This is a genomic window from Moritella yayanosii (assembly GCF_900465055.1).
Lineage (GTDB): Bacteria > Pseudomonadota > Gammaproteobacteria > Enterobacterales > Moritellaceae > Moritella > Moritella yayanosii.
The window spans coordinates 749,726-1,672,471 of sequence record NZ_LS483250.1 but is presented as its reverse complement, the minus strand read 5'-3'; the positions used below and the strand labels follow the sequence as shown (position 1 = coordinate 1,672,471).

837 protein-coding genes, 8 tRNA genes, 1 other RNA gene, 30 pseudogenes, 3 riboswitches and 1 other annotated feature (2 of these 880 only partly in view) are annotated in these 922,746 nt (G+C 40.5%); of the genes and pseudogenes, 474 read left to right on the top strand and 402 right to left on the bottom strand.

All coding sequences use genetic code 11. The features are described 5' to 3' along the window. Positions 1-481, bottom strand: the 5' portion of a protein-coding gene (locus MORIYA_RS07650; RefSeq protein ID WP_112714079.1) for a D-2-hydroxyacid dehydrogenase. 473 nt of this gene lie to the left of the window's left edge; only the first 481 of its 954 coding nucleotides appear in the window; it begins with the start codon at positions 479-481; its stop codon lies beyond the left edge, outside the window. Between the two features lie 251 nt (positions 482-732). On the opposite strand from MORIYA_RS07650, the gene trpS reads away from it, so the two are divergent. From trpS to MORIYA_RS07625, 5 genes are read left to right on the top strand one after another with little or no spacing between them, the layout of a single operon-like run. Continuing rightward, positions 733-1,791, top strand: a complete 1,059-nt coding sequence (gene trpS, locus MORIYA_RS07645) for a tryptophan--tRNA ligase (RefSeq protein ID WP_112714077.1) — start codon at positions 733-735, stop codon at positions 1,789-1,791. Between the two features lie 14 nt (positions 1,792-1,805). Beyond that, positions 1,806-2,117, top strand: coding sequence for a cupin domain-containing protein (locus tag MORIYA_RS07640; protein ID WP_112714075.1), 312 nt, complete (start codon positions 1,806-1,808; stop codon positions 2,115-2,117). A 56-nt stretch (positions 2,118-2,173) separates the two neighbouring features. Further along, entirely contained in the window at positions 2,174-2,758 is a 585-nt protein-coding gene (locus MORIYA_RS07635; RefSeq protein ID WP_112714073.1) for a dienelactone hydrolase family protein, read from the top strand. A gap of 59 nt (positions 2,759-2,817) precedes the next feature. After that, positions 2,818-3,282 (top strand): GNAT family N-acetyltransferase, encoded by a 465-nt coding sequence (locus MORIYA_RS07630; RefSeq protein WP_112714071.1) that lies wholly within the window; start codon positions 2,818-2,820, stop codon positions 3,280-3,282. Between the two features lie 55 nt (positions 3,283-3,337). Then, the gene (locus MORIYA_RS07625; protein WP_112714069.1) at positions 3,338-3,631 is read left to right on the top strand and encodes a hypothetical protein; all 294 of its coding nucleotides are present in this window, start codon (positions 3,338-3,340) and stop codon (positions 3,629-3,631) included. A gap of 28 nt (positions 3,632-3,659) precedes the next feature. Here MORIYA_RS07625 and MORIYA_RS07620 read toward each other — a convergent pair whose 3' ends face one another. Together MORIYA_RS07620 and MORIYA_RS07615 are read right to left on the bottom strand one after the other, a co-directional pair. After that, on the bottom strand, positions 3,660-4,331 hold the full coding sequence (locus tag MORIYA_RS07620) for a LysE family translocator (protein WP_112714067.1): 672 nt from the start codon (positions 4,329-4,331) through the stop codon (positions 3,660-3,662). A 129-nt stretch (positions 4,332-4,460) separates the two neighbouring features. Then, a complete protein-coding gene (locus MORIYA_RS07615) occupies positions 4,461-5,288 on the bottom strand; it encodes an AraC family transcriptional regulator (protein ID WP_112714065.1) in 828 nt (275 codons plus the stop codon). A gap of 515 nt (positions 5,289-5,803) precedes the next feature. Between MORIYA_RS07615 and MORIYA_RS07605 the strand changes: the two genes are divergently transcribed. Next, positions 5,804-7,078, top strand: coding sequence for an SLC5/6 family protein (locus MORIYA_RS07605; RefSeq protein ID WP_112714063.1), 1,275 nt, complete (start codon positions 5,804-5,806; stop codon positions 7,076-7,078). Between the two features lie 98 nt (positions 7,079-7,176). Here MORIYA_RS07605 and queC read toward each other — a convergent pair whose 3' ends face one another. Further along, on the bottom strand, positions 7,177-7,905 hold the full coding sequence (gene queC / locus MORIYA_RS07600) for a 7-cyano-7-deazaguanine synthase QueC (RefSeq protein WP_112714061.1): 729 nt from the start codon (positions 7,903-7,905) through the stop codon (positions 7,177-7,179). A 245-nt stretch (positions 7,906-8,150) separates the two neighbouring features. On the opposite strand from queC, the gene MORIYA_RS07595 reads away from it, so the two are divergent. Then, positions 8,151-8,768, top strand: coding sequence for a tetratricopeptide repeat protein (locus tag MORIYA_RS07595; protein ID WP_112714059.1), 618 nt, complete (start codon positions 8,151-8,153; stop codon positions 8,766-8,768). Between the two features lie 108 nt (positions 8,769-8,876). On the opposite strand, the gene MORIYA_RS07590 is transcribed toward MORIYA_RS07595, so the two are convergent. Then, on the bottom strand, positions 8,877-9,758 hold the full coding sequence (locus tag MORIYA_RS07590; RefSeq protein ID WP_112714057.1) for a LysR family transcriptional regulator: 882 nt from the start codon (positions 9,756-9,758) through the stop codon (positions 8,877-8,879). Between the two features lie 111 nt (positions 9,759-9,869). On the opposite strand from MORIYA_RS07590, the gene MORIYA_RS07585 reads away from it, so the two are divergent. From MORIYA_RS07585 to MORIYA_RS07570, 4 genes are all read left to right on the top strand, one after another. Beyond that, positions 9,870-11,243, top strand: coding sequence for an MFS transporter (locus tag MORIYA_RS07585; RefSeq protein WP_112714055.1), 1,374 nt, complete (start codon positions 9,870-9,872; stop codon positions 11,241-11,243). A gap of 11 nt (positions 11,244-11,254) precedes the next feature. After that, a complete protein-coding gene (locus MORIYA_RS07580) occupies positions 11,255-11,635 on the top strand; it encodes a DUF4440 domain-containing protein (RefSeq protein WP_112714053.1) in 381 nt (126 codons plus the stop codon). 206 nt (positions 11,636-11,841) lie between these two features. Then, positions 11,842-12,036: a DUF4250 domain-containing protein gene (locus MORIYA_RS07575; RefSeq protein ID WP_006031507.1), complete on the top strand. Its 195-nt coding sequence runs from the start codon at positions 11,842-11,844 to the stop codon at positions 12,034-12,036. Positions 12,037-12,140: 104 nt separating this feature from the next. Beyond that, entirely contained in the window at positions 12,141-12,917 is a 777-nt protein-coding gene (locus tag MORIYA_RS07570; RefSeq protein WP_112714051.1) for a M48 family metallopeptidase, read from the top strand. A gap of 34 nt (positions 12,918-12,951) precedes the next feature. Here the strand turns inward: MORIYA_RS07570 and MORIYA_RS07565 are convergent, their stop codons facing one another. Continuing rightward, complete coding sequence (locus MORIYA_RS07565) at positions 12,952-13,707, bottom strand: MBL fold metallo-hydrolase (RefSeq protein ID WP_112714049.1); 756 nt, start codon at positions 13,705-13,707, stop codon at positions 12,952-12,954. A 169-nt stretch (positions 13,708-13,876) separates the two neighbouring features. Here MORIYA_RS07565 and sbcD point away from each other — a divergent pair, with 169 nt between their 5' ends. The 5 genes from sbcD (at position 13,877) to MORIYA_RS07540 (ending at position 21,046) form a co-directional block, all read left to right on the top strand. After that, positions 13,877-15,115 carry an exonuclease subunit SbcD gene (gene sbcD / locus MORIYA_RS07560; RefSeq protein ID WP_112714047.1) on the top strand — a complete coding sequence of 413 codons (1,239 nt, stop codon included), beginning with the start codon at positions 13,877-13,879 and terminating at the stop codon, positions 15,113-15,115. Beyond that, positions 15,115-18,786 carry an AAA family ATPase gene (locus MORIYA_RS07555; protein WP_112714045.1) on the top strand — a complete coding sequence of 1,224 codons (3,672 nt, stop codon included), beginning with the start codon at positions 15,115-15,117 and terminating at the stop codon, positions 18,784-18,786. The genes sbcD and MORIYA_RS07555 overlap by 1 nt, the downstream gene beginning before the upstream one ends. A gap of 195 nt (positions 18,787-18,981) precedes the next feature. Then, positions 18,982-19,467, top strand: coding sequence for a hypothetical protein (locus MORIYA_RS07550; protein ID WP_162629249.1), 486 nt, complete (start codon positions 18,982-18,984; stop codon positions 19,465-19,467). A 183-nt stretch (positions 19,468-19,650) separates the two neighbouring features. Beyond that, positions 19,651-20,673, top strand: coding sequence for a hypothetical protein (locus MORIYA_RS07545; protein WP_112714041.1), 1,023 nt, complete (start codon positions 19,651-19,653; stop codon positions 20,671-20,673). Between the two features lie 7 nt (positions 20,674-20,680). Further along, positions 20,681-21,046 carry a hypothetical protein gene (locus tag MORIYA_RS07540; RefSeq protein ID WP_112714039.1) on the top strand — a complete coding sequence of 122 codons (366 nt, stop codon included), beginning with the start codon at positions 20,681-20,683 and terminating at the stop codon, positions 21,044-21,046. A gap of 46 nt (positions 21,047-21,092) precedes the next feature. On the opposite strand, the gene MORIYA_RS07535 is transcribed toward MORIYA_RS07540, so the two are convergent. Continuing rightward, positions 21,093-21,245, bottom strand: coding sequence for a type II toxin-antitoxin system YafQ family toxin (locus MORIYA_RS07535; protein ID WP_232011554.1), 153 nt, complete (start codon positions 21,243-21,245; stop codon positions 21,093-21,095). A 387-nt stretch (positions 21,246-21,632) separates the two neighbouring features. Between MORIYA_RS07535 and MORIYA_RS07525 the strand changes: the two genes are divergently transcribed. The 3 genes from MORIYA_RS07525 (at position 21,633) to MORIYA_RS07515 (ending at position 22,744) form a co-directional block, all read left to right on the top strand. Continuing rightward, the gene (locus MORIYA_RS07525) at positions 21,633-21,941 is read left to right on the top strand and encodes an antibiotic biosynthesis monooxygenase family protein (RefSeq protein WP_112718502.1); all 309 of its coding nucleotides are present in this window, start codon (positions 21,633-21,635) and stop codon (positions 21,939-21,941) included. Positions 21,942-22,012: 71 nt separating this feature from the next. Then, entirely contained in the window at positions 22,013-22,231 is a 219-nt protein-coding gene (locus tag MORIYA_RS07520; RefSeq protein ID WP_112714035.1) for a DUF6500 family protein, read from the top strand. 36 nt (positions 22,232-22,267) lie between these two features. Continuing rightward, positions 22,268-22,744 carry a methyltransferase family protein gene (locus MORIYA_RS07515; protein WP_112714033.1) on the top strand — a complete coding sequence of 159 codons (477 nt, stop codon included), beginning with the start codon at positions 22,268-22,270 and terminating at the stop codon, positions 22,742-22,744. 51 nt (positions 22,745-22,795) lie between these two features. On the opposite strand, the gene MORIYA_RS07510 is transcribed toward MORIYA_RS07515, so the two are convergent. Continuing rightward, complete coding sequence (locus tag MORIYA_RS07510; protein WP_162629248.1) at positions 22,796-23,725, bottom strand: AraC family transcriptional regulator; 930 nt, start codon at positions 23,723-23,725, stop codon at positions 22,796-22,798. A gap of 364 nt (positions 23,726-24,089) precedes the next feature. Between MORIYA_RS07510 and MORIYA_RS07505 the strand changes: the two genes are divergently transcribed. From MORIYA_RS07505 to MORIYA_RS07460, 10 genes are all read left to right on the top strand, one after another. Next, positions 24,090-25,412 (top strand): IS4 family transposase, encoded by a 1,323-nt coding sequence (locus MORIYA_RS07505; protein WP_112714029.1) that lies wholly within the window; start codon positions 24,090-24,092, stop codon positions 25,410-25,412. Positions 25,413-25,753: 341 nt separating this feature from the next. Next, positions 25,754-26,584 carry a formate/nitrite transporter family protein gene (locus MORIYA_RS07495; protein WP_112714026.1) on the top strand — a complete coding sequence of 277 codons (831 nt, stop codon included), beginning with the start codon at positions 25,754-25,756 and terminating at the stop codon, positions 26,582-26,584. Between the two features lie 169 nt (positions 26,585-26,753). Then, complete coding sequence (locus MORIYA_RS07490) at positions 26,754-27,059, top strand: NIPSNAP family protein (protein ID WP_112714024.1); 306 nt, start codon at positions 26,754-26,756, stop codon at positions 27,057-27,059. 69 nt (positions 27,060-27,128) lie between these two features. Beyond that, positions 27,129-27,299, top strand: a complete 171-nt coding sequence (locus MORIYA_RS20900) for a hypothetical protein (RefSeq protein ID WP_174216905.1) — start codon at positions 27,129-27,131, stop codon at positions 27,297-27,299. Positions 27,300-27,857: 558 nt separating this feature from the next. Continuing rightward, on the top strand, positions 27,858-29,405 hold the full coding sequence (istA, locus tag MORIYA_RS07485) for an IS21 family transposase (protein ID WP_112712098.1): 1,548 nt from the start codon (positions 27,858-27,860) through the stop codon (positions 29,403-29,405). Between the two features lie 10 nt (positions 29,406-29,415). Next, positions 29,416-30,168, top strand: coding sequence for an IS21-like element helper ATPase IstB (istB, locus tag MORIYA_RS07480; protein WP_112712100.1), 753 nt, complete (start codon positions 29,416-29,418; stop codon positions 30,166-30,168). Positions 30,169-30,449: 281 nt separating this feature from the next. After that, on the top strand, positions 30,450-30,728 hold the full coding sequence (locus MORIYA_RS07475; protein WP_112714022.1) for a peptidylprolyl isomerase: 279 nt from the start codon (positions 30,450-30,452) through the stop codon (positions 30,726-30,728). Positions 30,729-30,919: 191 nt separating this feature from the next. After that, positions 30,920-31,834: an aromatic amino acid DMT transporter YddG gene (gene yddG / locus MORIYA_RS07470; RefSeq protein WP_112714020.1), complete on the top strand. Its 915-nt coding sequence runs from the start codon at positions 30,920-30,922 to the stop codon at positions 31,832-31,834. A 93-nt stretch (positions 31,835-31,927) separates the two neighbouring features. Further along, positions 31,928-32,398, top strand: coding sequence for a GNAT family N-acetyltransferase (locus MORIYA_RS07465; protein ID WP_112714018.1), 471 nt, complete (start codon positions 31,928-31,930; stop codon positions 32,396-32,398). 106 nt (positions 32,399-32,504) lie between these two features. Next, the gene (locus tag MORIYA_RS07460; RefSeq protein WP_112714016.1) at positions 32,505-32,945 is read left to right on the top strand and encodes a YccF domain-containing protein; all 441 of its coding nucleotides are present in this window, start codon (positions 32,505-32,507) and stop codon (positions 32,943-32,945) included. Here MORIYA_RS07460 and MORIYA_RS07455 read toward each other — a convergent pair. Then, a pseudogene (locus MORIYA_RS07455) lies at positions 32,935-34,070 on the bottom strand (leucine-rich repeat-containing protein kinase family protein). The gene MORIYA_RS07460 and the pseudogene MORIYA_RS07455 sit on opposite strands and share 11 nt — an antisense overlap. Before the next feature lie 128 nt (positions 34,071-34,198). On the opposite strand from MORIYA_RS07455, the gene MORIYA_RS07450 reads away from it, so the two are divergent. The 3 genes from MORIYA_RS07450 to MORIYA_RS07440 all read left to right on the top strand — a co-directional run bounded on the left by MORIYA_RS07450 (position 34,199) and on the right by MORIYA_RS07440 (position 35,803). Next, complete coding sequence (locus tag MORIYA_RS07450; protein WP_112714014.1) at positions 34,199-34,474, top strand: DOPA 4,5-dioxygenase family protein; 276 nt, start codon at positions 34,199-34,201, stop codon at positions 34,472-34,474. Between the two features lie 165 nt (positions 34,475-34,639). After that, on the top strand, positions 34,640-34,855 hold the full coding sequence (locus tag MORIYA_RS07445) for a hypothetical protein (protein WP_112714012.1): 216 nt from the start codon (positions 34,640-34,642) through the stop codon (positions 34,853-34,855). Between the two features lie 288 nt (positions 34,856-35,143). Next, the gene (locus MORIYA_RS07440; protein WP_112714010.1) at positions 35,144-35,803 is read left to right on the top strand and encodes a glutaredoxin domain-containing protein; all 660 of its coding nucleotides are present in this window, start codon (positions 35,144-35,146) and stop codon (positions 35,801-35,803) included. Between the two features lie 64 nt (positions 35,804-35,867). Here the strand turns inward: MORIYA_RS07440 and MORIYA_RS07435 are convergent, their stop codons facing one another. Further along, the gene (locus tag MORIYA_RS07435; protein WP_112714008.1) at positions 35,868-36,182 is read right to left on the bottom strand and encodes a DUF3622 domain-containing protein; all 315 of its coding nucleotides are present in this window, start codon (positions 36,180-36,182) and stop codon (positions 35,868-35,870) included. A 309-nt stretch (positions 36,183-36,491) separates the two neighbouring features. Between MORIYA_RS07435 and MORIYA_RS07430 the strand changes: the two genes are divergently transcribed. The 4 genes from MORIYA_RS07430 to MORIYA_RS07415 all read left to right on the top strand — a co-directional run bounded on the left by MORIYA_RS07430 (position 36,492) and on the right by MORIYA_RS07415 (position 40,683). Then, entirely contained in the window at positions 36,492-36,899 is a 408-nt protein-coding gene (locus MORIYA_RS07430) for a hypothetical protein (protein ID WP_232011553.1), read from the top strand. Positions 36,900-37,179: 280 nt separating this feature from the next. After that, the gene (locus tag MORIYA_RS07425) at positions 37,180-39,234 is read left to right on the top strand and encodes a protein-disulfide reductase DsbD family protein (RefSeq protein ID WP_112714006.1); all 2,055 of its coding nucleotides are present in this window, start codon (positions 37,180-37,182) and stop codon (positions 39,232-39,234) included. A gap of 74 nt (positions 39,235-39,308) precedes the next feature. Continuing rightward, entirely contained in the window at positions 39,309-40,070 is a 762-nt protein-coding gene (locus MORIYA_RS07420; RefSeq protein WP_112714004.1) for a DsbA family protein, read from the top strand. Positions 40,071-40,164: 94 nt separating this feature from the next. Then, entirely contained in the window at positions 40,165-40,683 is a 519-nt protein-coding gene (locus tag MORIYA_RS07415) for a protein disulfide oxidoreductase (RefSeq protein ID WP_112714002.1), read from the top strand. A gap of 271 nt (positions 40,684-40,954) precedes the next feature. Here MORIYA_RS07415 and MORIYA_RS07410 read toward each other — a convergent pair whose 3' ends face one another. Further along, complete coding sequence (locus MORIYA_RS07410) at positions 40,955-42,130, bottom strand: hypothetical protein (protein ID WP_112714000.1); 1,176 nt, start codon at positions 42,128-42,130, stop codon at positions 40,955-40,957. A 17-nt stretch (positions 42,131-42,147) separates the two neighbouring features. On the opposite strand from MORIYA_RS07410, the gene MORIYA_RS07405 reads away from it, so the two are divergent. The 4 genes from MORIYA_RS07405 to MORIYA_RS07390 all read left to right on the top strand — a co-directional run bounded on the left by MORIYA_RS07405 (position 42,148) and on the right by MORIYA_RS07390 (position 47,838). After that, positions 42,148-43,569 carry a hypothetical protein gene (locus MORIYA_RS07405; protein WP_232011552.1) on the top strand — a complete coding sequence of 474 codons (1,422 nt, stop codon included), beginning with the start codon at positions 42,148-42,150 and terminating at the stop codon, positions 43,567-43,569. 34 nt (positions 43,570-43,603) lie between these two features. Next, entirely contained in the window at positions 43,604-44,125 is a 522-nt protein-coding gene (locus tag MORIYA_RS07400) for a hypothetical protein (protein ID WP_112713996.1), read from the top strand. A 79-nt stretch (positions 44,126-44,204) separates the two neighbouring features. Further along, the gene (locus MORIYA_RS07395) at positions 44,205-45,611 is read left to right on the top strand and encodes an O-antigen ligase family protein (protein ID WP_112713994.1); all 1,407 of its coding nucleotides are present in this window, start codon (positions 44,205-44,207) and stop codon (positions 45,609-45,611) included. Between the two features lie 67 nt (positions 45,612-45,678). Continuing rightward, positions 45,679-47,838, top strand: coding sequence for a UvrD-helicase domain-containing protein (locus MORIYA_RS07390; protein ID WP_174216904.1), 2,160 nt, complete (start codon positions 45,679-45,681; stop codon positions 47,836-47,838). Positions 47,839-47,877: 39 nt separating this feature from the next. Here the strand turns inward: MORIYA_RS07390 and rsmS are convergent, their stop codons facing one another. The 4 genes from rsmS to dinG all read right to left on the bottom strand — a co-directional run bounded on the left by rsmS (position 47,878) and on the right by dinG (position 51,522). Beyond that, the gene (gene rsmS / locus MORIYA_RS07385) at positions 47,878-48,030 is read right to left on the bottom strand and encodes a pleiotropic regulatory protein RsmS (protein ID WP_112713990.1); all 153 of its coding nucleotides are present in this window, start codon (positions 48,028-48,030) and stop codon (positions 47,878-47,880) included. A gap of 65 nt (positions 48,031-48,095) precedes the next feature. Beyond that, positions 48,096-48,692: a primosomal replication protein PriC gene (priC, locus tag MORIYA_RS07380; RefSeq protein WP_112713988.1), complete on the bottom strand. Its 597-nt coding sequence runs from the start codon at positions 48,690-48,692 to the stop codon at positions 48,096-48,098. Further along, positions 48,680-49,459, bottom strand: a complete 780-nt coding sequence (locus tag MORIYA_RS07375) for a sulfite exporter TauE/SafE family protein (RefSeq protein WP_112713986.1) — start codon at positions 49,457-49,459, stop codon at positions 48,680-48,682. Before MORIYA_RS07375 ends, priC begins: the two co-directional genes overlap by 13 nt. Beyond that, on the bottom strand, positions 49,459-51,522 hold the full coding sequence (dinG, locus tag MORIYA_RS07370; RefSeq protein WP_112713984.1) for an ATP-dependent DNA helicase DinG: 2,064 nt from the start codon (positions 51,520-51,522) through the stop codon (positions 49,459-49,461). The genes MORIYA_RS07375 and dinG overlap by 1 nt, the downstream gene beginning before the upstream one ends. Before the next feature lie 269 nt (positions 51,523-51,791). Here dinG and MORIYA_RS07365 point away from each other — a divergent pair, with 269 nt between their 5' ends. The 3 genes from MORIYA_RS07365 to MORIYA_RS07355 are packed head-to-tail and all read left to right on the top strand — an operon-like array spanning position 51,792 to position 55,660. After that, positions 51,792-53,507 (top strand): COG3904 family protein, encoded by a 1,716-nt coding sequence (locus MORIYA_RS07365; protein WP_112713982.1) that lies wholly within the window; start codon positions 51,792-51,794, stop codon positions 53,505-53,507. A gap of 55 nt (positions 53,508-53,562) precedes the next feature. Further along, complete coding sequence (locus MORIYA_RS07360) at positions 53,563-54,261, top strand: response regulator transcription factor (protein ID WP_112713980.1); 699 nt, start codon at positions 53,563-53,565, stop codon at positions 54,259-54,261. Continuing rightward, on the top strand, positions 54,248-55,660 hold the full coding sequence (locus MORIYA_RS07355; protein WP_232011551.1) for an ATP-binding protein: 1,413 nt from the start codon (positions 54,248-54,250) through the stop codon (positions 55,658-55,660). The genes MORIYA_RS07360 and MORIYA_RS07355 overlap by 14 nt, the downstream gene beginning before the upstream one ends. 30 nt (positions 55,661-55,690) lie before the next feature. On the opposite strand, the gene MORIYA_RS07350 is transcribed toward MORIYA_RS07355, so the two are convergent. Next, the gene (locus MORIYA_RS07350; protein WP_112713978.1) at positions 55,691-57,307 is read right to left on the bottom strand and encodes an AMP-binding protein; all 1,617 of its coding nucleotides are present in this window, start codon (positions 57,305-57,307) and stop codon (positions 55,691-55,693) included. Positions 57,308-57,582: 275 nt separating this feature from the next. Here MORIYA_RS07350 and MORIYA_RS07345 point away from each other — a divergent pair, with 275 nt between their 5' ends. Further along, a complete protein-coding gene (locus MORIYA_RS07345; protein ID WP_112713976.1) occupies positions 57,583-57,993 on the top strand; it encodes a hypothetical protein in 411 nt (136 codons plus the stop codon). A gap of 50 nt (positions 57,994-58,043) precedes the next feature. On the opposite strand, the gene MORIYA_RS07340 is transcribed toward MORIYA_RS07345, so the two are convergent. Next, positions 58,044-58,382 carry a universal stress protein UspB gene (locus MORIYA_RS07340; protein WP_043994254.1) on the bottom strand — a complete coding sequence of 113 codons (339 nt, stop codon included), beginning with the start codon at positions 58,380-58,382 and terminating at the stop codon, positions 58,044-58,046. 602 nt (positions 58,383-58,984) lie between these two features. On the opposite strand from MORIYA_RS07340, the gene emrD reads away from it, so the two are divergent. Continuing rightward, positions 58,985-60,205: a multidrug efflux MFS transporter EmrD gene (emrD, locus tag MORIYA_RS07335; RefSeq protein ID WP_112713974.1), complete on the top strand. Its 1,221-nt coding sequence runs from the start codon at positions 58,985-58,987 to the stop codon at positions 60,203-60,205. 35 nt (positions 60,206-60,240) lie between these two features. On the opposite strand, the gene MORIYA_RS07330 is transcribed toward emrD, so the two are convergent. After that, positions 60,241-60,456 carry a hypothetical protein gene (locus MORIYA_RS07330; protein ID WP_006031421.1) on the bottom strand — a complete coding sequence of 72 codons (216 nt, stop codon included), beginning with the start codon at positions 60,454-60,456 and terminating at the stop codon, positions 60,241-60,243. 129 nt (positions 60,457-60,585) lie between these two features. On the opposite strand from MORIYA_RS07330, the gene MORIYA_RS07325 reads away from it, so the two are divergent. The 8 genes from MORIYA_RS07325 to MORIYA_RS07290 all read left to right on the top strand — a co-directional run bounded on the left by MORIYA_RS07325 (position 60,586) and on the right by MORIYA_RS07290 (position 66,025). Beyond that, positions 60,586-61,176, top strand: a complete 591-nt coding sequence (locus MORIYA_RS07325) for a DUF938 domain-containing protein (RefSeq protein ID WP_112713972.1) — start codon at positions 60,586-60,588, stop codon at positions 61,174-61,176. Positions 61,177-61,333: 157 nt separating this feature from the next. Continuing rightward, positions 61,334-61,543, top strand: a complete 210-nt coding sequence (locus tag MORIYA_RS07320) for a hypothetical protein (RefSeq protein WP_112713970.1) — start codon at positions 61,334-61,336, stop codon at positions 61,541-61,543. A 9-nt stretch (positions 61,544-61,552) separates the two neighbouring features. Beyond that, positions 61,553-62,056: a superoxide dismutase, Ni gene (gene sodN, locus MORIYA_RS07315; RefSeq protein WP_112713968.1), complete on the top strand. Its 504-nt coding sequence runs from the start codon at positions 61,553-61,555 to the stop codon at positions 62,054-62,056. A gap of 17 nt (positions 62,057-62,073) precedes the next feature. After that, positions 62,074-62,349 carry a nickel-type superoxide dismutase maturation protease gene (sodX, locus tag MORIYA_RS07310; RefSeq protein WP_269461238.1) on the top strand — a complete coding sequence of 92 codons (276 nt, stop codon included), beginning with the start codon at positions 62,074-62,076 and terminating at the stop codon, positions 62,347-62,349. A gap of 106 nt (positions 62,350-62,455) precedes the next feature. Beyond that, the gene (locus MORIYA_RS07305; protein WP_112713964.1) at positions 62,456-63,367 is read left to right on the top strand and encodes a metal ABC transporter substrate-binding protein; all 912 of its coding nucleotides are present in this window, start codon (positions 62,456-62,458) and stop codon (positions 63,365-63,367) included. Then, positions 63,367-64,221 carry a manganese/iron ABC transporter ATP-binding protein gene (locus MORIYA_RS07300; RefSeq protein WP_112713962.1) on the top strand — a complete coding sequence of 285 codons (855 nt, stop codon included), beginning with the start codon at positions 63,367-63,369 and terminating at the stop codon, positions 64,219-64,221. The genes MORIYA_RS07305 and MORIYA_RS07300 overlap by 1 nt, the downstream gene beginning before the upstream one ends. Then, positions 64,215-65,108: a metal ABC transporter permease gene (locus tag MORIYA_RS07295; RefSeq protein WP_112713960.1), complete on the top strand. Its 894-nt coding sequence runs from the start codon at positions 64,215-64,217 to the stop codon at positions 65,106-65,108. The genes MORIYA_RS07300 and MORIYA_RS07295 overlap by 7 nt, the downstream gene beginning before the upstream one ends. Before the next feature lie 11 nt (positions 65,109-65,119). Beyond that, complete coding sequence (locus MORIYA_RS07290) at positions 65,120-66,025, top strand: metal ABC transporter permease (RefSeq protein WP_112713958.1); 906 nt, start codon at positions 65,120-65,122, stop codon at positions 66,023-66,025. On the opposite strand, the gene MORIYA_RS07285 is transcribed toward MORIYA_RS07290, so the two are convergent. After that, positions 66,011-66,814, bottom strand: a complete 804-nt coding sequence (locus MORIYA_RS07285; protein WP_112713956.1) for a class I SAM-dependent methyltransferase — start codon at positions 66,812-66,814, stop codon at positions 66,011-66,013. The two genes, MORIYA_RS07290 and MORIYA_RS07285, sit on opposite strands and share 15 nt — an antisense overlap. A 129-nt stretch (positions 66,815-66,943) precedes the next feature. Here MORIYA_RS07285 and MORIYA_RS07280 point away from each other — a divergent pair, with 129 nt between their 5' ends. The 6 genes from MORIYA_RS07280 (at position 66,944) to MORIYA_RS07255 (ending at position 73,153) form a co-directional block, all read left to right on the top strand. After that, positions 66,944-67,363, top strand: coding sequence for a hypothetical protein (locus MORIYA_RS07280; protein WP_174216882.1), 420 nt, complete (start codon positions 66,944-66,946; stop codon positions 67,361-67,363). 203 nt (positions 67,364-67,566) lie between these two features. Next, complete coding sequence (locus tag MORIYA_RS07275; RefSeq protein WP_112713954.1) at positions 67,567-68,745, top strand: polysaccharide pyruvyl transferase family protein; 1,179 nt, start codon at positions 67,567-67,569, stop codon at positions 68,743-68,745. 129 nt (positions 68,746-68,874) lie between these two features. Beyond that, complete coding sequence (locus MORIYA_RS07270) at positions 68,875-69,666, top strand: glycosyltransferase (protein ID WP_112713952.1); 792 nt, start codon at positions 68,875-68,877, stop codon at positions 69,664-69,666. Then, entirely contained in the window at positions 69,663-71,066 is a 1,404-nt protein-coding gene (locus MORIYA_RS07265; RefSeq protein WP_112713950.1) for a lipopolysaccharide biosynthesis protein, read from the top strand. Before MORIYA_RS07270 ends, MORIYA_RS07265 begins: the two co-directional genes overlap by 4 nt. A 72-nt stretch (positions 71,067-71,138) precedes the next feature. After that, positions 71,139-72,626 (top strand): sigma-54-dependent transcriptional regulator, encoded by a 1,488-nt coding sequence (locus tag MORIYA_RS07260; RefSeq protein WP_112713948.1) that lies wholly within the window; start codon positions 71,139-71,141, stop codon positions 72,624-72,626. A gap of 98 nt (positions 72,627-72,724) precedes the next feature. After that, positions 72,725-73,153, top strand: coding sequence for a tetratricopeptide repeat protein (locus MORIYA_RS07255; protein ID WP_112718496.1), 429 nt, complete (start codon positions 72,725-72,727; stop codon positions 73,151-73,153). Between the two features lie 127 nt (positions 73,154-73,280). Here the strand turns inward: MORIYA_RS07255 and gltS are convergent, their stop codons facing one another. Then, positions 73,281-74,504 carry a sodium/glutamate symporter gene (gene gltS / locus MORIYA_RS07250; RefSeq protein WP_112713946.1) on the bottom strand — a complete coding sequence of 408 codons (1,224 nt, stop codon included), beginning with the start codon at positions 74,502-74,504 and terminating at the stop codon, positions 73,281-73,283. Positions 74,505-75,077: 573 nt separating this feature from the next. Here gltS and MORIYA_RS07245 point away from each other — a divergent pair. Further along, positions 75,078-77,252 (top strand): TonB-dependent hemoglobin/transferrin/lactoferrin family receptor, encoded by a 2,175-nt coding sequence (locus MORIYA_RS07245; RefSeq protein WP_112713944.1) that lies wholly within the window; start codon positions 75,078-75,080, stop codon positions 77,250-77,252. 190 nt (positions 77,253-77,442) lie between these two features. Further along, positions 77,443-78,480 carry a phospholipase A gene (locus MORIYA_RS07240; RefSeq protein ID WP_112713942.1) on the top strand — a complete coding sequence of 346 codons (1,038 nt, stop codon included), beginning with the start codon at positions 77,443-77,445 and terminating at the stop codon, positions 78,478-78,480. A gap of 232 nt (positions 78,481-78,712) precedes the next feature. Here the strand turns inward: MORIYA_RS07240 and MORIYA_RS21585 are convergent, their stop codons facing one another. Then, on the bottom strand, positions 78,713-78,931 hold the full coding sequence (locus MORIYA_RS21585) for a type IV pilin protein (protein ID WP_269461237.1): 219 nt from the start codon (positions 78,929-78,931) through the stop codon (positions 78,713-78,715). Between the two features lie 337 nt (positions 78,932-79,268). On the opposite strand from MORIYA_RS21585, the gene MORIYA_RS07230 reads away from it, so the two are divergent. Then, on the top strand, positions 79,269-80,738 hold the full coding sequence (locus MORIYA_RS07230; RefSeq protein ID WP_112713940.1) for a peptide MFS transporter: 1,470 nt from the start codon (positions 79,269-79,271) through the stop codon (positions 80,736-80,738). Between the two features lie 129 nt (positions 80,739-80,867). Here MORIYA_RS07230 and MORIYA_RS07225 read toward each other — a convergent pair whose 3' ends face one another. The 7 genes from MORIYA_RS07225 to MORIYA_RS07195 all read right to left on the bottom strand — a co-directional run bounded on the left by MORIYA_RS07225 (position 80,868) and on the right by MORIYA_RS07195 (position 88,674). Further along, a complete protein-coding gene (locus MORIYA_RS07225; RefSeq protein ID WP_112713938.1) occupies positions 80,868-81,812 on the bottom strand; it encodes an ABC transporter permease in 945 nt (314 codons plus the stop codon). A gap of 5 nt (positions 81,813-81,817) precedes the next feature. Beyond that, positions 81,818-82,792, bottom strand: coding sequence for an ABC transporter permease (locus MORIYA_RS07220; RefSeq protein WP_112713936.1), 975 nt, complete (start codon positions 82,790-82,792; stop codon positions 81,818-81,820). 155 nt (positions 82,793-82,947) lie between these two features. Then, positions 82,948-84,498, bottom strand: coding sequence for an ABC transporter substrate-binding protein (locus tag MORIYA_RS07215; protein WP_112713934.1), 1,551 nt, complete (start codon positions 84,496-84,498; stop codon positions 82,948-82,950). 100 nt (positions 84,499-84,598) lie between these two features. Then, positions 84,599-86,302: an ABC transporter ATP-binding protein gene (locus MORIYA_RS07210; RefSeq protein WP_112713932.1), complete on the bottom strand. Its 1,704-nt coding sequence runs from the start codon at positions 86,300-86,302 to the stop codon at positions 84,599-84,601. A gap of 270 nt (positions 86,303-86,572) precedes the next feature. After that, entirely contained in the window at positions 86,573-86,749 is a 177-nt protein-coding gene (locus MORIYA_RS21300; protein WP_232011550.1) for a hypothetical protein, read from the bottom strand. Positions 86,750-86,916: 167 nt separating this feature from the next. Next, a complete protein-coding gene (locus MORIYA_RS07200) occupies positions 86,917-87,906 on the bottom strand; it encodes a ribonuclease Z (RefSeq protein WP_112713930.1) in 990 nt (329 codons plus the stop codon). 39 nt (positions 87,907-87,945) lie between these two features. Further along, positions 87,946-88,674 carry a LysR substrate-binding domain-containing protein gene (locus MORIYA_RS07195; protein ID WP_232011549.1) on the bottom strand — a complete coding sequence of 243 codons (729 nt, stop codon included), beginning with the start codon at positions 88,672-88,674 and terminating at the stop codon, positions 87,946-87,948. A gap of 281 nt (positions 88,675-88,955) precedes the next feature. Here MORIYA_RS07195 and MORIYA_RS21760 point away from each other — a divergent pair, with 281 nt between their 5' ends. Genes MORIYA_RS21760 through MORIYA_RS21295 form a run of 3 tightly spaced genes read left to right on the top strand, consistent with a single transcriptional unit; the run spans position 88,956 to position 89,610 of the window. Continuing rightward, positions 88,956-89,093, top strand: coding sequence for a hypothetical protein (locus MORIYA_RS21760; protein WP_408632080.1), 138 nt, complete (start codon positions 88,956-88,958; stop codon positions 89,091-89,093). Positions 89,094-89,134: 41 nt separating this feature from the next. Continuing rightward, positions 89,135-89,470 carry a hypothetical protein gene (locus tag MORIYA_RS07185; protein ID WP_232011752.1) on the top strand — a complete coding sequence of 112 codons (336 nt, stop codon included), beginning with the start codon at positions 89,135-89,137 and terminating at the stop codon, positions 89,468-89,470. Continuing rightward, a complete protein-coding gene (locus tag MORIYA_RS21295; RefSeq protein ID WP_232011725.1) occupies positions 89,380-89,610 on the top strand; it encodes a hypothetical protein in 231 nt (76 codons plus the stop codon). Before MORIYA_RS07185 ends, MORIYA_RS21295 begins: the two co-directional genes overlap by 91 nt. A gap of 143 nt (positions 89,611-89,753) precedes the next feature. Here the strand turns inward: MORIYA_RS21295 and MORIYA_RS07180 are convergent, their stop codons facing one another. The 6 genes from MORIYA_RS07180 to MORIYA_RS07155 all read right to left on the bottom strand — a co-directional run bounded on the left by MORIYA_RS07180 (position 89,754) and on the right by MORIYA_RS07155 (position 99,003). Then, a complete protein-coding gene (locus MORIYA_RS07180; RefSeq protein ID WP_112713928.1) occupies positions 89,754-90,713 on the bottom strand; it encodes a sulfite exporter TauE/SafE family protein in 960 nt (319 codons plus the stop codon). Between the two features lie 85 nt (positions 90,714-90,798). Next, positions 90,799-93,492 (bottom strand): non-ribosomal peptide synthetase, encoded by a 2,694-nt coding sequence (locus MORIYA_RS07175; protein WP_112713926.1) that lies wholly within the window; start codon positions 93,490-93,492, stop codon positions 90,799-90,801. A 69-nt stretch (positions 93,493-93,561) separates the two neighbouring features. Next, a complete protein-coding gene (locus tag MORIYA_RS07170) occupies positions 93,562-94,821 on the bottom strand; it encodes a flavin-containing monooxygenase (protein WP_112713924.1) in 1,260 nt (419 codons plus the stop codon). Between the two features lie 58 nt (positions 94,822-94,879). Continuing rightward, positions 94,880-96,250 (bottom strand): tryptophanase, encoded by a 1,371-nt coding sequence (locus MORIYA_RS07165; RefSeq protein WP_112713922.1) that lies wholly within the window; start codon positions 96,248-96,250, stop codon positions 94,880-94,882. 113 nt (positions 96,251-96,363) lie between these two features. After that, positions 96,364-97,386 carry a 2OG-Fe(II) oxygenase family protein gene (locus tag MORIYA_RS07160; RefSeq protein WP_112713920.1) on the bottom strand — a complete coding sequence of 341 codons (1,023 nt, stop codon included), beginning with the start codon at positions 97,384-97,386 and terminating at the stop codon, positions 96,364-96,366. A 39-nt stretch (positions 97,387-97,425) separates the two neighbouring features. Next, complete coding sequence (locus MORIYA_RS07155) at positions 97,426-99,003, bottom strand: flavin-containing monooxygenase (protein ID WP_112713918.1); 1,578 nt, start codon at positions 99,001-99,003, stop codon at positions 97,426-97,428. Positions 99,004-99,457: 454 nt separating this feature from the next. Here MORIYA_RS07155 and MORIYA_RS07150 point away from each other — a divergent pair, with 454 nt between their 5' ends. From MORIYA_RS07150 to MORIYA_RS07135, 4 genes are all read left to right on the top strand, one after another. Next, the gene (locus MORIYA_RS07150) at positions 99,458-100,210 is read left to right on the top strand and encodes a TetR/AcrR family transcriptional regulator (RefSeq protein ID WP_112713916.1); all 753 of its coding nucleotides are present in this window, start codon (positions 99,458-99,460) and stop codon (positions 100,208-100,210) included. A gap of 78 nt (positions 100,211-100,288) precedes the next feature. Then, positions 100,289-102,649 (top strand): efflux RND transporter permease subunit, encoded by a 2,361-nt coding sequence (locus MORIYA_RS07145; RefSeq protein ID WP_112713914.1) that lies wholly within the window; start codon positions 100,289-100,291, stop codon positions 102,647-102,649. Between the two features lie 27 nt (positions 102,650-102,676). Further along, the gene (locus MORIYA_RS07140) at positions 102,677-103,471 is read left to right on the top strand and encodes an outer membrane lipoprotein-sorting protein (RefSeq protein WP_112713912.1); all 795 of its coding nucleotides are present in this window, start codon (positions 102,677-102,679) and stop codon (positions 103,469-103,471) included. 24 nt (positions 103,472-103,495) lie between these two features. After that, on the top strand, positions 103,496-104,692 hold the full coding sequence (locus MORIYA_RS07135) for a hypothetical protein (protein ID WP_112718494.1): 1,197 nt from the start codon (positions 103,496-103,498) through the stop codon (positions 104,690-104,692). Positions 104,693-104,788: 96 nt separating this feature from the next. Here the strand turns inward: MORIYA_RS07135 and add are convergent, their stop codons facing one another. Beyond that, a complete protein-coding gene (gene add, locus MORIYA_RS07130) occupies positions 104,789-105,784 on the bottom strand; it encodes an adenosine deaminase (RefSeq protein WP_112713910.1) in 996 nt (331 codons plus the stop codon). 27 nt (positions 105,785-105,811) lie between these two features. Next, a riboswitch (purine riboswitch) is annotated at positions 105,812-105,911 on the bottom strand. 121 nt (positions 105,912-106,032) lie between these two features. Between add and MORIYA_RS07125 the strand changes: the two genes are divergently transcribed. Beyond that, positions 106,033-106,788: a DUF6933 domain-containing protein gene (locus tag MORIYA_RS07125; RefSeq protein WP_112713908.1), complete on the top strand. Its 756-nt coding sequence runs from the start codon at positions 106,033-106,035 to the stop codon at positions 106,786-106,788. Between the two features lie 15 nt (positions 106,789-106,803). Here the strand turns inward: MORIYA_RS07125 and MORIYA_RS07120 are convergent, their stop codons facing one another. The 8 genes from MORIYA_RS07120 to MORIYA_RS07080 all read right to left on the bottom strand — a co-directional run bounded on the left by MORIYA_RS07120 (position 106,804) and on the right by MORIYA_RS07080 (position 114,756). After that, complete coding sequence (locus MORIYA_RS07120) at positions 106,804-107,667, bottom strand: DMT family transporter (RefSeq protein WP_112713906.1); 864 nt, start codon at positions 107,665-107,667, stop codon at positions 106,804-106,806. A gap of 115 nt (positions 107,668-107,782) precedes the next feature. Then, positions 107,783-108,490: a helix-turn-helix transcriptional regulator gene (locus tag MORIYA_RS07115; RefSeq protein WP_112713904.1), complete on the bottom strand. Its 708-nt coding sequence runs from the start codon at positions 108,488-108,490 to the stop codon at positions 107,783-107,785. Positions 108,491-109,092: 602 nt separating this feature from the next. Continuing rightward, the gene (modC, locus tag MORIYA_RS07105) at positions 109,093-110,181 is read right to left on the bottom strand and encodes a molybdenum ABC transporter ATP-binding protein ModC (RefSeq protein WP_112713902.1); all 1,089 of its coding nucleotides are present in this window, start codon (positions 110,179-110,181) and stop codon (positions 109,093-109,095) included. After that, the gene (gene modB / locus MORIYA_RS07100) at positions 110,181-110,867 is read right to left on the bottom strand and encodes a molybdate ABC transporter permease subunit (RefSeq protein ID WP_006031903.1); all 687 of its coding nucleotides are present in this window, start codon (positions 110,865-110,867) and stop codon (positions 110,181-110,183) included. The genes modC and modB overlap by 1 nt, the downstream gene beginning before the upstream one ends. Before the next feature lie 28 nt (positions 110,868-110,895). After that, the gene (gene modA, locus MORIYA_RS07095; RefSeq protein ID WP_112713900.1) at positions 110,896-111,693 is read right to left on the bottom strand and encodes a molybdate ABC transporter substrate-binding protein; all 798 of its coding nucleotides are present in this window, start codon (positions 111,691-111,693) and stop codon (positions 110,896-110,898) included. Positions 111,694-111,845: 152 nt separating this feature from the next. Beyond that, positions 111,846-113,006 carry a diguanylate cyclase gene (locus MORIYA_RS07090; RefSeq protein WP_112713898.1) on the bottom strand — a complete coding sequence of 387 codons (1,161 nt, stop codon included), beginning with the start codon at positions 113,004-113,006 and terminating at the stop codon, positions 111,846-111,848. Between the two features lie 122 nt (positions 113,007-113,128). After that, on the bottom strand, positions 113,129-113,392 hold the full coding sequence (locus MORIYA_RS07085) for a GGDEF domain-containing protein (protein ID WP_232011548.1): 264 nt from the start codon (positions 113,390-113,392) through the stop codon (positions 113,129-113,131). Positions 113,393-113,481: 89 nt separating this feature from the next. Further along, positions 113,482-114,756 carry an L-cysteine desulfidase family protein gene (locus tag MORIYA_RS07080; protein WP_112713896.1) on the bottom strand — a complete coding sequence of 425 codons (1,275 nt, stop codon included), beginning with the start codon at positions 114,754-114,756 and terminating at the stop codon, positions 113,482-113,484. Positions 114,757-115,066: 310 nt separating this feature from the next. Between MORIYA_RS07080 and MORIYA_RS07075 the strand changes: the two genes are divergently transcribed. Continuing rightward, positions 115,067-115,906, top strand: coding sequence for a TOBE domain-containing protein (locus tag MORIYA_RS07075; RefSeq protein ID WP_112713895.1), 840 nt, complete (start codon positions 115,067-115,069; stop codon positions 115,904-115,906). A gap of 77 nt (positions 115,907-115,983) precedes the next feature. Here the strand turns inward: MORIYA_RS07075 and MORIYA_RS07070 are convergent, their stop codons facing one another. Continuing rightward, entirely contained in the window at positions 115,984-116,169 is a 186-nt protein-coding gene (locus MORIYA_RS07070; protein ID WP_112713893.1) for a hypothetical protein, read from the bottom strand. A gap of 103 nt (positions 116,170-116,272) precedes the next feature. Continuing rightward, on the bottom strand, positions 116,273-118,012 hold the full coding sequence (locus MORIYA_RS07065) for a hypothetical protein (RefSeq protein WP_112713891.1): 1,740 nt from the start codon (positions 118,010-118,012) through the stop codon (positions 116,273-116,275). Between the two features lie 586 nt (positions 118,013-118,598). Between MORIYA_RS07065 and MORIYA_RS07060 the strand changes: the two genes are divergently transcribed. From MORIYA_RS07060 to MORIYA_RS07040, 5 genes are all read left to right on the top strand, one after another. Continuing rightward, positions 118,599-119,801: an acetate/propionate family kinase gene (locus tag MORIYA_RS07060; protein ID WP_112713890.1), complete on the top strand. Its 1,203-nt coding sequence runs from the start codon at positions 118,599-118,601 to the stop codon at positions 119,799-119,801. A 272-nt stretch (positions 119,802-120,073) separates the two neighbouring features. Beyond that, positions 120,074-121,261 (top strand): acetate/propionate family kinase, encoded by a 1,188-nt coding sequence (locus MORIYA_RS07055; RefSeq protein WP_112713888.1) that lies wholly within the window; start codon positions 120,074-120,076, stop codon positions 121,259-121,261. Between the two features lie 354 nt (positions 121,262-121,615). Further along, positions 121,616-123,424, top strand: coding sequence for a hypothetical protein (locus tag MORIYA_RS07050; protein ID WP_112713887.1), 1,809 nt, complete (start codon positions 121,616-121,618; stop codon positions 123,422-123,424). Between the two features lie 155 nt (positions 123,425-123,579). Further along, on the top strand, positions 123,580-125,445 hold the full coding sequence (locus MORIYA_RS07045) for a M4 family metallopeptidase (protein WP_408632079.1): 1,866 nt from the start codon (positions 123,580-123,582) through the stop codon (positions 125,443-125,445). Positions 125,446-125,621: 176 nt separating this feature from the next. Next, positions 125,622-126,560 (top strand): M14 family metallopeptidase, encoded by a 939-nt coding sequence (locus MORIYA_RS07040; RefSeq protein ID WP_112713885.1) that lies wholly within the window; start codon positions 125,622-125,624, stop codon positions 126,558-126,560. Positions 126,561-126,723: 163 nt separating this feature from the next. Here the strand turns inward: MORIYA_RS07040 and MORIYA_RS07035 are convergent, their stop codons facing one another. The 5 genes from MORIYA_RS07035 to MORIYA_RS07015 all read right to left on the bottom strand — a co-directional run bounded on the left by MORIYA_RS07035 (position 126,724) and on the right by MORIYA_RS07015 (position 131,140). Then, a complete protein-coding gene (locus MORIYA_RS07035; protein ID WP_197713361.1) occupies positions 126,724-126,873 on the bottom strand; it encodes a c-type cytochrome in 150 nt (49 codons plus the stop codon). A gap of 152 nt (positions 126,874-127,025) precedes the next feature. Then, the gene (locus MORIYA_RS07030; protein WP_112713883.1) at positions 127,026-127,631 is read right to left on the bottom strand and encodes a CDP-alcohol phosphatidyltransferase family protein; all 606 of its coding nucleotides are present in this window, start codon (positions 127,629-127,631) and stop codon (positions 127,026-127,028) included. After that, the gene (locus MORIYA_RS07025; RefSeq protein ID WP_112713882.1) at positions 127,624-128,277 is read right to left on the bottom strand and encodes an ATP-binding cassette domain-containing protein; all 654 of its coding nucleotides are present in this window, start codon (positions 128,275-128,277) and stop codon (positions 127,624-127,626) included. Before MORIYA_RS07025 ends, MORIYA_RS07030 begins: the two co-directional genes overlap by 8 nt. Continuing rightward, positions 128,243-129,994, bottom strand: coding sequence for an ABC transporter permease (locus tag MORIYA_RS07020; protein ID WP_112713880.1), 1,752 nt, complete (start codon positions 129,992-129,994; stop codon positions 128,243-128,245). Before MORIYA_RS07020 ends, MORIYA_RS07025 begins: the two co-directional genes overlap by 35 nt. Continuing rightward, a complete protein-coding gene (locus MORIYA_RS07015; RefSeq protein ID WP_112713879.1) occupies positions 129,995-131,140 on the bottom strand; it encodes an ABC transporter substrate-binding protein in 1,146 nt (381 codons plus the stop codon). A gap of 173 nt (positions 131,141-131,313) precedes the next feature. Between MORIYA_RS07015 and MORIYA_RS07010 the strand changes: the two genes are divergently transcribed. Continuing rightward, positions 131,314-132,288 (top strand): YheT family hydrolase, encoded by a 975-nt coding sequence (locus MORIYA_RS07010; protein ID WP_112713877.1) that lies wholly within the window; start codon positions 131,314-131,316, stop codon positions 132,286-132,288. A gap of 57 nt (positions 132,289-132,345) precedes the next feature. Here MORIYA_RS07010 and MORIYA_RS07005 read toward each other — a convergent pair whose 3' ends face one another. Continuing rightward, on the bottom strand, positions 132,346-133,635 hold the full coding sequence (locus MORIYA_RS07005) for a serine hydrolase domain-containing protein (RefSeq protein WP_112713875.1): 1,290 nt from the start codon (positions 133,633-133,635) through the stop codon (positions 132,346-132,348). Between the two features lie 96 nt (positions 133,636-133,731). Then, positions 133,732-134,160: a cupin domain-containing protein gene (locus tag MORIYA_RS07000; RefSeq protein ID WP_112713873.1), complete on the bottom strand. Its 429-nt coding sequence runs from the start codon at positions 134,158-134,160 to the stop codon at positions 133,732-133,734. Positions 134,161-134,494: 334 nt separating this feature from the next. Between MORIYA_RS07000 and MORIYA_RS06995 the strand changes: the two genes are divergently transcribed. Both MORIYA_RS06995 and MORIYA_RS06990 read left to right on the top strand, forming a co-directional pair. Further along, on the top strand, positions 134,495-134,971 hold the full coding sequence (locus MORIYA_RS06995) for an ASCH domain-containing protein (protein ID WP_112713871.1): 477 nt from the start codon (positions 134,495-134,497) through the stop codon (positions 134,969-134,971). A 177-nt stretch (positions 134,972-135,148) separates the two neighbouring features. Further along, positions 135,149-135,724, top strand: coding sequence for an NnrU family protein (locus MORIYA_RS06990; protein ID WP_112713869.1), 576 nt, complete (start codon positions 135,149-135,151; stop codon positions 135,722-135,724). Between the two features lie 61 nt (positions 135,725-135,785). Here MORIYA_RS06990 and arsJ read toward each other — a convergent pair whose 3' ends face one another. The 4 genes from arsJ to MORIYA_RS06970 all read right to left on the bottom strand — a co-directional run bounded on the left by arsJ (position 135,786) and on the right by MORIYA_RS06970 (position 139,479). Continuing rightward, a complete protein-coding gene (gene arsJ / locus MORIYA_RS06985; protein ID WP_112713867.1) occupies positions 135,786-137,006 on the bottom strand; it encodes an organoarsenical effux MFS transporter ArsJ in 1,221 nt (406 codons plus the stop codon). Further along, positions 137,003-138,010: an ArsJ-associated glyceraldehyde-3-phosphate dehydrogenase gene (locus MORIYA_RS06980; protein ID WP_112713865.1), complete on the bottom strand. Its 1,008-nt coding sequence runs from the start codon at positions 138,008-138,010 to the stop codon at positions 137,003-137,005. Before MORIYA_RS06980 ends, arsJ begins: the two co-directional genes overlap by 4 nt. A gap of 84 nt (positions 138,011-138,094) precedes the next feature. Further along, a complete protein-coding gene (gene arsB, locus MORIYA_RS06975) occupies positions 138,095-139,123 on the bottom strand; it encodes an ACR3 family arsenite efflux transporter (protein ID WP_112713863.1) in 1,029 nt (342 codons plus the stop codon). An 8-nt stretch (positions 139,124-139,131) separates the two neighbouring features. Then, positions 139,132-139,479 (bottom strand): metalloregulator ArsR/SmtB family transcription factor, encoded by a 348-nt coding sequence (locus MORIYA_RS06970; RefSeq protein WP_112713861.1) that lies wholly within the window; start codon positions 139,477-139,479, stop codon positions 139,132-139,134. Between the two features lie 331 nt (positions 139,480-139,810). Between MORIYA_RS06970 and MORIYA_RS06965 the strand changes: the two genes are divergently transcribed. After that, positions 139,811-141,418, top strand: a complete 1,608-nt coding sequence (locus MORIYA_RS06965) for a cation:proton antiporter domain-containing protein (RefSeq protein ID WP_112713859.1) — start codon at positions 139,811-139,813, stop codon at positions 141,416-141,418. A gap of 65 nt (positions 141,419-141,483) precedes the next feature. Beyond that, positions 141,484-141,861, top strand: coding sequence for a thiol-disulfide oxidoreductase DCC family protein (locus tag MORIYA_RS06960; protein ID WP_232011547.1), 378 nt, complete (start codon positions 141,484-141,486; stop codon positions 141,859-141,861). 96 nt (positions 141,862-141,957) lie between these two features. Here MORIYA_RS06960 and MORIYA_RS06955 read toward each other — a convergent pair whose 3' ends face one another. The 7 genes from MORIYA_RS06955 to parM all read right to left on the bottom strand — a co-directional run bounded on the left by MORIYA_RS06955 (position 141,958) and on the right by parM (position 149,615). Further along, positions 141,958-142,806, bottom strand: coding sequence for a metallophosphoesterase family protein (locus tag MORIYA_RS06955; RefSeq protein ID WP_112713857.1), 849 nt, complete (start codon positions 142,804-142,806; stop codon positions 141,958-141,960). A 119-nt stretch (positions 142,807-142,925) separates the two neighbouring features. After that, a complete protein-coding gene (locus MORIYA_RS06950) occupies positions 142,926-143,648 on the bottom strand; it encodes an amino acid ABC transporter ATP-binding protein (protein WP_232011724.1) in 723 nt (240 codons plus the stop codon). Between the two features lie 62 nt (positions 143,649-143,710). Then, complete coding sequence (locus tag MORIYA_RS06945) at positions 143,711-145,063, bottom strand: amino acid ABC transporter permease (protein WP_112713853.1); 1,353 nt, start codon at positions 145,061-145,063, stop codon at positions 143,711-143,713. A gap of 2 nt (positions 145,064-145,065) precedes the next feature. Further along, positions 145,066-146,283: an amino acid ABC transporter permease gene (locus tag MORIYA_RS06940; protein ID WP_232011546.1), complete on the bottom strand. Its 1,218-nt coding sequence runs from the start codon at positions 146,281-146,283 to the stop codon at positions 145,066-145,068. A gap of 110 nt (positions 146,284-146,393) precedes the next feature. Continuing rightward, positions 146,394-147,434: an amino acid ABC transporter substrate-binding protein gene (locus tag MORIYA_RS06935; protein ID WP_112713851.1), complete on the bottom strand. Its 1,041-nt coding sequence runs from the start codon at positions 147,432-147,434 to the stop codon at positions 146,394-146,396. A 535-nt stretch (positions 147,435-147,969) separates the two neighbouring features. Continuing rightward, positions 147,970-148,575, bottom strand: coding sequence for a hypothetical protein (locus tag MORIYA_RS06930; RefSeq protein ID WP_112713849.1), 606 nt, complete (start codon positions 148,573-148,575; stop codon positions 147,970-147,972). An 11-nt stretch (positions 148,576-148,586) separates the two neighbouring features. After that, entirely contained in the window at positions 148,587-149,615 is a 1,029-nt protein-coding gene (parM, locus tag MORIYA_RS06925; protein WP_112713847.1) for a plasmid segregation protein ParM domain-containing protein, read from the bottom strand. Between the two features lie 365 nt (positions 149,616-149,980). Between parM and MORIYA_RS06920 the strand changes: the two genes are divergently transcribed. The 9 genes from MORIYA_RS06920 (at position 149,981) to MORIYA_RS06880 (ending at position 158,876) form a co-directional block, all read left to right on the top strand. Then, positions 149,981-150,877, top strand: a complete 897-nt coding sequence (locus MORIYA_RS06920; RefSeq protein ID WP_112713845.1) for an alkaline phosphatase family protein — start codon at positions 149,981-149,983, stop codon at positions 150,875-150,877. A 3-nt stretch (positions 150,878-150,880) separates the two neighbouring features. Next, a complete protein-coding gene (locus tag MORIYA_RS06915; protein WP_112713843.1) occupies positions 150,881-152,920 on the top strand; it encodes an ABC transporter substrate-binding protein in 2,040 nt (679 codons plus the stop codon). A gap of 131 nt (positions 152,921-153,051) precedes the next feature. Then, positions 153,052-154,236, top strand: coding sequence for an ABC transporter permease (locus tag MORIYA_RS06910; RefSeq protein WP_112713841.1), 1,185 nt, complete (start codon positions 153,052-153,054; stop codon positions 154,234-154,236). Next, a complete protein-coding gene (locus MORIYA_RS06905) occupies positions 154,236-155,483 on the top strand; it encodes an ABC transporter permease (RefSeq protein WP_112713839.1) in 1,248 nt (415 codons plus the stop codon). Before MORIYA_RS06910 ends, MORIYA_RS06905 begins: the two co-directional genes overlap by 1 nt. Beyond that, positions 155,440-157,179, top strand: coding sequence for a dipeptide ABC transporter ATP-binding protein (locus MORIYA_RS06900; protein WP_232011723.1), 1,740 nt, complete (start codon positions 155,440-155,442; stop codon positions 157,177-157,179). Before MORIYA_RS06905 ends, MORIYA_RS06900 begins: the two co-directional genes overlap by 44 nt. A 56-nt stretch (positions 157,180-157,235) precedes the next feature. Beyond that, positions 157,236-157,541 (top strand): LysR family transcriptional regulator, encoded by a 306-nt coding sequence (locus MORIYA_RS21755; RefSeq protein WP_112713835.1) that lies wholly within the window; start codon positions 157,236-157,238, stop codon positions 157,539-157,541. Between the two features lie 56 nt (positions 157,542-157,597). Further along, positions 157,598-157,918: a LysR substrate-binding domain-containing protein gene (locus MORIYA_RS06890; RefSeq protein ID WP_112713833.1), complete on the top strand. Its 321-nt coding sequence runs from the start codon at positions 157,598-157,600 to the stop codon at positions 157,916-157,918. 186 nt (positions 157,919-158,104) lie between these two features. Next, positions 158,105-158,437, top strand: coding sequence for a hypothetical protein (locus tag MORIYA_RS06885; RefSeq protein WP_112713831.1), 333 nt, complete (start codon positions 158,105-158,107; stop codon positions 158,435-158,437). Further along, positions 158,424-158,876, top strand: coding sequence for a hypothetical protein (locus MORIYA_RS06880; protein ID WP_112713829.1), 453 nt, complete (start codon positions 158,424-158,426; stop codon positions 158,874-158,876). The genes MORIYA_RS06885 and MORIYA_RS06880 overlap by 14 nt, the downstream gene beginning before the upstream one ends. Before the next feature lie 238 nt (positions 158,877-159,114). Here the strand turns inward: MORIYA_RS06880 and MORIYA_RS06875 are convergent, their stop codons facing one another. From MORIYA_RS06875 to MORIYA_RS06860, 4 genes are all read right to left on the bottom strand, one after another. Continuing rightward, entirely contained in the window at positions 159,115-159,675 is a 561-nt protein-coding gene (locus tag MORIYA_RS06875; RefSeq protein WP_112713827.1) for a hypothetical protein, read from the bottom strand. A 96-nt stretch (positions 159,676-159,771) separates the two neighbouring features. Continuing rightward, entirely contained in the window at positions 159,772-160,248 is a 477-nt protein-coding gene (locus MORIYA_RS06870) for an HNH endonuclease (RefSeq protein ID WP_112713825.1), read from the bottom strand. 21 nt (positions 160,249-160,269) lie between these two features. Beyond that, positions 160,270-161,034, bottom strand: coding sequence for a hypothetical protein (locus MORIYA_RS06865; RefSeq protein WP_112713823.1), 765 nt, complete (start codon positions 161,032-161,034; stop codon positions 160,270-160,272). A 103-nt stretch (positions 161,035-161,137) separates the two neighbouring features. Further along, positions 161,138-161,578, bottom strand: a complete 441-nt coding sequence (locus tag MORIYA_RS06860) for a hypothetical protein (protein ID WP_197713360.1) — start codon at positions 161,576-161,578, stop codon at positions 161,138-161,140. 793 nt (positions 161,579-162,371) lie between these two features. Between MORIYA_RS06860 and MORIYA_RS21580 the strand changes: the two genes are divergently transcribed. Continuing rightward, on the top strand, positions 162,372-162,497 hold the full coding sequence (locus MORIYA_RS21580; RefSeq protein ID WP_269461236.1) for an isochorismatase family protein: 126 nt from the start codon (positions 162,372-162,374) through the stop codon (positions 162,495-162,497). Positions 162,498-162,505: 8 nt separating this feature from the next. Here the strand turns inward: MORIYA_RS21580 and MORIYA_RS06850 are convergent, their stop codons facing one another. Continuing rightward, on the bottom strand, positions 162,506-163,108 hold the full coding sequence (locus MORIYA_RS06850) for a 2OG-Fe(II) oxygenase (RefSeq protein ID WP_174216903.1): 603 nt from the start codon (positions 163,106-163,108) through the stop codon (positions 162,506-162,508). A 245-nt stretch (positions 163,109-163,353) separates the two neighbouring features. On the opposite strand from MORIYA_RS06850, the gene MORIYA_RS06845 reads away from it, so the two are divergent. Together MORIYA_RS06845 and MORIYA_RS06840 are read left to right on the top strand one after the other, a co-directional pair. Next, positions 163,354-163,731 (top strand): DUF4144 domain-containing protein, encoded by a 378-nt coding sequence (locus MORIYA_RS06845; RefSeq protein ID WP_232011545.1) that lies wholly within the window; start codon positions 163,354-163,356, stop codon positions 163,729-163,731. A 15-nt stretch (positions 163,732-163,746) separates the two neighbouring features. Next, on the top strand, positions 163,747-164,958 hold the full coding sequence (locus tag MORIYA_RS06840) for a cation:proton antiporter (RefSeq protein ID WP_112713819.1): 1,212 nt from the start codon (positions 163,747-163,749) through the stop codon (positions 164,956-164,958). Between the two features lie 5 nt (positions 164,959-164,963). On the opposite strand, the gene MORIYA_RS06835 is transcribed toward MORIYA_RS06840, so the two are convergent. Together MORIYA_RS06835 and MORIYA_RS06830 are read right to left on the bottom strand one after the other, a co-directional pair. Next, entirely contained in the window at positions 164,964-166,493 is a 1,530-nt protein-coding gene (locus MORIYA_RS06835; protein ID WP_112713817.1) for a methyl-accepting chemotaxis protein, read from the bottom strand. Between the two features lie 173 nt (positions 166,494-166,666). Further along, the gene (locus MORIYA_RS06830) at positions 166,667-167,599 is read right to left on the bottom strand and encodes an acyltransferase (protein ID WP_112713815.1); all 933 of its coding nucleotides are present in this window, start codon (positions 167,597-167,599) and stop codon (positions 166,667-166,669) included. A gap of 384 nt (positions 167,600-167,983) precedes the next feature. Here MORIYA_RS06830 and MORIYA_RS06825 point away from each other — a divergent pair, with 384 nt between their 5' ends. Together MORIYA_RS06825 and MORIYA_RS06820 are read left to right on the top strand one after the other, a co-directional pair. Further along, positions 167,984-168,958 carry an SPFH domain-containing protein gene (locus MORIYA_RS06825; RefSeq protein ID WP_112713813.1) on the top strand — a complete coding sequence of 325 codons (975 nt, stop codon included), beginning with the start codon at positions 167,984-167,986 and terminating at the stop codon, positions 168,956-168,958. Between the two features lie 34 nt (positions 168,959-168,992). Further along, positions 168,993-169,457, top strand: a complete 465-nt coding sequence (locus MORIYA_RS06820; protein WP_112713811.1) for an NfeD family protein — start codon at positions 168,993-168,995, stop codon at positions 169,455-169,457. 28 nt (positions 169,458-169,485) lie between these two features. On the opposite strand, the gene MORIYA_RS06815 is transcribed toward MORIYA_RS06820, so the two are convergent. Then, complete coding sequence (locus tag MORIYA_RS06815) at positions 169,486-171,396, bottom strand: HD domain-containing phosphohydrolase (RefSeq protein ID WP_112713809.1); 1,911 nt, start codon at positions 171,394-171,396, stop codon at positions 169,486-169,488. An 89-nt stretch (positions 171,397-171,485) separates the two neighbouring features. Further along, positions 171,486-172,424, bottom strand: coding sequence for a tRNA dihydrouridine(16) synthase DusC (gene dusC / locus MORIYA_RS06810; protein ID WP_112713807.1), 939 nt, complete (start codon positions 172,422-172,424; stop codon positions 171,486-171,488). Between the two features lie 233 nt (positions 172,425-172,657). On the opposite strand from dusC, the gene apt reads away from it, so the two are divergent. The 9 genes from apt to MORIYA_RS21000 all read left to right on the top strand — a co-directional run bounded on the left by apt (position 172,658) and on the right by MORIYA_RS21000 (position 185,566). After that, complete coding sequence (gene apt / locus MORIYA_RS06805; RefSeq protein WP_112713805.1) at positions 172,658-173,203, top strand: adenine phosphoribosyltransferase; 546 nt, start codon at positions 172,658-172,660, stop codon at positions 173,201-173,203. A gap of 114 nt (positions 173,204-173,317) precedes the next feature. After that, positions 173,318-175,777: a DNA polymerase III subunit gamma/tau gene (dnaX, locus tag MORIYA_RS06800; RefSeq protein WP_112713803.1), complete on the top strand. Its 2,460-nt coding sequence runs from the start codon at positions 173,318-173,320 to the stop codon at positions 175,775-175,777. A 117-nt stretch (positions 175,778-175,894) separates the two neighbouring features. After that, positions 175,895-176,224, top strand: a complete 330-nt coding sequence (locus MORIYA_RS06795) for a YbaB/EbfC family nucleoid-associated protein (RefSeq protein WP_006031819.1) — start codon at positions 175,895-175,897, stop codon at positions 176,222-176,224. A 313-nt stretch (positions 176,225-176,537) separates the two neighbouring features. Further along, positions 176,538-178,163: a type I restriction-modification system subunit M gene (locus tag MORIYA_RS06790; protein WP_112713801.1), complete on the top strand. Its 1,626-nt coding sequence runs from the start codon at positions 176,538-176,540 to the stop codon at positions 178,161-178,163. After that, positions 178,153-179,487, top strand: a complete 1,335-nt coding sequence (locus MORIYA_RS06785) for a restriction endonuclease subunit S (RefSeq protein ID WP_112713799.1) — start codon at positions 178,153-178,155, stop codon at positions 179,485-179,487. The genes MORIYA_RS06790 and MORIYA_RS06785 overlap by 11 nt, the downstream gene beginning before the upstream one ends. Before the next feature lie 31 nt (positions 179,488-179,518). Continuing rightward, complete coding sequence (locus MORIYA_RS06780; RefSeq protein WP_162629247.1) at positions 179,519-181,246, top strand: SWIM zinc finger family protein; 1,728 nt, start codon at positions 179,519-179,521, stop codon at positions 181,244-181,246. Between the two features lie 20 nt (positions 181,247-181,266). Beyond that, positions 181,267-184,665, top strand: a complete 3,399-nt coding sequence (locus MORIYA_RS06775) for a type I restriction endonuclease subunit R (protein WP_112713795.1) — start codon at positions 181,267-181,269, stop codon at positions 184,663-184,665. Between the two features lie 222 nt (positions 184,666-184,887). Then, positions 184,888-185,079 (top strand): helix-turn-helix domain-containing protein, encoded by a 192-nt coding sequence (locus tag MORIYA_RS21005; RefSeq protein ID WP_197713359.1) that lies wholly within the window; start codon positions 184,888-184,890, stop codon positions 185,077-185,079. A 79-nt stretch (positions 185,080-185,158) separates the two neighbouring features. Then, positions 185,159-185,566, top strand: coding sequence for an RNA-guided endonuclease TnpB family protein (locus MORIYA_RS21000; RefSeq protein WP_331838540.1), 408 nt, complete (start codon positions 185,159-185,161; stop codon positions 185,564-185,566). Positions 185,567-185,866: 300 nt separating this feature from the next. Here the strand turns inward: MORIYA_RS21000 and atcC are convergent, their stop codons facing one another. The 5 genes from atcC to MORIYA_RS06745 all read right to left on the bottom strand — a co-directional run bounded on the left by atcC (position 185,867) and on the right by MORIYA_RS06745 (position 189,685). After that, positions 185,867-186,760 carry a cold adaptation protein AtcC gene (atcC, locus tag MORIYA_RS06765; RefSeq protein ID WP_112713794.1) on the bottom strand — a complete coding sequence of 298 codons (894 nt, stop codon included), beginning with the start codon at positions 186,758-186,760 and terminating at the stop codon, positions 185,867-185,869. Positions 186,761-186,771: 11 nt separating this feature from the next. Further along, positions 186,772-187,533: a cold adaptation protein AtcB gene (gene atcB, locus MORIYA_RS06760; RefSeq protein ID WP_112713792.1), complete on the bottom strand. Its 762-nt coding sequence runs from the start codon at positions 187,531-187,533 to the stop codon at positions 186,772-186,774. Further along, complete coding sequence (gene atcA, locus MORIYA_RS06755) at positions 187,533-188,048, bottom strand: cold adaptation protein AtcA (RefSeq protein WP_112713790.1); 516 nt, start codon at positions 188,046-188,048, stop codon at positions 187,533-187,535. The genes atcB and atcA overlap by 1 nt, the downstream gene beginning before the upstream one ends. A 13-nt stretch (positions 188,049-188,061) precedes the next feature. Further along, complete coding sequence (gene atcJ, locus MORIYA_RS06750) at positions 188,062-188,352, bottom strand: cold adaptation protein ActJcold adaptation protein ActJ (RefSeq protein WP_112713788.1); 291 nt, start codon at positions 188,350-188,352, stop codon at positions 188,062-188,064. A 244-nt stretch (positions 188,353-188,596) separates the two neighbouring features. Then, positions 188,597-189,685, bottom strand: coding sequence for a glycerol dehydrogenase (locus tag MORIYA_RS06745; RefSeq protein WP_112713786.1), 1,089 nt, complete (start codon positions 189,683-189,685; stop codon positions 188,597-188,599). A 367-nt stretch (positions 189,686-190,052) separates the two neighbouring features. On the opposite strand from MORIYA_RS06745, the gene dhaK reads away from it, so the two are divergent. From dhaK to ptsP, 3 genes are read left to right on the top strand one after another with little or no spacing between them, the layout of a single operon-like run. Beyond that, on the top strand, positions 190,053-191,117 hold the full coding sequence (dhaK, locus tag MORIYA_RS06740; protein WP_112713784.1) for a dihydroxyacetone kinase subunit DhaK: 1,065 nt from the start codon (positions 190,053-190,055) through the stop codon (positions 191,115-191,117). 11 nt (positions 191,118-191,128) lie between these two features. Then, complete coding sequence (dhaL, locus tag MORIYA_RS06735) at positions 191,129-191,764, top strand: dihydroxyacetone kinase subunit DhaL (RefSeq protein ID WP_112713782.1); 636 nt, start codon at positions 191,129-191,131, stop codon at positions 191,762-191,764. A gap of 5 nt (positions 191,765-191,769) precedes the next feature. Beyond that, a complete protein-coding gene (gene ptsP, locus MORIYA_RS06730; RefSeq protein WP_112713780.1) occupies positions 191,770-194,223 on the top strand; it encodes a phosphoenolpyruvate--protein phosphotransferase in 2,454 nt (817 codons plus the stop codon). 74 nt (positions 194,224-194,297) lie between these two features. Here the strand turns inward: ptsP and dhaR are convergent, their stop codons facing one another. Further along, positions 194,298-196,223, bottom strand: coding sequence for a dihydroxyacetone kinase operon transcriptional regulator DhaR (gene dhaR / locus MORIYA_RS06725; RefSeq protein WP_232011544.1), 1,926 nt, complete (start codon positions 196,221-196,223; stop codon positions 194,298-194,300). A gap of 378 nt (positions 196,224-196,601) precedes the next feature. Here dhaR and recR point away from each other — a divergent pair, with 378 nt between their 5' ends. Beyond that, positions 196,602-197,204 (top strand): recombination mediator RecR, encoded by a 603-nt coding sequence (gene recR, locus MORIYA_RS06720; RefSeq protein ID WP_112713776.1) that lies wholly within the window; start codon positions 196,602-196,604, stop codon positions 197,202-197,204. Between the two features lie 318 nt (positions 197,205-197,522). Here recR and MORIYA_RS06715 read toward each other — a convergent pair whose 3' ends face one another. After that, positions 197,523-198,107: a superoxide dismutase gene (locus tag MORIYA_RS06715; RefSeq protein WP_112713774.1), complete on the bottom strand. Its 585-nt coding sequence runs from the start codon at positions 198,105-198,107 to the stop codon at positions 197,523-197,525. 328 nt (positions 198,108-198,435) lie between these two features. On the opposite strand from MORIYA_RS06715, the gene grxD reads away from it, so the two are divergent. Continuing rightward, on the top strand, positions 198,436-198,762 hold the full coding sequence (grxD, locus tag MORIYA_RS06710) for a Grx4 family monothiol glutaredoxin (protein ID WP_112713772.1): 327 nt from the start codon (positions 198,436-198,438) through the stop codon (positions 198,760-198,762). Positions 198,763-198,904: 142 nt separating this feature from the next. Here grxD and MORIYA_RS06705 read toward each other — a convergent pair whose 3' ends face one another. Continuing rightward, complete coding sequence (locus tag MORIYA_RS06705; protein ID WP_112713770.1) at positions 198,905-200,230, bottom strand: Na+/H+ antiporter family protein; 1,326 nt, start codon at positions 200,228-200,230, stop codon at positions 198,905-198,907. Between the two features lie 433 nt (positions 200,231-200,663). Here MORIYA_RS06705 and MORIYA_RS06700 point away from each other — a divergent pair, with 433 nt between their 5' ends. Continuing rightward, entirely contained in the window at positions 200,664-201,122 is a 459-nt protein-coding gene (locus tag MORIYA_RS06700; protein WP_112713768.1) for a hypothetical protein, read from the top strand. Between the two features lie 103 nt (positions 201,123-201,225). Here the strand turns inward: MORIYA_RS06700 and rnt are convergent, their stop codons facing one another. After that, entirely contained in the window at positions 201,226-201,927 is a 702-nt protein-coding gene (rnt, locus tag MORIYA_RS06695; RefSeq protein WP_112713766.1) for a ribonuclease T, read from the bottom strand. 239 nt (positions 201,928-202,166) lie between these two features. Here rnt and MORIYA_RS06690 point away from each other — a divergent pair, with 239 nt between their 5' ends. From MORIYA_RS06690 to MORIYA_RS06680, 3 genes are all read left to right on the top strand, one after another. Then, a complete protein-coding gene (locus MORIYA_RS06690; protein WP_112713764.1) occupies positions 202,167-203,048 on the top strand; it encodes a flagellar protein MotY in 882 nt (293 codons plus the stop codon). A 27-nt stretch (positions 203,049-203,075) separates the two neighbouring features. Continuing rightward, entirely contained in the window at positions 203,076-203,516 is a 441-nt protein-coding gene (gene gloA, locus MORIYA_RS06685; protein ID WP_112713762.1) for a lactoylglutathione lyase, read from the top strand. A gap of 466 nt (positions 203,517-203,982) precedes the next feature. Further along, complete coding sequence (locus MORIYA_RS06680) at positions 203,983-204,549, top strand: acetate uptake transporter (protein ID WP_112713760.1); 567 nt, start codon at positions 203,983-203,985, stop codon at positions 204,547-204,549. A gap of 141 nt (positions 204,550-204,690) precedes the next feature. On the opposite strand, the gene nth is transcribed toward MORIYA_RS06680, so the two are convergent. The 13 genes from nth to MORIYA_RS06615 all read right to left on the bottom strand — a co-directional run bounded on the left by nth (position 204,691) and on the right by MORIYA_RS06615 (position 214,272). Next, positions 204,691-205,332 (bottom strand): endonuclease III, encoded by a 642-nt coding sequence (gene nth / locus MORIYA_RS06675; protein WP_112713758.1) that lies wholly within the window; start codon positions 205,330-205,332, stop codon positions 204,691-204,693. A 145-nt stretch (positions 205,333-205,477) separates the two neighbouring features. Further along, a complete protein-coding gene (locus tag MORIYA_RS06670; RefSeq protein ID WP_112713756.1) occupies positions 205,478-206,164 on the bottom strand; it encodes an electron transport complex subunit E in 687 nt (228 codons plus the stop codon). Further along, positions 206,161-206,796: an electron transport complex subunit RsxG gene (gene rsxG, locus MORIYA_RS06665; RefSeq protein ID WP_112713754.1), complete on the bottom strand. Its 636-nt coding sequence runs from the start codon at positions 206,794-206,796 to the stop codon at positions 206,161-206,163. The genes MORIYA_RS06670 and rsxG overlap by 4 nt, the downstream gene beginning before the upstream one ends. Positions 206,797-206,805: 9 nt before the next feature. Next, entirely contained in the window at positions 206,806-207,855 is a 1,050-nt protein-coding gene (gene rsxD, locus MORIYA_RS06660; protein ID WP_112713752.1) for an electron transport complex subunit RsxD, read from the bottom strand. A 1-nt stretch (position 207,856) separates the two neighbouring features. Then, on the bottom strand, positions 207,857-210,076 hold the full coding sequence (gene rsxC, locus MORIYA_RS06655; protein WP_112713750.1) for an electron transport complex subunit RsxC: 2,220 nt from the start codon (positions 210,074-210,076) through the stop codon (positions 207,857-207,859). Positions 210,077-210,081: 5 nt separating this feature from the next. Beyond that, positions 210,082-210,630, bottom strand: a complete 549-nt coding sequence (gene rsxB / locus MORIYA_RS06650) for an electron transport complex subunit RsxB (protein ID WP_112713748.1) — start codon at positions 210,628-210,630, stop codon at positions 210,082-210,084. A 12-nt stretch (positions 210,631-210,642) separates the two neighbouring features. After that, complete coding sequence (gene rsxA / locus MORIYA_RS06645; RefSeq protein ID WP_112713746.1) at positions 210,643-211,224, bottom strand: electron transport complex subunit RsxA; 582 nt, start codon at positions 211,222-211,224, stop codon at positions 210,643-210,645. Positions 211,225-211,362: 138 nt separating this feature from the next. Then, positions 211,363-213,222, bottom strand: a complete 1,860-nt coding sequence (locus MORIYA_RS06640) for an EAL domain-containing protein (RefSeq protein WP_112713744.1) — start codon at positions 213,220-213,222, stop codon at positions 211,363-211,365. Between the two features lie 238 nt (positions 213,223-213,460). After that, positions 213,461-213,536: transfer RNA gene (locus MORIYA_RS06635), tRNA-Asn, on the bottom strand. 105 nt (positions 213,537-213,641) lie between these two features. Next, a tRNA-Asn gene (locus MORIYA_RS06630) sits at positions 213,642-213,717 on the bottom strand. A 105-nt stretch (positions 213,718-213,822) separates the two neighbouring features. Continuing rightward, positions 213,823-213,898 (bottom strand) — tRNA-Asn (locus MORIYA_RS06625). A gap of 90 nt (positions 213,899-213,988) precedes the next feature. Further along, positions 213,989-214,064: transfer RNA gene (locus MORIYA_RS06620), tRNA-Asn, on the bottom strand. Positions 214,065-214,196: 132 nt separating this feature from the next. Beyond that, positions 214,197-214,272, bottom strand: a tRNA-Asn gene (locus tag MORIYA_RS06615). A gap of 697 nt (positions 214,273-214,969) precedes the next feature. Between MORIYA_RS06615 and uvrB the strand changes: the two genes are divergently transcribed. Next, positions 214,970-216,964, top strand: coding sequence for an excinuclease ABC subunit UvrB (uvrB, locus tag MORIYA_RS06610; RefSeq protein ID WP_112713742.1), 1,995 nt, complete (start codon positions 214,970-214,972; stop codon positions 216,962-216,964). A gap of 129 nt (positions 216,965-217,093) precedes the next feature. Here the strand turns inward: uvrB and pfkA are convergent, their stop codons facing one another. The 7 genes from pfkA to MORIYA_RS06575 all read right to left on the bottom strand — a co-directional run bounded on the left by pfkA (position 217,094) and on the right by MORIYA_RS06575 (position 226,882). Continuing rightward, positions 217,094-218,056, bottom strand: a complete 963-nt coding sequence (pfkA, locus tag MORIYA_RS06605) for a 6-phosphofructokinase (RefSeq protein ID WP_112713740.1) — start codon at positions 218,054-218,056, stop codon at positions 217,094-217,096. Between the two features lie 401 nt (positions 218,057-218,457). After that, positions 218,458-219,213 (bottom strand): triose-phosphate isomerase, encoded by a 756-nt coding sequence (gene tpiA, locus MORIYA_RS06600; protein ID WP_112713738.1) that lies wholly within the window; start codon positions 219,211-219,213, stop codon positions 218,458-218,460. A gap of 238 nt (positions 219,214-219,451) precedes the next feature. Beyond that, positions 219,452-220,207, bottom strand: a complete 756-nt coding sequence (gene elyC, locus MORIYA_RS06595) for an envelope biogenesis factor ElyC (RefSeq protein WP_112713736.1) — start codon at positions 220,205-220,207, stop codon at positions 219,452-219,454. Positions 220,208-220,221: 14 nt separating this feature from the next. Next, positions 220,222-221,133 (bottom strand): DUF7281 domain-containing protein, encoded by a 912-nt coding sequence (locus MORIYA_RS06590; protein WP_232011543.1) that lies wholly within the window; start codon positions 221,131-221,133, stop codon positions 220,222-220,224. Then, positions 221,133-222,407 carry a hypothetical protein gene (locus MORIYA_RS06585; RefSeq protein WP_112713732.1) on the bottom strand — a complete coding sequence of 425 codons (1,275 nt, stop codon included), beginning with the start codon at positions 222,405-222,407 and terminating at the stop codon, positions 221,133-221,135. The genes MORIYA_RS06590 and MORIYA_RS06585 overlap by 1 nt, the downstream gene beginning before the upstream one ends. Continuing rightward, positions 222,407-223,039, bottom strand: a complete 633-nt coding sequence (locus MORIYA_RS06580) for a condensin complex protein MksE (protein WP_112713730.1) — start codon at positions 223,037-223,039, stop codon at positions 222,407-222,409. The genes MORIYA_RS06585 and MORIYA_RS06580 overlap by 1 nt, the downstream gene beginning before the upstream one ends. A 3-nt stretch (positions 223,040-223,042) precedes the next feature. Next, a complete protein-coding gene (locus MORIYA_RS06575; protein WP_232011542.1) occupies positions 223,043-226,882 on the bottom strand; it encodes an ATP-binding protein in 3,840 nt (1,279 codons plus the stop codon). A 270-nt stretch (positions 226,883-227,152) separates the two neighbouring features. On the opposite strand from MORIYA_RS06575, the gene MORIYA_RS06570 reads away from it, so the two are divergent. The 14 genes from MORIYA_RS06570 to MORIYA_RS06510 all read left to right on the top strand — a co-directional run bounded on the left by MORIYA_RS06570 (position 227,153) and on the right by MORIYA_RS06510 (position 242,040). Then, on the top strand, positions 227,153-228,583 hold the full coding sequence (locus tag MORIYA_RS06570; RefSeq protein ID WP_112713728.1) for a basic amino acid/polyamine antiporter: 1,431 nt from the start codon (positions 227,153-227,155) through the stop codon (positions 228,581-228,583). Between the two features lie 135 nt (positions 228,584-228,718). After that, a complete protein-coding gene (locus MORIYA_RS06565; RefSeq protein ID WP_112713726.1) occupies positions 228,719-229,504 on the top strand; it encodes a sulfite exporter TauE/SafE family protein in 786 nt (261 codons plus the stop codon). Positions 229,505-229,633: 129 nt separating this feature from the next. Further along, the gene (locus MORIYA_RS06560; protein ID WP_112713724.1) at positions 229,634-231,037 is read left to right on the top strand and encodes an isochorismate synthase; all 1,404 of its coding nucleotides are present in this window, start codon (positions 229,634-229,636) and stop codon (positions 231,035-231,037) included. Next, positions 231,034-232,875, top strand: a complete 1,842-nt coding sequence (gene menD / locus MORIYA_RS06555) for a 2-succinyl-5-enolpyruvyl-6-hydroxy-3-cyclohexene-1-carboxylic-acid synthase (protein ID WP_112713722.1) — start codon at positions 231,034-231,036, stop codon at positions 232,873-232,875. Before MORIYA_RS06560 ends, menD begins: the two co-directional genes overlap by 4 nt. Next, positions 232,859-233,755: a 2-succinyl-6-hydroxy-2,4-cyclohexadiene-1-carboxylate synthase gene (gene menH, locus MORIYA_RS06550; RefSeq protein ID WP_112713720.1), complete on the top strand. Its 897-nt coding sequence runs from the start codon at positions 232,859-232,861 to the stop codon at positions 233,753-233,755. The genes menD and menH overlap by 17 nt, the downstream gene beginning before the upstream one ends. Before the next feature lie 75 nt (positions 233,756-233,830). Next, complete coding sequence (gene menB / locus MORIYA_RS06545) at positions 233,831-234,697, top strand: 1,4-dihydroxy-2-naphthoyl-CoA synthase (protein WP_112713718.1); 867 nt, start codon at positions 233,831-233,833, stop codon at positions 234,695-234,697. A 4-nt stretch (positions 234,698-234,701) separates the two neighbouring features. Next, on the top strand, positions 234,702-235,802 hold the full coding sequence (gene menC / locus MORIYA_RS06540; RefSeq protein WP_112713716.1) for an o-succinylbenzoate synthase: 1,101 nt from the start codon (positions 234,702-234,704) through the stop codon (positions 235,800-235,802). A 35-nt stretch (positions 235,803-235,837) separates the two neighbouring features. After that, the gene (gene menE / locus MORIYA_RS06535) at positions 235,838-237,295 is read left to right on the top strand and encodes an o-succinylbenzoate--CoA ligase (RefSeq protein ID WP_112713714.1); all 1,458 of its coding nucleotides are present in this window, start codon (positions 235,838-235,840) and stop codon (positions 237,293-237,295) included. Positions 237,296-237,457: 162 nt separating this feature from the next. Further along, positions 237,458-239,344 carry a sensor domain-containing phosphodiesterase gene (locus MORIYA_RS06530; protein ID WP_112713712.1) on the top strand — a complete coding sequence of 629 codons (1,887 nt, stop codon included), beginning with the start codon at positions 237,458-237,460 and terminating at the stop codon, positions 239,342-239,344. Positions 239,345-239,485: 141 nt separating this feature from the next. Further along, positions 239,486-239,582: signal recognition particle sRNA small type (gene ffs, locus MORIYA_RS06525), an RNA gene on the top strand. Positions 239,583-240,076: 494 nt separating this feature from the next. After that, entirely contained in the window at positions 240,077-240,310 is a 234-nt protein-coding gene (locus MORIYA_RS20785) for a hypothetical protein (RefSeq protein ID WP_162629229.1), read from the top strand. Continuing rightward, positions 240,288-240,545, top strand: coding sequence for a zinc ribbon domain-containing protein (locus MORIYA_RS20780; RefSeq protein WP_162629246.1), 258 nt, complete (start codon positions 240,288-240,290; stop codon positions 240,543-240,545). Before MORIYA_RS20785 ends, MORIYA_RS20780 begins: the two co-directional genes overlap by 23 nt. 162 nt (positions 240,546-240,707) lie before the next feature. Continuing rightward, the gene (locus MORIYA_RS06515; RefSeq protein WP_112713710.1) at positions 240,708-241,637 is read left to right on the top strand and encodes a cation diffusion facilitator family transporter; all 930 of its coding nucleotides are present in this window, start codon (positions 240,708-240,710) and stop codon (positions 241,635-241,637) included. Continuing rightward, complete coding sequence (locus MORIYA_RS06510; protein WP_112713708.1) at positions 241,624-242,040, top strand: MarR family winged helix-turn-helix transcriptional regulator; 417 nt, start codon at positions 241,624-241,626, stop codon at positions 242,038-242,040. Before MORIYA_RS06515 ends, MORIYA_RS06510 begins: the two co-directional genes overlap by 14 nt. Positions 242,041-242,120: 80 nt before the next feature. Here MORIYA_RS06510 and MORIYA_RS06505 read toward each other — a convergent pair whose 3' ends face one another. The 3 genes from MORIYA_RS06505 to MORIYA_RS06495 form a co-directional block, all read right to left on the bottom strand. Further along, the gene (locus MORIYA_RS06505; RefSeq protein WP_112713706.1) at positions 242,121-242,309 is read right to left on the bottom strand and encodes a FeoB-associated Cys-rich membrane protein; all 189 of its coding nucleotides are present in this window, start codon (positions 242,307-242,309) and stop codon (positions 242,121-242,123) included. 10 nt (positions 242,310-242,319) lie between these two features. Then, a complete protein-coding gene (gene feoB, locus MORIYA_RS06500; RefSeq protein ID WP_112713704.1) occupies positions 242,320-244,323 on the bottom strand; it encodes a ferrous iron transport protein B in 2,004 nt (667 codons plus the stop codon). Between the two features lie 140 nt (positions 244,324-244,463). Then, on the bottom strand, positions 244,464-244,748 hold the full coding sequence (locus MORIYA_RS06495; RefSeq protein ID WP_112713702.1) for a FeoA family protein: 285 nt from the start codon (positions 244,746-244,748) through the stop codon (positions 244,464-244,466). Positions 244,749-245,217: 469 nt separating this feature from the next. On the opposite strand from MORIYA_RS06495, the gene MORIYA_RS06490 reads away from it, so the two are divergent. Continuing rightward, complete coding sequence (locus tag MORIYA_RS06490; protein ID WP_112713700.1) at positions 245,218-245,574, top strand: Imm51 family immunity protein; 357 nt, start codon at positions 245,218-245,220, stop codon at positions 245,572-245,574. Positions 245,575-246,091: 517 nt separating this feature from the next. Here MORIYA_RS06490 and MORIYA_RS06480 read toward each other — a convergent pair. Continuing rightward, positions 246,092-246,997 carry a LysR family transcriptional regulator gene (locus MORIYA_RS06480; protein ID WP_112713696.1) on the bottom strand — a complete coding sequence of 302 codons (906 nt, stop codon included), beginning with the start codon at positions 246,995-246,997 and terminating at the stop codon, positions 246,092-246,094. 138 nt (positions 246,998-247,135) lie between these two features. Here MORIYA_RS06480 and MORIYA_RS06475 point away from each other — a divergent pair, with 138 nt between their 5' ends. The 8 genes from MORIYA_RS06475 (at position 247,136) to MORIYA_RS06435 (ending at position 255,168) form a co-directional block, all read left to right on the top strand. Beyond that, positions 247,136-248,134: an NADP-dependent oxidoreductase gene (locus MORIYA_RS06475; RefSeq protein WP_112713694.1), complete on the top strand. Its 999-nt coding sequence runs from the start codon at positions 247,136-247,138 to the stop codon at positions 248,132-248,134. A 271-nt stretch (positions 248,135-248,405) separates the two neighbouring features. Beyond that, complete coding sequence (locus MORIYA_RS06465; RefSeq protein WP_112713692.1) at positions 248,406-249,044, top strand: LysE family translocator; 639 nt, start codon at positions 248,406-248,408, stop codon at positions 249,042-249,044. 185 nt (positions 249,045-249,229) lie between these two features. Continuing rightward, positions 249,230-250,783 carry a methyl-accepting chemotaxis protein gene (locus MORIYA_RS06460; protein ID WP_112713690.1) on the top strand — a complete coding sequence of 518 codons (1,554 nt, stop codon included), beginning with the start codon at positions 249,230-249,232 and terminating at the stop codon, positions 250,781-250,783. Positions 250,784-251,104: 321 nt separating this feature from the next. Then, the gene (locus MORIYA_RS06455) at positions 251,105-251,479 is read left to right on the top strand and encodes a hypothetical protein (protein ID WP_112713688.1); all 375 of its coding nucleotides are present in this window, start codon (positions 251,105-251,107) and stop codon (positions 251,477-251,479) included. A gap of 142 nt (positions 251,480-251,621) precedes the next feature. Further along, on the top strand, positions 251,622-252,170 hold the full coding sequence (locus MORIYA_RS06450) for a hypothetical protein (RefSeq protein WP_112713686.1): 549 nt from the start codon (positions 251,622-251,624) through the stop codon (positions 252,168-252,170). Between the two features lie 25 nt (positions 252,171-252,195). Continuing rightward, positions 252,196-252,636, top strand: a complete 441-nt coding sequence (locus tag MORIYA_RS06445; protein WP_112713684.1) for a DUF411 domain-containing protein — start codon at positions 252,196-252,198, stop codon at positions 252,634-252,636. 162 nt (positions 252,637-252,798) lie between these two features. Beyond that, a complete protein-coding gene (locus MORIYA_RS06440) occupies positions 252,799-253,668 on the top strand; it encodes an MYG1 family protein (protein WP_112713682.1) in 870 nt (289 codons plus the stop codon). Positions 253,669-253,926: 258 nt separating this feature from the next. Then, positions 253,927-255,168, top strand: a complete 1,242-nt coding sequence (locus MORIYA_RS06435; RefSeq protein WP_112713680.1) for a methyl-accepting chemotaxis protein — start codon at positions 253,927-253,929, stop codon at positions 255,166-255,168. 411 nt (positions 255,169-255,579) lie between these two features. Here MORIYA_RS06435 and MORIYA_RS06430 read toward each other — a convergent pair whose 3' ends face one another. Next, positions 255,580-256,116 (bottom strand): tyrosine-type recombinase/integrase, encoded by a 537-nt coding sequence (locus MORIYA_RS06430; RefSeq protein ID WP_456299076.1) that lies wholly within the window; start codon positions 256,114-256,116, stop codon positions 255,580-255,582. A 45-nt stretch (positions 256,117-256,161) separates the two neighbouring features. Further along, positions 256,162-256,459 (bottom strand): annotated as a pseudogene (locus MORIYA_RS21895) (phage integrase); the annotation flags it as partial. 560 nt (positions 256,460-257,019) lie between these two features. Between MORIYA_RS21895 and MORIYA_RS06425 the strand changes: the two are divergent. The 4 genes from MORIYA_RS06425 (at position 257,020) to MORIYA_RS06410 (ending at position 260,269) form a co-directional block, all read left to right on the top strand. Next, positions 257,020-257,928 carry a hypothetical protein gene (locus MORIYA_RS06425; RefSeq protein ID WP_112713678.1) on the top strand — a complete coding sequence of 303 codons (909 nt, stop codon included), beginning with the start codon at positions 257,020-257,022 and terminating at the stop codon, positions 257,926-257,928. 99 nt (positions 257,929-258,027) lie between these two features. Then, complete coding sequence (locus MORIYA_RS06420; RefSeq protein WP_112713676.1) at positions 258,028-258,621, top strand: hypothetical protein; 594 nt, start codon at positions 258,028-258,030, stop codon at positions 258,619-258,621. 471 nt (positions 258,622-259,092) lie between these two features. Continuing rightward, positions 259,093-259,911: a DUF7946 domain-containing protein gene (locus MORIYA_RS06415; RefSeq protein ID WP_112713674.1), complete on the top strand. Its 819-nt coding sequence runs from the start codon at positions 259,093-259,095 to the stop codon at positions 259,909-259,911. Positions 259,912-259,999: 88 nt separating this feature from the next. Then, complete coding sequence (locus MORIYA_RS06410; RefSeq protein ID WP_112713672.1) at positions 260,000-260,269, top strand: hypothetical protein; 270 nt, start codon at positions 260,000-260,002, stop codon at positions 260,267-260,269. Here the strand turns inward: MORIYA_RS06410 and MORIYA_RS06405 are convergent. Then, positions 260,266-260,997, bottom strand: a complete 732-nt coding sequence (locus MORIYA_RS06405) for an ISAs1 family transposase (RefSeq protein WP_162629245.1) — start codon at positions 260,995-260,997, stop codon at positions 260,266-260,268. The two genes, MORIYA_RS06410 and MORIYA_RS06405, sit on opposite strands and share 4 nt — an antisense overlap. A 216-nt stretch (positions 260,998-261,213) precedes the next feature. On the opposite strand from MORIYA_RS06405, the gene istA (MORIYA_RS06400) reads away from it, so the two are divergent. Together istA (MORIYA_RS06400) and istB (MORIYA_RS06395) are read left to right on the top strand one after the other, a co-directional pair. After that, positions 261,214-262,761, top strand: a complete 1,548-nt coding sequence (istA, locus tag MORIYA_RS06400; protein WP_112712098.1) for an IS21 family transposase — start codon at positions 261,214-261,216, stop codon at positions 262,759-262,761. Positions 262,762-262,771: 10 nt separating this feature from the next. Then, entirely contained in the window at positions 262,772-263,524 is a 753-nt protein-coding gene (gene istB / locus MORIYA_RS06395) for an IS21-like element helper ATPase IstB (protein ID WP_112712100.1), read from the top strand. Between the two features lie 70 nt (positions 263,525-263,594). Here the strand turns inward: istB (MORIYA_RS06395) and MORIYA_RS06390 are convergent. Continuing rightward, positions 263,595-264,077: pseudogene (locus tag MORIYA_RS06390) on the bottom strand (ISAs1 family transposase); the annotation flags it as partial. A 70-nt stretch (positions 264,078-264,147) separates the two neighbouring features. Between MORIYA_RS06390 and MORIYA_RS06385 the strand changes: the two are divergent. Beyond that, positions 264,148-264,879 (top strand): hypothetical protein, encoded by a 732-nt coding sequence (locus MORIYA_RS06385; protein ID WP_232011538.1) that lies wholly within the window; start codon positions 264,148-264,150, stop codon positions 264,877-264,879. A gap of 328 nt (positions 264,880-265,207) precedes the next feature. On the opposite strand, the gene MORIYA_RS06380 is transcribed toward MORIYA_RS06385, so the two are convergent. Together MORIYA_RS06380 and MORIYA_RS06375 are read right to left on the bottom strand one after the other, a co-directional pair. Next, positions 265,208-266,104, bottom strand: a complete 897-nt coding sequence (locus MORIYA_RS06380; RefSeq protein WP_112713664.1) for a DnaB-like helicase C-terminal domain-containing protein — start codon at positions 266,102-266,104, stop codon at positions 265,208-265,210. A 69-nt stretch (positions 266,105-266,173) separates the two neighbouring features. Beyond that, complete coding sequence (locus MORIYA_RS06375) at positions 266,174-266,776, bottom strand: phage repressor protein CI (protein WP_112713662.1); 603 nt, start codon at positions 266,774-266,776, stop codon at positions 266,174-266,176. An 86-nt stretch (positions 266,777-266,862) separates the two neighbouring features. Here MORIYA_RS06375 and MORIYA_RS06370 point away from each other — a divergent pair, with 86 nt between their 5' ends. From MORIYA_RS06370 to MORIYA_RS06330, 9 genes are all read left to right on the top strand, one after another. Beyond that, positions 266,863-267,066 (top strand): Rha family transcriptional regulator, encoded by a 204-nt coding sequence (locus MORIYA_RS06370; RefSeq protein ID WP_112713660.1) that lies wholly within the window; start codon positions 266,863-266,865, stop codon positions 267,064-267,066. Between the two features lie 197 nt (positions 267,067-267,263). Next, positions 267,264-267,782 (top strand): phage regulatory CII family protein, encoded by a 519-nt coding sequence (locus MORIYA_RS06365; RefSeq protein ID WP_112713658.1) that lies wholly within the window; start codon positions 267,264-267,266, stop codon positions 267,780-267,782. Positions 267,783-267,793: 11 nt separating this feature from the next. Then, positions 267,794-268,057 (top strand): hypothetical protein, encoded by a 264-nt coding sequence (locus tag MORIYA_RS06360; RefSeq protein WP_112713656.1) that lies wholly within the window; start codon positions 267,794-267,796, stop codon positions 268,055-268,057. 9 nt (positions 268,058-268,066) lie between these two features. Next, entirely contained in the window at positions 268,067-268,357 is a 291-nt protein-coding gene (locus tag MORIYA_RS06355; RefSeq protein WP_112713654.1) for a hypothetical protein, read from the top strand. Further along, positions 268,354-268,740 (top strand): hypothetical protein, encoded by a 387-nt coding sequence (locus MORIYA_RS06350; RefSeq protein WP_112713652.1) that lies wholly within the window; start codon positions 268,354-268,356, stop codon positions 268,738-268,740. Before MORIYA_RS06355 ends, MORIYA_RS06350 begins: the two co-directional genes overlap by 4 nt. Then, the gene (locus MORIYA_RS06345; RefSeq protein ID WP_112713650.1) at positions 268,737-268,964 is read left to right on the top strand and encodes a hypothetical protein; all 228 of its coding nucleotides are present in this window, start codon (positions 268,737-268,739) and stop codon (positions 268,962-268,964) included. The genes MORIYA_RS06350 and MORIYA_RS06345 overlap by 4 nt, the downstream gene beginning before the upstream one ends. After that, positions 268,961-271,378 (top strand): replication endonuclease, encoded by a 2,418-nt coding sequence (locus MORIYA_RS06340; protein WP_112713648.1) that lies wholly within the window; start codon positions 268,961-268,963, stop codon positions 271,376-271,378. The genes MORIYA_RS06345 and MORIYA_RS06340 overlap by 4 nt, the downstream gene beginning before the upstream one ends. Before the next feature lie 257 nt (positions 271,379-271,635). Further along, positions 271,636-271,866 (top strand): TA system antitoxin ParD family protein, encoded by a 231-nt coding sequence (locus MORIYA_RS06335; protein WP_112713646.1) that lies wholly within the window; start codon positions 271,636-271,638, stop codon positions 271,864-271,866. Further along, a complete protein-coding gene (locus MORIYA_RS06330; protein ID WP_112713644.1) occupies positions 271,841-272,167 on the top strand; it encodes a type II toxin-antitoxin system RelE/ParE family toxin in 327 nt (108 codons plus the stop codon). The genes MORIYA_RS06335 and MORIYA_RS06330 overlap by 26 nt, the downstream gene beginning before the upstream one ends. A gap of 40 nt (positions 272,168-272,207) precedes the next feature. On the opposite strand, the gene MORIYA_RS06325 is transcribed toward MORIYA_RS06330, so the two are convergent. Next, a complete protein-coding gene (locus MORIYA_RS06325; RefSeq protein ID WP_112713642.1) occupies positions 272,208-272,459 on the bottom strand; it encodes an ogr/Delta-like zinc finger family protein in 252 nt (83 codons plus the stop codon). A 375-nt stretch (positions 272,460-272,834) separates the two neighbouring features. Between MORIYA_RS06325 and MORIYA_RS06320 the strand changes: the two genes are divergently transcribed. Then, a complete protein-coding gene (locus tag MORIYA_RS06320; protein WP_112713640.1) occupies positions 272,835-273,074 on the top strand; it encodes a PapB/FocB family fimbrial expression transcriptional regulator in 240 nt (79 codons plus the stop codon). A 147-nt stretch (positions 273,075-273,221) separates the two neighbouring features. Further along, positions 273,222-273,881: a hypothetical protein gene (locus tag MORIYA_RS06315; RefSeq protein ID WP_232011537.1), complete on the top strand. Its 660-nt coding sequence runs from the start codon at positions 273,222-273,224 to the stop codon at positions 273,879-273,881. A gap of 113 nt (positions 273,882-273,994) precedes the next feature. Here the strand turns inward: MORIYA_RS06315 and MORIYA_RS06310 are convergent. The 4 genes and pseudogenes from MORIYA_RS06310 to MORIYA_RS06295 all read right to left on the bottom strand — a co-directional run bounded on the left by MORIYA_RS06310 (position 273,995) and on the right by MORIYA_RS06295 (position 277,609). Continuing rightward, positions 273,995-274,444: pseudogene (locus MORIYA_RS06310) on the bottom strand (hypothetical protein). Beyond that, on the bottom strand, positions 274,441-274,764 hold the full coding sequence (locus tag MORIYA_RS06305; RefSeq protein ID WP_112713638.1) for a hypothetical protein: 324 nt from the start codon (positions 274,762-274,764) through the stop codon (positions 274,441-274,443). The pseudogene MORIYA_RS06310 and the gene MORIYA_RS06305 overlap by 4 nt, the downstream one beginning before the upstream one ends. Continuing rightward, entirely contained in the window at positions 274,764-275,804 is a 1,041-nt protein-coding gene (locus MORIYA_RS06300; protein ID WP_112713636.1) for a phage portal protein, read from the bottom strand. The genes MORIYA_RS06305 and MORIYA_RS06300 overlap by 1 nt, the downstream gene beginning before the upstream one ends. Further along, the gene (locus MORIYA_RS06295; protein ID WP_112713634.1) at positions 275,804-277,609 is read right to left on the bottom strand and encodes a terminase large subunit domain-containing protein; all 1,806 of its coding nucleotides are present in this window, start codon (positions 277,607-277,609) and stop codon (positions 275,804-275,806) included. Before MORIYA_RS06295 ends, MORIYA_RS06300 begins: the two co-directional genes overlap by 1 nt. 190 nt (positions 277,610-277,799) lie before the next feature. Between MORIYA_RS06295 and MORIYA_RS06290 the strand changes: the two genes are divergently transcribed. Together MORIYA_RS06290 and MORIYA_RS06285 are read left to right on the top strand one after the other, a co-directional pair. Continuing rightward, positions 277,800-278,726, top strand: a complete 927-nt coding sequence (locus tag MORIYA_RS06290) for a GPO family capsid scaffolding protein (protein ID WP_112713632.1) — start codon at positions 277,800-277,802, stop codon at positions 278,724-278,726. Positions 278,727-278,743: 17 nt separating this feature from the next. Continuing rightward, complete coding sequence (locus MORIYA_RS06285; protein ID WP_232011536.1) at positions 278,744-278,938, top strand: P2 family phage major capsid protein; 195 nt, start codon at positions 278,744-278,746, stop codon at positions 278,936-278,938. A 74-nt stretch (positions 278,939-279,012) separates the two neighbouring features. Here the strand turns inward: MORIYA_RS06285 and MORIYA_RS21750 are convergent, their stop codons facing one another. Continuing rightward, positions 279,013-279,282: an IS3 family transposase gene (locus MORIYA_RS21750; RefSeq protein ID WP_112713630.1), complete on the bottom strand. Its 270-nt coding sequence runs from the start codon at positions 279,280-279,282 to the stop codon at positions 279,013-279,015. Between the two features lie 59 nt (positions 279,283-279,341). Then, positions 279,342-279,647: a transposase gene (locus tag MORIYA_RS06275; protein WP_162629243.1), complete on the bottom strand. Its 306-nt coding sequence runs from the start codon at positions 279,645-279,647 to the stop codon at positions 279,342-279,344. Between the two features lie 284 nt (positions 279,648-279,931). Here MORIYA_RS06275 and torR point away from each other — a divergent pair, with 284 nt between their 5' ends. Beyond that, positions 279,932-280,687 (top strand): two-component system response regulator TorR, encoded by a 756-nt coding sequence (gene torR / locus MORIYA_RS06270; protein ID WP_162629242.1) that lies wholly within the window; start codon positions 279,932-279,934, stop codon positions 280,685-280,687. Positions 280,688-280,763: 76 nt separating this feature from the next. On the opposite strand, the gene torT is transcribed toward torR, so the two are convergent. Next, positions 280,764-281,777 carry a TMAO reductase system periplasmic protein TorT gene (torT, locus tag MORIYA_RS06265; RefSeq protein ID WP_232011535.1) on the bottom strand — a complete coding sequence of 338 codons (1,014 nt, stop codon included), beginning with the start codon at positions 281,775-281,777 and terminating at the stop codon, positions 280,764-280,766. A 125-nt stretch (positions 281,778-281,902) separates the two neighbouring features. Here torT and torS point away from each other — a divergent pair, with 125 nt between their 5' ends. Then, the gene (gene torS / locus MORIYA_RS06260) at positions 281,903-284,851 is read left to right on the top strand and encodes a TMAO reductase system sensor histidine kinase/response regulator TorS (RefSeq protein ID WP_112713624.1); all 2,949 of its coding nucleotides are present in this window, start codon (positions 281,903-281,905) and stop codon (positions 284,849-284,851) included. Between the two features lie 32 nt (positions 284,852-284,883). Next, the gene (locus MORIYA_RS06255; RefSeq protein WP_162629241.1) at positions 284,884-285,534 is read left to right on the top strand and encodes an HAD family hydrolase; all 651 of its coding nucleotides are present in this window, start codon (positions 284,884-284,886) and stop codon (positions 285,532-285,534) included. 33 nt (positions 285,535-285,567) lie between these two features. On the opposite strand, the gene MORIYA_RS06250 is transcribed toward MORIYA_RS06255, so the two are convergent. Continuing rightward, the gene (locus MORIYA_RS06250) at positions 285,568-285,984 is read right to left on the bottom strand and encodes a hypothetical protein (RefSeq protein WP_112713620.1); all 417 of its coding nucleotides are present in this window, start codon (positions 285,982-285,984) and stop codon (positions 285,568-285,570) included. 414 nt (positions 285,985-286,398) lie between these two features. Here MORIYA_RS06250 and MORIYA_RS06245 point away from each other — a divergent pair, with 414 nt between their 5' ends. Then, positions 286,399-286,857, top strand: a complete 459-nt coding sequence (locus MORIYA_RS06245) for a DUF3592 domain-containing protein (RefSeq protein WP_162629240.1) — start codon at positions 286,399-286,401, stop codon at positions 286,855-286,857. 766 nt (positions 286,858-287,623) lie between these two features. On the opposite strand, the gene MORIYA_RS06230 is transcribed toward MORIYA_RS06245, so the two are convergent. From MORIYA_RS06230 to MORIYA_RS06135, 20 genes are all read right to left on the bottom strand, one after another. Beyond that, positions 287,624-288,397, bottom strand: coding sequence for a phosphocholine cytidylyltransferase family protein (locus tag MORIYA_RS06230; protein ID WP_112713614.1), 774 nt, complete (start codon positions 288,395-288,397; stop codon positions 287,624-287,626). A gap of 52 nt (positions 288,398-288,449) precedes the next feature. Further along, positions 288,450-289,220, bottom strand: coding sequence for a CDP-alcohol phosphatidyltransferase family protein (locus MORIYA_RS06225; RefSeq protein WP_112713612.1), 771 nt, complete (start codon positions 289,218-289,220; stop codon positions 288,450-288,452). After that, positions 289,217-290,395 (bottom strand): pyridoxal-phosphate-dependent aminotransferase family protein, encoded by a 1,179-nt coding sequence (locus MORIYA_RS06220; RefSeq protein ID WP_112713610.1) that lies wholly within the window; start codon positions 290,393-290,395, stop codon positions 289,217-289,219. Before MORIYA_RS06220 ends, MORIYA_RS06225 begins: the two co-directional genes overlap by 4 nt. Before the next feature lie 821 nt (positions 290,396-291,216). Beyond that, positions 291,217-293,700, bottom strand: coding sequence for an NADH-quinone oxidoreductase subunit NuoG (nuoG, locus tag MORIYA_RS06215; RefSeq protein WP_112713608.1), 2,484 nt, complete (start codon positions 293,698-293,700; stop codon positions 291,217-291,219). After that, positions 293,697-294,974 carry an NADH-quinone oxidoreductase subunit NuoF gene (gene nuoF, locus MORIYA_RS06210; protein WP_112713606.1) on the bottom strand — a complete coding sequence of 426 codons (1,278 nt, stop codon included), beginning with the start codon at positions 294,972-294,974 and terminating at the stop codon, positions 293,697-293,699. Before nuoF ends, nuoG begins: the two co-directional genes overlap by 4 nt. After that, complete coding sequence (locus MORIYA_RS06205; protein WP_112713604.1) at positions 294,971-295,552, bottom strand: NADH-quinone oxidoreductase subunit NuoE family protein; 582 nt, start codon at positions 295,550-295,552, stop codon at positions 294,971-294,973. The genes nuoF and MORIYA_RS06205 overlap by 4 nt, the downstream gene beginning before the upstream one ends. Further along, positions 295,549-296,766 carry an NADH dehydrogenase (quinone) subunit D gene (gene nuoD / locus MORIYA_RS06200; protein WP_112713602.1) on the bottom strand — a complete coding sequence of 406 codons (1,218 nt, stop codon included), beginning with the start codon at positions 296,764-296,766 and terminating at the stop codon, positions 295,549-295,551. Before nuoD ends, MORIYA_RS06205 begins: the two co-directional genes overlap by 4 nt. After that, the gene (locus MORIYA_RS06195; protein WP_112713600.1) at positions 296,763-297,317 is read right to left on the bottom strand and encodes an NADH-quinone oxidoreductase subunit C; all 555 of its coding nucleotides are present in this window, start codon (positions 297,315-297,317) and stop codon (positions 296,763-296,765) included. The genes nuoD and MORIYA_RS06195 overlap by 4 nt, the downstream gene beginning before the upstream one ends. After that, positions 297,314-297,862 carry a NuoB/complex I 20 kDa subunit family protein gene (locus tag MORIYA_RS06190; protein WP_112713598.1) on the bottom strand — a complete coding sequence of 183 codons (549 nt, stop codon included), beginning with the start codon at positions 297,860-297,862 and terminating at the stop codon, positions 297,314-297,316. Before MORIYA_RS06190 ends, MORIYA_RS06195 begins: the two co-directional genes overlap by 4 nt. Continuing rightward, positions 297,850-298,212 (bottom strand): NADH-quinone oxidoreductase subunit A, encoded by a 363-nt coding sequence (locus tag MORIYA_RS06185; protein WP_112713596.1) that lies wholly within the window; start codon positions 298,210-298,212, stop codon positions 297,850-297,852. The genes MORIYA_RS06190 and MORIYA_RS06185 overlap by 13 nt, the downstream gene beginning before the upstream one ends. Positions 298,213-298,267: 55 nt before the next feature. After that, positions 298,268-299,770 carry an NADH-quinone oxidoreductase subunit N gene (locus MORIYA_RS06180; RefSeq protein ID WP_112713594.1) on the bottom strand — a complete coding sequence of 501 codons (1,503 nt, stop codon included), beginning with the start codon at positions 299,768-299,770 and terminating at the stop codon, positions 298,268-298,270. Continuing rightward, the gene (locus MORIYA_RS06175; RefSeq protein ID WP_112713592.1) at positions 299,767-301,284 is read right to left on the bottom strand and encodes an NADH-quinone oxidoreductase subunit M; all 1,518 of its coding nucleotides are present in this window, start codon (positions 301,282-301,284) and stop codon (positions 299,767-299,769) included. Before MORIYA_RS06175 ends, MORIYA_RS06180 begins: the two co-directional genes overlap by 4 nt. Continuing rightward, positions 301,281-303,068: a Na(+)/H(+) antiporter subunit D gene (locus MORIYA_RS06170; protein ID WP_112713590.1), complete on the bottom strand. Its 1,788-nt coding sequence runs from the start codon at positions 303,066-303,068 to the stop codon at positions 301,281-301,283. The genes MORIYA_RS06175 and MORIYA_RS06170 overlap by 4 nt, the downstream gene beginning before the upstream one ends. Further along, the gene (locus tag MORIYA_RS06165; RefSeq protein WP_112713588.1) at positions 303,061-303,315 is read right to left on the bottom strand and encodes a hypothetical protein; all 255 of its coding nucleotides are present in this window, start codon (positions 303,313-303,315) and stop codon (positions 303,061-303,063) included. Before MORIYA_RS06165 ends, MORIYA_RS06170 begins: the two co-directional genes overlap by 8 nt. Then, entirely contained in the window at positions 303,312-304,868 is a 1,557-nt protein-coding gene (locus tag MORIYA_RS06160; protein WP_232011721.1) for a monovalent cation/H+ antiporter subunit D family protein, read from the bottom strand. Before MORIYA_RS06160 ends, MORIYA_RS06165 begins: the two co-directional genes overlap by 4 nt. Before the next feature lie 10 nt (positions 304,869-304,878). Beyond that, positions 304,879-305,181, bottom strand: coding sequence for an NADH-quinone oxidoreductase subunit NuoK (nuoK, locus tag MORIYA_RS06155; protein WP_112713584.1), 303 nt, complete (start codon positions 305,179-305,181; stop codon positions 304,879-304,881). Further along, positions 305,178-305,750, bottom strand: coding sequence for an NADH-quinone oxidoreductase subunit J family protein (locus MORIYA_RS06150; protein WP_112713582.1), 573 nt, complete (start codon positions 305,748-305,750; stop codon positions 305,178-305,180). Before MORIYA_RS06150 ends, nuoK begins: the two co-directional genes overlap by 4 nt. An 18-nt stretch (positions 305,751-305,768) precedes the next feature. After that, positions 305,769-306,344, bottom strand: a complete 576-nt coding sequence (locus MORIYA_RS06145; protein WP_112713580.1) for a 4Fe-4S dicluster domain-containing protein — start codon at positions 306,342-306,344, stop codon at positions 305,769-305,771. Between the two features lie 72 nt (positions 306,345-306,416). Beyond that, positions 306,417-307,403 (bottom strand): NADH-quinone oxidoreductase subunit NuoH, encoded by a 987-nt coding sequence (gene nuoH / locus MORIYA_RS06140; RefSeq protein WP_112713578.1) that lies wholly within the window; start codon positions 307,401-307,403, stop codon positions 306,417-306,419. Positions 307,404-307,542: 139 nt separating this feature from the next. Next, on the bottom strand, positions 307,543-307,953 hold the full coding sequence (locus tag MORIYA_RS06135; protein ID WP_112713576.1) for a MerR family transcriptional regulator: 411 nt from the start codon (positions 307,951-307,953) through the stop codon (positions 307,543-307,545). 80 nt (positions 307,954-308,033) lie between these two features. Between MORIYA_RS06135 and MORIYA_RS21285 the strand changes: the two genes are divergently transcribed. From MORIYA_RS21285 to MORIYA_RS06115, 4 genes are read left to right on the top strand one after another with little or no spacing between them, the layout of a single operon-like run. Further along, entirely contained in the window at positions 308,034-308,273 is a 240-nt protein-coding gene (locus MORIYA_RS21285) for a GDCCVxC domain-containing (seleno)protein (protein WP_112713574.1), read from the top strand. Then, entirely contained in the window at positions 308,260-308,655 is a 396-nt protein-coding gene (locus tag MORIYA_RS06125) for a hypothetical protein (RefSeq protein WP_112713572.1), read from the top strand. The genes MORIYA_RS21285 and MORIYA_RS06125 overlap by 14 nt, the downstream gene beginning before the upstream one ends. 12 nt (positions 308,656-308,667) lie before the next feature. Then, positions 308,668-308,985 (top strand): heavy-metal-associated domain-containing protein, encoded by a 318-nt coding sequence (locus MORIYA_RS06120; protein WP_112713570.1) that lies wholly within the window; start codon positions 308,668-308,670, stop codon positions 308,983-308,985. Continuing rightward, complete coding sequence (locus MORIYA_RS06115; RefSeq protein ID WP_232011534.1) at positions 308,985-309,755, top strand: hypothetical protein; 771 nt, start codon at positions 308,985-308,987, stop codon at positions 309,753-309,755. The genes MORIYA_RS06120 and MORIYA_RS06115 overlap by 1 nt, the downstream gene beginning before the upstream one ends. A 113-nt stretch (positions 309,756-309,868) precedes the next feature. On the opposite strand, the gene MORIYA_RS06110 is transcribed toward MORIYA_RS06115, so the two are convergent. From MORIYA_RS06110 to MORIYA_RS06100, 3 genes are all read right to left on the bottom strand, one after another. Beyond that, on the bottom strand, positions 309,869-310,600 hold the full coding sequence (locus MORIYA_RS06110) for a pirin family protein (protein ID WP_112713568.1): 732 nt from the start codon (positions 310,598-310,600) through the stop codon (positions 309,869-309,871). 15 nt (positions 310,601-310,615) lie between these two features. After that, positions 310,616-311,605 (bottom strand): glutathione S-transferase family protein, encoded by a 990-nt coding sequence (locus MORIYA_RS06105; protein ID WP_112713566.1) that lies wholly within the window; start codon positions 311,603-311,605, stop codon positions 310,616-310,618. A 109-nt stretch (positions 311,606-311,714) separates the two neighbouring features. Further along, positions 311,715-312,161, bottom strand: coding sequence for a DoxX family protein (locus MORIYA_RS06100; protein WP_112713564.1), 447 nt, complete (start codon positions 312,159-312,161; stop codon positions 311,715-311,717). Between the two features lie 167 nt (positions 312,162-312,328). On the opposite strand from MORIYA_RS06100, the gene MORIYA_RS06095 reads away from it, so the two are divergent. The 4 genes from MORIYA_RS06095 to MORIYA_RS06080 all read left to right on the top strand — a co-directional run bounded on the left by MORIYA_RS06095 (position 312,329) and on the right by MORIYA_RS06080 (position 314,719). Beyond that, positions 312,329-313,225, top strand: a complete 897-nt coding sequence (locus MORIYA_RS06095) for a LysR substrate-binding domain-containing protein (RefSeq protein ID WP_112713562.1) — start codon at positions 312,329-312,331, stop codon at positions 313,223-313,225. Positions 313,226-313,274: 49 nt separating this feature from the next. Next, positions 313,275-313,643, top strand: a complete 369-nt coding sequence (locus MORIYA_RS06090; RefSeq protein WP_197713357.1) for a GNAT family N-acetyltransferase — start codon at positions 313,275-313,277, stop codon at positions 313,641-313,643. 570 nt (positions 313,644-314,213) lie between these two features. Then, entirely contained in the window at positions 314,214-314,498 is a 285-nt protein-coding gene (locus MORIYA_RS06085) for a BrnT family toxin (RefSeq protein WP_112713560.1), read from the top strand. Between the two features lie 2 nt (positions 314,499-314,500). Further along, positions 314,501-314,719, top strand: coding sequence for a CopG family antitoxin (locus MORIYA_RS06080; protein ID WP_075478564.1), 219 nt, complete (start codon positions 314,501-314,503; stop codon positions 314,717-314,719). A gap of 388 nt (positions 314,720-315,107) precedes the next feature. Here the strand turns inward: MORIYA_RS06080 and MORIYA_RS06075 are convergent, their stop codons facing one another. Next, positions 315,108-316,457, bottom strand: coding sequence for an ISNCY family transposase (locus tag MORIYA_RS06075; protein WP_112718476.1), 1,350 nt, complete (start codon positions 316,455-316,457; stop codon positions 315,108-315,110). A 415-nt stretch (positions 316,458-316,872) separates the two neighbouring features. Between MORIYA_RS06075 and MORIYA_RS06070 the strand changes: the two genes are divergently transcribed. The 5 genes from MORIYA_RS06070 to MORIYA_RS06050 all read left to right on the top strand — a co-directional run bounded on the left by MORIYA_RS06070 (position 316,873) and on the right by MORIYA_RS06050 (position 324,600). After that, positions 316,873-317,295 (top strand): universal stress protein, encoded by a 423-nt coding sequence (locus MORIYA_RS06070; protein ID WP_112713558.1) that lies wholly within the window; start codon positions 316,873-316,875, stop codon positions 317,293-317,295. 241 nt (positions 317,296-317,536) lie between these two features. After that, positions 317,537-319,489, top strand: a complete 1,953-nt coding sequence (locus tag MORIYA_RS06065) for a transglycosylase SLT domain-containing protein (RefSeq protein ID WP_112713557.1) — start codon at positions 317,537-317,539, stop codon at positions 319,487-319,489. Positions 319,490-319,635: 146 nt separating this feature from the next. Beyond that, entirely contained in the window at positions 319,636-320,361 is a 726-nt protein-coding gene (locus MORIYA_RS06060; RefSeq protein ID WP_112713555.1) for a TetR/AcrR family transcriptional regulator, read from the top strand. Between the two features lie 28 nt (positions 320,362-320,389). Beyond that, positions 320,390-321,511 (top strand): efflux RND transporter periplasmic adaptor subunit, encoded by a 1,122-nt coding sequence (locus MORIYA_RS06055; RefSeq protein WP_112713553.1) that lies wholly within the window; start codon positions 320,390-320,392, stop codon positions 321,509-321,511. Further along, positions 321,511-324,600, top strand: a complete 3,090-nt coding sequence (locus MORIYA_RS06050; RefSeq protein ID WP_112713551.1) for an efflux RND transporter permease subunit — start codon at positions 321,511-321,513, stop codon at positions 324,598-324,600. The genes MORIYA_RS06055 and MORIYA_RS06050 overlap by 1 nt, the downstream gene beginning before the upstream one ends. 35 nt (positions 324,601-324,635) lie before the next feature. Here MORIYA_RS06050 and MORIYA_RS06045 read toward each other — a convergent pair whose 3' ends face one another. Next, a complete protein-coding gene (locus MORIYA_RS06045; RefSeq protein WP_112713549.1) occupies positions 324,636-325,247 on the bottom strand; it encodes a TetR/AcrR family transcriptional regulator in 612 nt (203 codons plus the stop codon). 582 nt (positions 325,248-325,829) lie between these two features. On the opposite strand from MORIYA_RS06045, the gene MORIYA_RS21700 reads away from it, so the two are divergent. Then, the gene (locus MORIYA_RS21700) at positions 325,830-326,021 is read left to right on the top strand and encodes a DODA-type extradiol aromatic ring-opening family dioxygenase (RefSeq protein ID WP_112713547.1); all 192 of its coding nucleotides are present in this window, start codon (positions 325,830-325,832) and stop codon (positions 326,019-326,021) included. A 326-nt stretch (positions 326,022-326,347) separates the two neighbouring features. Here the strand turns inward: MORIYA_RS21700 and yidZ are convergent, their stop codons facing one another. Beyond that, entirely contained in the window at positions 326,348-327,307 is a 960-nt protein-coding gene (yidZ, locus tag MORIYA_RS06030) for an HTH-type transcriptional regulator YidZ (protein ID WP_112713545.1), read from the bottom strand. Next, positions 327,282-328,385, bottom strand: coding sequence for an MFS transporter (locus tag MORIYA_RS06025; protein ID WP_112713543.1), 1,104 nt, complete (start codon positions 328,383-328,385; stop codon positions 327,282-327,284). Before MORIYA_RS06025 ends, yidZ begins: the two co-directional genes overlap by 26 nt. A 687-nt stretch (positions 328,386-329,072) precedes the next feature. Between MORIYA_RS06025 and MORIYA_RS06020 the strand changes: the two genes are divergently transcribed. From MORIYA_RS06020 to yghU, 6 genes are all read left to right on the top strand, one after another. Then, entirely contained in the window at positions 329,073-329,873 is an 801-nt protein-coding gene (locus tag MORIYA_RS06020) for a transporter substrate-binding domain-containing protein (RefSeq protein ID WP_112713541.1), read from the top strand. A gap of 59 nt (positions 329,874-329,932) precedes the next feature. Then, complete coding sequence (locus MORIYA_RS06015; protein WP_112713539.1) at positions 329,933-330,880, top strand: amino acid ABC transporter permease; 948 nt, start codon at positions 329,933-329,935, stop codon at positions 330,878-330,880. Positions 330,881-330,902: 22 nt separating this feature from the next. Beyond that, positions 330,903-331,628: an amino acid ABC transporter ATP-binding protein gene (locus tag MORIYA_RS06010; protein WP_174216968.1), complete on the top strand. Its 726-nt coding sequence runs from the start codon at positions 330,903-330,905 to the stop codon at positions 331,626-331,628. 310 nt (positions 331,629-331,938) lie between these two features. Then, the gene (locus MORIYA_RS06005) at positions 331,939-333,318 is read left to right on the top strand and encodes a class II fumarate hydratase (protein ID WP_112713535.1); all 1,380 of its coding nucleotides are present in this window, start codon (positions 331,939-331,941) and stop codon (positions 333,316-333,318) included. Between the two features lie 234 nt (positions 333,319-333,552). Next, entirely contained in the window at positions 333,553-333,942 is a 390-nt protein-coding gene (locus MORIYA_RS06000; RefSeq protein WP_232011533.1) for a GNAT family N-acetyltransferase, read from the top strand. Positions 333,943-334,052: 110 nt separating this feature from the next. Then, the gene (gene yghU, locus MORIYA_RS05995; protein WP_112713533.1) at positions 334,053-334,910 is read left to right on the top strand and encodes a glutathione-dependent disulfide-bond oxidoreductase; all 858 of its coding nucleotides are present in this window, start codon (positions 334,053-334,055) and stop codon (positions 334,908-334,910) included. Between the two features lie 82 nt (positions 334,911-334,992). On the opposite strand, the gene MORIYA_RS05990 is transcribed toward yghU, so the two are convergent. Together MORIYA_RS05990 and MORIYA_RS05985 are read right to left on the bottom strand one after the other, a co-directional pair. Then, a complete protein-coding gene (locus MORIYA_RS05990; protein WP_162629239.1) occupies positions 334,993-335,397 on the bottom strand; it encodes a hypothetical protein in 405 nt (134 codons plus the stop codon). A gap of 298 nt (positions 335,398-335,695) precedes the next feature. Next, the gene (locus MORIYA_RS05985) at positions 335,696-337,651 is read right to left on the bottom strand and encodes a methyl-accepting chemotaxis protein (RefSeq protein ID WP_232011532.1); all 1,956 of its coding nucleotides are present in this window, start codon (positions 337,649-337,651) and stop codon (positions 335,696-335,698) included. Positions 337,652-338,259: 608 nt separating this feature from the next. On the opposite strand from MORIYA_RS05985, the gene MORIYA_RS20775 reads away from it, so the two are divergent. Next, a complete protein-coding gene (locus tag MORIYA_RS20775) occupies positions 338,260-338,409 on the top strand; it encodes a hypothetical protein (RefSeq protein WP_174216881.1) in 150 nt (49 codons plus the stop codon). Positions 338,410-338,576: 167 nt separating this feature from the next. On the opposite strand, the gene MORIYA_RS05980 is transcribed toward MORIYA_RS20775, so the two are convergent. Both MORIYA_RS05980 and MORIYA_RS05975 read right to left on the bottom strand, forming a co-directional pair. Further along, positions 338,577-338,741 carry an SEC-C metal-binding domain-containing protein gene (locus tag MORIYA_RS05980; protein ID WP_112713527.1) on the bottom strand — a complete coding sequence of 55 codons (165 nt, stop codon included), beginning with the start codon at positions 338,739-338,741 and terminating at the stop codon, positions 338,577-338,579. Between the two features lie 98 nt (positions 338,742-338,839). Further along, on the bottom strand, positions 338,840-339,646 hold the full coding sequence (locus MORIYA_RS05975) for a RecX family transcriptional regulator (RefSeq protein WP_112713525.1): 807 nt from the start codon (positions 339,644-339,646) through the stop codon (positions 338,840-338,842). A 475-nt stretch (positions 339,647-340,121) separates the two neighbouring features. Here MORIYA_RS05975 and MORIYA_RS05970 point away from each other — a divergent pair, with 475 nt between their 5' ends. From MORIYA_RS05970 to MORIYA_RS05960, 3 genes are all read left to right on the top strand, one after another. Beyond that, a complete protein-coding gene (locus tag MORIYA_RS05970; RefSeq protein ID WP_112713523.1) occupies positions 340,122-341,513 on the top strand; it encodes a glycoside hydrolase family 1 protein in 1,392 nt (463 codons plus the stop codon). A 126-nt stretch (positions 341,514-341,639) separates the two neighbouring features. Beyond that, on the top strand, positions 341,640-341,978 hold the full coding sequence (locus tag MORIYA_RS05965; RefSeq protein ID WP_112713521.1) for a DUF1971 domain-containing protein: 339 nt from the start codon (positions 341,640-341,642) through the stop codon (positions 341,976-341,978). 12 nt (positions 341,979-341,990) lie between these two features. After that, entirely contained in the window at positions 341,991-342,626 is a 636-nt protein-coding gene (locus MORIYA_RS05960) for a DsbA family protein (protein WP_112713519.1), read from the top strand. A gap of 166 nt (positions 342,627-342,792) precedes the next feature. On the opposite strand, the gene hutH is transcribed toward MORIYA_RS05960, so the two are convergent. From hutH to MORIYA_RS05920, 9 genes and pseudogenes are all read right to left on the bottom strand, one after another. After that, the gene (hutH, locus tag MORIYA_RS05955) at positions 342,793-344,325 is read right to left on the bottom strand and encodes a histidine ammonia-lyase (protein ID WP_112713517.1); all 1,533 of its coding nucleotides are present in this window, start codon (positions 344,323-344,325) and stop codon (positions 342,793-342,795) included. A gap of 18 nt (positions 344,326-344,343) precedes the next feature. After that, positions 344,344-346,029: a urocanate hydratase gene (gene hutU, locus MORIYA_RS05950; RefSeq protein ID WP_112713515.1), complete on the bottom strand. Its 1,686-nt coding sequence runs from the start codon at positions 346,027-346,029 to the stop codon at positions 344,344-344,346. Between the two features lie 13 nt (positions 346,030-346,042). Further along, positions 346,043-347,089: a formimidoylglutamase gene (gene hutG / locus MORIYA_RS05945; protein WP_112713513.1), complete on the bottom strand. Its 1,047-nt coding sequence runs from the start codon at positions 347,087-347,089 to the stop codon at positions 346,043-346,045. Next, positions 347,082-348,293 (bottom strand): imidazolonepropionase, encoded by a 1,212-nt coding sequence (gene hutI, locus MORIYA_RS05940; RefSeq protein ID WP_112713511.1) that lies wholly within the window; start codon positions 348,291-348,293, stop codon positions 347,082-347,084. The genes hutG and hutI overlap by 8 nt, the downstream gene beginning before the upstream one ends. Positions 348,294-348,497: 204 nt before the next feature. Then, complete coding sequence (gene hutC, locus MORIYA_RS05935; protein WP_112713509.1) at positions 348,498-349,202, bottom strand: histidine utilization repressor; 705 nt, start codon at positions 349,200-349,202, stop codon at positions 348,498-348,500. Between the two features lie 248 nt (positions 349,203-349,450). Then, a complete protein-coding gene (locus MORIYA_RS05930; RefSeq protein ID WP_112713507.1) occupies positions 349,451-350,098 on the bottom strand; it encodes a hypothetical protein in 648 nt (215 codons plus the stop codon). Next, complete coding sequence (locus MORIYA_RS20770; protein ID WP_162629238.1) at positions 350,099-350,275, bottom strand: hypothetical protein; 177 nt, start codon at positions 350,273-350,275, stop codon at positions 350,099-350,101. It abuts the gene before it with no gap. A 178-nt stretch (positions 350,276-350,453) separates the two neighbouring features. Further along, positions 350,454-350,960 (bottom strand): annotated as a pseudogene (locus MORIYA_RS05925) (aldehyde dehydrogenase family protein); the annotation flags it as partial. Between the two features lie 66 nt (positions 350,961-351,026). Continuing rightward, entirely contained in the window at positions 351,027-351,461 is a 435-nt protein-coding gene (locus tag MORIYA_RS05920) for a rhodanese-like domain-containing protein (RefSeq protein WP_112713505.1), read from the bottom strand. Between the two features lie 256 nt (positions 351,462-351,717). Here MORIYA_RS05920 and MORIYA_RS21575 point away from each other — a divergent pair. Both MORIYA_RS21575 and MORIYA_RS05915 read left to right on the top strand, forming a co-directional pair. Next, positions 351,718-351,867, top strand: a pseudogene (locus MORIYA_RS21575) (LysR family transcriptional regulator); the annotation flags it as partial. Next, positions 351,856-352,563, top strand: a complete 708-nt coding sequence (locus MORIYA_RS05915; protein ID WP_232011531.1) for a substrate-binding domain-containing protein — start codon at positions 351,856-351,858, stop codon at positions 352,561-352,563. The pseudogene MORIYA_RS21575 and the gene MORIYA_RS05915, both read left to right, overlap by 12 nt. A gap of 4 nt (positions 352,564-352,567) precedes the next feature. On the opposite strand, the gene MORIYA_RS05910 is transcribed toward MORIYA_RS05915, so the two are convergent. From MORIYA_RS05910 to norR (MORIYA_RS05885), 6 genes are all read right to left on the bottom strand, one after another. Continuing rightward, complete coding sequence (locus tag MORIYA_RS05910; RefSeq protein WP_232011530.1) at positions 352,568-352,921, bottom strand: hypothetical protein; 354 nt, start codon at positions 352,919-352,921, stop codon at positions 352,568-352,570. A 53-nt stretch (positions 352,922-352,974) separates the two neighbouring features. Then, positions 352,975-353,505 carry a hypothetical protein gene (locus MORIYA_RS05905; protein ID WP_112713503.1) on the bottom strand — a complete coding sequence of 177 codons (531 nt, stop codon included), beginning with the start codon at positions 353,503-353,505 and terminating at the stop codon, positions 352,975-352,977. After that, entirely contained in the window at positions 353,502-353,993 is a 492-nt protein-coding gene (locus tag MORIYA_RS05900) for a hypothetical protein (protein ID WP_112713501.1), read from the bottom strand. The genes MORIYA_RS05905 and MORIYA_RS05900 overlap by 4 nt, the downstream gene beginning before the upstream one ends. Before the next feature lie 347 nt (positions 353,994-354,340). After that, positions 354,341-355,684, bottom strand: a complete 1,344-nt coding sequence (locus tag MORIYA_RS05895; protein ID WP_112713499.1) for a hybrid-cluster NAD(P)-dependent oxidoreductase — start codon at positions 355,682-355,684, stop codon at positions 354,341-354,343. 116 nt (positions 355,685-355,800) lie between these two features. After that, positions 355,801-357,465 carry a hydroxylamine reductase gene (hcp, locus tag MORIYA_RS05890; protein ID WP_112713497.1) on the bottom strand — a complete coding sequence of 555 codons (1,665 nt, stop codon included), beginning with the start codon at positions 357,463-357,465 and terminating at the stop codon, positions 355,801-355,803. A gap of 236 nt (positions 357,466-357,701) precedes the next feature. Further along, a complete protein-coding gene (gene norR, locus MORIYA_RS05885) occupies positions 357,702-359,267 on the bottom strand; it encodes a nitric oxide reductase transcriptional regulator NorR (RefSeq protein ID WP_112713495.1) in 1,566 nt (521 codons plus the stop codon). 322 nt (positions 359,268-359,589) lie between these two features. Here norR (MORIYA_RS05885) and MORIYA_RS05880 point away from each other — a divergent pair, with 322 nt between their 5' ends. Beyond that, a complete protein-coding gene (locus MORIYA_RS05880; protein WP_112713493.1) occupies positions 359,590-359,958 on the top strand; it encodes an NADPH-dependent FMN reductase in 369 nt (122 codons plus the stop codon). A gap of 130 nt (positions 359,959-360,088) precedes the next feature. Continuing rightward, positions 360,089-361,343 (top strand): annotated as a pseudogene (locus tag MORIYA_RS05875) (IS66 family transposase). A 7-nt stretch (positions 361,344-361,350) separates the two neighbouring features. Here MORIYA_RS05875 and MORIYA_RS05870 read toward each other — a convergent pair. Further along, the gene (locus MORIYA_RS05870) at positions 361,351-362,292 is read right to left on the bottom strand and encodes an IS630 family transposase (protein WP_112713491.1); all 942 of its coding nucleotides are present in this window, start codon (positions 362,290-362,292) and stop codon (positions 361,351-361,353) included. Positions 362,293-362,361: 69 nt separating this feature from the next. On the opposite strand from MORIYA_RS05870, the gene MORIYA_RS05865 reads away from it, so the two are divergent. Together MORIYA_RS05865 and MORIYA_RS05860 are read left to right on the top strand one after the other, a co-directional pair. Beyond that, entirely contained in the window at positions 362,362-362,724 is a 363-nt protein-coding gene (locus tag MORIYA_RS05865) for a hypothetical protein (protein WP_112713489.1), read from the top strand. Positions 362,725-362,825: 101 nt separating this feature from the next. Further along, the gene (locus MORIYA_RS05860) at positions 362,826-363,365 is read left to right on the top strand and encodes a DUF6942 family protein (protein WP_112713487.1); all 540 of its coding nucleotides are present in this window, start codon (positions 362,826-362,828) and stop codon (positions 363,363-363,365) included. 280 nt (positions 363,366-363,645) lie between these two features. Here the strand turns inward: MORIYA_RS05860 and MORIYA_RS21270 are convergent, their stop codons facing one another. From MORIYA_RS21270 to MORIYA_RS05850, 4 genes are all read right to left on the bottom strand, one after another. After that, entirely contained in the window at positions 363,646-363,816 is a 171-nt protein-coding gene (locus MORIYA_RS21270) for a hypothetical protein (RefSeq protein ID WP_232011719.1), read from the bottom strand. Positions 363,817-364,128: 312 nt separating this feature from the next. Next, complete coding sequence (locus tag MORIYA_RS21265; RefSeq protein ID WP_232011529.1) at positions 364,129-364,299, bottom strand: hypothetical protein; 171 nt, start codon at positions 364,297-364,299, stop codon at positions 364,129-364,131. After that, entirely contained in the window at positions 364,286-364,447 is a 162-nt protein-coding gene (locus MORIYA_RS21260; protein ID WP_232011528.1) for a hypothetical protein, read from the bottom strand. The genes MORIYA_RS21265 and MORIYA_RS21260 overlap by 14 nt, the downstream gene beginning before the upstream one ends. Then, positions 364,434-365,084, bottom strand: coding sequence for a YcjF family protein (locus tag MORIYA_RS05850; protein WP_232011527.1), 651 nt, complete (start codon positions 365,082-365,084; stop codon positions 364,434-364,436). Before MORIYA_RS05850 ends, MORIYA_RS21260 begins: the two co-directional genes overlap by 14 nt. Before the next feature lie 206 nt (positions 365,085-365,290). On the opposite strand from MORIYA_RS05850, the gene MORIYA_RS05845 reads away from it, so the two are divergent. Both MORIYA_RS05845 and MORIYA_RS05840 read left to right on the top strand, forming a co-directional pair. Next, positions 365,291-366,505, top strand: a complete 1,215-nt coding sequence (locus tag MORIYA_RS05845) for a DEAD/DEAH box helicase (RefSeq protein ID WP_112718474.1) — start codon at positions 365,291-365,293, stop codon at positions 366,503-366,505. 173 nt (positions 366,506-366,678) lie between these two features. Continuing rightward, entirely contained in the window at positions 366,679-367,122 is a 444-nt protein-coding gene (locus tag MORIYA_RS05840; RefSeq protein ID WP_112713485.1) for a CopD family protein, read from the top strand. An 89-nt stretch (positions 367,123-367,211) separates the two neighbouring features. Here the strand turns inward: MORIYA_RS05840 and MORIYA_RS05835 are convergent, their stop codons facing one another. After that, positions 367,212-368,342, bottom strand: coding sequence for a GGDEF domain-containing protein (locus MORIYA_RS05835; protein WP_112713483.1), 1,131 nt, complete (start codon positions 368,340-368,342; stop codon positions 367,212-367,214). A 119-nt stretch (positions 368,343-368,461) separates the two neighbouring features. On the opposite strand from MORIYA_RS05835, the gene MORIYA_RS05830 reads away from it, so the two are divergent. The 3 genes from MORIYA_RS05830 (at position 368,462) to MORIYA_RS05820 (ending at position 372,741) form a co-directional block, all read left to right on the top strand. Continuing rightward, entirely contained in the window at positions 368,462-369,130 is a 669-nt protein-coding gene (locus MORIYA_RS05830) for an ABC transporter ATP-binding protein (protein ID WP_112713481.1), read from the top strand. 72 nt (positions 369,131-369,202) lie between these two features. Next, entirely contained in the window at positions 369,203-371,656 is a 2,454-nt protein-coding gene (locus MORIYA_RS05825; RefSeq protein WP_112713479.1) for an ABC transporter permease, read from the top strand. Beyond that, positions 371,653-372,741: a lipocalin-like domain-containing protein gene (locus MORIYA_RS05820; protein WP_112713477.1), complete on the top strand. Its 1,089-nt coding sequence runs from the start codon at positions 371,653-371,655 to the stop codon at positions 372,739-372,741. The genes MORIYA_RS05825 and MORIYA_RS05820 overlap by 4 nt, the downstream gene beginning before the upstream one ends. 12 nt (positions 372,742-372,753) lie before the next feature. On the opposite strand, the pseudogene MORIYA_RS20765 reads toward MORIYA_RS05820, so the two are convergent. Further along, positions 372,754-373,053, bottom strand: a pseudogene (locus MORIYA_RS20765) (response regulator); the annotation flags it as partial. Between the two features lie 932 nt (positions 373,054-373,985). Between MORIYA_RS20765 and MORIYA_RS05810 the strand changes: the two are divergent. Both MORIYA_RS05810 and MORIYA_RS05805 read left to right on the top strand, forming a co-directional pair. Further along, on the top strand, positions 373,986-381,464 hold the full coding sequence (locus tag MORIYA_RS05810) for an RHS repeat domain-containing protein (RefSeq protein WP_112713475.1): 7,479 nt from the start codon (positions 373,986-373,988) through the stop codon (positions 381,462-381,464). 74 nt (positions 381,465-381,538) lie between these two features. Then, positions 381,539-383,950 (top strand): Hint domain-containing protein, encoded by a 2,412-nt coding sequence (locus tag MORIYA_RS05805; protein WP_162629237.1) that lies wholly within the window; start codon positions 381,539-381,541, stop codon positions 383,948-383,950. Between the two features lie 172 nt (positions 383,951-384,122). On the opposite strand, the gene MORIYA_RS05800 is transcribed toward MORIYA_RS05805, so the two are convergent. Continuing rightward, positions 384,123-385,742: an IS1634 family transposase gene (locus MORIYA_RS05800; protein ID WP_112713471.1), complete on the bottom strand. Its 1,620-nt coding sequence runs from the start codon at positions 385,740-385,742 to the stop codon at positions 384,123-384,125. Positions 385,743-386,214: 472 nt separating this feature from the next. After that, on the bottom strand, positions 386,215-387,324 hold the full coding sequence (locus MORIYA_RS05795) for a site-2 protease family protein (protein ID WP_112713469.1): 1,110 nt from the start codon (positions 387,322-387,324) through the stop codon (positions 386,215-386,217). A 251-nt stretch (positions 387,325-387,575) separates the two neighbouring features. Here MORIYA_RS05795 and MORIYA_RS05790 point away from each other — a divergent pair, with 251 nt between their 5' ends. After that, positions 387,576-388,172, top strand: a complete 597-nt coding sequence (locus MORIYA_RS05790) for a type VI secretion system-associated protein TagO (protein WP_232011526.1) — start codon at positions 387,576-387,578, stop codon at positions 388,170-388,172. A 586-nt stretch (positions 388,173-388,758) separates the two neighbouring features. After that, on the top strand, positions 388,759-389,175 hold the full coding sequence (locus MORIYA_RS05780; RefSeq protein WP_112713465.1) for a hypothetical protein: 417 nt from the start codon (positions 388,759-388,761) through the stop codon (positions 389,173-389,175). Between the two features lie 226 nt (positions 389,176-389,401). Here the strand turns inward: MORIYA_RS05780 and oleD are convergent, their stop codons facing one another. From oleD to MORIYA_RS05750, 6 genes are all read right to left on the bottom strand, one after another. Continuing rightward, entirely contained in the window at positions 389,402-390,469 is a 1,068-nt protein-coding gene (gene oleD / locus MORIYA_RS05775; RefSeq protein ID WP_112713463.1) for a 2-alkyl-3-oxoalkanoate reductase, read from the bottom strand. Positions 390,470-390,494: 25 nt separating this feature from the next. Then, a complete protein-coding gene (oleC, locus tag MORIYA_RS05770; protein WP_112713461.1) occupies positions 390,495-392,231 on the bottom strand; it encodes an olefin beta-lactone synthetase in 1,737 nt (578 codons plus the stop codon). 5 nt (positions 392,232-392,236) lie between these two features. Further along, positions 392,237-393,115, bottom strand: a complete 879-nt coding sequence (locus MORIYA_RS05765) for an alpha/beta fold hydrolase (protein ID WP_112713459.1) — start codon at positions 393,113-393,115, stop codon at positions 392,237-392,239. Between the two features lie 4 nt (positions 393,116-393,119). Beyond that, a complete protein-coding gene (locus MORIYA_RS05760; RefSeq protein ID WP_112713457.1) occupies positions 393,120-394,169 on the bottom strand; it encodes a 3-oxoacyl-ACP synthase III in 1,050 nt (349 codons plus the stop codon). A 325-nt stretch (positions 394,170-394,494) separates the two neighbouring features. Next, complete coding sequence (locus MORIYA_RS05755) at positions 394,495-395,733, bottom strand: DUF5692 family protein (RefSeq protein ID WP_112713455.1); 1,239 nt, start codon at positions 395,731-395,733, stop codon at positions 394,495-394,497. Positions 395,734-396,480: 747 nt separating this feature from the next. Next, the gene (locus tag MORIYA_RS05750; protein WP_112718472.1) at positions 396,481-397,704 is read right to left on the bottom strand and encodes a multidrug effflux MFS transporter; all 1,224 of its coding nucleotides are present in this window, start codon (positions 397,702-397,704) and stop codon (positions 396,481-396,483) included. A gap of 643 nt (positions 397,705-398,347) precedes the next feature. Here MORIYA_RS05750 and MORIYA_RS05745 point away from each other — a divergent pair. The 4 genes from MORIYA_RS05745 (at position 398,348) to MORIYA_RS05730 (ending at position 403,160) form a co-directional block, all read left to right on the top strand. Beyond that, positions 398,348-399,910 (top strand): methyl-accepting chemotaxis protein, encoded by a 1,563-nt coding sequence (locus MORIYA_RS05745; RefSeq protein WP_112713453.1) that lies wholly within the window; start codon positions 398,348-398,350, stop codon positions 399,908-399,910. A gap of 153 nt (positions 399,911-400,063) precedes the next feature. After that, the gene (locus MORIYA_RS05740) at positions 400,064-400,525 is read left to right on the top strand and encodes a diguanylate cyclase domain-containing protein (protein WP_112713451.1); all 462 of its coding nucleotides are present in this window, start codon (positions 400,064-400,066) and stop codon (positions 400,523-400,525) included. Positions 400,526-400,729: 204 nt separating this feature from the next. After that, positions 400,730-401,617 carry a LysR family transcriptional regulator gene (locus tag MORIYA_RS05735; RefSeq protein ID WP_162629236.1) on the top strand — a complete coding sequence of 296 codons (888 nt, stop codon included), beginning with the start codon at positions 400,730-400,732 and terminating at the stop codon, positions 401,615-401,617. A gap of 133 nt (positions 401,618-401,750) precedes the next feature. Further along, a complete protein-coding gene (locus tag MORIYA_RS05730) occupies positions 401,751-403,160 on the top strand; it encodes an alanine dehydrogenase (protein ID WP_112713449.1) in 1,410 nt (469 codons plus the stop codon). 103 nt (positions 403,161-403,263) lie between these two features. On the opposite strand, the gene MORIYA_RS05725 is transcribed toward MORIYA_RS05730, so the two are convergent. Continuing rightward, the gene (locus MORIYA_RS05725) at positions 403,264-405,111 is read right to left on the bottom strand and encodes a M3 family metallopeptidase (RefSeq protein WP_112713447.1); all 1,848 of its coding nucleotides are present in this window, start codon (positions 405,109-405,111) and stop codon (positions 403,264-403,266) included. 205 nt (positions 405,112-405,316) lie between these two features. On the opposite strand from MORIYA_RS05725, the gene MORIYA_RS05720 reads away from it, so the two are divergent. Further along, entirely contained in the window at positions 405,317-406,330 is a 1,014-nt protein-coding gene (locus MORIYA_RS05720; RefSeq protein ID WP_112713445.1) for a hypothetical protein, read from the top strand. 36 nt (positions 406,331-406,366) lie between these two features. Here MORIYA_RS05720 and MORIYA_RS05715 read toward each other — a convergent pair whose 3' ends face one another. After that, complete coding sequence (locus MORIYA_RS05715; RefSeq protein ID WP_112713443.1) at positions 406,367-406,978, bottom strand: protein-L-isoaspartate O-methyltransferase family protein; 612 nt, start codon at positions 406,976-406,978, stop codon at positions 406,367-406,369. A gap of 300 nt (positions 406,979-407,278) precedes the next feature. Here MORIYA_RS05715 and MORIYA_RS05710 point away from each other — a divergent pair, with 300 nt between their 5' ends. The 9 genes from MORIYA_RS05710 (at position 407,279) to MORIYA_RS05670 (ending at position 417,552) form a co-directional block, all read left to right on the top strand. Then, the gene (locus MORIYA_RS05710; RefSeq protein WP_112713441.1) at positions 407,279-409,522 is read left to right on the top strand and encodes a peptidase U32 family protein; all 2,244 of its coding nucleotides are present in this window, start codon (positions 407,279-407,281) and stop codon (positions 409,520-409,522) included. Between the two features lie 232 nt (positions 409,523-409,754). Continuing rightward, a complete protein-coding gene (locus tag MORIYA_RS05705; RefSeq protein WP_112713439.1) occupies positions 409,755-410,924 on the top strand; it encodes a glycosyltransferase in 1,170 nt (389 codons plus the stop codon). After that, the gene (locus tag MORIYA_RS05700) at positions 410,914-411,927 is read left to right on the top strand and encodes a glycosyltransferase (protein WP_112713437.1); all 1,014 of its coding nucleotides are present in this window, start codon (positions 410,914-410,916) and stop codon (positions 411,925-411,927) included. Before MORIYA_RS05705 ends, MORIYA_RS05700 begins: the two co-directional genes overlap by 11 nt. Beyond that, positions 411,920-412,789 (top strand): glycosyltransferase, encoded by an 870-nt coding sequence (locus MORIYA_RS05695; RefSeq protein WP_112713435.1) that lies wholly within the window; start codon positions 411,920-411,922, stop codon positions 412,787-412,789. The genes MORIYA_RS05700 and MORIYA_RS05695 overlap by 8 nt, the downstream gene beginning before the upstream one ends. Positions 412,790-412,857: 68 nt before the next feature. After that, positions 412,858-413,949 (top strand): dTDP-glucose 4,6-dehydratase, encoded by a 1,092-nt coding sequence (gene rfbB / locus MORIYA_RS05690; protein ID WP_112718468.1) that lies wholly within the window; start codon positions 412,858-412,860, stop codon positions 413,947-413,949. After that, positions 413,939-414,826 carry a glucose-1-phosphate thymidylyltransferase RfbA gene (gene rfbA, locus MORIYA_RS05685; RefSeq protein ID WP_112713433.1) on the top strand — a complete coding sequence of 296 codons (888 nt, stop codon included), beginning with the start codon at positions 413,939-413,941 and terminating at the stop codon, positions 414,824-414,826. Before rfbB ends, rfbA begins: the two co-directional genes overlap by 11 nt. After that, complete coding sequence (rfbC, locus tag MORIYA_RS05680) at positions 414,827-415,360, top strand: dTDP-4-dehydrorhamnose 3,5-epimerase (protein WP_112713431.1); 534 nt, start codon at positions 414,827-414,829, stop codon at positions 415,358-415,360. A gap of 15 nt (positions 415,361-415,375) precedes the next feature. After that, the gene (gene rfbD, locus MORIYA_RS05675; RefSeq protein WP_112713429.1) at positions 415,376-416,257 is read left to right on the top strand and encodes a dTDP-4-dehydrorhamnose reductase; all 882 of its coding nucleotides are present in this window, start codon (positions 415,376-415,378) and stop codon (positions 416,255-416,257) included. A gap of 23 nt (positions 416,258-416,280) precedes the next feature. Next, positions 416,281-417,552, top strand: a complete 1,272-nt coding sequence (locus tag MORIYA_RS05670; RefSeq protein WP_112713427.1) for an NAD(P)H-dependent oxidoreductase — start codon at positions 416,281-416,283, stop codon at positions 417,550-417,552. 144 nt (positions 417,553-417,696) lie between these two features. Here the strand turns inward: MORIYA_RS05670 and MORIYA_RS05665 are convergent, their stop codons facing one another. Beyond that, the gene (locus MORIYA_RS05665) at positions 417,697-418,593 is read right to left on the bottom strand and encodes a glycosyltransferase family 2 protein (RefSeq protein WP_232011525.1); all 897 of its coding nucleotides are present in this window, start codon (positions 418,591-418,593) and stop codon (positions 417,697-417,699) included. Positions 418,594-418,694: 101 nt separating this feature from the next. Between MORIYA_RS05665 and MORIYA_RS21745 the strand changes: the two genes are divergently transcribed. After that, complete coding sequence (locus MORIYA_RS21745) at positions 418,695-418,826, top strand: helix-turn-helix domain-containing protein (RefSeq protein ID WP_408632089.1); 132 nt, start codon at positions 418,695-418,697, stop codon at positions 418,824-418,826. 46 nt (positions 418,827-418,872) lie between these two features. Then, complete coding sequence (locus MORIYA_RS21250) at positions 418,873-419,091, top strand: hypothetical protein (protein WP_232011524.1); 219 nt, start codon at positions 418,873-418,875, stop codon at positions 419,089-419,091. A gap of 98 nt (positions 419,092-419,189) precedes the next feature. Here the strand turns inward: MORIYA_RS21250 and MORIYA_RS05655 are convergent, their stop codons facing one another. Together MORIYA_RS05655 and MORIYA_RS05650 are read right to left on the bottom strand one after the other, a co-directional pair. Further along, positions 419,190-419,495, bottom strand: coding sequence for a helix-turn-helix domain-containing protein (locus MORIYA_RS05655; protein WP_408632078.1), 306 nt, complete (start codon positions 419,493-419,495; stop codon positions 419,190-419,192). Next, a complete protein-coding gene (locus MORIYA_RS05650; RefSeq protein ID WP_112713423.1) occupies positions 419,488-419,862 on the bottom strand; it encodes a type II toxin-antitoxin system RelE/ParE family toxin in 375 nt (124 codons plus the stop codon). Before MORIYA_RS05650 ends, MORIYA_RS05655 begins: the two co-directional genes overlap by 8 nt. A gap of 236 nt (positions 419,863-420,098) precedes the next feature. Here MORIYA_RS05650 and MORIYA_RS05645 point away from each other — a divergent pair, with 236 nt between their 5' ends. Both MORIYA_RS05645 and MORIYA_RS05640 read left to right on the top strand, forming a co-directional pair. Further along, complete coding sequence (locus MORIYA_RS05645; RefSeq protein ID WP_232011523.1) at positions 420,099-420,374, top strand: GNAT family N-acetyltransferase; 276 nt, start codon at positions 420,099-420,101, stop codon at positions 420,372-420,374. A 48-nt stretch (positions 420,375-420,422) separates the two neighbouring features. Continuing rightward, the gene (locus MORIYA_RS05640) at positions 420,423-421,457 is read left to right on the top strand and encodes a serine hydrolase domain-containing protein (RefSeq protein ID WP_112713421.1); all 1,035 of its coding nucleotides are present in this window, start codon (positions 420,423-420,425) and stop codon (positions 421,455-421,457) included. A 102-nt stretch (positions 421,458-421,559) separates the two neighbouring features. Here MORIYA_RS05640 and MORIYA_RS05635 read toward each other — a convergent pair whose 3' ends face one another. Both MORIYA_RS05635 and MORIYA_RS05630 read right to left on the bottom strand, forming a co-directional pair. Beyond that, positions 421,560-422,645, bottom strand: a complete 1,086-nt coding sequence (locus MORIYA_RS05635) for a flavin monoamine oxidase family protein (protein WP_112713419.1) — start codon at positions 422,643-422,645, stop codon at positions 421,560-421,562. A gap of 36 nt (positions 422,646-422,681) precedes the next feature. Further along, the gene (locus MORIYA_RS05630) at positions 422,682-423,152 is read right to left on the bottom strand and encodes a cupin domain-containing protein (RefSeq protein WP_232011522.1); all 471 of its coding nucleotides are present in this window, start codon (positions 423,150-423,152) and stop codon (positions 422,682-422,684) included. Positions 423,153-423,207: 55 nt separating this feature from the next. Here MORIYA_RS05630 and MORIYA_RS05625 point away from each other — a divergent pair, with 55 nt between their 5' ends. Then, positions 423,208-423,450: a LysR substrate-binding domain-containing protein gene (locus MORIYA_RS05625; protein ID WP_232011521.1), complete on the top strand. Its 243-nt coding sequence runs from the start codon at positions 423,208-423,210 to the stop codon at positions 423,448-423,450. Positions 423,451-423,456: 6 nt separating this feature from the next. Here the strand turns inward: MORIYA_RS05625 and MORIYA_RS05620 are convergent, their stop codons facing one another. Next, on the bottom strand, positions 423,457-424,218 hold the full coding sequence (locus tag MORIYA_RS05620; protein WP_112713417.1) for an enoyl-CoA hydratase/isomerase family protein: 762 nt from the start codon (positions 424,216-424,218) through the stop codon (positions 423,457-423,459). A 413-nt stretch (positions 424,219-424,631) separates the two neighbouring features. On the opposite strand from MORIYA_RS05620, the gene MORIYA_RS05615 reads away from it, so the two are divergent. From MORIYA_RS05615 to grcA, 8 genes are all read left to right on the top strand, one after another. Next, positions 424,632-425,189 (top strand): NAD/FAD-utilizing enzyme, encoded by a 558-nt coding sequence (locus MORIYA_RS05615; RefSeq protein WP_112713415.1) that lies wholly within the window; start codon positions 424,632-424,634, stop codon positions 425,187-425,189. A 137-nt stretch (positions 425,190-425,326) separates the two neighbouring features. Then, complete coding sequence (locus tag MORIYA_RS05610; protein WP_112713413.1) at positions 425,327-426,697, top strand: c-type cytochrome; 1,371 nt, start codon at positions 425,327-425,329, stop codon at positions 426,695-426,697. Between the two features lie 48 nt (positions 426,698-426,745). Further along, positions 426,746-428,488, top strand: a complete 1,743-nt coding sequence (locus MORIYA_RS05605) for a cytochrome c oxidase subunit I (RefSeq protein ID WP_112713411.1) — start codon at positions 426,746-426,748, stop codon at positions 428,486-428,488. A gap of 2 nt (positions 428,489-428,490) precedes the next feature. After that, positions 428,491-429,192, top strand: coding sequence for a cytochrome c oxidase subunit 3 (locus MORIYA_RS05600; RefSeq protein ID WP_112713409.1), 702 nt, complete (start codon positions 428,491-428,493; stop codon positions 429,190-429,192). A gap of 9 nt (positions 429,193-429,201) precedes the next feature. Further along, a complete protein-coding gene (locus MORIYA_RS05595) occupies positions 429,202-429,879 on the top strand; it encodes a heme-copper oxidase subunit III family protein (protein WP_112713407.1) in 678 nt (225 codons plus the stop codon). Between the two features lie 9 nt (positions 429,880-429,888). Beyond that, complete coding sequence (locus MORIYA_RS05590; protein WP_112713405.1) at positions 429,889-430,206, top strand: cytochrome C oxidase subunit IV family protein; 318 nt, start codon at positions 429,889-429,891, stop codon at positions 430,204-430,206. A 70-nt stretch (positions 430,207-430,276) separates the two neighbouring features. Continuing rightward, complete coding sequence (locus tag MORIYA_RS05585) at positions 430,277-430,963, top strand: SCO family protein (protein WP_112713403.1); 687 nt, start codon at positions 430,277-430,279, stop codon at positions 430,961-430,963. A gap of 156 nt (positions 430,964-431,119) precedes the next feature. Then, positions 431,120-431,542: an autonomous glycyl radical cofactor GrcA gene (gene grcA / locus MORIYA_RS05580; RefSeq protein ID WP_112713401.1), complete on the top strand. Its 423-nt coding sequence runs from the start codon at positions 431,120-431,122 to the stop codon at positions 431,540-431,542. Positions 431,543-431,669: 127 nt separating this feature from the next. Here the strand turns inward: grcA and MORIYA_RS05575 are convergent, their stop codons facing one another. Beyond that, positions 431,670-432,416: a glycerophosphoryl diester phosphodiesterase gene (locus MORIYA_RS05575; RefSeq protein ID WP_112713399.1), complete on the bottom strand. Its 747-nt coding sequence runs from the start codon at positions 432,414-432,416 to the stop codon at positions 431,670-431,672. 292 nt (positions 432,417-432,708) lie between these two features. On the opposite strand from MORIYA_RS05575, the gene MORIYA_RS05570 reads away from it, so the two are divergent. Next, positions 432,709-433,629: a hypothetical protein gene (locus MORIYA_RS05570; RefSeq protein WP_112713397.1), complete on the top strand. Its 921-nt coding sequence runs from the start codon at positions 432,709-432,711 to the stop codon at positions 433,627-433,629. Between the two features lie 12 nt (positions 433,630-433,641). Here MORIYA_RS05570 and MORIYA_RS05565 read toward each other — a convergent pair whose 3' ends face one another. After that, positions 433,642-433,989 (bottom strand): DUF4156 domain-containing protein, encoded by a 348-nt coding sequence (locus MORIYA_RS05565; RefSeq protein WP_112713395.1) that lies wholly within the window; start codon positions 433,987-433,989, stop codon positions 433,642-433,644. 111 nt (positions 433,990-434,100) lie between these two features. Continuing rightward, positions 434,101-434,640 (bottom strand): hypothetical protein, encoded by a 540-nt coding sequence (locus tag MORIYA_RS05560; RefSeq protein ID WP_112713393.1) that lies wholly within the window; start codon positions 434,638-434,640, stop codon positions 434,101-434,103. A gap of 303 nt (positions 434,641-434,943) precedes the next feature. On the opposite strand from MORIYA_RS05560, the gene trhO reads away from it, so the two are divergent. Together trhO and MORIYA_RS05550 are read left to right on the top strand one after the other, a co-directional pair. Further along, positions 434,944-435,948 (top strand): oxygen-dependent tRNA uridine(34) hydroxylase TrhO, encoded by a 1,005-nt coding sequence (gene trhO, locus MORIYA_RS05555; protein WP_112713391.1) that lies wholly within the window; start codon positions 434,944-434,946, stop codon positions 435,946-435,948. 172 nt (positions 435,949-436,120) lie between these two features. After that, entirely contained in the window at positions 436,121-436,549 is a 429-nt protein-coding gene (locus tag MORIYA_RS05550) for a DUF4399 domain-containing protein (RefSeq protein WP_112718464.1), read from the top strand. Positions 436,550-436,706: 157 nt separating this feature from the next. Here the strand turns inward: MORIYA_RS05550 and MORIYA_RS05545 are convergent, their stop codons facing one another. Next, positions 436,707-437,459, bottom strand: coding sequence for a sulfite exporter TauE/SafE family protein (locus tag MORIYA_RS05545; RefSeq protein ID WP_112713389.1), 753 nt, complete (start codon positions 437,457-437,459; stop codon positions 436,707-436,709). A 203-nt stretch (positions 437,460-437,662) separates the two neighbouring features. Here MORIYA_RS05545 and MORIYA_RS05540 point away from each other — a divergent pair, with 203 nt between their 5' ends. Continuing rightward, the gene (locus MORIYA_RS05540) at positions 437,663-437,869 is read left to right on the top strand and encodes a DUF3565 domain-containing protein (RefSeq protein ID WP_112713387.1); all 207 of its coding nucleotides are present in this window, start codon (positions 437,663-437,665) and stop codon (positions 437,867-437,869) included. Positions 437,870-438,009: 140 nt separating this feature from the next. Here MORIYA_RS05540 and MORIYA_RS05535 read toward each other — a convergent pair whose 3' ends face one another. The 5 genes from MORIYA_RS05535 to ubiG all read right to left on the bottom strand — a co-directional run bounded on the left by MORIYA_RS05535 (position 438,010) and on the right by ubiG (position 443,998). Further along, positions 438,010-438,852 carry a DUF692 domain-containing protein gene (locus tag MORIYA_RS05535; protein ID WP_112713385.1) on the bottom strand — a complete coding sequence of 281 codons (843 nt, stop codon included), beginning with the start codon at positions 438,850-438,852 and terminating at the stop codon, positions 438,010-438,012. Positions 438,853-439,008: 156 nt separating this feature from the next. Beyond that, positions 439,009-439,272 carry a class I ribonucleotide reductase maintenance protein YfaE gene (yfaE, locus tag MORIYA_RS05530; protein ID WP_112713383.1) on the bottom strand — a complete coding sequence of 88 codons (264 nt, stop codon included), beginning with the start codon at positions 439,270-439,272 and terminating at the stop codon, positions 439,009-439,011. Beyond that, the gene (gene nrdB / locus MORIYA_RS05525) at positions 439,272-440,402 is read right to left on the bottom strand and encodes a class Ia ribonucleoside-diphosphate reductase subunit beta (protein ID WP_112713381.1); all 1,131 of its coding nucleotides are present in this window, start codon (positions 440,400-440,402) and stop codon (positions 439,272-439,274) included. The genes yfaE and nrdB overlap by 1 nt, the downstream gene beginning before the upstream one ends. A gap of 80 nt (positions 440,403-440,482) precedes the next feature. Further along, on the bottom strand, positions 440,483-442,756 hold the full coding sequence (gene nrdA / locus MORIYA_RS05520) for a class 1a ribonucleoside-diphosphate reductase subunit alpha (protein WP_112713379.1): 2,274 nt from the start codon (positions 442,754-442,756) through the stop codon (positions 440,483-440,485). A gap of 543 nt (positions 442,757-443,299) precedes the next feature. Continuing rightward, on the bottom strand, positions 443,300-443,998 hold the full coding sequence (gene ubiG, locus MORIYA_RS05515) for a bifunctional 2-polyprenyl-6-hydroxyphenol methylase/3-demethylubiquinol 3-O-methyltransferase UbiG (RefSeq protein ID WP_112713377.1): 699 nt from the start codon (positions 443,996-443,998) through the stop codon (positions 443,300-443,302). A gap of 240 nt (positions 443,999-444,238) precedes the next feature. Between ubiG and gyrA the strand changes: the two genes are divergently transcribed. Both gyrA and MORIYA_RS20760 read left to right on the top strand, forming a co-directional pair. After that, the gene (gene gyrA / locus MORIYA_RS05510) at positions 444,239-447,109 is read left to right on the top strand and encodes a DNA topoisomerase (ATP-hydrolyzing) subunit A (protein ID WP_112713375.1); all 2,871 of its coding nucleotides are present in this window, start codon (positions 444,239-444,241) and stop codon (positions 447,107-447,109) included. Between the two features lie 494 nt (positions 447,110-447,603). Beyond that, positions 447,604-447,747: a hypothetical protein gene (locus tag MORIYA_RS20760; protein ID WP_162629235.1), complete on the top strand. Its 144-nt coding sequence runs from the start codon at positions 447,604-447,606 to the stop codon at positions 447,745-447,747. 2 nt (positions 447,748-447,749) lie between these two features. On the opposite strand, the gene MORIYA_RS05500 is transcribed toward MORIYA_RS20760, so the two are convergent. Then, positions 447,750-448,028, bottom strand: coding sequence for a hypothetical protein (locus MORIYA_RS05500; RefSeq protein WP_112713373.1), 279 nt, complete (start codon positions 448,026-448,028; stop codon positions 447,750-447,752). Between the two features lie 233 nt (positions 448,029-448,261). Here MORIYA_RS05500 and MORIYA_RS05495 point away from each other — a divergent pair, with 233 nt between their 5' ends. After that, positions 448,262-448,465 (top strand): cold-shock protein, encoded by a 204-nt coding sequence (locus MORIYA_RS05495; RefSeq protein WP_006033612.1) that lies wholly within the window; start codon positions 448,262-448,264, stop codon positions 448,463-448,465. 81 nt (positions 448,466-448,546) lie between these two features. Here the strand turns inward: MORIYA_RS05495 and MORIYA_RS05490 are convergent, their stop codons facing one another. The 3 genes from MORIYA_RS05490 to MORIYA_RS05480 form a co-directional block, all read right to left on the bottom strand. After that, complete coding sequence (locus tag MORIYA_RS05490) at positions 448,547-449,905, bottom strand: sigma-54-dependent transcriptional regulator (protein WP_112713371.1); 1,359 nt, start codon at positions 449,903-449,905, stop codon at positions 448,547-448,549. Position 449,906: 1 nt separating this feature from the next. Further along, positions 449,907-452,471: a PAS domain S-box protein gene (locus MORIYA_RS05485; RefSeq protein WP_112713369.1), complete on the bottom strand. Its 2,565-nt coding sequence runs from the start codon at positions 452,469-452,471 to the stop codon at positions 449,907-449,909. A 127-nt stretch (positions 452,472-452,598) separates the two neighbouring features. Beyond that, positions 452,599-454,929, bottom strand: a complete 2,331-nt coding sequence (locus MORIYA_RS05480) for a HEAT repeat domain-containing protein (protein WP_112713367.1) — start codon at positions 454,927-454,929, stop codon at positions 452,599-452,601. A 348-nt stretch (positions 454,930-455,277) separates the two neighbouring features. Here MORIYA_RS05480 and MORIYA_RS05475 point away from each other — a divergent pair, with 348 nt between their 5' ends. From MORIYA_RS05475 to MORIYA_RS05455, 5 genes are read left to right on the top strand one after another with little or no spacing between them, the layout of a single operon-like run. Continuing rightward, complete coding sequence (locus tag MORIYA_RS05475) at positions 455,278-456,369, top strand: cytochrome-c peroxidase (protein WP_112713365.1); 1,092 nt, start codon at positions 455,278-455,280, stop codon at positions 456,367-456,369. 10 nt (positions 456,370-456,379) lie between these two features. Further along, complete coding sequence (locus tag MORIYA_RS05470) at positions 456,380-457,630, top strand: cytochrome-c peroxidase (RefSeq protein ID WP_112713363.1); 1,251 nt, start codon at positions 456,380-456,382, stop codon at positions 457,628-457,630. After that, entirely contained in the window at positions 457,627-458,247 is a 621-nt protein-coding gene (locus tag MORIYA_RS05465) for an arsenate reductase (azurin) small subunit (protein ID WP_112713361.1), read from the top strand. Before MORIYA_RS05470 ends, MORIYA_RS05465 begins: the two co-directional genes overlap by 4 nt. 2 nt (positions 458,248-458,249) lie before the next feature. Further along, entirely contained in the window at positions 458,250-460,946 is a 2,697-nt protein-coding gene (locus MORIYA_RS05460; RefSeq protein WP_112713359.1) for a molybdopterin-dependent oxidoreductase, read from the top strand. Positions 460,947-461,000: 54 nt separating this feature from the next. After that, positions 461,001-461,297 carry a c-type cytochrome gene (locus tag MORIYA_RS05455; RefSeq protein ID WP_112713357.1) on the top strand — a complete coding sequence of 99 codons (297 nt, stop codon included), beginning with the start codon at positions 461,001-461,003 and terminating at the stop codon, positions 461,295-461,297. 21 nt (positions 461,298-461,318) lie between these two features. On the opposite strand, the gene MORIYA_RS05450 is transcribed toward MORIYA_RS05455, so the two are convergent. The 4 genes from MORIYA_RS05450 to MORIYA_RS05435 form a co-directional block, all read right to left on the bottom strand. Continuing rightward, on the bottom strand, positions 461,319-461,798 hold the full coding sequence (locus tag MORIYA_RS05450) for an outer membrane lipoprotein (RefSeq protein WP_112713355.1): 480 nt from the start codon (positions 461,796-461,798) through the stop codon (positions 461,319-461,321). Between the two features lie 50 nt (positions 461,799-461,848). After that, entirely contained in the window at positions 461,849-464,782 is a 2,934-nt protein-coding gene (locus MORIYA_RS05445; protein ID WP_112713353.1) for a M16 family metallopeptidase, read from the bottom strand. A gap of 46 nt (positions 464,783-464,828) precedes the next feature. Further along, entirely contained in the window at positions 464,829-466,553 is a 1,725-nt protein-coding gene (locus MORIYA_RS05440; protein ID WP_112713351.1) for an ABC transporter ATP-binding protein/permease, read from the bottom strand. 86 nt (positions 466,554-466,639) lie between these two features. Beyond that, positions 466,640-469,144: a TonB-dependent receptor plug domain-containing protein gene (locus MORIYA_RS05435; protein ID WP_232011520.1), complete on the bottom strand. Its 2,505-nt coding sequence runs from the start codon at positions 469,142-469,144 to the stop codon at positions 466,640-466,642. Positions 469,145-469,312: 168 nt separating this feature from the next. Here MORIYA_RS05435 and MORIYA_RS05430 point away from each other — a divergent pair, with 168 nt between their 5' ends. The 10 genes from MORIYA_RS05430 (at position 469,313) to MORIYA_RS05385 (ending at position 477,469) form a co-directional block, all read left to right on the top strand. Continuing rightward, entirely contained in the window at positions 469,313-470,149 is an 837-nt protein-coding gene (locus MORIYA_RS05430; RefSeq protein ID WP_112713349.1) for a DUF3450 domain-containing protein, read from the top strand. Between the two features lie 68 nt (positions 470,150-470,217). Next, positions 470,218-471,465: a MotA/TolQ/ExbB proton channel family protein gene (locus tag MORIYA_RS05425; protein WP_162629234.1), complete on the top strand. Its 1,248-nt coding sequence runs from the start codon at positions 470,218-470,220 to the stop codon at positions 471,463-471,465. Beyond that, a complete protein-coding gene (locus tag MORIYA_RS05420; protein WP_112713345.1) occupies positions 471,465-471,962 on the top strand; it encodes a MotA/TolQ/ExbB proton channel family protein in 498 nt (165 codons plus the stop codon). Before MORIYA_RS05425 ends, MORIYA_RS05420 begins: the two co-directional genes overlap by 1 nt. 3 nt (positions 471,963-471,965) lie before the next feature. Beyond that, a complete protein-coding gene (locus MORIYA_RS05415) occupies positions 471,966-472,370 on the top strand; it encodes an ExbD/TolR family protein (RefSeq protein WP_112713343.1) in 405 nt (134 codons plus the stop codon). Positions 472,371-472,428: 58 nt separating this feature from the next. Beyond that, complete coding sequence (locus MORIYA_RS05410) at positions 472,429-472,998, top strand: energy transducer TonB (RefSeq protein WP_162629233.1); 570 nt, start codon at positions 472,429-472,431, stop codon at positions 472,996-472,998. A gap of 7 nt (positions 472,999-473,005) precedes the next feature. Beyond that, the gene (locus MORIYA_RS05405) at positions 473,006-474,211 is read left to right on the top strand and encodes a tetratricopeptide repeat protein (protein ID WP_162629232.1); all 1,206 of its coding nucleotides are present in this window, start codon (positions 473,006-473,008) and stop codon (positions 474,209-474,211) included. A 223-nt stretch (positions 474,212-474,434) separates the two neighbouring features. After that, positions 474,435-474,941 carry a peptide deformylase gene (def, locus tag MORIYA_RS05400; RefSeq protein WP_112713337.1) on the top strand — a complete coding sequence of 169 codons (507 nt, stop codon included), beginning with the start codon at positions 474,435-474,437 and terminating at the stop codon, positions 474,939-474,941. Between the two features lie 31 nt (positions 474,942-474,972). Further along, the gene (locus MORIYA_RS05395; protein WP_112713335.1) at positions 474,973-475,656 is read left to right on the top strand and encodes a cold-shock protein; all 684 of its coding nucleotides are present in this window, start codon (positions 474,973-474,975) and stop codon (positions 475,654-475,656) included. Positions 475,657-475,870: 214 nt separating this feature from the next. Then, positions 475,871-476,680 carry a Cof-type HAD-IIB family hydrolase gene (locus tag MORIYA_RS05390; RefSeq protein ID WP_112713333.1) on the top strand — a complete coding sequence of 270 codons (810 nt, stop codon included), beginning with the start codon at positions 475,871-475,873 and terminating at the stop codon, positions 476,678-476,680. Between the two features lie 90 nt (positions 476,681-476,770). Beyond that, the gene (locus MORIYA_RS05385; protein ID WP_112713331.1) at positions 476,771-477,469 is read left to right on the top strand and encodes a metal-dependent hydrolase; all 699 of its coding nucleotides are present in this window, start codon (positions 476,771-476,773) and stop codon (positions 477,467-477,469) included. Positions 477,470-477,693: 224 nt separating this feature from the next. Here the strand turns inward: MORIYA_RS05385 and MORIYA_RS05380 are convergent, their stop codons facing one another. Continuing rightward, the gene (locus MORIYA_RS05380) at positions 477,694-478,053 is read right to left on the bottom strand and encodes a DUF2750 domain-containing protein (protein ID WP_112713329.1); all 360 of its coding nucleotides are present in this window, start codon (positions 478,051-478,053) and stop codon (positions 477,694-477,696) included. A gap of 297 nt (positions 478,054-478,350) precedes the next feature. Between MORIYA_RS05380 and MORIYA_RS05375 the strand changes: the two genes are divergently transcribed. Next, positions 478,351-478,441 (top strand) — tRNA-Ser (locus tag MORIYA_RS05375). A 61-nt stretch (positions 478,442-478,502) separates the two neighbouring features. On the opposite strand, the gene MORIYA_RS05370 is transcribed toward MORIYA_RS05375, so the two are convergent. Both MORIYA_RS05370 and MORIYA_RS05365 read right to left on the bottom strand, forming a co-directional pair. Then, positions 478,503-480,872 (bottom strand): hypothetical protein, encoded by a 2,370-nt coding sequence (locus tag MORIYA_RS05370; protein ID WP_112713327.1) that lies wholly within the window; start codon positions 480,870-480,872, stop codon positions 478,503-478,505. Between the two features lie 134 nt (positions 480,873-481,006). Then, positions 481,007-482,224: an alpha-xenorhabdolysin family binary toxin subunit A gene (locus MORIYA_RS05365; protein WP_112713325.1), complete on the bottom strand. Its 1,218-nt coding sequence runs from the start codon at positions 482,222-482,224 to the stop codon at positions 481,007-481,009. Between the two features lie 508 nt (positions 482,225-482,732). Here MORIYA_RS05365 and MORIYA_RS05360 point away from each other — a divergent pair. The 3 genes from MORIYA_RS05360 (at position 482,733) to MORIYA_RS05350 (ending at position 486,968) form a co-directional block, all read left to right on the top strand. Next, positions 482,733-483,956, top strand: coding sequence for a winged helix-turn-helix domain-containing protein (locus MORIYA_RS05360; RefSeq protein ID WP_112713323.1), 1,224 nt, complete (start codon positions 482,733-482,735; stop codon positions 483,954-483,956). A 138-nt stretch (positions 483,957-484,094) separates the two neighbouring features. Continuing rightward, complete coding sequence (locus tag MORIYA_RS05355; protein ID WP_112713321.1) at positions 484,095-485,630, top strand: MATE family efflux transporter; 1,536 nt, start codon at positions 484,095-484,097, stop codon at positions 485,628-485,630. A gap of 147 nt (positions 485,631-485,777) precedes the next feature. Continuing rightward, on the top strand, positions 485,778-486,968 hold the full coding sequence (locus tag MORIYA_RS05350; RefSeq protein WP_112713319.1) for an iron-containing alcohol dehydrogenase: 1,191 nt from the start codon (positions 485,778-485,780) through the stop codon (positions 486,966-486,968). Between the two features lie 128 nt (positions 486,969-487,096). On the opposite strand, the gene MORIYA_RS05345 is transcribed toward MORIYA_RS05350, so the two are convergent. Continuing rightward, positions 487,097-487,435, bottom strand: coding sequence for an FKBP-type peptidyl-prolyl cis-trans isomerase (locus MORIYA_RS05345; RefSeq protein ID WP_112718460.1), 339 nt, complete (start codon positions 487,433-487,435; stop codon positions 487,097-487,099). Between the two features lie 240 nt (positions 487,436-487,675). Between MORIYA_RS05345 and thpR the strand changes: the two genes are divergently transcribed. From thpR to hspQ, 3 genes are all read left to right on the top strand, one after another. Beyond that, positions 487,676-488,212, top strand: coding sequence for an RNA 2',3'-cyclic phosphodiesterase (gene thpR / locus MORIYA_RS05340; RefSeq protein ID WP_112713317.1), 537 nt, complete (start codon positions 487,676-487,678; stop codon positions 488,210-488,212). A 24-nt stretch (positions 488,213-488,236) separates the two neighbouring features. Beyond that, positions 488,237-489,394, top strand: a complete 1,158-nt coding sequence (locus MORIYA_RS05335) for a PQQ-dependent sugar dehydrogenase (protein ID WP_112713315.1) — start codon at positions 488,237-488,239, stop codon at positions 489,392-489,394. Between the two features lie 81 nt (positions 489,395-489,475). After that, a complete protein-coding gene (hspQ, locus tag MORIYA_RS05330) occupies positions 489,476-489,808 on the top strand; it encodes a heat shock protein HspQ (RefSeq protein WP_112713313.1) in 333 nt (110 codons plus the stop codon). Between the two features lie 46 nt (positions 489,809-489,854). Here hspQ and murQ read toward each other — a convergent pair whose 3' ends face one another. Further along, positions 489,855-490,754 (bottom strand): N-acetylmuramic acid 6-phosphate etherase, encoded by a 900-nt coding sequence (gene murQ, locus MORIYA_RS05325; RefSeq protein ID WP_112713311.1) that lies wholly within the window; start codon positions 490,752-490,754, stop codon positions 489,855-489,857. 81 nt (positions 490,755-490,835) lie between these two features. On the opposite strand from murQ, the gene MORIYA_RS05320 reads away from it, so the two are divergent. Both MORIYA_RS05320 and MORIYA_RS05315 read left to right on the top strand, forming a co-directional pair. Next, a complete protein-coding gene (locus MORIYA_RS05320) occupies positions 490,836-492,926 on the top strand; it encodes an ExeM/NucH family extracellular endonuclease (RefSeq protein ID WP_112713309.1) in 2,091 nt (696 codons plus the stop codon). A gap of 161 nt (positions 492,927-493,087) precedes the next feature. Then, the gene (locus MORIYA_RS05315) at positions 493,088-494,125 is read left to right on the top strand and encodes a sensor domain-containing diguanylate cyclase (RefSeq protein WP_112713307.1); all 1,038 of its coding nucleotides are present in this window, start codon (positions 493,088-493,090) and stop codon (positions 494,123-494,125) included. A 57-nt stretch (positions 494,126-494,182) separates the two neighbouring features. Here the strand turns inward: MORIYA_RS05315 and MORIYA_RS05310 are convergent, their stop codons facing one another. The 4 genes from MORIYA_RS05310 to MORIYA_RS05295 form a co-directional block, all read right to left on the bottom strand. Then, positions 494,183-495,817, bottom strand: coding sequence for an alkaline phosphatase (locus MORIYA_RS05310; RefSeq protein WP_174216900.1), 1,635 nt, complete (start codon positions 495,815-495,817; stop codon positions 494,183-494,185). Positions 495,818-495,929: 112 nt separating this feature from the next. Continuing rightward, positions 495,930-496,553, bottom strand: a complete 624-nt coding sequence (locus MORIYA_RS05305) for a TetR family transcriptional regulator (protein WP_112713305.1) — start codon at positions 496,551-496,553, stop codon at positions 495,930-495,932. Beyond that, positions 496,553-497,314 carry an SDR family NAD(P)-dependent oxidoreductase gene (locus tag MORIYA_RS05300; RefSeq protein ID WP_112713303.1) on the bottom strand — a complete coding sequence of 254 codons (762 nt, stop codon included), beginning with the start codon at positions 497,312-497,314 and terminating at the stop codon, positions 496,553-496,555. The genes MORIYA_RS05305 and MORIYA_RS05300 overlap by 1 nt, the downstream gene beginning before the upstream one ends. A gap of 222 nt (positions 497,315-497,536) precedes the next feature. Further along, complete coding sequence (locus tag MORIYA_RS05295) at positions 497,537-498,505, bottom strand: integron integrase (RefSeq protein WP_112718456.1); 969 nt, start codon at positions 498,503-498,505, stop codon at positions 497,537-497,539. 354 nt (positions 498,506-498,859) lie between these two features. On the opposite strand from MORIYA_RS05295, the gene MORIYA_RS05290 reads away from it, so the two are divergent. The 6 genes from MORIYA_RS05290 to MORIYA_RS05265 all read left to right on the top strand — a co-directional run bounded on the left by MORIYA_RS05290 (position 498,860) and on the right by MORIYA_RS05265 (position 502,425). After that, positions 498,860-499,447, top strand: a complete 588-nt coding sequence (locus tag MORIYA_RS05290; RefSeq protein WP_112713301.1) for a hypothetical protein — start codon at positions 498,860-498,862, stop codon at positions 499,445-499,447. Between the two features lie 109 nt (positions 499,448-499,556). Further along, the gene (locus MORIYA_RS05285) at positions 499,557-500,156 is read left to right on the top strand and encodes a hypothetical protein (RefSeq protein WP_112713299.1); all 600 of its coding nucleotides are present in this window, start codon (positions 499,557-499,559) and stop codon (positions 500,154-500,156) included. A 78-nt stretch (positions 500,157-500,234) separates the two neighbouring features. After that, positions 500,235-500,834, top strand: coding sequence for a hypothetical protein (locus tag MORIYA_RS05280; RefSeq protein WP_112713299.1), 600 nt, complete (start codon positions 500,235-500,237; stop codon positions 500,832-500,834). Between the two features lie 78 nt (positions 500,835-500,912). Continuing rightward, positions 500,913-501,503, top strand: coding sequence for a hypothetical protein (locus tag MORIYA_RS05275; protein ID WP_232011519.1), 591 nt, complete (start codon positions 500,913-500,915; stop codon positions 501,501-501,503). 2 nt (positions 501,504-501,505) lie between these two features. Then, positions 501,506-501,847 carry a hypothetical protein gene (locus MORIYA_RS05270; RefSeq protein WP_112713297.1) on the top strand — a complete coding sequence of 114 codons (342 nt, stop codon included), beginning with the start codon at positions 501,506-501,508 and terminating at the stop codon, positions 501,845-501,847. A 128-nt stretch (positions 501,848-501,975) separates the two neighbouring features. Next, positions 501,976-502,425, top strand: coding sequence for a hypothetical protein (locus MORIYA_RS05265; RefSeq protein WP_197713356.1), 450 nt, complete (start codon positions 501,976-501,978; stop codon positions 502,423-502,425). Between the two features lie 258 nt (positions 502,426-502,683). Here MORIYA_RS05265 and MORIYA_RS05260 read toward each other — a convergent pair whose 3' ends face one another. The 3 genes and pseudogenes from MORIYA_RS05260 to MORIYA_RS05250 form a co-directional block, all read right to left on the bottom strand. After that, complete coding sequence (locus MORIYA_RS05260; RefSeq protein WP_112711680.1) at positions 502,684-503,745, bottom strand: IS91 family transposase; 1,062 nt, start codon at positions 503,743-503,745, stop codon at positions 502,684-502,686. Beyond that, positions 503,742-504,629: a site-specific integrase gene (locus MORIYA_RS05255; protein WP_112711678.1), complete on the bottom strand. Its 888-nt coding sequence runs from the start codon at positions 504,627-504,629 to the stop codon at positions 503,742-503,744. Before MORIYA_RS05255 ends, MORIYA_RS05260 begins: the two co-directional genes overlap by 4 nt. 488 nt (positions 504,630-505,117) lie before the next feature. Next, a pseudogene (locus MORIYA_RS05250) lies at positions 505,118-506,285 on the bottom strand (IS110 family RNA-guided transposase). 695 nt (positions 506,286-506,980) lie between these two features. Here MORIYA_RS05250 and ltrA point away from each other — a divergent pair. The 3 genes from ltrA (at position 506,981) to MORIYA_RS05240 (ending at position 509,220) form a co-directional block, all read left to right on the top strand. Beyond that, complete coding sequence (gene ltrA, locus MORIYA_RS05245) at positions 506,981-508,270, top strand: group II intron reverse transcriptase/maturase (RefSeq protein ID WP_112713295.1); 1,290 nt, start codon at positions 506,981-506,983, stop codon at positions 508,268-508,270. Positions 508,271-508,460: 190 nt separating this feature from the next. Then, positions 508,461-508,619: a hypothetical protein gene (locus MORIYA_RS20755; RefSeq protein WP_162629231.1), complete on the top strand. Its 159-nt coding sequence runs from the start codon at positions 508,461-508,463 to the stop codon at positions 508,617-508,619. Next, positions 508,609-509,220 (top strand): Fic/DOC family protein, encoded by a 612-nt coding sequence (locus tag MORIYA_RS05240; RefSeq protein ID WP_112713293.1) that lies wholly within the window; start codon positions 508,609-508,611, stop codon positions 509,218-509,220. Before MORIYA_RS20755 ends, MORIYA_RS05240 begins: the two co-directional genes overlap by 11 nt. Before the next feature lie 250 nt (positions 509,221-509,470). Here MORIYA_RS05240 and MORIYA_RS05235 read toward each other — a convergent pair. Continuing rightward, positions 509,471-510,204, bottom strand: a pseudogene (locus MORIYA_RS05235) (IS91 family transposase); the annotation flags it as partial. 235 nt (positions 510,205-510,439) lie between these two features. Between MORIYA_RS05235 and MORIYA_RS05230 the strand changes: the two are divergent. The 11 genes and pseudogenes from MORIYA_RS05230 (at position 510,440) to MORIYA_RS05180 (ending at position 516,385) form a co-directional block, all read left to right on the top strand. Then, positions 510,440-511,008, top strand: a pseudogene (locus MORIYA_RS05230) (YdeI/OmpD-associated family protein). 52 nt (positions 511,009-511,060) lie between these two features. Then, positions 511,061-511,447 carry a hypothetical protein gene (locus tag MORIYA_RS05225; RefSeq protein ID WP_112713291.1) on the top strand — a complete coding sequence of 129 codons (387 nt, stop codon included), beginning with the start codon at positions 511,061-511,063 and terminating at the stop codon, positions 511,445-511,447. 274 nt (positions 511,448-511,721) lie between these two features. Further along, positions 511,722-511,976, top strand: coding sequence for a type II toxin-antitoxin system RelE/ParE family toxin (locus MORIYA_RS05220; protein WP_112713289.1), 255 nt, complete (start codon positions 511,722-511,724; stop codon positions 511,974-511,976). 74 nt (positions 511,977-512,050) lie between these two features. Further along, on the top strand, positions 512,051-512,416 hold the full coding sequence (locus MORIYA_RS05215; RefSeq protein WP_112713287.1) for a hypothetical protein: 366 nt from the start codon (positions 512,051-512,053) through the stop codon (positions 512,414-512,416). Then, a complete protein-coding gene (tnpB, locus tag MORIYA_RS05210) occupies positions 512,413-512,736 on the top strand; it encodes an IS66 family insertion sequence element accessory protein TnpB (protein ID WP_112713285.1) in 324 nt (107 codons plus the stop codon). The genes MORIYA_RS05215 and tnpB overlap by 4 nt, the downstream gene beginning before the upstream one ends. Positions 512,737-512,857: 121 nt before the next feature. Next, positions 512,858-514,450 carry an IS66 family transposase gene (locus MORIYA_RS05205; protein WP_112713283.1) on the top strand — a complete coding sequence of 531 codons (1,593 nt, stop codon included), beginning with the start codon at positions 512,858-512,860 and terminating at the stop codon, positions 514,448-514,450. 111 nt (positions 514,451-514,561) lie between these two features. Continuing rightward, positions 514,562-514,855, top strand: a complete 294-nt coding sequence (locus tag MORIYA_RS05200) for a HigA family addiction module antitoxin (protein WP_112713281.1) — start codon at positions 514,562-514,564, stop codon at positions 514,853-514,855. Positions 514,856-515,013: 158 nt separating this feature from the next. Next, positions 515,014-515,292: a type II toxin-antitoxin system RelE/ParE family toxin gene (locus tag MORIYA_RS05195; protein ID WP_112713279.1), complete on the top strand. Its 279-nt coding sequence runs from the start codon at positions 515,014-515,016 to the stop codon at positions 515,290-515,292. Continuing rightward, complete coding sequence (locus MORIYA_RS05190; protein ID WP_112713277.1) at positions 515,292-515,588, top strand: HigA family addiction module antitoxin; 297 nt, start codon at positions 515,292-515,294, stop codon at positions 515,586-515,588. Before MORIYA_RS05195 ends, MORIYA_RS05190 begins: the two co-directional genes overlap by 1 nt. Before the next feature lie 55 nt (positions 515,589-515,643). Further along, entirely contained in the window at positions 515,644-516,084 is a 441-nt protein-coding gene (locus MORIYA_RS05185) for a type II toxin-antitoxin system RelE/ParE family toxin (protein ID WP_232011517.1), read from the top strand. Beyond that, positions 516,071-516,385: a helix-turn-helix domain-containing protein gene (locus MORIYA_RS05180; RefSeq protein ID WP_112713273.1), complete on the top strand. Its 315-nt coding sequence runs from the start codon at positions 516,071-516,073 to the stop codon at positions 516,383-516,385. The genes MORIYA_RS05185 and MORIYA_RS05180 overlap by 14 nt, the downstream gene beginning before the upstream one ends. Before the next feature lie 5 nt (positions 516,386-516,390). Here the strand turns inward: MORIYA_RS05180 and MORIYA_RS05175 are convergent. After that, positions 516,391-516,784, bottom strand: a pseudogene (locus MORIYA_RS05175) (IS91 family transposase); the annotation flags it as partial. Positions 516,785-517,208: 424 nt separating this feature from the next. On the opposite strand from MORIYA_RS05175, the gene MORIYA_RS20750 reads away from it, so the two are divergent. From MORIYA_RS20750 to MORIYA_RS05160, 5 genes are all read left to right on the top strand, one after another. Continuing rightward, a complete protein-coding gene (locus MORIYA_RS20750) occupies positions 517,209-517,370 on the top strand; it encodes a hypothetical protein (RefSeq protein ID WP_162629230.1) in 162 nt (53 codons plus the stop codon). A 210-nt stretch (positions 517,371-517,580) separates the two neighbouring features. Then, a complete protein-coding gene (locus tag MORIYA_RS20995) occupies positions 517,581-517,814 on the top strand; it encodes a hypothetical protein (RefSeq protein WP_162629229.1) in 234 nt (77 codons plus the stop codon). After that, entirely contained in the window at positions 517,792-518,055 is a 264-nt protein-coding gene (locus tag MORIYA_RS20990) for a zinc ribbon domain-containing protein (protein ID WP_162629228.1), read from the top strand. The genes MORIYA_RS20995 and MORIYA_RS20990 overlap by 23 nt, the downstream gene beginning before the upstream one ends. Positions 518,056-518,375: 320 nt before the next feature. Next, on the top strand, positions 518,376-518,759 hold the full coding sequence (locus MORIYA_RS05165; RefSeq protein WP_197713355.1) for a hypothetical protein: 384 nt from the start codon (positions 518,376-518,378) through the stop codon (positions 518,757-518,759). 140 nt (positions 518,760-518,899) lie between these two features. Further along, a complete protein-coding gene (locus MORIYA_RS05160) occupies positions 518,900-519,181 on the top strand; it encodes a hypothetical protein (protein ID WP_112713271.1) in 282 nt (93 codons plus the stop codon). Positions 519,182-519,443: 262 nt separating this feature from the next. Here the strand turns inward: MORIYA_RS05160 and MORIYA_RS05155 are convergent, their stop codons facing one another. After that, positions 519,444-520,391, bottom strand: a complete 948-nt coding sequence (locus MORIYA_RS05155; protein WP_112713269.1) for an IS91 family transposase — start codon at positions 520,389-520,391, stop codon at positions 519,444-519,446. Next, on the bottom strand, positions 520,388-520,564 hold the full coding sequence (locus MORIYA_RS20735; protein WP_162629203.1) for a hypothetical protein: 177 nt from the start codon (positions 520,562-520,564) through the stop codon (positions 520,388-520,390). The genes MORIYA_RS05155 and MORIYA_RS20735 overlap by 4 nt, the downstream gene beginning before the upstream one ends. Before the next feature lie 141 nt (positions 520,565-520,705). Here MORIYA_RS20735 and MORIYA_RS05150 point away from each other — a divergent pair, with 141 nt between their 5' ends. After that, positions 520,706-521,362 carry a LysE family translocator gene (locus MORIYA_RS05150; protein ID WP_112713267.1) on the top strand — a complete coding sequence of 219 codons (657 nt, stop codon included), beginning with the start codon at positions 520,706-520,708 and terminating at the stop codon, positions 521,360-521,362. A gap of 745 nt (positions 521,363-522,107) precedes the next feature. Here the strand turns inward: MORIYA_RS05150 and MORIYA_RS05145 are convergent. The 5 genes and pseudogenes from MORIYA_RS05145 to MORIYA_RS05125 form a co-directional block, all read right to left on the bottom strand. Then, the gene (locus MORIYA_RS05145; RefSeq protein WP_112713265.1) at positions 522,108-522,377 is read right to left on the bottom strand and encodes a Txe/YoeB family addiction module toxin; all 270 of its coding nucleotides are present in this window, start codon (positions 522,375-522,377) and stop codon (positions 522,108-522,110) included. After that, the gene (locus tag MORIYA_RS05140) at positions 522,358-522,630 is read right to left on the bottom strand and encodes a type II toxin-antitoxin system Phd/YefM family antitoxin (RefSeq protein WP_112713263.1); all 273 of its coding nucleotides are present in this window, start codon (positions 522,628-522,630) and stop codon (positions 522,358-522,360) included. The genes MORIYA_RS05145 and MORIYA_RS05140 overlap by 20 nt, the downstream gene beginning before the upstream one ends. 177 nt (positions 522,631-522,807) lie before the next feature. Continuing rightward, a pseudogene (locus MORIYA_RS05135) lies at positions 522,808-523,335 on the bottom strand (IS110 family transposase); the annotation flags it as partial. A gap of 100 nt (positions 523,336-523,435) precedes the next feature. Continuing rightward, complete coding sequence (locus tag MORIYA_RS05130) at positions 523,436-523,696, bottom strand: Txe/YoeB family addiction module toxin (RefSeq protein WP_005503217.1); 261 nt, start codon at positions 523,694-523,696, stop codon at positions 523,436-523,438. Then, on the bottom strand, positions 523,693-523,965 hold the full coding sequence (locus tag MORIYA_RS05125) for a type II toxin-antitoxin system Phd/YefM family antitoxin (protein ID WP_232011516.1): 273 nt from the start codon (positions 523,963-523,965) through the stop codon (positions 523,693-523,695). The genes MORIYA_RS05130 and MORIYA_RS05125 overlap by 4 nt, the downstream gene beginning before the upstream one ends. Positions 523,966-524,914: 949 nt before the next feature. Between MORIYA_RS05125 and MORIYA_RS05120 the strand changes: the two genes are divergently transcribed. From MORIYA_RS05120 to MORIYA_RS05110, 3 genes and pseudogenes are all read left to right on the top strand, one after another. After that, positions 524,915-526,141 carry a M23 family metallopeptidase gene (locus tag MORIYA_RS05120; RefSeq protein WP_112713261.1) on the top strand — a complete coding sequence of 409 codons (1,227 nt, stop codon included), beginning with the start codon at positions 524,915-524,917 and terminating at the stop codon, positions 526,139-526,141. Beyond that, on the top strand, positions 526,104-526,550 hold the full coding sequence (locus tag MORIYA_RS05115; RefSeq protein ID WP_162629227.1) for a bactofilin family protein: 447 nt from the start codon (positions 526,104-526,106) through the stop codon (positions 526,548-526,550). Before MORIYA_RS05120 ends, MORIYA_RS05115 begins: the two co-directional genes overlap by 38 nt. Before the next feature lie 177 nt (positions 526,551-526,727). Continuing rightward, a pseudogene (locus tag MORIYA_RS05110) lies at positions 526,728-526,904 on the top strand (transposase domain-containing protein); the annotation flags it as partial. Here MORIYA_RS05110 and MORIYA_RS05105 read toward each other — a convergent pair. Together MORIYA_RS05105 and MORIYA_RS21240 are read right to left on the bottom strand one after the other, a co-directional pair. After that, positions 526,897-527,019 (bottom strand): annotated as a pseudogene (locus tag MORIYA_RS05105) (IS1595 family transposase); the annotation flags it as partial. The pseudogenes MORIYA_RS05110 and MORIYA_RS05105 sit on opposite strands and share 8 nt — an antisense overlap. A 102-nt stretch (positions 527,020-527,121) precedes the next feature. Further along, positions 527,122-527,460 (bottom strand): hypothetical protein, encoded by a 339-nt coding sequence (locus MORIYA_RS21240; protein WP_232011751.1) that lies wholly within the window; start codon positions 527,458-527,460, stop codon positions 527,122-527,124. On the opposite strand from MORIYA_RS21240, the gene MORIYA_RS05100 reads away from it, so the two are divergent. Then, on the top strand, positions 527,434-528,627 hold the full coding sequence (locus tag MORIYA_RS05100; protein ID WP_331838550.1) for an FAD-dependent oxidoreductase: 1,194 nt from the start codon (positions 527,434-527,436) through the stop codon (positions 528,625-528,627). The genes MORIYA_RS21240 and MORIYA_RS05100 overlap by 27 nt on opposite strands. A 30-nt stretch (positions 528,628-528,657) precedes the next feature. Here MORIYA_RS05100 and MORIYA_RS05095 read toward each other — a convergent pair whose 3' ends face one another. Then, positions 528,658-529,089 carry a septal ring lytic transglycosylase RlpA family protein gene (locus MORIYA_RS05095; protein WP_112713255.1) on the bottom strand — a complete coding sequence of 144 codons (432 nt, stop codon included), beginning with the start codon at positions 529,087-529,089 and terminating at the stop codon, positions 528,658-528,660. A 373-nt stretch (positions 529,090-529,462) separates the two neighbouring features. Here MORIYA_RS05095 and MORIYA_RS05090 point away from each other — a divergent pair, with 373 nt between their 5' ends. The 5 genes from MORIYA_RS05090 to MORIYA_RS05070 all read left to right on the top strand — a co-directional run bounded on the left by MORIYA_RS05090 (position 529,463) and on the right by MORIYA_RS05070 (position 534,835). Beyond that, positions 529,463-530,488 carry a DUF2157 domain-containing protein gene (locus tag MORIYA_RS05090; RefSeq protein ID WP_112713253.1) on the top strand — a complete coding sequence of 342 codons (1,026 nt, stop codon included), beginning with the start codon at positions 529,463-529,465 and terminating at the stop codon, positions 530,486-530,488. Positions 530,489-530,594: 106 nt separating this feature from the next. Next, on the top strand, positions 530,595-530,999 hold the full coding sequence (locus MORIYA_RS05085; protein ID WP_112713251.1) for a YkgJ family cysteine cluster protein: 405 nt from the start codon (positions 530,595-530,597) through the stop codon (positions 530,997-530,999). Between the two features lie 161 nt (positions 531,000-531,160). After that, the gene (locus tag MORIYA_RS05080; RefSeq protein ID WP_112713249.1) at positions 531,161-531,964 is read left to right on the top strand and encodes a phytanoyl-CoA dioxygenase family protein; all 804 of its coding nucleotides are present in this window, start codon (positions 531,161-531,163) and stop codon (positions 531,962-531,964) included. Between the two features lie 230 nt (positions 531,965-532,194). After that, complete coding sequence (locus MORIYA_RS05075; RefSeq protein WP_112713247.1) at positions 532,195-533,388, top strand: GGDEF domain-containing protein; 1,194 nt, start codon at positions 532,195-532,197, stop codon at positions 533,386-533,388. A gap of 73 nt (positions 533,389-533,461) precedes the next feature. Next, entirely contained in the window at positions 533,462-534,835 is a 1,374-nt protein-coding gene (locus tag MORIYA_RS05070; RefSeq protein ID WP_112713245.1) for a hypothetical protein, read from the top strand. A gap of 90 nt (positions 534,836-534,925) precedes the next feature. Here MORIYA_RS05070 and MORIYA_RS05065 read toward each other — a convergent pair whose 3' ends face one another. Continuing rightward, a complete protein-coding gene (locus MORIYA_RS05065; protein ID WP_112713243.1) occupies positions 534,926-536,605 on the bottom strand; it encodes an AMP-binding protein in 1,680 nt (559 codons plus the stop codon). 192 nt (positions 536,606-536,797) lie between these two features. On the opposite strand from MORIYA_RS05065, the gene MORIYA_RS05060 reads away from it, so the two are divergent. Beyond that, entirely contained in the window at positions 536,798-537,736 is a 939-nt protein-coding gene (locus tag MORIYA_RS05060) for a LysR family transcriptional regulator (protein WP_112713241.1), read from the top strand. Between the two features lie 216 nt (positions 537,737-537,952). Continuing rightward, positions 537,953-539,152, top strand: a complete 1,200-nt coding sequence (locus tag MORIYA_RS05050) for a NupC/NupG family nucleoside CNT transporter (RefSeq protein WP_112713239.1) — start codon at positions 537,953-537,955, stop codon at positions 539,150-539,152. 136 nt (positions 539,153-539,288) lie between these two features. Here the strand turns inward: MORIYA_RS05050 and MORIYA_RS05045 are convergent, their stop codons facing one another. Beyond that, the gene (locus tag MORIYA_RS05045; RefSeq protein ID WP_112713237.1) at positions 539,289-539,708 is read right to left on the bottom strand and encodes a 5'-phosphoribosylglycinamide transformylase; all 420 of its coding nucleotides are present in this window, start codon (positions 539,706-539,708) and stop codon (positions 539,289-539,291) included. Between the two features lie 192 nt (positions 539,709-539,900). On the opposite strand from MORIYA_RS05045, the gene pepT reads away from it, so the two are divergent. Next, positions 539,901-541,127: a peptidase T gene (gene pepT / locus MORIYA_RS05040; RefSeq protein ID WP_112713235.1), complete on the top strand. Its 1,227-nt coding sequence runs from the start codon at positions 539,901-539,903 to the stop codon at positions 541,125-541,127. A gap of 5 nt (positions 541,128-541,132) precedes the next feature. Here the strand turns inward: pepT and MORIYA_RS05035 are convergent, their stop codons facing one another. Next, on the bottom strand, positions 541,133-541,459 hold the full coding sequence (locus MORIYA_RS05035) for a hypothetical protein (RefSeq protein WP_112713233.1): 327 nt from the start codon (positions 541,457-541,459) through the stop codon (positions 541,133-541,135). Between the two features lie 587 nt (positions 541,460-542,046). After that, entirely contained in the window at positions 542,047-542,964 is a 918-nt protein-coding gene (locus MORIYA_RS05025) for a DUF5692 family protein (protein ID WP_112713231.1), read from the bottom strand. A 333-nt stretch (positions 542,965-543,297) separates the two neighbouring features. Here MORIYA_RS05025 and MORIYA_RS05020 point away from each other — a divergent pair, with 333 nt between their 5' ends. Further along, a complete protein-coding gene (locus MORIYA_RS05020) occupies positions 543,298-543,921 on the top strand; it encodes a TetR/AcrR family transcriptional regulator (RefSeq protein WP_112713229.1) in 624 nt (207 codons plus the stop codon). 119 nt (positions 543,922-544,040) lie between these two features. Here the strand turns inward: MORIYA_RS05020 and MORIYA_RS05015 are convergent, their stop codons facing one another. Both MORIYA_RS05015 and punR read right to left on the bottom strand, forming a co-directional pair. Then, the gene (locus MORIYA_RS05015; RefSeq protein ID WP_112713227.1) at positions 544,041-547,097 is read right to left on the bottom strand and encodes a DUF748 domain-containing protein; all 3,057 of its coding nucleotides are present in this window, start codon (positions 547,095-547,097) and stop codon (positions 544,041-544,043) included. Positions 547,098-547,169: 72 nt separating this feature from the next. Further along, positions 547,170-548,072 carry a DNA-binding transcriptional activator PunR gene (gene punR / locus MORIYA_RS05010; protein ID WP_112713225.1) on the bottom strand — a complete coding sequence of 301 codons (903 nt, stop codon included), beginning with the start codon at positions 548,070-548,072 and terminating at the stop codon, positions 547,170-547,172. A 108-nt stretch (positions 548,073-548,180) separates the two neighbouring features. Between punR and punC the strand changes: the two genes are divergently transcribed. Then, positions 548,181-549,419: a purine nucleoside transporter PunC gene (gene punC, locus MORIYA_RS05005; RefSeq protein ID WP_112713223.1), complete on the top strand. Its 1,239-nt coding sequence runs from the start codon at positions 548,181-548,183 to the stop codon at positions 549,417-549,419. 113 nt (positions 549,420-549,532) lie between these two features. Here punC and ansA read toward each other — a convergent pair whose 3' ends face one another. Beyond that, positions 549,533-550,543, bottom strand: coding sequence for an asparaginase (gene ansA / locus MORIYA_RS05000; RefSeq protein ID WP_112713221.1), 1,011 nt, complete (start codon positions 550,541-550,543; stop codon positions 549,533-549,535). Between the two features lie 185 nt (positions 550,544-550,728). Then, the gene (gene sppA, locus MORIYA_RS04995; protein ID WP_112713219.1) at positions 550,729-552,591 is read right to left on the bottom strand and encodes a signal peptide peptidase SppA; all 1,863 of its coding nucleotides are present in this window, start codon (positions 552,589-552,591) and stop codon (positions 550,729-550,731) included. Between the two features lie 415 nt (positions 552,592-553,006). Here sppA and MORIYA_RS04990 point away from each other — a divergent pair, with 415 nt between their 5' ends. From MORIYA_RS04990 to MORIYA_RS04965, 6 genes are all read left to right on the top strand, one after another. Then, entirely contained in the window at positions 553,007-555,037 is a 2,031-nt protein-coding gene (locus MORIYA_RS04990) for an NADPH-dependent 2,4-dienoyl-CoA reductase (RefSeq protein ID WP_112713217.1), read from the top strand. Positions 555,038-555,221: 184 nt separating this feature from the next. Continuing rightward, positions 555,222-555,776: an NAD(P)H nitroreductase gene (locus tag MORIYA_RS04985; RefSeq protein WP_112713215.1), complete on the top strand. Its 555-nt coding sequence runs from the start codon at positions 555,222-555,224 to the stop codon at positions 555,774-555,776. Positions 555,777-555,823: 47 nt separating this feature from the next. Next, on the top strand, positions 555,824-556,357 hold the full coding sequence (locus MORIYA_RS04980) for a lecithin retinol acyltransferase family protein (RefSeq protein ID WP_112713213.1): 534 nt from the start codon (positions 555,824-555,826) through the stop codon (positions 556,355-556,357). A gap of 136 nt (positions 556,358-556,493) precedes the next feature. After that, positions 556,494-556,790 (top strand): polyhydroxyalkanoic acid system family protein, encoded by a 297-nt coding sequence (locus tag MORIYA_RS04975; protein ID WP_112713211.1) that lies wholly within the window; start codon positions 556,494-556,496, stop codon positions 556,788-556,790. A 22-nt stretch (positions 556,791-556,812) separates the two neighbouring features. Beyond that, the gene (locus tag MORIYA_RS04970) at positions 556,813-558,207 is read left to right on the top strand and encodes a wax ester/triacylglycerol synthase family O-acyltransferase (RefSeq protein WP_112713209.1); all 1,395 of its coding nucleotides are present in this window, start codon (positions 556,813-556,815) and stop codon (positions 558,205-558,207) included. A gap of 103 nt (positions 558,208-558,310) precedes the next feature. Then, positions 558,311-559,216 carry an alpha/beta hydrolase gene (locus MORIYA_RS04965; RefSeq protein WP_112713207.1) on the top strand — a complete coding sequence of 302 codons (906 nt, stop codon included), beginning with the start codon at positions 558,311-558,313 and terminating at the stop codon, positions 559,214-559,216. A 187-nt stretch (positions 559,217-559,403) separates the two neighbouring features. Here MORIYA_RS04965 and asnS read toward each other — a convergent pair whose 3' ends face one another. Together asnS and bioA are read right to left on the bottom strand one after the other, a co-directional pair. Continuing rightward, entirely contained in the window at positions 559,404-560,804 is a 1,401-nt protein-coding gene (gene asnS, locus MORIYA_RS04960) for an asparagine--tRNA ligase (protein WP_112718450.1), read from the bottom strand. A gap of 412 nt (positions 560,805-561,216) precedes the next feature. Then, positions 561,217-562,515 carry an adenosylmethionine--8-amino-7-oxononanoate transaminase gene (gene bioA / locus MORIYA_RS04955; RefSeq protein WP_112713205.1) on the bottom strand — a complete coding sequence of 433 codons (1,299 nt, stop codon included), beginning with the start codon at positions 562,513-562,515 and terminating at the stop codon, positions 561,217-561,219. 91 nt (positions 562,516-562,606) lie between these two features. On the opposite strand from bioA, the gene bioB reads away from it, so the two are divergent. The 12 genes from bioB to kdsB all read left to right on the top strand — a co-directional run bounded on the left by bioB (position 562,607) and on the right by kdsB (position 576,584). Next, positions 562,607-563,689 (top strand): biotin synthase BioB, encoded by a 1,083-nt coding sequence (gene bioB / locus MORIYA_RS04950; RefSeq protein WP_112713203.1) that lies wholly within the window; start codon positions 562,607-562,609, stop codon positions 563,687-563,689. Beyond that, positions 563,689-564,834, top strand: coding sequence for an aminotransferase class I/II-fold pyridoxal phosphate-dependent enzyme (locus tag MORIYA_RS04945; RefSeq protein ID WP_112713201.1), 1,146 nt, complete (start codon positions 563,689-563,691; stop codon positions 564,832-564,834). Before bioB ends, MORIYA_RS04945 begins: the two co-directional genes overlap by 1 nt. Next, the gene (bioC, locus tag MORIYA_RS04940; RefSeq protein ID WP_112713199.1) at positions 564,831-565,616 is read left to right on the top strand and encodes a malonyl-ACP O-methyltransferase BioC; all 786 of its coding nucleotides are present in this window, start codon (positions 564,831-564,833) and stop codon (positions 565,614-565,616) included. Before MORIYA_RS04945 ends, bioC begins: the two co-directional genes overlap by 4 nt. 37 nt (positions 565,617-565,653) lie before the next feature. Further along, entirely contained in the window at positions 565,654-566,352 is a 699-nt protein-coding gene (bioD, locus tag MORIYA_RS04935; RefSeq protein WP_112713197.1) for a dethiobiotin synthase, read from the top strand. A gap of 119 nt (positions 566,353-566,471) precedes the next feature. Continuing rightward, the gene (locus tag MORIYA_RS04930) at positions 566,472-567,848 is read left to right on the top strand and encodes a hypothetical protein (protein WP_112713195.1); all 1,377 of its coding nucleotides are present in this window, start codon (positions 566,472-566,474) and stop codon (positions 567,846-567,848) included. Positions 567,849-568,048: 200 nt separating this feature from the next. After that, entirely contained in the window at positions 568,049-569,068 is a 1,020-nt protein-coding gene (locus MORIYA_RS04925; protein WP_112713193.1) for an AraC family transcriptional regulator, read from the top strand. Positions 569,069-569,181: 113 nt separating this feature from the next. Beyond that, positions 569,182-570,366 (top strand): WD40/YVTN/BNR-like repeat-containing protein, encoded by a 1,185-nt coding sequence (locus tag MORIYA_RS04920; protein WP_232011515.1) that lies wholly within the window; start codon positions 569,182-569,184, stop codon positions 570,364-570,366. Between the two features lies 1 nt (position 570,367). Further along, the gene (locus MORIYA_RS04915; RefSeq protein ID WP_112713191.1) at positions 570,368-572,734 is read left to right on the top strand and encodes an efflux RND transporter permease subunit; all 2,367 of its coding nucleotides are present in this window, start codon (positions 570,368-570,370) and stop codon (positions 572,732-572,734) included. 143 nt (positions 572,735-572,877) lie between these two features. Then, positions 572,878-574,656: a lipid A export permease/ATP-binding protein MsbA gene (gene msbA / locus MORIYA_RS04910; RefSeq protein ID WP_112713189.1), complete on the top strand. Its 1,779-nt coding sequence runs from the start codon at positions 572,878-572,880 to the stop codon at positions 574,654-574,656. A gap of 8 nt (positions 574,657-574,664) precedes the next feature. Beyond that, positions 574,665-575,657 (top strand): tetraacyldisaccharide 4'-kinase, encoded by a 993-nt coding sequence (lpxK, locus tag MORIYA_RS04905; RefSeq protein WP_112713187.1) that lies wholly within the window; start codon positions 574,665-574,667, stop codon positions 575,655-575,657. After that, positions 575,641-575,829 carry a Trm112 family protein gene (locus MORIYA_RS04900; RefSeq protein ID WP_112713185.1) on the top strand — a complete coding sequence of 63 codons (189 nt, stop codon included), beginning with the start codon at positions 575,641-575,643 and terminating at the stop codon, positions 575,827-575,829. The genes lpxK and MORIYA_RS04900 overlap by 17 nt, the downstream gene beginning before the upstream one ends. Then, complete coding sequence (gene kdsB, locus MORIYA_RS04895; RefSeq protein ID WP_112713183.1) at positions 575,826-576,584, top strand: 3-deoxy-manno-octulosonate cytidylyltransferase; 759 nt, start codon at positions 575,826-575,828, stop codon at positions 576,582-576,584. The genes MORIYA_RS04900 and kdsB overlap by 4 nt, the downstream gene beginning before the upstream one ends. A gap of 193 nt (positions 576,585-576,777) precedes the next feature. Here kdsB and MORIYA_RS04890 read toward each other — a convergent pair. After that, positions 576,778-576,975, bottom strand: a pseudogene (locus MORIYA_RS04890) (hypothetical protein); the annotation flags it as partial. 439 nt (positions 576,976-577,414) lie between these two features. On the opposite strand from MORIYA_RS04890, the gene MORIYA_RS21235 reads away from it, so the two are divergent. Continuing rightward, on the top strand, positions 577,415-577,618 hold the full coding sequence (locus tag MORIYA_RS21235) for a hypothetical protein (RefSeq protein WP_232011514.1): 204 nt from the start codon (positions 577,415-577,417) through the stop codon (positions 577,616-577,618). Positions 577,619-577,985: 367 nt separating this feature from the next. Here the strand turns inward: MORIYA_RS21235 and MORIYA_RS04880 are convergent, their stop codons facing one another. Then, entirely contained in the window at positions 577,986-579,275 is a 1,290-nt protein-coding gene (locus tag MORIYA_RS04880) for a citrate synthase (protein ID WP_112713179.1), read from the bottom strand. Between the two features lie 407 nt (positions 579,276-579,682). Here MORIYA_RS04880 and sdhC point away from each other — a divergent pair, with 407 nt between their 5' ends. The 14 genes from sdhC (at position 579,683) to MORIYA_RS04810 (ending at position 595,495) form a co-directional block, all read left to right on the top strand. Beyond that, positions 579,683-580,069: a succinate dehydrogenase cytochrome b556 subunit gene (gene sdhC, locus MORIYA_RS04875; protein WP_112713177.1), complete on the top strand. Its 387-nt coding sequence runs from the start codon at positions 579,683-579,685 to the stop codon at positions 580,067-580,069. Next, the gene (sdhD, locus tag MORIYA_RS04870) at positions 580,063-580,407 is read left to right on the top strand and encodes a succinate dehydrogenase, hydrophobic membrane anchor protein (RefSeq protein WP_112713175.1); all 345 of its coding nucleotides are present in this window, start codon (positions 580,063-580,065) and stop codon (positions 580,405-580,407) included. Before sdhC ends, sdhD begins: the two co-directional genes overlap by 7 nt. Next, the gene (gene sdhA, locus MORIYA_RS04865; protein ID WP_112713173.1) at positions 580,408-582,189 is read left to right on the top strand and encodes a succinate dehydrogenase flavoprotein subunit; all 1,782 of its coding nucleotides are present in this window, start codon (positions 580,408-580,410) and stop codon (positions 582,187-582,189) included. Positions 582,190-582,204: 15 nt separating this feature from the next. After that, positions 582,205-582,921 (top strand): succinate dehydrogenase iron-sulfur subunit, encoded by a 717-nt coding sequence (locus tag MORIYA_RS04860; protein ID WP_112713171.1) that lies wholly within the window; start codon positions 582,205-582,207, stop codon positions 582,919-582,921. 117 nt (positions 582,922-583,038) lie between these two features. Continuing rightward, on the top strand, positions 583,039-585,852 hold the full coding sequence (sucA, locus tag MORIYA_RS04855; RefSeq protein ID WP_112713169.1) for a 2-oxoglutarate dehydrogenase E1 component: 2,814 nt from the start codon (positions 583,039-583,041) through the stop codon (positions 585,850-585,852). A 21-nt stretch (positions 585,853-585,873) separates the two neighbouring features. Continuing rightward, positions 585,874-587,034 carry a 2-oxoglutarate dehydrogenase complex dihydrolipoyllysine-residue succinyltransferase gene (gene odhB, locus MORIYA_RS04850; protein ID WP_112713167.1) on the top strand — a complete coding sequence of 387 codons (1,161 nt, stop codon included), beginning with the start codon at positions 585,874-585,876 and terminating at the stop codon, positions 587,032-587,034. Positions 587,035-587,122: 88 nt separating this feature from the next. Further along, positions 587,123-588,289, top strand: a complete 1,167-nt coding sequence (sucC, locus tag MORIYA_RS04845) for an ADP-forming succinate--CoA ligase subunit beta (RefSeq protein WP_112713165.1) — start codon at positions 587,123-587,125, stop codon at positions 588,287-588,289. Next, entirely contained in the window at positions 588,290-589,159 is an 870-nt protein-coding gene (sucD, locus tag MORIYA_RS04840) for a succinate--CoA ligase subunit alpha (protein WP_112713163.1), read from the top strand. A 165-nt stretch (positions 589,160-589,324) separates the two neighbouring features. Continuing rightward, a complete protein-coding gene (locus tag MORIYA_RS04835) occupies positions 589,325-589,660 on the top strand; it encodes an STAS domain-containing protein (protein WP_112713161.1) in 336 nt (111 codons plus the stop codon). A gap of 21 nt (positions 589,661-589,681) precedes the next feature. Then, entirely contained in the window at positions 589,682-590,806 is a 1,125-nt protein-coding gene (locus MORIYA_RS04830; RefSeq protein WP_232011512.1) for a hypothetical protein, read from the top strand. After that, positions 590,803-592,908 (top strand): SLBB domain-containing protein, encoded by a 2,106-nt coding sequence (locus tag MORIYA_RS04825; RefSeq protein ID WP_112713159.1) that lies wholly within the window; start codon positions 590,803-590,805, stop codon positions 592,906-592,908. Before MORIYA_RS04830 ends, MORIYA_RS04825 begins: the two co-directional genes overlap by 4 nt. Continuing rightward, positions 592,905-593,624, top strand: a complete 720-nt coding sequence (locus MORIYA_RS04820) for a cellulose synthase operon protein YhjQ/BcsQ (RefSeq protein WP_112713157.1) — start codon at positions 592,905-592,907, stop codon at positions 593,622-593,624. Before MORIYA_RS04825 ends, MORIYA_RS04820 begins: the two co-directional genes overlap by 4 nt. After that, on the top strand, positions 593,624-595,114 hold the full coding sequence (locus MORIYA_RS04815) for a SpoIIE family protein phosphatase (RefSeq protein WP_112713155.1): 1,491 nt from the start codon (positions 593,624-593,626) through the stop codon (positions 595,112-595,114). Before MORIYA_RS04820 ends, MORIYA_RS04815 begins: the two co-directional genes overlap by 1 nt. 36 nt (positions 595,115-595,150) lie before the next feature. After that, positions 595,151-595,495, top strand: coding sequence for an Hpt domain-containing protein (locus tag MORIYA_RS04810; protein ID WP_112713153.1), 345 nt, complete (start codon positions 595,151-595,153; stop codon positions 595,493-595,495). Here MORIYA_RS04810 and MORIYA_RS04805 read toward each other — a convergent pair. The 3 genes from MORIYA_RS04805 to MORIYA_RS04795 form a co-directional block, all read right to left on the bottom strand. After that, positions 595,467-596,378 (bottom strand): gluconeogenesis factor YvcK family protein, encoded by a 912-nt coding sequence (locus MORIYA_RS04805; protein WP_112713151.1) that lies wholly within the window; start codon positions 596,376-596,378, stop codon positions 595,467-595,469. The genes MORIYA_RS04810 and MORIYA_RS04805 overlap by 29 nt on opposite strands. Before the next feature lie 296 nt (positions 596,379-596,674). Continuing rightward, entirely contained in the window at positions 596,675-597,322 is a 648-nt protein-coding gene (gene narL / locus MORIYA_RS04800; protein ID WP_112713149.1) for a two-component system response regulator NarL, read from the bottom strand. Further along, positions 597,315-599,033 (bottom strand): histidine kinase, encoded by a 1,719-nt coding sequence (locus tag MORIYA_RS04795; protein WP_112713147.1) that lies wholly within the window; start codon positions 599,031-599,033, stop codon positions 597,315-597,317. The genes narL and MORIYA_RS04795 overlap by 8 nt, the downstream gene beginning before the upstream one ends. 159 nt (positions 599,034-599,192) lie before the next feature. Next, a riboswitch (molybdenum cofactor riboswitch) is annotated at positions 599,193-599,339 on the top strand. On the opposite strand from MORIYA_RS04795, the gene moaA reads away from it, so the two are divergent. From moaA to moaE, 12 genes are all read left to right on the top strand, one after another. Then, entirely contained in the window at positions 599,327-600,304 is a 978-nt protein-coding gene (moaA, locus tag MORIYA_RS04790; protein ID WP_112713145.1) for a GTP 3',8-cyclase MoaA, read from the top strand. (Overlaps the previous riboswitch by 13 nt.) A 333-nt stretch (positions 600,305-600,637) precedes the next feature. Further along, positions 600,638-601,120 (top strand): ferredoxin-type protein NapF, encoded by a 483-nt coding sequence (napF, locus tag MORIYA_RS04785; protein WP_112713143.1) that lies wholly within the window; start codon positions 600,638-600,640, stop codon positions 601,118-601,120. Between the two features lie 45 nt (positions 601,121-601,165). Then, positions 601,166-601,438 (top strand): chaperone NapD, encoded by a 273-nt coding sequence (locus MORIYA_RS04780; RefSeq protein WP_112713141.1) that lies wholly within the window; start codon positions 601,166-601,168, stop codon positions 601,436-601,438. Beyond that, positions 601,435-603,921 carry a periplasmic nitrate reductase subunit alpha gene (gene napA, locus MORIYA_RS04775; protein ID WP_112713139.1) on the top strand — a complete coding sequence of 829 codons (2,487 nt, stop codon included), beginning with the start codon at positions 601,435-601,437 and terminating at the stop codon, positions 603,919-603,921. Before MORIYA_RS04780 ends, napA begins: the two co-directional genes overlap by 4 nt. Before the next feature lie 89 nt (positions 603,922-604,010). Next, a complete protein-coding gene (locus MORIYA_RS04770; protein WP_112713137.1) occupies positions 604,011-604,478 on the top strand; it encodes a nitrate reductase cytochrome c-type subunit in 468 nt (155 codons plus the stop codon). Between the two features lie 44 nt (positions 604,479-604,522). Then, positions 604,523-605,095 carry a NapC/NirT family cytochrome c gene (locus MORIYA_RS04765; protein WP_112713135.1) on the top strand — a complete coding sequence of 191 codons (573 nt, stop codon included), beginning with the start codon at positions 604,523-604,525 and terminating at the stop codon, positions 605,093-605,095. 22 nt (positions 605,096-605,117) lie between these two features. Further along, the gene (locus MORIYA_RS04760) at positions 605,118-605,252 is read left to right on the top strand and encodes a TIGR02808 family protein (protein WP_112713133.1); all 135 of its coding nucleotides are present in this window, start codon (positions 605,118-605,120) and stop codon (positions 605,250-605,252) included. Between the two features lie 149 nt (positions 605,253-605,401). Further along, a complete protein-coding gene (locus MORIYA_RS04755; protein ID WP_112713131.1) occupies positions 605,402-605,920 on the top strand; it encodes an RNA methyltransferase in 519 nt (172 codons plus the stop codon). Between the two features lie 92 nt (positions 605,921-606,012). After that, positions 606,013-606,519 carry a molybdenum cofactor biosynthesis protein B gene (gene moaB, locus MORIYA_RS04750; RefSeq protein ID WP_112713129.1) on the top strand — a complete coding sequence of 169 codons (507 nt, stop codon included), beginning with the start codon at positions 606,013-606,015 and terminating at the stop codon, positions 606,517-606,519. A gap of 15 nt (positions 606,520-606,534) precedes the next feature. Next, positions 606,535-607,011 (top strand): cyclic pyranopterin monophosphate synthase MoaC, encoded by a 477-nt coding sequence (moaC, locus tag MORIYA_RS04745; protein ID WP_112713127.1) that lies wholly within the window; start codon positions 606,535-606,537, stop codon positions 607,009-607,011. A gap of 18 nt (positions 607,012-607,029) precedes the next feature. Next, positions 607,030-607,275 carry a molybdopterin synthase sulfur carrier subunit gene (gene moaD / locus MORIYA_RS04740; RefSeq protein ID WP_043994418.1) on the top strand — a complete coding sequence of 82 codons (246 nt, stop codon included), beginning with the start codon at positions 607,030-607,032 and terminating at the stop codon, positions 607,273-607,275. Beyond that, positions 607,276-607,731 carry a molybdopterin synthase catalytic subunit MoaE gene (moaE, locus tag MORIYA_RS04735; protein WP_112713125.1) on the top strand — a complete coding sequence of 152 codons (456 nt, stop codon included), beginning with the start codon at positions 607,276-607,278 and terminating at the stop codon, positions 607,729-607,731. Positions 607,732-607,888: 157 nt separating this feature from the next. Here moaE and MORIYA_RS04730 read toward each other — a convergent pair whose 3' ends face one another. Then, a complete protein-coding gene (locus MORIYA_RS04730) occupies positions 607,889-609,229 on the bottom strand; it encodes a DEAD/DEAH box helicase (protein WP_112713123.1) in 1,341 nt (446 codons plus the stop codon). Positions 609,230-609,437: 208 nt separating this feature from the next. Between MORIYA_RS04730 and MORIYA_RS04725 the strand changes: the two genes are divergently transcribed. The 3 genes from MORIYA_RS04725 to tamB all read left to right on the top strand — a co-directional run bounded on the left by MORIYA_RS04725 (position 609,438) and on the right by tamB (position 615,793). After that, a complete protein-coding gene (locus tag MORIYA_RS04725) occupies positions 609,438-610,076 on the top strand; it encodes a deoxynucleoside kinase (RefSeq protein WP_112713121.1) in 639 nt (212 codons plus the stop codon). Between the two features lie 204 nt (positions 610,077-610,280). Further along, positions 610,281-612,014: an autotransporter assembly complex protein TamA gene (locus tag MORIYA_RS04720; RefSeq protein WP_112713119.1), complete on the top strand. Its 1,734-nt coding sequence runs from the start codon at positions 610,281-610,283 to the stop codon at positions 612,012-612,014. Beyond that, positions 612,014-615,793, top strand: a complete 3,780-nt coding sequence (tamB, locus tag MORIYA_RS04715; protein WP_112713117.1) for an autotransporter assembly complex protein TamB — start codon at positions 612,014-612,016, stop codon at positions 615,791-615,793. The genes MORIYA_RS04720 and tamB overlap by 1 nt, the downstream gene beginning before the upstream one ends. A 121-nt stretch (positions 615,794-615,914) precedes the next feature. On the opposite strand, the gene cspD is transcribed toward tamB, so the two are convergent. Then, complete coding sequence (gene cspD, locus MORIYA_RS04710; protein ID WP_112713115.1) at positions 615,915-616,136, bottom strand: cold shock domain-containing protein CspD; 222 nt, start codon at positions 616,134-616,136, stop codon at positions 615,915-615,917. A 264-nt stretch (positions 616,137-616,400) separates the two neighbouring features. Between cspD and clpS the strand changes: the two genes are divergently transcribed. The 3 genes from clpS to MORIYA_RS04695 all read left to right on the top strand — a co-directional run bounded on the left by clpS (position 616,401) and on the right by MORIYA_RS04695 (position 619,479). After that, the gene (clpS, locus tag MORIYA_RS04705; protein WP_112713113.1) at positions 616,401-616,715 is read left to right on the top strand and encodes an ATP-dependent Clp protease adapter ClpS; all 315 of its coding nucleotides are present in this window, start codon (positions 616,401-616,403) and stop codon (positions 616,713-616,715) included. 42 nt (positions 616,716-616,757) lie between these two features. Beyond that, the gene (gene clpA / locus MORIYA_RS04700; protein WP_112713111.1) at positions 616,758-619,031 is read left to right on the top strand and encodes an ATP-dependent Clp protease ATP-binding subunit ClpA; all 2,274 of its coding nucleotides are present in this window, start codon (positions 616,758-616,760) and stop codon (positions 619,029-619,031) included. A gap of 82 nt (positions 619,032-619,113) precedes the next feature. Next, the gene (locus MORIYA_RS04695) at positions 619,114-619,479 is read left to right on the top strand and encodes a hypothetical protein (RefSeq protein WP_112713109.1); all 366 of its coding nucleotides are present in this window, start codon (positions 619,114-619,116) and stop codon (positions 619,477-619,479) included. A 131-nt stretch (positions 619,480-619,610) separates the two neighbouring features. Here MORIYA_RS04695 and MORIYA_RS04690 read toward each other — a convergent pair whose 3' ends face one another. Beyond that, positions 619,611-620,459 carry a CvfB family protein gene (locus MORIYA_RS04690; protein WP_112713107.1) on the bottom strand — a complete coding sequence of 283 codons (849 nt, stop codon included), beginning with the start codon at positions 620,457-620,459 and terminating at the stop codon, positions 619,611-619,613. A 261-nt stretch (positions 620,460-620,720) separates the two neighbouring features. Between MORIYA_RS04690 and rluF the strand changes: the two genes are divergently transcribed. Both rluF and MORIYA_RS04680 read left to right on the top strand, forming a co-directional pair. Continuing rightward, positions 620,721-621,932, top strand: coding sequence for a 23S rRNA pseudouridine(2604) synthase RluF (gene rluF, locus MORIYA_RS04685; protein WP_112713105.1), 1,212 nt, complete (start codon positions 620,721-620,723; stop codon positions 621,930-621,932). 9 nt (positions 621,933-621,941) lie between these two features. After that, positions 621,942-622,604, top strand: a complete 663-nt coding sequence (locus tag MORIYA_RS04680; protein ID WP_112713103.1) for a hypothetical protein — start codon at positions 621,942-621,944, stop codon at positions 622,602-622,604. A gap of 65 nt (positions 622,605-622,669) precedes the next feature. Here the strand turns inward: MORIYA_RS04680 and MORIYA_RS04675 are convergent, their stop codons facing one another. Then, positions 622,670-623,722, bottom strand: coding sequence for a hypothetical protein (locus MORIYA_RS04675; RefSeq protein ID WP_112713101.1), 1,053 nt, complete (start codon positions 623,720-623,722; stop codon positions 622,670-622,672). A 3-nt stretch (positions 623,723-623,725) separates the two neighbouring features. After that, the gene (locus tag MORIYA_RS04670; protein ID WP_112713099.1) at positions 623,726-624,205 is read right to left on the bottom strand and encodes a hypothetical protein; all 480 of its coding nucleotides are present in this window, start codon (positions 624,203-624,205) and stop codon (positions 623,726-623,728) included. Positions 624,206-624,336: 131 nt separating this feature from the next. Between MORIYA_RS04670 and MORIYA_RS04665 the strand changes: the two genes are divergently transcribed. After that, on the top strand, positions 624,337-627,012 hold the full coding sequence (locus tag MORIYA_RS04665; RefSeq protein WP_232011510.1) for an ATP-binding protein: 2,676 nt from the start codon (positions 624,337-624,339) through the stop codon (positions 627,010-627,012). A 15-nt stretch (positions 627,013-627,027) separates the two neighbouring features. Here the strand turns inward: MORIYA_RS04665 and MORIYA_RS04660 are convergent, their stop codons facing one another. Continuing rightward, the gene (locus MORIYA_RS04660; protein WP_112713095.1) at positions 627,028-627,819 is read right to left on the bottom strand and encodes an ion transporter; all 792 of its coding nucleotides are present in this window, start codon (positions 627,817-627,819) and stop codon (positions 627,028-627,030) included. A 112-nt stretch (positions 627,820-627,931) separates the two neighbouring features. Here MORIYA_RS04660 and MORIYA_RS04655 point away from each other — a divergent pair, with 112 nt between their 5' ends. Further along, a complete protein-coding gene (locus MORIYA_RS04655) occupies positions 627,932-628,255 on the top strand; it encodes an NGG1p interacting factor NIF3 (RefSeq protein WP_112713093.1) in 324 nt (107 codons plus the stop codon). A gap of 52 nt (positions 628,256-628,307) precedes the next feature. Here MORIYA_RS04655 and MORIYA_RS04650 read toward each other — a convergent pair whose 3' ends face one another. Both MORIYA_RS04650 and MORIYA_RS04645 read right to left on the bottom strand, forming a co-directional pair. Then, complete coding sequence (locus tag MORIYA_RS04650; protein ID WP_112713091.1) at positions 628,308-629,045, bottom strand: copper homeostasis protein CutC; 738 nt, start codon at positions 629,043-629,045, stop codon at positions 628,308-628,310. Between the two features lie 109 nt (positions 629,046-629,154). Then, on the bottom strand, positions 629,155-629,571 hold the full coding sequence (locus MORIYA_RS04645; protein WP_197713354.1) for a hypothetical protein: 417 nt from the start codon (positions 629,569-629,571) through the stop codon (positions 629,155-629,157). Between the two features lie 301 nt (positions 629,572-629,872). Between MORIYA_RS04645 and MORIYA_RS04640 the strand changes: the two genes are divergently transcribed. Further along, entirely contained in the window at positions 629,873-630,877 is a 1,005-nt protein-coding gene (locus MORIYA_RS04640; RefSeq protein WP_112713089.1) for an AraC family transcriptional regulator, read from the top strand. Positions 630,878-630,969: 92 nt separating this feature from the next. Here the strand turns inward: MORIYA_RS04640 and MORIYA_RS04635 are convergent, their stop codons facing one another. Then, positions 630,970-632,385, bottom strand: coding sequence for a 3-oxoacyl-ACP reductase (locus MORIYA_RS04635; protein ID WP_112713087.1), 1,416 nt, complete (start codon positions 632,383-632,385; stop codon positions 630,970-630,972). Between the two features lie 437 nt (positions 632,386-632,822). Here MORIYA_RS04635 and MORIYA_RS20730 point away from each other — a divergent pair, with 437 nt between their 5' ends. The 3 genes and pseudogenes from MORIYA_RS20730 to MORIYA_RS04625 all read left to right on the top strand — a co-directional run bounded on the left by MORIYA_RS20730 (position 632,823) and on the right by MORIYA_RS04625 (position 636,202). After that, positions 632,823-632,981 (top strand): hypothetical protein, encoded by a 159-nt coding sequence (locus MORIYA_RS20730; protein ID WP_162629226.1) that lies wholly within the window; start codon positions 632,823-632,825, stop codon positions 632,979-632,981. Positions 632,982-633,111: 130 nt separating this feature from the next. Beyond that, positions 633,112-633,246, top strand: a pseudogene (locus MORIYA_RS21695) (type VI secretion system tube protein Hcp); the annotation flags it as partial. A gap of 376 nt (positions 633,247-633,622) precedes the next feature. Next, positions 633,623-636,202 carry an ExeM/NucH family extracellular endonuclease gene (locus MORIYA_RS04625; protein ID WP_112713085.1) on the top strand — a complete coding sequence of 860 codons (2,580 nt, stop codon included), beginning with the start codon at positions 633,623-633,625 and terminating at the stop codon, positions 636,200-636,202. A 107-nt stretch (positions 636,203-636,309) separates the two neighbouring features. Here the strand turns inward: MORIYA_RS04625 and MORIYA_RS04620 are convergent, their stop codons facing one another. Together MORIYA_RS04620 and MORIYA_RS04615 are read right to left on the bottom strand one after the other, a co-directional pair. Then, positions 636,310-636,765 (bottom strand): L-alanine exporter AlaE, encoded by a 456-nt coding sequence (locus tag MORIYA_RS04620; RefSeq protein WP_112713083.1) that lies wholly within the window; start codon positions 636,763-636,765, stop codon positions 636,310-636,312. Between the two features lie 300 nt (positions 636,766-637,065). Further along, on the bottom strand, positions 637,066-637,890 hold the full coding sequence (locus tag MORIYA_RS04615; protein ID WP_112713082.1) for a DUF2797 domain-containing protein: 825 nt from the start codon (positions 637,888-637,890) through the stop codon (positions 637,066-637,068). 339 nt (positions 637,891-638,229) lie between these two features. Here MORIYA_RS04615 and thrS point away from each other — a divergent pair, with 339 nt between their 5' ends. The 8 genes from thrS to ihfA all read left to right on the top strand — a co-directional run bounded on the left by thrS (position 638,230) and on the right by ihfA (position 648,232). Continuing rightward, on the top strand, positions 638,230-640,164 hold the full coding sequence (gene thrS, locus MORIYA_RS04610; protein WP_112713081.1) for a threonine--tRNA ligase: 1,935 nt from the start codon (positions 638,230-638,232) through the stop codon (positions 640,162-640,164). After that, entirely contained in the window at positions 640,161-640,703 is a 543-nt protein-coding gene (gene infC / locus MORIYA_RS04605) for a translation initiation factor IF-3 (RefSeq protein WP_112713080.1), read from the top strand. The genes thrS and infC overlap by 4 nt, the downstream gene beginning before the upstream one ends. Before the next feature lie 84 nt (positions 640,704-640,787). Further along, positions 640,788-640,982: a 50S ribosomal protein L35 gene (gene rpmI, locus MORIYA_RS04600; RefSeq protein WP_112713078.1), complete on the top strand. Its 195-nt coding sequence runs from the start codon at positions 640,788-640,790 to the stop codon at positions 640,980-640,982. 27 nt (positions 640,983-641,009) lie between these two features. Further along, positions 641,010-641,366, top strand: coding sequence for a 50S ribosomal protein L20 (rplT, locus tag MORIYA_RS04595; protein WP_019439702.1), 357 nt, complete (start codon positions 641,010-641,012; stop codon positions 641,364-641,366). 205 nt (positions 641,367-641,571) lie between these two features. Further along, entirely contained in the window at positions 641,572-644,460 is a 2,889-nt protein-coding gene (locus MORIYA_RS04590) for an EAL domain-containing protein (protein WP_112713076.1), read from the top strand. A gap of 89 nt (positions 644,461-644,549) precedes the next feature. Next, positions 644,550-645,533: a phenylalanine--tRNA ligase subunit alpha gene (pheS, locus tag MORIYA_RS04585; protein ID WP_112713074.1), complete on the top strand. Its 984-nt coding sequence runs from the start codon at positions 644,550-644,552 to the stop codon at positions 645,531-645,533. Positions 645,534-645,547: 14 nt separating this feature from the next. Continuing rightward, positions 645,548-647,935, top strand: a complete 2,388-nt coding sequence (gene pheT / locus MORIYA_RS04580; RefSeq protein ID WP_112713072.1) for a phenylalanine--tRNA ligase subunit beta — start codon at positions 645,548-645,550, stop codon at positions 647,933-647,935. A 3-nt stretch (positions 647,936-647,938) separates the two neighbouring features. Then, positions 647,939-648,232, top strand: coding sequence for an integration host factor subunit alpha (gene ihfA / locus MORIYA_RS04575; protein WP_006033911.1), 294 nt, complete (start codon positions 647,939-647,941; stop codon positions 648,230-648,232). A gap of 129 nt (positions 648,233-648,361) precedes the next feature. On the opposite strand, the gene MORIYA_RS04570 is transcribed toward ihfA, so the two are convergent. After that, positions 648,362-649,921 (bottom strand): SulP family inorganic anion transporter, encoded by a 1,560-nt coding sequence (locus MORIYA_RS04570; RefSeq protein ID WP_112713070.1) that lies wholly within the window; start codon positions 649,919-649,921, stop codon positions 648,362-648,364. A gap of 183 nt (positions 649,922-650,104) precedes the next feature. Next, positions 650,105-653,281, bottom strand: coding sequence for a ribonuclease E (rne, locus tag MORIYA_RS04565; RefSeq protein ID WP_112713068.1), 3,177 nt, complete (start codon positions 653,279-653,281; stop codon positions 650,105-650,107). A gap of 543 nt (positions 653,282-653,824) precedes the next feature. Here rne and rluC point away from each other — a divergent pair. Further along, positions 653,825-654,778: a 23S rRNA pseudouridine(955/2504/2580) synthase RluC gene (gene rluC, locus MORIYA_RS04560; RefSeq protein WP_112718444.1), complete on the top strand. Its 954-nt coding sequence runs from the start codon at positions 653,825-653,827 to the stop codon at positions 654,776-654,778. A gap of 69 nt (positions 654,779-654,847) precedes the next feature. Here the strand turns inward: rluC and MORIYA_RS04555 are convergent, their stop codons facing one another. Next, positions 654,848-655,435, bottom strand: coding sequence for a Maf family protein (locus tag MORIYA_RS04555; protein WP_112713066.1), 588 nt, complete (start codon positions 655,433-655,435; stop codon positions 654,848-654,850). A gap of 131 nt (positions 655,436-655,566) precedes the next feature. On the opposite strand from MORIYA_RS04555, the gene yceD reads away from it, so the two are divergent. The 12 genes from yceD to MORIYA_RS04495 all read left to right on the top strand — a co-directional run bounded on the left by yceD (position 655,567) and on the right by MORIYA_RS04495 (position 664,801). Continuing rightward, on the top strand, positions 655,567-656,088 hold the full coding sequence (yceD, locus tag MORIYA_RS04550; protein WP_174216963.1) for a 23S rRNA accumulation protein YceD: 522 nt from the start codon (positions 655,567-655,569) through the stop codon (positions 656,086-656,088). Positions 656,089-656,104: 16 nt separating this feature from the next. Continuing rightward, entirely contained in the window at positions 656,105-656,275 is a 171-nt protein-coding gene (rpmF, locus tag MORIYA_RS04545) for a 50S ribosomal protein L32 (RefSeq protein WP_006033904.1), read from the top strand. Positions 656,276-656,286: 11 nt separating this feature from the next. After that, positions 656,287-657,300, top strand: a complete 1,014-nt coding sequence (gene plsX / locus MORIYA_RS04540; RefSeq protein ID WP_112713062.1) for a phosphate acyltransferase PlsX — start codon at positions 656,287-656,289, stop codon at positions 657,298-657,300. Positions 657,301-657,432: 132 nt separating this feature from the next. Then, positions 657,433-658,377 carry an ACP S-malonyltransferase gene (gene fabD / locus MORIYA_RS04535; protein ID WP_112713060.1) on the top strand — a complete coding sequence of 315 codons (945 nt, stop codon included), beginning with the start codon at positions 657,433-657,435 and terminating at the stop codon, positions 658,375-658,377. Further along, the gene (gene fabG, locus MORIYA_RS04530) at positions 658,374-659,108 is read left to right on the top strand and encodes a 3-oxoacyl-ACP reductase FabG (RefSeq protein WP_112713058.1); all 735 of its coding nucleotides are present in this window, start codon (positions 658,374-658,376) and stop codon (positions 659,106-659,108) included. The genes fabD and fabG overlap by 4 nt, the downstream gene beginning before the upstream one ends. A 141-nt stretch (positions 659,109-659,249) precedes the next feature. Then, entirely contained in the window at positions 659,250-659,486 is a 237-nt protein-coding gene (gene acpP, locus MORIYA_RS04525) for an acyl carrier protein (protein ID WP_006033900.1), read from the top strand. 130 nt (positions 659,487-659,616) lie between these two features. Next, positions 659,617-660,861, top strand: coding sequence for a beta-ketoacyl-ACP synthase II (fabF, locus tag MORIYA_RS04520; protein WP_112713056.1), 1,245 nt, complete (start codon positions 659,617-659,619; stop codon positions 660,859-660,861). A gap of 176 nt (positions 660,862-661,037) precedes the next feature. Beyond that, entirely contained in the window at positions 661,038-662,036 is a 999-nt protein-coding gene (gene mltG, locus MORIYA_RS04515; protein WP_112713054.1) for an endolytic transglycosylase MltG, read from the top strand. A 16-nt stretch (positions 662,037-662,052) separates the two neighbouring features. Next, positions 662,053-662,697: a dTMP kinase gene (gene tmk, locus MORIYA_RS04510; protein ID WP_112713052.1), complete on the top strand. Its 645-nt coding sequence runs from the start codon at positions 662,053-662,055 to the stop codon at positions 662,695-662,697. A gap of 4 nt (positions 662,698-662,701) precedes the next feature. Further along, positions 662,702-663,673, top strand: coding sequence for a DNA polymerase III subunit delta' (holB, locus tag MORIYA_RS04505; protein WP_112713050.1), 972 nt, complete (start codon positions 662,702-662,704; stop codon positions 663,671-663,673). 1 nt (position 663,674) lies between these two features. Next, positions 663,675-664,448, top strand: a complete 774-nt coding sequence (locus tag MORIYA_RS04500; protein ID WP_112713048.1) for a TatD family hydrolase — start codon at positions 663,675-663,677, stop codon at positions 664,446-664,448. A 101-nt stretch (positions 664,449-664,549) separates the two neighbouring features. Next, positions 664,550-664,801 carry a DUF2960 domain-containing protein gene (locus tag MORIYA_RS04495; protein WP_043994895.1) on the top strand — a complete coding sequence of 84 codons (252 nt, stop codon included), beginning with the start codon at positions 664,550-664,552 and terminating at the stop codon, positions 664,799-664,801. Between the two features lie 110 nt (positions 664,802-664,911). On the opposite strand, the gene MORIYA_RS04490 is transcribed toward MORIYA_RS04495, so the two are convergent. The 8 genes from MORIYA_RS04490 to MORIYA_RS04455 form a co-directional block, all read right to left on the bottom strand. After that, positions 664,912-667,710, bottom strand: a complete 2,799-nt coding sequence (locus tag MORIYA_RS04490) for an Hsp70 family protein (protein ID WP_112713046.1) — start codon at positions 667,708-667,710, stop codon at positions 664,912-664,914. Positions 667,711-667,805: 95 nt separating this feature from the next. Beyond that, positions 667,806-669,635, bottom strand: a complete 1,830-nt coding sequence (locus MORIYA_RS04485; RefSeq protein WP_174216899.1) for an Hsp70 family protein — start codon at positions 669,633-669,635, stop codon at positions 667,806-667,808. Further along, entirely contained in the window at positions 669,632-670,270 is a 639-nt protein-coding gene (locus MORIYA_RS04480) for a DUF2760 domain-containing protein (RefSeq protein WP_112713044.1), read from the bottom strand. Before MORIYA_RS04480 ends, MORIYA_RS04485 begins: the two co-directional genes overlap by 4 nt. Before the next feature lie 330 nt (positions 670,271-670,600). Then, positions 670,601-672,061 carry a 16S rRNA (cytosine(1407)-C(5))-methyltransferase RsmF gene (gene rsmF, locus MORIYA_RS04475; protein ID WP_112713042.1) on the bottom strand — a complete coding sequence of 487 codons (1,461 nt, stop codon included), beginning with the start codon at positions 672,059-672,061 and terminating at the stop codon, positions 670,601-670,603. A gap of 93 nt (positions 672,062-672,154) precedes the next feature. Then, the gene (locus MORIYA_RS04470) at positions 672,155-674,869 is read right to left on the bottom strand and encodes an MlaD family protein (RefSeq protein WP_112713040.1); all 2,715 of its coding nucleotides are present in this window, start codon (positions 674,867-674,869) and stop codon (positions 672,155-672,157) included. After that, on the bottom strand, positions 674,856-675,479 hold the full coding sequence (locus tag MORIYA_RS04465) for a paraquat-inducible protein A (protein ID WP_112713038.1): 624 nt from the start codon (positions 675,477-675,479) through the stop codon (positions 674,856-674,858). The genes MORIYA_RS04470 and MORIYA_RS04465 overlap by 14 nt, the downstream gene beginning before the upstream one ends. Further along, positions 675,466-676,074 (bottom strand): paraquat-inducible protein A, encoded by a 609-nt coding sequence (locus MORIYA_RS04460; RefSeq protein ID WP_112713036.1) that lies wholly within the window; start codon positions 676,072-676,074, stop codon positions 675,466-675,468. The genes MORIYA_RS04465 and MORIYA_RS04460 overlap by 14 nt, the downstream gene beginning before the upstream one ends. A gap of 269 nt (positions 676,075-676,343) precedes the next feature. Further along, positions 676,344-678,080 (bottom strand): bifunctional metallophosphatase/5'-nucleotidase, encoded by a 1,737-nt coding sequence (locus MORIYA_RS04455; RefSeq protein WP_174216898.1) that lies wholly within the window; start codon positions 678,078-678,080, stop codon positions 676,344-676,346. A 169-nt stretch (positions 678,081-678,249) separates the two neighbouring features. Between MORIYA_RS04455 and MORIYA_RS04450 the strand changes: the two genes are divergently transcribed. Together MORIYA_RS04450 and MORIYA_RS04445 are read left to right on the top strand one after the other, a co-directional pair. Beyond that, entirely contained in the window at positions 678,250-680,055 is a 1,806-nt protein-coding gene (locus MORIYA_RS04450; protein ID WP_112713032.1) for a protein adenylyltransferase SelO, read from the top strand. Between the two features lie 275 nt (positions 680,056-680,330). Beyond that, positions 680,331-680,825, top strand: a complete 495-nt coding sequence (locus MORIYA_RS04445) for a helix-turn-helix domain-containing protein (RefSeq protein WP_197713353.1) — start codon at positions 680,331-680,333, stop codon at positions 680,823-680,825. A gap of 40 nt (positions 680,826-680,865) precedes the next feature. Here the strand turns inward: MORIYA_RS04445 and MORIYA_RS04440 are convergent. Beyond that, positions 680,866-681,276 (bottom strand): annotated as a pseudogene (locus MORIYA_RS04440) (transposase); the annotation flags it as partial. Positions 681,277-681,485: 209 nt separating this feature from the next. Between MORIYA_RS04440 and MORIYA_RS04435 the strand changes: the two are divergent. Both MORIYA_RS04435 and brnA read left to right on the top strand, forming a co-directional pair. Continuing rightward, entirely contained in the window at positions 681,486-681,812 is a 327-nt protein-coding gene (locus tag MORIYA_RS04435) for a BrnT family toxin (RefSeq protein ID WP_232011507.1), read from the top strand. Further along, the gene (gene brnA / locus MORIYA_RS04430; protein WP_112713030.1) at positions 681,799-682,044 is read left to right on the top strand and encodes a type II toxin-antitoxin system BrnA family antitoxin; all 246 of its coding nucleotides are present in this window, start codon (positions 681,799-681,801) and stop codon (positions 682,042-682,044) included. Before MORIYA_RS04435 ends, brnA begins: the two co-directional genes overlap by 14 nt. A gap of 209 nt (positions 682,045-682,253) precedes the next feature. On the opposite strand, the pseudogene MORIYA_RS04425 reads toward brnA, so the two are convergent. Next, a pseudogene (locus MORIYA_RS04425) lies at positions 682,254-682,864 on the bottom strand (transposase). A 991-nt stretch (positions 682,865-683,855) separates the two neighbouring features. Between MORIYA_RS04425 and MORIYA_RS04420 the strand changes: the two are divergent. Beyond that, on the top strand, positions 683,856-684,203 hold the full coding sequence (locus tag MORIYA_RS04420; RefSeq protein WP_112713028.1) for a DUF2956 domain-containing protein: 348 nt from the start codon (positions 683,856-683,858) through the stop codon (positions 684,201-684,203). A gap of 145 nt (positions 684,204-684,348) precedes the next feature. Here the strand turns inward: MORIYA_RS04420 and MORIYA_RS04415 are convergent, their stop codons facing one another. Beyond that, a complete protein-coding gene (locus MORIYA_RS04415) occupies positions 684,349-685,116 on the bottom strand; it encodes a spermidine synthase (protein ID WP_112718438.1) in 768 nt (255 codons plus the stop codon). A 239-nt stretch (positions 685,117-685,355) separates the two neighbouring features. Here MORIYA_RS04415 and htpX point away from each other — a divergent pair, with 239 nt between their 5' ends. Both htpX and MORIYA_RS04405 read left to right on the top strand, forming a co-directional pair. Beyond that, a complete protein-coding gene (gene htpX, locus MORIYA_RS04410; RefSeq protein ID WP_112713026.1) occupies positions 685,356-686,234 on the top strand; it encodes a protease HtpX in 879 nt (292 codons plus the stop codon). Positions 686,235-686,497: 263 nt separating this feature from the next. After that, complete coding sequence (locus MORIYA_RS04405; RefSeq protein WP_408632076.1) at positions 686,498-687,958, top strand: SLC13 family permease; 1,461 nt, start codon at positions 686,498-686,500, stop codon at positions 687,956-687,958. A gap of 5 nt (positions 687,959-687,963) precedes the next feature. On the opposite strand, the gene MORIYA_RS04400 is transcribed toward MORIYA_RS04405, so the two are convergent. Beyond that, the gene (locus MORIYA_RS04400; RefSeq protein ID WP_112713024.1) at positions 687,964-688,899 is read right to left on the bottom strand and encodes a hypothetical protein; all 936 of its coding nucleotides are present in this window, start codon (positions 688,897-688,899) and stop codon (positions 687,964-687,966) included. A 394-nt stretch (positions 688,900-689,293) separates the two neighbouring features. Here MORIYA_RS04400 and MORIYA_RS04395 point away from each other — a divergent pair, with 394 nt between their 5' ends. Then, the gene (locus tag MORIYA_RS04395) at positions 689,294-690,322 is read left to right on the top strand and encodes a hypothetical protein (protein ID WP_112713022.1); all 1,029 of its coding nucleotides are present in this window, start codon (positions 689,294-689,296) and stop codon (positions 690,320-690,322) included. Between the two features lie 164 nt (positions 690,323-690,486). Here MORIYA_RS04395 and MORIYA_RS04390 read toward each other — a convergent pair. From MORIYA_RS04390 to hmpA, 3 genes are all read right to left on the bottom strand, one after another. After that, positions 690,487-690,562 (bottom strand) — tRNA-Val (locus tag MORIYA_RS04390). A gap of 6 nt (positions 690,563-690,568) precedes the next feature. Then, positions 690,569-690,644: transfer RNA gene (locus tag MORIYA_RS04385), tRNA-Val, on the bottom strand. A gap of 95 nt (positions 690,645-690,739) precedes the next feature. Continuing rightward, on the bottom strand, positions 690,740-691,930 hold the full coding sequence (gene hmpA, locus MORIYA_RS04380; protein ID WP_112713020.1) for an NO-inducible flavohemoprotein: 1,191 nt from the start codon (positions 691,928-691,930) through the stop codon (positions 690,740-690,742). Positions 691,931-692,254: 324 nt separating this feature from the next. Here hmpA and MORIYA_RS04375 point away from each other — a divergent pair, with 324 nt between their 5' ends. Both MORIYA_RS04375 and MORIYA_RS04370 read left to right on the top strand, forming a co-directional pair. Next, positions 692,255-692,578 carry a GNAT family N-acetyltransferase gene (locus MORIYA_RS04375; protein WP_112713018.1) on the top strand — a complete coding sequence of 108 codons (324 nt, stop codon included), beginning with the start codon at positions 692,255-692,257 and terminating at the stop codon, positions 692,576-692,578. Positions 692,579-692,839: 261 nt separating this feature from the next. After that, positions 692,840-692,968, top strand: a pseudogene (locus tag MORIYA_RS04370) (IS1595 family transposase); the annotation flags it as partial. 99 nt (positions 692,969-693,067) lie between these two features. Here MORIYA_RS04370 and MORIYA_RS04365 read toward each other — a convergent pair. Beyond that, a complete protein-coding gene (locus tag MORIYA_RS04365; protein ID WP_112713016.1) occupies positions 693,068-694,300 on the bottom strand; it encodes an NAD(P)/FAD-dependent oxidoreductase in 1,233 nt (410 codons plus the stop codon). 245 nt (positions 694,301-694,545) lie between these two features. Between MORIYA_RS04365 and norR (MORIYA_RS04360) the strand changes: the two genes are divergently transcribed. Next, a complete protein-coding gene (gene norR, locus MORIYA_RS04360) occupies positions 694,546-696,183 on the top strand; it encodes a nitric oxide reductase transcriptional regulator NorR (RefSeq protein ID WP_112713014.1) in 1,638 nt (545 codons plus the stop codon). A 127-nt stretch (positions 696,184-696,310) separates the two neighbouring features. On the opposite strand, the gene MORIYA_RS04355 is transcribed toward norR (MORIYA_RS04360), so the two are convergent. Then, positions 696,311-697,684: an MATE family efflux transporter gene (locus tag MORIYA_RS04355; RefSeq protein WP_112713012.1), complete on the bottom strand. Its 1,374-nt coding sequence runs from the start codon at positions 697,682-697,684 to the stop codon at positions 696,311-696,313. A 267-nt stretch (positions 697,685-697,951) separates the two neighbouring features. Between MORIYA_RS04355 and MORIYA_RS04350 the strand changes: the two genes are divergently transcribed. Further along, a complete protein-coding gene (locus MORIYA_RS04350) occupies positions 697,952-698,557 on the top strand; it encodes a riboflavin synthase subunit alpha (protein WP_112713010.1) in 606 nt (201 codons plus the stop codon). Positions 698,558-698,672: 115 nt separating this feature from the next. Here the strand turns inward: MORIYA_RS04350 and MORIYA_RS04345 are convergent, their stop codons facing one another. The 3 genes from MORIYA_RS04345 to MORIYA_RS04335 form a co-directional block, all read right to left on the bottom strand. Further along, positions 698,673-698,876, bottom strand: a complete 204-nt coding sequence (locus MORIYA_RS04345; RefSeq protein WP_043994648.1) for a CPXCG motif-containing cysteine-rich protein — start codon at positions 698,874-698,876, stop codon at positions 698,673-698,675. Positions 698,877-698,994: 118 nt separating this feature from the next. Next, entirely contained in the window at positions 698,995-699,684 is a 690-nt protein-coding gene (locus tag MORIYA_RS04340) for an LrgB family protein (protein ID WP_112713008.1), read from the bottom strand. Next, complete coding sequence (locus MORIYA_RS04335; RefSeq protein WP_112713006.1) at positions 699,681-700,076, bottom strand: CidA/LrgA family protein; 396 nt, start codon at positions 700,074-700,076, stop codon at positions 699,681-699,683. The genes MORIYA_RS04340 and MORIYA_RS04335 overlap by 4 nt, the downstream gene beginning before the upstream one ends. A 133-nt stretch (positions 700,077-700,209) precedes the next feature. Here MORIYA_RS04335 and queE point away from each other — a divergent pair, with 133 nt between their 5' ends. The 4 genes from queE (at position 700,210) to MORIYA_RS04315 (ending at position 704,991) form a co-directional block, all read left to right on the top strand. After that, a complete protein-coding gene (queE, locus tag MORIYA_RS04330) occupies positions 700,210-700,878 on the top strand; it encodes a 7-carboxy-7-deazaguanine synthase QueE (RefSeq protein WP_112713004.1) in 669 nt (222 codons plus the stop codon). Positions 700,879-701,031: 153 nt separating this feature from the next. Further along, positions 701,032-701,415 carry a nuclear transport factor 2 family protein gene (locus MORIYA_RS04325; RefSeq protein ID WP_112713002.1) on the top strand — a complete coding sequence of 128 codons (384 nt, stop codon included), beginning with the start codon at positions 701,032-701,034 and terminating at the stop codon, positions 701,413-701,415. A gap of 284 nt (positions 701,416-701,699) precedes the next feature. Next, a complete protein-coding gene (locus tag MORIYA_RS04320; protein ID WP_112718434.1) occupies positions 701,700-703,535 on the top strand; it encodes a DUF1302 domain-containing protein in 1,836 nt (611 codons plus the stop codon). A gap of 79 nt (positions 703,536-703,614) precedes the next feature. Then, positions 703,615-704,991 carry a DUF1329 domain-containing protein gene (locus MORIYA_RS04315; protein WP_112713000.1) on the top strand — a complete coding sequence of 459 codons (1,377 nt, stop codon included), beginning with the start codon at positions 703,615-703,617 and terminating at the stop codon, positions 704,989-704,991. A 122-nt stretch (positions 704,992-705,113) separates the two neighbouring features. Here MORIYA_RS04315 and MORIYA_RS04310 read toward each other — a convergent pair whose 3' ends face one another. After that, positions 705,114-705,641 (bottom strand): carboxymuconolactone decarboxylase family protein, encoded by a 528-nt coding sequence (locus MORIYA_RS04310; RefSeq protein WP_112712998.1) that lies wholly within the window; start codon positions 705,639-705,641, stop codon positions 705,114-705,116. Between the two features lie 166 nt (positions 705,642-705,807). On the opposite strand from MORIYA_RS04310, the gene MORIYA_RS04305 reads away from it, so the two are divergent. Next, a complete protein-coding gene (locus MORIYA_RS04305; RefSeq protein ID WP_112712996.1) occupies positions 705,808-706,233 on the top strand; it encodes a MerR family transcriptional regulator in 426 nt (141 codons plus the stop codon). 71 nt (positions 706,234-706,304) lie between these two features. Here the strand turns inward: MORIYA_RS04305 and mobB are convergent, their stop codons facing one another. The 4 genes from mobB to MORIYA_RS04285 all read right to left on the bottom strand — a co-directional run bounded on the left by mobB (position 706,305) and on the right by MORIYA_RS04285 (position 713,290). Next, complete coding sequence (mobB, locus tag MORIYA_RS04300) at positions 706,305-706,844, bottom strand: molybdopterin-guanine dinucleotide biosynthesis protein B (protein WP_112712994.1); 540 nt, start codon at positions 706,842-706,844, stop codon at positions 706,305-706,307. A gap of 181 nt (positions 706,845-707,025) precedes the next feature. After that, positions 707,026-710,154, bottom strand: a complete 3,129-nt coding sequence (locus MORIYA_RS04295) for a multidrug efflux RND transporter permease subunit (RefSeq protein ID WP_112712992.1) — start codon at positions 710,152-710,154, stop codon at positions 707,026-707,028. Between the two features lie 11 nt (positions 710,155-710,165). Then, complete coding sequence (locus tag MORIYA_RS04290) at positions 710,166-711,275, bottom strand: efflux RND transporter periplasmic adaptor subunit (RefSeq protein ID WP_112712990.1); 1,110 nt, start codon at positions 711,273-711,275, stop codon at positions 710,166-710,168. A 299-nt stretch (positions 711,276-711,574) separates the two neighbouring features. Continuing rightward, on the bottom strand, positions 711,575-713,290 hold the full coding sequence (locus MORIYA_RS04285; RefSeq protein WP_112712988.1) for a DEAD/DEAH box helicase: 1,716 nt from the start codon (positions 713,288-713,290) through the stop codon (positions 711,575-711,577). Between the two features lie 191 nt (positions 713,291-713,481). Here MORIYA_RS04285 and MORIYA_RS04280 point away from each other — a divergent pair, with 191 nt between their 5' ends. The 3 genes from MORIYA_RS04280 (at position 713,482) to MORIYA_RS04270 (ending at position 717,778) form a co-directional block, all read left to right on the top strand. After that, positions 713,482-714,696, top strand: a complete 1,215-nt coding sequence (locus tag MORIYA_RS04280) for an acetyl-CoA C-acetyltransferase (protein WP_112712986.1) — start codon at positions 713,482-713,484, stop codon at positions 714,694-714,696. A gap of 3 nt (positions 714,697-714,699) precedes the next feature. Continuing rightward, a complete protein-coding gene (locus MORIYA_RS04275) occupies positions 714,700-716,796 on the top strand; it encodes a 3-hydroxyacyl-CoA dehydrogenase NAD-binding domain-containing protein (protein ID WP_112712984.1) in 2,097 nt (698 codons plus the stop codon). A 124-nt stretch (positions 716,797-716,920) separates the two neighbouring features. Continuing rightward, the gene (locus MORIYA_RS04270; RefSeq protein WP_112712982.1) at positions 716,921-717,778 is read left to right on the top strand and encodes a PA4780 family RIO1-like protein kinase; all 858 of its coding nucleotides are present in this window, start codon (positions 716,921-716,923) and stop codon (positions 717,776-717,778) included. Between the two features lie 146 nt (positions 717,779-717,924). Here MORIYA_RS04270 and MORIYA_RS04265 read toward each other — a convergent pair whose 3' ends face one another. Both MORIYA_RS04265 and MORIYA_RS04260 read right to left on the bottom strand, forming a co-directional pair. Beyond that, a complete protein-coding gene (locus MORIYA_RS04265; protein WP_112712980.1) occupies positions 717,925-718,308 on the bottom strand; it encodes a hypothetical protein in 384 nt (127 codons plus the stop codon). A gap of 109 nt (positions 718,309-718,417) precedes the next feature. Beyond that, complete coding sequence (locus MORIYA_RS04260) at positions 718,418-719,323, bottom strand: LysR family transcriptional regulator (RefSeq protein ID WP_112712978.1); 906 nt, start codon at positions 719,321-719,323, stop codon at positions 718,418-718,420. Between the two features lie 214 nt (positions 719,324-719,537). On the opposite strand from MORIYA_RS04260, the gene MORIYA_RS04255 reads away from it, so the two are divergent. The 3 genes from MORIYA_RS04255 (at position 719,538) to MORIYA_RS04245 (ending at position 721,915) form a co-directional block, all read left to right on the top strand. Continuing rightward, the gene (locus tag MORIYA_RS04255) at positions 719,538-720,218 is read left to right on the top strand and encodes a type 1 glutamine amidotransferase domain-containing protein (RefSeq protein WP_112718432.1); all 681 of its coding nucleotides are present in this window, start codon (positions 719,538-719,540) and stop codon (positions 720,216-720,218) included. Between the two features lie 15 nt (positions 720,219-720,233). Beyond that, positions 720,234-721,391 carry an iron-containing alcohol dehydrogenase gene (locus MORIYA_RS04250; RefSeq protein ID WP_112712976.1) on the top strand — a complete coding sequence of 386 codons (1,158 nt, stop codon included), beginning with the start codon at positions 720,234-720,236 and terminating at the stop codon, positions 721,389-721,391. 230 nt (positions 721,392-721,621) lie between these two features. Continuing rightward, entirely contained in the window at positions 721,622-721,915 is a 294-nt protein-coding gene (locus tag MORIYA_RS04245) for a hypothetical protein (protein WP_112712974.1), read from the top strand. A 157-nt stretch (positions 721,916-722,072) separates the two neighbouring features. On the opposite strand, the gene MORIYA_RS04240 is transcribed toward MORIYA_RS04245, so the two are convergent. Both MORIYA_RS04240 and dcuC read right to left on the bottom strand, forming a co-directional pair. Further along, on the bottom strand, positions 722,073-722,738 hold the full coding sequence (locus tag MORIYA_RS04240; protein ID WP_112712972.1) for an HAD family hydrolase: 666 nt from the start codon (positions 722,736-722,738) through the stop codon (positions 722,073-722,075). A 150-nt stretch (positions 722,739-722,888) separates the two neighbouring features. Further along, a complete protein-coding gene (gene dcuC / locus MORIYA_RS04235) occupies positions 722,889-724,256 on the bottom strand; it encodes an anaerobic C4-dicarboxylate transporter DcuC (protein ID WP_112712970.1) in 1,368 nt (455 codons plus the stop codon). A 246-nt stretch (positions 724,257-724,502) separates the two neighbouring features. Here dcuC and mog point away from each other — a divergent pair, with 246 nt between their 5' ends. Beyond that, on the top strand, positions 724,503-725,036 hold the full coding sequence (gene mog / locus MORIYA_RS04230) for a molybdopterin adenylyltransferase (RefSeq protein ID WP_112712968.1): 534 nt from the start codon (positions 724,503-724,505) through the stop codon (positions 725,034-725,036). Between the two features lie 122 nt (positions 725,037-725,158). On the opposite strand, the gene MORIYA_RS04225 is transcribed toward mog, so the two are convergent. The 5 genes from MORIYA_RS04225 to MORIYA_RS04205 form a co-directional block, all read right to left on the bottom strand. After that, a complete protein-coding gene (locus MORIYA_RS04225) occupies positions 725,159-725,683 on the bottom strand; it encodes a YbaK/EbsC family protein (protein WP_112712966.1) in 525 nt (174 codons plus the stop codon). A 26-nt stretch (positions 725,684-725,709) separates the two neighbouring features. Next, positions 725,710-725,991 (bottom strand): hypothetical protein, encoded by a 282-nt coding sequence (locus MORIYA_RS04220; protein WP_112712964.1) that lies wholly within the window; start codon positions 725,989-725,991, stop codon positions 725,710-725,712. Between the two features lie 45 nt (positions 725,992-726,036). Continuing rightward, entirely contained in the window at positions 726,037-726,555 is a 519-nt protein-coding gene (locus MORIYA_RS04215; RefSeq protein WP_232011506.1) for an aminoacyl-tRNA deacylase, read from the bottom strand. Between the two features lie 234 nt (positions 726,556-726,789). After that, positions 726,790-729,228 (bottom strand): YgiQ family radical SAM protein, encoded by a 2,439-nt coding sequence (locus tag MORIYA_RS04210; protein WP_112712962.1) that lies wholly within the window; start codon positions 729,226-729,228, stop codon positions 726,790-726,792. A 154-nt stretch (positions 729,229-729,382) separates the two neighbouring features. Then, entirely contained in the window at positions 729,383-730,039 is a 657-nt protein-coding gene (locus MORIYA_RS04205) for a pyrimidine 5'-nucleotidase (protein ID WP_112712960.1), read from the bottom strand. A gap of 278 nt (positions 730,040-730,317) precedes the next feature. On the opposite strand from MORIYA_RS04205, the gene fabV reads away from it, so the two are divergent. From fabV to MORIYA_RS04165, 8 genes are all read left to right on the top strand, one after another. Further along, positions 730,318-731,523 (top strand): enoyl-ACP reductase FabV, encoded by a 1,206-nt coding sequence (gene fabV, locus MORIYA_RS04200; protein WP_112718428.1) that lies wholly within the window; start codon positions 730,318-730,320, stop codon positions 731,521-731,523. A 190-nt stretch (positions 731,524-731,713) separates the two neighbouring features. Continuing rightward, positions 731,714-732,475, top strand: a complete 762-nt coding sequence (locus tag MORIYA_RS04195) for a Nif3-like dinuclear metal center hexameric protein (protein ID WP_112712958.1) — start codon at positions 731,714-731,716, stop codon at positions 732,473-732,475. A gap of 406 nt (positions 732,476-732,881) precedes the next feature. Beyond that, a complete protein-coding gene (locus MORIYA_RS04190) occupies positions 732,882-733,580 on the top strand; it encodes an acyltransferase (RefSeq protein ID WP_197713413.1) in 699 nt (232 codons plus the stop codon). Beyond that, on the top strand, positions 733,577-734,761 hold the full coding sequence (locus tag MORIYA_RS04185) for a glycosyltransferase family protein (RefSeq protein WP_112712954.1): 1,185 nt from the start codon (positions 733,577-733,579) through the stop codon (positions 734,759-734,761). Before MORIYA_RS04190 ends, MORIYA_RS04185 begins: the two co-directional genes overlap by 4 nt. A 48-nt stretch (positions 734,762-734,809) precedes the next feature. After that, entirely contained in the window at positions 734,810-735,292 is a 483-nt protein-coding gene (locus tag MORIYA_RS04180; protein WP_112712952.1) for a hypothetical protein, read from the top strand. A 47-nt stretch (positions 735,293-735,339) separates the two neighbouring features. Then, positions 735,340-736,764, top strand: coding sequence for a capsule biosynthesis protein (locus MORIYA_RS04175; RefSeq protein WP_232011505.1), 1,425 nt, complete (start codon positions 735,340-735,342; stop codon positions 736,762-736,764). Beyond that, on the top strand, positions 736,748-737,809 hold the full coding sequence (locus MORIYA_RS04170) for a glycosyltransferase (protein ID WP_112712948.1): 1,062 nt from the start codon (positions 736,748-736,750) through the stop codon (positions 737,807-737,809). The genes MORIYA_RS04175 and MORIYA_RS04170 overlap by 17 nt, the downstream gene beginning before the upstream one ends. Positions 737,810-737,811: 2 nt before the next feature. Beyond that, positions 737,812-739,665, top strand: coding sequence for a sugar transferase (locus MORIYA_RS04165; protein WP_112712946.1), 1,854 nt, complete (start codon positions 737,812-737,814; stop codon positions 739,663-739,665). A gap of 10 nt (positions 739,666-739,675) precedes the next feature. On the opposite strand, the gene MORIYA_RS04160 is transcribed toward MORIYA_RS04165, so the two are convergent. From MORIYA_RS04160 to MORIYA_RS04150, 3 genes are read right to left on the bottom strand one after another with little or no spacing between them, the layout of a single operon-like run. Then, positions 739,676-740,890 carry a CsiV family protein gene (locus MORIYA_RS04160; protein WP_112712944.1) on the bottom strand — a complete coding sequence of 405 codons (1,215 nt, stop codon included), beginning with the start codon at positions 740,888-740,890 and terminating at the stop codon, positions 739,676-739,678. After that, a complete protein-coding gene (gene mfd, locus MORIYA_RS04155; protein ID WP_112712942.1) occupies positions 740,887-744,363 on the bottom strand; it encodes a transcription-repair coupling factor in 3,477 nt (1,158 codons plus the stop codon). Before mfd ends, MORIYA_RS04160 begins: the two co-directional genes overlap by 4 nt. A gap of 23 nt (positions 744,364-744,386) precedes the next feature. Beyond that, positions 744,387-744,995 carry a hypothetical protein gene (locus tag MORIYA_RS04150; protein WP_112712940.1) on the bottom strand — a complete coding sequence of 203 codons (609 nt, stop codon included), beginning with the start codon at positions 744,993-744,995 and terminating at the stop codon, positions 744,387-744,389. Between the two features lie 215 nt (positions 744,996-745,210). Between MORIYA_RS04150 and MORIYA_RS04145 the strand changes: the two genes are divergently transcribed. The 3 genes from MORIYA_RS04145 to lolE are packed head-to-tail and all read left to right on the top strand — an operon-like array spanning position 745,211 to position 748,396. Continuing rightward, a complete protein-coding gene (locus tag MORIYA_RS04145; RefSeq protein WP_112712938.1) occupies positions 745,211-746,437 on the top strand; it encodes a lipoprotein-releasing ABC transporter permease subunit in 1,227 nt (408 codons plus the stop codon). Further along, a complete protein-coding gene (gene lolD, locus MORIYA_RS04140) occupies positions 746,430-747,149 on the top strand; it encodes a lipoprotein-releasing ABC transporter ATP-binding protein LolD (protein ID WP_112712936.1) in 720 nt (239 codons plus the stop codon). The genes MORIYA_RS04145 and lolD overlap by 8 nt, the downstream gene beginning before the upstream one ends. Next, positions 747,149-748,396 carry a lipoprotein-releasing ABC transporter permease subunit LolE gene (gene lolE / locus MORIYA_RS04135; protein ID WP_112712934.1) on the top strand — a complete coding sequence of 416 codons (1,248 nt, stop codon included), beginning with the start codon at positions 747,149-747,151 and terminating at the stop codon, positions 748,394-748,396. Before lolD ends, lolE begins: the two co-directional genes overlap by 1 nt. Before the next feature lie 81 nt (positions 748,397-748,477). Here lolE and MORIYA_RS04130 read toward each other — a convergent pair whose 3' ends face one another. Continuing rightward, positions 748,478-748,996, bottom strand: a complete 519-nt coding sequence (locus tag MORIYA_RS04130; protein WP_112712932.1) for a DUF2062 domain-containing protein — start codon at positions 748,994-748,996, stop codon at positions 748,478-748,480. Between the two features lie 358 nt (positions 748,997-749,354). Here MORIYA_RS04130 and MORIYA_RS04125 point away from each other — a divergent pair, with 358 nt between their 5' ends. Further along, complete coding sequence (locus MORIYA_RS04125; RefSeq protein ID WP_232011504.1) at positions 749,355-750,596, top strand: ComEC/Rec2 family competence protein; 1,242 nt, start codon at positions 749,355-749,357, stop codon at positions 750,594-750,596. A 14-nt stretch (positions 750,597-750,610) separates the two neighbouring features. Continuing rightward, positions 750,611-750,955, top strand: a complete 345-nt coding sequence (locus MORIYA_RS04120; RefSeq protein ID WP_112712928.1) for a hypothetical protein — start codon at positions 750,611-750,613, stop codon at positions 750,953-750,955. Positions 750,956-750,976: 21 nt separating this feature from the next. On the opposite strand, the gene MORIYA_RS04115 is transcribed toward MORIYA_RS04120, so the two are convergent. Genes MORIYA_RS04115 through MORIYA_RS04105 form a run of 3 tightly spaced genes read right to left on the bottom strand, consistent with a single transcriptional unit; the run spans position 750,977 to position 754,512 of the window. Next, the gene (locus MORIYA_RS04115; protein WP_112712926.1) at positions 750,977-751,885 is read right to left on the bottom strand and encodes a TIGR01777 family oxidoreductase; all 909 of its coding nucleotides are present in this window, start codon (positions 751,883-751,885) and stop codon (positions 750,977-750,979) included. A 58-nt stretch (positions 751,886-751,943) separates the two neighbouring features. Further along, positions 751,944-753,434 carry an ArnT family glycosyltransferase gene (locus MORIYA_RS04110; RefSeq protein ID WP_112712924.1) on the bottom strand — a complete coding sequence of 497 codons (1,491 nt, stop codon included), beginning with the start codon at positions 753,432-753,434 and terminating at the stop codon, positions 751,944-751,946. A gap of 7 nt (positions 753,435-753,441) precedes the next feature. Then, entirely contained in the window at positions 753,442-754,512 is a 1,071-nt protein-coding gene (locus tag MORIYA_RS04105) for a glycosyltransferase family 2 protein (RefSeq protein WP_112712922.1), read from the bottom strand. 148 nt (positions 754,513-754,660) lie between these two features. On the opposite strand from MORIYA_RS04105, the gene MORIYA_RS04100 reads away from it, so the two are divergent. After that, positions 754,661-755,338: a response regulator transcription factor gene (locus MORIYA_RS04100; RefSeq protein WP_112712920.1), complete on the top strand. Its 678-nt coding sequence runs from the start codon at positions 754,661-754,663 to the stop codon at positions 755,336-755,338. Between the two features lie 15 nt (positions 755,339-755,353). Then, positions 755,354-756,607, top strand: a complete 1,254-nt coding sequence (locus MORIYA_RS04095; protein WP_112712918.1) for a sensor histidine kinase — start codon at positions 755,354-755,356, stop codon at positions 756,605-756,607. Between the two features lie 9 nt (positions 756,608-756,616). On the opposite strand, the gene MORIYA_RS04090 is transcribed toward MORIYA_RS04095, so the two are convergent. The 3 genes from MORIYA_RS04090 to MORIYA_RS04080 form a co-directional block, all read right to left on the bottom strand. Beyond that, a complete protein-coding gene (locus MORIYA_RS04090) occupies positions 756,617-757,006 on the bottom strand; it encodes a GtrA family protein (RefSeq protein ID WP_112712916.1) in 390 nt (129 codons plus the stop codon). Between the two features lie 171 nt (positions 757,007-757,177). Continuing rightward, on the bottom strand, positions 757,178-757,651 hold the full coding sequence (locus MORIYA_RS04085) for a LabA-like NYN domain-containing protein (RefSeq protein WP_112712914.1): 474 nt from the start codon (positions 757,649-757,651) through the stop codon (positions 757,178-757,180). 51 nt (positions 757,652-757,702) lie between these two features. After that, complete coding sequence (locus tag MORIYA_RS04080) at positions 757,703-758,158, bottom strand: YaiI/YqxD family protein (protein WP_174216961.1); 456 nt, start codon at positions 758,156-758,158, stop codon at positions 757,703-757,705. 185 nt (positions 758,159-758,343) lie between these two features. Here MORIYA_RS04080 and MORIYA_RS04075 point away from each other — a divergent pair, with 185 nt between their 5' ends. Continuing rightward, a complete protein-coding gene (locus MORIYA_RS04075; protein ID WP_232011503.1) occupies positions 758,344-759,594 on the top strand; it encodes a L,D-transpeptidase family protein in 1,251 nt (416 codons plus the stop codon). 69 nt (positions 759,595-759,663) lie between these two features. Next, positions 759,664-760,206 (top strand): DUF882 domain-containing protein, encoded by a 543-nt coding sequence (locus MORIYA_RS04070; RefSeq protein ID WP_174216897.1) that lies wholly within the window; start codon positions 759,664-759,666, stop codon positions 760,204-760,206. Positions 760,207-760,216: 10 nt separating this feature from the next. Here the strand turns inward: MORIYA_RS04070 and MORIYA_RS04065 are convergent, their stop codons facing one another. Continuing rightward, the gene (locus MORIYA_RS04065; protein WP_174216896.1) at positions 760,217-761,320 is read right to left on the bottom strand and encodes a right-handed parallel beta-helix repeat-containing protein; all 1,104 of its coding nucleotides are present in this window, start codon (positions 761,318-761,320) and stop codon (positions 760,217-760,219) included. A gap of 193 nt (positions 761,321-761,513) precedes the next feature. On the opposite strand from MORIYA_RS04065, the gene MORIYA_RS04060 reads away from it, so the two are divergent. The 7 genes from MORIYA_RS04060 to MORIYA_RS04030 all read left to right on the top strand — a co-directional run bounded on the left by MORIYA_RS04060 (position 761,514) and on the right by MORIYA_RS04030 (position 770,572). Next, on the top strand, positions 761,514-762,770 hold the full coding sequence (locus MORIYA_RS04060; RefSeq protein ID WP_112712908.1) for an O-antigen ligase family protein: 1,257 nt from the start codon (positions 761,514-761,516) through the stop codon (positions 762,768-762,770). A 37-nt stretch (positions 762,771-762,807) separates the two neighbouring features. Continuing rightward, a complete protein-coding gene (locus MORIYA_RS04055; RefSeq protein ID WP_112712907.1) occupies positions 762,808-764,247 on the top strand; it encodes a lipopolysaccharide biosynthesis protein in 1,440 nt (479 codons plus the stop codon). Positions 764,248-764,517: 270 nt separating this feature from the next. Then, positions 764,518-765,912 (top strand): undecaprenyl-phosphate glucose phosphotransferase, encoded by a 1,395-nt coding sequence (locus tag MORIYA_RS04050; RefSeq protein WP_112712906.1) that lies wholly within the window; start codon positions 764,518-764,520, stop codon positions 765,910-765,912. Positions 765,913-765,971: 59 nt separating this feature from the next. Then, on the top strand, positions 765,972-767,162 hold the full coding sequence (locus MORIYA_RS04045; protein WP_112712905.1) for an outer membrane beta-barrel protein: 1,191 nt from the start codon (positions 765,972-765,974) through the stop codon (positions 767,160-767,162). Between the two features lie 9 nt (positions 767,163-767,171). Further along, the gene (locus MORIYA_RS04040; protein WP_112712904.1) at positions 767,172-767,690 is read left to right on the top strand and encodes a polysaccharide biosynthesis/export family protein; all 519 of its coding nucleotides are present in this window, start codon (positions 767,172-767,174) and stop codon (positions 767,688-767,690) included. Next, positions 767,690-769,990: a GumC family protein gene (locus tag MORIYA_RS04035; RefSeq protein ID WP_112712903.1), complete on the top strand. Its 2,301-nt coding sequence runs from the start codon at positions 767,690-767,692 to the stop codon at positions 769,988-769,990. The genes MORIYA_RS04040 and MORIYA_RS04035 overlap by 1 nt, the downstream gene beginning before the upstream one ends. A 102-nt stretch (positions 769,991-770,092) precedes the next feature. After that, entirely contained in the window at positions 770,093-770,572 is a 480-nt protein-coding gene (locus MORIYA_RS04030; protein WP_112712902.1) for a DUF1499 domain-containing protein, read from the top strand. A 65-nt stretch (positions 770,573-770,637) separates the two neighbouring features. Here the strand turns inward: MORIYA_RS04030 and cydC are convergent, their stop codons facing one another. From cydC to fdxA, 29 genes are all read right to left on the bottom strand, one after another. Beyond that, complete coding sequence (cydC, locus tag MORIYA_RS04025) at positions 770,638-772,401, bottom strand: thiol reductant ABC exporter subunit CydC (RefSeq protein WP_112712901.1); 1,764 nt, start codon at positions 772,399-772,401, stop codon at positions 770,638-770,640. Next, positions 772,398-774,149 (bottom strand): thiol reductant ABC exporter subunit CydD, encoded by a 1,752-nt coding sequence (cydD, locus tag MORIYA_RS04020; RefSeq protein WP_112712900.1) that lies wholly within the window; start codon positions 774,147-774,149, stop codon positions 772,398-772,400. Before cydD ends, cydC begins: the two co-directional genes overlap by 4 nt. Positions 774,150-774,272: 123 nt before the next feature. Continuing rightward, entirely contained in the window at positions 774,273-774,416 is a 144-nt protein-coding gene (cydX, locus tag MORIYA_RS04015; protein WP_112712899.1) for a cytochrome bd-I oxidase subunit CydX, read from the bottom strand. A 10-nt stretch (positions 774,417-774,426) separates the two neighbouring features. Continuing rightward, the gene (gene cydB / locus MORIYA_RS04010; protein ID WP_112712898.1) at positions 774,427-775,569 is read right to left on the bottom strand and encodes a cytochrome d ubiquinol oxidase subunit II; all 1,143 of its coding nucleotides are present in this window, start codon (positions 775,567-775,569) and stop codon (positions 774,427-774,429) included. 11 nt (positions 775,570-775,580) lie between these two features. Further along, positions 775,581-777,170, bottom strand: coding sequence for a cytochrome ubiquinol oxidase subunit I (locus MORIYA_RS04005; RefSeq protein WP_112712897.1), 1,590 nt, complete (start codon positions 777,168-777,170; stop codon positions 775,581-775,583). A gap of 20 nt (positions 777,171-777,190) precedes the next feature. Continuing rightward, the gene (locus MORIYA_RS04000; protein WP_112712896.1) at positions 777,191-777,754 is read right to left on the bottom strand and encodes a GbsR/MarR family transcriptional regulator; all 564 of its coding nucleotides are present in this window, start codon (positions 777,752-777,754) and stop codon (positions 777,191-777,193) included. Positions 777,755-778,410: 656 nt separating this feature from the next. After that, complete coding sequence (gene hisIE, locus MORIYA_RS03990) at positions 778,411-779,025, bottom strand: bifunctional phosphoribosyl-AMP cyclohydrolase/phosphoribosyl-ATP diphosphatase HisIE (protein ID WP_112712895.1); 615 nt, start codon at positions 779,023-779,025, stop codon at positions 778,411-778,413. Beyond that, positions 779,022-779,795, bottom strand: coding sequence for an imidazole glycerol phosphate synthase subunit HisF (gene hisF / locus MORIYA_RS03985; RefSeq protein WP_112712894.1), 774 nt, complete (start codon positions 779,793-779,795; stop codon positions 779,022-779,024). Before hisF ends, hisIE begins: the two co-directional genes overlap by 4 nt. Position 779,796: 1 nt before the next feature. Then, a complete protein-coding gene (gene hisH, locus MORIYA_RS03980) occupies positions 779,797-780,417 on the bottom strand; it encodes an imidazole glycerol phosphate synthase subunit HisH (RefSeq protein WP_112712893.1) in 621 nt (206 codons plus the stop codon). Beyond that, positions 780,417-781,490 carry a bifunctional histidinol-phosphatase/imidazoleglycerol-phosphate dehydratase HisB gene (gene hisB / locus MORIYA_RS03975; protein WP_112712892.1) on the bottom strand — a complete coding sequence of 358 codons (1,074 nt, stop codon included), beginning with the start codon at positions 781,488-781,490 and terminating at the stop codon, positions 780,417-780,419. Before hisB ends, hisH begins: the two co-directional genes overlap by 1 nt. Positions 781,491-781,534: 44 nt before the next feature. Next, a complete protein-coding gene (gene hisC / locus MORIYA_RS03970; RefSeq protein ID WP_112712891.1) occupies positions 781,535-782,602 on the bottom strand; it encodes a histidinol-phosphate transaminase in 1,068 nt (355 codons plus the stop codon). Further along, on the bottom strand, positions 782,599-783,894 hold the full coding sequence (hisD, locus tag MORIYA_RS03965; protein ID WP_112712890.1) for a histidinol dehydrogenase: 1,296 nt from the start codon (positions 783,892-783,894) through the stop codon (positions 782,599-782,601). Before hisD ends, hisC begins: the two co-directional genes overlap by 4 nt. 39 nt (positions 783,895-783,933) lie before the next feature. After that, on the bottom strand, positions 783,934-784,845 hold the full coding sequence (gene hisG, locus MORIYA_RS03960) for an ATP phosphoribosyltransferase (protein ID WP_112712889.1): 912 nt from the start codon (positions 784,843-784,845) through the stop codon (positions 783,934-783,936). A gap of 37 nt (positions 784,846-784,882) precedes the next feature. Beyond that, positions 784,883-785,002, bottom strand: a sequence feature (His leader region). 181 nt (positions 785,003-785,183) lie between these two features. Then, on the bottom strand, positions 785,184-786,182 hold the full coding sequence (locus tag MORIYA_RS03955) for a tetratricopeptide repeat protein (protein WP_232011502.1): 999 nt from the start codon (positions 786,180-786,182) through the stop codon (positions 785,184-785,186). Beyond that, a complete protein-coding gene (locus MORIYA_RS03950) occupies positions 786,179-787,156 on the bottom strand; it encodes a type II secretion system F family protein (protein ID WP_112712888.1) in 978 nt (325 codons plus the stop codon). Before MORIYA_RS03950 ends, MORIYA_RS03955 begins: the two co-directional genes overlap by 4 nt. 2 nt (positions 787,157-787,158) lie before the next feature. Continuing rightward, positions 787,159-788,124, bottom strand: coding sequence for a type II secretion system F family protein (locus MORIYA_RS03945; RefSeq protein ID WP_112712887.1), 966 nt, complete (start codon positions 788,122-788,124; stop codon positions 787,159-787,161). An 11-nt stretch (positions 788,125-788,135) separates the two neighbouring features. Next, positions 788,136-789,461, bottom strand: a complete 1,326-nt coding sequence (locus MORIYA_RS03940) for a CpaF family protein (RefSeq protein WP_112712886.1) — start codon at positions 789,459-789,461, stop codon at positions 788,136-788,138. Continuing rightward, on the bottom strand, positions 789,461-790,687 hold the full coding sequence (locus MORIYA_RS03935; protein WP_112712885.1) for an AAA family ATPase: 1,227 nt from the start codon (positions 790,685-790,687) through the stop codon (positions 789,461-789,463). The genes MORIYA_RS03940 and MORIYA_RS03935 overlap by 1 nt, the downstream gene beginning before the upstream one ends. Before the next feature lie 44 nt (positions 790,688-790,731). Beyond that, the gene (locus MORIYA_RS03930) at positions 790,732-791,220 is read right to left on the bottom strand and encodes a TadE/TadG family type IV pilus assembly protein (RefSeq protein ID WP_112712884.1); all 489 of its coding nucleotides are present in this window, start codon (positions 791,218-791,220) and stop codon (positions 790,732-790,734) included. Beyond that, positions 791,220-791,690 (bottom strand): TadE/TadG family type IV pilus assembly protein, encoded by a 471-nt coding sequence (locus tag MORIYA_RS03925; protein WP_112712883.1) that lies wholly within the window; start codon positions 791,688-791,690, stop codon positions 791,220-791,222. Before MORIYA_RS03925 ends, MORIYA_RS03930 begins: the two co-directional genes overlap by 1 nt. A gap of 8 nt (positions 791,691-791,698) precedes the next feature. Next, on the bottom strand, positions 791,699-793,051 hold the full coding sequence (locus tag MORIYA_RS03920) for a pilus assembly protein TadG-related protein (protein WP_112712882.1): 1,353 nt from the start codon (positions 793,049-793,051) through the stop codon (positions 791,699-791,701). Positions 793,052-793,066: 15 nt separating this feature from the next. Beyond that, positions 793,067-793,309, bottom strand: coding sequence for a hypothetical protein (locus MORIYA_RS03915; protein WP_232011501.1), 243 nt, complete (start codon positions 793,307-793,309; stop codon positions 793,067-793,069). A gap of 50 nt (positions 793,310-793,359) precedes the next feature. Beyond that, on the bottom strand, positions 793,360-794,826 hold the full coding sequence (locus MORIYA_RS03910; protein ID WP_112712878.1) for a type II and III secretion system protein family protein: 1,467 nt from the start codon (positions 794,824-794,826) through the stop codon (positions 793,360-793,362). Between the two features lie 27 nt (positions 794,827-794,853). Next, positions 794,854-795,648: a Flp pilus assembly protein CpaB gene (gene cpaB / locus MORIYA_RS03905; RefSeq protein WP_112712876.1), complete on the bottom strand. Its 795-nt coding sequence runs from the start codon at positions 795,646-795,648 to the stop codon at positions 794,854-794,856. Between the two features lie 20 nt (positions 795,649-795,668). Next, complete coding sequence (locus MORIYA_RS03900) at positions 795,669-797,054, bottom strand: P-loop NTPase family protein (RefSeq protein ID WP_232011500.1); 1,386 nt, start codon at positions 797,052-797,054, stop codon at positions 795,669-795,671. Between the two features lie 40 nt (positions 797,055-797,094). Beyond that, positions 797,095-797,748, bottom strand: a complete 654-nt coding sequence (locus MORIYA_RS03895; protein ID WP_232011499.1) for an A24 family peptidase — start codon at positions 797,746-797,748, stop codon at positions 797,095-797,097. 77 nt (positions 797,749-797,825) lie between these two features. Then, positions 797,826-798,023, bottom strand: coding sequence for a Flp family type IVb pilin (locus MORIYA_RS03890; RefSeq protein ID WP_112712872.1), 198 nt, complete (start codon positions 798,021-798,023; stop codon positions 797,826-797,828). Positions 798,024-798,193: 170 nt separating this feature from the next. Next, positions 798,194-799,639, bottom strand: a complete 1,446-nt coding sequence (locus MORIYA_RS03885) for a L,D-transpeptidase family protein (protein ID WP_112712870.1) — start codon at positions 799,637-799,639, stop codon at positions 798,194-798,196. Positions 799,640-799,865: 226 nt separating this feature from the next. Then, entirely contained in the window at positions 799,866-800,189 is a 324-nt protein-coding gene (gene fdxA / locus MORIYA_RS03880) for a ferredoxin FdxA (protein WP_112712868.1), read from the bottom strand. Between the two features lie 223 nt (positions 800,190-800,412). On the opposite strand from fdxA, the gene MORIYA_RS03875 reads away from it, so the two are divergent. Beyond that, entirely contained in the window at positions 800,413-802,029 is a 1,617-nt protein-coding gene (locus tag MORIYA_RS03875; RefSeq protein WP_112712866.1) for an NAD(P)/FAD-dependent oxidoreductase, read from the top strand. Positions 802,030-802,173: 144 nt separating this feature from the next. Here MORIYA_RS03875 and MORIYA_RS03870 read toward each other — a convergent pair whose 3' ends face one another. The 5 genes from MORIYA_RS03870 to MORIYA_RS03850 all read right to left on the bottom strand — a co-directional run bounded on the left by MORIYA_RS03870 (position 802,174) and on the right by MORIYA_RS03850 (position 810,788). Then, entirely contained in the window at positions 802,174-804,861 is a 2,688-nt protein-coding gene (locus MORIYA_RS03870) for an FAD-dependent oxidoreductase (RefSeq protein ID WP_112712864.1), read from the bottom strand. Positions 804,862-805,515: 654 nt separating this feature from the next. Further along, a complete protein-coding gene (locus MORIYA_RS03865; RefSeq protein ID WP_112712862.1) occupies positions 805,516-805,857 on the bottom strand; it encodes a hydrogenase maturation nickel metallochaperone HypA/HybF in 342 nt (113 codons plus the stop codon). A gap of 78 nt (positions 805,858-805,935) precedes the next feature. Then, the gene (locus tag MORIYA_RS03860; protein ID WP_112712860.1) at positions 805,936-808,644 is read right to left on the bottom strand and encodes an FAD-dependent oxidoreductase; all 2,709 of its coding nucleotides are present in this window, start codon (positions 808,642-808,644) and stop codon (positions 805,936-805,938) included. Positions 808,645-808,692: 48 nt separating this feature from the next. Beyond that, positions 808,693-809,361, bottom strand: coding sequence for a hydrogenase nickel incorporation protein HypB (gene hypB, locus MORIYA_RS03855; RefSeq protein WP_112712858.1), 669 nt, complete (start codon positions 809,359-809,361; stop codon positions 808,693-808,695). Between the two features lie 323 nt (positions 809,362-809,684). Next, on the bottom strand, positions 809,685-810,788 hold the full coding sequence (locus tag MORIYA_RS03850) for a phosphoribosylaminoimidazolesuccinocarboxamide synthase (protein WP_112712856.1): 1,104 nt from the start codon (positions 810,786-810,788) through the stop codon (positions 809,685-809,687). 407 nt (positions 810,789-811,195) lie between these two features. Here MORIYA_RS03850 and MORIYA_RS03845 point away from each other — a divergent pair, with 407 nt between their 5' ends. The 5 genes from MORIYA_RS03845 (at position 811,196) to rnd (ending at position 817,829) form a co-directional block, all read left to right on the top strand. Next, the gene (locus MORIYA_RS03845; RefSeq protein WP_112718418.1) at positions 811,196-813,106 is read left to right on the top strand and encodes an ATP-dependent DNA helicase; all 1,911 of its coding nucleotides are present in this window, start codon (positions 811,196-811,198) and stop codon (positions 813,104-813,106) included. Positions 813,107-813,118: 12 nt separating this feature from the next. Next, positions 813,119-813,823, top strand: a complete 705-nt coding sequence (gene tsaB / locus MORIYA_RS03840; protein WP_112712854.1) for a tRNA (adenosine(37)-N6)-threonylcarbamoyltransferase complex dimerization subunit type 1 TsaB — start codon at positions 813,119-813,121, stop codon at positions 813,821-813,823. Between the two features lie 5 nt (positions 813,824-813,828). Beyond that, positions 813,829-814,704 carry an alpha/beta fold hydrolase gene (locus MORIYA_RS03835; RefSeq protein ID WP_112712852.1) on the top strand — a complete coding sequence of 292 codons (876 nt, stop codon included), beginning with the start codon at positions 813,829-813,831 and terminating at the stop codon, positions 814,702-814,704. A gap of 227 nt (positions 814,705-814,931) precedes the next feature. Then, positions 814,932-816,590, top strand: a complete 1,659-nt coding sequence (gene fadD, locus MORIYA_RS03830; RefSeq protein ID WP_112712850.1) for a long-chain-fatty-acid--CoA ligase FadD — start codon at positions 814,932-814,934, stop codon at positions 816,588-816,590. Positions 816,591-816,698: 108 nt separating this feature from the next. Continuing rightward, positions 816,699-817,829, top strand: a complete 1,131-nt coding sequence (rnd, locus tag MORIYA_RS03825) for a ribonuclease D (protein ID WP_112712848.1) — start codon at positions 816,699-816,701, stop codon at positions 817,827-817,829. A gap of 45 nt (positions 817,830-817,874) precedes the next feature. Here rnd and minE read toward each other — a convergent pair whose 3' ends face one another. From minE to minC, 3 genes are read right to left on the bottom strand one after another with little or no spacing between them, the layout of a single operon-like run. Then, entirely contained in the window at positions 817,875-818,135 is a 261-nt protein-coding gene (gene minE / locus MORIYA_RS03820; protein ID WP_112712846.1) for a cell division topological specificity factor MinE, read from the bottom strand. 1 nt (position 818,136) lies between these two features. Continuing rightward, entirely contained in the window at positions 818,137-818,946 is an 810-nt protein-coding gene (gene minD, locus MORIYA_RS03815) for a septum site-determining protein MinD (protein WP_112712844.1), read from the bottom strand. A 15-nt stretch (positions 818,947-818,961) separates the two neighbouring features. Then, a complete protein-coding gene (minC, locus tag MORIYA_RS03810; protein WP_232011498.1) occupies positions 818,962-819,681 on the bottom strand; it encodes a septum site-determining protein MinC in 720 nt (239 codons plus the stop codon). A gap of 125 nt (positions 819,682-819,806) precedes the next feature. Here minC and MORIYA_RS03805 point away from each other — a divergent pair, with 125 nt between their 5' ends. The 5 genes from MORIYA_RS03805 to MORIYA_RS03785 are packed head-to-tail and all read left to right on the top strand — an operon-like array spanning position 819,807 to position 822,460. Continuing rightward, complete coding sequence (locus MORIYA_RS03805; protein WP_112712840.1) at positions 819,807-820,085, top strand: YcgL domain-containing protein; 279 nt, start codon at positions 819,807-819,809, stop codon at positions 820,083-820,085. 37 nt (positions 820,086-820,122) lie between these two features. Next, positions 820,123-821,085 carry a lytic murein transglycosylase gene (locus MORIYA_RS03800; protein ID WP_112712838.1) on the top strand — a complete coding sequence of 321 codons (963 nt, stop codon included), beginning with the start codon at positions 820,123-820,125 and terminating at the stop codon, positions 821,083-821,085. Position 821,086: 1 nt separating this feature from the next. Further along, on the top strand, positions 821,087-821,758 hold the full coding sequence (locus MORIYA_RS03795; protein WP_174216895.1) for a fumarylacetoacetate hydrolase family protein: 672 nt from the start codon (positions 821,087-821,089) through the stop codon (positions 821,756-821,758). 11 nt (positions 821,759-821,769) lie between these two features. After that, the gene (locus MORIYA_RS03790; RefSeq protein ID WP_112712834.1) at positions 821,770-822,204 is read left to right on the top strand and encodes a YcgN family cysteine cluster protein; all 435 of its coding nucleotides are present in this window, start codon (positions 821,770-821,772) and stop codon (positions 822,202-822,204) included. A 13-nt stretch (positions 822,205-822,217) separates the two neighbouring features. Continuing rightward, complete coding sequence (locus MORIYA_RS03785; protein ID WP_112712832.1) at positions 822,218-822,460, top strand: DUF2492 family protein; 243 nt, start codon at positions 822,218-822,220, stop codon at positions 822,458-822,460. A gap of 182 nt (positions 822,461-822,642) precedes the next feature. Here MORIYA_RS03785 and radA read toward each other — a convergent pair whose 3' ends face one another. Together radA and MORIYA_RS03775 are read right to left on the bottom strand one after the other, a co-directional pair. Then, positions 822,643-824,037 carry a DNA repair protein RadA gene (radA, locus tag MORIYA_RS03780; RefSeq protein WP_112712830.1) on the bottom strand — a complete coding sequence of 465 codons (1,395 nt, stop codon included), beginning with the start codon at positions 824,035-824,037 and terminating at the stop codon, positions 822,643-822,645. A gap of 85 nt (positions 824,038-824,122) precedes the next feature. Next, a complete protein-coding gene (locus tag MORIYA_RS03775) occupies positions 824,123-825,349 on the bottom strand; it encodes a threonine/serine exporter family protein (protein WP_112712828.1) in 1,227 nt (408 codons plus the stop codon). Positions 825,350-825,591: 242 nt separating this feature from the next. On the opposite strand from MORIYA_RS03775, the gene MORIYA_RS03770 reads away from it, so the two are divergent. After that, positions 825,592-826,224 carry a phasin-related domain-containing protein gene (locus MORIYA_RS03770; RefSeq protein WP_112712826.1) on the top strand — a complete coding sequence of 211 codons (633 nt, stop codon included), beginning with the start codon at positions 825,592-825,594 and terminating at the stop codon, positions 826,222-826,224. A gap of 258 nt (positions 826,225-826,482) precedes the next feature. Next, on the top strand, positions 826,483-827,208 hold the full coding sequence (locus tag MORIYA_RS03765) for an NAD-dependent deacylase (protein ID WP_112712824.1): 726 nt from the start codon (positions 826,483-826,485) through the stop codon (positions 827,206-827,208). A gap of 95 nt (positions 827,209-827,303) precedes the next feature. Here MORIYA_RS03765 and MORIYA_RS21740 read toward each other — a convergent pair whose 3' ends face one another. Further along, positions 827,304-827,447: a hypothetical protein gene (locus tag MORIYA_RS21740; RefSeq protein ID WP_232011497.1), complete on the bottom strand. Its 144-nt coding sequence runs from the start codon at positions 827,445-827,447 to the stop codon at positions 827,304-827,306. Between the two features lie 451 nt (positions 827,448-827,898). Between MORIYA_RS21740 and MORIYA_RS03755 the strand changes: the two genes are divergently transcribed. Beyond that, on the top strand, positions 827,899-828,546 hold the full coding sequence (locus MORIYA_RS03755; RefSeq protein ID WP_112712822.1) for a DUF2987 domain-containing protein: 648 nt from the start codon (positions 827,899-827,901) through the stop codon (positions 828,544-828,546). A 67-nt stretch (positions 828,547-828,613) separates the two neighbouring features. Here the strand turns inward: MORIYA_RS03755 and ttcA are convergent, their stop codons facing one another. From ttcA to pgm, 12 genes are all read right to left on the bottom strand, one after another. Then, entirely contained in the window at positions 828,614-829,543 is a 930-nt protein-coding gene (gene ttcA / locus MORIYA_RS03750) for a tRNA 2-thiocytidine(32) synthetase TtcA (protein WP_112712820.1), read from the bottom strand. 118 nt (positions 829,544-829,661) lie between these two features. Further along, positions 829,662-830,573 carry a universal stress protein UspE gene (gene uspE / locus MORIYA_RS03745; RefSeq protein WP_112712818.1) on the bottom strand — a complete coding sequence of 304 codons (912 nt, stop codon included), beginning with the start codon at positions 830,571-830,573 and terminating at the stop codon, positions 829,662-829,664. Between the two features lie 171 nt (positions 830,574-830,744). Beyond that, on the bottom strand, positions 830,745-831,479 hold the full coding sequence (locus MORIYA_RS03740) for an FNR family transcription factor (protein WP_112712816.1): 735 nt from the start codon (positions 831,477-831,479) through the stop codon (positions 830,745-830,747). A gap of 44 nt (positions 831,480-831,523) precedes the next feature. Continuing rightward, positions 831,524-832,183 (bottom strand): sulfite exporter TauE/SafE family protein, encoded by a 660-nt coding sequence (locus MORIYA_RS03735; protein WP_232011496.1) that lies wholly within the window; start codon positions 832,181-832,183, stop codon positions 831,524-831,526. A 16-nt stretch (positions 832,184-832,199) separates the two neighbouring features. Continuing rightward, entirely contained in the window at positions 832,200-832,388 is a 189-nt protein-coding gene (ccoS, locus tag MORIYA_RS03730) for a cbb3-type cytochrome oxidase assembly protein CcoS (protein ID WP_112712812.1), read from the bottom strand. Next, a complete protein-coding gene (locus MORIYA_RS03725) occupies positions 832,388-834,781 on the bottom strand; it encodes a heavy metal translocating P-type ATPase (RefSeq protein ID WP_112712810.1) in 2,394 nt (797 codons plus the stop codon). The genes ccoS and MORIYA_RS03725 overlap by 1 nt, the downstream gene beginning before the upstream one ends. A gap of 5 nt (positions 834,782-834,786) precedes the next feature. After that, the gene (locus MORIYA_RS03720) at positions 834,787-835,272 is read right to left on the bottom strand and encodes a FixH family protein (RefSeq protein WP_112712808.1); all 486 of its coding nucleotides are present in this window, start codon (positions 835,270-835,272) and stop codon (positions 834,787-834,789) included. A gap of 86 nt (positions 835,273-835,358) precedes the next feature. After that, complete coding sequence (gene ccoP / locus MORIYA_RS03715; protein WP_174216894.1) at positions 835,359-836,270, bottom strand: cytochrome-c oxidase, cbb3-type subunit III; 912 nt, start codon at positions 836,268-836,270, stop codon at positions 835,359-835,361. A gap of 12 nt (positions 836,271-836,282) precedes the next feature. Continuing rightward, the gene (locus MORIYA_RS03710) at positions 836,283-836,474 is read right to left on the bottom strand and encodes a cbb3-type cytochrome oxidase subunit 3 (protein ID WP_112712804.1); all 192 of its coding nucleotides are present in this window, start codon (positions 836,472-836,474) and stop codon (positions 836,283-836,285) included. Positions 836,475-836,485: 11 nt separating this feature from the next. After that, positions 836,486-837,088, bottom strand: a complete 603-nt coding sequence (gene ccoO, locus MORIYA_RS03705) for a cytochrome-c oxidase, cbb3-type subunit II (protein WP_112712802.1) — start codon at positions 837,086-837,088, stop codon at positions 836,486-836,488. A 13-nt stretch (positions 837,089-837,101) separates the two neighbouring features. Further along, the gene (ccoN, locus tag MORIYA_RS03700) at positions 837,102-838,529 is read right to left on the bottom strand and encodes a cytochrome-c oxidase, cbb3-type subunit I (RefSeq protein WP_112712800.1); all 1,428 of its coding nucleotides are present in this window, start codon (positions 838,527-838,529) and stop codon (positions 837,102-837,104) included. 465 nt (positions 838,530-838,994) lie between these two features. Continuing rightward, positions 838,995-840,632 carry a phosphoglucomutase (alpha-D-glucose-1,6-bisphosphate-dependent) gene (gene pgm, locus MORIYA_RS03695; RefSeq protein ID WP_112712798.1) on the bottom strand — a complete coding sequence of 546 codons (1,638 nt, stop codon included), beginning with the start codon at positions 840,630-840,632 and terminating at the stop codon, positions 838,995-838,997. A gap of 256 nt (positions 840,633-840,888) precedes the next feature. Between pgm and MORIYA_RS03690 the strand changes: the two genes are divergently transcribed. Continuing rightward, on the top strand, positions 840,889-841,170 hold the full coding sequence (locus MORIYA_RS03690) for a peptidylprolyl isomerase (protein WP_006033961.1): 282 nt from the start codon (positions 840,889-840,891) through the stop codon (positions 841,168-841,170). Positions 841,171-841,190: 20 nt separating this feature from the next. On the opposite strand, the gene MORIYA_RS03685 is transcribed toward MORIYA_RS03690, so the two are convergent. Next, the gene (locus MORIYA_RS03685; RefSeq protein ID WP_112712796.1) at positions 841,191-842,975 is read right to left on the bottom strand and encodes an ABC transporter transmembrane domain-containing protein; all 1,785 of its coding nucleotides are present in this window, start codon (positions 842,973-842,975) and stop codon (positions 841,191-841,193) included. Between the two features lie 326 nt (positions 842,976-843,301). On the opposite strand from MORIYA_RS03685, the gene MORIYA_RS03680 reads away from it, so the two are divergent. Continuing rightward, complete coding sequence (locus MORIYA_RS03680; protein WP_112712794.1) at positions 843,302-843,751, top strand: tellurite resistance TerB family protein; 450 nt, start codon at positions 843,302-843,304, stop codon at positions 843,749-843,751. A gap of 314 nt (positions 843,752-844,065) precedes the next feature. Next, positions 844,066-844,581 (top strand): helix-turn-helix domain-containing protein, encoded by a 516-nt coding sequence (locus tag MORIYA_RS21220; protein WP_112712792.1) that lies wholly within the window; start codon positions 844,066-844,068, stop codon positions 844,579-844,581. Here the strand turns inward: MORIYA_RS21220 and MORIYA_RS21890 are convergent. Further along, positions 844,564-844,674: pseudogene (locus MORIYA_RS21890) on the bottom strand (helix-turn-helix domain-containing protein); the annotation flags it as partial. The gene MORIYA_RS21220 and the pseudogene MORIYA_RS21890 sit on opposite strands and share 18 nt — an antisense overlap. 115 nt (positions 844,675-844,789) lie before the next feature. Between MORIYA_RS21890 and MORIYA_RS03665 the strand changes: the two are divergent. The 4 genes from MORIYA_RS03665 (at position 844,790) to MORIYA_RS03650 (ending at position 848,383) form a co-directional block, all read left to right on the top strand. After that, positions 844,790-845,080, top strand: coding sequence for a 2OG-Fe(II) oxygenase family protein (locus MORIYA_RS03665; RefSeq protein WP_112712790.1), 291 nt, complete (start codon positions 844,790-844,792; stop codon positions 845,078-845,080). Then, positions 845,080-846,003 (top strand): DMT family transporter, encoded by a 924-nt coding sequence (locus MORIYA_RS03660; protein ID WP_112712788.1) that lies wholly within the window; start codon positions 845,080-845,082, stop codon positions 846,001-846,003. The genes MORIYA_RS03665 and MORIYA_RS03660 overlap by 1 nt, the downstream gene beginning before the upstream one ends. A gap of 719 nt (positions 846,004-846,722) precedes the next feature. Next, positions 846,723-847,064: a helix-turn-helix transcriptional regulator gene (locus tag MORIYA_RS03655; protein ID WP_112712786.1), complete on the top strand. Its 342-nt coding sequence runs from the start codon at positions 846,723-846,725 to the stop codon at positions 847,062-847,064. Beyond that, positions 847,058-848,383 carry a type II toxin-antitoxin system HipA family toxin gene (locus MORIYA_RS03650; protein WP_112712784.1) on the top strand — a complete coding sequence of 442 codons (1,326 nt, stop codon included), beginning with the start codon at positions 847,058-847,060 and terminating at the stop codon, positions 848,381-848,383. The genes MORIYA_RS03655 and MORIYA_RS03650 overlap by 7 nt, the downstream gene beginning before the upstream one ends. A gap of 106 nt (positions 848,384-848,489) precedes the next feature. Here the strand turns inward: MORIYA_RS03650 and MORIYA_RS03645 are convergent, their stop codons facing one another. The 3 genes from MORIYA_RS03645 to MORIYA_RS03635 form a co-directional block, all read right to left on the bottom strand. Further along, the gene (locus MORIYA_RS03645) at positions 848,490-849,647 is read right to left on the bottom strand and encodes an iron-containing alcohol dehydrogenase (protein ID WP_112712782.1); all 1,158 of its coding nucleotides are present in this window, start codon (positions 849,645-849,647) and stop codon (positions 848,490-848,492) included. Positions 849,648-849,695: 48 nt separating this feature from the next. Beyond that, entirely contained in the window at positions 849,696-850,628 is a 933-nt protein-coding gene (locus tag MORIYA_RS03640) for a glycyl-radical enzyme activating protein (protein ID WP_174216893.1), read from the bottom strand. Positions 850,629-850,799: 171 nt separating this feature from the next. Next, positions 850,800-853,211: a glycyl radical protein gene (locus tag MORIYA_RS03635; RefSeq protein ID WP_112712780.1), complete on the bottom strand. Its 2,412-nt coding sequence runs from the start codon at positions 853,209-853,211 to the stop codon at positions 850,800-850,802. Positions 853,212-854,005: 794 nt separating this feature from the next. On the opposite strand from MORIYA_RS03635, the gene MORIYA_RS03630 reads away from it, so the two are divergent. Then, positions 854,006-854,197 (top strand): hypothetical protein, encoded by a 192-nt coding sequence (locus MORIYA_RS03630; RefSeq protein ID WP_112712778.1) that lies wholly within the window; start codon positions 854,006-854,008, stop codon positions 854,195-854,197. A 250-nt stretch (positions 854,198-854,447) separates the two neighbouring features. Here the strand turns inward: MORIYA_RS03630 and MORIYA_RS03625 are convergent. Beyond that, a pseudogene (locus MORIYA_RS03625) lies at positions 854,448-855,009 on the bottom strand (LysR substrate-binding domain-containing protein); the annotation flags it as partial. Positions 855,010-855,026: 17 nt separating this feature from the next. On the opposite strand from MORIYA_RS03625, the pseudogene MORIYA_RS03620 reads away from it, so the two are divergent. Next, positions 855,027-855,353 (top strand): annotated as a pseudogene (locus MORIYA_RS03620) (MFS transporter); the annotation flags it as partial. A 33-nt stretch (positions 855,354-855,386) separates the two neighbouring features. Here the strand turns inward: MORIYA_RS03620 and MORIYA_RS03615 are convergent. Further along, positions 855,387-855,634: pseudogene (locus MORIYA_RS03615) on the bottom strand (transposase); the annotation flags it as partial. A gap of 379 nt (positions 855,635-856,013) precedes the next feature. Beyond that, on the bottom strand, positions 856,014-857,066 hold the full coding sequence (locus MORIYA_RS03605) for an alkene reductase (RefSeq protein WP_112712776.1): 1,053 nt from the start codon (positions 857,064-857,066) through the stop codon (positions 856,014-856,016). Between the two features lie 170 nt (positions 857,067-857,236). Between MORIYA_RS03605 and MORIYA_RS03600 the strand changes: the two genes are divergently transcribed. Further along, complete coding sequence (locus MORIYA_RS03600) at positions 857,237-857,818, top strand: TetR/AcrR family transcriptional regulator (protein ID WP_162629223.1); 582 nt, start codon at positions 857,237-857,239, stop codon at positions 857,816-857,818. Between the two features lie 43 nt (positions 857,819-857,861). Here the strand turns inward: MORIYA_RS03600 and MORIYA_RS03595 are convergent, their stop codons facing one another. From MORIYA_RS03595 to MORIYA_RS03585, 4 genes are all read right to left on the bottom strand, one after another. Then, the gene (locus MORIYA_RS03595) at positions 857,862-858,737 is read right to left on the bottom strand and encodes an alpha/beta hydrolase family protein (RefSeq protein WP_112712774.1); all 876 of its coding nucleotides are present in this window, start codon (positions 858,735-858,737) and stop codon (positions 857,862-857,864) included. Between the two features lie 146 nt (positions 858,738-858,883). Next, positions 858,884-858,997, bottom strand: a complete 114-nt coding sequence (locus tag MORIYA_RS21205; protein ID WP_232011495.1) for an ABC transporter ATP-binding protein — start codon at positions 858,995-858,997, stop codon at positions 858,884-858,886. A 20-nt stretch (positions 858,998-859,017) separates the two neighbouring features. Then, on the bottom strand, positions 859,018-860,379 hold the full coding sequence (locus MORIYA_RS03590) for an ABC transporter ATP-binding protein (RefSeq protein WP_232011494.1): 1,362 nt from the start codon (positions 860,377-860,379) through the stop codon (positions 859,018-859,020). A 17-nt stretch (positions 860,380-860,396) separates the two neighbouring features. After that, positions 860,397-860,891: a hypothetical protein gene (locus MORIYA_RS03585; protein ID WP_112712772.1), complete on the bottom strand. Its 495-nt coding sequence runs from the start codon at positions 860,889-860,891 to the stop codon at positions 860,397-860,399. 599 nt (positions 860,892-861,490) lie between these two features. Between MORIYA_RS03585 and MORIYA_RS03580 the strand changes: the two genes are divergently transcribed. Further along, the gene (locus tag MORIYA_RS03580) at positions 861,491-863,038 is read left to right on the top strand and encodes an alanine/glycine:cation symporter family protein (protein ID WP_112712770.1); all 1,548 of its coding nucleotides are present in this window, start codon (positions 861,491-861,493) and stop codon (positions 863,036-863,038) included. A gap of 169 nt (positions 863,039-863,207) precedes the next feature. Continuing rightward, complete coding sequence (locus tag MORIYA_RS03575) at positions 863,208-863,447, top strand: plasmid replication protein RepB (protein ID WP_112712768.1); 240 nt, start codon at positions 863,208-863,210, stop codon at positions 863,445-863,447. A 72-nt stretch (positions 863,448-863,519) separates the two neighbouring features. Here the strand turns inward: MORIYA_RS03575 and MORIYA_RS03570 are convergent, their stop codons facing one another. Beyond that, complete coding sequence (locus MORIYA_RS03570; RefSeq protein ID WP_112712766.1) at positions 863,520-864,527, bottom strand: adenosine deaminase; 1,008 nt, start codon at positions 864,525-864,527, stop codon at positions 863,520-863,522. A 67-nt stretch (positions 864,528-864,594) separates the two neighbouring features. Continuing rightward, a riboswitch (purine riboswitch) is annotated at positions 864,595-864,694 on the bottom strand. 52 nt (positions 864,695-864,746) lie between these two features. Continuing rightward, positions 864,747-865,202, bottom strand: coding sequence for an MEKHLA domain-containing protein (locus MORIYA_RS03565; protein ID WP_112712764.1), 456 nt, complete (start codon positions 865,200-865,202; stop codon positions 864,747-864,749). Between the two features lie 230 nt (positions 865,203-865,432). Here MORIYA_RS03565 and MORIYA_RS03560 point away from each other — a divergent pair, with 230 nt between their 5' ends. After that, positions 865,433-866,518 carry a tyrosine-type recombinase/integrase gene (locus tag MORIYA_RS03560; RefSeq protein ID WP_112712762.1) on the top strand — a complete coding sequence of 362 codons (1,086 nt, stop codon included), beginning with the start codon at positions 865,433-865,435 and terminating at the stop codon, positions 866,516-866,518. A gap of 48 nt (positions 866,519-866,566) precedes the next feature. Here the strand turns inward: MORIYA_RS03560 and MORIYA_RS03555 are convergent, their stop codons facing one another. After that, entirely contained in the window at positions 866,567-866,962 is a 396-nt protein-coding gene (locus MORIYA_RS03555; RefSeq protein WP_043994888.1) for a hypothetical protein, read from the bottom strand. A gap of 999 nt (positions 866,963-867,961) precedes the next feature. Here MORIYA_RS03555 and MORIYA_RS03550 point away from each other — a divergent pair. The 3 genes from MORIYA_RS03550 to MORIYA_RS03535 all read left to right on the top strand — a co-directional run bounded on the left by MORIYA_RS03550 (position 867,962) and on the right by MORIYA_RS03535 (position 871,439). Next, a complete protein-coding gene (locus MORIYA_RS03550) occupies positions 867,962-868,837 on the top strand; it encodes a DMT family transporter (RefSeq protein WP_112712760.1) in 876 nt (291 codons plus the stop codon). Between the two features lie 634 nt (positions 868,838-869,471). Next, positions 869,472-870,365 (top strand): polysaccharide lyase, encoded by an 894-nt coding sequence (locus tag MORIYA_RS03540; protein WP_112712758.1) that lies wholly within the window; start codon positions 869,472-869,474, stop codon positions 870,363-870,365. 132 nt (positions 870,366-870,497) lie between these two features. Then, on the top strand, positions 870,498-871,439 hold the full coding sequence (locus MORIYA_RS03535) for a polysaccharide lyase (protein ID WP_112712756.1): 942 nt from the start codon (positions 870,498-870,500) through the stop codon (positions 871,437-871,439). A 69-nt stretch (positions 871,440-871,508) separates the two neighbouring features. Here the strand turns inward: MORIYA_RS03535 and MORIYA_RS03530 are convergent, their stop codons facing one another. Together MORIYA_RS03530 and MORIYA_RS03525 are read right to left on the bottom strand one after the other, a co-directional pair. Continuing rightward, complete coding sequence (locus tag MORIYA_RS03530) at positions 871,509-872,207, bottom strand: oxidative stress defense protein (RefSeq protein WP_112712754.1); 699 nt, start codon at positions 872,205-872,207, stop codon at positions 871,509-871,511. Positions 872,208-872,335: 128 nt separating this feature from the next. Beyond that, positions 872,336-872,653, bottom strand: coding sequence for an EAL domain-containing protein (locus MORIYA_RS03525; protein WP_232011711.1), 318 nt, complete (start codon positions 872,651-872,653; stop codon positions 872,336-872,338). A gap of 466 nt (positions 872,654-873,119) precedes the next feature. On the opposite strand from MORIYA_RS03525, the gene MORIYA_RS03520 reads away from it, so the two are divergent. After that, complete coding sequence (locus MORIYA_RS03520) at positions 873,120-873,488, top strand: PilZ domain-containing protein (protein WP_112712752.1); 369 nt, start codon at positions 873,120-873,122, stop codon at positions 873,486-873,488. A gap of 318 nt (positions 873,489-873,806) precedes the next feature. Further along, a complete protein-coding gene (locus MORIYA_RS03515; RefSeq protein WP_112712750.1) occupies positions 873,807-874,076 on the top strand; it encodes an Lpp/OprI family alanine-zipper lipoprotein in 270 nt (89 codons plus the stop codon). Between the two features lie 134 nt (positions 874,077-874,210). Here the strand turns inward: MORIYA_RS03515 and MORIYA_RS03510 are convergent, their stop codons facing one another. Next, on the bottom strand, positions 874,211-875,131 hold the full coding sequence (locus MORIYA_RS03510) for a L,D-transpeptidase family protein (protein WP_232011493.1): 921 nt from the start codon (positions 875,129-875,131) through the stop codon (positions 874,211-874,213). Between the two features lie 67 nt (positions 875,132-875,198). Beyond that, on the bottom strand, positions 875,199-876,185 hold the full coding sequence (locus MORIYA_RS03505) for a S1 family peptidase (protein ID WP_232011492.1): 987 nt from the start codon (positions 876,183-876,185) through the stop codon (positions 875,199-875,201). A 317-nt stretch (positions 876,186-876,502) separates the two neighbouring features. On the opposite strand from MORIYA_RS03505, the gene MORIYA_RS03500 reads away from it, so the two are divergent. From MORIYA_RS03500 to fabA, 4 genes are all read left to right on the top strand, one after another. After that, complete coding sequence (locus tag MORIYA_RS03500; protein WP_112712748.1) at positions 876,503-877,336, top strand: Tim44 domain-containing protein; 834 nt, start codon at positions 876,503-876,505, stop codon at positions 877,334-877,336. A gap of 190 nt (positions 877,337-877,526) precedes the next feature. After that, on the top strand, positions 877,527-878,066 hold the full coding sequence (locus MORIYA_RS03495) for a DUF2058 domain-containing protein (RefSeq protein ID WP_112712746.1): 540 nt from the start codon (positions 877,527-877,529) through the stop codon (positions 878,064-878,066). A 231-nt stretch (positions 878,067-878,297) separates the two neighbouring features. Beyond that, on the top strand, positions 878,298-880,259 hold the full coding sequence (locus MORIYA_RS03490) for an AAA family ATPase (RefSeq protein ID WP_112712744.1): 1,962 nt from the start codon (positions 878,298-878,300) through the stop codon (positions 880,257-880,259). 94 nt (positions 880,260-880,353) lie between these two features. Beyond that, positions 880,354-880,872, top strand: coding sequence for a bifunctional 3-hydroxydecanoyl-ACP dehydratase/trans-2-decenoyl-ACP isomerase (fabA, locus tag MORIYA_RS03485; RefSeq protein ID WP_174216960.1), 519 nt, complete (start codon positions 880,354-880,356; stop codon positions 880,870-880,872). Between the two features lie 67 nt (positions 880,873-880,939). Here the strand turns inward: fabA and rmf are convergent, their stop codons facing one another. The 12 genes from rmf to MORIYA_RS03425 form a co-directional block, all read right to left on the bottom strand. Continuing rightward, positions 880,940-881,116, bottom strand: a complete 177-nt coding sequence (rmf, locus tag MORIYA_RS03480) for a ribosome modulation factor (protein ID WP_019440203.1) — start codon at positions 881,114-881,116, stop codon at positions 880,940-880,942. 150 nt (positions 881,117-881,266) lie between these two features. Beyond that, on the bottom strand, positions 881,267-883,036 hold the full coding sequence (locus MORIYA_RS03475; RefSeq protein WP_112712740.1) for a DUF3466 family protein: 1,770 nt from the start codon (positions 883,034-883,036) through the stop codon (positions 881,267-881,269). A 15-nt stretch (positions 883,037-883,051) separates the two neighbouring features. After that, on the bottom strand, positions 883,052-884,962 hold the full coding sequence (gene uup, locus MORIYA_RS03470) for an ATP-binding cassette ATPase Uup (protein ID WP_112712738.1): 1,911 nt from the start codon (positions 884,960-884,962) through the stop codon (positions 883,052-883,054). A gap of 165 nt (positions 884,963-885,127) precedes the next feature. Next, positions 885,128-885,364: a glutaredoxin family protein gene (locus MORIYA_RS03465; protein ID WP_112712736.1), complete on the bottom strand. Its 237-nt coding sequence runs from the start codon at positions 885,362-885,364 to the stop codon at positions 885,128-885,130. Next, positions 885,364-887,496, bottom strand: a complete 2,133-nt coding sequence (rlmKL, locus tag MORIYA_RS03460; RefSeq protein WP_112712734.1) for a bifunctional 23S rRNA (guanine(2069)-N(7))-methyltransferase RlmK/23S rRNA (guanine(2445)-N(2))-methyltransferase RlmL — start codon at positions 887,494-887,496, stop codon at positions 885,364-885,366. Before rlmKL ends, MORIYA_RS03465 begins: the two co-directional genes overlap by 1 nt. A 152-nt stretch (positions 887,497-887,648) precedes the next feature. Next, the gene (locus MORIYA_RS03455) at positions 887,649-888,209 is read right to left on the bottom strand and encodes a cell division protein ZapC domain-containing protein (RefSeq protein ID WP_112712732.1); all 561 of its coding nucleotides are present in this window, start codon (positions 888,207-888,209) and stop codon (positions 887,649-887,651) included. Positions 888,210-888,309: 100 nt separating this feature from the next. Further along, a complete protein-coding gene (gene pyrD / locus MORIYA_RS03450; RefSeq protein WP_112712730.1) occupies positions 888,310-889,320 on the bottom strand; it encodes a quinone-dependent dihydroorotate dehydrogenase in 1,011 nt (336 codons plus the stop codon). 90 nt (positions 889,321-889,410) lie between these two features. Beyond that, the gene (locus MORIYA_RS03445) at positions 889,411-894,261 is read right to left on the bottom strand and encodes an NAD-glutamate dehydrogenase (RefSeq protein ID WP_112712728.1); all 4,851 of its coding nucleotides are present in this window, start codon (positions 894,259-894,261) and stop codon (positions 889,411-889,413) included. Positions 894,262-894,524: 263 nt separating this feature from the next. Continuing rightward, the gene (gene pepN, locus MORIYA_RS03440) at positions 894,525-897,137 is read right to left on the bottom strand and encodes an aminopeptidase N (RefSeq protein ID WP_112712726.1); all 2,613 of its coding nucleotides are present in this window, start codon (positions 897,135-897,137) and stop codon (positions 894,525-894,527) included. A 91-nt stretch (positions 897,138-897,228) separates the two neighbouring features. Then, the gene (gene prc, locus MORIYA_RS03435; RefSeq protein ID WP_112712724.1) at positions 897,229-899,229 is read right to left on the bottom strand and encodes a carboxy terminal-processing peptidase; all 2,001 of its coding nucleotides are present in this window, start codon (positions 899,227-899,229) and stop codon (positions 897,229-897,231) included. Positions 899,230-899,341: 112 nt separating this feature from the next. Then, a complete protein-coding gene (proQ, locus tag MORIYA_RS03430) occupies positions 899,342-899,974 on the bottom strand; it encodes an RNA chaperone ProQ (protein ID WP_112712722.1) in 633 nt (210 codons plus the stop codon). Between the two features lie 205 nt (positions 899,975-900,179). Then, positions 900,180-900,491 carry a YebG family protein gene (locus MORIYA_RS03425; RefSeq protein ID WP_112712720.1) on the bottom strand — a complete coding sequence of 104 codons (312 nt, stop codon included), beginning with the start codon at positions 900,489-900,491 and terminating at the stop codon, positions 900,180-900,182. 348 nt (positions 900,492-900,839) lie between these two features. Here MORIYA_RS03425 and MORIYA_RS03420 point away from each other — a divergent pair, with 348 nt between their 5' ends. Beyond that, complete coding sequence (locus tag MORIYA_RS03420; protein ID WP_112712718.1) at positions 900,840-901,517, top strand: TIGR00153 family protein; 678 nt, start codon at positions 900,840-900,842, stop codon at positions 901,515-901,517. Positions 901,518-901,576: 59 nt separating this feature from the next. Here MORIYA_RS03420 and MORIYA_RS03415 read toward each other — a convergent pair whose 3' ends face one another. After that, positions 901,577-901,816: a DEAD/DEAH box helicase family protein gene (locus MORIYA_RS03415; RefSeq protein WP_112712716.1), complete on the bottom strand. Its 240-nt coding sequence runs from the start codon at positions 901,814-901,816 to the stop codon at positions 901,577-901,579. Positions 901,817-902,133: 317 nt separating this feature from the next. Between MORIYA_RS03415 and MORIYA_RS21570 the strand changes: the two genes are divergently transcribed. From MORIYA_RS21570 to prpD, 4 genes and pseudogenes are all read left to right on the top strand, one after another. After that, positions 902,134-903,486, top strand: coding sequence for a P-loop NTPase (locus MORIYA_RS21570; protein ID WP_269461235.1), 1,353 nt, complete (start codon positions 902,134-902,136; stop codon positions 903,484-903,486). Beyond that, positions 903,479-904,126, top strand: a complete 648-nt coding sequence (locus tag MORIYA_RS03400; protein WP_112712710.1) for a NifU family protein — start codon at positions 903,479-903,481, stop codon at positions 904,124-904,126. Before MORIYA_RS21570 ends, MORIYA_RS03400 begins: the two co-directional genes overlap by 8 nt. A gap of 48 nt (positions 904,127-904,174) precedes the next feature. Then, a pseudogene (locus MORIYA_RS03395) lies at positions 904,175-905,590 on the top strand (protein adenylyltransferase SelO family protein). Between the two features lie 145 nt (positions 905,591-905,735). Beyond that, positions 905,736-906,161: pseudogene (gene prpD / locus MORIYA_RS03390) on the top strand (2-methylcitrate dehydratase); the annotation flags it as partial. A gap of 263 nt (positions 906,162-906,424) precedes the next feature. Here the strand turns inward: prpD and MORIYA_RS21190 are convergent. Beyond that, positions 906,425-906,559 (bottom strand): annotated as a pseudogene (locus tag MORIYA_RS21190) (DUF6444 domain-containing protein); the annotation flags it as partial. Between the two features lie 850 nt (positions 906,560-907,409). Here MORIYA_RS21190 and MORIYA_RS21565 point away from each other — a divergent pair. The 3 genes and pseudogenes from MORIYA_RS21565 to MORIYA_RS03370 form a co-directional block, all read left to right on the top strand. Continuing rightward, positions 907,410-907,577: pseudogene (locus MORIYA_RS21565) on the top strand (transposase); the annotation flags it as partial. A gap of 539 nt (positions 907,578-908,116) precedes the next feature. Continuing rightward, the gene (locus MORIYA_RS03375) at positions 908,117-908,365 is read left to right on the top strand and encodes a type II toxin-antitoxin system Phd/YefM family antitoxin (protein ID WP_112712708.1); all 249 of its coding nucleotides are present in this window, start codon (positions 908,117-908,119) and stop codon (positions 908,363-908,365) included. Further along, on the top strand, positions 908,355-908,642 hold the full coding sequence (locus MORIYA_RS03370; protein ID WP_112712706.1) for a type II toxin-antitoxin system RelE family toxin: 288 nt from the start codon (positions 908,355-908,357) through the stop codon (positions 908,640-908,642). Before MORIYA_RS03375 ends, MORIYA_RS03370 begins: the two co-directional genes overlap by 11 nt. 79 nt (positions 908,643-908,721) lie before the next feature. On the opposite strand, the gene MORIYA_RS03365 is transcribed toward MORIYA_RS03370, so the two are convergent. From MORIYA_RS03365 to MORIYA_RS03350, 4 genes and pseudogenes are all read right to left on the bottom strand, one after another. Next, positions 908,722-909,588 (bottom strand): AraC family transcriptional regulator, encoded by an 867-nt coding sequence (locus tag MORIYA_RS03365; RefSeq protein ID WP_112712704.1) that lies wholly within the window; start codon positions 909,586-909,588, stop codon positions 908,722-908,724. Between the two features lie 727 nt (positions 909,589-910,315). After that, on the bottom strand, positions 910,316-910,675 hold the full coding sequence (locus tag MORIYA_RS03360; protein ID WP_112712702.1) for a T6SS amidase immunity protein Tai4 family protein: 360 nt from the start codon (positions 910,673-910,675) through the stop codon (positions 910,316-910,318). Further along, a complete protein-coding gene (locus MORIYA_RS03355; protein ID WP_112712700.1) occupies positions 910,672-911,163 on the bottom strand; it encodes a type VI secretion system amidase effector protein Tae4 in 492 nt (163 codons plus the stop codon). The genes MORIYA_RS03360 and MORIYA_RS03355 overlap by 4 nt, the downstream gene beginning before the upstream one ends. Before the next feature lie 353 nt (positions 911,164-911,516). Next, a pseudogene (locus MORIYA_RS03350) lies at positions 911,517-912,249 on the bottom strand (IS91 family transposase); the annotation flags it as partial. Positions 912,250-912,993: 744 nt separating this feature from the next. Here MORIYA_RS03350 and MORIYA_RS03340 point away from each other — a divergent pair. Further along, positions 912,994-913,383, top strand: coding sequence for a nuclear transport factor 2 family protein (locus MORIYA_RS03340; protein ID WP_112712698.1), 390 nt, complete (start codon positions 912,994-912,996; stop codon positions 913,381-913,383). Positions 913,384-913,388: 5 nt separating this feature from the next. Here the strand turns inward: MORIYA_RS03340 and MORIYA_RS20720 are convergent, their stop codons facing one another. Next, a complete protein-coding gene (locus MORIYA_RS20720) occupies positions 913,389-913,607 on the bottom strand; it encodes a YbaK/EbsC family protein (RefSeq protein WP_162629222.1) in 219 nt (72 codons plus the stop codon). 189 nt (positions 913,608-913,796) lie between these two features. Next, a complete protein-coding gene (locus tag MORIYA_RS03335; protein ID WP_269461234.1) occupies positions 913,797-914,015 on the bottom strand; it encodes a transposase in 219 nt (72 codons plus the stop codon). 36 nt (positions 914,016-914,051) lie between these two features. Here MORIYA_RS03335 and MORIYA_RS20980 point away from each other — a divergent pair, with 36 nt between their 5' ends. The 3 genes and pseudogenes from MORIYA_RS20980 to MORIYA_RS03325 all read left to right on the top strand — a co-directional run bounded on the left by MORIYA_RS20980 (position 914,052) and on the right by MORIYA_RS03325 (position 916,642). Beyond that, a complete protein-coding gene (locus MORIYA_RS20980; RefSeq protein WP_197713351.1) occupies positions 914,052-914,651 on the top strand; it encodes a helix-turn-helix domain-containing protein in 600 nt (199 codons plus the stop codon). Positions 914,652-914,666: 15 nt separating this feature from the next. After that, positions 914,667-915,365 (top strand): annotated as a pseudogene (locus MORIYA_RS20975) (RNA-guided endonuclease InsQ/TnpB family protein); the annotation flags it as partial. Between the two features lie 83 nt (positions 915,366-915,448). After that, positions 915,449-916,642 (top strand): DEAD/DEAH box helicase, encoded by a 1,194-nt coding sequence (locus MORIYA_RS03325; protein ID WP_112712696.1) that lies wholly within the window; start codon positions 915,449-915,451, stop codon positions 916,640-916,642. A 36-nt stretch (positions 916,643-916,678) separates the two neighbouring features. Here MORIYA_RS03325 and MORIYA_RS03320 read toward each other — a convergent pair whose 3' ends face one another. From MORIYA_RS03320 to MORIYA_RS03290, 7 genes are all read right to left on the bottom strand, one after another. Beyond that, complete coding sequence (locus MORIYA_RS03320) at positions 916,679-916,924, bottom strand: zinc ribbon domain-containing protein (RefSeq protein WP_112718408.1); 246 nt, start codon at positions 916,922-916,924, stop codon at positions 916,679-916,681. A gap of 152 nt (positions 916,925-917,076) precedes the next feature. Continuing rightward, positions 917,077-918,036 carry an HlyD family secretion protein gene (locus tag MORIYA_RS03315; protein WP_112712694.1) on the bottom strand — a complete coding sequence of 320 codons (960 nt, stop codon included), beginning with the start codon at positions 918,034-918,036 and terminating at the stop codon, positions 917,077-917,079. After that, positions 918,036-918,365, bottom strand: coding sequence for a DUF3302 domain-containing protein (locus tag MORIYA_RS03310; RefSeq protein ID WP_232011708.1), 330 nt, complete (start codon positions 918,363-918,365; stop codon positions 918,036-918,038). Before MORIYA_RS03310 ends, MORIYA_RS03315 begins: the two co-directional genes overlap by 1 nt. Before the next feature lie 177 nt (positions 918,366-918,542). Continuing rightward, the gene (locus MORIYA_RS03305) at positions 918,543-919,607 is read right to left on the bottom strand and encodes a TIGR01620 family protein (RefSeq protein WP_232011491.1); all 1,065 of its coding nucleotides are present in this window, start codon (positions 919,605-919,607) and stop codon (positions 918,543-918,545) included. Beyond that, positions 919,604-921,022, bottom strand: a complete 1,419-nt coding sequence (locus tag MORIYA_RS03300; protein WP_112712688.1) for a YcjX family GTP-binding protein — start codon at positions 921,020-921,022, stop codon at positions 919,604-919,606. The genes MORIYA_RS03305 and MORIYA_RS03300 overlap by 4 nt, the downstream gene beginning before the upstream one ends. 190 nt (positions 921,023-921,212) lie before the next feature. Next, positions 921,213-922,148, bottom strand: a complete 936-nt coding sequence (locus MORIYA_RS03295; protein WP_112712686.1) for a metal-dependent hydrolase — start codon at positions 922,146-922,148, stop codon at positions 921,213-921,215. Positions 922,149-922,306: 158 nt separating this feature from the next. Continuing rightward, positions 922,307-922,746, bottom strand: the end of a protein-coding gene (locus tag MORIYA_RS03290; RefSeq protein ID WP_112712685.1) for a DEAD/DEAH box helicase. It continues 871 nt past the right edge of the window; the window shows 440 of its 1,311 coding nt (coding positions 872-1,311); its start codon lies off the right edge, out of view — the gene reads right to left on this strand; its stop codon occupies positions 922,307-922,309.

Genomic DNA, 922,746 nt, shown 5'->3' with positions numbered 1-922,746 from the left:
CATTACCGAGGCTGCCTTTACCAATAATACCTAACGTAGAACCTGCAATATCAGAAATCGGGTGGCTAAAGAAACAGAACTGTTTTTGCTGCTGCCAAACACCTGCTTGAATATCTTGATGGTAACCGACTAGATTTCGTTTTAGCGCAAACATCATGGCCACTACATGCTCAGGTACCGAATTGGTGGCATAACCTTGAATATTACTCACGGTGATGTTGTGCTGACGACAATAATCTAAATCGATATTATTGGTACCTGTCGCCGCTACTGCAATCATTTTTAACTGTGGGCACTGACTTAATACCTGCGCATCTAAAATGACTTTATTGGTAATGACAATACTTGCATTTTGCAGGCGCTCAATCACTTGTTCTGGTGTAGTGGTTGCATATTCTTGCCACTGACACTCAACATTAGGTTGAGGGATAGTAATGTGTTCTGGGATCGTAGAGCGGTCGAGAAAGACGATAGTTACCATACAAGTAAATCCAATTTGAAAGTGAAGGTTAAAGTCGGTTAATCGTTAAGGTTGAAATATCGCTTGCGATAATTAATGCAGGCTGATACTTTGAATAGATGAAATTAAACCCTATTTTTGCACTTATCACAACATCTTGGTGGCACTCTCTTCTATAAGAGCGGTGTTGAATACTTTTGTTCACAGATCGCCGGATGGCAACTGATGAATAAAGTATCTATGTCTCCGGTAATCGATTTTGGAGATATACAATGAAAAATAACCTATCACTACGTTTAGACCAAACCGCTAACTCAACTCAAACGAATGACAGTAAAGAAAAGATCCTCACGGGTGATCGGGCAACTGGATCTTTACACCTTGGCCATTTTGTCGGTTCACTGCAACAGCGGGTTAAATTACAGCATCAATATGAACAAACAATTTTAGTTGCGGACATGCAAGGGCTTACCGATAACGGTCATAACCCGCAAAAAGTGTCCTCAAATATTCTAAATGTTGTTGCAGACTATCTGGCTGCTGGCATCGACCCATTAAAAACCACGATCTGCTTACAATCGGGCATTCCAGCATTGGCAGAGCTAACTATGTATTATTCAAACTTGGTGTCGATTGCCCGTTTAGAGCGTAACCCTACGGTTAAAACTGAGATCAACAGTAAATCATTTGGTCGTTCTATTCCTGCAGGGTTCTTAACATACCCGATTAGTCAGGCTGCAGATATCACCGCATTTAAAGCCACGTTAGTACCTGTGGGTGAAGATCAATTACCTATGTTGGAACAGACCAATGAGATCGTCAGAAAATTAAACCATATTGCCCAGCAAGACATTTTAGTTGAATGTAAGCCACTATTAAGTAAGGTTTCACGTTTACCGAGTGTCGATGGTAAAAGTAAAATGTCTAAATCTATGGGCAATACCATCATGCTAAGTTCAAGTGAAAAAGAGATCAGCAAAGCGGTTAAAGCCATGTATACAGATCCGAATCATTTGCGTGTATGCGATCCGGGGCAAGTTGACGGAAATGTGGTATTCACGTATTTAGATGCATTCCATCAAGATCAAGACTATGTAGCTAATTTAAAAGCGCAATATTCAGCTGGTGGTTTAGGGGATGGTACCGTTAAGAAGATCCTAGAAGAGTGTTTACAAGACCTATTAAAACCAATCCGACAGCGTAGAGAAGAATTTATCGCGGATCGATCGTTGTTAATTGCGATATTGAAAGCAGGAACAGAGCGCTCTCAAGATGAATCTAATGATGTATTACGTCAGGTGAAGTGTGCCTTTGGTCTAAATCTGTTTTAAAAGGATGATTAAACATGAATAATATCTTTGATTCGATACCTTCCGATCTCAGCAGTGAAATATTTGACGATTTAGTTAGCAGCGACACGGTCAAAATAGAACGTATTATTTCAAAAGGGCAAACATCGCCAGATTTTGGTTGGTATGATCAAGAGCAACATGAATGGGTGATCATTATCGCAGGCAGTGCCATTATCGGTTTTGATGATAAGCCCTCTGTTACCCTGAAAACGGGTGATTACCTAAATATCCCCGCGCACCAAAAACACAAAGTTGCGTGGACTGATCCTGATGTTGAAACCGTGTGGTTAGCAGTGCATTATTGATAGCTATTAAATAGATAGTCACCTAAATTGATCGATTCTGAATTAATGGACAGCATATGCACATTATTATAATCACTGATATTTTTGGCCTGACTAAGGATACCGACTTACTTGCTGCGTCATTATCAACTGAGCAGACTAGAGTGACGGTGATCGACCCTTACGAAGGAAATAAGCAGCAGTTTGTAAATGAGCATGCCGCTTACGACGCGTTTATCACACAATGTGGTCATGAACGCTATATTTCGGCGGTGGCATCAGCGATTGAATTATCAGAAAGTGAGGTAGTATTACTTGGTTTTAGTGCGGGTGCATCTGCTGCTTGGAAAGCCATCGACCGACACTCGAATCCATTAATCAAACATTACATTGGCTTCTATCCAAGTCAGATCCGCAACCATCTGGATGTAATCCCTTGTTGTCCTGTAACATTAGTCTTTCCTTGCCAGGAAAGGCACTTTGAGGTTGATGATGTTATTGAAGCACTGTCATCTGTAAAACAGGTTAACTGTATTAAAACCAGTTTTTATCATGGCTTTATGAATTCATTTTCAGAGAACTATTCATTAAGCGGTGCGAGGTTTTTTAATGAAAAAATGGGTGATGGAAATGAGTTGGACCGTGTGGATTTATTTAAGTAAGATGTAGATGTTAAATTATTTATTACATTGTTGTTAGTTAATGATAAAGGATGGTCGAAATGGAAATTCGTATAGACGATTTAAAAGGTAAAGAAGTTGCGCTGTTATTACAAGAACATCACCAAGACATGCTCGATCATACCCCAGTTGAAAGTGTCCACGCGTTAGATTTAACCGGATTACAAGCGCCTGACGTGACCTTTTGGAGTGCGTGGATAGAGGGTGATCTTGCGGGCTGTGGTGCGATTAAAATAATAACAACGGGGCATGCGGAGTTAAAATCAATGCGCACAGCGCGTACTCATCTTCGACAGGGTGTTGCTCGGAAATTATTAACCCATATTCTAGCTGAAGCTGAACAGCAAGGGATTACTAAAGTGAGCTTAGAAACGGGCACGCCAGATTCGTTTATACCCGCTCAAAAACTATATCGAGACTTTGGCTTTAATGAATGTGGCCCTTTTGCTGATTATCGCGAAGACCCGTACAGCCTATATATGACGAAAACTTTAATCACAGGATAAAAATTAGGTTGATGATTTTGGATGCTTGTTTAGTAATATTTGTTTAGGAATAGAAATGTCGATTAGAATGATTAAAGAGACGGATTGGGATGCGATTATGCAGATCCAGTCACATGCCTATGCAAGTCATTTTCATGAAGACTTAACCGTATTGCAAAGTAAGTGGATTGCCTCTCCCACGAGCTGTTTCGTGTTTACTCACGCAGATGATAGTGTACTCGGGTATTTGTTGGCGCATCCATGGTTGGGAAACCAAGCGCCAAAGCTAGGTAAGGCTGTTGTGGTTGATACAGGCTACTGCGAGGTATATTTACAGATTTGGCTATTTCAGGTGATGCTCGTGGCTTAGGTATTGCCAGTCCACCCTAGACCTCAATCTAAATAGTATTTTCACTGAGTACCATCGCGCCTGCAAGCAAGTTATACATGATGGCACTTGATACTGCGATAAATAGCAGCCCTGTAAACAAGTTGATTGCTGGCGCTGCTTTTTGTACGCGTTGTTGGATCACCGGTTTTGATAGAATCAATGCGATAAACACAAACCAAATCAAGGATAATCCAAACATGATAACGGTAGCTGATAGTTTAGTGAGAAGGCTAACATCAGGTGTGATCATGGCTGAGAATAAGATAATGAAGAACACCATGGCTTTCGGGTTAAGTAAATTAGTCCACAACCCCTGCATAAAGCCCTGTTTAGGTGTCAATTGGTTTAATTTAAGTTGATTATTGTCTACCGATATTTTCGCTTTCCAATGTTGCAGGGCACCTTTTACTGCACCAAATCCCATCCATGCGAGATAGCTAGCTCCAACCATCTGCACAATTATATACAAGGTTTGTGAGCTTTTAATTATTAGACTTACCCCGGTTAAACTTAAAATAGTATGAATTAAAATGGCAATTGAGATGCCAACTGCAGAGGCCATTGCGGTGCGTCTTGATTCTTGGCTAGCAAGTTTTACAACCAAAACAAAGTCTGGGCCTGGGCTAACTAGGGCAACAGCATGAATAATAGCGAGTGATAACAACAGTTCGATGTTCATTGATAAATCCTTAAACGTAAATGCTGTCGCTATTTTGCAGTGTATAAAAGGGGAACTATAGGAAAAAATTGCACGGAAAAATAATATCGATTAATACGCTTATTAAAGGTGACTATAGTTTAAGCGGAATCAGAGTACGCGGCGTTGAAAGTGCGAAGGGGTAATTAAAAATGCACATTTAAAGGCTTTATTGAAATGGCTTTGATCAAAAAATCCAACTTGGTAGGCCACATCAGATATGTTACCCCCCTTGATTAACGCTTTTTTCGCATACTCTAATCGTACTCTTTTTAAATATGCATGGGGTGTCATGCCCATCGACTGTTTAAATTGACGTAGAAATTGAAACTTACTTAAATCAAGCTGTTGTGCTAAATCATCTAATTGGAATGACTGACCCGGTTCATCGTGGAATAACGTTTTAATATAACTTAGCTGCTGTGTTGATAGTTGTTTGGTTGATATGTGTTGCTGTATCGGAATACCACTATGGTGCATAAACAATTCTGTGATGAACGCGATCATTGTTGTTTCGATGTGCAGTTGTGCAGAACCATCTTGCTCTGTGGTCAAGAGTGTATGTAAATGTAAGAAGGCACGCGATAGCGTCGGATTGTGAATAAGTGGGGCATTAAAAAATGTTTCTGCCTGATTCATTTCTCGACTAATATCGTTAACATAATCAACGGGTAATGCCATTACATGCGATTGATAACCACCAAGGGTAATGTTCTCGCCATTGTGTACTTCGTCTGGATTTAACGTAGACATAAAGCCCGGTGCAAGGTGGTATTGCTTCCCATTATGCAAATATTGCTGGCAACCACTGGTTACAATACCAATGTGATAATCAAGATGGATGTGGCGTTCGAAAGCAAATTTTTCAACATTCGCTGAGCTTAGTTCAATATTGGGTAATACAGGATTATGCCAGTATTCAATTTTTTCTTGTCGCATTATGTCTACCTATATCACTTACCTACATTACCTTAATCAGCATACTAACAGTGCGGTATTAACGGTGATAGTAAATAATTGCATAATATTATTTTTGTATAGCCCAAGATTAATCCATGCTTAAACGCGCGCCAAAGTGTTCGTTCACCTTTGCTTGTGATCGGTTCCATTCTGGTGATTTAGCGGTATGGCACGAAGGTAGTTATGTCGAGATTAAAGATCGATCCAAAGATGTAATTATTTCTGGCGGCGAAACGTTCTGTTCCTTTGTTTAGAGACAGAGCTGGTCATCGATCACTATTACGCTGTTATTTCATCGCCATATGTGTGTGTATACCCACAAATGTGTAAATTTGATGTGACCTATGTTGTATTATAGTTAGCAATACTTTACATCGATATTAAGCCTATGTATTGTCTATTCCACTGGATTTTAAAGTGTGGGTAGATAAGTTGTCTGCATTTTAGTTAAAGATCTATTTAATACTCTGCATTCGATATATCAAGGATAATACGTGTTAAATATTAAAAGTAGTCAATCTCATTCTCAACCACAATCTAAATATCATTCAACTACTGGCCGCTGGAACGCCCATGATACGAAGTGGACGCTTAGTTTATTTGGTACTGCCGTAGGGGCAGGCATATTGTTTTTACCGATCAATATAGGTGCTGGTGGATTCTGGCCACTTGTCATTATAGCTCTGCTTGCAGGGCCTATGACGTTCTTGGCGCATCGAGGCTTATCTCGATTTATACTGTCATCGAAGAACCCGGATGCTGATTTTACCGATGTTGTTGAAGAGCACTTCGGTCCTAATGCGGGTCGCATTATCTCTGTTCTTTATTTTTTATCGATTTATCCGATCTTACTTATTTATGGTGTCGGGTTAACCAATACAGTCGATAGCTTTATCGTTAATCAGCTTGGTTTAGCATCTCCTTCACGTGTGTTGTTATCCGGTATATTGGTTGCTGGCATGGTGGGTGTGATGATGGGTGGAGAGAAGTTAGTGCTGAAAGCGTTTGAGATCATCGTTTATCCATTGGTGCTTATTCTTGCTGGACTGTCAATTTATATGATCCAAGATTGGCAAGTGCCTGATATATCAATGGCGATGGATATGGGTGAATTCTCGCGTACATTATGGTTAGCTGTGCCAGTTACTGTATTTGCATTTAGTCATGCTGCAGCTATCTCTAGCTTTTCTACGGCACAAAAACGCCATTATGGTCAACAAGCTGGGGAGAAGTCAGAACAGATCCTGAAACGTACGTCGATCATGCTTATTTTGTTCGTTATTTTCTTTGTATTTTCTTGTGTATTTAGTTTAACACCTGAGCAGTTGTTAGAAGCTAAAGTACAAAATATATCTGTTTTATCGTATCTTGCAAATGTGAAAGATAATGCTTTAATTGCTTCTCTAGGTCCGTTAATTGCTTTCATTGCCATTACATCTTCATTTTTTGGCCACTTCTTAGGTGCACGTGAAGGCTTAAATGGTCTGATACGTAAACAAGTAAATATGACGCCTGCTGCGATTAACAAGCTGACTATTTTTCTACTGTTTACTAGTATCTGGGCTGTTTCGGTAATAAATCCAAGTATTTTAAATATGATGGAAATGTTTTCGGGACCAGTTATTGCGATGATCTTGTTTGTGATGCCAATGTACGCTGTATCTAAAGTTGAAGCATTAGCTCAATACCGTGGCGCGTTAAGTAATATCTTCGTTACCATCATGGGACTGATTGCAATATCAGCATTGATCTTTAACGTTTTTTTATAAAAATTGAAAATAAAGAAAGGGACTCAATTGCATATGTTTAAATGGCACATACAATTGAGTTCTGGCTTGCTTATTATAAGAGTTATTAATACGAGCTATTATAACGTAGCTTGAATGTTTGCTAAACGTGGTAGCTTGCCTTTTAGCGCCGAAATGTGTTGCGTTTTATTGGTGAGATAATCATTTAGACCGTTATTACGTAATAAACACGCAGGACAATCGCCACACCCTTTACCCACAATACCGTTATAACAAGTCAGTGATTGGTGAATAACGAAATCAAGTTCATCATGCAAGTCTGCAAGTGCCCATGTTTCTGCCTTGTTTAACCACATTAGCGGTGTTTCAAATTTAAAGTCTTTCGCCATGCCTAGGTTACAAGCTTGATTAATTGACTTGATAAACTCATCACGGCAATCAGGATAACCAGAGAAATCTGTTTCACATACCCCAGTAATAACCGTGTTTGCGCCAACTTGATAAGCATAAATACTCGCCAGCGTCATGAATAAGATATTACGACCCGGTACAAACGAATTTGGTAAACCGTTATCCATTAGTTCGTGAGAAACTGCGATGTCGTCACGTGTTAGCGAACTAATCGCTAATTCACTAAGCAGATCAACATTGATGATTTTATGATTTTTAATGCCGAAATAAGCCGCAGTTTTTTTCGCTACCTCGATCTCTTGGCTATGACGCTGGCCATAATCAAAGGTAATACAGTCTACACTGTCATAACGTTGTAGTGCATCCACTAAACAGGTAGTGCTATCCTGACCACCACTGAATACTAATACGGCTTTGTTTGCTGTCTGCTGTGACATTTTTTGTCCTTTATCTACTTTAATAAGGCGATAGTAGCATAAGAATATTCAAACAAGGTTAATCGGTTGTTAAAATCGCTTAAACAATTACCTGTCAGTGGTTAAAAAACAACGTGGTAATAGCATCTATGCAGGAGGATGTTGTTTCGGTAGAATGTAACAACTGCTGTATAAAAATATAGTAGTTAATTTTATCTATCAGTCGGCTATTGCTGGCTATTTGTTTTTTATTGGTAAGCACAAGCATGTCAAATAATAGTGAACACACGCAATCAAAGCCGAAAGATCCCAGTTTAAAAATTATCTCAGAAGCAGAGCAAGGTAGCCCTTTTTCTCAACTTGCAGCGGCAGATATGTGCTATGCACGAAGCAATTTTGATGACGCTTTTTATTGGTACAGCATCGCGGTGCGTTCATTTACCAGTAATCCTGATGCGTACTCAGCAGAAGTGATTAAATATGAAGTCTCTGCGGCAGAATGTAACCTTGCAAGCATGTTCTTTAATGGGCAAGGCACTGACACGGACAAGATCCAAGCGTTTAAATTGTATGCGGAAGCAGCGCGAAAGCGTTATGTTAAAGCACAAGTACAACTTGGTATGATGTATGTGTACGCCGAAGGTATTCAGCAACACTATGGTTTAGGTTATGCTTGGCTTAATGCGGCACAATTAAACGGCGACGATAATAAACAAATTAAAAAAGTATTGAAAATGATCGAAGGTAAAATGGATCGTAAAGCCCTCGATAATGCCCGTAAAATGTCAGAACAGTGGATTGATGAAGTCATTTTAGAAAAACTCGCGCAACGTAAGAAAACCCGTTTTTCTTTTATCAGTAATTGGTTTAAAAAATCAGTCTAGCCTTTGCTTACGTCGATTACAATGACTTGATATTTTCTAAATATCCCTTCGCAGGCCTTACCTGTTATCTAGATATCCAGCCCCATGGTCGATAGCATACTTTGGTACCTACCACTCTCGTAAAAAATCAATAAAAGCTCTCACTTTTTCAGGAACGTAACGAGTATTAGGATAGATTGCATAAATATTCTGTAATGGAAAAATATACTCAGGGAGTAAGTGAATGAGTTGGCCTTGCTCTAATGCTGGATGTACAAGCCATTCGGGTATTAGTGCGATGCCCGTCCCATTTAATGTAAAGGCTAATAGTGCGCTAGCGCTATCAGCCTTTATGGTTGAAGGACTTTCGACATTGAGTAATACAGTTTCTTTTTGTGGTGTTATTACTTGCCAACGCAATGGCGATTTTAAGCGACTGTTAGTGATCCAATTAGCTTGCGCTAAGTCAGATAACGTATTTATGTTATTCGTTGCTAGATAATTTGGAGAGCTGACAGGGAAAATAGAAAAATTATCAATATATGCTGCGTGATAATTTGAATCGGCCACTTCACCCAAGCGAATAGCGATGTCAAAATATTCGGCAATTAAATCGGCATGCCTGGGCGATGAAATGTAATTAATATGTAATTGAGGGTGTTTTTTTGCGAATGCTGCCAGCGCTGGTACAACTTTGTGTGCACCATATTCAGGAGTACTTGTGACACGTAGCACACCACTTAAACTATGATGTTCGTGACGCACATCGTTCAAAATGTGCTCTGCATCCGCTAATAAGCGTAGGCTATTTTGGTAGAAATGTTTACCGGGTTCTGTGAGTGAAATTTTTCGCGTACTGCGCCTCAATAAAGAAACACCCAGTTCAGCTTCCAGTTGTTTGACGTTGAAGCTAACGACAGCCTTGCTCTGATCCAACACCTCTGCCGCGGCAGTAAAACTTCCTGCTTCGACCACTGCAGTGAAGATTTTCATCCTTTGTAAATTAAGCATGTTCCTCTACTTACACTGTCAAATAATTTTTGACAGTGTAAGTGACTATACCCTATTTATCCACTGTGATTTCAGATTTAGACTACATATCTTTCGTTTGTAGGAGGTTTTATGCAATATCGTACTAAAGTTGCCATTGTTTATTTACTGGGATTTTTTATCGATCTCATTAATATGTTTATTACTAATGTAGCTTATCCTGCGATAGGCCAGGCACTTAATGCTAGCGTTGATCAACTGACTTGGGTAAGTACGAGTTATATTTTGGGATTGATATTAGTGACACCAATTAGTGCTTGGTTAGCACTGCATATTGGTGGGCGTCGAGTATTTTTGTTATCGCTCACTTTATTTTTTGTGACTACAACACTGGCTGGTTTTGCTAACTCTATCGAACTTCTGATTGGATTACGTTTACTTCAAGGTTTAAGTGGAGGGTTGTTAATTCCGATAGGGCAGACTCTCACCTACCAGCTCTATGCGAGTCATGAACGCGCACGTCTTTCTTCTATCATTATGTTAGTCGGTTTATTAGCGCCGGCACTTTCTCCAGCTCTCGGCGGCCTTATTGTTGATCAGTTAAATTGGCGATGGGTATTTTTTGTTAACTTACCGCTGACATTGATTGCTTTAGTGCTTGTTTTTGTATGGCTGCGTAGGGATAAAGTGTCATTTTCTAAAAAAAACCACTTTTTTGATGCATGGGGGCTCGTTATTGCAAGTGTGGGATTAACGTTGTTACTACTCGGTTTAGACTGGTTAGCAGTCCCCAATAACCGACTTGGCGCACTTATATTGTTAGCTGCAGCTGTTGCGGTATTGGTTTATTACGTGCGTCATAGTTTCCGTCATCCTAAGCCATTACTTGATTTAGGATTAATTCGTAATCCATTACTTCGAATTTCGATGATGATTTATTTGTTTATTCCTGGTGTATTTATGGGCGTTAATTTAATCGCAATGATGTACCTTCAAACGCAGTTGGGTATGTCAGCATCATCGGTTGGTGTACTGATGGTACCGTGGTCACTGTCAGCATTTTTAGCCATTATGTTTGTAGGGAAATTATTTAATTATTGTGGTCCTAAGCCTTTATTCATTTTGGGGTGTTTGGTTCAAGGTATTGGTATTTTATGTTTATCTCAAATAACCACAGTGGATCAACCGCTGCTATTGTTGGTTTCTTTTTCATTAATGGGTTTTGGTGGTGCTTTATGTAGTAGCACAGCCCAGAGTTCAGCTTTTTTAACTATTGATGGTGAATCGTTGGCTGATGCTAGTGCAATTTGGAATATCAATCGCCAGTTTAGTTTTTGTTTTGGGGTAGCAATGATGAGTTTGATGCTGCAGCTACTACAAATGACAGTTGATAGCTTAAGTGCTTATCAAATCAGTTTTTATCTCGCGGCAGGTGTTACTGCTGTGCCACTTTTGCTTTGTTTATATATTGATAACAGAGCTGTCTTGAAAAAAATAAACGCTTAAAAGGAAATAGTATGAACCGTTTTTTTAATGAACTTATCGATACACATGTAAAAATAGAGGATTGGATTGGACAAGGAAAAGGTGATCTTGAAGCGTTACTTTCGCGTTTTGATAGGAACTTTACGATGATCAGTATCAATGGCCATAAGTTAGATTATCTTACTTTGGAAGCATTTTTTCAGAATAATTGCGGTACAAAGGATGGGATCAAAATTGTTATGGATAAAATGGAGATATTAGCAGAGTGGTCACAAGGGGCTTTGGTGAGTTATGTTGAACGTCAAATTTTACCTCACAACATCGAGACATTGAGACATTCAACTGTTTTATTGACGCTCGAAGGAGATGAAGTTTTATGGCGTCACCTTCATGAGACTCCTGCGTCCGAATAATAGTTACAGCGATTGAGGCGAATGAATGAGTATAACTTGAATACAATACTCATTCATTTTAATTAAGCCGAATAAAACTCGTTTTGCTTTTATTAGTAATTGGTTTAAAAAATCATCATACATAAATTAAATGTTAACACTACCTGTGGAATCTTCTTCACTCTTCTAAACTTAACTTATCAGCATATTATTGATGGGTGATGAAGATGGACTTAAGTAATTTTGAACAAATGGATACCGCTATCCTACTCGGTATTGTTAATGAAAAACTGCGACTTGAATGTCCCGATCTACATGATCTCTCAGCATGTTATGAAATGCCTACCGAAGCGCTAGCGAATAAATTATATACACTTGGCTATCATTACGATACAAAAACCAATCAGTTTAAAAATTTTTAATACTGAGTCTGTTGTTAATATTTTACTATTCGTAGTGTCCTCCTTATACTGGTTTGATAGAAAGTTATCTATTTACACAATAAAGAAGCCAATATGGAGGGCGCATGTTTAAACAAATATTACCTTTAGTCGTATTATCATCTTTGGTTGTCGGGTGTACTGCATCGCCAACAGGCCGTAATCAAGTCTTGTTGTATTCAAGCAGTGACATGACACAGCTTGGCGCACAGTCATTTGAGCAAATCAAACAGCAAGAAAAAATAAATACCGATCCTAAACTGAACAATTACGTACAATGCATTGCTGATACCTTGACGCATTATGTCGCTCAGCCGACCAATTGGGATGTGGTTATTTTTGATAGTCCACAAGTGAATGCCTTTGCCCTGCCGGGTGGTCATATTGGTGTGTATACCGGGTTATTAAAAGTAGCGAAAACACCGTCACAATTAGCGGCGGTTATGGGGCATGAAATTGCTCACGTCACTGCAAATCACAGTAACGAACGTTTATCACAATCAAAGATCACCAATTTTGGCTTACAGATGACGGATTACGCATTACAAAATCAAGAGTACAGAGAGACGGCAATGCAAGCGCTAGGTTTAGGACTGCAATATGGCGTGGTGTTACCGTATGGACGCACCCAAGAATCTGAAGCGGACGTTGTCGGTTTAGAATTGATGGCGAAAGCGGGTTTTGATCCAGAAGAAAGTGTGACGTTATGGCGTAATATGGCTGCCGCATCAGATGGTAACCAACCCCCTGAGTTCTTATCAACGCATCCATCACACGATACTCGAATTAAAGCTTTGCGTAAGGCAATTACGAAACTACCGGCAGAATATCGTCGACCGAAAGAACTGAGCTGTAAATATTGATAGAAAATGAGTCATGCTTTTAACACAATCATATTTACGCTTTGTTATTGAAAATGAAGCTTTTAAATTTGTGCTTAATTACTTTTTCGACAGTTAACGGTCGATTGGGACTCTTGGTGATTAAGCGCTGGATATCTTCACGGCTAATTTCGGTATAACCATCATGCGCCATTAATATTTTAGTGATGTTAAGTTGCAATAGTTTGTTCAATGATTGCTTGTAGGCCTTAGGCTGGTATATCGGAAAGGGTGAGGTGAATCTATTTTTTAGTTTTAAGATCATGTCACCCACATACATCTGTTGTGTGGGTTGATGTAAAAACGACAGATCACGATCGGTATGTCCTGGGGTAAAATGCACCATCCACTCGCTAAAGTCAGGCACACAAGTTTCGTCGTGTAAAATAATATCGGGGTGCAGATGTGGATGATAATAAATATTTTTGAATTTCTTACCTTTGCGGCGGGCCACATATAACGCCAACATCAGATCAATAGCATGGCCAATACGTCCTTTGAAACCTTGATACCACTGCTGTTCAAAACCAACCGAGGCAATTTTACAGCTAAATTTTTTACGCAATAAGTGTGCACCGCCAGCATGATCTGGGTGCATATGCGATACCAATATCAGTTTTAAATCACTCATCTCGCGCTGTAGCGTTTCAGTAATGAAAGCTGTTATCACCGGTACGTCACATCGACAGCCACCATCAAGTAACAATAACTTGTCTGGATATTCGACTAACAGAATAGTTTGAATATAACCTTCAATGTGGTGTATTTGCATGGACAATACTTCTTTTAAAATGTGTAGTAGTTTGGTTATTCTCGCACAGAATGACAGTGATGTTAATTTTTTGTAACTTAAGCGAATATGCTTAAAACAACTGGAAGTAAAACCTGTATTTATTTACACTAGCGATAGCTTACCTTTACCACAAGGAAACTAACGTTTCATGAAAATACTGCACACTTCAGATTGGCATCTTGGCCAGCATTTCATTACTAAAAGTCGCGCTAATGAACACAGCCTGTTTATGGCTTGGTTACTCAAGCAGATAGAACAGCATCAAGTGGATGCGGTTATTGTCGCGGGTGACATTTTTGATACTGGCACACCGCCAAGTTATGCGCGCGAGATTTACAATAGTTTTGTTGTTGCCATGAGTAAAATCCAGTGTCAGTTAATTATTCTAGCGGGTAATCATGATTCTGTGGCAACATTAAATGAATCAAAGCAATTATTGTCCCAGCTTAATACCCGCGTTATCTCGAGCGTGTCGCTTGATTTAGAACAGCAGGTGCTAGAGTTAAAGGATCGTCAAGGTAAGGTTGGTGCATTGCTTTGCGCGGTACCGTTTATTCGCCCCCGTGATGTGATGCAAAGTGAAGCATGGCAATCAGGTACAGAGAAACAGCAACGTTTAGGGGCGGCAATTACTGAGCATTACGCTAACTTGTATCAATTGGCTAAGCAAAAGCGTGAACAACTTGGGTTCGCAGTGCCGATTATTGCCACGGGTCATTTAACTGCGCTGGGTGTATCGGTCACCGAGTCGGTGCGCGATATCTATATTGGTACGCTAGAAGCATTCCCTGCTAATCAGTTTCCGGCTGCCGATTACATTGCCCTTGGTCATATTCATCGCGCGCAGAAGGTCGCAAAATCAGAGCATATCCGTTATTGCGGATCACCAATTCCACTCAGTTTTGATGAAGTGAAACAGCCAAAGAGCGTTAACCTGGTGAATTTTTCCGAGGGTAAGTTAGAGGGGGTAACGGAATTAACTATTCCCCAGTTTCAGCCTATGCAGGTACTTAAAGGCAACCTTGAAAGTATTGAAACACAATTAGCCGAGTTTAAAAGCCACGAGGGTGAGCTACCGGTTTGGTTAAGCATCGAAGTGCAAGAACAAGATTATTTAACCGATTTACAAACCCGCATTGAAATGATGACCACAGACCTGCCTGTTGAAGTATTACAAGTACGTCGCGCCCGTAAAGACAGAGAGCAGCATTTGCATAGCCAAGTAAAAGAAACACTATCAGAATTGTCGGTGAATGATGTTTTCCAGCGTTGTTTAGCAGGCGTTGAGTTTACCACTGATGCGGAAATTGCCCGTAGATCTCGTATCGAATTAGCCTTTAAACAGATTGTAGAGCAAGTCGAGCATGCAACGCAGGAGGAAAAATAATGAAGATCAAACGTCTTTCCTTTAAAAATATTAACTCGTTAAAAGGCGAATGGCAGCTTAACTTCGATCAAGAACCGTTTTTAAGTAATGGTCTATTTGCGATCACCGGACCAACGGGTGCGGGTAAAACCACGATTTTAGATGCGATCTGTCTGGCCTTGTATCACGAGACGCCACGCCTAGTGATATCGAAATCGCAAAACGAGGTGATGACGCGTAATACCGCAGAATGTGCAGCTGAAGTTGAATTTGAAGTACAGGGTAAATGTTATCGCGCCAGTTGGAGTCAGCGCCGGGCTAAAAACAGTCCGCAGGGCAATTTACAAGAGATGAAGGTAGAACTGGCAGAAGTTGTATCGGGTAATATTCTGGCCAGCCAAGTGAAATTGAAAAAGCAGCTGGTGGCTGAGATCACCGGATTAGACTTCTCTCGTTTCCGTAAATCTATGCTGTTATCGCAAGGTGAGTTTGCCGCGTTTTTGAATGCGCCAGCGAATGATCGCGCCGAATTACTTGAAGAACTAACTGGTACCGAAATTTATGGCCAGATCTCCCAAGCGGTATTTGAAAGCCATAACCTAGCCAAAGCAGAATTAGATAAACTCCGTGCGAAAGCGGATGGGGTTAACTTACTCAGTGACGAACAACGTGCTGAGATCGTCGGTGAGCAAACAGGGGTAGAAACCTTAGTTACCGACCTTACTCAGCAGCAAACTAGTTTACAACAGCAAAAGCAATGGCGTGAACAGCTTGAAAAGGCACAAGTCGGCGTGACCGAAGCGCAAACGCGTTTAGTTAATGCAGAGCAAGAAACCGCAACTCAACAGTCCGAATTAAATAGATTAGAACAGGCTGAACCTGCAGAAGCATTACGTTTACCTTTTACCCACTTAAGCCAAGCGAATACCAAGTTGGCTGAATTAGAACAAAAGCAACAGGCATTGCAAGCGTCAGTGACATCTGCGCAAACTGCGGTTGCTGATAACCAGCTTAAACTGCAATCTAGCCAAGCACAACTTGATGCCAGTAAACAACAAAGCCAAGCACAAGAAATATTAATCAATGAGCAGATCATGCCATTGGATAATGAGTGTGCGCAGCTAAGTAAAGAGCAGTTGCAATGTCAGTCACAGCAGCAACAGCAAAATAGCGAACTGCAAACCACGGAGCAGAGCTTAGCCGCATTAACGCAAACAGCCGAAACAGCCAAGACGACGGTTAACGCATGCCAAACCTATCAACAGCAACATGCACAAGATGCGCAGTTAAGTATGCGATTACCGTTATGGCAAAGCCAGATACAGCAATGCAATCAACAGCAAGCTAATGTGGCGACACTGCAGCTGCAAGAGGTCGCCAATCAGCAGTCATTACAGCAGAGTTTAGCTGCGCAACAGCGGTTAACGAATAACGTTGCGGCTAATATTGAACGCGAGCAGTCGATGAAAGACGCGGTTAATCAAGCGCAGCAGCAAGTCTCTGATTTACTTGTAGGTGATGATTTACCAGATCTGGAACAGGCATTTAACCAGCAGTCACGCTTACAGGGTATTGTTGAACAGCTTTCTGGTTTACAACAGCGTTACCTGACAGAGTCGCAAGAGTTTGAGGCTAATCAAGCAAGCATGGTTGCATTAGAGCAACAACGCGGCGGTATTAATGTTGAGATCACCGCCAAGCGCGAGCTGTTTAAAACCAAAAAGAACGAGTTAAACGATGTTCAGCGTTTATTAGAACAAGAACAAAAAATTGCCAGTCTAGAACAATTACGTAGTCAGTTAGAGCCAGGGCAAGCCTGCCAGTTATGTGGTTCTTCCGAGCATCCACTGGTGGAAGAATACCAACATATTGCCGATTCACAGACTGTGCAGCGTAAAGCCCAATTAGAGCTGAACCTCAAGCAGATTGAAACCGATGGCGGTGAGCTTAAAAACCGCTTAGTAGAAGCGAATACCAAGCTCGAACACTTTAATCATCGTAATGCCACATTGCAGCAGCAGTTAGCGTCTTTGATTGCGCAATGGCAGGATCATAATCAGCAACTCAATGCCAACCTTGTGATCACTGATAGTGCCAATACCCAGGTATTTGTCCAACAGCAAGGTGTGCAATTAGCGCAGTTATCACAACGTATTCAAGCGTTGAAAACAGCGAACATGCAATTACAAAGTGCGCAGCAGGCATTGACTGAATTTGATAAGAACAGTGCACAGCTGCAACATCAAATTGAATTGGTAAATCGCGATGTCAAAGCAACACAAGACGCCGATCAGAAACTAGCGCAAGAAGCGCAGCAACAAGGGCAAGTATTAACCGAGTTACAACAAGCGTTGACTAATAGCGTGACAGAGCTAGGACTTGCGTTACCGGAATGGAATCAACTGGATCACTGGTTAGTTCAGTGTCAGCAAGCACTACAAACTTGGGAACAGCAAGCGCAGTTGTTACAGGCAGCGAATGAGCAGTATGTCGCGGCTGAAATTCAGCTTACGCCATTACGTGAACAGCTGACGAAACTGGAATTGGCGATAGCACAAACCCTAGAAACCTTGTCTAGTTTGTCTGAGGACCTCACTGCTAAACAGCAACAACGTCAGCAGTTATTTGGTCAGCGTAGTGTGGCAGAAGCGCGACAAGCTATGCAACTGCAATTAACGACAGCAGAACAAGCGCATCAAGCATGTTCAACACAAGATCATGCATTATCGAATCAATTGCATGCACAGCAAGGTGAGTTAACGACATTACTACAAGGTTTGACGCAGCAACAGCAAGAATCAAGTGATTGTTTAGCGACATGGCAACACGCATTAGCGGCAAGTCCTTTTGCCTCTGACGCTGAGTTTAATCAGGCGTTACTGCCTACAGAAGAAAAACAGCGTTTATTGGCGCTTAAATCACAATTGACCGCGAACTTAACACGTTGCCAGGCGTTGTTTGAACAAGCCAATGAGCGTTTGCTAACGCTGGAACAAGCTAAAGTAACTGCATTGGATATTGCCACTCTGGTTGCTCAATTAGACGAGATAACGACACAGTTAAATCAAGGTTTACAACGTCAAGGTGAGTTGAAACAGCGCCTTGCTGATGATGCAGTTCGTAACGCCGACTTAGCCGATTTTTATCAACAGATTAAAACCTGTGAAGCAGACTACGATGACAAAGCTTACCTGCACAGCTTGATTGGTTCTAAAGATGGCAGTAAGTTCCGCCGCTTTGCGCAAGGGTTAACACTGGATCATTTGGTGACTTTAGCCAACCAACAATTAAACCGTTTACACAGCCGCTACCAGTTACAGCGTAAGCTAGCATCTGGCAGTGAAGCCTTGGCCTTACAAGTGGTTGATACTTGGTTAGCCGATGCAGTGCGTGATACCAAAACCTTATCCGGCGGCGAAAGCTTCTTAGTGAGTTTAGCGCTGGCGCTGGGCTTGTCAGATTTGGTTAGCCATAAGACCAGCATTGATTCATTATTCCTTGATGAAGGCTTTGGTACGCTCGATGCCGAGACATTAGATATCGCTTTGGATGCACTCGATAACTTGAATGCGTCAGGCAAGATGATTGGTGTAATTAGTCACGTAGAAGCCTTAAAAGAACGTATTCCTGTGCAGGTTAGAGTGAACAAGGGCAGTGGTTTAGGGCTGAGTTCGTTTGAAGTGGTGGGTTAGTTTAAGGTTTATCGATAGGCTATGAATTGAAAGGCGATAGGATTTTTGCTATCGCTTTTTTATATACTATGTGGATTTATACTTTTGATTGTAAAATATATTTAATGTTTTGTTTAAACAATGAGGTTATATGACATTAATATCGAGTTTAATTGTGGCATCTTTAAGTGCATTTATCGGTATTTTAATTACGATATGGGCTACGGGCATTATAGAAAGAAAAAACAAAAAATTAAAACAGAGGAATCATTGAAAGCGTTATTCGTTGAAATAGGTGACTTAGTTGTCGATGCAGAGGGTATGGTGAGAAATTTTCATTTTATTTTTTGTAAACTATGGCTTGTTGATCACACTAAGATTACTTTTGTGGATATTTCACCACTTGTCTTCCCAAAGCAAATAAATTATGAATTCTTAAAAGAACATTCGATGAAAGCAATGCATGAGTTACCTGTGGATGTTAGAAAATCATTAAAGGCATTACTATATCTATGTGCTGAATTTCAATCTGAGAGCAAGCACATAATAGAATTAGGTAAAACCCGGCAGTTAGATAAAATTCAATTGTCGGATGTTAAATTAGCTATTTCGACAAAATTAAAACGATGGTATACAGGTAATAGCAGGACTTGTAATAATTCGTATAATGGAATTATCGAAAATTTTGGTTGTGATAATTAATCACACTTGCTGTAACACTGTTTTTCTAGCTCAATAAAGTCACTGAAACGAGTAGTGGTAGTTAGTACTTTTCTCATCTTCCGCACAAGCTATATGCGTGATAACTTATCGATGATGGCTTGAACTAGTTAATAAGACAGTTGACAAAGTAAAATGTAATTAATGTAATTAGAGGAATAAAGCATGGATGCTCTACCTAATGCACGAAATAAAGCGGTACATATTGTTGAAAAGCAGATGCCTGTCGATCAGCTGATTATGATTATGTATAACTCTCCTTCAGAAGATACCTATAAGCACTTTAAAATGGTTAATGCCCATATTAAAAATGGCATGGTTCAAGTTGGGCAAGTGGTATTACTGTCACCTGAGGGTTCCGAAGAATGTACAATTGAAGAATCAGAGTTCTTAAATATAGCTAAAGCAGTCGACTTGACCTTATTGAAATTGAGCAATTCTGAAAAGCAATTACTCGTAAACAGATATGAATTTTTATCTAATGTTGCTAGCTATAATGGTTTACTTTTAGGCGTAAGCAATACTGCTTGGAATGCTCATACCAACCAAGTTAAATCTATTCTAAAAGACTTAGAGCGTGCTTATGTCACTAGTTATCAATCAAGTGGCAATTTACATAATAAAAACTTCTTTGCTCAACGAAAAATACAATTTGCGAGATTAGATGCTGCACTTAGTCGTTTTACACAACCTGCTTTTGGTGGGAAACTTGTTTCTGGTGATATTAGAGGTAACTTAGGTCTAAGTAGTAAGAGCATGATTCATCAATGGAGCAAACAAGCAGCTAACGCCACCACAATCCCTACCTTTCATAAAAATTATGCCGTTGTAGCAGAAATGTCACGTAATTTAAAACGCGTCGGTTATGTAGGGATAGCACTTACTGGCTTTGATGCTGTCATGAATATTCAAAAAGCTTGTACGGTTAATGATACAGCCGTGTGTAGTAAAGCTAAGTATGCTCAAACAGGGAAAGCTGTAGTAAGTATTGCGGGAGGAACTGTTGGTGGGGCTATTGCAGCTTGGGCTACGTGCTCTTTAATTTTTGGATTGCCATCTGGAGGGTCTAGCTTTTTTTGGTGTTCCGTTGTTGCTGGAGGTGCTGGAGGATATGCCGGAGGGTCGTATGGTGGAGAATATGGTAAATCGAAAGGTGAAGAATTGTATAAATTAACTGGTGTTAGGTAATTAATTTATGACTGAGATTACTTTAGCTTCAAAAATATCAATGTTTTTAATATTTACTGGTTGTTTTGGTATTTTTATTTGGATAGGTTTAGTGGTTTATTTGAAATCTAAATGGTTAGCGTATTTAGAGGATGTTCTTGATGATGGTGTTAGATTCTATTCATTGAATATATTTTTTGCTGGGCAAGGGGTCTTACAGTATGCAACCGTTTTCCTTTGGTCTTTTCATGCTAAACGTTATGGCATGTTTGAAAAACGGACTCATGTACCTCAGCATATTCAAACGTTGCTTATTTTTTCTTTTTGTTGGTTTATGTCGAGTATAGCCTTGATGGTAGCAAGTGTAATTATGAGCAAAATATATAACTTGTAAAGTAAACAGCAAACTTTTCTAAGTAGGACAAGGACATCTTATTTAGTTAAAAAACGTCGTTGTGAGATCCGATACGAGCCAATTGTAGGGCGTTTTCATGCTGGCGATATATCAAGACTAAGTCTGGCTTAACATGGCAATCTCTGAAACCATTCCAGTTACCAGATAAAGGGTGATCAACATACTTTGCTTCTAGCACTAGCTCTTTTTGAAGTGTAGAAATTACATTTCCTACATTCAATAATGTCAGGGATAGACATTTTAGTTACTTTCTTGAAGTCTTTTTTAAATTGATTTGAGTATTCAAGAAGTAACATCGTTAACTTTGCCTTCAGTTAATTCTGAAATGAGGCTTGTGACGCTCTCTGCTTTATTGATATATCTCATCCAATTATCCCTCAATTAGCAATATTGTGTTTAATCACTATTTTTATCGATCTTTTTTGTTATTCGCTATACGGGTATTTGGGGTTAAAATCAATTAGTGTTGGGATAAAACCCATAGCAATCAGCAGTGAAACTCTGCACTTCAGTGCCATGATTTGTGGCCTCTGTTGTTTGCAGAATTAGATACTTTGGAGTAAAAATGTCAGTTATCGCCAACACCCCCTATTTTTCTGTTATTTTCACTTCGACACGTACAGACGGTGATCATGGTTATGATGAAATGGCTAAGCGGATGGTTGAATTAGCAGAACAGCAATCTGTATTTTTGGGCGTTGAATCAGCAAGAGAAAATGTTGGGATCACCGTTTCTTATTGGGCAGATCTCGAGTCAATTAAAAATTGGAAAGCGAACACTGAGCACTTAACAGCTCAAAAAATTGGTCGTAAGTTTTGGTATGATTCTTTTAAGGTGCGTATTTTAAAAGTAGAACGAGATTATGGCATATAATAAATATACATAGGTGCTGCGTAGTTGACATCGACCACAAATGGAAGAACACTTTTTAATATGAGTACATAATGAGACAAGAATTAAGAAATAAAATAATCGATGTTTGTAATAAGAAAATAGTCAGCAAAGGCGATAATGTTGGTCTTTCATTTTATGCCTTTTTCGCCAACAAAAATGATAACTCTGAGTTGTTGATGGAAGCCGCGACTTGGTGGATCCAAATACATAAATTGGATCACTTCGTTAAAGCTGTTGTCATTAAGAAGATGATTCAGGCAGGACTATAGTGATATATCACAACGTGGATAACCTCGGAGACTAGGATGCAAGCTCTTAAAAATACGGTACTTAAACATAGAGTGCCACCACCACTTGTAGCGGGGCTTTTTGCGTTTGCTATGTGGGCTATTTCATTTGTTGTACCTATGGTTGAGATGAATACCGTGGCGCGTTTGATATTATCAGCTGCGACTGTCGCTCTAGGTATTTTTTTTTGTATTGCGGGTGTGGTTTCTTTTAGAAGTGCTAAAACAACGGTTAACCCTTTAGAACCTGAAGCAGCGACTGCGCTAGTAAGTTCGGGTATTTATGCCATATCACGTAACCCTATGTATGTTGGCTTAGCCTTATTTTTACTCGCTTGGGTTATGTATTTATCATCACCTTGGGTCAGTATCGGTGTGGTCGGTTTCGTGCTTTATATGAACCAATTTCAGATTAAACCTGAGGAGCGAGCGCTTAAAGACATCTTCGGATCTGAATTCATCAGTTATCAAGCAAAAGTTCGTCGCTGGTTGTGAGTTCATCTAGGCTGGCATTTACCTTGCAGACTTAAGTTGTTGAGCTATTGATTATTCTTTTAGCATTCGTTTTCTAGCTTCATTAGGGTAAATACTACTCCAGCGATGATAACTGCGGCTGAATGCGCTTAAACTATTATAACCAAGTAGCACTGCGATATCCGTTTGGCGGTAGTAAGAGTTTTTCAAATATTGATTCGCCATATTGAATCTGACTGAATCAAGCAGCGCACTGAATGAGGTGTTTTGTTCACCTAATTTACGCTGGAGAGTGCGCTGACTATAATGCATCGATGATGCAATATCTTCTAACCTATATACGCTGTTGGTGAGTGAAAAACTAATCGCATTTGAAACCCGTTTCACGATGCATTCGTTGTGTACTGGCTTGGTATTATTGATTCTGGTATTAAGCTGTTTAACAAGGTTTCCGATGTCGAGCTGTAGAACCGAATTGTCACAGGTAAGTGAAAGGGTGCGATTATTAAAAGCGACCGGACAGCCAAAGTATTGGGCATATTCAGAAATGCGTTGTTGATCTTGTTCACTGCGAAGAAAATAACAGGCTCTAATTGGAAAAGATCTACCGAGTAACCCATAGAGAATATTTACCGCACTCGCCATCGCATAATCTTGATATTGCACTAACTCCTGAATATGCGACTGTTCAAGATAAAAGCTGACCGTGAAGTGGTCTTGTTGTACCTGAATATCCACTTGATAACCAGATACTAAGATCTTTAGGTATTTAACGATCACCTCTAATGCTTCCGAGACATTATTACAATCGCTGAGCATCGAACCTAATGGTGCCAAGATCATCATATCTTGCTGTCGAGCTAATTGCATCGCGATGTCGGGGAAGTCTAACTGCGCAGCTGCGGCCTCCAAAAGATAGACAAACTTGTCATAAGGAATAAGCAAACTATCTTCTGAAAATATAGCTTTATCTAAACCAACTGATTCGTAAAGAGCAGACACATTTCCACCTTTAGAAAGTACGAGAGAGCTAAATCCGTTTAAGAAACAAGTATTGATATAAGGTGAGTGCATCTTTGCTCCATATGAAGGGTTGGAGCACACTTTAGAGCTGCTGACATTAGCTGTCAAACAGATGGCGTGAAATGGTAAGTCTCTGCTTTGTTAATCGCTCAAATTAACAATACATACGGGCATTAAATCGTAGAGAAAAACCATATTTAAGGATTAAAATGATTCAAGATGTAGTCCACATTATTTTCATCAAAGGCTCCCAAGTGCTTAATGCCGATCAGTTAAGCTTAAATATCTTGCTTTTTTAGTAAATGAGATCAAAATCCGGTGATCAGAACTCACCGGATTTTTTATGCAACTTTCCACAGCTCTTTCTTTAGTTAACTCAAATAATGTCACTGAGTTTCAGAATTTAACCGACATTCTCTCTCCCGAAATAATTGATGCTGGACTAAAAGAAAACGGTGTTGCTACTATTCGAAAGCGTAAACTACCAATGGAAAATATGGTATGGGCAGTTATTGGCATGGCGCTATTTCGAAAATTCCCTATGCGCCAGCTACTTAACCAATTAGATATTATTTTACCTAGTGGTATGCCGTATGTAGCTTCTAGTGCCGTCACGCAAGCACGAAAAAAACTAGGAAGTAAAGTCATTGAATCTGTCTTTCAGCAAACCCAAAAACAATGGAATCAATCTGCTAACCACGGAAACTGGTGTGGATTAAATTTATTAGGTGTCGACGGTGTTGTATGGCGAACGCCAGATACTGATGAAAACAGTAAAGGGTTCGCTAGAACGGGCTCTCAACATGGTAAAGCAAGTTACCCTCAAGTTCGCATGGTATGTCAGATGGAACTAACGAGCCATTTATTAACAAACAGTGTTTTTGATAGCGTTGAAGTTAACGAGATGAATCTTGCCTTAGGATTAATTGATAATACCCCTGATCACAGCCTGACATTATTCGACAGAGGCTTTTATTCATTAGGTTTGTTGCATCGTTGGCAAACAACGGGTGAGATGCGTCACTGGTTAATTCCGCTTAAAAAGAACACTCAATATGAAGTGATTAGAAGTTTTGGACGACAAGATAAACTCATCAAACTAACAACTACACCTCAATCACGCAAAAAGTTCCCTGAACTACCAAAGACAATGGAAGCTCGTCTATTAACAAGAAAAATCAAAGGGAAAGATGTCCAGATCCTGACATCGATGACAGACCCAATGCGTTTTCCGCCAGCTGATATAATCGATTTATATGCACATCGTTGGGAAATTGAACTTGGATTCAGAGAAATGAAACAATCGTTATTAGACAACCGATTTACTTTACGAAGTAATCAGCCAGAACTCATTAGGCAAGAGTTATGGGGCATATTACTTGCGTATAATTTAATACGCTATCAGATGGTGCTAATGGCAACATCACTCGATGACATCCACCCAAATCAATTAAGTTTTCATGGTGCTTCGATGCACATCATTCATGAGCTAACTCAATTATCATTTTGTACTCCAGGGAATATACCTAAGTACACAATGAATATTACTCAGGCTGCCAAGCAATTTATTTTACCAAATCGGCGAGAGAGGAAATATCCAAGGTTGTTGAAATGCTCAAAGGATAGGTATCCCGTGAAAAAAAGAAATGCCGTTCACCTTAAGTGAACGGCATTACCCAAGTGCTACTGGTTTGATATTGAAGCTGTACCTAGCGTCTGTGCACCGACAATACCGCCGATCATAGCTCAATTAAAAGAATATCTAGGATGAATATAGCGGTAATATTTAATTCATCGAGTGTATAAGTATAGAGGCTGAAAAAGTTTGAGCTAACACACTAAATATACCTATTTGTGAGCAATTTATGGGCGTTGTTGCACTTGATTGGTGCTGTAACTCTATTAAAAGGGGTGGGGTTGATCGTATGTAGTTGAATAATAATATATTTTATAAGTTGGCATCAAAATAGCTACTTGTAGTGTAATTAACACTACAGGGAGTATGAAATGTCTTATATTGAACCAAAAGAATTTGTGACCAAGATGGTCGATGCCGGTGAACAAAAAATATTTATGTCTACTAGGGATACCTTAGTTCGGGCTTTTATGGCTGGTGCTATTTTAGCCTTAGCTGCTTTTTTTGCGATCACCGTGATTGTTAAAACTGGGCAGCCATTACTGGGGGCAATCTTATTCCCAGTCGGTTTTATTATGTTGTATTTAATGAAGTTTGACTTGTTGACCGGAGTGTTCACTCTTGTGCCTTTGGCAGTCATCGATAAACGTCCAGGTTGTACCAAAAATCTACTTTTACGTAATTGGGGATTGGTATTTTTAGGTAACCTTGGTGGTGCGTTGCTCGTGGCTTTTTTTGCTTCTTTCATTTTAACCTATGGTTACAATACCGACGGCGGTGCGTTGGCGGCAAAAGTGAGCGGTATCGGTGAAGCTCGGACTCTGGGTTATCAAGAGTATGGCATAGCGGGTTGGTTTACTATTTTCATTCGTGCCATGTTGTGTAACTGGATGGTATCAATGGGGGTTGTCGGTGCGATGATTTCGACCTCTGCGACGGGTAAAATGCTGGCGATGTGGATGCCTATTATGCTGTTCTTCTTTATGGGCTTTGAGCATTCGATTGTCAATATGTTTTTATTCCCATTTTCTATGATCATGGGTGGCAATTTCACGTTAATGGATTACCTTATTTGGAATGAACTTCCAACCGTATTGGGTAACTTAACAGGTGGCTTGTTATTAGTCGGTTTACCGCTGTATGTCACCCATGTTAAGACTTCTGCACAGCGTAAATTATCTGATCAGTCGACTCCAGCATGAATGCGTTGTCGTAACATCATTGATCGTAGAATAATGCAGCGCATCCAAAAGGTGACGCTCGCATTTTGGTTGTTGAACCGGAAGACAGTGTATAAGAATTATGTTTGAAACTTAAATGGTGTTAAGTACACTGGATAGCATAAACATGACTAAAAGGAGGTTGGTATATATGGTTACTTGTTATTTGAGATATGTGATTAACGCTTCAAAGGTTAAAGATTTTGAAGCGTACGCTAAAATGTGGATCCCACTGGTTGAGAAGTTTGGTGGTCAGCACAATGGTTACTTTTTACCATCGGAAGGTGCAAGCAATATTGCATTGGCGTTATTTACGTTTCCAAGTTTGGCCGCTTACGAGGTATATCGAATTAAATCACTTGATGATCAAGAGTGTATAAAAGCTTTTCAATTCGCAGAAGAGACAAATTGTATCGTAAGTTATGAGCGTAGCTTTTTTAGACCTGTGTTTGCTTAGTTAATTTTAGTGGCATCTTTCTACTAGTATTAGTAGTACATATAAAACGAAGTAAGATTAGGCTGGTTTATGAAAATTATGATCGTAATGGTATGTACTTGTTTGGTACTCAGTGGCTGTCAGCTCACTCGTGTTGAGGGGGAAGTTGATAACGTGAAAATTAAAGTGAGTACAAAGGACAGTCATGACTCAAAGGGGCGCTTTTGCCCACCAGGTCAGGCAAAAAAAGGTAACTGTTAATGAACCGTCAAACTCGGTTAATGTTGCTAGTATTTAACTGAACGTTATTGTGTCTAGATAGGGAAATTACTGATGAATTGAAGGTGTGTACCTGAGTTTCATTGTGCAAGACCCTAATGGATACCTATTTCGGTTTTGTGAAGACAGCTAATTTGCCGTCAAATACAGGGATGATATAGATGTTATTCACGGAGAGACTCATATTACGAAAGTTTGTAGAGAGTGACGAAGATGCTGTCATTCCCTCTGCTAAATTATGTCATTGTCATATGCTCCCTAGTAAGGCCTTTAATCAGCTCAGAAAGTATGTTTTTTCGCTATTCAATTGTGATTTATACGCTGTGTGCATATTAACCACCATGGAGATCACCTAATAACATCGATGGAGATCACCCAATAACCTCAATCAAGATCAGCTAATAACATTCATGAAGATCACTTTTACCCTGAAATGTTATTGAGTGATCTCCATGAATGTTATTGGACAAACTTGCTTTTTTCACTGCCCTGTAGGTGTATTTAACCGTTATTCTGTTCATTTTGATGAAGGGAATGACTATGCCAACGGCACCTATATCTATGCGTAAATTAAAAGAGATCCTTAGACTCAAATACGGTTGTTCACTGAGCCATCGTCAAGTCGCTAAAAGTTTATCTATCTCCCCCTCAGTGGTATCTCGTTATGCCAATCGAGCAGCCCAAATGGGGATCACCTCATGGCCGTTATCTGAGGAATGGGATGATGTGACTCTTCATCAAAAATTTCTGCACACTACCGTCAAAACCAATCCCCAAATCACCACCCCAGATTGGTCGGTGATCCATCAAGAACTCAAGCCAAAAACAATGACTCTGCAATTACTATGGGAAGAATACAGAGAACGAAATAACAATAAATTCTATAGTTACAATCACTTCTGCCGGCTATATAAGAAATGGCTTGGTTGTCAAAAACCATCGATGCGACAACAGCATAAGGCGGGTGAAAAACTATTTATTGATTACTGTGGGCCGACGATGAACATTATTGATCCTACAACCGGTGAAATTAAAACGGCACAAATTTTTGTTGCCGTGATGGGTGCCTCTAATTACACCTATGCAGAAGCCACGTGGACCCAAGGTCTAGAAAATTGGGTGATGAGCCACGCTCGCTGTTTCACCTTTTTAGGCGGTGTTCCTGAGCTCTTGATCCCAGACAACTTAAAAAGCGGTACAACCAGATCGTGTCGCTATGATCCCGATATTAACCCGACGTATTCACAGATGGCTGCGCATTATAATACGGTCATCGTGCCGGCTCGCCCTTATAAACCCAAGGATAAAGCCAAAGCTGAAGTGGCTGTACAGATCGTAGAGCGCTGGATCATGGCCGCATTGAGGCATGAAGACTTTTTTTCTTTGCGACAATTAAATATCCGGATCGAAGAATTGCTACTTGAACTCAATCAACGGGCCATGAAAGTGCATCCTGGTACGCGTCATTCACAATTTATTGCCATTGATAAGCCAGAATTGAAACCCTTACCCCTTGAACCGTATATCTATACCCAAGTGAAAATGGTGACTGTACATATCGACTATCACATTGATATAGAAAAGCATTATTACTCTGTACCGCATTCACTGATAAAGAAAAAACTCGAAGCGCATATTACCGGTGAACTCGTCACAGTATACCATCAGGGAGAGTGTGTAGCGGTGCATCCTCGTTCTCACAAGATTGGTGGACACAGCACGCTTGATGCTCATATGCCTGTTTCACATCGAAAACAAGGGGAATGGTCACCGCAACGATTTGAGAAATGGGCGCAAGATATTGGCCCAAAAACAGAAGAGCTCGTCACTCTGTTAATGCAAGAAAGGCCACATCCTGAGCAAGCTTACCGCGTTTGCTTAGGATTGCTTGCGCTAGGTAAACAATACACAACACCGCGCTTAGAGGCTGCATGTGGACGCGCTTTACATACAGGAATAAGAAGATTAGCGGGTATCAAATCTATTCTTAAAAAAGGCCTAGATAACCAACCACTACCTGAACAACAGTTAGATCTATTAGCAGAAATAGAGCACAACAATGTGCGTGGCAATACGTATTATCATTAAGGGAAATGGAATGAAAACAATTTATAATCAACTGACTACGCTTGGTTTGTCCGGCATCAAAGACGCCCTCACATTACAGACGGAACAGCCGACGCATTACCGAGAACTCGCGTTCGAAGAAAGGCTAAGCTTACTGCTTGATAATGAGCTTAACGCACGTTCACAACGTAAAATAGCGCGCTTAACACGGCAAGCTAAATTCAGAGTTCATGCTGGCATAGAGCAGTTAGATTATCGTGCCAAGCGCAACCTGAATAAGTCACAGATCCGAACCTTGGCGCAGGGCGAGTGGTTGCGATTACATCAAAATATATTGATCACCGGGGCAACAGGGTGTGGCAAAACATACCTTGCCTGTGCCTTCGGGCATCAGCATTGCCAACAAGGGCAAAGCGTATTTTATTTTAGGCTGAAAGAACTACTCGAAAAAATGTTTTTTGCACAGGCTGACGGAACCTATCGAAAACTGATAGGAAAGTTAACCAATGCAGATTTACTGATCTTGGATGATTGGGGACTGGAGCCATTAAATGCACAGCAACGAAGCGATTTACTTGAACTGATTGATGCCCGATATGACAGTAAATCGACTTTAATTGCCAGTCAATTACCGCAAGAACATTGGTACAAAATGATCGGAGAATCGACGCATGCTGATGCAATTCTGGACCGACTGGTACATGGCTCGATAAAGATAGAATTAGAGGGCGAATCAATGCGAAAAATGACCAATAACTTGACTGATGGAGATCACTCAGTATAAATTAAACCTAGCTCTACAGACGGAGAAAAAAGTGATCTCCATGAATGTTATTGAGCGATCTCCTTCATGTTAATACGCACTGTGTTGATAGTTTCGTTTATATTTTTTATTCTAATACACGGACCAAGGACACTACGCGATTGATGCAGCAAAAAGGTTAAGTTATGACCGTAATTTAGTTAAAGAGTAGGGGGGACGATATTAACCATTCCTCGCCTTTTTTATTTTTTTGTCTTACACTGATTTTAATTTATACCCCCCAGTAAAACAAAGGAAAAAACATGGCTCAAGCAACTGCACGACACATTTTAGTAGACGACGAAGCAAAGTGTAATGAATTAAAAGCACAAATCGAAGCCGGTGCTGATTTTGCTGACGTTGCGAAGCAAAATTCAAACTGTCCTTCAGCCGCTAAAGGCGGTGATTTAGGCAAGTTTGGCCCGGGTATGATGGTTCCTGAGTTCGATAAAGTGGTATTTTCTGCGCCTTTAAATACAGTTCAAGGCCCAGTGAAAACACAATTTGGCTATCATTTATTAGACGTGACTAGCCGTAGCTAATAATCATTTCATATTCCTCGCATCTTTCGTAATGCGAGGAATATTTCTGTAATTTAAACCAAGATTAAATTTACCCCGATATTTTATTACCCCCTATACCAAGAAAAGTAGCTTAGATTAAAATAATAAGTGCATGTTCGTCATTGTTTGACTTGACCTACTCATTACTGAATTATTTCAAAGGCATCCTATTGATTAATACACACAAATTTACCCTTGCAGGGTGCTTGGCAATTTTACTGTGGAGCACCATAGTCGGGCTTATCCGTAATGTCGCCGAGCAATTAGGGCCGATTGGCGGCGCTGCGATGATTTACACCGTCAGCTCGGTATTTTTGCTGATTGTGTTAGGCGCTCCTAAGCTTAAAAGCTTTCCACCCCGTTATTTACTCATTGGCGGTGGACTGTTTATCAGTTATGAAATTTGCCTATCCTTGGCATTAGGCATGGCAAACGACCGCACCCAAGCGGTAGAAATGGGCGTCATTAACTACTTGTGGCCTTCGTTAACGGTATTACTTGCGGTATTTATCAGTGACAAACCCGTTAACAAGTTACTTTACCCTGCAATTGCCCTGTCATTTTTCGGTGTTGCATGGACTGTGGGTGGTGATGACGGTATTTCGATTAGCCAATTAAGCAGCAATATAGCAACCAATCCTGCCTGTTATTCAATGGCGTTTGTTGGTGCCTTTATTTGGGCGCTATATTGTAACATAACGAAGAAGCTCGCCAATGGTATGAATGGTATTACTTGGTTCTTTATTGGTACTGCGATTGTGCTTTGGATTAAATACTTGATAAGCAATGAACCTACCATGGTATTTACCACAGAAGCGACGTTTGACTTGTTACTGGCGGGTATCGTGATGGGCAGTGGTTATGCGCTGTGGAATATCGGTATTATCGGTGGCAACATGGTGTTTTTGGCGACGTTATCGTATTTTACACCAATTTTATCGACCTTCTTTTCTGCAATGATATTAGATATCGAGTTGACGACTAAGTTCTGGGAGGGCGTGGTCATGGTGACTATCGCCTCGTTAATTTGCTGGTGGCTGACGCGCGAAAAACCGGTAGCTAAGACACTATCTGAATCTAACTAACGATATTTAATTAATATTTTTAATTAAATATCATTATGTTAAGCCGTATTACTTACTTTTTTACTTACTGTATTTAAGACCAGGTGACTGATTATGATTACCATTGAAAAATTAAATACGGCACATATTAGTGCGATTCATCATATTACGTTACCTAAAGAACAGCTTAAATTTGCGAGTTCTGCAGAAGCGTTTCTTGCCGATGGCAGTGCGACCACGCACCTTCATATTATTAAGTATCATGATGACGTGGTTGGATTTTTTAAAATTGATATCGCTTATTCGTCAACATTCGCGTTTTGTTCAGAACCGAGCGTTGGACTTAGAACATTTGTCATTGATGCGAAACTGCAAGGCAAAGGCATTGGTAGTAATGCGGTTAAGGCACTGCTTCCATACCTTAAAGAAAACTACCCTCACTATCAGTCACTATATTTGACGGTAAACTGTCAGAATCCAGGTGCGGTAAGTTGCTATCAAAAAGCAGGTCTGCAAGATACAGGCGAGTTATACCTTGGTGGCGCTGCCGGCCCTCAGCATATAATGAAAGCTAAAATTGTATAGACTAAATAATGGATAGGGTAGATAAATTTTGAATTTAATTGTGCTTTTGCAGTCGAAAAGCCAATGTACTGCATTAATTTATATTTAGTCGATATAGGGCGATAACATGAGAACACTTGGTAATATAATCTGGTTTCTGTTTGGAGGTGCCATTATGGGACTTGCATGGGTACTATTCGGTATATTAGCGTTTATTAGTATTGTAGGTATTCCTTGGGGGCGTTCTTGTTTTGTTATCGCTGGATTTTCATTCTTCCCGTTTGGTAAAGAAGCCATATTTCGTGATGAATTAACCCGTGCAGAAGACATCGGTACCGGCAGCTTTGGTTTTATCGGTAATGCATTATGGTTCGTCTTTGCGGGCGTTTGGTTAGCGATAGGCCATGTTGCGTCTGCGATAGCCTGTTTTGTGACTATTATTGGTATTCCATTTGCGTTGCAACACTTGAAGTTAGCTGTTATCTCGCTTGCCCCCGTTGGGCAAACTGTTGTTGATAAAAACGTTGCGGCAATGGCGCGTTATAAGAACGATAAATTTAAGCTGTAGCGACAAGCTGTGTAAGACGTTTAAACGCTTCACTGCCTTTATCTACTTCAACACAAACACTTAATAAATCATCAATAAAATGCAGTAGTGCACGGTGTTCAATTTGTTTCACTTGCGCTTGCTGTGTGTCAGTTAGCATGTGATACATAGTCGCCGCACCAAAGTCGCCAAAGATGATGTTAGCATCCACATCAAACAGGGTGTTGTGCGCGTACAGATCGCCGTGACAAACTTGGTTATCGTGTAAATGAACAAATACGTCTTCCATCTGTGTCACGATCTTGTCAATTTGTGAAATAGACAAGCTAAAGTCAGTTGGGAAGGTATCACGCGTACAGCTGTTAAAGCAGGGTGGTAGACCTAAGTTTGCGTAGTGTGCTGGGATCAAGTTCATGATCAGGGCTAAGTAACCGTCTTCTTTTACCTGCGCAAGCGATTGCACTAGGCTAGGGTGGTTACCGATTTTCAAGCAAGCTTGTAGTTCATCTTCTGGATAACCATCACTGGTCACTTTACCTTTAAATACTTTTACCGCAATCTCATCAGGGAATTGCGTTTGTTGCTCATTCCACACTGCTTTTGAGATCACGCCTGACGCGCCTTGGCCCAGCACGTTTTGCAATGTATAGCTTGATGATGCTAATTGCGGCACGCTATCAATTGATACGTTAGTTTGGCTGAATGGGTTGCCCGAGAATGCACACCAAGCCAGTTTAGGTAAGCCAAACAATTGCTCTGGGCATACTGTTAAACGGTTAGCGGAAATACGCACCAGTTCAAGGTTGTGACACTGAGACATAGTCTGAGGTAGCTCAGTCAAACAGTTGCCTGCGAGTGCTAATTTTTGTAAGCGCGGACGTTCGCCTAATGAATCCGGTAACACTTCAAGACGGTTATCCGTCAAGATCAACCAACGTAGTTTTACTGGTAGCGAATTTTCAGGTACTTGGTTAACTGGACAATCTCTGCTGGTAGCGTTGTTAACTGATTATTCGATAAGTCTAGGATCTCTAAACTGCTCGCCAGTGACAAGATCTCTAATGGAAAAGCGGTTAGATTGTCTGATAATGTTAAACGCTTAATACCTGTTAATTCACCAGATTTTAGCTGAGATAGAGTATGCAAAATAATTTAGCCCGTGTTAGAAAGATACAAAACCGGGCCAGTTTACTCGAAAATGACTGAAAAGGGGGATTAACAATGATATTAACGTCAGTGGTTACTGCTTTATCGTCCTATTTTATGAGATATTTATGGATATGCCAGTTAACAGTCATGCAAACTATCATGCGCATTTTTATCAAGCACACGTTGAAGCATTAAGAACAAGTATCAATGCAGAGCTGGGTTTGTATGTTGGTAACTTCAATACTAAACCAGTAGGGCCGCATCCACAGTGGAGTTTTCAGGCATCGTTCACTGCTGACGACTTTGATGTATTTGTGTCTTGGTGTATTGAACACAGGCAAGAGATTTCGGTATTACTCCATGCAGTAACAGGCGATGATTTACGCGATCACACTGAGTAAGTGCAATGGCTAGGCGCGCCCATCACACTCGATTTATCGCGTTTTTAGTATTTAAAGAGCAAGAACATTTATCTTTAAAACAATATATTGAATCGAAAGTCCAAAAAGCCTACCATGAAAATGTCAATAAAACTTAAACAATATACATTTATACGGAGTCTAAATATGAACAATGATGACCTTAAAAATTTATTAAACAGCATTCAATCTGAAGTAAATAATGATGCTACATCAGGTAAAAATACAACTACTTATCAATTATCAGATGAAGCTCTTACTGAAAAAGTGCTTGATGGACTTGCTGAAAAATTAACGGGTTACAAAGACGTCAGAATTGACGGTAGCAATTTAATTCTGACTCATGCTGACCAAGAAGCTTAACTGTACCACTATAAACTTAGCTTCTACCAAATATGAGGTCGTTTAACGACCTCATATTTCCTCCATTATTAGGACGACATTTCTAGTTATGCATTAGACATTGAAAGTTAATGCTCATCTCATACTATTCCCTGATTGCCTGCTTTACCCACAATTCGATACACTGCTGCCCATTAACAATTTGTAAGATATTGACCTGTATCATTAGTGTTATTTCACTGACTCCAATGGTTAAAGTCGCAAGTGTGGACCATGGATGTTAACGCAACATAGAAAGGATTAAGGGATATGAAAAAGTTGATGGTGCTTATAGCCGCGATTGCATTTGTGAATCATTATAATCCAAGCCTACTTAGTTTTATTTGGCAAAAGGACGGGGCGTTTAACGCCAGTGGCACTGCTAAAGCATTGTTGTTCGTGCATAGCGAATGTGGTGCGCCTTGTAACGCTGCGTTAGAGCACCTTAAAAGCAAATCGATAAAACATGATGTGATAGACCTAAAAGACAATGCCGACGGTAGAAAGCTATTACTGAGATATGTTGATAGTACAACGCTACCGGTATTGGTGGTGGGCAATAACATCTATAACGGGTTTAATGCACGTAGCTACAATGAGTTTCTGTACGAGATAAAAGGTGACAGCATTTTTTCTTGGCGAGATAAGCGTGTTTATAAGCAACATTTTAATGAGTTTAATCAACCTAAGGTGGTGATTTACAGTGCTCGAAGCTGTGCTCGCTGTAGCGATCTTCGCGATGATTTTGATTCATATGGTATTGAATATATTGAATGGGATATTAATAACAACAGTGAAGCGAAAATCCGTTATAACATTCTGGCGCGGGCATATGGTGGTTCAAGTGATGCGTTGTTGTATGTGGGCACAAGGCGGATAGAAGCGTTTGAGGTTGTTGGTGTATTACAAGCGATAGAAGATTTGATGTGAGAGTCCATCGCTAATTAAGCGTAATTAGCGATGGTAGTAAGACGTTGCTTATATCGGGGAGATATTAAGCGTCGTCTTTTTCTGATGCTTCTGATGCTTCTGATTCATCAGATTCGTCTGACTCTTCAGCACTCTCTTCAGCATTCTCTTCAACGCTTTCTGAAACGAGGCGAATGCGACGTGCGTTACGTTCGATTTGGTTTTGTAAGAAACCTTTTAATTCAGTTTCAGCCCAAATTTTTGCTTCTTCTTCTGAAGCAAAGCCCGCTTGGCTTTTTGATACAACTGTTTTTTTAGATGTGATTTTTCTCACGATTTCAGCAGTCCAAGAACCGTCTACTAATACCAAATTAAAATCGTACTTTTTACCTTTAGCCATGTGTCTATTTCCTAGCGATTATTCAGTGTTATATACCCAAGCTACTTTATCAGAGATTAGCTCAGGTAACTTTTTGTGCTTTTTCATTCTACTTAATCATCGCGATACGTTTTGTTATCAACACTGCATAAAGAGAAATGAACTAGAGGGCGGGATTCTAGGCTAAAATCACAAAAATACCAGCAGTTAATTAAATTCATCACTACATTTTAGTATAAAGCAGCGATTATTAGCCATTTTTGGTAAAGAAGGGTAATTTTAATAAGCCGGACTTGTGATATTTACTGATTATCGGTAAAAAGAGACTCTATGACGAATTCAACCATAAGCTTAATCATAAAAAATATGCGCATCACTAAACCAACAAACAATGCCAATATCAGCCTGCTATTAATAGTCGTGTTTTTGATTGCTTGTATGGTTAACAATGCTTACGCATTTAATCAGCCTATCTCTAGTGGTAAACCGTTGAGTGCGACAACGACTGTTGAACTTTATAATGCCAGTTATACTGATAACCGTGATGGTGTTTGTAAGTTGACTGAGCAGCTGTTGCAAAAAGCCAGTACCCACATGGATGAACTGGTCATGGTCATTTTGATGATCATGCTGTTTAGTCATTATTTCACGGGCCAGACGCTTAATATTACCTACCTCACCAATACATTTGTACCCTCGCAACGCCGTCATCTCATCTTGTGTAAGTTCGACGAGTAATATTCTGTATACCCAAGTTACTTCAAGATGCTATATCTTGGACATAAATAAAGACGCGATTAGTTAATAACTATTTGATATTACTATTTGAACTTAAAGTTAAGTCTTTTCTGTAACTCAGGTATATTAATGAATTATTATGATCATCTATAAATAAGATATGTGAGACTGCTTTTGACAAGATAAGCATTCGGCATAACCTGTTTATTGACAACCGACTAAATGCAATTGGTATTGAAGTATCGATAAGATGACTTTGAGTACTTTTTGGAGACATGATTTGAAGACAATAAAAACCTTATTTGTAACTTGTTTACTGTTTATTTCGGCGAGTATTTCGGCGCAAACAACAGGTTGGTTACAAGAACCATCACACCCACCAATTCAGTTACGCTTTATGCTGACAGGGCAAGTGGATACAACCACTAACACAGTATCCGCTGTACTTGAAGTCAAGCTTTCTGGCGACTGGAAAACCTATTGGCGCTCGCCGGGTGAAGGTGGTATCGCCCCAAGTATTGATTGGCAAGATTCGACAAACCTTGTGAACAGTGATTGGCAGTGGCCAGTACCCAAGCATTTCTCATTGCTTGGATTAGAGACTTATGGTTATACCGATGCGGTCAGTTTTCCCATGCAGTTACAGTTCGAAGACATTAATAAACCGTTAATATTAGCGGGTACATTAACCTTATCTTCGTGTACAACTATTTGTGTGTTAACGGACTATGATATCAACATGTCGGTTGATATTCAAAACTTGCAAGCGGATGCTGACGCGATGTTTTTATATAATAAAAGCATCACTCAAGTACCGAAAAAAGTGGATGATAATAACGCGATCCAATTAGTATGGGATCACGCTAACAGTCAATTACAAGCGACAATATCTGGTTATAACTGGGGCGAAACCCCGACATTATTGATCGATGGCGACTTAGACACGGCCTTTAAATTACAGACGGTAGAAGAGTCAGCTGATAGTTTGATTGCGGTATTTAACGCCAGTAGTTGGTTGGGTGAGATTGAATTAATCGATAAAACGTTAAACTTAACCGTCATCACGTCAGATCAAGCGTTAGAGTTCTCGACGCCTGTTATTGCAGGGCAAGTCGCTATTGCAGGCCCGTCTCTGATCGGGATCGTACTGTTCGCTTTATTAGGCGGTTTGATCCTCAATATAATGCCGTGTGTATTACCCGTTCTGGGCATGAAATTGAGCACGATTATCGATGCGCCAAGACTCGAGAAAGGTAAAATCAGACAACAATTTCTTGCTTCTGCAGCTGGTATCATCGTGTCGTTCTGGTTACTTGCCGTTTTCATCTTTGCATTAAAAGTATCAGGTCAAGCGATAGGTTGGGGTATCCAATTCCAAAGTCCTTGGTTTATTGCTGCCATGGTTGTGATAACCGCCGTGTTCTCATTAAACATGTTAGGCGCATTTGAATTTAGTTTATCGTCAAATGTACAAACGAAATTAGCCACCGCAGGTGATGACAGTAATCGTGGGCATTTCTTGCAAGGTATGTTCGCGACATTACTCGCCACGCCTTGTAGCGCACCATTTTTGGGTACGGCGGTTGCTTATGCATTGGGTGCTGATACGGTAACCTTATTTGTTATCTTTACTGCCTTAGCGATTGGTATGGCTCTGCCGTGGTTGTTAGTTGCCACGTTCCCAAGCCTTGTCAGTCTATTACCTAAACCTGGCCGTTGGATGGGCTCAGTAAAAACGGTGTTTGCTGGCTTATTAATGCTGACTTGTTTATGGCTAGTGACCTTGCTGTCTAGTTTCTTACCTACGCTGGTTATTTATGGTCTGTTTAGTGTTGTTAGCCTGATATTCATTGGTTTTATGATAAAACTTAAAGGTAAACGCGCAGTACTTATCAGCGTCAGTGTTGGTTTGTTGCTGGGTAGTGCTGTCGCGCTAGCGGCGTCGTTAACAACGAGTAAATGGTCAAATGGTTTACCTGAGGACTTAGCTTGGCAAGCACTGGATACCGTACGAATCGAACAGGAAGTTCAAGCCGGCAAGACGGTATTTGTGAATATCACCGCTGATTGGTGTATTACCTGTAAAGCCAATAAGATCGGCGTGATATTGCAAGACCCAGTATACAGTAAATTGCAAACAGAAAATGTGGTGCCGATGGAAGGTGATTGGACTGTTCGTTCTGAAAAAGTGACAAATTATTTACAAAACAATGGCCGTTTTGGCGTGCCATTCAATATTGTTTATGGGCCTAAGGCGCCAAACGGTATACCACTGCCGGTCATTTTAAGTGACGATGCTGTGATGAATGCAATTAAGCAAGCGAGCGGCGAATAATCATGAATTTCTGCCCTGCGTGTATACGTGGGGAATGACGATTCGGAAAACAAATTTAATAGATAGGAATAACAATGAAAACGAAATTATTAGCACTTTCCACCACTATCTCTGCCGCTATTTTAGCAACACAAATGGCGTGGGCAGCACCTGAACAAATGGATATGACGGCTGTACAACAAGACAAGTTTAACCAAATGGTGAAAGATACCTTGGTAAACAACCCTGAGATTTTAAAACAAGCGATTATTGCGCTACAGGCCCATGAACAGAACAAAGTGAAAGCCCTGCAAGAGCAAAGTTTAGGTGATAATCACGCAGCCTTGTTTAATAATAAAATGGATCCGTGGATGGGCGCTGAAAACCCAGAATTAACCATTGCTTATTTCACTGATTTCAATTGTCCTTACTGCAAGAAAATTGAGCCATTATTAGATCGTTTAGTTGAAGAGTACCCAGAAGTACGTGTGGTCTATAAATTGGTCCCTATCTTAGGTCCAAGTTCGAAAGAAGCAACTGATTTAGCCTTAACAGTGTGGGAAAATGAACCTGAAAAATTTGCTGATCTACATAAAATGTTAATGTCGCGTCCAAGTCGTTTAGACAGTGGTGCTATCGCCAAAGTGGGTAAGATAACCGGCACGGATGAATGGTTAGATAATACGGCCGCGAGTGCTGAAACGACAATTGAAAGTAGTATGACGTTGATGCGTGAGTTTGGACTAAGTGGCACGCCGGGTCTTATCTTTGGTGATCAAATTATCGGTGGTTTAGTGCCTTATAGCCAACTAGAGAAACAAGTTAAAGCGGCACTTGCGGCTAAACGTAAGCAATAACAACCGAGTCTACCAATGGCATTGGATCAATCACACATTATTGAATGCAGTTGGTATTAATATTGGTATGTGTATGACCAAAGGAAATGATTAGATGAAGCAACGACTACTTGGTTGGATAAAACAATTAGTAATATTTATGTTGTTAGCGCTGGTTATTACCACTGCTGTCGATGTATGGCGTGGCAAAGACTTTCCTAAAGATAATATTCCTGCGTTAGTTGGGACGACATTGTCGGGTGAAACGGTCGATATTGCTGAGCTAAGTAAAAATCAAGCAGTGGTTGTCTACTTTTGGGCAACCTGGTGCCCTGTGTGTAGCTTTGTTAGCCCTGCTGTTGATACCTTGTCGGAGTACTATCCGGTGGTTACTGTGGCATTAAGCTCTGGTGAAGATCTGCGGGTGAAAAAATACTTACAACATCATGAGTATGACTTTGATGTGATCAACGATAAAAACTATGAGCTGGGCAGCGACTGGCAAGTAAAAGTAATCCCAACCATCTTAATTATTAAAGATGGCGAGGTTAAGTGGTTTACCACCGGATTTACCAGTTTACCTGGGATCTGGTGGCGTTTAATGTTGAGTATGACATTGGCGACTACCCAGTAAAAAACCCCATTTTTCACTCTGTTCTTAATGATACCAGTCCAAGGATTACCTTGTTGTATTGTTTCCCAAAGGTCTTTAAAGGCCGCGGGTGGCATGTTGATTTTAATTGCCATCGCCTCCAGCTTGGGTATGAACAACCCTAGTTATAAATTGGTAATATGAGAGGCATTAGTAATAGAAACCCAATTGTTGCGATCTAGATCTTATAAAGTATATTATATTCATGGAATTATGCGGTGCTAGGCATCAGACAAAAAGCGCTTTAGTCATGCTATGAAGATAATAGTTTTACGCCTTTCAATACCGAGACCGTATAACCGTATTGATTTTGATAAAACTTAGAGATAAAACCACTGATGTAAATGTATGATTTCTCAGTAATCGATTGGCTATGATTAAATTGCACCACGCGACCGATATCATCTTTACCACGTACATCGTAGCGTTTAGTCACGATTTGGTACTTGCAGCTATTAACCGTGATACGACAACGTACATAATCCCCCAGTTTGCCTTTTAAGCGTAAAGTTTCGCTAATATTGCTGCCATCGTTATGTAGTGTTAGTTTTTTATTCGTGGCTAGTGGTGATTTATGACTTAACAACCCTTGGTTGTTAACAATGTAATTCGAGATGATTAATGCCGCTGTGGCGAGTTCATTTTCAGCCAATACACTTTGCCCACACAGTTGTTTTAACTTATCGTTTAAGCTGGTTGATTTCATTTGTTTGGTATACAAAATGGCTTTTTCAACAAACTCAAAACTCAGGTCTTTAGGGTATGATGATGTTTTATAGCGCTGAGCCGCTTTGTTGTAACTCGCATGCTTAAAGTCATGATGAAACTGGATCGCGTCTTGTTTACTGACAAAGCCATGTTGGCGAATTTCGTCTTCGACAATTGCTAGGTATAAACGTAGCGGGGCACCGGATGAATAAGCTTGACTAAATACACTGTTTTGCAGTTGTTCAAGATGCTTAACTAATGCCGGTAGTTTTTGTAAATAATGCACAAATGGCATTAACTCGGGTAAGCGTTTTTTTACACACGTTAGATGCGCGCAGAAGTCACCCTGTTGCGGATGGCTAAATATCAACCCCTGACTGCGATTCGTAGTGGTATTGCAAATGCTGCAAATGCGGGTGAAACCTGGGTTTTTTAATAAGTTGATTGGTTGCGCATATGCATTTATCGCATAGATATTTTTGTTATCAGTGATATCATAATAGGCTTCGATAATATAGCGCGCGTCACTTTGTTCTAATAGTTCTAATGTAATTTCATAACCTTGAGCCGTCACCAGTTGGTCGGCTTTTTTTACGGTCAGCGTCGAGACTGGATTAACAGTAACAAAGTCTGAAAAAGCAAAGGAATCAAAAGGTGCAAGTAAGTCTTCTATGGTAGACTTTAGGTTAGCGTATTGCTCAGTTGTAATTAAATATGGCATTGTGGTGTTAAACAGTTATGAATAGAAAAATGGAGAGCACATACTTTATCGTGCCCGATCATATCGCGCAATCATCATCACTTTCTGATGCTGGATTTCGCTTATTAGTATGGATGTTATGTAAAAAGAATAAAGATCGTATTGCGGATTTTTCGCGTTTTTCGCTGCAATCTGATAAGCAGCATAGCATTACTGAACTGATTAATAAAAACTATCTTCAGCAAGATGATACAGGCTTGTACATCAATAATGCCATTATGTATGAAGACTTTAAAGAACAGGCCGCAGCGCCAGTGTCAGCCGTGGATCCAAGTCTGCAATATTTCCAGCAGGTCTTTGACTTGGTAGCTGAGTATTCCCAGAAACGGCTGAATTTTAATAATGGTAAATTCCGGGTGCGCTGTGATGAATTTATGCGCGAAGGCTTTACTATCGAACATATTAAAGTGTTATGTATTCAGCTGAATAGTCGTAATCCAGTCTTTGATTGGTATGAACTTGATAGTACAGAATTACAGCATATTAAGGATGTATCAACGGTTAATCGAGTGAATGCGCCCGCTAGTATTAAGCCGACGAATAACCCCGCCTCTGAAGCGCGCCAGCCTTTTCAACCAACGCTTAGCCGCCAAGGCGTTAGGCATATCCAAAATCAAAGTGGCTTTATGCCAAGTTACCATCAAATTAGGCAAGATCCACAAAAAATGGCGGATATTAAACAGGTCTATGACTATTGGTTTCGCTCGAAACATTTACAGCAATCACAATATATTGTACCGAAACAAGCCCATTTCGAGAAGTTGTACAGCTTATTAATGTTGCATTCTATTGCAGAGCTCAAGCGTGCGGTAGATGGGGTTGACCATCGTCGTGACTTGGTGAATAAGGGTCGTAATTTTAATGATATTTTTACTAACTCGGGCAATATTGAGAGCCTGATTAGTTTAGCGGATAGTATGGAAGTCAGCCAAGCTGATTCTCCAGCGTTACGCATTTTTAATTATTGGCTTGAACATACCCAGACTGCGGTCGGCATTAATTTACGTATGACCGCAGAGCAACGTGATAAGTTATTACTGCGCTTGGAAGTATTCGCCGAAGCTGATCTTAAATTAGCGATTGATGGTGCCCAGGTTGACCCCTATTATCAATCGGTTAACTTTGCTTTTAGTCTATTATTTAAAGATGATACCAGTGTGCATAGCCTGATATCATTAGCATTGAATGGTAAGCAAAATGTGTCGAAAGCCAGTCGTAAAGATAGCAACTTAAATAAAGCCTTAGCTGATATGGGGATCAGTAAGTTAACCGTAGGCATGACCGCGCAGAACGGCGGACAATCACGACCTGTGATGAATGAGCGAACGGTAACACAAGCGCCATTAAAAACATTACCAGCACACTTTATTGATCCGGGTTTTACCGACGGTGATGATTAACGCATTTAAACACTAAATTTTAATAGTAGGGCGTATGGAACAAACAATTAGTTTAACTCAGCCACAAACAGAAGCGATTGCGACTATGTACACCATGCTTGCAAGTAGTTTTCCATCATTTAATTATGATTATGATTCGGCGCAATTCAATATCTGGAAGCTGACATTTACAAAGTATGCACCTGAGGCGGTCATCAAGGTTGCAGAGCAGATCCCAACGTTGCGTCGTAGCAATGGCTTACCTTATGAATTCCCGCCAAGCTTGCCGGTTGTCGCCGATATGATCATGCGCGAGTCTATCGTATTAATGGGCCATTCCGATCACGATAAAGCGTATGAGCGTTTGTTCAAATTTAAACGTAAGAGTCCGGCGGAACGTGCGGCTACTGGGGATGATTTTGTGTATACCCTATATCGCCAATTAAACAATTATATGGCGATGGACGTTGATAAATTCCGCCCTATTTTTACCCGTGAATATTTAAAACTGGCCGATGGCGTCACCAAAGGCACCACGGTGTTAGACCAAATACCACTGGCGATTGAGAGTAAATAAAAAATTTTAGTGGTGCTAACCTCATTTTTGTATATCCCTGCTTTACTTAGTTTATTAGGTCAATAAGCAGGGATGTTTAATGATAGATCTCAATACCGTTAACCGACGTATACAAATACTATTAAGTTTGATACTAACCCTTGTGGTTGGTCTATTGTGGTATAAGACCAAAATGTGGTTAGTGCCTGCGGTATTTGTGGTTACGCCGTTAGTGTTGATTGCGTTGTTAAGGTTCCCATTTTATATTGTCATTACCTTTATTATATTTTCCTATTTTCGTATTCATGAAGCCTTTCCGATACTGATCCCCCTACATATTCCTTTGGCATTTTCGTTAGCGTCATTTTTTGTATTGGGCTGGCATATATTCTTAAGCAATAATATTAAAATATACTGGTCGATAGAACTGACTTTAGTTTGCCTATTTTTAGGCTGGGCGACGTTTGGGATTATGTTTGCTTATAATCGAGGTGCCGCGTATAGCACTTTTAGTGGCGTATTAAGTAAAGTGTGGGTGATGACGATCGCGATCTGTTGGCTGATACGCAGTATCCATCACTTTCGTATTGCCACTTATTTATATGTTGTCGCTGGCGCGATGATTGGATTAAAAGCAATTAGCAATAAGCTCAACGGAATTGGGCTTGTTGAAGGGACGCGGGTCACTATTTCTCGAAATATAGGGTCGTTAATTGGTGATCCGAATGATTTGTCACTTGTGCTGATGTTCCCCATGTCGTTTACCTTATCTAATGTACTGCAACCGAGCATAGGTAAAATACACCGAGCATTATTAGCGGTCGTGTATGTTATTTTATTTTGGGCCATTATTGCCACGCAAAGTCGCGGTGGGTTAATGGGGATCATGGCGGTAACGGGCTATTTTGCGTTTAAGCGTATCAAAAACAAGGTATACGTATTAGCTGGTGGCGTGATGTTATTGCCTATTTTATTAGTGATGGCGGGGGTTGCTGATCGTGCGTCAGGTGGTGCTGCAGAGAGTGGCGTTGATGAATCCGCAATGGGTCGTATTTATGCGTGGATGGCCGCATGGGGAATGGCCGTACACAACCCCTTTACGGGCGTAGGCATAAATAATTTCTATCTTAATTATTATTTATTTAGTCCGCATTGGGATGGTAAAAACCATGCTGTCCATAGTACTTGGTTTCAAGTATTAGCTGAAACGGGCTTTGTCGGATTAGGACTGCTTATTACCCTTATTACGCTGCTGTTTAGACGGTTGTGGCGGACTGAAGTTGAGAGCCGGGTGTTACCTATGAATGAACGTAATACTATTGTGACCTGTAACGATGGTATTTTTGCTGGGTTGATAGCGTTTTGTGTGGCAGGGACATTTTTGACTCAGGGTTTTACTTGGCCCCTGTATATCTTATTATCGATGACTGTGGCTTTAGCTAAAATATTATCGGAAAGACTCGCCGATGAAGATCTAACTAAAGGAGTCAAAGAAACTGCAAATTAGTGATAAAATTAACCTCATGAGTTAAATAATACGGGGGTTTGTGCTATGTTTTCCCTACTGTTTTTTATTGAGTCTATCTGCATTGCCTGATTATTATTTTTCTACCTTCGCACAGCTATTAGGGGCAAATTGTCGCACCTTATCGTTTCGACCAGAAGGTGCTGTGTTTACCACGAAACAGCAACAAATTTACCACTATACTTGGGCAACATTTGAGCCACGGCTGAAACATTACCGAGGATCATTTTTTGATACCTTAGTGGTGTCTTGGGAAAATCAACGGGTGCGGTTAAATGGTATTGCCAAGACGGAGGTCGCTGGGCTTATTGATGATTTGTATTTCTATGCATTAACGGGGAAAGAAGCCGATATCCTCGAATTATATCAGCAGCTTACACAGGTGATCGAACAGGGATATATACCCTATTCAAAATGGATTTTTTTACAAACCCAGCTAGCACCTTGGGCTGATTGGTTGGAAATATTACCGACAATTAACAAAGTCCCTGCTGCACTTAAATTACCTTTAGCGCGTTTACGTTTTTGGCAGCAAAGTAAGGTCGAAAATTTAGATAAATATAACCAAGCAGTGATGAATAAGCACAAGCAACGTTATAAAAGCTTGTTTGATGGCCTTGAACGCCACCCACTGACTGATCAACAACGTGATGCCTGCATTGTCGCTAATGATGCAAACTTGGTATTAGCGGGCGCAGGGTGTGGGAAAACCAGTGTAATGTTAGGGCGCTGTGCTTATTTATTAGAGTCACAGCAAGCAACTGCCGATTCAATCCTGATTTTAGCGTTTGCCAAAGATGCTGTCCAAGAGATGAAGACAAGACTTGCCGAGCGCTTACCCAATGCCAAGATAACCGTGAAAACCTTCCATGCCTTAGCGTTAGATATTATTAAGCAGGTGGATAACGAAAGGCCGAAAGTCAGTAAGTTAGCCAGTAGTGATAGAGCCAAGCAGCAGTTTTTCAAACAAAGCATCACTACACTATTGCTTGATGAAGACTTTAATGCCTTGTTTAGCGAGTATTGTTACGCGTATGTCGCTTGGTTTGGCAAATTTCCTGAGGATAAATATGAGGCCGAAGTGAAGCGGTTATTAGCAGGTAAGGGCGGTTATAAAAAACTGTTAAGTCAGCTGGCCGAATTGACTATGCAGTATAAAAATACCTTAACGGTAACATCTGAGCAAAAATTAAAAGCGTTACCTGATACCGACTTCGCCGCATTAACACATGAGATTGTGGTGATTCTGCTTGCACATTACCAGCATGATTTAGACGACAACAATGAGATAGATTTTGATGGCATGCTCACTAAGGCAAGTGATTATGTGTGTGATGGTCAATTTAGCTCTCCTTGGTTACATATTCTTGTTGATGAGTTTCAGGATATTTCGCAGGCGCGCGCAACCTTAGTTAGACACTTACAAACCCAGCACGATGACAGTAAGCTATTCTGTGTTGGTGATGATTGGCAGGCTATTTATCAATTTGCAGGTAGTGATATTGCGGTAACAACGCGTTTCAGTGATTATTTTGGTATCACCAGTACATTACCACTTGATACCACGTTTCGCTTTAACGATCAGATCAGTGCGGTTGCCAGTAAGTTTGTGATGGCGAATCCAGAGCAAATGCATAAACAGATAACCACGCATATCCAAGCTAAGAAAGCCTGTATCCAGATCAACTATTATCAGCTTGGTAACGATCATAACAGTAACAACAAGCAAGATGATGCAGCGACATTATTGCTAGAAAAGAAATTAACCCAATTAGCGGCGGCTAATAAAGGTGTCAGTAAAGGTCAAAGTAAAGGCGCAGGCCAACAACAATCGGTGCTCTTACTGGCTCGTTTTAATTTTCAGTTACCGGATAGCAAGACGCTGACGGCATTATCCACACAATATCCGCAGTTAGATATAAAATCAATGACGGTGCACAGTGCGAAAGGGCAGGAAGCCGATAATGTCATCGTGTTAGCAATGGAAGCGGGAGAGCATGGTTTCCCTTGTCATAAACGTCGTCATCCATTTGCGCAAATACTACAACCGGAACCCTCAGGTTTCCCTGATGCTGAAGAACGCCGACTGTTTTATGTTGCGTTAACCCGCGCGCGTCAGCAAGTATATTTACTGTGTAATAAAGACAAGCCATCGGCGTTTATTGAAGAGCTGCTGGCTGGCGATTACGCCATCACCATCGCAAAGTAAAGTAGGACTGCGGTTGTTAATCGCGCTGATTAATAGCGGTTAGCTGGCTTCAGCTTCAAGTTTACGCTGGAAGTCTTGTTGTACGATAGCTAATGCTTTCACGACTGTTTCTGTCGGCATCTGGTTTTCTTCCAGTAATTGGATGAGATCGACTGCTAGTTTTATATGTTTTGGCGCGTTTTCTAGCGACATGATAAAGAATCCTTCATTATTGTAGTAACTTATTTAATAGGTTTACGTCTAACACTGAATTTAAATTAATTAAGATCTTTCTTTTGTTCATAGCGTTGTAATTGCTGGCGAACTTTTACTGTCGCGGTTTGACAACGCTGTAACCTTAGCTTCGTTTGCTGCAATTGAACTGAGTCGCTTTGCTGATCTATCATTGCTTGCAAACGGCGTTCATAGTCTATTTGTTGCGCTAGTTTTTGATATAAATAGTGTGATTTCTGCAATAATTTTTTCGCGATCACATCGTAATTCTTCGGTTCTTCTTTTACTTCACCGCGTCTAAAATTACACTGTTGTAATACGCCGTTAATCGCTCTAAATTGATGCGCTACCTTTTCTAATAATACTTGTTCTATTGATAACGTATCGTTTGACGATGATATTGATGGAGTATCAAAAGAGTGCTGCAAACGGGTCATACTTTTTTCTAATTCGGCCACGTATTGATGAATATCGTGATTTTTATTGATGAATAACCCTGGATAGAACAAGGCGCGATCACGTAATTTATAGTTGATCGTCGCGGTGTGATTCGAGTTGACTTGCTTACTCAACGCACTCAGCTGTTGAATACGCTGAGCGAGTTGGTTTAGCTGTTGCTGCTGACGGTTTATTGTAGCCATGCTTGATAAGCCAGTTTACAAGCGATAATGATCACCACAGTAATAAATAATGGGCGAATGAATTTAGCACCAAAATGAATAGCGGTATGCGCACCAGCAATAGCGCCTACCATAATACATAGCCCCATACTTAAACCCAGATACCAATTGATATGACCAAGATAAATAAAAGTCAGTAGTGAGGTAAAGTTACTGGTGAAATTCATTGCTTTAGCAACGCCCGAAGCAAATAAAATATTGAGTTTGTACAATGCCATTGTCGACACAGTCCAAAATGCACCGGTACCAGGCCCTGCTACACCGTCATAGAAACCAATAATACAACCCTGTAAGCCCTGTTTCTTGTGCAGCGCGGGATTATCATCGGGCAAGGTTTCACCAGTATGTTCTTGGGTTTTGCTAAAGATAGAGTAGATAGCCGTAAAGATAATAATCACCGGTAATAACTTGTCTAGCCAAGCCGTGCTGATGACGTTAACGACTAGGGTTCCGCATATTGCCCCGATGGCTGTGAATATAAATGATCGCCACCAAAATTTGGGATTGAACAAACGCTTCTTATAGAAGGTAATAGCTGCAGCGCATGAGCCAAAGCTTGCAGCCAGTTTATTGGTACCTAATGCCAAGTGTGGTGGTAGGCCGGCACTGAGTAATGCGGGCACTGTTAATAAACCACCGCCGCCAGCAATAGCGTCAATGAAACCAGCAACTAATGCAACACTGCATAAAATTATAAAAACCGAAGGTTCTAAACCAAACTCTAACATCAAAATTCTATATTTCTTTTATAAGGGGGAAGCGAATTAAGTAATGCTGGTCCATAGCGTTTACTAATAACTCGACGGTCAAGTAGCGTGATTCTACCAGAATCTTTCTCTTTTCTCAGCAATCGGCCACAAGATTGGATCAATTTTTTACTGGCTTCGGGTACCGACACTTGCATAAACGGATTACCGCCCGATTTGGTGATCCATTCTGACTGCGCTTCCTCTACTGGCGAGGTGGGTACTGAGAATGGGATCTTAGTGATAATTAAATTGGTGAGCAGGTCACCGGGTAAATCAAGCCCTTCAGATAAGCTGCTAGTACCAAATAAGATACTGGTTTTATTGGCTTTGACATTTTCGGCGTGTTTTTTTAATTGCTCGCTGCGGGAACTTTCTTTTTGTACCAATAGCTCGAGATTAGTGGTATTACGAATAATTTCTGCTACTTGGTTCATTTGACGATAGGAGCTAAACAACACCAATGAGGCTTTTTTGTCTGGTAAGAAGCTAGGGAGTTTTTCACCTAATAATTCAGTGAAGCCTGGTTCATTTGGTGTCAGTGCTAAGTTAGGGATATACAGCTCTGCTTGTTCAAAATCAAACGGAGAGTCGAGTTGCAGATGCTGGGTTGATTCATCATTCAATAGGCCAACTTGGCGGCGGAAATAATTAAAATTACCGAGTGAGGTTAATGTTGCTGATGTTAGGATCGCGGCACCGCAGCGTGACCACAGCATATTCTCTAGCTTATGGTCCACATCAATCAAGCTCGCAGCAAAGACATGATCATCTTGGCGGCTGTCGCTTTTCTCAACCCATTTTGCCAGTGGTGTCCCTTTGGTTTCTTTAATCAGCATGTTCCACACTTGATGGAGATTTTCGATACGCTGTAAGTAGATACCAACCTCGGCAATGAGTTTGTTAGCTTTGGCTTGCGGCAATTGATCTTGCTTTAATTGTTCAGCTAAAATATCAATGATTTTCGCGGTTTGGCTAACACCACGTTTGGTTTCATGGTTCATGTTTGCCGCTAATTCAGCCAATGCTTCAGGCAGTTCACCATCGGTAAATCGCCACGAATCATTGCTAAATCGATTGTCATTGGCCGCCATTAAACTGTGGATCTTGGTAAGCTCTTTATTGATGCTATTGATTGAGCTGAGCAGTTTGGTGACCGGATCAGATATCTCACTTGACGCAATGGCTTGGGTGAGTTGGCGCATTGCTATTGCCATGGTTTGTAACCAAGCTTTAGTACCTAACACTGACGCATGTGCTGACGAGAAGTCTCGCGTAATGCGCGGTAAGTGATGGGCTTCATCAAGTACGTAATAGCAGTCTTCAGGCTTGGGTAAAATAATCCCGCCTCCGAGCTCTAAATCGGCCAATAATAATGCGTGGTTAACAATGAGCACATCACATTGGTCTAAGGCTTCACGTGCTTTATGAAACGGACAGTTACGGTGTACACTAAATGATTTACTGCAACTATGACGATCTGAAACGACTAATTGCCAGATATCATCGGGGATCTGAGTTGGCCAGCTATCGATATCACCTTGCCATTTTCCTGCTGCGTAAGCGGTAAATAAGCGCTTGATAAGTTGTAAGTCACGTTTTTTTGGAATCGTCGCTAAGTCAGCAAGCAGTTCCATTTGATCGTCGGCTTGGGCAAGCATCGCCAGTTTTTGTTCACAGCAATAACGTTGGCGACCTTTTACCAAGGCAAATTCAAATTTCAGTCCAGATTGACGGCGAAAGAAAGGTAATTCTTTGTGCAATAATTGTTCTTGTAAGGCGATTGTGGCGGTCGATATGACTAAGGTCTGTTTCGCTTCGGTAGCGAGTGGCACTCCTGCAATCAAATAAGCCAATGATTTACCTGTGCCAGTTCCTGCTTCTGCAATAATCAAACGGCGGTTTTTATCATAATGACCAGCGAGGGTTTTTGCCATTTCAGCTACAAGGATATTTTGTGATCGTCGGACTACGAAGTCAGGTAGTGAATCACGGATGTTTTGATAAACATCACGAATCGCTTTTTTACTCTTATCTGAAAGCATGTTTACTCTTATCTGAAGCGTGCTTATTGTTTCTGCAAGCACGATTTAAAGCCAAGGTTATTAGCATGTATTTTAGCGCAATTATTAAATCTGTATAGATATTAAGTTGAGGAACACTGATAAAATTACAGTAGTTTGCAAAAATATCGACTTGCGGCTTGATTACCTCTTACAAAGCTTACAAAACTGACAAATTAGAGACGGAAAGCTTATGTTTCGTTTTATATGATGGCGTTGTTATTTATACGTCATAGAGCAAAGGAATTCATATGAATAAATTCGTCAGTATCACAGTATTGTTAGGGTTATTATTGACTGGCTGCAATAGTTCAGATGACAGTGGTTCATCAACAAGTTCGGGCGGTAAAACACCGTTATTCACCGTTTATGGTAATAAAGCCTATATGAATGGCGAGATTAATAGCGATATTGTTGCACAGTTAAATACGATGACCGCTGCAAACCCACAGGTCGATACTATTGTGATGGTGCAAGTGCCCGGTTCTAGAGATGATGAAGCGAACTTAAAAGCGTCATTGTTAGTACGCAGTAAAAATTTAAAAACCATGCTACCTGCCGATGCCATGATCGCTTCGGGTGGAACCGATTTTTTCCTTGCTGGTGTAGAGCGTATTGTTGATCCGAGTGCTCGAATCGGTGTACATTCTTGGGCGGACGGGAGTGGTACAGAAGGTAAAAACTTACCGACGAGTCATCCTGAGCATCAACGTTATTTAACGTATTATAATAAAATTGGCTTTGATCCAAGTTTTTACTGGTATACGCTAAATGCAGCGAGTGCTAATGATATTCACTGGATGAGTGCAGCAGACATTGCCAAGTACGACATTGCAACACGCGAGATGACAGCCAACGAACAGGCTAACGTGTTTGCTGTGCCAAGTCAGTTTGGCCAAGCGGCTACTGATTTATTTGATCGCTATACTTGGGTTACAGCACCCAATGGTAAAGCGATTCATATTTTCGCTCAATCAAAGGTATCTTTAGCACAATTACTTAAAGCTCGAAATACACTTGAGTTTTATTTAACCGATACCGCGACAGTAAAGAAAACACTGGTCGCAAACAGTATGGGTAATAGAGGGGCGTCATTATTTATTTTTAATGATGAACCAGCCTCAGAGCAAGCCATGGAAGGGGAGTTTGGTAATAGTAAAATAGCGAAGTTTGGTCAGGATTTATACGCGACCGAAATTTTTGTAGAAGGTGATAGCCGCTACTTGGCTGCGCCATCATCTGCGCGTGATGCAACCTTTGAAGAAGTATTACACTTGACTCAAGCGCAAGGTATAGCACCTGCGATGGCATCATTGCAAAAGAAAATCGCGGACCAAGCTGAGGTCGCGTTAACAAATAAAGTGTGGAACCCAGAAGTGGACCAACTAGCAGAGTGGCGTGCTGAAGGTGACTTGGAAACGGGCAATAGTATTTCTCATGAATATTTTGCCGCCATAGTTGAAGCATATTATGGTATGTGGGCACGATTACCCGTGGGTATGGATGGTTACACGGGCAATTCACGTGCATTACAAACGGCGCGTGACAGCAACGGACAGAAAATTATTGCTGAATTTTTACCTGAATATATTCCAACGACCATGGATATCGACCCTAGTTTTGCAGCGGGTAGTACTTTCTATCTGGATTATGACGCGGCATTAAGTTATACCGCCAAATCACAATATTTGCAGTCTGTACGTTTAACGGGTACCAATAACAGCCATATCTCAGGCAATAGCCAAAATAACTTCTTGATGGGTAATCAAGGGGATAACAAAATTGATGGTAAAGGCGGCGTAAACACGTATAAAGTTGATGGTTTACAATCTGAGTTTGACGTTAATCCTGATGGTATGGGGTTCTTGATACAAGATAAGGTCAATAACCGCAATGGTACGGATAAATTGATGAATATTCAGAAAATTGAATTTAATGACAGTGAGCTAAATTTACCGAGCGCTTAAACACTTGGTTGCCCTGTATTTTACTTATTTATAATGACATAAGGTTTCGTTGAACATGTTAGAAAATGACCAAAAACACATTTTAATTGTTGAAGATGATTTAGAGATTTGTCGCCTTCTCGACATGTTTTTACGCAGTAAAGGATACCAAGTATCGCTCAGTAATAATGGCATTGATGGACTCTCGGATATCGCCCGGTTGCAACCCGATCTCGTGGTATTGGATATTATGATGCCAGGTATGAATGGTATTGAAGTGTGTAGGCAAAGTCGTGAGCACTATAGCGGGCCTATTATTATGCTCACCGCTTGCAGTGAAGAAATATCCGAGGTTTCAGCCTTAGATACGGGCGCCGACGGTTATTTACACAAGCCGCTGCGACCACACATTTTGTTATCGCATATCGAAGCGTTTTTACGCCGTGAAAACAGAACTAAGAACAACAATAGTGCGCTGAATCATACCGGCAGTTTAACCATTGACACCTTGAAACGCTTGGTGAAGCGTGATGGTGAAGAGGTTATTTTAACGGGTGCAGAATATGAAATGTTAGCATATTTAGCCAAACAAGCTGGGACGATCGTCAGTCGTGATGAATGTTATCGCGCACTTAAAGGTGTTGAATTTGATGGTCTAGATAGAGCCTTGGATATGCGTTTATCAAGCTTACGGAAAAAGATAAAAGATGATGTGGCACCGTATCAAATTATCAAAACAATTCGTTGTAAGGGTTATCTGTTTGTTAAGCAATGATATGTTTCCCGAGCTGAAGAAATTCATCAGTGAAAACTCGCCGAATACACTTTTTTTCAAGCTGTATATAAGTGTGACCGCTGTCATTATTGGCAGTATTGTCCTTGTTAGTATATCGATGGATTATTACTACGAGAACCTTGATGATATTACCTTTGTCCATGATGCGAGTTTTGCGGCTAAGTTACTTGATGATTTTGTCGAAGATACCGAACGCTGGAATATGGAGGTTGATCTATTGAGCCGATTTACTGGCTTTACCATTGAAAATATCTCGATGAAACAAGCATTACTCTATCATCAACAACATGAGTTATTAGAGGTGGTTGATATAGAACCCAATAAAAAGTATCCCCCGTTACCTGCTGGAATAGGTAAGTGGGGGGTATTTGTATACAGACATGATGAGGGAAATGATCTTCTTGCCGTGATCCTTCCGCATAATGATGGACTATTACTCATCATTGATAGTTCTGAAGCTATGTACCCGATAGACGGGCCTGAAGATTGGGAAGATGATTATGCGGAGTTATTTCTATTAGGTTTTATCTTTTTAAGTATCGCTTTAGTACTGTATTTGACCGTTAGAAATATATCTAATCATGTCTATCGCTTAAGCGCTGCTAGTTTAGCGCTGGCAAAGGGGGATCTAGATACCCGAGTCAATGATAAAATTCCCGCACCTTTGGATCAAATGGCAGCAAGTTTTAATAAAATGGCTGAATCGTTGCAGCATTCGCAGCACCAACAACGTGTAATGGCGAATGCAATTGCGCATGAACTTCGCACCCCATTAACGCGAATTCAATTGGTGATGGGTTTATTAAGTGATGAAGAACATAGCGAGTATACGACGGAATTACATCGTGATTTAAGTCGTTATTCGGTCGAAATGGAAGCTTTGGCTAATGATATTTTAATGTTACAAACGATTGAACATAATCCATCGTCAATAAATAAGACCATTGATTTAAGCGGGTTGATGACGTCACGTGAAACTGAATTTAAGCGCCAATATCCACATTTATGCATTACATCTAGTGTTGATTTGGTGAGTGTTGATGGCAATCCGCGCTACCTTCAGCTTATTATTGATAATCTCGTCAAGAATGCCTGCTTATACGCAGACTCACGCGTGAAACTCACGCTTAAAAAGCATGCGGCTTATTGCTGTATTATTGTTGAAGATGATGGCGATGGGATTTGCCCACTGCAACGTGAGCAAGTATTAGATGCATTTACCCGTTTAGATAACAGTCGAAGTCGGCAAACGGGTGGTTTTGGTTTAGGTTTAGCGATTGTGAATACGGCGGTTAAAAGCATGAAAGGGGAAATCGAAATTAAAACCAGTGAATTGGGTGGGGCGTTGTTTGTGGTGACATTTAAGCACTCAAACTGACGTTGAGTGCTTACATTAAACGATACCTTGTTAATTGTTCACTGTTAACTCAACAGTACGCAGTTCGCGTCGTAGAATTTTGCCAACCGCTGTTTTTGGTAATTCACCTATAAACACAATTTGCTTCGGCACCTTGTATGCAGTTAAAAATTCTTTACAGTGAGCAATGACATCTTGTTCTTTAAGATCTTGGTTGTGTTGAGATTTGACAATAAAGGCTTTAATGGCTTCACCGGTTTTCTCTGATGGTACACCAATCACGGCGGCTTCTAAAATACCCGTGTGATTGGATAAGATCTCTTCAACTTCATTAGGATAAACATTAAAACCAGATACGATGATCATGTCTTTTTTACGATCAACAATTTTGTAATAACCATTGTCTAATTGTTCTGCAATATCACCCGTTTTGAAGAAACCATCATCAGTCATGACTTCGGCAGTTGCTGCTTCACTACGCCAGTAACCTTGCATCACTTGTGGACCGCGAACTGACAATTCACCTGCTTGACCCGCGGCGACTTCATTATTATTGTCATCAAGTAGCTTAATCTCAGTGCCAGGTAAGGCGGCACCAATAGAGCCTACTAAGGTTTCGCCTGGGCGATTGAAGGTAACAACTGGCGATGTTTCGGATAAGCCATAACCTTCACAAATGTCGCAGCCAGTCACTTCTTTCCATATCTTGGCCGTTGAGCTGGTGAGTGCGGTGCCCCCCGAGGTTGTGATTTTTAAATGGCTGAAATCTAATGCTTTAAATTCAGGCTGGGTACATAAACCAACAAATAAGGTATTTAGCCCTGAAATAGCGGTGAATTTTACGTTTTTTATGGCATTTACAAAGCCTGGCATATCACGCGGATTGGGAATTAATACGGTGTGAGCACCTGTACTGAAGTACAGTAATAAGGTGATGTTAAATGCATAAATATGGTACAGCGGTAATGGCGATATCAGTATTTCTTCGCCTTCTGCGATCTCGTTGGCCAAACGATGCTTGGTTTGAATGGTATTACTTAATACATTGCGATGGCTCAGCATTGCGCCTTTTGATAAACCTGTGGTACCGCCGGTGTATTGTAAAATGGCTAAATCATCAATGTGGTAAGCAACGGGTACGTAAGGGTTATTTTCACCGAGTGCAATAGCATCAAGTAATGAAATGGTGTCTAGTTGCGTAGAGCCTTGTTCTTGTGGCTCGAGTAAGTCTGCTGGGTGGGTAGTAATAATTGTCTTGATGTTGGTTTCCGGTAGTACTTTCTCTGCGGCGGGTAGTAGGTCAGATAAGATAACTAATGCAGTGGCTTCAGAGTTGTTAAATTGATGTAACATCTCTCTTGGGGTATATAGCGGGTTGGTATTGACTAATACTAATCCTGCGCGAGTTGCACCATAAGCAACAATCGGAAATTGGGTAATGCTTGGCAATTGGATCGCAATCTTATCACCGGGTTTTAGGTCAGTATGGTTTTGTAAATAAGATGCAAAGGCAGCAGAGAGTTGATCAATCTCTTTAAAGGTAAGGGTTTTACCTAAGCAGGTATAAGCAGGTTTATTCGCATATTCTTCACATGTGTCTTGTATCAAATCAGCAATACAATTGATTCCATTCAATTCGATTTTTTCTATAGCAGTATTCGATAACATATAATTCTTCCTATTCCATTAAGTTGGGTTGTGATCATTTAACTGCAATTTATTTGAATTATAAATTTAAACAGTCGTATGCTTTATTATATTACTGTTGAATTTTTGGATTGCCACGATCAATACGATATTTTTATAAATAGGTTAACTGGTAGGTTTAGTCGAGATGCATTTTAAACGTCAGCTAAATAGCAGGTTTAGCCGTTAGCAACTAGGCTCTTATATATCGTTTTAATTTAATGCACACAGCATATGCTAGACAATAGGTAATTTTTATGACTAAGGTTATGATAAACACTATGTTTATACTGTTTTTTATTTATCCATTGCAGAGTTTTTCTAAACAACAAGTGGGTATATTTTTGGGTAGTCCTATGTCAGGTTTTCAGTATCAGCAGGATAACTTACGATTCTCTTTAGGAATTAAAGACTTTGGCTTTGCGGTTGATCAGACTTTCAGTGTGGCAACATTATTGAATAAATCTAAATTGGCCCCTCTATATGTTTTCTTAGGGGGCCAAATTGTTGATCACCATAAGCATAAAATAGCAGTGCGCTCTGGTATTGGTTTTCAGCAGCCATTTGAGCAAGTGATATTTTATGGCGAACTTGGCCCGAGCTTGTATGTGCTGGAAGATGTGGATATTAAGTTAGAAGCGAGCTTAGGCATAAAAATAGACTTTTAAGCATACTCGCTGCAAAGGTTATTCAGCATTTTATAGTTAATGTATCGATATTATAAATCGAGGTACATTAATGCCGGAATGAGGAGAATATTGGCTGCAACGAGATAGCTGGCCAAGGTAAATATTTTTTTTACCTTGTTGCAACGATAAATAAAATATTCGTCAAAATGATGCAAATGTTCATTGCGGCGAATGTAATGGAATAGTTGCATTTGTTTGCTGTAATTGCCCTCAGTATTAAAAAAAACGCGTCCATTAACACGTTGGTAAAGTAGCGGATCAATATCTTTCATTCGATATAATAGGCAACGTAACGAGGACACCGCCCGTGCGACATTGATCAGGGTAATAATGGAAAATGCGATAAAGATGAGATCACTATTATTCATATAATACTCCTTAGTGAGTGCTTCCATCGTGTCCAACTGATAGCTCACCCTACTTTAATGAGTTTAATATAAATTCTAATTTTCGGTAGCCGTAAACCTGAAAAGGAGCGTTAATATTGTTTAATAGCACTATTTACGGTAAATAATGCTGAATGGAATTCTGGGTGTGATTGTCGTGCTGCAATCGTGAAACGATAATCTTGTCCTGCTATTGGGTTATACGAGCGAGCTTGGTATATGTCCATATTATGGTCGATATTAGCGAAGGGAAGGTGAAACGAAATGGCGCTGGTTAGCTGGGGCAAGAGTGCGATAACGAAGAAAAAGAATACTGTGCAATTCTACGTCGCTCATGACATTAAATAGCATTAGATAAACTAATGTATTCATAGGTAAAAAAGTACGGTATCAATACTGTGTTTTTGCTTGTGATCGTGTGTTTTCAAGATTATTATTCCGCCTGAAATGCAGAGTAAGATATTGCATATATGGATTTAGCCTGTCACCAATCTTTACATTATCAATCCAACTAGAGTTTATCTCTAATTATTGCGGTTTTTAGCCTTAATCACCGTTTTATATTCGTATATTATTATGAGGGTATGGTTGTGCGACAACAATCGTCTTCTGCCAATATGGCAAAGTTACTATTTCTAATTATTATTCTGACCGCTGTTGGGCAAATGACACAAACGATGTATGTGCCATCAATTGTTGCAATGGCCAGCGATTTTGCTGTTCAACCTACGTATCTACAGGCTGTTATGGCTGCTTACTTGATCCCTTATGGGTTATCACAGTTTATTTATGGACCATTATCAGATCGCATTGGCAGACGTCCTGTGATCATGGTGGGTATGCTGATATTTTTACTCGGTACGTTAGGGGCGCTGTTTGCATCGTCTTTTGAATTGTTTCTATTAGCCAGCTTTATCCAAGGTTCAGGAACGGGTTGTGCGGGCGCAATGTCGCGAACGGTCACACGTGACTGCTACGATGGCGCAGCGCTGCATAAAGCCAATAGCTTAGTGAGCATGGGGGTGATCTTTTCACCGTTATTGGCGCCAGTTGTTGGTGGGTACCTGTCAATGGCGTTTGATTGGCATGCAAGTTATGTATTTCTATTGGTTTTTGGCGCGATGGTCACATTAGCTATGTTTGTGATGTTTGATGAAACATTGCCGAAAGAAAACCGTCGTAATGAACGCGTTTGGACAAGTTATAGTTATGTACTGAGTAACCGTCAATTCCAAGGGTATGTATTTTGCCTGATTGCGACATTTGCGGGTATTGCCGTATTTGAAGCGGCGGCTGGGGTATTACTGGGTAGCGTGTTAAAACTCGATCCCACCACAGTAAGTTGGTTGTTTGTATTACCACTGCCGGGGTATTTATTGGGTGCATGGTTATCAGCCACGTTATCGGCGCGACTCGGTCAACGTCATCTATTTAATATTGGCATGGCGGCACTGATCATTGGTGCCTTGATTATTTTTATACCCGGTATTGCAGAACTTGTTACTGTGGTATCGCTGATCGGTGGTGGGTTTGTGTCGTTTATTGGTGCTGGCATTATATTCCCTGCAGCAACGACCGCGGCTATTCAGCCTTTCCCACATCATGCTGGCACAGCGGGCGCTATTTTAGGTGGTATGCAAAATTTAGGTGCGGGTCTTGCGACGCTAGCTGCATCTTTAATGGGCGCAAAGGATCAATTTAACCTTGGGTCTGTGATGCTGGTGGCTGCGGCCTTAGTGGTGATTAGCCTACTTTGGGTGCGTCGTCGCTTCGCTAATGATGCTGCAATGACACCAAGCTTATAAAAGAATACAGCGGGAACAGGAAGTTCCCGTTTAAATTAATGTTCATGTTCTCGGTAATGAGGATCGGTCCAGCAACGTGGCAGCTCTTCGCCTGATAGGAAAAGCAAATCTGATTTATTAAATGATTCAGGGTCTTGCTGTTCTTCACCAACCTGATAACGACCTAATACAGTATTATGGAATAGATTAGTAAGGTCATCTTGTCCTATCACCTCTATCATATCGTTATTGCCTCTATGTTTAAAAAACATGATTCGCTCCACTCATTAGTTGCTTGCTACTCGTAAAGTATAGCTTGAGATAACCTTTTATCACTCGCATTATCAGTTAAACTGTTAATGCGAGTAATCATGGTAACGGACAACGGATACAGGTGAAAAATGACAAAACCTTTCTCACAATCTTGTGAAAATAATAAACAAGCTATTTTAAGTGTACTCACTGGCGAGTTTCCTCAACCCCAGCGAATATTGGAAATTGGTACCGGAAGTGCGCAACATGCTGTGTATTTTGCGGCTAAATTACCACATATCACTTGGCAAACCAGCGATTTAGCCTGTAATCATGCTGGTATACACAGTTGGCTAGACAGTGTGTCCTTGGCTAATTTACAACGCCCTATATTATTAGATCTAAACCAACCTTGGCCGATTGACAAGGTGGATGGTATTTTTACTGCAAATACCTTACATATTGTTAGCTGGCCCTTAGTTAAAAATTTCTTTCAGGGTGTTGGTGAGCATTTGTCATCAGGTGGGAAACTGTGTATTTATGGCCCGTTTAATTATCAGGGGCAATTTACCAGCCAAAGCAATGCCGATTTTGACGTGTGGCTAAAGAATATCGATGTTGAGCGTGGTATCCGCGATATTGAAGCGATTAACCAACTTGCAAATCAACAGGGCCTGATATTAAGGGATGATCACGCTATGCCCGCTAATAATCGGTTATTAGTGTTTGTTAAGTCCTAGCGAACAAGTCAACGCCTTCTTAAGCCGCGGCGATAATCAAAATAAAAATATCAACAACGTAATATAACATTATCGAAAAACTTCTTTACTTAAGAATGATTATCAAATATAAATAAGAACCATTATCATTTGTAAATCATTATTAAACAGGATGTTTATGACTCAATCTCTCACCACCAAAAAAGCATTAACCGCTTTAACCCTTACTTTAGCGAGCCCGATAGTCTTGGCACATTCAGGACATGATCACAGTGATCCACTATCAGGCTTCATTCATTTATTTTGGATCGCACCCGTTTTATTAGCCGCAGGCTATGCTGCGATCTGTATTCGTCGTGCTAATCGCATCAAATCAACAAAAAAATAAGGGGGAAGTATGTTATTTAAATTAGTGTCAGCAATGGATAAGACATTGTCATTTAGTCCTGTATCTGCGCATTGTGATATTCCATGCAAGATCTATGATCCTATCTCGGCGCAGTTAGCTGTACTCACTATGATACGTATGGTTGATTTATTGGATGAATTTGGCTGTAAAGATTCGTTTAGTTTAAGTGATCAAGCGCAATTTTCTCGTTTGATCACCGAGAAAGAAGTGCATGGTTTAAAAGTGAAAGAAGAGATCCGGGTTATTTGGGGCGATTACATTAAACAACCGCAATTAGAACAGTTCCCAGAACTACACGAACTGACTCATAGCATTATGCTCGCAGCGTCTAAAGCTAAACAGAATATCGATAAAGCTGCGACATTGGATTTGTTAGTAAAAGTAAATCGATTTGCCGAGATATTTTGGGCAACCAAAGGTATCACCACATTTACCGCCACATCCCCGTACCCGCCAGCGCAACAACTTATTTATCCTAAACTCGATTGCTAGGTTTTCATATTAGCCGAGTGCGGGGGACGAGTATGTCACCTCGTATTCCCGAAGGCAGTTATGTCTTGGTTAACGGTTGGCGTTCTTCGTTATCGGTAAAACCAGGACAGATTATTAAGATTCGTCATAGCCGTTATGGCGATATTATAAAAACGCTTGTTCATATTGATGACCAAGGGTTTTTATGGTTACGTGGGGAGCATAAAAACAGTGTATCTATGCTTGATATGGGGCCGATTAATTCCAAGCAAGTGATAGGGATTGTTTGGTTTATTATTCGACCTACACCTTAAATAGCATCTAAGGCCGCATCTTGATGATAATAATTCTCATTTGTATTGAAAGGTTTTTTATTCCTTGTTAGTATTATCGGTATTGGATTAATAACAAGGAATAAACATGCTTCGTCAGTTTGGTGTTACTACCTCATTTCTCTTCTGCTCGCTTTTTTTATCCACATCAGTTTGGGCCAGTTCTGCTTTAAAGGCGGAACATAAATTTAAAGTGGTCACTACGTTTACTGTGATTGCGGATATGGTCAGAAATGTTGCAGGTGATGCTGCTATTGTCACATCGATAACCAAGCCGGATGCTGAAATCCATAATTATCAAACGACGCCGGGTGATATTCGTCGTGCGCAAGGTGCCGATTTGATTATTTATAACGGGCTTAATCTGGAGTTATGGTTTGATAAATTTTTTCATCATCTGCGCGACGTGCCTAGTGTTGTGGTCACAGAGGGCATCGTGCCGATGGGCATAGCGAAAGGCCCTTATTCTGGGAAACCCAATCCTCACGCTTGGATGTCAGCTGATAATGCTTTGGTTTATGTTGAAAATATTCGTCAAGCATTGGTGAAATATGACCGTGGTAATACCGCTATTTATAACCAAAATGCTAAGCGTTACGGTGCACAGATTCTCGCTGCGGTTAAGCCATTTAAGCAGCAACTTGCAGCCTTACCAAAAGACAAACGCTGGCTTGTCACTAGCGAGGGCGCGTTCAGTTACTTAGCGCGTGATTATGACTTGAAAGAACTCTATCTCTGGCCAATCAATGCCGATGCACAGGGCACTCCACAACAAGTGCGGAAAGTCATCGATGCGATCAGAGCCAATAATATTGTCGCAATTTTTAGTGAAAGTACGGTATCAGCTCGGCCCGCACAGCAAGTCGCGCGTGAAACCGGTAGTCGCTATGCGGGTGTATTGTATGTCGATTCTTTAAGTGCGATTAATGGACCCGTACCAACTTATATTGACTTGCTTAAAGTCACGCTAAGTACTATAGCCGAAGGACTAAATCAATAATGATGGGATTAGAAGTTAATGATATTAGTGTCACTTATCGAAACGGTCATACCGCATTATATAATGCCAGCTTTAGTTTACCTAAGGGCTCGATTACGGCGTTAGTGGGCATCAATGGCAGCGGTAAATCAACCTTATTCAAGGCGATAATGGGCTTTGTTACTTTGGCTAAGGGATCGGTAAACATTTTGGGCATGCCAGTAAAAAAGGCGTTAAAAAGCAATCTAGTTGCTTACGTGCCACAGAGTGAAGAAATTGACTGGAACTTTCCGATTCTAGTTGAAGACGTGGTCATGATGGGACGTTATGGGCATATGAATATGCTACGTATCGCCAAGCCTAATGATCACGATAAGGTCAATATGGCGCTTGATCGCGTCAGTATGGGCGAATTTAAACACCGTCAAATTGGTGAGTTATCTGGTGGTCAAAAAAAACGGGTGTTTTTAGCGCGTGCATTAGCCCAGGAAAGCCAAGTTATTTTACTTGATGAACCCTTTACTGGGGTCGATGTAAAAACCGAAGAGCAGATCATGGCGTTATTACGTGAATTACGCGGCGAAGGCAAAGTGATTTTAGTCTCAACGCATAACCTTGGTAGTGTGCCGGAATTTTGCGACAGAACCGTGTTGATTAATCGCACCATATTAGATGCTGGTTTAACCAAAGATGTGTTTACCCAAGATAATTTGCAAAAAACCTTTGGTGGGGTATTACGTCATTTCATTCTCGCGGGTGATGAGTTACATGAAGATGATGATAGAAGGCAAGTGACAGTACTCTCAGATCACGAACGTCCGGTGGTACTTTATGGAGAGAGCGAGCAAAAACCAGTAGTGAGGGAACGATGCTAGACACATTACTCATGCCATTTAGTTATGACTACATGGTCAATGCTATTTTTATTAGTGCGCTGGTGGGCGGTGTGTGTGCTTTTTTGTCGGTATACCTAATGTTGAAAGGTTGGTCATTAATTGGCGACGCCTTATCACACGCTATCGTGCCCGGCGTCGCCGCAGCCTATATGTTAGGTTTACCGTTTGCGTTAGGGGCTTTTTTCTCCGGGGGGTTAGCGGCAACCACTATGTTGTTTTTAAGCCAACGCACCAAGTTAAAAGAAGACGCAATCATCGGCTTAATCTTTACCTCATTTTTTGGCTTAGGTTTGTTCATGGTATCGCTTGCGCCGACATCGGTGAATATTCAAACCATCGTCTTAGGCAATATTTTAGCTATTACCCCTGCAGATACAATACAGTTGCTGTTAATCGCCGGTATTTCACTGTTTGTATTAATACTCAAATGGAAGGATTTAATGGTGGTATTTTTCGATGAAAATCATGCTCGCAGTATTGGTTTAAACCCGAATGCATTAAAGATCCTTTTCTTTACCTTACTCAGCGCATGTACTGTCGCGGCGTTGCAAACCGTGGGGGCATTTTTAGTGATTGCCATGGTGGTGACGCCTGGGGCAACAGCTTATTTATTAAGTGACCGGTTTTCTCGGGTGATCATGCTCAGTGTATTTATCGGTGCAACAAGCTCGTTTGTGGGTGCTTACCTTAGTTATTTCATTGACGGTGCGACAGGTGGGATCATTGTGATATTGCAGACCTTAGTCTTTGTGATGGCGTTTGTATTTGCACCCAAGCATGGTTATCTTGCCGCACGGTTTAAAGCGAGACGAACACTGTCTAGCAATGCGCGGTTAAATCCTATTTATGACAACAAATCTATTTAGACAAGGACGCTATGATGGTTACATTATTCGATACGTTATCTGAAACAATACTCAATGTGGTATTAGAACCTTTTTCATTTACTTTTATGCAGCAGGCGTTTGTCATTGTACTGCTGGTTGCGATTCCTACTGCACTGCTGTCGTGTTTTTTAGTATTAAAAGGCTGGTCATTAATGGGCGATGCTATTTCTCACTCTGTCTTGCCTGGTGTGATTATGGCTTATGTATTGGCCATTCCCTATGTGATTGGTGCGTTTGTCGCGGGAATGTTTTGCGCTCTCGCGACCGGTTTCATTAAAGACAACAGCCGATTGAAAGAAGATACTGTGATGGGTGTGGTGTTTTCTGGCATGTTTGGCCTGGGGCTGGTATTAATGACTAAAATAGAAACGGGTGTGCATTTAGATCATATTTTGTTTGGTGATGTACTCGGGGTTACTTGGCATGACGTTCTAGAGGTTGGTATTATTGCCTTTCTGGTTGTCGCGTTCATGTTGATTAAAGGGAAGGATCTACTGGTTTTTGTGTTTGATCATCAACATGCTAAAGCCATTGGCCTATCGACAACTGCATTACATTATGGTTTGTTATCGCTGTTATCATTAACCATAGTCTGTGCGCTAAAAGCGGTGGGCATGATCTTGGTGATCGCGATGTTGATTGCCCCGGGTGCGATTGCATTTTTATTGACCAGTAAATTTCAAAATATGTTGCTTGTAGCCTTGCTGATTTCGTTATTGACGTCATTTTTCGGCATTTATTTAAGCTTTTACCTCGACAGTGCACCTGCACCTACGATCATCATGCTGTTGAGTATTACCTTTATCTTGGTGTTTATTTACAGCAGTTACCAAGCGAAGATCACTGCATCAAAATATTTACACAGTGATGAGGTAGGGGAGTTAAGCTGTTTGTAAATCAGCAAGCCATTGCTGCTCAAAATCTTTCATTCGTAGGTGTTTACGAGAGGATTCGTGGGCTTGTTTATGCTGGGTAGAGGTAAATGGACCGGCTTGGCAAAAATGACAGCAAGGGTTACCTAATTCGGGTAGTTGTGTTAGTTGCGAGCTGAGCGCCTGTGTTAGCTGCTTTGTTGGACGTGGGCTCCAGACGTAGGTAATACCCTTGGTGTCTTTTACATGTTTATCGCGATCGACATTACGAATACGGTATCCCGGAAAGTTGGCAATGTCGAAAGCCATTTCACCCAGATAGTTGATATCGGTATTGAGTATTAACGAGTGTTCAATATTCCATTCTGAATAGGGCTTGACACCTTTACTGGTGATGTAGCAGAGCTGTGGACCGGTTGGGTCTAACAGTTGTTCAGTCGCATTAATTAAAAATTGGCGTAACAAGCGACGATTAAGCGTATTGATGCCCACATGCCCACATTTTTCATTAAACTCTGTTTTGGACGTGAATCCGGGTACTAATGGAAATTGAAAAATAACTAAATCAAAGCTGTGTTTACTGACATGAGACCAAGTCTCGGGTTTAGTAATATCGAATTCAGTTAACACTTGGCAATGACGATCTAGTAATTGTTGATGAAAGTCATCACCATACTTTGATTGTAAGGTTGTGAGTGAATCATAAATTGTCGCGGTTAAGTGCTGCGGAGCATGGTGTTGAAATAAAGCATTGGAAAAAGACAGATCACCATCGCCAACGGTTAGAATTCGCCACTGCGGATCAATATACATGGTCAGAAACACTCATTGAGATTATAAAACGAGATATTATACGGCAGAGTTTTAAAAAATTCACTTCCACAATGCCGATAACGTTATTATTTCTATACTTAGGTTAATTATCTTGCTTAAGGCATAACAATGAAACATATCGCGATTGTTGTTCCTGAATTCCCAATAGCCTCAGAAACATTTGTGGTAACAGAAATACGCGCATTAGCAAAGGCTGGGCATCAAGTCACCGTATTTTGTTTTATTAAACGTGAGTCACCGGTGACATTGCCAGTTAATGTGGATGTTATTGATGTCAACACGGCATCAAATAAGCAAGTATCGACATTTGTTGCAAAGCACCCATTAGCAAGGACAAAGGCGTTTACTTGTGCCAAACATCAACTCGATAACTTAATCAAAAAACTAAAATTAAAATCGTTGGTTCGCTTATTAGGTTACCGTTCTCCGCATGGGATTGCACAGAAAGGGGCTAATTATGACGGTTTTGTTGCCCCATTTTGCGTCTCTGAGGAGACGGGGTACGTGGCCTCTAAAGATGCAGTATGACTGTCATCTTTGTCACAATTGATTACAGGGGATGAAAGGTATATTCCTATGTTTGATGATTCGCGTGTTGTTTATCAAACGCTTACATGAAACTACTATAATAAAACAAAATTCACTTTTGACAGTCAGCAGAAAAATGTTAGTTGAAAGCAATAATATATGGCTATTGTCTTTAAATAAATACCGAACGTAAAGGAAGCATTATGAAAAAAATTGGCCTCTTGTCATTTCCAAGATATTATAATTACGGAACATTTCTACAATTATATGCGATGGAAACTACGATTGAAAAACTCGGATACGCTTGTGAAATAATTGATTACGACAGAGATAATAATAACGAATCTACAAAGAAACCTGTAGATTCATCTTATTTAGATTTGATCAAAAAAATGTTATCAATAAGACAGCTGTCAACGTTAAAAAGCAGGCTAGATAATCGTATTTTTGAAAGAAAAATGCGAAAGCTTAGCCAAGAGAGAACCTCACTATATGATCTGTTTTTATCCAATCATTTTAAACTTGGTAGTGTTCGTTATTCTCAGTACAAAGAACTAGAACAAACTCCTCCACAATGTGATGCCTTCGTAGTTGGCAGTGACCAAGTATGGCATCCGTTAGGTCATTTCAAAGATCCAAGTTATTTTTTAAAATTTGCTCCCAAAGACCAAAGAATAGCGTACGCACCTAGTTTAGGTGTATCTGAGATTCCTGAACAAGCAAGAGATTGGATGAAAGAGCAAATACTCGATATACCATTCCTTTCGGTGAGGGAAATGGAAGGAGCGACTGAAATCAAAGCACTAACTGGGCGAACAGCCAAAGTAGTACTTGATCCAACATTATTGCTAGACATTAAAGAATGGGATGGTATCAGTGTAGTTTCCGATGTTATTTCTAAGCCCTATTTACTCTGTTATATTTTAGAGTCTGACAGTTATATAAGAGAGTTAGCACAAGAAATAGCTAGTTCTCTTAATCTCACCATTGTCGTATTACCAGTTAATAAGCACGATGTTATGGACACCAATCCTGATGTTATTAAGGCATATAATACCGGTCCGGCTGAATTTGTAGGCTTATTTAAAAATGCTTCATTTGTTTGTACCGACTCATTTCATGGTACTGTATTTTCTATAATCTACAACTGCCCATTTTTTACATTCAAGCGTCACAATAACCCTACACAAGCGGCCCTCCATTCAAGAATGAATACCATTCTTAATATTACGGGTTTAACAGATAGAGTGCTATATAAGGGAAAAGATTTACCGGTAAATGCAACGACCGTGGATTTCTCTTACGCTAACAAACAAATAGCCATAGAAAAAGAAAAGTCATTATTATTTTTGTCAGAATCACTTAATTCTGCCTCAAGTTAATACTGTGACGTAATCTTTCGGTATTATATTTTTCTGGCTATAAAGTAAATTATCTATTACTCGGGGCTGCAAGCATTTGTCATTATTATTTCTATACTTATGGTTAACTCTCTTGCCTAAGGCATAACAATGAAACATATCGCGATTGTTGTTCCAGAATTTCCTATTGCTTCAGAAACCTTTATCGTCACTGAAATACAGGCATTAGCGAAGGCGGGGCACAAAGTAACGGTATTTTGCTTTATTAAACGAGAGTTGGACATAACATTACCTGCAATTACAACAAAGTCATTGCTGCTATATGGCGCAAAGCTGGCTTATCTGGCAAGTCAGCACCATTGTGCACATTTTCACTGTCATTTCATGCACCGTGGTGTTGATGTTTCTCGGTTTATTACCCATTCAGCACCGAAAAATAAACAACTTGAACTTCTCTTTGTCGGTCACGTAGTCGAAAAAAAAGGCATTGTATATGCCCTACAAGCACTTGCTTTAATTGCTGAAAATCAGCGTCCTCATTTGGATATTGTTGGTCAAGGGCTATCACAAAAACAGCTGTATAATTTGATCAAAAAATTGAAGTTGAAGGTCTCTGTACGCTTACTTGGCTACCGTTCACCTCATTGGATCGGACTGGAAGGTTCGAATCATGATTGTTTTGTTGCTCCGTTTTTCCCCGCGGAAGATGGCGATAGTGAAACTGAACCTATGGTATTAAATGAAGCGATGGCGATGGGACTGCCTGTGATCACGAGCCATGTTATGGCGCTAAAACTAGCGATTGAAAGCTTTATGCAATGCCAAAATAATGTCAGGGAACAAATGAGAGTGTTGGCTCGGCAGCGCGTTGAACAATACTTTAACGCTCAAATTCAAGCTCGTCGATTATCGCATTTAATTGAAGGAACCAGAATTAAATGAGTAGCATAAAAGAAATGCTTATTTATGGTTTGGGCATCTTTGTATTAAAGGGCTTAGGATTTGTGATGATGCCTATCGTGACTCGGATGTTAACGCAAGTTGATTATGGCGAGCTTAATTTCTTGGTTAGTATTGCCTCGATGATGAGCTTATTTCTGACGCTAGGACTCGGGGATATCTTATTTCGTTTTGCCAATGGTCAGGTTAAAGCAGATAACGATGCCGTTATGCGTCAATGCTTTCGACTATCGTTATTGTGCGCGATGACATTTATCTGTCTCGCGTTACCGCTAAGTGGCTTAATCATGAGTTGGTTACCAGTTAGTTTACGTTTATTTGACCTGCAACTATTATTGATTAGTCTTTCTTTATCTTCATTACTTACGGTGCCGTATTGCTATTTCAGAATGACTCATCGGGCACTGCCTTTTATGTTTTTTTCGGTGGTTCAAGGCTGCTTACAAACACTGCTTTCGATTGCTCTGCTTGTCTCGGGTTATGGGGTGACAGGGATGATGTTATCAAGTGCAATTAGTAGCTCGGCTATTGCAGTTGCAGTATTAGTTTATTTCCGTTCTCATTTACAAGGTGCGCGTGCTACTTTTTCGCTAGAGCATTACCGTTATATTGCCTTTATTGTTTGCTCGGGTATTTTTGTGTATTGCCTTAATGGGGCTGAAAACTGGCTGGTCGTGATCCACCTAGGCAAGCAGCAATTAGCTATATTTTTTGCTGCGGGACAATTTGGCTTGATGATCTCCGTAGCCTTTGAACCATTTCGCATGTGGTGGTACGCAAGGCGCTTTAAGGTGCATGAAACAGACCCTGAACAGGGTGCGAGATATGCCGTACTCGGTGTACAAATCGGTATGTTGTTGGCCGGTGGTATGTTGTTCATGGCGCCTCTTTTGATGGACATTATGCTGCCTGAAAGTTACCGCGAAAGTATCAGTTTGATTCCTTGGATGTGTTTGATTATGGCGTTACGCTTCCACTCAGAGTTATTGAATATTGGTTGTTTTTTGAAAAAAAATGCGCGGTGGGCATCAATTATTAATGGTGTCTGTGCCTTACATCTATTAATTATTGGTTATTGGGCCGTAGGGGCATTCGGGTTAACGGGTTTATTGAATACGATGGGGTTAACGGTATTAATTCGGGGAATTTTGTTTTATGTGATAAGTCAGCGACTGGTTTATTTACCTTATTGTAAATCACACCTAATCATATCGTGGCTAATTTTTATTGTGTTACTGATTGTGAACATTACTAAGGTGACTGGTTATCGATTTATTGAATTTACCATTCTCGCGGTGAACACATTATTATTATTATATTTGTATCGTGATTTGTGGCGCGATTTAAAATTTACGGCATGGCGAAGACATATCCCTAACTAATATAGTTATTGCTAAATAGGGTGAAAATATTCAGGTATTTGCCATAGAGTTGAGATGACAAGGAGTCATTATATGGAGTTTACTGCGTTATTAGTCGAAGACAGTGCTGCTGTCGGCGCCATTTACAGTGCTTATTTACGTAATGAAGGGGCAAATGTGACGTATGTGCAATCTGGGCGAGATGCATTAGTTGAGCTTACTCGTTGGCAACCTGACCTATTGATTCTAGATATTCAGTTACCGGATATGTCAGGTATGGATATTTTAGCGACAGTACAGCAACGCTACCCCGATATTAGTATCATTATGATCACCGCGCATGGTTCTATTGATCTTGCAGTCGATGCGATGAGAGCGGGAGCATTTGATTTTTTAGTTAAACCTTTTGATGCCAAACGCCTGTCAATTACCCTCCGTAACGCCCTTAAGCAGCGACAATTAATTAACTTAGTCGCGAACTATGAAAGTAGCTTACCGAAACCTAATTTCCACGGCTTTATTGGCGAGTCATTAGCGATGCAAGCTGTGTATAAAACCATTGATTGTGTAGCAAGCAGCAAAGCGTCTGTTTTTATTGTCGGTGAAAGTGGCACAGGTAAAGAGGTTTGTGCACAAGCGGTACATGATTGCGGGAACCGTAAAAATAAACCTTTTATTGCGCTTAATTGCGCCGCGATACCGAAAGAATTAATTGAAAGTGAAATATTTGGACACATAAAAGGCGCATTTACTGGCGCGATATCTAATCGAGATGGAGCCGCAACACGGGCGCATGGTGGTACCTTCTTTTTAGATGAAATATGCGAAATGGATCTTGATTTACAAAGTAAGTTATTACGATTCATTCAAACTGGCATATTTCAACGAGTAGGGGGATCACAAGAAGAACATGTTGATGTTCGATTTATTAGTGCGACAAATCGCAACCCTTGGAATGAGGTGACAGCGGGGCGATTCCGTGAGGATCTCTTTTATCGTTTACATGTAATACCAATTGAATTACCGCCATTACGTATGCGGAATAATGACGGTTTTTTGATTGCGCAACAGTTACTTGTCGATTATAGCAAGGAAGAGAAAAAAGCATTTAAAGGCTTTGATAATAACGCCAAAGAGTTAATTATCAATTACTCTTGGCCAGGTAATGTGCGTATGTTGCAAAATGTGATCCGTCAAATAGTGGTGTTAAACAATAGCGAACTTGTTACCAGTTCGATGCTACCGATTGAGATACAGCAAGCAAACAGGGTAGATGAAAAGCAAAAAAAACCGTCTCTATTCGCCAATGATCTAGAGCCCAATCAGCAGCCTTGTTATGACATTTTTCCAACCATACTGCCTAATGACCGTGTACTGAAATCGGAAAAATCGATAGTGATTAATCACATTGATAAAAACATCATGCCATTATGGCAAAGTGAAAAAAAACTTATTGAAAACGCGATAGCACATTGTAATGGCAATATCCCCAAAGCGGCTGCATTGCTGGATATAAGCGCGTCGACTATTTACCGAAAACGCCAGAATTGGTCAGAGATCTCATCAATTAATGTGAATTGATAAATATGAAATTATATTCTCTTTTTGCATAACTTTAGCTTTACATGATAATAGTTATCAAATATAAATAAGAATCATTATTATTTATGGGTGTTGTTATGCAAAAGTGGAAAGTGTTATTGGAAAATGGTCATAGTTGTTTTAGTTCAAAATTTTGGCAAGATGCGGAGGTTTGCTATCAACATGCAGTTGCACAGATAAAGCTAGAATGGGAAGATAAGCCCGAAAATGAGGAACTACTCATGGCTTGGATATCTGCTCAACATAACTTAGCCGCAGTGTATGAAGAACAAGGCCACCATTATACTGCACTACGATATTTAACCATGCCTCATCAGTGGATGATGTCATTATTGCGCGGTGAAAAGGCATCTTATGCCTTGAAGGCGTTAGCCACACAAGCAGTCAAAGTTACCTTAATGCCGTTATTGGATTTTAGCCATCGCCACCCTATATGTGACTCTTGCTTTGATGCTTTACAGGTATCACCTGAATGGCTTGAAGATCCTCATCCAACAATGCATTAATCTTAGGTTCATTAAGTCATCATCTTTAAGCCAAAGATGCGGTAATTGTAGGTTGTAAAGTTGAGTGGGAAAGTGAGCGGTTTAGTGATGATCAGGCCTGCGACTTACAGGCCTGATCGACCGAAATTTATCCAATAAAGCTGATATAGCCTTGTAGAATAATCAAGTTCACAATATCAATGAAGAATGCGCCAACAATCGGCACAATCATAAATGCTTGTGGTGAAGGTCCGTAGCGTGATACCAGCGAGCCCATGTTCATTACCGCGGTTGGTGTGGCACCCAGACCAAAGCCACAGTGACCACCGGCAATAATCGCGGCATCGTAGTTTGAACCCATTACTTTAAAGGTGACAAAATACGAGAATATGGCGAGTACCACTGCTTGCACCGCTAAGATAATAAGCAGTGGTAAGGCTAAATCAAAAATATTCCATAATTTAAGATTCATTAATGCCATTGCTAAGAACAGCGATAAAGCGACGGTACCAAGGATATCAATGGCTTCACTATTTACTTTATAACTTTTGGTTACTTCTGTGGTGTTGGTGAAGATCACGCCTAAAAATAGCGCATAGACAAAGTCTGGAATGCGTAACCAACTAATGTTGAGCAATGAAACTGCTTGTTCGACATACCCAGCACCGACAACACACGTTAATAGAATAAACAGTGTTTCGATGATACTTTTACCGGTAATGCGATCTTCTTCTAACTCATTATAAGTCACCAACTCTGGAAATTGTTCGTGGTGGTTGGTACCAATACCATAGTCGGATACTAAGTTATGCTTGGTGATGAGGCGTTGGGCAATTGGCCCACCGATAATACCACCAATCACTAGACCGAATGTCGCTGCCGCCATTGCCAGTTCCAGGGTGTTGATTCCGTAAATGTCGTAAAATGTTTGCGACCAAGCTGCACCTGTACCATGACCACCTGATAGGGTGATTGAGCCAGCAATTAAACCAAGGATCGGTTCAAGCCCAAGCATGGTGGCTAAGCTCACGCCAATACCATTTTGAATAATAATATAGAAAGATGCTACAGCTAAGAAAAGAAATACTTTCGAGCCACCTTTTAATAGCTGAGTATAACTCGCCGCTAAACCTACGGTACTAAAGAACATCAGCATTAGTGTGCTTTGTAAGGGCAGAGAGAATTCAAGCGTGATGTTTTGAAAGTGTAAAATGGTGATGGTAATTGCGACGATTAACCCACCGACTATCGGTTCTGGGAGATTAAAGCGCTGTAGTACGGGGACTTTTTTATTAACGATGTGTCCTAAGAACAGTACTAAAAATGCAATTAAAAAAGATTCGAGTTCACCAATTGAATAAATAGTATTCATATTACCTCTTGGTTATTTACCAGCCTGATAGGTATTACTTAATCTGAAATGAATGTGAATAAGCAGATCAAAATGCTGACGTTATGATTGAAGTTGATATTTAATACGGAGTAAAAAATGTGGATGAATGATTCCTGACCAATGATATGCACAGTCTCATGATTGATGACCGAAATGTTTACTCTGCGCGTTAAATACTTATTAAATACAGAGGTGCCATACCTAAGTACATAAACAAACGTTTACCCTGTGAACGGCAAAGTTTGCAGTTTAGCTATCTATTATGGATAGGTTAATTAAAAAATAGTGCCTGAATATAGCATGTTTTCATGTTTATTCATTATTTTTAGTTAAATGCCGATATTTGAACTAATTGAATTACTAATGATAACTAAAGAAATCGCTGATAAATAAATGCCTACCACTAATTAATATAAAGCACCTTATCCTTTGTCAAGTTTCAGCTCATTCAATATAAAATAAATTCAAATACGAATGAGAACGATAGCAATTCTCATTTGATATTGTTATATTGACGCCACTTAACATTAATGACGCTGTAGGGAACTCTCGATGTATTGGAACAAGAAGTATTTAACCACATCTATTTTATTCGCTTTATCAATGCCAGCAATGGCTGAATCAAATAACAACACGGCTGATGCGACTACCGTGGTATCTGCGACACGTTCAGAACAATTACTGACAGATGTTGCAGCGTCGGTAAGTGTTATTTCTGCGGATGATATTGAAGAAAATATAGTGAAAAATATAGGTGAAATTTTTGACTATACGCCGGGTGTAACAGTAGAAAGTGATCCTCGATATGGTATTCAAAGTATCAATATTCGCGGCATGGAAGGAAACCGCGTTAAGATTGTTATTGATGGTGTATCACAGGCAAATCGTTTTGATTCTGGTCAGTCTTTCATCCAAGCAGGCCGATTAGATATTGACCCTGATATGATCAAATCAGTTGAAGTGGTAAAAGGTGCCGCATCGAGCTTATATGGTAGTGATGCCATTGCTGGTATTGTTGCCTTTGAAACCAAAGATCCAAGTGATTTTCTGGACGCTGGTGATAATAGCGGTGGTCACCTAAAATTAGGTTATCACTCGGTTGATAGTAGTTTTTCTCAATCGGTGGCATTAGCGAACCGTACTGGTGATTTAGAGACGTTAGTGGCTTATACACACCGGGTTGGTGAAGAAGAGCAAAACTTTGGTGAGCCGGATCCGCAAGAAACTGAAAATAATAATGTGTTAGTGAAACTGCAATATCAGTTAAATGAAAATCACCGCATTGAATTTACAGGGGAGCAGGTGGTCTCCGATACGGATACTGACCTTCCACTTGATATTAGCCCTCCATATGCCAATTGGGATAAAAGTGTTGATGCAGCGGACCAAAGTAAACGTCAACGCTTCGGGGTGAAATATATTCTAACCACCAATAATGCAGCTTTTGACACTATGTCAGTGCAATTTGATTGGCAGAAAAGTAAGCAAGCATCGCAAACAACGCGCAGTAGTTCAACAACCAGTATGTTTACACCTAATACGGATGAAGTGAAAGAATATCTTTATGCCGAGCGAGGTTATCAAGTTAGTGCTCAGTTTGAGAAGTCTTTAATATTGGCGGGGATGGAGCATCACTTAATTTACGGTCTATCTTATGCGACTCGTGATATTGAAAATACCAATCTAACCCATTATGTAAAAGGAAATGGCGATACTGGAACTAAGCTTTATTACTATATGCCTGAAGCTGAAGATATTAAGTGGGGCGCTTATTTGCAGGATCAGATCTTATTGCTTGATGGCGCCCTCGTATTAACTCCAGGCCTCCGTTTTGATAGTTTCAGTACTAAGCCGGACAATACAGACCCACTGACATCATATAATGATGTCAGTGGTTATGAGCCGACAGATTATAAAGAATATTCAGATTCAGCGGTAACAGCTAAATTGGGCGCATTATATAACCTAACGGATGATACTAAGATATTCGCACAGGTGAGCCAAGGTTTTAGAGCCCCAGATTTTCAAGAACTGTATTATTCTTGGAGCAATACTGCCCATGGTTATAAAAGCCAGCCGAATCCAGATTTAGAAGCTGAAACAAGTATCTCATATGAAACGGGTCTACGCGGGAACTTCGCTGCGGGTAATTATGAGTTTTCCTTGTTCTACAGTGATTATGATGACTTTATTGATAAGATTAAATATCAAGAGAATGGTATTGATATTACGACCTATGATAATCTAGATAAAGCAACGATTAAAGGTGCAGAAATTGCAACTAACCTCTGGTTGGATAGTTTAATTGGTGTATTTGACGGTACTACGTTACGCTTAGCTGCTGCTTATACTGAGGGCGAAGATCAAGATGGTTTAGCACTTAATAGTGTCGCACCTTGGAACATGGTCGTTGGTCTTAACTATGATAGCCCAAGTGTGAATTGGGGTACGTCACTGAAAACGGTTTATACAGCGAAGAAAGGTTCAAGTGATATTAATGCAACCGCAACGGGTAGTGAAGACCAAATTGAGAACCCAAGTTCAACAGTTGTTGATTTAACAGCATACTACAAGCCGATGGAAGATTTAACATTACGTGCTGGTGTCTATAACCTAACCGATGAACAGTACTGGTCATGGAATGATGTGCGCGGCTTAACAACACAAGATAATGATTTATCGCAAGCGGAACGTAACTACGGTGTGACTGTTAAATATGATTTTTAATTAGTCTCAGTATTTAGTTTAAATTGATTTTTACGTTATAATCCGCTGGACTTTGTTCCGCGGATTTTTTCGTATTACTCCTGTCTTATCGAGAGGTCTAATCCTTGCTTGACCCATTACCATAAGGTCGATATCTTATTCGTATAATTAAGTAATTACATGCTCTAGATTGATATTAGAGCTCAGATGAATGGAATCTATTTTGCAACGATTGAACTATAAAAAACTTGGTTTAGTGTCTTTATTTTTGTCCTTGAGTTACCAGGCTCAAGCTGTGACACAAAGTGAGTGTATTGCAAAGCAAGTCGCAAACAGCGCATCAGAAGTGACGTTAGGAGAAATCAGAGCTATATGTAAAGCGCAGAGCACTATTGACGAAGATGGCTCAATTATTATCCGTGGTAAAAAAGTGAAAGCGGGTGTGCTGACTCGGCGGATAATTGCAGAACGGCAAAATGATACATCTGAGTTTGTACTTACTCCTCATCGAATGAATTATATTTTACCTATTTACAGTACCAATCAAATCAATCCTGACGCTTATAGTCAAGTTCAAGCCATAAATGATGGTTATAAAACTGTCGAGTCTAAATTTCAATTGAGTCTTAAATTACCGTTAAGTTACCATTCGTTATTCGTTGACGGTGACCGTATCTATGCTGGATTTACGATCGAAGCTTGGTGGCAAGTGTACGCCAGTGATATTTCGAGTCCCTTTAGAGAAACAAACTACAGGCCCGAAGTGTTCTATGTTGCGCCATTAGATTGGCATCCTAATGATGCAAATACAGGTGTTATGGTCGGCTTTGAACATCAATCTAATGGCCGCTCAGGTAGCCTTTCTCGATCATGGAATCGTATTTATGCCGAATTCATCTACGAGCAAGGCAATTTAGTTTGGCGTGTTAGACCTTGGTACCGTTTACCTGAAGATGCTAAAACAGATCCTACAAGCCCTAAAGGCGATGATAATCCTGATATAGATGACTATCTGGGGAATTTCGAATATGGTATTGGCTATGATTTTGGCAAGTATGAATTGAGTGCGTTGATGCGTCAAAATTTTGCGACCAGTAATGGTTCTGTGCAAATAAATCTGACCACACCTTTGTATGGTAAGTTGAAAGGCTATATCACAGTGTTTAATGGTTATGGTGATAGTTTGATTGATTATAATCACAGTCAAACCCGTTTTGGTGTGGGCATCGCGCTTAATAACATGTTTTAAATTACGCTCTTTTTAATGGCTTTATTTCTGTTGGTTTCTTTGTCACCTAAACTACGTAACACGTAAGTACATTGGTTACGGTAGTTATTACCAGGCTCTGTGCCTTTATGGCGGTAAGCTTCAAAATCACTGCCATCGTCATCAAGTGATACTGAAGGTGGATCAACTAATAACTCTTCCCATAATGAGACGCAACCTTGCTGGCCTTTATCTATATTGTGCGGGTTTTTTATTACTCCCTGGGCATTACCTTTGTCGATCCCGATAGGAAACCCGCTTGGATTGACGTCGAGTTCCCCGCTGCAATCGCTTTAACGCGGCTTATTTCCGCATCTTCACGGAAGTTTAAAAATTTAGGGATCGCGATAGCAGCCATCACAGCCAAAATTATAATAGTGATAGCTAATTCAATAAGGGTAAATCCATTTGCAGTTCTTGATTGAGATTTCATTCCGCGCCTATTTTATGCTTGTTCGTCTTAAGCGTAACTTATAGGTGTTTAATTGGTAAATGATTGGGGTATTTATTGTTAGCGTTTTTAGTCAATTATGCTTACTTAGTAATGAACTGTCATTATATAATATTAATGATTGTTTTGTTGCAATACAATCATCTATAACATGATATCTAAGTGTTGTGTATGTTTGGCTTATTCAGTGCCAAGTAGAAAAATATAGTAAATTTGTGTTTATTTATGCGATCTTAGCCTCTAATTGGTTACCCCTTAAGTGTTACTATCTCGGCGAATTTACCTTTCTTTACTTATCTATACTATAAGAGATTAAGTTATGTGGAATCGATTGAATAAATCTATGATGTGTTGCCAAATGCTATTTGGCTTATCTTTCTACGGTGTAATGGTTGTTTTAACCCGCTTCTTTTTAGAAGATTTAGGGTATAGCGAAGCTGACACCATGATGGTTGTTGGTGCTTTTTCTTCTATCGGCCCGTTGTTTGCGATTGCCGGTGGTTTCATTGCTGATAAGTTCTTAGGTGCTTATCGCTCTCTAACGATTGCTTATCTTGGCTTTGCTGTTGGTTATACCTTACTTGTCTTAGGTGCGTCAGCAGGCAATGTATCGTTGAGCCTTGTTGGTATTGCACTGGCAAGTTATGGTCGCGGTCTTATGTCGCCTTCATACCCTAGCTTGTACAAACGTACGTTCGCGAGTCAGGAAGACTTTGAAAATGGGTATCCAGTTAACTATTCAGTGAATAATATTGGTGCGTTTTTAGGACAATACCTATTCCCAATGTTAGTACTTGTGGTCGGTTTTAATGGCAGTTTCATGTTGTCAGCAGCGTTGGCTGCTATTGCTTTCATTATTCTAGTTGTTTCCCGCAAACAATTATTAACAGTGGGTGCTGAGATTGACCAAGCGCCGGTAAGCACAAAAAACTGGATTGCATTTACAGTACTGTCATTAGGTATGATTGGTTTAGTATTTTTCATGTTTTCTAACATGGATATTGGCCAAAACATCGTATATGCAATTGGTGTTGCTGCGATCCTTTATTTCATCTCATTGATGCTTAAAGCGGAACGTGCAGATGCATTAAAGATGGGTACCATTCTTATCATGACGTTATTAACAACCGCTTTCTTTGTGTATTATGGTCAAATGATGACATCAATGACGATGGTAACGATTAATACCATGCGTGGTGATCTGTTTGGTTTCATTCCAATTGCACCAGAAGCGGCAATGGCAATGAACCCACTCTGGTGTATTGTGGGTGGTCCAGTGATCTCATATGTATTTTCGTCACTTGAAAAACGTAATATTTACTTTACTACCGCGACGAAAGTCGGTTTCGCATTCATCCTAACGGCGATTGCGTTTGGTATTCTTACCATGGCAGTACTTAATGTGGGAGAAAATGTGATTATCCGCCCTGAAGTATTCTTGGCAATTCATTTCTTCCAGGCATTTGCTGAAGTCATTGTGGGCAGTATGGTTGTCGCGTTCATCCTGTCTGTTGCGCCAAAACATATTGAAAATTTCTCGGTAAGTCTATTCTCTGTGGCTATTGCTATGAGTGGTATCGTTGGTGCGGTATTCTCTACTTCAATTGCGATGGAGAAGGGCCAAGTGATCACCCAAGAGTTCGTCCAAACAGTTTACGGTGGCTACTTCAGCTTGTTGACTGGATTAGCGGTAGTGATGATAGTGGTCGCATTTATGGCTTCGTTTGTTATTCGCAAGATGCTTGAGAAGAGTAAAGAAGCGGAAACGATGACACCCGCAGAAACGTAATAACTCAGTATTGCAGGGTTGGTAAAAGCCTTGATTGAAGATATAAAAATGCCGTTCCTATAATAGGAGCGGCATTTTTATTGGTATTAATTGGAGATATTCATCTACCAAGGTTAATTGTTATGTCGTTTAACCTTTATAGATTTTAGGGTTAAACGCATCACGTAACCAGTCACCTAGTAGGTTAATTACCAGCACAAGTGTGACCAGTAATATACTCGGGAAGGCTGTGATCCACCAAGCACCAGAGAAGATATACTTAAAGCCAGTACTGATTAACGCCCCTAGCGAAGGTTGGTCAACCGGTAAACCTAAGCCTAAGAACGACAGTGCTGCTTCTGACATAATCGCATTGGCAATCTGCACTGTTGAAATCACTAGGATAGGCGATAAGCAGTTTGGCAAAATGTGTCTAAACATAATACGCATTGAGTTTAAGCCCATCACTTGCGCTGCTTCGACGTATTCTTTTTGTTTCTCGGCCAATACCGATGCACGAATAGTACGCGCATACTGCGGCCATTCGGCAATACCAATGATCACCACGAGCATGACCACCGCATATTGACTAAAGAACTCACTACCAAAGCTGGCTTTAAAGATCGCCGAGACAATGATGGCCACCATCATGGTTGAAAATGACAACTGTACGTCAGCAAAGCGCATCAGGAAACTATCAATACGGCCACCGAAGTAACCAGCAGACAGACCAATCACAATACCTAAGGTTAATTGCACCGCAACGGCTAAGAAACCGATTGTCAGTGATAAACGCGAACCATAAAGCATGGTTGATAAAATATCACGACCTTGATCATCTGTACCTAATAGGAAACGTTCGTCACCCTCTTCTAACCAAGACGGCGGTAACTCTGAATCCATGATATCAATACTGGTAATGTCATACGGGTCTGTTGGTGCGATTAACGGTGCCGCTAACGCTGCGATCACGAAAGTCATAAAGATCGCAAAACTGAACATAGCGACCTTATCTCTTAAGAAATAATAAATAAGATCTGAGTTTTTAAAGCGTTCCCAGCGAGTAGGAACATGAGAAGAAGTTATTGTGTTCATACCTATTATCCTTTACCTGTGATGTTTACGGTAGGGTTAATTACCCCATATAACAGGTCAACTATGGTATTTGTTACCACAAAAATTAAACCAACGAAGATGACATAAGCAGTAATTAAAGGTGTATCTACACGGTTAATCGCTTCTAAGAATAGGAAACCTGTTCCTGGCCACTGAAATACCGTTTCGGTCAAAATTGTGTAAGCAATCATAGTACCGATTTGTACACCACCAACCGTAATAACTGGCAGCATGGTATTTTTAAGCGCATGTATATAATAAATTTTGTTTAGTGATAAGCCTTTTGCTTTCGCAAACTTGATGTATTCCGAGCTCAATGCTTCTAGCATTTCAGAGCGAACCAAGCGGATGAAAAGTGGCAGCATGATAGACGCAAGTGAAACACTTGGTAAGATTAAATGCAATAAACCATCTTTAGTCAGGAAACCAGTTTCCCAGCCCATGATATTGACCGTTTCACCACGTCCATAAGACGGTAGCCAACCTAGTTCGATGGAGAAGATGTACATCAGTATGATAGCAGTAAGGAATACCGGTACAGAGATACCAATGCTACTGACAGCCATAATTATTTTAGTGAGTGTACTTTTGGGATGAATAGCGGAGTAAACTCCTAACGGAATTGACACAAAAACGATAATTAATGCTGCGCTAAACACCAATTCAAGTGTTGCTTGAAGTTTATCTAAGATAACTTCTGCTGCAGGTCTTTTAAAGAAATACGAAGTGCCGAGGTCACCTTGCACTGCATTAACAAGAAAACGACTATATTTAGTCATGTAAGGATCATTAAGACCTAGCTCATCACGAAGTGCTTGCCGTTCTGCTTGAGATACAGATTGACCAACTAATTCACGTAATGGATCGCCTAGATTATCTTGAATGGAAAATGCTACCAAACTGATCACGAGCATTACTATCAAGGCTTGAAACAGGCGTTTGATCAGAAATGTGAACATTCCTTGTCTCCCAAAGTATTATTAAATCTATAGCCTTTATAGCTATATTTTTTGTAAAAATAATCGGTGTTTTTATCAGCGTATCGTGATAAAAACACCGCATAGTCACGGTATGAAATACCGATAAGTTGTCGTAGTTTATTTAGCTGCAAAGCTTATTTAACTACTAGGTCACCGAAGTATGGGAAGTTTAGTGCGTTTACAATCGGATCAATTAGTAGATTCGATTTTGCGCCCCAAGCTAGATCTTGCCAATGTAGTGGCACGAAAGCTGCTTCGTCATATAAGATTTTTTCAACACGTTGCAGCATAACACCACGTTTTACTGAGTCTGTTTCTGCGTTTGCACTGTTTACTAATTTATCAACTTCAGCGTTTGAGTAATAACCGCAGTTGTAAGCACCTCGACCTGTTTCTTCGTCACGTGTCATGGTTAAGAATTCAGAGAAGTTCGCTGAATCTTCAGTATCGGCATGCCAACCAATCATCATCATGTCAGCTGAGCAAAGATCAAATTCAGGCCAGTATTGTGCTTTTGGCATCGTTTTTAGATCAACTTTAATGCCGATTTTAGATAGCATTGATGCGGTTGCTTGTGCGATTTTAGCATCGTTAACGTAACGGTTATTTGGTGCCATCATTGACAGTTTAAAACCATTTTCATAACCGGCATCTTTCATTAACTGTTTGGCTTTTTTCAAGTCATAACGTGGCACTAGGTCAGCGTCATAGCCAGCGTAACCTGCAGGACCTTGTTGGCCAGCAGTGGTGCCGAAGCCTTTCATGATCTTCATCACAATCGCGTCGTTATTGATGGCATGTACGATAGCTTGACGTACGCGCACATCTTTAAGCGCTGGGTTGCTGTTTTGGTTCATTTGGAACGTGATAATACGGGTACCAGATACGGTTACCAGATCGATATTTTTTGTTTTTGCAACACGTTTTTGATCGTTTGGTGCAACAGGGTAGATCATGTCAACGTCGCCAGAAAGGAGTGCAGCCACACGTGTCGCATCTTCTTTAATTGGCACAAGCGTTAACTTGTCTACGTTACCTGGTGATTTTTTATCCCAGTAATCGTCGAAACGTTCGAATACCACTTTTACGCCTTGCTCACGATAAGTAATAGTGAAAGGACCTGTACCTGATACGTGGGTTGATGCAAAAGAGCTACCGTGTTTAACGATGGCAGATTTGTCTTTACCGTTTACTTGACCAGAGTAGAACTTCTTATCCATTGGGAAGATATAAGTTGCTGTCTGTAGTACCAGAGGGTACGGTTTTGAAGATATGATTTCTACTGTGTAGTCATCAATCTTGGTCATTTTCTCGTATGGAGAGAAAACGTTTTTGAAATCAATTGATGATTTTAGACGGTCGAATGTCCATATAACATCATCCGCAGTTAGTGGGTTACCAGAGTGGAATTTTACGTCTTTACGTAGGTGAAAACGGAAAGTTGTGTCATTTACACGTTCCCACTTTTCTGCAATACGGCCTTCAAAATCGAAATCCTTGGTAAAACGAACCAGGGGATCAAACAACATGTGCGACATCTGTAGTGTACCGCCAGATAGTTGCTCATGCGGGTCAAGCGATACTGGATCTGCATCATAAGCAACCGTGATATCTGCTGCTGCCGCGCTAAAGCTTAGGCCTGCGGCCATTAGGGCAATGGCTAGTTTGGTCTTTAAGGTTTTCATTTGCATAACTCCTTCATGCTGGGACGTGACTCCCGAATGTGTTGTGTTTTTTTTGTTCTTATTAAACGGTTGTTTCTTCATTTTTCTAATAACTAGTTCGCTACTTCTCACGCAAGCCTTTAAATTCAGGCATTAACGAAATAAGATGCTGGCTGTATTCATGCTGTGGATTAGTAAATAAGTCTTCCGTTGCCGCCACTTCAAGCAGTTTACCTTTTTGCATTACACCGACGCGATCACTCACTTGACGAATAACCGGTAAATCATGACTAATAAACAGCATAGTTAGATTGAGTTCGTCTTGTAAATCTTTAAGTAGATTAAGAATTTGTGCTTGTACTGACACATCAAGTGCTGATGTTGGTTCATCACAAATTAATAAACGCGGACGAGTTGCCAGCGCGCGGGCAATCGAAATACGTTGGCGTTGGCCACCAGAGAATTCGTGTGGGTATTTTACCCCAGCCATTTTACCGAGTCCGACATGATCAAGTAGATCATGCACAATTTGACGAATTTCAGCTTCTGACGATGCCAGTTTGTGGAAACGAATGGGTTCTGAAATGATATCAAAAACCTTCATTCTCGGATTCATCGACGTATATGGATTTTGGAACACCATTTGCATTTGACGACGAATCGGGCGACGTTCTTTTTCAGATTTCAATGCAGTTAAATCAATGCCTTCAAACGTGATATTACCTTCATTCGGTTTATAAAGACCGGCAATAATACGTGCAATCGTTGATTTACCTGAACCAGACTCACCCACCAGACCAAAGGTTTCACCTTCGTTAATATGGAAGCTTACGTTGTCAGATGCTTGGACGTATTCACGTTTGCTTTCAAAGAATGAATCTTTAGTCACAAAGCGCAGACTTACATCATTTACTGTCAGTAGTGGACCCGTGTATTCACGTTGGTCCTGACTTTGACCTAACCAATGATTTTTAATATCGATTTGCTTCATTTCTTCGGCTTCTTCGATATAGTTGACCAGTGGAAAACGATCTAATTTGATATCAGAGCGCGGTACCGCAGAAATAAGGCTGCGGGTATATTCATGCGAAGGATCGCTCAGCACTTGCTTGGTTGGACCAAATTCAACAAGATCACCGCGGTACATCACGGCAATTTTATCTGTTACATTCGATACCACACCCATATCGTGGGTAATCAGCATACAACCCACGTTTTTCTTAATACATAATTCACGGATCAGTTTTAGAATTTGATCTTGAATTGAAACATCAAGTGCGGTTGTTGGTTCATCGGCAATGATTAAATCGGGTTCACAAGACAATGCGATAGCGATAACCACACGCTGTCTCATACCACCTGAGAATTGATGCGGGTATTGCTTAATACGTAATTCTGGCTCAGGAATACCGACTTGTTCCATTAAGGTAATTGCCCGAGAGAAGGCTTCTTTTTTACTTACATCAAGATTGGCTAAAATAGTTTCTGTAATTTGACGCTCGATGGTAAAAAGAGGATTTAGTGATGTCATTGGATCTTGGAAGATGAAGCCGATTTTTGAGCCACGTATTTTACGCATCTCTTTGGGTGTTAACCCTGATATTTTTTCACCGTCAAGATATACTTCGCCGCTAGCAATAACCCCTGGTGGGCTTAATAGATCAATAACAGCATTACCCACCGTTGATTTACCTGCTCCAGATTCGCCAACTATACCAACGATTTCACCGCGTTCGATAGAAAAAGACAATGATTTCACTGCTGCGTGAATCCCATGTCGAGATGGATATTCGATGCGAAGATTTTTAACTTCTAATAAAGACATTACCAGACCCTTATAACTCGATGATTCCCCATCCAGTCTGAAAAATTGATTCCATTCATTATCAGCAGTACATGTCACTGATATGTTACGTGAGTATTAATCTGACAAAGAAACTGCGATAAAGCAACATAAAAGGTATAAAAATCTAGATTCCGCAACTTTTCTGCACTAAAGCGCAGGTTATTCATAGTATTTTTAGATTTTTCAAAAATAGTTATGCGCAGGATTATAGACTTTTTACGTAAAATTAACTAAGAAGTAATATGGTTACTATTTTATAACACCCGGATTTAAGACTTGGTAGATCCAATTCATGACCGGGGCACTGGCTTGATCTCGATGTTTAACTATGCCCATTTCAATCAATAACGGGTCGGTAATATGAGCAGTGGATAATTCTAATAAAGCGCCTTTATACCAGTGTATATTAGCAACATGCTCTGGCACTAACGCCCAGCCAATATCCCTGATAACTAATTCGGTAATGTAATAAGCGGTGCGGCTTCATCCATGGCGATAGTTATCGATATTTCTTCACCACCAGAAACGGTTAGCGCACGTGATTGCAGGCGTTGGCATTGCTTCAATACGCTTCCGCTTCGGCGTACATATTTTCATTTGAAAACTGAATGGCTGTTAGCGTTAGTTAAAACGCCTTGTTTGTTTAATATAAAGCGGTCAAAGTCGTTGGCTAGAAACAGGTTGTTACTATAAACAGTACGCGCTTCGTTTTCGATATCGAAGATAGAAGGGCTGCTGTTTATCGCGTATTGATAACGTGGGCTAAAGTGGGTTAACACTAAGTTATCTAGTCCGATATCATTGGCAAACTGAGCAACCAGTTTAGCGTAACTGTGTTGTGGCCCCGAGCCGACTTTGATGGCGATATCTTGAGTATACGTTGCTTCATGCACTAATACGTTGGCGGTCTTGGCTATTTGAGTGAGCAGTGATGGATCATCGTTATCGCCTGAGATGATAATTTTCCGTGGGTCTTGAATGGGCAACAAGTAATCTTGTGCATAAATAATACGGCCGTCATCGAGTTGCACATCTAAGCCTTGTTGCAGCTCGCCCCAAAGCTTGCCGCGAGTGATCTTGTCTTGTGCTAACTTATCGACATCGAGTTTATTGCTTAATCTGTTTTCACTGAAACTGTAAGCAAAAGAAGGCACACGGTGAGAGAGTTCAGTCGTCTTAACATCAAACTCAATGGCTAAGTCATCCAGGGTATTATTTGGCTCATCAATACACTTGTACTTTAATTCATAGTTTAAATTGAGGTGCACAGCTGTTTGCATCAACTTGATGAAGGTTTGAATTTCTGATGGCCCAACAATCCAAAGCGGCTCAGTCCTGCCTTGCATTGCGGCACTGGCTAATAACCCAGGTAGACCATAACAATGATCGCCATGGATGTGGGTAATAAAGATCGCCTGTAATTGCGTTAAAGACAGCTTGGTATGCAACAGTTGATGTTGCGTACCTTCACCGCAGTCAACCAAACACCACTTTTTGGAATTAACCCGGTGTATAGCTAGGCCTGTTACATTACGAGTTTTGGTCGGTGTACCTGCCGATGTACCTAAAAATACGATTTCCATGGAGTGCTTCTTTGGTGTTGTTACTGTGGTCTTAAATGACTATTTATTTAGCCAAGGTGGTTGTGCAAAACGATCTTTGAGTAATTGTAAAAAATGCGATGTTCTGGCAGAACGAGCGCGTGTATCTGTTCCTAATAATGCCACAATATCGGCACTCGGTAAGCTGTAGTCTGGTAACAATTGCACTAATGCTCCACTATTTAATTCAGGTTGCACATCCCACTCGGAGCGCATGATGATGCCATGATCTGCGATTGCCCAATTTTTAACAACGCTACCTTCATTACTGGTAAAGGTGGGGGTAATACGAATCGATTCTTGTACTTCACTGGCACCATCACCAGCAGTATGGGTGAAACGCCATAATGTCACATCTTCACTGTTTTCCCGTAATGAAATACAAGTATGGTCGCGTAACGCTCGTGGTGAGCTCGGCGTGCCATGTTTTTTTAAATAATCAGGCGAGGCGCAGAGAAAACGCTGGTTAGGTGCCAGCATCGCCAGCTTCAATGTCGAATCCCGTAACTCACCAACCAAGGGGGCGATGTAGTCATTACCAAACCCCAAGGGTGCTAATACTTTGAGTGTGCCATTGATAAGGTTCTTTTTACTGGCCATTAATGTGTGTAGTTGATCCATTTCAGCAAGGATGGATCGGGCTTTATCTTGCAGTAAATAATCTTCTTCGGTCAGGCTTATGCCACGAGCTTGGCGTTGTACCAATTTAACGCTGACTTTGGCTTCAATTGCTTGCAGGCGTTGAGTCACTGTCGGCGGCGTAACATTAAGCTTACGCGCAGCCGCGGGTTACACCAATCTTATTTATGCCGTTGGCTCGACACCGACTGCACATTTTGCCGAGAACCTGGATGGGGTAACTGAAGTCAGAGCGGGGGTATATACCTTTTTTGATTTAGTGATGGCGGGTATTGGCGTGTGTAAACCGGATGATATTGCATTATCGCTTGTCACCAGTGTGATTGGTCATAACGAAGAGAAAGATTGGTATTATTGCTGTAATTAATGGCGCGATTGATGGTGGAAAGTTAATGGATATAGCGGTAGGCACGCAGTTACGCATTTTACCCAATCATGCTTGCGCTACTGCAGCCATGCACGCGGGTTATTACGTGGCAGATCCCGCGCAGATTGAACTTGATTATGGGGCTCGCATTCAGGGTTGGTAGTCATACTCATCACAGTAAATAGAGAGGACGATTTAACCAATATGAAATACATGAGCGAAGTATTATCGAGTCAATTAATCAGTCATGAACTGGCATTCAACGCGGTATCAGCTGCGTTTATTGCAGCGAGTGAGCAAGCGAAGTTATTCCCTGTTGTGATCGAAGGCAGTACTGTTAATGTCTACCGAGCGGCTGCTGCAGATGCGGTTGCAGTATCGGTATTAGCACGTGAAGACGCGCGTTGTTTTCAACTGAATGGGTGCAAGCGGGTACACATATCTCGGCAATGGGGGTCGATACCAAAGGTAAACAAGAATTACTTTTGGCCTTTGATCACGCTGATTTATACTGCGATTTTACGTCGCAGTCGGTTGTGATTGGCGAATTTCAACATAGTGAAAAATCCACGATTACCAATAAATTAACCATGATTGGTGAGGTATTATCAGGGCGCGCACAAGGGCGTATCAATAATAGCGATATTACTATTTTTGATAGTTCGGGTATTGCGGTGTAGGATCTATTTATAGGTCAGCATTTATTGCATGCAGTGCTAGATGCTGGGCACACTATTAAGTGCTGAGCGTTAATGTTGAACTTGAATGCTAGCGGATGAATATTCGAATTTCTTAAGGCGGGTTTAATACCCGCCTTAAGAAATTAACTCTTAACGTTTTTTTGCCAAACAGTATATATGAGCAAAGTCGTTATCGTGATTAAAATAGTCACTTTGTTCATTATTGAAAAAGGAGCAAATAACAAACTAGAGAGCACTTCAATACTGATAATGGAGATGATCATTATTACTGTTTGATTCGCTCTTAGTTTTGATAAAACATAAGCGCCCAAAGGCGCGCCTATTGATACAATCGGCGCAGACGCCCACCAACTACCGACTACAAATTCACTCGGTGTACTGGTGAATAGTAGCCAGACACTGGCATAAATTGAATTGATTGCCATAAAGCAGACCGTGGTTGGTATACTATCTTTCGCACAATACTGGCAAATGAAAACCAGATAAAAATATAATATAACATCACAACCAGATCCTATTTTCGCAGTGAGTAGTCCCCCAAAAAATCCAAATAATACAGCCCAGTACATCGACTTACTTTTTAGATGTTGATTTTGTTTTTTCCACAACATGATAAAAGCACAAAACACGATGAATTCAGAAAAAATAAAGCGTACGGTTATATTCTCTAACGAAATATAAATGAAACTGACTGGGTAGGCTAAAAAGCTTCCTATGCAAGCATATCTGATCACTTTCCAATTGATCATGGTATTGCGACTGATAAAGAAGAGTGTGGCAAAGGTCATTCCAACCGATTGAATGAGCAAACTAAAGAAACTGGCATCACTGCTGCTTACTTGCATTATTTTTGTAAATACCGGGAAGGCCACAGCACCACCTCCAAGTGGCGTGGCACCTGCCACAAACGATCCGGCAATCATGGTGATACTACTTTGCCAGTAATTTTCAAATACGATCAAAATATTTTGGCTACCGAGAGATACTGACCAAATTAGCCAAAACAAAAATAGCGGCACCCAATAAATCATTGAACGATTTATATTCACTGATTTTAGCTGGCCATCAGCAATAAATATCATCGTTAAACCTCATGAAAATCAATTATTTAAATAGAATTAAGGGGGGTGTTAGCGATATTGTGAACAGATCCCGCTTAACGTAGGGTTAAGACCAAAGGCTAAACATCTCAATGCTTTCTGGTAGATTAATTTCTTTTTGGATGATACTTGCCACTCTTGCTAGATGTTGGGGTTCTACAATCGTTTCGTGGTCAGCATCAATTTTATATTGATTAACTTCTCGCGCGAATTGGTCCCAGCCGCTATACGCTTTATCCACTTGAAAGAAATGGTTGGCAATGTGGTCTTTCTCTAAATTATCCAAGGGTGAAAATAGGTTTGTTGCTTTAATTAAGACTAACTTAACGGGTAGTTTGGAGGTTGGGTAATAGCTAAATAATAACTCCATTTCTATTTTGGCTAACTCTAACAAACGTTGATTTTCAGTATCCTTGAATTCAAAATACTCAAGGAAATTTTTCGCATCTTTATATGTGACACCGTCTTTTTTAGCGAAAGGTGCTGGTAATACAGAATCGACTAAATACACCCCTTCAACCGTTTCCCCAAGATTAATCAACTGATGAGCTATTTCATAAGAAATATTTCCGCCTAATGAATACCCTCCTAGATAATAGGGACCGTGGGGTTGCACCACTCGGATGTAATCGACATAACGTTTGGCTAAGGAGCGTAAATCAGTTTCTGGATCCTCTAAATGGTTAAAGTTGTATGACTCAACACCGTAAAAAGGCTGATCTTGGTCGAACACATTAACCATGCTTTTATACAACTCTGAGCCACTCATACTTGGATGAATGAAGAATAGTGGTGGTTTTAGACCATGAGATTGAAAAGTAGCGATTGGTTTAAATTCAAGGTTACTATTATTGGTTTCGAGTAAAAACGCGGCTTGATCTGAAATGGTTCTATATACAAGTAATAATGATACGTTTATTTTGAAATTAAACTCGGTATTGATTTTAACGGCGAGCGTGATAACCAATAATGAATTACCGCCTATCTTGAAAAAATCATCTTTAATACTGATCTGCTCAAACCCCAACACCGATTGCCAAATATCAAGTAGTGTTGACTCTAGTTTCGTATAAGGTGTTATGCGATCTTGTTTTTCTTGTATTGTTCTCGGTTCAGGCAATCGATTACGATCTACTTTACCGTTATTCGTCAGTGGAAAAGCGTCTTGCCAAATAAAGTGATTGGGAACCATGTATTCGGGCAAGCACTGTGATAGAAAGTTAATGCATTTATCAGTATCAATTTCTTGGTTTGCTACGTAGTAAACAACGAGATACTTTGATGCACTCGTATCAGTTGTCGATTCAGACGGCGTATTTATTCTGTTTTTAGCGAGGACGCAGACTTGCTTGATAGCAGGGTAGCTTAATAAGGTATTTTCAAGTTCACCGAGTTCGATTCGATGTCCCCGTATTTTAACTTGGAAATCATTACGACCAATGTATTCGATATTACCATTTTCTAAATGCCGAACCAGATCGCCAGTTTTATAGAGTCTACTGTGTGAATGCCCTGTTCCAGGTGCACTAAATGGATTTGAAATAAAACGCTCATCGGTTAATTTAACTTTATTGAAATAACCACGGGCAAGGCCAACACCCGAAATATACAATTCACCGGTAACCCCTTTTGGCGTCGGTGATAGGTTTTTATCGAGAATGTAAACTGCAGTATTTTGTATTGGGCCGCCTATTGTCGAAGGTAAATCTCCAGATTTAAAATGATGCAAGGTTGCACAAACCGTCGATTCACTTGGCCCATAGGCATTGATTAACTGACGGCCTTTACTCCACATCTGCATCACGTCTTTAGTGCAAGGCTCACCAGCGACAATCAGGGTTTTTAAATAAGGCAATTCAGGGCAATCTGCCAGTGATATTTGTGCCAGTAATGAAGGTAATATTGTGGCAACAGAGACCCTTTCTGTGTGTAAGCTATTTGTGAGTAGGGTTGGGTCACGCTTTACTTCATCGGTGACCATGACAAGCCGAGCGCCATGAAGTAATGCGCTGAAAATTTCACAGACCGAGGCATCAAATGTAATTGGAGAGAACTGTAAGACGACACTACTTTCATCAATACTAAAATCATTTTTTCTAGAACAGGCTAAATTAATCACACTGTGATGTTCAATCATTACCCCTTTAGGTTTGCCAGTCGTGCCTGATGTATAAATAATATATGCTAAGTCGGTGGGCTTATTGTGGCGTGGTAAATTTTGGATATTCTCATGTCGATAAGCGTTGGTATCGAGGGGGATAAGATGTGGTGAGCCTTCTTCGTGTACATCTAATTCGCTATGCACAGCCTTGATTAGCTTAGTTGTTAGTTTAGAATGCGTAATGACCAATTCGCATTGGGTATCATTTAATAAATAGCTGATACGCTTGTCGGGATCATTTATATTAATGGGGACATAAACAGCGCCGGCTTTCATTATTCCCAGCATCGTTATAAGCATATCGACACTTTTATCTAAGAATATAGCGATGAGGGTATCAGGTTCTAATTTACGACCTTGTGTTACCAGGTATTCTTTACGAATATAACGGGCTAACTGATTTGACCGTTCATTTAGTTCTAGATATGTAATCGCTCGCCCTTCAAATGTAATGGCCACATTGTAAGGCGTTTTTTCCACCTGATCTTGAAATATTTGATAAATGGTTTTGTCTTTTGGATAAGGGACTTCTGAATTATGTAAATAATAGAAACTCTCATCCTTGCTTTTACCTGCAATTGGGTATTCTTTAATAGACATAAATCGCTCCTGATTGACTCTTACTTATCACTGATGGTACGACGAGTGACAAGTAAGGGTTTTAATGGATTAGTTTAATTGTGCTGCTAATGATTGAGTTTCAAGCGCTGTGATTATGTGTTCTGCAATATATTTCGCATGCTCTCCTGTGCCATATAACAAGCCTGTTTTATTCAGATCTATATTATTTAGGCCAACAAAACAGAGACCATCACAAGTAGTAATGCCTCGGTTGGTGTCGGGATAACCATATTCATCAAAAACATTTTCATTGATCCAGCTATAATCAAATCGATAACCTGTGGCCCATATAATCGTGTTGATTTTGTCTTCTTGGATGTGGATAGATGTCGGGGCGTTGGAATAATCAGCGCTTGGTGGCTCAATATAGTCTGATTCGGAGGCGTCGATATTTGTGTCTAAAATATATTGATCAATCTTATCTTTCCAATCGACATAAGCTGCTTCGTTAAACTTCATGTTTTCAACGACATCATCAGAGAATATTAAACGTCCATTTGATACGTCGATTAATCGACCGAGTAGCACGAGGCCTTGATTCATTAGCACAGGCAAATGAATCGTACTCCCTCCATCTTTCCCGGTGATTTGTGGACTGGCTGGAAAACGGCCATTTAGATCTTTAAGTGAGGCACTTTTTTTATCAAGTAAGCCGATTAATCTAGCCCATAGAGAAATATCTTTTCCTCGATATCGGCGCTGAGACTTTGGTACTTTACTGGTGGTACAAAAAACTTTGTAGCCATATTCTACTAACTCTTGTGTTATCTGAGCACCTGATTGTGCGGTGCCAACGACAAGTACACTGCCTTGAGGTAACGATTCTGGGTTTTTGTAGCTACTTGAATGCAGCTGCAGAACTGAGTCTGGTATATCTAAGGCTACGCTTGGAATACTGGGTTGATTGAAGGTACTCGTTGCGACGACCACTTGTTTACATAATAACGTATCGTTACTTGTGATCACTTCAAATACACCGTCATCATTTTTGGATACGTTGGTGACTGTGATACCAAACTTAACTGGCGCATTAAATGACGCCGCGAAGTCTTCGATATATTGACAGACTTGTTCTTTATTTAAAAAAGCATCATCATTAAATTGAGAACAAGGAAAGTTGGGCAGTTGGTTCATACTGTTAGGGGTTACTAATGTAAAAGAATCCCACTTACGGTTTCGCCAAGAAGAAGCTAATACATTATCTTTTTCTATCACAAGGTGATTTATTTTCTGCTGAGTTAAATAATAACTAACAGAAAGTCCTGATTGTCCTGCGCCGATAATGACTACGTCATAGAGTGTGCTCATAATATTATCCTCATACGATTAAATTGGGTTCGGTGTCTTACAAATATTTAGGTGGTATTTATTGGGCGATTATGGGCTCAAATTGTGCTGCGTACTGACGTAACGGATGAGCATCAAGAGTCATGTTTAGCCCTTGAATTTGCTCTTTTCGTCGATTTATATTGTCAAAAGCTTCAACGATATAATCGAGGTGACTTTTCGTATAAACGCGTCTTGGAATTGCCAGCCTGACGATGATTTTTTCTGATGTATTTTGTTGTTTAGCGCTGTTATCTAGTTTGACTGAGCTGATTTCACAGGCTCGAATACCAGCTTCTTCATAAAGTGCCATGTTAAGGGCTTGGCCGGGATGAGCTGAAACCGGGATGTGAGAAAACATTGCTTCTACATCGATATATATCGCATGCCCCCCAAAAGGTTTGTGCACCGGAATACCGACTTTATCTAAGGCATTACCTAAATATTCGATACTGTTAATACGATATTTTAAATAATCCTCATCGATACCTTCTTCGATACCAAGTGCCATCGCATGAAGGTCTCGTCCCGCTAATCCACCATAGGTGATAAACCCTTCGGTCAATAATAATTGATCCATGGCTTTTTCAGCCCAGTGATCATCATTTAATGCGAGCCAGCCGCCAGTGTTGACGAGTGCATCCTTTTTTGCGCTCATTGTCATGCCATCCGCATAAGAAAACATTTCCTGAACAATACTTTTGATACTGACATCTTGGTATTCAGCTTCATTACGTTTAATTAAATAGGCATTTTCGGCAAATCGACAGGCATCAAAAAATAACGGAATATTAAATGATTTACACAATTCACTTGTTTGGCGAATATTGGCCATGGATACGGGCTGGCCACCGACGGAATTATTGGTAATGGTTAGCATAATTAAAGGAATATTTTGTTGCGATTTTTCTAACAGTAATGCTAATTTGGGGATATCCATGTTCCCTTTGAAAGGGTATAGACTCGTTGGATCTTTGGCTTCATCAATCACCAAATCAATGGGTGTTGCCTTTGCGTGTGAAAAATTTGCACGGGTTGTATCAAAATGTGAATTATTGGGAATAATACTGCCGTCTTGAGATACAACACTCGCTAAAATACGCTCCGCTGGCCGACCTTGATGTGTTGGTAATACATATTTAAATGGCATGTATTTTTGTACTGCGGCGACAAATTTATAATAAGATGGAGAGCGAACGTAACTTTCATCACCAAGGTGTAAGCTTGCCCATTGCTCTGAACTCATTGCTGTAGTGCCAGAGTCGGTTAATAAATCAATTAACACATCATCTGAATTTAATAGCACCACATTATAATGAGCGTTTTTTAGTAGGTGCTTGCGTTGTGCTTCTGTCGTCATTTTTAAACGTTCAACACTTTTAATGCGAAACGGTTCAATAATTGTTTTCATAGGTCGTAGCCTCCCTATATATAGGGTTGTTTTTATAAATAAAGAGACCTGAAGACCACAAATGCGAAACGCATACTTTCAGAATCTGATTAACTATTTAATTTGCTTAGGGTCTAACCCGCTTTTTCGGTTTTGACATACGCTGCGGCGATATTATCTGAATATTGCCTAAACGTTGTTTCATCGTCGGCATTGTAAAACTTACTATGCGTGGATTCTGGGGGGCGTTTCATCTTGAATGCATCGCGTGGATTCGCAAAAAATGGCATCGAACTACGCTCACTTGTTTCAATGTTTTCTGTAGGGCCCGTCACCGCATGCATAACCGGTTTAATATGACCATGACTAAGAGAATTCATTGTTTCACCAACCATAATGACGATCGTATCGCGAATGGCTGGAACTCCAATGTAACCATTTTCGGTCTCAACTTTTAAGCCAATATGACCGTTTTCAGAAGGAAGTTGCGTTAATAAAGTGACTGATGATGCATCTGCATGTGTCACCATTCTCGATTTTCCGAGTGGTTTTTCAGGGTAATAGCATTGGCAATGTAATACCGTATCTTCGCCCTTAAATAAGTTTTTCCATTGATCATGGGATTTCAAGTCAAGCGCTTCGCCAATGCAGTCAAGCACTTGGTCTGAAATCTGAGATAACTTGTGTTGCATGTTCTGATACGCATCAGAAAACTCGGCATTCGGTGCGACGTTTTTAACTGGACCCCAAGCATATTTGGTATATTGGTTAATGGCTTTACCGCCATTTAGAGAGTTTTCATATGCACCTGCGCCGTAAGCGGAGTAACCGCGTAAAATAAGTGGTAACTCAGGGTGAACCATTTTTGCCTTTTCTTTTTCTGGTTCATTAAAGAAATTGCGAGTGATATTAAATATCGACTCAACTTCACTTTCTGGAATGCCAAAATTTTTGATATAGAATGGGAAATTGTTTTCTAAAGCCGCTTTTAACGTATCTAAGTTTTTACCTGCGCGTAATTCTTGTAGATCAAAAATAGTGATCTCGACGGGGAGGTTTTCTTCTGAGCTCCACTTTAATTGATTAAAATCCAAGGTATCAAATTCAGGTACGTTGGCTGGCGATATTTGTTGCTTCTTATCTATTGCAATAGTCATAGTGCTACTTCTCCTGACGTTTATGAATAATAAAATTTACTAATATTTTGGATCTGATTTCATGATCCCTAATGTTGCTAACCCTCTTGTTAATAGGGTATATGTTGTTAGTATTGCGGCTTCGATGAAATTAAAAGCAATGGGGACATTAAAAATACTTTTCTTTGCTTCATCATAATTACTGTGGGGACCATACAATCGATAGAATGATGGCATTTGCGAACCTACCCATAATCGGTACGTTAAAACTGGATTCAAAAACGTGGATAAACGCCAAGGTGAACAACCAATGACTTTGGAAAAGTCATGCATGTAGCCTGTGTAGTGCACGAGTGAACGTACGTTGCGGTTTTTAAAATACACTTCGTCTTCATAAAATGCCTGTTGAGCTATAAGCTGTTTTAGTTTATGCATTTCTGGTAATTCTTTTTTGCCACTACAAAGTAAAGCAAAATAACGACTTTGCATTTCAGAGCAGGCAGGTACACCGCCGACTGCAGGCCTTGCCCAGCCAATAAAGACGATATCACGACCTAAATCAGGATGGATCATGTGCTTATAGAGCTGCCTCATGTCGGGTAATTCAATATTTTCGAGAAAATCGAATTTATCCATATAACCGGTATTTAGCATGATCATATCAATATCTTCTTTATGACCATCGTTGAAAACGACATGGTCTTCACCCAAATAGTCAATACCTGAGGTATTTACCGCCATTTTATTTTCGACGATTCGATCGATAAAAAGATCACTTTTTAGGTTGAAATAATTAAAATAGTTGCCTGCTTTTAAATTCCAATCTGCGAATGCTCTGGTCTTTTCTGCCTTACCAAATTTTTTCATTGCTTTGAACTGTAGTTTCATTCTTGCATTACCTGCGGAAACGGGCATAGCATACAAAAAATGCGAAGTGTAAGCATCACTCGGGTGTTTTCTTGCCAGAGGGAATCGTTCTACAGACGGTTGGCGTTGACGTAGAGAGAGCATGCACTTTCCTGCTACATCGGCAATTTCGCTTGCTACGTCGACGCCCGTTTCTCCCATGCCAATACATAAGGCAGAACGACCAGTATAGGGCTTAGCATTTTTATAAAATGCTGAATGGTAAACGTCGCCTTTGAAACCATCTAGTCCTTTTATGTCAATATATTTTGGTACTCGACTGCTACCGGTACACACCGCGATAGCATCAAAAATGAATGATAAAACTTGAGATTCATCATTTGTAGACCTGACATCAACATGATATGTGCCATCATCTAATTTTTTGACATTATTAACGGCGCGCTCATATTGTATGTGCTGGTCTAAGCCAAAGTGCTTAGTAAAATCTAATAAATATTCTTGATACTCCCGTGCAGACCAAAACTTTCTTTGTTCCGTTAACTTTGGAGGATAGCTAGAATAAGCCATCATATAATTTGAAATCGTCAACATGGTTGAGTCATATGAACCAGACTTTTCGATGTCGTCACAGCAATAAAAATTACCACCTGGTTTGTCTAATGTTTCAAAACAGGTTACTTGATGTCCTTCATCGATTAACTCTTTAATCGCCACCAATCCTGAGCTTCCTGCCCCGATAACGCATATTTTTTGTTGTTGTTTTTGCATAATAATCCTTTTTAGACACAACCCTAGAACATGGGGTTATAAATATAATTAATTAGCATATTTCGTTTCATTAAATTTAAAACATGTCCTGGGTGACAATTTGTTGCGTAATTAACTTTGCCATAAGAATGCTTCATAACTGTTACGCTTTTATTAATATGTTTATGGATTACTAAAGTCAAGTTTATTTTTTATTTAAATAAGTTGAACTAAAATATAATTTAATATGTCAGTGCTATTTTTTAAAATATTGAAATTTTAATTGTTAACTGTTTAATTACAAGGAGTTACGTTATTTGTAGGGATGGTTTAATTCGACATTTAATAATTGGGTATTTTAAATTCGTATAATAGTTTTTTTAAAAATAAATAATATTTCATATTGAAGATGTTGACAATGTGTTACTAGTCGGTAGTATTGACGAATCGTCACTGCTAGGTTTTTAGATATATTATGCTTTTAGAAAATGTAAATGAAGAAATCCGAGATGTCCGAGAACAAGACATCATGAATACTGCGGTAGCGTTGATAGGCGAACTTGGTATCGCCAATTTAACAATGGATAAAGTTGTGGCTAAAGTACCTTATTCTAAAGGTACCGTGTATAAATATTTCTCAGGGAAAGAAGATCTACTACTCGCTATTAGTAATGACTCAATTGTTATGCTTTCGGGGTTATTTTCTCGTGCGGCTAAGTTTGAAGGTGAAACTCGAGAGCGTATTTTATTATTAAATTTTGCTTATCTTATTTATGCAACTCTGTATCCCGTGTTATTCCAAACTGTGATTTGCTCTAAAAGTCCAAATGTATATGGCAAAGCCAGTACGAAAAGGTTACAGCAGCAAAAACACCTTGAATCTAATTTATTAAGTATTTCTAGAGGCGTTTTTCAGGAGGCGTTAGATAATAACTGTTTAATTCGACCTGAACATATGAGTATTGAACAATTGTGCTTTTCCAATTGGTCTACAGGGTATGGGATTGTTCTTTTACTGTCGGGCACGGTACATGAATGTAATAATCGCTCTGGCTTTGTGATTGAACAGGAATTATTCAATCAGAATAATCTTCTATTTGATGGTCTGGATTGGCGGCCTTTATCAGCTAATAAGGATTATCGTGCAGCGTTGAATAAAGCACTAGAGTATGTGTTTCCCAATGAACTGGTTCAGCTTAAGCAAAAGGGGCGTGAATTACATATTTAAACGACACCCCATAACACGGCTTGCTTGCCGTGTTTTTTTCAAGGATGAAATGACGATTCGTCATTATGGAAGGGAACGATGAACAATAAACTCTACGAATTTATTAATAAACACCCTGCGTGGGTCATTATTATATGCTTAGCATTAGTTGTTTTTGCTGCAGTAGGTGCACAAAATCTGGTTTTTAAAAATGATTATCGGGTTTATTTTGGCGAGGATAATCCCCAACGGATAGCTTTTGAATCGATGCAAAAAGTTTATAACAAAAGTGATAATGTATCTTTTGTTGTTGTGCCGAAAGGCAATGATGTATTTACCGTCGAACACCTAAAGGCACTAAAATCATTAACTAAACAGAGTTGGCAAATACCTTATTCAACGCGTGTTGATTCAATTACAAATTTTCAATATAGCTATGCTGAAGAAGATGACCTGATTGTTACCGATTTGGTTATTGATCCGGACAATCTGTCGCAACATGATTTGGACAAGATTAAACAAGTCGCTTTAAATGATCCTCTGCTTGTTAATAAAATAATTTCTAAAACGGGCCATGTATCCGTTATCAATGTAACCGTGCAGCTACCCGGTATCGATCCCATGGTTGAGGTGCCTGAAGTTGCGGCGAGTGTGAGAGCAATAAAAAAACGATTTATAACTGACAACCCTGATACTGAGGTGTATTTATCCGGAGTCGTTATGATGAATAACGCGTTTGGTGAAGCGGCTATGAATGATAGTGTGACCTTAACGCCGTTAATGTTCCTCGTGGTGATTTTAGCTATCGGATTTCTGCTTAAAACTATCTCTGGCGCGATAGCTACCGTGCTGGTTATTTTCATGAGTATTGTTACGACAATGGGTATCGCGGGCTGGACCGGTTTTTATTTAACTGGACCTTTATCATCAGCCCCGACGATGATTCTTACTTTGGCTGTTGCCGATTGCATTCATATCCTTGCATCGATGTTTTATGAAATGAGGCAGGGCGTGAGTAAACATTTAGCAATCAAGAAAAGCTTAGCGCTCAACCTGCAGCCTATTTTCTTAACCAGTATGACTACTGCGATTGGTTTTTTAAGCATGAACTTTTCTGATTCACCGCCATATCGAGATTTAGGTAATTTAGTTGCGATGGGGGTTATGTTTGCATTCCTATTCTCGATGACGGTCTTTCCTGCCTTACTCACTGTGATGCCAATTAGAGTGAAAATAAGTACTGCTGGTACAGAAAATAAAATGTCAGCGTTAGCAGATTTTGTTATTAATAAACGTAAAATTTTGTTACCAGTCATGAGTGTGCTCATCCTGACTTTTTCGGTGTTTATTCCCAAAAATGAATTAAATGATGATTTCGTTAAGTACTTTGATCAAAGCGTACCTTACCGAGCTGCTACCGATTTTATGCAAGAAAACTTGTCTGGTATGACGGTATTGGAAATATCGGTTAATACGGGCGTTGCGAGTGGTATTAATAATCCGGACTATCTAAATAAACTGTCTGACTTCACTGATTGGCTGCGAGAATTACCAGAAACAGATCACGTGAATACGATCACTGATACATTAAAGCGATTAAATAAAAATATGCATGCTGAAGATCCAGCATGGTATAAATTACCAACTAATCAGGCGTTATCGGCGCAGTATTTACTGTTATATGAGATGTCATTACCTTATGGTTTAGATTTAAACAATCAGCTTAATGTTGATAAATCATCGTCTAAAATGGTTGTTACCTTCAAAAACCTAACCAGCAATGAGTTAATCAAACTTGAACATAATATTAATACCTGGTTTCAGCAAAACGCATCGGAATATGATGTTGATATTGCGAGTCCAAGTTTAATGTTTGCACATATTGGTCAGCGTAGTATTACCGTTATGCTAACGGGCACTATTATGGCTTTGTTATTGATATCGCTATTACTTGGTGTCGTACTGAAAAGCTGGCGTTATGGTGTACTTAGTTTATTACCTAACCTTGTTCCTGCCGCCGTTGCTTTTGGTATTTGGGGTCTGTATGACGGTCAAATAGGGTTGGGCCTGTCAGTTGTGATGGGGATGACTCTTGGTATTGTTGTCGATGATACAGTTCATTTTTTAAGTAAATACTTACACGCTCGCCGTGAACTAAAAGTGGATTCAAGTGCTGCCGTTCATTATGCTTTTGATCATGTGGGTAGAGCATTACTGATCACCACATTTGTTTTAATCGCTGGTTTTCTCGTATTGGCACAATCGTCGTTTAAGCTGAATGCAGATATGGGGATGTTAACTGCTATCACAATATTCATCGCTTTAGTCATTGATTTTTTCTTTCTACCTCCGTTGTTGATGCTGCTTGATCGTTCTAGTTCGAAAACGATTCCAAGCGATACGGCTGTAAATATAAAACCAGTAAATAAAAATACATCGACGCTGGATTATCAGCCATAAACAGATAATTAGGATTGGAGAATTACTATGTTGAATAAGAAATTACTCACGGCTGGGATCACGGCGACTTTATTTTTCGTCAGTTATAGCGTATTGGCATTAACAGCAGAAGAACAAGGATTTGCTATCTCTAAAGAAGCGAAACAACGCGACATTGGCTGGGTTGATAGTAAGGCCGATATGCTTATGTTATTACGTAATAAACAGGGCCAAGAAAGTATACGTGAAATTAAGATGAAATTATTGGAGCAATTGAATGATGGTGATAAAAGTCTGACTATTTTTGATAAGCCAAGAGATATCAAAGGTACTGCGTTTTTAAGTTTTTCTCATCCTTTGGCTACTGATGAGCAATGGTTGTATTTACCGGCATTAAAACGTGTTAAACGTATTTCATCACGTAATAAGTCAGGTCCTTTTATGGGTTCTGAATTTGCTTTTGAAGATCTAAGTTCGTTTGAAATAGAAAAATACACTTATAAATACTTGGGTGAGGATAATAGTGTCGGTATCGACAGTTTTATGGTTGAGCAGTTTCCTGTCGGCGATAATTCAGGTTATACCCGACGAGTTGTGTGGATAGATAAGCAAGAATATCGCATGCAAAAAGTCGATTTTTATGACCGTAAAAATACATTATTAAAAACCTTATCGTATATCGATTATAAACAATATTTGAATCAGTTTTGGCGCCCTACAAGCACTTTAATGGTCAACCACCAAAATGGTAAAACGACGGAATTAAGGTGGAGTAACTATGTGTTTAAAACGGGTTTGAAAGACAGTGATTTTAATCGAAATGCATTAAAACGGGCGCGGTAACTCATTATGTTAGCTGCTAAGTTAATGAATAAGTTAGTATCAATGAGCCTGTTACTGACTTTCGCCGCCTCTGCTGCGGAGTTTGAAATATCAGGGATGCTTGGTATCGAAGAGCGCTATTTTTTTGAATCCAGTCAATACCCTCAACAGTTTGATCATTCTCAGGCATCAGTATACGTTGAGCCTGAATTTTATTGGGGGTGGAACAACGGCGGTGATAGTTTAACGTTTAAACCCTTTTACCGAATTGATTCGCAAGATGATGAAAGAACGCATGGTGATATTCGCGAACTTGCTTATATTCATGTCAGTGACAGTTGGGAATTTAGGGCGGGAATACGCAAAGAGTTTTGGGGCGTTGCTGAATTTCAACATTTGGTTGATGTGATCAACCAAACTGATGCCGTAGAAAATTTTGATGGTGAAGATAAACTTGGCCAACCTATGGTCAATGTATCACTCGTTCAAAATTGGGGCATCGTCGATTTATACGTATTATTGGGCTTTAGAGAGCGCATCTTTCCTGGCGAGGAAGGTCGCTTACGTGGGCCATTAGTCGTGGATAAAAACAATATCAGTTACGAATCATCAGCCGAAGAAAAACATGTCGACTTTGCTATTCGTTGGACACAAACGTTTGGTGATTTTGATGTAGGTAGTTATTGGTTCTGTGGTACCAATCGAGAACCAATACTTACGCCAACTAACATCGGTAACAACCTAGTTTTGAGGCAGTATTATGCTCAAATGGATCAGTTTGGCCTTGATGTTCAAGCAACGATAGGGGATTGGTTATGGAAGTTTGAATCAATACACCGAGATACAACTGAGGTGAGCTTTTGGGCCACGCAAGCAGGGTTTGAATATACTTATGTTGGTATCATGGACAGTATTATTGATTTAGGTTTATTAACTGAATATAGCTGGGATGAACGTGGCGAAGGGGATATTAATGCTCCTGGTGCAGCTTTTCAAAATGATTTATTTCTTGGAGGGCGCATCGCCTTTAATGACATGCAAAGTAGTGAGATATTGATGGGGGTTGGAACTGATTTAGATCACAGTGCCCTAACTTATCTTATCGAGGCTAATCGCCGTTTTGGTGACAGTTTTACTGCGAGCTTAGATTTAAAAATAATGCAGAGTTCAGATCCGGTAGAGCCATTGTTTGGCTTGAAAAATGATGATCATCTGCAACTGTCTGTTGAATGGTATTTTTAATTTCACATGAGCAGAATGATGCTGTGCTCGTCAATCGTAAGGCGGGTCGTTGTTATAACCCGCCTTGTTATCTACCTTTCGATTGATATATTTTCGTTATTCAGCAAACGTCGATAAATACTGTTTTACAGCGTCAGATGCGAACGCATGTTCAATGCTGATCTTGTAAATGTTGAAGTAGTCTTCACGGCTTAAGTTAAACTCTTCCATCACTTTACGTACTTCATCGGTCATGGTGGTATTTGACACCGTGCGGTTATCAGTATTGATGGTAATTTGAATGCCGTCTTGGTAGAACGCTTTAACAGGGTGGCTGGCTAAGTTTTCAACCGCTTTGGTTTGCACATTACTGCTTGGACAGGTTTCTAATGCAATGTTCTGGGTTTTAACAAGGTTGTACGCAGCTTCATGGCCGGTAATATGAATACCATGACCAATACGTTCTGCACCTAATAATGAAATGGCATCAAATACGTTTTGACCCACACCTTGTTCACCAGCATGAATGGTGACACGGTATCCTTTTTCAATAGCGTATTGTGCATAAGGCACAAATTCAGCGCAGAATCCGGGTGCTTCACCACCGGCTAGATCGAATGCAACAATACCATCGTTTAAGTATTTAGCTGCGGTATCCAGCACTTCTTTAATTCTATCTTTTGGCATGTGACGTAAGATCGATAAAATGTAGTTACCTTTGATGTCATACATGGCTTCGGCACGTTTCATCCCCGCAACCACACTGTCAAATACTTGCTCAAGGGTTAGACCTTGTTCAAGGTGTAGCATTGGGCCAAAACGCACTTCGAGGTATTTGACATTTTCTTTTGCTGCATCTTCAAATACTTCAAAAGAGATGCGCTCGATACCTGCTGCCGTTTGCATTACTGACAACGGTAAGTCAAAACGTTGTAGATATTCGCCAAGATCTGTACATGTTTCAGGTGCGATCATTAACGTTCTGATCGCTTCAATGTCGTTACTTGGTAGGGTAATGTTTTGTTCAGCTGCAAGCGCAATGATTGTTTCTGGGCGAACACTGCCGTCTAGGTGGCAATGTAAGTCAATCTTCGGTAAGTCAAAGTAATTCATGAGTCTCTACCTTTATATGTTTTTAGGTTTTAAAGTTACAGACTTCATAATCAAGAATTTAAGGGTCTTGGTAGAAACTCCCAAACCATATTATTGGGATTATACGAAGTGATTTAATGACGTAGTTTAGCAGTATGGTTGAAACACTGCAATTCGTGGGTGCTATCCTTTGGCGCTGTCAATCTAGGTGTTATTATATTGATTAACGATAGAATTATTTAGTATTGAATAAGGCATAGGATTTTATTATGAAGATTCAAATATCAGCAAGTAATGCGCTGTGTAAATGGATGAAGCTGGACTTAGCCAGAATAACCAGTGTCGATGGTAAACGTATTGGAACACAAACGATCACTACTGATGCCGAGACGCTTGCTTGGCAGTGTCATGTCATAAAAAATAATACTCAGTCTCACCACGGGACTGTGATAGCCGTTGAAGCCCGCAGCCGTTATGTGATGATCTGTCCCAATCTTGCACCACCCACTCAAGCTGAATTTGAAGAGATGTTTTTAGGGCGGTTATTTATTGAAATGGTTAATCTGATGCTGCACAGTGGTTCGATTGAAGAATCTGTTGCTGACATAGTTACCTCGCAATTTCTCAGCGAAACCGAGGGATTTGGTTGGTTTAAAAATACTGACTTAAGTGTCAACGGTCATGTCAGCGATACAGAGTCTTGGATCCGTCAAAGTGGTGAAAATAACGATGTAACGGCTTATAACGATGATGAAGCGTATGGTTTGTCTATGCACATAAATGAAATGCGGAAACGCATTGCCAGCGAAGGGCGTAACAAGCGTTTTATTCCGGTCGCACGACTGCTTGATGATACTTTATTTCGCTTTGCCAAAGGTTTAGCCCGTGATAGTTATCCTGACACACCCAACGGTCATTTCCCCAGCCCTTATCCAAAACTTACCGAAGAGAGTAAACCAGAGCCGAGAACGATACCTGATAATGTGGTTTGTTTAACAAGTTACCGTAAGTCGAAATCGCATTAATGTTTGTTCGAATAGCTAGTTACTGGCCTTTATAACCGCAGGTTTTATCTTCATATTAGCAATAATCGCACCGGATAAAATCAATGCCAGTGCAATAATGATGTTAGCAGACCAAGCATTAAAGCCTGCAATGGCGAGAATGACAGATGAAATGAGTGGTGTGCTAAAACTTAATGACGCTAACAATTGCTGGTTACCTTTCTTTAGGGCGATGTCCCATAAATAAAAAGCACCGCCGACAGGCCCTAACCCGAGTAATAATATTCCGCCCCATTCCGACAGGCTAAAACTCCAATAACTGGTTTCAAATAACCAATGCGCGATCAATGCCAATAATGCAACGGCTGCAGATAACCAGGCGATATCTTCCACATCATTGTTTGATGTGGACAAGAACCATGAATAGCTGCCCCAAATAACCGCGCAGATAACAGCAAGTAAATAACCAATACGGTATTCACTATTTAACGTTAGCTCGCCATTACCAACAATAATGAACGCGATACCGATAAAACCTAAGCCGCCGCCGATGAGTGCTCGGAATCGACTTTGTTTGTTGGCGACCAGTGTGGCTAACAATAATGGCCACAGATACACAATTAAACTGACCTCGATAACAGGCGCGAATTTAAGTGCCATGAAATAACAGAAGTGGAACCCAAATAATCCGGTTATGCCAAACAGCCACTGGGTTAGGGTTAATGTTGGTTTGGTGAAAACCGGTTTTTTAACGGCAATCCGTTTGATAACGATAATGATTGCGGAGAGAGTAAAACACAGTGAGAGCAATTGAAATGCAGGTATATTCGCAGTAACTGTGCCTAACAGCGCTAAAGTGCCCCATAACCCAATTGCCATCAAACCGTATAATGTAGCCATTATTTATTATCCTTAAGTAATATTAATGACTGAATAATAAACCTTAAATATATAGTAAAGTTTGCTGAAAGGACGACTTTATTGACTGAAACGCTGCTTGTTTATAGCGGGCAAACTAATGGCTGAATGCTTTGGGAGATTGGCCGAAATAGTTAGAAAAACGTCGACTAAAAGCGGATAGGTCTTGGTAGCCAACTTGCTCTGCGACAATACGAATAGGCAAGTCGGTATGAGCGAGCAGTGCAGAAGCCTTTTCCATACGCAGTTGGGTGATGTATTTATGCGTAGTCATATTGATATTCTGTTTGAATAGCTTCTTGTATTGGCTGGTGCTTAAACACGCAATTTTAGCTAACTGCTTGATGCTAAATAGCACACTGACATCTTGCTTGATGAAGTGGATAACCTCGGCAATTCGAGGGTCAATACGGTCATGACATGATTGCTGAGCAAGGAGTTGATAAAACAATGTAAAAGCCGTAGATTCAAGTTGCTTGTTTACTTGATGCGCTAGCTGTTTGTCGATGAACTGTATATAAGCAAGCAGGGGAGGGTTTATCGAGAATTTTTCAATATCTGATTCAGTAATATTCTCTGGAAAGCTGTCCATATCAACGACAATAAAACGGGCTGCATCATCTGCCCGAAAGTCATGTTGTTGCCCAGCTTTAATAATCACGCAATCACCAAAGCTGACTTTACCAGTATAATCGCCAACCTTAATATCAATTGCGCCATGTAACGGCAGCACCAGCTGGTGGAACTCATGATAATGACTGCGTATTTGGCTGGTATAAGCGCGAATAGAAAGGTTGTTGGGCATGTTATTCGCTTCTTCTTGGTGATGGAGAGTATTTAATATATTAAAGGGGAAGTGCTTATTTTAATAGGGTCAATTCGTGATGTTCCGCAGTAAGTACCTCATTGCATGTCACCTCACCGAGATTCGCGAACAACCTCGGATTGATACCGTATATACAGTCGATATTAACTGCAATGGAAAACAAAGTTCAGCAAAAATGATATATTTTTCTATTTCTGGATGAGGTTTAGTTATTGAAAATAAAGATATATATATATTTAAGGGCAATAAAATAAATATTAGTCTATCAATTTCTTCAGATAAACAAGCTGAACTTGAAGGGCAAGTTATTAGTGTTCAAGCTGGCGCTAATCAATGCAGAGTCGGGATCTAATTTAACCAGAGTCCGCAGCAAGTGCGACTGAGCATTTCACCTCACCCGGGTAATCGCGACAATCAATATAATACCTGGCCATAATTATGTACCTCTTAAATCTGCTAAATTGTCGAGTCGGCTTTCAAGTTATTGAATATATTTAGTCGACCAATGTTAAGAACAAATTATTCGTGTTCCAGAGCCTAATTATAGCAAAATATCACCATGTTCTAAGGTGACAGCACAATCAAAACGATTGCGCTAATTCACTCTCTGTCATGCTTACGCCTTTGATCTGAGCATAGACCGCTTGTCCGACCGTTAACGCTAAATCATCACTTGCCCAGCGGGTGATGTTTGCCCATATGTGGTCATCACCAAACGCTAATTTAACCTGCACATTATCACTTGATTCTGAATGTATAATCTCGGTAATTGTCGTCGGTAGAATATTACGAATACTACTGTCTTGTGGACGTGTTTTACACAGAGATACATGGTTAGCATGAATACGTACACGTAGTTTACTGCTCACAGGTAAAGGTAAACCATTGATCCACAGATAAGTACCATCAGCGAGTACTAACTTACTCATACGGTAGCCTTCATTCAGCGCTGTTACTGTCGCCATTAACAACGAGCTTTGCTCTTTGGCTGGTAACCACGGACGCATCTCAGCACTGTCCCAAACGTCTTGCAACGGACCATTCACCAACACTTTTCCTTTGTCTAATACCAGCATGGTATCGGCCAGTTGTAAGATCTCATCTAAGCTATGGCTTACATAAATAATCGGTAAATTAAGAGTCTTAGCAAGTTGTAACAAATAAGGAATAAGCTCACGCTTACGGGGTAAATCAAGGGCTGCTAATGGCTCATCCATTAATAACATTTGCGGGCGAGTTAACAAGGCGCGACCAATGGCAACGCGCTGTTTTTCACCCCCAGAAAGGGTTGATGGATAGCGGTTTAACAATTCATCTAAACCAAGTAACTTCACCACTGTATTAAAGTGCGCTTGGTCTTTATCCTTATTGCCGTAATTAAGGTTACCGCGCACGCTGTAGTGGGGGAATAAACGCGCGTCTTGAAATACATAACCGATACGGCGACGTTCTGGCGGTAAATTAATTCGCAGTTGCTGGTGGTAAAGGTGCGTATCGCCTAAGGTTAGCTGACCCTTGTCAGGTGTTGATAACCCGCCAAGAATATTCACCAACGAGGTTTTACCTGCACCAGAACGACCAAACACAGCACAAATACCTTGCATCGGAATTTGAGCATTCACTTGCAAATCCAAATCACCCAGTTGTTTCTTTATATCAATAGTTAACATTATGACGCGACTCGCTGTTGGGCTTTTTTGGCTAACCATTGTGATGCGGTTAATGATAATACGGCAATGATGATCGCAATCACACACAAGCGTGCGGCTTCATGCTCAGCACCTGGGGTTTGAATAAAAGAGTACATAGCTAACGGAATAGTACGCGTCTCGCCGGGAATATTAGACACAAAGGTAATGGTTGAACCAAACTCACCTAAACTGCGAGCAAAGGCCAGCACCATACCAGAAACAATACCGGGTAGGGTTAACGGCAGGGTAATGGTAAAAAATACCCGTAAGCGATTACTACCTAGGGTTCGTGCGGCTTGCTCTAAGCGTATATCGACACTTTCAAAGGACAAACGGATCGCACGTACCATTAACGGAAACGAGACGATTGCAGCTGCTAATGCTGCGCCACGCCAACTAAAGCTAAAGCTCCAACCAAACCAATCATAAAGCACCGCGCCAATGCTGCCTTGACGCCCCATTGAGATTAACAAAATATAGCCAATGACTACGGGGGGCAATACCAGAGGTAAATGTATTAGGCTATCGAATAACGATTTTCCTGGGAATTCGCAACGGGCTAGTATCCAAGCACAAGCGATGCCAAAAGGCAGGCTGAACAACACCGCCACACTCGATACTTTTAAACTCAGCAGCAAGGCTGCAATTTCATAATCACTTAACAAAGCTATTTACCTTAAAATAGAGTTGACCTTAAATAGAGAGTACCTTAAAACCGTATTTGACAAATATTGCTTGTGCAGCGTCTGATTGTAAATATTGATAGAAGCTTGTGGTTGCAGCGGTTGCTTTGCTATCGACCATGACTAACGGATATTCAATGGCCTTATGGCTACTTGCAGGGAAGGTAGCAACTGTTTTTACCTTTTTAGCTATTTGTGCATCAGTCGCATACACAATACCAAACGGGGACTCGCCACGCTCGACGAGGACAAGTGCGCCGCGCACATTATTGGCACGGGCTAATAACGGCATGGCTTGCTGCCATAAACCTAAACTCTCTAACGCTTGTTTGGCATAACGACCAGCGGGTACATGATCAGGATCGCCAACTGCAATTCTGCTCTCTCCAACAGCTTGGGTTATATTCCAATGTTTGGTTAATACGATGTTAGTCACTGGACTGGTATTCGGCGCGATGAGTACCAGTGAATTACGCAACAGAGTCACTCTCGAGTCAGCGGCGACCGCTTTTTGTTCAACTAAGTAATCCATCCATGTTTGGTTTGCCGATAGGTAAATCTGCGCTGGTGCACCTTGGGCAACTTGCCTGGCTAAGGTCGAAGAGGATGCAAACGAAAATACCGGATTAATCTTTGTAGGGTTTGCTATTGGATCCGCTTTAAATGTATTACCTACTTCTGTCAGGGCATTGCTTAATGAAGCTGCGGCAAAGATAAGCACGCGTTCATCGGCAATAACATTGCTACTAAGCATTAATAAAATAATAGTCGCGAGTTGTTTTAATTTATGGCGATATCTTTGTGTCATGAGCGATCCCTTCGGCATTTTTATTGTAGCTTGAGACTTACGCGAATAGTCACGCGAATATCGATGTATAGTAAGCTATATATCGATATTCAAATTTTAGCCTTGTTAATGAAAATTAACAAGGCTAATTTCTAATTAGGGATAGTTATCGTTTAAGCGACGACACAATTACGGCCCATTTTCTTTGCTTGGTATAGCTTCATGTCTGCTTGAATTAGCGTCTCATCAAATGAATCATGATGGTCTTCATATAAGGCGATACCCGCGCTAAGCGTCACCTTAAAGTCAATATCAAGGTGTGAAAAAACCAATGTGGCCACCTCCTCGCGAATACGTTCAACGACAGCGATAACGTTTTTATCATCATCACAAGGACCGATAATGACAAATTCATCGCCACCGTAGCGGATACAATAATCGCCGCTTCGGGTGTTTTCGAGCATGACTTGAGCTATTTTTTGCAACACTTTATCTCCACAGTCATGGCCATAACTATCATTGACGTCCTTAAAGTGATCAATATCCATAAATACCGCCGCTAGGGTGCGGTTATTGCGTTTTGCATTTTCTAGCATACCTGGAATAACTTCTTCCAGAAAACGTTTGGTATAAAGTTTCGTTAGTGTGTCACGGACGGATTGCTCTGAGAGCTGGTTGACAACGAAATTAACAATTACAATTGCAGAACCGATGAATAACACAAAACCAAAAAGTAATATTCCGGATGCTTTTACCACCGTCAAAAAAACATTTTTCTCCATGTCATCAAGGTAGATACCAGTGCCAATTAGCCAGTCCCAGGGAGAAAAATAACTCACGTAGGCTATCTTAGGGTACTGTTTTAAAGAATCATTTTTAGACCAAAGGTAGTTAACCCAACCTCCACCTTGACGTATTTCCCGGTCAATGTTGCGGAAAGGGGTGGTTCCATCGGGGTATTGCCAATCTAATAAACTTAATCCAACTAGTTCTGGTTTATAAGGCTGCAATAAAATTTCACCATCGAGGCCACTTATCCAAAAGTAGCCATCACCACTGTAGGTTGAGCGCTTTAGCGCGCCCATGGCGTACTTTTTTGCATCTTCATCAGAGAGTTGACCCGTTGTGCTAAGGTCATAAAAATAGCTGACCATGCCTGACGCTGATTCGGTGAGGTGTTTTGATTGGGCTTTTATTTCATTTTTCAAACTACCTGAAAAGGAAATATAAAAGAATAATAGAAAAGCAATGAGTCCTGTAAAGATCACAGCAGATAAACCAATCAACTTTTTTTGGATTGGCAAGTGGTATGACTTTGCTGCAATATTATTCATCAGAACACCATGTCGTAATGTTAAATGAGAAACATCTTATTAGCGGCAGATAGGTATGAATATATCGTTTAGAGAAAAAACATTGGAAATGAAATATTTAAGTGACAGATTGATTATATTGCTTAGTTAAACAACAATGCGATTTCGACCTGCTGTTTTGCTTCATACAATTTCAGATCCGCTCGTTTCAATGTGTTTTCAAAACTATCATCGATAAGGTTATTGTGCAATGTAACGCCAGCACTTAATGTGACGTTAAACTCATTATTGTCATTTATAAAATATACTTCAGAAACTTGATGACGGATAATGTCAGCCATATCAATGGCAGACATTTCATTTTCAAAGAAGCCAATGAGGACAAATCCCTCCCTGCAGTAACGCATACAGTAATGACGTTGCAGTAACTTAAACGTCAGGCGCACAGCTGAAATAGTTGTGCGCCTATACGCTTTATTTATGTTTTTAATCCGAGCTATGCCGACATAATATTAATGATCGTCACATCGGTATTGACCATACCTTTGGTGACTAACATGCCGATATTACGGATGCTGGTTTCAATATCATGGGCAATAATACCTTGATCAAACGCCTGGGTATTATTCATCGCTAGCATGAACGCCGTGACCGCGCTGCTTGTCGAGGTTTTTACTTTCATCGCACAGGTCGATTTTGCGCCATCACAGACCATGCCCGAGCAGTCACTTAATACATTCTGGATGGCATAGCATGATTGTACATAACTACCGCCGGCAAGATAAACCATCGCCATCGCAGCTGACGCACTGGTGACTGTATTACCACAGAATGCCGATAGCGGTGGATAATGTTGTTTAATATAAATTGCGCCAAGATGACTTAAAATAAGCGCACGGGCGAGTTGTTCATCACTTGCCTGATAATGCTTAGCCATTATCTCGACGGGCACTGTTGCGGCTATGCCTTGGTTACCGCTGCCGTAATTACTCATCGCGGGTAATGTTGCGCCACCCATACGAGCATCGGATGCAGCTGCCGTGCGCATGATAATGGTATTATTTAGGTCAGCAGTCATAAAACCACTTTGGATATTTTGTTCTATAATGCGGCCGACTTGTAGACCATAAGCATTGTTCAATCCTTCATCGGCTAAGGCAGAGTTTAACTTCGCAGCGTCCAGAATAAAGTCGATATCAGCAAAATCAGCCCCCATCGCATAATCGTAAATCCCTTGAATAGTGATATCGAGATCATCATCGATATTACTGGTGCTTTGGGCTGTGTAGTTGTTATTGCTGAATACTAATTTACCGTTGAGTGTCGTCTTGGTTATTTTCGTATGACCACCACTGATTTCGACAACGGCAATATAATCTCGACATTTAGCTTCGACATGGCAGTAAATAAACTCTTTTGAATCGGTACGTTTAACAATCACCTTGCCCGCATCGATCAAGGCTTGTGCTTGTGTTACTTGCGGTGGGGTTATTTGTGCTAATACTTCGAGTCCTGCATCTGGATCACCGGCAATGGCACCAACTGCAGCTGCAATGGCTAAGCCGATTTTACCAGTGCCGGGTACAAATACGCCCATCGAATTTTTATATAGGTTATTTGAAACGTGAACTGTGATCTGTTCTGGTGTTGCTGGTAGCATACTTGCTGCAACCGCGGAGGCATATGCGGCCGAGATTGGTTCTGTACAACCTAATGCGGGTTTAACAAACGTATTAAGGAGTTGTTTATATTGCTGCCATTGATGATTCATTCGCTATCCCTCATTGGTGCTGATAAATTACGTCAGCACCACTTAATGTGACGTTGATTTACGCTTCTTTACGTTGATAACGTTACTGTACGCCTATATGGGGAGAATATTTTTTCATATATAGAGGAATGTTTACCGTTAAAGAGAATGATATTTCCTTATGTTATCGCGATACCGGCCATTTGCGGTGCAGATCACATCTTTGTGTCGAATTTACTCTTTGTTATTTTCAGCCAAACATACTCCTATGTTGTTATTGTTTTACTGATGACGCACAATATGGACTTCATTTTTAAGCGGATGATAGACCATGGATTTAAAAGCATTATTGACCATTTCCGTTGCAGATAAAGTGTTTGCTAACCCTAAACGGATCCGATTGTTACAACAGATACAAGCCTGTGGTTCGATTAGTCAGGGAGCTAAATTTGCTGGCATGAGTTACAAGACGGCGTGGGATTCGGTTAAAGACATGAATACCCGCTTGCCTGAACCCGTGGTACACAGTGAGAAGGGTGGTAAAGGCGGCGGCGGTGCTAAGTTGACCGTCTTTGGTGAACGTTTATTGCAAATGTACGCACTGACACAGCAAATGCAGGATATGGTCTTAGCAGCTTTACAAGATCAAGCTATTCCGATGAACAGTTTACTGGATGTGATGGGGCATTTGTCATTGAAAACCAGTGCTAGGAATCAATTGTCGGGCACGATCATGTCGTTAGAACATGGACGAAGTGAAAAGGGGATAGCCGCGGATAATCTAAATACAGATATTCAAGTTGTCCTTGCCAATGGCTTAATCTTGCATGCGACCGTGACTCAAAGTAGCTGTACGCGGTTGTCTTTAGCGGTTGGTAAACCCATCTTATTATTATTTAAAGCGCCAGCAGTCAGCATCGCGATTGATAAGACTGCGGATGCAAGCAACAATCAAGTATTGGCTGTGGTGCATGAGATCCACAGTAATAGCCAGACGACAGAGGTCGGTTTAACCATTATTAACGAGCAGGTAATGGCTAAAAACACTGCGCCACAAATGATATATGCGTCGATTGATACACCATTAGCCAACCAACTTAACCTTGTTGTAGGTGGTCAGTATTATGCAGTGTTTTCATCCAGCCAAATGATTGTAGCTTGCATGAATTAAGCTGTCGTTTAGGGCTATTATTCAACGCCAGTCTAACCAATAGCGGTAGTCGATGCTGTCGACGTTGTCCTAGGTCGTTAGGTACAGGTCATCCCACCCATGTAATCACGTTGAAAGCCCCAGCTGCCACAAGACAGTAATTGATCGTAGCCTGGTTCTCGTTGGCACACCACACAAGTTTCAAAGGTGACTCTTATGTCTTCCCCTTCAGTACCGTAAGCATCCGATACATAGGGCGTATCATAAATGGCTACCGATGACAATTCGCCACATTACGATCCTTTACAACCCCGTTGTCACCATGCCATAAACTGACCAGTAGCAGGGCGTTAAAAACATGTCCATTTAAGTACTCCATCGCTGTATTTAGGGTCTGATTTTAGACTGTAAATTCATATACGAGGTTGCTTCAATGCCATTTTTATTTATCTGTAACCCCGTGTTTAAGCGTAAATTATAATCCTTCATGTCCATTAATTCCTGCGGTACTGCTTGGCCGCTGAATTCTGCGGCAGTAACCAAGGGCGTAAAGGCTTTGCTGTAATCGATGGATAGACTATAAATGCCTGTTGCTGTAATTGGCTTGTTACCCAGTGCAATCGCTATTTTTTCGGCTTTATCCCCATTGAAAATAACCATATGTTCTTTATGCATGATTAGCTTGGGGTTAATGCCAGGTAGTGTTACAAGCGGGAGTAACGATGATAGTTCGACAATGTTCCCGTTTGCAGGTAATTTAACGTTTGCCAGCTCGGGCCTAAAAGTCGCAATAATATTAAATAATGTGCGTGGATCGCTGGCGGATAAACTGATGATGGCATCTAAACTCTTGATGGCCACTTCAGTTTGGCTTTCGTCTAAGCTGTAATCAATCACAGCGCCTGAAATACCTTTAATACCATTGGCCATTGCCGTCATCACGCCAAGCATTACCGGATTGTTTTGTTGGATGGCTGATTGCATCTTTTGTAAAGGTGGACAGGTATAACTTGGCTGTTGTAATTCATTCCAAATACGACTGATTGCCGGTGATAAACCACCAACATCGATGCCAAACCCAAGGGCTAAAACGGTATTGTTTAGATCGTTTACGTATTCAGGAATAAACCCGGTCAACTGGGTGAGGGCGGTTAATATAGTTTGGTTGTTACTTTCGACCACCATCGACATATCGAATGTTGTATTATCGTCATTAATTTCAAATTGATTAAATCCAAACACCGTACGCGGCCAGTTATTGGCAATACGCATTAGCTCTATTTTACATTGAGGCTGCTGGTAGACTTGCAAGTGATCTTGCTTCTGCAATGTCATTAGCTTAGCAATATGCTGACCAAGTAAACTGTCGTCAGGTGCGGTAATTGCTTGCACCAGTGCTTGGTGGTTGATATAGCTGATCGCATCTTTGGTAAAGCCGTGTTTGATAATAATATCATTGAGTAGATTTGAGTGTGCTAAAGCGTTTGCTACCGGCGTGATCCCCAGTGCATTTTCGAGTAATAAGGGTTCGCTTAAACTGCTATTAAAAGTGACGGTTAAGATATTGTTGTGCTGACTAATTATCAACTCTAGCTGCTCAGCGTCTATTTCTTCGGAGAGTTTGTAGGCACGATAATCACGTTGTTTTATTTGCCGTTGTTCATGGGTAAAGCCACTTTCAGCTTCCGCCTTATCTAATAATGCCCATATTGCATTTGGGTTGATCACATCCAGCTTGAATACCGGAATAATACCTAAGGTGTAAAAATAACCCTGTATTTCTTCTGCAATGCCAAACGTGGCCATAAATGCATCAGCATCTTGCATATTTTGCAGGTAACTTTGGGTTAAGTTTAGGAAAAAATTGATCTTGCTATTGGTCGGGTCATAACTGTCACTGTTGTATAAGGACTGCATTATTTTATCCGGTGGTGCACTATAAGTATCCGTTATTGAGTTGATGTAAGTTTTGATAGGGAAGGGCGTTAATTGTCCGGAGAAAACGGCCGTATTGTCCGGAATATAATTTAATACTGAGTCTGCATCTGCTACCGTGTTTTGTGTGAGTAAGTAGCCACCTGCCGCGACGGCTGTAACTAAAGCACCTGCAATTAAAATCCGTTTCATTGTATTCATCCATTATTCTATTTTGTTATTTACAGTATGGTATATTTGCACCTCTTTCGTTATTTGCTTTGGTCTTTTATCATCTTTGACGTAAAACCCCGTCATTTATGTCGGTGATGTAAGTCAAAGATGATAAATGAGAATACCAAAGACCGCTAAGTTAGCGATAACAGCTAATGACATGATCAATTCCTGTGGGTGATGTTAGCTTAGCAACCAGATGAAACTATTTTTTACGGTTTTTTTAAGCTATTTAATAACAATGGGTTGGATGTATTTCAGCAGATTACACTAGTGTTCTAATTACCTGAAAGAATTAAAAATCATTAGATATTACTTTTGGTCATATAAAAATGCGTGAGAGACGTGGGAATATAACCTGAGGTTATAAGATCAGTTTCGGTGCTTAACTACCTCATCAGGAGAAACTTTAGTCGCTGCATAACTGCCTCAGATCAACGAAATGTTGGTTGATAATCAACGTGATGTAAAATTAAGTTGAATTATTCAAAAAATGTTGAATAATAGGGCGACAATATAAGTGACTCAAGTCACAACAATAGTCTGAAACAGGAATAATATTCACATGTCTAACTCATTTGTACTCGTGATCAACTCGGGTAGCTCATCGTTAAAATTCGCGGTTATCGATTCAAATACCGGTGATGCTGTTCTTAGTGGATTAGGAGAGTGTTTTGGCCTTCCTGAAGCGACAGTTAGCTGGAAGTATGAAGGACAGAAGTCTGAAGAAGCTATCACAGGTGAAGGTAATCATCACGAGTTGGCGATTAAGCGCATTGTTGCACTAATCGACACGCTAGGGCTCACGTCACTGCTTGTTGCTGTTGGTCATCGTATTGTTCATGGTGGAGAGAAGTTTACCAGCACGATAAGAATTGATGAATCAGTATTAAATGAAATTCGTGACCTGTCAGAGCTAGCGCCGTTGCATAACCCCGCGGGTGCAAAAGGCATTGAAGCAGCAATGCATGCTTTTCCATCGTTACCACAATTCGCAGTATTTGATACGGCATTCCACCAGACTATGCCTGCCAAAGCATTTACTAGTACGATCTCTAATAAGCTTTACAAAGACTATGGTATTCGTCGTTATGGTTTCCACGGCACCAGTCATTATTTTGTTAGCCGCGAAGCCGCTAAAATGATTAATAAGCCTATCGAAGAAAGCAGCTTTATCTCTGTTCATCTTGGTAACGGTGCATCGGTATGTGCAATTCGTGATGGTAAAAGTGTTGATACAAGCATGGGATTTACACCGTTAGCGGGCCTGATGATGGGGACACGTTGTGGTGACTTAGACCCCGGCATTATCGAGTTCTTATTGAAAAAAGGCTGGTCACAAGACGAAGTTTATAAAGAGCTGAATACTAACTCAGGCTTTATGGGTGTTTCTGGTTTAACCAGTGACTGCCGCGGTATTATCGAAGCAATGGAGCAGGGCCATACAGGCGCTACATTGGCATTCCAAGTATTTACTTATCGTGTGGCTAAATACATTGCGTCATACATGGTCTCACTTGAATCGCTTGACGGTATTATCTTTACCGGTGGTATTGGTGAAAATGCGCTGCCAATTCGTAGCGAAGTATTGGCTTATTTGAAGATCTTTGGTTACAAAGAAGATCTGCAAGCGAATGAAAAAGCGCGATTTGGTCATGCTGGCGTTATCACTGAGGCTGGTACACCGATTGTAATGGTTATCCCAACCAACGAAGAATTCGTGATTGCTCAGCAGTCAGTCGAATTACTCAAGTCCTACTGCAGTTAAAATTAGTCACCGTGATTGTAAAATATTCAAACATTGTTTGAGTATTTTTTTATGGGCGTCAATTAATAGTGCATATTTACTGTTTAATAAGATTAAATATTATTAATCCGTCAATGAATAGAGGTTACGGTTGTTTTAGATCAACGAAATGGTGAGCAGTTATCTGATTGTGGATGAATTGGGTTGAAAGATTATTGAATTATTGAATAATGAGTATTACCCAATAAGTGATATCAATCACAATAATAATTATAAACAGGAACAACACCTACATGTCTAACTCATTTGTACTCGTGATCAACTCGGGTAGCTCATCGTTAAAATTCGCTGTTATCGATTCAAATACCGGTGATGCTGTTCTTAGTGGATTAGGAGAGTGTTTTGGCCTTCCTGAAGCGACAATTAGCTGGAAGTATGAAGGACAGAAGTCTGAAGAAGCTATCACAGGTGAAGGTAATCATCACGAATTGGCGATTAAGCGCATTGTTGCACTAATCGACACGCTAGGGCTCACGTCACTGCTTGTTGCTGTTGGTCATCGTATTGTTCATGGTGGAGAGAAGTTTACCAGCACGATAAGAATTGATGAATCAGTATTAAATGAAATTCGTGACCTGTCAGAGCTAGCGCCGTTGCATAACCCCGCGGGTGCAAAAGGCATTGAAGCAGCAATGCATGCTTTTCCATCGTTACCACAATTCGCAGTATTTGATACGGCATTCCACCAGACTATGCCTGCCAAAGCATTTACTAGTACGATCTCTAATAAGCTTTACAAAGACTATGGTATTCGTCGTTATGGTTTCCACGGCACCAGTCATTATTTTGTTAGCCGCGAAGCCGCTAAAATGATTAATAAGCCTATCGAAGAAAGCAGCTTTATCTCTGTTCATCTTGGTAACGGTGCATCGGTATGTGCAATTCGTGATGGTAAAAGTGTTGATACAAGCATGGGATTTACACCGTTAGCGGGCCTGATGATGGGGACACGTTGTGGTGACTTAGACCCCGGCATTATCGAGTTCTTATTGAAAAAAGGCTGGTCACAAGACGAAGTTTATAAAGAGCTGAATACTAACTCAGGCTTTATGGGTGTTTCTGGTTTAACCAGTGACTGCCGCGGTATTATCGAAGCAATGGAGCAGGGCCATACAGGCGCTACATTGGCATTCCAAGTATTTACTTATCGTGTGGCTAAATACATTGCGTCATACATGGTCTCACTTGAATCGCTTGACGGTATTATCTTTACCGGTGGTATTGGTGAAAATGCGCTGCCAATTCGTAGCGAAGTATTGGCTTATTTGAAGATCTTTGGTTACAAAGAAGATCTGAAAGCGAATGAAAAAGCGCGATTTGGTCATGCTGGCGTTATCACTGAGGCTGGTACACCGGTTGTAATGGTTATCCCTACCAACGAAGAATTCGTTATCGCACAGCAGTCAGTCGAGCTACTGTAATCAATCATCTTTAAATTAAAATGACAATGAAACCCGCTTTGATAGCGGGTTTTTTTTAAGTTTTTTTCAACTAATTTAGTACTTCATGCGGTATTTTTTAACCTGCAATTGGGGTGTTGTTAAATATAACAAATTCAATGGCATTTACATTACATTAACTTGCATAGTAACTATTGGTTAACATTAAATGCTGAACTTTGGTGTTTGGCATTGCTCATATCTCGTGCGGGGAGCTATATCGATGTCTAGTATAGTTAAGATGTGTTGATGGTATGTTCCTTTAATTTGTTGTGCGTATTTACCATCTTCTTGTTTGTATTTGACTCTTGTTATGGAAGTGTTAGGGATAAAAACATGAAGAAAAAACTATTAGTCGTAGCTCTTGGCCTATCCAGCTCTATCGCGTTGGTTGGTTGCGGTAGTGGAGATGATAAAATTCCGAACCCGGATGTATCCGTTTTTTATACTGTCAAAGTCATTGATGGTTATTTGAAAAATGCCCAAGTTTGGCTTGATATTGATGGTAATAAGCAGCTTGATAGCAATGAACCATCGGTATTATCTGGGGATGGTGGTATTGCTAAATTAGATGTTACTAAGATTGTAAGTCCTGAGCAATATTCAACTTATGCAAAAGTCATTTTTGGTCAAACCATCGATGAAGATAGCGGCCCTGTCGCAAGCGATTATATGATGTCTGCGCCACCTGGAGAGACAGACATTACCCCGCTGTCGACATTGGTTGATATTTATATTGAACAAAATACCGATGGTACTGAATCTGTCGCAGTATTGGCGGCAATAAAACAAGCGGCGATAGTTAAGGTTGCCTATGACTTTGGTATTCAAGAAACCGATGTTTTAAGTGATTACATTGCAAGCGGCACCGGAAGCGCGACATTCGTGGCAGAGAACATTGCAAATTCTCAAATACTCCCTGATGATGAAAATGAATTTATAGTCGTTATTGCCGATAATTCTGATACTTCAACCTTTAATAAACAAGTCGCAGCAGCCAGCGGTATGATTAAAGCTGTAGTTGGAACCACTGCGGAAGAAGATTTTGATACCCAAGCCGCCGTGTTCGATAGCGAAGATGATTACGATACCGATTCGGATGGTGATGGTGTGCCTGATGCACTTGATGCACTCGATGATGATGTCAGTGAGTGGTTAGACACTGATGGTGATGGTATTGGTAATAATGCAGATCCAGATGATGATAATGATGGCGTTGAAGATGGTATAGATGCCGACCCACTCGATCCTAATATCGGCGAATATGATGATTGTGTCGTTAATTATACGCCGACTGGCGCATCTATTGATGACTTCAATGCACAGTTAGCAAGCTGTGATCTTATACCAGAAATGGATTTAGCAGGTAATTCGATTATACGCATCCTAGATTCCGGTCAAACGAGAATGTATACCTTTAATATCGATAATACCGCCCCTTTTTACCAAAATGGCGTGCAGTATAATCGTATATGGGAAATCAATGACGAGGGTAACTTAGCATTATATTATAGTGATGGGCTGACACTCGATTACCTCATGCGGCTTATCGATGATACAGAGGGCAATTTGAAATTTGGCGTATATGCGAATAGCAGTCAATCCATATACACTTGGAATTTTACAGATGTTGATCGGTCTGTTGATATTCTCGCGTGTGACGATCTTGACTCAGGTTGGAATGATGAGGCTGATCTGCCGTTAGCTTATCGAAGTTACGATGAGTTTAAACAAGCGGTAACATCTTGTCAGGCAGGTAAATTATTTACTGCATTCAGCACTGGTTTTATTAGCAGCTGTATGACATTGACCACCAGTGATGCGGTAAGCCAAGCCGATGACGTTGATACATATCAGTTTAATGAAGATGGTAGTGGCGTATTCACCTATAATGAGGGTGCTGGTGATATTATCGCGCCAATGACTTGGACAATGCATGAAGACGATGTTGTGAAGGTTGTTATTGATTATATCGATGGCGATAATCTAGCCCAAACGGCACATAATTATCTCGCGATTGTTGAAACGAACGGTATTGATTATAGCGTCAAAGTCTTTAGCCGTAGTACCGCCTTTGAAGGTCTGGGTGATGTCGCGGGGGGAGATTTATGGAGTACAGTATTGAACGTACCTGATGATGATTAATTTATTGTGATGGGTATTAGATTTAGTCGAAAATAATTCATGCCTGATCAAGGTATTAAAGTTTTGGTACTTTTGTAGTGCTCACTTTAGTACGTAGCCAGCTATTAATTATGTTGTACTTATTATTCTACATGCATAATTAAATGGATTCTTGGATGATGAATAAAAAATTTATACTTTCTGCCGTCGCAGTTAGTCTGTTTGGCTCTGCAAACGCGATAGCGGCTGAAAGAGTGAATCTACGTGATAATATTCAGCAATTGGCAAGCGCTGCGTTAGCCGAACCGGGGATATTAATGAGTGCACCAGCACAACTCTTAGGTTTGTCATGGAACGATGGCCTAAGTGTGATTAAAACATATCGAAACAGCAAGGGTGATCGCATTACCCGTTACCAACAAACCTACTTTGGACTGCCTATTATTGGCGAACAAGCTATTATAGCGCGTACTAGCAAGGGGGTATTTAAACGCGCACACGGCGCGATATTATATAATATTGCGGATGATATTGTTGATATCACGCCATCAATAACGACAGTAAATGCACTATTACAAGCCAAGCGATTAAGCATGCCTGCATCTACGTTGGCTGCAAATAAGTCGGTCGTAACGGAAAATGAAACGTCTCGATTAGCTGTTTGGCAGGGGGATGATGGTGTTGCCAAGTTGGTATACGAAGTCAGCTTCTTTCAACGGGCAGATAAACCGTCACGTCCTTACTACATTATCGATGCACATTCTGGCGCAGTGCTGCTTAGTTATGATAATTTGCAGACCGCAGATGCAACAGGCCCTGGTGGTAATGAAAAAACAGGGGAGTATCGTTATGGCACTGATTTCAGCGCGCTGAATGTATCCCAATCTGGTGATACCTGTGTGATGAACAATACACAGGTTAAAACGGTCAACTTAAATCATGGCACTGAAGGGGCAGATGCGTTTAGTTTTACTTGTCCTGAAAATACAGTTAAATCAATTAATGGTGCTTATTCGCCACTCAATGATGCGCATTATTTTGGTGGTATTATTTTTGATATGTACAAAGACTGGCTTAATGTCTCACCGCTAACATCGCAATTAGTCATGCGTGTTCATTACGACAATAATTATGAGAATGCGTTTTGGAATGGTGAATCGATGACTTTCGGTGATGGCGCAGATATTTTTTATCCTTTGGTCAGTTTAGATGTATCGGCACATGAGGTGAGCCATGGTTTTACCGAACAAAATTCGGGGCTGGTTTATTCAGGTAAATCTGGTGGTTTGAATGAATCGTTTTCTGACATGGCCGGTGAAGCGGCAGAATTTTATATGCACGGCAGTAATGATTGGCTGGTCGGTGGGCAAATACTAAAAACCAATGGTGCCTTACGTTCGATGAGTAATCCGCCGGTGGATGGTAGCTCGATAGATAACCAAGCTGATTATCGTTTTAATATGGATGTCCATCATAGCTCTGGGGTATATAACAAAGCGTTTTATACTCTTGCGACAACTGCTGGCTGGGATACTCAAAAAGCATTTGTATTATACGCCGCGGCCAATCAACATTACTGGACGTCAAATAGTAATTGGAATGATGCGGGTAACGGGGTGATGGATGCGGCTTGTGACTTGGATTATAACGTCGATGATGTACAAGCTTCGTTAACCGCGGTCGGCGTTGTTGCAGATGTGAGCTATGGCAGCAAATGTAGTGTCACGAAACCACCGGTCAGCGCCATTGATAGAACAGAAGAAAATATATCGACAAGTTTTTTCAGACCCGCTAATTTCAAACAAGAATTAGGTGAAGGGTACACGCGTCTTATTGTGACATTGGCTGGTGGAACGGGTAATGCCGATCTTTATGTAAAACATGAGGATAAATCATTATTCTCTAAATCGGATTGCATCTCCAACACACCGGGTAATATTGAAACCTGTGTGATTGATAATCCAAAGGCTGGACATTGGAAGATTGATGTTCGCGGTTATGGTTCAACGTCGGGTGTGATCCTCAACATTCAGGCACAATAACAATGTTGGAATTGCTTTATTGGTCATAAAATAAGTGGTTGCCTTGTATTGTTGAACAAGGTGATCATTTCATTCAATTTACTCCTCGTAAAATTTTCTCTTGTTAATCCATGTCTTGTTGGCGCACTATAGCAACGCAAAAATATAGCATTATTATCGTTAAGGAAAGTTACAAGATGGATCACGCACAAGTATATGAGATTGGTACACCAGGTCAAAAATGGACCGCACAAGATAAAGCTGCATGGTTAGCGAAACAAACTGTGGTTCGACCTTACCAGCAGGAAGTGCTGGCAAAGTTAGAGGCACTACAGCAAGATTTTGATGTTGAGCAATATGGCGCCTTGTCTTATGATCCTGCTCGTTTTCCGCTATTCATCGTGAAAACACGTGACTGGGATAATGCGAAACCGACGATATTAGTGACAGGTGGCGTGCATGGCTATGAGACCAGTGGGGTACAAGGTGCTATTCGTTTCATCGAAACCCAAGCGCTGAATTATAGCGCGCAGTTTAATATTATTGTCGCACCTTGTGTTAGTCCTTGGGGTTATGAAACCATTAATCGCTGGAACCCAAATGCGATTGACCCAAACCGTTCTTTCGTTGAAAACAGTCCTGCCGAAGAGTCTGCCGCGTTAATGCAATGTATTGCGAAACTTGCTGTAACGATCACTGCGCACATTGATTTGCATGAAACGACGGATACTGATGATAGCGAGTTTAGACCGGCATTGGCTGCGCGAGATGCCGTGGTCCATGATAATTGGAATATTCCGGACGGCTTTTATTTAGTGGGCGATACGCTTAACCCTAATGCTGACTTTCAAACGCATATTATTAATGCGGTTAGCAAGGTGACTCATATTGCACCCACGGATGATAGTGGTCGTATTATTGGTGAAAAACTGGCGCAGTTTGGCGTCATTAATTATGCAACTAAGGCGTTAGGTTTATGCACTGGCTTTAGTGATTGTATTTATGGCACCACAACAGAAGTATATCCAGATAGTCCATTAGTCGATGATGAAAACTGTATTCAAGCACAAGTTATCGCGATTACCAGTGGTCTTGATTATTTGTCCCAACTATCTAAACTTGTCCCAAATAGCTAAAAAATTAAAGACTGTGAGTCCTTGATGATAAATATTAAGGACGTTGTAAGGATAAGTTGTGGATTTATTGAATGATGAAAAGTTTATGTTGAAGTAGGGGTTTGCCAGCGCGATATCGGCGAGATCTTGATTATTAAACTTAGATAATTGCTGTTTTATTATGTCAGCTAAACTGCTTACGCTCGCCGTCTTGGTAAGCTTTCATGGCGTCAAATAGAGACTCTGCATGCTGATGGTTTATGTTTGGAGAATCAGCTGTCGCATTCGTGGTGACAACAAGTAAAGCGGCTAAAATGGATACTGGGAATTTCATTTTCTAGTTTACTCTTTAAACTGTTCTGGACGCTATTCAACACAGCAAAATGCTTACGTTGTGCCGTTTGTAAGCAAGTGTATCAAAGTATTTAGAATGACCTTTGAACCACGTCTATTAATGAGAGTATTAATAGCCGTATTTCGGCATTGTTACTTTAACGTTTGATAACCGGCCCAAATTCTCGTTGTTGTCGTGATCCAACATAATGCAGCGTAAGTGTATGCAATGGTGGCAAAGTAAGCAGGGAACAAACACAGTAAAATAAAACAAAGTACGGTCTCAGTCCCTTCCGTCAATCCGCCCATGTAATACAGCGATTTATGTTGGTAAACAGGGTTCTCAATATTTTGCTTACTTGCCATGATGGCAAAGGCTAGAAAGCTTGAACCAGTACCAATAAATGAGAAAATCAAAAATGCGCCGGCGACAGCATTAGCATTCGGGTCTGCGACCACAAAGCCAAACGGCACCAGTGAATAAAACAAAAAATCCAAGGTAATATCTAAAAAACCACCACTGTCGGTTATCCCTTGTATGCGAGCAACTGCGCCATCTAACGCGTCAATAATTCGGTTTAAAAGTATGAAACCCAACGCGATGTTATATTCTTGTAGTGCCAATGCTGGAAAACACATCAACCCAAACATAAAGCCAACGAGGGTAACCTGATCGGCTTTTATGCCCGTCTTATGGACCAGTTTCGCGGTGACATTGATAGGCCCGCGGATCATTTTTATCGTATAACGATCAAGCATCTTGAGCTTCCTTATTCCATGGCCAGTGTAGGCATTTACTGTTACTAGGGACATCGTCAGCGTCGTGTGTCACCATTAACACCGGAAGTTGTCTGCGGGTGGTTTGGGTAAACACCCAATTTCTAAATTCACAGCGCAATGATTTATCTAATTTATTAAAAGGTTCATCGAGTAACACAACCGCAGGCTCAGCTAATAATAGTCGCATCATACTAATCCGTGCTCGTTGACCTCCGGATATTTGCATTGGCGACTTGTCCGCCAGTTCGACTAAGTTGAGCTCGGTAAGTGTTGCTAATGCCTGTTGTTTTCGCTGTGTTTTTTTAACCTTATTGGGTAGGGCAATAGCGAGATTTTCCCAAATATTAAGGTGAGGGAATAATAAATCATCCTGAAATAAAATACCGATATTGCGCTTTTCTGCAGGCACGTTATTTAATAATTGTTGTTGATAATAACACTCGCCCTGATAGCTGAAATCGGCCGATGTATGTCCTGCAATCACACTTAACAAGCTCGACTTACCACAGCCACTGGGTCCCATTAATGTTAATACTTCACCTGGTTCAATCGTAAAGGAAACAGGTACGAACAAGGGCTGGTTATTATTATCAAGGATGGTTAGATTGTTGACTGACAGAGACATTAGGTGTCGATATCCTACTGGTTGATGTGGAGCGTTGTTGCTCTAGCGAACCACTTTTACGGCTGGCTACAATGGCAATGATATAAAATAAAAACGGTGTTAAAGACTGCAATAACGCATAAATCGCACTGATACGGCGATCTTGACCACTCGATAGCGCAACTGCTTCGGTTGTTAATGTCGATATTCGCCCTGCGCCAAGCATTACGGTGGGTAAATATTGTGCCAAACTAACACTGATACCAACAGCCCAAGCTATCCAGATCGCCGGTAATAATAATGGTCGTTTTATCTGCCACCATACCTTGAAGGGTGACAATCCTAAGCTCAAGGCAATTTTATCTAAGCGTTGATCATAACTGCGCCAAGGGCCATCAAGTGCAAGAAATATGTAGGGAAAAACAAAGAAAATGTGCGCCCAGGTTACCCATAAATAATAATACTGATGGGCGATGTATAACGTAGCAACTTGGATGCCGAACAGTAGCGATAATTGTGGTGCCAGCATAGGGATCGCGATGAGTAAGCGTGGCACCTTCAAAAAGCGTTTATTAAGCGTCGCCTTGATGCTGTGTTCATGAATTATGATCGCAAAAACTAATGCGATCGTGGCGCTAACTAAGGCGATCATGATGCTATTAGCCATGATATCTAATAAATACCCCCATTCTTGTTGCCAAAATCGCAGTGACCAGCGCGACGGTACAATATCAGGAAATCGCCAGCGTTGCGCAACGGACCACATCAGTAGAATAGGTAAGATCGCAAGAGTTATCAAGTAAGTCGTGATAATGATACTTTTACCGCCAATTGGCAGCGAGTAGCGGCCACTTGACAGCCAAGTTCGACATTTTATCGTTATTAACCATTCAGTAAAGCGGATGCTGAGTAAGATGGCTAAACACATGAGTGATAAGAGTAAGGCGCCAGCCGATGCTTTTGGTAGTGTCGCAAGGTCGGCATCATTCAACCATTGCCAAACCAGCACTGCCAGCGTCGGAGGTCGAGTTGGACCTATGATGAGAGCAACGTCAACGACAGAAATACTATAGGCCATCACCGCAAATAACGAGAAACGGATCTTTGGCAACCATTGAGGCAGGATTATTTTTTGCCACGCCTGTGCATTGTTATAACCTAGGCTGCGTGCGGTGATAAGCGTGGTATTGATATTTAATTGTTTGAGCAGCGGTATACTCATAAACAATAAAAATGGGATCTCTTTGAGCGTCAACGCTGCAATAAGGCCAAGTCCATATTGGTCATGCACCAGTTGCCAGTTGATTTGGTCACCCAAGATGCGTGCGATAAAGCCACTGGGGGTAAATAAAAATGCGAAACCAATCGCAAAGGCAACATGCGGGAGAGCCATGATCGGCGCTAATAAGGTTTCGAGTTGTTTCCACCAACGGCTATGCCAGCATGATTGTAAAATGGCAAAGCTAAATAAGGCGGCAACTAAGGTACTCGCCATACTAATAAATAACGTCAGTACAACTGATTGCGATAGTCCTGGCCAAGCAAACAATTGCTTAAAGGCGGTAATAGACAAGGTGTATTGATCGATTGCTGGTATATAACCAAACGCAGCGAGCAATAATCCCATCAGCCCAGGTATTAGCGGTAAAAAGCTGATAAGAACAGTCAGTAACACGAGTAGGTTAAACGTGAATGAGGCGACTGACTGTTTTTTCAATGTGCAGAATTTAGCGTTCAATTAGTGTCCGTAGCGTTTTTGCCATTCAGCTTCAAGCGCGGTTTGCCAGCTTGGATGTGGTTCTGGAATTGATTTAAACAGCTTGGTATTTTTTGCTGAGCCTGTGATATGTGACGCTGCTAATACGGTCGGATCACCCCAAATCGCTAAGTCACCTTTACGCGACTGTGCTTCCGGGCTTAACAGAAAGTTAATCGCTACTAATGCGCCTTCTTTTGCGGTTGCATTCCAAGGGATTGATAGGAAATGAATGTTTGATAACGCCCCCGCTTCCATCGCATATGCAACGGTCGTTTCGCTAAGCTTACCACTTTGTTGTGATGTCGTCGCTTCGTTAGGGTTAAATGATATCGCTATATCGAGTTCACCATCGTCTAACAATTGAATTGTTTCCGCAGCACTGGCTGGGAACTGTTTACCCTGGCGCCATGCTACAGCATGAAACTTGTCGAGATAATCCCATAACGGTGCTGATATAGCAGTAAACGTTTTGGTGTCTACCGCTTTATATAATGGTGTATTATCACTCGTTAATTCTAATAATGCGGCTTTTAGGAAACTGGTCCCATGAAACGAAGGTGGTTTTGGGTAGCTCAGTTTATTCGGGTGCTTAACCGCGTAAGCGAGTAATTCGTTAAAGCTTGCTGGTGGTTTGGCCAATGTTTGAGTATCGTAAATAAACACCAGTTGGCCGACGCCCCAAGGTGCTTCTAGTCCTAAGGTCGGCTCAGAAAAATCGCTATCAATGGGTAACGTTTTATCAACATATTGCCAGTTTGGTAATTGCGTCGCGAATGACTCGGTGATCAGGTTATAGCGCTTCATTGATTTGAAGTTTTCACCGTTGACCCAGACCATATCAACACTGCCGTTGCTGTTCTTTTGTGCGGTTTTTTCCGCGGCTAAACGGGTAATTGCTTCGGCGATATCACCGACTTTAACGTGTTTTAGACGCACGCCGTATTCTGTGTTCAAACGTTGATCTGCCCAGCGTAAATAGTTGTTTATTTCTGGACTACCACCCCATGCATAAAAATAGACAGTTTGTCCTTTGGCTTTTTCTTCAATGGCTTGCCAATCTAATTTGGCTGCCTGACTGACAGTGCTGACAAGTAATAAACCAAGACCAATGAATAATTTATGCATGAAATATCCTTTTCTTAGATAAACAGACATTACAACCTGTAATGTACATAAATTTAATTATACCTAAGTTAGCCGTCATTGGGTATCGCTCTAAAAATAACAGAATTATCTATGGCTAATTGTGGTGTAACATAGTGCTTCATTTTTGGTAATAGTGTAGATAAAGAAAAAGCATGACTAAATTTAAACCGGCGTTAGGATTGAGTAATAACCATCTTCAATCAATGTTGTCTAGTTCAGGCCCTCGACAGTTTTTGGAAAAACGACGCGCTAACCAATTACTTCGCCTCGCTAAGCAGCATATAATAACAACACCGCAGGGGGTGAAGTTAGAAGGTTTTCTAACCCGACATAATTCGACTACGCCATCCGTTAAAGGACTTGCCATTATTCTCCATGGCTGGGAAGGGAGTGCTGATTCGTTGTATGTATTATCCAGTGGGCAAAAACTACTTGATGTTGGTTATGATGTATTCCGCTTAAACTTCCGTGATCATGGCGATACCCACCATTTAAACTCTGAATTATTTAATTCAGCCCGTTTAGAAGAAGTTGCGGAAGCAGTTAAATACCTGTGTGTAGAGTTTGGTGGCAAACATAATCTGTTATGCGGTTATTCGCTCGGTGGGAATTTTTGTTTGCGCGTGGCTAACATCGCTAAGACGGTAGACATTAACTTACACCAAGCTATTGCCATTTGTCCAGTATTACACCCACCCACTACAATGGCTGAATTAAGTTCTGGCTTTCCGTTATATGAACAATATTTTGTCGCTAAGTGGAAACGGTCATTAATCAAAAAGCTGCGTCATCATCCGCAATTAGGATATGGCCGTGCATTGAAAAAACTAAAAACACTCGACGACATGAACTTATTTTTTGTTGATGGTTTTACCGATTTTGCTAGTCGAGATGACTATTTTGAAGCTTATTCAGTCATTGATAATGGTTTAAGTCAACTGGCTATTCCAACTACGATTATTAGCTCTGAAGATGATCCGATGATCCCCGCTAAGCACCTTAATAGCTTGCATCAATCAAGGTGGTTAAGCATCGAATTACAAGCCAAAGGGGGACATTGTGCATTTATCAAAAATTGGAAATTTGAAAGTTGGGCGAGTGATCGTATTGCCGAGCTAGTAAGCTAAACAACGACATAATAACCGTCTTTATGTGACTAACGACTGTTCAGAACATTGCTTATTTTATCTTGAGCAATGTGCATTAATACTCGCTATAAAGTTAATTAATGAAGGAATATTGTTCGCGATCAGCGGTAGACCCGTATTGAGTAACGACACTGAAATGTCGCGTTCTGGATCGGCCCACAGCAATTTATTGATTAAACCTAAATGACCAAAGGCTTGCGCACTGTGCGGTCCCCACAAGCCTACTGGTTCGCCACCTAACATGAGTCCAGCGCTGTAGCGCATTGGGATCAGCAGGGTGCTATCACATTCTAGCGAACCATATTCTCGGGTTAGTCGTCGCACTGTCATTGGCTGACAGATTTGTTTCCCCTCCCAAATACCATCATTTAATAACATTTGATAAAAACGTCCCATTTCTTCCGCTGTCCCCATTAAGTTGGCCGATGGAATGACGGCATTATGATATATTTCGGTATTACTTGCTTTTGCCACACGTTCAAAGGAAGCACCTAAGGCGCGCTTAATAAAATACGAAATCGGAAATGTAGGCTTAAATCCGGTCGCATAATTGTCTGCCAAATCACAGGCTTGTTTTGGGGGTAATCCATAACGAAAGTATTTCATCTTCATCGGTTTACGCACACGTAGATCGAGGAATTCTTGTATGCTCATATCCGTTACTTTGTTGATTATACGTTCTAAAATATAACCCCCTGTGAGTGCATGATAAGCAAGTCTGCCTGTTTGTGCTGCAGGGATCTTAGTTGCACACAAGTGTTGCCAAATTTCATCATTATCTGCAAGAGAATCAATATGAAGTGCATTCGGCATCTTTTCCATGCCGCTGCGATGTGATAAAACCTGATGAATACTGATATTTTGCTTACCGTGTTGGCCAAACTCTGGCAGGTAGAAACTCACCGGATCGTGTAAATCAATGAGCTTATCTTCATGCAATAAATGGATCAAAAAGGCGGTGATGGCTTTGGAACCAGAGAAATAACAAACCGGCGTTTCGGGAAGCATTAATTTTTGGATTTTATTATCTGTTGTACTTGGCCCATTACCACTTGCATGACCAATGGCTCTGTTTAAAATAATTTTTCCCTGACGACGAAAGCACAATGAAATAGCGGGATGGGTCCCTGTCCGGTAAATTTCTTCAACGGCGCGCCAGATAGCTTCCACCCCTTCTACCGTCATGCCGACGGATACGGGGTCTACTTCATCGGTATGCTTGATGCTCGTCACTGTTGCCAGTGATTTTGGTATGCGGATTGTCTTGCCAATGCGTAGGTGTCTATTTACGCGAACTAAACTCTGTAATCCAAAATCGATAATCATATGACGGCCTAGGTATTGTGAATAAGTATTGGTGAATAGATAATGACGATAGAGTTATATTTTAGAATAAACAATTAGATCGCTAGTGATCATTGTTTATTTCACTTTAATCATCATCGGCTGACCGATACTGCCAATTTGAAATACCAGTATTTTAACCGAATTATAGGTGCTGATATTTTTAGCTATCATGGCGGTATTAATATCTTCGGCATATAAATTACCGGCTTTAAAGGTTTTTGCACCACCCTCCAACTGAACAGTCAATTCACCTTCCAGCACATACACATAAACAGGCCCCGGATGCATGTGTTTACCGCCCTCAAACTTGGCTGGCAGCGAAAGATGTTTAACGATCATCTCTTTGCCTTGCAAACCCGGTATCGGTGCTTGATAGAGTGTTTTCACTTGTGCTTTTGAGACATACTCTTTCGCGTTTACGGGGTTAACCATGCAGACACAGACTGTGATTACGAATAGGCTGGTTATAAAGGTATTATCGGATAGGTGTGCTTTGATGTTCATGATCCAACCTCTAAATAAATGATTTTTGCAGAGATAAGCTGAGATCAATCCATGGATTTCTGGTTAAACTGCCACGCTGAAATAATGGTTTTAGAATACCTAAACCTTAGCAGTAAAGTGATAATAATCCATGTTCAGTTTAGATCTTCTGTGAATAGTAAATAAATGCGTCAGTTATACCGGTAAATACAATTTGAATAACTTTGAACTAGCACCTTGTTTGCAGTTATGAAGAACAATATACTCGATGAGAAGCGTTGATTATCATGTTGAAACAAACAACAAGTAAAGGTGCTTGATAATAAAGGAAATTATTAAATATAACGGAGTCAGTATGGAAAAAAGAACGCAAAATTATCTTGATGAGTATTTAGCAACATTAACTGATCCGGAGCGTAAACGTTATACCTCATTTAGTGCAGACTACTTCTGCGCGGATGAAATTAATGCCAACTTGTGTGCAGAGTTAATTAGTAAAGGTATCAAAACCGCCACTTGCAGTATGAAGTATTGGTATGATTCTGGCGAAGAAGCGATGCCACAAACCGGTCATCTGCTTGTCGTGACAGACTGGCATGGTGAACCAACATCAATCGTCGAGATAACGGCAGTGAGCGAATGTAAATACTCGGACGTCACGGCCGAATTTGCTTATGCTGAAGGTGAAGGCGATCAAACGCTGGATTGGTGGCGCGCGGCTCATTGGGATTTCTTTGCGCGTGAATGTAATGAGATCAAGATCGAAGCCAATGAAGACATGGTGCTGGTATTAGAGCATTTTCAAGTCGTGCATGGTGCGGTTGTAGGATGATGAAAATCATTTTTCGATTATCTTTCCGGGGCTAAATACATTGGCCCTTGGCTGGTTCGGTCACGTTAGCAGTATTGGCACATTAACGTAACTATATTTTTGTCTATAATACAAGTTATGCACTTAAACACTTGCTCACTTAATTTTGCACATCCAATCTCTTAAGGAGTCTAGAATATGGCACTACTCATTATTGGTCTGTTGTTGTTTTTGGGGATGCATTCTATTTCAATTTTCGCCCTGGATTTCCGTAATCGACAAATCGAAAAAAATCATCTGGCTTGGAAAGCAGGTTATAGCATCATTGCATTAATAGGTTTTTTTCTGATCGTGCAAGGTTACGCACAAGCCAAACTGGCACCGACGTTGTTATATGTAACACCGTCTTGGTTAGGGCATGTGAGTGCATTATTAATGCTGCCTGTTTTTATTTTGTTTATTGCGCCTTATTTCCCCGGGAAGATCCGTGCGATGACCAAACATCCCCAATTAATAGCCGTGAAATTGTGGGCGGTAAGTCATCTATTAGTTAATGGCATGCTGGCTGACGTGATCTTATTTGGGGCGTTTTTAATTTGGGCTGTGGTGGATAGAATTTCAATGAAAAATCGTACTTCACGACAGGTACATCATTTACCTCGTGCTCTTATGAACGATGTGATTATTGTGGTATTGGGACTTGGGTTTTACGGTGTGTTTGCTATGTATTTACATCAACGATTAATCGGTATCGCGCCGTTTGTGATGAATTAATGGATCTTACATGCAGATAATTTGGCAACAGCCGGTGCTATTGCCAAGTTATGTTAGTCGCTTAGCCAGTGGCTCGGTGGTCTAATTTTAATGAAATAACCGCCGCAGTAACAATAAATAACGCGGAGATCCACAAGCACATTTCCAAGCCATAAAGTTGAAATACCCAGCCCGATAATACAGTACCTATCAGACGTCCCATTGCGTTAGCCATATAGTAAAAGCCAACATCCATGGATACGCGGTCACTGCTGGCGAAACTCACAATTAAGTAACTGTGTAATGATGAGTTGATGGCAAATAAGCCGCCAAAGATTAATAAGCCGACGATAATCGAGAATTGCACATAGAATTGATAATGCAGTGCAATGGCGATCAATACCGGAATAACAGCAAGATAGCTTGCCCAGAGAGCCGCTGAACGTGGGGAGGGGGTTTGACCTGTAAAACGTGGGGCGATTGATTGCACCATGCCATACCCGATAACCCAACTCGCCATAAAACCGCCAACCCACCAATGATCCCAATTAAAGGTTGTTGCTAAGAACACTGGCAGGGCAACCACAAACCACACATCTCGGGCACCAAATAAAAACAACCGTGCTGCAGAAAGTAAGTTTATCGAGCTACTTTTAGAAAAAATCTCGGTAAACTTAGGCTTGTTTTTGGCTTTGCCGAGTTCGGCTTTTAAATTTATTAAACTCCAGATCCAGACTACAGATAGCATTGCTGCCATAAGTTGAATCGCGCCTTGGAAGCCAAGCGTGGTTAATAGGACACCACCCAAGAAAAAACCAACGCCTTTTAACGCATTTTTAGATCCCGTTAAAACCGCGATCCATTGATACAGTTTATTACTACCGCTATCGTCATTACCTTTTGGCACCAGCAGTTTAATGGCACTTTTGGCGCTCATCTTATTCAGGTCTTTGGCAATACCGGATAATGCTTGTGCGATCATCACATAAACAACTGTAAGCATGTCAGCGGGTACGGTTAACATCATTAAGGCGACAATTTGCATCCCCAGACCAATGTTCATGGTTTTATTTAACCCCCACCGAGCGCCTAGCCAACCACCAATTAAATTAGTGATGACACCGAATACTTCATAAAACACAAACAACATAGCGATATTAATCGGACTGTAACCAAGCTGGTGAAAATACAGCACAACCAACATGCGCAATGCGCCATCCGTTAAGGTGAACGCCCAATAATTACCGGTAATGAGCAGATATTGTTTTATTTGTGGGGAAATACCCGCTAACGCTTTTATCATTTGTCTGACCGACCGACCAGTCGTGCTAATTCAGCTGCACGATTTGCATAACCCCATTCATTGTCATACCAAGCATATATTTTTACTTGGGTACCATTAACAACCATCGTTGATAAGGCATCAATGATGCATGAACGTGGATCTGTTTTGTAGTCAACCGATACTAAAGGACGCTCTTCATAACCAAGGATGTCTTTAAGTTCGTTTTCTGCTGCTTGTTTGAAGTAACTGTTCACTTCTTCTGCTGTTGTTTCACGTTCTACTTCAAACACGCAATCCGTCAGCGATGCATTCGCTAATGGTACGCGGATAGCATGACCGTTTAACTTACCGGTTAATTCGGGGAAGATATTGGTAATTGCCGTTGCAGAGCCTGTCGTTGTGGGGATCAATGACGTTCCACAAGCGCGGGCACGACGTAAATCGGCATGCGGTGCATCAAGAATGGTTTGGGTATTAGTGATGTTGTGGATCGTGGTCATTGAGCCATGCTTAATGCCTATTTTTTCTTGTAATACTTTAATAACAGGCGCGAGACAGTTGGTGGTACAAGATGCTGCGGTCACAATCGGGTGCAGGTCTTTGTTGTAAAGATCATCATTAACTCCCATCACAATGTTTAACACACCTTCTTCTTTAACTGGGGCAGTAACAACCACGCGTTTAACACCTTGGTCTAAATAACCTTGCAGTAGTGCGGATGTTTTCATTTTCCCAGATGCTTCCAGTACTACGTCACACTGAGACCAGTCGGTATCGCTAATGGCGGTATTACGTGTACAAGGGATAAAACGATCGGCGATGATCATTTGATCGCCAAGAAATCCAGCGTGATGTTCCCAGCGGCCGTGAATAGAGTCAAAGTTAAGTAAATGTGCGAGTGTCTCAGCACTACCTGCGGGATCATTGATTTGTACAATTTCAACATCATCCCAGTTAAAGGCTACACGCATTGCTAGACGCCCCATACGGCCAAAACCATTGATACCGATTTTAATAGTCATTTGATTCTCCAAAATACAGATCTAATTATGTGTCTATTTTCATTACTACGTAGATTACTCTTTTTATTAACGTAAGTTTAGTCACTAAGGTTTTGAATAGTTAAAAGAACCTTGGCTACGATTAATAATGGCGACGAGCGATAGCATAATCGGCACTTCGACGAGCACACCAACCACAGTGGCAAGTGCCGCGCCAGAATGTAGACCAAATAACGAGATAGCAACGGCGACAGCGAGCTCAAAGAAATTGGAGGTACCAATTAAGCAAGCCGGACCTGCGATGTTATGCGGTAATTTAAGGCGTTTGGCGGCGAAAAACGTAATCGCAAAGATCATGTATGTCTGTAATGCTAGCGGAATAGCGATGAGTACAATGGTCTTAGGATCGTTAAGCAAGGTGTTAGCCTGAAAACCAAACAATAAAGCAACAGTGGCGAGTAGGCCTAAGATAGACCAAGGTTTTAGTTTCGCTAATGCATGCTGAACTGCTGCTTTGTCCGTTGACTTATTTAATGTTCTACGTGTCAGGATACCTGCAATCAATGGCAGGACAACATAGAGCAAAACAGATAACAGCAAGGTTTTCCAAGGTACGTTTATATCACTGACTTCCAGTAAAAATGCAGCGATAGGGGCAAATGCAAAGACCATAATAATATCGTTCACGGAGACTTGCACTAAGGTGTAATTGGCATCCCCTTTGATGAGTTGTGACCAAACAAATACCATTGCAGTACAAGGAGCTACACCGAGTAAGATCATCCCAGCGATATATTCTTGTGCAGAGCTTGGGTCGACCATGTCAGCGAAAAACACTTTAAAAAATAACCAGGCAAAAGCAGCCATCGTAAAGGGTTTAATGATCCAATTAATGAATACAGTGAGAAATAATCCTTTTGGATTTTTGCCGACATCTTTAATGGCTGAAAAATCGATTTGTACCATCATTGGATAAATCATGATCCAGATAAAGACCGCGACAACTAAGTTAACATGTGCAATTTCCAAATTTGCAATTAACTGAAAAATGCCTGGTTGCCAAGCGCCTAAAATCACACCTGCGGTGATAGCAAGTGCCACCCATACTGATAAATACCGTTCAAATATACCCATGTTCGTTCCTACTCGCAGTGTTGTTGTGTTCTTTCAGGGCGTTTACCCATATCGTTAAGTCGTTGTATATCCGCACTTATTAAGCGGTTATTCTGTTGTGCGCTAAGATCTATAATGGATTTTTGCCATTCCGGTAATTTTGGGTTAATAGCATAGAACACCCATTGTTTATACTTTCTATCAACTAATAAACCAGACTTACGGAGTTGAGATAAATTACGGGAAATGCTTGGCTGACTTGCTGTTATAGCGGTGATTAATTCACATACGCAAAGCTCTTTTTCAATATCAATTAACATTAAAATTCTTAGGCGGGTTTCGTCAGAGAGAATTTTAAAAAGTTGTGTCGGTTCCATGTTGTCTCACCATATATGAGTTTTGTTATGTACTAAGTATATGTACAACTTGTTATATGTGTCAATTGTTATATGTGAAAATTGTTATATATGTTTTTTGTTATATTTATTTACGGCTTAGGTATGGATAATAGTTATATGTAATATAAAATTAATATCTTAGTAGTATAAAGAGATTGTTCTATGCCATTAATTATCTTAAAATTAGCTAACTAATTGAATGTTTAAAATGTTAATTCAGCAACAATAACTACTACTATTGTTTTGTTCATGATAAATACTTTATTTGGATTTTCTCAGTAACTCGCTCACTTCATATAGGCCATCGCTAATGGATACGACTCTTTTACTTTTTATTACCACTGCATTCAGTTTTGGCATGCTTGTTAATATCACAGGATTGCCACCTATGGTAGGCTTCTTGTTGGCGGGTTTCGCGCTTAATTTTTATGGTTTTGAAGCGACGGAAGGACTACAGACATTCGCTGATCTTGGTGTAACCCTATTACTTTTCTCTATTGGTTTAAAGTTAGATATACGTACCTTGTTTAAAGCCGAAGTATGGGGTGGGGCAAGTGTGCATATCTTTGCCAGTATTTCTTTTTATGCGGTGGTGTTATTTATTTTAAAGCAGGTGGGATTAACCTTCTTTACTAACCTCGATACTTTCTCATTGGTGCTTATTGCCTTTGCCTTGAGTTTCTCAAGTACGGTGTTTGCAGTAAAAATTCTAGAAGAAAAGAGTGAAACAAACTCGTTATATGGTCGTATCGCGATTGGTATATTGATCATGCAAGATATCTTCGCCGTGGTATTTTTAACGGTATCAGTGGGTAAGATCCCGTCATTATTTGCTGTTATATTACTGGCATTACCATTAATTAGACCATTGCTGTTTAAATTGTTAGACAGAGTCGGTCACGGTGAATTACTGATTTTGTACGGTTTTTTCCTTGCGCTTGTACTTGGCGCTGGACTGTTTGAGTCGGTTGGCATGAAAGCCGATCTCGGAGCCTTGATCGCAGGTATGTTATTAGCGGGTCACGCGAGTGCGAAACAGATGGCAAAAGCCTTGTTTAACATGAAAGAGATGCTGCTCGTTTGTTTTTTCCTCAGTATTGGTTTAGCTGGACTGCCGACGGTTGATCACTTGTTGGTGGCCGGTATTTTAGCGGTATTATTGTTTGGTAAAGTCGCCTTGTATTTCGTGACGTTAGTTAAATTCAAACTACGTGCTCGTACGTCATTATTTGCCGCATTTTCGCTGGCAAACTACAGTGAATTTGGTTTGATTGTAGCGGCTCTCGCGACTTACAAGGGCTGGTTATCACAGGATTGGTTAATTATTATGGCACTGTCGGTATCGATCAGTTTTGTTATTGCTTCGTTACTGAATAAGTATGCAGATGATATTTATAACCGCTTTACGGATAAATTGTCGCGTTTCCAAACCACTAATTTACACATAGATGATCGCTCTGTGTCGCTTGGCGATGCCGAAATCTTGGTGATGGGGATGGGGCGTATTGGTTCGGGTGCGTATGATGAATTGAAATCTCAATATGGTGATAAGGTACTAGGTCTTGATTATAATAACCAAAAGACCTTAGATCATTGTGAAGCCGGTCGACGTGTGATCACTGCCGATGCACTTGATACTGATTTTTGGCATAAATTGGAAATAACGGATAATATTAAATTGGTGCTATTGGCCATGCCCGATCATCACGGTAATCATTATGCCGCAGAGCAGTTACATAAAATGGATCGTTGTAGTTTCCAAGTTGCTGCACTGGCTCATTTTAAGAGTGATGAAGATGAACTAAGAGCACTGGGCGTGAATCCTGTTTATAACATATATCAAGAAGCGGGTGCAGGTTTTGCTCACCATGTTTGGACGGAATTACAGTTACCGATTACGGGTTCGCAGACTAAATAAGCATATGTGATGGCTGTTATAACAGGCTATGATTAAGTAGGTGTTGTATATAATCGGTGGTGTGTGTGGGTGATAATGGTATTCAACTTACGGTTTATTTTGATGGCGCCTGCCCGCGTTGTGTGAAAGACCGTGATAATTATCTGAAATTGGCAGGTAGTAAAGCGAAACAGGTGTATTGGTTTGATATTACTGGCCAAGAGCAGGTATTGCTAGCGCTGGGTATTGATCCGATAAAAGCCTTAACCGAGCTGCATGTTAAAACCAGTGACGGTTGCATCCTTGCTGAACTTGATGCTTATATTGAGCTGATGCTGCGGGTGTCGTTACTGCGACCTTTGGCTTACCTCATCGGCCTGCCACTGCTCAAACCTATGTTGGCCCGCTATTATCATTACTTGGTGACTCGCAGGCTTAAACGCACTGGTCGTTGGCCGCACTAAGCTCATATTCTTGGATTGCTTATTTAAGAAGCCGCTTAGCTTATCGAGTTAAGCGGGTGCTTTTGTTTAAGATGACCTCTAAAATCAATGAGAATTTTAAAAGGTAATGAGTTCTTCTTTGAAAAGTAGTTTATCGCCCGCTACAAAAATCCTCACTAAATGAATTATCATCTCTTTTTCAGCCCAGTTTTCATAGAATAGGAACATATTTGTATCTTCACGATGGCTTGAGGAGGATAAAGAACCACTCACGTATTGGGTAACGGTATGTTGATGATAATGATCTGTGGATTCTTTCAAAGACAATTTATGGGTATGGCCGCAAAAAATATGCTCTATCTTGTGTTTGTTGATGAAGTTGTGCAGACGATAGGAATTGTAAAGGGGATCATTGTCGGTTTCTAGCAGTGGGTGATGGCACATGAGTAACAATTTGTCATAACTTGCCTGCTCTATCCGCTCGGAAAGGGATCGCAATATCTCATCATCAATACAGCCATTATCACTGTACAGTTGATTAGAGTCGAGGCCCACAACCAATATTGACTTTCCATGGAGGCGTAATGTTTGAATGAAATTAATATCGGTGAAATTGTTTTTCACCTTGGATATGTTTGGATCGAGAAAAATATTATTTTTTGTACACTTGTTCGGTTCTAATGGATGAATGATATCTACATCATCAATAAACTCACGAAAAAGGTCTTGAGAGCGTAAATTTCGTTTGTCATGGTTACCCATGATAGAAAATCGATGAGAGCAATGAATTGAACTTAAAAAATTGCCCGCATCTTCAAATTCACTTTCTAAACTATCGGTTGTTGAATCCCCTGTATTGATCACAACATCCGCGTCGTAGGAGTTTAATTTCTCTAACAACAATTTATTATTTCCGTCCCAATGGCGAGAACCAAAATGTAAATCTGAAATGTGCAATATATTCAATGTATCTTTCCCTGTTTTACAATTTATCAGAGTTGAATCAATTCAACTCTCTCTTTTAAACCTTGTCATGATCAAAGTGTATTAAATAAAGGCTCTGCGTTAGCTAGCAGTGCATCGAATTATAATATTTGACTGAGAAACAGTTTCGTTCTTTCATGCTGGGGATCGTTAAAGAATTTTTTGGGCTCATTCTCTTCAACGATTTCCCCTTTATCCATAAAAATCACCCGGTCAGCGACGGTTTCGGCAAAGGCCATTTCATGGGTAACTACGATCATTGTCATGCCAGTGTCAGCTAATTCAATCATTACATCAAGTACCTCCTTGATCATTTCTGGATCAAGAGCGGAAGTTGGCTCATCAAACAGCATAATTTTAGGATTCATGCATAATGAACGAGCGATGGCTACACGTTGTTGCTGTCCTCCAGATAGTTGCCCTGGAAATTTGTCAGCTTGTTCAGGAATTTTAACTCGTTCCAGATACTTCATTGCCTCGGCTTCCGCCTCTAATCGGGGCATTTTACGGGTCAAGATAGGGCCTAGAGTGAGGTTATCTAGAATGCTAAGATGAGGAAAAAGATTGAAGTTTTGAAAGACCATGCCGACTTCTGTACGAATATGGTCAATGTTCTTTAAATTTTTATCCAAGGTTATGCCATCGACAATAATATTCCCTTCTTGATGCTCTTCAAGGTGATTTAGGCAACGAATGAGCGTTGATTTACCCGAGCCTGAAGGTCCACATATTACAATGCGTTCACCTTCATGAACGACTAAGTTAATGTCTTTAAGAACATGAAAATCACCGTACCATTTATTAACTGTTTCCATTTCAATGATGACTTCATTGGACACTGCCGACTTAAGCTGTTCCTTATCTTGGGGGGTTATTGTATCGTTCATTATTTGTTTCTCTTATTAGCGGTCGTATTATTGTGACCAGTCGAAAGTTTTTGTTCAAGATGGCGGCTGTATTTTGACATGGCAAAGCAGATCAAAAAGAAGAGAATTGCGCCAAAGACCAAGGGTTCTTTGTGCATCCCAAGCCAAACGACATCCTTGCTGACGGAGCGTAACATGCCTAGTACATCAAACAGTCCGATGATTGAGACTAAGGTGGTATCCTTTAATAACCCAATATAGCTACCCACAATATTAGGGATCATATTTTTCAATGCCTGAGGCATAATAACCGCGCCCATTGTTTGCCAATAACCCAATCCGATGCTATGTGCGCCTTCATATTGACCTTTGGGGATCGTTTGAAGTCCTGCTCGAACGGTTTCAGCCATATAACAGGCATTGAATAAGCAGACCGCGATGATGACCTGAACTAATTTATTGAGGACAAAACCTTCTGGCATAAAGAGCGGGAACATGGTTGTCGCCATAAACAGCACGGTGATCAAGGGTACTGAACGAAATAGCTCAATGAAAGAAAGGCAGAGTATGCGGATAAGCGGTAGTTTTGAACGGCGTCCAAGGGCAAGTAGAATTCCTCCAGGTAGTGCACAGGCGATACCGATGCCTGATACAACTAGGGTTAAAAATAATCCACCCCATTGTGTCCAAGACACGGCTTCAACTTGCCAACTCATTTGCCAGAAGTAAATCACCGCAAAGCAAGCTACAAAAATGCCCAAAAGAAGACGCTTTTTATGTTTCTCAGAACGACTTTCTTTGTTGAATAAGCGGATAATAAATTCAGGGAGACCGATCCCTTTCATTACGCCTATTGCTGCGTGAATAGTATTACCTAACAGACAAACAAGGGAGAGGCTAATCATGACTTGCATGAAAATACCCTTACCACCACCGGCAAAAAGATATCCCGCCAAGAAGGGATAAAGAAACAATGTGCTCAGCGCGATAAATACTTTTGCTTTGACCCGTGGTAACCAAAGTGGAGCTATCCAGAGAACTAATAATAGCCCACCTAAATTGATCCGCCATAACTCATCTCTTGGGTAACGGCCATAGAAAATATTCTCTAGCCAGTCAAATACACCTGCCCAACAGGCACCTTCTGCACTGATTTCAAAGCATTGGCGACGATTATCAGCGAACCATACGGCATCTACAATACCCCAGACCCATAATTCTTTGAGGGTGATATAAAGAACATAAATAGTCACGACAGTAAGAATGCTGTTGAAAACAGAACTGAATAAATTTTTATGCATCCAGCCAAGTAGCGATCTTTCTGATAAAGGTGCTTCTCTCGGTGGTGTACTTTTTATTTTTACCATTGCCATTATTAACGCTCCACCAATTGAACTCGTTTGTTATAGATATTAAGCATCCAAGAAATAAATAGACTGATAGACATATAAAATGCCATTGTCATGCCGACGATTTCAATGGCGTGCCCTAATTGATTCAGACTTGTTTGCATGAACAGCGAGACAAGATCAGAATAACCGATGGCGATCGCCAGAGAAGAATTTTTTACTGTATTCATCCATAAGCTGATCATGGGCGGTACGATGGCCGGCATTGCTTGAGGGATGATAACGTAAGTTGCCATCTGCATCGGTTTTAATCCGATGGCATGGGCTGCATCTCTTTGCCCTTGGTTAACGGAGAGTATCCCCGCACGTACCGATTCAGCAAAATAGGCGGAGTGATAAATACTTAACGCGACTAAAAGCGTTAAAAATGCGGGGGGTAATGCTGCTCCGCCTACAAAATTGAATCCTTCAAGCTTGGGAATATCCCATGATAAAGGTGAACCCGTTAATAAATAAACGCTGCCTGGTAGTAAAATAAGAAGTGCTAGCGAGGCGATAAAGGTCGGGGTAATTTGTCCTGTTAGATCTCGTTTTTTTTTCGCCCAACGTCTTAAAAAAACAACCGAGGTAACAGCAATAATCAGGGCGAGTCCCGTTATCCAGAGTAAATCACCCGGTACAGGCCATGCCATGTAAAGACCTCTATTATTGAGCAATATAACCTCTGCTCCACCAGAGAGATCAATACTATTTCTCACTTTTGGCAAGATGGAAAATACGGCGATGTACCAAAAAACCAGTTGTATTAATAAGGGGATATTACGAAAAATTTCCACGTAGGCAAGGGCTACTTTGGAAACTAACCAATTGTTGGATAATCTCATCATACCGATAAAAAATCCCAGTGAGGTACTGGCGATGATGGCTAATATCGAAACAAAAAGTGTATTGAGAATGCCAATGAGATAGATGTCTGCATAGGTTCCTATGCCTGGCTCATAAGAGATCAGTGTAAAACCAGGGTCAAATCCCGCGGATACACTCAGAAAATCGAAGCCTGTGCTCATGTCTCGCACAGCTAAGTTGTGGGCGGTGTTACTGTAAAGATACCACGCACAGAATATGACCACGGCTGCGGTAATAAATTGGTAGAAAAATGAACGGACTCGTTCATTTTGGAAAAAATCAAACTTTTCTTTTGATTGGATCTGTTTGTTTGGCCGAGCATCGTCATTTATTGCCACTATATATCCTCCGTAAGATTGGCTTTTATTTATGCATCTATATTTTTATAAGCGCAAGCCCAACCACTGGCATCAATCTAAGCTGATGCTAGTGGTTGGGCTTCGTCGTTTTAACGCATTGGTGGTGAGTACATTAATCCACCATTGGTCCAGAGCTCATTCAACGTTCCTTTCCGAGGGATGCCAATAGCCAATTTGCCACTGCCTATATAAGCCTCATAGTTCTCACCATAGTTACCAACTTGCTTGATAATGTCATAAGCCCAGTCTTTGGTTAGCCCCATGCCTTTGTGGATATTTCCTTCTACACCCAATAAGCGGCGAACGGAAACATTTTTTGAATTTGCTCTCATCTCATCAACATTGGTACTGGTGATACCGAGTTCTTCTGCATTGATCATGGTAAAGATGGACCATCTGACTAGATCTGTCCATTTGTTGTCACCATGTCTGACCGCAGCTGCGAGTGGTTCTTTAGAGATCGTTTCAGGGAGAATGATGTGCTCTGATGGGTTCGGGAACGCGGCTATATTTGCAGCCATTGATGACTTGTCACCCGTGACAGCATCACAACCACCCTTCAGATAAGTATCGTCTCGTATATTCCAATCTTCAAAGGTGACATTGCTAATTTTGAGATTATTTACACGACTGAAATCGGTCATATTGAGTTCATTGGTTGTGCCTGTTGTGACACAAATCTTAGCACCTTTAAGTTGCAGGGCACTGGTGATACCACTATCTTTACGGACCGTGAAACCTTGACCATCATAAAAATGCGGGGGCAAAAAATCTAAGCCGAGCTGTGTGTCTCGAGTCATGGTCCAAGTAGCGGTTCGAGATAAAAGATCAGACTCGCCATTCGTCAATGCTGTGAACCTCGCTTGGCTACTAACCGACTGGATTTCGAGTTTATTTTTATCGCCAAAAATAGCGGCTGCAACGGCTTGGCAGACGGCTACATCAAGACCATACCATTCACCCTTGGCATTTAAATTATAAAATCCAGCAGAGGGGGTGCCGACCTGACAGCGTACGTGCCCACGCTTTTTGACTATATCGAGGGTACTTTGAGCAAACGCACTGGAAGTACCTGCAAACATAATGGAAGAAATAGTTGCAAGTATTATGGTTAATTTTTTAATTTTCATAGCATATCCTTTTATTTGATAAGGTTTAATTAAATCTATTTTAATATGATGACTGAAAGTATTCGCAAATATTTACAGATGCCTAGCAAAATATGTTCACGCATGATACACGGTTGCACTAGTCATCGCATGTTATTAAAGAGCGCTACATCCAGCCTAATCATTAACAAAAACTCAATCGCATGTTAATCGAAAATAATGCTTTAGGGTAGAAGTATTGGAAATTTGTGAGTAGTGGTAGGGGGCATTAGCAAATAGGGCCGTACTATATTACAAATAAAAACAAAGAGTACATTATTTTGGTGTATTTGAGGAAATACATTTTATCGTATATAACTTAGGCGGTAGATTATCGTTTTTAAAACACGGTTTAATGCGTGCGCCGCAGGACTGACTCAATCTATTTCGATTACCGAGGCGAGTCTATTAATTGTGGTAGCAACAAAGGTTGATATCCCTGAGGAATATCAACCTTTGTTGCTACTGACGTAGCATGAAAATACTTAATTATGACGCTATAATCTTAATGTTCTTACTACCATAAACCTTTCGCTTTCACACGACTTGCTTTAGCGAGTTGATCATCCAGATCGGGCACTTCATCTTTTTCAGCTGACCCCATTCCACCACTACTCAATTTATCAATTTGGCTGCGAATCGCTTTTAATTGCGCCAAAGCTTTGGTTTGATTTTGCTGTAAGGTGAACAATAACGCATCGTCGGGTGTTGCTATCACATTTTGCTGTTCAACGACTTGGCTTTGCTGAGTGTTGATATCGCTAACTAAGTCCGTCAGCTTTTGCCATTGCTGTTCAGATAATATAGCCTCTGTTGGACTTGGCGCTGCAGTCGTGATATCTGCAGTTACCTCAACTGCGGCTAACAAGTTAAAAAATGTTTTTAACTCCACATTTTGAGTGAAGTTTTGCGATAAAATTAGCGGTAATTCGGGTGCTAAATTATGCAAATACAGTCCAGAAAGATAAATCTGCCGGTGAAAGTTATTTACTCTTTCACGTGCAATTTCCACATTATCATTTGATGCTTGTAATTGTTTTTTCCATTGACGCAGGCTGCTTGCAGCATCGCGATGATGCTCATAAATCTCAGGTTCAAGGGTAAAACTGCATTTAATCTGCATTTGTTATCCTTTTATGCTACGGCTACGTCTGTTTCAGTGATTTCATCAGCAGCATGATAACAACAGATTTCACGCGATAGCGCTTCTTGAGGTGATGGCACCAAAATGACTTTGTCACCAAGGCTTGGATAAACGTCACGAATTGCTTGTTCAATTAACAGTGCACCACCACCCACTAAATATACGCGGTTTGGATTTTTAGTGAATGTTTTTGCTTCATAAGCAACAGCGGCACCTAGCTCAGTAATCTTATCTTCAATTTTACCTAAAACCCAATCCACTTTGCTTACGTCATTAATCACATCATCGACAAAGTCGCGATCTTTACGACGTTTAATCAATTCGTTTGCCACAAGATAGCTTGCATCGCTGTCTGCCGCAGCCAATGCTTTACGTACTGCATCAGTGACCATCGACACACCGATTTCTGGATTACCATAAACAGCAGATACGTCTTCGAATTCACCCACAATGACACCCATGTCTAAAGTCGTACCACCACAATCAATCACCAGTGATTTAGTAAATTCGTTTACCCCGGAATCCATCAAGGTAGTTAATACCGCGGGCAGACTTTCAGGTAATACTTCAATGTCAATGATTTCAAACAGCTCACCTTTATTTAAACTGATGTCACGCATTAGGTTTTGTTTTTTACGTTCAATATTAGTTTCGTTCTTCTGGCAATCTTCGGCATTGTAATATTCAATAATAGGCAGAGTAACAAGAATACTAATCGGACCCGGCTTCATACCTGTTTGTAATAATGCATGATGTACTGAAAGTAGATTTAGATCGTCATATTGATAAGCAACATGTGTTGTAGGCAATGCTTTATCAGACGTGGCATCAAATGTGTATTTCGTTGCGCCAATTTGATAGTTGAAGATTTTACTATTATTCAATAATGCAGCACTCTTCCAATCTTTTCGGAATGAGTTAGGCGAGGTGATGCTTTGTATAACCCCTTTGTCGATCCAGCTAATTTTAACGTTGGTTGAACCATCATCGATGGCAAATTTCATTTTGGCTAGTGTCATAACTTATTGTACCTTAAATATATTTTATACAGATGATATCACCAAATTAAGAACCTACAAGTTATCGATTACATCTGACGATTAATCCATCCATCATATAATATGCTAATTTGGTTTTTAATCAGAAATTCGGTAAATCATGCACCATCTTTATGGTCTTCTCTTAATAGGAATTGTTATATTTAAAGTCGCGAAATTATTCTTCATCTCCGATTTTAAATCCTTGACGCATTATAACTAAAACTTTTATTAACAACGGATTCTATCCGTCTGACATAAAAATATCTTATATCTGTCATCTTAGATTCACATGTTGCCAGTAATCTTCTGTCCCATGATTTCAATTTATGTGTTGGATAGAAGGTATGTCAAATAAAGTAATACTGGTAGTGCTGGATGGTTTAGCGTACGAGACCGCGCAGCAGTGTATGGGTTTTCTTCAGGGGTTAACCGAGCAAGGTAAAGCGACGCTGTATAAAGTGCAGTCTGAGCTGCCGTCGATGTCCCGACCAATGTATGAAGCCATTCTTACCGGCGTTGCTCCGGCGAATAGCGGTATCGTTCACAACCAGATTATCCGTAACTCTAATCAGCAGAGTATATTCAGTCTGGCCCATCAGGCAGGGCTCTGTACCGCCGCCGCGGCGTTTTACTGGATCAGCGAATTGTATAACCGTAGCCCCTACGATGCGGTGCGTGATCGTTTTAGTAACGATCCGGAACAGCTGATCCAGTACGGCATCTTCTATCATCAGGACAGTTATCCTGACAGTCACCTCTATCTGGATGCGGAATGGTTACGCCGGCATCATGATCCCGATTTTCTGTTGGTACATCCGATGAATATCGATGAAGCCGGTCACAAGTCGGGGTTGGATAGTGCGGACTATCGCAATACGGCTCGTCAGTCGGATGTTCATTTGTCTGCATATATATTGCAGTGGATGAACGCCGGTTACCAAATTATAGTGACCGCTGACCATGGTATGAATGTGGATAAGAGCCACGGAGGAACACTAAAAGAGGAACGTGAAGTTCCGCTTTATGTGATAGGCGAATGCTTCTCTCATGATGCCGAAGCCAAACCCCGTCAGCTTGAACTGTGCGGCACAGTGTGTGAATTACTTGGCTTGTCTGGCCACGGGAAGCCCGTCGCGACTCAGTTACTTGTTGGATTGCATGATTACGTTAAGCCAGTTATGGCGCCGGATATGAACGACTTAATTCTAACTCTCGACCAATCTTCAATACACAGGAGCTAAACCATGTCTAAATTTTTCATCGCAGGTGCTATGGCGCTGATGGCGGGTAATGCAGTGGCTGCATGCCCTGCGGTTACTGGGCCTGATGCTGGTGGCGCTTATCCTCACCTGTTTGAAAAATCTGAATTTGAAAGCATTCAGGGTTGTACACTTAACTTTAGTGAAAATCCGTCTATCAAACAACTCAACGGACGTATTGCCGGTAATCCGAAACTGCTGCCGTTGGCACAGCGTCTGCCGTTAGAGCCGTTGATTATCGCCCCTTACCAAAGCATAGGTAAGTACGGTGGTGTACTCAATGGCATATCAAAATCAACTGAGTCAGGTACCTCTGATCTGTTGTCTCTGCGCCACGTGAATTTGGTTCGTTTCAGCGATGATCTGGCGACAGTTGTGCCAAACGTGGCAAAGTCCTGGGAATGGAACAGCGACTTTACTGTGCTAAAAGTAACTCTGCGCAAAGGCCATAAATGGTCTGATGGTGCCCCGTTCACGGCTGAAGATGTGGTCTTCTGGTACAACAATATCCTGATGGATAAGCATGTCATTGAAAAACCCAAGGATCGTTTCCTCTCTGCGGGTAAAGCGGTTAAGGTCAAAACGCTGAATGCAACCACTGTGCAGTTCACGATGAATGAACCTGCTCCGGGCTTCCTAGATAACTTCGCGCAAGATTATGCGCAGCCATTCCTGCCTAAGCACTTGTTAGAAAAATTCCACCCTGAGTTTAATCAAGAAGCTGACAAGCTAGCTAAATCATTGGGTTTTGACAATGGCTATGCACTCGTTAACTTTTATTATGGTCAATCAGACTGGAAAGATATTCCCACGCCACTGCTGAAAGACAAAGCGGCTACAGAGCGTCTGGTTAAAGCAGGCTACACTGCAATTATGCCAACTCTAGAGTCATTTCTAGTGGTTGAAGAATCTTTGGAAGGTCGTCGTCTGGTGGCAAATCCTTACTTCTTCCAGACGGATACTGCTGGTAATCAGTTGCCATATATTAACGAGATCAACGAAGTCTATATCGGTGATGAGGATATCCAAACCGCCAAGCTGATCTCTGGTGAGGTGGATTACAAGGCGCAGGCGGTTAACCTGCCACAAGCACCGGTTCTGCTAGAGAACAAAGATATTGGTAAGTATGAGATCTCACTGCGTCCGAGCATCGCGCAGACCACTTTTGCATTCAACTTAACCGATAAAAACGAAGAGAAACGTGCCGTTTTCAATGATGTTAACTTCCGTCGTGCAATGTCAGTGGCGATTAAACGTGATCAAATCAATGAGATCGCTTACTTCGGACTGGGTGTACCAACGCAGTACACAGGTTTTGATGCGGACACTACACCGTTTATCACTGATGAGCTGAAACAAAGTTGGATCCAGTTCGATCAGAAACTAGCGAGAGAACTGTTGGATACAGCCGGTGTTGTTGATAAGAACGGTGACGGTCTACGTGACCTGCCATCGGGCAAAAAGTTTGAGCTGAATATCCACTATGCGACGCAGGGTTCGGCAACGGAAGTGGTTGAGATAGTCGCTAAAAACTGGAACGATGTTGGGATTAAAACCACGATCAAGGAAGTGACCTCTGACGAGTACCGTAATTCCCAAACGGCCAATGATCTGAGTGTACTGACCTGGGTGATGGGGCGTCCACTGGCGAGTATGGCCAGCAACACGGAAACACTGGTGCCGCCATACGGTAGTTTCTTCGATTTACGTACTGGGATGCTCTGGTCTCAGTATCTGGACACTAAAGGTGCAGAGGGTATTGCACCGCCTGCGACTGTTGCAGAGATGAAGATGCTTACGGATAATTTTGTCATGCTGAAAGCGGGATCCAAGGAATCGAATAAAGTGGGCCTGCAGATCGCTGAGAGAGTAGTCGATGATTTGTTCATCATTGGCACTGTGAAAGCGGTTTCACCAATCTATCGCAGTAGGGCATTAGCAAACTTTGAAGTGCCAAAAACATCTTCTTATGAGTTCTATCGTATGTATCCCTACTTGCCATCTCAGTGGTATCTGAACAACTAAAGTCTGGTTAAAAAATAACGATTACAGAGGTAATAACAAGGAGGGGCATTGTCTCTCCTTGTATTGTTAATAGTATCGTTAATCCTTTTGATATAACCCAATATAAAGCAACGCGTAACGGAATCCTTATTATGATTATTCAGTTTTTATTTGATACTTGGTTGCTGTGGATTCTGCTTAGCATAGGTGGCCTGCTCTGGTGGAGTGGGCGTGACAGTCAGTATTTTAATTATGTGTTTAATCGCTATCTGTTGGCGCTGACGACACTGTTGCTGGTAAGCGGCATTGTATTTTCGCTGATGGAAGTGATGCCAGGTGATTGTGCTGAGAAATATATCGCCTATAAAAATACGCAGGGAGAGATCATCACTCAGGCCGACATTCAGGCTGAGCGAGTGCGGATGGGGTTGGATAAGTCGTTACCAGAACGCTGGGGGCGCTGGGTAACTAATCTGACCTTACGCGGTGATCTTGGATTCAGTTGTGCTAAACGCCAAACCGTAAATCTGGCACTGGGTGACCGATTCTGGATGAGCTTTATGTTCTGTATGGCGGCGTTAATGTGTTCTTATATCATCGCGGTACCGTTTGGTATTTTTTCAGCTTTTACCATTAATAAACCTTGGACTGAGACAAACCCGCAATACAGCAAACCACAACAGTTGCTTGGTACTGTGATGCTGAGTCTGCAGAAAGTGTTGGATTTGCTGCTGCGTATTATCAGTTATCTGGGGCTCGCTTTACCTAATTTCTTGCTGGCACTGACTATTATTCTACTTTATGTTTTTGCTGGGGAACCAATGCCGACAGGGTTGTTCTCTGAAGAGTGGCGTAACGTGCCTTGGTTTGGCGACAACGGTTTTGAAGTGGATAAACTTTATGATTTCCTCGGCCATATATGGCTGCCGATCTTTGTCATTGGTTGGTCTGCTACTGCGTTGCAGCTACAGACAGTACGTGCACTAGTGGTCGATGAATCGAATAAACTTTATGTTGATGCAGCCCGCGCCCGTGGTGTTGAGGGCGTTTCGCTCTGGGTTGGGTATCCGGTACGTCACTCAATCAGTCCGCTGTTTAACTCTATCGGTTTTGATTTCCAACGGGTGTTTAATGATCTGCCTATCGTGGCTATGGTCATCGGCATGACCGATTCTGCAGCATTGCTGATCGAAGCCCTCGCCATGACCAACGATCAGGAACTGGCGGCAGGTATCCTGTTTCTCGTTGCGCTGGTGGTGATCAGTATGAACTTTATTACCGATGTAGTGCTAGCTGCGATCGACCCGCGGGTGCGTAAAAGTGTGTTAGGGAATTAATGATGAATAAGATACTGGTCCGTTTCGGGCGTAAATCGAAGAAAACAAAGACTGATGAATCTTATTATACGGCGGGTCAACTATCGTTGATCAAGGGGCGTTTTAAGAGTAAAACTTCCGGCATAGTTGCCGCTTTTATACTGGTAACATTCGTGATGATGGGCTTTTTCGCCCCCTTTCTGTCACCCGTTGATCCAACCATTCAGGGGGCTGATGCCGAGTATCGTCGCGGTGCTCCTCAGGCTTTTTATTTCTGGGATGAGAACGGATTCTCGCTGCAACCATTCAGCTATACCTATGAGAAAGAGAAAAGTAAAATTGATTTTAAAGCACTGGCCAGTGGTGGCCTCGACGCGCTTGATGCTTTTGTCTCAAGCGGTGCACTGAGTTCTTCTAGCCAGAGCAAGTTTAATATAGATAAAAATCAGCGTCGTGATATTCAGTTTTTTGTTCAGGGCTGGGAATACAGTTTGATCGACCTGAGCGTGGGGGGCCTAGATCTGGATCTCCGTTGGGATCGGCACTTGTTCGGCGTAGAGCAGGGACAGATCCACCTGATGGGCACGGATGAGGATGGCAAGGATGTTTTTAGCCGGACACTGCATGCAATCTGGGTGACGGTCAGTATCGCCATTGTGGCGCTGGTGGTGAAGCTGTTTATGTCGTTGCTGGTCGGTGGCATCAGTGGTTATTTTGGTGGCCGAGTCGACACCGTAATGATGAGTATTACTGAAGCGGTGCGGGTTATTCCGCCGATCCCGATCTATCTGGCCTGTGCGGTGGCATTATCACAGTTAGATCTAACGCCGATACAGCGTTATTTCGCCATTGCGGTTGTTATTGGGGCGCTGGATTTTGCTACTTTGGGACGGCGTCTACGTACCCATATTCTGACAGAACGAAATCAGGATTATATATTGGCTGCAGAACTCTGCGGTTCAAGCACTTGGCGGATCATCTGGCGTCACCTGATTCCTAGTTTCAGTAGCTATATTATTGTTGATACTCTGATCAACTTTCCTTATGTCATTCTGGCCGAAACAAGTCTGAGTTTTCTGGGATTAGGGCTGACAGAACCGATTAACAGTCTGGGGGTACTGCTGCAGAAAGCGCAGGATCCAGATATTCAGCAGAATATGATCTGGCAGTTCTTTCCGGTGCTGGTTTTTGTGTTGTTGATCATGGCGTTTGTGTTTGTGGGCGATGCGCTGCGTGATGCTGCAGATCCTTATTCGGAGAAAAAATAAAATGATAATTAACAAAAAATCGAGTGTAAATCTGCTTGAGATCCGCGACCTCAGCATCGACTTCAATACTGATGAAGGATTGGTGCGGGGGGTAGATAACCTGGATCTAAATATTCGACCCGGTGAAGTGATGGGCTTGGTGGGTGAGAGTGGTTCCGGTAAATCGATCACCGCGAAGAGTATTATGCGTCTGGCGCCGGGCAATGCGATTATTCAACATCCCAGCCAGATCACGCTGAATTACCAAGATCAGGCCGTTAATGTCCTCAAACTGCGTGGTCGAGATCTACGTCTGGTTAGAGGCGGTGCGGTATCGATGATTTTTCAAGAGCCGATGGCCAGTTTTGCGCCTGCGATCCGCATTAGCGATCAGATCATTCAAACCATGCAGATCCATCTGGGTTATGACAAAAAACAAGCCCGACGAATTGGTATTGAGCTGTTTGAGCGGGTTGGTATTGTCGAACCGGAAAAACGTTTTGATCAGTATGTATTTGAGTTGTCTGGTGGCATGCGTCAAAGGGCGATGATTGCAATGGCGCTGTCGACCAAGCCGAAACTGCTGATTGCAGATGAGCCGACCACCGCACTGGATGTAACCATTCAGGCGCAGGTGTTGGATCTGATGATGGAATTGCGCGAGCAGATGGGGATGGCGATGTTGTTTATTACTCACGATCTCGGCGTTGTATCAAAGATCGCGGACAATGTTACCGTGATGCAACGCGGCAAAGTAGTCGAGTCCGGCACGGTTGACCAAGTGCTGTTTCAGCCAGAACACAAATATACCAAACGCTTGCTGGATGCGTTGCCAAATTTGGATAATTTGCCTGAGGCGCCAGCGCATACTCCAGCGCCGTTGTTGTCGATAAAAGACTTGTCGATAAGTTATCCGATGTCCAGTAACGGGCGTAAGACTGAGTTGTTTAAGGCGGTGAACAATATCACCCTAGATCTACCTGAAGGCCAGATTATCGGTCTGGTAGGCGAGAGTGGTTCGGGTAAAACCTCTCTGGGCAAGGCGATGCTGGGGGCTGCTCCAATCAGCTCCGGCACTGTCGAATACCATCACACCGAAAAGAAAGTGAAGTTTGGCGCCGGTCAGCCGATCAAACGTAAGCGGCTGGCACGGACTGCGCAACTGGTATTTCAGGACCCTTATAGCTCACTGAATCCTCGGATGACGGTGCGGGATATTATTGCTGAACCGCTGGAAGCGATGAAACTGACCAAAACCCGCGAAGAGACAGATCAGCGGGTTATCGACGTGGCCAGACGTTGCCATATTGAAGTAGAACACCTGCGCCGCTTCCCCCATGCTTTTTCTGGCGGCCAGCGTCAGCGGATCAGTATTGCCCGAGCTCTGGTGTGTAATCCAAAGTTTATAGTCGCGGATGAGTCTGTTGCGGCTCTCGATGTGTCGATTCAGGCTGAAATTCTGAAATTGTTAAAAGAACTGAAAGAGGAGTTAGGTCTGACTATTCTGTTTATCTCTCACGATCTGAGTGTGATTGCTAACCTGTGTGATTGGGTTTGTGTGATGAGACACGGCGAGCTGGTGGAGCAGGGATCTGTGCGTCAGATCTTTCTCGATCCACAGCAGGCCTATACTCAGAAATTGATCTCATCGATTCCGTTGTTGAACTCTCCGGAGGGACGGCTACAACGTTCACCGGATCTACTGGATATTGCATAGTATCTGGTTGATATTTTAGTTTAAAGAGAGGGATGATGGATTATTCTATAGCATAAATTCGGGCTTTTAATGCTACGTTTCAAACGGGTAATTTCACGTGCCGCCGCGTTATTATCGGTAAGCCAGCCATTACGGCACAGATCCGCAAGCTGGAATCTCGTTTCAGTACGCCTTTGTTGGATCGCTTCAATAAAGGGGTACGAGCGACTGAACTGGGTAAACAATTGTATCGGATCACCCGGCAATATCATGATCTCGAAGCGGCGATAGAAGTGCTTTCCAACCCCATATTGTCGCCTGGAAAGATGACTCTGAAGGTGGCAAATGCCTCGTCAATCATTGTTATGCCATTGATCGCATAATTTAGTCGACGCTTTCCTCTGACGACGCTGAAAATTGAGTCCGTCACCAGCTCCGAATGTCGGGAGCTTATACTCAGCATCAGCTGGAAGAGGTGTTTGGTCGTCATCAACTTACCGTGTCCGGTAATGTGGTGGTGGATAATAGAATGGATATGTCGGAAGCGGTTTGCCATGGGCTGGGAGTCGGCTTTGTGCTTGAGCAGGATCTCCGTCCCGATCCACGTTTTATCATGTTGCCAATCGTTGAAGCTACGGATGACGTGGTTGAGCATGAGGTATGGATAAAGAACCGCAGGAGCTTGCCGGGAATTCGTGATTTTATACAGCTGGCGATGGAGCTGCGTTGCGGCACATTTATATCCGCAGAAGTTAGTTGAGTTTGGAGTCTCTAGCGTCAAGAGGCTCGATAATTGGCTTGTTAAGTATTTATATTCTTACGCTTTCCAATTATTGACCGACTCAAGTAAAACATGACTGAATTAGATTAATGCTTATCTAGTACTTTAAACTCCTATCTTTATGATATGGTTATTCTTTTATATTAAAGAAAACAATGGTATGTCATGAATTGTCAAGTAGAAGGCGTGATATTTGGTCCAGAAAGTAAAGAGGCTATTAAAAATATCAGAGATATAAGTAGAAGCGCTCAGATTTTAAGTGTTGCTTTAGGTGTTTCTATTTTGAGTGATATTTTTGTAAAAAACGGTCCTGTTTCAGCTTCTTATAAGATTTATACTACAGATTTTGTTTTACTGGGTTCTGCAATGTCTTCATCTACCCCAATGTTAAGAAATAGAATGGATCACATAGCAGGTGAGATGGTGATATTTAAGTCATCTAAACTGACAGCCGCTGAAAAAAAATTCTGGAGGTGTGTATACAATGAGACTAGCTAAGTTTGCAATAGCAACTGCATTACTAAGTTCTAGTGCATGTGCAGTACAACCCGAACATTACCTTGCGTATGAAGCTAAAGTGAATAGCTGTGTTGAAATAGAAAAAAGAAAGCCAGCCATCTCTTTGGAGCAATTAATCGGACTTCCTAGAGAAGCAATTGCAAAAGGGGTTTTTTATTATAAAGCTAAGAACCTTGTTGATTGCTCTGCTAAAGAAGAATTGTACTCATTAGCTCAAGCCTTGGTGTTCAATGATTCCAGTGATATTGACATGGCAGCATTTACTTACATGTATTTATCTATTGCTCTAGTAGGTAAGGAATCTGATTTCAATCAAGTACCTTCCAATGTTAGAAATAAAATAGAAAAAGCGCTTCAGAATAGAAATCTAGAAGTGAACTTAGTTTCACTATACGACAAATTAGGCACTATGAAGTAATGGTAAAAGATATGTTTACGTAGCCAAATTAGCTGTACGACTGAAGTGGTCAACTAATTATGAGTGAGTTGTAGTTTTAGCGTTCACAAAGTTTAGCGTTATTGCACTAAGCCAAAACTGGACAAAACCTTGTTAGAGTGCTGACTCCAACAAAGTTTATGAGTATTAGGACAAGTATGGCTAAATTGAGATTAACACTTGGGTCCGATGTAGCGTAAATTTCACCTGGACCCACTTATTACTTGCGATTTGCGCGAATCCAAGTTTTCTTACTTTTTGATACTCGCTGAATTTTGTTTGCTTTTATCAAGATATTGAGAGCCTTTGTGAAGTAAGATTTTGGTTGTTTGAGTTTTTTTCTGACTGCCTCTGTAGTTTGCTCTGTTTTGAAATATTCATAGATCCTTTGCTCAAGGCTTTGGACAGACTTCTTTGGCTCAATAATTGGAGACTTAGGTTGAATCTGTGTTTTTGGTTCGAGAGCAATATTATGTCTGATTTTGTGGAGCTTACACTGAAAAGAAAAAGCTGTAACCAAGGAATTATCTTGTGAATGGAGAACAAACTGGCAAGTATCTCGCTGCTGCTCTGTAAGAGATGCAATAATTCCAACCAAGTTACCAATAATATAGAAATCGGCTTGATTAGAGCCACTCGGATAGCTTGAGATATAAAGAAACAGCTTTCTCTCACAGACTTCCTTTACAGCATCATTCTTGGAAAAAACTAAAACTTTATCAGAAATAGATGCACTTATAGCTTCTACTTCCTTGAAGCCAATATTTTCTGCATCATACAAATATGAATCTCAAACATTACTCCTTATATTTTGAGCATGCAACGCGGCTTAAGCGGACTAAAATTGTCCACTAAAACGGGTGAACTACAAACTCCGTCAGGTGATTTTTACGCGTAAGCTTCTCATTGCTTTTACAGACTCATCAAATTGAGCTAGCGCAACGGCAATTATTTTCTCAGCTTCCTCAATATCAGTGGCTTCAAAATTTACGTTGGTGTTTTTCTTCAACCAATTTTCAATTTTTAGTTTTCGAGTTGCCAAAATATCTGCATTGTCTGACTTTTGATTAAGAAACAGAAGCCAATCCATTTCCCTTTTCTCGTCACCATTACATTTAGCACAAGAAAGGACATAATTGGATATTGAGTTATTACCACCGTCAGCTTGTGCAACCACGTGGTCTAAATGACCAATACGAGACTTCCTTTCCATTTTCAGATCACAGTAGACACATGAGTTTTCAAAGTATGCCCATAGCATCGTAACTTCTTTCGTTGATGGATGCGGATCTAGAATGGCACTAAGAGAACGTTTGATTTTATTCTTTGCTATTGAGGGCGTATCTTTTGCCATTATTATCTCCAGCTAACAGTGTCAACTAACATTAAACCTCGAGTCTGGTATAAGCTCTGCTTCCCTGACAAATGTTACACCGTCACAATCAAAACAAATTTTAGACACTTCAGGCAATGTACTTGATACTAATTCTGGAGAAGAGAGCATTTTACTTAAGCATCTTTCAAACATTGAAAAACATGCTTCTTTAAATTGTTCAGAAAAAGGCCAATCTTTTTCAGAATTTACTATACAAATGTCTATCCCAATATCAATTCGTGCATCGAATACACCTTGATGATACTCAACTGTGACACATACGACATGAGATATTGTTTTACTATCCCTTTTACAACGATCAACTAGTAACCGCTTAAAGTTATCTGCATTTAAGTATGAAAACTCATTATTAACTGCAATTAAAACTTTATCACCACAAATTTTTTTATTTTCCGCTGTGATTTTAAGTTGAGAAGAGGCTTTCTTTATGTGAGTTTTTAAGGCTTTAGATACTTCATTTTCGACCTGAAATTTAATCGGCTCTGGTATTGAATCTAATTCTAAATCTACATAATCACTTTCAATCCCAGCTTCACGAAAAATATGTGCAATTTTAACCTGACGAGCATGTTTGTCTAGAGGCTCCTCTTCAAATATCTTTAATTCCGCAACCTGATCAAAACCAACATAGTCGGCATTTTTAACACCGCTTTGATAAGAGAATACTTCATCATACCGCTGCCAATTTATATCACTCATAACAACATCAATGAATGATTCTGTAATCCTAGGTACTTTGAACATTATTTCTCCAAATAAAAATAAACTATTGTAATCGTAGGAAGTCTTGTTTTATAAAAGAACATTTACCATTAAAAATGGCAGCCTTCATGATCCTGTTATTTTGTTATATGGCATGGACTAACTCTTTGTTTATGATCACATCTCTTGGGATTGCCCCGTTATCTTTAGCCCTAATAGATACCTCGTACTCCTCCGTATTTTCCGAATCAGGCAGAACATGACTTACAATTCCATACTCAGAGAACAAACTTGAATCAAGTGTGTAAATGTACCCTTCATCTAAATTACCACTGGTAGCAAACACTCTAGCTACATCTTTACTCTTAGTTGTTGAAATATAACAACCACCATTCATTCCGCTCTCAACTTGATGTGCCCTAACTGCATTCCCTTCAGAGCTTCCGAAAACATAGCCAGCACCCATGCAAGCTCCCTCTTGCCCCATATAAACAGGTGTAGATGGATGAGTTCCTTTAGGTAAAAGTTGCCCATCATGTTCCTTATCTTCAATAACCGAAACACCTCGATATAAATATTGAATCATTCGATACCTGCCATATAGCATTTAACAATAGGACGTCTCGATTTGCCTAGTTTCAGGGGAACCGAGCAGTCCTGTAAATTATTTATTTAGTCTTGTAAGCTATAGTAAAACTAGCTATATGACTGAGTATATTGATGTTAATTTTTAGCTACAAGATAAATCTGACTGTTTTACCAAAATACCAATAGCACTGTATAAAATCATCAATCGCACCATTTACATTAATCACAAATATGCTCAGTAAAATTAAAGTTACTAAGATTTAAACATGAGAAAATGTATGGCAAACTGTCATGAATAAAATATGCATGAGTAGTTGCATATACACTTTGGGGCAGAATCGAGTTAGAGTGATTGTAAAGCCAATGGTGTTTGGTGCCGTTTCGAATTGATGTTGTGGAGGCGCGTGAGGGCACAAAATTTATTAGAAGTTGGTGCTTTAATTCGACATATATCATTACTATTAAGGCTCTTCTCTACTTACGGCAATGCGGATACTTGTAGCCGATCGAATTTGGTGTAGAGACACGGGGTTCTCTAAAATTTGTGATAGTTTTGAACTTTCTGGAAAGTTGATTTTATGGTACCTATAATTTAAAGGGTGTTCGCCGTTCGAACACCCTTTAAATTAAAACCATCAGGGGAAACCTGATCATTTTTTACATCATTACGTTTTTAATCATGTCGTTACAAACGACATAGATAAAGGAGGGTATATAGATGAAATCGTTAATAAAGTCCATCGTCACAGCGGGTTTACCTGAGACGAGTATGACCATAACCCCCGGGGGGAATGTCGGCTAACTTGTGCGTGGAAGCTCACATGCGTGAGATGATAGAGCGCGGCTTTGAAGTTGCAGTCGTCAAAGATGCCACCGCTGGCGCCAAAGCGCCTGAAGGCGTAACCTATATGTATTAACGTCAAATTTATGATGCTGGATCGACAGTGCCTACCATCGAGTTATTCATTCTAAACCAGCCCGCAATTGAATAACGTGCTGATTCAGCGGCAAGTACTTCATGCGGGAAGCGTTCGCTTTCAAATACCACCAAGGTACCTGCTTTGGGTGCAACACGTGCGATCACATCATCTGAATCTTGGGTATAGATAAGTAATTCACCTCCGGCATCGGGAGTATTTAGGTAGCAGACCGTGGTAAATACACGGTTTGATTTACCTTTAAACGCATCGAGGTGTTTTAGGTAAAAATCACCGATTTCATATTTAGCGTAATGACATTCATAATCAAATAAGCCTAAGAAAAAGTTGCGATTTACTTCCAGCCTAAGCTCGCCCATTAGCGCCATAAAATCAGCTTGGGCAGGACTGTTACCCGTTAACCACAGGGTTTTATCTTTACGAATCTGTGCATTTAATTGCGAGTCTTGCTGACGACCAATACCAGCAGGTTTAAATTCTGGTTGGTTTTCAAGGCAATCGTTAAGCAATTCTTCAATAATACCTTCTGGAAATGCATCGTCGATGACCGCATAACCATGCTCATGGATATTATCTAAAATGCTATCCATGGTGGCACGAAAGTTATTTTTTAATGTTATTTGTTCTATTTCCACAATCGTCAGTTATGTGAGGTGATGATGGCGGTATTATACCCGGTTCCATGCACATATATTCAAGTTACTTCAAGTATAACTATGATACAAAATAACAATCGGATAAATAACTAGCGACGCTAGAGGTTAACTAACTGAATTTGATAACTGTAATCACCATAACAAGCTGTTAGAGTAAATATATACATAAAGGTTAAGAGGTGTCTGTGGTAAATAATGTAGTGGTAAATCATTCAGTGGTAAAGTGGCCTGCAGTGATCAAATACCATGGCGAAGATGAATTAATCTATATTGCCTCGTTAGCTGAGTGGCAAAATGATCCTGATTTATGTCTGCCTCACTATGAATCAGAAGATCGATTAATCGATGCGAGTGGTGCTTTATTTGCACTCTCTGCCGCGTCATCGCCCTCGAATACAGACATGTTTGTTGCTTTAGACTCGCGAATATTGGTGGCTGAGTTTGTCGAATTAGTGCGTAAACATGCGGTGATTGAAAATTATTGCTGCTCTGCAAAGATAAATGCCAAGACTCATCAGCAAGTGGTCGCGATGGTCAAAGAAATCAATTCACTTTAGCTCGGAGATTGAGTCATGGACGAACATGTCGTTATTTTGATTATTGCTTTAATTGTATTGTTCTATGGTTTCATCTCCAAAAAACTCGCTCAATTTGATATATCTGGTCCTATGGTGTTTACCGTATTGGGGCTGATCTGCTCGCCGTTTGGATTCGGCATTACTGCTGTTGAAGTGAATGCCGAATTTGTCACTGTGTTGGTAGAAATAGCGTTAGTACTGGTGTTGTTTAGCGATGCGGCATTATTAGATCTAAAATTATTGCGACGTTCATGGCAGATACCTGCACGATTACTCTTTATCGGTCTTCCTTTGACGATTATCGCTGGTACTGCTGTTGCTGTATGGCTGTTTCCAGAGCAACCTATTACGTACATGATCTTGCTGGCGTTGCTGCTTACCCCCACAGATGCTGCGCTGGGTAAAGCGGTGGTGACAGATCCGAAAGTGCCTAAAATTATTCGTTCTAGTATCAACGTTGAAAGTGGTCTGAACGACGGCATTGTTTTCCCCATCGTCTTAACCGTGGTGGCATTGATAACCAGTGGCCTAACTAAAGCTAATGACTATAGCTGGATTTGGTATGTAGCCGAACAAATTGTCTTTGGCATGTTGGTCGGCGGTATAGTGGGTTATCTGGGTGCTAAATTATTGAATAAAGCAATCGAACATAACTGGATTGAAGAAAGCTATCAAAATTTGATCCCCATAGCTCTTGCAATTTTCGGGTTTTATCTTGCCGAAACATTATTAGGTAATGGTTTTATTGCTGCTTTCTTTGCCGGTTTATATATCGGTAATACCAGTAAACAAGCGCGAATACATATTGAAGAGTTTGCTGAAAGCGAAGGGGAGTTATTTATACTTATTAGCTTCTTTTTGTTTGGTTTAGCGTTTGTACCATTAACATTACATGATATTAGCGTAAACGTGGTTATCTATGCGTTATTGAGCCTGACGGTATTACGTATGTTGCCGGTGATTGTGTCATTAATGGGTACCAATTTGGACTTTGCAAGCCGTGTGTTTATTGCTTGGTTTGGACCGCGAGGCATCGCGTCTATTTTATATGTGTTGATTGTGGTGCATAACGTCGGTGATATTGGCGGTTTTGATATTGTTTACGCCGTTGTGACGCTTACTATCCTTATGAGCATTTTTGCTCACGGCTTTACCGCACAACCTTTTTCAAATCTATACAGTAAAAGCCATCGAGATAGACCTTAATCAGCTTAAAACGTTAAGCCTAACGCCGCCAGTGATTTCGAATTATTGTTAATAGCGGCGGCTTCACGTTCAACTAACTCTGTTTGTTGTAGATTGTGCTGTGATGCATCACTGATATTGACGATATTGCGACTGATTTCTTGTGACACCATATTTTGTTCTTCTGAGGCTGTGGATATTTGTATTGCCAGGTCTGAAATATCAGTGATAGCACCATAGACATTCTGCATCATCGCCTGTGTACGTTTAGATTCATCGACACACAACTCGGCAGACTCTTTACCTTGCTGCATGGTTGTCGACCATTGTTCAAGCGTTTGTTGGATCTCGTTAATTGAAGTTTGAATTTGCTCTGTGGCATTATGGCTACGTGTTGATAACGCTCTTACTTCATCGGCAACGACTGAGAAACCACGACCATGTTCACCCGCTCGCGCTGCTTCAATTGCGGCATTTAATGCCAGTAAGTTTGTTTGAGCAGCGATACCACGTATTTCTAATATGATGGTGCTAATTTTTTTCGCTTTTTCTGACAACATACTGGCTGATGTCGCTGACTCTGCTACATCATTGGCGAGTTTACCTATTTGGGTCATAGTTGCTGACATTGCTTTGGTTGCATTTTCACAATCATTATGAGCCAGGTGGACTTTTTGTGACGTTAATAGGGTATTTTTAGATACTTCTTCGATCGTCGAGGCCATTTCTGTTACGGCTGCTGCGACTTGGTGTAATTCAGCTGTCTCTTGTTCAACACCTTCTTTCGCCTTGTGGGCAGCTGAGGTTAGATTATCAGCACCTGTTTCAAGGGCACGGCTACTATCAACAACACGACCTAAAATTGTTTGGATCTTGCCTTCTTCCATTTTCAATTGAAAATCAACAATACCCTGTGGTTTCAACCCTGAGAATACATAACGGGAAACACTATCATAACGTTGTTTCAGAGTGGAAAAATAGCGTGGTACTGTAATTAATTCATTATGGAAAATAATAAAAGGCAGCAGTGGTAATAACACACTGAGATAAGGCATGTTTTGACTAGCAAACACGATCAATGCACTGATGATAAAGAAAGCCAGGGGTTTCAAGAACGGACGCTGATACCACTGGAATAAACTCTTACCATTATTGATGGCTTTATAAGCCTGTTCGGCGGTGAGCTTATCTTTGTGAGCCAGGTTTTTACGCACCGACTGATAGCCAACGAGTTTACCTTGTTCATGGATTGCGGTGACAAAGGCATCAACCCAATAATAGCGGCCATCTTTACAACGGTTTTTTACCGCGCCGCGCCATGGTTTTCCCGCTTGTAAATTTGTCCAAAGGTCCTTAAATGCGACCGCTGGCATATCAGGATGACGGACGACATTGTGATTTTTACCTATTAATTCATCTAGTTCATAACCGGCAACTTGGCAAAAGGTTGGATTGGCATAAGTAATGACACCTCGAGTATCGGTGGTCGAAACTAATTCATCTTGCACATCAAATGAAACTTCTTCATTAATGACTTGAGTGTTTCTTCTGTTCATTACTTATTTATCCCCACTGTAGTATTGGATTTATTAATTGGTATTGTATTTACATCTTAAGAGGTAGTAATGATACATTAAATTTATAGGTAATAGCGTTGTAAAAGTTAAATTAATGTAAAGATACTTGGTGGCAGTTGTATTTTGTTCGAGACACCCTGTTGTTTTTTGACCTATGGCGAACTGGTTGTATTGGTTTTTTCTGTGTTATTTTTGTCTGTGATTGCGGTGTGATTTTGTGCCATGGTTTCTAGAATGGCGTCTTTTTCTATCCAAAGTTGATTCAAGTGTTGCTGAAAGCCAATTTTGAATGCTCGGTCTTTTTGGTAATCGCCGCGCATCTTGGCATCAATTTTAGATACGCTAATATGCACATGTACATCTTTCACTTCACCACATATATATTGCCAAAATGTAGGTGTTTGTTCAGGGTAATAAATGGTCACATCAACCACTTTATGAATGTGATCGCCTAATGCAGACAGTGCAAACGCTAATCCACCGGCTTTGGGTTTTAGCAGATGCTTGAACGGTGATTTTTGCTTGTTATGTTTTTCTGTGGTCAAGCGTGTACCTTCAACAAAATTCATCACACTGACAGGGGTTGATTTGAATTTAGCGCAGGCTTTGCGTGTTATTTCGATATCTTTACCGCGTAACGTCGGGTTTTTCTTTAGTTGCGCAGTGCTATAACGACGCATAAACGGGAAGTCTAGCGCCCACCAAGCCATGCCTAAGAAAGGAACAAAGATAAGTTCTTTCTTCAAGAAAAATTTTAAGAAGGGGATCTTTTTATTTAATACACGCTGCAAGATCAGGATATCAACCCAAGATTGATGGTTCGCAATGACCATGTACCATTCTTTTTCCGACAGTTCGACATCAGCATTGTGCAGATGAATTTTTACTGGGTGAATTAGGCGTTCTATCACCCCGTTAACCTTGATCCAATTACTTGCAAAGCAGACCAGCAATGCAGAACAAAGAGTCTGCAGTATTTTAATTGGCAGTAATTTGATTGGGCTTAAAATAATGATGGGGGTCGCCCAAAACAATAAATTTAAATAATAAAAGATAAACGCTAAACAGCCTCGTATAAATGACATAAAATTTCCTAAACAGTAAAACACATACTTACAAATAAGTGTGTATATTACGGCCCGAAGTGTCAGGTCTCAATATATAAAAGTTCGTTTACGCTCAAAACAGCCTTATTTTACTAAACATCGGAGCAGTTAAGGCTGCAATTAACAAATTCGAAGGTTCTTACTCTTATTTTCAATACTCGTTATGGATGTAATATCTCAATATAGATATAAAATTAGACTTTAATTGTTATTTATAAGCATTTTTACTATTGGAGCGGGTTACAATAAGGTATTGTTTAAATAAATAATACTGAGACGTGTGTATTTCCACACTGGCATTCGTTTCGCTCAATAATGATTTAATGGTTGCAAAGCAACATCAAATACTAAGGATACACATTTATGGAAACTGTAATTGACATACTATTAACACCCTGGCTTTGGATCTCTGTTGTGGTCATATACACAATTCAACAAGGCATACTCTTTGTTCCGCAAAACAGAGGTTATGTTATTTATACGTTTGGGCGTTATAGCGGCACATTACAAGCGGGTCTTAATTTTATTGTTCCATTTGTGCAAAAGGTTGCTGCGGATCGTAACTTAAAAGAACAATCATTAGACATATCATCACAATCCGCTATCACCAAAGACAATATATCATTAGAAATTGATGGTATCTTGTTTATGAAAGTGATTGATGCGTCTGCTGCAACGAATAATATTACCGACTATAAATTAGCGGTGATTCAGTTAGCGACAACCACAATGCGTAATGCAATTGGCTCGATGGAACTCGATCAATGTTTCCAAAATCGCGATAAGATTAATGCGAATATTTTGGCCGCGATGACGGATGCGACCCAACCTTGGGGTGTGCAGGTTACGCGTTATGAGATTAAAGACATTACGCCACCTACCTCAATCAAAGAAGACATGGAAAAACAGATGACGGCAGAGCGTGAAAAACGTTCCGTTATCCTGACTGCGGAAGGTGTTAAAACCGCGGCGGTTACCAAAGCTGAAGGTTTGAAACAAGCCCGGGTGCTCGATGCTGAAGCCGCAAAAGCAGAACTGGTATTAGCAGCAGAAGCGAGTAAAGAGTCACAAATCTTGGAAGCAACAGGTAAAGCAGAAGCAATTAGATTGGTCGCGAATGCCGATTCTACCGCGTTAAGTGTGATTGGTGCTGCAGCAATAACCAGTGAAGGGCAGCAAGCTGTACGTTTAACGCTTGCCCAAGATGCGATTGCGGCGCACAAAGCCATTGCCGCCGAAGGTTCTGTCATATTAACAGACGGTAAAACCAGCGAGAATATAGGTAATACGGTCGCGCAAGCGATTGCTATATCTAGCGCATTAAAATTATCGGAATAACACGCTGGGGTAACCATTGAATGGAGTTTACGAAATGGATTCATTAATCGATTACTTACAAAATAATCACGATCAATTACTTTATGTTATTGGGGCGATTACGTTAGTCGTTGAACTGGGTGTGATTGGTTTAAGTGGTCCGCTGTTGTTTTTCAGTCTTGGTTGCCTCGTGACTGGCTTATTGGTTAACTTGGGGGTGATTGCTGGATGGGAGATTGAAGTCCTCTCTGTGGGTCTATTAACCGCGATTAGTGCGCTGCTTTTATGGAAACCACTTAAGCACTTTCAAGGCGATAAATTCGTACCAGATACCAGTAGTGACATGATTGGACAAACGGTGCCAGTGAGTGAGATCGTCACTATTAATGGTGGTAAAGTGCGTCATTCAGGCATTAATTGGAACGCGCGCTTAAGTGACTCTGCGACGGTTGAAGCCCTTGATACTGGGCTACGGGTTAAAATAGTTGCCGTTGATGGCAACATTTTAATTGTCGAATAAAGACGTAATATGCGCGACAGAATATTGTCTATTGACACCGCCGAGGCCGTTGATGAATATCAACACTCGGTGATAACTGCTTATAGATATTAAGTATATCCATTAAACAGCTGTCAAACGCGGCGATCACGCTAGGATCAAACTTGCTACCAGATAATGCTTGGATTTTATTAATGGCGATCTCAATTGGGATCGCCTTTTTGTAACAACGAGGATGGATCATGGTATCAAAGGTATCAACAACGGCAACAATACGCGCTGATAATGGGATGTCATGATATTGTAATTGGTTAGGGTAACCATTGCCATCCCAGTGTTCGTGTAAGGTTAGCGCAATATCATGAGCGAGTTTAAGTGTGGCTGATTCTGCATCTTGCAAAATCTTTGCGCCAATCACTGGCGCTGTTTTCATCATGACCAATTCTTGCATTGTTAGTGCGGCGGGTTTTGATAAAATCTGTTCAGGAATACCTATCTTACCTATGTCATGTAATTTTGCGGCAGCGCGTAACTCTTTGGCTTTGTCTTTTGACATGCCCATGTTTAAACCAATTACCTCACAATAACGCGATACCCGTCGAATGTGGTTTGGCGATGAATCATTCTTATATTCGGCTGCTAGGCCAAGTCGAGTAATGGTTTCGGCATTGGTTTTTTCTAACATTAAGTGCAGCTGTTCATTTTCTTTACGTGATGCAATCAAACTATCGATCATATTGTTGAAGGCGTATTGCGTTTGCTGCAGTTCTACAAAGGTGGATTCAGCTATATCTGTTTTAATAAATTGACCACAACGGATATTCTCTGCAATTATTTTTATTTTTCGCAGTGAGTCGGTAATGTGATTAATAAAAAAGAATGAAGTGAGACAGGCAATAATACTGATCACGAGACCAAATAAAATATTCAATTTTTGATTATCAATTAAGTCACTGAGAAAGAATTTTTCTGGCATGTAAATCGCGATGATCCACGGCCATTTATGATGGGTAAACTCTTTAAATAAACCATGATAGGTATTGTTGTCGAATTCAAATGTCACGGCTGTTGCAGTACCTCCGGTCGAAAACAATTGGGTTTTTTCTTGCAACGCTTGCCATGCGGTTAAGGCGATTGGATTGTTAATTTCATTGATGCGTGGAAAGCGTAAACTTTCATTTGCGGTGTCTTGAATGATTTTTTGGTCGGGATAGGCGATTATTTCACCGAGCCGATTGGTAACAAAGGCGGTGCTGTGTTCGCCTAGGTCAAGGTTATCGAAAAATGATGAAATAGTGGCCAATGACACATCGACACCAATGACACCTATTAACTGCTTATCTTTGTTATACACCGGCATTGAACTGGTGATCCCAGGTTTACGTGAAGAAAAAAATATATAAGGGTCCGTCCAAGATAACGCATCGTTATCCAGTGCTTTATTAAACCAAATTCGGTCGCGTGGATCGTAGGATTCGTTGGTTATTGTTTTTACGGAAAGTTGTGTAAAGTTATTATCATGAGTGTAGAGATGTGATGAATTTAATGCACTATTAGTATCAAAGGTAATTAATTTTCGTGAAAATAATGGCTCTTTGAAACCTTGCTCGCGTTGTACATGGACAAAGGTACCGTTGGTATTGGCAAAATAGATCCCTGAGATATGTGGTGATTGTTTTAATTGCTGGAAAAAATATAAACTGAGATCATCGGGGCGATTAATCGATAACACATCTGAGCGAAGTAATTCACTGGTTAATAAGGTTGTTGCTTTTGCAGTATCAAGAAAGCGTTTCGAGTTATCAATAATATTATCTGCATAATCAATCATTAACTTTTGGGCATGTGCATTAAATGAACGCTGATTTGAGATGTAACTTGAAAGTAATAATGTGGTAAGCGTGACAAATTGCAGCAGAATTATGCCACTAATAAGGGCTTTTTTTATGGTAATACGCAACGGTAATTCATCCTTGAATTATGCATGAATATGAGTTTAAGCTCTATTATTAACACTGCTATTTAATCGAGTCAAGATCCCTTAAAGGATCATACTTGGTAGTTGTTCAGTGTATTAATCACTTCTGCTGACTGACGTAAGGCTCTTAATTCGGTAAACAAGTCGACCGCTTCAGGATACTGCTTACGTAGATAGCTAAACCACTGTTTTATTCTGTTGGGTAGATACTTTTCTTTATCACCACGGATCTCTAATTGGCAGTAGTTCCGCAATAAAACAATCACGTCAGCCCAAGGCATTGGTGCTTTGTTGTATTTAACCACTTCGCCTAAATTGGGTAAGTTTAATGCACCGCGACCGACCATTAAATCGTTACAACCAGTCACCTCTAAGCAACGTTGCGCATCGGCATGACTCCATATTTCACCATTGGCAATCACTGGTATGGATACATGCTGCCTGATTTCGGCAATTGCTTGCCAGTTAATTGCTGCGGCACGATAACCATCGGCTTTGGTACGGCCATGAACTGTTAGTTCATTAGCACCTGCTTGTTGCACTGCATCGGCAATTTCTAACTTTTGGTTACTGTCTTCCCAACCTAAGCGGATCTTGGCACTGACGGTATGCTCTGCGGGTACGGCATCACGTACTTGCTTAACGATTTGATACACCAGTTCTGGTTCACGTAAACATGCAGCGCCACCAGATGACTTATTTACTTGTTTCGCCGGGCAACCAAAGTTGATATCTAAACCGTGAGAACCAAGGTCAATGGCACGAACCGCATTTTCTGCCATCCATTGTGGATGTTGCCCTAATAATTGAATGCGTACTGGAGTTCCGGCTTGTGTGCGGCTACCATGGTTTAATTCGGCACAATAACGGTAAAAAATCTTCTCTGGTAATAGCTGTTCGACGACGCGGATAAACTCGGTTATACATAAATCGTAACCGCCTTGTGCGGTCAGTAACTCGCGCATCAAATTGTCAACAACGCCCTCCATTGGGGCTAAAACTACGCGCATGTTATTGTCCTGCGTTGGCAAAATGAGCGATTAAAACAGAATTAACCACAATTGCCAAATATATCGTATAATAATTTCTTCAAAAGGGCGTTAAGCTTAATACTCGCTTGCATATCAACAAGCAGTTACATAAAATTTATCGTAATCACTTACTTCTATATATTGAGTGCATGTTTTATACCCAACTTAATTGGCTATATGACATATAGCTCATCAAATTAACAGGTTGAAACATGAACCAAGATACACTCGGGTTTATTAAAGATAGTATTAAATCAATTCCAGATTACCCGAAAGCAGGCATCATTTTCCGTGACGTAACAAGTCTCGTTGAAAATGGCCCTGCATTCTCTGCCACTATCGACTTGCTTGCGGAACGTTTTAAAGATGCTGGTTTTACCAAAGTCGCGGGTACTGAAGCGCGTGGCTTTATTTTTGGTGCGCCGCTAGCAAAAGCACTGGGGTTAGGTTTTATCTTAGTGCGTAAACCAAACAAATTACCGCGTAAAACAATCGAGCAAAGCTACAAACTTGAATACGGTACAGATATATTACAGATCCACGTTGATGCTGTCGACGCTGGCGATAAGGTACTTATTGTTGATGATTTATTAGCGACGGGTGGCACTGTTGCTGCGACTGTATCTTTAATTCGTCAGCTTGGCGGTATTGTTGAAGAGGCTGCATTTGTTATCTCATTGCCTGATCTGGGTGGTGAAGCTGTATTAAAGAATCTTAATGTTAATATTACCAAATTAGTTGATTTTGACGGCGAATAGTCCGTTACAATGTTAACCATCGTAATAAATATGATTAGCTGGTGGCCGACTGCCCGCTATTTTCAGTCCCGAGCATATTAGTGCTTATCAATATTAAGTAATCGTTGAACTGTTATGAGTTATCAAGTTTTAGCGCGTAAATGGCGCCCGCATAATTTTCAGCAAGTTGTTGGTCAACAACATGTGCTGACCGCTTTAGTTAATGCGCTAGAGCAAGACCGCTTACACCATGCTTATTTGCTTAGTGGTACGCGTGGTGTTGGTAAAACGACCATCGCCCGTATTTTCGCCAAAAGCTTAAACTGTGAGAAAGGCATCACCAGTACACCTTGCGGTGAATGTTCAACCTGTGTCGAGATTGACCAAGGCTGTTATGTGGATCTGCTTGAAATTGATGCGGCGTCACGTACCAAGGTCGAAGATACCCGTGAGCTACTTGATAATGTGCAATATAAACCTGCTCGTGGCCGTTTCAAGGTGTACTTAATCGATGAAGTACACATGCTTTCTAAGCACAGTTTTAATGCGTTATTAAAAACGTTAGAAGAGCCTCCTGAATATGTGAAGTTCTTGCTAGCGACAACCGAACCACAAAAATTACCCATTACGATCTTATCGCGTTGTTTGCAATTCCATTTGAAATGCCTAACGACTGAGCAGATCTCTCAGCAATTAGTGCATATTTTATCGCGCGAACATTGTCAATATGAATTATCAGCATTAAATTCAATCGCTAAAGCGGCTGATGGTAGTATGCGTGATGCGTTGAGTTTGACTGATCAAGCGTTATCACATGGTTCTGGTGAAGTATTATACCAGACAGTGCTAGATATGCTGGGCACGTTAGATCACAGCCATATGCTGCAGCTACTGCGCTTAATTGTCAGTGGCGATGCTAACAAGTGTATGGCTAAAATTGCTGAAGTCAGCTCGTTAGGACCTGACTTTGACCAATTACACGTGGAGTTAGCAAGCTTGTTACACCGCATTGCCATGGCGCAAATTTTGCCGTCGTCAGTGGTTGATACTGAACATGCCGATAAAGTGAAAGCCTTGTGCGATGATATGTCGCCAGAAGATGTGCAGTTATATTATCAGATCACCTTAACCGGTCGTAAAGAACTGCCGCTTGCACCTGACCCACGCAGTGCGTTAGAAATGACGATATTACGTATGCTAGCGTTTCGTCCACAAGGGCGTTTACAAGCACCAGAGAGAGATGTGACGCCAGTCGCAATCGCGCCTGCTGTGACAATAGCAGCGCCGATTGAGCAAGCCGTGGTTTCTCAAGTTCCGGCTCAGATACAACAGCTGACTCCGCCGCAAGTACAGCAACCAAAATCAGAATCAGTAGCACCCGTTGCTGAGCAGCGTGATGAAGCGGTGACGAATTTAAACCTAGAGCAAAACGAGTTATTACAAGCAGCGCAAGCGATGGGTCATGTTGAGCCGCAAACAGCTGAACCGCCAACAGTTGAACCGCCAACCACTGCACCACAGAGCGTTGAGCCGCAAAACTATGCTGTTCCGCAAGTTGAGTCACCAAGTGTGGCGCCACCGGATTATGCTGCGCCTCAGCCGATGAATACGGCACCGACACAAGCTGCGCCAATTCAGCATGAACAAGTAAATACTGCGCCGCAGCAACAGCAGCAACAACAGAGTCAAGTACCTGCGCAAGCACCGGTAGCCGAAAACAGTGTTGACCAAGGACGTAAAACCCGTAATTTTTTACGCAGTCGTTTAGGTACAACTGCAAAAAAGTCGACCGCGACGAAGAGTGAACAGGCTCCATCGTCGTATGTACCGCCGAAAAAATCGGTAGCACCTGTTATACAGCATACACCTACTATGCAGAGTCGTTTTAACGCACCTGCAAGCCAGCCTATGCAGCAACAAGCACAGCAACAGTCTGCACCGGCATGGCAAGAATTACCACCGCTTGACGCCTATCAGGACCAAGGCGGTTATCAAAATAATCACCAAGATCAAGGACAGTACCAAGACCAAGACCAAGATCAGGGGCAGGGTGGTTATCATAACCAAATGCCAGAGCCTAGTGCTGAGCCTGCGATTCGTCAAATCGACCGTTTTAGTCAGGTTAAGGTTGATATTAATGATTTGTCACCGGCTTTTCAGCCGCAGAAGTCAGGTAAATCAACGGCAACTGCATCGTTAGACAATAAGCTACGTGATGAGAATGACCCGTGGTGTTGTTACATTAATCAGATGAGTTTAGGTGGCCGTGTGCGTCAACTGGCGCTGCACAGTGTGATGGAGCAGGAACCTGGTCGTATTACTTTGACCATGAATCCAGACCAACGCTATTTTGTCAATGACAAGTCGCGTCAACAGTTAAGCGACGCGCTGCAGCAAGTATTATCAGAGCCCGTTGAACTAGTGATTAACTTTGGTGAAAACCCAAATAAATCAACGCCTGCGCAACTTGAAGAAATAATTTTTCAACAACGCTTAGCGAATGCGATTAAAAACTTGTATGATGATAAGTATATTCAGTTCTTTATGAACCGTCTCGGCGCTGTTATTGATGATAGTTCAATTGTGCCGTTATAAAGATTTAGCAACCTTGAATTTTTTCCAATGATACCCATATAGTATGGATATTCAATGCGAAGCAATCGATATTTATTTATTGTTGTTCGCGATAGTCAGATATAAAGAGAGTTTAATATGTTCGGTAAAGGCGGAATGGGTCAGCTAATGAAGCAGGCTCAACAAATGCAAGACAAAATGGCTAAAGTACAAGAAGAACTCGCTAACATGGAAGTAGTTGGCGAATCGGGTGCCGGCATGGTTAAAATCACTATGACTGGTAGCCATAACGTACGTCGTGTGCAAATTGATCCAGAATTGATGGAAGACGATAAAGAAATGTTAGAAGATCTTATCGCTGCAGCAATCAACGATGCTGCTCGCCGTGTTGAAGAAGAAAACAAATCAAAAATGGCTGACGCTACTGGCGGTATGAAATTACCACCAGGTATGAAAATGCCTTTCTAATGCTTTTATTAGAAAATAGTTAAACGATATTTAATATCTGTTAGTTAGCGCCAGTTTTTCTTTCACAGGAAAACTGGCGTTAAGTTATTCCCCGTTGTATTACTCGTTCACTTCTATTCTCAGACCTATTTGTAATTAACTTTTCTGATTACTTTCCCATATTGCCTCTATTGTACGACCACCACCAAGCGGTTTTAAAATTCTGCATCTAATACCTCTTTTTTGCATTTAACGCTCAGAAAATTAAGTACTTTGCAGTATGATGTAGGGCATTAGGTACACCAACAATTACAAATCTCGTAATGAGGGTTTTATGGCAACGCCAGCAAAAAAAACACCAGCGAAAAAAGCAGCTAAGAAAAATACCAAACAAGTCGGTTTTGAAGAAGCATTATGGGATAGCGCCAATAAATTACGTGGTAGCGTAGAATCATCAGAATACAAACACATTGTATTAAGTCTTATCTTTCTTAAGTTTATCAGTGATAAATTTGAAGTGCGTAAAACGGCGATTGAAACAGAATTCGGGGTCGAGTACATCGACATGGTGGATTTCTACACCATGGAAAATGTCTTCTATCTGCCAGAAGAGGCGCGCTGGTCATTTATTCAAATTAATGCTAAACAAGATGATATCGCGGTTAAAATTGATAGCGCACTGCACAGTGTCGAAAAGAACAACAAAGCCCTTGCGGGTGCATTGCCAGATAACTATTTTTCACGTTTAGGTTTAGATGTCAGCAAGCTTTCTGCCTTGATTGATACTGTTAATAATATTGAAACCATTGCTAATGATTGCGATAAAAGCGAAGAAGATATTGTTGGCCGTGTTTACGAATATTTCCTTGGTAAGTTTGCAGCCAGCGAAGGTAAAGGCGGTGGTGAGTTCTATACGCCCAAATCTATTGTTACCCTGATTGCCGATATGATTGAACCCTTTTCAGGCAAAATCTACGATCCTTGCTGTGGTTCGGGTGGTATGTTTGTGCAATCGTTGAAATTTATCAACAGCCATAACGGCAACCAAAAAAACATCTCTATTTATGGGCAGGAATACACCAACACCACCTATAAACTGGCGAAGATGAACTTAGCGGTACGTGGTATCTCTGCTAATTTAGGCGATGTCGCTGGCGATAGCTTTTTTAAAGATCAACACCCTGATTTAAAAGCCGATTACATTATGGCCAACCCACCGTTTAACCAAAAGCAGTGGCGTGCAGACAACGAGTTAGTAGACGATGCACGTTGGGCTGGTTATCCAACACCGCCAACGGGTAATGCCAACTATGCGTGGATCATGCACATGATCTCGAAACTCAGTGAACATGGCACAGCTGGTTTTGTATTAGCGAATGGTTCTATGTCATCGAATACCAGTGGCGAAGGGACTATCCGTCAGAAGATCATCGAAAATGATTTAGTCGATTGTATGATTGCACTGCCAGGTCAACTGTTTTACACCACCCAAATTCCGGTTTGTTTGTGGTTTATCAGTAAAGACAAGAAGGGTAATGACGAAAAAGGCATGCTTAAACGTCGTAACCGTCAAGGCGAAACCCTGTTTATTGATGCCCGTGAAATGGGGACTATGGTTAACCGCACACTGAAAGAATTAACCAATACCGACATAGCAGAAATAACCCAAACCTATCACACATGGCGCGGTGAAACGGTACTGAATGATGCTGGTGAAGCTCAAACTTATCAAGATATCGCTGGCTATAGTAAATCAGCCACGCTTGCTGATATGAAAGCTAATGATTATGTCTTAACCCCTGGGCGTTATGTAGGCGCAGCAGAGATTGAAGATGACGGCATCCCGTTTGAAACCAAGATGAGCGAGTTAAGCAAAACCCTGTATAGCCAGATGGATAAAGCGGAAGAGTTAGATCAAGCTATCCGTAAAAATTTGGAGGCGTTGGGTTATGGGGAATGATTGGAAGAATTGTGAACTTGGCGACGTTATAGAATTAAAGCGTGGGTATGACTTACCTAAAACCAAAAGGATTAAGGGCGGTGTTCCTGTCGTATCTTCATCAGGAACTTCTGGAGAGCACAATGCAATAAAAGTTGCTGCACCTGGGGTTGTGACTGGTCGATATGGCACTATTGGTGAAGTTTTCTATATTGAAGATGATTTTTGGCCATTAAATACGACATTGTATGTGAGAGATTTTAAAGGAAATGATCCCCTTTATGTTTATTATCTTTTAAAGACCATCCGATATTCTGACTATACAGATAAAGGGGCTGTACCTGGAATAAATAGAAATCATATTCATAAAGCGAAAGTTAAGGTTCCAATTTGTCCAAAGTATCAAAGAACATTAGCGATTAATTTATTTGATTTAGATAAAAAAGTTGAGCTCAACCGCCAAACCAACCAAACCCTTGAACTAATGGCGCAAGCCTTGTTTAAAAGCTGGTTTGTGGACTTTGACCCTGTGTTTGACAACCTGCTTGCTAAAATTGATTTTAAGTTGGAAAACCTAGCCAGTGATCTCCCTGCTGAATTGCTGAAAAATGCCCAAAAGCGTCTGCATGCCTTACAGGAAAGGGCACTACAGCAAAGCTGTGATTTGCACGCTTTATTAGCAGAATCTCAAAACAATATCCATTCCCATTTCCCAAGCGAGTTTGAGTTTAGTGAGCAGATAGGTTGGATACCGAAAGGGTGGGAGGAAACTACGATTGATGAACTATGTCGGATTAACCCTCAGTCTTGGACTAAAAAAAATGCACCGAAGGCAGTTAAATATGTTGATCTAGCTAACGCAAAAAATGGGGCGATTGGGGAAATTGCTAACTACACATTTGATGATGCTCCAAGTCGTGCTAGACGAATTTTACAGCCACACGATACAATTATTGGTGTAGTCAGACCCGCAAATAGATCCTTTGCTTATGTGAATGAAGAAGGACTAACAGGGAGTACTGGATTTGTAGTCGTAAGAGCAAAAAAAGAAAACTACAGAGCTTTTTCATATCTTGCATTAACAAATGAAGACTGTATTAAAGAATTTACCCGTATTGCTGATGGTGCTGCATATCCTGCAATTAAGCCTGAAGATGTAGCCAAAGCTGAATGCGTATTTTCAAGTGATGCTATTTTAGATAAATTTGAATATACAGTTGGTGCATTAATGAAAAAAATTGCTGCGAATGAGCAGCAAATTACACCTCTTATTTCGTTACGCGACACGTTATTACCAAAACTCATCTCAGGTGAATTACAAATCCCTGATGTGGTGCCTGCATAAGACAATACCAATAATTGATAGGGGTAGCCCCATGTTTGATTTAGACGAAATAAAACGACGTGCTGAAAGTAAATCCTATCTGTTAGGGTATGCGCTTTATGCGGAAGGTAACGTCAGTAAATTAGTGATAGTCGATGATAAAGCGATGGCGATGGCGACGGTAGCAGGGCAACACCATTATCATGTCACGTTAGATAACAGCAAGTTGGCGCAAGGCAAAGGAATACAAGTAAGCTGTAGTTGCCCTGCGGCTGATTATCAAGATATTTGTAAGCATGCGGTTGCCGTAGCGCTGCAAGTCGAAAACACCCCCGAAGATGAATTTGCCGACGAAACGGCGAAAGAAGCCAACGACCGGATAGCATTAAAAACATGGTTTAACAAAAAACCAGTGGCTGAATTGACAGATATCATTTTCCGTTTTCTTGATAATTCAGAGCGTGAATACGACAAGTGGCTGTTAATCATGGAAACCGAAAGCCACAGTATAGGGGTTAGTGACATAAGCAAATTCATCACTAAAGCATTGCCGAACAGACCCACGTGGGAATGGAATGAAGTCCGTAATTATTTTACGGATGCTGAGTCTATGTTTGAAATGATATTTCCAGCGATAGAAAAATGCACCATTGATCAGCAATGGAAGTTAATTTTCAAAGCAGTAGAACGGTTGAACAAAGTGATAGAGCAGATTGATGACTCAGGCGGTTTTAGGCTTGGTTTAGAGGAGATGTTGAATGAAAAGATAATAACAATTTTCAATCAACTATCTTGGTCTGATGACGAAAAAGCGCAGTGGTTATTTACCCATTTTGAAAGCTATAAATATGATATATTTCCAGATGTACCAGATGATTTCACGCTAACGGAGACAGTAGAAAAACTGTTTTTATCGCTGTGTTCGGCAGCGGTGATAACACGAATTAAACCGGGTTTGGATGTTATTGATAGGGAACAACTGTGGGCTGTTAAACGCTTAACGACCGTATTAATAAAGCAGGCTGAAAAACAGCAAGATTGGCAAGAAAAATGCCGATTAATGCAAATAACAGCGCAAGAACCGTCTGATTATTTGCGCATGAGTGAATTATGCTTACAGCATACCAGCGAGTTGGATGCGAAGCATTACCTTCAGCAAGCCTATCAACAAGCCAAAACACCCCATGAAAGAGCAGAATGTCAAAAACATGAAATCAAAGTACAGGTTGCATTGGCGGAATATAACAGTGCATGGCAACTTGCCTGGCAGTTGTTTACGGAAAATCCGAGTTTTCGACATTTTAAACAATTACAACAATTAGAGCGACTAACCGGTGAGACTGATCCTGATTTTCTGATCAAAGCGGAGCAACTATTAGCAGATTGCTATGTTGAAACAACGCGTGGCATTACGACTGATGCGGATGCGCTACTCGATTTTTATATGGATCAAAATGAATTAGAGAAAGCGCGATTATGGGTATTATCACATAAAGCTTATTCAACCAGCTTACTGCAATTAGCCGATTTAATTATTGTGGAGTATCCACAAGAATCTGTCGATTTGTATTACCGAGTACTGGGCGTGATTATTGATCAAACCTCTAATTCGGCATATCAAGAAGCGACGCGTCTGTTGATTAAGCTAGAAAAGAAATTGAAAACGAATGATGTGGATAGTGTCATCCTGTATTTAATGATCGAAAAAATAATTAAAAATTTCAAACAAAAACGCAATATGATGAAGTTGCTTAGAGAGTATTTCTCTCAATGTTTTTAACAAATGGATGTTGCGATTAAATGAAATTCACTGAAGCTAAATTAGAACAAGCGATTATTGAACTGTTAGGTGAGCAAGGCTATCCACACTTAAATGGTGCGGCTTTAAACCGAGACAAATCAGAAGTACTGATTAAAGATGATTTGCGTGTATTTTTAAGCAAACGCTATCAACATGCGGGTATTACTGAGAGTGAGATAAACATCGTCATTCGTCAATTAGAAACCTTACCTGCAAGTGACTTGTACGACAGTAATAAAACCTTTTGTAAGTGGCTCAGTGATGGCTTTTTGTTAAAGCGTGAATCTGGCAGTAAAGCGGGCAGCGCATCACAAAAAGATTTATATATTCAACTGCTTGATTTTGACAACGTAGAGCAATCGGTAAAACAAAGCTTGTTCGCGACAGTGGAATTGGGACAGCTTCAACCCGAGCTTGCTCAGGTGGCCGAAAGCAAGGCCGACTATATTGTCAGTAGTGTTGTAAATAATGACATAAATAGCGCTGCTAATGATGCATTAGCGAGTACCGCATTAGAAAGTGCAGATAATGATGACAATATCTACCGTATTGTTAACCAGTTAGAGATTGAAGGTGCAACAGGCGAAACTCGTATTCCTGATGGTATTTTATATATCAATGGGCTGCCTTTGGTCGTATTTGAATTTAAGAGTGCCATTCGTGAAGAAGCGACTATCCATGAAGCTTTTGAACAACTAACCATTCGTTATCGCCGTGATATTCCACAACTGTTTGTGTTTAATACGCTCTGTATCATTAGTGACGGTGTGAATAACAAAATGGGTAATTTATTTTCCCCTTATCAGTTCTTCTATTCGTGGGGTAAAATCACAGGGCAAGAGCTGGTCGCCAAAGACGGTATTAACTCATTACACACCCTGTTGCAGGGCTTGTTTGATAAAGCGCGTTTGCGTGATGTGATGCACCATTTTATCTTTTTTCCAGATTCTAATAATAAAGAGTCGGGTAAAAACGAGATAAAAATAGTACCGCGTTATCCGCAGTACTATGCGGCTAAAAAACTGTTTGAGAACATTAAACTGCATCAGAAACTCCCCAATGGTAAAGGCGGTGACGGTAAAGGTGGTACCTATTTTGGTGCGACTGGCTGTGGCAAAAGTTTCACCATGCAGTTTTTATCTCGCTTGCTAATGAAGAGTGTAGCGTTTAAAAGTCCAACCATAGTGTTGATCACCGACCGTACCGACTTAGACGATCAACTGTCGCAACAGTTTGTTAATGCGAAAACCTATATTGGTGATAATGCCATTGAAACGGTAACGAGTCGTGCACATCTGCGTGAGTTATTAAAAGGACGTAACAGTGGTGGCTTGTTTTTGACCACTATTCATAAATTTACCGAAGATACCGAGCTGTTAACCGATCGCTGTAATGTTATTTGTATCTCAGATGAAGCGCACCGTAGCCAAGTCAATTTAGATCAAAAAATTGTATTTGATGAAAAGAAAGGCACAGTAAAGAAAACTTACGGTTTTGCAAAATACCTACACGACTCATTACCTAATGCTACGTATGTTGGTTTCACTGGGACACCTGTAGACGCTACGTTAGACGTATTTGGTGAGATCGTAGATTCTTATACTATGACTGAATCGGTGAAAGATGAGATCACGGTACGTATTGTTTATGAAGGTCGTGCTGCAAGGGTTTGTTTAAACAACAGTAAGCTGTCTGAAATTGAAGCTTATTATAAAGAGTGTGAATCTGCGGGCAGTAACGAACTGCAAATAGAAGAGAGTAAAAAAGCCACGGCGAATATGAACTCTATTTTAGGCGATCCTGACCGTATTCGCGTATTAGCGCGTGACTTTGTTGAACATTATGACAAACGTGTTGAAGAAGGCGCTACGGTTGCAGGTAAAGCAATGTTTGTGTGTAGTGCCCGAAATATTGCTTATCAGCTGTATCAAGAATTAGAAGCACTGCGACCGGCATGGTTTGATGTTGTAGACACTGACAACGCGAGTGCATTGTCAGATACCGAGCGTAAACGCGCAATCAGCGAAGGACGTATCGCAGCACCCTCTGAACGGGTGAAAATGGTAATGACCCGTGGTAAAGATGATGTTGAGCGTTTATATAACTTACTTGGCAACAAAGATGAGCGTAAAGAGTTAGATAAACAGTTTAAAAACAAAAATTCTAATTTCAAAATCGCGATTGTAGTCGATATGTGGTTAACAGGCTTTGATGTACCGTTTTTAGATACCATGTATATCGATAAACCCATTCAAAAGCACAGTTTGATCCAAACTATCTCTCGTGTTAATCGCCAGTTTGAAGGTAAAGACAAAGGCTTGGTGGTTGATTACATCGGCATTAAATCGGCAATGAATAAAGCGCTAGCACAATATTCAAAAACCGATGAAACGAATTTCGAAGATGTTGCCGCTTCTGTGATTGAAGTGAAGAACCACTTAGATCTGTTGGCAAGGTTATTTCATAAGTTTGATAGCGCCCCTTACTTTACTGGTGAGGCTGTTGCCCAGTTAAATTGTTTAAACAATGCCGCTGAGTTTGCACTGCGAACCGAGAAACTGCAAAAGCGCTTTATGGACTTAGTCAAATGCCTAAAAGCAGCTTATGACGTTTGTTGTGGTAGTGAGAAAATTAATGAACAAGCGCGAAACTATATCCATTTCTACTTAGCGATTCGCTCCATTGTATTCAAGCTCACTAAAGGTGAAGTCCCTGACTCAGCACAAATGAACGCAAAAGTGCGAGAGATGATCAGCGATGCCCTGCAAAGTGACGGTGTCGAAGAGATCTTTAAGTTGGGTAATCAAGAGGGCGGTGAAATTGATATTTTCAATGAGGATTACATTGCTAAGATTGAAAAGATAAAACTGCCTAATACCAAAATAAAACTATTGCAGCAGCTATTAGCGAAAGCAATTGGTGAGCTGAAAAAGGTAAATCAGGTACAAGGCATCGACTTTACTAAACGTTTCCAAGCCTTGGTTGAACGTTATAACGAGCGTAAAGAAGATGATGTACTGGTAAGTGAAGTGCTTGAAGAATTTTCTGACAACATGGTGGACCTCATTTACGGTGTCCAAGACGAAATGAACTCGGGTGATGAGTTAGGTATTGGTATTGAAGAAAAAGCCTTCTATGACGCGTTAAAGTCGTTAGCGGTAAAATATGACTTCGATTATCCAGAAGATAAGTTGATAGAGTTATCTAAAGAAGTTAAAGCCATTGTGGATGATAAAGCGAAATTTACCGACTGGAGCCAACGCGATGATATAAAAGCATCATTGAAAGTCGCGTTAATTCTGGTTCTTGCTAAGTTTGGCTACCCGCCAATCAGCCGTGATGAAGTGTATAAAGAGATATTTGAGCAAGCCGTGAATTTTAAGGCTAATCGCGATTAAATCAGCCATTGGTTATTTTATTTTTTAATGTCTGTATTTAAAAGGACTATACGTGTCAGCATATTTATCATCTTTGACGTAAAACCCCGTCATTTATGTCGGGAATGTAAGTCGTTATTGCGAAGCAATAAGCGCCCTGGCCTTTATTCTGTTGACATACAAAGTGACAAGGTCTAAATTTAGAACTTGATACTGGAATTATATACAGTTAACTAAGGTGTTATGTTGAAGTTAATCGCGTACAAATACAGATTTTACCCGAATAACGAGCAAGCAGTCATGCTTTCTCAGACATTTGGCTGTGTGCGTGTCGCTTATAATTCAGCATTGGCGTTTTCTAAAGCGCAGTATGAACTAGGCAATAAAACCAATTATAACGATTGGAGTAAGAACCTCACTCAGCCAGTTACATGAGTAACGGGTTCAAATGGGATGCAGATAAACAATCATTATTATTCGCTAAAATGAAGCAACCCGCGCTTAACAAATCGATATGCGAAAAAACTCGCTAAGGCTTCACGAAAAGATAGCGAATTCCCGTAGAGACTTTACGCATAAAATGACGTCGACACTTATAAACGAAAACCAAGTGATAGGGATCGAGTCATTGAAAGTCAAAAATATGGTGAAAAATCGCAAGTTGGCAAAGCATCTCCATGATGCTAATTTCGGTGAAATAGCAAGGCAGTTAGAATATAAGGCTGATTGGTACGGGCGTAAATTATCAGCTATTAGCCAGTGGTTTCCTTCGTCTAAAATGTGCAGCGAGTGTGGAGCGTTATACGCTGGGCAGTGGTCATTAGCGATCAGGACGTGGACTTGCGCATGCGGCGCTGTTCACGATAGAGATCATAATGCTGCTATCAATATCCATAAAGAGGGATTAAGACTAGCAGCTTAAATAATTTGTGGCGGTAGGTAGTACCGACACGTTAAATGCTTGTAAGAGGTTTTAGAAGACTAACGCAATTTAATATTGCAATGCCTAAACCGTAGACGACAAGAATCCCCTTGCTTCAGCTAGGGGTACTTCAATAACATGGAATCCAAAATTTATTTTTATAAGTCGCAGTTACAGCCATATTTGTACTATTTTTAGGGTTAATTCAGTTACTGTAAGCTTGGTATCATAAAAAAACGGCAATACCCATTGGATATTCCCGCTTTTAGTTTTCGTTTATGCTGCCTGTGACTGTCAGGATCACATCACGATATAAACTGGCCAACCTAATAAACCAGTCAGACCTTCTTTATATTCGAATCGTTCTAATCGCTCTGGACTCGCATCTTGTAAGCGCAGTTCACGATAGTTTTTAGCAAACGTTAGCGTACGTAGTAAACCAGCGGTAAAGTATTTACCCAGTTCAAGCTTTATGATCTCGGCAAGTTGTGATGGCAACTCGGACAATGTTAGCTTAATTTGTTGGTCTATATGTTCAATCGAGAACCAGACGTCTTCAAGTTCAATTTTAGCTACGCATTGCTTAAGATCCGGTCTTACTTTAACGGGACCAAAAAATAGACGGTATAGTACGATTTCTGCAAACACGTTTTCAAGGCTTAAACAATCTAAAGGATCGTAGGTTGTTTGCGCGTAAAACTGCTTTAATAAACCGACAATAGACTCTTCACGATTAAAGTCTAACAGCGCGTCTTGATAGCTCTGCCAGCCTTGCCATTCATCAGCATCACTCGGTGTTGATATTTTATCGAGTAGCATAGGATCTATATCGCCATATACTGATTTACCGTTTAGCTTATACTTACTAACACGATTCAGCATGTTCCAACCTTTCTGGAACGATTTTACAATGCCGTTTGGAGCCACGATCAGTTTAAATGCTTGAGTCAGATCGTGATTACTTAGCGACATCAATCCCAGGCTCGCTACCCCGATCACATCGAAAGCAGCGTTCTCTAGCAGGTGCATTTTATGCTGATTATAAAATTTATCAGCCAGCTTAAGGCTCATCAATACAGCCTTGCTTTTGATTTCGGCAAGTTGTGCTTCATCTAATAGCGCTTCTGCTTGCGCATAATCTAATACTTTAGTTAAAAAAGGACCTTGATTTCTGTCTCTTAGTACAATTTGCATTAATGGAGTCCTTAATCAAGAAAACTAAACATGTCATCAACTTCAGCGTATTCATCATTTACTTCGTTTTTCTCTTTTGCTTGAAGTACTAATTCATTGACGAAACTGTCGATGATAGCAACCCAGCTTGAGTTTTCGCTACGCAGTAAATTTTTAATTGATTTTTCAACGTCTGGAGCAAGTTCACGGATCAGGGCTAATAAGCTGCGTGGGTCGTCAAGGCTCAAACTGTGCGCCTCTTCTTCTGCGCTACGGTCGGTAAAACCAACGGTTTCGCCATCATCTTCATCATCATAATTATCAGTAATGTGGCTGTGATGTTCTGCTTCTACCGCGGGTGCTAATAGATATTCAATAAATGGGATCGACAGATAGAAAAGCCCCGCTTGATCTTCAGCTATACACTCTAAAATCGCTTTTTGTTTCGCTTCAGTAGTTTGAATACGGATAAGATAAGTTAAAAAATCAAACGTATGTTGAATTAATTCATCGGCGTTGTTTTTAACTTTTTCTTCCCAATATAGCGGTTGCTGGCAAACGATATCGCGGATCTGCTCAGGGGTCATCAGTTCAGACATGATTGAAGGGCAAGTTATATCATGATGACTGTTAATCTGCGTTAAGGTCACGATATCCATCTGCTCGATCACTTCAATCAAAACGTCATCAGTCATGGTGCTAGCCATTAACTCAAATTTCTTACTCGCCTGTTTAGGTTCTACATCGGCCAGTTTTTTGATCTCGATTACGGCTGTTTCAATTAAGCTATTCATTATTGCTCTTCCTCTTCCTCTTCGTCATCATCAAATGGGTCGTAATAAGCTTCTTCTTCTTCTTGATCTTCAACGTAGTCATCATCTTCATCATCATCTTGCTCTGTATTTGTCGCGGTTGACTTGTTGTCATTCGCCAACAAGAAGAGGACGATACAGCTCTCTATTAATAAGGTCTCAGAGTAATTTTTTACAGCTAACACAAGTGGTAAGTCGACCTTATTAAACGCGACCGTGGTTTTAAATTCATCCCAATCAGGCTGAATACCTTCTTTGATCCAATGAGCCCATTTGGCTTTTTCTTCCGGAGGGAATTTAACCTGATCATAAAGCGCAATAGGCAAGTACTCAGGAACAGACTCAAGTAACTTTGGATCAGCTAATAAAACAGCTTTAATTTGGCTCGTAAATTTCGCAAGTGCATCTGGCGTATCGGGATCGTTATAAGATTCGATATTGTTATATGCATTTTCTTTTAATTCATCAATACGTGATAGATCTAGTGCTTTTGTCATGAGTGCTCAGAAATTAACTTATAGAATAAAATTGATCCCACAGCTCGCGCATAGCGGCAGCAGGGTCGGTCACAATAACGTTACTGAAGTTTTTTATAAAATCGCGTTTTAGCTTAGGATTTGAAAGTACGTCATACGCGTTTCTTACTCGTTGCAGCTGAGCTTCAGCATACTCTCTTTCATCGTCTGATGCGCTGAGTAATTTATCCGGGTGAAATAGATTTGATAGACGTTTATAGGCTTTTTTAACGTCGTTTTCATTTGCGTTCGGCTTGATACCAAGCACACTAAAGTGGTTAATCATAATGTTACCTGTAGCAGATTAGTCTGTGATTTCCAGATATAAACGGTTTAACCCAATATAGTGAATACCCACGGGCTAAAAAATCGATTAATTTTTAGCGTAACCAATAATTCGGGAGGCAGAAGTTTAACGGCAGAAAGGCGAGAGCACAACACAAAATACGATATTGATGTAATTGCTAAGTATTATGCATAAAAAATGCCGCTAATGATAGCGGCATTTTTAGTTTAAAACGGGTTATCGGTTATTTACGCGAACCCAGATCGTGTGCGACCAAAATGGCAGACAGAACTGCCGTTGGCGTTACTTCAAACGGCATGTTATGGATTGTTTCGCCTTCAGCACAAGATGCTTCAGCAACTTCCATTAGTTTTTCGCGGTTAAGTTCCTTAACCCCCATGTCATGTAAATTCGTTGGCAAGCCTAATTCACGACAGAAGTTAATGACGGTGTCGATCTCTTCCATTGCCGCATTTTCCAGTACGAGTTGTACTAGGGTACCGAATGCCACTTTTTCACCATGATACAGGTGGTGACATTCTTCTAACTTAGTCAGGCCATTGTGAATCGCATGAGCGGCAGCAAGACCACTACTTTCAAAACCGATACCACTTAAATAAGTATTCGCTTCGATGATATGCTCAACGGCGGGAGACGATAAGTTATTTTCTACCGCAACTTTCGCTTTCAGACCATTTTCAAGTATGGTTTCATAGCAAAGTTTAGCCATAGCTTGGGCGGCGAGGGTCGGGGCGCCACCTGCCATAGTCGAGGCACCAGAAGCTGCACAAGCACGTGCTTCGAAATAAGTCGATAACGCATCACCGATACCAGACACTAATAACCGCGCTGGTGCGCCAGCAATGATCTTGGTGTCCATTAGGACCATATTCGGGTTGGTCGGGATCATCAGGTATTCGCTGAATTCACCTTCAGGGGTGTAAATCACAGCCAACGCACTTGTTGGTGCATCTGTAGACGCGATGGTTGGTACTACTACCACTGGAATTTGTAGATAAAAACCAATTGATTTTGCTGTATCTAATGTTTTACCACCACCGATACCGATGATCACATCTGCTTTGACTTCTTTAGTGATTGCAAGTAATCGTTCAATTTCAGGTCGAGAACATTCACCATTAAATAACTCCATGTTCAGCGGCATATCTGCTTGCAAAAAACTTTTTTTAACCGTTTCGCTGACTAAGTCTGTCACAAAACCATCTGCAATTGCCATTGGATTACCACCGATGGGTTTTACATATTGACCAATACTTGCAAGTATATTTTCGCCTTGTACATATTTACTTGGAGATATAATAATTTTATCCATGATTAATTCCTTTATACATTGATGTTCACATTGATTTTAATGATTAGATTCAGCTTTTAAGTAAACAATGCTGCTGCTTTCAAGCTTGCAATCAACATAAATCAAACGCTGACAAAGGTAACTAAATCATTTGTTTTTATCATTTTATCCATGATGGCATGCACAAATAAGCGTTTTTTTTACTCTGTGATAATTAATATTTTGAGATAAATCACGTTATGTTGTCTGACATTAAGTTTTGTTTCATTTTGAATCCATTTTTTATTTTATTTGTTTCAATTTGAAACAAATAAATAGCAGTTTGCAGTCTTCGTTTATTTGTTGATACTAGGGTTAACATTTAAAAGTAATCAATTGGAGTTATACAATGAAAAAATTAATTAACAAAATTGAAAACGTGGTTAAAGAACAGATTGAAGGTCTTAATCTTGCTCACCCAGAATTAAAATTATCATTAGACCCACGTTATATATGGCGAGATGATTCTCAGGGCAAAGTGGCTTTATTATCAGGTGGTGGTAACGGACATGAGCCATTACACGCCGGATTTATTGGCAAAGGTATGTTAACAGCAGCGTGCCCGGGCGAAATTTTTAGTTCACCAACGCCAGATCAAATGTATGAGTGTGGTCATAAAATTAATAATGATAACGGTATTCTGTTTATTATTAAAAATTATACTGGCGATGTGCTTAATTTTGAAACTGCGGTTGAGATGTTACATGCCGATGGTATTAAAGTCGGCTCAGTATTGATTGATGATGATGTTGCGGTAAAAGATAGCCTATATACAGCTGGTCGTCGTGGTGTTGCTGCAACGGTGTTGATCGAGAAGATTGTTGGTGCGGCAGCGGAAGAGGGCTATAGCCTTGAACAATGTGAAAAATTAGCGCGACGTGTGAATAATATATCACGTTCATTTGGCGTTGCTTTATCAGCTTGCGTGGTACCTGCTGCAGGTAAACCGTCGTTTATTTTAGCGGATGATGAAATTGAATTTGGTGTTGGCATTCACGGTGAACCTGGTATTGAACGACGTACTTATAAAGATCTCGACAGTTTGGTTGATCAAATGTTTGCAGAGCTAATTGATTGTCCGCCGTATACTCGAGAATTACGTGAATGGAACCGTGAGCTGGGTGAGTGGCAGGATGTTGAAGTGGTCACTGAAGAGTTTGAATCAGACAGTGACTACATTGTATTGGTGAATGGTTTAGGCGGAACCCCTGGCTCTGAATTGTACGGCGCGTACCGCAGGTTACATCAGAATTGTGAAAGTGCTGGATACAAAATAGTGCGTAATTTGATTGGCAATTACTGCACTTCACTGAATATGGAAGGTTTCTCAATTACGTTATTAAAAGCAGATGATGAGATCTTAAGACTTTGGGATGCACCAGTGAATACACCTGCATTGCGTTGGGGCTGTTAAGGATGATGACTATGTATATAAAAAAAGAGCACATATTGGCCTGGTTAAAAGATTGCGCCGAAATTTTTGTTGAACAGCGAGATTTTCTGACTCAGCTTGATACTGATATCGGGGATGCTGATCATGGTCTGAACATGAATCGTGGTTTTGAACGAGTGGCAGAAAAAATTCCGAGTATCGAAAAGCAGGATATCAGTACCATCATGAAAACCACTGGTATGACATTGTTGTCGAGTATTGGTGGTGCGAGTGGTCCTTTGTACGGCACATTTTATATCCGTGCAGCGGGTGTTGTAACTGGCAAAGAAAAGCTGAACTTGGAAGAGCTGGTCGCCATGCTCACTGCCGGCGTTGAAGGGGTGGTTTCCCGGGGTAGAGCAAAAATTGGTGATAAAACCATGTGTGATGTCTGGTGGCCAGTGGTCGATGCCGGTAACGCTGCTATAAAGCTAGGATTACCGTTAGAAAAGGCGCTGGAATTGATGGTTCAAGCTGCGGAGGAGGGCGTGATTGCAACGATTGAGATGCAGGCCAAGAAAGGTCGCGCCAGTTACCTTGGTAAGCGCAGTATTGGTCATCAGGATCCCGGTGCTACATCAAGTATGATGATGGTTCAATCTTTGCAACGTATTGTTTCTGCGGGGTAATTAAAATGGTTGGTATTGTAATTGTCTCACATAGTCGACGATTAGCCGAAGGCATTGTTGAACTGGTAACCCAGATGACACAGGGCAAATGTAATATTGCTATTGCTGGCGGTATTGATGATGAACAGTATCCTATCGGAACCGATAGCATTCGAGTGATGTCTGCTATCGAAGAGGTTCATGATGAAAGTGGCGTACTTGTGTTAATGGATTTAGGTAGTGCGCTATTAAGTACCGAGGTTGCTATTGAGCTGCTGCCACCAGAAGTAGCTGGAACTGTTCAGCTTTGTTCTGCTCCTATTGTGGAAGGCGCGATGGCGGCAGCCGTTGCCGCCGCGGCTAATTTGCCGATTGACATAGTCAAAGCCGAAGCAATGGGGGCTCTGGCCGGTAAACAGAGCCATTTGGGGGAGGAACCTGACCCTGTGTCCGTTGCTACGCCAGTACCTGCCGTGGATGATGCTGAAGTGTTATCAACGACATGGGTGGTGCAAAACCCGCATGGTATTCATGCTCGGCCGGGCGCACTGATAGTGACGACGATGGCTGCTATTGATGCGACCATTGAACTGGAAAGGCAGAGCGAGCGAGCGAATGCGAAGAGCTTGAATGCGATTGCAAAACTTAATGTGCAGTGTGGTGATGAGATCTGTCTGTATGCCTCGGGGGTCGAAGCTGACTTGGCCGTTGCTGAATTTATCCGCCTAGCCAATAGCCACTTTGGTGAATCGATAGAGCATGATGCATCGCCAATGAATGAGACTTCAAGTCCAAGTATTGCACCACCGCAGGACAAGGTGGAAGGGGCGTTGAGTGGACTGGCTGTGTGTGCCGGTATTGTGACGGGGCCTGTGGTACATTTTGACGCGGTGATGCCTGCGGTTCCTGAGCGTAGTTTTGAATCGACTAAGGTGGAGAATGCCCGGTTAGATAATGCGATCCAGAAAGTGACCGAGCAACTCGTGCAGCAGGCCAGCGATACTGAGCTAACTCTGGGCAAGGAACATGCGGAGATATTTAAAGCCCACATGCTCATGCTGGACGATCCCGAGTTACTTGCGGATGTCAGGCTGCGGATCGGACAACATATGATTGCAGAGCAGGCCTGGTTAGACACGACAACAGCTATGGCTGAGCAATACCGTTCATTAGAAAGTGCTTATATGCGTGAGCGTGAGGCTGATGTAAAGGATATTGCTCGGCAGGTTATGCTGCAATTATGTGGTAACGGTCAGGGCGGTAGAATTGAACTTACTCAACCATCCGTGTTGTTGGCAAAGGATCTGTTACCATCGGATACTGCCCAGTTAGATCCTGAAAAGGTATTGGCGATCTGTTTAAGTGGCGGAGGTAAAACATCACACAGTTCGATTCTTGCCAGAGCGATGGGCATTCCAGCCATAATCCGGGTTGAAAACTGTCTGGAGCTTGTTGAACCTGGTCAGGTGGTGACGGTTGACGGTTTTAGTGGTTTATTATGGTTGACGCCGACGGAAGACAAACAACAGGAGCTAGACGACCGCCGTCAAACTTGGCTTGATCAGGCTAATCATCAATTGTTGGCAGCGCAAGAGCCAGCGATTACTACGGATGGTCATCGATTTAATATCATGGCGAATATTGGCGGATTAGAGGATGTTTCTGCTGCGCTTGATGCGGGCGCTGAAGGTGTCGGCCTGCTGCGGACTGAGTTTATGTTCCAGTCCCATGCTGAGCTGCCGTCAGAGGACGAGCAATATACCGTTTATCGCGATATTGCCGCAGCTCTGGGGGGCCTTCCGTTGACTATTCGCAGCCTGGATGTCGGCGGAGATAAACCGTTACTGTCGTATCCGATGATCGAGGAAGATAATCCTTTTCTTGGTCTGCGTGGGGTACGACTATGTCTGGCGGATGATAAACTGTTTAAGGACCAGTTGAAAGCTGTGCTCAGAGCCGCAGCAGAGTATACGAATATTCAGTTGATGATCCCGATGATCGCGCTACCGTCAGAACTCAGGGCGGTTAAAGCCCTAATTTCAATCTGTCGGGAAGAGCTAGACTTGCCTGAAGAAGAATATCCGTTGGCGGTCGGCATTATGATTGAAGTACCAGCTGCGGTATTTAATGCGGATGAATTAGCGCTGGAAGCCGATTTCTTCTCTATTGGTACCAATGATTTGACCCAGTACGTAATGGCGGCTGATCGAGGTAATCCGGCGGTAGCTGAGTTAGTTGACTATAAACAACCGGCAGTGATTAATGCTATCACAATGACCTGCAACGCTGGTAAGAAAGCCAATATACCCGTTGGTATGTGTGGTGAAATGGCGGGAGATAATGAAATGACCGAACTGTTACTTCGTTTGGGTGTGACTAAACTAAGTGCTAGTGCAAGTATGATTCCGGCGTTGAAAGCCAAGGTTAGAAGAATTAATTATCATGAATCACGGGAGAATTTTCAGGTTCAACCTGCTTAGTCAGATAGAATAAGGTTAATGTTAAAAGGCATGGGATTTTATTTCATGCCTTTTTTTAACGATTAGTTATGCGTCTACTTCACACTAATATTATATTTTTTAAGTTTTCGCCACAGTGTGGTACGACTGATCTGCAGTGCTTCGGCGATATCGTGGATACGACCGTCGAACACTTCACACGCTTTCTCGATTGCTTTTTTTTCCATTGCTTCAAGACTCTGGACATAAGGTGTCCCGTACATATCTTTTTCGATAGGACAGGATAAAAACTGGTTTGGCAGATCGTCGGTAGTGATCATATCGTCATTACGGTTAAGTACGATTTTTTCTATCTTATTCTGTAGTTCTGAAATATTGCCAGGCCAAGAATAACGATAGAGCACGTCAAGGGCGTCATCGTTAATAGATAAACGGGTATTGTAGCGCTTTTCAAGTCGTCTTAACTGTCGCTGGATCAGTTCAACGATATCTTCTTTACGCTGTCGCAGCGGAGGTATATCGAGTTCTACCGCACTGATCGCGTAATACAATTGGCGCCGGAATGAACCCTGATTTACATACTGTTCTAAGTCGGCACTGGTACAGGAGATCAACTGAAAATTTATCGGGATCATACGGCTACTGTTAGCGCGCATGAGCAGATTTGTTTTCAACATTTGTAGCAGGGCAGACTGCACTTCAGTGCATAAAAATTCAATTTGTTCCAGGTAGATAGTGCCCCCGCTGGCCAGTTCAAATTTTGATGCCTGACCTTCACCCTCATCACTACCGAGCAGCTCTTTGAGCATATTCTCCGGCGCGATACTCTTGCAGTTGATGGTGATAAAAGGACCTTTATTTTTATCCCTCAGATGGTGTATGGCCAGTGCGATCTTATTTTTACCCACCCCGTCTTCACCTTTTAACAAGATAGGCTCATTAGTTTTAGCAGCCCGTTTAGCGATAGTCTGAACTTTTTTCATTTTTTTGGAATTGGTGACCAGCGAATTAAAACTCAGTTCGACGTTGCTACCGATGTGGCGCTGTGCAAAGCGTCGCATAGTTTCTAACGGATGCAGGAAAAACAGGAAACTGCCGTCGTGCAGTGGTCTTAACGTGACCAACGCTTCGATAAATTTACCCTGAGATTCAAAGGTGATTTCTAAGTGGGACAGTTTTCGACGTGCTTGAATACCTGATTTAATTATCGGTGGTAGCAAGATAAGTTTTTCAAGTTGAATGCCGATAACACGATCTTTATCGAGATTAAACGTGCTTGCTGCTTGGTTGTTTATCAGGGTAATGTGTCGATCTTTATCCCAAGCTATTATGCCGTCGTCCATACATTCGAGTACCGCATTTCGCTGGCCTAACAGTGTATTAGCGTCGGATACATTCCTCTCCAGCTGCAATAATGTACTGGTTTCTTTTGCACAGGAAGCGATCAGGGCTGCATCGGATTGTTGATAATTTTCGACATGAGTAATGAGTAACAGACAGGCCGTGAGTCGTCCTTCGGTATTAAACACAGGTGCCGCATGGGTGCAGTATTGATGCAGATGCTGATTAAAATGTTGGGCAGCAAAAATACTTGCGGGTTCATGCGTGTGCAGACTAAGACTGACAGCGTTTGTACCGACTCGTCCTTCGGTCCAGAAGGCTCCTTTTTTAAATCCCAAATCATTAAAATCGGTAATTATTTTGTCATTGCCCAGAATTGATAGGGTACAGCCCGTCGCATCAGTGACCAGCATCACACATGTTCTAGGATCTAGCATTTGGTAGACATCTTCAAGTACGGTTTCTGCGATAGCAATAATCTCAGCGCTACGCTGAATGAATGAGTTTAGCGTACTACCCGAAGCAACGTTGGGTTTATGCCATTCATAAGGGGAAGTCTGGCGGATGCAGCGTTTCCAGGAGTCTAGGATGGGAGATAAGGTAAACTCTGCTGAAACCCAGCGATGTTTTTGGAAAAATTCCCAGCAAGTATGCGCACTTTCTTTCGTTAATTCTATCATTTTTGTCATAATATAATGGGTGAAAATGTCTGTAAATCAGTCGAATATTCAGAAATGTCCGACCTATCCAGCATCTAATGGTGACAAGGTGTATCAATATGAAATTATTGATGTTTTTATATATTAGTATTCACTAAAATCTAACGCGAGTCTTAATGCTAGATCAAGGGATGTATTTTTTTTACAGAAATTTACGGTATTTCATCGTGGATTAAAAGTACCTATCATCAGCACTGCTTCCTACACAGGATCAAGGTATAACTCTTGTCGTCTAAATGGGAGACAAAAACAAATGTCAAAGTATCAGATTTAATGTAATATTGCGCTCAAAATAGATGTGAAACCCAGCGGGTGCTGGATTTCTTTTTGGAGTTATAAATGAAGTTCAGTCCTTTGCTAGATCAATTGATTAATGATCTACAGATTTTACCGGGTGTAGGACCTAAGTCAGCACAACGCATTGCGTTTCACATATTAGAGCGTAAGCGTGACGATGCCGTTTCTTTAGCGCATTCTTTAGAAGAGGCGATGACTAAGATTGGTCATTGCCAACAATGTAATACCCTGACTGAATTAGATATTTGTGCTATCTGTGCAAATCCTAAGCGTCAAGTTGAGAGAATATTATGTGTAGTTGAAGGACCTGCGGATGTGGCTGCAATTGAACAAACTAATCAATTTAGTGGTCAATATTTTGTGTTGATGGGTCATTTATCGCCATTAGATGGTATTGGGCCGGATGAAATTGGCTTAGATAAACTGGCTGAGTTATTAGCATCAGGTGATTATGAAGAGCTTATTCTGGCGACTAATCCAACCGTGGAAGGTGAGGCTACTGCGTATTATATTGCTGAAATAGCACAAGAATATGGCGTGAAAGCAAGCCGTATTGCGCATGGTGTACCTGTGGGTGGTGAATTAGAATATGTAGATGGAGCGACCCTGTCCCATTCATTACTTGGTAGACAACTAATTAACTAAAGATCAAAGAATTAACTTAGTAGATGGATAAGCTGAGAGCTTAGTTGATTGATAAGTAGAGGACTGTAAACATTAATGTTGTTGGGATAGATAATGTCAATAATGCTTTAAATGTATTACTAAAATTCATAATGACCTCGGTCTTGAAAAATAAATAATAACATCCTTGTCATTAATTTAATTTAATTTAATGAGATGGAGCATAACAATTTAGTATTAGTAATACTAGCTTAATAAAAAACCGATAACTCTCATTATCGGTTTTTATGTTTTCTAACCTAAGATCAGCCCAAGGCTAACCTAAAACTAACAGGTTAATTAAGCTGCGAAGTTAGCGGCAGCGAAATCCCAGTTAGCGAGTGCCCAGAAACCTTTAAGGTAGCTAGGACGTAGGTTACGGTAATCAATGTAGTAAGCGTGTTCCCATAGATCAACGGTGATTAGTGGCGTAACACCAGCTTCAGTGAGAGGCGTACCAGCGTTAGAAGTGTTAACGATTTCTAATTCGCCTTCAGTGTTTTTAACTAACCAAGTCCAGCTTGAACCGAAGTTGTTTACTGCTTTGTCGTTGAATGCAGTTTGGAATGCTTCGAAAGAACCGAATTTAGCGTTGATAGCGTCAGCTAAAGCGCCTTCTGGTTGGCCTTTTGCATTTGGAGTAAGGCTGTTCCAGTAGAACGTGTGGTTCCATACTTGTGCTGCGTTATTGAACATTGGACCTGTAGAAGATTTAACGATTTCTTCTAACGTTTTTTCAGCAAAAGGTGTACCTTCGATTAGACCGTTAAGCTTAACTACGTAAGTATTGTGGTGTTTGCCGTAGTGGAAAGAAAGAGTCTCAGCAGAGATATGTGGTTCAAGTGCATCTTGTGCGTACGGTAAAGCTGGTAATGTAATACTCATAGGTATTTCCTTATTTATTGATAGCTAAAAGCTATCCATTGCTCATTATTGATTTAATTATGGGATGAATATTAACGCTAGTGTTGAATATATTCAAGTATTTGCGCGGAATTGTACTGTCCAATGAATAAATTGTAACTAGCGAAGTGATTTATTAACAATTAGACTAAATATAAAACAAAATAACCCTACAAAATAACGGTGTTAACCGAGCTATAATTAGCATAAAATGACGGACTAAATATGTATTTATATAATGCATTCTATGGTTAGAGTTTAAATAATTATAACTACAATAGATGTAAACGCTAAGATTTGTGAGGACACAATGGAAACTTTAGATAAAATCAAACAGCAACTAGCTGAAAACTCAATCATCCTATACATGAAAGGATCGCCAAAACTGCCTAGCTGTGGTTTTTCTTCACAAGCATCACAAGCTGTAATCAATTGTGGTGAGCAATTTGCCTACGTTGATATTCTACTAAACCCAGACATCCGTGCTGAGCTACCTAAATACGCAAACTGGCCTACATTCCCGCAACTGTGGGTTGACGGCGAGCTTGTTGGCGGTTGTGATATCATCATGGAAATGTCCCAACAAGGTGAACTACAGCCACTAATCGCTGCAGCTGCAAAAGCGAAAGCTGAATAACTGTCGTTAATTAATAATAGTTAGAAAAGGGTTATAAGCGATTATTAATCGCTTATAACCCTTTTCTGTATCTGCGATTTAAACCATCGACTATTTTAACAGTAAACAGTACCGATATTTAGTTTCGGTACTGTTTAAGATTTTATAGCGTAACGGCTGCTATCCAACCAAAGATAAGAAGTGGGATGTTATAGTGGATGAATGTCGGAATTACTGAATCACGAATGTGATCGTGTTGACCATCAACATTTAGACCAGACGTTGGACCTAACGTGGAGTCAGACGCGGGTGAACCGGCATCACCAAGCGCCGCTGCAGTACCAACAAGTGAAGCAGTTGCCAGTGGTGAGAAACCAAACTGCAAAGCAAGTGGTACATAGATAGTTGCTAGAATTGGGATCGTAGAGAAAGACGAGCCAATCCCCATCGTTATTAATAAACCTGTCACTAGCATTAATAATGCAGCCAGACCTTTATTATCACCAATGACACCGCTAATCGAATTAACTAATGAGTCAACACCGCTGGTTGCTTTCATTACTTCAGCAAAACCGGATGCTGCGATCATAATGAAACCAATCATTGCCATCATATGTACACCGCGGGTAAACATATCTTGTGTTTCATGGAACTTGATCACACCACCTAGTGTAAAGATAATGAAACCTGTTAGTGCACCAAGAATGATTGAATCATAAGTTAACTGCAGGCCCAACGCTGCAACAATTGCTACCATAGCCACCATGATGTGGCGAGGGTTAAATTCAACTGGTTTGTATTCTTTAGCAGTTAATTCGCTTTCAACAAAATATTCTCGAGGTTTACGGTAGCTAAATGTCACCGCAATAATTAAACCAATGACCATGCCTAAAACAGGTAGTGCCATTGCGGTTGGTAATTGTTCAGCGACAACATTTGCGCCATTATCATTTAGATTCTTCAGCAGAATATTGTGTAAGAAGATACCACCAAAACCGATAGGCAGGAACATATAGGTCGCAGTTAGACCAAACGTGATCACACAAGCAACTGCACGGCGATCTAGTTTTAATTTATTCATCACACCAAGTAGTGGTGGAATAAGTAACGGAATGAAAGCGATATGAACAGGGATAACGTTCTGTGATGAGATGGCAACGAGCAGTAAGGTAAATAGTAGACCATATTTAAAGCCGTTAATTTGGCGTTGAGAGCCGGCCTTACCTAGACGGCTAACAATTTTTGCTGCGAGTAAGTCTGTAATACCAGACTTTGAGATTGCAACTGCAAATGCACCTAACATGGCATAGTTTAATGCAATTGACGCACCACCACCTAAACCTGAGTCAAACGCCGAAATAACTTCTTCTAAAGGTAAACCACCAATTAAACCACCTAAAAAGGCACTAATTGTGAGTGCTACAACCACATTAATCCGCATAAAACTGAGGATTAACATAGTGAGCACCGCGATAACTACGGGATTCATTTATCTACTTTCCAATGTTAATAATTTCATTACTTGTAGTATATAAAACTATGAAGAATAAGATAAGTGAATTTTAAGTCTATTTATGGGTAATTATGCAGGTTTAGTGAATGTTGCAGTTTAGCGTTAATAATTTTAACCAACAAAGGCTAATTTTTGTATGGGGTATTTGTTGCGAACTGAGTTTTGACTGCTAGCATTGCCTTATCTGCTTAGAGTTTTACACTGCTCTGTGGTGGATACGTGGCGCACGGATGCTTTATATTAATTTAATTTAGCATTTAAACCTTTCATTGGTCGGTTTTAGTTATAATGTAAATCGATAGTTACAATATAAATCTAACGTTATCAGGTTTATACTGTGGGACGGTTCGAGTTCGAGTCAAGTTTGCTTAGGTGACATTGCTAGATTTGTTATGGCGCTTAAAAACTCATGATCCATTTAGCTAAAGTAATAATAAATAGTAATGTACTCAAAACATACTGTAAAACTTATTTCCCTTCCTATATTGAACGTCATTTATGGCCAACATCGATGTCGAGTCTACGTCGATATGTACTGTTACTTTTAATGATGTGCTTTTCTTTATCTGTCAGAGCCGAGAGTGTGGAAAATGATAAACAGCAACATTTTATTGCGGAGACGGTTATTTGCGGTACCACTATGATGTATACAGAAAGTTGGTGGCAAACCATGTTAGTTGGCTTATCCGTTGGTGCACTAAAGGAAACTTATGATGCAGGGCAAGAGGGTAATGAATTCAGTAAAAATGATATGGTGGCCAATCTTTTAGGTTGTATTGCTGGTATAAGCTATGGTGCGACAGTACTACATTTTCATTATGAAAGTGAAACCGATACGACAATCATCGGAATTGAAGGCAAGTTCTAGTATTAAAAAAACACAGAGATTTTGCCCCTTTACGCGTTAGAACTGAGTGCTTAACTCGAGAGTTATTACATCCATATTATTCATTACGCAGGGGCATAATTGCTTATTCAGTGTCAGTGCTTGATGCACTGTCACTTACAACTTCTGCTTCCTCCTCTTCTTTTTCTTCTTCAGGGACTGCCAGTGGCCAACCGCCCATGTCTTTCCATTTGTTTACGATGTAACAAAATAGCGCTGCGGTTTGCTCTGTATCATATTTAGCTGAATGCGCCTGTTTATGATCAAAAGGAATACCAGCAGCCACACATGCTTTAGCAAGAACGGTTTGACCAACCGCTAAACCCGCCAGTGTGGTGGTATCAAATGTAGCAAAAGGGTGGAAAGGATTACGTTTAATCTTTTCTCTATTCGATGCGGCACTTAAAAAACCATGATCGAAAGCTGCATTGTGTGCCACCATTATTGCACGGTGACAACCTGTATCCTTCAAGCCTTTACGAACAGCTTTATAGATCTCGGTGATCGCTTCGCGTTCAGGTACAGCACCACGTAGTGGATTGGTCGGGTCGATACCGGTAAAGTCTAAGGCCGCTTGTTCTAAATTTGCCCCTTCAAACGGCTCAACGTTAAAGTGTAAAGTATGCGAGATTTTAAGATAACCATCATCATCCATTTCAAGAATAGAAGCAGCGATCTCTAATATAGCATCTGTATGTGCATTAAATCCGGCTGTTTCAATATCGATAACAACAGGGAAGTAGCCACGGAATCGTTGGCTAAAAGCTGATTTTTCAGTTGTGCTCATGTGATCATTTATTAGTGTTGACTTGCTTGGGATTATGCCATAATAATCGCATGTCCTCTAATCAACTTTGCGATTTTATTGTTAGTTGTCGGCATAATCAACAGGGAATGACATTAAGGGGCTTTACTTTCTTCGGTATTTTGAGAGATGCTTAATTTTTTTTAGAAAAGGGCCTCAAGTTATTTAATTCAATACCGATAAGTTAATATAGGCTCCGAAGAAACAGGATTTTGAACCGTATGAATAACTGCCAACATTTTATAATTGCTTTACTTGTGGCTTTCGGTTCAACGAGTGCTTCAGCTGGCATGAAAAACTATGCCGCTAATTATGAATTTTCTCAATGGGAAAATAGTCGTTCTACGCCTGTGCAATGTAGTCTGAAGCATGATATTCCTCGTTACGGTCAAGCCATCTTCACTAGTCGTGCATCCAAGCTCATCAATCTTGATTTTGAATTAGACATGAAACGTTTGCCTGCACAAGCTGAAATGGCGTCGTTACGTTCGGTACCGCCAAACTGGAAGCCGGGCAGTGCAGCGAAAGATCTTGCCGATGTAAAATTATATCGCCAATTTTCGGGTTATGTCAGTGAGCAACCCGCTTGGCGTATGCTTGACTCGTTAGATTCGGGTGATTATCCAACATTTTATTTTCGAGACTGGTATCGCGGCGGTGAATTTATTAGCGTTGGGCTGTCTTCAGTTAATTTTCAAAATAAATATCAAGAATTTTTAGAGTGTGTCAGTAATTTACTCCCATACAGCTTGGATGATATTGCTTATTCAGTACTTGATTTTAATGCTGCAAGTGATGAATTAACACAGCGGAGTCAGCAACGGCTAGCGATGATTACCGAATTCTTACAATATAGCCCGGATATTAATGTTGTGGTTGTGGATAGTTATACTGGTAGTTATGGTGATGAGTTACAAAACTTAGAAAGATCCTCGCTACGTGCCGAGAATATTAAGCAATATTTTTTAGACAATGGCCTTAAAAACCTACAAATACAAACCAATGGTTATGGCGAGAAAAGCCAAATAGCATCGAATAGTAATATTATTGACCGACAAAAAAATCAACGCGTTGTGATATCATTAGGACAACCTATTCTTTAATATCACTCAGTTGTACTAGGACGTGTTATGCAATTTTTACATACTATGGTTCGTGTTAAAAACTTAGAAGCATCATTAGATTTTTACTGTAATAAACTTGGTTTAATCGAAGTTAAACGCAATGATTATGAAGCCGCACGCTTTTCGCTCATCTTTTTAGCCGCGCCAGGCGATGCTGAACAAGCGAAACAGACTTCTCGTCCCACGCTTGAGCTTACTTATAACTGGGATGAAGAAGAATATGAAGGTGGTCGTAACTTCGGTCACCTTGCTTATGAAGTCGAAGATATCTATGCAACATGCGCAGAGTTACAGGCTGCAGGCGTTATTATCAATCGTTCCCCACGTGATGGCTATATGGCATTTATCCGTTCACCGGACGGTATTTCTATCGAGTTATTACAAAAAGGCGACAAATTAGCACCTCAAGAACCTTGGGCATCGATGCAAAATATTGGTGAGTGGTAACGCTGAGGTTACAGTGTATCAACTATTCAATAAATAACCTCGTTATTCAATTACGCTCGCTATTTTATCAATATAAGATAAAGTTATATATATTAACAATCCTAGATTCGTAATGTATAAGAACGCATTTTATATAACCTATAAATATACAACTACAATTCATTATATTTAAAAGTAATAACTGTAAAAATAAAATATAACTTTTTTTAAATTATTTTTACAGTTTAATTGAGCCAACTTTTAATATTAATTGAAAATAACGAGCTTAGATTAAATCGATATATAACAGTGGGTTGCATTTTTCGTGGTTGTTTTTGTTAATAATTAATGCGTGGTGTTTAATATTTTAACAATCTTTAAATAGTCGTTTGTATTATTCCAGCGATATTTTAAACTGCATTCAATTGCTCTGTTAGAGCTATTAATCTACAATCGTCGCTTCTTATATTCCACAGGTTTTATATTAATGTCGACACAATTAGCTAATCCAGCACCGTTAGGCCTAATGGGCTTCGGTATGACTACCGTTTTATTAAATATCCATAATGCGGGTTTTTTCCCTATGGATTCTATGATCCTTGCAATGGGTATGTTTTACGGTGGTATTAGTCAAGTTATCGCGGGGATATTATGTTATAAACGTGGAGATACATTTGGAACCACAGCCTTTATTTCTTATGGTTTTTTCTGGTTAACATTAGTTGCTCTGACCTTGATGCCTAAAATGGGTGTAGCGGCGAGTCCTGCTGGCTTTATGGGCTGGTATCTATTGTTGTGGGGCTTATTTACTGCAGGTTTATTTGTTGGTTCTTTACGTTATCCGCGTGCAAAACAAATCGTATTTGCTTCTCTAACCGCATTATTTTTCCTTTTAGCTGCTCGTGACTTTAGTGGTAGTGCAGTTATTGGTGTGATCGCAGGTTATGTAGGTATTTTCTGTGGCTTAAGCGCGATGTACTTCAGTATGGCGCAAATACTGAACGGCGAATACGGTCGTGAAATTATGCCAGTGGGTAAACCTGTTTTTAACTAATAGCTAAGCCTGTGTTAAGTCACAGGTAAATAAAACAGCACTAAATTATAAATAGTAAAAAGCCGCGTTCAATGACTTGAACGCGGCTTTTGTCGTTAATGCAGTGTATGCATACCCAAACTGTTCTTATTAAGACTCAAACTACTCTTCAGGGTATATTTTGTCTTTGTATTCACACAGATCCTCAATCAGACAAGAGCCACAGCGTGGTTTTCGGGCGATACAGGTATAACGACCGAGTAAAATTAGCCAGTGGTGGACATCGACTTTAAATTCGGCTGGCACCACTTTCAGTAGTTTTGCTTCTACTTGATCAACGTTTTTACCCATGGCTAATTTAGTGCGGTTTGAAACGCGGAAGATATGCGTATCAACAGCGATTGTCGGCCAACCAAATGCTGTGTTTAATACCACATTTGCGGTTTTTCTGCCCACTCCGGGTAGTTCCACTAAAGCATCCAGATCCTCGGGCACAATGCCATTGTGTTTCTCTAATAAGATCTGACAGGCTTTAATGACGTTGCTGGCTTTAGTGTTGTATAAGCCAATCGTTTTGATATAGGTTTTTAGCCCTTCAACACCTAAGTCAAAGATCGCTTGTGGCGTATTTGCCACAGGGAAAAGTTTATTAGTCGCTTTATTTACACTCACATCTGTAGCCTGGGCTGACAGCGTTACTGCAACCAGTAGTTCAAATGCTGAGGAGAAGTTTAACTCAGTTTCAGGATGGGGATTATTATCACGCAGACGCTCTAAAATAATACGGCGTTTATCCTTGTTCATATCTTGACCCTATATATGATATCAATGACAATAAATCGTAATCACTTATTTAATGAAATTGGTATAAAAAGCCATACTGATCATCATAAATCAGTATGGCTTAAGTTGTTTTGATGACTGTTTGTATTGATTAATTTGCTGTTGATTAAGTATCTGAAACTGGATCAGATTCACTAACAGGCTGTGCTTTACGGCGTTTATCTAGCTGTTCATCAATGGCATGTTTCATGGCAATTAAGAAGCCCATACCGATGAATGCCCCCGGTGCTAGAATAGCTAACAAGAAGTTAGTATCCGCATGAAATACTTCAATACGCAACACACTTGCCCAGTCACCTAACAGTAAATCCATGCCGTCAAAGAGTGTACCTTGACCTAATACTTCACGAATGGCGCCTAGTACAATTAATACGCTGGCAAAACCCAGACCCATAAACAAACCATCAGCCGCAGAGGGTAAGACTTTGTTACGTGATGCAAATGCTTCAGCACGACCAATAATAATACAGTTGGTTACGATCAGCGGAATGAAAATACCAAGCGATTGATATAGTTCATAAACGTAGGCATTCATTAATAACTGTATTGTGGTTACAAATGAAGCAATGATCATGACAAAAATAGGAATACGGATCTCTTTCGGTACGTATTCACGTATCAGAGATATTGTCGTATTCGATGCCACAAGTACTAACAAGGTTGCGAAGCCTAAACCCATCGCATTGGTGACGGTTGCTGTTACGGCAAGTAGGGGACAAAGGCCTAATACTTGTACTAAACCGGGGTTATTTTTCCATAACCCTTGATAGATTATATCGCGATATTGGCTCATGATTTACTCCAACAAGAAGCCGCGCTTGTTAAGTCTGAAAATTGCGCGGACTGATAAAAAGTGAGGATATCTTTCACTGAACTCACAACGGCTCTAGGTGTAATAGTGGCACCAGTAAAGGAATCAAAATCACCGCCATCTTTAGTCACGGCCCAAGTGTGAGCATTCTCTTCTGTGAGTGTCTGGTCAACAAAGTCGTCTAACCAGTTAGACTTGCGGTATTCTACTTTGTCACCCAAACCTGGTGTTTCATTGTGGCCCAGAATGCGTACACCCGTTACTTTTCCGACGGTATCAATACCAACAACAAGTTTAATATTACCGCTATAGCCTTTTGGTGCAATACCTTCAATGGCGTAACCAACGATTTCATTATTCTTGGTGGCAGTGAAAATACGTTGAGGTTCAGATGTACCAAGCAACGCTTCATTGGTCATTAATTTACAGCTTTGGAAAATATTATTGTCATGACCATCTTCAGGTAATAATTGATTAATAATTTTCAGTAATTGGATTTGCTCTTGTTCTACAATACGGTCTTTCGTTACCGCATTTGTGATTGCCACGACCGAGGTACAAGCAAGGGCAAATAAGGCGAGTATTACACCATTTTTTTTCATTGATACGAACATGGTGATCTCCTATTTATGACCGTAAACACGGGGTTGAGTGTAATAATCTATTAACGGTACGCACATGTTAGCGAGTAATACTGCAAACGCCATGGCATCAGGATAACCGCCCCAAGTTCGAATGGCATAAACTAATACACCAATTAATGCGCCGAAGATGAGTCGACCTTTTGGTGTTGTTGATGCTGATACAGGGTCGGTGGCAATAAAGAATGCGCCTAACATGGTTGCACCAGAGAACAGATGGAAGATTGGCGAACCTACCGAATCAGGATCCCATAGGAAACCAATGAAGCTAATTACAAATAACCCACCTAATAAGCCGACTGGGATATACCACAGGATCGCACGCTTACTGAGTAAATAAACACCGCCAGCGAGGAAGGCTAAATTAATCCATTCCCAGCCTAAACCTGATAACCAACTGAATTGTTCTTGGGCTTGGATCTCGCTAACCGTATGACCCATCGCCAGACCAGTCTTTAAGGTATCAAGCGGGGTTGCCATCGTGATACCGTCAATATTTTGCATCAACTGATGTGCGGTATGACCGTCTAAGGTCACGCCTGCAAAAATAACATTAAAGATATCCCATAATGATAATTCATAACCTGTTATTTCACTTACTGGTGGCCACGTTGTCATTTGCAGTGGAAATGATACAAGCAACATCACATAAGCGACCATGGCAGGATTAAAGATGTTTTGACCTAAGCCTCCATAAAGCTGCTTTGCAATACCAATCGCAAATACGGCACCCATGACACTGATCCACCAAGGGGCAAAGCCGGGTATTGAAATACCGATCAACAAGCCTGTTAATAAGGCGCTGTTATCTTGCACACGATTGAGTATGGGTTGTTTACGTATCTTAAGAAATACCGCTTCAGTAATAATTGCAGCTAGGCAAGCTAAAACAATATGGATAAGGTTACCGGCACCAAAAAAATACCATTGTGCGGCAATGCCTGGGATTGTCGCTAAAATAACGGTACGCATCAGGTTACTGGTGCTACTACCACTGTGATTATGGGGAGAGCTTGCTAATCTAAATGCCATGTTATTTGTCACCAAGTTGGGCTAGTTTTTTTGCTTTCGCTTTTGCTATCGCCGCGGCAATAGCTGCTTTTTTGTTATCGACGGCAGGGGCCGCTGAGTCTGCTACTTCAGTTGTTTTCTCTTGCGTAGATTGTGTTTCTTTAACTGCAGCCTTTTTGGCTTTAGCACGAGCGATTGCAGCAGCAACGGCGGCTTTCTTGACATCGATAGCAGGTGCTGGTGTATCAGTTGCAGTTTCCGTTGCTTCACTTTGAGGTGACTGTGCTGCAGCCTTTTTGGCTTTAGCGCGAGCGATTGCAGCAGCAACGGCGGCTTTCTTAGCATCGATAGCAGGCGCAGATGTGTCAGTTGCAGTTTCCGTTGTTTCACTTTGAGGTGACTGAGCAGCCGCTTTTTTGGCTTTAGCACGAGCAATAGCCTCGGCCACCGCGGCTTTTTTCGCTTCGATAGCGGGACTCGTTGCTGTTGGTACTGGTTCTGAACCTTCGGCTTCGCGTTTGGCTTTTGCCGCTGCTTTTCTCGCTTTACGTTCAGCAATGACCGCGGCATTATTTGGCAAAGGAGTATCTGGAACCGCAGTATCAGTAGATGCGGCAGCCGCTTTCTTGGCTTTCGCGCGAGCAATAGCGTCAGCAACCGCTGAACCTTTGCTTACTTGACCATTAGCTGGCGTTTGTTCAGCAGCTTTCGATTTTTTGATTCGATCCATTGCCGCTTTCACGGGATCTTCACCCGTTGTTGCTGTTGCTGCGGCACGGCGTTTTTCTGCTGCTTCTTTTTGACGCTGTTCACGTTGCGCTTTTTCTAATGCTAAGCGTTCATTACGTTTTTCAAAACGTTCTTTAGCGATCGCAGCAGCGGCAAGTTCGGCATCATTTGCACGAACTTCAACTTTGGCAATACGGTATTGATGTACCAGCGGTATTTGACTGGGACAAACATAACTGCAGGCTCCGCATTCAATACAGTCCATCAAATTGTAATCGTTTAGTTTTTTCACATCCTTGGCTTGGCTATACCAATGTAATTGCTGTGGTAATAAATCGACGGGGCAGACTTCAGAACATTCACCACAACGAATACAAGCATCCGCTTCTCTTACTTGCGGGATTTCATCTTTGACTGGCGTTAAAATACAATTACCGGTTTTAGTTAATGAAAACTGCGTATGAGGCAAGGTAAAGCCCATCATCGGACCGCCATAAATTATTGCTGCCGCTTTAGTTTCATCACATTCGAATTCACTTAACAAGGCACTGATAGGTGTTCCGATTAACGCCTGTACATTACGCGGTTGCGGAAATGCTTTACCGGTTAAAGTCACGATACGACTTAATAGTGGTTGGCGATCTATAATTGCTTGTTTAACCGCATAGACAGTCCCCACGTTTTGCATCACGATACCAGATTGCGCAGGGATTTGACCTTTACTTATCTCTTTACCTGTTAACATCTGAATTAACTGTTTTTCACCGCCGTTAGGGTATTTTGTCGGCACCTTACGTACAATAATGTCATCACTGAGGTTAAGCGTTTTGATCGCAGTCTCTAACGCTTGTGCGGCATCGGGTTTATTATCTTCAATACCAATAACACAAAGTGTAGGTTTGATCATGTGACGCAATATCTCAATACCCTGAATGATATCGTCAGCACGTTCACGCATTAATACATCATCAGAGGTGATATAAGGTTCACATTCTGCGGCATTGATTAATAAAAATTCAATTGGCTGTCTATCGTTGAGTTTAACGGCAGTAGGAAAACCTGCACCGCCCATTCCGGCCACACCCGCTTGGCTAATGTGTTGCTGTAATTCAGATGTTGATAACTGTTTATAATCTAACGCGGGTTGTGGTGGTATTGCTTGATCTTCTTGATCGCATACAAGTTTAATAGCAATTGCTGGTGTCACAGATGGATGGGTGCTTGGGTATTGGGCAATGTGTTCAATCGTACCGGATGTCGGCGCGTGGACCGGTACTGTCATAAATGAGTCTGATGCCGTTAGAGGCTGACCCTTTAATACACGATCGCCTGATGCAACAATGACTTGACCGCCTTGGCCTATATGTTGTTTAACCGGAATAATAAGATGTTTAGGAATACTCGCAGTGGTGATCGCTAAACTTGTAGACTGAGTTTTGTTTTCTTTCGGGTGTACACCACCAAGATAGCGCCACAGTTTACCATTTTTGATTTGTTCGATTAATGACATCATGTAACCTACTTAATATTGACGACTGGGATAGAATCTAACTGCCATTTCCAGGCAGCTTGTACTGGTTCCATCACGATACAATCGGTAGGACAGGGTGCTACGCATAACTTACACCCGGTACAGGAATCAACAATCACAGTGTGCATAGCACGTGTCGCCCCAGCTATTGCGTCAACAGGGCAGGCTTGAATACATTTAGTGCAACCAATGCAGTCTTCTTCAATAATACGTGCGACCAGTTTAATACTGGCGTCGTGTTCCTGTTCTGCGATTGGTTTAACTTCAACACCCATAATATCGGCAAGTTTTTCAACGGTATCAGCGCCACCGGGTACACATAAGTTAACTTCTTCACCGTTAGCGACGGCTGTTGCATAAGGCTTGCAGCCTGGATAGCCACATTGGCCACATTGTGTTTGTGGTAACTCAGCATCAATCTGTTCAACGACAGGGTTACCTTCAACTTTGAAACGAATAGCAGCCCAGCCGAGCCCGAGCCCAAACAAAGCGGCGAGAATAACAAGGGTAATAATTGCAATGAGAATAGTAGTCATAGTTATCAATAGTTAAAGTTTAACCAATCCCGTGAAACCCATGAATGCAAGCGACATAAGACCTGCTGTGATCATAGCGATTGAAGTACCCTTAAAAGGGGCCGGGACATCTGCAGCTGCGATACGTTCACGCATAGCAGCAAATAAGATTAGTACTAACGAGAAGCCAACTGCCGCACCAAAACCATATACTGCACTTTCGATAAAGTTATGTTTTTCATTAATATTTAATAAAGCAACACCGAGTACCGCACAGTTAGTCGTGATAAGGGGCAAGAAAATACCTAATAAACGATAAAGCGTCGGGCTGGTTTTATGTACGACCATTTCAGTAAACTGTACAACAACAGCAATCACCAAAATGAAACTAAGTGTTCGAAGGTATTCTAAGCCGAGCGGCGTTAAAATATAGGTTTCAACAAGGTATGAAGACATTGCCGCAATGGTCAATACAAACGTTGTCGCAAACGACATGCCTATTGCACTTTCTAATTTGCTCGATACACCCATAAACGGGCATAAACCCAAGAATTTAACGAGCACAAAGTTGTTTACAAGAACAGTGCTTACTAGCAATAAGAGATATTCAGTCATGATGAAGTAATACAGTTACTATGGGAGGCCATATTATCGGGTATCTGTATCATTGTTACAATAGAAAAGAACTAAATTGATAACGTAAAAAGGCTAATAATCAATTAGTCGCCTTACGTTATCTAGGGTTTTTAGGATTTAACTGGCTATTTTGCTCAATGGAGCAGGTTTGGCGATGAGATAACCTTGGAGACCGTCGACATACATAGATTCCAGTAATTGTTTTTGCGCTAACTCTTCAACACCTTCAGCAATGACTTGGCAGCTCATGCGGTGTGCGACATCGACGATCATGCGTAAAAATTGTTGACTGGCGTTATCATTCGTAATTGATTGGATCAAGCTACTGTCTATTTTTATATAATTTGGTTTTAGTTCTTTAAATAATTTGAAAGAGCGAATACCGTGACCAAATTTGCTAATTGCAAAGCGACTGCCAACACGACGTAACATACCCATGGCGCGTTTACTGGAGACAATATTTCTATCTAATACCACTTCATCTATTTCAAACACTAGGTTGGCGGCAATATTCGGCTCACGTAATAATAAGCGTTCTAACCAAACAATAAATGCGCTACTTTGTACGGAATTATACGTCAGGTTAACCCCCCAATGACTGTTGCCATCCATTTGAGTTCGACTATTACTGATAATATTTTCAATAATGATTTGGTCTAATTTTACGGTGTAATCCAAACGTTGCGCCATAGCAAACAAGGTGTGAGTTGGCAGTACTGCATTATTACGACCAATAAAACGGGTATATATTTCTTGATAATTTTTCATATTGCGATGAATTGGTTGTACAGGTTGACTGAGCAACATCAGACTGCGTTTATTGATGACCTCTTCAATGACTTCTTTCCAATAAATTTGGCCTTGATTATCCTGCTGGCTATCTTGTTGCTGAAAAGCCCAATGGTTTGGCCCTTCAAGTTGTGCTTTGGCTAAGGCCGTATCTGCACGAGCAAGCACTTGTTCCGGTTGATGGCCTGAATGAATCGTTGTAATGCCAATGTAAGCGACATTTTCTAGTTCATGCAGTGATTGATATTCATCTAAATTTGCTTTGATCTCTCTTGCCAGTTTATGTGCGATAGCGGCAGTCATATTAGGTATAAGAATGGCAAAATCAGGACCTGAGACACGATATAGTTGGCTGTCTGGGTAGCGTTTTGTACATTGCTTTAGCATATTCGATATATCTTTAAGATAGACATCACCGAGTTGAAAGCCTCTATGCTTATTGATATGTCCCAGCGCTGTCGCTCGAACTAATGCTAGAATGGCAGATTGAGATTGCTTTTTCGCTGATAAAAAATCCACAAGCTCGCCACGAAAAAAAAACCGATTGTATAAACCAGTTAAATTATCCATGTGGATTTGTTTTGATAATGCTTCGATCTTATCGTGCTGACCTTGTAATTTGTTACGATGTTCGGCTTTATGCTGAGCAAGAAGACGAGTGACCGCCGGAAAAGATTGGTGCTTTGGTTTTATGGTATTACCGATTTCGTGCAGGATGTTTTTTTCGACATTAATTAATAATCGCTTAACGGATGCGAGGCATAATAAATAGGCGATACAGAGTGAAATGATAAAAGTGCTTAATAATTGAATAACGGCGTTATCTTTTTCACTGAACTTTAACTTAAATTTATAACTGAATAAGTCTGTCGCCCCCGAAAACTGTTTAGCTAACTGCGGAAAAATAAGTTGGATCAGAGTAGGATAGTTGATATTTGATTCCCAACTTGATGATATCGATTCTGTTTGAATGAATAATTGGCTTAACGCGAGGCGGTCTGTAAGTAACTTAGTATTATCATCAGTAATTGAATCGACAGTTATCTTTTGACTTAGTGCATAATTAATAGCACTGCCTTGGACCGCTAATGATGAGTTTAATGATTGGTAGCTAAAACCTAACGCACTGAACAACATGCATAAAAAAACAAATGTGAGGAAAAGGTTGCAGCGAAAATAATCCGTCATTTTCATTATCCCTATAATATGTTACATCCCTGATAGGCTAGACTAACCTGTTTAGATCAATAAAACTATGCATAGCAGGGCTTTGATAAAGAATATGGGATAGAGGACACGATTTGATAAGGAAACCCTACTTTAGTGGGAGTACGAGTTTAACTAGAAATGTATATTTAATCGAAAGGTATTAATGAATTGTTTTAAGTGTATGACAATACAGGAGTATATTATTAGATAAAGAAAGTGGCTCCCCTTGCTAGACTTGAACTAGCGACATATGGATTAACAGTCCACCGTTCTACCAACTGAACTAAAGGGGAATTATTCGTGTGCTTCTAGTGAAGCCAACTAATGATGCTTACGGTGTAAATTAATACAGGGTAATAAATCACTAACTGTTACTTTCTCTGTAAAGAAAGAAAATGTGGCTCCCCTTGCTAGACTTGAACTAGCGACATATGGATTAACAGTCCACCGTTCTACCAACTGAACTAAAGGGGAATTATTCGTGTGCTTCTAGTGAAGCCAATTAATGATGATTACTGTGTAGGTTAATACAGGGTAATAAATCACTAACTGTTACTTTCTCTGTAAAGAAAGAAAATATGGCTCCCCTTGCTAGACTTGAACTAGCGACATATGGATTAACAGTCCACCGTTCTACCAACTGAACTAAAGGGGAATTATTCGTGTGCTTCTATTGAAGCCAACTAATGATGTACATTATGTAATAAATCACTAACTGTTACTTTCTCTGTAAAGAAAGAAAATGTGGCTCCCCTTGCTAGACTTGAACTAGCGACATATGGATTAACAGTCCACCGTTCTACCAACTGAACTAAAGGGGAATTATTCGTTTGCTTCTATTGAAGCTAATAAGTTATGTGCTTCTAGTGAAGCCAATTAATGATGATTACTGTGTAGGTTAATACAGGGTAATAAATCACTAACTGTTACTTTCTCTGTAAAGAAAGAAAATATGGCTCCCCTTGCTAGACTTGAACTAGCGACATATGGATTAACAGTCCACCGTTCTACCAACTGAACTAAAGGGGAATTACTTGTCTTTGTTTCGAAGACGGGGCGAATATTAAGGTTAGATGATTCTACTGTCAATGATAAAACGGTCAAAACTGTTATTTGCGTTTTTTTTGTAGAATAACTGAACGATGCTGGCTAAGAAATACTGATAGCGTAGCTTAAGTAAACAGTTGATTTATACGGCAAGCCGTTAAATATTGGCGTCATACTCGTAGTATGAGGTTAAATTTTTTTTTGACTTCTCATTATATGAGGATTTTCATTTAATACACAACTATATGTCTTCTTTTGTAGTAAGGCCTGTGAATATGACAGTTTTTATTGAGTTATCCACTGAATCTGTGGGTAACTCTGTTGATTAAATCTGTAAAAGTGAAAAACGAGTAACAGTTGATATTTATAATTGTTGTATTTCAGCCGTTAAATTCCTGTATATTTGTTTTAAATCAATTGGTTACTTATATTATAATTAGAATTTAAACTGTGGTAAGTAATCACTTTAAATGCTTGTATCAAAAATAACCATAAAAAATCTATTTTATAAAACTGTTGGTAACAGCTTGACATATTGCTTTTCGCTGTTGTTTAAAGCTTGGCTTCGACTTGTTTATTTAAACTATAAACGAGTAGAGGTAATTGTTATGGCGCGCTAAGCGTAAATTGGTATTATGGGGAATATATAAATTTAAAAACCGAGTTGTGATCTTAAATAATGACGATTTTATTCGATTTATGTTCTGAATATACCCCGAGTGGTGATCAGCCTCAAGCGATTGAAAAGCTGGTCGATAGTTTTAATGCTGGTGTTGCCTGTCAAACTTTATTAGGCGTAACAGGTTCGGGTAAAACCTACACTGTCGCGAATATGATTGCGCAATTAAATCGTCCTACCTTGATTATGGCACCCAACAAAACGCTTGCCGCACAGCTCTATGCTGAGATGAAAGGTTTTTTCCCTAATAATGCGGTTGAGTATTTTGTTTCTTACTACGATTATTATCAACCAGAAGCGTACGTACCAAGTACAGACACCTTTATTGAGAAAGATGCGGCAGTCAATGCACATATTGAACAAATGCGTCTGTCAGCAACTAAAGCATTATTAGAGCGTCGTGATGTTATCTTAATTGCATCGGTGTCTGCTATTTACGGTTTGGGTGATCCTAAGTCGTATCTAAAAATGATGTTGCATGTGTCTGTTGGTGAGATAATTAGCCAGCGTAGTATTATTCGTCGTTTAGCTGAGTTGCAATATATCCGCAACGATATGGATTTTAAACGTTCTACCTTCCGTGTTCGTGGTGAGGTTATTGATATCTATCCAGCTGAATCAGATAAACACGCAGTGCGTATTGAAATGTTTGATGATGAAATTGAACGTATCAGCTATTTTGATCCGTTAACGGGTGCGGTTGAAAAAACAGTAGAGCGGGCGACTATTTATCCTAAGACTCACTATGTTACCCCAAGAGAAAAGATCTTATCTGCAATTGAACACATTAAGGTGGAATTGTCAGAGCGTAAGAAACAACTATTATCAGCGAATAAATTAATTGAAGAACAGCGGATCAGTCAACGCGTGCAGTTTGATATTGAGATGATGCAAGAGCTTGGTTACTGCTCGGGAATTGAAAATTACTCTCGCTATTTATCAGGGCGTGTACCAGGTGATGCGCCTCCGACCTTATTAGACTATTTACCTGATGATGGCATATTGGTCATTGATGAGTCTCACGTTACCGTGCCACAAATTGGGGCTATGTATAAAGGTGACCGCTCACGTAAAGAAACGCTGGTTGAGTTTGGTTTTCGTTTACCATCTGCCTTAGATAACAGACCGCTTAAGTTTGAAGAGTTTGAATCCATTGCACCACAAACCTTGTATGTATCTGCAACACCAAGTCAATACGAGCTGGATCGCTGTGAAGGTGAGATTGTTCAACAACTCGTACGACCGACAGGATTATTAGATCCAATCATTGAAGTGCGTCCTGTTGATACGCAAGTTGATGATCTGCTCAGTGAAATTAATATTCGAGTGGCGAAAGGTGAAAGGGTACTGGCGACGACGTTAACTAAGCGTATGTCTGAAGATTTAGCAGAATACCTCGCCGATCATGGCGTTAAGGTTCGCTATCTGCACTCCGACATTGATACCGTTGAACGTGTGGAAATTATTCGCGACCTACGTTTAGGTGTATTTGATGTACTGGTTGGGATTAACTTGCTGCGTGAAGGTCTCGATATTCCAGAGGTTTCTTTGGTCGCTATCTTGGATGCTGATAAAGAAGGTTTCTTACGTTCTGAGCGTTCGTTGATCCAGACTATTGGTCGTGCGGCGCGTAACTTAGAAGGTAAAGCTATCTTATATGCTAATCGTATCACCAAAGCGATGGCTAAAGCCATCAGTGAAACCGATCGGCGCCGTGCTTTGCAACATGAGCATAACGTGAAGCATGGCATTACACCAAAAGGATTAAAGAAAAAGGTCGGAGATGCCTTAAATATAGGTAGAACACCAGAGCAACAAATGATGTTTATTGCTGAGCAAAAAGCGACGTATGCGATGTTTACGCCTGCAGCACTGAGTAAAGAGATCGTACGCTTAGAAGAGCAAATGTATAAGTATGCACAAGATCTAGAATTTGAAAAAGCCGGTGAAACCCGTGATAAAGTGGCTAAACTGCGTGAGCAATTAATTCAATAACGGTACACAGACGTTTCAATAATGACTGCAATATGTAAAACATATAAAGTTAAAGCATAAAAATCGAAACCAACTAACATTGGTTTCGATTTTTACATTTTATCTAAAACTGAATGACACTGAATGTGTTTAGAATAACGAGTCCGACAGATCAAACAGTTCTTGATTGAAAGGACGTTTCATATTTTCAATACAATCAATAATGTCATGATGCACCATTTGTGAGTTCATTAGACCGACACAACGACCGCCTTCACCATCAATTAATAGCTTAACTGCATATGAACCCATACGACTTGCCATAATACGGTCACGCGCTGTTGGTGTGCCGCCACGTTGTAAATGACCTAGGATCGTAGCACGTGTTTCACGGCCTGTTTCTTTTTCAATATGCTTAGCCAGTACATTTACATCTGTTACGTGTTCACACATCGCAATGATCGCGTGTTTTTTACCTTTATCGATACCGGCTTGAATTTGTTTGAGTAGTTCAGCTTCGTTGTAACCTTTTTCTGGGATCACCACGAATTCTGCACCACCGGCTACAGCTGCACCTAAGGTTAAATCACCACAGTAGCGGCCCATGATCTCAACAATAGAAATACGTTGATGTGATGTTGACGTATCGCGTAAACGGTCAATTGCGTCAACAACAGTGTTAAGAGCAGTATCAAAACCAATCGTATAAGTTGTGCCTGGAATATCGTTATCAATTGTTCCTGGAATACCGATACATGGGAAGCCCATTTCAGTGAGTTTTTTCGCGCCCATGTAAGAACCGTCACCACCGATCACAACAAGTGCGTCGATATCGTGTTTTTTAAGGTTCTCAATGGCTTCTCTACGTACGCTTTCTTTTTTAAATTCAGGAAAACGTGCAGAGCCTAGGAAAGTACCACCACGGTTAATCACATCAGAAACTGATTTACGATCAAGTTTCTCGATGCGATCTTGGTGTAAACCTGCATAACCGTCGTAAATACCATAAACTTCTAAACCAAGATGTAAGCCTTCACGCACAACAGCTCGGATTGCTGCGTTCATGCCTGGTGCATCACCACCACTTGTTAAAACACCTATTCTTTTAATCATTGAAGCCTCAAATATATCAATCTATGATACTTATTTATTGGGTTAGAGTACTGTTGCAGCAGGTGATGGCACGCTTGTTCATTCATTTAGCACACCAATTATAGTTTATCTGTTGCTGCTACTTTTTATTTATTATAACGATTTATTCTTTTCTGTGTCTTTGTGACTTATTTTATTACTAAAGTGATACTAATCACGCTTTCATATGAAACTTTTACTCGTTAAATAAAATAATGCCTCGATGCAATTTTATTTTGAAAAATATTAGTTTAATAAGAAAGGAGTGTAGTAATACAAAATTGTTGAGCAATTAGCATTACTACACTTTTATTCCCAATGCAGAGTATAAATTTCTCTATATTAGATTTTGATAAGCAATTATGTTAGATTTTGATAAGCAATTATGCAGAAGCACCTGCAATAACTTTAGAGAATTCTACCGCGTCTAGTGAAGCGCCGCCAACTAGGCCGCCATCAATGTCTGCTTGACCGAATAATTCAGCAGCGTTAGCGCCTTTAACTGAACCACCATAAAGGATTTGAACTTTATTTGCTACTGCAGCATCTTGCTCTGCTAACCATGAACGGATATGCGCGTGGATGTCTTGTGCAATTTCTGGTGTTGCTGTTTTACCAGTACCGATTGCCCAAACTGGTTCGTATGCAATTACTGCATTGTTTAGCGATGTGATACCCGATTTAGTGACAACGGCTTGCAGTTGCGCTTCAACAACAGCTTTAGTTTCGCCAGCTTCGAATTGTGCTAGTGTTTCACCGATACAAAGTACAGGTACTAGGCCATTTTCTTGTGCAACAGCAAATTTTTCAGCAACAACTTCGCTTGATTCACCGTGTATAACACGACGTTCGCTGTGACCAACCAGAGTGTATTTACAACCGAATTCTTTTAACATTACTGCTGAGTTTTCGCCAGTGAATGCGCCAGCTGTATTAACGTCACAATCTTGTGCGCCGTAGCTAATTGCAGTGTTAGCAGTTAATGCTTCAACTTGTGGGATAAAAATAGCAGGAGGGCATACAGCAACTTCAACAGTTGCATTGTCTTTTGCCGCATCAACTAAACCGTTAATTAAAGCTTCTACAGATGCTTTAGTTGCGTTTAATTTCCAGTTACCCATTACTAGTGCTTGTCTCATGTCTATCTCCGATATGGTTTAAAGCTATTTTTCTTCAACTTAGTTGACTTGAGTAACAATGACTAAAGTTACTTAAGTTGAAAACATGAGATGATTATAGAGTCATCTAGCGTCAGGGCAAGTTGTCACAAGACAATTTTTGGTAATAAAACTACATAAAATGCAGTAACTGTGACTTGCCCCACGTTTAATGACTCAATTTAGACTGAAATGCAGTGAGAATGACAGAATGAAAAACTTATTGGTTATTTTTTAACGACAACCAAGCCAGTCCTAACCATTCATGGACTACTATTTCACTTACCGCAAGATACCGAGCGCGAGGGAAGTAGTAATGTAATGGTGGTGACCCGTTCACCGGTTTACTGACATGTGCAGTCGGTGCAGGGATAGGGGATAAACCTTGTTGTTGAAATATTTTCATGGCTCTTGGCATATGGGTGGCCGAGGTCACTAATACTAGGTTTTTACCTTGAGTAATCTTTTTATTATCAATGGCTTCTTCTATCGTGTCTTTAGGTTGTTCTAATAATATAATCGCTGATTTCGGTACCCCTAACGCCATGGCTAAGCGCGCATTCATTTTTGCATTACTGTTAATATCACCGTCGTTATAACCACTGAAAATCAACTTCGCTGTTGGGTTAAGTTTATAAATCCGCACGCCTTCAGTGGTTCTGGCAAGGGCTGCTGGGGTTAATTGACTGGTGATCGGCAAGCTGTTTACTGTTGTATGACCGTTACCCAATACGTGGATATAATCGACGCTTTGCTGCTGATAACTAGGGTATTGAGACTCTAATGTGGCGGCTAAACGACTCGCGACTGGATCTAGGCTTAATAGCAATAATGTAATAAAACTACTAAAAAACAGCACTTGGGCACTGCGTTTATAGCGGGTGAATTTATATAATAGTGCGGCAAGGATAAAAAAAGTGAGCAGTAATGGCAGTGGCATTAACCAGGTACCAATGATTTTTTTAAGTGCGAACATAGACTCCGAATACCTTATTTGTTATATAACGACCAATCTATATCAGCACCAAGTAAATGCTCTTGTTGCCAACCAAGTTGAAATTTATTCATAAAATTAATGTGCGCATGCCATGACTGTGGGTACGCTGACACATTCAAATAAGACTGACCTTGATTGAGCTGTGGGAAGAACTTGTCTTTACCTGCATACTTTTGCAGTTCGACGTTAGTTAAAACTGAAAATTGGCTGATATCTGGCAGTATGATGCCGTCTACTTGAAAGCTGTTGGCAATTGAAAAACCTTCTGGATCATAATCACCAAAATAGTAGAGCGGTAATTCTGATTGGTGTTTATCGATAAAACGTTTAACTTCATCTGCCCGCTTACCATTTTGGCTGTCGCCACGATAAACGACGAGTGCGTGTTTGAAGACGGGGTTATTTTTCAGTTGATGGAGATAGTACATGGGCGTGAAGTTTTCACAGATGATAATCGCATCGTGTTCGATACTGTCGATCATGCTATGACGAAGATCTTGACCAGCAGCATGAATAGAACGAAATAAAGAACTTACTTCTTGGTTAAGTTTTAATTGTCCGGCTGCGTTATTCACTAAAATGATATCTTGTGATGCATTTGCGCCGACCTTTTCATCATTGTGTCTTGCTGCGTTAGCAATTCGGTCACCATTGCAGTAGAGATCGGTTAATACATCAAGCCCTATTTCTGCTTTAATAAAAGCTTGTAACTCTTCTGCTTCGCCAGCGCGTAGCTTGAAATATATTTTTTGTTTTGTTCTTTTGGATGCTGGGATCACTTGTTTATGACCTAAACCGGATAACGCCCGTATTTCTGCGTTAATTTCATCGTATTTTAGGCCTTGTTCATTCGATTCAATTAGTTTTTTACAGCGATTATATAGCGTCCTGCTAATCGTCATCATTAATCTCGCAGTAATTGAATATCGCGAACGCGTAAATTGCCTGAGATTAATATCGAACCCGGTAATTCAGTGGTGCTGGCGTTAGGAAAATCAATCGCCATCACTTTTCGCACGGCGGGCGCGCACTTGTAGTATTCATTATAAAGAATACTTAACCATAAATGTTTCGGTAAAATATCGGTGAGCTGGTTGTCTTGCTGCCAATAGTGCAGGGCCGAGAAGGGGTCACCTTTATTACTCAATACTTGGGTAAACAACGCTTCGCACTGTGACAATACATAGTCGGCTTCGAGTTGACGGGCTTTTTGTTGTAAGTCATCAATACGACCACTGCTGCGTAAATCAACGGTGTCAGCATCTGACTTACTTTCTTTACGCAATGAGTTGTAAATGTCGGTGAGTTCTTCTTGCTGTACCTGATTGCTAATATCAACACTGGCTGATAATTGCAGTGGCGCAACGCGATTGAAGATAGCCGGTACTTGCTCACGTTCCGCGTAGTCGTCTAATTCCCAGATTGGATTGTCTTTCAGGAATTTAGACATGGCCTTAAGGCGGGCTACTTGTTCATTTTGCTTACGCAGGGTCATGAGTAATTGACGCATGCGATGAACCGCGCCTTCTAACTGACGGTTAATACGACGATAACCATCAATAAAGAAGGTGACTTTACGGCTGAGCTCGGCAGGCACATCATCCCAATTGAGCCAATCATATACATCACTAAGATTAATATCGGCTAGCGCATTGAGTAGACCTTCGGTATAAGCGATGGCTTTTTCATTTTCATGGATCTTACTTTCTAAGCTATCCACAAAACCGAACTTACTGGTGATCGCCGCGAACAAGCCACTGACACTGTCTTCTAATTCATAAACAATGCCGTAAAGCTCTTCGTCAACCTGACTTAAATAGAAGGCAACTTCATTGTGCTGACCGGTTAATAATGCACGCTTATACGACTTAATATCGCCGTCAATGTGTTGCATGACTTTGGCAATATCAGTACGTTTACGATAAGACGCATGGCGTAATAATAGTTTGTCTAGAATACGCTTTAAGTTGATGGCCAGCATATAAGTGCCATCTTCTTCACTTGGGCGGATCAGCCCATTCTTGGTGAGCATTTCTAACAAGGCGGTGTTCTCACCATTATCAATAATGCCACCATCGAAATATGCTTGCGCTAACATGCTGCTGTTTGTCTTAGCAAACGAGGTGCGTATTATCTGGGCAATTTTTTCGACTTCAGAAGCGCTTTGCAACTGTGACATTAAAACATCTCCGACTGTGAGTCATCGAAGATAGGGTTATCTTGTGTTTCTAATTTCAACGATTCACTGTCATTAATAAAATCAATTAACTCGTGAATGTAATTCATTTTAGCGGTGATCTGATAAAGAGTACTACCCGTCTCTAAACGTTGTACGTAGCCAGCATCAGCTAATTTTTTTAAGATAAAGTTAAGTTGTTCCGAGATATCATTACGGCTAGTTTTGAAAATACCTTTATTGGTTAATAACGCCAATTGTTGTTTTAACGTTGGCTCGTGCTCAATACCACGTAATAACTCAGACAAACGAATGGTATCGCCTGCGCGCATGGCACAATCATGTACCAGGGCGGTCATGGCGAGATCTAAAAAGTTAACCAATGGACGGAAAATATCACGTACTTGGCGTAACTGCTGACGAATATCTGCGCGGTTTTCTTCTTCAATGGTGCAGTAACAAGCGACAAAGGCTAAGCCGTCTTCAATCACTTTTACCTTACGGTTAATCAAACGCAGGTAATCATTTATCTTTTCAAATAAGCTTTGCTCAGACAGGTAGCGGTATGCATCAGGTCGACTGACCTGACAAATGGTATGACCCTGTAACAATAATTCAACGGTAGTTTGAAACATGGGTTAACCCTCTTCTTGCATAGTGACTGGTGTCGTTGCGGCTATGATTGATGCTGTAGTTGTAGACGACGTCTCTGCGCTTACCGGTGACGTTAATTCAGGCTCTGCTGCTAAGGCTTGTTTGGCATCCCCATTTAACAGTGCCATGAGTGGATCATCGTCAACATTCATCTGGATCAGACGTTTGTTACGGCTATCAATTTCATATAGATGATCGAATAATTGCAATACTGATTTATCGGTTGACGGTGATGCTGTCATGATCAGAATGCCGTGCTGGTTTAGCATCGTTAGCATCGCCTGAATATTTTCAGCGTGGAGCTCACCTAATTCATCCACAGGCCAAGTGATCACGGTATTTGCATCGGGGCGTAACATGGTCGTTAAGCCGGTAAAGAAGGTGATTAATGCCAGATAAGATAGACCCGTTGATGATACATCTTCCAATTCTTTTGGCGTTGTCGCACGAGTCGTTCGACCATTTTCCACAATGGTGAATTCAATATCAAATAACTCATTGTGCTGCATGCTATTGTTTTTTGGCAATACCGCCGACAGTTCATCTAAGCTATCGATTAAGTCTTGTGGAATGCTGCGATCGTGTGTGAGTTCGGTATTGGCTTGGTATGCCTCAAACGCCGCGTTTACATTCTCAAGCTGTTTCCAGTAACCTAACTTGTCCATTTTAGTACGAATAGCAATTTTAATATCACCAAGGGCGGAGAAGAACTGCTTACCATTCATGTGGCTAGACAGTTTACGACCGGTACGGGTAATGTTGCGATCAAAGTTACTTAAATGGGTATAGATAGATAAAATATCGTTAGCCCGTAATTCCACTTCGTGCGTTGTCGATGTTTGCAACAATTTGGCATTTTTCAATACATAGCTCAACTGCTCACCGCTGTTAATCGCTTCTTCCAGACGGTAGTTCACCATCTCTGGATCACTTTCAATGCGGTTTTCTAACCAGCCAATTTGCAGTGTACTTCTTGAGTAACGTTTTAATTCACTGCTAATTTTATTCACCGAGCTTAATACATTACTTTGTTGTTTACCTAACAGACTCATTTGACTGTTGGTTAGCTTAGAGATGTTGTTGACGCTGTATTCTGGTAAATCATCATGTGTCACAGCCGGGTAGTCTGCAAGTTTGACGAGGCTGTTATCTAAGCCTTTTAATTGTAATACTAAGTCAGTAACGAGCTTATCGAGCTGGGTTTTTTCTTGTTCTAGCTTATCGGTTGACTGCTGATAGTCTTGCTTTTTATCTTTTAATTGCTGTTGGAAACGTTGGATCGCAGTATCTAAACGACGTAAACGCTCTCGACCTGGTTCCACTTGCGACCATGATGTTTCTAACCAGCTATTATACTTATCTGCTTTTTGTTGGAATATTTTGGCATTCTCAACCGCTTTCATGGTTTGTTGTATTTTCGCTTCAAGGGCGTTAAAGATGCTGGCATTAATCCCCGCGTCACTCAGTGCGGCTTGGAGGGCATCGGCAATACGTTGCATTTCAACTTGTGCTTCATTGCGCAGATTATCGAGTGATGACTGGTAACTATCAATACGCTGATTATAGTCAGTCTCTAGCTGGCAATGTACGCCTAAACGTTCGTTGTTGAGTTCGTTATGACGACTTTGATAGTCAACTTTCGCTTGGCTTAATGCTTGTAGTGCTTGAACTAAGAGTAGTTCTGTATCCGCTAATTCAGTTTGTACTCGCGCAATCGCTAAGGTTTGATGCTGTTCTAATTTACTGTTTAATTCATCTTCTTCATTTACTAAGCTAGTGAGTAGTTGATTCTGTTTAAACAGTAATTGCTTGCTCGACATTAATTGTTTATCAAGCTCTTCTACGTCTTTGTTGATCAGCTCAAGTGCTTGTTGCAGTTGTTCTAGTTCCGCTTTCTTAGCGCCAATCTGCGTTGTGATATGCTGTTCTTTTTCTGCTAATGCACTGTCTGTAAACGACGCATTTTCTAGGGTGTTCAGGTTTATTTTGATGCCATAAAAGTCTTGCACTTGGGTTAGCGCGGTTTCAGTATCGGCTTGTTTCGCTGCGTTAGCAAATGCGGCTAATAACTCTGGTTCAAGATGCAGGTGCTTTAATAACTCAGGGTTAATGACACGACCAATGTTGTTTTGCCAGTTTGGCACGTGTTCAACAAGGAAGGCATGTAAAGAACCTTTGGCTGGGCTTAATAGCGTTTGTACATCGCGGTGCTGCTGCGCTAAATGGTTTAATTCAATTTTTAAGCGATCGTTGGTTTGCAGCGCTTGATGTTGTTTTTGGCGTAAGCTTTGAGACTCGCTGCTAACACGGTTGTAGGCTTCTTGACGCTCGCTAATACGACGACGACACTGGCTTAAATTCTGTTGTAATTGCTGAGATTGGTTTGTAAGTTCTGGATCAGATTGCGGTTGTGTCAACTGCAAATTAAGCGAGATCTTAGTATGTTCAAGCGGTGTTTTATTTTCGGTTAATTGATCAACCTGCGCTTGTGTTTGAGTTCTTAATTCACTTTCTAACGTCGCATAGTGCAGTTTATTTTCACTTAACTCGGTGGTAAACTGCTGACGCTGAGAACTGATCTCGTTAGTCAGCTGTTGCTCACGCTTGTTAAAATCAAGCTCTTGCTTTTGCTGTTGTTCGGTAAATGTGCGACTAAGATCCGCTGATTTTTCACTTAATAAGGTTTGTTCATTATTTAGATTGATTAAGCGTAAGGTAAAATCAGATAACTCAGAACCACGTTGCTGATAAGTTGCTGCTTCATCATCTTCAAAATCAATCTTTTCTTGTTCTAACTTATCCAGATCGTGTTTTATTTCGCGATGCGCTTTTTCTTCATCGTGGCAGGCGTCTTCGATCGCTAATACTTGCTGTCGGTGTGCTTCTTTTAAGTCGGACAGTTCAAGCAGTACTTCTTTTAAACGCGTGTCCGCGGTGCCTTGATCTTGATTACACTTCTGTTGGTAGATATCAGCAAGGTGATGCAGGTGCTGTAGATCTTTTTTTATTTCAACCAGTGAATCAATGTCAGTTAATGACGCTAGGATCTTCTCTTCTAGATTGAGAATTGCTTGTGATGAATGCAGATCGGCTAGCCAGCTATCGATATCGCTTTTATCAATATTAACCATGTCAGTAACGTTATGGCTAAGCATTTCCGAACTGATGGCGTCTTGCGAGATCTCGATGATCATTTGTTTGATTACGTCGAAATTAGAGATCTTATTAAATACCGAGGTAATGACTTTTTCAATGTGCTTAATTGGTGTTTGGCTCATTGAAAAACGTTGTTGCAGTGCACGCAGTGATTTCTTGCCGCCGAGATCACGATGATTCTGAATGACTCTTGCATAATCATCGACACTTAGCAGGCTACTTACTTCACAACGAACCTGAGTACGATAGTTACGTTTGATGTCATCATCGCTAAAGATATTACCCTCGTCATCAAGGTACATTTTGATATCAAACGGACTGTCGATAAAGCGGTACTGCAGTTTATCGCCGTCGCTTTTTATCAGTACGTGACACAGTTGGGGATCTGGCGTACCGTTTGGACGCTGGTAGTCAAAAATGATGTAGCTGGTTTTACGTGGTAAATAATACGCGGCAAATGATTTCTTGTTGGCATTACGTTCAACAATACGTCCAGGTCGCGCACCCCAAAACAGCATCGGCAGTTTAAGTAGTGTTGTTTTACCGGCACCATTGGTCCCCGCTACTTTGATATTACCTGTGTTATTTAACTCAAGTAATTTACCCGGCCAAAAGCTATCAATAAGGTAAGTTGTGCGACAAAGATATTGTTGTGAAGAATCAGTCATGATTATTATTTTGCAAGAAATCGAACCGCATATTTTAACTGAATGGTGCACAAGATGTAAGAAAAAAGATAAGTTAAATCGGGTGATGCGTGGTTCTGCTCAGTTTATCAGCAACTTTACGTTTCAAGTTGGAATTATGCAAATTTAGTGAATATTCTTGCATATCTATAATAATCCCATACAATTCGCTAGATTATTGTATATTAACGAGCGTAAATTAGGTTGTTACGGTATTTTATGTCGCAACCTGGCTTGATTTAGGAATTATTGATGGAAAACAAACTTGGACTAGGCATGTTAGTGGCATTGGTATTCAGTACCATGGTCGGTGCCGGAATATTTAGTCTACCGCAAAATGTGGCTGTATCCGCATCACCTGGCGCCATTACACTGGGTTGGTTGATTACGGGTTGCGGTATGTTAGCTCTGGTGTCGGTATTACGTAATCTTGTGGTGCGCTACCCTAATTTGAATGGCGGTATTTTCTCGTATGCGCAAGCGGGTTTTGGTAACTACATCGGTTTTATGTCGGCTTGGGGTTACTGGATCTGTAACTTATTGGCGAATGTTTCCTATGCAGTGGTATTTTTCAGTGCGATTGGCTATTTTGTCGATACCCCAGAAAATCCAATGATGGGACAGGGTAATACACCGATTGCGATATTAGGTGGTTCGTTATTAATCTGGTTTATGCATGCGTTGGTATTACGTGGTGTGGCTCGTGCGGCCTTGATTAATGTCTTTGCGACGATTGCTAAAATCATCCCTATTTTAACCTTCATTTGTTTGGTTATTATGGCATTTAAGCTAGATAAATTTACCCTTGATTTTTGGGGTGAGCAAACACCGGAATTAGGCTCGGTATTAGACCAAGTTAAAGCGACTATGATGGTGACATTATGGGTGTTCATTGGTATCGAAGGGGCGGTTATTTTATCTAACCGTGCGCAAGACAAACGTGATGTGGCGAAAGCAACCGGTATTGCGCTGTTCTCGGCATTAATACTCTACATCGCGGTGAGCTTGTTTACCTTAGGTGTGATGACGCAACCGGAAGTCGCCGCATTACAAAATCCATCAATGGCTCATATTTTAGAAGTGATTGTCGGACCTTGGGGCGCAATGCTGATCAATGCGGGTCTGATTATTTCAGTATCCGGCGCGTTATTAAGCTGGACGGTGATCAGTGCCGAAGTCCCTTTCATTGCTGCGAAAGAAGGGTTGTTCCCGAAAGCATTTACCAAAGAAAACAACAACGGCGTAGCAACAACATCATTGTGGTTCTCATCTTGTTTGGTGCAGCTGTTTTTGATCTTAACCTTGTTACAAGAAAGCTCGTATTTAGCACTGGTCAACATTGCTACTTCGGCGGTGTTATTACCGTACTTCTTAGTCGGTGCTTACGGCGTAAAAGTAGCGCTAAGCGGTGAAGGTTATAGTGCCACTGAAAGTCGTAAGAAAGATCTTGTTATTGCATTAGTATCCTCATTTTATGGTGCTTGGCTTGTGTATGCGGCGGGGGTTGAATACATGCTGCTATGTGCATTGTTATATTTACCGGGTGTGTTGGTTTACAAAAAAGCCCTTAGCGAAAAACAGCAGGCATTTAGCAAGCGAGATTACGCTTACTCTCTGTTGTTACTCGCTGGCGCTGCGGGGGCTATTTACCTGTTATCAACGGGTGTGCTGTCACTTTCTTAGCGTATCGACCACCATTGTTTAGTGTGTAGACCACCATCATTGCCACTTTCTTATATCAACTTAGATACTTTATTATTTCAAGTTTGATATAGTACGACCTCAAATGTAGGTGTGTGTTTAAAAGGATTTATCGTGATGATTGTGGTTTTATATTTAGTTTTAGGTGCTGCGGCAGGGTTGATTGCAGGGCTGTTTGGTGTCGGTGGCGGTTTAATTATCGTGCCGGCATTAGTCTTCTCTTTTAGCTTACAAGACCTTTCGCCACAGGTACTGACGCAATTAGCCATTGGTACTTCGCTAGCAACCATTATCTTTACCTCGATGAGTTCGATAAAAACCCATCACAGTAAAGGGGCCATTGATTGGTCTCTGGTCAAGCGCCTGACGTTTGGTATTGTGATTGGTGCGGTACTAGGCAGTATTTTTGCTGACTATTTGCCCGGTGAAACATTGCAAATGATCATTGGTATTTATGCATTAATCGTGGCCGTGCAAATGGGTCTTAATTTAAAACCAAACGCAGAGCATGAGTTACCAACGGGTGCCGGATTGAGTGTTGCAGGTGGTGTTATTGGTGCAATTTCAGCATTATTTGGTATTGGTGGTGGTTCGCTAACCGTGCCTTACTTATCTTGGTGTCGTGTGGAAATGCGTAATGCGGTTGCTACTTCTTCCGCTTGTGGGTTACCGATTGCGGTAGCGGGTATGTGCACTTATATCATTACTGGCTGGAATAACCCTGAATTACCCGAATACAGCTTGGGTTATATTTATTTACCGGCGTTCTTTGGCATTATCATTACCAGTACCGTGTTTGCGAAACAAGGGGCAAAATTAGCCCATTCTTTGCCAAGTCATATCCTAAAACGTTATTTTGCGTTGTTGCTATTGGGTGTTGGTTCGAAGTTTATTTTCTTCTAAAACGAACATTTTATTGATCTAGGCTATAGACTCTTTGAATACCTACTCATTTAGTATAGGGTTGTGAAAGATCCTATGTAAATCATGTTAAAATTCATCCCCTAAGTAGTAGTTTACTAAGGGGCCGCCTTGTTGATACTAACAACTGCGATTAAAGCATTACAGCAACTGATTATTCATGCTCAGCCAGAGCAAACTCGTCTTTCGGTCGAGTTACAGCCCTTGCATTCCACCGAACTGATTGAGTGGTTTGACGCTCAAGTTTTATTCCCTCAATTCTATTGGCAATCTCGAGACGGCGATGAAGAAGTCGTCGCGTTAGGCCAATGTTGTCATTTTAATAATATCAATGCTGCTAAAGGCAAGTTTTCTGGACCGCAGCGAATTTGGGGTGGGTGTGATTTTAGTCATCAAGAATATTATTTTTTACCGCAAATCGAATTAACGCGTAACACCAATAGTTGGCAATTATCGGTGAACTTACCTGCTGATCCAGTGTTACTTCACAAAGATGCTGGAAGAGATAGTACCGCGCAAGCTTATGATAAAACGGTGTTGCTTGAAAGTTTAGCGAATCTAATTACGCCTGCACCGACACCCATCCCGTTATCTTACAAGATTGAAGCGCGTAGCCACTATCCTGAATTTAACCAATGGTCTCACCTTGTCACTAAAGCATTAACTGCAATTAAGCAGCAGCGATTTGCTAAAGTTGTGTTAGCGCGACAAAGTATACTGACTTTAAACCGTCCCCTTTCTGCGGCACAGTTTTTACAGAAAAGCCGCCAAGTCAATCAGCATTGTTTCCACTTCATTTTCGCGCTTAAGCCAAACGATTACTTTGTTGGCTCGACCCCAGAGCGATTATTTACCCGCACCCGCACCCAATTGCACACCGAGGCGTTGGCAGGCACGGCGGCACGCAGTGATGATGCACGAGAAGATCGCGCGTTGGCCAATTGGTTATTACATGATCCTAAAAATCGTTATGAAAACCGTTTGGTGGTGGATGATTTAATGTCGCGTTTAGGTACCCGTTGTACTTCGTTACAAGTATCTATGCGACCAGAATTAGTTAAATTGCGTAAAGTGCAGCATTTAAAGCATCACATATCAGGTGAACTTGTTGCGGGTGTTGACGATGCTGAGTTATTAGCTAGCTTACAACCAACGGCTGCGATCGCAGGATTACCACGTCAACCGGCATTAGATTTCATTGCCGAGAATGAACCATTTTCACGGGGTTGGTATAGCGGTGCGCTTGGTTATGTGAGCCAACATAAAAGTGAGTTTTGTGTTGCGATCCGCAGTGCTCGAATAGTAGAAAATGAATTACAACTGTTTGCGGGGGCAGGGATAGTGCCGGGGTCTGATCCAATGAGTGAGTGGCAAGAATTAGAACGTAAAACAGCCACCTTATTAACCTTGCTTGAACCTGACAGTAATGAGCATAGTGATACCAACGACCATCACGATCATAAGCAGAAGCATGTGCTTGCCAATTTATTTACCTCGGAGCAACAACGCGCATGATGACGAATCAATCGCTTGCAGACATACAAGCGCCATTAAATCGTTTATGGGCGCGTTTAATTTTAGAAGAGCTGTGTCGTTTAGGTGTACGCCATGTGTGTGTCGCGCCAGGTTCGCGCTCTACGCCTTTGGTATTGGCGGCTGAAGCACATGACAGTTTAACCTTGCACTGTCATTTTGATGAACGTGGATTAGGTTTTTATGCGTTGGGGTTAGCTAAATCATTATTAGCGCCCATTGCTGTGATTGTTACCTCGGGAACCGCGGTCGCTAATTTATTACCGGCGGTAGTTGAAAGTGGCCTAACGAAGGAGAAATTAGTGTTACTCACGGCTGATCGGCCGCTAGAGAAAATTAATTGTGGCGCTAATCAAGCTATTCAACAAGCCGGGTTATTCTCAAGTCATGTTTGTCATCAACTGTTATTGCCTAGCCCAAGTTTAACCATCACGCCACAATGGTTACTGAGCAACATTGACCAAAGTTTAGCGCTGCAGCAGCAAGTGGGGGGAACTGTGCATATTAATTGCCCTTACCCGGAACCTTTATATGGGGGCGAGGCTGATTTTAGTGATTACCTTACTGGTATAAATAGCTGGCAGACTTCACTGCAAGCATATTCATCTATTCATATGCGGTACATTGATGTTACTGATGATAAATACGCAGATCTGCATGGCAACATGCCAGTCGTGCACAAAAAAGGCTTAATCGTGATTGGCGCACTCGCACTCGCGGATATGCAAGCGGTCAAGCAATGGGCGGCTGTCTTAGGCTGGCCGGTATTGGTCGATCCGCAATCGGGGGGGAGCAGTGCTTGGGCGCATTATGATATCTGGTTACAAAATCAAGCATGTCACGATAAGTTAGCGGAAGCGGAAGTGTTAGTCCAGTTTGGTGCTCGCTTAGTGTCAAAGCGTTTAGGTCAGTTCATTGCACAACATGACTGGCAAGATTACTGGTTAATCGCCGAACAAACAGGGCAATTAGACCCTTATCATCACCGCTGTAAACAATTTATCAGTCCGATATCATCTTGGTTAGCGTTGTTCGCAAGCGGTAAATTAAATACCCAGTTAAGTGCAACTGTATCATCCAATAGCCGTGTGTTTGCCGACGTTAGCCAGTGTTATCCTGCTATTTACGGGTATGAATGGGCTGAAATACTCACCAGTGCCAGCAGTAAAGTGCGGCAATTAGTCGAAACCAATTATATTGATAATTTAACTGAGATAAGTTTTGCTGCTACGTTAGCTACTTGTCTCACTATGCCTCGTTTAACCTCTGCAACGAGTTTATTTATCGGTAACAGTCTGACTGTCCGATTATTGGACATGTTTGCCCAATTTCCCAACGTTCCCGTGTTTAGTAATCGAGGGGCTTCGGGGATAGATGGTTTGCTGGCGACTGCAGCAGGGGTACAGCAAGGCCAACAACAAGCAATGCTCTGCCTGTTGGGCGATACGTCTTTGTTATACGACCTAAATTCGCTGGCTTTATTTTCCAATCCGACATTGCCAAGTGTGATCGTGGTAGTGAACAATGACGGCGGTGCGATTTTCGATATGTTGCCTGTTGCGCAGCAGCAAAAAGAACAATTGTATCGTATGCCACATGGATTTAATTTTAAACATGCTGCGGCAATGTTTGATTTAGATTATATCCAACCTCGGAGTTTGGCTGATGCGCTTTCGGCGATTGATCACGGGTTAAATCCGATGAGTGATATTACGGGTAAAATACGCACTTTATTGGTCGAGATCGTGACACCCGCAGGGGCCGCAGCCCAGCAACTTAAGCAATTGTTTAGCGAGGTTGAAAATGCGCAATTTATCTAACAGTGTCATCACGACACCGACGCTATTACCGTTATATTCAGAATCGTTTGCACCCGTTAATAACCCAGAAAAAGGTGCTATAACAAAGCCTAGTTTAGTGTTTTTACATGGTTTGTTGGGCTCAACGGCAGATTGGCAGCAGGTAGTTGCACACTTATCATCGGACTATCAGTGTATCTGTATTGATTTACCTGGGCATGCGGGTAGCCAAGCTGTAACGGTTAATGATTTTCAGGATGTGCAGCAACTTATCATTGCGACGTTGGCACAGTATGAACTAGAGCATATTGTTTTTATTGGTTACTCGTTAGGGGCGCGTATTGCCATGACGATCGCCGACGAACCCGCCGTTAATTGGCCGTACACTATCGATGGCATGTTATTAGAAAGCGGTAACCCGGGTTTAAATAGTAGCGCCGAACAATTACAACGTGGATTACATGATTTAGGTTGGGTGACACGGTTTAGCGAAGCGCCATTATCTCAAGTCTTACCAGATTGGTATCAGCAAGGGGTATTTGCATCATTAACCATTACGCAAAAAACAGCACTGATTGATACACGTAGTCAAATACAAGCAAACCACAACGGCTTTAATGGTGGCGTGCAGATAAGCAAAATGCTGGCTGCAACGTCATTATCGAAACAAAGATTTTTGTTACCTAAATTACAAAACGCCGAGTTTTATGTGCGAATGGTATGTGGTGAGCTAGACCCTAAATTTTTACAGTTAACCCAAGCAAGTCAGCTGGATTATCGTGCTGTTGCTAAAGCTGGGCATAACGTACATGCAGACCGACCGATTGTATTTATTGAGCTAGTCAGTGATTTTGTCAGTGAGATTGTGAGCAAAAAAGCGTTATGTAAGCATGCAGCTTAAGGCCGTTTAGATAGTTAGATTCATCGATTAGCTATTCATATATATATTAAAAAAATTAACAGATTAGGAAAAATCATGTCAAGAACAGTTGGTATTACCGAAGAAGAACTATACGCACAGATTGAATGGCAAGATTGCACTGGCGAATACCAAGATATTCATTTTCATAAATCACCCGATGGTATTGCCAAAATTACCATTGCGCGTCCACAAGTACGTAATGCATTTCGTCCACAGACAGTAAACGAAATGATGCAAGCATTAGCAGATGCGCGTTATGACTCAAAAATCGGGGTGATCATTTTAACTGGACTTGGCGAACATGCCTTCTGCTCGGGTGGTGACCAGAAGGTCCGTGGTGATTACGGCGGTTATAAAGACGACGAAGGCATGCACCACTTAAACGTATTAGATTTCCAACGCCAGATCCGAACGTGTCCGAAACCTGTGATTGCCGCAGTAGCGGGTTACGCTGTTGGTGGTGGTCATGTGCTACACATGATGTGTGATTTAACCATTGCTGCAGATAATGCCCAATTTGGCCAAACTGGTCCTAAAGTTGGCTCGTTTGATGGTGGTTGGGGTGCATCGTATATGGCGCGTATTGTCGGGCAGAAGAAAGCCCGTGAGATCTGGTTTTTATGTCGTTTTTATGATGCCCAAGAAGCGTTAGATATGGGATTAGTGAATACCGTTGTGCCATTGGCTGAGCTAGAACGTGAAACGGTACGTTGGTGTCGTGAAATATTACAGCACAGCCCGATGTCGTTACGTTGTTTAAAAGCCGCATTAAATGCAGACTGTGATGGTCAGGCTGGCTTACAAGAACTAGCAGGTAACGCCACTATGCTGTTCTACATGACAGAAGAAGGGCAAGAAGGGCGTAATGCCTTTAATGAGAAACGTCGTCCTGATTTCAGTAAATTCCCACGTAACCCTTAATTAAATGCCTCGTAAGGTTAAGCTGTACCATTATCAGTTATCTTTAGACTGCGCCATGATATTACGCGACCAGTCGCTGACTGTGCGTGAAGGTTGGATAGTTGAATTACAGGAGAGTGCTCAATTGCAGGGAAATACTGAACAGCCTAACCGCAGTCAGCCGTATAAGCTGGGGCGTGGTGAAATTGCCCCTTTACCTGGATTTAGTCAAGAGACAGCAACTCAAGCCAAGCACCAACTGGAAAGCGTGATTAACAGCTGGTTAGCACATGGCGTCGTGGATCTGAGTACTTGTTGTCCGTCTGTTGCGTTTGGCTTTAGTATGGCACTTTTGGAATTGGAAAATGGACTAGCGCAAACTATTCATTGCAGCAACAATCATCATCACGCTAACAGTGCGCTATTATTGGCTGCTGATTATCGATTAATAAAAGCTAAACATGCGCAACTTGTTACCAGTACTTTATGTAAGTTAAAAATCGCCACCCAACCAAGCGTTGCGGCTGCTCGCCATGACGGTGACATTGCGCGGTACTTACTGCAGACGTATTCACACTTACGCCTACGTCTAGATGCGAACCGCCGCTGGTCATTGGCTGCCGCGCTGGCATTTGCAAATCAGCTCCCTGCTGAATATCGTCAACGTATCGATTTTATTGAAGAGCCTTGTCATACCCCGAGTGATTGTTTACAGTTTTCGCGACTAACCGGCATTGCTATTGCGTGGGATGAAAGCTTACGCGAAATAGATAAAAACGGGCAAGAACAGGGCGCATTACCGCTTATTTCCTCGTCAAATTCAGGCGTTAACGGCATCGTTGTTAAAGCCATTGTTATTAAACCTATGCTGACCGGCACTGTTGCCTATTGCGCTAAGTTAATTGAACTCGCGCATCAACAGGGATTAACAGCGGTGATCAGCTCAAGTCTTGAATCTAGTTTTGGACTAACGCAATTAGCGCGTTTGGCACAATTATTAACCCCAGATACAACACCAGGGTTAGATACGGTCAATGTATTTAAGCAGCAACTCGTTGAACCTTGGCCAAATTGTACATTACCGTTAACGCCCTTATCTCGGTTATCCGTGACTAACTATCAATAACAATAACAAAGTATGAATAAATATGAGCAAGTATCATGAAAGATGACGTTGGTTTTAAGCTATGGCCTTGGCTGCATTGGGCGGATCTAAACCCTGAACAAGTGGCGTTGGTCTATGGTGAGCAGCAATTTACGTGGCAGCAAGTTAATGGTTTAGTTAACAGTTATGCCAAACAGTTAAGTGGGCAAGGTGTACGGGAAGGGCATGTCATCGCCGCAGTAAGCACTAACAATTTAACTGTATTGTGGTTGTATTTGGCTGGTTTACGACTGGGCGCGTGCTGTGTGGTATTAGATCCGAAGCAGAGTAGTGAACAATTAAATGATAAACTTGAAACGTTAGCTGCAACGTATATTTGGCTATCTGATCCCGAATTTAATGTGTTAAACGACCTGCATTATAGAGGTGCTAAGCCGTTAGTGTTTACTTGCTTCCCAGAGTTTTATATTGATAGTGCTGTTGTAGATGTAGATGTAGATGTAGAAGCTGAATGGCAAGCACAGCGATTAGCCAGCATCGTGTTTACTTCTGGCTCAAGTGGCAAAGCCAAAGCCGTGGCGCACAGCGGTAACAACCATTTATATTCTGCGGCAGGATTATTGCAATCGTTCTGTTATACCGCGCAAGACAGTTGGTTATTATCCTTACCCTTATTTCATGTATCTGGACTGGCGATTGTGTGGCGTTGGTTATTTGCTGGTGGACAACTGGTACTGCCGTCAGCGGACAGTTTGGTTGCACAGTTATCACAAGTGACGCATGCTTCTTTAGTGCCGACTCAACTGAAACGTTACCTTAACGAACTTGATATAGCGAAAGACACGATTAGCCTGAAACGTATCTTGTTAGGTGGTGCGGTGATCCCGGTGGTATTAACCGATAAAGCCAGGTCTTTAGGCATTGAATGTTGGTCCGGATACGGCATGACCGAAATGGCCTCTACTGTTACCGCTAAACGAGCGGATAGCAGCGCGGGTGTTGGCACTTTATTAGCACATCGTTCATTAATTATTTGCGGTCAGAGCATTAAAGTACGCGGGGCTAGTTTGGGGATAGGTTATTATTATCGTGGCGTATTACGGAGTATGACTGACGATAAAGGTTGGCTGGTCACGGGCGATCTCGGCGAGAAGAGGCTCGGTGATAAACGGGCTGATGAACTTTTTATTTTAGGCCGCAGTGACAATATGTTTATTTCTGGTGGTGAAAATATTCACCCAGAACAAATTGAACGCGTGTTACTTTCGCATCCGTTAATTAATCAAGCCTTGGTGTTTCCCTGCGAAAATGCAGAGTTTGGTCAGCGTCCGGTCGCGGTGATTGACTCAACAGAACCGCTATCCGTTAAAGATATGAATAAGTTCTTAGTGGGTAAACTGATTAAATTTATGTGGCCAATAAAATATTATTCGTTACCGGATAGTATAAATGTGAGTGGTATCAAATTGATGCGCGCGCCAATTCAACTTTGGATCACAAATTTATACAAATAGTTGAGCTAAATGGTGATTATTCTTGCATGTTATCAATCTAACTTGGTGTTGGCTTTGTTTTCTTGTAGTATACATAATCTTCCTTATTCATCAGATGAATAGCGACATAGTAATAACGCTTTACCATGTCATATAGCACGGTGTAGTTAACAGAGATGTAGTATGCTAAATATTAATACTCAGGTTATTGAGATCCCGGAGCCTATGTTTCGTGGGTGGCAACAAACTGTAGAGTTGATCGCTGGCATTATGAATTTACCAGCAGCATTAATTATGCGCGTTCACCATAGTGATGTGCGAATATTTTCGTCAAACGACACGACTAGCGTGATTTCATCGTCGTTATCAGAATCAAAGCAACTGAGTTGTTACTGTGCACAGGTTATTTATAACCGAGCAGAGCTACTTATCGAAGACGCTTCACAAGATTTAACCTGGCATTTTGATCCAAATGTTAACGCTGACATCATGGCATATTACGGTTTACCCCTTACTTGGCCTGATGATCAAGCCTTTGGCACTCTTTGTGTTTTAGATAGCCAAGCTCGCGAATTTACACCACACTGTAAATTACTGATCGCTCGTTTTCAGCAATCAATGATCGCTGATCTCGCTATTCTCTACGAAAAAGCAGAATTACTGCACGCTAATCGTAAGTTACAGGCCATGCTTGCTAAAAAATCAATGGCTCTGACCTTGTCTAATCAAGCGTTATTGCACGAACAAGATAGCCGTTCGGCATTAGAATCAACTCTTATTTATCAACAAGAATATGACGGGCTTACTGGCATCGCTAACCAACTGTCATTAGTCTCACAGATGGATGACATGCTGGCGAGTGTTGATGATGACAATGAACTGGCGGTGATATATCTTGGTATTCGCAATTTCAAATCGATTAATAATAGTTATGGTTATGCGATAGGCGATAAAGTATTACTGGAAGTCAGTCAACGTATTCACCAACAGCTAACCACCGAATATTTAGTCGCGCGTTGCTGGGGTGATGCATTTGCTATTGTTGTTCGTGACGAAAATGTAGTTGAACAAGTCATTGATTTAATTTCGCGTTTATCACATGCGTTTGAATCGACGTTTATAATAGACGAGTATACAATTACCACTCAGGTATGTTTTGGTATTGCTTTAGCGGACTCAGCCGAAGACCAAGGTATCGCGTTGGTCGAAAAAGCAGAAGCGGCGATGACTGCGAGTAAAGATAAAGGCTGCAATTATAACTTCTTTACTGAAGAATTGAGCGCCGTTATTGGTGAACGACACTATTTAGAATCGCACTTAGCAGAAGCACTCGATAAACACGAAATGTCGGTACATTACCAGCCAATGATATGTGTTAAAACTCAGCGAGTATTGGGCGCAGAAGCATTAATCCGTTGGAATAATCCAATACTGGGTGCGGTCGCGCCTGATCGGTTTATTAATTTAGCCGAGCAGAATGGTCAGATCTTAGCATTGGGCAATTTTGTATTACGTACAGCAATGGAACAGGCAAGACACTGGCGTAAGAGCTTTGGTAATGATTTCTTTATTGCTGTGAATATATCACCAGTACAGCTTCGGGATGACAATTTAGTGTCTCGTATCGCCCAGCTATTGGCTTATTATCAGTTACCTGGCAGTGCGTTAGAACTTGAGATCACCGAAGGTGTGTTACTCCAAGACGAGAAGAAGGTAGCCAAATCCCTTGCTGGTCTGCAAAAACTCGGCGTCAGCATCTCGTTAGATGACTTTGGTACGGGTTATTCGTCATTAAGTTATTTGCAGAAATATTCGTTTGATACCCTGAAGATAGATCGCAGCTTCATTACGAATTTAATGGAATGTGATCAAGATAAAGAATTAGCGCGTGCGATCATTGCGATGGCAAAGAAGCTTAATTTGCAAGTTGTTGCCGAAGGGGTCGAAACGCCAGAGCAACATCAGTTTATTGTCGAAGAAGGTTGTGATTTTGGTCAAGGTTATTTGTATGGTAAACCAGTACCTGCAACGATGTTTAGCGCTCAGTACCTGAGCCGACTAGTTATTTAACTGCGCTGGAATCGATCGACTTGGTTGGATAGTGTGCAAACACCATTTATAGTGAATAAAACTGCTATAAACGGTTGCAAACAATCGGTGAATAGTTAATAATCCACTCGTTGTCAAGCACAACACGTTTGATGGGTGCCTTATGGGTCCCTCCGCATTGATACTCTGTGAACTCGGCCAGACCCGGAAGGGAGCAACCGCAGCAGAGAACTCAAGTGCCGGAGTGAGGCTTGTAGGGTATCCTTCAAAAGTGTTGTGCTTTTCGCGTTTTTGACGTGCTAGTTTTCAAATCAATCTCTTATAGACCAATCTTCGTTTTAATTTATTCTCTCTTAGCTATAGTTCTGTATTACCTATTAAGCAAATGTCGTAAAGCTTTTACTCGCTGATTTCTTACCAAGATACTTGTTAGCCTAACAAGGTTTTGTCCCTAAATGGCTTAGAACTTCAACCCATCAACTATATGTTGATATCGATTAGCCATAGATTTAGTTATGTGCGGAGTAGGAATTATTTTTCATATCACATAACTTGCAAGAATAAATCGAGAACGGTCGACGGGGTTTATCATCTTTGACGTAAAACCCCGTCATTTTGTGGCTGAAAGACGTATCAAGCGTGCCTTTGAAACAGGCGTTAAAACACCTTAACAAAGGTTTTCAGTCCTTTTTTAAGTCAGGGTTTGGTTACCCTAAATTTAAATCAAAGCATCATTATCAATCAGCCAGTTACATGAGTAACGGGTTCAAATGGGATGCAGATAAACAATCATTATTACTCGCTAAAATGAAGCAACCGCTTAAAATAAAGTGGTCGCGCTACTTCACTGGAAAACCAAGTTCACTTACCGTATCCAAGACTAAATCAGGTAAGTATTTTGTTTCAATATTAGTGAAAGAAGCGATAAAACAGCTGCCGATTATTAATAAAACGGTCGGTGTCGATGTTGGCAAAGCATCTCCATGATGCTAATTTCGGTGAAATAGCAAGGCAGTTAGAATATAAGGCTGATTGGTACGGGCGTAAATTATCAGCTATTAGCCAGTGGTTTCCTTCGTCTAAAATGTGCAGCGAGTGTGGTGCGTTATACGCTGGGCAGTGGTCATTAGCGATCAGGAAGTGGACTTGCGCATGCGGCGCTGTTCACGATAGAGATCATAATGCTGCTATCAATATCCATAAAGAGGTTTTAGAAGACTAACGCAATTTAATATTGCAATGCCTAAACCGTAGACGACAAGAATCCCCTTGCTTCAGCTAGGGGAACTTCAAATAGGCATAACTCAAAAGATCATTTACATTGCACGTCAAACTATATAAAATAAATCTAGTTTGACTGTCAATCTAAATATCAGGAGGAACAATGTACACTCACACAATACAAAAGTGGCAACACGAGCATAATTTTACCAACCATAACCATCAGGGTGAGCGACGTGCGTATTATGTGCTTATCCTAACGGTCATTACCATGGTAATCGAAATTGCCGCAGGAACCATTTACGGTTCAATGGCTTTATTAGCAGACGGGTGGCATATGGGCACTCACGCAGTAGCGTTCTTGATTACCATTTTTGCATATCAATATGCCCGCAAGCATGCCAACGACGAATCGCTTGCTTTCGGTGCTGGCAAAGCCAGCGTTTTAGGGGGATTTAGCAGTGCCATTGCCCTTGGTTTAGTTGCGATGATTATGCTTGGTGAATCTATTCATCGCTTAATGTCACCGCAGGAAATTCAATTTAATGAAGCTATTCTGGTTGCCGTGCTTGGTCTATCAGTTAATATTATTAGTGTGTTTTTACTAAAAGATGACCATCACCATCATGATCACGATCATGATGACCACAATATGAAGGCCGCTTACTTTCATGTCTTAGCCGATGCGCTTACGTCTGTGCTGGCTATATTCGCACTCGTTGCAGGGAAATACTGGGGCTGGAACTGGGTCGATGCGTTAATGGGCATTGTAGGCTCAGTGATTATTACTCGATGGGCATTTGGCCTGATAAAGCAAACGAGTCCGATCCTGCTTGATGCAAGTATTTATCCTGAATATCAAGAGAAAATAATTAATACCTTAGAAATGGAAAACGATAATAAAGTCAGTGATGTTCATATTTGGAAAATCAGTGCTGATCACTACGCTGCAATAATTTCATTAGTTGCTAACGATCCAAAAACTGTGGATTATTACAAGCAGTTACTGACTAAATTTGATAAAATTAGTCATATAACAATTGAAGTAAACCACTTTACAGAGACAGGTCAAATTGCCAATGAAAGAACTTGAAAAATTGAATCATTCCATTATTGAATTTTATGATAAACTTTCTTCATGGGAGCAGTCCGTTGTAAAAGACAAGCATTTGTCACTTGCGCAAACCCATACCATTGAAGTGTTGGGCAATCACGGCGCAATGCGTATGAAGGAACTTGCTAATCGATTAGGTATAACGACAGGTACACTGACTGTGCAAATAGATAAGTTGGTTAATGCTGAATTTATTCAGCGACGTCCCCATCACTCTGATCGACGCTCTATCTTGGTTGACTTAACCGACGAGGGACAGAAACTTTACCATGAACATGATGATCTACACCTCAGGTTGACTCAAGACATTACTTCTAATTTAGATGAAAATGAATGTGTCATACTTCTTAAGTGTCTATCGACAATGAACACACAATTCTAATTTTTTTCTAGATCAAAAAAAACCTCCAATGAGGAGGTTTTATTCACTTAACCGTTACACTTGTACGTTAGGTTTTATTTTTATATTACTTGTTTGATTTCTATTTTTTGATCTAAATAGGGTGCTTTTTGCGCTGGTTTAGCAGTGCTACATTGACCACTCCCAGAGCATCCGATACATGTTGAACCTTTACGCTTTTCACTGATTATTTTTGAAATAGCGAGCACGACAATCAAAGTAATAACGAGAGAGACTATTATATTCGCCATAATTAGTTTCCTATGCGGTATACAGATTTAACTTTTGTTCAGCCTTGCGATCACCTTTGTACATAAAGTAAAGCAAAGTACCGACAAGTATTAAAGTAACCACTAGACCGTATATAAACCCTTGGCCTAATGCCCCAGTCGTGATTAATGTACCAATCTGATAAGTGAGGAATGCAGCAACGTAACCCATGCCGAATTGGAATGCGACACCGCCCCACAACCATTTCTTATCTTCCATTTCAGCGTTCATTGCCCCCAGAGCGGCAAAACACGGTGGCGTAAATAAATTGAATATCAGATAAGATAATGCCGCCACAGAAGACAATCCCATGATACTCGCAACATCTGAACCGCCAGAAATCAATGCAAGCTCTTCGGTATCAATAAAGTTAGTAATGCCATAAACAACCGCTAATGTACCTACTACATTTTCTTTAGCAATGAAACCTGTGATCGCAGCAGCAGCCAATTGCCATACTCCAAACCCAAGAGGTACTAGCACCAATGCGAATGGTGATGCCACACTCGCGAGGATACTTGTTCCTGTCGCGCCTTCAGCAACCACCTCAAATTGCCAATTAAATGTTTGCATCACTTGTACCACAGCGTTACATAACAAAATAATGGTACCGGCTTTAATAACGAATGCCTTTGCTCTTGAGAGTGTAGAAACAACCGCGCGTTTTATACTTGGGAATCTATATTCAGGTAGTTCCATGATAAAGAATGACCGCGAATTTTTTTCGCCTGTAATACGCATCACCACTAATGCACCAAAGGTGATGATTGCAATCCCCATGAAATACATAGATGTGCCGACCCATGCCGCATCATTGAAAAATACACCCGCAAATAATGCGATCACCGGCAGTTTCGCACCACACGGTATAAACGGCGTTAACATCGCAGTGGTTCTGCGCTGTCTTTCATTTTTGATTGTTCTGGTCGCCATGATACCCGGAATCGCGCAGCCAGTACCAATAATCATAGGAATAATAGATTTACCAGACAAACCTAGGTGTTTAAAAAAGCGATCCATAATGACGGCAACACGCGCCATATAACCGCAATCTTCAAGTAATGCCAGTAAGAAAAACAGCACCATGATCAAGGGTAAGAACCCGACTACGGCACCAACACCACCGATAATACCGTCTAGCAGTAACGCGCTTAATACCGGTGAAATATCGCTACCTAATAACCCGTCTACCCAGCCGTAAAACGCATCAATCCAACCCACCAGAACATCGGCTAAAATGGGCCCTAAATGAGTTTGTGAAATAGAGAATACGCACCACATGATCAGCGCAAAAATAGGCAGTCCTAACCATTTATTGGCAATGACTCTATCGACAGTATCTTGAGTTGTCTGGGTATTATTTTTGAGTTGTCTGTGTTCTACTTTTGCTACAGTAGTTTTTACAAATTCAAAGCGTTTAATATCTGAAGCCTCGACTAATTTAGCATTGCTTAAATCAATGTTTTCATTATCAAAAGGTGCAGTTTGGTGTTTGCCACTGAGCTCAACGGCTGTAGAGACTACGTTATCTAAACCATTTTTAAAGCTGTTTGTAGACGTCGTTTCAACGACAGGGCATCCAAGTATTTTACTTAATGCTTGAGTATCAATGATTGTTTTTTTGCTCTTGGTTAAATCACTTTTATTAAGAACAAGCACAACCGGAATATTAAGTTCTAATAATTGTGTGGTGAAAAATAAACTGCGGCTTAAATTTGTAGCATCGACAATATTAAGGATCACATCTGGTTTTTCATTTTTGACAAAATCTCGCGTGATTGCTTCTTCAGAAGAAAAAGGAGACATTGAATAAGCGCCGGGTAAATCAACGACAGTAATATCTGCATTAATTTTATTAAATGTTTTCTTTAATAGCCCTTCTTTTTTATCTACCGTGACACCTGCCCAGTTTCCAACATGGGCTGTTTGCCCCGTTAAAGCGTTGAATAATGTAGTTTTCCCACTATTTGGATTACCCGCTAATGCTATTTTCAAAACAAACCCCTAGTTATAATGATAATGATGATAATAATCATTATCATCGGTAAGCGTGACAACGCCCTACTGGATTGCCACGGCTTAAAGTTTCAAGCGTTAATCGCTTGTATTTTTATATATGAATTGTGTAGATAAAATTAGATGAGCACTGCTTGAGCTAAGTCACAGTCGATACTGTATCTCGCGTCTTTAATACTGATGACATAACTTTCTGACAGTATCGAGATCAATGTGATGGTTTCACCTTTAAAACAGCCCAGTGTGAATAGGAAGTTAGCAATTTCTGGCTCCCCTGCATCCACACCCTTAATAACGTAATCTTGGTTTACTTGAGCTTGAGATAAGTTGTGAGCTGCTGCTTGTGTGGTGAGCAAGTCTTCGGATGATAATGCTAGTGAGTTATTAAATATTAAACTGTTCATAATTACTTATCCAAATATGGCACTCTATGCCTAAGTTTATCTCTCTATTCTGACTGGCTTACGTCATAAACGTATGAATTAAATGATAGTCATTATCATTTAATTCAATCATACTATGAAAATAATTTTATTCATTGACTTAGATCATTAACCCTTTATAGGTATCTATTTTTTTTTGGTAATATCACTTTTGGTATTGTCACAAGTTTTGAAACCCGAAATCAATCTGAGTGTTTAGCATTAGCCGACCAACGGATGTACAAACAAGATAAGAAATAAGTGCCAGCATCACTGCGCTCACAAATATCATAAATAGCGGTGTTTAAATATGCCATTATGAAGGGAAATAAGGCAAAACATGATGTATCTATCATTTAATTAAAATACAAGGAGTAGGGTGGAGGGCTTAACTTCTTGCTCTTTTAAAGAAGTTATTTAATGACTATTCCCATCACATTAGAGAGATATTATGAAGGAAGTAAGTGTTTACTATCCATTTCTGTTTTCAACTTTCAATCGCGATCATAACCTACAGTTAATTGATTTAAAATGGAAAGCTTTTGAAGCTCATGATTTTTTAGGCGATGGAGAAGATTGGGCGTTGCTGTTAGAAAATATGCTTTCAGAAAAGAACCCAAGCTTATTAGAAAAACTGACATTTGGTGATGAAACACTGATGTTTAGTATTCACAGTGAAGATAAAGATGCATTGCATGCAATTGCCGAAATGGTCTGTGAATTTTATGATGATGATGATTTATTAGATGCGTGTATCACCCGTTATGCTCAGTACGAATTTGAACCCGAATTAATAAATAACAAGTAAATCCAGTTGATGCTTACGGCGCACCTGATTTGAGCGAACATTATTTGGCCTGTTATTAAGGCATAAGCACGGAGAGTTTAGTGTCAAAAAATAGCACTGCAACATTAAATGATTTTAAATAAATTAATGAATTTTCTCTACATCTTGGTTATGGCAGTACATCTCAAGCTAGTTAAGTGGGCTGCTAAACAATCCGAAGTTCAAAATAGTAAGCTAAGGGTAAGGTGTAATTCTCAGTGCCAGGAAATTCAGCAGTTTTATGAAATGGACAATGTTGTAGTGATTGATTGCATTTAGCCACTCAGTGATAGGCTATTCAACCGGTTCGATACAATTTATAATCTGATTTTTATTGTGTAGCGTAAGTTCTTCAACTCATTTCAGTCCTGCAACGTGTCGAACGAGTCAGCTAGTCTAGTTAACTCGATGTGATCACAATATATGTATTCACTTTGTTGATGATTACAATAATGCTCGTGCTTGGCAAACCATCATCTGAGTACCGCTCGTATCCAATTTAATAAACCCCTTTCACTCTTTCGACTAAAAAATCCACAGCGGCTTTTATTTTCGGTACTTGATAGCGCTGTTTTTGATACAACAGAAATACGCCCAAGTTTGGTTGCTGAGTGATATCAATGCTTGGCGTTATAGTCAGCTCTGTAAGTTCACCTGATTCAATATACGGTTTTAATGCCCAGCGTGGCATCAGCAAAATACCTAATCCCGCGATGGCTTTTTCTACCAGCCACTTACCATTGTTACTGATTAACACCTGTTCAGCGGAAACATCTTGGCGTTGATTATCGATTTCACAGATCCAAGGGGTTGGGCCATTCGGGGTTTTAAAATACAGCCCTTTGTGTTGCTTTAGCTCCATGGCATTCACGGGAACACCGTGCGTTTGTAAATAGCGAGGGGCTGCGACGACAATGAAATTATTTTCCATTAACTTTATTGCCAGTACGCGTTGATCTGGTGCATAACCGCCGCGAATTGCTAGATCAACTTCATCACGACCTAGTGTCGATAATTCATCACTGAGGCTTACATTTAAGGTGATCTGCGGATATAACGTTCTAAATTCGTCTAAAAGTGGCAATAATATGCGTTCACCAAAGCCCACCATAGAACTGATGTTTAATACGCCCATCGGTGTAGCCTGATAATTTCTCACTGTGTCATCACTGTATGCTAATAAAGATAGCACCTCGCTGACCTGCTGGTAATAGATTTGGCCTATTTCAGTTAAGTTCACCGTTCTTGTTGTTCGTTTTAACAGCGTGGCACCTAGACTTTTCTCTAAATCTGCGATCCTGCGCGACAGCGATGAAGGCGGAACAGAAAACAATTCGGCAGCTTTACTAAAACTGCCATGTTCAACAACCTTTACAAAATACTTTAATGCTCTTAATTGATCCATATTTCACTCTCATCACCATTATTGTCTTTAAGACAATAAACATTCGCTAATTAGTGTATATATCTTACAGTAAAATAGAGGGAGAATGACCCATAGTTAATGACCTCTCAGACAATATTATTCACAGGAAGCAAGCACATGACAACATATACAGCGATCAATCTTATTAAACGTCCAACTGGCGGCCCAATCAACGCAGATCTATTTGAAGTTGTGCAAAAACAGATGCCAACTGTGGGCGAGGGCGAGTTTTTAGTTAAGCAAAGTCATATGTCACTTGATCCCGCTATGTTTGGTTGGATGAGCCCTGATACCAATAGCTACATTCCACCAGTAGCCTTAGGTGACGTGATGCGTAGTTCAGGCATCGGCGAAATTGTAGAAAGTAATCACCCTGAGTTTAAAGTGGGAGATCGTATGATGGGGATGATGGGCTGGCAAGAATACTTTCTAAGCAACGGCCAAGGCCTGAATAAAGTCACAGCGTCACTACCTGATGAAGCAATATTATCAATTTTTGCGTTACCTGGATTAACAGCTACTCAAGGTTTATTTAATGTGGGTAAACCTCAAAAAGGTGAAACCATTATTGTGACTGGTGCAGCAGGCTCGGTTGGCTCAATTGTCGGCCAGCTAGCAAAAGCAGATGGTTTGAAAGTCATTGGTGTTGTTGGCAGTGACGAAAAAGCCGATTGGATTGTCAATGAATTAGGTTTTGACGCAGCAATTAACTACAAGAGTGACGATTTAGATGCGCAACTGGCACTGCATGCCGCTGATGGTATCGATCTGTATTTTGAAAATACCGGTGGTCCGATCCAGAACTTAATTATTGAGCATATGAATCCACATGGCCGCGTTATGGTTTGTGGGCTAATAGCTGATTACAACAAGCAAGTACCAACACCTGGCCCAAGCTGGATGAATGTCCTTAAGCGTCGCCTTACCATTCAAGGCTTCACCATGCCAGATCATTTCCATCAAGTACCTGCACTGCTAGAAAAACTGACTCCTTACGTGATGGCTGGTAAAATCAAACACAGATCGCATGTATTAGAAGGGTTAGAATCATCTATTAGTGGCTTAAACTTATTCTTTACCGGCGAAAATAAAGGTAAGTTGATTGTAAAACTTTAAATGACGGTAAGAACTGCCGATAAAGCTTGGGTATAAAGGTTTAGAGTCGGCAGATTGAAAAGTACGGCATCAGCGAACAGCATGAATTGCAAATATTCAATAGTGGGAGGACAAACTGCAGATACTTTCAAACAGGTATTAACAGAAATTACGCAAGAAGCTTGAAGCCAGGGCATCCAATGTGCGTCTATTTTGTTATTAATAGCCAATATTATTTTACTCAAGCCTTGGTTTCTTGCTATAAATAGACTTTGTCTAAAGAGTTAAAGTGATGCACATTTTAAATTTTGAAGCGTTCTTGATCGCGATTACCATTTTAACATTAACACCAGGTCTTGATACCGCACTGGTGATCCGTAATAGTAGCCGTTCCGGATTTATGGCTGGGTGCGTGACCAGCCTCGGCATCTGTTCGGGATTGTTTGTGCATGCCATGTTCTCGGCACTCGGCATCTCGGCTATTTTGTTGCAATCGGCTGATCTTTTTCAATTGGTAAAATGGGTTGGCGCGGCATATCTAATCTGGTTAGGCCTTGGTAGTCTTCGCGCTATCTACAAAGGTAGCAATAAAGTCGCTATGCTCGAGGAAGATAACACGACATCTAGCGCTAAACGTTCAATGCGTGAGGGTTTTCTATCCAACGTACTTAATCCCAAAACTGCCATTTTTTATCTCGCGTTTTTACCGCAATTTATCGATCTTAATTATTCACCGATTGTACAGTCGTTTACCATGGCAGGTATCCATTTTTTAATCGCCATGATCTGGCTATGTGGCTTAGCTTTTGCCATTAACTCGGCCAAAAAATTGTTTAAAAGTAGTGCAATGATGAATTGGATGGAAGGCGTGACAGGTACGGTGCTGATCTTATTAGGCGCGAAGTTATTGCTGTCGGATGACAAGCTTTAGTTATACCTCTGGTTATGAGGCCAAAATAACTCTACCTCTACAATTTTCCATGCATTTAGGAGTAGGAATAATTTTCGTATCACACCATATTTATTGCTTACTATTTATGATCAAACTCTCAATTTTTAATCAAGATCATAAAACACCCCCTTTACTTGACTAGACTGCTTTTAAAGGAGATTTTTATGAGTCGATCACGCGTTAATATCACCAAAACGGAAGTTGATTTCCCACAATCAGAGCAACTTGTATCCATCACCGACCTGCAAAGCATCATCACTTATGCTAACGACAGTTTCTGTCAAATAGCCGGTTACACACTTGATGAACTAAAAGGTAAACCACACAATATTGTCCGACATCCAGATATGCCTGCGGCTGCTTTTAAGGACATGTGGCAGAAATTACAAAATGGCGAGTCATGGCGTGGTATGGTGAAAAATAGATGCAAAAATGGCGATTATTACTGGGTGGACGCTTACGTAACCCCTGTATATGAAAATGATAATATCATCGGTTATCAATCAGTACGGGCTCGCCCCACGTTAAAGCAAAAGCAAGATGCACAACAACTTTACAATGATTTAAACAACGGGAAAAAGGTACACGATTTTCATGCTAACTTCGCTTTAAAACGCGCGCTGGCCGTAACCTTATTTTTTGCTAGCCATATAATTAGCTGGTTTTTAGCTAACAGCATGTTTATGTATATGCTTCTACCTACTTTTATATTTGGCGGGTTATCCATTATTTTTTATGAAGAATTCTTTCGGTTGCCCAAGTTTATAAATCAACTTAAAAGGACCATTGACAGCCCCTCCCGTTATATTTTCTCTGGCAAAGGGTTAATTGCAATTGCAAATTACCCGGTAGCTATGTTGGACGCGAAAGTAAGAACCATACTAGGGCGTAGTAAAGACATGGGGGAACACTTAACTTCCTTAGCAAGTGAACTTGAAAGCTCATCGAAGCTCTCTATGGAAGGTCTTGTAGAAGAAAATTCGCATTTAACCCAACTTGCGACAGCCATCACTGAAATGAGCGCAACGATTAGAGAAGTTAGCCAGAATACCAATGGTGCATATGATCAGGTGCAAGGTGTTCAGCAGGCATGCCAACAGGCGGTCACTGTTCTCGATGCCACACAAAATAAAATTTCTGAATTAACGTCTGATGTTGAGAGTGCTGCCATTAGTGCGACTAAACTTGTCGCTGACGCCGATAATATCTCAACAATAATGTCTGAAATTCAAGGTATCGCCGATCAAACAAATTTACTCGCTTTAAACGCGGCTATTGAAGCTGCTCGCGCAGGTGAGCAAGGACGGGGGTTTGCTGTTGTAGCTGACGAAGTTCGGACGTTAGCAAGTAGAACGCAAGATGCTACTGTTCATATACAAAAATCGGTTGTTGAACTGCAAACGACCTTAAAACACTGGAGTACTGTAATGCTCACCAGTAAAGATAAAGCTGAACAGTGTACTCATGAATCTATTCAAGCTAAACAGGCGATGGATCAAATTATGACTAGAATGAATGAGATCAGCGACATTACAGCTCAAATTGCCACTGCAACAGAAGAGCAAAGTGTGGTGGCAAATCAAGTCACTCAAAGCGTCCATACTATTGACGATATTTCACGTAAAAATACTGAAATATCTCAACAAGTTAATACCAATGGCGTAAATGTTAATAACTGTGCCAATGAAATAAATTCTTTAAGTACGACATTCAAATAGTGATCTTGTAAACCAATCCCAAAAAGCTGAACCTGGGACCCGTACCAGCAACAGAGGTAAAACGTTAACCTGCATAGTAAGTATGTTTAATAACCCTACTGAATAACAGGGGGTTAACGTAGTTGTTTCTTCTTAGTTTACGTAATTTATATGTTATTTAATCGGGTGGGGGGAGCTGGGTAGGTCTTCGCTGGACTGTTTATTCTTCAAAGTGACAACATCGAGCTTTTAATTTATGTCTGATCTACTTATTAATACATAGCATATTGACAATATAGCCAGTCTTATAGATAATTCGTCATACTGTAGTAAGAAGAGTTTATGATGCTAATACCAACGCATGTAATTAAGGTGATCTGTTTGTTGCTCGTGAGTATTGTACTCTCAAGCCTGACGGTCTATGCGCCTCTTTCTGCTCATAACCTGTCATATAAAGCTGACGCAGCTATCGAACATGAAATGCATTGTGATACTGCGTGTATGATGGCAACCCCGCAAGAGGGTAATTGCTGCGATCCTTTAGCAAGTAATATTGAAAATCAGTGTTGTTTCCCGAGCGCGACGCCAAGTTATGCCATCATTTCTATGTCACCTTTGAATTCTCGTCAGCCTTTCACGCTAAGCCGTATTCATCGAGACACCTCCCAAGTTAGTTTTGCCATCCCAGATCTGTTGTATCGACCTCCCATCGTTTAATATCAGCCTAATACTCACATCCGAACTCCTATTCGAATCTATTATTTTCGTGAACCTCTACTCGTTGTAGCAAGCATCGACGATCATAAATATTATCGAATAGAATGTTTTTTAACTGATAATTAAAGGGTTATAGAGACCAGTGAAAATACTATTATTTTGCTCTCTATTTTTCTCGATCAATTTTGCCTATGCAGATAGCAAAACTTTGTTTGAGCAGGGAGAACATTTATTCAGAACCGCAGGTGGATACGGTTGCTCGACATGCCATGGTATGTTCGCCCAAGGCGGAGGCAATGTTGGCGGCGATGTCAGAGGCAAAGGTATAGACAAACTTAACCGCGCGTTAGAGAAAGAACCCACGATGCTGTTACTCAGTAACGCACTTAATCTAGCGCAGCGAGAACTACTTGCTTCATACCTTATCGAACTAGGGAAAATACCATCCGTAGAATGGATAATTGATGATCAGGTTACTTTCAGCAACGCATCTATAAAACTGGGTGTGCTAAGTCAGCTGGTTCTGGTCAATAAAAGACTAGAGACAATCAAAGTAGCACTGCCATTTGTGGCTAAATCCTCATTTATCGAGATTAAGCCATACGAGACCAAAGCCGTTCAATGGATACCAAAAGAGGGAACTATTGAACTGGTCTATAAGCAAAGTGTGCTAGCAATCGAAATTAAGTAAGACACCCAAATTTAAGGAATTTAAAATGAAAACAATTACAAAACTAATTGCAATATTATCACTCACGTTTACTTCTGTTGCGTTCGCCAAACCGACTATTGAGTTATACAAGTCACCATCATGTGGTTGCTGCGTTGCATGGGCTGAGATCATGGAAGAAAAAGGTTATAAAGTGAATGTGCATCACCAACGTGACTGGAGTTCAGTGAAGAAGAAATTCGGCATGCCGAATCAGTTAAAGTCTTGCCACACGGCGGTTGTCGACGGTTATATGGTTGAAGGGCATGTTCCAGAAAAGGACATCGCGCGTTTACTTAGCGAACGACCGACCGATATAACAGGTCTTACCGCTCCTGGCATGCCACAGCACTCTCCAGGCATGGCCGCTCCGGGTCAAGACTACAAAGATTTTAACGTGATTGCTTTTGATGAAAATGGCAATCTGAGTTTATATTCAAAGTACTAAGATAATAACGAGGTAGGGCAGCAAGTGTTGCCCTATCGATACTCAGATACTTCGCTTTGTTTGATATTTGAGTTATTAAAAATCAGCTGTTTTTGTTTGCTGTCTTCGTATAGAATCTGCCGTATAAACCTTCTTATCTCTTTCTAAAATGACATAAAACAAATGAATGATAAAACGATAGCAACTCACAACGGTAAGTTTCATGCAGATGATGTTTTCAGTATCGCTGCACTTAAAAACATTTTTCCTGCCTTTACACTCGTGCGCACACGTGATTTAGAGATTATTGGCGAAGCTGATATTGTGATCGATGTCGGCGGTGAATATGATCCTGATACAGGTCGTTTTGATCACCATCAACGAGGTGGTGCGGGTGAGCGCGAAAATGGTATTCCTTATTCTTCATTTGGTTTAATTTGGCAGAAATACGGCTTAGAAATATGCCAGGGTAACCAAGAAATCGCCGACGCAGTAGATGCCGGTTTAGTGTCTACGATTGACGCGGTTGATTGTGGTCATGTTGAAGGTGTTGCTCAAGGTATTAGCCTTAGCCAAACTATTTCAATGTTTAACCCTACTTGGGAAGAAGACAGCGACCTGGATGTATGTTTTGATGAAGCGGTTGCTTTTGCATCGCGCATTTTAACGCGCTTCATTGCCTCTGCGACTGGTGGCATTAATGCGAAAGATATTGTCGCTAAAGCGATTGATAATGCCGATGATCCAAGAGTGATTGTATTAGAGCAATATACGCCGTGGAAAACAACAGTGCTAAATTTAGCGGCTGAAGCTTTATTTATGGTTTACCCATCTCAGTCTGGTCAATGGATTATTCAAGCGGTACCCGTTGAACTCGGTTCATTCGAAGACAGAAAATCACTGCCGAAACCATGGGCTGGCTTATCTGAACAAGCGTTTAAAGACGAGACGGGCCTTGATGATGCTATGTTCTGTCATAATGGTTTATTTATTGCAGGTGCAGCATCGTTTGACAGCACGATGAAAATGGCTGCTATGGCACTGCAAGCATAGACATTTTGTTACGCGATTAATGCCTAAAAAGCAGCCCTAAAGAGGCTGCTTTTTAATTGCTGCTACCTTCCTATCGCTCGTATCTACACACCTCATCACCACAAATCATATCCAAATCATATCGAAGTCAGTTTGAATGAAAATGTTTGCTGCGCGTATCGTTAAACAATAAACCTCGACAAAAAACACAAGTAATAGTCATGTTTTTCGTTTTCTAGCCGATGAAGTATATAACTGCACCGCTTGCTTAGAGGTTTTATGATTTCAGAACTTAAAATTACATTTACAGATAAACTGGTGATGAAATTATCACTATTCAACAAAATGTATTTACCTGCTTATATTTCAACAATTTCAACGATTACTTTTTTATCATTCTATGCGTCGGTGACGGATATTTTAGAAAATAATAACATTGTAATTCCAAGCCATTTAGAGTTTAACAATGTTGCAATGTTCGCAGTCATGTTCCTTTTTGCTTGTTATTTTTTTGCTTATGCAGTGAAAGCTAATATTTTATCGTTACTAAAACACATTGAAAATGTAATGAACAATATCGATCAAGGTAATATTCATTCACGTATCGGTTTGAGTGGCCAAGACGAATTTGGTCGCATTGGCGCTGCGATTGATAAGACACTTAATAATTTGTTTGACATGGTCACGACGGTAACCAATAGCGTGAATGAGCTGAGTAGTAATACTCGCAATATTTCATCGACAGTGGCAACCAATGAAAGTCTGATCCAAAAACAACACAGCGAAGTTCAAGCATGTAATAGTGCAATGGAGTCTATGAGTCATGCTATTTCACAAGTATCTGACAACGCAGAGAATGTAAAAGACATCGCTGAGTTAGCGCAAAACTCTGTGAGTGAAATGAATGAAAATATATCCGATTTAGTTGATAACTTTGGCTCCCTAACGAAGGACATACAACAATCGAGTGAAGCCGGTAATAACTTAAAAACAACGTCGGATAAGGTAAAGCAGGTGCTTGATGTGATCACTGGCATCTCGGCACAAACCAATCTGCTCGCGTTAAACGCGGCAATTGAAGCTGCCCGTGCTGGTGAGTCTGGTCGAGGGTTTGCTGTGGTTGCTGATGAGGTTCGCAAACTTTCCAAGCGTACTCAGCAGGCGACAATCGAAATTAATCAAATGATTGAAAACCTAGATCAAACATCGAATGAATTAATCAAAAGTGTTGAATCAAACATTTTGAGTACTGGAGAGATGTTAAAAGATGCGGAGAATATAAAATTCAGTATGAATAATATGTCCGGTTACTTTCAAGACTTGTCAGTAAAAACCAATGAAATATCAATTGCTTCTATATCTCAAATTAGTGTTTCACAACAATTAACCACAAGTTTAGGCATATTCAGCGAATCTTCAGAGCAATCATTAACGAGCTTAACCGTGCTGAATAAAGATAAAGAGTCTTTAATTGCAGTATTTGTGCAACTCGATGACTGTTTAGAAAATTATAAACATTAATTACGCTAAATAAAACCTAGGTGAATAAATCTTAACATGTCACGATACTCTCTTTCACAGGGAGTTAGTTACATGCAGTTAAATTTTACCGACCTATCAGCTAATCAACGTTATCATTTGATGACACAAACCATCATTCCACGCCCTATTGCTTGGGTACTCACTGCCGCGACTAACACAATACGACATAGCCTATGGTTGCGAGCTTTATGAGATTAAAAAACTCGGTGATATACCGGAAACGCTTATCTTTAAATCAAAGTTAAACAGCTTTATATGCATTGATTTTTTAACCCTTTGTTATTTAGTTGTTTTCTTTAAAATCAGATACTTACAAAAAGGGTCTACCGTCAAATACCACTGTATATTCATACATGGTTACGTAATTCATCGCCATTTTACCGCCACTTTTTAGCTCATGCTTGCCAGTGGATTAAATAACACGGCATCTTGTAGATGCGACGGTGCAAAGTGCGAGTAAGCCATTGTTTGCTTTATATCTGCATGACCAAGTATCTTTTGTAAAACTAAAATATTACCACCGTTCATCATAAAATAACTTGCAAAAGTATGCCTTAAAATATGAGTCGCTTGTCCTTTGGGTAAATCAGAAAAACATAAGTTTAACCACTTATGCAGTACCCCATAACCACAGGTGAATAATCGGCCTGATGTATTTTGGTATATCTCACTATATAAATCTTCTGAAATCGGTACGGTTCTATTCTTTTTACCTTTGGTATTGGTAAAGGTGATCTTGTGCTTTGTTACTTGTGATCCCTTAAGTTCTATTGCTTCCATTATTCGAGCACCGGTTGCTAGGCAAATTTTAATAATTTGTGTCATTTGTCCAGAAATAGGGCTTCTTTGAACGAATGTTAATAATTGCGTTATCTGGTCATGTGTTAGATAGCTAAGCTCGCGTTCTGCTGTCTTTATCGTTTTCATGTCTTTAAGCGGGTTTGGCTGATTCCATTCCTTTAACCGACGAAGTTCATTAAATAATACTTTCATCCATAACAGATCATAGTTTTGTGATGAGATGGATAGCTCTGCACCGCTGCGGCCTTTACCATGCCCGACAGTGAGTCTGTTTGCGCGGTAGTGTAGCGGTAAACGTGGCAGCAATGGGGTCGTTTAATTGTTCACACATGATTTGCAGTCGACGATATGCATGAGCACCACTTTTAAGGTTTTTAGCATGTAGCTTCCACCAGAGATCTAATAATTCAGATAAGCGTCGATTATCAGTCTTATCCGCTAACCAGGGCTTATCGTCAATCTCATTCATAGTGTAGCGCTCGAACGCCGTCGCTTCGCCTTTGGTTGCAAAGCGTTTGCGAATACGCTTGCCTTTACTACCTTGCGGATAGCATTCACAAAGCCAAGGTTTCTTGTGGCCATCTTTGAGATTGCGAACAGACATGCTGGGTTTCCTTTATAACGAGTAAAGACGTATTTGATATTATAAGATAACAAACACTGTTTTTATATACAGTTATAAAGCAATTGTAGCAATAATCTATGTTTTATCATGCAGGTTTAAACATAGATTTATTTGTTTTCTAGTTTCTTCATTAGATACCTACCTATTCATCTAAATATCGCAGTTACTTCTTCGCGGTTTCTTCAATAAAACAGGCTGCCATTAATTGCTAATTACCTCTTATGGATTAATTTTAACTGGATTTAAGTAGTGCATAACAATTACCAATAGTAAGTCACTGTTATTATTGTGGTTAATAGAAAGTGTAATAGTGTCAGCTGATACTTATTATAAAATAGCTGGATATTCAGCTCTAAAAGCGCAAGTAATACCCATATATGTCTGCGTTACATTTCGGAGTAGGTATGAAAATTAAAGCAAAGTCTGTAAGAAGTATGTCTAAAGTAGTGAAAATAGTTGGTGATAAGCAACATATCCGTCTAGCTATTTCTATTAATGACCTTTCAAAAGATACTTTACTGAAATTGGGGTTCAATTCTGACTTGAATATTGGTGATTCCTTAATGCCTACTGCAATAGGTAAATTCAGTGATTTTAATGCTAATGGTAAAGAGGTTGTTAGAAAAGATTTACCTAAAGAGAGCTGTTCAATCATGTGTTACGGCACAACCAGAGATTGGCAAGGGAATATGCATTCAGGCATCCAAACCCGAACAATTAAAAAATATCCTAGGGATTATATTGTAGCCCCTTCGGAAATTATTCAAGTTATAAAAATTAATGATCTGGAATATATTGCGACAGACGAAATAAACTTAACTAGTGAAAATGAAGAGCGAAATATTCACCTTTGTAACTTAATGCTTGAGTGTTTTTCTGAATTTGAAATATTCGATATTCGTGAAAATGAAATAGTCGGCCCTAAGCTTAAAAGGTTGCAATGGGATGTTTTACCTAAAGGTAAATATCCTTGGAGTGTTTCTGGAAAAATAATTCAAGGTATTACAGGAAAACTACCGAAGAACGAGCAAGAAGTTATAGACCATCGAATGAAAGCTATATCTCGACATAATCCAGATTTTCTCGCGAGTGGTAGAGGAGGGTTTTCTGGATATTTTGTTTATGGTTTTGAATCGAAAGGGAAATATGTATTAGAAAGTATCCATTTAGACAATGCTACATATGTATTTGAAAGTGATTGGGAAGATGTATCACAATTAACTAAAAATGAGATAATTAATAGTAATATCGTACATGAACGGGTAGTACATAACAAAATGTGGGCGAACGTATTGGCTAGAGCAATTAAATAATTAAATGTAACAGGAAAATAACGGAGCTATAGAGCTTCGTTATTTTCCTATTCATATGTGCACAACATGAAAGTTTATAACTTAATAAGGGGTCGAATTATGGATGAAATTGAGGATGTGTTACTAGAAGCAATCAAAACAGGGGAAGTTCTAAATATAAAATACAATGGAGGTAGCCAACCAGGTTTAATTCGGCAGCTATCACCTCAATCTATAAATGGTGACGATGTTCGTGCTAGATGCTTTGCAACCAATCTTGTAAAGAATTTTAAGCTATCTAAAATGGAGCTAAACTTAGATTCCAATCCATCTTATATAGTTGACCTAGTATTACCTGAACCTAAGGATTTACAAGAAGCGTTAGATCCGTTTATCTTAAATATAGAAAAAACAGGATGGGCCTTAGTCACAAGTGAAAATGAAGCTGGCGTTTATCGTAAATTTAAAAATGGTAAGTTAAGAAAAACACCTGATGTATTTATACAATATAATGAATACAGTTATGATTATTCAGACTTTGATATAAATGGGAATGAAATAGAAGTTATGAAACCTAGCTCACGCCCTTGGTACGTGTCTCACAAAACAAAAACAGCATCCAGTTTTAAGAAACTAAGTTCAGCAATATTAAAGTTTTATGATAATGCGCAAGAAGAAGCTGAAAGATTAGGGCTTATAGAATTAACACTGTAGATAGTTATCATCAGTTACTAGTCTATTCAACAGACCTTTTTCAGTAAGTTTAGTGCATTACTTTACACTTTTTCATAAAATCACTGTTGTTAGCGGCGCCAACTCGTCGCTGTTTTTCTTTATACGACAGGTAATAACCAACAGATCCATAGCAATTTCCCACCGCGTTATTTGTCTATTCCTAAGTTACATCACGCTTTACCACTAAAGAGTAGTGCTATTCCTTGCAGTTAGTAAAAATAATAATAGAATCAGTCGTATATTTAGTTTTGTTAATAATTAGCAGAGTGTAATAAAGAAACCACAAGAATGCACATTTTTTCAAAATAGATTTAAATGTCAGATTGGCGTTTTATCTTATTTTTCATTTGATTAGTCACTATTGACTAGGGTGAATAAATTTTGGGCTGCAGACCGTCCTACTAGACAAATGTTGCTCTCTATCGAAATTAAAAGGATATTTTGTAGTACATGAAAATTATTAAATTTAAAATTTCTTACCATAACGGTGATGCTAACGATGGTCGTTTAGATATGTATGATGCGTCTGTCTCGCTTCAAGGATTCGCAAAAGCTCTATCAATTACAACCCATGCACTGCTAAATAATGGTGAAATAAGGAAAAAAGGTAATAAAATTGATGGCGCAAAGATTTACATTAATCCATCTAGAAAAGGAAGCTTTGAAGAGTTAATTACTGTAGCAATTGAAAACCAAGTCGCTGCTTCTATTGGTTGTAGTATTGTAGCAAGCGTATTTTATGACTTAGTTAAATGGACTTGGTCAAAAACATTAGAATTAGACTATGAACCCGAAACGCATCACGTTAAAAAACTAAAAGAACGATTAGAACCATTTATTAGCGAAATGGAAGAGGCTCTAGAAATTCCGTTAGAGCAAGCTCATCGGCCAATTAAAAAATGTGACGAAATGACCATCGTTTTAAAAAGGCAGAAGATCGGTGAAGTCATAAAAATGAACGCAGATACTTTAAAGAGTGTTTCGCTCCAAACAGATTCAAATATAATTTCAGGGATAACGGGGAATATCACTAGGTACAACATTCTATCTGGAATTGGTCGAGTCTATGATGACCATCTTGAAAAAACAATCCCATTTAAGATACACGACGATGTCACTTCAAATCAAAAGCAGTTGCTAACATGGTCCATGCACAATGCTCAAAATGGGAATGGTGGGAAGCTAGACTTTGAAGTAAAACGAGTTTTAACTGCAAAGGGGGTTATCAAGCGTTATATTGTGCACAATGTTGTTCAATCTACTAGCTAACAAGCCAATTAAGAACAGACGTATAGTTGGCTACGTTAGGTTGGCCTTTGTTATTTATCTAAAGTCATTTAGAATTTAGGAGGAAGTATTGAAACTGAATATGTTTAATCCAGAAAAAAGTTTTTTACACCTAAGAATAGTCTGGTTAGCTATCTTTTGCTTATTGATGATTACTGGTATCGTATCTTTGACAATAATTTATTATACGCCTTTGGTTTGGGACTTATCTTCAAATGGCTTTAATAGTTTTATTTCAGTTTTTCGTTTTCCTTTGGGCATATTAACTTTAATCATTCCGATTGTTGCATTACTTGCTGCTAACCACCGTTCAGAACAGGGCAACCGCATGAGTTATTAAATCTTGTCTAAATTGTTAAATCCGGTAACAAGTACACCTTCTAAAAAACTAGTTTTCATCCATGCTCTTTTCTGTTTTAACCGGATACTGAGCTTGTTCGATTCAGATCGTAACATGTTCAATGCCATGTGGCGTAAACAAGCTAAATTCTCGGCACTGTTATCACGATAAACTTGGCAAGCATCTTCGTTCATTGTTGCATCAAGTACCCAGTGTAAACTATTCTCGATAGCCCAATGACCACGTACGGCAGATGAAAAACGAGTTTCGGTTAACTCTGCTGAACTGATGTAATAACGGTAATCTAGCGACGGTTTACTGCCTTTAACTTGACGGTAATCTAGCGACGGTTTACTGCCTTTAACTTGACGGTAATCTAGCGACGGTTTACTGCCTTTAACTTGACGGTAACCTATCGCTACACCGATGCTTTTTAAGTTTCGCCACTCGGGATGAGCTTTCGCAACGTCTTTCGCATCAAGTACACAGTATTGTCTGGCCTCTATTCGACCATGACCTTGTTCGATATTTAACTGACCAGATTTAAGTTTTTTATTTACGGTGTCTAAAAGTGCTTTTTCCACTGTTTTAGACAGTGATGGTTGGTTATTTTTAACTGCTAATAGATAATCACCACCATTTTCAACAATGTCATCCGCAATTTTAGTTTGGCACCCCATCGCATCTATCGAGACTAAACATCCCTTAATATCCAGTAATTTAACCAATTTGCATATTAACCACCATGGAGATCACCTAATAACATCGATGGAGATCACCCAATAACCTCAATCAAGATCAGCTAATAACATTCATGAAGATCACTTTTACCCTGAAATGTTATTGAGTGATCTCCATGAATGTTATTGGACAAACTTGCTTTTTTCACTGCCCTGTAGGTGTATTTAACCGTTATTCTGTTCATTTTGATGAAGGGAATGACTATGCCAACGGCACCTATATCTATGCGTAAATTAAAAGAGATCCTTAGACTCAAATACGGTTGTTCACTGAGCCATCGTCAAGTCGCTAAAAGTTTATCTATCTCCCCCTCAGTGGTATCTCGTTATGCCAATCGAGCAGCCCAAATGGGGATCACCTCATGGCCGTTATCTGAGGAATGGGATGATGTGACTCTTCATCAAAAATTTCTGCACACTACCGTCAAAACCAATCCCCAAATCACCACCCCAGATTGGTCGGTGATCCATCAAGAACTCAAGCCAAAAACAATGACTCTGCAATTACTATGGGAAGAATACAGAGAACGAAATAACAATAAATTCTATAGTTACAATCACTTCTGCCGGCTATATAAGAAATGGCTTGGTTGTCAAAAACCATCGATGCGACAACAGCATAAGGCGGGTGAAAAACTATTTATTGATTACTGTGGGCCGACGATGAACATTATTGATCCTACAACCGGTGAAATTAAAACGGCACAAATTTTTGTTGCCGTGATGGGTGCCTCTAATTACACCTATGCAGAAGCCACGTGGACCCAAGGTCTAGAAAATTGGGTGATGAGCCACGCTCGCTGTTTCACCTTTTTAGGCGGTGTTCCTGAGCTCTTGATCCCAGACAACTTAAAAAGCGGTACAACCAGATCGTGTCGCTATGATCCCGATATTAACCCGACGTATTCACAGATGGCTGCGCATTATAATACGGTCATCGTGCCGGCTCGCCCTTATAAACCCAAGGATAAAGCCAAAGCTGAAGTGGCTGTACAGATCGTAGAGCGCTGGATCATGGCCGCATTGAGGCATGAAGACTTTTTTTCTTTGCGACAATTAAATATCCGGATCGAAGAATTGCTACTTGAACTCAATCAACGGGCCATGAAAGTGCATCCTGGTACGCGTCATTCACAATTTATTGCCATTGATAAGCCAGAATTGAAACCCTTACCCCTTGAACCGTATATCTATACCCAAGTGAAAATGGTGACTGTACATATCGACTATCACATTGATATAGAAAAGCATTATTACTCTGTACCGCATTCACTGATAAAGAAAAAACTCGAAGCGCATATTACCGGTGAACTCGTCACAGTATACCATCAGGGAGAGTGTGTAGCGGTGCATCCTCGTTCTCACAAGATTGGTGGACACAGCACGCTTGATGCTCATATGCCTGTTTCACATCGAAAACAAGGGGAATGGTCACCGCAACGATTTGAGAAATGGGCGCAAGATATTGGCCCAAAAACAGAAGAGCTCGTCACTCTGTTAATGCAAGAAAGGCCACATCCTGAGCAAGCTTACCGCGTTTGCTTAGGATTGCTTGCGCTAGGTAAACAATACACAACACCGCGCTTAGAGGCTGCATGTGGACGCGCTTTACATACAGGAATAAGAAGATTAGCGGGTATCAAATCTATTCTTAAAAAAGGCCTAGATAACCAACCACTACCTGAACAACAGTTAGATCTATTAGCAGAAATAGAGCACAACAATGTGCGTGGCAATACGTATTATCATTAAGGGAAATGGAATGAAAACAATTTATAATCAACTGACTACGCTTGGTTTGTCCGGCATCAAAGACGCCCTCACATTACAGACGGAACAGCCGACGCATTACCGAGAACTCGCGTTCGAAGAAAGGCTAAGCTTACTGCTTGATAATGAGCTTAACGCACGTTCACAACGTAAAATAGCGCGCTTAACACGGCAAGCTAAATTCAGAGTTCATGCTGGCATAGAGCAGTTAGATTATCGTGCCAAGCGCAACCTGAATAAGTCACAGATCCGAACCTTGGCGCAGGGCGAGTGGTTGCGATTACATCAAAATATATTGATCACCGGGGCAACAGGGTGTGGCAAAACATACCTTGCCTGTGCCTTCGGGCATCAGCATTGCCAACAAGGGCAAAGCGTATTTTATTTTAGGCTGAAAGAACTACTCGAAAAAATGTTTTTTGCACAGGCTGACGGAACCTATCGAAAACTGATAGGAAAGTTAACCAATGCAGATTTACTGATCTTGGATGATTGGGGACTGGAGCCATTAAATGCACAGCAACGAAGCGATTTACTTGAACTGATTGATGCCCGATATGACAGTAAATCGACTTTAATTGCCAGTCAATTACCGCAAGAACATTGGTACAAAATGATCGGAGAATCGACGCATGCTGATGCAATTCTGGACCGACTGGTACATGGCTCGATAAAGATAGAATTAGAGGGCGAATCAATGCGAAAAATGACCAATAACTTGACTGATGGAGATCACTCAGTATAAATTAAACCTAGCTCTACAGACGGAGAAAAAAGTGATCTCCATGAATGTTATTGAGCGATCTCCTTCATGTTAATACGCACAATTCTGGGATCGCCGTTATTTCATTAGATTTAATATCTGTTTTAAGCTGACCAATAACGACTTTATTGGCGCACGCATATGCACTAACCATGTGAATAGTTGATTTACGATCATCTCGGTTGTAGGAACTACGCAAAACTTTGCCATCAATCGCAATCAGTTCGCCATTACTCAACTTATTAATGGATTGCATCCAATTGATGAAACTTTGTCGAAATTGATCTGGTTTTATTCGAGATATTATTCTTGCGATGGTATCGTCAACAGGAGCTCCATTAAGCAGCATTCCGTGTTTTTGGAACCATTCTAAATGACCTTCTGCATATTCTTGGATCTCTTTCCAGCCGTCTGCGCCGGCAATAATGGCGCATAGCGTCACGAACATAATATCAAAAAGAGGGTGTGACACTTTAGCTTCTTGGCGTGGGTCTTCAATTGAACCAAAGTGCTTAGAAAATTCATCGATATACATAATCGTAATAACCATCCAAAAATGAGTATCAGATCATATGATGAGCTGGTAGTCAAATTTGACGATTATTGTGCATAAAACGTTCGTGATCTTGCCCTGCCGTTCAGAACAAACCAAAGAACAGATACGAGTTACAAGTATTCAAAATAATTTTGCAAATTATTATAAGCATTTAGAAGAGTTTATTAAATACGTAGACAAGCATCAATATACTGACAATATTTCAGGAGCTAGGTACATTCATAAGAGGTTATACCCTGACGCTCAATCTGGTAAATATGATCTTTGTAAAAACTTATTAACCACTTGGGAATTAGTTAATAATATACCTAGAGAGCTACTCAATACTTATCCTTCCGACTATGACGAAAGTGTTCGCGATGAAGATTTGGATACTTATATTGATAAGGTTATAAAATTGTCATCTTACCTTCGAGAAGGAGAATATCATCCGCGAGATAAATATAAAAAAGGAACTGTTTTAATAAATGGTAGAACTTTACCCGTGCTAAATCAAATTAAAAATAATGGATGTCCACATGAAAATACGTATTTATCTCAATCGATAGAGTTAATGTCGAGTATAAAAGACGTAACTGATACTCTTGATAAAATATGTAATTTTTCAGTTGAGCATACTTCTCGACTTAATGAAGAACTAAATAGAAAATTTATAAAATCGAATTATAAAGTTGGTAATAATAAGTATAGCCAATTAAAACATAGTCAGACTTTTAATGAATCAAATGAAAGGTTTAAAAAGTTACTTGAGCAATTAGATAATCACGATCATGCCGCCTAACAAGGTGTTAAATCTTAGTTACTGCTGTTAATTACTCACTCCCAAATATTTGCATAATTACTTTTTATCTTTCGTAACTTAATTTGTGTGGTTAGGAAAGTACTACCGCATTTGCAGTAGTGCTTTTCAGATGCTTTACTTACGAATGTTGTATTACAGGAGTCACAATAAAAATCAGCGTCACAAAACGGGTGTCTTTGTAAATAAATATTATCACTTCTTTCGAGACTTTCTTCTGTCGCTATGTTTTCATCACTTTTAAACCCATCTTGTCCGGCGGGGTGTATGTGATTTAAATACCAGTCATCGTATTTACTTGGCATGTGCGTTATTCAACGCTCTCTAAAAAATTATCTAAGCGAGAAAACATATCGTTACAAGAAAGTTTTATTGAACTAGTATATCCAAAGTCATTTTTACCAATTATCACTTCAGTTAGGGCTGGGGCACTTGAGTTGTAAGCTCGTTGATTATAGCAAAAAAGGATTAAATTCGCGTCTTCTTCGATAGTTCCACTGTCCCTTAAATCGGATAGAACCGGTCTCATATCAGCTCTTTCTTCGCACTTCCTATTTACACTTGAGCCAACAATTACTCTAGCTTTTTCATCAAGGCTTAGTTGTTTTAGTCTTTTCGAAATGTAACACACTTCAGCGTACCTATTATCGAAAGTTGTTTTTGTTTTTAGATCTTGTAAAGAACTGATAGAAATAACAGCTATTTCACCGTGTTCCTGTTTCATTTGTTCTACGATACTTTGTATATCTTCAATATAAGTAGTTTTGTTATGGACAACTAACTTTGGTTTTTTCATTAATTGTCCTAATGTTGCTGACAAACTAGCCCAATCATCATCATCAAGGTGCCCTGACTCTAATGTAGGGTAATGTATACTGCTTAGTGAGCTTAACATTTTGTTATAAAAATTATTAATTGGAAGTCCAAGTTCAATATGAAGTACATACTGGTTATTGCGCAATTCTAGGATGATATTTTCTAGAATATTTCTTTGAAGTGTATCGCTGTGATTAAGTGGGCGACCTGCTATAACTGTTAAACCTTGTCCAATACCACCTATCTTCTTATCTAAATCTATAAAGCCAGTAGATAAACCATCATGTCTCATTGGTTGGTTATTTGAACTTTTTTCAAACTGTTCTTCTTTATTATTTACGAATGTTGCTAATCCGTTATCTAGTGTTATTAAATCAAATTTATTATTCATGCTACGACCTTGTAAATTGGATTAATGAGGGGTGAATATGTTTACATTATTTTTCAGGTTATAATTTAACTATTCTTTTTCCATCACTAGCGCCACACGCCCCAATACCACTATATCCGCTTCTGCAACTTCAATAGACGTATTGCCATAACTCATGGCTAGTTTTTTACCAGGCAAGCGCTGCAAATGATTAATGGAAATCGAACCGTCAATATCCAATAAATAACGTCCAGAACTTGGGATTGTTTCTTCAGTATTCACAAACAGCAAAGAACCGTCAAGATCGATAACGCGAGTGTTAGCTGATGTTAAGCCATAACGCTTCATTGTTGTCACATCAAGGCTCATTTCTTCAGTATTCTTTAATGCGCCATTAGCTATTTTTTCAATGACCAACTTTTCTTTTAATATCACGCCAGTACTTTCAAAAGCCTCACCTTGATCAAGCAATAACCAGCTTAAAGACACGCCTTTAGCCAAGTGAATCCTTACTGCAATTTCAAAAGGCGTCATATCTCGAGTATGCCAAGTGAAAATTGTTGATTTTGGTATGCCAAATGCGACCGCCAATTCGTCATACGTCTTACATTTAGTGACTATTTTTAGTTTTTCCGTGACATTTTTACCACCCTTGTAATTAAAAGGGGGTAATAAAGTTTGATTGCTGCTCATTTTAAGTATATTATCCAGTTAAGTTACTGCTCAAATGAGTAGTAATAAGCTCAAATACTATTAAATTAACTCATAAGGATACCACTATGTCGTCAATTGCAATACAACTTGCATCACCTTACTGCACAAAAAAGAAGTATGCAGAAGCTACTGGCCAATCAATGGGTGCTATCAATCAAGCTGTTACAAGTGGAAAGCTACCAATCATGCCAAAAGATAGCGAAAAAGGTGCAGTACTCATAAACCTCGTCGCTTTGTTTAAAAAAGCTGATGCACAAAAATTTGTGTAAGCAAATCGAAATCCAACCAGAGATCACTGTAAACGCCCATCAACAAGGGTTTATAGAGGTTTCGACAGGTGTATTCATCGAGCCAAGCATGAATAAACGCAAGCATCGTTTCTCTTTAATCGTTAAAACAGAAGCGTTCATGTTCATTTGCGTACTTGGTTTGTTACTTAATCATTGCATATAAAGATAATTTCGCAATGTATGAGTCAAATGAGATTAAACACAGTTCAATAGAGTCTGCATGTGTTCGGTTTGCAGATATTGAAAACATAGAGCAGATTGCAAACGAGTGCGGCATGCGTGGGCAGGTACTGCGTAACAAGTTAAACCCTAATCAACCGCATCAATTAACCGTTAGCGAGTTAATTCGAATCACAACCGCAACGGATAATCACGACATTATCAACAGTGCGATACTCGAAGTTGGACTAACAGCAGTTCGTTTACCCAAGCGAGGCGATTCAAAACCGCTAACACTTAGCGCCATGAGCGTGGCAAGTCATACCGGTGAAATAAACCGTCACATCTTAGAAGCCGAATCCGATCGCCGGCTAACCCGAGTCAAAAAAGACCAAATAATTAAAAAGGCACAAGATGCCGTTCGTGAATTGGTCTTTCTTATGTCAGATGTTGAAAACCGCTGCGGTGGTGCAGGGCCGTTCGTGTCCATGTGTGCTGATGCAGTATTAAGTGGAATGCCAATACCTGGCATGTAAGGAGATTATTTATGGAACAAGTACAAGCAGCTGCGGATTCAATTGCTCAAATCCGTGGGCTATTTGGTAACAGCCGTATTGGTTCTTTATATGACAATTTAGAGCCGAACATGCGCAAAACACTATGTTTTGCTGCTGGATTAAAACAGCACCATGTTGATTTGAAACTGAGTCAACTTGACCAACTTGAAAAAGTAAAACTGCATCGCGCTATTAGTGCACTGGAACCAGTGATCAGCAAGTTAGCAGGCTATCCAATTAACGACTTTAAGTAAGGGAATACCATGATTAAACCAAATCCAACAATGAACGACGTGATCAACGAATTGATGTTTATAGCCATTGCCAAACCTGAAAAAGTGAGCGTGTCAGTTCGCTATATTGGCCATGCCGATGCGCTAGAAGTTATTGCAATTGATAAAGCTTATTTTAGCGGTGCGCAAAACCCGAATACCTGGTCAGCGCATAAGCTAATTGATAAAACGATTTATCTCGATGGCTTAGCCGCATTTAAACAAGTTACCTCTGCATATCACGAACTAAGCAACTTGATAAAGAATGAGGTGGTGGCATGAAACGTATTTTAGCCCCTGTTGAAAATGTGCGTTCGGCGCTGCACTCGCTTGGTATCGATGAAGAAAAGGCTGATTGGATTATCGATTTGTTTGAGTGTGTTGATGCAGGTCGTAGTGATGCACTGGCCTTACCTAACTTCCACTTCAACCTATACGGCACATTGGAACCAGAAGACGTAATGATTACAGCATTTGCCTTTTGGCAAAGCGTGGTGGCTTGTTCTGATACTAACTCAACTGAAGAACAAATTGCGTTAGGCGCTATTCGTTCGGTGTATTTTATGGCGCAAGGTTTTGCCTTAACCAAACTTGTTGCCTGTATTGAATTGTGGTGGGAAAAAACACTCGATATTCACAATACAACTATCTGGATGGTCGCATGATGTATTTTGCAATTGCACTGTGCCCAAGTGGCAGCATGCGTGAGCATCCTAAAACTCACGAACTTCGCACTGTAGAAGTCGGTGAATGCGAAACCAAACAAGATGCCATTGATAACGCTTGCCTACAGCTCAATTGCCGTCAGCTTTTCCGTGGTGTTATCGGTCGGCCAAAAGGTCATGGCGGTTATCTTGTATTAAATGCGCAGGAGTATGCAGAAGTATGAGTGCGACTAAACAGCTCTCATTTTCTGGCCGCAGTTCAATTATTGAAATGATTGAAAGCGCGGAGGACTGCAGTCGTAAACCCGTCAGGACTCCCGCGCCAGGCAAAGCATTCCAACAACCTGAAATGTCGCTTATTGAAAATGCGATGTTTCAGGTTAACCCTGAGATTGATGATCATGAATGGCGTAAGCAGTTCTTTGGTGACATGCCGCATTACCTTAGCCGCTATTTTGCCGAACGATATAATAAAATTTTCAAACAAAAAGGTCGCTCTGCTGCCAATTTATACCTGCTAAAAACAGTTGGAGAAAAGATAAACCCACGCTTAAAAAAAGTACTTGATCAATATAGACGACAATTCAAATTCAGAAATTCCTACGTTCACAACAATGACTTGTCACGCGAAAAGCTGTTAGCTGAAATGGACAAGAGTGAAATAAAAAAACTAAGTCAGCAATTCGCTGATTTTTTTGCAGGTAAATTAGAACCGTTAATTGAAAGCGAAAAACCCAATCATAAAGATTATGCCAACGTTATTGTTGCTGTATTTGAAAGTTTGCAAGACGAATGTCGATCATTTGGTTACACACCACCGTACAACAGAAATGATGGCTTGCATCAGTCTGAAGCTGAATGTGGCATTTTACGTTTAGTTTGCCAACGTGCCTGGGAAAACAAGTTAAATAAAAAGCGCATGGCTATGCGAGAACACCTTGCTATTGCTGTTGGCCAAGTGCAGAAAGCGGCAAGTCCGTATTGCTCACGCGACTGCATGCACGAGTGGAAAAACCAAAAACAACGCAACAGAGATTTCATCAAAGGTATGTCTATCTTTGATGAAGATTCTGGTGAAGAAATTGCTCTATATGACATGTTCTACAAGTCGACCGCTAACCCTGCAATTAGACGTTGTGAGTTAATGGTGCGTATGGCTGGGTATCAAAGTATTGCAACCGCAATGGGTTGTGATGGGTTATTTCTAACGCTTACTTCACCATCTAAATATCATAACACCCGTAAGAAAGGGGGATTTGTTGATCAATGGTTGGGAAACAGTCCGAAAGAAGCTCAGCGTTATTTATGCCGAGTATGGGCAAGAATACGTGCGCAGCTTAAACGTGAAGAATTACCTGTTTTTGGTATGCGTGTCGCTGAACCGCATCATGACGGCACACCACATGGGCATTTACTCATGTTCATGCAACCTGAGCATGTTGATCGTATCCGTGAAATTTTCATTGGTTATGCAATTGATGAAGAAATAACAGAACTATTCCCAAAAGTTTACAGAAAACCAATTGTTGGCCCGTTGGATTATCGCCCACGCTGTGATGTGAAAATGATGGACCCAAGTAAAGGTACTGCAACAGGTTACATAGCTAAGTACATCAGTAAAAATATTGATGGTTATGGCATGGACGGTGAACTTGATGGTGAAACAGGCCGTGACCAACGAGAAATGGCCGCACATGTTACCGCGTGGGCGAGTCGCTGGCGTATTCGTCAGTTTCAACCTATTGGCGGCGCACCTGTCACTACTTATCGTGAATTACGTCGTTATGCTAATAACGATAAAAACGCCTTCAAAAGCTTTGTCGCTACCTTAAATAGTAAGCAACAACATAACTTATTCAACGAATTATTTCCTGACCAAAACCCAACGTTTATGGGACCTCAGTTAGATTTTCACGGTCCACGTTTAAATTATGAAGCAATGAGCTCATTACAACGATGGGAAGTGATCACTGATAAGTACAAGCCTGAATTAAAAACTAATGCAGCTGCAGCATCAGACGCAATGAAAGCGGCCGATAAAGGCGACTTTGCAGGTTATGTAATGGCGCAAGGTGGACCGTTTGTATCATGTAAAGATTTACTCATCCGTAATGATTATAACGTTGCCGAAATGGGCAATGAATATGGTGAATTAATTTCTAAGATCCAAGGCTTTCAAGTTGTCGGCGATGATGCCGTTAAAACGCGTACACGTAACTGGAAGATACAGCCTAAGTCTCAGGCATTGCTTGATAGTGAAGCAAGCACCAGTAGCACCGCAGGTGCTGAGGTTTTGAATGGACCCGCAGGGTCTTCTCGGAGTTCTGTCAATAACTGTACGCCCTCCAAGAGCGACAGATTAAATACTGGAATTAAAGCGCTTTTGAAAAGGCGCGGTATTCATTTAGATGATCACCTGGTCAATGTTATGGGACAGGGTGCCCAAATCAGAGTTGATAAGAACCACATTGTGAAATTGAGGCCGGGATATTACGTCGATAGCCAATATCACCCACCCGAAGTGATCGATGTAACCCCCGAAGAACCTAATATTTGGGACGGTTGGAATAGCCCTGATTGTGAAATGAAAAGTACCCATGACTTTGTCCCTGGTTGGGAAGACTGGGATTGGGGTTAATTACTAATTTTTTAACTAAAAAATAATAGTTGCTTCGCGCGACAATTTGTCGCATACTAATTTAGACAAAGCATCACGTGGGTCGAATAATGACTCATAAACTAAAGACAAACTAAAGACAAACTAAAGACAAACCAAAGACAACCCAAAGACAAACCAAAGACAACCAACAGGCCAATAAAAGGCCATTAAAGACAAATTACAGGCAAATAAGCCAAACTAAAATTAAAATCAAATGACCAACGAAGGTAAATACTATGGCTATTAGTGTAAGACTCGATGATGTTTTTGTCACTCATGCTAGAGTTCATGCAGAAGCTGAAAATCGCTCTTTACCGAAACAAATAGAGTACTGGGCAAAAATAGGGCAAATGATGATGGATAATCCTGATTTACCTTATGAGTTTGTACGTGAATCTTTGCTAGCGACCGAAGAAGTCAAACAAGGATTAACAAAACGTTATGTTAGAAGAACAAAGCGAAATTGATGTATATGAATCAAGACGGTTTGAGAAGGCTTTAGCAAAACTTTCGGAGCCTCAACTTAAAATCGTTGAAGATGAAATAGAGAAAATTATTGATGATCCAGAACTCGGGGAACAAAAAAAAGGGGACCTTTCTCATCTGCGAGTTCATAAATTTAAAATGGGTAATCAGTTGGTACTCTTAGGGTATTCTTGGCTCGAAGACAAAATTGAAATTTATCTACTTCAGTTTGGTTCTCATGAAAACTTCTATAAAAAAATTAGTGGGCAACGAAAGGTTGATCTTAAATTAATCAAACCTTAGCTCTATAAAAATGCCCTCAACGATGAGGGCATTTTGTTTTCTATAACATTGAAAGCTGCTGCTTAAGTTCTTGCTGTTGGGTAGGAGCTAGGGTTCTCAACAACTCAAAGGCTAACTGACTTGAACTTTTCGCTGATGGGCTCAGCGTATGGCTAAAACTTAGATTCATTACAAACGAGTGACCACACTCGGCACTATTACAACTGCAATACAAATCTGTATAGCTATTCGAAATTCTATTCGTTTTTTGGATTCGGCTTTTAACGCCGCACTCTGGGCAAACTACTCGCATAAACATCCACTTAATTCAAATACTGACCTGTAAATTATACGATGTTTAACTGTTTTTTTATACAGTTGTATGACGTGTTAGTTATAATATATAGCTATTACTGACGGGTGGGGGGGAAACATTTAATCATGCGGGCGTACCCACGATAAATTCACTCCTCTTTGCCTACCGCGTTTTCGCAATTTTTTTACGTTTTTGACATAACGATGGACACGCTGATATAGCTCAAGCCTTATCTAGAAAGGATCTCAACGATCATTTAAGGATCGCTAATGTCAAAGTTGTGACAGGTTTTGTCACAGAATGACAGACCACTCAGGTTTGTCTAAGCGATAAACGTCAATTCGTTCGAATCAGTTAAGTGATGTTAATTTTATGAAGTTTTTAACGAAAGGTTTAGAGCCAGAAGAACGAATCAATCTGCTTTTACAGCTAACCAAAATTGGCAGTGAAAATATTAAAAGTGCATTGGTTGACCATCTGAGCAAAGGCCTAACAGAAAATGATGCCGCAATGTTGAATAATGTATCACAGCAGAATTTTAACCGAGCGTTGAAGCGGTTGAATGGCGTTGCTGGTATTGTAGAAAAAGTTAAAGAGTTGGATTGGAACTAAATGCTTAATATCTGATTTATAATAAGTCGTTAATGAATAGAGCTTGAGAATAGTTTAAGATATTGATTACATAAATTTAATTTTTTATCTTTGACTTTCTAGTCAACGATTATTTATTACGTTGCTCGCTGTTAAAAGGATATTTCATTGTTAAACGAATTTTTAAGTAACTACCCTTTATTAGCCGGAGTGCTTGCTTTTGTATTAGCATGTATACCGCCATTTAAGTTTGCTCATAGCATAATAATGTCAAAGAGTGTACTTAGAACGCAAGCTCTAGACTTGGTGTTTAAATCTTACGGTGATACATCGAATTTGAGCCATCGCTTGGTTATCGAGCAAATGTTTCAGAGTAACTTTAATTTAAAATTAGATTACGAAACAATAACCCTGCTTCTCGCACTCCCTAATCCAACGGAAACACTTGATCTTTACAGTAAATCTAAACGTTACTTGGTTTCTAATAATCAAATATTAGAATTTGAAACAAAGTTTAAATGTGGTAACCGTAGAAAATTAGAACGAGTCTTAAGGCCTTCGAGAAACATTATTTTGTACGGGATATTTGGAACAATTGCAGGCACTGCTGGTTTGTATGTTTTGAAAAATTTTAATATGGATGAATTTTTTACTATTAATGATTCTATTTTCAATGGTGTGATTTGGTCTTTCTTGTTGATTATTGCCATTATATCCGCAAAACTTGCTCTGATGAGCTTAACGGACAAAACAAATATTCGGGATGCGGAAAAACTAGAAGCCAAGTTTCAACGTAAGATAAGCAAAAAAGTAAATTGGTATTATTGAAATAATTATTAATTTACGGAGACCTAAACATTAACTTAGCTTTGATTTACTTAACTCTACGTAAGGTTCGAATAATGTTAAGTCCTCCGTTGTCTGATATGTTTACTAAGGGGCTAAGCCCCCCGTTTAGTATTTTTACTCCCCCAGAACGCCCGAAATAAGCGCATCAACCCCAAAGTAGAAACAGCAATACCCACAATCACAAATTCAAAATACTAGGGCGCGCCTTTATAACCCATCGCCTGCCAACCATCAGCCATATACGGCTGCAGCTGTGGCACAAAATGGGCAATGAATAATCCCAAAAACACCGTAATAATAATTTCATCCATTATCGATTCGCGCCGGTTCTTCAACACCTGCAGATCATAATCAGTGTCGTTACCTTCCTGGTTAGCTAGCCGTTTAGCTTCTGCGTCTAGCTTTGCCAATTTAAGGTTACCTTCTGCAGTCGCAATCGACGCTGCCATTTCTGCCGCAATACGTTTACGTTCTCGATAGCTACCCGATAAATCTGCAATCGGTGCCGAAATAAAACTAAACAACGAAGTGATCCAACTCATGATTTATTCCTCAATAAAATATCTAAAAAGTGTTTTGGGTCTTTTGATACTGTTTTCGCCAGTGCATTCAACCCGGTTAAAAAATGCGGTGCCACATACGCCGCAATCCCAATAATCCCTGTTTTCAAACCATCATTCAGGCCCAGCCAAATACAAAATCTTTCCGCTATGTACGCAGACAAAATAGCCATCAGCACTGACATGAAATAATGAAAAAAAGTAATACGGGTACCAGACATATACATTTGCGTAGCGGCGGCCAGTAACGACAACAAACACAGCTGCCCCCACTGACGAATAAAAATAATCAGTTCTTCCATCAGTCTTCACTCCTCGGGTTTAAGTCTGAATACACCGGCACTGAAAATTCAATATGCAGTGCCGCGGGTAAATACTCGTTAATCTCCATCATGTCTTGCTGCATTGGCACCACTTCATTGTTGTAATAAGCGCGGGTAATTTTATCCAAGTCACCAAAGCCCGGACTGTCACCAGACGTTTGCCCGCTTAATGCTTCCTGGGCGCGATGCATACTCAGCATATCATTTAGCGTGATCTTCTTAATCCGTTCAAATTCATCTTTGGTAGAAATATCACCCACCGGAATAATCTTGATCGCCTTTTCCGCATCAGCCTTACCACTGCGGTTATTAATAAATAAACTGCGGAAGTTACCCACACCGCGAGAATCTTTGATTGCTGCTTTCAAATCATCTTCATCTTCGGTCGATAAATTGGGATCTGCCATCGAGAAGATAAACCCCATATGTGCACCGTTCTTGTAATATTTACGGCGGAACAGGGTGGCATCTTCATTTAAAAGCGCAGATTGAATACCGCCATAATATTGGGGGATACCGTAGATACCCTGGTTCGGATCGTATTCTTTCAGGTGGATAACTTCGCCTTTTTTAAAACGCAGCACGTTGCCATTACTTAAGCGTTGCGCATAAACACCCGGTGTAGATGTATAGCGCATCGATAGCGCAGGTAAATGCCTTAACTTAATCACATTACCAAAGGTATTTTTAATTACCTGCAGGTACGAATTCGCCGCCCAACAATAATCAAACGCAAACTTCTTAAACGTTCGCCGCGTTAATAGCGCATTAGGCTTAAACCATTTCAAAATCATATTGCGTTTAAAATATAAAATAGGGCCATGTTGGGCATTTACTCGTAGCAATTTAATCAAGCCGGCTAAACTCACGGGCGGTGAATATAGCCCGTCCATGTCAGCGTAAAGCCCGATGTATTCGGTCATGCGATTATCTAAACACGGCTCAGGGTCACCAAAGCTAAAGGTGTCGATAGATTTGTTTTTAACCGGTTCAGTGGTCGTACTTTTAGTTGAATTCATTATGCGGCATCTAATCCTATTGATGTTCTGGTGCTCGAGCTGTCACCAGATAATGGTTCGTAGATCATGGCATGCATGATTGCCCAAGCTATATCAGCATGGCCTGTGGCTGCGGTGCGGTTGGTTGCATAGCTGATTTGGTCACCAACTACCTTTTTGCGAATATTAATGAAGCTGCTGGCAACCATCACTGAATTTTCATCGTATTCAAAACGTTTTTTGCCAATGACATTAAGCGACTTAATCACCATCTTGTTTTTGTTGTGCGGGTTGTAATGAATCGGCATTGCCAGCGGGAAGAATTTTTGTATGAGTTCAAAAACACCTAAGCCCATGCCGGTAGTATCAACACCGATATGCACAACATGGTATTTAAGGGTGAGTTCTTTAATTTCACTGGCCATGGTTTCAAAGTCGTTACCACTTAAATTCAGTGATTCCAACAAACGAAATTTATCATCGGGGCCAAGCGGTAAACTCAAGACCACTACCGATGCAATGTCTCGCGTTCGCGCTGGGTCAAAGCCAATAACAACTGGCTTCATGGCATAAGGGCGTGACCAAGTAGGGTCAAAGTCGGTCCATTTTTTGCTATTACCGACGCAGGCCATCAGCTGTTTAAGGCTAAACGCACTGTGGGCATCATCAATAAACTTGCACATAAAGAGATTATCAAACTCTTCTTTAGAGTATTCATTCTCCAGCATGCTGATATCAATGCGGTCAAAGCCTTGTTCCACCACGTCATAAACATTGAGCTTTTGACGCCAGATACCATCATCGCAAAGCAAGCCATGCTTTAAGGTCTTATGGCTAACATCAATGGCAAACTCGGGGTCATTACAGGCTTTGGTTTTGCGGTACCAGCGACCATTCCACAAATCATACGCTTCATGGCTGGTCACCGATGGGGTACTGAAATAGGTAATACGAAAATCTTTATGGGTCGCCATTGCCTGGGCAAGACTGCGTAACTCTTTAAACTTCGGGATCCAAAACACTTCATCAATATACAAATCACCAGATGCAGACTGCGCCGTCCGGGCATTGGTCGATTTGAAATACAGTGTTGTGGTCTTGCCTTTATTGCGCAACATCAGAGGTGAGCCGCTTAGCTCAATACCAAACTGTTCACGACATAAGGCAATGATATTGGCTTTGAATATCTCTGCCTGGTCCCGTGATGCTGAAATGAAGATCTTATTACGGCCATTTACCACAGCATCATAAAACGCTTCAAACGCAAAATAGAAGGTCGCGCCGATTTGACGCGGCTTTAAAATAAAACGGCTACGATAATCTTGATGTTCAAACCAGTGTAACTGGTGCGGGTAGAGCAGGTTGTCTTTGAGCTCATCCAGCATTTCTTTGGTGATACTCGACACATCATTCTTAATCTTCTTCTGACGCTTCTTACTTTTACTGGTTCGCTCACTGGTTTGTTCATGTTGAGCCGCAGCAGCTGCAGGTGTATTCCCGTATTTTTTAGTAATGCCGGCACTGGGCAAGCGAGACTGATTTAATGCACATTGCTGTTTAGTCAGAAAATCCAGTTCTTTATAATCCGCATCATCTTTATTGTCGCGATCAGCCAATAACACAATACGTCGTGCAATCGCTGTCTCGGCATTAAGTGACGGGCACAGTTCATTCCAGCTGCCATCATCCGCCCAACGTCGTAAAGAGCGGGCACTCGGCATACCTTCAATTTCTGAGATTTCATCAAACGTCAGTCCACCAAAAACATAATGGTCACGCGCCGTTTTAATGATTTTGGGTGTATATCGGGGAGTCCTCGGTTTCATAACTGGCCTGTTGGTAAGAACAAGCGCCAAGTTTATAACCCTAAATCACGTAATTCTTTAAGAAGATTTCCGCGTTATTCCGCTTTCGCCAAGATCGGAATAACGCGGATTTAATGTGATGGATTAAGGCCTGTTCTGCGGGCAAAATTGATTTCACTTAGTTCAACTTTGACATTAAACAGGAAACAACATGGCTCAATTACGCACAATTCCACTTGCCATTGCTGCCATGGGGTTAACGGTAGATGGTCGCGAAATATCAGAAAAAGATATCGACGATATTGTCACCACTTACAACTATAAAAAGTACGGTGCTCGCATCAATTTAGACCACGAATTTAATTGGTCGGGCTGGGCGGCAAAGAATTTACATGGCGTAGAACTCAATGGCGGCATGCTCGGTGATGTGATCGGATTAAGCACGGGTAAAAATGAAGACGGTATAAAAGTGTTATACGCCATTCTTTCTCCAAACGCGTCATTTGTGCTACTAAATCAAGCCGACCAGGCCGTGTATTTCAGTATTGAAATTGACCGTGATTTTATGAAGTCAGGACAAACCTATTTAATCGGGCTTGCCGTAACTGATTATCCCGCAAGTACCTACACCGACCGCATTCATTTTAGTCAGCAAGACAAAAATAACGCCAATCAAGCACCCTCAGATACTGACCTATTACAGGTGTCGTTAGCGTTAGAAGAAGCGGCCCAACCCACCAAGAGCCTGTTTAAAAAACTCTTTAATTTTAATAAGGATGATGACGACATGAAACGCGAAGAATTTGCCGCCGCAATGACCGACGCGCTCGGTGCACCATTGCTGAAATTTAGCCAGGTGCTAGAAGCCAATACTCAAGCAACACAAGATCTTCTTGCTAAGCAAAGTACAACGCCAGCTCCGGTTGATGATGTGAATACGGGTACCCAGGCAGACGCGAGTACGGATAAACCAACAGCTGATTTTTCGGCGCTCGATGGCAAGGTTGATGGTTTGGTTGACCAAATTGCAGCGCTGACTAAAACCGTGAGCGATGCAATCAAAGATCCGGCATCAACGACCACTGAAGGTGAAGAAGAACACCTTGGTGAGAATGGCAAGTACCACAACCTTCTTTAGCAATAGGAACAATATTAATGAAGCTTAAAACAACACAGGTTTTTGCCGCGGTGGTGTCTGCATTAGCTGTTAATTACGGGGTTGCCTCCGTATCCGAACAGTTCAGTGTCGAGCCAACGATTGAGCAAACACTGTATGACCAGGTATATCAAAGTGCAGAATTCTGTAATGGTCAACTCAAATCGGACACTTTCTTAAGCAGCTTTTCTTAATATCTGTTGCTCAAATTCCATCGGTGATAAATACCCCAATGTCGTATGTGGCCGCTTGCAAACACATTTCTGTTTTAATGTTGTCGGCAATACTCCATCCAATGATTTACCTTGAATCGTTTTGGGTAGCGAGCTTGCAAGCCTAAGCGTGACATTAAGCGCCATGTTTTATAATAGCCAACATCAAAACCTTCTTTTCGTAATTCATTGGTTAATCTACGATACCCTAGCGTTTTCCTGTGATAATTAAATATCTCAGTTGCCTTGATATCGAGCGCTACATCTTTCTTAGGCGACGCTCTATTTGATAGCCAGTGATAAAAAGCACTAGGGCTTACGCCCATTGCTTTACATGTAACTCGAATTGGAAATGTCTTCTTATACTCAGCAATAAACTGAAACCTTACTCGCTTTCCTTGGCAAAGAAGATTGCGGCCTTTTTTAGGATTTCTTTCTCCATCAGTAGTTTAGTGTTTTCTTTACGCAGCATCTCAAGTTCATTACGTTCAGATAGGTTTAAGCTTTCTTGTTTGGTTCCAGGTCTGGCTTGCGAACCACTTTCAGCCTTAACCCAACGCGTGATAGCACGTAATGAAATACCTAAGCTATCTGCGGCGGCTTGCCTGGTATATCCTTGCTCAGTAACGCGTTTTACTGCGCCTTGCTTGAATTCAGTTGTAAATTTCGGACGTTTAAATTTAGTATTCATAATCATCTCTAATTAACATTATACTTAAATGCTTTAGAAGTGTCCGATAGAATTAAACCACATAGTAACCAAGGTTATTCCATCGCATAACTATATGCCATTTGGTTCTTGATGGCGCTTATGGCGACAAAGATAAATAACCGAAGCTTACAGGGGAGAGTACAAAAGCTGTTTGTGATAACATAAAGGCAATTAGTCGGTGTTCAGCCACTATTTAGCACTCATATATTGATATACATCAGGTGAATCGACTACCTAGTGCGTTATTGTTATTTCGCTAGTTAATGCAGAATGTTAAGGAATTGAATTTGAAAAATAAGCATATTTTGGTTGTTGAAGATGAAGTGATAACTCGTGCGAAATTGGTTGGTTATTTTCAACATGAGGGTTACCAAGTTAGTGAAGCTGCGAGTAAAGCAGAAATGAATATCGTGTTAGCCAATCATCACATCGATCTTATTATGCTCGATATCAACTTGCCAGATGAAGACGGCTTGATGATCACCCGAACTCTGCGTAGTCAGTCAAATATCGGTATTATTCTGGTTACCGGGCGTATTGATGCCATTGATAAAATTGTGGGTCTAGAAATGGGCGCGGATGACTATGTTACCAAGCCTTTTGAATTACGCGAGTTACTCGTACGAGTAAAAAACCTGTTGTGGCGTATTTCGTTGACTACTCAGGCCAATAATGAATTAGAAAATGCGATTAAAGATGAAAAAAACGATGATCTATTTCATTTTGGCTCTTGGAGTTTTGACAAAGCTAAGCGAAAACTGTGTCAAAACGGCGAGCAAATAAAACTGACTAAAGCGGAATACGACATGTTAGTTGCCTTCACCGCCCATCCTGAGCTGGTTTTATCTCGAGACCGATTACTGAGCTTGATAGACCATCGCGTTGAGGCACCCAATGATCGTACGATAGATGTATTAGTACGTCGACTACGTAACAAAATAGAGTTAGATCCTAAGAACCCTGAATACTTAGTGACCGTTCATGGCGAAGGCTATTTATTTGCAGGGGAGCGGCGTTAACAGCGGTCTTAATTGTTCTTAACCTCACACAAAGCACTGCTCTAAGCATTGTTTAGAGACAATTCTAAGCAAAATGTTAAGGATTAACCGAATAAACAGGCTTGAAATAACTGGGTGACAACGATTGCTCAGTTGGGAATTGGGCTAACCGTTCTTTGGTTAGTGTTAATATTTCAGGTCCCTGATCTTTGATAATGGCTAGCTTTAATAAATAATCAGTAGCCTGATCGATGGCCATTGCCCCCTGTAATACCATTTGGTCAGTATTGGCCATCAGAATTTTGCCACGCTTAATACCACGATAAACACCATGGCTGAGGTAATGACTTAAAATTTGCGGACGTTGATTTTTCTCTAATTTGACTAATTCGCCAATGGCCATTTCTGCCATCACGGCATTACCAGCCAGATAGTCCAGATCAGCAAATTCAGCGAGCGTTTCACTTAACAATGAAAACTGACGCATTTTATTATTAAAGCCATATTTGATTGAAACGATCTCAACATCACTGTTTTTCAACGCATCTTTTAGGCCCAACGTCGCTTGTTCACTGCCGCCACCGGCTTGTGGACCGGGAAACCAAGCCAGCTTTAACTTAGTTTCACTGGTTGTTTTTGGATGTTTGTTACTCAGAAACTGACCTAGTTTTGCGCCCATTTGATACCAAGAAACACCTGTGCGACCAGTCAGATTCGTGGTGGAAACTTCATTAACCAAACCAAATAACGGCACGGTTTTATTCAGTTTCGCGAGTTTGGCACTCAGTTGTTCATAGTATACCGCCCCGACTAATATCGCGTCGGCTTGCCATTGCAGGCATTGTTCAATTTGTGTCCATTGCTCCTGACTATTTTGATAACCGCCAGCTTCCAGCACTTTTAATGAAATACCTCTTTGTTTTGCACGTTCAGTCATGCCAAAATTGATGCTTAACCAATATGAGTCTTTTAGGTGTGGATAAACCGCACAAAGTCGAACGCTGTCTTGTGAGTGAATGGTTTGTGATGGAATAGTTTCTTGTGACTCGTTAGCTGTCGCCCAAGCGGGTAAGTTGAACAGTAACGTAATGAATAAAAACAAAGGTTTCACGATAATTATCTCAATAGATGTCACAATAAACAGGTACCACTGGATTAGTTATATTTGGTAATGAGCGTTATTTTAGTAATAACTGTTTTTAGTCATGACCGATATTTTAGTAATAGGAGCTTACATTGCGATTTCGTCAAAGTATAGGAAACAAACTGTTATTCGCGTTTAGTTTTGTTGCCAGCTTATTGGTTTTAACCAGTACTGTGTCTTGGTATAGCTTAAGTCTTATTGCTGATACAGGTGAAAAAATTGCACAACAAACGCTACCTAGCTTATCCAGCGCCAGTGAATTGGCTAATATTAGTCTGCAAATAACCAACCGCACCACGTTACTGAAAAATGCCAGCAGTGATATTGATCGTCAGAACATAAATGCACAATTAATTCAGCTAAACTTGGCTATTGGCAAAAAATTCCAGGCCTTGGATATCTCTGAACTCGATAATCGTAATATCCGTCAATTGGTATTACAAAAAACCAATATTATTAAAGATATTAGTCAGCTTAATGACAATGCCAAACTACAAATTCAGCTACGACAACAGCGCCAAGATTCATTTGTTCGGGTAACAACTGCGGTACGTAATATCTTTCAATTATCACAATCTCAAGTTGCCAATGCCCACACCTTTGCCTTAGTGCGACTGAGCGGACTGTATGACTTAATTGAACAGCAACAGGATAACAATATTATCTATCAGAACCTTGATCTTATCATTGATGAAGATCTTAATCTGTTAGATAAAATGACCGCATTGGAAAGATACAGCTTAGAACTGGGACAAATTGCTAACTTTATTATCAATACCTCGCAAGTAGAACAACTTACCCGTTTAAAACCACAAAAGGATGAACTCATACACATCATCCGTCAGCTGGTAGATTCAATCACAGATCCGTATCGTTTAGCACGTGTTCAATCTACTATATTAAACCTTAATACCTTCACCACCTTGATCAATCAACAAAGCGACTATCTACAGCTTGAACAACAACAAAATGATTTACACTTGTATATTTCCAAGCAATTGAGTGAACTTAACCAAGGTATTCGTACGTTGGTAGAAAAGCAAACTCAACAAGCACAGCAAGCCAGCCAGCAACAGCAAAAGTTGGTTTCATGGTCGCAAAACATTTTGATACTGGCCACCATCTTGTCATTAATCGTGATTATTGGGGTGATGTGGAAGATTGTGTATCAAGGTATTGTATTTAAGTTATCCAAACACACCGAAGTGATTAAAAAGCTTGCCGAAGGTGATCTCGAGATCACTGTAGAGCCTTCTAATGATGAAGAGTTCAAGCAAATGGCCCAGGCTCTGGATATTTTTCGCGACAATGCATTAAAAAAACAAAAGCTTGAACAAGCACAAATTGAAACTGAAAAAGAACTACGTCTGCATAAAGAAAATTTAGAACGCTTGGTAAAACAACGAACAGAACAGCTAACGCTCATTAATGAAAAACTCAATAATGAATCTGTCGGTCATGCCAAAGCTAAGCAACAGGCCGAAGATGCCAACAACGCCAAGTCCGTATTTTTGGCCAATATGAGCCATGAAATTCGCACCCCGATGAATGGCATGTTAGGAACATTAGAGCTGTTATCAGATACACCGCTGTCAACGCAGCAACAGACTTATACCCAGACGATCCTAACCTCGGGTGAAAACTTACTGGATATTCTTAATGATATTCTCGATTATTCCAAAATTGAAGCGGGGCATATCGAAGTCTCTAACCGTGCCGTCAATCTTCAGCGTTTAGGCAATAACGTTATCGACCTGATGCGGGCGAGGGCAGAGAGTAAGGGGCTGAATTTAACCTTTAACCTTGCCGATGAACTTGATATTTGGGTACTTGCCGACTTAGGTAAACTGCGTCAGATCATCATCAACTTAGTCAACAATGCCATAAAATTCACCACTTCAGGCAGCGTTATTCTGGCTATTGCAACACATGACGAGCAGCTCAGTTTTAGTATTACCGATACCGGTTGTGGTATTGCCGATGATAAGCAGAAAGCAGTATTTGACGCTTTTACCCAAGTGGCTAACTTAAGCTGTGCAACAGGCACCGGATTGGGTTTAGCAATTTCTCGGCGACTGGTGTCAGCAATCCAAGGTACACTTTCGTTAACCAGTATTGAGAATCAGGGCAGTTGTTTTTACTTTAAGATCCCACTGCTGGTGGCCCCACAAGCGCTAATTAATGACCAGTTATCTACCGCATCCAATGTGGTTGAAACCAACAGCCGTTTTCGTATCCTTATTGTTGAAGATAACCAAATCAATCGTGATGTCGCCTGCGCACTGGTACAAAAGTTAGGCCATCAAGTCTACAGCGCCTGCGACGGAGCCTCTGCACTGGCACTGTACTCAAATCAAGATGTTGATCTGGCTCTGTTAGATATCAACCTGCCAGATATTGATGGGGTCGAACTGGCGGTACAACTGCGAGATATGGCCGAATGTAAACAGCGACAATTAAAAACCATCGCGGTATCTGCTCATGTATTTAAAGACGATATCACCAAGTTTATCAATTCTGGTTTTGATGGTTTTATTGCCAAACCAGTACAAATGAAACGCCTGAAAAACACGATTTCCAAGGTGATGGTAAATGTGGTTGGTCTAGAGGATGGTGATGGATCTCCTGAGATGAGTAAGGCGCTGTCAGAGGTAGGAAAGGAAGTTGAAGGGGCAAGTAAGGACACTGTGTTATTCACCCCTGCCACGCTTGATCAAGACCTACAATATCTGGGGAAAGATAAGATCATAGCGCTGGGGCAGTTGTTCTGTCGTCAGACGCAGTCGGATTATAGTGATTTTGCTGCGCTCAATGCCGACCAACAAGAAAAGTTACTGCATAAATTAAAAGGCGCTGCTGTCGGTTTAGGTTTAACTGCGTTGTACCAGCGTTGTCATCAACTTGAGATGACATTTAAAAAGTCATGCAAAACTAAAGTGTTATCTGCATCACAGTTAACACAATTGGCATTATTAATTAATAATTCTGTCGGCCAATTACAAAATTATTTGATGCAACTTTCTGCGGGTGATGGTCATTAGTGAATTGATATGGAGATTCTATGGAGATTGAGATGGAAAGTTTAATGCACCTAATAATGTTTGATATTGATGGTACGCTTATTGAGTCGTGTGATTTTGACACCGATTGTTTTTCAGAAGCGATAAAGAACGTCACAGGGCATGAGTTAAATACTGACTGGGCTAGTTACAAGAACATTACGGACGCTGGAATATTGGATGAGTTTATTACTCAACATGATTTAAGTGACCAGCGAGATCACATACACAAAGAGGTTAAAGAATCATTCGTCAAGCTTGTTCAAGCGCACCTTGAAGTATCACCTGCGCGTGAGGTGGATGGTGCGATTGATTTTTTACGACAGTTACAATTAAGAACTGATGTTGAAGTCGCAATTGCTACTGGAGGTTGGGAAGAAACGGCCAGAATAAAGCTGCAATCGGCGGGCTTTGATATTTCAGGATTAGCTTTTGCGTCTAGCTCCGATGCGATAGAACGTACCAAGGTTATGCAAGTATCTGAATCTCGGTGTAGTAATACGCTATTTATATCCAAAACTTATTTTGGCGATGGCGTTTGGGATAAAGAGGCATCTGAAAATCTGTCATACAATTTCATACTTGTCGGTAATAAGCTGCGCCATAGTAAGCAAGTTGATAACTTTCAAAGTCCAGAGGCCGCACTTTTTCATCTTGGTATGTAATGAACTGACTTGCTCGAAACGTTGACCTCGAGCTTAACTGTATTTAGCATCAATTGCTTTTAAAGAACGCAAGAAGAGCCCTAAGCCACCAACAGCTAAAACCAAAATCACAATCAGGTCATACGATGTCATCGTGCGTAGGCTAAAACGAACAGAAGATATAACACCAAAGATTAACGCCGTGATAGAACCAATCGATAATAACCAGCCTAAGATGTTTCTCGAGTTGTAAAAGATCAACCCAATACCAAATATAAATGGCAGCATGACTGTACCACCTGTAATACCAAAATTGGTGCCTAAAGCATTGACGCTATAGAGTCGAGAACTGAGCCCGAAATTTGTAGTGACTGTAATGGCATTTAGTAGCAAATAGAAACCACCACACATCATAATCAAACCAGTAAAGAAATGCCCAATACCACCTGAATTGCCGCCAGCTCCGTTCATTACAACCTCCTGAATATCTAAAGTGACCAAGACCATAACAATGGATAGCTTATATTACAATTGCTTAGGCTAGTTCAGACGACAAGTTCATACTTATCTCATACGCTTAACGGATTGTAATGTACATTGGAGATGTTGATTTGAATAAAATGTTAATGTTAGGTTGTAATTTCCTTGTTCTTGCTGCAATTCATTTACTAATTATATACAAATATAGTACAATTGACCCTTGTAATAATAATCAAGGATGGCTGGCACGCTTACGGTATATTTAATACTGTTATTTACAGTGCCTACACTAGTTGTTTTACTGGTCGCAAATTTGATGCAATGCAGTCTTTCTTTCGTAAAACAACGCCCATTAGTGCTCTAAGCTATTTGGGAATAAACTATCGACTTAAAAGGAATTACACAATGGACAGCATGGAATTACCCTATATATTAATGACAGTTGGATTACTCATCATTGTTTTTTTAGCCTTTGTTGCTTTTAAAGCAAACAAAAGTCAATATTGGAATATTACCCAAGGTTATATTTTACATAAAGGCACTAAAATTATAGAACGTAAAGGAGACTCTGACTCTTCCGGTTGGAAAAGCATTCACCTTGATGTTGAATTTGAATACGAGGTTGATGGTCAATTGTTTCACTCGAAACGAATAACATTTTCTGACTTTGTAAACAAGCCCGTGTCTGCTTTGGATAACATTCTTAAGTATCACTTAAATGGCGAACTCGTTCAAGTTTACTACAATCCTGAAAATCCTAAAGATAGTGTGATAATACCTGGAATTAGAGTATGGAACTTTACGCCGATGGTCACTGGATTGGGGTTTATTTGTAGCGGTTTGTTAATATTGCTACAGACTTGAATATTTATTGTCGAGTAGTTTAAGACGCTATTAGATAAGGGGGATACAACAGGTATGTACGCAACATATAAGGTGGGGCAAGTCACTCTCGATATTCTTATCGATATTGTCCTCTATTCGATGCTTGGATTCCCACTTTGGCTTGTTGCTTTAATGGTTATGACATGGTGCTGTCCAAAACAACTCAACGATAATTATTTTAAATCCGACATTCCGCACGCGATTTTGGCAATTCTTTCGAAGGAGTTGGCTACACGTTCGTGAAAGATACGCTTTTTGACCATGATAGATTTTTAAGTGTGAATAAGAATGTAATATGAAATTTAAACAACGCACCACCCAATCAATAGCTCAGAAGAAAGACAACATATTAATATGGCCTGGAAACTTGCTAATATTCAATACATAATCACCTCAACCTTACTGATTGCGATCTATATCACTAGTAATAATATCTATTTAGGGGTGCGGAATGTCGGTTCTACAGATTGTATCCTTGGTTTTTCTTTTCCATAGTGTCCCATTACTGGTTTAATATGGTCTTGCTAGCACTAGCCATTTCCAGTAATCAACACACTTTCCAAGCATCAAGCAACGCCGTTGTTTTCCTGAGATGTTAACCTTTGTTGGCTCAACTCGAGGCATATTTAGTGCCATGTGACGCAAGTAGGATAGGTTTTCCACACTCTTGTCTTTGTGTACGACACGCATCATATGCCCCTCAGTGCTCGCGTACGGCTATCGCTGCTGCGTTGACACTTAAAAATTAAGCCGTGGTATTGTTAGCACTTTGCTTAAAGATGTTTTCTGCAGCAGCAAAATCATCCAAAGTGTCAATTTCGATCCATTTTAATCCAGTAATATCTAATGTATTAAATATCACATTTTTATCAATAAGTCGCTCATAACCAGCTTCATAATATTCTTGATGATTTTTCTTATCTTTCATCATTACATTCAATTCTGAAAATAACAGTTTAGCCGTAGCACTGCTTATTTTTTCAATACCAATAGATTCGCCAATGGCATCCTCAGGATTCACATCTTTGCTTGCTTTAATAACGTGATTCTGTGCATTCACAATGATCTTGATTTCTTCGGCATCAAGATTTATATTTTTATCGACGCATAAGCAAGTGTCATGTTCTGATGCAATTAGGTTTTTAAGTATTTCAACATCAAAAACCACATCCGCATCAAACTTAATAAAACTGGCATCTTTTACTAATTCTTCAGCCAGCATTAATGAATAGCCTGTATTTGTTTCTGCATAAAATTTATTGGTAACAAAATGAACATTCAACTCTGGAAATTTTTTGTTCATAAAGTCTTTAATATCATTCTCTAAATAGCCAAGAATAAATACAATTTCATTAATACCACATTTAACGATATTAGAAACCATCATTTCTAATATCGTGTACTCGCCTATTTTTAACAAACTTTTTGGGCAATTATCCGTTAACGGTCTGATTCTTGAACCAACCCCGGCGGCTAAAATAATAGCTTTAAGTTTGTTGTTATTATTTTTAGTAGTCATAAAAAACCTTTTTTAAACAAATTTTAGAATGGGAATAAACTTAATATGGTATTTATTTTTTTACATCATTGGTCATATAATGTTCTAATTTTAAAGCGTATTGCAACCCTCGATAAAGGCCATAAAAAACCTGACTAATCGCGAACAACCAAAGCATCGGGGTAAGTATATTTAAAACCAGAGAGAACGATAACATAAAGATAAACACGCCCTCATTAAATAATATAATTTTCTTTTGCTCACCGATAAACCATCGTAAATTGTTCATAATGCTAAATCCAATGCCTGCAACATTGTCTTTAATCGGTTTATTTGTGGCGATTTCTTTTAAATAATCACTATTTAGCGTCATGTTAGTGTAAATATATATGTATTTTGCGTAACCACGCAATGAGTAAAACGCGATCCCAATTAATGCTAGAAAGACTGGGAGTACGCTCCCTGATTGAGCATATGCCGCGTATCCGACCGCACCAAACCAAAGTGTCACTTGAATTTGATCAGTCAAATTATCGTAATAGGAACCCGACGCCGAGGTCGTTTTTCTATAACGCGCCATTTGCCCATCCATGCAATCAAAAATATGGCTCAAATTAATTAAAATTGCCGCAATAATAAAATTATTCATACCACCTATAACGATCAGTATAGACGCTATGATTGCCGTTATAAATGAGATTAAGGTGATCTTATTGGGTGTCAGCCATTTTATATCCACCACAAAATAATTCAGTAAAATAGCTAATGGCGATGTCACAAAAGATGACCACCATTCATCGTCTTTGGTTTTTGTGGCCCATAATTTTTTGAATTTCATATTCATAATGCCACCATAACTATTTCATTTTCTGTTATAAATTCGTCATTTATGTATATTTCTTTGACAGCAGACAAGTTATTATTTCGAATCTGTACAAAATCATGCAATATTTCTTTTAACGAAGTTAAAAAATACTCAATGTCATAAAGAGATAATTCACCAATATTGCCTACCTGAAAGACTTTACCTTGAAAACAGCCTTTGCCTTCATAAATAATTATAGATCTATCACGTAATTCTTTTCGTAAGACACTTACATTTATATTTAAAGGAACACAAACTGTGGTTAATATTGAACACATGTTTTTTTGTTCAATCAAAAATTTAAGTCCTAAATCAAGTATACCTTGTCGTAAAATATTCGCTTTATTCTTTAGATCAGCATAATAATTATCTACTCCTTTGTTCAGAATGTTAGATAATGCTTGCTCTAAAGCATAAAAAAGATGTACTGCTGGGGTATTGGGTGTTTGTGAATATTTACAAATAAAGCTATAAAACGTATACAAATTAAGATACATCGTCTTAGCGGGAAGATCCTTGAGCTTTTCAAACGCAGCCGTTTTACCGATCACGAAAGATAAACCAGGATAAGACCCGATGGCTTTCGAACTTGAACTTGAAATAAACGCAATATTGCATTTTTCCATATCAATAATTTCTGCACCCGCACTGCTGACACAATCCACCACAAACGTAGCATCGTATTTTTTGGTCAGTGCGCCCATATCTTCCAGTGAATTCAACATACCTGAACAGGTTTCATGGTGAACCATAGCCACGACATCGATGTCGTGCTGAGTTAAATAAGCCTCGATTTTTTTCAAATCAAAACTTTCTCCCCAAGGGAATGATAAATGATGAGTATTTTTATTATAGATGTTAGAAATATTATTCAGTCTTTCACCAAACTCACCATTAGATAAAATGAGAATATGTTGATCTCCCACCACTGATGATAATATGGATTCATTGGCCGCAGTCCCTGAACCGGTAATAACCACTGCACGATAATTATCTGAATTAATATTGAAAACTTGCAATAACTTAGTTTCAATACTTCTTAGTAAATGATCGAATTCCACTTCACGGTGACAGATATCTTTTTTACCGATAGCAGTTCTGACATTTTCAGCTAAATTTACAGGACCTGGTGTAAATAATAAATCTTTTTTCATTTTCTAATCACGCCTATTAATGTTTAATATTCTATTTCTTACAATCGCTCAATCAGTTTCACGTTATTTTTTACTGATAAAATAAGAAAAAAATATAACTATATTTAATATAAAGTACTCACTATTTAATAACGTATTTTTGTAGGATCTATTATGTTCAATAAAAGATTATCAACTGGAAATCTTAAACATTTATTGATGATTATCAAATTCATGTATAAAGGGGGATATCACTAGATTAGTCGTCTATTTAGAATAAAAACTACGTTTTAGCAAACTAGATGCTATGAATTTATTGGGGATGCAATTTGTTGAGGATGCTACTCCCGATAAGGCTTGCTATCAAGATATATTTTCATTTAATTAAAAAATAAAGACGCTCTGAAAATATAACAATTACGCTGGTACATTAGGATAATGGGAAAATAAAAAAACCATTTAATAACAATATGATACAAACAGTAAAACAAAGTTAGATTACAAGTGAAAATAAATAAGACACATGTTATTTAGTCATATCGCTCGAAAAAAAACAAAAACTATACAGATAGATTGGAATTATTTTGAAATGTTCATCCATTTAGGACAAAGAAAGAGACCATAAGTTATTTAAAAGATGACTGGCGCTTACAATGATATACAACACTTAGCTGTCTCCTGAGTCAGCATAACTGCTTAGTTTTTAGACAAACCTGCAATAAACACACTTTCCAACATTGATGTATTCATCAAGCAACGTGTTGGCGACTGCCTGTAAAACTTCGGTCGGTATACTCATATCGGCTCATAAACGAAAATATAGCGACTAGTATACAAACTTATCAGTCTTCATTCGCCACGTTCAAAACCTTAATCTCAACCTCCACAGTACAAGGATATTCAGCCGCGGTGATGATTTTATTCTCGAGAGAGCTTAACTGACCTTCTGGTATATATAGCAGTTTATCGGGAAACGCGCGGTTTATTTTCAACGGCGCTGAGTAAGAAGTATTTCCCCGAGTGAGAATCACTTGATAATCCTGCTGTTCGTCATAATCGGCACCGGGGTTCATTTCTACATAAGCGTCATGGCCGAGACCAGACAGATTTTTTGACTGGGCGGTGAGTTTGCCAGAGCGAAACAGATTGTCGCCAGTGATTAGCTTGTAATTTTTCCGATCAAGATAAACGACCGTCGGCGCTTTAATCGCGGGTGCGGTCACCTTAACTGCTGGTGGAGCGGTAGTCAAACCATAATCATTTAACTCAGGCCCTAAAATAACATCCTCTTTGAGTTCCTGATAACCTTCTACTTCTTGTTTAATTCGACTTAATATCTGTGCAACCGAAATCGGCCCTATGTTTGTATTCAAGGCACTGGCGAGTCGAGCAAAAATCGTCGCGTTTGATAAGATCTCAGGGATCGAAGGTCGGATTTTTCTGACCTTCTGCACTCTAGTTTCATTGTTAGTATAACTACCATCTTCCTCCCCATATGAGGGCGCGGGCAAAACAACCATCGCCTGCTGTGCGCTGTCAGTCATAAAGGCAGTTTGGATGATGAGGCAGGGTGTTTTTAAGGCTGCTTGTTCTAGCGGGTCGCCCGCAGCGCAGTCAGTAAGCGGATCAGCATCAACCACATAAAACATATCAGGCACACTTTCTGGATCATATTTTTGTAAGCCGGACTGATCGTTATGCAGATCTGGCAGACAGCCCATGAACCACAGACCAAGTTGATTGGGGCGGTCAAACAGGAATTGCACAAATACCTGTTTACCTTGTTGTTGCAGACGTTGTGCGGTTTCCTCTATCCATAACAGACAATTTTTTGCTTGCTGGCTACGCATAAACTCGGTGCCGATGAGTAGGGTGACTGAGTTTGCTTGTTCTAATATAGCTTTACCTGCGCGCACAAAGTCGGACATTCTTTTGTTATGTTCTACATCTAATTCAGCTGTTATTCCCGGTAACTGTACTGAAATCTGTGTTGAAAATAGCGCCGATAATAACGCCGCTTCATTACCCGGCAGCAAACGCAATTTTTCAGTGGCGATATCATCTAAAGCGCAGGGCCTAGAGCTCGTTAGCAACAAATGATTATGATTGTCGCGTTTATGTTGACGGATTAAATAACCAGAGACCGGGTTTTCGTCACTGACATTAGCACCTAATAACAAAATGCAGTCGCTTTTTAGGAGTTCAGTCAGAGGTTGGCGGCTATAAGTTTGGGTGAGCAGGTTTTTCAGTATGTCACTGGTTTCTGGTTGTAGGTTTAGGCCTGAGAATCGACAACTGGCATGGATGTCAGCAGACTGAAACACTTTCCGCATTAACTTCTGAAACATAAAAGCGGTTTCATTAGTTTGCCTTGCAGAGATAAGGCCTTTGATATGTCCGTTACTATTGAGGATATTTTGGGCCCTGTTGCTAATAAAGTTTAACGCTTCTGACCATGATACAGGGGTTAGAACGTCATTTTTACGCAACATAGGTTGGGCAATACGCTGCCCACCGTCGATAAAATCAAACCCAAAACGGCCTTTGGCACACAGCAGTTCACCATTAATACCCGTTTCATATTGGCTTTTAACCCGCGCCAATTTACCTTCACGGGTTTCAATTGTCATACTACAGCCTGTGCCACATAGGCCGCAGGTGGTTTCAAACTTTTCAAGATCCCAAGGCCGCGCTTTGTAACGGTAGGGGGTACTCATTAGCGCACCCACCGGACAGACTTCGATACAGTTACCGCAATGGCTGCAATCTTTTAAGCTGTTACCAACGCCGGTAATTTCTGAATCTAATCCGCGTTCCATGGTGCCAAGCGCCACATCCCCGACCACTTCTTCACAAACACGTACACAACGCTGACACTGGATACAGCGGTTAGCATTAAAGGTGATGACATTATTGAGTTGAATATCGTCGATTCTGAATACGCGTTTCGGATCAACAAGTCTTGAATCGCCTTTGCCATATTCAAATACTGTATCCTGCAGTTCACATTCACCACTTTTATCACAGACAGGGCAGTCGAGCGGGTGGTTGGCCAGTAATATTTCCAGCATATCCTCGCGGCTGGCGACTACTTTTTCCGAATGGGTGAGTACCGCCATGCCTTCCGACACCACGGTGGCACAAGCGGGCTCTAGTTTTGGTCTGCCTTCGATTTCGATGAGACACATGCGGCAGCTGGCTAAGATTGACAGTCGGTCCTGATAACAGAACGTCGGGATCTCAATTGTGCAGGCGCGGGCGGCGTTAAGGATAGTGGTGCCTGCTTCGACCTCCATATCCTGACCATTGATTTTGAAGCTGATCATGAGTTTGTCCTGTCGTGTATTGGGATTGTTTGTTGGGTGATCAGCGCGTCATACTCATGAGGAAAATGTTTCAGGGTGGCCCTGATCGCCCAAGCGGCACCGACACCCAGTGCGCAGAAGCTATTGTTAAATACACCGCCGCATATTACCTGCAACTGCTCTAGATCCCCGGGGCGACCTTGGCCAGACTCGATGCGGTTTAGGATCTTACTGGCCCAAGGGAGACCTTCTCGGCAAGGTGCACATTTGCCGCAGCTTTCATGCGAGAAGAACTCGGCGATCCGTCTGCCTACTGCGGGTATTGATGCGGTGTCATCCAGTGCGATCACTGCAGCAGACCCCATCATGCTGTCGGCGGTAGCTAGATCGGCAAAATTCATTTTTACATCTAACCCTGCTAAAGGGATCATTGGCGCGGATAATCCGCCTGGGATCACGGCTTTGAATTTCCCAGTTAACGGTCCGCCGCCATAGTCATAAACCAATTCATTCAGCGAAAGTCCCATCGGCAGCTCAACGATCCCCGGATTCTGCAACTGTCCGCTTAGACCGAATAGGCGTGGACCGGGCGCATCATCAGGGCCGATGGAAGTAAACCAATCAACGCCTTTGGCAAAGATATGCGTCACACAAACAAAGGTTTCAACGTTATTGATCACGGTCGGACAGTCATAAAGACCTGAGACTGCAGGGAAAGGGGGTTTTAATTTCGGTTGACCGCGTCGGCCTTCGATGGATTCCAGCAACGCAGTTTCTTCACCGCAGATATAAGCACCGGCACCTTTATGCACGTAGATATTGAGACAAAAATCGGTGTTAAATATATGCTGGCCAAGATAGCCTTTGGCGTAGGCGGCCTTGATTGCCTGCGTGATCATATCAATTGATAAGCCATATTCACCGCGAATATAAATATAAGCCACCTTAGCTCGAATAGCGTAAGCAGCAATGATCATGCCTTCAATCACCCTGTGTGGGTCTCGCTCCATAAGCAGGCGGTCTTTGAAAGTGCCAGGTTCACCTTCATCGGCGTTACAACACAGGTAATGGATTTTGCCATCGTCTTTGGGCACAAAACTCCATTTCAAACCAGTGGGAAAACCGGCACCGCCGCGACCGCGCAGGTTGGAGGCTTTGACTGTGTCGATCACCTTATCTGGAGAATAAGTTGTCAGGATTTTTTTGAGTCCCTGATAGCCACCGGTTTTTTCATAAAACTCAATATTGGTCGAATCCGGATGGGTGATATATTTTAGTAACACAAGTTCGCTCATGGCCCATTTCCTGCTGAAGACTCAGTCCCCGTTGATGGCCCCTTGTCCGTTGCGGCGTTATTTTCTTCCACAGACGGCTTTATGCTTGACTGTGATAACTGGTCGAGAAGCTTGTCTACCCGCTCTTTTGATAGGTTAGTGTGATAAGTTTCATTAACCATCATGGCGGGCGCGAGATCGCAGGAACCGATACACTCAACCGTGGTCAGGGTAAAAAGGCCATCTGTGCTGGTATCACCTTGGTTAATCCCGAGCCGGGTTTGCAGGTGGTCCAGCAGATCATAGGCGCCGCGCAACATGCAGGGGACATTGGTGCAGAGCTGGAGGTGATATTTGCCGATGTTTTTATTCTTATACAAGGTGTAGAAACTGGCCAGTTCAAATACCCAGATCTCAGGTACATCTAAGATCTCTGAGATAGCCTGATAGGCCGTTTCGTCGATGAAACCATATTTCTCCTGAGCCAGATACAGCGCCGGCATGATCGCGCTGCGCTGGGTAGGATAGCGTTTTACTATGTCAGCGATGGGTGCAGTGAGATCGGCGATGATCGCTTGTCTGGAATATTCTGCCGTCATTTATCCACCTCCTTCATCACCGGATCGAGTGAGCCGATCATAGCGATCACATCGGCCAGATACTTCAAATTGGTGGTGCGGTCGGTAAGCGCCTGTAGGTTGACAAACGAGGGCGCTCTGATCTTGACTCGAAACGGTTTTTCAGTGCCATCGCTGATGATGTAAAAGCCAAGCTCACCTTTAGGCGCTTCGATGGCGGTATAAACTTCGCCTTTGGGCACCTTGAAACCTTCTGCCGCTAGTTTGAAATGATGAATATGGGCTTCCATAGAATGGGCAAGCAGGTCTTTATTGACTGGAAAGGCGATCTTTGGATCATCGATTAAAAATAGGCCGGGCTGCATTTGCGCGACACATTGGCGGATCATCTTTAGGCTTTCGTGCATTTCGTCAACCCGGCATTTCCAACGGTCATAACAGTCGCCATCGGTGCGCACGATAACGTTAAAATCGAGTCTGTCGTAAATCTCGTAAGGGGCATCGCGGCGGATATCCCAGTCGATACCGGAAGCCCTGAGACAGGGTCCACTAAGGCCGAGGGCGATAGCATCTTCCCCAGTGATGTTGCCGACATTTTCTACCCGGGCCAGAAATACCCGGTTGTTGCCCACCAGATTTTCATAATCAGAAATACTGTTTTCGAAGATGTCACAAAATTCAATAATACGTTCGACACAGCCGTCAGGCAGATCTTCTCTTACCCCGCCAACTCGGCAGAAGGAGGTGTGCATACGCGCGCCGCTGATCATCTCCATCAGGTCCATGATCATTTCTCGGTCACGCATGGTATACAGCAAGGTTGTTATCGCGCCTACGTCCATTGGCAATGCACCAGTGATCAGCAGGTGTCCAGAGATCCGGGACAGTTCTGCCATTAATACCCGGATATATTGCGCACGTTCTGGTGCCTTGATCCCCAGTAATGACTCTACCGCCAGCGCATAGCCCAGGTTATTGGACGGCTGACAGAGATAATCCAACCGATCGGTGAGTGGAAAGATCTGGGTATAAGTGAAACTTTCACACAGCTTTTCGGTGCCTCTGTGTAACAGACCTATGTGCGGTTCGATGCGTTTTACTATTTCACCGTCCATCTGTAACAACAGGCGTAATACCCCGTGGGTGCTGGGATGCTGCGGCCCGAGATTCATCAATACTTCGCGGCTTAGTCCATCTTCATTGTTACTCTCGTGGATGATATTAACATCGGTCATAGAATATCTCCGATGGGGTGCTTGGTTGTGGGTGTCGTTGTAGTCGAGGTTGCGCCCGGTTTCTCTTCGCCAAACGGATTATATTTATCTTTGTAACCCCGCAGCGGAAAATCCTTGCGCATAGGCCAGCCTTCAAATTCTTGCCACATATAGATCCGGCGCAAGTCAGGGTGGCCTTCGAAGACGATGCCAAACATGTCATAGGCTTCCCGTTCATGCCAGTTGGCGGTGGTCCACAGGTGGGTGATGGTCGGTGCTTTGGGTGGATCCTCTAGCGGGCATTTGATGCGCAATCGCCAGCCCAGCGAAATTGAGTAAAGGTGATAGACCAGCTGATAGCGCGGGGTATTCGGGTGAAAATCAATACCGCCGATATCAGCCATAAAATTAAATTTAAACGCGTCGTCATCGCGTAAAAACAAACACAGTTCAACCAGGTCTTTCGGGCTGACCACGACACAGGGCATATCGATGACGTTTGGATCGATGCTGATGCGGCCGTTGAAACTATCGATGAGCTGGTTAAGTGGAAACTGCCCCGACATGATCATACATTTTCTTTCACAAAGGCAGATTGTTCTTTTGTATTATAAATAGAGACTGGGGTAGTTTGCTCTTGATCCTGCTTAGGTTGACGGTTGTTGGTGATCTGTTCTTGTAATAGCACCATGGCATGTAAGAGAGCATCTGGGCGAGGCGGACAACCAGCCACATGCACATCAACGGGGACAAAAAGATCGGAACCTTGCACCACTGAATAGGTATTATAAACACCGCCTGAGATAGCGCAGGTACCCATGGCTATCACATACCTCGGCTCTGGCATCTGATCATAAAGACGCCTGATAATCGGTGCCATTTTTTTGGTCACGGTACCGGCGATAATCATCACGTCTGACTGGCGGGGAGATGAGCGGAATACCACGCCAAAACGGTCAAGATCATATCGGGCACAACCAGCCGCGATCATTTCGATGGCACAGCAAGCGATGCCAAAGGTTTCTGGCCACAGGGATGATTTTCGGCTCCAGTTAATAATACTATCGGAGGTGGTAAAAAGTACATTGTCTTTGTAGCGTTCTGTTAGACTTCCCATTCCAAAGCTCCTTTTATCCAAGCGTAGATAAATCCCACCAACAGCATCACAATAAAAATAACCATTTCGATATAACCAAACAGGCCGAGGTCTGATAGCACTACCGCCCAAGGGAACAGAAACATGGTTTCCACGTCAAATACCACAAACAGGATGGCAACCACAAAATACTGCACCTTAAAGAGTCCAGCTGACGCTTCCCCAACATGGTCTACACCGCATTCATAGGGCCGGTTCTTTTCTGGATAGGGATTGTCTGGCCTGAGCAGGCGGGAGACAGTCAGGATAAATGCGGCCAGCATAATCACCACCGCAACCATCAAAAACACCGGTAAAAAATCAATAGGCATTTACTCCGCTCTCCTACAACTACGCTCTTTTTAACTGTAGTCTTGTTTTGGGGTTTTATCCAAGACTAAGGGGGATTGAATTGGCGACAAAACCAAGGAACCCAGCGGGTAATAATCCAGTCAACAAGGTACCGACTGTGGCAATGAATAAAACAATGCGTATGGATGGGGTAAGCTGTATCTCGGCCGCTTGTGTTGGTGCTGGTGGCTGTACATACATCAACATGATAATACGAATATAAAACCAGGCCGAGACGGCGCTTAGCAGTACGGCGATCACTGCCAGCATCACATGGCCTTTATCTACAAGGGCTGTCAGCACATAAAATTTGGCAAAAAAGCCACCGGTTGGCGGAATACCAGCCAGAGAAAATAAAAAGATCAGACTCATAAAAGCCAGTCCGGGATGGGTTTTTGCCAAACCCGAAAAATCCTCGATGGGTTCACCTAGCCTGACACCTTTATTTAACAGAATGATGACGGCAAAAATACCAATGGTCATAAACGTATAAACCAGCAGATAAAGCATGATACTCGCCATGCCATCTCGGCCTCCTGCCACCAGCCCCAACATCAGAAAACCAGCGTGGGCAATACTGGAATAAGCCAGCATGCGTTTGATATTTTTTTGAACCAGCGCCACAAAGCTGCCCAGCGCCATCGTCAGCACGGCAATACCCGCAATGTTTAAAATCCAAATGGGCTGTAGCACCGCAAGATCCAGCATGAAAATGCGCATGATAACGGCAAATGCGGCCGCTTTGGAGGCCACCGACATATAAGCGGTGATCGGTGACGGGGCACCTTCATAAATGTCTGGCACCCACATGTGGAAGGGAACAGCCCCGACTTTAAATAACAGACCAACCAGCATAAACAAGGTTGCCAGGATCAGCATCGGGTCGGACAAATCTAAGGTAGATAGCGCTACAGCCATATCTTTGAGATTAGTGGTGCCGGTCAAACCATAAAATAAAGACATACCGTAAAGGATAATACCGGACGAGAAAGCGCCAAGAATGATGTACTTTAAAGACGCTTCATTGGATCTGACGTCAGTTTTGAGGAAACCCGTTAACACATAAATAGATAAAGCCTGCAGTTCCAGACCGAGATATATGAGCAGGAGATCGGTGCTGGATACCATGATCATAGTGCCTACTAGTGCAAACAGCAGTAAGGCATAATACTCACCCTGAAACACCCCTTCTTTGCGTAGATAGCTACCTGACATAAGCACGGTTAACGTGGTGCCAAGATAAAGGATAACTTTGAAAAAAGTGGAAAAACCATCAACCACGAACATACCCGCATAAGCTGTTTGCGGAAAGTCGGATAGGGAATAACTCATACCAGCGGCCAGCAAGATCATGAACACCGAAACGCCTGCCAGCAGCTGATCTTGGCGCGGATGTGGCACCAGCGATAACATCAAAGCCACGCAGGCACCGATAATGAGGATAATTTCCGGCCCGCTCGCCAATACCGACTGACTGATAGCCGTTAGATCTACAGTGACTAAGTCAACAGCGGTTGGTTTTTCAGCGATCCCGCTCATAAGCCTGCTCCCAATGTTTGCTCAAGCAGGTGTGTTAGGGTCGGCTGCAAAATACTGAGGAAGGGTTTAGGATAAAACCCGATCCAAAACACAAAGATCAGCAGCGGTAGTGCGCAACAGATCTCGCGTTTATTGAGATCCCACATCTTGATTGCGTTAGGAATACGGATCGGTCCCAATAGCATCTGACGATAAATGCCTAACAGGTAAGCTGCGCCGAGCAAAGCCCCTAGCACACCGGCAGTCGCGGCCCAGTTATTGACACCAAACGTCCCTGACAGCACCAGAATTTCGCCAATAAATCCGTTGGTTCCGGGTACCGCCATGGAAGACAGTAAAAACAGTGCGAAAAATATGCCGTAGAAGGGAACCGCTTTGAGCAACCCGCCATAAGCGGGAATATCCCGAGAATGGGTGCGCTCATACACCAGACCAATAAACAGGAATAAGGCCCCCGTGGTAATGCCGTGGTTAAACATCTGGATCACCGCACCCGTTGTACCATTGATAGTGAAAGTAAAAAGCCCTAACGTGATAAATCCCATGTGGCTGATACTGGAATAAGCGATCAGTTTTTTGATGTCCTGCTGCGCTAACGCGAGGAACCCCCCATAGACGATCGCGACAGCCGACAAACCTTGCATTAGCGGGGCAAAATAATGGGAAGCATCGGGTAACATTGGCAACGAAAAACGAATAAAACCGTACGCGCCCATTTTTAGCAGTACCCCAGCCAGAATAATACTGCCCGCGGTGGGGGCTTGTACATGGGCATCCGGTAGCCAGGTATGGAATGGGACCATCGGCACCTTGACCGCAAATGCGATTAGAAACGCGATAAACACCCAGCGCTGCAACTCAAAGTCATATGACACATCCATTAGCGCTAAGATGTCGAAGGTACGTCCGCCAGCGAAATACAGCACCAATATCCCCACCAGAAAAATCAGACTGCCAGCGAGGGTATAAAGAAAAAACTTAAACGCGGCATAGATGCGATCTTCACCGCCCCAGATCCCTATCATCAGATACATGGGCACCAGCATTGCTTCCCAAAACACATAAAACAGCAGCAGATCCAACGCGCAGAACACCCCAAGCATCAGACTCTGGATCGCCAGTAGGCAGATCATAAATTCTTTAATCCGCTTAGCAATGGCGGTCCAAGACGCTAACACACAGATCCAGCCGAGCAGGGAGGTTAAGAACAGAAATAATACACTGACCCCGTCAACGCCTAATTTATAGGTTATGCCCAGAGATGGTACCCAGGGTTTGCTCTCCACGAATTGCATCTGCGCAGTGCTATTATCAAAAATGACCAGCAACCAGGTGGCAATTAAGAAGTCGACAAATAAGACGGTAAACGTAAACCCGCGCACCGTGTTATTGCCAGACAAGAAGGGCACTAATAAGGCGGCTATTGCTGGCAGGAATATCAATATGCTTAATATCGGCACACTTGTCATGAAGAAAGGTGCTATGAAGAAAGGGGCCATAAAGAAGTCTGTCATAACGCCTCACTCCCAATCAGCACATAAACGGCGATCACCAAAAATAGGCCAATCACCATCGCCAGGGCATAATGGGAAACAATGCCGGTTTGCAGACGACGCAACAAGTTACCGCTTTTCATTGCGGTTTTAGCCACGCCGTTAACCGCGCCGTCGACAACGTGAGTATCGACGATCAGGCTGTGTTTTGACAATCGGTGCAGGGTATTGAGGATAACGCCATCACCCAGCGTGATGACTCTTTGTTCCCACTGCGCAACCGGTTTATTCGCCAGCCACATAAAGGCGGCAGCCCCGCGCCGGTAAAACCAGTCGGTATCGATGCTGATGGTATTCTTGGGATTGAGGTATTTAAGTAACAGTACAAAAGCCAATAGGGTGAACATCAATATACCGAGACTTTCGGTGATATGTGCACCGGTATAGGGTTCAAACTCAACAGCATAAGGCAGCATGTTATAAAGCACACCGGGAAAGAGTCCGATGCTAATGCAGAAGCATGCGGCAATGCCCATGGCCACTAACATATTGATTGGCGGCTCCTTGGGGCGAAGGCCTGAGTCTTTACCAAAAAACATATAATAAGGCAGTTTAAGCCCTGTCGACAGGAAGGTACCGGAAGACGCTAACATAAGTAACAGCGTGGCTGTCGCGTGATGATCCCCGGCGGCCGCGGCGATGACCATACTTTTACTGACGAAACCACTGAAGAAGGGAAAACCGGCGATAGCAAATGCGCCAATCATGTAAAGCGCTACCGTCCAGGGCATGGTTCGGTAGAGGCCGCCGAGTTCGGTCAGTTTACGTTTGCCGGTCATGTGGATGACTGCGCCAGCCCCCATAAACAATAGGCCTTTATAGAGGATATGCGCGAAGGCATGAGAAGAGCTACCGTTCAGGGCCATTTCGGTGCCGATACCAATGCCGGCGATCATATACCCGACCTGACTGACAATATGATAGCTGAGCAGGCGACGACAATCATTTTCCAGCATCGCGAATATCACCCCGTAGAGGGCCATAAATACCCCAAAACCGATCAGGACGTCTGCGCCGGGGTAGGCGCGGATCATCACATAAACTGCAGTTTTGGTGGTGAAGGCACTTAAGAATACTGCCCCTGTCACGGTCGCCTCCGGATAAGCATCGGTGAGCCAAGCATTTAACGGTGGCACTGCGGCGTTTATCATAAAGGCGATCAGGATCAGGGTATAGGCTATCCCCCCTTGCTGCGCGCCATCTATCGGACCAAACAAGTAAGATCCGGTTTCAAGGCCATGCAGGACAATACCGGCAAACAGCAACACCCCGCCAGTGACATGCACCATCAGATAACGAAAGCCTGCTTTCACGGCCGGATCTTTCCGAGTGGCAAAGATCAGGTAAGCAGAGGCAAATGCCATGATCTCCCAGCCGACTAACAGGGTAAACCAGTCACCAGCAAAGAGCACGAGAAAGGCACTGCCCATATAAAGAAACGCCGCCACTCTTTCGCCGGTATGACTGATGTGCAAGCTATAAATGTTGCCGATCAGCGCCGCAATAGCAAACACCCAGCCAAAAAATAGACTCAGTTTGTCAACTTTGAACATGACCAATGAGATACCGGCAAAGTTAATTTCGCCGAAGCTTCCCATTTCCATCTGGGTAAGAGAAAAGATCACCAGCAGTGGAATGATGATGGAGTAGGATTTTTGGCTATTGCCTTTAAATAACGGCAGCAGCAGACCGCCAACGAGTAGCAGAACGGCTGGCATCATGGCGAAGGAGAACCATTCAGTCATAATAGTCTTCCTTCTTGGAGAGTCCGATTTTTTTGCCGATGAATTTGCTGACTAATACAATCAAGCCGCAGCCTATAAACCCAAGCAGCGCTCCCCAGCCGGGTATAGCATCCCAAAAGTTATAACCGTGCGGTCTGGCAACCATAAAATCGGCAATCACGATGCCCACTAAAATGACGACTAACAGACGCCAGCGTGTTCTGGTGTATTTTTTGTCACCAAAGAAGTTGACCAGTTTTGCCATCATGGTAGTGATCCTACTGTAATAAGGTCTCTGTCGACAAATGCCTCTGCGACTAAGGTATTGGCTAGGCCTAAAAAATAGTCTGGATAGAGTCCCAGGAGCAAAGACAATAGTGCGGTGATCAGTAAGGGTATCGCGACCATTGGGATCTCATGGATATCATTGGCCGCCACCAGTGACGGATCTTGTGGTATTTTTTCAGGCTCAAAAAAGGCTTTATAGGTGACAGGCAGAAAATAAGCCGCATTAAGCACAGCGCTAACCAGCAGTACGATTAGCAGCGCCATTTGTCCGGCATCTACAGCACCCACAACTAGATACCATTTACTGATAAACCCACCGGTTGGCGGGATGCCAATCATACCGAGGGAGCCGATAAAAAATGCGGTCATGGTCAAAGGCAGTCTTTTACCTATGCCGGAAAGATCACTGATCTTCTTGCGGTGGCTGGCACAATAGATAGAACCCGCGCAGAAGAACAGGGTGATCTTTGAAAAGGCATGGGCGGCGATATGGATTATTCCCCCCATGGCCGCCATCGGTGTCAGCATGGCGGCGCCGAGAATGATATAAGAGAGTTGGCTGACGGTGGAATAGGCCAGTCTGGCTTTTAAATCGTCCCGGGTCAGCGCATAAATAGAGGCGGTAACGATGGTGAACGACACCAGATAAGCGGTGATGATACCAAGACCCAATGTACTCATCAGGTTGATACCAAAGACATGGAAAATGACCCGTAACAGACAGAATACCCCCATCTTGACTACCGCAACCGCATGTAACAAAGCGCTGACCGGCGTCGGTGCGACCATGGCCGCTGGCAGCCAGGCGTGGAACGGCATGATGGCTGATTTGGCAAATCCAAACAGGTAACAGAAATAGATAATAATCAATAAGCCATCGGCGGCGACGACATTTTTGAACAGGCCTTGGGGTAAGAAATCAAAGCTGCCGGTAAGTTGATAAGTTAGCGCCAGTGCGGCCAGCAAAAAGGATTTTGAGGCCCCCACCAAATAGACGATATATCGTTTGCTACCATGCCAGGATGCCTGGTTTTCTTTATGATAAACCAGAGGGTAAGTGATAAGGCTGAGTAGTTCGTAAAAAATCACCAGCGTAAACAGATTAGCGGCAAATGCTCCCCCCACCGCGGCCGATAGCGAGACGGCAAAAGAGGCATAGAATCGGGTCTGATTTTGCTCATTCTGGCTGCGCATATAACCGATGCAATAAATGGCGGCTAATATCCATAATAGGCTGGAGACGGTGGCAAATACCATGCCCAGCGCGTCAACACGAAAGGCAAAATCAACCCCTGGCAGGATCTCAAATAAAGTCAGGTCGACAGTATTGCCGGCCAGTATTAACGGCGCCATGGAAATAACGATGATGAACTTTATCACCGCGGCTACAACCGATACCGCATCCCGTGCGTTGGGGCGATTATGCAGGCACAGTATGACGCCCGCAGCAATGAGCGAGACTATGACCGCTAAAGCCGGTCTTATGGATAACATTAAGTCCAAATTCAGTAATTCCATATTGATAAGAGTCATCAATCCAGTCTCAGCCCTTCATTATTGTTAGGTCATCTACTTCCAACGTGCGTTTGTTGCGTAATAAAGCCACCAGTATGCCGAGTGCAATAGCGACTTCGGCTGCGGTGACCGCAATAATAAAAATAGCCATGATCTGGCCGCGGGGATCGTTCATTTCATACCCGAAAGCAAGCAGATTGATATTGACACTGTTGAGCATGAGTTCGAGAGACATCAGCACAATCAAAACATTACGCCGGAGCAATACGCCTGCTGCGCCAATGACAAATAAAATGGCGGCCAATATCAAATACCAAGAGATGGGGATCATTTGGATGCCTCCTTGGTGGTTCTTTTTTTGTGTTCGCTAGATCTGTAATTAGTACCGTTACTTTGCGCCAGCACTACCGCGCCGATCAGGGCGACCAGTAGGATGACCGATGCCACCTCGAAGGGCAGCAGAAAATCCCTGAATAAAGTTAAGCTTAGTTGCTTGGTTGGTTCATCGCCAATGACGCTTTGCTGAGCCATCACCGCATGCAGACGGCTGCTTTGGCTGAGTAGGAATAACAGCTCTGATGCCAGTGCCAGCAGCGCGACTATGGCCGGTATTGCCCCTTTTTGAATAAATCGACGGCTATTGATAAACCGACCATGGGCTTCTTTACGTACGTCTAACATCATGATGACGAATAAAAACAGCACCATAATGGCACCGACATAAACAAATAGCTGGATCACCGCCAGAAACGGTGATCCCAGTAGGACAAACAGGGCTGCGATCTGCACAAAACAGGCGACCAGAGATAGGGCACTGTGGATCGGATTTCTGGCGACAACAACCAGCAAGCCAGTGCCGATGGCAACCAAGGCAAGTAAGATAAAAAATTGTTGCTCCATTGATTGATCCTTTTTTTGTTATTTTTGTCGTTTTAGCAATTGCCACCAGTCGTAGCCTTTTACGTTAGCCTGAGCGATGGTTTTACCACTGCCATCTTTAGCCAGCGATGCTGGGATAACGGTGCCAGCCCCTTCTTCAGCCTTACGTGGCGCGGCGATTAAGTCTTCAAGATGCACCACTAACGCCTCGGCGCTGGTGGTCGCAACCTCATATTCCTGACCGAGCTTGATCGCGTCAGCCGGGCAGGCATCTTCACACAAGCCGCAATAAAGGCAGCGCGCCAAATCGATATCAAACACTTTTGGTCGTCGGTTACCTTTTTCATCTTCATAGGGCACCACAGTGATGCAGTCACAAGGACAGATCTTGGCACACAGCTCACAGCCGACACAGTTCACGTCGCCTTCATCGTTGGTTTTCATGAAATGATGCCCGCGATGACGATGGTAAGGCAGCCATTTTTCATGGTCCGGATATCTGTGGGTTATAATTCTGGAAAACATATAGCGTAATGTCAGCCGCAGTGCGCGCCACAGATCACTGAATAACAGCCATCCGATCCAACTTTGCTTTTGTTGTCGTGTTCTGGCCATGTTGGCCTCCCGGTATAAGCGATACCTCATACCTCATTTGTTTATCCCGTTTTGCTGGGTAACGAGATGGTCTTAAAACATAAAAAATCCGCTAATTAAAATGTTTACTAGCGACAGGGGCAAAAGCACCTTCCAGCCAATCGCCATTAACTGATCATAACGGTAACGTGGAAAGGTAAAACGGAACCACATAAACACCCAGATGAAAAAACCAACTTTGAGTAACAGCCAGACTGTGTCTGGTATAAAGGGGGGGGCGCCATGCCAACCGCCAAAAAACAGCATTACATTGAGAAAGCCGATGATCACGACGCCCAAATACTCGCTAAGCATAAAAAATGAAAAGCGTATGCCGCTATATTCGGTATGATAACCGGCACCCAGATCGCCTTCGGCCTCTGGTAAATCGAACGGAATACGCTGAACTTCGGCCAGTCCTGCCACAAAGAATACAAAAAAACCTAAGGGTTGATAGACCACATTCCACATGTCTTTTTGGGCGGTGACTATATCCATCATATTCATCGAGTTAGCCAGCATCACCACGCCAATGACAGAGAACCCCATGGGGATTTCATAACTGATCATCTGGGCAATCGCCCTGAGGCTACCGAGCACCGCATATTTACTGTTGGAGGCCCAGCCAGCGAGGATGATCCCAAAGATGCCGATGCCGCTAACCGCGAGAATAAACAACAGTCCGACATTCATATTTGACAGACTGAGCATCACTTCAGTGCCAAAAATGGTTACTGGCTCCCCGAGAGGGATGGCAACAAACACCACAAAAGGCGGTACCAATGCCACTACAGGGGCTAGTTTGAATAAGAAACGATCGGCGTCGCTGGGGATGTGATCTTCTTTCGTCAGCAGTTTAATGCCGTCGGCCACGGGCTGTAACAAACCGTGCCAGCCGACCCGCATAGGCCCCGGACGTTGCTGAATATGACCGGCAATTTTGCGCTCCAACCAGGTGAGAGGTAAAGGCAGCAGCAGCAGCACCGCCACCACGACGGCAATCTTGAGTAACATCGGCAGGATCACATATAGGTTGTCCATGCTATTGGGTCTCTTTAAGTTATTGCCTACTAAACCTTAAACGTACTATAAAGGTAGTTTGCGCTTATAACTTAATCAAATATCATTTCGAGGCCAGTACCGAGTTAGGTGTCTCTAGACTCAAGCGTAAAAACCATCACTATTGATTTTCAACATAAAGTGCATCAATAATCGGACAATCATCAATCGAGTGGCCAGCGCCTTTACAGTTGATCACCATTTCATCGAGTGCTGATTGTAGTCGTTGCAAGTCCGCAATTTTTTGTTGTACCTCCGCTATTTTCTGCATTGCCATGGTTTGCACTTCGCCACAATCATGATCTGGCTCATCAATAAATTTGAGCAGTTCCTTTATTTGTTCAATGCTAAATCCAAGCTCACGGCTACGGCGAATGAAATTAAGCCGTTTAACATGAGGTAATGAATAGATGCGATGTCCACCCTCGGTGCGTGGTGGTTTGGGCATCAATTCAGATTTTTCATAATAGTGTACGGTTTCTACTTTGCATTTAGCTTGTTTGGCGATCTGCCCGATTGAGAATTGTTGCATATTTATTTAAAACCTCCTTGAACCTATAGTTACTATAGGTTCTATAATAACAAATATACACAAAATTGAGGAACAAATGGATGCAAGCCATAATCGCGGACTCCTTACTCAGCTGCCCTGAGTGCGGTCATGAGGAATTACTGACCATGCCGACAGATGCCTGCCTGTGGTTTCATGAGTGTTCAGGTTGCCAGGTGTTACTCAAACCCAAACAAGGTGATTGTTGTGTATTTTGTTCTTATGGTTCAGTCCCTTGTCCACCAATCCAGTTAGAAAGCACGGGGCAGGGAATAGGAGGTTGCGATTGTGGGAAAAGTTAAATGGCATGAGCAATCCTATTTACGCTGGGGGACGCTGTTTATTACCAGCGGAACGCTGTTGTGTTGCGCCTTACCTATTGTGTTGGTCTCTATGGGGTTTGGTGCCGTCGTCGCGAGTTTGAATTTCAACGTACCTGGATTGCTATTTTTAGCTGAATATAAACTTTGGACACTGAGCTTGTCTGCTTTGTTACTGGTGTTCTTGGCGTGGGTGATATGGCGACCGAATCAAAGCTGTCCGGCTGATCCTGAACTGGCCGCACATTGCCAAACCGCCAAACGTTGGAATCAGCGGGTATTTTGGTTAAGCAGTATTATCTGGTGCATTGGCTTTTTCTTTAGTGTGTTGCTATTGCCGTTACGCATATATGTTGGCTTTTAAGGAGGTCGTAAAATGAAAGCATTTCTTACCGTAATTATGTTTTCCGCACTCTTGGTTGTGCAAACTACACTCTTGATTGTTCAGACTGTTCAAGCAAGAACGGTCGAAGTGGAAGTGTACGGCATGACCTGTGCATTCTGTGTGGACAGTTTAGAACGGAAATTTGCAAATATGGCGTCTATTTCTAAAGTGGATGTCAGTCTAAAGCATAAAAGAGTACGGCTAGTCACAGATGAAACCATGCCAAGTATCGAAACTATTAAGCAAGCTGTGTTAGATGCTGGTTTTACACCAGTGAAAGTGACAGTACAGAGTAATGGTCAAGAGTAATGACCAAGAGCAATAACGTTTACGCTATTTGTAACGCTATGTGTTATGTAGTGTGTTGCGTTATTTTACTCTGGCTTGGCATGATAAGCAGTGGTCATAGCATGGGGCTGCGTTCATTTGTGGCGCTGCCGGTAGAAAAAGACGGTGCCGTGATCCGTTTCGTATACGAGCATGTGAAGGCGTCAGATACGGCCTCGGAAAATAGCGAACGTCTGATCGCGAATGTCGCTTATGGACTGAGTGCCAAGCAGACCTTATTATTAGGTTTACCCTATCGGCTGTCACCCTCTGGCAGTGATCGTCAAGGCGATGTATCTGTGTTATATCGACATATCGTCTGGCAGAATGATCGCTTTTCAGGTACCGATCGTTTGGGTTTATTGGCTGGGGTTATTGCGCCTACCGAAAGCGATAGAGATGCTGCTGTTCAGGCAGGTTTTGTGTTCACCCATTTTAAAAATCGCCAGGAAATAGATGTTGATGTGTTATATCAAGCGGGTATGAACGATCGTAAAAATAGCGCTCGTTATGACGTATCCTGGCAATTTAGACTGTTACCGAGTGAACGTGCTGATTGGGGCTTAACACCAGAATTAAACAGTGTTCTAGAGTTAAATGGCCGCTGGCTTGAAGGTAATCGTACAGTGCATCAACTGACGATCGGATTACAGTGGATCCATCAACAATGGGTGCTAGAAGGCGGCATCGCCAAGGATATTAGTAATGGCCATGGATCGCGATACATTATGAGTACCAGATTTCACTTTTGAACTCAAATTCTTAGGACAGCCCCTAGTCGCGGATAATCTTGCAGGCATGGCGCTCACCGTCCTTGGTGGCGAATGCCATTACAGAAAAATAAGTAGCACATAAGCTGAAAATGTCACTGGGCAGGTGCATCAATAATGATGATCTCGGCATCGGATAGCGCTTTGATCGTGACTTCCTGTTGTTTCGTCACTTCCGCGCCATCGCCTGTTTTCATCATTACTGCCCTTTGATTATCGATAAGTTCAAACTCTCCACTGGATGCCAAAACATAGGCTTGGTGTTCAATAGAATGAGTGAACAGGGTGCCTTTCTTCACCTTACCGCCATAGATACGCGCCGCTTGATTGATAAACAGTGCGTTATCTTGCTCGTCTGGGTATCCAGAAACTAATAAGGGTAACGCGACTTTATCTATATGATTAAGAGTATCTGTATTTTCAGAAAATAGCTTGCTGTCCCATCGCGGTTTTACGTTGTGCTTATTCGGTTCGATCCAAATTTGAAATAGCGTTAAGGGCTCTTTCGTTAAATTGTATTCCGAGTGAGTAATACCTGAGCCCGCACTCATTACTTGCACTTCGCCTGCGAGGGTCACGCCTTTATTTCCAGCATTGTCTTGATGAGTGACTGCACCGGAGCGGACAAAGGTAATGATCTCCATATTTTTGTGTGGGTGAGCTGGAAATCCTGTTCCTGCCGCGACCCAGTCGTCATTAACCACTAATAGCGTGCCAAAGCCCATTCTTTTGGGGTTGTAGTAATTAGCAAAACTAAAGTGATGATTGGTTTTTAACCAACCGTGGTTTGCCTTGCCAATCTGCTGAAAAGGATAGTGTTTTATCATTGTATTGTCCTCCTCCTAGACTTTATTTGTTAAGCGATCTCTGTCGTGCGGCGCCGTGAAGTCTTGCTGTGGGCCACGCGGGACAATTAAAGTTGGATTAATGGTGTCATGACTCGCGTAATAATGGATCTTGGTATATTCCAAATCGACGGTGCTTTTGATCCCTTCAAATTGAAATAATTCACGTACATAGTTACTGATATGATGGAACTCACTTAATTTATTACGGTTACATTTAAAATGACCATGATAAACGGCATCGAAACGCAGCAATGTGGTCAATAATCGCCAATCAGCTTCTGTCAGTTGTTCACCGAGTAAATAGCGGTGGTTGCTAAGACGCGCTTCAAGCCAATCTAAACTGGCAAAAAGTTCGTCAAACGCTTGGTCGTAAGCTTCTTGTGTGGTGGCAAAACCCGCTCGATACACACCATTGTTTATGGTGTCATAAATACGCTCGTTAATACTGTCGATTTCTGGCTGTAAATCAGTTGGGTAATAGTCATCGTGATTGCCCGTTAACTCGTTAAATGCAGTGTTAAAAATACGAATTATTTCACTCGATTCATTGTTCACTATGCTTTGTGTTTTCTTATCCCACAATACCGGTACGGTCACTCGGCCTTCATAATCAGGCGCGGCTTTAAGGTAAAGCTGGTACACATAGTCACTTTGATAGAGTGAATCGCTATAGTCGCCATTAGTATTGCCATCGGCATCATGAGTAGCAAACTCCCAGCCATTGCTGAGCATTTCAGGTTTCACCACGCTGACTGAAATGATGTCTTGCAGTTGTTTCAACTGTCTAAAAATTAACGTGCGATGTGCCCAAGGACACGCTAATGAAACATACAAATGATAGCGACCTGCTTCTGCCGGATAACGACTGCCTTCCTCATTGGAAATAGTGTCTCTGAAGCGACTTGCTTGGCGTTCGAATTTACCTTCACTACTGTTGGTTTCGTACCATTGGTCATGCCATTTACCGTTGACGATTAATCCCATGATAATACTCCTAATTTATGTTGTGCTAGCGCCTGCCTTCGTTAATATAAGTTTAGGCGCGTTAGACTGACAAAACTAAATTTTATGCTTATGCTTTGTATCGTGTTTATTAACTAAGCTTGCTCACGATAAGGCGATCGATTGATAATTTACCGCCGCCTTGCAACATTACCGACAGGCTGATTGCGAACAGTGCTAAGGCAAATTCATAGCCGTTGTTACTCATGAACAGACCGTTATCGAAATGGGTACTGAAAATGGCAACAACCATAGTGACAGCCAATACCAATGCCGTTGGTCGAGTCAATAAACCTAAGATAAGCAATAGACCACCAAAGAACTCTGCACTGCCTGCCATCATCGCCATTAAATAACCTGGTGCCAGGCCGATAGATTCCATCCATTGACCTGTGCCTTCCAAACCATAACCACCGAACCAAGCAAACAATTTTTGCGCGCCGTGTGCGGTGAAGATAATGCCTGCCACTAAGCGTAATGGTAATGCCGAAAAATTGTTATCTGATGTTAAAATATTCTTAATTGTTGCAGTATTCATGTTGTGCTCTCTTTGATTCGTTAATGTGTTTTTAAGTATGACGCTATTGTATTCGCTTAAATGGATTGGAATAACCGCTGAAATTTGTTTAGTATGTTCAAAATATTTGAACAATTGACAGCGTGTATAAGCGTGACAATAAAATAATAAGAAGAGAGAGGCGATACATGTATAAATCTCCGATAACGATAGAAGCATTGCAGGTACTTGATACGATTGACCGTCGTGGTAGTTTTGCCGCAGCCGCTGAACAGCTAAACAAAGTACCCTCGGCACTTTCTTACATAGTGCAGAAATTAGAAGAACAACTGGCGGTGACTTTGTTTGTGCGTCAGGGTCGGCGGTCGGTATTAACGCCTGCGGGTCGCCATTTACTCGATGAAGGCCGCAAGGTGCTTAGCGCCGTGAGCAAGCTGACAGAACAAACGCAAACCATCTCCCATGGCTGGGAACCTAAAATTAATATCACCTTCGATTCTCTTTTTGATATGCAGCTATTACTTAAACCATTAGCGCTGTTTTTAAATGAGCATCCGAATATAGAAGTCGACATGAATGAAGAGGTAATGCATGGTTCGTGGGAAGCATTGATTGAAGATCGCACCGATTTACTTATCGCCGCACCAGACCCCATTCCTCAGCAACAAGGTATTAGTGTGACCGCCTTAGGCAATCTGCAGAAAATATTCGTGGTGCTTAAAGGTCATGAGCTAGCGAGTTTTACAGCGCCAGTCTGCAAATCTGAAATTGATAACTACCGCACGGTTGTTGTGCACGACTCGGCAAGGACGGCAGTGCCTTGGTCAAATAACATTATTGAACTGAGCCGACATTTTTACGTCAGTTCCGTTGAACATAAGATCCAAGCCATTATTGCTGGCATTGGCGTAGGCTATCTGCCGATAATACGCATTCAGTCACACTTAGACTCGGGTGCTTTAGTCGCAATTGACTTAGACGAAGGCGAGCATATATCAGGCATTTACCTTGCTTGGAAAACCGTGAATAAAGGGAAAGGGTTAAAACGATTGAGAGAAATTATGCAACAACATTTAAGTAATTGATTATTAATTTATCGACGGTCATTTATCTCTAAAATAGGCACTGTAATTTATGCAACTCATACAACTAAATGGTATCCAGCTTAAAATGCTTATCCAGTCTGGAGATACGCCTAAAGATCTTACGTTTATTGAACATTCTATTCCGCCTATACATGTTTTGGTTCGCTCAATGGATCTTCGTCATAATTTAGTCGATGTAATTTGGGCGTTTCCTTACTTCATCCAAAAAAACACTCAGATTACTGGTGCCTGTGGCTTTAAGGATGCCCCAAAAAACAGCCGTATTGAAATAGGTTATAATGTGGCTCCTGATGCCCGTGGTTTGGGGATAGCAACAGCCGCGGTTAAACAACTCAGCCAAATTGCATTCGCTTCTACTTTAGTTAATACGGTTTTTGCTCTGATGGTGAACAATTAGAATGCTGGGAATTAAATAAAGATTTAAGTTGATTGAGCTAATCCCTATTTGGCCATGTTTTCTGTTATGCGAACCGTGTCTTTTAAAACTCAAGTTCTAAGCCATCTGCCCCTTTCTGCGTTAGAGCAGTTACTCACTTACGATGTTTTCATATCGATTTGCCATACATTTTATCATGTGAGGAATCTGTCATATCACAACAGTACACGCGAACTCTATTGCGAGTTAAATTGTGATCCAGCCTTGGTTAGATTAGATATTATGCAAAGGGGCTCACCCTCCTATAGTGACTTGTATCCCATATTACAAAAGCATTAGAAATAAGCATTTCAATTAAAATCGATGCGAAAGTGATATTCACTAAGACAGTGCAAAATGATCCATCCAGAATTACGGGTTAAAATTGGTTTTAAAGGGGTAAAGTAAGCGTTAGAGAGGACTTTTTGCCTGAGTAGTGAAATGACTATGCGTATAACGCATGTTATGTAAGATTACGGTTCGTTAGCCCTCTCTAGCGAACCACTCACCTGATTATTTGACAGTCCCCCACCATGTACATACAATGTATGTATGATTAAATTCGATTGGAATCCAGCGAAAGCTGATATAAACATCAAAAAACATGGCGTATCGTTCGAAGAGTCTCGTTCAGTATTCTACGATGAATTCGCTATACAGTTTTTTGACCAAGATAACTCCGATGTTGAAGATCGTTTTTTAATGCTTGGAATGAGTAATGAAACCAATATTCTTATTGTTTGCCATTGCGAAAGGGATAATGGAAACACCATTCGAATTATTTCATCTAGAAAAGCAACGAAGAACGAACAAAAACATTATCGTAGAGGGCATTAAAAATGAAAGATGAATATGATTTTTCTAAAATGAAATCTCGCAAGAACCCCTATGCGAGTAAACTGAAAAAGCCGGTCACAATGCGATTAGGTGAAGATGTTATATCTTACTTCAAAGATATGGCTGAAGAGTCTGGAGTGCCTTACCAGAGCCTAATAAACCTATACTTACGTGATTGTGTCGCCACACATAGAAAAATTGATATGACGTGGAATGCATAGCACTCTGGTACCAGTTTATAACGAACATTATATTTAATTGTGGTTCGCTACGTGAAATATAGCGAACTAACTCCCACCCAGAATTATTCCAGGCACATAGCTAACGGCCATCAAACATCTCAATGAGATTTCCTGTTGTGACAACATATAAGTATTACCTAGTAATATTTATATCCATTACTTAAACCTGTTACATGTGACACATGAGTCAAATCTTAATTTTGACCAATCATTTGTAGCTTTTGATATAGATCATCGTTGTTACATTACAGGGACCTACATTAAATGTTAAACCCCATTTAAAATGTCATGTTTTCTCACCAATAGAAATGTCGCTTTTGGTATTAATTAAAGATATGTAACAAACGGCGACAAATCAATTTTTCAGTCACCGCCTTGATGAGCTTGGCTTAAACTCATCGGGGTTAACTAACACTGGGTTTATGGCTCTAAGTTGCGCTATTGCTCGTTTCTGAGCAGAACGTTTAGGTGCTTTTTTACTGCGTGAACGCTTATCTTCCATCTCTAATATTCGTTGTTCCGTTTGAGCTAGTTTTAGCACTGCGCCAAGCCGTTTATTATCAACAACCTGACCTTGATTTACTTTTTGGAGCTTATCAAATATTTGATATTTTAACGTTCGATGTCCATAGTGAATTGCAATTGTGCCATCTGGATAATCTAAAACCTTAACCGTTTCACGCGTTAATCGATTATTTTCTTCAGTTGATTCAATCATATAAAGCACCTTGTCGTATTGTAAAGTTAATGAGTTCGATAATTTTCGGTGTTCTTGCCAAGAGAAAATATCTTCTAATTCATAAGGTTGCTCGGTAACCGACCTGTGCATATTTTTGGCGTAGAGCGGGGGTTTTGCAAACCGGCGATTGAAATCAGCTATAAATTTCGGTAACCATACATTGGCGTCTTCGATATTATCAATCCCTTCAAGACGCATTTCTTTAATCAATCGGTCCTGTAATGTTTTGTTAGCACGTTCAACGCGGCCTTTAGCTTGAGAGCTATTAGCACAGAGTAACTCTATGTTTAGGTCTTTCAGAGCTCGGCCAAATTGCGTTATTTTAGCCGTTTTAGCATCGCGACTATTAACTCTAAATACGGAATGTTTATCTGAATAAAACGCGGTAGGCTTGCCATATTGCATTATATATTCACGTGTTATGGCCATGTAATCGAGCGTGGTTTCTGCATTAGTAAATCTCAAACTCATGATCTGACTGGTAGCATCATCGATATAAACGATCAGGCAACATTTATCGCTGCGGCCTTCAAACCAGTCATGATGAGAACCGTCAATTTGTATGAGCTCACCAACGCAATCACGACGATAGCGAGGTTGATATACTTGAGGCTTACGTTTGGCATGCGGCAACCATAGACCGTCAGTGATCATCCATTGACGCAGGGTTTCAACACCAACTGAGATAGCATGTAGTTCGGTGAGTTTTTCGTGTGCGAGAGTTGGACCAAAATCTTGATAATGGATTTGAACCAGGTCAAGAACGTGTTGTTTGAATTTATAGGAATGGTGGTGATTACTTGGCTGGCCACGTTTATGTGAAATCAAACCTTCGGCACCATGTTTTAAATATTGCTTCGTCAGTCGATATACTTGCCGTGGACTTAGGTTAAGAAGCGCGGCAGCATCGACGCCAGAGATGCGTTTATCAATAACATTTTTGATGGTATTAATTTTGTATATTTCAATATCAGTCATAGTCAGTAACATCATGTAGGTCCAGAGCGTCGAATTGATGCTCTGAAGATAGTTCAACATGACATTTCTAACGGTGACAAACCTGACATCTCTAACGGGGACCTACATTAAACCTGCGCATAACGCATGTTATGGTTAATGGAGTGAGGGTATCAGTTAGATCCCTTCACTTCCCCTAGAAAATCTAATGAGCATTACCATCGGCTAGAATAATAACTCTAACAAGGTTATGTCCATCAATGGCTTAGAGTTACAGCTCTAATCAATAGCGCTAAGCCAAATTTGCCCCTTTATTTGTTTGCGCTTTTACTCTTGAAGATTTTATTGATGATAGCTCGCATACATTTACTCATGTGAAGTCTCTGAACCATACAAGTCTGCTACTCTTGATAAGAGGCTTCATAGGGGGAATTCAATGAGCTATAACCATATATTAGTTGCTGTTGATTTAACTAAATCCAGTGAAATAGTGATTAGTAAAGCTGTCTCATTAGCAAAAGAGGCGAATGCGAAACTTTCATTTATTTATGTCGATCCCAATCATTTGAGTACTTCAGGAGCGCGGAGCACCTCATTATTAGCTATGCCTGAAGTTGATAACAGAAAAGAGAAGCAAGAGCTGCGCGCATTAGCCGTTCGACTGGATTACCCCGTAGAAAATATGTTGGTTGTAATAGGTGATTTGGAGGTAAAATTAACAGCAGCAGTCAATCAATTAGATGCTGATCTGTTAGTTTGTGGACACCATCATGATTTCTGGAGTCGTTTATTATCTTCAGTACGGAAAATTGCCAACACCGTCAACACAGACTTATTAATTGTTCATCTGGAAAAATAACCATTATGGTTAACAGTTGTTTTTATTTTATAAATCAGTGATATGCAGTAAACTTTATCTGTGTGCCCCCCCCCTAATGTGGCGGAATCTACTTATTGTGGTATGAAGACTGAATCAATCATTAGCACCATAATAGCCCCTGTGTTAATATTTTGACGTTAATAGATTGTTATTTTTTACGTATAATGTTTTAACAGGGATCCCTCACTGTGCTAAAGCAGAGTATTTCACGGACGAATCGATGAAAATATTTTTTCTATCTTTGTTTTTATTCTCATTCTCAAGTTTTGCGACCTCGCTTACCTGGGGTCAGCAAAGAGGCTTGTATACGCAAGCTGTAGACTTACAATCCCAAAAGATGTGGTCTGAAGCGTTACAAACAACAAAGCTCATCCCTGCATACCCATTAACTTACCTGCTTGAATACCAGCAGCTTAAAGCTCATTTTAGCCGTGACAGTTTGTCTGCTGTGCAAGCTTTTATACAGGATCACCTTGATCGTCGCGTGAGTTATGATCTGCAGCGAAGTTATTTATATTACTTAGCAAAAAACCAATATTGGCGTGAGTATCTGTCTTTTTATCCGCGACTCCCCAATTCAGTCGACTTGAAATGCTATCATTTTCAGGCGCGATTAGCGGGTGATCAAGCCGATGACATTTGGATTGATGTGCAAAAAACCTGGTTAACGGGAGCTTCCTTGCCAAAGGCCTGTGATAGCGTTTTGCAGTATTATCTTGATAGTAAGAAAATATCTCAGACATTAATTTTGCAGCGCTTTCATTTAGCTTATGTGAAGAATAAAACATCCCTTATGTCCTATTTAATCACCTTAATGGACAAGAATAATAAACGGTTAGCTACGCAGTTATATGCCTTACATAAAACACCGACAAAGGTATTAAACAGCCCTTTATTTAAGGACCGCTCATTTAACCGCGACTTACTTAACAGGGAGGCGCAGGCTAGCCATGTTTTTTTAGCCGCCAGCATTAAACGTCTTGCTAAAAAAGATATTGAACTAGGATTAAATGCCTATCTCGCTTATGAGCGTAAGAGATCTTTTACATCAGCAGAGCAAGTCAAATTAAAAAAATATCTTATATCGCGCATTATGATCCGTAATGAAACCAAGTTGTTACAGTGGTCAGATAAAGCGCTTTTGGCTTTAGGGAATACACCATTAACGGAGCGTCGGATCCGTTATGCGATTAAATTAAATAATTGGCCCGATATAGAATATTGGCTAGCGCAGCTGAGCGAGGCTAAGCAACAGGATAGTAAATGGTTGTATTGGCAAGCACGGGTATTGGAAAATAAACAGCAACAAAGTCAGGCCGATAAACTTTATCAACAAATCGCGACTGAGCGTAATTACTACGGCTTTTTGGCCGCGCAGAAATTAGGTTTGGATTACCAATTTAATGCCAATATCGTCAACGAACAGCAGCAAGACTTAGATCACCTGCAAACACAACTTACACATATTGGTGAACTGTATTTCCAGCAACATAGGTATTTACTTAAACGTGAGTGGCGAGTCTTAATTAGCAATCAAAGTATCAATTTGCAAAGGCAGTTAGGCTTATTTGCCTTTCAAAAAGGCTGGGCTCATCTTTCGGTCGTTGCCAGTATCCTGTCTAAAAGTTGGAGTGCTTTGAATATTCGTTTCCCCGCCGCTAACCCCCAGTTGTTTTATGCTAATGCCGAGCGATATGAACTCGATTCAAGCTATATTTACGCCATTACCCGCCAGGAAAGTTCTTTTGACGAGTTTGCTTATTCTCCGGTTGGGGCTCGTGGCTATATGCAACTGATGCCACAAACGGCAAAAGAGATCGCACGTAAAATAGGGTTGACAGATTATAAGCGGCGAGCGCAATTAACCGATGGCGATATCAATGTACAGTTAGGGTCAGCCTATTTTGATAGCTTACTTAAGCGCTATAAAGGCAATCGGGTGCTGGCCACTGCGGCATATAATGCGGGGCCGAATCGAGTTGATCGCTGGCAAGGCAGCAAAGACGGCAGGGCAGAGCAAGGCTTAACGATGGATAGTTGGATTGAAGCCATTCCCTATAAAGAAACCCGACGTTATGTCAAAAATGTTTTAGTCTATAACGTCATTTATCAGCATATTTTAGATAAACCGCTTGAGTTTCTTAAGCCTAAAGAGATCCACGCACGTTTTTAATATTCTCAAATGCTAATTACACTTAGCCATCCTTGTTGTAATACGAACCCTATCTTTTGAATAATTCTAATTGATTGACTTTTTGACTAAAACTAATAGGATAACGCCATTCGAACGTTGTTATCCTATTGAGTCGAGAACAAATTATGGCACCAGCACCTAAATATAGCTTGCAAGAGCAAGAGAATATGATCCTAGACGCGGCGGCACAATGCATTGAGCAGACCTCGCTGATTGATTTTACCATGTCGTCTGTTGCTAAGACGGCAGGGATGTCAATGGGGTCAATTTACAAGCATGTACAATGCAAAGAGGATATTATTTTTGCCCTTGCTATTCGTGTTTACCATCATCAAAGTAGCGTGTTTGAGCAAGTTATTGCGCTGCCGTTAACCACTCCCGAACGTTTGATCGGCATCTCCTTGTTAGACCCGTTGAAAATTCAGGTTTACTCCTTCGATATTCATTTAGACGCCTTAGTCACTAATGAGTTAGTGGTTAAACGAACCTCAAAGCTGTGGCGAGATCGTATGATCGACGCCCATAAAAAGTGTGAACAACTATTTTATCGTTGTATGAGCGAAGCTGTCGACTCGGGTGAACTGTCAGCAGAAGGTGAGATAGAGGAATTTATCGAGGAAATTAATCTTGGCGGCTGGGCATTAACAGTAGGTTATCAAAGTGTCATGCGTGTGGTGCAAATTCGCGAAATTGCCCAAGGCGACGCGCAGTTGCATGAGCCTACAGCCTGTGATGCGCCAATTGTACGAATATTTACTCGGTTGTTTAATTCTTATCAATGGCAAAAACCACTCGACAGCGCCGGAATAAAACATACCGCGAAATTGTTAACTGAACATAACTTACGATAATAAAATAGCAAGCCTTAGGAGAATTAATATGAGTTTACGTCGCTGGATTGTTGCCGTTTCGATTGTTGTGGTTAGTATCGGCTGTTTAGCATTTATCAAGTTTCAACAGGTACAAGCAGCCATTGCGTTTGGTGAATCGTTTCCTGAGCCGTCTGCTACGGTGGAAACATTGTGGACCCAATCATCAAACTATCAACCAACGTATCAAGTTACCGGACAGGTGCGAGCAATCCAAGTCGTGACTTTGCATAACCAATTGCCTGGTACGATTGAACAAGTTAATTACAGCGCTGGTAGGCATGTTGTGCAAGGACAGTTATTGATTGCACTCAATACCAGTGAAGAGCGAGCACAGCTGCAAGCCGCGAAAGCTTCATTTGAGTTAGCTAAAACGACTTTAGAGCGTAATAAAAAGCTATTTTCTGGTAATCAAGTAAGCCAGCAGCTAGTCGATTCGGCATTGGCTGATTATCAAATTAGCCGAGCTAATATCGCTAACTTTGAAAGTGTCATTAGTAAGAAACAAGTACTTGCGCCTTTTAGTGGCACCATGGGACTCGAAACCTATGAAGTTGGACAGTTTCTCAGCGCTAATGTCAGCCTAACTACCTTGGTAGGTGATAACAACGACATGTGGGTCGATTTTAAATTACCACAAACGATGAGCAAATTATCACTTGATAGCCAGGTGACGATTAAAAAAATCAGCCAATCGGATACACCGCAAGTAATGCCTGCGACAATCATCGGCAAGCATAGTCAAATGGACGTAGCATCACGACATTTACAGTATCGTGCGCAAATCAATGCCAGCCGCGAACTGTTATTTCACAATGAATTAGTTAAAGTCGTGATCCCTAAAGCCGCCGAGAAAGTGGTCATTGTGCCAAACTCAGCAATTGTCAGAAGTCCTTTTGGTAGTTTTGTGTTTGAACTGGTTAAGGATGAGCAAGGACAGTTCCGCGCGAAAAAACGTAACGTTGAATTGGGGCCACGTGATGGTGACAACCATGTGGTACGCCAAGGGTTAGAACAAGGTATGTTAATTGCTACCATAGGTGCATTTAAATTAAGACCTGAATTGTTGGTTTTTGCCGACAAAGCGAATGACTCAGATACTATGTTATCCCCTGTTGCGGGGGTAAAATAATGAGCGCCGTCCACGAAAATAACAAGTCGATTATGGATATCTTTGTCACGAGACCACTGTTGGCCATTGTCTTGTCGTTGTTGATAATAATTGCCGGTATTTATTCATCACGTAGTATTTCGGTGCAGCAATTTCCAACAATTGAAAGTACTTCCTTAGTGATTAACACGGTTTACACCGGCGCCTCAGCGGAGGTAGTTAAAGGGTATATTACCGAACCTATCGAGCGTGTTGCCTCTACCGTGCCGGGTGTTGATTATGTTGATTCGGTGACGATAGCTGGGAGTAGTAAGGTGACGGCTTGGCTAGATCTTAACTATGACTCAACCGCTGCATTAGCAGAACTCACGGCGCAACTTAGCCAAATAAAATTTGAGCTTCCGCAAGGGGCGCAAGATCCTGCGATATCAGTGGTGCGTGCCGATAGAGTAAACGCGTTATTTTATTTAAATATTGAATCTGGTGATTTACCACGTAGTCAGATCACTGATTATTTCAGTCGTAATGTTATGCCGGCATTGAGTGATATTCGCGGCGTACAAAAAGTCACCTTCGAGGGAGGACGCGACCCTGCAATGCGCATTTGGATTGATTCCGACAAGCTTGCTGTGTTTAATATTAGTGCCAGTCAAGTGGTCACCGCCCTGCGAGAAAATAATACTATTGCAACGCTTGGTTACAGCAAGAATAACAGACAACGTGTTGACCTAATGGCCAACACATTACTCAGCACTGTGGCAGAATTTGAACAATTGGTGATCGTTAGCATCGATGGTACGCAAATCCGGTTAGGGGATGTCGCGACTATCGAAAAAGGAGAAGTGGAAGGGTTTGCCGATGCCCGCCTCGATCACGACCAAACGATCTTTATCGGCGTGTGGCCGCTACCGGGTGCGAATGAGATAAATATCGGCGACGCGCTTTATAAAAAGATTGGCGAATTAAATCAACAGCTTCCGGATCAAATTCGTATCACCGTCGGTTATGACGGTACGCTATACATGCGAGACGCCATTAAGGAAATATTTACCACACTACTGGAGACGGTGTTTTTGGTGGGGATTGTGGTGATCTTAATGATGGGCTCATTGAGAAGTGCCATGGTGCCACTGATCACTATTCCTATTTCGATTTTAGGCGCAATTGGTGTGATGTCACTAATGGGCTTTTCGCTTAATCTATTGACTATTTTAGCCATTGTTTTATCGATTGGTTTAGTGGTAGATGATGCCATCGTCGTGGTGGAAAATGTGGCGCGACACATGCGCGAGGGGAAAGGGCGCGTTGAGGCGGCACTAATGAGTTCGCGTCAGTTGCTCGTCCCTGTGATTGCAATGACCCTCACCTTAGCGGCGGTATATGTGCCGATTGGTTTTTTATCTGGGTTAACAGGTTTCTTATTTAAAGAATTTGCCTTTACCCTGGCGATTGCCGTGCTGATCTCAGGGCTAGTCGCAGTGACACTTTCTCCCATTATGAGTGCATTTGTTTTGCCACAAGGCGGGCATGAAGGTAAATTTACGCTAATGATTAATGGCTATTTTGAGCGTCTACAGCAACAGTATGTCAGCGCATTAGATGTCCTGTTTAGCTGGCGAGCACAAGTGATGTTTTGCGCCATTATCTTTAGTTTGCTAGCGGTGCCGTTTTATTTATTATCAAAACAAGAATTGGCACCAGTAGAAGATCAAGGCGAAATCAATGTCGTGGTTACCGCGCCACCTGAAGCATCGTTGGATTATACAACAAATCAAATGTTCCAAGTGGCTGATATAATGAATGGCGTCGACGGCGGCAAACTCACTTGGCAAATGGTGTTTAAAAATGCCGGCTTTGGTGGGGTTGTGCTTGATGGCCTAGACAAACGTGAGCACACCGTGCATGAGATTGTACCGCAGCTATTTGGTCAACTTGGTCAAGTCAGTGCATTAAGTTTATTTCCGATATTACCTGCGGCGCTGCCGACCGCTGGACAGTTTGATGTCGAAGTCGTGATCCGTGCCAATGATAGTTACGAAAATATGTTGGGTTATGCACAACAAATTATCAATAAAGCGTATCAGTCGGGAAGCTTTATGTTTGTCGATACTGACTTGAAAATAGATTTAGCACAGAGTCAGTTAGTGATCGATAAGACGATTATTGCCGATCTGGGGTTAACCGTTGCAGGGATCAATCGGCAGCTGAGTGTTTTATTATCCAATGATTTTGTCAATCAATATAACGATAACGGTAAAGCGTATCGGGTGATCCCTGTGGTGGACGCACAAAAAAGATTTAATCCAGAACTGATTTTGGATCTTAACGTGACCACGCCTTCTGGCGATGCCGTCACTGTGTCGAGTTTTGCGCATGTTGAGCCAGTAGTAGGTCCACGATTATTAGGTTCATTCAACCAGCAAAAGTCGTTTAGAATATTCGCTGGCGTGTTACCGCATATCACTAAAGAGATGGCGTTATCGCAAGTAGAAGATATTGCAACTGAGCTGTTACCCGCTGGTTATTCGATTGACTATGCCGGTGAATCGCGAGAAATGCGCAAAGAAGGTAATACCTTGATATCGGTACTGATGGTGTCGTTCATTGTGGTTTATTTTATACTCGTCATTCAATTCAATAGTTTTAGAGATCCGTTGGTCGTATTGCTTGGTTGTGCGCCACTCGCATTGTCTGGTGCATTAATGTTAGCGTTTTTGGACTTCACTTCGGTTAATCTTTATGCCCAAATCGGCTTGATCACGCTGGTGGGATTAATCACTAAAAATGGTATTTTAATTGTCGAGTTTGCCAATCAAATGCAGCTGCAAGGGATGGATAAACTGAGTGCCGTGAAAGCGGCCGCTAGCACGAGGTTACGTCCAATATTGATGACCACTGCAGCAACTGTGTTGGGACATTTCCCGTTGGTATTGGTCACCGGAGCCGGCGCAGAGGCTCGAAACAGTATTGGTGTAATATTAGTAGCAGGCATGATGATAGGAACCGTGTTCACCTTAATCGTTCTGCCTCTTTTGTATCAGTGGTTGGCGAGTGACCATCGCCATCAGGCACAAGATGATGCGCGAGGGGAGCCGCTAACATTGGCATAATATAGGGTATCCACTAAGCACAACGCTGGTTGTGCTTAGTCATTCAGCCCATACGATTGAAGAAAAACAGATGTCACGGTATCCACTTTACTCTTGATCACATCATCTGTCGGCTTTGCATTTGAACTCATCGCTTGGGGCCAAAATAACAAGCCTTGAAATAAACTGATATACACGTCTGTCATTAACTTTGTATCGCCAGGTTTTAGTCTTCCCGCCTCAATTGCTTCATTAAACCATTGAGTGATCGCTCGATTATGATAAAAATTTTTAATAAAATTATTTGCCATCTTAGGCTGGCGTATAAATTCCATCACAATAGTTCGTGCTAATGGCATACCGTAAGTAACATAAAGTACCTCAATTTTTGCATATGCGATCTCGTTAAGCTGTAGCTCGGTGCTTTTACTGTCATCAAATTTATACGACAAACTTGTATTTACCGAGTCAGTAATAATGATTAATACCGATTCAAACAGTATTTTTTTACTTTTAAAGTGGCGATAGAGCGTACGCTTAGAGACGGCTGCGGAAGACGCTATCCTTTCCATATTTGCAAGCAGAAAGCCATATTCGACAAAATATTTTTTAGCTGCATTAATGATATCAAGATACTTTTGTTGTGATAATGTCAGTTTCTTCTGCATAGGCCTTCTGATTAATTGTAAAATCAACCCAATTGGGGGTATCTAGCACGCTGGAACGCCCGTTTACAGTAACGTTAACCCCCCCGCAGTTATAACTGAGCACTAACACCGAATTAGCCAAATTAATTCTTATCATAACCCTGGTTTTTCTAGGGTTTGCCGCTGTTTATGTAGAGACTACGGTCAGTAAAAATACAATTGCCTCGCTAAATGAGATTCAGTTTGACTTGAAAGACATACAAATATCTGTGCTTCAATTAAGACGTAACGAAAAAGACTATTTATTGAAGCAAGAGATTCACAACATAATTCTAAAGCGAGTTTAGATGTTGCCAATCTCGCCATCGAATTGCATGAAGAAGCTAATATATTTAAAGTTTAAAGAATTTATCGTGACTATTTTCAACTAACCTTGATGCAGCAGAAATAAGTCTGCTGCATCGTTAATACTGCTCCCAATAAGGAGGGCTGCCAAAGTAGTCACTGATAAAATCAATGAAACAGCGTACTTTGCTTGCTAAATGATGCCGGTGAGCATAAACAACATAAAGCTCTAACGGGTCGGGTTCAAACTCTTCCAGAATCGTCGTTAACTTTCCTTCGGATATAGGTTTCCCTGATGCGCTATACGCTCATAATTATCCAGCACCGGGTGCACCTAAGCTGGCGCAAAAGGTTGTTGACTTGTTGAGAGACGGCGGAATCGAATCGCGGTTAGATGCTGATCGTGGTTGGGACCATGGCGTCTGGATACCGATAGAGCGAAGAAAATAGATTTGTTTACCCTATGGGTTTGTAAAACCCTACATATTGGCAATATAAAAAGCCTGTTTAACTATTTAGATGACGCGCCATATGCCGGGTTTAATCACCCGACACCGGAACACTTTTTGCCTCTTTTTTGCACTTTGGGAAGCAGCACTGATAGTGGATCTATGAAGCGTATCCATCAAAATATTGAATTTGAGGTATTGGCATTAGATGCATATTTGTCCGACTATGATTTAAAGATATAAATTTAAAACCGTTGCCTGTATTACTTAGCTACTACAAATAAATATATGCTCTGTTTTTTGTTGTTAGCAGCGTACTCGCCACTCTTATTGTTGAATGTAATACAGTGATTTAATCGTTTCCTTTAGCCACAGTAACTTCGGATTGTGAGCGTTACGTTTATGCCAAATCAACGTGAAGGGAATTAGCAGTTTATCATGATAAACCTTGTCTACCGGGATGGGTAAACACAACAAATCTGGATGTTGCTGCTTGGTATAATGTTGACAATATGCAGGTGCAGTCGTGATCATATTTTGGTTTGGTTGAGCCGACATGAATAATGATTGCTCAAAGCTAGCCATAGTAAGCGTGATATCTCGCTTCAATCCCTGTTCACTTAGTACTTCATCTAACGCCCACGCTTCACACTTCTCCCAAACGATATTGATATGTGGGTATTTGAGGAAGGTATCGAGATTCCATTCCTCTTGTAAAGCGGGATGATCTTTACGCAAATATACAACAGGAAGATCATAAAAAATAATTTCAAAATCAATAAAGTAAGGGAGTAGATGTAGTGACTCTTTAGAGCGTGGATGGCTTTCTCTTCCCGTGAGCCCAATATCAATTTCGCCACGGATAATTGATTCTAAAGAGTCGTAATCCCAGTTATGCGTTTTTATTTTTGCGTCGGTATAATGTTGCTGAATTTTCTGGACTAGTTCATTCATTATGGTTAGCAGAAGCGGAGATTCAATAGCTAAATCAAATTGAATCCCTGTTGGTGAGTCGCAGCTATGTTTTTCCAGAAGTTGGCGACTTATCTGTAGCCAATCTGAAAGATCTTGTTCCATGCTCTGTGTGAAAGGGGTAGGAGCTAACCCCTTCGGGGTTTTAACAAACAAAGGATCATCAAACCAATCACGTAATTTTCTCAACGACTTGCTCACGGTAGATGGCGTGACATTCAACTTTTTTGCAGTTCTCGACACACTATGTTCTTTAGATAATAGTTGTAGTGTATACAGCAAATTAAAATCAAGCTGGGCTAGTGATCTTTTCATATTTCTGACCGTGAGAATGTTTGGGTATCAATAGTATTAGAGCAAGGCTAATTACGCTACCTATAATCAAGGTTGTAAGTAGCATATTCAGTGCATTTACGCCAAGAGCACTCATTAACCAGATATACAATGCAGAGCAGGACACTTGGGTAATACCAAGCAACGAACTCGCCATTCCTGCGCGCGCAGAATATGGGCTAAGAGCTTGACTCATGGATACACCAAAGCCAATTGCAAAACCCGCACATATCAGTACAAAACTGAGCAAATACAATTGATTATCAAAATTAGAGATAAGTGTGAATGTTATAATCACAGCAGATAGTGCAAACAATATTTGTGATGCCAGTAGTAGGGTGCGTTCTTTAAATATAGATAAAGCAAAAGGTGCGGAGAACGAGGTGATCATACTGACTAAAGCAGTGCCGGCTACAATGGTAGAATACTCGCTTCTATCAAAACGCTCGAAGAATGATTCTTGCACAGCGTGACGGTCTGGATGAATGCCATTAATTACAACTAACTTGTTTGGCTTAGTCTCTTTGAGTACCAGTAAAGATAATAGACAGACCACGCCCCCCATAACAGCCATCATAATAAACAGACTTGACCATGGAAATTTAAGCATTATAAGGTAACCAATCACGGGCGCAATAACAGGGATAACACAGGTGATACCGTTGAGCATAGAAAGTACTTTAGCGCGTTGTATATCATCCAAAATATCCCGAATAATTGCAAAGGCAACCACGTAACAGCTACCAGCGCCAATCCCCTGAATGAATCTAGCAATAAGAAACGGCGTACTATGTTCAGCCATTCCACCAAATATAGATGATACTGCAAAGATTGCGGCACCAGTAATAGCAACAGGTTTACGGCCTATTGAGTCGGCCACTTTTCCTGCAATAAGCATTGTAGTTGCCATGCCTATCAAATAGATAGAAAAAGCAAAATGCAGCTGGGATTCTGTTGCGTTAAGGTCAGCTGCAATTTGTGGTAAACCAACAAGATAAAGATCGATGGCGGTGGGATAAAGCAGTACAAGCGTAAAACTACAAAGAAGATATCGAAACATAAAAACCTCACAAATTAATTATGAGTATGATAGTGCTGCGAGCCTTAACTAGCGAGTGAGGTTTATGACATCAGGTATTTCCACTGGCGACAAACACTAAAGAAAGATTTGGTTATTTTCGATACTAAATCTAATGAATATTACTATCAGCTAGTACAAGAAATATAACTTACTTATGTCCAGTGATGGCTTAGTGTGCAATAACGCTAAGTGTGAACATACCATTCAATAACCACATTTATTTTTTATAGTGATTTGTCTTCTCGGTTAACATTTTGTAGATATCTCAACTGTTCCTACGTTTTTCTGTATTTTTAATGTCTTTTAAATATTCAATAAAATAAGCGCTTTTTTATTATGCTTTGTGCATTATTTCACGGTTTATTTTGTTGTTTGTGACGGTTGACGCATTGTTGCACATATTAACTTTCTGTTATGGCTGTTGTTTCAATATTATTTGTTTTATGCTAGGCATAGTTACCCTATATTCCTAATTACCTTTCCATTGAGGTCTAATGAGCTGCTTTACAGTGTCAATATAGATCACATCACTAATTTTAGTGTTTTTTAGATGTAAACATTAACCGTGGTTTTTTGCCTTAGGTTAGTGCATATGCAGAAGAATGGTTCTTATGAATAAACGCCGACTAATGGATTAATTTTTATAAAATGTAACAAGGAATTAACATGATAAAGACTAAAATCAGTAAAGTTATCGCTTTAGGTACAATAATCTTCTGTTCTGCAAGTGTGAATGCAGGTGCTGTATTAGACGGTATTGCTGAGTCTGGTGAGCTACGAGCGTGTTTTGATGCTGGCTATATGCCGTTTGAGATGAAAGCAAAGAATAATCGTTACATAGGTTTTGATGTCGACTTAGGTAAAGTGATGGCAAAACAGATGGGTGTTAAATATATACCGGTCAACACCGCATGGGATGGTATTATTCCTGCGCTTATTACCGGCAAATGTGACGTGATCATGGCTGGGATGACGGTGAATGCTCAGCGTAATATGAAAGTGAACTTTGCCGACCCGTATATTGTTGTCGGTCAATCTATCATTCTTAATCCGAAACTTAAAGGTGTAATTAAAAGTTACAAAGATTTGAACAATCCTAAATATACGGTGGCAAGTAAACTTGGCACAACAGGTGAAATGGTTGTCAAAAGAATGCTTAAGAAAGCCAAATACAATGCATTTGAAACCGAAACAGATGCTGCTTTAGAAGTCATCAACGGTAAAGCCGATGCCATGATTTACGATATGCCATTTGTATCTATCTATGCCGCGCAAAATAGCGATAAAGTTGCAGTTATTCTTGAACCTTTTACTTACGAGCCGCTTGGTTGGGCTGTAAAACAAGGTGATCCAGATATGATTAATTTCCTGAATAATTTCTTACGCCAAATCAAAGGTGACGGTACGTATGATCGTATTTATAGCAAATGGTTCAAGAGTGACGCTTGGTTAAAACAAATTAAATAAGTGAATTGGCCAGAAGCCTTTTGCTTCTGGCTTGTTGTCGCTCTTATCTTGGTATCGATATGCATAATAAAACTAATAATTGGATGTGGCATTTACTGTTTGTCATCGCCTTGGCAGCAATGGGTTATTCAATCTATTCTGCATCGCAAAAAATTGATTATACTTGGCAATGGAATCGCGTTGCCCCCTACATAATAGATGATTCACCAAGGGAAACCTATGCTGAATATGATGGCATCGTCAGCATTAATGACAGTGGTATAATTACAGTCGAGTTCGACAACGGTGATCCCGATTTAATTATCGACAAAGCGGATGATGTATTTGTCAGTGATGGCGATTTTGTTTTTTTAGGCGATGTAATATCCAGCGTCAATCAACGGAGCATGGGGGTACTGTTACAAGGGTTGTTGATGACCATTAAATTGTCGCTTATCTCGCTATTTTTTGCGGTTATCATTGGCTTAGTCGCGGCATTAATGCGTATATCTACGAATCCTTTTAGTCGGAATTTTGCTTTTTTATACGTCGAGATAATCCGTGGCACACCGTTACTTGTGCAGATATTTATTGTCTATTTTTTCTTAGGGACGATTTTCGACTTAGATCGATTTACCGCGGGTATTGCGGCCTTATCTGTTTTCACCGGCGCTTATATTGCTGAGATTATACGTTCAGGTATTCAGTCTATTCCACCTGGTCAAATGGAAGCCGCACGCTCGTTGGGTATGAGTTATCCAAAAGCGATGACTTACGTCATTTTACCTCAGGCATTTAAGCGTACTTTACCGCCAATGGCAGGTCAGTTAATTAACTTGGTCAAAGACTCATCTTTAGTATCAGTCATCTCAATCACAGACTTAACCAAAGCTGGCAGGGAAGTGGTTGCGGGCAGTTTCGCTACATTTGAAGTGTGGTTTACGGTCGCTGCGCTTTACCTTGTACTTACTTCAACGTTGTCTTTCGGCGTTCAGCGCATAGAAAAGAGGTTAGCAGCTAGTGACTAGAGCAAATTATAAAGGCGAGGATATGGTGATCGCCGTCGATGTAGATAAAATATACCCCAACAAGTGTCACGCACTTAAAAAAGTATCCATTACTGTTAAGCGTGGTGAAGTGGTGGTCATTATTGGACCATCAGGTTCGGGTAAATCGACATTGTTACGTACGTTAAATCAGTTAGAAACGGTGACAGGTGGAGACATCACTATTGATGGCATCAATATGTATGACTCTGCTACCAACATTAACGCATTACGTGAAAACGTTGGGATGGTGTTTCAGTCGTTTAACCTTTTCCCCCATTTATCGGTTAAAAAAAACGTGATGCTGGCGCCATTAAAAGTATCTAATTTGGATAAAGAACAAGTTGAAAAAGACGCTATAAGTTTGCTTACCCGAGTCGGATTAGCAGAAAAAGTGGACGTGTACCCAAGTCAATTATCCGGGGGGCAACAGCAACGAGTCGCGATTGCGAGAGCATTAGCCATGAAACCAGACTTGATGTTATTTGATGAACCCACATCGGCTTTAGACCCTGAAATGGTCGGGGAGGTACTTGAGGTGATGAAATCACTGGCAGAAGAAGGCATGACCATGGTTGTGGTGACTCACGAAATGGGCTTTGCTAACGAAGTTGCTGACAGAGTTTTGTTTATGGAAGATGGTCAACTGCTTGTCGATGACGTACCTGAGAACTTTTTTGAAAACCCTTCACACCCAAGGTTGCAGAAGTTCTTATCGAGTATTTTGTAGACTTGGCTTGTCGATTCGCTCAAGGTTATCTGTTTTCTCGTCCGTTGCCGGAAGTTGAATTGAGTCGACAGCTTGAAAGTGATACGCGGATGCTTGACTGTAATCTGCAAAGTGCTTCAACGGACTAATCCAACTAACGTTCGCCGCAAAAGATTCATTCTCAATTTTTAATCCTCTTTAATTGGGAGTATTATGAAAATGAACATGTAACCCAGGTATTCAACCTACATCCTTTTTAAATTACGTTAATCGTACGCTAATTCGACTTTATTGAATTAGAGCTATTCACCTGATAATTACGGAGACGAAAATGACAAATTTTAGAATAGAAACAGACAGTATGGGCGAACTTGAAGTGCCATCATCGGCTCTATATGGGGCTCAAACCCAGCGCGCAGTCAATAACTTTCCCATCAGTGGCCAACAATTACCCGTTGGTTTTATCCGCGCCTTAATTCAAATTAAAGCCAGTGCCGCGGCGGCGAATAAACAGCTTGAATTAGTATCGCCAACTATCGCAGATGCGATCATTTCGGCCTGTAAAGATTTGTCTGAAATGGATGACATGATGCAGCATTTTCCGGTTGATGTGTTTCAAACTGGTTCTGGCACCAGCTCGAATATGAACGCGAATGAAGTTATTGCGCATCTTGCGACTAAGATAGCTGGCGAACCAGTCAGTGCTAATGATCATGTTAACTATGGTCAAAGTAGTAATGATGTGATTCCAAGTACCATCCATGTAAGTGCGGCACTCGCACTGGCCAATCAGTTGCTACCAGCACTTAATCATTTAGTTCAACTGATAGAGACCAAAGCACAAAGCGTCGATCATTTTGTTAAAACAGGGCGTACCCATTTAATGGATGCGATGCCAATTAAAATGAGCCAAAGTCTGCATAGCTGGAGTGCACAAATAAAACAAAACATTGACAATTTAACCGCATTACAACCCGTTATTCAGCGCTTAGCCCAAGGTGGTACCGCGGTTGGCACTGGCATTAATGCTCACGCCGAATTTAGCCGTGTATTCAATCAACAATTGAGTGCCGCAACAGGTCTTAAATTTACCCCAGCGGACAATCTATTTGCATTAATTGGCTCTCAAGACACTGCGGTGGCATTGTCAGGGGCGTTAAAAACGACCGCGGTGTCATTGATGAAAATTGCGAACGATTTACGTTGGATGAACTCTGGCCCACTGTCGGGTCTTGGCGAGATCGCGCTTGAAGCCTTGCAACCTGGGTCTTCAATTATGCCGGGTAAAGTAAATCCGGTGATCCCAGAAGCGATGGCGATGGTTTGTGCGCAAGTGATTGGCAACGATACTGCAATCACTATTGGTGGACAATCAGGGAATTTCGAACTTAATGTCATGCTCCCTATGATTGCTAATAACCTACTTAATAGCATGCACTTACTCAGTAATAATGTGGTGTTATTAGCCGATAAAGCCATTGCAACTTTTGAAGTACAGCAACAAAACATTGAGCAAGCCTTGGATAAAAATCCAATTTTGGTGACTGCACTTAATCCAATTATTGGTTATCAATTAGCGGCTAAAATTGCCAAGATAGCCTACAAAGAGCAACGTGCGATCATTGATGTGGCGCTAGAACACACTGAATTATCACGTGAAAAATTGAGTGAGTTACTCAATCCGCTGAAACTGACTCAGGGCGGAATATAACTTTCGATCGCCGCTTTATACTATCATTAATTATGTTAATTTAAGTTTTACAGTTTGAAATTAGCGTTAAATATGAAAGGTATAAAGGATGTTTTTAGATACAAATAAGGCCCAATTAAGATCGCTTGATATTAATGATAGTGCGGAATTTTATGCGTGGTCATGCGATCGTGACGTTACTCAGTTTAGTCTGTCAGCGTATGCATATCCCCAGTCTAAAACGGAGATTTCAACTTGGTTGTCAGTATTAACGCAAATAAAACATGTGTGACATTTGGTATTTGCAGCGTTAAAACAGATAAACTGATTGGTTATGCAGGCATCGCCTCAATCAGTTCGCTCAATCGTTCAGGTGAATATTTTATCCTTATTGGAAATAAAGCGTATTGGGGTGATGGTATTGGTACTGAAGTAACCAAGGTGATCACCGATTATGGATTTAATACGCTAGGTCTACATCGCATTGAATTAACGGCTTATGCCAATAACCCCGCAGCCATTCGCGCCTATGAGAATGCCGGTTATACGCATGAAGGGTTGAAGAAAGAAGCGGGTTTCCGCAATGGTGTGTTTATCGACAAAATTATGATGGCGATACTTGCACCCGACTGGCAAGGTATTTGATGGTTGTTTAAGTCCCGAATTCAGCAATTAACAAGTCAATGAAACACCGTGATTTTTTAGGCAAATAACGACTCACTCATTCACTCAAATAGATAGTACTGGGGAAATTTATGGAAAGCGAATACGAACCACCGACAGTTTGGACAAATGATGAAGACAGTGGCGGGGAATGGGCATCAATAAATCGCCCTGTTTCAGGCGCAACTCACGAGAAAGCATTACCTGTCGGAACTCATCCCTTACAGCTTTATTCATTGGCAACGCCCAATGGTCAAAAAGTCACCATCATGCTGGAAGAGTTATTAGCCTTGGGCGTGACTGAGGCGGAATATGATGCTTACCTTATTAACATTGGTGAGGGAGAGCAGTTTTCATCCGGCTTTGTTGGTATTAATCCCAATTCAAAAATTCCTGCATTAGTGGACCACTCTGGAGATACGCCAATCGAAGTATTTGAATCGGGTGCTATCTTGCTTTACCTTGCGGATAAGTTCGGCCATTTATTACCGAAAGATATCGCCAAACGCACGACAGTATTGAATTGGCTATTTTGGTTACAAGGTTCAGCCCCCTATTTAGGTGGTGGCTTCGGTCATTTCTATGCTTACGCACCAGCAAAATTTGAATATCCCATTAACCGTTTCACGATGGAAGTTAAGCGTCAACTCGATTTGTTAGACAAGCAACTTGCCGCTAATAAATTTATAGCCGGTGATGAATATAGTATTGCTGATATTGCGATTTGGTCTTGGTATGGCAACTTGGTACTTGGTAAGACCTATGATGCTGCGGAATTTTTAGATGCTGCAAGTTATAAGCACCTGCTGCGTTGGGCTGAGGATATCGCTGAGCGTCCTGCAGTGCAGCGTGGTTGTATTGTGAATCGTACATCAGGTGAAGAGTGGGAACAAGTTCCTGAGCGTCATAGTGCAGCTGATATTGATAATGTGTTGAAGCTTAAACCTTAACGTTTATACTTTAAATGCCATACAAAATATGGCATTTAAAGAAAATGATTTGATTAGGCAACGCTCGTAAAATAGGGGAGGGTTAAGCCCCGCCATTATGAAAATATTCAATGTATATGATCAATATGACCATTAAAACTACTGCACATAGTGAAATCAAAATTAAACCTGTTAACCATACCATCGCAGTATAGAAATACCATTTGGGCACATAGTCACGAATTTCAGTCATTTCTCTTTTGTGATATCGCTTTGGCCCTGCTAATGCGTAAACATAGATTAACATTTTAAAATGGGTCAAAGGGAAATTGGCATAAAAGGCTTGCTCCCCAACTGAAAAGTGCGGTGATTTAAAGTAACGTTCGTTCAGGCTTTTTGGGCATATCCATGTCAATATCATTAAAACCACTAGCCAGGGCGGAAATGCAAGCATAGAATAGAGAACTATATCGATATAAATATCCAGAGTATCTTGCGATAACATCATGAACATACAGCTCCTATCTTAAGATTTTCAACTAAATCTACACCATTACCTTTGGCATTATTTAACCCTAATGATACGCGATAAGAATAATGTGAAAGTATGAAAAAATAACTAAATCAATGTGATGGTTGTAATCGTTTTAGCATAAAATCAAGTGTCAACTTGGTATGCTAGATAAGCAGCTTGCAGCTCATGATGTCGCTTTAACTTAAGGTTGAGTTGTTACATGGTGATGACTATCACCATGTAACAATGAAGCTGGTGATGGTCACTATTATTTTATTCGTTAGAGCCGATACTAATCAACCTTAAACTGACCAACCAATACTTGTTGCTGTGATGCTAACTTAGCAATAGTCTGACCTACTTTTTCGGCCTCGGTAGACTGATCTAAAATTGATTGGCTTAAGTCGCGGATATTAGCGACATTCACATTCACTTCTGAGGATACAGTTTTCTGCTCACTGGCCGCGTTAACTATTTCACTATTCATCACCTGAATATCAGCCACAAACGATGAAATATCCGCCAAGCTACTCACTGCTTGTTGCACTTGTGTGGCGGTTTCAAGAGCAAGGTGATTACCTTCTGATATCGCGGTTGTCACACTGCGCGTACCGTTTTGTAGATCTTCGATAACCACACGAATTTGATCGACAGAGTCATGAGTACGACTTGCAAGTTGTCGCACTTCATCGGCAACCACGGCAAAACCTCGACCTTGCTCACCGGCTCTCGCTGCTTCAATGGCCGCATTCAGTGCCAGCAGGTTAGTTTGTTCCGAAATACTTTCAATCACTGACAATATGGCACTAATGTTGCCGCCATTTTTTTCTAGCTGGTTAGCAATTGGCACCGCCATCGCCATTCTTTCGACTAACTCTTGCATGGTATCTGCCGATTGTTGTACGATTGCTTGACCACTTTGCGCTGATTGCTCTGCTTGACTGGCCATTTCAGCGGCTCTGTCTGCATTGGCTAATACTAACGCTGATGTTTGCGTCATCTCTTCAGACGCGGTAGCAACCATGTCAACTTCTCTAAATTGTGATTCGCTACTTTGACGTGATTGTAGTGCGATTTTTTCAGCTTGTTTCGACGTTTTACTCATGGCTTCAGAGGTTGCAATCACATCTTTTATTGTGCTTTGGATCTTATCTAAAAAGCGATTGAACCAAATCGCGAGTTCACCAATCTCGTCAGCGGTTCGTACATCTAGGCGTTGGGTTAAATCACCTTCACCCGTTGCGATATCTTGTAAACGGCTGGCGACCGCTTTAATTGGCGCGACTAATTTTACGGCTGCAAACCAGATAATAACTAAGCCGAATAGGGTAACAATAACGCCGGTGATGATTTGAACCTTAAGGCTTTCTGCTGCTTGAACTTCCATGAGTTGATTTAACGCGAGGGCATCAGCCATCACGTTTGTTCTTGGCATCGTAATGACAACGCCCCAGTTGACGGCATTTAGTTTAATCGGCATGAACACAGTTAAAGACTGCTGATCTTTGCTCCATTGTGATTGTGTTACGCCATTAACTAGCCATTGCTTTAATTGTGGGTCGGTAATTTGTGACCCAATCGCTGAAGCATCACCATCGGTTGCAATCAACTGACCGTTATTACTGACAATCTGTACTGTACCGGCACCAGAGAACAAGGCTTGGTCAGCGCGCAATGCATATTGTTGTAGTACGTTGATTTTTAGGTCAATCCCCGTAACACCAATTATTTCACCGTCTTTACGCAGTGGTACTGTAATGGTGCTGATTAACTGAGAAGCACCGTTTTCATTGTAAAAGTAAGGTTCGATGACACACGTGCGGTTATTGACAGTGCTACAGCTATACCAGAAGTTGCTTGCTTGTCCACTGACTGCCAGCGATGTGTTGTTGATCTGCTGTTCACTTTTAATCGTGAGCGTTGGTTCATTTTGACTATTTTTATACCAATACGCAGAAAAACGGCCTTTATCATTAGAACTGACATAATCGGCGTTAGCGTAATTACCGTCTTCACCATCGAGCATATCAGGCAGAAAGGTGGTAAACGCCGCGTGCATATTATCGAAGTTTTGTACTGAACGTTTTAACAATTCAGAGACTGAATTACGCAGTTGCTCACTGCTGGTAAAGTTTTCTTCAGCGTTATACTGCAAAAAGGCGATACTCTCGGCGAGCATTTCTGCACGGTATGTTGCTTCATCTAAATATTTTTGCACGATAGAAGCTTGTGTGTTGGCTTCGCTCATGAGTAATTGTTCGGACTTTTCACCAACAGAATTGCTGGTCTGTTCCTGTATAATTTTTTGATTGGAAGTTGATGATGAAAGTGTAAAACTGATTAATGATATTGCGACAAGCAAAATGCAACATCCAGAAAGCAAAGTTATCTTCCATTGAACTGATAACGAACCCATTATAATTCCCTTTAATATACTAATATAGTTACTGATGTTAGATTTATATGTCATATAAACAGCAGACTAATGTTTTAAATATATTTATATCAAGTTAATGCGAAATAATAAAGTGTTACAAGAAAATTAAAAGGGTATTGTTTGGCGTTGTAGGTTGAATCTAAGGCTAAAGTGCCATTTAAATCATCATCATCATTATTTTTTTGTGTGTTGTTAGTCATAGAAGGGTGAGCTTACTGCGATAATCTTGTTAAAAAACAAGAGTTAATCACAGAATGTCAGTTAATAAAAGGGTCGGCATAATTACTGATGGGCGTTTTATTTAGCCGTGACTAGAATTAGAACGACTGAGTCTATTTATAGTCTTTAACTACAATGTGAGGGTTTGTTAATGAAAGTGGTCAAAGCATTAAGTACTATTTTGTTGTCGTCGGTAATTTTTGTTGGTTGTTCGCGCCCAAAATGCAGCAACTGCCACGCAAGGCGGTGACGCACTGATTAATGTCGAAGTCCAAGAAGATTGGTTTTGGGCATGGGTATTGAATGGTTATCAGACCACAGTATCCGGTGATGTCGTTAAGTTAAAGTGAGCGCGGTATTGATCGTCCAGCGTGTCTTCACTTGATTATCACTCTGCGATACGGTTATCTATTTTACAGTCAGTTAGCAAAAAGCCTCCACAGCTATAGTCATAGTTGTGGAGGCTTTTTAGTACGTCTACTATGTTAGCCAAAAGTACATTTAATAAAGTGTGTGATTATTTACCACAACACTTCTTAAATTTCTTACCGCTACCACATGTGCAAGGATCGTTACGACCTACTTTAGCGCTTTCTCTTACGATTGGAGCTTGTGCGTGATGATGACTACAGCCTGGACCGTGTACGTGACCTTCATCGCCGTGTGCATGTTGGTTTGTCATTGTTAATTCCTTCATTATATTTTGTACTTTGCAATTGTGACGCAAGTGTATAACAAATTTTATGTACTTTGGCTAAAGTTATTGTAGTTGACGTTATATTAATCAGACGGATTAAGTGCTTCTTTTATTTGGTCTGAGTCGAAACCTTTACGGGATAGATAAGCGTAAGCTTTCGATTTTTCAGTTCTGTTATTAATGTCGTAACGTTTCTTATTTAATACATCTAGGCAGCTTTGATAAAAGTCGATATCACCGGCTTCTTCAAGTTGATAAATTTCATTTTCAAAGTTTTCAACATCAATCAGTTTGGTGCGTAATTCATTTAATATTAAACGCTTGCCTTTACCTTTACGGTACAACTTCATTATTTCTTTATTAAGGTCAGCTTTTTCAGCATTAACTTCGAGTTTAGTTCTTAAGGTGTCTTTTTCGGGGTGCAGGGACAATGCGTGATCAATTTCGGTGCGTGAAAAACCTTTGGTGGTGAATTGCGAATACACTTTCTCTTTGGTGGTTGAGTGAAAGGTTTGAAATGAACTTCTTAAGCGTGATGCTGCAAGCTCGAATTGATCGATTTCTTCATCATACATGACTTGTTCAATGGCTTCTGCCGCCTCTGTTACGGCTACGCCTCTGGCGCGTAATTTACGCGCGATAGCAGACTTGCCATGTTCATTACTAAACGCAGATTCTGCAAAGTGCACCGCGAAGTCAAAGTCGCTTTTGATATAGTTTTTGCCAATCAGGTCGGCTAACACCGTTTCTACCCATTCTTGATTTTCTGTTTTCCGCTCAAGCTTGGTGCGTATTTCTGCAATCGTGTAGTCCTGTTGGGCTAAATGCCAGTATGCCGAGTTATAAACATTGTCAATTGACTTTGCTTGTCTGAGTTCTTTTTGCAGCATATCTTTAGCCTACCTGTAACATATTATTTTTGAATGACCTTATATTATACGCTATCTTCTGACTCTATGACCAAAATTATTGTTTTAACCCAAACTGTTATTTTGGAGTTGAGCTAACAGACCTTGATTTTATTGATGTATCCAATACTCAACAATAAGCCCATTTTCAACAAGGTAGACTGCACCACCCGATGTAATTAATGGTTCACCAGTTGGTTCAAACTCTAATGTTGACGTAAGGTGATGATCGCTTTGCTTCCAACGTACATAGACCTTATTTTATTCACCCCGTCGGTCCTGTACTTCGACACAATATTGGCCGTAGCATTCTAATTGGATGTTTTATTGTTAATAAGTTGTGTAAATTCTGTTAATTGTGAACTCAATATTAAAAATGTGAGCTTGTTCAATTAGTTAATCTTGATGATAGTTTATTATCCGAAAATAAAGGGATCGTTTATTAGTTGAGGAAGGCATGAATTTATTTCCACGGGATTTCCTATGGGGCGGCGCTATTGCTGCTAATCAGACCGAAGGTGCATTTCAGCAAGACGGTAAAGGCTTATCTACAGCGGACTTATTACCGCATGGTATCTTAAGTCAACATCAAGAAAGTACTGACAAAACACCAGGTATAAAAGATCTCGCTATCGACTTTTATAATCGCTATCCAGAAGATATTCAGCTCTTCAACGAGATGGGCTTTACTTGCTTAAGGCTATCGATTGCTTGGACGCGTATCTTCCCTCATGGTGATGAGAGCCAACCCAATGAAGCAGGGCTAGCTTATTATGACGGTATTTTTGATGAGTTAGCTAAGCATGACATTAAACCATTGGTCACCTTGTCGCATTATGAAATGCCTGTAGGTTTAGTCGAAAACTACGGTGGCTGGGCGGATAGAAAACTGATTGACTTTTTTGAACATTATGCAACGACGGTGTTTGAACGTTACCAGCATAAAGTCAAATTATGGCTGACGTTTAATGAAATCAACATGTCATTGCATGCACCGTATACCGGTGTGGGTTTACCCGAAGCCGCTGATGAACAAGCTATCTATCAAGCAATTCATCATCAACTCCTAGCCAGTGCCAAAGCCGTTACCCTGTGTAAACACATAATCCCAGATGCTAAAATTGGTAATATGCTATTGGGCGCGCTTAATTATCCTTTTACCTGTAACCCTGATGATGTCATGGCCGCTGTACATGAGAATAACAAGTGGTTATTTTTTGGTGACGTGCAAACTCGCGGTAAATATCCGGGTTATATGTTGCGTTATTTTAGAGACAATAATATTGAAGTTATTATGCAAGAGGGTGATTTAGAGACGCTTGCACAAGCCAGTGTCGATTTTATCTCATTTAGCTATTATGCCAGTGGTTGCGCCAGTGCTGACCCCAAACAAAAAGAAGTCGGTAACATTATTGATAGTGTGCCGAACCCTTATTTAGAGAAAAGTCAGTGGGGCTGGTTAATTGACCCGAAAGGCTTACGCATATTATTGAATTTCTTGTATGACAGGTACCAAAAGCCTTTGTTTATCGTTGAGAATGGCTTGGGTGCTCGTGATGAAGTGAATGCAGACGGTGAGATTATTGATGATTATCGTATTCAATATTTGAACGATCACCTAGTACAGGCAAGGGAGGCTATTTTAGACGGTGTTGAATTGATGGGCTTCACTAGTTGGGGACCGATTGATTTAGTGGCTAACTCGACTGCAGAAATGGATAAACGTTATGGTTTTATTTATGTTGACCGTCGTGACGATGGGTCTGGTACATTAGCGCGTACCCGTAAAGAAAGCTTTTTCTGGTATCGCGATGTGATCCAAACACGTGGTGGTTCGCTTAGCGCCTAGTATTTAATAGGTGTAGATTTAACAGCGGTAGCATCTAACTGTTGTAACACCTTACTTGCGCTCATGGAGAATGGGCGTATATTTTATACCTATTAATCATTATATTTTCTACAAGTGAGTGTGCTTATGCCGACAATCCCAACTGATTTTGTGAACTACAAATCAACGCCTGTTTTTACGCCTGATAATATTCCTAAAATGTTCTTACATTTGCATAATACCCGCGCGGGCGTTTACGGAAAAATTATTGTTATTGCTGGTTCGTTAAAATTTTATGGTTTTACCGAAAGACGAGGCGAGATAGAGCAAGAGATAGTCATCGCACAAGATGAAACGGCTATTTCCCCGCCTGAGTATTGGCATAAAATCGAGTTTATGACGGATGATACTCGCTTTAGAGTCGACTTTTACGCCCAGAAAGACTCAGATATCGTTGCCGAAAATCGATCAGAACGTAATGATTAAAGGAAAGTACCAATGCCTGCGACAAAACCAAAACTGTATCACGTTTATGATCCCATGTGTTCGTGGTGCTGGGGCTATAAACCAACGTGGGATAAAATAAAACAAACGATTGCTGATGATGTCGAGATTATTTATGTATTGGGCGGTTTGGCATCTGATACAGACGAGCCTATGCCAGAAATGATGCAGGCACAAATCGCTTCTTATTGGAAGAAAATTGAGAACTTCCTCGGCACCAAATTTAACTATGAATTTTGGACTGAGAATACTCCTCGACGTGCTACTTATCCTGCTTGTCGCGCTATTATTGCCGCACGAGCGCAAGGTGCAGAATTGGATATGCTCAATGCGATACAAGCGGCTTATTATCTTAATGCGCAGGATCCGAGTGATAATACCGTGTTGATTAAATTGGCTACACAAATTGGTTTAGACATGAACCAATTTGAAACTGCGTTTTTATCTGAGCAAACACATCAAGCTTTATTAACCGAAATTGGTTTTGCGCGTTCAATCGGTGGTACTAATTTTCCTTCTCTGTTTATCGTTAACGAGGATAAAAAAGATAAGCTGGTAAAAATACCGATTGATTACAAAGATGCTAAGTTGACGATAGAATTAATAAGAAGTGTTATAAGAATAAGCTAATAAAGCCAATTGTTAATGCGAGAACCAATTTGTCGCTTTTACGACCGATTTATGTTTCATTTATGGATGGACTGTGGCAGTGACGTGGGGGCGTTATTTCTATTTAATGTAACTAATTTAAAGGCTTAACAGCATATTCTATTAAGCCTGGCTAAGTTTATTTAAACTAGAAGCTGGGTAACATGTCACGACCGACAAGCTTGTTGTGGGCCGCTTCTAGCAGCAGTTGATTGGCTTTAGCAATATCAGGGGCAAAATAACGGTCTTTGTCGTAGAAATCGACGCGTTCACGCAATTCTGCTTTCGCCTGTTCAATTAACGGGGATGATGTTAGCGGAGCTCTGAAATCAAGCCCTTGTGCCGCAGATAACAGCTCAACCGCTAAGATACCACGGGTATTTTCAGCCATGTCTTTCAATCGACGCCCAGCAAAGGTCGCCATAGATACGTGGTCTTCTTGGTTGGCAGACGTTGGTAAACTATCGACCGATGCTGGATGGGCTAATGATTTGTTCTCACTGGCTAACGCCGCTGCGGTTACCTGTGCGATCATAAAACCAGAGTTAACACCGCCATTATCTACGAGGAATGGGGGTAATTTGCTTAAGCTATTGTCAATCAATAGTGCCATACGACGTTCTGATAAACTGCCTATCTCTGCAATCGCTAGCGCAAGGTTATCACTGGCCATCGCAATCGGTTCGGCGTGAAAGTTACCCGCTGAGATAATATCGCCATCATCGGCAAACACTAACGGATTATCTGATACTGAGTTGGCTTCGACTTCATATATCTCAGCTGAATTACGGATCTGTTGTAAACAGGCGCCCATCACTTGTGGTTGACAACGCAGTGAATAAGGGTCTTGGACTTTTTCACATTCAGTGTGAGAATCACCAATTTCACTGCTAAATTCAAGTATGTGACGATACATAGTCGCAGAATCCATTTGTGAGCGATGACCACGCACACGGTGGACACGTGGATCAAACGGACGACGGCTACCAAGCGCAGCTTCCACTGTCATTGCGCCGCATAAGGTCGCAGATGCAAACAGATCTTCGGCAGCAAACAAACCTTCAAGGCCAAATGCAGTAGATGCTTGGGTACCGTTTAACAAGGCTAGTCCTTCTTTTGGTGCTAACGTGATCTTCTGCATGCCTGCAATCACCAATGCTTCTTCACCAGTAATCATTTTACCTTGATAACGCGCTTCACCTTCGCCCAGTAAAACTGTGCTCATGTGAGCAAGTGGGGCGAGATCGCCAGATGCACCCACTGAGCCTTTTTTTGGTACGCAGGGGTAAACTTCGGCATTCACCAATTGCATCAAGGCTTCAATAACCGATAAACGAATACCTGAAAAGCCACGCGCTAGGCTGTTAATTTTAAGCACCATCATCAACCGCACGGTTTCATCGTTCATTAACTCGCCGATACCTGCCGCATGGGATAACACGATACTGCGTTGCAGCGTTTCGAGATCTTCAGGCGCGATACGGGTATTAGCAAGCAGGCCAAAACCGGTATTAATACCGTAAGCAGTACGGCCTTCTGCTATCACATTATTTACCACTTCTGTGCTGGCATGAATGTCATCAAAGCAGCTCGGGTCGAGCGACACCTGTACAGGGGCTCGACTGATTTGACGAAGCTGTGCCAGTGTTAATAACCCTGGTTTAATTGTAAGTTTGTACATGTTGTTCTCCAAGATTATCTATTTATTATTGGCTGTATTAAGCATCGGTAGGTCTAAGTGTTGTTCTTTGGCGCAGGTTTTAGCAAGTTCATAACCTGCATCTGCATGACGCATCACGCCTGTGGCGGGATCGTTGCGTAATACACGGCTAACACGTTCATGGGCATCATCGGTACCGTCACAAAGTACCACCATGCCTGAATGTTGAGAGAAGCCCATGCCGACACCGCCGCCATGGTGCAGTGATACCCAAGTCGCGCCACTTGCGGTATTGAGCAGGGCGTTTAACAGTGGCCAATCTGATACGGCATCAGAACCATCCATCATGCCTTCGGTTTCACGGTTAGGGCTGGCAACTGAACCGGAATCAAGGTGATCACGACCAATCACAATTGGCGCTTTAAGCTCGCCATTTTTAACCATTTCGTTAAAAGCTAAACCAAGACGTTGGCGGTCTTTTAAGCCCACCCAACAAATACGTGCTGGCAGACCTTGGAATTGAATACGCTCGCGCGCCATGTCTAACCAGTTGTGTAACTGTGGATTATCAGGGATCAGCTCTTTTACTTTTTGATCGGTTTTGTAGATATCTTCTGGGTCGCCAGACAATGCCACCCAACGGAAAGGACCTATGCCTTCACAGAACAGCGGACGGATATAAGCGGGTACAAAACCGGGGAAATCAAACGCGTTTTCAACGCCTTCTTCCAGTGCCATTTGACGGATGTTATTACCATAATCAACCGTTGCAGAACCTGCTTTTTGTAAATCTAACATGGCCTGCACCTGAATTGCCATTGACTGCTTAGCGGCTTTAACAACCGCCGCTTCATCTTCTTTACGCATTGATGCCGCGTGCGCCATGGTCCAGCCTTGTGGCAGATAACCATTAAGTGGATCATGTGCCGATGTTTGGTCGGTAGTACAATCTGGCACGACACCACGTTTCACTAATTCAGGGAAAATATCGGCGGCATTACCAAGTAGGCCAATCGAGGTTGGTTGCTTGTTTTTGATTGCTTCATCAAGTAGCGCTAATGCTTCATCAAGGGTTGTGGCTTTCTTATCGATATAACCGGTACGTAAGCGATAATCGATACGTGATTCATCACATTCAACGGCAATCATCGAGAAGCCTGCCATTGTTGCTGCAAGCGGTTGCGCGCCACCCATACCCCCTAAACCACCAGTAAGCACCCAACGACCTTGTGCCTGACCGTCAAAATGTTGTTTCGCCATGGCCACGAATGTTTCGTAAGTACCTTGCACAATGCCTTGTGAGCCAATGTAGATCCAAGAACCAGCGGTCATCTGCCCGTACATCATCAAGCCTGCTTTATCGAGCTTGTTGAAGTGTTCCCAGTTTGCCCAATGTGGCACTAGGTTTGAGTTGGCAATCAGTACACGCGGTGCATTGGTGTGGGTTTTGAATACACCAACCGGTTTACCTGACTGTACAAGGAGTGTTTCGTCATCTTCTAAACGTTTTAGCACTTCGACTATTTTGTCGTAACATTCCCAATCACGCGCCGCGCGGCCAATGCCCCCATAAACAACCAATGCATGCGGATGCTCAGCAACGTCTGGGTGTAGGTTGTTCATCAACATTCTTAATGGCGCTTCGGTTTGCCATGATTTCGCGTTGAGTTTTGTGCCGTGAGGGGCAATGATAGTACGAGACGTATCTAAACGTTTATCAGTCATTAGGATTTCCTTTTCACTTAAACATGGCGCGGGTGATGTCCCACGTTAATCGTGCTGCAAGTCGTGCCGTTTGATTGTCTATATCAAAATTTGGATTGTATTCGGCTAGGTCAGCAATGATTAGTTTTGCCTGGCCTGCGCTATTTTTAGCGTTAAAGATCGGTTGGAGTAAGGCTTCGACACTTTCATAATTCACCCCACGTGCTGCGGGTGCGCTAACACCGGGCGCTGTGGACGCAGAGAATACATCGATATCTATGGTCAGATAGAGGTGATCCACGTTATCAATAAATGCGGTTAATTCTTCGATACGTTCGGCAAGATGATAAGAAGCCAACTGGTGGTCTTCGCGATAATGCACCCCAAGTTGATCGGCAAGGGTGAATAACGCTTGGGTATTACTGGCGCGACTGACACCAAGGCAGGCGTAGTTAAACTCCCAGCCTAATTGTTGGCAGTGTTTGGCTATCTGATTGAATGGCGTGCCTGAGCTAGTCGGGAATGCTTGACCATCTGTCGAATAGGTACGTAAATCAAAATGGGCATCAAAGTTAATAATGCCGATCTTTGGTTTGTTCACCTTTGTTGTTTGGAAATGTTGCGCCAACCCTTGGAATGTTCCCCAAGCGATTTCGTGTCCACCGCCTAATACCATTACTTTGTTTTGTTTGTTGAGGGCTGTCTCAACATAGTTAGCCAGTTCTTTTTGGCTAGCGGCTAAATCAGTATCGCTGCAATAGATATTCCCTGCATCAACGAAAGTCGAGGTATTCGTTGCGTTGTCATGATGCCATGCGGTATTCGCCAGCGCTTTGCGGATAATATCCGGTGCTTGTACTGCGCCAACACGGCCTTTATTACGTTTCACACCTTCGTCACAAGCGAAGCCGAGTAGGACAACACCTGCTTGGTTTGTTAGTTGCTCGTCATCATCGATTAAAGTGACTTTCTGATGAAAACGCATGCCTGCTTCACCGTCTTCGGCGTCAATACGACCCTGCCAAATATCGGCATCGGTAGCAGCGTAATTACTTGTTGCGGGGGGCGTGGTTTTAGTCATGACAAATCTCTCCGTTAACGATGCGAGAGTGCAGTCTTGGTGTACCCACTTCATAAGCGAGCTGGGCAGGATGGTCGATATTCCAAATTGCCAAATCAGCATCATAGCCAACACGTATTTGACCGCGTGAATCTTGTAACCCTAATGCGCGTGCGGCATGGCAAGTTACGCCACGTAATGCTTCTTCAGGTGTTAATCTAAATAAAGTACAGCCCATATTCATCATCATAGTTAAGGATGCGATAGGGGAGGTACCTGGATTAAAATCGGTTGCTAATGCCATTGGCACGTTATGTTGACGCAGTAAATCAATTGGCGGTAATTGGGTTTCTCTTAAAAAGTAGAATGCGCCGGGCAGCAGGGTAGCGACAGTGCCATGCTGGGCAAGTGCTTTCACGCCTTGTTCGTCAAGGAATTCAATATGATCAACCGAGGTGGCGCCCATTGTTGCGGCCAGTTCACTGCCGCCGAGGTTACTTAATTGCTCGGTGTGACCTTTAATGCCTAAGCTGTGAGATAAAGCGGCTTCGAATACGGCTTTGGTTTGCGCCAAGTTAAAGCCAATACTTTCGCAGAATACATCCACAGAGTCCACGAGCTTAGCTGCCACGGCGGCTGGTATTATTTCGTCACACACATAACGGATATAGTTATCGGCATTGTCTTTATATTCAGGGGGTACTGCGTGCGCGGCCAGTAGTGTTGTTGATACCTTGATGCTTGCGTGTTGTTCTAATTGTTTAGCCGCGCGAAGCATTTTTAATTCATCTTCCAGGGTTAAACCATAACCCGATTTGATTTCAATCGTGGTGACGCCATCTGCGGTCAGTGCTGACAGACGTTGTAGGGCGAGTTCAACAAGTTGGCTTTCGCTTGCGGCGCGAGTGGCGTTAACAGTCGAAAGGATGCCGCCACCTTGTTTAGCAATTGTTTCATACGGTACGCCCGTTAAGCGTTGTTCAAATTCTTTAGCGCGGTTACCAGCAAAAACCAGATGGGTGTGACAGTCGATAAGACCCGGTGTAATAAGGCGGCCTTGGCAATCGATAATTTGTGAGTAGTCTGCGGTCGGGCATTGCTGCATCGGACCAATTTTAACTATCTTAGCGTGCTCAATTGCAATGTAGCAATTAGGTTGTGTTTGGTAATCTGAATCACTTTGATCCATAGATACAATCGTTGTATTGGTTAGCAATAGACTCATCAGGCTCTCACGCTTTTAAATGTATATACAATTAAATAGACAATTTAAGCAGGAAGAGCAAGTTTTAAATCGGATTGTTGTGATCTGTTGTGGTTTTGTTAATTTTTTGAGACTGTTTTTATGATGTATGTCGATATTAAACCGATACACTGTTTAGCATAATAGTTTGGCGTAATAATTTGAATTAGCGGACAATAAGCAGTGCTATATTTCAGCTTTAAGGCTGAGTTTGTATTTATCTGCTGGATGATAAAGCAAGGCAACACTAATCAGAGACTGCTTGCTCCAGGTACGACGATTGAGTAACAAACAAGGTTGCAGCGCTGTTAGGCTTAAGTGCTGCTGGATAGACTGGGTTGGCATGACCGCTTCAACCGTATGCTCAATTGAACTTAATGGACAATTTTTGGTGAGGTATTCATTCGGTGTCGCTAAACTGAAATCCTGTGTTATGTACTCTGGTGCAAACTGTGGATTGACCCAACGTAGTTCCAGTTGTAATGCAATATCGTCCTCATAGTGTATGATTTCACTAAAGAAAATGGATGTGTCAAGTTTTACGCCTAGTCTCATCGCTATTTCATCATTCGCTTGTATTGTCACCTGACGCAGTATTTTATTACTGTATATTTTACCACGTTGACGGATCTCATCAGCAATATTACGAATATCACTGAGTGATGATTCAACCTTTTTTTGACATACAAATGTACCCAAGCGTGGGGTTCTTGTTAATAGACCTTGGTTGACGAGATCGCGAATGGCTTTATTGACTGTCATCCGGCTGACATTAAATTGTTTGGTTAATTCGAGCTCTGTGGGGATCTTATTACCAGGCAGCCAAACGTGAGAATTGATTTTCTCATGGATGAAGTCTTGGATTTGAATATAGCGCGGCGAACTGTTCATAGCGTCTAACCTTAATAACGTCAAATTTTAATAGCTGTAATAATGGCGTAATCAATTAAACTTAATTGACTATACAAATGATCTGTTAGTTAGCAATAAAATGCAAGTTATTATGTGTTGGTGATGTTTGGTATGGTGGGGGGAGTGAGTTTTAATTTTGGATAAGTTATAGCAACACGTCATAACTACTAAACTACTCGGGTTTAAAAGTGCTACGCGTTGGCCGTCAGCTTACTGGTTGTTGGGGCTCAGATTTTTTTGTACCAAGTATTATGCTGAATAGGGTCAAAGTAGCCTATAATACAGTTTGGATTTACAATGCAAAGTTGGATATGATTTTTATCTCGAAAACCTGCACCTGAATATAAGTCAGACCCTTCAGGAAACATGCCTCTTACTGAATCAATAAATTCAGGGCTGTTTTGGACTTTACGCTTATTCTGGTTAACCATATCAGGCAAACCTAGATCTTGAACTATGAGTTCGTTATTTAATTGCTGTAACCTTAAAATCACTTGGCAATCCAGCTCTCTAACAAAGCTAATACCATTAACTTTAATTTTATTTTCAGGTAAAGGTTCATTAAGTGCCTCAAATTCAAGTTTCAGAATTTCATAAGCAGACTTAACTTTACTTAAGTGTTCGGAATCAAGTAGATCAATGCAGTTACCAAGTTTAATGAAGGCTCCGATAACAGCTGGTTTTTCAATTTTTTTGCTACTTTTAGCCCAATCAAAAGCTCTTTTATAACTACCTTCCCAAAAATAGACGCCATGACCCAACCAGTCATAATCATTTTCACTATTTGAAATTGAAGAACCGTTTTTGATCACTGAATCAAAAACGGTTCTATCACAGCCATGAAAGCCAACGACAACACCTGGTGAAACATACATTTATGATGTAATCCTCTTAATAATTTTTCCTTTATTATTAAGAATACCAGCCTGTTTCAGGGATTTCTGTATATATTCCGTTGTGATATTATTTGTTGTAACGGACTGTTTATTTTTTACTTTTTTGTTCTTCAATACAGCTAATCGTTCGTCTAATGCTGTTTGTAAACTAAACATACTGATCTCCTACAAATATTTATTTAAATATACTTAACCTAAGATTATTACAAATGTAAAAATCCTTGAAGTTCCAAGGAAGCTAAAACGCATTTTACAACATAGCAACTAGAAAATCACTAGAGTATTAATGATTATTTATACTTGTCCGTATAAACAATTGAAACTGAACAAAAGTCTAAAAAATGTGAACTGATTCATAAAAACTAATCTTGGGCTGCTGGTCATGTTCTAAAGCTACCTTATGCGTTTCGCGGCCGACACCTGATTTTTTATATCCACCAAACGCTGCGTGGGCAGGGTACATGTGATAGCAGTTCGTCCACACTCGACCCGCTTGGATCTTACTACCCATGCGGTAAGCAACATTCATGTCGCGGCTCCAAACTCCAGCACCTAAACCAAATTCAGAATCGTTGGCGAGCTCTAGGGCTTCTGCTTCAGTCTTGAAGGTGGTTACTGCGATCACAGGGCCAAAGATCTCTTCTTGGAAGATGCGCATTTTATTGGTGTCTTTCAGCAGCGTCGGTTGGATATAAAAACCGTTTTCATAATCAGTGTGAACTTCTTCAATATTGCCACCAACCATGGTTTCGGTATCTAGTGGGTTACCACGTTTAATCAACTTGGTGCGCTCGATGATCTTCGCCATAAACTGCTCGTAGATATCTTCATGAGCCATAATATACTTATTTAAACAGTGGACGAAAAAAACTACGTTGGTAACTCTTAATGCATTGAGTTTGGGGCGTTATTGTTGAACTTCGGTCACTCGACGATTAACAGGGTATCGCTCAAAATCTTCCCAGTAATGAATTCCACCAATCATTTCTTTTACCGCAAACCCTAACGCTGATATTTTTAAGCCTGCTCTGGACGCACCATTACAACCAGGTCCCCAACAATAGACAACAAACAAAGTGTCCTTATCGTATTTTGCGAATGACTCACTATTGATTTCACTGTGAGGCATACTCACAGCGGTTATCGCATGGCTTTTATCAAAGGCTTCTGTAGAGCGTACATCTAATAATATGAAGTTTTTATTATTTGCTTTACTATTTCCTTTAATAGCGGCATACACATCTGAACAATCAGTTTCGCAAGCAAGTTTCGCCGCAAAAAAATCGTTAGCTTGTTGAGCCGGTGCCGCTGGGTAAAAGAATGTGTTTGTATTGTTAGGCATAAATCTTCCTTGTATTATGAGTTATTCATGATTGAAGTAAATCGTTCGACTTCTATGGTGCTAATTTAGCTCGATTGGATTAAATGCGAAATTCGTGATTTCTGAAGTCAGTGTTCAAGATAAATGAATGGTGAAATAGTTACTTGGATCCAGAAGCTGGTATTATATTTGTCTTATACTGACTAAAAATGCTGCACAGAATTCAATTGGACTGATTTAAGGGGGATTTACATTTGAATTTTATCACTTACGTTCTTTCGTCGCTGTTGCTCAAACAGGTAATTTAACGCAAGCAGCAAAACGTTTATATACCACACCTCCCGCGATAAGTGCTCACATTAAAACACTTGAAGAAGAACTCTCCACGCCTCTATTTATTCGTTCCAGTAAAGGCATGTCGTTAACCGATAAAGGTCAGTTACTGTTAAAAAAAGCCCAAACCACACTCGATAGCGCTTTGGATTTAGTAAATCTGGCTGCGAGTAACCAACATGAAATAATAGGGACATTTCACTTAGGTATTAACTTAACCGCCAAGCAAATTAAACTACCTGAATTAGTCGAAAATTTACAAGAAAACTGTCCAGGTATCAGTTTGGATATTCACCAACAATCAACTGGGAAAACCATCAATGAGATTAGAGAACATCAATTAGATGGAGGTTATATTTTTGGTGATATTCCCGATGACTTTATCGGTGTAGCGGTTATGGAACAACAGATAACGACAGTGGCTCCAGTGACATTTGATTGTAGTAAAATAGTGACTCAAGCAGACCTTAACATCCACCAGTGGATAATGATGGGTGACTACTGTCCTTTTGATGATTTCTTAAAAGGGATACTTGGAAATGACATCCCTTCGGTATTAAAAACAAGTGATGACGGTACTCGACTAGCGTTAGTAAAAAGTGGTCTAGGGCTAAGTTTGCTAGAAATTGAAGAAGCTCTTTTGGCTGAAAGAGCCGGCAAAGTTCAAATAATCTCAGCTATCGACTTCCCAGCTACCCTACATTTTGTGATTGCTAAAAATAGATCTCACGAGCCAGTAATAAGTACATTAATGCAAGAAATTAGGATCTTGTGGCGTTTGAAATTGTAGAGTATTAAGAACTAAAGCCTGCGACCGCGAGATCGCCCTCGACGGTACTTGAGCAGGCTAATGCATCTAATAACAATGAACCTTGAATTACTTCTGCTTCAACTGCAAAGTCAGGGACGTGTAACATCACACTGGTTTCTGTTGCGCCTGATGAGATCTGGTCTTGCTGGGTATTATCCGCCGCAGGGGTAAAGCTTTCTTGGAAGAAGTTGGCCATATCAAAGTCACTTTCTTGGGCTATATTTTCAACCGCTTTCATGAAGCCGACAGGACCGCACAGGAAAATAGTGCGTTGGTTTAGATCTGGGTACAACTGTTGAATAACCTCACTACTTACCATGCTGGTTTGATGTGACAATGCATTTCATCATGAAAGATCAGGTTGTTCACTGTTTTAAGAACGGTAGTTGACTAGTAACCATATTCTTTTGGCCAAGCTCTTTCCGCTGCATCGAGTGGCTCAAATGATTGTTGTAACTCAGGTATTAAAGCTAATTTTTCTTTTATATCATCCGGAACTGAATCGTAAGATTTTTGCGGAGAAATGCTTATAAGGCTGAATGATAAATATTTTATTTTAGATATGAATTCTGTAATTTCTCTTTCTTCATTTTTATCATTCTCCGTATTTACAATTAATAGCAAGCGCATAAACTGACTATACTCAGGTTGCGAACAGCGATCTATAGCGCTAAAAGATAAATAGGCTAATGAGTCACTCGTTTCGAATGGCATTGCACTTAATTTTTCAATAACAGAATCAGGTAAAGTAGTTGCTTTCATGTCTGCATAACACTTAACAGATTTACTTTCAAAATCCGAATATTTATCTTTCAATTGTTTGAATGCATATGTACGAGTAGCATCCTCTTCAACTACATCAGAACAAGCTATCTGACTTATTGCTATTGCTGTAACTATCAATAAATTTCGCACTATCATTTTTTATCCTTCGATGCCGCTTTGCAACCACGATCTAAGGTGCCCCAGAATAAGCGCTCCTTAGGGGTTGAATCTGATCTTAAAGCTTGTTTAAGTATAACTTTTTCTATTTGATTTTGAGCATGTGCCTGTAAACCACCATACGAAAAGAAAAAAGCTTCCCAATTCGAAGAAAATATATTGTAACTAACTGAACCGGCAGCACTACCAGCAGCTTCGACAGTATTAACACCAGCTTTGAACATTGTACCTAAAATAGGCCCAGCTGCTTCGGAAGCCGTTTCTACCGCTTTTTTCGATATAGCCCTACCAGGACTTAAAGTAAGACCAGCGAAAAGTGTAGATAATTGACCCAAAGTGATAGCCACCCAGCCAATTTCTAGACTAGTTCGTACACCATTTATAAATTCAATTGCTTCTAGACTATCCTTATCAAGCGTCAAACCAACAATATTGGGGCATGTTCTTAATTTTCTTTGTGGTGCCATTAGATCACATCCTTATTGTTACAATATAAAAAATAAGAATATCACTATTGATTAACTATAAAGCATGTAATTAGTATGATTTATAGATGTGATCATTGTAACTAAATTACCTAGGTCACAATGATGTTAAAACAACTTACCACACTGTCGCCGTCTTTCAACAATGGCGCAGTAATAAACCATCGAAAGGCACCGCCACGCCTGAGTATTTACGGCTACAAGCCGTGGATTAATTACCTCATTATCCACTGAACATTGTCGTTAAAAGCCTGCCACTCTACACTACCTCGATGCTACTGGTCCTGTAAATAATGGTGTATTATTTCATCTCACTAAACTGGTTGTTGTTAGCTGAGTGCGACAGCGAGATCGCCCTCGATGGTACTTGAGCAGGCTAATACAAATCCTTGCTCAATTTCATCTGCAGTGAGTGTTTCGGTGCTGGTTGACTTTACTGAGCCTTTGGTTACTTTACACTTACACGAACCGCAAACCCCAGCGCGACATGCACCAATAACAGGAACGCCATGTTTTTCTAATGCATCTAATAACAATGAACCTTGAATTACTTCTGCTTCAACTGCAAAGTCAGGGACGTGTAACATCACACTGGTTTCTGTTGCGCCTGATGAGATCTGGTCTTGCTGGGTATTATCCGCCGCAGGGGTAAAGCTTTCTTGGAAGAAGTTGGCCATATCAAAGTCACTTTCTTGGGCTATATTTTCAACCGCTTTCATGAAGCCGACAGGGCCGCACAGGAAAATAGTGCGTTGGTTTAGATCTGGGTATAACTGTTGAATAACGTCGGTGCTTACCATGCCAGTTTGATGTGACAATGCATTATTGCCTGCATTCACATCAGCACTGTAACTTGCAAAACCGTCACTGTTTTCTAACAGTAATTGCACGTTAAAGTTTTTATGCTGAGCAAGTAAAGTCTGCATTTCATCATGAAAGATTACGTTGTCTTTATCTCGGGCACAATGTAAGAATTCAATGTCAGCATCGCTATTATGCGCTAATAATGTTTTTGCTATCGACATGACTGGGGTGATACCACAACCTGCGCTGATAAGTAGTAGTTTAGATTTATGGGCGCAATCGGTACTGTTGAATTGACCTGCAATGTTTAATGCTGACAAACTATCACCGATAGTTAAGTTATCTGCCAGCCAGTTAGAGACTAAACCATCGGGTACGCGTTTAATGGTTAAACGTAACTGTTTTTGTTGCGGTACAGAGCTTATTGAATAGGCGCGGTAATGGGTTTTGCCATCAATGTTAACGGCTAAGGTAACGAATTGACCGGGCTTAAAATCAAACTGTGCTTGGTCTGCTGCTGCAAAGGTAAAGCTCATCGAGTCATGGGTTTCTAATGCACGCTTAACTAACACTAATGGCGTTGTTGAAGGCGACCATGCTGCTGGTTTTAAGCTTGGCTTTGTGATTGTTTCACCAAGTGATAAATTCAGTTTTGGCGTTGCAAGCTTTGATGATAGTTTTGCTGAGTTCGTAGAGCTACTGCCACCGAGAGCAAAATTAAGCTTAGGTGGTGTCAATTTTGGTGATGCAGGTTTAGGTGTAGATAGTTTTAATGTGGATAGCGTTGGTGCTTGTAATTTGCTGTTTAGTTTTAGGGGCTTAAGTACTGGTGGAGAAAGCGTTGAAGACGGCGTATTTGAAGAAGACATTATTGCACCTATCGCAGTGATAATTTAAGGTTTGAATGGTTTATGGCGTGTCGAACGTCTTTGATCAATGCGGCATATTACCGCATTGATCAACGAGTGCTATTTACCAGCTAATACTATTTACCAGACAACATTGTCGCTAAATCAGTATCAACGTCACCAATACTGCGCATATCAAAGTTATCTTGTAATGCTTTGATCAAGTTGTCAGTTAAGAATGCTGGCGCTGTAGGACCGGTATAAATACCTTTGAAACCTAACGCAAATAACGTCAGTAGCACTACAATGGCTTTCTGTTCAAACCAAGACAATACAATCGTTAACGGTAATTCATTTATGCCACAATCAAACTCTTCTGCTAATGCTAATACCAGTTGGATAGCGGAGTAAGTATCGTTACATTGGCCAACATCTAATAGACGTGGGATACCATTAATATCGCCAAATTCTTTCTTGTTGAAACGGTATTTACCACAAGCCAAGGTTAATATAATCGAATCTTTCGGGGTGTTCACGGCTAAATCAGTGAAGTAACTGCGCTCTGACTTATCACCGTCACAACCACCGATTAAGAAGAAGTGTTTGATGTTACCCGCTTTCACTTCTTTGATAACGGCAGGTGCCGCTTCCAATAATGCATTACGGCCAAAACCGACTGTGATCTTATGTTCAATTTCGGTGTGCGCAATACCCGATTGTGCTAAGGCACATTCGATCACTTGTGAGAAATCATCACCTTCGATATGGACAACGCCAGGCCAGCCAACAATACTACGGGTGAATAGACGATCTGCGTATTGACCCACATTAGGATTGATTAGACAGTTAGATGTCATCACGATCGCACCTGGGAAGTTAGCAAATTCTTTTTGCTGATTTTGCCAAGCGCTACCGAAGTTACCAACTAAGTGCGGGTATTTATTCAGTTCTGGGTAACCGTGCGCAGGTAACATTTCACCATTGGTATAAACATTGATGCCTTTGCCTTCAGTTTGTTGCAGGATCTTTTCTAAATCATGTAAGTCATGGCCAGAAACCAGAATACATTTACCTGCAATCGGTTTTACGTTTACTTGCGTTGGTCGTGGGTGACCAAAGGTATCTGTTTCACCTTTGTCTAGCATTTCCATAATGCGGTAGTTGAGTAAACCAATTTGCATCGATGTTTCTAATAACGTATCCGTATCCGTCGGCTCAGTGCCTAAGAATGCCATGATCTGATGATATTCGCCGTTTACTGCGTCGTCACTTTGACCAAGTACATTGGCGTGTTCCATGTATGCTGCAGCACCTTTAAGGCCGTATAAGCATAATAAACGCAGACCAATGATGTCTTCGTGTAATTCGTCATGACCACGGTTAACCGCTGCTTCTGGTGCAAAGTTCATGACTTCTTCAGCGGTTGCTGGTAATACAAATTGTGCTGCCGGAGATAATTCAGGTAACTCTTCACCCGCCGCCGCCGCCGCCGCCGTTACTTGTGTGCGTAGTTGGATCTTGTAACGCTCTGCAATTTCAGTGTATTCAGTAATACGCTCTGGCACAAAGTTAACGTTGGTTAACGTAGAGAAGAATGCACGTGGTGCCCAAGCATCGATTTCAGCATCAATGATGTCGTATTTACGTGCTAGTTCGGCCCAGAAAGACACGCCCTGTAAATTAAATACTAAAACGTCTTGTAGGTCTGAAACGTCCGCCGTTTTACCACACATACCTTGAGTATAAGAACAGCCTTTAGACACAGGCGTTTGAACAGTTTGCTCACATTGAATACAGAACATTTAAGACTCCATTATAATTATAATTATATTATTGATATCGATTTAACGATGATCTCGGAATCTATATTGCACTGAACGTGCCAACTTTTATCTTGTTGATATTTATGGTTTTTGTGTTTTCAGATTTGTGCTGATGATGTACTAACCACATCAAATATGATGTGATTAGTACATCACATATACCCAAGTAGTTTGGGTATATGTTTAAGAAGTCGCTAAATACGGCGCAACTTTAATTAAAGTACTGCTGCGCGTAACTCTTTAGGCTTAATACCTAATTTTTTACCCATTTTATACAGATTACCGCGATCCATTTGTAAAAACTCTGCGGCTTGTGCCCAAACAAAGTTTGATTGCTGCAGGGCATGGGAGATTAATTTAGTTTGATATACTTCGACTGCACCGCGTAGTTCAAATGATGTCGTCGGTAAGTCATCCGTTTCTGTTTCTGTGGTGTATGAATAAGTATGGCTAACCTCATCTGATAAGTGTTGTTGTAGGATCAGGCTTTGTTGTGCTTGAATGGCCCTTAATCCTGCACGCATTAAGGTATGTTCTAATTCTCGTACGTTCCCCGGCCAGCTATAGTTATTCAGTGCTGTTAATGCCTGCGGATGCAGCTGTAATTTAGCGACATTAAATTGCGACCGAACGCGATCAAGAATATGCCCAGATAACACTGCGACATCACCTTGGCAGTCACGCAGTGGGGGGACGTGAATTGGGAACACATTTAAACGATGATACAGATCACTACGAAATTGACCTGCGGCGACTTCTTCGGTTAAATTACGGTTAGTTGCGGCGATAATACGGACATTGACCATTAAGTTCTTATCTGCACCGACACGCTGCACTTCGCCTTGCTGAATAACCCGCAGTAATTTAGCTTGCATTAATAACGGTAACTCACCGATCTCATCTAAGAATATGGTGCCGCCATCGGCCAGTTCAAATTTACCTGCGCGGTTGCTGTGTGCACCGGTAAATGCACCTTTGACGTGGCCAAATAGCTCACTTTCTGCCAAGCTTTCGGGTAATGCCGCGCAGTTAACGTAAATCATCGGTTGTGTCGCCCGTGATGAATTGGAGTGGACAGCATGGGCTACCAGCTCTTTACCTGTGCCAGTCTCACCACTAATTAATACCGCATAATCGGAATAGGCAACCATGTTGATATTATCGCGTAGGGTTTGCATTTCAGGGCTTATACCGACCAATTCACCACCTTTATTTCGGGCTTCTTGAATGAGTACTTGATTCATATTTTGCTGTTGCTGGTGGCTTTTTCGCAGTGCTTCAACTTGATTTACATTACGGATTGTTGCAGCGGCTAATGCGGCAAAGGTGGCGACGGTAATATCATCGACACGCTTGAAAGCGCCGACTTGCATGGCATCCAGGGTGATGAGTCCAACCAGTTGATCTTCAACATATAAACTACAGCCCATGCAGTCATGTACATCAATAGTTCGGTTCGGATCGTTTTTTAACAAGCCATCAAAGGGATCGGGTAAGGTTGAGCTGGCAGGAAAACGTACCGGTTCATGACTGGCTAAAATAGCTTGAAAGCGAGGGTGCTGTTGCGGATCGAACTTTTGACCTAATACTTCATCTGATAAGCCATTGACAGCAGCAGCTGATAATAACCCTTCATCGTCAAGAATGAACAAGGCACTGGCATCACAAGGCAGAACCGACTGTAACGATTGCATTAAACGCTGGTAGTGGTGGCCTGACGGTAGGTTTAAATTAAGATCGAGGGCAATTCGTAACATCGCTTGGTTGAGAGAAGTCGGCATACATGGGCCTTAATATTGGACGTGATGTGATTTTCACATCGTACGGTAGGGCTGTAAATGGCTAGATGTTGAAACGTAGGTATAACGAGGGCTTTGTTGATCTTGATTAATATTATAAGGGATTATTTTATTAAGTATTATCTTAAAGGCTGATTCATAGGTGGTTTTATAAATAAAAATTACAGTATTATGGACGCAAAGTTTAATACTTAATGATGAACAATTATTTACATACCCAAGCTACTTCGGTTTGTCCTGATATCCCACTAGTCTCTGATGCAGCATCTTGAAGTAGTTTGGGTATAGATAGAAGGATGCTTAAATGAAGATATTAGCAATATCGGGAAGTCTAAGGAAAGACTCTTATAACACGGCGCTACTTAAGGCAATGAAAGCGCTAGCACCAGAACATATCGAAATCACACTCTTTGATGAATTGGGTCAAATACCATTGTTCAATCCAGATATAGATCCAAATATAATAGCCCTTAAAAACCGCCTTGCAGAAGCTGATGGCCTTTTCTTATCGAGTCCTGAATATGCGCGTGGCATTAGTGGTGTTTTAAAGAATGCCCTCAATTGGCTGGTAAGTGGCGAAGAATTTGTTGATATGCCTGTCGCTATTTTTAATATCTCTCAACGAGCCTCGCACGCGTTAGATTCTCTGCATGTATGTCTGGAAATATCATAGATAGCGCATGCATCACAGTCCCGTTACTGTAAGTGTTCACCAGACCCTACTTGAAAAATAAAATGAGACGATCATCTCTTGATCCGTATTTAGTATTTGCATGATCGTTTCTAGCACTGATAATTCAGATATGAAAAATAAAATATATCAAACAGAGCCGCCTGAAGTCGTTAATCTTAACGAGGCTAATAAATTAATTCAGGAATTATGGCAACAGCTAAGAGAATATGAAGACAGATTGGCCACATCCTCACGGAACTCATCGTTGTCACCGTCATCGGACACTCCTGCTGCAAAGGCCGAGCGAAAAAAGCTCAAGCGCCTCGTAGTGGAAATAAGATTGGCGCTCAGCCAAACCACACGGGGCATAAGCGCCCAATAACAGAACTTAAAGCGTCTGATGTTGTTGTATCTTGCACACCTGAAACCCAGTGTAAAAGCTGTGCTTGTACCGTTGAATCTTACGATAAACCGAGTTATAGACATCAAGTGTTCGAGTTGCCAAGACAAGATCTCGATATTACTGACTATCAAATTTATCATGGAAAATGCACGGGTTGTGGATCTGTGAGTAAAGGCAAACTCCCTGTTACCGCATCCGCGAGTCAAATGGGACCTAATTTACTCAGTTACATCAGAGTATTGACTGGACAATATCACCTTAGTATTCGAAAAGTTCAAAGCTTATTGAAATCTTAATTTGGCACTACATTTTCAACAGGTGCAATATCAGAGGCGCAAGGTCGAGTCAGTAATATGCTCACACCGCTGCATCAAGCATTACATAGCGCCATCAAATTATCGCCGATTGTGCTAGTTATATTTGGATCGATAATCAGAAACATCAATTTTGTTGGGCGCACATTGTGCGTAATCTTCAAAAGATGGCCGACTACAGTGGCAAAGGGCTGACGGCTCATATTGGTCAGAAATTAGTATTAACTTGCCAAAGTGTTTTTAGGACTCAGCATCGATATGAAAATAATCAATTAACTGCCCATCAATATCAAAGACGAATGCGTCGATTACGGCAAAGTTTCAATTTTTTATTGCAAAAAGGAATGAAAACACCTTGTAAACGTTACGTCGGTCGATGTAAATTTATCTTAAAGCATGAGCCGAGTTTATGGGTATTTTTATCATCCCCAGATATACCGCTTACAAATAATGAAGCTGAACGGTGTATTCGAGGTAGCGTTATTTTACGTAAAATTAGTTACGGCACGAGTTCAGAGCGCGGCGACCAATTTCGTTCGCGTGTATTATCTGTAGTTGAAACCTGCAAGAAGCGAAAGCTATCGGCATTAAGCGTGATCTCAACGATCGTGGGTGCAGTCATACGACGAGAACCCTATCCTGATGTCTTCGATTTCGCTAAAACCTAAATACAACCTACCTCTGGTGAACGGTTACAAATGCTTTGGCTGATGAAAAATACTTGTTATTTCTTGCATGCTCATTCATTACTTTCCACAACCGCTCAATAGGGTTTAAATTTGGACTGTAGGGGGGCAAATAATGAAGCTCAATGCCTAATTCTATCGCTTTACTTTTGACGACCTTACTACGATGATATCCTGCACCATCAAGTATTAAATGAATCGTCTTACTTTGAGGATATTTCTCTTTTATACAGCAAAAAAAATCAATTATATATTCGCCATTTACAGTCGGATATTGTTGCGTAATTGCATCCTCTAAATGACCCAATCTTATTGCGCCTACAATATTTAATCGAGTACGTGAGCCTGTCGTTTCTATTGGCTTATCTCTTCCTGTTTGTATCCAGGCATTACTGACTTTTGTCGCTTGAGTAGGATGTGTTGCATCCATGAATAAAATAGGCTCATCGCTTGCTACCGTTGCCTTTAGCACTTCATACTCCGCAACAAAAACATCTTGTTTTTCTTGCTCATATTTGTGAGGAACGCCTTTTAGTTGCTTATAGCTAAAGCCGTTACGATGAAGCCATTTTTGCAAACCTGAAATTGAATATTCAACATCAAAAGTGTCTTTTATATAGTCTCGAATATCATGCATATGAAAGTAAGTAATATCACTTAGATGAGCGATAGCGACTTCTGTTTGCACTTCATTCAAGTAACTATCTGAACCACCATTTTCTGAAGTGAGTTTCTTATTGGATATATAATCATTTAGGTGACGAATAATACTTGTTTGATGATTTCGAAGAGCTTGAGATATCATCGTTGTCGACCAACCTTCAGCAGAGAGTAAAATTGCTTTAATTCGGTCACACTCACGTTTATCACTGCATTTTCTGTGGCGTGACTCTAAGGTTAGCTTTTCTTGGTGTGTGAGTAATATTTTCATGCTCCTAGTTTGATCTTATTAAATTAAATTTCAATTCTTTTTTTTCGATGAGAAGCATTATCAAAGATCATGGGTATAGCAGTTATTTTCTTTCAAATATTGATTGATTTTGGTGAACTAGCGCTCGATAAAAAGTATGCTAATTTGTGGTTTTCATGGTTGGGGTGGCTAGGCGTAACGAGTCTATTGTTTGTCATATATGATAAAACCAGTGACGTTGTACCATTAGTTATCGGCATTGTGTCTGGCGTAAGTTTATTTTTTATTGCTTTGGCTATGATCCGGAAAATGTTTAATAATTTGGTCGGTAAATATCGTGATAATGGATTAGCGATATCAATATCTTTAATTTTTATGGTTGTAAATGCAGTGTTCTCTATTGGTTTAATTTTATCAATAATAAAAGCTTCGGGTGTTTCTGTGCTTGGTTAAGCTTAAGCGCGTTTTAAGTTGCTTATCTCTGATATAGCCTCTTGAAGTAACTTGGGTATAATACGCGCTGTTTAATAATAGAAATATAGGCGTAGTTCGTGATGACAAACAAAGGTCTTGGCTGTTCTAAATTTAAATTTGCAGTATATCTGGCAAATACGCCAAACATGTTGGAGTACCAAGGTATAACGGGTGTTAACTCGTTAGTCAGTGGTGAAGTTAATGCCATAGGTCAAGCATGTGGCAATGGCTGGCGTAAAGTCTTTAATGTGTATGCCAAGTTGCTGTATGCCTTAAATCCAGCTGATTTTGATTTTGCGCAGCGCGCGCCGACTTGGCAGAAGTATCGCGATGGTTATTTGTTACAAGCGGGTAGTGACACGGCTCTGTTATTCAGCCCGCCAGAACTGGATGCAAATACGCAGACTATTCATATTATATGTGGACGCACTTATGCCAAGCAACTATTAGCATCCGGTGAATTGCAGGCTAATTTAATTTGGTTAAATGACGAATTTGCCCTTGATAAAACCAGCCGTTTAATCGTTTGCCCTTATTTTGATTACAGACAGTTATCCAATATCAAAATTGAACGCCTGTCTGTGATGTTAAGTCAGTTGACTACGAAAGTGCCTTTTTAAATAAGCGTTTCCCGCCTTTAAATACGCGCTTAAATTGTGCTGATGCGCTGGTATTGCCTCCCTCTAAACGCTGCCGATTACGCTGAACGTTAATGCTTTCATCGACATTATTGGCAATTAGTTGTTCGAGACTTTCCTGTCCCCATGTTTGAGAGTCAGTTGAAAACGAAGTCGGGATGATAGTATCGAAGCCAAGTAGTTTTGGTTGTACTCAATGGCTTTATTAATTGTTATAACTTTTTCTGAGTCAGATTGGGCTAAATCATACGGTGGAGACCATTCAGATAATAGTTACATGCTTAAAAACTGTTTTATTGGTCTTTTCATTACCATCGAGGCCTGGTAAGTCCACCAAATTTAGCACTTCAATATCACCAACTGTACAACTATAAACATGCACTTCGCTGGTGGAGGGTAGTGCGTTTACTTCTGCGTCAAGCGTCCCTTTAATGGTTTTGATAAGCGACGACTTACCGGCACTGATTTGTCCGATCTCTGCAATACGTAAGGGTTCCAGTTGTTCTGGCTATCGCCGCAGCAGGATTGATGAACTGATAAACCCGATAAGCTTTACTGAGTAAGTCTGCGGCTTGCTTGTCGGTTGCAATTTGATTTTGATGGCCATAGGCAAATTTTAAATGAGAGACTTTAATGTTTTCGACAAAAGGCACGTTTTCTTTGAGGATTGTGCGATAGCGGCGACTTACTTCTTCAATAGTTTTAACCCGTCAGTTACCGAAAATTGCAGATCACTACGGGGAAATTATTCGGCTGTGGTATTGGCGATAACAAGACCGTGTGTTTTTAACGAGCCCCATGCATCATCGTCGGCAAATTGTACTGCAATCTGTTGATTAAGACGTTGCCAGATTGCATTTTCGGCATCAGACCAATCGGCAGAGGCTTTCACTAAGCTGTCTTCAGGTATTCGCAAACTCCAGAGTATAACCGTATTGAATAATGGCGTATAAACCAAAAACACACAGGACCAGTACAGGCAGGAATACCGCTAATGTCAGCACTGCTGTTACTCCTGCCGAAAGGTTATTCAGTTGTGTCAGGCTGTTCTTAACGCGTTTCACTTTTCGCTACCTCTTTAATATTTGCTAGGGCGTCTTTGTATATCGTTTGCATGTCCTGATTCGATACCGCTTCGCCTTTGCTCTTGTGATACATGTACTTGCACGCTGCACGGCCTACGGCATAGGTAGATGCAAAGCTAATCACTGCCGCGGATGCACTACCTATCGTTTGTCCGTAAGCAGGGATTAGTTTTACTAATTGGCGAATACCGAATTTAGATGCATATTGGAGCACAAACCCCGACCCTAACGTGCCGATAAACTCTGCAAAAGCCTGTTTATCCCAATCAACACCGTATTGGTTAGCTAAACTGTGTAGCATTTTTGCTTGGATACTTGGCACCGCAACCAAACCAACAGCCGGAATTGCATCTGCTGCGCCAGCCGAACCCGCATACCAGAGTACTTCAGTTTTTAACGTCTGAAAATTAGCAACTTTAGTATCAGTATGTTGCTGTTTCTGGTTAAACTGTTGGATAATCGGTAATAATGCCGTTAGTTTATCTTTTAACGCGGGTATACCAAATGTATCACCGCTAGCAAGTTCGAAGTCGACGTGGGGGATTTCACCTCCCCATAATTTTTCAAACTGTTGTTGATTGTATTGCACTGTTTTAGCTTGTTCGTCGATACTCACTTGGATGGATGAATTTTTTATGGCGTTTTAAACAATGTTTAGAATATGACATAAACATCGAATCATTTATCAACATAAAACATAAAACAGTAAACGTTAAATTATCCCGTAAACTCTCGCTTCGTGTTAGAATGCACGCCAATATCCAACTGTTACTTATTCCAATCTTAGCAGTTTACTTATTTATCAAATACTTGAGATTACAAATGCCATTTTCGAAGTTTGGATTAAACAAATTAATATTACAAGCAGTAGCTGAGAAAGGTTACGAGCAACCGACACCGATTCAACAAAAAGCAATTCCGGCTATTTTATCGGGCAAAAATCTAATTGCTGCGGCGCAAACCGGTACAGGTAAAACTGCAAGTTTTGTATTACCACTATTACAAATGTTCAGCCACAAACACACACTACGTGCGAAGCGTATTCGTGCGCTGATCTTAACTCCAACACGTGAATTGGCAATTCAGGTAGCAGAAAACGTTGAGCAATACGGTAAACATTTACACCTAACATCAATGGCGATGTACGGTGGTGTTGATATGGACCCACAAAAACAACGCCTCATTGAAGGTGTTGATATTCTAGTTGCGACGCCTGGTCGTTTACTCGATATGGCCCATCAACGTGCGCTTCACTTTGACGAACTCGAAGTGTTAGTTATCGATGAAGCGGACAAAATGTTAGATATGGGTTTTGTTAACGACATTAACAAAATCATCGAGCGTTTACCGCAAGAACGTCAAAACTTACTGTTTTCGGCAACGTTATCGAACAAAGTACGTTTCTTAGCAAAAACTGCTATTAACTACGCGCTGGAAATTTCGATTGAACCAGAAAATACAACTGCACCAGAAATTGACCAGTGGTTGATAGTTGTAGATAAAGATGTGAAATCGGCATTGCTTAGCCACATGATTATTGAAAATGACTGGAAGCAAGCGTTAATCTTTATTGAAACAAAACGTGGTGCGGCTAAGTTAGTAAGCCAACTTGAAAAACGTGGCATTAAAGCAGAATCATTCCACAGTGGTCGTAGCCAAGCGATGCGTGAGCAGTTATTAGCAGAATTTAAAGCCGGTGAACTAAGCTTTCTTGTTGCTACTGGTGTTGCTTCTCGTGGTATTGATATTGATGATTTAGACCGCGTAGTAAACTACGATCTACCTGAAGAACAGGCTGATTATGTTCACCGTATTGGTCGTACTGGCCGTGCTGGTGCATCCGGTGAAGCGATTTCATTCGTTTCTCGTGATGATTTCCGTAACTTATGTGCAATCGAACAATTGCTAGACCATGTTATCGAACGTAAAGAAGTTGAAGGTTTTGAAGCGAAAGTTGGTATCCCTGACTCTATCTTAGGTTATGTACCAAAACGTTCTCAGCCACCACGTCGCCGCCGTCCAGCGAAGAAAAAATAACTATTCTGTAAGAATGGATACTATTAATAATGAATTGTAGCGACTCAAGTGAGTCGCTTTTTTTATGTTTTCAATAATGTGTAATAGCGAGCAATACGTATTTTTATGTTGTAAATAAATGAGTTGGGGTATAAATTGTCTATTTATTTTATCCATATAGTAAGTAGGTAAACATGTACGGATTACTATTGTTACTGCATATCCTCGCCGCGACAATTTGGACCGGTGGTCATATTGTTCTTTCTATCGTTATCTTGCCAAGAGTATTAAAAGAACGTTCGCCTGCACAACTACACCGCTTTGAGTCTGTGTATGAAAAAATAGGCATGCCTGCGCTTATAATCCAAATTATTACCGGCTTGATGTTGGCTTATCGTATGCTGCCAGATTTTAATCAATGGGTTGATTTTTCTAACCCTGTCACCCATGTACTGGCGATGAAGTTGATTTTATTGGCACTTACGGTTGGATTTGCATTGCACGCTCGATTTAGGGTTATCCCTTATCTGACAGAGAAAAACCTTACGGTGATGGCATGGCATATTATTCCTGTGACTATATTTTCGATCTTATTTGTTGTGGCTGGTGTATCATTTAGAACTGGATGGTTATATTAACCTCTCTAATGTGGTTGGTGAATCGAGCGAAATGCAGTTCGTTTCATCAACAGTTGCTTTTGACTATGACGTTACTCCCTATTTTTATTTTAGTGATCACTAGTACAAATCTCACTGTGGTAAATACAAACTCGATTACGACCTTCATTTTTAGCTTGATACAACCTCTGATCGCCATCTTTAAATACTTCATTGAAGTCTTCTTGTAATTGGTCTGGCGGTACTAGGCCAAAACTTGCCGTTACTGTGATAGATTGCCCGCCAAACTCAATGGGCAATTTTGCTATTTCAGCGCGAATATGTTCGGCCAGCATAATGGCCCCGACTTCGGAGACGCCAACCAGTAACGCCCCGAATTCTTCTCCTCCTATACGACCGATTATATCTTCACGCCGGGTGTGTTGCTGTAATGCAGCCGCTACTGAGATTAAAACCTGGTCGCCAGCGGGATGCCCATAAGTATCATTGATCTGCTTAAATTTATCCAAATCAATCATCAGTAACGCATAAGGGCGCTGATATCGCAGCCATTCTGCATGCCTTTTTTCTGCTTGATCCATAAAGCTACGACGGTTGGGGATCCCTGTGATTACATCTGTCGTCGCTAAATGCTCAGCACGGGCCAGCGCAACCTCTAACTCTTTAGTTCGTACTTGTACACGATCTTCTAATTTTTGATTAAGGGTTTCCAATGCACTACGAGTTTGCTGTAATTCCAAAAAATAGGTTCGCGCCTGTACAAGACGTTGAAAGATTGATTCACCTAAAGCAGTCAGCTCATCACGCTGTTTACGTTTTGGTGGCGCTCGCAGCCAGCCTACTGGGTTATCGGGATCAATCTGCTCAACCCAATGGGCATAATTACGAATAGGTCGTGCCAGTGTTATATAGAATAGCGCTAGCAAGGCCGCAGCTAAAATCAGCGTTTTTACCAGCTCACCAACAGCAATATACTGAATTCGTTTAAAAAAGACTTGTCGTGCCGGTAAAGGATCAATCTTCAACTTTAAATGTCCGACAAGATCTTTTTTGTGAAAGAGTGGTATAACTTCTACTCTTGTTGGGCTAAATAACAATGATAGATTATCTAACCAGCATTCTGACACAACAGGTCTGCTGCGTTGACTTAGCACAGTACCTGTAAAGGTTTCAATAGTGGCATCAACGATCAAGGGCAGACTTACCAGACCCTCGGATACCAAGTTATTTGGAAGCATCATTGTTTGGCATTGCCAAGATACTGTGTGGGGTTGTTTCAAATGCCACTATTATTAATCTAACGACGTGGCATGAGCGTCATTTCAATCACTTTGCAAGCACGGATAGCTAAGGAGTAAGCGTGTCATTAACCATTGAGTCTCTTAACCATCAGATCACAGATGGCCATGGGAAGCGACAATTGCTGTCTGATCTAAGCTTAACTGTGGGGCAAGGTGAATGCATAGGTTTGATGGGGGACAGTGGCAGCGGAAAAACCACGTTACTTAACCTCATTGCCGGACTTGAACCGATACAGCAAGGCCAGATCATCCTCGCAGGGGTGGCGCTGGCACAAGCGAGTGAGCAGCAGCTTAGTGATTTGAGAAAAACACAGTTGGGGATAATTTTTCAACAATATAATTTATTATCGAGTTTGTCGGTTCAAGATAATATCGCTTTTAGCGCTCGTTTGGCTGATCGCTACGATGCATCTCTGTGTACGGCACTGGCGCGACAGCTAGATATTCAAGCATTATTAAATCAATACCCTTTGACTCTTTCTGGTGGCGAAATGCAGCGAGTGGCGATTGCCAGGGCAATGAGTGCGCAACCTCAATTACTGCTTGCTGATGAGCCGACCGGTAATCTGGATGATAACAATAGTAGTTGTGTGGTGGAGTTGTTGGTCAAGTTAGCTAAATCCCACAATACCGCACTCGTACTCGTTACGCATAGCCATAACGTTGCGGCCAAAATGGATAAGATCTATCAATTAGCAGATGGTCAGCTAACCTTAGTTAACAAATAACAAATAACAAATAACAAATAATAGAAATAAAGCTTATCGAGTTGGTTAGTCTACCCAAGGGTGATAGAGACGATGACGGATAGTAATACTACTACTAGTTTCATCCGCAGATTAGATCGGCAGGAATTGTGGTTGGTATTACGAACCCAAATCGCAGAATATAATCACCATCGTTTGTTACATTTGGGTTTTATTTTCAGTTTAGCCATAGCCACCAGTACTTTGTTATGTATTCTGGTCTTAAATCATGCGAGCAAACAACAATATCAACAAGCCAATGCGCAATTAACCAGTCCGCTCGGTTTTTATATCGTCGCCAAGCAGGGTGGGCGAGTGAGTAAAAATGACTTTGCTCACTTGCGCAGACAGGGCTTTACGCAAATCACCCCGGTATTAACGTTCCGAAAACATCTGACTAATGGCAAACGACTGAAGTTTGTTGCGATTGATATGCTGGCGCTGAGCATTGCTAAACCCGCGCAGTATAATCACCAAACGGTGTTACTCACTAAAGCACACCTGGCGTCACTGGCCATAGATATCGATATAGAACCAGGGGGTAAATCTGAATTATCCTTGGCTGACAATACCGTTATTCCTATTACTTTAACCACAAGCGAACAGTGGGGCAGAGTCGCATTAGTTGATATTGCACTCGCTTGGCAGTTGTTCCCTCAGCTGATTGATTTTAGTGCGTTAATGGTAGCGCCACTAACAGTAGCGCAGAAGCTTGAGTTGGAATCTGCATTACCCACGCATTTATCCCTAAATGAACCCTGGTCATATCAAGAGCGTAGTGGGTTTGCCGATGCGCTGCACCTTAACCTGTTAGCGTTGGCGGTATTAGGATTTATCGTTAGCATGTTTATCGCGTTTCAGGCGGGAGAGCAGGCTTGGCATAAACGTGCAGAATTAGCGATGCAGTTACGTTTGCTGGGGGTTGCGCTAAACACGATCAAACTAGCGATGTTGCTTGAAGCTTTATTTCTGGTGCTGGTTGCCAGTATTGTCGGGATATTGATTGCAATTACTCTGGTGACTGTATTGTTACCCTTGCTGGGTCTTACGTTTAGTCAGCTTTATTCACTCAATATGAGTGGTCACTTTACTTGGCAATGGCGATACGCGTTATGGGCGCTGCTTATTTCATCTGTTGCAGTCTTACTGGCATTAATCAAGCAATTCAAACGCATCAGTACTGCCCATGTCACGTTATCAGCAAACGAAGTAACAGTGCGGTTTCCTCGACGGGCAACCTTGGCTGTCGCCGTTAGCTTATTGCTGCTATTTAGCGGGTGGCCAGAACAGAGTTGGTATCAAATCATGCTTAAATACGGCCTGTTATTGATCGCCAGTGTGGCGCTGTTACCGCATTTTTTACAAGGATTGTTATGGCTAAGTGGGATTTTTTTTAAGTTTTTGGGGTTACATTATTTTCAGTTAAATGCTTTCCGGATGGATTACATTGTTAAAGATGCCAGCAATCAGATTGGACGGCGTTATTTACCCTTGGCTGCTTTTTATCTGGCGCTAACGACAAGTATTGCTGCTGCTTTAATGGTACACAGCTTTGAGGGCGCGTTTGTGCGTTTTCTCGACCAGCAATTAAGTGCCGATCTGTTGATCCGCTATCATCCGGGTCAAAAACAATCGGTGGAAACCTGGTTGCAGAATAATCGTGATATCGATGAATACATTCTCCATCAACATACTTGGGCGAAGAGTGCGGATGATTCGGTTAAAGTGTCTAGTTATCAGTCCCCACGGCAGATTGCCTCGCTGTTGTTAAAGTCGTCGTCAATCAAAGCCACACCGGGATGTTTTATTAATGAACAACTCGCGCTCAAACGGCAATTGGGCGTTGATCAAGTCATTCAGCTTCGCCAGGGTGAGAAGCAATACAGCTGCTATATTCAGGGTATCTATTATGAGTACGGCTATCCGGGATTTTCGCTGACGTTAGATACCCAGCAAGCAAATTCGTTATTTTCTGGTTGGGTTTACAGTGGTTTCGGGGTGTATTTTAATCCAGACTCCGTTATTGATAAGCAAGTCGTGAGCAGGGCTCTGGGGCTGGCCGATGATCAAATATATGAACCCGCACAAGTAAAAAAAATAGCCCTGGAAGTCTTTGCCCAGACCTTTGTACTTACTCGGTTGATCGCGGTTATGTTACTGGTGATTGCGTGTTTTGGTTTGTTCTTATCGGCTAATGGTTTAGAGCTGGCGCGTAAAGCCGATTTATACATTTTGAGCAGTTTGGGTTATAGCAAGCGCGAGCTGTTTGTGCATATGCTGACGCAATGGTGCTTACTTACGGTTGGCTGTGTGTTGTTAAGTTGGCCGATTGCAACGATACTGGCTAATGCACTGGTGAGTCAGGCATTACCGGCGTCTTTTGGTTGGTCAATGCCATTGATGTTTAATGTGGGTTCCTTTGCTGTTAGCAGTATATTCGGACTATTATTTTTGCTGCCAGCACTCAGTATTCCGCTGTTCAAATTGAACTTAAGGAGTCGCAGATGAAGTCACGCAAATTTTTAAAATTGTTGGTGTTTTTAGTCTTAGTCGCATTGTTGCTAATGTCTTGTAAACAGCAAGTTGAGACGTCTGCTGAGTCGAATCGAAATCTGCTTAAAGTGGAACATAATGGACAACAGTATACACAAGCATCACCAGAATACGGACTTAGTTTTCCTCGAGCACATGCGCCACATAAAGACTATCGTCATGAATGGTGGTACTTAACGGCTAATCTAAAGACGGACACTGGAATACGTTTTGCTACGCAGTGGACGTTATTCCGTATCGCGGTTAATCAAGCGCAGTGGTATTTTGCTCATGGCGCATTGGCGGATACTAAGGTGCATCTTGCTACCTTACGTCAAGGTCGGGAAGAGTTTACCAATGTGGCGATTACCGAGCAACCTTTTAGCGCTGCCATTGATGATTGGTTATGGCAGTCGTCAGCGGATTTATTCCCTGCACAACTCAGTTATGGCGCTGCGCGCACAGATAATGAAGCGTGGCAGGTCAAATTATCTCTGGCAACGATGAGTCCATTTTTTCTGCAAGGCGAGCAGGGCTATAGTAAAAAGCATCAAGATGACGCGATCGCCAGCCATTATTATTCCCAGCCCTTTATTGATGTAACAGGTGAAATATTATGGCAAGGGCAATGGCTAAATGTGACAGGTTCAGCTTGGTTTGACCGCGAGTGGGGCTCGGCAATGCTCGCGCAAGATCAACAAGGCTGGGACTGGTTTTCGCTGCGTTTATCAACAGAGACAGCCTTGATGATTTACCGTATTCGTTCTTCTGAACAAGATTTTGTCTATGGCAGTTTGATGCACAGGAATGGCGATATTGATGTTCTCGATGCGAATAATATTAAGTTGGTAAGTCATATTAACGATACGCTAGATTATCCCTATGCGTTTGACTTACAAGTGGACAAATCAAGTATTGGTTTAAATGTCGACTTACACGTTGCGGTCGTTAATCAACAGCAGATCATGCGATTTGGGATTGAATATTTTGAGGGTATGGTTACTTTTACAGGTTCGCATGTTGGGGACGGATTTGTGGAAATGACGGGTTATGTAAACTAAGTTTTTTTCGATATAGCTTTCTATCCGTGCTTGGTTAATGGCTTTGATCGTATCGTTATGGGTTGCTTGTCCCGTGAGCAACACCTTTTTGGTGCGAGCAAAACGTGGGTCTGTGGATATCTGGGTAAGCAATTCAACCCCTGTCATTTCAGGCATGACATGATCGGAAATGATCAAACCTATATGTTCCCCCTTGTTATCGAGCTCGTCGATCACCGTCAGTGCTTCTATCGCTGACTCACAATCTTCAATATTAAAATAGTCGGCCAAGGGAGATAAATCCTGCAACACGGCACTCAATACCTCGCGCATATTGCGCACCTGTTCTGTCGATATCACAATGCAAGGCCCGGTGGTTGTCCTTAACGCATCGCTGTAATTTTTAATAATGTTAAGCCAAATTTGAACTAATTCCGTCACGCTAGCGTGTATTTTAGGGAGCTGCATGAGTTGTAACTTAATCTCGATACCGCGCAGGGTATTGTGTAAAAGGGCTAAGGCTTTGTGCAAGGTATGATTAACATCAAGCAGTTCTTCAGTGCCGGTATCGCTGCGGCCAAGTTGCTTCACTGATTTTACAATGTTAACCGAATGGCTCGCCGCTAAGCGCATATCATGTAAGTCTCGGCCTATCTCCCAATTGTGTAACGCCTGCTCTGTATTACTGCTGAACACACTACCGTAGCCCAGTCAGCAGTCGCTATCATTGAAGTGATCACCTCCTCGATATTCGCACTTAACTGGGTTTTGTGGAAATGAATTGAAAACAAGCTCTCGACTGGGTACGTGAAAGAGTCTGTGTATTACCAGATAATAGATAAATGTTAATAGTTAGCTGGAGAGTTCAGTGCATCAACTAGATCAATTAATGAAGTCAGCTTTCCGGATTGAGGTAATGCTCAATGATAGCGCATCGCAACTGGTACTGGCTTTGCTTATAGATTTGCACTGTATTAAAGTGTAAAACCCACGAAAACACCTGAAATATCATTAAAACACACACTTTTTACCTATAAATATCCTTATTATTTGCGTTCTAGTTATAAAAATAAAAAATTAGCAAAATATAAACGTTCCCCCATTGTCAATTTAACACTTTAGCTGTTGATGTAAATTTTTGATTGTTAAATCTATTTAACATCTGTAGGGTGCTGATTATAGGATGTTAATTTAAAACGAGTAACTTTAATTGGCATTTTTTCGACAAACGCATTTAAGTATCGTTTTAAGATAGGAGATTAAGCGTGTCATATTTAGAAAACGACAATGGATTAAACATTGGATATCGAAATGGCCAAAAGGGAAACAGCTCTACTGAAAATGCACTCAATACTATTGATTTGTTTACTGGCTCACTAAAATTGCCACTTACACTTTGCCACTTGGAGGGTCGTGACGATCTTTCTGTAACGGTTCAAGCAGGATATATGCAAAATAATCCTGAACACTTTCACCACCCAAATAGAAAGCTTGCTAATACCGTTTTGGGCTATGGTTGGGGTATTGGGCTTTCTGCGATTATGGTAAAAAATAGACAAGTTAAGCAATCCTACCAAAAGGAATTTTATCTTATTGGGGAAGGCGGTCAGTATCCTTTGTACCGAAATGGACGAACTACGGATGATAAGATAAGTTTTTTTTCGGTTGAGCATCCTAATTGGCAGTTTTATTTATATGATAATGCAGAGCATTCCTACTGGGAAATCTTGCATGAAGATGGCTCTAGACATACTTATGGTGGTAGTGATGACAGCAATGAAAAAACCCTGAGTTGGGATAATTGGATTGGACCTTCAGTCTCAAATTGTGCAGAAAGTTTCATCAGTGCATGGTATTTTTCAGCGGCTGAAACAAGCAAAGGGGCGCAGGTTCAGTACCAATACGATAATGTAATGGAAACGCTTGCAGGTGCTTCTTATACCAGAACGGTACGGTTAAAACGAATTCAAACCTCCTACGATCATGAAATATTGTTTCACTATGAAGATAAAGAAGCCGGGGAATACGGAACAAACCACAGTATTACGGCTGGCGATAATGCTTACCAAGAAAAATATGAAGACAAATATCTTAAAAAACTAGATGTTCGCAATGAGCATCACGTACTGATGTATTCTCAGGAACTGATCTATGAGTTAGTTGCATCTGGAACCGAAGAAACTAAGCGGCGATTAACCGAAATAGCGCAAATCACAGCAGAAGGTACCAAGCGGCCAGCTTTGACTTTGACTTATAAAAAGAGTGGTGAGTTTGAAGGACTGGTAGAAAAGTTACAGTATCCACTTGGAACAGGAATATCATATAACTATGAGAAGACTGAGCTATCGACCAGTGATGGGTATGGTCAGTTTGATTTGGAGATGGACTGGGAAAGTAAAATATACAAAGGAAATGATTTTGAATTTGTGTTGCTTCAGCGCGATGAAAAAATAAAGTTTCATATCTATCAATGGGATATTACTTGGCGACAGCATATTGATGACTCCATGGTTGACGAGAGTGTATCAGACGTACAATTACAATTGGGTAATGGATTTATTTGCCTTTCCTATCTGGACTTATTATCCAGCAGTTATAAGATAAAAATTATTAAACGTTCACCTGTAAGGCGTTTTGATTGGGAAATTCGAGATTTTTCAACAGAAAATAGCCACGATAGACCTTCCATTGCTTGTGGAACCGATTTTGTTGCTGTTCAATATACCGAGCAAAATAGTCTGAACATTTTACAATATAAATACACAGACAATGATTGGCATGAGAATACGTTGGAAGTGGAAAGTCGGGAATATCAGGCATTGGGTGCGGGGGATGGATTTATCTTCGGCGCCTATGGTGACAGTAACTCAGGCAATATTCGCCTACAAAGTTTCTATTCAGATGAAGATCACAATTGGCAAATAGGGGAAACCCTTGATGTGACAGCTAATGTGGACTGGGAACTTGTAGTCCGAGAGTATGTATGGTCTATCGGATATGCTCAAGCAAGTGCGTGTTTTATTAACCATGAAGGAAACAGTGTTAAAACAACGCTAGTTTTGCTGACTTGGACCGATGGTTTTCAATTCACTGGCTATCAAGTGGAAGATTTTGAGTATACAGATGATACGATAAGCCCTTATATATTTGCGGTGACAACAGATACCCTAATTGGCTACGCAGAGCACGTATACCGCTATACACCTGAAGGTTGGGTACATCACAAGCTGCTTGACGTCGTTTCCGGTGGCGCTTATAAATTTTCTTACGCTTCAGATATGGCCTTGGCTGTTGAGAATGTGAATCAATGTCAACGGTTCTATGCTCAAAGGTTTGACCCTTATCGTGATGGATGGACAACCGATGGGGTTCCACAATCAGAGGAACTCACGCAAATAGAGGGAACCTGCCAACCATTGATTGCAGGGGAGTACGCTGTATTGGGGCGGTATATCTTCACGCGGACAATTGATGACACTTGGATAAATATTGGCGATCTAGAGCAAAACATTGACTATGCTCATGTACAAATCGATGCTCAAGGCGGTTATTTACTCTATCAACTTATTGGATATGAAAAAATTTACCAAGTACCCTTTGAAAACGGTGCATTGAGTACGGATGTAAAAGTAATCGAAGGACAACGGTTAGATGCTACGATCGCGATGGGTTCCCAAGCGGGTCTTCAATCTTTTTATACGTTTAATTCTAAAGCTAGCAGCAAGGCTGTACATTTTTACCAGTTAAGTGAAAAAAAATATAAAGACAAACAGCACAATGTACTGATCCGTTCTTTGAATTGTGATTATGGTGTATGGCAACAAGATATTTATCTTCAATATGACATGAATACGGTACGCCTAGAAAATGATCGTTGTGCTTTCCAAACCACGACGGTATATCCAGTTGATGAAAATGGCTCTAGTGGGAAGACAGAATTTCACTTCTTTAATGGCGCTAGTGTAAATGATTATGACTACCCAGACGATGAGTATACCAATGTAAAGCAGTATTATAGCCACATGTGTGGTCGTTTGGCTCATAGCATCGAATATGATGGTGATAACAACCAAGTAAATCGGTCCGAAAATAGTTTGAAGGCCATGGATACGCTTGGTTTTACTATTTTACAAACACGGTTAGAAGAGACTCGTTATTTCCCATCATATGACATGACGAATCATCAAGCGAAAAATACATCATCCATTAAAAAAGCCACATATATTGATTATGAAGATCAGTATTTTCTCAAACGAAAAATAAAACAAGTAGGTCTGAATGCCGAGGGAAAAGAAGTACAGTTCAGTACTGAATTTCGCTATTTGTGGGAAGATGACAGCACCCTTCTGGAAAAAAATGCCCTATCAGATGTTGTCCTTGAGATAAAAAAAGAGGAAACGTCAAACACGATATTGGCGGTCACTCGGTATACTTTTGAGAAAGATGATTCTAACCGGCATTATCAAACCGGAGAATTTTTGTGGGATCATACAGCGAGCTTCGAAGAAGAGGGAGAACAATGGGTTACAACCCAAAAAACAATAGAGGTTAACACGAATCTGGAAACAGCTTGTACGGAAGATATAGAAGGAACAAAAACAACTTACCTCTATGATCAAAAAGATCAGTTTATCGTGGCGGCATTTGACCACGCGCTTCCAGAAGAAGTTCTGTACTGTGGTTTTGAACCTTATGAAAATCTGACTCAACTTAACATGTTGGAAGGTAGGATTAGCGAGATGCTTGATCCTAGCGAATGCTTCAGCGGAACGCAAAGTTTGCGCATTGAACCCAATAATGCGCTGAGTATCAATGTTTCTAACAAGGGTACTCATAATAGAATTTCTTTAGCCGCAAAAACGCAGGGTGAGATAACAATTACTTGGCGACTTGGTAGCATGGTAGAAACTAAAACATATCCCGCTGCTGAATATCGTTGGCAGCAACTCAGAGATATTTTCTCCAATTCAGCGTCAGAAAAAGGGGCGTTGACAGTGACTATTACTGGCACTCAGCCTTTATATATCGACGCATTGTTTCTGTCACCATCGCTTTCCTTAGGCGAAGCTTATGTGTATACAGGGGCTTTTGCTAAGCAATCTGCATCTCATAAAAACCACGAAAGCGGTGAACGAATTTACCTTGACCGTTTTCAAAATCCAGCGGCTATTGCAGGCGATGACGGATCATTTATCAGCCTATCGCGACAGCGGCATGGGCAATTATCGACAGCGTTAACATTAAATGAAACTTTGTTGATAGAATTCCCCAGCGGCGGACGCTTTCATTGGATGGATCAATGGGATGGTAATAGCAAATACTGGTCTCGCGCTGATAATTGTTGGGAATTTATCGCCGAAAATAATTTTGCTTTATTTACAGCAATGACGGCTGGACAACCGACGTTGACGTTAGGAGAACTCCATCTCGAAGTAATTAATAATACGTGGTTGATAAAGTACGCAGGAGGGCTTGTTCATCAAGTAGATGTCACCGATGGCCAGTACTTTACGCTCTTAAAAGTAGGGCATCGTATTCAATTGTCTTGTGAAGATACGGTTATTTATGAGGGCAAGCACCCTTTTGCAGTAGGAACACAATTACAGCTAGCTGTGTCCGATACTGAAAATGTGGATTGCATGGGGTTTGCGCCAGATCCAAAAATATTGCTCTCATTTACCGATTTTGCGGGTAAATCTCATCAGGACATTGCTGTTACAGAAACCGGTATTATTGTCGGACAAACCCTCTATAACCCGCAGGGACAAGCGGAGATAACGACAAAGAAATTAGAGCTACAAGATGTACTTTGGTCATATCAACAAGATCTAGTAACGCACTATAATAGTGACACTGGAATATTAGAAGGACTCGTTGCAGATACTTATCCAGAGGATGATGGGTTTCCTTATGATCAAATTAAACATACGAAATCCCCGTCACCTAAACAGATAGAAATGGGTCAGGCGGGTAAGCAAAGGGCGATTGAAGGCGATGGTAATACCATGCGCTTTGATTACTACATTAATAAAGGTCAATTTCATCATTTACAAGATGGCACTTGTACCCTGAAGTTACAGAAAATGCCTGATGGAATTAGCAGTTTTGAAGCCGTAGATGTCTTTGAAAACAAAGTGATGTCCATCACTTATAATGAAGCCAGTGATACCGCTGAGCGGCTGATGCGATATCAATATGATCACAATGGTAATTTAACGCATGTATTCTACCCTAACTATTTCTCGGGTATGCAGGGGCATGAGCAGTTCTTTAGCACGTATACATATAATGTCTTTGGTAAACTGAGTTCACAGAAAGAACCTGATGCCAGTGGTTATGAATTTATCTATGATCGGGCTGGAAAGTTACGATTTAAGAATCAGGAGTCAGATTCCGGGCGTTATTTATATTATGTGTATGACACTTATACGCGAATGATTGAACAGGGTACCATCGAGGGAAAATGGGACCCAGTACAATTAGAACTAGAGGCGCAATGGGTTGGTATTGCGCCTGCTGGTGGCATTGCCAGAGTCAGAAATTTCTATGATGGCGATGGTACGGATCAGACCTTACTGCGCAAGCTTAGCAAAGTTGAAAGCTTCGATGATGATGGGGTATTAGAAACCGTCGAAAAATATTGCTATGATCTTCGGGGAAATATTCGGGAGAAAACTACGATTACCAAAGCTAGTGAGGATGTATTAGCGACGAAGTATGATCAAGCCGAGAATATAATAACGTGTCCAAAAATTTTGGGAATATTAGAAACCGTCGAAAAGTACCTCGATGACCTTAAAGACAATATTAAGGACAAAATCACATCTACCCAAGCCAATGAGGATGTATTGGTGATGGAGTATGATCACGCCAAGAACATGACAAGTTATCGAATGGACGATGTGATCGTAACGAATATCTACGATATTTTATCCAGATTAGTCGGTGTGAAACACGGAAACAATCTCATTTATACTTGTTCCTATCTACCCGGTGGGCAACTTGCAGGGGAGACGTTCTTACCTGAGCAAGAAGGCGCTTTGGAAAAAACCTATACTTATGATTCGGCAATGTGGTTAAAAGGCATGCAAGACAGATTCTTTGAACAAGAATTAGAGTATGCCGATACGGGGTCAAGTTCTGGGTTGGGAGGACGGATCACGAAGTCTATTAGTCGACATGTCGGTACTCCAGAAATAACCTTTGATTATAGCTATGATGCTTACGGTAGGCTGCAATCTTATGAACGAAATGGCATAGCTCATGCTATCGATTTGGATTTAAACGGCAATCAGGTCGATGAAAATAATGGGTCTACTAGATTTCAATATGAAGAAGGAACCAATAAGCTATTATCCAAGGGCAATACATCTTTTCAATACGATCCGTCGGGGAATGTTACCCAAGTACCTGAACATGAGATGCTCATCAAGTATGACAATATGTTCAATAAACCAACGGCAATTCAAGTCGGAAGCCGACAACTGACTTATACCCATGGTGTACAAGGACATTCGTCAAAAAACGATGGCACTGCGACGACTTTTGTTAATTACGATATGCAAGGCCGATTGCTTAGTGAGATGAAAAACGGTGTTAGAACACTCTGCATATATGGTGCCAATGGAATGATGGCGCAGATCCAGAATGATCAAGTATATTTTTTAATTAAGGATTATCAGTCATCCGTTCGGGCTATCTATGACGGTAATGTACTTTTAGCCACCTTTAGCTACGATCCCTTTGGTCAGATAGATGTTCAGACAATTCTAGATGAGTCAGTAGAAACGTTGATTCCAATTCGTTTTACCTCCGCAAGACTGGAAGCGACGTTAGACTTGTATACCATGCGCTACCGGATATATTCCCCATCATTAGGCCGATTCCTTAATTTGGATCCAGAAAATCAACATACCAGTCCTTATTTATACTGCGGTTCGGATTGGGTTAATTACTTTGATCCTGATGGCGCTTTTTCTTGGGCTGCCTTTACTACCGCGGTCATTGGCATTGTCCTTATTGGTGTCGGTGTTGCTATTACTGTTGCTACTGGTGGTTTAGGCGGTGCCGCCGGAGTCGCCCTTGGTATGTTAGGGGCGGGATTGATCGGCGGTGGTGCTGGTTTGGCGGTTTATGGCGTGAGCTCTGCCATTTCAGGCGATTTTAATTTGACCGACGCACTTATTGCAGGTGGCTTAGGCTTTGTTTTTGGCGCTGTTGCTTTCGGGGTCGGCGCTGGAATTGCCGCCGCAGCACCTACGATAGGTTCCACGGCAACGACGTTCGCTGAGATTGGTTCAGGGGTTATATTAGGCGCAAATAATTCCGTAGTTTCAAACGGAATAACCAATATTAGGGAAGACCGCACATTTACAGATGGCTGGGCGACCTGTGCTATCACGGGTGCCATCGTCGGTGGTATCCCTGCTGCAAAAAAAGCATGGAGTAATAAAAAAACAGGGAAATATACGGTTACACCCAACAGCGCAAAACATGAACTTAAGAAAAAAATTCGCACATCTTTAGCGGATGCGGGTAAATCCGTAGCAGGAAAAGCGGCGGCGGAGGTATACGACAATAAAGATGCATTGATGAACACTGTTCAGGCAGATGATAGACAACAACAATTCGGTGACGTTAATAAAATTAACGGCCCTAACATTCAGATTTATCAAGTAAAAAAACCGGGCAATTTAAATGATATAGGGTCTCTTTGGGTGAGAAATGTTTCATTTAATACCTAAAGTGATTTTATTGAGTAATACGTAAATTCAAAAGAGTAACAACCTACAACTTATAAACAACAAGGAAAATAGTGATGGGAAGAACAACAACGGTAACACCTGAATTTCCACTAATAGTGTCTGATATCGAAAATGCGACAGAATACGATGAAATATTCTTTCAAAGAGGAGGATATATTGAAATTAAGGTCGGTGCAGAGCTTACGATTGATAAAATCACTGAATATAATGGTTCTTTAGGTGGCAAGATACCGACAACAAATCTAAATTCCAGTCAGAAAAAAAATTGGAACTACGACATCATCATAGTATCAGAAGATGGAATCGATGGAAAAAAAGGTCAAAAGGGTGAAGATGGAGCGACGAGTGCCAATGGGCAAAATGGCAGAGATGGCTCATCAGCTTATAATGGTTCTTCATTGGGGGATTATACATTGACAATCAAAGACTCCGATATGAATTTATCATTACTTAATGTTGGTTCTAATGGTGGTGATGGTGGTAATGGTGGTGATGGTGGTGATGGTGGTGATGGTCAAAAAGATGGGCCTAAGGGCGGCAAGGGCGGTGACGGCGGTGACGGCGGTAATGGCGGTAATGGCGGTGATGGTACCCAAGTAACGGTATATTGGGGTTCTACTACTAATGATATCACATGGACTAATCGTGCTGGTCGTGTTGGTGGTCGCGGTCAAGGTGGGGTTTCAGGTAAGAATGGTGCCTGGAGTGCGGATACAGAAAATGGCAAGGATGGTACTAAGGGTAATCAAGGTCTGAAAGGTAAAACCGGTACTGTTAAGGTGATTAAAGAAAAGAAAAAACCGATAACCACAATTTGTAACGTGATAGATAAAGTAAGCCAAGTAATTGATAAGACTGATGATTTTATAACTAACGCTAACAACTTGATGGCTAAAACTCACAAGTTAGAATCAATGTTTAAGCATATCGGTGGTACTAAGGTTGCGAAAGAAAAGTATCCCGCGCTTTATAATGCGCTTTTAAAAACGCCTGAATCGCTAGCATTGCCAAAAACTGGGGATGATTCTTTAGATATAGGCTTTAATATGAGTGCTATTTATATAACCGATGGCGCAAGTAGTAAAGGTAATCTGACAGCATCTGACAGACGTTCTGTGGCATGCGATTCTTATGCCACAGTTAATAACGCAGCAATGATTTTGGTCTCTTCAACGTTAACCGATCTGAACACTGAAACCGTACTAAACACCATAAGTGAATTTACGTATGAGACCGACATTGAATCTAGAGTCGAGGAGTTAAATTCAGAAATAGGACAATTTAATGATCATGAACTTGAAGTGGTTACTAACTTTACCTACGTATATGCTGACGGTGCTACATATACAAGCGAGGAACAAACTCAGGGTTATACATTGGTTAATGGCGAGAGTCTGATCAGCGACTTTGTTATTGATGATCCCCATAGTCTAAATGACACGACCGTTAATGTTATGTATGATCGAGATGCTGTTGGTGATGAGCATACGGACTATACTTATAAAGGTGTGCTGCATGATGAGTTAGTGACAACTAAGCTGCCAGTTAAGGGATCTTTTAAATTAGCGTCTTTTCTGGAACCGAAAAAACTGTCAAATATTGGGCAATTACAGTTAGTTTATAACGAAGCAACCTTGGTGAAATATCACTATAACCATCCGTCAGATTTGGATAAGTACTTCACTTTCAGTAAGCAGGCTGGGCCCAATGAACCATGGACGGTTGCTTTTGATTTTGACGAAGACTGGGGTGTCCAGATAAATAAAGATAACTATACAACAGAGGGTTCCTGCTTAACTGGGGTTAAATTAAGATGGAGTTTCAGAATCGAAACTGTTATGTCATCTGGCGCAATTTTTGACGTAAATGTTGCAATAACTAGTGCTTCAAAGCCACCTGTAGGTGGAAGATACAATCATTCGGACTCAAATACGGTCAAGATACCGGATATATTCATCAGATGGGGCTGTTTCCACAAGGATAGCCTGATTAAATTGGCTGATGGTTGTGTGAAAAAAATCAGTGAAATTTCTATTGGTGATGTATTGTTAACGGCAGAGCAGGAAAAAGTAACGGTTAGGGAAACCTACAAAGGTTTAGAAAAGCAGCTGATACGTATAGAAACAGCATCTGGTAAAGTGTTGCAGATCACAGACAATCACCCGATTATGTCAGATTCAGGCAAAATGATGGCGGCTAAGTTAGCTATTTCGGCCAAAATACATACCGAAGATGGTTTGGAAGAAATCATTGAGCTATCAAAAGTTGATTATAACGATCAAGTCTATAATGTCGATTGTGGCGACGCTATGCTCATTGCAGATGGTATTTATGCGGGTGATTTTATCAGCCAAAATGCGAAGCGGGAGCAGAAAAACAAAAAAACGCCGAGCCCTGAAGCAATCGCAATCATGGATGACATGAAGCGAATGAGTGATGATATTAATCGTTTACACAATCAATAAGGTAGTATTTATAATTTAGTGTCATTTCAGTAAAATATTAAAAAATGAAATGACACATGCTACGACGTTTTGAGCGTTAACTTAAGCTTTTTTAGAGCGTAACCAATAAGCCTCCGGCTTTGCCGGAGGTCATTTAGCTTTTTTATGTATACCCGACATTCCGCACCCCGTTTTATGAATAAATTTGTTGGTATGTCGGCCCCATACAATCAATAATTATTCGATGTCGCTCTTTAATATTCAGCACTAATTGCTGCTCTTCTGAGATAGTTAAAATGTCGATACCTTGAAAGCAAAAGAAAACCCAACGGGCGGTAGGATTTTGACAGGGCTTATATTTTAAATTGGGAAAATATACGTCTTTAGTTCTCAACTCCTCTCGGATCTTATGCTCAAGTGCCGCGTATACCATCAAGCAACACGTCATGATCATCAGCAATGCCTCAATCCGCTCTGCCTTTTTTAAATATAATGACGATGTTAAAAAATCAGGACTTTTTAAGAATCTAAACCCTTTTTCCACACTTTGCTGTGACTTATATAGTTCAAGCATTTTGCTCATCGTTAACGTATCGCTACAATCATTTGTCGCTAACATGAATAACCCTTTTTCGGATAATTTACGTTCGCGAAAATTTAATTTTGAAGCAAGCAAACCGGTTACTTGATATTCATAACCATCCGGCTCTTGACCTGTTTTAGGTCGACCACTTTTAGTGAAAATTGGATGCTCAATAACGTCAATTTCACTCATTGACATACTGGCTTGAGATTTCATCCAGATACTCAGCATTTTCATTGCGTCAGCATGACAAGCAAAACGTTGTTTACTGAGTTTTTCCAGTGATTTTAATGCCGCAGTGGCGTCTTTTAGCATACGTTTATCTAATGTGTGTTGTTCACGTTTTTTTGCTTGTTCACTGAACACTAACAACCAACGCTGCTTAACATCACCGTAGTTTGAATCTATCCAGGTTGCGCTGTAGCCATTACCTAACTCAGTGAAATGGTAATTGTTTTGTTCTGATATGGCGTCTTTGACTAATTTTAACTTTTGCGGCGCTCTCGATATGAATAATTGGCCTTGTTCATCGAGAGATTGGATCGTTTCGGCGACATATAATGCAGCATCGCCAATGAAATAGCGGTTGTTATGGGCCGCTTTAAGACTTTTAACATGTTGCTTAACGATATTTTTAAAACCTTCATTATCGTTAATATTGCCACTTGCCGCCTGCATGTAGACGGGGATACCGGCCTGATTTTCAGTGATCAGGTTTAACACCACCTGATTCAATTCAGGGCGATGATCACGGCTGTAGCCTCGCACTAGTTGAATGGCTGCATTACCGTCTTCGTCTTTATATTCACCATCAACATGAATGCTTGTGGAGTCCAGATTAAGCCCTTCACACGGAAGCTTTAAATGTGAAATTGTACGGGCGGACAGTCCTTGAAATAGCTCGGAAACGCCAGTTTCATAGAGTTGGTCAAGACAGCGACCGAGTGCATCGTCATTAATATGCTCCGCTTTTACACCCTTACCAAGAAGGCGTTCGACAGGCCGTTCTGCAAAATATTCAGGATACATATGCAATGTTCTACCAACAAAACCGAGTCCATTTAAAATCATGGCTTCTACGAGTTGCCCGTATGAAATGTGCTTATCCTTACTTTGTTCGGGATGTGCGTCATCAATAAACTTGGCGATACCAATATCTTTGCACATGCCTGAAACTAAACCGAGGTGATCAAGACTCTTTGTTGAATATGATATGGTCATAATTTTCATCGCCCAAAGATAACTAATAGATCAAATATGGGGATCGCCGTCAAGCTTTTTTTTATTTCACGCGGGATTTAGCAATTTATGTATAACATCAACATTCACAAATACATCATGTCTACATTTGCATTGAACGTGTCGTTAAAAAGCGATAATTAATACCTATAATAGGGTGCGGAATGTCGGGTATACTGAATAGGGTGTTTTTCAAGATAGTTGACACTCTTCACTTAAGCTTCATACTACCTTTTTCGTCTCTTCATTAGGCACATTATTTGGGTTCAATATGACCGCGCCGATTGGTTCACAATTCCTTATTCCGTTAGGCCAGCACATTGGATTTATCACCTTCGCAGCTTCAAGTACAGTTTTTAGATTGGATTACCTTGATGTGTTTCTTTAGCACTTTGCATAACAAAGTACAGCGAAGCCCATTGCAGCAAACTCAGTCGCAATGTGCTGGTGGCACCGCTGGTAATTAGCTTTGTAATATCTGCAGTGGCAGGGAAAGTAACTCATCGCCCATACCGGCAAAGTACCAAATCACACCAATAAGCGCGCCTGCTGTCGCCACATACCAGATAGCGGAAAACAGCTGCCCGTATTTGTCGAGGGGTAATAGATGGCTTTGGTGACGGCCACGCCATTCAAATACGATCTCGACGCTACCAATTAACAGCATGAAGCCAAGCAGAGCTAGGCCTAAGCTATAGCTGATGAATATCCCGGCCACGGCCCCTGCGATACAAGCAACTAGGCCTACAACGCTGTTCATCGAAAAGCTAATGCTTTTGAGGATGTGGCCACCATCGAGCGGTAAAATCGGTAACAGGTTAAATAGATTCAGCAAGGCGTTAAAGCTGGCCAGTCCGGCAAAAAATATTTCCCCTGTTAGCCAGTAGGCGACCAGAGACAGCAGCGACATGAGCAAGCCAAAGGTGGGGCCCATAATCGAGATCACCACATCTTGCCAGCGGGTATTAATCTTATCATCGCCTAATGCTAAACCGCCCATAAACGGGATCAAGTAAATGCCTTTGGTCTTCATACCAAAGAATTTCATGGCTTTAACATGGCCGTATTCATGAAACACCAGACAAGCAATCAAGGCGAGGGCAAACTGCCAAGAAAATAGCCATGAATAAGCCGCCAGACTGGCGCCGGCCAGTACTACCTTGATAACCTTGGCACTCTTCAATAACTTTAATGCCAGCGAGCCTAAGCCAATTAAGCTAAATTTTTTCTTTACGGCAACCGGATGTTGCGGGGTTTGCCGTTCAATATCTTTGGTGTCGCGCTGGCCTTGGTTAATGAGCTGTTCATTAACATACAAGGCATAGTTTATTTTAAAGGGTTGCCAGAGCAGCTCGGTGGTGAGTTTTATGAGGATGCTGGCTGGTGGCTGCGCTGCGACTGAATCACTGCTGTGCTGGCTGAGTTCAAATTCATGGGTTTTACTGCCCTCATTGTCACTCGAGGCGTTGATTACCGACACGAGTTTGTCGTCCCAAAATACTTGTTGCCAGCCCGCTAGCGAGCCTTCTAGGCGCAGCTGTTTGCCAAGGCAGTCAATGTTTAATAGTTCCAAGTTAAGCCTTTATATTTATCCAGCAGTGATGCCGATTAATAGAGTAATAGAGTTTAAGTTGCTGTCGTGACAGCGTGTTTGCCGATGGCAGAGTATAGCAAAAAGTATAACAAAAGAGAAAAATGTGATGACAGTACCTGTTGAATAGATTTACTCGACGTTATTGGTCGTTTACCTTACCGCCATAAATTGGTAAGATGTTGTTCATAAAGAAAATTAAAGCGTTAAGCATCGCAAGGGAAAATCTGAAGATGATGAGACAAATTTTACTGGTTGCAGTCTCGCTGTTGTTGGCTGCAAACGCGAGCGCTGCAATAAATGAAAAAGAATATGCTAAATGCGCTATCGTTGAAGGGGAGCAGGCTAGACTTGAGTGCTTTGATAATTTGGCTGTCGCCAAAAAACTTAATGTTCGTCAAGTTAAACCAGCATCGTTCGTGGGTAAAGGAAAGTGGTATGTATCCGTAGATGGTGGTTCTAAGGCCGTTACATTGACTCTGAATGCTGATTCTGGAAAAAACCGATGGGGTAAACCGGTTTATCTGGTTGTAAGGTGTAAAAATAATACCACAGATCTCTATATTGGCTGGAACGACTATCTTGGTCGCGAAGCCTCGGTTATGACTCGAGTCGGTACTAATAAAGCTATTACTCAAAGCTGGAGTATGTCTACTGACAAAAACACCACATATCACAACGAGCCAATTGCGTTCATAAAAGAGCTACTTGATTCACCTAAGTTAGTTACTCAAGTAACTTTGTACAATGACAGCTCAGTTACAGCAGTTTTCAATACTTCTGGTTTAGCAAATATCATACAGCCGCTTAGAGACAGTTGCGGCTGGTAATTTGTAACAATAACAAATAGGTGTCGCGCAACCGACATCTATTCGGGTATCGAACAAATCCGAAGCCATCTTATATAGTAAATTATGAATTCAGTTTGGCAGGTGCACATCTTGATATTAAACTCTGTGTTAAGTGCTGCATTATCACCCCTGCGATCAGCAATACTATCCCGATAATAATAAAATCCAAGGCTGTGAGTTGTAAGTAACTTAACAGCGCAATGACATGATGCATCTTATTGGTTCTTGCAATACGATTATATGAATTGAAAAACCAAGGATAATAGTAAGTAATATAATCAAAGTAGTGGACAGGTAAGATCCCGTCAAAAGACAATCAGGTTTATCTTGCCAGTGAAAATTAATACCAATACAATCAGTCGTATGGATAGTCTTATTTATAACTTAAAAGACTAACAAAATAATGCACAGGACGTCTCGACTTGTCAGAAACAGACAATATCCTGATATAACCTTATTTTTCAATGGATTAAATGCTATTTTAAATGCTATTTTAAATGGTGTATGGATTTGAGGATTCGAGACGTCCGACTATACTAATACGTTATATTTTTAGAGAGGATTTATGAGTTCTTATATTGTAGGGCATCTTCCAGAAGATCAGGGTCCTGTAACAAGTATCTATAAAGAAGTTCGGAAAGTACCATTTTCGTTCACCAGCAAAAAGAATGAAGCAGAATCGGCGGCAGAAGGTTCGTATGTTTACGTAATTGTAAAAGAAAAGGAGGGTAGAAAAAATATTTTTAAACTCGCTTATAGCTACAAGTGTACTGAATGCTTCCGAAAAGCAGGTGGTAAATGGCTCGGAAAATTTGATTATAAAAATACAGTGGAATATGAAAAGGATGGCGAACTAAAATTATTAGACCCGCCATTAGCAATAACTGATTCTGATTTTATTAGTTGGTATAAAACTAAAGCTTTAGGAATGCGTGTAATTCCTACTGAATATGAATCCGTGTTAAAAGCTATGTTAGTGTAGCTATTAGTTCAAATATAACAAAACGTTGCACTCGCACTCGATACAGTTTTCGCAGTTTTTTGCTAAATAAAGGTCGTTAAAACAGCTTCTACTTACTTGCGGGTTAACGCGGCGTTGGTAGCCTTGAAAGAACGGCATTATCTCAACTTATTGGGTTGGAGGGTGAGATAATGCTCACTTATGTTCATCATCGAGCCAGCCGAACTAGACTGACTCAGTTAAACGATCAGACTTTAGTGTCTCCCGACAAGGAAACTCTCAGGCGCTGCATACCTTCGTCAATAGAGACCAGAGGCTGATAACCCAGATCCGCTTTAGCTGCGCTGATATCAAAGTAATGGCTGGTCGATAATTGACGTGCGACAAAACGCGTCATCATCGGTTCTTGGGTCTTGCCAAGCCACAGATATATCTTCTCCAGTATTGTGCCGACTATGTAGGCCAGCAGTGCTGGTACGCGTTTCGTCACCGGTGGTAAATCGGCACAATCAAGTATTTTATTGAGCATGCTGGCCATCGTGATCGGTTGATCATTACTGACAAAATAACTATTACCGGCGCAACTTGGCGTGGGGTCTGCGAGTCTTAGCGCGGCCAGAATATGGGCATAAGCAGCATTATCAATGTAGATAGTATCAACCAGTTTATCTTCTTTACCGACTAATTTTAATCGACCGAGTTTGGCTCGGGCAATGACGCGTGGCACCAGATGTGGATCACCGGGTCCCCAAATTAAATGCGGCCTTATGGCAACGGTTTTGAGTCTATCGCTATTCGCGGCCAGTACCATTTGCTCGGCCAGCGCTTTGGATTGCGCATAATAATTTAAGAATGATTGGGCATAAGGTTGCGATTCATTGATCCCAGCCTCGTCTTCACCGGTAAATGTCACACTTGGGGTGCTGGTATAGACTAAGCGCTCGATAGCCAGTGACTGACTGGCCTGAATGATATTGGCTGTTCCTTCCACATTAGGGCGATAATAATCAGCTTGCGAACCCCATACACCGGCTTTGGATGCGACATGAAAGACCAAGTCACAGTCCTTCATCGCCGCGGTGAGCGCCGACAAATCACAGATGTCGCCCTGTACCATGTTGACACCTAACGTTGATAAGTGCGGATAATGGCCACGGGCGAACCCGGTTACTTTAATACCGACGGCAGTTAATGCCAGGCAGATACTGGTGCCTAAAAAACCACCAGCACCAGTGACAAATGCATGTTTGGTGGTCGCGGCTAATGCAGTAAGGGCGCGCTGTTCTGCGGGCGGTCGCGAGCTGAAGTTCGTCATATTAAGACCTTGTTTGGGAATACAGTCAACGATTGTAAGGTGCTTGTTTTTGCGCCCAAACCGCTAGTTTTTCACGAAATATTTTGGCATTGTGGCGAATATCAACAGGAAAATCAGGGTGAATTAAAAACGCGTTGATCGTGGATGTTTGCTGATGTTTATTGCCAACCACGTTAAGTTCGCGAAATAACTGCTCAGTGGAGATGACAGCATCATGTTCTAATTCGACACACAGTAACGGGATAGTTTCACCCTGGTATTGGATCCCGACCAGTGCGGTACGTTTCACTTGCTCATGGGTATTAAATATACGCTCACAAGGGATCGGGAAATAGCGTTGACTCGGCGTGACGACACTGTGGGCTTTACGTCCACACATCCATAACTGGCCTTGTTCATCCAAATATCCCAGATCCCCCATGCGGTGTCGAAACACTGGCTGTGACTCAGTGCTCGTTGGATCTTTGATCTTGGCTTGTTGGGTGGCGACGTCGCGGCGATAATAACGCTGACTGACCACTTGTCCTTTCACTACTATCTCACCAATTTGTTGGGTTGGTAAGGTTAAGTCATCATCCCAATCGGCAATGACATCTTCGCTGATCGCAATAATAGCGATCTCAACATCTTTGATTGGCTGACCAACGCAGATCCCGCCACCATTATCGGTAATGTCTTGCATAGTTAGCAGTGCTTTACTGCCAATCTTCGTAAGCGGCAATGACTCTGTAGCACCGTAAGAATTCCATACTTCTACATTGGTATTAAGCAAGCGAGTAAAGCGTGAAATTGACGATAAGGTTGCCGGAGCACCCGCAGAGATCACGCGTTTCAAACTGGTTAATATCTGCGGTTGATCGTGTTTGCAGCCTGCTTGACCGAGGACCTCGATTAACGCCGGATTAGCAAACAGGTTAGTGCACTGGTATTTTTCAATGGCAGCAAAGATAAAGTCTGGGTTCGCGGTTATCGGTTTACTGGCATCCATATCTGGCACAATTGACGCCATGCCCAGTGCCGGACCAAATAATGAGAATAGCGGAAAGGTACTGAGATCCCTTTCTCCGGGCTGGATACCGTAATCATCGCGGAGTGCTTGTATTTGCCCTTCAAACATTTGGTGACTGTAAACCACGCCTTTAGGCACGCCAGTACTGCCACTGGTGAATAATATGGCGCACAATTCACTGTTATCAAATAGCGCGATAGGATAAGACTTAATCGGCTTATCTTGCTGTTTATTTAGGGTTGAATTGGCACGATACTCGGTTAATAAACGCAGTAAGCTCATTTGTCCGGTGAGGCGAGACAGCATTTCACAGCCGCCGACGGTAAGACTAAATCTGACGCTGTCTTTACCCCAGCCAAACAGTTTACGCGCGATATGGGCTTTGGGAATACCAATGAAGGCATCGGGAGCCGATTCACTAAAACATTGTTTGAGATTGCGGATCCCCATTCCTGGATCAACCAAGATCGGCACGATACCGGCTTTAAATAACGCAAAGGTTAAGACAAAAAAATCGATGCTTGGCGTGACCATTAATACGGCCTTCATTCCTCGTTTTATGCCATAAGCATTTAGCGCATAGGCAAGCTCATCACTTTGCTGATCAAGAGACGCTAAATTAATCTCGTCATAAACCAATTGCCCTTTACGACTCCGCTGTACAGCGACCGCGAGTGAGTCGGGGGTCGCGAATGCTGCGTGAGAGAGGTGGCGACAGAAATTCATCGCCTCTGAGGTTGCGTTAATAGTCATACAACTCAACGCTTATCGGTCATGAAGTCGGTGATCAATGCAATGACTTCATCACTGGCGTCTTCCAGAATATAATGACCGCAGTCATCAAATTCATTCACTTGCGCGTGCGGCATGCGTTGTTTCCATTGTGCTAAAAAGTGTTTATCAAACACAAAATCTTTTAATCCCCAGCAGATCAGGGTTGGCACAGTCGAAAACTTAGCCAGACTATCGCCAATATCTGAGACTAACTGGTAATTGCGGTCTTCAGGTTTTAGCGGAATGTCCTGTACAAAACGTAAAGTGGAAATACGGTTACGCCACGAATTAAAAGGCGATACATAAGCGCGGCGAACATCTCGGCTCATGGCTTGGCGACGTACACCAACAATCGACGCGATGGATGAAAAGGCATTAAAACCGCGCACTAAAAACGTGCCGACAACGGTATTACGACAGATCCACAATGGCAGTGGAAACGCTTTTGATAACGGCAGATGAAAAGCCGCGGTATTTAAGATCACCAAGCGTTTGATCCGATCCGGATGTCGCGCCGCGTAACCCATACCTATCATACCGCCCCAGTCGTGGACGACTAAGGTGATGTTTTCTTTAACATCCAGATGTTCAAGTAATGCTTCCAGATCATCAATGCGGCTGGTTAAGGTATAGTCGTAATCGTTATCATCGGGTTTATCAGACAGACCGCAACCAATATGGTCGGGTACAATACACTGATAATTGCTGCTTAATGCCAAAACCAGATTACGATAATAAAACGACCAACTTGGGTTACCGTGAACCATGACGACAGGTTCACCGGTTCCTTCATTGAGGTAATGATATTGCTGGCCATTACGATCAAGGTAATTACGTTTAAACGGGAATAATTTATCTAACATTGAGTTACCATTTTAATCCAAGCATCATACAATTTAAGCCACTGCCTATACCTAAGAAGCTCACGTTGTCACCTTTTTTCAAAAAGCCTTCTTCGTCGGCCATCGCAGCGGTCACTGGCAGTGATACTGTGCCCATGTTCCCCAGGTATTTGAAGGTCGGAAATTCTTTTTCAACGGGAATATTTAAGGCGGTTAACACTTTCTTTTGGTTGGCTGCGCCCACCTGATGACAAATCACTTTATTGACATCTTCGGGTGTCCATTGGCGTTGCGCTAAAAATTGCTGCCAGGTTTCTTGCGCCAGTGATACGCCTTCTTTAAGCAACTTGACTGCGTCGGTACGCATATATTCACGGTATAACTGCGTATCGATTTCTTTCAATCCCCACTGGCATAGATCGTGATGTTCAGGCGCAGATAAGTGCGTGGCCCCTAGTAATTGGTGATGGTGAGACCCCGCTAAATTTAAACTGCCATCGGTAAGTAATATGGCGACTGCGCCAGAACCGCCGGTCAAGGTCGCCAGTGATGTGGCGTAATTTCTGATGGTCGGATCGGCTAACATATCATCGATACTCACATCAACAATGTGACGGGCAGATTCACAAGAAACGACTAAACCAGCTTTTATCTGGCCTAATTCGATGCGGTTGGCGATATCTAACATGCCGGACAAGGCCCCTAAACAGGCATTGCTAATGTCATAAATGGCGGTGTTATTAGATACGCCCAGTTTTGCGGCGATACGGCAGGCTGTTGCTGGTTCGTGCTGATCACGGCAGACACCGGTATACACCACAGCGCCGATGTCGCTGACATCGATGCCCGTTTCATCCAGGGCTTTTTGTGCGGCAATTAATGCGCCATCAGATAACATGTAGTCTTTTGGCCACCAGCGACGTTGGGTAATACCAGTGAGTGCGGCAAGTTGGCCCACAGGAATGCGCAGCTTTTGATATAAAGGAGCTAAGCGAAGCTCTAGAGCTGTACTTGTTATGATTTCTGGAGCTAGTTCATAGGTCAGGCTATTAATAAAAACGCGGTTATATTTCATGGCTAGGTCATTTTGCTCAATAATTAGGCGGATTATCGCCTCATTCTAATTATGTTTAGGTTATTTGAGCAAGAAAGCGTTGATTATTCAACTAAAAATAACAATTATATAATGGAATTAATATAAAAGAACGGTTACGCAATGAGAATGTGGCATCTTTTGGGGCTTTGAGATAGCGCTATAATGATGCTAGGGAGAATGTTGGTTTATGCTTAGCGGAATATGCGCGGTCGCAGCTGCCATAATACTGAATTGACAAGACCGAGCGGATGTTATCCTGAACGGTCTTTTTATACTCACTAATTATTTAAACGTGCCGAAATAATTATGTTATTGCAGCCTGAGCATTGGCTTTATTGGCTTTTTTAACTTGATAGAAACGTACCAGCTGGATAACACACATAACATTAAGAATTAAACTTAACACTGCAAGCGGGTATGTTAATGATTCGTCTCTTGGGAAGATCCACAAGTTGCGCTCGTAGAACTGCGTAAAGGTAAAGTAGAACATAAACCAGATAGCCAGCGTATAAGCACGAGCCTGTAACCATGTTCCTTTCTTAATGAACAAGGCTGGGATAGTTGCAGCTAAAATTACCATCAACTGCGCTGACGCAGATGCAGGGAAGTTAAGGTAAACATACACAAAGTTCCACACATCATAAGCAATGATCCAAAGTACAGTCATTTGTGGCCAGATCATATCCTTCTGCTCAGAGTCATCCGCTTTAATGCCTTTCCAACCGTAATAACAAGTCAGGATAGACAGCACACCCGCCACACCGTTAAGAATGTTCGGGGTGAAACCCATGCCGAAATCTTGAGTTACCGCTTCTGCAATATTACCCGCGAGGAAGAAGACACAGAACATTTTAGCGGCCTTATACTCATGCACTTTAGTAAATCGCATCAGCAAGAAGAACACGGACGCAAGGACAACTGAGTAAATCTTCGCCCATTTAAACCAATAAACAACGCCTTGGTATGGCCAAACAAAGATACTGAGCACGATTGACAGACCAATGAAGAAAACAAAACCACTCCATTTAAAGCGACGGAATAGCTCGTTTAACAGGATTAACACAATCAAGGTTAAAAAAATGTGTAGCTTAGCAATAAAACTGTGCCAGCGTAGCAGCTTGAACTCCATATCCTTTTCAAGGATCTGGAGTGACTCACCCGGTACATTAAGGTTAACCTGGATGTTTTCTTCATCAATAATAGTTAAACTTGCTTTATCAAAATCTTTAATCGCACTGCCATCTAGCGGATGGATAGTGATATTTTGACCCTCTAGCGTCCACTGATGAATTTCGCTTTCATCACGCCCATTGAATTTCTTTTCAATGAGTACTTTACCATTCGTTTCAAACTCTAAATGGTAAGACAAACCACCAGTACCTGGCATACCTTCCAAAATAATTTGGTACATACCAATTGTAGGCAGTTCTTTCTGGGCAAGGGTGTTAGCCGGATCATTCTGAGCCCATACATTAAAAGATACGGCGCAGCACAAGCAAAGTATTGCTGTGAGCCATTTCTTTATGACGTTAATATTAATCATATTGTTTCCTTATATTCTAGTACTCTATGTTTGATTACATAAAATTGTTAAGACTGAACAGAGTTGGCTTGTTCCAACTGTTTTCTATTCTCGGGTTTATTGTGGAAATAGAATCGAGAGCTGAATCCAGCATCTGCATTCGCCACTTCCGTATCTGCATATATATCTGCGGGCGCCGTAGCCAGGTGTTTGAATTTTTTATCACACTGACCGGTATACATCTGCCTGTTGTATCAAATAATGAATAAAGCTCACAAGCGATTAAAATGGCAAACCTATCAGGAATACAACCGAGTAGGAATGCCGCATTCCACATTGTGTATAGGAAGCACCAGCCTAATGGTAAATCAGTTCTTGCCTCTAATTTAGAGTAATAACTCTAAATTAGAGGCAAGAAAGACCATAGAAAAAATATATTTTCTGTAATTGATATTATAACAGTACAACTAACATTATGGTCTTACTGGGCGTTATAACACCAGATGAACTCGTGGCTAAATGTTCTGAGTACAGGAGTTACTTTACGGTTTTCGCTTTTAATTCTCTGTATTGGTAAGATGACGTTTTCTAATTAATAACTACCCATAAGAGGGTATCATCACTGTGGGCTAATAAAGTGATCTATTTCAAATTATGATTAATTGCTGGTAAATATTGAATATAAATAATCTTCAACACCATGTGGCGTAAACAAGCTAAATTTTCGCCTTATTTAAGCCAGAGAACGGTGCAGATTCAACTAAAAGTTTATTTCGAGTCCTGCGGGTTTAAGACTAAAATAGGATTGATTTTTATATACCTATGTCGACTATGTGTCAATATCAGCGCAATGGCTAAACCTGTGAGTACGTAGAAGATCCCCAAGCTGGTCTGATTGTTGATCAAATGCTTGATTAAAAAACCACCGCCCAGTCCGGCAATACACATCTGTACCGACCCTGATAATGCGGATACTGCACCGACTTGTTTACTGTGTGGCGCCAGTAACATGCTTATCGATAATGGGAAGCTGATCCCTTGCGCGATGGTTAGTAAGGTAAAACTGAATATTAGATTGTGCAATGACATTTCATTCAATATCAGCCAACAACCGGCGAACATCATAATGCTCGCGGCTAAATACATCAGTTGATTGGTGGTGAAACGCTTATTCAATCGATTTAAGATCAAGCTGCCGGTTAATAACCCCGCCGATGGAATAATCATCACTTCACCATAATCAGCCGCACTGAGTTTTAACCCTTCTTGCAATAAAAAAGGCAGTAATGAAACAGAGACTAGACTGGACAAGTAACCAATCCAGTTATAGCTTGCGGATGAAATCACTTGGTAGTTTCTTGACAGGTGCCAGTAGTCGAGCAGGGTCTTTTTGATATTAAATTTTGTCACCGCATGGGGCAGAGTTTCTGGCAAGATAAAGTAACCCAAGGTGAAAATAGCCAATAGATAAACTAATACAAAGCTAAACACGGATTGCCAGCCAAAATGCCATGCTATCCAGCCGCCAGCCACAGGCGCCAAAATAGGCAGGATCGATGCGGTTATGGACATATAGGACAGCGCTTGTATTAACTGGCTACCGCTGTAACTGTCGCGGATCACACTGCGACCTAATACCGATGCACTGCCTGCGCCTAAACCTTGTAATAACCGACCTGCAATCAATGCAGTATAACTGTCTGGTAATAACACACACAGGAGGGTACCGGCCAAATAGATGCCTTGTCCGAGTAAAAATACCGGGCGACGACCGATAGCATCAGAAAGTGGTCCATAGAAAAGTTGTGACAATCCGAACCCGAGTAAAAATAGGGTGACAAGCTGTTGTACGTCGGCTTGAGACACGCCCAGTTCACGGCTTATTAATGGCAGTGAAGGCAGATAAATACTGACACCGACTTGTCCTGTGGCAATGATCATCATCGCCAACGCAAGTGGGATTTTGTTAAATTTGGTGTTATTTATATTCATGTGACTAGTGTACATTAAGACCTTTGAAATGAAAATTAGCTTATGTGGATGGTCATTGCGTCCTGTCAGGACCTAATTGAATAGATGTTGTATGACATAAATGATACGCAGATCGTATTTATGATAAGACTAAATATGATTTATGTTAATGGTTGAACATAAATACACTCATCATCGATCGCAGCAAGTGAGATGGAGGTAGATTTAAATAATTTATCGAATAGCGTGATCAGTGATGACCACTAGATTGAAGACCTGATAGATAGAACCGCGATTAAAATGCTTTGCCATTTTTGAGGACAATCTAGCGCGGATCTCATCGTAGAGCTGGGACTAATGTAAGTCTCAAACAGACTCTGAATATATTAGCGCCAAGCGAACTTGCCCCAAAGTTAGTTAGAGCTAATGAGCAATTGTAAAAAAGTAGATTAAGTAGCTGAAAATCCCACCTTAAATGAACAAGTTTCAATGTCCTGTAACACGGCGTCATGTTATTCTAATTTTTCAATCTATGCTCACGATTCATAAGCGGGGGGTAGAATATTTGAATTATTGTAATCTGCTGATTCTAGATAATAACAACTGGAATGAATATATCGTATTTAATTACTTTAACTGAATGATAGCACCAAGGATGTTGTGTATGAAAAACTTAATATTAATAACGGTATTCGTAATGTTTGCGATCGCAGGCATAACAAGTATCACCTCTACCTCTTATATATCTAATCAAAAAATTGATGAGATTATATTAAAAAAATCCCAAGCAAAGGCTGAAGTCATTGCTAAAAACGTCGAGTATGTATTACAAAAATCTTCCCAGCCCTTGGTTGATTTACAAGAGTTAGTAGTGTCACTTTCAGAGCGTTCAGATATTATTTACGCGATTTTCATAGATCGGAAAATTCAAGCCGTTGCACATAGCGATATAAACAAGTTAAATAAGATCTATAAAGATAGCTACACCATGGAAGCGGCAGGGAAAGGAGAACAAAAATTCTCTAAATGGTATGCGGATGTGCAAAAAATGTGGGTGTACGACATAATAGTCCCTGTTTATGATAAGAATGGTCAGCTATTGGGTGCTTTTGATATTGGTATCCCAATTTCAGAAGTAGATGATGCTGTAGCAGATATTGTGCTCACTCAGTTAATCGCAATCACCGCCATCTTTCTGATATGTGCCTGTGTGTTGATGTGGCTACTGGACCGATTTTTCAAACCGCTTGTTGGCTTACAACAGGCATTAGAAGATATATCAAAAGGTGATGGAGACCTTACCGTTAGATTACCGGTACAAGGAACAGATGAAATAGCCCATATTTCTAAAGCATTCAATATTTTTGTGGGTAATATTAATGAAATAATTTCCAAAGTAGTAGAAACGGGGTTAGGTATAGGTCGTTCAGCGACTGAACTTCGCAGTCAGTCTCAACTTGGATTATCAAGAGGTCAAGCACAAAGCGAGCGAACGTTATTAGTAGCAACTTCAATAAATGAAATGATCGCGACTATTAATGAAATATCGCAAAATGCGGCGGGTGCAGCAAATTCGGCTAATGGTGCAAATAGCGAAACTCAAGCTGGGCGTAAAACATTACAAGACTCATCTAATACCATCAATAACCTAGGTATTGAAATGAATAACATGTCATTGGTTATCACATCATTAGCGGGAAGAACACAGTCAATCGGGTCCATACTCGACGTGATAAGGGGTATTTCAGAGCAGACTAATCTCCTTGCACTCAACGCCGCAATTGAAGCAGCCCGAGCAGGTGAGGCTGGCCGAGGTTTTGCTGTCGTCGCAGATGAAGTCAGAAATCTTGCTACTAAAACTGCACAGTCGACCGATGAAATTCAAAATATGATTAATCAATTGCAGCATGAGGCAAAAAATGCGGTAGAGGCGATGGAGAGTAGTCGAACTTTAACCGAAGAAGGTACCAGAACCACAGCTCAAGCTCTGGAAGTGCTCGAAAACATATCAGTGCAAGTTATTACTATCCTTGATATGAATACCCAAGTTGCAACTGCTACCGAAGAGCAATCTTGTGTAGCAAATGAAATCAATATCAATATGGATTTGGTCAATAACTCTGTTCAAGAAGGCTTGATCGCTAGTCAGGAGCTAGAAGCGTCTAGCAAAACCCTGGAGCAGCTTGCTCATACTTTAGATCTTCATGTAGGTTCATTCAAAATCTAATATTGAAGCGCTTCTAACCGACATTTCGGACCCTATTATAGATGTTAATTATCGTTTTTTAGCAGCACGTTTAAAGCAAATGTCGACATGATAGGTTTGTGGATACATAAACCTATCCCTAAATTATAAAATCCCACCGGCAATAAAAAAAGCTTGACGGCGATCCCCATATTTGATCTATTAGTTATCTTTGGCCTCGCAATAATTACCTTTGCCTTTTTACAACGGAGCTTTTTCCAGCCGCTAAAATTATTACTCTCTAGTGCTAAAAAAGTGGAATCTGGCAGTAAACTGGCAGTAAGCTTGAGTGATACGGTATTCCGCGTTGGTGGTGATGAATTCTTAATACTCCTAAGAAACATCAAAGATACTCGAGATGTAGATTGTGTTGCAGAGAAGATCCTCAGCACATTTGTAGAGCCTGAAATAATTGAAGGAAAGCCGATGAATATCACAATTAGTATTGGCGCAGCTGTATCACCTAATGACACAACGAATAGTGATGATATGGTTAAGTTCGCAGATATTGCCATGTATGCAGCTAAGCGTGATCAAGAAACCAGTTACAAAGTATTTAACCCTAGTATGTTAAAACGTGTCAATGATGGTGAATAATACACACTGAGTTTCGTTTCGTTAAGACAGTTAGCGAAACTCAATATCCGCCTGCACATAATGTATATCATGGTTAATGGGGTGAGGGCATCAGTTAGATCAAGATCTTTTTATCACTATAAATAAGACTATTTATGCTAGATTAGGTCTTATTAGGATTGAATGTTCACTTCAATAGCGATATAGCGAAAAAGGTAGGTAGTGATGGACTGGATATTGTGCGTACGCAGTTATATCAAAGTGGTCGAAGAAGGTAGCTTTAACGGGGCCGCGTATCAACTTAATACCACCGGCTCTGCGATCAGTAAGCGTATAAACTGGTTAGAAGATAAAGTCGGCGTGCAGTTACTTAAGCGCACCACGCGATCATTAGATCAAACCGAAGCTGGACAATTGTTTTACCAACGGTCACGATTACAACTTGATCAGTGGATGTCGCTGGTGGATGAAGCGCGTTCGGTCAATCAAACGCCAACGGGTTTATTGAAGATTGGCGCGACGACCGCTGTCGGTTCTAAGTTCATCATTAAATACCTCAATGACTTTTTACTGATGTATCCAAAAATCAAAATACAACTGTTAACCACTTCTCCGGGACAAATGCCCGAGACTTATGTGGATGTTTTTATTAGTCGGGATTTAGAACAATTAAATACCCACAGTTATAAAGCCATTGAGCTGTTTAAAAATGACGCCAAATTTTTTGCGTCTCCAGACTATATCGAAAAATACGGCAAGCCTGAAACCGTCCATGATCTTGAATCGCATAACATGCTTATTTGGGGCGAAAGACCGATACGTGAAGTGAAATTATCGACCGGTAATCGTATTACTTTACGGGGGAATTTTGCCACCACCAACCCTGAGGCTCTGTTCTACGGTGCTAAGTGCGGTATGGGGATCTTACTCGCCAGTCAAAAAATGCTTGAAGATTTAATTGAGGTGGGGGAGTTGGTACAAGTGTTACCGGATGTAACGGTCGATCATGGGGCTGTGTGTGCTTATTACCCAACGCTTGATTATGAGCATACCCGTACACAGTTGTTTATTAAATATCTAAAAGAACGAATACAAAGTCAAGAATTAAATTAGGTTGATCCAGCTGTATTGCAGCGTTAAAAGTTGTATAAATATGCTTTTATTGGATCTTTTGTGCTAATAGTTTGGAATACGCGATGTTTCATGCTAATAATGTCTTTTTTGTGGTATTAAGGAATATATACTTATGTCAGATAGTTCATTACGTTATTCATCTATTGCACTTGTTAAAGAAATTGAGTCACCAGAAAATCCTGGAGGACTAGAGAAACGTGTTGCATTGATACCGAGTGATGTAGGTCAACTTGTTCAATCTGGTATTAAAGTTTATGTTGAATATGGTGCTGGTGATGGGGTTGGTTTTAGTGATGACGAATATTTAAAAAATAACGCTATCATGCAAACGGCAGAAGAAATTTATGTCAATAAATCACTGATCATTAAATTCAAAGGCCCTGCGATCGCCTCTGTAGAACAAATGAGTGAAGGCTGTACTTTATTCTGTATGGCTCATTTTAATTCTTATCCAGACCGCGCTCAATTACTGCAAGATAAACGCATTAATGTGATTGCGATGGAAGAGATATGTGAGTCACCGAAACATGAACCTGATCATCTGATCCTTGCTCGCGTGGCGATGAATACCGTATTAACCCCTTTTATCAATGCTCAAACTATGGGTGACTTGCAAATTAGAGTTATCGGTTGGAGTGAACGACTACGTGGCGCGATAAAGCGTGCTGGTAATCGTGGGCCGCGTTCATTGAAGGTCATTCAACCAACACTTGCATTTGATGAACTTGATGTTGTTGGCCCTAATGCGCTGTATTTCTATGACAGCCAGAGTTTTAACGATAAGCAAGACATATTGCAACAACTGGATAAGGCGGGTACTCATCTTTTTGATTTGAGTGAATTTGAACGCGAACACGGACAGCAGGCAATTTCAGCTTATCGCGAGAGTCACATTCCGCAAGAATTTGGCTTACGTCGTATTCAGTGTTTACACGAAACGGGTCAAGCCGGTGCCAGATATGGTATGTCGTTGTTGAGAGAGCATAAACCGTCTGTGGATGTCGCGAACATCAAAGCAGTGATCCTTGGTTATGGTAATGTGGGACAGGGCGCTCTGGATGAATTACATCAACAAGGTATCAAACACATTCATGTGTTAGGTCGCGCGCAGACCGCCAAAGAGAGTATCGGTTATTGGTTAAAGGATGCTGATATTGTGGTTAATGGTGCCGAACAGCCTGCCGAGCTAAGAGGCAAGAATTTCTTAATCAGTAACCAGCATGTGAAAGAGTTAATACCTGAGAATTCGGTTGTTATCGATTTAGTGGGTGGCAGTGCGACCAACCGTAGTCCGGTAGAGCCTGTGATCAGCTGCAGCTTTTTAACGCAACCTTATTTTGTTCAAGACGGTGTGTTGATCTCATCTTTATGGGGCTGGCCAATGATGGGCATGATGCGTGAAACGGCTGTTCGCTATTCTGGGCAAATTGTCGATGTATTGATCGGTGATGAGAAATTGATTGATGGACTTGATAAATTAGCCCCAGGTGTGAAAATCGCCCTAGTTTGCGGTCCTTTTTAGGCTATTTTTAGAGCCTCTTTAGGTTCTATTTAGCGCTAAGATTGTTAATATCCGTCCTGTTTGAGGACGGATATATTACCTAACTAACTACCGACTTAACTTCCTAACAATCACTACCGTAACGCTGCGTAATATAAGCCTCAAAATCATCGCATAATTGACCATCTGAAACGTTATTGTCAGCAATTGTCTCGGCACCATCAACAATACTAATTTTTGCGTTCAGCGCTGCTGGTTTCATTCTAATTCTGTTTTGCGCAGCTACTATCTTAGCTTGCTCTTGTTGCCAAGCCTGCTCACTGGTTTTATTACAGGTGTCTGCTAGGTATGCAGCAGAGAAACCTTCGCCAGTTAAACTCCGTAATGTTGCATCGTGACTGATGCTGTTACCCGGTTTCCAGTAATGTTCAGCCAGTAACGGACCAATTGCAGGATTATCCGTTAGGTAGCCAAACTTCTTGATAAAGTAAGCGCGAGTTTGGTACACAGCCATGTGCGCGAGTAGATAGCCTTGGTAAGAACAAGCGGCTTCTTGCGATAGTAAATGTGGAACCGCGAGTAATGGTCGTGGACTTGCTGCTAAACCTAAGATACGTTGTTCAGTATCACGGGCCAGTTGAGTCAAATATTCAGGCGTTAACAAACCTTCATCAGCGTTATACACTGCCCATTCAAAATAAGGCACCACTAAGATGCTGCGTTCTTGATAAGCCTTAAACGGCTGTTTTGCGGCAATTAATGCTTGGATCACCTCGTCTGGCACCACTTTACCATCGGCATTGTAAGCATATTGTTTTAGCCAATCAGCGTCATTTAACAGACTGTCACAGAACATAGATTGGGTTTCTGCGTATGCCATTGATGTTGGTGCAAATTCTTGTGAGAAACACGGTGAGTTTAATTTGATATTGGCAAAGTGCGCCGCATGGCCACCTTCATGGAACAAGGTATTGATGCCATCATAACCACTGCCGATTTGGTCGGGCTTCGCGTTACTGGTGAAATTAATTTTACCCGCTTGCCATTGATCTTCTGCATAAAACGACGGAATAGGGCCGTGGCAGAAACCATTTTGGTATTTACCCGGACGGTCTAATAAATCCAGGGTCATGTCGGCTTGTGAGTAATCGATATTTAGGCGACCGAATGATTCAATCCAACGACGTAATGATTTTGAGAACGGCACGTAAGGGTCAAGTTGACGGGCGGCATCACCAGCATACATAAAGCTAAAGTTATGGCCTTGAACCGCGCTCTCGCCTTTCGTGTCGGCTAAATTCTGGATGCTGCGTTGGTTTTGTTCACGGGTACGTAATTCAAAATCATCTAAAATAGTAAACAGCTGCTCTGGTGTCATCTGCTCGGTTTTATTGACTTTATAATCAAAGAAATTACGGAAGCCTTGTTGACGAGCAAAGTCGTTACGCTGTTTAACCAGGTCGATATAACCGTTATTAAGTACCCATTGCTCAAGATCTAATAGCGCTTGGTGTGCCGATTTTCTCACCCCTTCGTTATTACTGGTGCGGATGTTAGCGGCTAGCACGGTGAGTGAGGCTTGCTGTTTGTCCCCATTTTCATCATTACAATACATCAGGTAATCTTGGCGCTTGGTAAATAGTGCTGACTCGCTGCGTATCAGGGCGGCCATTTTATCTCGGCCTTCGGCGCTTTCAATTGCATTGGCATCGAAAAAGGCTAACCAACCTTTGAGTCCTTGTGCTAGAGCCTCATCTTCATCGGTTAACTGTAATAGTACGTCAAGGTTATCACGTGTCGCTTGAATATGACTTGGGTCTGAGATAAATGCACTGAGTTTAGCTTCTGCAGCGGCAAAACCGTCATGGTCATCACTGGTGCCCATGTAAGTTTGCCAAAATAGGTCTTCTTTGCGGCGGTGCAGCGCTAAATAATCATCATTGAGTTGATTAAAATAATCTTGTGGGTTCACAATGTCTCCTTGTTAAAATAGCGCATAACGACGATAGTTCCGGTAATAGTGCATCTGAGGCACTGGATGAATGCATACGCTAACTTTATTCTTGATTTGTTTTTGGAATTATTTAATGCTTCTCTTGTCCCAGCTAAGTAAAGACAATAAACTTCAGCACTTTATAAACAATAAATATACTATTAATAACACTTTTAGGACCACTATGTATACAGATGAAGACCTAAATAGTGCAGTAGATAAAGGAATTTTTACTGCTTCGTCCGTCGACGAGTTTCGACGTGATCAATTGTTAGCCAAGCATATGACGATAGCAGATGAAGAAAATATTCGGTTAATCGGTGGATTTAACGATATATTCATCGTTATTGCCTGTGCGCTGCTGTTGTTTTCATCACTTTGGGCGGTCAAGACCATTGATCCTCGCTTAGGTTTTGCCACGTTTGCCGTGTTGTCATGGGCGCTTGCCGAATTCTTTGTGCTGAAGAGAAAGATGGCCTTTCCTGCGATTATGTTATTACTCGCCTTTATTGGTGGTGTATTTAAGTTATCAATGGAAGTATTTTCATCGCTTAATGAGCAAGCTATTATTGCTGCGACTGGCGCATCGGTTATTGCCGCTTTCTGTCACTGGCGTCGCTTCAATGTGCCTATTACGATTGCTGCGGGTACTGCTGCAATGATCGGCTTTATCGTGTCTTCTTTCATATCGGCATTTACGACGCCTGAAACGATCAATGTATTAACGGATTGGATACTGGTAGTGATATTTTCCTGTGGTATTTTAACTTTCTTGTTTGCTATGTATTGGGACTCTTCAGATCGCGAACGTATAACAAACCGAACTGATACCGCATTTTGGTTACATTTATTATCAGCACCGTTGATTATTCACCCGATATTTTTAAGCGTGGGAATTTTAAACGGTGAGGAAAGCATTAGTAGTATCGTGATTATTATTGCGTTGTACTTATTGATGTCACTGGTTTCGATTATTACCGACCGCCGTGCTTTTATGGTGTCATCATTGGTATATGTGTTGTATGCATTATCAAGCTTGATGAGTATTTATGGCAATGTTGGTACTAATTTTGCGATGACTGGAGTCGCAATTGGTGCAGCTCTGTTATTACTGTCTGCCTTATGGCATCCCGTTCGCGGCATGATTGTGACGGTATTACCTAACGTAGTGAAGCAACTGGTTCCCGATGCTAAGTAGGTAAACAGCCTATATTACTGTGGGTTAAGTTTCGATTTAACCTGCGGTATTTTCGTTTTTAATTTCAATAATTAACGGCACAAAAACATAACCGAAGTGCTCATGGCAATATTCAATGTCACCTAGGGCATCTTTTTGTAATTCGAAAATACTGTTGTGAACCGGGATAACAAGCTTACCGTTCGGTGCGAGTTGCTTGATTAACTCATCGGGGATCGCTTCACTCGCCGCAGCGCTAACTAAAATTCGGTCGAAAGGCGCATACGCTGCTAGACCAATGTTGTTTTCGGCGATGAAGAATTCAACATTATCACAGCCAAAACGACGACAATTGGCTTCACCAAACCGTTTTAACTCAGGGATACGTTCAACGCCATATACTCTGCCTTTTGGTCCGACTAAACAAGCCAACAGTGCGGTACTCCAACCTGAACCTGAACCGACATCCAGTATACGCTGACCTGATTGTGGTGCTAACCACAACAACATGTGCTTAACGGTTGTCGGTTGACTGATTGTTTGCGCATGACCGATAGAAAAGGGCACATCATAGTCTGCCAGATGCTGATTATCAGCAGGCATAAAATGAGTTCGTTTAACGGCTGTAAAAGCCTGTTCTACTCGTTTATTAATCTTCGCATCATTCATTTTTATATTACCTACTTTCTATTCGAGAATGTTCAATGAAATGGTTATGTGCGAATTATGTATACGCTATTTCCTCTCCTCTTCTAATTCTAGCTCAGCGCTCGTGATGATTTTTAGCTATTCATTGATTGTGTTCAATATGCGCTTTTGTTACTACATTAGAGGCATTCTTAATGTGTTAATTTACGTCCTTAAATCTTGATCTAGATCAACAAGCCCGAATTCATAGCATTGGCCTGCATATACAGGTAGAATGCCCCCTCAAAAATTACAATAAAAGCATTAAGTGGGTTATTTCGCATGAGTAGAAAAATAGAATTATTGGCACCGGGTGGTGATGTAGAAGCGATAAAAGCGGCGATTGTAGCTGGTGCAAATGCAGTCTACTGTGGTTTGGATATGTTCAATGCCCGTAACCGTGCGTCCAATCTTTCATTTGATGAGCTAAATGGCGTATTACGACTTGCACACGAAAACAGCTGTGAAGTTTTTTTAACGCTTAATGTTGTGATCTTAGAACACGAAGTTGTTAGCTTGGTACGCCTGCTTAATAAACTGGTTAATAGCGGTATTGATGGCATCATCGTGCAAGACTTAGGTGTTTTCAATATTGTTAAAAAGCATTTCCCATCATTACATATTCATGCGTCGACTCAATTAACAACGCACAACGAAGGCCAAGTTTTATTCTTACATAAAATTGGTGCAACGCGTGTCAACTTATCTCGTGAGCTGAACCTGGATGAAATTAAGCAATTAACAACTGTTGCGCATGACCATGACGTATTAACCGAAGTATTCGTGCATGGCGCGTTATGTATCGCGTTCTCTGGCCAATGTTACTCAAGCTCAGTGAGTGTGGGTAACTCAGGTAACCGTGGTCGTTGTAGCCAAGCTTGTCGTGACGAATATGAAGTGACTGCAGAAGGTCATCGTTTCCCGCTTAACTTAAAAGATAACTCAGCATACTTTGACTTACCACAACTGGTCGATGCGGGTGTGGACTCATTAAAAATTGAAGGCCGTATTAAAGGCGCACATTATGTTTATACAGTTGTAGATACATGGCGCAAGCAGATCAACAGCTTTGTTGAGTCTGGCAAATTATTAGCTGACGATGGCAACCTGCATAAAGTATTTAACCGTAGCTTCACTAACTCATTCTTGCAGGGCGATCTAAACAAGAAAATGTTTACAGATAATCCTCGTGATAACAGTGTGAACTACGCAGTAGAAAAAAGTGATGCGATCTCGGTGGTACAAATCCATGATGTAAAACAAGACCTTTATACTGATAAAAATGCATTAGGCGCAGAACTAGCAGAAAAGATTAAAGATCTAAGCATTGATAAGATTGGTCTTACATTAGCATTCACGGCGAAAGAAAATAGCCCATTAACAGTCAACATTATGGCTGGTGACACGCCGTTTGAAGTGAAAAGTGATTCTGTATTACGTATTGCAGATGAAATTTCAATCACACCCGAAACAGTTGAAAAACGTTTCCGTAGCTTCAACAATGCCACGTTCGATCTTGCGCCAATGAACTTTGATAATTTTGATGCCAATCTAACAGTACCGTTTAAAGAATTAACTGAACTGAAAAACCAAGTGGCGTTTTTATTGAATGGTTCACGTGACGTGGTTAAACACGTTGATGTACCTGCATTACCTCAGCACCCTAAAATAGAAGAAACACCTAAGTTATCACTGCTGATTGCTAACCTAAAAGATTTACACCTTGCTGACGTGACAGATGCCGATATCTACTTCAAGATCCCTGAAAGCTTGAAAAAGAACTGCCCTAAACACATTAAATTATTACAAGAAAATCCACGTTTAATTCCGTGGTTCCCAGCGGTATTGATTGGTAAAGATTACCTAGAGTCAGTGAAGATCCTGGAACAAGTGAAACCTAAGCGTATCGTTACTAACAATACCGGTATTGCTTATAAAGCATTTGAAATGGGTATCGAGTGGGTTGCTGGCCCGTTTTTAAACACCACCAACTCACATGCATTATTAACCCTGCAAGAAGAGTTAAACTGTGCCGGTGCGTTTATTTCTAACGAGATCAACCGTGGCCAAATTAGAAATATTACCCGTCCAAAGAACTTTAAACTGTTCTACAGTATCTACCATCCAATTCTGATGATGACCAGTCGTCAATGTTTCTTCCAGCAAACGGTTGGCTGTAAGAAACCGGCGATTGAAGATGGTTGCATGCTGAAATGTGAGAAAGCGACCACAATTACCAATATTAAAGGTATTTCGTTTGCGGTTGATAAACAAAAAGGCGGCTACCCAAGCATTTACAATGACGAGCAGTTCTTAAACTTTGATGCAGTAAATGACTTCTCCCATCTGTTTGACGAATTCTTTATCGACCTAACCAACATTGGTGCAGGTTCTAAAAAAGAACAAGATAAAGTCGAGCTAATCAAACACTTTGAAGCGCTACTCGCGGGCGATGAAGCGTCAAAAGTGGCACTAAATAACCTAGTGCCTGTGGCAACAAATGCGCAATATACTCAGGGTTTATAAGCGTTAGCGATAAGCTTTAAGCTCAATAACTCGAATACTTTAGTTAAGCCAAGTGTTGCTGATTGTAGTGAAAATACATGATGCGAAACTTGGCTTTATTTTTATGTACTTAGTCATATTTAATTTTCTATTCCATCGTAAATGTGGTCAGTATTAGAATGTAATGCCTATAATTACTGTTTAATAGTGGTTATCTGCTGGTTTATAGCGGATTGCGGTAGGTTATTATGATATGAATGTTTTACATATACACTCTGATTACCCTGACGGTCGTAATAACTTAAGTACGCCCGCTGTTAAATCCTTATTAGATGCCACCTCTGGTATCGTCAACACTGTTTTTGTTATTCATCGTACCCCATGGCCTTGGTTAGTGGGTGTTATTCCGCATAACCCTAAATTGTATTCGATTTACTATTGGGGCTTACCTTTCGGCTTTGCGCTGACGTTATCGCTGTTTCTTGCTCGACACCTTCTGTTTAATCTTATCCAAAAGCAACAAATTAACTGCCAGCTTATCCATGGTCATAAATTGGCGATTGATGGCACGTTAGGTGCTGCAATCGCCCATCAAATGGGTATACCGTATTTTATATCGATTAGAGGGGGAACGGATGTGCGTATTCTGCAGCACAAAGCCTTGTTACGACGTCGTTGGAAAATGGTATTAGAAGAAGCCGAACATATATTTTGGGTGAGTTGTTGGGCGAAAAAACCGATAAATGCAATGCTGAAAACGACGATTAATACATCAACTGCTCAGTCTAGCTTATTACCAAACCCCTGCGAAATGAGGCAGATAGAAAATATTAGCCGGCTTAATGATGCGACGAATTTTGTTACTGTTTTTCGTTTCGAGCAGTATAAACGTAAAGGTATCATGCCATTATTGGACGCTATATCGAAATTAAGTGTTTCGTATCCAAGTATTAGGTTGGATATATACGGTTCAGGGCCTGCAGATAAGATTAAAATAGTGCAAGGTAAGATCGACGCATTATCGTTAAATGGCAAGGTTACGATGAAAGGGCGTATTGATAACACGCTTCTGCAACATAAGTTGCAACAATACTCGGCATTTTTATTACCCAGTAACAATGAGTCTTTTGGAATGGTTTTTGTCGAAGCGCTATTTTCTGGGTTGCCCATTTTATATCACGCCAATACCGGTATTGATGGTTATTTGGATGATATTGATGTTGGCATTAAGGTGCAGAGTCAAGGTGTTGATGAGTTAGCAAACAAGGTTGAAGAGTTAATCGTTCGACATAATTTTTTCCAACAGCGTATTAAGTGTGCGTTAGAAACTCATGCATTAGATATTTTTGAGAAGAAAACCGTCGTTAATCATTATCAGTGTTTGGTTGATGGCCTTGATCTGGAGTGCTCACATGTCGAATAGAAAAGTACTTGTCATTGCATCCGCGGGCGGCCACCTGACTCAAGCTCTTTGCGCCTGTGACCATGTTGACGATATTGTGCTAGTAACGACACATGTATTAGTTAACGACGATAAAATTAAGAAAATATATAAGATGTGGAGCACGCAAAAAAACGTATTCATTCACTTCGTGAATATTTTTTATGCGCTGTATGTTCTGGTAAAAGAAAGGCCTCGGGCAGTATTTAGCACGGGTGGTCCCATCGTTTTACCCTTCGCGTTAGTGTGTAAGTTCTTACCGATCAGGTTTGTGTATTTGGACACATTGTCGCGGGTGGTTGAACTGTCTAATACTGGGAAAATGATCCATAAATATAAATTGTATGATGAATTTATGTCGCAATGGGAAGCGGTTGCTAACCAATATAGCGTCGGTTATGCGGGGAAAACCTTTGATTTAGAAGGACACGTGAATAAGGTGATTACGCCGCTATCATCGCCAGAACAGCCCTTGGTCTTAGTTATTACGGGTACTAATTCTTATCCTTTTCCACGGTTGATAGCGGCAATGGCAAAGCTCGATATTTACCACGATCCAAACGTACGTTGGTTTATTCAAACCGGTGGTTTTGAGGTTGATGTGAAACCGGCCAATGGCGAAATTGTGGATATGGTGACGAAAGACAAAATGGATGCCTTGGTGCAAGAGAGCAGCCTCGTCATCAGTCATTGCGGTGTCGGCAGTATTAATCACATGCTTATTTATCAGAAAAAAGTGATATTTGTGCCACGGTTGCAGCGATTTGGTGAGTTTTCTGATGATCATCAACTGCAAATAGCCAAAGAGTTAAATAATCCCAATATGGCTGTTGTGTACCCAGATGAGTTATTGCCGGTTTATCCCGTGGCAGAGCTAATCGCTATGCCTCGATACGATCAAACCATTGATATTACCAATCATGCTTTTTCAGCTGTTATCGATAAAAAACTATTTGTTGAGCAAAGAGAAGATTCCTATGGCTAAGAAAATACTAATTTCGGTTGTTATTGTTGATTTTTTTAAAGCGCAGCGCGTTGTCCATAATGTCGAAAGAATACTGACTCAACAAGGTGACTTTGATATCGAAGTGATCATTATTGATAACTCTATGGACAGTGGTAATAAGAAGATACTGTCGCAATATCAAGATGCCGACAATGTGACATTAATTTTTAATCAGCAAAATAATGGTTATCCCCGAGGCAGTAATCAGGGGGCTTATTTATGCAATGGTGATTACTTGTTGTTTGTTAATCCGGATATTGAGTGGAAGTCGGCCAGTACATTGGCTGATATTGTTGCTATTTATAACCGGGATCCTGAAGTCGGGATTGTGGGCACCCGACAGTTAAATGATGATGGTTCGACACCTGATACCGTGCGCCGCTTTCCTAACTTGCTCGCGCAAGTAGTACGCAGAACGTCACTTAGAAACTGGCCTTTGTTAAAAGGCATTGCTGAGCACTACGAATACGTAGAGTTCGATTATTGCAAATCGGCTAATGTGGACTGGTTACAATCGTCATTTATGGCTATAAGCCGTGAGGTTTGGGGTAAAATTGGCGGTTTTGACAATCGCTATTTTATCTTTATGGCCGATCCCGATATTTGCTACAAATGTTGGGCGCTGGGCTACAAAGTCCATTATGAGAGCGAGATCGTCGTTGGCGCTGATGGATTACGTTGCAGTGATGGTGGCTTTAAAGACGTATTCACTAACCGTATTTTACGCTTCCATATTCGCGATGCTTTTATCTACCATTTTCAGTATTTATTAAAACCGAGTATACCCACAGCCCGAAAGTTACAAGGCCGAAGGTCTGAAAGCGTTAAATATGAACAATAGTAAGTTGGTTATAAGCAATAGTAACGTTGGTTATGAGTAATCGTAACGTTAATCATGAGTACCGTAATATGAAGATATTAGTGACAGGTGGTGCTGGCTTCATTGGCAGTGCTGTTATTCGATACATATTGAGTGAGACGGACTATCAGGTGGTGAACCTAGATAGCTTAACTTACGCTGGCAATCTCGATTCAATTCCTGCGACCTTGCTTTCGTCGCAGTATGCCTTTGAGTGTGTTGATATCTGTAACAAAGAACAAGTTGATCGTGTCTTTTTGCAGCATCAACCTGATATTGTCATGCATCTTGCTGCTGAATCGCATGTTGACCGCTCAATCGAAAGTCCGAACTGTTTTGTCGAAACCAATATTATTGGCACGTATAACTTACTTGAATCGGCACGGGTTTATTGGTTGTCATTAGCAGATGAAAAAAAGGCAGGTTTTCGTTTTCATCATATTTCGACCGATGAGGTATTTGGTGATTTAGCTTGTCAAGGAAGTAAAGAGAGCCAAAACGGGCTGTTTGTTGAGACTACAGCTTATGATCCCAGTTCGCCTTATTCTGCCACCAAAGCGAGTGCTGATCACTTAGTGCGTGCATGGTGTCGAACTTATGGTCTTCCGACATTAATCACTAACTGCTCGAATAATTATGGCCCTTATCATTTCCCTGAAAAACTCATTCCGCACATGATTTTAAATGCATTAAATGGGCAAGCGTTGCCCGTTTACGGTAATGGTTTGCAAGTCAGGGATTGGTTGTATGTTGATGATCATGCTCGCGCATTAGTGCTGGTGGCGACAAAAGGTCAAATTGGTGAGCGCTATAACATTGGTGGTCATAACGAGAAACGTAATATAGATGTGGTGAATAGCTTGTGCAGTGTATTAGACGATCTGGTACCCGACAAACCCGATGGCGTTGAACATTATCGTGATCTGATCCAATTTGTTCATGATAGGCCAGGGCATGATCTGAGGTATGCGATGGATGCAAGTAAAATTCAACGTGAGTTAGGCTGGCAACCAGAGGAAACATTTGCAACGGGTATTAGAAAAACGGTGCAGTGGTATTTAGATAATACAGCGTGGTGGCAGCGTGTCTTAAATGGTGATTATCAGTTAACACGTCGAGGAGAAAGCGCTAATGGGCAATAAAAAATACAAAGGTATTGTGTTAGCGGGTGGGTCTGGCACACGTTTACACCCCATTACCAAAGCTGTCTCCAAGCAGCTGTTACCTATTTACGATAAACCGATGATCTATTATCCACTTTCGGTACTGATGTTGGCGGACATTCAAGATATTTTAATCATTTCGACCCCGGCTGATCTACCTCATTTTAAGGCTTTGTTTGGGGATGGTTCCACCTTTGGGCTTAATATTGAATACGCCGAACAGCCGAGCCCTGACGGTATCGCCCAAGCATTTATCATTGCTGAAGACTTTATTGGCGCGGACAATGTCTGCCTTATTTTAGGTGATAACGTTTTCTATGGGCAACACTTCAGCGGTAAATTATTGAACGCCACCAGTAAGGATACTGGCGCGACGGTATTTGGTTATCGGGTGACAGATCCAGGCCGTTTTGGTGTTGTCGAGTTTGATAAAGAAGGTAATGTGCTAAGTATTGAAGAAAAGCCTGAGAAACCTAAGTCGAATAATGCCGTTACTGGTTTATATTTTTATGATAACAGGGTCATTAACATGGCCAAGTCTTTAACGCCTTCGGCCCGCAATGAAGTCGAGATCACAGATATTTCCAATATGTATTTAGCGTTAGGTGAATTGTACGTTGAGCGCTTTGGTCGTGGTTTTGCTTGGTTTGATACCGGCACCCATTATTCTTTATTGAAAGCCGCAATGTTTGTGCAGACGATTGAGCATAATCAAGGCTTAAAAGTGGCTTGTTTAGAAGAAATCGCCTTTTCAAAAGGTTGGATCACGCGCGGGCAATTAGAAGACCAAGCATGTCTGTTACAGAAAACAGAATATGGGCAATATCTCTACGGCTTGCTGCGCGAGGAGTTTTAGATGAAAGTGTCTAAAACCTCGATTGCTGGCGCCTTGGTTATCGAGCCTGATGTATTTGGAGATGATCGCGGTTTCTTTATGGAAACATTCCAAGCGGCTCGTTATCGCGATGTGCTTGGAGGTGAGTTTGATTTCGTACAAGATAACTATTCACGGTCGGAAAAAAATGTTTTACGAGGACTGCATTTTCAAAAAAATAAACCGCAAGGCAAGTTAGTGCGTGTTGTATTGGGGGATGTGTACGATGTTGCCGTCGATATACGCTTAGCTTCACCTACCTATGGGCAGTGTCATGGGCTGCGATTAAATGCTGAGAATAAACTGCAATTTTGGTTACCGCCGGGATTAGCCCATGGTTTTGTGGTGTTATCTGATCTTGCTGATTTTGAATATAAATGTACCAATTATTATGACAATAGCGATGAAGGCTGCCTTATTTGGAATGATCCGGCATTAAACATTGATTGGCCTTGTGATGCCCCGTTATTGTCAGATAAAGATAAAATGGGCCTTAAGTTTAACGACTTGTGTTAAGCAAGGGTGGCCTTTATGTTTCGATTATTAGTGACTGGGCAAAAAGGCCAAATAGGCCAGTCGATTAAAGACCGTATAGATCATCGAGAATGGGATGTATTACTCACCGATATAGAGACATTGGATATCACCAATGCAGCGCAAGTTGCTAGGGTATTTAAGGCGTTTAAGCCCAATGTGGTGATTAATGCGGCAGCGTATACAGAGGTGGATAAAGCAGAAAACGAGGCGGGAGCCGCGGAGTCGGTAAATGCTTACGGACCTTATTTATTGGCACTGCAATGTCATCACATAGGGGCGTTATTAATCCACTTTTCGACCGAGTATGTTTTTAACGGACGCAGTCATTACCGTTATGTCGAGACCGATACGCCAGCGCCGTTAAATGTATATGGGCGAACTAAATTACAAGGTGAGCAATATATAAAGACCTATTTGAGTCATTACATCATCATTCGCACCTCGTGGGTGTTTAGTGAATACGCGCGAAACTTTGTCACGACCATGCTTTCATTGCGCCGTGGAACAGTGCCGATCCGCATTGTGAATGATCAATTTGGTTGTCCGACTTATGCTGGGGATGTCGCCAATTTAGCGCTTGATATTGCTAAGGACCGTATGGCTGAAACAAATCGGTATCAACTTGGTGAGTATAATTTTTGTGGTGATAGTGGGGTAAGCTGGTTCGATTTTGCTTGCGCTATTTTTGAAGAATTAGATAAATACCAACCCGGTGAGCAGGGTCGCCATTTAGTCAGCGTGACAAGTGAAGAATATGCTTCAATTGCCGCACGGCCTAGAAATGGCATTTTAAACTGTCATAAAATTTCACCGATATTTAGACTTTCGGATTGGCGGCGTAAGTTACGTCATGTTATTGAAACAACGATGGCATAACTGTTTACCGCGGGGGAAAATAAATGATTAATCGAAATCTGTTAGATGCGTATAAAATAGAACATGGGAGTATCAAGGTTGCTATAGCGGGTGCTGGCTATATTAGTAAGGGGTTGATACAGCAGATAACGCTGCTGGATTTCATTGATGTGGTTTCTATTTACTCCAAAACACGTGCGCCAATTATTGCCTTGCTGAAAGATGCTAATTTACCGTTATCGATTATTGCCGACAACGTTGAAGATTTCTGTGCCAGTGATGCTGACATTGTGGTTGAGTTGACGGGTGATACTGAATTTGGTTGCGAACTCGGGCTTGCTACGTTAGCGGCCAATAAACATTTTGTGGTTAGCGCTGAAACCGATGCACTTGTTGGCCCTGTGCTTGCTGAACTTTTCCGTGAAAAAGGTCTGATTTACAGTAATATGTGGGGCGATGAACCGGGGTTGATTAAGCACCTTTATAATTATGCCGATGTGTTGGGCTTCGGGATAGTGGCCGTTGGTAAATTCAAAGGTTTTCACGATTCTTTTGCTAACCCAGATTCGGTATTACCTTGGGCTGAAAAATCAGGGCAGAAACCAACGATGATCGCATCCTTTGCGGATGGCTCTAAAATGTCGATGGAAATGACGATTGTCTCGAATGCCACCGGTTTAGTTGCTGATGTGCCAGGTATGCATTTAGCCAAAGGTACACTTGAAGATATTGTTGATTTATTGAAATTAAAAGAAGACGGCGGTATTTTGAATCAAACTGGGGTGATTGAAGTTGTTTGTGGGGTTGAACCCAGTGGTGGGGTATTTGCCGTTATTACCACGGATAAACCTGAAATATTAGATTCGCTTTCTTATTATAAAATGGGTAATGGCCCTAATTACCTGTTGTATTTACCTTACCATATGCCGGGTATTGAAGCCTTGTACGGTTTATACGTGAATGTTGTTGAGCATCAATCTGTTGTACGTCCACTGGGCGCACCGGTATCGGATGTGATCACGCGTGCCAAGCGCGACCTGAAAAAAGGCGACCAGCTTGATTGCATAGGTGGTTATGACTATTACGGCGAAATGACCAGTGCTGAATTATCTGTAGAACATAACGCATTACCTTTAGGGCTGGCGACAGGTGCTCGATTATTAGTGGATATTAACCAAGGTGAGTCGATCTCATTTCAAGATGTAGAAATTCAAGGCCACATTGATGGCCGTAAATTACGCCAACGATTTAGTGAAATGGTGCTGGAAAACCAACCGTTAGAATCGGACAATATTAAACGGGTTAATTTAGGTTAGCCGTGTCAGGTTAATCCTATTCAGCTAAATCTAAAGCGAGTCATTGTTATCTGTGACTCGCTTTTGGTTTATAAGCAGAGAATTTAGTGGGGTACGTTATAGGCTGCCATCATAAAATGGTTGTCAGTTGTCAGTTGTCAGTTGTCAGTTGTACAGTTTGACGGTTTTAGAGGTGAATAACGCTTTTATTTTTCCGTATTTATCCACTAATTGTAATAATGGTTTGGCGTATTTTGATTGGCCGAAAGGTAATTTAACCAATACGATAAATAACAATATAATCAGTTTTATTAACACGTCGGTAAAGTAAGCTAGTTTGTTGGCTAACGGCGCTTGTTGTATGCGATAACGGGTATAGGTTTCGCCTATGCGTATTGCCCGTCTTAATAGGTAGTTTATATTCAATCGGTTACTTGCCACTTCTTCACTGACATAGGCTTCATTTGAACACACTAGTTTACCGCCATGCTGATATAACCGATAAAAGAAATCCGCATCCTCACCCCCGGTTAAGCCATAGTCGGAATCGAACTTGAGTTGATATTTTTTAATGGCCGCTTGACTGACTAATGTTGAATTTGTCGCACCACTGGAGACTTCTTGGCCGTTACTTACCGCTGGGCGTTCAAATACACCAGAATCAATGATCCACTGCGGAGTATGGCTAGGGTAGGTTGATTTGACTCGGCCGAATACAGCATCGGCTTGAAAAGTTTGCGCGGTTGATAACAGTTGCGCTAACCAATCGGGATCGGCCACTTCATCATCATCGATAAATGCCACCCATTCACCCTTGGTATTATTGATGGAGCAGTTACGTGCCAAGGCAATATTCTTTGCAGTTTCTTGGCGGTAATATACCGGCATATCCATGACATTCGCTTGGCCTTTGACCAGCATTTCCGCGTAAGCGTGCTCATCATTATCAACGACGATCACTTCAAGAGTAACGTGATCTGGTAGTTGTAAGGCGGCAATACTCCTGAGGGTATCGACAACATGATCTCGTTGATATGTACACATACAAATAGATATCAGCATTTCTGTGTTCACTTATTAAATGACGGCCTTGTAATAATTGTAGTGATGCAAGGTGAGGTTCGCTACAATAGCGGTCTAATTTAGCGGCGTAGTTAAGGCACATAACCCAACCTGCTTTCGGCCGACATATTAAAGCGCTTGAAGCGGCTGTTGGTCAGCAGTTAGTTGATCGCAGTTCACAGCCTATCCTCGATCCCTTGCCTCGCCACATTCACTGTCTTCCCCCACCTTAATCGAACTGATGGATATTGCTGAAACCCGCAATCATTGACCTATAGTGTGGATATTCTATGGGTTGATTTAGCAGTTAAATCGTTGGCTAATGGTGAGTGTGACTTTTTATTCGCGTTTGATATCTTATTTTTATTTCAACCACCGTATCAAAATATATTTTTAGGCAGTGTGGCAATTTTCTCGTTTACCTTGTTAGGTGACGGTGTGCCGTTAAGTATTGCATCGGCGATGATTTATTACTTCTCAGTTGTCGCTAGCCACTAATATTGAGTACTGAATGAGTTGATAACAGTGTTATTAATTTAGAGTGATTAAAAGCCAACACAGACTTAGGGTTGTGTTGGCCTTTTTGTATTGCTCTATTAATAAGCTAAGATATCTAAGCCTTTGTGAGCGACCAAGTTGAGCAGTTTTAATGAAGTTCCTCTTGGAGATTTCCCACCTTGTTCCCAAGCGCGTACGGTAGAAGGGCTAGTATTCAAGTAAGCTGCAAATACACTTTGGCTGACGCATGCAGATTCTCTGATTGCTTTGATGTGTGCTGCGTCGTAATGTTCTATTTTAGGTAAGCATAAAACATCAAACTCACGCATAGTTTTAATGTCCATAACGTCAGCATTCGTTAAATCTTCTGCTGTTTTGTGTAGTGTATCAAGTATGCTACTCATTATTTATAACCTCTAGCAATGCACCATGAAGAAGGGCTTTATTCAATTCGCCCACCTTGTAACTGAGTAATTCTTTTGCCATTAACTTCAATGCTTTTAATTCATCTTTATTTATATTATCTTGTTCATTTTTAGCAAACCCAAACATGAAGAACGACATCTTATCAGCTTTGAAAGCTAAGAGAGTACGTAATCCGCCACTCTTACCTTGGCCGGAGATTGATATTCGTTTCTTAAAAACATGACCGCCTAAGTTTGCGTCAATCAAGCCATTCTCCATTTCTCGAATCGCTTGTGTTAGTACTACATCAGTTAGCTTTTCTTTATCAGCCCATTTTTTAAATTGTTTTGATTTGAATATGCGCATTAACACCCTGTTTATATCTTAACTATAACACTAGGTAGTATAGTGAACAAATGTAATCTGCCAGTCAGGAGGGCTGATATCGTGATCTTATTTATATTCGAGATAGCTAAAGTGTTAAGTTAACTTGTTATATTAATTACTTATAGGTACTCTTCGTTTTTTAGTTATCAATCAAACTTATTAAACTACTTCAGAATATAGACACCAATGAACCTTGAGTACAGGCAAACAAACCGATGCTGATCTGTATTGATGGTATCGCTGTTGGCAGTTATAAGATTGAAATAAACGCTGATCATATTCACTTTTGTCGCTTTTTCTTATTACCAGAACATCAAGGTCAAGGCATTGGTAGCAAGGTATTAAAGCGACTCATTACACTTGCCAAAGATCAACAATTACCCTGTAAGCTAAGTCATTTACAAGGTAATCGAGTTGGTGGTCTATATGCGCGTTTTGGCTTTGTTATTGATGACAGTGATAGCCAATTTGTTTATATGTCTCGCCAATAAACAACCCGTTTAGATTATTCCCCACAACGTTATAGATGGATTTATAAAATGATAAAAATGAATGTACTTGCCTGTCGTTTGGCGTATAGCTTGGCTATGACGTTGCCAATGGCAAGTGTGGCTTCGCCAAATAATGTGGCTAATCTGGAATCCATATTTACCAATACCGATGTACCAAGAGTATTTAGTGGTGTGGTCATTATCGCAAAAGGTAATGATATTACGTTTAGTTATACGTCTGCATCTCAGTCTGCAAGTTCAGACTCGACAGCGCTCGCGTTTACATTACAAACGCCATTTGTAACCGCATCATTAAGCAAACAAATGACAGCGGCGTTAGTCATGCGAGAAGTTGACCAAGGCCGAATCGATCTAGACGCGCCAATTACTCAGTATCTTGAACGCTTAAAAGGGAAGTGGGATGCGGTTATAACGGTTAGGCAATTGCTTAATCATTTATCTGGTATTGTGGCGATGGATAAACCACTTAAAACTGTCCCAGGTGACGTGTTTGCATATTCAAATACCGGTTATAACCTGTTAGGTGAATTAGTCGCTACGACATCAGGAAAGAATTATGAAACGTTAGCTTCTGACATGTTTGAATACTGTGGTATGGACAACACCAACCCATCAAGTAATACCCATAATGCGCTGCGTTATCATGAAAAATCACCGGGTGAGCTGGTGGCTATTACTAAGGATTTGCCTGCTCGTGCCGCGCCAAGTGCCGGAATTATCTCTACTGCCGAAGATTTAGTGGCATGGAATCAGTGTTTGCATAATAGCGAGTTAATATCAGCTAAATCACATGTACAGATGGTCACTAAAGCGGCGACTAGAAAACATCGTTGGGGTGCGTTAGGTTATGGTTTTGGTCTGCAATTATCTGACAACACAGCGGTGCAAGAATGGAGTCACAGCGGCTATGTTCTCGGTTATATTTCGACATTAAGTTATTATCCAAAATCAGATACCAGCATGATCCTACTGGAAAATATATCCTGGTATCCGAAAGACATGACACGGGTATTTTATTATCATGATCAATTGCGTAATCAGTTATTAAAGTCATTAAAGTAATTAACGGATGGTAAGAAATATTGATAATGAATACTTAAGGATAATACAAGTCTGTTTACAGTAAGCTAAGGCTGTAAATAGACTTGTTATCTATAGGAATTATTAAGTTAAACTGCGAGTTATTACTGCTTCAGCTGCTTCTAATGCGCCTTCAATATAACCGCCGTTTTCTTCTGCAGCTTCTGTGCCTGCAAAGTACCAACCTTGTTGATAAACAGGCGCTAGTGCTGATTGAATATCACGTAAACCATACTGCGGGTGGCCATTCGGTGCATTTTTATCTGCATCTGTTGCTGTCATGGTTTCTTGGCTCCAGTCGATTAACTTCACATCTATCGGTCGTGCAGCTTGTTCACCATAAATTCGTACCAGCTGTTTTACGGCCAATGCTTTAATACGTTCTGATCCTGCTGATTGACGAGTATGGGCATCGACCCCGACAAAACCAAACAATGCACCTGTACCATCAAAGGTACTGGCATCATGGATTTCTGCTAACGGACCGACTTGACTACTCGCTGAACCGGACAAACCAGTTTTACGCCAGAACGGCGTTTCGTAGATGGCAAAAAACTTCGCATGTGCAGCCATCCATGTCGCTGTCGAGGCGAATTTTTGCTGTACTTTCGTCGGCAATTCTGGTGATAACGTAATGCTGTTGGCAAGCAACCGTAACGGCATTGCAAAGATAACCTGACGCGCTTGTATGGTTTGTGCTTCACCGTCTATTTTGGCGGTAACGATAGAATAACTATCTTGTTTATCTGCATTGTGTTCGACGTGAGATACCTTAGCGTTACGAATAATACGTCCAGTGATTAGCTTAGCTTTAATACCATTAACAACTGTTTGCATGCCACCAGCCACACGCATTGATTGTGGCGAACCGGCATAACCTGATTCATAACGTAGCGGTGGTTTGTTCTCGTGCTTATCAAACAAAAATGCGCCTTTATCGTGTTGTGGGAATACCGATAAATGCAGATCATCAATCAATTGGGTAATACGAGGGTGCATGTCAGGCCAAAACCAAGAGGGCCCCATATCAAACTTGTCTTCGGTATATATTCGACCACCGAATCGCGATCGACCTTCGAGTAAAATATAGTCTTTACCCAGCTGTTCTAATAAATAAGCGGTATATAAACCGCTGAGTCCACCGCCAATAATGACAAATGCTGTTTTCATATTTTTAAGTATCCAAGTTACCTTAATAAGTGTAGGTTAGAGGCGGTAAGAGTGATGACCTGTCTTGATCCAAACAATGCAATCATCAGAAGCGGTTGTGATGTCTAACGCTGTACCAACAGGTAAACGCAGCCAATCAAATTGGCGATAAACATCCCCTTGATGACTAAATTCACCGTTTACAACAAGCAGTTCAATCCTACCGGTATTGTCTAGGATAATATGTGAGTTACGCGTCCAGCATTCTAAACGTACGACTTCTTGTTTGAAAGCGTGTAGCGCTTGGTATTGCACTGCCGCGCGGGTTTCATCTTGAGTAAAAGCTTGATCCGCGGTATTAATTTCCACATCTTGGTCGTCTTCGTCTTCGTCTTGAAATTGACCGAGTTTAACGATGATCATACAACCGTCTTTGACTATCGGCGCGTGCTCTGTACCGACCGGGTTTCGCTTATACGTGCCCACAGGATAGTCACCGTGCTCATCGGCGAATACACCTTCTAACACCAAAAATTCTTCGCGGCAATCGGTCAGCAAGTACGTTTATTAGAAGAGTGGTTAGGTGTCAGCTTGTTTATTCGTGCCACCAGCGGTGGCTGGGCAGGGAGTCGTACTAGGCCGCAGTGTATTAGTCAAAGATGATCTTGCTTGTGGACGATTAGTGAAGCCATTCCCGGTACTGAATAGCAGTACCGAATTGGCATATTATATTGTCTGGCGACCTGAACATGATGGGTTAGAAAAAGTTCAGGCCTTTAAAGGGTGGTTATTAGAAATGGCTGCCGTTATACAGGGTTACCGATGATAGCAATCAGCACCGGTTAAAGTCCGGTTGGCGTTTTTCCATAAAAGCGCTAACCGCTTCACGACATTCTGGTTGAGTGACTAAATAAGCCAAACTTTTATTTTCATATTCAACGATATCTAATAGTTGCTGTCGAGACTCTCTCATCAACATTGCTTTACTGGTGCGCATAGCGATGGGTGCCAGTTTTGCAAGTGTGATGGCCCTTTGCAATGCAGCATCATCTGGTGAGTCACATACTTCATTCGCAAACCCTAAAGTAACTGCTTCATTTGCTAGCATAGATTCGCCTGCTAATAACATGGCTCGCGCTTTACGCACGCCAATTTGTTGCGCTAATAATTCACTCGAGCCGAGTTCCGGGCATAACCCCATCGCCACAAATGGTGTTTGAAATATTGCCGTTGGCGATAAATAGAGGAAATCGACAAACTGTAACATGGTGGTGCCGATCCCCATTGCAGAACCATTAACTGCAGCAACAATAGGTTTATCACAGTTGATTAATGCGCGCATAAAGCGGGCACCATATTGATCCGCTTGGCCTTGCGACATGGCTTGAAAATCTTGCATATCATTGCCAGCACAAAAAATATCGACCGTTCCCTTAATCATCACAACATGAATGGCATCATCCTGTTGTGCCGTTTCTAATCCTTGCGCGAGTAATAAATACATGGCCTGATTTAAAGCATTACGTGCCTTAGGGCGATTTATTGTTAGCGTTAAAATATTATCCTGCACAACTGAAGTAATGAAATCTTCCATGTTATAAACCTTAAGTTTGAGTTGGGTATTTTTATAATGCCCATTAAGTTTTAACTCTAACATAACTTAAATTGCTGGATAATAGCATTATTGATATGTGTTTTTTCTAACCGTGATGATGATTAAGTCTGTGAACTCAAGCATAAATTATGGTGTGGATTTACACCTTAGATCACAAATTTATCTAGTAATAATATTATTTAATCTCTATATGGAGTGAGTGCAGTCGATTTATAGTGTGGGTTATAAATTAACTATCTGGTTTTTTATGCCTGCTAATTACCTTCCTTATCTTCACTTATAGGCATAACCGAACTATGGTTTGTCCATGCGTATGTATTTTGGTGTATGAATTCTAGGTTAACGAGCAATGTGATTTTTGAATAGCGACAGTTTTCAAGGCGGTAGCTACTATGTTAAGACACTATTATGTATCTGATGATCTTGATGAACTAGAGATTGTTGAAAGGGAGCTCGAAGCAGAAGGATTTACCGAACCCCAAATTCATGTATTAAGTCTTGATGATTGCCACGTTGAGCAGCACCATTTACATGAAGTTGAATCTTTGCTTAAACAAAATGTTATTCGGGGGGGCGAAATAGGCGCTGGCGTTGGCGTCATTGTGGCTATGTTGGCGTTAGGGTTACCCTATATGATGGGGTGGACTGATGGCGCGGCAGGTTGGTTACCCTTCATTTTTTTGTCTGTGCTGAGTTTTGGTTTTTGTATTTGGGAAGGGGGCTTTATTGGTTTCCAGAAGCCGAATGTACACTTTGTTCGTTTTCAAGAATTACTGATAAAAGGCAAACACATTTTATTTGTCGATGTGGATCCGGTACAAGAGCATAATTTTGGCATGATAATGAAGTCGCACCCCAATGTCGAACCTATTTGTTGTGGGTCAGGATCACCGCATTGGGTCGTTAGCTGTCAGGATGCCTATAATCGCGTGGTGAAGGGAGCGCCTTAAACCAGTGCTTTTATTATCGGTCGAAGCAATTCAACGTTTTTAAACTAAGCTTAGTTAATTGTACTAGCTTCATATCCTTGCTTGGTTTTATGTTTTGTAAAACTGACAGTTTTCGATGGTTAAATAACGGTTAAATTATGGTCATTGCGGTAGTAATTCTGTTACTGGTTATTAGCTCCTTGCTGTTTCATTTTTTAAGTCCATGGTGGTTTACGCCTATCGCCTCAAATTGGACTGCGATCGATCAAACTATCAATATTACCTTCTGGGTCACGGGTACCGTATTTGTTGCCGTGAACCTATTTCTCGCTTACGTGGTGTATCGGTACCGTTACAACAAAAATAGAAAAGCAGAATATGATCCTGAAAACCGCAAATTAGAAGGTTGGTTAACAGTATTAACCTCGATTGGTATTATCGCCATGCTAACACCCGGGTTGTTTGTTTGGGCTGACTTTGTCGATGTGCCTGCAGATGCTAGTGAGGTTGAAGTGGTTGGTCAGCAATGGCATTGGAGTTTTCGCTTACCCGGTGACGATGGCCAACTGGGTCGTACGGCCATTGCGTTAATTAATCAGAATAATCCGTTTGGTATCGATCCCGACGATCCACATGGCCAAGATGATGTATTGATCAATAGTAATGTATTACACCTGCCTATCGAACGTCCGATTAAAGTGTTGTTACGATCTAAAGACGTGTTACACAATTTCACCGTCCCTCAATTCAGAGTTAAAATGGACTTGGTGCCAGGCACGCAAACTTACCTCTGGTTTACACCTACTTTACTTGGTCGTTACGAGATCCTATGCCTTGAGTTATGTGGTATTGCCCACTATACAATGCGTGGACACGTTGTTGTCGAATCTGAAGATGATTATCAAATATGGCTTAATCAACAGCCCACATTTAAGCAAAGCCTTGCGCGTATTAGTCGTGATATTACCGCGGGTCAACAAAGCTATACCGCATGTATCGCCTGTCATGGCGTTAATGGTGAAGGGAATAAAGTCATCGGTGCGCCAGTATTAGCGGGTCAGGAAAGTGATTACCTTAATCGACAGTTACATTATTTCCGAAATAACATTCGCGGAGGCAGTGATGATGATATTTATGGCCGTCAAATGTTACCGTTTGCCGCGATGTTAGCGGACGATGCTGCGGTGGCCAATATCAGTCTTTACCTTCATTCATTGCCAGCTGTGACGGTTACCCAGTCAACTGAACGTCGCGGTAATGTGTCAGTTGGACGAAATATTTATAAAAATTGTGCCGTTTGTCATGGTCAGTCTGCGCAAGGACATTATGCCCAAAAAGCACCTAAGTTAGCGGGACAATATACCGGTTACCTCAAACGTCAATTAAAGAACTATCAACAAGGTATTCGCGGTAAACACCCACAAGATATGTATGGTCCTCAGATGATCCTGATGTCTAAATTACTGCAAGACGATCACGCTATCGACGATGTGCTCGCGTATATCGCTACATTGCAGCCAGTTCAATAGGGCTTGTTTTCATAAGATTTGTTCAATAAGGTTTGGTAGGAGGTTTGAGTGAAAGAAATACAGCCTATAGCAGACGATCACCAACCATCGGGATTTTTTGCTAAGTATGTGTGGAGTCTGGATCATAAAGTGATTGCTATTCAGTATTCGATCACGGCTATTTTTGTGGGTCTGATCGCCTTAGTATTATCTGCGCTAATGCGCTTACAACTCGGCTTTCCAGATCATTTCTCTTTTATTGACCCAAGCTCTTATCTGCAATATGTCACGATGCACGGCATTATTATGGTGATCTATTTACTCACCGCTTTATTACTCGGTGGCTTTGGTAATTACCTTATTCCATTGATGATTGGCGCGCGGGACATGGTATTCCCTTATCTTAACATGTTGAGTTTTTGGACTTATTTAGTTTCGGTTATCGTGCTGATATCCAGTTTTTTTGTTACCGGTGGGCCGACAGGTGCAGGGTGGACCTTGTATCCACCTCAGGCTATTTTGCAAGGTACGCCGGGGGCTGATAACGGTATCTTGTTGATGTTGTTATCGCTGGCTATTTTTATTGTCGCTTTTACCATGGGCGGACTTAATTACGTGACCACTATATTGCAAGCGCGTACTCGTGGCATGACCTTGATGAGAATGCCGCTGACATTGTGGGGGATCTTCATTGCTACGATCTTAGGGCTATTAGCGTTTCCGGCGTTGCTGGTCAGCGCGATCATGATGTTGTTTGATAAATTACTGGGTACCAGCTTCTTTATGCCGGCGATCTTATCCTTAGGTGAAAACCTAGACTACACCGGCGGCAGTCCCATCTTATTTCAACATCTATTTTGGTTTTTTGGTCATCCCGAGGTATACATTGTCGCCTTGCCCGCATTCGGCATGGTATCGGATGTGATCGCGACGCATGCTCGTAAAAATATCTTTGGTTATCGGATGATGGTCTGGGCGATCGTGGCGATTGGTGGGTTGAGTTTTGTGGTGTGGGCACATCATATGTATGTCAGTGGGATGAATCCATATTTTGGTTTCTTCTTTGCGACCACCACCTTGATCATAGCGGTACCGACTGCACTAAAAGTCTATAATTGGCTGCTAACACTGTGGCGTGGCAACATCCATTTTACGGTGCCAATGTTATTCGCCATTGGTTTTATCTTTACCTTTACCCACGGTGGTCTAACGGGCTTGTTCTTGGGTAATGTGGTGGTTGATTTACCGTTGTCGGATACGTTCTTTGTGGTCGCCCATTTTCATATGGTGATGGGGGTTTCGCCGATTATGGTGTTGTTTGCGGCGATCTATCATTGGTTCCCGTTGGTGACGGGGCGCATGCTGCATACGGGACTGGGTAAATTACATTTCTGGGTTACTTTTCTTGGGACTTATGCGATTTATTTACCGATGCACTATCTTGGTTTTCTTGGTGTGCCGCGTCGTTATTTTGCGCTGGGTGATACCGATTTCATTCCCGATTCAACGCAAACACTCAACGCTGGTATTACGGTTGCGACCTTGATTGTGGGGGTGGCTCAGCTGATCTTTATTTTCAATCTGATTTGGAGTATACGTCACGGTAAAGTATCCGTTGCTAATCCTTGGCAAGCGACGTCGTTGGAATGGCAGACACCGCAATGCCCACCGGTACATGGTAATTGGGGGGATAACGTGCCTGTCGTTTACCGTTGGGCTTATGATTACAGTGTGCCTGGGCACAAAACAGACTTTACCCCACAAAATAAAACGGATGCAGAGTGTTTATTAACAGATAAGGGAGGGCGGTGATAATGAACATTATTCGCCAATTACTCAGTAAGCCTTGGTTGTCAGACGATGCTGATATGACCGAATCGTATAATCAGACACAGTGCTTAAGCGTGATTCAGATTCAATCAACTAAAACCGCGCTGGTGTTCTTTTTGATGGTGGTGACGGTTGTCTTTTTGTTGATTTCAATCACCTTCTTATCACGCTCACAATATCCCGATTTTACGGCGTTAGCGGGCCCGCCTTGGCTGCCCTTTAGCAATCCCGTTACCCTTTGGGTAAATAGCGCGTTTTTATTACTCGCGTCCATTTCTATCCGCTTTGCCGCGACATCTAAGCCGATTAACGAGCGCGTGACACATACTCGTATGGTGTTGACGTTATGTCTGACTGGATTATTTAGCTGTTTGTTTTTAATCGGGCAATTATTGGTGTGGAAACAGCTTACTGCGTCAGGTTTCGCCGTAAATGGTAACCCTGCCAACAGTTATTTTTATTTGTTTACAGGTATTCATGGATTACATTTGGCAGGTGGTTTTATTGCATTAATACGGGTTGTGGTTACCTTTGTTCGACATGCTGATAGTGAACGATTGACTGCCAATTTACACTTATGTGTTTGGTATTGGCATTATTTGTTTATTGTGTGGATGCTGTTGTTTGCATTGTTAACGGCAACACCAGACACTTACAAAACGATTGCATTGCTTTGTGGTTTTTAGGAGACGTTCATGAATAATAACAGCCACAATGATGATGACAAGAAAGGCTGGCAAAGTGCCGTAGCAGATTGGTCTAATGATCGCACCGTGTTTGATATGCCTTGGCCTAAGTTTATGATGTGGATATTTTTACTCAGTGATACTTTTATTTTTGGTATTTTTTTAACCACTTATATGAGCGTGCGAATGAGTGCTGTGGATGCTTGGCCGAATACGAGTGACGTATTTGCGTTAACGATAGCAGGTGAGCACGTACCTTTAGTGTTAATTGCTATTATGACCTTCATACTTATTACCAGTAGTGGCACGATGGCATTGGCGGTTAACTTTGCCTATCAAGGCGATAAACGTAAAGCCAGTGTACTGATATTTATCACGGCGTTATTCGGTATTTCCTTTGTCGGTATGCAAGCGTTTGAGTGGAGTAAGTTGATCTTTGAAGAAGGGGTTCGGCCGTGGAGTAATCCATTTGGCGCTGTACAATTTGGCGCTACCTTTTTTATGATCACTGGGTTTCATGGTTTGCATGTCAGTGTTGGGGTTATTTATCTGTTAGTGGTCGCCAAGCGTGTACATGCGGGCGATTATGAAAAAAAAGGTTATCACATGGTCGAAATAGCTGGGCTATATTGGCATTTTGTTGATTTGGTCTGGGTATTCATTTTTGCTTTTTTCTATCTTTGGTGAGGTGTGATCATGAAGTCCACACAAACACATAAAGTGGGTCAAGTGCATCCCATTAGCCTTTATCTTAAGGCATGGTTATTGCTGTTTATCTTAAGCGCTTGTTCTTACATGGTCGATTACATGCAGGTTCAAGGTTATTTACGCTGGGCACTTATCTTGATGTTCATGCTCATGAAAGCTGGGCTTATTTTAGCCGTGTTCATGCATCTGAATTGGGAGCGGTTTGCAGTGAAGCTATTGTTATTCATTCCTCCCATTGCGATATTGATATTCATTACCTTAATGAATATAGAAGCCAGCTATGTATTTATAAATAGGCTTTTATAAAGAGGTGTTCATAAACAGGGTTTTATGAATCGGTGTTTACAATCAAATGTGGTTAATGGAGTATCCTTAATTGGCCTTAAAAAAAACTGCTAATAAATTTTTATATACCGGCGTAGGCTTAAGCCTCATATTCGTTTTTTTTATTGCGCTAAGGATCTTGTTTGCTTTATATCAATCGCAACCCGTAGCGAAAGTTAATGGTGTCGCCTTGAGTGAGGCCATGCCAATTGCGGACTTTGTATTACAAGATCAGCATGGCCAGCCTTTTACTCAAGCTGACTTGTTAGGGAAGTGGCATATCGTCGCTGCGGGTTATACGCACTGCGCCGACATTTGTCCCATGACGTTATTAGCACTGAGTCAATTTCAGCGTTATCTAGCACAAAGCGAATTTGAGAATGATGTCGATATTATTTTTTATACCGTTGATCCTCGGCGGGATACAACTCAAGTCTTGACTGACTATCTGGCATTTTTTGCCCCCGAGATAATAGGGCTAAGGCAAATTGAGGGGCTTACTTATTTAGGTTTTGTAAATAGCTTAAACATTATTGCTATTTATGAGTATGCAGCTACTAATGATAATTATAGCGTTAGCCACAGTGTCGCTTTTATGGTGATTAACCCGAAAGGGCAATTACAAGCCATACTCAAACCTGAAACCAATCATTTTGGTGAAGTAACATTATCATCGAAACTCTTGTTTGAAGACTTCAAACAAATACGGCAGTATTATGATGATGCTAAAGGGAGTTGACCTATCTGCACAAACTCGAGTTAAATATTGATTTTTATGTTTATTTTACTCATCGCTTTAACCTTGTTTTAACATCGATTCTACATAAATGTAAACTACCCATAAAGTATTAATAATTTGTGTTGTAACTCTTGTGTTATTAAGGTTTCTTGTTGTATGGTTAGCTTAAACATACAACAAGAAGGTAAAGCAATGAGTAAATTAAAAGGTATTCAAATCACTAAAGCTGACGATCAGCGTTTAAATAATTCAATTTGGCTCATTGATGAAAGTGCAGAAAAAGCAAGATGTATTGGTACTGTGGATGATTTCATCGCGCAAGATGCAGTTGTTAGTTTAGCTGAGCTAGGTAACTTTGAGTCACGTGACGTTGCTATTGAAGAGCCTACTAAAATAGAAGGTGGTCAACATCTAAACGTGAACGTATTAACACGTGAAACGCTAGAAGATGCGATTAAAAATCCGAGTGCTTACCCACAGCTAACAATTCGAGTATCGGGTTACGCTGTGCGTTTTAACTCATTAACATCAGAACAGCAACAAGACGTTATCACGCGTACATTCGCTAAAACAATGTAAGCTAGCCTCTTAAGTCTTTATTGACTGATTTATTCAAGCCTCAGTATCTACTGGGGTTTTTTACTTTCTATTACCTAATCGTTGTGTATGTGGTGTTTAGATACATCCATCGGAAGATCATTATTGGTTAGCTAATACTTTGTATTGCGAATTCATGAGCGATATCGGTACAAATACCGTCAACGCCCCAGTTGAATAACTGATTCGCACGCGCGTGATCGTTGACTGTCCACACGTTAACTTTAAAACCGGCAGTTTTAAATTTATGAACCATTTCTTGTGTTAAACCTTTGTCTTCCGGGTGGATGTAGTCAGCGTTACACGAATCTAGAATTGAGTTCCAATCATTCCATAAGTGGTGGCTTTCAAATAAACAAGCGACTTGAGTTTCAGGGCTACGACGTTTGAATTCGGTTAGTGCAAGGTGGTTGAAACTTGAGACGATTAATTCACGCTCAGGGTCTAGGTTTTTCAGCCCAACGATTAAGTTATCAATAAGGGTATAAGTTAACTCTGGGCTGGCTGCACATGATTTTATTTCGATATTCATGTTTAGCTCAAGCCGATTTGCTAAGGTAATTAACTGTTCAAGAGTGGGTAGTTTTTCACCAATGAATTGGTCTGCAAACCAGCTGCCGGCATCGATATTAGCGATATCGTCGTGGCTGATGTTATATAACTGACCACTCTTGTCGGTACAACGATCTAAGGTATCGTCATGGGAAACAATGATCGTACCGTCTCTTAAAATATCAATGTCACACTCGAACCACTGAATATTATGTGCTTTACATAAAGAGAATGCGGCTAATGTATTTTCTGGCGCTAGGGATGACATCCCACGATGAGCAATCAATCTTTTTGTTGTTAACATTTTGAAACTACATGGTAGCGAGATAATAGATGTGATTATAGAAACGAAATATGACACTAATACTACCATCGCAATTCGAAATTTAAATAAAGGTTTAACTTTGCTTTGCGCTGTTCTTTGGTTTGCGAACTCGCGTTATTTTTAGTATCGGTTGTCACTGTTTGCCGGGATATTTGACCGCCAAACGTTTGCATCGTCGTGACTCACTGATCGAATGGCTTAATTACATAAATGTTAATACACTTTACTTACCGTATCATCACAATGTCTAGCCTATAGAGTGTTATCGCGCATGAAGTTAATTGTCGCCTGTAGTTGTTTAATTATCTCTTTTATGGCGTTGTCTGAAGAGGTACCGTCAGTGAAAAGTGAGTTACCAAGGGCTGACGTTCTACAAAATCAGGTCAATACTATGATGCAAGGCACGGCTTCTTGGTTAGATGCTATTGGTAGTAATGACAGTGATGATAATAGCAATGACAGGGCTTCTGCTAAGGGTTATTTACAATTATCTTGGTTACCTCGCACCGCAGATTTAGATGATGTTGATGTCAATTTTAAAGTTTCTTTGCATTTACCCCAATGGAATGAAAGGTTTGCTTTGGTGATTGATAATGACGACGATGAAGATGAACACTTGTTAGATTATGAATCTAATCATATCCAAGACAATCAAGACGGTGTCAATGTTGCTTTTCAATACATCAAGCAGTTTAATCAAAAATGGCAGGTTAAAAATAGAGTCGGATTCAGTCGTAGTCAGGTCTATCTTCGCAGTGAAGTACAGTTTAACTGGCGAGTTCAACAGGTTGATTTAAGTTTGCAACCTCGCTTGGACTATTTTTTACAAGACGGTTGGGAGCCAAGTATAAAAACGGTTGCAGCCTACCAGCTTGAAAAAAGCTATCTGTCTTTATCCGCAAGTTGGCAGAAAATTCAGACAGAATCAAATACACGGCGAAAAATTGGTTTTTATCACATCAAATCGACGGGAAAAAATCAACTGCTCGTCAGCGGCGTTCAATACAATAGAAGTAATAATTCAGAAGATATTTCGAATGAAAATTACTTCATTTCAATTCGTTATCGGAATCTCATCTATAAGTCATGGATGTACTGTGAGGTAGAACCATTTGTTGAATTTAATCAAGCCAATAACTTCAGAACAGAAGTTGGCGGTGTCTTTCGCTTAATTAGTTATTACGGCCGTTAATTATCACGTGAGTTATTGCGCACAGTCATATGCTTGGGCAAAAAAGGTCACCGATGTATTAAAATCCAAGCTATATTGAATGTGGACCGCGTTAGCGCCCATTGCATTCGCTTGGTTTTTTAAATCATTAATACTGCCAAGTGTGAGGTCTTTGTTGGAAACAAATAAATAGCTGTACCAAGTGCCTTCAGAGCCAACGAGTTCATTGATGAATTGGCATTGTTCAATATGCTCGAATGCATCGTAAATTTTAACGATTTTTGTTTTATCGTCGAGCTGCTGGATATCGAATAGGCTACAAGCCGAAAGTGTTAAACAAGTAACAAAAATGAATATAACTTTTAGATTATTTAATATCATACTGACTGACCGTGGCTAATTTGTTCGTATGATGCAAGTGTGGCATCATTTTAAGATAACCCTAGTATTTAATTCTTGATTTAACTCTGTATTGTACGACTTCAATCAGTCTTATTTCTTTGTAGCAACAGGGATCATGATATGAATATAGGGTGTTCCTTTCCACATCACATAGGGTCCCCCATTACGTGGATCTGTCGGTAGTGAATCGAGTAGGGTTTTATCGGGGGTTATGATCATTAAATGCGGGCCTTCTTTGATCCATTGATTGTCACTTTTTTTTCCTTTAGCGTAAGGGTCGATATTACTTGCCCCTTCGTCACCAGCGAGCATATACGAGATACCCATGGCTTTAGCTTGGAATGGTTTTTTGTTCATCCATGCGTCAGCCCATGCCCGCCAAGGACCATCTAAACACATCGGGGCTTTACCTTTTAGGTGAGGCGGCGTAGGAAAACAGGTGTAGTTATTCGAGCCTTGTTTTAATACCTTGTGGTCCCAATCCAGTACGGTTACTTTACTTCGCAAGGTGATAGGCGCAGCACTCAAGGCATCTTTGAGTAACTTTTGGGATTTACTGTCGTCATATGCTGTAGTTGTAAAACTACTGCAAAGTAATATGGAACCTAAAATATAGGATGTAACGCTCATTACACTATCCTTTTATTGATCAAGTTTAGGAATGTTATACCAGAGTATAGTTCAATATAACTTTGCGTTTCATTTCGTTTCGATTACCAAAATAGGGTCTGTGTACTTTGTTAAGAATACCCTAGCTAAGTTGCATTGGCATGCCAGATAAAGGAGGGCGCCATATAGTATTTGGCCCGGTAATGATTAATTACATTGATCTAAATCAGTTTTACTGGTCGCTATATCGCCTTTCTGTTACCATCGCGCCTTAATCTACAGCTCTGGATTTACGTTCCAGTTAGCTCAATGGGGAATAACCAAATGTCAGCACCAATCACTACCAATAATACTGCTCAGATTACCGTTTGTGCATTATATAAATTCGTACGTTTAGAAAATTTCGAAGTGTTACGCGCGCCTTTATTAGCAAAAATGGAAAGCCAAGATGTTCGCGGTACGCTGTTATTAGCGGCTGAGGGTATTAACGGTACAATTGCAGGGCCACAAGCAGGTATTGATGCTGTATTAAGCTTTTTATCTCAAGACCCAAGTCTGGGCGAAATCTCTTTCAAAGAATCTTATAACGATGAGAATCCGTTCTTACGTACTAAGGTTAAGTTGAAAAAAGAGATCGTAACTATGGGTGTTGAAGGTATTGATCCGAACCAAGTGGTTGGCACGTATGTAAAACCGAAAGATTGGAATGCACTTATTTCTGATCCTGACGTGATTTTGATTGATACGCGTAACGATTATGAAATTGAGATCGGTACATTCCAAAACGCAGTAAATCCAAATACTACCACTTTCCGTGAATTCCCTGAGTATGTTAAAAACAACTTAGATAAAAATAAGCACAAGAAAGTAGCTATGTATTGTACCGGTGGTATTCGTTGTGAAAAATCTACTGCGTATTTAAAAGAGCAAGGTTTTGACGAAGTTTATCATTTAGAAGGCGGTATTCTTAAGTATCTTGAAGAAGTGCCAAAAGAAGAAACAATGTGGGAAGGTGAGTGCTTTGTATTCGATGCGCGTGTTTCCGTAAATCACGATCTAGAACAAGGCGAATGTGACCAATGTTTCGCTTGTCGTTATCCGTTAACGCAAGACGAAATGCAAAGTGAACATTACGTGAAAGGCCTTAGTTGTCACCGTTGCCACGATCAAGTATCTGATACACAGCGTAGCCGTTTTGCAGAACGTGAACGTCAAATGGAATTAGCTGAGCAACGTGGTGAGTCACATATCGGTGGTGGAATTAAACACATTATCGATGAACGTCGTGCAGAAAAAGCCAAGAAGAAAGCAGAGCAAAACGCGAAGTAATACGTTAAGTTTAGACATGCTTTAAACAAAAAACCGCTGAGCTAGGTTACTTAGAATAGTAACTTATCAGCGGTTTTTGATTACCTGCAATTGGAGATTATTGTTTATAATTTTTGGCGTGGTCTACAATTAATGCAAGATGGTGAAAACATTCATTAATGGGGCGCTAAGTATGTTAAGAAAATCATTATTATTGGTATTGTTTATGGTGAGTTTTAATGTGTTTGCATTGCAACAGGAGTCAGGAAATACAACCCCGTCAGGCGCCAGTGTATACATTATTAATCCGGTAGACGGAGACATTGTGTCACCAACATTTACGGTTAGGTTTGGTTTACGTGGAATGGGTATTGCACCTGCGGGAATCGATCGCGTTAAAACGGCGCATCACCACTTGCTTATTGATACTAAGGTGTTGCCAAATTTGACTAAACCGTTACAAGCGACAGATAAAGTACGCCATTTTGGTGGTGGTCAAACGGAAACCCAACTAACACTAAAACCGGGTAAGCATACTTTGCAGTTACTGTTGGGGAATTATGCACATGTACCCCATGACCAGCCGCTAATGTCGAAAAAAATAACGGTTATTGTTAAGTAGTGGGTAATAGCCGCCATGATCAGCGGTAGACGCATAGCGTTAAACAGTAATACCGTGATTAAAAACATCGCTAAATACCCTAACGGGATCGAGCTTAATACTGAGGTTAGTTTGGCCGGCCTATCGGTCATCAAGACAGTAAAGTCAGGACTTGGTATTAATGATTTGAATTAATAAGTAAGCTCACGCCAATAACCATTAACATGCAGAACGCAATTTTACGCATGGTATCTAAGCTGATCGGCGGTGGATAACGTCTAGCAATCCAGCTGACTCCAAGTACAACCGGTATACAAATTATTGCGAATAACAGCATGTCGATGGTCAGTCCGCCTTGAATACCGACCATCGTAATTCGGCTGATAGAGCTAACAAAGAAAATGCTTAATAGATATAAACGAATGAGGTTGAGTGTAAAAGGTTGACGATAGAAGATATAAACCAGTGGCGGACCACCCATACTAAACATACCAGTCAAAATACCCGACGCAGTGCCAGCACCAAAGAACATACCTTCACGAGATTGTTGGCGATCTTTATGTGGTGATTGTACAATCATGCTAATACCGGCTCCAATAATGGCGACACCAAGGATATTTTGTAACATTTGGTTGTATTCACTGCTTAAGAATTCAAGTAATGTTAAACCAATAATTAAACCTGGCAGCATCCCCGCAACGGTTAATAATATCAATCGTTTATTGAGTTGTTGAATAGAGCCTTTCAGTATAAAGATACTATTAATTAAGGTAACAAAACTAATTACAACTGAAGTAAATGCAATGGGAACTAAATTAAACGTAGTCACTGTCCCCATGACTATCATGCCTAAAGCAAAGCCTGCGACACTTTGTACGTAGGTTGCGACAGCTATTATGGCCATGAAGGGCAGTAAAGTTTCGACGAGCATGATGTATTCCTAATCGTGGTAATTAATACGAACTCGCGGTATTTACTCATCAAAGTTGGTATGAATGCATTGTTCTGCGTAATTACTTAACATTTTCGAAAGTGGTTTTTATTGTACTGAGAATACAAGCATTACTCAATTAATCTATATCCTTTAACGCGTTATTTAGTGTAAATTAGGAAATGATTTGATTGGAGAGTAAAATGAAACAACCTATTGTTGGTTATCACAAAGATGAAGAGGATGATTGGGTAGCTGAACTAGCATGTGATCATTTTCAGCATGTTCGCCACAACCCACCTTGGTTTTGTCGCCCGTGGGTTGTTACCGTCGATGGACGTGAATCTATGTTAGGGTATGAACTTAACTGTAAAAAATGCGATGAAGGTGCACCTCGCGACAAGGTTTAACGGTTTTATTTTGATTCGCGAAAGTAAATCAAAGCGTATAGTTGGTTTTAATACCTTAAAAAATCACGCTAAAAGGCAAATTTGATGAACACCGCACTCACTTAAGCAGGCGAGTTAATGGCTGGTAAATTGATGTCGGATTAACATGCGTTTTTAAAGTGTTGCGATTTAAGTATCATTCTTTGCGCCGTAGATGCTTCATGTAGTAATTCGCCGAGCCGGGGGATATTAGCATCCCATTCAATCAAGGTCGGGATTGTGTTGCAATGCTGTAAGTAATATTCAAATAGCTGCCATACTTCGGGTGTTACTTTCTGGCTATGTTCTTGGTCGAAGGTGATGCGGTTATTTTTTAATAGTTTATTGCTACCAGAGAGGTGGATCTCGCTGACGATATGGCTTGGTATCGATGCTAAGTAATCATAAGGGTTGAATTCAAGCTGGTGACTACTGATATGAACATTGTTAATATCGAGTAATATTGTACAGTTTGTGGCGGCTTGTAACTCGGTTAAAAAGGCGGCTTCGGTTAGGGTGTTGTTTTTATTTTTGCTATAACAGGCGGGATTTTCGATTGCAATTGCTTGGCCTAAAATTTGTTGAATTTGCGCTATACGCCCAATAACATGCTTTAAGTTCTCTTCTGTATAGGATACTGGCGACGCATCGCTATAATGCTGGCCAGCAATTGAACTCCAACCTAAATGCTCTGATATACAAAATGGCTGATAACGGTCAACCAATTTTTTAATGTTATGAATATGGATGGTATCAAGCAGCTCTTGAGAAGAGAGTGCTAAGCCGACACCGTGTAAACTGATAGGGTAGCGGTCACTGGCTTTATCTAAGTAATAAGTCGCCTCTGAATTAGTCTCAAAGTGATTTTCACTGTGAACTTCTAGCCAGCCTATATCCACTTGGCTATTGGTGAGTTGCTCATAATGCGCTGGACGCATTCCGATCCCAACTAAATCATCTAGCATAAAGTTGTCCTATGTTTAAATACGCCTTTGAAGTTCTGTGCGTTATTGAAAGGAGTATGGGTAAGGTTTTGTGGTTTTGCAAAGTAAATCACACTCAATCTTGTAAGGTATTGAGAGTTGTATTGTATAAGTGTCGAGTATATTATGCTGCAACCGTTATATAACCGCTGTCACGGTAAGTTTAATATCACTATCTGCTTTGCAGCAACAAGGTAATATCGAACCGGGTGCCACGGTGGCTAACGGATCAGTTGTATAAGTCACTGTGCCGGAAGTGAGTATCGTGCGGCAAGCGCCACAATAACCCTGGCGGCACTGGTATTCAATTTGATGTCCAGTGCGCTCAAGTGTATCGAGCAGAGAGCTATCTTGGCTTGAAACCTGAAAGCTCCCTGAATCAGTTGTCAGCGTAATCGGCATTATAAAACGAATGAACCAATATCTGCGTGGTTGATTTCAGCGTTAATTTGACCAACTAGGTATGAGCTGATTTCTGACTCTTGTGGTGCAACTTGTACGTTATCAGAGATTAACCAAGCATTGATCCACGGTAGTGGGTTGCTTTTCACTTCAAACGCCACAGGTAGACCAACGGCCGCCATACGGATATTGGTAATGTATTCAATATAATCAGAAAGAATATCTTTATTCAAGCCTATCATAGACCCATCTTTGAACAGATATTCTGCCCATTCTTTTTCTTGCTGCGCTGCATCGGTAAAGATTTTTTGTGTTTCTTGGAAGCACTCAATCGAGATCTCTTGCATCTCAGGGTCGTCTTTACCGTCCGCCATTAAGTTTAGAATGTGCTGGGTACCGGTTAAATGCAGGGCTTCATCACGGGCAATAAGCTTGATGATTTTAGCGTTACCTTCCATTAATTCACGTTCTGCAAAAGCGAAAGAACAAGCAAAACTGACATAGAAACGGACCGCTTCAAGTACGTTTACCGATACCATTGCTAGGTATAGCTTCTTCTTCACAGCACGCTGGCTAACGACAATGGTTTCACCGTTTATGACATGTGAGCCTTCACCAAGTTGGTGTAGTTGTTGAGTCGCATTGATTAAGTCATCGTAATAACCGGCAATGTCTTTGGCGCGTTTTAGGATCTCTTCATTGGCAACGATATCATCGAATACTTCTGATGGGTCGTTAATAATATTACGAATAATATGGGTGTACGAGCGTGAGTGAATAGTTTCACTGAATGACCAGGTTTCGATCCAAGTTTCTAGTTCTGGTAGTGACACTAGTGGTAAAAATGCAACGTTAGGAGAGCGGCCTTGAATACTGTCTAATAATGTTTGGTATTTCAGGTTACTGATAAAAATGTGTTTTTCGTGATCAGGTAATTGTTGATAATCAATACGGTCTTTACTTACATCAACTTCTTCTGGTCGCCAAAAAAATGATAACTGACGTTCAATTAACTTTTCAAAAATTTCATATTTTTGTTGGTCAAAGCGGGAAACGTTAACATGTTGGCCGAAAAACATGGGTTCTTTTAATTGATCATTTGGGGTTTGGCAAAAAGTAGTGTAACTCATTGGTCATCTCTATTTTATACATTAAATTGGCAGCCTAAGCTGCCAAATGAAAGGGTGTAGGTTATATGTAATATGATTGTTTAGATCTTACATGCGCCGCCTTCACAGTCCTCGTCTTCTTTAACGACATCTACGTCGGATGCACCGTCACGGGTGTTATGGTAGTAAAGCGTTTTTAGGCCGTACTTATACGCTAACATCAGGTCGGTTAACAACGTTGTCATTGGTACTTTTTGCCCTGGGAAACGTTGTGGATCATAGTTAGTGTTAGCTGAAATCGCTTGGTCAACGAATTTCTGCATCAAACCAACCAGTTGTAAATAACCGGTATTACTTGGAATGTCCCAAAGTAACTCGTAGCTATCACGTAGATTTTCGTAATCAGGTACCACTTGTTTCAAGATACCGTCTTTACTTGCTTTAATACTGATTAAACCACGAGGTGGCTCAATACCGTTTGTCGCATTTGAAATCTGGCTTGATGTTTCTGATGGCATCAATGCGGTTAGCGTTGAGTTACGTAAGCCGTGTTCTTTAATTTCGCTACGTAATGTTTCCCAGTCTAGGTGTAATGCTTCATCACAGATCTCATCTAACGATGATTTATAGGTATCAATTGGTAAAATACCTTGAGCGTAAGTTGTTTCATGAAATGCTAAACATGGACCACGTTCTTTCGATAGGTTCATTGACGCTTTTAATAGATAGAATTGAATTGCTTCAAATGTTCTATGCGTTAAGTTGTTGGCACTTCCGTCTGAGTATTTAACCCCATTTTTTGCAAGGTAGTATGCGAAGTTAATCACGCCTATACCTAATGAACGACGCGCCATTGTCGACTTTTCAGCCGCTGGCATTGGGTAGTCTTGGTAATCAAGTAAGCTATCGAGTGCGCGAACTGCAAGGTCTGCAAGATTTTCTAATTCACTTAGGTCTTTAATTGCACCAAGGTTGAACGCTGATAATGTACATAGCGCAATTTCACCATCTTCATCACCAGGGTGTTGCATTGGTTTCGTTGGCAGAGCAATTTCTAGACATAAGTTACTTTGTCTTATCGGAGCTACAGCTGGGTCAAATGGGCTGTGGGTATTGCAGTGATCCACATTCTGAATGTAGATACGACCGGTACTTGCACGTTCTTGCATGAGTAAAGCAAACAGTTCGCTGGCTTTAATCGTTTGCTTGCGAATTGATGGGTCTTGTTCGTAAAGCGTGTATAGACGCTCGAATTCATCCTGATCTTGGAAGAATGCATCATATAAACCATCAACATCAGATGGGCTAAATAAGGTAATGTTTTTGTTATCAATTAAACGTTGGTACATTAAACGGTTAAGTTGCACGCCGTAGTCAAGATGACGTACGCGGTTTTCTTCAACACCCCGGTTATTCTTAAGTACAAGCAGTGATTCAACTTCTAAGTGCCATAATGGGTAGAATAATGTTGCTGCACCACCACGAACGCCACCTTGAGAGCAAGATTTAACGGCTGTCTGGAAGTGTTTGTAGAATGGGATACAACCAGTATGGAATGCTTCGCCACCACGGATTGAGCTACCTAGTGCACGAATACGACCTGCATTGATACCGATACCCGCACGTTGCGACACATATTTAACAATAGAGTTAGATACTGCATTGATAGAATCAAGACTATCGTCACACTCAATCAGTACACACGAGCTGAATTGACGCGTAGGAGTACGCACACCCGCCATAATTGGCGTTGGTAATGAGATCTTAAAGGTTGATGTTGCTTCGTAGAAACGGCGAACATAGTCCATACGCACAGATTTGTCGTAAGTGGCAAATAAGCTCGCCGCTACTAAGATATATAGAAATTGTGGGCTTTCGAAGATGGCACCAGTAACACGGTTTTGTAGTAGGTATTTACCTTCTAACTGTTTAATCGCAGCGTAAGAGAAGTTCATGTCACGCCAGTGATCAACGAACTCATCCATTTCGGCGAATTCTTCAGCAGTATAATCAGCAAGTAGATGTGCATCATAACGTAGCGCATCAACATTGAATTTCACATGGTCATAAAGCGCAGGTGGTTCAAATTTACCGTATGCTTTCTTACGTAGGTGGAATACGGCTAAACGCGCCGACAGATATTGGTAATCTGGCGCTTCTTCACTAATTAAATCCGCCGCAGCCTTGATCATGGTTTCATGTATATCTTCAGTGCGAATACCGTCATAAAATTGGATGTGAGATTTTAACTCGACCAGTGATACTGATACATGATCCAATCCTTTGGCTGCCCATTTGATCACGCGGTGGATCTTTTCAAGATCGATCGTTTCTTGCTTACCGCTGCGTTTTGTAACTAGTAAATTCTTATTCATTTAGCTGACTGACCTTAAAACAATGTTAAGAATGTTGCCACCAACACTAGCATTGATATTCTTGTTAATACACAAGATGTAGTGTTGTCCTGTATTCATGCATACAAGATAGAGGGATAATCGGTGTTTGGCAAGTAGCACTAAACAGAACAACATGCGGATAATTTTGTGAGTTAGTGGCGACTTACATTCTGGCCTCAGTAATCAATTACGGTTAGCAAAAATCAACAGTTAAAGTGAAAAAAAAAGAAAAAAAAGTGTTGCCACACTTGTGTGAGGATCCTCAAATAATTTGATTATATTTACAGCTGATTCGTTTAGAAAACTATCACGCAAGTATTATATTCGAATTTGAGTGGTGGTTGTTATTACAAACAATACCGTCATTTTGTACACAGTAAATTTCATATTACCCATAAAGTAGCTAACTTTGTTTGAGAATGCGGATAAGGACTTAAGTTGAATTATTTAGACTGAGGGTGGCGTACTCACCTAACTGCGAGGGTGCTGTTAGGTGAAAGGATAACGACATCAATTGTGGTATTAATCGATAAGCTGCGTATGTAGCATATAGTTAACGTCAACATTCTCGCCTAGCTTGAACTGATCAACTAATGGAATGTAATGCAGGCCTGTCATGTGGTGGCAATATAGACCCGATTGATCAACCCAGTGTAATAGTTCAGAAGGTCGGATAAATTTCTTATGGTCATGGGTACCGTTTGGTATCATTTTTAGGATTTTCTCGGCACCAACAATCATGAACAAGTATGATTTTAAATTACGGTTAATTGTCGAGAAAAATACATGACCACCCGGTTTTACCAGACGCATGCAAGCGTTCACTACAGACCCGGGATCGGGCACATGCTCTAGCATTTCCATGCAGGTAATAACATCAAAGCTATTTGGTTGTTCTTCTGCTAAATCTTCGATTAATACTTGACGGTATTCAACTTTAGTACCGGATTCAAGTGCGTGCAATTTAGCTACGTTGAGGGGCTCTTTACCCATATCAACTCCAAGTGCTTGTGCACCGCGGCGAGCCATGCTTTCTGTTAAGATACCGCCACCACAGCCTACATCAAGAACTTTTTTTCCAAATAGGCCTCCACAGCGCTCATCTATGTAGTCTAAGCGTAATGGATTGATTTGATGTAATGGCTTGAAGTCACCTGCTGGATCCCACCAACGACTGGCCATGGCTTCAAATTTAGCGATTTCCTGTTTATCTACATTCATACAAAGTCTTCTTGATACGTTAATAAGGTGAAAAAGAAATAGAGGTGAAAAATAATAAATATGGGCACAGTATATAACGATAAAACGATTTCAGAAGTATTATTTATGGGGGAGTGAATAAAATTGTAATCAAGAGAGTTAATTTTCTTATATATTGTATTTGCTGGTAAATATTATGCTAGAATGAATCTCTAAAAAATATAATAGAAAGCACTTTAAAACTTAGGGGTAAAGGCTTATATGAGTAATTTAGCCACATCAATCACACCCATCAATATTGAAGACGAATTAAAAAATTCCTATTTAGATTACGCAATGAGCGTTATTGTTGGTCGTGCTCTTCCTGATGTTCGTGATGGTTTAAAGCCAGTTCATCGCCGTGTTTTATTTGCGATGAACGAACTAAAGAATGATTGGAACAAACCATATAAAAAATCAGCACGTGTTGTTGGTGACGTAATCGGTAAATATCACCCACACGGTGATACAGCTGTTTATGACACTATTGTACGTATGGCGCAGCCTTTCTCTTTGCGCTACATGCTGATTGATGGTCAAGGTAACTTCGGTTCTGTTGACGGCGATTCTGCAGCCGCAATGCGTTATACCGAAATCAGAATGTCAAAAATTGCGCATGAATTACTTGCAGATTTAGACAAGGAAACAGTCGATTTCGTACCTAACTATGATGGTACAGAATTCATTCCGGAAGTTATGCCAACGCGTGTTCCTAACCTATTGGTTAACGGTTCATCGGGTATTGCAGTAGGTATGGCAACCAATATTCCACCTCATAATTTGAACGAGGTGATTAATGCTTGTTTAGCATTAATTCAAAATCCAGACCTAAGTCTTGAAGAAATAATGGAATATATCCCTGGTCCAGATTTCCCAACACACGGTATCATTAATGGTAAAGCAGGCATCGAGCAGGCTTACCGTACTGGTCGTGGTAAAATTCATATTCGTGCTCGCGCTAAAATTGAAACCAATGATCGTGGCAGAGAAACGATTGTTGTTTACCAACTACCGTATCAAGTAAACAAAGCACGTTTGATTGAACGTATTGCTGAGTTTGTGAAAGATAAAAAAATCGAAGGCATCAGTGCACTACGCGACGAATCTGATAAAGATGGTATGCGTATGGTTGTTGAAGTTAAGCGTGATGCCGTTGGTGAAGTGGTACTAAATAATCTTTATGCGCAAACGCAAATGCAGGTTGTATTTGGTATCAATATGGTTGCTTTGATCGACAAGCAACCAAAAATATTCACGTTAAAAGAAATGCTAGATGCGTTCTTACGTCACCGTCGTGAAGTTGTTACACGTCGTACTGTGTTTGAACTGCGTAAAGCGCGTGAGCGTGCTCATATTCTTGAGTCGTTAGCGATTGCATTGGCAAATATTGATGACATTATTACTTTAATCAAGCAATCGGCAACATCTGCAGAAGCGAAAAAAGCCTTGACCAGCCGTGGTTGGCAATTAGGTGACGTGGCTACAATGTTAGAGCGTGCAGGCGATGATGCAGCACGTCCTGAATGGTTAGAGCCTGAATACGGTATTCGAGAAGGTTCGTATTTCTTAACTGAAATACAAGCACAAGCGATCCTAGACTTACGTTTACACAAGCTGACAGGTCTAGAGCACGAGAAGATCCTTAATGAATATAAAGAATTGCTCGATGCTATTGCTGAGTTATTGCATATCCTTAATACGCCTTCGCGTTTACTTGAAGTGATCACTGAAGAGCTACAAGAAATAAAAGATAACTTTGGTGATGAACGTCGTACCGAGATCTCGGCAAGCAGCGCAGACATTAATTTAGAAGACTTAATTGAACGTGAAGAAGTTGTTGTAACACTGTCTCATGAAGGTTATGTTAAGTATCAGCCTATTACCGATTACGAAGCGCAGCGTCGTGGTGGTAAAGGTAAATCAGCAACGAAGATGAAAGAAGAAGATTTCATTGAACGTCTGTTGGTTGCTAATACGCATGATCATATTCTGTGTTTCTCAAGCCGTGGTCGCTTATACTGGATGAAGGTATATCAATTACCATTAGCCAGTCGTCAAGCCCGTGGTAAACCAATTGTTAATTTACTACCACTGCAAGATGGTGAGCGTATTACTGCGATCTTACCAGTGGCCGAATTTGAAGATGACAAGTTTGTCTTCATGGCTACGGCTAACGGTACAGTGAAGAAAACAGCATTAAGTTCATACAGCAAGCCTCGTGCTGGCGGTATCATCGCTGTTAACCTGAATGATGAGGATGAACTGATTGGTGTTGATATCACTGACGGTACTAACGACATTATGTTGTTCTCTGATGAAGGTAAAGTAGTACGTTTCTGCGAGTTTGAAGAAATACCTGTACTTGATGAAGACGGTAACCCTGTTTTAGAAGAAGCTAAACCTGTTCTTGACGAGGAAGGTAACCCGGTTCTTGACGAAGAGGGTAACCCTGTTTTAGAAGAAGCTAAACCTGTTCTTGACGAGGAAGGTAACCCTGTTCTTGATGAAGACGGTAAGCCTGTTTTAGAAGAAGCTAAACCAAAAATCAAGTTTAAAGGTGTACGTCCTATGGGTCGTACAGCGACTGGTGTTCGTGGTATCAAACTTGAAGAAGGCCAAAAAGTTGTTTCGTTGATCGTACCGAAGAACGATGGTGCAATCTTAACAGCAACAGAAAACGGTTTCGGTAAACGAACTGCACTTGGAGAATACCCTGCAAAGAGTCGCGGTACTAAGGGTGTTGTATCAATTAAAGTAAGTGAACGTAACGGTAAAGTTGTTGGCGCCACGCAAGTGCTTGAAGGTGATGAGTTGATGCTTATTACGAATGGCGGTACGCTAGTAAGAACACGTGCTTCTGAAGTATCTATGGTTGGTCGTAATACCCAAGGTGTTCGTTTGATCCGTACTAGTGACGGTGAGCTTGTTGTTGGTTTACAACGTATCGATGAAGTTGAAGAAGATGAGAACGCAGTTGTTGTTGATGCAGAAAATGCAGAAGCAGCAACCGAAGCTCCAGCTACTCCAACGGATGCGACTGCAACTGATGTTACAGATGCAACAGACAGCGCAGAAGAAGCTACTGAAGAGTAATTAAGGGTGGTGCAGTGATGTACTTAACCTAGATCTATAAGGCCTGTTACTCCTAGAGTAACAGGCCTTTTTTGTTTGCCCAGTAAAGCTAGCAAACCCGTTTACTTGCAAGAAAGTGAAGTCACCCTGACTAAGGGAAGATAATCTGAATGGCAAGGGCGTCACTGGTCAACGGAGGGGTCTGAAGGAAGCTATTGGAAGTTAGATGTACACAACTAACCGTAACCTGTTTCGGCGGAATGGGTGGGTAAGCGTCCAAAATTGCGTAAAGCCGACTGCGCATAAAGGGTCACCCTTGCTAGAAAACTTAGTGCGACAACGAAATAAACCTAACCAATATAAACAAAATCAGCAGCAGAGCTCAACAGATTATTACTCGAACTGTAAGAAAAACGCTATCAAGCGAGCCTCGTAAGACGTGTTGAGATCGCTAAAGACGATGGCGGCATAAGGTTACTGGGGATCCCCACAGTTCGAGACCGAATTGTTCAACAATGTTTAGCGAATATAATGATCGCCATATTTTAGAAATAACACTGAAACTTAAAGTGAATGAGCGTAAAACCCATATCGCACGGCTCAGTGCCAAATCAACACCAACTCTAGACATTGGTGAGCACTTTATTTGGCGTCGTTAAGTCTATTTTTTAACAACCACCAGTTCACGGTTTTCAATGTATGTGTACTGCCGCCAATGATAGAAAGGGATCTTACCTTCCTCTATTAAAAAATCTAGCGCCTCTTTAGGGATGCCTTTAGCTAAGGTGTAATCTTCTAATAAGATAGGGTTATCAATGTGGGAGCTTGCCTCTTGAAGGCCTATTGTTCTTGCTTCCTCTAGTGTTGCCTTGCTGCCCCACACTCCAAATAGTAGCCATGCAATTAGGAACACAATAAAAATAATTAACAGCCTTATCATTTCAATCCCCCTATTTCCGAGTAAACCTGTGCATCTACAATTAATTTGAAGATTATTAATTCTTAATTCATAATCTTTGTGAAGCAGGACGTCTCGATTTGTGCATATTATGAATAACAAATCTAACACACTTTACGACATCGGAACACACAAGGACGTATTCTAAACTGGACAAAAAGTCCGCCTCAACTAAGCTTAATTCAGACACAAAGTCAGTTGAGGAAAAAAGCGTTATGAGTCGAGGTACAGTTAAGTGGTTTAATGCAGACAAAGGTTTTGGATTTATCACCCCTGACGAAGGCGGTAATGATTTGTTTGTGCATCATTCCGAAATTCAAACATCTGGTTATGCAACATTAGAAGATGGCCAGAAAGTGGAGTTTGAAGTGGGTAGCGGGCAAAAAGGGCCTTGCGCTACTAATGTAACTGCAATTTAAGTTTACGATTAGTAAAAGGATTAATCACCAATGGGATTAATCCTTTTTTATTGGCTAGATGTAGTAGTCTACGAAACAAGCTTAAGCTTCAATACGATCAAGAATACGTTGCAGTTTAGGGCGACTGATTTTTAAAATGTCACACGCTTTACCTTTATGGCCTGCAACGCGTTCGAGTACTTCGACTGTGTACTGCAACTCAAGATCATGCAAGCTTAACTCGGCGATATCCTGCTGTGGAGACTGGCCTGAAAAAGTCGTGTTACCGCTATAAACGTCTACTGGTTGTGGACTAATGCTTTCAAATAGATCTAGGGTGAGTATTTTCCCAGGGCATAACGCTATCGCTTTGGTTAGCAAGTTTTCCAATTCGCGCACATTACCCGGCCAATCGTAGGCACAAAGCGCTTCCATCGCATCGCGGGCTACCTGATTAATTTGGGTATCCAAGTCACGGTTAATCCGCGCCAATAGGGCCGGGATCAGGAGTGGTAAATCTTCTTTACGTTCTCGTAGTGGCGGAATGTGAATACGTACTACTTGTAAGCGATAAAACAGATCCTCACGGAAGGTTTTATCTTTAATAGCCTGTTGGAAATTGATATTAGTGGCACAGATGATGCGCGCATTGGTGGTTAGTGACAGCTTACCACCTACTGGCGTAAATTCTTTTTCTTGTAGTACGCGCAGTAATTTAGCCTGAATAGATCCCGCTAATTCACCCACTTCATCCAAAAACAAGGTACCATCTTGAGCCTGTTCAAACTTCCCCATGTGGTCGCTAACCGCACCTGTGAACGAGCCTTTCTTATGACCGAACATTTCTGATTCCAGCAAGGTTTCGACCAACGCCGCACAGTTGATTGCGACAAAAGGTTGCGCTGTTTTATTACCAGCATTATGAATAGCTTTGGCCACCATTTCTTTACCGGTACCAGATTCACCGGTGATCATGACGGATGCCTTGGTCATCGCCACTCGACCAATGTTTTTGAATATCTCTTTCATGGCTTTAGAGCAACCAACAATCGAGTTACCACTGCTGTCCGGAATATTGATGGCATCAAGATTACTGTTATTTTGCAACTGTAACGCAGAGCCAACCGCGGCATCAATTTCATCAAGATCTAACGGTTTATGAATGTATTCATCCGCGCCATTTTGCATCGCTTCAATGGTACTTTGCATATCATGAAACGCGGTGATCATAATAATACGGGCATTCGGGCAGAGCTGTTTGAATTCACTGATGCCTTCTAAACCTGATTTACCTTCCATCCGAATATCGAGAATAATGATATTGGGAGAAAATATTTGCGCGATAGCAAGGCCATCATCGACACTATTCGCTGTTTTAACATCATGTTGTTGCGTATTAAAATGTAATTCAAGCGTACGACGGATACCTTTGTCATCGTCGACGATAAGCAATTTACACATATTAGTTAATTACGTCCTTAATCGGTGAAATTGGCTCACTTATGTGGTTAGATAACGGTAATTGTATCTGCGCTAAAGTACCAATCGGATTGATGGGTTTTAAACGTACACTGCCTTTGTGGCTTTCAATGATCTTTTGCACGATAGCCAAGCCTAACCCTGTGCCTTTTGCCTTGGTAGTATAAAAAGGTTCAAATACTTTACTGACCATACAAGGGTCGATGGATGTTCCATTATTGCTAATATCAATTAAGATCATCGAGTTGGAATCAGTGAGTAAGATGTTAGTCGTGACCGTGACTAAAGGGCAAGCTTGCTCGCTGGTTTCTGCCGCCTGAATCGCATTAACGAGCAAATTCTGCAGTGCTTGGCGTAATTTGATCGGGTCGGCATACACAGTCGGCAAGTTGTGCGGGTAGCTAAATTCGATCGCCACGTCTTTTTCTTTCGCCAGACGGCGTTGACTATTAACGGCAAATTCAACCAGTTTATTTAAATCAAGCCATTCGGGTTTAAATTGTTCAGGTCTAGAGTAGGACAGTAAGTCTTCCAAAATAGCTTCCATGTAACGCACTTGCTCAAGTGAGATATCAAACAACTCATCTTGTTCTTTACGCGCATAAATCTGCAGTACCATTTTGATCGAACTCAGCGGGTTTCTTAAATCATGGGCGATCATGTTGACGACTTTACCTACTGCCGCCAGTTTGTCTTGTTTTGCATGTAATGCTTCTTGTTCCTGCATTTCATGAGCAAGCTGTTTCTCTTTGGTAATATCTTGTTTTACCGCAACAAAATACAGGGCATTGCCAGCACTGTCTTTGACTGGCGATATACGCGCTCGTTCCCAAAATAAGTCGCCGTTCTTTTTCTTATTATGGAATTCACCACGCCATTCGTCACCACGTTGAATAGTTTGTCGAAGGCTGTCATAACCGACTTCTGGCATTTCGCCGGATTGTAGAAACTTAGGCGTGATACCCAGTACTTCATGTTTTTTATAACCGGTGAGTTCGCAAAATACCGGGTTTACATAGATGATTTCACCTGTGATCTCGGTGATCATGACCGAGTTATGGCTTTGCTCTACGGCGTGACTTAAGCGCTGCAGTTGGTCCTGTTCCATTTTATGTTCTGTGACATCTTCACCAATAAAGGTGGCTGTGGCGAGATTATTACCGTGGGCTTTAGAATAGGTACTGCTCCATGAAACCAAGACCACTTCACCGCAATTTGTTTGTACTACAGTTTCGACTTTGGTTTGATTTAACTCTTGTACTAGTGCTTGCTTCAACGCCTCTGCTGCTTGCTGTTGTAGCTTTTGCGGAATGAAAGTATCAACCCAGCATTTGCCAATGACTTGATGTTTTTGATAACCAACCAAGTTTAAGAAAAAGTCATTACAAAAAGTAATGATGCCATCACTGTTAATGGATACCGCAATAAACTGGATGTTCTCTAACGTTAATCTGAATTGTTTATCATATGCCTGTTGCTCACGTAGGTTGTTGGTTTGTTGGTAGTGATAGCGGAACAGAAAAATCAAAGAACTGAGGACCATCGTTAAGGTAATATAGAGCAGCATGTAATTATCGGCAAAGGCGATACGGGCTAAATTAAAGCGTTGCTTGGGAAATACTGAGGCAATCGTCCAACGGCCACTGCGATTAGAAAACGTTTGCGTGAAGGTGATGTAGCTGTCTTGAAGTAATATCTGTCCTTGATGTTTCTGGCTCATAAGCTCGAGTAACTCGTCACTCAGTTGCTTGCTGGTATTGAATTGAAATGGCGGTGGTGTATCGGGTGACTTATGTTTCGATGTAAGCGTAGATAGCGCTGATGTAACCGGTTGAATAATCGCGACGCCTTCCGCATTGAGTATGTATAAATGCTCAATAAAATTGGGCGAGATATGTAATAAGCGATTAATCAGTTTACGGCCTTTGTAATTTAAAATTATCGCGCCTATTTTTTCATCTTGGATATTAAAAACCGGCACGCCAATCCGGATAGTGGGATTAAGTGGCTGTTGGATTTGACCTGCTTCGATATTCAGATCCATCGGCGAGATATAGACATTGCCTTGACTCAGTTGCATGGTCTTTTGAAAGTAATAACGTTTTGATTTATTTTGTAGATCTTGGCTATCAACCGTGTAAATTTTATTTGAGATATTATTAACACGAATACGTTCGTAACCTTGTATGTCTATAAAACGGATTTGCTCGTAATTATCATCATTTTTACTTAATTCAATAAAATAATTGGTTAACGGTGCCGTATTACTGTCATCTATTGATATCTGTTTCGCAATATAAGACAGCATGAGGGCATCGGATGTCATGCTATTTAGGCTATCATTCAGTAGTTTTTCGATTAACTCAACAATCACTTGTTCATTGTGTAATGAGTATTGCTTGTCCTTTGCAATGTTTAGCGAGTAGTGGATCATCATGATAATAAAAATAACTAACCAACAAGGTAATAACCAATAGGCTAAGTCTTTAGAAAATTTTTTGTGGTTAGTGGTTATGTCCATATTATTACCCGAGTATTCAGAGCGCATAAAAGATCCATTTAAAGCAATTACAGCCAGTTTCTTGACTAAATGAGTGTGATAAAAAATGGCACCTAATCCCGGTGCCATTGATAATACTTACACTAAATAAATTAATGAATTGCGTTATATCACGTTATGCAGTAAATGCAAGTAAATGGCCTGCAAGTTGAATCGATAATGGTTGTCGATGGTCGCTATATGTAGCAATATTGTCGGTTAAAATTGCCAGTGCTTGTTGTTGTTTGGCAAAGAACAAGGGCGCTGCGATTACATTACTTTCTTGATCGCTAACCGCTAATTCAATTAATACGGGGAGGTATTTTGATAAGTCGATTTTAGCTAAAATTTGCAGGGCTAACTTACGTACTCCGCCAGCTGGATCGTGTATTTTCTTGGCGATAATGTCACCAGTTTGCTGCTGGTGGCGCTGTAATAAGCGTTTGCTTTCTAATTGGTCCTTGAGTGCTGTTAAGCAGCAGACTCGAACGTGTTCATTTTCGTCATCGGCACCAACCAGTAATATTGGCAGGGCTTTGTTTAGCGGCATGTGAGTTAAAAACTGCGCAGCAGATTGCTTACATAATGGATCACCATAATGCAGGGTATAACCTGCGGCACCAATCCCATTTCTCAATACTTTATAGTCGTGATGCTTGGCGATATTGGTTAACGCTTGAAATAACTCATGCTGTTCTTTCGGCGTCGCGCCGAGCATTGCTTCAATCAGCAAGCCTGCAGCAGATTCAGTTTTACTGTGGCCGAGCGCTCTGATCGCTAATAGTTTACTGTCGGTTTGTGGTAAACGGGCAATTTTTTTACGATTTAATGCCAGATTTTCACCGGTATCGAGATGGTCGCGCACAATGTTACTGTAGTCGGTAAATTCATCATCGAGGCCGTCAATCATTTCCAGCAAGGTCTGATCATCGGGTTTGTCATCTGCCGATATGAGGGTTGCCTCAATGTTAGATTGCTGAATTGCCGCCAGTGTTGATACTGGGGCATTATCAAATCCTTGGTCTTCGGGAAATTTATCGCCATGTTTAGCTAATAGTGCTTCTAGCTTAATGCGACCTGCTGTTTTTTCAGGTTTGTTATCACTGTTCTCAGCACTAACATCAACGTCATCAACTTGGGTAATGGCGATGGTATCCTCTTGTGAGGCAAGGCCAAGTAACAGTTGTTTTAGCCATTTTAGGCTGTCGTCATTGGTTTCGCTGGTGATGGCTTCTAATGCCGATTGGCGTAGGGCTACATCGGTTTCATCGTTCTCCAGCAGTGCTTTCAATACCGGGAATGACAGGTCTGCATGTTGTTTAAATTGGCTTAACTGTCGGAGTAATTGTGCGCGCTGATACAGAGGTAAATAACGATCTTGTATTGCCGTTAAACAGCTATTTAATGCCGTTAAATAGACATCCGAATAATCTATTATTTGTGCTTCAGTCAGTGTTGAAAAGCAGTTGATGATGGCAATTTTGATGTTGTTATCACTGTGTGTGAGTAATGGTTGCAGCCAGTCAATGTCTGCTGTGGTTAATTTATCATTTTGGCGGGAAAGTAAATTGATTAAACTCGGTAAACTTGAATCAGGTGCTTGTTTGATGAATGGCATTAACCTCGTTGGTTGTAACGTGGCTAATTGATTTAGTTGATTGAGTGTGGATGTTGCAGCCTCTTGGACACTGGGTTCGCTGTCGCTCAAGCACGCAATGATGTCAGCTAAATAGGCTTGTACATTTTGACCCTGGCCATGGGTAGCAAGGGCTTTGAGCGCTATTTTTTTTATCTCACTATCGTCGCACTTTAAACAAGCTGCCATATGATCGAGTGCTGCGGTGGTTGCGCTGCTGGCAAAGGCACGGGCAAGTCGGCGTTGCTTCATTTTTCGTGCTGTGGTCCAGTGCTGTAATAAAATCTGAGGTTGGAAATCGACTAACGCACGATAAAGCGCCAATTCAAGCTCGGGTTCTGGATCTTGGGTTAATAACTCAATAAACAAACTACCGAACAAATCGCTGTTCTGTGTAGTTTGAATTGAACTGAGTAATTGTACCGCGGTTAATTGCAGATCCCACCAATCATCCCAGTCACCGCTGAGTCCCAAATCATCTTTCTCGGTGCGACCTGTTGCAAAACGGGTCAGCGTGTCGACAACCCGTTGTGGTTCGTTGTTATATTGTTTTGTGATAGCCGATAATGCTGCTAATCGTGCGTCGCTATCCGGATGGTTAATCGCCACATCTTGTAAGCTATCTAAATCACCAGCACAAACTGTGGCAAGAGCAGTTGCTGCATCAATTACCACATCAGGGTCTTGATGATATAAACACGCGTTAAGCGCTGGGGTAACCGTGGTTATTTTAGCTGCACTTATCGCCCGGGCTGAATAGCAACGCTGCGCTTCGTCACCAGTTTCCAGTAATTTACTTAATTCATTAATAGCTGCATTTGTCTGTGTCATGTTGGAATTCATTCGATTCACTCTCTCTGCATTTATCTATATCAGGTGTATAGCATAAAACATGCCGAAATAGATTATTTGTTGAATCACCAGTGATTGCGTGGCTTGGGAGGTAAATCCTTGTTCTGTCTGTTTTATTACATACCGGATAATTTAACGATTCATTCAACTATACATTTTATTATTTAATAAAACGTTACAGATCCAACGATGTTAACTCACTCACGTTTTAGTTTAACCTGCTGTTATATATGATTTTATTTAATTTCGTTGTTTTGGCCTAGTTTATGCTAATACCCCATTGTGATTAATGTTATTCCAATTGATAGGAAGCAAAGGAGCTTTATAATGAAAAAAACGCTGATCCTTACTGCTGCTATTTCGTTATCATTTTCTAGCTGGGCCGCGACTCATACCAGCGAGTTTGGTGCGCTACCAACATTGAAAGTGAATGCCGTAAAAGCAGAACTAGGTAAACGTCTATTTTATGATCCACGTTTGTCCGGTGACGGGGCGCTATCTTGCGCATCATGCCATCAACCTGACAGTGGTTTCTCTCACCCTGATGCGTTAGCGCCTGCTTATCCCGGCAGTAAAGGTTTTCGTAATGTTCCGACATTGATTAATACCGCTTATAAACAAATATGGTTTCATGACGGTCGTATCGGTACTAATTTAAACGATGTAACGCGTGAAATGTTAACTGAAGATTGGTTAATGAACATGGATATGCGTTTGATGCAAGAGCGTGTTAAGCAAGATCCTGTGTATGTGAGCATGTTTAAAGCCGCGGGTTATGGTGAGCCTTCTAATGGTTCTATTCGTAAAGCGATTCCTGAGTTTCTCAAAACATTAACCTCCAATACCACGCCATTTGATCAAGGTGAGATGTCAGAACTCGCCCTTAAAGGTCAAGCTGTATTTACCGGTAAAGCGGGTTGTGTGCGATGCCACAATGGACCTTTATTAAGTGATGGCAAACCTCACAATACCGGTGTTGAAGAAAACCTCGATATTTTCCGTGACCCTCTACGTCATCACACCTTTATCGCCTTTAACATGTTCATGGGTAATGAAAATTACATGAACTTGAAACGTGATGTGGGTGCGCATGTGCAAACCCATAAAGCCGATGGTTCTGATATGGGTAAATTTATGACCCCAACATTGCGTGAATTACAGCAAACAGCACCTTATATGCACAACGGCATGATGGAAACCCTGCAAGATGTGGTGGCGTTTTATAATACCGGTGGTGGTGAGGACAGCAACAAAGACAGCCGTTTAAAACCGTTGAATTTGACGTGGCAAGAACAAAAAGCCTTGGTTGCATTTTTGAAGTCGCTGTCAAGTGAACCATTAACGACTGAAAAGCACGTTTGGACTCAGTCTGATTATAACTATGCACCCATTGCCGATTGGCAAAATGCTAAAAACTAAGGAGGACGAGATGAGCATTAAAATCAACTTGTCTACTATGGCTGCGTTATTGCTGACAATTACCACAGTTCCAGCATGCGCGCAGCAAGACGATAAGAACATTAAGGCAGATAAAAATGTGATCACGGCAGAGATGGTCGCCGCATCATTAAAACCTATCACGCTAAATGGCATGATATTACCCGCATTAGCGCCACTTGGTGCCGTACCGGTTCCAGCTGATAACCCCATGACAGATGAAAAAATTGCGTTAGGTAAAAAGCTGTTCTTTGATGGCCGCATTGGTGGTGATGGTTCAACACCTTGCGTCGCTTGTCACCTGCCAGATTTAGGTTGGGATGTACCGACCGATCTTTCTATTGGTTATCCGGGTACTGTGCATTGGCGTAACAGTCAAACCATCATTAACGCTGCTTATTATGGCAAATTATTCTGGGCCGGCTCAAGTAAATCCCTAGAAAGTCAGGCGAAGAGCGCGGCGAAAGGTGCGGTTGCTGGCAATGGTGAAGATGACATTATGGAAGCTCGTTTAGCGCTTATTCCTGAATATGTGACGAGTTTTAATCAAGTATTTGGTGATAACTATCCGAAGGTCAGTAATGTTTGGAAAGCCATGGCGGCATTTGAACGTACGCTAATACAAACTGATACGCCGTTAGATAACTACTTGATGGGCGATGAAACGGCATTATCGGCACAGCAACTCAAGGGTAAAACCTTATTTGAAGGTAAAGCACAATGTATTGCTTGCCATAATAGTGCATTAGCCAGTGATCAGAAATACTACAACGTTGGTGTACCGACTAACTTACGTTGGGATTCAGAAGCGCTTGCGCAGATCACTTTCCGCTATGAACTGTATGCGAAAGGCTCTAACGAGAAAATGTACCGAACAACCAAAGCCGATCCTGGGGTTTATTTCCGCGGCAAACGCAAAGACATGAAGGGTAAATTCCGTACCCCGAGCTTACGTTATACCCAATATACCGCCCCTTATATGCATAATGGTACGTTAGCAACTTTGGCCGATGTGGTTGATTTTTATGACCGTGGAGGGATCGCTGCTGATGGCCGCTCGACCGGTTATCCAGCGACTAAAAGTGAGCTAATCAAACCACTGGGTTTAACTGCGAATGAAAAATCAGACTTGTTGGCATTCTTAGGTGCTTTTTCTGGTGAGCGTATCACCATGGATTATCCAGAGCTACCTCCTTATCAGCGTCTATTTACCGAACAACAACTTGCGGAGGCGACAAAATGATCTTTGACAGAAAAAAACGCAATGCAGAGCGTAAAGAGAAAATGAAATCAGAAAGTGCAGAAGAGCATCAAAAATGCATGGTCTCACGTCGTGACTTTTTAATGTATAGCGGTGCGCTGGCAAGTACCGCGAGTGTGGTGTCACTGTCCATGTTCCCAGGTACGGCTCAGGCACAAAGTGTGCGAGCGCGAATCGTGGGTTATCCTCGACAGCTAATTGCCAAAATTAGCGAAATGAAACTCAATGAGCCAATTAACTTTAATTATCCGGATAATGGTCCTAACTCACGCGCAATCGTGACCAGAATGGGCGTTAAAGCAGGGGGGGGCCTTGGTGTTAAGCAAGATATTGTCGCCTTCTCATTAATGTGTACTCATCAAGGTGGGCCACTTGATGGTCAATACAAAGTGGTTGGTGAGCATCGCGTATTAGGGCAATGTCCATTCCATTTATCGACATTTGATCTACGCCGTCACGGTATTATTGTGTCGGGTCAAGCGTATGAAAGTCTACCGCAAGTATTGCTTGAACAAGATGGTGATGACATTTATGCCGTGGGCATTATGGGCCTGTTATTCGGTCGCACAGATAATATTATTGCCAGGCAGGGGGCTTAATTATGACTACTAATTTTTATATTCCAGAAGACCATGCGCCGTTGCCACCAACGTATGCAGAAGTGATCACCACAGCATGCGATTATTGTATCGTGGCTTGTGGTTACAAAGTGTATCGTTGGCCAATTGAAAAAGCCAGTGGCGGCCAAAAAGCCAGCGAAAATGCCTTTGGTATCGATTTTCCCAGTGCGCCACTGCAAGCCTGGGTTGCGCCATCACAACATAATGTCGTCATGCACCTTGGCAAGCCGCATCATATTATCATCGTGCCAGACAAAGACAGCACTGTGGTTAATAAGATGGGTGACTCTTCCATGCGCGGTGGCTTATTAGCGCAGAAGGTGTATAACCCAGCAACGGGCACGCGTGACCGTTTAACCCAACCGTTAGTGCGGATCGGTGGTAGTTTACAACCTGTGCCTTGGGATTTTGCCTTGGATATTGCTGCTGAGGTGGGTAGTTATGTTATTGATAAACATGGTGCCAATGCCTATTGCGTGAAAACCTACTCTTATCAATATATTGAGAATACCTATGCGATCACCAAATATGCATTACGTCATATTAATACGGCTAACTTTAGTTTCCATGATACGCCGTCGGACGTAACCTCTACACCGGGTTTCCGTGATGCGGGTTTTGATAATTTTGGCCCAAGTTATGACGATTGGGGCGCCGCCGATACGTTAATGGTGTGCGGTACCGACCCGTATGAAACTAAGACCATCTTGTTTACCCAGTTCATGATGCCGGCTATTCAGCGCGGTATGAAAACCGTGATCTTAAATCCAAGAGAAACCGCCGGTATTGTTTACATGAAAAAACATGGCGGTTTACATATCGATCTTAACCCAGGTTCTGACAACCTCGTTATTGGTGCGATATTACGCGTGATTATGGACAATGGTTGGCAAGATGATGAATGGATTGATAAATGGGTAAATAACAAATGGGAATCTAACTCTGGTTTTGGTCAGGGTACCCGTAATACGCCTTGGCAGTGGCGTACCACTTGGGGCAAATTCCAAACTGACGGTTTTGAAGATTATAAAAAATGGAACCAAGCACAAGACGAATTTGATCCGAAATACGCAGCGAAAATGGCCGGTATTGATGTGGCTAAGATCTATAAAGCTGCTGAAATGATGGCGAAACCGGTGAATGGCGTGCGTCCAAAAACATCGATTGGTATTGAGAAAGGCTTTTACTGGTCAAACAATACGGCCAATACCAATGCTATTGCAACGTTAGCAACAGTTGTCGGTGCTGGTGGTCGTGAAGGGCGCGTTGTGGGTCGTTTTGGTGGTCACCAACGTGGTGGTCAATCAGGCGGTAAATTACCCCGCAATAAATCACCTGAAAAACTCCCTGGGCGTCGTCGTAGAGCATTGGATACTGACCGTTATTTATATTCAGGTCATACCCGTTTTGCGCATGTTATTGGTACCACGTGGATCCAGTCTATGTGCGGTAGCCAAGGCCTACAGAAGAAATTCTGGGAATTAGTCACCTCGAACCCACATCAAGTCTATAGCTATGATAAGCAAGAGATCATCGATACTTTGAAAAAACGTGCGGACTCTGGCGGTATGGTGGTGATCAACCAAGATATTTATTTACGTGATCCAATTGGTGCTAAGTTTGCAGATATCGTTTTCCCTGCCGCCACTTGGGGTGAGGTAGACTTTATGCGTGCCAATGGCGAGCGACGTCTGCGCCTTTATCAAAAATTCAATGATGCGCCAGGGCAAGCACAACCTGATTGGTGGATTGTTGGTCAATTGGCGAAACGCATGGGCTTTGACGGTTTTGATTGGGAAACGTCTAACGATGTAGCGGAAGAAGCATCCCGCTTTAGCCGGGGTAGTCGTAAAGATTTCCATATGATAAAAGTGGCTGCTCATATCGAAGGTAAAACCTTACATCAAAAACTCAGAGAATATGGCACTGAAGGTATTCAAGGACCGGTGTTCTATAATTACGATACTAAAAAGTTAGTGGGTACTAAACGTTTACATGATACTGAAATGACCGCTGAAACATTAGCTGAAAAAGGTTTAACGAATGGGCCACAAGGTCAAAACGTATTGAAGAAACAGTTAACGGCTTTTAATAGCCAAACAGGTAAGATCAATCTGCAGAAACACCCTTGGGATCTGTTCAGTGATTTTTATGCTTGGTTGCAACCAAGAGAAGATGAGCTGTGGTTCTCTAATGGGCGTGTTAACGAAATTTGGCAGTCTGGTTTTGATGATGTTGAACGTCGTGCATATGTGCAACAACGTTGGCCGGAAAACTGGGTTGAGATCCATCCTGAAGATGCGAAGAAACGTGGCATTGAATCGGGCGACCAAGTGATGATGTATTCTGATCGAGTGGCTAATTTTAAAGACACGATCCTAGGTGTAAAAGGCGATGATTTCCAATTTAGCAGCTTGCTGAAGAACGGTCATATCCAGCTTGATAAAGCCGCGGTGACTGCGGTGGCTATTGTGACGTCTGCAACCAAGCAGGGGGCGTTGTATGCCAACATGATCGATATGCGCCAGCCGTCAAATTCACTCACTACGCGAGTTGTTGACCAGATCAGTGGTAACTACAATTTTAAAATGGGTGTATCGAAGATCAGGAAAATTGGTGAGTCTAAATATAAACATGAATTCCGCGCTTTCTCTTTTGCACCGCGAAATATCATTTAAATAAAACGGGCTGGCAACAGCCCTCTTTTAAGGCCTGAATTAAGGAGGTAAGACATGAAAAAAATAGCATTATTAATCTTAGCCGGACTGGTTACAATACCAGCGATAGCTGCTGATATCGAGGCTGGTAAGGCTAAAACCGGTATGTGCATGGCCTGTCATGGTGTCGCGGGGATCTCATCGATCCCTATGTACCCGAACCTAGCCGGACAAAAAGCTATGTATCTGGTGAAACAGCTGAAAGATTTTAAATCTGGTAAGCGCCCAGATCCAACCATGAAAGGCATGGTCATGGCATTATCGGATGCTGATATTGTTAATGTAGCTGCTTATTACGCGAGTCTTAAATAAATCGAGCGTGGTACTGCGTGATTAATTAAGCGGAACAACCCGCGCTGTGCCACCTTGCTGGTTTATTTGTACCCGCTGACCTGTTCTAAATAACATATTTGGGTTTATTTCTTGTACCACAGCAATCGTTTTACCGGAATCCAGTTTGATGGTTAAATTAACGCCGTGACGTTTCGTGAGCCCTTGAGCTGCTTTATTACCTGCAACTCCTCCCAAAATAGCCCCGCCTATTGCCGCAATATCTGAGCCAGAACCACCACCGATTTTAGACCCTAATATACCACCCACCGCGCCACCTGCAATGGTGCCAACGGTACTACTGCCTTTATCGCCCTCAATGTTGACTGGTGCTGCGCGAATGATTACACCGTAAGAAACATGCTGTATTTGCCGAGTATCGCTGACAGCGTAGGTATCACCATAAGGGTTACCTACGCAGCCTGTTTCGATCCCTGTTATAAGTAATATTACTACTAATGTTGAAATATGGAGTCTCATCATTAATTCTCGATTTCATTTCAATATAGTAAGTGTAGTAACAATGATCCTTCTTACACCATAGGAAGAGGTTTAGGCATTAAAATAAACGTTTTTTGTGCATGCCCCATAAGTTCATTTGCTATTTGATTAATAGTTTCGATACTCATTTCGGATACAATCGTATTCAATTGAGTTAGTTCATTGAGATTGGTGATCCCGTCTTCGATGGTTCGTTGACTTAATGCTTGTAGCCAGTAACTGCTATATTTCTCACGCTGATGTTGAGCCAGTAGCCAGGTTTTTTTTGCTTGCTTAAGCTCGGCAAAAGAGAAACCCTTACGTGCGATCTTTTGTATTTCTTTATTTGCTAATTGAGCTAATTCTCCTGCCCGTTCGGGTGCGCTAGTGAAGTTTAGACGTGCAAAATAATAGGCACTAGGGTATTTGGCTAATAACTGAGACATGTTGATAACATAAACACCGGATGCCTCACCGCGAATTTTATTACGCAATCTTAAGTTAGTCATTTCATCAATCAACTGTAATCCGAGTTGACGTTGTAATGTCCATTGTGTGTCAGCACTGTAATGTATTTGCACCATCGCTTTTGGACTGCTGCCAATCGCAAACGTTTGCTGCATAGCTTGATTAAGCGGCTTAATGTTGTGGTCTAGCCAGCCTTGTTGTTCTTGTTTTTCACTTATATTTATGGCGTGATCTGTCGTCTCTGGTATCGTAACTATGTTACCTAGCCATTGAGATAATAATGGTTTTAGTCGCTCAATATCAACGGGTCCAGAAATAGTCAGTTGCATCTGTTCGGGATGAGAAAATAGTTGTTGATATAATGTGTGCAGTTGCTGACTTGTAAATTTGTTCCAAGGACCGGATGCTGAAGACACTAAACGCTGACTTTGATTAAAGCTGGCTGTGGTCAGTGCATTATAGAATTTACGTTCTGCCGGTAACTTGGTTTGACCTAAATAATAGCTTTCTTGCATGTTAGCCAATTTATCAGTGCAGCTGTTTGGACTGCTTAGTTTTAAGTAGATTAAACTAAGTAACTTATTCATATTATCGGCAGGTGCCTTACCGCGAAATCCATGATATAGCTGCTGGCTGTATGCGTTAACTAAGAGGTCTTCCTTACGAGAAAACTTCGCGAGTTGACGTGCACTATAACCACCGTAACCACAGCGTTCAGCTAGGTTTAATGCCCAATTAACTGAGCCCAGTTGTTTGTTACTTGCTAACGAATTACCGCCTTTTATTTTAAGATCGAATTGTACATCACCTTGCAAATTCGAGTCTGAATGAATGACAACCGTCATGTTGTTTTCTAAGGTTAATTGTTCAGTTAATGCTTTATTTTTTCCAGTTTGGTTCAACAAAATGGTTTTCGTGTTGAGTGCTTGGGTTGTTTTTATGGCATCAGGGGCTGTAATGAGCAGATCTTGTGTCTTGGCTTCTAAAGTAAAAGGTCCAGGTACCGATTGGCGAGCTTGTTGCCAGATATGGGTTAATTCAGATGCCGTTATTTTGCCTTTGTCGATATCAGGCCCGATAATAGCGATTTTGGGTGCACTATTCGTTAATGTTTCAATGACAGATGCTTGTAAATGCTCGGGTGTTAGCGCTTCTAACCACTGGATTGCCATCGCCAGTTCTTGTTGCTTGTTGAGCATCGGCATATGATTAGATACTGAATTTACAAGACGATCAGCAAGGTAACTATTTTCATATGCTTGTTCATTGGCGGCTTGGCGGGATAGTTTTGCTATGTATATATCAGCCACGTTATCGAGTTCGGCTTGTGTAACCGGTTCTGTTGCTAGACGTTGCAGTTCTCGCGTTAAAATCGCAAAGGTGTCGGCGTAATCATCACCTTTAGGTTTCGCGATGAGTAATGCTTGAACTCGGTTAGCATTCAATAAACTACTTTTACTATTCATTCGAGCAAATTTAATTTTATCGTGGTCAGTGAGAATATCAAGACGCTGATTAAGCACTGCAATCCAGGTTGACTCAATGAGATCTCGCCACTGGCCATTCGTGGTATTAAGTGCTGATGGTAGGTCATTTTGTAAGGTCAGTTGTAGCATTCTACCCGCGCGTTCCGGGTCGAAAATTAACTTACTTTCAAGTTGTGAATTATGCTTAAATTGATGCCAACTGCTAGGTTCGGCAGGTGTGTTACCCGCGGGTTTATTTGCAAAATAATCATTAATTTGTTTTTTTATATCGGTTTGATCAAAGCTCCCGGTTACAACAAGTGTCATGCGTTGGGGCTGGTACCAACGTTTATAATAAGCTTTAGCCTGGCTGACTGGCGCATGACGGATTATGTTAATGTCACCGATAGTATTACGGTGAGCAAAACGGCTACCCTGGTAGCGCAAAGTTTCTAACTGGTTGTTAATTCGGTAAGCGCTGCCTTGGTGTAACCGCCATTCTTCGACAATAACTTCGCGTTCTGCATTAAATGCGTCGTTATCAAAACTAATTTCACTTGCCCAGTCTGATAAGACATTTAGGGCTAATTCAGTATTGTTGTTATCCGGTAATGACAGGCGATAAACGGTGGTATTAAAACTGGTCGCGGCATTAATATGGCTGCCCAGCATTAAGCCTTGAGATTCTAGTGCCAAAAAGCTCTGTTTGTCAGGAAAATTACGTGTCCCTTTAAATGCCATATGTTCAACAAAATGAGCGAGTCCCAGTTGTTGATCTGTTTCATGTAATGAACCTGAGTTTACCAATAACCTAAGCTCGACACCTGACTTGCTTCTTGGTAACAATAGAATATCGAGTCCATTATCTAATTGATAGGTAATCAAATCGGGACGCATTGGTAACTGATCTTGAGATTGGTAAGTTTGAGTTGTTACTACTTTTTCTGTTTCTTTCTTATGGGTGTTTAGGTCGTTGTTTTGGTAACTACCACAGGCACTGAGTAGGCTGATTATTACTGCAAGTGTTGTGATTGGTATAGCTCTAAATAACATTTATAACTCCATGAAATTTAATTTTATGATTCGATTTTTTGATAAACTACGCGATATTAATTGTGTTAACTAAATTCAGATCATGACCGGTTTTATCATTGATCTTGTCGTCCTCAATATAGATCACCTGGTCGGCATATTGGGTTAGCGCGACTTGATGTGAAATGAATGCAATGGCACTCTGCGGTAGTTCTGCTTTTAATAATGTGATTAAGTTACTGGCTGCATCAATATCAAGTGAACTCGTGGTTTCATCAATAAAAATTAATTTAGGTCGATTGAGTAACAGACGTGCGAACATAAGGCGTTGTTGTTCACCTGCGGATAGCTGTTGTTTCCAATTAACTTGGCTATATAGTTGTTCGCATAGGTGTGGTAATCCTATTTTATGCAATGTGTCCTGCAGTTCAGTATCACTGAAATCAGTACTGTTTTTCGGGTAGCAGAGTTGTCTAGCAAGATCGACATCGGGCAAATATAAACTATGGGGGATCCAATATATAGATTCAATACGTTGGATTTGACCAGTGAAGTGGGGCCAGTAACCTGCCAAGGCTTTGAATAGTGTAGATTTACCTATGCCAGAACGACCTTGTATCATGGTTAATTCGCCCAGCTTTAGTGTCATTGATTGCGCAGTTAACAAGGGACTACCATCGGTGAGATACAGTTTAATATTACTCTTTAATGCAATCGTTTTACTGTTTGGTGTCGGTGTAGGTTCCGGCTCCTCAAGTTCATCCAGTGCATTTATAAATGCGGCTAAACGCTCGACAGTCGCACCCCATTTAGCGATGTCCTGATAAGCATAGATAATCCAGCTAAGCGCACTGGACACTTGCATAAAGGCCATCTTTATTTGCATTAATCCGCCTAGTTTTAGTGCTCCAGAAAGAAACTTCGGTAATGCGAAGAAAATTGGTGCCAACATGGACACTTGTGCGTAGCCAACGGTAAAGAAGCCTAAATTACGTTCACAGTGCATCAATTGATACCAGTTCGTAATCACCGCCGAGAAGTATACTTTAAGACTCTGTTGTTCTTGTTGTTCTCCTCCTTGCCCTGCGATTGCTGCGCTGTGCTCTCGGCGTGAGATCAATGCACGACGAAAATCAGCTTCACGTTTTTGTTGATTAAAATTAAGTGCTTGTAGTGGCTTACCAATCAGGTGTGTGATCACTGTACCAATGAGAGTGTAACCAACACAGGCCCAAACCATATAACCGGGAATATTGAGTTCACGACCGAATAGTGTGAAAGAAAGCGTACCTGATAGTTGCCAGAGAATGGTGAGAAAGGATCCCAGAGTTACCACCGAACGTAAAAAAGATAACAGTAAATCTAAGGAGATTTGAATAAATATGTCAACGTCTTCGGCAATACGCTGGTCAGGATTATCGGGCTCGGATTTTTGCAACCTTAGTCTATAATGATCGCTGTATTTGGATAACCATTTCTCACATAAATACGTAGTCATCCAGCTACGGAAGTTAATAATGAGCTTTTTCTTTAAATAATCTGTGTACACCATGACCAGAATAAAGGCTGCAATTAGACCTGCAAAGAATTGCAATAATTCATAGAGAACAGGGCCATCGAGTTGTTGTAAAGCATTAAAAAAATCACCATTCCATTGGTTTATTTGCACACTAAACCAAACCGAAGATAAGCTTAATATGATTACTATCGTAAGTAGAAGTAATGCTGAATTACGTTCTTTAGCAAACCAAAAAGGTTTGATTAATTGCCAAAATAAAGTGAGTTTTTGCATTGTTTAAATATCGTTAGTTAGAGATAAATTAAAATGTAGAGAAGGCGTGAGAGTTGTCCCCACGCCTGAACATGCGTACGAATTACTTAAATGTCGTAACTAGCTTGCAGCCAGAACTGGCGACCTGCTTCATAAGTACGATAAACTTTGTCGTTATATACAAATGAATCTGTGGCATTTTTGTTATTGAGTACATTATTGACTTCAATTGATAGTGCTGCACCTTTGGCAAATTTAGGTTGCCACATCAATTTAGTATTCCAGCGGAAGGTGCTGGCAAATTTAACAGATTCATACTTTAGTACCTGCTTATTTGTACTCGGGTCAATTGCGTAGGCGTTTTCATGGCGGGTTGCCTGCTCGCGACTACTTTGCCAATTTGCTAGGTTATACCAAGTTAGGCCGTATTGGTTTATTTTGGTTGTCCATTCAAGGTTGACTAATAAAGGTGCGTTGAAATCTGTTGATGGCAGATCTTCGGCGGCGATGATCTTGCCATCGTACCAAACGTTGTCTTGGTCTAGATTAATGCTCGGATCATAAAATGCATATCCTTGATCCATCGGCGTATTACTGCTTGTTTGTTGCCAGCTTACCGATGCAGTTAGATTGTTATCGGTAGCGAGCCAACGTAATGGTTGTGTATTTCGTGCACTTAAGATCACATTATCGTGTTGGGTCTTGCCGTTATTATCAAAGGTACGAATTCTGGCCTGTGTTGGATTCTTGGTGCCGGGATATTTAGGACGGCTGCGCACTTCGTCATAACCATTTCTGTGTACATAAGCCAGTTTTATCATACTGTTATTCCAGCGTTGCTGTAGGCTCATGGCAAGCTCATCATTGTATGGAGTATCAAGATCGCTCATACCTTCAAAATCATTGGTCTCAACCCAGTCATTACTCGATGTTTCACTGTTTGGTTCACACATCATATAACAGTGTTTAAGACCTCCATTTTGACCTTCGTACAATGCGTAAGTGAGCATAGAACGACCATAATAACGGTTTAGACCCGCCGTCAGCATAGTGCTGCCGTCGCCAAAAACATTCCAACTGGTACTTAATCTTGGTGCTATATTCGTATTTTTAACGAAACTGTCACGATCAATACGTAATCCAGGGCGAATATTTACATTACCTATGCTAATAGTATCATCGAAAAACAGAGAATAGTTACGATAGTCTGTGCGGTAAGTACCTGCAAAAAATGCATCTACTTGACTGGCAGAGGATAACCATTCCATAGAATCCCACATACCTTGATAGCTATTTCTGTAGTAGGTTTCATCGCGTATAAACTTAGCATTAGTTTGAGTTATTTCGGTACCGAATGTAAAAGTATGCTGGCTATTGCCGAATTGGAGTGGATCTAATGTCATTTTGGCATTTGCGGTGACATTTTGTTGTTCAGTGGTGAGATCGCCGGGTCCGCCAGAACTAAACTCGGTCGGATTTTGCCAGTCGGTGTAATCTTTAAGAGAAACATAATAATTTTGCTCACCATCACGGATGTCTTGCATATTCTGGATACTAATACCCATATCTAACATGCCAAAATCAAAGGCATGTTCAATATTCAAACTGCTAGCTAGGCCGTTATGCGATTCTGAGTAATCAGAGTTTGCAGTGCCATTCATGAACATTTCACTGTTGTAACCCGAATAAGTCATTGACCAGTTCGCGGTTGTGCGTGGTGTGGCATACCAGGTTAATTTAGTGAATAGGTTATCTGAAACGCGAGTTTGCTTTTTAATATTGCTTTCAGTAGCAAAGCCAATCAATTTATTATCTTTATCTAATGTCACGGCTTTTTTACCGACATTAGTCATAGGTATCGATGAGTTTCGGCGTGAAAGTGAAAATACCAGCCCTAAGTCATCAGTGATTCCAGCTTCAAACCAGGCTCCTAGACTTTGTTTACTGTACTTGGGCTGGAAGCGGCTAGGGTTACTGGCATCATTATTGCCGCTGCTGAAATTAAGTTGTTCATCAACGTGATTTTCATTCCAGCTTGAATCTGTCATACGATAAAAGACACTGGCATGATTTTCACCTTGCCAACTGCGGCTGTTAACGTCGATAACGCCACCAGTAAATCCGCCAAATTCGGCAGGAATATTGGCATCATATACAGTTATACTGTCGATTAAACGGCTGTCTAGGTAGAAGCCTTGTTCATCACTGCTTAAATTACTGTTTGTTACACCTAACTTATTATTTGCTGGGTCTAAATCATTATTGATCGTCATCCCATCAAGATTAAAAGTATTTTGATAAGCGGTTGAGCCGTGAATCGAGATATCTTCTGGTTTTATCTCACCTTGATTCATGCTGTTATTACCTGAATTTGAAAAGCGAATTGCAGGATTTGATTTTAATAAATCAGTGAGATTACCATTACCGGTTGGTCGTTGTTTAATTTCTGCTGCGGACAAAGATTGCTGCGATGTTAACGCAGGATCTATTTTATCTTTAACGACAATTTCCATGCCTATTTTATCAGGTGCTTGCTCTGCACTTAGTGTACTTGACAGTGTTGATTGAGAAGTTAGTGCCAGACTAACCGCAAGCGCAATTTTTGTTTTCATTCTGCTACCTTGATGACTTTTTGTAAGTTTTCATGCTTAAAAATGTGGTTTTAATACTCAGATATAAGTAAGGGTGGGGAAAATAACACAGATTTAATCTAAATGATAATTGTTTTCATTTGCAATTAGAGTTATTATTCAAATATCTTTAATAAACAACTAAAAATAATGAATGACAATAAAGAACATCGGTTATTAGATTCCTTACGCTGCTTTTCTGGGCGTCATCAAAAGTGCATTAGTGTAGGTGTTATTAAATTAGCTATTTCTAGCTTATTTTTTGGGGTATTAAATATACATGCTCAAGCAACTGACCTTCAGCAAGTCATCGCTGTTGATAACCAAGGCTTACGTGCTAGTCAGCAAGCTCAAGTAGCTGTCAGCCAGTTATCTGATGAACAGCAGATACTGCAACAACAGTATCGAGAGGTTCTATGGCAACAGCGCGTAGCTGATAAATATCAGCTACAACTTGATAGCCAAATTAATGCATTACACAACGCAAATGATGAATTAGAGCGACAACGAGAGCAGGTTAGAAAAACTCAAATTGCAGTGAGTCCGTTGATGCAGGATATGTTGAGTACTTTGCAGCAAGTGGTTGAGAGTGATATACCGTTTTTACAGGTCGAGAGGAAGCTGCGTTTGCAAATTTTGATTCAGAATTTGGCCGATCCTCGTATTATATTAGGGGATAAAATGGCACAAGTGTTAGATGCCTATCAGGTGGAGTTAAGTTATGGTTACGCAGCTGAAACTTGGTTAGGTACTTTAGATAGTGAGCGTATGGTTAACTTTTTACGCGTGGGCCGTTTAGGTTATTACTGGCTAAGTATTGATGGTCAGCAGGCTGCTATTTGGAAGCAAGGAGAAGGATGGGTACAGCTTGAGGATAAATGGTTTCAGCCTTTGCGTCAGGCGATCGCTGTAGCAGCTGGCAATATAGCGCCAGATATTATGACACTACCACGACCGAACCCAGCTTCTGTTGAGGGACTATCATGAGACACTTATTATTTTCCGGCATTATATTGATGAGCACGTCGTTTTTCGTAAACTCGATGGAGTTTTCAATGCCAAAGGTCTCATTAGGCAATATTTTACAACAAGTAAAGCAAGCGACTAACCATGAAATTAAAGCGGCAGAAGAATTAGTTATTAATTTTAAGGGCGAGTTGACTGAACAGCGTAAGAAATTGCAAACGGCGAAGGATAATTTGCTCAACCGTCAACGGTATAATCAAGAAGCGGAAGAGCAGCTATTGTTATTGCAACAGCAATTACGTCAGAAGCAGCAACTGTGGCAAAAAGAACAGCAGGCATTGAAAACCTTGTCTATGACGATTGTTGAGCATGGCAATTTATTACTTGAACGAGTCAAACCTTCCGGTCTGTGGGGCTTAGATACGAGTGGTTTTCAAACGGGTTTATCTCAGGATGTGGATATAAAACAAATATATCAATTGTGGCAGGCACTCGTCGAACAATTGTTATATACCAGTGAAGTACATCAATATGATACGTCAATTATTATGCCAGACGGAGTGCGTAAAACGAGCCTAATAACGCAATGGGGTCCATTTACGAGTCACAGTCAGTTTGGTTGGTTAAGTTATTTACCCGAGCACAAAGTGTGGCAGGTATTTAGTCCTCAACCGGATATTAAACCCGTGATCGGTGGGATGAGAATTGATCCTAGCTTGGGTAAATTATTACAGAAAAAAGCGCAGGAACCGACCCTTTTTGAACGTTTACGTCCGGCTGGCATCATTGGTGTTTTAATCGCTATTATTGGTGCTATTGCCGTATTTATTGCAGCGGTTCGCTGTTATTCATTATGTCGTGAACAGCAAGCGGTGCAATGGCAAATAATGCATAGTGAAGTCAATGATAGAAGTAGTTTAGGGCGTATTCTTAACGCGGTTGAAATTGCCGAATTGGAGCAAGCTAAAGACGGTGATATTACGCTGTTGGAGGCTGTCATTGATGCTGCCGTATTAAAAGAGGTGCCAGTATTACGCAAGGGTTTAGCATCACTCGCTGTATTGACAGGGATCCCACCTTTACTGGGGCTGTTAGGTACAGTGGCAGGTATGATTGAAACCTTTAGAGTGATTACCGAGCAGGGCAGTGCCAATAGTCAATTATTATCAGGGGGGATTGCCCAAGCCTTATTGACGACGGAACTTGGATTGATTGTCGCGGTACCTTTATTACTTATCCATTGTGGGGTAAAAAATCAGGCTAATCGATTAATTGTGCTGTTGGAACAGCAAGCTGCCGGATTGGTTGTTGCTCGCCATAGTGGGTGGCAGCAGTAATGGCTATGTTGCTTCAGTTTTTTTATCAGGCAGGGATGCTTGTTTGGATGATCATTTTATTATCCGTGGTGATGTGGGGATTGATCTTAACGGTATATTGGCGCCAGCGCTATATCCAACCGCAATTGCAGACTTCTCTGCAAGCTATTTCTTTGCATCAGCTTAATCTACCATTCTGGCATCAACAACAGTTACTCAAGGCCTGGCTCAGTCAAGCGACATTAATGCTTGATTGCGGTATGCCTTGGATCCGTATTTGTATTCAGATTTTACCATTTTTGGGTTTGTTAGGTACTGTCGACGGCATGATAGTTAGTTTTACTCAGTTGGATAAAATGAATGTACAACAACAGCTTGCTGGTGGAATTAGCCAGGCATTGTTGACGACATTAGCTGGTTTAGTTACATCACTTTCTGGCCTGTATCTGGCTCATAATCTTAATCGTCGTAATCAAATTATTATTGATCAATTTCGTTATTGTTTTATTAAAGGTTAATTTATGCGTTTTCAACATACTCAAGAACAAGATGATAATGCCATTATCGATATGACCCCTTTGATTGATATAGTATTTATTTTATTGATATTCTTTATTTTAACGGCGTCGTTTCAACAACAAAACACGATTAACATCGATCGTCCACAAAGTACAACAAATGATAGTAGTGACGTGGTCAAATTGATGGTTACTATTGATAAAGAGGGGGAAATCAGCTTAGACCAAGGCCCGATTAAATTGACTGATTTGAGTGCCTACGTTAAAGCTAAAGTAAGTTCGACAGGGAGTTCTTCTGCTGTGATTCAGGTAGATAAAGATGTGACAAGTGGTCGGTTAATTACTGTTATCGATAAAATTAGGATTGCCGGAGTTGCCAATGTTGCTGTTGCTACCGACAAGATCTAATAAAAGCTGTTTGATAATAGGGCTATTTGCTGTCGTTATTAACTTAGGATTAGTCGCCTTGATTTATCAACTCACGATGGGAGAGGCTATCGTTAATACATATACGCCAGTTTCATTAGCCAAAGTATATTTTGTTGCTGATAGACAGATAGAAGAGATTGAACCTGAGTTAATCACTAAACTTACATCGGCTCCGCAATTAAGTACGCCACCGCCAATGTCGGTTAATTTGTCGCTGTTAGCAATGAATAGTCTGGTAAAAATACCTAAGGTATTAACAGATATACCTATGTCTGAAACTAAGCTACAACCAATAACGTTGCAATTCTCACCAAATGGCAAGCAGTTAGGTAGTCAAATGATGACAAATATAAGGTTTGCTAAACCAGTATTTCAATTACCACCTCAGTATCCGCCAGTGGCGAAACAGCGAGCTATCGAGGGTTTTGTTGTTCTTGAACTTAAGATTACAGTTAAAGGTAGAGTGCAGCAGGTCAAAGTTGTTCAGCAGCATCCCGCTGATATATTTGTCCGTTCCGCCACAAGAGCTGTCATGCGTTGGCGTTTTGATCCACCTGCACAAACAGAGTGGCAACGTATAATTATTCGCTATCAACTGGAGTCATAATATAAATATGGACAAGGTTAAAAGGCAGGTTCTGTTATCTTGTGTTGGTATGCTGGCGCTTGTAGTCGTAAATGCACATGCCGCTGATACATCATATTATCGGCGGTATCAACAATTAACATATCAGCTTGAACAAGATCCTCATCTTATTTTGCCACAAATTGAACAATTTCAGTTACAAGTTGCTAATGCGGGTACTAAAGCTAAACAAATGGCCGCTTATTTACATCTACAAGCATGTACTGCATTAGAGCGAGATATTTGTACTGTTCATCAGGCTGAATTATTGCTTGACCTACCAGGACAAGAGGAATCCAAGCCGGCGTTGATGAAATTAACGGTACAATTATATTATCGTTTACAGCGTTACTCTGATGTTATTAGGCAAAGTGAGCATTGGCTGTCGATGCCGTCACAAACGAGTTTATCTGATCGTGCGATGATATTTACATTACAAGCGAAAAGTTTTTATCAGTTACAGACGTTGGTATCGGCACAGCAAAGTATTGAACAGGCCTTAGTCTTAGAGGTTGATGAATCACGCTATCGTTTTTTGTTAGCGTTATTACAACAGACCAAGCAATTAACGGCTGAAAATACGTTGTTGCAATTACTGACAGAAAAATACATTAATAATCCACTCTATTGGGAGCGGTTAGCTTATAGCTGGTATGAACTTGATAAGCCAGAGCAAGCGCTAAACGTATTTGGCAGTGCCTATAAGTCAAGGTTATTACCTTTGCGTAGTCTATTATTTTATAGTCAGTTATTAATTCAGCAGCAAGCACCAAATCGAGCGGTTCAGATACTGGAAAAAGAAGCCGATAAGTTTACTCCGCAAGCTGTTAAATATTGCTCAGAGTGTGATGCCTCAAAGTATCGGCAGTTACTTATCCAAGCTTATCTAATGGCCGAGCGTAAATCAGAAGCGCTAGCATTGCTTGAAAAAAAGGTCGATAAAACCAATGAGCAACTGATGATTAGTAGTCAATTGGCATATAGTCAAGCACGCTGGCATTTGGCTATTGAATTGTTGCAACGACAGATTAAGCAACAACCTCGTAATGATTATTGGCGATTATTATTGGCGGTGAGTTATTTTGAAAATAAAGATTATATACATGCTCGTAAGCAGTTTAGGCTTATTAAACAATCACAATATATGAAAACAGCACAAGATTGGTTAGCACAGATTGATTATTTATTAAGCTAATAATACCTATTGTCTTCGTTTTTAGCTCTTTGTCTGTGTTTAACTGTATTTTTATTAGGACGGATAGCCAGATTATCCGATCTCGATCGTCTTTTAATTCGCATCTTGAAGTCGTTTGAGTATATAAGCTATACTACGGCGCTTGTAATATGCAGGTGTAGAATACGCACGCTTAAAATACGCACGTTTGTAATATATTAACAAAACCAGGATTCAAAGACATATGGCAGTATTAACTATTCTTACGGCACCAAACAAAAAATTAGAGATACCCGCTGAAACAGTAGCAGATGTAAGTACAGTTCAAACATTGATCGATGACATGCTTGAGACTATGTACAAAACAGACGACGGTATTGGTCTTGCTTCAACGCAAGTTGGTCGTAAAGAAGCCGTTGTTGTTATTGATATTTCAGAGGATCGTAATGAACCTATGGTATTAATCAACCCTGTTGTTGTTGAAGGTGAAAACAAAGAAAGTGGCCAAGAAGGGTGTTTATCTATTCCTGGCTACTATGCAGACGTTGAACGTTTTACGAAAGTGAAAGTAACGGCATTGGATCGTGAAGGCAACGCAATTGAAATCAATGACGATGACTTTTTAGCGATTGCAATGCAACACGAGATTGATCATCTTAAAGGTACGCTTTTTATTGATTACCTGTCGCCATTGAAAAAGAAAATGGCACTTAAAAAAGTTAAAAAAACAATTAAAGAGATGGCCGAATAAGGTCTAGAGCAATGCTGAAGGAGCTAGTTAAGTGAAAGGAAAAATTATATCGTACATTTCTGCAAAGAAGTTTGGTTTTATTTGTGGCGATGATGGCGAGAGTTATTTCTTACATGTGTCGAGCTTGCTCGATAAAGCCAATGAATCTAAATTGGTGAAGGATGTTGTTGTTGAATTCGAACCAACAACAACACCAAAAGGCCTTGCCGCAAAACAAGTACACGTACCGGATGTTAACTTTAAAAAACAGTTGGTGGCTTTTTTCACAGCGAAAAGCAATCAACCAAGATACGGGCATGTTGTTGCAAGATATACACTAAGCACACGTTTCTTTAAAGATCAAAACGAAGGTCGTAGCCATATTAAGCAATTGGCGGCAGACATCGGTTGTAATGCTATTTTAAATACAAATGTGGAAAAGAAGACCTTCTCTGAAGGTGGTGAAAATTTCACTATGCATTCATTTAGTGGTGACTTTGCATTAGTTACAGAAGATGTTCCGTGTAATAACGACGTGGAATGTGCAGAATCTGTAGCAATCATTGACGCCAATGTTATAGCCGTAGCAGGGCAGTTTCAGCGTGTAAGTAATTCTGAAATGAAAGCGAAAGCAAAGCAATTACGTAAATTTAACCCACTGCTATTAGTAGGCGCGGTTGTTATTCTAGGTGCTGTTTTCGCAATTTCTATGTGGTTTGTTAATACGGCACATTGAAATAGCTCGATGTAATCGAGCCAAGACTGTCTTTTGACATGATATAAAATATGAAGCGGTGGTATTGAGTTAATTCAATGCCACCGCTTTTTTTATGTGTGTTTATTACATTAAAGTGTGACGTGTTTGGGGTATTGTGTATTTATTGCTGAATCGCCTACCTCTTTGTTGTAATATAACCACAATATTGTTGAACGTAATTTCCTGAGGTTGTATGTATAAATTAATCGCGTTAGATATGGATGGTACTTTACTTAATTCTCACGGTGCTATTTCACCGCGTAATAAGCAAGCGATCCTTGCTGCAATAGCGCAGGGTACGCGTGTCGTGCTTGCTTCAGGACGACCACTGGAAGGCATGAATTGGGCGTTAGAAGAATTGGGTATGACAGGTAAAGATGATTATGTTGCTTGTTACAATGGCAGCTTAGTTTATCAAGTTGCGGACAAGCGGTTGTTGCGTAGCCAAACAGTGACGGGTGCAGATGCCAAAAAACTTGCCGAATTAGCCAACAAGCTCGGTGTGCACGTGCATGCATTTTCAGTCAAAGCGGGACTGATCACCCCTAAACATAATTACTATACCGACCATGAAGCTAAAATTAATGGTCTGTCTATCACTGAAGTGGACTTTAGTACCCTAAGTGATGATGAAGAAATGCTAAAAGTGATGATGATTGACGAGCCAGAAAAACTATCTGCCGCGATTGCGCAATTACCAGCATCACTCTACGAGCAATATAACATTTTGCAAAGTGCGCCGTTCTTTTTAGAGTTTCTTCATACCGACAGCCACAAAGGCATCGGTGTTAAAGCCATTGCGCAACAGTTTGGCATTAACGCTGATGAAGTGATTTGCATGGGTGACGCCGGTAACGATAAGCAAATGCTAGAATATGCTGGTTTGGGCGTAGCCATGGCTAATGCTACTGATGACATTAAAGCTATCGCTAATCATATTACCGCCAGTCATAATGACGATGGTGTCGCACTGGTTATTGAAGAATTTGTGTTAAATAAGTAGCTCTACTTATATACCCAAGCTACTTCTGATATAGCATCTTGAAGTGACTTGGGTATAATGCTGCATTAAACTCTATAATGTAAGGCCGTAATGGCAAATTTTAATACACATTTGAATGTAGCAGCACTATTAACAGGGTTATCTTCTGCAAGTTTAGTCGCTGCGGGGCATATTGAACTTAATACCGCTATTTGGCTGTGGTTCTTAGGCACTATGGGTGGTTTATTACCGGATATTGATTCTGATAACTCGACATCACTCGATACTATCTTTAACCTTTTTGCTTTTGCCATCATTTTGATCGTCATGCGTTATATTATTGATGAGGATATGGTGGATTTGAGCTTTCTAAAGGTTATCGCCATACCTGTCGTGACTTATGGGGTGATGAAGTATGGATTAAGGACTATTTTTGAGCGTTTAACGGTGCACCGAGGCAGTTGTCATTCTTTATTGTTCCTCGCCTTGTGCGGGCTGCTGACGACTCAAATCATTGCTAATGTGGATGGTATTAATTCAAATAAGGCGGATAGTCTTGCCTGGTTGTCTGGCGGGTTTGTATTTTTGGGTGGCTTGATACACTTGCTGTTAGATGAAATATACAGTGTCGACTTACGTAATATTAGGATAAAACGGTCATTTGGGACCGCATTGAAACTAGTCGATTTGGACAATAAGTTGTTGCTGTTAGCCATGCTGATAGCCGTTGGCGTGCTGTGGACGACAACACCTGAAATCGAGACTACGCTTGATATGCTGTGTGATTGGTCGATGTTTAGTTTAGTATAGGTGAGAGCACATAGTAAGTACAACAGACGGTATTTTCAATGACAGGATAAGTGATTTTGTCGATTATATAAACGCCAGGATTATGGTATTTAATTATGCGTAAACAACTATTTTATAAAGTATGATGTAATATTTTATGGGGTGTGGTTGAGGGTTACAGTAGGAGGGGATAAATGCTTAACGGATTAAGCTAAGCACTTTATTGTATTGATGAGCGCCAAAAATTAAAGCGCTTCGATATCTACAACTGATTGGGTAAATTCAGCGAGTTCAAGTTCGGCACATTCGCCTTCAGATTCCCAGTTAAGACCAATGATCACATTGTCTTCATTCAGATCTTCAATCCAGAATTCAAGTAAGTCAGATACAGAGATAGCCGCTGGTTTATACGCGTTCCATTCATCACAGCAATGTATTCTAGCAAGTGCTTCTGTAGACCAAAGTGGCATTGCATCTGTGTCTTCGAAATTAACCGAATCACATATAACCCATTCTTCACCGGTACTATCTTGTAAGCCCCAAACTTGTTGGCTAGGTTTTACGTCTGCAAAGAATTTAGTCAGTATTGGATTTGTTTCTGTCATGGGGTTCTCTTTGTATTAAAATAATTGTAATTAATAGTATTGGAATTAAGCGCAATGCGGGCATTATACGGATAACATCGCAAATAGTCAGCAAATATACTGCCGCATAAAGATCCGTAAGTTGAAGCGAGTATATAACCATGCTGTTGCAGATATTGTGAGTTTAATTAATCAACACTTTGCGTTAATTTACAACGTGCTTAGGTCAAATGACGACGTGAATCGAACTGTTTGAGTTAATTAGGCTGTTGATATTTACAATGACTCCAAGCTTATATATTATCACTCCATTGCTGCGGAGGGGTGGCAGAGTGGCCGAATGCACTGGTCTTGAAAACCAGCAGGGGTTAATAGCTCCTCGAGAGTTCAAATCTCTCCTCCTCCGCCATCTATATAGAAAAGCCGGTACTTATTCAGTTAAGTACCGGCTTTTTGCTTTCTGTACTGACCTAGAAAGTTGGAATTCCATTTCCAGAAAAGCTAACTTTAATATTATTCATCGTACTCAGATCGATATCTTCCCAGTTATTTAATTTTATGGTCCAAGTTGTAAAAGGAGTTGGCATAAAATAGTTTAGCGCATAATCAGATGCTATCGCTCCACTTGTCAGGATATTCACTTCTTGTGTTTGACTATTTACCAAATTGTAAATGATTCGTCTAAATAATGGCCTGGCTGTAAAAGTGTAATTATTTTGATACCTTCTATCTTGATAAGTACCACTCGATAGTAAGTCAATATTATACAAACCTGTTGGTAGTCCAGTGCCCTCGATAAGAATACTGACTTCATCCAGCCTAACCCTGTCGAAATCTGAAAATATGGTGCTATTTAATGGTAACGTGAAATGTAAAATACCCGTATTTTTAAATTCTTCTAATTTTTCGGTGCCATTAATGTTATGCACAATCGACGTAAAGTCTTGTGGACGTGGGTAAAACCGATCCAAACTAGCCGCTTCCTGCTCACGCATAAAAGCAAGATCTTGTGTATAAGCAGCAAATGACTTGTTTAAAGAGGCAGTGACAACACTCTCTTCTAAAGACCAGTAAGCAAAAGCAGATTGATAATTGGCAAGCGCGATAAACATAGGGCGTTTAAGGTTACTCAAGGTTCTGAAAAATGCGCCTTCTAATGCGTACACGGCACTGGCATCGTCATCAATTGACGAAATAAGCGCTGATACTCGGTTGATATTCGCCGCATTAACTTGACTCGCAATTCTTAAATCAATCTGTCGAGATAACGCTTGTGCCAAATTAATCGCTGTTGCTGAAATCGCTTTTGCCTGAGCAGCCAGTCTTTCCAACTCTGCAAGGTAATGAGTAGCGCCACCAACACCAGCACTAATCACACTCGCAAAGTCAGCTCGAGCATCAATGAGAAACTCATCCCACACTAGGTTTGATGCTTCCACTGTTGGTACCGTGTGTTGAATAGTATTATAGAATTTTGCAATATCATTGACCACAACTTGATACTTTACATCGTTAGAAAAAGTATCGATTGCTGCCAGCGATTCTTTAATCTCACGCTGTCTTTTCGCAATGACGTCTAACCTTTTCTTTAATAATATTATTTTTGTACCTAAATCAGGTAGAGTGGCTATAAATTTGATTAAACCACTGGGATCTCCTCCAGCAGAACCAGCAATAGCGGTGCCTGCATTGGCGATTGCACTGACTACATCAAACACCGTTTGAATGGTCGCTCGGTCTGCAAACGTCTCTAAACCCTGCCTAAAAGTAATTTGAGCTTTAAGTATATTAGTCTCTTGGCCTTCATAGTTAGCTGTTTGCTGAATAAGGGATGCTCTTAATTGATTAACTTGGCTAACCGACCTGTCAATAATCGCAAACTCTGCATTACTGACACCCTGCAAGTCTTCAAGCATAAGCACGGCAAGTTGTTTACGATCTGCAAGCACGATATTTCTATCAATATAGTGCTGATATTTATCTTCATAGGCTCCCATCGCATCTAAATAACTCGCATATGTATATTCATACATATCATGGCTTAAGCCCGGAACATAATGAGGGTTATTGTAAGAAAGTTGGATGAATTGCTTTAAGTTTGATACTTGTAAGTAGAGCGACTTTAATTCTACGTTTTGAGCAATCGTGACAGGCATGAACCTCAATACGTTTTCAACCCAGTCAAGCATCGTTATGCTAAGTTCTGGTGCGTTATCAAAAATAGATGCTGCCATATCAAAAGAATGATTAAAAACAGCTAAGTATGGGGCACTATCAATGGCGATCAAGCCGTCTATTTCACTCTTTATTACGCTCTTATTATATACCGTTTCTGAGATAGTATAAATTTCACCAAAACCATCCGTTACCGGCACCACAATATCAAACTCATAACCTGAAGGAAGTAGGGTGATCACGTTGATATTATCATTGATGTTTTTTGCAAATATACCCAGGCTCACTGAATTCGAGGACCTTGCATCTATATTTAATGTGATGGCACTATCGCCGGTAATATTCCGAGCAAATATAAATAACCGTTGATTGGTCAAGTTTGTTATAACACTTTCAGTTACAACAAGTGTATCCGCTACAATAACGATTACATTCGGTTTATTAGTACCACTCATTAATGAATAATCATTTAAAATAGTACTTAAATCTAACTGCATACCTGAGACTAAATAAGACTGACCATCATTGACTATCGTTTTTTCAGTAACGCTATCTGGTAAATTTTTAGGTTGTGGCAGCTTATAATAATTAAGCCATTCAGTCGCGTTAACGGCAAAGCTAAATAACAAACTTAGTGTGATAATAAAAGCGTTTAAAACTTTCATCTTACATCCTTATAATCATAGTAATGTTAATAATATTGAAAATTAACATTGAATACTGATTGAGCCGATATAGGCCGTTACAGCTATTTATCTAACCCAATATCGCGTTAGATAAACAGTGTTAATAGATCGCTTTAATCCATGATCACATAAGCATTCTGCGCAAACCTTCTTGCCTTGGTGCTTATCTCCAGCCATTTCGGACCGACCACGCCAGCCAGTGGGCTACTCACAATACCAGCAACCAGTAAATTGGCATTTCTTAAGGCATCTTCACTATCTAATGAATTTAACGATGTGGTGAGCGAGTCGAAATCACTTTCTAGGCCCTGCCAGTGCAGTTGTACTTTTTTAAGCTGAGGTAATGCATTTTTAATATGTGTCAGCATTTCATTGATGTTTGAGTGAGCGATTTCATAAGAAGCGGCAAGGTTAACCGCATGTTCTAAACTTGAATTCGCATCATTTATTTGATTGTTTACATCTTCAATCAAATTATCTAACCTGATTTTTCTAGCGCCTTCAATACTGCCACAAATAGTTAAAACAAGCGGACCACCTATTGCACAGAGGCCAATATTACGTTTCGCTTCACTCAGATCGCTTCTGTAACCTGCTATTTCACTGTTTAACAGTCTGATATTTTCTCTCAACGTACTAATTGCAGCGCTGCTCAATAATGTAGAAAAATCGCTTTCAATAACATCAAGTTGTACTTTTTGTGCTTCAACATCGGCTGCAAACTGTTTTAACTCTTCAACAGCCTTGCTTGTTGCTTGCTGTTGGAGAGTTGTAAAGTTCTTCAATACATTTAAAAAAGCCAGCGCAGCGTCACGATTCGTCGCCGCAGCCGAAAGGTTCCAGCTTATTGCATTTTGTTGCAGTTGGGTAAGTTGATCCATCAGAGGTAATATAAGTTGTGGGTGTATATCGCCGTAGTTTGCAAGCTGTAACGCTAAATCAACAATACCTGGATAAATTGTTGAATTCCAATCATGGCCTGACTGATTAATGTTGGTAAATTCAGTTAACAAATTCTGGTATTCATAACTAAAGGCATCACTAGCAGGGAATTTTGTTAATGTGCGTAAAGACGCTTCTGTTTTGGGTAATGCGATGGCAGCCGTTGCATAGGCTTGGATTTGATACCACTCAGTGGTTGAAAGTAAGGATGTATCTGATCCAGTATCAATAAATAATGAATCACCTGCAATGTCCCCTTGGATCGTATCATAATCAAGTGGCGGAATTTCAGTGATGGTTTGTGCATGCAATAATGTTGATCCAACAACAGATAAAGCAAGTAAGCTGATTTTAAAACCTCGGAATTGTTTATTTTTTTTCATTTTCATTTGGCTGTTCCCTTAGATAAATATCATTTTATTTTTAAGGTTTAAGAAATATTAATCCTTTTCGGCGATAGGAATATGCCAGAGCGATATAATTGTTTTTGGAACACAGGTCTAAATTTGATGTGTATAAATGATTTTTTATTGAATTTATTTCTGTTTATAAATATAAAGCCATTGATTTATAAGGGTTTGGTTTTTTATTTTCACTATGCGTAAAGCGAAGTTGTTTTCATTGTTGAGTACAATTTATCGCAGTGTAGATACATAAACAGGATTGGTTATTAAAAATAACTTTAAATTTATTTAAACATGGTAAATTTTCAGATCTATCCTATGTAGGAAAAGATTAAATTCGAATTATATAAATTATGGAACTCGTTATTCCATAAAGTATTTAATATAAAGATATAGCTATATGTATACTTTTAGGTTATATAATAATTAGCATCTAAGATTCTAATTATTATAGTGTTAACTTATTTTATTATCCTGATAGAGGGTTCCTTTTATGACATACAAAATTTCAAATGATGTCATTTTTTGTAAAATAAAAGCGAATCTTAAAAGTCCAGACAGTACGCAGAAATTAAGTTCATCAGAAAAAGAAATTATTGACTTGTTATGCAGCAAAAATGGGGCTGTCGTTTCTAAAGAAGAGCTGAAGGTTATAGGCTGGCCAGGGTTGGAAGTAACCGATCAATCTTTAACACAAGCTGTCTATTCGCTAAGAAAAAAATTAGCGTTATGTGGCGCTGATGATGTTATCGCGACTGTATTTAATCAGGGTTACACCGTTAAAAATGCGGCGGTATTATCGGAAGATGCGTTATCTTTACGACCGCACTTTATCTATAAGTTAAAAGTCTATAAGATAAAATCGACAAATATACTGCTATTTTGCATTTTTTTACTATTACCCTACATACTCTATGAACAGTTTCTACACAGGGAAAGTAATAATGAAGAATTGGGGTTCTTGTCTCCTCATACCAACTATATACATAATGGCAACTACCTTACATTTATCTCAAATGAGGATATAAACAAAGATAGACAAGTTATGATTGAAATGTTCTCGGACAAAATACCGACCAAAAGTAAGGTATTTTCTTTTATGACCAATAATAAAACCTATATTCTAGCTTGCCCATTAAGTAATAATGCTACTACGTGTGACAGTACTGTAAGCAAAGTATTAGAATTACCTGCTAATGAAGAGAACATAGCGGCTAATAAAGTGACAGAGTGGTTCTCATTACAGCAAAAAATTAAAAGTGAACTACCGTTATTTACAGGACTAATGATGAGCTCGACTAACTATATGTTTGTTGATGAACAACTCACCATAACGGATAAAGTGCGCTTTATATTCGATTTTAACAATCAGGTCGAAAGCGGATTTAAAAAATTCAAGATTAAAGATAAAAAATATGAAGGGAAGTATAAAGGCTCTATATTATATTCAAAGAAATCAGATACAAAAAATACCTTTATTAGTCGTAGCGGTGATTTTACTTTCAGTTTTGATCACAACGTCGGTACAGCAGCGTTAATTATGCAAAATAGAACAATAGACATCATCCCTTTTAATCGTATTATGAAAGAAAAATGTAGCAAAAAAATTACAGAACGACGTGTCATTTGGAAGATTGAAGAATGGGGGAATCAATCGCTATGGGTATCTGTCTCTTCTAATAAGATGTGGTTATTTGAAGAACATCCACTGTATTAGGATTGTTACAGTATTTAGCACCACTTTCTGAGTGTATTTGGCTCTACACGTACCGGCTTTTTGCTTTCTGTATTGCGATACACACGGCACAATGTTACAAATAGTATCTCTATTCTCCATTAATTATTCAGACTCCTTATGACCACTGCTAAGTTCACCCAAGGCTCTACTTTGTCGCATATTATTTATATGAGCTCGACGGGCGCTATCGGTTTAACCTGTCTATTTTTAGTCGATTTACTGGACCTTTTTTATCTCAGTTTATTAGGTGAGCAACACTTAGCCGCGGCGGTGGGTTATGCGGGGACAGTGGCCTTTTTCACCACCTCAATCTCAATTGGTTTGTCTATTTCGATGGGCGCATTGGTATCTAAAGCCTTAGGCCAGGGTAAGCGGGAGAGTGCGCGGTCTTATGTAACTAACATCAGTATCGTGACCATTTTTGTATCGCTGATTATTATGTTACTGACCTGGTTGAACATTGAATATCTGCTGGCGTTATTGGGAGCCAAAGGCGAAACCTTACGTTTGGGTACTGTGTATTTACAAATTCTGGTGCCGTCGATGCCACTGATGTCGGTTGCAATGGCGCTTGGGGCAAGCTTACGCGCAGTCGGGGATGGTAAATTATCTATGTTATCCACCATTGGCGGTGGCATCGTTAATGCGATATTAGATCCCATTTTCATTTTTACCTTAAACATGGGCATTGAAGGCGCAGCGATTGCCAGTGTCTTGTCGCGTTGTGCGGTATTTGCGTTGGCATTTTATGGGGTTTATTCTAAACATAAACTGTTAAGTAATTGGTATATTGACAGTTTTAAAGCGCAATTACCCTTTATTATGGCGATTGCCTTGCCTGCGATGTTAACCAATATTGCCACGCCGATTGGGAATGCTTTTGTTACCCGTAGTATTGCCGAATTTGGTGATAGCTTTATGGCGGGTTATGCCACTATTAACCGTATTCTTCCGGTGGCGTTTGGGATGATCTTTGCGTTGTCGGGTGCGATAGGGCCGATCTTAGGGCAAAACTATGGCGCTAAATTAATCCCGCGGGTACGTCAAAGTCTCAAAGACGCGTTATGGTTCTGCTGTGGTTATGTGGTCGTGGTGTCTTTGCTGTTGTTTTTAATTGAAGACTATCTGATCAGTGCTTTTAACCTTACCGGTGATGCGGGGGAAGTGGTGACGTTATTCTGCCGTTTATTAGCATTTACCTTTATCTTTAATGGCATGATGTTTATTGCCAACGCCAGTTTTAATAACTTGGGGAAACCCAAGTATTCGACTTGGTTTAATATGGGCAAAGCCACATTGGGAACTATCCCATTTGTATTGATCGGTGCCGAAATTGCCGGTGTTAAGGGCATATTAATTGGTCAGGCGGTCGGGTCTGTGTTCTTTGGTATTGCTTCGATCATGCTGGCATTTAAGTTAATCAAACAAAAAGAATGTGAAACCGATCGTGATAAAGAATTTGCCAATAAACTGGCTGAGGTTACTAATGGTACAGAGATTACCAGGATTGCTGAGATGCCGGAGATAGCAACAACATCTACGGTGAACGCGTTATCTTCTGAGTGTTCACAGTTTGGCATGTACAACGAAGAGTACGACAGTAAAGGCTCTAACTTGCTATTGGCGGATAATGATAACAACGCCAAACCGTAATTATATATAATGTGAATTAGTCCTGTTTAAAGCGAAGTAATTATATTCGGATCCTAGGTTGCATTAGGCAGTTACTTTAATCAACTGGATAAATCAAGCCGAACATAGGGTTACTGCTCTTGACGTATTAATTAAAATGGAAAATTTATGTTGCATCAAACTGTTATAAAAATCCGCGGAAAAGTAAATAAACTGGTCCCTATTCCACTGCCTAAGCTGATTGAAGGCGAGGGTGCTATTACCCAAACGGCACAGGTATTAACAGCATTGGGTGGTACTAAACCGCTGATTGTAACTGATGCGATGTTAGTAAAGTTAGGCATAGCCAAGCAGTTAACTGATGCATTAGATGCTGAGAATATTGCCTATGCATTGTTTGACGAAGTAACACCTGATCCAACTTTTTCGCTTATCGGTAATGGCTGGCAGCAGTACAAACAACATGGCTGTGACAGTGTGATTGCATTAGGTGGCGGTTCGCCGATGGATTGCGCCAAAGCGATTGCGGCGTCGGCGGTTAAAAACGTCGATGCTAGAAAATTGGTCGGTATGTTACGTGTGCGTAAAGCATTGCCGCCATTTATTGCTATTCCAACGACGGCGGGCACCGGTTCTGAAACGACCGTTGTTGCTGTCGTGACTGACCCAGACAAAAAGAAAAAATTCACTCTTGTTGATCCTAGTTTAGTGCCAGCCGTTGCGATCCTTGATCCACTGTTAATGCTTGGACTTCCGGCTAAAATTACGGCTGAAACCGGTATCGATGCGTTAACCCATGCGGTTGAATCGTATATTGGTTTTCATGCTACCGAGCAAACCAAAGCATACGGTTATGATGCGGTAAAACGTATTTTCGCTAATCTACCGACCGCTTATGCAGATGGTAGTAATATCGAAGCACGCCGCCAAATGTCGATTGCGAGTTTTAATGCGGGCGTGGCGTTTACTCGGGCATCGATTGGTTATGCACATGCGATCGCCCATCAAATGGGGGGGTATTATCATATTCCTCACGGCCTTGCTAATGCGGTGATCTTACCGTATATCCTGGATTTCTCATTTGAGAATGCATTATGCCGTTATGCTGAATTAGCGATTGCCGCAGGGGTAGCGACCAGTGACGATTCGCAAGTTGCAGCGGCACATAAGTTTGTTGCGGGGGTGAAAGCGTTGAACCAAACGTTAAATATTCAAACCGATTTCCCCGAGCTTAAAGCCAGTGACATACCGGAACTTGCGAAGCGTGCAGTGAGAGAAGCGTATTGTGATTACCCTGTGCCGAAACTGATGAACAGAACACAATGTGAAGATTTGTTGAAGAAACTAGTGTCTGCTTAATTCTTTTTTTTAATTCTTTTCTCAGTACCCGCCGCTAAGTGATTCAAGCGGCTAGGAGAGGTGACATTCATAACGGGGATAATTGTTGTTATGAATGTCATTGTTTTTAAATGCACATGTCTAAGCGATTATTCGTCGCGAGTCAGTACTTCTAACAATTCAATTTCAAAACTTAGGTCTGAATGCGCAGGGATCATTGCACCCATGTTACGTTCGCCATAAGCCAATGCTGATGGCACGAATAACTTACGTTTACCGCCCACTTTCATGCCCATAATGCCTTGATCCCAACCTTTAATCACACGGCCAGTACCTATCACACACTGAAACGGTTTACCTTTGTCATAAGACGAGTCGAATTGGGTGCCGTCATTTAAAAATCCACGGTACTGGGTAGTGATCAAAGCGCCCTTAACGGCTTCTTTGCCTTCACCAATGTGGATGTCTGTTATTTGTAGTTCTGTCATAGTGTTAATCTCATTAAGGGTCATTGAGGTCCATTTTTAGTCGTGAACTAATGTTCGAATCGATGCTGCAGGAATGCGGGAATATTAGCATTAATTGCTTTTGAGTGTATCCAGAATATGAGTCCTCACGATGAAAAACAAACAGTCAGTTATAATTAGTAGACAAGAGCCTTGTTAATCTCGAGCCGAATGATAAAGCTGTGTGCTCAATAACAAAACTATGTGCTCAATGGGGGGAATATGCCAAGACTATTTACTGCGATAGAAGTCGCTAATGATGTCGGTCATCAATTGAATAAGCTTTTTCCTAGGACAGAGCAGATCCCGGTTCAGGGGGTAAAACACATAACAGTGAGATTCATTGGTAACGTCACTGAAGCTGAAGCGTCAGCTATTGAACTAGAATTAATATCGGTAAATGTTAAGCCGTTCAATTTGATGCTTACTGGTTGTCAATTTTTCAAATCGCGTGGAGCCAAATCCATTTTTGTTACCAGTGTCATACCAACTGGGGCGCTTACTGATCTTCATCAACTGATCTCTAGGGTACTACTGCATCGCGGAATAAAAAGTGAGGAGCGTACATACGTGCCACATATTACACTCGCCCGCATTAGTCGGCCGAGTGATGCCTTGATGGATTTGCTATTAGAAAAAGGAAAGAGTGTGTCAACTGAGTTATCTGTTACTGGATTCGTCTTGTATTGTGCAGAGCACGAGCCAGCACCAATATATACCAAGCGTAGGGAATATATATTCACTACACTTAATGGATGATTTGTAACTAAGCCCATATTGTAGATGATGATTTTAACGCTAAAAAAACCACTGTTATTGATTATATTATGTTGCGCGGCATGGTTCTGCAGCCGTTTAGTATTCGCGGAGCCTTTATTGACGGGTGAAAGTGAAGGCATGCAGTTTCGTGTTGAAAAAGTGGCACAAGGCCTGGGTGTGCCTTGGGGCATGGCCTTTTTAAATTCATCACAAATCATTTTTACTGAGCGCAGCGGTAAGATAAAAATACTAACGATCACGCCCCAAACAACGGCCAGCATAATCGAACTGCAGGGATCGCCGATAGTTAACGCGACAGGGCAAGGAGGCATGCTGGACGTCGCGGTGCCTGACGACTTTAAACCCGGAGACTGGATTTATTTCACTTACAGTAAACGTCATCAAGCTAGTACTGTGACTACTTTGGCCAGGGCCAAGCGGAACGGCCAGCGTTTGTTGCAATGGACTGAATTGTTAGTGACTCGTTCGGCTAGCGATACCAGCCGGCATTTTGGTAGTCGTATTACCTTTGATGACCAAGGGCACCTGTTTTTTACCGTGGGCGATCGAGGGGTACGCCGTAATGGCCAAGACTTGTCGACGCATGCTGGTTCAGTATTAAGGCTGAATCGAGATGGCAGTGTGCCGGCGGATAATCCTTTTGTTGGCGTTAAAGCGAGGTTGCCAGAAATATGGAGTTATGGTCATCGTAATCCGCAGGGCATTTTTTATGATCGCGACAATAACCGGTTGTGGATGATTGAACATGGTCCTCGGGGTGGTGATGAGATCAATCTGATTGTTGCGGGCGCAAATTATGGCTGGCCGGTGATCTCTTATGGCAAGGAATATTGGGGGCCATTTAAGGTGGGGGAAGGGACGCATAAAGCGGGCATGGAGCAACCGGTTAAGTATTATGTGCCATCCATAGCCCCAGGTAGTTTACTGCGCTATTCCGGTAACGCGTTTCCCCGGTGGCAGGGCAATTTACTGGCGGGTGCGTTAAAACTTACCCATATTAATCGCATTAGCTTGGATAGTCAGGGTCATGCCGTAGGCGAAGAACGTTTGTTGCAAGGCCTCAATGAACGGGTGCGTGCGCTTGCAGAAAGCCCTGAAGGTTGGTTGTATTTTTCTACCGACAGTGGCCTTATTTTACGATTGAGGCCATTGCAGGACTAGTATCGTCGATCTCGCGATAGACAGAAGCGCTATAATTGTAATACTGATAGGTAAGATCATGTTTATTGTAGGTGCTAGAAAATGACTGATTCTCAATGCAAAATCATTATGACTAAGTATTCCATCGGTGACTTAGTACATCACAAATTATTTGATTATAGAGGGGTCGTTATTGACATAGATCCGTATTTTCAATTACCTGAAGAATGGTATCAAGCTGTTGCTCGCAGTCGGCCGCCGAAAGATAAACCTTGGTATCATGTTATCGTCAATGATTCGACACGTTTGACTTATGTGGCAGAGCAAAACTTAGAAGTTGACCCGAGTGGAAATAAAATAAATCACCCTATGGTCAAGAAACTATTTACTGATTTGCAAAATGGACACTATATGAATGCCAACAAAGCCAACTGATGGTCTTGTTGAAAATAATAAAGGACTGAGTAACATCAGTCCTTTATTATGTTGATGACGTTAACGCCTGACGTAAGAAGCCTAGGTTATCCGCTAACTGTTGGGTTGCGGTATCATAATCAACGCCGTTGAGTTCCATTAAAATGGCAGACTTTACGTGTTGATTAGCTTGTACTAATAGCGCTTGTGCACGTTCACGCGCGACGCCTGTCACATCCATGATGATATTTTCACTGCGGATGATGAGTTTTTCATTCGAGGTTTTCACATCGACCATCAAGTTTTGATAGACTTTACCGGTTCGGACCATCGCCCCGGTACTGAGCATATTAAGCACGAGTTTCTGTGCTGTCCCGGCTTTCATCCGGCTTGAGCCCGTTAATACTTCAGGGCCGACAACAGGTGTAATGGCAATTTTAGCAATGCTAGAGATAGGGGCATCGTTATTACAGCTGATCGCGATGGTGTCACAGCCGAGTTTATTGGCAAACGTTAAACCACCTATGACATAAGGTGTGCGGCCAGATGCGGCGATACCTACGACAACATCTTGCGGCGTTAATTGGATTTGCGTTAAATCGCGTTGCGCGGCGTTTATATCATCTTCTGCGCCTTCTTGCGCTTTAAACATAGCCGCCTTACCACCGGCGATAATACCTTGTACCTGCTGGTGGCCCACCCCAAAGGTTGGAGGACATTCTGAAGCATCTAACACACCTAAACGGCCAGACGTGCCTGCACCAATATAAATTAACCGTCCGTCTTGCTGAAAGGCGTGGGTGATAATATCAATTGCCGCTGCAATGAGGGGCAGTTCAAGCTTAATGGCTTGTGTGACTTTGTCATCTTCATTGTTGAATAACTTAACAAGTTCCAATGTTGAAAGTTGATCTAGGTTAGCACTTGCCGAATTTCTTTGTTCAGAAGTAAGCGATTTTATATCCATAGTAACTACACTCATACAGCACGAGACGCAGGGTCTAATGAAAGGATTGATGGTGATGATTCTAAAACAGAAGTGTAGAGAATGCTAGGGAGTTTACTTCGCCGCGGGATCATCATTATATTGGCGATGACTAGCGCATTCGCTGCTGACTTATTGCATAAGCACAAGCCGGTTTTATGTGTTGGTGAGAATAGCTCAATTAGTCAATTACAGGGGCAGGGCAAGCGCTCGCCTTTTGTTAACAAACGCAGCGAACGCGCCTATCGCAGTGATAAGGTATTTACGGTGCAAGGCGTGGTTACTAAGCTAAAATCGGGGCGAAATGCCGGCTTCTTTATGCAACAGACCACTGCAACGACACTAAGCCTAGCTTCAACCGGTATCTTTGTGAGCACGGCTGAAATTGCCAATATTAAACGTGATAGCAGCGTCTGCGTGACTGGATTTGTAGAAGAATATTATGGCATGACGCGATTACAAGTAACTGCCGACATCACTATTCTCGATAGTACTGTTGATAGCGCGGTGAGGGTACAACCAACCAATATAATGGTGGCAACTGCGGATGCCAACTTTAGTGACACCTTAGAGCGTTATGAAGGCATGCAAGTACGTTTGGTCAACATCACCGATATGCGCGTGACTAAACCTTTGTATTATGATCGTCGCTGGCAAAATTACACTATGATCCTGAGCCACCAACAGATTAATATTCACCCCAACACCATGGCCTTTCCTGGTAGCATCCATGCCGACCAGCAAGCGTTAGAGAACAAGCAGCGGCGATTGTATTTACAGTTAGCAGCTGGGCGCTCACTGACTTCAGACCTAGACTACATGCGGGTGAACGACAGGGTATCGGGTATTGTTGGAGTGCTCGATTTTAGTTATGGTGAGTTTAGACTACTGGCCGATAATGCCTTAGCTCAAACGCAATTTCAACATCGCCGTGACAGGCAGAGTTTAGCGCCACGAACCGGTGCGCATCTTCGTATTGCCAGTTTCAATTTACTCAATTATTTTAATCGCGCAGCGGGTGGCGACAATAATCCATTACGACAGAACCGTGGCGCGACGACATTGTCAGCACTGCGTAACCAAGAAATTCAATTGCGTGACACTATAGTGGCATTGGATGCTGATTTTATTGGTTTGATGGAAATGGAGAATAATGGTTTTGGTCAGAATTCTGCGATAAGGCGTTTGTTAGACTTAGTGAATCAAGCGATACAAGATCCCAGTAAACATTATGTCATGGTCAAACCGCGTAAATCAGACTTACATCAAGGACGTTATTTGGGCACTGGTGCTATCACGGTGGCTGGTTTTTACCGGCCAACTCAGCTCAAACTGGTTAATACGCGCGTCATTCAGTTACCGATACAGCGTAGCATGCTCGGCAATGCTTATCACCGCCCTGCGCTAACACCGACATTTATCCGTGTCAGCGATAATCACCGCCAAAGTAAACGCCTGACTATTAGCGTGAACCATTTTAAATCCAAAGGTTCTAAATGTGCTGAAGATAAGCAGCGTGCCGCCATGCTGAAAAAACTAAAGCGCAAGCGCAATAAAAGTCAGCAATCATTACGTGCATGGCAACAGGCAAAGCGAACGTTAGCTCAAGATAGACAAGGCCATTGTGCGCAGTTTAGAACGACAGCGGCGAGTGTATTGGCACAAGCGTTAGCCAGTGAGTCGGGCAGTAAGATTATCCTGGGTGATTTAAATAGCTATCCGAAAGAAGATCCACTGTTAGTATTAACCGACTATGATCTTGCGCGTTATGCTTATTATAAAATAGTCCACAGTGGTTATAATTACTTGGGCAAAACCTTGCTGAATGCCAAAACTAACATTGGATTTGGCTATCACGATCCATTCGTTAATCAACCGGAAACTGGCTGGACTTATTCTTTTAAGGCATTGGGACGTTTAGATTACATTTTATTAAGTCCGGATCTATTATCGAGCTTAGTGACGCAAAAAATATGGCACATTAACGCAGCTGAAAGCTATGTTGTTAATAACAGTAGGCAATCGAATCGCAATCAAGAGATAAATAATAGCCGTGTTGGCGTTGGCGTTGGCGACGCTGTCGGTGCCATGCGCAATATGGCGTCGGTATTTTCGTCTTCAGATCACGAACCTTTGTTTATTGAACTGAAGTAAATCCGATGAGATGGCATAATGTAGCTGAATCTTAGTTAAACGCAGGCATAATCTTGTATAATACTGCCACCTGCATTGGGGTGCTCGGTATTCTAGTGAGCGACTATTTTAGTTAACGACAGTTTAGCGTCGTTTTAGTTTTACATTTGATTTGGTGTACGATGAACAAAAAATTAACCTACCAAGAATTAGAAACACAAGTTGTAGAGCTTAAAGAACAATCCGCTCTGTTACAGCAGCAGCTTGAGTTAGCGAACCAAATAGCAAGTGCATCACTAGAAACAACACAATTACTGCAAACTTTAGTTGATACCATCCCCAGTCCGCTGTTTTATAAAAACACTGACGGGGTCTATCAGCAGTGCAATAATGCTTTCGCTGAGACTATTTTAGGCATAGATAAAACCAAAATTATTGGCAAGTCGTTGTTCGATTTAGGTGAATATATACCGCACGAACTGGCTGAAATCTATCATGCTAAAGATGTGTTGTTAATGACAAATCCGGGTAAACAAGTGTATGAAACGTCAGTCAAATGTGCTGACGGTGCGATCCGTATATTCGCGTTTTATAAAGCCTCAGTGCTTGATGATGACGGCCAAATTCTTGGGGTTGTCGGCGTTATGCTTGATGTGACTGAGCTTAAAAAGCAAAAAGCAGAATTAAAAGAAAAGAATCGCCGTTTAGAAACCTACTCAATGACAGATCCACTCACAGGTCTCTACAATCGACGTAAGTTCAACGCGGTATTTCCAGACAGTTTACGCGCAGCTAAATGTCACACTCAGTTATTGAATTTTGCCATTATCGACATTGATAACTTCAAAAAATACAATGATAACTACGGTCATGTAGCTGGCGATGAAGCCTTAGTTATTATCTCTCATTTATTACAGAGTAAGTTATTACGTACAGATGATTATATATTCCGTTTAGGCGGTGAAGAGTTTGGCTTATTATTTTATGCTGATGATGAAATTATGGCATCACAATTTGTCACTGATATCCGGCTTGCGGTGCAAGAGTTGGCTATTCCGCACAAAGGCAATGACAGCTATCGGTACGTGACAATTTCATTGGGCATGGTGACGATCAAGCGTACCGATAAGGATATGCTCGAATTGTATAAAATGGCTGATGATTTATTGTATAAAGTGAAACGTTCAGGCAAGAATCAAATATTAGCAAAACTCGTTTAAGGATTAATGAAGACTTTCCTTAAACGAGTTGATTTTAGGTGTTAACAGTATTGTTGTTTATAATAACGCGTCAGCCATTTTCTGGCTTAATTCGACATGATGCTGCATAGTTGAAAACTGCTGGATGATGTTCTTCGGTCCAAATGCATAGACAGGTACTGGCGTTGCAGTGTGCGTACCCGTTCCCCACACGATATTTTGTGAAGCACCTAATGCACGGCCAATTAAGTTGGCGTGGATCTCGTCGCCATAGACATAAAACTCTTTAAAGTCATTCACTTTCGGGAATTCCTTGGCGCTGAGGTATTTATGCCCATCGACATGATATTCATTCTCTTCGCGTAAACCAATCTGTGCCGCTTGCTCTGGGGTTACTTTAAAGGCACTGTAAGTGTTTATCGCATCAGCCCATTGTTGACCTGTGGTATTGTTGAAATTCCAATCGGCACTGACTTGATCCATCATGGCGTAAAAAGTCCCGCTTTGCGCATACAGTTTATCAAGTTGTGACAGTTCACCAAAATTGAAGTTTGGTTTGTATTCTTTACCTTGCATACCATTGCCGGTTAAGTGCTGGCTTGCGGGTAAATTATTACGTGAATAACTGAAACCAAAACTACCTGTTTCGTGATCAGCAGTAATAATAACCAGCGTATCGTCACGATCTTTTACCCAGTCATAAACCGCAGCGACTGCTTCATCAAACTTGATCAGTTCATGTAGCATCCAGCCCGCATCGTTAACATGACCAGCCCAATCGATTTGACCACCTTCAATCATTAAAAAGAAACCATCTTCGTCTTTAGACAATATGTCTAATGCTTTCATGGTCATATCGCGTAACGAGGGTTGCGTGCAACTGTTGTCTTGTTTACAGGCGGTATAAGCAATGCCGTCTGCCATGCCTGAGTTGGCAAATAAACCCAGCAGTGTAGTGCCTTGAGCTGCCGCAAGTTGATCTTTATTGAACGCCAGGTTGTAACCGTGTTGGTTTTTCGCTTCTAATAATAAGTTACGTTGGTCTTTACGTTTGGATTTTTTGTAAACACTAGTCGGCATACCTAAAGCGGCCATTTGGTCACGACTCGCTTGGTTGGTTTTAATGTCGGCTGGCAAGAATACCCGCGCGCCACCAGAGAGCATGACATCGACGTTGCCTGATTCGATGAGTTGCTCTGCAATTTTAGCTTCGAACGAGCGGTGTGGTTGATGCGCTGCGAATGCAGCTGGCGTGGCATGAGTAATACGGGTATCAGAGACTAAACCGGTGGCTTTGCCTTGTGCCTTGGCTCTTTCGAGAATGGTTTCGACGATGTTACCTTGATTGTCTAACCCTATCATCTCCGAGCCTGCTGCAACACCGGTGGCAAGTTGTGTTGCCGAACAGGCGGAATCAACAACTAGGCTGCCATTACTGCCATACGGTGCATTTAATGATAGGCCCATAACACCCGCATCGGCGAATATAGATAAGGCGGTTTTATTGCCTTTTTCGTTATAAATAGAATGCGGGGCACGCTGTGCATATTCTTCTAATAGACCCACTTGTTGCGGGCCCATACCATCGCCAATCATCAAGATAAGATTTTTAACTTTGGTTGTTTCTGGTGCTGCGGTTACAGCAGCAGAGTCGTTACAAGCGCTAAGAAATATGCTTGAAATCGCAAGCATTAAGACACTAGGTTTAATCATTATAAATCCCTGTAAATGGTTAATTTAGTTGTTTTTATTGCGGGTAGGTTATAATGATTGTGTTACATTTTTATGAATTGATTAATGATATATACAATAATGTTATTGATTGTTAATGACTGCCAACAAGTCGGGCGATATGACGGTGTAATATATCTGCAAAGTTAAGTTCAAATAACTGTAATGGTCCTTCTTTAATCACCTCGGCAACCGCGCCGACAGAATGGCTCATATGCCAACAGCCAATAATCACTTGCTGTACTTGTAATAACAACTCAGTCGCTTGCGCGAAACTCAGTGCATAATATTCGCTGATCATCGTCGCGTACTGCTGGATAAACTGCAATAAGGTGGTTTTGAACTCTCGGGCTTCGTCTAGCGTTAAGTTACATTGCAGCGCGGTGTGCATGATGGCACTGAGTTTACAAAATAACGGGTGTTTGCTTAAGGTATTACAGATTGAATCAGTCAGCGATTGCTGATCCATTTCACTTGCTGCAGTCAGCGCTAAGCTTTGTGTTTCTTGGGTATAGACAGCCAGAAATAAAGTTTCTTTATTTCTGAAATACCGATATAAGGCGGCTTTGGTGATCCCCACATCGGCAGCGATATGCTTTAAGTTAACGTCTTCATAACTGAGGGTGGTAAAACGAGCCGCGGTGACGTCCATGATCTGAGCAAGACGCAGTGTTTTTTGCTCTGGTGTCGTGGCGCGGCTTTTAATAATACATTGCATTAGGCTTGTAACCATCCAGCAATTTTACGGGTCATGAAGCGGGGTGATACTTTGCCTAGTAGTACGCCGACTTGGTTTTTAATACCTGTGATCACAATTGCACTGTTGCGGTTGGCTAAGGCTTGTTTGGCAACTTCTGCCGACGTCATAGCGCTTGCTTTAAATAGGTTTGAGTCGGCAATGTTGGCTTCAACGGCAAACTCAGACAGCGTTGGACCAGGGCACAGCGCACTGACGGCAATACCTTGATGACGCAGTTCTTCGTGTATCGCTTCTGAGAATGACAGTACAAATGCTTTGGTCGCATAGTATATCGCCATGTTGGGCCCCGCCTGAAACGCCGCGGTTGATGCAACATTGATGATGAATGGTTTGTCTTGTTCAAGCATGTTGGGTACTAAGCGGTGGGTGAGTTCGACCAAGGTGCTGACATTTAATTGGATCATCTGCATTTGGCGTTGCAGCGGCAGGTCTGCAAAGTTACCGCGGTCGCCAAACCCGGCATTGTTAATCAGGCCATTTATCGCAAGATTGTTGATGCTGATCTCGGTCGCTAATATTTCACTACCCATTGGTTCGGCAAGATCAATGGCAAAGCATTTCACGTCAATACCGTGTTCGAGTTGCAGTGTTTCTGCCAGTGCTTCTAACTTGTCTTTACGGCGCGCCACTAATACTAAGTTTTGGCCTGTTTGCGCCAGTTGTATCGCGAATTCACTGCCGATACCCGCACTTGCGCCTGTGATTACTGTATAACTCATTGCAATTCCTTTTGTCATTAGATGTAACGTAAATCGAAAACAGGTTAAATAACCTGAGGTAACTTAGACTATATGGCGTTGTTGCATTTGTAAATAACCCAAGGTTACTTAAGTGGTATGGCGCACGAAAATGGAAATCGTTTTGTGTGGTTGATGCCATGTGATTGGAGCGTACTTCCTAGACCGCTCAACAACACGATTTTATATACTTAATTTTTGTTATCAAATCATGTTTATTGTATCAATGGGGCTAGCCGTTCCTGCACGGCGACTACCGATTACGTGTGTATATAATTCTGTTGTTTTTATATCAGTGTGACCCAGTAATTCTTGTACCGTTCTAATGTCACTACCGGATATAAGTAGTTGTGTTGCAAATGAATGGCGGAATGTATGTGCAGAAACGCGTTTTGTAATTTGGCTTGCAATAACCGCCGGACGTAATTTTTTGGAATAAGCAGAACTATGAATATGGTGACGGCAGATATATCCATCGTAGGGGTGAACACAGCGAACGTTTGATGGGAATAGATATTGCCATGAAAATGATTTTAATGAATTCTGGTATTTTTTATGCAGTGCGGGTGGCACTGAAGCACAGCCATAACCTTCATGTAGATCATTATCATGTACTTGTTGGGCAAAGGCTATTTGTTTTTTTAGTGCAGGGATCAGTGAGTGAGGCAATAAGGTATACCTATCTTTGGCACCTTTTCCTCTAAAAACAAATATGGAATGGTTTGATAAATCGATGTCTTTAATTCTAAGCGACAGTGCTTCACTTAATCTGAAACCGCAGCCGTAGAGTAACGCAGTTATAAGGTGATACTTACCAGACATATGATGCAGTATCGAGGCGATTTCTGTAGCAGATAATACTGTTGGTAGCCGTTTTGGCTGTTTTGCAAATTTATAATTAAGGTCTTTTATTTCAACTTTAATAATATGTCGGTAAAGATATATTATTGCGCACAAAGCAATATTTTGTGTTGAAGCACTGACATGTCGGTAGGTTGCAATGTAATTAAGAAATCGTTCAATTTCGATATTGCCCATTTTCTCAGGATGTCTTTTATCGTTAAATAAAATGAATTTTTTTATCCAGTACAGATACGATTTTTCTGTTCTGATACTGTAATGTTTAGTCCTCATATCAATTCTAATTGTTTCTAAAAAAGGTGAGTTAGTCATAGCTAATTGGATATCCATTAAAATGCTGTTGTTATGTACAGGTATAATGGCTTTAGTGGTTTTTTGCCAAATAAAGTCGCAATTTTGCGATGAAAGGTCTTAATTTAATCTCTGAAATTACTTATGTCATTGATTTTTAGGTAGTTAATTTTTAGTTGTTTTATTTGTAGAGACCCCTATAAATAAAAGTCTCCGTTTGGGGGAAAGGTACTGATCTAATTAGCGGTTTTAATATATGTAATGCATTGATTTTAAATATTGTTTTGTATGTTATAGTTGGTTTTTGTTTGGCGTTGAAAAGAGCTTTATTAAGACGTCAGTATAATAAGCTGTTATGATTTTCTAGGATTCTCAATGCAAAGTTTTTTCAACGAGGGAAATATGATTTCGACAATATCTGCATTCATTGCTTTATCTTCAGCGGTCTTCGCATTAGTCGGTTTGACTTTTACATACAAGAAAAACAAATTTGATAAACGGTTATCTTTAGATAAAGAGTTGTTTGATGCCGCAGTTATTAAGCTGGAAGCATCATTTGAAATTCTAACTAAAAATAAAGAGGAAAGTGGCATAGTAAGCAACGACCGAAGTAACTGGATAATGTCAGCTAGAGAAATCGAAAAATTTAAACAGTTCAAGAATAAAATTGAGACTGAACATTATCAAATGGTATTAAGTTCTATTGAAGAGTACTGGAGCCATAAGTTTTATGACGTAGTTGGTAAAAGTGACTTAATCCAACAAGGTTACTATAAAGGTCTACATGCGGGCTCTGTATTAATTGTTTATGCGTTTGCTAGTTGGAAAGAAGATCAAGAATGCCCAATTGACAGTGTTAACTATGAAAACTTACTCCAAGGGTCAAAAGTGTTTCAAGGGCGTTATGGTTTAATTGAATATATAAAACAAGATAGACAGTTTTCGCATTTAGCCAAATCATAACAAGGCACTTAAACGGAACTAAAACAGTGGGTTACGTTTCGCTTCGCTACACATTTTAACCCACTATTTTAGTCCGCTTAGTGCGGCGTTAGAATTTTTCGGAGTATGGATGAATCCTGAACTTAAAAATATATCACAACATATTCTAGACTTGGGAATTGGTGTCCTTTCTCAGGCACAACGAAACTCTCTATATTCTAGTTTCGGTTCTGATTCTCGCCTAGATGAAGGTGTTTTTGGTGTGCTCCAAGCTGCACATGCGGCTGAGCTAATTATAAAAGCTGCAATAGCAGATCAACACCCATTGCTGATTTTCTCTACTCTCCCTAAATCAGCAAAGGTCGATGGTAGCTTTCTCTCATTAAATGACTTATTTGAAAGCGCCAAAACAATCCAGTATTTCGATTTGCCTGAAAAACTATGGGCAACTACTGGCTATAAGATCGAAGATTTGGAAACTTTTCATTCTTTCGGTAAGTTACGAAACTGTATACAGCATTTTGCAACACCAGATAGAGATATTCGATTAGAAACATCACAATTTATCTATCAAGTAATAGATCCTATTCTTGAGCACTTTTGGGATGACTACGCTGTCGAATATGTTGATTTAGAAAGTTACGAAGATGACGTTTTTGAAATTCTGTCAGCTCGTGGCTTAAAAGTTAGGTATCCCGACTCAATGCGCGAAAGTGCAGAGTCAGTGTAAACAAATTCTAACAAGGGCAGCCAGAGCGACGCAAAAAGCGCGCGCCTGCTGCTTGCGTTAGAATTTTTCGGAGTATGGATGAATCCTGAACTTAAAAATATATCACAACATATTCTAGACTTGGGAATTGGTGTCCTTTCTCAGGCACAACGAAACTCTCTATATTCTAGTTTCGGTTCTGATTCTCGCCTAGATGAAGGTGTTTTTGGTGTGCTCCAAGCTGCACATGCGGCTGAGCTAATTATAAAAGCTGCAATAGCAGATCAACACCCATTGCTGATTTTCTCTACTCTCCCTAAATCAGCAAAGGTCGATGGTAGCTTTCTCTCATTAAATGACTTATTTGAAAGCGCCAAAACAATCCAGTATTTCGATTTGCCTGAAAAACTATGGGCAACTACTGGCTATAAGATCGAAGATTTGGAAACTTTTCATTCTTTCGGTAAGTTACGAAACTGTATACAGCATTTTGCAACACCAGATAGAGATATTCGATTAGAAACATCACAATTTATCTATCAAGTAATAGATCCTATTCTTGAGCACTTTTGGGATGACTACGCTGTCGAATATGTTGATTTAGAAAGTTACGAAGATGACGTTTTTGAAATTCTGTCAGCTCGTGGCTTAAAAGTTAGGTATCCCGACTCAATGCGCGAAAGTGCAGAGTCAGTGTAAACAAATTCTAACAAGGGCAGCCAGAGCGACGCAAAAAGCGCGCGCCTGCTGCTTGCGTTAAATTGCAAGGAGGCCGATGTGCCATTTTCAAGTTTGATGAAAGATAAAATATCAATATTAAAGAAGAGTGGTGAAGTTTTCGATGACATTCAAGCGAGTGTCCAAACAAAGAAGACATTTATTCATCGCTCCGACATTTTGATAGAAACAGGTGATTTAATTCAAAGGTCTATGTCTAATGGTACAACTCAAACATATGAAGTTATAGATCCTGGCTTTCATGAGGGCTTAAGTGGTATTCCTGCTGGTTATCAAATTGTTCATAAAAATCTTGGATTACCTGAAGCTGATAAAGCCATTCAATCAATTACTTATAATTTGAATGGTGCGAACAACCGAGTTAACAATAACTCGGTCGACAACTCGACAAACATTGTCAACAATAACGGTGACTTATTTGAGAGTGTATCTGCGCTACGAGAAGAAGTTATGCGTCTTAAACTATCTGATAAAGAAACTCGAGATGCATTAGAAGTCGTTGATGCAATAGATTCTCAGTGTCAATCTGACAAGCCAAGTAAAGTTGTAGTGGGCGCGTTGGTAAACTCTTTGCCAACATTTGCAAGTATTGCATCTATTGGTTCTTTAATCGTTTCATTATTGGGCTAGCCATGCAACTTGAAAATTTCATCTCACAAACTTTAAAACAGATCATTGACGGTGTTTCTTCTGCACAAACGTACAGCGAAACTAAAAATGCAAAAATAAATCCACGTACCGCTCGAATGGATGGTAAAGCTACAGACTACAGCTTTTGCACGGAAACATATGTACCTCTGCAAGGTGTGGAGTTTGATATAGCTGTAACAGTGATTGAAAAAAGTAGTACTTCTGATGGTGGAGGAAATATGGGAGAAATTTCTGTAACTTCGGCTTCTCAGGCTTCTAATCAAAACAGTTCTGTTAGTCGAATCAAGTTTAAAGTACCGATTTTGCTACCTCTATCAAAGTAGATTGCAATTTAACAAGAACCTAAACCAGACGGCTAAAGCTGTCTCATTTTTCTCAAAATAGACGCAAAAAACTGAGCCAGCACGCAGCAGGTTAGGTTGGCGTTATGTGTTTTTAAATAGGAGTGTCCGTGTCAACAATAGACGAAAAAGCATATGAGTTTTTTAAGCTGTTTGCTAGAATCGAGTATTCGCTTAAAGCATCTGGTTTCCACTGTGGCAACGGAAACGCTACAGCAAATTGGGAAAACTTTGCTTTATCAATAGATGAGAAATTTACTTCAGTTACAGTAGAGAGTTTCAAAGAGGCGGTTAAATACATCAAGGAACATCCCCCTAAAAAACAAATTATTTCTGACGGTTCTATTGAGTGGTTGACAATCCCTCCGCAGTCAAAATGTGAAGCTGATTTAATTCTTCTTTACATACGCCGTGTTAGAAATAATTTATTTCATGGTGGTAAGTTTAACGGACATTGGTTTGAACCAGAGAGAAGTGAAGAATTAATCACTCACTCAATTGTTATTTTACATAAAGCGATCTCATTATCGGTAAACGTAAAAGCAGCATTTGGTCAATAAACACATAACAAATAAGAATAGGTGTCGCGCAGCCGACACCTTATTCGGGTGTTGAACAAGCCCGAGCCCTTCTTTATATAGTAAATAACGTGTTTGATCTTGGTGGGTACTTCGCCTTGGGCTAAACCCAAGGCGAGCGAAATTGAGATAAATAACAGAACCGTTATTTATCAATGAACTAGTCAATTTTAATCATAAATTTAATCTCTCCAACCTGTAACGTTAACGCCATTATGCCTATTATGTTACGCCTTTCAGCTAGATCGTTCGCGAGATGCCAACGCATTTCATTTCATGCTGGCAGCAAGGACAAATACGGATTGCTTTCGCAGTTATCGTTGCGACGAATTCAGGCATTTTCCAATTGAACAGATGCAGCAATATTGCTTGGATACGCACACGTAACCGCTTGGCATTACCGTGTAAAAACCCATAATCCCGCACTCGCTGTAATCCTTTGGGGAGCACATGTTGCAAGATAAGCCAGAGAAATTGTAACGTTGGTAAGGCTCTGGTTTTCGTTGCTTGAGTTTGCCCGTCTTTATATTTGAAGGTCACGGAATTATGGCTTGTGTCGATGATGTCTTTATCGGGCAATACGCCCCGATACAAATAGCGCGATAAATATTGCAATGCAGGCAGACCGTAACCGACTTTTCGGCAATCAACCACCCATTTAGTGGGTAATGTGTCGGTGTTAGCCAGTGATAAATCAGCGTGCTGATTGATAGCATCAAGCATCCTTGCTCGCCAGACTTTAGCTAGTGCAAAGGCATTAAACAGATAATTACGCTTGCCTTTATGCCATTGGTTTCGGGTTTTATTGTAGCTGCCACTGGCGACAATAATGTGCAGGTGAGGATGTAAATTTCGTTGCCGGCTGTGAGTATGTAAAACGGTGGTAAAGCCGATTTCACCGCCGTGTTTACGCCTGGCAAAGTCTTTTAATATTGAAGCCGCGACTGAGAACATGGATTGATAAAGCGCTTTGGGCTGACTGCAAGCCAAGGGCCTGAGTTCACTGGGTAAAGTGAACGTAACCATGAAGTAATGCACGGGCAGTAGTTTCGATTGTTGGCGCATAAGCCAATCGGAGGTGGTGCGCTGCTGGCATTGCGGACAATGCCGATGGCCGCAGGACAGTGGCAAACGGTCATCATGTTGGCAATGAGAACAAATCCATTGCGAACAACCTTGTTGCCCCGTTTTGCAACTTAACATGGCGTAGATGGCGCGGCGACTGTCGTGAGAAAGTTGATTACCAAATTGCCGTTCAAACTCGTCATGATGAATGCGCAATAAATCAATAAATGTACTCATGCCAAGCTCCAATCTAACGCTAACTTGTCAGCAAGCTGATTAATGGCAACGGCCGCATCACGTTGTTTCAATTGCGTGAGTTGAGTATATCTAGCGGTAGTATTAAGGCTGGCATGACCGAGTAACACTTGCAGTGAGCGTAAATCCAATCCGCCTTCGAGTAAATGCGTAGCAAAGCAATGTCGGAGTGAATGCGGGCTGACGAGTTTATTAATATGACAGTCACGTAATACTTGTTTGATGGCTTTTTGAATGCCGCCTTTATCCATCGGCGAATTCATGCCATTACCGAGTCCAGGGAAAATAAGTCGCGCGTGATGGTGCGTTTGCCAGTGGCAACGCAGAGCATGTAGCGTACGTTTTGGCAGCGGTACTAATCTATCTTTGCCACCCTTAGCATCACGGATATGAACCTGCATGGTTTGGCTATCAATATCATGAACGGTAAGGTTTAAGCCTTCGCTTAATCGCAGGCCCATGCTGTAAAGGGTGAGAAAGAACACTTGATAGCGCTGTTTCTTCGTCGCACTTATCATTTTGCTTATTTGCGCTGGCGTCAAGATATCGGGCAGACGTTTAACTTGCGGCGGTTTGACAATACTTAGCCATTCCCATTGTTTGTCGAGGGTGTAGCGGTAGAAAAACTGTAAGCCATTACGGTCGATTTTAACGGTGCTCCAAGAGTGGGTCTGGATCAGGCTGTTGAAATAGTCTTTTAAATTGGCAGTAGTTAATCCATCGGGAGATTTATCAAAATAAGTAGAAATGCGTCGAACCGCACGAGAATAGGCATCAATGGTCGCTGGTCGTTTACCTTGCAGCCTTAGATTGATAAGATGTTGTTCATAAAGAAAATTAAATCGTTGCTGTTGTGAATGATTCATACTGATAGCTCCAATAAGGCACCACCATAATGGTGATGCTATTGGTTAGTATGAACGCTGGCTTGTTTACTCCGCCGCGCAGCGGCTTCGTTCAACAAGCACTTCAAACGGAACAAAAACAGTTGGTTAGGTTCCGCTTCGCTTCACATTATAACCAACTATTTTTGTCCGCTTAAGTGGGCGTTGATATGACTCCCCACGTCAAGTAAAACGCAGAGATCCTTGCTAAAAAATATAGCCATAAATTCACTTTTATTAAATAAAGTGAGTTAACGTAAGAATGAAGCAAGTATATTCGTCGGTTATCATGCTGATATTCGTGGATTACTTGCTTTCGCAAGCAGCGCCTACCTTACTTATTTCGTCGTGACACCTGTCTTCAGTCTAGGTTCGTGGATCAGCTAACTTTCATTAACTGCCATCCTAACGCCGTCGGTGGTTGTGCCACACCCGATGCTTGATTCCATACGCTAACTCAACAACTTTTATCATGCAGGCACTCTCGATAGCCGTAATTTTGGCTCTACGGGTGTCAGCACTATTTCACGCGATATCGCCCAGATATAGGCAATCATTTCCCGCGCTATGGCCGTGACAATTACATTATGATGTTTGCCACGGCGTAACATGGTTTGATATCGACGGCACAACCTAAGCTGTGCTTTACATGCGCTTTCCATTTAGGTCAGCAACAATGGTTTTACCTAGGTATTCCTGTCGAAGTTGCAGTTCTTTGGAGATGTTTGCTGCAAAGCGATAGGTGTGTGCCCCCTCAACAAGTAAGCGCCTTGCTCGACTATTACCACACTTAGTAATAGATCCGAGCTTACGGCTCCCACCACTACTATGTTCGCTAGGAACCAGCCCTAAGTAACTCATTAGTTTTCTTGGGTGATCAAATCGAGTTAAATCACCAAGTTCTGCTACTACGCCAGTTGCCACTAATAATCGAACACCTCGCATTGCTTGGATCGCTTTTACCACAGGGTAATAACGCCAGTTTTTAACATGATGCTCGAGTTCATTATCGAGCCGTTTTAATCGATTCATACGCTCAGTTATTGTTTGTATGTATTCCTGCAAAACTATTTGTTGAGCAGGGTGCGGTAAGATCAATTCAGTTAGCCAACGTAAATGTTGTTTTGACCAATTGTCTTTCACTTTTGCTGTAACATTATTTCGTAGTAACAACGCGTTAAGTTGATATTTACCGTCTTTAAGATCTTTCATTGCTGTTTCTCTGGCACGAGATAAATCGCGTACAGCTTCATCTTCAGGCTCTGGTACATAGATCGCAGTGAGGTCTTCAGACTTGAGTAACTTAGCCAGATTCATCGCATCACGCTTGTCGGTTTTGATTTTATCGCCTGGTTTCTTTGGAATTAGTGAAGGCGCTATAACATAACAGCAATGACCAATCGATGTGATCAAACGGTAGATCCAATAACCACAAGGACCGGCTTCATAAACAAAGTGCAGAGTTGCATGTGGGTATTTCGATTCGAACCGACGCACCAATTTTATAACTGATTGTTTCGTTGATGGATTCTTACCTAGGTGAATTGGTTTGACGCCCCGCACATCTTCAATATAAGCGACCTCAATAAATGATTTGTGTGTGTCCATGCCAATAAAAACTATGTTATGTTTACTCATGCTAGTCTCCATTTTATATTTGTGATGAATATATTATGGCTCTGGTTTTAAAAACTAACCCACAATGTTGGAGGTAGCACCTAGTGGGGAGTCATTATGTCTAGTGCGTCAAGCAAAGCTTGATGCATCTTGCAGGGTGTAAGTCCCTGTCAGGTAAGGTTTAACCAACCACCTGTATCGAGTGTTGCGCCTTTGGCGGAGTTTGAGATTAGCCGATGCTTTTCAGTGAGCGATCACAATCAAGCGAACAATATAGGTGAAGCGTACACAGAGAATCATATAGGCCATAGGGATTGTCGTGATCCTGAAGTGCTGGTATCGCTCCGATAAATATGAGGTCTGACTGACGAGGTTTACTTTTTTTATAATGAAAAGGCCATCGAAGTCCAAGTTGCACAACGTTTTGGTGAGGTTGTGGCGAGTCAGCGGCTTATTTTAAAATAAAGAACAAGCCGTGGCATGTATGTAGAGATGTATTGAGAACTTGAGAGATCCAAAGGCGTTCCACAAGGATGGTGGTAGGGAAGCTTAGCCAAAAGCAAAGCCAGCGATGACCCTTTGGAAGTCAGATCAGCCCATAGTAGTCTGAGCAGGGGAAAGCCTTGTACATGGCGAAGGAGCTGACAGTTCTTCTTTTAAATAAACAGGGGTATTGAGCAGGCACATAGTCCGGACAAAGTAGGGCTGGGATCACTATGACAACAACACTTAATACCATCGCATTTAAAGCACAAACCCACCCCAAGCACAGGTTTCAGAATTTATATGGATTACTAAATACTGACAGTCTGTATCAAAGCTGGGGGCAACTCAATAAACACGCTAAACCTGGTATTGATGGCATCACTATGCCTAAGTACAAGGCTAAGCTTACTGAAAATATTGATCGTTTAGGTCAGCAACTCAAGCAGAAATGTTACCGAGTTAATGATATTAAGCGCATCTTTATCCCTAAATCGAACGGTAAATTAAGACCTTTAGGTCTACCCACCGTCGACGACAAGCTCGTGCAACAAAGTGTTAGCCAGATCCTGCAAAGCATTTGGGAACAAGACTTTTTGCGCAACAGTTATGGTTATCGACCGAATAAAAGTGCCCATCAAGCGGTGCACAGTTTGACACTAAATCTGCAATTCAAAGGCTATGGTTATATAGTCGAGGCTGATATTAAAGGTTTCTTCGATAACCTTGACCATGAATGGCTGATGGAAATGCTTAAACAACGCATCGATGATAAGGCAATACTTAACTTAATTAATCAGTGGTTAAAGGCAAGGATAAAATCACCCGATGGCGTCTTCACCAAACCAACGAGTGGCAGTCCACAAGGCGGCATTATCAGCTCTGTGTTGGCTAATATTTATCTGCATTACGCACTAGACCTTTGGTTCGAAAAGAAAGTAAAGCCGACAATGCGTGGCAGAGCAATGATGATCCGCTATGCAGATGATTTTGTCTGTGCATTTCAATTTGCGAATGACGCCGAGCGCTTTTATAAAGTATTACCGAAACGATTAAAGAAGTTCAACTTAGACGTCGCAGAAGACAAAACATCACTAATGCGGTTCAGCCGATTTCATGTTGGCCGAAAACGTCATTTTGTATTTCTAGGGTTTGAATTTTACTGGGGAACAGATTTAAATGGCAAGGCTCGACTCAGGCGGCGAACCGGTGCTAAGAAGCAAAAGGCAACGCTGAGTGAGTATTACCAATGGATCAAAGCCAAGCGCTCATATAAGTTGAAGCTCTGGCTGCCACAGTTAAGGCGCAAATTAATAGGGTTTAGAAATTACTTTGGCTTACCCGAAAACAGCAGAAGTTTATCAGGTATGTACGACTACGTTTTGCATAGTTTGTATAAATGGTTGAACAGACGCAGTGGTCGACAAAGTTATAACTGGAGTAATTTCAAGAAGATGTTAGAGTATTTCCAGATTGAAAGTCCAAAGGTCAGCAAGCGTTTTGTGCTGGTCGATTGGTACTAGGGCCGTGTTTTACACGAGCGAATATATAACTGAAGAGCCGGATGCGGTAGTTCCGCACGTCCGGATCTGTGTGGGGTCGGCTCAGTAATGGGTCGCTCTACCACGATTGTTTCCTCGCATAATCAGAAGTATTGCGTCTTAATATTGTGAGTGTTATACTTGCATCGTCTTTAATTTTTTGGAATTTATTATGCCTATCACTAATCCTAATACGTTAAAACAAGCCCTAGCTAACATTAGATTAGAATCTTTATCTTTATCTCAAGATGTAAAGTCTTTATTAAATAAAGCATTGACTGATCCTACTGTAACAACTACTCAAGTTTTAGAACTTTTACGTGGTAAATGATTTATTTACAGATAGTGTAGAACCTGATTTTTATGAAAATACGAGCGTATTTGTAAACTTAAAAAATGAAACTAATCCCCAAAAATTAAAAGAATTAGAAGCTGGCTTTACTGCAGTTTACGAATATTTACTATTCGAAGATTCGTCATTACTCCCCTGCGAATTCAACCTTACAAAACTTAAATCTATACACTCCTTTTTATTCAAAGAACTATACTCTTGGGCTGGAAAAACCAGATCTTATGATATGTCAAAGAATGGAGATGAGTTTACACCTGCAAAAGATTTACCCAAACACGAAGCCGTAGTTTTTTCGCGTGCGGAAAATGTTTTATCTTTGGTTAAACCTGAAAAGATAATACTCGCTGAAAAACTTGCTAGGTGTTTAGGCATATTAAATATGTATCATCCATTTCCAGAAGGAAACGGTAGAACGCAAAGAATATTCATTTCATTATTAGCGAGAACTCACGATTATCTATTAGATTGGGATGCAGTCCAAGCTTGGGAAAATATGGAAACATCAAAAAGAGTTCATGAAGGAAATTATGAACCTCTAACAAACCTAATGCTACGTATATTGTATCAAACGGAAACATAACATATAAGAATAGGTGTCGCGCAGCCGACACCTTATTCGGGTGTTGAACAAGCCCGAGCCCTTCTTTATATAGTAAATCACGTGTTTGATCTTGGTGGGTACTTCGCCTTGGGGCTAAACCCAAGGCGAGCGAAATTGAGATAAATAACAGGACCGTTATTTATCAATGAACTAGTCTGTTTTCACCATAAATTCAATATCTCCAACTCATATCGTAAATTCCATTATCCTTATTGTATTCGCCTTTCAGCTAGCTCGTTCGCGAGATGCCAACGCATTTCATTTCATGCTGGCAACAAGGACAAATCCTGATTGCTTTCGCAGTTATCGTTGCGACGAATTCAGGCATTTTCCAATTGAACAGATGCAGCAATATTGCTTGGATACGCACACGTAACCGCTTGGCATTACCGTGTAAAAACCCATAATCCCGCACTCGCTGTAATCCTTTGGGGAGCACATGTTGCAAGATAAGCCAGAGAAATTGTAACGTTGGTAAGGCTCTGGTTTTCGTTGCTTGAGTTTGCCCGTCTTTGTATTTGAAGGTCACGGAATTATGGCTTGTGTCGATGATGTCTTTATCGGGTAAAACACCGCGATACAAATAGCGTGACAGGTATTGCAATGCAGGCAGACCGTAACCAACTTTTCGGCAATCAACCACCCATTTAGTGGGTAATGTGTCAGTGTTAGCCAGCGATAAATCAGCGTGGTGATTGATAGCATCAAGCATCCTTGCTCGCCAGACTTTAGCCAGTGCAAAGGCATTAAACAGATAATTACGCTTGCCTTTATGCCATTGGTTGCGGGTTTTATTGTAACTGCCACTGGCGACAATAATGTGCAGGTGAGGATGTAAATTCCGTTGTCGACTGTGGGTATGTAAAACGGTGGTAAAGCCTATTTTTTAGCAAATTCCTTCAACACCGATGCGGCTACTGAGAATATGGATTGATAAAGTGCTTTGGGCTGACTGCAAGCCATTACGGTCTTTTTAACGATATTCGAATTGTGTCGAACCGCACGAGAATAACCATCAATGGTTGTGGGACGTTTACCTTGCAGTCTTAAATTGATAGGGTGTTTCATAATGAAAATTAAATCGTTGCTGTTGTGAATGATTGATACTGATAGCTCCAATAAGGCACCACCACAATGGTGATGCTATTGGTTAGTATGAACGCAGGCTTGTTTGCTCTGCCGAAGAGAATCTAATTTTATGGCTGAACCTGATCCATTGAGAACGATGACATTTGTAACACCGAAAGATTTCGGCCAGTGGGTCAAGGTGAATCACGGCTCTGAAAGTGAACTCTGGGTGAAGATATACAAGAAAAATACTGGGATTCAGAGCGTGACTTGGAATGATATCGTGATCGAGTCTCTATGCTGGGGTTGGATCGACGGTGTTAAAAAGTCAATCGATGACCAAGCCTATCTTCAGCGCATTACTCCCAGACAAACGCGAAGCAACTGGTCTAAAAGGAACACAGAGCATGCGGAACGTTTGATAAGTGAGGGCCGGATGATGGAATCAGGGCTCGTGCATATTCGTGCTGCTAAAGCGGACGGTCGTTGGGAAAACGCCTATGTAGTAAGTGAAATGGAAGTACCCGCGGATTTCCTAGCTGCACTGGAGAGCAAGCCGAATGTTAAAGAGTTTTTTGAAACTCTCAATAAATCGAGCCGTTATGCTATCGCGTACGGATTGATAAGTGCGAAGAAACCAGACTAAGGCGGTTTGCAAAATTCATGAACATGCTTGTTCACGAAGAAAAGCCTAAATAAGTGGGATTCGGCCTAGCAAGGCGTTAGTTGACACAAAGAGTTAGGAGTTTATGTGAACATTATTATTACTAAAATAAAATGGATTATGGTTATTGCAGGTTTACTGACCTGTTCAATGATCTTTGCGGTTTTTGCACCTCAAGCAGCGTTAATAAGTATGTTTGGAGAAGCTATTAGCGATCCATTGGGCGAGGTTGTTGTGCGGAGCTGGGGATTTTTGATTTTCTTAATGGGGGTATTATTGATTTATGGTGCTTTTAAGCCTGTGTATCGGAATTTATCCCTCGTTATCGTCGGCATCAGCAAAATTGCATTTATTTCATTAATTGTTATTTTCGGCGAACAGTATATTGAAAAGTCAGCCGTAACAATAATATTCGATTCAATTTTAATCGCACTATTTGCTTTCTATTTAATTAAGGTCAAAAATGTTACCTAACATATAAGAATAGGTGTCGCGCAGTCGGCACCTTATTTGGGTGTTGAATAAGCCCAGAGCCTTCTTTTTATTATGAATGATGCATTTAGTTTTGGTGGGTGCTTATCTGCATATTAAACACAAGGCTAGCTTATTTAAGATACCAATAATACGCCTCGATACAAATAGCGTGACATTTTCGCTGCGCTCAAGTTTAGCCCACTATCATTTGCCAGTTATTCGGATTTTTACACTTCTCTTTGAGTTGTGATGCGCAATGCGCTACACTAATTAAATGATCAAATTATTTAAACATAAAGGTCTGAAGAAATACTTTGAAACAGGAAGTACTTCTGGAATACAGCCTAAACACCAAAGAAAATTGAGAATGCAGCTCGCAGCAATTGATACCGCGCAAGCAATCGACGATATCAACTTACCAGGCTTTAAGCTTCATCCACTCAAAGGTAATAGAGATGGAATTTGGTCTATCACCGTAAATGGAAACTGGCGCATTACTTTTGAATTCATTAATGGCAATGCGTTGTGAGCTTACGACAAGATAGCTCAACTTAACGTACAAATTTTGATTTACTTACTGCATCCCAAATTAGAGTAAGTAATATGACAAATCAAGACAAACTCAGCAGCCTTGCATCTGAATTTCAACAATGGCGCTTGACCCGACAATATCCCAGAGAAAAAACACCTCAGCAGTTGAAAGATAAAACCGTTGCACTGGCTCAATATTATTCATCGAGCCAAATTAAAACCGCATTAAACATTGCCGATTCAACCTTTCACCATTGGTGTAAACAAGCGACTTCCGTCAAAAAACCTAGCGAATTCATTGCTGTCCCTGACGAGCTGAATGCCAGTTCGGATGAGTTTAATATTACGCTCACTTGTAAAAATGGTAACCGGTTACAACTTTCTGGCCCGCTCTCGCCTGCGTTACTTGCCGTTATCACGGGGGCGCTGCTGGTATGATATTACTGACCGCGAATACGCCTATCTTACTGGCTATTCAACCCGCCGATTTTCGCTGTGGCATTGACGGATTTGTGGCGATTTGTCGTCGACAACTCGACCAAGACCCGCGTTCCGGCATTTTGTTTGTCTTTATTAACCGTAATAAAACCATGATCCGGGCATTAAGCTATGACGGGTCTGGTTTTTGGTTAATGACCAAACGATTATCAAAGGGCAAATTTTCCAACTGGCCAACCGCCAAGGAAGCCATCACCTCCATGCAGGCTAAGCATCTGCGACAGTTATTATCCGCGGCTCCAGTGGTACAAGTGGCATAAAATGCGATGTAATTCACAATATTACATTAATATCGCAGGATCTAAACGATCATGTTGACCGATCCTTTATGCCTGCAATAATCCATATTCGCTTAATTATAGACGAGCACACTGGACACTTATGTTGACTCAATCATTCACCGATATTGATAATGACGCACTCGATGCCTTAATTGAACGCGTGACAGAAGCCAAAGAGCATGAACTGGCGTTAAGCTCGGCTGATTGTCAGCTATTGCTTAATGCCTTGATGACACTGGCTAATTTGCAAGAAAACATCGCCAGTAAAGATGTGACGATACACAAATTGAAAAAACTCGTCGGTATCGTTAAATCGTCAGAAAAACTGGGGGCACTCATCAGTCAGCAAGGCGTTGCCGCAAAAGGTAAAAAAGCCCAACATAAACAAATCAAGCGCACTAAACCCAAGACCCAAAAAGTCAAACCGACAATCATTCACCACGCCTTAACAGTGCTGACCAAGGGTGAATTATGTCCTGAATGCGACTTGGGGAAACTCACCAAGTATGAACCAGCAAGCTTCTTGCGGATCACAGGGCAAAGCCCTTTTGTGCCAGAGCAACACATCATGGAACGACTACGTTGTAATGCCTGCGGTGCTTATTTTACCGCGCCACTGGCTGAAAACGTACAGGCCGATGGGCATGCCAAACAAAAATACGGCTACAGCGCACGCAGCTTAATGGCGATCAACAAATATTACGCAGGCACACCGTTTTATCGCCAAGGCAGTTTGCAAAACATCTTAGGCGTACCTATTACCGCGTCATCTATCTTCGATCAAACCGAATATGTGGCCAACGCCATTTGGCCTGTATTTAAGCACTTGAGAACAATTGCAGGCAATGCCAAGCATTATTATATTGATGACACCACACACCGTATTCTCGACCAAACCGCCATCATTAAAAAACAACGTAATAGCGATAAAGAACGTGTTAGAACTGGAGTTTATAGCTCGGGCATGATAGCAACCACTACCGCAGATCAAAAAATAGTGTTGTTCGAAACTAACATAGGTCACGCGGGTGAATTTATCGATAGCGTGCTGTGTTTGCGAGACAAAACAAGTTCACCGCCCATTATCATGAGCGATGCACTGGCCAGCAACCGCCCCTCCGTTGATGTCGAATTTATCCAGTCCTTGTGTAACAGCCATGCTCGACGGCAATTTGTGGATGTGCTTAGCCATTTTCCCGATGAAGTTGCAGGTATTTTAGATCGTTATGGCGAGATCTGGCATATTGATAATCTGGCAACAGAAAAACAGCTCAATAGTGAACAGCGGCAAGCTTATCATGATGAAAATTCGCGACCAATCATGGCTGAGATCCGCGCGTGGGGTCGCCAGCACTTAAGCGATGGCAGTGTTGAGGAAAACAGTGGGCTTGGCAAAGCGATCCGTTATTTTGATAAACATTACGCAGGCTTAACGTGTTTCTGCACGGTGCCAGGGGCGCAATTAGATAATAATTTAATGGAGGCTGAATTAAAATTGGTGGTCAGGGATAGAAAAAATGCGATGTTCCACAAAACGCTGTCTGGAGCCAGTATCGGTGATGTTATCACCTCAATCATAGCCACAGCCAGCTGGGCCGGCACTAATATTTTTGATTATTTAAATACGCTGCAACGAGAACAAGAAGCGGTGAAGTTGGCACCTGAAAATTATCTGCCTTGGAATTACCAGTAAAATAAACCATCATCCCGGCATATCTGCCGGGACTTGCCAAATTTCCTTAAGTCAAACTATATTGTCGTAAGCTCACAATGCGTTTATCTTAAACTACGAGGACTATCACTAATGAATATGCATAATCCACCACACCCGGGTGAGTTCATTCATGATCTTTATCTGGAACCATCTGGCCTAAGTTGTCGTTTTCTGGCAAAACAACTTGATGTAGCATCATCAACGTTAAATCGCATATTGAAAGGGCAAAGTGGAGTTTCACCAGAAATGGCACTACGTTTATCGAAAGCACTAGGGCGTACAGCTGAGAGCTGGCTTTCAATGCAAGATAATTATGACCTTTGGCATGCAAAGCAGAATGTTAATCTAACTCGAGTGCATGTAGTTAATTTTTCGATGGTGTAGACGAAATGTAACAAGGCCCATAAAGTCAGATTCGCAACGCTATCACATTGGTTGCAAAAGAAAAGGCGCAACAAATTGTGCCAGCATTGCTCACAGCTTATGGGGGCGTTAAACCGTAGGTCAAGTTAACCTGACACCTTTAAGGTTACAATGGTCGAATGATAAAAAATTTCATTCATGAAGGTCTTCGCAAGTTTTATGCTTCAGGCAGCACTGCGGGGATACAAAAGAAACACGAAAAGAAACTACGTCTTATTTTAGCTAACTTAGATCAAGCTGAAATTTCTGATGATATGGATCTTCCAGGTCTATTTATGCATCAACTTAAAGGTGATAGAAAAGATATTTGGTCTGTCCGTGTAAGTGGAAATTGGCGAATAACATATAGGTTTACAGGACGTGATGTTGAAATAGTAAATTATGAGGATTACCACTAATGGCTATGTTTAACCCCGCTCATCCGGGAGAAATATTAAAAGAGTTAGTGATCGACTCTTTAGAGTTAACGATCACCGACGTCGCTAAGCATCTTGATGTGAGTCGTAAGACTTTATCTAAAGTTTTGAATACTAAAGGTTCTATAACGCCCGTAATGGCTGTACGTTTAGAATTAGCATTTGGTAAACCATCAGCAGATCATTGGCTTCGCTTACAGAACGCGCATGATTTATGGCAAACAAGGCAAGAGCAACAGTCATTGCACGTTTCTCCATATAACTTTCAAATGGCGTAATACGGTTTAACAAGCACCTAAACCAGACGGCTTTTACTGTCGCACTTTTTGCAAAGTGCCGCAAAAAACTGCACCAGCAAGCCGCCGCTTAGGTTGGCGTTATAGCTCAATCATATCCCATCTTGTTTTCTATACGCTATTTGCGTATACTTCAATCATGAAATGTATATTTGTAGAATCAAAAATATTTGAGAAATACCGAGATGACCATCTCAATGATGAAGAATTTAGATTGTTTCAAACTGAGCTAATGTCAAACCCGAAGAAGGGTGATGTGATTCAAGGTACTGGTGGTTTACGGAAGGTTCGAGTTGCAAGTAAGGGTAAGGGTAAAGGGAAACGTGGTGGTTCCCGTGTTATTTATTACTTCCTTGATGAAAAACGACGTTGCTATTTACTTACTATTTATGGGAAAAGTGAAGTGTCGGATTTAACCGCAGATCAAAAGAAACAGTTAAAGGCTTTTATGGAGGTATGGCGTAATGAGCAATCGTGATTTATTTACAGAATTAAGTTCCGCTCTTGTTGAAGCAAAAGAGCATTCAGAGGGGAAACTTACCCTTAAAACACATCATGTTAATGATGTAAGTGAGCTTGATATCTCACCTAATGAAATTGTTAATATTAGAGAAAAATTTAATATGTCACGCGGTGTGTTTGCTAGTTTACTTCATACATCTTCTCGTACGTTAGAGAATTGGGAGCAAGGACGCAGTGCTCCAAATGGGCAAGCAATAACGCTTTTGAAATTAGTGCAACGTCATCCAGAAACTCTCACACACATTGCAGAGCTATAACATATAAGAATAGGTGTCGCGCAGCCGACTTTTCGGCAATCAACCACCCATTTAGTGGGTAATGTGTCGGTGTTAGCCAGTCAGTGCAAAGGCATTAAACAGATAATTACGCTTGCCTTTATGCCATTGGTTGCGGGTTTTATTGTAACTGCCACTGGCGACAATAATGTGCAGGTGAGGATGTAAATTCCGTTGTCGACTGTGGGTATGTAAAACGGTGGTAAAGCTTATTTCACCACCGTGTTTACGCCTGGCAAAGTCTTTTAATATTGATGCCGCGACCGAAAACATGGTTTGATATAACGCTTTGGATTGGCTTCGGGCTAATGGTCTAAGTTCACTGGGTAAAGTGAACGTAACCATGAAGTAATGCACGGGCAGTAGTTTCGATTGTTGGCGACAGCAGTATTATGTTGTTTTAATTGGGTTAACTGAGTATAACGCGCTGTGGTATTGAGGTTGGCGGTGGTTAAACCATCAGGACTTCGATCAAAGTAGGTCGAAATGCGTCGAACCGCACGAGAATAACCATCAATAGTAGCTGGTCGTTTACCTTGCAGCCTTAGATTGGTAAGATGTTATTCATAAAGAACATTAAAGCGTTGTTGCTGTGAGTTGTTCATACTGATAGCTCCAATAAGGCACCACCATAATGGAGATGCTATTGGTTAGTATGAACGGTGGTGGAAAGACCCTGCCGCGCAGCGGCTTCGTTCAACAAGTTATGCAATAAGAAGTAAACATAGCTAACAAGAAAATAAATAAGTGAGCCGAATCTGTTAATTTAATATATAATCTTGTTCCTAAGGGGTAATTATGAGTTTTGTCTCAGTCAAAGTCAGGGCAATTGTTCCTCACTTTAGGTGATACCTCTGCAATTTGGCGAGCACATCAAGACGATCCAACAGACTTTGATTTGTTGTTTAGTATGCTAAGTAGTAAGCCCGATAAAGAGTTTACTTTCTCCTATAAGTTGATCGGCTAATGTGGGCGTTAGGCTTCTGAGGAAATATGGATCTATTAACATTTATCATCTTTGACGTAAAACCCCGACCTTTTGTGGCTGAAAGACGTATCAAGCGCGCCTTTACAACAGGGGTTAAAACACCTTAACAAAGGTTTTCAGTCCTTTTTTAAGTCAGGGTTTGGTTACCCTAAATTTAAATCAAAGCATCATTATCAATCAGCCAGTTACATGAGTAACGGGTTCAAATGGGATGCAGATAAACAATCATTATTACTCGCTAAAATGAAGCAACCGCTTAAAATAAAGTGGTCGCGCTACTTCACTGGAAAACCAAGTTCACTTACCGTATCCAAGACTAAATCAGGTAAGTATTTTGTTTCAATATTAGTGAAAGAAGCGATAAAACAGCTGCCGATTATTAATAAAACGGTCGGTGTCGATGTTGGCAAAGCATCTCCATGATGCTAATTTCGGTGAAATAGCAAGGCAGTTAGAATATAAGGCTGATTGGTACGGGCGTAAATTATCAGCTATTAGCCAGTGGTTTCCTTCGTCTAAAATGTGCAGCGAGTGTGGAGCGTTATACGCTGGGCAGTGGTCATTAGCGATCAGGACGTGGACTTGCGCATGCGGCGCTGTTCACGATAGAGATCATAATGCTGCTATCAATATCCATAAAGAGGGATTAAGACTAGCAGCTTAAATAATTTGTGGCGGTAGGTAGTACCGACACGTTAAATGCTTGTAAGAGGTTTTAGAAGACTAACGCAATTTATATTGCAATGCCTAAACCGTAGACGACAAGAATCCCCTTGCTTCAGCTAGGGGAACTTCAACAGTGAAATCATTGATGCAATCGCATGGCCTATTGTTGTTTTGATTTTAGGGCTAGTTCTTCGCGGCAGAATTTCTGACTTACTGCCATTTTTACGTAAAATAAAGGCTGGGCCGGTAGAGGCAGAGTTCGGTGTCGAAGCAAGGAAGATACTTGAAGACTCAAAATAAATCATTGCTAAGAGTTCGGTGACCTTATCAAAAGCCCAGGAGGCGGATGTTGCTCTGGCAAAGATATATACCGCCAAGCATGATCCAACGAATATGATTTTAGAAGGCTGGAGGAATGTGGATGGTGCTCTCTTTCGCATCGGCAGAGATGCCGGAATTCTAGTTGATCCGATGGATAGCTCAAATAAAGTATATTTGGGAGTAATATCAACAGATTTATTAGAGCCAGAAACAAAGAGGCTCGTCGTAGAAATATATGAAATGCGTAATCGGGTTGCGCACGCCAAAATTAAACCATCAATGGATTCGGCAAAAGATTACATATTGACAGTTGAGCAAGTTGTAAAACTAATTGAAACACAAAGAGAAAGTGTCGAAAAATCTGGTACTGCTAAATACTAAAAGGCAGCCTAACAAAAAGCTGCAAGCGACACATTTTATTACGCCGTTTTTGTGCATGTGTCGCGAACTCTAATTATTGCACAAAAACGCTACATAAAATGAGCGCCAGTGTTTGAGGCGTTATACCTAAAGGATAATTCGTGAGTAATACTAAATTTTCTGAAAGTTGTTATCTATGTAATTCGGATTCTAATTACATTAAAACGGACAATGAGAAGAGACGCCATTATTTATGCTCAAATGAAAGCTGCGGAGAGTATGAAATATCATTAAGTGCTATGGAGCACTTAATTGATAATAATGATTTTAAATCTCAATTATTACCATTAGCTAAAAGGTGTAAAGGTACCGATGGTTTATTACAAATCTCAGTAAGAGGGACAGCTATAGAAGCAAAAGTTAGACCAAGATCTGAAGTGTGATTTAGGTATAACATACAAGAATAGGTGTCGCGCAGCCGACACCTTATTCGGGTGTTGAATAAGCCCGAGCCTTTCTTTTATATAGTAAATAACGTGTTTGATCTTGATGGACACTTCGCCTTGAACCTAAACGCAAGGCGAGCGAAGTCGAGATAAATAACAGGCTTATTATTTATCAATTGGTTATCGAATGATCACCATAAATTCAATATCTCCAATCAGCAATGTTATCGCCATTATCCTTATTATATTCTCCTTTCGGCTAGGTCGTTTGCGTGATACCTACACACCGCATTTCATGATGGCAACAAGGGCAAGTGCGTATTGTTCTGCATTCAGTCGTTGCTGTCAGTAACGGCATTTTCCAATTGAACAGATGCAGCAATATTGCTTGGATACGCACACGTAACCGCTTGGCATTACCGTGTAAAAGCCCATAATCCCGCACTCGCTGTAATCCTTTTGGGAGCACATGTTGCAAGATAAGCCAGATAAATTGTAACGTTGGTAAGGCTCTGGTTTTCGTTGTTTGAGTTTGCCCGTCTTTATATTTGAATATCACGGAATTATGGCTTGTGTCGATGATGTCTTTATCGGGCAATACGCCCCGATACAAATAGCGCGATAAATATTGCAATGCAGGCAGACCGTAACCAACTTTTCGGCAATCAACCACCCATTTAGTGGGTAATGTGTCGGTGTTAGCCAGTGCAAAGGCATTAAACAGATAATTACGCTTGCCTTTATGCCATTGGTTTCGGGTTTTATTGTAACTGCCACTGGCGACAATAATGTGCAGGTGAGGATGTAAATTTCGTTGTCGACTGTGGGTATGTAAAACGGTGGTAAAGCCGATTTCACCGCCGTGTTTACGCCTGGCAAAGTCTTTTAATATTGAAGCCGCGACTGAGAACATGGATTGATAAAGCGCTTTGGGCTGACTGCAAGCCAAGGGCCTGAGTTCACTGGGTAAAGTGAACGTAACCATGAAGTAATGCACGGGCAGTAGTTTCGATTGTTGGCGCATAAGCCAATCAGAAGTCGTGCGCTGCTGGCATTGACGGCAAACCCATTGCGAACAACCTTGGTTGCCCGTTTTACAACTGAGCATCGCATAGATGGCGCGGCGACTGTCGTGAGAAAGTTGATTACCAAATTGCCGTTCAAACTCGTCATGATGCTGACGAAGCAAGTCAATGAAGGTGCTCATGCCAAGCTCCAGTCAAGCGTTAATTTATCTGTGGCGTTATCAAAATACGCACTAATCTGTCGAATTACACGAGAATAGGCATCAATAGTCGCTGGTTGTTTACCTTGCAAACGTAAATTGATAAGGTGTTGTTCATAAAGAACATTAAAGCGTTGTTGTTGAGAGTTGTTCATACTGAATTCTCCAATGTCATCCCCATTATGGTGATATTATTGGTAAGTATGAGCGCTGGCTTGTTTGCTCCGCAGCTTATGCGAGCGTTATATTTTTAATCGATGCTTTATACAATTTCAAATCTACAAAAGGTTTTTCATATGGATATAAATTTATTTGGTATATTCGTGACGGTTGCGATAGCTCATTTTCTTGCGTTGTTAAGCCCTGGGCCAGACTTCGTATTAGTTGTAAAAAGCGCAATCCGTAATGAAGGTAAAAATGCTATTGGTGTTGCACTAGGTATTGCATCAGCAAACGCTTTGTATATTGGTTTGTGTTTGATTGGTGTGGGCTCTATTTTAGCTGCTTCAGTGACTGTTATGATTGTGCTTAAAGTGATCGGGGGATTATTTTTAATTTATCTTGCAGTACAGGCTTTACGCGCTAGCAAGAGTTCGTATAAGAACTTAGATATGGCTGAGCATACTCATTCTAACACTGCTAAAGCTACTTTCTTTAAGGAATTCATTACAGGGTTTATGTCTGGCATTTTGAACCCAAAAAACTTATTGTTTTATCTTAGCTTATTTACTGTTGTACTGACCCCTGAAGTAGGCTTTGCTTTTAAGTTAGGTTTAGGTATTTGGATGACAGTTATTGTTTTTTTATGGGACCTATCAATTATTTTTCTTCTTTCAACACCGAAAGTGCGAAGTAAATTTACCAAGCTAGCTTATTACATTGATAAAGTTACCGGAGCTATATTGGGGCTTATTGGCTTTGCTATTGTAAGATCAGCATTAACGAAACAATAAAAATATAACAAGCTCATAAAGTCAGATTCGCAACGCTATCACATTGGTTGCAAAGAGAAAAGGCGCAACAAATCGTGCCGGTATTGCTCACAGCTTATAGGGGCGTTAGTGCGTCAAGCGAAGCTTGATGCATCTTGCAGGGTGTAAGTCCTGTCAGGTAAGGTTTAACCAACCACCTGTATCGAGTGTTGCGCCTTTGGCGGAGTTTGAGATTAGCCGATGCTTTTCAGTGAGCGATCACAATCAAGCGAACAATATAGGTGAAGCGTACACAGAGAATCATATAGGCCATAGGGATTGTCGTGGCATGTTTGAAGAGATGTATTGAGAACTTGAGAGATCCAAAGGTGTTCCACAGGATGTGGTAGGGAAGCTTAGCCAAAAGCAAAGCCAGCGATGACCCTTTGGAAGTCAGATCAGCCCATAGTAGTCTGAGCAGGGGAAAGCCTTGAGCATGGCGAAGGAGCTGACAGTTATATTTGAATTGTAATAGAAACATGCCCCGGACATGTAGGGCTGGATAATGCATGAAAACTGAATTGCAATTCGTTACATTCAGGCGAAGCTGTGTCGGCAATCTAATGTCACTGGACAGAGGAACGAAAGTAAGACGTTTTATTATCGAGCACGTGAAGGCAAAGTCTGCACGAGCGAATATATAACTGAAGAGCCGGATTCGGTAGTTCCGCACGTCCGGATCTGTGTGGGGTCGGCTCAGTAATGGGTCGCTCTACCACGATTATTTTTAATGCTGGTCGTAATGTCCGCCAATAGCGAAGATATAAATACTGTCATCATCAAATTTATAGATCAATCTGTCTTTTTGGGAAATACGTTTGGACCATAACCCCGATAAATTATGCTTTAGCAGTTCTGGCTTACCTAAACCACTTGCAGGATCTGCACGTAACATTTCTTTTAAAATTTTGCACAATGTCTTATGAAGCTTTTTGTCTTTCTCTCTTAACTGCTCATAAATAAGCCAAGTCTTACCTTCAAAAACTAGTGATCTCATTTAATTGCTCTTGTGTTGGTTTATACCCAGTTTTTGTGTGGTGCGACACCATCGACTCAGCGATTTGTTTCATTAGATTGCTACTTTGTAATACATGCAGAGTTTCTTGTTCTCTGTCCCAGTCGTCAGCACTCATCACAATAAAATCGTCACCAGCTCGTCTAGTAACTTTAATTGGCTCATGTTCACTAACAGTTTGTTCAACATATCTTTTTAGGTTGTCTCTAAACTGATTTACGCTTATGCTATTCATAATTAACTCACTATTAATGTACGGTATTGTCGTACATTGTAGTTCAAAAAATATAACAAGGCAATCAAACGGACAAATTACAGTTGGCTGCCGTTCGTGCCACACCCGATGCTTGATTCCATGCACTTTCCATTAAGGTCAACAGCAACAATGGTTTTACCTAGGTCTTCCTGTCGAAGTTATTGTTTGTATGTATTCCTGCAAAACTATTTGTTGAGCAGGGTGCGGTAAGATCAATTCAGTTAGCCAACGTAAATGTTGTTTTGACCAATTGTCTTTCACTTTTGCTGTAACATTATTTCGTAGTAACAACGCGTTAAGTTGATATTTACCGTCTTTAAGATCTTTCATTGCTGTTTCTCTGGCACGAGATAAATCGCGTACAGCTTCATCTTCAGGCTCGGGTAGGTAGATCGCAGTGAGGTCTTCAGACTTGAGTAACTTAGCCAGATTCATTGCATCACGTTTGTCAGTCTTAATTTTATTACTTGGCTTTTTGGGAATAAGCGAAGTGCAGAGTTGCATGTGGCGATTAATTGTAAATAGCGATTAAAACCGACGAACCAACTTTATAACGGATTGTTTCGTTGATGGATTCTTACCAAGATGAATTGGTTTGACGCCCCGCACATCTTCAATATAAGCGACCTCAATAAATGATTTGTGTGTGTCCATGCCAATAAAAACAATGTTATGTTTACTCATGCTAGTCTCCATTTTATATTTGTGATGAATATATTATGGCTCTGGTTTTAAAAACTAACTCACGAAGTTGGAGGCTAGCACCTAGTGGAAGTCATTATGTCTATGTGCTGTAGTGATATCGCAGTTGAGCAATGAGAATCGTATCATCTTGGTATTTATACACAATACGGTGCTCATCATTTATGCGTCGAGACCAGTAACCAGCTAACCCGTGTTTAAGTGGTTCGGGTTTGCCAATACCGCTATAAGGCGATCGTTGAATGTCTTTGATTAACGTATTAATTCGCTTTAGCATCTTTTTATCGGTAGTTTGCCAGTACAGATAGTTTTCCCATGCTTTTGTTGCAAACGTTAATTTCATTCAAGCAACTCTCGTTCGGTACCTTTGCCTGCTTCAAGTTCCGCAATCGACTCAAGCAAATATCTTGCATTGGCAGGCGAACGGAGTAAGTATGTTGTTTCTTCCATTGCTTGATAATCCTCAAGAGACATCATTACAACGGGAGCCTCACTTTTTCGCGTAATAATGATTGGTGCGTGATCATTACAAACTTGCGCCATCGTTGAGGCTAAATTGGCACGAGCTGATGTATAGCTAATGGCATCCATGTTGTTCTCCAAAGTGTTCATGTACGTAATACTGTACATGGTAGCGTAATGACACATAACAAGCAACTCAACGCGGATTCGGTTTACGGTCACGCGTTTTGCAAAACCACGTGCCAGCAATGAATTCGCTTGTTTACACCAATGGTGAAAGGTTGAATCGCCATGGTTGAAATTCAGATGCAAGGCTGCTGAGTTTGTCTTGATTTGCCATATTACTTACTCTAATTTGGGATGCAGTAAGTAAATCAAAATTTGTACGTTAAGTTGAGCTATCTTGTCGTAAGCTCACAGAGAAAGGCACAAAAAAGCTGAAGAATAATAGAGCTGCAAGCAAGCGTGGTGGTGATACCGAAGTGCTGGTATCGCTCCGATAAATATTAGATCTGACTGACGAGGGTTACTTTTTTTATAATGAAAAGGCCATCGAAGTCCAAGTTGCACACCGTTTTGGTAAGGTTGTGGAGAGTCAGCGGCTTATTTTAAAATAAAGAACAAGTCGTGGCATGTATGTAGAGATGTATCGAGAATTTAAGAGATCCAAAGGCGTTCCACAAGGACAGTGGTAGGGAAGCTTAGCCAAAAGGTACTTCCTCCTCTTGTCCAAAACACTTCCAAACTTAGATGAACAAGCAGATTTACCTGGAATATGCAGCTCGATAATACTCCAGGCTAGGTGCAACTGGTTAGATGTGCGTTTACGTATATTTTATAGCTAGAAGTCGCGCCCATGCTATATTTTATATGCTATAAAATCGCTTGTTTTTAGTTGGAAATAATTAAAATGTGATTTTGTCTTGGGGATGTCCATGAAAAATAAGTATTATTCCAATAGTATGACTAAAGTTTATTTATTAAAATAACACTAAATAAATTGATTTTTTTTAGTTTTTAGTATCAAATGCCTATATTACAATAGCTTGGTAGCGAGCGTAATCTCTCGCCCTAAAGAGACGTTAAAATTCAATATATTTTGAAAAAAATAAGAGCTTTAACTGCTAAATATTTTCCTGAAAGACAACTGCACTTAAGGACAAACGGTGTTGTTCATTTCATTTTTATTTCAGCACGAACACAGCTTATCGTCGCATCTGTCGTTTTGGTATTCTTCGCGTGGATGACGTTCACTTCATATTATTTTGTTAACAGAATAGATATTCTAGCTGCAAAAGATTTGCTTGTAGAAAATACAAATAAAAATTATCTGGCATTAAACAGTCAAAATGAAACGCTAAAGGGCGATCTTTCCGCTAAAACAAAAGTGTTGGAAGAAAGGCAGGCATATCTGCTACAAATGCTAGAAAAACACCTAAGCTCAACTGAATATACTAAAGAGACTGAAAGCCCCACCCATAAAGAAAAATCAGATAAAGCAAAAGACGCAAAGACTAGCAATTCCTCTGTGCTATTCCTGGATAATGAAACAAAAGCACATTTACAACAGGAAAATCAAGAATACATCAATGTTACACGTATTCGAATGGAACAGATCGATAATCAACAAATGAAACTTGCTGATTTATTAACCTCAAAAATTGCTTCTCGGATTGATTTTATAGATAAAATTTTGAAAAAAACCGGCATCGACACGGCAAGATTTTTATCTATCACTGCGGATATATCACCGATTTTTCGTGCGCAGGGTGGAGAGTTTATACTGTATTCGGATAATATTGAACAAGATGTCAGTAGTCAAGATAAGCCGTTTCCAAAATTAAATGCCTATTATAATCGGTTTCAGCATCTCGAAGCTGCCGTTCAAACCATGCCTTCTATTAAGCCCGTTAAGAAGTATTATCTCTCTAGTGCCTATGGCCGCCGACCTGATCCGATAATTAAAAACCGTTGGGCATTTCACAAGGGTATTGATATGGCTGGGTGGTGGGATACGCCTATTGTCGCAACAGGAGATGGTACAGTAACCTATTCTGGACGGAATGGTGGTTATGGTAATTTTATCAGCATTGATCATGGCAATGGTTTTAAGACTAGATATGGCCATATCGCTAAATTAAAAGTTAAAAAGGGACAGAAAGTCACATTAGGACAGGAGATTGCTCTAATGGGAAGTACAGGGAGAAGTACCGGACCTCACCTTCATTACGAAGTGATTTTTGATGGTAAAACCATCAACCCATTAAATGTATTTAAGGCAACTAAAGATGTTTTCAAAATCCAGCAACAAAAATACGACAGTTAAAGAGACCAGCAGTATGAAATCAACAAAATCTGTGCCGTCGATCATCGGAGCAGGCGTAAAAATTATAGGTGATATCACCTCAAGCGGCGAAATTCAACTGGACGGTGTCGTTGAAGGTGATATCAAAGCTGCCACATTGATCATTGGCGAGCAGGGCACTGTTAAAGGCGTGATTATTGCAGATAGTATCGTTGTTATGGGAACGGTTTCGGGGCAACTAAGAGCCCACAGTATTCGTTTAGAAAAGTCGGCTAAAGTTAAAGGCGAACTCTTCCATGAAACAATTAGCATCGAAATTGGTGCCCATATTGAAGGTACTATGACGCATAAAGAAAATCCTTTGCAGGATAATAAAACCAAAAATGTAAGTTCAATTACATCAAAAGCAACGGGTGAAAAATCTGCATAACTTAATTCTGTTCAGGAATTCGAAAAAGGCGTAGTTGTTGACTAATGCCGATCAGTTAAGAGAAATATGATCGGTTGACTGATCCTTCTCAGCTGTCAGAATCCAAGTGTCTTATAACACTTGGATTTTTTATGCACGTTTATCAAGCCCTTGATGTCATCAATCAATGGAAGCCTAATTAGGTCGATGGTTTGGTTACTTGTCGGGATGGCTCTCTATAATGATAAATCGATGGCAGATATCGTTAATCAACTTGATATTGTAGACCGAACAGGCAAGGCATTTGTAGCGCCAAGTGCGTTAACTCAGCGACGAAAAAACCTTGGTGAAGATGCGATGAAAGCAGTCTTGCAGCTCTATTATTCTTCAGCTTTTTTGTGCTTTTCTCTGAGTAGGCAAGAAAAAATTCGTCAGCCTCAATGATCCCCGATAATTTATCTTTATATTGTTCTGATTGCGCTTCAAGAAAAATATAAGTTTTCTGCAGTTAAACAGTAATAGACCGTAATGACCGTTATAATCACAGCTTAACAGCTGAGAGTTTTCTTATTTAAGTGTAACCAATCGCGGGTTAAATATAGGGCAGGTAGAAAAGTTGAAGATTGAAGATAACCACTGGAATATTTGTGCTGAATGTAAGGGACGCGGGAAAGTAAGTAAACGCCTGCGTAAGAAAGTAAGACTCCGCTACCAGCGAGAACTCGAGCACTTTGAAAAGTCCAACCGCGAAGGCGTCGCGCCTGTCCGTCCAAAGCCGCACCTTGATGCCTGTTCGAATTGTAAAGGGTCCGGGCTGATCCGTTCTGCTGTCCCATCCTTCGTTAATGGACCCGATACAGAAAATTACCCACACCTTGCCATTATTGGTGGTGGCATCGGTGGGGTGGCCCTTGCTGTGGCTTGCTTGCACCGTGGTATTCCTTTTACGCTTTATGAACGCGATAGCGGCTTCGATACACGATCTCAAGGTTATGGACTTACGCTGCAACAAGCGAGTCGAGCGATCGAGGGGCTGGGCATTTTCTCGTTAGAGGAAGGTATCATTTCAACCAGACATGTGGTGCATACGACCGAAGGCAAAGTACTCGGTGAATGGGGGAGCAGAAAGTGGGTGCCGTCAGACGAGAGAAAGTTACCGACACGCACCAATGTCCATATCGCAAGGCAGTCGTTGCGTTTAGCCTTGCTTGAGCAACTCGGTGGACATGATGCGGTGCAGTGGGGGCACCAGTTGGTCGACTTTAAACAATCTGAGGGTGAAGGTGTTGATTTGAGCTTTCAGGTTGCAGGTGAGATGAAATACGCCCATGCGGATCTTGTCGTTGGGGCGGATGGCATTCGCAGTTCGGTGCGCAAGTTGCTGGTAGGTGAGGATGCGTCGCCATTAAATTATTTAGGCTGTATCGTGATCTTGGGGATCTGTCCTTTGGCCGATCTTGAAGATGAAGGGCTTGATCGTACTTTGCTCGACTCCGCCACGGTATTCCAAACCGCGAATGGCCATGAGCGGATCTATATAATGCCTTTTTCATCGGACTCGGTGATGTGGCAGCTTAGCTTTCCAATGCCAGAAGAAGAGGCCAAGGCGTTAAGTGCGAAAGGCACTAACGCGCTAAAAGAAGAAGCGTTGCGACGATGTCAGTGGCACGATCCGATTCCTCAGATCTTAACGGCGACGCAGGAAGTGATGGTTTCTGGTTATCCGGTGTATGACCGCGCGTTACTCGAACCTGAATTGTTGCAGCAAGGGGCTAACGTGACCTTGATTGGAGACGCTGCTCATCCTATGAGTCCATTCAAAGGACAGGGCGCGAATCAAGCGCTGTTGGATGCACTGGCGCTGGCTAGGGTCATTACCAAAGAATGCAGACCCTTGTCTAAATGGCGCGAAGCTGGCTTGAGGGACCGGGTGTTAACTGAGTTTGAAACCGAAATGTTGGAACGCAGCGCGAAGAAAGTGAAAGGTTCAGCAGAAGCTGCTGAGTTTCTGCATACCGACATCGTGCTGCATGAGGGTGATGAACCGAGAGGGCGCTGTCTAGAGAGAAACGCGGTAAATGAAGGCGAACTAAAGTAAAGACCAACATAACATGATGTTTGTTGTGGTTTAATGTTTGTATCTAAAAGTATTACTGTCATCCAGAATTTCTATTCTGACAGGAACTACCCCTTGATTTGTACTGCCCATTTGTTCAAATGCTTTTTGAGAAAGGTCTATTACTCTGCCTCTAACAAATGGTCCTCTATCGTTAATTTTGACCTCGACAGATTTATTGTTAGTCGTATTAATCACCTTAACGACGGTACCAAATGGCAGGGTTTTATGCGCGGCTGTATATGCTCTCATATTGTATGTCTCTCCACTCGCTGTAAGCTTGCCGTGGAATCTTTTACCATACCAAGACGCTTGACCGACAAGATCATGAGATCTTGCGTATGCTATTGTTTTAGGCGACCCAGTTGTCGATGTGGATGTAGACGAACAAGCGGTCAGCATGGAAAGGACGACAATGGTAAATATAAGGCTTAACTTTTTCATGTGATTTTTAATACCATTTTTTTAAATAATGTTTCATGTGTTTACCTGTCTCTTCATATCTTTAAGAATTCATCGCGGAGTGAGACATCAACATTTAAGTTTTGTTCGCCGCTATAGTCAATTTTTAACAGCATCCTTCGGCTAACACGACGTTAGTCAGACAACGGAATGTGGCTATAATAAATGAGGGAAATAGTTTGGTCATAGTTGAATTCGTTCCTTAAACTTGATCGTAAATAGCAGTTAAACGGTACTCAGTGAGTCTAGCAGAGTTCTGTTTATTCGAGTTTGGATCGGCATAAGCGCTGGCTGTTTACCTTGCTGCCTTAAATTGATAATGTATTGTGCATAAAGTCATAGGAAGGAGTCTAAATTGAACTTAACGAAGAAAAATCTTGAAGACGCAGTAAAAGCGAATATTTTATCTTTGGAACAGTCTGAGAAGTTAATTGAATTCATCAACAAGCAGCCTAATACCGGGCCTAAGTTTGATTTTACCCATGTTCTTTATTATGTGGGCGGTTTGATTGCAATCGGTGCAATGACGCTGTTTATGAATTTAGGCTGGGAGTCATTCGGTGGCGTCGGTATTGTTGTTATCGCCTTATTTTATGCGGTTGTTGGACTTAAACTGACCAACACCTTTCAAGTCAAAGGCTATGCGATACCTGCGGGAATATGTGCCACTTTTGTTATTGCGTTGACCCCATTAGCGGTATATGGATTACAACATGCATTGGGTATTTGGCCAGATGAAAGTGTATATCGAGATTATCACCGATATATCCAATGGCATTGGTTGTATATGGAACTGAGTACGTTAGCTGTTGGTGCTATTCTCGTTTGGAAATATAAGTATCCATTTTTAATGATGCCAATTGCGGTGACACTCTGGTATTTAACCATGGATGTTACAGCCATGATTTCGGGCGGAGATTTTGATTGGGCGCTGAGGAAACTCGTGTCTATGTACACTGGACTACTCATGATTGCCTTAGCCTTTTGGATCGATATTAGATCTCGACACACAGCTGACTATGCATTCTGGATATATTTATTTGGGGTGCTCGCCTTTTGGTGCGGAATGTCCCTGCAATATTCTGATAGCGAGTTGTCTAAATTTATTTACTTTACTATCAATCTACTGATGATCGCTGTGGGCGTATTACTTGTTCGGCGAGTGTTTGTTGTGTTCGGCGCGATAGGCTGTACTGGCTACATTGGTCATCTAGCGGCGGATATATTTAAAGACAGTTGGTTATTTCCAATTTCATTAACACTGCTGGGGTTATTCATTATTTATCTTGGGATCCTTTGGCAAAAACATGAACAAAGTATTACCAGTAAAGCGCAAAGTATATTACCAACATCATTACGTGAACTATTAGCGTCTAAGTAAGCTGAAGGATGTCGGAAATCAAGGCGTGGTACGCTTACAAATGTTAACATACGCCGTAAATTTACAGGCATTGTCATCTTCGAGTGGCATTAGGTAGAAAACTATCATGGTTTCGGAATACGAAAAAATAAAATTATTGTTAAAGAACAAGAATAATAACAATAATAATAAAGAGGACCTTGCACGCCTGCGCAAAGCGATCCCGACGTTTGAATGTACGCCGGGTTGCCATGATTGTTGTGGACCGGTAACGACGTCGGCAGAAGAAATGTCGCGCCTGCCCTATAAAACTGACACTGAGCACGAAGCTGCATTAGATGAGTATAACTGCGTACACCTCGGTCCTAAAGGCTGCACCGTGTACGAGGAACGACCGTTAATCTGCCGACTGTTTGGCACCACACCGAAAATGCCTTGTCCCAATGATCGCCGACCAGATGAAATGATTGACGTTAAAGTCGAAGGGCAGATCCATCACTACATCAGAAATACACGACAGGTGTTGGTGTAGTAGGTGTAACTAAAAAAATTAAAACGTTATGTATATGGAAACGAAATGGAATTCATTCTTGAAGAAGTAACTTACAACGAACTCGGCTCAATTTTTAACTCTTGTCAGGGTTGTAACAAAGTATCGGCAGTCGGGTTGTTATTATAAAATAGAGGTAATGGGTGTTAAAGGTAACGGGTGTTAAAGACAGTAATAGAAGTCAATTGAATAGCGAATATGACGAGCAAGGTTACTTTGTAATTAGAAATTATTTTAATGCGGCTGAGATTTTAGCACTGAGAGAAGTGGTATCGAAATTTCATGAGTTGTGGAAAGAAGACAACGCTGAATTCTATCGGGAAGAAGCGTTCAACTCTTCTGTCATTACCGGTATTGAGTATTTGGAGTGCGACGATAGGCTGACGCTGTTTAATTTTATCAGCTCCAAAAAAATGATGGATGTGGTCGAATCGGTGATACCGGCTAATCCCGCGTTTATGAATACCCAATTATTTTTCAACCCTGTTAATCCTCAACAGAAAGACTTTTGGCATCGTGATTGTCAATACGACCATGAGGTTGAACAGCAAAAAATAGCCGTTCAGGAGACACAAGTGGTACATCTTCGCGTGCCTTTGTTTGATGAACTTGGCATGGAACTCGTCCCTGGTACGCATAAGCGCTGGGATAATGAAGAAGAGTTTAATGTACGACAGGAAATTAAAGGCAAAGTGAGCAGCGACAGTCTCTCTACCGGTCTGGTCATTAACTTAGCTGCGGGCGACTTACTGGTTTTTTCAGCAGATATGATCCACCGTGGTTTATATGGCATGGACAGATTAGCCTTGGATATCTTAGTGTTTGACCCAGAGGGTGACTTTGCCGACTACGTCGATGATGCGTGTTTACCGAGCATTGCAATGCTCGATAAAATTGATGATCCGAGATTATTCATGAGTACGCTCGACTTAAAGGCGCAGTGTTAATTGTTGGCTCATTTGTTGTCACGATAGTTGTCACAAGTGTTGCGGGCCGATAGTTACTTCGTCGCAAGACTGTCGTGCCTGCCTGTAAAAACGGACGCTAAACATAAAGCCGCATTAGATGCGTACAGTGGTACCTGACCATGGGAATTTGTTGAACTAGATCAAAACTTTAAATCGACATTGGCTTATAATTATTCATAATAATTGTGCATAATATCAAGGAAGAAGTAATGTCTAATTCATCGTACGCAGAAAATGATGATCGTGGCCAGCAGGTAAATAAACCACCAAAGTTGCTCAATTCTGGCAAGTCATTCTGTACAAAATACAGTACCATTGAAGACGTCGTTTCAACACATAATCATTCAAATGACTTTATTCAAACCCGTAACCAATATATTGTCGAACGCCTTAAATTAATCTGCTTATTTTTTGCTATTAGCGTACCAGCATCATCTTCACTTGATTTTATTGTCTTTGACAGCGCCCAGGCTAAATTATTATTAGTTAATCGGTTAATAGTCTCAGGTGTTCTTATTGGGCTTTACCAACTCATTCGTCGTTACCGTACGGTTAATATGACTCGAGTGGTATTAACACTTTCATTTTTATTACCGGTATTATCTTATACGGCAACAGAGCTATTATTGACTCAAACAATGGCCTACAGAGATATACCCTTGTCCTTTACGCTTACACCGTATTTAATAATCGCAATGCTCGGTCTGTTTCCATTGACAACCTCTGGAGGTGTTGTGCTGTTAAGTGTCATTGCATTGCCATTAGCAATACTTGAGTATATCCAATACACGGGAGATTATACTGCAGTTATCGACAAACTATGGTTGTTCGTGTTGTTTGGCGGGATTTGTTTATGGCTACAATCTGGACAGATGATCATGCTAATGAAACTTTATCGCGAATCCACAATCGATTCACTAACAGGCTTGATCAATCGTCGCGTATTGATGCGCCAAGTAACAGAGATAGCAATAAACAGTAATGCTGCGCAAGACTCATTTAGTGTAATGATGTTAGATTTAGATTATTTTAAACGTGTTAATGATACTTACGGCCATATGGTTGGAGATAATGTTTTAGTCAATGTATCGTCATTGCTAAAGCGAGAGTTAAGAAATTCAGACGTTATTGCGCGTTTTGGCGGCGAAGAATTTTTGGTCGTGATGCCGCATTTAGAATTAGCGCAAGCAACTCAAGTGGCGTTACGTGTTGCCGAGGCTATCCGTAAATCGTCAGTGATGACGGATGAACAACAAGAGGTCACATTTACTACTAGTATCGGGGTAACTCAATACATCGCAGATGAGTCGATAGCGCAATTATTTAAACGCGTTGATGATTTACTCTATCAAGCGAAAATGCAGGGAAGAGATCGGGTTGAAAACGGTATTACGTTATGTTGATACAATTATTCGACAAAAAATCATTTATAATCAATTCTTAATATGTATTAATTGTCGATTTCAAAGGAATGTTATGTTTATCCCGACTTTTTTAAAACATAAGAACAAGTTTAAAAGCCAGATTAAAGTCACCTTGGGCGCATTATTGTGTAGCAGTATGCTGGTGAGTAACGCCAATGCATGGTCTGAACACAGCCTCATCACCTATCCAATATTGAACACCATGCCAGAAGTGGCAGCGCAAGCGCCTATTAAAGTCGAAACATTAGCTGAATTTGTGACAGCAGAGGCGCACGGGTTAGAAACGTTATTAGCAACCAATGAAGACTGGTTACGTCAGAATTTCCCGTATTATAAGCCGCGTCCTGATGCATTAGCATTTGACGCCGCTGGCCAAGACTTACTGACAAGTTTCATTCACGCCATACGTATCAACCCGAATGCCCGTGTTAATCCGTACATTCAGTTATTACCAGGGCAGGATAAGCAAGGCCGTCGTCGCCTGGATGCGTCAGAGGTTGCGGTATTCACTCACCTCGATAATTATAACTCGATGACCTTTGTGGAAGTCAAAAGTGGTGATCTGGTCACGCCAATCGAGGTATTAGTATCGGCTAACGACGACCCTGATAATGGTTTAGATATTGGTTTGTTTGCAGACAGCAATACTGACGCGGGTAAACTATATGGTTTTGGTAACCAAGCCTTTGGTAACCCTGCGTTGGAATACGGTACGCAAGCGCCGTTCCATATGGGTTTCTACCATGAATCAAGTGTGTTATTTAGGTTAGCACCGTTCTTACGTGATACCTTCCCTGATTTCCGTGTGCATATGTACAAAGCGTTATCTGAATATGCTTTTAGCACTGGCCATGATTATTGGGGCTGGCGTTTTATGGGGTGGGGCTTGCATTATGTTGGTGATATTGCCCAGTCATACCATTCTACATTGCAGCCTGGTGTGAGTACTGCATCGAGTATCTGGACCAATACCAAAGACATGATGGGTTTCCCCCAAGCTAAGATTGATGCGATCCAGCTGCTTTCTAATCGTCATTTGGTATTAGAAGCGTTCCAAGCAATTGTTACCAAGCAAGCGTATGAAAATAACGACTTTAGTAGCGCGCTATTTAAGGCGTTAACGCAGGAGACTGCAGTGCTTGAATATACCGACAACACCTTTGTTGAAGTATTTGCCAAAAATTCCTATGACAAATCAGACAAGCTTGCTGATTACTTAGAACGCTGGGTACCAGAGCAACTAGTAAGCGACCCAAGCTTTGAAGTTGATGGTAGCAAAGAGATAAAAATGATTGTGCAGATGATACGTGAGCAGCACGGTGAAGCGGGTATGACCAACATGACCAACTTATTGGCTGAGTTTATGTTAGATCATAATGCTAATACCCGCAGTTATGTGCGTGGTATTTTAACGCATAAACCGTGATGTCATTGAGCGGTAAGCCAGAAAGCACTCCGTACTTGTTGTCGTGCTTTGCTGTTGCTTACTCAATAGATGTAGTCAATAAATCTAGTGTTATATACGCTCATCTGTTACTGGTGTTAATAGCTCTCGCTTTAGCACTTTGCCGACCGAACTCTTTGGCAGATCATCGCGAAACTCAATAACCCGTGGTACTTTATAAGCGGTTAAATAACGACGGCAGTGGGTTTGTACCTCTTTACTGGTCAGCGTTTTATTGCTGCTACAGATGAAGGCTTTAACTCGTTCGCCGGTCACTGCATGTGGCAGACCTATCACAGCGGCCTCTTCAATGTCGGGATGTAATAGCAGTATTTCTTCAATTTCGACGGAGTAAACATTAAAGCCAGACACTAAAATCATGTCTTTTTTACGATCGACAATAAAGAAGTAACCATCTTTGTCCATACGTGCCATATCACCTGTCGAGAACCAACCATCTGCATCAATAGATTCAGCGGTGGCCTCTGCTTGTTTCCAATAGCCAGCCATTACCTGTGGACCGCGTACTTGTAATTCGCCAACGACGTTTATGCCTAATGCTTGGTGATCATCATTAACAACGCGCATTTCTGTTGAGGGTAAGGGGACGCCAATCCCTGCTGTATATTTTTGTTGTGTGTGAATACCACTGCAAACAACAGGTGAACATTCAGTTAATCCATAACCTTCAACAACCGGCATGCCGGTGACTGCTTGCCATTCTTTGGCCACGTCTTCTTGGGTAGGCATGCCGCCAGCGATGGTGAAACGGGCATTGCTAAAATCTAAAGCGCGGAATTTTTCATTCTTTAGCATACCGCTGAACAAGGTATTTAACCCGAAAAAGATAGTGAAAGGGTAACCTTGTAGCTCTTTGATAAAGCTGTCCATGTCTCTCGGGTTAGTAATTAATAAATTACGTCCGCCGATCATCATAATAAACATCAGGCTTACCGAGTTAGCAAAGATATGATAAAGCGGCAAAGGCGTAACAACATAGTCCTTGGACAAGAGTGTTCGGGGAGAGAACTGTCCGTAAACTTGCAATACGTTAGCGACAATATTGCGATGCGTTAACATGGCCCCTTTGGCAATACCGGTTGTACCACCAGTATATTGCAGGTAGGCAATGTCTTCCGGTTTACAGGCTGGGCGGTGATAAGATAATTTACGCCCAGCAGCGAGTACCTTACGTATTGAGATGGCATTTTCAATGTGAAAAGCCGGGATCATTTTTTTCACGTATTTAATCGCAAAGTTAACCAAGGTGCGTTTAGGCTGCGGTAATAGATCGCCTATGTGAGTCATGATCACATGCTCAATACTGGTTTGCGGTAACACTTTTTCGAGGGTCGCGCCAAAATTGCTGATAGCGACAATCATCCTGGCGCCTGAATCGGCGAGTTGATGCTGTAATTCGCGTTGGGTATAAAGCGGGTTAACATTAACGGCAATCAGCCCCGCGCGGAGTATGCCAAATAGCGCAATAGGATATTGTAATAAATTAGGCATCATAATAGCGCAACGGTCACCCGGTTGCATTTTTAGTTCGTGTTGTAAATAAGCAGCAAAAGCACGACTTTGTTGTTCAAGTTGGCGAAAGGTGAGTGTTGCACCCATGTTTAAAAAGGCGATTGAATCTGCGTGTGTTTCGCAGCTTTGTTCGACGATATCTAAAACGCTGTCATATTGTGCTAAATCAATGAACTCTGGCACATCGCTAGGGTAGTTTTTCAACCACGGTTTTTCCATGTTAAAATTCTCTGTAGAGTGTTGTTTAGCATATTATCTTATAACTGGCTTAATAATTAGTTGATAATAATCATAGCTTAGCGCTTTATTGCCTATTGATTTTTGTATACACTTGCCGGCATTCAACATCAATAACGGTGTTTATTTTTATTACCTAGTCACACGGAACGGACGTTACTCGGTATTTTTCATTTGATTCAAGATCGCGCTAGCCAAATGGCTCTTTTTCATATCTTAGTGCAAACCGGAAGTTTTACCTCTGCAGCGCATACACTCAGTGTGTCGGTTTCTCATGTCAGTAAACAACTCAAATGTTTGGAAGCTGATTTAAACGTTAAGCTGGTTCAGCGTTCAACCCGCAGTTTTACCTTAACAGATGCAGGGCAACAGTTTGCGGGGTATTGTGCGGAGGTTGTAAGCAGTGTGCAAAATGCGGATGTGATGATGACGAATCTACAAGATGAAGTGGCCGGTATTCTGCGGTTAGGTGTCTCGCAGTCATTTGGCACTATCCATATCATTCCGGCGATTGAACAGTTTCGTAAACTGCACCCAGACCTGCATGTCGAAGTCAGTCTGTTCGACTATAAAACCAATATGATTGATGATGGTTTAGATTTGTGGTTGACCAACATTGAAGATATTCCCGAAGGTTATGTGGCTCAGCATTTGGCCGATACCTGTTTTGTGCTTGCGGCGTCACCGGATTATTTGATGCACCACTCAGCGCCATTACATCCACAAGACCTTGTGAATCATAACTGCCTTATTTACCAAAGCCGTGAGCGTAACTATGGCTTGTGGTCATTTAAACAAGGCGATGACGCGTTATACATAAACGTGAATGGTAATTACCGTGTTGATTTAGCCGAAGCGATCCGCGATGCTGCTGTATCAGGGTGGGGCATTGCTTACTTAGCAACGTACTTGCTAACCGATGAATTTAGAACGGGTAAATTAATACAACTGTTACCGGAATGGCAAGCGAGCCAAAGCATGCAGTTTTATGCCGTATATCCTAGCCGTAAGCATTTACCCAAGAAGATCAGCGCGGCGATCACCTTTTTCAAAGATTATATTGGTCAACCTTCATACTGGGATCGGCAATTAAAGTCACAGATTAAAATCTAGCACTGACAACTTATCTTCTCATGCGGAAATATTATTTCCAGATGGAAATAATGCCGTAAACATCCTTATGGATTCGTTATAAAACAAGTAACTGGCTTTCACGACAAACCTGTTGGCTCTAATTGTAACAAGCAAGCAACTTACTGGACTTGCTGTAAAAATGGCGCGAACTACAATACGCGTCTTTATAATTTAATCATTAAACAGGTTTGTTCCATGATATCTATTTTAGGCATAATAGTGATCCTATTAACGGCGTATTTATTTTCTAACGATCGCGGTAATATCCCGCTAAGAACCGTCTCGCTTGCGTTTACCTTGCAGATCACGTTTGCTTTCATCGTATTATATTTTCCAGCAGGCAAAGACGCGTTAAGTGGTTTTAGTGCGGGTGTATCAAACGTGATTGATTATGGTCAGGAAGGTATCTCGTTCTTATTTGGCAATTTAGTTCAGGGTGGCTTTGTATTTGCTATCAATGTATTAGGTATTATTGTGTTTTTCTCGGCGTTAATTTCGGCGCTGTATCATATTGGTTTTATGCCTAAAGTCATTAATATTGTGGGTGGTGGCTTGCAGAAGTTATTAGGCACGGGTCGCGCGGAATCGTTGGCGGCGACGGCAAACATCTTCGTGGGTATGATTGAAGCGCCTTTAGTGGTGAAACCGTATTTGAAAGGCATGAGCGATTCGCAGTTTTTTGCGGTGATGACTTGTGGTCTTGCTTCGGTTGCTGGTGGTACCTTAGTGGGTTACGCCATGATTGGTGTTGACATTAAGTTTCTTGTTGCGGCGTCATTTATGTCGGCACCTGCTGGTTTACTGATGGCGAAGTTTTTGTTCCCACCATCAAAAAATGAAATTAGCGCAGACGAGATCACCAAAGTAGAATTACCGCGTGCCACCAATGTGGTAGAAGCGCTTGCTGACGGTGCGATGGCAGGCTTAAGCATGGCTACTGCGATTGGCGCGACTTTGTTAGCCTTTGTCGGTGTTATCGCGTTACTCAATGGCATGTTAGGCGGTATCGGTAATTGGTTTGATCTGACGTTAAGTTTTGAAATCATTTTAGGGTATGTGTTTGCGCCGGTTGCTTGGCTGATTGGTGTGCCGTGGGATGAAGCGATTGTAGCGGGCTCGTTGATTGGAAGTAAGATCGTGGTTAATGAGTTTGTGGCGTTTATTCAGTTGATGGAAGTTAAAGATCAGTTAAGTGAACATTCACAAGCGATTATCACGTTTGCGTTATGTGGTTTTGCTAATATCAGCACCATGGCTATCTTAATCGGTGGTTTAGGCAGCATGCTCCCAGAACGTCGTCAATTCATCGCTAAGCATGGTTTCCGCGCGATCTTCGCTGGTGTGCTGGCTAACTTGATGAGCGCTGCGATTGCTGGTGTTATTTTAAGCTTGTAGTTAATCGTTAAAAGTATAGATACAATAATTAACTGCAATTAAAGATGTAAAAAGGCTAACGAGTAATAACTTGTTAGCCTTTTTTGATCTAAATACGTCAAGGTACTTAGCTATTAACTAAAATCACTTCAACTGTTTACGTTATCATTTCACCCATGGCAAAAATTGAACTGTATAAACAACCTAAGAGAATGATTGAGATAATACAGCGACGGCGGTGAATAAGTCCCCCTGAGGTGAGCAAGCTAGGTCGAAATATAAAATTGATAGGGTTAAATAAGGTTTGATAGCAAAACAGTGAAATACCTTCCTTTCTGCCGTGGCTAATTAATTGGTAGAAGTAATAACAAAAACGCACCAGTAAAAAGGGGAAGGCAATATAAATAACCGCAATAAACGCCAGTTTAAGTGCGATCATTTGTATTCTTAGGTCAAACATAACCCGCCAATCTTGAGTGAAAGTCAGCAAGATTATAGCGGTGGAAAATACCGAGATAAAAATAAACAGCAGACAGTAACGGAATAATATAGGCCATTGTACAATGGTATGTCGCATTCTAAACCTCTTCACTATGACTGAGATATATACCCAAGTAGCTTGAGTGTATGCAGGGTTTTGTGCTTGTTAACTTCCATAAAGTGAAATTAAATACCTATTTGTGATTAAGAACAACGTCTCATCACTTTTTATTATGCATAATAGCCATACATCATAACTACCTATTTACTTACTAATTAAGGCTTTATTATGACTACATTGATAGCACGATTTTTACGTTATGTAAGTTTTGATACCCAGTCCGATCATACCCTTGCCACTTGTCCAAGTACGCCGGGTCAAACTGTCTTCGCGAAACAACTACAGCAAGAGTTAATGTCTTTAAATTTAGATGACGTAAAACTCGATGGTAATGGTTATTTAACGGCACGCCTGCCGAGTAATATTAGCACAACGGTTCCAGCAATCGGTTTTATTGCCCATATGGACACCGCGCCTGATGCATCGGGTAAAGATGTTAATCCACAAATCATCAACAATTATCAAGGTGGTGATATTAGTTTAGGCCATGGTGAGGTGTTATCACCAGTGATGTATCCAGAACTTAACCAGTTACATGGCGATACGCTTATTACTACGGATGGTTCAACATTACTGGGTGGGGATAACAAAGCCGGGATTGCTGAGATCATGACTGCTATGGCGTATTTACAAGCGAATCCTGATATCAAACATGGCGACATTTGTATTGGCTTTACCCCAGATGAAGAGATTGGTCGCGGTGCGGATCTGTTTGACGTTGAAGGCTTTAATGCACAGTGGGCGTATACTGTCGATGGTGGTCCTGTTGGTGAGTTAGAGTTTGAAAATTTCAATGCCAGTGCTGCAACTGTAATTTGTCATGGTGTTAACGTCCACCCTGGGTCTGCAAAAGATAAGATGGTTAATAGCATGGGCATTGCTGCCAAGTTCCAAGCGATGATGCCTGCGGATGAAACGCCAGAATGCACAGCCGGCTACGAAGGTTTCTATCACTTAAATTCAATGCAAACCAGTGTCGCCAAAACCACCTTAAGTTATATTATTCGTGACTTTGATAGCGCTGGATTAGCACAGCGTAAAGCATTTATGCAACAAAAGGTCACAGAGTTAAATGCGGTACTGGGTTGTGAACGCGTAGAGGTTATACTAAGCGATAGTTATAACAACATGCGTGAAATGGTAGAGCCTCACACACATATCATTGAACTCGCGAAGCAGGCGATGATTGAGTGCGATATACAACCTGACATTAAACCTATTCGTGGTGGCACTGATGGCGCACGATTATCCTTTATGGGATTACCTTGCCCAAATATTTTCACTGGGGGTTATAACTTCCATGGTATCCATGAGTTTATCACTGTAGAAGGCATGGAGAAATCGGTGCGAGTTATTGTCAGACTCGCGGAGCTAACGGCAAAGAAATATCAGTAATTTAACTAATTGGGCCTGATACCAATACAGTCGTCAGGCATATCAAGCTGCCCTTGTAAAAATAGTATGCAATGATCGAGTTTGGCATTGAGCTCTTTATCGTGCAATAACGATACTTCATCTTGAATTTGTAGCTCAAAGAGTAAGTACCAGAATACTTGTTCTTTTGGGCTTGCGATGTTGTTGTCGACAATGTGTAATCGTTGCCAATCTTGTAATATTTCCCAAATATAATCGGTTAGTATGCTGTAATTGACCTTGTGGTTCATAAATTGATGAATATGCCTGATTAACAGTTCTGATTTTACCGCAATGAAATTACCTTCCAGCATAAATCGACCTCCAATTACCGCTCACTGAAGACTGATTCATCCGTAAACTGTAAACAGCTTGGCATTCAAATTAGCTATATTTAATTCAAACTTGTTTTAAGCATAAGTCATGATCTGTGATTTGTATATTTGCCAGGTAACACTCAATCGTGGGGGGCATATTAACCAGCATGGAGATCACCCAATAACCCCGATCAAGATCAGCTAATAACATTCATGGAGATCGCTTTTTCACTGAGCCATCGTCAAGTCGCTAAAAGTTTATCTATTTCCCTTTCAGTGGTATCTCGTTATGCCAATCGAGCCGCCCAAATGGGGATAATCTCTGGCCATTACCTGAAAAATGGGCAGCTGATACTGGTTATCACGATAGATCGTTATCGGAAACTGCGATGTAACGGTATAAAACGCTCAATAAAGTCATTAGACTAGGTATGCCTGAAAGAAACACAAGTATTTAGAATCCGTCCTTAGCCAGAATTTCGATGATATTTACTTACTGTATAAAAATGAATCAGCATTACGCCAAAAAAACCTCACAAGAGTGAGGCTTTTGGTTATATAGATAACATCTATTGATTTTATGTTTAATTATTTGTTGCAGCAACTTCTTGATAAACTTTCAAATCTGTGTGTAATTCATCTTTAAGCGGACGAAGCTTAAGTGTGCGAATTTTACGGAATTGGTACGCAAATACGCCGATGTTAAATACAATACTGATAATACTAATTAACCACATTGCATTCGTGTTATGCGACGATTTAACCGCAAACATGGTTGTATCAACGAACGCAGGGAAGGTCATTACAAACATCATCCAGAAACCGAGTGTGTGGGCACGGTGTTGTAACCAAGCACCTTTTTTGATGAAGAATGCAGGAATAGTACAAGACAGAAGCAGACACAGGCCAGCGTAGAATGCATGATCGGGTACACAGTTGTATACGTATGCAAAGTTCCATAGGTCATAAGCGATGATCCAGAACCAAAGCATATCAGGCCATACCATATCTTGGTATTTGTCTTTACTGATATAGATACCAACCCAACCACAAATAGTAACGATGTTTAAGATCCCGGCAATACCATTAAGTATGTTCCATTTACCACCAATGATCATCATGCCATCGTGCATACCGTTGAAACCGGAAGTCTGAAATTCACGCATTACGGCTTCAAAAATATTGAAACCTAAAATAAATGCAGGGAAAAATAACAGGTATTTATTGTTTACTGCACCTTTAATATAACGCAGAGCCATAAAACCAAGGCAACCCGCTAATGCTGAGTAGACTTTAACCCAAGCAAACCAGCTACCTACAGTGGTGCCTTCGGCTGCTGTTGTTGGCCATACGAAAATAGTCAACAGTATCGGTAGGACCAAAAAGCAGAATCCTGCTGCCCACTTGCTGCGTCGTGAGATCTCATTTAGTAGGATCAACGCGAGTGTCACCCCAACCCCAGCTAATACGCTGTACCAAGGGATTGATTCAAAAAAAAACATATATACATTCCTTAATTTTATGTTAATCAAGTAGAAAAATTTTGTGTGAAAAACTGGCGATGTTCCAGTTCACAGCGGGTAGTGAGCATTAAACTGCATGTTGCCTGATAATTCACACGCTTAAAATGTGAATTAGTTTCATGTTTATTATTCTCCCTTTCGAGGTAGTATGTCAAAACATAAATATGATTCATGTTTTGTTTTGTGCGTAAAATCACGGAATTATGCAAAGAAGAAATTAGTTTAGATGTGTTGAGGATGGCTGAATCAGGTTGATCAATATGATAGTATGTGACGATTACATACCCCAATTATGAATAAGAGTTTATCCAGATGGATTTAAAACAAGCCACCAATCGCCGGAATCCGAGTCAAAGTCGCAGTAAGGAACGCGTGGCGGTTATCCTTGAGGCCGTTAAAGGGTTGATTGAGGACAATGGTATTGCGAACCTTAAAATCTCCGATATCGCCAAACGTGCGAACACTTCTCCTGGCTCCATTTATCAATATTTTTCAGATAAAGAGACGATTATCCTTTCTTTAGCCGAGCATTTTATGGAAAAAATCCATATTATCGTTGATCAACATATTCAGGCACTGGATACGATAGAAGACCTGGAAAGCGTGATGAATAATAACTTTGATGATATTTATTTATTGCATAAAAATGAGTCGGCATTACGTCAGATTTGGTTTGAGTCGGTTGATATTGAACTGATTAACCTTGCTATGCTCGATAGCTCTATCAAAGCAGATAAAATTTATCAAAGTGTGCTCAAATTTGCTACCCCGAAAGATGAAGTGCAATTAAAGCAATTCATTCTGTTAATGAGCATTCAATTTAGTTCTGTTATGCGTTTGTGTTTTTCCAGTGATGCAGGGACGCCAGAACAGTTCAAAAAGATATACGTTGATACAGTTACTTTGGGTATAACTAAGTATATTGATCTTAAATAAAGTGCTTGGGGATAAGGACGACAGCATTCATGCTCGTTACTAGCTCATTGATATTTTGGCCTGCCGCATAATCGGCCTCATTGACTGGGTGTATAATTCAATGAGGCGATTTTTCTGGCTTACTTTACAACCAGTGTCAGGGTTGTTTCGGTACTTGTTGATGGCACATTGCTTTGATGACTGAGCACAAAAATACGACCCGCATCCACTTTACTGACTTCACGTAAATGTGACTTAATGGTATTTGCACGAGATTTTGCGAGTCCTCTTAATTGCTGTTCAGTAACGACTTGAACCTTTCTGCTTTCTGTATATAAACTGCGAAGCCAAACTTGTTCCAATTCAGGTTCGGCGAGTGCGGGTTGTTGGGTCGCAATGGCATTACGTAATGCATCCGCTTTACCTTTGGTTTCTAATTCGTATAAGGCAATCAGCGCATTGGTCATACCTGCCGATACCGGTAAGTCTGCTGCGTTGGTACTTTGTTCAATGATACGGCCTGTTGATTGACTCAGTTTGCTATTTAATGCGCTATTTTGTAGCGCTTTTTTATCCGCGTTTGCATCATAACTGCCTTTGATGTTCAGTTTTATTTCAGGACGTTGTGCTAACGCTTTGGCTAATGAATCTAGTTTACTCTGCTCTACTTGCGCGAGTGTAGTGGAACCATTAGCGAAACTGACTTTGTCTAAATCTTCGGTGCTATCAACAAGGCTTGCTAATAATGTAAATGGTGATGTTACTGCTTTAAGAATAATGTTGCTTAATGTTTTGAGTACAATTTCACCGACATTAAAACTTGGATCGTTAAGATCACCTGACACGTTAACCCCTAAGTCAATTGCACCACGGCTATCTTTTAGCAGTGGAATAGCGAGGGTAATGGGCAGAAAACTGCCAGCGTCACTGTCTTTGGTATTATTCATATCCAGTTGGTCAATAAAAATATGGTTACTGCCTTCTAAGTGATTTTTTTCTAGCTTGTATTTAAGCGCAAGCGAAAGCTGACCTTCATCAATATCTAATCCCGCATAGGTGCCAGTGTAGGGCGTCATGGATGGTAATTCAAAGTTATTAAATACAAATTCGACATCAATAAAAGGTTCTGGGATTAATGGGTTAACCACACCTTTTAAGGTCATAGGGGCGTATTTATTGACGACAGCTTTGATATCAAGTTCTGCATTTTTGGTTGTTGTCGAAGATAGTTTACCGACATGGCCTTCTATATTGTCGATGACAGCTGAAAAACTAGGTGTAAGCACGTTATCGGTATAGTCGATCTTGCCGCCGGTTAGGGTGAACTTGTTTATTTCAATTAGCATTGTATTTTCCGTGGCAGTGGCGGATTTTACGGCTGCTGTAGCCGTTACCTTTGACGTTTTATCCGCTAACTTCTGCTCTATCACTAAGTTAGATATGTTCGAACTTTTGTCTGCTGCGACGATAATTTGCGCATAAGGTCGGATCAATTGGATGTGATCGATGAGTAAACTATTGGCTTGTTGATCAAACGCAATATTGTTGATGGTAAAATCTTGCCATTTAAGCAGTGATTTATTGAGTTTTTTGTCATTAATAACCAGTTTTTCGATTTGCACTTCACCGTTGAAACGCGTGGTACCTTTGCTATCAGCATAAAAGTCCCCTTTGGTGGTGAAATAGCCACTGTTCAAAATGATATTCAGGTAAGGGGTGATATAAGGCTGAAATTGAGTTAAATTTAGTTTTTCTAGACTGATGTGCGCGGTAATGGATTGCTGTTTAATGTCGATGCTACCCTGTGAAGCAAAACTACCGTTATCATTAATACTCAGCGCAAGTTCATAGTCGATAGGCGCATTATAGCTGCTCGATATTGCTTTGGTGCTGAAGTTTAGTGGTGAGATGCGCCATTTTGTTGCTTTCGTTATCCACGATTCGACGATGTTGATATCATAATTGGTTAGATTAAATTCGCCAAGGTTAATTACCCATACCTGTGCATCGGCGCTGTATTTTTCAGTGACAGTTGGCGCAACAACTGCGCTAGGTGGCTGCTTATCAGTTAATGATGTTGGCGTTAATAACGTGGCTAAATCGACCTCGCCTTGATGCACGCTGGCATGGAGTTGCATGCCGTCAGTACTGATATTATCTATCGCCACCAGTTGCTGTTGTAAATCTAGCGCTATGCCAGACGCGGTGAATAAGGGGAGGTTGATAAGTTCGTTATCTGCCGAGGTTAATATCAGTGAGCGTAACGCAAATTCACCCGAGTCAGTGATGAATTGTGGCGTTGTGGTATTTTCAGCTGGGGTTGTATCACCAATAAAGCGGTAATTAGTGGTGTAATCGACAACGCCAGACTCTAACTTGGCCGTGATTTGTTTGGCAATAAATGGCCAGAATGTCATTAGTTTAATGTGTTTAAGTGCCAGACTACCTTGTGCTTCCAACGGCGTTAACTGGAATCGCCCTGTGGTTGTTACTGCACTTTCGTCAGCACCTTCAATACTTAAATTGAAGCGGTTGTAAGTTGGTGTCGGCGCATTCGCTTGTTTTGGATTCACCAGCATGGCAAGGCTATTAAACTTGGTTAGCCCAATGTTGATCGCAGGGTAATTCAATACCGCACCGCTCGGCTGGTCTTTAAAGTTGAATGCCGAATTGGTGATACCGATATTAGCAATTTGAATGTGTGGCAATCCGCTAGCGTCGTTGCTTTCTTCCGCGCCCGGTTCTGGTGTTTCTGCTGGCGTGGTTTGTGCGGCCATGTATTCTTGAATATCTGAAAAGTTGAATTGATTATCATTGAATTTTTCAATATTGGCAAAGGCTTGGTCAATTTCTATCGTTTCAAGATTAATACTGCCATTGAATAAACTCTTCCATAGATTAACTTGTAGCGTTAACCGCCCAATGCCAACGAAATCTTGTTGTTCCTGTGTTTGAATTTCAAAGCCTTTAACTTCAAACGTAAGAGTAAATGGATTAATGGTTACATCTTCAATGAGTACTGGACGACCAAGTAATGCACTTACTTTCTCTGGGACAATACTTTTCGTTAGATAAGGGACAAGCAACCCTAACAGTAAGGCATAAATCAGATAAGCAATGAGTGCATAACTACAGATGCGCTGATAGCGCGGCGCACGTGTAAAGCGTTGACGAAAGTTTGAAAATGAAGTAGCCATTGGAAATGTAAATCCTTTTAAATACAATCAATAAACTTAATTATAGAATATCAACGGCAAGCATAACAGTTATTATTCTAACCATTGTTGATGTAATTGGTCACTATCCCCTAAATAATCCAGCAACCATTGAACTGCGGGGCTCATGCGCTTGGTATTCCAAGCTAAACAACAATCACTCACGGGTAAGGTGGTGATAAGTTCTTTTTCGATTAGTTCACCTGTCATTAATAGTTTATTCGCCATGTGGGCGGGCATGATAGCAATGCCTAATCCCCCTTTGAGTAGTTGGGTTGCACTGTGCCAGTTTGGAACGACCAGGCGACGTTGATTCTCAAGTAACCACGTCGTGCGTTTGGGTAATTTGCGTGCGGTATCGTCTAAACAAATAACCGGATATTTAGCCAGTTCGGCATTACTGATGGGTTGTTGTGCTTGTGCTAGAGGGTGATTGGGGCTGATCACAAATGTCCATTTAAGTTTACCCATACCGCGGTAATCAAAGCCACCACTCACTGGAATGGTGGCTGTCGCACCAATGGCGATGTCAGCACGTGAATCAACCAATGCGTCCCAGACGCCGTTATATACTTCCATTGTTAGCAAAAGCTCTACATCCGGAAATGCGTTGTAAAAGTCGCCAACCATGGTATTGATTCGACCTTCGTGCACGACATTATCTAAAGCCAAGGACACACTTTGGTTCCAACCATTCGCCACACGTTGGGTTTGAAACGTCATGTGCGCCATTTGCTTGAGTAATTTACGTGATTCAATGACAAAGTATTCGCCAGCAGGCGTTAGCTTCACCTTGCGATGTAGACGAATGAATAAATTAACGGCTAACCGTTCTTCAATATTTCGTACCGTATAGCTAATTGCGCTGGGTACTTTACATAATTCATCGGCCGCAGCGGTGAAACTTCCGCGTCGTGCAACAGCGTCGATAACTTGCAGATCTTGTTGGGAAAACATACACATCAATTTTTTTGAAAGCAATAGTGAAATATTAGCGTTTCTCAAACGGAATCGCCAGTATTAAACTGTCATTATCATCATCATTAATATTATATAGTTTAAGCAATGAACAATATTCAAAGCAATACCACCATCAATAACCCAAAGCACGCCTCTATGAGTACTATGATCTGGTTTTCTGGATTAAGTATGCTGGGCTTTCTTGCCACTGATATGTATTTACCTGCATTTGAAACCATCCGCGCTGAGTTTGGTACGTCACAAACATTGATTAGCTTGTCATTGAGTATCTTTTTATTAGGTATGGCACTCGGTCAGTTAGTCTATGGCCCATTATCTGACCGTATCGGTCGCAAGAAGATACTGTTCGTGGGCATGGCTATCTTTGTGCTATCAACGGTTGTGATCTCAGTGTCTAACAGTATTGAGCTGTTTTTATTCGCTCGGTTCGGCCAAGCGTTAGGCGCGTGTTGCGGTACCGTTATTTGGCAAGCGGTTGTTATCGACCGTTATCAAGGTAAAGCGTCAGAGCGTATTTTTGCGACTATTATGCCATTAGTGGCTTTGTCTCCAGCGTTAGCACCATTATTGGGTGCTGGCCTTGAAGAGGTCTTCGGCTGGCGCAGTATTTTTGTGGTATTGGTGGTGATTGGCTTAGCGTTGGTTTTTGCAACAAGTCGGCAACAAGAAAGTGCACCACTGGATAAAAAACAAGAAAAAATATTGACGCAATTGGCACGTGATTATAAGCAGATCATTAAATCAAAAATATTCATGGGTAACATGTTGATATTTGCGGCTTGTTCCGCTGCATTTTTCGCCTATCTAACCGGTTCACCATTCATTATGATTGCCATGGGGTATTCAGGTGCGGATATTGGTCTGAGTTACCTGCCGCAGACAGTCGCTTTTCTTGTTGGTGGTTATGGTTGTCGTAGTCTGTTAACACGCTTTAGTGCGAAGCAATTATTGCCTTGGTTAATTACCTTGTTTATCACCACAGTGGTGACTATGTTGGTGATTGCGTTTGCGACATCACCAACCACTATTTGGCCTATTCTGATCCCATTCTGTTTCTTAGCGGTGGCTAATGGTGCGATTTATCCATTGGTGATTAATGCTGCACTTGCTGACTTTAAAAATTGCAGTGCAACTGCAGCAGGTTTACTTAATTTCTTACAGACGATGTTTTGTTTCTTAGCAAGTAGTATCGTCTCTGCATTCTCTGAATATGGCCTTTATACCGTGACTGCTGTGATGTTGTTCCAAGGTTTAGTGATTATGGCTGGCTATGTATTAACGAAGCATAAAACAGCGAATGCAAGTGATGCGGTTGTAGCTTAGTGATAGTGGATTAGTTTATAAGGCCTTGCCCACAGTGATAATGTAACGATAAAAAAACGGGAAAGACAATCGCTGTCTTTCCCGTTGTTGTATTTGTAAGATTTACCTAAAGTTTAATGGCTTAACTCACCACGAATATTTTGTTGCATTAGTATTTTTATTTCTTCGCTTGGTAGTTCTTTACTGATGAGATAATGCAACTTAGTTAATGCGGCTTCTGTCGTCATATCATAACCCGAGATAACACCAACTTGCGCGAGGGCATCGCCTGTCGCATAACCGCCCATGTTAACTTTACCTTTAATGCACTGAGTAAGATTGACCACCACGATACCACGCTGGTTAGCGGCTTCAAGCGCATTCAATAGCTCTTCACTTTGCGGGGCATTACCTACGCCAAAACTTAGCAAGATTAACGCTTTAACTGGTTGTAATAGAATGTTGAAGATAACTTCTGTTGAAATACCTGGGTAAAGTGTCACGATCGCAATGGGCTGTGGTGTAATGTTACTCACGGTCAGTGTTTTTTCAGTAATAGGTTTTACATCACCTAACATGACTTCAATGTTAATACCCACGTTTAATAGTGTTTCGCAGTTTGGTGTCGCAAATGCGCTAAAACCATCGGCATGCACTTTGGTGGTTCTGTTGCCACGTAATAGCTGATTATTAAAGAATAAGCAGACTTCGTGTACAGGATAGTTAGCCGCAAGGTAAAGCGAGTTCAGTAAGTTGCTTTGGCCATCTGAGCGGATCTCAGCAAGTGGGATCTGTGAACCGGTCACAATAACGGGTTTACCAAGGTCTTCTAACATAAATGATAATGCTGATGCTGTGTACGCCATGGTATCAGTACCATGTAAGATCACAAAGCCATCGTAGTTGTCATAATTGCTTTGGATATCTTCTGCGATCTGCTGCCAATCAGAAGGTGACATGTTAGAAGAGTCGATTAACGGCGAGTATTCGTGGAGGGTGAAATCAGGCATTTCTTCACGGTGGAATTCGGGTAGACGCGCTAAGCAATCCGTCATGAATCCTTCCATCGGTACATAACCGTGCTCTGAATGTTGCATTCCGATCGTGCCACCAGTATATGCGATGTAGATTGATTTCTTAGCCATTAATAAATTTCCTGTGCGTTTTTAAGGAGGATTATAGTGCTGAAATCGATTAATGGAATAGCTTGATACTAGATTGCTTAATAAAACTGCAATAAAATAGGGTTATTAAAACAGAAATTTGAATTGAGCGGTAAATTGATGTGTTTACCGCTCAATTAGAAGACTGATTAAACTTGGTGACTTAATTATCTAATGTCACAGACCAAACATTCTACATACAGCCCTTGCGGATCTGAGTAGTTATTTAGTTGTGCCGCTTGCTGGCTTATTGTTGCTAACCAAGTCGCCACATTACCATTCGGGCTGATGTTGAGCTCGGTTAGTACTTGCATTGCAACCGATTGAGTGAACATTGACAGTAATCTATCGCGCTCACTACGGGGCGTTTGAATCAAAATTAATGAGTCACTTGAAACATCTACTTTTGCTGCGGCAGAAGCAATCGCATCATCAAGGTTACCAAGGTTATCAATAAGGCCCAGGTTAAGCGCATCGCGACCAGTCCAAACACGGCCTTGCGCAATCTTATCCACTTCTTCTATTGTCATGCCTCGACCTTCGGCAACGACAGCTAAGAAGTTGCTATAGCCATTTTCAACCGTCATTTGAATGATGGTTGCCATGTACTCGGGTAGTTCTCGATTAACAGACAGTCCTGTGAAATCAGTGGTCCCGACACCATCACTGTAAATACCCATTTTAGCGAGTAGTTTTTCTGTGGTAGCAAATAGACCAAAGATACCAATTGAACCTGTGATTGTGGTTGGTTTCGCCCAAATTTCATCAGCAGCAGAGGCTATCCAATAACCACCGGATGCGGCGACGCTGCCCATTGACACAATGACGGGTTTACCCGATTTTTTGAGTTCTAATAATGCCGTTCGGATTTGCTCTGAGGCAAACGCGCTACCACCTGGACTATCGATGCGTAAAACTAAGGCTTTGATTTGTTCATCGTCTTTAGCTCGTAGTAACAGCTTAGTCAGAGATTTACCGCCAATCGCACCAGGAGGTTGGTTACCATCCAGGATCTGACCATTGGCGAAAATGATGCCGACACCAGGCTTGCTAGCAAAACCTTGCTGTTCAAACCGGGTGGGCTGCTGGGCAAGGTAATCTAAGAATTCAATTTTTGCAAATGAATCTGATTTGCCGTTGAGCTTGGTAGCCAGGTATTCAGTGATTTGTTCACGCGTTAATAACTTGTCTACCAGTTTTTGTTTTAAAGCATATTGCGCAATGTTGCCATTGACTGATTGCAGTTGCTTAATAAATACATCCGCTTTAGGCGCGACGTCGTCAGCGTTAATTAACCGGTTGTTAGCAACAATACTGGTGTAGGTATCCCAAAGTTGGTTTAACCAGTTTAATTTGGCTTCTTTGCTTTCTGGCGACATGTTACTACGGGTAAAGGGTTCAACAAATGACTTATAAGTACCCACACGGAATACATGCGAAGACAGGTTTAGCTTATCAATGGCATCTTTGAAATAAAGACTGTAGCTACCGTAGCCTTGCAGTAAAACGCCGCCTGCAGGGTTTAATAGAATCTCATCAGCAAATGAAGCCAGTAAGTATTGCTCTTGGCTAAAGTAATCACCGTAAGCATAAATTGGTTTGTTACTTTTTTTGAATTCAACTAATGCATCCGCAATATCCGTTAATTTAGTCAAACTTGCCGGTTTTAGCTGGGCGAGATCTAAGATAAGCGCGCTAATGGCATCATCCGATTTTGCGCTGATAATGACGTTAACGACGTCTGAAATCGCAATTTCATGGACGATATTGTTAGCGTCAACTAGCTCACCAATCACTTGGTCGAATGGATCAACTAATTTAGGCTGATCAACTAAGACGCCGTTTAAGTTAAGAATCAACGCGGTGTTGTCTGCGAATGTGACAGGCGTTTCTTTTTGCTGCTGCAAAGCAATAATAATAATTGCTATAAAAGAAATGAAAAACAGGTTCAAGATTAAATTACGAGTGAATGTAATCGAACGGCCTATTTTTGAAAGAATGAATCCGAGTAGTGAGAATAATTTTCTCATTATATATTCCTAGTAAACCCAATGGGATTAGACTGTTATATATCCAAGTTAGTTCAGATGCGGATTGTGCATTGTGAAGTACCTTAGATATAGATGTTGTTTGTGTATTAAGCCATAAATCTAGTTTAGATTAAAGCACTTAGAGTGCAGAGCTGTGACAGTGTGTAGCGGATCTAGTTCTCATTAATCAAAAATAATACTGAGTTTAGCTTAGTTTAAACACGATGAAATGTATTGTTAATGATTGAAATTAAACGAAATCATTAATTTATAACTACACTTGTACGCTGTATTAGCTAAAATAGCGTTTGAAATGAACGATTAAATTAATTACTCTAAATCATAAATAGATAACAACCATGTATCAAAAAAATAGCAATCAAGTAGCAATTGTGTAACCACTGGGAGTGGAGTTATGTCTGCAAGCAATTATCCAAATATGTTGGCGCCGTTAGATCTGGGTTTTACAACATTGAAAAACCGAGTTTTAATGGGCTCGATGCATACTGGCTTAGAAGAAGAAAAAAATGGATTTGAGAAATTGGCTGCATTTTATGCCGAGCGTGCCAAAGGGGGCGTTGGTTTAATTGTTACTGGTGGTATTTCGCCTAACCTACGTGGTCGTCTCATGCCACACGGGATGCAGTTGTCTTATAAATGGCAAGCGAAGAAACACCAAATAGTGACAAAAGCTGTGCATGATAATGGCAGCAAGATCGCGCTGCAAATACTGCATGCTGGTCGTTATGCCTATCACCCATTTAGCGTGAGCGCGAGTAAGAAGAAATCACCGATTAACCCGTTTACCCCAAGAGCGATGTCAAGGCGTTCTATTCGCTGCACTATTTCGGATTTTGCTAAAACAGCAGAGCTGGCTAAATTGGCCGGTTATGATGGTGTGGAGGTGATGGGATCTGAGGGCTATCTCATTAATCAGTTCATTTGTCGTCGCAGTAATAAGCGTACCGATGAATGGGGTGGTAGTTATCAAAATCGTATGCGTTTTCCGATTGAAATTGTAAAAGCAATTCGTCAGCGTGTCGGTACTGACTTTATTATTATTTTCCGCTTATCAATGCTAGATCTTGTTGAAGACGGTAGTACGTTCGAAGAAGCGGTTGAATTAGCCAAAGAGCTTGAAAAAGTCGGCGTGACTATCATTAATACGGGTATCGGCTGGCATGAAGCGCGTATACCAACGATTGTAACCAGTGTGCCGCGTGGTGCATTTAGCTGGGTAACCGAAAAAATGAAGGCGCACGTTAATATTCCGTTAGTGACAACTAACCGTATTAATACACCTGAGGTTGCAGAACAGATCCTATCTTCAGGGCAAGCGGATATGGTATCGATGGCGCGTCCAATGTTGGCCGATCCTAACTTTGTAGCGAAAGCGATAGCGGGTAAAGCCGATGAGATCAATACCTGTATTGCCTGTAACCAAGCCTGTTTGGACCATGTGTTTAAAGCAAAACGTGCATCTTGTCTGGTCAATCCACAAGCGTGTTTTGAAACAGAACTGAAGTTTGAAACTGTGACTAAATCAAAAAGTATTGCGGTTGTTGGCGCTGGCCCTGCAGGCTTAGCCTTTGCTTGTTATGCTGCGGAGCGTGGTCATAAAATTGATATTTTTGATAGCCGTTCTGAAATAGGTGGTCAGTTTAACTATGCAAAACAAATACCGGGCAAAGAAGAGTTTTACGAAACACTGCGTTATTATGCGAAACAAATCGAAGTGCTTGGCATTAACTTACATTTAAATCAGTTAGTGACGGTTAAGACACTAACTGGCAAAGGCTATGATGATGTTGTTGTCGCTACGGGTATTAAGCCGAGAACACCGGCAATTCCAGGCATTAAACATGAGAAAGTCCTTAGCTATATTGAAGTATTGCGTGATCACAAACCGGTTGGCAAACGTGTTGCTGTTATTGGTGCTGGTGGCATTGGCTTCGATGTTTCAGAATATTTGGTTGAAGAAGAAGGTGCGTCACTATCGACCAATACTAAGCAGTGGTTAAGTGAGTGGGGCGTTACCGATGATAGTCAAACTGTTGGTGGTCTCACGCAGGCTAAAAATACCGCTCCAGCGCGTGAAGTATTCTTATTGCAACGTAAGGACACTAAAGTCGGTGCTGGTCTAGGTAAAACCAGCGGCTGGGTACATCGAGCAACATTGCAGAAAAAGAATGTAAAAATGATCAAAGGTGCTTCTTATGATCTTATTGATGATCAAGGTTTACACATTACCGTTGATGGTGTTAAAAAAGTGTTAGATGTTGATAATGTGATCTTATGTGCAGGGCAAGAACCATTTAGAGAATTGTTTGAGCAGTTACAATCTGAAAAAATTACAACTCACCTTATTGGTGGCGCGTTTGAAGCAGGTGAACTGGATGCAAAACGTGCGATCCGTCAAGGTGCTGAATTAGCTGCGACGATTTAACGCGAAGTTAATACTCGTTTAATACCAATACAAGACAATAAAAGTTACTATTATTGCGACTATTATTATGTAAAAAAGCCCATATCATGTATGGGCTTTTTTGATCTTAATAAATTAATCACTTGATATTTTATCACCTACATTGAATACTTTAGCTATCACTCATTGTTCGAAGTAGTAAATAATGGACGCAATTGACCTATTAATAAATCGCCATTCTTGTAATCAGCTTATCGCACCCGCCCCCAGCGGTGAAGCATTAGATAATATTATTCATGCTGGATTACGGGCACCTGATCATGGTGGATTAAGCCCTTGGCGTTTTATTATCATCGAAGGTGAAGGTTTAAAAACATTATCACGTTATTTTCAAGATGCGGCATTTATCCTTGGGAAAACAGAGAAAGATGTATTAAAGGCCGCGAATGCACCGTTTCGAGCACCGCAAATTATTACTATTATTGCTAGAATTGAAGATCACCCCAAGATCCCTGAGTCTGAACAGCTAATGTCTGCAGGTTGTGTGGTAATGGCAATGCAAATGGCAGCGCAAGCACAAGGTTTTAATGGTATTTGGCGAACAGGTTGGTTTGCTTATGATAGTCATATAAAACAAAAGCTTGAGCTTGAAGAAAAAGATGAAATTGTGGGTTTTTTATATTTAGGCACACCAGAAGTAGTGTGTAAAAAAATACGCCAACTTAATACCGACAGTTTTGTTACTCGTATGGATAATTAACACGACTGAATGTAGAATTAGTATTCAATAAAAACTGAGGAAATAAGATGACGACACCATATCCTAAAGGACATTTACTCAGTGTACAATTCCCACTTTACTATCATGTGGGCATCTCGGATGGGTGTGGTCAGGTTTTTGAAAATTCGAGAGCGCGTTCTGGTCGTGGTTTAGTTAGTCTACAAGATTTTTCTGATGATAAAGATATTATCGATCATGGTTTCTTGCCTGGTAGTTTATCGGCCGAGAATATTGTCGAAAATGCGGAACAATTGATAGCAGATAAAAAGCGTTATCATTTGTGGAAGAATAACTGTGAACATTTCGTGCATGAAGTTTGTGGTGTGAAAGTGTTGAGTCCACAATTACGCCGCGCTTTAGTGTTGATTGCCACATTGTTAGTTAACAAATACACCAGTGGTCGTCTACGCTCGGCATTGTTTTGGGGTATCGCCTCGCAATTATCACATTTAAATGAAGCGTCATTGTCTTGGTGGAAGCATGCAATATTTACTTCAACAGGATTTTGGTTAGTGCTATTAACTAATAGTAATCAAGATGTTGACGATGAAAATACGTAATTAATACCTCTTTATGTTTAGTTTTATTCCTTCATAGCGCTTAGTGGTTTAGTCAGCGCTTTCTAGTTATTTTCCCTATAATATCGTCCATTAGATTTAAAACTCGTCAAGTTGTCACTAGCGAGTGGAGTTAATAATGGGCAGTATTGAAATCATTCGCGATCATAGTTTACCGCATCATCAAATAATTCGTCTAGCAGACGAATTAATGCTTGATATAGCTGAAGAATATGGCCTTGAATTAGAATGGCGGGGTGATAAACTTCATATTCAGCATGCACATACCAGAGGGTATTTACATGCGGATGCGGAAAGTATCAAAATAAAATTAAAATTAGGGATCCTGCTGTTTCCAGTGAGTTTGGTATTAAAGCAAAGCATTGAAGAAACGCTGGATGAACTGTTGCCAAAGGCAGCATGTTCGTATCGATAAAGTACGATTAAGGCTTGATATTATGGAACAATTATCATTAGTTGAAACCTCATTTTTATTAAGTGAGAGTACCGCAAGTCCGAAGCATTTTTCAGGTTTACAAATTTTTGAACCGCCAAAGGACTATGAAGGCAACTTTGCCCGCGATCTATTTCAAAAATTAATCATGGATCCCGCGGTTGCGACCCCGTTTAACTTTAAGCTTAAAAAAAGTATGGGTGGCCTATACTACTGGGTACATGATAGTCAGTTTGATTTTAACTATCATATTCGTATGTCAATGTTACCCGGTGATGGTACTGATGAACAACTACGTGATTTAGTTGAACGTTTACATTCACACTTAATTGATAGGACGCGTCCGTTATGGGAAGTGTATTTAATTGAGGGGTTATCTGAAGGGCGCTTTGCTATTTTCACTAAAATTCATTATGCGATGGCCGATGGTAAGATGGCAAATAGTTGGTTGTCAGGATATTTACAAAGTGATCAATCGGTAAATGATTATCGCCCATTTTGGCAGATTCCATCATTTCGTCCGGGTTATAAAGAATCTGTGGGGCTGATTGAAAGCGCGTTATCGACTTATATGAGTGGACTCAAACAGCTTAAATCGATTCCCGGCATCATTCGGTTAGGTACGCGGATGGGATTAAAATTCCTCAACCTACGAGATCAAGGGCCGGCGTTACCATTTTGCGCACCTCGAACACCATTTTCGGTACCTGCTACACGGTCGCGTATTGTTTCTTTTGGCCGTTTACCGTTCGAAAAAATGCGCTCGATCAGCAAGATAACGGGCGTAACATTAAATGACGTAATTTTATGTTGTGTCGATATTGGCCTTAATCGTTATTTGAAAGAAAAAGGTATTTTATTACGTAAGCCATTAGTTGCTCAGGTGCCCGTTAGGATCGGAAATGGGCGTAGAAATGCATTAACAGGGGTTGAACTTGGCAATATTGATGCCGATGCATTAGAGCATTTAGAAACAATTTTTAAGCGTACCAGCAGTGTCAAAGAAGATTTGTTTAGTTTACCTGCAGAGTCGGTGGTTAATTTTTCGTTATTGATCCAAGCAAGCGCGTCAATTTCTGAATGGTTAGGAATTTCTAAATTTTTGCCGCCATTGGGTTCGGTGATTGTTTCGAATGTGCGTGGTCAGCAAGAGTTTGCTTACCTTGCTGGTGCGAAGTTGACCGAAGTGTATCCTGTATCAGTACTCTCTGCAGGCACGGCACTCAACATTACTTTGTATAGTTATCACGACGACGTGTTTTTCGGCTTGGTGGGTTGCAAAAATGAACTGCCTGATTTAGATATACTCTCGCGTCATGTAGAAGCCGCTTGTGAGATCCTATCAAATGAAATTCTTGATAATGCAAAGCAGCATTCAGTACTAATCTCTTCACGTTAAAAAAAGTGGTGGCTTAGGGCTGCCATCTTTGTGGCTTAGAAGGGAACGTCTAACCGGTATGGTTAGTTTTTTGTTATACGTATAAATATTGTTCGAGGTTATTTTGATTAGTTGGCAAGCCAAAGCGCTGAATTTATTTTTGAAGCAAACAGTGAAACGCTCGATTGAAAACACCAAAGATGTGAATAAATTGCGTTTTCAGATGCTCGCGCTAGATAAATTTGTATTTGGCACTAGCGCTAATATTCAACACTCGAAATTAGTGCGTGCGGGTACTTTGTGTGATGAAATACAGCTTAAATTTTCAAATACGAAGAAAAAATTATTATATGTACATGGCGGTGCCTTCGTTTTTAAAACCCCTGCAATACATAATAATTTTATAGCGCGTTTAGCTGAACCACTCGACTTACATGCCATTATTCCCGATTACCCACTGGCACCTGAACAGCCTTTTCCTGCAGCGCTGGATTGCTGTTATGACATTTACCAGTCATTATTAGATGCAGGTACGTTACCTGAAGATATTGTCGTAGCGGGGGACTCTGCTGGTGGTAATATCGCTTTATCGCTATTGTTACGTGCTAAACGTAATGGCTTACCAATGCCGAGTTGCTGCGTGTTATTATCACCAGTAGCAGACATGACGCAAAGTGGTATGTCTTCTGTTGAAAACCGTTATAGTGATGCACTGTTTAGCCTAGAAGTTATGCTACATTGCCGAAATTGGTATTTAGGTGGTGATAATACCGATCTACACAATGACGAGATTTCCCCTTTATTTGGTGATTTCACCGGTTTGCCTCCTTTTATGTTCCATGTCGGCAGTACCGAACTAATGCGCGATGACTCTACCCGATTGGCTGCATTTATGCAGGCTAAGGGTGTCGATGCCCATTTACAAATATGGCACCAAATGCCGCATGTTTTCCCCTTGTTTGAACAACTTCCTGAAAGTAAGGCTGCGCTGATTCAAATTATCGACTTCATAAAAAAACATCTTAAATAGCCTAGTTACGCAATATTCACAGGTGTTTCTATAAATAATTTAATGAAATTTTTCATATTCGGCAGGTTTTCCTAATATGAAAAATTATCATAGTCAAAAAAAAGGCTGGTAAGATAAATAATTATCTCACCAGCCTTTTTGTTTTAAGTGGTTAGCTTTCTATTTTAAAACTAACAGTACACTTAAATTAGAATTCTGCTGTACGTGGCGCACGTGGGAAAGGAATTACGTCACGGATGTTTTGCATACCAGTTACATAAGACACTAAACGTTCAAATCCTAGACCAAAACCAGAGTGTGGCACTGTACCGAAACGACGTAGATCACGGTACCACCAGTAATCTTCTTTGTTCAGGCCCATTTCTTCTAAGCGCTTATCAAGCATATCTAAACGTTCTTCACGTTGACTACCCCCGATGATCTCGCCGATACCAGGTGCAAGTACGTCCATTGCTGCAACTGTTTTACCATCGTCATTCATACGCATGTAGAATGATTTGATGTCTTTCGGGTAGTTTTTAACAACAACAGGTGCTTTGAAGTGTTCTTCAGCAAGGTAACGTTCGTGCTCAGAAGACATATCGATACCCCAAGAAACAGGGAATTCGAATTCTTTACCGCATTCTTCTAAGATCTTAATGGCGTCAGTGTATTCAACTTGTGCAAAGTCAGAAGTAACGAATTCTTCAAGGCGAGTGATCACATCTTTGTTAATGCGTTGTGCGAAGAATTCCATATCGTCACGGCGTTCTTCTAATACTGCATTGAAGCAATATTTAAGCATTTGTTCAGCAAGGTTAGCCACATCATCAAGATCTGCAAACGCAACTTCAGGTTCAACCATCCAGAATTCTGCAAGGTGACGCGTTGTGTTTGAGTTTTCTGCACGGAATGTTGGGCCGAATGTGTAAACTTTACCTATTGCACATGCATAAGTTTCAGCATTTAATTGACCTGATACAGTTAAGAATGTTTCTTTACCGAAGAAATCTTGGTTGTAATCGACATCACCTTTATCAGTTAAAGGCAGGTTATTCATATCCAGTGTACTTACACGGAACATTTCGCCAGCACCTTCACAGTCACTGCCTGTGATAAGTGGCGTGCTTAACCAGTTATAACCATTTTCATGGAAAAAACGGTGAATAGCTTGTGATAAACAGTTACGGACACGCATAACCGCACCCATTACGTTAGTACGGCCACGAAGGTGAGCGTGTTCACGAAGGTATTCGATGCTGTGACGTTTTGCTGACATAGGGTAAGTGTCTGGGTCTTCTACTAAACCAAGAACAATAACTTCTGTTGCTTGGATTTCGAATGACTGACCTTTACCAGGTGATTCAACGACTACACCTGTAACTTCTACTGAACAACCTGCAGTAAGACTTAATACGTCTTCTGCGTAGTTTGGTAAATCTTTGCTTACCACTGCTTGGATAGGATCGAAACACGAACCATCATAAACAGCGAGGAAAGAGATACCGGCTTTAGAATCGCGACGTGTGCGGATCCAGCCTTTTGTTGTAACTGTGCTGCCTACCGGGAATTTACCGGCAAGAATATCTTTAACTGACGTATGCGTCATAGGATTATTGCTCTCCAGCATAAAAAGCTCTTGCTGAGTGAATGATGATTATTAAGTAAGGTTATATTACCTTTGCAGTTGCAGGATACAAGTAAAAACAATGAAAAATCATTTTGTTTGCTTATTATTTAGTAAATAAACATTGATAATCGCAAATAATTGAGGATTTTAATGGTAATTAATTTGCTTTTTCTTTTGTTGCAGTAAACTCGTTTGATTTAACATGCTACGACTTGGTTTTATTGGGGGCTATTTGTTTGACTCGCGTTACGCTGTTTTAAGCCTGTGACATTAATTGTTATTAAGTACACATGTCACAAATGTAGACGTGGTACCCATAGTTTAGCAAAGACTATGTTGATGTCACCGCAAGTCAAACCAAGATAAAGCTAAATTGATTTTTGGTAATAGGTTATTTAAGCCAAATGTCGGCATCAAGTACTTGTTTGATCACATTGCATAATGTGTCCAATTCTGTCTCTGAAATAATATAAGGGGGCATGATATATAGCAGTTTGCCAAAAGGCCGGATCCATACACCCAATTCAACAAACCGCACTTGTGCTTTCGCCAAATCGATAGATTGTTTGGTTTCAATAACGCCAATACTGCCAAGTACACGCGCATCGCTGACATTGTCATGATCAACCAAAGGCAGTATTGCGTGTTGCAGTTGTTTTTCAATGCGCGCGACTTGTTGTTGCCAGTCACTGGTCATTAATAAATCGATACTGGCATTGGCGACTGCACAGGCTAGGGGGTTACCCATAAATGTAGGCCCGTGCATTAAAACCCCGCTTGGCCCGTTGCTGATAGTCTCTGCCACGTGTCGGGTTGTTAATGTCGCTGCCAGAGTCATGTAACCGCCAGTAATGCCTTTACCCAAACACATTATGTCAGGTGTGATGCCAGCATGCTCACAAGCAAATAATTTTCCGGTTCGACCAAAACCAGTCGCTATCTCATCCGCGATCAATAACACTTCAAAACGTTCACACAGTAATTTTGCTTGGCGTAAAAACTCAGGGTGATAAAACTTCATACCACCAGCACCTTGTACAATCGGTTCTAATATAAATGCTGCGATGTGCTGGTGATGGTTAATTAAGGTTTGCTCTAAACCTTGCATGGCACTTTGCTGCCATTGCTGGTTAAATTTGATTGTTGGAGATTCAATAAAAAATTGTGGTGCTAAGAAACCGGTGAATAATTCGTGCATGCCATTATCAGGATCGCATACCGACATCGCCCCAAAAGTATCACCGTGATAACCATTGCGTATGGTGACAAACTTCTTCTTGGTCGGTTGTTGATGGTGCCAATATTGAATCGCCATTTTCATTGCCACTTCGACACTGACTGAGCCTGAATCTGCGAGGAACACACACTCTAGACCGTCGGGCGTAATATCAACTAATTTTTGGCACAGATTGATAGCTGGCTGATGGGTGATACCACCAAACATGACATGGGACATTTTACTGGCTTGTAGCTGCATTGCTTGATTGAGTGCAGGGACGTTGTAGCCGTGAATCGATGCCCACCAAGAAGACATACCATCGATTAGTCGGGTCCCGTCATTCAACGTTAGATAAACACCTTCAGCACTATCAACGTGATAGCAAGGTAACGGTTTTGTCATCGATGTATAAGGGTGCCAGATGTGTTGTTGGTCGAACTGCATTGATTCTTTGTGTGTTTTTTGAGTCATTGTAAACCTTGGGTTTGGTATTGGGTTGACCTTGCGGCTATGCTGGATAGACTAATCGAGTTTAAGCACAAATTCAAATAAAGGATTTTAAATGACTAACAGCGTTCGCCATGATTGGCAAGTTGATGAGATTGAAGCACTATTTAACCAACCGTTTAATGATTTGATGTTTCAGGCTCAAACGGTGCATCGTCAGAATTTTGATCCAAACAGTGTGCAAATCAGTACGCTGTTATCAATCAAGACCGGTGCTTGTCCGGAGGATTGTAAGTACTGCCCACAGAGCGCACGTTATACAACGGGTATTGAGAAAGAACGCTTGATGCAAGTAGAAATAGTGCTTAAACGCGCTGCCGAAGCGAAAGAGAATGGCGCCAGTCGTTTTTGTATGGGGGCTGCTTGGAAACATCCCCATAAGCGTGATATGCCGTATTTAATTGATATGGTGAAAGGCGTTAAAGCCATGGGACTGGAAACTTGCATGACGTTAGGCATGTTAGCGCCGGAACAAGCACAATCTCTTTCTGCAGCGGGCTTAGACTATTACAACCATAATCTTGATACGTCTGAAGAGTATTATGAACAAATTATTACCACGCGTACTTATCAAGACCGTTTAGATACCTTAGATCATGTGCGTGAAGCTGGCATGAAAGTATGCTCTGGCGGTATCGTTGGCATGGGTGAGCAACAACTTGATCGTATTGGTCTACTCAAATCACTGGCTAACCTAGCGCACCACCCTGAAAGTGTGCCAATTAACATGTTAGTTAAAGTGGCAGGAACACCGCTTGCAGATACACCCGATTTAGACGAAATAGAGTTTGTACGTACCATAGCTACTGCACGTATATTAATGCCTAAATCGTATGTCCGTTTATCTGCTGGTCGTGAGACGATGAGCGAACAAACGCAAGCACTTTGCTTTATGGCCGGTGCTAATTCAATCTTTTATGGTTGTAAATTGTTAACGACGGACAATCCGGATGAAGACAGTGATAAGCGTTTATTTAAGAAACTTGGATTGCATCCTGCACGTATCCGTGAAGCCAGTGATGAAGCACAATCCGCGCAGTTACTCGATGAAATAGCAGAGCAGGCGTCACCGTCACTGTTTTATGACGCGACAACGGTTGATACAAAGCATGCTGATACGACGAGTGTTGCACATTAATGGCTTTTGAATTCATTACCCAAGCATTACGCCAGCAGCAAACACAATCTCTGTTACGCACGCGGGCGGTAAGTAATGAGGCGATTAATTTCTCCGCTAATGATTATTTAGGACTTTCTAAACACCCTGATGTTATTGCGGCATGGCAGCGTGGCGCAAGCGAGCATGGCGTTGGTAGCGGTGGTTCTGCGTTAGTGACGGGTTATACTCCTGCTCATGCTGCACTAGAAGAAAAGTTAGCTGACATAACGGGTTATGAATCAAGTTTATTATTTAACTCTGGCTACAGTGCGAACCAAGCGTTAATCAAAGCCTTGTTAAATAAAAATGATTTGCTGATCCAGGATAAGCTCAATCATGCTTCATTAATTGAAGCGGGGGTTTATTCACCAGCAACCATGAAACGGTTTAAGCATAATGACAGTGGGCACCTGGCTCAAATCCTAACTCATTATCGCCCTAAGCATGCCAACTCACTGGTTGTTACAGAAGGTGTGTTTAGCATGGATGGTGATATGTCAGATTTACGTGCGATTAGTCAGCAATGCAAAGCCCATGACAGCTGGTTGTTGGTCGATGATGCACATGGTTTTGGGGTCTTACCGCAGGGACAAAATAGCCTTAAACAGCATGGTTTATTAGCCAGTGATGTTGATTTATATATGGCAACGTTTGGTAAAGCTGTGGGGGTATCAGGGGCATTTGTGGCTGCTTCGAAAGACGTTATCGAATATTTAGTTAACTTTTCGAAACCTTATATTTATTCGACCGCAATGCCAGCTGCAATGGCGCTATGTATAGATAAAGCGTTAACGATCATGCTGACAGAAACATGGCGAGTTGTGCATTTAAATCAACTTATTTGTTATTTTAAGCAACAATGTTTTTTACGTAACATTACCTTAATGCCATCGGATAGCGCTATTCAACCACTTATTATTGGCGATGCGAGCAAGGCGATAAAAATAAGTCAGTACCTTGCGAGTAAAGGCCTATTGGTTAAAGCGATTCGCCCGCCGACGGTACCGCAAGGTACATCACGTTTACGTATTACGTTATCAGCTAATCATAGTATTGAAGATATTGATTTATTACTGACTCGGCTGCAAGAAGCGTTAAATATAAATAATGGCGGTGCTTCATGATTGACAAACATGCTGTCGCCCGTTGTTTTAGTAAAGCTGCGACAAGTTATGATCAACATGCCATATTACAGCGCTTGTCCAGTGATATTTTATTACAATATTTACCCCATAGTGTTAATGATCGTGCTTATAACACGACGGTCGATCTCGGTTGTGGCAGCGGTGCATTATTACCCGTATTAGCGAAGTGTAGTAAGCAGTTAATTGCGGTTGATTTGTCTTTTGGCATGCTTGCTCACGCTCAAGCACATCATCAATTAACGATACCGACTTATTGGTTGAATGGTGATGCGGAGGCGTTACCATTACCGTCGAATAGTATTGATTTGTGTGTATCTAATCTGGCATTGCAGTGGTGTGATGATTTAGCTGTGCCGTTAATTGAAGTATCGCGTTGTTTAAAACCAGGGGGCTTAATGCTATTTAGCACCTTAGTAGCGGGTAGCCTTGATGAATTAACCCTATCATGGTCAACGGTTAACGCACATCGCCATGTAAATCGTTTTCTGTCGGAAGGCGAAATTAAAGCGGCGTTATTAAAATCAGGTTTAAGTGTCGAAATCTTCCACGTTGAAATACAAACGATGTATTACTCTAGTGTAAAAGAAGTCATGCACAGCCTGAAAGGCATTGGCGCTAATCTCGTACATGATAAAAATTCAAAACCGACGACGCGAGGTGAGCTAAGAGCATTTAAAGCTAACTACGAAACATTACGGGGCAATCAAGGGTTGTTACCACTTAGTTATAAACTCGCTTATTGCTTACTGTGTAAACGTTAAGACAGCTGAATTTAAGAAATAGTATACAAGGTCATTGATGACAAATAAGACAAAAAAAATATTTATTACCGGTACTGATACTGATGTCGGTAAAACTGTGGTTAGTTGTGCTGTGCTGGACTACGCGAATAATTTAGGTTTAAAAACGGTTGGTTTGAAGCCAATTGCTGCGGGGTGTGAATTAACATCGACGGGATTGCGGAATGAAGATGCATTGTTATTACAACAGCATGCCTCGCATCAATTAGCTTATCAAATTGTTAACCCTATTGCTTATCAAGAACCGATTGCCCCACATATCGCTGCACTTAAACAGGGTGAGTCTATTGATTTGGCGTTAGTGGACGCGTCAGTTAATCAAGTGCCAGATTACATTGACGTTATGGTGATCGAAGGCGCTGGTGGCTGGCACCTTCCTATTGATAATCGGCACTATTTTTCATCCTGGGTAGCTGAAAATAAGTTAGATGTTATTCTTGTAGTAGGGATCAAGTTAGGCTGTTTGAACCATGCGATATTATCGGCACAAGCGATCCTGCATTCAGACGCAAATTTGGTTGGTTGGATTGCCAACAGTCTCTCCGCGGATATTGCTAATTATGATGACATGATCGACACATTAACGGTGGCATTATCAGCGCCATTGATGGGTGAAATGCCTTATTTTACATCAATAGAAGAGAAAAATGAAAAATCAGCTAACTATCTGAATTTAACTTCTTATTTGTCGTTGTAAAGGATAATATACTGAGTCACAAAATGCCCCACAATACAGAGGTACTCAGACTATATTTACTGGTGGGTATTTATGACGTGATGCAGGAGTACGTGTAATAATTAAAGGACAGATAAGGCGTGGCTAAGATTGTTTTAAAACAAGAAGATAAATTATCATTTAAACTTAACCATCTTATACCTCAAGGTGGCTATCGTCGTGTAGACGTGTATTTTTTGCTACCTAACGAGATGGGCATTAATCCGCAAACGTTAACGGAAGAAGATTATTTTTACCGTGGAATTCAAGGTAAGCGAGCGTATTATTCAGAGGGTTTACACCTGCCATTAGTACAAAGCCGTTTTGCCAGTCGAATGAAACGTTCTCCTGATGAGTATCGTGTGAATTTGAATTTGTTTGCGTATCAATTTGCTAAAGCCTTTGAAAAAGACATCCGCAATATTCAGCAGCAAATTGAGCCGCAATTATTTTATTTAGCTTTGATCGAATTAGTTGATGTCGCTAAATCAATTATCAAAAAATTTCGCCGTAATGCACCTGCCGATGAAAAACTAAGAGCCTATTTTAACAACGTTGACAACTACCTTTCATGGTTCAGCGAGCAGTGCTGTTATAAGGCATTATCCAAGCGTAAAAAGAGCAATGATTTTCTTGATGAACGTGCGGAAGTTATTGGTTTTTGTCGCGGTGAAGCTAAGTATCGCTTAGAACATAGTTATAATTCTGCAAATACCTTGTTAGACCCCAATCGAATCGCCAATAAAATGCGTTTATTACGTCGATTGATCGAGCATGGTGTGATTTTTAAAGAAGAAACTCAACAGTTGGGCAAACATCAGAAAAAAATCGTTAAAGGTGCAGCAACGTCCTTGGTGATGGTGATCGTATTAACGCTCATACTTTTTGCTCAAGGTGAGTTAAAAGGACTGACCTATGCGTTGATTGGTGTGTTGTCGGTTATTTATGGTTTCAGAGAGATCTTTAAAGATGAATTCAACAATACGTTATGGCGTTGGATCCGTAAAGGTCGACCAAAGTGGTCACGGTTGCTTATTGATACATCAAATAAGCAAGTTATTTCAAAGCAACGCGTATGGCTTGATTATATTAATCAGAGTAAATTACCTGCGGTTGTGCGTGACGTTTTGTATCGTCGTCGACCGCAAAATAAGCAAGAATCAATTTTGTTACACTATCGATTAGATACGAAGGTAAGTAATAAAGGCTTCCAAGCGGGTTATGATCGGATCCAAGAACAGATTTATTTTAGTGTTAGACCTTTGATCCGTTTTCTAGAACGCGGTACGGGTGCTGTATATGCAGAAAACGACGGTAAAATAACTAAAGAACAGATTGAAAGACGTTATCAAGTTAATGTCGTTGTTGGTTTGCACGATGACAGCGCTAAAGTTGTTTATCAACGTCATAAAATAACAGTGAACCGTTCTGGTATTCTTGACATTGAAGCGGCGGATGTATTTAGCGAGATCCTTTAGTTATTTAATACCTTTATGATAATTAAATTAAACGTTTGAATTATTATGATGCGGAGCTCCTACTTTTGCATTAAATATGTTGCCAATATGTTGCTCATGTGAAATATTTGTTCTATGTGTTCAGGTTTAATTAAGATACATGTCCTATCTTAAGCCATAATGAATGAAGTGACAGGTATATAAGCAAAGGAGCGCTGGCAATGGATGGTCAAGGGGATGTTATTGGAGGCTGGTTAGTTGCTCTCTATAAAGCGTTATTGTGGAAAGGTATAGAACCGTTCGAACTGCTATCAAAATCAGATGTTTGCATTGATGAAATAACCAACGTAGGTAGTCGTGTCCCTGTTAGCCTGTGTAATAAACTATTCGAACAATCCGTCACACTGACGGATGATCCACTTTTACCGATTAAAGTGAGTCAATGCATCGTTGCGACCACATTTCATGCGTTAGGCTATGCACTGCAAGCATCATCATCATTACAAGACGCATTTATCCGTTTAGTTCATTATGATCGGGTGCTTAGTAGTACCTGTCGGATTAATTTAACAGAAGATGAACAGTACTGTTACCTTGGGCTAAACCTCAATGTGTCTGCTGATAATATCAATCGTATTGGCTCGCAACTCGAATTAACGATGTTGCTATCTATCATCAAAATATGCCGTGATCTTTCGAATCCGGGCTTTGCTCCAGTCAAAATGTATACGACCGCTGATGCACGTTGTATTGACCAATTTGAAGCCTATACCGGCTGTACGGTTGTGTTCAACTCCAGTCAACCTATGTTAGTGATGGATCGTGAACTGTTATTAAAACGACTACCAAATTTTGCACCTGATCTTATTTTGCTGAATGATAAAGCGGCAGATGATTATCTTGCCAGCCTTGATTGTAATAATGTGGTCAGCCAAGTTCGTTCAGAAGTAGTATCGTTGATGGCGACGGGTGTACCCAATATTGATTTTGTGGCGGAAAAGTTGAACTTTAGTCAACGTAGCTTACAGCGTAAATTGAATGATTCTGGTACAAGTTATAAAGATTTAGTTGAAAATATTCGCCAAACAACGGCTGAACAGCACTTAAATCAAAATCGTTTATCGCTGGGGGAAATAAGCTACCTGTTAGGTTTTTCTAATGTGGCTAATTTTTCTCGTGCTTTTAAACGTTGGAAAGGTGTGACTCCCGGCGTTTATCGAGGAGAACATTGCCATTCGTAAATAACCGTTAATGCGCACGGCAGAATTGGTTATACCAAGCGGTAAATAGATTGCCATTTGATGACAAAATTGAGGTCTTAGTGAGAAGACCTTCGAAAACTTAAGGGATTAAGATGATAAAAATGTCAAGTATGGATAAAAAATCGCTTGCGCTGTTATGTGCATTAAGTTTACCAGTGCACAGTGCCAGCGAAGAGCAAGCGTTAAATAAAGCAACCAACTATGTGGACAATAATGTGTTACAGGTTGCAGCAGAAATGAATAACCTTGTAGAGAAAAGTGTTTTTTTAGAGATTGATCATTTCCAGCAGCGTCAGATTATGGTCGGTGAATACGGTCGTATTTTAGTGCGTGAGAATTTTGATTCAGCTTGGGTTCAGGCTAACGTCCCCGTACAAACGACAATTACGGCTGTGGAGTTTATTGATGATAAAGTGGCTTGGGCAGTAGGTCATCAAGGGGTCATATTAAAAACAATAGATGGTGGGTATAATTGGAGTAAGGTGTTCGATGGTATCCAATTAACCGGTTTGCTTAAAACTAGTTTAGAGGTTCAAGTTACGTTATTAACGGCTGAGTTTGAACTGGCACAGAGTACCGGTATCGATGAAGATAGTCTTGATGAACTTGAAATGCAACTCGATGATGCGTCGTATAAATTAGAAGATTTAACGGTTAATTCGGGTATTGAAATTGCGTTTTTTGATGTGCTCTTTAACGCGGCAAACTATGGTCTTGTTATTGGTGCTTATGGCGCGATGTTGGAGACTAAAGATGGAGGTGAAAACTGGCAATATATAGGATATCAAGTACCCAATCCAGAAGGGTTTCACCTTAATTCGTTAACGATAGATGATAACAATAATATTTATATCGTTGGTGAAGCGGGTTTGGGCATGGCAACCTCAGATCAAGGTCAGAACTGGCGTTCGTTAAACATCGATTATATTGGTTCTTTATTTGGTATCGAAGTTAACGGTACATCGCTTTATAGTTATGGATTACGAGGCAATATGTTTGCTTCACAAGACCAAGGCGCGACTTGGCAACACCTCGATACCGGTGTGACTAATCATATTTTTTCTGCTGATTGGCTCAATAACCAAGAACTGTTATTAGTTGGCGCTGGTGGATTAAAGCTAGTCTATAACGGTAATACCTTCGAAAACATCTCAAAAAATAATCAACGTATTGATATCACTTCAGTTAAAATTGTCGATGATAATGTGATCACGACAGGATTACGTGGTTGGCAAGCAAGTAGCAAAAGTAAATTAGGTCAGGGAGGTCTGAAGTAATATGGAAAAACTTACTATTTGGATCGAGAAACAGTTATTTGGTTTTAAATATATTGTGTTTGCAGTGATCGTATTGCTGACCGTTTTTTTGGCGTATAACGCAAGTTTGGTGAGACCCAGTGCGTCATTTGAGAAAATGATCCCAGTACAACACGAATATATTCAAAATTACTTAAATTATAAAGAAGAGTTGGCCAGTTTAGGCAATAGTGTCCGTGTTGTTATTGAGAATGAGCGCGGCGATATTTTTAATGCTGAATTTCAAGAACAGATGCGTGCATTGAATGATGAATTGTTTTTTATATCTGGCGTGGACCGCTCTGGAATGAAATCAATTTGGACTTCAAACGTGACTTGGGCGGAGGTAACTGAAGATGGTTTTGTTGGTGGTACAGTTATTCCGAATGATTATGATGGTAGCCAGCGAACGCTAGACAGACTACGTCGTAATGTCATGTTATCTGGACAAGTTGGTTATTTGGTTGGTGATAATTTTAAATCGGCGGTATTTTTATTACCCTTGATGAGCATCAACCCTGAAACTGGTAAGCCATTAGATTACAATCAATTGTCTATTACATTAGAAGATATTCGCAGTAAGTATGAAGTTAATGGCGTTAAGATCCACATTACCGGATTTGCTAAGGTTGTGGGTGATCTTATTGCCGGTGCGGCGGAAGTGGTTATCTTTTTTATTACCGCAATCGTTATTACTTTTGTTTTGTTGTATTTATATAGTCGTTGTTTAAGAAGTACGATTGTAACTGTGACTTGTGCATTAGTCGCAGTTATCTGGCAACTCGGGCTACTTAATTTACTTGGGCAAGGGCTTGATCCTTATTCAATGCTCGTACCGTTTTTAGTTTTTGCAATTGCGGTAAGTCATGGTGTGCAACTGATTAGTGCGATTGGTCAGCATATGGCTGCTGGAAATAAAGCGGAACAGGCGGCGCGCCTTGCATTTAGAGCATTAGCTATTCCGGGGTTGATAGCATTGTTAAGTGATGGACTTGGTTTTATTACCTTAAATGTAATTGAAATTCAGGTTATTCAAGATCTAGCAACTGCGGCCAGTGTTGGTGTCGCGGTTATTTTATTAACTAATTTAGTTCTGTTACCTATCTTGATGTCTTGGACCGGCGTTTCTCCGGCAGGTATTAAGTACTTATTAGCAGAACAATCAAAGACCCCACTTATTGTCACTGTATTTAGCCGTTTTGCGGATGCTAAATGGGCGAAACGGGTGCTGGTATTTGGTGTGTTTTGCCTTGTCGTTGGTTTGTATCAAGGGCAATCGCTGCAAATTGGCGACTTGGATGCTGGAGCGCCAGAATTACGGGCAGATAGCCGTTATAATCTAGATAATGCGTATGTTGCTAATAATTATCAAGCCAGTACGGACATCATGGTATTAATGGTTGAGACACCAGTTGAGCAATGCAGCAGCTACCACACGTTGAATGCAGTGAATCGATTACAGGCGCATATCGAAGGTATACCTGGGGTGCAATCGACCCTGTCGGTCGCTACAATTGCCAAAAAAGCCATTGTAGGTATGAATGAAGGCAACCCTAAATGGCAAGGTTTAAGTCCCAATCAATTAGTGCTTAATGCTGCTGTAGGACGGGCGCCAGCTGCGTTTATGAACAATACCTGTAGCATGTTACCGCTCATCATTTATCTTGATGATCATAAGGCAAATACACTTGAGACGGTAATTTCTGATATAACCGCTTATACTGAAGCCAATAAAACCAAGAATGTTAATTTCGCCTTGGCTGCGGGTAATGCGGGTATTGAAGCCGCGACAAATAGCGTGATTGAAAAAGCCCAATATCAAATGTTGATGTGGGTATATGGTGTGGTCGGGGTGCTTTGTTTTCTCACCTTCCGTTCGATAAAAACCTTGATATGCATTATTTTGCCGCTGGCATTAACGTCTATTTTAGGTCAAGCCTTAATGGCAACCTTAGGTATTGGCGTTAAAGTTGCTACCTTGCCAGTAATTGCGCTTGGTGTGGGTATTGGTGTGGATTATGGTATTTATATCTATAGTCAGCTGTCTGCACGTTTAAAAATGGGCGATAATTTACAAGACGCTTATGAATATGCGTTATCTAGTACGGGCAAAGCCGTTGCGTTTACCGGTGTCACCTTGGCTATTGGTGTATGTACTTGGGTATTATCACCAATTAAATTTCAGGCTGATATGGGCTTGATGCTCACCTTCATGTTTATTTGGAATATGCTGGGGGCATTGTGTTTATTACCTGCACTAGCTTGGTTGTTAAAAATTGGTGGTAATACGCAAGTTGTAGCGTCACCGGAACTGGCTAAATTGGAAGAAGAAAAAAGTAACGCGGCATAACATGATGCATTATTAACTAACATGGCTGTCATTAAAAGGGTTAATCCATTTGGGTTAGCCCTTTTTCATTAAACTGGTTAAAAAACAGTTATTCGTTGGATATATGCTTTAAAGTTTGGTGTTTTAGCTCACCTAGGTTTAAAATGTCCGTCTATCTCAATAACAAGACGGTTTTCATGGACCAACAGCGTACAGCTTGGCAAACGGTTAAGCGATTTTTAACTTATGTTCTCGATTTAAAAACAACCTTATTTTTTGGTGTGGTAGCTATGCTTGGTTATGGCATGGTCGATGCGACATTATTAAATATTTTACAACCCCTTGTCGATGAAGGCTTTAATGCCGAAACTTCAGAATTTTTAAAATGGATGCCACTCTTTGTTGTGGGTATGGTTTGTTTACGTGGTTTAGCTTCATTTTCTTCAAGTTATTGCATGGCCAAGGTGGGTAATACAGTTGTGATGCGCTTGCAACGTGAGTTATTTGATCATTTGATGCATTTACCAGTGAGTTTTTTTGATAAGACACCATCGGGTGAATTAGTATCAAAGATTATTTATGATTCGACTCAAGTGTCGGGTGCCGCATCTAAGTCAATGGTTAATATATTTCGTAGTGGTGCATTTATTCTTGGTTTGTTAATTTGGATGTTCTACCAAAGCTGGCAGTTATCAATAGTATTACTCTTTATTGCACCTGTGGTTGGTATCATTGTTAACGTAGTTAGCCGTCGTTTCCGGGTTATCAGTCGTCGTTTGCAACAAGCGATGGGTAATGTATCTTCAACAGCACAACAAATGTTACATGGTCAAAAAGATGTTTTGATGTTTGCCGGTCATGAAACCGAACGTAAACGTTTTGGTACTGTGACTAATCATATCCGCCAACAGCAAATGAAAATGGCGACCACAACGGCGGCCAGTAATGCACTGGTACAGATCGTGGCGTCATTTGCGTTGGGTGTGGTGTTATATCTTGCCTCGTTTGATTCTATTCGTGCAGAATTAACACCGGGTAAATTTGTGGCAATCGTTGGTTCAATGATGGCGTTATTACGTCCATTACGTGACATCACCAATATTAACTCAGAAATACAAAAAGCCATTGCAGCATGTAATAGTTTATTTGATATTCTTGACCTTGATATCGAGAAGAATAAGGGTACGTATAAACCGAAACGTGTCAAAGGTAAGATCTCATTCACCAATGTGGATTTTACTTATCCGACAGCGACCAAGCGATTAATTGAAAATATGAATTTTACCGCGCAACCAGGTGAGATGATCGCATTAGTCGGCCGTTCGGGTAGCGGTAAATCTACATTGGCCAGCTTGATCACCCGTTTTTACGAAATTGAAAAAGGCCAGATCAGTATTGATGATATCGCCATTCACGATTATGAATTGAAATCGTTACGTAGTCAGATTGCACTGGTTTCACAACACGTGCACTTATTTAATGATACCGTTGCGGCGAATATTGCCTATGGTCGAATGAATGAGGTGACGCGTGAGGAAATTATTGCCGCGGCCACCAAAGCCAATGCGTTAGAGTTTATTGAAGCGTTTGATAATGGTTTTGATACGATTGTCGGTGAAAATGGTTCAATGCTATCGGGTGGGCAACGCCAGCGTATTGCTATCGCTCGTGCGTTATTACAAGATGCACCTATTTTAATTCTTGATGAAGCGACTTCTGCATTGGACGCGGAGTCAGAACATAAAGTACAGCAAGCCCTTGAAGAATTACAAAAAGATAGAACGTCATTAGTGATTGCACATCGCCTATCAACAATTGAAGCGGCAGACCGTATTTTGGTTATTGAAGCAGGCGCGATTGTTGAAAGTGGTACACATACCGAGTTACTTGCTAAAGGTGAGCATTATGCTCAACTTCATCGCTTACAACTTGGTGGGAAATAGGTCTATACGTGAACATAGAAGAGGATATTTGGTATGGTAACCATTGGTCAAAATGGTTACTGGCACCGCTTAGTATCACTTTTGCAGTTATCACTGGCTGTCGTCGGGCACTATTTAAATCGGGTATTAAAGCCAGTATAAAACCAAGCGTGCCGACTATTGTGGTTGGTAATATTACGGTTGGTGGTACGGGGAAGACGCCGCTGGTTGTATATTTGTGTGAGCAATTGACGGCGGCTGGCTATAAACCCGGTGTTATTAGTCGGGGTTATGGCTCGAAAGCGCCGCAATATCCCTATATTGTTAATTCGGATTCACCTGTTGCGCATAGTGGAGATGAACCATTCATGTTGCAGCAACGTACTCGATGCCCATTAGTTATTAGTCCTGTGCGTACTGATGCTGCGGCGCACTTATTAGCCCATTTCGATGTGGACATTATTATTACTGATGACGGCTTGCAACATTATGCCATGCAACGAGACATCGAATTAATCGTCATCGATGGAAAACGCCGGCTTGGTAATGGTCATTTATTACCGATGGGACCGTTACGCGAAGGTCCGTGGCGTTTAGATACGGCTGATTTTGTGATCTGTAATGGTGGTAACGGTTTGGCTGGTGAGCTCAATATGTTATTAGTGGCTGCGCCATTACGTAAAGTAACAAATAATGCAGTGGCGGTAGCGGATCAGTCTATATCGATGGTTGCAATCGCCGGTATTGGTAATCCGCAGCGTTTTTATACTACGTTAGCACAACACGATTATGTGATTGAAGAACATCTTTCATTTCCTGATCATCATGCTTTTACTGCCGCTGAAATTGAACAGTTTGCAGCAGGTCGAACCGTTATTATGACCGAAAAAGATGCTGTTAAGTGTCAATCTTTTGCTCAGGATAATTGGTATTATTTACCGGTAAACGCAAGTTTAGATAGCGATTTTTTACCGCAGTTATTATTAAAATTAAAGGAATTAACCCATGACTCTGGATCATAACTTACTTGAAATTATTGCTTGTCCTGTATGTAAAGGTAAATTACATTTTGACAAAAGCAATAACGAACTTATCTGTAATGCGGACCGTCTTGCTTACCCAATCACGGAAGGTATCCCTGTATTAATTGAAGTTAAAGCACGTCAGTTAACCTCAGAAGAGTTAGCTAAATGAGTTTTATCGTTATCATCCCATCGCGTTATCAATCAAGTCGCTTACCGGGTAAGCCGCTAGTTGATATATGTGGTAAAACAATGATCCAACGCGTTGCCGAGCAAGCTTTGCAAAGTGGTGCTTCACGTGTTGTTGTTGCTACTGATGATGTGCGTATTGAACAAGCGGTAACAGCATTAGGTTATGAAGTGTGTATGACGTCACCTACACATAACTCAGGTACCGAACGTTTAGCTGAAGTATGCAGTAAGTTAGGCTTTAATGATGATGATATTATTGTCAATGTTCAAGGTGATGAACCGCTTATACCTCCACGTATTATTGAGCAAGTAGCAACTAACCTAGGAAAACAAAGCGAAGCGCGGATGGCGACCTTGTCTGTTGCTATTACCGATGTCGAAGACGTCTTTAATCCGAATACGGTAAAAGTGGTGACGGATAAGCAAGGTTATGCTCTGTATTTCAGTCGTGCGCCGATCCCCTATCATCGTGATAACTTTATGCACGAGCCGGTGACAGAGATTAAGCCAGTTTATCAACGTCATATTGGTATCTACGCTTACCGTGCTGGTTTTATTCGTGATTACGTGCAGTGGGCAGAAACTGAACTTGAAAAAATAGAATCATTAGAGCAGTTACGTGTACTTTGGCATGGTGAGAAAATTCATGTTGCAGAAGCGCTTGAAGTACCCGCCGCAGGTGTTGATACACCAGAAGACCTTGATGTTGTACGTAATATTGTGAGTGCACAGTAAGCTATAATCGTATAATAGTCTTGTAGCTAACTAGTTTTATTGTTATTTGTGGGTAATACCCGCTGGAATTTAACAGTGTATATACAAAAATGCCATTCATATCTGAACGGCATTTTTATTACGTTAATTTTATAATGTTAGAGTTTAATGGTCTGATGCTGTACCAGAACCACGCGGGAAGCGCAGATTATCAACCAGTTTTCTCCCAGTCTTTAAACCATTGTGGACGTTTCTCATATTCGAGCGATTGTCCAGCCGTTGGCTCAATTGTGTTCATGAGATTAAAACGTGCCACCCATGTTGTCAGTGGTATATTATTTAAACCCAAGTCGGTAACAACCATATCGATTTTATCGAGTAGATACACACCACTACCACCACCAAGTACGGAATAAACCCACACCCTTCATTTGGCCATTGATAAGAATGACGCAGCACTCATCCAATCGGCGTTTTCTTGTTCCATATCCTTTCTCCCAAAAAAAACGATTAAATCTTAATAAGTAACATTAGATAGTGATTGATCACCTTAATAAGTTGTCCTTAACTTGAATGACAAATTGTCGGTGCTCGCATTAGCATGTTGTAAATCTAGCAATCTTTAAAAAATAACCCTATACAACTTTCGTCTATATATTGGCGTTGGCGTTTTAGAGGTAGATGGGTTAAAACTGAACACTATATTCAAATATTAAGTAAGTAACGAACGAACCAATACCGATAATTAGCAGGCCAGGGAGACCATATGAATGCAGCGTTAAATGATATTGTTGATTTTATTAAAGTCATGCCGCCTTTTAATTTACTAAATGCTCAGGATTGCCACCTTATTGCCAAACGCGCTTCAATTGGTTATTTACCGTAATGACACTATTTTAGATGCGCATAATAACGACCAAGTCATGCTGTATATCGTTAAAAAAGAGGTACTTGTTTATTACAATGAAAGAGATGAGTTGCAGGGTAAGTTTTCTGAAGGTGATTTATGCAGTGTGTTATGTCGGCTTGATAGCGAAGCGTTACAAATAAGTTGACGTGTTGAAGAAGATTGCTTGCTCTATATTATTGATTTTAATGAATTGGAAGCATTGCTTGTTGAACAGCCAAATGTGCTGCAGTTTTTATTGCAAACCGCACGAAGGCATCTTCGGCGTTATGAAGTCTTGATTTAGAATAACTAAATTCTCGACTTCATGCTTTGAACATCCTCTCTTTTGGTTTTCTATTTGTCTACTTGCGTGGCTAGGGTATAGCGCTTTCTCTGTTCTTGAATAAATTAATTCGATTTTCTGCGTTTAAGACAGTCGCCTAGAGATAAAAAAGGCTTCTGATATAAATCAGAAGCCTTTTTGTTTAACTCGTTACTAGGCTTGTAACTAAGCCTAGTAACTAACGTTTAGACTAATCTCTATCGTCAATTTTTATAAATGGACGGTGTGCTTCACCAGTATATAACTGACGAGGACGACTAATTTTTTGTCCTGGTTGACTTAACATTTCGTTCCAATGAGCAATCCAACCTACAGTACGGCCTAATGCAAAAATAACCGTGAACATAGAAACAGGGATACCAATAGCACGTAATGTAATACCTGAGTAGAAATCTACATTTGGATATAGTTTCTTCTCGATAAAGTAAGGGTCTTCAAGCGCAATACGCTCTAGTTCCATCGCTACATCTAATAGTGGATCATTAGTGTTTAGCTCTTTTAGTACTTCGTGGCAACTCTGACGCATCACTGTAGCTCGTGGATCTTTACTCTTATAAACACGATGACCAAAGCCCATTAGACGGAACGGGTCTTCTTTGTCTTTCGCTCGAGCGATAAACTCAGGAATACGATCAACTGTACCGATCTCTAGAAGCATAGTTAGGCAAGCTTCATTTGCACCACCGTGAGCAGGACCCCATAGTGATGCAATACCCGCTGCGATACATGCAAATGGGTTAGCACCTGACGAACCAGCAAGTCGAACTGTTGATGTAGATGCATTTTGTTCATGATCTGCATGTAGCGTAAAGATACGGTCCATTGCTTTTTCTATAACAGGATTAACTACATAATCTTCACACGGTACAGAGAACATCATTTTAAGGAAGTTACCAGCGTATGAAAGGCTGTTGTCAGGGTATACAAAAGGTTGCCCGATTGAATATTTGTAACACATGGCAGCAATTGTCGGCATTTTAGATAATAAACGGAATGCCGAAATTTCTCGGTGACGTTGATTAGTCACATCTAGCGAATCATGATAGAAAGCTGCAAGTGCGCCTGACACACCACAAAGGATCGCCATTGGATGAGAGTCGCGGCGGAAACCTTTAAAGAAAGATGCAAATTGCTCATGCACCATAGTGTGTTTATGCACTGTCGCTTTGAATTGTGCATATTGTTCTTTAGATGGTGCATCACCATAAAGAATAATATAACAAACTTCTAAATATTCGGCATTGAACGCTAAATCATCAATAGCGTAACCGCGATGTAGTAGGATACCTTCTTCACCGTCAATATAAGTGATTTTAGACTCACACGATGACGTTGCCATAAAACCTGGATCATGGGTGAAATATCCTGTACTACCTAGGGTACGGATGTCGATAACATCGTGACCAGCTGTACCAGATAAAATCGGAAGTTCAACTGGCTCTTGGCCGGGTAGGTTTAACGTGGCCTTTAGATTAGCCATAGCACGTCTCCTTTGCTTATTTATAATTAGATTTCTTCATGAAATCGAAACTAAAGCTACCTTTAATAATTACGAATGTCAATTTTGTTACAAAATAATCAAATAAAAACACCAAAAAGGTTAACGTACGTTTCAATTTCAAGCTAAATGTTGCCATGATGGAAGCTAAATGTTGCCATGAGGGCTTTTATAATTGTAAATAAATTGTGATATAGGTATACTTATTGACGGATCAAGAGTCCTTGTTTTAATTTTGTTCTTGTTATGTAAGTGCTTATAATTATTGTTTTATTTGCATTCAGAACAAAAAACAAACAAGGGATTTCATTTGAAAGTAATCTATTATGAAAATAATATAATTCTGTGATCTGTGTCAATATAATAATTATTATGCTCAATGGAGCTGAGTGAGCAATATCGTGAAAAAGCAAAGACCTGTAAATTTAGATCTGCGGACTATTAGCATGCCAATTGCAGCAATCGCATCGATCCTACACCGAATATCAGGTGTAATAATGCTATTTGCTGTGGGTATCCTGCTATGGTTACTGGCAGAATCGTTATCCTCTGAGCAAGGTTTCCAAAATGCACAAGAAATTGTGTCTGGTTTCTTTGGTGCGTTCATTCTTTGGGGAATCCTAACCGCACTTGCATATCATATTGTAGGTGGTATCCGTCATTTATTGATGGATATGGGCTATTTCGAAGAACTTGAATCGGGTGCATTAAGTGCGAAAGTATCTTTTGTTGCAACCGCTGTTTTATCAATCCTAGCGGGGATAATGGTATGGTAACTAACGCAGCAAGCTATGGTCGTAGTGGTACTCATGATTTTATCATGATCCGTGCAACTGCTATCATCATGGCACTTTATACATTTTATTTTGTTGGTTTCGTTGCATTTAACGACCTTACTTATCAAGTCTGGTCTGATTTTTTTGCAAGTACTGGCAATAAAGTATTCACTCTTCTTACCCTTATCGCAATCGTCATCCATGCGTGGATTGGTGTGTGGCAGGTATTAACTGACTATGTTAAACCAACCGGTTTACGTGGTGCATTACAGTTTATTTTAACGACCATCGCATTTATTTATGCGCTTGTTGGTTTTGTTACTCTTTGGGGGTTATAAGTGAGTATTCCAGTTCGCGAATTTGATGCAGTAGTAATTGGTGCCGGTGGTGCTGGTATGCGTGCTGCGCTATCAATATCTAAATCAGGTAAAAGTTGTGCACTTTTATCAAAAGTTTTTCCAACACGTTCACATACGGTATCTGCTCAAGGTGGTATTACCGTAGCGTTAGGTAATTCACATGAAGATGATTGGAGATGGCACATGTACGATACTGTTAAAGGCTCTGATTATATCGGAGACCAAGACGCTATCGAATTTATGTGTAAAACGGGTCCTGAAGCCATTTTAGAACTTGAGCATATGGGTCTGCCATTCTCTCGTTTTGAAGATGGTACTATTTACCAACGCCCATTTGGTGGCCAGTCATTAGAATACGGTGGCGCACAGGCGGCTCGTACAGCGGCTGCAGCTGACCGTACCGGTCATGCGTTATTACATTTGTTGTATCAGCAAAATATTAAAAACGAAACCAAAGTATTTTCTGAATGGTATGCGTTAGACCTCGTTAAAAATGACGAAGGTATTATCACTGGTTGTACTGCAATTGATATTGAAACTGGCGAAATCTGCTACTTCAAAACCAAAGCAACGGTATTTGCAACGGGTGGCGCTGGCCGTATCTATTCTTCAACAACGAATGCACACATTAATACGGGTGACGGTATTGGTATGGCGATTCGTGCAGGTATTCCAGTACAAGACATGGAAATGTGGCAGTTCCACCCTACGGGTATTGCTGGCGCAGGTGTGTTGGTAACTGAAGGTTGTCGTGGTGAAGGTGGTTATCTTCTAAATAAAGATGGTGAACGTTTCATGGAACGTTATGCGCCTAACGCGAAAGATCTTGCTAGTCGAGACGTAGTTGCTCGTGCAATGATGACTGAAATACGTGAAGGTCGTGCGTGTGATGGTCCTTGGGGTCCGCATCTAAAACTTAAACTTGATCACTTAGGTGAAGACGTACTTGAATCTCGTTTACCGGGTATTTGTGAATTATCACGTACATTCGCCCACGTAGATCCAGTTAAAGAACCAATTCCTGTTATTCCGACTTGTCACTATATGATGGGTGGTTTACCTGCAAATATTAATGGCGAAGTATTAACACGCAAAGAAGATGGCAGCATGGAAGTTGTTGCCGGTCTATTTGCTGTTGGTGAAATAGCTTGCGTATCTGTACATGGAGCCAATCGTTTAGGTGGTAACTCATTGCTTGATCTGGTTGTATTTGGTCGTGCTGCAGGTAACTATTTAGGTAAAGTGCTTGATACAATCCCAGAGCCCACTGAAGCAACAGACGCTAACGTTGATGCATCTCTTGAGCGTTTAAATCGCTGGGAAAATAACAAAGAAGGTGAAGACCCTGTTCAAATCCGTAAAGATCTACAACAATGTATGCAACTTAACTTCTCAGTATTCCGTGAAGGTGAGTCAATGGCCGAAGGTCTTGAGCAACTTAGAGCGATTCGTAAGCGTTTACAAAATGCACGCTTAGATGACAACTCAAGAGAGTTCAATACCCAGCGTATCGAATGTCTAGAGCTCGACAATCTGATGGAAACTGCATTTGCAACCGCACATGCGGCTAATTTCCGTACCGAAAGCCGTGGCGCGCACAGTCGTTTTGATTATCCAGATCGTGATGATGAGAATTGGTTATGTCATTCACTGTACTTACCTGAAACTGAAGAAATGACAACGCGTGAAGTGAATCTTTCACCGAATTTGTTAACTGATGAACAGTTGAAGCACTTTGTGCCGAAACCACGCGTTTACTAAACATAAGGGATCAAGATGCAAGTTAAATTTTCAATTTACCGCTATAACCCTGATGTTGATAGCAAGCCAAAAATGCGAGAAATGAGCCTAGAAATTCCTGAAGGTTCAGACATGATGGTGCTTGATGCGCTTATCTTGTTAAAAGAAAAAGATGCAACATTAACTTTCCGTCGTTCTTGCCGCGAGGGTGTATGTGGTTCTGATGGTGTTAACATGAATGGCAAAAATGGCCTCGCGTGTATCACACCTTTATCTGATCTTAATATGAACAAAACGATTGTAATTCGACCGTTACCTGGTTTGCCAGTGGTCCGAGATCTCGTGATTGATATGACGCAGTTTTATGATAACTACGCACGTATCAAACCGTTCTTAATTACAGATGATAGTGCAATTCCACCGGTTCGCGAACACCTTCAATCTCCTGAAGAACGTGAGAAGTTAGATGGTCTGTATGAGTGTATTTTATGTGCATGTTGTTCAACGTCATGCCCATCATTCTGGTGGAACCCTGACAAGTTCGTTGGTCCTGCAGGCTTATTAGCGGCTTATCGTTTCTTAATCGATAGTCGTGACACTGCAACTGAACAACGTTTATCAGAATTAGACGATGCGTTTAGTGTATTCCGTTGTCACGGTATTATGAACTGTGTAAACGTGTGTCCTAAAGGTCTAAATCCTACAAAAGCAATCGGTAATATTAAATCTATGTTACTACAACGTGCGGTGTAGCAATGTTTTTTGTTAGTTTTTAGTTACAATGGTCATTCCGTTGGGAATGGCCAAGTAATTTAAAATCTTTGCTACCATCTCTGGCGCGGTGGACATTTAAAGTGAAAAGGGCAGAGAATGCAGAATAACGTCATGAAAGCCTGGCTAGAATCCTCTCATCTAGCCGGTGCGAACCAGACATATATTGAAGACCTATATGAGCGATTTTTGGCAGATCCAGATTCAGTTGACGAAGAATGGCAAACTGTATTTTTAGAGCTACCTAAAGTTGATAATACTAAAGAAATTCCACATGGTCCTGTAAAGGATTATTTCATTCGCTTGGCTAAAGATACCTCTCGATATGCTGCTCAAGTAAGCGACCCACATAATGATGCAAAACAGGTTAAAGTATTACAGTTAATCAATGCTTTCCGTTTTCGAGGTCATCAACATGCTAACCTAGATCCATTAGGTCTATGGAAACGTGATCGTGTACAAGATCTAGACCCTGCATATCACAACCTTTCAGATGCTGACTTTGATGCCAGTTTTAATGTTGGTTCATATGCAATTGGTCAAGAAAGTATGAAACTCAGTGAGCTTTATATTTCGTTACAAAAAACCTATTGTGGTTCAATTGCAGCTGAGTATATGCATATTGTTTCTACTGAAGAAAAACGTTGGATCCAAAGCCGTTTAGAATCAGTTGAAAGCACGCCTGAGTTTGAAAAAGAAGATAAATTACGATTTTTAGATAACTTAACCGCGGCTGAAGGTCTGGAAAAATACCTTGGTGCTAAGTTCCCTGGAGCCAAACGTTTCTCGCTTGAGGGTTGTGATGCACTGATTCCAATGATGAAAGAATTAATTCGTCGTAGTGGGGAACAAGGTATCAAAGAAGCCGTTATTGGTATGGCGCACCGCGGCAGACTGAATATGCTGGTGAATGTACTTGGTAAAAAACCAACAGACCTGTTTGATGAATTTGCTGGTAAACACGGTGACGCATGGGGCGCGGGTGATGTTAAATATCATCAGGGCTTTAGTTCTGATTTTAGTACTCCAGGCGGTAACGTACATCTAGCACTTGCTTTTAATCCATCGCATTTAGAAATTGTCAACCCAGTAGTAATGGGTTCTGTTCGTGCACGCCAAGAACGTTATGGTAGCACTAACGGTGATGATGTACTGGCAATTACAATTCATGGTGATGCTGCAATTACAGGCCAAGGTGTTGTTGCTGAAACATTCAATATGTCGCAAACACGCGCTTATGGTATTGGCGGTACAATTCGAATCGTTGTCAATAACCAAATTGGTTTTACAACATCAAACCCGAAAGATATGCGTTCTACAGAATACTGTACGGATATCGCAAAAATGGTTCAGGCCCCTATCTTCCATGTTAATGCAGATGACCCTGAAGCTGTTGTATTGGTAACACAAATTGCACTTGATTTCCGTAATACATTTAAGCGTGATGTTGTGATTGATTTAGTTTGTTATCGTCGCCATGGTCATAATGAAGCTGATGAGCCAAGTGCAACACAGCCATTAATGTATAAGAAAATTAAAAAACACCCAACGCCACGTCAAATATATGCGGATCAACTTGTAAATGAAGGCGTTATTGATGCTGCTGAAGTAACAGGCTTTATTAATGAATATCGTGATCAACTTGATCATGGTGAATGTGTTGTTAAAGAATGGCGGCCAATGAAACAGCACTCAGTTGATTGGAACCCATATTTAAAACACGAATGGGATATGCCTTATCAATCACAAGTTCCTCAAGATAAATTATCTGACCTTGCATTGAAAATGACGGCTATACCTGAAGGGCACAAGATCCAATCTCGTGTTCAAAAGATTTATTCAGACCGTATTTTAATGGCAAAAGGTGAGAAACCATGTGATTGGGGTTTTGCTGAAACGCTTGCATATGCAACATTACTTGATGATAACTATAATGTCCGTCTTACTGGACAAGATGTGGGTCGTGGTACTTTCTTCCATCGCCATGCAGTGGTTCATAATCAAGACGACGCAAGTACATACACGCCATTAGCTAATTTAAAACCTGAACAAGGTGTGCTAACTATTCACGATTCAGTATTGTCTGAAGCCGCGGTATTAGCGTTTGAATATGGTTATGCGACGACTGAACCAAGTGGTTTAACTATTTGGGAAGCGCAGTTTGGTGATTTCGCCAATGGCGCACAAGTTGTATTTGATCAATTCCTTTCTTCTGGCGAACAGAAATGGGGTCGTATGTGTGGTTTAACAGTATTGTTACCACATGGCTATGAAGGGCAAGGTCCAGAGCATTCATCTGCACGTTTAGAACGTTATATGCAAATGTGTGCTGAGCATAACTGGCAAGTGTGTGTACCTAGTACACCTGCGCAGGTTTATCATATGCTTCGTCGTCAAACAGTACGCCCAATGCGTCGTCCATTGATCGTGATGACACCTAAATCGTTATTACGTCACCCATTAGCTATTTCTAGTTTATCTGAATTAGCCGATGGCACGTTCCAAAATATAATTGGTGAAATTGATACGCTCGACTCAGCACAAGTTAAACGTGTTGTGATGTGTAGTGGTAAAGTGTATTTCGATTTACTGGAAACGCGTCGTAAATCGGGTCAGACGGATGTTGCTATTGTACGTATTGAGCAGCTTTATCCTTTCCCACATGCGGAAATTGCCGCTGTATTTGCAGAATATCAACACGTCGACCAGTTTGTTTGGTGTCAAGAAGAACCTCAGAATCAGGGTGCTTGGTATTCAAGTCAGCATAATTTCTGGGGTGCAATCCCGCAAGGGGCGAAGTTAAGTTATGCTGGGCGTGCTGCATCAGCATCTCCTGCAGTCGGTTACATGTCTGTACATACAAAACAACAGCTAGCACTTATTGAAGATGCTTTAACTGTTGCACAGAAATAGTTTAATAAAGGAATTATGAAAATGACAATTGAAATTTTGGTACCTGTACTGCCAGAATCTGTAGCAGATGCAGCTATTGCAATATGGCATAAACGCCCTGGCGATGTTGTTGAGCGTGATGATATTATTGTAGAGATTGAAACTGACAAAGTTATTTTAGAAGTGCCGGCGGTTGAATCTGGTGTGCTTGTTGAAATTATTGAAGATGACGGTGCAACCGTTCTTGGTCTACAAGTGATTGGTAAGCTGAAAGTCGGCGCAGTCGCTGGCGAAGAAACAAAAGATAAACCAGCAGAAGTGAGTGAAGCAAGTGTCGATGCAAGCCCTGCTGTACGTCGTCTTATTGCAGAAAAAGGTTTAGATGCTGCTAAGATTACTGGTACCGGAAAAAATGGCCTAATCATCAAAGAAGATGTTGAAAAAGTATTAGCACCTGCAGCAAAAGCACCAGTAGTTGCACCGGTAGTTGAACTTCAACCTGGTCGCAGCGAAAAACGTGTGCCTATGACGCGTTTACGTAAGCGTATTGCTGAACGTCTATTAGAAGCTAAAAACTCAACGGCAATGCTGACCACATTTAACGAAGTTAACATGAAACCTATCATGGATATTCGTAAGCAGTATAAAGATATATTTGAAGAGCGTCATGGTATTCGTTTAGGTTTCATGTCTTTCTACGTGAAAGCGGTTGTTGAAGCGTTAAAACGTTACCCAGAAGTGAATGCGTCACTTGATGGTACTGATATTGTTTATCATAACTACTTTGATGTAAGTATCGCTATTTCAACACCTCGAGGTCTCGTTACGCCAGTACTACGTGATTGTGACTCGATGAGCCTTGCTGATATCGAGAAGAACATTCGTCATTTAGCGCTTAAAGGTCGTGATGGTAAATTGTCAATCGAAGACCTTACTGGTGGTAACTTCACGGTAACTAACGGTGGTGTATTTGGTTCATTAATGTCAACACCAATCATCAATCCACCACAAAGTGCAATCTTGGGTATGCATAAAATCCAAGATCGTCCAATGGCTGTCGATGGTCAAGTTGTCATTCTGCCGATGATGTATCTAGCTCTTTCTTACGATCACCGTATCGTTGATGGTAAAGAATCTGTTGGTTTCTTAGTAACAATCAAAGAATTATTAGAAGATCCAACTCGTCTTCTTTTAGATGTGTAATATGTAGTTAATTTAATTACTTACGCCTTATTTTAAGGCGTAAGTTCTCGGGACAAGCCCTAGTGGCTAATAACATGGATATACGAGCATGAATCTGCATGAGTATCAGGCAAAACAACTTTTTGCTGAATATGGTTTGCCAGTTCCAGAAGGTTACGCAACAAACGTACCTCATGAAGCTGCAGCTTTCGCTGACAAAATTGGCGGCGATAAATGGGTTGTTAAGTGTCAAGTTCACGCTGGTGGGCGTGGTAAAGCAGGTGGCGTTAAGCTTGTCACTTCTAAAGAAGAAATTACCGCATTCGCTGAGCATTGGTTAGGTAAAAATATAGTTACTTATCAAACAGATGAAAAAGGCCTGCCAGTTTCACAAATTCTTGTTGAAGCTGCCGGTGATATCGCTACTGAACTTTACCTTGGTGCTGTTATCGACCGTGGTTCTCGTAAAGTTGTATTTATGGCATCAACTGAAGGTGGCGTTGATATTGAGACTGTTGCGGAACAAACTCCTGAGTTAATTCACAAAGCAACGATTGACCCGCTGGTTGGTGCACAACCTTTCCAAGCGCGTGAACTTGGATTCAAACTTGGTTTACAAGGCGCTCAAATCAAACAGTTTACACAGATCTTTATGGGTCTAGCTAAAATGTTCACTGATTGTGATATGGCGCTACTTGAAATAAACCCACTTATCGTGACAGGTGCCGGTGATCTGGTTTGTTTAGATGGTAAGATTACAATCGATTCAAATGCACTTTATCGCCAACCTAAACTACGTGCTATGCAAGATATTACTCAAGAAGACGCACGTGAAGCTCACGCTGCTAAATTTGAGTTAAACTATGTTGCATTAGACGGTAGTATTGGTTGTATGGTAAACGGCGCAGGTCTAGCCATGGGCACCATGGATATTGTTAACATCCATGGTGGCAGACCAGCTAACTTCCTTGACGTAGGCGGCGGCGCAACAAAAGAACGTGTTGCTGAAGCATTCAAAATCATTCTTTCAGATGACAATGTTAAAGCCGTACTGGTTAACATTTTCGGTGGTATCGTGCGTTGCGATATGATCGCTGAAGGTATTATCGGTGCAGTACAAGAAGTGGGTGTAAAAGTGCCAGTTGTTGTACGTCTTGAAGGTAACAATGCAGAATTAGGCCGTGAAGTTTTAGCTAAATCTGATTTAAATATTATTGCAGCATCTAGCCTAACGGATGCAGCGCAGCAAGTTGTTGCAGCAGCGGAGGGCAAATAAATGAGCATTTTAATTAATAAAGATACAAAGGTGATCTGTCAAGGCTTCACGGGTGGTCAAGGCACTTTCCACTCAGAGCAAGCTGTTGATTACGGAACACAAATGGTTGGTGGTGTTTCTCCTGGTAAAGGTGGCACGACACATTTAGGTTTACCTGTATTCAACACAGTACGTGATGCGGTAGAAACAACAGGCGCAACTGCATCTGTTATCTATGTACCTGCTCCGTTCTGTAAAGATGCGATCTTAGAAGCAATTGATGCTGGTATCGAACTTATCGTTTGTATCACAGAAGGTATTCCGACTGTCGATATGATCGAAGTTAAAGTTAAACTTGATCAACAAAATGTGCGTATGATCGGTCCTAACTGTCCAGGTGTGATCACTCCTGGTGAAAGTAAGATTGGTATTATGCCTGGTCACATTCACAAACCGGGTAAAATTGGTATTGTTTCACGCTCTGGTACGCTTACGTACGAAGCAGTAAAACAAACAACGGATGAAGGTTACGGTCAATCAACATGTGTTGGTATCGGTGGTGATCCGATCCCAGGTACAAGCTTTATTGACATACTTGAATTATTCGAAAATGATCCGCAAACTGAAGCAATCGTGATGATTGGTGAAATTGGTGGTACGGCAGAAGAAGAAGCAGCAGCTTATATTAAAGCGCATGTAACTAAACCTGTGGTTTCTTACATTGCCGGTGTTACAGCGCCTGCAGGTAAGCGTATGGGTCATGCTGGCGCAATTATCGCTGGTGGTAAAGGTACTGCGGATGAGAAATTTGCAGCACTCGAAGATGCAGGTGTATCAACTGTACGTTCATTAGCTGATATTGGCTCGGCATTACGTGCTAAATTAGGTTAATATCTGTTTTAATTATAATAAACCACCTTCGGGTGGTTTTTTTATTTGTGCATTTTCTAGTTTATGTGTCTATATTATTAATAATAAGGTTGAAAATATTAAAGTTTTATCTACGCTAATAACTCGCCCTCAGGGTCAATTCTGTATTATCTAGGAGCATGACTGATGGAAATGTTACGACCTCATAATGGAATAATAATTTTAAAGATACCTACCGATCTTGATACTGAGAACGTTGTTAGTTTACAGCCAAGGTTGGAAGCATTGGTTGATGAACATGCTGAAAATATAATTTTAGATTTTACCAATGTGACCTTTATAGACTCAACCGGTATTGGTGCCATTGTTTTTTTATTCAAAAGACTAACCTCACAACGTCGTACGCTATCCTTACTCAAAGTATCTGGCCAGCCCTATAAACTAATGACTATGTTACGTGTTGAAAATGCAATTCCGTTTATCGAAAACATTACTGAATGTGAGAGTAATCGCTCGGCATAATTAAATGCCGTAAGGTATTGAATGAACAAATTATTGCTATGGACAGCTATTTGTATGTCTTTGTCGGCATGCACAAATTGGCCCCAAGAGGGCTATTTTGACAATATTGCAATACATACAGAGGAACGCATTTATTTTAAACAGCATTATGATTATTTAAATCTACATTTCTCAGTGGCCAATTTACGAGGTGCAAAACCGTGTGTTCCTGCATATGTAAAAAAAGTAGAAAATATTAATAGTCGTGTGGAAAAATCAATTTCAGTTGAAGATCTGAAACATGTAAAAGTTGAAATGGCTATTCTAGAACGACATATTACGGATTTAATTGTTAATCTAAATAATACAAGTAGCAATACCAATTGTGCACAGCCCCTTCATTCATTTACGTCTCATGTTGTACACCCGTTGATTTATCAACTTGACCTCTTGTTATATTGCGCTCCGCAATTTGAAGAGGGTAATGCAATTATGACTAAATTGTATAAAGTATGCCTTCGGCAAGTCAGTTTTTTGCTGTTAGATAATCCCAACATTGTGATTGAATATACTAAATATAAGTTACTTAAAGATCCCAAAAATAAAAAAATAGAAGCGTTAACAATTAATTACAACAAAAATATTGTTGTTCATAACGCCGCCGCCATGATAGAGAGCTCGAGTGAAGGGACTGCGGTTTCAGATAAGAGTAGTGATGAAGATTATAATGAAATAATGCGTCAGTATTTACTCTTTGACCAAGTACCAAGCCTGAACGTCCAGCAATTATCTAGATCACAGTTAATCATTGAACAACAACATATCCCCACTCAAATTCATGAAATTCGCATATCTAATATTAAGCCTAATGATTATGCCGAGGGGCGATTTACTACCAGTTTAGATAATGTCGAATTACTTAATTTACGCACAGATGTGATCTTCAATCATGTCTCTGGTCTAGCTGCGAACCCAAATCAAAACAAAGTCATATATGAAGAACTAAAATTTGGCGCTAGACCTCCATTAGCACCAGTAATTAGCACGCTTATCTGGCAATCAAAGAATAATAAAGATGTAGACCTTAAAGTTAAGAACTGGCGATTTTTGTTGAAAAAAGGTGAATTATTTAGTGATGCGGCATTGCCGAAAGGGGTCACTTTATGAAATTATTATTTTTCGTTATGTTGTACTTTACTTTTTTGTCTGCATCATCAATAGCGTTTGCCCAAGGTGACATTATCGATTCGGGAGATCAACTGTTTATTTTTATGCCGGGCGAAAAAGAGTTTGAAAAACCGTTTCAAGTAGATGCAAGTGGATCTATTCAACTCCCTGAAGTCGGGCGAATATATGTAAAAGGCAAAACATTAACAGCAGTATTAGAAGATTTAAAGCAATCTTTAAGTGTGGTTTTTCGCGATATATCAAAGCTGTATATTGAATTTAGAGCACGAGAAAAACTAGTGACAGTATTAGGTTATGTCAATGACCCTCGTGAGGTCGTGCTGCCCGAACTTGGGAATGTACAGATGGCGTTAAATAAAGCCGGCGGGATGTTAGCTGGCGCTCAACTCGATAACATGCAGTTACAACGCGATGGTAAGGTTACCATATTTAATTTTAAGCGTTATCTAGAAACAGGAAATGAAACGTTACTTCCAGCACTAAGATCTGGAGATATTATCTTTGTCCCCTCGTCACCATTGACAGGTAATGTGCAGATGATTTTTGATGCTAGGTCATTAAAACTAGGTGGCGATGCAAGTGATACTCAAAAAGCGGTGACTGTTTTCGGTGAGGTGAATGCGCCTGGCACATTTTCCTATGTACCAGGGATGACTATCATCGAAAGTTTGATGAAAGCAAATGGTGTGACGCGATATGCTAACGTTGGTAAAATTAGAATTATAGGGGCTAAAGAACCACAGATGTTCGACTTAAAACATTATCTAGATACAGGGGATGTCTCTAAACTACCGAGAATAAAACCCGGTACGACTATTTTTGTTCCTATTCAGGTCGAAGATATTAAAGTTGGTTTGCAAGTTGTTTACGTCATGGGGCAAGTCAACAAACCGGGGGCTTATGAAGGCCGTGAAGGTATTACCTTTATGGATATGCTCGCCAATGCAGGTGGTCCGAATCGATATGCCGATACACAGCAAATTCGAGTGCTTAAAATGAATGGTGAAACATTCCGTTTTGATTTAAAAAAATATACCGATGATCCTGCAAGCAACCCTTTTCCAGAAATTGGCGGTGGGGATGTCATTTTCTTACCTGAAAAGGCGGACATGATTGAGAAGTCATGGTTAATTGAAGCACATAATGAAGCAATTAAAATCATTGGTGCAGTAAAAAACCCCGGTCGTTATCAATGGGATGATGATATGACATTTCTTGATCTATTAGGACACGCTGAGGGCCCAACTGAAAAGGCAAATTTAGCAAAAATAATTATTGTTGGTAATGATGGTTTAGGTAAACGACTGTTTTTTGATTTAGAGCAATTCATGAAAGTGGGTGGTGATTATTTAACGCTGCCACAGTTATCGGCTGGTGACACGGTAATGTTCACAGAGCTTCCGGATGATCCAACTGATAATAAATCGAAATGGATTAAGCAAGAATCTGAATCTTCTATTTACATTCTAGGCGCGGTTGGATCGCCTGGGCGGTATGCTTTTAACAGTCGGTTAGACTTTCTAGATTTATTATCCGCTGCTGATGGCCCGACCAATGATGCTGATATCAAACACATTAAAGTAACACATCGAAATAGACGATATGCGAAAACATCAACACTTGATCTTGATATGTACTTTGAGACGGGTGATGAAACGCTATTACCACAAATATTACCAGGGGATACTATTTATATTCCCGCTAAGAGTCTGCAGGGGGTATTAAATAATACGACTAATATCGTGCAGGTATTAGGTGCTGTGCATAACCCTGGACGTTATAAATATGATCCTTCACTTGATATAGTTGGCATATTAACCATGGCCGGAGGTCCAACTTCAGAAGCCTATATCGACCGCATTGTCATTGTTACTAAACATGGGGGAATGCAACATACTGCGCGTACGTTTAATATGAAGCATTATTTTATCCAGCCAGACTATCGTGATATTCCAATTATACATGCAGGCGATACCATTTATATTCCGAATGAAAAAGAGTCTAATTGGAGTCAGTTAATGGATATATTAGGTAGTGCACTGAGTGTCGTCACACTCTTTATAGTAGGCTCTTCGTTATGAATATATTACCGGAAACATTCATAGAAATAGAACAAATATATCAGTTGATTATGAATGAAAATATTAAGTCTTTAGCGGTAAATTGTGCTCAAGGAAAGGAGGGCACTACTGAGTTGGTGTTAGCGCTTGCTCGGCGTCATAAAGCGTCAGGGAGTAAAGTTCTAATTGTTGATCTCAATACATTTAAACCCGCAATCACTAATGAATATGTTAAAACAAAGCAATCATGGTCTCTTCATGAACCGGATTTACAAAAAGCCCGCATAACTGAATTTTCGGCCAATATCGATATTTTACCGGCTCCAGAAAGTGGACAAGATAAAAATATTACCTTTCGAGATGAAATAAAGATCAAAAATGCGATCAAATTTTGGCTACAATATTATAATTTTATTATATTTGATACATGTGCTATTACTCGGAAAAATTATTCGAACATACCTGGAGAAGTCATTGCTAGGGGCTGTGATGCGAGTTTACTGGTTGTCGCACCCGGTATTTCGCTCGAGAGTAACGTATTAAAAACAATTGACATTTTTAAGCTCAATAATGTGAAATTACTTGGGGCAGTTATTAATGATGTTAAGTGCCCACCGCTCGATATGCAATTAAGAAACTCAGTACGTAGGCGACTAAAACGTTTCCCGATACTTAAACAATGGTTACTTAATCGAATCTCTAATATTGATATACTAAAAGGAAAAATTGGCCGCTGATGAAAACACAACTATTCGCCAAACAATATTCATTAAAGCTTGATTCAATTAGTGAGGTCCGGCGCCTGTTATCTACATTGTGCCACCAACTCGCTCTGGAACAAGCTGAAATTGATCGAATTACGTTAGTGTTAGCTGAGTACCTCTCGAACCTTTATTTCTATAATCAAGGTTCTGCTAATTGGTTTCGCATTCAGCTGGCTGGTGTTAAAGGAAATTGGTATTTTGCAGTTACCGATAGTGGTGATCCGTTTAATCCCTATAATGTGGATGTGAATGACATATTTAACGGTCAGTTACTCACCGGCGGTATGGGGTTAGCATTAATTCAAAAGAATAACCGTGCTGGTAGTTATGTGAGTAATGATGGAATTAATAAATTTATTTGTCCATTAACAGAACAGACAAAAAAATTAACAGTGGTGGTGGTTGATGATGATCGAATCCTATTGTGTGCATATCGAAGTTTTCTGCAAAATGAATTTGTGGTGCATATATTTTCGGAGGCTGTTTTGGCGCTTAAATTCATTGAACACGAAGGCTGTGATCTCATTATTGCAGATATTCATATGCCTGAAATGTCCGGATTTGAATTTCGGCTTAAAGTTGAATCCTTTGATAAGGGGGTTTTAACGCCATTTGTATTTTTAACTGGTGATGATAATGTATCTTTACAAGAGCAGGCCGCAGAGGTATCTATTGATGGATATCTCATTAAACCGATCACTAAAACTGCATTATTAGCAGTTTGCACTCGTGTAATACGGCGAACTAATCAGCTTGCACTACATTATCAACAACGCGTTGTGGAATCACTTAATCGGCCATTTAAACCCACACTACCATCAATGGCTGGTGATTGGCATTTTTCATTAGCCCATACATCAGCAAGTGAAGGTGGGGGGGATTTTGTATTCTTTCATGATTATGGAACTAGTAAGTTACTTATTTTAGGTGATATTATGGGGCATGGGCCTGTCGCTAAGTTCCATAGTTTTGCGATAATGGGCTACTTAGAAGGTTTAATCACATCAACACCTAAATCGCCCACTGAGTTACTGTCGGGTTTGTCAAAAAGGTTATTTCTAAATCAGCTGCTAGAGAGCAGTATGCTAACGTGTATTGTTGTAAAATTAACTGGGAACCAATGTGAAATAGCGACCGCAGGGCATCCTCAACCCTACGTATTACACAAAACGGGTTATGACGTAATTGATTGTAAAGGTACTGTATTAGGGCTTTTGCCAAACGAAGAATACTCATCTGTTACGATACAATTAAAGCCGAATGAAAAAATTTTTTTCTATTCAGATGGTATTTTTGAAAATATAGATAGAAATTGTGATGGTATTGACAGCATACTCACGGGCATTAAAGGAGCAACCGCTCAGAATATTCTGGATCAACTGTGGTTACGATTTGAATCTCTTTCACCAGACCAACTCAATGACGATGCAACGGCAATCGTCATTGAGCTAAATATTAAATAAGTTATAAGTATAAATATCAAACTATGAGGTAGTGAAATGGAAAATACAATTATAAATGAATCAGTATTCTCTCAATTACTCGTTGATGTGGGCGAAGACATGTTACCAGCGTTAGTTGCTGTGTTTAATGAAGAAACAACAGAACGAATATCAGACTTACAACATTTAATGGTGAATATCGATAATAATAAAGTTGCGCAGAGTTGCCACAGCATAAAAAGTAGTGCGGGTACGTATGGTGCGTTAATCGTGCAGCAACATGCTGAAGAATTAGAGGTGATGGCAAAATCAAATAGTACGGGTGAAGTACAAATGAAATTACCATTATTAATTAGTAGTCTACAAGATGCAATTAACGCACTGGCGTTAAGATGTGATTAACAACCGATTCAATAGCCTCTTTTAATTTTACCCGGTCGTGATAGTTTTTATTAACGTCTTCACGTAAGTCGTGAACATAGGTAGGGTAAGTCAACGCTGATTGTTTATCTATATCTTGTATTACGGCATGAATGAGTGGAAAACCTAGCGTATTTTCGCACCATTGTAAGCGTTCTTGTAACGAGATTGTTGATGCTGGTCCTATCTCATGCTTTAAGTTACCTAGGAAAATCACTTTTGCATTTGTTCTGCGTAAGGCTTGTTGTATATCGTTAAGCAACAGTGGTGGCATGATACTGGTTAGAAATGAGCCTGGTCCCAATAATATCAATTCAGCTTTCTCAATGGCCTGTACGGCCTCTAATGTTGCAGCAACATTAGGTTGAACGGTTAAATGATTGGGGAATTCATGCATTTTATCCACTGACACCTCCCCATGAACGTTGTTACCACAAGGTGTAACAGCGATTAAATCACTAGGCTGTTCTGACATTGGGATAAGTTGGCATTCTACATGTAACATATTACGAATGAGATTAACAGCGTCTAGTGGGCGTACGCAGAGGTTATCTAAAGCGACTAACATTAGATTGCCTAGGTTATGGTTTTTTAATTCACCTTCGTTTTGAAAACGATATTCAAACAATAAAGAACCAATATCAGGTTGAGTGACTAACTGATTGATACAATTGCGGAGATCGCCCCAAGCGATACAATTCTCAGAGTGCCTAAGTCGACCTGTCGAGCCGCCATTATCGGTGGTGGTCACAATACCAGTCAATCTTGGACCTAAAAATGAAAGTGAAGAAAGCACTCGGCCTAGTCCGTGACCACCGCCAATAGCAACAACTTTATCGAGGTCAGAAAGTGATGTTTGCAACATATGATGAATCAAACGTAAGTGAATTATATCGTCATCATATCTTTAAAATAAACATTTTGGTACGACGTTATCTTGATTTGTTTACTTAACAAGCAACCTTTTAAAAGAATGAACTATTTTGAGTGATTGGGCAGTATGAGGTAGCTTGGGTATATTGCAAGAGTGAGCCATTCGTCATTGGAAGTATAGCTAATAATAGTCTTGTTTAAGTACTCTGCATCTTGGATTTTTAAATTGAATTGAAAAATAGAAGTAAAAATATAATGAGGTCTATATTTTTTACTTCTATTATTTGATTACGCGCTAGTTTGATTAAATTCAAGATACATAACAGCAGCTTCAACACGTGAACTTGCTTCTAGTTTCTTTAATAAACTCTTAACGTGAACCTTCACTGTACCTTCTGAAATATGTAGATTACTTGCAACATGTTTGTTGCTATAGCCTTTTGAAATTTCAAGTAAAATTTGGTTTTCACGTTTAGTTAGCTTCGCTAGCTTTTCTTCAAAATTGTTATCTTCATGTAGGCAATCTAAATAACCAACGAGACTTTCTGAAAGTGCTTGTTGCCCAGATAATACATCTTGTAATTGCTTTAGTAGCACATCAGGTTCTGAATCTTTCAATAAGTAGCCATCTGCGCCCGCATTGATTAATTTTATCACGTCTTGTTTGTTATCAGAAACCGTTAAAATAACAACGCGAGAGCTTAACTCTTCTGCGCGAAGTGCTTTTAAGGTATCTAAGCCTGACATACCTTTCATGTTTAAATCGAGTAATACAAGGTCTGGTTCATGTTGTTTGGCAAGCGTGATCGCTTCAACGCCATCGCTGGCTTCACCAATCACATTAAATTTTTCTTCTAATGTAAGCAGTTGAACGATCCCTTTACGCATTAGCGGATGATCATCAACAACTAAAATTGTGTAACTATTGTCAAGCATGTTTGTTTTTCCTATCGAAGGTAAGTAATACCAAGGTGCCTTTTATTATATTGTTTTTAATTTCTAGCTTAGCACCTAGTTTTGAAGCGCGTTCACCCATTATAGTTAAGCCATAATGGTTGGATTTAGTTGGATCGGCAGGTATGCCGTCACCATCATCCGAAATAGATACTTCAATAGTACCATTTTTATTCGTGCCACAGTCAATCATTATTTCGTTTGAATTCGCATGTTTGATGGAATTTAGTACAGCTTCTCTAATTATTTGTAATATATGTATGTGTTGGTTGGGTTTAAATAAATGTTCTTCTAATTCGTAGATTAGATGAATTTTTGATTTTGTGCGTTGGCGTAGTTGTGCGAGCATGATTGAAATGGCTTCAGAAAGGTTCGCATCATCAAGTGCCAAACGAAATGTATTTAATAATTCTCTCAGTTGTGTATAAGATATTCTTAGGTTGACATCGATTTCTTCCACAATTTCATTCGTGGTTGGCGTTACTTCTTGATTTTTTAAATGATGCTTCAATAAGGTAACTTGTATTTTTAAGTATGAAAGGGCTTGTGCGAGTGAGTCGTGTAATTCACGGGCAATAACGGCGCGTTCTTCCATCAATAATGAGCGTTGTGCTTCTAAATTACTTTGAGAACGATGCTGTGCTAGCGAAATAATACGACAATAACTGCGTAAGTGTTCTTGATCATTGGCTTCACGTTTTAGCACGGTTAACGTACCAAAGGATTGTTCTTCGAGTTCTAATTTTAAATCGATTGTTTGCTCACCGTTATCGGCACCCGCATTGAGATAAATTGTCTCAACTTCTGAGCCCGTTAGTATAAGATTATAAAAACTAAGGCCATTAAGCTCTGAGACACTCTGCAATGTTTGCTCGAGCATGTCTGCATTGAGGTGAGTAACATGTAATTTTTGCGATGTTGTATATAAAAAATTAATTTTATCTTTTGCTTCTTTCAACTGCTTTGTTTTAGCATCTACCTGTTGTTCTAGCGTACTGTATAGTTGGTTTAAATCATTAGCCATATGCGAAATGTTACTCGCTAATGATCCTATTTCATTTTCATAAAAAAAATCAAACGAGACATCAAACTCACCTTTCCTAATACGATTAGATGCAGCAAATATCTGTTGTAATGGTTTTAATACCTGCACTTGCATCAAACGAATCGTAATTATGCAGACCGCAAAAATTAGACCGATACCCAGTCCTTTAATAAGGGTGATAATTTTAACTTTATATTCAGAGTGGTTTTGTAGGTTTTGGACAAAGGTATCAATTTTGGATACAAATTCATCAACATACAGTAAAAATTGCTTAGGATTATCACTATAGAGAATGTCTGATTGTTTTTGCCATTGGGTCTCAACTATCATAAATTCTTGTTTTAATTTGGAAGTGATATCCCAATTATCGACAATATTGTTTTTAATATGTGCAAGGGATTGATTAAAAGTATCAATATGACCCTGACGCATTGCTTCAGAGTCATTACGGGACAAATTATAAGCAATTTGATAGCTTTGCATTCTTAATGCACCCGCTTTATTGATCGATGATGCATCTGAAAGGCTGAGTGATAACGCCACTAAGGAAATAAAGGTTAGCATTGAGGCCAGCGCTAATATACTAAACATACCACGGCCGATTAAAATAATAATAGACTGATGGGAAGGGATTATATTTTTTATCATAGAGTTTTTTCTATTTGATTAATTAAGCCGTGAATAGGTCTATAATTTACAGGGCAATTTAATTTCGATCAATGATTTATCATTTTCCACTACAATTACTTTGGCCTATTCCTTTAAGTTTACTAAAAAATAGTTTAAGTTTAGCAACCATAAAAATTAATATTAATCAAACTCCGATCCTTAACGATCTAAATTTATAAAATTAAATATGATCTTAAGGACTCATAGCATTTTAAATTGCTATAAGGGTTTAATCAGAAATGATTAGGCCTCCCGTATTTGGAAAGGTGTTTATGCAACTTCAAGATCAGTTTTCGCGTAAATTTTATTATTTACGCTTATCAATTACAGACGTCTGTAATTTCAAATGTAACTACTGCCTACCGGATGGTTATAAAGCCGAAGGCAAACCTGAATTTCTAGAGCGTAATGAATTACGACGTATCGTGACAGGGTTTGCTGAAATGGGTACTGAAAAGGTCCGCATTACTGGTGGTGAACCCTCGTTAAGAAAAGACTTCACGGATATAATTTCGGACATCGCCGCGATCCCAAAAATCAATAAAGTGGCGACAACCACAAATGGATTTAGTCTTGAAAAGCACGCTCAAGAATGGCGTGATGCAGGATTGGATGCGTTAAATATCAGTATTGATAGCCTTGATCCGCGTATGTTTCGTCAAATTACCGGTAAAAATATGTTCCATAAAGTCATGGCTGGCCTTGACGCGGCTTTTACTGCCGGCTTTGAAACCGTTAAAGTTAACACCGTATTAATGCGCAATTTGAATGATATTGAACTGGAGGACTTTTTGAATTGGATCAAAACGAAACCAATTCAATTACGCTTTATTGAACTTATGCAAACGGGTGATAATCAGGCATTATTTGATAAACACCACGTATCTGGTGTCAGTATTCGTGATAAATTAAAGCGGCAAGGTTGGGTCAGTAAAGTCAGAGGCAAGGCGGACGGTCCTGCACAAGTATTCGTTCATCCAGATTATGTTGGCGAAATAGGCTTAATTATGCCGTACGAAAAAGATTTTTGTTCAACTTGTAATCGTTTACGCGTTTCGACTAAAGGGCGGTTACATTTATGTCTGTTTGGTGAAGAAGGTGTTGAATTACGCGACTTACTACAAGAAGACAGTCAACAACCAGCACTGATTGCGCGGGTGATTGAACATATGTCGGATAAGAAGTCGACTCATTTTCTTCAGCAAGGTATTACTGCAAACACTCCTCATCTTGCGTCTATTGGTGGCTAAAAAACCGAAAATATACAAAATCATCCTTTCTTTATCTCTTTCTTAATTTTTAAAATATAGCGTAATACAAGCTTACGCTATATTTAATCCCCATAATAAAGGCGAATATGGCAACGGTTAGCTATAATCTTAAGCATTTATTGACTTAAATTGTCTTAAGTTGCCTTAAATATGTCTGTAATTATTGATCTAAATTAAGTTTTGTTCATCTTACCCACTAGTGAGTATTTTAGACTGGCGTTATTTGTATCATCATGAATTCGATATCTTTATAGAATGATGTGCGCCTTAATTTTTTCACATTAGAAAAGTTATTTTTATAAGGTAGTGTTGATGAGTATTAACCTTGCACGACGTGCGTTATTTCGTCGTAAAGAACAAGACAATGTTGTACGTCTACCTTGGTTAAAAGCAGACTTAGACTTTACAGATAAGTGCACGCGCTGTGGTGATTGCCAGACAGCTTGCCCAGAACAGATAATCATCTTGGGCGACGGCGGATTTCCTGAAATTGATTTTAGCGTATCAGAATGCAGTTTCTGTAAAGAATGCGTAAATCATTGTAAAGAAGATTTATTTGATTTAACCCAAACACAAGCATGGCCAAATAAAGCCGTTGTTTCAAATAGTTGCTTAAATATTGGGTCTGTATATTGCAGAAGTTGTGCGGAATCATGCGAATCCGAAGCTTTAGCATTTAATTTTACTACTACAACGTTTGTGAGTCCTGATGTTGTATTAGATGATTGTAACGGTTGTGGTGCGTGCGTATCGAGTTGCCCTGTAAATGCAATTACAGTGAGCGCTAACCGTTAAATCGAGTTATTAGGAATATGTTTATAATAATTATAAGGTCATAAAATGGCAGAACAAGAAGTTCATATATCGAGTTTAATTATTCACGTAAAACCAGAATATTTGGAAATCGTGAAAAGTAAAATCGCAGCGATCCCAGATGCTGAAATTTACGGTGATAGTGAAAAGGGAAAAATTATCACTGTATTAGAAACCACTAATCAGAAATTTGTTACCGATATTATTGATAAAATTAATAATTTCGAACATGTCTTAAGTACTTCTCTTGTTTTTCATCAAATTGAAACTATTGATCCATCATGTGAGGATGATCTATGAAATTAACCAGACGTGCATTTGTTAAAGCAAATGCTGCAGTCGCTGCGGCTGCAGTCGCTGGCGTTACTCTGCCTACTAGCGCAACTAATTTGATTGCAAGTAGTGATGAAACAAAAATAAAATGGGACAAAGCCCCATGTCGTTTCTGCGGTACCGGTTGTTCTGTATTAGTCGGTACACAAGGTGGTCGAGTTGTTGCGACACAGGGGGATCCGGAGTCACCCGTTAACAAAGGTCTTAACTGTGTTAAAGGTTATTTCTTGTCTAAAATCATGTACGGTAAAGATCGTTTAACAACACCGTTACTTCGTATGAGAGATGGTAAATTTGCTAAAGATGGTGAATTTACGCCAATTTCATGGGATCAAGCTTTTGATATCATGGCAGAGAAGTGGAAAGCATCGTTAAAAGCAAATGGCCCTGAATCTGTTGGTATGTTCGGTTCAGGTCAATGGACCGTAATGGAAGGCTATGCCGCGGTTAAATTAATGAAAGCTGGCTTCCGTTCAAATAACATTGATCCAAATGCGCGTCACTGTATGGCTTCTGCTGTGGGCGGTTTCATGCGTACCTTTGGTATTGATGAGCCAATGGGTTGTTATGATGATTTCGAACATGCCGATTCGTTTGTACTTTGGGGTTCAAACATGGCGGAAATGCATCCAATTCTTTGGACGCGTATTACAGACCATCGTTTAAGTAATCCTCACGTACGTGTAAATGTACTTTCTACTTACAAGCATCGTTCTTTTGAACTTGCAGATGAAGGCATTATCTTCCATCCGCAATCTGATCTTGCTATGGCTAACTTCATTGCTAACTACATTATCCAAAATGATGCCGTGAACTGGGATTTTGTCAATAAGCATACTCACTTTAAGCGTACTGCAACTGATATCGGTTATGGTCTACGTGATGATCATCCGCTCCAGAAAAAAGCGAAAAACCCTAACTCGGGTAAATTGTCGGCAATGACTTTTGAAGAGTATAAAGCGTCTGTTGCTGAGTATACCGTTGAAAAAACATCTGAAATATCAGGTGTGCCGGTTGAGAAACTGATTACGCTTGCTAAGCAATACGCCGATCCAAACATTAAAGTAATGTCATTATGGACGATGGGGATGAATCAACATACGCGTGGTGTATGGATGAACAGCCTTGTTTATAACATCCATTTACTTGTTGGTAAGATCTCACAACCGGGTAATGGTCCATTCTCACTAACCGGTCAGCCATCAGCGTGTGGTACTGCGCGTGAAGTGGGTACATTCTCACACCGTCTGCCTGCAGATATGGTGGTTAAAAATCCTAAGCATCGTGCTATAGCAGAAAAAATATGGAAATTACCCGAAGGCACTATTCCTGCAAAACCGGGTCTACATGCCATTGCACAAGGCCGCGCACTTAAAGATGGTACGTTAAATGCGTACTGGACTATGTGTAATAACAACATGCAAGCTGCGCCGAATATGATGGAAGAAGGGTTACCGGGTTACCGTAATCCAGCTAACTTCATTGTTTGTTCAGACCCGTACCCAACCGTTACTGCGCAAGCATCTGATCTTATTTTACCTACCGCTATGTGGGTAGAGAAAGAGGGCGCTTATGGCAATGCGGAACGTCGTACCCAAGTTTGGTATCAACAAGTTAAGTCTATTGAAGGTGCTAAATCGGATTTATGGCAGTTAATGGAATTCTCTAAACGCTTTAAGATTGAAGAAGTTTGGGGTGAAGATCTATTAGCTAAAATGCCAGAGCATCGTGGCAAGACTATGTACGATGTACTTTATCGTAATGGTAATGTTGATGCCTTCCCAATAAGTGAAGCGCAAGAGTTAAATGATGATGCACATGACCAAGGCTTCTATGTACAAAAAGGCCTGTTTGAAGAATACGCAACATTTGGCCGTGGTCATGGCCATGATTTAGCCCCTTATGATGTTTACCATACTGTACGTGGTTTACGTTGGCCTGTGGTTAACGGTGTTGAAACCAAATGGCGCTTTATTGAAGGCAGTGATCCATATGTTGGCAAAGGTAAAGGCTTTGAGTTCTATGGTAAAGCAGATGGTAAAGCAAATATTATCTTTGCCCCTTATGAAGCGCCACCAGAAATGCCAAATGAAGAATATGATATGTGGTTATGTACCGGTCGTGTTTTAGAGCATTGGCATTCGGGTTCGATGACGGCACGAGTTCCAGAGCTTTACCGTGCCATGCCTGATGCGCTTTGTTACATCCACCCTGATGACGCGAAGAAACGTAATGTTCGTCGTGGTGATGAAGTTCTGATTGAATCTGTTCGTGGTGAAGTGCGTTGTCGTGTGGAAACACGTGGCCGTAACCGTCCACCGGTAGGCTTAGTATTTGTTCCTTGGTTTGATGCGCGAGTATTAATCAACAAGGTATGTCTAGATGCTACCGATCCGTTATCAAAACAAACGGATTATAAAAAATGTGCAGTTAAAATTTCCAAAGTGTAATCACCCGCTGCATATTTTTAATTAACTATTTTGCCAGCAGTCATGCTGGCAAATAACAGATTTATTTGCCAATAGGCGGAGAACATAATATGAGAAAATTATTGGCTGTGCTGCTAACTGCGGGGATTTTATTCTCTGTATCGGCACAAAGCACCGAAACGACGAAAATTGAAAATGTAAACAACGGTGGTGTTGCATCACTGCGTGGTATTACTGAGTTAGATGTCACACGTAAAGCGGATGAGTTAAAACGCGTGATCAAAGATCGTAGCCCAATCGATCGTGATTACGTGTATCAACCGCCACTTATTCCGCATCAAACACGTCATTATGAAGTGTCTTTAAATGCGAACAAATGTCTGTCATGTCATAGCTGGAAATACGCGGGTGAAATGGGCGCGACTAAGATCAGTGTCACGCATTATCAATCACGTGAAGGCGAAGTATTATCAGACGTTTCACCACGTCGTTACTTCTGCTTGCAATGCCATGTGACACAAGCCGACGCATCACCGTTAATCGGAAATGATTTTAAACGTGTAGATTCATTGCGTTGATTTATCTAAAATGAAAGTAGCCGAAACGAAAAAGAGGCGATAAAATGAAACTGATTTTAAATTTTTGGCGTAAATTAACGACACCAAGTAAAGCAGCTGTTGGTACTGTCCTCGCTATGGGCTTTCTCGGCGGTATTATTTTCTGGGGTGCCTTTAACATGGGTATGGAAGCGACCAACACAGAAGAATTCTGTTCTGCTTGTCACGCACCAATTGTTAAAGAGCTAAGAGAAACAATTCACTACTCGAATCGCTCAGGTGTACGTGCAATCTGTTCTGATTGTCACGTACCACATAACTGGACCGACAAAATCATACGTAAAGTACAAGCGAGTAATGAAATTGTGGCATTCTTGATGGGAACAATTTCAACTCAAGAAAAATTTGAAGCACGTCGTAAACATTTAGCTGTGCGCGAATGGCAACGAATGAAAGAAAATGATTCACAAGAATGTCGTAATTGTCATAACTTTGAATACATGGATTTCTCTGAGCAAGGCCCACGGAGTAGAAAACAACATTCTACCGCATTAGCAAGTGGTGAAAAAACCTGTGTTGATTGCCATAAAGGTATTGCCCATCAACTGCCAGATATGTCTGATGTACCTGGTTGGTAGATAGAAAAAAGGAAGCACAATTATGAGTACGTTAGAATACGTTATTTGGCATATCTTAGGTTACACGGCAATACCGGTTATTTTACTCGCTGGTTTTGCTGCCGTGGCAGGATTTTCGGTATGGGCATTGTCGCTCACTGCAGATAAAGATAAATAATACACACGTTATCTAGATGAATAAAGTGAAGGCCGCATTTTGTAATGCGGCCTTTTTTGTTCTCCCGTGATGGCCTTGAGATAGGTTTCATATCCTTGTATTATAGCAGGTACAAGATCCCGTTTATTATCGATAAAATAAAGCATTGAATGAAAAATAAAAATGTATCAATTGGTTTAACCAATCCTAAAAGTCCTACTAATGTCGGTGCGGTAATGCGTGCCGCTGGTTGTTATCAAGCAGATGCGGTTTATTATACCGGGCTAAGATATGATCGCGCATCTGCCTTTCAAACCGACACTCAAAATATCGCCGCTAAAACGCCATTAACAGGTGTTGATAATTGGCTCGATAGTATTCCAGAATCAACCAATATTGTTTGCGTTGAATTAGCGGAAGGCGCAATCCCGTTACCAGCGTTTGAGCATCCTGATAATGTTATTTATATCTTTGGTCCTGAAGACGGCACAATAGATCAAAAAGTAATTGATCGTGCATCAGCGGTTGTTTATGTACCGACAGTGGGTTGCATGAACCTTGCAGCGACTGTGAATGTACTTTTATACGATCGTCTTGCCAAATCTGTAGATACCATCGCCAATGATGCATTGATTCGAGACAGTCGCGACAATAACAATAAAGTAAAAGTGACTGTAAGTAGTAAATAATAAATAATAAATAATAAATAGTAAGACGTGTGATAGTCATTTTCAGCGTTGAGCTTGTTTAATTAACATGACTGAATTGAAAAGGAAAAATAATGAGCCATGCTGAATCAGCGTTTAAAGCCGCAAAACTCGCGGTATTAACCGTATCCGATACCCGTAATGAAGAAACAGATACTTCAGGGCGCTTTCTTGCAGAAGCACTTGTTGCCGATGGTCATATTTTGATGGATAAAAAGATCGTCATTGATGATAAATATAAGATCCGCGCGATCGTCTCTCAGTGGATTGCTGACGAAAATATCCAAGGCGTGTTAATTACCGGTGGCACTGGTTTTACTGCACGAGACATGACACCAGAAGCCGTACAGCCGTTATTTGATAAAGCAATCGAAGGTTTTGGTGAATTATTCCGTGCAGTTTCATACGATGAAATCGGAACATCGACAATTCAAAGCCGCGCAGTGGGTGGTTTTGCCAATAAAACCGTTATTTTCTGTATGCCTGGATCAACGGGTGCATGTAAAACAGGTTGGAATAAGATCTTACGTGAGCAGTTAAATAATGCTCATCGTCCATATAATTTTATGCCACATATTTAAGTAATAGGAATTCTAATGTCTCAACAATTTACTCATGTAAATGCTTCTGGTGAAGCAAATATGGTTGATGTTACTGAAAAAGAAGTAACGCAACGTGAAGCAAGAGCGGAAGCGATTGTGCGTATGTCGGCAGAAACACTCGCGCTGATCATGTCGGGTGATCACCACAAAGGTGACGTATTTGCCACTGCGCGTATTGCTGGCATTCAAGCCGCGAAGAAAACCGCTGATATTATCCCGCTTTGTCATCCGCTTATGCTGACTAAAGTGACAGTCGAATTAACACCAGAGCCAGAAAATAACCTTGTACGCATCGAAACCTGTTGTAAACTTTCGGGTAAGACCGGCGTAGAAATGGAAGCGTTAACAGCGGCATCAGTAGCCGCATTAACCATTTATGATATGTGTAAAGCGGTTCAAAAAGACATCATCATTGATGGTATTAAGCTACTTGAGAAGACCGGTGGCAAGTCAGGTCATTTTAAAGTTTAGATTGCGTAAGGTATTGTCATGATTAAAGTATTATTTTTTGCACAAATTAGAGAATTGGTTGAATGCGCAGAATTAGAAGTGACTGGCCAGTTTGAGTCTGTGAATGCATTACGTGCTGAATTAGCAGGTAAAGGCGGGAAGTGGGCGCTGGCGCTTGATTCTGATAAATTGCTGGTGGCGATTGACCAAGAAATTTGTAGTTTAGACTCGCCACTTAACGACGGTGTCGAGGTGGCATTTTTCCCACCCGTTACTGGAGGTTAAATGAATACAGATACCATTCAAATCCAAACTGAAGATTTTGATTTAGCGACTGAATATGCGGCGTTAGGTAAAAGCCACAGCACTGGTGCAATCGTTACTTTTATCGGTAAGGTACGCGATTTTAACCAGGGAGATAGCGTATCAGGCTTAACGCTTGAACATTATCCCGGCATGACTGAAAAGTCACTGGCTAAGATTTTGATTGAAGCTGAAACACGTTGGTCAATTCAAGGTGTTAAAGTGATCCATCGTATTGGTGAATTGGCGTTAGGTGAGCAGATTGTTTTCGTTGGTGTGGCCAGTATGCACCGTGGTGATGCTTTTCAAGCATGCGAGTTCATTATGGACTATTTAAAGACTCAAGCACCATTCTGGAAAAAAGAAGCAACCCAAGCGGGTTCTCATTGGGTAGATGCCCGAGAAACGGATACGACAGCAGCCGACCGTTGGAAGTAATTGCTGAATAGCTGCAATGCTCCTGCAGACACTGTTTTTGTAAACAATGGTTTGTAAACTATATTGTTGTTAATAAGCAAAGGCCCTATTAAATTAACCCCGTGAGGTTGTTTAATAGGGCCTTACTATTTTTAAATAATAATAGTTAAGCTAAGTTTTATTTTTGTTTTGGTGCCGCTACATTACCTTTACGGTGTAACTTCGCACTTGTTTTACGATGTTTACCTTTGCTTGCTTTTTTCGTTGGCGCCGTTGTTTTTGGCTTGTGTTCAACTTTTTCTTCACCAACGGCTTTGTTACGACGCGGTTGACGACGTTCATGCGAAGCACGGCCACTGATATCAGCAATCAAACGATCACGGTTACTTACTTCATAACCTTTAACTACTTGACGTTCAATCTTATAACCGATCATCGCTTCGATGTCAGCCAGACCATGTTCTTCTTCACGACATACAAATGATACTGCATTACCCGTTTCACCAGCGCGGCCTGTACGACCGATACGGTGAATATAATCTTCAGCTAGGAATGGTAAATCAAAGTTAACGACATGCTTAAGACCTTGAACATCTAGACCACGTGCAGCAACATCTGTTGCTACTAGTGCACGGATTTTACCTTCTTTAAATTCAGTTAATGCACGACGACGTGCGCCTTGACCTTTATCACCGTGACAAACGTCAGCTTTAATACCATCAAGTTTTAATTCCTTAACGATGTTATTAGCCGCTTCTTTGGTGTTAACAAAAACCAATACCTGTTTCCAGTTTTTAGTGCCAATTAATTCAGATAAAAGCTCTTGTTTACGGCGTTGTTCAACAGGATGAATTACGTGTTTAATGGTTGACGCTGTCGAGTTTTCTTTTGAAGCAGAAACGATCACTGGGCTAGTCAGTAATTCATTTGCTAGGTGCTTCATTTGTTGAGACAACGTTGCCGAGAACAGCATTGTTTGGAAATTATTCGATATAGACTCTAAGATCTTACGGATATCGGTGATGAAGCCCATATCTAGCATACGATCGGCTTCGTCTAATACTAAGTGTTCAACGTTAGCAAGGTTAGTATTGTTAAGTTGTAGGTGTTCTAATAAACGCCCAGGTGTAGCAACTAAAACATCAACCCCTTGTTTAAGCTGTTTAGTTTGCGTTTCCATTTTAACGCCGCCGTATACACTCACTACGTTAAGTGACATGAATTGGCTGTACGCTTGAACGTTCTCTGTTACTTGCGCTGCAAGCTCTCGGGTTGGTACTAAGATTAATGCGCGTACGCTGCCTGAGTGGATGTCTTTTGGCGTATCTGCGATTTGTTGCAAGATAGGTAAAGCAAACGCGGCTGTTTTACCAGTACCTGTTTGTGCGTTCGCTAGAATATCTTTACCACGACCAGCGGCTGGAATAGCTTGCTGTTGTACAGGCGTCATTTGGTCATAATTACAAGCATCTAGCGCACGTAAAATTTCGGGAGTAAAACTATATGATGAAAATTTCATTGGATATCCTAGCAACTGGGCAATATGCCTCATTAAGGCGGCATATTATACAGGAATAAGTAACTTAGGTGAATGTATCATTTACGTTAGCGGATAAATAAATCAGACTTAATTTATTTATCCGCTAAGTATTTAAACATGCTTGAGCTAGGATAGCACTGTTGATATGCTATAATCTGCCGCTTATATTAGCATCATAGGTTTTATAATGAGTAATGAGCAAACGTTTAAACTAGTATCAATTGAAGGTAATATCGGTGTTGGTAAATCAACATTGCTGCCTTTGTTGGCTAAAGAATTAACAGAATATGATAACGCTGACTGGCAGTTAATATTAGAAGATGTTGATTCAGACCCTGAATTTCAACGCTTATTACAAGCGTTTACGGTGGATCCTGCACGCCGCATTGAATTTCAGCGCTATATTACCAACAAAAGATCTGATATTTGTAAAGATTTGGATCCTGCGTTTAATTACATTATTGAGCGTTCATTATTCTCTGATCTGGTATTCTGCCAAGCGAATCTAGCAGAAGCTTGCCGCCCTGATGGCAAAGATCTTGATTATTATTACGATATCCAGACTAAACTAGTCGATTACCCGCGTGTATCGGCTGTTGTATATCTACGTTGTGACGCTGAAACGGCTTATATGCGTATGCTTTCACGCGCTCGTGATGCCGAACAAGGTACGCCACGTGAATATCTGCAATTAATTTCTGATTGCCATGATACATTTTTACCACACATTTGCCGTAAATATGACACAGTGCTACTGACTGAAGATTGGACCGAGTTTGGTTGCCCAAAGGCCTTAGCTAAGCGCATTATTAGCGAAGGCCTTTAGTTAATATACCCAAACTACTTCAAGATGCTATATCAGAGGTTTACTGATTGTACTGCTCGAAGTAGCTTGGGTATATACAATGGTGTTGTAAATACCACGTCATTGTTTTTTGATACTAATTAGACTAATCTGTTACTCATCATTTTCCTTTACATGGAAAGTACGATTCTATATTTGAACTGTGCTAAGTTAAGGCCTCAGTTAGTGAAATTACCAGTTCTGTTCGCATTGATGCTATTGTTATATTCTTCTGTTTTTTCTCCTTCTGCGTTTGCTGTCTCAATGGTTGATTTCGAAATTAAAGGTGTCTCCGGTGCTATCGAAGATAATGTTAATTCGTATTTGTCGACTATATCTACACCCAAAGGTAATAACTACAGTTATTTTGAATCTAAAGTCCGAAAAAATATCATTGAATCTATCCAGGTATTCGGTTTTTATCAGTCAGAAACGACGGTTAACCTGACGTTAGATGATGATGAACTGATTGTATTTATCGACATCAATCTTGGTGACAGAATTAAACTTAGAAAGGTTAATATTAGGATTAACGGTGAAGCGGGTCATGATCCTGCTTTTTTAGATCTGCTTAGTACTGTGCCGCTTAAGTCAGGTGTTTATTTATCGCATCAAGATTATGACCAATTCAAAGCTGGAATTACAAAATTAGCATTAGCACGGGGCTACTTTGACGGTAAGTGGGCGCAAAGTGAAGTACGTGTTAGTATTCAGAAGAATAGTGCGGATGTCGATCTTATTTTCGACAGTAAGCAACGATATGTATTTGGTGATTCGGTTTTATCTAATCAAACCAAGTCTGAGACTGTCGTTACTGAATTAGCAACCTTTAAGTTAGGGCAAGCCTATGAGTCGAATTTAGTTGCTGAGTATAGTTTAGCGTTATTCAACAGTCGTTATTTTCAGTCGGCCTCTGTGGTGCCTGATATTAACGCCAGAAAAGAGGGTAAAGTCCCAATCGTGATCACTGTGATTAACCATCCCAGCAATACCTATGAGATTGGTGTCGGTTATTTGAGTGATGTCGGCTTCAGAGGCACGTTAGGCTGGAAAAAACCTTGGATCAACAATCGCGGTGACAGTGTTTCGGCAGAATTTGAGTATTCGACAGTACAGCAAGAATTTACCTTTAACTATGCTATTCCCATTGAAGATCCAATCACTAACATCGCTAAAATCCAATTTGGTTATCAACGTAAAGATAATGAAGATACCGAAAGTAAACTGTTTACGTTACAGTTACAGCGTCAATTTGAACTAGAATCAAAATGGTTACGTACTTGGTTTATTAAAGTTGAACAAGAAGATTTTATCCAAGCTAGCCAAGTTGGTAGTAATATTATGGTGCTACCAGGGGTTAGTTTTGCGCGAACAAAACAACGCGGTGGTGTCGATCCGTATTGGGGTAATCAACAGCTCTTAAATTTAGAAGTCGCCAGTCGTTATTGGGGCGCAGACATTAATATGGCTAAAATACAAAGTAGAACAAAGTATTTACGCTCTCTTGATCGAACCCACTTTTTTACTACGCGAGTGGATCTTGGTGCTATCTATGTCGATGAAATTGAAAGTGTGCCTGCTTCGATGCGTTTTTTTGCTGGTGGTAGCCAGAGTATCCGTGGTTATCAATATGAAACTGTTACGCCTGTTGATGCGGCAGATGCCTATATCGGTGGTCGATATCTAATGGTGGGTTCGTTTGAGTACGGTTATCAGTTTGCTGATAAGTGGCGAATTGGCCTTTTTGTCGATGCAGGTACTTCAACCAATGACTTTTCTGAACCTATTAGTATTGGTGTAGGTACGGGTATTCGTTGGATGACACCGATCGGCCCTGTTAAAGTTGATTTTGCGGTGCCGGTTAATTCTGATACGGATACTAAGTATACTTTTCACTTGTATATTGGACCTGAATTGTAATGCGTTTTCTTCAAATCACGTTAGTCTTACTGATTTTCATGCTGGGCAGCATTACCGCGTTGCTTGGTAGCCATGCCGGTAACCAATACCTTATTGAGAAACTGAATAACGCAGGGTTACCATTGCATCTTGAACTTGATAACGGCACTGTATTTAGTCAAGCGCGCTGGACAAAAATAGACTGGCAAGGCGATTTACTTCAGCTCTCAATTGTAGATTTAGATTACGATATCGATTTATCTTGTTTATTCGGTGGTGAGCTTTGTGTCAATTCGCTTAATGCTGCTGCTGTCAGCTATTCGATGGCCCTTGAGAAAGAACGCGGCGTACTTTTAGGCCTAGATTTAGGTGATGCCTTAACACGTATTGCTGAACTTGATGATAACATTACCAATAATGGCTGGCAGCTAGACATTCCGATTTTCATTCGTGTTGCCAATATCGATATTCATAATATAAATGTTGTTATCGCAAATACAAAAATAACCGCCGATCGGCTTGAAGGTGCGGTGAATTTGTCAGGACGAGATATTTCGGTTACCCAAGTTAAAACGACAAATGTATTTGTTCAAGTGCTGACGGCAGAAAAAAGCAACGCGCTAGCAAGCACTGAACAAGCTATCGCTCGGGTTGAAATTAATAAACAATTAGATGCTGTGTCAGCATTATTAAATGAATTTGAGCTGTATCAGGTCTCAATTCCATTACGTGTCGATGTGCATGACGCTGAATTGATTCAATCTAAACTTCAGATTAACGACTTATTTCTTGATTTTAATGCAATCGAGTTAATCGGTTTTATTGATGCCGGTGAGGTGAACATTGAAAAACTTGTCGTTGATATGCCCCAGGCTGATACCAGCATAAAAGGAAATATTGTCTTACAGCAAGGTTATCCTTTGTATGTAAATGCCCGCACGACATTCAAACAGCCCGAGTTATTAAATCACCTTGTCATTGACGTAAAAGCGGGCGGCAGCCTTGATAAAATCGACTTTTCGATCAAGACCTCCGGACCGTTCAATACCCACATAGACGTCTCATTAGCGCCATTACAGCCTGCTTTACCGTTTACGATCCAGGCTAATTGGCAGCATTTAAGCTGGCCATTACGGTCACCTGCTTATATAGAGACAAAAGACGGTTCGTTATCATTACAAGGCGATTTAGATGATTATAATATCGTTATTTCCGGATCACTCGACATTGATAATACACCGTTAATTAATCTTGATGCCGAGGGTAAGGGCAGTTTACAAGGCTTATTTTTTTCTACCATAAACGCTCAGACTTTGGGTGGGATTGTCGTTGCTTCAGCACAGATAGATTGGGTTGATGGTATTAGGGTTAGCAGTGAGATAGCAACGACAGGCGTACAATTAGATAAATACTGGCCAGAAGTAAAACTCCGGCCCAGTGGTGATGCGAAAGTCGATTTTAAACTCGCATTAGATAATGATTGGCGCGTAGATATACATGATATTAATATTGCTGCGGATATAGGCGATTATCCATTAACGTTACAAGGGCAACTCACGTTAAATCAAGATCTTTATTGGCATTTGAATGGTTTATCTCTTTCCCATGGTGACGATTCTATTCGACTCGACGGTATCATCAATGAGCAATTTAAGTTAGGCGGAGAAGTCGATGTAAAATCATTAACGCCCTATCTTGCTGGAAGTAAAGGCAGTGCGTTTGGTTATTTTACTGTTATTGGTCATAAATCTAAACCTTGGCTAAATTTCGATTTGTTCGCAGATCATGTGTCGTTGGAAAATAATAAATTATTACGCGCTGATCTAAATGGTCGAATCAGTTTGACGGAACGTCCAGAGGGCGTGATCTCACTGTTGGGTGAAGAATTGCACATTGGTGAGCAACTGATTAGTAAGGTCGCAGTCGATTATAAAGCCGACAATGGTAATAATAGTATTAGTTTAAATATTGAAAATGAAAAAAACAACGCGGTATTGAAGGTGACTGGCTCTTGGCTGGGAGAGGTTTGGCGAGGCAAAGTGACGAAAGGACGTATTAACTCTGAATACGGAAATTGGATAGTTGATCCCAATGTCGAACTTTCGTTCTCTGATAAAGATTATTACCTTTTTGTTGATCAGCATTGTTGGAATGAAAAAGAAGCAAAATTCTGTTTAGGTTTTGACGGTAAACTCGAAGATGCAGATAAGTTTGAGTTCCAATTACATGACTATGATATTAATAAACTGGGTTTAGAAACCGCCAATAACCTTGAAATTGAAGGTTTACTGAATATTGTTAGTCAAGTGACTTGGGGTAAAGGACAACCGTTACAGCTCAACTCGGAAGTGAGTATCACTGATGGCTCGGCACTTATTTATAATGAAGAAGAAAGTAGTACCGCAAATTTTGACATCCTAACAATGCAGATTCGATTAGACGAGTCTAGTGTAAGCGTAAAAACTAATATTCAATCTCGTGAGCTGGGTGGGATGACAAGTTATATTCGTATCGATGATCTCTTTGATAGCCGAGAATTGAGTGGTGATATAAACATCACTGACATTGATCTAGCATTTATTGAACCGTTGATCTATCAGGTTGATGTACTTAATGGTGTAGTTTCTGGTGCCGGTATCATTGGTGGTACATTAGATAAGCCTGAGGTTATTGGCCAGTTTAATGTCAATAATGGCTATTTAGCGGGTGACGAATTACCTGTTACATTGGAAAATTTTCAATTCAGTATCGAATCCAGTGGTAAACGAGCTAGTATTACAGGTAGCGCTAATTCAGGTAAAGGGTTAGCAAAGATCATGGGTAGCCTTACGTGGGGGGACGAATTCTACTACCGAATGTTGTTACACGGTGACAATTTAGAATTTGACGATAATAAGGGGTTAAAGCTTCATTTTAGCCCTGAAATTATAGTTGAAGGTGATGATAAGGGGGCGAAAGTAACAGGCGATATTGTCATTCCGTATGCGTTAATTAAAGTTGAAAAATTACCGCTAAGTGCGATTCAGGTTTCTAATGATGTCATTATTATTGATTCAGATGATTTTATGGTAAAACAAACTTACCCACTTGAGGTTCAAGTGAATATCAAACTGTTAGATAACGTTAAAATTGATTCTTTTGGGTTAGAATCTAACATCACTGGTGCTGTAAGTATTGTGCTTGACGAAGATGGAAATTTTTTTTCTGATGGTATGTTGCAGTTTGAAAACGGTCGTTACCGCTCGTTTGGACAAGATCTTTATATTCGTAAAGGTCAGGTTGTTTTCTCAGGCTCGGTTGAAAACCCGTATATTAATGTTGAAGCAATACGCAATACAGAGCTCACTGAAGATAATGTGATTGTTGGTATTCGCTTAATTGGGCCAGTAAAGAAACCTGTTTTCACTCTATTTTCAGAACCGGACATGCAGCAGACAAGAATGATCTCGTATTTATTGCGTGGTCGCGATATAAACTCGAAAGACGAAACCAGTCAGGATGTTGTTATCACCACCATGCTTGTAGGCTCCAGTCTAGGTCAAGGTAAAGACGTTATCGGTTTTTTAGGTGATACATTAGGTGTTAAAGACTTTGCTATTGATACGCGAGGACAGGGCGATGATACTCGGGTTGAGGTGAGTGGTTATGTACTACCAGGTGTTCAGATCCGTTATGGCATTGGTTTATTTTCTGCTTTGAGTGAAGTTGTTGTACGGTACGAGATCATACCCAAGCTGTATATAGAGTTAGTGACTGGTATCGATAGTGCGGTCGATTTATATTACAAGTTTAATCGTTGATATTAATCTTCAAAAAACAGGTAAAATAATACCCAAGTTACTTCAATATGCGGATTATGTATCTTGAAGTAGCTTGGGTATAAAAGCAGCTAAGCCGCTTTGTATCACGGTAGAAGACAAGTTATTTTTTTTCGCTTGCCTCATGCGCTGAAATGGAAATAGCGTGAGAGCCTTTTGGTCCCTCATCTATTTCATAATTCACCAGTTGCCCTGCTTTTAATGTGCGGTATCCATCCATTTGTATGATAGAAAAATGCGCAAACACATCATCACCACCAGATTCAGGACAAATGAAGCCGAATCCTTTCGCATTGTTGAACCATTTAACCGTACCGGTTGCCATACCTCTGCATCCTTTCTGTAATTATAAATTGTTTGATTACTGGACTGTCTTTCCCCCTTTTAATCAGAAGGGTGATAGATGTATATAACGATCAATATAATAAGTTGCTATAATGTTAACATTATAATGCATCTTGTTAATAAATTTAGTTTATTCGCAACTATAGTCAAGTTAATATTCCTAAAAATGGTTAAAATGGGGTAAACTTAGTCGAAAGGTTGAAAGTTATTAGCCCAAATCTCTGATAGGTACTAAGATAGAATTATGAGTAAGTTAGATGAACTGATTGATTTCAAAACAAGTATAGAAAGTGAGCTAGAACTAAAACCACCTTCGTTTTACAAAGTGTTTTTGAATAATGATGACTATACTCCAATGGATTTCGTTGTAGATGTACTACAAAGGTTTTTTTCTATGGATATAGATAAGGCTAACCAGATCATGTTAACTGTCCATTCTCGGGGCAGGGGTGTTTGTGGTGTATTTACGGCTGAGATAGCCGAGACAAAAGTATCACAGGTGATGCAATATGCGAAAGATAACGAACAGTCCTTATTATGTACCATGGAACAAGCGTAATGATAGCAATATTACGCAACACGTAGTTATAGGGAGATGCCTATGTTAAGCAAAGATCTTGAAATCACGCTAAATGAAGCGTTTAAAACTGCACGTGAGAATCGCCATGAGTTTATGACGGTCGAACACTTACTGGTTTCACTCTTAAGTAACAAATCGGCCTGCGAAGCAATTAAAGGCTGCTCTGGTAATATCGATGCTATTCGTGATGAATTACTGCTTTTTTTAGAGCAGACAACACCTATTTTACCTGAGTCAGATGAAGACAAAGAAACACAACCTACGCTTGGTTTTCAGCGAGTATTACAACGTGCTGTGTTTCATGTGCAATCTTCAGGAAATAATGAAGTAACAGGTGCCAATGTGCTTGTCGCTATTTTCAGTGAACAAGAGTCACAAGCTGCTTATATTTTGAAAAAATCAGGCATGAGCCGTCTTGACGTGATTAATTTTATTTCCCATGGTATTCGTAAAAACGACGAAGAATCAGAGATTGAAGATAATCAGGATGCATCAGAACAAGCGATTAATGATAGTGACGATCAATCGACTAAACTGGAAAACTTCTCAGCGAACTTAAATAAATTGGTTGTTGAAGGGCGCATTGACCCATTAATTGGACGCGATGAAGAACTCACTCGTACGATTCAAATCTTATGTCGCCGTCGTAAAAACAACCCATTGTTAGTGGGTGAGGCTGGGGTAGGTAAAACTGCAATAGCTGAAGGTCTCGCATATCGTATTGTGAATAAAGAAGTGCCTGACGTAATGAAAAATACCCAGGTGTTTTCTCTTGATCTCGGTGCACTGCTTGCTGGTACTAAATATCGTGGTGACTTTGAAAAACGTTTTAAATCATTATTGAAACAGTTACAAAAACATGATGATGCTATTTTGTTCATTGATGAAATTCATACCATCATCGGTGCTGGTGCCGCATCGGGTGGACAACTTGATGCCGCTAACTTACTTAAGCCACTACTCAGTAATGGTTCGTTACGTTGTATCGGCTCGACGACCTATGCTGAATATAGCCAGATTTTTGAAAAAGATAGTGCATTGGCACGACGTTTCCAAAAAGTAGACATAATGGAACCCTCTATTGATGATACGGTGAAGATCCTGCAAGGGTTGAAATCACGTTACGAAGAACATCATGATGTACGCTATACCGCGAAAGCACTACGTGCTGCCACCGAATTATCTGCGAAGTATATTAACGAACGTCAACTGCCTGATAAAGCAATTGATGTAATGGATGAAGCCGGGGCGAAACAGCGTTTATTACCAGAGAATAAACGTAAGAAAACAATTGGTATCGGTGAAATTGAGTCTATTGTTGCAAAAATGGCTCGAATTCCTGAAAAATCAGTTTCATCAAACGATCGTGATGTGCTTAAAAACTTAGAGCGTAACCTGAAGATGGTTGTGTTTGGTCAAGATCCAGCGATTGAAGTGCTCACTGATGCGATCCGTTTATCTCGTTCTGGTCTTGGTGCTGAGACTAAACCAATTGGTTCATTCTTATTTGCAGGTCCAACAGGTGTCGGTAAAACCGAGGTGACTCAACGCTTAGCTAAAATAATGGGTGTTGAGCTAATTCGTTTTGATATGTCTGAGTATATGGAACGTCATACTGTATCTCGTCTGATCGGTGCGCCTCCTGGTTATGTTGGTTATGATCAAGGTGGTTTATTAACGGATGCGGTTATCAAACAGCCACATGCAGTTGTGCTTTTAGATGAAATCGAAAAAGCCCATCCGGATGTATTTAACTTGTTATTACAAGTCATGGATAACGGTACGTTAACGGATAATAATGGCCGTAAAGCGGACTTCCGTAATATTATACTGGTGATGACGACGAATGCGGGTGCCGCTGAAACAGTTCGCCAGTCAATCGGTTTTAAAGAGCAAGATAATAATAGTGATGCGCTTGGTGAAGTGAATAAAATATTCGCACCTGAATTCCGTAACCGTCTTGATAATATTATTTGGTTTAATCACTTAGATATGGATGTTATTCATATGGTGGTGGATAAATTCTTAGTTGAGTTAGAAGCCCAACTTGATGACAAGCAAGTGACATTGAACGTATCAAACGATGCGCGTAAATGGCTTGCGAATAAAGGGTATGATAAAACCATGGGTGCACGACCAATGGCGCGTGTTATTCAAGATAAAATTAAGCGCAACCTTGCGAATGAAATCTTGTTTGGCAAACTATCAAATGGTGGTGCGGTTGATATTCAATTGAAAGGTGATGAGTTGGCTTTTACATTTACCACTGCCAAGGTAACCGCAACAGAAACATAATATGTTGAATGCTGTATAAGCTTGTTTTTTTTCGAATTAGTGTTATTTTGTAGCTATGCTTGGCTTAAAGAGGGAATGCTATATGGATATTTCCGCATTAACTAGAGTCGAAATTAGTATCCCTGATGGGATTGATTTTGATTCATTAGAACTAGAACTGGATGATGACGGCAGTGTTTCCTTTGATATTGACACATTGGAAGCGGTGGCATTGGAAAGTGGTATTGACGTAGCTTTATTAGATGAAGGTTACGTGTTACAAGTTTTACTGATTAGTTTTTATCAATGGCACCGAGTTCATGACGGTGACTTGAACCCTGTTATGGAAGATATTATCGAACAAGCAAACGATTTATCTGTTTACTCTGATGATGAGTTGATTATGATCCTAGGCTCTGCTGAAATGGATAAACAAGCTAACGTTGCTATTTTGCAAATTGTTCATTAATTCATCATTAAGCATTCAAATTACAGTAACGTAGAACAAAAAATGGAAGCCAATTGGCTTCCATTTTTATTATCATCAGTATTAGTATTATCGGCGTTGATAGATAGGACTAACACTATTTATAGCGTGATTTATTCACTGTCTTTAACTTGTAAACCAACGTTACCCGTCTTCACGATATCAATGATACCTTTCTTGAATAATTGACCTACTGCGCTTTTGAATGTTTTCTTACTTACACCAAATAAACGCGCAATTGTTTCAGGGTCAGTTTTATCTGTCACTGGCATGAAACCACCATGTTTATTCAGTTCTGACAATAACACTTGGCTAAAGTCCGATACTTTACCGTGACCGGGTTCATTCAGTAAGATATCAATTTTACCGTCTTCACGTACTTTTTGAATATACGCTTTTTGTTTTTCGCCACGGTTTAATTTCTTAAACATTTCATTTTTGTATACAACACCCCAATGGCTGTTATTTACAATGACTTTATAACCCAGATCAGTTGGATCAACAGGTGTGATTTCAACTTGCTCATGTATTTTGTATCGCGCTGGCGTATTGTCAACATGGCGATCTAGTTTTGTTGTTGCTGTAATACGACCATGAATGCGATCAAGATAGATAGCAACAAGGTATTCACGACCCACTTGTAATGGAATGCGTTGTTCACTGTATGGCACTAACAGATCTTTGTCTAAACCCCAATCAAGGAATGCACCCACATTGTTTACTTGTTTTACTTTTAGCATGACGAATTCGCCAACTGCACCGAGTACTTTTTGCGTTGTTGCAATGATACGGTCTTCTGAATCAAGGTAGATAAATACCTCAAGCTCATCACCGATATCTATATCCAATGGTGAGTTTGTAAAAGGCAACAGTATTTCACCTAATACACCGCCGTCCAGGTAGAAACCCGATCCAGTTTCTTTGATAATTTCTAAGGTATTTAACTTACCTAATTCTGCCATAGTGCTTTGCTCTGTCTTGAAATAACGAGGGTTATTATAGTCACCCAATAATGCGGGCAATGTACCACGAAGCGCGAAAAAAACCCAATATTTGCGGATGAATTAGTATTAATTAGTTGAAAGGTTAAATATATACACTAATATTGCTTGATAATAATGCCTTCTGTTATACTCCGCCGACATAATTGCGGTCTTTCTGAAGTATAAATTCTCAAAACCTTTTCGCAATTCCTAATCCCCTTAATATTAGTATAAATTATCATGACGCAACAAGACATCAAACTAACACGACTTAATAAATATATCAGTGACACGGGTTATTGCTCTCGCCGTGAGGCTGACCGCTTAATTGAACAAGGTCGCGTAACCATTAACGGTAAGATTCCTGAAATGGGGACGAAAGTGTCAGATGGCGATATGGTATCTGTAAACGGTAAGCCAGTAAAAGCCAAGCAAAAGCGTATCTACATTGTTTTAAATAAACCGGCAGGCATCACGTGTACAACAGAGCGTCACATTCACGGCAATGTAATTGATTTGATTGACTACAGTACACGCATATTCCCAATTGGTCGTCTTGATAAACCCTCAGAAGGTCTTATCTTTTTAACCAATGACGGTGATATTGTTAATAAAATACTACGTGCTGGTAATGCGCATGAAAAAGAATATATTGTTAAAGTTGATAGCACGGTTACAGACAAATTTTTAACTGGTATGGCGCGCGGTGTGCCAATTTTAGACACCGTCACTAAAGCCTGTAAAGTAACACGCGAAGGTCGTTTTGAATTCAAAATAATTTTAACGCAAGGTCTAAATCAGCAGATCCGACGCATGTGTGAGCATTTTGGTTTCCAAGTAAAATCACTCACGCGTACCCGTATCATGAACATTGATATTAAAGGTTTAGCGACTGGCCAGTGGCGTTTGCTAACGGATAATGAAATGGCAGAAATAAACGCCATGGTTGAAGGTTCTAGCAGTACCGAAGAAGCGTCTGATTATGGCCAAGTTAAGCCTAAGGTAAAAGGCCAACATTCAAAACGTGGTGTTAACAGTGCTGCTCGTCAGAAGCGTTTTGGCTACGGTGACTATGCAGCAACCCCTGGTCAAGTTTTGAATGATGAAGCACGTTCAGATGTTTGGAGTCAAGATGAAACAGTCGCTGATCTAGATAATAACGACGAACCGGCGTCTAATTTTTGGACGCAAAATGAAAAATCGTCTGATGCTGATGTTTCATCTAATGTGTCTTCAGGTATAGCTCTGCAAGATAAACCAGCGTCTTATTCTGATGAACAAATTGCATCGAGAGCGCGTTTTAACTCGGCTGAAAAGAAAAAAGAACGAAAAAAACCTGCTACACGTTTCAGTATTATTGCTGACCGTGAAAAAGCCAAGTTGGCTAATGCTACCAAAGCTAGCCCAGCTGCGCCGCGTGTTAAAGGTACTCTGTCGTTGAAAAAGAAGTAGTCCAATATAATGTCATTTGATCATTACCCTAAGATAGACATTCCGTTTGATGTTCGCTACACGTGTTTATTTTGTGGCGAGCCATCTAATAGTGATGTTAACATCCCATTTTCTGCCGATGATATACATAACGCGCCGCATGATCCTTTATCGGTGCCTGCGTGCACCGAATGTACGTCGGTTGTTAAAACGGCCCGTTGTCAGTCTATTTATCAATACCGCAATGCCGTAAAGGCAGCGTTAACGCGTAAATATCAAAAAGCGTTAAGTATTGGTTCAAATTGGACTGAGCAAGAGTTGCAAGAGTCTGAATTTGAAGGTGCGGCATTTGAAGGTTTTAAACGTAGCGCCTGGATGATGTATACCATGACAAAAGATAGGGTTAACTATTCAGGTTGGCCGTTGTGTGTTGACGGAATCCCGCTTGCTGCCGATGATGAGGCTGGTGGTTTTACCTTTGATGGTACCGACTTTGTCAGTGTTGAGCATGCAATCGAACATTATATAAAAACGTTTCATCTCGACGCAATATTATTACCCGAATTGGTTAAAGCATTGGGTAAAGATAAGTTTGGTTATGCTGTTCGCGTTAGTCGTCTTTATCTTAGTATAACGGGCGCAGAGCGCATGCAGATTATTGCCGACATAGTCGAAGCTCAAACCGAAGCATGATGACATGAATAACGCTAGCTAATTAAGTGCCTAGCGTTATTCAGTTATTGAATTGCACGGTTTATCTAAAAGATAAAATTAAGCATTAACGTATACAACTGCGCATCTGTCTCATCATCAGTAGGAGCTGTAATTAACTCACCATTACTGCCCCCATTTGCATCAGTATATTTCCACTCCGCATTTAACGATACCGTTGTTGTTAACTCATAACGTAGTCCCAATAAAAGCGAATTATTTTTTTTGGTGTGGTGTGATTCGGCATAAGTCACATACGGTGTAAACTTATCAATATTATAACCAATGCTGGAATACCAATTGAAATGCATTTTATCGATTAATACTTCAGTTGTTAACGTCAATTGCTCCCAAGACTTCTCAATACCTAAGGTATAAATATGGATACTATCAGCAGCATAGTGCTGACTTCCAAGTGGCGTTGTTACATCAACAGCGTATTTAAAGTGGGCATAATTGAACATAATTCGATAATCAAAACCACTGATTTCACTGTGTAAACCTAGCGTATTGTCGATGACAAAGTCATAGCTAATTACGCCTATATCAACGCTCCCATCACTTTCGACACCGGCATAAGGTGTAAGTGTTAAATAACTCTCATCATTTATTTCGATATCCCAAGTCCCAGAAATACCTTCATAAGCCGTGAACCCTAAGATCGAGTTGTATACTTCTTGTGGTGGACGCGCTGATGTATAAGCTTGTCCCACATAGTAATACTCTGAACTTAGAAATAATGGCAAACGTAGTCGACCAAGCTTTAAATTAAAATCGGAAACGCTATAACCAACATACGCCCATTCTAATTCCGGAGATGACCAATCATCTTGAGGACGTTTAACAACTTGAATTGATGCATTAAAGCTATCGTTGAAACGGATATCACCTTGTAAACCTAACGTGGTATCACAATCGTAACAAATGTCGTCGGTGATCTCCCTGTTTACATATAACGGCGTGGCATTATTAGATTGAGTAATAGATGTAGAACCAAAACCACTCAACGAAATGTCATCGGTAAGATTTATTCTTGCGTTGGTTGTGAATGTAGTCAGCGATAGTGTTGTTGCTATAAAGCAGATTGTGGATATATGCATGCTTTATTCCTCCGGCTCTAAAATGAATAAAACATTAACATGTTCTGGTAATGACTTGATGGTGGCATAAGCGATACCGTTAGGGTTTTCTTCTAACCAGTTCAAGATTGTAGCAATGTCATTGTTTGATATGGTGACTGGTAAGTTGCCCTTTCCTGAGAATGCTAAACTTGCTCTGTAACCATTCATTTGAGATAGCGATTTACCAAGTAGCGTTTGGTAAAAATTCGCTTTATCATTGCTATCCTCTGTTAGATCAACAAGATTAATATTTGCCTTGTTGATGCGTTTCACTTTCCCTTTATAAATCATCCTGACTTTACTTTTACTCAGTACTGGAAAGGCATTGTTTAATGAAAACACGGCAAAATTTCGGCCTTCATCTTCACTCGTATCTTCATTAGCAGAGGCTAAAAATGGCGGGGAGAGTGAAATAATGAGTAGTCCGACGCAAAAAATGCGTAAGTTTAATCCTTTAAACATGTTTACCTGCTAATTTCGATTCTATTACCTATCATTTAAGTTAGTCAGAATGAGGGTAAATAACAAATAAATTGTTACATGGAAGTCAAAAAATTATGCTTAATACGCTATCGATCAAAAAACGGCTGATAATGTTATTATTATGCCCATTATTATTACTCACGTTGTTGATTGGCGATCGAGTCAGTGAGTCTGTGTCTACGTTAGGTCAACTGGATAAGTTGAAATCGAGAATTGAATTATTGGCAGAGTCATTACAGTTAAATTCATTACTACATTCTTTAAGGGTGAGTAAGTTGTCAGCGAGTAATGTCACTAATGAAGATAATCTTGGTGCATTTTCTGCTTCAATAAGCAAATTAAAAGTATTAGCTCCTTTAGCCCTACAAGATGATAGCAATGCAATGGCGCTATTATCGGATTTAGACGGGGTAGAGGAAGAGTTTACCTTTTTGAGTGCTGAGGATATTAATGATTGGTCAAGTTGGATATCAGATTCGACCAGTCAATTACTGCTTATATTAGAAAAAAATCATCTTGAATTTAATGATAAAGAAATACAAAGTAATCTAGAAGTGTTGTATCAGTTGCAATGGCTCTATTTTTGGGCAAATGAAGAAAACTGGTATATAAATCTTATCGTCAGAGGTATAGAAGGCGATGCAAAAGTATTGTTACCGCCGATTGTAGAAAGACAACAACTTTTTATTGAACGCTTCATTGCGATAAGTGCTGATAATAATCAGATTTCTCTGTTACAGAGTACTTTTTCTGACCAGGCCTTTACCGATAGTTATGCATTACGTAATTTGATCCAGAATGGACATTTCCAAGCAAATGCGAGCGATTATGATATATCGGCGTTAGATAAGCGGTTAGCACTTATTAGCGAGGTTGTTGCTAATGTTGGGGGGCACTTATCCGCTAAAATTAAAGCTAAAGTTGCTGAAGCAAAAATGCATGTTGTCGCATTTTCTATTTTTATTATGTCTCTATTGGTGTGTGCAAGTTATTACGGCTGGATGTTAATACAACGTATTCTGGGTAATTTGAACGAAATTATAACCACGTTAACCCGTATTGAAGAGAAACATGATTATTCATTAAAAATAAAAATAGACGGCAATGATGAGTTTAGTGCGTTTGCAAAAATGTTGAATAATCTTATTGAAGAACGTCACATCAATGAAAAACAGATAATCCAAGCTAAGGAATCTGCGGAACAAGCAAATGTGGCTAAAAGTTCATTTTTAGCCAATATGTCACATGAGATTAGAACGCCGTTAAACGGCGTGATCGGGATGTCTAATATCTTGTCAAATACCAAATTGACACCATCTCAGCAAGACCACCTTGCCATTATTGAAAATTCATCGCAAACATTACTTATATTGATTAATGACATTTTGGATTTTTCTAAGATTGAATCCGGACACCTTGCGATAACGAATCATAGCTGTGATTTACGCGAAGTTATTTATGATACCGTGGCTATTATTACCCCGAGTGCTGCAGCTAAGAACCTCGAATTCAGTGTTAATATTGCCCCTGAACTGCCGAATGAATTATTACTTGATGAACATAGATTGCGTCAGGTATTGATGAATTTATTATCCAATGCAGTTAAGTTTACCGACAGTGGTACAGTTAGCTTAACACTCGGTAGTAAAGTCATTGAAAACTCTAGAGCTGAGTTGTATTTTTCAGTGGCAGATACGGGTACTGGTATAGAAGAAGATAAACAGCAGAAAATTTTCGAACCTTTTACACAAGAAGACGGTTCGATTACGCGTCAATTTGGCGGGACGGGACTGGGCTTGGCGATTAGTACTCAGTTAATCGAATTAATGGGAGGGGAAATAGGCGTTGATTCTGCCAAAGGGCAGGGAAGCAACTTTTATTTCACTATTGAAGCCGAATTTATTGCTGAAGTTCGGGTTCAGAAAATAGTCCCCGTAAATACCAACGTCATCATTATTAGTAATAAAATGGTTTTTTGTGACACTATATGCGCAGAATTATCACGTAATAATATAACTGACATAACGACGGTGGCCTATACGCAAGATTTATTTAACAGCCTAACGATAAATGATCGGGTAGAAGATAAAGATGCTAATCACTTGATCATATATTGTCAAAACAGCATTAAATTGACCTTAAAGGATATTGATTTTTTAAGTCAACGGGCCCTAAAATACAGCTTTGTGTTAGTGCAGTCACATGCCGATGATAAGTACGATTTCGACAGTCGAATTGATGGTTTGGTGACCATGCCATTGCTTGGAAATCGATTATTAAAAGTAATTAATTCAGCACTAGAAAATCAACTGGAGTCACAAACGAGTATTGCAGCTAGTTTGTCCGCTGAGGCGACTTTAGAACCACATCTGCAGATGGAAAAGGATATGAGCCCAAAGGATAATTCGCTTATCCTGGTTGTCGAAGATAATTTAATAAATCAAAAAGTCGCGACATTACTGCTCAAGCAGTGTGGGTACGATAGTCATGTTGCCAATAACGGTAAAGAGGCTGTCGAGATGGTATCTTCTGGACAGCATAAATATAAAGCAATCTTAATGGATTGTATGATGCCGGTAATGGATGGGTTTACAGCAACAGAACAAATTCGAAAATGGGAAAAATCGTGTTTGGTTGCGCCAACACCGATCATAGCCCTAACTGCAAGCGTACTGGATGCGGATATCCAGCGCTGTTTTGATGTCGGCATGAATGACTATGTCGCTAAACCTTTTAAGAAAGAAGTACTCATCGACAAGATTGAGCGACTAGCAAGTGCCGCTTAATTCGATATTACGTGTTTATTTAGAATCAAGGTTATGGGATTGCTGAACAATCAATATTTTTAGTTCAGCAATATCCTGCTTCAATTCAGAAATTTCGCCATGTAATGCGTCAGTACTTGACGCTTGTTGTCTTGTAGACAGGTCGTCACCATCAACAAACCATGACGAAATGAACCCTGTAAACGTACCGAATAAACCGACACCAGCCGTCATTAGTAACGCTGCAATGATACGTCCGCCTGTTGTCACGGGGTAATGATCGCCATACCCAACCGTAGTTATCGTCACGAATGACCACCAAAGCGCATCGATACCGTTGTTGATGTTACTGCCTACTTGTCCTTGTTCTAATAATAAAATACCGATAGAACCAAAGGTTAGCAGGACAAATGATAATGCTGCCACTAATGAAAAGGTGGCTTTAAAGCGATGCTCAAATATCATCTTGAACATGATTTTTGATGAGCGGATATGTTGGATAGATCTTAACACTCGAGCAATACGAATGATGCGAATAAATTGCAGCTGTTCGACCATTGGTATGCTAGACAATAAGTCAATCCAGCCCCATTTCATAAACTGTAGTTTGTTATCAGCTTGATAAAGGCGAATGATAAAGTCAGTGAAAAAGAATAAACAAATAGTGTTGTCCACACTTGTTAATATTTCGGTGACGCTACTTGAAAAGGTAAAGATAAGTTGCAGTAGAGATGAGACCACAACATGCAGTGATAAGATCAGCATAAAGATCTGGAAGGGATTTACATCACTATTACTTTTAACGTCAGTTTTTATTTTGGTTTCCACAAGTTAGCGCCTCGGTTCATTGATTTTATTAATATAAACGTAACTAGACAGCAAAACAAAATATTTTTATACTAGCTATAGTGAATAGGTGTCGTTACAGTGGGATATAATTATGTTCGTGATTGTTTTTTATGTGCCGAAAATAAACGTGGAAGCTGTCAAGCAAGCCATCTTTAAGGCCGGGGCTGGTGCTATTGGTGATTATGATAATTGTGCTTGGCAATGTTTAGGTACTGGTCAGTTTAAACCCTTACAGGGTAGTCAACCGCATATTGGCAAGCTTGATGAGATTGAATTAGTCGATGAGTTTCGGGTTGAAATGGTCTGTGGTGCTGAGAATGTAAGGGCTGCAATTAACGCGTTAATTTCTGCTCACCCTTATGAAGAACCTGCTTATCATATCCTGAAAACATTTAATCTTGATGATTTACCTTAGGATATGATTGATCTAACGACATTTCTGAACTTATGGCATTAGCGTCGTGCGTTTAATTATTAACCACATTGACTAGTTCAGAAATTGTTTTTGCACAAGTGATCGATATTAAACTATCGGCCTCAGCTTCGGTTCCCATTTGAACTGCTGAATTAGGCTTCATTACGCTTTTTCTCGTAGTTTGCCCTGATAAATGGAGCTCTTTCACTTGCGTGATAGCGATGATTTTTTCAGCATTTTCTGGGTTAACACCTGCGCCAGGCATGATACTAATTCTGCCATCAGCCTGAGCGACTAATTCTTTAATCAACTCGCAGCCTTGTTCAGCCTTTGCTTGTTGTCCTGACGTTAAGACACGTTCACAGCCGGCGTTTATTAAGATCTCTAAGGCTTGTTTAGGATCATTACACAAATCAAATGCACGATGGAAAGTGACGCCAATATCTCGAGATGCTGACATTAAGCGTTTTAATGCCGCTTCATCAATATCTCCATCTGGGGTTAGTGCACCGATAACAACGCCCTCGATGCCAAGTAGTTTCATGAATTTGATGTCGGAAACCATAATATCAATTTCTTGTTCGCTATATACAAAATCTCCCGCGCGAGGACGAATGATGGTGTAAAGAGGGATTGTCGCCAGATCAATCGATTTTTGAACAAAGCCTGCATTGGGAGTTAATCCCCCTAGCGCTAATGCTGAACACAACTCAATACGGTCAGCACCAGATTGTTGAGCCGTAAGAAGTGACTCTATATTATCGACACATACCTCTATTGTAATCGTCATATATTTCTCTTTATCAAAAATAATTTAACAAGCATAGGTAGTTTTATATAATATGGAAGAGTAAAAGGCGACTTAGGTCGCCTAGATCAATGATTACAAGTAAATATTACTAGAAAGACAGTTGCTTTTTCTCAATCGCAACAATCGCGTTATTATGGTACAAGGGTAATGATAGATACAATACGTCGTTATAGGTTAGACGTAACGATGCCATGCCTATACTTGCCATCGATTTAAACCAGCGATGGTGACTCATTTTTGCCACCTGCTTAGATATATTTCTAAACTCAACCGCGGTCTCTGATGTTTTTAATGCTGGAATATAAAATAGATTCTGTTGTAACGTAGAAGGTAAATTAGCTTTAATGTTATTGATGGTCGGTTTACATATTTCATCTGCGATAAGTAATTTCGTTTTGACAACGGCAGGGCTATGCTCGAGGATCGCGTTCCGTTGGGTGGTATTAAGCATGCAGAATATGCGCATATTGATTTGCTTATTGCTATCGATAGATTGTCCACTCACGCTATATTGCTGGGTAAAAGGACGTGTTGACCTATCGAATGGAGCACTGCTTTACCGTATAACAGCGGGATGAAAAGTTGTTTGTTTAAGTGTGTGATCTGGTTAGTGCTCATGAATAAATAAACCGTGAAAACAAATGTAATGATTATGTTGTTCAACTGCTTCGGAAGTTAAATTGGCGAATGAGTAATCGGTTTATAGCAGTTAGATCAAATACTTCGGCTAAACTCGTTACTCATACGTTTGATAGTGTTAAAGTGATTATTCGGAATAAAGATTTAAAGCTAAGAAGTGGATAATTATGCAAGATGCGGGTGTGTTGTTACGCATTGCTTATGAGGCAATGAAAGAGTTAGATATTGATGTAGTCGAAGTACTCTCTCGTTGTAACATTAGTGAAGAAGTGTTAAATGATAAAAATTTGCGTACACCTAATCATGCGCAAGCACATTTCTGGAAAGTCCTCGAAGATGTAACAAAAGATCCTAATATAGGTATTTCACTTAGTAAGCGCATGCCAGTGTTTACCGGTCAGGTTCTACAGTATCTTTTTTTGAGTAGTCCCACATTTGGTACCGGCTGGGAGCGCGCAACAAAATACTTTAGGTTGATTAGTGATGCAGCAAGTGTTTCAATTAAAACTGAAGGTGATGTTGCGAGGTTGTCTGTTAATTTAGATGGGGTGACTGAAGATGCTAATCGCCATTTGAATGATTGCTTGATTATTGGCATGTTTAAATTTTGCCAGCATGTAACTGATGGCGAATTCAAAGCCAAGAAAATAGCCTTTGCTCATCCACACCCTGAGAACTTAGCTGCATATACAAGCGTATTCACGTGTCCACTTGAGTTTTCTGCTGCGGACAATTATATTTATTTTGATGCTAATTTACTGGATCGCCCTTCATCACACGCGGAACCAGAACTGTTTGCGCTGCATGAGCAGTTAGCAAGTCGCAAAATTGCGAAGTTAGAACTACAAGATATTGTGGATAAGGTTCGCCGTGTGATTGCGCAACAGCTTGAGTCGGGTGTTGTGACATTAGAAAGTGTTGCCACTGAGCTTGATATGAAACCACGCATGTTAAGAGCTAAGTTAGCTGATATTGAATATAACTTTAACCAAATATTAGCTGATTTTCGTTGTGAATTATCAAAAAAACTGTTGGCGAATACGGATGAATCAATCGATCAGATTGTATATCTGACTGGTTTCTCAGAGCCAAGTACTTTTTATCGTGCATTTAAGCGTTGGGTACAAATGACACCGATTGAATATCGCCGCAGTAAGCGGGTTGGTAATTAATTATTCAAGAAGTAGTTAATCTAGAACTTTTGAACCTAGAAAAAATAGCTGCTTTTCATCAAGGTCGCAGCTATTTCTCGATTTACGCTTCTCTAAGCACCAATTAATGATTGACCACAAATTCGAATGGTATTACCTGTGATCCCGGCTGCTTGCGGTTGGGCAAAAAAAGCAATAGCTTCAGCGACATCAATTGGTTTACCGCCTTGCTTTAATGAATTCATCCGACGGCCTGCTTCACGTACGGTAAACGGAATTGCAGCTGTCATTTTAGTTTCAATAAAACCGGGCGCAACCGCATTAATGGTGATGTGTTTTTCTGCAAGTGGTTTTTGCATTGCGTTGACATAGCCAATGACTGCGGCTTTAGACGTCGCATAATTAGTCTGACCAAAGTTACCGGCAATACCACTCATCGACGACACACAAATAATACGACCATATTCATTTAACAGATTATCGTTTAATAACCGTTCATTGATTCTTTCCATTGCCGACAAATTAATATCCATGAGTACGTCCCAGTGATTATTGGTCATACGGGCTAGGGTCTTGTCTTTTGTTACCCCGGCATTATGAACAATGATATCAAGCGAATGTGCACGCACAAATTCGGCAATAATAGCGGGGGCATCCGTAGAGGTAATATCTGCAACAATGCTGCTGCCTTTTAAGCGCGTCGCTATTTTTTCAATGTCTTGTTTCAATGTTGGAATATCTAAACAAATGACATGTGCACCATCACGACTAAGTGTTTCTGCAATCGACGCGCCAATACCACGTGATGCACCGGTAACAAGCGCTGTTTTGCCTTGCAAGGGTTTAGAATAGTTGACTGATCCCTGAATCACGCCTGGTTTTACATGAATAACTTGTGCTGATATATACGCGGATTTTGCCGAAGTTAAGAAGCGGAGTGGGGCCGATAACAATGCTTCACTACCAGGTTGAACATAGATAAGCTGGCAGGTGCTGCCATTTTTTCCTATTTCTTTGGCTAAGCTACGACAAAACCCCTCTAAAGCACGTTGAGCAGTAGCGTAGCTCACATCTCCAAGGTATTCACTCGGACGGCCTAAAACGATAACTCTACTGCAGGGTGATAGTTGTTTAATTACAGGTTGAAAAAAACGGTGTAACGCACTCAACTGGTTACTTGTCTTAATGCCTGAGGCATCAAATATAATACCATTGAATTTATCTGATTTTGCGACAGTATTCAGACTGATTGGCGTCGCGCTTAGGGATGCGGCATTAAACTGATCATTAAGGCTAGCTAACTGCGATGTGCTATTAGGATAAGAAATAGCGAGTACAGCATCCCTAAATGTTTCAATGATGGGTTTAACTAACTGACTGTTGCTCGCCGCGCCAATGAGTAAGTGACCTGAGATGAGATCTGAGCCTTGGGAATAACGTGTTAACGTAACAGGTTGTGGAAGATTAAGCGCTTTGAATAAACCTGATGTCCACTTTCCATTAGCGAGTTTTGCATAAGTATCTGTCATTTTCTAATCCTTGTTATAGTGAACAACATCAATAAAGATACTGAGCATGTGTTAAAATCACTGCATTATAATTTGACCAGTTTAACGTCTAATAAATGGTTATAGTATACCTGAATAATATTCAAACTGTGATTATCTAAGGTGTGTCTTCAGTGGTTCGCGAATCTGCGGATGTTTTCGTCTTTTTAGATTTTTCAAGACGCCAATGTTATTGGTGTTGCTTGCAAACCAGCGTCATCCAATAGTCTTATGTTTCAATGTGGCTTACTGGATTTATGGACAGGCTTTACTCAAAATATGAAAATGGGATGTTGTAAGGCATTGCACTTCTTTAAAACAAATAAAACTAACCTTTTTTCATACCACTAGCCGATTGTTGATTAAGCCTAAAATTCATACTATTGAAATGTTAATGGGATGAATTAAAAGGATTTTACATGTCAACGATGTCGTTAAAACACCTAGTGAACAAACTGAACCAAAATGGAAAAAAGGCACTAGAGGGTGCTGCGGGGCTTTGTCACTCACGCAGTCAGTTTATGGTTGAAATAGAACACTGGTTATTACAGCTAGTAGAAAAAAACAAGATGATATAGCGATAATCTGTCAGTTGCAGCGCCGAGTCTTTCTCCGTATATCATCAACTTATTAAGACAAAGCTGGTTAAATACCACCATTGAGTTTGACGAACAACAGATCCGTTCTGGTATTATTCTTTATACACTCCTAAGTGCTGTTTTCCACATCACTAAGCAAGGCGAAGGCATTGAAGAGATCATGAAAATTGAACTTACAAATGCCATGATTAGTAGTTACCAAGTTTCTGTTCAAGGCGATCGACCACTCGAAACTATCACAATTGTTTAACTGATGCTCGCGGGTTTGGTTGTGCGCCTCAGTCATTTGATGCTGTGTTGTCTGGCCAAGCGCCGCTGTTTTTGTGGTGCTATCACGACAAGCACCAGGTATTGAGGTGTTGTCTTGTGGCATGGATGCTTGTATTTTTAGGTCCTCTTGCTTATTTCTCTGGTGATAACACGATATATGCCTTATGCCTTCATGACAGAATTGCTGGTACTAAAGTAGTAAATTTATAGTCATTTCAGTGTTTTTTAATAAGTATGCTTATAGTTTATTAAAGTTGTAACTTAATTGTCACTATTCTTAATTAGTATTTTAGAAGCCTAGTATCTAATGGATTGATACTGACTAATATACTTTATAAAGGAATGTTCAGATGAATAAAACAATACTATCTCTGTCTGTGAGTGCTATGTTTTCGTTGAATGCACATGCAGACATTTTGATTTCTGAATATATTGAAGGCAGTGCGTTTAACAAGGCCATTGAAATAGCGAATACCGGGGATCAACCTGTTACTTTAGCGGGGTATGAATTAGCGAAGTCAGCTAACGGTAATAGTGAATGGGGTAACCGTTTGTCATTAGCTGGTATTACTATCGCCGCGGGCGATGTATATGTGCTCGCGCATCGTGATGCGAATGCCGATATCCTATCTAAAGCAAACATGACAGATACTAATGTGATTAATTTTAATGGCGATGATCCTGTCGCGTTATTATTAAATGGTAATGTGCACGATATAATCGGTGTGATGGGCGATCAAAACTTTGCTAAAGACGTTACTTTAATTAGGCAAAACTTAACCGCTTCGGCTGTCTATAACGAGTCAGATTGGGAAGTCAAAGCGAAGGATAACAGTGATGGTTTAGGTTCCTTAGCTTCATCTGATGGCGGGAAACCAGTTACCATTATAGAATCGACAATCATGGTACTGCAAGGTAATTCATGGTCTTCACCCTATACAGATCCCGAAAATGAAAAATACATCTCAGATGAAACCTTCCTGATCGAAGGTATAGTCACGGCCATTCAAGCTAATGCCTTAGGTAATGATTTACCACAGGGGTTCTTCATTCAAGATGAACAGGGCGATAATGACGTGACAACATCTGATGGTATTTATGTCTCTGGTTTTATCACCGGTTTGTCTATTGGTGATAGGGTGGCTGTTACAGGCAAAGTCGAAGAGGATTATGGCTGGACCAAAATACAACCAACCAATGTAGATGTGATTGGTCATGGTACGATACCTGTAACAAATGTGAGAACCGACAGTAACGATGTAGATTTTGATTTTAGCCTTGAAAGGCACGAAGGCATGCTCGTTAATATTGACCAACATGCCGATATGTATGTTGCGCGTACTTATGGCTTTGATTATGGCCCATTTCGCAACAACATGGTGATTGCTAAATCTGGCCTTAATCTGCATCCCAATCAACTGAATATTCCTGCGTCTACAGCGGCACAAGCGCAAATTGATGATAACGAAGATAGACGCATTATCGTCGAAACTATGGTCAAAGCACCCAATGGTGTACCGTTATGGTATCCAACGTTTGGTCAAGACAACGGTACTGGCACCACGGATGACTATATTCGTAATGGTGACTTAGTCAACGGCCTGGAAGGGGTCCTGGGGTATTCTTACGGTGATTTTAGACTTTATATTTCTAATCAAGCTGACGCACAAACGTTTATCCATTCCAACCCTCGACTATCTCGTCCAGATGTTTCCGGTGAAGGGCTACGTATCGCCACATTCAATGTTTTAAACTACTTTAATTCTCCCTTTGACGGTGATGCGAATCCGACGGGTACTAATCGCGGTGCAACGACTTACGCAGAGTTTCAATTACAAGGTGATAAGATCGCGGCAGCTATTGTGGCTATGGATGCTGATATTATTGGTTTAATGGAAATCGAAAATAATGGTTTCGGTGATAGCTCTGCTGTTGCTCATTTGGTCGATAAAGTGAATGCATTATTACCAGAGAATGAGCAATATACATTTGTCACCAGCCCTGATAATGCAGGTTTTATTGGTAGTGATGCGATTGCCAATCAGGTGATTTACAAACCGTCAATGGTGACACTTGATACTTACCGAGTAATTAAGATGCCTGAACAACACGCAGGTCAAACGGGTAATGAAAATGGTGATAATTATCAACGTGATGCGATCACGCCAACCTTTAAGGTTAATGGTACTGAAGAGCTTGTGACCGTATCTGTTAATCATTTCAAATCGAAAGGCTCTACGTGTTGGGAAGATGTAGCGATTCAGAATGGCGAAGATGTTGGCTTGCAAGGGTCTTGTGAGCATTTACGTGTTTCAGCTGCCCAACATTTGGGTAACGAAATGGCGTTAATTGCAGGTAACAAACTGATCATTGGTGATCTTAATGCTTACGGGCAAGAGGACCCGCTGCTTGTGTTAACGACCATGCCAGAAAACCACAGCGTGATGCCTGCACGTATGACATACATAGGTGATGAACCGATGGCGGGCAGTAATCCTAATGCTATCTCTGATTCATTTGGGTTTGTGAATGTGATTAGTGAACAGCATCCTGCTGCATACAGCTATATTTATAACGATACAGTGGGGACTCTCGATTATATATTAGTGGATAGTACAACCGCGTCAAAAGTGGTTGATGCAAATGTTTGGAATATTAATGCATCAGAATCAAAACTGTTTGAGTATTCGTCAAAATATACCGGAGACTTAACTAAGTACTCTGATTTGTTTCGTTCGTCAGATCATGAACCTGCTATTGTTATTTTGGATGTATTAGGCGATGCAGACCTACCAACACCTCCGAGTGGTACCGATGACGCTACAAGTGACGATGATGAAAAATGGTATGGCGGTTCAACTGGCTTGTTATCATTTGGTTTGTTAACTGGTTTTGCTTTGTTCAGACGTTTTGCTCGGCAATCTGTCTAAATAAATTAGTATTGCTAATATTGAGTGACGAATCCGTTATTAGTGCAGGCCGCATAACGTTTGGTAAAGCAAAGGCGCAGGCAGTGCCTTTGCTTTATACATTTTGATTAAGCACTGATACCTGTGCGGTAGCCTGGTACGCGAAATAGCTTACGACATAAATCAAGGAACTGACCGTAAAACACTCCTACAAAACAAGATACCACTGCATTGCTTGATACTGCGGTGACGATTTGAGCGGATTCAGCACCGACTGATAATAAAATTAATGCATAAACAGGAGATTGGAAAGATACATACGCAAATGTATCGCTAAATTGTTTCGTTAATTTACCTGTAACTCGCTTAGTAGCAGACTTAATAATAAAGTCACGATATAAGCCATATGGATATGCAATGGCAATATTAACGGGAATAGACACAATGCGGGAAGCTAAAGATTGTTCATACGACATCCCTGAGACAAAAATCTCAATCAACATGCCCACAACAAAACTAAAAACGACCATTGCGAATGTGTCAGCTGCGGCATTTCGAACGCAGAAAGGGACTTTAACTTGCACTTGCTTATCTCCAATTGGATTAATATCGTGTATAAATTGACTTACTCATCACTTATAAACTGCATTTTTAAGCGTGAGTGGAATATGCGACTATTAAATCATGTATTAAGCAGTTTTAATCACTGAATATAAGTAGGTTTTTAAGTTTTTCATGTCTTTAATACTGAGGATCAATGAAAAATAGAGAGTTAATGCTGGTGAATACAAAAGGTGATACAAATTAGCGTGACCAAGTTCAAACTACTGATCGAAATTAACGACCAGCACCTCATAAGCTGCAATTGTTTATTGACATCTTAGTTATGCAGTTAAAGTTATTTCATAACTAGTAAATTTACGCATGTTGATCACTCCGGTATCAAGAAACAAGTATTGACCTTTAATACCTTGCAATATGCCTGATACAACCGGTTCTTTATCAAAATTGTGTGAGACAATTTTTGTTGGATGCTGAGTAATAGGGTAGTTAATCGTCACAATGTCTTCTTCAAGCTCTTCAATTGCATCTAAACCAAACATCATTTCGATATTACCTAACTGCTCTTCAATTAGAGGCATTAAACGTGCTGCTTCTGCTTTTAAATCAAGATCTGCATTTTCGCCTTTCAGCATGGTGCGCCAATTAGTTTTATCACCAATGAATTCAGCTAGTGCAATTTCAACTAATCCTGATATCTGTCTGGTTTTTACTTTAAAAATAGGCAGACCCTGTGTCGCACCTTGATCAATCCAACGCGTTGGCAATTGAGTGTGGCGGGTGATGCCAACTTTTAATGCAGAAGTATTGGAAAGGTACACATAATGATCAGTCATACAAAAATCATCGGCCCACTCTGGTTGACGGCAAGTACCGTATTCATAATGGCATGTTTCAGGTTTCATAATACACATGTCACAACTTGCTAGCTTGCGTGTACAAACAAAGCAGTGACCCTGTGAGTAGCTTTTCTTGGTTTTATTACCACAGTTTAGGCAATGTATGTTGCCTGTGTGCGTCATTGTGATTGATTTGCCGATAAGCTCGTTTAACGGTATTAGCGTATCGTCGAGTGGTAACTGGTAACTCACACTGCTATCTGCATTAAGAGTTGAAACCATTTTACTGATATGGCCGGTGGTTGACATGTTTAATATTCCATTGCTCGTGAAATTATTTGGCTTAGTTGGGATTGTTGATTTACGTGTTTATTCTTATTCGAGACGGATAAATTCATGCAAGATCAACAAAAGCCGTGTAATTATAATGTAATTCTATATAATACCGGGTCTGAAATTTCTTTCTACTTATTGTTTTCACTTTTCGTATTGAGAGGGCAAAAGGTGCTGATGGAAATTTTAGATCTTTATTTACCTGAGTAACATTATTTTGTATATGTAAAGAAATATTTATCACACGATGTTTAATCACATCTTAATTTATGCAAACGCTGCATCGTAGGCAGCATCACTGCAAAAGGATATAAAATGCCTGTAATTACTCTTCCAGATGGCGCTCAGCGTCAATTTGACAACCCGGTAACGATTATGGAAGTTGCTGCGGATATCAGTTCTGGTCTTGCTAAAGCGTGTATCGCTGGCCGCATTAATGGTGAACGTGTTGACGCATGTGACCTGATCACTGAAGACGCTGCAATTGAAATCATTACTTCTAAAGATGCTGATGGTTTAGAGATCCTTCGCCACTCTTGTGCGCATTTACTTGGTCATGCTATTAAGCAATTATGGCCAAACACCAAGATGGCTATCGGTCCTACCATTGATAAAGGCTTCTACTATGACGTCGAAATGGAAGAACCAATTAGTGAAGCTGATTTAGCTAAGCTAGAAAAGCACATGAACAAACTGGTTAAGACCAACTATCAAGTCGTTAAGAAAGTTGTATCTTGGCAAGAAGCGCGTGATACGTTTGAAGCACGTGGCGAAACATATAAAGTAGCGATTTTAGACGAGAACATCGGTAAAGATGAAACGCCTGCTTTATATTACCATGAAGAATACGTTGATATGTGTCGTGGACCACACGTACCAGTAATGAAACACTGCCAGCATTTTAAATTAATGTCTCTGGCTGGTGCATACTGGCGCGGTAACTCAGACAACAAGATGCTACAACGTATATATGGTACTGCTTGGGCTGATAAGAAAGAGCTAAAAGTACATATTCAACGTCTTGCTGAAGCTGAGAAACGCGACCACCGTAAAATTGGTAAGCAACTGGATCTGTACCATATGCAAGAAGATGCACCAGGTATGGTGTTTTGGCATAACGATGGTTGGATTATTTTCCGTGAGTTAGAAAATTACATTCGTGAAAAGCTACGCGAATATGATTACCAAGAAGTCAAAGGTCCACAAATTATGGATCGTAGCTTATGGGAAAAATCAGGTCATTGGGATAAATATTCAGAAGGTATGTTCTGTACTCATTCAGAAAACCGTGAATATGCGATTAAACCAATGAACTGTCCTGGTCACATACAGATTTATAACCAAGGTTTAAAATCTTACCGTGATTTACCACTACGTATGGCAGAGTTTGGCTCATGTCACCGTAATGAGCCGTCAGGTTCTTTACATGGTTTAATGCGTGTACGTGGTTTTACTCAAGATGATGCACATATCTTTTGTACTGAAAATCAAATTCAAAAAGAAGTTTCTGATTGCATCAAGATGGTTTTTGAAACTTACGCTACATTTGGTTTTGAAAATATTGAGATTAAACTATCAACACGTCCAGAAAAACGCGTAGGTAGTGATGAGACTTGGGATAAATCTGAGAAGGCACTTGCTGATGCATTAACTGCGAGTGGTTTAAGCTATGATGTACAAGAAGGCGAGGGTGCGTTCTACGGACCTAAAATCGAATTCACACTACATGACTGTTTAGATCGTGCGTGGCAATGTGGTACAATTCAGCTAGACTTCTCAATGCCTGAGAAATTAGGCGCAGAATATGTGTGTGAAAATAATGGTCGTGAAACGCCTGTTATGATTCACCGAGCGATTTTAGGTTCACTTGAGCGCTTCATTGGTATTCTTATTGAAGAATATGCAGGACTTTTTCCTACTTGGATCTCACCTGTTCAAGCTGTAATAATGAACATTACAGACAAACAGGCTGTTTTTGCTACAGAATTTGTAGAAAAAATGAAGAAAGTAGGCATTAGAGCAAAATTAGACTTGAGAAATGAGAAGATAGGCTTTAAAATCCGCGAACATACTTTGAAACGTGTGCCATATCTTTTGGTTATCGGCGATAAAGAAGTCGAATCAGGAGAAATTTCAGTACGTACTCGTAAGGGTGTTGACTTAGGTACTATGAAGTTAGATGACTTCATCAGTAAATTACAAATGGAAGTCAACAGTCGCGGTAAAACAACTTTGGAGGATTCGTTATAAAAGGCGGAAAAAAAGGTCAACAACAAACGACCAGACAACATCGTATCAACGAAGAAATTCGTATACCTGAATGTCGCTTAAACGGTGCTGATGGTGAAGTGATTGGAATCGTATCTATAAGAGAAGCTCTTGCTATAGCAGAAGAAGCAAATTTAGATCTTGTAGAAATTAGCCCGAATGCCGAGCCTCCTGTTTGCCGTGTCATGGATTACGGTAAATTTATATACGAAAAAAGTAAATCTGTTAAAGAGCAGAAGAAAAAGCAAGTTCGGGTTCAGGTTAAGGAAATAAAATTCCGTCCTGGAACTGACATTGGTGATTATCAGGTAAAACTACGCAACCTGACTCGCTTCCTCGAAGAAGGTAACAAAGCAAAAATTACGCTGCGTTTCCGAGGTCGAGAAATGGCGCACCAGAGCCTAGGCTTTGATCTTTTAAATCGTATTAAAGAAGATTTAAAAGAAATTGCAATCGTGGAAGCTTTCCCGAAAATGGAAGGTCGCCAAGCTGTAATGGTGTTAGCCCCTAAAAAGAAATAGTAGGTGCTTCCAAGTAATATGAGTGCGTAAGTACTCATATTCGCCTTACTATTATTCATTAATATTCAACAATGCGGAGTTATAATGCCTAAGTTGAAATCGAATAAAGGCGCTGCAAAGCGCTTTAAAAAAACCGCTAATGGTTTTAAACGCAAACAGTCTCACCTACGTCATATTTTGACCAAGAAAAGCACTAAACGTAAACGTCACCTTCGTGGTACGCAGATGGTTGCAAAATGTGATGTTGCAGCTGTTACACGTATGCTTCCATACGCTTAATTTTAGATATAAAAGAGGAAAATAGTTATGCCTAGAGTTAAACGCGGTGTTGTTGCACGTGCTCGTCATAAGAAAGTTTTAAAACAAGCTAAAGGTTATTACGGAGCTCGTTCACGAGTTTACCGTGTTGCATTTCAAGCAGTTACAAAAGCTGGTCAATATGCTTACCGTGACCGTCGTCAACGTAAACGTCAATTCCGTCAATTATGGATCACACGTATTAACGCTGCTGCACGTCAAAATGGTATGTCTTACAGCCGTTTCATTAATGGCCTTAAACACGCCTCTATTGAAATCGATCGTAAGATCTTAGCAGACATTGCTGTATTCGATAAAGCGGCATTTACTGTACTAGTAAATAAAGCAAAAGAAGCAGTTGCTTAATTTTGATTAAGTAACCGTTATTAAAAGGAGGCTTCGGTCTCCTTTTTTAATATTTGGCATATGGTCTCATACATATACCTACAACTAACTAATACGATTTAACTATAAATAGCATAACACCCTGTCTACAAAGCCTTCTATATACTTGCATAATTCTTTTCTGTAATATCAATTTAAAATAATTTTGAGATAGATATTCAAAACCATGCATTATTTATTATCTTTACTTCTGAGCAGCGTTTTTAGTCTAAATACTACTTTTGCACAAGCAGACGAGATCGTCATTGACTCTAATTTTGAAGTCGGCCATCTCGGGTTAACAACAACATATTTTGAGGATAAAACCAATTCATATACATTTGATTATTTGTCACAGAGACAGTCGGCTATCCCATGGGTCAAAAGTAATCAAGCATATTTTAACTTTGGGTTTTCAGATAGCACATTCTGGTTTAGAGGCGAGGTAGTCAATAAAACCGATGTTGATAAATACTTAATGCTCGATTTTGGTGATTCATTATTAGATTACATCGATGTATATTTAATTAATGATGATAGTAGTGTGCTTGTAAAAAGGCTTGGTACTCGTCGTTATGACGACGATAACATGTCTAATTTAACATTTGCTACTGATTTTAAGATCGGTGCAGGTGAAACTATTCACTACTTTATACGTATTAAAACAAGTGCATTTTTACAAACACCATTAACAATTTGGAATGTTAATGATTATATTGATGACAAATCACAACATAAATTGATGGTTGGTATATTCATCGGTTTGTTCTTGATGATGCTATGTTATCTCATTTTTTTGTATATCCATCTGCAAGAGCCGAGATTACTCCAGTACGTATTGTTCATTATATGTTATTTAGCCGTGATATGGATTATAGAAGGGTTTGGATTTGTTTATAATGTTGATTTTATTGCTCAATACTATGATTCGATAATTGTAGTTTTGATGGGGTTGATAGGATTAAATCTCAGTTTATTTGCACAACAACTATTAAAATTAAGATACCGTGCTTGGTGTTCACTATCTACCAGAATATTAATCACTTCTTCCATTATCGTCATTTTAAGTCCGTTATTATTATCATTTAAAATGAGCATTATACTTATATCGACTTTAGCATTAGGTATTACATTATTGTCGATTATATGTGGCTTATTTTTTATTCATGATGAATCTCAAGATGTCCGTTTTTATGTTCTGTCGTTCGTATATTTAATACTTGGTATTGATATACACATTTTAACGCGTTTCGGTTTGCTTAGTGAATTCGAGTTTGCTGATTATGTTTCAGGGTGTTCAGCATTGATAGTTCTGATTTATCTATGTTGGAACTTCGCAAAACAAATGGCATATGACCGGATCGTAAAAAAAGATGTAGAGAAGCAAATGATATCGGTTAATGAACGCTATTATAGTGTGTTCCAAAATGCAGCTGAAGGTATGTTTACAACATCAATCGAAGGCCATATATTGGCGATTAACAAATCTATGTGCCGGACGTTAGGTTTTATTAATCTTGAAGACATGAATAAATCTGGTCATTCGAAAGCGGATGAATTCTATGCTGATCCACAGCTTCGTGAAACAATAATGGAGACCCTGCGTATTGAAGGGGAAGTTAATAACATTGAAATGTCTGGATATGATCGTTATGGCGAAATATTTTATGGCGAGATTAATATGCGTTTAAATATTCAATCGGATATTACCATTATTGATGGTTCATTTGTTAATACGACCAAGCGTATACAGCATGAAATAAAACTGGAGTCTATCGCTAAATATGATCAGTTAACGGGATTAGTTAATCGTTCACATTTTGAGACGCTTGTTGGTGCGTCACTAGAAGCTAATCGCTCGGTACTGGAAGATAACATTCTGCTTTATCTGGATCTTGATCAGTTCAAATTGGTTAACGACATATGCGGTCACGATGTCGGTGATTCATTACTGAAAAAAATCACGGTTGTTTTAAAATCATTCCTTGACGAAAGTGCGATATTGGCTCGTCTTGGTGGCGATGAGTTTGGTATTCTACTCAATCACACAAACTTTGATAATGCACTTGAAGTCGCGGATACAATTCGTTGTGGAATCGAAGATTTTAGGTTCACACACAATGGACGTCATTTTGTGTTGGGTGTCAGTATTGGCGTCGTGACATTGGACGAATCAATTGAAAATTTTTCACAAGCATTAAGTCTCGCTGATACTGCATGTTTTACAGCAAAAGCACAGGGACGTAACCGCGTTCACGTATATAGTAAATGCAATGACGTAATGTTGGGCCATCAACGTGAAATGCGTTGGATTGGGGTTTTACGTGAAGCGTTAGATGAAAATAGATTTGAACTTGCGTTTCAGACCATTAAACCGTTGTCAGCCTCAATTAAGGAAGGCTATCGTTACGAAATATTACTCCGTTTAAGAGATGAAGATGGTAATTTACAATCGCCGAGTGAATTTATTGCCGCCGCGGAAAACTATAATTTCATGTCACAGCTTGATCGGTGGGTCGTTAAAACATACTGTCAGTGGCTGTCTTCTAATCCCCAACACCTTGCTAACCTGAGCTCGGCTTCAATTAATTTATGTGGCCAATCTTTAGTCGATAGAAGTATGCATAGTTATATTGAAAACACGATATTAACGTATGGTATTCCGCCAGAGAAATTATGTTTTGAAATTACAGAAAGCCAAGCAATTATGGATTTTGATCAAACGATTTTGTTTATGAATAAATTTAAAGCACTAGGGTGTCGTTTTAGTTTAGATGATTTTGGTAGTGGCTTTTCTTCATACAGTTATATTAAACGATTACCTATTGATCAACTTAAAATTGATGGTTCATTTGTTAAGAATATTGAAACAGATAATGTTGATTACACGATGGTTAAGGCATTTAATGAAATTGCAAAGGCGGTTAATATTACAACGGTAGCTGAATATGTGGAGAATGAAAACATTAAAAATATCCTGTCAGAAATAGGTATTGATTATGTTCAAGGCTATTTAATAGCCAAACCTGCACTTTTAGTCGATTTAGTTGATAATGAGCAACTTGATTCGGCTTAAGTACTAGCACTTCTGCTCACTTTTAAGTAAAATCATTCATTACTGAATGAATCTATTCACTTTTCCTGCCAACAGGTGATAAGAAAAACATGCAACACCTCAAAGATATAATAGTACAGGCCGTAGAAGCCGTAGCAAACGCAACTGATCTCGCAACATTGGATATTGTTCGTGTTGAGTACCTTGGTAAAAAGGGTATTTTAACTGAGCAAATGAAGACATTAGGTAAACTGCCTCCAGCAGAAAAGCCTAAAGTTGGCCAAGCGATCAACCTTGCTAAACAAGAAATTCAAAAAGTCATTAACGATAAACGTGATGCATTTCAGCAAGCAGTTTTAGATGCTAAATTAGCAGAAGAAATGATTGATGTTACTGCACCAGGTCGAACTAACCTCAATGGTGGTTTACATCCTGTAACACGTACTATCGAACGTATTGAATCATTTTTCGGTGAATTAGGTTTCGCGGTTAAATCTGGTCCAGAAGTTGAAGATGATTATCACAACTTTGATGCTTTGAATATCCCTGAGCACCATCCTGCTCGTGCGGATCACGATACATTTTACTTTAATCCAAAATTAGTACTAAGAACACAAACGTCTGGTGTTCAAATTCGTACGATGGAAGTTCAAAAACCACCTATTCGTATTATTTCGCCAGGCCGTGTTTACCGTAATGATTACGATCAAACTCATACACCAATGTTCCACCAAGTAGAAGGTCTATTTGTGGATGAAAAAGTAAGTTTTAGCGAACTGAAAGGTGTGTTACACGATTTCCTAAATAATTTCTTTGAAGAAGATTTAGAAATTCGTTTCCGTCCTTCTTATTTCCCATTCACAGAAACTTCAGCAGAAGTTGATGTTATGGGCAAAAATGGTAAATGGTTAGAAGTACTAGGCTGCGGCATGGTACACCCTAACGTATTAGCTTCTGTTGGAATCGACCCTGAGAAATACTCTGGCTTTGCCTTTGGTATGGGTGTTGAACGTTTAGCGATGCTTCGCTATGGCGTTAACGATTTACGTTCATTTTTCGAAAATGATTTACGTTTCCTCAAGCAGTTTAAATAAGATAGGACTTCATAATGAAATTCAGTCATGAATGGTTACAAACTTGGGTCAAACCAGGTCTTACAAATGAAGCGCTCGCTCATCAAATTACGATGGCCGGCCTAGAAGTTGACGGTATTGATGCTGTTGCTGGTGATTTCTCTGGTATCGTTGTAGGTCACGTTGTTGAATGTGGTCCACACCCAGATGCTGATAAGTTACAAGTGACTAAAATTGATATTGGTTCTGAAGAGTTAATTGACATCGTATGTGGTGCAACTAACTGCCGTGCAGGACTGAAAGTTGCGGTTGCAACAGTTGGTGCTGTATTACCAGGTGATTTCAAAATTAAAAAAGCCAAACTACGTGGTCAACCATCACACGGTATGCTTTGTTCTGAATCTGAAATGGGTATGGCTGAATCAGCAGACGGTATCATTGAGTTACCGTCTGATGCGGTTCCTGGTACTTGTATTCGTGAATATCTTGGTCTTGATGATGTTACTATCGAAGTTGACCTTACACCTAACCGTGCAGATTGCTTAAGTATCGCTGGCATTGCACGTGAAGTGGGTGTTTTAAATAATATCGCTGTTACGGCGCCTGAGTGGATAAATGTAACTGAAACAAGTACAGAAACTGTAAGCGTTTCTGTAACGGCTACAGAGCAGTGCCCTCGTTATCTTGGTCGTGTGATCACTAACCTTGATATGACTGCAAAAACACCATTATGGATGGTCGAGCGTCTTCGTCGTTGTGGTACTCGCTCAATCGATCCAATCGTTGACGTTACTAACTACGTATTGCTAGAACTTGGTCAACCAATGCATGCATTTGACCTTGCTACTTTAACGGGTGCTATTAATGTTCGTCTTGCAACCCAAGATGAAAAACTAACATTACTCGATGGTAATGAAGTTAAGTTGAATGACAATACACTGGTTATTGCTGATGACAGCGGCGCAATCGCAATGGCGGGTATTTTCGGCGGCGAAAAAACAGGTGTAACGGCTACCACAAACTCTATTTTACTTGAGTCTGCGTTCTTTAGCCCGTTAGCTATTACTGGTCGCGCTCGCGCATACGGCCTGCATACAGATTCTTCACACCGTTTCGAACGTGGTGTTGATTCAGAGCTTCAATATCAAGCGATGGAACGTGCCACACAGTTGATTGTTGAAATCTGTGGTGGTGACGTCGCGCCTGTTGTTGATGTGACTACCGAGTCTGCATTACCGATACATGCGCCAATTAAATTACGTCGTCATCAATTAGATAAAGTGATTGGTTACCATGTTGAAGATGCGAAAGTAACTGATATTTTAAACAGTTTAAGTTTATCTCCTACGTTTGAAAATGAGTCATGGACAGTCACTTCGCCATCTTTCCGCTTCGATATAGAAGTTGAAGTCGATTTAATTGAAGAAGTAGCCCGTGTATTCGGTTATGACAATATCCCAAATGTTGCACCTGTTGCGCCATTGAAGATGACAGATCATAATGAAGCAACATTACCTGTTCGTCGGATTCGTGATTTAATGGTTAACCGTGGTTTCCAAGAAGCAATCACATATAGCTTTGTAGATCCAAAACACCAATTATTACTACACCCTGAAGCAGATCATCTCGTATTGCCACATCCAATTTCAATTGAGATGTCAGTAATGCGTGTTAGCATGTTTACCGGTTTGATTGAAGCTGTTGTTTCCAACCAAAAGCGTCAGCAACAACGTATTCGTTTATTTGAAACTGGTCTTACTTTTATTAAAGATGAGTCAGTTGAAAATGGTGTGCTACAAGTTCCTATGCTTGGTGCCATTATTGCTGGTACAGCGAATGCTGAATCATGGAATCAAGAAAGTAAGTCTGTAGACTATTTCGACCTTAAAGGTGATTTAGACGCATTATTAGACCAAACATGTAATTCAGATGAGTTTGTATTTAAACGTGCAAGTCACCCGGGTTTACATCCTGGTCAAAGTGCTGAAATATTCCACGATGGTCGTTCTGTTGGTCATATCGGTGCTATACATCCTTCATTAGAAAAGAAGTTAGGCCTAAATGGTTCAACGATTATTCTAGAGATTGAACTTGCAACATTAACATCTCGCAAGTTACCGCAAGCTCTTGAAATTTCTAAGTTTCCTGCTAACCGTCGTGACATCGCTATGATTGTTAAAGACGACGTTAATGCTGGTGATGTTCTGAACTTTATCAAAAAAGTTGGCGGGAATCAGTTAGTTGGCATAAACTTGTTTGATGTATACCAAGGTACAGGTGTTGTAGAGGGTCATAAGAGCCTGGCAATCAGCTTAACCTTACAAGATATCTCACGCACCTTGGAAGAAAAAGAAATATCAGAAGCAGTTAATAATATTGTTGAAGGTATTTCATCTGAATTCAATGCATCCTTGAGGGATTAATTTATGGCACTAACCAAAGCTGATATTGCTGAAACATTATTTAACGATGTAGGTCTGAGTAAACGTGAATCTAAAGAAATGGTAGAAGCTTTTTTTGAAGAAATCCGTTTATCTTTAGAAGTTAATGAACAAGTTAAAATATCTGGTTTTGGTAATTTTGACCTTCGTGATAAAGGTGAGCGACCTGGTCGTAATCCTAAAACAGGTGAAGATATACCAATTACAGCTCGTCGCGTTGTGACTTTTAAACCGGGTCAGAAATTGAAAGCGAAAGTTGAGACTATCTCAAAAGATTAGAGTTTAATCAGATAATAAAAAACCGGCGAATGCCGGTTTTTTTATGCCTGTTATAAATGTTCATAACAGTGTCAGATATATTATTACCCTACAACATAATAAAAGGAAGTAGGGTAAGTGCTAAAGGAATTAACCGCCTAGCTTATCTGATGCAATATGGTACTCAGGATCTTCAATTAAATTCACTTCAATCATATCGCCTGCACGCTTCATTAATTTCTTACATTCTAATGAAAGGTGACGAAGGTGTAATACTTTACCCGCTGCAACATAACGTTCTGCTAATGTATCTATGGCTTCAATTGCAGAATGATCACATACACGTGAGTTAGCAAAATCAATGATTACATCTTTAGGATCTGCAGCTGTATCGAATAGCTCTAAGAAGTGACTAACAGAACCAAAGAACAGTGGACCATTCACTTTGTATACTTTATTACCAGATTCTTCGATAGATTTCTCTGCGTTGATATGTGCGGCATGTTCCCAAGCGAAACGTAATGCAGAAACAATAACACCAATGATCACTGCGACAGCTAAATCAGTGAATACCGTGACGATTGTGACTAAGAAAATAACAAAAGTATCTGCTTTTGGAATCTTGCGAATAACACGGAACGTTGCCCATTCGAATGTACCGATCACAACCATGAACATTACACCAACAAGCGCTGCTAATGGAATCACTTCAATAAGTGATGAGAAAAATAGGATAAACATCAATAATGAAATAGCCGCGGTAATACCAGATAAACGACCACGACCACCAGAGTTAATATTGATCATCGATTGACCGATCATTGCACAACCACCCATAGCACCAAAGAAGCCGCTTACGATGTTTGACGCACCTTGTGCAACACATTCACGGTTACCTTTACCACGCGTACCCGTCATCTCATCAATGACGGTTAATGTTAGTAGTGACTCAATCAGGCCAACTGCAGCAAGGATTAATGAGTAAGGTAAGATGATATAAAGTGTTTCTAGATTAAATGGCACACTTGGAATACTGAACGTTGGTAGTGAACCTGAGATAGTTGCATTATCATCACCAGTCATAGAACGCACAAAATCGACAACAGTACGTGTGTCTAGACCCATGTAATAAACAATTAGCGTTACGGTTACAATCGCAACGAGCGAAGAGGGAACTGATTTTGTTAATTTAGGTAAGAAATGAATGATAGCCATCGTTAAAGCAACTAAACCAAGCATAATGAATAATTGAGTATCTTGTAGCCAAGCTAGATTACCATTACTGTCGATAAACTTGAATTGACCTAGTTGCGCTAAGAAGATAACAATCGCAAGACCATTCACAAACCCCATCATTACTGGGTGAGGCACAATGCGAATGAATTTCCCGAGTTTAAAAATACCCGCGAGCACTTGCAATAGACCTGCAAGTACAACGGCGGCGAATAAATATTGCACGCCATTGTCAGCTACAAGCGATACCATTACAACAGCCATAGCACCGGTTGCACCAGAGATCATGCCAGGTCGACCACCAAAAACTGCAGTGATTAAACCGACCATAAATGCTGCATATAAGCCGACTAGCGGTTCAACACCTGCTACAAAAGCAAATGCAATTGCTTCAGGCACAAGTGCGAGTGCGACGGTTAAACCAGACAAAACATCATTTTTTATTGATGCTATCGAATATTTTGGAAATTCAAACATAAATTATAAGTTACCGAGTTGTCATTAATGAATAAAAATAAATAAATAAAATAAAATAAAATAAAAGGATCATGTAAATTTGACATGATCCTAGTTATTAAAAGTGTACTAAGTAAGTACTAAAAAAGCCGCATAACATGCGGCTTTTTTATTTAGCTAATAGTTATTGCGTATTAATCGTTATTATTTAGCTAATTTGGTTGGCGATTTGCTTTGTGACGATGCAAATTGACTACCACCAGGTCCAGCCGCTACATCAATAGATGGGCGTTGAACAACACCAACTTTAGCAACAAAGTTAGTTGTCGAAGGGGCTACCGGTTGAGGTGTTGCCATTTTAACGGTGAAGTTAGTTTTCTTTGATGTAGTGCCCTGTACTTGTAATGCAGGTACAGACGTTACTTCGATAGCTTGGTAAGAAACCGGAGCTTCAGCAACAACTGGCGTTTCAGCAACAACTGACGTTTCAGCAACAACTGGCGTTTCAGCAACAACTGGCGTTTCAGCAACAACTGGCGTTTCAGCAACAACTGGCGTTTCAGCAACAACTGACGTTTCAGCAACAACTGACGTTTCAGCAACAACTGGCGTTTCAGCAACAACTGGCGTTTCAGCAACAACTGACGTTTCAGTAACAACTGGCGCAGTGCCTGGACGAGTTGCTGGGGCTGTATGCATTTGGCGTGTTACGGATTTAGTTTCAATCTTTACACGCTCAGCCGATGCTTTAGCTGTTGGTGTTACTATCATTGATGTAGTTTCAGCTACTGGTGCTGGTTTTGCCGCTGCCGCTGTATGCATAACAGGTTTAGTCACTTCAGCAGTAACAGGTTTAGTTACTTCAGCAGTAACCGGTTTAGTCACTTCAGCAGTAACAGGTTTAGTCACTTCAGCAGTAACAGGTTTAGTCACTTCAGCAGTAACAGGTTTAGTCACTTCAGCAGTAACCGGTGTAGTCACTTCAGCAGTAACAGGTGTAGTCACTTCAGCAGTAACAGGTGTAGTCACTTCAGCAGTAACAGGTTTAGTCACTTCAGCAGTAACAGGTGTAGTTACTTCAGCAGTAACCGGTGTAGTTACTTGCTCTGTTTGTACTTGAGCATGTTCATTTTTTTGAACATCACTAGTCTTAGTATTTCGAAGGTTACGACGAGTACGCTTAGCGGGTTGAGTGTTTTCATCACGCTGAAGCATATCAGAAATAACAGATGTTTCAGAGTTTTGCTCTGATTCAATGGTTACTTCCGGTTCGTTGCTGGTCACTCGTATTTTTTTACGCAGGGTGCGGCGTTGACGACGTTCAGCTAAAACAGCTTGATTTTGAGCGCTACCTTCTTCTTTTGTTTCTTTTACGTCTTTCGACTGTACAGCAGGTTTGTCTTGAGTTGATGTTTTTTGCTTAGCTTCGAACTTATTATGTTGTTTTACTTCAACGTCTGCTTTTTTATTTGCGTCTTGTTGTTTGTTCTCAACATTTTCAGGATTGCGAGGCTTGCGATTGCGACGATTGCGTGGTTTACGCTGTTCATCACTTTCACGGTTACTCGAGATTTTATCAGCTACCGGTTTTTTAGGTGCTTGTTTAACCGTTTCTTTAACAACAACTTTTTCATCGCTTGAAAAGAAATCTGTAATTGCTTTACCAAGACGACTAAATACTGATTCTTTATGAACAGCTGGCTTAGTTGATGTCGCTTGAGCCGGTGCTTTAGATTTTGTAGTGGAGGTTGCTTTTGTAACCGTTTGACTTGGTCTAACCGATGCTGCTTCAGGTGAATTGATTTGCTGCACAAGCGGCTGTACTGTTTCGTTATTTACTTTAGGCTCGTAACGGGCGAATTCACGAGGTTTTGCTAAATCAGTACTCGATAACTCTGAGCTATCGTCATCAGCTTTAACACGAGAAACTTCAAAATGAGGCGTTTGTAAATTCTCATTTGGAATGATGAAGCTTTTAACTTTATAGCGTTTCTCTAAACGTAGGATTGAGTTACGTTTTTCATTTAATAGGTAAGCAGCAACTGGGACCGGTACTTGCGCTACGATGTGATTGGTATTTTCTTTTAGCGATTCTTCTTCGATTAAACGTAGAATAGACAGTGCTAAAGATTCATTATCACGGATCGTACCTTGACCATCACAGCGAGGGCAGACATGCGTACTTGATTCGCCAAGAGAAGGGCGGATACGTTGACGAGACATTTCCATTAAACCAAATCGTGAAATTCGGCCTAGTTGAATTCGAGCGCGATCTTGTCGCACTGCATCTCTTAGACAATTTTCAACTTCGCGTTGATTTTTAACCGGACCCATATCAATAAAATCGATAACAACAAGACCACCTAGATCACGTAGACGTAGTTGACGAGCAATCTCATCTGCAGCTTCTAAGTTAGTGGTTAACGCAGTCTCTTCAATATCACCACCGCGTGTGGCACGTGCAGAGTTAATATCGATTGAAGTGAGGGCCTCAGTTGGGTCTATAACAATTGAACCACCTGATGGAAGACGAACTTCGCGTTGGAATGCTGATTCGATTTGAGTTTCAATTTGGTAATGATTGAATAAAGGCACATCACCTTGATACAATTTTATACGGTCGATAAAGTCTGGACGTATTAATTTGATGCGGTTTTTAGCTTCTTCAAACGCTTTTGGATGGTCGATAAGGATCTCACCAATATCACGACGAAGATAATCGCGGATAGCACGAGCTATCACGTTACTTTCTTGATGGATTAAGAAAGTACCTTGTCGATCTTTTGCGCTGTCTTGAATGGCTTGCCAGTGATTTAACAGTACTTTAAGGTCCCAATCGAGCTCTTCTGCAGATTTACCCACACCAGCAGTACGAACAATGAGTCCCATGCCTTCTGGTAATTCTAATGTAGCAAGCGCAGTTTTTAGTTCTGTACGCTCATCACCTTCGATACGACGTGAAATACCGCCTGCACGAGGATTATTTGGCATTAAAACAAGATAACTGCCGGCTAAACTAATGAAAGTTGTTAATGCAGCACCTTTGTTACCACGTTCTTCTTTTTCAATCTGAACGATTACTTCTGTACCTTCTGCAACTACATCCTTAATGCTTGGACGCCCACGTTGCTTACCTGTACCTTGTTTGAAGTAGGCGCGAGAGATTTCTTTAAGAGGAAGGAAACCGTGGCGGTCTGCACCGTAATCAACAAAAGCAGCATCTAAGCTTGGTTCTACACGGGTGATTTTACCCTTATAGATATTCGCTTTTTTTTGTTCATGGCCAGGGCTTTCAATATCTAGATCATAAAGGCGTTGCCCATCTACTAGCGCAACGCGCAACTCTTCTTTTTGAGTTGCATTAATTAACATTCTTTTCATTTTATGTTGTTACTTATAAATTAATTTTCATGCTTGGATAAATTAGTTAGACGTACACCTGGCCTTGTGTCTGTAGATAATCAACCTCTCGGCTGTTTAAATTAAGGCGCTGTTAGATGCTCTAAATGTGATCAAGTGTCTTACGATCATTTCTGCACTTATTAGATTCCATCAATAACTAACGTGTATAATTGCATTCGAAAAGGTGTCATACATAGAAGTTGAATTGCGGGAGGTGGTATCCTGTTGGATAAATGAAACTCCCTATCAACGTACACCTTAATATACAAAATGTACGCTAAAAATCCGCAGCAAGAATAACGGTATCCTGGTTATTCTGAAATTATTAATATAAATAAATGATTATTTATATTAATAGCAGATATACTAAAGCCATGATCATTCTTGGCTGTATTTTTTTAGCAGTACAGAGAGCATTATCCCATTGCCTGCATTAATATAGCAAGTTAACTTTCCATTCAATTTAGAAATATGTTTCAAATTGATACTTATACGCATTTTGAGTTAGATAATAAAATAATTATGACCGATAAAATTTCACCTAAAGTAGAATTTGTAACCATTACTGAAGATTATCAAGGACAGCGCATTGATAATTTTTTACGCACCAAATTAAAAGGTGTGCCAAAAAGTATGATTTATCGCATCATACGTAAAGGTGAGGTGAGAGTTAACAAAGGAAGAATTAAACCTGAGTATAAATTACAACCTGAGGATATTGTTCGCGTACCACCAGTACGTGTTTCTGAAACGGAAGCTATTTCACCATCTGCGAACCTTGATTCTGTTCGTGCGCTTGAATCGAAAATTATTTATGAAGATGACTACTTAATTGTCATCAACAAACCATCTGGAATGGCTGTTCACGGTGGTAGTGGATTAAGTTTTGGTTTAATTGAAGGTTTACGTGCCATTCGACCTGATAGTCGATACCTTGAATTGGTACATCGTTTAGATCGCGATACTTCAGGTTGCTTACTGGTTGCTAAAAAACGGAGTACGCTAAAAGCACTGCATGAACAATTACGTTTGAAAACTATGCAGAAAGATTACCAAGCATTGGTTGCAGGCGCATGGCCACGCAGTACTAAAGTAGTCAATGCACCTTTATTAAAGAATACGGTTAGTTCTGGTGAGCGCATCGTACGCGTGGATGAAGAAGGTAAGCAATCTCAGACTCGTTTCAAAATCATTCAACGTTATGAACATGGTACCTTGATTCAAGCAAGTCCTATTACTGGTCGAACGCACCAAATTCGCGTACATGCATTACATGCAGGTCATCCAATTGCTTGTGATGATAAATATGGCGATAAAGATTTTACGAAACACATGAACGGCTTAGGCTTGAAACGTTTGTTCTTACATGCTGCGCGCTTAAAATTCTTTAACCCGGGTACAGAAGAAACACAAGAAGTTGAAGCGCCGTTAGACATGGCATTAGTTAAAGCGTTAGCAAAATTGAAAAAATGTTAAATAACTAAGTTATTAATTGTTACTCACTTGCAAACCGATTTAAAAGCCAGCATCACCTATGCTGGCTTTTTAGCCCTCCAAAACGTCGTATCCTTGTTTCTGTAAAATCTCAACTAAACTGATGAGCGGTAATCCGATTAAAGTATTTGGATCTTTGCCTTCTAACTTAGAAAATAATGCGATACCCAGTCCTTCACACATAAAACTACCTGCGCAATTATACGGTTTTTCTGTTTCTAAATAATATCGAATTTGCTTAGCTGTGAGCGTTCTAAAATGAACAATGAAGCGTTCAACTATTGTATCTGTACGACCTGTGTATTGATTTACCACAGAAAGCCCTGTGTAAAAAGTTATATTTTGTGCAGAAACGGCAGATAATTGTGCAAAAGCTGTTTCAAAATTACCAGGTTTACCTATTATTTTGTTATTAATGACACAAACCTGATCCGATCCGATAGATATTGAGTTACTATACTTTCGACTGGCAGCTTGGGCTTTTTCTAGTGCTAGGCGTGATACTAGCATTTCGGCCGTTTCGTTTGGCCGCTCGGTTTCATCGACTTTTGGGTTGAAGGTGTCGAAAGGGCAATTTAGTTTTTCTAAGATCCGTTTACGAAATGGCGATGTTGAAGCAAGGATCAGTTTAGGTTTCATGGTTTATCTATCATCAATTATTTAATTATTTGATGATTTTAACGACAAATGACCTATTTTTGTAGGGAAAATTGATTTTTTTTCATTTTCCTTTTGACTCTAACATGATGAATCTATATTATTCGCAACCTATGAAAAAGGTAAAACTACCAGTAACTGTTGATCCTTATCGTACCGCTCAACAAAAGTTGGACTTTAACACTCGTGTTGAAGCTCATCTGTTGAAACGTATTACGGATGCAACGGCAGGTGAACCAAGTGATGCAGATGTATCCATTTCGTTCAGTAAAGACAGTCAAGGTCTCGTAGTGATACAGGGTAGCGTATCACTAACTGTTAATCTTGAATGTCAGCGCTGTGGCGGGATATTTACGCAAGCTTGTGAAACTGAATTTAGATTTAGTCCTGTGAAAAATGATTCTCAGGCCGATGATCTGCCAGATGCTTATGAGCCCATTGAATTGGACGCAAATGGCGAAGTTAATCCGATTTCATTTATTGAAGATGAAGTGATTATCAATTTACCTCTGGTTGCTTTGCACTCCGAGGAAGATTGTTCAGTGAATCCCAATAACATGAGTTTTGGTGACATCGAGCCTGCTGATGAGCAGCCCAACCCATTTGCAGCTTTATCTAAATTAAAGCGCAAGTAATTAGGAGTATAGGTCAATGGCCGTACAAAAAAGTAAAGTAACTCGTTCACGCCGTGGTCAACGTCGTTCACATGACGCTCTAACTGCAGCAGCTACAACTGTTGACGTGACTTCAGGTGAAACTCACCTACGTCACAATGTAACAGCTGATGGTTACTACAAAGGCGTTAAAGTAATTAACAAATAAGTTATATTACTTTGCCTAATCTAACAATTGCGTTAGATGCCATGGGGGGCGATTTCGGCCCCCATGTCACTATCCCCGCCGCAATAAATATACTGAAAAAGTATAAAAATATTTCTATTTACCTCGTCGGTAACGAAGCTGAAATAACCTCTTTATTACAGCATACTTCTACGTCTATTAATTCCCGTTATACAATTATCCCTAGTATCGATGATATACCCATGGATCTTGCACCAGCATTAGCGCTGCGTAATTTTAAGCAATCCTCTATGCGTATGGCATTGAGCCTTGTCCGTGAGGGTAAAGCACAAGCTTGTGTGAGTGCTGGTAATACCGGTGCATTAATGGTGCTTTCAAGACATTTACTTAAAGTCCTGCCTTTTGTGGATAGACCGGCTTTAGTCTCTACACTGCCTTCTGTGACCAAACAGCCTGTATATATGCTTGATTTGGGTGTTAATGTAAGCTGTGATGCGGATGCTTTATTCCAATTTGCTTTAATGGGTTCTGCACTTGCTGAGCATGTCGGTAATATACCGAATCCAAAAGTTGCGTTACTTAATGTCGGGCAAGAGGATATTAAAGGTAATGATCTGGTCAAACGAGCAGCGCAATTACTTTCTGAGCATGAAAGCTTAAACTATATTGGTTTTATTGAAGGCAATGATATTTTTACTGGTAAAGCTGACGTCATTGTATGCGATGGTTTTACCGGTAATGTAGTGCTTAAAACCAGCGAGGGTGTCGTTGATTTGGTTATCTCTCAACTTACATCTGTATCAAATAAGAACATATTTACTAAATTATTATCATTATTGGTCAAACCACTAATAATGAACAGTCTGAAACGTTTGAAACCCGACCAGTATAACGGAGCAACTTTGTTAGGATTAACGGGTATTGTAATTAAGAGTCATGGTAATGCTGAACAGCTTGCCTTTGAGTTTGCAATTGAACAGGCTGTAAAAGAAGTTGAAAGCGGGTTAGTAAAAAAAATATCCGCAAATCTTGATCTTATTGATTAAGATTCAATTTAACTCATTTAATTTGCCTCTTCTCTTGAAAAATTCAACCGATATCCTCATATTACTTTTTAGTTAGATAAGTTCATTTTCAAATCGACACATGAATTTTTATTAATTTTTTATAGGTAATTTATGTCAAAGTATGCAGTAGTATTCCCAGGTCAAGGCTCACAAGCAATCGGTATGCTTGCTGATCTTGCTCCAGATCATCCGGTCGTAGAGCAGACGTTTTCACAAGCAAGTGAAATTCTTGGCTATGATCTATGGGATTTAGTGCAAAATGGAACAGTTGAAGATTTAAGCCAAACTCATATCACGCAACCCGCATTATTGGCTACCTCTGTTGCATTGTGGCGAATTGCTGCCGCGAAAGAAACGTTTAAACCATCGTTACTTGCTGGTCACAGTTTAGGTGAGTACTCAGCATTAGTATGTGCTGGTGTGATTAAATTCGAAGACGCAATTGCACTTGTGGAATTACGTGGGCAATTAATGCAACAAGCCGTACCACAAGGTATTGGTGCAATGGCCGCTGTTATTGGTTTAGATAATGATGCGACAATTGCAGCTTGTGTAAAAGCGGCTGAAGAAGAAGTGGTATCAGCGGTAAACTTTAATTCTCCTGGACAGGTGGTTATTGCCGGTAATAAAGCCGCGGTTGCGCGTGCGTCTGAATTATGTATTGAAGCGGGTGCCCGACGTGTTATGCCTTTACCAGTAAGCGTACCGTCTCATTGTTCGTTAATGAAACCTGCTGCTGATGAATTAAAAATCGCATTACAACAAGTTATTTTTAATACTCCTGTCATTAAGTTGATTAATAATGTTGATGTAGCGTCACCAACGGATTCGGATAGCATTAAAGATGCGCTTATACGTCAACTTTATATGCCAGTACGCTGGACTGAAGTGATAGAAGCGATGGCGAAAGAAGACATTACAGCGTTATATGAATTCGGTCCTGGTAAAGTACTTACAGGACTTGTTAAGCGTATTGATAAAACGATTAAAGGTAGTGCAGTAAATAATCAAGCAACATTTGCTGATTTTTGCATAACAGTAGGAATAAATAAATGAGTTTTTCAAGTAAAACCGTACTCGTTACAGGCGCAAGCCGTGGTATTGGTCGCGCCATTGCGGAACATTTTGCAAAGTTAGGTGCCAAAGTTATTGGTACAGCAACTTCTGCACAAGGTGCTGAGCGTATTGGCGCTTATTTAGGTGATGCAGGATTTGGTTTAGAACTTAATGTGACAAACCAAGATTCAGTTGATGCATTATATGCTGAAATCAAAACCCGAGTTGGGCACATTGATATTTTGGTGAATAATGCCGGTATTACAGCAGATAATATTTTCTTGCGTATGAAAGAAGATGAATGGTGTAATGTTATTGATACCAACTTGACCTCATTATATCGTTTATGTAAGCCTTGCTTACGAGGCATGATGAAACAGCGTTATGGTCGTATTATTAACATCGGTTCGGTTGTTGGCTCTACTGGTAATGGTGGTCAAGCCAACTATGCTGCTGCTAAATCAGGCTTATTAGGTTTTACTAAATCACTTGCAATTGAAATTGCGTCTCGTGGCATCACTGTGAATGCCGTCGCACCTGGTTTTATCGAAACTGATATGACGAGTAAATTAACGGAAGAACAAAAACAAACAATATTAGCTCAAGTACCAACCAATCGTCTTGGTAGTACTGCAGAGATAGCTGAAACTGTTGGATTTTTAGCATCTGATGGTGCAAGCTATATTACGGGTGAAACTATCCATGTAAATGGCGGCATGTATATGGCTTAGCCGTTTATATTTGATTTTGTTTGTAAATTTGCGATCTTTTTCACCAATCGTGGTTTGACCACCGAGTTAGGGGTTGCAAGTTTATGAGTAATCAATAAACTACTAATCAAAGCATTAAATATTTTTCAAAGGAAAGTAAACATGAGTAACTTCGAAGAACGCGTAAAAAAAATTATTATCGAACAACTAGGTGTTAAAGAAGAAGAAGTTAAAAACGAAGCTTCTTTCGTTGATGATCTAGGTGCTGATTCTCTAGATACAGTTGAACTTGTTATGGCTCTAGAAGAAGAATTCGATACTGATATCCCGGATGATGAAGCAGAGAAAATCACTACTGTTCAAGCTGCAATCGACTTCGTTGTTTCTAGCGCTAAATAATTCAGCTGATTAGTTTCTCACTGAGAAATAATCAAATTAAAATAATTATAATGATGACGTTATAATTATTTTTATAAATATTAAAAGCGGTCGCAAGACCGCTTTTTTTTTGTCTATTTGGAGAACGAGTGTGGCTAATAGAAGAGTTGTAATTACAGGATTAGGTATTGTTTCACCGGTTGGTAACACTGTTACGACTGCATGGGAAGCAATTAAATCTGGTACCAGCGGCATTGAAAATATTGAGCACTTTGATACCACTAATTTTTCAACAAAATTTGCTGGCTTAGTTAATAATTTTGATGCTGAAGCGGTTGGGCTCAATCGTAAAGACTGCCGTAAAATGGATTTATTTATTCAATACGGGATCGTAGCAGCAGAGCAAGCAATTAAAGATTCAGGGTTAGTCATTACTGAACAAAATGCAACCCGAGTTGGTACTGCAATTGGTTCTGGTATCGGTGGACTAGGTCTGATCGAGCAAAATGTGCATAGTTTTGTTAAAGGTGGGGCACGTAAAGTGAGTCCATTCTTTGTACCGTCAACGATTGTTAATATGGTTGCTGGTCATGTGTCTATCCGCAACAACCTGAAAGGTCCAAACATTGCCATTGCTACGGCTTGTACGTCTGGGACGCACTGTATTGGTCACTCTGCGCGTATGATTGCATATGGCGATGCTGATGTAATGGTCGCCGGTGGTGCAGAAAAGGCATCAACAGAAATGGGGATGGCGGGTTTTGGCTCAGCGAAAGCATTATCAACACGTAATGATGAGCCACAAAAAGCCAGTCGACCTTGGGATAAAGATCGAGATGGTTTTGTGCTTGGCGACGGTGCAGGCATTTTAGTACTGGAAGAATACGAGCATGCAGTAGCACGTGGTGCAACTATCTATGCTGAATTAGTTGGTTTTGGCATGAGTGGAGATGCATTCCACATGACGTCACCTCCTGAAGACGGAGCCGGTGCTGCGCTTGCAATGAGTAATGCAATTGCTGATGCGGGTATTAAAGCCAGTGATGTGGGTTATGTAAATGCGCATGGCACGTCAACACCAGCTGGCGATAAAGCTGAAACCGCCGCCATTAAATCTGTATTTGGCGAGCACGCTTATAAACTTGCTGTTAGTTCCACAAAATCAATGACAGGGCATCTTTTAGGTGCCGCTGGTGCAATCGAGGCTATTTTTACAATCTTAGCTTTAAGAGATCAGATCTTACCGCCAACGATCAACTTGGAAAACCCGAGTGAAGGTTGTGATCTGGATTTTGTCACTGATGGCGCTCGTGCAGTGAGTATGGAATATGCGTTATCCAACTCATTTGGTTTTGGTGGTACTAATGGTTCTCTGCTATTTAAAAAAGCGGACTAATATATCAAAGACCTAACGTGAGATGCTTAATTACTCATTTTGGTATAACAAACATAATAAATAAGTGTTTTCGTTATTTGTTATTCACATGTAAGGTGATTAAACACACCTTGCATGTATCAAACAATTTTTCATTGGTGTAAAATGTGTGCTGAATTTAATTTATGCATCGAGCTATGAAAAAGATAATTACTGCTATTTCCTTACTGTTTACCATTCTATTGATTGCTGGTGTATTTTTCTATTCACGCTTCCAATCATTTGTATCAGCCGAACGCGTACAAACAGATCATATCCTTACTGTTTCTTCGGGTGATACCGCACAATCAATTGCTAATCAAATGATTGTGGAGAGTAACTTTGAATCTAAAGTCTTTTTACGTGTCTTTTTTAAACAAAACCCCGATATTACCAATATTAAACTTGGTTCGTATCAAGTAACAGCAGGCTGGAATTTCCAAACGTTATTCGAGCACCTGGTGTCTGGAGACGAATTTCAGCATAAAATCACCTTTATCGAAGGCTCAACATTTAAAGAGTGGCGTAAGCAGTTATCTCAAGCAACGGGTATTATTGATGATACGGCTGACTTATCTGAAGTAGAATTAGCGAAATTATTAAACATAGAAAACTCAAAGCTGGAAGGCTTGATGCTGCCTGAGACTTATTTTTATCCGCAGGGGATGTTAGTTTCAGCGCTATATTTAAAATCACATCAAAAACTCCAAGCCTATTTAAATACAGCGTGGGAAACACGAGATAAAAAATTACCGCTAAAGACACCTTATGAAGCGCTGATTCTTGCTTCTATTATCGAAAAAGAGACGGGATTAGAAAGCGAAAGAACGACGGTATCGTCGGTGTTTATTAATCGATTGAATCGACGTATGCGTTTACAGACTGACCCTACCGTCATTTATGGCATGGGTGATGACTATAAAGGTAATATCCGTCGTAAACACCTACGTCAAAAAACAGATTACAACACCTATGTGATTAGAGGTTTACCGCCAACACCGATTGCAATGGTTGGAAAAACATCGATTGATGCGGCATTGCATCCAGCTAAAACAAGCTATTTATATTTTGTTGCCAGTGGTGACGGTGGTCATTATTTTTCAAAGAATTTAAAAGAACACAATCGTGCTGTTCGTAAATACATTTTAAAAAGATAAATTGAAGAGAGTTATTGTGCAAGCAAAATTTTTAGTAATCGAAGGCCTTGAAGGCGCAGGTAAAAGTACCGCAGTAAGCACTGTGATTAATTGGTTAGCGGAGCAGGGGATCACCGATGTGATCACCACACGTGAACCAGGCGGAACAAAATTAGCCGAAAAGATGCGTGCTATTGTTAAAGACGTTGATACCGAAGAGCCGTTGACTGAATCAGCCGAGTTAATGCTAATGTATGCAGCACGTGCACAATTAGTGGAACATGTTATTAAACCAGCCCTAGCGAAAGGTCAATGGGTTGTGGGTGATCGTCATGATCTTTCTTCTATAGCTTACCAGGGTGGCGGCCGTGGTTTTGATATTGGTGTGTTGAATACACTACGTCAAGTAGCTATTGGTGACTTCAAACCAGATATGACGTTATTGTTAGATATCGATCCCGCGGTGGGCTTAGAACGCGCTAAAGTACGCGGTGAATTAGACCGTATTGAATTAGAACAACTGTCTTTTTTCGAGCGTATTGGCGCAAAATATCAAGAACTTGCAGCCGCGGATGACAGTATTTATTGTGTTGACGCTGGTCAGAATATTGATAATGTTCAAGCACAGATCCGTGACGTATTAGCCAATCATGTTGATTGTCATAATAGAAATGTAGATTAATTAGATGCTATATCCTTGGTTACTACCTCATTGGGAAAAACAACAGACGCAAATGACAGCAGGTCGTTTACATCATGCGTTGTTTATTACCAGTGCTAGCGGTATGGGTAAACTGTCGTATGCGCAGACACTTGCCCAAACATTATTATGCAAAGACCCAATCGGTTGGGAACCTTGCCATCAATGCCATCCTTGTCAATTATTTGAAACCAGTGTACATCCTGATTATTATTTGATTTCCACCGAACCCGGTAAAGTGATTGGTGTTGACAGAATAAGACATATCAGTCAGAAGTTGAACGAACACTCACAACTTGGTGGTAATAAAGTGGTGATCATCGAGCATGCTGAAAGTTTTAATTTAGCCTCTGCTAATGCATTGCTTAAAACATTAGAAGAGCCGAGTAATGGTAGCTATCTCATTTTGCTTGCCGAGAATAAGTCTCAGGTACTGCCTACTATTTATAGCCGTTGTCAGAAATTGCATCTGCCAGCCCCTGCAGAGCAGGAGTCCATGGCATGGTTACAACAGCAGTTTCCGATAGAAAGTCCAACGCTGACCGCTATTCGCATTAATCATGGTGCACCGTTGCACACGCTAAGCTACTTAAATAACGGTGATGATGATTTACGTAAAGAGATATTCTCTAATATTATGTTGTTAACAACACAGCCAGCGGCGATCACCCGATTATGTGAAATAATCTCTGATCGTACTTTAGAAAAACTATCTTGGTTACAATTTATCTTACTTGATTTACAGAAAGTTAAGCGTGGGGTCGGCATTGATTATATTGTCAATACCGATCAGCTTGAATGGTTAACGCATTTCTCAACGCAATTATCACAAGATAAAATTACTCAACTACAATCAGAATTAACAGAGTTACGTCGGCTATTAATGCAAAATAATAATTTAACCGCTGAAACATTGGTTCTGTCATTCTTAATTAAACTAAAAAGATTTATAAATTAATATGTTAGTAGATTCTCATTGCCATTTAGATGGCCTAAATTATGATTCCATTCATACCGATCTTGCCGACGTGGTTAACAAAGCCGCGGAGCATGGCGTATCGCATTTATTAAGCGTATCAGTGACTTTACCACGCTTCAAAACCATGATTGAACAGATTGCTGAATTTGATAATATTCATGCTTCATGTGGTGTTCATCCACTTAATCTTGAAGATGAATACGAAAAGTCAGAATTATTGGCATTAGCACAAAACGAAAAAGTCGTCGCTATTGGTGAAACGGGTTTAGATTATTTCTATTCACCTAAAAACAAAGACATTCAGCAAGCGTCATTTCGTCATCATATCCAAGTTGCTATCGAGCTGAATAAACCACTGATTATCCATACGCGTGGCGCAGTTGATGATACGATCCGTATTTTAAAAGAAGAAGGCGCAGAAAAAATTGGTGGCGTGATCCATTGTTTCACTGAGTCAGATGCGATGGCTGCTGCGGTATTAGAAATGGGCTTCTATATCTCTATCTCTGGTATTGTGACGTTCAAATCAGCAAAAGATCTGCAAGCGGTGGTGAAGACAATCCCTGCGGATAGATTATTAGTTGAAACAGATTCACCGTACTTAGCACCTGTCCCTTACCGTGGTAAAGAAAACCAACCTGCTTATGTGCGTGCTGTCGCCGAGTTCGTTGCTGATTTACGTGGGGTAACCTTCGAAGAATTAGCAGAATCAACGACAGAGAACTACTTTAAGCTGTTTAACGCTAAAAAGTAATATCGATTTGATATAGCATCTTGACGTAACTTGGATATATACCGTACTATCTCGATATTCGTGTGACGATGTATCGAATTAAATCATTTTTTGGAGGCATTTTGGCCCACCTAATTACCTATACATATAAAAAACAAGATAAGAAAATTCCATTTTCATACAGACAGTTCCACCATATCTATGAAGCGGCAGCTGCAGAAGAAGGCATCGACTTAACGCAATATTTGATAATGGAAAAACAAGTTGAAGATGTATCGAAAGGTACTAAATCAGTAAGAGAATTCCGTAAAAACCATTTTACTAAATTAGGCTTTACTAATATGTGGTTTATTAAAGATGGTATTGAAGAATAACAAGTAAATGATAAATTGTTTTAACCATTCATGAGTAATCTATGAATATGTTAAAACTAAACAATAGGTGGTCAATGAAGACCACCTATTAAAATAGCGTTAACTAAACGCTATGACAGTAACGTTAAACCAGTTGGTAAACTGTCACCAAAGATACGCTTCATTACAGTGTCATCTGACGACTGCACATCACGTACTAATGCTAACCAAGCGTCCGATAATTTACTCTGTGTTAATTTATCTAGCACAGCGTCTCTGACTTTATCTTGAATATCCATTTCTCTATCACCGGTTTTTCTGGCAATCATGACGGCGGCAAAAGCAATGTGAGGTTCTTTTTGCCAATTAGCTGCAAGTAATGTATTTAGCCAGGTTTCAACAATATGACGTGGGATGACATTATGCTGGCTACCATAAAACGCAACACGAGATGCGACACGACCTAATGCCCACCAATGTAATTGCTGATTTTGTGGTTTCTTTAATTTAGCCAGTAAGTATTCACCAAACTCCACTTTTAGCGCCACGGGAATATGTTCGAGTGAGGCGGCCAGTCGAATAATATCATCATAGCTGCGTTGTTTAGCCTGATTGATGATTTTGGCATGTTTATTACTGTCTTCAACAAAGTAGATAGAAAGCGTATCGTATATTTCGATTTGCTGTTGTTCGTTAAGGCCACCAGCAATACGGCGCCATAAATTCCACCAATCACTCCATGACTGGGTTGATTTATTGTATTGAATCGCTGATTTGAATATTGGCCAAATTTGTTCAATACGCCAATCATCAGCAGGGTAGCCAAAGCCCGGACGAAGTAGGAAGCTGGTTAGTTTTAACCAATTACGTTCATGTTGTTCTGTGCGGCGGCGGTTTTTAGCAAATTGTAAACAAGGGGCTGCAAGTTCACGTAATAAATCGGTATCCCAAGTATCACGTTTACCCAGACGTTTATCCAGATCAGTACGTAATGATTTAACTAATTTAGGATCACTTTTTTTACTACTGGCACCATACACAGCTTCAATTAATTTAATTGCATCGGGCAGGTTAGGGTGAAGCTGCTTAATATCCTTGATATCTTTAGAGTCATTTGCGGATATTTTGTTGCTACGGCTTGGTCGAACAGAGAACTCTAATGCCCAACGTTGTTTACTGTTGGTTTCACTCACACATTCCAGTTGTAAGGTACCAATGCTGCTTAGCTTGCAAGACAAGTACACGGACTCAAAACGTTTGTGATCTTTGTGCTCAGGAATAGTAACGACAAAAGGCGGTAACGGCGTTTTACCTTTGAGTTCAGTTGTTATTATATCTCCAGGCTTGAAGTTATTTTCATGACTGGTGGTCGCAAGATTAAAGCGAATAGGTTCACCGATCGTTAATGAAAATAAACGGCTATCTAAATTGATGACTTGCTCATCTTCGGTACCCTTAGGTAACAGGCAAATGGACTGAGGCTGACCCGAACGGTCGGTTATTTCAATGAAATAGTTACGAGGACTACCACCGCCAATTTGTTTTTGCTTACCCATTTTAGCAAAACCAAATTCAACCGCGCCATAAGCAACGGACAAGTCTGGATTACCATTGTGCAGCATCTGAACTTTTTGTTTTTTCCAACCGGATAACACTTTTTCAATTTGCAATTTCACTTGCTGGCTATTAAAAATACCTCCATTAACAAGGATTGCCGCTGGTACGATTGTAGGATCATAATCTTCAGCTGCGTCTACGTCGTAATAAGTATGGATGAACTCGGCAATATGTTTTGAAATCGCAGGATCAGACGTATAAGGTAAACCAAATTCAACTACCGCATTTTTTCGGTGTGTTGGTAATTCGTTAAAGCTACTATTTGGTAAGAAACCATTAAACACCATATCGATAACTTCATTTTTTGTCAGTTCACATGTCTTCGATTGCGCAATCAGTTTCGAACCACGTCCAAGTAAAGTAATTGATGTCGTGCTAGGTGGTTGCTCAGACAAAAACAGTTCTTTTGCTTGGCGAGTCTGTTGTATTAGTTGCCCTAATGCAGCTGATTTTAACCGTTGGTCTGGTGATATTCTTGATTCAACAATATGGGCTAAGGCTAAATCTATGTTATCACCACCGAGCATTAAATGATCGCCCACGGCAACACGGTTTAAATTCAATTCACCATGTTCTAATGACATTTCGATTAAACTTAAATCTGTTGTACCACCACCGATGTCACAAACCAGCATGGTTTTATCATGTTCGATTAAATCAGTTTTGGCTTGTTTATTACGGTGATACCAGTCGTAACAAACGGCTTGAGGCTCTTCTAATAACGTTACCTTGGTTAAGCCGGCCAGATCTGCTGCTGCCAGCGTTAAGGCTCGGGCTGTATCATTGAATGACGCTGGCACTGTGATGGTGATGTTTTGATCGGCAAGTAAATGGTCTGGATTATGGTAATTCCAAGATGCTTGAAAATGGGCAAGGTAGCTTGCACTGGCAATAACAGGCGATACTTTTTCAATATTATCTTCAACAGCCCAAGGCAAAATCGCAGCTTGGGCATCGATACTTGGATGGGACAGCCAACTTTTGGCGCTTGAAACTAAGCGCCCTTTGGTTTTGGTGCCTAAATCGCGTGCCCATTGACCCACAATTACATTGCTAATTTCACCGTTAAAGTTAATTTTTTGCCACGGTAAAACACAATCGGTTGTGGCAATTTCGTTGTCATTAAAGTGATAGCGGAATGAAGGCAATAACGGTTTTCTTGCGACTTCGCCAGGACCAACCAATTGGTCTACGAGAAAAACGGACGCGCTGGCTTGATAATCATCGATGTTTTTATAAGAAAGAACACTGTGGGTAGTGCCAAGATCGATGCCAATTACATATTGCGCTGTTTTAGAAACAGGTGAGGGCATTAAAAACTCCATATAATAAAACTCAGGGTAAAGCGCCCTGAGTTAAGTACATATCTATCAATATAAAACGGTGTCGTGATGCTGCTAAATCATGTTTATTGGCGAACCGTTAGTTCAATTTCCCAAATTTCATCACTGTCGTTGGCGATAGCTTCAACTTTCAGTGTACCCACTTCAGTGACAGTCACTGACAGTGATACAGGGACTACATCACCGCTATTGCGGTTAGCAGAGTCAAGCGTCACTTCGATGTCGGGTAGTTGCTCAAGATCTTCTGGTTGCCAGAAATCAAGGTGGGTACCAACAACATCTTCACGACGGACTGTTGAACCGAAAAACTTAAACTTAACCGGTTGACCGACAACTAAACCAAATTGGTGTGTTGCCACATTAACATTAGTCCCTTCTTCAAGACCAAATGGGGCGATACAAACAGCTTCTAGTGGCGGTTCAAAACCTGGGATGGCTGGCATTGAGCTTTCAACACCCACGTAATATGAGCTTGCGAGGCCGCCTTTAATACGAACGCCTTTACCTTGTTTTGCATAACCGTGATAACAAGCGCCATTGGCAACGGCAAGATCGAGATCAATACCGGTCAATAGTTTTACTTCGTCTTCAACGCCCGCTGTAATCAACCAGTCGTTAATAATACCGATTAACTTAGAACTAATCGCATCAGATTTAAACACTCCGCCATTAAACAATACCGCCGTTGGCTTAATGAAATCACCAGCATCTGACTCGATAGCGTCATGTTGTTTATTCAAGAAGTGTGCAATGTGTTTGGTGATCGCCGCATCTTGTGCATACGGTAAACCAATCTGGGTTAATGCCGATCGGGTAGTTTGTTGTGGCATCTCGGTCACAGCAATCGCAGGGAAGAAACCATCGAGAATAGTTTGCTCAACTTCATCACGTGTTAGTTCTGTTTGCATGGTACCCGCAATCAGTTTAGACCCACGACTTGGAATAACAATTGGCATTACATCAAGGTCACCGTCGGATAACAACTTCTCTTTTGCATCACGACAAGCATGTGTGATTGCTTGAATTTGCCATGGTTGTAGTTGTTTACCTTCTTGCATTAATTTCATTTTTAGACGATACGCAAGTGCAAGATCCATATTATCACCGCCAAGTAGGATATGTTCACCTACGGCAACACGTGACAATGTTAAGTTACCTTCAGATTCGTTAACCGAGATTAATGATAGATCTGTTGTACCACCACCGATATCGATGACTAAAATGGTATCGCCTACCTTGACTTGATCACGCCATTCATCACCACATGCCTCTAACCAGCTGTATACAGCCGCTTGTGGTTCTTCAAGTAGATTTAAGTGTTTAAGGTTTAAATCTTGTGCCGCTTGAGCGGTTAAGTTACGCGCGGCGGGATCGAATGAGGCCGGAATGGTAATGGTAACATCTTGCTCTGCAATCGGTGAATCAGGGTGTGCATGATTCCAAGCTTCAGCTAAATGGTTTAAGTATTGAGATGTTGCAGTTACTGGTGATATCTTTTCAACTTCATCAGGGCTTGCGAAGGGTAATATAGCATCATGTGGGCTGACCGTTGCGTGACTTAACCAGCTTTTAGCACTCGACACTAGACGAATAGGTGTTTTAAGCCCAAGGTTGCGTGCTACATCACCCACCAGCGTGGTATTGTCCGCGTTCCAAGGTAATGGCGTTTGATCTTTGCTAATTTCATCTTCGTGCGCTTGATAGACAAAAGAAGGCAGTTGATATTGTTCAGTTACCGAACCAAGTGTAGATAGCTGAGGAATTGCAAACAGCTGTTTAACTGCTTTATCACCTTCGTGCTCTAAATTGATATACGATAATACACAGTGTGTGGTGCCTAAATCGATACCAATACTGTATTTTGGCACTTTTTCGCTCATCGTTATGTCGCTCATAGTTCCACCTCTGCTGCAGCAAGGATATTGGTGTTATGACCTTGTGCTAGTTTAGGTAAATTAACACTACTGATTTTCCAACCTGCGTGTACTAAGATGCCTCGGTAAGGGGCAGAGCCCAACACATTACCAATTAGCTTAACTTCAGATGGGTTAAAGCCTGCTGCTACGGTTACTTGGCTTTCTTCTTCTTCACTGCGGATTGGCGTGAGAGTAAAGTATTCATTGATTACTTTTTTACTACCAGTATGAATAATACGGGCTGCGGCACCGATTTGTTCGTCAGAGGCACTGGTTAAATCTTCTTGGATAAAATCGATGAAACGTGCTTCACTTTGTAATAATGACAACAACTGACAAGCGGCGGCAGGACTTGCTTCTTGTAGAGGGGCTTGGATTTCGACAATCTTTTCAACTTCAACGATTTTCTCAATTTCTACGTGTTTGATAACCTCTACAATTTTTTCAACTTCAACTTCCACTTCTTTTTCAACAATCTTTTCTATTTCAATTGTTTTTTTACCACCTCTAACGAGGGTAATTAATAGCAGGATGAGGGTAAGCGCGAACAAGGCAATATGCACTGCATCAGGGCCAGTCGGGAGTTCAGAGATATTTGTAAGGTCGAAGTTCATATATTTTACTCAAGTTTGTATAAATCAATATTATCTGCGATTTTATCATAGTTATTTATGTTACGGAGTATAATGTGATTTTTTGGCTTATTTACCTAGTACTTAGGAACAAAGAATAGCTATTTTAGCGGGATTAATTAGAAACGTATTTTAAAGTTTCGTTGTTTTTTAAAATAAATAAAAAAAAGCCCAGTACAAATCCATGTAATGAGCTTAGGGAAATTGGTATAGCTGTAATATTGAATATAGTAAATTATTTACGTATATCAAATTAGCATTAAGTTATTGTGCACCATATCGTAAAAAAACGTGACAGCATAACTGGCGAACTTATTCGTTAAACAAGTTATTATCACGTACCAGATCACGCGGGTAGTTATTTTTTAAACGTTGGTTTACGCGTTTACCTAAACCAAGCACACTGCCTTCAAGCAAGACGAGAAGTTCACCTTGGAGTTGCTCTAAATTATCAATCTCGATATCAGAGAAGTTAATATCACGTCCCATGATGTATTGTTTCGCTTGTTCAATATTCAGTGACACCGTATTTTTATCACAATGATGACCAAAGGTACGCGCCCATTCATGTTGAGCGCGGAAACCTTTTTTGAATTTATCAGCGATTTTAATACCGATACGATCAAATTTGAATTTGCCGATAAAAGCAGGGAACTCTTTCGGGAATAGCCAGATTTCATTATCACGATAATAGAAAACACCACTTTCAAATTCAAAGCTAAATGCATCACGGAAATAATCACGAATAGCGTCATTTTCGAGACGGCTAACTGGACTGAATGGGAAGACTAAGCGTTTTTTCTTTTTAATAGGGCGTAAACTCAGCGTTTCTTTTTTAGTGAACTTAGCCACAAAGAAACCTTCACTATCATAAATCTGTGGCCAAACGTGTAAGAAACCTTCGGCGGTCAAGCAGTTATTCGCGGTTGGGAATAAATCGTTAAGCGGAATAACTTCTGCATTGTCAGGGTATAAATCAAGTAGGTGTTGGCAAACAGCTTGGTTTTCAATTTCGTTCAATGTACAGGTTGAATAAATTAAAGTACCACCTGGTTTTAACGCTTTAAATGCACTGTCAATTAACTCTTTCTGAATATCGGCGATGTCATTGATACTTTTTAAAGACCAATTAAGCATGGCTTTGTCGTCTTTACGGATCGCGCCCTCACCAGAACAAGGCGCATCAAGCAATACGGCATCAAACATTTCTGGTAACCAAGTACCAAACACATTTGCATCATAGTGACTAAGCGCTACATTTTTGATACCACAGCGTTTAATGTTCGCACTAAGCACTTTTAAACGGCTTGATGATAATTCGTTAGCCACGATGAAATTGTTATTATTACAGAGTGCTGCTATTTGACTTGTTTTTGAACCCGGTGCGGATGCGCAATCGAGGATGGTATTATATTGTGCGGTGGGGCCTGAAACTTGTTCTTTAAATAGTGCCGTAACAGGCAGCATCGAGCTTGCTTCTTGAATATAGAAAAGGCCTGCAATATGCTCCCAACTATTACCGAGTTTGGTATCGGTATTTTCTTGTTCTAACCAAAAACCTTCTTCACACCATGGTACAGGGGTTAATAACCATTGTTTTGTTTTAGCTAGCTGCTTAAATGCTGCAACAGAGATCTTAAGTGTATTGACACGTACACTGGTTTTCAATGGTGTTTTGCAGCAAGTTATAAAGTCATCCATAGAGAGATGGTCGGGAATAATGTTACCTATTAACGTCAGGTAATCTTCAGGCAGTTTTATATTGGAATGCACTTTACAGGCTCAATTGAATAATTAAGGGGGTATTTTATCATATACCGCAGCTACTTCAAGGTTGGGATGGTTGAAGTAGCTGCGATCGCCAGTTTACATAGCTGGTTTTTCTATCTTGGTATTCCACTTAAGCCAATCTGGATTAACTTCTTGGGCTAAATAAAATTTTGAAAAAGGCGCTGCAATTTGACTGTTTTTATTTGTTTTAGGTGTCGCAAACGCAATACCACCAGATAAGATAGCTTTTAATGACTCGGCTTTTAAAGTTGCGCCGGTGAGACCGATATCAACATTAAATCCAGAAACAGCCCAAAATTGACTATCATTGCGCACTAAGTGTTGATACTTAGGTTCAATGTTCAAGGTGATGAGTACTTTATCACTTTGCGCTGACAATTCGGAGTGGGTTATGGAGCCGACTTCTATCTGGCGGAAGTAGACTGGTGTACCCGCAGTTAACCCCATTAATCGTTCACTGATGACAGTGACGGATAATCCGACATCTTCAGACGCAATTTCGGGTGCGCTGTTGAGGACTTTAAAGCGTTTGACGGTATTACCGTTACCTTTCGTCACGTTGATATAAGCACCAGATAGCAAGGTATTCGCATTTTTAATGCCATTTAAGCTTACTTCAATACGCTCTAACCAGTACTGGCTGCCTTGTCGTATGAAGTATTTTGCATAGTCTGTGTCTAATTTTGCGGTGGCTTCGATAAAACCTTGCTCAACTTTTAGCGTTATAGCGCTGATTTCACCGACACTGATACCCTTGTATTTAATTTCAGTGCCCACATTGATATCAGTACCTGATGTGAATGTTAATATCACTGTTGGTCGGTCGTCGGTTGCGGCTGCAAAACTACGAAACAGTTTGTAATGTGTTGCGTGTGATTTAGCAAGGCTGATTTTGTTGTCATTAACCGGTTTGATGTTATCAAAGTTAATGCCACCAGCGATAATAGTCAGTAACGATTCTGTTTGTACTTTTAAGTTACTTAAACTACCAGAAATATTAATCCCAGATACATCCCAAAACACGCTGTTGTTATTAATTAAGTGCGCATACTGGCTGAGGATATCCAAGGAGATGACAATATGCTCGTTGTCGGTAGCCAAACGGAAATCAGCTATCGAACCCACTTTTAATTTACGATAGTAAACGGGTGCACCATTAGTAATTACATGGCTAGGTTTACTTAATAGGGTAATGGTCTTATTGGCCTTAAACGCATTGCTACCTAATTTTGCAAGGGCAAGGGAAGGGTAAAGTTGATATTGTTGATTGCGGCGTTTCGATTTAAACACCGGATCATTAACAAGTTCGATACCACCACTGACTAAAGCGGCAATGGGTGATGACTTGATATTAAGACCTGAGATACTAGCATTGACTGTTACACCACTTATATTAATAAAGCGTGTCGAACGGCGCAGTAGATGTGCATAATCTTGATAGATGTTCACGTTTAAATCAATCAAATTGGTTTTGGTATTAAACATGACGTGGCTGATGTGGCCTACTGGGTAATTCTTGTAATAGATTTTATTGCCGACCGCTAAACCATTAGCATCATTAGCTGAAATCGAAATTTGTTTATGCGGAATAAGATCGTCAACGTTTGATACCAGATCAAATGTGGTTTGTAGTTCGCCTTTCCCGGGGGTGAATAATATAAAGTTACCAGTGACAAGGTTAGCTATATTCTTACTCTCAGAAAATGACAGGGTCGTTTTTTCCACCCAGAATCGGGTACCTGTACGCAATAACTCAACAACTTCGGGGTCTATATCTGCAAATGCTGTTGCCGTTGGTGTTGTTTGTTGGGTTTCAACGTCAATCAATTGGGTGATAACTTGGGTTATTTCGCCGACCTGTTGGCCATTTAAGTAGATATTGTTACCAATTTTAATGTCATTGGTATTCGCCAGATTAAACTCAATTTCAACCGCTCGCTCAGCATCACGGACATTATTATAGAGATGATAGGCGCGGTTATTTTCTGCTGGTTTACCATCAACGGGGGAATCAAACGCCAGTGCACCACTGATAATCGCGGTCAGACTTTCTGTTTGAATTGTCACCCCATTAAAACCAAACTCAGCATGAATACCACTGGCATTCCAAAAGCGCGAAGTGTCTTTTACCAGGTAGCTGTATTGTTCTTTAATGACGGCTTCAATTAATATTTTATCGGTGTCTTTATCTAGTGTGAAGTTGTGTACTTGGCCAACGGGGATCTTTTTATAAAAAATTTCTGAACCAGGACGAACTGAAGCTAGTTTATCTGCAGTTAAGCGTACAATTAAACCTTGATCGTCAGGTAAGGTATTAGGTGCTGTTTGTACCGCATCAAATTCAATACTGTATTCACCATCGCCGGGTAATAAATTGATATAATTACCCGTGACCAACGCATCCAGTCCTGAAATACCGGCAATTGAAGCTTTGGGCGCGACTAACCAAAATTGTGTATTACGGCGTAAAACGGGTTCCGCTTTACTGTCTATTTCGGCGGTCACATAAACACCTTTAAGGTCGTCATCTAATGCAATCTTATTCACTTTTCCGATATTCAAACCTTGATACTTGATCAGGGTTTTACCTTCCACAATGCCATTCGCATTGTCAAAATGAACACGTATTTCAATACCAGCTTGCGCAATGCTTTGGTACATGAGGTAAATTCCAAGTAAGACGGCGACAATTGGCAGTAACCAGATAGGCGACATCACATTCGGTTTGTGTAATACCGGTTTAGGTGCATTACAATTATTCGGCATTTGTGGTTCGTTATTTTCTTTCATTTTTATGGTTTAAATCCCAAATTAAACGTGTGTCAAAACTTTCAGTGGCTAAGATTGTTAATACGACAACCAAACCAAAGCAAGTTGCTCCATATCCGGGGTCGACTGAGAGTAAATTACCTCGGTTGATCACCGCGACCATAATCGATATAACAAACAAATCCATAAAGGACCATTTGCCAATCCAATGAATTGCATTAAATAATAATAATTTTCGTTTTGGTGCAATAAATATCTTATTTTGAACAGATAATAAAATAAGTATTAAACCAATAATTTTAAATAAGGGCACCAAAATCGACGCGATGAAAATAATAATCGCGATGCCTAAGTTATCACTTTTTGCCAATGCGATAGTACCTGACATAATGGTATCCGGTGTGGTCTTACCGGTACTGGTCAATGTGCTAATAGGTAAAATATTGGCAGGAATCATCATGAACGCTGCGGTGATTAATAAGGCCCATGTTTTTTGGATACTACGCGGTATTCGAAAGTGAACACGGGTAAAACAACGCGGACAACGCTGTTGTTTTACATCCTGCTCGACACTGATAAGTAGGCTACATTCTTGGCATTTTGCGATTTTATTGTCTTTAGCGTTTTGCATTTTTTTCCATCTTTTGCCAGAAAAGTTCCAGGTTAAGTCCATACATTATAAGGCTTGAAATAAACATAAGTGAGACGAAACTCAATAAACCGAGTTGCAATTTAATGTCTGCAATGTCTGAGAGTTTAAAGACGGCAATTAAAAAACTCACCAGATAAACTTCTAACATACTCCATTCTGTAAAAAAATTAACGAGTTTGAGTAATAAGATTAGCTGTGGCGTATTACGTTTGGTGAGTAATAGTAAACAAACTTGTACCAGACAGGATAAAAATAGAAAAGGCGCAATAAAACTACAAAAGATAACGAGTAGACCGACGAAGTAAAAATTTTTCTCGAATAAAGCCCATGCCCCTTGAATAAGTGTGGCTGATTCTTCAACGCCCAACATGGTGATGGTAAACATTGGAAATATGTTCGCAATTATAACGAGAAAAAGGCCTGTTAATGAAAGTGCGAGTATAGTGCTGATAGAAAAAATTATATTGGTATATAATAGTGTATTACAGCGAGGACAATGCGCATGTTTGTTTTTTTCTAAAATAACGTGTTCAACAATCAGATCACATTTATTACAGACATTAATATTGGTCATTTATACCCGCTAATAGCTAATTACTTATGCTTGTATTCATGCTCAATTTTATCATTAAATGTAGCACGTTAGATAATAAGTTCATTAATAGCATTGTTCTATTGCAAATATCAACACTATCACGAGTTATCATCATAGGTTTCTGCCAAATAAGGCTTATTTAGTATGTGGTAACAACAATCAAGCATATTTTATGCGTTGTTTATGTGATAGCTCTAAAGCGGTTTTTCCCAAAGTGTATATGGCACTTTAACTAACAAACTATATGTTCATATCCGTTTGTCATACCACCACTGCTCACGTGAAGACGATTTATAGTCTGTTTGGATAAAATCAATGAAGCAATCTGCCATCGAATGTTGGGTGATAATCCCCTCACCTTCCATCATGGTCAATGCTTCATAACCTTCTTTACCTTTCATGGTATAAGCGGAGGAGCTTCCGTAATAAATCATGTCATGATCGATATCCTTCCAACCATCTTCTTCCGTATAGATAGTCAGTTTAGCAATTCGTTTACCAAGGGGGCGCTGAGCATAATAGCTAAAATTCAGGTTATAGGTATAAGGGTAACTTCCCGAGCCAGAGCCAAGAACCCCATTATTGGTGGCGTTGTTGATTGCACCCTCTAGTGCCTGTGCTATGTATTTGCCTTTGATGCGATAAACACCGATGGGAACGGCAAAGGGCAGTAGCTTACCTGCAATATCACCAATTGAAATATTACCGCGGTGTAAAGACGTTCTCACACCGCCAGCATTATGAATTGCAAAGTCGACGCGATGACCATTTTTATTCATCATATGAGCAAAAGATTCAGCGACGAGCGGGGCAATATCACTGCCTCCCTTCAGATCGGGAACGCGGATGTGTCGCATATCCTCTGCTAACTTAGCGATCACGGTATTTTGCAGTTTATGTACTCTAGGGATATATTTATCCTGTAGCAAGCTTTGTAGTATCGGATCTTTTTTACATACAACCACGTTTTTATGCTGAGTTAGGTAGAGGCTAGCCTTTGCATGGATGCCATCATCATTGGCTGTTAACAAGCTTGCATCGATACAAAGTCGGCGACCAATAAGCAGTTCATTTTTGCCCTTGAAAGTGCTCACCGAACCATCGGCGGCGAAATCAATGTCACAGTGACCAAGTGCCTGTGAGTGAAATCCCGCTTGAACAATATAAGTGCCATTAACCTGATGTCCGTATTCAGATTCTTTTTTAAGTCCTAAATCACTGAAATCTCCGAGAAGGGTGTGGCTATGACCACCAATAATTAAGCCGATACCATCCACTTTTTTAGCTAATTCACAGTCACCATCAAAACCAAGATGGCTCACTAATATTATCTTATTAATGCCTAATTTTCGGATAGCTCGAACAGTATTTTTGGCGGTTTCAAAGGCATTAACAAATGGCGTATCCGGATCTACATTCGCTATATCGGCCATCTTATCCAATGACACTCCGAATATAGCCACGGGCTCGCCATCTACAACACGAGTCATCCAGCGTGCAGTCTGCTTATCAGCCTGATAAGAGAATAAGTTTGAACGACCGCTTAAATGATGAGACTTCGTTTTTATTTCGTTAGAAAGGTCCCAGTTACCCGCTAACAGTGGGAACTGAATACGATCTAAAAATGCCGCCACAGGTTCATTGCCCATATCGAGTTCATGGTTACCAATTGTCATTACATCAATGCCCAGTGCGTTGAGCATATCTGAGTTGGCCTTACCTTTAAACAGCGAGAAATAGAGCGTCCCTTGAAAACAATCTCCAGCATGAACAAATATAAAGTCGCGATCATGTTGCAGGGCTGTCGCTTTAAGTTGTTTAGCTCTGGTTGCTATACGAGAAAACCCGCCATTACTGACATAAGGCGATATACTCTGGCCATCAATGTTAAGCTGTAATTGCAGTGACTGAGGTTCAAAGTAAGAGTGCGTATCATTTATATGTGCGAGTGTTATCCTAACTGGCTTATTATTCTTTATCATCATGTTTCAATTTTCATCTGTATTTTAATCGTTCGTGTTAACTGAATGGAAAGCCCTTCCAGATAAGTTTAACATATTTGATAATATTGAATATAGGAAGCTTGTTGCACATAATCCTGTGTCAGATATAAAGTATTAAAATTTATTTTTACTAGCCTTGGTATAAACAACTATGACAAACCGACTGCCTCAGAAAACCTCCTCGACTATATCGACGCTCAACGATCTTGCGAAGTTGGCAAACTATTCTCTTATGGACACGCTCAACTGTGATCCTGATGCGACAGAAAACGGTGCCGACCACGCGCCGCGACAAGTCTTCACTGGCCATTATGTCCCCGTCAATCCTACTCCAATCAAAGACCCAGAGTATGTAGCGCACAGTAAAACCTTTTTTTTCGAGCTTGGCTTCGCCGACAGTATGGCCGAGTCCCCCGATTTCGTCCGCATGTTCTCCGGCGACATCTCGCAGGTTCCAGAGCCGATGCGCAAGGTTGGTTGGGCTACTGGCTACGCACTTTCCATCTACGGCACTGAATACATCCAGCAGTGCCCGTTCCAAACCGGCAACGGATATGGAGACGGTCGTGCAATTTCTGTGCTTGAGGCCGTGATCAATGGTCAACGCTGGGAAATGCAGCTCAAAGGTGGTGGCCGCACGCCATATTGCCGCGGTGCGGACGGTCGCGCGGTCTTGCGCTCGAGTATCCGCGAGTTCTTGGCTCAGGAGCACATGCACGCACTGGGCGTGCCCACATCACGGTCTTTGAGTTTGTACGTTTCAAAAACTGAGAAGGTGAAGCGACCGTGGTACTCACAGGGCTCACGCTCGGAGAATCCCGACATGCTTATATCTGAAGCCGTCGCTATCTCGACACGTGTCGCACCGTCGTTCATCCGCGTCGGCCAACTCGAACTTTTCGCTCGCCGTACCCGTAAAAACGAACACCCGAAAGCGATGGAAGAACTCGAGAAGATTGTGCTGCACTTGATTGATCGTGAGTACGCTGACGTTATCGATAGGCAACTCACCACCCCAGAAAAAGTGGTGTTGTTGGCGCGCGAGTTTCAACGCCGCCTCACGTCACTGGTGGCTAACTGGATCCGCGTCGGCTTCTGTCAGGGTAACTTCAACAGCGACAACTGCGCAGTCGGTGGCTTTACACTTGATTATGGTCCCTTCGGCTTTTGCGATGTGTTTAACCCGCATTATCAGCCTTGGACGGGTGGCGGTCATCACTTCTCATTCATGAACCAACCAAGCGCAGCGCAAAAAAACTTCGACATGTTTTGTTTAGCGTTACGGCCGTTGCTGGCATCGCATCAGGACTATTTGCTAGAGCTTGATGAGATTCAAAGTGGATTTTCGACAGTAATGCACACGCAAATGGACTCGATGTGGGCTGCCAAGCTGGGACTGGATCTTGATATAGGCACTTTGAACCCCGCGTCTCACAAGGCACTTTGCAACGACCTGATCAGCGAGCTAGAAACACTCATGATGCAAACGCCGGTCGATTACACTATTTTCTTCCGCGAGCTCTCGTCGATACCCAACGACATTGGGCCACTGAAGAAAAGCTTCTACGAAAACTTATACAATAATAGGGCGCATGACTCTGACCCCAAAAAGAGGGACGCCAAAGAGATGGACAAGCGCTGGACAGAGTGGCTCGAAAAATGGAAAACACTGCTCAACAGCGCCAGTGACGCGAACGCACCTTCGCCCCGATCCAGTGAGGAAATCTCTAGGCAGATGAAGCTCGTTAACCCAAAATACATTTTGCGAGAGTGGTTTGTTATGCCAGCTTATCAGCAAGCAGCTGCGGGAAATTACTCTCTAATTCGAGAACTGCAGGACGTGATGACACAGCCATATGCAGAGCAGTCGAAGGACGTGGAGGATAAATACTATAGGTTGAAACCGCCTGAATTTTTTGAGGTGGGTGGATTGTCCCATCTTAGTTGCTCGTCGTGATTCTTTGAATTTAAAAAAGTAATGCCAGAAACAACTTAATAGTGAATGCGGCGTTCTTCAATTTGTCATACTCAAGAACAAATTGCACTTAAAGTTGTATCTGGTGACTTATCTTACATCATCGATACAATAAGTAAGTCACGTAAGGTTCAGTTAATCATGGCTGGGCAGTAAACCTGATAAAGAGTTTATAATCTTTGACGTAAAACCCCGTCATTTATGTCGGGAATGTAAGTCGTTATTGCGAAGCAATAAGCGCCCTGGCCTTTATTCTGTTGAAGTTAATCGCGTACAAATACAGATTTCACCCGAATAACGAGCAAGCAGTCATGCTTTCTCAGACATTTGGTTGTGTGCGTGTCGCTTATAATTCAGCATTGGCGTTTTCTAAAGCGCAGTATGAACTAGGCAATAAAACCAATTATAACGATTGGAGTAAGAACCTCACTCAGCTTAAAAAGAACCCCGACCTTTTGTGGCTGAAAGACATATCAAGCGTGCCTTTGCAACAGGCGTTAAAACACCTTAACAAAGGTTTTCAGTCCTTTTTTAAGTCAGGGTTTGGTTACCCTAAATTTAAATCAAAGCATCATTATCAATCAGCCAGTTACATGAGTAACGGGTTCAAATGGGATGCAGATAAACAATCATTATTACTCGCTAAAATGAAGCAAGTATATTCGTCGGTTATCATGCTGATATTCGTGGATTACTTGCTTTCACAAGCAGCGCCTACCTTACTACTTTTCTTAAATCGAGAGGCGTCGTGACACCTGCCTTCAGTCTAGGTCGTGGGTCAGCTAACTTTCATCATGCAGGCACTCTCGATGCCGTAATTTTGGCTCTACGGGTGTCAGCACTATTTCACGCGATATCGCCCAGATATAGGCAATCATTTCCCGCGCTATGGCCGTGACAATTACATTATGATGTTTGCCACGGCGTAACATGGTTTGATATCGACGGCACAACCTAAGCTGTGCTTTACATGCGCTTTCCATTTAGGTCAGCAACAATGGTTTTACCTAGGTATTCCTGTCGAAGTTGCAGTTCTTTGGAGATGTTTGCTGCAAAGCGATAGGTGTGTGCCCCCTCAACAAGTAAGCGCCTTGCTCGACTATTACCACACTTAGTAATAGATCCGAGCTTACGGCTCCCACCACTACTATGTTCGCTAGGAACCAGCCCTAAGTAACTCATTAGTTTTCTTGGGTGATCAAACGGTAGATCCAATAACCACAAGGACCGGCTTCATAAACGAAGTGCAGAGTTGCATGTGGCGATTAATTGTAAATAGCGATTCGAACCGACGCACCAATTTTATAACTGATTGTTTCGTTGATGGATTCTTACCAAGATGAATATATTATGGCTCTGGTTTTAAAAACTAACCCACAATGTTGGAGGCTAGCACCTAGTGGGGAGTTATTATGTCTAGCCGTATAATCCCATACTTGCAATTTATGCCGAAAAGGTATAGTTTTAACTCTATGTATACTTTTGAATATGATCTAAATAAGAGTCAAATCAACCTCGATAAGCATGATATCGATTTTGAGGAGGCTAAATTACTGTGGAATGATCCTGATTTAATCGAGATCCCTGCGAATACAAGCGATGAATCTCGTTTTGTAATAATCGCATTCCATAATGGCAAGCATTGGTCTGCTGTTATTACGTATCGAGATATAAATATACGTATAATTTCAGTTAGACGCTCACGAAAAAATGAGGTGAAATTTTATGAAAGCTTCTGATTTTGATAAAGAATTTGATGAAGGCAATGATATATTTGCCAACCTTGATTTATCTAAAGCGAAACGCACTATGCAAACAACTAAAAGGGTTAACGTAGACTTCCCTGAGTGGATGGTTGACTCACTAGATCGCGAAGCAAGTCGCGTTGGTGTAACTAGGCAATCAATTATAAAAGTGTGGCTAGCCGAACGAATAGAAAACATTAATCACCATCATCTTAAACACGGTTAACAAGGCATTTAAACGGAACTAAAACAGTGGGTTACGTTCCGCTTCGCTACACAGTATAACCCACAATTTTAGTCCGCTTAATGCGGCGTTGGTATGACTCCCCACGTCAAGTAAAACGCAGAGATCCTTGCTAAAAAATATAGCTATAAATTCACTTTTATTAATAAAGTGAGTTAACGTAAGAATGAAGCAAGTATATTCGTCGGTCATCATGCTGATATTCGTGGATTACTTGCTTTCGCCCAGATATAGGCAATCATTTCCCGCGCTATGGCCGTGACAATTACATTATGATGTTTGCCACGGCGTAACATGGTTTGATATCGACGGCACAACCTAAGCTGTGCTTTACATGCGCTTTCCATTTAGGTCAGCAACAATGGTTTTACCTAGGTATTCCTGTCGAAGTTGCAGTTCTTTGGAGATGTTTGCTGCAAAGCGATAGGTGTGTGCCCCCTCAACAAGTAAGCGCCTTGCTCGACTATTACCACACTTAGTAATAGATCCGAGCTTACGGCTCCCACCACTACTATGTTCGCTAGGAACCAGCCCTAAGTAACTCATTAGTTTTCTTGGGTGATCAAACGGTAGATCCAATAACCACAAGGACCGGCTTCATAAACGAAGTGCAGAGTTGCATGTGGCGATTAATTGTAAATAGCGATTCGAACCGACGCACCAATTTTATAACTGATTGTTTCGTTGATGGATTCTTACCAAGATGAATTGGTTTGACGCCCCGCACATCTTCAATATAAGCGACCTCAATAAATGATTTGTGTGTGTCCATGCCAATAAAAACTATGTTATGTTTACTCATGCTAGTCTCCATTTTATATTTGTGATGAATATATTATGGCTCTGGTTTTAAAAACTAACCCACAATGTTGGAGGTAGCACCTAGTGGGGAGTCATTATGTCTAGTGCGTCAAGCAAAGCTTGATGCATCTTGCAGGGTGTAAGTCCCTGTCAGGTAAGGTTTAACCAACCACCTGTATCGAGTGTTGCGCCTTTGGCGGAGTTTGAGATTAGCCGATGCTTTTCAGTGAGCGATCACAATCAAGCGAACAATATAGGTGAAGCGTACACAGAGAATCATATAGGCCATAGGGATTGTCGTGGCATGTTTGAAGAGATGTATTGAGAACTTGAGAGATCCAAAGGTGTTCCACAGGATGTGGTAGGGAAGCTTAGCCAAAAGCAAAGCCAGCGATGACCCTTTGGAAGTCAGATCAGCCCATAGTAGTCTGAGCAGGGGAAAGCCTTGACCATGGCGAAGGAGCTGACAGTTATATTTGAATTGTAATAGAAACATGCACCAGACATGTAGGGCTGGATAATGCATGAAAACTGAATTGCAATTCGTTACATTCAGGTGAAGCTGTGTTGGCAATAAAATATCGCTGGACAGAGGAACGAGAGTAAGATGTTTTATTATCGAGTACGTGAAGGCAAAGTCTGCACGAGTGAATATATAACTGAAGAGCCGGATGCGGTAGTTCCGCACGTCTGGATCTGTGTGGGGTCGGCTCAGTAATGGATCGCTCTACCACGTTTTTGTCCAACAAGTTAGCTGATAATCCCAATTCATGTAACCGCTCTAAGCCGTGTGCATGCTAAGGCGAACTGACCCCTTAATAAGTTAACTTGGTGTAACTTGATTATTTGTTTTTCAACATATTCCATAGAATACATGACGGCACTATTTTCCAGAAATAGGTCATAGGAAACTTGGAATATAATCTTGCAAACTTGCAACATGGACCTGAGTTATTTATCATCAAGTTAACTGAATTAAGAGTGAACAATCCATGACACAGAAAGTATCAACAGAAGTGCAAACAGAATCGACACGCATTGCGAACGGTATTAAAAAACCAGGTCAAAGCAGAGAGCAGACTAAATTGATCGCGGCAGGTATTGAGAAGGGAATTGCTGAATACAAAAAACAGCATAAAGCTAAAGCTCGACAACTTGATAAGCAGAAAAAACAAAAAATAAGATCTAATACTGCGGCAGCAGCAAAAGAAAATGAAGCAGAGATTGAAATTGAACAAACACCAGCAAGTTCAAGCCGATTACCATGGGCATTATTAGCGCTAAGCTGGGCTGGTTTTGCAGGCTATCTTGTACAAAATGGTGTGATTAAACTCGGTTAATCGTTTTGCAACCTACCCGTGAACGTACGCGCAGGTTGCAGACAGCATCAAATCTATATTGAGCATATAAGAATAGGTGTTATGCAACGACACCTATTCTTATACAACGACACTTATTCTATACATAGTGGGTGTTGTTCGCTTGCTACCCGCATAAATCTTGCGTATCACAAAGTAATTCAGCATAGCGTAGCATCGGAATGTTCATTTCTTCTTGCAGCCATTTACCTTTAGTCAGTAGCTCAGATTTTTTTATTGAAGGGATGTTGTTTTTGAATGCGAGTACGATTGTGTTGCTACTGTCTACGGCGAAACTAAGCAATTGGTTATCAAATTCCAGCGCGAGTAATGCATCTAACTCTTTTTGTAATTCAAGTGTTGTATGGCAGATATTGAGTACGAGGACACCTTGTTCGTTGAGCGCGTTTTTACAATCACGCAAGTAAGATACTTGTACTTGTTTCGGTTCCATACCTTCCGAGTTGTATAGATCTGAAAAAATAATGTCGCTTTTCATGTTGGTGTTTTTAATGTGATTTACCGCATCGTCTATATGAATGAAGAGGCGGTCACTGTCGGGTAAGCTAAAATATTCTTTTGCGGTCTTCGCCACTGCTTCACGGTATTCAACCACGTGTACGTTTAACTCGGAGAAACTACTGAGTAGGTTCTTTGCCATTGAGCCAGCACCTAGTCCCATAATCGAGACTGTTTTGAGTGTGGGGATAAACAATAAACCCGCCATCATGGCTTGCGTGTAGCCGAGCGCTAATCCATTAATGTTATTCAGTTTCATGAAACTTTGGTAGATCTTCCCATCAAAGCTGAGGATCCGGCTAGTCCTTGTTTCGTAAACATAGATAGGACCGTGCTCATCGACCGTGTGTGAAATACAGGTACCATTAATATTCATCGTATTTTTAACTTCTAACATACAGCCTTGTGATCCTTAAAGTCTAAGCTTAGTTCCGTGATGAGTATATCGCATTTAGAGGGTATATCGTGAGGGAGTTAAGTATTTTGGACCTTTAGATGCTCAGGGCGTTTAAAGGTCACTTTTTGTTCTTTACTCCTCTTTACAGTGTTCTCTCTTTGCGTTTTCTTTAATTTGTCATATTATGTCACTCTATTTTTATTGGAGAACACAAATATATGAAACGCATTATGCTATTTCTTGCAACCAACCTGGCTGTAATGGTGGTTTTTAGTATTGTATTAAACATTATCTATGCGACTACTGGCATTCAATCAGGTAGCCTTTCTGGGTTGTTGGTGATGGCGGTATTGTTTGGTTTCGGTGGTTCATTGATTTCATTAATGATGTCGAAGAAAATGGCGCTACGTTCAATTGGCGGCGAGATCATCACCGAACCTCGTAATTCAAATGAACACTGGTTATTAGAAACTGTTGCTCGACAAGCCAAACAAGCCGGTATTGGTATGCCTGATGTTGCTATTTATGATGCTGCCGAGATGAATGCATTTGCAACCGGTGCTAAACGTGATGCTGCCTTAATTGCGGTATCAACGGGTTTATTAGCACAAATGACACGCGATGAAGCTGAAGCGGTTGTTGCTCACGAAATCAATCATGTTGCTAACGGTGACATGATCACGATGGCCTTGATGCAAGGTGTTGTGAATACCTTTGTTATCTTCTTATCTCGTATGGTTGCTAATGCAGTAAGTGGTTTCACATCGAATGATGAAGAAGGTGAGGGTGAAGGTGGCGGTAGCTTTATGACTTACTTCATCGTATCAATGGCGTTAGAAATGCTATTTGGTTTCTTAGCCAGTTTCTTAACTATGTGGTTCAGTCGTCAACGTGAGTTTAAAGCAGACTCTGGCGCTGCCGACCTCGTTGGTAAAGACAAGATGATTGCAGCTCTTGAGCGTCTTAAAACGAGTCAAGAAACACAACTTGAAGGTTCGATGTTGGCGTTTGGTATTACTGGTAAGAAGACCATGATGGAGTTATTAATGAGCCATCCACCACTGCAAAACCGTATTAACGCATTACGTAACCTTTAATATACGGATGTTTTAAATAATCATTTTAGATGATTAAGTTAGCCCCATTGGCACTCTTACTTACAATAAGATTAACCCTTTGGGGCTTTTTACGTTCTATAAGGCTATTTTAGAGATAAGTTGCGCGGTATAAATTAAGTACTATCTCTTTATGGTTAATAAAATGCGGTTATAACGTTAAAATGTGATAGACAAACGAATAATAAATGCTAAAAAAGTGTATTTTATATGTTGTGAATTAGTGGCTTGTGAGGTGACAGCTAATGACGAACATGACTATAGATAAAGGACCAGGTCGTAATAGTATTGAAAAAAATTTGTTGATGGCGAGGTTAGTTAAGTTAATCATTGCATTTGGGATCCCGCTATTTTTACTGTCCGTTCCTACTTCTCAATTCCCCTTTGATGACCTCACTATAATCCAGCATCGATTGTTAGCCATTTTTATTCTTGCTGCCCTGCTGTGGATCCTCGAACCTGTCCCTGTGTTTGCTACTTCAATTTTAATTATCATGCTTGAGTTGATGATGTTGTCTGATCAAGGCTTATACAGCTTTCGCTTTTTTAATGATGGTGTAGACCCTGCTACTAATATTGAAGGCTTGATGCATTATAACGATATTTTTGCTGCCTTTTCGTCACCGATTATTATGTTGTTTCTTGGTGGCTTCTCACTAGCCATTGCCGCGAACAAATATGCCCTTGATACCAATCTTGCCAACGTATTATTAAAACCTTTTGGCACGAAACCCGCGTCGATCATGCTGGGTTTGATGATGATCACTGCGATGTTTTCGATGTTTATGTCCAATACGGCAACGACTGTGATGATGCTTTCATTATTAGGTCCAATCCTAATGTCAGTACCGAAAGAAGACAAGGGCATTAAAGCCTTAGTCTTGTGCGTGCCAATTTCTGCCAATCTCGGTGGTATTGCAACCCCGATCGGCACGCCCCCCAATGCGATTGCATTACAGTATTTAAATGATCTTTATAGTGTCAGCTTTCTGGATTGGATGATGATGGGGCTACCCTTTGTGTTGGTATTATTAGCGTTTGCGTGGTGGCTATTACAAAAATTGTTCCCATTCAGTTGTGACAGTTTACATTTGCAATTCGGTGGTGATTTCCAGCGGAGCTGGCAAGCAATCGTGGTTTATATCACCTTTGCTCTCACGATTGTGTTATGGATGAGCACAGGCTTACATGGCATGAATACCTATGTTGTGGCAATTGTGCCTTTGGCGATTTTCACGTTAACAGGCATCATAGGCAAAGAAGAGCTTAAGTTGATTAATTGGGATGTATTATGGCTAGTTGCTGGTGGTATTGCGATTGGAATTGCGTTAGATAAAACTGGATTAGCGGCTGTCATGGCTAATTCGATTGATTATTCAGTGCTGCCGGCCTTGTTGGTGATCTTAGTCATGTCTTTCTTGTGTTGGTTAATGGCCAATTTTATTTCCAATACTGCAACGGCTAATTTATTAATGCCCATCGCAGCGGCAGTCGCGACTTCAATGGATGATTTGTCATTGTTGGTGATGTTGGTGGTGGTGGCGTGTTCTGCTTCACTCGGGATGATATTACCGGTTTCAACACCGCCTAATTCGTTGGCATATGCGACGGGATTAGTTGCCAGCAAAGATATGGCAAGAGTTGGACTTATCATGGGCCTTGCTGGTTTGTCTCTGGTTTATATGGTTATTCTGGTACTGATTTAGCCGCTTTAATCTACAGTTGTTGCTGATGTTGTTAAAGTAGGTTGCGTAGTATTAACGATGTTACGTTTATTATCTAATTCGTATACCCAATCACATTGGCTGGGTAACGTTGCTAAACACTGCTCGGTAATGCGTTGGAAATAAGCAGTGAAATTACGCACTTCTGCACTGGTCATAAATGTTTCTTGTTGTTTGTGGTCAGTATTCTGTTGTAACGTTTGACGTTTATTTTCTTGTTCTAATCGCCATGCTTGTACACTGTCGAAACTAGGTGCTTTGAGCATTAACCAATGATCGATACGTTGGTAAAATTCTTGGTAGTTTTGTTTTAATTGTTGATTGACATAACTGCGCCAAATACCGTATTTGTCTTTTGTCGCTTCTAATTTGTTGATCGGATAAATAAGGTCTTTCATTAGTTGCGGCTGTACGCCTAGGCACCAACCTTCTAAGATGATCACATCAATAGGACGATCGACAATTGGCCATTGTGATTTTGGGTAAGGGTTGTCAGAAAATTTGTTAAATCGTGGTAGCAGTACAGGCGAGTCCGCCGTTGCGCCTGCACAGAGCTTATCTAATGTTGCCTTGGCAAGGTCCATATCATGCGTTCCTGGAACACCACGGGTACGTAATAGAGGGTGAATTTGATTGGCTAGTTCGTTACGTTGTTTGTTGCTGTAATAGAAGTCGTCTAGAGATAATACTGCAACATTTAAGTCAAATTCGCTACTTAGGCGAGTGCCAAGATAATCGGCAAGGGTTGATTTCCCCGAGCCTTGACAGCCGTTGATACCGACGATAAAGGTTTTTTTTGCCTGTTTTTGGTGCGCAACAATACTTAGTAGTGCACTAGAAAAGTACTTTTCTGCATGAGTTAAATAATCTGCATCCAACTGGTGACGCTGAATGAACTGGTCTAGCATTGGCATTGTCTTCATAGATCACCACTTTTCTTTGAATTTATTTTTAGAATTTAAAATCATCATCAATAACGACAACATTTAAACAGCTTTTAATAAACATTTAAACAACTAATTCATAGCATTCACTACTATGTCAGTTTTAGAGGTTACTTTATATTTCGTGTTAATTGCCCTGGGTCTAATTATTTTGTTAGTTCTTGTCGTGTGAACCTTGAATTTTCTTCTGCTACAGTCAGTTATAAAATCAAGATATATCATTAAATAGTATAGCGAATAGCAGGTAAGATGAAGTAGGTCGATTAACGCTGCGGAATAAGGTAAGCTGAAGTCTGTTAAATATTTGCAGTTGATTATGCTAAGTTAAACAGGCGGTTAATGTGCAGAACCTCATATTGAGTAGGATAAAATAATGTCATCGTTGGAAATGGGTCGTTTGCTACAAGATAAAACACTAAACGACGAGCCCCATGCTGGTGCAGCTAAACAGCTAAACGACTTGGGTATTTCGGGTTTGATGACACTTGAAGCAATTGAATTCCAGACCCTTGAACTTGATGCCGTTTTAGCGAACTGTCAGCAATTGCAAGATAGCTACGCGCAGCGAAAAGCAGATCTACCATCAGAATTACAAATTTGCTTACATGGTTCTGCAACCAGTACTGAACAACTTGCTGTGTTGGTGCAACTTATCCAGAGTGCGCCGCAAGCATTATGGTCGTTAAGGGATGAGAGTTTTAATTGTTATGAAATGGATTTTCGTTTAGCGGCATTACAACAGCATTTAGCTATTTTAAAACCATTAAACAAGCAGCTTGCGCAGTTTGTGAATACCAATGCGCTGGGGTCTATAAGTTCACTGCAATCGATCCAATGCTGTTTGGATAATGCCGGGATGTTTCGTTGGTTCTCCTCCAAATGGCGTAAAGCCAAGCAACAAGCATTAACGCTTGCATCGAATGAACAGCTAAAGCTTGATGACATTCAAATGCTATTTCCAGCCATGATCAGTTATGTCAATACGCAAACACATTTTGATCAGCTGTTTGAACAAGCGCCGATCTTAGCTACTTGCCATCAGGGCTTGAATACCGATGTCGCGCCACTGTTAGCGGTGCGTGAATGGTATAAAGATGTTGAATTTGCACTGGCTGAGCACTTTGCTAGCGAAACAGGGATCTTACAAGGCTTGTCTGTTATTGATCAGCAAAGCGCGGATAAGTTGGTCAGTGAGTTTAACGCAAGTTTAGTAACGACGATTAAGCATATAGATAAGCAAATGAATAAGCTGAGATTAAGTTTTCCTGGTTATCAAGCGTTGCAACAGGGTGATGTTGATTACGTTGTTGCGGTGACTGAGTTAAAAATGATTATTATAAATGAGTTATGTGTTTTGAAGGACGGCGGGGTGGAGAGCCATACTTGCCTATCTGAGCTTTGAAACATCAGGATTTAAGTGCTTAATGCCTACGGTGTAAATTACACTGAAACCTTGCTAAGCCGGTTTCAGTGTATGAGTATTACGAAAACCTTTGCACTTCAAATATAATAAACGCTGAATTTAGACATAAAAAAACCTCGCTCATTGAGCAAGGCTTCATTATTTGGTGCGTCCTACAAGATTCGAACTTGTGACATCTAGCATGTCGAGCTAGCGCTCTACCAACTGAGCTAAGGACGCGGAATGTGGTGCTCGCTACAAGATTTGAACTTGTGACATCTAGCATGTCGAGCTAGCGCTCTACCAACTGAGCTAAGCGAGCGTAATTTGGTATGCCGTTAAGACGAAACAAATATTAGCCCGCATCCAAATTATCGGCAAGTCTTTTTTAAATAATATCAGTCCTTTGCTTCAAAACTAAGCAGTTGGGTCGATATTTAGATCTTCTGCCGGACCAAAGAATTCAAAATGCACATTTTCAGCTGGGATCCCTAATTTGGGTGCGAAACCATTCATTGCTTGCATGAAAGGTTTTGGTCCTAAGAAATAGAATTCGACATCACGATCATCACCGATTTTTTCTTCAAGCATGGCTAAATTGATGAAACCGGTTGCATCTGGCTTGCATTCTGCTGTTGCATCACTGTAAACGAAGTAGGGTTTGATGTTGTCGTTTTCAGCTGCAAGGTTGGTTACATGGTCACGGAATGCATGTACCTTAGTATTCATCGCAGCATGAATAAAGTGAATAGGGCGGTCTGTGTCTTTCAAGCTGTTTAGCATGCTGATTGCCGGTGTAATACCAATGCCGCCAGTGACGAGTACAACGGGTTTGTTGTTGTCTTTTAATACGAAGTCACCCGCTGGTGCTAATACGCGCAGTGTATCACCGGCTTGAATGCGGCTGTGTAGGTAGTTAGATACGGTGCCTCCTTCTTCACGTTTAACACTGATACGTAAGTATTCTGAGTTTGGAGCATCAGACAGGCTGTATTGACGACGCGTTTCTTCACCATCAATGGTTAATACTAAACCAATAAATTGACCTGGTGTGAATGATGTAACAGGTTTGCCATCAGTCGGAGTCAGGTAGAAAGACGTGATGATATCGCTTTCAGCTACTTTTGTTGTGACAGCGAATTCACGCTCACCACGCCAGCCGCCTTCTTTTTCAGCATTGGCTGTATAAGCGGCTTCTTCTGCTGCTATTAATAGATCAGCTAGCTGCCAATATGCGAGTCCCCAAGCTTCGATCACAGCATCTGTTGCTGCATCACCCAGTACGGCTTTGATTGATTTTAATAAACATTCACCAACAATCGCGTATTGTTCTGGCTGGATATTAAGTGACACGTGTTTGTTAACAATGCGGTTTACGGCTGCTTCTAATACCGCTAGGTTTTCGATGTTACTGGCATAAGCAACAAGGGCATTTGCCAGTGCTTTGGGCTGTGCGTTACCCGCCTGGTTGCTTTGGTTGAAGAAGCGTTTTACTTCTGGGTATTCTCTAAACATCAAAGGATAAAAATGCGCTGTAATATCATTAGCATGAATAGAAACAGCAGGGACAGTCGCTTTGATAATATCAATAGTGTGTTGCGTTAACATAATAGCTACCTTGTAGAGGTTAGTGAATCAGTTTTGAGAATAATTGATTTAGATCAATGTTTGTATTTGTTCTATAGCAGTAGCCGTGCCAAGTTTTTAAGTTGTTGTTTTCATGTGTTTATTATTTTAATGAATTAAGTTGTTGTATAAATGACAACACTTTTTTGTTGTCATTTATACAACAAGTTATCTAAATGACAACAAAAGTTAAATGTTCACAATCCTTGTACCTCGCAGTTTTAAATTGGTAAAGTATTGTTAATAAAGGATTTAGGACATTTCCGTACCGGTTGTTGAACTGATATGTTTATGAGGACGCGCTATATGAAATTGAGTATTACTGAAAATATCGAGTTACTTCCTCTAGAGGTGACTGATTCCTTAAATATATTAGATTTAGTTGAATCCAGCCGAGCCCAATTAGGAAAATATCTCTATTGGGTTGATGGCGTTCGAGATGAGATATCCGCGTATAAATACATAGTAGAACGTATCAATAGTGGGTTATCAGGCTCGCGATGGTTCAAAATACAATTCAACGAGCAAGTTTGTGGTGTCTTTGGTATCAAGTCTATTTCAGTTGGGAGTGGTATTGCTGAGGTTGGTTATTGGCTGTCGCATGTTGTGCGCATGGCAATGGCATTATAGTTAAAATCATTGCTCAGTTATCCTCTTATTTGTTAGCGAACACAGAAGCAAAAATTATTGAATTTAGGTGCCTTGAAAATAATACCGCGAGTATTAGTGTGGCAAAAAAGTCTGGAGCTGAATTCGTTGATTTAATACCTAATTATATGAACACAGACAATGAAAATCAGGATTTACATATATACCAACTGCAATTGTGAATATATTTAAGACGTTCAGTTCCATCAAGATGTGGGCTATACTTATAAGTGTAGTTAACCTTTTGAAGACTGGGTAGATATAAAAATTCGAGGTGTGGCAACGAAGTATTTACCACATTATCTTGCTTGGTTTAGAGAAAGCTATGCTAAGTTGAATTTTCAGCAAATGTTAGTGGCGGCTTACAGGTAACAACCATATTATGGAACTGAGCCATTTAAGAATAGGTGCTGGGCAACTGAACCTGAATAACAAACCTCCCTCAATAACAGAGGAAGGCTCGCAATAGTGTTATGACTTACAAAGCGCTGCTACAATTTTTAAACGACGTGCAGGTTCTGCGACAAAAGGATTGGTTTCATCCCACGCATAACCCGCTAAAATAGAACAGATCATCTGTTTTATCTTCGGATTAGGATTGTCGTGTAAAACTACGTCTTGGAACTCACCGGTATACCAACCTTCAACATAACAACGGAATGCGTTAACACCTGTCATTAGCGTATCAGCATAGTCAGTTTGCCAATCAACGGTTTCATTGTTGAACTGTTTTATTAATAAGTCAGTTGCAAGCTCAGCGGATTTCATCGCAATGGTGACACCAGACGAGAATACCGGATCTAAAAACTCACCGGCATTACCAAGCAAAGCAAAGTTACGATCAAACAGCTTAGTCACATTGGCAGAATAACCCATAATAGAACCACAAGGGTTAGGATAGTTTGCTTGTGCAAGTAATGCCGCGAGGTTGTGTTCTTCACGGGCTAATTGTTTTAGCGCTTCAAGATGGTCATCTGGATAGTTAGCAAAGAACTCTGGTTCAGCAACCACACCAAACGAACACGTGCCGTTACTAAATGGAATCAACCAGTACCAGACCTTACTGTCATCTGGATGCACGGAAACTAAGATCTTATTACGGTCATAGTGAGCCGCAGTAATGTTATCTTCAATGTGGGTAAAGATAGCGCGTCTTGGCGGCAGGGTTGATGGTTCTTCCAGTCCTAATAAGCGCGGTAACACACGACCAAAGCCACTGGCATCAAGGATAAAATCAGCTTCGATTTCATAGCTATGTTGGTTTTCATCCAGAACCATTAATAATGGTTTGTCTCTTTCAACATCAATGCTTTTAACTTCGTGTTCATAGTTAATCGTGACGCCTTGTTGCTCTGCACAGTCGGCGAGCAATTTGTCGAAGTGTCCACGTTGTACTTGGAATGTAGTGCCTTCTCCAGCCGTATATTTGTCGGTGAAATCAAACTCAGTATATTTACCATTGGCGTGGAAAGCCGCACCATTTTTAAATTGGAAACCTGCAGCGTTAACGGTATCAAACATATCTGCTTTTTTAAGCGATTCCATACACGCGGGTAATAAGCTTTCGCCGATTGAGAAACGTGGGAATGTTGATTTTTCGATGATCGTTGCATTGATACCTTGCTTGTTAAGCAGTGCAGCAGCAAGTGAACCTGAAGGGCCTGCGCCAATGATGACGACATGTGCTGGTTGTGTTGATGACACAAAGAATTCCTTATTATGTCGAGTCTTAACCCGGCAGATTTATCTATTAATATATTTAGTAGCGCGACTTTACCACATGTTAGATAATCGTCTCAAAAATTTTAGTAAATCAATAAAAACAGTTGATACAAATCAACAATAAGTCGCAGTTTATAAATCAACGGTGATGATTTAACCTGTTGTCACTTTGACCACTCAATGCTATAACTGGTCGCTATTGAATGACCTTCTTAAGGAATTGTTACATGGAAAACCTGCGCTTTATCGAGAGCATAGATACTATTATTTATGATCTATCTAGAGAGTTGCCTAAATATCAACGATATAACCGACTATTACAGGCATGGCGGGATATTTTTTCATGTGACGCATGCGTGTTGCTAAAGTTGGAAGGCGACAACTTGATCCCTAAAGCGGCGAATGGGTTACAAATCGAAGCAATGGGGCGACATTTCCCCATTGCAGAACATCCTAGATTTGAGCAGATCTTAGCCCACTATGAAAATGAAGTGCAAAAAAAGGTACACCGTTTTGATACTGATTGTGAGCTTCCCGATCCTTATGATGGTTTGATCCAAACCCCTGACGGTCAACTTAATGTGCATGATTGCATGGGCGCGGTGTTAGTGATTGATAATAAGCCGTGGGGGATCGTCACTATGGATGCACTTGATCCACAACGCTTCGACTCACTCGACCCAAAGATCTTAAATTCCATGATTGGCCTGACTGAAGTGGTGATCAAAACCGCCAACTTAATTTTTTCATTAGACCAAAAAGTGCAACGACAAGAGCAGGTAACCGCCAGCTTAATTAGTGAGAAATTCAGTGAGAAAATGATAGGCTCTAGCCCTGCGATGAACATGCTTAATTTAGAAATAGATTTGGTTGCTGATTCAGATTTGGCGGCATTGATATATGGTGAATCTGGCACAGGTAAAGAGTTAGTTGCGCGTCGAATTCATATGTCATCAAAACGAGCCAAGGAAGCGTTAATTACCGTGAACTGCGCAGCATTACCCGAAACCATGGTCGAAAGTGAGTTGTTTGGTCATGTCGCTGGGGCGTTTACTGGTGCAACGAAAAATCGTCTGGGTAAATTCGAACTTGCAGACAGTGGTACATTATTTCTGGATGAAATAGGTGAACTGCCTTTGTCCATTCAAGCTAAGTTATTACGAGTTATTCAGTTTGGTGAACTGCAACGCTTAGGCAGTGATAAACCCCATAAAGTGGACGTAAGGTTAATCACCGCAACCAATCGTGATCTCGCTAAAGAAGTCGCAGAGGGACGCTTTAGAGATGACTTGTACCACAGGTTAACTGTGTACCCAATAAAAGTGCCAAGTTTACGAGAACGCGGCAATGATATCTTGTTATTAGCAGGTAGCTTCCTTGCCAAGATCCAGCGTAAAGTTGGTCTTAACAACCTAACCTTAAGCAAAGACGCTGAACGTGCATTACTGGCGTATGAATGGCCGGGTAATGTCCGGGAGTTAGAGCATCTTTTAAGTCGAGCTTCATTAAGAGCCGCTGCGCGTAACCGTAAAGACGATCGGGTAGTTATATTAGAAAGCAGTGATTTAGATATTCAATCTGCAATTGGTGAATCAAATGCTAGTTTACATACTAATATGAACACGGATTCAGACGTTATTGTAAAAGACATGGCTAGCGTAGGTCATGTAGCAGGGCAAGATGACATCGTAATTAGTACTGTTGATAACGACAACAATTTAAAACAAATAACCGATGATTTTCAGACTCAGTTTATCAAAAAGATGTTAGCAGAAAATAACGGTAATTCAGCTGCGACGGCGCGTGCGATAGGCGTTGATAGAAGCAATTTACACCGATTGATGAAGCGACTAGACATTCAGTAATTCATTATATTTACTGAATTAAATATGAATAAAAAGGCGGTAGTGATGTGGTTCACTATCGCCTTTTTATTCACAACTGTGCTATGAAATGCTTAACAAAATAGGTTTTAATAAGCACTCATCGAGATTAAACGGCTGTTAGCTCAGGTGTATGACCTTGCGTTGTTTTCTTATACACACTCGCCAGTTTAATCGATAACAATATTGCCGCCATTGTTAGACCCGAAATAAAGCCAATCCAGAAACCAGCAGCGCCCATTGCAGGTACGATTAAATCTGTTAACGCCAGCGTATAACCAATTGTCATACCCACTGCCCAATAAGAGAATAGGGTGATGTAAAAGATCACACTTGTTTCTTTATAACCACGTAATGCACCCGCTGCAATAACTTGCACTGCATCCGAGATTTGATACACAGCTGCAATCAACATTAAGCCTGTTGCAATGTTAATGGTGGTCATGTCTTCGGTATAAATTGCTGCAATTTCATTACGCAGTAGGATAGTTAAGATTGCGGTAATAACAGATAGACCAACGCCCATCCACATCGCTGTGATACTGGCAGATTTCGCTTGTAGTGGTTTTTTCTCACCGAGATATTGGCCAACGATAATTGTCGCGGCAATACCCAAACTAAGCGGTAGCATGAATATCATTGATGAGAAGTTTAACGCAATCTGATGCGCAGCAACCGTTATCGCGCCAAGGGGTGCTAACAGAATAGACACAACAGCAAACAGGGTTACTTCGCAGAACATCGACGCGGCAATCGGGAAACCAACACCAATCATGTGCGACATTTCTTTCTTATCGATGCCATAAACCTGATCGAATAATTTGATCTCTTTAAAGTCTTTATGGAAATAACTATAAGCAATCATCGAAAAACACATCGCTACAAATACTAATACAGACGCTACAGCACAACCAACACCGCCCAGTGCAGGCATACCAAAGTGTCCGTTAATGAAGATGTAGTTTGCTGGTACGTTTACCATGATACCGATTAAGCCAATCACCATGGTTGGTTTGGTAATACCTAAACCTTCATGGTAACTACGGATCACTTGATAACCACATGCAAACGGTAATGCTAATGAAATAACGCGTAAATAATCTGTTGTTAGCTCGGCTAATCTATCTTCAACATGCATGAATTCTAGGATCATCGGGCTGTAATATAGCAACGCCATCATTGGCAGGAAGATGATTAGTACAAACCAGATACCTTGATATACGACTTGCGCAATTTCACTTTGTTTTTTTGCACCATAAAGCTGCGCAACGATCGGGGTGATCGCCATTAAAATGCCCACTAAGAACATTAATACTGGGAACCAAATACTGTTGGCAATCGCGACCGCCGCCATGTCTGTGGCACTTACTGCACCAGCCATTACGGTATCAACAAAGCCCATGACAGTGAACGCAAGTTGTGCGATCAGAATTGGAACCATTAATTTAAATAAGTTAGAAACCTCAGATCGATATTTCTGCACTGCTACTCCGGATATTTTAGGGTTGTTATGTTGTGTATTCTAAGATTTGATGTTGCTGAAAACGAAAGAAATGATTATGAATGTAGTGATATTCGCGTTCGTGAGGACGTACCTGATCCAGCTAGGAGCATATTAATCCTTTATAGCTAGTTTTTAAAGATGTATTTAAAAATATCTTATTGATATTAACATTTGGTTATTAACTAGATGAATTATGTAAACTAACACGATATAGTGAGATATATTTTATTGCGGTTAAGGTTATTTATGTTTACTGGCATTGTACAAAGAAAAGCAAAGGTTATTAGTATCGACAAAAAAGAGCAATTACATACATTAGAAGTAACGCTTGCTAAAGAGCATCAAGACGGGTTAGTTATTGGTGCTAGTATCGCCAACAATGGTACATGCTTAACGGTAGTGAAGATAAATGACCACAGTGTGTATTTCGATGTTATTGAAGAAACGCTCAACGTGACTAACCTTGTTGACCTAGAAGTGGGTGACGAAGTTAACTTAGAACGCGCTGCTAAATTTGGTGATGAGATTGGCGGACATTTATTATCGGGTCATGTCCATACCCAAGCTGAAATCGTGACGATTAATCGTACTGAAACTAACTGTGATATCTGCTTTAAAATCGCACCGGAATGGCAAAAATACGTGTTACCAAAAGGCTTTATTTCGATTGATGGCATTAGCTTAACCTTAGGTGATGTTGCCGATGGACAATTCTGGGTACATTTAATTCCAGAAACACTCGGCGTTACTAATTTAGGTGGTCGCAAAGTCGGTCAGTATGTCAATATCGAAATTGACAGTCAGACCCAAGCGATTGTTGATACGGTCGAACGTATGATGCTAAAAAAGTAACTAGCGCTTTCAATTACAAATATAAGAGCGATATTCACGCTTGAATGTTTATTCAAACATGGCGTATCGCTCTTAATTTAAAACGATGTATTTACTCTGTATCAAAACTAAGTATTTAAAAGATCTGCTCATCATCCGCATCAATGAATAATTCATACTTCTCATGAACCTGATCATGCAATAACTTAAAATGAATACTATTGCAGCAGGAACTGCACTCGTCATAATAATCTTGCGCGCCATTACTGGCATCAATATCAGCGGTAACAAATTGACCACAATGAGGACACACAATTGTCCTATGCGAAAATTGTTTCATGATAACCTCCATAGGCTATATATCGCATCTTCTAAGCTTATTTTAGCTGAAAATTATACTTTTGCCTGTTTGGAGCATATGTCGTGTTAATAGACAGTCGAGTGTTAACTGATAACGGTTATAACATCCAAATTAGTAGGTATGGATAAAGTACAGGGGCAATGACCGAGGTTAACACGGCACTGATCAACAGGGCCGTTGTACTGAAGGCACCGTGGGTACGACTTAGTTCCATCGCTTTAGATGTACCAATAACATGAGAGCCTGAACCGATAGCAAGACCTTGTGCTTCTGGTGTCCTAATGCGCAAATGCTTTAACAAGAAAGGTGCGCAGACGTTACCAAATATTCCTACCATAATAACCATGATTGCTGAAATTGCAGGAATACCGCCTATGGTGTGGCTGATTGCCATTGCGATAGGTGTTGTTACTGCTTTCGGTGCAAGTGAGGCGACGATCTCTGGCGAGGCAGAAAAGCTGATTGCAACAAACGTCGTCACCACTAAACCGACAATCACGCCCACACTACAAGCGATTAAAATAGGCACGATTTTAGCTTTCACATGCACAAACTGTTGAAATAACGGAAAGGCAAGGGCAATTACTGCTGGTTCGAGTAAACGAGTCAGAATATTGGTGCCTTGTTGGTATTCTTCAAGTTCAAATCCAAATGTCAGCATGATACTGATTAATGCGCCAATCGATAATAAAATCGGATTGAATATAGCTAGTGCGGTTTTTTTATAAAACCATTGGGCTAGGAAGTAGACTGCAAGGGTCAATGGAATCGCTAAATATAAGATCATTTATCATCACCTTGCTGTTTGTTTAACGCTGTTTTTTGTTTCGCTTCACTGGCACGATTCAAATAACAATAGGTATGACCAACAGTAAAGAAAATAACAACAGTACCGATAAACCCAGCCATAATAAGTGGGACTATATTCTGCAGGACTAATTCAAAGTAGCCCATGAGCGCAACACCAGCGGGTACAAATAAGATACCTATGTGGCGGTTAAGTTGTTCACAGGCTTTTTCGACATATTTTTGTTTCAACAAGCCACTACTGAGTGCCACAAAGAGTAATAACAGTCCGATGATACTAGAGGGAAATGCAACGGGTAATAGCATGCTGATGACACGCCCTAAAACCACAAAACAAAAAATGGTGAAAATATTGTACAGCCATATTTTCATAAATTGACCTACCTACTAATTATGCGATTGCTAAGCAATTACTGTGCGATCGAAAACGTCCTATATAAAATGTTAAAAATATATAGGGCAGATGATATAATAAACGTTACTTGAAGTTTATTAGGTTATAAAAATGCAGTATCCGGTTAATGAAATTTTTGAAACAGTGCAAGGTGAAGGCCATTTTACTGGTTTTCCCGTCATCTTTATTCGTCTACAAGGATGTGATGTAGGTTGTTCTTGGTGTGATACCAAACAAACTTGGTTGGTAGACCCTGAGATGCAAGTATCTCAACAAACGGTGAACAAAGCTTGCGATGATAAACCACACTGGGCTAACTTTACTGCACAAGAATTCATTACTATGATACAAAAAAATGGTTTTGTTGCAAAGCATATTGTGATCTCGGGCGGTGAGCCTTGCCAATATGATCTTGTTGAATTGACGTCAAAATTAGAACAAGCAGGGTATTTCTGCCAGATTGAAACCTCAGGTACATCGGAAGTACGTGCAACAGATTCGACTTGGGTGACGGTATCGCCAAAGATCCAAATGAAAGGTCAGTTGCCAGTCTTACAAAGTGCATTGCGCCGTGCTAATGAAATAAAGCATGTGATCGCAATGGAAAAGCACATTGAAGAACTTGATGCGCTAATCGTTGATATTGATACGTCCGATAAGATCATGTGTTTGCAACCGATTTCACAACAAAAACGTGCAACTGATTTAGCGATCAAACTGTGTATTGAACGTAATTGGAAGTTGTCTGTTCAAATGCACAAGTATATCTTTATCGATTAATTTTTATCCAAATTTGTTTATATTCGTATACCTTCCGCTCTATCTATCAATAGCTGAAGGTATGTCGAGATAATAGATTAGAAAATCTATAATTAACTTGGCTGCAAGACCGATTGGTATTAATAGATAATTGCTATAAATAGAGGAGTAGGGATGAACCATTTTGACAAAGCAGAAAGCGTACTGATTGAACAGTTTAAACAACGTGAAGAAACGTTATTACATACAGACTTTTCTAAACCCGGGATGCAGCTTGATGACTTCTTACATCCTGAGTTATTTGAGATATCACCAATAGGAAGCTATACCACTCGCAGCGAAATTGTGAGTTGGCTTTTGGCTAAGTCACCGTTGCAACGTTGGAGTTTGACCCAATTTAAAGTTGTAGCATTGGCAACCGATACCATGTTGGTTTGTTATCAGGCTAATTCGATTAATGACGGTAATGTAAAAAAAACAGGCAGTTTACGTAGTTCAATTTGGCGTTTTTACAACCGACAATGGCTACTTCAATTCCATCAAGCAACAAAAAACTAACAAACATATTTATTGAATAATGCATGTCTAACATACCTATCTAGTACTATTTCTCTGTTTACCCCCCTCTTTAGGGGGTAACTTCGCCGATATTAAGTTTCTTTGTTGATTGTAAATCTTTGACGCAGCTCGCATAAAATATCGAAATGGCTTCGATTGACAATAATTTGGCGCGTTTGGCCTGTATATGACACTGTGTAACAAAAGTATTATGTGAATATAATACCTACGACCTAATTGTTAATGGAATGAAAACAAATTAAAGGTATAGGATGGATACTAAAATGAAAAACACAACTCAGAAGAAATTTTTTAAGACAACACCAATTGCTTTAGCCCTTATAGTTTCGGGCTATAGCGCAGCGCCTCAAGCGATTGAGTTTAATTGGGGCGATGTTGAAGGCTCATTCAACTCGCAAATTACAGCTGGTTCAAGTTGGCGTGTAGAAGAAGCTGACGCAAAGAATCTAGGTGTGGGTAACGGTGGTTTACCTGGTAATACACCAACGGGTGATGATGGTAACTTAAACTACGATAAAGGTGATGCATTCACCCAAACCATTAAGGGACTCCATGATCTTGGATTAACGTATGAAACAGAAGAAGGTACAACTTTTGGTGCCTTTGTTCGTGGTAAATATTGGTATGACTACGCATTAGATCAAAATGATGTAATACACGGTAGTGGTACTAATGGTTATGTTGCTAACCAGCCAATCAATGATGATGACTTTAACGATTTAACTAAGTCAAAAGGTGCAGCGTTACTTGATGCTTATATTTTCACAGGTTTCTACCTTGGTGAAGTAGCCGTCGACTTACGTCTTGGTAAGCAAGTAGTTAACTGGGGTGAAAGTTCATTTATCCAAGGTGGTATCAATGCGGTAAACCCAATTGATGCTGCTGCGTTTCGCCGACCCGGTGCAGAAGTGAAAGAAGGTTTATTACCAGTAAACATGATGTTTGCCAATATCGGTTTAACAGATAATTTTAGTGTTGAAGCGTTTTATCAGTTAGAATTTGAACCAACAGTGATTGATAGCTGTGGTACTTATTTCTCTACCGCGGATTATTTAGCTGAAGGTTGTGATAAATTAGTTGTCCAACCAGCGGCACCGATACCGATCTTAGATGATAGTCAGCTACATGCTATGGGCATTTATGCTAGTCGTGGGACTGATGAAATGGCATCTGATGATGGCCAGTTTGGTGTGGCATTTAAATATTACGCTGAAAGTCTAAATGCTACAGAATTTGGTTTGTACTATATGAACTACCACTCTCGTCTACCTTATGCGAGTGCCGAAGCGGGTGATTATGTTAACGGTTCTCCTTTACCTCCATTTATTCCTATCGGGACAGACACCACTAGTTTTGGCGGAATGGACCCTGCGTCTTATAACCCTAACTATCATACGGTTTACCCTGAAGACATTCAGCTGTTTGGTTTGAGTTTTAATACCACCGTTTCTGAATGGGCGATTTCGGGTGAAGTGAGTCACCGTCTGGATATGCCGCTGCAAATTAATGGCGCAGATCTACTCGCTTCGGCACTCTCAGATGCCGACGGTTCACCGTTAACGCCTGAATACAGAACTGCGAGTGCTGGCGAAACCGTTGATGGTTTCGATCGTTTTGATTACACTCAGGCACAACTGACATTTATTAAGTTCTTTGATAAAGCGTTAGGTACAGATCGTATTACAACGGTCGCTGAACTGGGTTATGGTCACGTATGGGATTTAGATGAATCAGACGGCGCGCTTAAATATGGTCGTGCAACGACGTATGGCGTTAGTTTTGACGGTGTAGGTGATGATAACGATGGCTTCACAACAACAGACAGTGCGGGTTATCGTTTAGCGATTAAAGCCGATTATCGTAATGCTTTCGCGGGTGTTGATTTAGCACCATCAGTAGCTTGGTCACATGACGTATATGGTTACAGCCCTGAACCACAAGGCACGTTCCAAGAAGGCCGTACAGGTGTGAATCTAGCACTTAAAGCTAATTATTTAAATATGTATTCTATGTCGATTAGTTACACGCAGTTCGGCGGTGATTTTAATCCATTATCAGACCGTGACTATGTTTCTGCAGCAGTTGGTATATCGTTCTAATAAATAATAGAAATATAATTTATTTTTATATTATTTAAACGGATAGAACGAATAAAAGTTATAGAAAAGGATTTTAATTATGAAAGTATTCAATAAAGCATATAGCGTAGCAGCCATTTCAGTGGCAATGGCATTCTCGGCATCAACGCTTGCGAAAGTAAGTGAAGCGGATGCGGCCAAATTAGGTAAAGAATTAACACCGGTAGGCGCTGTCATGGCTGGAAATGCAGACGGAACCATACCGGCATGGACGGGCGGCATTACTAATGCCATTCTAGGTACTAACATCGGTAAAAATGAGCGTGTAACTAATCCATTTGCAGCGGATAAACCTCAGTTTGTTATTACTGCGGCGAATGTTGATCAATATAAAGACAATTTAACCCCTGGCCAGTTGGCGATGTTTAAGAAGTATCCTGAAACTTATAAAATGCCAATATACGAAACGCGCCGTAGTTTTGCTCAGCCAGATGATATCTATGCCACGATTAAAGAAAATGCGTTAAATGCGAGTCTTTCAGCGGGTGGTAATGGTTTAGACAATTTTAAAATATCAATTCCATTTCCAATCCCTGAAAATGGATTAGAAGTTATTTGGAATCACATTACCCGTTATCGTGGAGGCCATGCTGAACGTGTTATTACCACTATTCCGGTACAACGTAATGGTGCGTATACTGCGGTGAAAGTAGAAGATAAATTCTATATTCCTGAAGCGCTGAAAGGCGGCCGTGATGCCAAGAAAGATGACAATATTTTGTTCTATTACATGCAACGGATTATTGCCCCTGCACGTTTAACGGGTACGATTGCCCTTGTGCATGAAACCATCGACCAAGTGAAAGAACCACGTAAAGCATGGATCTATAATTCGGGCCAACGTCGTGTTCGTCGCGCACCAAACGTGTCGTATGATGGCGAAGGTATTGGCGTAGAGGGTTCTCGTACGTCAGATAACTATGATATGTACAATGGTGCTCCTGATCGTTATAACTGGACACTGATAGGTAAAAAAGAGCTGTATATTCCATATAACTCTTACAACCTTTCTTCTACTGACCTTGAATATAAAGATATTGTGAAACAGGGCCATATTAATCAAGATTATACGCGTTATGAAAAGCATCGTGTCTGGGAAGTACAAGCAAAAGTAAAAGATGGCCAACGTCATGTTTATGCTCAGCGTAACTTCTTTATTGATGAAGATAGCTGGCAAGCAGGTGTGATTGATCATTATGATGCAAGGGGTAACTTGTGGCGTGTTGCCGAAGCGCATTCTGTTCAATATTATAATGCGGATGTGAATTGGTTTGCTGCGGAGACGTTGTATGACATCATCGCGGGTCGTTACCTAGTGACAGGTCTGAATAATGAAGAGCGTAAAGGTATTCAGTTTGACGTTAAAGCTAAACGTAAAGACTTCTCTACATCAGCGCTAAAACGTATGGGCCGTTAATCTGCCCGGAATGTTTATGATTAAGCAACTGTGAGTAAGTGAGTTGCTTATTGAAACGAGATATGTAGTACTTAATTCAAGTATGAAATATCTCGTTTTTTTGTTTGGGATTAATTTAATCACTAAACTGTTTTTTTACAAACATCAAATGCAGCGTTAAATTTTGTAGTCATATTTTGGAATGCAATAATTGTCGTTAACTCAACAATTTCATCATCGTTATAATAACAACGTAATTGGTCAATATGCCTGTCGGTTACATGTAATGAGGTATTGGTGATCGCATCTGTATAGGCCAGTACCGCACATTCTTGTGACTTGAAGTCACTGCAATGCTGCCAATCTAATAATTTATCTTTATTTAATCTTTCTTTGAGACTTCGTAATACTTTAGAATCATGCTCGATGGTAAATTGACACTGGTTTAGCTGCGCAATGCGTACACTCATTAGTGCGTGAATATAAGGCTGGATAAGGGAACTTTTTCTATTAATTGTTTTATATAATAAGAATATGGCGATAAATAATTTAGGTCTACGCCCCAGCAGCTGTGCAGGTTTTAAGGTTTTATTTTGTTTTTTTTCTAATAACCATAAAAACGGACGTATAAACCACGAATATTGGCTTGATTGTAATTTAGGAATACGCATAATTAACCCCACAGCATTGCTGTGTTTATTTAGAATGACGAAGCATTGCAACACTAATTATGGTTTAAATTAAGTAATAGGCTAAATTTGTGGTAAATTATTCATTGCTAAGTAAAAAGCCTAGTTACATATGAGATCAGTAAGAGTTAAATAAGGGTTACACTAAATGACGACGTATTATACAGCGGCAGATCTTGCAGATGAATTCTCGATCACGCGACGCACTATCCGTTTTTATGAGACGAAGGGATTATTACAATCTGAACGTCGTGGACGGTTTATGTATTATGATTATCGTCAACGTGCCCGTTTAATTATTATTTTACGCAGTAAGCGTCTAGGTATTAGCTTGGAGTCTGCCAAGCATTATCTCGCTTTGTATGATGATAAGCCCGATAGTGCGCCACGTATGTTATATATGCTGCATCAGAGTCGCACGCGTTTGAATGAGTTACGCGAGCAGCAAGTCGCATTACAAGAGAATATCGCTGAACTGGTAAATCTTGAAAAAATAGCCATGAAAGATCTAACAGCATGCGATATCGATATTGAATCAAGCTATCAAGAATACCTTGATGAATTAACTGAATAGGACAAATTCAACGCTATAAAGTGACCATATAATTAGGTTGCCAACCAGTCAAACCTCATGCATTAGGTCGATTATAGTTGGCTGTAATGCACGATAAAGTCAGTGATGGCATTAATGTCGTTCAATTCTAAATAAGTTAACTCTCTAGTCAATAAATCCGTTTTATCAATCGCAGCATCTGTGGCGATGGCAATAATGTGCTTATCTTCATTTGCTAATATCGGTTTACCTAAACTAGGCCGATGCAGTTCTATTTTAGTAAATGCTTCATGACGAAAACCTTCGACTAGCACCAAATCCAATTCATCAGTGTTAAGCCAATTTAACTGGGTCATCAGTTTAGGCTCTTCAGGTTCGTCTTGTTCGGAAAATATAATTGTGCGATGTGGCGACGCAAGTACCATTTGGCAAGCACCTGCCTTTCTCAATTTATAACTGTCCTTTTTTGGGTTATCCATTTCGATATCATGATGGCTGTGTTTCACCATGCCGATACGTAGACCGCGTTTGGTTAATCTTGGTAATAGTTGGGTAATTAAGGTGGTTTTACCTGTGCCACTAAACGCAGCAAAGCCAAGTAACGGGATAGGGAAGTGCTCGAAAGAAGTCATAATGAATACTCAATAACAGGATGAAGAAGACGCAATTAACGAGGGGTGAGCTAATATACCTTGTAATTTAGGTTATGGGTAAAAAAAGAGGCCGCATAAGCGACCTCTTTACATCAATGCTACATAGAGATTGATTTAGAACTGATTTCGGCATGATTTAGCTGCCGATTATATGCGTAAACTAACTTGCTGGTTTTTCTTCACAAGCTGCTTTCGCACATGCGATTGCATGCTGTTTATCACTTTCTTCCAGTTCTTCATCTTCAACGAATACCGGTAATGGTTTATGTTCAGTCGCAAGGAATGAATAAATTACAGGTAAGATGAATAGGGTAAACAGCGTACCGATTGAAAGACCAGATACGATCACAATACCAATACTAAAGCGCTGCTCAGCACCAGCACCACTTGCATACATTAACGGGATAAGACCCGCAATCATTGCTGCTGTTGTCATTAGGATTGGACGTAAACGTACTTTAGCCGCTTGAATAACAGCATCAGTTCGGTTTTTACCATGATGTAGTTGTTCTTCTTTTGCTACTTCGCAGATCAAGATACCGTGTTTAGTAATCAGACCTACAAGGGTAATCAAACCAACCTGAGAATAGATATTCATGGTTGATAGTCCCCAAGCAAGCGAAACCAACGCGCCTGATATTGCTAACGGTACCGAAACCATGATAACTAGAGGATCACGTGCCGATTCAAACTGGATCGCAAGTACGAGATAAATGATTGCCAGCGCCAGTGCAAAGGTCATGTATAACGCACTACCTTCCGTTACAAACTGACGTGATTCACCCATAAAGTCATAGCGGTAACCTTTTGGTAGCTTAGCTGAAGCGGTGTTTTCGAACCATGCAATTGCATCACCCATAGCAACACCAGGACTCGGTACAGCACCAATTGTTGCTGAGTTTAGCTGGTTGAAGTGAGGAAGTGAGCGTGGTTCAGCAACAACATCAATGCTGATTAAGCTGCCTAGTGGAACGGCGCGGCCATCAGCAGCACGTACATAATAGCTGTTCATCGATTCTGGATTTAAACGATATTTACGTTCAACTTGAGGAATAACCTCGTATGAACGACCATTCAAATCGATACGGTTAACATAACCATCAGACATCATCGTGCTTAGCGTAACACCAATGTCTTGCATGGTAATACCGTAAGCGCCAGCTTTGTCTTTATCGATGTTGATCTTCATTGTGGCTGAATCGAAGTTAAGATCTAAATCAGAATAAACGAAGAGTGGATTAGCTTGCACCTCAGTTAATACATCAGACGCTACTTGGAATAGGCTTTCAAAGCTATTCGGTGTAGTAATAACAAACTGAATAGGCAGACCCGAACCGGCACCTGGTAATTCAGGCATTTGGAAAGCAATAACTGACATTCCGGGTATATCTTTAACTAAGCCCGTTACACGTTTTACTATTTCAGCTTGACTTGCTTCACGTTCACTCCAAGGCACCAGAGACGCAATACCAAGTGCTTGGTTTGAGTTAGGTATGCCAGAGAAGATCTGTGCGTAGGCAATTTCAGGTTGTTCGTTTAGTTTGGTATTGACTTCATCCATTGAGTTTTGAATGTAATCCAAGTTTGCATTGGATGGTGCAGTACCCAGCATCATCATTACACCTTTATCTTCAGACGGTGCAAGTTCACTTGGAATAAAATTAAACAATATAGGTAAAGCAGCAAATACGATAATTGCAAATGCGATTATAACTGGGCGCTTTTGCATTACTGCAGTGATCATTTTTTCATAGGTATTAGTCATACGCTCAAGGAAGCCATGAACTATTTGTTCAAACTTGCTTGGTTTCGCATTGGCTATTAAGATTTTAGAACACATCATCGGCGATAATGTGAGTGCTAAAATACCCGAAATGAATACTGCACCCGCTAGAGTAAGGGCAAATTCTTTAAATAGCGCACCCGTGATACCACCCATTAATGCAATCGGCGCATATACCGCACCCAGTGTTACTGTCATTGCAATAACAGGTACTGCGATTTCACGTGTACCAATAACGGCGGCACGGAAGGGCGATTCACCGAGTTTAATGTGCCGGTCAATATTCTCTAATACAACAATCGCGTCATCTACCACCAGACCAATAGCCAGTACCATTGCTAGTAGTGTCATTAAGTTCCACGAGAAACCAAATGACTGCATAATCATCGCTACACCAATCAGTGATAATGGGATAGTGACGAGAGGAATGATGACGGCACGGAATGAACCAAGGAATAAAGTAATGACTACGATCACGATAAGCGCTGCTTCGATAATCGTTTTAATGACTTCTTTAATTGATTCATTAATTGAAACTGTCGAGTCATACATCACGTTCATGTGGATGTTTGTCGGCAAGTTACGTTCAAGTTCGGGTAATATCGCTAATACATCAGCAGCAATGGTGATTGGGTTTGCTGTTGGCGCGGCATTAACGGCGGCAACAACGGCTTCTTTACCATTTGCGGATGCACGATATATGTCGTGACTTTTTTCTAGCGTGACTTTAGCAATATCACTCAAACGGATCACTTGGCCTTTGTCAGTAGAAACAACAAGACGCTCAAGATCCGCAGTACCTGATACTTGCGTATTGGCATTACCATTATAAAGAACGAATTCACCAATCGCTTGACCTGTTGCAGACTGATAGTTATTACTCTTCAGTACTCCCATAATATCGGTTGCTGTCAGATCATATGCAGCCATTTTTAATGGATCTAACCAAACACGTAGTGCGTATTTAATACCACCATACATGTCAACTTTAGATACACCACTAATGGTAAATAGCTGTGGATTGATCACCCGGTCAAGATAATCGGTTACCTGGCTTGAAGATAATTCATCACTGCTAAAGGCAATATACATTACCGCAGTGGTGGAGCCCGTAGACATAGTGACGGTTGGATCTTCAGATTCTTTTGGTAGTTGCGAACGTACAGAGTTCGTTTTAGCTAAGATATCAGATAAAGCCGCATTGGGATCGGTATTCAGTTTCATCGTGATGGTAATAGTTGATTTACCTAATACACTTGATGAGGTCATAAAGTCGATATTATCGGCTTGGGCAACGGCTTGTTCTAAGGGCTGAGTAATAAAGCCTTGGATCAACTCGGCACTGGCACCATAGTAGCCAGTAGATACGGTAACAACCGTGTTGGTCATGTCTGGGTATTCTCGAACCTGCATTTTGAAAATTGCTTGTACACCAAGCAATGCAATCAAAAAGCTGATAGATATCGCTAGAACAGGACGCTTAATAAAAATATCAGTAAAGTGCATTTATCCTCCGATTAAAGCATTGGTGTTTCAACAGGTACTTTCAAGGTATCGTTTTCAATAATACGTACTTTAGCGTGATTACTTAAACGAACCTGACCGGATGTAACAATTTTATCGCCCGCTTTAACACCTTCTAAGATGTGAGCGATGGCATCAATACGTTCTCCCACTTTAACAACAGATTGTGTTACACGTAGATCACCATTTTCATCTTCACGAACAAGGTAAACATTGTCACCGTAAAGCGTAAATGTAATGGCTGTTTGTGGAACAGTAATTTGATCTTTGATTGTTGGTAGGATCACATTAGCGCGTGCAAACATACCTGAACGTAGTTGTGATTTGTTATTTGGAATATCTGCTTGGATTTGAATCAAACCACTTTGGTAGTTGACAGCAGGCTCGATGGCACTAATTTTACCGTTGAATACTGTTTCAGGATAAGCATCAACAAAAATTTCAACTTCTTGACCTAAATAAACTTTAGAGATTTGTGTTTGTGGCACGGTGAAACGTAAACGCATTACACTGGTATCTTCTAAACGAACAATCGATGTACCAGCAGATAAATACTCACCTAAAAATACGTTACGTAAACCAATGTCACCATCAAATGGTGCAGTGATTTGACGACGAGCAATCGTTGCTTTTTGGCTTTCGATATCAGCAAGTAACGAAGAGTAAGATGCTTCTGATTCATCTAATGCTTCTTTTGATACGGCGTTCTTTTTATAAAGCGCTTCGTATCGTAAGAATTTAGACTTGGCGGCATTCAGTTTTGCTTGCGAACTTTTCAGATTTGCTTTTTCAACGTCAGAATCTAGGCTTACTAATAGTTGGCCTTTCGTTACTTTAGTACCAGAATCAAAAGTGATGCTATCAATTTTTCCCGCTACTTCATTGGCAATGTTGACACCTTGGTTAGGTTCAATGAAACCAATCGCTTGAATTGTTGGTATCCAATCTGATGTCTTAATATCGACAACGGTCACTGGAAATTCCGGCTCAGGTCTGTTGGCCATATATTCGGCAATACCTTTTTGTTTCATAATATTAAAAACAATAACACTGCCAAATAAGGCCAGCGCAATTAGTAACATGGCAAAGGTCCACTTTTTCATGAATTGATAAACTCCGGGGGTTTTATATAAAAGTTATATAAGTTCTGAGGTGAGACTAAGCTTGTCAATAAATACTTATTAAAACTCATTCAGATGATGTACTCATTCACCTAGTTTAGATGTTAACGAGTCTCAAGCAAGCCTTTTTTAGCTTAAAAGTGGTTATTTACATACATTTACTAAATAGGTAGTTTCACTCTAATTACCTGTTGACAATAGTGTTTAAAGAGTTAAAGCCAACGACTTTGTTTTTAACTTTATAGCCATGTTAATTATATGCGTTCTGAATAATAACTTCATTACTGTTGATTGGCCTTACGATAATGCCCTTTATAATCGAATATGCGATGTTCAATTTTCCAGAAGTATTTTTCTTTTTTGGCAATGACAAAATCCGGTGCGACAAGCTGTTGAATATTGGTAATAATTTGTTCGGCAGTTGTCGCGGTGATAGGTGAGCCTGTAATCGTTCGAGAAAAAATACTGAAAAATCGTTGGCGTTGCTTATTATTACTAAAGTAGAAGGTCTCTTTGATAATATCGCCGTCTTCATCGTGGTAACTTAGTTTTATTTTTTCGCCATCGGCTTGCGCTGAAATACCCGAACAGCGCAGCACTTTTCGATCTTTTAGTTGTAAGGCTTTTTTCAATTGATTATCGGGGTCAATTAAGTCGACGTGACATTGATGACATTCACGTGCGGCAATATCGTTTTCAGCATGACACTGCGGACATTGTTTGTATTTAAAACGGTAGTTGCATTGTTCTTCACTACCGTTACTGAGCTCAATTAACCCTTGGCAGCGGCGGCCATAATGCTCAATGATGTCACCATCGGCATCGGTTATCCCCCAAAACAGATTGGCAAACTCGCAGCTCGGGCAGGGTACTTGTACTAAATCACTATTACTGTTTGGTTTGGTTGAGCCGATTTCAGGTTGGTATAAATCAAATCCATTACCGGCGTAATCAATGATTAAGCAATCGGTTTTTCCTTCTGCGAGACGTAACCCTCGACCAGCGATCTGTTGATATAAACTCACTGAGTCTGTGCGACGTAAAATTGCAATAACATCGACATGTGGGGCATCAAATCCGGTTGTTAGTACAGATACATTGACGAGATATTTGACTGCTTTGGCTTTGAATTGGCGGATCAGTTCATCACGTTCTTTAACTATGGTTTTACCTGTGACGATAGCGGCTTGCCCGTCTGGCAATAGTTTAAATATTTCTTGCGCATGTTTAATACTGGCGGCAAAGATCATGATGCCTTTACGATTGGCGGCAAGTTCGATTAATTGTTTGCAGATAGCTTGTGTCACGCGCGGGCTTTTCGCTAAAAACTGATCGAGTTGTACTTCATTGTATTCCCGTGGTAAATCATCAAATTGATAGCGTGCAACAGGTGCATCAATCACTACAGGTGTGGTTAAGAATCCTTTTTGCACCAGATAGCGTAGCGGCAGTTCGTAAATACAGCTTTCAAAAGGCGTATCATCTTCTGTTCTCACATAACCTTGATAGTGTTTTTTATATATCCAGCCTTTGTCTAAACGGTAAGGCGTCGCTGTGAGCCCCAGTACTTTCAGCTTTGGGTTGGTCTTTTGCAAATGAAGAATGATTTTTTGGTATTGGCTATCTTCACTCAAACTCACGCGGTGGCATTCATCAATAATCAGTAAGGAGTAAAAACCGTCAAATTTATCAAGATGTCGGCTTAATGATTGAACACTGGCGAAAGTTGTTTTGAAACCGTCTTGTTTCTTGCCTAACCCGGCGGCAAAGATACCAGCTTGGAAACCATCATGTTCAAATTTGCTGTGATTTTGTTCAACAAGTTCTTTTACATGGGCAAGGATAAGGACAGGGTGTCGTGCTAGACGAGCTAATTCAGCCAATACGTGACTTTTACCTGCACCCGTTGGTAGAGTGATGACTGCTGGTCGATCCGATTTTCTAAAGTGAGCTAAAGCAGCGTCAACAGCTGCTTGTTGGTAATCGCGAAGAGGCATATCAGATTTGTCATTGTTAGGTTATTACATCAAGTGAGCCCAGTATAGCATATATGTTTGTTCGAAAATTCATGGTGTTAATAGCTTGTTCGGAAAATGGTGACGTATTGTGCTATTTTTGAGGTGGGTCTTAACATATATATAATGTATACGCGTATAGTGAGACTTAAACAAGTATTTAGGAGTAATTGATGATCCCGCAAGCTTTCATTTATGACGCAATTCGAACACCGCGAGGTTTAGGCAAACCCAGTGGTGCTTTGCATGAAGTGAAACCTGTTAATCTATTAGCTGATTTACTTAACCATTTACAAGCTCGACATGGCTTTGATACTGACGCGGTGGATGACATCGTATTGGGTTGTGTTACGCCTATTGGTGAGCAAGGGGCTGATATTGCTAAAACCGCGGCGTTAGTTGCGGGTTGGAAAGACAATGTAGCAGGGGTGAGTTTAAATCGATTTTGTGCATCAGGGCTAGAGTCAGTCAATATAGCTGCGATGAAAATACGCTCTGGTTGGGAGCACCTTGTTATCGCGGGTGGTGTTGAATCGATGTCTCGGGTGAAAATGGGCAGTGATGGTGGTGCTTGGTCGATGGATCCTGAAACCAGTTTAACGACTGATTATATGCCGCAAGGTATTGGTGCAGATTTAATTGCCACCCTCGATGGTTATAGCCGCGAAGATGTAGATACTTTTGCAGTGCGTTCCCATCAACGTGCCGCGGCGGCTTGGCAACGTGGTGCATTCAATAAATCTGTGGTGTCTGTATGCGATCGCAACGGCATGTTATTACTTGATAAAGATCAGCTTGTTCGCCCTGATTGTTCTGTTATTTCATTAGCGAAACTTAATCCTGCTTTTGCGCGCCTTGGTCAAACTGCGTTTGATAGCGTCGCTAAACGTCGTTATCCACAAGTTGGACAAATTCAACATGTCCATACCCCGGGTAACGCGTCTGGGATTGTCGATGGTGCAGCATTAGTGTTAGTGGGGAGTGCTGCAGCTGGGGTTAAATGGGGTTTAAAACCCAGAGCAAGAATCGTTGCTACTGCTGTGGTTGGCGCAGATCCGACCATTATGTTGACTGGGCCTGTACCAGCCACCAAAAAAGCATTAGCAGTGGCTGGATTAACTATAGCCGATATTGATTTGTTTGAGGTTAATGAAGCGTTTGCTGCTGTTGTGATGCGTTTTATGCGCGAACTTAATGTCTCGCCTGATATTGTCAATGTTAACGGTGGCTCTATTGCCATGGGTCATCCACTCGGTGCCACGGGTGCAATGATCTTAGGGACATTGTTAGATGAATTAGAAGTGCGTAATTTAAAACGAGGTCTTGTTACCTTGTGTGTCGGTGGGGGCATGGGGATCGCAACAATTATTGAACGTGTAGAGGGGTAAAGTATGTCATCAATCCGTTTAGAGCAAGACGATGCAGCAATAGTGCATTTAATCTTCGATAAACCTGCTTCAAAGGTGAATTTACTTGATCGCAGTTTTATTGATGACTATGTCACGACCGTTAACAAGCTCAAGCAGATGACGTTTACCGGTGTGATCTTACGATCTGCGAAAACAAGTTTTTTTGCTGGTGGTGATATCACCGAACTGAGTCAAAGTGCTGAACAAGGTATTGAGGAAAGTTTCCAGTTATTGTCTTCGCTTAAAGATGCAATGCGTTGGTTAGAAACGTGTGGGAAACCCGTTGTTGCTTGTATTAATGGTGCCGCACTTGGCAGTGGCTGGGAATTAGCATTAGCCTGTCATTATCGCGTAGCGCTGGTGAAAAATGTGCGATTAGGTTTACCTGAAGTAACCTTAGGTTTAATACCTGGTGTCGGTGGCATTGTCAGAATGACGCGATTACTCGGCTTGAAAGCGGCAATGCCTTATCTAGTTAAAGGTAAACAATTTGATAGTGAAGAGGGCTTTAAACTAGGCTTGATAAATCAAACCGCAACATCAAATGTGCAAATGATGGCGCAAGCAACGAATTGGATCTTGTCACAGCAGCACCCGGTTAGCCAAGGTTTTGATATAAATGGCTATCAGCTACCGGGGGGCAATGTGAGTGACCCTAATGTCGTCAGCATGATTGTGCAAGCGCCTGCTACATTAAAGAAAAAAACACAAGGTAACTTACCCGCACCTGAAGCTATCTTATCAGTGATGATTGAATCGACTGAAGTGGATGTTGAAACAGCGTTAAGATTAGAAACACGTTATTTTCTTAGTATCATTCGTGGTCAAGTGGCTAAGAATATGATTAATACGTTTTGGCATCAGTATAATGAAATTAAAGCGGGGGCTTCTCGTCCTCTTGAGCAGCCAGTTAAAAAATTCAGTAAAGTCGGAGTATTAGGCGCCGGTATGATGGGTGCGGGTATTGCTTATGCACTAGCGAGTCATGGTATTACCGTGATCTTAAAAGATATTAGTTTGGAAAAGGCGGTCTTTGCTAAGTCATATACCGCGTCGATATTAGCTAACTGTAAATTGGAAGATGAACAAAAATGTGCAATTTTACAACGTATTACGCCAACTAAAGAATCAGCAGATTTAATCGGTTGTGATATGGTTATTGAGGCTGTTTTTGAAGACCGTAAAGTTAAGTATCAAGCTATCACAGAGATATTGACCGCTGTTGGAGATGAGCTGATCATGGCATCAAACACATCGACATTACCCATTTCAAGTTTAGCCACCGCGTCGACAAAACCTGAAAACTTTATTGGGTTACACTTCTTTTCTCCGGTAGACAAAATGCCGCTCGTCGAGATTATTAAAGGCGATAAAACATCATCCGCGACACTGGCAGCAGCTTATGACTTAGTGATCCAAATCGGTAAAGTGCCCATTGTGGTTAACGATAGTCGTGGCTTTTTTACCTCAAGGGTGTTTTTTACTTATGTTTCGGAAGGTATGCGACTGTTAAGTGAGGGCATTCCCGCTGAAGTTATTGAGAATGCCGCTATTCAAGCCGGATTACCAGTGGGGCCTTTGGCTATTACTGATGAGGTGAGCCTATCACTGATTGATAATGTGCGGAATCAAGCTCGATTAGATTTTAAAGCCGAAGGTAAAGCGCTGCTTGATAACCCAGCCGATGCTGTGTTAGATAAGCTTCTGGCATTAAAACGACTTGGAAAACTAGCGGGCGCAGGCTTCTATGATTACAACGGGCAAGGGCACAAGCAATTATGGGCTGGGTTAGTTGATGTATTTCCGACACAAGATAACTGGGATATAGATACAGTTAAAGACCGCTTGTTGTTTGTGCAATCACTCGAAGCACTTAGAGCCTATGAAGAAGGCGTAGTGACAAGTACGCGCGATGCTAATATCGGTTCTATTTTGGGGTTAGGATTTCCTGCTTGGACGGGAGGTGTTTTACAGTTTATAGATCACCATGGCGTGGATAATTTTAAGCAGCGCGCAGAGCAATTGTGTGAGCAGTTTGGCCCGCAATTCACGCCAGTAGCTATTTTATCTGAGTGGTAAAGCCACTAATCATTGAAAAACTCAATGATGACCGTTCATAAATTAGGCTATAGTCTTTTAAAACAAATTAACTTAATGTTATTATCCTAGGTTCATGTAACGGTTAACTAGGGAATAATAACTAGTGAAAGTGCCTCAAAGAATACAACCTCTTGTTGATGACGGGCTTGTTGACGAAGTATTACGTCAGTTAATGAGTGGTAAAGAAGCAACGGTATACGTTGTGCGTTGTGGTCAGGAGATCCGTTGTGCGAAGGTTTACAAAGATGTAGAGAACCGCAGTTTTAAACAAGCGGTGCAATATCGAGAAGGTCGTAAAGTTCGTAACAGTCGACGTGCTCGTGCAATGGAAAAAGGCTCTAACTTTGGGCGTAGCGAACAAGAAAAAATATGGCAAAATGCCGAAGTTGATGCGTTATATCGCTTAGATAATGCGGGTGTGCGCGTTCCTGAGCCTTATGGTTGCTTTGACGGTGTCTTACTCATGGAGCTAGTCACCGATGCTAATGGTTTTGCTGCGCCGCGTTTAGCGGATGTTGAATTAAGTCCTGAACAGGCTGTAATTGATCATGAGAAAGTGATCCATTATGTAAGGCTCATGCTTTGCGATGGACTTATTCATGGTGATTTATCCGAATTTAATGTGCTTGTTGATGAACATGGACCTGTTATTATTGATTTGCCTCAAGCCGTTGATGCGTCAGCAAACAATAATGCCAAGTGGATGCTGGAACGTGATGTTGACAATATGACCCAATATTACGGGCAATATGCACCAGAATTACTTAAGACAAAGTATGCTAAAGAAATGTGGGCTTTATACGAAGCTGCAGAACTTACTGTTGACGTTAAATTGACCGGTGAGTTTGTTGAAAGTACCGAATCTGCTGATGTAGAAGGTATTTTAGACGAAATTAATGCAGCACGAGAAGAAGAACTTGAGCGTTTAGCGCGCATTCAATTTGCGGAAGAGGTTGAATAACCAGCATTAGTGAATGTTAGATAAGTTATAATTTGAAGTTAAATGATGAACCCCTTAGCGATATTAATTTCTAAGGGGTTTTTTATAATGTTGAAATGCGGATTTTATTATTATCCATGTTTCTTAATAGCCTATAAATTTAGGGACTAACGTGATGTAACGATATCTTGCTCCATGTTTGTTGACGTTTCTTTAGAAACCAATCTATTTGGTCGTAAACCAATACAATGTTTAGGTATGTCTTGCTCACGCTCTAAGTATAATGCGCAGCTATATAGGTTCTGACGTAACTCGGTATCACTCTCTAACTTGTCTTCATCCCAATAATGTAATTCAAAAATGAGAAACCAAAAGATCTGCTCTTTTTCACTTGAGACCTTTTCGTCTACGACATTTAGAGATTGCCAATCCTGTAATACATCCCATACCAAGTTACTTAAAACGCTGTAACTGACTTTATGCATGAGAAATTTATTTACATTGTTCGTTAATAGTGCTGATTTCTCATTAATAAATGCGACTGCTTGCATTGGTTTATCTCCACTGGTTTAAAACTAATTTTAAGTCTAGCCTCAAACCCTAGTTTAGAGACGTTTAGACTTGATTAATAATGCCTAAAAAGTAATAGTTCGATCGTGGTCACATAATTTTCGATAAGTGATTAAAATGTTCCTTTAAGAAACTCAATAGCACACGGTGTTTTTTCGAACCTGCGCTTCCCGGAGGAAAAACGCAGTATAACTCAATGTTTGATAATTCATAATCAGACAACAGTTGTTCGAGTTTGTGTGCGGCAATCTTGGGTGCGGCATCGTAAAGCGGGATCCTTGCAATACCATGACCCCCCTCAACAAATGCTGTACGTGCTGCTGCATTGTTGGTACTTATACTCCCTTTTGGCTTAACGCTATAAGCACGAGTGCCTTTGGTCAGCGTTAAGGTACTTGAGCTTAATTTATATAACACCCAATTATGTTCGTTCAGTTCAGTTGGAGAAACGGGTCGACCATATTTGTTTAAGTAATCGGGTGATGCACATAAGCAGGTTTTCATTGATATTAATTTCAGTGCTTGCAAGCCTGAATCAACCAATGGTGCGCCTCTGATCGCCAGATCAATTCCTTCTTGCATGATGTTTACGATATCATCAGTAAGTATTATGTTTAATTCAATCTTCGGAAATTGGATCTTGAATATATTTAATGCCGGAACAATTATCTGCAATCCAACATTGACCGGACAGGTTATCTTTAATAAGCCTTCAGGTTCGTGTTTTAAATTTTCTATTTGTTGATTTGCTGCTTCAGCCTGTAGGGCAATTTCTTGACAGTGCTGGTAATACTGCTGTCCAGCTTCGGTGAGCGTAAAGCTGCGTGTGGTGCGATTAAGCAATTTTAGCCCTAACTGGGTTTCCAGCTTTTTAAGATGGTAGCTGACAACTGCACGAGAGAGGTTTAAATGCCGAGCTGCCGCGGAAAGCGTACCTTGTTCGACAATCTGTGCGTAAACAACCATACTTTTTAATTGTTCAAATGAAACATTCATAACTAATCCAGATAATTATATTAGTTACATTGTATCAAAAAATAGAACAGTGTAATTAATATACTCTGCATTGTTAGATTTAATGTTGAGGTATAGACTGTTTCTATTCGCTGTTAACAAACCAAGTAACTATGAATAAACAGTTGCATAACAGCTTTGACATAAATTGCTGACTAAATTTAAAATGAGAGAAACTATGATGAATAACAACAGTATGATCAAAAATATTTTAGTGGTATTAACATCACATGCTGATTTAGGTAATACAGGCGAAAAGACGGGTTTTTGGGTTGAAGAACTCGCTGCACCTTATTATGTGTTCCTTGATGCTGGTATGAATATTACGCTGGCTTCTCCCGCTGGTGGTAAGCCACCGATTGATCCTAAAAGTGCCGATGAAAGCATGCAAACAGATGCAACTCGTCGTTTTGATGCTGATGATGTCGCACAGCAAGCACTGGCGACAACAGTGAAACTCGTGGATGTAAACGAGCAAGACTTTGATGCCGTATTTTACCCAGGCGGCCACGGTCCACTTTGGGATTTAACGGATAACCAAACATCAATTGATTTACTTGCAGCTTTTATTGCTAATAATAAACCTGTGTCAGCGGTATGTCATGCAAGTGCGGCGCTACTAAATGTTAAAACACCTGAAGGTGAGTATGTAATTAAGGGTAAAGCCGTAACAGGTTTTTCAAATACAGAAGAAGAGGCTGTACAATTGACTGATATCGTACCATTTTTATTAGAAGATGAGCTTGTAAAGCGTGGCGGTGACTATCAGAAGGTTGCTGATTGGACCCCGTTTGCTGTACAAGATGGCTTGATCATTACAGGTCAAAACCCAGCGTCTTCTGCATTAGTAGCGGAAAAATTAATCGCGCACGCTTAATACTAGGAAACAAACATGTTGAATTTCACGTTTCAAAACTCAACTCGTATTCACTTTGGTGATGATCAAATTAAAGCGATAAGCAAAGAGATCCCATTAGATGCTAAAGTGTTAGTGACTTATGGTGGTGGTTCGATCAAATCAAATGGCGTTTATGATCAGGTTGTGGCGGCATTGTCAAAGCATAATTGGGTCGAATTCTCAGGTATCGAACCAAATCCAACATATGACCAATTAATTAAAGCATTAGACGTAATTAACGAACATGACGTTGATTATATTTTGGCTGTTGGTGGTGGTTCGGTTGTTGATGGCAGTAAATTTATTGCGGCAGCAGCGGTATTCGAAGGTGATGATCCTTGGGATATCTTGAGTAAAGGTGCATCGGTTACTAAAGCATTACCTCTGGGAGCGGTATTAACCTTACCTGCTACCGGGTCTGAGTCAAATGGTGGTGCGGTAATTATGCGTGACGGTAGTAAGTTATCATTTGGTAGTCCGCTTGTTCGACCTACTTTTGCGATCCTAGATCCGGCGGTAAGCTTAAGTTTATCTGATCGCCAGATCAGTAATGGTGTTGTAGATGCATTTGTTCATATTATGGAACAGTACATGACGTATAGCATCAACGCGAAAGTACAAGATCGTTTTTCTGAAGGATTATTGCTGACGCTTATCGAAGAAGGGCCAAAAGCATTAAAACCTGAGACTAAAGACGACTTAGACGTTCGCGGTAATATTATGTGGTCAGCAACGATGGCGCTAAACGGCCTTATTGGTGCTGGTGTTCCACATGATTGGGCCTCGCATATGATTGGCCATGAATTGACTGCTGCACATGGCATTGATCACGCGCGTAGTTTATCTATCGTATTGCCAGCCGTAATGAAAGTACTTCGTGAGGATAAACGCAGTAAACTATTGCAATATGCAGAACGAATTTGGAATATTACTGTTGCTGACGAAGATGAAAAAATCGATCAAGCGATAGCAAAAACAGAAGCTTTCTTTAAAGCCATGGAAGTCCCTACAACCCTTACTGATGTGGGTATTACAGCTGGTGACATTGATAATTTGATTGAAAAACTAGAGAAACACGGCATGGTAGTACTCGGTGAACGTAAAAATATCACCTTGGAAGTAAGCCGTAAAATCCTAGAGACCGCATTGTAAATTCAGCGCTTAACCACTTTATTTATATCGTTAACTAGTCGTAAATAACATGTTATTAGTAAAAGCTGGAATGATTATTCATTTCAGCTTTTTTTTTAGTTATAAAATGACGATTAGTCATATATTAGCCCCAGTGTCATACTTTTTTAATTCAATGATGTTATAACTCAATGATAATATTATTTAATATATTTTATTGAATTGTTGTGATGTATACTTAAGGAAGGGTAATGACTGAATTAGAGTGGATGTTGGGCGTAATTATGTTATCAGGTTTTTTGTTTGCGGCAATTGCTCGGTTTAATTTATATCGGTATTTTCAACACAAAAAGATCCTAGTGTTTGCTGATAGGCAGCCATCCGACGTAGAATTTGACAATAGCTCACCAGAAGCTATTTTAGATGATGGAATGCATCGTTTAGTTCGTTATTTTATTGCCGGTATGATCATTTTTGTTGTTGGTAGTGCGACATTAGTTGATCATGGTGCTTTAGAGGCGCTTGTAAGCTTGTTCATTGACTAGATGGCTAAATCTATTGTTAGATGATTAACTAACAAAGGCCAAGATTAGAGTAAATCAGCGCTGGTAGGTATGCGTCATCGATATTTTCTTCAGCTTTCCCTCTTTAATAGTTACTCGAGGTGGAAATGATATTTATACTCAAGTTATTTAAAGTATATTATGCTGCTTGTGAATTTTTCTTTAAAGTAGCTAAAACGTTTGATAAAGAATAGGTTACAGTATGACCTAATGTCAATATTTCTGCAGTTGGTTGGACAAGATCAGGTATTTGGAATGTTTGCATATTCGCGCTTACAGCAGCGCGTACACCGTTATTAGAATCTTCAAAGGCTAAACATTGTTCTGGTTGAATTTTTAAGCGGTCTGCAGCAAGTAAATAAATTTCAGGGTCTGGTTTACCATTTTTAACCTCGCACCCCGTGGTTAAGTTATCAAAATAGTGGTCTAAACCGGCAAGACTTAATTTTATTTTAGCCACATCTTGTTGTGTTGATGTTGCAACAGCCGTCGGAATGTTATTATTTTTTAACCACGTTAAGAGTTCAACAACACCGTCTTTGACTGGGACCGCGTGGTGTTTAACGACTGCGTTATAGCGAATGCGCCACGCTTCATGTAGTACGGGGTAATCTAAATCTCTGCCATAACCTGCGCGAATGACTTTTTCAATGCCTTGAGAGTTACGACCAATAATATCTAAGTAAACATCCTCTAAGAAAGGAATGGATAAGGATGCACATGCTTCCTTAAAGATCCCTTTACATACACGCTCTGTATCGAGAAGTAGTCCGTCCATATCAAAAATAGCTGCTTGGTAATTCACTTTTGTTTATCCTATATACACCACAATGTATTTAATGAGTTTAGTATACCCAAGCTGCTTAAAAATGCACAATCAGCATCTTGAAGTAACTTGGGTATATAACAAGTCTTATCGAGATAATGAATATTTTACTGAGTTTATGAAACTAAACTAAGCATACATAGGGACAAGTACCACAGTACCACCGATAACGGTTATTAAGCCTGCTAACACGGGGACTGAAGTCCGTTTAACCACTTCAAATGGACTGATTTTAGCCATGCCACTGGTCGCTACAATTACACCTGAGACCGGAGATATTGTGCGACCGAGATTCGATGCCTGTAGCATAGGAATAATTAAGAAAGCTGGGTTTAAACCCATTTTAGCGGCAAGGGTAGGGGCGAGTTCAACAAATGCGTAAAAAGGTGCGTTTCCTGAACCTGTCGCTATTGCTGCCGCAACAGTTAAACCTGTCAACATCAGCATTAATGCAAATCCACCAGCACCAGCGGCCTCAGCTAGACCGATTAAATTATCAATAGCACCAATAGACATTAAGCCCTGTGCAAATACACCAGCAGCGACTAATAGCATGACTACACCTTTAAATGCATCAGCCATACCTTCGTAACAAGATTCTAGGTCTTCTAAGGTTGCCTTACCGTTAAATCGCTTAGTGATGAAGTCGACAACTGCGCTAATAAAGATAGAAAAAACCACGATGGTATAGATATCCAGTTGCACCCCTTCAATTGTAGAGCCATTAAATATGAATACACCTAAGATAGGTAAAAACGGCAGAATTGAATAATATCCTGGTGCGGTTACCGTTATTTCTGAGATATCTGTTTTTACCATCGGCGTATTTTCTTTTTTGTCTAAATAACGATTCCAAAAAAATGCCGCAGCAGCCATCACAATAATGGCACTAATTGATACTGGTAGTACTGTTTCTACAGCGAATACATGCAGCGGCAATCCCGCTTTTTCGGCGGCGACAACAACATCACCGGACGTTGGTGACAAAATGATCGCTGCAGGTGATGCACAAACTGCAACGGCGGCTGGTCGGGATATCCCCATTGCCGTCATCATTGGGAATAAGGTCGCCATGAGTAATACACCAAGACCTGTCGCAGAGCTTACTGCCAGTGACATTAAACAAGCAACGATATAAGCAGCAACCAGTAAGATATAAGGAGACTTGATAAATGATAATGGCTTTGAGAATTGCTTAACGACAACATTGTTGGCATCAATTTTAGTCATGTAAGCTGCAAAACCACATAGCAACATAATTTGCATGCCTAAGCCGCCACCACGATGTTGCAACATGTACTTAACAAACTCTAATGAGTCTGTCAGGCTGTTACCTGTGCTTGCAATGCTAGATGGTAGAATTTGTTTACCGAGTAATCCGGTTATAATTAGTAGCGTAATACCAGCGGTGAGTAATACACCCGCGGCTTTGTATTCCTTCACGATGAAGTAACCAACACCAACCGTGACGACCAAACCAATGAGTAACTCTAACATTGAAACCTCTTTGTTGTATTAAATATGTAAAACATTATTTTAACGTTTTAAAAATGTTTTAGTACACAGCGGAATGTACCCACAAAGAGATGGTTTCGCGACAGCTAACCCCACTAATCATGATCTATATCAGGATTTAATAAACTCTCTCCTGATAGTTTGAGACAGATCAAGTCGTTGATTTTACACATCACAACAGTTCGGTTAAAATTGCTGCATTAATTAAATAGGCTATATGGAATAAACATGACTAAAGCTAAAATCGGGATTGTGACAGTAAGTGATAGAGCCAGTGCAGGCATTTATGAAGATCTTTCTGGTAAAGCCATTATCGACGTATTAAACGAGTACCTGACTTCTGAGTGGGAAGCTGTTTATGAAGTGATTCCTGATGAGCAAGATGTGATTGAAGCAACATTAATTAAAATGGCAGATGAGCAAAACTGTAGTTTGATTGTAACAACAGGTGGCACAGGCCCAGCTAAGCGAGATGTAACACCTGAAGCGACAGAGGCGGTTTGTGATCGTATGATGCCTGGATTTGGCGAGTTAATGCGTGCAGAGTCGTTAAAATTTGTTCCAACAGCAATTCTATCCCGCCAAACAGCTGGTTTACGTGCAGACACATTAATTGTGAATTTACCGGGTAAACCTAAATCAATCCGCGAATGTTTAGATGCGGTATTCCCAGCTATCCCTTATTGTATTGATTTAATGAATGGTCCTTTCCTTGAATGCGATGAGTCGGTGATTAAACCGTTCAGACCAAAAGTGAAATAATGGCTCGCTCATTTAATACCATGGCGTAGTTGCTGAGATGGGTATAGTTAATGCGGTTGGTATAATTATAGAAGCCATGTATGTTCACTGACATGATGAAACATGGCTTATTTATTGATTGCTCATATACGCCAGTTAATATTTGTTCGTTCCCAGATCCTCGGGGCCCCCATCGTTTTACCCCGTATATCACCGTGTGACATATCCTCAACTAAATCACTGTATTCCTGATTGCTGAGTTTGAGAAAGTTTTGGTGATCGCCTGATTCAATATAGACTGAATCGGCAGTGAGCAGACTATCATCAACAATCATACTCATATCATATGCAGAGCCCATTGCTGGGATCGCGCCTTTAACACAGTCAGGAAATAATGCCTGCAATCTCTGTTCGTTGGCTAAGTAATAATATTTCCCCATAATCTGACTCACACAGGTCAATGAAACACGGCTATTAGCGGGCAGCGAAGCCATAAGATAATCACCCGTTATACTTTCTAGAACAACGGCTTTCGCGACATTTCCTGCGGGAAGGTGAGCGCTGCGAGATGAATCTAGGGTGGTGAATGTTCGGCGATGTTTAATCGTGTCATAGTGAACATTTTCGTGTTCAAAATACTCTTTTAATGTGATTGCAATGGCCATCATGTATCTCCTAAAAACTATGATTAAATCTATAGATTACGCATTACCTTATGAATGACATTATCTACATTAATGTTGATATGTTGTGATGCGTCTTGGGCATAGACATCAACATTTTTGTATAGCTCACCAATCATAGAGATGCCACCGCATTGAATCGTGAGGATTATATTGGCGGTGATGATATCTATCACAGCTTGTTCATCAGAGTTTGGTTCAAGTGCATTGACCTCTTGCTGGCAGTTTGATTGACCTTTTATTTTAGCTAATGTACTTTTTGAACTGGTTAATAACGCGCCGCTAATCCTCATAATTTAGAGTTCCTCTGGTGGTGAATAGGAATATTTAACGTGTTATTAATGCCTTAATTTACCTTGTCTCGCATGTTCATGATGATAACCATTGCCTGCTTTGTTAAAGCCACAGCTGATTATTGTTGGTCGGACTAGGTCAACTAAATCTGACGTTTTCATCTTAATCGTTTCAGCGTGATCACCTGCATTAAAACTGATTTCATCTTGCTGTATTAACATGTCTGAAATATAAACTGGCATGTTAAACAAATGACCAAAAGGCGGCATAGCACCGGTTTCACAGTCGGGAAACATACTACTGAACTGATGTTCATATGCTAAATTGACGTAACTAGCACCAATAGAAAAAGCAATATTGTCAAAATCAATGGTGTAAGGGGCAGGCATAACAACCATCACGAGTCTTGTATCTGCGGTAATAATGACAGTTTTGGCAAAACACATACCACTGGTTTTACTTAATTCAGCAACATGCTGCGCAGTATAACCAGCTGGGTGATGATCACTTTGGTAGTTTATATATGCTTGATCTAAATAATGGGTGATTTTTCGCATGAGCATAATCAACCTCCCTAGCGGTTAATGCGCTAATACATTTATCAAGAATGTTTAGGAACTTTAATTATAGTTGTTAATTACTTTAATGATGGACTACGGACAAGCTCAGGAAAATAAATGATGAAGTATTGCTCGATGAGGGCGAATAAAAAAAGGGTAAAATGCATAAACATTTTACCCTTTAGTATTTACATATTTAACTATCTATTTAAGTTAGGCAATAAAGCGCGCTAATGCTTAACGTTTGTTACTGCGCTTAGCTTGCTGACCTTGATCACCCTTATTGGCGGACTTATTTGCACCACTTGGACGGCTGCCTGATGGTTTATTGAATCCTCCACCCTTGACACTGCCGTTCGCATTTTTACTGCCATTGGCACTGCTATTGTTATCTACAGCTGGTTTTTTACGGTTAGGTTTGTTACCAGCTTTATTACCATGTTCGTTAATGCCGACTCCTTCTTGTGGAGCAAGACCTGTGTGTTTAGTTAACGCATTAGTGAACTGCTTAGTACCTGGTTGAGCACGTTGTTGTTTAACGCCTTTATTACCGGTATTCGGCTTGTTCTTACTATTAGCGCCACCTTTACCAAGGTGCGGTTTCGCATTGCTGCGTTGTGCTTGTTTTTCGGCCAAACTCTCTGGTGGTACTAGCTGTTTGGGACCGCGACCAATCAGATGACGGTTACCTGTTTTAAGCAGGAATTCGCGAATGATTGGCCAGTTAGCTGGATCGTGGTAACGTAAAAGCGCTTTGTGCAGACGACGTTGACGCGCACCTTTTGGTACCACGACTTTTTCATCTGTTTCACGTACTTTATGTAATGAGTTAAGCTCTGTGTAATACACCGCCGTTGCATTCGCAAGTGGTGAAGGGTAGAAGTTTTGTACTTGATCAAGTTTGAACTTATACTGTTTTAACCATAAGGCTAACGTCAGCATGTCATTATCATTGGTACCGGGATGTGCAGAGATGAAATAAGGGATAAGATACTGTTTCTTACCTGCTTCAGCAGAGAAACGATCAAACATTTCTTTAAACTTATCATATGTGCCCATACCAGGCTTCATCATGATATCAAGCGGTGACTTTTCGGTATGCTCAGGGGCAATCTTCAAGTAACCACCGACATGATGCTGTACTAATTCTTTTACATAACGTGGATCTTCAATCGCTAAGTCATAACGTACACCCGATGCAATTAAGATCTTCTTAATGCCCGGAACTTTACGTGCGCGACGATACAAGTTAATTGTTGGTGTATGGTCTGTGTCCATGTGCTTACAAATGGTTGGGAAGATACAAGACAGGCGGCGACACGTCGCTTCTGCTTTTTCACTCATACAACCTAATTTGTACATGTTTGCTGTTGGGCCACCAAGATCGGAGATAACACCGGTAAAACCAGGTACTTTATCGCGAATGGCTTCCATTTCTTTTACGATAGAATCTTCTGAACGACTTTGAATTACGCGACCTTCATGTTCGGTAATCGAGCAGAAAGAGCAACCACCAAAACAACCGCGCATAATATTAATCGATGTTTTGATCATGTCATAGGCCGGGATCTTTTGGTCGCCATAGCTTGGATGTGGAACTCGCGCATATTCTAAATCAAATATGCCATCCATTTCACCTTCTGCCAGCGGTGCCGCAGGTGGATTTAACCATACTTCACGTGAGCCGTGTTTTTGGATCAAGGCACGTGATGAAATAGGGTTCGTTTCCAGATGGAATACACGCGATGTATGCGCATATAACATTTTATCTTTTTTGACTGTTTCTAGATCGGGTAGGCGAATATAGGTTTCAAACCAAGGCATTTGCTTAGGCGCTTGCATCACGATAGGTTTCGCTACATCCGCATCAGAATTATCGATGATCTCTTCTTTGTCTTGTTTCGAGCAGGTTTCATCAATTTCTGTGTACGGACTGATAATAGGTTCAATTTTACCCGGTGTATCTAATGTACGAGAATCAATACCTTTCCAAGTGGGTAGTGGTTCTTTTAGCATGACAGACGTACCACGAACATCTTTGATGTCTTTAATTGATTCGCCACTGGCAAGACGGTGTGCAACTTGGATCAATGGACGTTCTGCATTACCGTAAATCAGCATATCCGCTTTTGAATCAGGTAATACTGAACCACGAACTTTGTCTGACCAATAATCATAGTGCGCAATACGACGTAGACTGGCTTCGATACCACCAATCACAACGGGTACATCTTTATAGGCTTGTTTACAACGCTGGGTATAGACTAATACGGCACGATCGGGTCGTTTACCGCCGATATCACCTGCAGTATAAGCATCGTCATGACGTAACTTAAGATCTGAGGTATAGCGGTTGATCATAGAGTCCATGTTGCCCGATGTGACACCGAAGAACAGATTTGGACGGCCTAATTGTTTAAACGCTTCTGCATCTTCCCACTCTGGTTGTGAGATAATACCCACACGAAAACCTTGTGCTTCTAAGGTTCTGCCAATAATAGCCATACCAAAACTTGGGTGGTCGACATATGCGTCACCTGTAACAACAATAACGTCACAGCTGTCCCAGCCGAGTTGGTCCATTTCTGCACGTGTCATGGGCAAAAATGGTGCAGGTTTTGATACCCTATTTTTAAATTTTGGATATGAAAAAAGATCTTTGGCAGTTTGTTGCATAAAGTACTCTTGGGTATTAATTTTAGTGCGCAAAGTTAATTGCGAAGGCTATTGTCACGACTGGAAAAAATACTATAAAGAGAAGCCAGCCGTTACTGAGGGCGGATTATAGCCACTTATAACGTCTTTTGCGATTAAAAATGGCAATAAATATTTAGCTTGCTTGTAACAAATTGAAAAACTGAGTCAAATTATTTGCTTCATAATCGGCTTTGTAGTCCAGATTAGGAACAACTTGCTCTGAACCAGTTAACCAGACAGTAGTCATACCAAGGGTTTTAGCCGGTTTTAGGTTACGTAATTGGTCATCAAAGAAGACGGTGTTATGACTATCAATCGCGTGTTTATTACAGAGTGTTTGATAGCTTGAATTGTGTGGCTTTAGCTCATAATTAGCGTCTTCTAATGAAAAAATAGCATCGAAGCAATCGATAAGTGCTAATTCAGTCAGGATTTTTGTCGCGTAATGCTTTGGTGAATTTGTGTAGATCATTTTACGGCCAGCCAATTGGTCAATCTGTTGACCTAAATTTGGCTGTGCTTTAAGCGACGACATATTGATGTCGTGGCAATAATGAATGAAATCATCACGATTAACATTATGGTGTTTGACTAACCCTGTCACTGTCCCGCCGTAATCTCTGTAATACTGATTCGATAAAAGTGTCGCCTCTGGAAGAGGTAATGATAATGCATTTGAAATGAATTTATGCATGCGTGACTCCACTTGTTTTAAAATCCCCAGCTTAGGAGAATAAAGTGTGTCATCAAGATCGAACAAGTAAGTATTGGCTTGATTTATTTTCTGCATATTATTCTTCTCTATTTTTACTCGGTGTAACGCATTAATAGTGCATTTATTGCGTGATGATAAATCTGAATGAATAAGCAAACGGAAATTTGGGTGAATAGTAGTGTAAATGCACGTTAATGCCCAGCTCTCTTGCTTAGTAAATACATGGTATTGCTTAAATTGCGTCTATTTTTTGTGTCTAGAACTCCAACCAGATGAAAAACGTTAAAAAATAGGTGCTTAATTTTTCAGAAACTTTTATTCTATCCACTGTGTCTCAACATTGTGAAAATAATATGATAATTAAACCAAAAACTCGCGGTTTCATCTGTACCACATCTCATCCTATTGGTTGTGATTTTAATGTTAAAGAACAGATACAGTATAATAAAGAACAAGGTGTGATTGAAAATGCACCAAAACGTGTATTGGTAGTTGGCTCATCAAGTGGTTACGGGCTTTCGTCTCGTATTACCGCTGCATTCGGTGGTGGTGCTGCAACTATTGGTGTGTTTTTCGAAAAACCGGCAACAGAGAGGAAGACAGGTACAGCAGGTTGGTATAACAGTGCTGCATTTGAAAAATATGCAGCAGAAGAAGGCCTATATGCAAAGAGCATTAATGGTGATGCATTCTCTGACCAAGCAAAACAAACTGTAATTAACCTAATTAAAGAAGATCTAGGTCAAATTGACCTTGTTGTTTATTCATTAGCATCACCAGTACGAAAGTTGCCAAGCACAGGTGAAGTTGTACGTTCTTGCCTGAAACCTATTGGTGAAACGTATACTGCGAAAGCGGTTGATACCAATAAAAACAAAATATTTGAAGCAAGCGTTGAACCTGCAACAGAGCAAGAGATCCAAGATACCATTACCGTCATGGGTGGTGAAGATTGGGAACTGTGGATGTCGGCATTATCGGATGCTGGCGTATTAGCTGACGGATGTAAAACCGTGGCTTACAGCTATATTGGTACCGAAATCACATGGCCTATCTATTGGGATGGCGCATTAGGCAAGGCGAAGCAAGATCTTGATCGTGCTGCGCATGCGATTGATGCCGACTTGAAAGCAAAAGGTGGCAGTGCAAACGTAGCGGTACTTAAAAGTGTTGTGACACAAGCAAGTGCTGCAATTCCGGTTATGCCGCTTTATATTGCAATGGCATTCCGTGTAATGAAAGAACATGGTTTACATGAAGGTTGTTTAGAGCAAATTTCACGTCTATTCCGTGGTTCACTTTACCCTGAAGGTGTTAGCAGTGCGAAATTAGACGATGAAAATCGTCTACGCATGGATGACTGGGAACTTCGTGATGACATTCAAGCGACTTGCGTGAAGTTATGGGACGAAGTGACAGATGAGAACTTATTTGAAACGACTGATTATCAGTATTACAAAGATGAATTCTTAGCATTATTTGGCTTTGGTATCGAAGGCGTTGATTATGATGCTGACGTTAATCCAATTGTTGATTTTTCACCTATTACACTTGATTAGTTTAGCGCTAAAGTAAACGCTAGTATTAATCGATAAAGTAGCGGAAATTGAACTGTAATTGTATAAACCGCGCGTGTTATTAGATTTTCCATCTAATTAAAACCGCGCGGTTTTTTATATTTGCTTCATTGTTTAACTTCACGTATACCTATAGCCTTATCTTCTGCATTCACAAATATGAGGAGCAGGCATGGCCTCTCTGAACAATAAAAAACTTGAAAATATCTTAACTGAATTTATGCAACCTCATCGCGTACGTGACTTTACGGTCAACGGTATGCAGGTTCAGGGTAAAGACACGGTGACAAAAGTGATCACGGGTGTCACTGCTTCTCAAGCTTTAATCGATGCTGCTGTTGCGCAACAAGCTGATGCAATTTTAGTTCACCATGGTTACTTCTGGAAAAACGAATCACCAGCCATCACGGGTATTAAATACAATCGGATTAAAACACTGATTAAAAATGACATCAACTTATATGCTTATCATTTACCGTTGGATATACATCCGGAATTAGGCAATAACGTAGAGTTAGCTAAATTACTTGGTATTACTGTACGTCGTGGTTTAGAACCATGGGATAAAGCGAGTGTTGCTTTAGTGGGGAAATTCGAAGAATCGATCTCAACTGCAGAACTTACACAACGTATCGAAACTCAACTTAACCGTGCACCGTTGGTTGTTGATGCGGGTAAACCAATTAAATCGGTGGCTTGGTGTACCGGTGGAGGTCAAAGTTATATTGAATTAGCAATTGAACAGGGAATTGATGCATTCATCAGTGGTGAAGCATCCGAACAAACTATTCATTTAGCCCGTGAAGCCGGTATGAGTTTTTTTGCAGCGGGTCATCATGCAACAGAACGCTACGGTATTAAAGCATTAGGGGAATGGTTAGCGCAAGAGAAAGGGCTGGACGTTACCTTTATTGATATAGACAACCCAGTTTAACTAGCAAACTTGTTCATAAAAACATTACAGTTAAAAGTATGATGGTGTATGAGTAAACTACTGTTGTATTTATTAAACTCAGTATTCATACGTTATCGTATTCTGAATACTGAGTTTCAAATCGGTTAAAATATTTGCTCTGATGTCACAAGCTAATGCCTGCGCTGGACATGCTTTTTGGCGATAATATTTGGCGTAAGACTCAATTTCGCCCTACTTAACTATCAATTACAAATCCTTTGCATTAATAGTTAGCTTAGTCAATTTAATTAATAACGGCTGAGATGTTTCTAAATTTAATAATTCTTATTATAGGGGATTATTTGATTACATTTAACCCTTTGTTTTTATATGGTCTATTCTTGTTACACGGAAAACCGATTACAGAGGATGTAATGATATGGATATGCTTGGTACATTCAAGTTGTGGTTAAAACATGATGAAAGTAAGCTAGCTAAAACATGTCATCGCTGTGCTCGTGGGGTTATGCATTTTTCAATTCCTGTTATTCCTATTTTACATCCTTTAATATTAAGAGTTCACCTCTTTATCTCCCAAGTATTCACTAACACCGTTAGAATTTTTTATTGGACACCATTATTTAAAAGTCGACTACTGACGAGACCGCGTAATTTGTATTTGTATTCAGGGATGCCATTAGTATTAGGGCATTTAACCATTGAAATGGGTGATAACTGTCGTATTTCAGGGATATCAACATTAAGTGGCCGTAGTATGAATGGGAAAGCATCGCGGCTAGTCATTGGTAATAATGTGGACATCAATTGGCAAAATAATATTGCTGTCGGTGGCAATATTATTATTGAGGACAATGTAAGGTTAGCAGGACGGGTATTTCTTGCCGGCTACCCCGGCCATCCTATTGATGCGCAAGCGCGTGCAGATGGATTGCCAGATCTTGATTCGCAAGCCGGTGATATTATTCTAAAGCGAGATGTTTGGCTTGCTACGGGTGTCAGTGTCATGGCTGGAGTGACTATCGGAGAAGGTACTATTGTTGCTGCTGGTAGTATCGTGACACGAGATTTACCTGCAGGTGTTCTTGCAGGAGGCACTCCAGCGAAGGTCATAAAATCACTATGAAAAATGCACAATGGATTGTATTTGGTGAAGATTGGGGGCGTCATCCGAGCAGTACGCAGCATTTAATGAAATGTATGACTAATCAACATTACGTGTATTGGGTTAACTCAATTGGTTTAAGACGACCCAAATGGACAGATGGTAAACGTATCATCGAGAAGTTCAAACAGTTAAAAAATGCCACAAATAATGATTTTAATCAGGGTAATACTCAGCAAGATACGGGAAAACAACCTTTGGGCATTCTTGCGCCTGTTGCCATTCCTTGGCCTGGTAGTTATATAGCTTATGTGATTAATCGCTTGCTACTAACTTACCAAACACGCGCGTTACTTGCTAAGCATAAAATTAAAGGCAAGGTACCAAGAATATTGTGGCTATCATTGCCGACGGGTCGCTGTGTTATTGGCACATTAGAAGAAGATATCGTTGTTTATTATGCGGGAGATGATTTTAGCGCATTAAACGGTGTTGATCATAAGCAAGTCAGTTTTGAAGAAACCGAGTTAGTTAAAAAAGCGGATATCATCTTTGTCGCGAGTGAAAATATAGCGCGACACCTGCCTCAGGAGAAAACATACTTATTACTACATGGTGTTGATTTAAAACATTTTTCGTCAGTGTGTAAACGTCCTTACAATTACCCTAAATCGGATCTGGTTGTTGGTTATTATGGCAGTATTACCAGTTGGTTAGATTTTGAATTAATTAGATTTCTTGCGCTATCACGGCCAGATGTAACGTTTTTATTTATTGGCAGAATTGAAATAACTGATTGTGAACTATTCGAGTATAACAACATTATTCATTTGCCTGATATGCCTCACGAGCAACTTATTCAATACGCGGCTAATTGGCAAGTATCACTTATTCCATTTGTAGATAATGAACAAATACGTGCATGTAACCCTTTAAAATTGAGAGAATACCTCGCTATTGGGCATCCTATTATTAGTACTAAATATCCTGCCGTGTTGCCGTTTAGGGACTGTATTTATGTAGCTGATGATAAATATCACATGTTAGAACAATTAAATATTGCGCTGTTATTGCCAAATAATAAATTGGAGAAATTAACAGCTCGGTCCCGAAAAATGGTTGAATCTGCAACTTGGCAAGCTCGTTGTGACCTTGTTACGAGGCTACTGACCGAAAAACTGGCCATTAAAAACAGACTGTAGCATCAAGAGTAGTGTGTCACATTAAGAGTAGTGTGTAGGGGGGGGAATATGAAAGGATTGATTCATTATAAATGTACTCGACTTCAATTGCTGATCATTCCGTTTGTATTGCTTCACGGATGTGCAACGCCACCAGCGGCTGTCTCTATCCAAGTGTCCGGAATTACACTCATATCGCCGCCTGATAAACCAGTCGTGCAACCTAGAAAATTAAACTTTGTGTTTGCATATAAGCAAGTGAGACTGACGAAAAGTCAACGTAACCGGTTGCTTTATCTCTACGATTGGCAGCACGGCGCTATTATTAGCTATGGGAAAGCGAAAGCAGAGAGTGATTACGCATCGTTATCTATCGGCCATCAACGTGTGCAGTCCGTAGTACAATCGCTCACAGAAAATCAAGAGGTTATTCAGATTACCTTTGATCCACTGTTACCCATTGATTCAGTGCTGATTGAAGAAAAGTTAATTAACAATAATAGACTAATAACAAATGAAGCAATCGACTTGTTCGACAATGCTAGGTTGTAAATATGGGTACCATTATTTGGGGAAATATTTATAGGTTTATCGAGATAATGTGGCGTCGGCGATATTACCTTGGGATCTCTATTATATTAGCGGTGTTTATTGCGTCATTAATTAGCATGATGACACCAAAACGATACGGTTCACATACATCTATTTTGGTTCAGGAAAGTTCATTGCTAAATCCATTTTTGGAAGACTTATCCGTGTCTTTTAACCTTGAAGACCGCATGGTTGCATTACGGGTTTTGGTACATAGTCGACATATATTATTTACCGTGGCAGAACAAAATGGCCTCATAGATAAAAACAGTGATTATCGCGAAAGAGATTTGATTGTTAAAAAGCTTTCAGGCGCGATTACATTAAAACTGTCTGGTGCAGACTTGGTTATAATAACGCTAACTTGGGATATTCCAGGACAAATGAAGTTGATTTTAAATTCTGTTAGTCAATTGTTCATTGATAGTTTAATGGCGCCGAGTCGTGCGTCAATCATTTCATCGGAGAAATTTTTACTTACACAGTTAGAGTTGAGGCGTGACAAATTAGTCGCAGCAGAAGAAAAAATGGCCGCCTTCCGTCGCCAACATCTCGGTGTTTTACCTGAGTTATTTATTCAAAACAACCAGACATTGTTTTCGATTCATAGTGCAATTAGAGGTAAAGATATTGAATTATCAGGAGCTTACGGACAGTTGAACAGTTTGAAGTTGAAGTTGGCTCAAACTAATCCCGTAATCGGTATTGTCGAAGAACAAATAGTATCAGCAGAAGCAAAATTATCATTATTAAAAGCGAGCTATACCCGTAAACATTCTAAAGTACAATCCGTTGAATTACTGTTAAAAAATCTTAAAAACGAACAAAAAAAATTACTCAGTAAAAATGTTAAATTTACTGACGAACAGCTAAACCAGTTATGGAATCTTGCTTCTGTACTTGACGGCGGTGATGGTGAGGGTAAAGCCCCATCATTATTACTGTCTCAGTTAGAAAACCTGCAAACGTCACAATCACGCGTCATTCAATTGGAAAATGAAATTGCAATGTTGCACCAACAATCTAAGCGTTTAACGAGTAACGTTGCAATGGAGGCCGATGTTGCTAAAGAGCTTAGTGCCCTAGAGCGTGATTTGATTGTGAATACAAAATTGTATCACGATCTGCTAAATCGTCATGAAATGGCTAAAGTCACTGGTGAGTTAGGTCGGCATGAAGAACCTGAAAAAATCAAAGTGATCGACATTCCTTTTACTCCCGGTTATCCCACAAATTTGTCTTTATCTCTGTATATCGTTATGGGCCTTATTGGTGGCATTGGGTGTGGTATTAGTCTGACTGTGGCAGCTGAATTATTAGACGATACTCTATGGCATATCAGAAATGTCAATGCATTTGATAATATAAATATCCTCGCGCGATTACCTTCGATTGATTATGAAAAGGATAGCGAAAATGAAAATAATGGTTGAAATAATCCAGCATCTAAAACCCGGTGGTATAGAAAAATTGGTTTTTGATATCATGCGCTTACAAGAATCTAATATCGAGGTGTATATCGTTGCTCTTGAAGGTGAAAAGTCAGTTTGTTTGGCTCACTGGCCGATATTGAAACGTTATCAAGAGCGGTTAATATTTTTGGACAAACAGCCTGGATTTAAACTGGTAACCGTAAGGCGCTTACGTAAAGTATTAATGTCATTGGATACCAATATTATACATACGCATCATATCGGACCGTTACTTTATGGTGTAATGGCAACCTTAAGATTAACAAATATACAGCACATACATACAGAGCATGATACGTGGCACTTGCTTGATAATAAACAGTTACAGATGACAAAATTAATGTTGCGATTGAATCATATTACCTTAGTCGCAGACGCTGAGACTGTTGGAATACAGTTATCACAAGTACTAGGTCGAAGTGTAGCCCCTGTGACGATTTTAAATGGCATAGATACCGAAAAATTTTCTCCGAGTTTAAACCACAAGCGTTATAAATACAGAGCAAGGGTGTTCAGAATTGGCTGTGCAGCAAGATTAGTAACGGAAAAATCATTAGATATTTTGATTAAAGCGGTTGCTGATATACCTAATGTTGAGTTGTATATTGCTGGAGATGGCCCTGAAAAGCAAAACCTGACCAATTTAGTGCAGGAATTAGACCTATCAACTAAAGTTAAATTTATTGGTTATACAGATGATATGGTTGGATTTTATCATCAATTGGATTTATTTGTATTAACCTCATCTAATGAGGGACTACCGCTGTCAATTTTAGAAGCGCAATCTTGTAATGTGCCGGTTGTCTGTAGTGATGTGGGAGCCGTGCATGAAGGTGTATGCAAACAAACGGGGCATTTAATTAAACTAAATACGGTTAATGAATTTCACGTTGCGATTAAAGCACAGATGAAACGTAGCTCTGAGCATTTACCACGTAATTTCATTACTAAGCACTTTGATATAAGAATGATGATTAAAGCCTATAATCAATTAATTAAGGAGTAGCTATGGATTGGCTTCTGTTTGGCTCTATCGTATCGATCAATTTATTTATCTATCATCATTGGGTTTATCCGAAGTTTTTGCAGTACTATGCAAAATCACGGCCTGCCGACGGCAGGGTAGATACATTTAAATCTCGGAATTACATATCCAACGATGTAGACCGTGTTCTTCCTATTATCACTATTGTGATGCCGGTTTTTAACGAAGCTAAACATTTAGGCGCAAAACTCAGCAACTTATTAATGCTGGATTACCCAGAAAATAAGCTCAATGTGGTGCTCGGTTTTGATGGTTGCACTGATGATTCAGTTGCTATTGCGAAGGGATATTTAAAACAATATCAATTACATAATGTAAATCTTGAATTAGATATTACTGAAGATAATTACGGTAAGGTGCATGTTATAAATAAGTTGTTGATGCGCTATAAGTTGACATCAGATATTTTAGTATTAAGTGATGTGAGTGCATTAATTTCGATTGATGCCATGCAAATATTTGCATATCGCATGGCCGAAAAAGGGGTGGCTGTTGTCACCGGGGATTACCAACTTTATGATCATGGATCTAAAGGCGAGGCACATTATTGGAACTATCAACGTAATATTCGTCGAGCAGAGAGTATTACAGGTTCTATTATTGGCCCCCCTGGTGCTTTATATGCGATTAAAGCATCATTGTTCGAAGAGATCCCAGTTGATACCATTAATGATGATTTTGTTTTTCCAATGTTGCTAGTTAGCCGTGGTTATCGCGCGGTATTGGATGAACGTATTTCGATTATTGAGATGGAAGCAACCAATGAAGCTAGTGATTTTTCTCGTCGCACACGTATTGGTGCTGGCAATCTGCAACAAGTATTAAGATTACGCGGTTTGTTTTCATTTCAACACGGTTTGACTGGTTTTAATTTTTTCAGTGGTAAATTTTTACGCACGTTAATGCCCTTTAACTTATTAGCTTTATTTGTATTTACTGCTTTGTTAACAAATAGCAATGCAACGATTATTGCCAATACCGCTTGGTTTTTGTGGCTAGGGCAATGCTGCCTTTATGGTGGCTCTGCGCTGGGATTATTGTTTGATGCAGCACCAGTGAAACAACCTTGGGCATCTTTATATTATATAGCTGTTGGGTACATGGCGAGTTTTTATGGTGGCATCCGCTACATTTTTGGTTTAGATCGTGGTACGTGGATCAAGATTAATACCGCACAAGCAACATCTGATTTTCAGAAGAAAAGTGTGGTTATACCTAAGCGTTTTTCAGATATTGTTATATCAATCGTTGCGCTGGCTATGTTCATTCCTATGGTGCCATTTATTGCGCTGGCGATTAAATTAAACTCAAAAGGACCGATTTTTTATCGTCAGCTTAGGGTGGGTGAAATTCGAAATGACTATGTGGAAGTGTTTATGCTGATAAAATTTAGGACCATGGGCGTGGAGTGTGAGTCCAAATCGGGTCCTGTATGGGCGCAGAAACAAGACTCAAGAGTGACATCGGTAGGGCGATTTTTACGTAAAACGCGCATTGACGAATTACCGCAATTGATTAATGTGTTGTTAGGAGATATGGCGATCGTAGGGCCAAGACCGGAACGGCCCGTATTTTGTGGTAAATTAGAAGAGAAAATCCCTTATTATTTAGAGCGTACAAACGGTGTTAGGCCTGGTATCACAGGCTTAGCTCAAATATATCAAGGTGCAGATACATGTTTAGAAGATGTTCAAAATAAACTGTATTGGGATCATACATATGCTCTAAGCCTCACGAGTTTTACGCGTTGGCTCAAAGCAGATGTGATGATCATATTAAGAACCTTTTTAACGATGGTGACGCTTAAAGGTAATTAATAGGACGTTATTACTGCGCTGTTTCCATTGCCGTATCTTCTTTCATTGGCTGCTCATATTTTCGTATTTGAATGAGCATGCCAAACATAGGGTGGTCAAGGTAATGTATTTCACCACTTCGAATCACACGAAGCTGCTGCATCGGATAACTATTCAAGAAAGGCACCGTTTTATCTTGAGGTTCGATAATTGTAGTTTCTTCAACCGTAAGTGCACTGCCATCGGCTAGTGAATTTTCGTCTTGAGCTTTGGCGGTATCGACGTTAACTTCCGCGTTACTTAATACCACTTCGGAAGGAACCGCGGCTTTCGGCTCTAAATGAATACCTAATAATTCTAATAGGTCAATATTTTCAACATTTGTAGCTTGGTTTGATTCTGGTGATTCCGCTGCAATGCTTTCCTTAGCGATAATGGTTTTAGTTCCTTCTTTACGCACAAATAGATTTGTTTTTGCATAAAGATAATGCTCTAGATAAATGGTCAACTCACCGTCAATTTTCCAAACGGGTGCGGTTGGCTCTGCAGATACATCAAATGCACCGATTGGTGTTACAACAGGTACTAATTTTTGGGTGATTACATCGCCATTTTGTTGATACTGTTGTTGATAATTGTGACCTGCAAACAATCTGATGGGTACCGCTTGGTTGCGGTCTTTTGGCTGCATACGCCATGCGGAATGCAAAACAACATTATAATTAGCGTGATCGTTTAATGCTTTAAATTGCGCTGCAAGTTGTAATTCACTTGCTGGCACTATTTCTAGGGCTGGATCCTTAACGTTATCTTTTAAATTAGCACCATCGATAACCACATTTGTTGTTTTGATGATGTCCGCATTTGTATTAGCACCCTGTACCAGAGACTCGTCTCGATCAACACCGAAAACAGGTAAAGTTTGGCTATCATCAATAATGGTTGGTTGTAGACCACCTGCAACGATATTGCTTTCATTGCCTAACGCTAGCGTATTGATGCCGTGACTACTATTGGGAGTGATTAAATTATCGTCATTGATAAATAATGCCATCGGGTTCTTATTCTTTTTAGAATAAGTTGGATATGCAGACTGGTCCCAGTGTTCAGTTATTTTGGTTGGGTTGATATTTCGCTCGAATAAAATGACTTCGACTTCAAACCAACGTTCTTGATCTGCCGCGCTCACTGCAAATGAACTACCAACTGATAGACCTACTAATAAACTGATTAACAAATTTTTCAACGTTTAACTCCTGCAATTTTATTTTTTGCAAATTCAACTAGCATTGCTTCAACTAGCTTAACTCGATCTTTTGCATCCGGTGATTTGATTGCAAACTTTAATTTTGATGGACCATCCATACTATAAACACGTGGCTGTTGTTGGATAAGACGGATAAGATAACCGACATCAACCTGATTATCATCGCCGAAGCTAATATAGCCACCTGCGGGACCTATTTCAAGTCGTTTAATACCTAAAGGTTCTGCTTGCAATTTTAACTCGGTTTGACGGATTAAGTTTTTAGCATTGTCGGGCAATAAACCAAAACGGTCAATGAGTTCAACTTGCACCTCACGTAACTGCTCTTCAGTTTGACAACTTGCGATACGTTTATACAGTGATAAACGTATATTAACGTCATGAATGTAATCATCTGGCAATAACGCGGGCACATGCAGTTCAATTTCGGTTTGATTTTTAAGGGCTTCTTCAAGTGAAACTGATTTTCCTTGTTTGATACTTTTCACTGCTTGATCGAGCATGTCCATATACAGCGCGAAACCAACTGAGGTTATTTGACCACTTTGTTCATCACCTAATAGTTCACCGGCACCACGGATCTCAAGATCGTGCGTTGCCAAGGTAAAACCTGCCCCGAGGTCTTCTAGTGAGACAATTGCTTCAAGACGTTTTTTAGCGTCGCTGGAGATACGCTTCGGATGCGGTGTTAGCAGGTATGCGTAGGCTTGGTGATGAGAACGACCAACACGACCACGTAATTGATGAAGTTGTGCTAAACCGAGATTATCTGCGCGATCCATAATGATGGTGTTCGCGCTTGGAATATCGATACCGGTTTCAATAATGGTCGTACAGACTAAAACATTGAAGCGCTGATGATAGAAATCTGCCATAACCGATTCTAATTGACGTTCTGCCATTTGTCCGTGGGCTGCAACAATGCGCGCCTCCGGTATCAGTTTTGCGAGTGTTTCTACGGTTTTGTCTATTGAGTCGACATTGTTATGCAAGAAGTAAACTTGGCCACCACGCATTATTTCACGCATGATCGCTTCTTTTACGATATTTTCGTCGTATTGGCGAACAAATGTTTTCACCGCTAAACGTTTCGCGGGTGGTGTGGCGATGATAGATAAATCACGCATGCCATTCATTGCCATGTTCAATGTTCTTGGAATTGGTGTTGCTGTTAAGGTTAAAATATCAATGTCCGCACGCAACGCTTTTACTTTTTCTTTTTGGCGTACCCCAAAGCGATGTTCTTCATCGATGACCAATAAACCGAGATCAGAATATTCAATCTTGTTACTGAGCAATTTATGTGTGCCGATGAGTAAATCAATTTTACCGTTTTTGACGTCAGCTAAAATCAACTTCTGCTCTTTCGCTGTTTTAAAGCGAGAGAGCACTTCAACACGTACCGGCCAGTTAGCAAAACGATCTTTGAAGTTTTCGAAATGTTGCTGAGCAAGTAAGGTGGTCGGTACCAACACGGCGACTTGTTTGTCGTTCATCATTGCCATGAAAGCGGCGCGCATTGCTACCTCCGTTTTACCAAAGCCTACATCACCACAAATCAGACGATCCATGGTTTTATTTTGACGCATATCGTCCATGACGTCTTGAATTGCAGTTTTCTGATCGTCAGTTTCTTCAAACGGGAAACCATCGGCAAAGGCTGCATACGATTCTTTATCGCATTTATATTGAAAACCGCTTTTAGCCGCTCGCTGTGCGTAGATATCTAATAATTCTGCAGCAACGTCTCGAACACGCTCCATTGCTTTGGTTTTGGATTTTACCCAGCTATCACTGCCGAGTTTATGCAGTGGTGCCGATGTTTCGCCTGCACCGCTATAACGACTGATAAGGTGCAGTGCTGAAACGGGAACATAGAGCTTTGCCGCATTGGCGTATTCTAACGTTAAAAACTCAGTTTCCATGCCGGCATTAGTAATGATCTGTAGACCAAGATAACGGCCGACACCGTGTTCGATATGTACAACCGGTTGACCGATACTTAATTCTGTTAGGTTTCTGACTAGCGCATCGTTATTTGCTTGTACTTTTTTATCGGAGCGGCGACGCTGGATGATCTTGTGTCCAAGCAATTCGTTCTCGCAAATAATCGCCACATTTAGATCGTCAATAATAAAGCTGTGTTCACACTGACTAACCCAAATACCGATCACTGGTTTAGCTTTCAAAAACTTGGCGATACTGGTCATTGCCTTAGGCTTTAACTTGGTTTTTGCAAGTAGCTCTAATAGTGTTTCACGGCGACCTTCAGATTCAACACTGAAGATTATTTTACCGTCAAACCCTTCGATAAATTCTAGCAAAGGTGCTAACGGTGCTTTTTTCTGATGGTTAATGGCTATTTCAGGTAACTTGCTAAAGCCTAGGTTGGTATTACCTGCTTTTTTATTCAGAAATTCACTGCTTAAACTTACTTTACTATACTGGCCAAGTGCTTGGAATAATTCTGAAACAGGTAAGTACAGTGAACTTGGTGTCAGTAATGGACGTTGAATATCATGGCGGCGATCTTCGTAACGTTGTTCAACGTCTTGGAAGAACACTTCGGATGCTTGATGTAATTCACCGACTTGCGCAATAGTCAGTTGTTTAGGTAAATAATCAAATAACGTGGCAGTTTCAGTTAAGAATAACGGGTGATAGTACTCAATACCTGCAGGTAAGAAGCCTTTGCTGACTTGCTGATAAATGGATTCAGCTTCACGCGATGGTGTGAACAATGCTCTAAACTGCTGACGGAATAACGCTATCGCTTTAGCATCTGTTGGGAATTCGTGAGCGGGTAATAAGTTTATCGCGTCAAGGATCTCTTCCGAGCGTTGTGTCTCGGTATTAAACCCACGAATTTCTTCTACTTCATCATCAAAAAAGTCGATTCGAAACGGCGATGAACTGCCCATCGGATACAGGTCAAGAATAGATCCGCGTGCAGAAAATTCACCATGTTCTAGTACTTGGTCAACGGCATTGTAACCACTGGTTTCTAACCGTTGGCGCATCGCGTGCATGTCAATTTTATCGCCTGTTTTGACGATTAAGCTATGCTGGGCTAAAAAACTGACTGGCGCGATACGTTGCATCAAGGTATTTACCGATACAATAATCAAGCCGCTGGTGGTTTGTTGGAAGCGGTGCAAAGCATGAATACGTTGCGAGATAATATCTTGATGTGGCGAGAAGTTATCATACGGCAGTGTTTCCCAATCAGGGAAGGTAATTAGCGGTTTGTCGTCGGCTAAAAAGTGCCGTACTTCTTGCTCAAGCTTTAATGCACTTGGAGTGTCTGCAACAACCGCAAGGATAGGCGATTTGGTTTGTGAACATAGCTCGGCAAGTGTGAATGCGAGGCTACTGCCTACAAGGTTACCATAGGCGATCTTGTCGCCTTGTTTTTTTGGTAACGGTAAAGAAAGAATAGCTGTTGATTTCATAGTGGTCAGTAATCTAATCGTAATTATTGAGGATTGTATTGTGGATCATCATTTTTCAGATCATGTTGTTGGCGTAGCTCGGCACGTTGTTTAAGCTGTAGCTGTTGAATGCGTAATGTTGCGCGGATCAATATTTCGCGGTCGATATCACGGATACGTGTATACGACGCTGTGTATTCAATGAGTGTCGGGTCTGTTTCTTGTACTTCACGTGCAGAGATGGTGCCGTAGCAATAAATAGCCGAAGAGTCGTTCGGTAAAAATATCTTAATGCGTACTGCTTGGTCTAAGGTTAAATCACCATGCGCTAAAAATTTTATCTCTCCGGCACCAAATACTGAGGTGTCAAAGCGAGACTCTGGGTGATCTTGTTGTGCTAATACGTAGCCCATGATCAAGTTTATTTTGTTGTTTTGCATCTGTAAGAAATCAGCAAGCGCGTCAGCTTGTTCACCGATATTGCGAATAGAGCGCAGGGCAGAGCTATCAATTTCAGCAACATCATTGGCCATTTTAAATGGGATTGGCATTTCGTTTTCGAGTGCCAATCTAGATGTTGGGACTTGATCAATAGAAACTGGTTCAATATTGACAGATAAACTGTGCTTAATAGAAAAATATTGTTGAGTCATTGCAGTCATCCTTTCTAGATTGCTAACCGGTTATTGTGCCATATTAATTTATATTTATCTTGTTTACTTTATGGTAATAGGTTTTTAAGACGCTGTTTTAAACCAGAATAACTAATCGGTCACAAGTTGAAGACAAGGCATGATTTTACTTGCTCATTAGTGGTCATGTCTCTAGAATGAATAGCAGTTTTTAGCAAGGACTTCTTACTCTATTTATGTATTACCCTCTAAGTTTATTTATCGGATTGCGCTACACTCGCTCGAAGCGCAACAATCGATTTGTTTCATTTATTACCTTATTCTCGACCGCTGGCATCACTATCGGGGTATTAGCCTTGATCACTGTTTTATCGGTAATGAACGGTTTTGAGCAAGATTTGAAAACGCGTATTCTCGGTGCTGTGCCGCATGTCATCGTGACACCTAAATCTGGTTCGGACAATATCGATGAAAGTTTATCTGCTTTAGCTGACGATCCTTTAGTTGCCGCGGTTACACCGTTTTTACAAGCAGATGCCATGGTACAAAGTAAAAGCCAGATCCAAGGCGCGCAGTTACAAGGAATAGACCCATCGTCCTATCCGCAATGGGACGTTATTCGTCAGAATATGCTTATCGGTGATATCTCATTACTGCAACCAGGTAAGTACAACATCATAATTGGCCGGAGCATGGCAAAGTCATTGAATGTTAAACTCGGCGATAAAATCAGACTTATTTCGACTAAAGGCAGCTTTTTCACCCCGATGGGTCGAGTGCCGAGCCAACGTAAATTTACGGTGGTGGGGATTTATTCTGTCGGTTCTGATGTCGAAGCCACCCAGGTATTAGTGAATATCACTGATGCGGGTAAATTGGTGCGCTTATCACCGTCAAGTCCGATGCAACATCGTGTTTTTGTATATGATCCGTTTTCGGTTAATGAACTAGCGAGTCGAGATTTCTTCAGTAACTTTGATTCGTTGGATTGGCAAACAACCCGTGGTGAATTATTCCAAGCCGTGAAAATGGAAAAGAACATGATAGGGTTATTGTTGTTCTTAATTATTACGGTGGCAGTATTTAACATCTTGTCATCGTTAGTCATGTTAGTGACGGAGAAAGAAACAGACGTCGCGATCATGAAAACCTTGGGCATGAATAGACCTACGATTGTGCAAATATTTGTTATCCAAGGCGCTTGGACTGGCGTATTGGGTGCCGTTTCTGGCGGGCTTATGGGCATTGCCTTGGCAGCCAATATCAATGAGCTTATGTCATTAATTGGACTCAACCTGCTAGCGCAAGCATCGGGTGGAGCCCGCTTATTACCTGTGTTATTTGATTGGTCGCAGATAGCATCAATTATTTTCGGTGCGATTGCATTAAGTCTACTCGCAACACTTTACCCTGCATTTAGAGCGGCAAATGTAAAACCTGCCGAGGCATTACGATATGAATAATTCTTTATTAGTTTGTAAAAATCTCGAAAAAGTTTACCAAGAAGGTAACCTTGATACCCACGTATTAAAACAAGTGTCGTTAACTGTCGAAAAAGGCGAGTTAATTGCGATTGTTGGCCGTTCTGGTTCGGGTAAAAGTACCTTGTTGCATTTGATGGGCGCGTTAGATATGCCGACTTCAGGTTCTGTTTATCTTAATGGTGTCGATATTCATAGCATGTCAGAGAAACAACAAGCTACGATGCGAAATCAGAATATGGGTTTTGTGTATCAATTTCATCACCTACTCAATGAGTTCACTGCGTTAGAAAACGTGTGCATGCCGTTATTAATAGCGGGTATGAAAGTCACACTGGCTAAGCAAAAAGCCTTGGCTATGTTAGCGCGAGTGGGGCTATCTCATCGTGTTGAACATAAACCAAGTGAGCTTTCTGGTGGCGAACGTCAACGTGTAGCGATTGCACGTGCGTTAATTAATGAGCCGAATATCGTCTTTGCAGATGAACCCACCGGTAACCTAGATCAAAGCAGTGCGGATACTATTTTTAATTTGATAAAAGAATTAAATGAAACTTGTGATACCGCCTTTATTATTGTTACTCATGATGAACAGTTAGCGAACCGATTAGGTCGTACTTTGCATATGGTTGATGGTGTATTGACCAATGATTGCGCAACAGTACAGGTAAATGCTGTGATGGAGGACGTATAATGTTTCGTCCGTTAGCCGCTTATATCGGATTGAGATATACCTCGTCGAAGCGCCGTAATGGTTTTATCGCATTTATCTCGGCGTCATCAACGATTGGTATTGCGTTAGGGGTGATGGTACTGATCATTGGTTTATCGGCCATGAACGGTTTTGAATATGAGCTTAAAAATCGGATCTTAGCGGTTGTACCGAATGGAGAGCTTGAAGGTGTGAGCCAACCTTTTGATGATTGGCAGCGCACACAGGCGCAATTACTTGCGCATCCAGAAGTTGTCGGTGCCGCGCCTTTTATTAAGCTTAATGGCTTATTGCAAAAAGGAAATGAACTAAAGGCGGTACAACTTCGTGCTGTAGACAGTGAGGCTGAAAAGCAAGTATCTGAAGTGTATCGTTATGTTGCAGAGGGGAGTTGGGATAGCTTAAGTGATCCTACTAATAACAGAACAGTTGTGATTGGACGGGGTATTGCGAAAGAGTTGAATTTAGAGCTTGGTGATCCGGTCACGGTATTATTATCGCAGCAATCAGGCCGATCATTTAAGGCGCCACGTCGGTTCAGATTTACTGTCTCTGGCATTATTCATCTTAGTGGTCAATTAGACAATAACCTTGCTTATATACCTTTAAGCGCAGCCCAAGAAATTCAAGATAAAGCGTTTAAAGCGGATGGTATGAGTATTAAGGTAACAGACATTTTTTCTGCTAACCGCATTGTTCGTGAAGCGGGTAATCAGTTAGATCATTACTTGTATATTCGCAGCTGGATGACCAGTCAAGGCTTTTTATACCAAGATATACAAATGGTTAAAAGCTTGATGTACGTGATATTGACATTAGTGATTGCTGTGGCCTGTTTTAACATTGTCACCACCTTGGTCATGGCTGTTAATGATAAGCGCGCTGACATTGCGATATTGAAAACCATGGGTGCATCAAATACACTATTACGTTTAATTTTCATTGTACACGGTGGGATTAACGGTATTCTTGGTGTGGTTTCCGGTACGGTGTTAGGTATTCTGATCTCAGAGAATCTCACGGTGATTATCCAATTTATCGAAGGTTTGATCGGTCAGGAATTCTTATCCGGTGATATTTACTTTATTGACTTCTTACCGTCACAGCTCGCATTAAATGATGTGCTGGCGGTGGGTAGTGCCGCTATGATTATGAGTGTGATAGCGACAATTTATCCTGCGAATAAAGCGTGTTCGGTACAGCCTGCGCATGAATTAGGCAATAAATAACGCGCTTCCTCGTCCATTTCTGCAGATATGAAAAAGGCCACCATCACTGATTAAGTGCTGTGGCCTTCTCATTTTTAACTATTATTTTGTGCGTGACTCTTTACGTTTGTTCCACGCATTAATAATTTTCCAACGCCATAGCCAGCGAATACTAAAATAACCTACGATAGAAAAAAATGCACCGGATACAAAACAGCCGAGTAAAAATGCTGGTCCATATAAAGATATTGCCTGCATTAACCATTCTAAAGTTAGCTCAAAAGAGAATGGGTGAACTGGTACTTGCAATAACCATGCACCTAACTCATAAGTAGCATAAAACATCGGTGGCATGGTCACAGGGTTTGATAACCACACTAGTGCTACTGATAAGGGTAAGTTAACACGAAATAAAATTGCAAAACCGGCTGCTAATAACATCTGAAAAGGCACGGGAACAAATGCTATAAAAAGACCAACAGCAAAAGCACCTGCTGCTGATCGGCGATTTAAGTGCCAAAGGTTTGCGTTGTGTAACAGGTCACCAAAGATCTTAAGGTGCTTGTGTTCTTTGATTACCTCGGGATCGGGGAGATATTTTTTAATTAAATTCTTAGGCATAATTCTAATCAAATGTCAGGGGTAATGAATGACCTTAAAGGCCATACTACTTTCCATTACCATATTAATAAGTATGTTCTTTGTAGATATTGAACGTATTGAATTTATCACGATAATAACAGTCGCTGCCTTCATCCTTGTTTACGTTAAAGTACCACCTATATTAGTACTCATGTTTGTCGTATTAAGCTGGTCTACGTTGTATAAAAATAACGTGATAAATGAATCAAATACATTATTATACAATGCGGTGTCCCAACACAAAAAACTGTCAACTACAGTAGCACAAGACAATATCATAACGGCTGAGGTAATAACATTAGTAAATAAAAAAAACCGACTTTTGTTTGATGTAAAGGTGATAAAAATTAATGATATGTTGCTTTCTTCTATGCAACCGAAACTAGCCTTAAAGTGGCCAAATCCAGACTATGATTATCCGGGTGAACTTGGGATTGGTCAAGTGTGGCGCTTTAAGGTACGACTAATTAACACTAAGCAACTGAAGTTGTTATCACGTCATATAAAGTTCGCTGGCATCATAACAAAAGGAGAGGTAATACGATCTAAGCTTAGTTTACGTGGCCATTTGTATCAAATATTCAAGTCAGTATTGCCAGCCAATCCCAACCCTATGTTGTATGCTTTAAGTTTTGGAGACCGACATTACATTACCAATGAACTTTGGACCCAACTACAACAACTGGGCATTGGTCATCTTGTTGCTATTTCTGGTTTGCACATTGGTCTTATATTTGGTTTTTGTTATATTTTTATACAAGGGCTGTTAAGGTTGGTTAACACGCCTCATTATCTCGTTATCAGTTTATCGATGAGTCTTATTGTTGCAATTTTTTATGCTTGGATTGCGGGTTTCTCATTACCTGCACTACGCGCCATTATTTTGCTATGCCTGCATTGCTTATATCGTGTGCAATATTACAAAGTTACTTTGTCTCAACTTTTTTCAATGATGTTGTTGATTACTTTACTACTTGATCCCTTAGCGGTATTTTCAATAAGTTTTTGGTTATCATTTTCAGCGATGGCGGCTGTTTTCATACTGGTGTGGTTGAATAAGCCAACTAAACCTGTCGCAATAGATCGTAACAGTGTTGTTACCAATAAGGATAGAGTAACAGGGATCATTAAGGGGGCTCTGCATAAAGTTACTCACCTTTGTTATAGCCAAGTGTTACTCACGGTACTTATATTACCTATTCAGGTGGCCGTATTCTCTGGATTCAGTCTGTTGTCTGCGTTGGTTAATTTAGTTTTTATCCCAGTCTTTAGTGTATTGATATTACCTGTATTGCTACTGGCGGTGCTGTTATTAGCGATCATGCCAGGGCTGAGCCGTATCTTGATTGCTAGCGTCAATGAGGTATTGAATTTTATCCAAGGTGTTTGGGGAGTATTAACGGTTAATGATGTAATTTGGCTGGAGTTTGATGGCACATTCGATAATACTTTTTCTAATTGTCTGTTACTTATGCTCGTACTATTGATTGTAAGTTTTATATTAAAACCGTTCCGGGGTACATTACATGCTTTATCTTTGTTATTATTACCTTTAATTTGTTATAGCTATTTCAATTGAATCAGGAATGTTTTATGAATAATACCGTTAAGGCAGTATTTTTATCTGCATTTGTATTTCCAGGGGCGGCTCATTGGTGGTTAAAAAAACAGCTGGCGGCAGGACTATATGCAATTGCTGCGGCATTACCACTTTATTACATAATAGATGTCACTATGACGCAAACGCAATTGATAATAGACAGAGTATTGCTGGCTGGTGGGCAACTAGACTTGCTGAGGATTAATGAATTAGTAATACAACAGATGGCGAGTCTCGATACTCAAGGCATTGAGCTTGCTACAGCCATGTTACTTTGTGTATGGCTGGTCAATATTATAGATGCAATTAGACTAGTACGAAAACGTGAGCATGAATAAACGTCTTTGTAATTTACGTGCTCATGAAGCATAGATGGCAGAAAAAGCTTGGTCTAAGGTATCAAAATGAAAAGTAAAACCAACATCGAGTAATCGAGTTGGTAATACCCGTTGGCCATAAATAATAAGGTCAGCACGTTCGCCCAATAACAGCCGTAAAAATAGTGTAGGGATAGTAAACCGGGCTTTCTTACCAAAGCAAGCGGCTAATTTATGCGAAAATTCTCGATTGGTTACAGGATTTGGTGATGTAAAGTTAAAAGTGCCTGATATGGATTTGTTCTGTATGACATAATTGATGGCCGCGACCATATCATCAATATGTATCCACGACATATATTGCTCACCTTGCCCGATCGGACCACCAAGGCCTAATTTAAAAAGCAACTCCATTTTTTGTAAGGCACCTTTGTGCTTACCTAATACAATACCTGTTCGTATGATTGCAGTACGCGTTAACGGGCAGGCTATTCGGGCTATTTCTTCCCAGTGTTCACAGAGATGGCTCGCATATTCTGGATGATGCTCGGTATGATTTTCGTCAATAACCTGCGCGCCTTGACGACCGTAGGCACCAATGGCTGAACCACTAATAAAAATCTCAGGGGTGATGGTCTTTGTTGAGATTAGGTCCACTAAATCTTGGGTTATTTCCCAGCGACTTGATTCTAAAATATGTTTGTGTTTGACACTCCACATTTTATCCATAATCGGTGAGCCGGCTAGATTGATCACTGCATCAATATGAATCGCACTCGGTAATTCAAGTAACTGCGAGATGAACCTGATGTTGTCAGTTGAAATATGCGAAAAAATATTTTTGGCATTACTGATATCGCGGGTTAATACCGTGAAATCATAATCAGCATGAAAGGTGTTAATAAATGCTTGGCCGATAAAGCCAGTTCCACCTGTTATGAGAATATGCATACTTGCCCCTTCGTAATTATCCTTCCTTTAGTGTAGGCTATTTATGTCTGTGTTATCACTATTTTGACATACAAAATACAAGCATACGTTTCTTCGCTCGTGCCACTATTTTACATTGAGGTAAACTGGTAATAAGTAATTCGGTTTCGTCTGACTTTGGTATTACAAAGTAAGTGTCTGTTGATATGTGTTGTACTGCAAATTCCAACTTCACTTTACGTTCAACTGCTACCCCACGTGAGTAAAATTGTGCGGAAAACGGGCGTTTGTCGATATACACCAATTCACTATTTTGTGCTTGGGCTAACCAAGCTTGCATTAACCCTTTTTCGGATTGCTTGCCTGTCACTTCAGTTCGTAACAACATAGCGACAATTAAAACAAGTATCGGTGTTATTAAGCCTGTTTTATATACCTTGGTTGATAGTGGATTGTTACGTTGATATACCACCATCAATAATGCGAAAGCGGGGAGGCAAGGCATAACATAACTTGATAATATATTACCGCTGAATGTGAACAGTAATAATGGCGCTAATAACCATGCCCATAAAAAACTTGTATAGTTAAGTTCGGTTGTATCCTCGGCTCGTTGTATCGTCGTTTCATTTGTTGTTTTATTTTTGATAGTGTTTGTTGCTTGTAAGCTTTTAACCCATTGATAAATAAAAATAGGTGTCCAGGGTAGCGCTGAAACAATAGCAAATAACCAAATTGTACCTTTTATCTCTTTATGTGCAGTGCCGTATAAATCACCTTGCCAGCCACTGACTAAGAATCGCTTAATGTGCTCACCTACAATAAAGTAATTAAGGAAACCCGGAGATGAGTACTCTGCAATGATGTACCAAGGCAGACTTGTCGCAAGGAAAAGGGGAATACCTGTTTTCCAAGGTAAGCTGCGCAACATACTCATCCAGGTTCTGTTAAATAAGGCCCAAATAAACAAGCTCATGCCAATGAGTACCAACGCTAAAGGACCTTTGGCTAACATACCCACAGTCAGGCCGATGAAGAACAAATGTCCCCACAATACTGACTTATTTTTATAGTTAAGCCAAAAAGCGGCCATGCTTAACGTGATGCCTAATGTTAACGCCGTGTCTGTCATTACCGCACCAGTAACAACAATAAATGTTGTTGTCGTAGCAAGGATCCCTGCTGCTAACCATGCCTCTTGTTTACGCTCTGAACGACTGCGTGATGGGATGAAGCGATAAGCAAGCTGGGCGACGATGAATAATATCACGCCCCCAGCAAGTAAGTGAGGCAATCTAACTGCGAATTCATTCAACCCAAATAGCGTAATACCCGTGGCGCTCATCCACGTAAATAACGGCGGTTTCCCCCAAAATGGGACATTGTAATCAAACATCGGCGTGATCCAGTTACCTGTTTCAGCCATGATCCTCGCCATTTCGCCATAGCGAGCTTCGGTTGTGTCCATAAGTGGAAACAAACCAAGGGTAAATAATCTTATTGCTATCGCTGAGACCACGAGTGTTATCGCAATTTTGGTTAGAGAGACATTGTTTACTGCTTTATACATGTTATTACTAACCCTGTTTGAAATTGGTGTTGTGTGCTTGATTGGTCTTTACGTGATTGTTGATTTGCTGTTTTAGGTTAAAGTCGGTATTTGGTTCTGCGGTTTGTTCGTTCATAAGAATAAAGTTGGGGCGTTGTTTTGATTCAATAAATAAGCGACCGACATACTCCCCCATCAAACCAATTGACAAGAGTTGTATGCCACCAAGTAATAATACAACGGTCATCAATGAAGGGTAACCTGCCACTGGATCGCCCCAGAATAGTGTTTTACTGACAAGTACAATCGCCATCATGACCGAAATTATTGATGTCACAACCCCAGCTGCAGTTGCGATGCGTAGCGGTGTAATACTGAATGAGGTAATGCCTTCAAAGGCGAGGTGGATCAGTTTGGCATAATTCCACTTGGTCGTACCAGCTTGCCGTGCGTCACGGTCAAATTGCAGCATGCAGGTATTGAAGCCTGGCCACGACAGCAAACCTTTCATAAATCGATTTCGTTCTGGTAAGGAATTAATCACGTCAACGACTTTTCGATCTAATAATCTAAAGTCGCCAACATTACGAGGTATGTTAATATCCGCGAGGCGATTAATTACGTTATAAAATAAGTGTGCCGTTGCGCGTTTTAACCAACTTTCACCATGACGTTGTTTGCGTTGCATGTTCACTACATCATAGCCTCTCTTCCATTCATCAACCATTTTCGGGATAAGTTCGGGTGGATCTTGTAAGTCGGCATCCAATAGAATAACCGCACGGCCTGCTGAATTCGCCATGCCTGCTGTCATCGCGGCTTCTTTGCCAAAGTTACGACTGAGTTGTATGCAACGTACTCGATGATTATTAGCGGTAAATCCAATGACTTGTGACCATGATCCATCATTGCTGCCATCATCAACATAAATGATTTCGCAAGGTTGGTGTAAGGTATCAAGGACGGCGACAACACGTGCGTGACAATCGATTAGGGCTTCATCCTCATTAAAGAATGGGATCACGATAGACAACAAAGGCGGTGTTGCGCTTTTAGTTGCCTCTCTGTGTTCGGTAATCGATGTGATACTGGCTGGCATATTAATATTCCGAAGTGGATAGCAATGCATACAGTGTAGATATACCCGTGTGGAATTAATGTTTTCGACATGTTTTTTACATTTTTACATTATTTCGACATCAGATTTGTCATAATAATGGGGTATTTATTTATTGGATTGAACGGTTATGAAAATTTTATTAGTGGAAGATCATCAAGATATCGCCGGTATTATCTTTGATTTCTTTGAAATAAAAGGTTACACCTTAGATTATGCGCAAGATGGTGTGCAAGGCTATGAACTCGCTAGTCATAATTTTTATGATTTAATTATCTTAGATATACAAATGCCCCGTATGGATGGTCTGACTGTTTGTCAAAAGCTACGCGAGCAAGGGGATGATACGCCTATACTGATGTTAACTGCCCGTGATACCCGTGAAGATACGTTAGCAGGGTTTGATTGTGGCGCGGATGATTACCTTATCAAGCCATTTGACCTTGATATTTTAGCGGCTCGAATTCAAGCTTTACACCGCCGTCGTAGCGGTAAAAATGCAGCTAAAGTATTAACCTTTCAAGAACTATCGTTAGATTTGAACACACATATTGCTGCTCGTAATGGCTGTAACTTTGAATTAAATCCTACTCAGTTTACGATTTTAAAACTGCTGATGATGCGCAGTCCAGAAATTGTGACTAAAAATGAAATCATCAATGCGATTTGGGGCGAAGACGAGCCTGAAGGTGATATTTTGCGCAGTCATATCTATCAGTTACGTAATCAAGTCGATAAACCTTTTCAGCACCATTACATTAAAACCTTATCAAAGATTGGTTATCAACTGGTCTCGGTAAATAATTAGTCGCAGGGAGTTATTATGGCGAAAGTTCGTTCGGCTAAACAGCTTACATTTATCTATTTTTCAATTGTGGCGTTTGCGATCATCATGATCCACGCTACGGTGCTTGATTCTACACTCGAAAGTATTGAACAATTAAGTATTCAGAACCGACTGTTACTGCAAAAAGAGTCGATAGTTGAAAAATCCAAATTAGCGGATCAAACTCGTTCGTTTAAAATCGATGAATTTACAATGGGCTATAGGGATCGTATTACGTTACCTGATCTCGTGGATGAAAACATATATTTTCCTATCGATGAAGCGATTGAAATTGAGCAGCGTAATGCTTTAGGTACAGAATTATTTTTGATGAAACTTGCCACGTCGAATCCACAAGCGCCATTCATTTACGTTGTTCATCGTGATCCGGCGTTTGAACTGGGTGAAGAACAGATCATGTGGACGCAATCATGGCAGTCGTTGACGTCATTGTTGTTATTGCTTGTCGCGCTACTGGTGGTGATGCGTATTTCAGATCGATTAACCGCGCCGATATCGATATTTGCCAAAGAGATTGCGCGTCGATCACCGGATGATACGAGTGATATCGAGCTACCAGCGGGAATCGCGACTAAAGAGTTGTTACAGCTTGTTGATAGCTATAACAAGAATCAGCAACAGAAAAATGCATTAATTGAACGGGAGCGGGCCTTTAATCGCATGGCTAGTCATGAATTGCGGACACCATTAATGGTCATTCAAGGGGCGACAAACTTATTGAGCTACAGCACTGAACCTGAGTTCATAAAAAAACAACAAGTGCGCTTACAGAGTGCCGTAAATGAGATGAATGATTTTATTGATGCATTGCTGTCTTTAACGAAATCGGAACAAGATTTAGCACTATCGCAAAGGCCGTTAGATAAAGATGAAATCATGGTGAGTGTGAATGCGCACAGTGCGCTACTTAATACAAAACCTGTTGTTGTTAATGTGATAATAAAGCAAACACCGTTGATTATTATTCCCGAAGTCGCGTTAAAATTATTACTCGGCAATTTATTAAAAAACGCCTTTGCATGTACTGAATCGGGTGAAGTGAAGGTCGTTGTCGATAGTAATTCAATTGCCGTTATTGATACCGGTGTTGGTCTTTATAAAAAACAACGAAATGAAGAAGGACATGGGCTAGGTCTATTAATTACCAGAGATATTTGTCGTAAATACAATTGGCAATTTGAGCTGAAAAATAATGAGGCTGGTGGCTGTAGCGCTATCATATACCTGTAGTTTTATTGACTACTTACTGAATACCCAACGGTCAGCTAAAAAATAATTAATTAGCATGCCCAATATAATACCGGGGACGATTGCTATGATTGCAGCGCTCCCAGTGAGTGATAAACCCGACACTAATAGCCAATAGCAACATAAGTTAGGAATTGCTCCAATACATGATGAGCAGAGAAACTTACTCCACTCTTGAAGTAAACCTGAGTTATGCTCAAATTGCTGCTGTTTAAACGTAATACGGCGGTTGAGTAGCCAATTACTGTTTACGGCAAACAAAAATGCAAGTGTTCGTGCGACGAATAAAGGCATTAATGTAGAGAATACTATCATTGTGCTTACATCGACGATAAAACCAATGCCACCGACACATGCAAACTTAATATATTTGATATTCATGTTGAATCTTAGCTAGCCCGTGTAGAAACCGTAAACCTAACATCGAACATGTGTAAAAAACGTGAATAACAACATCTGCAGTGCAAGCGCATGAGAGCGATATTTGGACGAAAGCGCCTGTGGCATTAGCAACTGTCTACGATCAACTTTCAACTAGCAAGAGTGGATAGTCTACAATAAGAAATCTTCATAAATAGGGTTGAATACCGTGGCACTATTTATTAATGCATTTGCTGTTAGGGCTGGCACACCGTAAACTTCAGCTCTGACCTGATGACGGGCTTTTATCGTATCAAGCAGGATCGCAAAGTCACCATCACCAGAGAGCAGGACGACAGTATCGACTGACTCTGCGACTTGTAGTACATCAATAGTAATGCCAACATCCCAATCACCTTTTGCGCTGCCATCACTGCGTTGGATAAAGGGTTTTAATTTCACATCGAAACCAATATGTTTGAGTGCATCTTGGAATTTACGTTGCTGATTATCACCTTTGTCAATCGCATAAGCATAAGCAGTGACAACGTCACCTTGTAATAATAAATGCTGCCAGAGCTTGCGGTAATTAAACTGACGCCCATAAGTCTGGCGAGTGGTGTAATAGATATTCTGTACGTCAACAAATACGGCTATTTTTTGCACGTGCAACTCCTGTTATTCCGCGGTGGATTTATTTAGTTCTATGATAATGGATTATGCTTTGTTTGCGTATTTCGCGAGGTACTGATCAAGCGCATTGCCAAATGCTTGTTTATCTTTTGACCCTAATGCTGGTGGACCACCAGTCATCTCGCCACTCGCTCGCATTGTGTCCATGAAATCACGCATGTTTAAACGTTGACGAATATTGCTTAATGTATATTTTTCGCCACGTGAGGTTATCACATGCGCCCCTTTTTCGATAACCTCAGCAGCTAATGGAATGTCAGAGGTAATAACAAGATCATCTTTAGCGACTTTTAATACGATGTGGTCATCTGCAACATCAAATCCAGAAGGTACTTGGGTCATTGATATATAAGGAGAAGCTGGTACGCGTATCCAGTGATTTGCGACGAATACGAGTGGTATTTTTACACGTACTGCAGCACGAAAGAGAATTTCTTTCATTGGAGTAGGGCATGCATCCGCATCAACCCATATTGTAATATTGTTTGGCATATAGCCTCATGCTTATTTAAAGAGGGATATTTTAACGTATAAAAAGATAAAAATGTTGGTGAGTTGATATTTATTAACCATACTTAATTCATGCTCATTGGGAGACTATTATGTATAAGAATTATCTTTTTAAGAGATTGAAAATTATACAAAAACTCACTGATAACAACAATATGAAATCTTCTTTATTGTTTATTATGATATCATCAATTAGTTATCATGCGTCAGCTTTACCGCATCATCAAGTGTCGATGCTTGGTAAAACAACGCATATGACAAATAGCATGGATACAGTCAGCGATGAACACTATGCATATGTGAATCATCGTAATATACAAGCAGATAATCTATTACCAAAAATTGATGCTGTTAGTGACGTACCAGTATCCAAACAAGTACTGCAATTTTCGAGTCGTACGCGTTATTTAAATTGGCTTTCAGTGCAATATAGCTGGGATGATATTGCGCTTTCACGTCTATTACATCCCGGTGATAGTAGTGCTGCGGTACATGAGATCCATTCAAGACTTATTTTACTCGGCGACAGTGAAGAGTCACTACGTCCATCTGATGTTTATACCGTCGAGATGGCGGTTGCGGTTCGCAATTTTCAACGCCGTCATGGCCTTAAAGCAGATGCGATTATTGGTCCTGATACTTTAAAATGGTTAAATATTAATCCTCAGCGTCGAGCCGCATTATTACAGAAAAATATGGAAGAAAAAATCCATTTTATGGCTAATCTTAGTGATCGATATTTACTTGTAAACATTCCCGCTTATGAATTACTACTCAGCGATAACGGTAAAATAGCGCTGCGTTCGCGTGTGATCGTTGGAAAACCTAAAAAGCCTACACCAATATTAACAAGTCAAATCAGTAGTATGGTCATTAATCCGAGTTGGCGAGTGCCTCGGAGTATTTTAGAAGACGACTTATTACCGAAAGTAAAAATGAATGGTGAATTTTTTAGCCAGCGTAATTTTAAGGTGTTTAACTATCAAAACCAAACAATAGAAAAATCCCCTCAAGAGTGGCAGAAACTTGCCTATGGCCAATTTCCGTATCGACTCGAGCAAATGCCCGGTACCAAAAATGCGCTTGGTCGTTATAAATTCTATTTTCCTAATGATTTTAGTGTTTACCTACATGATACAAATAATCCGCAATTATTTAGTAATGCAAACCGGGCATTGTCGTCTGGGTGTATCCGAATTGAGAAAGTTGATGAATTAGCCAATTGGATAGCAAACAGTCTAGTTGATAATAAGCCGCTATGGTCACGACTAAAAACTACCCGAGAAACAACCAAATGGTTCCCTTTAAATGATGTTTTGCCCGTTCACTTGGTTTATTGGACAGCATGGATTGATGACAGCGGATTAAGCCAATTTCGTGACGACATATATGCTTTGCAGAGATAAAACTTGATCAAGTCGTAATTTGCATATACATTCCCCTGCTTCTGTATAAAAAGCGTCCAAGGTGGTTGAGTGTCAATAGTATGTCCAACACGTAGAAAGGTGTTAATAGGTTTAGGCGGATTAGCTGCATATTCAGTTATGCCAGTTCAAGCAAGTCAAAGTGTACTCGGTATTAAAAAATTAGGTTTTTATAATATTCACACGAGAGAACGTAGCGAGGGGAATTTCTGGATTGATGGTTTGTATCAACAAAATACACTCGAAAATTTCAGCCACTTATTGCGTGACCACAGACAAAATTTATCTGCACCGATGGACAAGCGTCTATACGAGCTGCTATATCAGCTTAATAAAACATTGAATGTTGCTGATGAATTTCATGTTATTTCGGGCTATCGATCACCTAAAACTAACGAAATGTTAGCAAGAAAAAGTAGTGCTGTTGCCACCAAAAGCTATCATATGCGAGGTATGGCAATTGATATCGCAATACCTGATGTGAACATATCGCATTTACGTGATGCTGCTATATCGTTAAAACTAGGGGGCGTAGGTTACTACCCTAAATCAGGTTTTGTCCATGTAGATACCGGCCGTGTAAGAATTTGGTGATTTAAAAGAGTTATTTAAATGTGGTCACTGCTTTAGCGTTGTTGTTAGTCCCGCCAGTACATGCGTCAGAAAATGGTACTCCGGTACCAATTAATTGATTATTTTCTAATATAACGTGATTTAGTTTAGGATTTAAAAAAGTAGTGAATAGACAAATTGCGATGAAATTTTCATTCTCATCAATAATCAGATTGTCTTTAATGATGGCATCACCATGTCCAGCTGCAATACCTATTGGTCGATAGCCTGAACGATTAGTGATATTTGCGATCACATTATCTACAACTTGATATCCGCCAAGCGGTGCAAAGGATGATTCAGTCGCGATGGTGATTGCAGCGTTAAATTTTAAATTAATATGGTTAATGCTATTACGGATTATTTTTACATTGTAGGCATTTGATTTTACGTCAATCGCTTCATTTCCAGTGTGATGAATAATGTTATTTCGTATCATTACGTCACTCACTGTGTACTGTATTTTCAATCGACGTCTGTCTTGAGTGTAGGAACCATCCCCGATATATATGCCCTCTCCAAAGCGGGGATTGAGCAACCCAGTATTAAATATGATGTTATCTTCAATTATATAGTGCTTACCACCGTAATACCGTGGTTTTATCGATATGGCTTGATTACCCGTATTAAAGACCCGATTTGATAAAAGTGAAATATTTGATGAATCTTGTATCAGAATTGCGTTTAAGCCACCGGTTATAATTAAACCCTCGATAATAATGCCATTAGAGTGTTTTATCGTTATCCCTGTTCCTGTGTAATGCCTACTTTTAATGGTGGTGCCAAGGTAATGCAAAGGACGTATTATTAGCGGCTTACTGCCACTATCGAAGTCTTCAATCATAATGGCAGGCTGCCGTTTATCAGCAAGACAGATTATATCACCCTCAATATATTGTTCTAAAGCGAGACTAAGTTTCGCAAACGAGGGTATAGAATTCGATAACTTCTTGTTTCCCATTGTAATTATTTTTGTACACTCACGTTCGGTATTTATTGATTCAGAATTTGCCGGGATGGAAAAAATAGCTATACATAAAATTGATATAAACCAAGATACTTTGTTTTTATATCGATTAATAACGTTATACATCATACCTAACCTTGCCGCAGGGTAATGTAACTGTGTTAAGGATAGCGCATTAGACTCACCTTGACTGCTAATGTAATGCCAAATTCTTACCTAGCGTCTAATATCATATTTATGCTGAATTAATTGTTATGCGATTATCTAAAATAAAATAGTACCTACATATTCACGGTATTATAACTTCCTAGTTGGATTTTTTATGAATGTTTTTATGTGGCTTGAAAAATATGGATTATTACTCATGCTGTTGTTTTGTCTAGGTGTTTTCGCACCTGACTTTTCAAATAAAATGAGCGCTGTGGACCATGAATTGGATGTGCTTACTAATAGCCTAGCTCAGAGTAATACATTTAAACAAGTCTTTTGGATTTTTGTATTCATGTTTTTTTCGTTTAGATTTTTAATAAACACCGAAATAAATAAATTAAAACCAGTAATAATATATAAAACATTTTTCTTAATGGTCATTTGTGCTGTTGCTTTGATGAGTGCTAGTTGGTCAAATTATCCATTTATTTCAATGAAACGTGCAATATTTCAAGTTTTATTTTGTATATCACTATCGGTAGGACTGTGTTTTTCTTATTACCATAAAAGTATTGAGTTAAATCTTAAGCTTGCAGTGATTATATGTATTCTCATGGTGCTGTTAGCCGTTTTACAAGGCATAGGATTAAATGAAAGTCTCCAACTGGCTGGCTATTCAAAATCTAAAAACACGATGGGTGTCAACTTAGTTGTTCTGATCGTTATAAGTCACATGTGGACTAAATCATTTAATATAAACAGTAAATTTTTAAATGGAATGCTTGTGTTACTTTTTATGTTACTTTTATTAACACAAAGTAAAACAAGTATCGTACTTTGTGTCATCTATATTTTGATGACACAACTTAGCTTGTTTAAAATAAAACTAATAACCTCCTCGTTAGCTGTAATTTTTTTTAGTGTGTTCATTTTAATTCCGGGGATTAGTTATCATATTAATGATTACCAGCATATTGCATTATACGTGGATGATGATTTTCTTACTGGCCGAGGGGTTATATGGGATGCACTGTATTATGATCTTGGATTTTTTGACGCAATAACACTGGGTTATGGTTATGGTAGTTATTTTGGTGTGGGTGTAATACCGTTCGTATTCGATGATAAATATAGTTTTTTGCAGTATGTATCATCAGCACATAATGGTTATCTACAATTATTATTACAATTTGGCGTTGTTGGTTCGTTGTTTATATTTATATTTTTAATTGTATCAATGTTAAAGTCTGAGAATAAATATTTACATGCTGCACTTATTATCCCTATCCTCCACAATATAACAGAGTCAAGTATATTTAGAGATGTGAACATAGCATGGTTTTTAATGGTCGTAATAATAATTTCATCAGGAATTTATCAAGTTAGACATGAAGTTAACAATGAATGTGAATTAATCAACGGCACCTGATTAATTAATTATCTGCTTCGAAACAGGTACTATACTAATGAGTAAAATCAATCAAGAGTTGAATAAAGGGATCCGTCACAGTCTCATTGGAAAATATTCGCTTTATCTGCTTCAAATCACCTCTTTATCTATTTTATCTCGTTTATTCACACCAGAAGATTTTGGTACCTTAGCGGCATTACAAGTGTTAATTCTGTTTTTTCAATTATTAGCCACATCAGGCCTTGCTCCGGCAATTATTCACCAAGAAACTATCTCAGTTAATCAGCGTGATGGTATATTTACTGCCACGCTTATTATTGGTATATCACTGACGTTATTATTCATTTATCTTATGCCGGTATTGGCGAACTGGCTTCAATTAACTAACGTTAACTTGTTAACATATGTATTAGCGTTGAATGTATTTTTTTCAGCGCTAGCAATGTTGCCTTTGGCTTCATTACAAAAAGACACCAAATTTATTATTATTGGTAAAGCTGAGATGTTGGCTGAAATAATGGCATTAATGGTCTGTATTCTGCTTTATTTTCTCGGTTTTGGCGTCGTGGCGTTAGCGATTAAACTGTTGGTCACACCGGTAGGCCGATTTGTATTTTATTACCATTACTCCGTTCAGACAGAAATAGGCCAAGCAAAATTTGGCACTCAGATAGCCAGTATTCTGCCGTTATTAGCGATGGCTAAATTTCAACTCGGTTTTAATGTACTTAATTTTTTCTCTCGGAATTTAGACACGTTATTGGTGGCTAAATATTTTGGGATCTCGACCGTAGGCTTTTATGAAAAGACCTACCAAATTATGCGTTATCCACTGCAATTGTTTACTTTTGCAATAAACCCCGCATTACAACCTGTATTGACACGTTATAAACACCAGCCAAATATCATTTTTTCTGCTTATTATCAATTAATTTATAAACTTGCAGTATTGGGAATACTGACAGCAAATATCATATTTTGGTATGCCGATGATATCATTTTCATATTATTCGGTTCGCAGTGGTTAGCTGTAAGTGAGTTGTTAAAAATATTGGCGCTGTCTATTCCGGTGCAAATGGTTTTAAGTTCTACAGGGGGCGTGTATCAAGCGATGGGCGCGACAAAAGAAATGTTTTATTGCGGTATATTCTCATCAATTGTAAACGTATCCGCTATCATTCTCGGCGTTTATACGGGTGAAATGACAGTGTTGTGTATGAGTCTAGTTGTGGCTTTTATCATTAATTATTTCCAATGTTTTTATGTTTTACATTATTATGTGTTCAAAATTAAAAGGTTGAAGTATTTTGTTCTATTGTCTTTATTAGTATTGATTAGTTTAGTTAATCTTTTGTTTGAATCAACCAATAGCGACCCACATGATTCGTTTAGTTTTTTGAATAGCCTTTATAATATAGCGAATGTAGTTCTCCCGATTGTAGTTGTTGGGGGGTTAGCGTTTTTGTTAAACCGAAAAATTAAACTTCAAGTGTAGTAACGCCGCTTTTTACTCTGTAGTGTTATATTCATTTATAAAAATTAGCGTCTTTATCAAACGCGCTAGGTTACGGCCATAAAAAAAATCACTGCTATAGTTAATGGAATATTCTATGTGTATTTATATAACCTAATTATGTTGTAGTAATAGAGAACAATTAACGGATTATCAATGACATATTCAATGGATGGGCGGAAAGTTTTTGTAGCTCAGTAGTTCATTTTGTTTAAAAATGAGTCTACTTTAAATTTATTAAGGAATCGTGTTTTGAAACCTGTTAATACATTTAAGGTAAGTTCTGATAATTATTATTTTATTTATCGTTTTTTAGATTTAAGTTGTATTACATTTTCTTTAGTATTTGTAATTAATAGTAATAGCCTTGAAATGACACAAGACTATATTATTGTTGCGTTAACCGCATTGGTCGTCTTTTTATATATAGCGGAAGCGCTTGATTTATATCAATGTTGGCGTGTTGGCCGGTTTATAACAGTGCTAATGACGGTTATTGCTGTGTTTATATCTTCATTTATTATACTTTTTGGAATAGGAGTATGGCTTGAAAACTCATTTCACTTACCTAGTTATGTTTTAAATACTTGGTTTTTCGGGTCATTTTTGAGTTGTTTTACGTGGCGAATATTAAAACACCAATGGTCTGTTGTACGCAGTAAACTCGGCATAAATCTTCGCAAAATGGCGATATTAGGCGCGACGTCAACAGGGGCTAATTTATATCATGAAATCAGTCATTGTGACGAATTAGGTTTTGATTTTGTTGGCTTTTTTGATGATAGAGAAACAGACCGTTTACCTAAAGGGTTAACGGTAATTAGTGATATATCAACATGTATTAATGACGCAAAAAATGGCGAAATAGATATCCTGTTTATTACATTACCAATTTCAGCGGAAAAGCGCATCGCCGAAATTATCAATTTATTATCTGATACCACCGTCGATGTATATGTCGTTCCTGCGTTTATGTTATCAGACGTTATGCATGGTCGTCTGACTCATATAGGCCAAATTGACGCACTGAGTATTTTTGAATCTCCTTATTTAGGCTCCAAAATATTGCTTAAACGATTTGAAGATATCGCCGTAAGTCTAATTGCGATAATACTGCTCTCTCCTGTGTACATTCTCATCGCGATAACGTTAAAGCTGACATCTCCAGGCCCGATATTATTTAAACAAAGTCGGTATGGGTTACGAGGCGAAATAATTTCTGTTCTCAAGTTTAGAAGTATGACGGTAATGGAATCTGACGAAAAAGTTAAGCAGGCTACAAGAGATGATAAACGTGTCACCGCCTTTGGTGCCTTTCTTCGTCGTAACTCTCTCGACGAGCTGCCTCAGTTTTTTAATGTATTGATGGGTGACATGTCAGTTGTAGGTCCACGGCCTCATGCCGTATCGCATAACGAAGAGTATCGTAAACTTATTCAATTTTATATGTTACGTCATCACGTAAAACCCGGGATCACCGGTTGGGCCCAAGTCAGTGGCTGGCGAGGAGAAACGGATACATTAGATAAAATGCAAAAACGTGTTGAATTTGATCTTTATTATATTTTGCAGTGGTCAATTTGGTTTGACTTGAAAATTCTAATGTTAACGATACTGACCTGTTTAAAAAAGTCGAACACTTATTAGTAACTTGTAGCGGTAAATCATGATGCAGCAGGAATTAGTGTACAAATGGAGCGGTCTGAATGAGAGTCTTTAACGTCAAATTGTACTGGTTTAGTTTAGCTTTATTGAGTGATGGTGTATTTGCTTACATACCTGATACACATATCACTGACGGTGGTTTATTTGTTAAACCATCTTTAGAAATCGGTGTTGTCTATGATGACAATATTTATAACGAGCAAGGAAGTGGTATCAGTAGTGTAATTATGGCTGTTATGCCGTCAGTTAATTTCAAAATGGACGATGGTATTAATTATTATAGCTTTGATATGACAGCAGAAAAAGGTATTTACGAAACAAGTGGCCGTGATAATTATACCGATGTTGAACTGGGCATGAATGCTCATATAGAGCCAAATGATACCCATCGTATTGACTTTAGTGTAAAAGGTGAGTGGTTAACTGAATCACGTGGGACCGGAAAAACTGAAAAAGATTTCGAAATTACAGCTGAACCAATTCTGTATGGGATAAACACGCTTGCGGCAGCCTATGAGTATGGTGCTCAACAAACAAAAGGTCGACTTGTTTTTGACCTTCAATATTATGAAAAAGAATACCGTAACTTTTATGCAATAACGAGAAGGAGTAATTATGATTCGCTTTTTTTCGGTTCTACTTTTTATTATTCGACTAGGGCACACACAGATACAGTGATAGAAGTTAATGTTGAAAAAATTGGCTATGAATACAACGCACCGGATGAATTCAATCGGGATTCGGAAGTATACACGGCACTTTTTGGCATGCAGTGGGAAGCCTCTTCAATCTTACATGGTTTTATGAAAATAGGTGTTCAAGCAAAAGAATTTGTTGACGGCCGTCGTGATGATTTTACCGGTTTTAGCTGGAATATTGGTGGGGTGTGGCGACCACTTACTTATTCTCAGCTGACATTTTCGACATCTCAAGCAACTAAAGATCCAGATGTTGAGGGGGATTATGTCCTAGAAACAAAATACCAGGCTGATTGGAGACATTACTGGGCGACATATTATTATACTTCTGTCGGTATCTATAAATATAAAGATGACTACAGTGGCATATCACGAGTTGATGATACCTATGGGTATTCACTAAAATTTAATTATGATTTAACTCAGAATTTTGCAATTACAGTCTTTGGTGAATGGGATAAAAACCAATCGACGAACACCGTGTTTGAATATGATAAAAATGTTGTTGGTGTAAGTTTAACGTTTACGCTTTAGGTGGCAAGCATGATTAAAAAAATCATTATTGGTATGTTGTTTGTTTTAATACAATTTTCGGTTATAGCAAATAATTTCTATATTTTAGGACCTGGTGATAAAATCGAGATTAAAGTCTTTGGTCAAAAAGATCTCACGGTGGACACATTATTAAGTAATAGTGGTCAAATTAATTATCCCTTTTTTGGTGAAATAAAGGTTACCGGCTTAACGGTTAAACAAGTAGAGAAACTTATTTACAACGGTTTAAAAGGCGATTATTTAGTTAACCCTAATGTCTATGTCCACGTTGTTGAATATCGACCTTTTTATATTCATGGTGAAGTTCAGAAGCCTGGTGGTTACCCCTATCAGCCAGGGTTGACAGTAAACCAGGCGATTGCTTTAGCGGGCGGATTAACCGAGAGAGCATCTAAAGATAAGATATATTTATTTAAGGAAAGCAATAAAAGCAAGCAAATTAACGCAAGCTTAACCTATAAAGTTAATGCTGGTGATACCATTTTGATTAAGCAAAGGTTTTTCTAATGGATAAACTTGAACAGAGTCTCAATAAATCGTCTGTCAATAATGACATTGTGTTACCTTCGCCGCATTGGCATGTGATCCAACGATATAAATGGCGGATATTTATTCTAGCTGTCTGTGTCTCAATATTCACAGCATTATACCTATCAACTAAGTCACCGGTATACCGTGCTTCTGCAACTTTGTTGATCGAAGCAGATCAAGTGCAAGCGGTTGCATTTGATTCAGTTCAAGGACTCAATTCCAATAGGAAAGAGTATTACTTGACCCAGTTTGAAATTCTTAAGTCTTATTCCATCGCCGAAACTGTATTCGATCGCTTAAATCTCCAACTGCAGCCATCATTTCAAAAAAGTGAAAGTTGGAAAGGTATGTTGGTCGGTCACCTACTAGAGGTTTTACCATCAATCAATTTCTTTGTTATTGACAACAAAGTCGATAGTGAATTTACCGAAAATATCGGTGCTGGTTATATTAATGGCGTATTTAAACTTGGTAGTGATATTAGTCGCGAAGAATTAGAAAGCCAAAAAGAGAAGAGAGCACGTTTAAGACAGTTTTCAAAAAGTTTAATTGTAACACCGATTAGAAAAACACAGCTTGTTAAACTTTCGTTTGACAGTGAAGATCCCGCTTTGGCTGCCTTGATCGCGAATGCCGTTGGAGAGGCTTATATAGCGCAAGATCTTGAGGTGAAATCGTTAATCAATAAAAATGCAGCTCATTGGCTAAGAAAAAGACTTGAAGATTTACGCGAGAGCCTTGATGTGTCTGAATCACGATTACAAGTATATCGTAAAGAACAAAATATCATTGATTTACAAGATCGTGGAGGCAGAGGCTTAACGGGTTTAGTGGGTAATGAACTAGAGCAAACCTCTCATCAATTAATTGAAGCCAAAAATGAAGTGAATCAATTACGGAGTATTGTCCGTGCAGTAAGTGAATACGGTATAAAGAACATGGATAAATTAGAATCAATACCAGAGATAACTTCGCACCCAGTGATTCAAAATATTAAAAATTTAAAGATGAAAGCTAAATTAAAAGTATCTGAATTATCCCAAATCTATGGGCGTAAACATCCTGATCTTATCGCGGCTAAATCTGAGCTTGATACGGTCAATAAACATCTGACCATTCAGATCTCTAAATTGGTGACCGGATTAGGTAGAGATCTTAAAATGAAACAAAGTAATGTTACTGCCTTAAAAAGGGAATATAAGAAGATTAAACGTGAATTTCAGGATGTCATTGGCAAGGATAATGAATACCAGAAATTAGTTCGTGACGTAGAAAGTAACCGTAAACTGTTTAATACATTCTTAGAACGTTCTAAAGAAACGGCATTAACCAGTGACTTTAATGCCGCCGTCGCACGTTTTACCGACAGAGCGCATACGCCAAATAAACCTATTACGTTAAGTACCAAGATACTTGTAATCATTGCTTTTGTATTGACGATTATTTTACACATTAGTTATTTATTGGTTAAAGAATATTTCACTGATAATTTTAACTCGGTCGGCGATATAGAGACCAAACTTGGTCTTCCAGTATTAGGTGTACTGCCTAAGATAGGTAGAAAACGCAACCAAGATTTAGATCTGCATTATTTCTTTGATGAAAAAGGCCGTAAATTTTCTGAATCTATACGCACATTACGAACTGGTTTTTTATTAGCACAAGGTCAACGGATTAATCAGGTTATTGGGATCATCTCCTCGCAACCGAACGAAGGTAAGTCCACAACGGCTACAAATATGGCTTTCTCGTTGGCTCAGATTGAAAAAACAATCCTTATTGATGCAGATATGCGCAAACCGAGTATAGCAAATAATTTTAATATACCAAAAGACAAACCTGGACTAGCACAATTGCTCACTGGTGAAGCGAATATAACAGACTGCATTACCGTGGATAAAGTATCCGGTGCACATATTATGGCCTGTGGGCCTACACCAAAAAATGCGCAAGAATTGCTATCCTCGAAACGGTTTAAACAGTTGCTGGGCAGTTTAAGGCAGTCATATGATCGAATTGTTATTGATACACCGCCTATTCAGGCGGTGAGTGATGCATTGATAATATCACTGCATACAGACGCAATTATTTATGTCATTAAGAGTGAAGCAACACGGGTGCGGTTAGTTCAAAATGGTGTTCGCCGTCTTGCTACAGTGGATGCAAATCTTGTCGGTATTGTGATGAACCACGTTAATACTGATGGTGTGTCTGGGTCTGATTATTATTATGGTTATTACAGTGATGATGATTACGCCGAAAAACCAGCCAAGTAATAGTGCGCTATAACAGCAAATATTTATGGCGAGATAACTACTTGCTGTTTATTGAAATTTTTGGTTAAATTATGTCAGTGGTTAATCGCTTTAAGGATTCAAATGTTTACGTCTCGTATATATACCCGTTCTACATTCATACTCACTTGTAGCCTTGTGCTTACGGCATGTACTGGTGCGCGTCCCCATAATTTAGGTATTGTTAATGCAACGTTAGCACCTTGTCCTGAAACACCTAATTGTGTATCAAGTGACAGCTTAGACGAAAGTCACTATGTACCAGCATTCAAATTAGAAGCGAGCTCTGAACAGGTATGGACTGAAATAAAGCTATACCTAAACTCGCAAAGCAATATGGAAATAGTGAGAGAACGTAACGATTATTTATATGTTGAAAGTACAAGTACACTCATGCGTTTTGTTGATGATTTTGAACTTCATCTGCGTGAACAACACGGTATTATTGCCGTTCGGTCTGCATCTCGATATGGGCAATCTGATTTTGGCGTGAATAAAGATCGTGTGGATGCGTTATATTTATACCTAAGTGAGAAGGGCTTAGTGAGTGAAGCAATTAGATAATTGCTTCACTCGAACGGGCAATACATTTGTGTGTATTACCGGTTGATATTCTGCGTTACCAAAGTCTAAAAATAGTTGAGCAGTTTTCGGTAATAATCATTGGTTTCCATTAAGGTTTTATGATCCCCTTGGGCAACAATAGTCCCTTCGTCCATGACGATGATCTTATCCATCTTTTGTAACATTAATGGCTTGTGGGTGATCAACAGTAAACTTTGCTGTGATTGTTCCAGTTGCTGAAATAGGTTGGTAATGATTGTTCTTTCACTGTGGCGATCAAGTCCTTTGGTAGGTTCATCGAGAACGAGCACCTTTGCATTTCGCAATAACACTTGCGCTAAACATAATCGTTGTTTTTGACCACCAGATAAACCAGAACCTGTCTCTCCTAACCACGTCTTAAATCCATTCTCTAACTCATCAATAAAATCGATTAACCCCACAACCTGACATACATCACGCATTTGTGATTCTGTTACTTTCGGGTTGGCTAAACGCAGGTTGTCACCAATCGTGGCATGGAAAAGGTGGCTGTTTTGGCTCATCAATGCAATGTGTTCACGTAATGATTCTGTATTCAATTCATTTAAATCAACGTCATTAATGGTGATACCTGGTGTTAATTTATCGACTATATCGGACTGTGACGTATTGTTCGATGGCGGAATAGGCCAGAATCCCATTAATAGATTAGCTAAGGTTGATTTACCCGCACCACTGGCACCGATAATCGCAATTTTATCACCTTGTTGAATGATAAGATCAATATCTTTTAATACATAGGCATAACCATCAGGATAAGTGAAACTTAGATTATTAAACTTAATTGGACCTGTTGTTACTAAAGTATCACCACCAAGGTCGGGAATAGGCTTATCAATAATTTCGAACAAACGAGCGGCACTGGCATGCACTTTAGGTAATATTTGGCAGGCGAGGGGCATATTAATGACTGTTTCGAAACAAACTAAAATGAGCAGTGCACCACTAGCAACAAACTCCGGCTTTAAATCGCCTATTTGTACCAGAGGTACGAGTAGATATAAGCTTGCAAACACGGTAGCGTTAATGGCTAAAAATGTTAAAGCCGTGGCTAATGCTTGCAGACGGTGTAAATGTAATTCAGCGCGGTGATAACTTTCTGACACACGATTGATCGACTGTTGATATTGATGTGAAATTTGATAAACCAATAATTCACGCATTGCTGCCATGCCGTCGACTAATTCAACTTTTAGCTCACTTGAGAGTTTCGCTTGTTGTTGTGCGCGCTTTTTACTTAATAATAAAATGAATATTGGTAACACAAAACCGACGAGGGTTAATGCACCGACAATAACCAACGCGAGCTCGGATGAAATAAAACTCACCCCCCAGCCAACCAATGGAATACTACAAATAGCAACGAATGTAGGGAGCAACACTCGTAAGTAAAAATTATCCAGTTCATCGATGTCTTGTTGCAAACGAGCAAGAATATCGGCTGACTTAAAGTTAACACGGTAGTAGGGCAATAACGGCTCTAAGCGGGTATAAAAATAGTAACGTAATGCAGCCAAGGTATTAAATGTCGCCCGGTGTGTTAACAAACGTTCAGCATATCGGCCTGCTGTACGTACGATTGCTAAAAAACGGATAATTGCGGCAGGCGTGAAATAGTTAGCTGTTACACCAGACAGTCCCGCAATGGCCATGATGGTAATGAACCAACCGGAAACTGCGAGCAAGCCAATATTAGCCATTATGGTGATAATCGATAACAAGGTACCGAGTAACATTAAAGGGAGCTGTGGTTTAAGGAGTTTCATCAATCTAACTAATGGATTCATACGTTCATCTCCATATCGATGTTAACAGTATTTGCATAGCTGCCATTGAGCGCAAGTAATTCTGTGTGGGTACCTTGTTCGATTATTTGACCTTGTTCTAATACAATGATCTGTTTCGCGTCAACTACGGTATGTAGACGATGGGCAATAACAATAACCAAATGCTGTTTGGCATATTCAGCGATACTATCACTGACAATTTGCTCGGTATCTTTATCTAAATGGCTACTGGGCTCATCAAGAATAAGCACATCCGGCTGGTGGTAAAATGCGCGTGCTAATGCTAATCGTTGAGATTGACCACCAGAAATACCCACACCACCTTCACCAACATGGGTATTTAACCCATCTTTTAATTGCGCTACAAAATCCGCAAGGCCGACACTGGTTAATACTTGTTGGATCTTAGCGTCGTCATAGTCTTCTGTTAACGCGATATTGAACCCAAGACTGCCGTAGAAAATGTGGCCTTGTTGTGCGATCCAACCACAATGATTTAACCAAGTATCACGCTCTGCAGCTGTGTGTTTAGTACCGTTGATCGTCATTGAGCCACTATCAGGGGTATTAAAACCTAAGATGGTATCAATTAGCGTTGACTTACCCGCGCCACTTTCACCAATAACAGCATATAGACCGTGATTAGATAGCGTTAAGTTAATATTTTTAAGTGTGTTTTTACGACCTGAATAGGTGAAGTTAACATCGGTTAAGGTGATATCGAAAGGTGCTTTAAACTGTGTTTCAGTTTGGTTTTCTTTAATCGGTGTCGTGAGAATTTGTATCATATCTTGGGCAGCGGTAACACCAGCCATCTTAGCGTGATACTGAGTACCTAGTTGTCTAAATGGTAGATAGAATTCCGGGGCAAGTAACAACACCCACAGCGCTAATAAATAATCAACATCACCATAATAAAGTCTAAAACCTAAGATCACCGCAACAAGTGCAATGGCAATAGAGGCCAAAAACTCTAACATGAATGAAGAAAGAAAGGCGATCTTTAAGATCCCCATGGTTTGGTTACCATAGTCTTCACTAATGGTTTTTACTGCAGCCATTTCTTGGCGCGATGCGTTGAATATTTTAAGCTGAGTCAGCCCTTGAATAATATCAAGGAAATGGCTGCTCATGCGCAGTAGTTTGGTCCAATGTTTTTGGTTTAGATCATGCGCTTTATGGCCAATAATGATCATAAACATCGGCACCATAGGCGCCGTTAGCATTAACACTAAACCAGAAAGCCAATCCATAGGGAATACGGCAAATAACACCGCGCTTGGGATCACCGAACAGTAAGCGACCACAGGTAAGTAACCTGAGAAGTAATCTTCGAGTGAATCAACACCTTGATGTAGCAGTTGGGCTATTTTGGCGCTGCCGATAGTTTGTGTTTTTGCGGGACCCATTGCGAATAAGTGCTGCAACAATTGTTGTCTAATTGACACTTTTATTAGCATGGCTGCATGACGACTGTAGCGCTCACTGATATAGCCGAATACAGTACGCGTAATAATGATGGCAACTAAGCCAAATAATAACGGGGTTATTTCTGCAAGAGTTTTGTTTGAGAATATAATTTCGTTGATGATGCCAGCTAAAATAGCCATTTGAACAATCATCAAAATGCCATTAAATGCGCCTAATGCAATTGCTTTACTTAAGCGGCCTTGGGCATGAGTACGTTGGCTCTTTAGCCAAGTTAAACGTTCTTTTTGCGTGTAATCGGTTTTAACTGATTCTGTCATTGGGTAGCCTGAAATTGGAGGAATATTGAAACAATAGACCCTGAAATTGGAGGTTTAGAAACAGACGCCCATCCTTGGGCGCAAAGCTTAATCCTAACTTTTCATAAGTTTAATTATGCTAAGTTACTTTTCATTATTTTCATTATTTTCATTATCCTGATCTTTTGCTACGTTATCCGTATGCTGTTCCATTTCGTACCACATTACATTGATGATACCGAGCGAAACAGCCAGTAAAACACCTAGGATCCAACTGAAATACCACATGGTTTACTCCTTAATAAGATGTATAGTTGTTATCTTCAATTTCTTCACGAGTTACCGTTCGCCACATTTTCTTATAACACCAAGCGGTATAACAGAGGATGATTGGTAAGAAGACCACAACGACAATAAGCATGATGTTTAATGTTTTTTCACTTGATACTGCATCCCATAACGTTAAGCTGTGATTAGGCATACTGCTTGAAGGCATAATAAATGGGAACATAGAGAAACCCATGGTTAGAATCACGCCCGCAATTGATAATGCACTTGCAGTAAACGCTAAACCACCTGGCTTGAAGCGTGCAAGTAAGCCAGCGATAACCGCCATCACAATACCAGTGGTTGGTAATAACCAAAGTATAGGGTGTGCATTAAAGTTATTTAACCAAGCACCCGTTGCAGTTACTACCACTTTTGTGGTTGTTGGTTGTGCAAGGGCAAGTGGGTCAATGGTGTTTTGAATGATAAAGCCATCAATTGAAGTGGCAATCATTAGGCCTGCAAGGCTAAAGCTAACAACCAGTACGGCTGAAAATATCTGCGCTGCTTTTGCTGAACGCGCTGCCACATGTTCATCTGTACGCATTGATAACCAAGTTGCACCGTGCATAAGCATCATAGATACACTCACTACACCACTAATAAGTGCAAACGGATTGAATAAAGCCAAGAATGAACCTGTATATGTAACACGCATAAATTCATCAAAGCTAAATGGAACACCTTGCAGTAAATTACCAAACGCAACACCGAACACTAATGACGGAACCATACTGCCAACGAATAATGCTTTATCCCAGTTGTAACGCCATGTTGGTGAATCAATTTTACTGCGATAGTCAAATCCTAATGGACGTAAAAATAGACAGAAAAGTGTCAGCATCATGGCAAAGTAGAAACCACTAAATGCCGTCGCATATACCATTGGCCAAGCCGCGAATAAAGACGCACCTACGGTGATAAACCATACTTGGTTACCGTCCCAGTGCGCGGCAATCGTATTAATCACAACACGGCGTTCAGTATCATCTTTTGCAACGAATGGCAGTAAGCCACCCACGCCCATATCCATCCCATCCGTGACTGCAAATCCGATAAGTAATATCCCGATGATTAACCACCAGATAAGTTTTAAGCTTTCATAATCAAACATAATCTAAGCCCTTAGTATTTGTCTTGACGTAATTGTGGTGATGCTTGTTGCGCTTCTTGCTCAAAATGGTAACGCCCAGTGTGTAGTGAACTTGGCCCGATCTTGACAAATTTAATCATTAGCCACATTTCAATCGCGAACAAAATGGCATAAACAAGGACAAAGGCAATCAAAGTAAAGAGTACCGAGCTTGCATCTAGGCTTGAAGTCGCCATGAAGGTCGGTAAAATCTCACTGATAGCCCAAGGTTGGCGACCAAACTCAGCAACAAACCAGCCTGTCTCTATCGCAACCCAAGGCAATGGTAAGGCAAATAAGATGGCTTTTAATAACCAGCGTTTTTGTTCAATAACACGGCGCGCGTTGTAGTAGAAGGCCAAGACGAATAAGACAAACATAATAACGCCACTGCCGACCATTATCCGGAATGCCCAGAATATAGGCGCTACTGTTGGAATTGAATCGTCAACCGCCATTTGAATTTGTTCTTCAGTCGCATCGACAACATTATCGGTATAACGCTTGAGTAATAACCCATAACCTAAATCTTGCTTAGTTTCATTGAAACGTGCAATGTTTTCAGGCGTTTCTTCACCATTACGGAGTTTTTGTAAATATTCATAAGCGATCATACCGTTACGAATACGTGGTTCATGTTCTTTTTTAAGATCACGTAAGCCAGTTACTTCGCCGTCAAGTGAACGGGTGGCAATAATACCTAACGCATATGGGATCTTGATCGCGTAATCCGTTTCCATGGTTTCATCATTTGGAAAACCAAAGAGGGTAAATGCGGCAGGTGCTGGTTCGGTATGATATTCGGCTTCAATCGCGGCCAGTTTAACGCGTTGAACCTCACCAACTTCATAACCAGATTCATCACCCAGTACTAAAACAGAACAGATCGAAGCAATACCGAATCCGGCAGCAATAGAAAATGAACGTTTAGCAAACGCTATATCACGGCCTTTTAATAAGTAATAGCTACTGATACTCATGACAAACATAGCGCCTGCCACATAACCAGCAGAAACAGTATGAATAAATTTAACCTGGGCAACGGGATTGAACACCAGTTCACTAAAGCTAACCATTTCCATGCGCATTGTTTGGTAGTTGAATTCACTGCCGACTGGATTTTGCATCCAACCGTTTGCAACTAAGATCCACATCGCTGACAGGTTGGCGCCGATTGCCATTAAAAAGGTGGCAGCCAGATGTTGTCTTTTACTTAGTCTTTCCCAACCTAACAAGAACATACCAACGAAAGTAGATTCGAGGAAGAATGCCACCAGACCTTCAATGGCGAGTGGGGCACCAAATACATCCCCCACATAATGTGAATAGTAAGACCAGTTAGTACCGAACTCAAATTCCATTGTTAAGCCTGTTGCGATACCAATGGCAAAGTTAATTGCAAAAAGCTTACCCCAGAACTTAGTCATATCACGGTAAATAACACGGCCCGTCATCACGTATACTGCTTCCATGATAAACAGGATCCAAGTCATACCGATTGTTAATGGTACAAAAAGGAAATGGAATAGAGCGGTGATGGCGAACTGCCAGCGGGATAACTCTACTAAGGTTTCATTAATCATTTTAAGGACACTCCACTAGATTAATTTGAATCAGAATTTTTTTTATTTGGGAATAATTGATCTTTAACAGATAACATTTTGGAAACACCCGCGCCCAACTTCATTAATCTACTGAGTTGCTCTGGATTAAGACGTTGTAATTCTGCAGCCCATTCAGTGATCATTTCGAGTAGATCATGAATTTCTTGCATTTTACCTTGAGCATACTCGTCACTTGCATCTGTTGGTGTTTCTAACAATGAAGCACGTAACAAAGATAGCGTTGGATCAATTTCACGTTTACGGCGTTCTTTAAATACCGTATTCGCCATATCCCAAATGCTGCCAATGGCACTGTAGTATTCTTTACGATCACCTGGAATGTGGCTAACTTGGATCAACTGCCATGATTGCAGTTCTTTAATGCCCATGCTGACATTGCCGCGAGAGATACTTAATCCACTGGCAAGGTCATTGGCGCTGAGTGGTTCTTCAGAAATGACAAGAAGCGCATACATTTGGCCAACAGTACGGTTAAAGCCCCAGCGGCTGCCCATTTCACCGAAGTGATAAACAAAAGATTGGTTTTGTGTGGATATATTCATATTCTGCCTAACGAACTTTCAGAAATTTCTGAAAGTTTAAATCACTAGCTGTAATTGATCAAGGTCAAATACAGTGTAAATAGCTTTGGAAGTGTAAAGTTTTGTTGATTTATATCAAAACGCTATAACGAGGGATTGATTTAGTAAAGACTTGTTATAAACAGGATTTAATGACACCCTGTAGCCATTCTTAGGCGATTGTGATTTAGATTAACTTAATTAAACCATAAAGCATTTTAAATTAAGTTAATTTACATAAGGTTAATATCTATATAGGTGATCAGATATTAACCTGATTTTATGTGTATCAATTGTCTGTTTATAAATAGTGCATAGTGGATAAAATTCTTGATTTAACCGGTTGGTATTGCGAACCGATCCCACATGCGTATAAAAAGAAAATGTGCCGATTATTTTGTACTGTTTAGATTATAAAAATAAAAGAGTAAGCATCGGTGATGTGATCAAGGTGACGGGTAATATTGAGAAAGATCTCGCGGCAATTGAAAATAACCTTGTCTGGTTCGCTTTTTATGGAAACCTTAAAACCACTTATTAAATATACAGTAAAAACTCAGAGTTCGGAAAAACCTGAGTTTCAACTGATTTATATTTAATAAGTAGCTGTTTAATACCTACTTAGTGTCGGTTTACCTCTATTTATGGCGGTTTTCTAAACATTGGACCACTTCTGTTAGTGGCACTTCTTCTTTTTGCAATAGCACGAGTAGGTGATACAGTAAATCAGCACTTTCATTCACTAATTCATCTCGGTCTTTTGCAACAGCAGCCAATGCAACTTCAACCCCTTCTTCACCGACTTTTTGTGCACAGCGTTTAGTGCCTTGTGCAAATAAACTTGCTGTGTAGCTTTTTTCTGGGTCCGCTGTTTTACGTTGTTCTAATATTTTATCTAGTTGTGCGATAAAAGTAAGGGCGGGTTTGTTTTCTGTTACGAAACAACTTTCGGTGCCGAGGTGGCATGTTGGACCACAAGGTTTAGCGGTGATAAGTAATGTGTCGTTATCACAATCTTTGGTGATCTCTTGCACTAACAGGTAGTTCTCTGAAGATTCACCTTTTGTCCATAGACGTTGTTTAGTACGGCTAAAAAATGTCACTTTACCTAATTCGCGTGTTGTCGTTAAAGCCTCTTCATTCATATAGCCCAACATCAATACTTCACCTGATAACGAGTCTTGAATGATGGCTGGCATTAAACCATCTACTTTTTTCCAATCAAGTTGGCTAATTTGTTCGTTTGTTATCATGTTCTGATCTCCACATCTTGATCTCGTAGATAGTCTTTTAGTTCACTAATATTGATGATTCGCTTATGAAATACACTTGCGGCTAATGCCCCATCAACGTCTGCATCTTTGAATACACTGTTAAAATGAGCCATTTCACCGGCACCGCCAGATGCGATCAATGGTATTTTACAGATTTTACGGGCTTTAGATAATTGCACTGTGTCATAACCGCCACGAACACCGTCTTGGTTCATCACATTAAGTACGATTTCACCCGCGCCACGTTTTTGAACTTCTTTGATCCATTCAAAGGTAGTCCACTTGGTCACTTGGGTGCGAGTTTCATCACCGGTGAACTGATAAACCTTATATTCTTGGGTATCTTCATCAAAATAACTGTCGATACCAATCACAATACATTGCACGCCAAACTTAGCCGCAAGACGGTTAATTAAACTTGGATCTGCCAGCGCTGGGGAGTTGATTGATATTTTGTCTGCGCCAAACTCTAGAATACGCGCTGCGTCTTCTTCACTTTTAATACCACCAGCAACACAGAAAGGAATATCAATTACTTCTGCAACGCGGCTTACCCAGCTTTTATCAACGACACGATCATCAGCACTGGCGGTAATATCATAAAATACTAATTCATCAGCGCCTTCTTCAGCGTAACGCTTAGCAAGTGGAACGATGTCACCAATTAATTCATGATTACGGAATTTAACCCCTTTGACGACCTTACCATCTTTAACATCTAAACACGGTATTATGCGTTTTGCTAACATATTACATCTCCAGGAAATTCTTGATTAATTGTGCACCCGCTTTACTTGAACGCTCTGGGTGGAATTGTACACCGTAGAAATTATCTCGATTCACAGCCGCAGTAAACGGTACGCCGTGGGTACAGGTTGCAATCGTGTGGCTGCCAACAGCCAGCGCATAACTGTGTACAAAATAGAAATAACTGCCACTCGGAATATCCTTGAATAATGGATGATCTTGCTGTGGATCGATCTGGTTCCAGCCCATATGAGGTAGTCGAACACCTTCACTTGGCATATGTTCAATACTGCCACTAATTAAACCAAGCGTTGCCACATCATCTTCAGCCGAGAATTCAGCCAGTAACTGCATACCTAGACAAATTCCCAACACTGGTTGAGTGAGACTTTTGATTAATTCAATCAGTTCACGCTCAGCTAAGTTTTTCATTGCTTCTTGCGCAGTACCAACACCGGGTAAGAATAATTTATCGGCGTTACGTAATACGTCGGCTTCGCGACTTATTGTTACCGTATAACCAAGGCGTTCAATAGCAAATCTTACCGATGACAGGTTGGCACAACCGGTATCAATAATAACAACCTTGCTCTTTAATTTATCATTACAATTTTTTTGATCCATTAAAGCACTCCTTTTGAGCTTGGTAGCACATCGCCTTCGACTTTAATGCATTGGCGCAGTGTCCGGCCAAATACCTTAAATAAACTCTCAACAAGGTGGTGGGTATTTTTACCTTCAACCTTAAGGTGCAGCGTCGCCGCCATGCCATCACTTAAGGAGTGGAAAAAGTGTGGCACCATCTCGGTTGCAAATTCACCAATATGATCGCGGGGGAAGTTTGCATTAAATTTCAAGTAAGCGCGGCCAGATAGATCCAGAGAACAAGATGCTTCACATTCGTCCATCGGCAAAACAAACCCGAAACGGCCAATACCACGTTTGTCGCCTAATGCTTGCTTGATCGCATTACCTAGCGCCAGTGCTGTATCTTCAACGGTATGGTGATCATCAATGTGTAGATCGCCAGTGACGCTAAGTTTTAGCTGAAAACCGCCATGTGTAGCAATTTGATCTAACATATGATCAAAGAATCCCATACCGGTATCGATAATGTTATCACCTTGGCTGTCGAGGTCGACATCAACTTGGATATTGGTTTCTTTCGTGGTGCGGGTTACACTCGCAACACGGTTACCTTTATTCAGTATTTGCTGCTCAATCATCGGCCAATTTAAGTTATCGCTATGATAGAAGATCCCTTCAATACCCATGTTTTCGGCAAGTTGGATATCAGTGATACGATCACCAATCACATACGAGTTAGCAAAATCGATTCGACCAGACTGCAAGTATTCTTTTACCATACCTAAATGCGGTTTACGGCAGTTGCAGTTGTCTTCGGTAAAGTGCGGGCAGAGTAATACGGACTCGAATTTAACACCTTGCGAAGCGAACAACGCAATCATGGCATTTTGGGGGATATCAAAATCACTTTGTGGGTAGCTATCAGTCCCAAGCCCATCTTGATTAGAAACAATGACCAGTGTGTAACCCGCATGTTGTAATTTGAGTAACGCTGGGATCACGAATGGTTCAAACTTTAGCTTTTCTAAACTGTCGACTTGCTTATCGCTAATTGGCTCAACAATTAATGTGCCATCACGATCAATAAATAAGAATTTTTCCTTGCTCACATCGGGCTCCTGCTCGTTTATTTTTATTTTTTAAGACTCTTTATTTAAGAGAGTACGGACTTTAAAGCGACTAATGTAGTGTTCATTTCAGCCGCGCTGCCTAAGGTGATTCGAATACAGTTTTCTAATCTTACTTTGGAATTAAAATCTCTTAATACAATACCTTGTTCGCCTAATAAGCTAAACACTTTTTGGCCAGCGTCAAATTGAATTAATACATAATTACCCGTTGCAGGGAATACTTTGTTGATGCCCTGTAATTGATTTAACTCGTCGATAAATGCCCTGCGCATACCATTAAGTTGTTGTACCCGCGTTTGCATCACTGTGATACCAGATTCTGTTAACGCTTGACTGGCTATTTGTGCGACCGGCTCTGGAACAGGATAAGGTGCAATTACTTTTGACAGTAAACCAATAACCGTTTCACTGGCTAATGCAAAACCACAACGCAATGATGCTAACGCAAATGCTTTTGATAGCGTTCTTAAAATGACCAGGTTATCAAAATCTTGTAATAGGTGTACTTGTGATGCTTCGGGGCAAAATTCGATATAAGCTTCATCACATACGATAAGGGCTTTATCTTTCGCTGCGATCAATAAATCCGTTAATTTATCAGTATTGAGTAGATTACCGGTTGGATTATTTGGCGCACATAAAAATACAATATTCACTGTGTCTAACTGCGCTTTGATCGCATCATAATCTGGGTCGAAGTTCACATCTAGATCTTGCTTTATGATACTAACACCACAGGTTTCAGCACTGATTTCATACATACCGTAAGTCGGTGGGTTAATGAGAATACTATCTTTACCCGGCTCACAGAAAGTCCGTATCAGCAGTTCAATCGCTTCATCAGCACCACGAGTGGTGATAACTTGTGCTGGTTTTACACCTGCATAATCGGCATACCCATTGATCACAGATGCAGGTTGAAACTCTGGATAGCGGTTTAAGCGACTGCAGTCTAATGAATAGTGGCCTGAATCAGGAGCTTCATTGGCATTTAACCAAATGTCACCTGTACCACCGATTCTACGCGCTGATTGATATGGCGTTAGTTCTTGTATGTTCTTCCTTGCGAGTGTTGTTAACTTGTGGCTCATTGCATTGCCCCCAAACGTTCGATTCTGATTGTGACGGCACGTTTGTGTGCGTCGAGTCCTTCTGCATCAGCCAGACAAGTGACCGTCTTCGCCAAGCTCTTGAGACCATCTTGGGTTAACTCCTGAACAGTGAAGCGTTTGGTAAAATCTGCAAGCCCTAAACTTGAATAGGTTTTAGTGTAACCATAGGTTGGTAATACATGGTTAGTGCCACTTGCATAATCACCGACAGATTCTGGAGACCAAGCCCCTAAGAAAATTGAACCTGCATGTTTTAGTTTCGGTAACAAACCACGTGCATTGTCAGTTTGAACAATTAAATGCTCTGGAGCATAGAGGTTACTAATTGCAATCGATGTGTCGATATCATTGGTCACAATGATTAAACTTGATGCAATGGACTGTACCGCTATGTCCTGTCGTGATAAACACGCTAATTGTAGTTCAACTTGTTGAGAAACTTCTGCCGCTAGTTTGGCCGATGATACAACCAGTATTGATTGCGAATCGGGACCGTGTTCAGCTTGCGAAAGTAAGTCGGCGGCAATAAAACCAGCGTCAGCGTCAGCATCGGCAATCACCAATACTTCGGATGGACCAGCGGGAATATCAATCGCAGCACCTTTAATATCCATACTTACTTGGCGTTTAGCTTCTGTTACAAAGGCATTACCAGGGCCGAATATTTTATCTACTTTGTTGACCGATTCAGAGCCATAAGCGAGGGCTGCGATTGCTTGTGCGCCACCCAGCGTATAAATTTCGGTTACACCACATAATTGAGCGGCAAACAAAATTACATCGGCGACCGGAGGTGGTGTTGTTAATACAATACGTTCACAATTTGCAATGTTAGCCGGTGTCGCAAGCATGAGTACAGTTGATGGTAGTGGGGCGGTGCCGCCAGGGATATATAAACCAACAGAATCAAGCGCAACCGTGTGCATTTCACACACCACACCAGGCATTGTTTCTACACGAATCGTATCTTGTACTTGCGCTTCATGAAAAAGATGAATGTGTTGTCGTGCTTGTTTGATCGCTTGTTTGGTTTCATTGTCTACGCGTTGGCTTGCGGCTTCAATTTCAGCCGCCGTCACACGTAAACAATCTATTTCAACTTTATCAAACTTTGCGGTGAGTGCTTTTAAAGCGTTATCACCTTCATTTCTCACTTGAGCAATAATATCGGTAACGATGTCACCTATTTTTGCTGAGTTTGATATGGCAGGGCGCATTAATAATGCGGATTGTTCTGCCTGACTAAGTTGATCCCATACTACTGTTTTCATGCTTGATCCTCCCTTAACATTGCTTGTGCATGTTTGCTACTAACCGAGCATTTTCTCAATTGGTAATACTAAAATTGAACTTGCGCCTAACTGTTTAAGTTCTTCCATTGTTTCCCAGAATAACTTCTCAGTACTAACCAAGTGTACCGCAACCATATCGTCAGTTGATGCAAGTGGTAATACCGTTGGGTGTTCTGCACCTGGAAGCAGCGCAATGACAGCATCTAGTTGTGATTTTGGTGCGTGTAGCATGATGTATTTACTTTCTTTCGCTTGCATTACACCTTGAACGCGAACCATTAGGCGATCAACTAACGCTTGTTTATCTTTAGATAATGGCGCTTTTGCTTGGATTAACACGGCTTTTGAGTGGAAAATATCTTGCACTTCTTTAAGACCATTTGCTTCAAGTGTTGCGCCCGTTGACACCAGATCACAGATTGCATCAGCAATACCAGCGCGAGGGGCAACTTCAACAGAACCATTAAGCATCACTGATTTAAAGTTTATACCTTGTTCGTCTAAATAACGTTTTAGCAGTTCAGGGTATGACGTTGCAATACGTAGACCTTCAAGTGATTGAGGGCCTTGGTAGTCAAATTCTTCAGTTGTTGCAATTGATAAACGGCAGCTACCAAAAGTCATACGCTTAAGCCTTTTATATTCAGCAGGTTGGCCAAGACGTTTACGCTCTAACTCTTTTTCTTCTAATTCGTTTTCACCAATGAAGCCTAGGTCAACAACGCCATCCATGATCAAACCGGGGATATCGTCATCACGTACACGAAGCAGATCAATCGGCATATTTTCACAGTGCGCGATCAGACGTTGTTCGCGCATGTTAATTTTAAGCCCCATTGCTTCAAGTAGGTTTTGAGATTCAGTGCTAAGACGGCCTGATTTTTGAATTGCGATTCTTAGTCTTGGTTGGTCATTTTTAATTTCTAACATTGTCGTCCTTTAACCTTGTCAAAATAATTGTTTATAAACGAAAAAACCCCCGAAAGATAAATCTTCCGAGGGTTTTTCTAAATGAGTTCCGGAAGCTTGCGTGCATACACCTCCAGTCAACAGCCTGAAAGCTAATCAAATATGATGATGGTGATGCACGTTTACTTTCAGAGTGTTATTCATAAGTTTTTTCCAGTTAGTATGTTGTTACTAATAAGTGTGGTTGAGTTCACAATAGCAATCTAGGATAAAATTGCAACGCTTTTTAACTATTTTTTATAACTATAATATATAAAATATTTATATCAAAAACTAAACGGAATCGAAACTAAAGATAATTACTCATCTGAATAAGCTAAATCGATATGCTTATTCAGATGAAGTTTAAGGTTTTCAAGGTTGATATTGGCTTTCACAAAATAACTCGGCGAGAGTTCTATTGCGCGTTCAAGAAAGTATACCGCTTCACGATAACGACCTTCTAATATTAGAAAGTAACCGATATCATTATACGCATGTTCTGTTGGCATAACCTGCTTCAAGGTTTGTAATGCTCTTGAGTACATGCCCTTACGGACATAAACTAAGCCTAAATCTACCCAAGCTCTAGAAAATAGGATATCGATGTCGATGGCTTTTTTAAAATTTATTTCAGCTTCAACGTAATTTCCAGACAGATAATGAGAATATCCAATATTAGTGAATAGAATTGGGTCTTGTGGTGTTATCGGTAATATTAAGTTTAACAATGCGCGTGCTTTTTTGTGAGCGCCTTTAAGATCATTAATGATAGCGAGCCCCATGTAAGCTTGTAATGGTGATTGTTCATCAAGCTTAACATAGCCCTTTACAGGTTTGACTTGATTAGTAAGGCGTTGTTGATCTGTGGTTATCGCTTTCGTTAATAGTACTAACGCGTCTTGTTTGTTTTTTTGAGCTAAATATATAATACCAAGCTGTGTTTGAGCTAAAACATGTGCCGGTTCATCTTTAAGTACTTGTCCAAATGCTTTTCTGGCCAGCTCTTTATTGTTCTTTTTAACTTCAAGTAAACCAATTTTATAAAATAACGCTGTATTGGTCATGCTTATTGTTGGCTTGTCTTCATCACTAGGCTGTAACTTCAATGCTTTGGCAAAGAGAACGATGGCTTTGTCATATTGACTATTTTGTTCAGCGGAAATAGCTTGTGATAGCGTGGTTTCTCTTGAATCTGGCGGAACGTCTGAAAAGTTGAGCCGACTGCCACCCGTTATGGTGGTAGTGCAACCCGTTAAAAGAGTAACCCCTATAATGGCACATAACCAATTTTTGATTCGATCTGATTTTATAATCAAAATGCATCTCCCCAAACACTCATCACTTTTAGTATTGCAGGTCCGATTGCGACAATAAAGAAAGACGGCCAAATACAACACATCATAGGGAAAATCATTTTTACGCCTAATTTAGCGGCGTTCTCTTCTGCCGCCTGCAATCTTTTCTCACGGTATTCATCAGAATATATGCGAATAGTTGCTGCTACACCAGTACCCAGTCTTAAACTTTGAACAATGACAGAATTCAGACCTCGAATATCTTCCAGACCCGTCCGGTCGCTAAATTCTTTTAGTGCTTGTTGTAATGTTAGGCCATATCGCACTTTACTACAGACGAGGTTAAGCTCATAAGAGAGATAAGGGTGTGCAAGTTTTAATTCTTTTGCAACACGTTGAAATGACTCAAGTAATCCTAGGCCTGATTCGCAGCACACGATAAGTAAGTCAAGCGCATCTGGGAAATACCGCTTTAAATCAGCCATTCTACGGTTGGCGATTTTTTTTAATATGATACCCGGTAAAAGATACGCGGTACCCAGTACAAATAAAATGATATAGACAGTCGTGGATGTCGAATAAGTTGAAATTTGATTGATTAATAGCGTGACTAGCACGCCACTGCTCAAGAGTAATAATAGTTTAATAGAATTGAATATTTTTAATGCGTCTTGAGAATGAAAACCTGCGTGAATCAGCAGTTTTTTTGTGGATGAGTCACCTTTGTAATGTTTGTTGATAAAAGGGATATGGTTTAATTTATCAATAGTATGTTCTAGTGATGACTCATATTCTTTAGCTAAGTCGTCGGGTTGTGTCGATTCTTTAGAGAGTTTATTTAATTGTTTTTTAACGGGAGAATAAAGTCCCGATACTAATGATGAAAGAGCTATTGCTAGGGTTATTCCCGCAATACCTGCGATAAGATAAATAGCCCACTTAACCATGACTGGGTCGGCAAACGTTGTTTCAAAAAGCTGTATAATTTGATTCATTATTATACCTCAATCTTAATTAATTTACTTATCCACCATATACCAAGCAACATGCCTATGCCGCCCCATTTAAGAAGGTTTAAACCCTCTGGAGTATTAATTAGAATACTGATGTAATCTGGGGATGAAAGATAAAGCACTGCAAATAAAACGAATGGTGTTAACACAAGTACCCAACCTGACAGTCGTCCTTCGGCTGATAATGTCTTTACACGGCGTTTGAAGGTAAACCTTTGTCGAATTATTCTTGATAAGTTGTCTATGTTTTCAGCTAGGTTACCCCCGGTCTCTTTATGGATAGAGACTGAACTGCAAAAGGCCATCGCAGAGGTACTTGGTACACGTTTAACAAAGCTTAACAAGGCAGTATGCACATCATTACCGTAATTAATGCGATTAAACATAAGCTTAAATTCATCAGACAGTTCACCTTCAAGTTCTTCATAAACAAGTTTAATGGAATCACTAAAAGCATAACCTGCTTGCAATCCGCGTTTAAGTATGTCTAATGCTTCGGGGAACTGTTGCTCAATCCTTTCCATGCGTTTGTTTATATTGCGGTTTAATATTAAGTGCATAATGGTAAAAGTAATAATGACACAAAATACTGTAAAAACCATATCCAGACTGATAAACCATGCTGTTATGGCTATGATAAGCGACAAGACAAGAGTCAGTATTAGATATTGATGACCTAACATTTTGGAACCAGAAAGTTCCATCTTGTAGGTGTAATTGTAAACTAGTGGTAATGATTCTATCTGCTGCAAGAAAGGGGGCAGAGATTCCACTTTTTTATTGATTAAAATCTCCGCTTGTGCATCATCATCATCCGCTAAAGATGCTAGATGCTTACGTATATGTTTAGAGTTAGCTCGCTGTGGGCTATATACTGAGATGAAAAAACCTTGAAATAACAATACTACAGCTGCAAATACCAAGAGTAAAAACATGACTTGAGAACTCATACATTTACCTCTTAAAATCCGTTGGACAGCATATCGACAGTGAATAGGCTGTGAGGAATGTCAATACCTTTATCTTTGAGTTTACGCGCAAAGGTGGGGACAACGCCTGTAGCGGCATATCTACCCTTAATGCTGCCATCCTCATTTTTACCTTCGCGTCGGAAAGTGAAAATTTCAGACATAGTGATCATGTCACCCTCCATTCCGGTGACCTCTTGGATGCTGGTAATACGACGCTTGCCATCTTCTTGTCGTTGTAACTGCACTACCAAATCAATGGCCGATGATATTTGAGTTCTGATGTTATGAATTGGCATATCAAACCCTGCCATGCATATCATATTTTCTAATCGTCCTAAGCCATCACGTGGTGTGTTAGCGTGCAGCGTTGTCATTGAGCCTTCGTGACCCGTATTCATCGCAGCTAACATGTCTATCGCTTCGCTGCCACGTACTTCACCGATAATAATTCGATCGGGACGCATCCGTAAACAGTTTTTTACCAACTCACGTTGGGTGACTTCACCTTTACCTTCGATATTCGCAGGTCTTGTTTCTAACCTAACCGTATGTGGTTGTTGTAGCTGTAATTCAGCTGAATCTTCAATGGTAATGATTCTCTCATTGTCGGGTATATATCCGGACAAAATATTCAATAGTGTGGTTTTACCACTACCCGTACCGCCAGAAATTAAAATGTTTAATTTACCTAATACAGCCGCTTGAATTAGATCTGCCATCGGTTGAGTCATCGAACCATAGTCAATAAGTTGCTGTGCCTGTAGCTTATCAACAGTAAAACGACGAATTGATAATGCAGGACCGTCAAGCGCAAGTGGGGGGATAATGGCATTGATACGGCTGCCATCTTTGAGCCGGGCGTCGACCATTGGCGATGACTCATCGATTCTTCTGCCTACGCTGGATACGATGCGGTCGATGATATTTAATAAATGTTTATCATCATAAAATTGAACTGATACTTGTTCTAATTTCCCATTTCGCTCGACAAATATTCGGTCATAACTGTTGACTAAAATATCCGCGATTGTCGGATCTTCGAGTAAGGTCTCAAGCGGACCGAGTCCTAATATTTCATCTGTGATTAATTTAATTAAAATTTGCCTAACATCGAGACTAATTGGTCTGGTTTGTTTATTCAGAAATTGATAACAAGAATTGGCAATTTTTTCTTTGGCAATCTCAGGGGGTAAGGTTTCTAGCACTGAGAGATCAAGTTGAGTTAACAATTGACCAAATATTTCTTGTTTGGTCTCCATATCGCTAGCTGTTAACATACTAAAAGGATCGTTTTTTTGGTTGTTTACAAATTCCATTATAGTCTCCGAAATATTTTAGTTAATAAGGTTGTTTTCACCGGAATCTCAATTGAGAATAACGCCCCGATAATATGTGATACCTCATTCTGTATTACTTTATGATCAGCTACTTTTAATAATGGTGATCCTGAATCGATGCCTGCATTGGCCAGTTGATAATTGTTGCTAACAACATATAAGCTTTCGATGCCCAGAACTTTTTGTATGTCGGTGAGTGATATATTACTATTTTTAGCCGAATATCGATTAACGATGACATGTAATTTATGTGTATCTATCCCTAGGTTCTGAGTTAATTGCTGAATCATTACTTTTGCTTCGCGAAGACTGAGTATGTTTTGCTGTATCACAATCAGAATTTTAGATGATAAATTCAATAATGGTATGGTGAAATGTTCAATACCACGTGATAAGTCAACCAATACAAGATCGTGATTCAATTTTATTTTCCAGACTAGTTGGTCTAAACCGCGCAAAATTTGTGGGTTGGTGTTGAGCTGAGTGTACGGTTTACTGGCTAATAGGCTCAGGTTATCCCTTTTTAGCATCATTGATTTAATGGCTGTATTATCTAATTTATCTAATTCATTTAGCGCATCAGTTAAATAATAATTAGCATCAAAATTAAACGTGTCAGCAAGCGAACCATAATTTAGATCTGCGTCTATAATAGCAATCTCTTGGTTCGATAAATTGGCGCTAATCTCACCTAAGCAACTGGTGATAAAGCTGGCTCCTGAGCCTGGTTTACCGTTGATGACTGTATATAGTGGGGCTATTTTACTGGCTTGCATTAACTCATTAGCGGATGTTAGTAATGAGTTGATCAATTCTTTTTTGATATCCTGTACAGAAATAATGTCTTTCACTTTGAATTGCACAGCGGTTCGAATAAGCTCATTCCTAATGTTGTCTGCAACTAGGATGAAATTAATATTATGTTTGGCTATTTCTTTAATGTCATTTATAGTCTTATGGTCATCACTATCTAGTACGAAGATAACCAAATTATGATTGTTTAAGTTACTCTCTAATGTGGTGCAATAATCTACTTTTAAATTTGTAACTGAAGCTAAATACGTGGACAAATTCTGGCGCAGTGCCGAGTTTGGGCAAACGACTAAACAATTTAGTGGAAAAGGCAATGCTTGTGCATCTCGATCTATTGGCACGGAGTGACTGTCACTAAATCCAATTATATTATTTGAATTTTGGTTGCTCATTTATGATTCCTTACCAATAAATAGTTACTAGTCTTAAATTATAATTATGTTGGCGTACATAACGTTGTCGTATTGGGTGTCACGCCTAAACTCTCACTTGGTAATGTCGTTGAAAATGTAGGTGAATCTAATGTTAGAAATAATCCTGGAATTAATAATTGGTGCTGATAATTGATGATATCTACTTTGACAAAATGAATGAAATTCGCGTCAACAGAGCTTAGTACTTGAGTCCCGTTATCCATCAGGTATTGAATTTGTAAATTTGCTGCTGAAAGGTTCGGAATGATGGGTTGGTCATTGAATAGTGAAATCGAGATCATGTCATCAAAAGCGACAATGTTGGTGGTATCAAAATAGCAAACTGCCGCCAATCTCGCGCCTCGTCGTGTGACTTCCGTTAGTACATTCCAAGTGAAAAATAGCCGACCAATTTCTAACACGGCAAATAAAAGTAAGAAAAATAAACTACCCGCTATAGCAAACTCCACAGCATATACACCTTGTTGTTTACTGTGATTGTCGTTAATCATTAGAACGCCCTCATTGTATAGGTTGATACTAGTGGGAAACTCATATCAATATCATTACCTAAGCCAAAGGTAGTGAACATGTCAGAAAATAAAGGTTGCCAAGGATAAGAAACACTAATAGTGACAAATTCACCAGATAAACTTAAGTCTATGGTACTCGACGTTAAGTTTGGTAGTAGGGGCGTTACTGAGCTTGGACCGCCATACTTTATATATGCTGTAACTTTAGTTGCTACGCCCGGTCTTATTTCATATACACCGGTGCCGAGTTTGGCGTTACCTGCTAAATAGCGGGATGCATTTCGTACTGTTTTATTAAGGGCATTATATTGATACAGTAACCGACCGAATTCGGCAGTCGCAAAAATTATGAGTAAAAGAAAAGGTAGGATCATCGTAAGTTCAATCGCGGCAAAACCTTGTTCGTTACGATTTTTTGAACCGCCTATTTTGATTGTTTTTCGCAACATAACGCCTCCTAAGAATCAGAGCTTCCTGGTACATGAAATAATACAATTTTATATGGACCATCATTGTCCACTGGAGTGATAGATGGAGTTCCACTATCAGTACAGTTTCCTCCACTATTAATGAACTCGCCCACGACATAGGAAGTTGGTCCTGAACTACCCACTTTTTGGGTCATAAAAAAACAACCCACATCAAGGAAATCAAGATCGTTCGCGCCATTAGTTGTACCGCTACAATCAGCGATAACAACCTGTAAAATACGACGATCAGAGCTGGCAACCTGTGACCCGTCGCTCATTTCTGCTATGATATTACCGCCCGATATCGGGTTAGTGGCATCGCATGACGTGTTAGCGTCACTGAGATATTGGGCTACATCGCTATCGTAGTCATTAAATGTATATGATTTAGCCGCAGCACCGGCTTCAAGCGCGTTACCATTCTCATCAAGCTCGATCGTAGCGCCTTCGCATATATTGGTATCTCTTAGGTGATCTGTCGAATTAACAGGTCCATGCCATTCTCCCATCCGTGTATTCAGTCCTTGTGCAACAGGTCCAACTGTATTACCTGGTTCTGTTGGTACTGATTGATTGCTTATTCCTGACGTGAAGCAGACAGTGCCCAGATCCGTATCACCAGCCATTGCGGCTCGGATGTCTGCTGCCCCGGTATTGGAACCAAGACGAAGTAATTGAAAATTTCCGGGACCGATTGGAGCATTTGAATTTGAACCAATTTTCATTAAATTTAAACTGTATTCTTTTAATCCATATTCATTAGCGCCATCTATACCTGCGTTTGCAGTGTCTGCACAAACGACCATAGGGACTAAGTCTTGATAACAATTACTTATATCAGAACTAGGACCTGATAGTGCTGTCGCTGAAACTTGTTTATTAAAACTGAACACATCAGCGAGAAAGTTATTTAGCTCTAACTGATATAAAGATACTTTCACGTACTTTGCGCTTTCATTATTATCTTGAATAAACGGGTCTGGTAATTGCGAAAATTCTACATTCAACTGCGCCGTCATCTGATCGAGACCATTATTCACACTTGAAAAATCGATAGCACTGGCTAACTCATGGTGATCGTTATGCGTTATGTTTAACTCGATCAAAGTGACGACTGCAGCCCTGGCTTGCTCATGAGTTGCGCCTTCATCTAGCTCTGTGGCGGCATGCAAAGCCGCTGCATCGACTAAGTTTTGCAACTTTCCTTTGTTTAGTAATAAATGGCCGCCGTCTAGCGCTAGTGAAGCCATGCCTATAAGAGCAAACAAAGCTATTGTGAACACAATGAGAATGTTACCGTTTTGTTTACTTCTTAAGGTGCTGTTTGAGTTGAGACCCATAATGTAGCCTTTCAATTACTGTGACATATCACGCGCAGATTTCGCGTCGTAAGCACTATCATGATACGAAGAGATAACTTTCTGACCATACTTACCTTCAAGAGTATTGGTTATGCCATCATTTTTTGCAGGGGCATCGGGATCAAGAATTTGTATGTCTTTAAAATATTGCGTAGATGCTGATAATTCGTAATTTGGCTGTTGTACGCAACCGAATAATATTTGACTACAGAACAGAATTAAACTTATATATTTCATCATTATTCCTTAATTCAATTGTTCGCTATAAATGTATTATAAATACTTAGCTAATTGAGAGTATGGCCATACTGTTGCTCTGTGCCGCCTGAATTGGGGACGATATTTGTTGGTGTAACTGAAGTATCATTTGGGTTCTTGGTATCCGAGCGTTTCTCTTGCTGTGTCATTTTACCGAGTAAGTAAAATTCCATATCAGACACGGGCACGAAGCCATCGGTAGGTAATATCATGCCATCTTTATTAAAGGGTCTGACTAAGCGAGGTGTCACCATAATAACCAGTTCTGTTTGACCACTTAAATACTCTTGGCTTGTGAATAACTGGCCTAAAATAGGAATGTCACCTAGGCCTGGGAATTTAGTTACAGATTCACGAAGAGTATCACTTAGCAAGCCGCCAATAACGATAGTTTGGCCATCTCCGAGTTCAACCGTAGTTGCGGTTGATCTTTTGATTAAAGAGGGGGTGATAGTTGATGTGCTTGTTTCTGATGCTGAGATAGTCACACTATTGACGCTACTAAGTTCACTAACCATTACCTTAAGATTTAGGTTTATTTTACCAGAATCAAGTACTGTTGGTACAAAGCTAACACCCACACCAAAATCTCGATATTCGATGGTAATACCATCATCAGTTGAAACAGGCACTGGATACTCACCACCAGATAAAAACTCAGCAGACTGGCCACTAAGTGCAGTTAAGTTGGGTTCTGCAAGTATTTTTGTTAACCCTTTACTTTTGGCTACGTCAAAAGCAACGCTAAACAACATATCACCAGTGAGATAGCGAGCAAAAATATTAGTGTCTATCGAGCCTAAAATATTAGTCGGCACATTACCAGTCCCTGTCCCTATACCTGCAAATCCATCTGAACCGAATGCACCCAGAACGGTGTTACCGTCCAAATGACGACCTATATCGGTACTCACTTCCGCAATCGTGACTTCTAACATGACCTGTTGACCACCGCCGACAGACATCATATTAACGACAGTACTGTTTTTCCCCACGTTAGCTGCTGTTGCATAACCTTGGGCAATCTCTACGGCAGTATTCATTTTCACCAATGATGAAACCTGTCCACTGACCACCAGTTGACCTTGTGAGGTTTCTACGCCAATGTCTTCATTTGGTAAGTATTTGTATAGACGTTTTCTAAGACTATTTAAGTCATGGGTAACCTCTAGATCTTGTACGTGAACTAGGTTGTCGTCTTTATCCCATACCATCATGTTCGTGGTGCCTAATCTTTTACCGACTATATACAGCTCGCGACTGCGTAAAATTAGGATATCAGCAATATCTGGATTCCCGACGGATACGCGATGGATTGCTTTATCCATTTGTAAAGTTTTAGATTTGAAAATAGGAATTCTAATACTATCATCATCTAATGCAGTTGGTCCGCCAGCGAACGCAGTACTAACTAAAATTAAATTGGATATTAAAATCAAAATAACTAATGACCATTGCTTAGACTCATATTTATAAAAATGGGGGTTTATATTCATATGTATCACCTACTTATAGTCGAATAACTAAATTTTAAGTTGGACAGATTCTTGGGTTGTACCACGGATTATTTCGACTTTATGTTTTTTAATTGGACGCGGTTTAAATACAGGTGGCGCTATTTCAACAATATCATCGTTAGTTACTTTTTTATTGCTTACAAAATCGACGGCATAGGTGTCGGATGGATTGCGTAGTGCTAGCTGTAACCGTCCTTTATTACGGGCCGTCATTAATATTTCAGCTTGTTCTAGGTTAACTTCGACGGTGATAGCTCTTACCAGTTGAGGCTTGTTTTCATCTATCGCAGCGCGTTGATCAATAGCTAATATCTTAATGTTATGTAGAATTACTTCTGTATTTACTGAACCTCCACTGCCGGATACCGTATTTAAAATATCGATTCGGTTACCTGGTAATAAGAAACCAGCCACACCGACAACATCATCCACACGGATCGATACAGCGCGCATATTTTCGGAAATAAGGCTTGCTAGTGTACTGCCTTCACCTTTGATGAGCAGCCTTTCTAATCGGATGATGTCATCTATATAAATAGTATCTTTCGCTATCATGCCGTAGATTTCATCTGGATCAGCGACAGTATTATCAGCTGACATAGACTCGGGCAAAACTTTCAATTTAATATGTTTTGATTCAATAACCGTACCTACGGGAATAACCATAGTGGAAAAGGCGATATAAACTTGGTTTTCTGGTGCCGCAACTTTATTGGTTTCTAACCAGCTTTGTGCGATTAAAATAGCGCCAACCCCAAACATAATCGAGATTGCGACAGAAATTACAGTTTTTTTATTCATGTTATCTACCTCTAATATTATTAGCTCGGACTAACAAAGTAGTGCTTCCATGCGATATCTATTAAGTTGTTCTCTACTTGGTTTTGGAGTTCATTAAATTTAACTTGATCACTGATGATACTGAGTAGATCACGTGGATAGCAGGGCAGAAAAGGTTTGTTAGTGCGACTATGATATGTTTTTAGAAGATAATTAAACGTTTCATCGGAACATGTTAAGTTAAAATCTTCACAAACTCTAAACCAAAGCTTTTTATAGTTATCTACTTCTAATGGCTGAAATTCAATTTTGTAGCCTAAACGGCGTAAGAACGCTTCATCAACAAGTTCTGCCGGATTCAAGTTCGTTGAGAATAATAAAATAAGTTCGAAGGGTATTTCAAAGTGCACACCGTTGGGCAAGAATAAAAAATCACGTCGTTCTTCGAGTGGAATGATCCAGCGATTAAATAATGCGAGCGGACTCATTTTTTGACGACCTAGATCATCTAATAATAAGATACCGTTGTTTGCTTTTAGCTGTATGGGTGCTTTATAAGTACGGCTTGTTGAATCATAATTGACCTCTAACATGTCTTCGGTAAGTTCACCGCCGGTTACGATTAACGGGCGCTGACATAAACGCCAGCGTGGGTCATGGCCTTGATCAAGACTAATCAATGTGTCAGCAGGTGTTTCATCTTCTTTTGTACTGATAATGTGAATTTGAGGGTCATAAACTTGAATTATACTACCGCTTATTTCGATTGCAGAAGGGATTAACACATCATCGCTGAATAATAAATTCAAGTTACGACAGAGGTAACTTTTACCAACACCGGGCATGCCATAAATTAATATGGGTTTGTTGGAGTTTAATGCCGGACCAATGGCTGAGATTAACGCTTCGGAAAACATTAACTCAGAAAATCTAGCTTCCATACGTTGTTTAGTAATTTGCGTATTTCGACTGGTTTGCTTCAGTACAATATCAACGTATTGGGTTAATGGAACCGGAGCAACACTGCTATAGCCACTCGTTTTTAACGCTTTCTCTGCTTCATTAACACCAATGTGCGATAAGGCGTAACGCATTTGACCATTTGCGGAACTTTGTCTGTTTTCTATTAAAGCAGCTTCTTTAGCTAAGTCGACAAGGATTTGTATTATGCCTCCAGATAAGGCAAGCGCATCTGACAGCTCCCGTATCGTTGCTACGTGCATAACATGAATGTGCTTAATTAATAATTCTGTTAGTAACTGAGCGGATAAGCCAGTTTCCGCGATGGTTGATGGGCGTTTAGCAAGATGCTCATAAGTAAGATTAGTCTGTTCTTGTTCTAATATTATTCTAGGTAAGGGAGTATTGTCATAAGTGGATAGTTCTGGGTGATTTTCTTGCTGTCCATTAATTGATTGATCCATCATAATCATGCCCGTTCTTATTTATATGAGATTTATATGAGCGCTATATGAGACTAAAACTTGTACCTATTTCCTCTAGCACTATTTCTATCGTCCACATCAAAGCGTAAATGTCGTGATTCATATAAGTTGCTAACATCCAACCAAGCATCAATGCGGGTGCGTAGGGCACATTAACTCCTCCTGCATCCCCTTTTTCTGGTTTAAAATATGTACGTAAATATAAGCAATCGATATAACGAGAAATCATTGTTTTTAGACCTCGCCAACCTACCGCTTTGGTGGCAATTAACATACTGGTAAATGCGCCAAAGATAACGCCGTAAGCAATCGACCAAGTAAGGACTAAGGGACCTGCCAACGCGCCAATACCAATCATTAATTTTACGTCTCCGGCACCTAGCATTTTGAAATAATAAACCGGAATTAACAATAAGATGGCAAGGGCAGCTCCAGATAATGCTTCAAGTAGACCATCCCAACCATAAAAATAGCTGTTAATTGTTATACCGAATAGTAGAGTTAATAGGCATAACAGGTTAGGAATGCGTTGATAACGAAGATCAAAGTATAATGCTACAGTGAGCATAATAAATGATATTGTCACTGTGATTAACAACGCATATTGAGTCATATTAAATACCATTTTCTGGGGGCTATCCAGCAACCGCTGCATTAGCGCAAGTTGCTGTTGCATAAACCACCTATTTGACCAGTTTGGGCGTACCTAGGCGAGTCAACGTATGCCACCAGCAACGGCATTTTTAACCGCAGTTATGAAGTAGTACAAGTTGCAGTTGCATCGACAGCTGTACATAGAGAGCTTATTTGGTTAGTTGCTGCCGTACCAAGATTACCAAACGCTACCACCATTCCGCCAACAACTAATCCACCGGCAATGGCATACTCCACCGCAGTAAGGCCACTTTCATCTTCTATAAAATCTTGGATAAATATTGATAATTTATTCATTTTATTACTCCAACAATATTGCTTTTAATTCACAAATATAGATTAACGCATTGATATTATTATCTTTACTTCTTTACACCCTATGCTTGAGAAGCATATAGATAAAACTAGAGCACTAACTGATTATTGGCTAATATTTCTTGCGTATATTTATAAAACGTGCTTTCTTTCTATTGTTTATCTTTATTATATAAGTCGTTACGCCAATTGATTTCCCCTAAGTTATCAATCCAAGCTGTTTGATAAGTGATAAAAACGGGCAATGATTGTTGCAGTCTCAGGTGTTTTGTTCCTGAGTTATGTTTGCGCCGATTGATACCCAAGATGGTGAGTAAATCGGCAGACTTTTCTAGACGAATGCAACCGTGACTCAATGCTCTATTTCGATGTTTAAACAGATATTTAGTCGGCGTGTCATGTAAAAATATAGCCTTGTTATTTTTAATATTGAAACGGACGTTACCTAATGCATTGTTGCTCCCAGGTCGCTGGACTAAACGGTATTGCTTTAACATCTCTTGCAGATTGGGTGGTACCTCTCGGTATAACGTATTTGCACCGTAACCTTTGGCTAGATAAAAATTAAGACTGTTTAAAGCAGTTTGATTTTGGTTATGTAACGGCAGCAGATCATTGTTAATAATATTACGAGTAGGTGTCCACGTAGGATTGAGGGTAACTGAGTTAACTGCGGTGATCATGATGGGCGTTTGATTACTGGGCTTGCCGACAATGACTTTCATTTCTATCAGCGCCTCTCCCTTATCTATAAGCTTTAAATTAAACGCAGGAATATTTACCATGATATATGTTGTTGGCGGGATACGGGGTAAAGAAAGCCATCGCCACAAATTAATTTGAAGTTTGTTTATGCGAGAGTCTATATTTTGATTTAATGCATTTTTTGTCGTGGCGTTGAGCCTACCTGTCGATTTTAAACCATTGCGACGTTGAAAATGCTTTAAACCGTTAATGATACTTTGGTCGAATATGTGCAATCTGTGTTTGGATGTAGACGCCGTTTGCAAATCATTGAAGGTAATTAATTTTTTTCTAAGTACCTTAACTTCTGCATGACCTTGGCCTAGCTGTGGATTAAACGAGTCTGTAAGCTCTGGCCAGGCAATATTCTTCATGCCCTTATATTTGTTAATCGCCTGCCTTAAGCGAATAACAGCGTTAAATTGCGGCATTGCAGAGTCTATATAGGCAGGAAGGGTATCGTTAATAAGCGCAGTTCTAAAATCATTAGGGTTATTTGCAGCAGACTTTAATTGATTGCCATATGATTGCGAAGCTATGTGATAAAGCTGTAGGGTAAGCACTTTATCTGTTGCGTCAATGTTTGCCATTTCATCCTGAGTAAGTATCGGGTGTTCTCTAGTGCCTAGGTCAGCTAATAAACTCAATAACGTAAGACCTGAAAGATTGAGTCTGCTATGTTCAAAAAACAGCCGCTTATCTTTATTCGTGCTTTTTAGCTCGTCGTATAGCTGTACTTTATCTAGATGTAGGCTAGCGTTTGCATAGGTGTGAGTAGGGGAGATGATAATTAATAAGACAATCGACATTATCTTAATGATAACGCTCGTTATTGAAATTTTATCATTACACATCCGTCTATCCTTAGGTTACTTTTAAAGCAGAACTAAATAATAGTTAATTTTTTAAGTCTAGATGTGAATTTATTTAACGAGAGGGAGAGTCGAGGCTAACATATTCATAATTAAAGACGGTGAACTCGCAGGTTATTAAGTGGGCGTTCATTTGGGGGAATACTGAACTCTCCACTTTGGAGAATTGGTCATTAATACAAACGGTTTAATATGAGGATAGTGAGGACTAACGTTCTAATAAAGACAGTTTATTTTCTACACCATCCCAGTCGTCTGCATCTGCTGGTGGCTCGCATTTATCGGTAATAACAGGCCATAGTTCAGAGAGCTCTGTATTTATTTTAATAAATACTTGTTGATCTTCAGGCACTTCATCTTCTTGGTAAATGGCATCGACAGGACATTCTGGCACGCAAAGTCCACAATCAATACAGGCTATTGGATTTATGACGAGGAAGTTTGGTCCTTCATGAAAGGCATCGGCAGGGCATACAGGGACGCAATCACCATGTTTACATTTTATACAGTTTTCGGTTACGACAAAAGCCATGATGCTTGTTCCTCAATTTCCAAAGTGCAGGCATTATACGTAAGCACGACCTAAAAGCAATTAACATCCTATGTAGATTGAAAAAGAGGCATGAAAAACAACCTGGTTTCAAATAATAAAATGCATATCTCTTCATAATAACGTAAAATAGTCGCCCTAAGATTTTAGTTTTCTGGCTTGTGCTCTGACAGCGCGATGCTCTTTGATATTTGGATAATTTTATATGTTACGTTTAACCGATGTAAAACTTCCGCTAGATCATGATGATCAAGCTATTAATGAATATATTTTACAGAGATTGTCACTGCAGCCTAAGCAATTGAGTGAATATACTGTTTTTCGTCGTGGTTATGATGCACGTAAACGTGATGTTATTATCTTAATGTATACATTAGATATTACGTTGGCTGATAGCGTAGATGAGCAGACGCTTCTGGCTAAGTTTGAAAAAGATCAACATGTTCGAATGACGCCTGATATGGAATACAAATTTGTTGCTGAAAAAACAGAAGAACTAGAGCAGCGTCCTATTGTGATAGGTTTTGGTCCATGTGGTTTATTTACAGCACTTATTCTTGCGCAAATGGGATTAAAACCGATTGTACTCGAACGTGGTAAAGAAGTGCGTGAAAGAACAAAAGATACATTCGGATTTTGGCGTAAACGTATTTTAAATCCAGAATCAAATGTTCAATTCGGTGAAGGTGGCGCGGGTACTTTCTCTGACGGTAAATTGTATAGCCAAGTAAAAGATCCAAAATTTTATGCGCGTAAGATTTTAACTGAATTTGTTAAAGCGGGCGCACCTGAAGAGATCATGTTCTTAAGTAAGCCACATATTGGCACATTTAAGCTGGTCACTATGATTGAGCGTATGCGTAAAGATATCATTGCGCTTGGCGGTGAAATTCGTTTTAGTGCCCGTGTCGATGATATTTTAATTGAAAATGATCAAGTTACCGGTGTTGAGCTTGCTGGTGGCGAGATTATTGAAACAAATCATGTTTCTTTAGCTATCGGTCATAGCGCACGTGATACATTTGAGATGCTTCAAAAACGCGGTGTTTATTTAGAAGCAAAACCGTTCTCCATTGGTTTCCGTATTGAACACAAACAATCAGCCATTGATGACGCCCGTTTTGGTAAAAATGCCGGTAATCCACTGTTAGGCTCAGCAGATTATAAACTCGTTCATCATTGTAAGAATGGCCGTTCGGTCTATAGTTTCTGTATGTGTCCCGGTGGTACTGTTGTTGCTGCAACGTCAGAAGAAGGTTGTTTGGTCACAAATGGCATGAGCCAATACTCGCGTAAAGAAATGAATGCGAACAGCGCTATTGTTGTTGGTATTACGCCTGAAGATTTTCCCGGTAACCCATTAGCGGGTATTGATTTACAACGTAAATGGGAACAGAAGGCTTTTGTTCTTGGTGGCAGCAACTACGATGCACCTGGACAAACGGTAGGTGACTTCCTTACTGGTCGTGGCGAAGGTGAATTTGGTGATGTTGTTCCATCATACAAGCCTGGACTTAAGTTCACGGACTTAAGTAAAGCGCTTCCTCCTTTTGCGATTGCCGCTATCCGTGAAGCGATACCGGCTTTTGAAAAGAAAATTAAAGGTTTTTCTGCCAAAGATGCAACACTAACGGGTGTTGAAACGCGTACATCATCACCGGTATGCATTAAACGTGGTCGTGATTTCCAAAGTATCAGCACGAAAGGTTTATACCCTGCCGGTGAAGGTGCTGGTTATGCTGGTGGCATTTTATCGGCTGGTATTGATGGTATTAAAGTGGCGGAAGCAATGGCACTTTCTATGCTTGAAAAAGAGGCTTAGTTCTTTTAAATCAAGTGTTGTTAGTGTTGTTAATGTTTAGGTGATTAAACATCACATGCACTAGCAAAACATTAGAGTTATGATAGAGATAAGGGCGGTTAGTGTGAACTAACTGCCCTTTTTATAGATTAATAATTTTATTAGTTACTTCGAAAAAATTGCTTTAATCTTTTTAATTGGTTTATTGACCGCAACTCGCACCTTACGTTTTAGCGCGTGTTTAATAACCGTAGATTTCAGGTCTTTAAACTCTACCGCGTCTGCATCGTAGGTTCTGGTTAAGGTTATAGCATCAAATTTACACTTGGTCGTACAGGCACCACAACCAACACACGTGTATTCATCTGCAATGACCACACCACAGCCTAGGCAACGTGCCGACTCTTTCTTCACTTGCTCTTCAGTAAATGTTTCACGAAGATCCTTGAAAGTTTCTTTCGATTTTTTACCATCTACATGCGCAGTTTGTTGTCTTGGCGCAGTATCAAAACCAGCAAGATTAACATTAGCCTTATCAAATGCACGGTAATCACGTTTTAGGCGACCGAACACCAAACTTTGACCATGTTGAACAAAACGATGAATAGAGATAGACCCTTCTTTACCGTGTGCAATCGCGTCAATGGCAAAGCGAGGACCTGTTAATGCATCACCACCGGCGAAAATATCTGGTTCACCAGTTTGGAAGGTATCAACATCCGCTTGAATAGTCTGGTTCGGATTCAATACAACTTTACTGTCTGCAAGAATACTGCCCCAATCCATCGCTTGGCCCACAGAAAGAAGTACATGATCAGCAGGAACAATCTTAGTATCATTCTCGTCATAACTTGGATTAAATTTGCCATCAGCGTCAAATACAGAAATACATTTTCTGAATTCTACACCAACGACTTTGCCGTGTTCAGCAACGATACGTTTTGGACCCCAAGAATTGTTGACGTTAATGTCTTCATCTAACGCTTCTTGAACTTCCTCTGCGTGTGCAGGCATTTTTTCGCGGCTTTCAAGACAGAACATATCCACTTGTGCAGCGCCAACTCGGGTTGCGGTTCTTGCTACGTCAATCGCAACATTACCACCACCGATAACAATCACGTTACCTTCAAATTTCGAATGATCGCCTAAATTAACATGACGTAAGAACTCAACACCGGTGATAACGCCTTCAGCATCTTCACCTTCAAGTCCTAGCGAACGACCTGCCTGAGCACCAATCGCTATGTAGAACGCTTTGTAATCCTGTGTTCTAAGATCACTAAGGCTGATATCTTTACCAATTTCAACGCCCGTTTTAAATTCAATACCCAAGTCTTTCAACACATCGATTTCAGCATTGATCACATCTTTTTCAAGACGATAAGAAGGAATACCCAGTGTTAACATGCCGCCCAGTGCTTTTTGTTTTTCAAACACAGTAACTTTGTAACCTTGCACAGCCAAATAGTAAGCACAAGATAGACCAGCAGGACCAGCACCGATAACGGCTATTTTCTTATCGTAGTCATGTTTAATCGTTGGAACATAACGGGTGTCAGCGTTCATATCCTGCTGTGCAATGAATTTCTTAATATCATCAACAGCAACCGCACCATCTATATCACAACGGGTACAATCATCTTCACAGAATTTTGGACAAATACGTCCGCACACAGCAGGGAACGGATTTTCCAGCTTAATCAGTTGGAGTGCTTCAGCATATTTACCTTGCGATGCCAACTTGATATAACCTTGAACACCGATATGCGCAGGGCAGCCCGCTTTACAAGGTGCAGTACCCTCTGCCATAACAACTTCTCTGTTGATACGGTAATCTTCATTCCATCGGTCTGGCGTCCACTCTGTGTTATACGGAAGCTCACGTTCAACCTTAGGAATAGGCGTATTCTTGCACAGTTTTTGTCCTAGTTTCAATGCATTCGTCGGGCATACTTCAACACATTCGCCACAAGCAACACACTTATCTGCATCTACTTTTACGGTATAGTTAGAACGCACGAAATCGTGGTTCATCAACATGTTGGCGTTTCTTAAAGCAAGGCAACCACAACCGCAACAGTTACATATCGCGTGTGTGTGCCCTGGTCCGTCTACATTTGGCATGTTATGCATTAAACCGTTATCTTCGGCTTTATGAATGATTTCAAATGCTTCTTCACGGGTGATTTCACGACCACGGCCAGTACGAATATAATATTCAGCGGCGTTGCCTAATTGAATACACATGTCCTCTTTAAGGTGACCACAGCCTTCTCCCATTGCCTCTCTGGCAGTACGGCAAGAACAGTCTGATACCGAGAATCGATCGTTATCATTTAAGTATTTAGATATTTCATCATTCGATACACGTTTAGTTTCACCTGAAATCGCAGATTCGATTGGTATAACCCGCATCGGACCCGTACCTACCGGAAAGTTACCTATCGCAAGGGGGCCTCTTTTTTTGCCATAATCACTAAATGCTTTACCCATTTGCGGATATTTAATCGAGTTTTCTTTGTGATTGACCAGCATTTCCATGTGGCCGGGGACCCAGAGCTCGAGCCAGAATTTATCGACGCCGTCTTGCTCGCCCACAATAGTGGCTCCTGCCATGGCGAGTTCCCACAACAGTTCTTTGGTTTTTTCTGGTGATTTCCCGCATTCAGAAGCAACTTCTTCTACAGTCTTCCCGTCACGAAATTTAAGACATAACGCCGCTTCTGCCATTTCATCGGTGACTACGGGTTCTAATACTTTATATTCAGGGTGTTCTGGTTTGACTTCATCTTTAGCCCCTCGTTTAGTCCTACTGATCAAATTCGCCAAGTCTATTACTTTTTCTTTTACCATTACATTAACTCCAAAGTTTAAATACTAATTATTATTTTAAATTAGTTACTTAACTGCATATCCAGTCATTGCCTTCTGACACAGTTAAGGGAGGCGTATTCTGATACGCAAATATTTAATCCGTTTTTTAGGGGTGACGTTGATTTTTTGTGCGCAACTAATGCGCTAACGAGGGAGCCTGTTCCACCTATTTTTATAATAGGAACCAGGTCTTATCCCTCCCACCTAATCACCTACTAATTGTATGGTAATTATATTCAATCTTGGGTATTCATGCCTAGATGCAAATCACGATTAACCAAAAAAAACAATGTGTTGCGTATGAGGTAAATATGCACAAAAAAATTAATTGCTGCATTTTTTAGATGAGTGGTATTTAAGTTTGATGCAGAAGTGGATTTAAGTGTAAAAAGTCAATTAATCCTTAACAGCCAAACATTATTGTAAAATCGAAATGAAATTATTTTTAAGGTTATTATTTTCTTTTAAAATGGATATGTAGATAATTATCTATTTCATGCAGACTGTATGATGTGGCTTGTGGGAATTAAAATTAAAATTGCCGAGATCACCTTTGCCAGCACGTGACAACCAGCGACCCAGCTTTTAGGTAATGTGAAAAGCCAGCCATAAACAAATAGCTGCGCGTAACTATTAGCAAGCAATGACTTCTTTTACCGAGAACTCTTTGCCGCTTAACATACCCCATTCCAGACTTTCACATCTCGGACATTCAGATTTGTGTCGGAGAATATTAAAAACATACTGACACTCTTTACAGATGGCTTCTGCCGGTATGATTTCAATTTCCAATTTGGTATCTTCGAACTCCGTGCCATCGATGGCTGCAGGGAAGCATTCGTGAATGTATTTCGGGATCATTGATGATAGCTCACCAATTTGTAGCACAATTGTATCGACTTTTGTTAATCCATTTTTATCTACGAAATTCTTAACGGTTTTTATGACTTCAAAGACAACGCCTAATTCGTGCATAAGAACCTCCTTATTAGTTTGATTGAAAGGACGAAGAACTTATATTCCTCGCCCTTTTGATGCCTAGGCTTTAAAACATTATTTATCCAACTTTATGTCGTAGCCTTTTATTATTGCTTTTATTTTTTTGAACGGTTTGTTTACAGCTATCCGCACTTTACGTTTTAACACATGCTTGATGATGATCTTCTTCACTTCTTTCAGGTCTGAACCCTCAGCATTATGTGTTTTAACAAGCGTAATCGCACCAAATCTACATTTCGTTGTACATGAACCACAGCCAATGCACATAAATTCGTCGGCAACAGCGACACCACAACCGAGACAACGCTCAGTTTCTAACTGGACTTGCTCCTCGGTGAATGTTTCACGTAGATCACGGAATGTTTGTTTAGACTGTTTACCGTCAACATGAGCAATATTCTGTCTTGGTGCATTGTCAAATCCGTCAAGATCAATGTTCGTTTTATCAAATGCACGATAATCGCGTTTAACACGACCAAGTACCAAACTTTGTCCATTCTGTACATAACGGTGGATAGAAATAGCACCTTCTTTACCTGCAGCAATCGCATCAATGGCAAATCGAGGGCCTGTTACTACGTCACCACCAGCAAATATGTCTGGCTCATCAGTTTGATAAGTAGCAGCATCGGCAGGGATTGTTTGGTTAGGATTCAACTCGATATTACTGTTTTCAAGTATGTTACCCCAATCTATTGCTTGACCCACTGAAAGCAATACATGCTCGGCATCTACAATCTTAGTATTATTTTCGTCATAGCTCGGGTTAAATCTGCCGTTTGCATCGATAACAGAAAGACATTTTCTGAATTCTACACCAACAACTTTGCCATCTTCAGTAACGATACGTTTTGGACCCCAAGAATTGTTGATGTTAATGTCTTCATCCAACGCTTCATGTACTTCATCTGCGTGAGCAGGCATTTTTTCGCGGCTTTCAAGACAGAACATGTCCACTTGTGTAGCGCCAACTCGCGTTGCTGTTCTTGCTACGTCAATGGCAACATTACCACCACCGATAACAATCACTTTGCCTTCAAGTTCGCTATTTTCACCTAGGTTAACTTTACGTAAGAACTCAACACCCGTGACCGCACCTTGCGCATCTTCACCTTCAAGACCTAGCGAACGACCAGCCTGAGCACCAATTGCCATGTAGAATGCTTGGTAATCTTGTTTTCTCAGTTCAGCAAGAGTGATATCTTTACCTATTTCAACGCCAGTTTTAAACTTAATGCCCAATTCTTTCAAAACATCGATTTCTGCGTTTATCACATCTTTTTCAAGCCGATAAGACGGAATACCGAGGGTTAACATACCACCCAGTGCAGTTTGTTTTTCAAATACGGTTACTTTGTAGCCTTCAACAGCTAGGTAATAAGCACAAGAAAGACCGGCTGGACCAGCACCGATAACAGCAATTTTCTTATCATAATCGTATTTTATTTTCGGAATGTAGCGTGTATCCGCGTCCATTTCTTTCTGCGCAATGAATTTTTTAATATCATCAACAGCAACCGCACCATCAAGATCACAACGGGTACAATCGTCTTCACAGAATTTTGGACAGATGCGTCCACACACTGCTGGGAACGGGTTTTCCATCTTGATCAATTTAAGTGCTTCTTCATAATTGCCTTGCGAAGCGAGTTTGATATAACCTTGAACACCAATATGTGCAGGACAACCCGCTTTACAAGGTGCCGTACCACCTTCCGTAACAACTTGTTTGTTGGTACGGTAATCAGGGTTATATTTATCTTCGCCCCATTCGGTATTATGAGGGAGCTCACGTTCTTTTTCAGCTACTGGCACTTTACTACATAGTTTCTGACCTAGTTTCAATGCATTAGTCGGACATGTTTCAACACATTCGCCACAAGCAACACATTTATCTAGATCAATTTTAACCGTATAGTTAGAACGAACCATATCCGGGTTTTGCCACTGTTCCGCAAGTCTCATTGCGAAACAACCACAACCACAACAATTACAGATCGCGTGAGTTTTTCCGGAACCATCGAAGTTTGGAATGCTGTGCATCAAGCCGTTATCTTCAGCTTTCTTGATAACTACCATGGCTTCTTCACGGGTGATCTCGCGACCACGACCGGTACGGATATAGTATTCCGCAGCATGGCCCATCTGAATACAGATATCTTCTTTTAAGTGACCACAACCTTCATCCATGGCTTCGCGAGATGTACGGCAAGCACAATCAGAAAGAGAGAAAACTTCATTATCATTAAGGTATTTAGACACTTCTTCATAAGAAGCCGTTCGCGTATCTCCATCAATCGAAGTTTCGATCGGAATGACCCGCATAGGGCCTTTACCAACAGGGATATTACCTGCGCAAAGTGGGCCTTTTTTCTTACCAAATGCATCAAAAGCGGCACCTAGTTCAGGATACTTCTGAATAAGCTCTTTATTGTTAACAACCATTTCCATGTGACCAGGAACCCAGATATCAACCCAGTATTTGTCCACACCCTCAATCTTGTTCACAAAGGCTGCACCGCCCACTGCAGATTCCCATAGTAGTTTAGCTACTTCTTCTTCAGGTCTGCCGCAAACAGCAGAAACTTCTGCTGCACTCATTTTTTCACGAAGTTTCAAGCAAAGGGTAACTTCTGCCACATCTTCCGACATCCAAGGGCTATAAATTTTATATTCAGGATCGTCAAACGTAACGCCTGATTTTGAACCTCGCTTAACTCGACTGATCTTGTTCGCAAGATCTAAAACTTTGTCTTTTCCCATCACATTGTCTCCAAAGTTAAAATATTATTTTTATTTTTATTTTTATTTTTATTTTTTCCAATGTTTAACTTCTGTACGAAGCCAGTTAGTCCAATCTTCAATACCTTCGCCAGTTTTAGCTGAAATTGGAAATACTTTAATGTTTGGATTTAATTTTTTGACACGCTCTATAACGGCTTCTAAGTCAAAATCAAAGAAGTCCATTGCATCCATTTTATTAATTAGGAGTACATCACAGATAGAGAACATTAATGGGTATTTAAGCGGTTTGTCGTCACCTTCGGGAACACTCAGAATCATTACATTTTTGGCCGCGCCAGTATCAAATTCGGCCGGACAAACTAAATTACCGACATTTTCTAGAATCGTTAAATCAAGCCCTTCTGCATCAAGCCCTTGTAGCCCTTGCATCGTCATCTCTGCATCGAGATGGCACATTCCACCAGTGTGTAACTGGATCACTTTGACACCGGTTTTGGCAATAGTTTGGGCGTCAACATCGGAATCAATATCAGCTTCCATAACACCAATATTCATTTCATTTTTAAGTTTGTTAATCGTAGCAACTAGGGTTGTCGTCTTACCTGAACCCGGCGATGACATTAAGTTTATTAGTAAATTACCTTTTTGTTTTAAATCGAGTCGTAACGAATCTGCGTGTTTGTTATTGTTGGCAAATATGCCTTCTTTTATTTCTATAATCTTAAAGTTATCCATAAACTCACCTGTATGTAGCGTGGGGTAGGCTGATGCGTTCCCCAACAATAATTAAATTAGTTGATGCCATTCTACCCTTATTACCAAGTACCCACTAGTGAGTACTAAATAAACTTCGAGTATTTACTCTAATATTAGATGTTGATCATATTTAATCAATAATGAGGGCGGGGACGGAAGTTTAACGCTTGAAATTTAGATGTTAAATCTGACTGTGCTGGAATGGTAAAAGTAAAAAGCCGTGCACTTTAAGTGCACGGCTCTGGAGTTAGTTAGATTATTATTTTTTAGATTGATACTGATGTATTTTGTGCGGAGTAGTATTAGTCGATAAGATTATAATCGTTACGTAAGATCTCGATGATTTCAGCTTTCGGATTATCAGATAAAATAATTTTTTCGCCAGTGATCTTCTCTGCAATATTTAAGTAAGTTTCAGAAACAGACATCAAAACAGATGTTGGTAATACATTATGTTTGGCAAGCGCTAAACGTTCTTCCATTCTGTTTTTATTGAGTAAAATATCGGGTTCAGGGAAGTAGTTAAGCAATAACTGACGGAAACCTTCTTTTGAGTTTTCAACCACTTTACCATCGCGGAAAGCTGCTGCATCCCAAATACGTGATGAGTCAGGTGTACCCACCTCATCCATATAGATAAGCTTGTCTTGACCTTTACTGTCTGTGACATAGCCAAATTCGAATTTAGTATCGACAAATACCTGGTCAACATCCGCTAATGCATCACTGATCACGTTAAAGCCTTCTTTTAGTAACTTTTCGTAGTAAGCAATATCATCAATCGATTTGAAGTTAAACGCTTCGAAGTTATCTGAAATATTTTTACGAGAAATGTTAACATCATCGACAGCGGGTACACCTGGAATGCCTTCTAAAATACCTTTAGTCGACGGTGTAATGAGTAATTCTGGTAGCTTTTGGTCTTTAGTTAAACCTTCTGGTAGTTGGATACCACAGAAGTTACGCTCACCTTTGCTATAAGCACGCCACATAGAACCTGTGATGTATTGACGGCAAATTGCTTCAATCATTACTGGTCTGGCTTTTTGAACGATCCAAATGAATGGGTGAGGGATATCAAGAATATGGCTATCAGCTAAACCATTTTCACGGAAAGACTTAAACCAATGGTTTGAAATTGCGTTTAGCGCAGCACCTTTCCCAGGTACACCGCGCATGCCATCTTCACCATGCCAAATACATTCAAACGCAGAAATACGGTCACTAATAACCATAATTGCAAGTGGTGCATCAGCCGCTACATCGTAACCTTTTTCTTCGATTAGACGGCGACTGTCAGCTTCAGTTAACCAGTAAACAGAACGTACTTTACCGCTGTGAACCGGTTTATCTGTACGGATCGGTAAATCATTGTTTACAGCTAATACTTTATCAGCAAGACTCATTGTTAACTATCCTTATAGAGTTTAATCTTATACCTAAGTAACTTGGAAGAGTTTCTTTCAATTTCCCTGAAGGCTCTTCCAAGTTACTTTGGACTAATTTAGCTAGATTCGAGGTGTTGCTGTCGATTTGACGGCAATTTTAGCAGATGTGGAGAGTGATGCCACTATTACTGATTAGTTTTGTTAAAAAGAACAACCTATATAGCCAAACTACTTCAACGTGCAATCTCAGAAACTCGCTGGGATATCAAAACAAGACGCAATATGCAGATAATGTATTAGCGTGATAGTTTCTCAAATAGGGTCGAAAAACAACCATAAACTCAGTTTTATAAAACATCAATTTGATTATTGTGACTAGTGATGATATTAAATGCTGTCTTATAAAATTATATGGAAACTTGTTGGTGATAGAGCAATATTTTTTATCGGGTGGCGCTTTAGCCAAGGTCATCGATGGCTATACCGCTCGTCAACCACAAATAGATATGGCAAAAGCCATTAATTCAGTGATCACAAGCAAGGGAAATTTAATTGTTGAAGCTGAAACCGGGACAGGTAAAACGTTTGCTTATCTAATACCAGCATTGATTAATGATAAAACAACAATTATTAGTACGGGCAGTAAAAATCTTCAAGAGCAATTATTCAATCGCGATTTACCCTTCATTATTGCTGCATTAAACAGCAAAGCCAAAACTGCGTTGCTTAAAGGCCGAAGTAACTACCTGTGTACCGAACGCTTAACGCGGTTAGGACGAGAAACTCAATATCAAAACCAAGCGATATTAAGTGACTATGTCAAAGTAAAGGGTTGGTCCAATATCACCATTAGTGGTGACATGAGTTCAGTTCCAGGACTTAAAGACGACGCTGAGATCTTACCCTTAGTTACCTCCACGAACGATAATTGTTTAGGACGAGATTGTCCTGATTATGACGATTGTTTTTTAGTCAAAGCTCGCCGTAAGGCTCTTGACGCGGATATAGTGGTTGTTAACCACCATTTATATTTTGCTGATTTGAATGTTAAAGATTCAGGGTTTGGTCGATTATTACCAGACGCCGATGTGATTGTTTTTGATGAAGCTCACCAAATACCCGACATTGCTTCAGCGTATTTTGGTAAAAGTATCACCAGTAAACAGATCCAAGCGCTATGTAAAGATGTGCAGTATCTGGGGCGAACGGACCTTAAGGACTCAATACAAGTAACCAAAGCGGCGAATGGTTTAGCAAATGCGACGGAAGATTTAAGATTGAGTTTTTCGATGGAATCTGGCCGCGGAAATTGGCGGCATTTATTCACTCAACAAGCGGTAATGAAAACGATCATACGTTTTCAAGATCAACTCGATTTCATCTATGAAGTGCTCAAGCTTAATCTAGGCAGAACCGAACTTGTTGATCAATGTTTCGAGCGCGTTGTGGAAATTAAAGCAACATTTCAACAAATAATGGCGGTTAATAATACTGGTGAGAGCTATTGGTATGAATGCACTAAACGAAACTTTACTTTAAATATAACGCCACTTAATATTGCCGAACGCTTCAGCGCTGAACAAGCCAAAAGTAAATCAGCCTGGATCTTTACTTCTGCGACATTAGCTGTCGATAATTGTTTCTCACATTATCGCCAGCAAATGGGATTAGCAGATGCCAAAGAGTTAATTCTAGCAAGTCCATTTGATTATCAAAAGCAGGCAATATTGTGTGTGCCGCGTAATATACCTGAACCCAATGATCCCAATATTGCGCGCATACTAGTTGAAAAATTAGCGCCCATTATTATCGCTAATAAAGGTCGTTGTTTTTTCCTATGTACAAGTCATTACATGATAAGACAAGTAGCTAGTTTATTACAACAACAGCTGACTATGCCTATTTTTGTGCAAGGGCAAGATAATAAACAAGTGTTACTCGACCAATTTATTGAGCACGGTAATGCATTACTTATTGGCACATACTCGTTCTGGGAAGGCATCGATGTACGCGGACAAACCTTAAGCTGTGTTATTATTGATAAATTGCCTTTTGCATCACCCGATGATCCTCTTTTACAAGCGCGTATCGAAGATTGCCAGCGCAAAGGTGAAGACCCTTTTTCTGCTTTGCAAATACCAAAAGCAGTCATTAATTTAAAGCAAGGGGTAGGGCGTTTAATCCGTGATGTCAAAGATACCGGATGTGTTATTATTTGTGATACGCGTATCGTATCTCGTGGGTATGGCGCTACGTTTATCAATAGCTTACCTGACATGCCACGAACCAGAGATATAAATACCGTGTTATCTTTTATTAAGAAAACTAACAATTAGAAAGTGAATTTTATGAGTAATATTTTAGCACTAGACACATCAACCGAAAATTGTTCTGCCGCACTGAGTATTAACGGTGAGGTATTAGTAAGAGAGTTTGTAAGTCCACGTGAACACACTAAGCGGATCTTACCAATGGTTGATAGCTTATTGTCTGAAGCGGGCATTAAGTTGACAGATTTAGATGCACTTGCATTTGGTCGCGGACCGGGCAGTTTTACCGGTGTTCGTATTGGCACTGGTATTGCGCAAGGGCTCGCTTTTGGTGCTGATTTACCTATGTTACCAGTGTCTACATTGGCGATAATGGCGCAAGGTGCACATCGACTACATAATGCAACCGATGTATTACCGGCTATTGACGCGCGTATGGGCGAAATATACTTTGCTCAATACCAGCTTAATGATGCCGGTATAATGACGTTAGTTGGCAATGAAATGGTCATTACCGCGGCTGAATTAGTGGCTAATTACAATCAACCAGAACGCGAGTTTTATACGCTTGGAACAGGTTGGGAAACGTACGCAGAACAACTTGCTGGATTAAATGTATCGCAACTCACTGCATGTGAAGGTATTCAGTTTCCAATATCACACGATATGATCGCGATTGCGACCGCTGATTTTGCAAACGGTAAAGCCGTTGCAGTCGAAGATGCAATGCCTGTTTATGTTCGAGATACTGTTACTTGGAAGAAGCTACCAGGTAGAGAATAACAATAATGAATGATTTTAACATGGAGGTTAACGGCAATATTATTGCTGGTTTACAATATGGAGACAGCTCTAAACCCGTGTTGCTTGCTGTACACGGTTGGTTAGATAATGCGGCCAGTTTTATCCCGCTCGCAGAAGCGTTAAAAGACAGTTTGGACGATGGTTCTCTACCCTATCAATTAATTGCGATTGATTTACCTGGTCATGGACTTTCTACCCATAAAGTCGGGCATTATAACTTTATTGACTGGGTCGATGATTTATACCAGATTATTAAATCTCAACGTTGGGGTCCTGTTACTATTATAGGGCATTCAATGGGAGGAATGATCTGTTCTATTCTTGCCGCTACTTTTCCAGAGTTAGTAACACGTGTTGTATTAATTGAAGGCTTGGGTGCTATTTCAGCAGAAGCAGAGCAAACAGTGAACCAATTACGTAAAGGCATAGAAAGTCGGGCTATTTACAATAAAAACAGCAACCAAAGTACGAGTCGTAAAAATAATGCTTTAACGTTGGAAAAGATTGTGAAAGCCCGCTGTTTCGTTTCAGATTTAAATGAAGAACATGCAAAATTGATTTGTAACAGAAATTTAACCATTAATGAAAATGGCGTTAGTTTTTGTTCTGACCCTAAGTTGAAAGTTCGTTCATTAGTGCGTTTGACAGAACCTCAAGTAATTAATATTTTATCTTCTATATCAACGGTATGCTTGATTATAATTGGCGATAAAGGATATCCCTTAATTAATCAGAGCTTAAATTTAGCACTCTTTTGTAAAGCCAATTTTAATATTCTAAAACTCTCAGGTGGGCATCATGTTCACATGGATAATGCTGCTGAAACCGCAAGCGTTATCGTTAAATTTGTTAATAATTAACTATAATGGTTTATTTGACAGCTAAAAATAAGATTATTGTCATCTAATTCTAAATTAGGAAGCTTTAAATAAACGCCTAATGTCGATATTTCATTTGTTAATTGAGTGTTAATCAATTAAGATCCATTCACAATACATAATTTCATCAATGGCAATTTATTATTAAGGGATTAATAATAAAGCCATTGTGTTGTTAAATTAAAAAGTTAAATAAAAGGAGTGTTAAGGTGGAAAAGGTTTGGTTAAAGAGATACCCGGAAAATGTTCCCGCAGAAATTGACTTTGGTTCATTTCGTTCTTTAAACGATATATTCGATCAAACAGTTCAAAAATATGCAGATAAACCTGCATATGTAAATATGGGTTGTTCATTGACCTATGGTGAACTCGAAGATAAATCTCGTGCTTTCGCTGCTTACCTTCAAAACGAGCTTAAATTAAGTAAAGGCGACCGTGTCGCGTTAATGATGCCAAACTTACTGCAATATCCAATCGCGTTGTTTGGTGCATTACGTGCAGGCATGGTTATTGTTAATGTCAATCCTTTATATACACCGCGTGAGTTGAAGCATCAACTAGGTGACTCAGGCGCAAAAGTCATTGTGATCATTTCAAACTTCGCTAGTGTGTTAGAAAAAGTAATTAAAGATACAGCTGTTGAGCATGTGATCTTAACGCAATTAGGCGACCTTTTTTCTCCTGTAAAAGGCGCTATCACGAACTTAGTTGTTAAGTATGTGAAGAAAATGGTACCTAAGTTTAGCTTACCAAATTCGATTCCATTCAACCGTGTATTGAGAAAAGGTCGTTCATTACCGTTTACCAAAGTTGAAACTGGCTTTGATGATATTGCGTTCCTTCAGTATACAGGAGGTACGACGGGTGTATCAAAAGGTGCAATATTAACGCACAAAAATATGCTTGCTAACGTATTACAGGCAGAAGGTGCATACGGTAGTATTATTAACCCTGGTACTGAAACCGTTATAACGGCATTACCGCTGTACCATATATTTGCATTAACAGTGAATGGCTTATTGTTCTTCTTGAGCGGTGGTAAAAATGTTCTTATTACCAACCCTCGCGACCTCCCAGCGTTAATCAAAGAAATTGACGACCATAAACCAACTGCAATTACAGGTGTGAACACCTTGTTTAATGCGCTTGTAAATGATGAAACATTCGCAAAGATTGATTTTTCTGGATTGAAATTATCAGTTGGCGGCGGTATGGCTGTTCAACGTTCAGTCGCTGAAAAATGGAAGAAGATCACAGGCAATCACTTACTTGAAGGTTATGGTTTAACGGAATGTTCACCGCTTGTAACGGTAAACCCTTACGACTTATATGAATATAATGGTTCTATTGGTCTACCTGTGGCATCAACAGAAGTTCGTATTATTGATGACGAAGGTGGTGTATTAACAAAACCAGGTGCAGTAGGCGAAATGCAAGTGCGTGGTCCTCAGGTTATGCAAGGCTATTGGCAGCGCCCACAAGATACAGCAGACGTGATTACGGCTGATGGCTGGCTAAACACGGGTGATATCGCTCGTATGGATGAAATTGGTTTTTTCTACATCGTGGACCGTAAAAAAGATATGATCCTTGTTTCTGGCTTTAACGTATTCCCTAACGAAATCGAAGACGTACTAACATTAAACGACAACATTCTTGAAGCTGCGGCTATTGGTGTGCCTCACGAATCATCAGGCGAGACAGTTAAGATATTTGTTGTTAAAAAAGGTGAGATTTCGAAAGATGAAATCATTGCTCATTGTCGAGAACATCTTACTGCTTATAAGATCCCACGTATTATCGAATTCCGCGATGAATTACCAAAGAGTAATGTGGGTAAAATCTTACGTCGTGAATTGCGTGATTAATCATTAATCTAATTTAAAGACATAAAACACTTATAATTTGTCATATATTTCGCTAAAATTAAGCCACTTTCTAAATTGTAAGAAAGTGGCTTTTTTTTGAGGTTATAAGTGGAATATATTTTAGTTGAAGATCAAATGACATTGCAGAAGATGATAGCGCAATGTTCGAACGTTGAAGTGTTAGCAATCGACACTGAATTTATCAGACAGCGTACTTATTACCCCATTCTTGGATTGTTTCAGCTATATACGGGCACCGAAACTTATTTAGTCGATCCTATTGCCGTCGAAGACCTCAGTTCTTTATGGCGACTTCTTGATCGCCAACCTGTCGTACTTCACGCTTGTTCTGAAGATCTCGATGTATTCATGACTGTGGCAAATAAAATCCCAGATTTTTTCCATGATACCCAAATCGCTGCAGCATTTTGTGGCCTTGGTTCTTCTCTTGGTTTTGGCGGTTTAGTTGCTGAATTCCAAAAAATCACTTTGGATAAAGGTGAATCACGTTCTAATTGGTTAGCGCGTCCGTTAACAGAGAAGCAATTAAGTTATGCCGCAGCTGATGTTTATCATTTATTACCTTGCTGGAATGAATTACAAGCTAAACTTAACGAGTTAGGGTATTACGATTATTACTTACAAGAATTAGATAATTTACGCCGTCGTAAAATGCAAAATAAAAATCCTAAAACGGTGTATAAGCAATTCAAAAACGCATCTTTCTTGTCTCCTCGTCAACTTGCTACTTTACAAGCGTTAGGTGAATGGCGTGAAAATAATGCGGTAAATCGTGATATGGCAGTAAACTTTGTTGTCAAAGAAGCACACATTCTCGAAATCGCAAAGCAGCAGCCAAAATCATTACGAGATTTAAATAAGCTTGGATTATTACCAATAGAAATAAAACGCCATGGTAAACAAATAATTGAAATGGTAAAACAAGTTGAGTTACTCTCTGATGATCAGTTACCGCAACCATTGACACGTATTTCTGACTACCCTGGTTATAAAAAGATTGTCCAATCGATACGAAATAAAATTGCGATTGTCGCTGAAGCTAAAAATATTCCAGCCGAATTAATTGGCTCAAAGAAAATTATTAATGAGCTATTAAATTGGTGTTGGAAATTAACAACTGAAGAGCGCGAAGTAGGGGATAAACCTATTATGTTATGTAATTGGCGTGCAGAACTTATTGGCAACACTATCTTTGAAAGTTTAATGGCCAATAAATGAAAATTAAGCAAGTGCCGATCATTTTCAGCACTTGCTTAATTATTTTTATTTTTCAGAAAGAGTCACGTTCAATTCTAACACAGAAAGATTGTCTTTTTGGTCAAGTTTAACATGAACTTGGTCAGAGGTGATTGCAACATATTTTTTAATCACTTCAAGTATATCGTGTTTCAATTGTGGCAAATAATCTGGAGTATTGTCACGTAAACTACGTTCATGCGCAATGATAATCTGTAACCGATCCTTCGCTAGATTTGCTGAACTTGCATCTGGTTTAGACGAACGAAAATAATCAAGTAACGCCATTTTAACCTCCAAAAATTTTGCTTAAAAAGCCTTTTTTTTCTACTTCAAGAAAGCGAAATTTGCGCTCTTCACCAAGAATCCGAGCAACTGTATCAGTATATGCTTGTCCAGCATCACTTTCAGTATCTAGGATCACAGGTCGACCACAGTTTGACGCTTTAAGTACGGCACTTGATTCCGGGATGACCCCTGCAAGTGGTATCGCCAAAATTTCAGTAATATTCTCAACACTCAGCATATCACCACGTTCTACACGCTCAGGAACATAGCGTGTAATGAGCAGGTGCTCTTTAATCGGTTCAAGCGCGAGTTCAGCACGACGTGAACGGCTTTGCAGCATGCCGATGATACGGTCTGAATCACGCACTGACGATACTTCAGGATTTGTTGTGATAATTGCAGTATCAGCGAAGTATAACGCCATCATCGCACCTGCTTCGATACCTGCAGGTGAATCACAGATAATATAGTCGTGATTTTCTGCAAGTTGCTCTAAAACCTTACCCACACCTTCTTTTGTCAGTGCATCTTTGTCACGTGTTTGTGACGCGGGTAGGATATTAAGGTTATCTACATGCTTATCTTTGATTAATGCTTGAGATAGGTTTGCTTCACCATTGATCACATTAACGAAGTCATAAACCACGCGGCGTTCACAACCCATGATTAAGTCTAGATTACGTAGACCGATATCAAAATCGATAACAACAGTTCTTTTCCCTTGTAGTGCTAGCCCAGTAGCAATTGCAGCGCTGGTAGTTGTTTTACCTACACCACCTTTACCCGAGGTGACAACAATAATTTCAGCCATTTTAATTCCTTGAATTTAATCGAACTTTGTAATTTCTAATTTGTTATTAATACACTTAATTTGTGCTTGAGCATTTATGAATTCAGCCTGGACTGCATCACTTAAAATGTAAGTACCATTTATGGACAGTAACTCAGGGTCTAATTTATTACAAAATATTTGTGCACTTTCATCACCTTTTGCGCCCGCGATTGCTCTGCCACGTAATGCGCCATAGATATGAATTGAACCGTCTGCGATCACTTCTGCCCCGGCACTTATATTACCGAGTACTGTTAATGATGCATTCTGAGCGTAAACTTGTTGACCTGAACGTATCTGTCCTTTGTGAACTATGGTCTTTGTTATCGATTTTTCAACAATGACCGTCTGAATTTCTGGTTTTATATCTGCAGTAGGCACTAATTTAGTAGCTGTATTTTTGGCAGTATTTGAAATTACTGAAAGACCGGACTCTCGAACGGTTAGTTTTTGTTCCGCAGTCTGGCAACCTTCGATACCAACGAGGTTCATCCCATTTTGAGTGATAATTTGTTGAATTGTCTTAAAATCGATGTTTTCAACAAGGTTGGCAACATTAACCACAACGGGAGCAGATTTAAAAAATGCGGGTGCTTGGCCTACTTTGTCGGCAATAAAGGTGTGCAGATTAGCCATAGCGGCATCATTTTCGATATGAATCACCGAAAGTGTAAAACTTGTTCCTTTAAATATTATCGACTGTTCTGCCATCATTATTTCCTGGTTGCTTAGTTTTTATGCCTGTTTCAGCATTTATCGTTATAGCACTTAGATAAATCATTATGCCATGTTATATTTTACTCGTAAAATAGGCAAGTTCATTACTTAAGAGAAAAACAATGCTTTGTTCAATTTATAAGACAAATAAAAAAGAAGGGATGTATTTATTTATATCTCGTCGTGAAGATTTTAGCCAAATACCAGAAACTTTATTAGAAATGTTCGGTCAACCTAAGTTAGTTGTGACGATGAATTTGACAGAAAAACGAACGTTGGCTTTTGCTGATACAAAAAAAGTATTAGACAATTTAACATCGGAAGGGTTTTATCTGCAAATGCCGCCACCACCAATCGATCATTTAGTAGAATATAAAAAATGGCGTGATAGAAATAAATAGATGAAATGCTATTTGAACGTCGTTATAAGGAGATAAAATGAAATTAGCAGGATTGGTATTATTCGCTTTAAGTTCTTCAGTGGTATCAGCTAAACCGACATTTGATGAGTATTTATCTACCTTACGTACGGAGTCAGAAACACTTGGATTGAGTTCGGATACGCTTGATGACGCGTTTGCTTCTATCCGATACCGTAAAAAAACCATTGTGCATGATAACGCGCAACCAGAGCGTCAAAAGATTACGCTCGATGCATACATTCCCAGAGCTGTTCCTAAGTGGAAAATAGCGAAAGCACGTAGGTCATACGACCAGAATATCGAATTATTAGCGCGTATAGGTAAAGACTATGGTGTACAACCACGCTTTATTGTAGCTTTATGGGGTATTGAAACTAACTTTGGCAATTATACAGGCAACTTTTCGACACTTTCTGCGTTAGCTACCCTTGCTTATGATGGCCGACGCGAAACGTTTTTTAAGAAGGAATTTTTTGCGGCATTAAAAATTATTGATGAAGGACATATTACCGCCGAAAATATGAAAGGTTCTTGGGCCGGCGCGATGGGGCAGGTTCAATTCATGCCAACATCCTTTAATGCATATGCTGTTGATTATAATAACGACGGTAAAAAAGATATCTGGAATAGCAAAGCAGACGCATTAGCTTCTGCTGCAAATTACCTTAAACAAGCAAAGTGGGACGATACTTATACTTGGGGTCGACAAGTAACACTGCCAAAAGGCTATGATGCTAAGATTTCAGGATTAAAACTGACCAAGACGCTACCAGAATGGCAAGCGCTAGGGATAAGAACATTTGAAGGTAAATCATTACCAAACGTTGTTCTTGATGCGTCACTGATCATGCCCGATGGTGAAAATGGTCGTATCTATTTAGCTTACAACAATTATAAAAGCATAATGCGTTGGAACCGTTCAGATTATTTTGCAACTTCCGTCGCATACTTATCAGATGCGATCAAATTCAGGGACTGAAATGCTTGATTCTCTTTATGAACACCAAACCATAGATAATAAGCCACTCGCACTGCCAGTTGGTAAAGTTGTTTGTATCGGACGTAACTACCTTGATCATATCCGTGAACTTGGTAATGACGTACCCGAACAAGCATTGCTTTTTATTAAACCTTCCACCTCATTAGTTGCACTCGATAAACCGTTGCAACTTCCGATTGATTTAGGGGCCTGCCATAATGAGTTAGAAGTGGCATTATTAATTAAGTCTCCAATAACGAAAGGAACACCGATTGTACTTTCTGAGTTAATCTGGGGCGTTGGGTTAGGGCTTGATCTGACGCTACGTGATTTGCAATCATTGCTTAAAGCCCAAGGACATCCTTGGGAAAGAGCGAAAGCGTTTGATCATGCTTGTCCGGTTACTCCGTTTATCCCACTTGCAGAATTTGAAAATGTGCATAACCTTGATTTCACGTTGTCCGTCAATGATCAGTTAAGGCAGCTGGGATGTACTGCTAATATGATGCGTTCTATTGAGTCATTGCTGACCGAGATTACGGCATGTTTTACCTTGTTACCCGGTGATATTGTATTAACCGGCACGCCCGCAGGGGTAGGGGTACTTAATTCAGGCGATAAGCTTGCATTAACACTTACAAACCGTTATAAATTCGGCTGCGAGTTCATTTAGAGATTATTTACATGGTAGAAAAATTTTGGCAGACTAAAACACTCGCTAAAATGACAGGTTCAGAGTGGGAATCACTCTGTGATGGATGTGGTAAGTGTTGTTTACATAAGATCATTGATGATGAATCAGAAGAAATTCATTTTACCAACGTAGCTTGCGAATTATTAAACACTAAAACATGTCGCTGTAAAAAATATGAAAAGCGATTTAAGTACGTTTTTGATTGTTTTAAAGTCACACTAGATGATATTGATGCATTCCATTGGCTACCAGAAACATGTGCTTACAAGCGTATTTTAGAAGGGCGTGATATACCTGAATGGCATCCATTACTCACGGGGAGTCAATCAGAGATGCACAAGCTAGGTTATTCGATTCGTGGTAAAGCGGTTGCCGAATCACAAGCAGGTGATTTAGAAGACCATATCATCACGTTTAAATTATAATTTAGGAGATATTATGTCTAAATCTGTTCATGGTAGAGAAGTCGTTGCACTATTAGCAGCAAAAGTTGCGGGTATAGATCAAGCTGCGTTACTTGCGTTGATAGAGCAAGAATACCCACTGGATTTATTCCATACATGCAAAGTGAAAGGCATGGATAAAAACCAAATATTAGCCAACATGATGGCTAAAGGTCGTATTGTAGAGCTGAATGGTATTTTAACAGCTCAAACAAGTTGCGGTTGTAAGAACAAATAAAATTAAAGGGGCTTAATCGCTCCTTTAATTTACTCGTGTTTTAATGCTTATTCGTTAATATCACTATTGCAAACTTAGACCATCATGCATATTGTTATATGTTAATTCAAAACATCTTACTTTAATTAAACACTTAGACAGTCAATAATCTAAGCATTAAACTTCAATGATTTCTTAGCAAGTTAATTGAGTGCTTCTAACAAGTCACCAATCTTTTCGATCTGTATTATCTTAACACCACTACTTTCCATCGACTTATGATAGTTAGCTTTAGGGATATATATCACTTCAAAACCGTGTTTGATTGCTTCGTTGACGCGAGGAACACCACCATTAATTGGTCTAACCTCGCCACTCAATGATATTTCCCCCATAAAACAATGTTTACGAGACATTTTTTTATCATTCAGTGAGCTAATAAGTGAAGCGGCAATAGCCAAATCAGCACTAGTGTCAGTTTCTGGTAATTTTAAACCGCCAACTAGGTTAACATAAATATCATGGTAGAGTTTAATCCGCCCGTGTTTACGTAGAACGGCTGTTATCATCTTCAAACGGTTGAAACTAAGACCAATACTGACACGTTGTTGATTTTCAGCTTCACATTCTGAAACTAAGCACTGTACTTCAAGTAACAAATTACGATTACCATCACGTATGCAAGTAATCGCCGAGCCTGCTACTTTCTCGTCAGCACCAGACAGGAATAATTTACTGGGATTATCAACAGACAGCATGCCTTTACTGTGCATTTGAAAAATGCCAACTTGGTCTACATCACCAAAACGGTTTTTACTCGCGCGAATAGTACGAATAATACTGTCGTTAACTTCAATGTGGAGTAGGGTATCAACGATATGTTCGAGCGTTTTAGGACCAGCCAAGTCACTGCCTTTTGTCACATGGCCAACAATAATTAGCGTGATACCGTGTTGTTTAGCAAATCGACTGAGCTCTTGTGCGCAGCCTTTCACTTGGCTGACGGAACCGGCACTACCATTACAATGTTCACTTTCTAGCGCTTGAATGGAATCGATAATTAAAAATTTAACTTTTGATTCGAGTGCGCGTGCCATAATATTCGAAACGATATATTCAGACATAAGAAGTAAGTTGTCTTCAACAAAATCAATTTTTAAACGTTCTATCGCACGAGTTTTGAACTGTTCTAAACTTTCTTCTGCTGTGCAGTACATCGAAACCATCTGTTTGCTGATATTTGCAGCGAGCTGTGTCAATATTGTTGTTTTTCCGGAACCTGGATCACCAGAGATTAATACAATAGAGCCTACTGTAAGGCCATTACCAAGCACACGGTTTAATTCACCTATTTGGGTATTAATTTTGTTTAATTCAACATGCGATACTTCTGACATTTTTTTAACAGTATTGCCGATTGTACCAGCATAACCACCTTGAGATGCAATTGCTCGTTGTTGGCTAGGTAATGTTGCTTCTTTGAATTCAGCTAATGTATTCCATGCTTTACAAGCGTTACACTGGCCTTGCCAACGAGGGAAGTTAGCGCCACATTCGGAACAGAGGAAACTTATTTTTATTTTTGGAGTTTTGGCCATGACTTAACTATAAAAAGATACTCATGCGATAATGATAGCATGAGTATCTGGATGTATATACAGTTATTGATGCCGCTTGATTATATTACAAACTCTTTTTCGCAGGTAATACGGCATTCGCTAAGATCATGCCAGCGATGATTGCAATGAAGATCATAAATACGAAACTGCTGTCATTAGTATTATTTAATATTTGATGTCCTGAGATGTAAGTGTTCAAGTCCATGTAGGTACGACTGCCAGGTACTAACAATACAATACCTTGAATTAAGACAATCGATGCGGGTCTGTTTTTAATAATGGCATAGATATTACTGAAAAGACCTACAGTAAACGACCCCACAAAGGTACCCAGTGTAAATCCCAAATATTGTGCGGCAAAGGTACTGACAACATATGCAATCAGGCCCGCTATAATACCCCAAATCATATCTGATTTGTGTACATTAAAGGCAACAACAAGTCCTGTTGAGAGCGCAATAACCGCAATATAGTTTTTCCAATCAGGTAATGCGTAGCTCATATCTAGTACAAGCGGATCGGTTGTCCATATCAGATTCCCTAAAGTAATACCGAGTAATGCGCCGAAATACAGCTTGAACAACAGCATTGTTGCATCAACTAACTTTGATGTACCTGATACCAGATCTTTATTTACAATTTCACTTAGTGCTACTGTAAGTGCGAGTCCGGGAATAAAAATGATAACCGAAGACAAAATCACAAAAGGTACATTGATGTGAAAGCCAAGACTTGCGACGAAGCAGGCTAGAATAGCGGAAATAAACGGCGCGAAAAACTCCACAATTGACGCTAGACGGAGAGAATTAGCTGATAATTTATATAATACAAACACCAGGAACGAAAATAAGAACGAACTGATGATATCTAAACTCGACGATGACAATAGCATAGCAAACGCACCGCCGGTTACACACCAGCCTAGTGCTTCTGTTTTAACGCCATAAAAACCAGGTTGTTGTTTTGCTTCAATTAACAATTCGATAGCTTCATCGAGAGTCACCCGTGAATCAACAACTTTTTCGACGATTTCGTCAATAACAGCCAATTTCCCAAGATCATTTCCAGAGGGCTGAACACGAGCAATATGTGTGCGTTGATCATCTGGATCACTCGAAAAAATGAAGGTAAAAGCCGTGGGTGTGACAAGGAAACTTGCTTCAATATTCCAGAATTTTGACAAATTCAATAAATGGTTTTCAATTCTGTAACTCGTCGCACCACAACGATGTAATGCAAGGCCAAGTTTAATAATAAAGTTTATTTGCAGTTTATGGGTTTGACTGGGCATGGTTATATTACTGAAAAGTAAAAAATAATGCCTATTTTAGTTCTATTTAAGTTAATTTGTTAGCTAAATTGTGGGGTATTTTTAATTAAATTGAAATTTGTTAATATATGGTTAATCAAAAAGTTATTTAAACAGTGCGAGCTGGCTTATGGATCTAAAACTTTGGAATGTATCTTCTAATTTACCTCGATAATATATGAGTAACCACTTATATTGTATTAACGGCTTCAAAAGGGTTTTTTATGTCTAAAGTAATTACTGCAGCAAAACAAGTATGGTCTGCCAAAGATCAAATCACACGTAATATCTGGTTAGCAGGTTTAGGTGCCTACGATAAAGGTTATGAATCTGCATCTAACACTATGACTAAAAGCCATTCTATATTTGACGAACTCGTCGAACGTGGCCGCAAGTTAGAGGCGGATACGACACAGACTATCTCGTCTAAAAAAAACAAATTAGCATCGATTAGTCAAAATGCGACAAATGCTTTACAAGATAAAGTTCAAAGAGCAGTTTCAAATTTAACGCATATTGATGCTAATACTTTCGATAACATTATTGATAAAATTGAACAAATCGAAATTGCACTTGCTGATGCTAAAACTGAACAAAAAAATGTAATGGCTACAGAGATTGAAGCTGTACAAGAAGTAATTGAAAAAGTCGAGCTAGCTGCAACAGTAACTGCTGAAATCACGACCGCTGTTGACAAAGTGACGGAGGGAGTGACTGCAATCACTACCAAAGTTACTCCCGTTATCGTTAAACCAGTAGTAACAGAAGTTGTTGAGAAAGTGACCGTAGTTAAGCAACATACAAAAAAAATAACTAATCGCCGTGTTAAAAAAAATGTAGCTAAAAAGAAATCGTAATATAAAAACGGTTATTTTGGTAGTAATGGCGACAAGCCTTTACTACCGATTTAATGCTTAGAGTACACTTGTCGTCTTTTATTTTCAAGTGTCCCAAAGTCTAACATCCAGTCACATAATTCGTTATAATCATCTGAATTGTAAGTTTAAATCCGTATCACATTACACAAGTAAATCATCTTAAACGGTTATTTCATCGTGCCACAAAAGCACAATAATGGTATGGTTAATATAAGTTTTATAACAAAGAGAAGTCGAATGTTTGTCACCTATAACAACATAGTCATCCTCACCGGTTCCGGTATTTCAGCTGAATCGGGGATTGAAACATTCCGTGCAAGTGATGGGTTATGGGCTAAGCATCACATTGATGATATAGCAACTTTGGAGGGTTACCGTAGAGATCCAGAGTTAGTTTATAGTTTCTATAATCAAAGATTTAATCAATTGTCTTTACCCAGTATTCAACCGAATGACGCACATATAGCACTCGCAGAATTGCAAAAAAAATATTCAGGTAATGTCACTATTGTTACTCAGAATATTGATAATTTACATGAGCGAGGTGGAGCAAACGATATTATTCATATGCATGGCGAGTTAGTCAAAGCGCGCTGTGAAAAAACGCAAAAATTGTTCCCATACAAGCAGTTAAATAAATTATTGAAATGTCCGTGTTGTAAAGAACAAGGTAACCTTCGTCCACACGTCGTTTGGTTTAATGAAATACCGTTATTTATGAACGATATTTATAAATCACTCAGCGAAGCTGATTTGTTTATTGCTATTGGTACATCGGGATCAGTATATCCAGCGGCTGATTTCGTTAATGAAGCCAATAAAGTATGTGCACATACAATTGAAATAAACCTTGATGCAACCCATATCTCAGATAACTTTAGAGAGCATCGTGTGGGAAAAGCAACAGCTGAAGTGAGAGAATTAGTAGAAGAGTTAATGGCTCGCGATAAACAGTTCTTCTAAACGAACTATTGTAATCTAATATTATTGATAATAAGAAGGTGCATCTTCTATGCACCTTCTTAATATTCAACACTCACGCTTGTTAGCGACTAACCTTATAGGTTTTGTGCTTTTAATTTTTCGTAATAACGTTCGTATATAATATTCGCTTCGCCAACATCAGAATGGAACTCACCGTTTGCAATTGTTGCGGCATCTGGAAATACGATCTTATTTTCAGTAAACTCTTTTGGTAGCAACTTTTTAGCGGCCTTGTTAGGCGTTGGGTAACCAATCTCTAAAGCAACTTCCGCAGCTACCTCTGGACGTAATAAGAAGTCGATAAGCTTGTGTACAGCATCAACGTTCTTCGCATTCTTAGGGATGGCTAATCACAGCGCGTGCAATTGCTACATGTTGTGAGTTCTGATTTCTGTTAAGCATCAATAAACCTAAATGATAAGAGGTACATCTAATTTAATAAGATGTACAATTTGCGTGAATTCTAATGCTATAGTTCACAGAAATGAAGCATAAATTGGCACTTCAATAAAAATAATGGAGTTAAAACACGTTCAGGTCATTTTTAAAACTTTTAAAATAAATAAAGGCGGAATATGTACTCTAATTTATGACCGATATTAGGTATAATCAAAGTCATATAACTTTTCGTTTTAGTTAACCCTTTACTTATTTATTAAGGATCAGAACATGTTCAATAACCATTTCATTAAAGTGGTGCTTCTTTCAAGTCTCCTTGTCCCTTCTTTAAGCGCCCAAGAATTAGTCGTTGGTTATGATGGTTTTTATAATCGAATAAAAAATAGTAAAAAAGAACAATACGTTAATACCAAAATAGGCGTTTTTCTTAATAATAGTCAGACGGGTAAACATTGCCAGATTGAAAATGCATTTATTAATTTCGAAGGCGCTATTACGGATGTCGAAATTGGTGCTGACTTTGAGCTTATGCTCCCTTTCGATAAAGATTTACGTGACAATAAAGCAAAACTACACGTTAATGTAACCGATAAAGCGTCTTGTGACGTTACGTTTCAAATTATGACAACAGAAAATAACGCTGCTGAATATTCAACTTTATCTTTAGTGAAGCAAATTGAAGAATTCGATCTGTTTTTAGGCAATATGGCAGGTTACTTTGGCCGAATGAATTTACCAGCAACGGTGGGCGTACAGTTTATTTTTGATGAGGTTGTAGATGCCTACACTACCAGTGGTAATTTATTTAAAAGTGGCAAACAAATTTCATTATCGCAGGACGAAATTATTCGCGATAAGATTGCTGGAATAAAATTTAGTAAAAAGCCGTTACGTATCGTACCGTTAACTGAAATTTAAGCAAAAAAAGCACTGCATTAACGCAGTGCTTTTCTATTTCTAACTTTATTCTTAACTTCTGCCGTTTTTATAATTCAACGATAGTAACCATTTCATTTGGATCGAAATTCTCAACACCTGACTTAGATTGCGCAGTCGGTATCACATCAATTTCATTATCAAACGCAGTATCGAATTCTGTTAATTCATCAGCACGTTCTAGATCCATGTTTACAAAATCAAACGCTTTAAGATCGGCAAGGTGGCTTGGTACAATGTTTCGGATCGAGTTGAAACAATTATTTACTCGCCCAGGATTTGCTTCATCCCATTGTGCTAACATTTTTTTGACGGCTTGGCGTTGTAGATTTTCTTGTGAGCCACAAAGGTTACAAGGAATAATTGGGAATGCTTTAAATGCTGAGTAAGCTTTAATATCGGCTTCACGACAATATGCCAGTGGTCGAATAACAATGTTACGTTTATCATCAGAAATAAGTTTTGGTGGCATTGTTTTCATTTTTGCACCGTAAAACATATTCAAGAATAATGTTTCAACGATATCGTCAGCATGATGGCCAAGTGCCAGTTTGGTCGCGCGGAGTTCAACGGCTGCGTTATAAAGAATGCCACGACGTAAACGAGAACAAAGACTACAAGTCGTTTTTCCTTCTGGGATCTTGTCTTTAACGATGCTGTAAGTATCTTTCTGAACAATCTTGTATTCAATACCCAGATTTTCAAGGTAGCGGGGCAGAATATCTTCAGGGAAACCCGGTTGTTTTTGATCCAAGTTCACCGCAATAATATCAAAACTGATTGGGGCCGCTGCTTGTAATTGAATCAGAATGTCGAGCATTGTATAACTGTCAGCACCACCAGATAAACAAACCATGACTCTGTCACCATCTTCAATCATATTATAATCAATGATTGCTTTACCTGTTTCATGGCGCAATTTTTTATTCAGTTTAGCAAATTGTTTTTTTTCTAAAGCGGTAAGATTTTCAGGATTCATTGGGACACTCAGGATAAATATTGCTGTAAGCAGCGCAGTATACCCAAGCAAGCCGGAAAAGCAAGTTCCGGCGCCTATACGTACTGTTGGCTTAAGTATCTAGGTTATTATTATATAATCATTTTAAGGCTAAAAGATCACAGTTAATCGAATCAATAACCATCTCGGCAGTGTTACCGATTAAAAATGCAGAAAATCCATTACGCGTTGGAGCGCCAAGAATAACTAATTCGGCATCGACTTTTTGAACAATATCAGCGATAACATCTTCAGGAGCCCCTGATTGTATATGCACATTTTCTTTAGCGACGTTAAATTTTTCCGCATGTTTATACATGGCAGTTTTGTGGTGATCTTCGATTTCTTGATTATAGGCAGCAGCATCAAAATTGGGGATTTCTATTGAGATATGCTCGGGGGTACTTGGGTATGCGTTAGCTAAATGTATATTTGCATTCAACAATGCTTTTAACTGCATTGCTTCTTGTGTGATCCGCTCGTTAATTGAGTAATCATTTTCTGAACTTAAGCTCGTGCTTTCAAGCACCTGAATTGCCGCGACAATATTACCATCAATTGGCCACTCATGATCCTTTACTAATAACACGGGACAAAGACTTTTACGTAATAAATGCCAATCTGTTGGCGTAAACACTACAGCACTTAATTTATTATGAGCGTGGGTGCTTTTAACAATCAAATCATGATTATTCAGCTTCGCTTCTTCTAATATTGATTCGAATGGACGCTTATGCCAGATCAGCTTTAACTTTATATTTATACCTGGATAATCTTGTTCTAATTGTCTGGTAAATGATTTTTTCTCTTCGAAAACAATCGCGTCTTGCATAGACTGACGTTCATCACTCGAAAAAAGAGAGGTTAACTCATAAGATAGGTCGTAGATAACAAGGAGAAGAGAGATAGAAACATTATCTTGTTGAGAAGCAAGATACAAAGCGCGGGATAATGCGATTTGAGGGGTGTTTACGGGATCTGCAACCACTAGAATATTTTTATATTTATTCATAAGGCACCTTGATAACAAATTTAATATAGATTAAGTACATGTTTATTATATCGATTATACATAATCAAAAATTTCACTTACCTAACTATATCTCAATTTGTGATAGATGCCATAAATGCGCTACTTTTTTGTTAAGCCTGTGAGTAAATATTTTTACTCACAGGCACGAGCTTAAGCTTCTTTTTTACCTGCAAGCAATGCAAGGCTTGCGTGATCGATAATGCTGATGTACTTGCCCTTTACTTCAATCATTTCGCTTGTTTGAAAACGACCGAGTAAGCGACTAATAGTTTCAACAGTAAGGCCTAAATAATTGCCAATATCACCACGCGTCATGGTTAAACGGAATTCTTTAGCAGAGAAGCCACGTTCAGAGAAACGTATCGAAAGATTATTTAAGAAAGCAGCGAGACGCTGTTCAGCATTTTTCTTGCTTAACAATAAGATCATTTCTTGGTCTGCAGCGATTTCGCCACTCATTAAACGCATCACTTGACGACGTAACATTGGCATTTTGCCAATCAGTTCATCAAGGGTGTCATACGGGATTTCACACACCATCGATGTTTCAAGAGCTTGTGAAAAACTTGGGTGCACACCAGTGCTTAATGCATCAAAGCCGATTAAGTCACCGGCTAGGTGGAAGCCTGTGATTTGTTCATCACCTTGCTCAGTAATTGTATATGATTTAACAGAACCTGAACGGATAGCATAAAGTGCTTTAACTTTATCACCAGCTTTAAAAATTTCGTCATTTTTTTGAAAAGGCTTTTTGCGTTCGATAATTTGGTCGAGTGAATCTAGCTCTGAATCATTCAAAGAATATGGTATGCAAAGTTGGCTGATGCTGCAGTTCTGACAGTGGATTGCACTCTTCGGTGTTGGTATCTTCTTATCTAAGGCCATAATTCCAATAAACTCTTTTGATATATATCAATATTGTAGCAAATTTATATACCAGAAGCACTTAATTGTACTAAAGCTATGTAAATAACATGTAAACCGAATAAAACCAGTAGTAAACCACTAAACTTTTTAAACTTTGAATTCTGTATTAACTTGTTGAATTCACTTGATAATCTACCCACCAAGAACATGATAGGGAAGGTGCCTAAGCCGAATGCGAGCATAATTAATGCCGAGTTTAATGGTGACCCGCTAGATAAAGCCAGTGTTAATGCCGAATACACTAAACCACAGGGTAACCAACCCCATAAAAAGCCCAAAGGAAAGGCGTGATAAGGTGTTTTTAATGGTAAAAATCGGCGTGCAAGTGGCTGAATGTAGCGCCAGACTAAACGGCCTACTTTTTCGAGTTGGAGAATCGCTGAATTGAGTTGTGCAATGTATAAACCAATCAGTATTAATGTAATACCCGACACAAAGCGTAAGATCAGTAATAAATCATAACCGGCGCCAAAATTTAATCCAATTTGCGCAGTGAACCCGACGATAGCACCGATCAGTGTATAACTACTTATTCGTCCTAAATTATAAAAAAGCGGAGCGAGGGTATTAGCGTCTGTCGTTTGTTTACTAGCATGTGCAATAGCGCCTGAGATACCGCCACACATAGCAATACAATGACCAGCACCTAATATCCCGATCATAAACGCCGCAATTAGACTAGTTATCATGTTTGGTGACTGATGATTCGTCGTTACTATTGTCGTTAATATCATCGTCAAACAAGATATTACTGCCTTCACGTTCTAAATCTTCGAATTGATCTGACTTAACAGCCCAAAAAAAGATAGCAACGGCAATAGCAACGAAAATCATCGCTATCGGAATTAACATAAAAATAATTTCCATTACTTCAACAACCTTAATGAATTACCTATAACGAGCAGTGAGCTAAGTGACATACCAATCACTGCAATGTACGGAGGTACACTACCTGAGATTGCTAACGGTATAATTAATGAATTATACCCAAGCGCCCACATTAAGTTTTGTTTGATTATTTTATATGTTTTGGTCGCAGTTGCCAGCATATATTTAATTGCGATAAAATCTGTAGTTAATAACACCACGTCAGCACTATTTTTAGCTAAATCGGAACCTTCTCCCATGGCCACAGATACTGTTGCGGCACTCAAGACCGGCGCATCGTTAACACCATCGCCTACCATCAACATCATTTTTTTGTTAGCTTGCTGTTCATTAATATAAGCAAGTTTACTTTCTGGTGATTGGCTTGTTTTCTTATTGGTAATTGCTAATCCTTCGGTTACTTTATCGGTATTGTTTTCATTGTCGCCAGTGAGTAACGTAACCGCTAAACCTAATTCAGCGATATAATCTAAAGTAGTCGCCACATTATCACGCATCTCATCTTGAATATAAAAACGAGCGATCAGTTGACAGTTCTTTGTTAAATAAACAACGATGTCTTTTCCGTCGGATGCTGTGCTGGTTTGTTGTGTAAATTTAGCAGAACCAATTTTATAACTATCATCACCAATCCATCCTGAAATACCTAAACCAATGTGATTTTCTGTTTTATCAAATTGAATTTTATCTTGGTTTGATTTAAACGCAGACGCAATGGGATGCGTTGAATGGTGCTCTAATGACGTGGCAGTACGTAACAGTTCATCCTCTGACATTTCACTGTCAGATTTTATATTGGTAAGGGTGAATACACCTTTGGTTAACGTACCCGTTTTATCAAATGCGACTTCATCAATTTTGGTGAGCGATTCAAGTACGTGCTCTTTACGGATTAAGATCCCGCGTTGCGATAAGAAACTGGTTGCACAAGTTAGTGCTGTTGGCGTCGCCAGTGATAATGCGCAAGGGCAGGTTGCAACAAGGACCGACAAGGTGATCCAAAAGGCTTTGTCTGGATCATGACCTAACCAGAACAAGTAAGTACCGGCGGATATGATTAATAACGCGAGCACAAAATAACGTGATATTTGATCGGCCAAAACAGCAATCTGAGGCTTTGATGACTGCGCTGTATTTTGTAAACGAATAATTTCTGAAATTAAATTATGCTTGTGTGTTTTAGTCACGCATATCGTAATTGTTTGTTCGACATTGAGACTACCGGTGTAAACACCACTATCAACTGATTTAACGATAGGTAAAAACTCACCCGTAATCATTGATTCGTCCACACTTGTGTCACCATTCATAATAATGCCGTCACAGGGGATCACTTCGCCACTTTTAACAATAACGTAGTCATTAATATTAAGTTGTTTGGTTGGAATTAGTTGTTCGCTCTTATCTTCACTAACACGTAATGCCATGTTAGGTATAAGCTTTGCCATATTGGCACTGAGTTCTGATGTTTTCTTTCGTGCCCTTAACTCTAAATAGCGTCCTAATAATAAGAAAAAAGTGAACATCGAAATTGATTCAAAATAAACTTCACCTGTGCCCGTCATAGTTGCATAAGCAGAGGCTGTGTAAGCGCCGAGCAACGCGATCGACACAGGTACATCCATACCAAGCGTTCGGGTACGTAAATTACGCAGCGCGTTAGAATAGAAAGGTTGTGCGGAATAAAGTAGTACTGGTGTGGCAACAATTAAACTGACCCAACGGAAAAGTTGGCGGTACATCTCTTCCATATCTCCAAACCAAGTAGAGTAGAGCGCAACAGCAAACATCATCACCTGCATGGTCGCTAACCCTGCTAAACCCAAGCGTCTGAAATAAGATTTAAGTTGCTTGTTGTACATCAGTTCATGCTGGTCAGCTTGAAAAGGCGATGCACTGTAACCTAAGTTATTAATTTGTTTTAATATATCACTGAGTTTGATTTGTTCAGCAATCCATTTAATCGATATACGATTACTTGTCGCATTGACGTTAATGAAATGGATACCTTTGGTACTGCGAAAGCTTCTTTCAATTAACCAAGCACAGGCTGCACACGTAAGACCTTCCACGGTGAGGGTTATTTCTTTTATTTCACCGTTTTGATAAACAAACTCATCTTGAATTTCATTATCATCATATATTTCTAAGCGTAATAATTCATCCGGTACTAATTGCTTTGCTGTCGGTGATAAATCAGTTCTGTGTGCATAATACGAACTTAAACCAGAACCGACGATCATTTCAGCGACAGACATACAACCTGGACAACACATGTCACGTTCTTCAGGTGCGATATATACTTTATATTTATTTTTATCTGCAGCTAAAACACCTTCGCCACAGTGATAACAATTAGTACCGTTTGACATTAATCTTACTCGCCGTCTAACTTAATTACTGAAGTATTGGGATATTTAACATATTCTTGAATACGCCATTTTCCATCAAAAGATTCTACCCGCACACGCCATTTACCTTTTAGCATATCGCGGGGCATTTCTACGCTGTAACTGCCGTCACCCGACGCTGTTGCCAGCACTGAAATATCATGTTTTGCCAACGTAACATGGAAAAATGAAATATTAAGCGCTTCATTTTCGACCATGTCACCGGTTGCTGGTGTAAACACCGCAAATCCATCGTCAAACTTTAGGTTGAAAGTAATATTTCGAGCTAAAGCTTCATGGTATTTCGTTAAATCTTGGTTGATCTTTTTACCATCTTTATAGTAATCGTCAGAGACCATATCTGGTTGATTCAGTTGGAAGATAATAAATGTCGACGTACCAGCAACCACGGACAATACAGGAAAGAAAATGACAAACCAGAACCAAGGTTCTTTATACCAATAAGATTTCATCGTGAACTCCAAAAAGGGAAATTAACAAAGATACAGCAAAAAAAAGCTCCATTCAGTAAATGGAGCTTTAAATTACCACTATTACGTTACTTTACACTTAAACTGTAAACATAACCGCTTAATAGCATTACTTTATCTTCGCCTAGGATACCACCCCATGCTGGCATTACACCGTTACGACCATAACTAATAGTTTGTGCGATAGCTTTACGTGAGCCACCGTATAACCAAATTTTGTCCGTAAGGTTTGGTGCGCCAAGCATAATCATACCTTTAGCATCAGCGCCGTGACAAGCTGAACATGTTTGAAGGAATACCTCTTTACCTGCTGCTTCTTCACGTGCATTTACTTTACGGCCAGACAAACCAACCACATAGGTTGTTACTTGGTCTATTTTCTTATCACCTAATACAGGTAACCAAGCTGGCATCACACCAGTTCGACCATGCATGATAGTAGTTTTGATATTAGCAGTGGACCCACCGTATAACCAATCACCATCAGTTAGGTTAGGGAAGCCTTTCGCACCACGTGCAGAAGAACCATGACACTGAGAACAGTTTTGTAAGAATAGGCGTTGACCTACTTTTACTGCTTCAGTGTCTTTAGCGATGTCAGCAATTTCACGGTATTCAGTAAAGTTGCTTTCTTCTGTTTTAACCAGTTTGTTAAATACAGCCGCATATTTTTCGTTTGCAGATTCAATTTCACGCTCATACTCGTTAGCACTAGTCCAACCAAGTAAACCTTGGTAGTTGCCTAGACCAGGGTAAAGTGCGAAATAGACAAAACCACCAAGACAAGTGAAAATAAATAAGTATTTCCACCATTTTGGTAATGGGTTATTTAACTCTTCGATGCCATCGAAAGAGTGACCCATAGATTCACCTTCTTTAACGCCGGTGTCATCTTTATCACACATCCAAAGCAGAGCTAGGCAAGCAAAAATACTGCCGAGTGTGATCACTGTGATCCAAATACTCCAAAAAGTACTCATAATCATAAACTCCTAAATACGAGCAGATTTATTTTTCTGCTCTCCATTAAGTGAATCACTGTGGACTTGTTCATCAGCAAAAACTAAATTAGCAGCTTCATTAAACGCACTTTTTTGACGTTTGCTGTAAGCCCAAGCAATAATACTGATCATAATGGCCATTAGTATAAGGGTATAAACCCCTTGATATGTACCGTAATCCATAAGTTATCCCCTTATTTTAATGCATGACCTAATGATTGTAGATATGCAACCAAAGCGTCTAGTTCAGTGTGACCTTTTACTGCGGCTTCTGCACCAGCAATGTCGGCATCTGTGTAAGGAACATCAAAGTAGTTTTTGAAGATACTTAGTTTTGCCGCAGATTCTGAACCATCTAATACATTTTCAGCTAACCAAGGGAAAGCCGGCATGTTTGACTCAGGAACAACACTACGTGGATCAAGTAAATGCGCACGCTGCCAATCATCAGAATAACGACCACCAACACGCGCTAGATCTGGACCAGTACGTTTAGAACCCCATAGGAACGGATGTTCCCATACAGATTCACCAGCAACAGAATATGCACCATAGCGCTCTGTTTCTGCACGGAATGGACGGATCATTTGACTATGACAAACGGCACAGTTTTCACGGATATAAATATCACGACCTTCCATCTCTAACGCCGTATAAGGACGCAGAGTGTCAAGTGGTTCAGTGGTATCTTTTTGCCAGAACAATGGTGTAATCTCAACCATCGCACCAAAGCTGATAGCAATAACGATGAAGATCGCTAATAAACCAACGTTCTTTTCAATGAATTCATGTTTCATAACTATCTCCTAACTATGCAGGTTCAGCGTCAGCTTTGATTGAGTGATCTGCTGCAGACATTGTTTTAAAGACGTTAAACGCCATTAAAAACATACCTGTAACAAAGAACACACCACCAAGGAAGCGTACGAAGTAGAATGGATATGAAGCTTGTAGTGATTCAACAAAGCTGTACGTTAATGTACCGTCAGCATTTACCGCTCTCCACATCAGACCTTGCATTACACCCGAGATCCACATTGAAACAATATAAAGAACCGTACCAACCGTTGCTAACCAGAAGTGAACGTTGATCAGCTTGATGCTGTACATACGACCTTGGTTAAACAACACCGGGATTAAGTGATAGATAGCACCGATAGATACCATTGCAACCCAACCTAGTGCACCTGAGTGTACGTGACCAATAGTCCAGTCAGTGTAATGCGATAATGCGTTTACACTCTTAATTGCCATCATGGGTCCTTCGAACGTAGACATACCGTAGAAAGAAAGAGATACAATTAGGAAACGTAAAATAGGATCATAGCGCAGTTTATGCCATGCGCCTGAAAGCGTCATTATACCGTTGATCATACCACCCCAAGAAGGCGCGAATAGGATTAACGACATTACCATACCAACTGATTGAGTCCAATCAGGTAGTGCAGTGTAATGAAGGTGGTGAGGACCAGCCCAGATGTATAACGATATTAATGCCCAGAAGTGAACAATAGATAAACGGTATGAGTAAACAGGACGATTCGCTTGCTTAGGCACGAAGTAATACATCATACCAAGGAAACCAGCTGTTAGAAGGAAGCCAACGGCATTATGTCCATACCACCACTGAACCATTGCATCAATCGCACCACCGTAAATAGAATAAGATTTCATTCCATTCAGTGGGATAGCGGCACTGTTTACAATGTGTAAAACAGCAACGGTTAAGATGAATGCACCAAAGAACCAGTTCGCTACATAAATGTGCGACGTGCGGCGTTTAACAATGGTACCAAAGAATACAATGGCATAAATAATCCAAACAAAGGTGATTAAGATATCAATCGGCCATTCAAGTTCGGCGTATTCTTTAGATGTGTTATAACCAAGTGGTAATGATATAACGGCAGAAATAATAACAAGTTGCCACCCCCAAAACACAATAGCAGGCAAGATGCCACCAAATAGGCGCGCCTGACATGTACGTTGAACAACATAAAAAGATGTTGCCATTAGGGCAGAAGTACCAAATGCAAAGATTACTGCATTGGTATGTAGGGGACGAAGACGGCTATAAGTTAACCAAGGAGTATCGAAATTTAGTACAGGCCAAATTAGCTGTGCTGCAATTAGCACACCTACTGACATACCAACAATACCCCAGATAACAGCCATCACGGTAAACTGTCGTACAACTTTATAGTTATAGTCAATTTTTATAGGTGAATGAGAGCTCATATTTTGCTTCCGGTGCTACAAATAATTAAACATCTGTTGATGCGTGAATACCCAAAAAGAATATGTGTAAATTTAAGTAATCTAAATTGACAGTCATATTCAGATGGGGATATTACGCGATTTCTTGTAACATTAACAGCGGAATTTGTTTGTTATATTGTTAAAAATGTCTTAAAAATAGAGTCTTATAGTCAGCTTGATTTAGATCAATGAAATACGACCTTAAAATGTAATTTTCATATTTCAATTGATTATGATCAAGCAAAAATGCTTAATAAAACCCCCTAAATATAGGACACCGTGTGCCGATAATGATAAAAAATATAATAATGTACTAGTCTTGTTGGTGGCTTGTTAACAAAAAAGACTAAAACCTCTCTAACTATAAAATAAGTGATTAGTCTTTTCTATTCATAGTACTTATTTAAAAACGATACTTTTGGCTTGTTTGTTATCGAAACACCCTTAAGCTTTTAAAGCTGCAGACACGATTTCTTGTGCTTCACTTAAAATTAACGCTAAGTGTGTTTCGTCTTTGAAACTTTCAGCGTAAATCTTATAAATAGCCTCGGTGCCCGATGGACGAGCCGCAAACCAGCCATTTTCAGTCGTTACTTTTAAACCACCAATTTTACCATTATTGCCAGGTGCGTTGGTTAATTTAGCAGTGATTTTTTCACCAGCCAATGTTTCAGCCTGAACAGACTCTGGTGATAAATTAGCAAGAATCGCTTTTTCTGCAAATGAAGCAGGGGCATCAATGCGACTATAAACGGGTGAACCGAATTCTGTAGTTAACTCAGCGTATAACTGCGCTGGGTCTTTACCAGTCACCGCAAGAATTTCTGCAGAAAGTAATGCTAAAATTATGCCGTCTTTATCCGTTGTCCAAACGGTACCGTCTTTACGTAAAAATGAAGCTCCGGCACTTTCTTCACCACCAAAGGCAAATTCTGCAGTGTGCAGACCATCCACAAACCATTTAAAGCCAACCGGCACTTCACAAAGAGGGCGTTGAATTTTTTCGGCAACGCGATCGATCATAGAACTTGATACTAGCGTTTTACCCACTTTAGCATTGACAGGCCAGTTGGTACGGTTGGTAAATAAGTATTGAATTGCAACAGCAAGATAATGGTTTGGATTCATTAAACCACTTTTAGTGACAATACCGTGGCGGTCATAGTCGGGATCATTACCAATGGCAATATCAAAGTCATCTTTTAAGTTAATCAGGCTTGCCATCGCATAAGGTGATGAACAATCCATACGGATCTTGCCATCTTTATCTAGACACATAAATGAAAAAGTTGGATCAACGCGATCGTTTACTACTTCAATATCTAAATTATATTTCGCAGCGATCACTTTCCAATATGCAAAACCAGAGCCGCCTAACGTATCAACACCGATTTTAATGCCAGCATCTGAAATTGCTTTAAGGTTGAGCACGTTTTCTAAATCAGCAACATACCCTGCTACATAATCAATCTCTTGATAATGTGCAGACTCGATAGCAATAGCAAAACCAATTCGTTTAACCGCAGTTAAACCTTGGGCAATGATATCGTTAGCTCGATTTTCGATGATCTTTGTTACATCGTCGTCAGCGGGTCCACCGTGTGGCGGGTTGTATTTAATGCCGCCATCTTGTGGGGGGTTGTGTGATGGTGTGATAATAATACCGTCAGCTTGAATTTTGTTGTGGCTGTTATGCGTTAAAATAGCGTGTGAGATAACCGGTGTAGGTGTATAACCATCATCCGCTTGAACGCGTACATCAATCCCATTTGCCACTAAGACTTCGATAACCGAAATATTAGCCGGTTCAGACAATGCGTGAGTGTCTTTACCGATGAATAAAGGGCCCGTAATACCTTGTTCAAGACGATATTCAGCAATAGCCTGGCTAATCGCTAGGATATGGTCTTCATTAAAAGAAGATGCAAAAGCGTTACCACGGTGACCAGATGTCCCAAATGCGACACGTTGAGCAATTTTAGTTACGTCAGGTTTATTGATGTAATAGTTTGAGACGAGAGCAGGTATGTTGCAAAGATCGGAATTTAATGCCTTTTGACCGGCTCTTGGATGAACTGCCATGTGCGATTTTATCCTTTAATAAATGAAAGCTATGATGAATTAAATTGTTAATAGTATACCTCTTATAAGTTAATATTGGCACACTGTTTCATTTGAAATGACTATTTACTCACTAAAAATGGGTCTTAGTTGTTGCTTCTGCGCTTTGCTATAACCAGTCGCCAACGCTGGTAGATTAAGACTATAGGTATTGGTGGATTGATTGTGTTAAAATACTCGATTGTAAATTAATTATTAATTTAGAGTTGAGTTAGTTATGGCGAAAACAGCTGCGGCATTGCATATCTTAGTTAAGCACCAAGATAAAGCATACGAAATATTGAAAAAACTCGAGAAGGGTGAAAACTTTCAGAAGCTTGCCAAGTCGCATTCGATTTGCCCATCAGGCAAGAAGGATGGTGGTAACTTAGGTGAATTCAGAAAAGGTGCGATGGTTCCCGCCTTCGATAAGGTTTGTTTCAATGCTGAAATTCTTACTCCACATCTTGTGAAGACCAAGCATGGTTGGCACATCGTTAAGATATTGTATAGAACGTAATTAGTCGTGTTAAACTACAGCTAGCCTGCCGCCACGTTATCAAATTGAAGTTCACAAAGACGTTGGTACAGCGCTGATTTATGCATGAGCTCATTATGTGTGCCTTGTGCTATCACTTCGCCTTTATCCATCAACAAGATAAGGTCAGCGTTTATCACCGTTGATAACCGATGGGCAATGATCAGGGTTGTTCTATTTAGCATTAACTCTTCGAGCGCCGCTTGAACATGGTGCTCACTTTCGGCATCAAGCGCACTGGTTGCTTCATCTAATAGCAATACTTCTGGGTCTTTCAAAATAGCACGGGCGAGGGCAACACGTTGCTTTTGACCGCCGGATAAACGAACCCCTTGCTCACCTAAAAAGCTGCTATAACCTTCAGGAAGTTGTTCAATAAACTCATGTGCATGAGCGAGCTTGGCGGCTTTAATTACCGCTTCATCGGACGCAGTCGGATCACCATAACGGATATTGTGCCAAACATCGGAACTGAACAATACTGGGTGCTGCGGAACCATCCCCATTCGTTTACGTACTTCATTCAGTTCTAACTCATTTATATTAATATTATTAAACAGAACTTCACCACGTTGAGGGTCATAAAAGCGTTGTAGTAATTCAAATAAAGTGGTTTTACCTGCGCCAGATGGGCCAACTAAAGCAATCACTTTCCCTTTTGGTATTTTTAAATTAATGGCTTTCAAAGCAGCCGTATTGGGACGTGAAGGGTAATAAAAATCCACGTTTTTAAACTCGATAATATTAACGTGATCATTAATAATTTGTTTAGGTACTTCTGGACTTTGGATTTTACTTGTCACCTCAAGTAACTCTAACAATCGCGTTGCAGAACCCGCTGCACGTTGCAGTTCACCATAAACCTCAGAGATTGTGGCGACAGACATCGCGACCATAATTGCGTAGAAAACAAATGCACCTAACTCACCACCAGTCATCTTGCCATTTAGTACATCCATGCCGCCTATCCACAACATAATGCTGATCGCACCGAATGTCAGGAAGATAACAATTGCGATCAATAATGAACGCTGTTTAATTCTATTTTTTGCTACTGAAAATGCATTTTCAACTTCATTGGCAAAAGAAGCTTGCTCAGTTTCTTCGTGAGTATAACTTTGTACTACTTTGATGTTTTGAATTATTTCACCGGCGTAGGTACCAATATCTGCAATTGCATCTTGGCTGCTTGCTGCCAGCAGTCTCACTTTTTTACCATAAATTAAAATAGGCACAAGTATAAAAGGCACAGACGCCACGACCCAAAGTGTCAGGTTGATGTTGGTCACGAGTAACATGATTAAGCCACCAATGAGCATCAGCACACTGCGAAGCGCCAGCGATAATGACGAGCCAATAATAGATTGTAACAAGGTGGTGTCAGTCGTTAATCTTGACATGATTTCACCACTTCTATTTTCTTCAAAATAACTCGGGTGTAGTTTAATGACTTGGTTAAATACCGCTTTTCGTATGTCAGCGCTGACGCGTTCACCTAACCATGACATCAAATAGAAGCGACTAAATGTGCCAATAGCAAGAAGAGCAATAAGCATAACGAGTACAATAATAGCGGACTGTAGTTGTGATTCTGAACCGGCAATAAAGCCATTATCAATCACAAATTTAACGCCCTGGCCAAGCGATAGATTAACCGCCGCAGTTACTAACAATGCGAGTAGGGCATAACAAACCATTAATTTGTATGGCTTGATAAAAGCCAAAATAGGCAACAAACTAGTGAATGATTGTGTGGCGCTTGTCTTATCAGTAGGTGATGAACTCATTGTTTTACCTTAGCTTGTTATTAAGTAGTTTCAATAGCTTGATACACTTTATTTTTGTTCTATACGGTGCCTTATCGGCATCATAGATAATATTGCCTATACTCAAATTTAATTGGACTCATGGCGAATGAATAAGTTTAAAATAAATCATAGAGTAACCAAGGATAATAACAAAGAATCAACGAGATTGAATAATTAGATATAAAAATTAGTAGTAGACATTCGTTAATATAAGAGAAGGGTATTGATTACAACTTTTTGTCTATCTTGTTGTCTTAACGTGACTAACTGGACTAATTCCTTCAATTTATAAGAGTGATACATGTATGTTTAAAGCAATACAAAATTTGTTTAAGCAATTAGCAAATGATACGTCGTTGCCAGGTGCTGTAGATACACAGGAGTTTGAATTATCAATGGCGGCATTATTGTGTGAAGTTGCCAGCGCAGATAGCTCCATTAATGAAAAAGAAAGCGCGGCTAAAGTGCATCAACTTTCATTACTACTTGGTATCGACAAAGATAGAGCAAGCGAACTATTGGCAATTGCCATCAAAGACAGTGAAGAATCTATATCAATTTATGAGTTCACGTCAAAGCTTCGAAATGTTGAATACAAGCAAAGGAATGTGCTTATAGAATCAATGTGGAATATAGCTTATGCGGACGGTGTTATTGATCCACATGAAGAAGCATTAATCAGACAAGTCGCCGATCTTATTTACGTAAAACATTCGGATTATATAAAAGCTAAGTTAGCCGCGTTCCCAGAATAGTTATAATCTGTAGGTAAAACCAATCGTCAGTTCAGTGTTTGGTTTTTATATGTTTGAAGATATTTGATTACATCATATTTTGGATAAAATATGATGTAATCATTTAGATGCATATCATATACTTTATGGTAAATAAGCTAAGTGTTAAATTGACAACATCTCAATCTTGTATTGATCCATGAATATAGACATCCTTAATAGAATCGGCCTCTATTACAAGCTCTATCACACCCTATTTAACATAATATACATTATGCGCAGTGCTATTGTAGGTCCCCGTTAGAGATGTCAGGTTTGTCACCGTTAGAAATGTCATGTTGAACTATCTTCAGAGCATCAATTCGACGCTCTGGACCTACATGATGTTACTGACTATGACTGATATTGAAATATACAAAATTAATACCATCAAAAATGTTATTGATAAACGCATCTCTGGCGTCGATGCTGCCGCGCTTCTTAACCTAAGTCCACGGCAAGTATATCGACTGACGAAGCAATATTTAAAACATGGTGCCGAAGGTTTGATTTCACATAAACGTGGCCAGCCAAGTAATCACCACCATTCCTATAAATTCAAACAACACGTTCTTGACCTGGTTCAAATCCATTATCAAGATTTTGGTCCAACTCTCGCACACGAAAAACTCACCGAACTACATGCTATCTCAGTTGGTGTTGAAACCCTGCGTCAATGGATGATCACTGACGGTCTATGGTTGCCGCATGCCAAACGTAAGCCTCAAGTATATCAACCTCGCTATCGTCGTGATTGCGTTGGTGAGCTCATACAAATTGACGGTTCTCATCATGGATTGGCTAACTTTTAGTTGCTTCGCTATTTTATTTTGACCTAAACCTATTTTCTTTAGTGCATAAATATGGCATCGTTGTTCATAGGTCAGTTGTTTATATGTTTTCATTGTTGCATCTCTTGCCGGAGAAAAAGCGATCAGCATATATTCAACTGACCGTTTCTTCTACCTTTTCAAGTTATGCACTTACTTATTTGAATCCAAGGGAAGACAAATTGGTGACATGAATCAGTTTTATATCAATTTATTTGATTACGGTGATTTTCTAGGAATTCATAGTGATGGCGGTAATAATATAGGAATTGCGATAAACATCACCAAAAACTGGTTACCAACTTTTGGTGGAATAACTCACATTATCGATCAATATTTAAATATTGTGGACTCATTAACGCCAACCTTTGGCCAAATGTTTCTGTTCGACTCGAAAGAAAATAATATCCCTCATTTTGTGTCTACGGTTTCAACTGAAAGATCAGGAAAAAGAATGTCAATTATTGCTAGGTTTGACTGATGGGAAAATCAATGTTAATCGCGATAGCTATGGGGATTATTTGGGGGAGTAGCTTTCCTATATCGCAAATGGGAATACTACAGATAGGTGCATTCCCATTCCGGCTCTCTACTATTTTCGTTTCAACTTTAGTCATTACCGCTTTTGCGCTCCCATACTTAAAAAAACACATAAATAAAATAGATCGAAGTGATTATTTAAAGTTATTTATATTATGTATACCTAATATTTTTATAGTCCCGCTAATTAACAACATTGCCCTTGGACTAACAACGGTTTCAAGCGCGACGTTTATCATATATATGATGCCTTGCATTACGAGTTTATTTACCATGTACTTTACCAAAAAGGTGCATTTTCTAACTGTGTTTGCCATTATATTTTGTGGGCTAGGTGTATTACTTCTGTCCAAATCAAACGAATTTCAGTTAGGAGAATACTTGATGTTTGCTAATGCCGTTATATGGGCCTTGGGGGCAATCTTGTCGCAACGTATTTCTTTTGATGGTGTTCATATGTCGGTGACTGTCACCATTCAAATGATTTTTACTTTGATGTTAACAATGAGCCTAACATTAATATGGTATCTAAATAATAGTATTGATATAGGCTCAATAGCAAAAACGATCGTCTCTACCCCTTCAGTTCTATTGAGCATCTTTTACATAGGAAGCATTGGCTCTGCGCTTGTTTATTATCTTTGGTTTACATTAATTAGATTGGAAAGTGCTGAATTTACAACATACTCAACATTGTTATCGCCAGTTATATCGATTTTTATAGCGGTTATGTATTTAGGAGAAGAGTTAAACCAGATAACAATTATTGGTGGAGGATTAATTTTAGCAAGTAGCTTAATCGTTATCGTTATACAGCCACTTTATACTCAATACAAGAAAAATGGCATTAAAGCTACCGAGTAAGTCTCGTTTGTTCCAGTTCTTTCAATCACGCGAATATTTTTGCATAACCAATGAAGTTCTTTTCATCACGATTAACACAGTGCTCGTTATCACTTATTAGCTGAGTCTAGATTTACAGTTTTTAACCTGGTAATAATTTCAGCTTTAATCTAGCTAACTATTCGATATAATTTTGCTGAACTGTCATTATTAAAATTTTCAAATTTAACTAATCTAATACTGAATATACTAATTGGAATTCAAGATGCTATTTTGAATCGATCCTAGGTTAAATTTACTAACTAGGATGTTAGTTACTGATTAAGATTTCACGTAGCGTCACGTAAAATATCTATACTATTGATTTTATTATCAATAGCACTTAAAAAGTCTCGATTATACGGAGAACTAAATATCACTGTGTTTATATACAGTGATATTTGTAACTCCGTAAAATCATGACTTTTAATAGAAGATGATAAATTTTTGGTGCAAGCGCCCTATCCTTTTTTGGCTGCTACCCAGATGTTTAAGCTGACCATAATGTAATGCTAAAATTGAAATTGTGACCGGATAAGGATTGTATATAATGGTTTATATATGGAGCATTACTTGTATTTTAAGCCATTAATGAGTGATTTATGGGACATTAAAATAAGTTTAACTAATATACCATTTAGTGAGCATTAAGGTCATTTTTAACCTATAATGAGCATATAATAGAACATTAAAGGGTTGATATGAAATATTCAAGCATGACAGCACCTGCAATCGCCACGGTGATTGGTGAAAGACTAAAAACCTACCGCCTTAACGCGAACAAAACTCAAGCTTCAATCGCAAAAGATGTAGGGTTAACCCGTAAAAAGATAGCCAATGCTGAGAATGGGCAATGCTCACTCGAAACCATGGTCATTATTATGCAGGCGCTGGACGTTATTGATCAAATAGATATTTTTCTTCCTGCAACCCAGGTGTCGCCGGTTCAGCTTGCCCAACTCCATGGGAATGAACGAAAAAGAGCATCTAGTCCAAGAGAACAACAACAAGCACCCGTAAACGAGGATAACCTAGGATGGTAAAAGAAGTTATTGAGGTCAGTTATAACGACCTTGCTGTCGGCGCAGCCAGTTACGACCCAGTGACAAAACAAAGCGCGTTTGAATACGACCCTAGCTTCATTTCGAGTGGCATTGAACTATCTCCGCTAATGATGCCACTCTCCAAGAAGATTTATTCATTCCCATCAATCGATCACGCCACCTTTAAAGGTCTTTCTGGGCTTTTGGCCGACTCTTTACCAGATGATTTCGGTAATACAGTCCTTAATGCTTGGGTAGCCCGAAACGGACGATTACCCAGTGAGATAACCCCGCTTGAGCGCCTAAAGTATACTGGCGCGAGAGGTATGGGTGCATTGTCTTACTCCCCGGCAAAGAAATACGGTAACTCTTTCAATAAGTCGCAAGAGATAGAAATCAAGTCTCTGGTTTCTGTCGCTCAAAACATTCTTTCTGAGAGACAAGACTTTGGAGTCGAACTTGATCATGCTGGCCGTGAAGACAAAGACGCCATGTTAGAGCTTATGTCTGTTGGAATGAGCGCCGGTGGTGCTAGACCTAAAGCGGTTTTAGCATTTAACAAGGATTTTAGCGAAGTGCGATCTGGGCAAGTTGAAGTTCCTAAAGGATTTACCCATTACTTAATGAAATTTGATGGTGTCAGTGAGCACAACAAGAACAAAGAGACATTTGGTGATCCGTTAGGTTACGGCGCGATGGAATATACGTATTATCTCATGGCAAATAAGCTTTGCGGTATTGATATGATGCCAACTCAGCTCTTGAACGAAGGTGATCGCCGCCACTTTATCACCCAGCGTTTCGATAGAATCGGAAACAAACGCGTACATGTACAGACCCTGAATGCAATGGCACATGTTAGCTACAAGCAAGCAGGTTCATTCTCGTATGAGGAATTGTTTGGAGTCGTCCGTCAACTGAGGTTGAAAGCGCCAGAGGCTATGCAGCTATTGAGACGCTTAATCTTTAATATCATATCGCGCAACCATGACGATCACTCAAAGAACTTTGGATTCATGATGAACGATGCCGGAGTCTGGTCTCTTTCTCCCGCTTACGACATTGCATACTCTTACAAGCCAGATAGTCATTGGGTAAGTTGTCACTGGATGACACTCAACGGTAAGCGTGACCATTTTGAGCGTAGTGACTTCTATAGTCTGGGTACACTAAGCCCCCTATTTACTAAAAAACTCATAGATGAAACCATCAACGAGATCACACAACATGTATCGACGTGGCGTGTGCTAGCTACCGAACAAGCAGTCCCACTATCATTAATTGATGAAGTCGAATCAAATCTACGACTTAATATTTAGCCATTAATCACGAGGTCCTCACGGCGAATACCATTCCGTGGCGCCTTACATTAATAACTTCATTTGGCTTACTAAAAGGCTGGAAACTTCCAGCCTTTCGTCATATTTAGAATGCAGCTTTGAATATTTCAGCTATCTCTTTTACATTCCCTTTTCTAGGATTACTAAAGGCATTACCGTCTTTTAATGCATTTTCAGACATTAATTGTATATCTTCTTCTTTGATCCCTGCTTCTTTAAGGCTTGTCGGAATGCCAATTTCAGATGATAGTGCAAATAATGAATCAACGGCTTTTTCAGCAGCGGCCATTACTGAAAGTCCTTCGATATTTTCACCCATAAATTCTGCTATATCAGCAAATTTTTGAGGGTTTGCAATCATGTTATAACGGCAAACATGAGGTAGTAGCATTGCATTTGCAACACCATGAGGCATGTCGTATAGACCACCAAGCTGATGAGCCATGGCATGAACATAACCAAGGTTACCATTATTAAATGCCATTCCCGCTAAAACAGAAGCGTAAACCATGTTTTCTCTTGCTTTAAGGTTTTCACCATTGGCCACCGCCTGTCTAAGGTTTCCAGCTATCAATTTGATAGATTGTATTGCGGTGGCATCTGTTACTGGGTTGGCATCCTTTGATACATAGGCTTCTACCGCATGAGTAAGCGCATCCATTCCTGTCGCGGCAGTCAGCGCGGCCGGTTTTCCTATCATTAACAATGGATCGTTTATTGATACTTGAGGCAGATTTCTCCAACTAACCACTACAGATTTCATCTTTGTTTTTGTATTTGTAATAACAGCATGCCTAGTTATTTCAGAAGCCGTTCCGGCCGTAGTATTTACGGCAATAATTGGCGGTAGTGGGTTCGTTAACGTTTCGATCCCTGCATAGTCACAAACATATCCTTCGTGCGTATGAGCAATGCCGATCCCTTTACCACAATCATGAGGAGAGCCACCGCCTATAGAGATAATCATATCGCAATTATTGGCTTGAAATACTTCAAGACCATCATATACATTCGTGTCTTTTGGATTAGGCTCTACACGATCGAAAACAACGGCTTCAATGCCTTCTTCTTTAAGGTAAGCGATCGTTCTCTTTACAGGGCCATCTTCCAAAGAATATAAAAATTGATCAGTCACTATAAGCGCTTTTTTACCATGCAGTATTTTTGCTCTTTTCCCGACCACTTCCAAACAACCCGGACCAAAAAAATTCACACTTGGCATCAAATAATCATAATATCTCATAATACTTCCTTTATAATTTATATTTAAAATCTAAATAAATGTATAATCTCACCCTTCGATCACACATTTCATATCAAAACTTTCAAACACTTCTTTGAATTCATTCATAATATTATCAGTGGGTATTGCTATATCACTGTCCATCTCATATTTCATTTCAAGATTTTGATATTTAGAACTTCCCAAATTATGATAAGCGAGTAAATCTACCCTTATGACGTTTTCTAGTGTTTTCACAAACGAAGCAATTGCATTTATACTTTCATTATCACAATTGAAATGAGGTATAACGGGCACTCTTATAATAAGTTCCTTTGATATCATTGAAATGTGTTTTGCATTTTCAAGAATAATTTTATTACCCACGCCAATATGATTTATATGAATGTCATTATTGGTATGTTTTATATCTAAAAGGACCAAATCTGCTAAAGGAATAACTTTCTCAACCGCTTCTTTTTTGGCAAACGCAGTCGTTTCTAAAGTAGTGTGCCAGCCCATCGATTTACAGCCTTTTAGAATCTCGGCTACAAAATCTGCTTGTCCAAGTAATTCACCACCCGATAAAGTAACGCCACCGCCAGAACGCCTAAAGTGTACGCTGTCTTTTTTTAATTCTTGTAACAGCTCTTCTACCTTAATTTTACGTCCTATTTTCACAAGTGCATTGCTATAACAGTTATCTACACAAAGACCACAATTGTCACATTTATCTCTATCTATTTTATTGTTTCCATCTAAACTAATGGCACCTTGAGGGCAGACATCTATACATTTACCACAATTAATACAGCTACTTTTATTAAATGTAATTTGAATGTCTTTTGATTGAGACTCAGGGTTACTGCACCATTTGCATTTAAGAGGACAACCTTTTAAAAATACGATAGTTCTTATTCCAGGTCCGTCATTGATAGAGAAACGTTGTATATCAAAGATAGTACCCTCTTTGTTTTTATTGTATTTATCTTCTCGCAACATACGAATTCCTTTATTCATCATTCTAATGTTCGACACGAATTTAATTCCGCACCTGATTTATATAAACACTAAACTTAAATACATTTATTTTAAAATCCCTTCGATGTAAAATTAACGTTTTTAAATACATGGCTATACGTTGGTGCGGAATATTGTCCTTACCTATTAATATTAGAATTCTTGTTCTGTTCTTCTGATTATTTCATCTTGAATTCGTTTGTCCAAAATAATAAACTGAGCACTATAACCCGCTACACGGATGACCAAATCTTTATATTCGTTAGGATTTTCTTGTGCCGCAATTAGCGTTTCTTTATCGACTACATTAAACTGTATATGCAGTCCCTTTTGATCAAAATAACCTCTTAATAAAGAACCTAAATTTTGTAGCCCTTTAGTTCCTTTAATTGATCCTGGATAGAATTTTTGGTTAAGTAGAGTGCCGTTAGATGCAATATAATGATCTAATTTTGCAACTGAATTTACTGCTGCAGTAGGACCATTGGTATCAGCACCTGTACAAGGAGATACGCCATCAGCTAAGGGGTCGTGAGCTTTTCTTCCGTCTAAAGAAGGACCGATAAGATCGCCAAGTAATACATTGATCGCCGCAGGGTATAATCCCGCATGGAAATCACCCCCTCTAGGGTTTGTATATTTTTCGACTTCTTCACAATAAATCAAAGCACCAATTCTGGCTAATTCATCTACATCATCAATGTCGTTACCGAACTTCGGTGCTTTATTTTTTATCAGTAGTCTTATTTCTTCATGCTTTCTTTTATCTTCTGCATTTTCTGCATCGTCACCAAAGTTTGTTGCAAGTGCTTCTTTTAGGTCTTTTAAAGTAAGTTTTTTTGTATCAAAGACAAGATATTTGATCGCGGCAAAGGCATCGCCTACATTGGCAACACCGACGCCTTGTGGACCAGAGAAGTTATAGTGTGCGCCACCGTCTTGAAGAGATGTACCCGTAGAAATACAGTCGTCAACCATGCAAGATAAGAATGGTAAAGGTGCTCTTTCTGCATGCGCTATATCGATGACATTGTCAGTGCTTATAAGTTGGTATACAAAGAATTCCATTTGTTTTCTATAAGCGTCTATTATTTCTTCCATTGAAGAGAATTCTGTAAATTCGCCTGTTTCTGGCCCTATTTGCTTCCCGTTAGACATGCCATTATCAACTACAATTTGAAGAAGTCTGGCTAGGTTGAAGAATGCAGAGTCATGCCACCCTTCCGTTTTGCCTGGAACCTGAGGTTCAACACACCCGATTATTGCGTATTCTCTGGCGTCTTTTAGAGTGAGTCCATTATTGACAAGGGAAGGAATGATGACTTCATCATTGTAGTAGGAAGGCATACCAGTTCCGAGTCGACTAAGCTCACAACTTCTCATAAGAAGTTCATCAGGTGTTTTATTCCAGATTCTCACCGAAAAAGAAGGTGCAGATAATCGTACGTGAGCAGACGCATCAATACACATATAGGTAAGATCATTAGTCGCATCTTTACCATCTTTGGTCTGACCGCCTACAATGAGGTTTTGGAACAATGGGTAGCCACCAAAAGCTCTTGTAGAAATCGCATCTCTTACTTTATTAAGGTCATTAAATTTTACCCAGATACAATCAATTAATTCTTGTGCTTTATCAATATCAAAATCTGTTGATTTCGTATCCATTTCATAATAAGGATACATATATTGGTCAAATCTACCCGGAGATATTGAGTGACCATTTGATTCGATGCTGATAACCATATCGATAAACCAAAAAGATTGGCAGGCTTCATAGAAGTTTGACGCACCAAATTCAGGCACTTTTTTACAGTTTTTAGCAATAATTAAAAGCTCTTCTTTACGACGAGTATTGTTTTCCTGTGCTGCCATTTCATTTGCCAAATCTGCATATCGATTGGCGTACCTGATAACTGCATTACAAGATATAATTATTGATTCCCAAAATGGTCTCTGTTTTAAATAATTGGGAGCTGTTTTGTCAGCCGCTGCCATCGTGTTTTCTACTTCTTCAATGATACCTCGATAACCTTTTTTTAGGATTTTGGCATAATCTACCGAAACATGTCCAATGCCGTTAAGGTGGTAATTACCCACTGTAAATACATTTTCTTCCAATGCTTCTATATTTTCTTTTGTCATATATGAAATGGCTAATTCAGATGTCGTTTTACCTTCCCAGTAATTAAAAACATCTTTCAGCTGTTCTTTTACTTCGTCACTTATTTGGAAAGCATCTCCGCTTCTTTTATCCATCGTTTCAAATTCATCAACAATCCATTTATGCGAGAATTCAGGAAAAACTTGAGATGATTTAGGTTCAATAGTCTGACTTCCTACTATCAATTCTTCATCTCTTATTATGATTGGAATTTCATTTAGTATTTTCTCAAAGGCTTTTGCTCTTCGTAAAACGGTTGGTTTATCTTCAGTTTCTTTGTATGATGCTGTAAGTAATAATGCCCGGCTTGCTTCTACACGCGGGACAGCGTCACGCATTTGATTTTTCAATGTTATTATTCTGTCGCTAGGTTGACTAAAATTATCTTTTAAAATGTACATAGTTTTACCCTTTTATGATTATAATTAATTAATTTTATATTCTAAATTAGTTGTTAATCCTATAACCGACATTCCGTATTTAAACGAAAAAACAAAATTAAAAAATGCCTGAATGCTTTGCTTATACGACACTGATATCACGTTTAGATAAATAATCCTGTATTAATAACCAGTATTTTCTGGTTATTAAAAATAACTGTCACATTGAGTTGTTCTTTAAATCTACATGCTAATCTAAGTGATAAATAATTTAAACGTCACTTTATAGAATCATCTTTTATTTGTAATACCAAATTAACCAATCTATTTATTAAATAAAACTTTTTTATGATATTGCGTTCAATAAACTCGATCGTCCCCACAGTTAAAGATTGTTTGTTTATTTGTATTAGCGGTTAATTTAACTTAAGTCACAAAAATTCATAAAATAGCCCCTCCCGTTTCATATTGAAACAAAACACCACCGCCTACCTTTCAATATGGAACAACATAAAATAATTATCTAAAGGAGCGGGCATGACTGAGCCAAATCTCATACCGTAGATGCTCATCGGGTTTTAAGTAATTAACTTGGAGCGAACCGACGTAAAATAGATTTAGGATGTCGATTACAGATTCTGATTTCACGTAGCGTTACGTAAAAATGGTGAGTCAATTGCCGGTAAGTGAGTGCTACAACATGATAAGTAACACGACGACCGCAGATGCATTATTAGATCGTTTGTGGCACAACAGCATTTGTAGTTTGCCAATGGTGTCTATAATTAATAGAACAGTCTAAAGTCGGAGGTTTTATGGATCTGTCAAAATTACATACCGGAATGATGATTTCCAGTAAAAAAGGCGATGGTCACATCATCAGTATTGATCGCGAACAACATACAATGCAGGTTATTGATTTTATGGATAATCACGAATTTGAAGTCGGATTTGAATATATCAAAGACGATCCTCAGGTTCATAACCCGGAAGGTGGTTATTACTGACAGCCGGTATTCTAGGCAGTAAGTTAATAACAGCCTAGATAGGTATGTTGAGCATTTACCACGGAAAAAGTCCCTACTAAACAAAGGGACTTTTTTAATGCTAAACCTGCCACCATTAATTACCCAATTGAGATCATGGCTAAGCAAGCTATTCTGCTTTCTATTAAGCTCGCACTCGTTCAACGTTTATCGGTGAGTAAACACAATTTAGATTAGCCATAAACTTAGCTTAAATCACAGCGAATTTAACTCATAAAGAGATCTTAGGCTGGATAAAATCGATAAACGCCGAAATACGTTTTGCTACGGAAGAAGACTTATAGAACACCGCGTTGATCTGCTCTCTGCCCGTATTGATTAATTTTTCAGGCTCCAATAACGCGACCAATCGCCCTTCTTCAATATCTTTTTTTACCATAAAGCCCGATAAACAGGCAATACCATTCCCCGCTAACGTCAGTTGGCGAACGGTTTCACCATTGCTAGAGGTCAAAGTGGACGCTAATGTTTCAAAACCTTTTAGCGGCCAATGATTGAGTATTTTTGGCCCAGAAAAGCCAGATCGGTTTTCTTCTCTAACAGGTCTACAAAACCTTATTAAATGCTTGCACCAGTGGCACTAACTGATGAAACACAAACGGGCTGGCAGCATCGACGCGTAAGCGCCCTTTAGGTAATTCTCCGCGCGTAATAAGCTCTTCCTCCGCTTGTTGAATGCGCAGCAAGCCAATACGTATGGTTTCGACAAATTGCCGACCTTCATCAGTCAACTCAACACGCCGCGTAGTGCGATTAAGTATAGATACGCCAATCAACAGAGATAATCCTTATGCCTTTAGCACTACTTGCATTGACGCTCAGCGCCTTTGCTATCGGAACCACCGAGTTCGTCATCGTAGGACTTATTCCTACGATGGCGGCCGATTTAAATGTATCCCTACCATCAGCCGGTCTTTTAGTTAGCCTTTACGCCCTTGGTGTTGCGGTTGGCGCGCCAGTTTTAACGGCACTGACTGGCAAGTGGAATCGAAAGCACGTCTTACTTGCTGTGATGTCCTTGTTTGTGGTTGGTAATTTACTGGCGTGGCAAGCACCGGGTTATGATACGTTAATTATCGCCCGTATTATTACAGGCCTTGCTCATGGCGTATTCTACTGATGTATGTTCTGCTTTAGCGGGAGCCGATGATAACTGCTCTTTAATAAGCGCCAGTCTTTTTCGTTTACAAGCATTAGCCAAAAAACCAAAGTGACGAACTCGCATCACGCCCTTAGGAAGTACATGCAACATGCTTTACTGTATACATTCCAAGATTTTTTCATTAACGCATCGGTTTTCTCAATAACTAATTCTCGATGCCTTAACGCTTGCATCATCTTAGCTCGATACACATTAGCAAGGGCTTTTACCGGAAACAGATAATCAGATTTCACCCCACGTATGTAAAACTACTGTGCTGTCGAGTTGAACCTCTACAAAAGCTGATTACGTCAAATCTATTTTGCGCTTAACCATATGATCCACAGCAAAACGACCTCCACTAGATAACAACTTGCAACAATAAAGCTCCCCATAATACATGCTGGGCGTAAGCGGCCGCGGCAATATCTTCTAAGCTAATAACAGCCCTTGGTTACTTGTGGTTTAAATTCAGGTCGGTAAATCATGACTGTATGGTCCACCAGCACTGACGATAAGGCTTGCTTAGCTCGATGGTTTGCGTTAATTGCTTTAAACGCTTTAATACAAAAAGGGCTAGCACAATGCTAACCCGCTTAATTCTTATCGCTACCTACAAAATATTAGTACTCTGTCTTATACCAGACTCGTCAACATCTCATCTGAATATTCAACTAAATCCTTACCATCACGAACACGCTCGACATAATCAGGGTTAGCAATAAATGGTCGACCTATCGCCAGCAGATCAAATTTATCATCCGCAATCGCTTGACTACCGGCTTCAGCAGTAAAGCTACCCACGCCCACTAATGTCTTGTTATAAATGCTACGAACATAACTTGACGCTCGACCACCTAAATAATCAAATTCCATCGCATCATCAAAAATGCCAATATGTAAGAAAGCTAAATCACGCTGCTCAATCTCGGGGATAAGATAATCGAATACCGCACGATCACGACTGTCGCCAGCCATATTGAAGTATGCACCGGGTGATATACGTAGTGCCGTTCTGTCATTACCGATACGAGCAACGATTGCATCTAGTACTTCAAGAGCGAAACGTGACATGTTTTCAGGTGTCTGGCCATATTCATCACTGCGGCGGTTACTGTCGTGATGTAAGAATTGATCAATTAAGTAACCGTTAGCACCGTGAATTTCAACGCCATCAAAACCAGCGTCTATCGCGTTTGCCGCGGCTTGAGAATAATCACTCACTAACTGAGCTATCTCTTCAACCGTTATCGCCTTTGGTATTTGATAAGTAAGCTCGCGCATTCTCGGTACACTGCCTTCAATACCCACTGCAGAAGGTGCCATTACATCTTGGCTACCCGTTGCTTGATAAAAGTGTGGATGTGCGACACGGCCTGTATGCCAGAGCTGTGCAAATATTTTACCAGCGTTTGCATGTACCGCATCAGTTACGGTTCTCCAACCATCAATTTGTGCTGGCGTAAAGATACCCGGGGTATTTGGATAACCTTGACCGTCAGGACGTATGATCACCGCTTCAGAAATGATTAAACCGGCCTCGGCCCGACGACCATAGTAGTCAGCCATATCTTGAGTCGGTACTAATTCATCATCAGCCACACAACGGGTCAGCGGTGCCATTAGAATGCGATTTTTTAAAGATAAAGTCTTATTAAGTACATAAGTTTGAAATAAGTTAGCAGTCATAGCGCCTCTGATTATCAATGATTCTTTCTTGAATGTACGTTCAAGATAATCTTTTTTGAATGATCATTCAACAACTATTTTTGAATAAGCGTTCATTATTGATTATAATGAGGGTCATTGCATAATATGACTCAGATATAAAGAGTCCCAAAGAGAGCGACGAACTAGCCATGCGTATTGCAGAATTTGACAGAGAGAAAGTACTGAGATCTGCGATGACCTCCTTCATGGATAAAGGTTACGGTAAGACCAGTATGCAAGATCTGAAAAAGGCCACAGGTTTGCACCCTGGTTCTATCTATTGTGCGTTCGAGAATAAGCGCGGCCTTCTGTTAGCCGCATTAGAGCAGTATCGTCTAGATAGAAATGCGGAGTTCGCTGGGATTTTCACCGGTCAACGTCCCGTACTCACTGAGCTTAAAGCCTATCTGGATCATATTGTTCTAGAATGTCAGAGCTGCGATGCCTCTCGGGCTTGTTTACTGACTAAGGCGCTGAATGAAGTCGCTGAACAAGATGCAGAAGTACATGACATTATTACGCTACATCTTGCCAACTGGCAGGTGGCGATTACCCATGTATTGCAACAGGCTATTGATCAAAAGGAAATTACCAGCGACCGTAATGCGGATTTACGTGCTCACTACCTGATGATGGGTATATATGGATTACGAACCTTCGCCCATACGCACCCAGAAGGTAATACCATTAAGCATCTCGCTGATCAGCTATATCAGGATGTGTGTCGGTAGATTAAACTGCGTAGATCTATTTAACAGTCTATTACCGACTGCACTACTGCGGGGGGACATTATTTTCTAACCAGGTTAAAGGGTGTTCCCATAAATGACTCGCCTTGCGACTAAAAAACTTCATGTGACCTATTTCACTTAAATTACATGCTTCAGGCGATAAGGTCATTGTTTCAGCGTTCATATTTTTAAACACGGTCAACATATCAGTCACATTGACATCAATAGCGATGTCATCATCGCTGGCATTAACCCACAGCGACGGCATCGAGAGTGTATCGTACAGGTGATTATATATCGATTTACCAAAGGCCGTCTTCACATACCCCTGTCCATTACACCAGTGACGCCATTGCTGCGCTACGCGTTTAGGTAAAGGTTCTCCCATGCCAAGTAACTGTGACTTAGTATGACCAAAAAGTAGGTTACTCATTGGTATGAAAATATTCATAAAGAAATGTGCTTTAAAAGCATAAGGCATTTTCATGTTTTTTAATCGACCAGAAGAGCTAGCAAAAGTGAAAATGGAGCTGAGGTCTTTCGCATTATGCATTAAGCCGACTAATTGCCCTCCGGCGCTGTGGCCAATCAGGTGATAAGAGCTATCTGGATAGGTTGTTTTGAGAAACTCAAGGACTGCCGGCATATCTTGCTCTCCCCAACACTGTAGTGATGCGGTACTCGCACTGACTTTACCCGATAATGACTTTCCAATACCTCGGTTATCAAACGTGATCACAGCATATCCATGCTCAGCTAAAAAACAGGCGAAATTTTTGTAAAACTGTTGTGTTATCCCAGTCGCTGGTGCAAGCAAAATTGCTGCTTTTATCTCAGTTGTGGGTTTAAAGAGTGTGGCCGAAAGTTTGTAACCATCTTGGCAATAAACATCTACTTCATCTGTGAAAAAATTATCCATTTTAGCTTATCCATTCATGTAACATATTTACAACATTGTACGCGAGGTCATACCAGTTTCAACATATTATTTGAAACCATCAAACTTGCTTGCTCGATGCCTATAAAATGCCGCATATTGCGGCATTTCATTTATATTAATGAAAGCTAAGATACGCCCTCGATTGCCACTTCATCCAAGTCAAACGAAGCGTTGATCAGTTTTTTAGTGTAATCGTGCTGAGGGTTATTAAATATTTCCTCAGCAGTTCCCTGCTCCATCACTCTCCCTTTTTGCATCACTAATACTCGGTCAGATAGGGCTTTGACGGCTTCAAAATCAGTGCTCTCGCAATGGCAATACGTTGACGCTGACCACCAGAAAACTCGTGCGGATAACGATTGATTGAGTTCGGTTCTAAACGCACTTCTTCGAGCGCGAGACAGGCTTTTTGTAACCGTTCCTGTTTGGACATTTTAGGTTTGTGCATCCTTAAGCCTTCAGTAATGATTTCGCCAACCGTCATACGCGGTGACAGCGATCCGTACGGGTCCTGGAAAACCATCTGCACGTCTTTTTTCAGTGCAAATTTTTCCTTATCACTGAGTAAACTGAGATCTTGACCTTTATAGGAGAGATTACCGGTAAAGGGCAACAAGCCAATGATAGCTCGACCTAGAGTCGATTTACCAGAGCCAGATTCACCGACAATGCCCAACGTCTCACCTTGTTTCAGTGTGAGTGAAATGCCTTTAACCGCTTCAAAATATTCGGATTTGCTGGGAATGAAGTGAGATTTAACTAGGAACTTAACCTTAATGTTTTCAGCACAAAGTAGCTCTGGAGCAGTTGCTTTGACTGGCTGTTTTTGACCTTTCGGGATCGAGTTAATCAGCATTTTGGTATATGCGTGTTGTGGTTCCCGGAAAAGTAGTCCCGTTTCCCCTTCTTCCACTATTTCCCCCTTGCACATTACCATCACTCGGTCAGCAAGGTGTTTAACAACGCCGAGGTCGTGCGTAATAAACAAAATAGCCATACCCATTTTTCTCTGGAATTCTTTAATTAAATCCAGCACTTCGGCCTGCACCGTAACATCTAACGCAGTGGTCGGTTCGTCAGCAATTAGAATGTCAGGTTCATTGATAAGCGCCATTGCAATCATAATACGTTGTAGCTGACCGCCTGAAAATTCATGTGGATACTTGCTGTAAGCTTGTTCTGGACTAGGTAAATGAACGAGAGTAAAGAGTTCTAAAACACGTATTTTAGCCTGTTTTTTTGACACTTTACGATGGCATATCATGGCTTCGGCAACCTGAATACCCACTCGTAAATAGGGGTTCAGAGACGTCATTGGTTCTTGGAAAACCATACCAATACGATCACCCCGGATTGACTGCATTTGACGTTCAGTTTTGTCTAAGATCGATTCACCTTCAAAAACAATGCTTGATTGTGAAGACACGATAGCATTGGCTGGTAATAGGCACATTAGCGCATTAGAGGATACCGATTTACCCGATCCCGATTCACCGACAATAGCCAGTGTTTCACCGGATCTCAACTCAAAGTTGACATTTTTCACCGCATCAACTATTCCGTCATTGGTCGTAAAACTGACGGATAGGTTACGAACTCGAAGAATGGTTTGGTTTAGCATGATACGTCCTTATCCATTTAACAGATGCGTTGCATGGTGTGGTGTGGGTCTGCCGTCACTCTTAGCTTAGCAAAGTGATGATGCGCTTTCTGGATATGTTCATATTTAAGCATCCACTGAGCATCGCGTTGAGCGTGACAAAAAGCGCCCATATGACGGAGAATATCTTCACTTTTATTATCGATAAGCGTCATCGTTCGTTGAACAAGATAACTTGTTTCAAGAGAAATGAACTGCAACAGCGCATAACACTGGTTCAACGTGGTAAATGCGCGTTGTTGCTGCCCCATTTGATTGAGGATCTCAGACTGCGCGACAGTGGCATCTCTTAACCCTGATAACAAGCATGAAAACTGGCACGGTTTAATATGCTCATTTTCTAATGCCTGATGAATATGGTTTGGAAGATGGTCTAATACCTCCCCGTATAGCTGATGAGCTTCAGGCCAATAACCATGTTCCATTAACTTTTCTGCCTTTAGGTAACACATCCAGCATTGTTGCAATTCCATAATCCACCTCAAATTTATAAGATATACTAATGTTAATGAGATTTATTATCAATTGCAAATCTAAATCATTCGCACAGTGATATCTGTCACTAAAATAATGATGTCACACTAATTATCCGTTATTTAGACCGTTTAATAAGAGGATTAACCTATATAGACGAATTACTAAAACCGAAATAAGCAATGGCATGAATTATACATTGACTACAATTGATGCTTTTAAATCCCCCAATTTAAACACCTAAATAGACTAACTCCTTATAAGTACATGAAACCATATAGACTAACTAATTTAGAGTATTATGCTAAAAAAAGGTGACAAACTTAACAGATCGTAACCTATAAAACGTTAATCGCACATAAACTAACAAAGAATCATATTTAAGCTGTAGTAACTGCCTGAACTACTTTATGGGGATTATAAAACTAGTTATAAAGTTTTTGTAAGAATAAACATCTACTGCAAGTCATTATCAATTGTTGATGAAATGTTTATTTATTGCTAAATTATTTTGCCATGGAGCGGTAAATACAGTGTTGAATAGTGAATTATTCTATTGGTATCGCTTAAATAAGATAAAACATGGATGGAATTGAATATGATCTCTAAGGTTAGTTGCTATATTGCTGTAATATTAAGCATGTTTACCTCTTCGGCTTTCGCCGCCAGTGAACCAGTCGGGTTTGATAAGGCTGTTGATCAGTTCTTTAACGACAACCTAAGTTGGTTCGCTAACGCTATTTTCACCTCAGTCCCTGTTAATGGGACAAATTTTCCCATCATCGTAGGCTGGTTATTTATCGCGGCCATTATTTTCACATTTTATTTCGGTTTTGTTCAGTTCAAGCGTTTCGGTTTAGCGGTTAAGATCGTTAAAGGTGACTTCACTGATCCGAACAATAACGATCCTGGCCAGGTGTCTCACTTCCAAGCCTTAACAACCGCTCTTTCTGGTACGGTCGGACTTGGTAATATTGCCGGCGTTGGTGCTGCACTTGCCATTGGTGGTCCCGGTGCCACGTTCTGGATGATCCTGTGTGGCCTACTCGGTATGGCTTCAAAGTTCTGTGAATGTACACTTGGTGTTAAGTATCGTAATGAACTGCCAAACGGTGAAGTCTCGGGTGGTCCAATGTATTACCTTAGCCGAGGTTTAAAAGAACGTGGTTTTACTAATCTAGGCAAATTCCTGGCTGTCGGTTTTGCAATTATGACTATCTTAGGCGCACTTGGTGGTGGCAACATGTTCCAAGGCAACCAAGCGAACGCAATGATTGTACAAGCTCTGGGTATACCTGATGGTTATGGTTGGGTTACAGGGGTTATTTTAGCCATTATGGTTGGTTCGGTTATTATTGGTGGCATGCCATCAATTGCGAAAGTAACAAGTAAATTAGTCCCAGCAATGGCCCTGCTATATGTAGGCATGTCGGTTATTGTGTTGGTATCAAACGCATCTATGATTGGCGATGCATTTGCCCAAATCATTGAAGGTGCCTTCACGGGTGCTGGTGTTGCCGGTGGTTTTGTTGGTGCATTAATCCAAGGTATGAAACGTGCGACATTCTCGAATGAAGCTGGTGTGGGTTCAGCAGCGATTGCGCATGCAGCAGTAAAAACCAAAGAGCCTATAACTGAAGGTCTCGTTTCGGTACTCGAACCATTCATTGATACCGTGATCATTTGTACTATGACGGCACTGGTTATCACCATTTCAGGAATGAACAATGGCGACCTTAGCGGTGTAACACTGACCGCCGCGGCGTTTACTGAAACGGCTGATATCTTCGAGTATATTCTGGCAGTGGCTGTTGTTATGTTTGCTTTCTCAACAATGATCTCATGGTCTTATTATGGCCTTAAAGCTTGGACATATCTGTTCGGTGAAGGCAAAAAGACGGAACTTGTCTATAAAATTATGTTCTGCTGTTTTGTGGTTGTCGGGGCAAGTGTGAGCTTTGGTGCTGTGATTGATTTCTCTGATGCAGCTATCTTTGCAATGTCTATCTTCAATATCATCGGTTTGTATTTCTTAATGCCAGTGGTGAAAAAAGAGTTACATTCGTTTATTGCCCGAGTTAAATCTGGTGAAATAAAAGATTACAGTAAAGAAGGAGTACTGGTTTCTAAAGAGATAAACAACTAATTTTATAACCCTATCTTTTTAAAGAATAAATGGTCCAGTAAATTGTATTGACTGGACCATTTTTAGTTATATATAGCGACATCAAATTTAGAATTTGATTGTTAAAATACTAGTTTTGATTGTACAATAACATCTATAATTTTAACTGAAATATCAGGAATTCATTGGTTTGGAACTGAAAGAACTAAAAGTTTTATTTGATAATGGCGGTCTTAAAACGGTAACAATAAAACGAGCGCCATTAATGAACGGTTATATCTTAATAGTAAAAACAGTAAATAAGAATGTACATGTGATGACGTCACAACGTGAAGAATCAAATATCCCAAGGGCATTTAAGACGATCGATGCGGCCGCGGCAAATGCACAAAAGATTGGTTTTAAAAAGATAGGTATTGATTTTTCGTGATCAGAATTATACCTGTATATACATACAGGTATAATTCATCCCCCGTAAAAATGGCACTTTTGCGGTACTAGATTACATATTTTGATCTAAATAGGTTTGATTCATCGACATTAACCGGTTTTTTTCCTGATCTGAAATAAAACTTGCTTCAATTGCATTAAAGGTAAATTGTGCTATTTCAGTTTTAGACATAGAATGCGCCTCTCCAACAGCCATAAAATTGTCTGTCATATAACCACCAAAGTATGCCGGATCATCAGAATTGATCGTCACACACACGCCTTTACGCAATAACTCAACAATATTATGTTCAGCCATGTGTTCAAAAACTTTTAGTTTGATGTTAGAAAGCGGACAAACGGTCAACGGTGTTCTATGTTTGGCTAACTCTTTAACGAACGTTTCATCATCCGAACAGCGTACACCATGATCAATACGGGTTAATTTCAGCAGGTCTAACGCATCACGAATGCTACTGGCGGGCCCTTCTTCACCAGCATGTGCTACAGTTAAAAATCCTTCATCAAGTGCATATTTAAATACTCGCTCAAACTTACTGGCTGGGTTACCATTTTCTAACGAATCTAACCCGACGGCGACGATCTTGTCTTTGTGTTCAAGTGATTGATTTAATGCTATAAATGCGGATTTCTCATCGAGATGACGTAAAAAACACATGATCAATTGACTGGTAATACCGAGCTCATCAACTGCTTGAGATAACGCATTATGGATACCGTTAACAACAGTATCAAAACTGATACCACGCTCGGTGTGTGTTTGTGGATCGAAAAAAACCTCGGTATGAACAACATTGTCGTTTTTACAACGCAGCAGATAAGCCCAGGTAAGGTCGAAAAAATCCTGTTCTGTGATTAATACATTCGCACCTTGATAATAAATATCTAAAAACGATTGCAGGTTATGGAAGTTGTACGCGTCTTTAACTTCGGCACATGAGCTGAAAGGAATATCTATATTATTGCGTGCGGCAAGTTCGAACATAAGTTCGGGTTCAAGCGTGCCTTCGATGTGTAAATGAAGTTCTACTTTAGGTAAATTTTGAATAAATTGTTTCATGATTAAGTTCCTAATAAAATTTATTAAGTACTTCTCTTTAATAACAGACACTACAAAGAGAAAAGTATTAAAGTACTAAACTCCTCGTAATCAGGAATTATTGGTTCCTGGTAGAGACCCCTAATCCATATTATTAGGGTTATACGAAGGAAAACTAATTACAGAATTGAAATGCTGAATTAGCTTGAAACTGATTGTACAGAATGTAATTTAGCAAGTCTATGGTTTAAACATAGCAGCTTGACCACGAAAAGCCCCATTGTTATCAATAAGATTCCACACAGTTGCATTTTCTATCCAAAAAGTACGACCTGTAGAGGAAATACGTAAACCGCGATAATCATCAATGAAACCAAACGCCGTGACTCTCGCCAGTAAAACCTGTCTTTCATCACGATCCATGGGTTTCGCTGACTTCCTCGATGGCAAAGTAACAAAATCTGACCAGCTAAGTTCAAATGATTTTAATGCCGACTGGTTACCATAATTGAATATTGGATCACTTTCAGTACCATGCGATACCACCACAAAGTCAGCGTCAAATAAAGCTTTAGCAATATTGATATTTAAATCAGTATCATCAATTAGTTTCTTTCCAGTTAACCGATAATAACTGGATAGTAAAAGTTCGGCATGCTTACTTAGAAAATGATTTTCCGTACTTGGTTCATTCAAAATAATGTCCTTATTATCGTTAATATTAATGAGTTAAATTAGGATCGATACATACAAATTAAAAATTTAGGCGTGTCTGTGTTAAATCTACTAGCTAGGACTCACATCATGTGATCAGATTTCACGTAGCGCACCAAAAAACAAGGTGTTTATACTGTTTGCTTATACAGTTGTTAATGCTATAATTGCGCGGTTAATCATTAATAACATTTTATTTACCTGGAAAAATAATGCCTAAAGCATTGATAAATATAAGAAATAACTCAATAGTCTCGTCTGAACACTTAACCGAAGAACACATTGAAAATCTAATTCGGTTTAGTGATCGTAAAGAACAGTTAGAAGAAAACACGCTAAAGTCGTTACATTACCATGTGAGTAAATTTAATGATTATTGTCTCACTCATAATGTCATTCCCTTGCCTCTCCAAGACGCAACGATACTTGAGGCATTTCTTATACAAGAAAATGAGCGCGGTTGCAAAGCCCAAACACTGCGTATTTATGCCTGGGCGGTTTCAAAGATCCACAGTTTAGCCGGTTTAGAGATCCCTTATTTCAAAACGATAATTACCGCTCGGTTAAAAATAATCTCGAAACGAGAGGTAAAACTCGGTGTAAAACGTAAGCAAGCGGTTGCATTTTCTTATAGCCATTTAAAATTTGTAAACGAGCAACTCGATATAAACTCACTACTGTCGATACGTAATGCACTATTGCTCAACATTTGCTATGACGGTTTATTACGAGAAAGTGAAGCCTGTAATCTATTTGTCGATCAAATCCAAAAAGTGAATGGTCTGTATAATATCAACATTACCAACTCTAAAACTGATAAATCATTAGATGGCTCTATTGTTCATTTAAGTAAATTCACCTCTAAACTACTGCCTTTGTATTTACAAAAGGTATCAGCACATCATGGCCAGTTTTTGTTTAAACGTATTACCCCGCGCGGTGGTAAATTAGAAAAGTTAAAACCAAGTGATCATAGTCCAAACCCACATGACAAACCGATATCAACCAAAACTGTTGAGTTGGTATTTGCGAATACTTGGCATTCAATAACAGATTATAATCAATCTGTCAGTTTTGATCTCTATGTTGATTTACCCGAACGCCCATTCAGTGGGCACTCTGCCCGAGTTGGCGCCTCTTGCGATCTTGTTAGCGCAGGTTATGATGACTCGTTAGTCATGCGGGCGGGAAGATGGAAAACATTAAGAATGGTCGAGCTCTATACTCGAGGCGTGAATAATAAATTCGCGACAGTACGAGAATTTAGAGAACGATTGGATACAATGACCGACATATAAGTTTTTCACGATAGTGGAAAGGTACATGACCTTTCCACTAATTCAGGTCTAGCCATCTATCAGCAGAACCATTTCATTTAGCGTCGCATGAAACATACAACTGACATCATCATGACTAAACTGATTACCATTTAAGTTAACCGTAATTTCTGTGTCATCATTGTCTGTCTCTACATACAGTGTGTTTTTAATTTTTGGATAATTTTCCATTAACACATTTTCAGCATGCTTCCTGGTGATCTTATTACTTAAGTGTACGGTAATAATCCCCGTCCCTAGTAACAGATTATTCATACCATTTTCAAACACATCTGTAAGCATGCCTTCAACAAACTGACTTTTTGAAACGTTACATTGTTCGCTTATCGTTTCTAATTTTTCGAGTAAGTCTTCGTACATTCTTATCGTGCTATTTTTTCGTGTTGCATCAGGTTTAATCTTCATGTTTACCACTGAGTCCATGAGTTAACAAAAACCTATTTATTTTAAAATAGGAATTAAGTGAATACATTTTAGCACACTAATTAGTTCACTTACCATTCATTATATTCACCTTAATAAAGCATATATCTATTATATAGATTACAATCTATTGAACAATTAACGACTATTATTAATATATTTAAATAAAGTATTAAATTCATTGTATTGTATAACAATGCATCCTAAAAGTATTCACCATTAAAAAACAGTAATATCAAGGGCTTTATTTCGTTTAACGGTCATTATACGAAATAAAATAGATTAAGCTATTTCTCGTTGAACTTAATATTACAAGTTTATTGCATGATAAGTGATTACAATTAAGAGCACTTATTGCTTTATTAGTGCAGTTATATGTAAATTTATTTATGTTAAATAATAGAATTACTTACTTGATTAATTATTCTCATTATTAATGATTTTATTAAACAATAAATAAACTCTTTTAGCGCCATCAACGCGGACATGCATTTTAGGCCGTTATTTTTATTATTACTTGTAGTTACCCATGTAGCAAACTAGATTTTACACAGCGCACGTTAAAACAATCTAATTATTAAATATAAGCCTTTAATATCAGCATGATAGACATAAAAACGGTGACTTTAAATGACGTGTAATAGTGGAGAATTAGCCCGTATAAACTGAATTCGTTACCTTTGTTGAGCAATTAATTATACTGTATATATATACAGTATAATTAACATGCCCGTAAAAACAAGACCTCAGCATCTGCATGAAATAAATTATCCTTAAATTACAGCCACTTACGCGAAGGTGTTAAACCAAGTATTTTTAGCCAAACCGACTAATCCCTTGATTAATGAGTCATCAATCAACACTAGATAGCGTTACTATTACCTTATTGTAAAAATACAGATTAAAACACGGTCTTTAATGGGCAGGTACTAAGAATAGAGATAGAATACCGATAACTTAACAATACGTTTCAGGGATAAAATGACCAACAATCACAGAGCCGATTTTATACTAGTGATCACCACTGTCCTTGCTTCTGCAGGGTGGATATTTTCCAGAGAAGCAATTCAAGTTTTACCAAGCTCGGGATTTATCGGATTAAGGTTTATCCTTGCTTCATTATTATTATTGCCCTTTTGTTATCGTGGACTGTTATCGATAGATCGTAAAACATTATTTGAAGCCTCAAGTGTTGGCTGCTTTCTTGGGGCTGCAATATTACTGTGGATCTATGCAATTGCTCACAGTGACTCATTAGGCGAAGGTGCTTTCATCATGAGCCTTTCTATGCTTTTCGTTCCTATCATTGCTTGGTTATTTTTTAAAAACCGCCCTCCTCGCGTATTTTGGTTTTCGCTGCCCTTTGCAATTATCGGTTTGATGTTTTTATCGCAAGGCAGTTCGTGGTCCTTATCAGGTAGCCAAATTTGGTTTGTGCTATCAGCGCTGATGCTTGCCATCCAATTTAATTTGAATAGTCATTTTTCACAGAAAATCCCCACATTAGTACTTACTTGTATTCAGTTATTTGTTACAGGAATATTAGGCGTAATCGTTTCATTATTCACAGAAACTTGGCCTGAAATAATTGGGATGAAAACATGGGGATGGTTAGCGATGAGTGTATTGATTGCGACAAGTCTACGTTTCGCTTTGCAAACGGCAGGACAAAAAAATACAACCACAGCAAATGCAGCCATCATTATGATCTTAGAACCAGTGTGGACAGTTATCTTAAGCATGGTTTGGTATGACGAAGTATTAGGGTTCACACAAGTTATTGGCTGTGGCTTTATTATTTTTTCATTGTTGATATATCGCGGAAGTGAAAAAATACGTTCATTGATTAAGTTATAATAAACTGCTTTACACTAGTGATGATGATTATTCTTACACACCATCAACGGATGGCTCATCACTAAAACTTATTGGTGGTTACCAGTTTAATCGTATCGTTGCAATTGAAGCGCAATATACATCTTACGGTGAAATAGAAATGTCTTTTCTAAAACCTGAATATCCACCAGCCCACCTAGTTTATAGCTATCCATAAATCAATATCCGGTCGTCTATTCTACAAGAATTCGTATTCAATTATTATTTCTTCTCTTACCTTCTGCCACTAAATAACTGAAGCTTATAGCACAAGTTTCGTCACTCATTATCCCTAACGATCATAGATCAAGTAATAAAAAATAACAAAACCGCGTCCATTTATGCTCTATACGACATATGCTCCATACTAATTTTACCGCTAACATAAACCTGATATTGAGATAAAACCCTACCGATAGCACATAAATAGGATTTAACACTGTTATTTTCATTTATTTTTAAATTAATTCCTCTCCTTTATCTTCAAATACTTAGAAATCCAAACCAATGGCTTACGACTATAAAATATCATATTCACTGCTTTTACGCGCTTGTGCTGTACAAAAAATACCGATAGTATGCTTAAAAATTAGACAGCGACGAGTTAGGAGTTCATTTGAAAAAGTTATTACTTTGCGTATTTACTGGTACATTTTTAGTCGCTTGCGGTGGTTCTTCATCTACAGATGACAACATTCAAACGGGGCCACTTGATCCGAGCAAGATTCACGATGTAGTACCATATGTTAATTATAACAACGCGCCAGGTATTATCGATAATATAAACTTTGATGGCCAACAAAATGGTGGTTACACCTCGGCTATGTTCAACTCAGATTTTAATAATGAATGGGGAAATGTTTCTGGTGAAGCTAATATCATCGACAGAAATGGTTCAAAGCAGTTAGCGGTAACTCATCCCAAAGGCTATTACAAAAAAGGCATTTCCGGTGGTAAGCATTTAAACGAATTTAACGAGTTGTATTTTTCATATCAAATCACATTTGGTAAAGATTACGACTTTTCTATGGGCGGGAAAATGCCAGGCTTAGCTGGGTTAAACCCAAATGTAAGTGCTAAACCAGACGGTTGTAAAACAATCGGCGAAGACGAAGGTTTCAGCTTACGTTCGATGTTCCGTGAAAATGGTCGTGCCATTGGTTATTTCTATCACCAGGATAAGACTAAGTCATGTGGTGACGAAATTGATTATCAACATGAAGGCAAGAACTTCTCATTTAAACGTGAAAAAACCTATTTAATTGAGCAATACGTGAAAATTAACGATGCGAATCAAGCGAATGGCATTGTAACCATCTACGTAAATGGTTTTAAAGTACTTGAGCGTACCAATATGACATTTTCAGAAAACGGTATTTATGCAATCAATTATCAATATACCCAGTTATGGCATGGCGGTAACAGCAGTAGTTGGGCTGTAGATCGTGATTCTACCGCTTATTTAGATGATTTCACCTTAAGTACACAACCTCTTAGCTATACAAAATAACCCCTTAAATAATTAATTTAAGTTGGTCTTGTTTATTACAAGGCCAATTTTTTGTCTGTGAAAATTGCTTTCAGTGAATAGACAGTAACTAAAAAAATTTAACCAGGCTCATTATCAGAGAGAGAATTTGACTTGAAAAAAATATTACCTTGTATCTTTATTACTTTATTCTTAACCGCATGTGGTGGTAGTGGTAGCGATACCAATGATAATGATCAAACCGACCCGATAGTACCTGAAGTTCCAGAAGTACCCGACGTTCCAGAGAGCCCTGCTGAACCAGAAAATATTCATGATGTTGTACCTAACGTTGATTATAATAGTTCGGAAATTTTCGATTATGTTAACTTTGATAACAGATCAAACGGTGAATATACAGAAGACATGTTCGACACAGACTTTAACAATGAATGGGAAAGTATCACTGGTAGCGCAAATATTTTAGATAGAAATGGTTCAAAGGTGTTAGCGATAACGCACCCAAAAGATCATTATAAAAAAGGTATTTCAAGTGGTAAAAATTTGAATGAGTTTAATGAATTGTATTTTTCATATCAAATCACATTTGGTAAAGATTATGACTTCTCTATGGGTGGTAAAATGCCAGGCTTAGCCGGGTTAAATCCAAATGTAAGTGCTAAACCAGACGGTTGTAAAACAATCGGCGAAGACGAAGGTTTCAGTTTACGTTCGATGTTCCGTGAGAATGGCCGTGCTATTGGTTATTTCTATCACCAAGATAAAACTAAGAGTTGTGGTGACGAAATTGATTATCAACACGAAGGCCAGAACTTCTCATTCAAACGTGAAAAGACCTACTTGATTGAGCAATATGTCAAAATGAATGATGCGAATCAAGCGAATGGCATTGTAACAATCCATGTAAACGGCTTTAAAGTACTTGAGCGCACCAACATGACATTTTCAGAAAATGGCCAATATGCAATAAATTACCAATACTTCCAACTGTGGCACGGCGGTAATAGCAGTAGTTGGGCTGTAGATCGTGATTCAACCGCTTATTTTGATCATGTGGCAATTAGTACTAAACCATTAAGCTACAAAATTAATTAAAATCGAATAATCAAAATAAAAGCCACACTCTTGCAGTGTGGCTTATAGCCGACCTCCCAGTTTTAATCACTAATCTTCAAGACGGAAAACTACATCAACTTGATCACGAATAATAATTTTAGCATCTTGATAAGTTGATTCAATATTAGCTGAAGAATCCATCTCCATCGAACGCATTAGCGTTGGTCTTGGGCTTGTTCTGTATGTTATCTTCCATACACCACCCACATTCTCACCAAATCCTTTTGCCAACGATGCTGCTTTTTCTTTAGCATCTAATATTGCCGCTTGCCTTGCTTGTTCAATAAATTTGCTTTCATCACTTACTTTTAATTTAATATGGGTAATGCTATTAATGCCATCTCCCAACGCACCATCTAAATAGCTATTTAATTTAGCTAAATCACGAACAGTGACATTTACATTACGATTTGCTCGATAGCCTATAAGTTCTGGTTTACTGTCTTTCTTATACTGGTACTCTGGACGTAACGTGATATTCGTACTTTCAATATCTATTCGAGCGACACCTTCATCCTCTAATCGTTTATTGAACGCTGCAATTACCTTGTCTACTGCAGATTTGGCATCTTTAGCTGATTTTCGAATTTCAGATACTTGCACCGAAAATACAGCCATATCAGGTGAAGTAACAATTTCACCTATCCCTGTTGTTTCTATATGAGGGAAACTTACATCTGCGGCCATAAGGCTTGTAGAAATAAAAGAACTAGCAGTCAACACTGTCGCGAGTAAATATCTGTTCATAGAAATAACCTCTCATCATCATTGTTTATCTATCTGTGCTATTCAGACAGTAACAAATCGATAATTATCCTAACAATATGGAAAGTTTATAAATAACTAAAAAACATCAAGATGTATGAGTTGTGCGGCTATTCGTTGCGTTGTTTGATGATTATTTTTTCAGCAGCTTTCACAGTTAATGCTTTATAAAAATAATAACCTTGTGCATAATCACAACTCAATTCTTGTAATAAATCGCGCTGTGCTAACGTCTCAACACCTTCAGTAAATACTTTTACCTCCAATACTTCCAAGCCAATAACCTTACGCGCAAATTCACGATCAAGCGGTGAAGAACAAATATCAGCCACTAATGAAGGATCAATTTTTAATGTATCGAGGAATGAACGTAGTGTTCTCACTAAACTTAATGATGAATAACCGGAGCCAAAGTCATCAAAAGCAATGTTTATACCGAGTTTTTTACCGCTCTAATATTGTCGATTAAAGTAATCATATTACTGATCGATGCTGTTTCAATCACTTCAATTTCAAGTAAGTTGGTAGGACAACCTGAATTATGCATCCAACGAGACAACGCCTCAAAACCAACTATCGGTTGTTCTATACTTTACACCATGTCATTTTTCGCAACAATTTTTTAATCTAACACTACCTACTTTAAATCGGTCAAATATGCACATAATAAAAGATGACATTAGGCATAAAGCTAATTAAACAATAACTTACGATTTAATGGTTAGCGTTTTACTCGTAGTATTATTGTTAAAGATATTGGGTAAATGCGAAGTAAAATAAAATAGTGTGATAAACAACCACAATGATAGTTGAATAATGAGATATAACCACCAGCTAAATAACGCTTTTTAGCCTAATATACTAAGTTATATAGTTAAGTTATCAGGTGCAAATATGAACAATAAGCGTCAGTTTCAACGTGTGTTATTTAATCACGATGCTTCATTAACATGTAATGGGCATCAATGGTCAACAAATGTGATCGATTTATCTTTACGAGGACTGTCTTGTACTAAGCCCAAAAATGTCACTTTTGAAATTAACCAGCTCATGACATTATCAATACAATTAGCCCAAGATCAAGTGATTATAATGGAAGCAGTACTTATTCATAATGAAGAAGGTGTATTAGGTATGCGCTGTACGCGTATCGATATCAATAGCATTTCAGAATTAAGACGCTTAGTTCAGTTAAACTTAGCCGATGAAGCGCTTTTACAAAGAGACATAGAACATCTTGCGCTATCGCTACCTAAATTTTAACTTAGTTATAAATCTAAAGTCTCGAACGCTTGTTAACTCCACTGGTAATGTGCTATCCGAATACCTTTTCATGAAAGAGTTTACTCATCCCTGAACAAATGATTGATTGAAAGTATATTGCCACCACCTCATCATCATTAGCATCAATGAAGTGAGATACTTCTGCTGTAAGTGTATCTTCACTTATACTGTCAATGATTTGATCACTTTATAAATTATTTTTAATGGAGTGGCAAATTGATAAACCTCTGACATACTTAACTGTGACACGGGTCAAATTTATGTGAATGTTGAAGAACTAACAGAGAGAGTATTTCAATGATAAATCAATTACTAATTGCTGGTGCTATCATGACGTCAGTACTGCTTACTGGTTGTGCCAATAACAACTCAGACTTACAAAATAGCGTTGGTAGCTTAAATTCGGAGGTCAGTAAATTAATGGCCCAAGTACAACAATTAGAATCAGAGCATGGCACCATGAAAACAGCGATACAATCCGCGACTGATACTGCTCAGCAAGCACTCGAAGAAGCGCAACGGGCTAACTCACGTATTGATAATATTGCCGCATCCTATAGCAAATAAGAGCTAACATAACTTAAGATAGATTAGCAGATCTGCTAATCTATCTTAATTTCATACCTTAAGTATCGACCATAATCGTTTTACATTTAATGAAGTATCACAAATAAATTTTTATTATTCATTTGTTCAACGTATTAAATATTCACATTAATAGGTAAGCCATAGTGCATTAGTATGGCTTTGTTAACGGCACTTTTATCCACACTATTATCCTCTCGAAGCTGATTGATAACATCAGAACCACTATCTTTGTTATGCCATATTTCTGAAGATAAAGGAGAATGAACTTCCAAGAAACGTTGACCATTGGGCTCTAATGTAAACTTTATCGGGGTATTAATGATTCTTACGGTCTCATTAACCTTTATATTATTATACAGCCACTCAATATCGTCTGGGTTCATCCGAATACAACCCGCACTGATACGCATCCCGACACCAAAATCTGTGTTTGTGCCATGAATTAAATAATTACTTTGTCCATAAGCTAATTGCAAAGCAAAGCTGCCTAAAGGATTATGCTTTCCAGCTTGTACGATACGTGGTAGAACCATTTTGTATTTCTCTAAGTATTCGGCTCGAGTTGTTGGTGTAGGTGTCCACACAGGGTCTTTCAATTTAGTCTTAACAAAACTATTCATTTGTGGTGTTTCACGACCTTCTCGACCAATACCGACAGGGAATACATGTACTTTGTTGGTGTTGTTAGGGAAATAATACAATCTTAATTCGGGTAGATTGATGACAATACCTTTGTGTTCAACGTCTGGTAATAACATTAATGTCGGCAAGTTTAATCTAGTACCTGGCAATGGTAAAAATGGATCAACGGTCGGATTAGACGCCATTAATGCAATCAGACCAATATTATATTGTTGTGAAAGAGAATGAAAATAATCACCAACTTGTACTTTATGCTCAATCCGTTCGCCGATCAATCTCGAACCTGGACTGGGTAAAGTATATTGTTGTGCGTTAACGGAACCAGCGAATAACAAGCATAAGATAACGAAAGGTCTTGATAAGACCTTAAGCTTAGTCTTTAAGATGAGCATACTGACGCCCTTAAATAATGTCTTATAGAGTAAGTATAGGCTCAAGGATATAGTGAGAGGTTCTATTTCAATTTTTACGGCGGTACAGTAATAATCCCGTTAATAAAACCAGAAATGAATAACCTATTCCCCCGCCACTACTTTTTGAAGGTTGAGGGACATCTTCTATAAAGAAGATGTCTTGAGTAAATGAAGATTCCGGCGCTTGATAAATCCCCGGATCATCAATCTGATCAATCGTGGTTATTATCCAATCACGATAGTTACTCACTTCAGTGTATACGTCAGGATATAAATAATTTGCACATTTATCTACATGACCAAAACTGACCACGCCAGCCAATCGATAACCACGATCATCATCACTTTTGGCGCTTTTGTCTTGCCATATCAATGGACCTCCCGAATCACCGTTACAAGAACCTCGTTCAAATGCATTGGCACAAATGAAATTAGCGTCAAGTTGTGACCAGCCCCAAGATAATGCGCAACTGTAATCACCAACGCCATTAACAAGCGTTTTTTGGAGGATATTAGTACTCTGTTCGCGATCTGCAGATGTTCGGCCCCAACCAGAAACGACCAGGTTATCCCAAATTTCATTGTCAAACTCTATATCCGCATCACCTTGTAACGCTTTACTCATTAGTTTGATCGGTAGTGCCGGTAACGCCACAGGTGAGGATAATTTTAACAATGCAATATCACCGGTATTATTTGCTTGTTCATAATCGGGGTGAACAAATAAATTAGTCACCGTATTAGTAGACCTATTACCACTATTGGTTCTGTCAATGTCACCAGAGTAAACGGTGACTTGATCAATTTCATTTAGACAATGTGCCGCAGTGACAACCCAAGTATCCGTTATTAACGTGCCACCACACGCAAATATGGTACCATTTATGTCAATTTCTAAATACACCTGCCAAGGTAATTCTAATACTTTACTATCAACGCCACCAACGATGTAGGGGGTAATAGCATCATTGGCATAAGCACTTAATGAGAGTGATAATATTCCAGAAATTGTAATCACTTTAGTTAGTATCAAAATAAACCTCTCTCACGTTATTTTTGCACTACAGGTTAAGCATCATCTGTCATCATTTTCTATAAATTATAGTATAGTGCGCACCACAATAAAAATATGAGTAAAATAAATCCAATCTGCTGTATTTCTATTAATTCCAAATTGTAAGCTATAAATCATGTTTAGATCACTTTATTGATAATAAAAAATAAATCCTCTGACATTTTATGTCAACTAGTGTAAATAGTAACCAAAGACAATTGACGCACACTACACCATTGTTATGATGCTGATTACGTAAACACGTGTATGACATATGTATTAATTGAAGGGATATAATGAAAAATATTTTAACTGTTCTAATGATGGTATTCGCTTTCTCGTTAGCGGCACCTGAAGTTCACGCGAAAAAATTCGGTGGTAGCAAGTCTTTTGGTAAAAGCTATAAAACTGCACCACAAAAACAAACCCCTGCGGCAGCAACCCCTGCTAAACAAGGTATGAGTAAAAAAGGAATGCTTGGCGGTATGCTGGGTGGTTTACTTGTTGGTGGTTTAATCGCATCTATGTTTGGCGGCGCGTTTGAAGGTTTCCAATTCATGGACATGATCATCATGGCCGGCGTTGCCTTCTTATTATTCCGCTTATTTAAAGGCATGATGCAAGCTAAAGCGGCATCACAACAGGGTTCGCCACAACCGGCATCAGGACCAGCATTTAGACAAGAAGCACAACCTGACGCAACGTTTAACACAGCAAGTCAAGGTGGTTTTGCTGGTTCAAGCAATGATGTACCATTCAATCTTCCAGCTGATTTTGATTTAACTAGCTTCTTAAGTGGTGCACGTAGTCATTATAATACATTACAAAAAGCTTGGAATGAAAATGATTTAGAAACAATCCAAGAATACGTTTCTATCGAACTATACAACGAATTGCGTGTACAACGTAAAGAACTTGAAGGTGAGCAACACACTGAAGTTATGTTCCTTGACGTTGAATTAGTTCGTGCAGAATCCACAGCGTCATTATCACAAGTAAGTGTTAAATTTAATGGCCGCTACCGTGATGGCCATGAAGATGTAGAAGCCGACATCAATGAAGTGTGGCATTTAGAACGTGATTTAACGCAGGAAGATGCGCCGTGGTTAATTACCGGTATCGAGCAGTAATTACCTTTATTAGCTAATTTGATATGAAAAAGGCGGTTAATCACCGCCTTTTTTGATCTAGTTATAGGTCTCGTGACATAACTATATGAAGTAACTTGGATATAGAATAGCGACAAGTGTTTGGCTCTAGCGAATTAAAGTTAACACTGTTATGATCCGTATATAAATTAAATCGATAGGAATTATAAACATGGCTTCACTACAAGATCAGCTTTTAAAAGCCGGCTTAGGCGATGAGAAAAAAGCGAAAAAAATTCGCAAAGAAAGAAATAAAAAAAATAAAGCCGTTCGTAAACATCAGGAAAGTGCAGACACGAGCCTACAAGATGAAATTAAAGCTAAAAAAGACGCTCAAGCGCAATTAGATGCGGAACGTAATAAAGCGATTCAAGATAAGATTGAGCTTAAGTCTGAGCATGGCAAAGTGAAGCAAATGATTCAGCAACTTCACATCACTGATTTCGGTGGTGAACTGTCATTTAATTACGTCCTTGATAACAAAGTTAAAACCCTGTCTGTTGATCAACCAAGCTATAACGCATTAACGAAAGGACAAATTGGTTTATGTGTGCTTGAAGGCAAGTCTTATGTGATGCCCAGTATTGCTATCGACAAAATCAGAGCTGTTGATGAAGCGTACGTGCTGGTCCTAAACGAAAATACGGCAACAGAAATTGAAGAAGATGACCCGTATGCTGATTTCCAAATTCCTGACGACTTAATGTGGTAATCACAAACATTTAGTAGTCGCCGCTATCTCTCTTAAAGTAAACCCATGTTAATCTTCAAGAGGGATGGTAATAATTGGATTTTTATCTTCCACTATTTTTGTTAACCACACCAAGTCTGGTTATTAATCCCGCTCAAAACCAGACAATTTGATTCAGGCGATGAATAATCCTATCTGTTTATAAGACAATCTCATATAATTTGTCTATCTACCTTACAAAGAGTGATAGCCTTGTTAACTGAGAAAATTACTGCTGATAAACTTATTCCTATCTTTGATCTTGGCTCGCGCTGCAAACTAGAAGAGTTTGATACAGCAACGCGAGATAAATTATTCCCTCAAAATAATAAACTATTTGCCCTATTCCACGATACTTTAACTGCTAAGTTACTTGTGGCAACAGATTTTGACGGTTTTGATCATATAAAAACATTTTCTAACATGTTGCATAACATGCCAATTAAACGCGCCAAATCAATTTGTTATGTCGAAGATGTAACCAAGGTTGGTCGTGCACATGCATTTGAAATTTGGCGAGATAAAACAGGACTATTTAAGCAACTCATTGAACAAATTATTGCTACGGGTGAGTGTTCTGATGAACAACTTAGGGGATGCCTTATTAAGCAATACCCTAACCTTATGCCACTATTACTTAATCTTAATGAATTTAATGTTGAGCAAGCTTTCAAAATATTAGTTGATGAGCAAACCTCTGCCGTCAACCTAATTGATGCTGTAAACTTAGATTACACTACCCTATTTGGTAACTTAGATACCCTCTATAAAAACAGTAGTTATACCAGCAACGTTGCTCAACTAACACCAGGCCTGATACATCAAGCGCATGGCGGCTATATTGTTATCAAAATTGATGAGTTAATTAATAACGCTTCTTTGTGGTATCAATTAAAATCAGTGCTCAAGCATGGCGTGTTAAACTGGCGCCCGAGTAATCAAGCGATTCAAACAGAACTAAAACCCGATGCGGCACCCATTGACGTTAAAGTTATTCTAGTCGGCGATCGTTTCGCGATTAGTCAGCTTACCGAGGGTGACAGAGCGTTATCAAGTCTTGCTAGTTCTTTTATTGATTTCTCTTCCGAGTTTAATGTCAGCGAACAACCTATAGCGAACTATGTCGGTTATATTAAATCACTGATCACAGACGCCAATTTGCTGCCACTTTCGGCTTGCGGCCTTAAACGTCTATTACAGTTAAGCAGTCGTTGGTGTGAGCATAATAACTACCTCAGTCTTAACGAAGCTAAATTAACAACACTGTTAAGCTATTGCCATCAAATCGCATTGGGTAACAAGTTAGACAGTATTGATAGTAACACTTTAAATACAGTGTTAGAACTTCAGTATGAAGCGTTAAATGGTTATATCCGCCTGAGTAACGAAGGCATCATAGAAAAACAAATTATTTTAGAAACGCACGGCAGCAAAATTGGCCAAATAAATGGTTTATCTGTGCTTGAAATGGATGGCCACCCAGAGAGTTTTGGCGAGCCGATTCGAATTACCGCAACAGGTCATCTCAATGGTGACGGCGATATCTCTGATGTGGAGCGTAAAGCTGAATTAGCGGGTAACATTCACGCCAAATCGATGATGATCATTCAGGGGTTTTTCACCCATACGTTTGCAAAACCCTTACCTTTACCGATAAGCGCAAATTTAGTATTTGAACAATCATATGGTGAAATTGATGGAGATAGTGCGGCATTAGCTGGCACATGCGCATTATTATCCATGTTTGCGCAAAAGCCAATTGCACAAAATTTGGCTGTTACTGGTGCTATCGACCAGTTTGGTACTGTACTTGCCGTCGGAGGTATCAATGAAAAACTTGAAGGTTTCCTCCGGATCTGTGAGTTAAATGGTCAAACAGACATGGGGGTTTTAATTCCAGCAGCAAATATAATAAACTTGAATTTAAGTGACAAGCTTGTTGCTGCCGTTAACAATGAACAACTTGCTATTTATCCTATTACCCATATCGACCAAGCTATTGAGCTATTAATGGATATAAAAGCAGGAACAGTCGACGACGAAGGAAGTCTCTACAATATCATTCAGCTACTTGCTGAAGAAAACGACAAATTAGACGATAATGAAACTGGTTTTGTAAAAAAACTTAAACAATTGTACGCTAAAATCATTGGTAAACAGGGATGTAACAACTGATTGGACTTGTTAGGCGTACAGTTGTACGCTAGAATAACTTCAAGATAACAAGGATATTATTATGATAAACGAATTAGAGGTTGAAGTGGTACCTATGTCAGCAACAGAACGTAATAGCTTCGATAAAGAAGACTTAGTTAAATGTGGTAACGGCGAGTTATTTGAATCTGATATCCGTCTTCCAAAAGATAATATGTTGATGATGGATCGCATCCTACACATTGATAATACGAGTGGTGAATTTGGTAAAGGCGAAATTACTGCAGAGCTAGATATCACCCCTGATTTATGGTTTTTTGACTGTCACTTTGACAGTGATCCGGTTATGCCTGGCTGCTTGGGCCTAGATGCGATGTGGCAATTAGTTGGTTTCTTCCTAGGTTGGAATGGCGCTAAAGGTAAAGGACGCGCACTGGGTGTAGGCGAAGTTAAATTCACAGGCCAAGTATTACCAACCAATAAAAAAGTGACTTATAAAATCACCATGAAGCGTGTTGTACTGCGTCGTTTAGTGATGGGTATTGCAGACGCTGAAATGCTGGTGGATGGTAAAGTTATTTACACTGCAAAAGATCTTAAAGTAGGCTTATTCCAAGATACTTCAGTATTCTAATCGTTTACTGATACAGAGTGATGATCAAAGCCCCCTTTTTTGGGGGCTTTGCTGTTCTATTCACTTATTATTTCATGAAAAGCCCTGTACTTCGGATCTCTTGTGCTTCACGCCAACCACCTAACCACTGACCTCGCGAATCTGCGCTTTGAAATGGACAAACCTCATTCGAGCGACCAGCGGTGCCAGCTTGATAACCTTTCGAATATGCTCTTTCCAAACGATCACGTTTCTGTCTCTTCATTCTATATTCCTCAAAAATGATATCAATTAAACCTGAGACTTTCCATGCCTCTATTAAGTAATAGGTCAAGATATTCGACAAATCAAATAAAAAAGGCACAGTAATAAAATTACTGTGCCTTTGACAAAAATGATGTTTAGCGATTAATGACTAATGTTTGAAACGACGGAACAACAGCATCATGGTTGGTAATAGTATAAACCATCCCATGCCTGCCCCATTACGCTTGTAATCTTCATCCGCTTTAATTGGACATTGAGATGTCGTCGATAAACTTGTTAAATCAGTTTTAGAGACAGTCATTGTCAATACGACAGGACTAGAACCCGATCTATTTTTGTAGTTTTCAACATTTTCATAGTCAAAACCATTGGCAACAATAGTGTATGTTTCATCTGCACTATTGTAATCACTGATACTTATTGCATTAGCAAAACGATAGCGTACATCTCCAGATATTGTGCCGTCATTAACCTCTTTACAATATAAATCATCTAAATAAGCTGATTTTTGAGTTTTGTAGTCATAAATAAATGCACTTTGGAAACGCGCTGAGCCATCTTCCCTTGGTGATGTTTCACCACGGGCATCACGCCAACCTACAATTAAGCCATCATTGTTAATTTTACTAACTTGAGATGTCGCACCTTTAATAGGATTTTCTTTAAATGGATAGCGAACCGTACCACTTGCGACATCATAAGTGTAAAACTCAGTAACTCGGCTTCTGTTTTGAACAGCCTCGAAAGTACGGTTACCAACAACGATAAAAGCTTGAGAGCCGTTATCTGTGCCATCTGCAGGTTCAAATGATACATTCGACGAAACATAAACAGTATCTGTAATATCAATTGCTATAGTATCGCGAATTACATCATTATAATCACTACCTGCATCCGTTTTAGGCTTAGTGATCTCACTCATAGCATAAGAAAGCTTGTTTAATAGAACTACAGTCGGCTTAAATATAGTTGCTCTAGCACGGCCGCCACTCGTTGATGAATAGATTTGTTGCGTAGAAAAACCAACCGCGAAACCAGATGTGTTAATCGCATAAGCATTGGCAATGAATGTTGCATCACTTCCGGTACTTAGCCAGGTAGTCTTGCCAGTTAAATATTTAACGGGATCAACATCTGTACCATTTACAGACCAAAAGCTCGCTTGTAAGTCGAAACCAGGACAATTATAAAGGTCATCAAAATCATAACGATCATCGTCAATTGGATAATTGAAGCAATAAGTAAAACGGCTGTCGTCATCAGCGTTTGACCACTGGACACTCGCTTGACCGACAATCACTTTTTTATTAAAAGTTATATTCCCGCCTTCTTTAGTTAAGCTTACAACCGCCACATCATGAGCTGAACTAAATCCACCTTTTTCAACAAAAGCAGGAGATAAAATAGCATTACCATAAAAGCCACTTCTAACTATATTCCCAGCTGTAGTACCATAGCCCAATTCAATAGAACCGTCTAATGCGGTGATTTTTCGTGATTGAGCCAAATTACTTGGAACCGCGTCGTCACCATTAACTGACGTTTCAGATTCAGATTCGTAGGTACCATTATAACCATTATAGGTATTTAAAATATTACGACGCCATACATATAACCCGTCACTACCATCACCATTTTCGGTACCCTCCCAAAGCATTTTACAAACATCATCGTCATATTGACAGTATTCGTTATATGTCCAAGGTGCACCAATATCATAAGTAAATGGCTGTGCGAATGTATTCGTATAAATCGCAGTTCTTGTTGCTGCACTAGATGTATCCATAGCTGATACAAATGGGCCGAACCTGCCATCAGTTGGAAGTGCAATCGGCGGTTCGCTAATTTCAACTGCCATTGCATTCGAACACAAAAGGAGACTAATAATCCCTGCTAGCTTAGTCTTTTTTAATTGCATTATTTTAACGTTCCCTTAGCCTTTCATTTCTTCAAGCTCTTCCCAACGCGCGAAAGCAGTCTCTAGTTCTTGCTCTTTGTTAGCAAGATTTTCAAGCATTGTTTTCGTTTCATCCGCAGGTTTGCTGAAGAAATCAGGTTGATTAATTTCAGCTTGCAAGGTTTCAACTAATTCTTCAAGTTGTTCCATTTTTGCAGGCAGTTTATCGAGCTCAACTTGTATATTGTATGGCAGTTTTTTGGTCTTAACGGCCTTAGTTGGTTTCTCTTGTTTTACAGGCTTAGCAACTACAGCAACTTTTGCTTTTGGCTTTGCTAACATAGATTGTGCATTTGCTTGTTGGTTCTTAGCATCATGGTAACCACCCACAAAGTTAGTAATATTTCCATTACCGTCAAACATCCAGCAACTTGTTACTGTGTTATCAATAAAATCACGATCATGGCTTACTAATAATAAGGTGCCCTGATAATTGGCAAGTAATTCTTCTAAAAGTTCCAATGTTTCGATATCTAAATCATTAGTTGGTTCATCCATGATCAAAATATTAGATGGTTTTAGGAACAATTTAGCTAATAACAGACGGTTACGTTCACCACCAGAAAGCGCTTTTACAGGTGTACGAGCACGTTGAGGGTGGAATAAGAAGTCTTGTAAGTAACCAAGTATGTGACGTGGTTTACCATTAACCATCACTTCTTGTTTACCGTCACCCAAGTTATCAATTACTGTCTTTTCAAGATCAAGCTCTGTACGGTGCTGATCGAAATAAGAAACTTCTAACTTAGTACCACATTTAATAACACCTGATTGCGGTTGTAACTCTTCAAGTAACAATTTGATTAAGGTACTTTTGCCACAACCATTTGGACCAACAAATGCAATCTTATCACCACGCATAATGTTGAACGTAAAATCTTTTACGATCTGCTTGTTCCCGTAAGCATAGGTTACATTTTCGCCATCAAATACACGTTTACCTGAACGAGAAGTCTCATCCACTGTAATCTTAGCTTTGCCTTGTACACTGAGACGTTCACTACGTTCATTACGCATTTCTTTCAGTGCTTTAACACGACCTTCATTACGGGTACGACGGGCTTTAACCCCTTGACGGATCCATACTTCTTCTTGCGCTAGGCGCTTATCGAATAACGCATTTTGTTCGTCTTCAACACGTAGCGCTTCTTCTTTAGCGACTAAATATTGGTCATAGTCACCTGGGAAAGACGACAGGTTGCCACGGTCAATATCAATAATACGCGTTGCCATTGAACGAATAAAACTTCTATCATGGCTGACAAAAATGATCGTACCGGCGAAATCTTTTAAGAATTCTTCTAACCAAAGAATAGATTCAATATCCAAATGGTTGGTTGGTTCATCAAGTAATAAAATATCAGGCTTACAAGCTAATGAACGCGCAAGTGCAGCACGACGTAACCAACCACCGGATAAGTCATCTAGCATCATTTCTGGGTCTAAGTCTAAACGCGTCAATACTTGCTCAATGTTTTGCTCGAATTCCCAGCCATTGCGATTATCCAGTTCTTCTTGTAAGCGCATCAATTTATTCAGCGCTTTTTCACTGTAATCGTCCGCGACCAAAATAGATTGATGATGATAATCTTTTAATACCTGACCAATATCAGCTAAACCACTGGCCACAAAGTCAAAAATAGTAACACCGCTTACTTTCGGTGGATCTTGCTCTAAACGAGAAACTACGGCATCTTGTTCAATACGAAGTACACCGTCATCAAGTAAAATATCTCCAGCAATAACTTTCATCATTGTTGATTTACCTGCACCATTACGGCCAACAAGACAAACACGTTCTTTTCGTTCAAATACAGCATCGGCATGGTTTAATAACGGTAAGTCGCCGAAGGCTAAACATGCATTTTGTAACGTGATAACAGCCACGATAATTCCTCAATATAAAATTCAATTGTTTCAAAAATCAAACCTTTATAGGAATGTTGAAACAAGCAGTTAGATAGATTCTAACATAAAGTTGTAAAATAGAAAAAATCCGAGTGTTAACAATTAACCTGTAATTGAGAATCCATTCGGATTGAGTCACCTAAATCAGTCGTGTGCGATAAAATCAGCTAATTCTTCAGTATCAAATGGCCAACCAATTTCTTTATCAGTAACCTTGTTCTTAATAACGGGAATACGAATGCCATAACGGGCGATGTCAGTTTCATCATGAATGATCTCTATTTTAGTCATTTCACTGACCAAGTGTTGAGCTGTCACCAGTTCCCAAGCTTGTTCACATAAGTGACAACCTTCTGTGGTATAGAATGCGTATTTAGTCATTATGCTACTCGTTCAACAAGCCAACAGTTACTGATATTTTTATTACGCGCGAAATCTTTAGAGCGATTTTTTTCAGTAATATTGGTTGCTTTAAGACCTAGTTTTTCAAGTCCTTCGAAATCTAGCTTAAAGTTACGCTTATTGTTAGAGAAAATAATTTCACCACGTGCAGATAAAATATTCTCTAACCAAGTAAACAGTTGTATGTGATCACGTTCTACATCGAAGCTGTCTTCCATACGCTTTGAGTTTGAGAATGTTGGTGGATCAATAAAGATAAGGTCAAACTTGTCTTCACAACGCGCTAACCAGGCTAAGCAATCCGCTTGCACCACTTCATGTTTACGCATGCTGATGTTGTTTAACGCAAAGTTACGTCTTGCCCAATCAAGGTAAGTATTCGACATATCCACAGTAACAGATGATTCTGCACCGCCTAAAATTGCGTGAACACTTGCGCTGCCGGTATATGAAAATAGGTTTAAGAAACGTTTACCCGCACTCATTTGGCCGAGCATGCGACGTGTTAAGCGGTGATCGATAAACAGACCGGTGTCTAAGTAATCTTTCATGTTCACTTCAAACTGAGCACCATATTCACTCACTGTAAATACCGACTTAACTTGTTGTAATTTTTGATACTGATTTGCGCCTTTTTGCTTCTGACGCACTTTTAATACCAGTTTGTTCGGATCAATGCCGGTTACTTCTAGCGTAACAGCAACAATATCCATGATGCGTTGTTTGGCTTTTTGTTCTGGCACGTCTTTAGGGGCTTTGTATTCTTGAACGATAATCCAATCATCATATAAATCGATAGCAGCATTGTAATCCGGTAAATCCGCATCGTAGAGACGGTAACAGTTAACCTGTTCTTTTTTAGCCCACTTCGTTAACTGTTTAATGTTTTTCTTTAAACGGTTACGGAAATCGTCAGCAAAACCCGGTGTCATTTGTGTTTCAACGTGTGCTTTGGCTTGACGCGCAATCGATGAAATTTGGTAAATCTTAAGGAAACACTCTAATGCACCGTTAAACAATTTGTATTGCTTATTGGCACGCATACCTAAACGAGACAGCAAATCAGGGCTTGATGAGAAAAATGCCACATTCCAGCCCGCAAATTCACTCTTCAGACGTTCACCTAATACTTGGTGTAACACAATTAGTTCAGGTTGCTCACCCATACGCTCACCATAGGGCGGGTTACAAATTAATGTACCTTCGCTGGTATAATCGTTAACAAGGTTTTTAGCGTCACCTGTTTCTAATTCGATGATGTGTTCTAGGCCAGCCGCTCGGACATTGGCTTTGGCTTGGTCAAGTACACGCCAGCTCTTATCAAAACCGTATATTTTAAGATCGCTGTTAGCAATATTTTTACGTGCTTGATATTTAGCTTGTGCAACCAGTTCTTCCCAACCGGATTGATCGAAGTCATTCAGTTGTTGGAAGCAATAACGTGAACGTAAAATACCAGCCGGTACTTTTAATGCCATTAATGCCGCTTCGATAAGTAATGTTGCAGAACCACACATAGGATCAACAAGTAAACCATCCGTATAACCACTACGTTTAATAATAGCAGCCGCTAGATTTTCTTTTAATGGTGCTGCGCCCGTCCCTTGACGGTAACCACGTTGATGTAAACCATTACCGCATAGATCAAGAGAAAGCGTCGCTTCTTCACGACGAATGTGCAGGTGAATACGTACATCTGGATCATTTTTAGCCACATTAGGACGATCGTTCATGCTTTTGTTAAAGCGATCGACAATACCATCTTTAACTTTCAATGCACCAAACTGGGTATCACGGATACTGTCATTTGTACCTGAGCAAGAAACAGCAAATGTTTTATCGATACCGAATATTTTGTCCCAATGCATACCTGTTACCGCAAGATAAAGGTCTAATACATCAAAAATTTTAAATGTTTTTAATTGCAAGGTCACTCGAGAGGCTAAGCGGCTCCACAAACAAATTTTATACGCTGTTAATTGAGTTGATTTAAATGAGACACCAGCCATTGTTTCACGGCAGTCTTGTGCACCAAGTTCAATTAGCTCTTCTTTTAGTAGAAGCTCTAAACCCTTAGGTGAAGAAGCAAAATAAGTGTTGAGTGTAGTCAATTTTAAAGCCTATATTATTTCGAGATACTTTCTGGTAAAAGAAAGTAATTTATGTGATTATTTATGGGGGCGAACTATACCATGCAGCATTATAGTCGCATAGTCATGTTGAGGAAATTCTTAGATAAACGGAGGTTTATTGATAGATTACGTTATGCCATGATCTGAACGTAGGAAAATGAATCATCAGCTAATTTTTTTGCCACTGTATTGCGTAACTGAACGCGGTCGTTCATAACACGAATAACATCAAATCTAGCTAATTTTTTAATATCAGAAAGTTGCACAGTATCTTCTAGCAGCATACACGTAGAGACAAGCTCATCGGCTTCAAGAATCACAAACTGAATATTTTGTCCTTTTGAAGACAAGGTGATAATATCGCCAGTACTAAACGATACATCCGAATTGTTATAGTCAAAGAACCAGCTTTGCGGCATTTTCACTTTTTGGAAACGTAAATTAGTCACCGCATTTAATGCTATTTGAACTTTTTCAGGCACGTTAAAGTCTAAATCTGTGAGCGATTCTAAGAAATAGTAATAATAGCTAGAGTCTTCTGCGCAAAAGTTAATACGGCCTTTGCACAGATTATTCATATTGCGTTTATCTAAATGGCAAGTCATCGCAAGTCCATCAGATAATTGAATAACGATGAATTGACTTGCGCAGTCATAGTGCCAATACCATTTGTTGCTTGGTTCTAGTAACATCCTGATACCAATAGTGTAATTAACTACCCACTAGTGTAACGTCAGCTGATCCATAAGTAAATAGCCATATCAGAAAAACAGACTAAAACCAAGTTAAAAGTTACAGACTTTTGACGATATTTTTAACTAATTTAGGACCTTTATAAATAAATCCGCTGTACACTTGTACTAATTCGGCACCTGCAACAAACTTTTCTTTTGCCGCTACAACAGAATCAATACCGCCAACACCTATGATAGGTAGTTGACCATCAAGCAATACTGCTAACTTACGTACGATCTCAGTACTCGCGTGCTGTAGCGGACGACCACTTAAACCACCCGCCTCGCTAGCATGTGACATATCATGTACCAATGTTCTATCTAGTGTGGTATTAGTTGCAATTACACCATCCATTTTATATTTAACTAATGACTTAGCAACTTGAGCCAACTCTTCATCGGTTAAATCGGGTGCAATTTTAACCGCCAATGGTACGTATTTCTCGTGCGTTTTAGTTAATTCAGCCTGACGTTTTTTAAGGCAACTTAATAAACCATCAAGCGCTTCACCATACTGCAGTGTACGTAATCCAGGGGTATTTGGTGATGAGATATTAATGGTGATATAAGATGCATATTGGTAAACCTTATCCATGCAAATCAGGTAATCTTCATTGCCCTTTTCGATTGGTGTATCTTTATTTTTACCAATGTTAATACCTAAGATACCTTTATAGTTCGATTTTTTGACATTCTCAACAAGTGCGTCAACACCTGCATTGTTAAAGCCCATGCGATTAATAATCGCTTCCGCTTGTGTAATTCGAAATATACGCGGTTTTTCATTACCAGATTGTGGCAGTGGTGTTACTGTGCCGACTTCGATAAAACCAAATCCCATTGCAGCAAATGCATCAATACTTTCACCATTTTTATCCATACCTGCAGCTAAACCTACTGGATTATCAAACGTCAGACCCATTACGGTCACTGGTTTACTCGGTAATTTCTGCGTATATAAGCAACTTAAAGGAGTAGAGCCCGTTAATTTTAACCCTTTGATTGTCATTTCATGTACTACTTCTGGGTCTTGCATAAACAAAAATTCACGTAAAATACGATATAACATTTTATATTCCTCATAAAAAAGCACTGTATCCACAGTGCTTCATAATTAAATCATTTTAATTGAGTGCGTACGCAAACATCAATTTACCGTTTAGCTGGCATTTCGGCAGCTTAGGTGAAGTAAATTCAATTCTCGTAATACGACTGAAAATTTAGCAAACTCATGCGAAGAACTCATATTAAAATCAGCCAACATTTGCAGCCAGCGAATAACCAGCGCATCATGATCAGCTAACCATTCGCCTATGATTATATCGCATTTACCTGTTGATGAACAAGTAGATAACACCACTGATGTTAAGCTACGTTGTTGTAACGCCAGCTCTTCACGGAATGCGGATCTTGCAAGCGCCTGCCAATGGTTCGCAACAGGTTGCAAGTTAATTTGATGCATAAAATCATGTAACTGCAGTTTATTACCTAATGCAAAGAAAATATGCTGTACTAATGACATTGGTACTTGATGCTGTTTACAAACATCTGCAATATCAAACGTCGAAAAAAGCGTATTTTGATGTATAATTTCGTTTGCAATGTCACTCGGTACAGACTTCTCAACTAAGTCGTCAATACGTTTTTTTTGTTTTTCTTTGTCTGCATCAACTAACACCTGAGCTGTGTTTTCTTTCATACCATCGTAGATAGGTTTATAGAACGCGATTGTATCGGCAATGCTCATATTACGGTCACGGTAACGAACTAACCAACATGTGGCACGACGAATATAACGGCGGCTTTCAAATAACATGTCTAATTGTGTTTCAGAATCAAGTTTATTATCTAATCCTGTAACAACATCCCACATGTTTGCCATGCCAATAACATTTTTGCTAATAATAAAACATTTCGCGATTTCAACCACTGTAGAACCCGTTTCATCTTGCATACGACCAACAAAATTCAACCCCATGTCATTAATAATTTCATTCGCAAGTTGCGTTGCAATGATTTCATTTTTCAGTGGGTGAAGTTGCATTTGATCTTTGTATCTATCTTGTAACAACTCCGGGAACGCGGTAATTAGCAGTTTAGATAAGAATTCATCTTCATATACTTCAGGACAATTCAATTGTTCTTTCAATTGCATTTTAGCGTAAGCAAGCAGTACTGAAAGCTCTGGACGTGTTAAACCTTCATTCTTAGCTAAACGTTCCGCCAACTCATCTTCATTTGGTAAAAACTCAAGTTGACGGTTTAGTTTCCCACTGCGCTCAAGCAATTGCATAAAGCGAATCTGTTCTTTCAATTGTTCTGGAGCACGTGTTTGAGTGACTGATACTGACAATGTTTGCTTATAAGCATTATTGAGTACAATTTTAGATACTTCATCTGTCATCGAATAAAGTAGCTCATTACGCTGTTTACGTGTTAAATCGCCATTACTCACAATGCTATTAAGTAAGATCTTTATATTTACTTCATTATCAGAGCAATCTACGCCACCCACATTATCAATAAAATCACTGTTAATACGACCACCGTTTTTAGCATATTCAATACGGCCGAGTTGTGTACAACCTAAGTTACCACCCTCGCCGACAATCTTAACGTTAAGCTCATTACCGTTGATACGAACATGATCATTCGCTCGATCGCCAACATCGTTGTTTGTCTCAGTGATTGCTTTAACATAGGTTCCGATACCACCATTCCACAGTAAATCTGCTTGTGATGTTAAGATAGCTTTAATTAAATCTGTCGGCGTCATTAATGATACATTGGTACCCAGCATCTTTTTAATTTCAGATGTCAACGTAATTGCTTTTGCTGAACGTAAGAAGATACCACTACCCTTAGACATAATAGAACGATCATAATCAGACCAGCTTGAACGTGGCAGATTAAATAGACGTTTACGTTCTTCAAAACTTGTCGCACAGTCAGGAGTAGGGTCAATAAAGATATGCATGTGATTAAATGCTGCGATTAACTTAGTACTTTTTGATAACAACATACCGTTACCAAATACATCACCTGCCATGTCACCGATAGCAATACAAGTGAACTCTTCTTCTTGACAATTAATGCCCATTTCACGGAAGTGACGTTTAACCGATTCCCAAGCACCTTTAGCGGTAATCCCCATTTTTTTATGGTCATAACCCACTGAACCGCCCGATGCAAAAGCATCACCCAGCCAGAAGTTGTACTCAGCACTGATCTCATTGGCGATATCAGAGAACGTAGCGGTACCTTTATCTGCGGCAACAACCAAGTATGAATCATCTTCATCATAAAAGCGTACGTTTTGCGGATGAACAAGTTCACCGTCAACGATGTTATCTGTTATATCAAGTAAACCACGGATGAATGTGCGGTAGCATTGTTTACCAATATTGAATATTTCATCACGAGTATGGCTTGGTTGAATTTCTTTACAAACAAAACCGCCTTTTGCACCCACAGGTACGATGACAGTATTTTTAACTTGTTGTGCTTTTACAAGACCAAGAACTTCGGTTCTGAAATCTTCGCGACGATCTGACCAACGTAAACCACCACGGGCAACTTTACCACCACGTAAATGAACACCTTCAACTTGTGGTGAATATACAAACACCTCAAATTTTGGTAATGGTAATGGCATATCCGGAATCAATGATGATTCAAATTTAAACGATATATATGCTTTGCTTTGATCTGCTGTTTTTAGACTCGGATCAATTTGATAAAAGTTAGTACGCGATGTAGCCGTAATTAAATCGATGAAACGGCGAATAATACGGTCGTCATCTAAATTATGAACGTCCTCAAGTTTAGTTTCAAAGTTAGCGATGATGTCTAAGCTATCAATTTCACCTTGGTCCATTGCAAATTTTTGATGGAAATAGCAATACAAGCTATTCGCTAATTCAGGTAACGACGTCAGTGTATTTTCAATATACGTTTGACTAAAATTGTTACCGATTTGACGCATGTATTTTGCGTAAGCTCGTAATACTGAGATTTGACGGCCAGCAAGATTAGTCTTTAATACTAATTTATTAAAACCATCATTTTCTAAACGCTTTTCCCATACTTGATGGAACGTAGACATAAAGTCAGCACTACGTTTTGTCGTATCTAGTACGTTTTCACCCGTGTAAAGCATAGTGAAATCAAGTACCCAATATTCCGTACCGTCAGCCGTTTTCACTTTAAACGGAGTTTCACCCAGTACTTTCAGACCCATGTTTTCTAACATAGGTAAGACATCGGATAAATGAATTGGATGATCTTTATGAAATAGCTTTAAGCGTACGTGATTAGAGTCATACTGCTCTTCTTGCGCACGATAGAAAATCATTTCAAGTTTATGATCAGCCGATAATTTTTCTAGTTTAATAACATCTGCCACAGCAGAGTTTGGTAGCACATGCTCTTTGTATGACTGGGGGAAAGCATGCCCGTACCGCTCTGATAAATAACGCCCTTTTTCTTCGCCATAGTGGCTTACAATCGCTGTTTTAAATTTATCATTCCAAGACTTAGCGGCTTCAGTTATATTTTGTTCAATATCGGAAATATTCACTTTCATTTCTTTATCATTCTGATCAACATGCACAAGATAATGTGTTCTAGCCATATTACCTTCAGAGAAATAAGTATTAAACTCTACTTCTTTATCACTGCCTAAGTAGTCAGCCAATACTTGCTGCGTTTTTTCACGTAATAGTGTGTTGTATCGCTCTTTAGTAACATATACCATACAAGAATAATAACGACCAAATAAATCTTTACGTACAAAAAGTTTAACTTGGTCACGATCCTGCATATTTAAAACACCCAGCGCACAATGCAAAATATCAGCTTCGCTAGATTGAATAATTTCATCACGAGGGTATGTTTCTAAAATATTTAATAACGCTTTATATGAGTGCGTTGCAGCATTATAGCCAGACGCAATAAGTACACGTTTAATCTTGTCACTGATCAGTGGAATATCAATTGCGCTACTGTTATAAATAGATGATGCATACAAACCAATGAAACGCTCTTCACCGATAACCTTGTTATTTTCATCAAATAGTTTAATGCCGACATAATCGATGTTAGCCGGTCTGTGTACACGTGATTTAGCATCACTCTTCGTTAAGAGAAGCGTATTTTGTGACAGTACTTCACGTCTTGCATCGGTCGATAAATTAGATAAACCATAACCTTTATTATTTACCGAGTTCTTCATGATCCCCAAACTTGAATCACAATCCGGTGTAATCACGTAATCACCCTTCACCGGTTCAATGTCATAGTGACGGTAACCAAGTAAAGTGAAATTATGATCCCCCAACCATTTTAAAAATTTAATCGTATCAGAATAATCGATACCTTTTTGTTTAGGTCGCGAAGATAACATCTCAATGACAGAGGTTAATTTATCTTGCATTGGAGACCAATCACCTACAGCTAAAGCAACTTCATTTAAAACAGAGTTTAACTCTGCACTAATCGCATCTAATTTGCGGCTTTCTGTTTGACGATCGATTTCAATTAAAAATACTGTTTCAGTGGTGTAATTTTTAGCATTCTTAAGATTTGTTAGAATTTTGTTTACACGACCGTTATCATCTCGTTTCAACGCAATTGGCTGATGTAGCATCAAATGTGAAATTACGCCAAGTCGAGATAACGCCATCATTACAGATTCAGTCAAGAAAGGTGAATCAGGTACAATAATTTCAACAATCGTATGTGTTGATTGCCAACCATTAAGACTGATTTCTGGATTGTAAACACAAATATCAGGGCCGCTATTATTACTGCTGTTTAGTCTGTTCCACAAACTAATTGCAGCACAATACAGATCACTATCACTACGCGAAGAGAGATCTTCTTGCCTCATTCCAGCATATAATGCAGTAACAAACTGCTCGACTAAAGTATTGCTTTTCGCATCTACTTTGGTCTTTACAAGGCTGATTACGTTTTCCAGTAACACGGGAATAGGCGTTTTATTCAACATACTAGCAATCCTTTAAATCTTGGTTTATTAAGTCTAGCTAAAAAAGTAACTTATGAGGAGTTTCAAGCGGGCATTCTAACATTAATATTTGTAATAAAAATGCTACAGAGGCAACAAGATAGAAAGATATATACAGGTCTTTAAGAATAAAACATTGCATAATTACTCAAAGTAGGTACATGTCGCCAAAAAAGCTAAAAATACCCACTTTTTATAAAAACAAACGTTAACTTACTGTTAAATTAGTTGTTCAGTGGAAAAGGTTAAGCTAAAGCTCGATCTATTTTTTCAAATAAGTCGGCTGCTAAAGCATCAATTTTACTGAGTCTGATCAATTGTGCTTGCATTAATGCTTGGCGTGTTGAATCAAATTTCTTAAATTCAATAAGCGGCGTGATTAATCGCGATGCAACTTGTGGATTACTGCTGTTCAGTTTACACAGAATGTCCGTTAGAAAAACATAACCACTACCGTCAATGGCATGGAAGGCTTTGGTGTTAAGCGCAGAAAAACTACCTATTAATGAACGTGTTCGATTCGGATTAGCTAAAGAAAAGCTACCATGTTCTAGGGTTTCTTTGACAACCGTCAGACAGTTTTCACTCGGACTAACGCCAATTTGCACAAACCATTTATCCATGACTAAACCATCATGCGACCAAGTTATTTCAAATGCAGACATCATGGTTTTAAAGCAAGGCAGTTGAGCTTTATTGGCAGCACTGATCGCGCCCATGGTATCGGTCATATTGTCTGATTGTTCAAATTGACCTAACACCAATTCATTAACACCAGTAACATCCGCCAATGCCATATACTCAAGACATACATTTTTTAATGAACGTAATGCAATATGATCGTGCGCTATTTGATAAGTTCGTATTGGCATATTGGCATAAATAACACTACATAAAGGCGCAACATTTACGGCAATTTGAGACTTAATAAAACCAGTTACTGTTAACAAAGCATCAACATCGACCTCATCAAACAAACCCATCAAGCTATTTGTTGATGGGAACTGGAGCATCTCTGCTTTTAAAGCTGGGTCTAACTGTTCGTTATCAACTAAGTCACGAAAAGCTTGACCAAATGTGGCTGGCAATACCAGTTCCTGCTTATCACCAACACGTGCAACATTTTCAATCACATGTTTATTAATTAATAACTGTGAAGCATCCCAACGCGCAAAATCATTACTTGCATGCACCATTAGCATAGCCAGTTGTTCATTGGTATAAGCATAATTAAGCTTAATCGGCGCGGAGAACTCTCTAAATAGGCTGGGTACTGGTGGTGACATGACATTATCAAATACAAAGTCTTGCTGTTTTTCGATAAGGTTCAATACATGATGAACAGGTTTACCTTCACAGGTTAAAGCAATGTTGTTGCCCTGCTCGTCAAGTAATTCAATATCAACGGGGATATGTAGGACTTGCTTTACCTTTTGGTCAGCAGTACTTGGGGTATGCTGCTGCATTGATAAGGTATAAGTGTTATTTTGTGCATCGTAATGATCAGTAACCGTGACTTGCGGTGTACCCGACTGCGAATACCAATTCTTAAAGAGTGTCAGATCGATACCTGATGCATCTTGCATGGATGCGACAAAATCATCGCAAGTAACAGCTTGTCCGTCATGACGTTTAAAGTATAGATCCATACCCGCACGGAAGTTAGCTTCACCTAATAACGTGTGGATCATACGAATAACTTCAGCACCTTTATTATACACAGTCGCGGTATAGAAGTTATTCATTTCAATGACTGAGGCCGGACGAATTGGGTGTGCCATCGGGCCTGCATCTTCAGGGAATTGTGCTGAACGTAACACTTTAACGTTTTGAATACGATTAACGGCACGAGACCCAAGATCAGAACTGAATTCTTGGTCCCTGAATACAGTTAAGCCTTCTTTTAGGCTTAACTGGAACCAATCTCGACAAGTAATGCGATTACCCGTCCAGTTATGGAAATATTCATGACCAATTACCGCTTCAATACCTAAGTAATCAACATCAGTAGCACTTGCCGCATCCGCTAATACATACTTAGAATTGAATACGTTAAGGCCTTTATTTTCCATTGCGCCCATGTTGAAGAAATCAACAGCAACAATCATGTAGACATCCAGATCGTATTCTAAACCGAAACGATCTTCATCCCACTTCATTGACTTTTTCAATGATTCAATAGCATGATGACCACGCGATAAGTTGCCCTTATCTACAAATAATTCTAGCTTCACATCACGCCCAGACGTCGTCATGTAATTATCGCTTAATACATCAAAGTCGCCCGCCACCAAAGCAAACAGATACGCGGGTTTCGGATAAGGGTCACGCCATTGTACCCAATGACGGCCATTATCTAATTCACCACGATCAATACAATTACCATTAGATAATAAATATGGGAATGCTGCTTTATCAGCCGTGATCTTGGTGCTAAAAACAGCCAGCACATCTGGCCGGTCGAGATAATAGGTGATTTTGCGGAAACCTTCAGACTCACACTGTGTACAGAATGCGTCAGCTGATTTATAGAGGCCTTCTAAACTGGTGTTTTCCAGAGGGTTAATCTCGGTCTCAATGATTAATACACATTCAGAAGGTAAATCAGAAATGATCAGTTGGTTATCTTTAACTAAGTAATTATCAATTTGATGACCATCGATAGAAACTACCAGTAACGTTAGGTCTACACCATCTAATATAAGCGGATCATTATGGCTACCACTACGACGTACTTTATTAATAGCAACAACTTTAGTTTTACGATCATCGAGATTAAAGTCGAGATCGATATTATCAATAAAATAATTTGGTGCTGTATAGTCTTTTAAATACTTAGCATTAGGCGTAATTGTCATTTATAGTCCTAATCTATCGACGGATAGAGACGTAAAATAGAGAAAAAAAAGTGCAGCTGCCCGCTGCACTTGGAGTAAAAATAGAAGTGGTTTAGCTAGATTTGCTTAAATCAATGGCTATGTTGGCTGTTTCTAACAGGAATGCATCGTCAAATTCAAAATCTTCAGGTTTGTCATCTAACGATTTTACCGCAGGTAATGCCTTGCGTTCTAAGCGTTCATTTAAACGATTTAAACGAATTGCTTCGTTCTTTTCACGATCTTTCATACGCACAGATTCTTTTAAAGAAATGGTTTTGACATCAAGTTCTTGTTTATATTTAATAATATCTTCTTGGATATAACTAAATTCAGGGTTTACTGCAACACGTTTATTATGTTTTAGTGTCAAACTATTAAGTATTGATTGCAGAGCCAGCGATTGCTGGTAATTTGCCTTATGGATTTTATCCCAAGCCAATGCATTCTCTTCAATTGATTCACCCGTGTCTTCTGGCTTTACAGCCGATGGAAAGGTAATATCAGGCAGCACACCGCGTAGCTGAGTACTACCACCATTAATGCGGTAAAATTTAGAGATCGTATACTGCACACTACCAATAGGTTTGTCGTATAGATCATATAAACGCGCTAAGGTTCTATGCTGCTGAACAGTACCTTTACCAAATGTTTGTTCTCCCACAACTAATGCTCGACCATAATCTTGTAATGCCGCGGCAAAAATTTCAGATGCAGAAGCACTATAACGGTTAACTAATACGACAAGCGGGCCATCGTAGTAAGTTTTGCCATCACGGTCTTCTAATACATTAACTTTATCTCTGGCATCACGCACTTGTACAGTTGGACCTGAATCAAAGAATAATCCTGAAAGCAAGTTTGCTTCTTTTAAAGCGCCGCCACCATTATCACGTAAATCGATAATAATAGAGCTAACCTGGTCTTTTTTTAGCTTAGTTATTTCAGTAAGCACATTTTTAGTTAGACCATCGTAGAAGCTTGGAATTTCGATAACACCAACCTTCTCACCATTAACATCAATAATTTTGGATTTTGCAGCTCGGTCTTCTAGACGTACTTTGTCACGAATTATTTCCACAATTTTGTGCTTGGCACTTGCACCTTCACCACGCACAATCTCAAGACGTACTTTGGTACCTTTAGGGCCCTTAATCTTATCAACGACATCATCTAGACGCCAACCGACAATATCAACAATTGTTTGATCGTCTTGTGCGACACCAACAATTTTATCTTCAGCTTTTAATTGTTTTGTTGCGTCTGCCGGTCCACCAGCGACTAAAGAGCGGATCACGGTGTAATCATCAATAGTTTGCAGTACAGCACCAATACCTTCTAAAGAAAGGTTCATTTCTGTTTTGAAACGATCAGCACTACGTGGTGATAAGTAGGACGTGTGCGGCTCGATACTCCGTGCATACGAGTTCATCAATGTTTGGAAAACATCTTCACTTTGTGTCTGTTTTAACCGTTTGATTGCAGTATCATAACGCTTATGCAGTAATTTTTTTATCTCGGGCCAGTCTTTACCGGTTAACTTTAAATTAAGTGCTTCGTACTTAACCTTCTGACGCCATAGTTCATCAAGTTGTGCTGTCGTTCTAGCCCATTCTGATTCAGCTGTGTCGAAATAATATTCGTCATCTGTATCGAATTTAATTTCAGTGTCAAGTAAGGATAATGCAAAGGCAAATCGTTCATAACGACGTTGTAAGCCCACAGTATAAATATCATAAGCAGGTGCAAGACGACCCTGACGGAAATCTTTCTTGAACGACAGCGCATACTTTTTAAAGTTATCTATATCACTCTGCAAAAAAATTGTACGATAAGCATCAAGCTGTTTTAAATAACGGTCAAAAACTTCAACCGCAAAAGTATCATCAAAAACAACCGATTTATAATGAGAACGCGTGAAAAGATTAACGAGACGTTTACTGGCTTCAGAATGCTGAGCTTCTTGCTTTAATGTAGGGAGTTCTTTAATTGATATAGCAGGTTCAAATGCGTGCGCATATGTGGCTAATAGTACCGAAGCACTGATAAAAGTTCGTGTTAAAACTTTTTTCATTAAAAATCCTTTTGAGAATAAGTAACGCTAAATTAATAATAGTCAAGTACTAGCTCATTTTCATATATTTAGCTAACACTCAACTACTAAAAATTTAGAACACGCTTATTGCTTATACAAATAGGTGCTCTCTTTTTACTTTTAGAGAAAGTCCAGATAGTAGTTCAACTTGAACACTATCTTTAGATACTTCAACAATAGTTGCTTGTACCGGTGCTTTACCAACTACAACTTTGACAGATTGGCCTGATTTAAGTTCCGACTCATTTACTGGACGTTCAACTTTAATCGTAGGTTTTTGATCCGCTTTAGGCGCAGATTTTTTAACTACTTTTTTAGGCGCTTGTTTAACAGTAGGCTTTTTCTTTTCAGCGTTGGCCTTCTGTTCTGCATTTTTCTTATTACGTTCAGCGAAAAATTTGGTTTTACTTTCTTCAAGTGTTTTTTGTGCATGCTCGATGTGCTCAGCATCTAAAACACCTGCGTCGTTGCCATCTAAGTCAACTCGTACAGCATCTTTTTTCGCGCCGTGAAGGTAACGCCAGCTTGCAGTATACTGACGAAGAGCCGTACGTAATAATGTTTTACTAACTTTAGGGTCTTCTTTAAGACGCTCAGCCAGATCTTGAAAAATGCCAATTTTTAGCGGTTTAGCTTCGCCCTTTGCAGTGAAACATTTTGGGAATATTTCTACCAAATAAGCGATAACTTCTTTGCTATTTTTTAGCTTTTCAATGTTTTCCATGAATGACCTTAAATTACTTCTAATTGTTCAGATATAACAAAACCGTAATCTTGCTATATCGCATGTATAAAATTTATCGCTATTATAGAGCGATTGCAATTAAATGCTATCTTTAATCCGTTAACTTCACCCTAAAAGGTGTTGAAAAATAACCACACCGGTGGTTTTTCATGCTTTGACAAACAATATTTAATCGTATGAAAGATTAAGCCGCTTCTTTTTCTACCGTGCTTTTGGACACCTTTTTCGATTTTGGTGTCTTTTCTTTGCTCACTTCAGGCGTTTTTAATTTACCACCCTTCAATATTATCTGTAGTGATGCACTGTTTTGTGCCAAATATAATGATAACTCTTCAGTAAGACGATCATCCATATCAAGTGATGATGAACTGATCAAGTCAGTAAGACCATCGGCTACATCTAACATTTTATCGTATGTATCAGCTTCTTTTTTACTTGTAAACGTCATTTTTTCCACACCATTTCGTTCAACTACATACTTAACTATTACGGCCATGAGCCCACCCTCTAAATACACTGTATATTATGACAGTGTATTTAGTATTTCTGATTTATTCAAGTGATTGATAATTATTTAATCTAATTATATGCGGTCTGCATCTATACCATTATCCATAAAGATTTTGGATAAGATTTCGTGAGTTACCATTATTAAGGAAAATTCATATAAAAAGGTTACACACTATCGTCATTTTTGCATTTATGGTGTAAATTAATTACTTAAGGTTAACCAAAAATATTTTTGATCAACCTTAATCTATAACCTCTGATTTATGCACTTAATATTTGAATCAAAGTTTTAGTTCGCAGTCATTTTTAGGCCAATACTTCAAAGGATTAAATTATGGCAAGAAATTTAATACTGAATATGTTTGCTAAATCGCCTCTGAAACCACTCGAACAACATATTCGGCTGGTGGCCAACTGTAGCAATCATTTAAAACCGTTTTTCCAAGCTTGTATCGAGAACAACTGGGACAAAGCAGAAGAGATCCGCAAACAAATCTCTGAATTGGAAAAAGAAGCGGATAAGCTAAAGCGCGAAATTCGCCTCGGATTATCCAAAAATATCTTCATGCCAGTGCAACGTTCTGATGTGCTGGAACTCGTTACTCAACAAGACAAAATTGCCAACAAGGCCAAAGATATTGCTGGCCGGGTAATTGGCCGTAAATTACACATCCCTGATGAAATATCCAAACCCTTTATTGAATTCTTAAACGTCTGTCTCGATGCTACCGATAAAGCGGCGGATGCGATCAATGAACTTGATGAGTTATTAGAAACCGGCTTTAAAGGTCGTGAAGTTGATCTGGTCGAAAAGATGATCTATCAACTCGATAAAATTGAAGACGACACTGATTCTCTGCAAATTAAATTACGACGTTCTTTATTATCACTAGAAAAAAACTTAGATCCTGTTGATGTGATATTTTTATACCAAATCATCGAATGGGTAGGCGGACTTGCCGATTTGGCTGAACGTGTTGGTGCACGTTTGGAGATTATGCTAGCCCGATAAAAGATAATACAAGGTAACTGGAAATGGACATACTCACGAGTTACGGAACAATTCTTGTTTTATTTGCTGCTGGGGTCGGCTTTTTTATGACCTAGGGTATTGGCGCTAACGACATTGCCAACGCAATGGGAACGTCGTTTAGCGATTAAGCCAATAGCGGCAACCGTTTTCCCAAAAGCAGTTGGCGCGTGCAAAATACCCGTATCATGTGCAGCCATGACATCGACAGCATTCTGCTGCTCAGGTCTCAATATACCAAAGAATTCAATTTGATTTAGCGGTTGCCCCTTGGTGTTCACAGGCTTAGCGTTATTGCACTAAGCCACAGCTGGACAGGAACGGCTTAGTGCTTATACTTTAAAGGGTATGGTTCGCATTACTGAAAGTATGGCGAAGGATGATCCACTCGCCGCCACACGGTTTGATATTGAGTATGTGACCAATGTATTTTACGTCGATTTCTAACCAGTGTGCCCGATTAACGCCATTTTTGTAGAAGATAACGTATCGAACAGCTGAAGTTAATCAAATTGAACTCACACGTTGTTGGCCATCCATCACCAAGATCCGTGCGCCACTACCATGCCGATGAACAGGCGCATGCGGCGGAGGTATTTTGAAAATTCGTAATAGGCACAAAAATTGGGATTGGTTGTTTTTCTGGCGGAAGAGCTCCCCGTTATCTGCTCCACCGTTAATTAAAAATATCAGGAATTTAGCCATGCACACTACTGACCATAATCAACGCCAAACGCCAAACGCGTCACCCCAATCGGCCGTTAGCGCTGAAAGGATGCCCGGAATACGTCATATAATTGCTGTCGGCAGCGGCAAGGGCGGCGTCGGAAAGTCTACAGTGAGCGTCAATCTGGCGCTCGCGCTACAACAACTCGGGGCGCGTGTAGGAATCGTAGATGCAGACATCCTTGGACCAAGTATTCCCGGTATGCTCGGTATCGAAACAGATAAACCGCCGTTGATGACCCCGGATGGCAAGATGATCCCTGCACTGCGGCACGGTCTGAAAGTTGTATCGATGGCCATGCTCACCGGAGACGACGACCCGGCCGTCTTGCGTGGGCCGATGGTAGGAAAATATCTGAATATGTTCGTCGGCGGCGTGCAATGGGGATCGCTGGACTATTTGATTCTCGACCTCCCGCCCGGTACCGGCGACACCCAATTGACGCTGGCACAGAGTATGCCGCTGTCGGGCGTGGTTATCGTGACAACACCACAGGCCGTGAGCCTAAAGATCGCCCGCCGAGGCTTGCGGATGTTCGAGAAGGTTCAGGTCAATATCCTTGGCATCATCGAGAACATGCGCACATTTACCTGCCCTCACTGCGGCGAGAACACGGATATCTTCCGTCACGGCGGTGGCGAGCAGATGAGCAAAGAGCTCGACGTCCCCTTCTTGGGTGCCTTACCTCTCGATATCGATGTCGTTACCTCCGGTGATGAGGGTCGGCCGATCGTGGCGGACCAGCCAACGTCGGTCAGCGCCAAGGTGTATGCCTCCATCGCCACCGCGCTGGTGGAGCAGCTGCACGAGGCGGTTACCGTGCTGAAACCCTTTGTGTGGAAGTGGGACAGCGACGAGGGCGCGCCTGGCTGGATGGAAGACGCGGCGCGGCCTGCTGGATCACAGAAGACCCCGATCGGTTTCCTGCGGCGCGATCCGCGTACCTTATCTATCCTCTGGGAAGACGGTCATCGCGACGACTTCGACGTCCGAGACCTGCGCTTGGCATGTCATTGCGCCCTCTGCATCGAGGAGATGAGCGGACGCAAGCTGCTCGATCCAAAGACGATACGATCTGATGTGAGTCCACGACAGATCATGAGCGTCGGCAACTACGCGATCACGTTCGATTGGAGCGACGGCCATAACAGCGGGATATATTCGTTTAACGACCTACGTGCATTAGGCGCGGACGCTGCGGCGAGGAGCGTTGAAAATGTCTGATTTCCTGCTTGCGGATCAACCGATCAGCATTCGTGCGGAGACTTCGATCGCTGACCCCGACACGTGCAAGTTCATCGTGAGCCGTACTTTGCATCCTGGCGGCCCCTTCTTCTTCGCCAACAAGGAACGAGCTGCCGGTTCGCCGCTAGGCGAGCAATTGTTTGTACTCCCCGGCGTAGCCAACGTGCTCATTGCCGAGAGCATAGTGACCATCTGCAAGGAGCCGACCGCCTCGTGGTCAGGACTAAAAGCCGCCATCGGCACAGCCATCCGCGCACAGCTGTTGACTGGCGTGCCAGCTATCTTGGAGATGTATATTCACACTGACACACAAACCGGTATGCAAAGAAGGTCAGATGCAGAGCTTATTACTGTTATTCAGGCACTGCTGGACAAGGAGATAAACCGTTCAATTGCTAACCACGGCGGCAAAATATCGATAGTAGAAATCCGCCAAGGAAAACTTTACATCAGCATGAGCGGCGGCTGCCAGGGATGTGCATCCTCTCAGATAACACTGCGACAGGGATTTGAAGTCATGCTGAAAAGGGTCGCCCCGGAAATCGAGGAAATTGTCGATACGACCAACCACGCAGCGGGAAAACAGCCATTCTACCCACGCCATGAGGAGCCCCTATGATAAATCGACTGCCCCAACAAACTACTCCAACCGTCGCTACGCTCGACGATCTCGCAAAGCTGGCAAACTACTCCAACCGTCGCTACGCTCGACGATCTCGCAAAGCTGGCAAACTACTCGCTCATGGATACGCTCAACTGCGATCCTGATGCGACAGGAAACGGCGTCGACCATACAGCACGACAAGTATTTACAGGGCACTATGTCCCCGTCAATCCTACCCCTATCCAAGACCCCGAGTACGTTACGCACAGCAAAAACTTTTTCCGCGAACTTGGTTTTTCCGACAGCATGGCGCAGTCGGCCGATTTCGTTCGTATGTTCTCTGGCGACCTAACAGACGTTCCAGAGCCGTTGCGCAAGGTCGGTTGGGCGACGGTCGCGCAATGTCTGTGCTTGAGGCTGTCATTAACGGTCAACGCTGGGAAATGCAACTAAAAGGCGGAGGACGTACACCATACTGCCGTGGCGCCGATGGTCGCACCGTTCTGCGCTCAAGTGTTCGCGAGTTCTTAGCACAAGAACACATGCACGCACTTGATCGATCGTGAGTACAGTGACGTCATCGACAATACACTCACCACGGCTGAAAAAGTGGTGTTGCTCGCGCGCGAGTTCCGCAACCGCTTGACGTCATTGATAGCCAATTGGACCCGTGTCGGTTATTGTCAAGGCAACTTCAACAGTGACAACTGCGCGGCAGGAGGCTTTACACTCGACTACGGCCCCTTCGGGTTTTGCGATGTATTCAACCCGCAATACCAACCATGGACAGGGGGTGGGCATCACTTTCCGTTCCTGAATCAGCCCATGGCAGCGGAACGCAACTTTCACATGTTTTGCACGGCGTTGCTGCCTCTAGTGGCATCGCATCAGGATTCTATAAAAAATATCGACGAGATTTGCACTGACTTTACAACCGTGATGCAAGCAAAAATGGAGAACATGTGGGCTGAAAAACTTGGGCTTCATACGTTTAACACGGGATTGTTCCGCGAACTCGAAACGCTGATGACGCAAACCGCTGTTGATTACACAATTTTCTTCCGCGAATTATCAACGGTGCCTGGCGATATTGGCCCACTCAAAAAAAGCTTCTACAAAAACGCTACATATAACGCAGATCCCGAAGGGATGGACAAGCGCTGGTCAGAGTGGTTAACAACATGGAAATCCCTCAACGCCAGCACCACCGACGCAAATTCTGCTCGGCCTCGCTCTCAATATGAGCTTTCTAGGCAGATGAAACTCGTCAATCCAAAATATAGTTTGCGAGAATGGTTCGTTGTGCCTGCGTATCAGCAAGCGAGCATAGGGAATTACTCTCTAGTGCGAGAGTTGCAGGAAGTAATGACGCAGCCATATGCCGAGCAATCAATCGATGTGGAAGAAAAATACTATCGGCTGAAGCCGCTTGAGTTCTTTGAAACCGGTGGATTATCGCATTATAGCTGCTCGTCATGACTTATCGGTTAATAATCAATTTATCCATATCAGGTGCCCAATGACCACAAAGATAATCCCTATTATTGACCTGCTTTCCGCTGGCCAAGTACCGCTGATTCCAGCGTACGCGGCTGTTCGTTGCACACGGTGTTGAGAAAATTCATCGGTATTAAGCGCTAAGACATGGGGGTTTTATGGCGTTTCATTTAAGGGCCAAGCGTTTAAATTCCAGCGCCCGTATGCTTGCTATGTAATGGAAAATGTATTATTTAAAATTTCCTTTCCTGCAGAGTTTCATTCTCAGACGGCAGTGGAGGCGGCAATCACTTTACATAGTCAACTTCTAAAATCAGGGAAATCTGTCGCAGACATCAAAAATATTACCATTCGCACCCATGAAGCCTGCATTCGAATTATCGATAAAAAAGGCCCATTAGATAACCCAGCAGATCGGGATCATTGCATTCAATATATGGTTGCAGTGCCGCTTATTTTTGGCCGACTGACGGCTGCGGATTACGAAGATAAGGTGGCCTCAGATGAGCGGATTGATCTACTAAGAGCCATTCTGGCTATATCGCTGGATCAAGGACAGCTAGAGAAAATTCCTGTGCATGAATACGTGGATCTATACATGATTTAGTTTTCTGTTGTTAGGTATATTCGGCATTACCTTGAAATGTCTGGAGGTAAGGTCAGTGAAGATCTGTAGTCAGAGGGTTGGTTTACGCATAAACTTGATGTCGATAACTCGGTTATCGTAAGATTCAACGGTACAAGCACAGCTTTTACACTGGGTTTCAGGTGTGCAAGATATAACAACATCAGACGCTTTAAGTTCTGTTATTGGTCGCTTATGCCCCGTGAGGATGTGGCCAATCTGTCTTCATATTCTCTTAGTTGTTGCCATAATTCCTGAATTAATTTATTAGCCTCGTTAAGATTAACGACTTCAGGCGGCTCTGTTTGATATATTTTATTTTTCAAGTAGGGTCTGCTGAACACTTACCCCACCAAGATCAAACACGTTATTTACTATATAAAGAAGGGCTCGGGCTTGTTCAACACCCGAATAAGGTGTCCGCTACGCGACACCTTATTCTTATTATAGTTGCTTTTTATAAGTCATATACTTTGACCATAATTGCAGATGTAGCCATCAACGCTCCACTAGACATGAACCAACAAAAACTCCTCCAACGATACTACCCGCAGCTTTACCCGTTTACTACATTGTGCATCATCGCTAACGGTGCAGGCCTTTTGTATGCTGGATATCGCATTAACTCCTGTAAGCACGATCCCCAAATAACCAACACGTTTTAGATTACGTGACATTTCAGCTACAGCAGCATAGTTTTTATTAAAATTAGGGATGGTAGTGACATTGGACGGTTGTTTACTCCATTGGTGAACGATGCCATTCTTAATATGGGAATTAACTATTTTAAAGTGTTTGTAAGTATTTTTAGAGGGAGAGTTGTACATAATCATAATAAGTTGATCGACAGGCATCTGTTTTTCAACGATATGTATTGTTTTGTGTACTAGGTAGTACGTCCATGTTTTAATCCTTTAATTTCCATTATATTTTATTGCATCCACAATAAATCGATTGAGATTTTACCCAATAAGTAGCTTTTAATAAAGCAACGTTTTCTAACTTTCGATATACTCAAACGCTAGTTTTATCGCAAGCCACATCGTGGTAGAGCGACCCATTACTGAGCCGACCCCACACAGATCCGGACGTGCGGAACTACCGCACCCTGCTCAACAAATAGTTTTGCAGGAATACAAACAATAACTGAGCGTATGAATCGATTAAAACGGCTCGATAATGAACTCGAGCATCATGTTAAAAACTGGCGTAGTAGCAGAACTTGGTGACTTAACTCGATTTGATCACCCAAGAAAACTAATGAGTTACTTAGGGCTGGTTCCTAGCGAACATAGTAGTGGTGGGAGCCGTAATCTCGGATCTATTACTGAGTGTGGTAATAGTCGAGGCTAAAATTACAACGTGATTGTCACGGCAATAGCACGGGAAATGATTGCCTATATCTGGACGGTATCGCGTGAAATAGTGCTGACACCCGTAGAGCCAAAATTACGGCTATCGAGAGTGCCTGCATGATAAAAGTTGTTGAGTTAGCGTATAGAACAAGCATCTGGTGTGGCACAACCACCGACGGCGTTGCCTACATGGATGTAGGTAACAGGGCGAAAGCAGGACGCGGAAGCTTTAGGATGGCAGTTAATGAAAGTTAGCTGATTTCACGAGCATAGACTGAAGACAGGTGTCACGACGCCTCTCGATTTAAGAAAAGTGAATTTATGGCTATATTTTTTAGCAAGGATCTCTGCGTTTTACTTGACGTGGGGAGTCATACCAACGCCACACTAAGAGGAAAATGATAGTTGGTTAAAATAAGCGACGAAGGAACAAAAACCAACTGTTATTTGTCCTGCTTGAGTGACTTGTTAAGTTTCATCGTTTATACTAGCCTTAATTAGAGACCACTTTAGCGTACCGAGTAAAGCATGACAACTAGAATATTAACTGAAGCAGCTGCAAGTATTAGCGAGCTTAAAGCAAACCCTATGAAAGTCGCATTGAGTGCTCACGGAGAAGCTATTGCGGTATTAAATAGAAATGAACCTGCGTTTTATTGCATACCAGCAGATACTTATGAGTTTATGATGGATTACATTGAAGATTTAGAGCTACTTGCGATTGTTGAACAACGTAAAAATGAAGCAAGTGTAAAGGTTAGTTTAAATGACCTATGAGTTAGAATTTAAAAAGTCAGCACTTAAAGAATGGAAAAAGTTAGGTGCGACGATTCAATCACAGTTTAAGAAAAAGTTAACCGATATTTTAAGCAATCCACATATTGAAAGCGCCAAGCTATCTGGTGGTAACGAATTATATAAAATTAAGCTTAGGCAAGTAGGTTATCGGTTAGTTTACGAAGTCAATGATACAGTAGTTACGGTCACCGTGATCTCTGTTGGAAAACGTGACAAAGGAAAAATATATACTGCTGCAATGAATCGCATCAACTAGAAAAACTTAAAACGCCCCCATAAGCTATGAGCAATGCTGGCGCAATTTGTTGCGTCTTTTCTTTTGCAACGAATGTGAGTTACTTAATTGGCAAATAAATATCTGTAATTACTTCATTTTCTGAAGATTCAGGAAAGAAGCAAACCCTTTCTAAGAATATTGGAAAGTCTCTCAATTCATAATGCGACTCTTCAAGCCATTTAGAATAAAGGGAATTTATCAGCACACTAAGGTAATCATCACTACCAATATGACGAATAACAGCACACCTTCCTTTAGGAATAACTTTGTTTACAATACCTTCAGGGCTCTCTTCTACTTCGCACTCAATAGAACAACAAAGATCTAACCTATATTCATCTGGAGCGGTAACATTTGGATCATCATATAATAAATTGAATGTTTTACTCTTGCTAGGTGGAAAACGATTTTCTTTTCTCCATTCAATAAACTTCTTTATAGTATTACCAAGTAAATCTGGCGCCCCTCTGTGCTCCATTGTAGCTACTAGTGTTTCAGGAAATTCTACGATTTCTACGTTTAGATTAACTTTATCAGTCATGATCTTTGTCCTCAGTTTCAGAATTGGTTCATATTTAGAATGCCAAGGAGTCCAATCAGGAGCCAGACTAAAGCCAGATGGACTTTGATTGAATATTTTTTTGAAAGCCCTACAAAATCCTTCATGACTTTCATAACCGCATGCCAGTGCAACATCAACAACCTTTGTTTCACTTCGATAAGCTAGTTGATATGCAGCCCTTTTAAGTCGAAGTAGTTTAACAAGTGACATCACAGACATGCCAAAGAAGGCTGAGCACTGTCTGTGAAAGTGATACTTTGACAGATATGCTAATTGGCAAAGTTTTTCAACATCAAGATCTGTATCAAGGTTAGCTTCCACATAACTAAGTATTTCAATAAATCTGTTTTGATATTTTACCATTTCAATACTCCCATTCTCCTCAGCCACTAGATAATAATACCTATCAATTTAATTATCTTGACCAAAGTTGCTGAATACTGAAAACATACATCGTGGTAGAGCGACCCATTACTGAGCCGACCCCACACAGATCCAGACGTGCGGAACTACCGCATCCAGCTCTTCAGTTATATATTCACTCGTGCAGACTTTGCCTTCACGTGCTCGATAATAAACGTCTTACTTTCGTTCCTCTGTCCAGTGACATTAGATTGCCGACACAGCTTCGCCTGAATGTAACGAATTGCAATTCAGTTTTCATGCATTATCCAGCCCTACATGTCCGGGGCATGTTTCTATTACAATTCAAATATAACTGTCAGCTCCTTCGCCATGCTCAAGGCTTTCCCCTGCTCAGACTACTATGGGCTGATCTGACTTCCAAAGGGTCATCGCTGGCTTTGCTTTTGGCTAAGCTTCCCTACCACATCCTGTGGAACACCTTTGGATCTCTCAAGTTCTCAATACATCTCTTCAAACATGCCACGACAATCCCTATGGCCTATATGATTCTCTGTGTACGCTTCACCTATATTGTTCGCTTGATTGTGATCGCTCACTGAAAAGCATCGGCTAATCTCAAACTCCGCCAAAGGCGCAACACTCGATACAGGTGGTTGGTTAAACCTTACCTGACAGGGACTTACACCCTGCCAAATTCACCACTCCTATGCAGCAACTTGTTAAATCACTTTGTGAGTTCATGGTACAAGTTATCTAATTCTTTGCTGCCAAATAAATCAATACATTTTTTTGTATTAAATGAGCCAGAAATCGAGCCTTGATATTCTAAAGAAATAAACTGTTGCATTAGCGTTTCTGATGCCAAAAAATACTCTACAGGCAAGTTGGATACTTCTAAATATGCACTAGCTGTATTAAACGCATCTTTTTTTTGTTTTTTATCATCTACAATAGCTGCTAAACAGCGGCTTAAAACCCAGTTTTTATAAAGTGTTTTTTGATTTAGTGAATCTGCTTCCTTCATAGCGGCACTTGAACATGATGCAATTACACTAACCAAAATAAGTATCATGATTTTATTCATGCTAACAACCAAAGGTATGCTTTTTGAGGAATAAAAGTACCGTTTTCATCTGAACCCATGAAGTGGCAAGCATCTGAACAAATCATGCCATTCCATAGAGTGACATGACCTCTTGCATTTGACCAACCATTACCAGAAAATACAATTATGCCTTTTTGACCACTAAAATCTGACATTCTTGGGTGGTTAACTGTTATATCAGGCTTACCAAATATTTCTTCTAAATATGGAATCATATCGTTAACACGATACATATATTGTTTTTTATCTTGCCCGCTTACTACTGCGTACTTTCCTCCCTTAGGTATTAATATGCCGCACTTATTTAAAACATAACTCATACGTATTGGGCACGCATTTTGAAATATTTCAGAGTCAATATTTATTTGGACATGACCCCCAATTTTTTTACCTACATCTTTTACCGATATATTAACTTCTGAAAAGTGCATCCATGCCCTGGCAAAGTGTGGTCTAGGTCTAGCCATTGTATTCTCCTTGTGATTTAACGTCTTAGTATTTGTGCTTTGCGTTCTTTGCAAGGCTCAAATCGCTTGTTGGACTTGGCCGATGCCACGTCCAATCTATTCGGTATGCTTTATGCTATAGGAATTTGCTTTTATCGGGTAGGTATTTTTACGTAACTTGCTGTTAATCGCTTGATACTATTTACTCTTTGTTGCTTACACGTGCCTATTGTTATCATCTTCATGTACTTTTTTTGAGTGATAAATTCAACTTCCCACTTTTTAAAACAGCTCTGCCTCCCTCGTCGGTATTCATACCAACAAGGTATCTATTTTCTACTGTTTGCAATGACGTTACCGCCACCTTGACTTCATCAGCCTGACAATCGTAACGGTTCTCGATATCCTTGCATCATCATCTGCGACAGAGGTTTGATAATGCCGACAAACAGCAAATAGCCTTCCTTACATTGAGGACATAACCATTGACAACCTATTTCAACTGTTGTCTTTTCGGTTTTAGTGGGAGCCGATGATAACTGCTCTTTAATAAGCGCCAGTCTTTTTCGTTTGCAAGCGTTGGCTAAAAATCCAAAGTGGCGAACTCGCATCACGCCCTTAGGAAGTACATGCAATAAATAACGACGGATAAACTCATCCGCTGTGAGCTGCATCAGCTTGCTCAATAACTAATTCTCGATGCCTTAACGCTTGCATCATCTTAGCTCGATACACATTAGCAAGGGCTTTTACTGGAAACAAATAATCCGATGTTACCCCATGCCATTCTCCTTGCGAGGTTAACACCCCTCCGGGAATTAAGCAGTGCAAATGAATATGTTGCGTCAGGGTTTGTCCCCACGTATGCAAAACTACTGTACCGCCGAGTTGACCTTGCAAGTGTTTGCGTGTCATCCCAAATTGGCTCAGTGTCTGCCACACTGCTTCAAACAGTGCGCTATACAATTCCTTGGCTTTATAGTGCGCCAAAATATTCAGCTCGTGAGGCAAAGTAAACACCAGATGGAAATAGCGACAGTTTAGCACTTCAGTTTATTGCTTCTCTATCCACGCTTGCGTCTGCTGCCCTTGGCACCGAGCTGTGTGGACTACAAGGTTTTGTTATTCCTGCTTTGCGGGCAGCACAAGTTAACCCTTTACGAAATGTGGATTCATGAATCGGGTAAATAACACCATGCCAACAAGTACCAAACAACCAACCAAGTTTCAGGGTGATACTGTTGCCAGTATTACACGTAAACCACAGCCGTAACACAACGCCACCATGGCTCTGTGTTTATTCGTTTTACAATAGTAAATGACCGCAGAAATATCTTGCGGTGTTAATAGTTGTGGCAGTTTTTCTTTTCGTTTAGGTAAACAAACTGAGACTGTTTGGCAATATAAGTAATCCATGTTTAGCAAAAAATGATTAGATTTCATTATACTTGTATGCAAAACCAGTTTTGACTTAAGGAAAACGCCCGAACGTATGTGTCGAACAACTGACATTTTGTTTTAGCTCGCTAACACTGAGTTCTTTTTCACTACAGTAATAATACATCAACAAATGTATGGAAAGTCGATATGAGTATATTGCGAGAGAGCCAAAGCTCTAAGCTACTTTGGGGCAAGTTTGACTAGCACTAAGGCAACTCTTCGATAGGTATGACCCATTAGAAATGGAAAGCCTCTGGCCATCTTTACAGCTTTGTAAGCAATAGAGGTTGTGTCCATCCCGTTGCAGGGGTAGGTGTTTTTGCAATTTGTTTATTGTACTTCAGCATTTCTACGTCAATTTACTGTAATTAGTACTATATTATTACTAATCAATCCTTTGGAGGAAAATAGATGAAACTCAATACTATCGATACTTGGCACCAAATACTGCAAACTCGTAATACAGATGATCTGGATCTATTACTTTCTGACAAGGTTGTTTTCCACTCACCAGTAACTCATGCACCACAAGCAGGTAAAATAATAACCACTGTATATCTGACTGCCGCACTGGCCGTTTTCGTCAACGAATCATTTCACTATGTCCGCCAGATCATCAGTGATAACGATGCTGCACTGGAATTCGAAGTCGAGTTAGATGGCATCTTGGTGAATGGTGTGGATATGATCAAATGGGATGATGAAGGCAAGATCACCGAATTCAAAGTGATTATCCGCCCGCTCAAAGCCATTAACTTAATTCATCAGAAGATGGGAGAATTACTACAGGCAGCAGGATGACCGACTTAGTGGCCTGTCGCTTTAAAAATTAATGCTTTGCGCTTTGTTAACACATAAGTTTCAGTATTCAATAATGGATGGCATTGGAATGCCCGCTGCTGCCAAATGTCATCATCCATTAAAAATTCAACCTTAGGTTCCGTGTCATTGATCAAAGCCAGTAACGACACTGCCCTCGGTGTCACTCTCAAATATTTGTGTAGGCGTTCTGTCAATACATCCATTTTTTAATTATCTAATCCCTTAAAAAATTAGCCGTGAAAGAAAAATAAAGGCGAATATCAAGGGGTCAGAACACTTGATTACTGAACTGTTTTTGTGAGATATTTTGTGGGGATTGGTCACAAAAAGTTACCTTGAACATGACGCTTACGCAATCCCCTCGATTTATCGGGGGGTCAAGTAAGTTGTAACTATGTCTTTTTTTTACTTAAAGCGATTGATGTTTTTACGGCTCTATCGCTTGGCGGTGTGTTCTGATTAGCTATGTACTGCTTAACAATATCCAATGAAGCACCACCACAAGACACAACGCAATAGCTAGGCGACCAGAAGTGATTACCCCAAAGCATATTTTTAACATGCTCCCAGTATTCACGCCTAATCATGTATGATGACTTACCATTTACCACGAATAACAACAACTTATTGAGCTAAGGAGGACTAAAGTGTTATTAGGTATTAAATTAAAAGCAAACCCGACTAACGAACAAAAACAAGTTCTTTCTCAGTGGATGGGTTGTGCAAAGTTTATCTGGAACGCTAAATGTGGTGAAGAAAAGTATTACAGTGTATTTGCTCGTAAGTATTATTCAATCGGCACTTATGCACCTGTAGACCAAAAGGCTGCACAGTTTAAATCTAAAGAATTAAGCCCGTGGTTATACAATTGTCCTAGTCAGATCATTCGCAATAGCGCGGTGAACTGGTATCAAACTTACCAGAAGTTTATGAAAGGTGAGTGCGGAAAGCCTAAGGTCAAGTCAAAATCAGATCGTGGTTCCGTTCACCTGACAAAAGAAGTGTTCAAGTTCGTTAAGTGTGATGACGGTGTAACCCGTTTATTCATTGGCACTAAAACAAATAACATTGGTTTCCTATCATTTAAAGCACACAGTAAGTTTACAGAGCCAAAATCAATATACATCAAGAAAGAGCGCGGCCTATACAGTGTTTCATTTTGCTATGATGATGGCTTTGATGAAAAGACATTACCTAGCGATGAAGAACATTTATCATATCTAAAAAGTGCAACTAAGGAATTTTGACAAGAAAAGACTGTTGGTTTAGATCGTGGTGTGGCCGTCCCCGTTCATGCAGGTTACAAAGCGTTTGATTTTACTAAAGAGCAAAAGCTATCAAGTAGTAAGTCGCAGCGATATATCAAGCGGCTACAGCGCAGGTTATCAAAGCAAGCTAAGGATTCTAACCGCAGAAACAAGACCAAGGTTAGAATTGCAAAACATCACGCTAAATGCGCAAACATAAGAAAAGATTTTTGTCACAAGACTAGCCGTGAGCTTATAGAATCAGGTTTTCAGATATTCGTATTTGAGGATCTTAAAACAAAAAGCATGACTCGTAAGCCGAAGGCCAAGCAAGATCAAAACGGTAAGTTTGTTTCTAATAAAGCTAAACGTGAAGCAATGGCGGTATTTAACGTATCTGCCGCATACACAAGTCAGGAATGTGCTAATTGTGGTCACATTCACCCAGCTAACAGAACATCACAAAGTGAGTTCAATTGCGTTAGCTGTGGACATTCTGATAATGCAGATTCAAATGCAAGTAGTGTAATAGCAAAAAGAGCAATTAACTTAATCTTAGACTCTGGAACGGAGTTGTCTAAACAGGGTGTACTCAGTTTAGGTAATGGGCGTGGAAGTAAACGTAAGACCTGCAAGCGTAGCAAACAGGCATCTACTAAAGAAACGTCAAAAAAGAATGTAGGCGATTGTCTACAGGAAGCTCTGCCGCTTTAGCGGTGAGTAGTTCACTACGTCTTAAATATGTTAAAGCATTCTGTTAGAATAATCGGCTATTGATTAAAGAATACCGAGCCAGCATGTCAGAGTTTAAAGAATTTTCACTTTTAGAGTCAATTATTGACCGCGTTAGTCTTAAAGGCTATAAACAGCCCACACCGATCCAAAAAGAATGTATCCCAGCGCTTATTAATGGGAATGATCTTCTTGGTATCGCGCAAACGGGAACAGGAAAAACTGCGGCCTTTTCATTGCCTATTATCAATAATTTGGGACGCAATAAAATTGATATCAACGCTAAAAGCACGCGTTCGCTCATACTAACGCCCACGAGAGAGCTTGCCTCGCAAATAATGCAAAACATTGATGACTACGCAGATGGTTTAGGGCTTAAAACTAAGGTGGTTTATGGTGGCGTAGGAAGACAAAATCAAGTTGACTCTATCGCACTTGGACTTGATATTTTAGTGGCCACCCCTGGCAGGCTATTGGATTTAATTAAAACCGGCGATATAAACTTTAAGGCATTAGAAGTATTTGTGTTAGATGAAGCAGATACAATGCTTGATATGGGGTTCTTTAAGGATGTTCAACGCATCATATCTAAGCTGCCAAAGAACCGACAAACACTATTGTTTTCAGCGACTATGCCTGCTGAAATAGAAATACTTGCAGACGCCATATTAACGGACCCGACAAAAATTCAAATTACGGCGGAAACGGTTACTATCGATCTGATTAATCAAAGTGTATACCATCTTGAAAAATCGAATAAAGTGCCTTTGCTACTTAATATCCTGAAACAACCTGACTATGAAAAAGTGCTCATCTTTTGTAAAACAAAGCCTGGCGCTGACATCATTGTTCAAGCACTAGAAGCAGCATCAATCACTGCCGCTAGTCTTCACAGTGGTAAAACACAAGCAGTTAGGGAGGAAGCGTTACAAAACTTTAAAGATTCTAATTTAAGCGTATTAGTTGCAACTGATGTTGCTGCTCGTGGCATTGATGTTGATAATATTACGTTAGTCATTAACTATAACCTTCCTGAAGATCCAAGAAACTACATACACCGTATAGGACGAACTGCTCGTGCGGGGAAAAGTGGAATGGCCATTTCATTTGCTGTAGAAAATGATATAACGCTATTACATAGTATTGAAAAAAGCATCGGACAAGGCATTCCTGTTGTTACAGACCAGCCTTTTCATAAAACGTTTTCAGCAGCGCCTAAAAAAGCCAAGAAAAAGGTTAAAAAAAGAAATAGAAGGTGAGAATATAGATGTCGGTCAAATTGAATTATGGTTCACTTAAACAAGCTTGAATTGATGGCTAACGCGACGTTTTGATTTTAACGAGTTGCACGTATTGCAAAAATAGTTCGTTGCACCGCATGCCTGTAGTTTCTCTAACGCTGCGTTACAGTCTGGGCAAAAACTGATTTTTTTATAATCCAGTTTACAATGACTGCAATGGTATCCCCCAGACTGCCAGTCCAGTGGTTCATGGCATTGGTTACAGCTATTCTCATTACTATTATTGTCATTGCGATTCATGTTATTCATGTTTGTATTCCGTATAATGTCACTAACATAAGTAATTAATACCTCTGATTATACTCATAAAGGTATAAGCACGAAATGTTTTAACAAAAAGGGTTATAACCGAAGCTATAACCCTTTTCAATTAATTAACTAACATTCACTTTTTAATGGAATGGGAAGAAGTAGTTCATCCAAGACGCCATACGTAACAATATCTTACGCATAATTGCCACATGTTCAAAATGCGTTGAATAGATAGCAGTTTGACCATACGCACCGCCCATCATCACATCGCTATATTGGTCAAAACGAGGATCATCAATTTCAAACAATACTGCAATACGACCAGGAACACGTGCGCTTTGCACCGAAATCAACGTGCCTGATGCCTGTATTTGCCCTTCAGGGATCGCCGGAATCGCACCTATCACTATCGCGCTAAATACCTTGCCTGGTAAACCATCAAAGATAACTTCAGCTTTAGAGCCTTTTTCAAGACGTAGCATACTGTTTTGACGATACCAACCAACCAGCATTTTTTCACCTTTATGCTTAAATACCATCACAGGTCGTAATGGCAGACTCACAGCGCGCATGCCAGGGCGTAATGCTTGCTGCACCACATAACCATCGGTCGGTGCACGTACAACGGTACTATCAAGATCATACAGCGCAATCTCACGCTTAGCGGTTAAATCATCAACTTGGGCTCGGGTAAGGTCAACATCACGTTGTTTACCTATACCTTTACGATACAGTGCTTTAGCGCGTTTAAAGTCAGATTCTGCAACCGTTAAATTCGCTTCAATTGAAGCAATCTTGTTGCGAAATTTCTTAGGATCTAACTTAAATAGCACATCCCCTTTTTTCAATAACTGATTAGGTTTAACAGGTACTTCAATCACAGTGCCGTTAACCGCAGGCACGATTGGCGTAGTGACGTAATATTCACGACTAATTTCTGAAAATGGATGATTATAATTCATCGTGAAAATCAAGCCGCCAATCAGTATGATACCGCCAAGAATAGCAGTTGGCACACTCCATTTGTTTAATGGGATCTTAAATATTTTGAATATGGCAATACATAAAGCGGTATACGTTAATATGAGTAATAAATCCATTATTCACTCCCTCCTTCTAACGCATTAATACGTTGTTTTACTTCTGCTAATTCAAGTTCTAATCTTTCGATATGCTCTTTACTTGAATGTCCATCCGAAAAACCCCAACCGCGATCAGTTCGGTATAAGGTTGCCCAGATCCATAAAAATGGCCAAATTACATGAAGTGTAAATAAACTGATCCAGCCTGCGACATGAATCGCATCTTGATGCGGGTGATTTCGGTGAACAGCAATTTCATAAGGAATATCATGTATAACGATGACACCATAAAACAGCACAATAGCAACAAACACCAGTAAACCTAGTGCAACGTATTCCAGCATAATTAACTCCTTTAATCGCTCAGAATCTTTCTTACTTCTTGTAAGAGTGAATAAGCCTACCATTAAACTTAAGTAAAACAATAATATAATTAGTGCTTACAAGCTTCAATAATAGACTATTGCGAGCGTAAATAAGGCAATCGAATCACGCTATCCTTGCCAGCGTTAGTGATTAAAGGTTTAACCATTCATGCGCTGTACAATACGCTTGATAAAATCTTTCAGTTTTGGTTTGTTGTCTGCAGAAAAGCCAATCGGTCGACAAGCCGTCACGGCCGCTAAACCAATACGTGCCGTATACACACTAGCGCCAATACCTTGACTGACACGTGCGCCAGTGATGCTCGCTAAGCTAGTAGTACCAAATTCTTGTAACATTTCATCAAGCGCCAACTCAGTGACACCAATAAATGCTAAGTAACGGATCACGCTTTTCAATAATTTGTAACGGTTGGCCAACGAAGGACGCATCCCATATATCTGCCCTACTTCATCAATCATTTTCATGCTGCGCCATAATGCCAGCAACATATCCACCGCCGCCCACGGACTTGCCGCAACCACAACACCGGTTTGTAAACTGTACTTAGATACGCGGCGTAATGCTTCTTTATCTAGAGGTACTAAAAACACTTGTTCCAAATGCACCATGGCTTCTTTATCATTACTGTAATCAGGCAATGATTTTATGCATTTAGCCAACAAGGGCGCTTGTGGTTTGCCTTTATAAAACGCCGTTAACTTAACAATGAAACCTTGTGCTTGGCCTACATCATTGGTCGCTTTTAGCTGTTCAGCTTTATCTTGTATGCCTTGTAACGCCGCCATGTTTTCTTTGTCAGACATAAAGCTAAATACGCTCCGTAATGCCAACATAGCAACGATGACAATCAATCCCGCAAAACCTGCCGCCGCAATCCAATGCAGGGCTAACACACTTTGAAAAATAGTATAAATTTGCCACAACGACATCACCCCAAAGAGACTCGCAATACCGATAACAAACGATTTAAGACCTTTGATTGGCAGCGCTTCTAGCGTCAACCCACTGTATGTTTCATCAACCGTGTCATCTGCAGTAATTGATACTGGCACTTTACTCAAATCATTGTCGAGATCGGGCATAAATACTTTGGCTTCTCGACTTGGCGTCAGCACCACATCTTCTGCGTGCATGTTAATTGTTTTACCTTGATTGCGTGTTGTTGCGCGGTCGACTACGTGGCTATCTACTTGCTTGGTCATAGGCATTTATCCCCGATTAATTCGTTTAAAATAGTATCAATGCGAATATGTGGTAATACATCCTGATTACTGTACGACAACCCTTGTGGTGGATTTAACAAGGGTATTTGCCAATCTAAAAATGGCTGCCACTGCTCACCTTCGGGGATACGTGTGGGTATAGTGGGATGAATATAACCAATCGGTTCGCCATTCTCACCACAGCCCGCTATACCACGGTCACCTTGATATTCAATCTCTCTAGAAGAGCGCACCGCTGCCGTAGCTTCACAAATTGGTTGCACGCCTTCATGTTGTGCACTCTTATAAGCTTGTTTGACAATCACACCTAACAGCTGGCGAACAGCATCATGATCCTCACTTAATACCTGATCGATCTTGGTTGCTGCAAATATTACTTTATCAATCTTAGGCTTAAATAACTGTACCAGGCGATTTTGTCTACCATACGAAAAACTCTCGGTAATATTGGTTAATGCTTGGCGCATGTCATCAAGATAATCAGGCCCTGCATTTAAGGTATTCACCACATCCACCAGCACTAATTGACGATCAATACGACTAAAGAAATTCTTGTAAAAAGGATCCACTAATTGCTTCACATAACCTTGATAATTACGCTGACAAAGCTTGTAATAGCTGTTATCAGCCGCTTCATTTAGCATATCGTCACTGTATTTCTGACAGCCCAGTAACGGCACAAAGTTTAATAGCTCAGCATTCTCAACTGTACCTGGTAATAAAAATCGCCCGGGTTGGATCAAACTTAAACTGCTGTGTTTGTATTTACAGTCGTGAAGGAACTGCACAAACTTCACGTTTAATGATTTTAATACCGTTTCATCAGCAACTGACAATGGGTCTAGCTGTGTTAATTCGTCGAATAAGTCCCCTATCAATTCACGCCGTGGTGATGCTTGATATTGTGCTTGGCATTGTTCGCTCCAACGTGAAAAACTCATTTCACGTAACGGCAAATCGAGTAACCATTCACCCGGATAATCTCGAATTTCAAGGAATAAAGAGAACTGATCTGCTTTTAACGGGTTTAAACGGCGTCCTGCACGCGATAATCGTAATTCAAGTAAACAGCCGCTAATATTTGTGGTTGATGCAGGCCATTTTGCTTGCGTTAAGCTTTGGTAGTTCTTTTCATAAGGAAATACTGGAATATCAGCATCCGCTAGCGGGTGCATTTTTACACCAAGAAGACGTTCACTTAATACCGGTGAAAAACCAGCGAGGCTTGCTTTTTCATGGTTCATCAATTGATTAATTAAACTGGTGATAAAAGTCGATTTGCCACTTTTACTCAAGCCTGTTATACCAATACAAAAGTAACGGTTCTGCAGCTTAGCAATACTCGCCAGCCCTTCTTCTTTAAGAGAAGTCGCTTTGCGGGATGCTTTATTCATAAACTTGGAAAACGTTTTGTCTGAGTCTCGCATATACCTACTTCAAGGTTAAAGGAAGGAGCACAATGATTACTAATAATACAAAGTTACTGTAAATAGAAAGTCTACTATAAATAAAGAGTTTACTATAAATAGGGAGTATACCCAAATAAGCTGAATGGGAGATGAATATAGAGCTTAATGTAAATAGCTACAATCGTAATGGCGATATTTCTTTCCAACCTTCGGTATCTTTCTCTGCCAGCGCAAACTTGAAAGCATAACCTATATGTCCTGTTTTCATTCTAAGATCAGTCGCAACTAATCGCCCTTCAACGTCTTCTAAACGAATAAACCCATTAGTGAACCAATCCAGCGATGTTAACGCAGGTGTAGAGACATCAATCACGCCATAACCTAAGTCTTGCTGTGCCGATATGTCCAACGAGTTGGTTAGTACATTGAGTTTTACATCATAATAAACACCATCATCGACTACGATAGCACCCCACCAGTTAAGGCTAGGATAAAGCGGTGAGATGAATATTTTGTCCGTTGGTATCCCGCTTGCTTGTAAGGCTGTCTCTACTTTGTTTTGCATCTGCGTTTGCAGCAATACGCTCAATAGTAAATAGCCAGAACTCAGCATTAAACCAATATGGTTAATGCGTCTGGCTTTGCGCTTATCTTTGCTCTCCTTACTACGCCACAGATAAACACAACCGACTAATAACGGGATTGTATATAAGGGGTCGATAACAAAAATAGAGGCAATAGAAACAGGATGCCCCGCTAACGGCCAAAACAATTGTGTACCATAACTGGTAAACGCATCAAGGAGCGGATGAGTAACTAAGGTTAAACAACACAGCCAAAACAGCCGTTGATTGGAAATGACATCCGTTTTGAATTTCAATTTAAGCGCAGTAAAACAAACGAATGCAAAGGGAAATAATACCAACAAGGAATGAGAGAAACTGCGATGTTCCGTAAAGCTTGCGACAGCATCCGCGGCTGGTATAAAAACATCTAAATCGGGCAGCGTACCGAGAACACCACCGATAACAATAGCACTACGGCCAAGTTGTTTATGACCGATAGCAGCGCCAATAGCACCACCTAATACAATTTGAGTAACTGAATCCATAGACAGCCTTAGTGTCAAATAATCTTGAGTTCTGTTATTAAGTTAATGGTATTTTATCCGCTAGGCAAGTTTTAGCTGATTCGATAAACAAAAATGGCTAAGGTCTCTCAACCTTAGCCATTCATATGAACTTATTTACTTAACCGAACTAAGCCAAATTAACGACTTGGTTTTGACTCTTTTTTCGCGCGGTTATTGGTTTTCTTGCCGTAAGAACGATTCTTGGCACGGCGTTTGTCATCTGTACGACCATTACTTTTACCGCCGCCTTTACCACGACCATCATCAACAGGTTTGCTTAGATCAGGTTCATAACCCGGTAACCATTGCGCCACTAAACGGGTATCAAGCAGTGTTTCGATTTCTTCTAATAACCAGTTTTCACCAATGCTTACTAATGATGTAGCAGTACCAGATAAACCAGCACGACCGGTACGACCAATACGGTGAATGTAGTCTTCTGCTTTAAACGGTAGTTCAAAGTTGATTACATGCTTAAGCTGTTCGATATCTAGACCACGTGCTGCAACATCTGTCGCCACTAATGCGCGAACTTTACCATTTTTGAAGTCTTCAAGACCACGTTCACGTGCGCCCT

Excerpts from the sequence above, each read along its gene's own strand:
- queC (WP_112714061.1), bottom strand. The coding sequence starts at position 7,905 with ATGTCACAGCAGACAGCAAACAAAGCCGTATTAGTATTCAGTGGTGGT.
- MORIYA_RS04490 (WP_112713046.1), bottom strand. The coding sequence starts at position 667,710 with ATGCCCTCACCTGTTTCTAAAACAGCGCAATATGTAATTGGCATCGAT.
- holB (WP_112713050.1), top strand. The coding sequence starts at position 662,702 with ATGCTATATCCTTGGTTACTACCTCATTGGGAAAAACAACAGACGCAA.
- MORIYA_RS06190 (WP_112713598.1), bottom strand. The coding sequence starts at position 297,862 with ATGGGAAGTCTAACAGAACGCTACAAAGACAATGTACTTTTTACCACC.
- hcp (WP_112713497.1), bottom strand. The coding sequence starts at position 357,465 with ATGTTCTGTATTCAATGTGAGCAAACTGTTCAAACGCCTGTGTCTAAA.
- MORIYA_RS04375 (WP_112713018.1), top strand. The coding sequence starts at position 692,255 with ATGAAATTGAGTATTACTGAAAATATCGAGTTACTTCCTCTAGAGGTG.
- def (WP_112713337.1), top strand. The coding sequence starts at position 474,435 with ATGGCAGTATTAACTATTCTTACGGCACCAAACAAAAAATTAGAGATA.
- MORIYA_RS06370 (WP_112713660.1), top strand. The coding sequence starts at position 266,863 with ATGTCGTCAATTGCAATACAACTTGCATCACCTTACTGCACAAAAAAG.
- MORIYA_RS07125 (WP_112713908.1), top strand. The coding sequence starts at position 106,033 with ATGAAGATTCAAATATCAGCAAGTAATGCGCTGTGTAAATGGATGAAG.
- MORIYA_RS05895 (WP_112713499.1), bottom strand. The coding sequence starts at position 355,684 with ATGTCTTCTTCAAATACGCCGTCTTCAACGCTTTCTCCACCAGTACTT.
- yidZ (WP_112713545.1), bottom strand. The coding sequence starts at position 327,307 with ATGAAAAGATCACTAGCCCAGCTTGATTTTAATTTGCTGTATACACTA.
- MORIYA_RS05825 (WP_112713479.1), top strand. The coding sequence starts at position 369,203 with ATGACGGATAGTAATACTACTACTAGTTTCATCCGCAGATTAGATCGG.
- MORIYA_RS06170 (WP_112713590.1), bottom strand. The coding sequence starts at position 303,068 with ATGACTGAATGGTTCTCCTTCGCCATGATGCCAGCCGTTCTGCTACTC.
- MORIYA_RS03655 (WP_112712786.1), top strand. The coding sequence starts at position 846,723 with ATGAAATATTCAAGCATGACAGCACCTGCAATCGCCACGGTGATTGGT.
- MORIYA_RS04210 (WP_112712962.1), bottom strand. The coding sequence starts at position 729,228 with ATGCAACAAACTGCCAAAGATCTTTTTTCATATCCAAAATTTAAAAAT.
- menC (WP_112713716.1), top strand. The coding sequence starts at position 234,702 with ATGCCTCGTAAGGTTAAGCTGTACCATTATCAGTTATCTTTAGACTGC.
- sucA (WP_112713169.1), top strand. The coding sequence starts at position 583,039 with ATGCAGAATAACGTCATGAAAGCCTGGCTAGAATCCTCTCATCTAGCC.
- MORIYA_RS03870 (WP_112712864.1), bottom strand. The coding sequence starts at position 804,861 with ATGGTAAAAGAAAAAGTAATAGACTTGGCGAATTTGATCAGTAGGACT.
- MORIYA_RS04395 (WP_112713022.1), top strand. The coding sequence starts at position 689,294 with ATGTCATCGTTGGAAATGGGTCGTTTGCTACAAGATAAAACACTAAAC.
- MORIYA_RS03915 (WP_232011501.1), bottom strand. The coding sequence starts at position 793,309 with ATGAAATATATAAGTTTAATTCTGTTCTGTAGTCAAATATTATTCGGT.
- MORIYA_RS05845 (WP_112718474.1), top strand. The coding sequence starts at position 365,291 with ATGCCATTTTCGAAGTTTGGATTAAACAAATTAATATTACAAGCAGTA.
- MORIYA_RS07050 (WP_112713887.1), top strand. The coding sequence starts at position 121,616 with ATGAAGAAAAAACTATTAGTCGTAGCTCTTGGCCTATCCAGCTCTATC.
- MORIYA_RS06455 (WP_112713688.1), top strand. The coding sequence starts at position 251,105 with ATGATGCTAATACCAACGCATGTAATTAAGGTGATCTGTTTGTTGCTC.
- MORIYA_RS03680 (WP_112712794.1), top strand. The coding sequence starts at position 843,302 with ATGTTTAAAGCAATACAAAATTTGTTTAAGCAATTAGCAAATGATACG.
- MORIYA_RS04000 (WP_112712896.1), bottom strand. The coding sequence starts at position 777,754 with ATGAATATATCCACACAAAACCAATCTTTTGTTTATCACTTCGGTGAA.
- menB (WP_112713718.1), top strand. The coding sequence starts at position 233,831 with ATGTCAAGAACAGTTGGTATTACCGAAGAAGAACTATACGCACAGATT.
- ptsP (WP_112713780.1), top strand. The coding sequence starts at position 191,770 with ATGGTTGGTATTGTAATTGTCTCACATAGTCGACGATTAGCCGAAGGC.
- MORIYA_RS04415 (WP_112718438.1), bottom strand. The coding sequence starts at position 685,116 with ATGAATATTAATGGTACCTGTATTTCACACACGGTCGATGAGCACGGT.
- MORIYA_RS21295 (WP_232011725.1), top strand. The coding sequence starts at position 89,380 with ATGGGGGTCGATACCAAAGGTAAACAAGAATTACTTTTGGCCTTTGAT.
- MORIYA_RS05065 (WP_112713243.1), bottom strand. The coding sequence starts at position 536,605 with ATGGAAAAACCGTGGTTGAAAAACTACCCTAGCGATGTGCCAGAGTTC.
- MORIYA_RS06245 (WP_162629240.1), top strand. The coding sequence starts at position 286,399 with ATGGACAGCATGGAATTACCCTATATATTAATGACAGTTGGATTACTC.
- MORIYA_RS03425 (WP_112712720.1), bottom strand. The coding sequence starts at position 900,491 with ATGGCCGTAATAGTTAAGTATGTAGTTGAACGAAATGGTGTGGAAAAA.
- hisF (WP_112712894.1), bottom strand. The coding sequence starts at position 779,795 with ATGTTAGCAAAACGCATAATACCGTGTTTAGATGTTAAAGATGGTAAG.
- yfaE (WP_112713383.1), bottom strand. The coding sequence starts at position 439,272 with ATGCCGATTACGCTGACAACTGATTCAGGGAGCTTTCAGGTTTCAAGC.
- MORIYA_RS07270 (WP_112713952.1), top strand. The coding sequence starts at position 68,875 with ATGAAACATATCGCGATTGTTGTTCCAGAATTTCCTATTGCTTCAGAA.
- MORIYA_RS06330 (WP_112713644.1), top strand. The coding sequence starts at position 271,841 with ATGTTAGAAGAACAAAGCGAAATTGATGTATATGAATCAAGACGGTTT.
- mltG (WP_112713054.1), top strand. The coding sequence starts at position 661,038 with ATGAAAAAGATAATTACTGCTATTTCCTTACTGTTTACCATTCTATTG.
- MORIYA_RS05900 (WP_112713501.1), bottom strand. The coding sequence starts at position 353,993 with ATGGCACCACAAAGAAAATTAAGAACATGCCCCAATATTGTTGGTTTG.
- MORIYA_RS06980 (WP_112713865.1), bottom strand. The coding sequence starts at position 138,010 with ATGACTATTAAAATCGGTATCAATGGTTTTGGCCGTATGGGGCGTCTA.
- MORIYA_RS05805 (WP_162629237.1), top strand. The coding sequence starts at position 381,539 with ATGGGAAGAACAACAACGGTAACACCTGAATTTCCACTAATAGTGTCT.
- MORIYA_RS06945 (WP_112713853.1), bottom strand. The coding sequence starts at position 145,063 with ATGGCAATGGTAAAAATAAAAAGTACACCACCGAGAGAAGCACCTTTA.
- atcJ (WP_112713788.1), bottom strand. The coding sequence starts at position 188,352 with ATGATTAACCACTTTAGTGTGCTTGGTATCAAGCCGAACGCAAATGAA.
- gltS (WP_112713946.1), bottom strand. The coding sequence starts at position 74,504 with ATGAATACTATTTATTCAATTGGTGAACTCGAATCTTTTTTAATTGCA.
- MORIYA_RS07175 (WP_112713926.1), bottom strand. The coding sequence starts at position 93,492 with ATGTCTATTAAAGAATACCCAATTGCAGGTAAAAGCAAGGATGAGAGT.
- sbcD (WP_112714047.1), top strand. The coding sequence starts at position 13,877 with ATGAAAATACTGCACACTTCAGATTGGCATCTTGGCCAGCATTTCATT.
- MORIYA_RS07475 (WP_112714022.1), top strand. The coding sequence starts at position 30,450 with ATGGCTCAAGCAACTGCACGACACATTTTAGTAGACGACGAAGCAAAG.
- MORIYA_RS04170 (WP_112712948.1), top strand. The coding sequence starts at position 736,748 with ATGAAAATAATGGTTGAAATAATCCAGCATCTAAAACCCGGTGGTATA.
- MORIYA_RS06365 (WP_112713658.1), top strand. The coding sequence starts at position 267,264 with ATGTATGAGTCAAATGAGATTAAACACAGTTCAATAGAGTCTGCATGT.
- MORIYA_RS06690 (WP_112713764.1), top strand. The coding sequence starts at position 202,167 with ATGAATAACTGCCAACATTTTATAATTGCTTTACTTGTGGCTTTCGGT.
- MORIYA_RS05915 (WP_232011531.1), top strand. The coding sequence starts at position 351,856 with ATGTCGTTAACCGATAAAGGTCAGTTACTGTTAAAAAAAGCCCAAACC.
- MORIYA_RS05840 (WP_112713485.1), top strand. The coding sequence starts at position 366,679 with ATGTACGGATTACTATTGTTACTGCATATCCTCGCCGCGACAATTTGG.
- MORIYA_RS06075 (WP_112718476.1), bottom strand. The coding sequence starts at position 316,457 with ATGACTGATATTGAAATATACAAAATTAATACCATCAAAAATGTTATT.
- MORIYA_RS06890 (WP_112713833.1), top strand. The coding sequence starts at position 157,598 with ATGTCGGGAGCTTATACTCAGCATCAGCTGGAAGAGGTGTTTGGTCGT.
- MORIYA_RS07160 (WP_112713920.1), bottom strand. The coding sequence starts at position 97,386 with ATGACTATTGCAATAGATAAGAAGCAACAAATATCGCCAGCCAACGTA.
- MORIYA_RS03770 (WP_112712826.1), top strand. The coding sequence starts at position 825,592 with ATGTCTAAAGTAATTACTGCAGCAAAACAAGTATGGTCTGCCAAAGAT.
- MORIYA_RS04470 (WP_112713040.1), bottom strand. The coding sequence starts at position 674,869 with ATGAAAGAAAATAACGAACCACAAATGCCGAATAATTGTAATGCACCT.
- MORIYA_RS05345 (WP_112718460.1), bottom strand. The coding sequence starts at position 487,435 with ATGACAGAACTACAAATAACAGACATCCACATTGGTGAAGGCAAAGAA.
- MORIYA_RS03355 (WP_112712700.1), bottom strand. The coding sequence starts at position 911,163 with ATGGCTAGACCTAGACCACACTTTGCCAGGGCATGGATGCACTTTTCA.
- fabG (WP_112713058.1), top strand. The coding sequence starts at position 658,374 with ATGAGTTTTTCAAGTAAAACCGTACTCGTTACAGGCGCAAGCCGTGGT.
- MORIYA_RS03660 (WP_112712788.1), top strand. The coding sequence starts at position 845,080 with ATGGGAAAATCAATGTTAATCGCGATAGCTATGGGGATTATTTGGGGG.
- MORIYA_RS06360 (WP_112713656.1), top strand. The coding sequence starts at position 267,794 with ATGGAACAAGTACAAGCAGCTGCGGATTCAATTGCTCAAATCCGTGGG.
- MORIYA_RS07200 (WP_112713930.1), bottom strand. The coding sequence starts at position 87,906 with ATGGAAATCGTATTTTTAGGTACATCGGCAGGTACACCGACCAAAACT.
- MORIYA_RS06820 (WP_112713811.1), top strand. The coding sequence starts at position 168,993 with ATGGATTCATTAATCGATTACTTACAAAATAATCACGATCAATTACTT.
- MORIYA_RS04320 (WP_112718434.1), top strand. The coding sequence starts at position 701,700 with ATGAAAAACACAACTCAGAAGAAATTTTTTAAGACAACACCAATTGCT.
- MORIYA_RS05445 (WP_112713353.1), bottom strand. The coding sequence starts at position 464,782 with ATGTTATTTAGAGCTATACCAATCACAACACTTGCAGTAATAATCAGC.
- MORIYA_RS05220 (WP_112713289.1), top strand. The coding sequence starts at position 511,722 with ATGATCAAATTATTTAAACATAAAGGTCTGAAGAAATACTTTGAAACA.
- MORIYA_RS05195 (WP_112713279.1), top strand. The coding sequence starts at position 515,014 with ATGATAAAAAATTTCATTCATGAAGGTCTTCGCAAGTTTTATGCTTCA.
- MORIYA_RS05665 (WP_232011525.1), bottom strand. The coding sequence starts at position 418,593 with ATGCTGATATCTATTTGTATGTGTACATATCAACGAGATCATGTTGTC.
- MORIYA_RS07505 (WP_112714029.1), top strand. The coding sequence starts at position 24,090 with ATGCAACTTTCCACAGCTCTTTCTTTAGTTAACTCAAATAATGTCACT.
- MORIYA_RS03925 (WP_112712883.1), bottom strand. The coding sequence starts at position 791,690 with ATGTTGCGAAAAACAATCAAAATAGGCGGTTCAAAAAATCGTAACGAA.
- MORIYA_RS05615 (WP_112713415.1), top strand. The coding sequence starts at position 424,632 with ATGTTAAGACACTATTATGTATCTGATGATCTTGATGAACTAGAGATT.
- MORIYA_RS06045 (WP_112713549.1), bottom strand. The coding sequence starts at position 325,247 with ATGCAGAAGAAACTGACATTATCACAACAAAAGTATCTTGATATCATT.
- hutU (WP_112713515.1), bottom strand. The coding sequence starts at position 346,029 with ATGACTGATAAACGTTTAGATACGTCTCGTACTATCATTGCCCCTCAC.
- MORIYA_RS05700 (WP_112713437.1), top strand. The coding sequence starts at position 410,914 with ATGTCGAATAGAAAAGTACTTGTCATTGCATCCGCGGGCGGCCACCTG.
- MORIYA_RS05965 (WP_112713521.1), top strand. The coding sequence starts at position 341,640 with ATGCCGACAATCCCAACTGATTTTGTGAACTACAAATCAACGCCTGTT.
- MORIYA_RS06680 (WP_112713760.1), top strand. The coding sequence starts at position 203,983 with ATGTCGACACAATTAGCTAATCCAGCACCGTTAGGCCTAATGGGCTTC.
- MORIYA_RS06175 (WP_112713592.1), bottom strand. The coding sequence starts at position 301,284 with ATGACAGACTTCTTTATGGCCCCTTTCTTCATAGCACCTTTCTTCATG.
- MORIYA_RS05150 (WP_112713267.1), top strand. The coding sequence starts at position 520,706 with ATGGATATAAATTTATTTGGTATATTCGTGACGGTTGCGATAGCTCAT.
- grcA (WP_112713401.1), top strand. The coding sequence starts at position 431,120 with ATGGTTAGCTTAAACATACAACAAGAAGGTAAAGCAATGAGTAAATTA.
- MORIYA_RS03890 (WP_112712872.1), bottom strand. The coding sequence starts at position 798,023 with ATGAATAAATTATCAATATTTATCCAAGATTTTATAGAAGATGAAAGT.
- dnaX (WP_112713803.1), top strand. The coding sequence starts at position 173,318 with ATGAGTTATCAAGTTTTAGCGCGTAAATGGCGCCCGCATAATTTTCAG.
- MORIYA_RS04635 (WP_112713087.1), bottom strand. The coding sequence starts at position 632,385 with ATGACAGATACTTATGCAAAACTCGCTAATGGAAAGTGGACATCAGGT.
- MORIYA_RS04725 (WP_112713121.1), top strand. The coding sequence starts at position 609,438 with ATGAGTAATGAGCAAACGTTTAAACTAGTATCAATTGAAGGTAATATC.
- MORIYA_RS03465 (WP_112712736.1), bottom strand. The coding sequence starts at position 885,364 with ATGACTAAATACGCATTCTATACCACAGAAGGTTGTCACTTATGTGAA.
- MORIYA_RS05730 (WP_112713449.1), top strand. The coding sequence starts at position 401,751 with ATGTCAGATAGTTCATTACGTTATTCATCTATTGCACTTGTTAAAGAA.
- MORIYA_RS07435 (WP_112714008.1), bottom strand. The coding sequence starts at position 36,182 with ATGGCTAAAGGTAAAAAGTACGATTTTAATTTGGTATTAGTAGACGGT.
- MORIYA_RS06785 (WP_112713799.1), top strand. The coding sequence starts at position 178,153 with ATGGGGAATGATTGGAAGAATTGTGAACTTGGCGACGTTATAGAATTA.
- MORIYA_RS03690 (WP_006033961.1), top strand. The coding sequence starts at position 840,889 with ATGGCGAAAACAGCTGCGGCATTGCATATCTTAGTTAAGCACCAAGAT.
- MORIYA_RS05960 (WP_112713519.1), top strand. The coding sequence starts at position 341,991 with ATGCCTGCGACAAAACCAAAACTGTATCACGTTTATGATCCCATGTGT.
- thpR (WP_112713317.1), top strand. The coding sequence starts at position 487,676 with ATGCCAAGACTATTTACTGCGATAGAAGTCGCTAATGATGTCGGTCAT.
- MORIYA_RS05790 (WP_232011526.1), top strand. The coding sequence starts at position 387,576 with ATGATGAGACAAATTTTACTGGTTGCAGTCTCGCTGTTGTTGGCTGCA.
- MORIYA_RS04680 (WP_112713103.1), top strand. The coding sequence starts at position 621,942 with ATGTCATTTGATCATTACCCTAAGATAGACATTCCGTTTGATGTTCGC.
- MORIYA_RS07290 (WP_112713958.1), top strand. The coding sequence starts at position 65,120 with ATGATGGTTACATTATTCGATACGTTATCTGAAACAATACTCAATGTG.
- hypB (WP_112712858.1), bottom strand. The coding sequence starts at position 809,361 with ATGGATAACTTTAAGATTATAGAAATAAAAGAAGGCATATTTGCCAAC.
- MORIYA_RS04810 (WP_112713153.1), top strand. The coding sequence starts at position 595,151 with ATGGAAAATACAATTATAAATGAATCAGTATTCTCTCAATTACTCGTT.
- MORIYA_RS06115 (WP_232011534.1), top strand. The coding sequence starts at position 308,985 with ATGACCAAGAGCAATAACGTTTACGCTATTTGTAACGCTATGTGTTAT.
- MORIYA_RS05930 (WP_112713507.1), bottom strand. The coding sequence starts at position 350,098 with ATGTATGTTTCACCAGGTGTTGTCGTTGGCTTTCATGGCTGTGATAGA.
- MORIYA_RS04275 (WP_112712984.1), top strand. The coding sequence starts at position 714,700 with ATGTCATCAATCCGTTTAGAGCAAGACGATGCAGCAATAGTGCATTTA.
- MORIYA_RS04675 (WP_112713101.1), bottom strand. The coding sequence starts at position 623,722 with ATGCATATATCCACAATCTGCTTTATAGCAACAACACTATCGCTGACT.
- cpaB (WP_112712876.1), bottom strand. The coding sequence starts at position 795,648 with ATGAATAAAAAAACTGTAATTTCTGTCGCAATCTCGATTATGTTTGGG.
- mog (WP_112712968.1), top strand. The coding sequence starts at position 724,503 with ATGACTAAAGCTAAAATCGGGATTGTGACAGTAAGTGATAGAGCCAGT.
- MORIYA_RS06105 (WP_112713566.1), bottom strand. The coding sequence starts at position 311,605 with ATGGGATTAATCGTCAACGGTAAATGGCATGACCAATGGTACGAAACC.
- MORIYA_RS06795 (WP_006031819.1), top strand. The coding sequence starts at position 175,895 with ATGTTCGGTAAAGGCGGAATGGGTCAGCTAATGAAGCAGGCTCAACAA.
- MORIYA_RS03515 (WP_112712750.1), top strand. The coding sequence starts at position 873,807 with ATGATAAATCAATTACTAATTGCTGGTGCTATCATGACGTCAGTACTG.
- pheS (WP_112713074.1), top strand. The coding sequence starts at position 644,550 with ATGCAACACCTCAAAGATATAATAGTACAGGCCGTAGAAGCCGTAGCA.
- MORIYA_RS03645 (WP_112712782.1), bottom strand. The coding sequence starts at position 849,647 with ATGAGATATTATGATTATTTGATGCCAAGTGTGAATTTTTTTGGTCCG.
- MORIYA_RS06335 (WP_112713646.1), top strand. The coding sequence starts at position 271,636 with ATGGCTATTAGTGTAAGACTCGATGATGTTTTTGTCACTCATGCTAGA.
- sucC (WP_112713165.1), top strand. The coding sequence starts at position 587,123 with ATGAATCTGCATGAGTATCAGGCAAAACAACTTTTTGCTGAATATGGT.
- MORIYA_RS07145 (WP_112713914.1), top strand. The coding sequence starts at position 100,289 with ATGAACAATAAACTCTACGAATTTATTAATAAACACCCTGCGTGGGTC.
- MORIYA_RS05985 (WP_232011532.1), bottom strand. The coding sequence starts at position 337,651 with ATGAGCGAAGCCAACACACAAGCTTCTATCGTGCAAAAATATTTAGAT.
- MORIYA_RS03600 (WP_162629223.1), top strand. The coding sequence starts at position 857,237 with ATGCGTATTGCAGAATTTGACAGAGAGAAAGTACTGAGATCTGCGATG.
- MORIYA_RS04145 (WP_112712938.1), top strand. The coding sequence starts at position 745,211 with ATGTATTACCCTCTAAGTTTATTTATCGGATTGCGCTACACTCGCTCG.
- MORIYA_RS05970 (WP_112713523.1), top strand. The coding sequence starts at position 340,122 with ATGAATTTATTTCCACGGGATTTCCTATGGGGCGGCGCTATTGCTGCT.
- MORIYA_RS07460 (WP_112714016.1), top strand. The coding sequence starts at position 32,505 with ATGAGAACACTTGGTAATATAATCTGGTTTCTGTTTGGAGGTGCCATT.
- MORIYA_RS07285 (WP_112713956.1), bottom strand. The coding sequence starts at position 66,814 with ATGTATATTGATCCGCAGTGGCGAATTCTAACCGTTGGCGATGGTGAT.
- MORIYA_RS07515 (WP_112714033.1), top strand. The coding sequence starts at position 22,268 with ATGCAAGCTCTTAAAAATACGGTACTTAAACATAGAGTGCCACCACCA.
- MORIYA_RS06850 (WP_174216903.1), bottom strand. The coding sequence starts at position 163,108 with ATGGATAGCATTTTAGATAATATCCATGAGCATGGTTATGCGGTCATC.
- nuoK (WP_112713584.1), bottom strand. The coding sequence starts at position 305,181 with ATGATCCCCATCTCTTGGTATTTGATATTGGCCGCCATTTTATTTGTC.
- MORIYA_RS05385 (WP_112713331.1), top strand. The coding sequence starts at position 476,771 with ATGGCAAATTTTAATACACATTTGAATGTAGCAGCACTATTAACAGGG.
- MORIYA_RS06305 (WP_112713638.1), bottom strand. The coding sequence starts at position 274,764 with ATGGAAGAACTGATTATTTTTATTCGTCAGTGGGGGCAGCTGTGTTTG.
- MORIYA_RS07220 (WP_112713936.1), bottom strand. The coding sequence starts at position 82,792 with ATGTTCACATTTCTGATCAAACGCCTGTTTCAAGCCTTGATAGTAATG.
- MORIYA_RS06230 (WP_112713614.1), bottom strand. The coding sequence starts at position 288,397 with ATGACTACTAAAAATAATAACAACAAACTTAAAGCTATTATTTTAGCC.
- MORIYA_RS03305 (WP_232011491.1), bottom strand. The coding sequence starts at position 919,607 with ATGACCAAGCAAGTAGATAGCCACGTAGTCGACCGCGCAACAACACGC.
- MORIYA_RS05255 (WP_112711678.1), bottom strand. The coding sequence starts at position 504,629 with ATGAATCATTCACAACAGCAACGATTTAATTTTCTTTATGAACAACAT.
- MORIYA_RS05990 (WP_162629239.1), bottom strand. The coding sequence starts at position 335,397 with ATGATGTTATCGCAAGATACTCTGGATATTTATATCGATATAGTTCTC.
- pyrD (WP_112712730.1), bottom strand. The coding sequence starts at position 889,320 with ATGTTATATCGTATTTTACGTGAATTTTTGTTTATGCAAGACCCAGAA.
- MORIYA_RS03420 (WP_112712718.1), top strand. The coding sequence starts at position 900,840 with ATGGCAAGAAATTTAATACTGAATATGTTTGCTAAATCGCCTCTGAAA.
- trhO (WP_112713391.1), top strand. The coding sequence starts at position 434,944 with ATGTCAGCACCAATCACTACCAATAATACTGCTCAGATTACCGTTTGT.
- emrD (WP_112713974.1), top strand. The coding sequence starts at position 58,985 with ATGGTTGTGCGACAACAATCGTCTTCTGCCAATATGGCAAAGTTACTA.
- MORIYA_RS21005 (WP_197713359.1), top strand. The coding sequence starts at position 184,888 with ATGTTGAAGTTAATCGCGTACAAATACAGATTTTACCCGAATAACGAG.
- MORIYA_RS05405 (WP_162629232.1), top strand. The coding sequence starts at position 473,006 with ATGGACAAGGTTAAAAGGCAGGTTCTGTTATCTTGTGTTGGTATGCTG.
- MORIYA_RS03585 (WP_112712772.1), bottom strand. The coding sequence starts at position 860,891 with ATGGAATTGCAACAATGCTGGATGTGTTACCTAAAGGCAGAAAAGTTA.
- MORIYA_RS03950 (WP_112712888.1), bottom strand. The coding sequence starts at position 787,156 with ATGAATCAAATTATACAGCTTTTTGAAACAACGTTTGCCGACCCAGTC.
- MORIYA_RS07080 (WP_112713896.1), bottom strand. The coding sequence starts at position 114,756 with ATGAATCATCAATGGCAGCAATATAAACAACTCCTTAATACGTTTGTT.
- oleC (WP_112713461.1), bottom strand. The coding sequence starts at position 392,231 with ATGACTATTAACGCAACCTCAGAGGCGATGAATTTCTGTCGCCACCTC.
- ccoP (WP_174216894.1), bottom strand. The coding sequence starts at position 836,270 with ATGAGTACTTTTTGGAGTATTTGGATCACAGTGATCACACTCGGCAGT.
- hmpA (WP_112713020.1), bottom strand. The coding sequence starts at position 691,930 with ATGTTAACGCAACACACTATTGATATTATCAAAGCGACTGTCCCTGCT.
- MORIYA_RS03635 (WP_112712780.1), bottom strand. The coding sequence starts at position 853,211 with ATGTACATTTTAAAAGATAATTTTAGTCAACCTAGCGACAGAATAATA.
- torR (WP_162629242.1), top strand. The coding sequence starts at position 279,932 with ATGCAGAATGTTAAGGAATTGAATTTGAAAAATAAGCATATTTTGGTT.
- MORIYA_RS05655 (WP_408632078.1), bottom strand. The coding sequence starts at position 419,495 with ATGAGTAGCATACTTGATACACTACACAAAACAGCAGAAGATTTAACG.
- istB (WP_112712100.1), top strand. The coding sequence starts at position 29,416 with ATGAAAACAATTTATAATCAACTGACTACGCTTGGTTTGTCCGGCATC.
- MORIYA_RS05765 (WP_112713459.1), bottom strand. The coding sequence starts at position 393,115 with ATGTTAGATAAATTATTCCCGTTTAAACGTAATTACCTTGATCGTAAT.
- MORIYA_RS20735 (WP_162629203.1), bottom strand. The coding sequence starts at position 520,564 with ATGAACAACTCTCAACAACAACGCTTTAATGTTCTTTATGAACAACAC.
- clpA (WP_112713111.1), top strand. The coding sequence starts at position 616,758 with ATGTTAAGCAAAGATCTTGAAATCACGCTAAATGAAGCGTTTAAAACT.
- MORIYA_RS07065 (WP_112713891.1), bottom strand. The coding sequence starts at position 118,012 with ATGAAACGGATTTTAATTGCAGGTGCTTTAGTTACAGCCGTCGCGGCA.
- MORIYA_RS06705 (WP_112713770.1), bottom strand. The coding sequence starts at position 200,230 with ATGAATCCCGTAGTTATCGCGGTGCTCACTATGTTAATCCTCAGTTTT.
- MORIYA_RS06445 (WP_112713684.1), top strand. The coding sequence starts at position 252,196 with ATGAAAACAATTACAAAACTAATTGCAATATTATCACTCACGTTTACT.
- gloA (WP_112713762.1), top strand. The coding sequence starts at position 203,076 with ATGCAATTTTTACATACTATGGTTCGTGTTAAAAACTTAGAAGCATCA.
- rfbB (WP_112718468.1), top strand. The coding sequence starts at position 412,858 with ATGAAGATATTAGTGACAGGTGGTGCTGGCTTCATTGGCAGTGCTGTT.
- MORIYA_RS05350 (WP_112713319.1), top strand. The coding sequence starts at position 485,778 with ATGTTGCATCAAACTGTTATAAAAATCCGCGGAAAAGTAAATAAACTG.
- MORIYA_RS03740 (WP_112712816.1), bottom strand. The coding sequence starts at position 831,479 with ATGGCCTTAGATAAGAAGATACCAACACCGAAGAGTGCAATCCACTGT.
- modA (WP_112713900.1), bottom strand. The coding sequence starts at position 111,693 with ATGACACAAAGATATCGCCATAAATTAAAACAACTCGCGACTATTATT.
- MORIYA_RS06100 (WP_112713564.1), bottom strand. The coding sequence starts at position 312,161 with ATGAATACTGCAACAATTAAGAATATTTTAACATCAGATAACAATTTT.
- rsxA (WP_112713746.1), bottom strand. The coding sequence starts at position 211,224 with ATGACTGAATATCTCTTATTGCTAGTAAGCACTGTTCTTGTAAACAAC.
- MORIYA_RS05035 (WP_112713233.1), bottom strand. The coding sequence starts at position 541,459 with ATGCTGGAAGGTAATTTCATTGCGGTAAAATCAGAACTGTTAATCAGG.
- MORIYA_RS05140 (WP_112713263.1), bottom strand. The coding sequence starts at position 522,630 with ATGAATAGCATAAGCGTAAATCAGTTTAGAGACAACCTAAAAAGATAT.
- narL (WP_112713149.1), bottom strand. The coding sequence starts at position 597,322 with ATGCTTGACAATAGTTACACAATTTTAGTTGTTGATGATCATCCGCTA.
- MORIYA_RS05735 (WP_162629236.1), top strand. The coding sequence starts at position 400,730 with ATGGACTGGATATTGTGCGTACGCAGTTATATCAAAGTGGTCGAAGAA.
- MORIYA_RS06085 (WP_112713560.1), top strand. The coding sequence starts at position 314,214 with ATGATTAAATTCGATTGGAATCCAGCGAAAGCTGATATAAACATCAAA.
- MORIYA_RS06220 (WP_112713610.1), bottom strand. The coding sequence starts at position 290,395 with ATGAAAAAAGATTTATTATTTACACCAGGTCCTGTAAATTTAGCTGAA.
- menE (WP_112713714.1), top strand. The coding sequence starts at position 235,838 with ATGAAAGATGACGTTGGTTTTAAGCTATGGCCTTGGCTGCATTGGGCG.
- MORIYA_RS04325 (WP_112713002.1), top strand. The coding sequence starts at position 701,032 with ATGAACCATTTTGACAAAGCAGAAAGCGTACTGATTGAACAGTTTAAA.
- MORIYA_RS05820 (WP_112713477.1), top strand. The coding sequence starts at position 371,653 with ATGAAGTCACGCAAATTTTTAAAATTGTTGGTGTTTTTAGTCTTAGTC.
- MORIYA_RS05715 (WP_112713443.1), bottom strand. The coding sequence starts at position 406,978 with ATGAATGATGCGAAGATTAATAAACGAGTAGAACAGGCTTTTACAGCC.
- MORIYA_RS06670 (WP_112713756.1), bottom strand. The coding sequence starts at position 206,164 with ATGAGCCAATATCGCGATATAATCTATCAAGGGTTATGGAAAAATAAC.
- MORIYA_RS03865 (WP_112712862.1), bottom strand. The coding sequence starts at position 805,857 with ATGCACGAATTAGGCGTTGTCTTTGAAGTCATAAAAACCGTTAAGAAT.
- MORIYA_RS04615 (WP_112713082.1), bottom strand. The coding sequence starts at position 637,890 with ATGTCAACCACCGGCCATATCAGTAAAATGGTTTCAACTCTTAATGCA.
- MORIYA_RS07230 (WP_112713940.1), top strand. The coding sequence starts at position 79,269 with ATGTGGAATCGATTGAATAAATCTATGATGTGTTGCCAAATGCTATTT.
- MORIYA_RS03765 (WP_112712824.1), top strand. The coding sequence starts at position 826,483 with ATGTTTGTCACCTATAACAACATAGTCATCCTCACCGGTTCCGGTATT.
- MORIYA_RS06700 (WP_112713768.1), top strand. The coding sequence starts at position 200,664 with ATGATCCATTTAGCTAAAGTAATAATAAATAGTAATGTACTCAAAACA.
- MORIYA_RS05145 (WP_112713265.1), bottom strand. The coding sequence starts at position 522,377 with ATGAGATCACTAGTTTTTGAAGGTAAGACTTGGCTTATTTATGAGCAG.
- MORIYA_RS06290 (WP_112713632.1), top strand. The coding sequence starts at position 277,800 with ATGGCTCAATTACGCACAATTCCACTTGCCATTGCTGCCATGGGGTTA.
- MORIYA_RS03940 (WP_112712886.1), bottom strand. The coding sequence starts at position 789,461 with ATGGAATTTGTAAACAACCAAAAAAACGATCCTTTTAGTATGTTAACA.
- MORIYA_RS06780 (WP_162629247.1), top strand. The coding sequence starts at position 179,519 with ATGTTTGATTTAGACGAAATAAAACGACGTGCTGAAAGTAAATCCTAT.
- MORIYA_RS05155 (WP_112713269.1), bottom strand. The coding sequence starts at position 520,391 with ATGAGCACCTTCATTGACTTGCTTCGTCAGCATCATGACGAGTTTGAA.
- MORIYA_RS05355 (WP_112713321.1), top strand. The coding sequence starts at position 484,095 with ATGACCACTGCTAAGTTCACCCAAGGCTCTACTTTGTCGCATATTATT.
- MORIYA_RS04460 (WP_112713036.1), bottom strand. The coding sequence starts at position 676,074 with ATGACCAATATTAATGTCTGTAATAAATGTGATCTGATTGTTGAACAC.
- MORIYA_RS21585 (WP_269461237.1), bottom strand. The coding sequence starts at position 78,931 with ATGAAATCTCAATCAAGAACTGCAAATGGATTTACCCTTATTGAATTA.
- tpiA (WP_112713738.1), bottom strand. The coding sequence starts at position 219,213 with ATGAGACAAGCACTAGTAATGGGTAACTGGAAATTAAACGCAACTAAA.
- MORIYA_RS05870 (WP_112713491.1), bottom strand. The coding sequence starts at position 362,292 with ATGAAAATATTACTCACACACCAAGAAAAGCTAACCTTAGAGTCACGC.
- MORIYA_RS04985 (WP_112713215.1), top strand. The coding sequence starts at position 555,222 with ATGGACGCAATTGACCTATTAATAAATCGCCATTCTTGTAATCAGCTT.
- MORIYA_RS03725 (WP_112712810.1), bottom strand. The coding sequence starts at position 834,781 with ATGTCAAACGGTACTAATTGTTATCACTGTGGCGAAGGTGTTTTAGCT.
- MORIYA_RS05260 (WP_112711680.1), bottom strand. The coding sequence starts at position 503,745 with ATGAGTACATTTATTGATTTATTGCGCATTCATCATGACGAGTTTGAA.
- MORIYA_RS04590 (WP_112713076.1), top strand. The coding sequence starts at position 641,572 with ATGCATTATTTATTATCTTTACTTCTGAGCAGCGTTTTTAGTCTAAAT.
- MORIYA_RS04190 (WP_197713413.1), top strand. The coding sequence starts at position 732,882 with ATGCTTGGTACATTCAAGTTGTGGTTAAAACATGATGAAAGTAAGCTA.
- MORIYA_RS07215 (WP_112713934.1), bottom strand. The coding sequence starts at position 84,498 with ATGAAAACCTTAAAGACCAAACTAGCCATTGCCCTAATGGCCGCAGGC.
- sodN (WP_112713968.1), top strand. The coding sequence starts at position 61,553 with ATGTTATTTAAATTAGTGTCAGCAATGGATAAGACATTGTCATTTAGT.
- thrS (WP_112713081.1), top strand. The coding sequence starts at position 638,230 with ATGCCTGTAATTACTCTTCCAGATGGCGCTCAGCGTCAATTTGACAAC.
- MORIYA_RS07565 (WP_112714049.1), bottom strand. The coding sequence starts at position 13,707 with ATGCAAATACACCACATTGAAGGTTATATTCAAACTATTCTGTTAGTC.
- MORIYA_RS04830 (WP_232011512.1), top strand. The coding sequence starts at position 589,682 with ATGAACAAATTATTGCTATGGACAGCTATTTGTATGTCTTTGTCGGCA.
- MORIYA_RS05380 (WP_112713329.1), bottom strand. The coding sequence starts at position 478,053 with ATGACAGAAACAAATCCAATACTGACTAAATTCTTTGCAGACGTAAAA.
- bioB (WP_112713203.1), top strand. The coding sequence starts at position 562,607 with ATGACTAACAGCGTTCGCCATGATTGGCAAGTTGATGAGATTGAAGCA.
- norR (WP_112713014.1), top strand. The coding sequence starts at position 694,546 with ATGGAAAACCTGCGCTTTATCGAGAGCATAGATACTATTATTTATGAT.
- MORIYA_RS06010 (WP_174216968.1), top strand. The coding sequence starts at position 330,903 with ATGGTGATCGCCGTCGATGTAGATAAAATATACCCCAACAAGTGTCAC.
- MORIYA_RS04570 (WP_112713070.1), bottom strand. The coding sequence starts at position 649,921 with ATGTTTGAATTTCCAAAATATTCGATAGCATCAATAAAAAATGATGTT.
- MORIYA_RS04110 (WP_112712924.1), bottom strand. The coding sequence starts at position 753,434 with ATGTATAAAGCAGTAAACAATGTCTCTCTAACCAAAATTGCGATAACA.
- MORIYA_RS04975 (WP_112713211.1), top strand. The coding sequence starts at position 556,494 with ATGGGCAGTATTGAAATCATTCGCGATCATAGTTTACCGCATCATCAA.
- MORIYA_RS05050 (WP_112713239.1), top strand. The coding sequence starts at position 537,953 with ATGATATCTATTTTAGGCATAATAGTGATCCTATTAACGGCGTATTTA.
- MORIYA_RS03640 (WP_174216893.1), bottom strand. The coding sequence starts at position 850,628 with ATGTTGCGAGAAGATAAATACAATAAAAACAAAGAGGGTACTATCTTT.
- MORIYA_RS07225 (WP_112713938.1), bottom strand. The coding sequence starts at position 81,812 with ATGAACACAATAACTTCTTCTCATGTTCCTACTCGCTGGGAACGCTTT.
- MORIYA_RS03945 (WP_112712887.1), bottom strand. The coding sequence starts at position 788,124 with ATGAGTTCTCAAGTCATGTTTTTACTCTTGGTATTTGCAGCTGTAGTA.
- MORIYA_RS04880 (WP_112713179.1), bottom strand. The coding sequence starts at position 579,275 with ATGGCTAATCTAAAGGCCACGTTAAACCTACCCGGCCAAGAGCCAGTT.
- gyrA (WP_112713375.1), top strand. The coding sequence starts at position 444,239 with ATGAGTAATTTAGCCACATCAATCACACCCATCAATATTGAAGACGAA.
- MORIYA_RS04455 (WP_174216898.1), bottom strand. The coding sequence starts at position 678,080 with ATGATGATAAAGAATAATAAGCCAGTTAGGATAACACTCGCACATATA.
- hutH (WP_112713517.1), bottom strand. The coding sequence starts at position 344,325 with ATGTACAAACTTACAATTAAACCAGGGTTATTAACACTGGCACAGCTT.
- rluC (WP_112718444.1), top strand. The coding sequence starts at position 653,825 with ATGACCGATAAAATTTCACCTAAAGTAGAATTTGTAACCATTACTGAA.
- MORIYA_RS21205 (WP_232011495.1), bottom strand. The coding sequence starts at position 858,997 with ATGGAGCAGGGAACTGCTGAGGAAATATTTAATAACCCTCAGCACGAT.
- moaB (WP_112713129.1), top strand. The coding sequence starts at position 606,013 with ATGAGCCATGCTGAATCAGCGTTTAAAGCCGCAAAACTCGCGGTATTA.
- MORIYA_RS07415 (WP_112714002.1), top strand. The coding sequence starts at position 40,165 with ATGAAGCAACGACTACTTGGTTGGATAAAACAATTAGTAATATTTATG.
- MORIYA_RS07140 (WP_112713912.1), top strand. The coding sequence starts at position 102,677 with ATGTTGAATAAGAAATTACTCACGGCTGGGATCACGGCGACTTTATTT.
- MORIYA_RS05485 (WP_112713369.1), bottom strand. The coding sequence starts at position 452,471 with ATGCGCTCTGAATACTCGGGTAATAATATGGACATAACCACTAACCAC.
- MORIYA_RS05365 (WP_112713325.1), bottom strand. The coding sequence starts at position 482,224 with ATGAAAATGAAAAAAAATAAACAATTCCGAGGTTTTAAAATCAGCTTA.
- MORIYA_RS06480 (WP_112713696.1), bottom strand. The coding sequence starts at position 246,997 with ATGGATCAATTAAGAGCATTAAAGTATTTTGTAAAGGTTGTTGAACAT.
- MORIYA_RS04045 (WP_112712905.1), top strand. The coding sequence starts at position 765,972 with ATGAGAGTCTTTAACGTCAAATTGTACTGGTTTAGTTTAGCTTTATTG.
- MORIYA_RS05095 (WP_112713255.1), bottom strand. The coding sequence starts at position 529,089 with ATGAAAAAGTTAAGCCTTATATTTACCATTGTCGTCCTTTCCATGCTG.
- MORIYA_RS07185 (WP_232011752.1), top strand. The coding sequence starts at position 89,135 with ATGAAATACATGAGCGAAGTATTATCGAGTCAATTAATCAGTCATGAA.
- MORIYA_RS04205 (WP_112712960.1), bottom strand. The coding sequence starts at position 730,039 with ATGCAGAAAATAAATCAAGCCAATACTTACTTGTTCGATCTTGATGAC.
- MORIYA_RS20785 (WP_162629229.1), top strand. The coding sequence starts at position 240,077 with ATGAGTAACGGGTTCAAATGGGATGCAGATAAACAATCATTATTACTC.
- MORIYA_RS21750 (WP_112713630.1), bottom strand. The coding sequence starts at position 279,282 with ATGGGCGTAAGCCCTAGTGCTTTTTATCACTGGCTATCAAATAGAGCG.
- MORIYA_RS03495 (WP_112712746.1), top strand. The coding sequence starts at position 877,527 with ATGGCTTCACTACAAGATCAGCTTTTAAAAGCCGGCTTAGGCGATGAG.
- MORIYA_RS04480 (WP_112713044.1), bottom strand. The coding sequence starts at position 670,270 with ATGAACTTCGACCTTACAAATATCTCTGAACTCCCGACTGGCCCTGAT.
- MORIYA_RS04925 (WP_112713193.1), top strand. The coding sequence starts at position 568,049 with ATGGATGGTCAAGGGGATGTTATTGGAGGCTGGTTAGTTGCTCTCTAT.
- lolD (WP_112712936.1), top strand. The coding sequence starts at position 746,430 with ATGAATAATTCTTTATTAGTTTGTAAAAATCTCGAAAAAGTTTACCAA.
- MORIYA_RS07640 (WP_112714075.1), top strand. The coding sequence starts at position 1,806 with ATGAATAATATCTTTGATTCGATACCTTCCGATCTCAGCAGTGAAATA.
- MORIYA_RS07625 (WP_112714069.1), top strand. The coding sequence starts at position 3,338 with ATGTCGATTAGAATGATTAAAGAGACGGATTGGGATGCGATTATGCAG.
- MORIYA_RS05710 (WP_112713441.1), top strand. The coding sequence starts at position 407,279 with ATGAGTAGAAAAATAGAATTATTGGCACCGGGTGGTGATGTAGAAGCG.
- MORIYA_RS05290 (WP_112713301.1), top strand. The coding sequence starts at position 498,860 with ATGCAAAGTTTTTTCAACGAGGGAAATATGATTTCGACAATATCTGCA.
- pepT (WP_112713235.1), top strand. The coding sequence starts at position 539,901 with ATGACTACATTGATAGCACGATTTTTACGTTATGTAAGTTTTGATACC.
- MORIYA_RS04305 (WP_112712996.1), top strand. The coding sequence starts at position 705,808 with ATGACGACGTATTATACAGCGGCAGATCTTGCAGATGAATTCTCGATC.
- MORIYA_RS06430 (WP_456299076.1), bottom strand. The coding sequence starts at position 256,116 with ATGAAAACGATAAAGACAGCAGAACGCGAGCTTAGCTATCTAACACAT.
- MORIYA_RS04335 (WP_112713006.1), bottom strand. The coding sequence starts at position 700,076 with ATGAAAATATGGCTGTACAATATTTTCACCATTTTTTGTTTTGTGGTT.
- moaE (WP_112713125.1), top strand. The coding sequence starts at position 607,276 with ATGAATACAGATACCATTCAAATCCAAACTGAAGATTTTGATTTAGCG.
- MORIYA_RS05460 (WP_112713359.1), top strand. The coding sequence starts at position 458,250 with ATGACTACTAATTTTTATATTCCAGAAGACCATGCGCCGTTGCCACCA.
- MORIYA_RS05390 (WP_112713333.1), top strand. The coding sequence starts at position 475,871 with ATGTATAAATTAATCGCGTTAGATATGGATGGTACTTTACTTAATTCT.
- MORIYA_RS04040 (WP_112712904.1), top strand. The coding sequence starts at position 767,172 with ATGATTAAAAAAATCATTATTGGTATGTTGTTTGTTTTAATACAATTT.
- MORIYA_RS04075 (WP_232011503.1), top strand. The coding sequence starts at position 758,344 with ATGAAATCTTCTTTATTGTTTATTATGATATCATCAATTAGTTATCAT.
- MORIYA_RS05620 (WP_112713417.1), bottom strand. The coding sequence starts at position 424,218 with ATGGAAGATTTCATTACTTCAGTTGTGCAGGATAATATTTTAACGCTA.
- MORIYA_RS06590 (WP_232011543.1), bottom strand. The coding sequence starts at position 221,133 with ATGATGACGATTAGCAGGACGCTATATAATCGCTGTAAAAAACTAATT.
- MORIYA_RS03835 (WP_112712852.1), top strand. The coding sequence starts at position 813,829 with ATGAATGATTTTAACATGGAGGTTAACGGCAATATTATTGCTGGTTTA.
- htpX (WP_112713026.1), top strand. The coding sequence starts at position 685,356 with ATGAAACGCATTATGCTATTTCTTGCAACCAACCTGGCTGTAATGGTG.
- MORIYA_RS05200 (WP_112713281.1), top strand. The coding sequence starts at position 514,562 with ATGAATATGCATAATCCACCACACCCGGGTGAGTTCATTCATGATCTT.
- MORIYA_RS05905 (WP_112713503.1), bottom strand. The coding sequence starts at position 353,505 with ATGATAGTGCGAAATTTATTGATAGTTACAGCAATAGCAATAAGTCAG.
- MORIYA_RS05975 (WP_112713525.1), bottom strand. The coding sequence starts at position 339,646 with ATGCTGCAAAAAGAACTCAGACAAGCAAAGTCAATTGACAATGTTTAT.
- punR (WP_112713225.1), bottom strand. The coding sequence starts at position 548,072 with ATGTTTTCCCAACAAGATCTGCAAGTTATCGACGCTGTTGCACGACGC.
- MORIYA_RS07000 (WP_112713873.1), bottom strand. The coding sequence starts at position 134,160 with ATGAACATCAAAGCACACCTATCCGATAATACCTTTATAACCAGCCTA.
- MORIYA_RS07520 (WP_112714035.1), top strand. The coding sequence starts at position 22,013 with ATGAGACAAGAATTAAGAAATAAAATAATCGATGTTTGTAATAAGAAA.
- MORIYA_RS07210 (WP_112713932.1), bottom strand. The coding sequence starts at position 86,302 with ATGTCTTTATTAGAAGTTAAAAATCTTCGCATCGAATATCCATCTCGA.
- uvrB (WP_112713742.1), top strand. The coding sequence starts at position 214,970 with ATGACGATTTTATTCGATTTATGTTCTGAATATACCCCGAGTGGTGAT.
- MORIYA_RS07395 (WP_112713994.1), top strand. The coding sequence starts at position 44,205 with ATGATAGATCTCAATACCGTTAACCGACGTATACAAATACTATTAAGT.
- hspQ (WP_112713313.1), top strand. The coding sequence starts at position 489,476 with ATGACTGATTCTCAATGCAAAATCATTATGACTAAGTATTCCATCGGT.
- MORIYA_RS04655 (WP_112713093.1), top strand. The coding sequence starts at position 627,932 with ATGTTCGTGATTGTTTTTTATGTGCCGAAAATAAACGTGGAAGCTGTC.
- MORIYA_RS20760 (WP_162629235.1), top strand. The coding sequence starts at position 447,604 with ATGTTTAGCGAATATAATGATCGCCATATTTTAGAAATAACACTGAAA.
- MORIYA_RS07240 (WP_112713942.1), top strand. The coding sequence starts at position 77,443 with ATGGAATCTATTTTGCAACGATTGAACTATAAAAAACTTGGTTTAGTG.
- moaC (WP_112713127.1), top strand. The coding sequence starts at position 606,535 with ATGTCTCAACAATTTACTCATGTAAATGCTTCTGGTGAAGCAAATATG.
- MORIYA_RS07265 (WP_112713950.1), top strand. The coding sequence starts at position 69,663 with ATGAGTAGCATAAAAGAAATGCTTATTTATGGTTTGGGCATCTTTGTA.
- MORIYA_RS04345 (WP_043994648.1), bottom strand. The coding sequence starts at position 698,876 with ATGAAACAATTTTCGCATAGGACAATTGTGTGTCCTCATTGTGGTCAA.
- rfbD (WP_112713429.1), top strand. The coding sequence starts at position 415,376 with ATGTTTCGATTATTAGTGACTGGGCAAAAAGGCCAAATAGGCCAGTCG.
- MORIYA_RS03605 (WP_112712776.1), bottom strand. The coding sequence starts at position 857,066 with ATGACTGCTAACTTATTTCAAACTTATGTACTTAATAAGACTTTATCT.
- MORIYA_RS04695 (WP_112713109.1), top strand. The coding sequence starts at position 619,114 with ATGGATATTTCCGCATTAACTAGAGTCGAAATTAGTATCCCTGATGGG.
- MORIYA_RS03795 (WP_174216895.1), top strand. The coding sequence starts at position 821,087 with ATGCTTGATTCTCTTTATGAACACCAAACCATAGATAATAAGCCACTC.
- prc (WP_112712724.1), bottom strand. The coding sequence starts at position 899,229 with ATGAAAAAAGTTTTAACACGAACTTTTATCAGTGCTTCGGTACTATTA.
- MORIYA_RS07595 (WP_112714059.1), top strand. The coding sequence starts at position 8,151 with ATGTCAAATAATAGTGAACACACGCAATCAAAGCCGAAAGATCCCAGT.
- fabD (WP_112713060.1), top strand. The coding sequence starts at position 657,433 with ATGTCAAAGTATGCAGTAGTATTCCCAGGTCAAGGCTCACAAGCAATC.
- MORIYA_RS06965 (WP_112713859.1), top strand. The coding sequence starts at position 139,811 with ATGGATACGACTCTTTTACTTTTTATTACCACTGCATTCAGTTTTGGC.
- moaD (WP_043994418.1), top strand. The coding sequence starts at position 607,030 with ATGATTAAAGTATTATTTTTTGCACAAATTAGAGAATTGGTTGAATGC.
- cydC (WP_112712901.1), bottom strand. The coding sequence starts at position 772,401 with ATGAATCCATTAGTTAGATTGATGAAACTCCTTAAACCACAGCTCCCT.
- MORIYA_RS04315 (WP_112713000.1), top strand. The coding sequence starts at position 703,615 with ATGAAAGTATTCAATAAAGCATATAGCGTAGCAGCCATTTCAGTGGCA.
- MORIYA_RS05645 (WP_232011523.1), top strand. The coding sequence starts at position 420,099 with ATGCTGATCTGTATTGATGGTATCGCTGTTGGCAGTTATAAGATTGAA.
- MORIYA_RS07090 (WP_112713898.1), bottom strand. The coding sequence starts at position 113,006 with ATGAATAATATTGCAGCAAAGTCATACCACTTGCCAATCCAAAAAAAG.
- MORIYA_RS03920 (WP_112712882.1), bottom strand. The coding sequence starts at position 793,051 with ATGGGTCTCAACTCAAACAGCACCTTAAGAAGTAAACAAAACGGTAAC.
- MORIYA_RS07450 (WP_112714014.1), top strand. The coding sequence starts at position 34,199 with ATGGATATGCCAGTTAACAGTCATGCAAACTATCATGCGCATTTTTAT.
- MORIYA_RS07325 (WP_112713972.1), top strand. The coding sequence starts at position 60,586 with ATGACAAAACCTTTCTCACAATCTTGTGAAAATAATAAACAAGCTATT.
- MORIYA_RS03295 (WP_112712686.1), bottom strand. The coding sequence starts at position 922,148 with ATGGATTCAGTTACTCAAATTGTATTAGGTGGTGCTATTGGCGCTGCT.
- hutI (WP_112713511.1), bottom strand. The coding sequence starts at position 348,293 with ATGAGTCTATTGCTAACCAATACAACGATTGTATCTATGGATCAAAGT.
- MORIYA_RS04115 (WP_112712926.1), bottom strand. The coding sequence starts at position 751,885 with ATGCATATTCTCATAACAGGTGGAACTGGCTTTATCGGCCAAGCATTT.
- MORIYA_RS04970 (WP_112713209.1), top strand. The coding sequence starts at position 556,813 with ATGGAACAATTATCATTAGTTGAAACCTCATTTTTATTAAGTGAGAGT.
- nth (WP_112713758.1), bottom strand. The coding sequence starts at position 205,332 with ATGAACAAGGATAAACGCCGTATTATTTTAGAGCGTCTGCGTGATAAT.
- MORIYA_RS07345 (WP_112713976.1), top strand. The coding sequence starts at position 57,583 with ATGACTAAGGTTATGATAAACACTATGTTTATACTGTTTTTTATTTAT.
- MORIYA_RS07405 (WP_232011552.1), top strand. The coding sequence starts at position 42,148 with ATGAATAGAAAAATGGAGAGCACATACTTTATCGTGCCCGATCATATC.
- elyC (WP_112713736.1), bottom strand. The coding sequence starts at position 220,207 with ATGTTCGCACTTAAAAAAATCATTGGTACCTGGTTAATGCCACTGCCA.
- pgm (WP_112712798.1), bottom strand. The coding sequence starts at position 840,632 with ATGGCAGTTCATCCAAGAGCCGGTCAAAAGGCATTAAATTCCGATCTT.
- MORIYA_RS05300 (WP_112713303.1), bottom strand. The coding sequence starts at position 497,314 with ATGAGTTATACAGTAATCACAGGCGCAAGTGCGGGTATCGGCAGTGAA.
- MORIYA_RS04255 (WP_112718432.1), top strand. The coding sequence starts at position 719,538 with ATGATCAAAAATATTTTAGTGGTATTAACATCACATGCTGATTTAGGT.
- MORIYA_RS06150 (WP_112713582.1), bottom strand. The coding sequence starts at position 305,750 with ATGGAGCAACAATTTTTTATCTTACTTGCCTTGGTTGCCATCGGCACT.
- MORIYA_RS05540 (WP_112713387.1), top strand. The coding sequence starts at position 437,663 with ATGAAACAACCTATTGTTGGTTATCACAAAGATGAAGAGGATGATTGG.
- MORIYA_RS05595 (WP_112713407.1), top strand. The coding sequence starts at position 429,202 with ATGAATAATAACAGCCACAATGATGATGACAAGAAAGGCTGGCAAAGT.
- menD (WP_112713722.1), top strand. The coding sequence starts at position 231,034 with ATGATGACGAATCAATCGCTTGCAGACATACAAGCGCCATTAAATCGT.
- uspE (WP_112712818.1), bottom strand. The coding sequence starts at position 830,573 with ATGAATAAATATAAAAATATTCTAGTGGTTGCAGATCCCGTAAACACC.
- MORIYA_RS04260 (WP_112712978.1), bottom strand. The coding sequence starts at position 719,323 with ATGAATGTTTCATTTGAACAATTAAAAAGTATGGTTGTTTACGCACAG.
- cydX (WP_112712899.1), bottom strand. The coding sequence starts at position 774,416 with ATGTGGTATTTCAGTTGGATCCTAGGTGTTTTACTGGCTGTTTCGCTC.
- MORIYA_RS07115 (WP_112713904.1), bottom strand. The coding sequence starts at position 108,490 with ATGCCCAACAACCTTTCTATTCGCGCTTATACCAGCCAAATACGCAGT.
- MORIYA_RS04760 (WP_112713133.1), top strand. The coding sequence starts at position 605,118 with ATGAGTACGTTAGAATACGTTATTTGGCATATCTTAGGTTACACGGCA.
- tamB (WP_112713117.1), top strand. The coding sequence starts at position 612,014 with ATGCGTTTTCTTCAAATCACGTTAGTCTTACTGATTTTCATGCTGGGC.
- MORIYA_RS03790 (WP_112712834.1), top strand. The coding sequence starts at position 821,770 with ATGGTAGAAAAATTTTGGCAGACTAAAACACTCGCTAAAATGACAGGT.
- MORIYA_RS07045 (WP_408632079.1), top strand. The coding sequence starts at position 123,580 with ATGATGAATAAAAAATTTATACTTTCTGCCGTCGCAGTTAGTCTGTTT.
- MORIYA_RS04730 (WP_112713123.1), bottom strand. The coding sequence starts at position 609,229 with ATGAAATTTTCATCATATAGTTTTACTCCCGAAATTTTACGTGCGCTA.
- MORIYA_RS04150 (WP_112712940.1), bottom strand. The coding sequence starts at position 744,995 with ATGACTCAACAATATTTTTCTATTAAGCACAGTTTATCTGTCAATATT.
- parM (WP_112713847.1), bottom strand. The coding sequence starts at position 149,615 with ATGACACTAGCCAAAATGAAATTTGCCATCGATGATGGTTCAACCAAC.
- MORIYA_RS05535 (WP_112713385.1), bottom strand. The coding sequence starts at position 438,852 with ATGCTAGATGATTTAGTTGGGATCGGAATGCGTCCAGCGCATTATGAG.
- MORIYA_RS06530 (WP_112713712.1), top strand. The coding sequence starts at position 237,458 with ATGCTAAATATTAATACTCAGGTTATTGAGATCCCGGAGCCTATGTTT.
- MORIYA_RS07350 (WP_112713978.1), bottom strand. The coding sequence starts at position 57,307 with ATGTTATCGAATACTGCTATAGAAAAAATCGAATTGAATGGAATCAAT.
- rplT (WP_019439702.1), top strand. The coding sequence starts at position 641,010 with ATGCCTAGAGTTAAACGCGGTGTTGTTGCACGTGCTCGTCATAAGAAA.
- MORIYA_RS07030 (WP_112713883.1), bottom strand. The coding sequence starts at position 127,631 with ATGCTTGATCGTTATACGATAAAAATGATCCGCGGGCCTATCAATGTC.
- rnt (WP_112713766.1), bottom strand. The coding sequence starts at position 201,927 with ATGAGCACAACTGAAAAATCAGCTTTTAGCCAACGATTCCGTGGCTAC.
- MORIYA_RS06465 (WP_112713692.1), top strand. The coding sequence starts at position 248,406 with ATGCACATTTTAAATTTTGAAGCGTTCTTGATCGCGATTACCATTTTA.
- pfkA (WP_112713740.1), bottom strand. The coding sequence starts at position 218,056 with ATGATTAAAAGAATAGGTGTTTTAACAAGTGGTGGTGATGCACCAGGC.
- MORIYA_RS06475 (WP_112713694.1), top strand. The coding sequence starts at position 247,136 with ATGACAACATATACAGCGATCAATCTTATTAAACGTCCAACTGGCGGC.
- MORIYA_RS05570 (WP_112713397.1), top strand. The coding sequence starts at position 432,709 with ATGAAGTTAATTGTCGCCTGTAGTTGTTTAATTATCTCTTTTATGGCG.
- sdhD (WP_112713175.1), top strand. The coding sequence starts at position 580,063 with ATGGTAACTAACGCAGCAAGCTATGGTCGTAGTGGTACTCATGATTTT.
- MORIYA_RS04755 (WP_112713131.1), top strand. The coding sequence starts at position 605,402 with ATGAAAAATAAAAATGTATCAATTGGTTTAACCAATCCTAAAAGTCCT.
- MORIYA_RS07545 (WP_112714041.1), top strand. The coding sequence starts at position 19,651 with ATGGATGCTCTACCTAATGCACGAAATAAAGCGGTACATATTGTTGAA.
- MORIYA_RS07040 (WP_112713885.1), top strand. The coding sequence starts at position 125,622 with ATGGATCACGCACAAGTATATGAGATTGGTACACCAGGTCAAAAATGG.
- rsxC (WP_112713750.1), bottom strand. The coding sequence starts at position 210,076 with ATGATGTCATTAATCGAACAAATCAAAAATGGTAAACTGTGGCGCTAT.
- MORIYA_RS06065 (WP_112713557.1), top strand. The coding sequence starts at position 317,537 with ATGAAAATATTTTTTCTATCTTTGTTTTTATTCTCATTCTCAAGTTTT.
- MORIYA_RS21000 (WP_331838540.1), top strand. The coding sequence starts at position 185,159 with ATGCGAAAAAACTCGCTAAGGCTTCACGAAAAGATAGCGAATTCCCGT.
- MORIYA_RS05760 (WP_112713457.1), bottom strand. The coding sequence starts at position 394,169 with ATGAAATATAACCGCGTTTTTATTAATAGCCTGACCTATGAACTAGCT.
- MORIYA_RS03580 (WP_112712770.1), top strand. The coding sequence starts at position 861,491 with ATGATCTCTAAGGTTAGTTGCTATATTGCTGTAATATTAAGCATGTTT.
- MORIYA_RS07085 (WP_232011548.1), bottom strand. The coding sequence starts at position 113,392 with ATGCGTTACTGCAGGGAGGGATTTGTCCTCATTGGCTTCTTTGAAAAT.
- MORIYA_RS05415 (WP_112713343.1), top strand. The coding sequence starts at position 471,966 with ATGCGTTTTCAACATACTCAAGAACAAGATGATAATGCCATTATCGAT.
- msbA (WP_112713189.1), top strand. The coding sequence starts at position 572,878 with ATGTCCGTCTATCTCAATAACAAGACGGTTTTCATGGACCAACAGCGT.
- MORIYA_RS05860 (WP_112713487.1), top strand. The coding sequence starts at position 362,826 with ATGACAAACAAAGGTCTTGGCTGTTCTAAATTTAAATTTGCAGTATAT.
- ccoN (WP_112712800.1), bottom strand. The coding sequence starts at position 838,529 with ATGAGCTCTCATTCACCTATAAAAATTGACTATAACTATAAAGTTGTA.
- MORIYA_RS04285 (WP_112712988.1), bottom strand. The coding sequence starts at position 713,290 with ATGCCTCTTCGCGATTACCAACAAGCAGCTGTTGACGCTGCTTTAGCT.
- MORIYA_RS05130 (WP_005503217.1), bottom strand. The coding sequence starts at position 523,696 with ATGAAATTAACGTTTGCAACAAAAGCATGGGAAAACTATCTGTACTGG.
- brnA (WP_112713030.1), top strand. The coding sequence starts at position 681,799 with ATGAAAGCTTCTGATTTTGATAAAGAATTTGATGAAGGCAATGATATA.
- MORIYA_RS03445 (WP_112712728.1), bottom strand. The coding sequence starts at position 894,261 with ATGTTGAATAAAACGCCTATTCCCGTGTTACTGGAAAACGTAATCAGC.
- dhaL (WP_112713782.1), top strand. The coding sequence starts at position 191,129 with ATGTATATAAAAAAAGAGCACATATTGGCCTGGTTAAAAGATTGCGCC.
- MORIYA_RS06515 (WP_112713710.1), top strand. The coding sequence starts at position 240,708 with ATGTACACTCACACAATACAAAAGTGGCAACACGAGCATAATTTTACC.
- MORIYA_RS05750 (WP_112718472.1), bottom strand. The coding sequence starts at position 397,704 with ATGAATATAAATAACACCAAATTTAACAAAATCCCACTTGCGTTGGCG.
- MORIYA_RS06355 (WP_112713654.1), top strand. The coding sequence starts at position 268,067 with ATGATTAAACCAAATCCAACAATGAACGACGTGATCAACGAATTGATG.
- MORIYA_RS06830 (WP_112713815.1), bottom strand. The coding sequence starts at position 167,599 with ATGTCATTTATACGAGGCTGTTTAGCGTTTATCTTTTATTATTTAAAT.
- MORIYA_RS06835 (WP_112713817.1), bottom strand. The coding sequence starts at position 166,493 with ATGAACAGAAGAAACACTCAAGTCATTAATGAAGAAGTTTCATTTGAT.
- MORIYA_RS04280 (WP_112712986.1), top strand. The coding sequence starts at position 713,482 with ATGATCCCGCAAGCTTTCATTTATGACGCAATTCGAACACCGCGAGGT.
- MORIYA_RS04090 (WP_112712916.1), bottom strand. The coding sequence starts at position 757,006 with ATGAATATCAAATATATTAAGTTTGCATGTGTCGGTGGCATTGGTTTT.
- MORIYA_RS05190 (WP_112713277.1), top strand. The coding sequence starts at position 515,292 with ATGGCTATGTTTAACCCCGCTCATCCGGGAGAAATATTAAAAGAGTTA.
- MORIYA_RS07400 (WP_112713996.1), top strand. The coding sequence starts at position 43,604 with ATGGAACAAACAATTAGTTTAACTCAGCCACAAACAGAAGCGATTGCG.
- MORIYA_RS06885 (WP_112713831.1), top strand. The coding sequence starts at position 158,105 with ATGAATTGTCAAGTAGAAGGCGTGATATTTGGTCCAGAAAGTAAAGAG.
- MORIYA_RS05495 (WP_006033612.1), top strand. The coding sequence starts at position 448,262 with ATGAGTCGAGGTACAGTTAAGTGGTTTAATGCAGACAAAGGTTTTGGA.
- MORIYA_RS03325 (WP_112712696.1), top strand. The coding sequence starts at position 915,449 with ATGTCAGAGTTTAAAGAATTTTCACTTTTAGAGTCAATTATTGACCGC.
- MORIYA_RS06860 (WP_197713360.1), bottom strand. The coding sequence starts at position 161,578 with ATGATTCAATATTTATATCGAGGTGTTTCGGTTATTGAAGATAAGGAA.
- MORIYA_RS05880 (WP_112713493.1), top strand. The coding sequence starts at position 359,590 with ATGAAGATATTAGCAATATCGGGAAGTCTAAGGAAAGACTCTTATAAC.
- MORIYA_RS07275 (WP_112713954.1), top strand. The coding sequence starts at position 67,567 with ATGAAAAAAATTGGCCTCTTGTCATTTCCAAGATATTATAATTACGGA.
- MORIYA_RS03720 (WP_112712808.1), bottom strand. The coding sequence starts at position 835,272 with ATGAAATCTTATTGGTATAAAGAACCTTGGTTCTGGTTTGTCATTTTC.
- MORIYA_RS05780 (WP_112713465.1), top strand. The coding sequence starts at position 388,759 with ATGAGTTCTTATATTGTAGGGCATCTTCCAGAAGATCAGGGTCCTGTA.
- MORIYA_RS04945 (WP_112713201.1), top strand. The coding sequence starts at position 563,689 with ATGGCTTTTGAATTCATTACCCAAGCATTACGCCAGCAGCAAACACAA.
- MORIYA_RS06195 (WP_112713600.1), bottom strand. The coding sequence starts at position 297,317 with ATGATCATGTCGGGGCAGTTTCCACTTAACCAGCTCATCGATAGTTTC.
- MORIYA_RS06135 (WP_112713576.1), bottom strand. The coding sequence starts at position 307,953 with ATGCAACAATTCTCAATCGGGCAGATCGCCAAACAAGCTAAATGCAAA.
- MORIYA_RS05500 (WP_112713373.1), bottom strand. The coding sequence starts at position 448,028 with ATGATAAGGCTGTTAATTATTTTTATTGTGTTCCTAATTGCATGGCTA.
- MORIYA_RS06880 (WP_112713829.1), top strand. The coding sequence starts at position 158,424 with ATGAGACTAGCTAAGTTTGCAATAGCAACTGCATTACTAAGTTCTAGT.
- MORIYA_RS04225 (WP_112712966.1), bottom strand. The coding sequence starts at position 725,683 with ATGATGGCCATTGCAATCACATTAAAAGAGTATTTTGAACACGAAAAT.
- ansA (WP_112713221.1), bottom strand. The coding sequence starts at position 550,543 with ATGGCTAAGAAATCAATCTACATCGCATATACTGGTGGCACGATCGGA.
- MORIYA_RS04215 (WP_232011506.1), bottom strand. The coding sequence starts at position 726,555 with ATGCTCATGCGAAAAATCACCCATTATTTAGATCAAGCATATATAAAC.
- MORIYA_RS06375 (WP_112713662.1), bottom strand. The coding sequence starts at position 266,776 with ATGAGCAGCAATCAAACTTTATTACCCCCTTTTAATTACAAGGGTGGT.
- atcC (WP_112713794.1), bottom strand. The coding sequence starts at position 186,760 with ATGCAAATTGTACTAAGAGACAGAAATCAAGGTCCTTTTTTAACTAAA.
- MORIYA_RS07245 (WP_112713944.1), top strand. The coding sequence starts at position 75,078 with ATGTATTGGAACAAGAAGTATTTAACCACATCTATTTTATTCGCTTTA.
- fdxA (WP_112712868.1), bottom strand. The coding sequence starts at position 800,189 with ATGGCTTTTGTCGTAACCGAAAACTGTATAAAATGTAAACATGGTGAT.
- MORIYA_RS03650 (WP_112712784.1), top strand. The coding sequence starts at position 847,058 with ATGGTAAAAGAAGTTATTGAGGTCAGTTATAACGACCTTGCTGTCGGC.
- MORIYA_RS06325 (WP_112713642.1), bottom strand. The coding sequence starts at position 272,459 with ATGCGAGTAGTTTGCCCAGAGTGCGGCGTTAAAAGCCGAATCCAAAAA.
- MORIYA_RS05470 (WP_112713363.1), top strand. The coding sequence starts at position 456,380 with ATGAGCATTAAAATCAACTTGTCTACTATGGCTGCGTTATTGCTGACA.
- MORIYA_RS05305 (WP_112713305.1), bottom strand. The coding sequence starts at position 496,553 with ATGCAATGTATTATTAAAAGCCGCGCCACGACACCAGAGCAAAAAACA.
- MORIYA_RS20720 (WP_162629222.1), bottom strand. The coding sequence starts at position 913,607 with ATGGATGTATTGACAGAACGCCTACACAAATATTTGAGAGTGACACCG.
- MORIYA_RS06640 (WP_112713744.1), bottom strand. The coding sequence starts at position 213,222 with ATGACGGATTATTTTCGCTGCAACCTTTTCCTCACATTTGTTTTTTTA.
- MORIYA_RS07630 (WP_112714071.1), top strand. The coding sequence starts at position 2,818 with ATGGAAATTCGTATAGACGATTTAAAAGGTAAAGAAGTTGCGCTGTTA.
- MORIYA_RS05020 (WP_112713229.1), top strand. The coding sequence starts at position 543,298 with ATGGATTTAAAACAAGCCACCAATCGCCGGAATCCGAGTCAAAGTCGC.
- cspD (WP_112713115.1), bottom strand. The coding sequence starts at position 616,136 with ATGGCAACCGGTACGGTTAAATGGTTCAACAATGCGAAAGGATTCGGC.
- MORIYA_RS07295 (WP_112713960.1), top strand. The coding sequence starts at position 64,215 with ATGCTAGACACATTACTCATGCCATTTAGTTATGACTACATGGTCAAT.
- MORIYA_RS20780 (WP_162629246.1), top strand. The coding sequence starts at position 240,288 with ATGTTGGCAAAGCATCTCCATGATGCTAATTTCGGTGAAATAGCAAGG.
- MORIYA_RS07440 (WP_112714010.1), top strand. The coding sequence starts at position 35,144 with ATGAAAAAGTTGATGGTGCTTATAGCCGCGATTGCATTTGTGAATCAT.
- MORIYA_RS06165 (WP_112713588.1), bottom strand. The coding sequence starts at position 303,315 with ATGATGGCAAAACTGGTCAACTTCTTTGGTGACAAAAAATACACCAGA.
- MORIYA_RS07410 (WP_112714000.1), bottom strand. The coding sequence starts at position 42,130 with ATGCCATATTTAATTACAACTGAGCAATACGCTAACCTAAAGTCTACC.
- MORIYA_RS07490 (WP_112714024.1), top strand. The coding sequence starts at position 26,754 with ATGGTTACTTGTTATTTGAGATATGTGATTAACGCTTCAAAGGTTAAA.
- MORIYA_RS05600 (WP_112713409.1), top strand. The coding sequence starts at position 428,491 with ATGAACATTATTCGCCAATTACTCAGTAAGCCTTGGTTGTCAGACGAT.
- MORIYA_RS03500 (WP_112712748.1), top strand. The coding sequence starts at position 876,503 with ATGAAAAATATTTTAACTGTTCTAATGATGGTATTCGCTTTCTCGTTA.
- MORIYA_RS03895 (WP_232011499.1), bottom strand. The coding sequence starts at position 797,748 with ATGCAACAGCAACTTGCGCTAATGCAGCGGTTGCTGGATAGCCCCCAG.
- dusC (WP_112713807.1), bottom strand. The coding sequence starts at position 172,424 with ATGCGCGTAGTTTTAGCCCCAATGGAGGGCGTTGTTGACAATTTGATG.
- MORIYA_RS05335 (WP_112713315.1), top strand. The coding sequence starts at position 488,237 with ATGATGATTTTAACGCTAAAAAAACCACTGTTATTGATTATATTATGT.
- asnS (WP_112718450.1), bottom strand. The coding sequence starts at position 560,804 with ATGACGCATACGTCAGTTAAAGATATTCTTGCCGGTAAATTCCCGGTA.
- rsxD (WP_112713752.1), bottom strand. The coding sequence starts at position 207,855 with ATGGCATTTAGATTAGCAAGCTCTCCCCATAATCACAGTGGTAGTAGC.
- MORIYA_RS06205 (WP_112713604.1), bottom strand. The coding sequence starts at position 295,552 with ATGACGGCAGAATATTCCAGACAAGCGATCATCGCCGATCTCACTGCA.
- hisD (WP_112712890.1), bottom strand. The coding sequence starts at position 783,894 with ATGAAAACAGTAGTATGGGATCAACTTAGTCAGGCAGAACAATCCGCA.
- MORIYA_RS05575 (WP_112713399.1), bottom strand. The coding sequence starts at position 432,416 with ATGTTAACAACAAAAAGATTGATTGCTCATCGTGGGATGTCATCCCTA.
- rsxB (WP_112713748.1), bottom strand. The coding sequence starts at position 210,630 with ATGACTACTATTCTCATTGCAATTATTACCCTTGTTATTCTCGCCGCT.
- pheT (WP_112713072.1), top strand. The coding sequence starts at position 645,548 with ATGAAATTCAGTCATGAATGGTTACAAACTTGGGTCAAACCAGGTCTT.
- MORIYA_RS05745 (WP_112713453.1), top strand. The coding sequence starts at position 398,348 with ATGAAAAACTTAATATTAATAACGGTATTCGTAATGTTTGCGATCGCA.
- MORIYA_RS20730 (WP_162629226.1), top strand. The coding sequence starts at position 632,823 with ATGTCAACGATGTCGTTAAAACACCTAGTGAACAAACTGAACCAAAAT.
- MORIYA_RS06250 (WP_112713620.1), bottom strand. The coding sequence starts at position 285,984 with ATGAACGGAGCTGGCGGCAATTCAGGTGGTATTGGGCATTTCTTTACT.
- MORIYA_RS03885 (WP_112712870.1), bottom strand. The coding sequence starts at position 799,639 with ATGTGTAATGATAAAATTTCAATAACGAGCGTTATCATTAAGATAATG.
- MORIYA_RS06900 (WP_232011723.1), top strand. The coding sequence starts at position 155,440 with ATGCGCTGCGTGATGCTGCAGATCCTTATTCGGAGAAAAAATAAAATG.
- dinG (WP_112713984.1), bottom strand. The coding sequence starts at position 51,522 with ATGCTTTCAGATAAGAGTAAAAAAGCGATTCGTGATGTTTATCAAAAC.
- yceD (WP_174216963.1), top strand. The coding sequence starts at position 655,567 with ATGAAAAAGGTAAAACTACCAGTAACTGTTGATCCTTATCGTACCGCT.
- MORIYA_RS07165 (WP_112713922.1), bottom strand. The coding sequence starts at position 96,250 with ATGAAAACAATTATTGAACCGTTTCGCATTAAAAGTGTTGAACGTTTA.
- MORIYA_RS03360 (WP_112712702.1), bottom strand. The coding sequence starts at position 910,675 with ATGAATAAAATCATGATACTTATTTTGGTTAGTGTAATTGCATCATGT.
- hisIE (WP_112712895.1), bottom strand. The coding sequence starts at position 779,025 with ATGATAACAAACGAACAAATTAGCCAACTTGATTGGAAAAAAGTAGAT.
- MORIYA_RS06095 (WP_112713562.1), top strand. The coding sequence starts at position 312,329 with ATGTATAAATCTCCGATAACGATAGAAGCATTGCAGGTACTTGATACG.
- MORIYA_RS03805 (WP_112712840.1), top strand. The coding sequence starts at position 819,807 with ATGCTTTGTTCAATTTATAAGACAAATAAAAAAGAAGGGATGTATTTA.
- MORIYA_RS05115 (WP_162629227.1), top strand. The coding sequence starts at position 526,104 with ATGTTTTCAAAATCCAGCAACAAAAATACGACAGTTAAAGAGACCAGC.
- mfd (WP_112712942.1), bottom strand. The coding sequence starts at position 744,363 with ATGAAATCAACAGCTATTCTTTCTTTACCGTTACCAAAAAAACAAGGC.
- MORIYA_RS06420 (WP_112713676.1), top strand. The coding sequence starts at position 258,028 with ATGGATGAAATTGAGGATGTGTTACTAGAAGCAATCAAAACAGGGGAA.
- fabV (WP_112718428.1), top strand. The coding sequence starts at position 730,318 with ATGATAATTAAACCAAAAACTCGCGGTTTCATCTGTACCACATCTCAT.
- MORIYA_RS06090 (WP_197713357.1), top strand. The coding sequence starts at position 313,275 with ATGCAACTCATACAACTAAATGGTATCCAGCTTAAAATGCTTATCCAG.
- MORIYA_RS03340 (WP_112712698.1), top strand. The coding sequence starts at position 912,994 with ATGAAACTCAATACTATCGATACTTGGCACCAAATACTGCAAACTCGT.
- MORIYA_RS07025 (WP_112713882.1), bottom strand. The coding sequence starts at position 128,277 with ATGTCTCTGTCAGTCAACAATCTAACCATCCTTGATAATAATAACCAG.
- MORIYA_RS03595 (WP_112712774.1), bottom strand. The coding sequence starts at position 858,737 with ATGGATAATTTTTTCACAGATGAAGTAGATGTTTATTGCCAAGATGGT.
- MORIYA_RS03375 (WP_112712708.1), top strand. The coding sequence starts at position 908,117 with ATGACAACTAGAATATTAACTGAAGCAGCTGCAAGTATTAGCGAGCTT.
- MORIYA_RS04640 (WP_112713089.1), top strand. The coding sequence starts at position 629,873 with ATGCAAGATGCGGGTGTGTTGTTACGCATTGCTTATGAGGCAATGAAA.
- MORIYA_RS04625 (WP_112713085.1), top strand. The coding sequence starts at position 633,623 with ATGAATAAAACAATACTATCTCTGTCTGTGAGTGCTATGTTTTCGTTG.
- MORIYA_RS05545 (WP_112713389.1), bottom strand. The coding sequence starts at position 437,459 with ATGCTCGTCGAAACTTTACTGCCCTTCATGGCCATAATAGCTGTCGCA.
- MORIYA_RS04450 (WP_112713032.1), top strand. The coding sequence starts at position 678,250 with ATGACAAACCGACTGCCTCAGAAAACCTCCTCGACTATATCGACGCTC.
- MORIYA_RS05835 (WP_112713483.1), bottom strand. The coding sequence starts at position 368,342 with ATGATGCTTCCAAATAACTTGGTATCCGAGGGTCTGGTAAGTCTGCCC.
- MORIYA_RS03530 (WP_112712754.1), bottom strand. The coding sequence starts at position 872,207 with ATGAACAGATATTTACTCGCGACAGTGTTGACTGCTAGTTCTTTTATT.
- lolE (WP_112712934.1), top strand. The coding sequence starts at position 747,149 with ATGTTTCGTCCGTTAGCCGCTTATATCGGATTGAGATATACCTCGTCG.
- MORIYA_RS06285 (WP_232011536.1), top strand. The coding sequence starts at position 278,744 with ATGAAGCTTAAAACAACACAGGTTTTTGCCGCGGTGGTGTCTGCATTA.
- add (WP_112713910.1), bottom strand. The coding sequence starts at position 105,784 with ATGAATTACTTTGACTTACCGAAGATTGACTTACATTGCCACCTAGAC.
- minE (WP_112712846.1), bottom strand. The coding sequence starts at position 818,135 with ATGGCGTTACTTGATTATTTTCGTTCGTCTAAACCAGATGCAAGTTCA.
- MORIYA_RS05085 (WP_112713251.1), top strand. The coding sequence starts at position 530,595 with ATGGTTTCGGAATACGAAAAAATAAAATTATTGTTAAAGAACAAGAAT.
- MORIYA_RS05550 (WP_112718464.1), top strand. The coding sequence starts at position 436,121 with ATGTTAAGAAAATCATTATTATTGGTATTGTTTATGGTGAGTTTTAAT.
- MORIYA_RS20770 (WP_162629238.1), bottom strand. The coding sequence starts at position 350,275 with ATGTTTAGTTTACAAACAGCATTAGACGAACGATTAGCTGTATTGAAG.
- rmf (WP_019440203.1), bottom strand. The coding sequence starts at position 881,116 with ATGAAGAGACAGAAACGTGATCGTTTGGAAAGAGCATATTCGAAAGGT.
- MORIYA_RS04250 (WP_112712976.1), top strand. The coding sequence starts at position 720,234 with ATGTTGAATTTCACGTTTCAAAACTCAACTCGTATTCACTTTGGTGAT.
- hutG (WP_112713513.1), bottom strand. The coding sequence starts at position 347,089 with ATGACTAAAACCACGCCCCCCGCAACAAGTAATTACGCTGCTACCGAT.
- MORIYA_RS06025 (WP_112713543.1), bottom strand. The coding sequence starts at position 328,385 with ATGTTTCGATATCTTCTTTGTAGTTTTACGCTTGTACTGCTTTATCCC.
- mobB (WP_112712994.1), bottom strand. The coding sequence starts at position 706,844 with ATGACTTCTTTCGAGCACTTCCCTATCCCGTTACTTGGCTTTGCTGCG.
- MORIYA_RS05435 (WP_232011520.1), bottom strand. The coding sequence starts at position 469,144 with ATGAAAACAAAAATTGCGCTTGCGGTTAGTCTGGCACTAACTTCTCAA.
- MORIYA_RS05285 (WP_112713299.1), top strand. The coding sequence starts at position 499,557 with ATGAATCCTGAACTTAAAAATATATCACAACATATTCTAGACTTGGGA.
- MORIYA_RS04665 (WP_232011510.1), top strand. The coding sequence starts at position 624,337 with ATGTTATTATTATGCCCATTATTATTACTCACGTTGTTGATTGGCGAT.
- hutC (WP_112713509.1), bottom strand. The coding sequence starts at position 349,202 with ATGAACAGTTCGCCGCGCTATATTCAAATCCAAGACTTCATCCATGAG.
- MORIYA_RS03860 (WP_112712860.1), bottom strand. The coding sequence starts at position 808,644 with ATGGGAAAAGACAAAGTTTTAGATCTTGCGAACAAGATCAGTCGAGTT.
- MORIYA_RS05695 (WP_112713435.1), top strand. The coding sequence starts at position 411,920 with ATGGCTAAGAAAATACTAATTTCGGTTGTTATTGTTGATTTTTTTAAA.
- MORIYA_RS03665 (WP_112712790.1), top strand. The coding sequence starts at position 844,790 with ATGAATCAGTTTTATATCAATTTATTTGATTACGGTGATTTTCTAGGA.
- MORIYA_RS21760 (WP_408632080.1), top strand. The coding sequence starts at position 88,956 with ATGGATATAGCGGTAGGCACGCAGTTACGCATTTTACCCAATCATGCT.
- MORIYA_RS05360 (WP_112713323.1), top strand. The coding sequence starts at position 482,733 with ATGACATACAAAATTTCAAATGATGTCATTTTTTGTAAAATAAAAGCG.
- MORIYA_RS04165 (WP_112712946.1), top strand. The coding sequence starts at position 737,812 with ATGGATTGGCTTCTGTTTGGCTCTATCGTATCGATCAATTTATTTATC.
- nuoD (WP_112713602.1), bottom strand. The coding sequence starts at position 296,766 with ATGACCGATGTTAATATCATCCACGAGAGTAACAATGAAGATGGACTA.
- MORIYA_RS04500 (WP_112713048.1), top strand. The coding sequence starts at position 663,675 with ATGTTAGTAGATTCTCATTGCCATTTAGATGGCCTAAATTATGATTCC.
- MORIYA_RS04185 (WP_112712954.1), top strand. The coding sequence starts at position 733,577 with ATGAAAAATGCACAATGGATTGTATTTGGTGAAGATTGGGGGCGTCAT.
- MORIYA_RS06080 (WP_075478564.1), top strand. The coding sequence starts at position 314,501 with ATGAAAGATGAATATGATTTTTCTAAAATGAAATCTCGCAAGAACCCC.
- MORIYA_RS05430 (WP_112713349.1), top strand. The coding sequence starts at position 469,313 with ATGAATGACAATAAAGAACATCGGTTATTAGATTCCTTACGCTGCTTT.
- rne (WP_112713068.1), bottom strand. The coding sequence starts at position 653,281 with ATGAAAAGAATGTTAATTAATGCAACTCAAAAAGAAGAGTTGCGCGTT.
- MORIYA_RS04220 (WP_112712964.1), bottom strand. The coding sequence starts at position 725,991 with ATGAGGATTAGCGGCGCGTTATTAACCAGTTCAAAAAGTACATTAGCT.
- nrdB (WP_112713381.1), bottom strand. The coding sequence starts at position 440,402 with ATGAGTTACACTACTTTTTGCCAAACCCCAAATGATCAATTAAAAGAA.
- MORIYA_RS03850 (WP_112712856.1), bottom strand. The coding sequence starts at position 810,788 with ATGAGTCTTGCTGATAAAGTATTAGCTGTAAACAATGATTTACCGATC.
- MORIYA_RS04920 (WP_232011515.1), top strand. The coding sequence starts at position 569,182 with ATGATAAAAATGTCAAGTATGGATAAAAAATCGCTTGCGCTGTTATGT.
- ihfA (WP_006033911.1), top strand. The coding sequence starts at position 647,939 with ATGGCACTAACCAAAGCTGATATTGCTGAAACATTATTTAACGATGTA.
- MORIYA_RS05635 (WP_112713419.1), bottom strand. The coding sequence starts at position 422,645 with ATGAAAACAGCATTTGTCATTATTGGCGGTGGACTCAGCGGTTTATAT.
- napA (WP_112713139.1), top strand. The coding sequence starts at position 601,435 with ATGAAATTAACCAGACGTGCATTTGTTAAAGCAAATGCTGCAGTCGCT.
- MORIYA_RS05670 (WP_112713427.1), top strand. The coding sequence starts at position 416,281 with ATGATTAATCGAAATCTGTTAGATGCGTATAAAATAGAACATGGGAGT.
- dcuC (WP_112712970.1), bottom strand. The coding sequence starts at position 724,256 with ATGTTAGAGTTACTCATTGGTTTGGTCGTCACGGTTGGTGTTGGTTAC.
- MORIYA_RS04120 (WP_112712928.1), top strand. The coding sequence starts at position 750,611 with ATGAATAATACCGTTAAGGCAGTATTTTTATCTGCATTTGTATTTCCA.
- nuoF (WP_112713606.1), bottom strand. The coding sequence starts at position 294,974 with ATGAGCGAACTTGTGTTACTAAAATATATCACCCATCCGGATTCGACC.
- MORIYA_RS07340 (WP_043994254.1), bottom strand. The coding sequence starts at position 58,382 with ATGAATAATAGTGATCTCATCTTTATCGCATTTTCCATTATTACCCTG.
- MORIYA_RS05610 (WP_112713413.1), top strand. The coding sequence starts at position 425,327 with ATGGTCATTGCGGTAGTAATTCTGTTACTGGTTATTAGCTCCTTGCTG.
- MORIYA_RS05450 (WP_112713355.1), bottom strand. The coding sequence starts at position 461,798 with ATGATGAGACTCCATATTTCAACATTAGTAGTAATATTACTTATAACA.
- MORIYA_RS04290 (WP_112712990.1), bottom strand. The coding sequence starts at position 711,275 with ATGAAAAAGTGGACCTTTGCCATGTTACTAATTGCGCTGGCCTTATTT.
- MORIYA_RS04005 (WP_112712897.1), bottom strand. The coding sequence starts at position 777,170 with ATGATTAATGAAACCTTAGTAGAGTTATCCCGCTGGCAGTTCGCCATC.
- MORIYA_RS04690 (WP_112713107.1), bottom strand. The coding sequence starts at position 620,459 with ATGGCAGAATTAGGTAAGTTAAATACCTTAGAAATTATCAAAGAAACT.
- MORIYA_RS03590 (WP_232011494.1), bottom strand. The coding sequence starts at position 860,379 with ATGCTAAACCAAACCATTCTTCGAGTTCGTAACCTATCCGTCAGTTTT.
- MORIYA_RS07300 (WP_112713962.1), top strand. The coding sequence starts at position 63,367 with ATGATGGGATTAGAAGTTAATGATATTAGTGTCACTTATCGAAACGGT.
- odhB (WP_112713167.1), top strand. The coding sequence starts at position 585,874 with ATGACAATTGAAATTTTGGTACCTGTACTGCCAGAATCTGTAGCAGAT.
- MORIYA_RS04815 (WP_112713155.1), top strand. The coding sequence starts at position 593,624 with ATGAAAACACAACTATTCGCCAAACAATATTCATTAAAGCTTGATTCA.
- MORIYA_RS05125 (WP_232011516.1), bottom strand. The coding sequence starts at position 523,965 with ATGAACACTTTGGAGAACAACATGGATGCCATTAGCTATACATCAGCT.
- MORIYA_RS07635 (WP_112714073.1), top strand. The coding sequence starts at position 2,174 with ATGCACATTATTATAATCACTGATATTTTTGGCCTGACTAAGGATACC.
- MORIYA_RS05720 (WP_112713445.1), top strand. The coding sequence starts at position 405,317 with ATGTATACAGATGAAGACCTAAATAGTGCAGTAGATAAAGGAATTTTT.
- MORIYA_RS05215 (WP_112713287.1), top strand. The coding sequence starts at position 512,051 with ATGACAAATCAAGACAAACTCAGCAGCCTTGCATCTGAATTTCAACAA.
- MORIYA_RS06345 (WP_112713650.1), top strand. The coding sequence starts at position 268,737 with ATGATGTATTTTGCAATTGCACTGTGCCCAAGTGGCAGCATGCGTGAG.
- MORIYA_RS05315 (WP_112713307.1), top strand. The coding sequence starts at position 493,088 with ATGAACAAAAAATTAACCTACCAAGAATTAGAAACACAAGTTGTAGAG.
- recR (WP_112713776.1), top strand. The coding sequence starts at position 196,602 with ATGAAGTTCAGTCCTTTGCTAGATCAATTGATTAATGATCTACAGATT.
- MORIYA_RS05420 (WP_112713345.1), top strand. The coding sequence starts at position 471,465 with ATGGCTATGTTGCTTCAGTTTTTTTATCAGGCAGGGATGCTTGTTTGG.
- modC (WP_112713902.1), bottom strand. The coding sequence starts at position 110,181 with ATGTTAACTATTGATATAAAGAAACAACTGGGTGATTTGGATTTGCAA.
- MORIYA_RS06575 (WP_232011542.1), bottom strand. The coding sequence starts at position 226,882 with ATGACTGATTCTTCACAACAATATCTTTGTCGCACAACTTACCTTATT.
- MORIYA_RS07155 (WP_112713918.1), bottom strand. The coding sequence starts at position 99,003 with ATGCAAAAACAACAACAAAAAATATGCGTTATCGGGGCAGGAAGCTCA.
- MORIYA_RS07590 (WP_112714057.1), bottom strand. The coding sequence starts at position 9,758 with ATGCTTAATTTACAAAGGATGAAAATCTTCACTGCAGTGGTCGAAGCA.
- MORIYA_RS05205 (WP_112713283.1), top strand. The coding sequence starts at position 512,858 with ATGTTGACTCAATCATTCACCGATATTGATAATGACGCACTCGATGCC.
- MORIYA_RS04295 (WP_112712992.1), bottom strand. The coding sequence starts at position 710,154 with ATGCACTTTACTGATATTTTTATTAAGCGTCCTGTTCTAGCGATATCT.
- MORIYA_RS04990 (WP_112713217.1), top strand. The coding sequence starts at position 553,007 with ATGTCTGCAAGCAATTATCCAAATATGTTGGCGCCGTTAGATCTGGGT.
- grxD (WP_112713772.1), top strand. The coding sequence starts at position 198,436 with ATGGAAACTTTAGATAAAATCAAACAGCAACTAGCTGAAAACTCAATC.
- proQ (WP_112712722.1), bottom strand. The coding sequence starts at position 899,974 with ATGGAAAACATTGAAAAGCTAAAAAATAGCAAAGAAGTTATCGCTTAT.
- MORIYA_RS06585 (WP_112713732.1), bottom strand. The coding sequence starts at position 222,407 with ATGTCACAGTTGCAAAGCGCTTCTGAAGTCGAAAAAATTGCCCAGATA.
- moaA (WP_112713145.1), top strand. The coding sequence starts at position 599,327 with ATGCAACTTCAAGATCAGTTTTCGCGTAAATTTTATTATTTACGCTTA.
- sucD (WP_112713163.1), top strand. The coding sequence starts at position 588,290 with ATGAGCATTTTAATTAATAAAGATACAAAGGTGATCTGTCAAGGCTTC.
- MORIYA_RS20900 (WP_174216905.1), top strand. The coding sequence starts at position 27,129 with ATGAAAATTATGATCGTAATGGTATGTACTTGTTTGGTACTCAGTGGC.
- MORIYA_RS04820 (WP_112713157.1), top strand. The coding sequence starts at position 592,905 with ATGAATATATTACCGGAAACATTCATAGAAATAGAACAAATATATCAG.
- MORIYA_RS05640 (WP_112713421.1), top strand. The coding sequence starts at position 420,423 with ATGATAAAAATGAATGTACTTGCCTGTCGTTTGGCGTATAGCTTGGCT.
- queE (WP_112713004.1), top strand. The coding sequence starts at position 700,210 with ATGCAGTATCCGGTTAATGAAATTTTTGAAACAGTGCAAGGTGAAGGC.
- MORIYA_RS21580 (WP_269461236.1), top strand. The coding sequence starts at position 162,372 with ATGTCGGCTAACTTGTGCGTGGAAGCTCACATGCGTGAGATGATAGAG.
- ltrA (WP_112713295.1), top strand. The coding sequence starts at position 506,981 with ATGACAACAACACTTAATACCATCGCATTTAAAGCACAAACCCACCCC.
- MORIYA_RS03570 (WP_112712766.1), bottom strand. The coding sequence starts at position 864,527 with ATGAAACAATTTATTCAAAATTTACCTAAAGTAGAACTTCATTTACAC.
- MORIYA_RS03560 (WP_112712762.1), top strand. The coding sequence starts at position 865,433 with ATGCCTAAAGCATTGATAAATATAAGAAATAACTCAATAGTCTCGTCT.
- MORIYA_RS05705 (WP_112713439.1), top strand. The coding sequence starts at position 409,755 with ATGAATGTTTTACATATACACTCTGATTACCCTGACGGTCGTAATAAC.
- MORIYA_RS06790 (WP_112713801.1), top strand. The coding sequence starts at position 176,538 with ATGGCAACGCCAGCAAAAAAAACACCAGCGAAAAAAGCAGCTAAGAAA.
- MORIYA_RS03935 (WP_112712885.1), bottom strand. The coding sequence starts at position 790,687 with ATGAGCAACCAAAATTCAAATAATATAATTGGATTTAGTGACAGTCAC.
- MORIYA_RS04860 (WP_112713171.1), top strand. The coding sequence starts at position 582,205 with ATGCAAGTTAAATTTTCAATTTACCGCTATAACCCTGATGTTGATAGC.
- MORIYA_RS06825 (WP_112713813.1), top strand. The coding sequence starts at position 167,984 with ATGGAAACTGTAATTGACATACTATTAACACCCTGGCTTTGGATCTCT.
- norR (WP_112713495.1), bottom strand. The coding sequence starts at position 359,267 with ATGCCGACTTCTCTCAACCAAGCGATGTTACGAATTGCCCTCGATCTT.
- fabA (WP_174216960.1), top strand. The coding sequence starts at position 880,354 with ATGTCAGCAACAGAACGTAATAGCTTCGATAAAGAAGACTTAGTTAAA.
- rpmI (WP_112713078.1), top strand. The coding sequence starts at position 640,788 with ATGCCTAAGTTGAAATCGAATAAAGGCGCTGCAAAGCGCTTTAAAAAA.
- menH (WP_112713720.1), top strand. The coding sequence starts at position 232,859 with ATGCGCAATTTATCTAACAGTGTCATCACGACACCGACGCTATTACCG.
- MORIYA_RS03400 (WP_112712710.1), top strand. The coding sequence starts at position 903,479 with ATGTCTGATTTCCTGCTTGCGGATCAACCGATCAGCATTCGTGCGGAG.
- MORIYA_RS06160 (WP_232011721.1), bottom strand. The coding sequence starts at position 304,868 with ATGACTCTTATCAATATGGAATTACTGAATTTGGACTTAATGTTATCC.
- kdsB (WP_112713183.1), top strand. The coding sequence starts at position 575,826 with ATGAGTTTTATCGTTATCATCCCATCGCGTTATCAATCAAGTCGCTTA.
- MORIYA_RS07615 (WP_112714065.1), bottom strand. The coding sequence starts at position 5,288 with ATGCGACAAGAAAAAATTGAATACTGGCATAATCCTGTATTACCCAAT.
- MORIYA_RS04310 (WP_112712998.1), bottom strand. The coding sequence starts at position 705,641 with ATGCGTATTCCTAAATTACAATCAAGCCAATATTCGTGGTTTATACGT.
- MORIYA_RS06495 (WP_112713702.1), bottom strand. The coding sequence starts at position 244,748 with ATGAACAGTTTAATATTTAATAACTCACTAGCATTATCATCCGAAGAC.
- minD (WP_112712844.1), bottom strand. The coding sequence starts at position 818,946 with ATGGCTGAAATTATTGTTGTCACCTCGGGTAAAGGTGGTGTAGGTAAA.
- rluF (WP_112713105.1), top strand. The coding sequence starts at position 620,721 with ATGACGCAACAAGACATCAAACTAACACGACTTAATAAATATATCAGT.
- MORIYA_RS04100 (WP_112712920.1), top strand. The coding sequence starts at position 754,661 with ATGAAAATTTTATTAGTGGAAGATCATCAAGATATCGCCGGTATTATC.
- MORIYA_RS06440 (WP_112713682.1), top strand. The coding sequence starts at position 252,799 with ATGAATGATAAAACGATAGCAACTCACAACGGTAAGTTTCATGCAGAT.
- MORIYA_RS05980 (WP_112713527.1), bottom strand. The coding sequence starts at position 338,741 with ATGACAAACCAACATGCACACGGCGATGAAGGTCACGTACACGGTCCA.
- hisH (WP_112712893.1), bottom strand. The coding sequence starts at position 780,417 with ATGGATCAAAAAAATTGTAATGATAAATTAAAGAGCAAGGTTGTTATT.
- istA (WP_112712098.1), top strand. The coding sequence starts at position 27,858 with ATGCCAACGGCACCTATATCTATGCGTAAATTAAAAGAGATCCTTAGA.
- MORIYA_RS07320 (WP_112713970.1), top strand. The coding sequence starts at position 61,334 with ATGACTCAATCTCTCACCACCAAAAAAGCATTAACCGCTTTAACCCTT.
- MORIYA_RS05590 (WP_112713405.1), top strand. The coding sequence starts at position 429,889 with ATGAAGTCCACACAAACACATAAAGTGGGTCAAGTGCATCCCATTAGC.
- MORIYA_RS05465 (WP_112713361.1), top strand. The coding sequence starts at position 457,627 with ATGATCTTTGACAGAAAAAAACGCAATGCAGAGCGTAAAGAGAAAATG.
- bioA (WP_112713205.1), bottom strand. The coding sequence starts at position 562,515 with ATGACTCAAAAAACACACAAAGAATCAATGCAGTTCGACCAACAACAC.
- MORIYA_RS04670 (WP_112713099.1), bottom strand. The coding sequence starts at position 624,205 with ATGTTTAAAGGATTAAACTTACGCATTTTTTGCGTCGGACTACTCATT.
- bioD (WP_112713197.1), top strand. The coding sequence starts at position 565,654 with ATGACAAATAAGACAAAAAAAATATTTATTACCGGTACTGATACTGAT.
- MORIYA_RS03875 (WP_112712866.1), top strand. The coding sequence starts at position 800,413 with ATGTTACGTTTAACCGATGTAAAACTTCCGCTAGATCATGATGATCAA.
- MORIYA_RS05015 (WP_112713227.1), bottom strand. The coding sequence starts at position 547,097 with ATGGCTACTTCATTTTCAAACTTTCGTCAACGCTTTACACGTGCGCCG.
- trpS (WP_112714077.1), top strand. The coding sequence starts at position 733 with ATGAAAAATAACCTATCACTACGTTTAGACCAAACCGCTAACTCAACT.
- rsmS (WP_112713990.1), bottom strand. The coding sequence starts at position 48,030 with ATGTCGCTAGAAAACGCGCCAAAACATATAAAACTAGCAGTCGATCTC.
- MORIYA_RS07360 (WP_112713980.1), top strand. The coding sequence starts at position 53,563 with ATGTTAGAAAATGACCAAAAACACATTTTAATTGTTGAAGATGATTTA.
- MORIYA_RS04825 (WP_112713159.1), top strand. The coding sequence starts at position 590,803 with ATGAAATTATTATTTTTCGTTATGTTGTACTTTACTTTTTTGTCTGCA.
- MORIYA_RS04245 (WP_112712974.1), top strand. The coding sequence starts at position 721,622 with ATGACTGAATTAGAGTGGATGTTGGGCGTAATTATGTTATCAGGTTTT.
- MORIYA_RS04770 (WP_112713137.1), top strand. The coding sequence starts at position 604,011 with ATGAGAAAATTATTGGCTGTGCTGCTAACTGCGGGGATTTTATTCTCT.
- atcB (WP_112713792.1), bottom strand. The coding sequence starts at position 187,533 with ATGAATAGCTTAATTGAAACAGCCGTAATCGAGATCAAAAAACTGGCC.
- dhaK (WP_112713784.1), top strand. The coding sequence starts at position 190,053 with ATGAAAAAATTAATTAACAAAATTGAAAACGTGGTTAAAGAACAGATT.
- acpP (WP_006033900.1), top strand. The coding sequence starts at position 659,250 with ATGAGTAACTTCGAAGAACGCGTAAAAAAAATTATTATCGAACAACTA.
- MORIYA_RS06435 (WP_112713680.1), top strand. The coding sequence starts at position 253,927 with ATGATTTCAGAACTTAAAATTACATTTACAGATAAACTGGTGATGAAA.
- MORIYA_RS07280 (WP_174216882.1), top strand. The coding sequence starts at position 66,944 with ATGAAACATATCGCGATTGTTGTTCCTGAATTCCCAATAGCCTCAGAA.
- MORIYA_RS20995 (WP_162629229.1), top strand. The coding sequence starts at position 517,581 with ATGAGTAACGGGTTCAAATGGGATGCAGATAAACAATCATTATTACTC.
- MORIYA_RS07525 (WP_112718502.1), top strand. The coding sequence starts at position 21,633 with ATGTCAGTTATCGCCAACACCCCCTATTTTTCTGTTATTTTCACTTCG.
- MORIYA_RS06255 (WP_162629241.1), top strand. The coding sequence starts at position 284,884 with ATGGAAAGTTTAATGCACCTAATAATGTTTGATATTGATGGTACGCTT.
- MORIYA_RS06775 (WP_112713795.1), top strand. The coding sequence starts at position 181,267 with ATGAAATTCACTGAAGCTAAATTAGAACAAGCGATTATTGAACTGTTA.
- MORIYA_RS05310 (WP_174216900.1), bottom strand. The coding sequence starts at position 495,817 with ATGATTAAACCTAGTGTCTTAATGCTTGCGATTTCAAGCATATTTCTT.
- MORIYA_RS07170 (WP_112713924.1), bottom strand. The coding sequence starts at position 94,821 with ATGAGCACACTCTATGACGTAGTCATTATCGGCGCAGGACAATCAGGA.
- MORIYA_RS04765 (WP_112713135.1), top strand. The coding sequence starts at position 604,523 with ATGAAACTGATTTTAAATTTTTGGCGTAAATTAACGACACCAAGTAAA.
- atcA (WP_112713790.1), bottom strand. The coding sequence starts at position 188,048 with ATGACAAAAGCACTAGATCTATCACGTATTGATGAATTAAAAGAAAAT.
- MORIYA_RS06970 (WP_112713861.1), bottom strand. The coding sequence starts at position 139,479 with ATGGAACCGACACAACTTTTTAAAATTCTCTCTGACGAAACCCGCCTA.
- MORIYA_RS04435 (WP_232011507.1), top strand. The coding sequence starts at position 681,486 with ATGTCTAGCCGTATAATCCCATACTTGCAATTTATGCCGAAAAGGTAT.
- MORIYA_RS03520 (WP_112712752.1), top strand. The coding sequence starts at position 873,120 with ATGAACAATAAGCGTCAGTTTCAACGTGTGTTATTTAATCACGATGCT.
- MORIYA_RS04650 (WP_112713091.1), bottom strand. The coding sequence starts at position 629,045 with ATGACGATTACAATAGAGGTATGTGTCGATAATATAGAGTCACTTCTT.
- MORIYA_RS03370 (WP_112712706.1), top strand. The coding sequence starts at position 908,355 with ATGACCTATGAGTTAGAATTTAAAAAGTCAGCACTTAAAGAATGGAAA.
- oleD (WP_112713463.1), bottom strand. The coding sequence starts at position 390,469 with ATGACGAACTTCAGCTCGCGACCGCCCGCAGAACAGCGCGCCCTTACT.
- MORIYA_RS06920 (WP_112713845.1), top strand. The coding sequence starts at position 149,981 with ATGTCAAATAAAGTAATACTGGTAGTGCTGGATGGTTTAGCGTACGAG.
- MORIYA_RS05440 (WP_112713351.1), bottom strand. The coding sequence starts at position 466,553 with ATGCAAAAACTCACTTTATTTTGGCAATTAATCAAACCTTTTTGGTTT.
- MORIYA_RS03630 (WP_112712778.1), top strand. The coding sequence starts at position 854,006 with ATGGATCTGTCAAAATTACATACCGGAATGATGATTTCCAGTAAAAAA.
- MORIYA_RS06745 (WP_112713786.1), bottom strand. The coding sequence starts at position 189,685 with ATGGATAAAATTATTATATCTCCAAGTAAATATGTACAAGGCGAAAAT.
- MORIYA_RS06295 (WP_112713634.1), bottom strand. The coding sequence starts at position 277,609 with ATGAAACCGAGGACTCCCCGATATACACCCAAAATCATTAAAACGGCG.
- MORIYA_RS07060 (WP_112713890.1), top strand. The coding sequence starts at position 118,599 with ATGTCTAACTCATTTGTACTCGTGATCAACTCGGGTAGCTCATCGTTA.
- MORIYA_RS05455 (WP_112713357.1), top strand. The coding sequence starts at position 461,001 with ATGAAAAAAATAGCATTATTAATCTTAGCCGGACTGGTTACAATACCA.
- MORIYA_RS04265 (WP_112712980.1), bottom strand. The coding sequence starts at position 718,308 with ATGCAAGCAGTCGCATTTATTAATGAGAAATCAGCACTATTAACGAAC.
- MORIYA_RS06145 (WP_112713580.1), bottom strand. The coding sequence starts at position 306,344 with ATGGCCAGAACACGACAACAAAAGCAAAGTTGGATCGGATGGCTGTTA.
- clpS (WP_112713113.1), top strand. The coding sequence starts at position 616,401 with ATGAGTAAGTTAGATGAACTGATTGATTTCAAAACAAGTATAGAAAGT.
- MORIYA_RS04180 (WP_112712952.1), top strand. The coding sequence starts at position 734,810 with ATGAAAGGATTGATTCATTATAAATGTACTCGACTTCAATTGCTGATC.
- MORIYA_RS04900 (WP_112713185.1), top strand. The coding sequence starts at position 575,641 with ATGACTCTGGATCATAACTTACTTGAAATTATTGCTTGTCCTGTATGT.
- MORIYA_RS06870 (WP_112713825.1), bottom strand. The coding sequence starts at position 160,248 with ATGGCAAAAGATACGCCCTCAATAGCAAAGAATAAAATCAAACGTTCT.
- dhaR (WP_232011544.1), bottom strand. The coding sequence starts at position 196,223 with ATGATAGAATTAACGAAAGAAAGTGCGCATACTTGCTGGGAATTTTTC.
- MORIYA_RS21220 (WP_112712792.1), top strand. The coding sequence starts at position 844,066 with ATGTTGAACTATCTTCAGAGCATCAATTCGACGCTCTGGACCTACATG.
- MORIYA_RS06225 (WP_112713612.1), bottom strand. The coding sequence starts at position 289,220 with ATGAATATGAAATTCAAAAAATTATGGGCCACAAAAACCAAAGACGAT.
- yghU (WP_112713533.1), top strand. The coding sequence starts at position 334,053 with ATGGAAAGCGAATACGAACCACCGACAGTTTGGACAAATGATGAAGAC.
- MORIYA_RS05480 (WP_112713367.1), bottom strand. The coding sequence starts at position 454,929 with ATGACACAGACAAATGCAGCTATTAATGAATTAAGTAAATTACTGGAA.
- MORIYA_RS05370 (WP_112713327.1), bottom strand. The coding sequence starts at position 480,872 with ATGAAAGTTTTAAACGCTTTTATTATCACACTAAGTTTGTTATTTAGC.
- MORIYA_RS04465 (WP_112713038.1), bottom strand. The coding sequence starts at position 675,479 with ATGCAAAACGCTAAAGACAATAAAATCGCAAAATGCCAAGAATGTAGC.
- MORIYA_RS07585 (WP_112714055.1), top strand. The coding sequence starts at position 9,870 with ATGCAATATCGTACTAAAGTTGCCATTGTTTATTTACTGGGATTTTTT.
- tsaB (WP_112712854.1), top strand. The coding sequence starts at position 813,119 with ATGAGTAATATTTTAGCACTAGACACATCAACCGAAAATTGTTCTGCC.
- ubiG (WP_112713377.1), bottom strand. The coding sequence starts at position 443,998 with ATGAATGTAGATAAACAGGAAATCGCTAAATTTGAAGCCATGGCCAGT.
- rsxG (WP_112713754.1), bottom strand. The coding sequence starts at position 206,796 with ATGTTCGTATCAATGAAAAAAAATGGTGTAATACTCGCCTTATTTGCC.
- MORIYA_RS04780 (WP_112713141.1), top strand. The coding sequence starts at position 601,166 with ATGGCAGAACAAGAAGTTCATATATCGAGTTTAATTATTCACGTAAAA.
- MORIYA_RS07135 (WP_112718494.1), top strand. The coding sequence starts at position 103,496 with ATGAATAAGTTAGTATCAATGAGCCTGTTACTGACTTTCGCCGCCTCT.
- MORIYA_RS06275 (WP_162629243.1), bottom strand. The coding sequence starts at position 279,647 with ATGAATACTAAATTTAAACGTCCGAAATTTACAACTGAATTCAAGCAA.
- arsJ (WP_112713867.1), bottom strand. The coding sequence starts at position 137,006 with ATGATAAAAGCGTTAGCGGGTATTTCCCCACAAATAAAACAATATCTG.
- MORIYA_RS07365 (WP_112713982.1), top strand. The coding sequence starts at position 51,792 with ATGAATAAATTCGTCAGTATCACAGTATTGTTAGGGTTATTATTGACT.
- MORIYA_RS06570 (WP_112713728.1), top strand. The coding sequence starts at position 227,153 with ATGGAAAACAAACTTGGACTAGGCATGTTAGTGGCATTGGTATTCAGT.
- murQ (WP_112713311.1), bottom strand. The coding sequence starts at position 490,754 with ATGGATATAAAATCGCTTACTTCTGAACAAAGAAATTCGGCAAGTGCT.
- MORIYA_RS03785 (WP_112712832.1), top strand. The coding sequence starts at position 822,218 with ATGTCTAAATCTGTTCATGGTAGAGAAGTCGTTGCACTATTAGCAGCA.
- MORIYA_RS04420 (WP_112713028.1), top strand. The coding sequence starts at position 683,856 with ATGACACAGAAAGTATCAACAGAAGTGCAAACAGAATCGACACGCATT.
- MORIYA_RS07005 (WP_112713875.1), bottom strand. The coding sequence starts at position 133,635 with ATGATTATCGATTTTGGATTACAGAGTTTAGTTCGCGTAAATAGACAC.
- MORIYA_RS07540 (WP_112714039.1), top strand. The coding sequence starts at position 20,681 with ATGACTGAGATTACTTTAGCTTCAAAAATATCAATGTTTTTAATATTT.
- MORIYA_RS04030 (WP_112712902.1), top strand. The coding sequence starts at position 770,093 with ATGTTTACGTCTCGTATATATACCCGTTCTACATTCATACTCACTTGT.
- istA (WP_112712098.1), top strand. The coding sequence starts at position 261,214 with ATGCCAACGGCACCTATATCTATGCGTAAATTAAAAGAGATCCTTAGA.
- MORIYA_RS06415 (WP_112713674.1), top strand. The coding sequence starts at position 259,093 with ATGAAAATTATTAAATTTAAAATTTCTTACCATAACGGTGATGCTAAC.
- MORIYA_RS07555 (WP_112714045.1), top strand. The coding sequence starts at position 15,115 with ATGAAGATCAAACGTCTTTCCTTTAAAAATATTAACTCGTTAAAAGGC.
- MORIYA_RS07180 (WP_112713928.1), bottom strand. The coding sequence starts at position 90,713 with ATGATATTTATTGCTGATGGCCAGCTAAAATCAGTGAATATAAATCGT.
- MORIYA_RS06015 (WP_112713539.1), top strand. The coding sequence starts at position 329,933 with ATGCATAATAAAACTAATAATTGGATGTGGCATTTACTGTTTGTCATC.
- MORIYA_RS07150 (WP_112713916.1), top strand. The coding sequence starts at position 99,458 with ATGCTTTTAGAAAATGTAAATGAAGAAATCCGAGATGTCCGAGAACAA.
- MORIYA_RS04400 (WP_112713024.1), bottom strand. The coding sequence starts at position 688,899 with ATGAAGACAATGCCAATGCTAGACCAGTTCATTCAGCGTCACCAGTTG.
- MORIYA_RS03475 (WP_112712740.1), bottom strand. The coding sequence starts at position 883,036 with ATGCAATTAAAAAAGACTAAGCTAGCAGGGATTATTAGTCTCCTTTTG.
- MORIYA_RS04195 (WP_112712958.1), top strand. The coding sequence starts at position 731,714 with ATGGCCTCTCTGAACAATAAAAAACTTGAAAATATCTTAACTGAATTT.
- MORIYA_RS06020 (WP_112713541.1), top strand. The coding sequence starts at position 329,073 with ATGATAAAGACTAAAATCAGTAAAGTTATCGCTTTAGGTACAATAATC.
- MORIYA_RS07375 (WP_112713986.1), bottom strand. The coding sequence starts at position 49,459 with ATGTTAGAGTTTGGTTTAGAACCTTCGGTTTTTATAATTTTATGCAGT.
- MORIYA_RS06510 (WP_112713708.1), top strand. The coding sequence starts at position 241,624 with ATGAAAGAACTTGAAAAATTGAATCATTCCATTATTGAATTTTATGAT.
- MORIYA_RS06350 (WP_112713652.1), top strand. The coding sequence starts at position 268,354 with ATGAAACGTATTTTAGCCCCTGTTGAAAATGTGCGTTCGGCGCTGCAC.
- MORIYA_RS03910 (WP_112712878.1), bottom strand. The coding sequence starts at position 794,826 with ATGAATATAAACCCCCATTTTTATAAATATGAGTCTAAGCAATGGTCA.
- punC (WP_112713223.1), top strand. The coding sequence starts at position 548,181 with ATGAACAATATTCAAAGCAATACCACCATCAATAACCCAAAGCACGCC.
- MORIYA_RS07120 (WP_112713906.1), bottom strand. The coding sequence starts at position 107,667 with ATGGCTACATTATACGGTTTGATGGCAATTGGGTTATGGGGCACTTTA.
- MORIYA_RS05025 (WP_112713231.1), bottom strand. The coding sequence starts at position 542,964 with ATGTTTTTTTTTGAATCAATCCCTTGGTACAGCGTATTAGCTGGGGTT.
- MORIYA_RS03775 (WP_112712828.1), bottom strand. The coding sequence starts at position 825,349 with ATGCCCAGTCAAACCCATAAACTGCAAATAAACTTTATTATTAAACTT.
- rpmF (WP_006033904.1), top strand. The coding sequence starts at position 656,105 with ATGGCCGTACAAAAAAGTAAAGTAACTCGTTCACGCCGTGGTCAACGT.
- MORIYA_RS04405 (WP_408632076.1), top strand. The coding sequence starts at position 686,498 with ATGACGAACATGACTATAGATAAAGGACCAGGTCGTAATAGTATTGAA.
- ttcA (WP_112712820.1), bottom strand. The coding sequence starts at position 829,543 with ATGAATCCTGAAAATCTTACCGCTTTAGAAAAAAAACAATTTGCTAAA.
- MORIYA_RS03735 (WP_232011496.1), bottom strand. The coding sequence starts at position 832,183 with ATGATCGGGATATTAGGTGCTGGTCATTGTATTGCTATGTGTGGCGGT.
- hisC (WP_112712891.1), bottom strand. The coding sequence starts at position 782,602 with ATGAGCCACAAGTTAACAACACTCGCAAGGAAGAACATACAAGAACTA.
- MORIYA_RS06320 (WP_112713640.1), top strand. The coding sequence starts at position 272,835 with ATGAAGTTTTTAACGAAAGGTTTAGAGCCAGAAGAACGAATCAATCTG.
- MORIYA_RS07580 (WP_112714053.1), top strand. The coding sequence starts at position 11,255 with ATGAACCGTTTTTTTAATGAACTTATCGATACACATGTAAAAATAGAG.
- MORIYA_RS05800 (WP_112713471.1), bottom strand. The coding sequence starts at position 385,742 with ATGAAAATTATGACCATATCATATTCAACAAAGAGTCTTGATCACCTC.
- MORIYA_RS04795 (WP_112713147.1), bottom strand. The coding sequence starts at position 599,033 with ATGATAAAAAATATAATCCCTTCCCATCAGTCTATTATTATTTTAATC.
- MORIYA_RS06490 (WP_112713700.1), top strand. The coding sequence starts at position 245,218 with ATGAAGGAAGTAAGTGTTTACTATCCATTTCTGTTTTCAACTTTCAAT.
- MORIYA_RS03365 (WP_112712704.1), bottom strand. The coding sequence starts at position 909,588 with ATGGTAAAATATCAAAACAGATTTATTGAAATACTTAGTTATGTGGAA.
- MORIYA_RS05320 (WP_112713309.1), top strand. The coding sequence starts at position 490,836 with ATGCTAGGGAGTTTACTTCGCCGCGGGATCATCATTATATTGGCGATG.
- bioC (WP_112713199.1), top strand. The coding sequence starts at position 564,831 with ATGATTGACAAACATGCTGTCGCCCGTTGTTTTAGTAAAGCTGCGACA.
- MORIYA_RS07330 (WP_006031421.1), bottom strand. The coding sequence starts at position 60,456 with ATGTTTTTTAAACATAGAGGCAATAACGATATGATAGAGGTGATAGGA.
- apt (WP_112713805.1), top strand. The coding sequence starts at position 172,658 with ATGAACCAAGATACACTCGGGTTTATTAAAGATAGTATTAAATCAATT.
- MORIYA_RS06120 (WP_112713570.1), top strand. The coding sequence starts at position 308,668 with ATGAAAGCATTTCTTACCGTAATTATGTTTTCCGCACTCTTGGTTGTG.
- MORIYA_RS05475 (WP_112713365.1), top strand. The coding sequence starts at position 455,278 with ATGAAAAAAACGCTGATCCTTACTGCTGCTATTTCGTTATCATTTTCT.
- MORIYA_RS04035 (WP_112712903.1), top strand. The coding sequence starts at position 767,690 with ATGGATAAACTTGAACAGAGTCTCAATAAATCGTCTGTCAATAATGAC.
- MORIYA_RS06055 (WP_112713553.1), top strand. The coding sequence starts at position 320,390 with ATGAGTTTACGTCGCTGGATTGTTGCCGTTTCGATTGTTGTGGTTAGT.
- MORIYA_RS06180 (WP_112713594.1), bottom strand. The coding sequence starts at position 299,770 with ATGAGCGGGATCGCTGAAAAACCAACCGCTGTTGACTTAGTCACTGTA.
- MORIYA_RS05865 (WP_112713489.1), top strand. The coding sequence starts at position 362,362 with ATGGGTATAGCAGTTATTTTCTTTCAAATATTGATTGATTTTGGTGAA.
- cydD (WP_112712900.1), bottom strand. The coding sequence starts at position 774,149 with ATGACAGAATCAGTTAAAACCGATTACACGCAAAAAGAACGTTTAACT.
- MORIYA_RS06505 (WP_112713706.1), bottom strand. The coding sequence starts at position 242,309 with ATGGCGAATATAATAGTCTCTCTCGTTATTACTTTGATTGTCGTGCTC.
- MORIYA_RS06565 (WP_112713726.1), top strand. The coding sequence starts at position 228,719 with ATGATTGTGGTTTTATATTTAGTTTTAGGTGCTGCGGCAGGGTTGATT.
- MORIYA_RS05075 (WP_112713247.1), top strand. The coding sequence starts at position 532,195 with ATGTCTAATTCATCGTACGCAGAAAATGATGATCGTGGCCAGCAGGTA.
- MORIYA_RS07010 (WP_112713877.1), top strand. The coding sequence starts at position 131,314 with ATGACTAAATTTAAACCGGCGTTAGGATTGAGTAATAACCATCTTCAA.
- MORIYA_RS07445 (WP_112714012.1), top strand. The coding sequence starts at position 34,640 with ATGAACAATGATGACCTTAAAAATTTATTAAACAGCATTCAATCTGAA.
- MORIYA_RS03900 (WP_232011500.1), bottom strand. The coding sequence starts at position 797,054 with ATGATGGATCAATCAATTAATGGACAGCAAGAAAATCACCCAGAACTA.
- MORIYA_RS03930 (WP_112712884.1), bottom strand. The coding sequence starts at position 791,220 with ATGATTAACGACAATCACAGTAAACAACAAGGTGTATATGCTGTGGAG.
- MORIYA_RS03300 (WP_112712688.1), bottom strand. The coding sequence starts at position 921,022 with ATGAATAAAGCATCCCGCAAAGCGACTTCTCTTAAAGAAGAAGGGCTG.
- napF (WP_112713143.1), top strand. The coding sequence starts at position 600,638 with ATGAGTATTAACCTTGCACGACGTGCGTTATTTCGTCGTAAAGAACAA.
- MORIYA_RS06060 (WP_112713555.1), top strand. The coding sequence starts at position 319,636 with ATGGCACCAGCACCTAAATATAGCTTGCAAGAGCAAGAGAATATGATC.
- MORIYA_RS07260 (WP_112713948.1), top strand. The coding sequence starts at position 71,139 with ATGGAGTTTACTGCGTTATTAGTCGAAGACAGTGCTGCTGTCGGCGCC.
- MORIYA_RS06425 (WP_112713678.1), top strand. The coding sequence starts at position 257,020 with ATGAAAATTAAAGCAAAGTCTGTAAGAAGTATGTCTAAAGTAGTGAAA.
- MORIYA_RS20755 (WP_162629231.1), top strand. The coding sequence starts at position 508,461 with ATGCCTATCACTAATCCTAATACGTTAAAACAAGCCCTAGCTAACATT.
- cydB (WP_112712898.1), bottom strand. The coding sequence starts at position 775,569 with ATGTTTGATTATGAAAGCTTAAAACTTATCTGGTGGTTAATCATCGGG.
- MORIYA_RS05045 (WP_112713237.1), bottom strand. The coding sequence starts at position 539,708 with ATGCGACATACCATTGTACAATGGCCTATATTATTCCGTTACTGTCTG.
- MORIYA_RS06930 (WP_112713849.1), bottom strand. The coding sequence starts at position 148,575 with ATGCAGATTAAATGCAGTTTTACCCTTGAACCTGAGATTTATGAGCAT.
- MORIYA_RS07075 (WP_112713895.1), top strand. The coding sequence starts at position 115,067 with ATGGATTTAAAAGCATTATTGACCATTTCCGTTGCAGATAAAGTGTTT.
- rfbC (WP_112713431.1), top strand. The coding sequence starts at position 414,827 with ATGAAAGTGTCTAAAACCTCGATTGCTGGCGCCTTGGTTATCGAGCCT.
- MORIYA_RS07575 (WP_006031507.1), top strand. The coding sequence starts at position 11,842 with ATGGACTTAAGTAATTTTGAACAAATGGATACCGCTATCCTACTCGGT.
- MORIYA_RS05560 (WP_112713393.1), bottom strand. The coding sequence starts at position 434,640 with ATGAGCGTTACATCCTATATTTTAGGTTCCATATTACTTTGCAGTAGT.
- MORIYA_RS03550 (WP_112712760.1), top strand. The coding sequence starts at position 867,962 with ATGACCAACAATCACAGAGCCGATTTTATACTAGTGATCACCACTGTC.
- MORIYA_RS03800 (WP_112712838.1), top strand. The coding sequence starts at position 820,123 with ATGAAATTAGCAGGATTGGTATTATTCGCTTTAAGTTCTTCAGTGGTA.
- MORIYA_RS05650 (WP_112713423.1), bottom strand. The coding sequence starts at position 419,862 with ATGCGCATATTCAAATCAAAACAATTTAAAAAATGGGCTGATAAAGAA.
- MORIYA_RS06840 (WP_112713819.1), top strand. The coding sequence starts at position 163,747 with ATGGACGAACATGTCGTTATTTTGATTATTGCTTTAATTGTATTGTTC.
- minC (WP_232011498.1), bottom strand. The coding sequence starts at position 819,681 with ATGATGGCAGAACAGTCGATAATATTTAAAGGAACAAGTTTTACACTT.
- MORIYA_RS04065 (WP_174216896.1), bottom strand. The coding sequence starts at position 761,320 with ATGATGTATAACGTTATTAATCGATATAAAAACAAAGTATCTTGGTTT.
- MORIYA_RS06910 (WP_112713841.1), top strand. The coding sequence starts at position 153,052 with ATGATTATTCAGTTTTTATTTGATACTTGGTTGCTGTGGATTCTGCTT.
- MORIYA_RS04055 (WP_112712907.1), top strand. The coding sequence starts at position 762,808 with ATGAGTAAAATCAATCAAGAGTTGAATAAAGGGATCCGTCACAGTCTC.
- MORIYA_RS05280 (WP_112713299.1), top strand. The coding sequence starts at position 500,235 with ATGAATCCTGAACTTAAAAATATATCACAACATATTCTAGACTTGGGA.
- radA (WP_112712830.1), bottom strand. The coding sequence starts at position 824,037 with ATGGCCAAAACTCCAAAAATAAAAATAAGTTTCCTCTGTTCCGAATGT.
- nrdA (WP_112713379.1), bottom strand. The coding sequence starts at position 442,756 with ATGAATAAGAATTTACTAGTTACAAAACGCAGCGGTAAGCAAGAAACG.
- rfbA (WP_112713433.1), top strand. The coding sequence starts at position 413,939 with ATGGGCAATAAAAAATACAAAGGTATTGTGTTAGCGGGTGGGTCTGGC.
- MORIYA_RS21285 (WP_112713574.1), top strand. The coding sequence starts at position 308,034 with ATGCAAGCCATAATCGCGGACTCCTTACTCAGCTGCCCTGAGTGCGGT.
- MORIYA_RS07420 (WP_112714004.1), top strand. The coding sequence starts at position 39,309 with ATGAAAACGAAATTATTAGCACTTTCCACCACTATCTCTGCCGCTATT.
- MORIYA_RS04805 (WP_112713151.1), bottom strand. The coding sequence starts at position 596,378 with ATGTTGCAAACATCACTTTCTGACCTCGATAAAGTTGTTGCTATTGGC.
- nuoG (WP_112713608.1), bottom strand. The coding sequence starts at position 293,700 with ATGATCAGCTTCAAAATCAATGGTCAGGATATGGAGGTCGAAGCAGGC.
- MORIYA_RS06050 (WP_112713551.1), top strand. The coding sequence starts at position 321,511 with ATGAGCGCCGTCCACGAAAATAACAAGTCGATTATGGATATCTTTGTC.
- MORIYA_RS06005 (WP_112713535.1), top strand. The coding sequence starts at position 331,939 with ATGACAAATTTTAGAATAGAAACAGACAGTATGGGCGAACTTGAAGTG.
- MORIYA_RS06715 (WP_112713774.1), bottom strand. The coding sequence starts at position 198,107 with ATGAGTATTACATTACCAGCTTTACCGTACGCACAAGATGCACTTGAA.
- MORIYA_RS06460 (WP_112713690.1), top strand. The coding sequence starts at position 249,230 with ATGAGTCGATCACGCGTTAATATCACCAAAACGGAAGTTGATTTCCCA.
- MORIYA_RS05180 (WP_112713273.1), top strand. The coding sequence starts at position 516,071 with ATGAGCAATCGTGATTTATTTACAGAATTAAGTTCCGCTCTTGTTGAA.
- MORIYA_RS07620 (WP_112714067.1), bottom strand. The coding sequence starts at position 4,331 with ATGAACATCGAACTGTTGTTATCACTCGCTATTATTCATGCTGTTGCC.
- MORIYA_RS06340 (WP_112713648.1), top strand. The coding sequence starts at position 268,961 with ATGAGTGCGACTAAACAGCTCTCATTTTCTGGCCGCAGTTCAATTATT.
- MORIYA_RS03320 (WP_112718408.1), bottom strand. The coding sequence starts at position 916,924 with ATGAATCGCAATGACAATAATAGTAATGAGAATAGCTGTAACCAATGC.
- MORIYA_RS05920 (WP_112713505.1), bottom strand. The coding sequence starts at position 351,461 with ATGCCTAACAATACAAACACATTCTTTTACCCAGCGGCACCGGCTCAA.
- MORIYA_RS07255 (WP_112718496.1), top strand. The coding sequence starts at position 72,725 with ATGCAAAAGTGGAAAGTGTTATTGGAAAATGGTCATAGTTGTTTTAGT.
- MORIYA_RS07495 (WP_112714026.1), top strand. The coding sequence starts at position 25,754 with ATGTCTTATATTGAACCAAAAGAATTTGTGACCAAGATGGTCGATGCC.
- MORIYA_RS05270 (WP_112713297.1), top strand. The coding sequence starts at position 501,506 with ATGCAACTTGAAAATTTCATCTCACAAACTTTAAAACAGATCATTGAC.
- MORIYA_RS06070 (WP_112713558.1), top strand. The coding sequence starts at position 316,873 with ATGAGCTATAACCATATATTAGTTGCTGTTGATTTAACTAAATCCAGT.
- MORIYA_RS04485 (WP_174216899.1), bottom strand. The coding sequence starts at position 669,635 with ATGAGCGACATAACGATGAGCGAAAAAGTGCCAAAATACAGTATTGGT.
- MORIYA_RS06580 (WP_112713730.1), bottom strand. The coding sequence starts at position 223,039 with ATGTTTCAAACTACCGTTGAATTATTGTTACAGGGTCATACCATTTGT.
- MORIYA_RS07055 (WP_112713888.1), top strand. The coding sequence starts at position 120,074 with ATGTCTAACTCATTTGTACTCGTGATCAACTCGGGTAGCTCATCGTTA.
- MORIYA_RS05565 (WP_112713395.1), bottom strand. The coding sequence starts at position 433,989 with ATGATATTAAATAATCTAAAAGTTATATTCATTTTTGTTACTTGTTTA.
- MORIYA_RS04555 (WP_112713066.1), bottom strand. The coding sequence starts at position 655,435 with ATGAAACCTAAACTGATCCTTGCTTCAACATCGCCATTTCGTAAACGG.
- ccoO (WP_112712802.1), bottom strand. The coding sequence starts at position 837,088 with ATGAAACATGAATTCATTGAAAAGAACGTTGGTTTATTAGCGATCTTC.
- MORIYA_RS05070 (WP_112713245.1), top strand. The coding sequence starts at position 533,462 with ATGTTTATCCCGACTTTTTTAAAACATAAGAACAAGTTTAAAAGCCAG.
- MORIYA_RS06300 (WP_112713636.1), bottom strand. The coding sequence starts at position 275,804 with ATGAATTCAACTAAAAGTACGACCACTGAACCGGTTAAAAACAAATCT.
- MORIYA_RS04915 (WP_112713191.1), top strand. The coding sequence starts at position 570,368 with ATGGAAAAACTTACTATTTGGATCGAGAAACAGTTATTTGGTTTTAAA.
- sppA (WP_112713219.1), bottom strand. The coding sequence starts at position 552,591 with ATGAGAAAATTATTCTCACTACTCGGATTCATTCTTTCAAAAATAGGC.
- MORIYA_RS07305 (WP_112713964.1), top strand. The coding sequence starts at position 62,456 with ATGCTTCGTCAGTTTGGTGTTACTACCTCATTTCTCTTCTGCTCGCTT.
- istB (WP_112712100.1), top strand. The coding sequence starts at position 262,772 with ATGAAAACAATTTATAATCAACTGACTACGCTTGGTTTGTCCGGCATC.
- MORIYA_RS07430 (WP_232011553.1), top strand. The coding sequence starts at position 36,492 with ATGACGAATTCAACCATAAGCTTAATCATAAAAAATATGCGCATCACT.
- MORIYA_RS07465 (WP_112714018.1), top strand. The coding sequence starts at position 31,928 with ATGATTACCATTGAAAAATTAAATACGGCACATATTAGTGCGATTCAT.
- MORIYA_RS03510 (WP_232011493.1), bottom strand. The coding sequence starts at position 875,131 with ATGCTCATCTTAAAGACTAAGCTTAAGGTCTTATCAAGACCTTTCGTT.
- MORIYA_RS05295 (WP_112718456.1), bottom strand. The coding sequence starts at position 498,505 with ATGACTAACTCACCTTTTTTAGAAACAATTAGAATTGATATGAGGACT.
- MORIYA_RS04980 (WP_112713213.1), top strand. The coding sequence starts at position 555,824 with ATGACGACACCATATCCTAAAGGACATTTACTCAGTGTACAATTCCCA.
- MORIYA_RS03755 (WP_112712822.1), top strand. The coding sequence starts at position 827,899 with ATGTTCAATAACCATTTCATTAAAGTGGTGCTTCTTTCAAGTCTCCTT.
- MORIYA_RS04350 (WP_112713010.1), top strand. The coding sequence starts at position 697,952 with ATGTTTACTGGCATTGTACAAAGAAAAGCAAAGGTTATTAGTATCGAC.
- arsB (WP_112713863.1), bottom strand. The coding sequence starts at position 139,123 with ATGGGTATATTTGAACGGTATTTATCAGTATGGGTGGCACTTGCTATC.
- MORIYA_RS06995 (WP_112713871.1), top strand. The coding sequence starts at position 134,495 with ATGGAAAAAAGAACGCAAAATTATCTTGATGAGTATTTAGCAACATTA.
- MORIYA_RS04175 (WP_232011505.1), top strand. The coding sequence starts at position 735,340 with ATGTGGCGTCGGCGATATTACCTTGGGATCTCTATTATATTAGCGGTG.
- MORIYA_RS05490 (WP_112713371.1), bottom strand. The coding sequence starts at position 449,905 with ATGTGTAAATTGCTTATCGTCGACGATGACAAAGGTATCCGTCGTACG.
- MORIYA_RS03710 (WP_112712804.1), bottom strand. The coding sequence starts at position 836,474 with ATGGATTACGGTACATATCAAGGGGTTTATACCCTTATACTAATGGCC.
- MORIYA_RS04130 (WP_112712932.1), bottom strand. The coding sequence starts at position 748,996 with ATGCCTAAGAATTTAATTAAAAAATATCTCCCCGATCCCGAGGTAATC.
- priC (WP_112713988.1), bottom strand. The coding sequence starts at position 48,692 with ATGGCTACAATAAACCGTCAGCAGCAACAGCTAAACCAACTCGCTCAG.
- MORIYA_RS07550 (WP_162629249.1), top strand. The coding sequence starts at position 18,982 with ATGGGCTACGGGCATTATAGAAAGAAAAAACAAAAAATTAAAACAGAG.
- pepN (WP_112712726.1), bottom strand. The coding sequence starts at position 897,137 with ATGACAATTACGCCTAATGCTAAGTATTTAAAAGACTATACAGCACCA.
- MORIYA_RS03685 (WP_112712796.1), bottom strand. The coding sequence starts at position 842,975 with ATGAGTTCATCACCTACTGATAAGACAAGCGCCACACAATCATTCACT.
- MORIYA_RS03555 (WP_043994888.1), bottom strand. The coding sequence starts at position 866,962 with ATGAAGATTAAACCTGATGCAACACGAAAAAATAGCACGATAAGAATG.
- hisG (WP_112712889.1), bottom strand. The coding sequence starts at position 784,845 with ATGTTAGAAATTAAAAATGACCAACCAAGACTAAGAATCGCAATTCAA.
- MORIYA_RS06110 (WP_112713568.1), bottom strand. The coding sequence starts at position 310,600 with ATGATAAAACACTATCCTTTTCAGCAGATTGGCAAGGCAAACCACGGT.
- MORIYA_RS04835 (WP_112713161.1), top strand. The coding sequence starts at position 589,325 with ATGGAAATGTTACGACCTCATAATGGAATAATAATTTTAAAGATACCT.
- MORIYA_RS05755 (WP_112713455.1), bottom strand. The coding sequence starts at position 395,733 with ATGATTAATATTAACGTCATAAAGAAATGGCTCACAGCAATACTTTGC.
- MORIYA_RS06935 (WP_112713851.1), bottom strand. The coding sequence starts at position 147,434 with ATGAAAATTAAAAAATTAACCATAATACTTGCAACTATTTCTTCCATT.
- MORIYA_RS04340 (WP_112713008.1), bottom strand. The coding sequence starts at position 699,684 with ATGATCTTATATTTAGCGATTCCATTGACCCTTGCAGTCTACTTCCTA.
- MORIYA_RS07035 (WP_197713361.1), bottom strand. The coding sequence starts at position 126,873 with ATGAAATTCCCAGTATCCATTTTAGCCGCTTTACTTGTTGTCACCACG.
- MORIYA_RS06990 (WP_112713869.1), top strand. The coding sequence starts at position 135,149 with ATGGCACTACTCATTATTGGTCTGTTGTTGTTTTTGGGGATGCATTCT.
- MORIYA_RS07015 (WP_112713879.1), bottom strand. The coding sequence starts at position 131,140 with ATGCATAAATTATTCATTGGTCTTGGTTTATTACTTGTCAGCACTGTC.
- MORIYA_RS07570 (WP_112714051.1), top strand. The coding sequence starts at position 12,141 with ATGTTTAAACAAATATTACCTTTAGTCGTATTATCATCTTTGGTTGTC.
- MORIYA_RS06905 (WP_112713839.1), top strand. The coding sequence starts at position 154,236 with ATGATGAATAAGATACTGGTCCGTTTCGGGCGTAAATCGAAGAAAACA.
- MORIYA_RS06185 (WP_112713596.1), bottom strand. The coding sequence starts at position 298,212 with ATGCCTATTGATTTTTTACCGGTGTTTTTGATGGTTGCGGTGGTGATT.
- MORIYA_RS05425 (WP_162629234.1), top strand. The coding sequence starts at position 470,218 with ATGCCAAAGGTCTCATTAGGCAATATTTTACAACAAGTAAAGCAAGCG.
- tnpB (WP_112713285.1), top strand. The coding sequence starts at position 512,413 with ATGATATTACTGACCGCGAATACGCCTATCTTACTGGCTATTCAACCC.
- MORIYA_RS03315 (WP_112712694.1), bottom strand. The coding sequence starts at position 918,036 with ATGGATTTATTACTCATATTAACGTATACCGCTTTATGTATTGCCATA.
- nuoH (WP_112713578.1), bottom strand. The coding sequence starts at position 307,403 with ATGGACAACCTATATGTGATCCTGCCGATGTTACTCAAGATTGCCGTC.
- MORIYA_RS06915 (WP_112713843.1), top strand. The coding sequence starts at position 150,881 with ATGTCTAAATTTTTCATCGCAGGTGCTATGGCGCTGATGGCGGGTAAT.
- MORIYA_RS03455 (WP_112712732.1), bottom strand. The coding sequence starts at position 888,209 with ATGTTACTAGAACCAAGCAACAAATGGTATTGGCACTATGACTGCGCA.
- MORIYA_RS04105 (WP_112712922.1), bottom strand. The coding sequence starts at position 754,512 with ATGCCAGCCAGTATCACATCGATTACCGAACACAGAGAGGCAACTAAA.
- MORIYA_RS06865 (WP_112713823.1), bottom strand. The coding sequence starts at position 161,034 with ATGTTCAAAGTACCTAGGATTACAGAATCATTCATTGATGTTGTTATG.
- MORIYA_RS04060 (WP_112712908.1), top strand. The coding sequence starts at position 761,514 with ATGAATGTTTTTATGTGGCTTGAAAAATATGGATTATTACTCATGCTG.
- MORIYA_RS20990 (WP_162629228.1), top strand. The coding sequence starts at position 517,792 with ATGTTGGCAAAGCATCTCCATGATGCTAATTTCGGTGAAATAGCAAGG.
- MORIYA_RS04095 (WP_112712918.1), top strand. The coding sequence starts at position 755,354 with ATGGCGAAAGTTCGTTCGGCTAAACAGCTTACATTTATCTATTTTTCA.
- ccoS (WP_112712812.1), bottom strand. The coding sequence starts at position 832,388 with ATGGAAATTATTTTTATGTTAATTCCGATAGCGATGATTTTCGTTGCT.
- MORIYA_RS06380 (WP_112713664.1), bottom strand. The coding sequence starts at position 266,104 with ATGAATAATAAATTTGATTTAATAACACTAGATAACGGATTAGCAACA.